A 910,625-nucleotide genomic window follows, 5' to 3' on the forward strand; every position below is an offset into this window, starting at 1 on the left:
GTGGAGATGGGCACCTTCCTGGCGATCCTGGCCGGCACCATCGGCGCCGGGGTGCTGATGTCCTCCAGCCAGTACGCGATACTGGCTGCCGCCGGGGTGGTGGGCACCGCGGTGCTGGGCTACCTGGCCAGCCGCTGGATCCCCCGCGCCGCCGCCGCCGCGCCACAGATGAAACTGGACTGGAACATCTTCAAACAGTCCTGGCTGACCTTGCGCCTGGGCCTGGGCCAGACCCCGGCGGTGTCGCGCTCGATCGTCGGCAACTCTTGGTTCTGGTTCGTCGGCGCCATCTACCTCACGCAGATCCCGGCCTACGCCAAGGACTGGCTGCACGGCGACGAGACCGTGGTCACCCTGGTGCTGACCCTGTTCTCGGTAGGCATCGCCGTCGGTTCGCTGCTGTGCGAGCGCCTGAGCGGGCGCAAGGTGGAGATCGGCCTGGTGCCGTTCGGCTCGTTCGGCCTGACCCTGTTCGGCTTGCTCTGGTGGTGGCATTCGGGGGATGTCCCGGTCGGTGCCGTGCCTCATGACTGGCTGACCTTGCTGGGTATGAGCCAGGCCTGGTGGATCATGCTGTCGATTGTCGGCCTGGGCATCTTCGGCGGTTTCTACATCGTGCCGCTGTACGCGCTGATCCAGGCGCGCACCCCGGAAGGCGAGCGGGCGCGGGTGATCGCCGCCAACAACATCCTCAACGCGCTGTTCATGGTGGTGTCGGCGATCATCACCATCGTCCTTTTGAGCCTGGCCAAGCTGAGCATCCCGCAGCTGTTCCTGGTGGTGTCGCTGCTCAACATCGCGGTCAACGCCTACATCTTCCGCATCGTGCCGGAATTCACCATGCGCTTCCTGATCTGGCTGCTCAGCCACTCGATGTACCGGGTCGAGCACCGCGAACTGCAGCGCATTCCCGACGAAGGCGCGGCGTTGCTGGTGTGCAACCATGTGTCGTTCGTCGATGCGCTGCTGATCGGTGGGGCGATCCGCCGGCCGATCCGGTTTGTCATGTACTACAAGATCTACAACCTGCCGGTGCTCAATTTCGTGTTCCGCACCGCGGGCGCCATCCCCATTGCCGGGCGCGGCGAGGACGAGGCCACCTACGAGCGCGCCTTCGCCCGCATCGCCCGGTACCTGGCCGACGGCGAGCTGGTGTGCATCTTCCCTGAGGGCAAGCTGAGCGCGGATGGCGAGATCGATGTGTTCAAGGGCGGGGTACACCGCATTCTGCAGGAGACGCCGGTGCCGGTGATCCCGTTGGCGTTGCAGGGGTTGTGGGGCAGCTTCTTCAGCCGCGACCCGAACAAAGGCTTCTTCAAGCGCCTGTGGTCGCGGGTGACTCTGGTGGCCGGCGCCGCCATCCCGGTGGAGGCGGCGCAGCCCGAGGCGCTGCGCGAGCAGGTGAGCCTGCTGCGCGGCGACGTTCGCTAGGGGTAACGGAGGAAGGTCAGCTGGCGCTGACCTTCAGGCCGACCAGGCCGGTGATGATCAGGGCGACACTGGCCAGGCGGATCAGCGCCATGGATTCACCGAACAGGATGATCCCGGCGATCACCGTGCCGACCGCGCCGACGCCGGTCCAGATGGCATAGGCGGTGCCCAGCGGCAGCTCCTTCATGGCCAGGCCCAGCAGGCCGAGGCTGATGACCATGGCGCCGACCGTCAGGACGGTGGGCAGGGGGCGGGTGAAGCCGTCGGTGTACTTGAGGCCGACAGCCCAGCCGACTTCGAACAGGCCGGCGAAGAACAGGATGATCCAGGACATGGTGAGTCTCCATCGTTATCAAAGATGGGGCCGTCCCCGGTATGTTCACGCACAGCGTCGTGAGGCCGTCCTCACAGTGCGCACTATACTGCACATTTGTGCTGGGCGAGGCAAGCATGGCGGATCTATGGTGCTTGTACCGGCCGCTGTCAATGGCTGGCCGGTACGCCCGCGGACCTACGTCAAGACCAGCTCAGAATGGGCCAGCCGTTGGTTTGCGCGTGTTCGCGCAGCACCGGGTCCGGGTTCACCACGTAGGGGTGATCTACCTTCAGCAGCAACGGCAGGTCGTTGCGCGAGTCGGAGTAGAAACTCGCGCCCTCGAGGTTTTCCTGTTCCTGGTCGAGCCACTCCAGCAGGCGGGTGATCTTGCCCTCGCGGTAGGTGAGCACGCCGTGGGTCTTGCCGGTGAACACGCCGTTGACCGCTTCCAGTTCGATGGCCAGATATTCGTCCACGCCCAGGCGCGCCGCGATCGGGCCGACCAGGTGAGCACCGCTGGCCGAGATGATCAGGACCCGATCGCCGCGCTGGCGGTGCTCGGCGATGCAGCGGCAGGCATCACCGTAGATGATCGGCTCGATCACATCCTCGACCCAGGGCTCGACCAGGTGCTCCACCTCTTCCAGTGTGCGCCCGGCGATCGGCTCCAGGCTGAAGGCCATGTAGTCCTCCATCTGCAGGTGGCCTTTGCCGTAGGCTTCCATCAGTTCATGGTCGCGCTTGAGGAAACTCTTGCCATCGACCCAGCCCAGTCGGGCCATCTGCTCGCTCCACAACGACGCGCAGTCGCCGTGGATTAGGGTTTCGTCCAGATCGAAAATTGCCAGTGCCATGTGTTGAATCTCCTTAAGCCACTTCCCGTAGCGCCGTGGGGTCGATCGACAAGGATACCCGTTGCCCGTCCGCGTGCAGATCGCTGGCGCAGCGGTTGAGCACGTCCACCACCAGTTCCACGCCGCGTACCTGGACGCGGTAGCGGATCACGTTGCCCAGCAGGCTGTGGCTGCGGATCTCGCCATCCAGTTCGCCGTTCAGGCTCAGGGTGATCGACTCTGGCCGGATCGCCAGGCGCGCGGCCACCGGGCGTTGCAGCAGGCGGCTGGCGCTGTCGGCATCGAGCAGGTTGTAGTTGCCGATGAAGCCGGCGGCGAACAGGTCCACGGGCGCGGTGTAGAGGGTTTCGGCATCGCCGCTCTGGACGATGCGTCCCTGGTTCATCAGGACGATGCGGTCCGACATGGTCAGCGCTTCTTCCTGGTCATGGGTGACGAAGATGGTGGTCAGCCCCAGCTCGCGCTGGATGGCGCGGATCTGTTCGCGCAGGTGCTTGCGGATACGCGCATCCAGCGCCGACAGTGGCTCGTCGAGCAACAGCAGGCGCGGGCGGGTGACTAGCGAGCGGGCCAGGGCCACGCGCTGGCACTGGCCGCCGGACAGCTGGTGCGGGTAGCGCCCGGCGAAGCTGCCCAGCTCGACCAGGTCCAGCACCTCGCGCACCCGCGCCTGGCTCTCGTCGGCCTTGACCTTCTGCATGCGCAGGCCAAAGGCGATGTTCTGCTCCACGGTCATGTTGGGGAACAGCGCGTAGCTCTGGAATACCATGCCAATGCCGCGTTTTTGCGGGCTCAGCGGCACGATGTCCTGGCCGTCGAGCAGGATCTGCCCGCTGTCCACCGGGGTCAGCCCAGCGATGCAGCGCAGCAGGGTGGACTTGCCGCAGCCCGAGGGGCCGAGCAGGGTGACGAACTCGCCGCGTTCGATCTGGCAGTCGATGTTCTCGAACACCGGGCTGCCGGCGTAGCTCTTTTGCAGTTTCTGTACGCTGACGAAGCTCATGTCAGGTCTTGTCCTTGTTCAGGCGGTTGGCAACCCAGGTCAGCACCAGCACGAAGGCGAAATAGGAGATCACCAGGGCGCTGTTGAAGTGGCCGCTGCTGTTGCGCATGTTGTTCAGGTATACCTGCAGGGTCTCGTAGCGGGTGCCCACCAGCAGGTTGGCGAACACGAACTCGCCGAACAGGAACGAGAACGACAGCAGCAGCGCCACCATCAGGCCCTTGCGCAGGTTCGGCAGCACCACCAGGAACGCCGCCTGCCAGGTGCTGGCGCCGAGCAACTGGGCAGCGTCCATCAGGTCGCGCAGATTGATGGCCTGCAGGTTGTTGGTAATTGCCCGGTACATGAACGGCAGGGCGATGGTGAAGTAGCAGCCGATCAGGATCCACGGCGTGCCGACCATCGCCATCGGCCCACTGCCGTAGAGCTGCAGCAAGCCCACCGCGGACACCACGGGCGGCACCGCGAACGGCAGCAGGATCAGCACGTTCATCAAGGCGTCGAGCTTGGGGAAGTGGTAATGCACCACGAACAGCAGCGGCAGGATCAGCACCACCGACAACACCAGCGCGCCCACGCACACCAGCAGCGACTGGCCGAAGGCGGCGAGAAAGCGTGGTTCGCTCCACAGCGCCACATACCACTTGAAGGTCAGGCCGCTGGGCAGCAGGGTCGCCGACCAGCTGGTGGCCAGCGAATAGAGCAGGGTACCGGCCAGCGGCAGCAGCAGAATGAGGAACAGCAGGTAGACCACCGCGCGGTGGTAGAGCCCGCCGGCTTTGTTTTCAGCGCGCATGGTAGCTCCTCTTGAGCAGCCATTGATGGGCCACCGTGACCACGGTCATCAGGCCCACCAGCACCATCGCCAGCGCGCTGGCCAGGTTCGGGTCGAGGCTGATGTCGCCGGCCACAAGGCCAGCGATGCGAATCGGCAGCACGTTGAAGTTGCCGGTGGTCAGGGCGTAGACGGTGGCATAGGCGCCCAGGGCGTTGGCCAGCAGGATGACGAAGGTGCCGAGCAGCGCCGGGGTAAGCACTGGCAGGCCGATATGTCGCCAGAACTGCCAATGGCTGGCGCCCAGCAGCGCGGCGGACTCACGCCAGTCTTCGCGCAGGGCGTCGAAGGCGGGGTAGAGCAGCAATACGCCCAAGGGGATCTGGAAGTAGGTGTAGACCAGGATCAGGCCGGTCTTGGAGTAGATACTGAAGTCGCCCAGCAGCCCCATCTGCTTGAGCAGCAGGGTGAGGGCGCCGTTGAAACCGAGCAGGATGATGAAGGCGAAGGCTAGCGGCACGCCGGCGAAGTTGCTGGTCATGTTGGCGAAGGCGCTGACGAAGTCGCGCAGTTTGGAATCGACCTGGCGCAGTGAATACGCGCCCAGGGTAGCGATGACGATGCCGAACAGGCTCGACCAGAAGCTGATCTCCAGGCTGCGTTGCAGCGCCTGCAGGTAGAACTTCGAGGCGAAGATCTTGCTGAAGTTGGCCAAGCCCCAGCCGCTCTCGCTTTGCAGGCTGTTGATGGCGACCCAGGCCAGTGGCGCGATCTGGAAAATGATGAAGAACACGGCGAACGGCAGCAGGCAGAGCAAGGCCAGGTAACGGCCACGATGGCTTGCATTCACTTGAGCAGCTCCCGGCAGACCGGTTTGTCGTGGGCGGCGCCGAGCAGTTCGCAGATCGTGCCGCACAGTTCGGTCTGCAGTGGCTTGGCCGCAGGGTCGAGGCTGAACGCCTCGCCGAACACGAACAGCGGCACTTCGCGTTCTTCGGCGAGCAGGCCGTTGTGCGAGCGGTCGTTGTTCATGCCGTGGTCGGCGGTGACCAGTACCTGGTAGCCCTCCTCGAGCCAGCGCGGCAGGTAGTCGGCCAGCAGGATGTCGGCGCTGCGCGCGGCGTTGCGGTACTGGCTGCTGTCCAGGCCGTGGCGGTGGCCGGCATCGTCGATGTTCATCGGGTGTACCAGGAGGAAGTTCGGCGCATGGCGGCGGCGCAGGTATTCGGCGTCGGCCAGCAGGTGCGAATCGGGATAGTGGTCGGCGTAGTAGAACAGGCCATGCTGGATCGGCAGCTTGGGTGCGTGGGTGTGGCGGTCACGCAGCGGGTCGAACGGCGAGCGGTTGTACAGCTCGCTCATCCAGTGGTAGGCCGCCGCCGCGGTGCCCAGGCCGGCCTCGCGGGCGTAGTGGAATACGCTGCGTTGGTTGGACAGGCGGTTGATGTTGTTATGCACGATGCCGCTGTCGATCGGCGGCACACCCGTGAGGATACATTCGTACAGTGGCCGCGACAGCGATGGCAGCTCGCATTCCACGCGGTACAGCGCGGCGCGGTCGGCCTCGACATAGGCGTGCAGGTGGCCCATGGCATGGTGGGCGACTTGGTGGTTGAGACCGTCGAGCAGGACCAGGATGACGTTGTGTTGCATGGTGGCTCCGCAGGGGTATCAGTCGGTAGCGCGTCGCCCTCATCGCTGGCAAGCCAGCTCCCACAGGTCTTGCGCTGACCCTGTGGGAGCTGGCTTGCCGGCGATAGGGCCGGTTCAGGCAGTTGGGAGTCTGCCCCTTATTCCATCTCGATGATTACCTGCTCCTGCCACTTCTGTGGCAGGGCCTTGGAGGTCGCTTCCCAGGCCGCAGCATCTTTGATCGGCTGGGCGGCCTTGTACTGCTCGTTGGGCAGCAGCTTGGCCTGTACATCCGCCGGCAGCTTCAGGTGTTCGGCACGGATCGGCCGGGCGTGGCCGATGGCCAGGTTGGTCTGGCCGGCATCGCTGAAGATGTATTCGCGGGTCAGCTTGGCCGCGTTAGGGTGCTTGGCGTATTTGTTGATGATGGTGGTGTAGCCGGAGGTGATCGAACCGTCCGACGGGATCAGCACCTCGAAGCGTTTCGGGTCGATCTGGTCGCGGTAGCTCAGGCCGTTGAAGTCCCACACCACGCCCACTTCCACCTCGCCTTTCTCCAGGGTCTGGATGGTCGGGTTGGCCAGCGACAGGCGCTTCTGCTGGGCCAGCTTGGTGAACAGCTGCAGGCCCGGCTCGATGTTGCTCTCGTCACCCTTGTAGGCGATGGCGGCGGCGAGCACGCCGTTGGCGGCCTGGGCGGCGGTGCCGACATCACCGATGGCGACCTTGTACTTGCCCTTTTCCAGGTCGTGCCAGGTGGTGGGGCGCTCGCCTTCCTTGACCAGATCCTTGTTGATGATGAAGGCGATGGTGCCGGTGTAGGCCAGCGCCCAGTGGCCGTCCTGATCCTTGGCCCACGCCGGGACCTGGTCCCAGGTACTTGGCTTGTAGGGTTGGGTCACGCCCTTGGCGACCGCGATCGGGCCGAAGGCCGCGCCAACGTCGCCGATGTCGGCGCTGGCGTTGTCCTTCTCGGCGTCGAACTTGGCGACTTCCTGGGCCGAACTCATGTCGGTGTCGCTGTGCTTGAGGCCGTACTTCTTCGCCAGGTCTTCCCAGGTGCCTTTCCAGTTGGCCCAGGCATCGGGCATGCCCACGCTGTTGACCGTGCCTTCCTTGCGGGCGGCGTCTTCAAGGGCCTTGAGGTCCTGGGCCATGGCCGAGGTGCAAAACGCGATGGCCGAACCGAGCAGTGACGCCATGAACAACTTTTTCATCCGAAGCTCCTTTGGTGGGTGCCTTGCATTCGTTGTTATGAACGGAAGCGGTGCTTGCGACCCCTTGGTCTAGGTCAGCAAACCTTGCGCCAAGGTAGGCCTGTTGCGTGACAGTTTGATGTAAGGGGCGGGGGCGGGTGGCAGGCCCAAGGCCCTGGAACTACAGCGTAGACCAGATCGAAAGCCTTGATTCGCGTGGGCTGGCGCGGATCTGGCAGATCTGGCAAGAGCCCTGTGGCGCCTGTGTCACAGGATATTCATCAGCCCCGCCTAGGCTTGCACTACGCTCCAACTGCCCTGTTTCGGGGCTGGACTAGTCCAGATAGGTAACCTTTGATGCAAGCGACGCCACCGCGCGCGGTAACAGCCATCTGCCATGCGTTGCAGGAGCAGATCGAACACGGCCTGCTGGCGCCCGGCGGCAAGCTGCCGGCCGAGCGCAGGCTCAGCGAAGTGTTCGACACCACGCGGATCACCCTGCGCGAGGCCCTGGTGCAACTCGAGGCCATGGGCCTGATCTACCGCGAGGAGCGGCGCGGCTGGTTCGTCGCGCCAGAGCGGTTGACGTATGACCTGATCGAGCGCAGCCACTTCCATGCGATGGTGCGCGACCAGGGGCGGGTGCCGAGCACCGAGTTGCTGTCGGCGCGGTTGCAACCGGCCTCGGCGGCGGTCTGCGCGCGCCTGCGGCTGCCGGCGCTGTCCAGCGTGGTGCGGATCTGCCGGTTGCGGCGTATCGACGGGCGTGCGGTGCTGTATGCCGAGCACTATCTCAACCCGCGTTACTTCCCAGGGATCCTCGAGCTGGACCTGGCCCAGTCACTGACCGAGATCTATGCGCGGGAGTACGTCATTCACTATGGGCAGGTGTGCTTCGAGATCCTGCCGACGGCGTTGCCGGTCGAGGCGGCGGCTGCCTTGAAGGTGTCGGCTGGCAGCCCCGGGCTGCATATCACCCGGGTCAACAGCGACCAGCATGGGCACCTGATCGACTGCGACCTGGAATACTGGCGGCACGATGCGATCCGCATTCGCGCGCAGGCGGGATAAGGGGGCTGCTGTGCAGCCCATCGCCGGCAAGCCGGCTCCCACAGGTTTGGCGTTAGTCTTGAAGGTCATGTGATCCCTGTGGGAGCCGGCTTGCCGGCGATGGGGCGCGAAGCGGCCCTAGCTGGCGGCTCCGCCGGCTTCAGGGATGGCACCACCCCCAGCCGTTACCACCTGCACCGACAGCCGTGGCGTCGCCAGATCCAACCCCGCTTCATCGAGCTGGCGCTTCAACGCCAGGTTGAACGCCCGCGACACCTCCCACTGCTTGATCGGCGCGGTCTTGAACCGCGCCCGCAGGATCGCCGAGCCCGACTCGAAGCTTTCCACACCCTGCAACTCCAGCGGCGACCAGATGTTGCGGCGCATCAGCGGGTCGTTGCGCAGCTTCTGGCCCACTTCGCGGATCAGGGTGATAGCCTGGTCGATGTTCATGCTGTGCGGGATGGCCACGCGGAAGATCGCGTAGCCGAATTCGCGCGAGTAGTTCTTGATGCTCTTGATCTCGCTGAACGGGATGGTGTGGACGATGCCGTCGATGTCGCGCAGGCGCACGGTGCGGATGGTCAGGCCCTCGACCGTGCCCAGGTGGCCGCCGACATCCACGTAGTCGTCGATGGCCAGCGAGTCCTCGATGATGATGAACAGCCCGGTGATCAGGTCGGCCACCAGCGACTGGGCGCCGAAACCGATGGCCAGGCCGATGACACCGGCACCGGCCAGCAGTGGGGTGACGTTCATGCCCATGTTGGCCAGGGCGACGATCACCGCGATGATGACGATCACCACGAACATGACGTTGCGGATCAGCGGCATCATGGTCTGTGCGCGGGCGTTGGCCAGCCCGCGCCGCGAATGCACCAGGGCATGATGCACGGCGGTGTCGGCGAGGATCCACACCAGCCAGGCGACGATCAGCGTGCCGGCCAGGCCCAGCAGGCGCAGGCTGACTTCATGGCCGTCGCCCTCGGCGAAGGTGATCATCGAGTGGCCCCAGACGCGCAAGCCCATTTCGATGAACAGCAGCCAAATGAAAAGATGCACCAAGACATAGCCGAAGTTGCGCAGGCGCTCGGTGTAGACCGCCTGGCGCTTGTTGGCGCGCCTGGGCTTGGCGGCATGGCGGCGGACCAGGCCATTGAGCACCATGCACACCACTACCAGCACCGTGCACATCAGCGACTGGCGCAGGGCGGTGCTGGTGTCGCCGGCGGAGACGAAGGTGGCGAACAGCGAGATCGCCACCAGGATCAGCGCCGGGATGTACCAGAAGCTGCCGAGCAGTTCGATGGTGTCGCTCAGGGTGCGCCGGGTCAGACGTCGGGACAGGGGCTGGTTGCGGATCAGGTGGGCGATCGGGCGGCGGAAGCGCAGGATGAACAGCCCGGTGCATAGCGCGGCGACCACATTGGCCAGGGTGGCCAGGGCGTGGGCCAGGTGGCTGCCCAGCGCGGTGGTCAGGCGTGGGTCGCTCATCGCCTCGCCGAACGCGGCGAAGCTGCCGATCAGCCACAGCGGGCGGAACGCCTGGTGCCGCAGGATATGCAGGGCGCGGTGGCGATGCGGACCGTCGAGCAGCGAGAAGGCAATCACGCAGATCGCCGAAAACAGCGTGCCGACCACCAGCGCGTAGGCCAGCACCATCGCCATCGACTTGCCCAACGAGGAGGGCAGGGCGAAGCTCAGGTACACGGTGAACACCAGCGCCACCAGCCAGGGCCCCAGCTTGCGCAGGGCAAAGCGCACCAGATCCCAGGTCCGCGGGTGCTGCGGCAGATCCTCGGTCAGGCCGAAACGCAGGCGTACGCGGTGGCCGATCCAGTTGAAGGCATAGGCCAGCAGGCCCCAGACCAGGATGACCCCGGCAAAGCCGAACAGGATCGCCGGCCATTGATGCACCGGCACTACCAGCGCGGCCAGCTCGTCCTGGGCCTGGTCGATCTCCTGCGACCAGCGCTTGAACGGGCTGGCATCGCCGCTGAACTGTTTCTCGAAGTCATGCAGGGCACCGCCGATCAGGCCGAGCACGCCCTGTTCGACGGTAGGTTGCGATTGCTTGGTGGCGTCGCGCAGCTTCTTCAGGTCGGCCAGCAGCTTGGCGCGTTGCTGGTCGTTCTCCAGGTTCTTGATCACCTCGTCCAGAGACTTGCCCAAGGGCTCGCTGGCTTCGGGCTGGGCGGGCGTGCTGGAACCGAGCAGGCCAGGCAGGCCGGCGGCATGCACCGGTGGGACGAGCAGCAGGAACAGCAGCGTGATGCAACGCAGGAGGGCTGGCACCGGGAAATCTACCTCAGGTCAAACGTTTGCCCGAGTGTAGAGGTTTACGACGGCAGTTTCTCGAGGATCTTCCAGCAGGTGAGGCCGAAAATGCCGAGGGTGCCGATCCACATCATCAGCACGCCGACATTGCGCTCGCGCAGGCTGAAGCCGATGGTCAGCAGCATCAGGAACAGGAACACCGGCACGAACAGGGACAGGAACGGCGATGACATGGACAGCATCCTTGTGTTTTTGGGGCCATGTATCAAGCATAGCGCTTTGCAAGCGAGGCGGATTGATCGGCGGCAGGCGGTGGCCCGATCGCGTGGCAAGTCGCACCGCCACACCGCCGCTCCCACAGGTCCGTGTGGGAGCGGGTTGGCCTTCAGGGCAGTTCGCGGCTGCGGTAGAAAGCGCCGAGCACTTTCACCAGGTGGGCGAGGTCATGGCTGCCGCACAGCTCGCGGATCGAGTGCATGGCGAAGGTCGGCAGGCCGATATCCACCGTGCGCACGCCCAGGTGGCTGGCGGTGATCGGGCCGATGGTCGAGCCGCAGCCCATGTCGCTGCGCACCACGAAGCTCTGCACCGGTACTTCCTCGGCCATGCACAGGTGGCGGAAGAACCCGGCGGTTTCGCTGTTGGTGGCGTAGCGCTGGTTGTTGTTGACCTTGATCACCGGGCCGGCATTGAGCTTGGGGCCGTGGTTGCCGTCGTGTTTGTCGGCGTAGTTGGGATGCACGCCGTGGGCGTTGTCGGCCGAGACCATCAGCGAGCGCTGGATAGTGCGCACGTAATCATCGCCATCGGGCAGCAGGCGTTGCAGGGTCTGTTCGAGCATCGGGCCATCGGCGCCGCAGGCCGAGCAGGAGCCGACTTCCTCGTGGTCGTTGCACACCAGTACGCAGGTCTCGTCGCCTTCGGCGTTCAACAGCGCCTGCAGGCCGGCGTAGCACGACAGCAGGTTGTCCAGGCGGGCGGCGGCGATGAAGTCGCCGTTCAGGCCGATCAACGCGGCGTCCTGGGTGTCGTAGAAGCTCAGCTCGTAATCCAGCACCACGTCGGCGTTGAGGTCGTGCTCGCGGGCCAGCTGCTCGGTGAGCAGGGCGCGGAAGTCGACGCGCTCGTCACCGGCGACCTGCGCCAGGATCGGTGGCAGTTCGGTCTGCGGGTTGATCTGCCAGCCTTCGTTGGCGGTGCGGTTGAGGTGGATCGCCAGGTTGGGGATCACCGCGATCGGCAGCTTGAAATCGATCAGCTGGCTTTCCACCTTGCCGTCGCGGCGGAAGGTGACCCGGCCGGCCAGCGACAGGTCGCGGTCGAACCAGGGGGCGAGCAGGGCGCCGCCGTACACTTCCACGCCCAGTTGCAGAAAGCCCTGGCGCTGCAGTTCGGGCTGCGGCTTGACCCGCAGGCAGGGGCTGTCGGTGTGGGCGCCGACCATGCGGATACCGCCGATCAGCGGCGAATGCTTGCCGAGCTTGATGGCGATGATCGAGGAATCGTTACGGGTCACGTAGTAGCGACCGCCAGGCACGGTGGCCCAGCTGTCGCGCTCGTCCAGGCGCTGGTAGCCGGCAGCTTCGAGGCGCTGCGCGAGGCTGGCGGTGGCGTGGAAGGGCGTCGGGGAGGCCTTGAGGAATTCGATCAGGCCGGCGTTCAGGGCATCGCGCATAAGTCACTCCAGACAGCAGTGGCGCGAGTTTAGCGTAAATACTCGAAAATTTGTGTCGAGCCATCGCGAGGCGTGGCAGCGCCCCGCGATAGGCCCGGGCCTTAGAACGGCGCCGGGCACTCGAACTTCATGCGCGCCCCGGACACCGGATGGGTGAAGCTCAGCATCGAGGCATGCAGGCACAGCCGCTCATGGGCGGCCAGCGCCTCGGGGTTGGCGTACAGCCGGTCGCCCAGCAGCGGGTGGCCGATCGACAGCATGTGTACGCGCAACTGGTGCGAGCGCCCGGTGATCGGCGTCAGTTCGACCCGGCAGTGATCGCCGCAGCGCTCGAGGATGCGCCAGAAGGTCAGGGCGTGCTTGCCCTGCTCGTGGTCGACCACGTGGCGCGGCTTGGTCGGCGGGTCGTAACGCAGCGGCAGGTCGATGCTGCCGCTGTCGAGCGCAGGCTGGCCCCAGCACAGTGCGGTATAGGCCTTCTCCGTCTCGCGGTCGTGGAACTGGCGTGACAGTTCGCGGTGGCTGTCGGCGTCGCGGGCGAGCAGGATGATCCCCGAGGTTTCCCAGTCCAGGCGATGGACGATCAAGGCGTCGGGGTAGCCGTTTTCCTGCAGGCGGGTGATCAGGCAGTCCTTGTTGTCCTCGGCGCGGCCCGGCACCGACAGCAGCAGGGTCGGCTTGTTGATGACCAGGACGGCGGCGTCTTCGTGCAGGATCTGGATGTTCGACAGCGGCATTGCTAGGTCTCGGTGAAATGGCGGAAAGCACTGGGGCCGCCTTGCGGCCCATCGCCGGCAAGCCGGCTCCCACAGGGTCCCGCGTTGTCTGTGGGAGCCGGCTTGCCGGCGATGGGCTGCAAGGCAGCCCCAATGATTACACCCAGATGCGCGATCAGCGCTCGGGCAGGGTGATGTTCAGCTCGAGGATCGAACAGCTGCCCTGGTTTTCCAGCGCCACCTGTACATCGTCGTTGCCGATGTTGACGTACTTGCGAATCACCTCGACCAGCTCTTTCTGCAGGGCGGGCAGGTAGTCCGGGGTGCTGCGCTGGCCGCGCTCGTGCGCCACGATGATCTGTAGACGCTCTTTCGCTACCGACGCGCTGGTCTGTTTCTGTCTGCCACGAAAGAAGTCAAAAAGGTTCATGGTTTACTTGCCTCCAAACAGACGCGAGAAGAATCCTTGCTTCTGCACGTCGATGAACCGCAGGGGCTTCTCTTTGCCCAGTAGACGGTCGACGGTGTCACTGTACGCCTGGCCGGCATCGCTCTGGTCGTCAAGGATGACCGGGATGCCCTGGTTGGAGGCCTTGAGAACGGCTTGCGACTCGGGGATCACACCCTTGAGCTTGATCGCCAGGATCTCTTCGACGTCGGCGATGCTGAGCATCTCGCCCTTTTCGACGCGCTCGGGGTGGTAACGGGTGATCAGCAGGTGTTCCTTGATCGGTTCTTCGCCATTTTCGGAGCGGCGCGACTTGCTCGACAGGATGCCCAGCATACGGTCGGAGTCACGTACCGAGGACACCTCGGGGTTGGTCACGACGATGGCTTCGTCGGCGAAGTACATCGCCAGGTGCGCGCCCTTCTCGATACCGGCCGGCGAGTCGCAGATGACGTAGTCGAAGGTATCCTTCAGCTCCATCAGCACCTTCTCGACGCCTTCCTGGGTCAGAGCGTCCTTGTCGCGGGTCTGGCTGGCGGCCAGCACGAACAGGTTCTCCAGGCGCTTGTCCTTGATCAGGGCCTGCTGCAGATTGGCCTCGCCGTTGACCACGTTGACGAAGTCGTACACCACGCGGCGCTCGCAGCCCATGATCAGGTCGAGGTTACGCAGGCCGACGTCGAAGTCGACGATGACCGTCTTGTAGCCACGCAGTGCGAGGCCGGTACCGATGGCGGCGCTGGTGGTGGTCTTGCCCACACCCCCCTTGCCGGAAGTGACGACGAGAATCTTGGCCAAGGTGTTTCACCCCTAAATAAACGGGACGTGGGTCCCTGCAAATACAAAAAACGGCAACGGGAAAAAGTTGCGCTAAAAATGCCGGCAAGTATCCGTTAAAGACGGGTGATGTTCAACACGTCACCGGACAGGCTGACCTGCACGCCCGAGCCCCACAGCGGGTCGCGGCGCAGGTCCTCGCAGACTTTGTACTGGCCGGCGATGGAGACCATTTCCGCGGTCATTTGCTGGCAGAAGATGCGCGCCTTGGTGTTGCCCTTGATACCGGCCAGGGCGCGGCCGCGCATGGCGCCGTACACATGGATGTTGCCATCGGCGAGAAGTTCCGCGCCGGGGCTGACGGAGCCGGTCACCACCAAGTCGCCGCCCTGGGCGTAGATCTGCTGGCCGCCGCGCACGGGCGAAGTAATGATGCGGGTCGGGCGCACCTCGGGTTCGGCGGGCGCCGGTGGCGGCGCTGGCGCGGGTTCGGGCTTCTTCGCTTCCGGTTCGGGTTCGAGCGGGCGTTCGCGGGCGCCGGACGGCGGCAGTACCGGCAGGTCGATGGCGATCGCCGCGGCGATGTCCTCGATGCGGTTGGCGCGGATCGCCAGGGTGCGCAGGCCATGGTGACGGCACACGCGCATCAGTCCGGGCAGGTCGATGGCGCCTTCGTCATGGGGCAGCTTGTCCAGGGCCAGCACCAGCGGTGTGTTGCTGAAGAAATTCGGCGCCTGCGCGACCTTCGCCGCCAGTTGGCGGTCGAGGGACTCGAGGTCGTTGCGCGCCAGTTCCAGCACGGTGATGGCAAGCATGCTGCCCTTGAGCTGGAACACGGGGGTGTTGTCGGGTGTCTGGTTGGTGCTCATGGTCTGCATAGACGGCTTGTTGCGAAAAAAGTGCCCTGACTTATAGCGATAAGACCGATTGCCCGCAACCGATGTAGAATGCCCGGCTCATGTCTTGCCGGAAGCTTCAATGGAACGCCCGCGTTTTCGATCCTCTTTCCTTCACCCGCGATTCTGGGGCCTGTGGCTGGGCCTGGGCCTGCTGTGGCTGGTCGCTCAGCTGCCGTACCGGGCCTTGCTGGGGCTGGGGCGCGGCCTTGGCGCGGTGATGTACCGGCTCGCGGGCGAACGCCGGCGCATTGCCGCGCGTAACCTCGAATTGTGTTTCCCCGAACTGTCCGGCGACGAACGGCAGCGTCTGCTCAAGGAAAACTTCGCCTCCACGGGCATCGCTTTCTTCGAGATGGCCATGAGTTGGTGGTGGCCAAAGGCCCGGCTGGCGCGCCTGGCGCATATAGAGGGGATCGAGCACCTGCAGGCCGCCCAGTGCGACGGCGAAGGTGCCATCCTCATGGCCGTGCACTTCACCACCCTGGAGATCGGCGCCGCCTTGCTGGGCCAGGTGCATACCATCGACGGCATGTACCGCGAACATGGCAACGCGGTGTTCGATTTCATCCAGCGCCGCGGCCGCGAGCGGCACAACGCCGATTCGCTGGCGGTGGAGCGCGATGACGTGCGCGGCATGCTCAAGCTGCTGCGCAAGGGGCGGGCGATCTGGTACGCGCCGGACCAGGACTACGGCATCAAGCAGAGCATCTTCGTGCCGCTGTTCGGTATCCCCGCCGCCACTGTCACCGCTACCACCAAGTTCGCCCGGCTGGGTAAGGCGCGGGTGATTCCGTTCACCCAGAAACGCCTGGAGGATGGCAGCGGCTATCGCCTGGTGGTTCACCCGCCGCTCACGGACTTCCCCGGCGAAACCGAGGAGGCCGACTGCCTGCGCATCAACCAGTGGGTCGAGGGTGTGCTGCGCGAATGCCCGGAGCAGTACCTGTGGGCGCACCGGCGCTTCAAGTCGCGGCCCGAGGGTGAGCCACGACTGTATGACAAGAAGAAAAAATGACCGAAGGGCTGTGGCTGGTCCCGCGATAGGGCAGGTACAGGCAATCATCGATTCCAGGGAGGAGCAATGACCCCGACCACCGGCCTGATCCTCTCCGGCGGCGGTGCCCGCGCCGCCTATCAGGTCGGCGTGTTGGCCGGCATCGCCGAACTGCTGCCCCCGGGCGCCGCCAACCCTTTCCCGGTGATCGTCGGCACCTCCGCCGGCGCCATCAACGCGGTCAAGCTGGCCAGCGGCGCCACCCGCTTCGCCGAGTCGGTGGCGCAACTGACGGCCTTCTGGCAGAACTTTCGCAGCCACCTGGTGCTACGCAGCGACTGGCCAGGCGTGATCCGCCAGGCCAGCCGCTTCGTCGGCCACAGCCTGCTGGGGCTCGGCGGCCAGGTGCCGGTGGCGCTGCTTGACAGCCGCCCACTGCGCCACCTGTTGCACGAGCACCTGGACCTGGACGGCATCACCCACTCACTGGCAGCCAATCAGTTGCGCGCCATCGCCGTGACCGCGTTCGGCTACGAGTCCGGCCAGGCGGTGACCTTCTACCAGGGCCGCGACACCATCGAGCCCTGGCTACGCCACCGCCGCATCGGCATGCCCACGCCGCTGACCATCGACCACCTGCTGGCCAGTTCGGCGATCCCGCTGCTGTTCGCGCCGGTCCGGCTGGGCGATGAGTTCTACGGCGATGGCGCGGTGCGCCAGTCGGCGCCGATCAGCCCGGCGCTGCATCTGGGGGCCAGCCGCGTACTGGTGGTCGGGGTCAGCGGCAACCCCCAGCGACCGTCGCCGCCGCTGCCGACCCAACGGCTATTCAGCGGCCAGCAACCGAGCCTGGCGCAGATCGGCGGGCACATGCTCAACAGCACTTTCATCGATAGCCTCGAGGATGATATCGAGCTGTTGCAGCGGCTCAACCATCTCAGTCATCTGCTGCCAGCGCATCTGGACGCCCGGCGCCTGGGGCTGGCGCCGATCGAGGTGCTGGTGGTGGCGCCCAGCCAGCCGCTGGACGAGATTGCCGCTCGTCATCGGCGCGAGTTGCCGGCAGCGCTGAGGGTGTTTCTGCGCGGGCCAGGGGCGACGAAGACCAGTGGGGCAGGGGTGCTGAGCTACCTGTTGTTCGAGGCGAGCTATTGCAGCGAGCTGATCGAGCTGGGGCGCAAGGATGCGTTGGCCAAGCGGGAGCTTTGCCAGTTCCTGGGTATCTGAGGCGGCCCTTTCGCCGGCAAGCCGGCTCTTTCAAGTACTGCGCTGCCCTCAAGAGAACCGCCCTCGCGCTTATGTAGGCACATGCATGACGCACAAGCGAACCGCACGTGTGTCGCCTGGTCTATTAGACTTGTTGCATTGCCAACCCGATCCTGCGGCGAAAGGAGACGCTATGATTTTCCCCGACCTGCGCGGCCTGCCCCTGCACCGTGTGCTGGTGCGCACCGTCAAGGAGTTCCTCGATGACGAGATGTCCACCTATGCCTCCGCGCTGGCCTACCAGATGCTGTTTTCGCTATTCCCCTTCCTGTTGTTCCTGATCGCCCTGATCGGCTTCCTGCACTTGCCGGACTTCTTCTCCTGGCTGCGCCTGCAGTCGGAACTGGTGTTGCCGCCCCAGGCTCTGGAGCAGGTCAACCCGGTGATCGATCAGTTGCAGCAGTCCAAGGGTGGGCTGTTGTCGGTGGGTATCGTAATCGCCTTGTGGACCGCCTCGGCAGGCGTGCGCCTGATGATGAGTGCAATGAACGCGGCTTATGACGTGCCCGAGGGGCGGCCGGTGTGGAAGCGCATTCCACTGTCGGTCATCTATACCGTCGGCATCGCCGGCATGCTCCTGGCGGCGGCGGCGCTGATGGTGCTGGGGCCGCAGGTCATGGAGTGGATCGCTTCGCAGGTCGGGCTGGAGGAGGCGGTTGTCATCGTCTGGACCATCCTGCGCTGGCCGGCGATCATCATCCTGATGATGGTGGCGGTGGCGCTGATCTACTACGTGATGCCCGATGTGAAGCAGAAATTCCGTTTCATCACCCCAGGTTCGGTGCTGGCGGTGGTGGTGTGGATCGTCGCTTCGCTGGGCTTCGCCTACTACGTGAAGACCTTTGCCGATTACAACGCCATGTATGGCAGCATTGGGGCGATCATCGTGCTGTTGCTGTACTTCTACATCTCCGCCGCGGTGCTGCTGCTGGGAGCGGAAATGAATGCGGTGATCGAGCACATGTCGGCCGAGGGCAAGAACCCAGGCGAGAAGGAATTCGAGCAGGACAACCCGCAACAGAACATCACCGTGCTCGGCCACGAGCACCCGGTGACACCCGAACCCCAGAGCCGCGAGCCGAATACCTGATGATCCGCGACATTCTCAAGATGGGCGATGAACGCCTGCTGCGCATCGCCCCGCCGGTTCCCGAGCACATGATCGGCAGCCCGGAGCTTGCGCAACTGATCGACGACATGTTCGAGACCATGGCCCATGTCGGTGGTGTTGGCCTGGCCGCGCCGCAGATCGGCATCGACCTGCAACTGGTGATCTTCGGCTTCGAGCGCAGCGAGCGTTATCCGGACGCCGAGCCGGTGCCGCGGACCATCCTGCTCAACCCGGTGATCACACCGCTGGCCACCGAGCTCGAGGATGGCTGGGAGGGCTGTTTGTCGGTGCCGGGCCTGCGTGGCGTGGTGCCGCGCTACAAGCACATCAGTTATTCGGGCATCGATCCGCAGGGTAATCCGATCAACCGCTTTGCCGACGGCTTCCACGCCCGGGTGGTGCAGCATGAGTGCGATCACTTGATCGGCCGGTTGTACCCCTCGCGCATCCAGGACTTCAGCAAGTTCGGCTATACCGAGGTGCTGTTCCCCGGGCTCGACGTGGCCGACGACTGACTCCGCACCATTGCGATCAGGGCCTTGCTGCGCTGGTAGCGGGCCAGGCGCGAGGCCAGGGGTTGGGGCAGGGTAGTGGTCGGGACGAAGGCCAGGCGCTGGTAGAAGGGTGCCAGGTCCGGATGACAGAACAGCCAGGTCGCAGCGCTGCTTTCGACTACCGCCGCGTCCACCAGTCGAGACGCGATCTGCCGACCGCGCCAGTGTGGGGCGACGAACAGGCCGGTCAGCCAGTGGCCGCCCTCGATGGGGGTCAGGTTCATCCCGCCGACGATCTCTCCAGCACGCGCCACCCATTGCTCGCCTTCGCCGGCCGCGCGCATGCGCGAGCCATGCTGGCGGTAGAAGTGTTCCAGCAGGCGCCGCTGGCTTGGGGGAAGGCGAGTGCAGGTCAGAGGGAGCATGTTCACGCGGCGTGGTTTATCTCGGGCAGGCATTCATCGGTGCTTTGTCGCAGATTGTTGCAAATACGGCAAGGGTGAATGTCCGACTCCGGGGTTCAACTATTTCAGGCGGGGAGTAGACTTTCATCCATCCCCCCGGCAGTACGATAAAGCGGGATCGGTACTTCGTGTCATCTTCGCAGTCGATGACAACTTCTCCGGGCCATTGACGGCGTCAGAAGTCACGCGATCAGCTTGATAGCCATCAAGGTCGACACCCATGAAAGCCTTACTGATTCTTGCATTGGTCGGTATGTCCCCGTTCGCCTTCGCGGACCAGGCCAAGACCGCAGACACCCAGCCCGTGGTCGAGCAGTACGACTATTCCACCAACCTCGACATCAAGCGCGTGATCAGCCTGTCGACGATCCCCAACGTGTGTGAAGTGGTGCCCGCCACCATGACCTACGAGGATCATCAAGGGCAGGTGCATACCCTCCAGTACCGTGCCCTGGGCGAAGGTTGCCGGCTGAATTGAGCCTGCCTGGCCCGAAAAAGGCTCGTGGGAGCGCGATGGCTGTCAGGTGCCCATGCAGGCCAATCTCGCTCCCACCAGCTCCAGCCCTTGTTTCAATTGAGCCCGGCTATGGGCCGCCGACAGGCTGATCCGTACGGCCTTTATGCTGTCAGTACCCACCGCGAATACGCTGGCCGGCACGATTTCCACCCCTTGCGCCCGACACTGAGTGACCAGCGCCTGTGCTTCTCCAGCCGTGGCCAGCCAGATATGGGGTGACGGCACGCCCTCGATGGGTAGCGCCTCGCCCAGAACCGCCCGCGCCAGGCGCCAGCGTTCGCCCAGTTCCTCCCGTTGCCAGGCCAGCCGCCGGGCGGCAGTGCCATCCGCGATCCATTGGCAGGCGATGCGCAGGTTCAGCGGCGACACCGACCAGTGGGTGGCCTGGGCATAAGGATCGATCTGCTCCAGCAACGCTGGCCGGGCCACGATCCAGCCCAGGCGCAAGCCGGCGGCGACGGTCTTGGACAGGCTGCTGATCAGCACGCCGTGCTCACCGAGCAAGGGATAGAGCGGCGGCCGCTCGGTCAAGGCGCCATACACATCATCCTCGATGACCAGCAGCTTGTGGCGCCTGACGATTTCCGCCAGCGCCTGGCGCCGGGCTTCATCCATGCATGCCCCGGTGGGGTTGTGCAGGGTCGGAGTGATCACCAGGACCCGCGCGCCACTGGCCCGCACCACCCGGTCCAGCTCGTCCGGGCGCAGCCCCTGCTCATCCAGCGCCACCCCCTGCACCGGCAGGCGCAACTGGCGGCAGGCGGCCTTGATGCCCGGGGCGGTCAGCGCCTCGACCATCACCGGCTCACCTGCCTGGCACAGTGACTGCAGCACCAGGATCAAGGCCTGCTGGGCGCCACCGCAGAGCAGCACCTGCTCGGGCTTGAGGTCCAGGCCGCGGTTGGCCAGCCAGCGAGCGCCCTGGATCCGCCCCAGCAGCAGTTGCTCCGGCCCCAGGTAATGATCGAGCAGGGCGGTTTCGCCCTGCTCGAGTAGCGTGCGCAGGCTGTGCTCAAGATCGAGGTTGTCCGGGTTGGCTACCGGCACATTGGTCGACAGGTCGATCACCTGGTGCTGACGGTCGGATTGCTTGAGGCGAAACAGCGTCGCCTCCTTGCTGCTGGCCAGCACATAGGTGCCGCGCCCCACTTCCCCGGATACCAGGTGCCGCGCCGCGGCCTCGCGGTAGGCCTGTTGCGTGGTGCTCGGATTCAGGCTCAGCGCCCAGGCCAGGCGCCGCTGGGGTGGCAGGCGTTCGCCCGCTTTCAACGTGCCCAGTTCGATGGCGCCGGCGATGGCCTCGACCAGCGCCAGGTAGCGGGGCTGGTCATTGTCTGGCAGGGAGGGAGTCCACACGAAATTGCTACCCATGCAATATATGTTTGGACCCATACAATGATCGCCGCTTAGGATCGGTTCAAGCCCTACCGATGAAGGAAGATCGCCATGTTCGACTTGCCCGCCCTGCGTGAAGCCGCCGACTTTGTCCACCAGCACGTTCCACCGACGCCGCAACATGCCTGGCCGCTGTTGGCCGAGAGGCTGGGTTGCCAGCTCTGGGTCAAGCACGAGAATCATGCCCCCACCGGTGCGTTCAAGGTACGTGGCGGGCTGGTCTATGTGCGCTCCCTGCTGGCGGCAGGCCAGCCCCCCCGAGGGCTGGTCACCGCCACCCGCGGCAATCACGGCCAGAGTATGGCCCTGGCAGCGCGCCAGGCAGGCTTGCCGCTGGTGATCGTGGTGCCGCAAGGCAATTCGCGGGAGAAGAACGCCGCCATGCGCGCCCTGGGCGCGGAGCTGGTGGAGCATGGCGTGGACTTCGACGTGGCTCGCGAGGAAGCGGCGCGTCTGGCCGAGGCGCGTGGCTACGGGATGGTCCCGTCGTTCCACCCCGAGTTGGTGCGTGGCGTGGCCACCTATGCCCTGGAGCTGTTCGAGGCGGTGGCCGACCTGGATTGTGTGTATGTGCCGATCGGCATGGGGTCGGGCATTTGCGGGCTGATCCAGGCGCGCAACCTGCTCGGGCTGTCCACCGAGATCGTCGGTGTGGTATCCACTGCGGCAGACGCTTATGCCCAGAGCTTCGAGCAGGGGCGCATCGTCACCACCGCCAGTGCCAACACCTTCGCCGATGGCATGGCCTGCCGTGTGCCGCATCCCGACGCCTTCGCCCTGGTACGCGAGCATGCCGCACGCATCGTGCGGGTCAGCGACGAGGAGATCGCCGAAGCCATGCGCCTCTACCATGAGACCACCCACAACACCGCCGAAGGTGCCGGTGCCGCCGCCCTGGCCGCACTGATGCAGGAGCGTGGGCGCCAGGCTGGCAAGCGCGTGGCGGTGGTGCTCAGCGGGGCCAATGTGGATCGCGAACGCTATGCGCAGGTATTGGTGGGGTGACGTACCAACGCCGTCAAGGTGAGGCAGCGAGGTTCGCGAGCAGGCAGCGATGGCCTGCCCCGCGAATTCTTTCTGTACCGCCCAGGGGGCGTTGAGGTTCAATCGCTGACTTTCGTCCGCAGTCGAGCCTGCCATGCCCTTTTCCAATGGTTTTCTCCTTAGCCTGTCCCTGTGCCTGGACATCGGCGTGGCCAACATCGCCATGATCACCCTGGCCATGCAGCGCGGTTTTCTTCAGGGCTTCTGGCTGGGGTTGGGGACCTGCGTCGGCGACCTCATCTACGCCATCGCGGCCCTGGCGGGGATGACGGTGTTGCTGCAATTCGAGAGCGTACGCTGGGTATTGTGGCTGGGTGGTTCGGCGCTGTTGGCGTGGTTCGCGGTAAAGATGTTGTTGGCGGCGTGGCGCGGCGGGCACCTGGAGTCGAATGGCCAGGTGGTGGTCGAGTCGGGTTGGCGCGAATTCCTGCGCGGTATCTTCCTGGCCATGTCGTCGCCCAGCGCGATTCTGTGGTTCGCCGCGGTCGGCGGGGTACTGATCTCCCGCTCCGGCGCCGGCAGCGCGCTGGACGCGGGCCTGTTCCTCGGTGGCTTCTTTGCCGCAGGGCTGCTCTGGTGTGTCTCGTTGTGCGGTATCGCCAGCCATGGTGGGCGGCTGTTGGGCGATCGTCTGTTGACTTGGTCGTACCTGTTGTCGGCGGCGATCTTCTGCTATTTCGCAGGTTACGTGGTGCTCTCCGGTTACCGTGAATTCATCCTGGCGATACCGGCCTGATCGTTCGGGCTGGTCTGTGCCGCTGACTGGATTTTTCTCATCGGCTTGTCGATTCTCCGTTTTCCCGTTCGACCATGGGTGAAGGCGCCGGAATGCACCGGTGCCGATCATTGTTGACCGCTGGGAGGAAGCACCGATGAACAGCGCAGCCGAAACTGAACTTCGCCAATTGATCGAAAACTGGATGCAAGCCGTGCGCGAGCGCGACGTGGAGCGCATCGTCGCTCCCTATGCCGACGACATTCTCGCCTTCGATGCCATCCAGGCCCTGCAGTTCAAGGGCAAGGTTGCCTACCGCGCACACTGGGAAATGTGCATGGGTATGTGTACGGGGCCGATGGTCTTCGAACTGGCAGAGTTGAAGGTGTATGCCGACGGTGATCTGGCCCTGGCCCATTGGCTCAACCGCTGTGGCCCGGGCGACGACGAAAGCCAGTGCGGCTTCATGCGCGCCACGGTCGGCTACCGGCGTAGCGGCGGCCAATGGCAAGTGATCCACGAGCATTGGTCGGCGCCGTTCGACATGGAAACGCAAAAAGCCTTGTTCGACCTCAAACCCTGATCCCGCTCATCGCCCACCGCACCAAGCCGACCTGCTGGAGACGATCATGAAATACCTGTGCCTGGTCTATTGTGATGAAGCGCTGTTGCACAGCCTGCCCGACAGCCCCGAAGACGCCGAATGCATGGCCTACGCCGAATCCATCCAGGGCAGCGGGCGCATGCTCGCCGCCGAGGCGCTCAAGCCTGTGCAAACGGCCACCACGGTACGTGTGCGCGCCGGGCGCATGAGCCTGACCGATGGCCCGTTTGCCGAAACCAAAGAGCAACTGGCCGGTTTCTACCTGGTCGACGCCCGTGACCTCAACGAGGCGCTGAACATCGCCAAGGGCATCCCGGCGGCCCGGGTGGGCAGCGTCGAGGTGCGGCCGGTGCGTGAACTGCAACCCTGACGCAAAGGGAGAAAAAACGCATGAGTCAGCAGGGAAAGCCCGATTGATGGTGGGGGAAGCGCAGGTCCGCCAGGAGGTGGAGGCTGTCTACCGCCGCGATTCGCGGCGGATCCTGGCGACTCTCATCCGCCTGCTGGGGGACTTCGACCTGGCCGAGGAGGCCATGCACGATGCCTTCTTCATTGCCGTGCAGCGCTGGCAGCGTGATGGTATCCCCGGCAACCCGCGGGCCTGGCTGGTGTCTGTCGGCCGCTTCAAGGCCATCGATGCGCTGCGCCGAAGTGCCCGCTTCGACCGCTCTCAGGCCGACCTGATCATGTTGCTCGAGCGCGAGGCCGACGATCCGGGTGAGCAGACGTTGCTGGTCGACGACCGTCTGCGCCTGATCTTTACCTGCTGCCACCCGGCGCTGGCCGCCGATGCCCAGGTGCCCCTGACCTTGCGCGAAGTTTGCGACCTGACCACCGAACAAATCGCCCGTGCCTTCCTGCAAAGCCCGGCCACCATCGCCCAGCGCATCGTGCGTGCCAAGGCCAAGATCCGCGATGCGAAGATTCCCTATCAGGTGCCGGAGCTGAGCGAGCTGCCCGAGCGCCTGGAAAGCGTGCTGCGGGTCATCTACCTGGTGTTCAACGAAGGCTATTCGGCCTCGGCGGGCGAAGATGTCACCACCCGCGAGCTGACGGACGAGGCAATCCGCCTGGGGCGCCTGGTGGCCCAGCTGCTGCCCGATGCCGAAGTGCATGGCCTGCTGGCGCTGATGCTGCTCCAGGCATCGCGGCAGAGGGCACGCAGCACCGCCGATGGCGAGCTGGTGCTGCTGGATGAGCAGGATCGCAGCCTGTGGGATCGCGGGCAGATCGAGGAGGGCAGCCAGCTGGTCCAACAGGCGCTGCGCAGTCGCGACTTTGGGCCTTATACCGTGCAGGCGGCCATAGCCGCGGTGCATGCCGAAGCGGCGAGCGCCGAGGTCACGAACTGGGACGAGATCATCGGCCTGTACGATGTGCTGCAGCGCCACTGGCCATCACCGGTGGTGGAGCTGAACCGGGCGGCGGCGCTGGCCAGGCGAGACGGTGCCCAGGTGGGGTTGCAGGCCGTAGAGGCAATCTTGCAGCGGGGCGAGCTGGGTGATTACCACCTGGCCCATGCCGCGCGCGCCGAACTGCACCGCCAACTGGGCAACCTCGATCAGGCCCGGGATGCCTGGCGGCAAGCGCTGACGCTCACCCGCCAGGGGCCGGAACGGCGGCATATCGAACGGCGATTACGCGAACTGGGCTGAGCTATCGCCAGCGTGCCCGCGATGGCCGGCGTGGTGAATCAGCTGGCGACAAAGTTCGGCGGGCTGACCAGCTCGACCGTCTGCTGCTTGCGCGGCGCGAGGATCTCGGCCTCGCCACTGACGACCAGCTCATCGTTCTGGTTGTACACATTGGTGGCGATGCGCACCTTGAACTTGGGCAGCTTCTCGAGGATTTCCAGGCGCACAGTCAGCTCGTCGCCGATTTTTACCGGCTTTTGGAAGCTCATCTGCTGGCCCAGGTAGATGGTGCCTGGGCCGGGCAGGGTGCAGGCCACCGCGGCGCTGATCAGCGCGCCGCTGAACATGCCGTGGGCGATGCGTTCCTTGAACATGCTCTTGGCGGCGAACTCGGCATCCAGGTGTACCGGGTTGTGGTCACCGGACATGGCGGCGAACAGCTGGATGTCGCGTTCTGCCACGGACTTCTTGTATTCAGCTTTCTGGCCGACTTCGAGGGCTTCGTAAGGCGTGTTGGTGACCTGGGTCATCGAGGCTTCCTTGTGGGGCGGGCGAGGTGGCCGATCATTCGCTGCGGGCAGGGCGGCCAAGGGCCAGCGCCTGCTCCAGCCAGCCGATGATCTCGGCGGTGACCTCGTCGCGATGGGTTTCGTTGAGCACTTCGTGGCGTGCGCCGGGGTAAATGCGCAACTGTACATGACGGTTGCCGGTCGCGCGCAGGGCGTCGGCCAGACGGGTGAGACGCTTGCCGGCACTCACCGGATCACATTCGCCGCCTAGCACGAAGATCGGCAGGTTTGGATCGATCTGCGCAAGGTTCTTCTTTTGACTGATTTGCGCCAGGCCCTGGAGCAGATCGAGCCACAGCTGGTTGCTGCAGCGAAAGCCGCACAGCGGATCGGCGATGTACTTGTCCACCTCCGCGGCATCGCGGCTGAGCCAGTCGAAGGCGGTGCGGTTGGGCTTGAACGCCTTGTTGAACGAGCCGAACGACAGCCAGTCGATCAGCGCGCTCTTGCCCAGCGGGCCCTGGCGCCAGGCCTCGAGTCGAGCGATCAGACGTGCCGCCCGGTACAGCGCCACCGGTTGGAAGTTCGAGCCGCTGAGTATTGCCCCTTGCAGGCTGGCGCTGTGGTGCAACAGGTAGGCCTGGGCGATGTAGCTGCCCATGCTGTGGCCGAACAGGAACAGCGGTGTGCCCGGGAACTGCTGGCCGACGTGCTGGGCCAAAAGGCCCAGGTCGTTGAGCACGGCATTCCAGCCATTATGGCGGGCGAACAGGCCCAGGCTGCCCAATTCGGCGGTACGGCCGTGGCCGCGCAGGTCAGGCGCGAGCAGTCCATAGCCAGCTGCATTGAGAGCATGGCCAAGGCGCTGGTAGCGCCCGGCATGCTCGGCCATGCCATGGGCCAGCAACACCACGGCCTTGACGGGCGTGGCGGGCAGCCACTGGTGAACATACAGACTGCAATGCTCACTGGCAGGAAGCCAGAAGGCGTCATGGGGCATGGCGGGTCCTTGCGCGCGGAGGTTCGCCAACAGTGTATGCGCAAAGCGCCCGATTGCAGGAAGGGTAGAAAAGAGATTCACAATGTTAATGGCGGCACTTGGCGTATTTGCCACCTTCGGCAGAGCTGCTAACGTCGGCTGAACACCTTTTTGCCATCAGGCGATCAGGTCAGGGACGTCCCGGTAGAGGAACAACAATAAATGCAAGCCGATTTCTGGAACGACAAGCGCCCGGCGGGCGTGCCTTCCACCATTGACATGAATGCCTACACCTCCGTGGTCGATGTGTTCGAGCGCTCCTGCAAGCGCTTCGCCGACCGACCGGCATATAGCAACCTCGGAGTCACTCTGAGCTACGCGGACCTTGACCGTTACTCGGCGGCCTTCGCCGCCTGGTTGCAGCAGCATACCGACCTGGCGCCGGGCGACCGCATAGCGGTGCAGATGCCCAATGTCCTGCAATACCCTATCGCCGTGTTCGGCGCGCTGCGCGCCGGGCTGGTGGTGGTCAACACCAACCCGCTGTACACCGAGCGCGAGATGCGCCACCAGTTCAAGGACTCCGGCGCTCGCGCCCTGGTGTACCTGAACATGTTCGGCAAGCGCGTGCAGGAAGTGCTGCCCGACACCGGCGTCGAGTACCTGATCGAAGCGAAGATGGGCGACCTGCTGCCGGCGGCCAAGGGCTGGCTGATCAACACCGTGGTCGACAAGCTGAAAAAAATGGTGCCGGCCTACCATTTGCCCCAGGCGGTGTCGTTCAAGCAGGTGCTGCGCCAGGGGCAACGCCACAGTCACCAGGCGGTGGGGCAGACACTCGACGACGTCGCGGTGCTGCAGTACACCGGCGGGACCACCGGCCTGGCCAAGGGGGCCATGCTCACCCACGGCAACCTGGTGGCCAACATGCTCCAGGTACTGGCCTGTTTTGGTCAGCACGGGCCTGATGGACAGCCGCTGATCAAGCAAGGGCAGGAGGTGATGATCGCACCCCTGCCGCTGTACCACATCTATGCCTTTACCGCGAACTGCATGTGCATGATGGTGACCGGCAACCACAACGTACTGATCACCAACCCCCGCGACATTCCCGGTTTCATCAAGGAGCTGGGCAAGTGGCGGTTCTCGGCGCTGGTAGGCCTGAATACCCTGTTCGTCGCGCTGATGGATAACCCGGGGTTCAAGTCACTGGACTTTTCCGCGCTGAAGATCACCAACTCCGGCGGCACCGCACTGGTCAAGGCCACTGCCGAGCGCTGGGAGGCCCTCACCGGTTGTCGTATCGTCGAAGGCTACGGCTTGACCGAAACCTCGCCGGCGGCCAGTACCAACCCCTATGGGCAGTTGGCGCGCCTGGGGACCGTGGGGATTCCGGTGCCCGGCACAGCGTTCAAGGTGATCGACGACGACGGCATCGAGCAACCGTTGGGCGAGCGCGGCGAACTGTGCATCAAGGGGCCCCAGGTGATGAAGGGCTACTGGCGGCAGCCGGAGGCCACCGATCAGGTGCTGGATGGAGAAGGCTGGCTGAAGACCGGGGACATCGCGGTCATCGACCCGGACGGTTACACCCGGATCGTCGACCGCAAGAAGGACATGATCATCGTCTCTGGTTTCAACGTCTATCCCAACGAGATCGAGGACGTGGTGATGGGCCATCCGCAGGTGGCCAGCTGCGCGGTGATCGGCGTGCCGGACGAGCGTACCGGCGAGGCGGTGAAGCTGTTCGTGGTGCCGCGTGCGGGCGGGGTGAGCGTCGATGAGCTCAAGGCGTTCTGCAAGACCAACTTCACCGGCTACAAGGTACCCAAGCATATCGTGTTGCGCGAGTCGCTGCCGATGACCCCGGTGGGCAAGATTCTGCGTCGGGAATTGCGCGATATCGCCTGATTGTAGGAGCGGGGTTGTCCCGCGATAGCGTCAGTCTGGGCGACGGTGTTGCCGGAAATGGCGCCATCGCGGGCAAGCCCGCTCCTGCATGAGCTCTCTAGAGCAAGGCTTTCAGGCAAATCTGCGACATTTTGTATAATTACTCTAAAAATGACCTGTATTCTTCATTGAGTCATTTTTGTGACCTGTCGGCCCATTTCGGCCTCTAGGCGACCCCTTGCAAAGCTGTTACTCTCGGCGCGCTTTCAGAGGATCCGGTTTGCAATGAGCCGGCGTCTCATATCAATAATAAGCGCATCGACGCATACCGAATTCGCTGTTGCTGAAGGAGCGGGCTTCCATGATCGAACATTTTTGGAAGGATAAGTACCCAGCCGGGGTCACGGCGGACATCAATCCTGACGAATTCCCCAATATTCAGGCGGTACTCAAGCAATCCTGCCAACGCTTTGCCGACAAACCTGCCTTTAGCAACCTGGGCAAGACCATCACCTACGGCGAGCTGTACACCTTGTCCGGCGCCTTCGCCGCCTGGCTGCAGCAGCACACCGACTTGAAGCCGGGCGACCGCATCGCGGTCCAGTTGCCCAACGTCCTGCAGTACCCTGTCGCCGTCTTCGGCGCCATGCGTGCCGGGCTGATCGTGGTCAACACCAACCCGCTGTACACCGCGCGGGAGCTGGAGCACCAGTTCAACGATTCCGGCGCCAAGGCGCTGGTGTGCCTGGCCAACATGGCGCACCTGGCGGAAAAGGTGGTGCCCAAGACCCAGGTAAAACACGTCATTGTCACCGAAGTGGCCGACCTGTTGCCACCACTCAAGCGCCTGCTGATCAACAGCGTCATCAAGTACGTGAAGAAAATGGTGCCGGCCTACCACCTGCCGGGCGCGGTGCGCTTCAACGATGCGCTGGCGCTGGGTAAGGGCGGCGCGGTCACCGAGGCCAACCCGCAGCCCGGCGACGTCGCCGTGCTGCAGTACACCGGCGGCACCACCGGCGTGGCCAAGGGCGCGATGCTCACCCACCGCAACCTGGTGGCCAACATGCTGCAGTGCCGTGCGCTGATGGGCTCGAACCTGCACGAAGGTTGCGAGATCCTCATCACTCCGCTGCCGCTGTACCACATCTACGCCTTCACCTTCCATTGCATGGCCATGATGCTGATCGGCAACCACAACGTGCTGATCAGCAACCCGCGTGACCTGCCGGCGATGGTCAAGGAACTGGGCAAGTGGAAGTTCAGCGGCTTCATCGGCCTCAACACGCTGTTCGTCGCCCTGTGCAACAACGAGACTTTCCGCAACCTCGATTTCTCGGCACTGAAGATCACCCTGTCCGGCGGCATGGCCCTGCAGCAGAGCGTGGCCGAGCGCTGGAAGGCGGTGACTGGTTGCGCCATCTGCGAAGGCTACGGCATGACCGAGACCAGCCCGGTGGCGGCGGTCAATCCGACCTCGGCCAACCAGTTGGGCACCATCGGCATCCCGGTGCCGTCCACCCTGTGCAAGATCGTCGATGACAACGGCCAGGAACTGCCCCTGGGCGAGGTGGGCGAGCTGTGCATCAAGGGGCCGCAGGTGATGAAGGGCTACTGGCAGCGTGAAGACGCCACCGCCGAGATCATCGACAGCAACGGTTGGCTGAAAACCGGTGACATTGCCCTGATCCAGCCGGACGGCTACATGCGCATCGTCGATCGTAAGAAAGACATGATCCTGGTGTCCGGTTTCAACGTGTACCCCAACGAGCTCGAAGACGTGCTGGCCGCGCTGCCAGGCGTGATGCAGTGCGCCGCCATCGGTATCCCGGATGAGAAATCCGGCGAGGTGATCAAGGTGTTCATCGTGGTCAAGCCGGGCATGACCCTGACCAAGGAACAGGTCATGGAGCACATGCGCGCCAACGTCACAGGCTACAAGGTGCCCAAGGCCATCGAGTTCCGCGATGCGCTGCCGACCACCAACGTTGGCAAGATCCTGCGCCGCGAGCTGCGTGATGAAGAGTTGAAGAAGCAAGGCCTGAAGAAGATCGCCTGATCCGCAGTCTGCTTCGGGATTGAAGCGTGGGAGCGGGGCAAGCCCGCTCCCACGGTTGATGAGCTGAACTCAGCGCAGCTTTTCCAGCATCTGGTAGTACCACATCCCCGCTGCCAGTAGCGGATTCCCCAGCAAGTCTCCCATCGGCACCTTGATGTGCTTGCACGCCGCGAAGGTATCGAACTTTTCCAGCGTCCCGGTCAATGCCTCGGCCATGATCTCGCCCATGATGTGGCTGGTGGCGATGCCGTGCCCGGAATATCCCTGGCAGTACCAGACGTTGTCTGACAGCTTGCCCAGTTGCGGGATGCGGTTGACCACGATGCCCATGGCGCAGCTCCACTGGAACTCGATCGGCACGCCCTTGAGCGCCGGGAAGGTGCGCTCGATGCACGGGCGCAGTTCGCCCTCGATGTCTCGCGAATCGCGCCCGGAGTAGTTGGCGCCGCCGCCGAACAGCAGGCGTTTGTCGGCGGTCAGGCGGTAGTAGTCGAGGACGAAGCGGCAGTCGTACACGGCCAGATCCTGCGGGTTGATCTGGTCGGCCAGGTCGCCCAGTGGCGCGGTGGTGACGATGCCGCCCATGGCCGGGAAGATCTTGCCCTTGAGCTGGCGTTTTTCCAGTTTGTGGTAGACGTCGCCGGCCAGCATCACCTGGCGGGCCTCGATGCGCCCGTTGGCGGTAACCAGGGCCGGGCGGGGGCCGTGGATGATCTCCAGCACTTCGGAATTCTCGAACACCAACGCGCCGAGGCCATGGGCGGCGCGGGCCTCGCCCAGGCACAGGTTGAGCGGATGCAGGTGCAGGTTGCGGCGGTTCTTCAACGCGCCAAGGTACAGCGGGCTCTGCAGGTGCTGCTGCATGGCGCTGCGGTCGAGCAGTTGCACCTGATCGCCCATGCCACGACGCTGGGCCTCGGCTTCGAAAGCGCGCAGCTCGGTCATGTGCGAAGGTTTCATCGCCGCGTGCAGGTGACCGTGCTTGAGGTCGCACTGGATGCCGTAGCGTTCGACGCGCTGTTCGATGATCTGGTGGCCGCGCCAGCGCAGGTGCCAGATGAAGTCGTCGACCTCGGCGCCCAGACGGTCGCGCATCTGTGTGCGCATGGCCTCGTCGCCCGACAGGCTGCCGGTGACCTGGCCACCGTTGCGCCCGCTGGCGCCCCAGCCGATGCGGTTGGTCTCGACGATGGCTACCTTCAGGCCACGTTCGGCCAGCTCCACCGCAGTGGCCACGCCGGTGAAGCCGCCGCCGATGATCGCCACGTCCACCTGCACCGTGCCCTTGAGCGTGGGGTATTCGGTCGCGTCATTGAGGGTGGCGCTGTAGTAGGACGGCGCGCGCTGGGCCGGCCTGTTGTTGACTGCTGCGTTCATGGGTGTTCCTTGTTGTAGTTCGTCTGTCAGGCCTGGTGCAGGTACCAGCGCCAGTCCTGTTCGCCGACTTCGGCCATGAACTGGCGGTACTCGGCGCGCTTGACCTTCAGGTACACGCCGAGGAAGGCCTCGCCCAGCGCCTCCCTGGCCCAGGTCGACTGCTCCAGGGCTTCCAGGGCAGTCAGCCAGTCGGTGGGCAGGTACTCGCTGGCCTGGGCATAGCCGTTGCCTTCGACCGGCGCGCCGGGATCGAGCTGTTCGCGGATGCCCTGGTGCGCGGCAGCAAGTATCGCGGCGGCGGCCAGGTAGGGGTTGGCGTCGGCGCCGCAGATACGGTGCTCCACATGCCGGCTGTTGGCCGGGCCGCCGGGCACGCGCAGGCTGACGGTGCGGTTGTCCACGCCCCAGGTCGGTGCCAGCGGGGCATAGCTGTTGGCCTGGAAGCGTCGGAACGAGTTGGCGTTGGGGCAGAACAGCAGCAGCGACTCACGCAGGTGGCGCAGCATGCCGGCCACCGCCTGGCGCAACAGTGGGGTGCCGGCCTTGTCTTCGCTGGCGAACAGGTTGTTGCCAGCTGCGTCCGCCAGGCTCAGGTGCATGTGCATGCCGGTGCCGGCCAGTTGCGCGAACGGCTTGGCCATGAAACAGGCCTGCATGCCATGGGCATTGGCAATGCCCTTGACCAGGCGTTTGTAGCGCACGGCCTGGTCCATGGCCTGGAGCGCGTCGCCGTGCTCCAGGGTAATTTCCACCTGTCCCGGGGCGTACTCGGAGATCGCCGTGCGCACAGGGATGTCCTGGGCCTTGCAAGCAGCATAGAGATCGGCAAGAAACGGTTCGATCTGCTCCAGCTCGCGCAAGCCATAGACCTGGGTGCCGCGCGGGCGTCCACCGTCGCTGTCCAGCGCCGGCTGCGGGCGGCCCTGGGCGTCGCGCTGCTGGTCGAGCAGGTAGAACTCCAGTTCGCAGGCCATCACCGGGTGGAAGCCATCGGCCTTGAGGGCGTCGATCACCCGCAGCAGCACATGACGCGGATCGGCCACGCTGGCCGGCAGGCCTTCGCTGGGGTGCATGCTGACTTGCACCGCGGCGGTCGGCACCCGGCGCCAGGGCAGGCGCACCAGGCTGCCGTCCAGCGGGTAGGCGCGGCAGTCGATGTCGCCGACGTCCCAGACCAGGCCAGAATTTTCCACGTCGTCGCCATTGAGGGTCAGGCCGAGGATGGTGCTGGGCAGCGGGCGGCCGCTGTCGAACACCGCCAGCAGTTCCTCGCGATGCAGCAGCTTGCCGCGGGGTACGCCGTTGGCGTCGAGGATGAACAGTTCGATCAGATCGATATCAGGGTTGTTGGCCAGGAAACGCCTGGCCTGCTCTGCGGGGGCAAAGTGCATGGTGGATTCGCTCTGGGGCACACAGGACCGCCGCGCGGGCGAGCGGTCAGGCTGAGTCAATCGGCCAGTAGTGGCCGGGTCGGGTCAGGGGTGCGCGAACGAAGTGTCCGGTGGGCGCGCGTGACGGCAGTGCCACAGGGCCCAGAAGGCGAGGATGATATGCACCAGCGGGTTTTCGCCGGCACGGGCCCGGGCCTTCGGCAGTGAAGGGTGGGGCTGCGGGCGGGCGATCAGCGGGGCGGAGAGCATGCCTTGGATACTCACATGGGCGTTAAGGTTGATTAAATCAGGGAATGGCGACGTTCATTCCATGGTTTGCTAAACATTCGAGTTGTAGTACACGTGTCGGACTCGACCTGCGCCAGACCCGCAACAGGCAGCATCCCGGCGGCAAATCTGCGACAATCCCACCTCTTACGCCTGCCGATCATGAAAAAGCAGCACTCGCCTGCATCATTAAAAAGCCCCATGACAGACCACGCCATCGACCAACTGCTGAAGAACCTCGACCACGCCATGATCGCCGACCGACATCGGTTGCGCCGGCAACTGCACGAACTGCGCAAGCGCCCCGACGAGGGCAAGCTCGCGCAGTGGGTGGAAAAGGTCCAGGCGTCCTGCGCCCAGGTCACCGCGCGCCAGCAGAGCGTGCCGAGCATTCGCTACGACGACAACCTGCCGATCGCCGCCAAGCGCGACGAGATCAAGAAGGCCCTGGCCGAGCACCAGGTGCTGGTGATCGCCGGCGAGACAGGTTCGGGCAAGACCACCCAGTTGCCGAAGATCTGCCTGGAACTGGGCCGTGGCAGCCATGGCCTGATCGCCCACACCCAGCCTCGGCGGATCGCCGCGCGCAGCGTGGCGGCGCGGGTCGCCGAGGAGCTGGGCACGCCGTTGGGGGCGCTGGTGGGCTACCAGGTGCGCTTCGAGGACCAAAGCGATTCGAACACCCTGGTCAAGCTGATGACCGACGGTATCCTGCTGGCCGAGACCCAGCACGACCGCTTCCTCGAACGCTACGACACGATCATCGTCGACGAGGCCCACGAGCGCAGCCTGAACATCGACTTCCTGCTCGGCTACCTCAAGACCCTGCTGCATCGCCGCCCCGACCTGAAGTTGATCATCACTTCGGCGACCATCGATCTGGAGCGCTTTTCCAAGCATTTCGACGGTGCGCCGATCATCGAGGTGTCCGGCCGTACCTACCCGGTGGAAACCTGGTACCGCCCGCTGACCAGCGAGCAGGACGAGGAGGGCAACCAGGTCGAGGAAGACCTCTCGGTCGACCAGGCGATCCTCGCCAGCCTCGACGAGATCGCCCAGCACGAGCGCAGCCAGGGCAAGGGCCCGGGCGACGTGTTGGTGTTCCTGCCCGGCGAGCGCGAGATCCGCGACGCCGCCGAGATCCTGCGCAAGGCGCAGTTGCGCCACACCGAGATCCTGCCGCTGTATGCGCGGCTGTCGCCGGCCGAGCAGCAGCGGATTTTCCAGTCCCACAGCGGCCGGCGCGTGGTGCTGGCGACCAACGTCGCGGAAACCTCGCTGACCGTGCCGGGCATCCGCTATGTGATCGACAGCGGCACCGCCCGCATCAGCCGCTACAGCTACCGCGCCAAGGTCCAGCGCCTGCCCATCGAGGCCGTTTCGCAGGCCAGTGCAAACCAGCGTAAAGGCCGCTGCGGCCGGGTCGAGCCGGGTATCTGCATTCGCTTGTACAGCGAGGATGACTTCAACGGCCGGCCAGCGTTCACCGATCCGGAGATCCTGCGCACCAACCTTGCCGCAGTCATCCTGCAGATGCTGCACCTGCGCCTGGGCGCCATCGACGCTTTCCCGTTCATCGAGCCGCCGGATGGCAAGGCCATCAGCGACGGCTTCAACCTGTTGCAGGAGCTGTCGGCGGTCAACCGCGAGAACCAGCTGACGCCGCTGGGCCGCCAGTTGGCGCGCCTGCCGATCGATCCACGGTTGGGCCGCATGCTGCTCGAGGGCGCCCGCCAGGGCAGCCTGCAGGAAGTGCTGATCGTCGCCAGCGCACTGTCGGTGCAGGATCCGCGCGAGCGCCCGCCGGAGCGTCAGCAGGCAGCCGACCAGGCCCATGCCCAGTGGAAGGATGTCGATTCCGACTTCGCCGCGCTGGTCAACCTGTGGCGCGGCTTCGAGGAGCAACGCCAGGCGCTGACTGCCAACCCGCTGCGCAACTGGTGCCGCAAGAACTTCCTCAACTACTTGCGCCTGCGCGAGTGGCGCGACGCCCACCGCCAGCTGGCGCTGATCTGTCGTGACCTGCAACTGACCGTGAACAAGGATGCCTGCGACTACCAGCGCATGCACAAGGCGATTCTCAGCGGCCTGCTCAGCCAAATCGGCCAAAAGACCGAAGAGGGCGACTACCAGGGCGCACGCCAGCGGCGGTTCTGGATTCATCCGTCGTCGGGGATTGGCCGCAAGCGGCCGCAATGGGTGATGGCTGCCGAACTGGTGGAAACCACCAAACTGTATGCGCGCATGGTGGCCAAGATCGAGCCGGACTGGATCGAGCCTCTGGCCACCCACCTGATCAAGAAGAACCACTTCGAACCGCACTGGGAGAAGAAGCGCGGCCAGGTGGTGGCCTACGAGCAGATCACCTTGTACGGGTTGATCCTGGTCGGACGCCGCCCGGTGCATTTCGGTCCGATCGACCCCGTCACTTCCCGCGAGCTGTTCATCCGCGATGGCCTGGTCGGTGGCGAGATCCAGTCCCGGGCCAAGTGCCTGGCGGCCAACAAGCGCCTGCTGGAGCAGCTCGACGAACTGGAGGCCAAGGCCCGCCGACGCGACATTCTCGCCGACGAAGAAACCCTGTACGCCTTCTACGAAGCGCGCCTGCCCGCAGAGATCCACCAGACCGCGACCTTCGATGCCTGGTACCGGATGACCAGCCAGAAGGACGCCAACCTGCTGATCATGCGCGAGGAGGACGTACTGGCCCGCGAGGCCAGCGAGGTCACCGCAGCGCAGTACCCGGATCACTTGCAGGTGGGCGAACTGCGCCTGTCGCTGAGCTACCATTTCGAACCGAACCATCCACGTGACGGCGTGACCGTGCGGGTGCCGGCGCCGTTGCTGCCCAACCTGCCGGGTGAACGCCTGGAATGGCTGGTGCCGGGCCTGCTCGAGGCCAAGTGCATCGCTCTGGTGCGCAACCTGCCCAAGGCCCTGCGCAAGAACTTCGTGCCGGTGCCGGACTTCGTCAAGGCGGCACTGTCGCGCATGGTCTTCGGCCAGGGCGCGTTGCCCCAGGCACTGGGCCACGAGCTGCTGCGCATGACCGGGGTGCGGGTATCCGACGAAGCCTGGGCGGAAGCGACTGCGCTGGTGGAGGGTCATCTGCGCATGAACATCGAAGTGGTCGATGCCCAGGGCAAGTTCCTCGGCGAGGGCCGCGACCTGGCCGAACTGACTGCCCGTTTTGCTGCCGCCAGCCAGGCCGCCCTGGCCTTGCCGCGTAACGACAAGGCCGAACAGCCGGTGCAGGCCAAGGTGTTCGAGCAAGTGGCGCAGACCGCCCAGCAGAAGATCGCCGGGTTGTCGATGACCGTGTACCCGGCACTGGTCGAGGACAACGGCACGGTGCGCGAGGGGCGGTTCTCGACCCAGGCCGAAGCTGAATTCCAGCACCGACGCGCCCTGCAGCGCCTGTTGCTGCAGCAGTTGGCCGAGCCGGCCAAGTTCCTGCGCGGCAAGCTGCCGGGGTTGACCGAGCTGGGTTTGCTGTATCGCGAACTGGGCCGGATCGAGGCGCTGGTGGAGGATATCCTGTTGGCCAGCCTCGACAGTTGCGTGCTCGAAGGCGAAGATTCGCTGCCCCGCGATGGCGCCGGCCTGGCGTCGTTGGCCGAGCGTAAGCGTGGCAATTGGAGCGAGCACGCCGAACGCCTGGCACGTCAGACGCTCGAGGTGCTCAAGCTGTGGCATGGCTTGCAGAAGCGCTTCAAGGGCAAGATCGACCTGAGCCAGGCGGTGGCGCTCAACGACATCAAGCAGCAACTGGCCAACCTGGTGTATCCGGGCTTCGTGCGCGAGACGCCGGGGGCCTGGTTCAAGGAATTGCCGCGCTATCTCAAGGCGGTGGAACTGCGCCTGGAGAAGCTGGGTTCGCAGGTGCAGAAGGACCGGGTGTGGAGTGGCGAGCTGGCCAATTGCTGGGCGCAATACCAGGCCCGTGCCGACAAGCATGCCCAGGAAGGCAAGCGCGATGAGCAACTGACCCTGTACCGCTGGTTGCTGGAGGAGTACCGGGTGTCGTTGTTCGCCCAGCAGTTGGGTACCAAGGTGCCGGTTTCCGATAAGCGACTGAGCAAGCAGTGGAGTCAGGTGGAAGCCTAACCGTTGCAACTTGTGGCAAACTTGATGGAATTTGGGGCCGCTTTGCGGCCCATCGCTGGCAAGCCAGCTCCCACAGGGTACGCATTGAACTGAGGGGGCTGGCTTGCCAGTGATCGAGGGCCCAGCCCTCGTCTGTGAATTGGTACCAAGGTGCCATTATGTTGCCCTTTTCCCGGCCTGCGCCGCATGGCGATGGCCTTTGACTAGAGGAACGACCGTGCATAACGTCGTCATCAGCGGCACCGGCCTGTTTACCCCGGCCCAGAGCATTTCCAACGAAGAACTGGTGGAGTCCTTCAACACCTGGGCACAGCGTTTCAACCGCGACAATGCCGCCGCCATCGAGCGGGGCGAAGTCGAGGCGGCGCCGCTGTCCGATGCCGCCTTCATCGAAAAGGCCTCGGGTATCAAGAGCCGCTTCGTCATGGACAAGGCTGGCATTCTCGACCCGCAGCGCATGAAACCGCGCCTGCCGGAGCGTTCCAACGACGAACAGTCGATCCTCTGCGAAATGGGCGTTGCCGCCGCGCGTCAGGCGCTGGAACGTGCCGGGCGCACTGCCGCCGATGTCGACGGGGTGATCGTCGCCTGTTCCAACCTGCAGCGCCCGTACCCGGCCATCGCCATCGAAGTGCAGCAGGCGCTTGGTATCGAGGGCTTTGCCTTTGACATGAACGTCGCCTGTTCGTCGGCCACCTTCGGCATCCAGACGGCAGCCAACAGCGTGCAGTTGGGCCAAGCCCGCGCGGTGCTGGTGGTCAGCCCGGAAATCTGCACCGGCCACTTGAACTTCCGTGACCGCGACAGCCACTTCATTTTCGGTGACGCCGCCACCGCGGTACTGATCGAACGTGCCGACCTGGCGACCTCCGCGCACCAGTTCGATATCGTCAGCACCAAGCTGTGGACTGCATTCTCCAACAACATTCGCAACAACTTCGGCTTCCTCAACCGCGCTGCGGAAGAGGGCATCGGCTCGCGTGACAAGCTGTTCGTGCAGGAAGGCCGCAAGGTATTCAAGGAAGTCTGCCCGAAGGTCGCCGAGCTGATCGGCCAGCACCTGGACGAAAACGGCCAGCAGCCGAGCGACGTCCAGCGCTTCTGGCTGCACCAGGCCAACCTGAGCATGAACCACCTGATCGTCAAGAAGCTGCTGGGCCGGGAAGTGGACGAGCAAGAGGCGCCGGTGATTCTCGACCGTTATGCCAACACCAGTTCGGCGGGGTCGGTGATCGCCTTCCACCTGTACCAGGATGACCTGGCCAAGGGGTCGTTGGGGGTGCTGAGCTCGTTCGGTGCGGGCTATTCGATCGGTAGCGTGATTCTGCGCAAGCGCTGATACCCGTTTCGCCTGTTCCGGCCCTATCGCCGGCAAGCCGGCTCCCACAGAGGGGGCGTATTTCCCTTGGGAGTCGGCTTGTCGGCGATAGGGCCGACGCATTTCTGCCAGAACAAAAAAAGCGGGAAATGCTGGATGGGGTCAGCATTTCCCGCTTCAGGGTGGAGCAAATATGCGTATCGCTTAGAACTTGGCTTCCAGGTCGACCTGCAGGGTGTCGACGTCAGCATTGTTGTTCGGCAGCTGCGACAGGTCGGTCTTGGCCATCAGGTAGGCCGCGCCCAGGGAGAAGTTCTTGTCGATCTCGTAGCCGACCTTGAACTTGTGGCCACGCGAACCTGTGAAGCCGGCACCGAAGTCGGAGTCGGTGAACAGGCTGACCACGGCGTTGCGCTGCACATCGCGGTAGTTGTAGTCCAGGCTCCAGGCACCCACCTTGGTCTTCAGACCGGCCAGCCAGGCCTTGTCCTCGCCGTCGGTGCTGTCGGTGTTCTTGACGAACTGGCCATACGCCGACAGCGGGATGGCGAAGCCGGTGAAGTCCACCTGGCCGAAGCCTTCGGCCAGGTTGAACTCGGTGGTGGTGTTGCCGAAGCTGCGCAGCACGGCCGACTTCTTGTCGTTATCGAAGCCATAGAGGCTGCCGCCGACGGTGAGCTTGACGCTGTCGGCCAGGTTGAACTTGGTGCCCAGTTGGCCGTGGTACAGCTGCGCGTCGTGCTTGAACTGCACGCCGTCGCCGTCGACGTTGTCCTTGAGGGTGTAGTGACCGGCGCTGCCGAACACTTCGGCGCCGCCCAGGTTGGTCTTGTAGGTGACGGCCACGCCTTCGGGGTTGATGTCGCTGTCCCAGATGATGTCGCCCATGCTCACCCATGGCTGGGCCATCTTGCCGCCGATCAGGTGCAGGTTGGGGACCGCGGTCGGGTGCCAGTCGAGGTAGGCGAGGTCGACCCACAGCGATTTCTTGTCGAAGTAGTTGTCCAGGCTCTGGTTGGTCGAGCGAGCGTCCGAGCTGCTGCCGGTGGCCACGCGAATGCCGGCGTCGACCTGCGGATTGATCTCGCTGTAGAAGCCCACGCGGGCGCGCACGCGCTCGCGGTCCTGATTGCCGCTGCGGCTGTTGGGGTTGTCGACGTTGACGTCTTCGTAACGCAGGCGCACATCACCCTTGATCTGGGTCTTGGCGGCCCATGCCACTTTCTGTTCGAACGAGCTCAGACGTTCGGACTGAGCTTTCTGGTCGGCCTTTTCCTTGGTTTCCTTTGCCAGGTCGCCCTGCAGTTCGTTGTACTGCGCCTGGTTGATCGAACCATTGGCGCGGAGCATTTCGAGCAGCTTGGCGTCGACAGCAGCACTGGCCGGAGTACTCAGAGCCAGCATCATGCCGGTGAGGCTCACTCCGGTAAGTGTAGAAACAAGACGCATAAGGTTCTCCCTGTTGGAAAAAGTGGGGAGGCTCAAGCGCCCGCCCCCAAGTTGGCATGTCTTCGGAAAGGGCCTGACTAGACAGGTTCTGGGGTTCCGGAAAACAGGCGCAAGTATTGCGGGGGCGAATGACAGAATAATGTCTAAACAGTGGCACTGTTGTTAAGTAAAGCGGCCGTCATTTGAGTGTCACGGTCGACTTGGCAATACTGGCACTCTCTTTTCAGCGAGTTGCAAACGTGATCAGCCTTCACAGCCTTGCCCATCTGCGCGACCTGCCGGCGACCACCTGGGACGCGCTGGTGCCCGCCGGTCAGCCGTTCCTGCGCCATGCCTTCCTCACGGCCATGGAGGACAGTGGCAGCGTGGTGCCTGACACTGGCTGGGCCGCCGAACACCTGGTGCTGGAACGCGACGGTGAGGTGCGGGCGCTGCTGCCGGCGTATCGCAAATGGCATTCGTTCGGCGAGTACGTGTTCGACCACGGCTGGGCCGATGCCTGCGAGCGCGCAGGTATCGCCTACTACCCCAAGCTGCTGGGTGCGGTGCCGTTCAGCCCGGTGAGCGGCCCACGCCTGTTGGCCGCTGACCCGAGCGATGGCCTGTTGCTGTTGCAGGCCATCCCCGAGTACCTGGGCAAGGGCGGGCTGTCGGGTGCGCATATCAACTTCACCGACACTGCGCTGGATGAGGCCCTCGCCGGTCTGCCAGGCTGGATGGAACGCCTGGGTTGCCAGTTCCATTGGCGCAATCGGGGTTATCGGGACTTCCAGGACTTTCTCGACACCCTTAGCTCACGCAAGCGCAAGCAGATGCGCAAGGAGCGCGAACAGGTGGCGGGGCAGGGGATCGACTTCGCCTGGTATCAGGGCGACGAGCTGAGCGAGGCGCAGTGGGATTTTGTCTACCTGTGTTACGCCAACACCTACGCCGTGCGCCGGCGCGCACCCTACCTTACCCGTGAGTTCTTCAGCCTGATCGCCGAGCGCATGCCCGAGGCCATCCGGGTGGTCATCGCCCGCCAGCAGGGGCGCGAGGTGGCCATGGCGCTCAGCCTGATCGGCGGTGACAGCCTGTATGGACGGTACTGGGGGTGCCTGGATGAGTTCGACCGTCTGCACTTCGAGACCTGTTTCTACCAGGGCATGGATTTCGCCATTGGCGAAGGGCTGCAGCGTTTCGATGCCGGGGCCCAGGGTGAGCACAAGCTGATTCGCGGCTTCGAGCCGGTGATCACGCGGTCGTGGCATTACCTGCTGCATCCGGGATTGCGCCGGGCGGTGGAGGATTTTCTGCTGCAGGAGCGGGCGGGGGTGAGGGCGTATGCCGAAGAGGCGCGGCAGATGTTGCCGTATCGCCAGGCATGAAAATCAAGGGGGCGTGGGGCAAGCCCGCTCCCACGCCGATTTTCCCATGCCGTTTTCTGTATCAATCCACCCCGACGAACCCACCCGTCTGGTGATGCCACAGCCGCGCATACAGGCCACGCTGCGCCAATAGCTCGGTGTGGCTGCCACTCTCGACGATATGCCCCTTGTCCAGCACGATCAGCCGGTCCATGCGGGCGATGGTCGACAGGCGGTGGGCGATGGCGATCACCGTCTTGCCTTGCATCAGCGTCTCCAGGCTCTCCTGGATCGCTGCCTCGACCTCCGAGTCCAGCGCCGAGGTGGCCTCGTCCATGATCAGGATCGGCGCGTTCTTCAGCAGCACCCGGGCGATGGCGATGCGCTGGCGCTGGCCGCCTGAGAGCTTCACGCCGCGCTCGCCGACATGGGCGTCGAAGCCGGTGCGGCCCTGGGCGTCGGACAACTGCGGGATGAACTCGTCGGCCCGTGCCCGGCGTACAGCCTCCCAGACTTCCTCGTCAGTGGCGTCGGGGCGGCCGTATAGCAGGTTGTCGCGGATCGAACGGTGCAGCAGCGAAGTGTCCTGGGTGATCATGCCGATCTGCGCGCGCAGGCTGGCCTGGTTGACCTCGGCGATATCCTGGCCATCGATGAGGATGCGCCCGCTGTCGATGTCATACAGGCGCAGCAGCAGGTTGACCAGGGTCGACTTGCCGGCGCCGGACGGGCCGATCAGGCCGATCTTCTCGCCGGGGCGGATATCCAGGTTCAAGGCATCGATCACCTTGCCGCCCTTGCCGTAGTGGAAGTCGACATGGTCGAAGCGCACCGCGCCGCGGCTGACCTTGAGTGCCTGCGCGTGGGGCTTGTCGCTGACGGTGACCGGCTGGGCGATGGTCTGCAGGCCGTCCTGGACCATGCCGATGTTCTCGAAGATGCCATTGACCACCCACATGATCCAGCCGGACATGTTGACGATGCGGATCACCAGGCCGGTGGCCAGGGCGATGGCACCGACGCTGATCAGCGACTGGCTCCACAGCCACAGGGCAAGGCCCGTGGTTGCGACCACCAGCAGGCCGTTCAGCGAAGTGATGACCACGTCCATGCTGGTGATCACCCGCGAGGCCAGTTGGGTCTTTTCGGTCTGCTCGCTGATCGCCTCGCGGGCGTACTGCTGCTCGTAGTCGGTGTGGGCGAACAGCTTGAGCGTGGCGATGTTGGTGTAGCCATCGACGATGCGCCCCATCAGCTTGGAGCGGGCGTCGGAGGAGATCACCGAGCGCTCTTTCACCCGCGGCACGAAGTAGTACAGCGCGCCGATATAGCAGGCGATCCACACCAGCAGCGGCAGCATCAGCCGCCAGTCGGCCTCGGCGAACAGCACCAGTGCGCTGATGGCGTAGATCAGCACGTGCCACAGCGCGTCCACCGCCTGCACCGCCGAATCGCGCAGGGAGTTGCCGGTCTGCATGATGCGCTGGGCGATGCGCCCGGCGAAGTCGCTCTGGAAAAAGTTCAGGCTCTGCTTGAGCACATAGGTGTGGTTCTGCCAGCGGATCAGGCTGGTCATGCCCGGGCTGATGGTCTGATGCACCAGCAGGTCGTGCAGGCCGAAGAACACCGGCCGCAGCACCAGCACCACCACCAGCATCCAGATCAGCTCGCCACTGTGCTCGCTGAAGAAGTTGGCGTTGGGCGTGCCCTGGGCCAGGTCGATGATCCGGCTCAGGTAGCTGAACAGCGCCACCTCGATCAGCGAGGCGATCAGCCCGACGATCAGCAAGGCAACGAAGCTCGGCCAGACCTGGCGCAAATAATAGAGATAGAAGGGCCAGACCTTGCCGGGAGGCGCCTCGCTGGGCGCCTCGCGGAAGATGTCGATCAACTGCTCGAAACGACGGTACAGCATGGGTGACGACACTCCTGTTCGACCCGACTCACGTCCCTGTGTGGCGCGGGATCAATCGATGCGTTTGGCCGACTTGATGTAGACCGGATCCGCCGGCACATCGCGCATGCCTTTCTTGACGGTGGTCGGCGAGTTGACGATCTGGTCGACCACCTCCATGCCCTTGGTGACCTTGCCGAACACCGCGTAGCCACGGTCGCGGCCCGGGTTGAGGAAGTCGTTGTCGGCGACGTTGATGAAGAACTGGCTGGTGGCCGAGTTCGGGTCGGAGGTACGCGCCATGGACAGAGTGCCACGGGTGTTCTGCAGGCCGTTGCTCGCCTCGTTGCGGATCGGGTCCTGGGTGCTCTTCTGTACCATCTGGTCGGTGAAGCCGCCGCCCTGGACCATGAAGCCCGGGATCACACGGTGGAAGATGGTGTTGTTGTAGAAGCCGCTGTCGACGTACTGGAGGAAATTCTTGGTACTGATCGGCGCTTTTTCTGCGTTCAGCTCGATCTCGATCTTGCCGAAGCTGGTGACCAGCTCAACGTGCGGAGTCTTGTCGGAGGCCATGACGCTGGTGGCGAAGGCGACCGAGCAGGCGGTGAGCAGAAGTTTTTTCAGCATGGGCTCAAAGATCCTTGAGAGGTGGAAGCGGCTGCGAGGAACTGCAGCACGGTACGGTTGAAGACTTCAGGTTGATCCAGGGGCGTAGCGTGCCGCGAATCGTCGATGACCGCCAGCCTGGCGTTGGGCATCAGGGCGACGTAACGCTCCTTCAGTTGTATCGGTGTGTAATCGTGGTCGGCGGCGATCACCAGGGTGGGACAGTGGATCTGGCCGATGCGTTCCTGTACACCCCAGTCGACGATGGCGTCGAAGCTTTTCAGATACGCACGCTTGTCGTTGCGCGCCCAACGTTCGGCCATCTTGCGCCGTAGTTCGGCCTGCCCCGGCTTCGGGAACAGCCGTTCGGCCAGGCCCTTGCCGACGGTTTCGACACTGAGCAGGCGTGCCAGGCCCCAGCGCTTGAGCCACCAGATCCAGTCGCTGCGGGTGCGGCGTTTGACCTCGGGGGCGCTGTTGACGATGCACAGGCTGCGCAGCCAGTCGGGGTGGTCGACGGCGAACTGGAAGCCGACCATGCCGCCCATGGACAGGCCGACGAAGTGGACCGGGCCGCTGTCCAGATGGCGCAGCAGGGCCAGCAGATCCTCGCTGAAGGTCTTTATCTGGTAGCCCGTGCGTGGCTTGGACGATTGCCCGTGGCCGCGGATGTCCATGAGGATCACCCGGTAATGGCGGCTGAGCTCGGGGACCTGCAGTTCCCAGTCCTGGCTGCTTGAGCCCAGCCCGTGCAGCAGCACCAGGGGCTCGCCCTGGCCGTGTTCCTCGTAATGCAACAGGCATCCTTGCTGTTCGAAAACGGCCATGGGCGCGCTCCTCTCAGGCTTGCGGGGGGGCTGCGAAGGGCACGTCCAGCGGCGCGGTGTCGAAATTGCGCAGCAGCTCGATGAGGATCTGCGTGGCCGGGCCCAGGGTCTTTTCCTTGCTCGAGTAAAGGTAGAACAGTGGATGGCGGCTGCCACCCTGATCCAGCGGCAGGGGCTTGAGCACACCTTCGCGCAGCTCGCGCTCGATCATGTGCCGGGGCAGCCAGGCAAAGCCCAGGCCGCTGCCGACGAAGGTGGCCGCGGTGCCCAGGCTGCCCACCGTCCAGCGCTGCTCGGCGCCTAGCCAGCCGACATCACGCGGCTGGGCCCGGCCGGAGTCGCGGATCACCACCTGCAACTGGCTTTCCAGGTCCTGGAAGGTGATTTCGCGGCCCATGCGGTGCAGGGCATGCTCGGGGTGGGCGACGGCGATGAACTCCACCGGGCTCAGTTCGGTACCCAGGTAGCCGCCGATGTTGAAGCTGCTGATGGCAAGGTCGGCGATGCCTTCGTGCAGCACTTCCTCGACCCCGGACAACACCTCTTCGCGCAGGCGCACCCGGCAGCCGCGGCTCTGTGGCATGAACGCTGCCAGGGCGCGCACCAGGCGGGCGCTGGGATAGGCGGCGTCGACCACCAGGCGCACCTCGGCTTCCCAACCCTGCTCCATGTGATGGGCCAGGTCTTCCAGCTGGCTGGCCTGCTTGACCAGTTGCCGCGAACGACGCAGCAGCACGCTGCCGGCCTCGGTCAGCACCGCCTTGCGGCCATCGATGCGCAGCAATGGCACGCCCAGTTGCTCCTGCATCCGCGCCACGGTGTAGCTCACCGACGATTGCGAGCGGTGCAGGGCCTCGGCGGCCTGGGCGAACCCGCCGTGGTCGACCACCGCCTGCAGGGTCCGCCACTGATCCAGGGTAACGCGCGGTGCTTTCATCCAGGGCTCCTGTTGTCCTAAGCTGCGCTCTTCCCAAGGAGAGCGCCCGTATGAAGAAATGTTGTGCGGCTTTGCTGTTGTGCCTGCCCCTCGGGGCCATGGCTTACCCGATCGACGTGGAGAAGGAGCTGACCGGGGTCAAGGTCGACTACACCGCCTACGACACCGCCTACGACATTGGCTCGATCAGCCTCAACAACTATGGGCAGGTGCCGGCTGCGTGCAAGGTCACTTTCCGCAACGGCCCCGAGGCGCCACGGGTGCGCCGGGTCAACGTGCCTGCGGGCAGGAGCGTGGATGTCACCGCCAAGTTCAATCGGCAGATCATCAAGCTGCGCATCGTGCTCGACTGCAAAGCGGAATAAAACAGGTTAATCGATAGGTTGATCCCACTTTTTACGCTTTTTTATCGATAGGTCAACCACTAATCTCACCTCCATCGAATCGCCACCCCTTACCGCCGATGGAGGCACCCATGTCCCGCGTACTGATCATCGAAAGCAGCGCCCGCCAGCAGGATTCCGTTTCCCGCCAACTGACCTTGGACTTCATCCAGCAATGGCAAGCGGCGCATCCGGCCGACGAGATCACGGTGCGCGACCTGGCGGTGAACCCCGTGCCGCACCTGGACGCCAACCTGCTCGGTGGCTGGATGAAGCCCGCGGAACAGCGCAGCGCCACCGAGCGTGACGCACTGGAGCGCTCCAATGCGCTGACCGACGAGTTGCTGGCCGCCGACGTGCTGGTGATGGCCGCGCCGATGTACAACTTCACCATCCCCAGCACCCTGAAAGCCTGGCTGGACCACGTGCTGCGCGCCGGCATCACCTTCAAGTACACCCCAACCGGGCCGCAGGGCTTGCTCAACGGCAAGCGCGCCATCGTCCTGACCGCCCGCGGCGGCATCCATGCCGGTGCCAGCAGCGATCACCAGGAACCCTACCTGCGCCAAGTGATGGCCTTCATCGGCATCCATGATGTGGACTTCATCCATGCCGAAGGCTTGAACATGAGCGGCGAGTTCCACGAGAAGGGCCTGAACCAGGCCAAGGCCAAGTTGGCCGCGGTGGCTTGAGTCGCGACGAATTCCCAACCCTGACACCTTGTTGCTCCTTTGGGTGTGCCTGCCCGGCCATAGAGATGGCCGGGCTTTTTTTTTTGCTCGCGGTAAGTGCGCATTCTGTGCTGGCCTGACCGCCGGCAAGCCGGCTCATGGATACAGCGCAGTCCTTGAGAACTGTGCGGTAGGTGTGGGAGCTGGCTTGCCGGCGATGGGCTGCGCAGCAGCCCCACAATCCCCATGGTTGAACTGCCCAAGCCCAACCCGCTAAGGTCGCCGCCTTGATCCACGAGGGCCAATCATGGGCTACCTGATAATCGTCGCGCTGATCCAGGCGTACTCCTTCAACCTGATCGGCGAATACCTGGCCGGCCATGTCGACAGCTACTTCGCCGTACTGGCCCGGGTGCTGCTCGCCGGGTTGGTGTTCCTGCCACTGACCCGCTGGCGCCAGGTCGAGCCGCGCTTCATGCGTTCGATGCTACTGATCGGCGCGTTGCAGTACGGCATCACCTATGTCTGCCTGTACCTCAGCTTCCGGGTACTGACGGTGCCGGAAGTGCTGTTGTTCACCATCCTCACGCCGCTGCATGTGACCTTGATCGAGGATGCCCTGAACCGCCGCTTCAACCCCTGGGCGCTGCTTGCCGCCCTGGTGGCGGTGGCCGGCGCGGCGGTGATCCGCTTCGACACGGTCACCGGCGAGTTCTTCATCGGTTTCCTGCTGCTGCAGCTGGCCAACTTCACCTACGCCGCTGGGCAGGTGCTGTACCGTCACCTGGTGGCCCGTCACCCCAGCGATCTGCCGCACTACCGGCGGTTCGGCTATTTCTACCTGGGCGCGTTGCTGGTGGTCCTGCCGGCGTTCCTGCTGTTCGGCAATACCCAGCACCTGCCAAGCACCGACACCCAGTGGCTGGTGCTGCTGTTCCTCGGCCTGTGCCCGACGGCGCTGGGGCTGTATTGGTGGAACAAGGGCGCTTGCCAGGTCTCCGGCGGCACCCTGGCAGTGATGAACAACCTGCATGTGCCGGTGGGGTTGCTGCTCAACCTGTTGATCTGGAATCAGGACGAGCCGCTGGGGCGGTTGGCCATCGGCGGCGGGATCATCTTGTTGTCGGTGTGGATGAGCCGGCTAGGTGGGCAGGGCAGGGTGCTGCCGGCCTCACGTTGATCGGTTGCCTGTAAGGCCTTATCGCGGGGCAAGCCCGCTCCCACGCACTTGGTTTGCGTCGGAGCGGGTTTGCCCCGCGCTGCTTTTCAGGCCGGCTCCGAGCGTGTAACCCGCGCCGCCAACCCCACCCGCATGTCATTGCCACTCGGCTGTTGGTAAAGACTCAGGCCGAACTCCGGCAGCACCGCCAGCAGGTAGTCGAAGATATCGCCCTGGATACGTTCGTACTCGGCCCACGCCGTGGTGGTGGTGAAACAGTAGATTTCCAGCGGTACGCCTTCGGCGGTGGCCTGCATCTGGCGGACCATGCAGGTCATGTTCGCATGCACATTGGGGTGATTTTTCAGGTACGCCAGGGCAAAGGCGCGGAAGGTGCCGATGTTGGTCAGTTTGCGGCGGTTGGCCGCCAGCTCCGCTACCGGCCCCAGTGCTTCGTTCCAGCTGTGCAGCTCCTGGCGCTTGTGCGCCAAGTAGTCGCCGAGCAGGCGCACCTGGCCCAGACGCTCCTCTTCCTCGGCGCTGAGGAAGCGTACGCTGGCGGCATCGATGAACAGGCTGCGCTTGATCCGCCGCCCGCCGGACTGCTGCATGCCGCGGTAGTTGCGGAACGACTCGCTCATCAGGCGCCAGGTGGGAATGGAGACGATGGTCTTGTCGAAGTTCTGCACCTTGACCGTGTGCAGGGTGATGTCGACCACGTCGCCGTCGGCGCCGGCCTGGGGCATCTCGATCCAGTCGCCGACATGCAGCATGTCGTTGCTGGTCAGCTGCACGCTGGCGACGAACGACAGCAGGGTGTCCTTGTACACCAACAGCAGCACCGCCGACATGGCGCCAAGACCCGATAGCAGCAACAGCGGCGAGCGGTCGATCAGGGTGGCGACGATGACGATGGCGGCGAAGATCCACAGCATCATCTTGGCCAGCTGCATGTAGCCCTTGATCGAGCGGGTACGGGCATGTTCGGTGCGGGCGTAGATGTCCAGCAGCGCGTCGAGCAGGCAGGACAGGGCGCGGGTCATGAACAGCAGGGTCACGGCCAGGGCGACATTGCCGAGGAAATGCTGGGCGGTGGCCGACAGCTCCGGCACCAGCTTCAGGCCGAACTGCACCACCAGCGACGGCGTGGTCTGCGCCAGGCGATGGAACACCTTGTTGTGGCGCAGGTCGTCCAGCCAACGAAGGGCCGGTTGCCGTCCCAGCAGACGCGTGGAATGGAGGATCAAAAAGCGCGCCAGGCGGCCGATCAGCAGCGAGACGAACAGCAGCACAATCAGGCCGAGGGCGGCGTGCAGCACGGGATGTTGGTCGAGCGTGCCCCAGAGGTCGAGGGCGTCGCGCCAGAAACGTTGGATGTCCATGGGCTTGGAAGCGGTCTGTATTGCGGTACGAAGCGTTATTAGAGCGTGGATCGGCGCGAAGTTGCCAAAAGAAATTCGGTTCTGGTCACGGAAAACGTTACCCTATGCAACTGAATTTTTCGCACTTGCCCGAGGTTACCCCCGTGTTTTCCCAATTCGCCCTGCACGAACGCCTGCTCAAAGCCGTGGCCGAGCTGAAATTTGTCGAGCCGACTCCGGTGCAGGCGGCGGCCATTCCCCTGGCCCTGCAAGGGCGCGACCTGCGGGTGACGGCGCAGACCGGTAGCGGCAAGACCGCGGCCTTCGTGCTGCCGCTGCTCAATCGCCTGGTCGATCGCAGTGGCCCGAGCGTGGAGATCCGTGCGCTGATCCTGCTGCCGACCCGCGAGCTGGCCCAGCAGACCCTCAAGCAGGTGCAGCTGTTCTCCCAGTTCACCTACATCAAGTCTGGCCTGGTCACCGGCGGTGAGGACTTCAAGGAACAGGCCGCGATGCTGCGCAAGGTGCCGGACGTGCTGATCGGCACCCCAGGCCGCCTGCTCGAGCAGCTCAATGCCGGCAACCTCGACCTGTCCCACGTCGACGTGCTGATCCTCGACGAAGCCGACCGCATGCTCGACATGGGCTTCGCCGAAGACATGGAACGCCTGTGCAAAGAGTGCGAAAACCGCAAGCAGACCCTGCTGTTCTCGGCCACCACCGGTGGCGCTGCCCTGCGCGACATCATCGGCAAGGTGCTCAAAGACCCTGAGCACCTGATGCTCAACAGCGTTTCGCAGCTCGCCGAAGGCACCCGCCAGCAGATCATCACCGCTGACCACGACCAGCACAAAGAGCAGATCGTGCAGTGGCTGCTGGCCAACGAGACCTATAAGAAGGCAATCATCTTCACCAACACCCGCGCCCTGGCCGACCGTATCTACGGCCACCTGGTGGCCAAGGAGGTCAAGGCGTTCGTCCTGCACGGCGAGAAGGACCAGAAGGACCGCAAGCTGGCCATCGACCGCTTCAAGGACGGCGGCTCCAAGGTGCTGGTGGCCACCGATGTCGCGGCCCGGGGCCTGGACATCGACGGTCTGGACCTGGTGATCAACTTCGACATGCCACGCAGCGGCGACGAGTACGTACACCGTATTGGCCGCACCGGCCGTGCCGGCGGCGAAGGGTTGGCGATCTCGCTGATCACCCACAACGACTGGAACCTGATGTCGAGCATCGAACGCTATCTCAAGCAGCAGTTCGAGCGCCGTGTCATCAAGGAGGTCAAGGGCACCTACAGCGGCCCGAAGAAGGTCAAGGCGTCGGGTAAGGCTGCCGGCACCAAGAAGAAAAAGACCGAGAAGAAATCGGCTGGCGACAAGAAGGGCGCCGCCAAGCGCAAACCGTCCGCCAAGCCGAAGGTCAACGCGCCGCTGGCCAGCGCCGATGGCCTGGCACCGCTGAAAAAGCGCAAGCCTGCCACTGAGTAAGCACATCTCATCGCAAACCCGCCATCGCAACGATGGCGGGTAGCTTCAGGTTTTTCTCCGCGTCCTTACCTGTCAGGTTTCAGGTTTTTCGTTCGGCTTCCTTCAGCTCCTGAATACGCTTGTCGATCAACTGGCATTTGTCGGGCAGGTCCTTGCTGGCCGTGCCGAGGTCCATGTGCTGGAGCTCGTCATTGATCTCCTTGGCCTTTTGAGCGTTCTGCTCGGTCAGCTGGCTCACCAGGCCTGCCAGTTGCTCTCTTTTCTGCGTGGCCTCTTCCGGTGTGCAGGCCCAGATGGGCTGTGCGCAGAGCAGGGCTGTCGCGCAGATGATGCAGGGTAGTGGTTTCATCCTTCGGTTCCCTTGTCAGTCGATTCTTGCGGTGGAGGTCGTTGGCCAGCCGGAAGTTCAGGGCGAGCGACTGGTGGAACAGGTGCCGTTGTATCGACATGGTTTTTTGACGGTATTAATTTGACGTCCATGTAGTGGCAAAATAGTATCGCTCACTCTTTTCGCTGATGCGTGCCGGTGTGCTGGCAAGCATGATCCCCTGGCCGCTTGACTCACGAGACCTGACATGGACGTCCGCCTGTTTGCCTTCCTGGCCCGCCAACGCTCGGCCGTAATTCAGCCCCGTGAGCACTTCTGCGGCCTGCCCAAGCGCGGCCTGGCGCTGCTGCTGGCCAACGCCATGTTCTGGCAGCCGCTGTGGGCACAGGCCGCCGAAGGCGTGGTGGTCAGCGGGCCGGGCACCAGCCTCGGCCAGGCGGGCAACGGCGTGCCCATCGTCAACATCGCTGCGCCCAACGGCAGCGGCCTGTCGCACAACCAGTTCAGCGACTACAACGTCGGCCAGCAGGGGCTGATCCTCAACAACGCCACCGACCGTACCCAGGCCACCCAGCTGGGCGGGATCATCCTCGGTAACCCGAACCTGCGGGGGACGGCGGCCAACGTCATCCTCAACGAGGTCAACGGCGCCAACGCCAGCCAGCTGCGCGGCTATACCGAAGTGGCCGGGCGCGGGGCGCATGTCATCGTCGCCAACCCCCACGGCATCACCTGCGATGGCTGCGGCTTCATCAACACGCCACAGGCCACGCTCAGTACCGGCAAGCCGGTGCTCGAGAACGGCCAACTGAGCCGTTACCAGGTCGACCAGGGCCATATCGCCATCGAAGGGGCGGGGCTCAACGCCAGCAACGTCGACAGCTTTGAACTGATTGCCCGCAGCACGAAGATCAATGCCGAGATCCAGGCGCGCAACCTGGCCATCGTCGCCGGGCGCAACGATGTCGATGCGCGCACCCTGGCGGCCACGGCGCGCCAGGACGACGGCAGCGCGAAGCCGAGCCTGGCCATCGACTCCAGCGCGTTGGGCGGCATGTATGCCGGCGCGGTCAGGCTGGTGGGCACCGAGGCCGGGGTCGGCGTACGCCTGGACGGGCGGATGATCGCCAGCGGCGGCGATATACAGCTCGAGGCCAACGGCCAGTTGCGCATGGCCCAGGCCAGCGCCACCGGCGATGTACGCCTGCAGGCAGCGGCTATCGATGCGCAGGGCCCGGTGCATGCCGGCCAGCAATTGCAGCTGGACAGCCGCGGCGAGCTGGTTAACCGCCAGGGGCTGACTGCCGGGGGCCAGGTACAGTTGAACGCTGGCGGCCAACTGAGCAACCTTGGCGGTATCCAGGCGGGTATCAACATCGATGGCGAGCGCGTGGCCGATGCCGACCTGAAGATCAGCGCCGGTGCCGTGGACAACCGCAACCAGCGCCTGATCGCCAGCGGCGACCTTGCGCTCTCCACCGGCACCCGCCTGGACAACCAGGGCGGCAGCCTCAGTGCCGGGCGCGACCTCAGCGTCAACGCCACGACCCTGGACAACCGCCAGCAGGGCAAAGTGCTCGCCGACGGGCGCATGACCCTCACCGGTGGCCAGTTGCTCAACGGCGACCGTGGCCAGATCACCAGCCAGGGTGCGCTGAACGCCACCTGGGCCCATCTGGACAACCAGGCCGGCGAACTGTCCAGCCTCGATACCCTGGCCCTGAACCTCGGCAGCCTGGACAACCGCACTGGCAAGGTCCTGGCCAATCGCGGCATCACCGTCACCAGCCAGGGCCTGGTCGACAACCGCACCGGGCGGATCGCCAGCCAGGCCACCCTCGACCTGACCGCCCAGGCCCTGAACAACGGCCAGGGCGGCCATATCAGCGGCAACCAGGCTGTCAGTGTCAACGTGGCCCGGCTCGACCAGCACGGCGGCCACCTGAGCAGCGTCACCGCGCTGACCCTGGACCTGAACCATGGCCGGCTGGACAACCGCGACGGCAAGATCGCCGCCAACCAGCTACAGCTGCGGCAGATGGCCGATATCGACAACCAGCGCGGCGAGATCTTCGGCAAGGGCGCCTTCACCCTGGCTGGCCGCAGCCTCGACAACACGGGCGGCAAGTTCTACAGCGAACAGGGCCTGACCGTGCGCCTCGACCAGTTGCTCGACAACCTCGATGGCCTGGTGTCGGCTGATGGCCTGGATATCCGGGCCCTGACCCTGAACAACCAGGGCGGCGTGGTCACCAGCAAGTCGGGCCTGGCATTGGTCACGGGCGCAGCCATCGACAACCGCCACGGCGAGATTTCCAGCACCGGCCTCGGCCAGGTAACGGCAGGTAGCCTCGACAACCGTGAAGGTACGATCACTGGTGGGGCGCTGGCGCTGACGGTCGCTCAGGCCCTGGACAATCGCCAAGGCGTGCTGGCTGCCGACAAGGCGCTGACGTTGAACGCCGCCAGCCTCGACAACCGCGAGCAAGGCAAGCTGCTCAGCGACGGCACGCTCACCGCCAAGGTCACCGGGCTGCTGGACAACCAGGCCAAGGGTCTGCTCAACGGCGTGGGCGCTACGCGCATTGAAGCAGGGCAGTTGGACAACCGCGGTGGCCGCCTGGTGGGCAAGGACCTGTTGACCCTGCAGGGCCAGCGTTGGGACAACCGCGGCGGCAAGATCGAGGCCGACGGCGCACTGACACTGACCATCGACCACCTCGACAACCGCGACCAGGGCCTGGTCAGCGGCCAGGCCTGGGCCCGTTTCAGCGGCAGCGAGCTGTTCAATCAGCTCGGCATCTTTGGCGCCAAGGGCAACCTCGGCCTGGTCGCCACGCACCTGGACAACAGTGGCGGCAGTCTGACCAGCGGCGGCGATCTCGATGGCCAGGTCACGCGCCTGGAGCAGCTGGGCGGCAAGCTGTCCGCCGACGGCACGTTGACCCTCAAGGGCAACACACTGGTCAACCGCCAGGGCGCCGTGGTCGGCGCCGGGCAGGGTATGCGCCTGACCGTGGCCAGCGTCGACAACCGCGGCGGCGAATTGTCCGCGGCCAAGGCGCTCAGCCTCACCGGGCAGCGCCTGGACAACACCGGTGGTCAGGTCCTGGCCGACACCGACCTGGCGCTGACGGTGGCCGAGGTCATCAACCAGGCCCAGGGCCTGTTGCGCGGCAAGGGCCAACTGACCCTCGACGGCCAGACCCTGGACAACCGCGCCGGGCGTGTTTCCGCCGGGCAGGGCGCACGCCTGCGCCTGGAGCAGGCGCTGGACAACGGCAAGGGCCTGCTGACCAGCGAAGGCGACCTCGACATCGGCGCCGCCAGCCTGGACAACAGCGACGCCGAACTGAGCAGCGCCGGCAAACTGACCCTGGCCACCACCGGCAAGGTCGACAACCAGCGCGGCTCGATCACCGCCGACGGCGCCCTCGACCTGCGCAGTGCCAGCCTCGACAACCGGGCCGGCGAGGTCGGCGCCCAGGGGGCCATCGACATCGTCACCGGCACCCTCGACAACCGTGACAGCGGCCATGTGGTCGGCAACGACCGCATGACCCTCAAGGCCGGCCAGGTCAACAACGCGGGCAGCGACAGCCGCATCGACAGCGATGGCGCCATGCAACTGACCGCCAGCGGTCTTGACCAGCAGGCCGGACGCCTGCTGAGCAAGGCCTCGATCACCCTCGACCTGGGCCAGGGCGCGCTGGTCAACCACGGCCTGATCAAGGCCCCGGTGCTGGTACTGCACAACCTCGGCCGCGTCGACAACCAGAACGGCGAAATCACCAGCCCGCAAGGCTTCACCCTGGCGGCCAATACCCTGGACAACCGCCAGGGCAAGCTGCTCAGCGAGCAGGCCTTGACGGTGCGTATCGCCCAGGCGCTGGACAACACCAAGGGCCTGGTCTCGGCCAAGGGCCTGGACCTGCATGCCGCCAGCCTCGACAACCGCGAGGGCACCGTCAGCAGCCGCGCCGGCCTGGTGCTGACCGTCGACGGTCGCCTGGACAACCGACAGGGCACCCTGGTGGGCGACACCGCTCTCAACCTTGTTGCCGGGACGCTGGACAACAGCAAGGGCAAGGTCTCGGGCAAAGGCCAGGGCGAGGTCCAGGCCGACACCCTGCTCAACAACGCCGGTTCGCTGATCAGCCTCGAGCAACTGCGGATCAAGGGCGCTGAGCTGGACAACCGCGAGGCGGGCCTGCTCGGCAGCAATGGCGCGCTGACCCTGGAGGTCGACCGCATCGACAACCGTGGCGGCGAGATCACCGGCAAGGCCGCTGTCGCGGTCACCGGCACCTCGCTGGACAACAGCGACGGCGGCCTGCTGGTGGCCGGCACCGGCATGACCCTGGCGTTGCAATCGCTGCTCAACCGCAACAAGGCGCGCCTCGAGGCCCAGACCGGCCTGACCCTGACCGGGCTGACCCTGGACAACGACGGTGGCCGCCTGACCAGCCAGCGCGACATGACCCTGACCTTGACCGGCGCGGCGCTCAACCGCCTCGGCCTGATCAGCGCCGAGGGCCAGCTGGTGCTGGCCGCGCACAGCCTGGACAACAGCACCGGCAAACTGGACAGCGCCGGCAGCCTGAAACTGACCACGGGCGGCGCGCTGCTCAACCAGGGCGGCGAGCTGCTCGGCGACAGCGACATCACCCTGGCCAGCGCCAGCCTGGACAACACCGACAAGGGTGTTATTGCCAGCAAGGGCGCGCAAGCCATCACCACCGGCCACCTGGACAACAGCCGCCAGGGCAGCATCAGCAGCAATCGCACCCTCGACGTGCATGCCGGCCAGCTCGACAACCGCGACGGTGGCCGCGTGGGCAGCCGCGAAGCACTCACCGCCACGGTCACCGGCCTCGACCAGCAGGGCGGCAAGCTGTTCAGCGATACCTCGGTGAAGCTCGACCTGGGCCACGGCCACCTGGACAACCGTGGCGGCCTGATCAATGCGCCGTCGCTGCAGCTGGACAACCTCAAGACCGTGGCCAACCAGGGCGGCGAGATGTCCAGCGCCCAGGCCTTCACCGTCGCTGCCGAGCAACTGGACAACGGCAACGGCCGCCTGCTCAGCGACCAGCGCCTGCTGCTGCGGGTCAGCCAGCGCCTGGACAACCTCAAGGGCCTGATCGGCGGCCAGTCGCTGGAGATTCATGCCGGCGCGCTGAGCAACCGCGACGGCGGCCGCATCGAAGCCAAGGACGCGCTCGCCCTCACCAGCAAGGGCCTGGACAATCACGCCGGCAAGTTGCTCGGTAGCAGCCTCGCGCTGGACCTGGGTGGCGCCGACCTGGACAACGGCGCCGGCCTGATCACCACCGCCGGGCCGCTGACCCTGGTCAACCTGGCCAAACTGAACAACCAGGGCGGCGAGATTTCCACCGCCCAGGCCCTGCAGCTGGACGTCAGCGAGCTGGACAACCGTGACGGCAAGCTGATCAGCGAACAGACGCTGGCCATCACCAGCGGCGCCATCGACAACCGCAACGGCCTGGTCTCGGGCTGGCAGGGCCTGAGCGTGACCGGCCAAAGCCTGGACAACCGCCAGCAGGGCACCCTGTCGAGCCGCTCGGGCGCCGTGCAGGCGAGCGTGACCGGCGCGCTGCGCAACAGCGACGGCGGCGCGCTGGTCGCCCAGCAACGCCTGGACGTCAAGGCCGCCAGCCTGGACAACAGCGCCAAGGGCATCCTCTCCAGCGGCGGCGGCCAGCAGCTGACCATCACGGCAGCACTGGACAACCAGGACGGTGGCCTGATCGATGCCGGGGAAAAACTGCTCATCAGCAGCGGCTCCTTCGACAACCACGGCGGCCGCGTGGCCACCCGCCAGGACCTGGGCCTGACCGCCGCGAGCCTGAACAACAACGACGGCAGCCTCGCCGCCCAGGGCACCCTGACCCTCGACCTGCTCGGCGAGCTGCTCAACCGCCAGGGCAAGCTGTTCGCCGGCAAGGATCTGCTGATCCAGCGTGCCGGCCTGGTGGACAACCAAGCTGGCCAGATCGCTAGCCAGGGCCTGCTCAAGGTGCTGGCCGCCAGCCTCGACAACAGCCAGCGCGGCACCTTGGCCGCCACAGGTTTGCTCACGCTCGACAGCCGCGGCGCGCTCAACAACTCAGGCGATGGCCTGATCTACAGCCAGCAGGGCGACATAAGCCTGCAGGCGGCCAGCCTGAACAACGCCAAAGGCAGCGTGCAGGCCAAGGGCGCGATCAGCGTGCAGGCCACCGGCCTGCTCGACAACCAGGGCGGCAAGCTGATCGCCCAGGATGGCGCGCTGACCGTGAACGCCGACACCCTCGACAACCGCGGCGGCATCCTCGCCAGCCTCAAGCAGGCGCTGGGCGTGCGCACCACCGGCGTGCTGCGCAATGGCAGCGATGCCGCTGGCCAGCGCGGCATTCTGCAGGCGCTGAGCTTGGACGTGCAGAGCGCCAGCCTCGACAACCACGGCGGACGCATCGCCGCGCTGGGCGGTGATGCGCTGATCCGTACCGGGCAGCTGGACAACCGCGATGGCGGCATCTCCGCCAGTGGCCTGCTCAAAGTCACTGGCGCCAGCTTGCTCAACGGCGGCGATGCGCGCGGCGAGATGGTCGGCCAGCGTATCGAACTGGGGCTGAGCGGGGCGCTGGACAACCGCGGCGGCATTATCGAAAGCGCCAGCACCCTGGCCATCACGGCGGCCAGCCTGGACAACCAGGGCGGGCAATTGCGTGCCGTGGGCACCAGCGGCAAGAGCCAGTTCGCCATTGGCGGGCTGTTCGACAACCGCAACGGTCAAGTGGAGATCGGCAACAGTGACCTGACCCTTGGCGCCGGCCTGCTGCAGAACGTCGGTGGCAAGGTGCTGCACGTGGGCAAGGGCGTGTTCGACATCGACACCGCCAACCTCACCCGCGCCGGCGGCAGCCTCAGCACCCGTGGTGGCCTGACCCTGACCGCCGACAGCTGGACCAACGGCAGCGTGATCCAGGCCGGGCGTCTGACCGTCAACGTCAACAACCTCACCCAGACCGCCGGCGGCCAGTTGCTGGCGGTCGACAGCCTGGTGGGCAACGGCGGCAACTGGAGCAACGATGGCCTGATCGCCAGTGATGGCGCGCTCAGCCTCAACCTGGGGGGCACCTACAGTAGCGCCAGTGGACGGGTCAACAGCCTGGGCACGCTGGGGGTCAGCGCGGCGCAGATGAACCTGGGCAGCAACGCCAGCATCACGGGCGTGGGCAACACCTCGGTCAATGTGGCGGGCCTGCTCGGCAACCAGGGGCGACTGAGTTCGGCGGGCGATCTGCTGGTCAATGCCGGTAGCCTGAACAACCTGGGCACCCTGGGAGGCAACCAGCTGGTGCGCGTGACCACCGGCAATCTGCGCAATGAGCGCGGGCTGCTGTTCAGCGGCGGGGACATGCAGCTGTATACCGGTAGCCTGACCAACTTCTACGGCGACGTTTACAGCCTGGCTGGGCTGACGGTGGCGCGGGATGGCGCGGGTAACAGGGCTACCCTGCTGGAGAACATTTCCGGCAGTCTGGAAAGTGCCGCAGACATGTCCTTGCGCGCTGCGACGATCGATAACAGGAAGGAGTTCATCAAGACTACCGACCGTTTGATCTCGGGTGCGATCGGCCTGCGCTCCACCGGACGTGCCTCAGGCCACTACGTCCTGCAGGAGTCTTATGAGACCAAGCTCGAAATCGATACGCCCGCCTCGATGATTGCAGCGGGTGGGCATCTGCAAATGCAGGGGCAAACGCTCACCAACTCAAACTCGGTCATGTCGGCGCGCGGTGATCTGATCGCTGATTTCGCTACCTTCAACAACGTCGGGACGAGCTTCGGTTCGTTCAAGACGCTCAAATCGTTCAACGTAAGCGTTGGCGGGCGGGACTGGCTCGCTGCGGCTGCCCAGTACAACGCCGCGAATGATCCCGGCTATTCCATGACCACCCTGAATTCCCGATGGGCCCGCGGGCCCGTGGCCAACTTCAGGCACTGGGATGCCGGATGGAATGAGTCTGTTGCCGTTCCGAGAATTTCCGGTTCGCCTCAAGCCTACGAAGAGAGCTTCAGCCTGGGTTGGATCAATAGCTGGGGCTGGCGACACGGCGTGAGCTTTCTGAACGTTGCTCCGGCTTACAGTGCCGGCGGCACTCGCGTTGCGCTGCCGGCGCAGGTACAGAACTTCTTTGATACGCGTACCGTTGCCTTGCCTGGGCAGGCTGGCGTGATCAACGCGGTCGTGCAAGCGGGTGGCCGCGTGCAGATCAATGCCACGCAGAACCTGACCAACAGCGTCATCCAACAGAGCCAGGCCATCGGTAGCCCGGTAGCCAAGCCTTTCGATCCGGCGCTGCCTGGCGCCACGGGCACTGCTCTGGTTTCGCTGCATGCGCAGTTGCCTCCCGATCTCGCTCGCCAGCAGGTCAATCCGTTGACGTTAGGCAGCTTTACGTTGCCTACCGGACAGAATGGATTGTTCCGACTGAGCGGGGCGAGCGGCAACTCGGCAATGGCTTCGTCCCCAAGCTGGACGTTTGCGACGTCCGCGATTTCCACAAGAGAGCGTGAAGCGCTGACGCCTGTGGTCGGGACAGGAACGTTGCAAGCCGGCGATGCGGTATCCACAAGGATTGCCGATTCCCAGATCGAGCGTGTCGGCCATCAAGCCAGCACCTTGGCCGGGCAAGCCAGCAGCATTGGTGTTCTCGCACCGACTGGTGCATCCGTGGATGTCCAGGTGCCTCAACGTTCCCTCGGTGCCACAGGGCAAGCGCTGAGCGTTACCAGCAACTTGGGTATCAGCGGCATGCCGCGAGTTCCCGGTCTCACCCCGACGGTAGGCAATCCGTACGTCAGCAAGCCGCACAAGTATCTGATCGAGACCAACCCGGTCCTCACCGAGCTCAAGCAGTTCATGAGTTCCGACTACCTGCTCGGTAATTTGGGTTACGACCCGGACCAGAGCTGGAAGCGCCTGGGCGATGGCCTTTACGAACAGCGCCTGATCCAGCAAGCGGTGGTGGCCCGCACCGGCCAGCAGTTCATCGATGGCCAGACCTCCGGTGAGCAACTGTTCAAGTACCTGATGGACAATGCCATCCGTAGCAAGGATCAGCTCCAGCTAAGTCTGGGGGTGGGCCTGACGGCTTCCCAGGTGGCGGCGCTGACCCATGACATCGTGTGGATGGAAAAACACCAGGTCAACGGCGAGGAAGTCCTGGTTCCGGTGCTTTACCTGGCCCAGGCCAATAACCGCCTGGCGCCCAACGGAGCGCTGATCGCCGGCCAGGACGTGCAACTGATCGCCGGCGAGAACCTGACCAACGTCGGGATCCTGCAGGCCAGTCGCAACCTTTCCGCCACCGCCGGCAACAACCTGGTCAACACCGGCCTGATCCAGGCCGGAGAACGCCTGGAACTGCTGGCCGGCAACAACCTGAGCAACAGCGCCGGCGGCATCATCACCGGGCGCGATGTAAGCCTGACCGCGGTCAGCGGCGACATCATCAACCAGCGCGACCAAGTGCGCCATACGATGTCCTATGGGGGTGTGACCAACCAATGGGATTACCTCGACAATGCCGCGCGTATCGAGGCGTCCAATGGCCTGGCCCTGAAAGCCGGTCAGGACATCAAGAACATCGGCGGCGTGATCAAGAGCGAGGGAGACCTGTCGCTCAATGCTGGACGCGACGTGAGCCTGTTGGCGGTCGAGCAGCGCGAGGGGTTCTATAGCGGATCTCAGCGTAGCAGCACCGTGCAGCAACACGGCGCTACCCTTGAAGCCGGTCGCGACCTGAGCATTGGCGCAGGTCGCGATCTCACCGCCGTGGCCAGCCAGATCGACGCGGGCCGCAACCTCACCCTGGCTGCGGGCGAAGACCTGAACCTGAGCTCCGCCGCCAACGAAGCCCACAGTTTCAGCCGCAGCAAGAAGGTCACCCAGTCCCAAGACCAGGTCACCCAGGTCTCGACCACGCTCAAGGCCGGTGGCGACGTCTCACTGTCCGCAGGCCAGGACATGGCCATCGTCGCCAGCCAGGTCAAGGGCAAGGGCGATGTCGACATCGACGCCGAGCGCGACCTGACCATCGCCTCCGACCAGAACGAAAGTGCTTCGTACTACCTGAAGAAGAGCAAGGGTTCGTTCGGTCGCAGCAGCTCGACGCAAAAAGAGAGCTACCACAGCACCAACGTCGCCTCGGTGATCGAGGCCGGTGGCGACCTTACGGTCAACGTAAGCAAGAAGGCCGATGGTGGCATCTCCATTGACGGTGGCCGCGATGTCTCGGTGATCGGCAGCCGGCTCAAGGCTGGCGGCGATGTCATGGTCGGGGCCACCGGCGATGTGGCGGTGTTGTCCGGTGTCGAGGAGCACGGCGAGTACAGCAAGAAGACCAAGTCCGGCTTCCTTGGCTTGTCGAAGAGCGGCAAGAGCCAGTTGCAGACCCGCGCCACGCAGGTGGGCAGCGAGCTCGATGCCGGCAACGACATTGTTCTGGCTGCAGGCAGCGACCTGCGTTTGCGGGCCAGCGAGGCGAACGCCGGCAACGATGTCGAACTGCGCGCAGGCTTGGTGGACAAGGAGGGCGACATCAACCTGGTGTCGGCCAATGACACTGCCTATAGCCGCTCGGAGGAATTCAAGAAGAAGTTCAAGCTGTCGCTTTCTCCCGACATCATCCTGAACCCGGCGGCATTGATGATGCCGATCGCACCGGGCACGGTCCTGCCGTCTGTGTCGATCGGCTCGGCCAAGGCTTCAGGGCAGGAGGCTCGCAGCAGCACCAGTGTCGGCAGTCAGGTGAGCGGTGAGCGTGACGCCACCCTGCAGGCAGCTCGCGATATCAACGTGTTGGGCAGCGGTGTCAGTGCCGGGCGCAACGTCAGCCTCAACGCCGGGCGTGATGTCAATGTCAGCGCCGCACAGAACCAGAGCGACAACTCGCACTGGTCGAGCTCGAGCAAGACGGGCCTGCGTTTCGACAGTGACGACAACGGCATGAACTTCTTCGCCGGTGTCGAAAAGGAGAAGGCCAAGGACCGTTTGCGTGAGCAACTGAGCGCAGGTAGCCGCATCCAGGCCGGACAGGATCTGGATGTCAAAGCCGGACGCGACATCAACCAAACGGGCTCCGACCTGGTGGCTGGTCATGACATCAGCCTGGACGCTGGTCGCGATATCAACATCGACGCGGGGCGCGAAACCCGTATTCAGGAACAGGAGCGTGAGTACGAATCGCACGGTATCAGTGGCTCGGTCAACCATAACGTGGGCAAGACCAAGGACGCGCTGAGCAACACCGGCAAGGGCGAGAATGGGGTGAGCAAGGGCTCCAGCACCCTGCAGACCCTGGATGCGATCGGTCAGTTCTTCGCCGGCCCGACCGGTGACGGCAAGATCGGCAGCAGCAAGCAGACCAGCAGCCAGCAAAGTGTCGACCAGAACAACCGTCCCTCGACGCTGGACGCTGGCAACGATGTGAAACTGCAGGCGGGCAACGACGTAAACATCAAGGGCAGTCAGTTGCAGGCCGGGCGTGACATCGACGTCAAAGGGCGTGACATCAACATCGATGTGGCCAAGGGCAGCAGCAGCCTGGAAAGCAACCAGTCGCAAAGTTGGGGGGGCATCCACGGCGGTACCAGCGGTGGCTTCAAGGTTGGTATCGGTGGCAGCCACGGTACTGCCAGCAACGACAGCCAGCAGGGTACTTCGACGCCAGCGCGGTTGGAGGCCGGGCGCGATGTTCGGCTCGAGTCCGCCAACGATCTGAACATTGTCGGTAGCCAGGTCAAAGGCGGGCGCGATGTCGAGTTGAATGCCGGCAACGACCTGAACATTCGCGCGGCGCAGAACGACAGCCAGCAGGAGCAAAATCGCCGCAGCGGTGGTGGCGAGGTGGGGCTGACCTTCGGCTCGGAGGGTGTTGGGGTATATGCCAGCGTCAATCTGGGCAAGGGGCATCTCGAGCGTGAGGCTCAGCGCCATGAGCAAGCCTATGTCTACGCCGGTGACCAATTGAAGTTCACCAGTGGTAAGGACACCTACATCAAGGGTGCCCAAGTACGTGGTGATGAGGTGATCGGTCGCGTCGGTGGCGACCTCAACGTGGCCTCGGCCATCGACACAGGCGAAGTAAAGGGCAAGGAGTTCGACATCAATGCCACGGTCACCATTGGTCCCGGGGCGGGTATCAGTGGCTCGGTAGGCTATGGCAAGACCACCGGCAAGACCGAGTGGGTCGAAGAGCAGACTCGCATCACCGGTCGTGACAAGGTCGATATCCGCACCGAAAACCACACTCAGCTCGATGGTGCGCTGATCGCCGCCGACAACGGCAATCTCAAGCTTGATACCGGAACCCTTGGATACAGCGATATCGCCGGCAAGGACAAGGAACACGGTTACTACCTGAATGTGGGGGGCAGTTGGAAGAAGGGGTCGGCCAACGCCGAGCAAGACCCTTCCAATGGCAAGGTCACCGAAGGTGCAGGCAACGGGGAGAAGGGATCGAAGAACCAGACCAGTTGGAGTGTCAGTGGCTGGGAGTATGAGAAGGATCGCGAGCAGATTGTCCGCGCTACCGTGGGTGCGGGTGATATCACCGTGCGCAAGGACGCCGAGACAGGGCAGGACTCTACTGTCGGCCTCAACCGTGACCTCGACAAAGCCTATGAGATTACGCGGGACAAGGAGTCGCGTACTGATCTCTACGTGACCGACAGCTCGTTGCACGATGCGCTGAACCCTAAGGAGACGCTGCAGAAGTGGAGCGATGGGCTACTCGACTACGACAAGACGGCCCTGAAGAACTTTGAGCAGGCCAGCACCGGCCTCAATGCTGCACTGAACCGGCTTGAGCGTGTAATGGGGCGGGACATGGCAGCCGGGGTATCAGGTGTTACCAGCCGTGATTTCGCCGAGCAGACGCTGGAGCAGTTGATTCTCAGCGGCAAAAGTCGCAGTGAAGCCATGGCGATGATGGCCGACGAGAAGTTCCAACAGAATGTGCTCAAGCAATTGAGCGATTTCTGGAGCATCAAGCCAGAGGTCGTGGCAGGGGCCAAGCAGGTATTGGAAGAGGCCAATCTCAATGATCCTGCCGGTGCATTGGTACTGGGCAACTCGGATGTTGTGGCCAGGCGCACTTTGTTGCAGGAAAACCTGCGATCGTTGGCAAGTATTGAACGGTTCATGCAGCAGAATGCGGAAGCGGCCCAAGCCGTCGCACTGGTGTTGGCACTGACGCAAGGTCCGAAATCCGTAATCCAGGCCGCAGCCTGGGGCGCCGCCGAGCAAACGCCATTGGGCCAAGAGTTGGCAAGGCGGTTGGACAAATTTCAGGATTATGTCGGTGAGCGTGTCGCCAAATACATGGAAAAAGAGGGTGACGCCGAGGTCCATTTCAATGAGAAGGATGATTACGATCAGTTCTTAATCGGTGGTGGTAAGCTCGTCGCGTCCATCCTTACCGGTGTAGTGACGAACAAAGGCAGTAAGTCACCGAAAAATCCAGTCAAAGAGTTGGAAGTGGATTCTTACAAGGATCTGAAGAGTCGGGAGGTTGTAGGGGATCGATTGGAGCACGATCATATTCCTTCAATGGCCGCTTTGCAGAAGGCCAAGGAGAAGGAACTGGGCCGCCCGCTTACAGATGAAGAGGCGAGGTTGCTCTACAACAATGCCACTGCGATAGAGCTTCCGCGAGAAATCCACGTCGCCGGTCGCACTCATGGTGGCAAAAACACGGCAGCACAGGTGGAGCAAGACGCAGCTGACCTATGTGGTGCTGTATGTCGAGACACTGATGCACTGCGAAAGAATCTGTTGGAGAAGGGTTATCAAGCCGATATCGTAGAAGAAGCAATCAGAAAGATTTTTGAACGAAACCGCCTGACAGGGGTGATTGATTGATGGACTGGATGAAGCTGTTGAGCCTTGTCGGTAAAGACCAAGGGGACAATGACTTTCAGGAGCTTGCTACCGTGCTTGGTGAGCAGCCGCAGGTGAAGGAAACGCCCTTGTCGTATAACGACCCAGAGGGAGGGACTCTTTATCACAAGTACCTCAATAGTGGGTTGGAGCTCGGCTTTCGAGCGCACAGACTCAATCACATCCATATCTACGTGCAGAGCCACGAGGGCTATGCTCCGTTCCAGGGGAGCATTCTCGATCAGAACGCACAAGACTGGGGGCGTGAAGCCCTCATGCAAGCGCTTGGTTCTCCAGATAGTCAGGGGGGGGGCAAGATGGATGGTTTGCTCGGTTATATCCGCCCGTGGGTGCGTTATGAGGGGGCAGGCCCTGCATTGCGTGCAGAGTTTTCGCAAGATGGGCGGTTGTGGAAGTGTTCACTCATGCTCGAGTAGATGTCATTGAACGGAACAGCCATTGGTCAGGCTCTGGAGACAGTTTTAACGTTGAGTCATCCAGGCTGCCATCGCCAAGGCTTGTCCCCCGATAATCGGGATCCATTCTCACTGCCGAGCCTTGCCATGTCGTTCAACACGCAGAGGGGCCGCCCATGAGCGCGGTCCGCAAGAACCCCGACGCTTTTGCTTTCCAGGTCATGCTGGGGCTGTGCCTGATCTGGGGCTGCCAGCAGGTGCTGATCAAATCCGCCGCGGTGGATATCGCACCGGTCATGCAGGCGGCGTTTCGCAATGGCATCGCGGCCGTACTGGTAGGCTTGCTGGTGTGCTTCCGGGGTGGCTGGAGCCAGGTCGGCAGCACCTGGCGCGCCGGGCTGCTGGCCGGTGCGCTGTTCGGGCTGGAGTTCCTGTTCATCGCCGAGGGGCTGAAGCTGACCTCGGCGGCGCATATGTCGGTGTTCCTCTACACCGCGCCGATCTTCACCGCCCTGGGACTGCATTTCATGATGCCCAGCGAGCGACTGCGGCTGTTGCAGTGGCTGGGGATCCTGCTGGCGTTCGGGGGGATTGCCCTGGCCTTCGCGGGCGGTGTTTCCCTGGAGCACCTCGATGGGCGCATGTTGCTGGGCGACGCCCTGGCGATTCTCGCGGGCCTGGCCTGGGGCGCGACCACGGTGGTGGTGCGCGGCTCGCGGTTGTCCGAGGCACCGGCGACCTTGACCCTGTTCTACCAGCTGGCGGTGGGGTTCGTCGGGCTGGTGCTGATCGCCTTGGTGAGCGGGCAGATCGCCGACTTTTCGTTGACCCCGCTGGCGGTGGGCAGCGTGCTGTTCCAGGGGATCGTGGTGTCGTTCGTGAGCTACCTGACCTGGTTCTGGTTGCTGCGTAAGTACCTGGCCTCGAACCTGGCGGTGTTTTCCTTCATCACGCCGCTGTTCGGGGTGACCTTCGGCGTGCTGCTGCTGGACGAGCCGCTGAGCCTGAACTTCGTGATCGGCGCGGTGATGGTGCTGCTCGGGGTGATCATGGTCAGCGCCGAGGCGTGGGTGCGGCAGCAGTTGCGCAAACTGGTGGGATGACAGGGCGCAAGCAAGTGCCGGTCCTTGAGGTATTAGATGCCACAGGACCGGGAAGGCACTTCGCCTAGCCTGCACCTTGCTGGGATAAGTGGGGTCTGGCAGCCATGTCTATTCCCAACGCTTTCATTACAGTCAGGAACGATTTGAGCGTTGGGTTGCCGTGTTCACTGAACGAGCGGTAAAGCTGCTCGCGAGACAGGCCTGTTTCCTTTGCCAGTTCACTCATGCCCCTGGCGCGAGCCACCACGCCCACGGCTTTTGCTACGTAGGCTGCATCCCCTGTCTCCAATGCATCGGTCATGAACTGCGCGATGGTTTCCGGTGAAGTCAGATAGGCGGCGGCGTCGAATTCATGGAACGTTTCAGTCATTTTGCATCCTCCACGACTGCAGGATCTGCCGGGCTGCCTTGATGTCCCGTTGCTGGCTGCTTTTGTCGCCGCCGCAAAGCAGGACGATCAAGGTATCGCCGTATTGGTGAAAATACACCCGATAGCCTGGGCCGTAATGGACTCTCAGCTCACTCATGCCATGGCCGACCGGTGAAACGTCACCCGCTAGCCCTTCCTTGAGTCGGTTGACACGAGCGACGATTCTGGCCCTTGCCGTGGCATCCCGAAGCCCGATCAGCCAATGCCTGAAACTGCTGGATTCGATGGTTTTCATCGAGTGAATGTAGTTTATAAAATACAATGGCAAAGGCTGCAAATGGTTTCGACCTTTTGCAGTCGGGTTTTCCCTGTCAGGCCATTCGGGTTCTTGATGGGCAGCCCTGCAAACTGCGGTTTCCCGTGATGACCAGCACGCCAGCCATGGCCAGCCCTGTCGCTGCCAGCACCAAGGCAGGCTGCAGGCTGGCACTGTAGCGGCTGCTCAACGCCGCCAGCAGCGGCCCACTCAATTGCCCAAGGGCGAAACAAGCGGTCAACATCCCGGCATTGCGCTGCGTGGCATGGGGCGCCAGTTCCCGCGAGCGCTGCATCACCAGTTGCATGCAGGCCAGGAACGGCCCACCGCACAGTAGCACGCCCAATGCCAGGCCGACGCCGCCGCCCAGCAGGCAGGCCAGTACACCCAGCCCTTGCAACCACAAGGTGATGCTCAGCCAGGTCGAGGTGCGGCCTGGGCGGAGCAGGCTGACGATCATCACACCCAGCGCCGAGGCCAGGCCGAAGGCCGGCCAGAACAGGTCGGCCAGCCATTGCCCATGGAGCTGCTGGCTGGCCATCTGCGACAGGAAGGTGGCCGGCAGGATGTAGCCGATCCCGTAGAGCGCGTAGACCAGGCCAAGGCGGCCGATGCCATTGTTGGGGCCGCGGTCGTTGCCAAGGGGCAAGGTGGCGGGTTCGAGCGCTCGCGGCAGCCAGGGCAGCACCGCAAGCAGCATGACCAGTGCGGCAACCCCATAAACCAGCCACAGGGCCGCCGAATCCAGCCCCAACAGGTGCGCAGCCAAGGCCAGCAAGCCTGTCACCGCGATCCCGACACCGGGCCCGGCGAACACCAGTGCGCCGAGGCGCTGGCGGCCATGGGCACTGGCCAGTTGCTGGCTGAGGCTGGCGATCATCACCAGCACCCAGGCGCTGGCCACGCCGGTGCCGAAGCGCAGCAGCAAATGGCTCCAGAACCCGTCGGCCGCCCACGATGCCAGGGTCAGCAATACGCACAGCCACAGCCCGCCATGCAGGCGCAGGCGTACCTGGCGTGGCTGGCGGGCGAACATGGCGTCCAGCGCGCCGAGGAAGTAACCCAGGTAGTTAGCAGCGGCGACCAGGCCGCCGGCGGTCAGGTCGAACTGGCCCTCGGCGATCAGCCGGGGCAGTTGCGGGGTCAGGGCGAAGCGGCCGATGCCCATGGCCATCATCAGCGCCACGGCGCTGGCCAGCAGTTGCACGAAGGGCGACATGGTAAGTCTCCTGCACGAAGGAATGCGATGGATGGCAGGGTAGGGCGCATTGACTTTCAATAAAATTGAATAATGATGATGAAGTTGTTCTGTTTTGGAGAATATCATGGAGTTCAGCCAACTGCGCATCTTCCAGGCCGTGGCCGAGGAGGGCTCGGTTACCCGCGCCGCCGAGCGCTTGCACCGGGTGCCGTCGAACCTGTCGACGCGCCTGCGTCAGCTCGAGGAGCAGCTGGGCGTGGAGTTGTTCCTGCGCGAGCGCCAGCGCTTGCAGCTGTCGCCGGCCGGCAAGGTGCTGCTCGATTACGCCAACCGCCTTTCGAACCTGCGCGACGAAGCGCTCGCGGCGGTACAGGGCGGCCAGCCAGCGGGGGATTTCGTGCTGGGCACCATGTACAGCACCGCGGCCATCCACTTGCCGGCACTGCTGGCGCGTTATCACCAGGCCTATCCAGCCGTGAACCTGCAGGTCCAGGCCGCGCCTAGTGCGGAACTACTCGAAGGCGTGCTCAGCCATCGGCTGGACGCGGCGTTGGTCGACGGCCCGCTCAACCTGGCCGGGCTGGATGGCGTGCCACTGTGCGAGGAAACGCTGGTACTGATCACCAGCCCCGAACACCCGGTGGTGCATAGCGCCAGTGACGTTGCCGGCAAGGCGGTGTTCACCTTCCGCCAGGGCTGCTCGTACCGCATGCGCCTGGAAGCCTGGTATGCCCATGCCCACACCCCCATGGGCCGGGTGATGGAGATCGAGTCCTACCAGAGCATGCTGGCCTGCGTGATCGCCGGGGCCGGGGTGGCACTCATGGCGCAATCGATGCTCGACAGCCTGCCGGGGCGTAACCAGGTGCGCGTACACCGCTTGCAGGCGCCGTTCGATCAGGCGATGACTTGGTTGATGTGGCGCCAGGGCAAACGCGGGGCGAATCTGCAGGCCTGGATCGACTTGCAACAAAGCGAAACGATTGACCGGCCGTCGGAAGCTGCCATCTGCGCTTGATCCGGGTCAAAATCGCCCATATCTGTAAGAGCAGAGGCATGCGCAATACAGGACATAGGTCTATGATCTGTATGACGCATCGCAAGTTTGATTGACCGTGAGGCTGACCCGTCAAGGGGGCAATATGAACGAACGCATGTACAACTGGCTCCATGACCTCGCCGTCGCCTTGGGCCTGCTCCCGCCACCGTTGCAGCCGGTGCCGATCCCGACCGACGAAGAACAGCGCAAGCGCCAGCCGCGTCGGCGCTGACAACAGACAAAAAGGCCGCCGCATCATCGTGATGCGGCGGCCTTTTGCGTTCGTGGGCCGTGTAGTGGGGCGCTTTGCGCCCCTATTGCCGACAAGCCGGCTCCCACAGGGATGGCGCTGAGTCAGGCCAGTTTCACTGCACCTACCGGCTTGCGCGATGCCAGACTGACCACCACGAAGCTCACCAGGCCGATGGCCAGGCTGTAGTAGATCGGCGAATTGGCGTCCAGGCCGTCCTTGAACATGAAGAACAACGCGGTAGCGAAGCCCAGCGTCATGCTGGCGATGGCGCCGGCGGTGGTTGCGCGTTTCCAGAAGATCGCGCCCATCAGCGGGATCAGCATGCCGCCCACCAGCAGGTTGTAGGCCAGGGTCAGGGCGCTGATCACATCGTTCACTGCCAGGGCGATGCCCAGCACCACCAGGCCGGTGAGCAAGGTGAACAGGCGGTTGATGCCCAGGCTCGACTGCTTGCCGCCGCGCAGTTTCGGCAGCAGGTCTTCGGTCAGGGTGGTGGAGGCGGCCAGCAGACCGGCACTGGCGGTGGACATCATCGCGGCCAGGGCAGCGGCCATCAGCAGGCCACGGATACCCTCGGGCAGCTGGCCCTTGATCATCTCGGCGAAAGCGTTGTTCGGGTTGGCCAGGTCCGGCATCAGCACGTGGGCAGCCATGCCGATCAGCGCGCAGGCCAGGCCGTACAGCACGCAGTAGATACCGGCGGTGGTGCCGGCGCGCTGGCAGACCTTCTCGTCACGGGCGGTGAACACGCGCTGCCAGATGTCCTGGCCGATCAGGATGCCGAAGAAGTAGATCAGGAAGTAGGTGATGATGGTGTCCCAGCCGATGGTGGTCCAGCTGAAGCTGGCCGCCGGCAGCTTGGCCACCAGGGCGTCCCAGCCGCCGGCCTTGTACAGGCACACCGGCAGCAGGATGAACATCAGGCCCACGGTCTTGATCACGAACTGGACGATGTCGGTCAGGGTCAGCGACCACATGCCGCCGATGGTCGAGTACACCACCACCACGCCGCCGCCGAACAGCAGGGCCATCCAGAACGGCACGTCGAGCAGTACCTGCAGCACGGTGCCCATGGCCAGGGTCGAGGTCACCGCGATCATCAGCGCGTAGGCGAGCATGATCGCCGCGCTGGCCTGGCGGGCCATCGGGTTGTAGCGGCGCTCCAGCACCTGGGTCACGGTGAAGATCTTCAGGCGCAGCAGCGGCTTGGCCAGGAACAGGTTGAGCGCGATGATCCCCAGGCCCAGGGCGGCGCACAGCCAGAAGCCGGAGATGCCATGCACGTAGCCCAGGCGCACGGTGCCGACGGTGGAGGCGCCGCCGAGCACGGTGGTGGCCATGGTGCCCATGTACAGGGTCGGGCCGAGGTTGCGCCCGGCCACCAGGTAGTCTTCGTGGGTCTTCGCACGCCGCATGCCGTACCAGCCGAGGGCGAGCATGCCGGCGGCATAGATCAGTACAACGATGATGTCCAAGGCCATTGGGGGTCTCCCGATTATCTTTATTATGGCGAGATCGGCCGTCCGGACGGGTTCATGCGCCCGGCGGTCCTGTTGTGTGTGGCGGGCCTCTATGGCCCTCCCGAATGGCTCCTGCCGGGGTCAAACTTTCAGGACGTCTATCACTACCCTGTAGGAGCGGCTTCAGCCGCGAAGCAGGCGCCGCCATATCTGGGCACCCGCTTCGCGGGCGATCGCGGCTGAAGCCGCTCCTACAGGGAAGAGGTCCGCCTTAGCGGCGCACCACGCCCGGCAGCACGCAGAGCATTTCGAACAGCAGGTTGGCACCCAGCAGCGAGGTGTTGCCGGTGGTGTCGTAGGGTGGGGAAACCTCGACCAGGTCGCAGCCGATCAGGTCCAGGCCGTGGCAGCCGCGGATGATCTCCATCGCCTGGATGGTGGTCAAGCCGCCGATCTCCGGGGTGCCGGTGCCGGGCGCCCAGGCCGGGTCGATGCCGTCGATGTCGAACGACAGGTACACCGGGCCGCCACCGACTTTCTCGCGTACTTCGGCCATCAGCGGCGCCAGCGACTTGTGCCAGCACTCTTCGGCCTGTACCACGCGAAAGCCCTGGCGGCGGCTCCAGTTGAAATCGTCGGCGGTGTAGCCCTGGGCGCGCAGGCCGATCTGCACCACGCGGTCGCAATCGAGCAGGCCCTCTTCCACGGCGCGGCGGAAGGTGGTGCCGTGGGCGATCTTCTCGCCGAACATGTGGTCGTTGACGTCGGCGTGGGCATCGATGTGGACCAGGCCGATCTTGCCGTGCTTCTTGTGCAGGGCACGCAGGATCGGCAGGGTGATGGTGTGGTCGCCGCCCAGGGTCAGCGGGATGACATTGTGCTCGACGATCTCGTCGTAGGCCTCTTCGATGATGCGCACGGCGTCGAGCAGGTTGAAGGTGTTGATCGCCACGTCACCGATGTCGGCCACCGACAGCGAGTCGAACGGGGCAGCGCCGGTGGCCATGTTGTAGGGGCGGATCATCACCGACTCGGCGCGGATCTGCCGCGGGCCGAAGCGGGTGCCGGAACGCAGCGAGGTGCCGATGTCCAGCGGCACGCCGATGAACGCGGCGTCCAGGCCTTCGGCGTTTTGCAGGTGGGGCAGGCGAAGCATGGTGGCGATGCCGCCGAAACGCGGCATTTCGTTGCCGCCCAGTGGTTGGTGGAGAATCTTGTCCACGGTGGGCCTCATCAGTCGGTCGATTGTTCTGTTTGTTCGAACCTGTGCCGCCGCGCGCCTGGATCAGCTGGTCATGCTGGCGGGCAGGGACATTTCGCCGCAGTCTGCGCAAGGTAGTGGCCGGGAAGAATCGCTACCGACAAATACTTACTTCAGGATTCTCTGAACTATCGACCGGCAACCGGGTTAGACTCTGGCGATTTCCACCCTGCGGACCCTGCGCCATGGCCTCATCGCTGCCCGACCTGAAACTGCTGCGTATCTTCGCCAGCGTGGTGCGCCACCAGGGGTTCGCCAACGCCCAGCGGGATCTCAACCTGTCCACCTCGGCGATCAGCACCTACATGAGCCAGCTGGAAAGCGCCCTGGGGATCGTGCTGTGCCACCGTGGTCGGGGCGGCTTCAGCCTGACCAGCAAGGGCGAGCTGTTCCACCAGGAGACCTTGCGCCTGCTCGGCGAGCTGGATGGCTTCGAACAGTACGCCGCGGCGCTAAAGGGCGAGCTGCGCGGCACTCTGAACCTGGGGGTGATCGACTCCACCGTTGGCGACAGCGCCCTGCCGCTGGCCGAGGCCATCGGCGCCTACAGCCAGGAACACCCGGCGGTGCATCTGCACCTGTCGGTCTCCAGCCCCTACGAACTGCAGCTCGGGGTGCAGGACAACCGCCTGGACCTGGCCATCGGCGCGTTCTCCTCGCGTATGAGCGGGCTGGTCTACCAGCCGCTGTACCGCGAGCAGCACTGGTTGTATTGCAGTAGCCGTCACGCGTTGTTCGGCGAGCGGCGTATTCCGGAGCCGGTGGTCACCCAGCAGCGTATGGTCGGGCGGGGTTATTGGAGCCAGGCCGAGCTCGCCCGGCATGGCTTCAAGCACAGCGCGGCCACCGTGGAGAGCATGGAGGCGCAGTTGATTCTGATTCTTTCCGGCGCCTACATCGGCTACTTGCCCGAGCACTATGCCCAGGCCTGGGTCGACAAGGGCGACCTGCGCGTGCTGTCGCCGGCCACGTTCGGTTACCAGGCGCCGTTCTCCCTGATCATCCGCCGTGGTCGTAGCCGGGAACCGTTGATTCAGACATTCCGCGACTTGCTCAAGAGCCAGCTCAACGTGGGTTGAACCAGACCGATTCAGGACATTTCGTCAGTTCCAGACCATTTCCTACAGAAACTTGACCGCTGGCATGCTGGCCTTCTGCTAAATATCTACTTGCTCTGATGATTTTCCCACTCATCCGGATAAGCAAGGGATCGCCAACGATGCGCATGAATTTGCCCGTCACCGAGCACGAAAGAACCTTTCCCCAAGACCAGCGGCTGATCTCCACCACCGACCTGAACAGCCGCATCACCTATTGCAATGACGCATTCGTGGCCATCAGCGGCTTCACCTACGACGAACTGGTGGGCCAGCCGCACAACCTGGTGCGCCACCCGGACATGCCTGCGGCGGTCTTCGGGCATATGTGGGACACCCTCAAGCAGGGCAAACCCTGGATGGGCGTGGTCAAGAACCGCGCCAAGAACGGCGATTTCTATTGGGTCAGCGCCTACGTCACGGCGGTGTATGAAAACGGCCGCATCAGTGGCTACGAATCGGTGCGCTCGGTGCCAAGCCGGGAGCAGATCCGCCGGGCGCAGAGGCTGTATGCCCGTCTGCGTGCAGGGCGCTCGCCGGTACCGCTGGCGGCGCGTCTGGGCCATGAAGTTGGCCATGGCTGGCCGCTGATCGGCGCGGGATTACTGTCGGCCGCCGCTTACCTGTGGTTGCCGCCGTACGCGGCGCTGGGGGTGCTGATGGCCAGCCTGCTGGCGGCCTGGTACGCGATCGAGCACCGGCAGAACCAGTCGATCCGACGCACCCTCGAAGAGCACCCCAAGGCTTTCACCAGCCCGCTGGTCGCCCTGACCTACAGTGACAACCCCGGGCTGCAAGGCCAGCTCGACCTGGCCATCATCAGCGAGGAGGCGCGCCTGCAGACCGCGCTGACCCGCCTGGTGGATGCCGGTGTCGGGGTCAAGTCGCGGGCCGCGCAGTCCGCCGGGCTGTCCGATGCCCAGGCGCAGATGCTCGACCGCCAGCGCAGCGAAACCGACCAGTCGGCCACCGCCATCGCGCAGATGGCGGCGACCATCCAGCAGGTCACCCATAACGTGCAGACCACCGCCCACGCCGCCAGCGACGCCGACCAGCTGGCCCAGCAGGGCAGCGACCTGGCGCAGCAGAGCCTGCGGGCCATGGGCAGCATGAGCGAGGCGGTCAGCGACATCGGTCAGGCGGTCAACGCCCTGGCCGAGCAGACCCAGTCGATTGGCAGCGTGGTGGATGTGATCACCTCGATCGCCGAGCAGACCAACCTGCTGGCGCTCAATGCCGCCATCGAGGCGGCACGGGCCGGCGAGCAGGGCAGGGGCTTCGCCGTGGTGGCGGACGAGGTACGGTCGCTGGCGCAGCGCACCCGCACCTCGACCGAGGAGATCCACCACATCATCTCGACCCTGCGTTCCGGTGCCGACCGCGCGGTGGCCAGCGCCAGCCGTGGGCAGCAGATCTCCAGCGACAGCGTGCATAGCGTCGAGGCGGTGCAACAGGCGTTGGCGGGCATCGTCCAAGCGATCAGCCGCATCACCGGCATGAGCCAGCAGATGGCCACGGCGTCCGAGCAGCAGAGCCATGTGGCCGAGGACATCAACCAGCAGATCGTGCGCATCGCTCAGTTGTGCGACGAGAGCGCGGGGCAGGCCAAGCAGGGGGCCGAGATCAGCCAAGACCTGGAGCGGATGGCGGAGTACCTGCACAGCCTGGCGGAGCGGTTCAACCGCTGATGCGCGTTGCCTTCATCGCCGGCAAGCCGCCTCCCGCGTAGCGCAAGGCTTGAGGTTTGCGCGTTCGGTGTGGGAGCCGGCTTGCCGGCGAAAGGCCCGCAAAGCGGGCCCAAATTTCCAGCCTGTGGCAAAATCCCTCCGCCAACGGAGACCCCCATGCCCAGACCCCGCTGCGAGCGCTGCCAGCGCCCGCTCGCCCATTGCCTCTGCCCACTGATCCCGCACCTGGACAGCCGCACCCGCGTGGTCGTGCTGCAACACCCCAGTGAAACCGCCCACGCCTTGAATACGGCACGCCTGGCGGCCCTTGGCTTGGTCAATGCCGAGCTGCGGATCGGCGAGGTGTTCGATGACCTTGAGACATTGCTGGCGACACCGGGTTATCGCCCGGTGCTGTTGTTCCCAGGTGATGAGGCAGAGGTCTTGCAGGCATATGGGCAGGGAGATGATCTGCCATTGCTGCTGATCGTACCCGACGGTACCTGGCGCAAGGCACGCAAGATGCTCTACCTGAACCCGCAGCTGGAAGCATTGCCACGGGTAACGCTGGGCGCGGTCCTGCCTTCGCGCTACCGGTTGCGCAAGGCACCTGAGCCAGGCGCAGTATCCACCCTCGAGGCGATCGTGCAGGCGCTGAACGTGCTGGAAGCGCCTGCTGGCTTCGATGCGTTGTTGCGCCCGTTCGAGGCGTTGATCGACGGGCAGATCGCAGCCATGGGCGCCGAGACGTTTCAACGGAATCATGGGCAGGACTGAGCTGATGACGCATTGCTTTGGGTAGACCACTGTAGGAACGGTTTTAGCCGCGATCACCCGCGAAGCGGGTTCCAGGCACCGCGTCGCCGGCATCGCGGCTGAAGCCGCTCCTACAGAAGTCCCTGCTATGACGTGAAGTTACCGCTCGCGCAACGCCTCGGTCCGGGCCTTCATCACCGGCTTCAACAGATAGTCCAGCACGCTCTTCTGCCCGGTGATGATATCCACCGTGGCGACCATCCCCGGGATGATCAGCAGCGGCTTGTTGTCGCCACCCAGGTGGTTCTTGTCGGTGCGCACCTGGATCAGGTAGAACGCATTGCCCTTGTCGTCGGTGACGGTGTCCGCGCCGATCAGCTCCAGCTTGGCCTTGAGCCCGCCATAGATGGTGTAGTCGTAGGCGCTGAACTTGACCATCGCGGTCTGTCCAGGATGCAGGAACGCCACGTCCTGCGGCCGTACCTTGGCCTCGATCAGCAGGTTGTCCTCGATCGGCACGATCTCCACCAGGTCGCTGCCCGGCTGCACCACGCCGCCGATGGTGTTGACCTTGAGCAGCTTGACGATGCCGCGCACCGGCGACACCACGGTGGTGCGGTTGACCCGGTCGTCGATGGCGATGCTGGTGGCGGTAATCTTCGACAGTTCGGTGCGCTTGTCGTTGAGCTCCTTGGCGGCGTCGGAGCGAAAGCTTGCGTCCGATTCCTGGATCTTGCTGCGGATCTCGGCGATCGCCGCTTCGGCGCGAGGTATGGCCAGGTTGGTCGCGTTCAGCTGGCCGCGCGCCTCGACGCTGCGCTGCTTGAGGCGCAGGATCTCCACCGGGGAGATGGCGCCCTTGCTCACCAGCGGCGAGGACATGTCCAGTTCCTGCTGCAACAGGCCCACTGCCGAGCGGTACTGGTCGACCTTGGAACGGAACTCGGCCAGCTCCTGGGTCTTTTGCCGCAGCTGTTCATTGAGGGTCTGCTTCTCGCTGGTCAGGCGGCGCTGGCGTGATTCGTAAAGCGCGGCCTCGTCCTCGGCCACCTGTGGCGCCTTGGCGCGGACTTCGCTCGACAGCACGAAGGGGCGTCCTTCGGATTCGGCCGACAGGCGTTCCACCTGCGCGCTGAGGGCGTAACGGTCGGCCTCGCTTTCACCCTTGTTCGACTTGAAGCGCGTGTCATCCAGGCGCAGGAGGGTGGCGCCCTTGTCGACCATCTGCCCCTCGCGCACGAAGATCTCGGTGACGATGCCGCCTTCGAGGTTCTGCACCACCTGCACCTTGCTCGACGGGATGGCCTTGCCTTCGCCGACGGTGACTTCGTCGAGCACCGCGAAGTTGGCCCAGACCAGCGCCACCAGCAGCAGGATCGCCGCCAGCCACACGGTCAGGCGCGACAGGCTGGGCGACTCCTGCAGGGTGGCGCCGGCCAGCTCCGGCATATAGTCGCGTTCGGCGCGGCTGTCGCCGCCCTGGAGGTAGCTGCGCACGCTGTGGCTGATGGGCATGTTCTACCTCCGATGCAGGCCGGGGCCCGCTCCCACAGGGATTCAACAGTGTTGGTTCACAGCGCCGCGCCGATACGGCCCTTGCGCAGCGCGTCGATGACCGCATCCTTCGGCCCGTCGGCAACGATCTTGCCGTTGTCCAGTACCAGCAGCCGGTCCACCAGGCTGAGCATCGAGGTGCGGTGGGTGACCAGCAGCAGGGTCTTGCCGGGCACCCAGTTCAGCAGGCGCTGGCGCAGTTGCTCCTCGCTGCTGTTGTCCATGTGGCTGGTGGGCTCGTCGAGTATCAGGATCGGCGGCTCCAGCAGCAGGGCCCGGGCCAGCAGCACGGCCTGGCGCTGGCCGCCGGAGAGCAGTTGGCCGCGCTCGCCCACCGGGCGATCGAAGCCTTGCGGGTGCTGGCGGGCCAGCTCGCTGACGCCGGTCAGTTCGGCGACTTCCAGCATGCGTGCGTCGCTGACGTGGCGTGCGCCGAGGGTGAGGTTGTCGCGCAGGCTGCCGGCCAGCAGCGGCAGGTCGTGGGCCACGTAGCCGAGCTGGCTGCGCAGGTCGCTGATATCCAGTTGGCGCAGGTCGAGGTTGTCCAGCAGCACTTGGCCTTCGTCGGGGTGATGGAAGCCCATCAACAGCCGGGCAAGGGTGCTCTTGCCCGAGCCACTGCGGCCAATGATGCCGATGCGCTCGCCCGGCTTGAGGGTGGCGCTCACGTCGTTGAGGGCCGGTGCCGTTTGCCCGGCGTAGCGGAAGGTGGCGTGGTTGATGGTAATGCCACCTTGCAGCGCGGTGTGCTCCAGCGCCTGGTGCTCGGCCTCGCGCTCCTGGGGCAGGCTCATCAGGGCGTCGGTGCTGCGCATGGTCAGCTGGGCCTGCTGGTAGCGGGTGATCAGCCCGGCGATCTGGCCGAGCGGGGCGAGCACTCGGCTGCCGAGCATGTAGCTGGCCACCAGCGCGCCGACACTGAGGTTGCCGGCGATGATGCTGTACACCCCGGCGACGATCGTCGCCATGCCGCAGAACTGCTGGATGAACAGCGTGCCATTGCTGGCCAGCGACGACAGGTTGCGGGCATGTGCGTCGAGGCGGGCGATGGCGCCGTTGGTGTGTTCCCATTGGTACTGGCGCTCGCTTTCGGCGCCGCAGGCCTTGAGGGTTTCCAGGCCGCCGAGGGTCTCGATCAGCAGCGCCTGGCGCACCGCGCCGAGGCTCAGGCTTTTTTGCACGGTGTCGCGCAGGCGCACCTGGATGAACAGCGCCAGGCCTACCGCCAGCGGGAAGGCGATCAGCGGGATCACCACCAGCCAGCCTCCGAGCAGGCCGATTACTAGCAGCATCAGGGCCACGAACGGCAGGTCGATGATGCTGGTCAGGGTTACTGCGGTGAGGAATTCACGCAGCCCTTGGAAGTCATGGATGCTCTGGGCGAAGCCGCCGATGGTGGCCGGGCGCGCCTTCATGCTCATGCCGGTGATGCGTTCGAACAAGGTGGCGGAGAGAATCAGGTCGGTCTTCTTGCCGGCCTGGTCCAGCAGGTGGGCGCGAACCATGCGCAGCACCAGTTCGAAGGCGGTACCGATGAACAGGCCGGCGACCAGCACCCACAGGGTGGACAGCGCCTGGTTGGGGACCACGCGGTCGTAGGTCTGCATGACGAACAGCGGCACCATCAGGCCCAGCAGGTTGATCAGCAGGCTGGCCAGCAGGGCATCACTGTACAGCCAGCGGGAGTGGCGCAGGGTGTCGCGGAACCAGGCGTTGACCCGCGGGATCAGCGGCGCACGCACGTCCTCCAGGGTATGCCGGGGGCGGGCGAACAGAGCCTGGCCGCTGTAGGCCTGCGCCAGGGCCTCGCGCTCGACCCACTGCTCACCGCCTTCGGCTTCGCAGGGCAGCAGCAATGCCCGGCCGTTTTCGCCCCAGCGTTGCAGCACGGCGCTGCGGCCATCATCGAGGATCAGCAGCACCGGCAAGTTGAGCGGGGAGATGGCGTCCAGGTCACGCCGCAGCACGCGAGCCTGCAACCCGGCGCGTGCGGCGGCGCGGGGCAGCAGGCCCAGGCCCAGGCGTTGCTCGGCCAGTGGCAGGCCACTGCACAGGCTGGCACGGCTGGCCGTGCAGCCATGCAGCTTGCACAGGATCAGCAGGCCATCGAGCAACGGATCATCAACATCCAGGCGCGGTTGCGCGCTTTGCATACTGGTCACGATGGCCTACTCCTGCCGCGGTGGACGGGAAATGGGCGCTGGCGAAAAAGTCCCTTGTCTCGTCAGAACCTAACGCATGTCAGGCAATTTCGCCTCGTTGCGCACTTCGGTCTTGGCGATGGCCTCCGGCGGCAGCGAGATACGCTGCTTGCTCAGCAGCTCGCCCATGGTCGCCAGCACCCGGTACATGGAGAACTCTTCGGTATAGCGCACCTCGGTGTAGCGACGGTTGGCGTTGTACAGCTCGTTCTCGCTGTCGAGCACGTCGAGCAGGGTGCGCTGGCCCAGGCCGAACTGGTCCTGGTAGGCGGCACGCACGCGCTGGGTGGTCTCGGCGTACTCGCGGGCGCTCGGGGTCTGCTTGCGGGCGTTGTTCATCGCGTTCCAGGCCAGGCTGAGGTTTTCGTTCAGCTCGCGCAGGGCGTTGTTGCGGATGTCCATCGCCTGGTTGATCTTGTGCGCGTCCGACTGCAGGCGGGCCTTGTCGCTGCCGCCGCGGAACAGGTTGTAGCTGAGCTCGACGCCGGCCTGCCAGTCATTGTTGTCGTGGCCCTTCTGGCCGCCGAGGTTGTTGTTGGCGCCGGTGGCCAGCACCGCGTCCAGGCGTGGGTAGAAGGGCGACTTGGCCACTTCGTACTGCTGCTCGGCGGAGCGCACATCAGCCTGCGCCGACTTGAGGTAGGGGTTGTTCTCCAGCATGCCCTGGCGGGCATTGAGCAGGTCGCCCGGTACTTCGCCCTTGATCGTGACGGGCGTTTCCAGCTCGTCGGGCAGACGCCCGACTACGCTGTAGAAGTTGGCCTCGGCGTCGGCCAGGTCGACCTCGGCGGTGTCCAGGTTGTTTTCGGCCAGGGCGCGACGGGCGCGGGACTGGTCGAGGTCGGCGGTGCTGCCCACGCCGCGTTCGCTGCGCAGGCCGATCTGGTCGTTGACCCGCAGGTGGGCCTGCAGGTTGTTCTTGGCCAGGGTTACCAGTTCACGGCGCTTGAGCACCTCGAGGTAGACCTCGATGGCGCGCAGGGCGATGCTCTCGGCGGTGGCCTGGGTGTAGTAGGCGCGCGAGGTGGCCACCGCTTCGGTGCGGGCGACCTCGTTGGAGGTATTGAAGCCGTCGAACAGCATCTGCCGCAGACGCAGCTCGGATTGGGTGTAGTTGAGCGTTTCCTTGTTGTGGTTACGGGTGCCGTCCGGGTTGAAGCCGCGGGTGTTGGTGTTGTCCGAACGTTGCCGGCCGTAGCCTGCGACCAGATCGACGGTTGGGTAGTACCCCCCGCGGGCGAACTTCACATCCTCGTCGGCCGACAGCCTGCTGTTGCGGCTGGCGCTGATCTCGGGATGCTGGTCCACGGCGTTCTGGACAGCCTCGGTAATCGACATCGCCTGACTGTTGGCACACGCCATGGCCAACAAAATCGCACTGGTGATGGGGGTTAAAGCGCGCATGGGGTACATCTCCCTGGTCTTGAATAATGTCCTGCTATTCGCCAAAAAAATGACGAAAAATTAGAATCAAACCGTTTCAGGTTTGTAACAACAGAGCTAAGAACATTTATCGGGCGAGCTAAGAAGATTTTTTCATAAGATATATGCGAAAAAAAACTTATGCGGTCTAAGGAATCCGGGACATTGTTTCATTCAGGTGGTTACGGGAATTGGCTGGGACAGGCGATTTTCGGGCCTTGGTGAAAGTTCCAGATTTTTTGCAGCTAAGGAGACAGGGGAGGAAGGCGAAAGCTGAATTTGGCGACAAAAAAATGGCACTCAATAATGGCCATTCGCCCAGTTCACTATCGCGGCAGTCGTCACAGGGAGCGTGGTTTCTCACGAACGTGACAGCAACGGTTCCAACAACCATGGCACTCGGAACCTTGCGCACATTACCCGGCACGCCTTGATCTGCGAAAAGCCCATCGGCAGGGGAGGCGTACGCTCATGGCTAAATTAGTCGGTGTGGTCGGCAAGGTAGTCGGCCAGGTATTCGCGGTGGGCGATGACGGTCATCGCCGTCTGTTGGTGGAAGGGGATCGCCTGTTCGCCGGCGAGCAACTGGAGACCGGGAGCGAGGGTGCGGTGGCGGTGCGCTTGCAAAACGGTGCCGAGTTGACCCTGGGCCGTGGCAGCAGCCTGGAGATGACCCCCGACCTGCTGGCCAATCGCGCCCCTCATGTACAAGCGCCGGACACGCAGCCCAGCAACGCCCAACTCAGTGATGTCGAGCAACTGCAAAAAGCCATTGCCGCAGGCGCCGACCCCACGCAGGAAGCCGAAGCGACCGCGGCGGGCGGCAACCCTGGTGGCGTGTCGGGTGCGCTCGGTGGCGGCCACAGTTTCGTGATATTGACCGAGGTGGCCGGTCGAGTGGATCCCACCATTGGTTTCCCTACGGCGGGCTTCAACGGCTTCCCTTTGCTGGCCAACCTCGAGCTTGGTGGGCTCGATGGCAATGACGCGGCGCCCCTGCCGGCTGGCGCGCCACCCGCCGACAATCCGGTCAGCCTCACCGGCCTGGATGTCAGCCCTGCCGAATTGACCCTGGACGAGGCCAACCTGCCCCAGGGCTCGGCCAGCAACCCTGCGGCCTTGACTCAGTCGGGCAGCTTCACGGTGATTGCCGCCGATGGCGTGTTCAACCTCAGTGTCGGTGGCATCAATGTGGTCACCGCGGGCGTGGTGACCGGCGTCGGCCAGTCCATCGTCACCGGACTCGGCAATGTGCTGACCATCACTGGCTACAACCCGGCCACGGGCGTGGTGAGCTACAGCTACACCCTGACCGGCGCGGAACATCACCCGGACGGAGCGGGGACGAATGCGCTGGGCGAGCAGTTCCCGGTACTGGTCAGCGACACCGATGGCGATGTGGCCAGCGGCACGCTGGACGTGATTGTCCGTGACGACGTGCCACGCGCCGTGAACGACAGCAATGCCACCACCGCCACCGAGCAGCACCTGGAACTCAGCGGCAATGTGCTGACCAACGATATCCAAGGGGCGGACCGCATCCCCAGCGGGCCGGTGGTGGCCGGCACCTTTGTCGGCACCTACGGCACCCTGGTCCTGGCGGCGGACGGTTCCTACACCTACACCCTCAACAGCAACGACCCGGACTTCAAGAACCTGCACGGTGGCGGCAGTGGAGTAGAGAACTTCACCTACACCCTGAAGGACGCCGACGGCGACACCAGCACCGCGACCCTGACCCTCAACGTCAGCAACCTAAACGATCCGGTGACCCTGGGTGGCTTGGAGGTGAACGGTGGCGAACTGACCGTCTACGAGAAGAACCTGGCCGACGGCAGCGCGCCAAACCTGGGCGCGTTGACCCAGAGTGGCACTTTCACGGTCAGCGCGCCCGATGGCCTGCAGAGCCTGAGCGTTGGCGGCATCAGCGTGGTCAGCGGCGGCGTGGCGGCAGGCTTCCCGCAGTCGATCACCACGGCGTTGGGTAACACCCTGACCATCACCGGCTATAACCCAGCCACGGGTGTGATCAGCTACAGCTACACCTTGCTGGACAACGAGAGCCACGCCAACGGCGACGGCGCCAACAGTTTGTCCGAGCATTTCACCGTCACGGCCACTGACACTGACGGCAGCTCGGCCAGTGGCTCGCTGGACGTGAACATCGTCGATGACCTGCCCAAGGCCGTGAACGACAGCAATGCCACCACCGCTACCGAGCAGCATCTGGAACTCAGCGGCAATGTGCTGACCAACGATATCCAAGGGGCGGACCGCATCCCCAGCGGGCCGGTGGTGGCCGGCACCTTTGTCGGCACCTACGGCACCCTGGTCCTGGCGGCGGACGGTTCCTACACCTACACCCTCAACAGCAACGACCCGGACTTCAAGAACCTGCACGGTGGCGGCAGTGGGGTAGAGAACTTCACCTACACCCTGAAAGACGCCGACGGCGACACCAGCACCGCGACCCTGACCCTCAACGTCAGCAACCTAAACGACCCGGTGACCCTGGGTGGCTTGGAGGTGAACGGTGGCGAACTGACCGTCTACGAGAAGAACCTGGCCGACGGCAGCGCGCCAAACCCGGGCGCGTTGACCCAGAGTGGCACTTTCACGGTCAGCGCGCCCGATGGCCTGCAGAGCCTGAGCGTCGGCGGCATCAGCGTGGTCAGCGGCGGCGTGGCGGCAGGCTTCCCGCAGTCGATCACCACGGCGTTGGGTAACACCCTGACCATCACCGGCTATAACCCAGCCACGGGTGTGATCAGCTACAGCTACACCTTGCTGGACAACGAGAGCCACGCCAACGGCGACGGCGCCAACAGCCTGTCCGAGCATTTCCCCGTCACGGCCACTGACACTGACGGCAGCTCGGCCAGTGGCTCGCTGGACGTGAACATCGTCGATGACCTGCCCAAGGCCAACCCCGATGCTGCCAGTGTCGTCGAAGGCGGCACGGTCAGCGGCAATGTGCTCGACAACGACACCTCCGGCGCGGATGTGCGCGCCGATGGCAAGTACGTGGTCGGCGTGCGTGCCGGCTCCGATACCTCGACCTCGGCCAGCGGCCAGCTGAGCAGCCCGGTCCAGGGCCAGTACGGCTACCTGACCCTGGACGCCCAAGGCAACGCCACCTATCACGCCAATCCCAACGCCGTGGCGCCGGCTGGGGCCACGGACGTCTTCGTCTATACCGTGCGCGACAGCGACGGCGACGAAAGCACCACTACCATCACCATCGATGTACGCGATTGCTCGCTGATTGCCGGGGCCGATAGCGAGGTCACGGTTTACGAGAAGGCACTCGACCTGAACAAGGATGGCAACGACCTGGCCGGGGGCAACGTCACCGGCAGCGAGCCGGGCTCCACCGGCGAGACGGCCAGCGGCTCGTTGGCTAGCTCCGTCAGTGGTGGTGTGGGCGGGCTGACCTTCAACCTGGTCGGCAACGCCACCGGCCAGTACGGCCAGATCCAGCTGAATTCGGACGGCACCTACACCTACACCCTGACCTCGGCACCGAACTCACCGAATCATGTCAACGACGGCCCGAATGTGCTGACGGAAACCTTCACCTACCAGGTGAAGGACTCGCTCGGCAACACCACCACCAGCACCATCGTGATCAGCATCGTCGACGACGTGCCCAAGGCCCACAGCGACTTCGCCAATGTCTATGAAGGCGGCACGGTCAGCGGCAACGTGCTGGTCAACGACGTGACCGGTGCCGATGTGCGTGCCGACGGACAATACGTGGTCGGCGTGCGTGCCGGCAGCGACACCTCGACCTCGGCCATCGGCCAGCTCGGCAGCAACGTGGCGGGCCAGTACGGCTACCTGACCTTGGATGCCCAGGGTAACGCCACCTATCACGCCAATCCCGATAGCGTGGCGCCAGCGGGCGCAACGGACGTGTTCGTCTACACCATCCGCGATGCCGATGGTGACGAAAGCACCACTACCATCACCATCGATGTGCATGACATCTCGCTGGTGGCCTGCCCGGATGACACGGCCAAGGTCTACGAAAAGGCCTTGGACCTTACCAAGGACGGCAACGACCTGGCTGCCGGCAACGTCACCGGCAGCGACCCGCATGCCACCACGGAAACCACCAGCGGTTCGCTGGCAGGCTCGGTCAGCGGCGGTATCGGTGCCTTGACCTTCACCCTGGTCGGCAATGCCACCGGCCAGTATGGCCAGATCCAGTTGAACAGCGATGGCAGCTACACCTACACCCTGACCTCGGCGCCGAACTCGCCCAACCACGTCAACGATGGCCCGAACGTGGTCACCGAGAGCTTCACCTACCAGGTCAAGGATTCGCTCGGCAACACCACCACCAGTACCATCGTGGTCAGCATCGTCGACGACGTGCCCAAGGCCCATTGCGATGTGGCCTCGGTCAAGGAGGGCGCCAGTGTCAGCGGCAACGTGCTGGACAACGATGTAGTCGGCGCCGATGTGCGTGCCGATGGTCAATACGTGGTCGGTGTGCGCGCCGGCTCCGACACCTCTACCTCGGCCATCGGCCATGTCGGCGACACCATCGTCGGCCAGTACGGCTACCTGACCCTGGACAGCCAGGGCAACGCCACCTACCACGCCAACCCCGACAGCGTTCCGGCCGCCGGCGCGACCGACAGCTTCGTCTACACCATCCGCGATGCCGACGGCGACGAGAGCACCACGACCATTCGCATCAATGTGCAGGACAGCAAGCTGGTGGCGTGCGAGGACAACGACGTCACCGTGTACGAGAAAGCCCTGGACCTGCACAAGGATGGCAATGACCTGGCCGCCGGCACCGTCACCGGCAGCGACCCGGGTTCCACTGGCGAGACGGCCTCCGGCAGCCTGGTCGGTTCGGTCCAGGGCGGCGTCGGCGCGCTGACCTACAGCCTGGTCGGCAATGCCGTAGGCCAGTACGGGCAGATCCAGCTCAATGCCGACGGTTCCTACACCTACACCCTGACCTCGGCACCGAAGACCCCGGGTGGTGCCAACGACGGCGCCAACACGGTCAACGAGTACTTCACCTACAAGGCTACAGACGCCTTGGGCAACAGCGTCACCAGCACCATCGCCATCAACATCGTCGACGATATGCCGACGGTCCAGTGCGCGGTACGCAGCATCACGCCCGGCCAGGTGGACTCCAACATCCTGCTGGTGGTGGATGTTTCCAGCAGCATGGCGGCAAGCTCCGGCGTGCCGGGGCTGACCCGCCTGGAACTGGCCAAGCAGGCGATCAATGCCTTGCTCGACAAGTACGACGAGATGGGCGACATCAAGGTGCAGATCGTTACCTTCGGCACCGGTGCGCAGGTGCAGACCCCGGTGTGGGTCACGATCGGCGAGGCCAAGAACCTGATCGCCGGGCTCAGCCCAGGTGGCTCGACCTACTACGATTCGGCGGCGACCAAGGCCCAGGAAGCCTTCGCCACCACCGGCAAGCTGGTGGGCGCGCAGAACATCAGCTACTTCTTCTCCGACGGTGAGCCCACCAATGGTCATGCCATGACCGCGCCACGGGAAGCTGCCTGGGAAACCTTCCTCGACAGCAACGGCATCAAGTCCTACGCCATCGGCATGGGCAGTGGGGTCAACGAGGGCAACCTCAATCCGCTGGCCTACGACGGCAGCAGCCATACTGACACCAACTCGGTAGTGGTCACCGACCTCAGCCAGCTGAGTGCGGTGCTTTCCGGCACGGTGCAGGGCGCGCCGATCACCGGCAGCCTGATGAGCGGCGGCGACTTCGGGGCCGACGGTGGCTTCATCAAGGCGTTGCTGGTGGACGGCACCACCTACACCTACGATCCGAAGGCCAATGGCGGGCAGGGCGGCTATGCGGCCAGTGGCGGGGTGGACAAGGCCTCGTTCGACGCCGTGAGCAACAGCCTGAACATCAAGACCGGCCTGGGCGGCACCCTGGTGGTGAACATGGACAACGGCGAGTTCACCTACACGCCACCGAAGGACAACGGCAGCGGACAGGTGGAGAAGTTCGGCTTCACCGCCAGCGACAACGACGGCGATACCCGCAGTGCCAGCCTGACGATCAACATCAACAGCAATGGCGCGCCGATCGCTGGTGCCGACCACATCATCACCAATATCAAGGGCGCCACCCTGACGGTGCCGGCAGAGGCGCTGCTGGCCAATGACCGCGACCCGGACCACGACACCCTGAGTGCCGCGCCGACCACCTTCAATACCAACTTCGCCGACAAGGGCGCAGGCTTCACGGCGGGCACCCAGGCGCAGACCATCAAGTTCGACGCCACCGCCAACAAGGCCGAGAACCAGTTGCGCGACCTGGCCCGCAGCGAGTTCACCACCCTTAACGGCAGCATGACCGCTGCCCTGGTGGTGGCTGGTTACCTGGGCTCGATCAGCACCGCCAATGCCAACGACGAGGACACCCTGACGGTGACCCTGCGCAAGGGCGAAACCCTGACACTCGACCATGACCGGCCCGCGGGCAACCTGCTGATGGAATGGAAGGATGCCAGTGGCAGCTACCAGACCATCGCCGATGGCGGCAGCTTCACGGCCACCCATGACGGGGTTTACAGCATCCATGTGATCAATACCGAGAACGCCACCGGCAACAGCAAGGCTGCCGAGAACTACAAGCTGAGCCTGGTGGTGGACTACAGCAATGCCAGCAACGAGGACTATCACGGCAGCTACACCGTCAGCGACAACCATGGCGGCTACGGCACCGGAGCGGTGGATATCACTTACCAGGCCGGCAACACCCTTACCGGCACCAGCGGTGACGATGTGTTGCTGGCCGGGGCCGGCGATACCACCCTCAACGGTGGCGCCGGCAACGATGTGCTGGTGGCGGGGGCGGGCAACAACAGCCTGCACGGTGGTGATGGCGACGACCTGCTGATCGGTGGTCCTGGCAACGATCTGCTCGACGGCGGAGCCGGCAATGACACTGCCAGCTACGCCAAGGCCACCGCCGGCGTGACCGTGGACCTTGGCCATGTCGGGCAGCAGAACACCGTCGGCGCCGGGCTGGACACCCTCAATGGCATCGAGAACCTGATCGGCTCGGACTACAACGACACCTTGACCGGCAATGACGGTGACAACCTGCTCAACGGCGGCGCAGGCAACGATCTGCTCAAGGGCGGCGGCGGCAACGACATCCTGATTGGCGGGCCGGGCAACGACACCCTGACCGGTGGCAGTGGCAACGACAGCTTTGTCTGGCAGAAGGGCGAAACCGGGCATGACACCGTGACCGACTTCACCCCGGGCAGCGATCGCCTGGATCTGTCGCAACTGCTACAGGGCGAGAACGCCACCAGCGCCTCGCTGGACGACTACCTGCACTTCAAGGTCAGCGGCAGCGGCGTCAATGTGGTGTCGACCATCGAGGTCAGCAGCGTCGCTGGCGCGGCGCCGACCCAGACCATCGACCTGGCCGGAGTGGACCTGGCGCAGCATTACGGGGTGTCGGCCGGGGCGGGCGGACTGATCGCGGCCGGGCATGACACCGCGACCATCATCAACGGCATGCTCAATGACCATTCGTTGAAGGTGGATACGGTGTAAGCCAGCAGCCCATCGCGGGGCAAGCCCGCCCCGCGATGGCGTCACCGTGGCCGGTGCAAGGTCTTCTGCTTGAGGATCCAGGCGCTGACCAGCACCGCGCTGGTCAGCATGAACGCCCGCGCCCAGAACAACGGCACCAGGTAGCAGGACAGCCCGATGCTGGCCCACATCAACCCGATTGCGTAGACCTTGCCCTTGAGCGGAATCCCCTCACCGCTGAGGTAGTCGCGGATCCACGGCCCGAGTTTCGGGTGGTTCACCAGCCAGTGGTGAAAACGTGGCGAGCTGCGGGCGAAGCAGGCCGCCGCCAGCAGCAGGAACGGGGTGGTGGGCAATACCGGCAGGAAGATCCCCGCCACCCCCAGCGCGACGCTGAGCCAGCCGGCGGCCAGCAGCAGGTAGCGCACCACCTCGATCAGTGGTGGCGTGGCTTGAGCAGGGCGGGCTTCTCTTCGGGGGCGTGCAGCAGCAGGAACAGTGCGCTCAGTGCCTCGGGGATCTGCACGATCATGTCGTCCTGCAGGTTGGCGTTGCCGGCAATGTCGGCGAACTCGGGTTGTTCGTCGAACAGACCCGAGCCGACCATGATCGGCAGAAGCATTTCGCTGACTTCTTCCTCGGCGTTCTCGAACCAGGCCTCTTCGCGCAGGAACACGCCCTCCATGAAGCCGATGCACCAGCCGCGCAGGTCGGAATCGTCCGGCTCTTCGGTAAGGTCTAGTTCACAAGGCAGGTCGAATTCCTCGTCGCTGGCCAACTGGCGGGCGATGTGGCCCTTGAGCGCGACCAGGGTGGCCTCGATCTCGGTGCGCTGGGCATCGCTGGCGTAATGGGGCTCTTCGGCGAACAGCGCGTCGATCCATTCGCGTTCTGGAACTTCCTCGGAGCAGATCGACAGCGCGGTCAGGTAGCCGTGGGCGGCGACGTAGTCCAGCGCTTCTTCGTGCAGCTCATCGGCGTCGAGGAAGGCTTGCAGGCGGGTCAGTTGCTCGGCGAAGGACATTACAGGGCTACCTTGGGGAATAAACGATGCTGAATTCTAGCACCTTGCGGCGCTCGCGGGGCAAAGCGAACGTCTGTCACCGGGGCATGCCGGGGTACGCGGCAGTCGGGTATACTCCGCGGTTTTTCGTGCCAGGTGGCGTTTTGCGGCCATCCGGCAAAAACCGCTTACGCATTCGGTGTGTGCGCGGCGGATTTATCGTCCAGCCTGAGTCCAGGATGGTACGGCGATTTTGGAGTGGCAAATGCTCGAACAGGCTCAGCGCGTCCTCAAGGATGTCTTCGGTTACGACAGTTTCCGCGGGCGCCAGGCAGCGATCATCGAATGTGTGGCGGGCGGCGGCGACGCGCTGGTACTGATGCCCACCGGTGGCGGCAAGTCCCTGTGCTTCCAGGTGCCCGGCTTGCTGCGCCCTGGCTTGACGGTGGTGGTGTCGCCGCTGATCGCGCTGATGGACGACCAGGTCGCTACCCTCGACGAGCTGGGCGTGGCCGCCGCTGCGCTGAACTCCACGCTCAGCGCCGAGCAGCAGCGCGACCTGGCCGGGCGCCTGCGCCGCGGCGAGGTGAAGATGCTGTACCTGGCCCCCGAGCGCCTGGTGCAGCCGCGCATGCTGGACTTCCTGCGCGGCCTGGACATTTCCCTGTTCGCCATCGACGAGGCCCACTGCGTCTCGCAATGGGGTCACGACTTCCGCCCCGAGTACCTGCAACTGGGCCAGCTCGCCGAGCTGTTCCCCCATGTGCCGCGCATCGCCCTGACCGCCACCGCCGACATGCGCACCCGCGAGGAGATCGTCCAGCGCCTGCACCTGCAGGGCGCCGAGCGTTTCCTGTCGAGCTTCGACCGGCCGAACATCTTCTACCGCATCGTGCCCAAGGAGGCGCCGCGCAAGCAGTTGATGGCGTTCCTCGGCGAGCGGCGCGGCAACGCCGGCATCGTCTATTGCCTGTCGCGCAAGAAGGTCGACGAGACCGCGGCGTTTCTTTGCGAACAGGGTTTCCCGGCGTTGCCTTACCACGCCGGCCTGGCTGCGGAGACCCGCGCCGCCAACCAGCACCGCTTCCTCAACGAGGAAGGGCTGATCATGGTCGCGACCATCGCCTTCGGCATGGGCATCGACAAGCCCAACGTGCGCTTCGTCGCCCACCTCGACCTGCCCAAGTCGCTCGAGGCCTATTACCAGGAGACCGGCCGTGCCGGCCGTGACGGCCTGCCGTCGGATGCCTGGATGGCCTACGGCCTGCAGGACATGGTGATGCTCAAACAGATGCTGCAGAACTCCGAGGGCGACGAGCGCCACAAGCGCATCGAGCAGCACAAGCTCGACGCCATGCTGGCCCTTTGCGAGGAGACCCGTTGCCGTCGCCAGTCGTTGTTGGCCTATTTCGACGAGGTGCTGGAGCAGCCCTGCGGGCACTGCGACAACTGCGTCGACAATGTGCAGACCTGGGACGCCACCGAGCCCGCGCGCCAGGCCTTGTCGGCGGTGTTCCGCACCGGCCAGCGCTATGGTGTCGGCCATCTGGTCGACGTTCTGCTGGGCAAGGACAACGAGAAGGTGCGCAACTTTGGGCACGAGAAACTCTCGGTGTTCGGCGTCGGCAAGGCACTGGCCGAGGCCGAGTGGCGCTCGCTGTTCCGCCAGCTGGTTGCGCGTGGCCTGGTGGACATCGACCTGGAAGGCTACGGCGGCCTGCGCTTGTCCGACAGCTGCCGGCCCCTGTTGCGTGGCGAGGTGAACCTGCAACTGCGCCGCGACCTCAAGCCGCAGACCGTGGCCAAGGCGTCCGGTGGCAGCGGCGCCAGTCCGGCCAGCCAGTTGGTGCGCGCCGAGGAACGCGAACTGTGGGAGGCGTTGCGCACCCTGCGGCGCAAGCTGGCCGAAGAACACAGCGTACCGCCTTATGTCATCTTCCCCGACTCCACCTTGCTGGAGATGCTGCGCAGCATGCCCACCAGCCTCAGCGACATGGCCCAGGTCAGTGGCGTCGGTGCGCGCAAGCTGGAGCGTTACGGTCAGGCCTTCCTCGAAGTGCTCAACGGCGCAGGCGGTACGGAGGAGGCGCCAAAGGTAGTGCTTGACCTGCGTCACGAGCTGGTCAGCCTGGCGCGCGCAGGCATGACCCCGGCACAGATTGCCGGGCAGTTGAACTGCACGGAGAAGAACGTCTACAGCCTGTTGGCCGAAGCCATCGGCCGCCAGGAGCTGAGCCTGGAGCAGGCGCTGGATCTGCCCGAAGACTTGATGATGGAGGTGCAGGACGCCTTCCTCGACGGCGAGGGCGAGCTGCCGCCGGTGTCCGCAGTGGCGCCGCTGTTCGGCCAGCGGGTGCCGGAAGGTGTGCTGCACTGCGTGCGGGCGGCGCTGGCGGTGGAGTTCGGCGTGTGATTGCCGGCATTTGTGCCATTTGCTGACCTTTGTCAAACCCTTACATGATTATCAGTCATTTCCGTGGCGTCGAACCTTGCCTGATCGGTCGGGTCATGGTTAGCTGGCTAATAATTAGTTCTGTTCATTGAGTTGCTTATGCCCCTGACCGATAACCAACACCGCTTCGGTATGCAGCTGGCCCAGATGTCCCGGGGTTGGCGCGCCGAACTGGATCGCCGCCTGGCCGGGCTCAACCTGTCGCAAGCCCGTTGGCTGGTGCTGCTGCACCTGGCCCGGTTCGACGAGGCGCCGACCCAGCGTGAATTGGCCCAGAGCGTGGGCGTCGAGGGACCGACCCTGACTCGCCTGATCGATACCTTGGTGGAGCAGGGGTTGGTGCTGCGCAAGGCAGACCCGAAAGACCGCCGAGCCAATCAGATTCTGCTGTGCCCGCCGGCCAAGCCGTTGATCGATCAGATCGAAACCATCGCCAATGCGCTGCGTCTCGAGTTGTTCACCGGTGTCGACGAGGCGGATCTGGAAGTGTGCATGCGGGTGCATGCGAAAATTCTCGATAATCTCGAAAAGTCCTGAGCCTTACCTAGATCGCGGGGCAAGCCCGCTCCCACAAGACTCTGCATGGCTTGTGGGAGCGAGCTTGCCCCGCGATCGTTTCTAGAAGGTATGCCCCAGGTTCAGGTACACCGCCTTCTCGTGCGCATCGTTGGCGCCATAGCTCAGGTTCAACGGCCCCAGTGGTGTCTCCAGTCCCAGGAAGATGCTGGCGGCATTGATGTAACCGCTGTCGAATTCGTTGTCGTTGTTCCACGCTCGCCCACGCTCCAGCGAACCGCCCAGGTACAACGGGAAGTCCAGCGGCAGGTAGGCCCGTGGGGTCAGGCGGCGGTAGTAGACCATGCGCAGCAGGCTCATGTTCTGTCCGGAGATCGAGTCTTGGCGGAACCCCGATAGCTGCCGGGCGCCGCCGAACACGAAGCTGGAGGTGACCACTTCGGCATCGTCCAGGGTGCGCCCGTAGCGCCCGCCCAGCACCAGAGTGTTCGGTCCGCTGCTGAAAGCCTTGTCCAGGTTGAACAGCCATTGCCGGTAGTTCTGGTCCGAGTCCAGCGACTTGTCGTACTTGCGCACGGTCAGGCCGATGTCTTCGCCGCTGTGCGGGAAGTAGACGTTATCGAAGGTGTCGAAGGAGTATTTGAGCTCGTAGAAGCCTTCGTTGAAGCTGACCTTGGGCAGGTCCTGGTCGCCGATGCGCACCTCTGCGTTGCCCCAGGCCTTGCCCACGCCCAGGCGTACCTCGCCGTAGGTGCCGATCTGCCTCCCGACATTGAGCCCGAAGCCGTAGCGTTCGAGGCGGTATTCGGCCACCGGGTCGTTATCCAGGGTGGCCTCGACATTCTGCGAACCCAGGGCCAGGTAGGGGGCGATGAAGTAGCGCGAGCCCACGTCCAGCGGCTGGTAGAACTCGCTGTACAGCTCCTGTTCGTCGCCGATCTGGGCCCGGGTCAGCCATTCGCCGCCGAGCCGGTTGATGCCGTTGACCCGGTAGCTGGCGCCGAGGTTGAAGGCGCTGTCGCCGCGCAGGTCGTCCGACAGGTTCAGGCCCAGGCGCAGGTAATCGGTACCGCCACGCCGGCCGCGGGCGTTGATCACCAGGGTATGTTCGTTGCCCTTGTGCGCGACGCGGTATTGCACCTGATCGAAGTAGTCCAGGCCGTAGAGGGTGCCCATGTCGGTCTGCAGGCGGCCTAGGTCCAGTGGTTCGCCGATGGGTTGGCGGATGTAGTAGCGGATCACGTCGTCGCTGACCTTGGAGTCGTTCTCCACCTTGATGGCGGTGATGATCGGCGTGCGCTGTTTCGGCGAACGCGCCACCGCCAGGTTGCTGTCGCCCTCGGGCTGGCGCAGCGCCGCCAGGCGCGGATCGAGGGCACGGGTGGCGCGGTAGCCGGCGTCGATCATGTCCTGGGCGCGGCCGAAGTCGGTGACGCCGAAGGCCGAGAGTGGCGGCTGGACGAGAATGTCTTCGCGGCGCAGGCTGGCCAGTTGCTCCTCGGAGTTGCGCCGGGTCATCAGGGTGATCGACTGGTTGAGCACATCCACTACCGTGGCCAGTTGCTTGCGGTTGCGCAGCGGGGTGCCGATGTCGACGACGATGGCCAGGTCCACGCCCATCTCGCGCACCACGTCTACCGGGATGTTGTCGGTCATGCCGCCATCCACCAGTAGGCGGCCGTCCAGTTCCACCGGGGCGAACACCGCCGGGATCGACATGCTGGCGCGGATCACCTGGGGCAGGTGGCCGCGGCGGAAGATCACCTTCTCGCCGCTGGTGATGTCGGTGGCCACGGCGCGGAAGGGAATCGGCAGCTTGTCGAAGTCGCGAATGTCGGCTGTGTGGGCCAGCTTGCTTTCCAGCAGTAGGGCGAGGTTCTGGCCCTGGATCACCCCCAGCGGCAGCCCCAGGCTGCCGTCGTCGCGAAAGCTCAGCTTCTGTTTGACCAGGAAGTCGCGATCGTCCTGCTTGCGTCGGAACGGCACGTCCTTGCGCGGTGGGGCGTCGGACAATGCCTGTTGCCAGTCCAGGGTGGTGGCCAGTTTTTCCAGTTCGGCGATGCTATAGCCCGAGGCGTACAGCCCGCCGACCACCGCGCCCATGCTGGTGCCGGCGATGGCGTCGATGCGCACGCCCTGTTCTTCCAGGGCCTTGAGTACGCCGATATGGGCCAGGCCGCGGGCGGCACCGCCCGACAGCACCAGGCCGATTTTCGGCCGCGCCGTTTCGGCGGCATGCAAGGTGATGGAAGTGAGCATCAGCAGGAGGCAGAACAGCAGGCGGCGCATCGTGAGTCTCAAACCAGAGGGTAAAGACCGCTAGTATAAGCGGCCCTTCCTACGGAGTTCCCCGGCATGGCAGACAGCAAGCCACAAATTGTCATCACTTATTGCACCCAGTGCCAATGGCTGCTGCGCGCTGCCTGGCTGGCGCAGGAGTTGCTCAGCACCTTCGCTGACGACCTCGGTCAGGTCGCCCTGGAACCTGGCACCGGCGGGGTGTTTCGCATCACCTGCGACGGCGTGCAGATCTGGGAACGCAAGGCCGACGGTGGCTTCCCCGAGGCCAAGGCGCTCAAGCAGCGGGTACGTGACCAGATCGATCCGCAGCGCGACCTGGGTCACAACGATCGCTGATCAGGCGCTTTCGGCCACGCTCTGCCGGGTGGGTTGCTCGGCGGCCAGGCGGCTGGACAGCACGATGGCGAAGATGATCAGCGCACCACCGGCGAGCATGCGCAGGGTCGGCTGTTCGGCGAACACCACCCAGGCCACGGCGATGCCATACACCGGTTCCATGCCGAACACCACCGCGGCGGTGCGCGCCTTGATCACCGCCAGGCTGGCGACGAACAGGCTGTGGGCGACGCCGGTACAGAAGATGCCGAGCAGGGCGATCCACAGCCAGTCCATGGGCGCCACGGCAGCCAGGCCCGGCGCGGCGAACGGCAGCAGGCACAGGCTCACCACCAGATTCTGCCACAGCGCCGCCTGCACGGCGGGCAGGCGCCCGGAGCCGGCGCGGTTGGTCAGCGACAGCAGCGAGAACAGCAGGCCCGAGAGCAACGCCCAGAGCAGCCCGCCGGTGGCCTCGCTGGCCAGGTCGAAGGCGGGGGTGACCAGCACCAGGCCGATGCTCACCAGTAGCACCAGGACAACCTCGTTGCGACGGATGCGTTCGCGGAACAGCAGGCCTTCGAGAATCACTGTAAAGGCGGGGAAGCTGGCGAAGCCTAGGGTAGCGATGGCCACCCCGCCGACCTTGACCGCGATGAAGAAGCTCACCCAGTGCCCGGCCAGCAGCACTCCCCCCAGCAGCAGGCGGCGCAGGTCCTGGCTGCGCAGCGGTTGCCAGGCCTGGCGCGCCAGGCTGGCAAACAGGCCCAGGGCCAGGACCGCGAACGCGGCGCGACCGAAGACGATGATCGAGGGGCTGGCGCTGGCGGCTAGTTTGCCGAAGACGCCGGTCAGGCCGAAGAACAGCGCGCCGATATGCAGGGCGCCGAGGGCGGTGCGGTGGTTCATGGTGGTCCCTAGAGTGTGAGGTTTGCTGTACCGGCCCCTTGCCGGCAAGCTGGCTCCCACAGAGGTGCGCGCGATCCTGTGGGAGCCGGCTTGCCGGCGAAGGGCCGTTACAAGTGCGGTAGATAGTGGCAGCAGTGTAAAAAAAACTGCTGGCGCTTTCTGTCGCCCAACTAGCGTTCCTTGTCGCCAGGCTCGCGCCGCAACGCCAACGGCGTACAGCCGAACGTCCGCAGCACCGCCGCGCTGAACGCGCTCTGCGAGCCATACCCCACGCGCATGGCGATCTCGCCCACCGGCAACAACGTCTCACGCAACAGTTGGCGCGCCATCGTCAGCCGCCGTTGGCGGATATAGTCCATCGGCGTCATGCCGCACTCGCTGGCAAACCGCGCATGCAGGCGCGCACTGGACAAGCCGGCCAGCCGCGCCAGGTCGGCGACCTGCAGCGGGTAGGCGGCGTGCTGCTCGATATGGCGGTCAAAGGTGGCATAGGGCAACCGCCGGCTGGTCAGCGCCGAGGCGCAGGCCTGTGGATTGAGGCTGGCCAACAGCAACACCGCGCCCTGGCGGGCAATCAGCGGGTCGTTAACGGGGCTGGTCGCCAGCCAGTCCACCAGTTGCTGCTGGCGGCTGTCCAGGCTCAGCGGGCCGGGGCGGTCGAGCAGGCGACGGCTGTCGTCGGCGTGCTCGCCCAGGTGGTCGCCGAGCCAATGTCCGCCCGGCACGTCCAGTACCAGGCAATCGCTACCCTCGGGGCTCCCGCAAGTGTGGTGGGCACCGGCGGGTACCACCATCAGGTCCTGGCGACCGACCCGGCCACCACGGCCATCCACCTCGAACTCCAGGCGCCCGCCCAGGCCGAACACCAGTTGCGGGTGGTCGTGGCTGTGGGCGATCAGGTCGTGGCGGTAGTGGCGCAGCGACAGCAAGGGGCTGGCGGTCATGGTGAGTCCTCGCGGGGCAGGCGCAGAGTGTACACCTCACAGTGGGCGCAGGATGGTCACGTGTCTGCCACCAATCCGTCACCTGCGCCTGCCAGTCTCCAGCAAACAGCGCCGGAGCCTGCCTATGAGCCACGCCGAACCCATCCGCCCAGCACGCAAACAGCGTGTCCGTACCCTATGGATCTCCGATGTACACCTGGGCACCCGCGACTGCCAGGCCGAACACCTCGCGCATTTCCTCAAGGGCTACCAGGCCGAGCGCATCTACCTGGTCGGCGATATCATCGATGGCTGGAAACTGCGCAGCGGCATCTATTGGCCCCAGGCCCACACCAATGTCATTCGCCGCCTGTTGACCCTGAGCAAGCGTGGCACCGAGGTGATCTACGTCACCGGCAACCATGACGAGTTCCTGCGGCGTTACTCGAAACTGATACTGGGCAACATCCAGTTGGTGGACGAGGCCGAACACCTCACCGTCGATGGCCGGCGTTTGCTGGTGATCCACGGCGATCAGTTCGACGTGATCACCCGCTACCACCGCTGGCTGGCCTTTCTTGGCGATCGGGCCTACGAGTTCACCCTGGTGCTCAACCGTTGGCTCAACCACTGGCGCGCCCGTTATGGCTATGGCTACTGGTCGCTGTCGGCGTACCTCAAGCACAAGGTCAAGGGCGCGGTGAACTTCATCAGCGACTTCGAGGATGCCATCGCCCACGAATGCACCCGGCGGGGCTTCCAGGGCGTGGTGTGCGGGCATATCCACCATGCCGAGATCCGCAAGGTGGGCGAGGTGGAGTACCTCAACTGCGGTGACTGGGTGGAGTCATGCACGGCGCTGATCGAACACTGGGACGGGCGGATCGAGTTGTATCGGTTCGCCGAGGCGCAGGCCCGCGAGGCGGCGTTGCGCTTGGCGGAGTTGGGCGAGCCGGCCTAGGCCCATCGGCGCTGCATGGCACAGGCCGCGCCTGTGATCGCGAACCGGTAGTGCGGTCAGGCGGTGGCTTGCAGGGCCGCCTTGTAGATCGACTGCCTGGGTTGGGCAAACAAACGCTCGAGCATTGGCTCGAAGAACGCAAGCGGCAGGCTTTCATAGTCCGGATCGAACGCCGCCGCGTCGTAGCGGGCGCAGAACTCGAGGGTCCGCTGGTAATGCGGATGATCGCGGAATTGCTCGCGCAGGTGGCGATCCATGCCCAGGTGGTGGAAGAAGTAGTAGCTCTGGAAGATCCCGTGTTTCTCGATCATCCACAGGTTCTCGTCGCTGACGAACGGCTTGAGGATCGCCGCGGCGATATCCGGGTGGTTGTAGCTGCCCAGGGTGTCGCCGATGTCATGCAGCAGGGCGCAGACCACGTACTCTTCATCGCGGCCGTCGCGGTGGGCGCGGCTGGCGGTCTGCAACGAATGGCTCAGGCGGTCGATGGGGAAGCCGCCGAAGTCGCCGTCGAGCAGGCGCAGGTGGGCGAGGATGCGTTGGGGCAACTGCTGGGCGTAGGCACGAAAGTCGTCGGCGATGATCGCCCAGTCCTCGGCGGTGCCGTCGCGCATGTGGTTGAAGTTGGCTTGCTTGCTCATCATCGCGCGCCGCTCGTGTCGGGGAACATACGGCAGTGTTGGCCAGGATCCCGGCTTTGGCAGTGGCCGGCTGGGACGCGAACCTGGCCTTGCGGGCCGATTCAGAGACTCAGGCGGCCCAGCAGAATGTCGCGGAACATGGCGAAGTCGCCGACCAAGCTGTACCAGGGGTGGCTGAAGGTGGCGGGGCGGTTCTTCTCGAAGAAGAAATGCCCGGCCCAGGCGAAGCCATAGCCGGCCAGCGGCACGGCCAGCAGCAACAGCCACTTGCCGCTGCCGATGCTGTAGGCGAGCAGGGCGATCACCAGGCTGGTGCCGACGAAGTGCAAGCGACGGCAGGTGGGGTTGCTGTGCTCCCCCAGGTAATAGGGGTAGAACTCGGCAAAACTGCGGAACTGCGCTGTGCGGGTCATGGCGGGCTTCCGGATCTGCGGGGCTTGCTGACAGGATACACGGCGTGGAGCCTGAATCGAGTCTAGAGTCACTGGGTGCCATGGCCAGTGACAATAGGCGCCAATTGAGTATCCTTTCGGTTCACCGCAGGAGCGGTCAGCACAAGAGCCTGTCATGAGTGAGAGAACCACGTCAGCCAGCTGGGCATCAGGGATCGTCAAGGCACTTGAGCTGGAAGGGCTCGATTGTCCAGCCATGTTCAAGCAGCTCGGGCTCGACTTCGCCGCCCTCGACGACCCCGACGCGCGATTCACCCAGGATTCGATGACCCGGCTGTGGCAGCTGGCGGTCGAGCTGTCGGGCAACGAGGCGATTGGCCTGAACATGGCTCGGGTAGTACGCCCGGCCTCGTTCCATGTGGTGGGCTACGCACTGATGTCCAGCCGCACCCTGGCCGAGGGCTTCGAGCGCCTGGTGCGTTATCAGCGCATCATCGCCGAGAGCTCGGACCTGAGCTTTCGCCTCGAACCTGACGGCTATGCCCTGGTGCTGACCGTGCATGGCGATCACCTGCCGCCGACACGGCACAGCGCCGAAGCCTCGCTGGCCTGCGCCCTGGCGTTGTGCAGCTGGCTCAGCGGGCGACCGATCCAGCCGCGGCGGGTGCTGATCCAAGGCGACCTGCCGAAGAATGTCGAGCCGTACAAGGTCGCTTTCCACGCGCCGCTGCAATTTGGCGCAGCCCATGATGCGCTGGTGTTCGCACACGCCGACATGGAGGCGCCGTTACCCACCGCCAACGAGGCGATGGCGGTGCTGCACGACCGTTTCGCCGGTGAGTACCTGGCGCGTTTCTCGGAAAGCCGCGTGACCCACCGCGTGCGCCAGGTGCTGTGCCGTATCCTGCCCCAGGGCGAGCCCAAGCGCGAAACCGTGGCCCAGGCCCTGCACCTTTCGCAGCGCACCTTGCAGCGGCGCCTGCAGGACGAGGGCACCAGCTTCCAGACCCTGCTCGACGACACCCGCCGCGAACTGGCCGAGCAGTACCTGGCGCAGCCTGGCACCACGTTGCTGGAAACCGCCTACCTGCTGGGTTTCGCTGATCCGAGCAACTTCTACCGGGCGTTCCGCCGCTGGTTCGACAGCACGCCGAGCGAGTACCGCACGCGCCTAGCGGTCAGTGACGCCAGAACGCCGGCATGCACAACACCAGCACCGTGATGATCTCCAGGCGGCCCAGGAGCATGCCGCCGGCAAGGATCCATTTGGCGGCATCCGGCAGCGTCGCGTAGTTGCCGGCCGGGCCGATCACTTCGCCCAGCCCCGGGCCGACGCCCGAGACCGTCCCGGCGGCACCGGTGAGCGCGGTCATCCAGTCCACGCCCAGCAGCGACAGCAGCAGGGCTATGATGCAGATGGTGATGGCGAAGAAGAACGAGAAGGTCAGGATCGAGCGCACGATCTCTTCGTCGAGGCGGTGGCCGTTGTATTTCTGCTTGATCACCGCGCGCGGGTGGATCAGCTGGTTGAGGTTGGCCTTGAGCAGGATGTAGGCGACCTGGAAGCGGAAGATCTTGATACCGCCGGCCGTCGAGCCGGAGCAGCCGCCGACGAAGCCCAGGTAGAAGAACAGCATCAGCGAGAAGTTGCCCCACAGGCTGTAGTCGCCCAGGGCAAAGCCGGTGGTGGTGACCACCGAGGTGACGTTCAGCGCCACGTGGCGCAGGGCATCGAGCCAGTGCAGCTCGGTGGTGGCCCAGTACCAGGTGCCTAGCACCAGCCAGGTGGCCACCAGCATGGCCAGCAGACCCTGCACCTGCTGGTCCTTGATCAGCGCCCGGCGGTGGCCGCGCAGGGTGGCCACGTACAGGGTGAATGGCACGCTGCCCATGATCATCACCACCACCGCGACCCAATGCACCGCAGGGATGTCCCATTTGGCCAGGGACTGGTCGGAGGTCGAGAACCCGCCGGTGGAGATCGCCGACATGGCGTGGTTGACCGCATCGAACAAGCCCATCCCCGCCCACCAGAAGGCCAGGCTGCCAAGCACGGTGATACCGACATACACCGCCACGATCGACTTGGCGACCATGTGCGAGCGCGGCATGACCTTCTCCGAACGGTCGGAGGACTCGGTCTGGAACAGGCGCATGCCACCGATGCGCAGCAACGGCAGGATCGCCACCGCCATGCCGATGAAACCGATGCCGCCCAGCCAGTGCAGCATCGAGCGCCACATCAGGATGCCCGGAGACATGTTGTCCAGGCCGCTGAGCACGGTGGCGCCGGTGGCGGTGATGCCGGACATGCTCTCGAAGAAGGCGTCTGTGTAGCTGATGTGCTGGGTCAGCAGAAAGGGCAGGGCGGCAAACACGCAGACCACCAGCCAACTGCTGACGGTCAGCAGGTACATGTCGCGGGGGCGCAGGTGTACGTGCTCGGGGCGGCCGGGGATGACCAGGCCCAGCCCTGCGAGGAAGGTGATCAGGCTTGACCAGAGGAACGACGGCATGTCGCCGGTGCGCTCGAAGATCACCAGGGTCGCCATGGGCACCACCATGCTCACCGCCAGGGTGATCAGGAAGATGCCGATGATGAAACCAATGATCCTTAAGGTCGGCAACGCCATGTGATCTGCTCTGACTCGCTACGGAAAGGGCGCCATTCTACCTGCGGGTCGGGGGATGTAAACGCACGATTGTGCGCGCTTACACGACGGCGGCCCGATAGTGCAGAATGGCCGCACTTTCAATCTGCCAGGAGGGTAGCCCATGGAGGCTCTCGACGCATTGCTCAACCGTGTTTCCGTGCCACGCCTGACCGACCCGGCGCCCAATGCCGCCCAGCGCGAGGCGCTGTTCCAGGCTGCGTTGCGTGCGCCGGATCATGGTCAGCTGCGCCCCTGGCGCTTCCTGACCATCGAAGGGCAGGGCCGGGAAAAGCTCGGCGAGCTGTTCGCCGAAGCCGTGCAAGCCAAGGGCGAAGCTACCCAGGCGGCACTGGACAAGGCCCGGGCGATGCCGCTGCGCGCGCCGTTGCTGATCGTGGTGATCGCCCGGCTGCAGGATCATTTCAAGGTGCCGAAGATCGAGCAGCGCCTGGCTGCCGGATGCGCTGCACATGGCATTCTTATCGCCGCCCATGCCCAGGGCATCGGCGCGGTGTGGCGTACCGGCGACATGGCCTTCGATGCCAATGTACACAAGGGACTGGGGCTTGCCGAGAACGAAGAGCTGATCGGTTACCTGTATGTCGGCACGCCAATGGCCGAGCCACGCACCGCGCCGATCCTGGAAACTGCCGAGTACGTCAGCGCCTGGGGCGAGTGATTGAGTGGGGCCGCTGCGCAGCGGCCCCTGTATCACTCAGCCAGCGCTAATTTCGCTGGGCAGCTCCAGCGTAGCCACGAACCCACCCTGTGGATGGTTCGCAAGCTTCAGGCTGCCACCATGGCGCTCCGCCGCCTTGCGTGCAATCGCCAGCCCCAGCCCATGTCCCGGCGCCTCCTGCCCCGGTGCCCGGAAGAATGGCTCCCCCAATTGCTCCAGATGTTCCGTCGCCACTCCCGGCCCATGGTCGCGCACGCTCAGCACGATGCGGTCCTGTTCGCGGCCGGCGCGCAGCTCGATCGGCTGCCCGGCCGGATTGAAGCGCAGCGCATTGCGCAGCAGGTTGTCCACCGCCCGTTCGATCAGCATGGGCCAGCCATGCAGGGTCAGGCCCGGCTGCATTTCCAGGCGTACTTCCTGGTCTGGCGCTGACAGCTGGGCGTCCTTGCGCACGCCGCCCAGCAAGGCATTGAGGTCCACCGGCTCGGCATGCGCCTGCTCGGCATCGACCCGCGCCAGCACCAGGATCTCGCTGATCAGGTCTTCCAGACGATCGCATTCGCGGGTCAGGCGCGGCCACAGCGCCTGACGCTGTTCGGGTTCGGCGCGCTCGGCCAGCGCCAGGGCGATACGCAGCCGCGCCAGGGGCGAGCGCAGTTCGTGGGACACGTCGCGCAGTAGTTGGCGCTGGCTGCCGATCAGGCTCTGCAGGCGTGCGCCCATCTTGTTGAAGTCGTTGGCCAGCACGCCGAACTCGTCGCGGCGCACGGCCAGTCGCGCCAGGCTGTTCTGCTGGTAGCTGGTCTGCCCCAGGTCATGCACGGCGCCGCGCAGGCGGCTGAGCGGGCGGGTGATCGATAGGGTCACCAGCAGGCTGAACAGGGTCAGTACCACCAGTGCTATGCCCAAGGCGCTGAGCGGCCAGATCAGGCTTTCGCGGTGCCAGGCGGCCAGCTCCGGGTGGGGAATACGGTAGATCAGCAGGTAGGTCTCACCGCTGCCGGGGCTGGTGTATTCCTCGGTCAGGCGGCGCCACGGCAGGCGACGTTCGTCGTTGTGCTGGCGCGCCTCGAAGGCCGCTGCGCGGCGCGGGAAGGTGCCGGGGACCACGGCATCGCCGCTGTCGTCGAGCACTTGTACGTCGATCTTGTAGCGCTGCTTGCGCCGTTCCAGGAAGCGTTGCGACGACTCCAGGCCTTCCTGTTCATAGTGCTGGGCCCAGTGGCTGGCCAGGTTGTTCAGGCCAGGGTGGCGACTGAGGATCCAGGTGTCCTGGTTGAGCATATGCCCGAGCAGGATCGACAGCCCGGCGACCAGGGCGATGGCCAGCCAGAAACTGGCCAGGATGCGCCAGAACAGTGAACGCAAGACAAGCACCTCCAGGAAATGACGAAAGCCCGGCCCGCAGGGAAGCGGGCCGGGCATCGGGCGGTCAGCTTACTGGGCCTTGCCGGTTTTTTCAGCTTTCCAGGCTTGGAACTCCTGCCACTCGGCCTTGCGCGCGGCGCGTTCCTTCTGCAAATCGTCGAATTTCTTCTGCTGCTCGGGCTTGAGCAGCGCGCGAACCTGACTGTCGGTCTTGTCGTGGCTGGCCTTGAGTTCGTCCTTCATGGCTTTCTGCTCGGTGGCCGGCAGCTTGGCGATGTAGCGCTCGGTGATGTCGCGGCGCTGCTTCATCTGCTCACCCATCAGCTTGCCGATCTGCTGGCGCTGGTCGCGGCTCAGGTCCAACTGGGCGAAGGGGGCGTCACCGCGATGATGCGGGCCGTCGTGGCGTGGGCCGCCTTCGGGCATGGCCATGGCCACGGTCGGCAGGGTGGCGGCGAACATCAGGGCGATAAGGGTTTTGCGCATGGTGTCTCTCCTTTCAGGGGCCGGTGTTTACCGGATGAGCCCAGTCTAGGGAGGTCAAGGTCAAGGGCGGTCAGGCGAGGGTAAAGGCTGGGTAAAGATGACAGGGCCGCGGCGCGGCCCCGCGTTTTCTACAGGCTGTAGTAGTAGCCGCGGCTGCGCAGGGCAACGATGCGCGGGCGGCCATCCGGGTGCGGGCCGATCTTCCTGCGCAGGTTGCTGACATGCATATCCAGGCTGCGGTCGTAGAGCGTGAGCTTGCGGCCCAGGCCGATCTGCGCCAGTTCCTGCTTGTCCAGCGGTTCGCCGGGTTGGCGCAGCAAGGCTTCGAGGATCCGGCTTTCGGACAGCGTGAGGGTCATCTCGCGCTGATCGATGCTGACCACGCCGCGCACCGGGCTGAAGATCAGGTCGCCGATCTCCACCTGGCTGCTGGGCGCGCTGGGGTGGCTGCGGCGCAGCACCGCGCGCAGACGGGCGGTGAGCTCGCGGGGGTCGCAGGGTTTGGCCAGGTAGTCGTCGGCACCCAGCTCAAGACCGAGAATGCGGTCCAGTGGCTCGCCACGGGCCGAGAGCATCAGCACCGGCAGGTCAGTGTGCTCGCTGCGCAGCTGTTTGAGCAGTTCCAGGCCGCTGCCATCGGGCAGCATGACATCCAGCACCACCGCCGCCGGGGCGTGGGTGGCCAAGGCCTGGCGCGCACTTTGGCCATCGTGGCAGGCGCGCACCGCAAACCCTTCCTGGGTCAGCCAGCTGCCGAGCAGCTCGCACAGTTCCTGGTCATCATCAATCAGTAACAGCTCGCTCATTTCTCACTCAATTCAACCATTGCCGGCGTCTTCTGTGTCCGCCGCTGGCTAAGATACCGCAGACTACCGACAACAGTGCAACGGCCGAGCCGATCAGGAACCATTGCTGCTGGTCGGTCAGCAGGCGTTGCGGGGTGCTGGCACCGGCCTGCAGTTCCTTGATCGTCAGCTTCAGGCGTTGGTTGTCCTGGCGCAGGCGGGTCAACTGGGCGCTTTCGCGCTCGCTGTCCTGATTCTGCAGTTGCTGGGTCAGCGCCGTGCGCTGCTTCTCGCTCTCTTCCAGGCGCTGCTGCAAGTCGGTGATCCGCGCCCCGGCTTCCAGCGACAGCGGCTGTTCGGCCGCGGCGAAAGGGGACAGCAGCAACAGGCAAAGCAGCAGGGACATCGGACCTTGACGCATTGGAACTCCTGATTCGTATCGATTCAGGAGGTTGTCGGCCAGTCGTCGGAATTTATGAGCGGGGCAGGGGGCACATCGCGGGGCAATTCCGCTCCCGCAAGAAAAACCTGCGGGAGCCTTGGGTTTACGGCAGGACTTGTTTGAACGGCTTGACCACGACCTGGTCGTACACGCCCGCGGCGATGTACGGATCGGCGTCGGCCCAGGCCTGGGCGGCGCTCAGCGAGTCGAACTCGGCGACGATCAGGCTGCCGCTGAAGCCGGCGGCGCCCGGGTCGTTGCTGTCGATGGCCGGGTGCGGGCCGGCGAGCACCACACGGCCTTCGGCCTTGAGCTGCTGCAGGCGTTCGATATGCGCGGGGCGTGCGGCCAGGCGGTTTTCCAGGGAGTTTTCGACGTCGCTGGCGATGATGGCGTAGAGCATGTCAGTCCTTGGGTTTGGAGGTGGAGGGGTCGGCATCGTGCAGGTGGCGCGACAGGTAGACACCCTGGGCCACCAGGAACAGCACGGTCATGCCCAGGCTGCCGAATACCTTGAAGTCGACCCAGATGTCCTGGAAGGTGAAGGCGACGAACAGGTTGGCGGCGCCGCATACGAGGAAGAAGGCGATCCACGCCAGGTTCAGGCGGTTCCACACTGTTTCTGGAAGTGTCAGGGCATGGCCCATGATGCGTTTGATCAGCACCCGGTCACCGATGAAGTGGCTGCCGGCGAACGCCAGGGCGAACAGCCAGTTGACCACGGGCGCCTTCCACTTGAGGAAGGTCTCGCTGTGGAAGGCCAGGGTCAGGCCACCGAACACCAGGCAGGCGACCAGGGTCAGCAACTGGCCTTTCTCCAGCTTGCCATGGCGCAGGAACAGCGCGCCGTAGACCACCACGGAGCTGGCGATCAGCATGGCGGTGGCGCTGTAGATCCCGCCGAACTCGAAGCCGTGGCCGGCGAATTCGACCGGGCGCGGGTCAAGCTTGTAGACGATGAAGAACAGCAGCAGCGGGATGAAATCGATGAATTGTTTCACAGTGGCAGCCAGAAGCGGGATGTGACGGCATAATAACAAACATCGATTCCAGCGAAAGCGCTCCTCCATGAATGTTGATCTGCACTGTCACAGCACGGCCTCCGATGGCGCCCTGTCGCCCACGGCACTGGTCGCCCGGGCCCATGAGCACGGGGTGCGCACACTTTCGCTCACCGACCATGACACCCTTGAAGGCCTGCCGGAGGCGCGCCAGGCGTGCCTGGACAACGGCATGCAGTGGATCAGCGGCGTGGAGCTTTCATGCACCTGGGGCGGCGCCACCATTCATGTGCTGGGCTACGACTTCCCCCTTGATGCGCCGCCGTTGCTAGATGCCATCGCCAGCCTGCACCGTGGTCGCTGGCTACGCGCCGAGGAAATCGACCGCAAGCTGGCGGCCAAGGGCATGCCCGGCGCGCTGGACGGCGCGCGGGCCGTGCAGCAGGAACTGGGCGACAGCGGCAACGCCCCGGCGCGCCCGCATTTCGCCGAGTTCATGGTCCGCGCCGGCTTCGTCAAGGACCGCGGTGAGGCGTTCCGCAAGTGGCTGGGCGCCGGCAAGCTGGGTGACGTCAAGCTGCACTGGCCGACGCTTGAGGAAACTGTCGCGACGCTGCGTGAGTCCAATGCGTGGGTGAGCCTGGCCCATCCCATGCACTACGAACTGACCCGCAGCAAGCGCAGACGGCTGATTGCCGACTATATTCAGGCTGGAGGGCAGGCACTGGAAGTGGTCAACGGGATGATGCCGCCCGAGCAGGTGGGGACGATGTCGATCCTCACCCGCGAGTTCGGCCTGCTGGCAAGCGCCGGCAGCGACTTCCACGGCCCTGGCACCTGGGGCGAGATCGGTGCCTATCGGCCATTGCCTGAGGACCTGCCACCCCTGTGGCGCCGATTCCGACATGAACAGCCTATGGCGGTATGAACAGGACGACTTCGTGAGCCAATTTTTCCAGATTCATGCGGAGAACCCGCAGGCGCGCCTGATCAAGCAGGCCGTCGAGATCATCCGCAAGGGTGGGGTGGTGGTCTATCCGACCGACTCGGCCTATGCCATGGGCTGCCAGATCGGTGACAAAGGTGCCATCGAGCGCGTACGCCGCCTGCGCCAGCTGGACAAGCACCACAACTTCACCCTGCTGTGCTGCGACCTGTCCGAGATGGGCACCTTCGCCAAGATCGACACGGCGACGTTCCGCCTGCTCAAGGCCCACATTCCGGGCCCGTACACCTTCATCCTCAACGCTACCCGCGAGGTGCCGCGCCTGCTGATGCACGACAAGCGCCGCACCATTGGCCTGCGCGTGCCGTCCAACCCCATCGTCCTGGCCTTGCTCGAAGAGCTTGGCGAACCGCTGATGAGCGTCAGCCTCATCCTGCCGGGCGACGACGAGCCGATGACCGACCCCTACGAGATCCGCCAGCGCCTGGAGCACCATGTCGATCTGATCATCGACGGCGGTTTCGGCGACCTGAAGGCCTCGACCGTGATCGACCTGTCCGGTGACGAGCCCGAGCTTATCCGTGAAGGCTGCGGGGATCCGACACCGTTCCTGGTCAACGCGTGAGCCAGGTACAAGCCCCCGAGGCGCCGGCCACAGAGGCGCAGACGCCGTTCCAGCTGCAACTGGCCCTGGTCTACGGCGAAGCCCTGACCGAGATGCCGGTCGACCTGTACATCCCGCCGGATGCCCTGGAAGTCTTCCTCGAAGCCTTCGAAGGCCCGCTGGACCTGTTGCTGTACCTGATCCGCAAGCAGAACGTGGACATTCTCGACATCCCCGTGGCCGAGATCACTCGCCAGTACATGAGCTATGTCGAGCTGATGAAGAGCGTGCGCCTGGAGCTGGCGGCCGAGTACCTGGTGATGGCCGCCATGCTCGCCGAGATCAAGTCGCGCATGCTGCTGCCGCGTTCCGGCGAGGTCGAGGAGGAGGAGGGCGACCCGCGCGCCGAACTGATTCGCCGGCTGCAGGAGTACGAGCGGTTCAAGGCCGCCGCCGAAGGTATCGACGAGTTGCCCAGGGTCGGGCGCGAAATCGTCGTGCCGCGCCTGGAGGCTCCGCAGGCCAAGGTGCGCAAGTTGTTGCCGGAGGTGGCGCTGGAAGAGATCCTGCTGTCCATGGCCGAGGTCATGCGCCGCAACGACCTGTTCGAGAGCCACCAGATCACCCGCGAGGTGCTGTCGACCCGCGAACGCATGAGCGAAGTGCTCGACCGCCTCAAGGGCGGCGCCTTCGTGCCCTTCGTCGAACTGTTCACCCGCGAGGAGGGCAAGCTTGGCGTGGTGGTGACCTTCATGGCGATTCTCGAGCTGGTGAAGGAATCCTTGATCGAACTGGTGCAGAATGAGCCCTTCGCCCCGATCCACGTCCGTGCCCGGGCAGAGTGACCTGACGACTACCGATGAACCTGAACGAACCCCGCGAACTGGCGTCGCTGATCGAGGCCTTCCTGCTCGCCTCGGGCAAGCCGCAATCCCTCGAGCGTCTGTACGAGCTGTTCGAGGAGGCCGAGCGCCCGGCCCCCGCCGTTTTCAAGAAGGCCCTGGAGGTGCTGGGCAAGTCCTGCAACGGCCGCGCCTTCGAGCTCAAGGAAGTGGCCACCGGCTACCGCCTGCAGATCCGCGAAGACTATGCACCCTGGGTCGGCCGTCTGTGGGAGGAGCGCCCGCAGCGTTACTCCCGCGCGCTGCTGGAAACCATGGCGCTGATCGCCTACCGCCAGCCCATCACCCGTGGCGAGATCGAGGACGTGCGCGGCGTGGCGGTCAACAGCAACATCATCAAGACGCTCATGGAGCGCGAGTGGATCCGCATCGTCGGCTACCGCGAGGTGCCCGGGCGACCGGCGATGTTCGCCACCACCAAGGCATTCCTCGATCATTTCAACCTCAAGAGCCTCGATGAGCTGCCGGCGTTGGCCGAGCTGCGCGAGCTGGAGATGGAACCCGAGGTCGATCCCGACGAGGCGCCGGTGCCCGCTCACCTGCAAGCCCTGGCCGATGCCAGCCTGGGCGAGGAGGGCGAGGAAATCGAGCCGAAGGAGGAGACCAGCTTCCGCTCGCTGCTGGTGGAGCTGGATGCGATGGAAGAAGGGCTCAAGATCGATTTCGATGATTTACGCGATGAGGCTTCCATCGAGCCCGAGGACGAACCAAAGGCCTGACAGCGCAGCTCTGTGGACGCCGGCACCGTCAATATGTGCCTTTGGGCAGAATCTGCTGGGCGATCGGCAAAAACCTTCTACCCTCCAGTGCGTTCCCTTACCGAACCGCGTATGATGCGCGCCCGCTTTCACTACTACACCGGGAGGTGCCCAGATGAGTGACAAAGACCTGCAAGACCAACAACCTACCCCGCCGTCCGGCGAAAAGCTGCAGAAAGTGCTGGCGCGCATCGGCGTCGGCTCGCGCCGTGACGTCGAGGCCTGGATCGGCCAGGGCCGTATCAAGGTCAACGGCGTCGAGGCCACCCTCGGCCTGCGCGTCGACCTGCACGACGCCATCACCGTCGACGGCAAGCTGATCAAGCGCGTCGAGGCCGCCGAGGCGACCCGCCGCGTGATCATGTACAACAAGCCCGACGGCGAGATCTGCACCCGTGACGACCCGGAAGGCCGCCCGACCGTGTTCGACCGCCTGCCGCGGCCGAAAGAGGGGCGCTGGATCAACATCGGCCGCCTGGACATCAACACCACCGGCCTGCTGCTGTTCACCACCGACGGTGAGCTGGCCAACCGCCTGATGCACCCGTCCTATGAAATGGACCGCGAGTACGCAGTGCGTGTGCGTGGCGAAGTCGACGACGACATGGTCGACCGGCTCAAGGCCGGCGTGGTGCTTGAAGATGGCCCGGCCAAGTTCACCGATATCCAGAAGGCACCGGGTGGCGAAGGCTTCAACCACTGGTACCACTGCGTGGTGATGGAAGGCCGCAACCGTGAAGTGCGTCGCCTGTGGGAATCCCAGGGCGTAGTGGTCAGCCGCCTGAAGCGCGTGCGTTTCGGTCCGGTGTTCCTCAACTCCGACCTGCCGATGGGCCGCTGGCGCGAAATGAGCCAGGGTGAGATCGATATTCTCGCCGCGGAAGTTGGCCTGCAGCCGGTGGCGCTGCCGGAAATGAAGCTCAAGGCCAAGGACAAGCTCGAGCGCCTGCAGCGCAAGTCGACCCGTCCGCTGGGGCGTGGCGAGCGCGTGCGCACCCTGCGCCCTGCCGCTGAAGGCCAAGCCGAGCGTCCGGCACGTGCGCCGCGTGAAGACGCAGCGCCGCGCAAGGGCGGCCGCGGCAGCACGGTAGCCGAGCGCCCGAGCGAGATGCGCAAGCGTCCGTCCCGTCCTGAAGGCGATAAGCCGGCAGGCCGTGGTCGCGGCAAGCCGCGCGGCTGATTCGGTCGGGTAGTGAAAGAGCCAGCCTTCGGGCTGGCTTTTTTGTGCCCATCGGGAAGGCGCTACTGCGCACTGCATCGCGGCTGTGAAATGGGCTCAAGTACTTGAGCGTACGAAAATTTTCCCGACGGCTGGAAAGATTTCGAACCGTCTTGTAAAGAAAGTTTTACGTTTCTTGATGAATTATCCCGCTAAATGCTCATCTGTAACAAAAATCTTCCAAGAGCCCCATGCCAGAGCCCCCGCGCCGCCCTTCACCCCCTTCCAAAAATTCTGCCCAAGCGCTGAGATAGCGCCATTGCCGTGTGCAGAGCCAGGCAGGATCGCCAGGCACTTAAAACAACAAAATGGAGGCGCCATGCACGCCGATCACTCCGCCTTTTCAGGCCTTCACCCCAGGACCGCTGCGTTTTTTCCACAGGAAACGATGCAACGCGTTGACGCCTGCGCGTTTGCAGGGGTATACAATGCGCCGCGTTTTACCTGTGACTCCCTTGCGTACCGCGCACGCTTGCTGACACCCGGTTGATCCGCCCTTGGCTACCAAGGCCAGGTGCGACTCCCCGTCACAAGTATCCAAGGTAACCACCTTGCCCATTCCGCTGCGCCACGAGTGCGGTGGGTCCGATTCCGTCACAGATAAAAACAAGCAGGTGACTTCGTTCATGAGTGGACATAACTCACAGTCCGGCGAACTCAAGCGTGGCTTGAAGAACCGCCATATCCAATTGATCGCCCTGGGCGGCGCCATCGGCACCGGCTTGTTCCTGGGCTCGGCCGGCGTGATGAAGTCCGCCGGTCCGTCGATGATCCTCGGCTATGCGATCTGCGGCTTCATCGCCTTCATGATCATGCGCCAGCTCGGCGAGATGATCGTCGAAGAGCCGGTGGCCGGCTCCTTCAGCCATTTCGCGCACAAGTACTGGGGCGGTTTCGCCGGCTTCCTGTCGGGCTGGAACTGCTGGGTGCTGTACATCCTGGTGGGCATGTCGGAACTGTCGGCGGTGGGCAAGTACGTCCATTACTGGTGGCCGGAGATCCCGACCTGGGTCACGGCGGCGGCGTTCTTCCTGCTGATCAACGCGATCAACCTGATGAACGTGAAGTTCTTCGGCGAAGCCGAATTCTGGTTCGCCATCATCAAGGTGGTGGCCATCGTCAGCATGATCGGCCTGGGTGCCTACCTGCTGACCAGCGGCAGCGGCGGTCCTGAAGCCTCGGTGACCAACCTGTGGGCCCATGGTGGTTTCTTCCCGCACGGTGTCAGCGGCCTGGTGATGGCGTTGGCGTTCATCATGTTCTCCTTCGGTGGCCTGGAGATGCTCGGTTTCACCGCTGCCGAGGCCGACAAGCCGAAGACCGTGATCCCCAAGGCGATCAACCAGGTCATCTACCGCATCCTGATCTTCTATGTCGGCGCCCTGGTGGTGCTGCTGTCGCTGACCCCATGGGACAACCTGGTGGCGAGCATCGACGCCTCCGGCGGCAGCTATGGCAGCAGCCCGTTCGTTCAGGTGTTCTCGCTGCTGGGCAGCGACGTGGCCGCGCACCTGCTGAACTTCGTGGTCCTGACCGCGGCACTGTCGGTGTACAACAGCGGCACCTACTGCAACGCCCGCATGCTGCTGGGCATGGCCGAGCAAGGTGATGCGCCGGCGGCGCTGGCCAAGGTCGACCGTCGCGGCGTACCGGTGCGTTCGATCCTGGTCTCGGCAGCCGTGACCCTGATCGCGGTGTTGCTCAACTACCTGATGCCGCAGAATGCCCTGGAGCTGCTGATGTCGCTGGTGGTGGCGACCCTGGTGATCAACTGGGCGATGATCAGCTACTCGCACCTGAAGTTCCGCCAGCACCTTGACCGCACCGGCCAGAAGCCGCTGTTCAAGGCGCTGTGGTACCCGTATGGCAACTACCTGGTGCTGGCGTTCGTGGTGCTGATCCTGGGCATCATGCTGCAGATTCCGGGCATCCAGGTATCGGTGTACGCGATGCCGGTGTGGCTGGTGGTGATGTATGTGGCCTATCAGCTCAAGAGCAAGCGCGGCTCCCAGGCCAATGGCGCTGCAGGCAGCATCGCCAAGTAAGCGCTGAGGCGCACCAACAAAAAACCCGATGCCGGGTAACCGGCATCGGGTTTTTTGTTGCCTGTACCGGTCTCAGATCTGTTCGAGCAACCAGCCACGAAACGCTCGCAACGATGGCAATGCCTCGTTCCTGGGCGGATAGATCAGGTAGTAGCTGCGCTGGCTGGCAAACGGTGTGCCCGGGCTGAACAGTTCGCCGCTGGCCAGTTCCTCCTGCACCAGGATCCTGGGCACCAAGCCAATGCCTATGCCTGCCCGAACCGCCTGGATCAAATGCGAGGTCAGCTCGAAACTTGGCCCAAGGCGCATCGCCCGGTGGGGCAGGGCATGGTGGGAAAACCACTCGCCCCAGGCATGGGGGTTGTTGGCGACGTTGAGCAGTACTTCCTCGCTGATCCTTTGCGGGTTCCAATGCACGTCCGCATTGGCTTCGGGCGGCAGGATCACCACCAGTTCCTCGGCATGCAGGCGATGGCAGATCAGCCCGGGCAGGTCGTGGCTGGCAACGCCGATGGCCGCGTCGATCTCGCTGGTGTCGAAGTTGATGGCTTCGATACGTGAATGAATGTGTACCAGCATGCCAGGGTGGGCGCCGTAGAAGGCATGCAGGCGCGGCAGCAGCCATTTCGAGCCGAAGGTAGGCAGCGTTGCCAGGCGCAGGGTGCCGACACCGGACTGATAGGCCAGGGCCTGCAGGGTGGCGCTGCGGATGCGCCCGAGGGCTTCGCTGAGTTCGCGCTGGTAGAGGCGGCCGACATCAGTCAGTTGCACCTGACGCCCCTCGCGGCGAAACAGGGTGAGCCCCAATTGCTGCTCCAGTGCCTGCACCTGCCGGCTAACCGCGCTCTGAGTCAATGACAGTTCAGCGGCGGCGCGGGTATAGCTTTCATGCCGCGCGGCGGCCTCGAAAGCCAGCAGGAGCGACATCGAAGGTGTGAGGTGGCGGTAATTCATTCATAAAGCTCATCGATAGCGGCAGGAATATCCGTTTGCCCCTGGCGCGAAACTACAGGAACATTGGCGCATTCGAAATCCTCCCATGAGCCATTCATGCCGGAGCGACAAGATTTCCGTGAATTAGCCGATATCAAAGAGGCATCCTTCGATGATCGCCCTGCTGCCGCCCCGCGCGCCCGCCGCCCAATACCCCGATTTCCTCGACGCCCTGAAGAACAGCGGCTTCCGTGGCCAGATCAGTGCCGACTACGGCACCCGCACCGTGCTGGCCACCGACAACTCGATCTACCAGCGCCTGCCCCAGGCGGCGGTGTTCCCGCTGGACGCCGACGACGTGGCGCGGGTCGCCACGCTGATGGCCGAGCCGCGTTTTCGTGACATCAAGCTGACCCCGCGTGGCGGCGGTACCGGCACCAACGGCCAGTCGCTGACCGACGGTATCGTCGTCGACCTGTCGCGGCATATGAACACCATCCTCGAAATCAACGTCGAACAGCGCTGGGTGCGCGTCCAGGCGGGTGTGGTCAAGGACCAGCTGAATGCCGCGCTCAAGCCCCACGGGCTGTTCTTCGCCCCAGAGCTGTCCACCTCCAACCGCGCCACCGTCGGCGGCATGATCAACACCGACGCCAGTGGCCAGGGTAGCTGCACCTACGGCAAGACCCGCGACCACGTGCTCGAATTGCACAGCGTGCTGCTCGGCGGCGAGCGCCTGCACAGCCTGCCGATCGACGATGTGGCGCTGGAGCAGGCCTGCGCCGCTCCAGGCCGGGTCGGCGAGGTGTACCGCATGGCCCGTGAGATCCAGGAAACCCAGGGCGAGCTGATCGAGAGCACCTTCCCCAAGCTCAACCGCTGCCTGACCGGTTACGACCTGGCGCACCTGCGCGACGATCAGGGCCGCTTCAACCTCAACAGCGTGCTGTGCGGGGCCGAGGGCTCGCTGGGTTATGTGGTCGAAGCCAAGCTCAATGTGCTGCCGATCCCCAAGTACGCGGTGCTGGTCAACGTACGCTACACCAGCTTCATGGACGCCCTGCGCGACGCCAATGCGCTGATGGCGCACAAGCCGCTGTCGATCGAGACCGTTGATTCCAAGGTGCTGATGCTGGCGATGAAGGACATCGTCTGGCACAGCGTCGCCGAATACTTCCCGGCAGACCCCGAGCGCCCGACGCTGGGTATCAACCTGGTGGAGTTCTGCGGTGACGAACCGGACGAGGTCAATGTCCGGGTCCAGGCCTTCGTCGCGCACCTGCAGGCCGACAAGGGTGTCGAGCGCCTGGGCCACACCCTGGCCGAAGGCGCCGAAGCGGTGACCCGCGTCTATGTGATGCGCAAGCGCTCGGTGGGGCTGCTGGGCAACGTCGAGGGCGAAGTGCGCCCGCAGCCGTTCGTCGAGGACACCGCGGTTCCGCCGGAGCAGTTGGCCGATTACATTGCCGACTTCCGTGCGCTGCTCGATGGCTATGGCCTGGCCTACGGCATGTTCGGCCATGTCGATGCCGGTGTGCTGCACGTGCGCCCGGCGCTGGACATGAAAGACCCGGCCCAGGCCGCGCTGGTCAAGCCGATCTCCGATGCCGTGGCGGCGCTGACCAAAAGCTATGGCGGCCTGCTGTGGGGCGAGCATGGCAAGGGCCTGCGCTCGGAGTATGTACCGGAGTACTTCGGCGAGCTGTACCCGGCGCTGCAGCGCCTCAAGGGCGCGTTCGATCCGCACAACCAGCTCAACCCCGGGAAGATCTGCACCCCACCCGACAGCGCTGAAGGCCTGACCCCGGTAGACGGCGTGACGCTGCGCGGTGATCTGGATCGCAGCATCGACGAGCGCGTCTGGCAGAGTTTCGGCAGTGCCGTGCATTGCAACGGCAACGGTGCCTGCTACAACTACGACCCCAACGACGCCATGTGCCCGTCGTGGAAAGCTACCCGCGAACGCCAGCATTCGCCCAAGGGTCGTGCCTCGCTGATCCGCGAGTGGCTACGCCTGCAGGGCGAGGCGAACATCGATGTGCTTGCCGCCGCCCAGCGCAGGGCCTCCTGGTTCAAGGGGCTGCCTGCACGGCTGCGCAACAGCCGTGCGCGCCAGCAGGGCCAGGAAGACTTCTCCCACGAGGTGTACGACGCCATGGCTGGCTGCCTGGCGTGCAAATCCTGCGCGGGGCAGTGCCCGATCAAGGTCAACGTGCCGGACTTCCGTTCGCGTTTCCTCGAGCTGTACCACGGTCGCTACCAGCGTCCGCTGCGCGACTACCTGATCGGTTCGCTGGAGTTCACCATCCCGTACCTGGCCCATGCGCCGGGCCTGTACAACGCGGTGATGGGCTCGAAGTGGGTGAGCAGGCTGCTGGCGGAAAAGGTCGGCATGGTCGACAGCCCGCTGATCAGTCGTTTCAACTTCCAGGCTACTCTGACCCGTTGCCGGGTTCAGGTCGCCAGCGTGCCCGCGCTCCGTGAGCTGACCCCGGCCCAGCGCGAGCGCAGTATCGTGCTGGTGCAGGACGCCTTCACCCGTTATTTCGAGACGCCACTGCTGGCCTCGTTCATCGAGCTGGCCCATCGCCTGGGGCACAAGGTGTTCCTCGCGCCCTACAGCGCCAACGGCAAGCCGCTGCATGTGCAGGGTTTCCTCGGTGCCTTCGCCAAGGCGGCTGTGCGTAACGCCACTCAGCTCAAGGCCCTGGCCGACTGCGGCGTGCCGCTGGTGGGGCTGGATCCGGCGATGACCCTGGTCTACCGCCAGGAATACCAGAAGGTCGATGGCGTGGAGTGCCCGTCGGTGCTGCTACCCCAGGAGTGGCTGATGAACGTGCTGCCCGAACAGGTGCCGGCCAAGGCCGACAGCTTCCGCCTGATGGCCCATTGCACCGAGAAGACCAATGTGCCGGCCAGTACCAAGCAGTGGGAGCAGGTATTCGCGCGCCTGGGCCTGAAGCTGGTGACCGAGGCCACCGGCTGCTGCGGCATGTCCGGCACTTACGGGCATGAGTCGCGTAACCAGGAGGCTTCTAAGACCATCTTCGAGCAGTCCTGGGCGACCAAGCTGGACAAGCAAGGGGAAGCCCTGGCGACCGGTTACTCGTGCCGCAGTCAGGTCAAGCGCATGACCGAGAAGCAGCTGCGCCACCCGCTTGAGGTAGTGCTGCAGTTCGCGCAGCGCTAGTGATTTTGTCGGGGCCGCTATGCGGCCCAATCGCCGGCAAGCCGGCTCCCACTCTGATCGCATAAGCCCGAGCCATGCGCTAACCCTGTGGGAGCCGGCTTGCCGGCGATGAGGCCGGTGGGGCTACAGCCGAATCAGGATTGATGTGCACTTTGGCGCATCCGCCGCGCCTGGCGATACAGGTACAGGCTCAGCACCAGCCCGCAACCCGCCGCCGCCGCCGCGAACAGGAACATCGAGGCAAAGCCGAAGCCAGCCGCCACGGCGCCCACCAACGGTCCGGTGATGCCCAGCGACAGGTCGATGAACAGCGAGTAGGCCCCCACCGCCGCGCCGCGGTTGGCCGCCGATATCTGGTTGACCGCCTCCACGCCCAGTGCTGGGAACACCAGCGAGAAACCGAAGCCGCTCAGCGCCGCGCCCGCCAGGGCCAGCCCTGGCGTCGGCGCCAGCCAGAGCATCAGCAGCCCGAGCATCTCCACCGAAAGGCAGGCGATCGCTACGCGAAAACCGCCGATCCGGTTGATCTGGTTGCCGAACAGCAATCGCGCGCAAATGAAGCTGGCGCCGAACAGACTCAGGGTCAGCGCCGCGTCGGGCCAGTCACGGCTGGCGTAGTACAGGGTGATGAAGGTGGCGATGGTGCCGAAACCGATCGAGCCCAAGGCCAGCCCCGAGCCATGCGGGAAGACTTTGCCCAGCACCCGCAGGAACGGCAGGCGTACGCCAGCGACTACCGGCGCGGCGCGCTTGGGCCAGGCCAGCAGAAGGCCGATGATGCCCAGAAGGATGATACTCGCGCCCATGCTCCACAGTCCGAGCTGCTTGACCATCACCACGCCCAGCGGCGCGCCGATGGCCAGTGCGCCATAGCTGGCGATGCCGTTCCAGGAAATCACCTTGGCGGTATTCTGCGAGCCGACCCGGCCGATCCCCCAGCCGATCGACCCCGACCCCACCAGGCTCTCGGCGCTGCCCAGCACCAGGCGGCCGATGAACAGGCAGGCCAGGCTCAGCCAGGGCAGGTGGGTGAGGAAGCTGCAGGCCAGCATGAATACGCCGCTCAGGCCGCAGCCGAACAGGCCATACATGACCGCCTTCTTGCTGCCGAGGTTGTCGATGATGCGGCTGGCGGTAGGGCGGCTGAGCAGGGTGGCCAGGTACTGCACGCTGATCACCAGGCCCGCGACCACGGCGCTGAAGCCCAGGTCGTTATGCACGTAACCGGGCAGCACGGCCAAGGGTATGCCGATATTCAGGTAGCCGATGAAGGTGAACAGGACGATGGAAACGACTTGCAGGGTGACCGCAAGGGGGCGCGGTGAGTCGGGCATGAGGGCCTTCGGTGGCAGAGGTTCTGGACGGTGTGAAAACGTGATGACGGGGATAGCCCGCAGGTCAGCCGTTTTCACACAGTCGGGGGGGATGCGCGGCTATTCCTGGTCGGCGCTGGATTGATCGTCACCATCCTGCTCGACGGCGGGCGTCGGTTCGGCGTGGGCGGCAACGGATTGCTCTTCGGGGTTCAGGCTTGGGAAGGGAAGATTCGGGATTTCATGCATCTCGTCGTTCCTCGCAAGTGTGAGTGAAAAGGCAGCGCAGGGCGCAAGTGAGGCTTCGAAAAGCTGGGGCAGGATACAGCAGTCTGGATGACAGTTTGAGATTTTTGCCGGGCGCTGGTCGATTTTAGCGGGCGGCTATCGGACAAGGAGGTGGGAGAGGCGTGGTACCCCGCGATATTGCTATCGCGGGGTACGCCCGCTTCCACGCGACATCGGCTAGGTTTCAGCGGCAGACGTCGGCGATGGCCGCTGCCAGCTGTTCCAGGCGCTTGGCGTCCGCTCCGGCGATGTTCGCCCGGCCGGTGCCGACCATGTACACGCTGTGCCGTTCACGCAGCAGGCGCACTTGCTCCGGGTTCAGGCCGGTGTAGGAGAACATTCCACGTTGCGCGGCGATATGCGCGAAGCGCTCGGCCAGGCCATGGGGCTCCAGCGCTTGCACCAGGCCTACTCGAAGCTCGGCGATGCGCTGGCGCATGACGTTCACTTCCTCGGTCCACAATGCCTTGAGTGCCGGGTCGCCGAGAATCTCGGCAACCACCGCCGCGCCATGGTCTGGCGGCGTCGACCACAGGTTGCGCGCAATGAACGCCAGCTGGCTGCGCACATCTTGCAGTTTCTCGGCGTCATGGCTGCACACCAGCAGGGCGCCGGTGCGATCGCGGTACAGGCCGAAGTTCTTCGAGCAGGAGCTGGTAATCAGCAGTTCCGGCAGTTCGGCGGCGAACAGACGCACTGCCCAGGCGTCCTCTTCCAGGCCGTCACCGAAGCCTTGGTAGGCAAAGTCGATCAAAGGCAGCAGGTTGCGCCGCTTGACGATGTCGAGCACTGCGCGCCAGTCGTCCTGACCCAGGTCGAAACCGGTGGGGTTGTGGCAGCAGGCGTGCAGCAACACCACGTCGCCTTGCGGTGCCCGCTCCAGTGCGGCGAGCATGCCGTCGACGTTCAGGCGGTTGTCCGCGCCCACGTAGGGGTAGTGCGACACCTTGAGCCCGGCGCCGGCGAAGATCGTCTCGTGGATCGGCCAGGTCGGATCGCTCAACCAGATACCGCGCCCCGGCAGGCAATGGGCGATGAACTCCGCCGCCAGGCGCAGGGCACCCGTGCCGCCAGGGGTCTGGGTGGCGCCGGCGCGCTGGCTTTTGAACAGCGTGGAATCGCTGCCCAGCACCAGCTCGCTCACCAGGCGTCCAAACGCTGCATCGCCATGACCGCCAACATAGCTCTTGGTGGCTTGCCGCTCGACCAGGCGTTGCTCAGCCTGCTTGACCGCAGCCGGAATCGGCGTCAGCCCCTGGGCGTCCTTGAACACGCCGACACCCAGGTCGAACTTGGCCGGGTTGCCGTCGCGGGCGTAGGCTTCCATCAGCCCCAGGATCGGGTCGCCAGGGACCCGAGCGATGGCGGCGAAGTGCATCACTTGCGCCCTTCAGCAGTTTTGGCGACCTCGTCGGTGCGCGCGCACATGATGAAGTCGTTGCGGTGCAGGCCTTTGATCGAGTGGCTCCACCAGGTCACGGTGACCTTGCCCCACTCGGTCAGCAGGCCCGGGTGGTGGCCTTCGGCTTCGGCGATCTCGCCGATGGCGTTGGTGAAGGCCAGGGCGTGCTTGAAGTTCTTGAACAGGAACACGCGCTCGAGCTCCATGTGGCCGTCGCGGGTTTCGATGTTCCAGTCCGGGATCAGTCGGATCAGTTCCGCCAGCTCCTCGTCGGTGACTTTCGGCGCATCGGCGCGGCAGGCTTCGCAGTGGGCTTGGTTCAAGGCATTCATGGGTGTTTTCCGGTTTGAGTTGTTATCGACAGGGTCGCTCAGGCAGCGACCTTGGGTGGAAACTTCGGTGCGTGCAGGCCCAGCTGCATGGCCTGGTGGACCATGGCCATGATGTCTTCGTGGGCCAGGTCGAACAGGCGCTTCATGTTCGGCAGGACGAAGTACAGGGGTTGCAGGATATCGATGCGGTAGGGCGTGCGCATGGCTTCGATCGGGTCGAAGGCCTGGTGCTCCGGTTCGCTGGACAGGCTGTAGACCGTCTCTTTCGGCGAGGAGAGGATGCCGCCGCCGTAGATCTTGCGGCCTTGCGCTGTCTCCATCAGGCCGAACTCGATGGTCATCCAGTACAGGCGCGCCAGGTAGACGCGCTGTTCCTTGGTCGCGGCCAGGCCGAGCTTGCCATAGGTGTGGGTGAATTCGGCGAAGAACGGGTTGGTCAGCAGCGGGCAGTGGCCAAAGATCTCGTGGAAGATGTCGGGCTCCTGCAGGTAGTCCAGCTCTTCCGGGGTGCGGATGAAGGTGGCGACCGGGAAGCGCTTGCTGGCAAGCAGTTCGAAGAAGGTCTGGAAGGGAATCAGCGCAGGGACGCGGGCGACCTGCCAGCCGGTGGTGGCACCGAGCACCTTGTTGACTTCGCCCAGCTGCGGGATGCGGTCATGGGGCAGCTTGAGCTGGTCGATGCCGTCCAAGTACTCCTGGCATGCCCGGCCTTCGATCACTTTCAGCTGACGAGTGATCAGGGTGTTCCACACCGCATGCTCTTGCTGCGGGTAGTCGATAAAGCCATGCGCATCGGGCTCGCGTGCCACGTATTGCGTCTGTTTCATGTGGCTCTCCTGGTGAGGGCGTTCTTGTTATGTTCAGGACATGCCTTAGGAATATCCCTACAAACGAGGTTTTGCACCGGGGTGAGGGCCCATGCTGCGCCGCCGTTTATCTTCTGTGCGTAACGATAATTTTACAAAATCAGCGTCATCCCGGAAAATCACGGACATCGAGCTGGGCAGATGACTATTTCTGTCAGCTTATCTTTACGACTTTTCCACGGCGCGAGCAAAAACTCGGCCGCTTAGAGAGCCTTCATGCGCATCAAAGTGCATTGCCAGAACCGCATCGGCATCCTGCGGGACATTCTCAACCTGTTGGTGGAGTACGGTATCAACGTCCTGCGCGGCGAAGTGGGGGGGGACCATGGCAACGCCATCTACCTACACTGCCCGAACCTGATCAACCTGCAGTTCCAGGCCCTGCGGCCCAAGTTCGAGTCGATCGCCGGGGTGTTCGGGGTCAAGCGCGTCGGCCTGATGCCCAGCGAGCGCCGGCACATGGAGCTCAATGCGCTGCTGGGGGCGTTGGACTTCCCGGTGCTGTCGATCGACATGGGCGGCAGCATCGTTGCCGCTAACCGCGGCGCGGCACAGCTGCTTGGCGTTCGGGTGGACGAAGTGCCGGGCATTCCGCTGTCGCGTTATGTCGAGGACTTCGACCTGCCGGAGCTGATACGGGCCAACAAGTCGCGGATCAACGGCCTGCGGATCAAGGTCAAGGGCGATGTGTTCCTGGCCGATATCGCACCGCTGCAGTCCGAGCATGACGACAGTGAAGCCCTGGCCGGCGCGGTAATCACCTTGCACCGCGCGGACCGTATCGGTGAGCGCATCTACAACGTGCGCAAGCAGGAGTTGCGGGGTTTCGACAGCATTTTCCAGAGCTCACGGGTTATGGCTGCCGTGGTGCGCGAGGCGCGGCGCATGGCGCCGTTGGATGCACCGTTGCTGATCGAGGGCGAGACCGGTACCGGCAAGGAGCTGCTGGCGCGGGCCTGTCACCTGGCCAGCCCGCGTGGCCAGGCGCCGCTGATGGCGCTCAACTGCGCCGGCCTGCCCGAGTCGATGGCCGAGACCGAGCTGTTCGGCTATGGGCCGGGGGCGTTCGAGGGGGCGCGGGCCGAGGGCAAGCTGGGGCTGCTGGAGTTGACGGCCGGCGGCACGTTGTTCCTCGACGGAGTGGGGGAGATGAGTCCGCGCTTGCAGGTCAAGTTGCTGCGCTTCCTGCAGGATGGCTGTTTCCGCCGGGTCGGCAGCGACGAGGAGGTGTACCTGGATGTGCGGGTGATCTGCGCGACCCAGGTCGATCTGTCCGAGCTGTGCGCCCGCGGCGAATTCCGCCAGGACCTCTACCACCGCCTCAACGTGCTGTCGCTGCACATCCCGCCGCTGCGCGAATGCATGGACGGCCTGGAAGGGCTGGTGCAGCATTTCCTCGACCAGGCCAGCCGGCAGATCGGTTGCCCGCTGCCGCGCCTGGCGCCGCCGGCTATGGAGAAACTCGGCCAGTATCATTGGCCGGGCAATGTGCGGCAGTTGGAAAACGTGTTGTTCCAGGCGGTGTCACTATGCGAAGGCGGGGTGGTGAAGAGCGAACATATTCGCTTGCCGGATTATGGCGCGCGTCAACCGTTGGGCGAGTTTTCCCTGGATGGCGATCTTTCGCAGATTGTCGGGCGGTTTGAAAGGGCGGTATTGGAAAGTTTGATGAGTGAGTTTCCAAGTAGTCGGGCGCTGGGAAAAAGATTGGGCGTTTCCCATACGACCATTGCCAACAAGTTGCGAGATTATTCGCTGAACAAGTCGGTGGAGTAATCTGGAAGTTTATCGAGGCCTAAATTGATCGCGGGGCAAGCCCGCTCCCACGAATGCAAAGGTGGTGGGAGGGGCTTGCCCCGCGATAAGCCTATGGCCTCAGCCGTTGGAACAACCGTTGCCCATCACGCGGTATTCGAGAATGTGCTTCTGGCCCTGGGAGTCCTCGTAGGTCATGCGCGCAGGCACCACTTCGCAGACGTTCGGCACTTCGCTCATGGAGATGACGCGGGCGATGTCCAGGTGCTGCGAATAACTGTACTGTTCAACCGGAATCTGCTCGACATCTTTTGCTTCGCCGGCCAGTGCCGCGCCGCAAAAACCGCCAAGTACCAATACCAGTAAAGCTTTCATTTTCAATTTACCTGTCTAAGGTCGTGAGGGGGCGCGCGGCGCTTGTGGCGCCGCGAGTGCAACTAAGTTTCAACTATCGGGATGAGGTGCGGATTAACGTTGCCTTCGTGGGGGCTGTTTCCAAGTTAATCGCGTTGCCGTTGCTGGCGAGGTGAATTCTAGGAGGGTGGTCGGGGCTGAAACAGAGCGGGTTTTGATAAAGTCTTTTGACAGAATCTGTAACAATCACTGGCAATGGGCTGCCTTTTCCCGCCTGCGATTGCTGGATGCCACGCGCTAGAGCGGTCGCTGCACATTCGTGGATTGCCGGTCCGTCGCGTTACTACCAACGTCGAATGGTCTTTGTCGCTCTGGTACAGTTACAAACGCTTCCATACAAAAACAACTATTACACCGAGGTAACACAGATGAGTGCGGCTCCACTGTATCCCGTTCGTCCCGAGGTTGCGGCCAGTACCCTGACCGACGAGGCCACCTACAAGGCCATGTACCAGCAATCGGTGATCAACCCGGACGGCTTCTGGCGCGAGCAGGCCCAGCGTCTGGACTGGATCAAGCCCTTCACCAAGGTCAAGCAGACCTCGTTCGACGATCACCATGTCGATATCAAATGGTTTGCCGACGGCACTCTGAACGTCTCCTACAACTGCCTGGACCGTCACCTCGAAGAGCGCGGCGACCAGCTGGCGATCATCTGGGAAGGCGACGACCCTTCCGAGCATCGCAACATCACCTACCGTGAGCTCCACGAGCAGGTCTGCAAGTTCGCCAACGCCCTGCGTGGCCAGGACGTGCATCGGGGCGACGTGGTCACCATCTATATGCCGATGATCCCCGAGGCCGTGGTCGCCATGCTGGCCTGTGCCCGCATCGGCGCGATCCACTCGGTGGTGTTCGGCGGCTTCTCGCCCGAGGCGCTGGCCGGCCGCATCATCGACTGCAAGTCCAAGGTGGTGATCACCGCCGACGAAGGCCTGCGTGGTGGCCGCCGTACCCCGCTCAAGGCCAACGTCGACCTGGCCCTGACCAACCCTGAAACCAGCAGCGTGCAAAAGATCATCGTGTGCAAGCGCACCGGTGGCGACATCGCCTGGCACCAGCACCGCGACATCTGGTACGAAGACCTGATGAAGGTCGCCTCCAGCCACTGTGCGCCGAAAGAAATGGGTGCCGAGGAGGCGTTGTTCATCCTCTATACCTCCGGCTCCACCGGCAAGCCCAAGGGGGTGCTGCACACCACCGGTGGCTACCTAGTGTATGCCGCGCTGACCCACGAGCGCGTGTTCGACTACCGTCCGGGCGAAGTGTACTGGTGCACCGCCGACGTGGGTTGGGTCACCGGCCACAGCTACATCGTCTATGGCCCGCTGGCCAATGGCGCGACCACGCTGCTGTTCGAAGGCGTGCCGAACTACCCGGACATCACCCGCGTGTCGAAGATCGTCGACAAGCACAAGGTCAACATCCTCTACACCGCGCCGACCGCCATCCGCGCCATGATGGCCGAGGGCGAGGCGGCGGTCGCCGGTGCCGATGGCTCCAGCCTGCGTCTGCTGGGTTCGGTGGGCGAGCCGATCAACCCCGAAGCCTGGAACTGGTACTACAAAACCGTTGGCAAGGAACGTTGCCCGATCGTCGATACCTGGTGGCAGACCGAGACCGGCGGCATTCTCATCAGTCCGTTGCCAGGTGCAACGGGGCTCAAGCCGGGTTCGGCGACCCGCCCGTTCTTCGGCGTGGTGCCGGCGCTGGTGGACAACCTGGGCAACCTGATCGACGGCGCCGCCGAGGGCAACCTGGTGATCCTCGATTCCTGGCCGGGCCAGTCGCGTTCGCTGTACGGCGACCACGACCGTTTCGTCGACACCTACTTCAAGACTTTCCGCGGCATGTACTTCACTGGTGACGGCGCCCGTCGCGACGAGGATGGCTACTACTGGATCACCGGTCGCGTGGATGACGTGCTCAATGTTTCCGGTCACCGCATGGGCACCGCCGAGATCGAGAGCGCGATGGTGGCGCATCCGAAGGTCGCCGAGGCGGCGGTGGTGGGCGTGCCGCACGACATCAAGGGGCAGGGCATCTATGTCTACGTAACCCTGAACGCCGGCGAGGAGTCGAACGAGCAATTGCGCCTTGAGCTGAAGAACTGGGTGCGCAAGGAGATCGGCCCGATCGCTTCGCCGGACGTGATCCAGTGGGCGCCGGGGCTGCCGAAGACCCGTTCGGGCAAGATCATGCGCCGCATACTGCGTAAGATTGCCACTGGCGAGTACGACGCGCTGGGCGATATCTCCACCCTCGCCGATCCAGGGGTGGTGCAGCACCTGATCGACACCCACAAGGCGATGAGCCTGGCTTCGGCCTGAGCGTCGTGGGGCTGCGTAGCAGTCCTGGTGGGCCTGAGCCCATGACAAAGCCCCGCCGACACCCGGCGGGGTTTTTGCTTTACTGGTAAAAACTGTTACTCCGACATTCATCGGTAACCGTCGCTGTCACCGATTTCGCCCAAATGCGGGGCTTGTGGAAACATCTGAGTGCCAAATGGGTGCATTCTGCGGGCATTTCGTGCAGGGTCGCACGCTGCGCTTGCCGGAATACAAGGCTTTGCCAATAATGGGCCCGCTTATTGCTTTGGGTATGGGTTATTTCTCTTTTGCTCTTGCATATCTCGCAGGAGCTGTCAATATCGCCCGCCGCGGTTCCTGGCGCTTCTGTAATTAGTTGTCGCTTTGAAGAAATATCGACCACCGGGCTGTCGCTAGAATGCCACTCACTCGCTCGTGGTCTGCGACCTTGGTCGAAACCTGCGCGGCTCGCGCTGTACCCATTCGCATATCGGGCAGCCGTTACAACTGCCTTGTATTGCCCCGTACCGATGGAGTTACCTGATGAAGAAGCTCGCACTGCTTGGCGCCCTGGCGCTTTCCGTGTTTTCCCTGGTATCGCAGGCCGATGAGAAGCCGTTGAAGATCGGTATCGAGGCCGCCTACCCACCCTTCGCCTTCAAGCAGCCCGATGGCAGCCTCGCCGGCTTCGACTACGACATCGGCAACGCCCTGTGCGAACAGATGAAAGCCAAATGTACCTGGGTCGAGCAGGAGTTCGATGGCCTGATCCCGGCGCTGAAAGTGCGCAAGATCGACGCCATCCTGTCGTCCATGTCGATCACCGACGACCGTAAGAAGTCGGTCGACTTCACCAAGCGCTACTACCTGACTCCGGCGCGCCTGGTGATGAAAGAAGGCACCGCCGTCAGCGACAGCCTGGCTGAGCTCAAGGGCAAGAAGATCGGCGTGCAGCGCGGTTCGATCCACGACCGTTTCGCCAAGGAAGTCCTGGCCCCGCAAGGCGCCACAGTGGTGCCCTACGGTACCCAGAACGAAATCTACCTGGACGTCGCCGCCGGTCGCCTGGACGGCACCGTGGCCGACGCCACCCTGCTCGAGGACGGCTTCCTGAAGACCGATGCCGGCAAGGGCTTTGCCTTCGTCGGTCCGGCCTTCACCGACACCAAGTACTTCGGTGATGGCGTAGGTATCGCCGTGCGCAAGGGCGATAAGGAAAATGCCGAGCGCATCAACGCCGCCATCGACGCGATCCGCGCCAACGGCAAATACAAAGAGATCGAGAAGAAGTACTTCAACTTCGATATCTACGGTCCAGACTCGAAGTAACCATCGAGTTTCACCTGTGCAATGGTGCAAACAGCAGAATCTCTGAGGTTTGCACCATTTTTCATTCCCAAGCCCTGAGGAATCCGAATCATGTTGAAAGGCTATGGGGCAGTCATCCTCGACGGGGCGTGGCTGACGCTACAGCTCGCCTTGTCGTCGATGGCCCTGGCCATCGTCCTCGGCCTGATCGGCGTGGCGCTGCGTTTGTCGCCGGTGCGCTGGTTGGCCTGGCTGGGGGATCTGTACTCCACGGTGATCCGTGGCATCCCTGACCTGGTCCTGATCCTGCTGATCTTCTATGGCGGTCAGGACATCCTCAACCGAGTGGCGCCGCTGCTCGGCTATGACGACTATATTGACCTCAACCCCCTGGTCGCCGGCATCGGCACGCTGGGTTTCATCTTTGGCGCGTACCTGTCGGAAACCTTCCGCGGTGCCTTCCTCGGCATCCCCAAGGGCCAGGCAGAGGCGGGCGCGGCCTACGGCATGAGCGGTGTCCAGGTGTTCTTCCGCATCATGGTGCCGCAGATGATCCGCCTGGCGATTCCGGGCTTCACCAACAACTGGCTGGTGCTGACCAAGGCGACCGCGCTGATTTCGGTGGTCGGCCTGCAGGACATGATGTTCAAGGCCAAGCAGGCGGCGGACGCCACCCGCGAACCCTTCACCTTCTTCCTCGCGGTGGCGGCGTTGTACCTGGTGCTGACCAGTGTCTCGCTGCTGGCGCTGAAGTATCTCGAGAAGCGCTACTCGGTGGGCGTCAAGGCGGCTGAACTATGATCTTCGACTACAACGTCATCTGGGAAGCCATGCCGCTGTACCTGGGCGGTCTGCTGACCACCCTCAAGCTGCTGGCGCTGTCGCTGCTGTTCGGCTTGCTGGCGGCCATCCCGCTGGGCCTGATGCGCGTCTCGAAACAGCCGCTGGTGAACATGAGCGCCTGGCTGTACACCTACGTGATCCGCGGCACGCCGATGCTGGTGCAGCTGTTCCTGATCTACTACGGCCTGGCCCAGTTCGAGGCGGTGCGCGAGAGCATCTTCTGGCCGTGGCTGTCCAGCGCGACCTTCTGCGCCTGCCTGGCCTTCGCCGTCAACACCAGCGCCTACACCGCCGAGATCATCGCCGGCAGCCTCAAGGCCACGCCCCATGGCGAGATCGAGGCGGCCAAGGCCATCGGCATGTCGCGCATGAAGATGTACCGCCGCATCCTGCTGCCTTCGGCGCTGCGTCGGGCGCTGCCGCAGTACAGCAACGAAGTGATCATGATGCTGCAGACCACCAGCCTGGCGTCGATCGTCACCCTGATCGACATCACCGGTGCCGCGCGCACGGTCAACGCCCAGTACTACCTGCCTTTCGAGGCCTACATCACGGCGGGCGTGTTCTACCTGTGCCTGACCTTCATCCTCGTGCGCCTGTTCAAGATGGCCGAACGCCGCTGGCTCGGTTACCTGGCGCCGCGCAAGCACTGACCGCTCTGTGAGATCCGACAGTATGTACAAACTCCAAATCCAAGACCTGCACAAGCGCTACGGCAGCCATGAGGTGCTCAAGGGCGTCTCCCTCGAAGCCAAGGCAGGCGATGTGATCAGCATCATCGGCTCCAGCGGCTCGGGCAAATCGACCTTCCTGCGTTGCATCAATCTGCTGGAGCAGCCGCACGCGGGCAAGATCCTGCTCAACAACGAAGAGCTCAAGCTGGTCGCCGGCAAGGACGGCGCGCTCAAGGCCGCCGACCCGAAGCAGCTGCAGCGCATGCGTTCGCGCCTGTCGATGGTGTTCCAGCACTTCAACCTGTGGTCGCACATGACCGCGCTGGAAAACGTCATCGAGGCGCCGGTGCACGTGCTGGGCGTGAACAAGAAGGAAGCGCTGGAGAAGGCCGAGCACTACCTGGCCAAGGTCGGCGTATCCCACCGCAAGGACGCGTTCCCCGGGCATATGTCCGGTGGCGAGCAGCAGCGTGTGGCCATTGCCCGCGCCCTGGCCATGGAGCCGGAGGTGATGCTGTTCGACGAGCCGACTTCGGCGCTGGATCCGGAGCTGGTGGGCGATGTGCTCAAGGTCATGCAATCGCTGGCCCAGGAAGGTCGCACCATGGTGGTGGTCACCCACGAGATGGGCTTTGCCCGCGAGGTTTCCAACCAGCTGGTGTTCCTGCACAAGGGCCTGGTGGAAGAGCGGGGCTGCCCGCGTGAAGTGCTGGTCAATCCGCAGTCGGAGCGTCTCAAGCAGTTCCTTTCCGGCAGCCTGAAGTAAAGGCTGCACTTTTGCACCATGATGGGGCATGCTGCGCAACGCACGCAGCATGCTCCGGCGCCACAAGCGCGACCCTCCTTTTCAGGTTTCGGACCACACCCTATGACCACCCAGCGAATCGGATTTCTCATCTGGCCCAGCACCAAGCCGCTGACCCTCGCGTTGGCCGAAGAGGTATTGCAGGTGGCCCAGCGGGTGCATCCGGACGTGGTCTATACGATGTCCTACCTGCAGGCCGAGGCCGGGCAGGAGGGCGCCTGGCGTCTGCCGGGCGAAGCGTGGAGTGGTCGACTGGAGGGGTACCACAAGCTGTTCCTGCTGGCTGATGAGCCGCCGGCGGCGATCGGTTCGACCTTGTCCGCCGCGCTCAAACAGTTGGCGCGCAGCGGATGCATGATCGGCGGCTTGTCCGCGGGCGTGTACCCGCTGGCGGCGCTGGGCCTGCTCGACGGCTACCGCGCCGCGGTGCATTGGCGCTGGCAGGATGATTTTGCCGAGCGCTTTCCCAAAGTGATCGCCACCAGCCATCTGTTCGATTGGGATCGTGATCGCCTGACCGCCTGCGGCGGCATGGCGGTGACCGACCTGCTGCTGGCTGTGCTCGCTCGGGATCACGGGGCGGAACTGGCCGGCGCGGTATCGGAAGAACTGGTGGTCGAGCGCATTCGCGAAGGTGGCGAGCGCCAGCGCATCCCGCTGCAGAACCGCCTGGGCTCCAGCCACCCCAAGCTCACCCAGGCGGTGCTGCTGATGGAGGCCAACATCGAAGAGCCGCTGACCACCGACGAAATCGCCCAGCACGTGTGCGTGTCCCGCCGCCAACTGGAACGGATCTTCAAGCAGTATCTCAATCGTGTACCTAGCCAGTATTACCTGGAGCTGCGCCTGAACAAGGCGCGGCAGATGCTGATGCAGACCAGCAAGTCGATCATCCAGATCGGCCTGTCCTGCGGCTTCTCCTCCGGGCCGCATTTCTCCAGCGCGTACCGCAACTTCTTCGGCGCCACGCCGCGCGAAGACCGTAACCAGCGACGTAACAGCAGCCCGTTCGAGCTGAGTTCGGCGCCGGCCGAGCGCGGCTGAGATTTCATTGGGGCTGCTCCGCAGCCCATCGCCGGCAAGCCGGCTCCCACCGGTGCGTGTAGGCCTTGGGGGTGATGTGTTCGGGTGTGGCCTTAGCGCTGGTAACCCAGCACTCATACGGATGGCACCTGGCTTAAAGGTGGCGCGGTCGGGGTGGGAGCCGGCTTGCCGGCGATGGGCGCGCAGCGGCCCTTTCTTCTGAAGTGAACAACCGTTCTCCCAATTTGCGCTGCCATCTCCCCGCGACCTTGTCCTGCCGTTACACTGCGCGATTGCGACACTGTTTGTCGCATTGCCGAAAACCGCGTGAAAACGCGGTTTGGCGCTGTAACAAGTTGTCGCCTGGCAGCAAGGACAGGCGCCGATCAGTCCTTACAATCCTTCCATCGCTCGCCACTTCCAGGCCAGCGTTCCTCTTCAGGAGACTCAGATGTCCGTTGAGCAAGCCCCGGTGCAACGTGCCGATTTCGACCAGGTCATGGTCCCCAACTACTCCCCGGCGGCCTTCATTCCTGTACGAGGCGAGGGCTCCCGAGTCTGGGACCAGACCGGTCGCGAGCTGATCGACTTCGCCGGCGGTATCGCCGTCAACGCCCTGGGCCACTGCCACCCGGCGCTGGTCAAGGCACTGACCGAGCAGGCCAACACCCTCTGGCACGTCTCCAACGTGTTCACCAACGAGCCGGCCCTGCGCCTGGCGCACAAGCTGGTGGACGCAACCTTTGCCGAGCGCGCGTTCTTCTGCAACTCCGGCGCCGAGTCCAACGAGGCCGCCTTCAAGCTGGCCCGTCGTGTCGCCCACGACCGCTTCGGCCCCGAGAAGCACGAGATCATCGCCACCGTGAACAGCTTCCACGGTCGTACCCTGTTCACCGTCAGCGTCGGTGGCCAGCCCAAGTACTCCGACGGCTTCGGGCCGAAGATCACCGGCATCAGCCACGTGCCGTACAACGATTTGGAAGCGTTGAAGGCGCAGATTTCCGACAAGACCTGCGCCGTGGTCATCGAGCCGATCCAGGGCGAGAGCGGTGTGGTGCCGGCCGACCAGGCCTACCTGGAAGGCGCGCGCAAGCTGTGCGACGAACACAACGCGCTGCTGATCTTCGATGAAGTGCAGACCGGCGTCGGCCGTACCGGCTCGCTGTATGCCTACCAGCACTACGGCGTCACCCCGGACATCCTGACCAGCGCCAAGAGCCTGGGCGGCGGCTTCCCGATTGGCGCGATGCTGACCACCAGCGACCTGGCCAAGCACCTGGCCGTCGGCACCCACGGCACCACTTACGGCGGCAACCCGCTGGCCTGTGCCGTCGCCTGCGCCGTGCTCGATGTGGTCAACACCCCGGAAACCCTGGCGGGCATCAAGGCCAAACATGAGCGTTTCAAGACCCGTCTGGAGAAAATCGGCCAGGAAACCGGCCTGTTCACCCTGGTGCGCGGTGTCGGCCTGCTGATCGGCTGCGTGCTCAGTGACGCCTGGAAGGGCAAGGCCAAGGACATCCTCAACGCCGCCGAGAAGGAAGGCGTGATGGTTCTGCAGGCAGGTCCCGATGTGGTGCGCTTCGCCCCGAGCCTGGTGGTCGAGGACAGCGATATCGATGAAGGCCTGGAGCGCTTCGAGCGCGCCGTGCGCAAACTGACCCAGGGCTGATCCTGCGGTTCTGTCGCCGGCCTCGAGCGAGGTCGGCGATACCTGATTCCAGTGCGGGCACCTGCTTGCAGGTAGTGGCGCGTGCCCGCCGTTTTTTCGTGCCGAGGTGATCGGCCCGCTTTCCCGAAAGGAGTGACACCATGCTGGTGATGCGCCCCGCGCAAATGGCTGATCTGAACGAAGTGCAGCGCATGGCTGCCGACAGCCCCATTGGTGTCACCTCGCTGCCGGACGATGCTGGCCGCCTGGGCGACAAGATCGCCGCGTCGGAAACCTCTTTCGCCGCCGAGGTCAGCTTCAACGGCGAGGAAAGCTACTTTTTCGTGCTCGAGGACAGCGCCACCGGCAAGCTGGTCGGCTGCTCGGCCATCGTCGCCTCGGCCGGCTACTCCGAGCCGTTCTACAGCTTCCGCAACGAGACCTTCGTGCATGCCTCCCGCGAGCTGAAGATCCACAACAAGATCCACGTTCTGTCGCTGTGCCACGATCTTACCGGCAATAGCTTGCTGACCAGCTTCTACGTGGTGCCGGAGTTGGTGACCAGCGCCTTCGCCGAGCTCAACTCGCGTGGTCGCCTGCTGTTCATGGCCTCGCACCCCGAGCGCTTCGCCGAGTCGGTGGTGACCGAGATCGTCGGCTACAGCGACGAACAGGGCGAGTCGCCGTTCTGGGATGCCATCGGCCGCAACTTCTTCGACCTCAACTATGCCGACGCCGAGCGCCTGTGCGGCCTGAAGAGCCGCACCTTCCTTGCCGAACTGATGCCGCACTACCCGATCTACGTGCCGCTGCTGGCCGACGAGGCGCAGGAGGCCATGGGCCAGGTGCATCCGCGGGCGCAGATCACCTTCGACATCCTCATGCGCGAAGGCTTCGAGACCGAGCACTACATCGACATCTTCGACGGCGGCCCGACCCTGCACGCCCGCGCCTCGGGCATCCGCTCCATCGCCCAGAGCCGGGTGGTGCCGGTCAAGCTCGACGAGACGCCGGTCAAGGGCGGCCGTCCGTACCTGGTGTGCAACGGCCAGTTGCAGGACTACCGCGCGGTGCTGCTGGAGTTGGACTGGGTGCCGGGCAAGCCGGTCAGCCTGAGCGGTGAAGCCGCCGAGGCCCTGGGTGTCGGCGAAGGCGCCAGCGTGCGCCTGGTCGCGGTCTGAACCGCCGCAACAGAGAGTTTCGCGGCAGGCACAGACCGCCGCACAAGGAGATAGCATGATCGTTCGTCCTGTACGCAGCAGCGATTTACCCGCGCTGATCGAGTTGGCCCGCAGCACCGGCACTACCGGGCTGACCACCCTGCCTGCCAACGAGGAACGCCTCGGCCAGCGGGTCGGCTGGGCGGAAAAGAGCTTCCGTGGCGAAGCCGAGCGCGGCGACACCGACTACTTGTTCGTGCTGGAGAACGACGAGGGCCTGGTGGTCGGCATCAGCGCCATCGCCGGCGCCGTCGGCCTGCGCGAGCCTTGGTACAACTACCGGGTCGGCCTGACCGTCAGCGCTTCCCAGGAACTGGACATCTACCGCGAGATCCCCACGCTGTTCTTGGCCAACGACCTGACCGGCAACTCCGAGCTGTGTTCGCTGTTCCTGCGCAGCGACTACCGCAGTGGCCTCAATGGCCGTCTGCTGTCGAAGGCGCGCATGCTGTTCATCGCCGAGTTCCCGCAGTTGTTCGGCAACAAGATCATCGCCGAGATGCGCGGCATGTCCGACGAGGCAGGTCGTTCGCCGTTCTGGGAAAGCCTGGGCCGGCACTTCTTCAAGATGGAGTTCAGCCAGGCCGACTACCTCACCGGCGTGGGCAACAAGTCGTTCATCGCCGAGCTGATGCCCAAGTTCCCGCTGTACACCTGCTTCCTCTCGGAAGCGGCGCGCAACGTCATCGGCCGCGTGCATACAGATACCGAGCCTGCGCTGGCCATGCTCAAGCGCGAAGGCTTCAACTACCAGGGTTACGTCGACATCTTCGACGCCGGCCCCGCCATCGAATGCGAGACCTCGAAGATCCGCGCCGTGCGTGACAGCGAGACCCTGGTGCTGGCCGTTGGTACACCAGGCGACGACGCCACCCCTTTCATCATCCACAACCGCAAGCGCGAAGACTGCCGCATCACGGCCGCGCCGGCGCGCCTGGCCGCAGGCACCCTGGTGGTCGATCCGCAGACCGCCAAGCGCCTGCGCCTGGGCGCAGGCGACAACGTGCGCGCCGTGCCACTGTCCGCCGGTCGGGAGGCCCAGTAAATGAATACGCATTACATTGCCGGCCAATGGCTGGCCGGTCAGGGTGAAGCCCTGCAGTCGCTCAACCCCGTCACCCAGGCGGTGATCTGGCAAGGGCAGGGCGCCGACGCCGCCCAGGTTGAGGCCGCCGTGCAGGCTGCCCGCCAGGCGTTCCCGGCTTGGGCATCGCTGAGCCTGGAAGCGCGTATCAGCGTGCTGGAGACTTTCGCCGAGAAGCTCAAGGCCAATGCCGAGGCGCTGTCGCGCTGCATCGGTGAAGAGACCGGCAAGCCGCTGTGGGAGTCGGCCACCGAAGTGACCAGCATGGTCAACAAGGTCGCCATCTCGGTGCAGAGCTACCGCGAGCGTACCGGCGAGAAGAGCGGTACGCTGGCCGACGCCACTGCCGTGCTGCGCCACAAGCCCCATGGCGTGGTGGCGGTGTTCGGCCCGTACAACTTCCCCGGCCACCTGCCCAATGGCCATATCGTTCCGGCGCTGCTGGCTGGCAACTGCGTGGTGTTCAAACCCAGCGAGCTGACCCCCAAGGTTGCCGAGCTGACGGTCCAGTGCTGGATCGAGGCCGGGTTGCCGGCTGGTGTGCTCAACCTGGTCCAGGGCGCCCGTGAGACCGGCGTGGCGCTGGCCGCCAACCCGGGTATCGACGGCCTGTTCTTCACCGGTTCCAGCCGTACCGGCAACCTGCTGCACCAGCAGTTCGCCGGCCGCCCGGACAAGATCCTGGCCCTGGAGATGGGCGGCAACAACCCGCTGGTGGTTGACGAGGTCAAGGACCTGGACGCTGCGGTGTACACCATCATCCAATCGGCCTTCATCTCCGCCGGCCAGCGTTGCACCTGTGCCCGCCGCCTGCTGGTGCCGCAGGGCGCCTGGGGTGACGCGCTGATCCAGCGCCTGGTCGAGGTAAGCCGCAGCATCAGTGTCGGCGCATTCGACCAGCAGCCCGCGCCGTTCATGGGGTCGGTGATTTCGCTGCAGGCGGCCCGCGCGCTGCTGGCGGCCCAGGCCGAACTGCTCGGCAAGGGCGCCGTGGCGTTGCTGGAGATGACCCAACCGCAGGCTGACGCTGCCTTGCTCACGCCGGGCATCATCGATGTCAGCGCCGTGGCCGAGCGCCCGGACGAAGAGTTCTTCGGCCCGCTGCTGCAGGTGATCCGTTACGCCGACTTCGACGCGGCGATCGAGGAGGCCAACAACACCCAGTACGGCCTGGCCGCCGGCCTGCTGTCGGATTCCAACGCCCGCTACCAGCACTTCTGGCTGCGCAGCCGCGCCGGCATCGTCAACTGGAACAAGCAGCTGACCGGCGCCGCCAGCAGCGCGCCGTTCGGTGGCGTCGGCGCCAGCGGCAACCACCGCGCCAGCGCCTATTACGCGGCGGACTACTGCGCATACCCCGTGGCTTCGCTGGAGACCGCGAACCTCGTACTGCCGGCGACCCTGACGCCGGGCGTCACCCTATAACAACAGGTCTCGGAGCCTTGCCGATGAAATCCTTTGAAGTGAATTTTGATGGCCTGGTGGGGCCGACCCACAACTACGGCGGTCTGTCCTACGGCAACGTGGCCTCGCAGAGCAACAGCCAGCAGGGTTCCAACCCACGCGAGGCGGCGCGCCAGGGCCTGGCGAAGATGAAGGCACTGATGGAGATGGGCTTCAAGCAGGGCGTGCTGGCCCCGCAGGAGCGCCCGGATGTGGCCGCATTGCGCCGCCTGGGTTTCACCGGCAATGATGCCGAAGTGATCCAGCGTGCCGCCAAGGAGGCCATGCCGCTGCTGGTCGCCAGCTGCTCGGCGTCGAGCATGTGGGTGGCCAACGCCGCCACTGTCAGCCCCAGTGCCGACACCGCCGATGGTCGCGTGCATTTCACCGCCGCCAACCTCAACTGCAAGTACCACCGCAGCATCGAGCACCCGACCACCAGCCGGGTGCTGGGCGCCATGTTCAGCGATGACAAGGTCTTCGCCCACCATGAGGCGTTGCCGGCGGTTGCCCAGTTCGGTGACGAGGGCGCGGCCAACCACACCCGCTTTTGCCGCGCCTATGGCGAGTCCGGCGTCGAGTTCTTCGTCTATGGCCGCAGTGCCTTCGACAGCCGCTACCCCGCGCCGCAGAAGTATCCGGCGCGCCAGACCCTGGAGGCTTCCCAGGCCGTCGCCCGCCTGCATGGGCTGCGCGATGATGGCGTGGTCTACGCTCAACAGAACCCGGCGGTGATCGACCAGGGCGTGTTCCACAACGATGTGATTTCGGTGGGCAACGGCGAGGTACTGTTCTACCACGAGGACGCCTTCCTCGAGACCGACGCGGTGCTTGGCCAGCTGCAGGCTAAACTGGCCAGCAAGGGTGGCCGCTTCCAGGGTATCTGCGTGCCGCGTGCGGCGGTGACGGTGGAAGACGCGGTGCGTTCCTACCTGTTCAACAGCCAGTTGCTCAGCCGCGAGGATGGTTCGATGCTGCTGGTGGTCCCGGAGGAATGCCGCAACAACGAGCGCGTCTGGGCGTACTTGGGGCAACTGACCAGCCAAGGCGGCCCGGTGAAGGAGGTCAAGGTGTTCGACCTCAAGCAGAGCATGCAGAACGGCGGTGGCCCGGCTTGCCTGCGGCTGCGCGTGGCGTTGAAGGAAAACGAACTGGCGGCGGTCAACCAAGGCGTTATCATGACCGCCCCGCTGTACGACACCCTGGTGCAATGGGTCGACAAGCACTACCGCGATCGCCTCGGCGAGACCGACCTGGCCGACCCGCAGTTGCTGGTGGAATGCCGCACGGCACTGGATGAACTGACCCAGATCCTCAAGCTGGGTTCGGTCTATCCGTTCCAACGCCAACCTTGAAGAGAGAAATTGCAATGTCCGACGCCCTGCGCCTGATCCTGGAAGATGAAGACGGCACCCAGCTGGAAACCTCGTGCACCCGTTTTGCCGTGGTCTGGCAAGGCAAGGAAGTGTGGATTCAGCAGGACGGTCGCGGCCAGCTGCTGATCGGCGTCGATGTCGAGGAAGACGACACCGAGTACGCCAACCTGCTGCTGCGCCCGATGGCCACCAACCTGGTCAGCCTGCAGCTGGAAATGGAACCGGCCGATGTCGCCGGTGACGACGACCACGTCCACGGCCCGGACTGCGGCCACCACCACTAAGGAAGCGCCTATGCTCGCCCTTGGCAAACTGCTTGAGCTGACCCTGACCGATCACGAACCGGCCGAGAAGACCCAAGTGACCACCCGGGGCGTGCGTTTGCGCTGGCTGGGGGAGGGCGCGCTGGAAGTGCGCCCGCCCGAAGGTGAGGATTGCGGGCTCGACCTGCTGCTGTCGGCCGGTATCCATGGCAACGAGACAGCGCCGATCGAGTTGCTCGAAAGGCTGCTGCACGGCGTGGCCAACGGCAAGATCAAGCCGCGTGCGCGGGTGTTGTTCCTGTTCGGCAACCCGGCGGCGATCCGCAAGGGTGAGCGTTTCATCGAGCAGGACATCAACCGTCTGTTCAATGGCCGGCATGAACTCTCCAGTGGCTTCGAGGCATTGCGGGCCGCAGAGCTGGAGCAGTTTGCCCGGGTGTTTTTCAGCAAGCCCGAGCGCACCCGCCTGCATTACGACCTGCATACCGCCATTCGCGGGTCGAAGATCGAGCAGTTCGCGCTGTATCCCTACAAGGAAGGCCGCCAGCACTCCCGGCGGGAACTGGCGCGCCTGGCGGCAGCCGGCATGGAGGCGGTGCTGCTGCAGAGCAAGTCGTCGATCACCTTCAGCGCCTTCACCTATGAGCAGCTCGATGCCGAGGCCTTCACCCTGGAGCTCGGCAAGGCCCGTCCGTTCGGGCAGAACGAGGAGGTTAATCTCGACAGGCTCGAGGCGCGCTTGATCCAGCTAATCGAAGATACCGAGCCGGCAACCGAGCAGTCCCTGGATGGCCTCAAGCTGTTCAGCGTCGCCCGCGAGATCATCAAGCACAGCGACAGTTTCCGCCTGCACCTGCCGGCGGACATCGAGAACTTCTCCGAGCTGAAAAAGGGCGACCTGCTGGCCGAGGATCTCGCCGAGACGCGTTGGGTGGTGGAGGAGGAGGGGGCACGGATCATCTTCCCCAACCCCAAGGTGAAGAACGGGCTGCGCGCTGGCATCCTGATCGTGCCGGATTCGGGGCAGCGCCTGGCCTGATAGCGGTAGGTGCGGGGCAAGCCCGCGCCTACAACTTTGGATCCCTTCGGTGATGAAATTCTTTTAATTCACCAACCTGTTAATTTTCCCCGCTCCGGGACCGTAATTGGCTTGCCAGTAGCGAAACGCTGGCGATAGCATCGCGGTCATGCCGTTTTCAATTGCTTTAGCCCTGCAAGCCGTCCAATCGACGGTTTCTATCGCATAAACACACTGCACCGAGACTGCAGGACCGATATAATGCGGCCCTTTGCCGTCGTTTCGTCGATTCGACGCGTGGCCGCCGTTTCCGTGGAAGAACCTATGAAAAGCGCAGAAATCCGTGAAGCCTTCCTCCGCTTCTTCGAAGAGCAGGGACATACTCGCGTTGCCTCCAGCTCCCTGATCCCGGGCAATGACCCGACCCTGCTGTTCACCAACGCCGGCATGAACCAGTTCAAGGACTGCTTCCTCGGCCAGGAAAAGCGCGCCTACACCCGCGCCGTGAGCAGCCAGAAGTGCGTACGTGCCGGCGGCAAGCACAACGACCTGGAAAACGTCGGCTACACCGCCCGTCACCACACCTTCTTCGAGATGCTGGGCAACTTCAGCTTCGGCGACTATTTCAAGCGCGATGCCATCACCTTCGCCTGGACCTTCCTGACCTCGGACAAGTGGCTGAACCTGCCCAAGGAAAAGCTCTGGGTCACCGTTTACGCCAGCGACGACGAAGCCTACGACATCTGGACCAAGGAAGTCGGCGTGCCGGCCGAGCGCATGGTGCGCATCGGCGACAACAAAGGCGCCCCATACGCCTCCGACAACTTCTGGACCATGGGCGACACCGGCCCGTGCGGCCCATGCACCGAGATCTTCTACGACCACGGCGCCGACATCTGGGGCGGCCCACCCGGCTCGCCGGAAGAAGACGGCGATCGCTACATCGAGATCTGGAACAACGTCTTCATGCAGTTCAACCGCACCGCCGACGGCGTCCTGCACCCGCTGCCCGCCCCGTCGGTGGACACCGGCATGGGCCTGGAGCGCATCAGTGCGGTGATGCAGCACGTGCATTCGAACTACGAGATCGACCTGTTCCAGAGCCTGCTGGCCGCCGCCGCCGAAGCTATCGGCTGCAGCAACGACGACCAGCCATCGCTGAAAGTGGTCGCCGACCATATCCGTTCCTGCGGTTTCCTGATTGCCGACGGCGTGCTGCCGTCCAACGAAGGCCGTGGCTACGTGCTGCGCCGCATCATTCGCCGCGCCTGCCGCCACGGCAACAAGCTGGGCGCCAAGGGCAGCTTCTTCCACAAGATCGTCGCCGCCCTGGTGGCCGAGATGGGCGAAGCCTTCGCTGAGCTGAAGAGTCAGCAGGCGCACATCGAGCGCGTGCTCAAGACCGAGGAAGAGCAGTTCGCCAAGACCCTCGAGCAGGGCCTGCGCATCCTCGAGCAGGACCTGGCCCAACTGCAGGGCAAGGTCGTCCCGGGCGACGTGGTGTTCAAGCTGTACGACACCTACGGCTTCCCCATGGACCTCACCGCCGACATCGCCCGCGAGCGCGAGTTGACCATCGACGAAGCCGGCTTCGAGCGTGAAATGGAAGCCCAGCGCGAGCGTGCCCGTTCCGCCAGCGCCTTCGGCATGGACTACAACAGCCTGGTCAAGGTCGACACCGCCACCGACTTCCTCGGCTACGACACTACCGAAGGCCAGGGCAAGATCATCGCCCTGTACAAGGATGGCCAGTCGGTCGACCAGTTGGGCGAAGGCGAGGAGGGCGTGGTCGTGCTCGACCGCACGCCGTTCTACGCCGAGTCCGGTGGTCAGGTTGGCGACAGCGGCTACCTGCAGGCCGGCGCCGCGCGCTTCGACGTGCGCGATACCACCAAGACCGGTGGTGCCTTCCTGCACCACGGCGTGGTCGCCAGCGGTGCGCTGGTCATCGGCTCGCCGGTCGAGGCCAAGGTCGATGCCGAGGTGCAACACGCCACCTCGCTGAACCACTCGGCCACTCACCTGCTGCATGAAGCTTTGCGCCAGGTGCTGGGCGAGCACGTGCAGCAGAAGGGCTCGTTGGTCGACAGCCAGCGCCTGCGTTTCGACTTCAGCCACTTCGAGGCGGTGACGCCTGCGCAGATCAAGGCCCTGGAAGACATCGTCAACCGCGAAGTGCGCAGGAACACCCCGGTCGAGACCGAGCTGACCGATATCGAAACCGCCAAGGCCAAAGGGGCCATGGCGCTGTTCGGTGAGAAATATGGCGACACCGTGCGTGTGCTGAGCATGGGCGGTGATTTCTCCGTCGAGCTGTGCGGCGGCATCCATGCCAAGCGCACCGGCGACATCAGCCTGTTCAAGATCATCAGCGAAGGCGGCGTGGCCTCTGGCGTGCGCCGTATCGAAGCGGTCACCGGCGGCGCCGCGCTGGCCTACCTGAACGCTGCCGAAGAGCAGGTCAAGGAAGCCGCGCAGCTGGTCAAGGGCAACCGCGACAACCTGATCGACAAGCTGTCGGCTGTGCTTGAGCGCAACCGCCAGCTGGAAAAGCAGCTCGAGCAGCTGCAGGCCAAGGCCGCCAGCGCCGCCGGGGACGATCTCTCCAACGCGGCCGTTGAGGTCAAGGGTGCCAAGGTCCTCGCCGCCCGCCTGGATGGGCAGGATGGCAAGGCCCTGCTGGCGCTCGTCGATCAGCTGAAGAACAAGCTCGGCCATGCAGTGATCCTGCTGGGCAGCGAGCATGAGGGCAAGGTCGTGCTGGTGGCTGGCGTGACCAAGGACCTCTCCAGCCAACTCAAGGCTGGCGATCTGATGAAACAAGCCGCTGCGGCGGTCGGTGGCAAGGGCGGCGGTCGCCCTGACATGGCCCAGGGTGGTGGCGTCGACGTGGCCGCGCTGGACAAGGCCCTGGCCCTGGCAGTGCCGTTCGCCGAGCAGGGACTTTGAGATGGAGGGGGCGTCGGTCTAGTCGGCGTCCCCGCCATGTTGGATTGTTTTTTGGGGCCCTTTAGGGCTGAGGCACCTTTGAAATGGCGTTGATCGTACAGAAATTTGGCGGTACCTCTGTCGGTTCCATCGAGCGGATCGAGCAGGTTGCCGACAAGGTCAAGAAATTCCGCGAGCAAGGCACCGACCTGGTGGTTGTGCTGTCGGCGATGAGCGGGGAAACCAATCGCCTGATCGACCTGGCGAAGCAGATCACCGACAAACCCGAACCCCGCGAGCTGGACGTGATCGTCTCGACCGGCGAGCAGGTCACCATCGCCCTGCTGTCCATGGCCCTGATGAAGCGCGGCGTGCCGGCGGTGTCCTATACCGGTAACCAGGTGCGCATCCTCACCGACAGCGCGCACAACAAGGCGCGCATCCTGCAGATCGACGACCAGAAGATCCGCGCCGACCTCAAGGCCGGCCGTGTCGTGGTGGTCGCCGGGTTCCAGGGGGTCGACGAGCACGGCAACATCACCACCCTCGGTCGTGGCGGTTCCGACACCACCGGCGTGGCCCTGGCGGCGGCGCTGAAAGCCGATGAGTGCCAGATCTACACCGATGTCGATGGCGTCTACACCACCGACCCGCGTGTCGTGCCCCAGGCCCAGCGCCTGGAGAAGATCACCTTCGAGGAGATGCTGGAAATGGCCAGCCTCGGCTCCAAGGTGCTGCAGATCCGCTCGGTGGAGTTCGCCGGCAAGTACAACGTCCCGCTGCGCGTGCTGCACAGCTTCAAGGAGGGTCCGGGTACCCTCATTACCATCGATGAAGAGGAATCCATGGAACAGCCGATCATTTCCGGTATCGCCTTCAACCGTGATGAGGCCAAGCTGACCATTCGTGGCGTCCCGGATACCCCTGGCGTTGCCTTCAAGATCCTCGGCCCGATCAGCGCTGCGAACATCGAGGTCGACATGATCGTGCAGAACGTCTCGCACGATAACACCACCGACTTCACCTTCACCGTGCATCGCAACGAGTACGAGAAAGCGCTGAGTGTGCTGGAGAACACCGCCCGCGAGATCGGCGCGCGTGAAGTGATCGGCGATACCAAGATTGCCAAAGTGTCGATCGTTGGCGTCGGCATGCGCTCCCACGCGGGCGTTGCCAGCCGCATGTTCGAGGCCCTGGCCAAGGAGAGCATCAACATCCAGATGATCTCCACCTCCGAGATCAAGGTCTCGGTAGTGATCGAAGAGAAGTACCTGGAGCTGGCCGTACGCGCGCTGCACACCGCGTTCGAGCTCGATGCTCCTGCCCGACAGGGTGAGTAAGACGCTGCCTGGAGGGGCGCGGCTTGCCGCGCCCTTCGCGTTTCTGGCTGCTGCCGGTGTCCCTGTCCAGGCATCTGTGGTGGTCGATTCGGGTCTGCGCCGTCGTCCCCGGCCAGTCCCTGCTTATCAAAGACTGTTGTCCCTGAAGATTCATGTGAGGAGAAAACTATGCTGATTCTGACTCGTCGGTGCGCCGAGAGCCTGATCATTGGTGACGGTGAGATCACCGTGACGGTCCTGGGTGTCAAAGGCAACCAGGTGCGTATCGGCGTGAGCGCGCCGAAGGAAGTGGCCGTTCACCGCGAGGAAATCTACCTGCGGATCAAGAAAGAGAAGGACGAGGAGCCAAGCCTTTAATTTTTTTGAAGTTTTTTTCAAAAAAAGGGTTGCAAACGAGGAAGGGTGTGTTTAATATTCGCCTCGTGTTGCGGTGAGGTGGCCGAGTGGCCGAAGGCGCTCCCCTGCTAAGGGAGTATACCTCATAAGGGTATCGGGGGTTCGAATCCCCCCTTCACCGCCATTATTTGCCTGGAGCGCTTAAAGCGATCCGAATGGCACAGCAAGACACGGACTCATAGCTCAGCTGGATAGAGTACTCGGCTACGAACCGAGCGGTCGGAGGTTCGAATCCTCCTGAGTCCGCCACTTTTGAAGTGGCTTTGCCTGCAAGGCTGCTTCAATCAACCAGTGGTAACCTGGTCTAAAACTACCCCACGGACTCATAGCTCAGCTGGATAGAGTACTCGGCTACGAACCGAGCGGTCGCAGGTTCGAATCCTGCTGAGTCCGCCACTTTTGAAGTGGTTTTGCTTGCAAAGGCACTTCAACAAGCCAGTGGTAATCTGGCCTAAAACTACCAACCACGGACTCATAGCTCAGCTGGATAGAGTACTCGGCTACGAACCGAGCGGTCGCAGGTTCGAATCCTGCTGAGTCCGCCACTTTTTGAAGTGGCTCTGCTTGCAAAGACGCTTCAACAAGCCAGTGGTAATCTGGCCTAAAACTACCACCACGGACTCATAGCTCAGCTGGATAGAGTACTCGGCTACGAACCGAGCGGTCGGAGGTTCGAATCCTCCTGAGTCCGCCATACATCAAGAAGCCCGCTCAAATTGAGCGGGCTTTTTGTTTTTCTGGCGCGCTGAATTGTCACGGATGTCCATCTACGCTGTTCTGTAGTTGTTCCCTGCAGGGATCGGTGCTGCAAATCGAACCGGCACAAAGACGAATGTGCTTTTCAAGCTAGAGCAACCGTCGCACTGATGGCTTCGAGCGTTGTCACAGCTTTAGCGCGCAAACGATTGTTCTGGCCAAAAATTTAAGCGATCCGACAGCTTACACAGTGTATGATTGCGCCCGTCAGCCCCGCCGGGGCTTGTGGAATCCCACCATGGACTTACCCAGTAGTTACTCGCTAACACGCTTCATACAGCCAGATCTGACCGATTGATTCTCCCGGCGTACTCCGCTGCTGGGAGTGGAGTTCGCCTATGACCGAAATCGAAGTAAAGAAAGCTCAAGACAGCCTGCAGGATCGCCTGGCTCAGGTGATCGAACTGCTGCAGCGCCAACGGGTGGTCGAAGATCTGACGCACCGTCAGGAAGGTCATCACCATGACTTGGTGGAAAACCTCGTCCACCGCCAGAACCTTGTCGAGCTGCAGCGCAAGCTTGACGACCTGCACCCCGCCGACATCGCCTACATCCTCGAAGCCCTGCCACTTGACGATCGCCTGACGGTCTGGCAGTTGGTACGCTCGGATCGCGATGGCGACATCCTGCTCGAAGTCTCCGACGCCGTACGCCAGACCCTGATCGCCGACATGGATGATCATGAGCTGCTGGCCGCCGCCAAGGAGATGGACGCCGACGAACTCGCCGACCTTGCTCCTGAGCTGCCTCGCGACGTCGTCCACGAGCTGATGGAAAGCCTCGATGCCCAGCAGCGCGAGCGTGTGCGCTCGGCCCTGAGCTATGACGAAGAGCAGGTCGGCGCGCTGATGGACTTCGAGATGGTCACCATCCGCGAAGATGTCAGCCTCGAGGTGGTATTGCGCTATCTGCGCCGGCTCAAAGAGCTGCCGGGGCACACCGACAAGCTGTTTGTCGTCGATTACGATGGCATTCTCAAAGGCGTGCTGCCGATCAAGCGGTTGCTGGTCAACGACCCGGAAAAGAAAGTCGCGGAGGTCATGGCCAATGACCCAGTGACCTTCCACCCCGAGGAAGATGCCTACGACGCTGCCTTGGCCTTCGAGCGATACGATCTGGTCTCCGCCCCTGTGGTGGACAAGAACGAGCGCCTGATCGGCCGTCTGACCATCGACGAAATGGTCGACCTGATTCGTGAAGAGAGCGAGAGCGAAGTGCTCAACATGGCCGGTCTGCGCGAAGAGGAAGACATCTTCGCTTCGGTCTGGCGCTCGCTGCGCAACCGTTGGGCTTGGCTGGCCATCAACCTGATCACCGCGTTTGTCGCGTCGCGGGTAATCGGCCTGTTCGAAGGTTCCATCGAGAAGCTGGTGGCCCTGGCGGCATTGATGCCGATTGTTGCTGGTATCGGCGGTAACTCCGGCAACCAGACCATCACCATGATCGTTCGCGCCATGGCGCTGGACCAGGTGTCACCAGGCAACACCAGCCGCCTGATGCGTAAAGAGCTGGCGGTGTCGTTGATCAATGGCCTGGTCTGGGGCGGCGTGATCGGGGTGGTGGCGTTCTGGCTATACGGCAGCTGGTCGCTGGGATTGGTCATGACGGCCGCGATGACCTTGAACCTGTTGCTGGCAGCGCTGATGGGGGTATTGATCCCGATGACGCTGACGCGCCTGGGCCGAGATCCGGCAATGGGGTCGAGCGTGATGATCACTGCCGTGACCGACAGTGGTGGATTCTTCATCTTCCTCGGCCTTGCAACGCTGTTCCTGATGTAGGTCGACGGAACGCCAGAAACAAGAAAGCCAGCTTACGCTGGCTTTTTCGTGTGCGGTTGTCACTTGCGTGGGTCAGGACGCGTCGGCGGCCATCTCCACATCGTGAGCGATGAGGGCGACCAGTGCATTCTGCTGGCGGTGGGACAGCTGGCGGAAGCGTTGGAGCAGTTCGCGTTCGTGGAGGCTGAGCTCTGGGCTGTCCAGGCGCATGCTCAGTTCGTCGCCCAGGGCACCTTCCTGGATAAGGCTCTGCTCCAGGCGGGCGATGATCTCGGAGTTCATGCTGCGGTGATGGTTGCGCGCTACCTCGGCAATGCGCTCACGCATCCCGTCTGGCAGGCGGACGACAAACTTGTCAGCGGTGCGGCTCGAATAGATAGCCTGTTTCATTGGGCGCATATAAATTGACCGGTTGTTCTGGTTCAGGGGAGCGGTTCTCAAATTGGCCGCACGGTGGAAGTACGACCGCGGCGACGACAAAATGTTCAACCGTGATGTGATTTTGGTTCTTCATCTTGCCTCATGGTCGCCGTTTCCTTGGCGTCAATTCTGTGACAAATAGTGATCCCGATAAAGGCTTTTTGCCAGTACCAATTATCAGAAATGAGCACTGGTTTGAAAAGTTTCACATTCATCGAATTGCACGTGCGTCAGACAAATGCCGTCAAAATCTGGTAAAAGACGACAAAAGCCTAGGGAAAATCATTGAATAGGCTGATTTCCCATACATTGAGCATAGTGGCTATGCAATATGACGCAAGCGGTGGGGTGCCCTCAAGTGGGCGCCTGATATTCCTAATGGGACCTTCTGGTTCGGGAAAAGATTCCCTTATCGACGCGGCCCGGGAACGATTGTCTGCCCACGGCGTTGAAGTCGCCCGCCGGGTGATCACCCGCTCAGCCGAGGCGAAGGGGGAAGCTGCGCATGGAGTGAGCATCGAGCGCTTCGAGGCGATGCGCACGCGGGGGCATTTGCCTTGGACTGGCAAGCGAACGGCCTTCACTATGGTATCCCCGCACAACTGAATGCCTGGCTTGCTATGGGGCACTCGGTACTGGTCAATGGCTCGCGTGCGTATCTGTCTGTTGCCCGGCAACGCTATCCCGACCTCGTGGCCGTAGGGCTGGTCGTTTCAACGCAGGTACTGCGCCAACGCTTGCTGGCCCGGGGGCGGGAAAGCACCCAGGAAATCGAGCAGCGTCTTGCCCGCAACTCCAGGTTGCAGGCCTACGATGTTGGGGTGCATGTCGTGGACAACTCCGGGTCGCTGACCAGCGCGGTCGAGGCGTTGTTCGCCCTGTTACGCAGCGAAGGTATGATCGCCGACGTGCAGGGGAAAAGGCCGACGTGCAAAATGCCCGATTGATGCATGACAAATGCCCGCACGCTGGTTAACATGCTCGCCGTCCCCGCTACACAGCGTCTTGTGTGGCTTCTGTGTCTCAGTAGCTCAATTGGATAGAGCATCCCCCTCCTAAGGGGAAGGTTGGCAGTTCGAACCTGCCCTGGGACGCCATACATTCGAGGCATTTCAGAAATGCATGTCCCACGTTCCAGATCTTGATGGGGCAGGGCGGTCAACTGAGAGCCTTCGGCATTACTGACCCCGTCCGACTTTCGTCTGACGGGGTTTTTTCGGCTCAAAATATCTATTGGTCTCCTCGAACTGGAAGATCATCACGCTGACGATGGCTCGTTCACGAGGACGTCCATGTGGGTAAGCTGTGAGATCATCGTCAGATTCTGTACGAAAAGTGCCTACGCGACGATCATGCTGTGTTGAAAAGAGGCTGGTGCGCCAGCTCGGTCGGAATGCTCATAGACAGCCAGCCAAGTCGCGCGAAACGCAAGTTGTTCCTCGCCTGTTTTCGCCTGCCATGATCGCGGTTCGCTGATTTTTCGTACAAGCCGTAAGTCGTTGAAATTCCATTTGTGGGACCTGCAAATGGGAATTTCATGCCGTTCAAGCAATTTGAGGCAAAAAGCATGATCCGTTTCTGGGACGATATGGGGAATGAGTATAGGTACTGAACACTTCTTTCCTGCGGAAGCATTATGCTGCCACTTAATGATTTATGTTGGTTGCCGGATCGTATCTCATTAGTGCCATTGAGCATGCTTGAGCGATCGCATGATTTAAAATCAGGTGCTTGCAGGGTACTGCAACGCTATTATTTTTTGCAGTCGGTCGGGGTGTCTTCGCGAACGCATGCAGATATGTTATCGGAGATACTTGGCGAATTGATTGCCGCCAATCCCAAAGTGAAGCAGGTCAAAGGGTGTCTGGTTTATGCCAAGACGCAAACCCATAACACATTCTTTGATGATCATTGGCTGGAGAATCTTGCCAAGGCGTGTGGGATTGGTCATTGGGACGTGCTGAGTGTCAGTTTGAATCATTGTGCATCAGCCTTGTCAGCCATTCACTTGCTCAAGCATAGATCGATAAGGAGAGGTGAGCCGCTGTTGCTGCTTACAGGGGAAAAGGCCTTCCATAGTGCTATCAATCGACTGGACAATGCCGTGCTGGCCGAAGTGCCTGCTGCGATGCTACTCAACGCTGGGCCAGCCCAGTGGAATCTGAAGCATACGGCCGTTAGGCACCTGCCCTCCTTTTACGATAATCACCGGAATCTACCGGCGGCGCGCCGGCGTGAGTTATATGCATCGCTGGAGCAGGAGTACCTTGATTTCTACTTCTATGCGTTAGATAAATTCAATGTCCTGCCTGAAAGTATTGATGCGATTGTTCCAGGTAATCAGGATCTGCCAATGCTGAAGAAAGTAGTAGACAAATTGGGTTTTCAGGGCACTTTGTTTACCGATCATATTTCCAACTATGGGCACGCTTATTGTTCGGATGCTTTATTCAACTTGTCTGCCTTGTTGAAGGATTTTGCTGGGCAACGGATTGTCTGTCTTACCATGGGCATGGGTGTTACGTTCTCATGTGTTTTAATTGAAAAAAACCAAAGCAGCGAGGTTGTACATGTCACGTCTTCTCTTGGCGGTTAATGAAGCACTCAATGATGTCATGTCGTCGCCCGTAACGATCGATCTGGATACGGATTTTAACGAAGACTTGGATTTGGATTCGGTATTGTTCGTGCAGTTCCTGCTGACACTGGAGGAAAAAATTCCAGGCTTGATGTTTGAACCTGATCAGATCAATCAAGATGCTTTTACCACGGTCGCTAAATTGACCTGTTGGATTCAGCAGCATCTGCAGTTGGAGGACAACTATGCCTGAAGGTCTGTTTAACAGGGTCTATCAGCTATTTGCCAGCAATGAACCTGTGGACGCCATGCGGCAGTTGCGTCTCGAACTGTCCCAACAGGCCAAAGATGCCTTCTGCCAGGGCTATCAACTCGTGCCGAACGAACAGGCGTCACCGCAGGCGGACAGGGTGCTTGCTTCCATTGGCTTCGAGCTGCGGTTGCAGCCAGGGGAAGAGATGATAGCCGGTGATGACACCCAGCTCGTGGCCTCTGTCGCCGCCCGTTTAGGGTTGCTGATGCGCATGCTGGGCACTAGCTGGACGCACTTATCCGCGCGCAGGAGCTTCGGTGTGAAAACCACCCGGCATCAGCTGATAAAAGCCGAGTTTGCGGATCTGAGCAGTCAGTGCAGCCTGCTGGTGTCGCAATGGAGGTTACGTAGCGTTGCACGGGACTTTCAGGACGTCGAGGAAGACCATTGGCAGATTACCCTGCTGACCAACAGGGCAGAAAAGCTGATGGGAGGCCATGGCTATCTGCTGGGTGCGACGCACACATTGTCGTACCTCTCGATGATGCTCTACAGCCTCTATGGCAAAGCGACAGGGCAATATCCCGCATCACGGCGGGACGGCCAGGGAGTGCTTGCGTGAACACATCACCGGGCGTGGTTCTGTCGCAACGTCAGGGGGCAGGCCGGGATATCGCAGATCTGTTGAAGCTTGCCTGGCCGATGATCGTTGTTGCGGTCGCGGTGTCATTTTCACAAAACATCCAGACCGCGATCTTGGGGCATGGCGTTGAGACGACATCGATCTACTGGCTATCAATGTTGCAACCGTTCAGCTTTTTGTTTCTGGCAATTCTTGAGTGCCTGGCGATCAGCAATCAGGTATTCAGTGCCAGGTCTGTAAACCTGTGGTCAAGGCACAAGGTCCTGAAGGCGACCTTGATCTTGTCTGCTCTGGGAATACTGCTAGTCGCCTTGCTGAGCGGGACGATCGCGCTGACGTCCACCTGGCTGGAGAGGCTGCTGCCCGTTTCTGGAGGGGGCTTCTATCAAGAGGCGCTTCCCCTCTATTTCCTGTCGACATTGCCGTTCATTCAACTGGAAATGTGCAACAGTGCCTTGCGAGGGCAGGGCAAGAGTGCGTTGAGCATGTTGCTGGTCATTGTCTATATCGCCCTGAATGCCAGTATTTGTTACACCAGCTATCACGTCTACGATCTGGGTTTCTATTCCATAATCTTGGCCAATGCCTTGGCCTCTGGGTTGTTGATCCCGGTCGCGACATGGCTGGTATGGCGTGTCGGTCATCAACAGCAGGATGATCGGCCGCAAGCCTTTACTGCGCGGTTGAAAGGCCTTATCCAACAGGTTGGCTTGCCGATCTTTGCGTCTTTCATAGTAGTGTTCATTAGTTCACTGCTGGTGTTTCCACTGATTGGAACGCTGGGCGAACAATATGTCGCCGCGTTCCTGATCATCACCAAGATCAGGATGTTCATCGTCATTCCAGCCGTGGCTTGCGGTTCTGCCTTGGCGATCTTGATTAACCAGCGTTTGGCGATCAGTAGCGGTGAGCATCTCAAGCGCCTACTGCACCGAGGGCTGATGTTCATTGGAGGGCTCTATTTGCTGTTGACGCTAGGAGTCTACTGGGGTGAGGCAACACTGATCGGCATTCTTTCAGGTGATGGGGCGATCAGGGACGCCAGTCGTCAGATGATGCTGATCTTACTGCCAACGTTTTTCCTCACCGCGTGCGTGGCTTCTCTGCAAGCGCTACTTGAGCAGCTTGATCAGGCGCGTCGTGTCCTGATATTGACGGTGATCATAGAGTTACTCATGGTGATCGTGTTGCTGGCGGGGTGGGAGCGTTTCTCTGACTTAAACTCAATGATGAGCGTAATAATACTGTTCAGTGCAATTAATTTCCTGGCCTTTGCCAACGAATACTGGCGGCTGGCGAACAAAATAGGCAGTGAGCATGTTATTTAGTGCTGTCTATCCCCTGTTGCTGGTGGTGGCACTGATCCATCAGAATTATCTGCGTGTCCTGGTGATCATGCAGCTCAGGCCTACATTGCTGATGAAAGCCAAAGTCAGGCCGACAACTCACTATGTCCGCACGTGCCGAATAATAAGGATGTTTGATCTGTATGTGCTCGACATTATGTCTTCCTATCTTTCCGCGCTGTATGCATTGCATCTTTTCGAAAAGACCAGGCCACTGCCCTATAAGCCAGCAGAGCTAAAGCTGCTCGGCCAGTGTCGACAGGAAAACTTCGCCTGGCGGCATAAGTTCTTGAAGATGTTCATTTACCCTCAACCTGTGCAGGCTGCAGAGAAGGTTTTGCTGGTTCATGGTTGGGACGGGCGAAGCATCATGCTCAGGCACCTTGCCCAACGCTTGCAGGCGAAGGGGTACGTTGTCTTTGCACCTGACCTGCCGGCGCACGGAGTTTCTCCAGGCAAGGGCGTCTCATTTTACGATCTTTCCAGGGCTGTCATTGATATGGAAAGACAATATGGCCCTTTTTCAGTAGTGATCGGGCACTCGTCCGGTGGGTTGGTAAGCTGCATGGCCGCTTTACAAGGGCTGTGCTTCAAGCGAATGATCTTGATCAGCAGCCCTTGCTGTTTCGGAGAGGTGCTGGATAATTATGTGTTCAATCAGAAGTTACCCAGGCATATTGCAGCACCCATGAAAACGCTTTATCGGCTACGCTACGGCGTGCATCCAGACAAGATTGGCCCCGAGTTGATTAAAAAAATAAAGCAGCCGGTCCTGATTTTACATGACAAGGGCGACGTAAGTATTGATATGGAAGAGGCCATGGTGCTTAACCATGCTCTGGACAATAGCGAACTGATTGTGACCGAAGGTAAGGGGCACAATGGCGCACTGCGCGATGCCTCCGTGTTTAGTCGTATTGCTGCTTTTTTGGACCCCGTTGAGCAGGAAAATTATTCCACTATCGTTGATCCCGCATTACGCTTGCGTGCCACCCTGGTTAAACCTGTTAAACACCCGGTGCGCTAGTTTAATGTTGTTGTGCGCAGAGGGTAACCATGATCGTTCAAGGTTGCCCTCTGCACATTTCTGACCTCCCCTCCGGTATCTGCTTTAGACTTTTATGAAAAATCCTGCGACGATCATGCCGCTTTGAAAGCAGGCTGGTGCGCCAGTGCGGTCGAAGTGCTCATTTACAACACGTAAAGCGAGCTCAATCGAAGGCCTTTGTAATTTCTGCATTTTCCTGATCGTAGGGAGGCTGCAGCTGCACAGTGATGCAGGTCTTTGCGTTTGCTTGCTTATATAATCGGCTGAAAGTTTATGCCTGCACAGCAGGGCTATAGAATTAAAGCGAGTTGATATTGTTGAGCAGCATGTTTCGCGAGAAGTCGCTTCTTTGTATGCCAAAGATAAAGTCATATTCGGAGGATTCTTTCTTTATGACGGGTTTAGTCGACTTTGTTACGCTTTGTTTAAATTTCAGCGGTGTTTTGTTGTAGGCTCTGCTAAAACTTCTGGAGAAGTGGGGTAGGGAGGAAAATCCGCAGGCATAGCTGATGTCGGTCAGTGACCAGTCCGGGGCAAGGTGGATGAACTCCTTTGCCAGGGCCAGGCGTACTCGCCACATCCACTTGATCGGGGTGACACCGTAAAATAAGTTGAACATTCGGCAAATATCAAATCTGGACTTGCCACAGATTTTTTCCAGGTCTTCCAGCGCAATATCCTCTGAAATGTTATCTATGATGTGGTTTATCACTGTGACAATGCACAGTGCTTTCTCTGTATGTGCATGCTTGCCATAGATCTCAAAGTGACGTTTGTACAGGTCGTCCATTATTTTTTGTGTGAATAGGGTCTTTTCAGCATTCGAGATTTTGTGATCCCACATACAGACTCCGTTCTGCAGCGCTCAGTGGCGAAATTTCTTATTTTTTATGTAAGCTTTTGGCTCGCATTCGAGTAAGCAATTGCTGTGCCACGTTATTTTTAGCTGCAACACGTTGTTTATTAAGTAGTTTTTTCAATGATCTCAAGGTTGGGAAAGCGCAGTCCCATTTTCGAACGATTTTTTCCCAGTCTGCTGACATGCGTCCCATTATTGGGACGCGGTGAGTCTTGGCCATGAGCAGCGAATACAAATAAACGTAGGGAGCGGCTCGGTGGCGAAATTGAGACCGTTGCTGGTTAGTCGAGCGCTGGCCAAACTCGGTGGGCATTGCCAGACCTGTGATATCAGCACTTAAGTTTATTATCTTGAATTTGGCATGAACCGTGCATTCACTTGCCGATATTATCAACGTTGGTGTGCTTATGGATATTTCGATCCCGCAGTCGGGAACTAGGCGACTGCTCAAGAAACACAGCAAGGTCCTTGCCGTTGGCGTCTGCTCACTGGTACTGCTGCTGGCGATTTACAACTATCGCTTCTCGCCTTATCAAGTGGCTCTTGGTAGCGTGGCGGTCGCCGAGGTCAAGTATGGTGATTTCTCCGTTGAGGTGCGCGGGAATGGCGTGCTGCTCCCTCGGGATATCAATTGGGTGGCTGCCAATGTTGATGCCCGGGTCGAAGAAATCATCTACAAGGCCGGCATGAAAGTCAGTAAGGGGCAGTTGTTGGTTGTCATGAGCAATCCTACGCTGGAGCAGCGGCTTCAGGAAAATCAACTCGAACTCAATGCCCTCAGGGCAGAAACCGAGGCCAAAAATGCTGAGCTTCAAAATAAGATCCTGACTCAAGAAGCAGTCATACTCGAAGCCAAAACCCGGTTGCTTGGATCGTCACTGCGACTTGCAGCCCAGAAACAATACAGTGAAGCCGTGCCACGGCTGGAATACGAAACTACGCGCATTCTGACTGAGCAATATACTCAGCAGGTCAGTTTTGAAGAGCGTAGGTTAGGGTCGCTCAAACTCAGTGTCGAGGCGGATAAAAAGGCCAACTTCATGCGTCTTGATAAAATGGAGTCGCTGGTTGCACTGGGGCAGCAGGAGGTAGATTCACTCAAGGTCAAATCACCGATAGATGGTGTTTTACAGGATGTGAGCGTTCAGGTCGGACAGCGGGTAACGGTGGGCAGTGATATTGCTCGTCTTGCCAAAGAGACAGAGCTGTACGCCGAACTCAAAGTACCCGAACTACAGTCACGCGATCTTGCGGTCGGGCAGGCCGTCACGATCAACACTGGTCGCAGCCGGTTCACGGGAGTTCTTTCGAGGGTTGACCCCGCGGTGAGCAGCGGCACGGTCAAGGTCGATGTGACGTTCAATCAGCCTTTGCCGCAGGAAGCTCGCCCTGATCTGAGTGTCGATGGATTGATCGCGGTGACGAAAATCAATCGCTCGTTGTATGTTGAGCGCCCGCCTTTCGCCCAGAATAACGTGTCTTCTACGCTCTACCGGCTGGACAAGAAGGATCGGTCAGCGAGCAAAATCAAAGTGGATTTCGGGCAGGGTTCAGCTGACTACATTCAGATCACCAGCGGGCTCCAGGCCGGCGACAAAATCATTCTCAGCGACAGCACCGCCTGGCAGGGTGCTGATCGGATCGAAATTGCCAACTGAAGCAGCTCACGCCGGCTAACGGAACAATGCCCAGGAGACAGTAAAGATGGAACCTTTGGTAGAACTGACTGACGTAAACAAGATTTTCCTGACTGATGAAATCGAAACCCATGCGCTCAGCAAGATCACCCTCACCCTTTGCAAGGGTGAGTATGTGGCCATTTCGGGGCCTTCAGGCTGTGGCAAATCGACTCTGCTATCAGTCCTTGGGTTGCTGGATACCCCGTCCAGTGGCATGTATCGGTTGGCCGGTCACAATGTCGAAAGTATCTCCAAACAGCAGCGTGCCCAGGTGCGTAATCGTGACATCGGCTTCATCTTCCAGTCGTTCAACCTCATCAGTGATCTGACGATTGAGGAAAATGTCGCGCTGCCGCTGACCTACCGCAGCGACATTTCCAAGGCTGAGCGGCAGCAGAGAGTCGCCGAGGCCCTTGCCAAGGTCAATATGTCCCACCGTAGCCGTCACTATCCCTCACAACTTTCCGGCGGTCAGCAACAGCGCGTTGCGGTAGCCCGGGCCATCGTCGGTAATCCATCAATTCTGCTGGCGGACGAACCCACCGGTAACCTGGATTCACAGAACGCCGAAGCGGTGTTGAATATCCTCGATACCCTGCATCAGGAAGGCGCCACGATCTGCATCGTGACCCACGATCCTCGCTCGGCCGAGCGTGCCCAGCGGCGCATTGTCCTGTCTGACGGAAAGGTCGTCGGCGATGGAGAGTTGGTGCCGCAATTGACCCTGGTGAAGGAAGCATAAGATGCTTTTTGACATCCGTTATGCCCTGCGCTTGCTGCTGAAAAGCCCCGGTTTCAGTTTTATCACCGTGCTGATCATGTCCTGTGGTCTGGCGCTGACCCTGTACATGTTTTCGGTGATCAACACCATTATGTTCGCTGCACTTCCGTATCCGGACGGTAAGAGCATGGTGCTGGTCAACCCGACCGTGAATGGTGTCAGCCTGAGCGACTCCGGGCTGAATTTCATGGACTACAGCGAAATCAAGGCGCGCTCTACTCAGCTTGAGAATGTCGGCTATTTCTACGCGGAACGCGCAGATCTAAGCGATGGCAACAAGGCGGTGTCCTACATGGCCATCAGAAGCACCGCGCAGCTATTCTCATATGCGGCGGTTCAGCCTTATCGAGGGCGGGTGCTGAATCAGGAAGATGTCCAGTTGGGCGCCGAGCCTGTCGCGGTGATCAGCCATGCCATGTGGCAGAACTACTTTGCCGCTGATGCGCAGCTCATTGGTCGTGATGTCAGGATCAATGGTATCCCTACCCGCATTGTCGGCATCATGCCGGAAAATTTTGCCTTCCCCTTCTTCCATGACCTGTGGCTCCCCTCACAACTCGAGCCCTCGAAGTACCTGGTGCGCAAGGGCGCTCCGGAAGTGTCGGTGTATGCGCGCTTGAAGCCTGGTGCGACCCTCGAGGATGCCAACCGCGACCTCAATGGGGTGATGCAGTCGTTGGCGCAGGCGTATCCAGAAAGCAACAAAGGGCTTTCCGCTCAGGCACTGACGTTCCAGGAAAACTTCATGGGGGAGGAGAGCACGCTGATTTTTGTCGTTATGTTGATCGCTGTGAGTTTTGTCCTGTTGTTGGCCTGTTGCAATGTTGGCAACTTATTGTTGGCAAGAACGACCGCGCGCTCCAAGGAGATCGCGATCCGGGTCGCACTGGGCTCACCCGCTGGTCGCCTGGTGCTTCAAATGATGCTGGAAAGCCTGCTGATCTGCTCTTTGTCCGGTGTCGTGGCGGTTTTGCTGGCGGCCTGGGGGCTGGAGATAACCAACACCCTATTGCCTGGTTTCGTACCCAACAAGATTCCGTTCTGGTGGCAGTTGTCACTCGATAATCTGTTGATCCTCAATGCCTTTGTCCTGGTGATTGTCACAGCGATGCTCACCAGCGCATTACCCGCCTGGAAAATCGTCCGTGGCAATTTCAATGATGTGCTGCGTGATGGCACCCGCGGTGCGCAAAGTCGTGGCGCAGGTCGGGTTTCACGAAGCCTGGTCATCTTCGAGGTGGGGCTTTCCTGCTCAATCCTGTGTATGAGCGCGTTGTTCGCGTTGTTGGTCTATCAGGCGACCCGTACTGATTACGGTGTCGACACCAGTAATTACCTGACTGCGCAGATCCACCTAAACGCTAACAGTTACCCTGACGATGCCAGCCGTATCCTGTTTTATCAGCGCCTGCGGGACGCCAGCGCCGCTATCTCCGGCGTAGAGCGGGCAGCACTGACGACCAGCGCCGTTGGACAGTTCACTGTGCCGCGGCAGGTGGATGTCGACTCGTCGACCAACAACAGCAACGAGCGTTGGTCCCACCCGATGGTCAATGATGTGCAGGTCATGCCTGGCAGCCTGTCGGCGATGGGTCTTACTCCCATGGTGGGTAGGGAGTTCGGCTACGGCGACACTCAAGCATCACAACCTGTGGTCGTTGTCAGTCAGTCCTTCGCCGATAAGTTCTGGCCGGGAGAACGTGATGTGATTGGCAAGCGTCTGCGTTTTCGCGATACCGATGACCAACGCTGGTACAGCGTGGTGGGCGTGGTGCCCAGTGTCATCCATGGGCGGCCTTTCAGCGCGTTTCGTCACCGCGCCACGGTGTATCGCTCTCTGGAGCAGCACACCGCGCCCTCATTGATGCTGGTGCTGCGAGCCGCGCATCCCGAAACGATTGGGCCTGCCCTGATCAACGCGGTGCGTCAGGTGGACAGCAATCTCTCCGTCAATCAGATCCAGACATTGAATGAACGCCTGGCGCGCAACACCGCGGGCTTGCTTTTCATCGCCAATCTTTTCATGTTGTTCGGCCTGGTGGCGATGATACTGGCGGCAACGGGTATTTATGCGGTGATGTGCAACTTGATCAGTCAGCGTACCCAGGAAATTGGCTTGCGCATGGCAATGGGCGCTACCGAAAGTGTTTTGTTGCGCATGCTGATGGCCCAAGGCGGCAAGCAGTTGGCGATCGGCCTTGTCATCGGTTTGCCCCTGGCTTTCCTGGCCGCGCCCAAACTGACGCGCATTCTGGGTGACGGACACACTCCTTTTGTGCTGTTGTTCTGTCTGGTCGCGCTGATGATCAGCCTGGTTGTGGCATTGGCGGTCTGGCTGCCTTCGCGGCGGGCAGCCAACATGTCGCCCGCCGACGCGATTCGTTACGAATAAACGACTGCCGTGCTCGCTGGGCACGGTGCTCCAAGCAGGATGCTTGAAATGAACGATAAGAAACACATCCTCGTCATAGACGACGACGCGGGTATCCTGACCAGCCTCGATATCCTGTTACGTCTGCAGGGCTACGACGTGACGCTGGAAACCCAGGCCGATCGCTTGCTGGCGCATCTGTCCGCCAAGCCTTTCGATTTGGTGCTGATGGACATGAACTTCCAGAAGGACACCACGTCAGGCATGGAGGGGCTGCAGTTGCTGGCCGAGCTGAAGAAGTTCGACGACGGCTTGCCGGCGGTCGCGATGACCGGTTGGGGCAGCGTTGACATCATAGTGAACGCCATGCGCGCCGGCGCGGCCGACTTCATTCAAAAGCCTTGGGATAACGAACGTTTACTGAACATCGTTCAGCAGCAGATGAGCCTGAGTCAGGCGCGACGCTCGGGCGCTTGCCTGCGCGAAGAAAACAAGCTGCTCAAACTGGCGCTTGAAGATGACATGGACAGTGAGTGGGTAGTCCGCTCACCGGCGATGAAACGCCTGATCAGCCTGGTGGAAAAGGTCGCAGTGACCGACACCAGTGTGTTGATCCTGGGAGAGAACGGCACCGGTAAAAGCTTGCTGGCGCGGCATATCCACCAGATCTCTTCGCGTAGCGAACACAGCATCGTCGAAGTGAACATGGGCTGTATCAACGAGCAGCTGTTTGAAAGCGAAATGTTTGGTCATGTCAAAGGTGCCTTTACCGACGCGAGGGAGAATCGTATCGGCCGCTTCGAATTGGCTGACAAAGGAACACTGTTTCTCGACGAGATTGGTAACCTGCCCCTGACCCAGCAGGTGAAATTGTTACGGGTGCTGGAGGAGCGACAGTTCGAGCGCGTTGGATCTTCGCGTACCCAGACCACCGACTGCAGGATCATCGCCGCGACCAATTCCGATTTGGACCAAGCCGTGGCGCAAGGGCGGTTCCGTCAGGATCTGCTGTACCGCATGAACCTGATCCAGATCCAGCTTCCGCCGCTTCGTGAACGGCTGGAAGATATCGAGCCGCTGACTGAGCGCTTCCTCAAACGTTTTGCGCGCAAGTACAACAAGCCCCGGCCGGTGCTATTGCCGCAGGCCCGTCAAGGGTTGTTGGACTATTCATGGCCCGGCAACATTCGAGAATTGAGCCACCTGTTGGAGCGCGCGGTGCTGCTGAGTCGCGCCAATGTGATCGATCGGGAAGATCTTTGCCTACCGTTTTCGCTGCCAAGCGAGCGCGCGGCGGGCCAGGTCATAGCCTCTTCGCCAGGCTTCACGGACGGCTGCACCCTGGCCGAAGCCGAAGAGACCTTATTGCTGCAGCGCCTGCGTCAGAATGATGGCAATGCGGTCAAGGCCGCGGAATCCCTGGGGATCAGCCGTAGCGCTTTTTATCGCCGGCTTGAGAAATTTAAAATTTGCCATGAGTAAGTTGTTCCATTCATTCGAAGTTCGTCATTTGTTGCTGTGCAGCCTGGCACCGATTGGCGGAATTGCCGCTTACCTGCTGCTTTGGCTGTTTCCGCAGCAGTCCCTTTATCTCAAGCTGTTCACCTTGTTTGTTCTGGGTGTGATGCTGGTGTATTTCTGTTATCACTTTTTCCAGCAATTGATCTACAAGGTCAACGTCATCTCCAATTTGCTGGAAGCGGTGGAGCAGGAGGATTTCAGCCTGCGCGGCGTAACCACCGGGGTGGGGGTTTTCGAGGGGCTGATTGGGCAAATAAACGCCATTTCCAGCCAGTTGTCGCGCCACCGTCAACAGCAGCGGGAGATGGATTTCTTGCTGCAAAAAGTGATTTCCAATATCACCGTCGCCATTTATGCCCTGGATGGCAATCACCATCTGATCTGGTGTAACAACGCAGCGTCGCGCATGTTGGGTACTTCGCTGGAAACGTTGATTGGCGATACGGCCAGCCGTTGGCAGTTGGATGACCTTTTGCGCAATGCCAATACCGAGCATCCTGTCGTGTCCGATCATGCAGGGCGACCCGGGCGCTACAAAGTCACCAGTGATACCTACATGGTGAATGGTGTTAAGAACGTGCTGTTGTTTGTCAGTGACGTTGACGAAATGCTGCGTCACGAGGAGCAGAAGACCTGGCAGGATTTATTGCGTGTGATCAGCCACGAGATCAACAACTCCCTCAGCCCGATCGCGTCCATCAGCCAAATGTTGCAACAACATTACCGGCAGCAGTCGGACCCTCTGCCGCCCGGGTTGACCGAGGGCATCGACCTGATCAACCGGCGCGCCCACGAGCTGATCGCGTTCATCAACAGCTACAGGCAATTGGGCAAACTGGCGCCCGCGCTGAAGACACGGGTGGATTTAGCTGCCCTGGTGACCGAGTTGCCGTTGTTGTTCTCCCATCGTGTGATCAACCTGAACGGGCCGCGTCCACTGATGGCCAGCCTCGATCGGGTGCAGGTGCATCAATTGCTGATCAACCTGATCAAAAATGCCGATGAATCGATGGGCGGCAGCACCGACAGTATCGATATCGAGTGGGCCGAGGAGAAGGGTCGTCTATTGATCACGATCCTCGACCGCGGCGTGGGGCTGAGCAATCCGCAAAACCTGTTCGTGCCTTTCTATACCACCAAACCCAATGGCACTGGCATCGGCCTGATCTTGTGCCGACAAATTGCCGAAAGCCACGGCGGTTACTTGTCTTTGGAAAATCGTCATGAGCAGACCGGTTGCAAGGTCACCATCAATTTGCCGCTGCAACCCCCTGCCTGAGTTGATCCAAGGCCGAGGTGTCTGTCTGCTACAGCACTTTGACGATGGGCAGGTGGAAATGCCGGTTCGCCAACGTGCGCAACGTTGGCTGCGTCAAGTGCTGGCTACTTACCTGGCGATTCCGGTTGATCAAGTGCGTATCGCCAGAAGCGCTACCGGCAAACCTTGGCTGCCTGAGCACACCTGGCTGCGTTTCAATCTGAGCCACAGCGGTCATTCGGCAGCCATCGCCTTGTGCCGGGACTGTGAAGTCGGGGTCGACCTGGAAAAAGTCAGCGGGAAAGTCTCGGTAAAAAAAGCCATTGCTCGCCGCTTCTTTCACCCTGATGAGCAACGCTGGTTGGCTCTTGATGATGCCAACTACCTCACTCGTTTCACGCAACTCTGGAGTATGAAGGAAGCCTGGTTGAAGGCCCGAGGTACGGGGCTGACCCAATCGCTTGACAGCTTTTGCATCATCCCGCCGGCGGGCGCGAACGGAATAGCGCAGGTCATGGAGTCCGTTGTCGGCACTGGGCAAGTTCATTACTGCCAGGTTCAAGGGGAGGCGCTTTTCTGTCTGGCTTATGGGGCGATCCCCGGCGCCCGGCAGCCGCCCGTTCAATGGCAGCTGGGCTGCCATCAAACTGAAAAGCGGCTGTTTACACCTGTTGACTACAAGCAGGCAGAAGTGGATATGTCGCTGGCGAACGAGCCTGCGGTGCCGGTATCGACTTGAGCCGATGGGCTGACCGACAGTTGCGCGCCGGCTGAGAGACTGCCGTCGATCCGGGGGACATTACACAGGGATGATTGCGCCCCCATGCTCATGCGGACGTTCGCCACGTCGGCAGTGAAAGGCAACGGTTCTTTGTTGAAGGTGCCGCCCATTGCCAGGTCAAGAACCAGCTCGCCCGTCTTGCCCTCGATCTGGATATCGGTGCCCATGCTGCCTGCCACCGCCAGTCTGGATGGATCGACGGCGCAGGCAGGTGCCACTATCTTTATCCCGGCTTTCCCTGTCAGTCCCGTCAGTGGTTTGCTGGTATACAGCGTGATATCCAGCGAACGGGAGAAGAAGCGATCATCTTTCGCGGCGTCATTGACGATCAACAGCGCCTGATCATTGGCACTCACCTGAAGTTTAGCCAGCGCCTGCGCATCGCCGGAGACCACCATGGACGGTGTTGCGGCACATTGGATGGACAGGTTTATACCTTGTCGTACCTCAACACTGCTGAAGGCCTCCAGTGCAAAGGTTTTTTCAGCCGCCAGCGCCGAGTGACCGGCCGTGCTGGCCAGCAGTGCAAGCATCAGCTTCATGGTTCTCAAGTTGTTCATGCAACCTCCTTGTTTCACAGTAATGTCGCCAGTGTGCGTAGGGTTGTTTCAACACTTTCCTGCGGCATGCCGAAGTCTACCAGCGCCGCGACTTCGTCGATGCCTTCACGCTTGAGCTGTTTCAGCTGCTCCAGGCATTGCTCGGCAGAGCCAAACAAACCGCAGTGGTTGAGGTATTTTTCCACTCCCCATTTGAGGGCGTAGGCCTGTTTTTTGTCGGCGGTCTCCCGATCAAGCGCAGAAGGGGCATTGAGATTTTCAGAAAGCTGCATGAACGCGCGCAGGTAGCCCGTCATGGCCGGTCGCAGGCGTGGCAGCAGCGACTCCCTGGCTTCCCCGGCTTGGCTATGCATCATCAGCGTGACTTTGCCGCCTGCCGGGTCCAGTCCGGCTTCGCGACGTGCCAGGCGATAGCTGGCGCAGTTTTCCTGCAGTTGTTCACGGGTTTGCGAGATCAGGTGTGTCAGTACGTTCAAACCGCGTTTCCCTGCCTCGCTGAACAGCAGGGGGTTGCTTCCCGTCGTGACCCAGACCGGGATGTCGGCTTGATAGGCAGGCGGCCAGGTTTGCAATGTGACCGGTTCCGGATGGCCCGGAAGAGAGAGGTCGTGGCGAGTCACGGACTCCCCGTGCCATAGCGCCTGAACCTGCTCCAGGGAGGAGAACAGGCATTCATGGCGCTCACGGTAGTTCTGGGCCTTGAGTACGAAATCGTTGCGTTGCCAGCCTGCCGAAAACGCTACTCCGACTCGGCCGCGAGACAGATTGTCCACCAGGGCCCACTCTTCAGCGACGCGCAGCGGGTCATGCAGGGGAAGCACCACGCTGCCTGCGCGGATTGCAATACGTTGTGTCGTGGCGGCCAGCGCGGCACTGATTACAGAGGGGTTGGGAAACATTCCGCCGAACGTGTGGAAATGCCGTTCAGGGGTCCAGATTGCGTGAAAATCGAGCGCGTCCGCCAGTCTGGCGGTGCTCAGCAATTGTTCATATTTATCGGCAAAGCTGTCCCGGGCCACGTCCGAAAAACAGAATACGCTGAGTTGCGGGATGGTCTCTCCCGCCAGGTTAGGCGATGCAGTCATGCTGGGTGTCCCTGGCTACGGATTCGAGAGTGAAACAGACGGCCCCTCTGGGCATTACATTCAACCCATAACGTGGCGTGAGTGCAGCGGGAGCGGTCGAAGGCGACAGGGTGAAATGGCAATGGCCGCACAGTGTTTCAATGGCTGTGGTGAGCTGGTCCAGGGCGAGCGCCATGCCTACGCAGTTGCGCTTGCCTATGCTGAAGGGCACAAAGTGTTCCCGTGCAATTTTTCTACCCTGCAGAAAACGCTCTGGTCTGAAACTCAATGGCTCCTGCCAGTACGTGGCATTGCGGTGGACCAGCCAGGGTGAAAACAGCACTTTGACGCCCGCGGGAATCGCGGCGCCGTCGACCTCCACCGGGCACAGGGTGTTGCGTTCGAAAAAGGCCGTGACCGGTGTTATGCGCAGCGACTCCTTGACGATAGCGCTGGCCATATCGCGTTTTCCTTGGCGGGACTCCTCGCGGACCTGCTCCTGAAACCGAGGATGCTGTGATAGGTGAGTCAGACACCACAGCAATGCGATCCCGGTGTTGTCTACGCTGGCGACCAGATTACCCAGCAACATGCTGATCGCGCGTTCCCTTTCATGCGGATGGGCTTCTATATCCAGCGCCTGGCAAAAGCGTTGCAGCATGTCGGCCTTGGCACCACCGTCGCCAGTCACCAATGGTCCGATCATCGATTCGAGTTCCTCGCGGAATGCGACAAGGGCCGGGTGCCGAGATAACGCGGCATAGTCCTCGGTCGGTTCGGCGACGATCAGTTGCTGGTAGATCCTGCGAAAGTGATTGATCAGGCTGTCAAGTTGCAGAGGGTCGAGCGTTGGACCGACGAAGCCTTGCGCTACGCACATCAATGCCCACTGCAGGCAGATTTCCTGCATCGAATCCTTCTTCGGGTCCTGGAGAGCGTCCACCAGCCACCGAGCCGAAAGTTGGGTACCCTGCTTGAGCAGGGTTGATTTCGGATTGACCAGCGGTGCGGTCAGCTTTCTGGCCAGATGCCACTCGTCACCTTCCCGTGCAGTGATCAGCGATTGGCCCAACAGGATCCGCCTGACAGAAGCGCCATTATCGAGCTCCTTGTGAAAACTGCTTTCGTTCTCCAGGAAAAAGCGGATATGTCGGGCGCCCGCCAGTAACAGCACAGCATCCTCGTCTTCGCCGATCCAGACCTTGTCGCCATGCTGGCGACAGGCACTTTCAGCGATTTTCAGGAAGCCCAGTTGCGCATACTTGGCGGCGGATGGCTTGACCCTCGCAATGGCATTGGGGTTACTGGACATGGGCTGCCTCCGGTAGGACGTCAGAGGTGATGGCGGCGCATCCCACCCAACCGCCCAACCCCACGGAAAGCAGCAGAGCAGGGCGGCCGGTATCCTCGGGGGCGTAGCTGTCGAGCAATAGCAGAGGATCCGCACAGTAACAGTGGCCGCTATGGCTTATCAGATCCGTGGCGACCGCGCGTTGCTGATTGTCAGGATGGCGCAGCCAGGTTTGCCAGCTGAGGCGGTTGATATTGTGCGGTAGCAGCCAGGCTCGCTCGCGCAGATCCTCGGGGTAGGACGCCAGCGCCTGATCGACCAGGGCATTGTGGGCCTGATAGAAGCGTTTGGTGTCCTCGCGGCTGCCGTCCAGGCCTTGCCAGAATCCATGATGGTAGAAGCAGTGGATGCCTGACACCCGGCGTTGACCACCTCCGGGTTTGAGCAGGGCGGCCGCGAAGGCGTCGCCAATCATCGTGCAGCCAGGAATGTAGCGCTCGGCCAGGTCGAAATCGGCCAGCGTATCGCCAGTCAGCAACGCCACGCAGCGATGCTTGCCGCTTGCCAGCAGTCGTTCGGCCAAACGCAGCCCCCAGAACAAGGTGGCGCAGTTTTGTTGGTTGACGGTCAGCAGGGGCGCATCTGCAGCGATAAAGCTGGATGCTTGCCGCAGGGCGGGAAGGTTGACGCTCTGGCGCAGAGAGCGAGCAGGCAGGCCCTGGACCAGAATCACCGCATCAATCGTTTCCCCATCATCCAGGCTTTCCGCCAATTGCTGCAGCAAGGCACGGAAACAGCCTTCGGCGCTTTCGTCAGCCGCCAGGGTCGATGCCTGTCGCATACCGAACAGTTGGCCAAATGTTCGGGCTTCGGACGGAGCGCCGCCGCGATAAGCAACGACCTGGTCGAGGGACACTCGGGTGGGTGGAATATAGGTGGCCAGCGAAGCGATGTTCATCGTAGGGGCTCCTCGGCCGCAAGTCCGCACAGGCTGATGCCGTTATCGTTTTCGCTGATCAGCAGGTAGTCGCGTTGCGGCTCCCAGAACGTGCGTAGCGCAACGAAAGGGGCTGCGCACAGCAAGTGAGGGTTGGTGGCAAGCGCGCGAGTACCGGCAGAGGCCACCTCCAGTAGCTGAGCAGGGCCGATCAGGGTCAGGCGTTCGTTGACCAATCCCAATTGCTCGATGAGGTGCGAGAGCCATTCAGTGGACCATTTCGCGTGGGGTGCGCGCCTGAAGCCCCGGTAGCGCAACCCGCGTTGCTGACTGTTCAACAGGCAGACGCAGGCATTGTTTTCCGGTTGCAGTCTCGCCATCAGTGGCGAGTCGTACATGAGGTTTTTCTGCTCGGCAATCAGTAAAAGGCCGTCTTCATCCTTATCTGCCAGGCAGTCACTGAGGCCATCCAAGGCGAACAGTCCTGCGTCGGCTCCGCGGTCGCTGATGGCCAATGCCAGGCAGGCGGAAAGCCCCAGTTGGTGGATGGCGGCATTGACCACCGAGCTGCCCATGTGCAGGTCTGGCGTCCAATGCGCCATCAACACGGTTTTCACTCGTTGCGGCTGGATGACCGCGGCCAGCCGAGGCAACACTGCGCTGATCATGTCGCTGAAGGAGGCACGTTCCTGGCTGTCGACCCATGCCTGCACCTGATCATCCCTTGGACTGAGCGTCCGGCCGTTGGCCTGGAAGAAATGCTGTACGTAAGAGCGCCAGTGAGCGACTTCGGCCCTCCACTCAGGCTGCGGCGTTTCGGTGTGATGAAACGACTGGAACACGATGTCGGCAGGATCGAGGCAGAGTGTCACAGGCTGCCCCCTTGGCTTACAGGTGGGCGCAAGCTATTGAGCAGATGGATGTTGCTGGTGCCCTCCATGTACTCGAACGCAAAACTGTCGCGGTAGCGCTTGCGCAGCATGTGATCCTCCAGCCAGTCGTCACGATTCAGCCAATGGGGCAGGTGGCATGCGGTTTCCTCGACGAGGCGGGTGGCGTTGAGCTTGAGCTGACTGGTGAGGGCATGTTGGTGCTGGCCATTGCTGTAACCCTCTGCCAGCGTAAGCATCTGTTGATAGATCGCGTGATATTTTCGCCATAGCCTGGCGACCCCGCGTCGTGCGGCGGTTGGCAGGGGGCGCATGCCGAGGGCTGTGAGCAGGCCAAAGGTCGTGCCCAGCGCCATGGCCGCCACCATGGGCCGATGACGTTCGAACACCAGGCTCAGGGCGTTGAGCCCCTGCAGCAGTTCGCGACGATCGTGGGCCAGGATGTCTTCTTCTTGGATGCGGTGATCCTTGAACGTCAGACGCGTCAACCCTGCACCTGCCAGGCCGACGGTGCGCAAAGGTTCACGCTGCAAGGTGGGCTCGGCTGCGTCAGGAAATACCATGACCAAGCGCTGGCTTTGTTTGTACCGCGCGAACACGAGACCTGCGCTCGCCAGCATGGCCCCACCGATCAGCGTCTTGGTGCCATTGAGCCGCCAGCCACGTTCACCGTGCGTGAGCTCAGTGGTGATGGCACTGGCATCGGAGCCGATGTCGGTTTCTGTAACGGCAAAGAATGTCCAGGCTGGGCGTTCATCGAAGCAGGCAAAAAAACGTGCCTGCTGCTGTTCATTGCCCAGGGTCAGAATGGCGCGCGTACTCAGGGAGGCCCCCGGCAGCAGCATCATGGCGCTGGCGTCCGTTCGGCTCAGGTACTCGATGATTTCCAGGTGCCGGGAATAGCTGACATTGGAAAATGCCGGTGTTTCCCAGAGGTTGAACCGTGAGGGTATGCCGAGGCAGGCGATGCTTTTCAGCTCTGGATGGTCCAGGTAGGGAATCGCCTGTTGGAGGTCATCCTCCGCGAGCTGCCCGGCAGCGAGTAGTCGCTCTGACAGCGCGTGAAGTTGTGGATAGCAGCGGGTGATATCGCTCATAAGTGTCGGCGTTCGAGTAGGGGATGAACTGAGCGTTAACTTAGTTCGGCCCGAACTCGGGGTATTGCTCGAGGTTGCAAAACACGGGGATTTCATTGCCTGCGGGCAGTTCGAGCAGCAGCGCGGAAAAGGTGGCCCCCATGCCGACGCTGACCAGCATCACCTGGTCGCCGGGAGACAGTTGTTGCCCGCGGATGAGCGCGGCCAGGTTGAGAAAAGGATCCGCACCGAAACAATGGCCATAGCACGGCACATTGCGCAGAAAAATCCTGGCGCGAGGGATCGCGAGTTCGTCGGCCACTTTCTGCCAGGAAGACAGGTTGACATTATGTGGGGCTATCCAGCTCAGGGTGTGCAGGGGGCGGTCGAAATGCTGGGCGGCATTGCGCATGGCCTGGCTGACGAATGCGAAGTAGGCATCGGCGAATGCCGGGTCGGTTCTCGGCTCATCGCCCTTGTGCTGGCTGAATTCGCCGGCCTGTTCGCTGTGCCGGGAAGTGACCTTGCCGCGCGTTCCCGATCGACTGAGCAGTACGGCGCAGGCGGCTTCCCCCATGATGGTGGTGTCATCAAGCAGTTCCACCTTTGGATGAAAGGCTTTTTCGCCTACCAGCAGCAGCGCATATTCCCCGTCCTTGAGGCGGCTGCAGGCATATTCCACGGCGGGCAGTGCGGTCGCACAGTGGCCCATCGTCAGGCTGCAGTACTCGGTGTCATCGGCAAATCCGCACGCTTCGAGCAGGGGCCTGCCTGGCTCGTGAAACGGGCGCAGGGCGGGAACCGTATGGGCATGCATCACATGCCGTATGCGCGCGACCTGGTCAGGATGGGCGGCGACGAATTGCTCGAGCAGTGGGCGGATCAGGTCGTCCACCGAGCCGGGTTGGCGGGGAAAGTTCGCCAGCCCATAAAAGCGCGAGAACATCCGCACATCGAGCGCGCTCAGTCCAAGGGCGTGAGCGACCTCGGCCAGCGATTTACGCTGTTCGGGAATGTGCAGGGTAATGGACTCAATATGCCCCAACATAGGTATTCCCTTTTTCATGGTCGGTATTGTGCGTGCGAAGAAATCTGGCCAGGGCCTGTTGAGTTCGCGGGTGCGAGAGAATGCCCAGGTGCCCTGTGCCTTCAATCATCTGCAACTGGCCATCGGTTACTTGGGTATGGATGTGCCCGGCATCGGCTGGGTTGATTCGCAGGTCCTGGTCGCCATGCATGATGAGTACGCGAGCACCGCTGAAGGTGTACGGGCGTGCGGTGTGCAAGGCGGCAGGCATGGCGTAGCGGTTCTGGTAGTAGTTATCGAGCAACGTCAGGTGCTGTCTGCCGAGCTGATGATGCGACAGGGCATGCTGCAGCAGGCTGGGCAATGAGGCCGGCGCTGAAAGCAGTGCGACTCGGTCCAGTTTCAGGCCCAGCCAGTGCGCCATCGCCATGATGATCCCGCCTGCCGAATGGGCAACCACGCTATCGAATGGGCCGTACCTGGCCTGCATCGCCAGCAGCAGCGGGCACTGGCCAGGAAAGTCGCAACTGGCCGAAGACTGCGGGTCGTGCCCCAGCAGAAAGGGCATGTAGACCCGATAACCTTGGGCCTGCAGCAACGCTCTCAGCTCCGACAGCATCAGCGGGTGGCCTCCCCAGCCGTGCAGCAACAGCGCGCTTTTGGCCTGTGGGTCATGGTTCTCGTATACCAACACCCGGCTGCGGTAGGGGCCGCAGGTGACAAGCTCGGTTTCCATGCCGGCCAGATATCTCGACTCGGCCGAGCGCATTGGCAGCAGGGAGGGCTTCGCCAGGCGCTCGATCAGTGAGGCAAGCTGGGTATCCATTGTTCCCCCGAGGCTGGTGCGGAAAAAACAAGGTAATGCAGCGTTGCTCGTTGGGGCGCGGGGTCACGACTCAGGCGCTGCAGCGGGTCATGCACATAGAGCAGGCGTTGCCCGGGCTGGAGTAGCGTGCTGGCCAACGAGCCGGCGTGCTCCGGATCGAAGCGGCCACTGCATATACCGAAGGTCTCGATGAAGCCTGGGCATTGGGACAACAGGCTTTGCAGCAGGGGCGTGGCACCGCGGGCAGCCGGGTGGAGGCTGTCGTAAACCAGCAGTGTGGGGCCAGGTTCGCTGACGACGTTTTGACACAGCTCGACGAGCGCCTGGGCATGCAGGCGCTCGCCACAGTCGATCTGTGGCCAGTGCTGATACCAGCGGCCCTGGGGCGACTGTTGCGGGTTGGCAATGAAGTGCCGACTGTCCAGGATAACGGCTTCGCAGGTGCTGACGATGTTCAGTTGGCCCTGCGCCATGGGGACGACAGTCATTGGTGTTCCTGGCTGGCGTGCGGGAAGGAAAAACTCTGGCTCAGTCGGTGGATCTGTCGTGTTCCTTCGGTGTATTCGAAGGCTTTCACATCACGAAATGCCTGCCATAGCGCCGTCGGTAAAGGTCCGTGGTCCGCAGGGAAGGCATGGATAAGCTGGCTGACAATCTCCTCGGCAATGATCACGCAGGCGGTTTTCACCATGCCGGGGGTTGCTGTAGAGGGCTGGTGCTCATCCGTTTGCTGGCAGACCGTCAGTCCTTCATGGTGGGCTGTATGCCAGCGGCGTTTCAGTCGTGACAGCAGTTGTGCCTGCGTCGGAGTAGGTGTCACGCAGGTTTGCCACTCATGCAACGCGCGTCGCGCCACCCCCAGCGCCAGAGCCCCCACGCAGGGGCGCAGCGCATTGAACGTGGCCATCGCCGACTGCGCAAAGCGCTGGGTGGGTTTCAGATGCTGTCCCAGCAAGTTCCCCGTCGGGATAAACAACTTGTCGAACTGCATATGCGCCAGGTTTGTGCCATCGAGTCCGGTGAGCGCCAAGCGCTGGCGGGTGATGGCCGGATCTTGCGGGTTGAACAGAAAAGCGTTGATTCCCAATTGTCCCGGTGCGGTGCGCGCGAACAGCACACCGGTCTCGGCGACCATTCCGTTACCGATGAACATCTTGCTGCCGGAAACTAGGAATCCGCCGTCAACCGCTGTCGCCGTGGTCTGCAGGGCACCGGCATCGCTTCCTTGTGCGGGTTCGGTCATCGCAAAGCATGACCAGCACAGCGCCTTTTGAAATTGGCCGAAAAAAGCATCCTGCTGCTGTTCGTTGCCCAGTCCGGCAACCACATAGGCCGCCATGCTAGGTCCAGGCGCACTGAACATCAGCGCCGGGGAGACGAAGCCCACCTGTTCATAGAGGGCATAGCGCGCCGCCAGGTCGCGCACCTGATGGTGGGCTGATGTCTGATAGCGCTGCGGCAAGCCGAGCTGATTCAGCGCCGGCGCGAATGACCATTGGCTCAGAACCTGTCGTGTATCGCCGAAATTTCGCAGTTGCTCGGCAATCTGCTGAGCGTCCTCGCCTAACGGGCAGGCCTGTGCGCTGAGGGCGTCGTCATGGAACTGATTCATAGCGGACCTGACATGATTTCGATGATCCCGGCATCAGGGTGATAGAGATGGCTGGAGCGATGGTTGCTATCGAAGGCGTTGAAGGGGCGTGTCAGTACGATCCAGCCCGCGGCCTTCATCGTGCTGAATTGTGCGTCGAAGTCATCGACCTCGAAGCAGATGTGATAGGGCAGCGACGACTTGCCGGATTTGGCCAGTAGTTCGCGCAAGGGGAGGTTCTCCTCCAACGGCTCGACCAACTCTACTTGGCTGCCCCCTTCAGTGGTCGCCAACAGGGTAATGAACACTTTTTGTGCGGCCATGTATTCTTTGTATCGGATAACAACCGGGAAAAACGGTTTAACCGCGTCAGCCGTTGCCTCGCTGTCGCCCACCACATAACCGATATGACTAAAACGCATTGCGCCGCCCTTCATCCTTGGGGAGATCGTTTACGTCGGCGCATGCTAGGCGCCGACGTAAGGAGTGATGGGTATTTTCGCGAGCGCAAAGGGATGTTTTTTATATGTGCTTGCACATGGCCATCAGGTTGTGGCCGGCAGGGCGTCGTGCAGATCTACCAATCGCTGGCGATCAATCTTTCCATGCAGGGTCAAGGGGAAGGTCGGACAAAAGAATATGGACTTCGGAATCATGTAGCCGGGTAACTGTTGCGCCAGGAAATGACGCAAGCCTTCGCGGTGAGTTGCGCTGTCCTCACGCAATTGTATAAAGAGTTGCAAGTCGATGACTTTACCGTCTTCTTTTATAGGCACCGCGCAACACTGGATGACTTCCATGTAGCGGCACACGCTGCTTTCAATCTCGGCCAGTTCGACACGATTACCGTGCAACTTCAGTTGGTTGTCATCCCTGCCGTGGATGAACAGGGAACGTTGTTGATCCTCGAACCCCCGGTCACCGGTCGCGTAGTAGCGTCCGAACTCGTCATGGCCAAAGGCGCTGTTACGCGGATCGTCTTCAGGTTGATAGCCCAGTGCGACTTGCGGACCGTATAAGCGCACCTCGCCCATCTCGCCTGGGGCCAGGCTGCGGCCATCGGCATCGACGATCCTGACTCGGTTCAAGCCGCAGGCCGGGCCAAGGGACAACAGGCCCGCACTGTGCTCCGGCGGTTGGCCAAGGGTGAAGGTATGGGTCATGCCGGTGCATTCGGTAGGGCCATAACCATGCACCACCTCCAGGCCGGGGAAGCGAGCTTGCAACTGCTGCACCAGTCCCAGCGCGGCGCGCTCGCCGGCGATGAAAAATCGCTTCAGATGCGGAAACTGCTGCCGGCTGAACAACGGATCCCTCAGCATCAAGTCGACAAAACTCGGCGTGGAGAACCAGCTGGTGACAGGACACTGCGGGTGCCGAGACATCAGGCGGATGTTCTGTCGGGGCAGCATGTTGTGACAATGATCCAGCATCAGCAGGGCTCGGCCCTGGCACAGCACCGGGAAGAGATCCAGCAGGCCCATGTCAAACGAGAAGCAGGCATGGCTCACATGGCACCCATGCGCGATGTCGTCGCTGATCAGCGGGCTGTACCAGCTCGAGAACGCGGCGAAGTTCTCATAACTGACGATGACGCCCTTCGGCTCACCCGTACTGCCCGAGGTGGGAAGCACATAGAGGGCCGGTTGGGTCGGTTCGGGTTCGACTGGCAGTGACGCCGGGTCGCCATTGTCCAGGGTCGACAGGACCCACTGTGGCCAGCGCTCCAGTCCCGCCAGCGGCGCTGGCGCCGCGTTAAGGATCAGTTCGGCGCGGGTCAGCTCGGCAATCTTTTCAACCCGTGCAACGGGATTGGCTTGATCGACGAAGGTAAAACAGCATCCCTGGCTGATGCATGCCAGCATCGCAGCCACGGCATCCACTTGCTTGTGACCGTGAACCAGCACGTTGCGACCAGCCCAGGGCGCCAGCAGCTGGGCAATCGCGGCTGTGCGCAAGCCTAGATCGGCAAAGCTGTAGATACCCTGCTGGTTGATCAGCGCGATGGCGTTGTCTTGATGCTTCAGCCGCTCAAACAGCGGTTTGATTTGCGATAAAAACATGTTTCTCTCCGTTGTCCATAGCGCGTTGCCTGGCAACTGAACGATCCAGTTTGCCGTTGTGATTGAGTACGGTGCTCGGGGTGCTGTACCAGTAACGTGGGATGGCCCAAGGGGGAAAATGGGCTTGCATGGCGCTACCAAGTTGCGAAAGCTCGCAGGTCCCATTGAGGATCACACAGGCCTGGATCGCCTCGGCGTTGCCCTTGCGCCAGTAAGGCTCGACCACTGCATCGGCGACCAGGTTGTGCTCGCGCAGGAAGTGTTCGATCTCGTGCAGGTCAATGCGGTGCCCTTGTATTTTGACCTCGCCATCCTCGCGTCCCAGGAAGTAGTACCAGGTGCCGTCGAACAGGCCGATATCACCGGTGGCGTAAGTGGCATGCCCCTGCTGGCGGCTGAAACTGGCATGACGCGCAGGCGTCGCGTTGAGGTAGCCCGGGCCGACGCACTGGCCACTGATCAACAGTTGTCCCCGGCCCTCGGCGTCCAGGGGCTGGGCCAACTGCAGGCGCGCACCTTGCCTGGCGCGGCCAATTGGCAGGGGCAGTGGCGAAGCCACCATCTGCGGGGTGATCAGCACGCGTGAAACGGCCACGGTGCATTCGGTGGGGCCGTAGGTGTTGATCACTTCACAGCCCGGAAAGCGTGCCCACAACTGGGTGACGATCTCTTTGGACAGCGTTTCACCGCAGAAGATAAAACGCCGCAACCCTGCCAATGCGTCGGCATTGAAGGTCGGATCGAGCAGATACAGTCGCATCATCGAGGGCGTGGACACCCAGCAGGTCAGCGCCATCTGTGCATGTTGGGCAATCGTCTTGCGGGTGTTGATCAGTTCTCGATGATCGAGCACGGACAGCGGTTGCAGAAATTGCCAGGCAAGCCAGATTTCAAACAGGCAGACATCGAAGCAGTAGCGCACGTTTCCGGTGATGCTTCCATCTAGTGGAAAGTCGTCGCGTACCCATGCCACGAAGTCGACCAGATTCGACAGGCTGATCTGAATGCCCTTGGGCTCCCCGGTCGTACCCGATGAAAACATGATGTAGGCCAGCGGAGGGTCCATGGCGTTTTCCAGCCGCTTGCGAGTGCCGTCCAGCAACTGTTGCAGCGCCGCGTCATCGTGGCGCTGCCAGGGCAATGCGGCGAGGGCAATCACCGTCGCATGTGTGGCGTGTAGTGGAAGGGCATCGCTGTTCAGGATCAGGCGCGCCCCGACGGTCTGCGCTATGCGCTCCAGCCGCTCGGGCGTGTTGTCCGATTCAACCGGCACAATAGGACAACCGCACAGCATGCAGGCCCACCAGGCGGCCAGAAAGTCGAAGGATTTATGGCCATGAACCAGCACCGGCGCCAGCGTGGCGGTTCTCGGCTGCTGGCGGACTATTTCAGCGGCGATATCCTGCGCACGCTGGCTGAGCGCCGCATAGCTGTACGTCAGTGAATGGTGACACCAGGCGGTTTGCGATCGATCGGCAAAGCGCATGAATACGCTTATGAGCGCTGACCAGGCGTCCATTCATGCCGCCCGGCCGGCGAGTTGAAGTTCAATGAACTTCGACAAGCTGCCCACGGTTTCGAAGTGCTGGAATTCCAGCGTGGCAGGGTCGAGCACCAGGTCCTCGATCTGCTCTTCAAGGTACATGATCAGCTCGATGTACAAACCGCTTTCAAATCCCAGGTCGCGTTCCAGATGCGTCTGGGCATTGAGCTCGGACAGGTTTGAACTTTCCAGCACCAGTCCAATGGCCTCAATGATGGTTGGCGTATGCATGCTGACTCCCTGCTTGTTGTGTGCAGCCGACGTTAAGGGTGTTTTCCCGGCGTGGCAGAAGCGCGGATAACTGGCCGCGGTCAACTTTCCCATTGTTGTTTTTGGGTAACGCTTCACTGAAGTAGTAGCGATGGGGGCGCTTATAGGTTTCCAGATGCGCCTGGCAAAATGCCTTGAGCTGCGCGGTGTCCAGGGGGGTGACGCATTCGATACAGGCGACGATTTCATCGCCGTGGACCGGGTGGGCGAGGCCAATCACCGCGACCTGCAACACCCCCGGCACGCGTTTGAGTACGCCCTCGACTTCCCGGGGGGCGACTTTTTCGCCATTGGTTTTGAGAATGTCGTCCTTGCGCGACAGGAAATACAGCAACCCTTGCTCATCCAGCCGGCACACGTCGCCGGTGTAAAGCACCGACTCACCGGGCAAGGGGCCTGGCCGGAGTTTCTTCGCGGTCTGTTCCGGGTTGCGCCAATAGCCGCTCATCACGGTGGCGCCACGGATCACCAGTTCACCGGTGGCATTGCTGCGGTGGGCAACGCCGTCGTCATCGACGACCCAGAGTTCGGTATTGGGGATGGCGTAGCCCACGCTGTCTTTATGCCGGGACAGCAAGGCGGGAGGGAGCCAGGTACAACGATGGCACTCGGTCAGCCCGTACATGGAAAAAATGGCGGCTTGGGGAAAGAGCGAGAGCAGCAGGTCGATATCGCTGGGATGCAGGGCCGCCGCGGTGTTGGTGATCGTGCGCAGGGAGGAGAAATCGTAGCGCTTGGCCAAAGGCGCAATGATCGCCAGCAGCGTAGGAACAATCGGCAGGACGGTGGCTTTGTGCTTGACCAGCTGTTTCAGGGCAAAAAGTGGGCGGCTGAAATCCTTTTCGATAATCAACGTTGCGCCGACCTTGGCCGTCATGATCGCTTGATACAACCCGTAGTCGAAGCTCATGGGGATCGTGCAGAAAATCCGGTCGCTGGCCACCAGTTGCAAGTAGGTGGCGACGGAGTCTGCCGCGCTCAGCATGTTGCGTTGGGTCAACATGACCCCCTTGGGGTCGCCCGTCGAACCCGAGGTGTAGATCAGGCAGGCCAGGTCGATATCCAGGGCGTTCTGAACAGGCAAGGGGGGCATCGCTGCGAGCGCGGTTATTTGTTCCAGGGACAGTTGCGACGACCCGCTCTCTTGCTCGCCGGGCGCTCGATCGAAGAGTACGCGCACATCAGCCGCGAGCGGTGCCGCCGCCAATGCAACGGCCTGCCCGGCTTGGGCGATCAACAGGTGTGACGCTGCGTTGTCGAGCAACCAGCCGACCCGTGCCAGCGGTGTATCCGGATTCACCGGAACGAACACAGCCTGCAAGTACTGTACGGCCCAGAAGCAGACGACGAAATCCACCCCGTTTGGCAGCCATACCACTACCCGGTCGCCGCGCTCGACCTGTTGCTGGCGCAGGTAGGCGGCGGTATTGATCACGCGTTGATGGAGGGTGCTCCAGGTCACCGCATGCTCACCCTCGATCAGCGCCGTTTTCTCGGGGAAGCGCTGCGCCGCCAGCACCAGCCACTGGGTCAAATGGTTCGTGCTCATGTCTGCTCCTCATTGGTCGATTCAAGAACGATGGCTGCGAAAGTGCCCGCGATGCCGGATGCCAGGGCCAGGATGGGGTGGACGGCGATGGCGTCATCGCGGTGCGTCAGGAGGCTTTTCAGGTTGAGGAACGCATCGCTGCAAAAGCAATGTCCCAGTTGGTAGAGATGGCGACGGTAGATGATGTCCCGGGAAAACCCCGCGCCGTCGGCGATCCTGTCGAAGGTAGGCGGGCTGATATGGTAGGGAATCAGCGTGCGCAGCTCTTCGGGGCGCCGTCCTGCATGGCGCAGGGCGGTGCGCACGGTCTCCAGCATGGTGGGGATGAACGCGTGATCGTAGGCGTTTTCACTTTCGCGATCTGTCTCGCGCATGCGTGTGCCGTAGGCGGCCAGTTGCTGGACGTGCATGGCACTCACGCGCGTGGCCCCGGGCGAGGGCGTTGCGCCAAGCAGCGTGGCGCAGAAGGCTTCGCCGAAGTAGCCATTCTGATCGGCGTATTGCACGGTGCCGTGGAAGCACTTTTCGCCGCTGATCAACAAGCCACAGAGGTTTTCCTGCCGACTGTGAGCCGCCGTGAGCTTGGCGTCGAGAAATTTCAGCGCAACCAGCGCCGATGCGCACGACGCCTGGGTGACAGAGAAAAACTCCAGCTGCGCACGACCCAGGAATGCACGCACATCCCCGGCAAGGCCGGGGGCCAAGTCGAAGGGGCTGGGGCAATTGAGCGAGTGTGCCCAGGCCACGTAGCCAATGCGTTCAAACAAGGCCGGGTCACACTCGACCTGGAACTTTTGCAACAGCTGCATGATCAGGTCAGGCAACGCTTCCTGCTCGAAGAGGCTGGCCGACTCCATCCGATGGAAGCGGCTGAAGATCTTGGTGTTGCGTTGACCCCAGGCATACTTTTCCGCCAGGACAGGCAGGGGTGTGAGATTCTCGGCGACCAGGCTGGTAATGGTATGGATGTACACCTCAAGCCCCCGCCACAAAGCCTGCGCAGGTCAGGGCATCACCCTCTGGCAGCATCAGCAGGATGCGCTGATTGTTCGGCGCGAGTTGTTCCAACCGGGCCCACGGGGCGCAGGAAAGCAAGGCTTCATTCCAGCTTTCGATGCGGTGGTTCGCCAGTTGCCCATGTTCCCTCAGCCGCCCGGCGAACGCTGGCGTGGTCAGGATCAGCAGGGGTAGCAAGCTTTCCCTGGACGTGAACATGTCCAAGGTGACGAGCAGATCGTCCAATGCCTGGTCGGTGCTTGGAAAAGCGACTTTTCGGTAGTGTTTGAACACCATGCCAGCACCTTGGCCGGGCTGATCGTCTGGCAGGTAGTGCAGCATCACGATGCAGGCGCTGGCCACAGGATTGAAACGAGCCAGGCTGGGGCTTTCGTACATGATGGCGTCCTGGTCGGCGATCAGCAGCAGGGCCTTTTTTCCATGGCCGTCACGATCGCTATCGCCGAGGTAATCCTCGATGACCTGCAAGCCCAGAAACGCGCTGCTCAGGCCATGATCACTGATGGCGATACCAAAGGCGTCGCGGGCTCCCGCTTCATGAATGATGGCGTTGGTCACCGAGCAGCCGACCTCGACATCCGGCGTCCAATGGGCGAGCAGCACCAGGTCCAGGTCATCGAGCTGGGCCTGGTGTGCCAGCTCCCCGAGCAGCCGTGTCAGCATTGTCCTGAACGACTGCTGCTGTGCGGCGTACCAACGAGCGGCATGGAGATCCTGAGCCTGTCCCTCATGACCCTGTGAGTGAAAAAAGGCGTTGACGAAGTCCGTCACTATTTTCAGCTGCTCGTCGTCGACGGCAGGTGTGTCGGTTCGTCTTGCAAACTGCCGCCACAGGATATGAGAGACCGTAAGCCCAAGAGACATGGCGATTCCTTCAGATATTGGGCAAGGACAAGCGTTGGCAGACCTGTGGCGCCAGCAGGGTCTCCACACTGTCTGCCGTGCGGATCAGATAGGCCTGGTCATTTTCCACAAGCACCTCGGCTGGGTGACCGAAGCTTAAAAAGCCCACCGGGGATGCGCTGGCGCCATAGGCACCGGAATGCCCGATACCGATCAGATCCCCCGAGCGCAGCTCGGCGAGCATGATGTTTTCGCCCAGTACATCGGTGGGCGTACACAGCGGGCCGGTCACTTGATAGCGATGCTGATCGCCGTCCCGGGCGGGGCCAAGACGGGCCATCGGGAAATTGCGGCGAACCAGGGCGTTGATGCCAGCAGCGCTGCCGTGGCAATTGGCGCCACCGTCACACACGGCAAACCACTCATTTCGGGACGGCTTGAGGTAGTTGACTCGTGTGACGAAGATACCCGCGCGGGCAATCAGGAAGCGGCCCAGCTCGATGACGATCGTGCAGCGTGGGAAGCGCTGACGGTAGTCGTTTACCAGCGGCAGCAGTGCGTCGCCCAAGGCACTCAGGTCGAGTGCTTGTTCTTTGTCGAAATAGCGCACGCCGAAGCCGCCACCGACATCGACGAAGTCCAGCTCGAGGTTGTAGGTCCGTTGCAGTCTCGCAGCCAGGGTCAGGATGTTTTGCGTATTGTCGGCAAGTGCCTGCCAGTCGAGAATCCGAGTGCCTAGGTAAACATGGATGCCTGTCAGGTTCAGCTGTGCAAGCTCGCGGAGCGTGGCGAATGCCTGCGGCAGCAGTTGTTCATCGATGCCAAATTGCCGAGACTTGCCGCTCATCACCAACTTGGCTTTCGCGCCGGTGAAGTCGGGGTTGATACGCAGGGCAATACGCTGGGTGACTCCCAGGCTCGCGGCAATCTCATTGAGTAGAATCATCTCCTCGATGGATTCGACCACCACCGCTTTGATGCCGGCCAGGCAACATTGGGTCAACTCTTCAATGTGCTTGCCGGGACCGACGAAAATAATATCGCTCGGCGCCACGCCTTGGCGTAAGGCAATCTCAAGTTCCGCCAAGGAGCAGACTTCGCAGCCAGCGCCGGACTGGTGCAGCAGTGCAACCAGTGTTTTGTTCGGGTTGGCCTTGAGTGAGTAGAAGTATTCAATGCCTTGGGGCAGTGCGCGTTTGAGCGCTGCGAAATCCGTTTTTATCTGCGTGGCGCTGTAGGCATAAAAAGGCGTCGGCACGCTGCCTGCCAGGCGGTGATAAGGAATACTTTCGATCTTGTCGATATTGATGTATTGGCTATCAAGCGAAAAAGCGGACATGGTTGAATTTTCCGTTCAATAGCGATTCGATTCGATTGAGGTCTTTGAAGTTGTCGAACAGGTCCTGGTCGAGGATGTCGAAGAAACTATCCGGTTGACTTGCGTCGTTGTCGATGCATTCGCCGATTATCGAGATCAGGCTGACAAGGTGTATGGAGTCCAAAAGCCCCTGCGCTCCGTATATTTCCGCGCCTTGGTCAATGGCCTGCAACTTGTCCTGGGCAACGCCTATGTTTTGCAAGGCCGAGAGAATAAATTCCCGTGTTGCTTTTTCTGGAACGCTCATGAATAAGACCCCCTTGTCAGCGTCGTAGCGGCGATCATATCCCTGGCAAATAGTTAGATTTGCTTGAAATTGCAATGACTATTGTTTCGCTGTGTGCGGCGTAGCCAATACGTAGCGCATGGATGGCATCTGCGTTGCTCCGGGCGCAGCAGAGGCGTGTTTGCAATTACACATAAGTTTTTGCGACGGATCCGTGTTTTAAGGACGTTGGCGGATAGGAAAATCCCCCAATGCTCAGGGAGAGTGATAGTCGGGAGGAAGGACGCCGGGGTGACCTTGGCAATCTTGCTGGCCACGCCCGTCGCATGGAAATGTCAAATTCTGAGGTTGGAGATTTAGATGCGCAGTGATCGCGGTGTGCTGTCCATGTATTCAAGAAAGATTAAAAAATTTCTTGTTGCACACCAGGCGCGCAGATGCTCGTTCACCATAGGCTTAGTACGAAACCTGCCTATGCGACGGTTAGACTGCGTTGAAAACAGGCTTGGAATGCTCATTGAAAGCCCAGTCAAGTCGGGCGCGAACCCCGTCGTTCCTCGCCTGTCGTCGCCTTGCCTACTCGCCACTCGGCTACTTTTCGTACAGGCTCTGGCTTTCATGTGGCTCACCCTGCAACCCTCGGGGGCCAAGGCGGCTTACGAAGACAGCCTTCCCGCGCTCAAGGCCAGCGACATTGCGTTCTTGACGCCAGACGCTGCAATTATGCTTGCTTACGCCCGCAGCCCCGCGTTGAGCCAGGCATTTTCACAGATCAAGAAGGGCGAGGCACAGAAGGACGAGGCGCGCAGCGCCTATTATCCACAGCTCAGTCTGTCTGGTACTTACGGTCAGCGTGGTGAATATGTCTACGGGCCGCAGCTCAAGCAGTTGCTCTATGATTTTGGTCGGACGACGGGATCCATACGGAACCAGACCTACCTCACCGAGTCCTACCGTGATGACTTGATGAATACAGTGACGCGGGTGACGGGGGATACGTTACTGGCCTACTCCAGTGTCAAGCGTTATCAAGATATTGTTCGCGTCACCGAGAACATGCTTGCCTCCCTGGAGGAAGTCAAAGGCATTGCAGAGTATCGCTTGAATGCGGGGTTGAGTTCGGCGTCTGATGCGTTACAGGCAACCAGCCGTGTCGCAGGCCTGGCGACAACACTGGAGCAGTATCGCAATCAGTTGGCGAATGCCAAAGCCAATCTTGCGCAACTGACGGGTAAGCAGGTCGATGCACTGGCGGACCTTCCCGAGGTGTTGTTGCAAGCACCCGTACAAGAGCAGGGCATGATTGACTATCGATCAATCCCCTCTGTGCGCTCAGCCATCGCCCAGGAAAAAGCCGCCGACGCCTTGCTCGGGGCGACGAAGGCGCAGCATATGCCGAGTATCAGCCTGAGTGCCTCACGTGTTCATAAGTACGAGCGTGATTACAATAACTCGGTGCCTGCCTGGGACAATCAGTTTGGTGTGACGGTCGATATACCGATTTATCAGGGGGGGGCTGTATCCGCCCGTGTGCTGCAGGCGCACGAGGCGCTGGAAGCGTCAAAAGCGAGCGTTAACCAGGCGTGGCTGGACGCGGAGCAAAAAACCGCCACCGCGTTGAGTAATTGGCGCGGCGCGGAGGCGCGTGTGCGCAGTAGTGTCTACCAGGTGAGTATTGCAACGCACACCCGAGATGTTTATCAAGAGGAGTACAAGTTGGGGTATCGGAGTTTGAATGACTTGCTCAGTGTGGAGCAGGATGTGTTCCAGGCCTTGAGCAGCAGCTCTTCGGCAAAGTTTGATCGATATGACGCGGTCATCAACTATGCAGTGGTGCAGAACACGCTGCTTCAACTACTGGGTGTGGACAGCCCCTCGCAACAAGCCCTGCCGGATCTGTAAGGGGAAAGTTGGCAGCGCGAACCTGCGCTGGAACGCCACTTCCCCCATCTTCACGCCTGCTTTCAAGGTGCCTGGACACTGGCCTGGGGCTGTCGCGTCTGGCGGCTGTAGCTCAGGGCGAAGTGTGCCGCCAGCCCGAAGATCAGCCCCCAGAAAGCGGCGCCAAGACCGAGTAGGCTCATCCCCGATGCGGTGACCAGGAAGGTGATCAGCGCCGGCTCCCGTTGTTTTTCGTCAGCCATGGCGCCCGCCAGGCCGTTGGCGATGGCGCCGAACAGGGCCAGGCCGGCGAGGGCGGCGATCAGCTCCCTCGGCAGGGCGGCGAACACCGAGGCCAAGGTGGCGCCGAAGCTGCCCATCAGCAGGTAGAAAGCGCCGCAGGCGATGCCGGCGATGTAGCGCTTGTTCGCGTTCTCGTGAGCCTCGCGACCGGTGCAGATGGCGGCGGTGATCGCCGCCAGGTTGACGCCGTGGCAGCCGAACGGCGCCAGCAAAAGCGAACCCAGTGCAGTGACCGAGACGATCGGGCGCGCCGGCACCTGGTAGCCGGCGGCGCGCAACACGGCGATGCCGGGTACCGACTGGCCGGTGAGCGATACCAGCGCCAGGGGCAGGCCAATGTTGACGATGGCGTGCCAGCTCCATTGCGGGCTGGTCCAGGTCGGTAGGGTCATTTCCAGCACCAGGGCCTGGGTGTCCAGTTGGCCCAGGCCGGCGGCGAGGCCGCAACCAACGATCAGCACCGAAAGAATCGCGTAGCGCGGCGACAGGCGCTTGAACAACAGATAGCTCGCCAGCATCGACAACACCAGAACGGGCTGTAGGCGGATCGAGCTGAACAGTTCGGCGCCGAAGCGGAACAGGATACCGGCCAGCATCGCCGCGGCGATGGCCTTGGGCAGGCGATTCATGAGCTTGTCGAAGGCGCCGCTCAGGGCGATCACCGCGATCAGCAGCGCGGCGACGATATAGGCACCCACCGCTTGGGCCAGTGAAACATTTGGCAGCATCGATACCAGTAGTGCGGCCCCGGGGGTGGACCAGGCAGTGATCACCGGAACCCGCAGTTTCCAGCTCAGCAACAGGCCTGTCAGGCCGCTGCCGATGGAGATGGCCCAGATCCACGAAGCGGTCGCTTCGTTGCCCAGACCCGCCTGGTCGGCGGCCTGGAACACGATGATCAGGGGGCCAGCATAGGAGATGATCACGGCGATCAAGCCAGCGACCAGGGCGGAGAGGGAAAAATCCTTTCTGAGGTTGTCCATGGCGAGTCCAGATGAGTTTATTGATTCGATTGATTCGATTCAAATTGAATCTATCTGGTAACGGTTGCGCATTTCAAGTGGTTTGTCGTGCAGCCCAGCAGGCTCGGCGCTCGTCGAGCTCCGACCTTGATGAGCACAAATTGAATCGCTCGAAGGATCGACTCAAGTCGGCCCATGTGTTCAAATTTTCAATCATTTCAGCCCGGTAGCCGTCTCATGTGGGTTCCACGGATCAGCGAAAGCAATCAGCCTGTCTACCTGTCCATCGCCGATGCGCTGGCACACGACATCGCCCGCGGCGTGCTGCGGCGCGGCGAACGCTTGCCGACGCTACGCGAACTGGCACAGGCCCTGGACGTCACGCCAGGCACCATCAGTCGTGCCTACACCGAGGCGTCGCGGCGTGGACTGACTCAGGGCGAGGTGGGGCGCGGCACCTACGTCCTCGACCGGATCGCCGACACCGGCGAAGCTCCCGGTGTCGCCCGCGCAGCCGCCACCACGGCCCCCGCTGCTCGCGGCGAAGAGCTGGACCTGTCGATCATCAAGCCTTACGGCGAAACCTTGCAGTACTGGCTGCGCAACGCCTTGGCCGAACTGGCCAATACCACGCGGCTGGAACAGCTGCTGGACTATGCCCCCGAGGGCGGACATCCGGCGCATCGCGAGGCGGGCGCGCAATGGTTGCGACAGTGGCTGCCGGGCGCGCAATGGCAGCAGGTGGTCATCACCAGTGGCGCCCAGCATGGGCTGATGGTGGCGATCAGCGCCTTGACCGGGGCGGGCGACCTGGTGCTGTGCGAGTCGCTGTGCTATCCGGGCATCATTTCCGTGGCCCACGGCCTGGGCCGTCGCCTGCGAGGCGTGGCCATGGATGAGCAGGGCATCATCCCCGAAGCCTTGCGCGAGATCTGCCTGCGAGAGCGACCGGCCATGCTGGTGTGCGTGGCGACCTGCCAAAACCCGACCACGGCGATCATGTCCAACGAGCGCCGTGCCCAGATTGCGGCGCTGGCGGAGGAGTTCGATTTCCTGCTGCTGGACGACGACATCTACGGCTTCCTGGCCACCGACCCGCAGACCCGGCCGTTGGCGACCTTCGCCCCGGAGCGTTCGATCTACCTCACCAGCCTGTCCAAGTCAGTCATGCCGGCGCTGCGGATCGGCTACCTGTACAGTCCGCCGAAGCTGTTATCGCGGCTGACGGCCATGGTGCGCAGCACGGTGTGGATGCCTTCGCCGTTGACCGCGCAACTGGCCAGCCATGTGATCGGTGAAGGGTTGGACAGCCAGCTGATCCGCATACATCGCGCCGAGGCAGCGGCGCGCCAGGCCATCGCCCGCGAAGTGTTTAGCGGTGCGTCGCTGCAAAGCCAGTCGCACAGCTATCACCTCTGGCTCAATTTGCCTGAGCAATGGCACAGCGACGAGTTCGCCTTGCTGGCGCGGGCCAATGGCGTGGTGGTCATGAGCGGCAGTCAGTTCCAGGTGGAGCGCACGGGTGATCCACGTGGCGTGCGGATCGTGCTGATGTCGCCGACCAGCCGGGAGGAGTTGCGCTTCGCCCTGACCCAATTGGCCAGTCTGCTCGAGTCAGGGGATCCGAAGCGCTTCTACTGAGCAGGGCTCAAAGCTGGGCGGTGTAGCGTCGCTCGGTATCCTGGTCATCTGTCTCGGTCAGGACGCTTTGCGGATGGGTGGTGGCCTGTTCGCGCTGCGCTTGCTGTTCGAGCTTGGCCTGGGTTGTCCGTTCGACCTCTTCCTGCAAGCGTTGGGCGATCTGCTCGTCGATCCGCGCTTTCTGTTCAGGCGGCAGGGCGTCGTACTCCTCCGCCGTCAGGCCCATTTCCTGGAGCATCTTTTCCTTGATCTTCTCCGCCGGCGACTTGGCCATGTAATCGCGAAACTCCTGCAGAGCGCTGGATTCTTCCTGTTTGCCCACGCTGGCCTGTTCACGCTTGGCCACGTCGGGATTCTGCAGCATGACCACCAGCTTGGCGAAGGCCTCCTTGCGATTGTCTTCGGCGTGTTGCTGCGAGGTGCTGCCCTGATTGTTCTGCTGCGCCGAGGATTTAGCGCTGGCCATCAGCGGCTGGAGCGCGGGCGTCTGTGTCGCAGGCAGTTCGAGAACGTTGCGTTGCTGTTGTTGCACGGCCTGCCAACCCAGGCCATTCGCTGTGATAAGCATGTTTCCTCCGTAAGCGGATCTTAAGCACGCGACGAAAGGGGCAAAAGCTGTGCCAGCTGTGGCGCAACGGCAGAATAGGCCGTTAGGACTATTCCGGCGGCCTCTCGCTCGGAATATGCTTGCCTGGCAGAGGAACAGGATTGCCGCTTGCGGCAAACAGAAGAACGTCGGCAGCACCGGTTTCGGGGCGCAGTTGCTGGACAACAGGGAGCGCGTTCATGAATCAGGCAGCAAAACCGGTACCGGCCGGCTTCACCGAGCAGCAATTGCACACGTTGTTCGAGCTGATCAGCGACGGCATCTGGGACTGGGATGCCAACAGCGGCTACGTCTACCGCAACCCGGGCTGGTACGCGATGCTGGGCTATGCCAGCCACTCCCTGGACAATTCCGTGCTGACCTGGGAAAGCGTGATTCACCCCGAGGATCATCCGCGGGTGATGGCGCATTTCGAGGCCTATATCACCCAGCGCAATGAGCGCTACCGCATTGAGTACCGGTGCCGTTGCCAGGATGGCAGTTACCTGTGGATCGAGGACAGCGGCCATATCATCGCCCGCAACAGCGATGGTTCGGTGGCGCGCATGCTCGGCGCCCATCGCAATATCGATGCAGGCAAGCGCCTGGTGGAGGAGCTTGAACAGCGCAACCAATCGCTGGAGAGCCAGGTGGCCGAACGCACCCGTGAGCTGTCCTGGGTCAACCAGCAGTTGCAGCGGCAACTGGATGAGAACCGCGAACTGGCCGAACGTGATGCGTTGACCCGAACCGCCAACCGTTATTGCCTGGAGAGAACGCTTCAACAGGCATGCGAGCGCGCACGGCGCTTCCGTGAGCCGCTGGCGTTGATCGCCATGGACCTGGATGACTTCAAACCGATCAATGACCTACACGGCCATGCCCGTGGCGATGCGACGCTGGTCGAGGTCACCGAACGGGTTCGCCGATGTCTGCGAGAGCAGGACTTGCTGGCACGCTGGGGCGGCGATGAATTCGTGGTGGTCCTGCCGGGGGCCTCGCAGGCGCAGGCCCGCGAAGCGGCGCAGCGAATCCGCGAGGCGCTGGCCGAAGTGGCCCCGATAGGCGATTGCCAACTGACCATGAGCTATGGCGTGGTGCAGTGGCAGGAAGGGGAGGATCGGCATGCGCTGCTGGCTCGGGCGGACAAGGCCCTCTACCGCGCCAAGGCGGCTGGCAAGAATAACGTCGCCGAGTGAAAAAAGACCCGCGGCGCCTGGGGCGCAGCGGGCCAAATCGGCGATTGCCGCTTCAGTGTCTTCAATCAGATGTGCAGTGCGTGCCCCAGGGCGCGCAGCGCCGCTTCCTGCACCGCCTCGCCCAGGGTCGGGTGGGCATGGATGGTGCCGGCGATGTCTTCCAGGCGCGCGCCCATCTCCAGGGACTGGGCGAAGGCGCTGGACAGTTCGGAAACCGCCACGCCCACGGCTTGCCAGCCGAGGATCAGATGGTTGTCACGGCGCGCCACCACGCGCACGAAGCCGCTCTTCGACTCCAGGCTCATGGCCCGGCCATTCGCGGCGAAGGGGAACTGCGCGACGATGCAATCCACACCTTGCTGGCCGGCCTGTTCCGGGGTCTTGCCGACCACCACCACTTCCGGGTCGGTGAAGCACACCGCGGCGATTGCGCTCGGCTCGAAGCGTCGGCTCTTGCCGGCGATGATCTCGGCGACCATCTCGCCCTGGGCCATGGCCCGGTGCGCCAGCATCGGCTCGCCGGCCACGTCGCCGATGGCCCAGACGTTGCGCATGCTGGTCTGGCAGCGCTCATCAATGGCAATGGCGGCGCCGTTCATCTTCAGGTCCAGGCTTTCCAGGCCGAAGCCTTTGCAGCGTGGGCGGCGGCCCACGGCCACCAGCACCTGGTCAGCCTCCAGGCGCAGTTGCCCACCCTGGCCGTCGCTGGCCAGCAGGCAGCCGTCGGCATAGCCTTCGACACTGTGACCCAGGTACAGGGCGATGCCGAGTTTCTTGATCGAGTCGGCCACCGGCGCGGTGAGCTCCGCGTCGTAGGTCGGCAGGATGCGTTCGCGGGCTTCCACCACGCTGACCTTGGCGCCGAGCTTGCGGTAGGCGATGCCCAGCTCCAGGCCGATGTAGCCGCCGCCGACCACCACCAGGTGCTCGGGCATGGCCTTGGGCGCCAGGGCCTCGGTGGAGGAAATGATTGGCCCGCCAATCGGCAGCATCGGCAGTTCGACACTGCTGGAACCGGTGGCCAGCAGCAGGTGTTCGCACTGGATGCGCTGGCCGTCGACTTCGACGCTCTTGCCATCGAGGATCTTCGCCCAACCATGGATCACCTTCACGCCGTGCTTTTTCAGGAGCGCGGCGACGCCGCTGGTGAGGCGGTCGACGATGCCGTCCTTCCACTCGACGCTGCGGCTGATGTCCAGGCGCGGCGAGGACACGCTGATGCCCAGCGGTGAAGGTTCGGTGTAGCGGTTGGCCTGGTGGAACTGCTCGGCCACGTGGATCAGCGCCTTGGACGGAATGCAGCCGATGTTCAGGCAGGTGCCGCCCAGGGCCTGGCCTTCGACCAGCACGGTGGGGATGCCCAGTTGTCCGGCGCGGATGGCGGCCACATAGCCGCCGGGGCCGCCACCGATGATCAGCAGGGTGGTGTTGATGAGCTCTTGCATGATCACTCCACGAACAGGCAGGCGGGTTGTTCCAGCAGGCCGCGCACGGCCTGGATGAACAGCGCGGCGTCCATGCCATCGACCACGCGGTGGTCGAACGAGCTGGACAGGTTCATCATCTTGCGCACGACGATCTGGCCGTCGATCACCACTGGCCGTTCGACCATGCGGTTGACGCCGACGATCGCCACTTCCGGAGTGTTGACCACCGGGGTGCTGACGATGCCGCCGAGGGCGCCGAGGCTGGTCAGGGTGATGGTCGAGCCGGACAGCTCTTCACGGCTGGCCTTGTTGTTGCGCGCCGCGTGAGCGACACGGGCGATCTCGCTGGCGTTGCTCCACAGGCTGCCGGCTTCGGCATGGCGCAGCACGGGCACCATCAGGCCGTTGTCGCCCTGGGTGGCGATGCCGACATGCACCGCGCCGTGGCGGGTGATGACCTGGGCTTCGTCGTCGTAGGTGGCGTTGATCTGCGGGAAGTCGCGCAGGGCGACGACCATGGCGCGCACCAGGAACGGCAGCAGGGTCAGCTTGCCGCGGCTGTCGCCATGCTTGGCGTTGAGCTGCTGGCGCAGGGCCTCGAGGGCGGTGACGTCGATTTCCTCGACGTAGCTGAAGTGGGCGACGCGACGCTTGGCATCCTGCATGCGCTGGGCGATCTTGCGGCGCAGGCCGATCACCGGCACCTGCTCGCTGTCGGTGCGTTTGCCATAGCCTCCGGGTGCCTGCCCGGTACTGCTCTGCGGCTTGCTGATGAAGGCGTCGAGGTCTTCGTGCAGGATGCGTCCGGCCGGGCCGCTACCGTGCACGTAGCGCAGCTCGATACCGGCATCCAGGGCGCGCTTGCGTACCGCCGGGGAGGCCAGTGGCTTGTCGTGGGCCTCGCGCGGCACGATGGGCGCGGCGACATGATGGGCGGCGACCTGTGGTTGCGCCTCGACGCGTGGTTCAGGCTGGGCGATGGCTTGCACCGGTGCGGCTGCCGGCTCGGCCGGCTTGGCCTGGGGCGTGTCGACATGGTTGCCGCTGCCTTCGACTTCGATGCGAATCAGCTCGCTGCCGACCGCCATCACCTCACCAGGCTGGCCGCCCAGGGCCAGCACCTTGCCGCTGACCGGCGAAGGGATTTCCACGGTGGCCTTGTCGGTCATGACATCGGCCACCACTTGATCTTCGGCGATCACATCGCCGACCTTGACGAACCATTCCACCAACTCGACCTGCGCGATGCCTTCGCCAATGTCCGGCATCTTGATGACGTGCGTGCCCATTCAGACCTCCATGACCCGTTTCAGTGCCGCGCCTACCCGCGAAGGGCCGGGGAAGTAGGCCCATTCCTGTGCGTGGGGGTAGGGGGTATCCCAGCCGGTGACGCGCTCGATCGGCGCTTCGAGGTGATGGAAGCAGTGCTCCTGGACCAGCGATACCAGTTCCGCGCCGAAGCCGCAGGTGCGGGTGGCTTCATGCACGACCACGCAGCGGCCGGTCTTCTTCACCGACTCGACGATGGTCTCCAGGTCTAGCGGCCACAGGCTGCGCAGGTCGATGACCTCGGCGTCGACGCCGCTCTCTTCGGCCGCCACTTGCGACACATACACGGTGGTGCCGTAAGTCAGCACGGTGACGTCGTTACCCGGGCGGGTGATCACCGCCTTGTCCAGCGGTACGCTGTAGTAACCATCCGGCACGGCGCTGTGCGGGTGCTTGGACCACGGCGTCACCGGACGGTCGTGGTGGCCGTCGAACGGGCCGTTGTACAGGCGCTTGGGCTCGAGGAAGATCACCGGATCGTCGCATTCGATCGAGGCGATCAGCAGGCCCTTGGCGTCGTAGGGGTTCGATGGCATGACGGTGCGCAGGCCGCAGACCTGAGTGAACATCGCCTCGGGGCTCTGGCTGTGGGTCTGGCCGCCGTAGATGCCGCCGCCGCAAGGCATGCGCAGGGTCAGCGGGGAGATGAACTCGCCGGCCGAGCGATAGCGCAGGCGGGCCATTTCCGAGACGATCTGGTCGGAGGCAGGGTAGAAGTAGTCGGCGAACTGGATCTCGACCACCGGGCGCAGGCCGTAGGCGCCCATGCCCACGGCAGTGCCGACGATGCCGCTTTCGGAGATCGGCGCGTCGAACACGCGGGACTTGCCGTACTTGGTCTGCAGGCCTTCGGTGCAGCGGAACACACCGCCGAAGTAGCCAACGTCCTGGCCATAGACCACCACGTTGTCATCGCGCTCGAGCATGACATCCATGGCCGAGCGCAGGGCCTGGATCATGGTCATGGTGGTGGTGGACATGGCGTTTTCCAGATGGATGCTGTTGTTGTGATCGTTCATCTCAGACCCCCAGTTCTTGGCGCTGACGGCGCAAGTGGTCGGGCATTTCCTTGTACACGTCCTCGAACATCGACGCGGCGCTGGGGATATGGCCGTTGCTCAGGGTGCCGAACTGCTCGGCGTCCTTCTGCGCCTTGATCACCTCGGCCTCGAGCTCGGCGGTGACCGCCTGGTGTTCTTCCTCGGACCAGTGGCCAAGCTTGATCAGGTGCTGCTTGAGGCGGGCGATCGGGTCGCCCAGCGGGAAGTGGCTCCAGTCGTCGGCCGGGCGGTACTTGGACGGGTCGTCCGAAGTCGAGTGCGGGCCGGCGCGGTAGGTGACCCATTCGATCAGCGTCGGGCCCAAGCCGCGGCGGGCGCGTTCGGCGGCCCAGCGCGAAGCGGCGTAGACCGCGATGAAGTCGTTGCCGTCCACTCGCAGCGAAGCGATGCCGCAACCCACGCCACGGCCGGCAAAGGTAGTCGACTCGCCACCGGCGATGGCCTGGAAGGTCGAGATCGCCCACTGGTTGTTGACCACGTTGAGAATCACCGGGGCGCGGTAGACGTGGGCGAAGGTCAGGGCAGTGTGGAAGTCGGACTCGGCGGTGGCGCCGTCGCCGATCCACGCCGAGGCGATCTTGGTATCGCCCTTGATCGCCGAGGCCATGGCCCAGCCGACCGCCTGGACGAACTGGGTGGCCAGGTTGCCGCTGATGGTGAAGAAGCCGGCCTCGCGCACCGAATACATGATCGGCAGCTGGCGGCCCTTGAGCGGGTCACGGGTGTTGGACAGCAGCTGGCAGATCATGTCGACCAGCGACACGTCGCGAGCCATCAGGATGCTCTGCTGGCGATAGGTGGGGAAGCACATGTCGCTGCGGTTCAGGGCCAGGGCCTGGCCGCTGCCGATGGCTTCCTCGCCCAGGCTCTGCATGTAGAACGACATCTTCTTCTGGCGCTGGGCGACCACCATGCGGCTGTCGAAAATGCGCGTCTTGAGCATGGCGTGCATGCCCTGGCGCAATACCTGCGGCTCGATGCCCTCGGCCCAGGGGCCGACGGCATCGCCATGCTCGTTGAGCACGCGCACGAGGCTATAGGAGAGGTCCGCCGTGTCGGCAGGCTCCACATCGATAGGGGGTTTACGGACTTGACCGGCGTCGTTCAGGCGCAGGTAGGAGAAATCGGTCTGGCAGCCTGGCCGGCCTGTAGGCTCGGGCACATGCAGGCGCAGGGGGGCGTACTCGTTCATGCTTTTTACGCTCGCTCGAATGTTGTTTTTGTGAGCTTTGAAGCGGCCGCCGCTGACTGCCGGCTCGTGACTGGCAGGTCAGCGTCTTTTTACATCATAGGGGGACGGCAGGAGAATTTTTCTCTCAAGTTCATTGCCTTTGTCCGGCGGCGCAGATAAACATTCCGTACAAACACAAAAACTAGGTCAATTTCTCTCATGCGTAAACTGGATCGAACGGATATCGGCATCCTCAACAGCCTGCAGGAAAACGCCCGCATCACCAACGCGGAGCTGGCGCGCTCGGTCAACCTGTCGCCCACGCCGTGCTTCAACCGGGTCAAGGCCATGGAGGAGCTGGGGGTGATTCGCCAGCAGGTGACGTTGTTGTCACCCGAGGCGCTGGGGCTGGATGTGAACGTGTTCATCCACGTCAGCCTGGAAAAGCAGGTGGAGCAGTCGCTGCATCGCTTCGAGGAGGAAATTGCCGAGCGGCCGGAGGTGATGGAGTGCTACCTGATGACCGGCGACCCGGATTACCTGTTGCGGGTGCTGCTGCCAAGCATCCAGGCACTGGAGCGCTTTCTCGATTACCTGACACGCTTGCCCGGGGTGGCGAACATCCGCTCCAGCTTTGCCTTGAAACAGGTGCGCTACAAGACCGCGTTGCCGTTGCCGGCCAATGGCATGACGTTACGCGAGCAATGATTCGGGCGCGCAGCCTGGGGTGCTTGATATTTTAAACACCCCCGGCCTATGTTGTGTCCGTCGCCATTCCCGGCATGCGAACACAACAAGAAGGACAGCGTCATGACGACCGAAGGCCCGCGCAACCAGGCAGTGCTCCTGGAGGGTATCGATGAAATCGAGTGCGTCACCCCCGACCTCAACGGCGTGCCCCGCGGCAAGGTGATGACCGCCGAGGGCTTCCTGGAGGGGCGTCGCTTGCAGATGGCCCGTGGCGTGCTGCTGCAGTGCATCATGGGCGGTTACCCGGCGGCAAAATACTATGGCAGCGACGATGGCGACCTGGCGCTGGTGGCCGAACCCTCGCAGATCCACCGCCTGCCTTGGAGCGACGAACCTCGGGCATTGGCGATCTGCGATGCGGTGGAACTCGATGGCACTCCTTCGGGGTTGTCCAGCCGTGGCCAGCTCAAGGCGGTGATTGCCCGGTACGCCGAGCGCGGGTTGGCACCGGTGGTGGCGACCGAGCTGGAGTTCTTCGTGTTCGCCGCCAACAGCGACCCGACCCAGCCGTTCCAGCCGCCGCTGGGCAAGGACGGACGCCGGGAAATGGGCCATTCGGCCTTCAGTGTCAGCTCCAACAACGGCCTGCGCCCGTTCTTCAACGAGGTGTACCGCTGCATGGCGGCGCTGGGCCTGCCGCGCGACACTTTCATGCATGAAATGGGCGTCAGCCAGTTCGAGATCAATCTGCTGCACGGCGATCCGTTACTGCTGGCCGATCAGACCTTCCTGTTCAAGCACCTGCTCAAAGAGGTGGCGCTGCGCCATGGCCTGACCGTGGTGTGCATGGCCAAGCCGCTGGCGCACACGCCCGGCAGTTCGATGCACATTCACCAGAGCCTGGTGGAAGTCGCCAGTGGGCGCAATGTGTTCAGCGATGAGCAGGGCAGGGCGACGGACACCTTCCACCATTTCATCGGTGGCCTGCAGGCCTGCCTGGCCGACTTCACCGCGCTGTTCGCGCCGAACGTCAATTCCTACCAGCGCCTGTGCCACCCCTATGCGTCACCGAACAACGCCTGCTGGTCCGAGGACAACCGTGCCGCGGGCCTGCGCATTCCGGCCAGCTCGCCTGTGGCGCGGCGGGTGGAGAACCGCCTGCCGGGCGCCGATGCCAACCCCTACCTGGCCATTGCTGCAAGCCTTGCCGCCGGCCTGCACGGTATCGAACGGCAGATTGCGCCGACGCCGGCGATCCAGGGCGAGTTCGAGGTGCCTGAGCACCTCAGCCTGCCTTGCACCCTGCATGCCGCACTGGAGCGCCTCAAGCGCAGCAGCCTGGCGCGGGAACTGTTTGGCAAGGAGTTCATCGAAGGCTACATCGCCACCAAGACCCTGGAACTGAGCGATTTCTTCGATGAAATCACCCCCTGGGAGCGCCGTGTGCTGGCCGCGCAGGCCTGAGCGCGACACGACCGCTACTGGATGCGCCCCCTTGGCCCTTTTCGCTGCCTGGGGGCCTGCGCCAAGATGGATTTGCTTTTATGCTTGCCTGCAACCCAACGCCACCTGGTCAAGGAGCTTGACGGGACGTATGCGAAATATCTGGAAGCCGTTTCAGTCGCTGTACTTCGCTGCCTTGATGATGCTGATCGGTTCCGGTCTGCTGAGTACCTACCTGGCCCTGCGCCTGGCCGCCGATCACGTCGACAGCCTGTGGATCGGTGCGCTGATGGCGGCCAACTACTTCGGCCTGGCGGTAGGGGGCAAGGTGGGACACCGGCTGATTGGCCGGGTCGGGCATATCCGCGCCTATGCCACCTGTGCCGGCATCGTCGGCGCGGCGGTGCTTGGGCATGGGCTGACCAACTGGCTGCCGGTGTGGATCGGACTGCGCATGATCGTCGGCCTGGGGATGATGTGCCAGTACATGGTCATCGAGAGCTGGCTCAACGAACAGGCCGACGCCAAGCACCGCGGCGCGGTATTCAGCGGCTACATGATCGCCTCCTACCTGGGGCTGGTGCTCGGCCAGTTGATCCTGGTGGTGCATCCACAGCTGGGGCCGGAACTGCTGATGCTGGTGGCGATGTGCTTTGCCCTCTGCCTGGTGCCGGTGGCCATGACCCGGCGCATTCACCCTGCGCCGTTGCGCCCGGCGCCGATGGAGCCGAAGTTCTTCATCAAGCGCGTGCCGCAATCGCTGTCCACGGTGCTCGGTTCGGGCCTGATCGTCGGCTCTTTCTATGGCCTGGCGCCGCTGTATGCATCCAGCCAGGGGCTGACCACCGAGCAGATCGGTCTGTTCATGGGCAGTTGCATCTTCGCCGGGCTGCTGGTGCAGTGGCCGCTGGGTTGGCTTTCCGACCGTTATGACCGCGCCGTGCTGATCCGCAGCGTGGCCATCGGCCTGGCCTTGGCTGCCGCACCGCTGGCGATCCTGCCGGGGGTTCCGCTCGAGCTGCTGTTCGCCATGGGCTTCGTCATTTCGCTGTTGCAGTTCTGCCTGTATCCCCTGGCGGTGGCGTTCTCCAATGACCATGTGGAGAGCGAACGGCGGGTCTCGCTGACCGCCATGCTGCTGGTCACCTATGGTGTGGGTGCCTGTATCGGGCCATTGGCGGCCGGGGTGCTGATGAAGCTGCTGGGCGCGCAGATGCTCTACGCCTTCTTCGTGTTCTTCGCGTTGGTGCTGGTGTGGCGCATTCGGCCCAAGGCAGTCACCGGGCTGCACCAGGTCCAGGACGCGCCGTTGGGGCACGTGGCGATGCCGGCGGCAGGCTCGCCGTTGTCGGCGGCGCTCGACCCACGGGTGGATGAGCAGACGGTGCAGGAGGTGATGCAGGCGCCGGTGGCGGCGGAGGATACCGAGGAGGATGTCGCTGCGCGGCCGCAGAGCGAAGAGAGCAGGTCGGTATCCTAGGTGGCCTGCTCAGTTTCTAATGAAAACGCCACCCGATGGGTGGCGTTTTTCATGGTCTGGCGGTGATCAATAGTCGTCCTTGTCAAACCGCCGCGCCTCACGCTGCAGCTGGTAGACGAAGCTCTCGATCTTGCGCTGGGCCTGGCCGTTGAGGTTGTGGAAGCGCACCCCGGCGAAGGTGGTGTTGATACGCTCTTCGAAATGCAGGTGACGCAGTTCGACCAGTGTGTCGCTCAATCCCAGCGGGTTGCCGGCCTTGAAGCGCTCGTAGACCTGGCCCAGTTGCAGGCGGTCCTCGACGTTGCCGTCGAAGCGCAGTTTGCAGCCGGTGGCCGAGATATCCAGCAGTTTGCCGCGCAGCGCGCCGTTGCCCTTGAGGTGGGTGCCATCGAGGGTCACGTCGACCAGTTGCGACAGCTTCAGCGCGGCGCGGAAGGCGTTGCGGCGCTGGTGATAGGTCACTTCATCGGGCAGCGGGCCACGGTAGCAGCGGTGGCCGTCGATCTCGGTGATGGTCAGTGGTGTGCTGCTTTCCCAGGCGATGCGCACGCCGTCGTGGAAGCCTTCGATGCGGAAGGGTTCGCCGCTCTCGATGTACTTCTCGCCGTCGCGGGGGATCATTTCATCCAGTGCCAGGACACCGCTTTCCCGGTCGACATGCACCACATAGCTCTGGAACCGCTGGCTGCGCTCATGGAAGCTGATGATCAGCGGGTCGTGGCTATCCAGCAGCTGGCGCAAGTTGGCCGCGATCTCCAAAGGGGTGGTCAGCACCTTTGGGGGCTGGGGAGCATCGGATTCATTGAACACGGGTTATCAATCTCCAGGCAAAACGGCACACGCAAGTTACGGCATTTTGCCAGTATGTTCCGTGCCTTGATACAACTAAGATAGAACTAATCACACTTGGCTGAGTGCGCGGGGCTTGGCCATTGGCGAGGTGCCGCCACGGCTGTCGTAGAGTGACGGAGAATCGCCACCCTGAAGGATTCTGATCTGATTGGCCGTGCTCTGTTGCTGCACCTGGATGATTCGGCCATTGGTCTCGTTGACCTGCTGGCAGGCATCCATCAGCTCGCCCAGGGCATCGAGTCGGCTCATGATGGCCTCGCCGTTGCTCGACTGCGCGGCCAGCGCCTGCGCACCTGTACGATCGGCGCTCAGGCCGAGGTCCAGCAGCAGTTGGCTGCGGCGCTTGCCCTGCTGCTCGAGCAAGATGATCAACGACTGTTTGCGGGCCAGTATGTGCTCCAGGGCCAGCATATCCCGGCCGTGCAGGGCTATCGCTTCGTTTTGCAGGAGTTCGAGCAGTTCCTGCGTTGGCGCGATGTCGTTTTCGATCAGTTGCAGCAAGGTGATGTCGTGCATGGCTAACTCTTGGCGGTTGCGTCCTTGAAGTCAGCGCGCCTGAAGGTCAGCGCTGGGCTTCGAAATCAAGCAGTTTGCTGGCGACACGGTCGGCATCGACCTTGTAGCTGCCATCTGCGATCGCTTGCTTCAACTCGGCCACACGGGCGCTGTTGACGGTTGGCTGGTCGCGCAGCTTGTCGCTGATCTTCTGCAATTGCTGGGCCTCTGGGCTCAGGTGTACGGCTTCTCCGCTGGCATTGGCCTGCTTTGGCGCTTCACTGGCCGGGCCGGCTTTATCGGCGGTGCCAGGTGCGGCATTGCCGCGAACGCCGCCCGTGACGGACGGAGAATTGTTTAGACGACTGAAGTCGATGACCATGTTCAAAACCCCTGGGAATTAGGACGCATGCCTTGCTTTCGGCCTACCCGAGCAAAACTTTAGGCGTGAATGCATCTCCGCCTCTCGGCACGCGTGCGTAACCCGATGTGTGACACAGTTTAGGGCGCGCGGTTCCACATCGCCAGCGTTCTGTCAGTATCCCGACGCCGGGTGTCGCTACATGGCCACCTCGACCTGGCCGGGCCCAGTGACTCGCGCCTTTACGACGCGTTTGGAGTTCAGGTTGCGTACGCGGATCTGCGTTTGCAGGCCGCCCTTGTCCAGTGCCTCGCCCGGCATGCGCACGCTGAGGCTGCCACTGCGGGCGATGATCACTACATGGTCGCCCTTGCGCACCACTTCGGCCTGCTCCAAGTGCTGTTGCGTCAGCACCTGGTCGAGCACCGTGGGGCGCAGCAGCTTCATGCCCAGCGCCTGGTCTAGCTGAGTCAGGTAGCCGGGGCCGAGGGTGCCTACATCGCGTTCGCGCATGGCCACATCGCCTTCGCCGACCACGCTTTCGCGTTTCAGCGGGCGGGTCATCACCACTACGTCGCGCAACAGGCGGACCTGGGCCGGGACGAAAACCGTCCATGGCGCCGCGCCGTCGCAGCGTACTCGTACCGTGACCCGGCCCAGGGGCGTCGAACTTTCCAGCGAGGCATCCAGCTGCTGGCTGCACAGCGGCATGCGCAGGCGCGGGTCCAAGGTGTTCACCTGGATTTCGTAGCGGCCTGGAGTCTGGGTGGTTGCCAGATAATCCTCTACGGTGAATTCAAGAAACCCTTGAGTGACACCGATAAGCTGTTCAGGCAAGGTAAAAGCGTCCGCCAGCGTACGTATGCCGGGTGCCAGCAGGCACAGGGCGGCCAGTGAGCCGGTCAACAGGCGCGTCAGTCGTCGGAAATTTGTCGTTTTCGTGTACATGGCGTTCAAAAAAGCAAAGCCCGTGCCGATTTGGTACTCAGGCAATCGTTGAAGGAGTCCGGCATGGCTGGAGTGATGGATTCGGTCAACCAGCGCACGCAACTGGTGGGGCAGAACCGCCTGGAGCTGCTGTTGTTTCGCCTCAATGGCGATCAGCTCTACGGCATCAATGTGTTCAAGGTGCGGGAGGTTTTGCAGTGCCCGGACCTGACGTTGCTGCCACGGTCTCATCCGGTGGTGCGCGGTGTGGCCAACATTCGGGGGGCGACCATCCCGATCCTGGACCTGTCGATGGCCACGGGCCTTCCGCAGTTGAAGGAAGAAACGCGCAATAGCTTCGTGATCATCACCGAATACAACACCAAGACCCAGGGCTTCCTGGTGCATTCGGTGGAGCGCATCGTCAACATGAACTGGGAAGAGATCCATCCGCCACCCAAGGGTACCGGGCGTGATCACTACCTGACCGCCGTGACCCGGGTCGACAACCGCATGGTCGAGATCATCGATGTCGAGAAAGTGCTGGCCGAGGTGGCGCCATCGTCCGAGTCTGTATCGGACGGTGTGATCGATGCCGAGGTGCAGGACAAGGCGGTGATGCTGCGGGTTTTGACCGTCGATGACTCGTCGGTGGCGCGCAAGCAGGTGAGTCGTTGCCTGCAGACCGTGGGCGTCGAGGTGGTGGCGCTCAACGATGGCCGTCAGGCCCTGGATTACCTGCGCAAGCTGGTGGACGAGGGCAAGCGACCGGAGGAGGAGTTCCTCATGATGATCTCGGATATTGAAATGCCGGAAATGGACGGCTATACCCTCACGGCGGAGATCCGCAGCGATCCGCGCATGCAAAAGCTGCACATCTGCCTGCATACTTCGTTGTCTGGGGTGTTCAACCAGGCGATGGTCAAGAAGGTCGGTGCCGATGACTTCCTGGCCAAGTTCAGGCCGGATGACCTCGCCCAGCGCGTGGTCGATCGGATCAAGGCGAGTCATTGAAACGGCCGGGGCTCGTCCCCGGCGCTAGCGATTTAAGAAGAGGCGGCAGCATTGTCTACGGGTAATTTGGATTTCGAACAGTTCCGGGTCTTCCTGGAGAAAGCCTGTGGCATCCTGCTGGGCGAGAATAAGCAGTACCTGGTCTCCAGCCGTCTCAACAAGCTGATGGAGCAACAGGGCATCAAGTCGCTGGGCGAGCTGGTGCAGCGCATCCAGACCCAGCCACGCGGTGGCTTGCGCGAGCAGGTGGTCGATGCCATGACCACCAACGAGACGCTGTGGTTCCGCGACACCTACCCGTTCGAGGTGCTCAAGAGCAAGGTGATCCCGGAGTTCATCAAGAACAACCCGGGCCAGCGCCTGCGCATCTGGTCGGCGGCCTGTTCCTCCGGGCAGGAGCCATACTCGCTCTCGATGGCCATCGACGAGTTCGAGCGGACCAACCTCGGTCAGTTGAAGATGGGTGCGCAGATCGTTGCCACCGACCTGTCCGGTGCCATGCTCAACAACTGCAAGACCGGTGAGTACGACAGCCTGGCTATCGCCCGCGGCTTGTCGCAGGAGCGCCTGCAGCGCTACTTCGACACCAAGGGGCCAGGGCGCTGGGCAGTCAAGCCGCCGATCCGCAGTCGCGTCGAGTTTCGCTCGTACAACCTGCTCGACAGCTATGCGCCGCTGGGCAAGTTCGACATCGTGTTCTGCCGCAATGTCTTGATCTACTTCTCGGCTCAGGTCAAGAAAGACATCCTCATGCGTATTCACGGCACTCTCAAGCCCGGGGGTTATCTGTTCCTCGGCGCGTCCGAGGCGCTCAATGGGCTGCCTGACCACTACCAGATGGTCCAGTGCAGCCCGGGGATCATCTACCAGGCCAAGTGAATGGCAACAAAAAGGCCGGTATCGCGAGATACCGGCCTTTTTGCTGGCGGTGTGAAAAGCGCTGCGTGCGATCAGAACGCGTAGCGCACTCGCGCCGAGAATGCATCGGCATCGAAGCCCGACTTGCCGACGTAGTCGTAGCTCACGCCGACGCTCACCGCGCCCAGCTTGTAGTCGACCCCCAGGCCGGCCTCGTAGCTATTGCGCGATACATTGGCGCCACGGGTGACGAAGGCGTTGCTGCCGAGCACGAAGGTGGAGGTGTTCTGTACTGGGTCGGCGGCAAAGTCGTGGTAGGTCATCAGCTTCAGCTGCGGCTGCAGGGTGCCCGCGCCCAGCGGCAGGTTACCGGCCAGGCGGATGCCGGCGCCCAGCTCGATGGCTTCGTAGCGCTGGTCCTCGACCTTGAGCGCGGCGGATGAGCCTTTCTCGCGGTAGCCGTCGACATCGACGCGGCTGTAGCGTGCGGCGACGCGGGGTTCGACCAGCAGGCGCGGATTGACCTGCCAGCCGTAGCCGCCGACCAGGTTCAGGCCTAGCAGGTTGCTGTCGTAGTCGGACTTGGCGCGGGTGCCGGCGATTTCGCGCTTGCCTTCGTTGTCGTTGAGGCCATAGGTGAGGCTGACATCGACGAAGTAGTTGTCCAGGGTGTAGCTGCCATACAGCGAGAACGCATGGCTTTGCACCTGGGTCTTGTTGCCGCGCTTACCGTTGACGTCGGTGTCGATGAAACTGTAGGCCGTACCGAGGCTGAGCTGGTCGTTCAGCTGGCCGTCGGCGCCGATCGCCATGCCCCGGCTGTGGGCGTTGTAGCCGGCAATGCCGTCGCGTCGCTGCTGGCTGGCATCGCTGTACAGCGACTGCATCCATACCCTTGGCGCGTGGGAGGGTGCGCTGGCGGTGTGGGTACGCAAGCCGTAGGCGCGACCATCGATGGCGTTGCCGATCAGGCGTTGGCTGGCGAGGGCGGCCTGTCGCGCGCCATCGCTGACCTCGGGTGCCAACTGCTCGGCGAGCCTGGCCAGTTGCGCCTCGTCGGCGCGGGCGGCGGCAAGGAACAAGGGGTCCTGATTGCTCAGGCGTGCCAGCAAACCTGCCTGGGAGAGGCTACGCAGCGCCTGTTGCGCATTGCCGTTACCGCCTTGGGCGGTGACGATCTGATCGAGCGCTTCGGTGGGCTTGGTGCTGACGGTGGCGTAGACCTTGTTGTCCTCGAGGGTGCTGCTCGTGACATTCAGCAGCGCCGAGGTGCTGACGACCTTGGGTGTGCCGCTGGCGTCGAGCACATTCACCCGACCGGCTTCGAGCAGCAGGTAGCGCGTGCCGCCTGCCTGGAAATCATCGCCTTCCGGGGTCAGGGCGATCCTGGCGTTCTGGCCGAACTCGGTGATGCCGCTGACCTTGACGATGGCCTCGTTGGGGGCGGTCATCTCGGAGAGCAGCATACCCAGTGCCGAGTTGTCGGCCACGCGCAGGTTGCCGTCGATGCGGGTGTGGTCGGAGTCGAAGTGAAGCGTGACGGGAGGATCGCCGGCGCTGCCGACATCGAGCCAGCCGTCGTTCACCAGGCGGATATCGGCGCTGCCGCGGTTGATGACGGTGGTGCCGTAGGTGCTGTCGCCCTCGACTTCGATGTTGGCGATTCCGGTGAGGGTGCCGTAGATCTCGCTGCCTTCGCGCAGGATCAGCTCGACCGGGTGACTGCTTGCGCTGGCATCGATGGCGACGTCGGCCCAGAGGCTGCCGCTGTTGAAGATGTTCACGTCGCCATTGGCCTTCTGCCAAGGCTGCATGCCTGGGCCATCGAGGGCGACGTTGCCGATTCTGATGGCAGTGCCACTGGTGGTGATCCGGCCGGTGTTGATGATGTGCCGTCCGAGCGTGTCGGTCAGGGTCGCGCCATCGAGCACGATGCCCTCGGCGCCGGCAAAGATCTCGCCGTGGTTCTCGATGCCGGCAAGCACGGCGCCGATCGCGCGGCTGTCGGGGCTGGACGTGGCCAGGATGCCGATAGCGTTGCTGCTGGTCGCGCGGATGAGGCCGCGGTTGATGACCTTGCCCTCCAGGTTGGCGCCGGCCACGTTGATGGCGCGCGCTTCAGGCGAGGAAGCCTCGATGAGCGCCCCCTCGGCATTGAGTACATCGCCCCTGACTAGCGTGGTGCCGGTGTTGGGGGAGGCCAGGTCAATACCGTAGTTCTGCACGCCGCTGACAGCGAAGACGCCGGTGGTGGACTTGAGCTGGCCCAGGTTGCGCAGGTCGCCGTCGACGGTGCTGGCCCGCAGGCGCAGGGCGGCACCGCCGAGGCTGGTGGTCTTGACATTGCCGGTGTTGGTCAGTTGGCCGCCGAGGCTGCTGCTGGCTATATGGATGCCATCGGTCTGATGCGTGCTGTCGCTGAAAGTCCGGTCGTTGTCATTGATGGCGCTGGCGAGGGACAGGTCACCCATGACCCTGCTGTCGGACAGGTGAATGGCGTTCCTGTCCCGCCCGGTGAAGCTGCCGGAAATAGTCAGGTCGTCGTTGATGAGCTGATGTTCACGGCGCAACCCGCTGTCGTCCAGTGTGATGGTCTGGGCCAGGGAGGGTAGAGGGGCGGCGCTTATGGCGAGGGTGATGAGCGTTTTGCGGACGGTTGGCAAAGCCACGGTTTCTATCCTTGGAAAACATTGAAAAATCAACGCGCATCCATGCGTGGTTGGAAACCATGGGCTCTCCGATAGTGGCTTCGTGCCACGGCACTGCGCGGGGCGCGAATGCTACCTGTAATGCTGGCCAATGGACACGTCTGCTTGACGTCAATTTTTTGTTTTGCCGCTTTTGCCGCCTGCCAATTGCCGCTCGCCGCGTTCGAAGCGGAAGCACTTTGCCGCTTTTCTGGCATTGCCATCTGCCGTATGGCCAGCAACCTCCACTGTTTGCGGGTGCTGCGAGGGTTGGCACAGCCCTTGCTAAAGCTAAGCCAACGAAACTCTGGTCAACCTCTGAAGGTTCCCCGATATGAGCATCAGCTTCGACAAGGCGCTCGGCATCCACGAAAAGGCATTGGGCTTCCGCGCCCAGCGCGCCGAAGTACTGGCCAACAACATCGCCAACGCCGACACGCCCAACTACAAGGCGCGCGACATGGACTTCTCGTCCGTGCTCGCCGCCGAGTCCGACAAGCAGCAGAACGGCCGCATCGCCCTGGATCGTACCAACAGCCGCCACATCGAGGCCGAGGGCCTGGCGATGATGGACGACACCCTGAAGTACCGCACGCCGATGCAGCCGTCGATCGACCAGAACACCGTGGACGCGCAGATCGAGCAATCGAACTACACGGAAAACGCGGTTGGCTTCCAGGCCAGCTTCACCCTGCTCAACAGTAAATTCAAAGGGCTGGTATCGGCCCTGCGCGGAGAGTGACCATGTCCCTTGCCAGTGTCTTCAATATCGCCGGTAGCGGCATGAGTGCGCAGAACACGCGCCTGAACACCGTTGCCTCGAACATCGCCAACGCCGAGACCGTCTCGTCGAGCATCGACCAGACCTACCGCGCCCGTCATCCGGTGTTCGCCACCACCTTCCAGCAGGCTCAGGGTGGCGCCGGCCAGTCGCTGTTCGAAGATCAGGGCGAAGCGGGCCAGGGTGTGCAGGTCAAGGGCATCATCGAGGATCAGAGCAACCTCGAGGCCCGTTACGAGCCAAACCACCCGGCGGCGAACAAGGACGGCTACGTCTACTACCCGAACGTCAACGTGGTCGAGGAGATGGCTGACATGATCTCCGCCAGTCGTGCGTTCCAGACTAACGCCGAGCTGATGAACACCGCCAAGAACATGATGCAGAAAGTGCTGACCCTGGGTCAGTAAGCAGAGAGCCTAAATGACTACCACCAATACCGATAACAAGGTCGGCAGCGGCTATCTGGAGTCCCTGCAGAAGCCCAACAACAAGAACAACGCCAGCACCGGTCAGGCCGGCAGCGCGTTGGGCAAGGATGCGTTCTTGCAGTTGCTGGTCACGCAGATGAAGAACCAGAACCCGCTCGACCCGCAGGACAACGGCGAGTTCGTTGCGCAATTGGCGCAGTTCAGCAGCCTCGAAGGTATCCAGTCGCTGAAGGAGTCGGTCGACGGCATCCTCACCGGCATTGGTTCGTCCCAGGCGCTGCAGGCCACCTCGCTGGTCGGTCGTTCGGTGATCGTGGCGACCGACAAGGCGGTGGTCGATACCACCAAGAGCTTCAATGGCCAGGTCGTGGTGCCGTCGAACATCACCGAAGGCAAGGTCACCATCAAGGACAAGGACGGCAACGTGGTCAAGACCATCGAGCTGGGTGCGCAGAAGGCTGGCACCGCTGACTTCATCTGGGATGGCACCAACGACAAAGGCGAGAAGGTCGACCCAGGCACCTACACCTTCAGCGCCGAAACCAAGGTCGACGGCAAGGCCAAGACGCTGGCCACGTTGCTGCCGGCCAAGGTCAACAGTGTCAGCTTCCAGAATGGCAGCGAGATGATGCTCGACCTCGCCGGTATCGGCAAAGTCGGCATCTCCAAAGTCACCACCATCGGAATTTAACGCCGCAGAATCGGCACAAGGAGCGAGTACATGTCTTTCAATATCGGCCTTAGCGGTCTCTATGCGGCGAACAAGGCACTGAACGTTACCGGCAACAACATTGCCAACGTTGCCACCAGTGGTTTCAAGGCTTCGCGCGCCGAGTTCGGCGACCAGTATTCGCAGTCCATCCGTGGTACTGCGGGCGGCAAGACTCAGGTGGGCAGCGGCGTGAAGACCATGGCGGTCTCGCAGATGTTCAACCCGGGCAACATCAATGGCACCGGCCAGGCGCTGGACATGGCCATCGACGGCAACGGCTTCTTCGCCCTGAACGACAACGGCTCGCGCATCTACACCCGTTCCGGCGCCTTCTACAGCGACAAGGAAGGCTATGTCGTGAATGCCAACGGCGCCAACCTGCAAGGCTATCCGGTGGATGAGAACGGCAAGGTCATCCAGGGTTCGCTGACCAACCTGAAGATCGATACTTCCAACCTGTCGCCGAAGCCGACCGGTCGCATCTCCGAGACCGTCAACCTGAACTCCAGTGATGCCGCGCCTTCGGTTTCTCCATTCGATCCGACCAATGTCAAAAGCTACAACTACACCTTCAATACCCCGATCTATGACAGTCAGGGTAACGAGCACCAGATGAACCAGTACTTCGTCAAGGATGCCGGCACCAACTCCTGGACCATGTACACCACCATCGATGGTCGCAACCCCGCCAACCCGGCGCTGACCACTCCTCTGGCCAACAAACTGCCGTTCACCACCGGAGGCAAACTGGACACTGCGGCCATGGCTGCTGGTGCGGTCACGGGTGGCCTGACTATCGCTCCCGACAAGACCTTCCAGTTGACTAACTGGGTGCCGGCCGAGAAGAACGCCGCAGGCGCCTGGGTTGGCAATGGCGCCACCGCACGTGCCGGCGGTGTGACCCTGGATATGCTGGCCACCACCCAGTACAACGCGGCCTCGGCCACCACCGCCAAGGACCAGGACGGCTATGCCACCGGTGAGCTGGCCGGCCTGACCGTGGATCAGAGCGGCAACATGTTCGCCAACTTCACCAACGGCCAGAACAAGGTCATCGGCCAGGTGGTGATCGCCAACTTCGCCAACCTGCAGGGTCTGACGCCGGTCGGTGCCACCGCCTGGAAAGAGTCCTACGCTTCGGGCGTGCCGATCATCGGCGAGCCGGACACCGGTACCCTGGGCCGTATCGCTGGCAGCTCCCTGGAAGACTCCAACGTCGACCTGACCGGTGAGCTGGTCAACCTGATCAAGGCGCAGAGCAACTACCAGGCCAACGCCAAGACCATTTCCACCGAAAGCACCATCATGCAGACCATCATCCAGATGACCTGATGATCGTGGCGTGACTAAGCCCCTGCTTGCAGGGGCTTTTTCACATCTGGCAGTGCGGAGGGCGATGTCATGAAAAAGCTGTCGGTGTTCGTGGTGGTGGCCGGTGCGTTGCTGGTTGCGCTGTCGCTGCGTGCCGCGCCGGCGCCCTGGTATCAGTGGCAAAGCCTGGCGACCGGTCGTTACATGTGCTCGGCCAACGATCCGGGCGAGGGCTGGAAGCGGCATTCCGGCCCCTATAGGAACGGCGCTTGCCGTGACGACTGACGCGCGGTTGCCGCCTGCGGCAACTAATCGCCGACAAACTGACGCCAGGCGCCATTGAATGCCCTGAAAGCCCTGTGTTACAGGGCCTTTGTAATGTTGGTTCGATAATTGCTTTTCCCTTGCCAACGATAGCGCGGCAAGGTTCGCGTAGAGGAGATGCTGTGGACAAGATGCTTTATGTGGCCATGACCGGCGCCAGCCAGAACGCGCTGGCGCAGAAGGCCCATGCCAACAACCTGGCGAACGTTTCCACCAACGGCTTCCAGCGTGACCTGGAGCAGGCCCGTTCGATGCCGGTGTTCGGCGACAGCTTTCCGGCGCGTGCCTTTGCCATGACCGAGCGCCCGGCCACCGATTTCAGCGAAGGGGCCCTGGTCGAGACCGGTCGCGAACTGGATGTGGCGGTTGCCGGCAAGGGGTTCATCGCCGTTCAGGCGCCGGACGGCAGCGAAGCCTACGTACGCACCGGCAGCCTCAATATTGACGCCCTGGGCGTGCTGCGTGCCGGTAACGGCATGCCGGTAATCGGCAATGGCGGCCCGATCGCGATCCCGCCGGAGCAGAAGGTCGAGGTTGGCGACGACGGCACCATCAGCATTCGCGCCATGGGCGAGGACCCGCGGGTGATGGCCGAGGTCGACCGGATCAAGCTGGTCAACCCGGATATCAAGGGTTTGACCAAGGGCCCGGACGGCATGATCCGCACCACCAGCGGCCAGCCGGCCGACGCCGATGTCAACGTGCGTGTGGTGTCCGGTTTCCTGGAGTCGAGCAACGTCAACGCCGTCGAGGAAATGACCTCGGTGCTGGCGCTGTCCCGCCAGTTCGAACTGCACGTCAAGATGATGAACGCGGCCAAGGAAGGCGATGAAGCCATGGCTCGGGTTTTGCAAATCGGCTAATTACATTTGAACGGGTGCCGTAAAACAGGCGCACGAGGAGAACACTAAATGCTTCCGGCTCTTTGGGTCGCTAAAACCGGCCTGTCCGCCCAGGACACCAACCTTGCGGTCATCTCCAACAACCTGGCCAACGTGTCGACCACCGGCTTCAAGCGTGATCGCGCCGAGTTCCAGGATTTGCTCTACCAGATCAAGCGTCAGCCTGGCGCGCAGTCGACCCAGGATAGCGAGCTGCCTTCGGGCCTGCAGGTCGGTACTGGCGTGCGCATCGTCGGCACCCAGAAAAGCTTCACCGCCGGCAGCCTGCAGACCACCGAGAACCCGCTGGACATGGCGGTCAACGGTCGCGGTTTCTTCCAGATCCTGCAGCCTGACGGCACCGTGTCGTATACCCGTGACGGTACCTTCCACCTGAACTCCGACGGCCAGATCGTCACCGCCAACGGCTTCGCCCTGGAGCCGGCCATCGTCGTGCCGCCGGACGCGCAGACCTTCACCGTCGGCAAGGACGGCACCGTGTCGATCACCACGGCGGGCAACCCGGCCGCGCAGGTTATCGGCAACATCCAGACCGCCGACTTCATCAACCCGGCGGGTTTGCAGGCCATCGGCGGCAACCTGTTCTTCGAGACTGCCGCCAGCGGCGCGCCGCAGGTCGGTACGCCGGGCCTGAACGGTTTTGGCACCACCGAGCAGCAGATGCTGGAGGCGTCCAACGTAAGCACCGTCGAAGAGCTGGTGAACATGATCACCACCCAGCGCGCCTACGAGATGAACTCCAAGGTCATCTCCGCCGCCGACAAGATGCTGTCGTTCGTCACCCAGCAGCTGTAAGCCCTGGCAGCCCGCCGGGTGCGGGCCGCTGACCATTCGCTCGCTGTTGCAGCGCCTGTTTCGCCTAGAGGTAAGAGTCATGAAGCGTCTGTTGTCCGTTTTCGCCCTGGGGGGGGCGGTGTCGTTGGCCGGTTGCGTCGCGCCGACGCCCAAGCCCAACGATCCGTACTACGCGCCGGTCCTGCCGCGCACCCCGTTGCCGGCAGCGGCCAACAACGGTTCGATCTACCAGGCCGGTTTCGAGCAGGGCCTGTATACCGACCGCAAGGCGTTCCGGGTTGGCGACATCATCACCATCACCCTCAACGAGCGCACTTCGGCGAGCAAGAACGCCGGCTCGCAGATTCAGAAGAACAGCAAGGCCAACCTTGGGTTGACCTCGCTGTTCGGTACCGTGCCCAACACCAACAACCCGCTGGGCAGCGGCGATCTCACCCTCGAGGCCGGTTACAGCGGTGACCGTTCCACCAAAGGTGACAGCAAGGCGACCCAAGGCAACACCCTGACCGGTTCGATCACCGTCACCGTGGCCGAGGTGCTGCCCAATGGCATCATCGCCGTGCGCGGCGAGAAGTGGATGACCCTCAATACCGGCGAGGAGCTGGTGCGCATCGCCGGCCTCATACGTGCCGACGACATCGCCACGGACAACACCGTGCCGTCCACCCGTGTGGCCGACGCGCGCATCACCTATTCGGGCACCGGCTCGTTCGCCGATGCCAGCCAGCCCGGTTGGCTGGACCGTTTCTTCATCAGCCCGCTCTGGCCTTTCTGAGTACGGATGACCATGTTCAACGCTAGGCGGTTGATTGCCGCGACACTGCTTCTGTCCTTCGCCTTCGGTGCCCATGCCGAACGCTTGAAGGACATCGCCAGCATTTCCGGCGTGCGCGCCAACCAGTTGATTGGCTACGGTCTGGTGGTAGGCCTGAACGGCACCGGTGACCAGACCACCCAGACGCCGTTCACCCTGCAGACCTTCAACAACATGTTGTCGCAGTTCGGTATCAAGGTGCCGCCGGGGTCGGGTAACGTGCAGTTGAAAAACGTTGCGGCGGTGTCGGTGCATGCCGACCTGCCGGCCTTCGCCAAGCCTGGGCAGGTGATCGATATCACCGTGTCTTCGATCGGTAACTCCAAGAGCCTGCGCGGCGGCAGCTTGCTGATGACGCCACTCAAGGGCATCGACGGCAACGTCTACGCCATCGCTCAGGGCAACCTGGTGGTGGGCGGCTTCGACGCCGAAGGCCGTGATGGCTCGAAGATCACCGTCAATGTCCCGTCGGCTGGCCGCATTCCGGGTGGCGCCTCGGTGGAACGGGCGGTGCCGAGTGGATTCAATCAGGGCAACAGTCTCACCCTGAACCTCAATCGTCCGGACTTCACTACCGCCAAGCGCATCGTCGACAAGGTCAACGAGCTGCTGGGCCCGGGCGTGGCGCAGGCAGTCGACGGTGGCTCGGTGCGGGTGACCGCGCCGATGGACCCCAGTCAACGTGTAGATTACCTGTCCATTCTCGAGAACCTCGAGATCGACCCGGGCCAGGCCGTGGCCAAGGTCATCATCAACTCGCGCACCGGCACCATCGTGATTGGCCAGAACGTCAAGGTCTCGCCAGCGGCGGTGACCCACGGCAGTTTGACCGTGACCATTACCGAAGACCCGATCGTCAGCCAGCCGGGGCCGTTCTCCAATGGTCAGACTGCGGTGGTGCCGCGCTCGCGGGTCAACGCCGAGCAGGAAGCCAAGCCGATGTTCAAGTTCGGCCCGGGTACCACGCTGGATGAGATCGTTCGTGCGGTGAACCAGGTTGGCGCGGCACCGAGCGACCTGATGGCGATTCTCGAAGCCCTGAAGCAGGCCGGCGCGTTGCAGGCCGACCTGATCGTGATCTGAGGACGCCAGGGATGAATCCGAAAAGCCTGATTTCCGGTGCCGCCGACAGTGGAGCCTTCACCGACCTCAATCGCCTGGGTTCGCTCAAGCATGGCGATCGTGACAGTGAGGGCAATATCCGCAAGGTGGCCCAGGAGTTCGAGTCGCTGTTCGTCAGCGAGATGCTCAAGGCATCGCGCAAGGCCACCGATGTGATGGCCGATGAAGACAGTCCGATGAACAGCGATACGGTCAAGCAATACCGTGACATGTACGACCAGCAGTTGGCGGTGAGCATGTCCCGCCAAGGCGGTGGTATCGGTCTGCAGGACGTGTTGGTGCGCCAGTTGAGCAAGAACAAGGCGAGCGTCAACAACAGCCCGTTCCCACGAACCGACGTTGCTGCTCCTGCATTGTGGGGCAGTCGTATGGCCAACCCTGTGCGTGCCGAGCAGCCTGTGGCCGGGCGCAACGATGTGGCGGCGCTCAATTCGCGTCGTCTGGCGTTGCCGGGCAAGCTGACCGACCGTTTGTTGGCGGGCATCGTACCGCCAGCCGCCGTTGCCGGCGCAAATGGCGGCGACACGGCTGTGCCCGCTCATAATGGCCCTTCGCTCGCCGGCGTTGCTCGCGGCGATTGGCAGCCAGCCCAGGCCTTTGCCGCGCCGCGCGAGGGCATGCGTATTCTCGGCCGGGCCGTCGCCCAGCCGCCGCTGGCACCGAACAAGGCTTTCAGCGATAGCGACGCGTTCGTCGCCACCATGCTGCCGATGGCCGAACAGGCGGCCAAGCGCATCGGTATCGACCCACGCTACCTGGTGGCCCAGGCCGCGCTGGAAACCGGTTGGGGCAAGTCGGTCATGCGCAACCCCGACGGTAGCAGCAGCCACAACCTGTTCGGCATCAAGGCCACCGGTAACTGGCAGGGTGGCGAGGCGCGGGCGATCACCAGCGAGTTCCGTGGTGGTCAGTTCGTCAAGGAAACCGCGGCGTTCCGCTCCTACGGCTCCTACCAAGACAGCTTCCACGACCTGGTCAGCCTGCTGCAGAACAACAACCGCTATAAAGATGCCGTCGGCGCCGCCGATAACCCAGAACAGTTTGCAAGAGAGCTGCAGAAGGCTGGCTACGCGACCGATCCGGACTACGCCCGCAAGATCATCAGCATTGCCCGGCAACTGCAGCCGACCCAGGAATACGCCATGGCCGGCACTAACACGAATCTATAAGGATTGAAGCATGTCTCTGATCTCGATCGGGCTCTCCGGCCTGAACGCCAGCCAGACCGCGTTGGCCATCACGGGTAACAACATCGCCAACGCAGCGGTCTCTGGCTATTCTCGGCAGCAGATCATCCAGGGCACGGGCGCCTCGCACAATATCGGTGTCGGTTTCGTCGGTACCGGCACGACGCTGCAGGATGTGCGGCGCATCTACAACGCCTACCTGGACAATCAACTGCAGACCGCCACCTCGCTCAACACCGACGCGGCGGCGTTCCAGGATCAGATCACGGGTATCGACAAGCTGCTGGCCGAAAGCAGCACGGGTATCAGCTCGGTACTGACCGCGTTCTTCTCGGCGCTGCAGACCGCTTCGGCCAAGCCGGGTGATGTGGCCTCCCGCCAGCTGCTGCTGACCCAGGCACAGACCCTGAGCAATCGCTTCAACGCCATCTCCAGCGAGATGAACAAGCAGAACGACAGCATCAACAGCCAGCTGGATACGCTGTCAGGCCAGGTCAACAAGCTGACGTCGAGCATCGCTGACCTGAACAAGCAGATTACCCAGCTGTCGGCATCCGGCGCCTCGCCGAACAACCTGCTGGATGCGCGCAGCGAAGCGGTTCGTCAGCTCAATGAGCTGGTCGGCGTCACGGTGCAGGAGCGCGACGGCAACTACGACGTGTATCTGGGCAATGGCCAATCGCTGGTCACCGGCAACCGCGCCAATACCCTGACCGCGGTGCCGAGTGCCACGGACAAGAGCCAGTACAGCCTGCAGATCAACTATCCGACCTTCTCCTCGGACGTCACTTCGGTGGTCACCGGTGGGCAGATCGGCGGCCTGCTGCGTTACCGCCAGGATGTGCTCAATCCGTCGATGAACGAGCTGGGTCGTGTAGCCCTGGTGGTGGCTGACAGCATCAACAGCCAGTTGGGTCAGGGCCTGGATGCCAATGGACAGTTCGGCAGCGCGCTGTTTTCCAGCATCAACAGCGCTGCGGCGATCAGCCAGCGCAGCCTGGCTTCCGAGGGGAACAGCGCAGGTTCCGGCAATCTTGATGTGACCATCGCCAACAGTGGCGCGCTGACCACCTACGACTATGAGGTCAAGTTCACCGGCCCCAACCAGTACAGCGTGCGTCGCTCCGACGGCACCGACATGGGCAACTTCGACTTGACCACCACGCCCCCGCCGGTGATCGACGGCTTCACCCTCAAGCTCAATGGTGGCGGTCTTGCCGCTGGTGACAGCTTCAAGGTGATTCCGACGCGCACGGCGGCGGCGTCGATCAATACTACCCTCACGGACGCCAACAAGCTGGCGTTCGCCGGCCCGATCAATGGCATCGTCGGCAGCGGCAATACCGGCAGCGGCACTATCACCCCGCCGAATCTCGGTACCAACCTGAATATCTACGGTGGTGCCGACACCGCGCTGATCCAGGACTCAATCAAGCACTCGATGCCGGTGCGCATGGTGTTCCAGGCGGCCAGCGGTGGCACGCAGGCCTATGAGATTTTCGATGCCAAGGGCAACTCGATCGGTACCGGCACCATCGTGCCCGGTCAGGACAACAAGCTGACCATCAACGTGCCGATGCGTGATGCCACCGGCGCGCCGATCCTCGATGGCAGCGGCAATCCGCGTAAGTTCAGTGTCGAGACCACGGTGGGCGGCAGCCCGGCCGCCAACGACAGTTTCAGCTTTGGCTTCAACGCCGACGGCAAGGCCGACAACCGTAACGCCCAGGCGCTGCTGGGGCTGCAGACCAAATCCACGGTCGGTGTGAACTCCGGTGGCGGTACCAGCTTCACATCGTCCTACGCCTCGCTGGTCGAGCGCGTCGGCGCCAAGGCCAACCAGGCCAAAATCGATACCATTGCGACCACGGCCGTGCTCAATTCGGCCAAGGAAAGTCGCAATGGGGTTTCCGGTGTCAACCTGGACGATGAGGCGGCCAACCTGATCAAGTTCCAGCACTACTACACCGCGTCGTCGCAGATCATCAAGGCGGCGCAGGAAACCTTCAGCATTCTGATCAACGCCCTTTAAGGAGTAGCCATCGTGCGTATTTCCACTGCTCAGTTCTATGAGTCGAGCGCCAGTAGCTACACCAAGAACTTCGCTGACTTGATGAAGAGCAAGACGCAGATCGACACCGGTGTGCGCATCCAGACCGCCGCCGACGATCCGGTCGGCGCTGCACGCCTGTTGCTGCTGCAACAGCAGCAGGCGCTGCTCAAACAGTACGACGGCAACATGACCACGGTGAACAACTCGCTGCTGCAGGAAGAGAGCGTGCTGGCCACCATCAACGAGGCCATGCAGCGCGCCAGCGAGCTGGCCCTGCGTGCTGGTGGCGCTGGTGTGACCGACGCCGATCGGGTTTCCATCAGCAGCGAACTGAAAGAGATCGAGGCCAATATCTTCGGCCTGCTCAACTCGCGCGATGCCAATGGCGACTACATGTTCGGTGGCACCAAGACCTCGTCGCCACCCTATGTGCGTAATGCCGATGGCAGCTACAGCTACCAGGGCGACCAGACCCAGCTGAGCCTGCAGGTCTCCGACACCTTGAGCCTGGCTACCAACGACACGGGTTTCAGTATCTTCGATTCGGCCAAGAACAAGAGCCGTACCGAGTCCAGCCTGGTGGCGCCGCCGGTTGATGACGGCAAGGTCGCGCTTTCGCCGGGGTTGCTGACCTCGAACAACAGCTTCAACAGCAGCTTCACCGCAGGCCAGCCGTACAAGATCACCTTCACCAGCGCCACCCAGTACACGGTGACCGATGCGCTGGGCAACGACATCACCGCCGAGACGCCGACCAATGGCACTTTCGACAGCAAGGCCGAGGGGGGAAACCGCATCGCCTTGCGTGGAGTCGAGTTCGAAATCACGGCATCGCTGAAAGAAGGTGATGACGCCAATGCCGTCTTCGCCGGTCGTGAGTTCAGTGTGCAGGCCCGTCCCGATTCGCTGACCACCGTGCGTGGCGCCGGCAACCCCTCCAGCGCGCAGGTCACCAGCAGTGCCGTGACCGACCAGGCAGCTTACCGCAGCACCTTCCCAAGTAATGGCGCGGTGATCAAGTTTACCGGTGCCAACACTTACGAGTTCTATGCCCAGCCTTTGACTGCCGACAGCAAGCCGGTAGGCAGCGGGACCTTCACCGCGCCGTCGCTGACGGTGGCGGGTGTGACTTACCAGGTGTCTGGCACGCCGCAGGCGGGTGACCAGTTCGCCGTCAACGCGAACAACCATCAGAACCAGAGCGTGCTGGAAACCCTCAGCCAGCTGCGTTCGGCGTTGGATGCGCCACCTGGCACCGCGGGCGACAACATCGCGATCAAAAACGCCGTCGCCTCGGCGGTGGCCAATCTCGCCAGTGCCCGCGAGCAGGTGGATATCACTCGAGGTTCCATCGGTGCGCGCGGCAACTCGATCGATATCCAGCGCCAGGAAAACACCAGCCTGACCACGGCCAACAAGGTTACCCAGGACGCTATCGGTAACACCGATATGGCCGAGGCGTCGATCATGCTGACGCTGCAGCAGGCCATGCTCGAAGCTTCTCAGTTGGCCTTCTCGCGTATCTCGCAGCTGAGCCTGTTCAACAAGCTCTGAGTGCGCGCTCACGAAAAAGCCCCGGCCAGCGCCTCGCTGCCGGGGCTTTTTCGTGTCTGGCCCGCTGCCGCGAGACGAGCTCCGCGATAATTGACTGTGACTAATGAGTCAAATCGTGCATCTTCCTTGTATTCTATGCGGCAGCTGCTGCAGCATTTTGTTACCGGTGCGCAGAAGGGCAGGCCAGATGTCGGCCTGGCCGAGGCCTATGGCCCTCGACCCGGTAGGTGGCGCCCTCAATTCATCGAGTGGCGGTCTTTGGCTGTTTTCATTGGGAAGCCAGAATGATTGGCATCAAAAGCATCGCGAGTTATGTGCCCACCGCTGGCCTGGACAACTACGTCCAGGGTGCGAAGTTCGGCAAGGACGAAGAGTTCATGTTCGGCAAGATCGGCGCCTCTTTCCTGCCGCGCAAGGCCGAGGAGCAGGAGACGTCCGACCTTTGTGTCGAGGCGGCCCGGGCACTGTTCGCCAACAACCCGGAGCTGGATCCGCAGGCGATCGATGTGCTGATCGTGGTCACCCAGAACGGTGACGAAGAGGGCTTGCCGCACACCGCGGCGATCGTCCAGAACAAGCTGGGTCTGTCGACTCGCGTGGCGGCCTTCGATGTGTCGCTGGGCTGCTCCGGTTATGTCTATGGCCTTTACGCCATCAAGGGTTTCATGCAGGCGGCGGGGTTGAAAAACGGCCTGCTGATCACTGCCGACCCGTATTCGAAGATCGTCGATCCGGAAGACCGTAACACCACCATGTTGTTCGGCGATGCCGCCACCGCCACCTGGATGGGCGAAAATGCCGTCTGGCAGTTGGGTGAGGCGCGTTTCGGTACCGACGGCTCGGGTGCCGAGCACCTGAAGGTCAGTGATGGCACCTTCTTCATGAACGGTCGCCAGGTATTCAACTTCGCGCTGGTCAAGGTGCCGGCGCACCTGCATGAATTGCTCGCGGCCAGCGGCCTGCAGTCCTCGGACATCGATGCGTTCTGCATTCACCAGGGCAGTGCGGCGATCGTCGATGCCGTGGCGCGACGCTTCGAGGAGCAGCATCCGGAGAAGTTCGTCAAGGACATGCTCGAGACCGGTAATACCGTGTCCTCCAGCGTGCCGCTGCTGCTGCAGAAGCACATGTTCGATAGCAGCTGGCGGCGTGTGGCCATCAGTGGTTTCGGTGTGGGGTTGTCCTGGGGTTCGGCAATTATCTATCGCGACTGATTCGAGGCGGTCTCGAAAAAAACGCCTGGCGTATTCCGCCAGGCGTTTTTTTATGCGCAAAAGGGTTGGAGTGGTCCCTATGGAAGGGGGCGGGTTTGCCCCGCGATGGCCTGTACAGCAGGCCCCGATCGTCCGTCGCCGAATCGATAAACCCCTGATTTTATGGGGGTGGCTGGGTGATGGCATTTTTTTTTCGAAAATGCCCTCAAGCAACCCACGCAGACGACGATAAACATTACGAAGGTTCTCTAGGCCATACCCGGCGGATGCCAGGGCCGGAAGCCGCAGTACCCATCCAACGAGGATTTCGTCATGGCTTTAACTGTAAACACCAACATTGCTTCGGTTACTACTCAGGTTAACCTGAACAAGGCCAGCACCGCCCAGACCACTTCGATGCAGCGCCTGTCTTCCGGCCTGCGCATCAACAGCGCCAAAGACGACGCTGCCGGCCTGCAGATCGCCAACCGTCTGACCAGCCAGATCAACGGCCTGGGCCAGGCAGTCAAGAACGCCAACGACGGTATCTCGATCGCCCAGACCGCCGAAGGCGCGATGCAGGCTTCGACCGACATCCTGCAGAAAATGCGTACCCTGGCACTGTCCTCGGCCACTGGCTCCCTGAGCGCCGACGACCGTAAGTCGAACAACGACGAATACCAGGCTCTGACTGCCGAACTGAACCGTATCTCCACCACCACCACCTTTGGTGGCCAGAAGCTGCTGGACGGTTCCTACGGCACCAAGGCCATCCAGGTCGGCGCCAACGCCAACGAAACCATCAACCTGACCCTGGAAAACGTTGCTGCCAGCAACATCGGTTCCCAGCAGGTCAAGAGCATGGGCGTTGCTCCAAGCAACACCGGTGTTGCCGGTGGCCTGGTCAACGTAACCGGTAACGGCCAGACCGCTGCGGTCACCATCGCTGCTGGCGCTTCCGCCAAGACCATCGCCAGCCAGCTGAACGGTTCCATTGGTGGCCTGAGCGCTACCGCCAGCACCGAAGCTCAGTTCGTTGTCGGCGCCGGTGCTGCTACCGCTCCTGCTACCTTCGACATGACCGTTGGCGGCCAGACCACCAAGTTCGTCGGCGTCAAAGACACCGCCAACCTGGCTGACCAGCTGAAGTCGAACGCTGCCAAACTGGGCATCAGCGTCAACTACGACGAAGCCAAAGGCACCCTGTCGGTCAAGTCCGACACCGGTGAGAACATCTCGTTCGCCAACTCCACCGCTGCCGGTACCATCACTATTGCAACCAAGGACGGCTCGGGCGCCTACGGTGCTGGCGTCGCTCTGGCTGACGGCCTGATCGCCACTGGCGCTGTGAACCTGGACTCGGCCAAGGGCTACGCTCTGAGCGGCGCTGGTGTTACCGGCCTGTTCGACGCCGGTACCGACGCTTCGTCGGTCAAGACCACCATCGCCAACACCGACGTCACCGACGCCACCAAGGCCCAGAACGCCCTGGCCGTTATCGACAAGGCCATCGGTTCGATCGACAGCGTCCGTTCGGGCCTGGGTGCTACCCAGAACCGTCTGACCACCACCGTCGACAACCTGCAGAACATCCAGAAGAACTCCACCGCTGCCCGTTCCACCGTGCAGGACGTGGACTTCGCTTCGGAAACTGCAGAGCTGACCAAGCAGCAGACCCTGCAGCAGGCTTCGACTGCGATCCTGTCGCAGGCTAACCAGCTGCCTTCCTCGGTCCTGAAACTGCTTCAGTAATTCAGGCGCCTGAGTAAGAGGTGGAAGGGCGCGTTTACGTGCCCTTTCGCTTTTTTGACATGAGGAGTTCGAAGCATGGACATGAGTGTCAAGCTGAACCAGGTGTATCCTCCGGTGCTGCCTCAGGCAGTGGCGACTGCCAAGGACCCGCTGGTGCCTGCCAAGGTGCCGGAAACCGTGGCTGCCGATGACAAGCCGCACACCCGCGAAGACCTGGAGAAGGCGGTTGGCGATATCCGTGATTTCGTCCAATCGAGCCAGCGCAAGCTGGATTTTTCAATCGATGATTCCACCGGCCGGGTAGTGGTCAAGGTGATCGCCACCGAATCCGGTGATGTGATCCGCCAACTCCCGTCGGAAACCGCGCTGAAGCTGGCACAAAGCCTCAGCGAAGCCGGCAGCCTGTTGTTTGACGACAAGGTGTAGGCTGGCATGATTTTTGTTGCTGTCGGTCATTTGAGGCGTGTAGTCGTCAAGGACCCGGCAGCTACCGAACAAGGAGAGCAATGATGGCAGGTTCAACTATCAGCGGTATCGGATCGGGCATCGATACCCAGGCGATTGTGAAGTCCCTGGTGGACGCGCAGAAGGCGCCGAAGCAGGCACAGATCAATACCCAGACACTGAAGGCAACCACCACATTGTCCTCGATCGGCAAGATCCAGGCGGCCCTGGATGCCTTCCGTGGTGCTCTGACCAGCATGACCAACGACAACAGCTTCGGTGGTCTGGCGCTGAAGTCTTCCGACGAGAAAGTCGCCACCATTACCGCAGGTGCGGGTGCGGCCACTGGCTCGTTCAACCTGGTGGTGGAGCAGTTGGCGTCTGCGTCCAAAGTGTCCACCAAGGTGTACGCCGGTGGCGCTAATAGCGTGGTCAATCCCGGTAGCACGGCAACCAAGCTGACCATTACCCAGAATGGCAAGAACCACGACGTGAGTATCCCGCCGGGCGCCACGTTGCAGCAGGTGCGTGAAGCGATCAACAGCCAGTTCGGGACTGCGGGTCTGAGTGCCAACGTACTGACCGACGCCTCGGGTTCGCGCCTGGTGATCACCTCCAACAAGATGGGGGTGGGTTCCGATATCACTCTGTCGGGGAATTCGGGCATCGACACCGGGTACACGGTCGTGGATCCGCCCCAGAATGCCAAGTACAAGCTCGATGGCATCTCCATGGAGTCCAAGAGCAACGATATCAGCGACGCGGTGAGCGGCCTGAATATCAAGCTGGTGGGTGTTTCGCCCAAGGACAAAGATAACAAAGAGTTCCTCAATACCACGCTGTCGCTGACCACCAGCTCCAGCGCGTTGAAGTCGGGTCTGAAAGGTTTCATCGACACCTACAACGCGCTGATCAAGGCGGTCAACGCCGAGACCAAAGTGACGAAGAATGCCGACGGCACCATGACTGCCGCCACGCTCACGGGTGATGCGTCCATGCGTGCATTGATGTCTTCGATCCGTGAAGAAATGAACGCGCTTTCCGGCAACGGCACGATGAAGTCGCTTGCCGCCTTTGGTGTAACCTCGTCCCAGGATGGCGGTACGCTCAGTCTCGACGACAAGAAGTGGGACAAGGCGGCGGCTACCAACGCCGGTGACCTGACCAGCATCTTCAATGGCAAGGATGGCCTGCTGGCGCGTCTGCAGAAGGCCACAGAGCCCTATGCCAAGGCCAGCACCGGCACCCTGGCCGAGCGCTCCAAGGCCTTGTCCGAAAGCCTGACCAAGCTCAAGACCGAGCAGGACACGCTGGATACCCGCATGGAAGCCCTGCGCGTCAGCCTGCAGGACAAGTACAACAACATGGATACCCTGGTCTCCCAGTTGCGCCAGCAGCAGCAGAATGTGCTGGGCACGCTCAATGCGTTGAACAACGCCAAGAGCGACAAATAATCCGTGAGTGTTGCGTGAAGTCCGGGCATGATGCCCGGCTTCATGCATCGGTCGGTAAAGTTTTGCGCCGCCGGCCCGATACAAGGACTATCGAACCTACCGTTTTTGCCCGTCACGAGGTCGCAAGATGAATCCCATGAGAGCCCTTCGTCAGTACCAGAAGGTCAATTCCCATGCCCAGATTTCCGAAGCAACGCCCCATCGTTTGGTGCAGATGCTGATGGAGGGTGGGCTCGATCGCATGGCCCAGGCCAAAGGTGCGCTGGCCCGTGGCGACATCGCCGAGAAAGGTCTGATGCTCGGCAAGGCCATCGACATCATCATCGGGCTTAACGACGGCCTCGACGCGCAGAAGAGCGAAGACCCTGCCTACATCGAGCAGTTGTCCAGTCTCTACGCTTACATGACCAATCGCTTGATGCAGGCCAACATCGACAACGACCCGGCGATCATCGACGAGGTCGCGCAGTTGCTGATCACCGTCAAGACCGGCTGGGATGCAATTGCCGATGCGCAACAGCCCGCCTGAGGCGGGGAAGGGGAGAGCAAGGTGAATAGCGCGCTGCAACGATTCGACGACACCCGTGATGCCCTGCTCCAGGCCTTGGGGGCGCGCGACTGGGAAGCCATTGGCAGGCTCGACGAAACCTGCCGCGCCTGCATCGACGACATGCTCAGTGCCCCGGCATTGGACGAGGCGCTGGTCAGGGAGCGGTTGGAAGGGCTGTTGCAGGTCTATGGCGAGCTGGTCAGCGTCACTACCGGTGAGCGGCAGGCCATCGCCGATGAAATGACCCAGATCAACCAAGCAAAGAATGCGTCGAAGGTTTACCATTTATTCAGTTAAGATGCACCGAACTGAGTAAGAGGCGCCATAAATTTGACTGCTTCGGTCTTTTTGACTTTACTAGTGGCTGTTTTCGATATTCAGACGTCCGAACACTGACCATTCAGTCGGAATGATGTCGTGCATGCCTTCGGGCGCCGATATGACTAGGGAAGTTGCTATTGCATGTGGCGTGAAACCAAGATTCTCCTGATCGATGACGACAGCGAACGCCGCCGCGATCTGGCGGTGGTCCTGAATTTTCTCGGCGAAGAAAACCTTTCTTGCTCCAGCCAGGACTGGCAGCAGGTGGTCGAAGGTTTGTCTTCCAGTCGTGAAGTGCTGTGTGTCCTGATCGGGACCGTAAATGCCCCAGCCAGTGTGCTGGGGCTCCTTAAGACAGTGGTCGGATGGGATGAGTTCCTTCCGGTTCTGCTTCTGGGTGAAATTTCTTCCGCGGACTTCCCCGACGACCTGCGTCGTCGCGTGCTCTCCAATCTCGAGATGCCGCCGAGCTACAGCCAGTTGCTCGACTCCCTGCACCGTGCCCAGGTCTACCGCGAAATGTATGACCAGGCTCGCGAGCGCGGTCGCCAGCGCGAGCCCAATCTGTTCCGCAGCCTGGTGGGTACTAGCCGTGCCATCCAGCATGTGCGGCAGATGATGCAGCAGGTGGCCGACACCGACGCCAGCGTGCTGATCCTTGGTGAGTCCGGTACCGGCAAGGAGGTGGTTGCGCGTAACCTGCACTACCACTCCAAGCGCCGCGAAGCGCCGTTCGTGCCGGTCAACTGCGGTGCGATCCCGGCGGAGCTGCTCGAGAGCGAGCTGTTCGGTCACGAGAAGGGGGCCTTCACCGGCGCGATCACCAGTCGTGCTGGGCGTTTCGAGCTGGCCAACGGCGGTACCCTGTTCCTCGACGAGATCGGCGACATGCCGCTGCCGATGCAGGTCAAGCTATTGCGCGTGCTGCAGGAGCGTACTTTCGAGCGGGTCGGTAGCAACAAGACCCAAAGCATCGATGTGCGCATCATTGCCGCGACGCACAAGAACCTGGAGACCATGATCGAGGACGGGACTTTCCGTGAGGATTTGTATTACCGGCTGAACGTGTTCCCTATCGAGATGGCGCCATTGCGTGAGCGGGTGGAAGACATCCCGCTGTTGATGAACGAACTGATCTCGCGCATGGAGCATGAAAAGCGCGGTTCGATTCGCTTCAACTCCGCCTCGATCATGTCGCTGTGCCGCCATGGCTGGCCGGGCAACGTCCGCGAACTGGCCAACCTGGTGGAGCGCATGGCGATCATGCATCCCTATGGGGTGATCGGCGTAGCAGAGCTGCCGAAGAAGTTCCGCTACGTGGACGACGAAGACGAGCAGTTGGTCGACAGCCTGCGCAGCGATCTCGAGGAGCGCGTGGCGATCAACGGACATGCGCCGAGCTTCGCCAACCATGCCATGTTGCCGCCTGAGGGGTTGGACCTGAAGGATTACCTCGGCAGTCTCGAGCAAGGGCTGATCCAGCAGGCGCTGGACGATGCCAATGGTATCGTCGCCCGTGCCGCCGAGCGGTTGCGTATCCGGCGTACCACCTTGGTCGAGAAGATGCGCAAGTACGGCATGAGCCGCCAGGGCGGCGAGGAACAGGCGGACGACTGATTTCGCCCGGCAAGTCGAAGTGGCCGGGGTGGGTAACCGCTCCGGCCATTGAGTTCGATCAACAAGCCCGCTTGCCATTATCCCCATCTCCGGCACGGCTATTGCTACACCGCTGGCAACATACCGTTTTTATGACGGTCAGCCACGCGAGAGAGCACGATGCCCCAGGCCGCCCACCGTTCCCCAGCCCACGATTCGCGCGGGCACACCCCGCTCGAGCAGGAAAGCCGGCAGGGTCTTGAGCAGGCGTTTGCCCTGTTCGATCAGGTCTCCAGTCAGCTGAGTCAGTCCTACAACATGCTCGAGGCCCGCGTCAGCGAGCTCAAGGGCGAGCTGGCGGTGGTCAGTGCGCAGCGCATGGCCGAGCTGGATGAGAAGGAGCGCCTGGCCAACCGTCTGCAGAACCTGCTGGACCTGCTGCCGGGCGGTGTCATCGTGATCGATGCCGAGGGCTTCGTGCGCGAAGCCAATCCAGCGGCCTGCGAATTGCTCGGTGAGCCGTTGGTGGGCGTGCTGTGGCGCCAGGTGATCGCCCGCAGCTTCGCCCCGCGGGAGGATGACGGTCACGAGGTATCGCTGCGCGACGGGCGTCGCCTGTCCATCGCCACGCGCTCCCTCGACGCCGAGCCCGGCCAGTTGGTGTTGCTCAATGACCTGACCGAAACCCGTCGTATGCAGGACCAGTTGGCGCGGCACGAGCGTCTGTCGTCCTTGGGGCGCATGGTCGCGTCCCTGGCCCATCAGATCCGCACGCCGCTGTCGGCAGCGATGCTGTATGCCAGTCATCTGGCCGACCCTGAGCAGGTGTTGGCGGACGAGACCCGCCAGCGCTTCGCCGGCAACCTCAAGGAGCGCCTGCACGAACTCGAGCATCAAGTGCGCGACATGCTGGTGTTTGCCCGTGGCGAGTTGCCGCTCAATGATCGGATCAGTCCGAAAGCGCTGTTCCAGGCGTTGCAGCAGGCGGCCCATGTGCATGTCCAGGGGCATGCGGTGCGCTGGCAGTGCGACAGTCACCTGGGCGAGTTGCTGTGCAACCGCGATACATTGGTCGGCGCGCTGCTCAACCTGATTGAAAATGCCCTGCAGGCCAGCAGCGAGCCGGCGAGGCTGAAGGTTCACCTGTCGCGTCGCGAAGATAGCCTGCGGGTGTGCGTCAGTGACGCTGGCAGCGGCATCGACCCAGGAGTGCTGGCGCGCTTGGGTGAACCCTTCCTGACCACCAAGGCCACTGGCACCGGCCTGGGCCTGGCGGTGGTTCAGGCCGTGGTGCGGGCGCATCGCGGTACGCTGAGCCTGCGCTCGAAGGTTGGGCGTGGCACCTGTGTCAGCGTCGTGTTGCCATTGATCGATGGACGGCTGGAGGCCATTCAATGAGCGTCAAGGTTCTGCTGGTGGAGGATGATCGGATCCTGCGCCAGGCGTTGGCCGATACCCTGGAGCTTGGCGGGTTCTGCCATCGCGCCGTCGGCAGCGCGGAAGATGCTCTGCTGGCAGTGGCCGAAGAGTCCTTCGGCCTGGTGGTCAGTGACGTGAACATGCCGGGCATGGATGGGCATCAACTGCTGGCGCAGTTGCGCCGCCATCATCCGCACCTTCCGGTGTTGCTGATGACGGCTCACGCGGCTGTGGAGCGGGCCGTCGAGGCCATGCGCCAAGGCGCCGCCGATTACCTGGTGAAGCCTTTCGAGCCCAAGGCCCTGATCAGCCTGGTGGCGCGCCATGCCACCGGGGGTGGGGTGTCGACCGATGAAGAGGGGCCGGTGGCTTGCGAGCCGGCCAGTCGTCAATTGCTGGAGCTGGCGGCCAGGGTCGCGCAAAGCGACTCGACGGTGCTGATCTCCGGCGAATCCGGGACGGGCAAGGAAGTATTGGCGCGCTACATCCATCAGCAGTCGCGGCGGGCCGATCAGCCGTTCGTGGCGATCAACTGCGCGGCGATCCCGGACAACATGCTCGAGGCGACCCTGTTCGGCCATGAGAAGGGCGCCTTCACCGGGGCGATTGCCGCGCAGGCTGGCAAGTTCGAGCAAGCCGATGGTGGCACCTTGCTGCTCGACGAGATTTCCGAGATGCCGCTGGGGTTGCAGGCCAAGCTGTTGCGTGTGCTGCAGGAGCGCGAGGTCGAGCGCGTCGGTGGGCGCAAGCCCATCGCCCTGGATATCCGCATTCTCGCCACGACCAACCGTGACCTGGTGGGTGAGGTGGCGGCCGGGCGCTTCCGTGAAGACCTGTACTACCGCCTTTCGGTGTTCCCCATGGCCTGGCGGGCCCTGCGCGAGCGTCCCGCCGATATCTTGCCGTTGGCTGAGCGCCTGTTGGCGCGCCACGTGGCGAAGATGCGCCATGCCCAGGTGAGGTTGTCCGCCGACGCGCAGGCTTGCCTGCGGGCATACGCCTGGCCGGGCAACGTGCGGGAGCTGGACAACGCCATGCAGCGGGCGTTGATTCTGCAGCAGGGTGGGGTGATCGAGGCGGCGGATTTCTGTCTGGCCGGCGCCATTCCGTTGTCGGTGCCGAAGGTGGCCAGTATTGAGCCATTATCTGCCGAGTCGGACGCCGAAGTCGGCGGTCTGGGTGATGACATGCGGCGCCACGAGTTCCAGATGATCATCGACACCTTGCGCGCCGAGCGCGGGCGTCGCAAGGAGGCCGCCGAGCGTCTGGGTATCAGCCCGCGCACCTTGCGCTACAAGCTGGCGCAGATGCGTGACGCAGGGTTGGACGTCGAGGCCAGCCTGTTTGGTTGATGTGTCGTTTTGAACGTTTTTCGGGTTGGCTGGCACTCCTCTTGCTAGCACCAACCCATTCGCTGCATGAGTGTCAAAAAAATGCGGCCGCCGGAGAGAGAAGTCCATGACCCAAGGTGTTGAATTCAATCGTCTGATGTTGGATATGCGTGCCATGCAGGCCGATGCCATGTCCCTGCCCAAGGCTGTCGCCGCGCCTGAGCTGGCGCCGGGCCAGAGCAGTTTCGCCGACATGCTCGGGCAGGCCATTGGCAAGGTGCATGAGACGCAACAGGCATCCAGCCAGCTGGCCAACGCCTTCGAGATCGGCAAGAGCGGTGTCGACCTGACTGACGTGATGATTGCCTCGCAAAAGGCTTCGGTGTCGTTCCAGGCCATGACCCAGGTACGCAACAAACTGGTACAGGCGTACCAGGACATCATGCAGATGCCGGTATAAGGGCGAGAGTGAGTCATGGCCGAAGCAGTCGTCGATAACGCCCCCGCCAAGAGTGGCCCGCCAGCGGCCAAGCCGCCGCTGTTCGGCATGGCGTTTCTGGAAAACATCTCGCAGATGCCCATGCTGCGTCAGGTCGGTCTGCTGGTCGGTCTGGCCGCCAGCGTGGCCATCGGCTTTGCCGTGGTGCTCTGGTCGCAGCAGCCGGACTATCGGCCGCTGTACGGCAGCCTGGCGGGCATGGACACCAAACAGGTGGTGGACGCGCTGGCCACGGCCGACATTCCTTACAAGGTGGAGCCGAACTCCGGCGCGTTGCTGGTCAAGGCCGACGACCTTTCCCGTGCGCGTCTCAAGCTGGCTGCCGCTGGCGTGGCGCCAAGCGATGGCAATGTCGGCTTCGAACTGCTCGACAAGGACCAGGGGCTGGGTACCAGCCAGTTCATGGAAGCCACCCGCTACCGTCGCGGCCTCGAGGGTGAACTGGCGCGCACCGTGTCGAGCCTGAACAACGTCAAGGCCGCCCGGGTACACCTGGCGATCCCGAAGAGTTCCGTGTTCGTTCGCGACGAGCGCAAGCCAAGTGCCTCGGTACTGGTTGAGTTGTACCCAGGGCGTGCCTTGGAGGCTGGCCAGGTCATGGCCATCGTCAACCTCGTGGCCACCAGTGTTCCGGAGCTGGACAAGTCCCAGGTGACCGTGGTCGACCAGAAGGGCAACCTGCTCTCTGACCAGTTGCAGGACACTGCCCTGACCATGGCCGGCAAGCAGTTCGACTACAGCCGTCGCATGGAAGGCATGCTCACCCAGCGTGTACACAATATCCTGCAGCCGGTGCTGGGCAACGACCGCTACAAGGCGGAGGTTTCGACCGATGTCGATTTCAGCGCCGTCGAATCCACCTCTGAGCAGTTCAATCCTGATCAGCCGGCGCTGCGTAGCGAACAGTCGGTCAACGAGCAGCGTGCCAGCAGCCAGGGGCCGCAAGGTGTACCGGGTGCGCTGAGCAACCAGCCACCCTCTGGTGCTGCCGCGCCCGAGAACGCTACCGCCGCCGCGACGCCGGCCGGGGCGATTCAGCCCGGCCAACCGCTGGTGGATGCCAACGGTCAGCAGATCATGGACCCGGCCACTGGTCAGCCGATGCTCGCGCCGTACCCGAGCGACAAGCGCCAGCAGAGTACCAAGAACTTCGAACTGGACCGCTCCATCAGCCATACCCGCCAGCAGCAAGGTCGCCTGACCCGCCTGTCGGTGGCTGTGGTGGTGGATGACCAGGTCAAGTTGGACGCTGCCACCGGCGAGGCGACCCGCACTCCGTGGGGCGCCGAGGATCTGGCGCGCTTCACCCGCCTGGTACAGGACGCGGTGGGCTTCGATGCCAGCCGTGGCGACAGCGTCACCGTGATCAACGTGCCGTTCGCCGCCGACCGTGGCGACGAGCTGGTCGACATTCCGTTCTACTCGCAGCCGTGGTTCTGGGACATCGTCAAGCAGGTGCTGGGCGTGCTGTTCATCCTGGTGCTGGTGTTCGGCGTGCTGCGTCCGGTGCTCAACAACATCACAGGTGGCGGCAAGCAGGCGGCCACGGACAGCGACATGGAGCTGGGCGGCATGATCGGTCTGGATGGCGAACTGGCCAACGACCGCGTCAGTCTGGGTGGCCCGACAAGCATTCTGTTGCCGAGCCCGAGCGAGGGTTACGAGGCACAGCTCAACGCAATCAAGGGCCTGGTGGCCGAAGACCCGGGCCGCGTGGCCCAGGTCGTGAAAGAGTGGATCAACGCCGATGAGTGACAATCGAGCCATTACCGCCAAGCTGAGCCGCGTCGACAAGGCGGCGATTCTCCTGCTCTCGCTCGGCGAGACCGATGCCGCGCAAGTCCTGCGCCACATGGGGCCCAAGGAAGTGCAGCGGGTCGGTGTGGCCATGGCGCAGATGGGCAACGTCCATCGCGAGCAGGTCGAGCAGGTGATGAGCGAGTTCGTCGAGATCGTCGGCGATCAGACCAGCCTGGGTGTCGGCTCCGACGGCTACATCCGCAAGATGCTCAACCAGGCTCTCGGCGAAGACAAGGCCAACGGCCTGATCGACCGCATCCTGCTCGGTGGCAACACCAGCGGTCTGGACAGCCTCAAGTGGATGGAGCCGCGTGCCGTGGCCGATGTCATCCGCTACGAGCACCCGCAGATCCAGGCCATCGTGGTTGCCTACCTCGACCCCGACCAGGCCGGCGAGGTGCTGAGCAACTTCGACCACAAGGTGCGCTTGGACATCGTCCTGCGCGTGTCGTCGCTCAACACCGTGCAGCCGGCGGCGCTCAAGGAGCTCAACCAGATCCTCGAGAAGCAGTTCTCCGGCAACTCCAATGCCGCGCGCACCACCCTGGGTGGCATCAAGCGCGCCGCCGATATCATGAACTTCCTCGACAGTTCGGTGGAAGGCGCACTGATGGACTCGATCCGCGAGATCGACAGCGACCTGTCGGAGCAGATCGAAGACTTGATGTTCGTCTTCAACAACCTGGCCGATGTCGACGATCGCGGTATCCAGGCGCTGTTGCGCGAAGTGTCGTCCGACGTGCTGGTGGTGTCGCTCAAGGGCGCCGACGAGCGGGTCAAGGACAAGATCTTCAAGAACATGTCCAAGCGTGCGTCCGAGCTGCTGCGCGACGACCTTGAGGCCAAGGGGCCGGTACGGGTCAGCGACGTGGAAACGGCGCAGAAGGAAATCCTCACCATCGCCCGCCGCATGGCCGAGGCCGGCGAGATCGTGCTTGGCGGCAAGGGCGCCGAGGAAATGATTTAAGCCGCCCCTGCGTGGGGGCGGATTTGTCCCGCGATGGCCTCTGTCTCGTCGCGGGGCAAGCCCGCTCCCACAGGGACTTGTTAAGGTTTTCGAGAAGCTCACTGCATGTCCACCACCGAACACCCCAGCGACCTGATCCGTGCCCGCGACCTCGAGGGCGTGGATGTGTGGGCGCTGCCCAGCTTCGATCCAGAGCCTGAGCCGGAACCCGAGCCCGAGCCGGAAGTCATCGAGGAAGAAGTCGAGGAAGTGCCGCTGGAGGAAGTTCAGCCACTGACCCTCGAGGAGCTCGAGGCCATCCGCCAGGAGGCGTACAACGAAGGCTTCGCCACCGGCGAGCGCGAAGGGTTCCACAGCACCCAGCTGAAGGTTCGCCAGGAGGCCGAAGTGGCGCTCGCGGCCAAACTGACCAGCCTCGAACAGATCATGGGGCATCTGCTCGAGCCGATCGCCGAGCAGGACACGCAGATCGAAAAGGCCTTGGTGCAACTGGTCGCCAACATGACCCGTCAGGTCATTGGTCGCGAATTGCGCAGCGATTCGAGCCAGATCACCCATGTGCTGCGCGAAGCGCTGAAGCTGCTGCCGATGGGCGCCGACAACATTCGTATCCACCTCAACCCGCAGGACTTCGAGCTGGCCAAGGCCTTGCGCGAGCGCCACGAGGAGAGCTGGAAGCTGCTCGAGGACGAGTCGCTGTTGCCGGGCGGTTGCCGGATCGAGACTGCCCACAGCCGAATCGACGCGACCATGGAAACCCGTATCGAAAAGGCCGTGGCGCAACTGTTCGACCAGTCCCACGACCAGGCCCTGCATCCGGCGGCGCCGGATATTTCCGTCGAACTCGATGTGCCGGCGGGTGCAACCGATGCGCCTTGATCGCACCAGTTTCGGCAAGCGCCTGGAGGGCTACGCCGATGCGGTGAAGCTGCCCGACCAGCCGATCGTCGAAGGACGCTTGCTGCGCATGGTCGGCCTCACCCTCGAGGCCGAGGGGCTGCGCGCGGCGGTGGGCAGCCGTTGTCTGGTGATCAACGACGACAGCTACCATCCGGTGCAGGTCGAGGCCGAAGTCATGGGCTTCGCCGGCAGCAAGGTGTTCCTGATGCCGGTCGGCAGCATCGTCGGCCTGGCGCCCGGTGCCCGCGTGGTACCGCTGGACGACAGCGGTCGGCTGCCCATGGGCATGAGCATGCTTGGCCGGGTGCTCGATGGCGCCGGTCGTGCGCTGGACGGCAAGGGTGGCATGAAGGCCGAGGATTGGGTGCCGATGGACGGCCCGATCATCAACCCGCTCAACCGTGACCCGATCAGCCAGCCGCTGGACGTCGGTATCCGCAGCATCAATGGCCTGCTTACCGTTGGCCGCGGCCAGCGCCTGGGTCTGTTCGCCGGTACCGGTGTTGGTAAGTCGGTGCTGCTGGGCATGATGACGCGCTTTACCGAGGCCGAGATCATCGTGGTCGGGCTGATCGGCGAGCGGGGCCGTGAGGTGAAGGAATTCATCGAGCACATCCTCGGCGAGGAGGGGCTAAAGCGCTCGGTGGTGGTGGCTTCGCCTGCGGACGACGCGCCGCTGATGCGCTTGCGTGCCGCTATGTATTGCACGCGCATCGCCGAGTACTTCCGCGACAAGGGCAAGAACGTCCTGCTGTTGATGGATTCGCTGACCCGTTTCGCCCAGGCCCAGCGCGAAATCGCCCTGGCCATCGGCGAGCCGCCGGCCACCCGCGGTTACCCGCCTTCAGTGTTCGCCAAGCTGCCCAAGCTGGTGGAGCGCGCCGGCAACGGCGAACCGGGTGGCGGCTCGATCACGGCGTTCTACACGGTGCTGTCCGAAGGTGACGACCAGCAGGACCCGATCGCCGACTCGGCGCGGGGCGTGCTCGATGGCCACTTCGTGCTGTCGCGGCGTCTGGCCGAGGAAGGGCACTACCCGGCCATCGATATCGAGGCCTCGATCAGCCGAGTCATGCCGCAGGTGGTCGACCCCGACCATTTGCGCCAGGCGCAGAAGTTCAAGCAGTTGTGGTCGCGCCTGTCGCAAAGCCGCGACCTGATCAGCGTCGGCGCGTATGTGGCCGGTGGCGATCCGGAAACCGACCTGGCGATTGCCCTGCAGCCCAAGTTGGTGGACTTCCTGCGTCAGCGCCTGGACGAGAACGTCGGTATGGCGCAGAGCCGCGAAGAGCTGGCGGCGGTGTTCGCGCCGCCAGCGGGCTGATAGGCCATGGCCCAGCCCAGCCGAGCCGCGCGCCTGGTGCCGGTGGTGGAAATGGCCGAGGAGGCCGAGCGCAAGGCCGCCCAGCGCCTGGGGCATTTCCAGAAGCTGCTCAGCGATGCCCAGGCCAAGCAGGCTGAACTCGAGAGTTTCCGCGAGGCCTATCAGCAGCAGTGGATCAATCGCGGCAGCCAGGGCGTCGACGGCAACTGGCTGGTCAACTACCAGCGCTTCCTCGGACAGTTGGAAACGGCGATGACCCAGCAGCGCCAGAGCATGGCGTGGCACCAGAACAACCTGAACAACGCCCGCAATACCTGGCAGCAGGCCTATGCCCGTGTCGAAGGGCTGCGCAAGCTGGTGCAGCGCTATCTGGACGAGGCCCGCCGCGCCGAGGACAAGCGTGAGCAGAAACTGCTCGACGAACTGTCCCAGCGCCTTCCACGTCAAGGGCACCCGTAGAGCGGGTCGTTCACCGGTCGCGCAGCCTTGCAGCTCCCGCCAGTGCCTGCTAAACCTTCAGGAGTTGCATTCGCCATCATCGAAGGAATCGCTGGTATGGCAGTCGAAGCTGATTTTTCACAGGACGGGAAAAAGCTGACGATCAAGGTCAAGGGTCGTTTCGATTTCGGCAAGCATCAGGAATTCAGGGATGCTTACGAGCGTCAGCGCCCGCGCCCGGACTCCGTGGTCGTCGACCTGAAGGAGGCCACGTATCTCGATAGCTCCGCGCTGGGCATGCTGCTGTTGCTGCGCGACCATGTCGGGGGCGAGGATTCGGATATTCGCGTCGTCCACGCCAGCCCGGACGTGCGCAAGATCCTGGCCATCTCCAACTTCGAAAAACTCTTTGATATCAGTTGAGCGTCGCCATGCCCGCCGACCAGGCATTGACCGTGCTGGTGGCCGAGGACGGCGCCGCGGATCGCCTGTTGCTGGCGCAGATCGTCCGGCGCCAGGGGCACGAAGTGCTCACCGCCGAAAACGGCGAACAGGCCGTGGCGTTGTTCGCCGAGCGTCGCCCGCAATTGGTCCTGCTCGATGCCTTGATGCCGGTCATGGACGGCTTTGAAGCGGCGCGACGGATCAAGGCGTTGGCCGGCGAGGCGCTGGTACCGATCATCTTCCTGACCTCCCTCAATGAAGAGGAGGGCCTGGTGCGCTGCCTGGAGGCCGGTGGCGACGACTTCATGGCCAAGCCCTACAGCGCCGTCATCCTGGCGGCGAAGATCCGTGCCATGGACCGCTTGCGCCGATTGCAGGCGACGGTGCTCGAGCAGCGTGACCAGATCACTCGCCATCACCATCACCTGCTCAACGAACAGCGGGTGGCCAAGGCGGTATTCGACAAGGTCGCTCACTCCGGTTGCCTGAATGCGCCGAACATCCGTTACCTGCAGTCGCCGTACGCGCTGTTCAATGGCGACCTGCTGCTGGCGGCGTTCACGCCTTCGGGCGACATGCATGTGCTGCTGGGTGACTTCACCGGTCACGGCCTGCCGGCGGCGGTCGGCGCGATGCCGTTGGCTGAGGTGTTCTACGGCATGACCGCCAAGGGGTATGGACTGGTCGAAACGCTGCGGGAAATGAACGCCAAGCTCAAGCGTATCCTGCCTGTGGACATGTTTTGTTGCGCGCTGTTGCTGAGCCTGAGTTTCCAGCGAGGGACGGTTGAGTTGTGGAATGGTGGCATGCCGGACGGCTACCGGTTGTCGGCACAGGGCGAGGTGCTGGAGATGCTGCCTTCACGCCATCTGCCGCTGGGTATCCTGCCTCCCGAGCGATTCGACGATACCACCGAGGTGAGGCCGCTTGCGGTGGGGGAACGATTGTTGCTGTTGTCCGATGGCGTGGTCGATACCGCTGATGCCGAGGAATGTTTGTTTGGAGTGGAGCGTCTGCGCCAGGTGCTGGCGGCCAACCGCGATCCGGCGGTGTTGTTCGACGAGGTCATGCAGGCGCTGGCAGGTTTCGGTGGTCAGTCGCGTGACGATATCAGCCTGTGCGATATCCGCATGCTGCCTTCTGAGCATTTGGTACCACAGGCGGTGGTGTACTCCGACAGTGGCCGTTCCAGCCCGCTAGACTGGTCGATGCAGTTCGAGCTGCGTGGCGAGAGCCTGGGGCGCTTCAATCCGGTGCCTTATCTGGTACAGCTATTGCAGGAGATCCATGGGCTGAGGCCCATCAGCGGCAAGTTGCATAGCGTACTCAGCGAACTGTATTCCAATGCGTTGGAGCATGGTGTGCTGGGGTTGGATTCGACACTCAAGCGCGATGCCGAAGGCTTCGCCGAGTACTATCGCCAGCGCGCAGAACGCCTGGGGCGGCAGCTGCACGGTAGCGTCGGCATTGCCTTGCGGGTGGAACCTCAAGGTGCGGGCGGGCGTCTGACCATCGAGGTCCGCGATAGCGGAGCGGGCTTCGATGTGGCGCGCCTGTTGGCAGACACGCCGGTGGCGCAGGGGTTCAGTGGGCGCGGGATGAGCCTGGTGCGGCGGCAGGCCGGCACTGCCCAGTGGTTGGAGGGTGGTCGTCTGGCGCGAGTGGAATTTCAATGGTGAGCCGGTTTGCGCGATTTGGGCCTACTCAGGCTTGGTCAGGGAGTGAACAAGTGGTGGACACGCATATCGATCAGAAGGTGCTGAGTGACTTGCGCGAGGTCATGGAAGATGGCTATCTGCAGTTGCTGGAAACCTTCCTGGAAGACTCCGAGCGGCGCCTGAGCCAGTTGCACGAGGCCAAGGACGCCGACGAACTCGGTCTGGCCGCGCACAGCTTCAAGGGCAGCAGCAGCAACATGGGGGCCATTGGTCTAGCCGAGCTGTGCCGGCAGCTCGAGGAACGGGTCCGCCAGCAGCCTTTGTACGGGATTGAAGACCTGATCAACCGCATCGACCAAGAGTATCTGGAAGTCCAGTGTTTCTACCGTGCCGAGAGGCAGCGAATCGCTGCCGAGTAAAAGCTGGCGCGAGTTTTGCTTTTCCTTCGCACAGACGCACTTTACCAGTTCTGCCGCGGAGACCAGCCAATGCCTGTCGCACCTAATCCCTTGTTGCAAGCCAGCCTCGTCAACAAGACGTCGCGCCCGGCTGCCGGTGTGGCGGACAAGCCGCTGCAGGCCCCGGCCAGCCGGGGCGCTGGCTTCGATCAGGTCATGGCTCGACAGGGGCGCGACAGTGTTCCGGCGCGTGACGACAAGGTTGCCAAGGGTGCCGATCAGGCCAAGCCCAAGGAACCGGCCGGCCCGGCCACTGGCGGCAAACCGGAGGAAGGCAGCAAGCCGGCGGTTGCCGATGACGGCAATAAGTTGCCAGTGGCAACAGGTACCCAGCCTTCCGACGAACCGGATGAATCCGCCGATAGCGGAAATTCTACGCCGATCGACGCCAGCCTTGTGGCTGGCCAGGTCACCGATGCCCTGCCGGGGGCGCAGCTAATCCAGGCTCAGGCCGAAGCGGTCGCCCCGGTGTTGCAGGCGGCAGCCCAGGTGCCGCAGCCGGTGGTAGCGCCGCCAGCAGTAGGCGAAGAGGCTGCCAAGGATGCAGGGTTCGATCCGGAGGCCGACCCTCTGGCCAACATGCCGACCTTGCGCCTGGCGCTGGAGCAGGATGCCCAGGCCAAGGGAACCACGTCTGCCCATGCGTCCACTGCCCGGGCCGACAGCAACCAGGCGCCTGCCGACCCGACGGCAGCGGCCGTCAATACCTTGGCGAATGTGCTGCCGAAGGCCGAAGCGGAGGCAGGGCATTCCGAGCGCGGCGACAAGGCCTTCGCCGGGCTGATCGACGATGGTCTCAAGGACATCAAGGGTGCCGGCAGTGATACGCGCGTCGATGACTTCGCCGATCGCCTGGCCAGCCTTACCCAGGCGGCGACTCCCAAGACCGCCAATGCCGTGCCGATCACGCCAAGCCCGCTGCAGCAACCGCTGGCAATGAACCAGGGCGCCTGGACCGAGGGGCTGGTGAACCGCGTCATGTACCTGTCGAGCCAGAACCTCAAGTCGGCGGATATCCAGCTTGAGCCCGCCGAGCTGGGGCGGCTGGACATCCGCGTCAATGTCGCGGCGGATCAGCCTGCGCAGATTCACTTCGTCAGTGGCCATGCCGGCGTGCGTGACGCACTCGACAGCCAGATCCATCGCCTGCGCGAACTGTTCGCCCAGCAGGGTCTGGCGCAGCCCGACGTCAGTGTCGCCGACCAGTCCCGTGGCCAGCAGCAACAGCAGGCGCAGCAGGGTGGATCGAGCCTGTCCGGGGTCGCGGCGCGCCGTGCCGAGGCGACCGGGGAGGGCGGTGAACTCGACGCCGCGCGTCCCGTCGAGCATCAGGTGGTGGTCGGCGACAGCATGGTCGACTACTACGCCTGACGGTTGCCGGCCTTGTCGACGTGCCTGTGACAACAGGCGCGTCCCGGCGCAGGGGCGCTACATCGCCACTCTGGCAAATCTGGCATAACACTTGCTCAAGCCACGTCATCCTCCTTTGAAACCCCGATGGACGACGGATTATTGGCATGGCGAAGAGTGACGCAGTGAAAGACCCCGCCGCTAAAGGCAAACTCAAGTTGATCCTGCTGCTGGTACTGGCCCTGCTTCTGGCGGTCGGCCTGTCGGTAGGCGCTACCTGGTTCTTCATGCACAAGAGCGGGTCGGAACCGACACCCGAGGCGGCGCAGAGCAACGTCAAGCCGGCGGCGATCTACGAACCCCTGGCCCCGGCCTTCGTGGTCAACTTCAACCAGAATGGCCGGCAGCGCTACATGCAGGTGAGCATCACCATGCAGGGTCGCAGCCAGGCCGACCTGGAAGCGCTGAAAGTGCATATGCCGGTGATTCGCAACAACCTGGTGATGATGTTCTCCGGGCAGGGTTTCGACACCCTTGCCGCGAGCTCGGTCGGCCAGGAGATGCTGCGTCAGAAGGCCACCGCGGTGGTCCAGGAAGTGGCGCAGAAGGAAGTCGGCAGGCCGGTCGTCGACCAGCTGCTGTTCACCAATTTCGTATTGCAGTAGGAGCACATAGATGGCCGTGCAGGACCTGCTGTCCCAGGATGAGATCGACGCCCTGCTGCATGGGGTGGACGATGGGCTGGTACAAACCGAGAGCACCGGCGAGCCGGGCAGCATCAAGAGCTACGACCTGACCAGTCAGGATCGTATCGTCCGGGGGCGCATGCCGACCCTGGAGATGATCAACGAGCGTTTCGCCCGCTACACCCGCATCAGCATGTTCAACCTGCTGCGTCGCTCCGCCGATGTGGCGGTGGGCGGCGTGCAGGTGATGAAGTTCGGCGAGTACGTGCATTCGCTGTACGTGCCGACCAGCCTGAACCTGGTCAAGATCAAGCCGTTGCGCGGCACCGCGCTGTTCATCCTCGACGCCAAGCTGGTGTTCAAGCTGGTGGACAACTTCTTCGGTGGCGACGGCCGCCACGCCAAGATCGAGGGGCGAGAGTTCACCCCGACCGAGCTGCGCGTGGTGCGCATGGTCCTGGACCAGTGCTTCGTCGACCTCAAGGAGGCCTGGCAGGCGATTATGCCGGTCAACTTCGAGTACATAAACTCCGAGGTCAACCCGGCCATGGCCAACATCGTCGGCCCCAGCGAGGCGGTGGTGGTCTCGACCTTCCACATCGAACTCGATGGCGGTGGTGGCGACCTGCACGTGACCATGCCGTACTCGATGATCGAGCCGGTGCGCGAGATGCTCGACGCGGGCTTCCAGTCCGACCTGGACGATCAGGACGAGCGTTGGGTCAAGGCCCTGCGCGAGGACGTGCTGGACGTCAATGTCCCGGTTTCGGCCACGGTTGCCCGTCGCCAGCTGAAGCTGCGCGACATCCTGCACATGCAGCCCGGTGACGTAATTCCGGTGGAACTGCCGGAGCACCTGGTGCTGCGCGCCAACGGCGTGCCGTCGTTCAAGGCGCGGCTGGGGTCGCACAAAGGCACCCTGTCGCTGCAGATCATCGACCCGATCGAACGCCGCTGAAGGCGTGCCGGTCGCTCCAACGTATTGAATGCCTGTCGAGGAAATCATGGCTAACGAAAACGAGATCAACTCTCCAGAGGAACAGGCCCTGGCCGATGAATGGGCTGCCGCCCTGGAAGAAACCGGCGATGCCGGTCAGTCCGACATCGACGCGCTGCTGGCGGCCGACGCCGCATCGTCCGGCGCTGGCCGCCTGCCGATGGAAGAGTTTGCCAGTTCGCCCAAGCCCAACGAGAACGTGAGCCTCGAAGGCCCGAACCTGGACGTGATCCTGGACATCCCGGTGAGCATCTCCATGGAAGTGGGCAGCACCGAGATCAGCATCCGCAACCTGCTGCAGCTCAACCAGGGCTCGGTGATCGAGCTGGATCGCCTGGCCGGCGAGCCATTGGATGTGCTGGTCAACGGCACCCTTATCGCCCATGGCGAGGTGGTCGTGGTCAACGAGAAGTTCGGCATCCGCCTGACCGACGTGATCAGCCCCAGCGAACGTATCAAGAAGCTGCGCTGAGTGAAGCGCATGATGCGGGGCGTCACGGCCCTCGGTGCCTTGCTCGCCAGCGAGGTGGTGATTGCCGCTGCCGAGCCAGCCGCCGCGCCGGCAGCAGGCTCGCCGCTGCCGGGCGGGCTGGGGGCGCAGCTGGCACAGATGGTGTTCGGCCTGCTGCTGGTGGTGGGGCTGATCTTCTTCCTGGCCTGGCTGCTGCGACGCATGCAGGGTAACGCCCAGCGCGGTGCCCAGGTCATCGAGATCGTCGGCAGCCGGGCCATTGGCCCGCGTGATCGGCTGTTGCTGGTGCAGGTCGGCAAGGAGCAGATCCTTATCGGCCATACCCCCGGCAGCATCGAAGCGCTGCATGTGCTGGCCGAACCCGTGGCCGTGCCTGCCACGGCGCGCCAGGCCGCACCGGAATTCGCCCAGCGGCTGCTCGAGCTGATGGGCAAGGATCATAAGGACAAGACGTGATGAGCGGCGCAGTGCGCTTTCTGTTGACCTTGGCGCTGCTGTTGGCCGCGCCGCTGGCCCTGGCCGCCGACCCGCTGTCGATCCCGGCCATCACCCTGTCCAGTGGGGCGGATGGGCAGCAGGAATATTCGGTCAGCCTGCAGATCCTGCTGATCATGACGGCGCTGAGCTTCATCCCGGCGTTCGTCATCCTGATGACCAGCTTCACCCGCATCATCATCGTCTTCTCCATCCTGCGCCAGGCCCTGGGCCTGCAGCAGACCCCGTCGAACCAGGTGCTCACCGGCATGGCGCTGTTCCTGACCATGTTCATCATGGCGCCGGTATTCGAGCGGGTGAACAAGGACGCGCTGCAGCCGTACCTGGCCGAGCAGATGACCGCGCAGCAGGCCATCGACAAGGCCCAGGGGCCCTTGAAGGACTTCATGTTGGCGCAGACCCGGCAGAGCGACCTCGATCTGTTCATGCGCCTGTCCAAGCGCACCGACATCGCCGGGCCTGACCAGGTGCCGCTGACGATCCTGGTGCCGGCGTTCGTCACGTCCGAGCTGAAGACCGCGTTCCAGATCGGTTTCATGATCTTCATTCCGTTCCTGATCATCGACATGGTGGTCGCCAGCGTGCTGATGGCCATGGGTATGATGATGCTGTCGCCGTTGATCATCTCGCTGCCGTTCAAGATCATGCTGTTCGTGCTGGTCGATGGCTGGGCGCTGATCATGGGTACCCTGGCCGGCAGTTTCGGCGGTGTCTGACGCCGCCAAGGAGAGCCTTGCATGACACCTGAAGTCGCAGTCGACCTGTTCCGTGACGCGTTGTGGCTGACCACCCTGATGGTCGCCGTGCTGGTGGTGCCGAGCCTGCTGATCGGCCTGGTGGTGGCGATGTTCCAGGCGGCCACGCAGATCAACGAACAGACCCTGAGCTTCCTGCCGCGCTTGCTGGTGATGCTGATCACCTTGATCGTCGCCGGGCCCTGGCTGGTGCAGAAGTTCATGGAGTACTTCATCGGTCTGTACACCAGCATTCCGCAACTGATCGGTTGAGGCTGCCATGCTGGAGTTGACCGACACGCAGATCGGCACCTGGGTCGCCACCTTCATCCTGCCGCTGTTCCGAGTAGCGGCGGTGCTGATGACCATGCCGATCTTCGGCACCAAGATGCTGCCGGCGCGGGTGCGCCTGTACGCCGCCGTGGCGATTACCGTGGTCATCGTGCCGGGCCTGCCGCCGCTTCCCGAGATCGATCCTTTGAGTCTGCGAGGCATGCTGCTGTGTGCCGAGCAGATCATCGTCGGGGCGTTGTTCGGGTTTTCCCTGCAGCTGTTGTTCCAGGCGTTCGTCATTGCCGGGCAGATCGTCGCCGTGCAGATGGGCATGGCCTTCGCGTCCATGGTCGACCCGGCCAACGGGGTCAACGTCACGGTGATCAGCCAGTTCATGACCATGTTGGTGAGCGTGCTGTTCCTGTTGATGAACGGCCACCTGGTGGTATTCGAGGTGTTGACCGAGAGCTTTACCACGCTGCCGGTGGGCAACGCCTTGGTGGTCAATCATTTCTGGGAGATGGCCGGGCGCCTGAGTTGGGTGCTGGGCGCCGCGCTGCTGTTGATCCTGCCGGCGATCGCTGCCTTGCTGGTGGTCAACATCGCCTTTGGCGTGATGACCCGCGCTGCGCCGCAGTTGAACATCTTTTCCATCGGTTTCCCGTTGACCCTGGTGTTGGGCATGGGGATTTTCTGGGTCGGCCTGGCCGACATCCTTCCGCATTACCAGGCACTGGCCAGCGAAGCGCTGCAGTGGCTGCGTGAGCTGGCACGGGCGCGCTGAGCATGGCAGAGAGCGAAAGCGGTCAGGACAAGACAGAGGAACCCACCGAGAAGCGCAAGCGCGACTCACGTGAGAAAGGTGAGGTTGCCCGCTCCAAGGAGCTGAACACCGTCGCGGTGACCCTGGCGGGCGCCGGTGGCCTGCTGGCATTCGGCGGTTATCTGGCGGAAACGCTGATGACCTTGATGCGCATGAACTTCAGCCTGACCCGCGAGGTGATCGTCGATGAACGCAGCATGGGCGCGTTCCTGCTGGCCTCGGGCAAGATGGCGATCTGGTCGGTGCAGCCGATCCTGATTTTGCTGTTCGTGATTTCCTTCGTTGCGCCGATCGCCCTGGGTGGCTTCCTGTTCTCCGGGAGCCTGCTGCAGCCGAAGTTCAGCCGGATGAACCCATTGTCGGGGATCAAGCGCATGTTCTCGATGAACGCGCTGACCGAGCTGCTCAAGGCGGTGGCCAAGTTCGTCATGATCCTGATGGTGGCGTTGCTGGTACTGGCCAGTGACCGCGAGGCGCTGCTGGCCATCGCCAACGAGCCGCTGGAGCAGGCGATCATCCATGCGGTGCAGGTGGTGGGCTGGAGCGCCTTGTGGATGGCGGCGGGGCTGTTGCTGATTGCCGGGCTCGATGTGCCGTTCCAGCTGTTCCAGACGAACAAGAAGATGAAGATGACCAAGCAGGAGGTCAAGGACGAGTACAAGGACAGTGAAGGCAAGCCCGAGGTCAAGCAGCGGATCCGGCAGTTGCAGCGGGAGATGTCGCAGCGGCGGATGATGGCGGCGGTGCCGGATGCCGATGTGATCATCACCAACCCGACCCATTACGCGGTGGCGTTGCAGTATGACCCCGAGAAGGGCGGGTCGGCGCCGTTGCTGCTGGCCAAGGGAACAGACTTCATGGCCTTGAAGATCCGTGAGATCGGGGTTGAGCACAAGGTGCAGATACTCGAGTCGCCGGCCCTGGCGCGGGCCATCTACTACTCGACCGAGATCGAGCAGGAGATTCCGGCGGGGCTGTACCTGGCGGTGGCGCAGGTGTTGGCCTATGTGTTCCAGATTCGGCAGTATCGGGCGGGCAGGGGCAAGGCGCCGGAACCTTTGAAGAAAGATTTGCCTATTCCTGAGGATCTGCGGCGGGATAATTGAGTTTGTTGATTGGCTGTTTGTATTGATGGAAGCGTATGCATACACGCTTCAAAGCAGTTACTTTCCGCCGTCTATACTCCAGCGCCCGAAACCACAGCAAGGAGCCCCATCATGTCCCTGGAAAAACAAGGCAGTTGCCTCTGTGGCAAAACCCAGTTGCGTGTCACGCTCGACAACACCCATGTCAGCGCTTGCCATTGCAGCATGTGTCGCAAATGGACCGGCGGCCCGCTGCTGGCAGTGCAATGCACCGAGCCCCCAGCCATCGAAGGCCCGACCCCCATCGCCTATGACTCCTCACCCTGGGCCCAGCGCGGCTTCTGCGGCCAGTGCGGCACGCATCTGTTCTATCGCCTGAAAGAGAGCGACATGTACGTCGTACCGGTCGGCCTGCTTGATGGCGAGGAAGACTGGAGCTTTACCGAGCAGATATTCGTCGACGAACAGCCCGCCTGGTATTGCTTCAAGAACGAGACCCGGAACCTCACCGGTCAACAGGTCTTCGACCAGTTCGCCCCCACCTGACACGGCTTGTCTTGCCAAACCTGCGCATTCCTGAGAAAACGGCGGCCAAGAAAACCGCTTCGAGGAACCTGCCATGAGCAGTGAACTGCAAGTCATCGATCTACAGGAAGGCGACGGCAAGGCCGTGGTCAAGGGTGCGCTGATCACCACCCAGTACCGCGGCACCCTGGCCGACGGCAGCGAGTTCGATTCCTCATGGGCGCGTGGCAAGCCGTTCCAGTGCGTCATCGGTACCGGCCGGGTGATCAAGGGCTGGGACCAGGGCCTGATGGGCATGCGCGTGGGTGGCAAGCGCAAGCTGCAGGTACCGGCGCACCTGGGTTATGGCGAACGCTCGGTCGGTGCGATTCCGCCGAATTCGGACCTTACCTTCGAGATCGAATTGCTCGAAGTGCTGACCCGCGACGACTGAACCGCGCGCAATAATTCAGCAACATCGATGCGCTAGGGTGCTGATTGTCCAAGGAAGGTATGTGCAGTCATGGAGGAACCAAACGGGCCGTAGGCACTCTGAGCCTCACTCGCTGCCAAGGATGGCGATCACGACAGGGACATGTGGCGGGGCAACCCGATATCCAGGCCACATAGAGTCCGCCCTGTATGAAGCTGCCAGCCTTCCTTCGCCGTCGCCGCCACCTGTTGTTGAGCCTGACGCTCGTTGCCGCCGCCGTGCCGCTGGCCCTGGATGTGGTCGAGAGCCGGGCGCAGCCGGTCGACGGGACCCAGACCCTGGTGTTCCTGCGCCACGCCGAGAAACCCGGTGAGGGCCTCGGGCAGTTGAACTGCCAGGGCCTGAACCGCGCCCTGGACCTGGCCACCCTGTTGCCCGAGCGTTTCGGCGATGCCGACTACGTCTTCGCCGCCAACCCTTCGCGAGGTGTCGAGGAGGGTAGCCAGGACGAGCGCTACAGCTACATTCGTCCGCTGATGACCATCAGCCCCGCCGCCATCCGCCTCGGTTTGCCGGTCAACATCGACTACGGCGCCAACGACACAGCCGCGCTGGCCGACGAACTGCTCAGTGACAAGTATCGCAATGCGACGGTCTACACGGCCTGGTCGCGGGGGTATCTGCCGGAACTGATCAACACCGTGGCCGGCAAGGCCCTGGGCGAAGACCGGGTGCTCACCGAGGACTGGCATCGTGACGATTTCGACTCCCTGTATGTGCTGACGCTGACCTGGCGCGATGGCAAGGCGACCCTGCTCAGCCGGAACGTGCGCCAGGGCCTGGATAACGGCGAGCCTGGCTGCCCGACCTGACCTGCTGTTACTGTCTGGCTTTCTAAGCTGGGCAGGGATGTGCCGATGGAGCGGGTGACGGTGATCGGAGGCGGCGTGGTCGGGCTGGCCACGGCCTATGCACTGGTGCGCGAAGGCTGGCAGGTCGACCTGGTCGAGGCCCGCGACAGCCTGGCCAGCGCGACCAGCTTCGCCAATGGTGGGCAGTTGTCATATCGCTACGTGGCACCGCTGGCCGATGCCGGGGTGCCATGGCAAGCGCTGGGCTGGCTGTTACGCGGCGATTCGCCGCTACGTCTGCGGCTACGTTTGGACACCGCGCAGTGGCGCTGGCTGGCGGCCTTCGTCATGGCCTGCCGTACCCGGGTCAATCGCCGCAATGCCGCCCAGTTGCTGGATCTGGCCTTGCGCAGCCAGGCCGTTCTCGCCCGCTGGCGTGAAGAGGACGGCCTCGATGGCTTCGCCTGGCGACGCAATGGCAAGCTGGTCGCGTTTCGCACCCAGCGCGCCTTCAAGCACGGTCGCCAACAGCTGCTGGATCCCGACACGCAACAGATCCTCGATGCCGCCGATCTGCGCGGACTCGACCCGGCGCTTGCCGAAGCCCCTTTCGTGGGCGGTGTGTTCACTCCAGACGAGGAAGTCGGCGACTGTCACCGCTTCTGCCTGCGCCTGGCCGAGCGCCTGCAGGCCTCAGGGCAGTGCCGGTTGCTGTTGGGGCGGCCGGTGACCCGGCTGATAGCGCGCGATGATCGTGTGGCCGCGCTGGAGCTGGGCGGTGAACAGCTGGAGGTGCAGCGCCTGGTGCTCAGCGCCGGGCACCGTAGCGCCGGTTTGGCTTTGCCAGGCTTGCAGCTGCCGGTCTATCCACTGAAGGGCTACAGCCTGACCGCGCCGGTTGGGGCCACGCACCGCGCCCCCGAGGTGAGCATCACCGACTACGAACGCAAGATTGTCTATGCCCGATTGGACGATCAACTGCGGGTGGCGGCGATGGTGGACATCGTCGGTTATGACGAGGCGGTGGATGCCGGCAGGCTCGCGAGCATGCGCCGGCTGGCGCGCGAGACCCTGCCGCAGGCCGCTGATTACGGGCAGGCGGTGGATTGGGCGGGGATGCGGCCGGCGACGCCGACCGGGGTGCCGATCATCGAGGCCACGCGGTATCGCAACCTGTGGCTGAACCTGGGGCATGGCGCGCTGGGGTTCACCTTGGCGTGTGGCAGTGGCGAGCGGCTGGCGAGGCTGTTGCGCTGACGAAGCTGACCCTATCGCCGGCAAGCCGCCTCCCACAGGAAACTGCAGGCCCTTGTGGGAGCCGGCTTGCCGGCGATAGGGCCTGAGCAGGCGCCGAGTCTGTCAGCGCCCGAAGCGCATCGGCCAGCCCACCACCTTCTTCGCCCTCGGCGTGGCATAGGTACGTACCTTGGAGGTGCTCAGCCCCATCCGCACCAGCGATTCAGCGATTGTCACCGCCGCGCTCACGCCGTCCACCACCGGCACCCCGGTGCGCTGGCGAATCTGCTCGTCGAGCCCGGCCATGCCACCGCATCCCAGGCAGATCACCTCGGCCTTGTCCTCGCGCACGGCGCGCTCGGCCTGCTCGACGATGGCCTCCACCGCACGCCGTGGATCGGCCTCCAGCTCCAGCACCGCCAGGCCGCTGGCGCGCACTGAGGCGCAGCGCTCGTATAGCCCGGACAGTTTCAGGCGGTCCTCGATCAGCGGCACGGTGCGGTCCAGCGTGGTCACCACCGAGTAGGCGTGGCCCAGGTACATGGCGGTGCTGGCGGCGGCATCGGTGATGTCCACCACCGGCACCTCCAGCAGCTCCTGCAGGCCCTCTCGGCCATGCTCGCCGTAGCCGGCCTGGATCACTGCATCGAAGGGCTGGTCGTAGGCCAGCACCCGGTCCATCACCGCGATGGCGGCCAGGTAGCTTTCGAAATTGCCTTCCACCGACTCGGCGCCGAACCACGGAGTCAGGCCGACGATCTCGGTGCCGGGGGCGGCCACGCTGCGCGCCTGCTCGGCAATGGCTTCGGTGATGGCGGCGGTGGTGTTGACGTTGGCGATCAGAATACGCATGACGGATCTCCCTGAATTCAGTGGCTGCTGTGGTCGACGGCGATGCATTCACCGCTGACGTCGTGGTACTGGACATGGCGCGGCGCGATCAGCAGGTACACGGCGGCGGCGATCCCGGCACCGATCAGCCACGAGAACGGCGCGACGCTGTGGAAGTTGGGTACCAGGGCCAGGACGATGGCCAGCAGCGCGGCGGGGATGAATGCCGCCACGGCGCGCAGGTTGATGCCCTTGGTGTAGTGGTAGGCGCCGGCGGGGTTCTCGCTGTACAGCTCGGGCACGTTGATGCGGCCCCTGCGCAGCAGCCAGTAGTCGGCCATGATCACCCCGTACAGCGGACCGAGCAGGGCGCCGAGGCCGGAGAGGAAGTACACGATCACCAGCGGGCTGTTGTACAGGTTCCACGGCAGGATCAGCACCGCCAGGGTGGCGCTGATCAGCCCGGCGCGGCGGAAGTTCAGGTGTCGCGGCGCCAGGTTGCTGAGCACGAAGGCCGGGGCAACGAAGTTGGCCATGATGTTCACCGCCACGGTGACGATCAGGAAGGCCAGGCAACCGAGCACCAGGAACGCGGTGTTGGGGATGCTGGCGACGATCTGCGTCGGGCTGTCGATGATCTGGCCGTTGATCTGGAACTGCGCGCCGCACAGCACCACGGTGATCGCCGCGAACACCAGGATGTTCACCGGCAGGCCCCAGAAGTTGCCGACGCGGATGGTCTTGCGGCATGGCGAGCTGCGGGCGAAGTCGCAGAAGTTCAGCACCAGGGTGCCGTAGATCGCCAGCCACAGCGCGCCGCCGGCAAAGATGTTGCGCCACATCTCGTAGCCGCTCAGGGGCTCGGCCACCGACCAGGCAATACGCGCATCGGCCTTGAAGTACATGAACACGGCGAGGCTGGCCACGGTGAGCAGGATCACCGGCCCGGCGAACGCCTCGTAGCGGCGCACCATTTCCATGCCGTAGGCGAGGATCACCAGCTGCACCAGCCAGATAGCCACGAAGCACACCCAGCCCAGGCTCGACAGGCCGAGGATGCTGTCGTGATCGAAGGCCGCCACCTGCGGCCACACCGCGGTCAGCAGCACGCGCAGCACCACCGAGGCCAGGTAGGTCTGGATGCCGAACCAGGCGATGGCGATCACCGCGCGGATCAACGCCGGGATCTGCGCGCCGTGGATGCCGAAAGCGATACGGCTGATCACGGGGAACGGCACGCCGGTCTTCTGCCCCATGTAGCCGGACAGGTTCATGAAGAAGTACACCAGCGCCGCGCCGATCGCCAGCGACAGCAGGATCTGCCAGCCGCCCAGGCCGAGGGCGAACAGCCCCATGGCGAACGAGTAGTTGGCGATGTTATGCACATCGTTGGTCCACAGCGCGAAGATGCTGTAGCCGCCCCAGCGACGGCCCGCGAGTTTGGTCGGGGCGAGGTCGCGGTTGTGCAGGCGTGGGCTCAGTTCGAGGTTGGCCGGGTGGCCTTCCAGCGTGGTGGTCGAGGGGTGGGTGCTGGCAACGGAAAGTTCAGGGGCAAGGGGGAGACTGCTACTCATTCCGGCGGCTCCTGATGCGCGTGACTGCGATGAGCGGGCGCTGGCGCACGGGCTCGCCATCTCGTCGGTGCAGGCGTTGGCATCACTGGGTTCTGGGCGCAACGGTCGCCGGTGGGCGACGCTGCGGGTTCTTGTGTATTTATGTTTTGTTGAATTTGTATACAAAACACGAACACACAAAAGCCAGTTCCATGCCAGTGGAAATCCAACGTTCAGGTTGCCACTGTTTTGAATCTATCTTATTGAATGATAAGTGAATGAAATTAGTGGAATATAACTTGACCAAATGAACAGTTTTTAATTTTTGGATGTACTGATAGTTGATTGAGTGGTCAGAATTTAATAAACGGAATGTGTAACTTTATGGGGCGCCACTCTGGTTTTTGCACACAAAAATGGCACTTATGGTGACATTATTGTGTACAAGTGCCGGGTCGTTGCCGGCCTCGTCCCGCGACAGGGCCGGTAGCAGCGACGCACAGCCCTATTCCATCGGTGGCAAGCGCCGTTTCACCGGGGTCTTCTTGATGATCGCCGTGTTGGTCTCGGCCAGCACGTTCAGGCGGTCGAGGAGGGTGTCCAACTGTTCCATCGAGCGCACATGCAGGCGAGCGATGAAGCAGTCCTCGCCGGTGACCTTGTCGCACTCGGTGAACTCGGGGATGGCGACGATCTGCCGTTCCACCTCCTGCAACTGCCCCGGCAGCGGGCGAATGCGCACGATGGCCTGCAACTGGTAGCCGAAACTGCGTGGGTCCACTTCCACCGTATAGCCGCGCAGCACGCCGCGCTCCTCCAGACGGCGCAGGCGCTCGCTGACACTGGGCGCCGACAGTCCGCTGATCTGCGCCAGGGCCTTGAGCGAACGGCGCGAGTCCTCCATCAGCGCATTGATCAACAACTGGTCGATGGTATCGGTCATCACAACCTCGTTAGGTGGTTTTCAGGATTTGCCTTGATAGTAAAGGCATGATTACCGATCTGCCTTGGTTATCAACTGGAGGGGCACCCTCGACCCTCCGCATACTGTGCCCATCGTCGACAGGAGGTGTGAGATGGACAATTCGCTACGCCGTGGTGCGCTGGAAATGATCGCCGCCATGCTTATTTCCGGGACCATCGGCTGGTTCGTGCTGGTGTCCGGGCAGCCGGTGCTGGAGGTGGTGTTCTGGCGCTGCGTGTTTGGCGCCGGCACTTTGCTGCTGATCTGCGCGGCCATGGGCTTTCTCAAGCCGGGCGTGCTGACCCGCGCCACCTTCCTGCTAGCGGTGGTCAGCGGGGTGGCGATCGTCGGTAACTGGGTATTGCTGTTCGCCTCCTATTCGCGGGCGTCGATTGCCATCGGCACCGCGGTGTACAACGTCCAGCCGTTCATGCTGGTGGGGCTGGCGGCGCTGTTCCTGGGCGAGAAGATCACCCTGGCCAAGCTGACCTGGCTGAGCGTGGCGTTCCTCGGCATGCTGGCCATTGTCAGCGCTCATGGCGCGGGGCAGTCCAGTGGTGGTGAATATCTGCAGGGTATCGCCTTGGCGCTGGGCGCGGCCTTCCTGTATGCCGTGGCGGCGCTGATCATCAAGCGCCTGACCGGCACGCCGCCGCATCTGATCGCCTTGATCCAGGTGAGCACTGGCGTCTTGCTGCTGGCGCCCTGGGTGAAGCTGGGCGGGCTGCCGGGCGAACTGCCGGCGCTCGGCAGCCTGGTCACGCTGGGCATCGTGCACACGGGGTTGATGTACGTGCTGCTGTACAGCGCCATCCAGCGCTTGCCCACGGCGTTGACCGGGGCGTTGTCGTTCATCTACCCGATCGCCGCGATCCTGGTCGACTGGCTGGCCTTCGACCATCGCCTGGCAGCGGTGCAGTGGCTGGGGGTGGGGCTGATCCTGTTGGCGGCGGCTGGCATGCAGCAGGGATGGTGGTTCCGTCCTGCCGCCAAGCCCGCACAGCAACGCTGAACGCCCCAGGCGAGGGGTAATCCTACAATCGGAAACGAATCAGCCTGACGTGGTTCAGATGATGGCTTATTGATAGCGTTCCGCTGCTCTTGTACCCTGCGCAGCCGTTTCGCAGTGATGCGATCAGTTTTCAAGTGATGGACCACCACGTATGCCCCTCGTTTTTCGCGCCCTGGCTGTCAGCCTGGCGCTGCTGCCGCTGTTGAGCAGTGCAGCTCCGTTCCAGTCGCCCGGCGACCGTGATCTGATTCGTGACCGTCAGGAAAACCTGCTGCAAGAGCAGCGCAGACGTCTAGAAGAGCTGCAGCAGTTGCCTGGCAAACAGGCTGCGCCGGCGCCTGTCGCCCCCACCGAGCAAGGGCGTTGTTTCCCGATTCGCCGTGTCGACCTGCAAGGCGAGACCCTGCTTGACGTGCGCCAACGCCGGGCACTGCTTGAAGGCTATGAAGGGCAGTGCCTGCAGGTTGGTCAGCTCAACGGCTTGTTGAAACGCATCACTGACCATTACCTGGACCGTGGCTACCTGACCACCCGCGCGTACCTGCCTCAGCAGGACCTGGGCTCCGGCGTGCTGCAGATCAGCATCGTCGAGGGCCGCCTGGAAGGGCTGGACGGTTCTACCCTGGCCAGCCCTCGGGAGATGGCCATGGCCTTCCCCGGTAACACCGGTCAGGTGCTCAACCTGCGCGACATGGAACAGATGGTCGACCAGCTCGGCCGCCTGCCCTCGCGCCAGGTCGAGGTGGAACTGGTGCCCGGCCAGGAGGTCGGCGGCAGTCGCGTGCAGCTCAAGGGCCAGCGTGACAAGCCCTGGCGGGTCTCGGCCAGCCGTCACAACAACGGCGATGCCAGCAGTGGCGAGCAGCAGATGAACCTAGGCCTGGAATGGGACAGCCCGCTGGGCCTGGCCGATCAGTTGAGCCTGCGCGGCGGGCGCGACGTGGTCAGCGACCACTGGCGCCACTCCGACAGCCATGGCCTGAACTACAGCCTGCCGTGGGGCTGGTGGACCTTCAACTACAGCTACAACCACAACTACTACCGCACCCGCGATACCTCCAGCGGTTTCCCCTTCAAGCTCGACGGCGACAACAGCGTGCATCAGTTCCAGGCTGAACGGGTGCTCCACCGCGACAGCCTGAGCAAGACCGCGGTCAATGCCGGCGTCAGCCACCTGCGCACGCGCAACTACCTTGACGACACCCTGATCGGCGTTTCCAGCCCCCGTATCACCGAGCGCCAGCTGGGCGTCAACCACGGCCGTCGCATCGGCAATGCCTTCGTCAACCTCGATGCCGGCTGGCAGCAGGGTATCGGCGCGCTCGACGCCCAGGGCGCGGGCGACCCTCACGGTAGCGAATCCGTGGCGCGCTACAACAAGTACACCCTCACCCTGAGCTACCTGCAGCCGTTCCAGCTGTGGGGCGAGCAGTTCACTTTCGACAGCCTGGCCACCGGCCAGCGCAGCGAGGATGCCCTCTACAGCGGCCAGCGCATCAGCGTCGGCGGGCTGACCTCGGTGCGCGGCTTCAAGGAGCAGACCCTCACTGGCGACAGCGGCGGCTACTGGCGCAACCAGTTGCGCTGGCGCCGACCGGTGACCTGGGCGCCGCTGCAGCCCTGGCTGCGCGAATACGGCATGGCGTTCGCCTACGACGCGGGGGTGATCAAGGGCCAGCACGGTAACGGCCAGGACCATGGCCGCCTGAGCGGCAATGCCCTGGAGTTCAACGTGCGCGGCCAGTACTTCGCCGCCAGCGCGACCTTCGCCCGCTCGCTGGAGCGCCCCGAGGTCATAACCCGCCGCGAACACCCGATCTATTTCCGCGTCGACGCGTTCTTCTGAGCCCCGACCCACCTTTTGCCCGTGACACCGCTGCCCGCGCCTGGAGTTCGTTCGACATGGATATCCGCACCCCACTGAACCAATGCATCGCCCTGATCGTCGCGGGTGTGCTGTTCCTCAACCCCATCGTCGCCACGGCCGCGCAGTTGACCGTCGATGCGGCGGCCAACGCCAATACCAGCCTCAAGCAGGCCGGCAACGGGGTGCCGATCGTCAACATCGCCACGCCCAATGGCAGCGGCCTGTCGACCAACACCTTCCGCGACTACAACGTGGGCAGCAACGGGCTGATCCTCAACAACGCCACCAGCAAGACCCAGTCGACCCAGCTGGGCGGCATCATCGTCGGCAACCCCAACCTCAGGGGCCAGGCCGCCCAGGTGATCCTCAACCAGGTCACCGGCGGCAACCGCAGTACCCTGCAGGGCTACACCGAGGTGGCGGGGCAGGCGGCCCGGGTCATCGTCGCCAACCCCCATGGCATCACCTGCAAGGGCTGCGGCTTCATCAACACGCCGCGGGCGACCCTCACCACCGGCAAGCCGATCATGGACGGCGAGCGCCTCGACCGCTTCCAGGTCGACGGCGGCGACATCGCCATCGAAGGCAACGCGCTCAATGCCACCAACCTCGACCAGTTCGACCTGATCACCCGCAGCGCCAAGCTCAACACCGAACTGCACGCCAAGCAGCTGAACATCGTCACCGGGCGCAACGACGTCAAGGCTGACACCCTGCAGGCCACGCCGCGTGCCGACGAGGGCGGCGACAAGCCGCTGCTGGCCATCGACAGCTCGGCGCTGGGCGGCATGTATGCAAACACCATTCGCCTGGTCGGCACCGAGCAGGGCGTGGGCGTCAAGTTGGCCGGCAACATGGCCGCCACCACCGGCGACATCCAGGTGGACGCCAACGGCAAGGTGACCCTGGCGCAGACGTCCAGTGCCGGCAGCCTGACGGTCGCCGCGCAGAGCGCCGAGCTGACCGGCAAGACCTACGCCGCCGGCAGTGCCACCGTGCGCGTGCGTGACGAGGTAACGGTTGGCCAGAGCCTCGCCGCCAAGGACAGCATCACCGTGTCCGGCACGCGGATCGACAACCAGGGCATCATCGAAGCCGGCGTGGAACCCGACAACACCCGCAATGCCCACGGCGACGTGACCCTCACGGGCCAGACCCTGCGCAACCGTGGCAGCGTGGTGGCCAACCGCACCCTGGAGGCCACCGGCAGCACCACCCTCGACAACCAGGGCGGCACCTTCAAGGGCCAAGTCACCACCCTGACGGCTGGCCAGCTGGACAACCGCAAAGGCCAGGCACTGGCCGACGACATCTTGACGGTCAATGCCAACGCGATCGACAACCGTGACCAGGGCCTGTTGCAAGGCAAGGGCAAGGCCGTGGTGGACGTCGGCACCACCCTCGACAACCGTGGCGGCCGCCTGGTGGGCCAGGGCGGCCTGCAGGTCACCGCCACCCGGCTGGACAACCGTGACCAAGGCCTGGTCGGCAGCGACCGCCAGGCCAAGCTGACCACCCACGCGCAGCTGGACAACCAGAGCGGCGGCAAGCTCAGTGCCGACCGCCTGGACATCACCACCGCCGGCCTGCTCAATGGTGGCGGCCAATTGCTCGGCGGCGATGTACTGATAAAAGCCAGCGCCGATATCGACAACCGTCTCGGCCTGGTTTCGGCCAAGCGCCTGCTCGACCTCAAGGCCGTGGGCCTGGACAACAGCGGCAAGGGCAACCTGCGCAGCGACGGCACACTGGGCGTCAAGGTGGCGACCCTGGACAACCGTGACAACGGCCTGTTGTCGAGCCTCGGCGACCTGACCCTGCATGGCAAGCGCCTCGACAACCGCGGCGGCCTGGTCCTCGCCGACCGCTCGCTGACCGTCACCGGCGGGCATTTCGACAACCGTGACAAGGGCGCGGCGACCACCAAGGGCAAGGCCCATATCGACGTCGAGAGCCTGGCCAACAGCGATGCCGGCCACCTGCAGAGCGATGGCCGCCTCGACCTGATCGCCGGCAAGGTCGACAACGAGCGCCTGGGCAACATCACCGCCAAGGGCGACCTCGAGGCCCACCTGGGCACCTTGAACCATCAAGGCGGCAAGTTGACCAGCCTGGGCAGCCTGCTGCTCACCGCCGACACGATCGACAACCAGCAGGGCGGCAAGATTGGCGCGAACAGCGTGGCCGACATCAGCGCGGCGCGCATCCTCAACCAGCAGGGCGAGATTTCCAGCGCCGGCAAGGTCATCCTGAATGCCAGCGAATTGCTGGACAACCAGGGTGGCAAGGTCATCGGCGACCGTGGCCTGACCCTCACCGTGCAGCGCCTGCTCAACCAGAACAAGGGCCTGCTCAGTGGCCATGACCGCCTGAGCCTGCACGGCACCGAGCTGCTCAACAACGGCGGCAAGCTGAGCAGCCACCAGCACATCGACGTGACCTTGGACGGCAAGCTGGACAACAGCGACGCCGGCCTGATCGTCAGTGACGCCAGCGTCACCCTGAATGCCGGCACGCTGCTCAATCGCCAGGGCGGCAAGGTCTCGGCCAACACGGCCCTGGACCTGACCAGCCAGGAGCTGCTGGACAACCAGGGGGGCACCCTGGTGACCAACACCGGGCTGCTGCTCAAGGCCGGTCGCCTGGACAACAGCCACCTCGGCGTCATCAGCGCCCAGGGCCACGCCGAGCTGCGCAGCGGCGCCATCGACAACAGCGCCAAGGGCAATATCGGTGCCGGCAGCCTGCTGCTGGTCGGTACCCAGCTCGACAACTACGGCTATGGCCGCATCAGTGCCGCCGGCCAGATCGACGCCACACTGACCGGCCTCGACCAGCATGACCACGGGCAACTGGTCAGCGAGGCCGGCATCGACCTCGACCTGCAGCACGGCCAGTTGGTGAACCGTGACCACGGCCTGCTGCGCTCGCCGGGCAACCTGTTGTTGCGCCAGATCGGCGTGGTCGATAACCGCGACGCTGGGGAGATTTCCAGCAGTCATGGTTTCAGCCTGGTCGCCAGCCGCCTCGACAACCGGGGTGGGCGAGTGGTCAGCAGCCAGGACCTGACCCTGCGCATCGCCGGCGTCCTCGACAACAGCCTGAAGGGGGTGTTGTCGGCCAGCCACGACCTCGAGGTCGCGGCCGTCAGCCTAGACAACTTCAGTGGCGGCAGCCTGGCCAGCGGCCAGGCCCTCAAGGCCACGATCGACGGCCAGCTCGACAACCATGACGAGGGCACCCTCTCCGCCGTTGGCGGGCTGACCGTTACCAGCGCCGGCTTGCTCAACGGCGAGCGCGGCCTGTTGTCGGGCAACACCGGCGTGACCGTCACTACCGGCCAGTTGGACAACCATCAAGGCGGCCAGCTCACCAGCCAGGCGGCGATGACCGTCGACAGCAACGAGCTCGACAACCGTGGCGGTACCCTGAGCAGCAAGCAGGCGATGAAGCTGACCACCGGCGAGCTGCGCAACGGCGCCGATGCCCTGCAGCGCGGCGGCCGGATCCACAGCGATGGCGCATTGACGCTGGTGGCCGGGCAGGTCGATTCCAGCCAGGGCGGCGAGATCTCCGCCAAGGGCGACCTGCTGCTGCGCGTCAGCACGTTGATCCAGCGCCAGGGGCGGCTGATCGGCGAACAGAAGCTCGACCTCGACCTGAACGGCGGCGACCTGCTGAACCAGGGCGGCCTGATCAGCGCCAACGGCCCACTGAACATCCAGAACCTGCGCAAGCTCGACAACAGCGCCGGTGAAATCACCAGCCAGCAATCCTACAACCTGCTCGCCAAACGCATCGACAACCAGCACGGGCGCATCCTCAGCGATGGCCGGCTGACCGTGGAGGCGCCACAGCTGGACAACAGCGCCAAGGGCCTGATTTCCGGCGCGCAGGGCCTGCTGGCCAAGGGGACCGACCTGAACAACAGCGGCGAAGGCACCCTGTCCAGCAAGGACGGCGACCTCACCGTGACCCTGGCCGGTACTCTCGACAACCGTGACCTGGGTGCCCTGGTCAGCAAGGGTAGCCAGCAGATCACCGCGGCCAACTTGCACAACCGCAAGGGCATCATTTCTTCCGAACAGGCCATCACCCTCAGTGTCACCGACCGGCTCGACAACAGCGGCGGTGGCCTCGTTTCCGCCACCGGCGACCTGGCGTTCGACCAGGACGACACTGTCATCGACAACCAGGGCGGGCAGATCAACGGCCAGGTGATCACTGTCACTGGCAAGCGCCTGGAAAACGCCAAGGGCCAGCTGACCAGCCGCGCGCTGCTTGACCTGACCTTGGCCGAGGCGCTGCTCAACACCGACGGCGCGCGCCTGGTCAGTGGCGCCGACCTGTTGCTCAAGGTCGACAGCATCGCCAACAACGGCGGCAAGCTGATCAGCCACGGCCTGCTGCGTGTCGACGCGACGACGCTGGACAACAGCCGCGGCGGTAACCTGGCCAGCCAGCAGAACCTGGTGCTGCGCCTGGGCGGCGACCTGCTCAACGGCCAGGATGGCCTGCTGTTCAGCGAACACGGCAAGCTCGACATCCACGCCAATGCCCTGGACAACCAGGCCGGTACGCTGAAGAGCCAGGGCGCCATCGAAGTGCGCCTGGACAAGGCCCTGAACAACCACGGCGGGCGCCTGGAGAGCCAGGACGGCGGCCTCGAGTTGCACGCCGCGAGCCTCGACAACGGCGGCAGCGGCATGCTCAGCGCGGCCAAAGGCTTGTTCAAGGGCGTCTTCAGCGGCCTGTTCGACAACGGCGGCGGCACCACCCAGGCGCAGTCGGTGGACATCAAGGCCGACACCCGGGTGAACAACCAGGGCGGCTACCTCTCGGCTCAGGGTGGCGACAATCAGCTCGTCACCGCCGAGTTCGACAACCAGGGCGGTGGCCTGTACGCCGCCGGGCTGCTGCACCTGCAGGGCCAGCAACTGCTCAACCAGGGCGGCAAGATCGGCGCCGGGCGTATCGACTTCGGCCTGAGCGGCGCGTTGTACAACGGCCTCGGCCAGCTGGAAAGCGAGAGCGACCTGCAGCTGAGCGCCAGCGAGCTCGACAACCGCACGGGCAACCTGCGCGCCCTCGGCAAGACCGGCACCAGCCGCTTCATCGTCACGGGCAACCTGCTCAACGACAACGGCGTGCTGGCCACCGCCAACCACGACCTCGACCTGCAGATCGGCGGCCTGAGCAACAGCGGCGGGCAACTGCTGCACACCGGCCTTGGCACCTTCGGCCTGGCCTCCGACAAGGTCACCCAGGCCGGCGGTGTCCTGCACACCGATGGCCTGCTGAGCATCGGCGCCGCCAGCTGGACCAACAGCAGCGTGCTGCAGGCCCGGCGCCTGGAGCTGGACATCGGGCGCTTCGTGCAGACGGCCAGCGGCAAGCTGCTGGCGGTCGAGAGCTTCAAGGGCCGCGGTGGCGACTGGACCAACCATGGCCTGCTGGCCAGCGATGGCAGCCTGCAACTCGACCTCACCGGCAACTACGACGGCAACGGCCGCCTGAGCAGCCTCGGCAGCCTGGGGCTGAGCGCCACCGATATCCGCCTGTCCAGTGCCGCCAGCGTGGCCGGCGGCGCGGGCAGCGTGGTGACGGCCCGCAACCTGCTGAGCAACGACGGTCGCCTGACCGCCCTCGGTGGCCTTACGGTCAACGCCGCCAGCCTGGAAAACCGCGGCACGCTCGGTGGCGCCGCGGCGGTGACACTGACCGCCAACACCCTGAGCAACCAGCGCGGCCTGGTGTTCAGCGGCAACGACATGACCCTGCGCGTGGGCAGCCTGAGCAACTACTACGGCGATATCTACAGCCTGGGCGGCTTGGACCTGGCCGGCAACGGCAGCGCCCGCGCCCTGTTGCTGGAGAACATCTCCGGCAGCCTTGAGAGCGCCGGCAACATGACCCTGGCGGTCGATACGCTGCTCAACCGCAAGGAAAAACTCACCTCCACGAAGAAACTGACTGCCGGCAACGTCAATATCTATTCCGACGACCACTGCAAGGGCAAGGGGTGCAAGCTGCACTTCAGCGCGGTGGAAACCTGGGAAGACGTCATTGCCGAGGACTCGCCGACCGCGTTCATCACCACCGGCGGCAGGCTGGCGTTTGCCGGTAGCGCGTTCCGCAACCATTACAGCAGCGTTTCCGCGGCGGGCGATATCGTCATCAACACCGCGGTGTTCGAGAACAAGGCGGCAGGTGGTGGCGAACAGCGCAACCTGACAGCCAGCATGTATACCCGCAACCGCGGCCAGTACAACGCCTTCATCCAGGCCAAGAACCAGTTCAACCAGAACCCCGGCTCGCTGACCCTGGATCAGGTGCTGGCGGCATCGGGTTACCCGCAACACAGTATCTACGACCTCATCGACCACAAGACGCCGATCGCCGGTGCCGTGGTGGCGCCCGCGGTGATCCAGGCTGCGGGTGCAGTGACCATCAACGCCACCCAGCGCATCGACAACAGCGTGGTGCGCGCCAACCAGGCCGGGGCCGGTAGCATTGGTGCCCGGGGCGATGCCAGCGCCGACCCGCGCCAGGCGCAGACCCAGGTGCGCGCGCTCAACCCGCAGTTGCCGCCGGACCTGGCCCAGCGCCAGGTCAACCCGGTGACCCTGCCCAGCTTCAGCCTGCCCCAGGGCAACAATGGCCTGTTCCGCATCAGCAGCCAGGCCGGCCAGGCCGCTATCAGCGGCGACGCCCTGGGCGCAACCGCTGACCGCACCCAGGCGGGCAGCGGCACCTTCATCGCACCGCTGGCCACTGCGGCCAGCGCCGACAGCCGCGCGGCGTCGGCGCTCGGTGCCGACAGCGCGGCGTCTGCCCAAGGCGCAGTGGCCGGCTCGGGCGTGGCGCTGGGCGGTTTGGCCGCTGGCGTCAAGCTGGTCCAGGGCGTGCCTGAGCGCAGCGTGCCGAGCGTGTCGCACAAGTACCTGGTAGAGACCAACCCGGTCCTGACCGACCTCAAGCAGTTCCTCAGCTCCGACTACATGCTCGGCCAGCTCAATATCAAGCCGGACCAGGCCATCAAGCGCCTGGGCGATGGTCTCTACGAGCAGCGCCTGATCCGCGAGGCGGTGGTGGCCCGTACCGGCCAGCGCTACATCGATGGCATGACCAGCGACGAGACGCTGTTCCGCTACCTGATGGACAACGCCATCGCCAGCAAGGACAAGCTGTCGCTGAGCGTGGGCGTGTCGCTCAGCGCCGAGCAGGTGGCGGCGCTGACCCACGACATCGTCTGGATGGAGCAGGTCGAGGTCAACGGCGAGAAGGTGCTCGCCCCGGTGCTGTACCTGGCCCACGCCAACGGCCGCTTGGCGCCCAACGGCGCGCTGATCCAGGGCCGCGACGTGAATCTGATCAGCGGCGGCGAGCTGGTCAACGTCGGCACCTTGCGCGCCACCAACAACCTCGCCGTCAGCGCCACCAACATCGGCAACGCCGGGTTGATGGAGGCGGGCGGGCGCCTGGACATGCTGGCCACCGACTCGATCCGCAATGCCCAGGGCGGGATCATCGCCGGGCGTGAAGTGAGCCTCACCGCGTTGACCGGTGATGTGATCAACGAACGCAGCGTCACCCGCCTCGAAGGCCGTGCCCGTGAGGAGCACGTGATCAAGGACCTGGTCGACACCGCAGCGCGCATCGAGGCGGCGAACGACCTGACGATCACCGCCGGGCGTGATATCGGCATTGTCGGCGGGGCGGTCCAAGCCGGGCGCGACATCGACCTGGATGCCGGTCGCGACCTGTACATCGGCAGTCAGGAAGGTGTCGACAGCCACGAGTACCAGCGCCGCCGCGAGCGTGGCCATGACATCACGATCACCCAGTACGGCAGCGAGGTGAAGGCCGGCGGCAACCTCACCGCCACGGCCGGCCAGGACCTGAGCATCGTCGCCAGCGAAATCGAGGCCCGCCGCGACCTGGCCCTGCAGGCCGGGCGCGACGTGACCCTGGCCGCTGCGGCGAACGAGGAACACAGCTACGTCAAAGGCAAGGAAGGCAAGACCAAGTTCGAGCGGCAGAAGGACGAGGTCGAGCAGCAGTCCGCCGAAGTGAAGGCCGGCGGCGACCTGACCATCGACGCCGGGCGTGACCTGCGCATGGTGGCGAGCAAGGCCAGCGCCGGCGACGAAGCCTACCTGGTGGCCGGCGACAAGCTCGAGCTGCTGGCCGCCAACGACAGCCAATACTCGCTGTATGACATGAACAAGAAGGGTGGTTGGGGGAGCAAGAAGACCCAGCGTGATGAAGTGACCGACGTGAAGGCGGTGGGGAGTGAGATCACCAGTGGTGGCGACCTGACCCTCGAGAGCGGCGGTGACCAGTTGTACCAGGGCGCGAAACTCGCCTCCGGTGCGGACCTGACCATTGATAGCGGCGGTTCGGTGACCTTCGAAGCGGTCAAGGACATGCATCAGGAGAGTCACGAGAAGAGCAAATCGGACCTGGCGTGGACCAGCGCCAAAGGTAAGGGAAGTACGGATGAGACGCTGCGCCAGACCTTGATGGTAGCCCAGGGGGAATTGGCGATTCGGGCCGCTGGCAAAATAAATATTGATATTAAGCAAATTGACCAAAACACTGTCAGCCAAACGATTGATGCAATGGTCCGAGCAGAACCCCAACTGGCGTGGATCAAGCAGGCCGAGGCCAGCGGACAAGTGGATTGGCGAGTAGTAAAAGAAATTCACGACAGCTGGGATTACAAAAATTCAGGACTGGGAGCAGCACCCGCCCTGATTATTTCGATTGTCGCGAGCGTCTACCTTGGTCCTCTTGCAGGTGCCATGGCCAGTAACTTTGCCGTAGGAACCATAAACGGTGGTGGAGACATCGGTGCTGGCCTAAAAGCGGCAACCAGCAGCAAGGCTATAAAGGGATACGCTACGCAGATGGTGACAAGCGGAATCTTGAGTGGAATAGACACAGCAGTTGCGGGGTGGAATCCTGATGGCCCGTTGGTTCTGAGTGCCAATGGCATTAATAATCCAGGGTATAGCTCTGGTATGTTGGATTGGAATTCGGTCAGCCAGAACATCCTTCGTAGCAGCACACATGCTTTTGTCGCTGGCAGTGTGAACACAGCGATAAATGGAGGCAGCTTCAAAGATAATCTTGGAGCTGCTGCTGTGTCTGAAGGATTGGATTTGGCGGCGGCCTTCGGTAATAAACAGGTCGGCGATTTAGCTGATTATCTCAACGTCAGTCCTGGCTCTGCACAAAAAATCCTAATGCACGCAGTCTTGGGTGGAGCGCTGTCGTCCGCCAAGGGAGGAGACTTCAAAACAGGGGCACTGGCAGGTGCTGCAGCGCAGGGTCTCACGGCGGCTACAAGTGCAGGTCTAGGCAAGTATCTCGATTCACGGTTTGCTACGGACGACCAGTTCAAGGTGGCGACCGCCCAGATTATTGGGGTTTTGGCAGGAGCCTTGGGTAATGGAAACCCTGAAACCGCCAGTTGGGTGGCTGGAAACGCTCAGCGCTATAATGACTTTTTACATCCAGGGGGAAATTGGGGGGCAGAAGCTGCTAGCTTAGGAACATATATGGCTGAGCAAGGCAAGACACCCGACCAGATTTCTGATGCGCTCCAGTCCTTGGCTAGAAGCGATGGGTACAAAGGCCCAGGTCATGATTATGTAGCTGGTTGGGTGTATACTCCAGCTGTGTTGGGCGCGACTATATCGCCCCCGGCAGGACTTGCTGGCGCAGCGATGGGCGGTGCCATTGGCGGTGGTGCTAACATCAGCTATCAATTGACCACGGATAAACCGTTTAGTTATGTGGACGCCGCCATTGCTACCACTGTGGGTGGTGCAACTCAAGGTCGTGGGGTCGCATTTACTATTGGTGCAGGCACGGCAGGGGCATTCTTAGGGGGCTTGATTAAAGGTGATAGTTCAATGTATCCAGTTTTAGGTGCGGCCATTGGTGGTGCTGTGGGCTTGAAAACTGGACAAGTCGTAACTGGTAAATTGAAGCCCTATCTCGGAAGTAATTCTGAAGTTGTAGGTGCCTCTTTGGGTTCTCAGATTTCCGAAGCTACAGGTGGCAAAATAGGATCAATAGGAGATAGCAAGTAATGAAGCCCAAGTCGAGGTTTCAAGCTTATGTACTATTTTTAGTCTATTTGATTGTTTTGTTTTTCTTTGGCGGGGTCTTATCAAATTTTTTAGGGGCTATAGCCCTGTATTTTAAATATGACACGTGGCATTTTGGCTGGGCTGATATTTCCGGCGTGTTTCCTGGATTTTTAGCCTATGCGGTCCCTGTCTGGTTTGGGGTATGCCTTGCTTCATATTTCAAATGGGGTGGTGGGAAGTAAATACCGAAGTGATTCCCGAACGTGGATTGCTTTCCAGGAAAAGGGGACAGATTTATTTTTCCTACTCTAATTTCGGTTCCTGGCGGCGAACGGACCTAGCCTTCATGTAGGTAGGGCGAGATTAGAGTAGGGAAAATAAATCTGTCCCCTTTTTTCTGGGACAAAAAAGAAGGTTGCCAAAATGAATGAATTTTCGAGCATTGATCGCCTCAGAGGGTTATTTGCTGAGATTGCTAAAGATAAAATTGAATGTCTTGAAACGGATGGATTGCGGATAGATCATGGCGAAGACCTTTTCCTGCAACTCGTAAAATATGGATCTCTACTGAGTGATTCTATTAGAAGACTTGAGGAAAGTGGTGTGGATGAGCTGGCGGTCCAGTCTGCGTTGATCCATGTCCGGTTACATGCCATGAGCTTGTGCAGTTTTTTTGACGATATTGCTGAGGATGCAGAGCGACTATTGATTGAAGCTAAGTGGCCTGATATGCCAGAGGACTATGTCACGCCGTTATGAACGTGCTGAAAAGGGGCGAATCAAATTTCCCCTCCTGTAATTACGACTCTGCGGGATTGAATAGCCAACTGGGGTTAACATTATGTCTCGATTTTCTGATTTTCTATCGGAAAAGGGCGGAAAAGGGGAAAGATTTATTTTCCCTACTCTAATTCCAGATCCTTGTGGAAACAGGGAAAAGGGGACAGATATATTTTTCCTACTCTAATTTCGGCCCTTATGGGGTCGAAGGAATCGAGCAGTCATGTCATTCTCCTGATTCATCAGTCGTCAAAGTGATCCAAGGAGGATGCCGTCATGCCTAGAGGTGGACGAGTACTGCTACCACACTGCCCGCATCATATTGTCCATCGGGGTCACAATCGACAGGTTGTGTTTGCGCAAGATACGGACTTCCAACGCTACTTAGCCGATCTCCGAGAGTTGAAGGATGCCTTTGGGGTGAAAGTCTATGCGTACTGCTTGATGACCAATCATGTGCATCTATTGTTGGTTCCTGATGATGCTTGCGCAGGACTTAGCCAGCTGATGAAGACGCTGGCGGCGCGAGCGACGCGCTATCGTAATCGACTAGAGGGTCGTTCCGGTACATTGTGGGAAAGTCGTTTTAAGTCCAGCATTGTGCAGTCTGACACCTACCTGTTGGCTTGTTGCCGCTACATCGAATTGAATCCAGTCCGGGCGCGGATGACAGTTGAGGCTGGTGATTATCCTTGGTCGAGTTATTCGGTCAGGATGGGGGCTGCGAAACGGCAGAATTGGCTTGATGATAATCCCTTGTTTGAAGCATTGGGGGAAACTGAAGAGCTCCGGCGCAAGCGCTACGCCGAGTTTGTGAGGCAGGCGATATCGGACGAAGAGCTTAGCCTGATTCGAGACGCTATTCAGCGAGGACAATTGACGGGTAGTAGCCGGTTCGTGGACGAGATCGCGCAGATCACTGGAAAGCGTATTGAGCGAAGGAAGCAGGGCAGGCCAAAATTAGAGTAGAGAAAATAAATCTGTCCCCTTTTTACTGTTACTCTTTTTACTTTCCTTTTTACTATTTTTCACCGCACTTTTCCACATTGGCGCACGAACATGAAAATAATCAAATCCTTCGCGAAATTGACAGGGCTTAAAAGGTTTGCGGCTTGGCGAGCCGGCTGGCAGGAACCAGCGTCTGCCGACCTGTTTTCCTATATTGAAGATGTCGTCAGCCCAGAGGACAGTTTGATTTTTTGCAAATGGCTGTTCCCGGATTTCGTCGTGTTCGAGGATTCGGTGATATTGGAAATGAAATTTGACGAGGCCGCATTTCGCGAGTGGCTTGATCATTTCTCAGGCGATAAAGCCGGTGTTGAGAGGATGCTGAATCACACCCATCTGTACGATGCGTTTTCAGGGTGTGGATCTGCGGTGGACGAGGTGGTTTTCGAGCAACTGTCCAATGTGCTGGCCATGTCCTGGCGAATGGTATTGAAGACGCAATTTCCTGATAGGAGCTTCCACGTGGAGGCTATCAACTCCGATCAGGAGTATGGCCCGGTGGTCACGTTCCATGAAAAACGTGCGACCGTCTCCATGTCGATGACCTCTGGATAGTGCCCCTGCCACGAATACGGCCTTCTCCAAGCCCCGAGGCGGCAGATTGACGCCAAGATGATGTCAAATTAATATCGCCTCGCTCTGCCCACCCACCGTAAATGACTACCCTTTTCGTACGCAAGGAAGCCCCCTGTGATCAAGACCCTGTTCAAAGCTGCCGCCGTCCTCTCCGTCGCCCTGTTGTACGGCTGCGCCTCCACCCCTTCGGCAGACAAGATGCAGGCGGAAGTCGCCAACTACGCGCTGCCCAAGGCTGCGGTGGCCGACAAGGCGTTGGTCTATGTGGTCCGCCCCAGCAATGCCGGGATGATGGTGCGTTTCAACGTCTTCCTCGATGACAAGGAAGCCGATTCGGAAATGGGCTACAACCGCGGCAACCAGTACATCTATTTCTACGTGACACCGGGCACTCACGTGATCAGTTCCAAGGCCGAGAACTGGGCCGACATGACCGTTAATGCGAAGGCCGGCGAGGTCATCTACCTCAAGCAGGAAGTCGAGATCGGCGTGGTCATGGCGCGTAACAGCCTCAAGGTGCTGAGCGACCTCGAAGGCCGCTACCTGGTCAAGGACGCGGCGCTGGGCACCATCGCCAAAGAGAGCAAGTAAGCGCTGCCGATCCGTGTGGTGATCGGCATGAACAACAAGGGCGACCCTCGGGTCGCCCTTGTTGTTCATGCAGTGGAAAAAGGTGGAAGAAGGAGCGCGCTCCCAGCAACGCCAACTGCTCAGTTCAACCAGCTCAACGCCGGCCCCTGCGGCACGATCCGCGTCGGGTTGATGTGGTTGTGCGAGTAGTAGTAATGCAGCTTGATATGCGCCATGTCGATGGTGCTGTAGATCGCCGGGATCTGTGTCAGGCGCACCAGGTACTGATACAGCGCCGGGTACTCGGCCAGGGTCTTGTGGTTGGCCTTGAAATGCACGTAGTACACCGCCTCGTAGCGGATCAGCGTGGGCAGCAGGAACAGGTCCGACAGGCTCAGCTTGCCGCCCACCAGGTATGGCTGCTTGCGCAGCCGGAGCTCGAGGGTGTCCATGGCTGCGAAGAACTGCTTGTAGGCCTCGTCGTAGCTCGCCTGGTCCGGGGCGAAGCCCATGTGGTAGACCATGCGGTTGATGTTGGTGTGCAGCCACTGGTTGAGCTCGACGATGTCGCAGCTGGAGCGGTCGGGCACCAGGTCGATCGGGGTCTTGGCCAGGGGCAGCAGGCGGGTGGCCATCTGCAGCGCCAGCTCGGCCGAATCGTTATGCACGATACGGTTTTGCTGGCGGTCCCAGAGCACCGGCACCGACTGGTTGCCGGCAAAGCCCGGGCGCGAACGCTCGTACAGGCTCGACAGCAGGGTGACGTCCTTGAGCAGCGGATCTTGGTCGTGCTCGTCGAACTCCCAGCCCTGGTCGTGGCGGCGCGCCGCCACCGAGGTGACGTCCAGCGCGTCTTCCAGGCCCAGCAGGCTCTGCACCAGGTGTACCCGGTGCGAGAACGGGCAGGCGTGGGAGATATACAGGTGGTAGCGGTTGGGCTCGGCCACCATTTCGCTGAGGAACAGCTCCTGGACCGACGGGGTGCCTTGGCTGCGGGTCATCTTACCTCCCTACGACGGTGGCCAGGCTTGGGCATGGGCGCTCGCCGAGTGCGGCGATGCTGTGCTGGATCTTCAGGTTGGCGGCGGCCAGGCCCGCGGCCAGGCTCTCTTCGCCCATGCCCAGGCCTTCGGCATAGATGAACTCGACGCTGTTCAGGCCGACGAAGCCCAGGGTCTGCGACAGCCAGCCGGCCAGGGTGTCGGTGCCCTGGCTGTAGATGCCGCCGCTGGCATTGAGCACGTGCACCGGCTTGTCGTCGAGCAGCCCGACCGGGGCGCCGTCGACATAGGTGAAGGTGACGCCGCCACGCACGATGTAGTCGACCCAGGTGTGCAGGATCGATGGGGCGCCGAAGTTGTAGCGCGGCAGGCCGATGACCACGCGGTCGGCGTCCTGGATTTCTTCTATCAGCACGTTGGACAGCTTCAGCGCCGCGGCCGCCTCGATGCTGCTGGCGTCACCGCCGAACAGGGCGTCCATGGTCACCGCATTGAGGTGCGGGATGGGCTGGGCGTGCAGGTCGCGTACCACCACCGAAGCTTTGGGGTTGACCTCTTTGAGCTGCTTGAGGAAGTTGTCCACCAGTTGGCCGGAGAAGCCACCGTCGGGCTTGATCGAGGAGCGGATGACCAGGACCTTGTGATTCATTGCGCGAATCCTTTCTGTGATGTGTGGCATGCAGTCTTGAGCAATCGCGCGGGAGTGAAAAGCGCAGATAATCAGGGTTTTACCCTTAAGGTTGTCATGTATCTGGGTTGCAAGCCCTTCGATCATGCCGGCCTTGTCGCTCGGCGCCGGGGAGTCGCGGCGGGCGAACTCCATGTCCCAGTAACGGCCGCTGTGCAGGCCGCCGTGCTGGTGAAGTAGGCCTGCTCGCCTGGCGGCAGCTGTGGTACAACGCCGCAGGACAAAGGATTCGTCGCCCGGTTTGCGGGCACACAAGGAGGTGGTGGTGTTTTCCAAGATCAGTCTCGATCAGTGGCGCGCGTTCGTCTGCACGGTCGAGTGCGGCGGTTTCCAGCAGGCCGGCGAGCACATGTACAAGTCGCAGTCGGCGATCAGCCACTCGGTCAACCGCATGGAAATGCTCCTGGGCCAGGAGCTGTTCATCATCGAAGGGCGCAAGGCCGTGCTCACCTCGCTGGGCAAGGCGCTGTTGCCCCAGGCCAAGCACCTGCTGGGCGCGGCGCAGAAGCTCGAGCACCTGGCCAACCAGTACCAGCCCGGGTTGTTCACCGAGCAGGCGCTGGCGGTGGATGTGTTGTTCCCCATCGAGTTGCTGCAACAGGCATTGCAGGAGTTTGCTCAGGAGTACAAGGATCACCGTATCCGCCTGTACGAGACGGCGTTGTCCGGGGCCCGCGAGTTGCTCGAAGACGGCAAGGTCGAGCTGGGCATCGCCAGCAGCCTGCCCTCGGGGTATCTGCAGGAGTTCCTGCTGAATGTCTCGTTGATCTGCGTGGTGGGAGCCAGCCATCCGCTCAGCGAAGCGCAGGGCGAGTTGAGCCTGGACGACATGAAGAACCACCGGCAGGTGGTGATCCGCGATTCTGGCACGCGCAATTCGCAGAACAGCGGCTGGCTGGGGACCTCGCAGCGCTGGACGGTGAGCAGCCTGGCGGCGGCCGAGAGCTTCGTCGAGCGGGGGATGGGCTTTGCCTGGTTGCCGGAGCATCGGGTGCAGCAGGGGTTGGCGCAAGGGCGGTTGGTGCGGGTCAACCTGCAGCATCAGCGGGAGCGGGAGGTGCCGATGTACATGGGGTACCCCGAGGAGTACCGGCACAGTCCCGAGGTGTGCTTGCTGGCGCAGATACTGCGGGAGCGGTGCCGGGAGTATCGGCCGGGGTGATGGGGCTTGGCCCAGGTGCTTGGCGTCATTGTCGTAGCGCCTGAGTGATCGAGCGCCGCTTACGCAGCGCATCGCCGGCAAGCCGGCTCCCACTCCGACCGCGCCGCCCTCAAGTCAAGCGCCGTTCCTGTGGGAGCTGGCTTGCCAGCGAAAGGGCTGCGCAGCAGCCCCGGCGATCCCAAAGGTTGCCAGAACTTTCTGCCCCTGAAACCCAATGCTTCACCCGCGCAGATCACTCGGCAGGAAATCCCGATCCGGCTCGTAATCGAGCTTCAGATACCCCGCCAGTTCGCGCAGGTCGTCTGGGCTCAGGCTGCCGGCCTGCTGCTTGAGCCTCAGGCTGTCGACGATGTACGCATAGCGCGAAACGTTGTAGTCACGCACTGCGTTGTACAGGTCGCGCTGGGCATCGAGGATATCGACGATATTGCGGCTGCCCACGTCGTAACCGGCCTCGGTGGCCCGCAACGAGCCCTGACTGGAGACGATGCTCTGGCGCCGCGCGCGCACCTGCTCGACATCGCTGACCACCGCGCGGAAGGCGTTGCGCGAACCTTCCAGCACCTCGCGTTCGAGGCTGGTGCGGCCGTACTCGGTGCGTGCCAGCTCATGGGTGGCCTGGCGTACCCGCGCGCTGGTGCCGCCACCGCTGAACAGCGGCAGCTTCATCTGCACCATCACCGAGCTGTCGCGCTGGTTGCCGGAGCGCTGGCCGAAATGCGTGCTGGAGTCCATCAGGTCGCTGTCGCCCTCGGTGTAGCCCATGGCCAGGTTGAAGGTCGGCAGGTGATCGGCCTTGCTGCTGCGCAGGGTCTGGCCGGCCTGGCTGACGGCGGCCTGGCTGGCGCGCAGGCGCAGGTTCTGCGCCATGGCCTGTTCGACCCAGGCCTCGGCGCGCTCGGGCACCGGCGCCTGCACCGGCAGGCTGTGGCGGATCCCGGCCAATGCCGGCTGGGCCTGGCCGGTCAGGCGCATCAGTGCTTGGTAGGCATCCTCGCTGCGGCGTTGGCTGTCGATCAGGTTGGCGCTGGCGCGGTCGAAGCTGGCCTGGGCCGAGAGCATGTCGTTCTGGTCGGACAGGCCGGCGTCGTAGCTCAGCCGGGTCTGCTGCAACTGGCGGTCGAAGGCGCGCAGCTCGGCCTTGGCGGTGGCCAGGTTGTCCTCAGCCAGCAGGGTGTCGAAGTAGCTGCTGGCGGTGTCGAGGATCAACTGCTGCTGGAATGCCGAGAAGTCCAGTTCGGCCTGTTCGTTTTCGGACTGCGCGGCCTTGTAGTCGAACCAGCGGCTGAGGTCGAACAGCGGCTGGTCGAGGCTCAGGCGGTACAGGCTGCCGCTGCGCTGCTCGACCTGGCGGCGGTCGCTGCGCACGTCGCCGGCCTCGGCATCCAGGGCCACCTGCGGCAGCAGGCGGGCGCGGGCCAGGGGCACGGCCTCGCGGCGGGCCAGGTAGTTCTCGCGGGCGGCGGCCATGTCGCTGTTGTGCTCGACCACCTGGGCGTACACCGACATCAGCGTCGCACGCTCGGCGGCAATGGCCTGGGCCAGGGGCGCCAGCAGCAGCAGGGGCAGAAGGGTCTTACGTAGCATGTCGTTTCTCTTTATTCGGGCCGGCCGCTCCCAGGGGCAGCCGATTACGGCTGCCACAGGGGAGGGCGGGCGAAGGGGTCAGGCCGGCTGGGTGTAGGCGGCCAGTTCCTGCAGGCGTGGGTCTTCGCTGGCTCGGTGGTCCTTGGCCAGCAGCGAGTACACGGTGGGCAGGATGAACAGGGTGAACAGGGTGCCGACCAGCATGCCGATGACGATCACCAGGCCCAGGCTGAAGCGGCTGTGGGCGCCGGCGCCGCTGGCCAGCAGCAGCGGCACCAGGCCCACGACCATGGCTGCGGTGGTCATCAGGATCGGCCGCAGGCGGATCTGCGCGGCGCGTTCGATGGCCGTGCGGCGGTCGAGCTGGTCGGCCTGCTGCAGTTCGTTGGCGAACTCGACCATGAGGATGCCGTGCTTGCTGATCAGGCCGACCAGGGTCACCAGGCCGATCTGCGTGTAGATGTTCACCGTGGCATAGCCCAGGTACAGCGGGATCAGCGCGCCGCACACCGACATCGGCACGCTGACCAGGATCACCAGCGGGTCGCGCAGGCTTTCGAACTGCGCGGCCAGTACCAGGTAGATGACCAGGATGGCGAAGATGAACGTCACCACCAGGGCGCTGCCTTCCTGGACGAACTGGCGGGCATCCGACAGCCAGTCATGGCTGAAGCCGGTGGGCAGGGCATTGGCCTGGGCGGCGAGGAACTGCACCGCGTCGCCGATGCTCACGCCCGGCGCCGGCACCGCCTGCAGGGTGGCCGAGTTGAGCTGGTTGAACTGGGTCAGCTTGTTGGGCTCGATCGACATGTCGAAGCTGACCAGGGTCGACAGCGGCACCTGGGCGCCGTTGGCGGCCTTGACGTACTGGCCGACCAGCATTTCCGCCGACAGGCGCTGGGCCCGCGCCACCTGCGGGATCACGTCGTAGGAGCGACCGTCGAGGGCGAAGCGGTTGACGTAGTTCTCGCCCACCAGCACCGCCAGGGCGTCGCCGATGGCCTGCATGCTGATGCCCAGGTCGTTGGCCTTGCTGCGGTCGATGTTGATGTTGACCAGCGGGCTGTTGAAGTCCAGGTCGCTGTCGACCACGGCGAACAAGCCGCTGGCCATGGCTGCCTGCTTGATCTTGTCCATGGCGTCGAACACCACGCGGTGGTCCTGGGAGCTCTGGATCACCATCTGCACCGGCAGGCCGCCGGTGGAGCCGGGTAGCGGCGGCAGCTGGAAGGCGAAGATGGCCACGCCCTCGATCTCGCCCACGGCTTTCTGGATCTCGGCCTGCAGCTGGTCGGCGCTGCGCTGGCGCTTTTCCCAGGTGCTCAGGTTGGCGCCGCCGAACGCGGTGCGCGGGCCGTCGTTGCCGTTGACCACCCAGGTGATGTCGGTTTCCGGGAAGGTGGCGAACAGGCGGTCCATGCGGTGCGCGTACATCTGGGTGTAATCGATGTTGGCGTACTGCGGGGCCTTGGCCACCGCCAGCACCTGGGCCTGGTCCTCGACCGGCGCCAGTTCGCGCTGGGCGCCGAGGTACAGGATCGGCAGGCTGACGAACACCGCCGCGGCAATCGCCAGGGTTAGCCAGCGGTGGTGCAGGGACACGTCAAGCAAACGGCCATAGCCCTTGCCCAGCCACTGGAAGAAGCGCTCGGCGCCACGCGCCATCGGGCCTTCGCTGGCCTGGCGGTTGAGCAGGAAGGCGCTCATCACCGGGGACAGGGTCAGCGCCACCACGCCGGACACCACCACGGCGCCGGCGAGAGTGAAGGCGAACTCCTTGAACAGCGCGCCGGTCAGCCCGCCCATCAGGCCGATGGGGGCGTACACCGCGGCCAAGGTCAGGGTCATGGCGATCACCGGACCTGCGATCTCGCGGGCGCCGACCAAGGCCGCCTGCAACGGCGACTTGCCTTCCTCGATATGCCGGTGGACGTTCTCTACCACGACGATGGCGTCGTCCACCACCAGGCCGATGGCCAGGACCATCGACAGCAGGGTCAGCAGGTTGATGCTGAACCCGAACAGGCTCATGATCGCCGCCGCGCCGATCAGCGACAGCGGGATGGTCACCAGCGGGATCAGCACGCTGCGCAGCGAACCGAGGAACAGGAAGATCACCACGGCGACAATCACCACGGCCTCGACCAGGGTCTTGACCACTTCATCGATGGACGCCTGGATGAAGCGCGCCACCTCGAACACGATGTTGGCGGTCATGCCCGGCGGCATGGTTTCGCGGATCTGCGGCATCATTTCCTGCACTGAACCGACGATGGTCAGCGGGTTGCCGGCGGGGGTGGCGTGCAGGCCGATGAACACTGCAGGTTCGCCGTCCATGATGCCGCTGGTGTCGTAGGAGGTGGCGCCGAGCTCGGCGGTGCCGATGTCGCTCAGGCGGATCAGCGTGTCGCCGTCGCGGCGCACCACCATCTGGCGGAACTGGTCGACGCTGGTCAGGTCGGTGTTGATGTTGATGTTGGCCGAGACGTACTGGCCCTTGGTCTGCCCGGGGGCGGCCTGGAAGTTGTTCTGGCGGATGGCCTCGGCCACGTCGCTGGCCGACAGGTTGCGCGCAGCCATGCGCGCCGGGTCCAGCCACAGGCGCATGGCCAGCTTCTGGCCGCCGAGGATCTGCGCCTCGGCCACGCCGTCGATGGCCGCCAGGCGCGGCTGCACCACGCGGGAGATGTAGTCGGTGATCGCCGGCAGGCCGATGTCCTTGCTCGAGAAGCCGACGTAGATCACCGCCGTGCCTTCGCCGGAGGACTTGGCCACCACCGAGTCGTAGGCGCCTTCGGGCAGGCGGTACTTGACCTGGTTGACGGCGGCCATGATCTCGGTGAGGGCCTTGTTGGAGTCGGCGTTGAGCTTCAGGCGCACGCTGATGACGCTCTTGCCCTGGGTCGAGGTCGAGCTCAGGTAGTCGACGCCGTCGACCGAGGCCACGGCCTGCGAGATGGGCTGGGTGACGAAGCCCTGCATCAGCTGCGAGCGGGCGCCGGGGTATTCGGTGGTGATGGTGATGGTCGCGCTTTCCAGCTGCGGGTACTGGCGGATCGGCAGGTTCAGCAGCGCCAACAGGCCAAGCATGACGATCATCGCGCAGACCACCAGGGTCAGTACCGGGCGGCGGATGAACAGGTCGGTGAATTTCATGGTGCTACAGGTCCTTTTCAGTGGCACGCAAACCCATTACTGCTGGGCCAGGTCCGGCTTGCGCGTGGTGCTGGCGGCCAGGGTGTCGTCGGTGACCCGCACTGGCATGCCATTGCTCAGGCGGATCTGCCCCGAGACCACCACGCGGTCGCCCGGGGTCAGCGCGTCGAGCACCACCACGCGGTCGTCGCGGCGCGCGCCGAGCTTGACGAACACCTGCTCCACGCGCAGGGCGCCGTCCTTCTCGCGCAGCACATATAGCGAGTTGCCGTAGGCGCTGTAGCTGATCGCCGTCTCGGGCACGCTCAGCACATCGGCGTGGCTCGGCAGCTCGATGCTGACGTTGGCGAACATGCCCGGCTTGAGTTGCTGGCCAGGGTTGTCGAGGGTCGCCTGCACCTGCATGGAGCGGGCGCCCGGGTCGATCTGCGGCTCCAGGGTAGTGACCGCGGCGACAAAGCGCTGCTGCGGCCAGGCGTCGACCTTGAGGGTGATGGCCTGGCCCGCCTGCAGGGCGGCGGCGGACTGCTCGGGCAGCGGGAAGTTGACGTGCAGGCGCGACAGCTCGGTGAGGGTCACCAGGCTGTCGCCGGGGCTGACGTACTGGCCCAGGTTGACCTTGCGAATACCCAGCACGCCGGCGAACGGGGCGCGGATGGTCTTCTGCGCGATCTGCGCCTGGACCTGGGCGATCTCGCCGAGCAGCTGGTCGTAGTTGGCCTGGGCCTGGTCCAGCTGGGCCTGGGTGGAGGCCAGCGGCAGCACCTTGCGCGTGCGCTCCAGGGCCAGCTTGGCGTTCTTGGCCTGGGCCTGCAGCTTGGCCAGCTCGCCGCGCTCGGGCGCGTCGTTGAGCTTGACCAGCACCTGGCCTGCGGCCACGGCGTTGCCGGCGGTGAACTCCAACGCGGTGATGCGCCCACCGACCTCGGGCGAGACATTGACCTGGTGTACCGCCTCCAGGGTGCCGACGGCGCTGAGCACCTGCGGCATCGGGCCCGACTGCACGCGGGCGATCGCCACCGGGGTGGCGTTGGCCTGGCCGGCGGGGGCGTCGTTGGCCACTACCGCCGGGGCGGGCAGCAGGGCCATGGCCAGCAGCGACAGGGAAGTGCCGGCGGCGATCCAGAAGCGATTTTTCATTGGGCGGCTCCTTGAGCCGGGTTCTGGTTGGCACGGACCTGGATGAAAATCTGGCGCAGTAGCTCGAGGCTCAGCGTGCCGGGGACCAGGTAATGGCCGTCGATCACCAGGCTGGGTACCGAGCTGATGCCCAGGCGCCGGCCCTGGGCCAGTTCTTCCTCGAGCATCTGCGGGGCCTGCTGGTCGAATGCCGTGGTGAAGGCCTGCGGGTCGAAACCGGCTTCGGCGGCCACCGCCAGCACGGTGGCGCGGTCACCGATGTTGCGGGCCTGCACCAGGTGGGCTTCCTGCAGGCGGTCGAACATACGCTCATGGCCTTCGTTGCCGCCCAGGGCCTTGGCGGTCTGGCAGGCGAGGCCCGCGAGCAGGCCGGTGGGGTACTCGAAGTCCTGCTGGCGCATGGCTTCGATGTCGATGCGCTTGACGTCCTCGGCACTCGAGCATGACAGCCAGTGGCTGAGGATGGTCTCCTTGGCCTTGGGCATCGAGCCGAAGCGCTCGACCATCGCCTCGCGGCTGGTCTGCAGGATGAAGCTGCGGTGCTGCACGTCCAGGTTCAGTTCGTCCTGCAACTGCTTCAGGCGCGGGGCGAGGACGAAGCACCAGCCGCAGACGACATCGTGGAAGAATTCGACTTTCAGGGGTGACATGGCAGTGATCCGGTTTCAGGGAGGGATGGCCGCACTATCCACAGCGCCCCGACAGGAAAAAAGCGACAAAAGTGCCGCAAACCCTCTCATCCCCTTCATCGATGGCCGCCCGGCCCGGCTGCGAGCGGGTAGAATGGCGCTTTTGCCTGACCGTAGCCGACATGAGCCCAGCCATTGCCACCCTCGAGCAGCACCTGCTCGCCGCCCTCGACCCCGCCCCCCAGGAGACTCGCCGCCTGTTCCATGGCCGTGGCCGCTGCTGGCCGGGGCTTGAACAGATCACCGTCGACTGGCTCGACGGCGTGTTGCTGGTGGCGCTGTTCCGTGAGCCGCCCGAGGGCCAGTTGGCCGAGCTTGAAGCAATGCTGATGGCGCTGGCCGAGCGCCCGCAGTGGAGCGGCCAGGCCATCCTGCTGCAGCACCGCTACCTGCCCGACAGCCCTGGGCAGTGGCTGTGGGGCGCGCCATGCCAGCAGCGCGAGGTAGTCGAGGATGGCCTGAAGTACCTGCTCGACCTGGGCGTGCGACAGAACAACGGCCTGTTCCTCGACATGCGCTACGGCCGGCGTTGGGTGCGCGAGCAGGCGGCTGGCAAGCGCGTACTCAACCTGTTCGCCTACACCTGCGGCTTCTCGGTGGCAGCGATTGCCGGCGGCGCCGAGCAGGTGGTCAACCTGGACATGGCCAAGTCGGCGCTGTCCCGGGGCCGTGACAACCACCGGCTCAATGGCCATGACGCCTCGCGGGTGGCGTACCTGGGGCATGAGCTGTTCAAGTCGTGGGGCAAAGTGCGCAAGTACGGGCCGTACGACCTGATCATCATCGACCCGCCGACCTTCCAGCGCGGCAGCTTCGTGCTGACCCAGGACTACGCCAAGATCCTTCGGCGTTTGCCGGAGTTGTTGACTGAAGGCGGCACGGTATTGGCCTGCGTCAACGATCCGGGGATCGGGCCGCAGTTTCTCATCGAGGGGATGGCCGAGCAGGCGCCGGGGCTGGCGTTCGTCGAGCGGCTGGAGAATCCGCCGGAGTTTGCGGATGCGGATCCGGAGGGGGGGCTGAAGGCGCTGGTGTTTCGCCAGGGGTGATCAGTAGCCCTTACCGGCCTATCGCCGGCAAGCCGGCTCCCACAGGAGATCGCGTTCCCCGTCGGAGCAACTGTCTTGTGTTGCTTGTAGTGGCCTCATCGCTGGCAAGCCAGCTCCCACAGGGATAGCGCAAGGCTTGAGGTTTGCGCGGTCGGTGTGGGAGCCGGCTTGCCGGCGATAGGCCGGTACAGGTCAGTGATCAATGGCTGGTATAGATCTGGTCGAACACGCCACCGTCATTGAAGTGGGTCTTCTGCACGGTGCGCCAGTCGCCGAAGGTCTTCTCCACCGACAGGAAATCGACTTTCGGGAAACGGTCGGTGTACTTGGCCAGCACGGTGGCGTCACGCGGACGCAGGTAGTTGTTCGCGGCGATCTCCTGGGCCTCCGGCGACCACAGGTACTTCAGGTATTCCTCGGCCACGGCCTGGGTACCTTTCTTGGCCACCACCTTGTCGACCACGCTCACCGGCGGCTCGGCCTCGGCCGACACACTTGGGTAGACCACTTCGAACTGGTCGTGGCCGAATTCGCGGGCGATCATCTCGGCCTCGTTCTCGAAGGTCACCAGCACATCGCCGATCTGGTTGGTCATGAAGGTAGTGGTGGCGGCGCGGCCACCGGTATCGAGCACCGGGGCCTGCTTGAACAGCTTGCCGACGAAGTCGCGGGCCTTGCTTTCGTCACCGCCCTGCTTGAGTACGTAGCCCCAGGCCGAGAGGTAGGTGTAGCGGCCGTTACCGGAAGTTTTCGGGTTGGGCACGATCACCTGCACGCCGTCCTTGAGCAGGTCCGGCCAGTCCTTCAGCGCCTTGGGGTTGCCCTTGCGCACGATGAACACGGTGGCCGAGGTGAACGGCGCGCTGTTGTTCGGCAGGCGCGTTACCCAGTTGTCCGGCACCAGCTTGCCATTGTCGGCCAGGGCATTGATGTCGGTGGCCATGTTCATGGTGATCACGTCGGCCGGCAGGCCATCGATCACCGCGCGCGCCTGCTTGCTCGAGCCGCCGAAGGACATCTGCAGGTTGACCTTCTCGTTGTGCTCCTTCTCCCAGTGCTTCTGGAACGCCGGGTTGTAGTCCTTGTAGAAGTCGCGCATCACGTCGTACGACACGTTGAGCAGGGTAGGGGCGGCCTGGGCGAGGTTGCTCAGGGCCAGGCCCGCGGCGAGCAGCGAGGCGCTGAAGAGTTTTTTCACTGGGGGCATTCCTTGTTCTGATTCAAAGGGTTGGCGATATGCCAGCGACTATAGCGTTTGGCGCTTTGCTGGCTAAAGATCAAATGGCTCTTTGCTTATGCTGGCCTGCGTTTGGACACTGCCTATTGCTTGGGGAACAACGCATTGCCACAGCGTGAACAGAACGCCGCGCCATGCTCATGGTGGTGCTTGGCGCAGGTCGGGCAGTCATGCTGCAACTGCTCGCCGCGCAGGGCGTTGGCCAGTTCGGCGGTGAAGATGCCGGTAGGCACGGCAATGATCGAGTAACCGGTGATCATCACCAGCGACGACAGCACCTGCCCCAGCGGCGTCTTCGGCACGATATCGCCGAAACCTACCGTGGTGAGGGTGACGATGGCCCAGTAGATACCCTTGGGGATGCTGGTGAAGCCATGCTCCGGCCCTTCGATCACGTACATCAATGTGCCGAACACGGTCACCAGGGTCGACACGCCGACCAGGAATACGATGATCTTCTGCTTGCTGCCCTGCAGCGCCGCCAACAGGTAATGGGCCTGCTTCAAGTACGGGCTGAGCTTGAGCACGCGGAAGATCCGCAGCATGCGCACCACGCGGATGATCAGCAGGTACTGGGCGTCGCTGTAGTACAGGGCGATGATCCCCGGCACGATCGCCAGCAGGTCGACCAGCCCGTAGAAGCTGAAGGCATAGCGCAGTGGCTTGGGCGAGCAGTACAGGCGGGTGATGTATTCGGCGAGGAAGATCGCGGTGAAGCCCCACTCGATCCCGGCCAGCAGCCCGGCGTAGTTCTGGTGAACGTCGTCGATGCTGTCGAGGATCACCGTCACCAGGCTGGCGAGGATGATCAGCAGGAGAATCTTGTCGAAGCGTCTGCCAGCCGTGGTATCGGTCTGGAAGACGATGACGTAGAGCCGCTCGCGCAGGCTCGCAGGGTTGTCCATGGGCTCGTTCCAATGTGAGGATGGGCAGAGCCTAGGGGCTGGGTATCAGCTGTGCAAGCGAGGCGCGTTGCGGCGCTGGTTGAGCTGGACCAGGTGGTTGCCCAGGTGCATCAGCCAGCACGCGGTCACGAACGGCGCGGTCAGCCCGGCGATCGGCAGCAGGTTGAACAGTGGCTGCAGCAGCAGGGCGCAGGCGATGGCGAGCAAGGTCACCCAGGGTTTCTCGCCCTGGCGACTGAAGGCCAGGGCCGCCAGGGCCGCGTTGAAGCCATACAGCCCCAGCCACGCGGCCTGCGTTTCTCCAGCCAGCAGCGCGACACCACCGCCGATGGCCGAGCCGATCACCGCCCAGGTGGCGGCATAGGGGTTGGCGAAGTACATGCCGATGACGATCAGCAGGCCGGCCATGGGCTTGTCGAGCAAAAAGATCTGCCCCACGCCGCGCAGCAGGGCATACACAGCATCGGCTTCGACATAGCCGTTGGCCGACGGCTCGGTCAGCAGCAACGCGGCCCAACCCAGCAGCACGAATGGCGCGGTGTAGGCGATCAGCAGCTTGCCGCCGCGCTTGCGCCACTGATGGGTGAGCATGCTCGACAGGCCGCCGGCGGCGATGATCAGCGGTGGTAGGATCGCCGACCAGGGCAGCACGGCGCTGATCAGGATGCCGATCAGCACGCCGTTGTAGCAGTACAGCCCGGCCTGGCGGTCGGCGCGGTCGTAGCCGCGGCGTTGGGCGGTAAGCAGGCCGGCCAGGGCGCCGAGCAGGGCGCCGCCGACCAGGTTCGGCGCGGTCAGCAGGATGGCCAGCAGGCAGCACAGGCCGCACAGGGGATTGCGCAGCAGCAGCACCTGGCTGAAGCCGTTGAGCAAGGCCGTGGCCCAGTCAGGGCACGGGTTGACGAAATTCTTGGTGTACATGGGCAGTCGGTAAGGTGAGTGGGGAGCGGTGGGCCTCTTCGGGCCTCGGTTTTCCGCAAGCTTCGTACTGGGGAGGGCTTTGCCCTCCTTTCGCCGGCAAGCCGGCTCCCACAAAGGCATGCATGATTCCTGTGGGAGCCGGCTTGCCGGCGAAAAGGGGCGCACAGCGCCCCCGGCGATCTCAGACTAGGGTCTCGATCCGCAGCGTATTAGTCGAACCCGGCTTGCCGAAAGGCACACCGGCGGTGATCAGCAGCGTGTCGCCACGGCTGGCCATGCCTTGGGCCTGGGCGATTTCCAGCGCCGTGGAGACCACCTCGTCGACCTGGCGCAGGCGGTCGTTGACCACCGAGTGCACGCCCCAGGCCACGCTCAGGCGGCGGGCGGTGTTCAGGTTCGGCGTCAGGTTGAGGATCGGCGCCCGTGGCCGCTCGCGGGCGGCGCGCAGGGTGGAGTTCCCCGACTCGCTGTAGTTGACCAGCACCGCCACCGGCAGGATGCCGCTGATGCGGCGGATCGCGCAGCTGATGGCATCGGACACCGTAGCTTCGGCCTTGGGCCGGCCAACGTCGAGCTGGGCCTGGTAGTCCGGGCCGTTCTCCACCTGGCGGATGATCTTGCTCATCATCTGCACCGCTTCCAGCGGGTAGTCGCCCGAGGCGGTCTCGGCCGACAGCATCACCGCGTCGGCGCCTTCGGCCACGGCGTTGGCCACATCGGTGACCTCGGCGCGGGTCGGGGCTGGGGAGAAGCGCATGGATTCGAGCATCTGCGTGGCCACCACCACCGGTTTGCCCAGCTGGCGGCAGGTATTGATGATGCCCTTCTGGATCTGCGGCACGCTCTCGGCCGGCACTTCCACGCCCAGGTCGCCACGGGCGACCATGATCGCGTCGGACAGCTCGGCGATGGCCTGCAGCTGCTCGACCGCCGAGGGCTTCTCGATCTTGGCCATCAGGTAGGCGCGGTCGCCGATCAGCTCGCGTGCTTCGAGGATGTCCTGCGGGCGCTGCACGAACGACAGGGCCACCCAGTCCACGCCCAGCTCGAGGCCGAAGGTGAGGTCGCGGCGGTCCTTCTCGGTGAGCGGGGAGAGCTCGAGCACGGCTTGCGGTACGTTGACGCCCTTGCGATCGGACAGCTCGCCGCCGGCCAGCACTTCGGTGTCGATGGCGTCGCTGTGCTTGGCGGTCACCCGCAGGCGCAGCTTGCCGTCATCGAGCAGCAGGTCCATGCCGGGCTCCAGCGCGGCGATGATCTCTGGGTGTGGCAGGTTCACGCGGCGGCTGTCGCCCGGGGTCTTGTCCAGGTCCAGGCGCAGGGCCTGGCCGCGTTGCAGTTGCACCTTGCCGTCGGCAAAGCGGCCGACGCGCAGCTTCGGCCCCTGCAGGTCCATGAGGATGCCCAGCGGGTAGTTGAGCTGCTGCTCGACTTCGCGGATCCACTGGTAGCGCAGGGCGTGGTCGGCGTGTTCGCCGTGGCTGAAGTTGAGGCGGAAGATGTTCACCCCGGCCTCGACCAGCTGGCGGATGTCATCGATGCCCTTGATCGCAGGCCCGAGGGTGGCGAGGATTTTTACTTTTTTATCAGGCGTCATGAGGGGTCGGTCTCGAGGATCAGGATGGCGCGGAAGTCGTTGACGTTGGTGCGGGTCGGCTCGGTGACGATCAGCGCGTCGAGCGCGGCGAAGTAGCCATAGCCGTTGTTGTTGTCCAGCTCATCGCTGGCCGAAAGGCCCAGGGCCTCGGCGCGGGCGTGGCTGTCCGGGGTCATGAAGGCGCCGGCGTTGTCCTCGGAGCCGTCGATGCCGTCGGTATCACCGGCCAATGCGTACACCCCCGGTAGGCCCTTGAGGCTTTCGGTAAGGCTGAGCAGGAACTCGGCGTTGCGCCCGCCACGGCCATTGCCACGCACGGTGACGGTGGTCTCGCCGCCGGAGAGGATCACGCAGGGCGCCTTCAGCGGCTGGCCGTGCAGGACGACCTGGCGGGCGATGCCGGCATGCACCTTGGCCACCTCGCGCGACTCGCCTTCCAGGTCGCCGAGGATCAGCGGGCTGAAGCCGGCCTGGCGGGCTTTCACCGCGGCGGCCTCGAGCGATTGCTGGGGCCGGGCGATCAGCTGGAAGTGGCTGCGCGAAAGGGTCGGGTCGTCGGCCTTGACGGTTTCCGATGCCGGATTGTTGAGCCAGTCGATGACGGCCTTGGGCGCTTCGATGTTGTAGCGCTTGAGGATCGCCAGGGCGTCGGCCGAGGTGCTGGGGTCGGCCACGGTAGGGCCGGAGGCGATGACCGTGGCCAGGTCGCCCGGTACATCGGAAATCGCGTAGGTGTAGACGGTGGCCGGCCAGCAGGCCTTGGCCAGGCGCCCGCCCTTGATCGCCGAGAGGTGCTTGCGCACGCAGTTCATCTCGCCGATGGTGGCGCCGGATTTCAGCAGGGCTTTGTTGATCTGCTGCTTGTCGGCCAGGGTCAGGCCTTCGGCGGGCAGGGCCAGCAGGGCGGAACCGCCGCCGGAGAGCAGGAAGATGACGCGGTCGTCTTCGCTGAGGTTGCTGACCAGCGCGAGCACGCGCTTGGCCACGGCCAGGCCGGCGGCATCAGGGACCGGGTGGGCGGCTTCGACCACCTCGATCTTCTGGCAGCTGGCGCCGTGGCCGTAGCGGGTCACGACCAGGCCCGAGACCTCGCCTTGCCAGCTTTTCTCGACCACTTCGGCCATGGCGGCGGCGGCCTTGCCGGCGCCGATGACAATGACCCTGCCGCTACGGTCGGCGGGCAGGTGGGGTTCGAGGACCTGACGGGGGTGGGCGGCGGCGATGGCTGTGTCGAACAGCTCGCGCAGGAATTTTTGTGGATCGACCGACATGGCAGGCTCCCAGATTCTTGTTGTTCTGCAAAATCGAAAACGCCCCTGGAACTGCCTCCGTGCAGGCCGAACCAGGGGCGGGTGTTGCTCGGGGTCACCCTTCGACCTGTGGTTGCAGGAGAACGGTGTTGGATTCATCGCCGGCAAGCCGGCTCCCACAGGTACAGCGCTGGATCATGGGACGGTGCGGTCCCTGTGGGAGCCGGCTTGCCGGCGAAAGGGCTGCGCAGCAGCCCCCGGATTCAAATCACTTGTCGTCGCGGATCGAGAAGTTGGCCATGTGCTCCAGGCCCTTGATCAGCGCCGAGTGGTCCCAGTTGCCGCCGCCCAGGGCCTGGCAGGTGTTGAACACTTGCTGGGCATTGGAGGTGTTGGGCAGGTTGATACCCAGCTCCTTGGCGCCTTGCAGGGCCAGGTTCAGGTCCTTCTGGTGCAGGTTGATGCGGAAGCCTGGGTCGAAGGTGCCTTTGATCATGCGCTCGGCATGCACTTCGAGGATCTTCGAGGAGGCGAAGCCGCCCATCAGTGCTTCACGCACCTTGGCCGGGTCGGCGCCGTTCTTGGCGGCGAACAGCAGGGCTTCGGCAACGGCCTGGATGTTCAGGGCGACGATGATCTGGTTGGCCACCTTGGCGGTCTGGCCGTCGCCGTTGCCGCCGACGCGGGTGATGTTCTTGCCCATGGCTTCGAACAGCGGCAGGGCGCGCTCGAAGGCTTTCGGGCAACCGCCGACCATGATGCTCAGGGTCGCGGCCTTGGCACCGACTTCGCCGCCGGACACCGGGGCGTCCAGGTAGGCGGCGCCGGTGGCCTTGATCTTCTCGGCGAAGGCTTTGGTGGCGGTAGGCGAGATCGAGCTCATGTCGATCACCACCTTGTTCGGGCCCACGCCTTCGGCGACGCCGTTTTCACCGAACAGCACGCTTTCGACCTGTGGGGTGTCGGGCACCATGACGATGATGAATTCAGCTTCCTGGGCCACTTCCTTCGGGTTGGCCAGGGCCACGCCGCCAGCGGCGATCAGGTTGGCCGGCGCTGCGTCGTGGTGGGTCGAAACGAAGATGCTGTGACCTGCTTTTTGCAGGTTCTGGGCCATGGGGTTGCCCATGATGCCGGTGCCGATGAAACCGATTTTAGCCATGAGAGATTACCTCGTTGTAATTGTTGAATCTCGATGGAGCAGGCGGTGCGAACCTTGTGGGAGCTGGCTTGCCAGCGATTGCGATCGATCTGCAAACGATGTTGGCCGTGTTGACGCTGTCGCTGGCAAGCCAGCTCCCACAGGGGCCAATCAGGGCAGCCCCTTCGAGCGAATCCTTAGATCGCGTTGTGAGTTTTGAGCCAGCCCAGGCCCGCCTCGGTGGTGGTCTTGGGCTTGTACTCCGCGCCCACCCAGCCCTGGTAGCCGATGCGGTCCAGGTGCTCGAACAGGAAGCGGTAGTTGATCTCGCCGGTGCCCGGCTCGTGGCGGCCCGGGTTGTCGGCCAGCTGCACGTGGTTGATCAGCTTCAGGTTGGTTTCCAGGGTGCGCGCCAGGTCACCTTCCATGATCTGCATGTGGTAGATGTCGTACTGCAGGAACAGGTTGTCGCTGCCCACCTCGGCCTGGATTTCCAGGGCCTGTTTCGTGGTGTTCAGGTAGAAGCCCGGGATGTCGCGGGTGTTGATCATTTCCATGACCAGGCGGATGCCGGCGGCCTTGAGCTTGTCGGCGGCGTAGCGCAGGTTTTCCACGAAGGTCTTGCGCACGGTGGCGCAGTCAGGGCCTTGCGGGCGGATGCCGGCCAGGGCGTTGACCTGGGTGTTGCCCAGCACCTTGGCGTACTCGATGGCCTTGTCGACACCGGCGCGGAACTCTTCGACGCGGTCGGGGTGGCAGGTGATGCCGCGCTCACCTTTCGACCAGTCGCCGGCCGGCAGGTTGAACAGCACCTGGGTCAGGCCATGGGCGTCGAGCTGCTGCTTGATCTCGGCGGCGCTGAAATCGTACGGGAAGAGGTATTCGACGCCGCTGAAACCAGCGTCGGCGGCGGCCTTGAAGCGAGCCAGGAAGTCCTGTTCGGTGAACAGCATGGACAGGTTGGCGGCGAAGCGAGGCATAAGTCGTCTCCTTGCGTTGATTGCCCCCGCGCGCGGCGCGGGGGCGTCAGGCGATCAGTCCAGCAGCGAGATGGCGGTCGGCGCGTCGTTGCCGACCAGGGCGAGGTCTTCGAACTCGTTGACCGCGTTGATCTCGGTGCCCATGGAAATGTTGGTCACACGCTCGAGAATCACTTCGACCACCACCGGCACGCGGAACTCTTCGGCCATCTTCTGCGCCTTGAGCAGGGCAGGGGCGATCTCGGCCGGTTGGAACACGCGGATGGCCTTGCAGCCCAGGCCCTCGACCACGGCGACGTGGTCGACACCGTAGGTGGCGGCGTCGGTGGAATTGATGTTCTCGAACGCCAGTTGTACACAGTAATCCATGTCGAAACCACGCTGCGCCTGTCGGATCAGGCCGAGGTAGGCGTTGTTCACCAGCACGTGGACGTATGGCAGGTTGAACTGCGCGCCCACCGCCAGCTCTTCGATCATGAACTGGAAGTCGTAGTCACCGGACAGCGCGACCACCTTACGTTTCGGGTCGGCCTTGACCACGCCGAGCGCGGCAGGGATGGTCCAGCCCAGCGGGCCGGCCTGGCCGCAGTTGATCCAGTGGCGTGGCTTGTACACGTGCAGGAACTGCGCGCCGGCGATCTGCGACAGGCCGATGGTGCTGACGTAGGTGGTGTCCTTGCCGAACACTTCGTTCATTTCCTGGTACACGCGCTGCGGTTTGACCGGGACGTTGTCGAAGTTGGTCTTGCGCTGCAGGGTAGCCTTGCGTTCCTGGCAGTCTTCCAGCCAGGCCTTGCGGCACTTGAGCTTGCCTGCGGCTTTCCATTCGCGGGCCACTTCGAGGAACACGTCCAGGGCCTTGCCGGCGTCCGAGACGATACCCAAGTCCGGGGTGAACACACGGCCGATCTGGGTCGGTTCGATGTCCACGTGCACGAACTTGCGGCCTTCGGTGTAGACGTCGACAGAGCCGGTGTGGCGGTTGGCCCAGCGGTTGCCGATACCGAACACCAGGTCGGACTTGAGCATGGTCGCGTTGCCGTAGCGGTGCGAGGTCTGCAGGCCGACCATGCCGACCATCAATTCGTGATCGTCCGGGATGGTGCCCCAGCCCATCAGGGTTGGCACTACCGGTACGCCGGTCAGTTCGGCGAACTCGACCAGCTTGTCGCTGGCGTCGGCGTTGATGATGCCGCCGCCGGCTACCAGCAGCGGGCGTTCGGCGTCATTGAGCAGGGCCAGGGCTTTTTCGGCCTGTACGCGGGTGGCGGCTGGCTTGTTGATCGCCAGTGGCTCGTAGGCATCGATGTCGAACTCGATCTCGGCCATCTGCACGTCGAACGGCAGGTCGATCAGCACCGGGCCTGGGCGGCCGGTGCGCATTTCATAGAAGGCTTTCTGGAAGGCGTACGGCACTTGGCCTGGCTCGAGGACGGTGGTCGCCCACTTGGTCACCGGCTTGACGATGCTGGTGATGTCGACGGCCTGGAAGTCTTCCTTGTGCAGGCGGGCACGCGGGGCCTGGCCGGTGATGCAGAGGATCGGGATGGAGTCGGCCGAGGCGCTGTACAGGCCGGTGACCATGTCGGTGCCGGCGGGGCCGGAGGTGCCGATGCACACGCCGATGTTGCCCGGGTTGGCGCGGGTGTAGCCCTCGGCCATGTGCGAGGCGCCTTCGACGTGGCGAGCGAGGACGTGATCGATGCCACCGACTTTTTTCAGGGCCGAGTACAGCGGGTTGATCGCGGCGCCGGGAATGCCGAACGCGGTATCTACACCTTCACGGCGCATGACCAGAACGGCTGCATCGATTGCTCTCATTTTGCTCATGGTTTGTGCCTCATCGATTTTGTAATTGTATACAACTTGCGTTGCGACAGAGTGTATTCATGGTCGGCGCAAAAGGTCAATCCATTTTCGTCGGCGGCTTTGACTTGCTGGTCATGGCAAAAAAGGGCGGCATTTCGTCGCAGTGAGACACATTGGATCAGAAAATTGTATACAAACAGTGCCTTTGTTGTGTTCTATCTTGTCTATTGGTTTTCAACTGCCCTCAGGGCTTCTCACAACAAGAAGAGGACCTTTTCATGAACGCATTGACCCTTAAACAGGCCGTGGGCGTGGTAAATGCCGCGTTGGCCGCAGGGCGCAAGATCAACGCCGCGCCCTTGACCGTGGCGGTGCTCGACGCCGGCGGGCACTTGCTGGCGTTGCAGCGCGAGGACGGTGCCAGCCTGCTGCGCCCCGAGGTGGCCATCGGCAAGGCCTGGGGCGCGGTGGCGCTGGGCAAGGGTTCGCGCCTGCTGGCGCTGGACTCGCAGCAGCGCCCCGCCTTCTACGCGGCTTTGAACGGGCTCGGCGAGCGACCGGTGGTGCCGGTGCCAGGGGGCGTGCTGATCCGTGATCAGGAGGGCAAGGTGCTGGGGGCGGTGGGGATCAGCGGCGATACGTCGGATATCGACGAGCAGTGCGCGATCAGTGCGATCGAAGAGGTGGGGCTGACGGCGGATGCCGGGGTGGCGGCTTAAGGTTCAGTTTCTCTGGGGCCGCTGTGCGGCCCATCGCCGCGGTTCGTCGCCACGACAAGCCGGCTCCCACAGGAATTGTGCAGGGCCTGTGGGAGCCGGCTTGCCGGCGATAAGGGCTGCGCAGCAGCCCCATTGGCCCTGTCAGGCTGCCTCGGGCTCGCAGCCCTTCAGCACCAGGCGAATGATGGTCTCCGCCGCCGCGTCATAGTCACTGTCGGCCAGTTTGGCCTTGCCGGTCACCACGGCGATCTGCCAGTCGAAATCCGCATAGGTTTGCGTCGCCGCCCAGATGCTGAACATCAGGTGGTGCGGGTCGACGTGGGCGATCTGGCCGCGTTCGATCCAGCGCTGGATGCACTCGATGTTGTGGCGGGCCTGCTCGTTGAGCTGCTCGACCTGGCGCGGCGACAGGTGCGGCGCGCCATGCATGATCTCGCTGGCGAACACCTTGGAGGCGTGGGGCAGGTCGCGGGAGATGCGGATCTTCGAGCGGATGTACGCGCTGAGCACCTCTTTCGGATCACCGTCGGCGTTGAACGGCGTCGAGGCCTGCATGATCGGCGCGATGATGCTCTCGAGCACCTCGCGGTAGAGGTTTTCCTTCGACTTGAAGTAGTAGTACACGTTCGGCTTGGGCAGGCCGGCCTTGGCCGCGATATCGCTGGTCTTGGTGGCGGCGAAGCCCTTGTCGGCGAATTCTTCACTGGCTGCGCGCAGGATCAGTTCCTTGTTGCGCTCGCGAATGGTGCTCATTGTCGGGAATCTTCCTCGGGTCTGGCCCCTCCAAGAGGGGTCCGGCATGGTAGCACCCGCTCGGACGGGCGCTCAAGGCAGCGTCTTTGGGCTAGAATCCCGGCCATTCGAACCTACTGGAAACATTTTGACATGGCAGGAAGCAGCTTACTGGTACTGATCGACGATATCGCCACGGTCCTCGACGATGTCTCGTTGATGACCAAGGTCGCGGCGAAGAAGACCGCCGGGGTGCTGGGCGACGACCTGGCGCTCAATGCCCAGCAGGTCACCGGTGTGCGCGCCGAACGCGAGATCCCGGTGGTGTGGGCGGTGGCCAAGGGTTCGCTGGTGAACAAGGCGATCCTGGTGCCGGCGGCGCTGCTGATCAGCGCGTTCATTCCCTGGGCGGTGATTCCGCTGCTGATGGTCGGTGGCGCCTACCTGTGCTTCGAGGGCTTCGAGAAGCTGGCGCACAAGTTCCTGCATAGCAAGGCCGAGGACGACGCGCAGCACGAGGCGCGCAAGGCGGCCGTGGCGGACGAGCAGGTCGACCTGGTGGCCTTTGAGAAGAGCAAGATCAAGGGCGCGGTACGCACCGACTTCATCCTCTCCGCCGAGATCATCGCCATCACCCTGGGTACCGTGGCCGATGCGCCGCTGAGCCAGCAGATCATCGTGCTGTCGGGGATCGCGCTGGTGATGACCATTGGTGTCTATGGCCTGGTGGCAGGCATCGTCAAGCTCGATGACCTGGGGCTGTGGATGACCAAGAAAGCCTCGGCGCTGAGCCAGGCGGTGGGCAACGGCATCCTGCGCGCCGCGCCGTACATGATGAAGAGCCTGTCGGTGATCGGCACCGCGGCGATGTTCCTGGTCGGTGGCGGCATCCTGGTGCATGGCATCGCGCCGCTGCATCACGCCATCGAGGCGTTCAGCGAAGGACGGGGCGGGGCGTTGACCGGGGCACTGCTCAATGGTGTGGCGGGGGTGATTGCGGGGGCTGTGGTGCTGGCGCTGGTTGCTGTCGTGGGCAAGTTCTGGCGGGCGCTGAGACCCGCGAACTGAGGCGCCAGGCCGGGGCTTGCCCCGGTTCGCCGGCAAGCCGGCTCCCACAGAAATAGGTCGATCACTGTGGGGGCCGGCTTACACTCGGATCAGAAGTGAACCTTGACCAGGAAACTCATGGTGTTCTGATCGGTAGTGAAGGCATCGCTGTCTTTGATGCCGTACTTGTTCTTCCAGTAGTCGTACTCGATACCCACGTACAACTGCTTCTCGCCCAGGTGCAGCGCTTTGCCCAGGTCGTACTTGACCTGCGGGTTGAAGTGCAGGTTCGCCTGGTAGGTGCCGCGACGGTTCTCGTCGTTGTCCACCACCCAGTCCATGAAGCCGTCGATGAGAATGTCGGACGAACCCACGGGGATGGTGTAGGACCACACCGGGGTGATCTGCCAGACGTTGTCGCCTGGGCGGCTGCCGTCGGTGGTGCGCTGGTAGAAGTTCAGCTGGAAGTAGTCGAAGCCTGGGATCGCCAGGTCGAAGCCGGGGCCGATCAGGTAGGACTCGGTGTCACCCTCGCCGAACTCGTAGGTCATGGCCAGCAGCACGTCCTTGACCGGGCCGAACTCGAGCTTCTGGTCGAAAATCTTGCCGAACGACAGGCGTGGGCTGAACTCGCCGTAGTAGGTGTTCGGGCCGTTGCTGGCGTCCTTCTTGCCCTGGTAGAAGATCTTGTCGAAGAAGAAGAAGTTGTCGCCGTACTTCCACGCATCGGCGTGCTCGAAGGTCACGGTCTGCTGGATCTCGGGGTTGACCTTGAAGTTCTTGCCCCACAGGTAGGTCAGGCTGTTGTTCTGCCATTGCAGCAGGTCACCGGCTTGGCTGGCGCCGCAGGCCAGCAGGCCGCCGGCGAGGATCAGGCTATTGATGGTACGCATTGCGTGTGTCGCTCCCTTTATTGGATCTGTTGTCAGCGCTCGGGCGCTGTTCTTGTCTTTTGGGTCAGCTTTTTTCGATTGGCCACAGCTGTTTGGCAAGAGCTGCGCCAACTTTTCCTCGTTGGGCACAACCATCCTGCTCGACGTCTTTCTGAACGGATGAAATGGTCATTTCACACTGGCAACACGTTGGCCAACCGCCCGGAAACATTGACTGAGCGGTCAGCAAACGCGGGCGGGATCCTTCCCGCCCCGATCGAGGGGGCGCGCAGATTACTCACTTGCGCGCCGGGCCTCAAGTGCTCCGTCCTGGAGCACGGTGTCACACCGTGGGGCGTAGGCCCCTTCGCTTAGAAATGCACCTTCACCAGGGCGCTGGCGACGCTCTGGTTGCTGTCCACGTTGCCACGGCTGTCGATGCCGTACTTGTCCTTCCAGTAGCTGTATTCGAAACCGACATAGAGCTGCTTGGCGCCCAGGTTCAGGGCCTTGCCCAGGTCATATTTGACCTGTGGGTTGAACTGCAGGTTGGCGTGGTAGGTGCCGCGGCGGGTCTGGTCGTTGTCGACCACCCAGTCGATGTAGCCGTCGATCAGGATGTCGGACTTGCCCACCGGGATGGTGTAGGACCAGGCCGGGGTTATCTGCCAGACGTTGTCGCCGGGGCGGCTGCCTTCGGTGTTGCGCAGGTAGAAGTTCAGGGTGAAATAGTTGAAGCCGGGCACGTTCAGGTCGAAGCCGGGGCCGATCAGGTAGGCCTCGTTGTCGCCCTCGCCACGCTCGTAGGTCATGGCCAGCAGCACGTCCTTGACCGGGCCGAAGGCCAGGTTGCGCTCGAAGATCTTGCCGAACGACAGGCGCGGGCTGAACTCACCGTAGTAGGTGGTCACGCCTTTGCCGGGGTCGGCCTTGCCGTTGTAGAAGATCTTGTCGACGAACAGGAAGGTGTCGCCGTACTTCCACTTGTTGGCGTGTTCGAAGGTGATGGTCTGCTGGATGTCGGGGTTGACCTTGAAGTCCTTGCCGTAGAGGTAGGACAGGCTTTCGCCGTGCCACTGCAGCCATTCGCCGGCATGGGCGGGAAGGGTGGCCAGCAGGCTGCTGCCCAGCAGGACGGAGGTGGTGATGCGCTTCATGTTGTGATTCCCGGACTTATTGTTTTTGTAAGGGCTTTTTCGGCGCGCAGGCGCCCCGGACGGCCCATTCCGGCGGGCCGACGGTACTGCGTTACCACAGGGTTGAAGCGGGGCGGCCAGGACGGCGCCGCCCCTGGTCACTCAATGCTGGTGACAGGCATCGTTATGCGCGGCGCGGTCGGCGCCGCCGAGGATGTTGAACAGCAGGTTCAGCACCAGGGCGCTGAGGGTGGCCATGGCGATACCACTGTGGGTGATCGGTTCCATCCACTGCGGCATCTGCGCGAAGAACTCCGGGCGCACCACCGGGATCAGGCCAAAGCCGACGCTGACGGCGACCAGCAGCTGGTTGCGTCGGTCGGAGATGTCCGCCTCCTGGAGGATCTTGATCCCGGTGGCGGTGACCATGCCGAACATGGCGATGGACGCGCCGCCCAGTACCGCGGGCGGGATCGAGGCGATCAGGAAGGCCGCCTTGGGCAGCAGGCTGAGCAGGATCAACAGCGCGCCGGCCATCACCGTGACGTAGCGGCAGCGTACCCCGGTCATCTGCACCAGGCCGATGTTCTGGGCGAACGAGGAGTGGGTGAAGGTGTTGAAGAAGCCGGCGATGAACGACGCGCCGGCATCGCACAGCAGGCCGCGACGCAGCATGCCCGGCGTTACTTCACGGTCGGTCACCTTGCCCAGGGCGAGGAACATGCCCGTGGACTCGACGAAGATGATCACCACCACCAGGCACATCGACAGGATCGGCGCCAGGCTGAAGGTCGGCATGCCGAAGTGCAGAGGGGTGACCACCTGCAGCCACGGCGCCTCGCTCAGGCCCGACAGGTCGACCATGCCGATGGATCCGGCGAGCACGTAGCCCAGGCCCATGCCCACCAGTACCGACACGTTGACCCAGAACCCGCGCATGAAGCGGTTGATCAGCAGGATCACCGCCAGCACCAGGCCGGCGACCATCAGGTAGATCGGCGCGCCGAAGGCTTCGGCGTCATGGCCGCCGCCGGCCCAGTTGACCGCCACCGGGAACAGCGACAGGCCGATGGAGGTGATGACCGTGCCGGTCACCAGCGGCGGGAAGAAACGCACGACCTTGGACATGAACGGCGCGATCAGCATGCCGAAGAAGCCGGCGGCGATGGTCGCGCCGAAGATCCCTTGCAGGCCGACACCGGGCATGCCGGCCATGGCCACCATGCTGCCGACGGCGGCGAAGCTGGCGCCCATCATGACCGGCATGCGAATGCCGACTGGGCCGATACCGAAGGATTGGATGATGGTGGCAACGCCGGCGACCAGCAGGTCGGCGTTGATCAGGAAGGCGACTTCTTCGCGGGACAGGCCCGCCGCCTGGCCGATGATCAGCGGCACCGCGATGGCGCCGCCGTACATCAGCAGAACGTGTTGCAGACCCACCAGGATCAGCTGGAACAAGGGCAGGGGCTGTCGTGGCGGCGCAACAGGGATGTACGCCTTGGGTGACTCGGACATGCAGCACCTCGAGTTTTGTTTTTATTCTCGGATCCAAGCGGGCGGCTTCACGTGGCAGTCTCCGGTAAAGGAGGCTGGGGTTCCCGCGTGAAGCCGAACGCTCGATGCTTGCTTGTTACGTAGAGCTTGTAGCGAGGCCGGGAGTACCGGCCTCATCGCGGGGCAAGCCCGCTCCCACGCAGTCGCGGGGTGTCTCAGTTGACCTGCGCGCCTTTGGCGATCCAGTCGCCGACCAGCTTGCGTTCCTCGACGGTCATCTGGGTGATGTTGCCCAGCGGCATGATCTGGCTGGCGACGGCCTGCGCCTGGATGCGCGCGGCCTGGGCCTGGATCTGCTGCGGGGTGTCGAACATCACGCCGCCAGGTGCGGCGCTGAACAGCGGGCTGGTCGGCTTGGCCGAGTGGCACACGGTGCAGCGTTCCTGGATGACGGTGTGGATCTTGTCGAAGGTTTCACCGCCAGCCTGGGCTGTGGCCTGGGCCGGAGCCTCGGCGGGGGCCGCAGGTTTGGCGGCTTCCTCGGCGCGCAGTTCGGCGGCGGTCTTACCGCCCACGGCGGTGGCCGGCAGCGGTTGGTACTCGACCTTGGCGGCGGCCTGCTCAGGTGCGCTCGGCAGCGGTTTCGGGCCGGTCACGTAGGCCAGGCAGATCATCGCCAGGGCGCCGACTGGCAGGGTCCAGGCGTACTTGTTGCTGTCGTGGCGGGTGTTGAAGTAGTGACGGATCAATACCGCGGCCACCGCGATCCCGGCCAGGATCAGCCAGTTGTACTGGCTGCCGTAGGTGCTCGGGAAGTGGTTGCTGATCATGATGAACAGCACCGGCAGGGTGAAGTAGTTGTTGTGGCGCGAGCGCAGCAGGCCCTTGGCCGGCAGGACCGGGTCGGGGGTCTGGTTGTTCTCGATGGCCGCCACCAGCTGGCGCTGCGCCGGCATGATGATGCGGAACACGTTACCGACCATGATGGTGCCGATGATCGCGCCGGTGTGCAGGTACGCGCCACGGCCGCTGAACACCAGGCTGAAGCCCCAGCAGGCGGCGATGATCAGCACGAACAGCACGGCACCGAGCAGCGCCGGCTTCTTGCCCAGGGGCGAGTCGCAGAGGAAGTCGTAGATGAACCAGCCGGCGATCAGCGAGCCGATACCGATGGCCACGCCTTCGGCACCGCTGAGGGTGCTGCCGGGTGCCAGCAGGTACAGGGTCGGGTTCCAGTAGAACACCACGCACAGCAGGGCGATCCCGGACATCCAGGTGAAGTAGGCTTCCCATTTGAACCAGTGCAGGTTCTCGGGCATCTTCGGCGGGGCCAGCTTGTATTTTTCCAGGTGGTAGATGCCACCACCGTGGATGGCCCAAAGGTCACCCGACAACCCATCGCGCGGGTTGCTGCGGTTCAGGTGGTTCTCCAGCCAGACGAAGTAGAACGATGCACCGATCCAGGCCACGCCGGTGATCATGTGAACCCAGCGAATGCTCAGGTTCAGCCATTCGTGAAGGTGTGCTTCCACAGTATTTACCTCTCGCCAGTCACCTTATCGATGACCGACCCTTTCTTATTGGTGGGGATTGAGGATCAACATCTGTTCCTCGGGGAAGTAATGCTCATCGCAGTTGTTGCCGGAACCACTGCGATCAACCACCAGGAAGTCATCCCGCTTTTCGATCGTCAGCACCGGGTGGTGCCAGACGCCGCGATGGTAATTGATGCCCTGCCTGCCATTACTGCGGAAGGCGCGGACCAAGCCTGATACAGGTGCATCGCCAAGTGGCGCGACCACGATCAGAAAGGGGTTGCCGAGCAGCGGGATGAAAGCCTGGCTGCCCAGCGGATGGCGTTCCAGCATGCGTACGGTCAGCGGCATCTCCAGCGCGTCGGCGCGGAAGATGCTGATGATCGCCTTGTCTTCGGGCTCGGCGGTCTCGACCGTGGCGAGCTTGTGGAAGCGCATGGTCGAGCCGTTGTTGATCATGAAGTGGTCGCTGCCGTCGGTTTCGATCACGTCTCCGAAGGGGGCGAAGGCTTCTTTGGTCAGGGGCTCGATCATCAGGGTGCGCATGCGGTTATCTCTTCTATTCGTTGTTCTGGATTTTGGTGGCCTGGCGGGCCGGGGCCCTGGGTGCGGACGCGTCACGCACTCGGGCCAGGGCGCTGCCAGTGCCTTACAGCTGCAGCAGGCGGAACAGGGCGATCAGGTTGATCTGCGCCAGGGCTTCCTTGAACTCGGCATCCGTGTCGTTGTGGATGCGTTTTTCGAAGGCGGCGAGGATCTGGTGCCGGTTGCTGCCCTTGACCGCCATGATGAACGGGAACTGGAACTTGGCCTTGTAGGCGTCGTTGAGCTCGGTGAAGCGGGCGAACTCTTCGGCGGTGCATTGGTGGATGCCGGCGCCGGCCTGTTCGTTGGTGCTCGATTCGGTCAGCTCGCCCTGGATGGCGGCCTTGCCGGCCAAGTCCGGGTGGGCGTTGATCAGTGCCAGTTGCTCGGCATGGCTGGCGCTGAGCAGGATGTCGCTCATGCGTTGATGCAGTGCCTCGATCTCGTCCAGCTCGGCCAGTTGCCCCAGGTCGTAGGCTTTCTCGGCGACCCACGGCGAGTGCTCGTAGATGTCGGCGAAGGCCGCGACGAAGGCGGCGCGGTCCAGGGTGGAGGGCTTGAGGGTCTTGAAGGCAGTCATCAGGCGTTCTCTTTCTTGTACGGGTGGGTGGCGTGCCAGTGGCGGGCGATGTCCACGCGCCGGGCGAACCAGACCTGCTCGTGGCTCTTGGCGTAGTCGACGAAGCGCTTGAGCGCGGCCAGGCGCGCCGGGCGGCCGACCAGGCGGCAGTGCAGGCCGATGGAGAGCATCTTCGGTGCCTCGGCGCCTTCCTCGTAGAGCACGTCGAAGGCGTCCTTCAGGTACTGGAAGAACTGCTCGCCGCAGTTGAAGCCCTGCACCTGGGTAAAGCGCATGTCGTTGGTGTCGAGGGTGTAGGGGATCACCAGGTGCGGCTTGCCGGTCGGGTTGTTCGGCTCCCAGTAGGGCAGGTCGTCGTCGTAGGTGTCGCTGTCGTAGAGGAAGCCGCCTTCCTCCATGACCAGGCGCCGGGTGTTCGGGCCGGTGCGGCCGGTGTACCAGCCTTGCGGGCGTTCGCCGGTAAGCTCGGTGAGGATGCGGATGGCTTCGAGCATGTGCTCGCGCTCTTGCGCTTCATCCATGTACTGGTAGTCGATCCAGCGGTAGCCGTGGCTGCAGATCTCGTGGCCGGCCTCGACCATGGCGCGGATCACGTCGGGGTGGCGCTGGGCGGCCATGGCCACGGCGAAGATGGTCAGCGGCACGCCGCTGTCCTTGAACAGCTTGAGCAGGCGCCATACCCCGGCGCGGCTGCCATATTCGTAGAGCGACTCCATGCTCATGTTGCGCGCGCCCTGCAGCGGCTGGGCGGCGACCATTTCGGAAAGGAACGCTTCGGACTCTTTGTCGCCATGCAGGATGTTGCGCTCGCCACCTTCTTCGTAGTTGAGCACGAAGGACAGCGCAATGCGGGCATTCCCCGGCCATTGCGGATGAGGTGGGTTGTTGCCGTAACCGATCAGGTCGCGAGGGTAGTCAGCGCTCACTGCAGTCTTCCTTCTTGTACGTATGTGCGGGTGGTGGGCGGGCCGCGTCGGGATGTCGCACCACCGGATGGGCTGATTGTATACAACTTCTTAAATACTTTGTAAGCCTGTTTTTCCGCATTTCTTCCCATTTGTCGCCTGAGAATGGCTTGCAAGAAACCTGCCTGATTGGTCAGCTAATGCCGTGAGGGTCGGCATCGGGCGTGTCTTTGCGACTGATGGAGTGTTCTAGGAGTCTTGACCTGGGATGCAGAAAAAATTGTGTACAATCCGTCGCTAAACTGTCTTAATGGCTGCATTCCCGCACGGTGCCAGCCTGTTGCCGTGTATTTTTTGCCCACGTAGACGACAAGAGGCGACAAGCAAATGGGACGTTTGACCACACACGTACTGGACGCCGCGCATGGCTGCCCGGGCAGCTCGATCAAGGTCGAGCTGTACCGCGTCGAAGGCCAGCAACTGGAACTGGTGAACACCGCCCTGACCAACAGCGATGGCCGCGTCGATGCGCCGCTGCTGCAGGGCGACGATTACCGCACCGGCGTCTATCAATTGCAGTTCAGCGCCGGTGACTACTACCGCGCCAAGGGTGTGAAGCTGCCGGACACCGCGTTCCTCGACGTGGTCGTGCTGCGCTTCGGCATCGACGAGCAGCAGGAGCACTACCACGTGCCGCTGCTGATCTCGCCGTACAGCTATTCGACCTATCGTGGAAGCTAGTTGGTCGCTAGAAGAATCTTCGTAGGTCCTTGGCCCGCTCTCACACTGGCGGGCTTTTTTTCGTCTGCTGAATATGCTTTTCAGGTGAAGTTCAGCGTACCGCTGACATTTTTGTCAGTGGTCTGTCTTTCGGTTGTTTGAGAGCATTGAGCTTCAAGTCGCATCTGAGTATCTGGTCTGATGAGCACAAAATATGCATATGCGCCCTATGGCTACCATAAGCTCGGTCAAGTTAATCTCGGGTTCACGGGCGAGCTGGTGGAAAGGGAAACGGGTCATTACCTTCTGGGCAATGGTTACAGAGCGTTCAATCCGATTTTAATGAATTTCAATAGCCCGGACAGTTTGAGTCCGTTCGCTGGTGGTGGTATGAACGCATACGGTTACTGCCAGGGAGATCCAGTGAATTTTCGGGATCCAAGTGGTCATTATCTGTTGGCCGCAGTGCGGAATATTGCCAAAAGATTCTCCTCGAATCTACCTAAGCAGGCTGCTTCAGTGCCCATTTCAAGGACGCCTGGCGTTAATTCAAAGCCTGTACCCGATGGGGCCAGATTGTTTGCTATTCATACGTCTGAATTAAACAATACTAACTCCCTGGAGGCTGGCATATCACCACACTTTTCAGTGGCTGACGGATCTGTCCATAGCAAGGCTCAAGGGCCTGGACTCTACTTCACTCTTACTCAAGAGCAGTCCAATTTTTACTTGAAAAGAGGAGGAGGGAAAAATCATAATTTTGGGCTGTATCTTATGCCGGGCAAGACTTTGGTCGAAGGGCAGGACTACAAGTTGGATATAAATAGGACCGGGGTGCTTCTGGCAGGTGCATTCCATAAGGCCGTAGTGCGTAAAATATTTGAAGGGCCCATGGTGCCCATTAACAAACTGGCTGCTCTAAGAACCGAGGAGTAAGCGACGCTCTTTGCGGCTCAGCTTTCGTAGGGATACTTTATCGCAGGCAATGCGTTGGGTGCGCGCTGTTCGCCTCTGGCCTCTTGTTTGAAGATTTTAGATGGGACGCCGAAGCGTCCCATCTTGATGCGACGGAGTCAGAGGAATACAAACTTGGCAATGAAGATCGCGCACAGCACCCACAAACTGGCCGAGATCTCCTTGAACTTGCCGGTACCCGCCTTCAGCGCCACATAGCTGATGAAGCCAAGGGCGATGCCGTCAGCCACCGAGAACGTCAGCGGCATCATGATCACCGTGACGATCGCCGGAATGCTGTCGGTGGCTTCGTCCCACTCGATATGCGCCATGCTGCCCATCATCAGCATCGCCACGTAGATCAGCGCGCCGGCGGTGGCATAGGCCGGAATCATTCCGGCCAGCGGGGCGAAGAACATTGCGGCAATGAACAGGATCCCCACCACCACGGCGGTCAGGCCGGTACGTCCACCTGCAGCGACACCTGCGGCACTTTCCACGTAGCTGGTCACCGGCGGCACGCCGACCACCGCGCCGAACACGCTGGAGGTGCTGTCGGCCTTCAGTGCCCGCGACAAGTTCTCGATACGCCCGTCCGGCGCCACCAGGTTGGCCCGCTGGGCCACGCCCATCAGCGTGCCGGCGGTGTCGAACATGTGCACGAACAGGAACGCCAGCACCACGCTGATCATGCTGACGTTGAACACGCCGACCACGTCCATGGCCATCCAGGTCGGTGCCAGGCTCGGCGGCATCGACACCACCCCGCCGAACTTGACCAGGCCCAGGCCCCAGCCGGCCAGGGTGACGCCGATGATGCTGATCAGGATTGCGCCGAACACCCGCTTGTAGCTGAGGATGGCGATCAGCAGGAAGCACACGGCCGCCAGCAGCGGGCCGGGCTCATGCAGCGAGCCCAGCTTGACCAGGGTTGTCGGGCTGTCGACGATGATGCCGGCGGTTTTCAGGCCGATCAGCCCGAGGAACAGGCCGACGCCGGCCCCCATGGCATGGCGCAGGCTCACTGGGATGCTGTTGAGCAGCCACTCACGCACGCGCGAAACGGTCAGGAACATGAACAGCACGCCCGAGACGAACACCGCCCCCAGCGCCGTTTCCCAGTTGTAGCCCATGGTGCCGACCACGGTGTAGGTGAAGAAGGCATTGAGCCCCATGCCCGGCGCCAGGCCCACCGGCCAGTTGGCGTACAGGCCCATCAGCAGGCAGCCCAGGGCGGCGGCGATGCAGGTGGCGACGAACGCGGCGCCGTGGTCGATGCCGGCGTCGGCCATGATGTTGGGGTTGACGAAGATGATGTAGGCCATGGTGATGAAGGTGGTCACCCCGGCGATCAGCTCGGTTCGGACGGTGCTGCCATGCTGCTTGAGTTTGAAAATCCGCTCCAGCCAGCCCGTTTCGAGCGGTGGGGCGAGATCCAGCGTAGGTGCTTCGGATTTGCGGCTTTCCACAGCGAGTACTCCTCAAGTCTTTCTTGTTGTTCGAAGCCGGATCCTGAGCCATGCACTGGGGGGCTTCGCGAGGGGGTGTGGCAGACGTCCGACCATTTTGTTGACTTTTGGGTCAGGAAGTTGCTCGCAGGATTATGCTTTTGTGTACAAAGAATGCAAATAATGTTTTATCTTTTGTGCTCACAAATTGCCGTACAACGGCTATATAGGTAAAAGGTCACCTGCAGAAACGGGTCAGCCTGTGTACAATGGCGCCATACCTTGGCCTTTTTTCTTCTTCCAGGACTTGCCATCCCCCCGCTGACCAGTATTACAGTCACGGTCCGACTGGCAGATCCTTTGTGCTCGAGCGCCCATGAACGAACAGCTGCAACCTCTGAAAAAACCTGTGCGCACTGGCAAGGCCGGCCGCAGCGGTACCCAGGACGACATCGTCTATGCGCACATCTTCGAGGCGATCCTCGAGCAGCGCCTGGCACCGGGCACCAAGTTGAGCGAGGAAGCACTGGGCGAGATCTTCGGCGTCAGCCGCACCATCATCCGTCGCGCGCTTTCGCGCCTGGCCCACGAAAGCGTGGTGCTGCTGCGGCCCAACCGCGGTGCGGTGGTGGCCAGCCCGACGGTCGAGGAGGCACGTCAGGTATTCTTCTCGCGGCGCATGGTCGAGCGCGCCATCACCGAACTGGCCGTGCAGCACGCCACCCTTGAACAGCTCAACGAACTGCGCCAGATGGTCCGCGAGGAGCGTGACAGCTTCTCCCGTGGCGACCGTGGCGCCGGTATCCGCCTGTCCGGCGAGTTCCACCTCAAGCTGGCCGAAGCCGCTGGCAATGCGCCATTGGTGAGCTTCCAGCGCAGCCTGGTATCGCAAACTTCGCTGATCATCGCCCAGTACGAAAGCGGCAACCGTTCGCACTGTTCGTACGATGAGCACATGCAGCTGATCGATGCGATCGAGGCCCGTGATGCCGAGCAGGCGGTAAGCCTGATGATGCATCACATGGACCATATCGACAGCAAGCTCAACCTCGACGAGGAGAGCGCTTCGGACGACCTGCACGCGGTGTTCTCCCACCTGCTGAAAAAGCCCAAGGCTACCGCCAAGGGTTGATCGTTTGCCTGCATGAACCAGGGGCCGCTTTGCGGCCCATCGCCGGCAAGCCGGCTCCCACAGATAAAGCGCACGTCTTGAGAACTACGCGATCGAGGTGGGAGCCGGCTTGCCGGCGATGGGGCGCGAAGCGGCCCCTGGTCGTTTCTGGCCCCTAGTCAAAGCTCTGCTAGATTTTCCTCAGCAAACCTTCATCAAGCAGTTGGGCTTGCGCAGTCGTTGCGTCCAATTACTTGAGGAATGTTCCATGAGTTCATCCCTGGGTTTGCGCATGGGTGCCGAGTTGGTCGGCACCTTCTGGTTGGTCCTGGGTGGCTGCGGCAGCGCGGTGCTGGCCGCCAGCTCGCCTGTCGGCATCGGTGTCCTGGGTGTCGCTTTCGCTTTCGGCCTTACCGTCCTGACCATGGCATTCGCCATCGGCCATATCTCCGGTTGTCACCTCAATCCCGCCGTGTCGTTCGGATTGGTGGTGGGGGGACGATTCCCGGCAAAAGAGTTGCTGCCCTACGTGATTGCCCAGGTGATCGGCGCGATCCTCGCCGCGGTGGTGATCTACTTCATCGCCACCGGCAAGGCCGGTTTCGAGGTGGCTAACGGCATGGCGTCGAATGGTTATGGCGAACACTCGCCCGGCGGCTACACCTTGGCCGCAGGCTTCGTCAGCGAAGTGGTGATGACCGCGATGTTCCTGGTGATCATCATGGGCGCCACGGACGCCCGGGCGCCGGCCGGGTTCGCGCCGATCGCCATTGGCCTGGCCTTGACGCTGATCCACCTGATCTCGATCCCGGTCACCAACACCTCGGTGAATCCGGCGCGCAGCACCGGGCCTGCGCTGTTCGTCGGTGGCTGGGCGTTGCAGCAACTTTGGCTGTTCTGGCTGGCACCGCTGATCGGCGCGGCGATCGGCGGTGCGCTGTATCGAGGCCTGGCGAAAAAGCCTTAGCGCTGGTGCACGCAATGCCCGGCGGCGTAGGTCTCGCGCACGGTGCGGTCGTCGCCCAGGGTGGTAAGCACGAACAAGGTCTCCTCGATGCTCTTGGATTGCTGCAGGCGGTAGTCCAGCAACGGGGTGGCCTTGTAGTCGAGCACCACGAAGTCGGCGTCATTGCCCGGGCGCAGGCTGCCGATGCGGTCTTCCAGGCGCAGAGCGCGGGCGCCGCCGAGGGTGGCCAGGTACAGCGACTTGTACGGATGCAGGCGCGCGCCTTGCAGCTGCAACACCTTGTACGCCTCGTTCAGCGTGTTCAGCAGCGAGAAGCTGGTGCCGGCGCCGACATCGGTGCCCAGGCCGACGTTGACCTTGAAGCGCTCGGCCTGGGGCAGGTTGAACAGGCCGCTGCCGAGGAACAGGTTGGAGGTCGGGCAGAAGGCGATGGCCGAACCGGTTTCGGCCAGGCGCTGGCATTCGTCGTCGCACAGGTGTACGCCATGGGCGAACACCGAGCGCTCGCCGAGCAGTTCGAAGTGGTCGTAGACGTCCAGGTAGCCTTTCTGCTCGGGGAACAGTTCCTTGACCCAGTCGATTTCCTTGAGGTTCTCCGACAGGTGGGTGTGCATGTATACGCCCGGGTGCTCCTTGAGCAACTGACCGGCCACGCTCAACTGTTCCGGCGTGCTGGTCGGCGCGAAGCGCGGGGTGACCGCGTAGTGCAGGCGGCCCTTGCCGTGCCAGCGCTCGATCAGCATCTTGCTGTCGCGGTAGCTGGACTCGGCGGTGTCGGTCAGGTAGTCGGGAGCGTTGCGGTCCATCATCACCTTGCCGGCGATCATGCGCAGGTCCAGGCGCTCGGCCTCCTCGAACAGGGCGTTGACCGACTCGGGATGCACGCTGCCGAACACCAGCGCGGTGGTGGTGCCGTTGCGCAGCAGTTCGGCCAGGAAGATCTTCGCCACCTGGTCGGCATGGGCCTTGTCGGCGAACTGCTTTTCGCAGGGGAAGGTGTAGGTGTTCAGCCAGTCCAGCAGCTGCTCGCCGTAGGAACCGATCATGCCGGTCTGCGGGAAATGGATATGGGTGTCGATGAAGCCCGGGGTGATCAGGGCGTCCTGGTAGTGTTGCACCGGAATGTCGGCGTCGAGGGTCGGCAGCAGCTCGCTGGCATGGCCCAGGGCGCTGATGCGGCCGTCGTCGACCACCAGCAGGCCGTCTTCATAGTATTCGCAGGACGCCTCCAGGCCGACCTCGGCGGGGTCGGCGATGCTGTGCAGGATGGCGGCTCGGTAGGCTTTGCGGGTTGCGCTCATGGGGCTCTCGTCAAAGGGTCTGGCTGCGTCGCGAGGACGGCAGCAACTGGGCGATGGGGCCTGAATTGGCGGCAGCGTCGTGCTGGCCGAAGCAGGCGTTGTAGGTGGCAATGATTTCGGCGGCGATGGACACGGCGATCTCGATCGGCAGCTTGCCCTTGACCTCGGCCAGGCCCATCGGGCAGCGCATGCGCGCCATCAGCGCGTCGTCGAAACCGCGTTCGCGCAGGCGGTGCTCGAACTTGACGCGCTTGGTCTTCGAACCGATCAGGCCGAACCAGGTGAAGTCGTTGCGCTTGAGGATCGCGGCGGTCAGCTCCAGGTCCAGCTGGTGGTTATGGGTCATGACGATGCAGTAGCTGCCGGCGGGCAGGTCGGCGACTTCGTCGACCGGCTCTTCGCTGACGATCTTGCTCACCCCGTTTGGGATGAGCGCGGGGAACTCCTGCTCGCGCGAATCGATCCAGCGCACCCGGCAGGGCAGCGCGGCGAGCAAGGGTACCAGAGCGCGGCCGACATGGCCCGCGCCGAACACGGCGATCTCGGCCTGTACGCCACTCATCGGCTCGAACAGCAGCACGGTGGCGCCGCCACAGCACTGGCCGAGGCTGGCGCCGAGGCTGAAGCGCTCCAGGTGCGGCGTGTTGCGGTGCTCCTCGAGCATCTGCCGGGCGATGTGCAGGGCCTTGAACTCCAGGTGGCCGCCGCCGATGGTGTCGTACAGCGCGCTGGCGCTGACCACCATTTTCGAGCCGGCATTGCGCGGGGTGGAGCCGCGCTCCTCGATGATGGTTACCAGCACGCAGGGTTCGCCACGGGCTTGGTGGTCGGCGAGGGCGTTGATCCATTGGTGCATGATTCAGATCCTCTATCAAACGACTCGGTCCTTGTAGGAGCGGGTTCACCCGCGATCAGCCGCGAAGCGGCTGCCAGGCACCGCGGTGTCAGCTTCGCGGCTGAAGCCGCTCCTACAGGGGCGGCGGCGTCAGTGCGTCACGGGTTCCAGTCGCTGTTCGGCAGGCTGCGCCACAGCCACCGCCTTGCGCATCTGTTCGCAACCCCACAACACCCGCTCCGGCGTCGACGGCGCGTCGATGTTCGGTTGCACGCGGTAGTCGGCGATGCTCGCCACCGCGTCCTTGATCGCGCACCAGGCGGCGATGCCGAGCATGAACGGCGGCTCGCCCACGGCCTTGGAATGGAACACGGTGTCCTCGGGGTTCTTGCGGTTCTCCACCAGCTTGACGCGCATGTCGATCGGCATGTCGGCCACCGCCGGGATCTTGTAGCTGGCCGGGCCGTTGGTCATCAGCTTGCCCTTGGCGTTCCACACCAGCTCCTCGGTGGTCAGCCAGCCCATGCCCTGGACGAAACCACCCTCCACCTGGCCGATGTCGATGGCCGGGTTCAGCGAGTCGCCCACGTCATGCAGGATGTCGGCGCGCAGCATCTTGTATTCACCGGTGAGGGTATCGACGATGACCTCCACGCAGGCGGCGCCGAAGGCGAAGTAGTAGAACGGGCGGCCACGGGCCTGGTTGCGGTCGTAGAAAATCTTCGGCGTACGGTAGAAACCGGTGGTCGACAGCGATACCTGGGCGAAGTAAGCCTGCTGCACCAACTGCTCGAAGCTGACGATCTGGTCGCGCACGCGTACATGGCCGTTACGGAACTCGACGTCTTCCTCGGTGACGTTGTAGTGCCGGGCAGCGAACTCGGTCAGGCGCTTCTTGAGGATCTCGGCAGCGTTCTGCGCGGCCTTGCCGTTCAGGTCGGCGCCGCTGGAGGCGGCGGTGGGCGAGGTGTTGGGCACCTTGTCGGTGTTGGTGGCGGTGATCTGGATGCGGTTGAAATCCACCTGGAACACTTCAGCCACCACCTGGGCAACCTTGGTGTTCAGGCCCTGGCCCATCTCGGTACCGCCGTGGTTCAGGTGGATACTGCCGTCGGTGTAGATGTGGATCAAGGCACCTGCCTGGTTGAGGAAGGTGGCGGTGAACGAGATGCCGAACTTCACCGGGGTCAGCGCCAGGCCCTTCTTCAGCACCGGGCTGTTGGCGTTGAAGCGGCGGATCGACTCGCGGCGCTCATGGTAGTCGCTGCTGGCCTCGAGCTCTGCGGTCATCTCCTCGAGCATGTTGTGCTCGACGGTCTGGTAGTAGTGGGTGACGTTGCGCTCGGTCTTGCCGTAATAGTTGGCCTTGCGCACCGCCAGCGGGTCGAGGGCCAGGTGACGGGCGATATGGTCCATCACCTGCTCGATGGCGACCATCCCCTGCGGGCCGCCGAAACCGCGGTAGGCGGTGTTGGAGGCGGTGTTGGTCTTGCAGCGGTGGCCATGCACCGTGGCATCGCCCAGGTAGTAGGCGTTGTCGGAGTGGAACATGGCGCGGTCGACGATCGAGCCGGACAGGTCCGGCGAGTAGCCGCAGTTACCGGCCAGGTCGAAATTGATCCCGTGCAGGCGGCCGTTGTCGTCGAAGCCGACGTCGTATTCCACGTAGAACGGGTGGCGCTTGCCGGTCATGGTCATGTCTTCGACCCGCGGCAGGCGCATCTTGGTCGGCTGGCCGGTCAGGCGCGCGATCACCGCGCACAGGCACGCGGGGCTTGCGGCCTGGGTTTCCTTGCCGCCGAAACCGCCACCCATGCGGCGCATGTCGACGACGATCTTGTGCATCGGCACGTCGAGCACCTCGGCCACCAGCTTCTGCACCTCGGTGGGGTTCTGCGTCGAGCAGTAGACGATCATGCCGCCGTCTTCACCGGGCATCACCGAGCTGATCTGGGTCTCCAGGTAGAAGTGTTCCTGGCCGCCGATGTGCAGGGTGCCCTGGATGCGGTGCGGGGCACTGGCCAATGCAGCGGCCGAGTCGCCGCGCTGGTGGGTGTGACTGTCGAGCACGAAATGCTTCTTGCGCAGCGCCTCGACCACGTCGAGCACCGGCTCCAGGTCTTCGTACTCGACGATTGCCGCCATGGCGGCGCGTCTTGCAGTCTCGAGATCGCAGGCGGCCACGGCGAGCACCGGCTGGCCGAAGAATTCGACCTTGTCGATGGCCAGCAACGGATCGCCAGCCACCACTGGGCCGATATCCTTGAGCCCCGGGATATCTTCGTGGGTGATGGCGATGCGCACACCTTCGAACTGGTAGCAGGGCGTGGTGTCGATGCGCAGGATGCGCGCGTGGGCGCGGTCGGCGGTGCGTGCATAGACGTGCAACTGGTTGGGGAATTCCAGGCGGTCGTCGATGTACACCGCCTCACCGGCCACATGCTTGTCGGCGCTGTCGTGCTTGAGGCTGCGGCCGACTCCGGTGGTCAGGTCCTGGCTGAACAGTGCGGCCATCTCGGCCTGGCTCTTGACGGCGTGATGGTTAGACATAGGCGGTCACCCGGGTTTCGATATGCGGCGTTTGCAGTTCGATGAAGTACTTGCGCAGCAGGTTCTGCGCGGTCAGCAGGCGGTACTCGCGGCTGGCGCGGAAGTCGCTGAGCGGGGTGAAGTCCTCGGCCAGGGCCTGGCAGGCGCGTTCGACACTGGCCTGGTTCCAGGGCTTGCCGCGCAGCGCGGCTTCACAGGCGCGGGCGCGTTTCGGGATTGCCGCCATGCCGCCAAAGGCGATGCGCACGCCGCTAACCACACCATTCTCGATGCTCAGGTTGAATGCCGCGCACACCGCGGAAATATCGTCGTCCAGGCGCTTGGACACCTTGTAGGCGCGGAAGGCCCAATCGTTGCTGGCGCGCGGCACAATGATCTTCTCGATGAACTCGCTGTCCTGGCGTGCAGTGATGCGGTAGTCGATGAAGTAGTCTTCCAGGGCCAGGGTGCGCTGGCGCTCGCCCTGGCGCAGGACGATCTGCGCGTCGAGGGCGATCAACAGAGGTGGCGAGTCACCGATCGGCGAGGCGTTGCCGATATTGCCACCCAGGGTGCCCTGGTTGCGAATCTGCAGCGAGGCGAAGCGGTGCAGCAGGTCGCCGAAGTCAGGGTACTCCTCGTTGAGCGCGGTGTAGCAGTCGGTCAGCGGGGTCGCGGCGCCGATCTCCAGGTGGCTGGCGGTCTTGTCGATGCGCTTGAGCTCGGCGACGTGGCCGACGTAGATCATCACCGGCAGGGTGCGGTGGAACTGGGTGACTTCCAGTGCCAGGTCGGTACCGCCGGCCAGCAGGCGCGCCTCGGGGTGCGAGCTGTACAGGTCGGCCAGGTCGGCCACGGTCAGTGGCACCAGGCAGCGCTTGTCGCCGCTGTTGAGCTCGCCGGTCTGTTGCGGGGCGATGGCCTTGAGCCTGGCGATGGTCTGCGCCTGCTGGGCGTCGAACTGGTCGCGGCAGGGGCGCGCGCAGCTCTGCTCGGCGGCCTCGAGGATCGGCCGGTAGCCGGTGCAGCGGCACAGGTTGCCGGCCAGGGCCTCTTGGGCCTGGTGTAGGTCGTGGCCTTGGCTGTTCTTCTGCAGGGCGAACAGCGACATGACGAAACCGGGCGTGCAGAAACCGCATTGCGAACCGTGGCAGTCGGCCATGGCCTTTTGCACGCTGTGCAGTTCGCCCTGATGTTTGAGGCCCTCGACGCTGATCAGCTGTTTACCGTGAAGGGAGGAGACAAACGTCAGGCATGAGTTGAGGCTGCGATAGCGGATGTCGTCGCCACCCTGGGCGTCCTCGACAAGTTCGCCGACGACCACGGTGCAGGCACCGCAGTCGCCACTGGCGCAGCCTTCTTTGGTGCCGGGTTTGCCCAGGTGCTCGCGCAGGTATTGCAGCACCGTCATGTTCGGGTCCAGGGCGTGCTCGCTGCGCAGCTCCTGGTTGACGAGAAACTGGATCACGGGGGAGGGCCTCGCAATGGTTTTATTGTTGTTCCGGCGGACTCTAAGCAACGGCTGACCTCTGGGTCAATAATTTTCTGACTCAAAGGTCAAGAATTTGCACGAAGGCCTTCCGGACCGCCTCATCGAGCCTTTCCCAAAGCATAGTTCGCGCCGTGTAGGAAAGTTGACCCGTCAGTCGCAGAAAGCACGTAGTCCCGCTGCGCGAGCGCCCAGCAAGTGCGCTACAATCGCGCCCTTGTGCATAGCTACCCAGATTGCGAAGGAAAACCATGACGTTCAAGGCGCCGGACAGCCTCTCCGAGCAAATTGCCCACTACCTGGCCGAGCGGATCATCCGCGGCGAACTCGCACCCGGCGAGCGCATCCAGGAGCAGAAGGTCACCCAGGCCCTCAACGTCAGCCGCGGTTCGGTGCGCGAGGCGCTGCTCATCCTCGAGCGCCGGCACCTGGTGGCCATCCTGCCGCGCCGTGGCGCCCATGTGACCGAGCTGGACGAGAACAGCGTACGCAGCCTGTGTACCCTGATGGGCGAGTTCTACATCCTGCTGGGCAATGCCGTTGCCCAGCATTGGCGCACCGAGGGCGACCTGCGCCCGTTCCTGGACATCCAGCAGCGCCTCAAGCAGGCCCATGCCGGCAAGGACATCAAGGCCTTCGTCGGCGACAGCTTCGCGGTGATGCGCGCCGCCTATCCGTTCGCCAACAACCCGTACCTGCAGGAAACCGTCGAGAACCTGCAGCCGGCCATGAGCCGCGCCTACTACCTGGCCCTGGATCAGCGCCAGGCCAACATGGTCGATTACCTGGAGCTGTTCGCCCGCCTGCTCGAAGCAGTGGTCGCCCGCGACCTGCCGCGCATCCGCGAGGTGCTCACCGCTTATTGCCAGCGCAGTTGCGAACTGGTGCTGGCAGCGCTGGCGCGGATCTGACCGGTGCGCCTGAAGTGCATCCGCCTGGCCGGGTTCAAGTCGTTCGTCGACCCGACCACGGTCAACTTCCCCAGCAACATGGCCGCCGTGGTCGGCCCCAACGGCTGCGGTAAATCCAACATCATCGACGCGGTGCGCTGGGTGATGGGCGAGAGTTCGGCGAAGAACCTGCGTGGCGAGTCGATGACCGATGTCATCTTCAACGGCTCTACCAGCCGCAAGCCGGTCAGCCAGGCCAGTATCGAGCTGGTGTTCGACAACAGCGACAACAGCCTGGTGGGCGAGTACGCCGCCTATGCCGAGATCTCGATCCGCCGCAAGGTCACCCGCGACGGGCAGAACACCTATTACCTGAACGGCACCAAGTGCCGGCGCCGTGATATCACCGATATCTTCCTCGGCACCGGCCTGGGGCCGCGCAGCTATTCGATCATCGAGCAGGGCATGATCAGCAAGCTGATCGAGGCCAAGCCCGAGGAACTGCGCAACTTTATCGAGGAAGCGGCGGGCATCTCCAAGTACAAGGAGCGTCGCCGCGAGACCGAGAGCCGCATCCGCCGCACACAGGAAAACCTCGCGCGCCTGACCGACCTGCGCGAAGAGCTGGAGCGCCAGATCGAGCGCCTGCACCGCCAGGCCCAGGCTGCCGAGAAATACCGCGAGTACAAGGCCGAGGAACGTCAGCTCAAGGCACGCCTGGCAGCCCTGCGCTGGCGCGACCTGGATGAGCGGGTACGCCAACGCGAGACGGTGATCGGCGACCAGGAGGTTGCCTTCGAGGCGCTGGTGGCCGAGCAGCGCAACGCCGACGCCAGCATCGAGCGACTGCGCGACGGTCACCATGAGTTGTCCGAACGCTTCAACCAGGTGCAGGGCCGCTTCTATTCGGTGGCCGGCGATATCGCTCGCGTCGAGCAGAGCATCCAGCATGGCCAGCAGCGTCTGCGCCAGTTGCAGGACGACCTCAAGGAAGCCGAACGCAGCCGCCTGGAAACCGAATCGCACCTGGGGCACGACCGCACCTTGCTGGCGACCCTCGGCGAAGAACTGGCGATGCTCGAACCGGAGCAGGAGCTGACCCTGGCCGCTGCCGAGGAAGCCGCCGCGACCCTGGAGGAAGCTGAGCTTGGCATGCACGGCTGGCAGGAGCAGTGGGACGGCTTCAACACCCGCTCCGCCGAGCCGCGCCGGCAGGCCGAGGTGCAGCAGGCGCGCCTGGCGCAGCTCGAATCCAGCCTGGAGCGCCTGGCCGAACGCCAGCGCAAGCTGGGCGAGGAGGGCGAGCAGCTAGGTGGTGATACCCAGGACACCGAGACGTCTGATCTGGGCGAGCAAGTGGCTAGCAGCGAGTTGCTGCTCGAAGAGCTGCACCTGCAAGAGCAGCAGGTGGTCGAGCGCCTGGAAGGGTTGCGCGAACAGCTGCAGCAGACCAGCCAGGCGCAACAGCAACAGCAGGGTGACCTGCAGCGCCTGGGCGGGCGCCTGGCCTCGCTGGAGGCCTTGCAGCAGGCTGCGCTGGAGCCCGGTGTGGGTGCCGCCGACTGGTTGCGCGCCCAGGGCCTGGAGCAGCGCCCGCGCCTGGCCGAGGGGCTGCGGGTCGAGCCCGGCTGGGAGCTGGCGGTGGAAACGGTGCTTGGCGCCGACCTGCAGGCAGTGCTGCTGGACGACTTCGCCGGCCTCGACTTCGCCGCACTGGAGCAGGGCGATCTGCGCCTGCTGCTGGCCGGGGGCGAGGGCCCGCGTGTTCCCGGCAGCCTGCTCGACAAGGTCGAGGGACGGGCCGATCTGTCGGCCTGGCTGGGGCAGGTCACGCCGGTTGAAACGCTGGAGCAGGCGTTGGCGCAGCGGGCGTCGCTGGCTTCTGGGCAAAGTCTGGTCAGCCGCGACGGATACTGGGTCGGGCGGCATTTCCTGCGGGTCAGCCGCGGTGGTGAATCCCAGGGCGGCGTGCTGGCCAGGGGCCAGGAGATCGAACGCCTGGCCCAGGAGCAACTGGAGCAGGAGGCGTCGCTCGAACAGCTTGACGAGCAACTGCAGCGCCTGCGTGAACAACAGCTCGACCTGGAGGAGCAGCGCGAGCAATTGCGCCGTCGCAGCCAGGACGAGAGCCGCCAGCACGGTGAGCTCAAGGCACGCCTGTCCGCTGGCCAGGCCCGCGCCGAACAACTCGAACTGCGCCGCCGACGCTTGCACGAAGAACTGGCCGAGCTCCAGGAGCAGCGCGCTTTGGAGCACGAGCAACTGGGCGAGGCGCGCCTGCTGTTGCAGGAATCCCTCGACCTGATGGCCCAGGACACCGAGCAGCGCGAGCAACTGATGGCGCGCCGCGACACCTTGCGCGAAGGCCTCGACCGGGTCCGCCAGGAGGCCCGCCAGCACAAGGACCATGCCCATCAACTGGCCGTGCGCCTGGGTTCGTTGCGCGCCCAGCACGATTCCACCCGCCAGGCGCTCGAGCGCCTGGAGCAGCAGGCCGCGCGCCTGAACGAGCGTCAGGAGCAACTGAACCTGAATCTCGAGGAGGGCGAGGCACCGCTGGAAGAACTGCGCCTGAAGCTTGAGGAACTGCTGGAGCGACGCATGAGCGTCGACGAGGAAATGCGCCAGGCGCGTCTGCACATGGACGAGGCTGATCGTGAGCTGCGCGATGCCGAGCGGCGGCGCACCCAGGCCGAGCAGCAGGCCCAACTGTTGCGCGGCCAGCTGGAGCAGCAGCGCCTGGAGTCCCAGGGGCTGGACGTGCGGCGCAAGACCTTGCAGGAGCAACTGCTCGCCGACGGCTACGATCTGCAGGGTGTGCTCGCCACGCTCGAGGCCGAGGCCAGCGAGCAGGGTACCGAACAGGCGCTGGAGCAGGTCGAGGCACGCATTCAGCGCCTGGGCGCGATCAACCTGGCGGCCATCGAAGAGTACGAGCAGCAGTCCGAGCGCAAGCGCTACCTGGATGCCCAGGACGCCGACCTGGTCGAGGCGCTGGAGACCCTGGAAAACGTCATCCGCAAGATCGACAAGGAAACCCGCAACCGCTTCAAGGATACCTTTGATCAGATAAATGCCGGATTACAGGCACTTTTCCCAAAAGTTTTCGGTGGCGGCAGCGCTTATCTGGAACTGACGGGCGAAGATCTACTCGATACAGGGGTGACGATCATGGCGCGCCCGCCGGGCAAGAAGAACAGCACCATCCATTTGCTGTCCGGCGGCGAAAAGGCGCTGACGGCACTGGCCTTGGTGTTTGCCATCTTCAAGCTGAACCCGGCACCGTTCTGCATGCTCGACGAGGTCGACGCCCCCTTGGACGATGCCAACGTCGGGCGATACGCGCGCCTGGTCAAGGAAATGAGCGAAACCGTGCAGTTCATCTATATCACCCACAACAAGATCGCCATGGAAATGGCCGATCAGCTGATGGGGGTGACCATGCATGAGCCGGGTTGCTCACGTCTTGTAGCGGTCGATGTGGAAGAGGCGATGGCCATGGTTGACGCGTAAGGGGTAAAGAAAGGGTGTGAACATGTAGGCAAAAGCCTCAGCAGACGCGACAGACGGTGTAAAGTTGCCTTTGGTCGTGCTAGCTTAATGTCACTTGTTTTTTGCGTGGGTAAAACGCCTGTCAGAACATAGAGTTGGCGCCACGTGTTAAAGGCCTTTGAAGCCTTTGTTTTCAAGCATATTTTTTATAGAGGCACGGGATTACATGGAAATCGGTCTGCGCGAGTGGCTGATCGTCATCGGCATCATTGTCATCGCCGGTATTCTTTTCGACGGCTGGCGCCGCATGCGCGGCGGCAAGGGCAAGTTGAAGTTCCGTCTGGACCGTAGCTACGCCAACGCCCCAGACGACGACAGCGGCGGCGCCGAGGTGCTCGGCCCCTCGCGTGTGCTGGAAACCCATAAAGAGCCCGAGCTGGATGAGAGCGACCTGCCATCGCTCAGCGCCCCGGTGCGGGAGCGCGAACGCGAGCGTGAAGCCAAACCGGCCAAGGCCAAGCGCGGCAAGCGCAACAACAGCGAGCAGCAACAGGGCGACCTGAAGCTGGCCGCCGAGCCGCGTGAGCCGGACCTGTTCGATACTGGCGACGACGACTTCGCCGCCGACAACACCCGCAACAGCGGTTTTACTGCCGCGTCCACGCCGGCCAAAGAGCTGCCGCCGGCCGAAGAAGTGCTGGTGATCAGCGTCATTTCCCGCGATGAAGGCGGTTTCAAAGGCCCGGCGCTGCTGCAGAACATCCTGGAAAGCGGCCTGCGCTTCGGCGAGATGGATATCTTCCATCGCCACGAGAGCATGGCCGGCCACGGCGAAGTGCTGTTCTCCATGGCCAATGCGGTCAAGCCCGGCGTGTTCGATCTGGACGACATCGACCATTTCAGCACCCGTGCGGTGAGCTTTTTCCTCGGCCTGCCAGGCCCGCGTCACCCCAAGCAGGCCTTCGACGTGATGGTTGCCGCTGCCCGCAAGCTGGCCCACGAGCTCAATGGCGAGCTCAAGGACGACCAGCGCAGCGTGCTGACTGCCCAGACCATCGAGCACTACCGCCAGCGCATCGTCGAGTTCGAGCGCCGCGCCCTGACGCAAAAACGCTGATACAACCGAGCGGGCGGACCTTGCCTCGGTTCGCGCCGCGCCGATTGAAACGAAAGAGCAGCCAGGGGCTGCTCTTTTGCTTTGCAAGAGAAGACCAGAAATGAACGCCGAATCCCGAATCCACGAACTGCGCGCCGAACTCGACCAGCACAACTACCGCTACTACGTGCTCGACGAACCCAGCGTGCCCGATGCCGAATACGACCGCCTGTTCAACGAGCTCAAGGCGCTGGAAGCCGAGCACCCGCACCTGGTGACGCCGGATTCGCCGACCCAGCGCGTCGGCGGCGCGGCGCTGGCGGCCTTCAGCCAGGTGCGTCACGAGATACCGATGCTCAGCCTGGGCAACGCCTTCGAGGAAGACGACCTGCGTGACTTCGGTCGCCGCGTGGTCGAAGGCCTGGATTTGCCGGGCGGCGATCAGGCGGCCGTGGACTACAGCTGCGAGCCCAAGCTCGACGGCCTGGCGGTGAGCCTGCTGTACCGCGACGGCCAGCTGGTACAGGGCGCCACCCGTGGCGACGGCACTACCGGTGAGGACATCAGCGCCAACGTGCGCACCGTGCGCAACATCCCGCTCAAGCTGCAGGGCGAGGGCTGGCCGGCGGTGCTGGAAGTGCGTGGCGAGGTGTACATGAGCAAGGCCGGTTTCGACCGCCTCAATGCGGCCCAGGCCGAGGCTGGCGGCAAGACCTTCGCTAACCCGCGCAACGCCGCCGCCGGCAGCCTGCGCCAGCTGGATTCGAAGATCACCGCCAGCCGCCCGCTGGAATTCTGCTGCTATGGCGTCGGCCAGGTGTCCGAGCCGTTTGGCGACAGCCATATCGGTATCCTCGAGAAACTCAAGACCTGGGGGCTGCCGATCAGTCGCGAGCTCAGGCACGCTGCCGGTATCGAAGAGTGCCTGGCCTATTACCGGGACATCGGTGCGCGCCGCAACAGCCTGCCCTACGAGATCGATGGGGTGGTGTTCAAGGTCAATGCCCTGGCCTCCCAGCGTGAGCTGGGTTTCCGTGCCCGTGAGCCGCGCTGGGCGATCGCCCACAAGTTCCCGGCCATGGAAGAGCTCACCGAGGTGCTCGATGTCGAGTTCCAGGTCGGGCGTACCGGCGCGGTGACTCCGGTCGCCCGCCTCAAGCCGGTGAAGGTGGCCGGTGTGACCGTCTCCAACGCCACGCTGCACAACATGGACGAGATCGCGCGTCTGGGCCTGCGCATTGGTGACACGGTGATCATCCGCCGTGCCGGCGACGTGATCCCGCAGGTCATGCAGGTGGTGCTCGAGCGCCGCCCCGAAGGTGCTCGTGCGGTGCAGGTGCCGAGCCAATGCCCGGTATGCGGCTCGCAGGTCGAGCGTACGCAGCTGGTCAAGCGCAGCAAGGGCAAGGAAACCACCAGCGAAGGCGCGGTGTACCGCTGCGTGGGGCGCCTGAGCTGCGCCGCCCAGCTCAAGCAGGCGATCATCCATTATGTATCGCGCCGGGCCATGGACATCGATGGCCTGGGCGAAAAGAGCGTAGAGCAACTGGTCGATGAAAACCTGATCCGCTCGCCGGCCGACCTCTACAAGCTGGAGTTCGAGCAAGTGGTCGCCCTTGAAGGCTTTGCCGAGGTCTCCAGCCGCAAGCTGCTCGAAGCCATCGAGGCCAGCAAGCGCCCGAGCCTGGCACGTTTCATCTACGCCCTGGGCATCCCCGATGTTGGTGAGGAGACCGCCAAGGTTCTGGCCCGCTCCCTGGGCAGCCTGGCGCGGGTGCAGGTGGCGCTGCCGCAGGTGTTGACCTACCTGCCGGACATCGGCCTGGAAGTTGCCTACGAGATCCATAACTTCTTCGAGGACGAGCACAACCGGGCGGTGATCAAGCAGCTGCTGGACAGCGGCATGCAGCTGCAGGATGAAGGTGAACTGGGCGCCGAGTTCGCAGCCAGCACCACCCTCGCCGGGATGCTCGCCAAGCTCGATATCCCGTCGGTCGGCCCGACCGGCGCCGAGAAGCTGGTAGACAAGCTGTGTACCCTGGACAAGATCATCGCCGCCGATGGCATCGACTTGCGCCAGGCCCTGAATACCAAGGCCGCCGACGGCGTGCGCGAGTTCTTCAAGGTCGAGGCCAACCAGCAGTTGGCCCGCGCCATCCAAGCCCAGTTGCTGGAGTTCGGCATGCACTGGTCGTGCGAGAAGAAATCCGCCGAGGGTTTGCCGCTGGCCGGCCAGACCTGGGTGCTGACCGGTACCCTGGAGCGCATGAGCCGCGATATCGCCAAGGACAAGCTGGAAAGCCTGGGGGCCAAGGTGGCGGGCTCCGTGTCCGGCAAGACCCATTGCGTGGTGGCCGGGCCCGGCGCGGGCTCCAAGCTTGCCAAGGCCAGCGAGCTGGGCGTTGCGGTGATGGACGAGGAAGCGTTCGTGGGCTTCCTGGCGGAGCGCGGTATCAGCGTCTGAACCCGCCGGCATCATCGCGGAGCAAGCCCGCTCCTACGGGTGATCGTCCGTGGGGGCGGGCTCGCCCCGCGATAGATTTGCCACAAGTCCTTGAGAAATGATGGTTTTTTCACGATCAAAGGTTGTAACTTCGCCCTGGCGTTGTACAATGGCGCGGCTCGTCAGCTGGCGAGCCGTCGTGGTGGCCCCATCGGTCCCCCCGCATTGATTACCCGTTAACCTGGTCAGGCCCGGAAGGGAGCAGCCATAGCGGGAACATCGAGTGCCGGGGTGTGGCTGGTGGGGCCGCCTCCATTTCTGGGGTATGAAAATCCCCTGTCTCTTGTCTCCTCATTTGCTTCGCAAGTGGTGGCTGACACTCGCTCATTGCGCCATTCGCTGGCACGCCGAGCCAGGCCAGATTGGCAATCAACTAAAGCTACTTTCCTCACCCCGACGTGCAGTGTGTAACTGAACGGTTCGTGAGTGTCCGGTCGCTTGAACCGGTCTGTGTCACTTGAGCAAGGAACAAAAGCAGTAGGGCTTGCCGTGATGATGATAAGGGCAATGTGAAAAAATACGTTTTTTTTGCGTGGCAAATAAAGCGTGGGAAGTCTTCATATGGCCCATGGAGCAGAACGTACGGCACTCGTTTGCGGGTGGGTTCTATTAAGTTGGCACTGAACGTTCAAGGCTTGCTCAACGTGCCGATTTCTAATGTTGTCATTGAAGTTCCAATGCGCTCGCGTGTGCCGAGTCTTCAAGTGCATGGATCCGATCAGAGGGTCGTGAGGGCCAAGAGTATGAGTGGCCGCAGAGATGTGAAAAGATTTCCAGCTGTTGAATATTCATATGCGTGGAAGGCCGGCATGAAATTCTTTCATGGAAAATAGACATTACCTGTTCGATCAATAGGCAAGGTCCCCGGGTGGCTGATCGGATAGCTGTTTTCGAGCGTAATGGCTGTAATAGAGCGGTTTTTTGCAAATTTCTCTGACCTTTTAGTTTGTGATCTCTAGACCTGATGTAACTAAGACAGGATGAATAGTTTGGCGCTAGGGTTAGAAGAAAAAGGTTGTTGACAGCGGGATTCGCACTTCACTAGTTTGAAAAAACAGACGGGTTGTCTGGCCGGTCACACCGGATTCACGTCACTGAAACAGTTCATTCTTAATCCTCCAGCAGCGCCTGGGGGGTAATGCTGATGAACCAGAAAGTTCAGGGCGATACAGGGAGTTAGAGAAAATGATTATCCATGCCTCGTGCGCGGCCTGGCGGTGTTGTATCGCCTCTTTGCCAGGGCCTACCCATCGTTTCGATCTCCAATGCTGTGTTCGTTGTCCGGGGCTGATGATTGCCCCGGGCGACACTTGGCTGCGTGGTTAGCACTCCCCGAAAACAACGTGTGATGTTCGGACGACCTGCGACCGCTGCGCGCCTTTGTGCACGGCGAGAAAGTGTCTTGTGAAGTACAGGTCCATCTTTCCTGGAGAGATCCAATGATTTACCAACATGCCTATGACATTGTGCTGGATGAAGTATTTCTTGAACTTGACGAACTCACGCCTGGCAGTTCGTTCTTTCTCAAGATCGAGGGACTCAACCCTGCGGGGTCGCTCAAACTCAAGACAGCGGTCAACCTGATCAATGATGCCGAGCGGCGTGGCGTGCTTGAGCCAGGTGGGCACTTCATCGAGTCATCGTCCGGTAACCTGGGTATCGCCCTGGCCGTGGTGGCGGCCAGTCGTGGCTACCACTTCACCTGCGTCACCGACCCCAACGCCTTGCGGCACAGCACCGATATCATTCGCGCCTTGGGGGCTGAGCTGGTGATGGTGGACTGGCGCGATGCCAACGGTGGTTTCCTGGCCAGTCGCATCGACTACATCCGCCAGCGGGTCGAGCGTGAGCCGGGACTGCTATGGCTCAATCAGTACGCCAATCCGGCCAACCCCGAGGCCCACACCAACCATACCGCCCGCTCGCTGCATCGAGCCCTGGGGCCTCTGGATTATCTGTTCGTCCCTGCAGGCACCACCGGCACGTTGATGGGGTGTGTCGCCTACTTCGAGCAGTACTCGCCGCAGACCCGCATCATCGCAGTCGATGCCCTCGGCTCTGTGACCTTCGGCGCGCCACCAGGCCCCCGCTTCATTCCGGGCGTCGGCACCAGTCGTCGTCCGGAAATCTTCCAACCCGGTTCGGTGTGGAAGGAGGTGCTGATCGCCGAAGAAGACGCCATCCGTTGCTGCCGCTGGCTGGCCCGCGACCATGGTCTGCTGGCCGGTGGCTCTACCGGCTCGGTCATCGCTGCCGTGCAGCAACTGGCTCCGCAGCTCGACTCCGGCTCGCGTATTGCCGCGCTGTCGCCAGATATCGGTGAACGCTACATCCAGACCATCTTCCGCGACGAATGGGTCGCCCAGCATTTCGACCTGGGTCGTATCGAGGCCCAAGCCCGCCCTGCCGTTCAAACACCTGCAATCGAGGAAACCGCTGATGCCTTCGTTCTACATCATTGATGGCCAGGTCGCTCGCGACGTCATCGAGGCCTCCCATGCCCAGGTCGTCGAGCGCGTGAAGCAGACCTACCTGCTCCACGAGCGTGGTGACACCCTCAACCCGGATAGCTACTTCCTGCGTTTTCCGGAAAAACCCGAGGCTCGCATCATCGCTCTGCCGGCCTACCTGGGCGGTGAGAGCGGGATCGCCGGCATCAAGTGGATCGCCAGCTTCCCCGGCAACATCGACCACAACCTGCCGCGTGCCTCGGCGGTGCTGCTGCTCAACGACTACGAGACCGGTTATCCGTTTTCCTGTCTGGAGGCATCGACGATCAGCGCGGCGCGCACCGCGGCTTCGGCTGTGCTCGGTGCCGAACACCTGAACGGTTCGCGCAAGGTTGCGAGTATCGCCATCGTCGGTGCAGGGGTGATTGCCCGCACCATCGCCGATTTCTTCGTCTCCCAGCAGTGGCAGGTGGGTGAGTTCATCATCCATGACCATTCGCCCACCTACGCGCAAGCCCTGGTCGACCACTTGCACGGCAAGGACCAGCGCGCACGCAGCGTCACTAACCAGGATGAGGCGCTGGCCGCGCCGCTACTGGTGTTCGCCACTACCGCAGGTACCCCTCATGTGCATGACGTGAGTGCGTTGCACCCAGGTCAGGTTGTGCTGAACATTTCGCTGCGTGATCTGTCGGCCGACATCATCGAGGCTTCGCACAACATCGTAGATGACGTTGAGCATTGCCTTAAATCCAACACCTCGCCGCACCTGGCCGAGCAGAAGCTCGGGCACCGTCGCTTCATCAACGGCACCTTGGCCCAGCTAATCGAGGGCAAGGTTGTCCTGGACGATAGCCGACCGAAAATCTTCTCACCGTTCGGTCTGGGCATCCTCGACCTGGCGGTGGGCTTGCACGTGCATGAGCAGGCCCTGGCCTCGAGCCGTGGCCTTGCCATCGACAACTTCTTCGCCGGCGCCCAGCGCTGGTAAATGACTTTGCCTGTGACATTCGAAGGATCGAATATGACCACCGACATTGCGCTCACCGACACCGAAAAACTGGCGGTCGCCCGCCTGGCCAGCCAGTACGCTGAACTGTTCCCCTGGTACAAGCAACGCCTGGTCGGCCTGGCCGGCCAGATTCACAGCCTCGAGCAGTTGCCGCTGATCGACGAGGCCACGTTGATCGACCATTACTACACCGCCAGCCATGACCAGTTGCCGGGCAGCTCGGCCTACCTCACCTCCGGTACCGCCACTGGGGCACGCAAGAAGATTCTCTACGCGGTGGATGACGACGAGGCCTATCTGGCGCAGCGCCGCGAGCTGTTTGCTGGCTTCCTCCGCGATCTCCCTGCGGGGGCGGTGGCCGTGGCCGATCTGGGTACCGGGCATGCCGCGGCGTCTGCCCGGCGAATCTTCCAGGACCTGCAGTACCAGGCTCACGACATCGACTTCTCGCGTCCGATCGAGGAGCACATCGAGGCCCTCAATCGCTGGCAGCCAGATGTGTTGTTCACCATGCCAATGATCCTTGATCGCCTGACCCGGGCCGAACAGACCCTCGACATCCGGCCTAGGAAGATCATCGTGGTAGGGGATGTCGCGCCCATTGCCTGGCGTCGCGAGGTGGCAGCGCGCTTCGGCATCGACACCGACGACGTACTCGACATCCTCGGCTCGATCGAAATTGGCGCTATTGCCTATCACTGCGCCGAGACCGGCTTGTACCACTTCCACGACCACATTCTGCCCGAAGTGCTGAGCCTGGATGTGTTGTTCCCCTATAGCCATGCACAACCCAGCCCGGCCGGCAGCGGCATTCTGTTGCTGACTTCGTTGACGCGCCGCTATTTCCCTGCACTGCGTTTCGTCACCAACGATGTCATCAGTGGGTTGCGGGTCATCGAGTGGCAAGGGCGACGCACCTACGCCTTTGATCGCATCGAAGGTCGCCATGGTGGCGAGATCAAGCATGGTGAGCGGATCAGCAGTCATGACCTTTGCGCGGCTGTTGCCCAGGTATTCCCGGGGGCACCGTTCGAGGTGCGCAACGATGGCCAGCTGGATATCCGGGTAGTAGTGCCGCAGGTCACGGCAAGCCAGCAGGAGCAGGTGCGCGCGCTGTTGGCCGAGGCGGCGCCGGACGTCGCCCAGATGCTTGCTTCCGGGCTGGTCCAGCCGATCACTGTCACCGCCATCGGGCTGACTGACTTGAAGTCCACCAACGCCAAGCGGCGCTTCAACCTGAAAGGGGTCTGAGCATGTGCGCAATCGCAGGAGAAGTAACCCTTGCACCGACGGCCCTGTCCGCGCACTTCGTGCGTGCGGCCTGCGCCCGGATGCTCCATCGCGGGCCGGATGAGGCGGGCTTTTTCAACAGCCCACAGGCCAGTCTGGGCATGCGCCGCCTCAAGGTAATCGGCCTGAACGGCGGCTCACAACCCAGTCGTAGCCTGGATGGTGATGTGGTCTGCGTGTTCAACGGCGAGATCTACAACCACAAGCGCTTGCGCCAGGTGCTGGCTGAGCGAGGTCGCGTAGTCGAGGGCAGCAGCGATGCCCATGTCATCCCGGCGTTGTACCAGGAGTTCGGCTTGGACTTTGTCCATCAGCTGGAGGGCATGTTCGCCATTGCCCTGTACGACACGGTCAATACTCGCCTGCATCTGTTCACGGACCGCGCCGGAAAGAAACCGATATTCTACAGCCAGGTCGGCAGCGGCCTGGCCTTCGCCTCGGAGTTGCCAGCGCTGATGGCGCATCCGGACATCGATCGTGCTATCGATCCGTTGGCCATCGATCAGTATCTGAGCTATCGCGTGGTGCCGGCCCCTCACACCATCTATGCCCAGGCCCGTAAGCTGGAGCCTGGTTCGCGGCTGAGTTTCACTCCAGGCCAGGCACCGCAGATCGAGCGTTACTGGCATGCGGACTTCTCGCGTACCGATGACAGCATCGGCATGCAGGAGGCAGTCGACGGTGTCGAGCAACGGCTGCTGGCGGCGGTCGAGGATCGGCTGGAGGCCGAGGTGCCGCTCGGTGCGATGCTCAGTGGCGGACTGGACTCCAGCTTGGTGGTGGCCATGGCCAAGCGCCTGCGCCCGCAGCCCCTGCACACGTTCTCGGTCGGCTTCCAGCAGGATGCCTTCGACGAATCGCCATTCGCTCGGCGGGTCTCGCGCTTTTGCGGTACCGAGCATCACGAATACCAGATCAGCGCGGATGATGTGCGCGTGGCGGTCGATGCAATCCTGACCCACATGGGGGAACCGTTTGCATTCCCCTCGGCGATCGCCAGTTACTACATGTACCGCTTGGCCCGACGCGAGGTCACAGTGGTCCTGACCGGAGACGGATCCGACGAAATATTCGCCGGCTACAACCGCTACAAGATCACTACCCAACTGCCAGCCCTGAAATTGTCCGATCAGAAGAAGGTCGACCTGCAAGGCCTGGCCCAAGCCAACGGAAGCCTGGCCGAGCAGTACCAGGCAGTGTTGATCGATGGCGTGCGACAAGGCATCAAGCATTCGTTGTATAGCCAGGCATTCGCCCAGCGCTTGCCAGAACCGGCGCCCTTCAACTACCTGCGTGAACGCCTGGCCGCAAGTGAGGGTCAGCCACACCTGCTCAATCGACTGATGCAGATGGACTATGGCTTCTGGTTGCCTGATGCCCAGTTGGTCAAGATCGATCGTATGGCCATGGCCCATTCGGTGGAGCCGCGCAGCCCGATGCTCGACCAGCGCGTGGTGGACTACGTGACCCGCCTGGCCCCGGGCCTGAAGCTGCAGGACGGCAACGAGAAGGCCGTGCTCAAGAAAGTTGCGGCGCGAGGCTATCTGCCCGATGACATCATTCATCGGCGCAAGCAGGAACTGGCCGTGCCCCTGGAGCATTGGCTGGCTACGCACCTGCGTGAAGATATCCAGGCGACCCTGACCAGTGAGCAGGCCCTGTCGCGCGGTTACTTCGATGCCGACCGCCTGCGGGCCATGGTCGCCGCCTTCCAGCCTGACCACACCTATGCGTTGTGGACCCTCTACATGCTCGAACGCTGGCACCAACTGGCCGAGCAGGGCTTTGATCGCCCGGTGCGCCACAGCGAGTGGGAACAGTTGCCCCCGACCGGCAGCCGCCACGCCACCGAGTCCCTGAGCCACAGTCTCTGAGTCAAGGAGAAAGACCTGATGAATGGAATCCTCAACACCCGGATGCCCAGCGAGGCCGCGCAGCTGGCCTTTACCTTCGACGCCGAGCGCCTGAAAGGCGAGCTGGCGGCGTTGCGCCAGCATCAGTGGAGCCTGCAGCGACCCTATGGCAGCGATATCGGCACGGTAACCGAAGCCGACTGGCGGTGTCTGTCGATGCGCAGCCCGGGCGGCGATCCTGCCCGTACCGATCCGGGCGGCCCAGGCACCCTGGAGTTCGCCGATACTCCCTGGCTGGAGCGGGCGCCCTATGTGCGCGAAGTGCTGTCCAACATCCCGGCGCCGCTACGTTCAGTACGCTTCATGGCCTTGGGGCCTGGGGCCAAGGGGGTTGAACACAGCGATACCAAGTATGGGCCACAGTGGGGGGTGGCCCGTCTGCACATCCCACTGACCACCAATCCAGGCGCGATTCTGGTGCTGGATGGCAAACGCCACTGGTGGCAGCCGGGAGAGTTCTGGTTCGGTGACTTCAGCCGCATGCACTGGGTGGAGAACAGTGGCGAGGATGTGCGTATACACCTGGTGATCGATGTGCTGTTCGTACCCGAGTTGGCGGCGATCTTCCCCGAACAGTGGCGTGACTACTTCGCCCGCGGTGATGCCTTGTATGCCCGCAGCGAACAGCCCCTGGCAGCCGACCAGTTGAAGTCGTTCAGTGGCCGCTTCCGTGTGCCGGCCTCGTTCCTTGATTGGGAGGAGGAGGATGGGCAATTCCTGCAGCCGCAGCCACAGGTCGATGTCCGCACCTACGTGGAGGATGGCGAATTGTATCTGGAGGACCAGGGGCAGACCTGTTTCCGTCTCATCCACCTGGGTGGCAACGAGTTTCGCTTTGCCGGCTGGAGCGAGGAGCGCTCCCTGGCCTGGTCCGAGGATCGCCAGTCGATTCACCTGCGTACCCACTATGGTGTCAAACGCCTGGAGCGGGTCGTGGTGTTTTCGCCACAGCCCCAAGCGGCCAATCTGGAGCCCAGTGCAAAATGATCGATCAATACTTCGTCGATGTGGGCTGGTCACGCGGCGTTGCGACGCCGCCCGCAGAGTCGCTATCCGACTTGCCGGCAGCCTTTGCCATGGCCACCGGGGCGGTCGAGCCCCGGGTCTGGGATAACCAGTTGGCGCAGGCGCACTTCTATTCGAGCGCCGGCTGGCTGAACTTCTGCCGCCAGGATGTCCAGGGGCTCACCGGTGCGGTGCATGTCGGCAGCAGCCAGGCGCCACTGGCTGCGGTGGCGGTCACTGCGGTCACTGCCGAAACCAATCCGTTCTATCGCTGGGCCGACATCCTCGGATCGCGCAACCTGCCTTCGCCTGCCAGCAGTGGTCTGATGCTTGGCGCCCGGCGCGGTTACCAGACACACCTGCTTGGGCAGCCGGGTTCCAGCGCCGAGCAGCGGGCACGCCTGCTGCTGCCTCAGGTTCGCGGGTTGGCCGCCGATCTGGCGCATGGCCCACTGGCGGTTGCGGGGCAGGGGAGTCCTGCTTGCATCGCCCTGCAACTGGGAGCAGGTGACGTCCAGGCGCTGCGCGCCAGTGGCGTACGCAGCCCCGCCGTCCTGACCCAGCTCGATGCTTGGATCGAGGTGCCGGAAGGCGGCTGGGAGGGCTATCTGGATAGCCTCGAGTCGAAGGCGCGCATCACTAGCGTGCGCCGGGAGCGCCGACAGTTCGAGGCCAGCGGCTTGACCATCGTCGAGCGCAGTCTGAAGGACACCAGCGAGATCGTCGGGCGTCTGCTGGCACAGACCGAGAACCGCTATGGCAACCCGGTACCGGCCGAGCTGCTGGCCGGTGAGTTCGCCACCCAGGCGCGGCTGATGGATGCGCAGGCTACCGTGCTGTTGTGCCAGGACGAGCAGGGCCACGTTGCCGGATTCTCGTTGCTCTACCATCTGGGCGACACCCTCTACCTGCGTGCGGCAGGTTTCGACTATGAGCGCCTGCGTGGGGCCTATGAATACTTCAATCTTGTCTATTACAAGCCGCTGGAAATTGCCGCCCGGCTCAATGCGCGCTGGATGCACGCCGGTATAGAGGCCGCGGAGGCCAAGGCGGCCCGTGGTGCCCAGTTGCGTGGGCTGTGGTTGCTGGACCTGAGTGAGGACAGCTTGCTGGAGGGTTGCCCGAACCAGGTGGCCGAGGCCAATCGGCAGTTCCTGGCCGATCACGCGACACCGTCGAAAACCATCCTGCGGGCCCTGGCCCCGGATGTTCAGGCATGCCTGTAACTTCATTCCAGTCTAGGGGGACATCATGCAAGCCAAACCTTCCAAGTCTCTGATACCCGCGGTACTGATCACCTCTGATCTCACCATCCTGTGCCGTCATCCACTGGTGGTCGAGGAAATTCTCAGTCGCGGTCTGGCCCCGGTAGTTGTTTTCGGTCCCCAGACCGATGCTGCCGAGCTTGCCGATTACCGCAACGATTCGGGCAAACCGCTGGCCGGTATCCGTCACATCGCGCATGTGGCTGACTACCACACCAACACTTTGCTCGAGGTGCTGTTGCGCCTGCAATCCGAGTTCGACTTCAAGGCCTTGCTCAACTGCGGCGAGCTGTTCGTGGAAAGTGCAGGCCTGGTGGCCGAGAGCCTGGGTTTGCCGGGGCCGGGCACCCGTACTGCGCTGACCTGCCGCAACAAGTTGCTGCAGCGTATCAGCGCCCCGGATCTGGCGCCGGCATGGTCGACGCTGTCGTTGGACAATGTGGCGCAAGCGGTGGCCCGCACGGGGTTTCCGGCGATCATCAAGCCGACCGGTCGTATGTCCAGCTCCGGCGTGCTGCGTGTAGACGACGAGCCCACCTTGCGCCGCGCCCTGGCCGGCTATCAGCCTGACGAGGTGTTGCTGCTGGAAGCGTGCGTCGAGGGGGCGGAGTTTTCCATCGAGTCGCTGGTCCACGAGGGCAGGGTCGTGTGGTCGGGTATTACCGCAAAACGCACCAACGAGGGTGACACGCCGTTCTTCACCGAGACCGGACATACCTCGCCGGCACCGGGTCTTGCGACTGCTGACGAGCAGGCGCTGATCGAGGCCAATGCCTATTTGCTGCGACAGGTCGGTTTTCGCAGCGGCATGGCCCATGCGGAGTTCCGCCTGGGGCGTGATGGTCGCGCTGTGTTGATGGAGATCGCCGCACGACCGCCAGGAGACGCCATCATGATGATGTGGCACCTGGCCTGTGGCCAGTCTCTGGAGCCGGCCCTGGTGGCCCTGGCCTTGGGTGAGTCGCCACAATTGAACAAGCCTCGGCGTCGTACCTGCCAGCACTATATGGAACACCCCCACGGTGTTCTCCAGGATGTCCAGGTCGAAGGACTTGTGCCGGCATGGATCATCAGCGACGTTGCCTGGCCTGAACGCCTGCCGGTGGCAGCCGACGCGCCGGCGCGGTGTTGCGCGGTGTTGGTCAGCCGTCGCCGTGGCGACCTGCTCGGCAAGCAAAGCGAGTCGGGACAGCGTTCGGTCTCGCTGGTGGTCGACGGCCCGCTGGAGGATGACCTTGACGGGTTGGTAAGGCATTGGAGCCAGGCGATCGAGATTGTCACCGCACACCCGGTGCCGGTGTCATGAAGCCCTTGCATCTGCGAGCCATGAAGCGCGCCTGGCTGGCCAATGGTCCCGTGCCTGGACCCAATGTCGATGCCTTGGCGGGAGTCGGACAGATCCGCGAGGCGCTGTCGGGCAGTTGCCAGCCCAGCCTGCTGGCTATCCAGTATCCACAGCATACGGTCGGGGCACGCGAACGTGGCGAAAGCCTGGATCAGGCCATGATCGGTCTGCGCCAGGCTCTGGCCGAACTCGTGCGCGACACCTATGAGGAGGTCAGCGACCTGGTGGTGATCTACCACGTCAGTGGTCATGATGGCGAACTGTGGGGCGTCATGTGCCTGGTGGATCCGACCGAGGTGCGCGATGACGGTTTTCGTACAGTGTCGCTGACCGAGGATACCTACGACGACATCGTCGCCGAGCGGGCCGCCGTGCTGCGCGATCTGGGGTGCGCCACCAGTGCCGTGCTACTGACGCCAATGGCACTGACCGACGAGCTGACGCCTCTGGTCCGCGACGAGGCCCGGCGTCAGGGGCCGGCCAGCCTGGTGCTGGTCGACGATCAGCAACGGCGTCATTCGTTATGGCAGGTCAACGACGAGAGGCGGCAGCAGGCGCTGCTGCGCGAGGCCGGTACCCATCCGCTGTTGGTGGCCGATGGCAATCACCGGGTGGCGGCGACACTGGCCGCCGATCTGGGGGGCTTGCTTGCCTTGGTCACCGCCGGGCCGGACCTGCGTCTGGGCGCGTTCCATCGCTGCCTGACCGGCACTGGGCTGGACACGAATGCCCTGATCGAGACTTGGCGCCAGGCTGGTTTCCAAGTGACCGACCCGGTGCCCGCCGCCGCTCCAGATACCCCGGGAACGATGGTGGTGCTGACCCGCGAGCGGGCCTTTGCCGTGCATTTCCCGCAACTGTTGGATGCCGATGGCAATCTGCGGCTGGACCATGAAACCCTGGAGCTGGCCTTGCTCACTACGACCTTGCACCTGCAGCCTGGCGGTGGTTCGCTGCAGCCCCTGCCAACGGCGCAGTTCGACGGGACCGTGCCGCAGAGCGCCGATGCGCTGTTCCTGATGGCCCCGGTACCGCTGGAGCACATGGTGACGTTGTACCGTCAGGGGCGTCGAATGCCGCGCAAGAGCACTTATTTCACGCCCAAGCCGCATAGTGGAATACTCTTGGCGGCGCTGGTGTGAGGCTCCTCACCTGGCGCTAACTCGTTTACGTTCTAGAAGGATCTGGATCATGTCTGTTGAAACGCAAGTACCCACCCAAAGCGATACACGACGATTGCTACCGGTTGCAGTAGTGGTCTTTCTCGGTCTGATGGCCATGGGCATGCCGCTGGCCTCTGTCCCGCTTTGGGTTCATGGGCAGCTGGGCTACGGCATGTTGGTAGTCGGCTGTGTAATGGGCATCGAATCGGTGGCCACCTTGCTGACCCGGCACTTTGCTGGCACCGCCGCCGACAGGCGCGGTCCGAAATGGACCGTCATGCTCGGCCTGATTGGCAGTGCCACCTCCGGCGCCTGCTACCTTGTCGCGGCTCAGTTGGTTGATACGCCTCTGATCAGCCTGGCGGTGATTATCGCCGGGCGTATTGCCATGGGCTTCGCTCAAGGCCTGTTGTTCACCGGTGGCAGCACTTGGCCGATCGGCATGTTCGGTGCTGAAAAGGCCGGCAAGGCGCTGTCCTGGATCGGTATCGCCATGTTCGGTGGCATTTCCGCAGGCGCCGCAGTGGCCGCATTGCTGGGTGAGGTGGTGAGCTTTGCATGGGTCTCGCTGGTGACCATGGTCATTCCTCTGGTGGGCTTGCTCATAGCCTTGCGCACACCGGGTGCCCGGCTGGTCCATGCCGTGGAGAAATCCCTGGGAATGCGCGAGCTGCTGGGCAAGATCTGGCGTCCGGGCCTGGTTTTCGCCTTGGCCACGGTGGGTTATGTGACGGTATCTTCGTTCATCACCCTGACCTACGCCCAGTACCAATGGAGCGGCGCCGGCTACGCCCTGGCGGCCTTCGGTGCGGGTTACGTCGGCGCACGCCTGGTACTGGGCTCGCGCTCGGACACCGCGGTTGGGCCAAACATGGCCTTGCTGATGCTGGTTATCGAGACGGCAGGCCAGGCCATGCTGTGGATGGCGCCGTCTCCTGGCTACGCCATTGTCGGTGCTGCGCTCAGCGGCTTTGGCGTGTCGATGATCTATCCGCTGCTGGCATTGGTGGCGATTCGCAATGTTCCGCACCATAGCTTGGGCCTTGCGATCGGCTTCTACGATGCCTGCTTTGATATCTCCATCGGCCTGGCCGCACCGCTCGCCGGTCTGTTGGCCCGCGAGGAAGGCATGGCGGTGGTGTTCCTGATCGGTACGGCGGCGACCCTGCTGGCGATGCTCGCGACGCTCTATGCCTATACCCATGCCGCCCGGGATACACGCAGTCCTCATCTGGCCTCCTGAGCCCGCTTTGCCACCCGCGCTGGTTGCGCGGGTGGCAGGCCGGGGCACTTTTCGTGCAGCGGATCGGCCCCATAGAGAGGGCTGGAGCGCTCTCGGCTTCATGGCGTCGTTTCAGGTACACTTTGCTGCCTGAAACGAATGCCGGTACCCTTATCGCTACATCGGGCGCGGCTCACAGCATGCCTGCCTGGTGGATTGGTCGCACAGTTCGTGCGCAGGCTTTTTTCGAAGCCGCTCTCGATTCACTACCCCGCCGGATTCCTTCCCTCGAAACCCATGAGACCCATTTCGCCTGCACGATCATGCGCGGCGTTTTATCATGCGACCGTAGTGTCAGTTGGTCCTGCCAGAGGAGTGTGACCGTGGAACATGTCGACGACCTTACTCGCCAGAAGATCCGTGAGTGGCAAATGCGCCGCCTGGATATCAAGGACCAGATGGCCGCCAATCCAGAGCGCGTGCTGGAGCTGTCGCAGGTGCTCGACCAGATGGAAGAAGAGCACGAGCGCATCCTTGAGGAGGCGACTTCGCCAGTTGCGATGAAGGCTGACGCGGTGGCCTTGGAGCTGCAGGTGTCGGCGCGATCGGTGCGTGACCTGCGCAAGCTGCTTGAACTGGCCCTGCATGAGCTCGATGGTGTACTCGACGCACCACAGGCGGGTGTCAGCTATCCCGGCGACATGGCGGGGTCGTTGGGGGCCTACCGCTTCGAACTGGTGGTGGGGCAGGCCGCTGAATCCGACAAACCTTGAGTGATCCCCGGACCCCTACCGACATGCAGCCCGAGCACTTCGACTTTTCCCATCCGGTGTACCTGCCGATCAGCGCAGAGGTGTGCCAGGCCTTGCTGCAGGCCCAGGGCGCGCCTGCGCTCGACACCCTGAGCGAGCCGGAGCTGGCGGCGCTGTTGGTGATCCACAACCTGGCGCAGGCACAGGGCCAGGTCGATGCGCGGGCGGCGGAAAAGGTGCTGGGCAAACTGTTGGCGTGGGCCGTCGACGGCGCGCACTCGCCTGGCGTGGGGTTGTTGTCCGAGGCCCGTCGGCTGTTCGACGCGCGCAAGCTCTATTTCGGCCTCGAGGTGATCAAGGGTTCCAAGCTGCGCCTGCTCGATGCCGAACAGGTGCGGGCGCGGGAGTACCTGCTGGCGGACGGCAAGTGGGACTTCGACTACCGCATTCGCCTGCATCATCGTGACAACCCGTTCAGCCAGCGGGTGACCACCGGTTTCGACCGCGAGCGCTGGCTGACCGTCGAGCAGGACAAGCTGCTCAAGGTCATCCAGGCCAACCTCGACGAAGACATCCACGTGCAGGGCTATGCCGGGATCGGCAAGAGTTATCTGCTTGGCGCGCTGATGGACTGCCTGCCCCGTGGCCGGGTCCTGGCCCTGGCTCGCACGCCGGCCAAGCTTGGCACCATGCGCCGGCGCATGGGGCTGGATGAGCAGGCCAAGGTCGGCATGACCTTCGGCCAGTTCGCCCAGGCCCTGCTCAAGGGGGCGCAGCCGGTTGCGCCCCGAACAGCGCAGCGCGGCCCTGGCAAGCGCAGGCTGGCCGAGGAACTGGGGATCGTCGGGTTGCGCCAGTACGACGCCGAACATGCCCTGGACATCTGCCTGGAAGTGCTGCGCAACTACTGCGATTCGCGGGATTACAGCCTGTCGAATCGTCATCTGCCGTTTTTTCGCCAAGCCCTCTCCGGCGTCGATGCCCAGGTGCTGCTCGAGTACGCCAGCCGGCTATGGCGTTACCTGGAGGCGCAGCCGGCCTGGGGCGCGCAGACCGGGTTCGAGGCGTTGCTGCTGCTCAAGCGAGCGAGTCTGGCGGGTTGCAGCGTGCCGGGGCGTTTCAGCCACGTGATCATCGACGAAAGCCAGGACGTGCCGGCCTCGCTGTTGCAAGTCATCGAGCGGGGCCGTCAGGTGCTGATCACCCTGGGCGACGAGTATCAGAAGGCCTCCGGCGAGGTGGTCAGGCGTGAGCGTCAGGTGCGGCAGAAGGACATGGCCTTCGCCGTGCGTTGCGGGCCCAAGGTGGAATGCCTGATCAACCCGTTGATCGGGGTGCATTCGAAGAAGTCCAAGGTTGCCTTCGAGGCTGCGCGCCATGTCGATGTCGGCATCGAGCACTTCCCCGAAGGGTTCGTCCCGCCCGAGGGCTGCGTGGTGCTGACCGCCTCGCGCTGGGACACGATGCGCTGGGCCATGGAAATGGCCGAGTCCAACTGCTTGTTGAATTTCCCCGACTGGCCGCAGATGCGCCGCTTCATGGCCACGGCGATCGGCCTGTTCAGGGCCGCATTCTATGCGCCGGGGCAGGATGCAGAAGGGCCGCATCCGTACTTCGCGCACCTGCTCGATTGGCAGCAGGTGCGTGAGTCCGAGCGTTTCGATGCCGCGTTCCTCTGGGTCGAGGCGCGCCTTGAGGCGGGTTTCAAGCTTGCGGACCTGACGCTGCTGGACGCGCGCATCGCAGCACGGCCCGACAGCCTGACGCTGCTGATGGCCGAGGAAGCCGGTGGCCTGGAGTTCGATCGGGTGCTGCTGACACCAGAACTGATGACCACCGACCGCTTCAAGGACGCCTACGCCTTCGATGCGCGGATCTGCGCCGTGTATATCGCCCTGTCGCGGGCGCGTCGGCAGCTGTACCTGCCGTATGACGTGGAAGAGTGGATCAACTACCACAAGGACCAGCCGTTCCGCGAGTTGCACGGCTACTGAGGCCTCCACGCCTGCCCTGATTAGCCGACACCTGCATCAGCCGCTGAAAGGTCGGGCATTGCAGATGGTTCTCCTCGGGGCACTGCGCCGCATGCCGCAACCCCTTGCTCATCGCCTGCAGCCGCTTGATCCGGCGGTCGATCTCGTCGGCCTTGGCCAGCAACAACTCGCGGTCGACCCTTTGCTCGTCAAGCATGGCGGCTACTTCGTCCAGCGAAAAGCCAGCCGCCTGTCCCAATGCGATCAGCGCCAGGCGCTCGGGAGTGTCTGGCGGGAACTGGCGGCGCTGCCCATGGCCGGCCAGTGATCTGAGCAACCCCTTGTTCGCGTAGTAACGCAATGTCGACGCCGGCACTCCGGTGCGCCTGGCGACATCGGCAATGTCCATTGCAAGCCCTCTTGACTTGAAGTTGACTTCAACTTGCATGCTGCTTGGCATCGACCTTTCCGTCAATCTGCCAAGGGCTCTCGTCATGACCATCTCCTCGCTTGCGCTTTCCATCCTGTTCATCGGCATCGGCGCCACCCTGGTCATGGACCTGTGGACCGTGTTGCTCAGGCGCCTGGGCGTCACCACCCTGAACTACGCCATGGTCGGGCGCTGGGCTGGGCACCTGCTCGAAGGGCGCTGGCGGCATGCGGCGATCGGCAAGGCTACGCCGGTCAGGGGGGAGTTGGCGTGGGGCTGGTTGCTTCACTACGCAACGGGGCTGATCTTTGCGGCGCTGCTGGTGGCCGTTGTAGGGACGCACTGGTTGCAGGGGCCGACAGCGGGGCCAGCCTTGCTGTTTGGGGTGGTCTCGGTGTTCGTGCCATTGTGCGTGGTGCAACCCGCGTTTGGGGCGGGGTATTTCGCCAGCCATACCCCGGCGCCGCTGAGGAATTGCCTGCGCAGTCTGGCCACGCATGGCGTGTTCGGGTTCGGCCTGTTCCTGAGTGCGATTGTCCTGGTGGAGGGGCGTGGGTTCGCCTGACAGGTTAAACAGGCATGTTTGGATCAATACTCCAATTGCGGAGGGATCCCACGATTGGCCCGGAGCACTCTGGCATCGCTTTGGTGGGCAGCGCGATTACCGTGCTCTCTTTCAATTGGCCTGGAGAGGCGCAGATGAACATGAGTCGGCGAGACCTGTTTGCCGGGGTGCTGGTGACAGTCCTCTGGGGGTGCAACTTTTCCGTGATCGAACTGGGCCTCAAGACCCTGGATCCTTATCTTTTGACCCTCCTGCGCTTCACATTCTGCGCCGTGCCTCTGGTGTTCTTCATCAAGCGCCCGGCCGGCGTTTCCCTTGCCGTGCTGGCCGGATATGGGGCGATGTTCGGCGCAGGCTTATGGTGGATGGTCAATTTCGCCATGTACAACGGCCTGTCGCCAGGCATGTCGTCGGTGTTCCTGCAGTTCAGTGCCTTTTTCACCATCGGTTGGAGCGCGCTGTTCGTGGGTGAGCGAATCAACTTTGTGCATGCGGGGGGAATGCTGTTCGCCGTTGCCGGGTTGTTCTTGATGCTGCTTGGCAGTGAGCCTTCCACCTCGTTCGGCATCCTGATCGTACTGCTTGCGGCGATGGCCTGGTCGTTATGCAACCTGCTGGTCAAGGTCAAGCGACCTGAACAGATGATGGCATTCATCATCTGGTCAAGCCTGTTCTCGGTGCCGGTGATTCTTGTGCTGACTGTGGTGGCGCAGGGGGGGAAGGCCTTTGCCGGCATCACGCAAGGCCTGACCTGGGAGGCACTGTTCTCCGTCGCTTTTCAGAGTTATGTCACCACGTTGCTGGGGTACCTGATCTGGAACAACCTCATGAAGAAATACCCGGCGACTCATGTCGCACCGCTTTCGTTGTTGGTTCCTGTTTCTGGACTACTGGCCTCATACCTTTTCTACGAAGAGGTACTGAGTGTTGCCCAGGGGCTGGCCATCGGCCTTGTACTGGTCGGTATCGCGATTTTCCTGAATGCGCAGTCGCTGTCGGCGATCGTGGCCTCCAGGCGCGGCTCGCGTTCGGGGGCTTCGCAAGGCAACTGAGGCAGGACTTTTCTGGCACGCAAGGGAGATTGCGATGTTTGACATGAACAGGCACAGGAACGAGTACTTCTATGACATGGCCACGGTGATCGAAGGCGTGCTTCCCGACTCGCTCTGCGACGAGCTGGCCAATCGGGCCCAGACGATTATCGATGAGCATGGAGTTGACCTGGTACGGCATTCCGGCCTCGGCACGGATGCGGTGTCGGATTTAGGAGGCGACTATCACCATCACATTTTCAAAGGCGATGATGTCAGGCGTTGCCTGCCGGAACTCTATGCGGTCTATCACGCATTGGTTCCACTGGTCAGCCTTGTCACCCATACCGATACGGTAGTTTCGCCTTATCCGCTTTCTGATGTGAACATCAAGGCCTATCCACCCGGCGGTGGAACCTTGGGGCTGCACTACGACACCAACGGGATTACTGTCCTGCTCTTCCTGACCACCAATCGGGAGGCGGCGTTGCGCATGCAGATCGAGCGAGCACACCCCAGCAAGAGCGAGCCGTGGATCGAGCATAGGAAGATTTATCCACGTAAAGGCGCGTTGTTGGTGATGCAGGGGCGCAAGGTTCTGCATGACAGTGAGCCGACGGTGAGCGAGCAGAAGCTTTCCGTTGTCTACAACTACTACGAACGGCACGACACCTATCGACATGAGGATTTCGATAACTTCGTCTATTACGGTGCCAAGCCGAAATGGCTCAGCGAGTCTTCCGGTCAGGGGTGATGCTCGGGGGACTTTCCTCCACCGGTAGTGGCGTTGCCGCTTGTTGCGCATCGGTATAGCGCTCTACGATCCTCTGCATTTCCCCGGACTGCTTGATTCGCACCAGCGCTCTGAGCACGGCTTGGGTCGGCAGTTCGGGATCGTTTCGCACCATGCAGCCCAGCGCCTGCTCATCAAGGACGGCCAGGGGATGCAGGTGTTGATCCGGGGGCAGGGAGCGGTTGTACCACTGCAGCGACAGCTGGTTGCTCACAGCATGGCGCAAGCGCCCGACCTGGAGCTTTTGCAGTACCAGCAACTGGTTGCGGCTATCTTCGCGTCGCAGGCGGCCTTGGCTAAACAGTGGCTCGAGGGTGGGGTAGGTGTAGCCAAGCACGGTGCCGATGGCCTGGGGTGGCAGTGTGTCGGGGCTGACAGGGCCGTTGTCGCCGGGGCGGCCAACCAGCAGATCGCGCTGCTCGATGAGGGGAATGCTCCACAGGTAGTCGCCTGGTCGCTCGCTCAGCCATTGGCTGGAAACGTAGCAGCGTACGTCGATTTCGCCGGCCTGCATCGCCTCCTGCAGGCGCAGGCGGGCCAGCACATGGTACTGGGGGCGGGCATCGACCTCCCGGGCGATGGCCTGCATCAACTCGAAGAGGATGCCTTGTGCGGGCTGCTGATCCTCGACGCGCATCAGCGGCATGCTCCAGCTCTCTGCGATGGAAAAGCGCAGCACCGGCGGTTGCGCCAGGCCGTGGGTGGCCCACAACAATATCCATAACAACAGGATGGCCAGGACTCGCCGCACGCCTCATCCTCCCTGATCCGTCGTCCGTGTGCCCGTCACTGAGCTTAGACGAGATCGGCAGGGTGCAATTTTGGCCCCGCTCCGCTAGCATTAGCGCTCTTTCCGCCCGCTCCGGTCACGATGGTTTTTTGATGAGTTATCAGGTTCTTGCACGTAAATGGCGTCCGCGCTCGTTCCGCGAAATGGTCGGCCAGACCCATGTGCTCAAGGCTTTGATCAACGCCCTGGACAACCAGCGCCTGCACCATGCCTACCTGTTCACCGGGACCCGGGGCGTGGGCAAGACCACCATTGCGCGGATCATCGCCAAGTGCCTGAACTGCGAGACGGGCATCACCTCGACCCCGTGCGGCACCTGCTCGGTGTGCCGGGAGATCGACGAAGGCCGTTTCGTCGACCTGATCGAGATCGACGCCGCCAGCCGTACCAAGGTCGAGGACACCCGCGAACTGCTCGACAACGTGCAGTACGCGCCGAGCCGCGGACGCTTCAAGGTCTACCTGATCGACGAAGTGCATATGCTCTCCACCCACTCGTTCAACGCCCTGCTGAAAACGCTGGAAGAGCCGCCGCCCTACGTCAAGTTCATCCTCGCCACCACCGACCCGCAGAAACTGCCGGCGACCATCCTGTCGCGCTGCCTGCAGTTCTCGCTGAAGAACATGAGCCCGGAGCGCGTGGTCGAACACCTGACCCATGTGTTGGGCGCCGAGAACGTGCCGTTCGAAGAGGACGCGCTGTGGCTGCTCGGTCGCGCCGCCGATGGCTCCATGCGCGATGCCATGAGCCTGACCGACCAGGCCATTGCCTTCGGCGAGGGTCGGGTGCTGGCCGCCGACGTGCGCGCGATGCTCGGCACTCTCGACCACGGCCAGGTGTATGGCGTGCTCCAGGCCCTGCTCGAAGGCGATGCCCGGGCGCTGCTGGCCGCGGTGCGTGACCTGGCCGAGCAAGGCCCGGACTGGAACGGCGTGCTGTCGGAAATGCTCAATGTGCTGCACCGTGTGGCCATCGCCCAGGCCCTGCCCGAGGCGGTGGATAACGGCCAGGGCGACCGTGACCGCGTGCTGGCGTTGGCCCAGGCCCTGCCGGCCGAGGACGTGCAGTTCTACTATCAGATGGGCCTGATCGGTCGCCGTGACCTGCCATTGGCACCGGATCCGCGCGGCGGCTTCGAGATGGTCCTGTTGCGCATGCTGGCATTCCGCCCGGCCGATACCGACGATGCGCCGAAGCCGGTACTAAAGCCGGTGGGGATCAGCCAGGCCACAGCTGATCCAGCCCAACCGGTGGCGGCGGCTGCGGTCGTGACGCCGGCCGTTGCCGCAAGCCCTGTCGCTGAAGCGGTGGTGCCGGTGCCCGTGGCTGAGCCATCCGTGCAGCCGGAGCCGCCAGTCGTCGACGTGCCGGCCGTTGCCGAGGTTATCGAGGCAGCGCAATCGCCATCGGAACCCGAGCCCGAGCCCGAGCCCGAGCCGCAGCCCGTCGAGGAGGTCATTGACCTGCCGTGGGAGGAGCCTGTTGCCACGTCGGTGCCGGTTGCGCCCGAGACGCTGCCCGAGCCGACACCCACGGTCGAGGCCGCCAGCCAGCAGCCGGACTACGATGATCCGCCGTTCGATCCATCGGCCTACAGCCCGGCGGGCATGGAGCGCGACGACGAGCCGCCGGCGGACGAAGACTACTACACCCCCGACAGCGACCCTGCCGGGTTCAGCTACCTGGACGAACTGGCCGAACATGTGCAGGAAGACACGCCTGCCCAGGCGCCGGAGCCACTGCCGGCGGCCATGCCCGCGACCGGCCTGGCCCTGCAATGGCTGGAATTATTCCCACAGTTGCCTGTCTCCGGTATGACAGGCAACATCGCCGCCAACTGCACGTTGATTGCCGCCGATGGCGATGACTGGCTATTGCACCTGGACCCAGGGCAGGGTGCGCTGTTCAACTCGACGCAGCAGCGCAGGCTCAATGATGCGCTCAACCAGCAGCTGGGCCGCGACATCCGCTTGAAAATCGAGCTGATCCGCCCGGAGCAGGAAACCCCAGCCCAGGCCGCCGGCCGCAAGCGCGCCGAGCGTCAGCATGATGCGGTGGTGTCGATCGAGCAGGACCCGCTCATCCAGCAGATGATCCGGCAGTTCGGCGCGACGGTCAGGCAGGATACTATTGAGCCTGTAGATGCCCTGGCCAGCCAGGGCCAATAACGGATAACCATGCGGCCGGCCCTGGGCCGGGCCGCATCACATGACCCAATCGAGGTATACCCCCATGATGAAAGGTGGCATGGCCGGCCTGATGAAGCAGGCCCAGCAGATGCAGGAAAAGATGCAGAAGATGCAAGAAGAGCTGGCCAATGCGGAAGTCACCGGCCAGTCCGGTGGCGGCCTGGTCAGTGTGGTGATGACTGGTCGCCACGACGTCAAGCGCGTCAGCATCGACCAGAGCCTGATGTCGACCGACGCTGACGACAAGGAAGTGCTCGAGGACTTGATCGCCGCTGCGCTGAACGACGCCGTGCGCAAGATCGAGCAGAGCAGCCAGGAAAAGATGGGCGGCATGACCGCTGGGATGCAGCTGCCGCCTGGCTTCAAGATGCCGTTCTGATCGGCTTCTGGCTTCAAATGGGGAGCAACGACCCAACGGTCGTTGCTCCCTTGTTCATTCTGTTTCCTGAATTGGCAGGCCTGCACACATGAGCTTCAGCCCCCTGATCCGCCAACTGATCGACGCCCTGCGCATCCTGCCCGGCGTCGGTCAGAAAACCGCCCAACGCATGGCCCTGCAACTGCTCGAACGCGACCGCAGTGGCGGCACGCGCCTGGCCCAGGCCCTGAGCCAGGCCATGGAGGGCGTCGGTCATTGCCGCCAATGCCGCACCTTGACCGAGCAGGAATTGTGCCCGCAGTGCGCCGACCCACGCCGGGACGATACGCAATTGTGCGTGGTCGAGGGGCCGGTGGATGTGTACGCAGTGGAGCAGACCGGCTATCGCGGTCGCTACTTCGTGCTCAAGGGGCACCTCTCGCCGCTGGACGGGCTGGGGCCGGATGCCATCGGCATCCCACAGCTGATGGCGCGGATCGAGGAGCAGGGCACCTTCAGTGAGGTGATTCTGGCCACCAACCCCACGGTGGAAGGGGAGGCGACGGCGCACTACATCGCCCAGCTGCTGGCCGAAAAGGGCCTGACCGCCACGCGCATCGCCCATGGCGTGCCGTTGGGTGGCGAGCTGGAGCTGGTGGACGGCGGGACGCTGGCTCATGCTTTCGCGGGGCGCAGGCCGATTTCGCTGTAAGTCTTGCCCCGCGATCATTCCGGACGCGAGCTCAATACTCGCTCAGTGAAAACTCGGTCAGGCAGAAGGTCGGCACCCCGGCCGCCTGCAAGCGACGGGAGCCTTCCAGTTCCGGCAGGTCGATGATCGCCGCCGCCTCGAAGACCTGGGCGCCGGTGCGGCGCACCAGGTTGGCCGCGGCCAGCAGGGTGCCGCCGGTGGCAATCAGGTCATCGAAGATCAATACCGAGTCGCCGTCGCAGAGACTGTCGGCATGCACTTCCAGGAAGGCCTCGCCGTATTCGGTCTGATAGCCCTCGGACAGTACGTCGGCCGGCAGCTTGCCCTGCTTGCGGAATAGGATCAGCGGCTTGTTCAGCTGGTGGGCAATGATCGAGCCGATCAGGAAGCCTCGTGCGTCCATGGCGCCGATATGGCTGAACTCGGCCTCGACATAGCGTTCGATGAACTGGTCGGCGACATAGCGCAGCCCACGCGGCGACTGGAACAGTGGGGTGATGTCGCGGAAGATCACGCCCGGCTTGGGGAAGTCCACTACCGGGCGGATCAGGGCTTTAAGGTCAAAGGTGTCGCTGTGCATGGGGCGGGTATCCTGGAAAAACTCGGCGTCAGTATACCCTTTTAGTGTGGCGATCAGACCTCGAGCGCACCACCGGCCAGCGCGCATAGCTGGATCGGATCAAGAATATGCACTTCCTTGCCCTCGGCCTTGAGCAAGCCGTTCTGCTGGAAGCGGGTGAACACCCGCGACACGGTTTCCACCGCCAGGCCCAAGTAGTTGCCGATCTCGTTGCGCGACATGCTCAGGCGGAACTGGTTGGCCGAGTAGCCGCGTGCGCGGAAGCGCGCCGACAGGTTGACCAGGAAGGTGGCGATGCGCTCGTCGGCGGTTTTCTTCGACAACAGCAGCATCATCTGCTGGTCATCGCGGATCTCGCGGCTCATCACCCGCATCAGCTGGCGGCGCAGCTGCGGCAGCTGTACCGAGAGCTCGTCGAGGCGCTCGAAGGGGATCTCGCACACCGAGGTGGTTTCCTGGGCTTGGGCCGATACCGGGTAAGCCTCGGTGTCCATGCCGGACAGGCCGACCAGCTCGCTGGGCAGATGGAAGCCGGTGATCTGCTCCTCGCCGCTGTCGCTGAGGCTGAACGTCTTGAGGGCGCCGGAGCGTACCGCGTAGACCGAGCCGAAATTGTCGCCCTGGCGGAACAGGAACTCGCCTTTCTTCAGCGGGCGCCCGCGTTTGACGATTTCATCCAGTGCATCCATGTCCTCCAGGTTTAGGGACAGGGGCAGGCACAGGGGGGCCAGGCTGCAATCCTTGCAATGGGCCTGGTTGTGTGGGCGCAGTTTTACTGGCTCGGACATTTCTTTCGATCCTTGTGGGAAAGCACACATAAGCCGTAAGGATAACCTGCGGCATGGGCTATAGGCCAGCGTGCGCATTTTTGGTGCATGCTGGCAGCGGTGCGGAAGGTGTGTTCCGCCACCGTTCAACTGTCCATAGTGTGCCTCGAAAGGCGAGCTGTCCATGCGGTGAAAGGCCTCAATCGCCTCAGATCACCCGCGAAAAGCGTTGGCGGTTCTGCTGCGCGAGGTAGGCGTCGAACACCATGCATACCGAGCGTGCCAGCAGGCGGCCGGCCGGCAGGATGCGGATGCCCTTGGCGTCCAGGCTGATAAGGCCATCGCGTTGCATGGCCTGCAGTTGCGGCCACTGCTCCTTGAAGTAGCCGCGAAAATCGATGGTGAAGGCCTGTTCGATCGCTTCGAAATCCAGTTCGAAATGGCAGATCAATTGCTGGATCACCGCCCGGCGCAGGCGATCGTCCTGGTTACATATCAGGCCGCGCTGGGTCGCCAGCTGGGCGGTGGAGAGGGTGTCCTGGTAGGTGTTGAGGTCGCTGCTGTTCTGGCAGTAGAGGTCGCCGATCTGGCTGATCGCCGACACGCCCAGGCCGATCAGGTCGCAGTGGCCGTGGGTGGTGTAGCCTTGGAAATTGCGCTGCAGGGTGCCCTCTTCCTGGGCGATGGCCAGCTCGTCATCGGGCAGGGCGAAATGGTCCATGCCGATGTAGCGGTAGCCGGCGGCGGTCAGTTGGTCGATGGTGGCATGCAGCATCTCCAGCTTGGCTGCCGGTGCCGGCAGGTCGCTGCTGTCGATGCGGCGCTGGGGCATGAAGCGTTCGGGCAGGTGGGCGTAGTTGAAAACCGACAGACGGTCGGGCTGCAGGCGTATCACTTCCTCGACGGTGCGGGCGAAACCTTCCGGTGTCTGCTTGGGCAGGCCGTAGATCAGGTCCAGGTTGATCGAGCGGAACTGCAGGGTACGCGCCGCTTCGATCAGGGTGCGGGTCTGCTCCAGGCTCTGCAGGCGGTTGACCGCGCGCTGCACGGCAGGGTCCAGATCCTGTACGCCAAGGCTGACGCGATTGAAGCCCAGTTCGCGCAGCAGCCCCATGGTCGACCAGTCGGCCTCCCGTGGGTCGATCTCGATGCCGTAGTCGCCCGAATCATCGTCCAGCAGGTGGAAGTGCTGGCGCAGGGTGGCCATCAGTTGGCGCAGTTCCACATGGCTGAGGAAGGTCGGTGTGCCGCCGCCGAAATGCAGCTGTTCAACGGCTTGTTTAGGGTCGAGGTGACAGGCGATCAGCTGGATTTCCTGCTCCAGTCGTTGCAGGTAGGGCGCGGCGCGGCCGCGGTCCTTGGTGATGACCTTGTTGCAGGCGCAGTAGTAGCAGATGTTGGCGCAGAACGGCACGTGCATGTACAGCGACAGTGGGCGCGTGGCGCGGCGGCTCTCGCGCAGGGCGTGGAGCAGGTCGAACGAGCCCACTTCGCCATGTAGTTGCACGGCGGTCGGATAGGAGGTGTAGCGTGGCCCGGCCAGATCGTAGCGACGAATCAGGTCGGCGTCCCAGCGTAGGTCGTCGAGCATGTGGGTAGTCCCCGGATAGAGCTGCAGTGTCCGGAGTCTATTGGCGTCTGTAGGAATCTGTGTTGATTTGTATCAGGAGAACTGGTGGTCGCTGCAGTGCCTCAATGTCCCATGAGCCAGTGCTGGTGAGGCCCAGGCAGGGTCCACAGGCCAAAGAGGATCACCAGCACGCCGCCGGCCATGCGCACGCCACGATTGCGCAGCAGGCTACCCACGCGCTCGGCCGCCAGCCCCGTGGCCAGCAGCACCGGCCAGGTGCCCACGCCGAACGCGAGCATCAGCGCCGCGCTGTGCAACGCATCGCCCTGGCTCGCCGCCCACAGTAGGGTGCTGTACACCAGGCCGCACGGTAGCCAGCCCCACAGGGCGCCCAGCAGCAGGGCGCGGGGCAGGCTGGAGACCGGCAGCAGGCGAGTGGCCAACGGCTGCACATGGCGCCAGAGCCCGCGTCCGAGTGCCTCGATACGGGTCAGGCCGCTCCACCAGCCGGCCAGGTACAGGCCCATGGCGATCAGTAGCAGCGCGGCGACAACGCGTAAACCGGTGGCCAACGGGCTGCTCGCCAGGGCAACGCCAGCCAAGCCCAGCAGCAATCCGGCGGCGGCATAACTGAGGATGCGCCCGATGTTGTAGGCCAGCAGCAGGCGTAGGCGCCGGCCACGCTGCTCTGGGGGGATGGCCAGGGTCAGGGCGCCCATCAGGCCGCCGCACATGCCCAGGCAATGGCCGCCGCCGAGCAGGCCCAGGACCAGCGCCGAGCCCAGCAGGGGGATCAGTTCAGGCACGCGGGGTCGTGTCCTGGTCTTTGGGCTTTTCGCCCTCAGACTTCACGGCTGCCTGGTGGCAAGGGTCCTGGTCATCGAACAGGATGCTGTGGGCCGGGCCTTCGAGGTCGTCGTACTGGCCGCTGTCTACCGCCCAGAAGAAGATGTACACGGCAACGCCAACCAGCAGCAGGGCGGCGGGGATCATCACGTAGAGGGCGGGCATAGCGGTTTCCTTTCGAGCGGCGTCGGCTCGCGCGCGACCGGCGCCGCGCCGGCGGGCAGCCGGGTCAGGCGCAGGGCGTTGAGCACCACGATCAGCGAGCTGACCGACATGCCGATTGCCGCCCACACGGGGGTGATCCAGCCGAGCGCGGCGAACGGCAGCATGAGGCCATTGTACAGCGTCGCCCAAAGCAGGTTCTCGATAATGTTGCGGCGGGTCCGGCGGGCCAGGTCGAAGGCCTGCACCAGCGCCTGCAGGCGGTTGGACAGCAGCACCGCGTCGGCGCAGGTCTTGGCCAGGTCCGTGGCGCTGCCCATGGCGATGCTGATGTCGGCGGCGGCCAGCACCGGTACATCGTTGACGCCGTCGCCAAGCATCAGCACCTTGCGCCCTTCGCCTTGCAGCGTTTTCAGGCGGGCGAGCTTGTCGTCCGGACGCAGGCCGCCGACGGCCTGGTCGATGCCCAGTTGCGCGGCCACCTGCGCGACCATCGGCGAACTGTCGCCGGATAGCAGCAGCGTGTTCCAGCCGCGTGCCTTGCAGGCCGTCAGCAGATCCTGGGCGTCGTCGCGCAGGCGGTCATCCAGGCCGAACCAGGCCAGTGGTCCTTGTCGGTCCCCGAGTAGCAGCCATTGGCCGTGTGGCTCCGGCACGGTGGGTACCTCGGCGCCGCTGAGTGCGCAGACGAAGGTGGCCTGGCCGATGCGCAGGCGCTGGTCTGCCAGTGTGCCTTCCAGGCCCAGCCCCGGCACGGCAGTGACGGTTTCGGCCGCCTGCGCGGCGCGACCGAAGGCGCGGGCAATGGGGTGTTCGGAGCGGTTCTCCAGCGCCGCCGCCAGCGCCAGGCAATGGTCAGCGTCCAGTCGGCCCAGCGGGCGGATGCTGCGCAGGGCCAGGCGGCCTTCGGTGAGGGTGCCGGTCTTGTCGAAAATCACCGTGTCGATCTGGTTCAGGCCTTCCAGCACATGCCCTCGGGTCACCAGCAGGCCGAGCTTGTGCAGGCTGCCGGTGGCGGCGGTGAGGGCGGTGGGGGTGGCCAGCGACAAGGCGCAAGGGCAGGTGGCGACCAGCATGGCCAGGACGATCCAGAACGCCCTGGGCGCATCGAGCTGCCACCAGACGACGCCGATCACGGCGGCGGCCACCAGGGTGAACAGCAGGAACCATTGCGAGGCGCGGTCGGCGATCTCCGCCAGGCGCGGTTTTTCCGACTGGGCGCGCTCCAGCAGGCGGACGATGGCCGACAGGCGCGAATCCTGGCCCAGGGCCTGGACCTCGACCGTCAGCGTGCTTTCGACGTTGAGGGTGCCACCGGTCACCCGGTCGCCGATGCGGCGCGCCAGGGGCAGGTATTCACCGGTCAGCAGTGATTCGTCGACGCTGGAGCGACCGTCGACGATGAGCCCGTCAGCTGGGATCACCGCCCCCGGCAGCACCTGCACACGGTCGCCGCACTGCAGTTCGCCGAGCAGGATGCGCTCGCCCTGGCCGTTGGCGTCCAGGCGCAGGCACGACGCCGGCAGCAGGTTGACCAGCTGCGCGGTGGCCGCCGCGGTGCGTTCGCGGGCACGGCGCTCCAGGTAGCGGCCGGTGAGCAGGAACAGGGCGAACATGCCCACGGTGTCGAAATACAGCTCGCCGTGGCCGGTGATGGCGGTCCAGATCCCGGCGCAGTAGGCCAGGGCGATGGCCAACGACACCGACAGGTCCATGGTCAGGTGGCGGGTGCGCAGGTCGCGGGCCGCGCCCTTGAAGAACGGTGCGCAGCTGTAGAACACGATGGGCGTGGTGAGAAACAGCGCGACCCAGCGCAGGATGGTGTGCAGCTCGGGGGACAGGTCGATGTTGAATTCCGGCCAGGTGGCCATGGTTGCCATCATCGCCTGGAACCACAGCAGCCCGGCCACGCCCAGGCGGCGCAGCGCGCTGCGGTTCTCCCGGGCCAGCTGTTCGGCGGCCTGGTCGGGCTGGTAGGGGTGGGCGGCATAGCCGATGCGGCGCAGCCCGGCCAGCAACTGCGACAGTGGCAGTAGCTGGTCGTCCCAATTGACCAGCAGGCGATGGTTGGACAGGTTCAGGCGCGCGTCGGCGACGCCGGGCAGACTGCGCAAGTGCTTTTCGATCAGCCAGCCACAGGCGGCGCAGCTGATGCCCTCGACCAACAGGGTGGCCTCGGCCAGTTCGCCTGTGTGGCGCACGAAGGTCTGTTGTACGTCGCTGCGGTCGTACAGGGCCAACTCATCCTGGAGTTGGCGGGGCAAGGCGTCAGGGTTGGCGCTGCTGTCGCTGCGGTGCTGGTAGTAGTGCTCCAGGCCCCCGGCGACGATGGACTCGGCCACTGCCTGGCAGCCGGGGCAGCAGAATGCCCGGGGCTCGCCAAGCACCACGGCGGTGAAGCGGCTGCCGGCGGGAACGGGCAGGGCGCAGTGGTAGCAGGGGGTGGGTTGGGTCATCGACATCTCTTATTGCCGGTGCGGGCTCGTGGGGCAAGCCCGCTCCCACGAGGTGTGGTGTTGTCGCTGTTACTGGTGCTCGGCCCCTTGAATGGCTTCATCGCCCAGCTGCAAGGTCACCCCATGCTCGACCTTCTCCTCCTCGAACAACCGCCACACATGCTCGTCCTGGCTGCCGAGCAGCTCGACGAAGCGCCGGCCGTCGACCTTGTCGTCCAGCTGGCCGACATAGCGGCCTGGCTCGGTGCGTGCCAGCTGCACCTTGCGGTCCTTGGCCGGCTGGGTCGGCGAGATCAGGTTCAGCTCCAGCGCCTGCGGGTCGCTGTTGCCGGTCAGGCGCACTTCGACTTCGCCGGTCAGCTCGTCCAGATGCACGCTGGCCTTGAGGTTGAGGGTCTGGGCCAGCAGCTCGCGGTCCAGCGAGCGGTTGATGCCCTTGCCGGCCTCGTAGTAGTTGTCGTTGACCAGGTTGTCCGGGTTGCGCACGGCGATGCTGACCATGGTCAGGCTCAGGCACACCGAGGTGGCCAGGATGCCGATGATGATCCAGGGCCAAAGGTGCTTGTACCAGGGGCTGGCGGCGGTGGCGGCAGGCATTGTCTAGGTTCTCTCTCAGCGGATCTGTGGGCCGATGAAGCGGCTCTTGGCTTCAACCTGGCTGGCGCTGTCGTCGGCGTCCTTGAGGATGAAGGTGATTTCGTTGGTGGTCGAGGGCAGCTGTTCCGGTGCGACCGACAACTGCACCGGCAGGTTGACGATATCGCCGGCGGCCACGCGGATCTCGCGCTGGCCTTCGAGCTTGAGGTCGGGCAGGCCGGCGGCGTCGAGCACGTAGACGTGGTCGCGCTGGTCCTTGTTCATCACCTTGAGGCTGTAGACGTTCTCGATACGTCCTTGCGCGTTCTCGCGGTACAGCACGCGGTCCTTGGCCACGTCGAAGCCCACCAGCGAACGGGTGGCGAAGGCGGTGGCCAGGGCGCCGATCATCACCAGCAGCACCAGGGCGTAGCCGATCAGGCGCGGGCGCAGCATGTGGGTCTTCTGCCCGGACAGGTTGTGCTCGGTGGTGTAGCTGATAAGGCCCTTGGGGTAGTTCATCTTGTCCATGATGCTGTCGCAGGCGTCGATGCAGGCGGCGCAGCCGATGCACTCGATCTGCAGGCCGTCGCGGATGTCGATGCCGGTGGGGCAGACCTGCACGCACATGGTGCAGTCGATGCAGTCGCCCAGGCCCTTGGCCTTGTAGTCGATGTCCTTCTTGCGCGGGCCGCGGGTTTCGCCGCGGCGCGGGTCGTAGGAAACGATCAGGGTGTCCTTGTCGAACATCACGCTCTGGAAGCGCGCGTACGGGCACATGTAGATGCATACCTGCTCGCGCAGCCAGCCGGCGTTACCGTAGGTGGCCAGGGTGAAGAAGCCGACCCAGAAGTAGGCCCAGCCATCGGCCTGGCCGGTAAAGAACTCGATGGCCAGTTCGCGGATCGGCGAGAAATAGCCGACGAAGGTCATGCCGGTGACGAAGCCGATCAGCAGCCACAGGCTGTGCTTGGCCAGCTTGCGCAGGAACTTGTTGGTGCTCATGGGCGCCTTGTCGAGCTTCATGCGCTGGTTGCGGTCGCCCTCGGTGACTTTCTCGCACCACATGAACACCCAGGTCCACACGCTCTGCGGGCAGGTGTAGCCGCACCAGACCCGGCCGGCGTACACGGTGATGAAGAACAGGCCGAAGGCGGCGACGATGAGGATGCCCGAGAGCAGGATGAAGTCCTGGGGCCAGATGGTGGCGCCGAAGATGTAGAACTTGCGCTCGGGCAGGTTCCACCACACGGCCTGGTGACCGCCCCAGTTCAGCCAGACGGTGCCGAAATACAGCAGGAACAACACCGCGCCACCGACCATCCGCAGCCTGCGGAAGAGGCCGGTGAAGGCGCGGGTGTAGATTTTTTCGCGCGAGGCGTAGAGGTCGACGGAATCCTTTCCTTTGCTGGCAGGCGGGGTGACGTCATGTACCGGAATTTGCTTGCTCATCATCAAGTCCCACGGCAGTGGAGAAATGCCGCGGCCAGTGCGTGCCGGCCGCAGTCTCGCGCATTCTGCTAGCGCTCTGCGGCCCATGATACGCCTGTGGTGGCGCGCGCGGGGCGCACTGCGACACTTAGTCGCGTTGGGTTGGCTATGCGAATCGTGATATGGCGGGTGTCAATTGATGCAGATCATGAACAGCATGTTTAGCAAGGTGAATGTAGGAGCGGGCAAGCCCGCTCCTACACCGTTACTGCGCGGGTGCCTGCTGTTGTTCCTGGTGCGACAGGCTGTACACGTACGCCGCCAGCAGATGCACCTTGTCGTTGCCCTGCATCTGCGCCTGGGCCGGCATCTGGCCCTGGCGACCATAGCGGATGGTCTGTTGCAGCTGGGCGAAGCTCGAACCGTAGATGAACGCCTGCGGGTGGGTCAGGTTGGGCGCGCCCATCGCCGGGGTGCCCTTGCCTTCGGGGCCGTGGCAGGCCACGCAGTTGGTGGCGAAGATTTCCTTGCCTTTGGCCGGATCGGCCTTGGCGTCCTCGGGCAGCTTGCGGCCGTCGAGGTTGGTCAGCACGAAGGCCGCCACATCGGCCACGCCCTGTTCGCCGATCACCGTGGCCCAGCCTGGCATCACGCCATGGCGACCGTTCATGATGGTGGTCTTGATGGTCTCCGGCTCACCGCCCCAGCGCCAGTCGTTGTCGGTCAGGTTGGGGAAGCCGTAGGCGCCACGGGCATCGGAGCCATGGCACACCGAACAGTTGGAGGCGAACAGGCGCGCGCCCATCTTCAGTGCCTGTGGATCTTTGGCCACTTCCTCCACCGGCATGGCGGCGAACTTGGCGAAGATCGGCCCGAAGCGGGCGTCGGCCTTGGCCATCTCCTTTTCCCATTCATGCACGCCGGTCCAGCCGGCCTGGCCGTTGGAAAACTCGGTTTTCTTTTCGTTGTCGACGTATGCGTAGCCCGGCAGGATGCCTTTCCAGTTGCCCAGGCCCGGGTAGAGCACCAGGTAACCGAGGGCGAAGACCACTGTGCCGACGAACAGCCAGAACCACCATTTCGGCAGGGGGTTGTCGTACTCCTCGATGCCGTCGAAGGCGTGGCCGACGACTTCGTCGGTGATCTCCTCGCGCTGGCCCCGGCGGGTCGACAGCAGCAGCCAGGTCAAGGCGAAGATGGTGCCCAGGGTCAGGACGGTGACGTACAGACTCCAGAAGGTTGTCATTGTTTTTTGCTCCTAGAAGCTTGTGCTTGCTCGACGTGACGGGTGGCTTCGGGGTCGTCCGCGAACGGCAATTGCGTTGCCTCGTCGAATTCCCGCTTGCGCCGTGGGCTGAACACCCACAGCGCCAGGCCCACGAAGGCCACCAGCACCACGACGGTGCCCAGGCCGCGAATCATCCCGATATCCATCACGGTCACCGTTTGCTCTTGATGAGGGTGCCAAGGCCTTGCAGGTACGCGACCAGGGCGTCCATCTCGGTCTTGCCCTTGACCGCGTCGGCGGCGCCGGCGATGTCTTCATCGGTGTAGGGGGTGCCCAGGGTGCGCAGCACTTCCATCTTCTTGGCGGTGTCCTTGCCGTCGAGCTTGTGCTCGACCAGCCACGGGTAGGACGGCATCTTCGACTCAGGCACCACGTTGCGCGGGTTGTACAGGTGCGCGCGGTGCCAGTCGTCCGAGTAGCGCCCGCCGACCCGGGCCAGGTCCGGGCCGGTGCGCTTGGAGCCCCACAGGAACGGGTGGTCCCAGACGCTTTCGCCGGCCACCGAGTAGTGGCCGTAGCGCTCGGTCTCGGCGCGGAACGGGCGGATCATCTGCGAGTGGCAACCGACGCAGCCTTCGCGGATGTAGATGTCGCGGCCTTCGAGCTCCAGCGCGGTGCGTGGCTTCATGCCCTCGACCGGCTTGTTGGTGACGTCCTGGAAGAACAGCGGGACGATCTGGGTCAGGCCGCCGACGCTGACGGCGATGACCATGAAGAAGGCCATCAGGCCAATGTTCTTCTCGACTGCTTCATGCTTCATCAGTGGGCTCCCACGACGACGATCTTGGTGGCTTCCTCAGCCTCCACCGGGTTGGCGGCGCGTACGGTGCGGTACACGTTGTAGGCCATCAGCAGCATGCCGGAGGCGAAGAACGCACCGCCCAGGGCGCGAACGATGAAGCCCGGGTGGCTGGCCTGCAGGGCTTCGACGAAGGAGTAGGTGAGGGTGCCGTCGTCGTTGATGGCGCGCCACATCAGGCCCTGGGTGATGCCGTTGACCCACATCGAGGCGATGTACAGCACGGTGCCGATGGTCGCCAGCCAGAAGTGCGCGTTGATCAGCCCGACACTGTGCATCTGCTGGCGGCCGTAGAGTTTCGGGATCATGTGGTAGACCGCGCCGATCGAGATCATCGCCACCCAGCCGAGGGCGCCGGCATGGACGTGGCCGATGGTCCAATCGGTGTAGTGCGACAGCGAGTTGACCGTCTTGATGGCCATCATCGGGCCTTCGAAGGTGGACATGCCGTAGAACGCCAGCGACACCACCAGGAAGCGCAGGATCGGGTCGGTGCGCAGCTTATGCCAGGCGCCCGACAGGGTCATCATGCCGTTGATCATGCCGCCCCAGCTTGGCGCCAGGAGAATGATCGACATCACCATGCCCAGCGACTGCGCCCAGTCCGGCAGTGCGGTGTAGTGCAGGTGGTGGGGGCCGGCCCAGATGTACAGGGTGATCAGTGCCCAGAAATGTACGATCGACAGGCGATAGGAGTAGATCGGGCGTTCGGCCTGCTTGGGCACGAAGTAGTACATCATCCCCAGGAAGCCGGTGGTGAGGAAGAAGCCTACGGCGTTGTGCCCGTACCACCACTGGATCATCGCGTCGGTGGCGCCGGCGTAGGCCGAGTACGACTTGAACAGGCTCACCGGCAGCGAGATGTGGTTGACGATGTGCAGCATCGCGGTGACCACGATGAAGGCGCCGTAGAACCAGTTGCCGACGTAGATGTGCTTGGTCTTGCGCTTGACGATGGTGCCGAAGAACACCAGGGCGTAGGTGACCCAGACGATGGCCAGCAGGATCGCCAGCGGCCACTCGAGCTCGGCGTATTCCTTGGTGGTGGTGAAGCCCATCGGCAGGGTGATCAGCGCGCCGACGATCACCGCCTGCCAGCCCCAGAAGGTGAAGGCGGCCATGCTGTCGGAGATCAGGCGGGTCTGGCAGGTACGCTGCACCACGTAGTAGCTGGTGCCGAACAGGGCACAGCCACCGAAGGCGAAGATCACCAGGTTGGTGTGCAGCGGGCGCAGGCGGCCGAAGCTCGTCCATGGCAGGTCCAGGTTGAGCTGGGGCCATACCAGTTGCGAGGCGATGAAGACGCCGAGCCCCATGCCAAGGATCCCCCAGACCACCGTCATGATGGCGAACTGGCGGACGACCTTATAGTTATAAGCAGTCGGACTGATTGCAGTGCTCATTCTAAGGTTCCACGGTTTGGGTGTTCTTGTTGGTTGGTAAATCGGCGCCAGTATCGATAACCCCCAGGGTTATGGCAACGCTTGTTATGTACGCCGACCCGTGTCCAGACCCATTTCGCCACCGTCCCGTGGCGTTGCGGGCTGAAGGATTGTACACAAATAAATATTTGTAATGTGTACCGTTTTTCATGTTTTTCTGATCGATCGGTCAAGCTTTGTTTTTCGGGACGGGCGCGCAAGGCATCATCCCAAAGCCGCAGGCTCGAGCTTCCAGGATCGGTGCGTGGTGTCAGGCTATGCACCACGTCTGTTCCGGTCGCTGCGAGCGGAGCCACTGTGGCAACAAGCTTAGTTGTGTTCGGAGGGGGTGCAAGGCGGGGAGGGTAGAGCGGGCCTGTGGGAGCGGTCTGGCTCCCACAGGGGTGTTGCGCTTGTTTACTTGGCGGTTACGGTTTCCGGCACTTCATCCTGCGACAGGCTGTAGACGTACGCCGCCAGCAGGTGGACCTTGTCGTTGCCCTGGATATCCTGCTGCGCCGGCATCTGGCCCTGGCGGCCGTAGCGGATGGTCTGCTGCAGCTGGGCGAAGCTCGAGCCGTAGATGAATGCCTGTGGGTGGGTCAGGTCGGGTGCGCCCATGGCCGGGGTGCCCTTGCCGGCGGGGCCGTGGCAGGCCACGCAGTTGCTGGCGAAGATTTCCTGGCCCTTGGCCGGGTCGGCCTTGACGCCTTCCGGCAGGCTGCGGCCATCGAGGTTGGTCAGCACGAACGCGGCGACATCCGCCACGCCCTGCTCGCCGATCACCGTGGACCAGCCCGGCATCACGCCGTGGCGGCCGTTCATGATCGAGGCCTTGATGGTCTCCGGCTCGCCGCCCCAGCGCCAGTCCTTGTCGGTCAGGTTGGGGAAGCCGTACGAACCCTTGGCATCGGAGCCGTGGCACACCGAGCAGTTGGAGGCGAACAGCCGGCTGCCCATCTTCAGCGCCTGCGGATCCTTGGCCACTTCCTCCACCGGCATGGCGGCGTACTTGGCGAAGATCGGGCCGAACTTGGCGTCAGCCTTGTCCATCTCTTTCTGCCACTCGTCCACCTGGGTCCAGCCGTTCTCGTAGCCGGGCAGGATGCCTTTCCAGTTGCCAAGGCCGGGGTAGAGGATCAGGTAACCGACCGAGAACACCAGGGTGCCGACGAACAGCCAGAACCACCATTTCGGCAGCGGGTTGTCGTACTCCTCGATGCCATCGAAGCTGTGGCCCATGGTCTGGTCGGTGGTGTCGCTGCTCTGGCCCTTGCGGGTGCCGAGCAGCAGCCAGGTCAGGCCGATCAGGCTGCCGATGGTCAGTACGCTGATGTACGTACTCCAGAAGGTGGTCATTGCCGGGTACTCCTCATTGCAGCAGGTTCCTGCCCGGCGGGGGGCAGGCGGTCGTCGACGAAGGGCAGCAGGCGCGCTTCGGCGAAATCACGGTCGCGGCGGCGGTTGAACACCCAGAGCGACAAGCCGATGAAGGCGATCATCACCAACAGGGTGCCCAGGCCGCGGATCATGCCGATGTCCATTTCCATCGCACTCACCTCTTGTTCTTGATCGCGGTGCCGAGCACCTGCAGGTAGGCGACCAGCGCGTCCATCTCGGTCTTGCCCTTGACGGCGTCCTTGGCCCCGGCGATGTCATCGTCGGTGTACGGCACGCCCAGGTTGCGCAGCACGCGCATCTTGACGTCGGTGTGGCTGTTGTCGACCTGCGAGGACACCAGCCACGGGTAGGACGGCATCTTCGACTCAGGCACCACGTTGCGCGGGTTGTACAGATGCGCGCGGTGCCAGTCGTCCGAGTAGCGCCCGCCGACACGGGCCAGGTCCGGACCGGTACGCTTGGAGCCCCACAGGAACGGGTGGTCCCAGACGCTTTCACCGGCCACCGAGTAGTGGCCGTAGCGTTCGGTTTCGGCACGGAACGGCCGCACCATCTGCGAGTGGCAGCCGACGCAGCCTTCGCGGATGTAGATGTCGCGGCCTTCGAGCTGCAGGGCGGTGTAGGGCTTCATGCCTTCGACCGGCTTGTTGGTGACGTCCTGGAAGAACAGCGGGACGATCTGGGTCAGGCCGCCGATGCTGACGGCGAACACCATCAGCAGGGCCATCAGGCCTATGTTTTTCTCAACGACTTCGTGTTTCATCAGGCTCTACTCCTCAAGCCAGCTGGGCGTTGGCGGTGGCTTGCTCGGCAGCCGGGGCACGCACGGTGCGCCAGGTGTTCCAGGCCATCAGGAACATGCCGCTGAGGAAGATCACGCCGCCGACGAAGCGCACGACGAAGCCTGGGTGGCTGGCCACCAGGGTTTCGACGAACGAGTAGGTCAGCGTGCCGTCGCTGTTGACCGCGCGCCACATCAGGCCCTGGGCGATGCCGTTGACCCACATCGAGGCGATGTAGAGCACGGTGCCGATGGTGGCCAGCCAGAAGTGCGCGTTGATCAGCCCGAGGCTGTACATGCGCTCTTTGCCGAACACTTTCGGGATGGTGTGGTACAGCGCGCCGATGGAGATCATCGCCACCCAGCCGAGCGCGCCGGCGTGGACGTGGCCGATGGTCCAGTCGGTGTAATGGGACAGGGCGTTGACCGTCTTGATGGCCATCATCGGGCCTTCGAAGGTGGACATGCCGTAGAACGCCAGCGAGACGACCAGGAAGCGCAGGATCGGGTCGCTGCGCAGCTTATGCCAGGCACCCGAGAGGGTCATCATGCCGTTGATCATGCCGCCCCAGCTCGGGGCCAGGAGGATCAGCGACATGATCATGCCCAGCGACTGCGCCCAGTCCGGCAGGGCGGTGTAGTGCAGGTGGTGCGGGCCGGCCCAGATGTACAGGGTGATCAGCGCCCAGAAATGCACGATCGACAGGCGATACGAATACACCGGACGCTCGGCCTGCTTGGGTACGTAGTAGTACATCATCCCCAGGAAGCCGGCGGTCAGGAAGAAGCCCACGGCGTTATGGCCGTACCACCACTGCACCATGGCATCGGTGGCACCCGCATAGAGCGAGTAGGACTTGGTCAGGCTGACCGGTACTTCCAGGTTGTTGACGATATGCAGGATCGCCACGGTCAGGATGAAGGCGCCGAAGAACCAGTTGCCCACGTAGATGTGCTTGGTGTTGCGCTTCATCAGCGTACCGAAGAACACCACGGCATAGGCGACCCAGACGATGGTGATCAGGATGTCGATCGGCCACTCCAGTTCGGCGTATTCCTTGGTGCTGGTGTAGCCCAGCGGCAGGCTGATGGCCGCCAGCAGGATCACCAGTTGCCAGCCCCAGAAGGTGAACGCGGCCAGGCGCGGCGCGAACAGGGTGGTCTGGCAGGTGCGTTGCACCGAATAATACGAGGTGGCGAACAGGGCACAGCCGCCGAAGGCGAAGATCACCGCGTTGGTGTGCAAGGGTCGCAGGCGGCCGAAGCTGGTCCACGGCAGGTCAAGGTTGAAGGCGGGCCAGGCGAGCTGGGCGGCAATGAAGACGCCGAGCCCCATCCCGACGATGCCCCACACCACCGTCATGATGGCGAATTGGCGGACCACCTGGTAGTTGTAGGCGGTACTGCTGGTTGTGTTCATGTATGGGTTCCCATCCACGGTTATAGGCAGGCTAGACAGCGAGGCAAGCATGATTAATGGGCAAAGTGCCGGTATTGACGGGGATCAATGGGCGAAGATCGGAAATGTCCCAGGCTTGCGCTGCGATCCTCCGCAAATTCCGGCGGATCGCAGCGTTTGCGGCTGCCTGATCCTGGCGCACGGCGCCGGTGCGCCGATGGACAGCGGGTTTATGGAGGACATGGCGCAAAGGCTGGCAGGGCAAGGGGTAGGGGTGGTGCGCTTCGAGTTTCCCTACATGGCCGAACGGCGGTTGAATGGCGGCAAGCGGCCGCCCAATCCGCAGAAGGTGTTGCTCGAATGCTGGCGGGCTGTATACGACCAGGTGCGACCATTGGTCGCAGGGGCGTTGGCCATAGGTGGCAAGTCCATGGGAGGGCGCATGGCCAGCCTGTTGGCTGATGAACTGGGCGCCGATGCGCTGGTGTGCCTGGGGTATCCGTTCTATGCCGTCGGCAAGCCGGAGAAACCTCGCGTGGAGCATCTTGCAGGCCTGCGCACACGCACGCTGATCGTGCAGGGCGAGCGGGATGCCCTGGGCAATCGCGAGGCGGTCGAGGGGTATGCGCTATCGCCGGCGATCGAGGTGAGCTGGCTGGCGGCGGCGGACCATGATCTGAAGCCGCTGAAGGCGTCGGGGTTCAGCCACGAGCAGCATATGCAGGCGGCGGCGGAGCGGGTGGCCAGGTTTCTCTCATGAAGAGAAACCCCTGTAGGAGCGGCTTTAGCCGCGATCACCCGCGAAGCGGGTGCCAGGCATTGCGTTGCCTGCATCGCGGCTAAAGCCGCTCCTACCCGGAAATGGCATAGGGGCCGGCTTGCTTAGTCGCGGTACTCGCACAGGTAGGCAGTGTCCACGGCCACCTTCAGTTGGAACTTGCTGTCGGCGGCCACGTTGAACTTGTCGCCAGCGTTGAAGGTTTCCCAGTTGTCGCTACCTGGCAGCTTCACGCTCAGGGCGCCGGACACCACATGCATGATCTCGCGCTTGGCGGTGCCGAACTCGTACTCGCCCGGGGCCATCACGCCCACGGTGGCCGGACCTTCCTTGCCTTCGAAGGCGATCGACTTGACGGTGCCATCGAAGTACTCATTGACCTTGAACATCGGGCGACTCCTGAAAAAGCAATGAAAAAAGGCTGGCCAGTATGCCCAAGCCCCGCCCCAGCGTCATCTGTTTCAGGCTGCGCCCGGCGGCAGGCTCAAGGGCAGCAGGCGGGCGGTGTTGCGGGCGTCTTCCAGGGCCCGGTGCTGCTGCCCGGCAAACTGCAGGCCGGCCAGTTGCAGGGCGCTGTTCAGCCCCGCCGGGCGCTGCAGGTGGCGGGCCTTGGCGAAACGTTGCTTGAGGTTGATATGCGGCAGTTGCTCCAGCAGGCTGCGCACATGATGCAGTTGCCATTCCTGCAACAGTTGCTTGCGGTCGTAGTCGCCCCAGCTGACCCACGCCTGCAACTGTGCATGGTGCGGCTGCAGCCACTGTTCGAACTGGCGCCAGACCAGGTCGAATTTCTCCGCGTCATCGACGTTGGCCTGGGTGATGTGCGTCAGTTCGCAGCAGAAAGGCGTCAACTGCGGCCGCCGCCTGGGGCGCACGAAACGCTGGAAGTGATCGACCTCGCGCCCTTCGCGGGTGACCAGGCTCGCGCCGATTTCAATGATTTCCATCTCCGTGATCGGCCAACCGCCGTTGTCGGTAGTGGCTTCCAGGTCGATCACCAACCAGTGGCCCATGCCAGGCTCCCTTTCAATGCACAAAGGCCGGCGCGCTCGCCCGAGCACGCAGGTCAGTGGAGCGTAGCCAAAGTCGAGGCCCACGACATCCCCTGGCACTTTGGCATATTCGGCGGTTGTGCCCGTGTGGGAAAACGCCTAGCTTAGGCGCATTCAGGCCCCTACCCGTGATGAGTGTCCCGACTTGATCCCACTGCTCAGCGTCAAGGTTTCGTCTTCCCTGCTGTTGTTCGCCGCAGTATCGCTGGGCGGTGCGGCGTGGGCCGACGAGGTGCTGGAAGTGAAGATCGGCGCGGCGCACTTCCCACCCTATACCGTGCGCCCCGAGCAGGGCGCCGATACGGGTTTGTTGCCGCAGTTGGTCGAGGCGTTGAACCGTTTGCAGCCCCAGTACCGTTTCGTTCTGGTGCCCACCTCTATTCCCCGGCGCTTTGGCGATTTCCAGCAAGGTCGCACCGATATGGCGATCTTCGAGAACCCGCAGTGGGGTTGGCAGGAGATTGCCCACAAGACCGTGGACATGGGATTGGAGGATGCCGAGATCTTCGTCAGCCGCCAGCAGGCCGGGCGTGACCAGCACTACTTCGACGATCTCGAAGGCAAGCGCTTGGCACTGTTCAATGGCTATCACTACGCCTTCGCCGATTTCAACCCGGATCCAGCTTGGTTGAAGAAGCGCTACCGGGCGACCCTGACCTATTCCCACGACAGTAACCTGAACATGGTCGAGCGCGGGCGTGCGGACATCGCCCTGGTCACGCGTTCGTACCTCAGCGATTTTCTCAAGCGCAATCCGGACAGCGCCAGCCAGTTGCTGGCCTCGCAACGGGTCGACCAGGTCTACCATCACTACGCGCTGCTGCGCCCCGGGGCGTCCATCAGCCCCGAGGCGTTCGCCAACCTGTTGCGCCGGTTGCGCGAAAATGGCGAGCTGCTGCGGATCTTCCAGCCCTACAAGATTACCGTCGAGGCGCCGCACGACTAAATTACGGCAGAGCTGTCGCGTTCTCTCAGGTGAACGCTATGCCCGGTCGACGAATGACCCGCAGGAGCGTGCGTCAGCTCAGACGGCTGCTCTTGCGGCAGTGGATCAGCGCATCGCGGATCATGAAGTTGACCAGCGTCGGTGAGACCCCCAGTTCCTTGGCGATGTCTTTCTGCGGCACGCCATGCAGGCGGTACATCTCGAAGGCGTAGCGGGTACGCTTGGGCAATTCGTCGAGGGCGTCGGCGATGTGTTCCAGCGTGGCGAGGTTGATGTGGGTGGCTTCGGGTGAGGCGTTCTGGATGACCACGTTCATCCCTTCCTCCTCGCTGCCGGAGTACCTGAGTTCCATGGCCTGCTTGCGGTAGTGATCGATGGCCAGGTTGCGCACGATCTGGAACAGGTAGCTGAGCTGGGCCTTGAACGATGAGGTGATCTGCGGGGCGGCGCTGAGCCTGAAGAAGGCGTCCTGCACCACATCCTCGGCGCGCGAGCGGCAGCCAGTGATGCGGGCTGCGATCTTGACCAGGATGCTGCGGTTGTCGACGAATGCCTGGAGTAATGGTGAATCGCACTTACTTGTGGATAGTTGTTCCGCCATGGAAATCACCTTGTCTCAAAGAGGAGAGGGAGCGCACCTCTTAAGGAGGCTTCCTACGACGTGCGACAAACTATTCGTAATGATAATGATTGTCAAATACGAAAGTTAATGAGTTTCTATCCATTTTGGTTCTAAGCTTCAGCCTGTAAAACGCTTCAACATTCGCCTCTGCATCCGGCCTTGGCAGCCTTCCCGACGACCCTAATTTCTTCCCCTGCCCATCCGTTCCCCTGTGTACATCTCGGCTGCCGAACACTGCCCGCCTGTCGTGCGCGGGCCAGTCAGGCGCGACTCACCCAGACACTGGCAGGAACATTCCATGACGGACGCCTTCGAACTCCCGCACTCGCTGGTCCAGGCCCTGGCGCAACGTGCCGCCCAGACCCCGGAGCGCATTGCCTTGCGCTTCCTCGCTGATGCGCCCGGCGAGCAGGCGGTGCTCAGCTACCGAGACCTCGACCAGCGCGCGCGGACCATTGCCGCGGCGTTGCAGGCCAGGGCCGGGTTCGGCGAGCGTGCCATCCTGTTGTTTCCCAGTGGGCCGGACTATGTCGCGGCATTCTTCGGCTGCCTGTATGCCGGGGTGATCGCCGTGCCGGCCTATCCGCCGGAGTCTTCGCGCCAGCACCATCAGGAACGCCTGCTGTCGATCATCGACGACGCCGAGCCGCGCCTGCTGCTGACGGTAGAGGCGCTGTGTGACAGTTTGCAGGGCCTCGAAGCCCTGGCCGGTGCCAGTGCCCCGGGCCTGCTGGCGGTGGACCGCCTGGATCCGCAGCTGGCCGCGCAGTGGCGCGAGCCGGTACTGGAAGGCAGTGACATCGCTTTCCTGCAATACACCTCCGGCTCCACCGCGCTGCCCAAGGGCGTGCAGGTCAGCCATGGCAACCTGGTGGCCAACGAACAGTTGATTCGCCACGGTTTCGGCATCGATCTGAACCCGGACGACGTGATCGTCAGCTGGCTGCCGCTGTACCACGACATGGGCCTGATCGGCGGCCTGCTGCAGCCGATCTTCAGTGGCGTGCCTTGCGTGCTGATGTCGCCGGGTTATTTCCTCGCCCGGCCATTGCGCTGGCTGCAGGCGATCAGCGAGTACGGCGGCACCATCAGTGGCGGCCCGGACTTCGCCTACCGGCTGTGCAGCGAGCGGGTCAGCGAGGCCGCGCTCGCCGGCCTGGACCTGAGCCGCTGGCGCGTGGCCTATTCGGGCTCCGAGCCGATCCGCCAGGACAGCCTGGACACTTTCGCTGAAAAGTTTGCCACCTGCGGCTTCACCGCCAGCAGCTTCTTCGCCAGCTATGGCCTGGCCGAGGCCACCCTGTTCGTCAGCGGCAGCCGCCGTGGCCAGGGTATCGGCGCGCTGGAACTGGATGCCGAGGCCTTCGCCGCCAACCGCGCCGAGCCCGGCCAGGGCAGCGTGCTGATGAGCTGCGGCTACCCGCAGCCGGGCCACGCGGTATGCATTGTCGACCCGCAGCGCCTGGAGGTGTTGGAGGACAACCGGGTCGGCGAGATCTGGGCCGGCGGCCCGAGCATCGCCCTGGGTTACTGGCGCAACCCCGAGGCCAGCGCCCGGACCTTTGTCGAGCGTGATGGCCAGACCTGGCTGCGTACAGGCGATCTCGGCTTCATGCGCGATGGCGAGGTGTTCGTCACCGGGCGCCTGAAGGACATGCTTATCGTCCGTGGCCAGAATATCTACCCGCAGGACCTGGAAAAGACCCTGGAGCGTGAAGTCGATGTGCTGCGCAAGGGCCGGGTAGCGGTGTTCGCCGTCGACGACCGGGGCGAGGAGGGCATCGGCGTGGCGGTGGAGATCAGCCGCAATGTGCAGAAGGCGCACACGCCCGAGGCGCTGATCAATACCCTGCGCCGGGTCATTGCCGATGCCTGTCGCCAGGCGCCGGCCGTGGTGTTGCTGCTCAACCCGGGCGCCTTGCCCAAGACTTCCAGCGGCAAGCTGCAGCGCTCGGCCTGCCGCCTGCGCATGAACGACGGCAGCCTGGATATCTATGCGCGTTTCCCAACGGCGCAGATGGAGCAGGGCAATGGCGTGGCCGGTGACGACCTGCAGGCACGGATCGCGGGTATCTGGCGTGAACTGCTCAAGGTCGAAGCGGTGGCGGCGGACGACCACTTCCTGTTGCTGGGCGGCAACTCCATCGCGGCCACCCAGGTGACCGCGCGCCTGGGCGATGAACTGGGCATCCAGCTCAGCCTGCGCACCCTGTTCGAAGCACCGACCCTGGCCGAGTACAGCGCCGCCGTGGCGGCCGTCCTCGCCGAAGGTGGCAGCGCCGCCGGCACCATCGAAACCCAGGCCCGCGACCAGGCCCTGCCGCAATCACTGGCACAGAACCGCCTGTGGCTGCTGTGGCAGTTGGAGCCGCAGTCCGCCGCCTACAACATCCCCGCCGGCCTTTACCTGCGCGGCGAGCTGGATGTCGCGGCGCTGCAGGCCAGCTTCCAGGCCCTGGTGGCACGCCATGAATCCCTGCGCACGCTGTTCGACGAAATCGACGGCCAGGCCGTGCAACGCATCCTGCCGAGCCAGGCGTTCACCCTGCGTCATCTGGATCTCGAAGGGCAGTCGCCCGCCGAGGTGGCCGCGCGCCGCGAGGATGAGGCGCAGCAGCCGTTCGATCTGCGCCAGGGCCCGCTCCTGCGGGTGACCCTGGCCCGTTTGGACGACGAAGAGCACCAGCTGTGGGTGACCCTGCACCACATCGTCGCCGACGGCTGGTCGCTGAACATCCTGCTGGATGAGTTCGCCCGTCTGTATGCCGCCCAGGACCAGGCCGTGCAACTGCCCGAGCTGACGCTGGGCTACGCCGACTACGGCCAGTGGCAGCGCCAGTGGCTGGCCGAGGGCGAAAGCGCCCGCCAGCTCGACTACTGGAAGAACAAGCTGGGTGACGAACTGCCGGTGCTCGACCTGTGCACCGATCAGCCCCGCGCCAGCCAGCAGCACAGCCGCGCCGCGCGCCACAGCCTCAAGGTACCTGCGGCACTGACCAGCGCCCTCAAGGACTTGGCCCGCGAGCAGCAGACCAGCCTGTTCATGGTCCTGCTGGCCGGCTGGCAGGCCGTGCTGCACCGCTACAGCGGCCAGGGCGACATCCGTGTCGGCGTGCCCAACGCCAACCGCCCGCGCCTGGAAACCCAGGGCATGGTCGGCTTCTTCATCAACACCCAGGTGCTGCGCGCCGAGCTCGACGGCCGTCTGCCGTTCGCCGGGCTGCTGGCCCAGGCGCGCCAGGTCACCCTGGAGGCCCAGGCCCATCAGGACCTGCCCTTCGAGCAGTTGCTCGAGGCGCTGCCGCAGGCCCGTGAACAAGGCCTGTTCCAGGTCATGTTCAACCACCAGCAACGCGACCTGTCGGCCTTGCGTCGCCTGCCCGGCCTGCTCGCCGAAGAGCTACCGTGGCACAGCCGTGAAGCCAAGTTCGACCTGCAGTTGCACAGCGAGGAAGACCACCAGGGCCGCCTGACGCTGGCCTTCGACTACGCCGCCGGGTTGTTCGAGGCGGCCACCGTCAAGCGCCTGGCCAGCCATCTGCTGGCCTTGCTCGAACAGGTCTGCGCCGAGCCGCTGCTTGCCATTGGCGAGGTGCGCCTGCTCGACGAGCACAGCCAGGCGCAACTGCTCGAGTGGGGCCAGGCGCCCATGGCGAGCGCGCCGCGCCTGCTGGTCGAGCAACTCAACGAACAGGCGCGCCTGAGCCCCAAGCGCGCCGCGCTGGTGTGGGAGGGCGGCCAGCTCAGCTATGCCGAGCTGCACCAGCAGGCCAACCGCCTGGCGCACTACCTGCGCGACAAGGGCGTCGGTCCGGACACTTGCGTGGCGATTGCCCTGGAGCGTTCGCCACAGCTGCTGGTCGGCCTGCTGGCCATTCTCAAGGCCGGTGGCGCCTACGTGCCGTTGGATACCGACTATCCGGCCGAGCGCCTGGCCTACATGCTCGGTGATTGCCAGGCTGGCCTGCTGCTCAGCCACAGCAGCCTGCTCGACAAACTGCCGCAGGTCGAAGGCGTGAGCGCCATCGCCCTCGACCAGTTGCACCTGGACAGCTGGCCAAGCCAGGCCCCCGGCCTGCACCTGCACGGCGACAACCTCGCCTATGTGATCTACACCTCCGGTTCCACCGGCCAGCCCAAGGGCGTGGGCAACACCCATGCCGCGCTGGCCGAGCGCCTGCAGTGGATGCAGGCCAGCTATGCGCTGGATGACAGCGACGTGCTGATGCAGAAGGCGCCGATCAGTTTCGACGTGTCGGTGTGGGAGTGCTTCTGGCCGCTGCTCACCGGTTGCAAGCTGGTTTTGGCCGGCCCCGGCGAACATCGCGATCCGCAGCGCATCGCCCAGCTGATCCAGCAATATGCGGTGACCACGCTGCACTTCGTGCCGCCGTTGCTGCAGGTGTTCGTCCAGGAGCCGTTGGCCGCCGGCTGCACCAGCCTGCGCCGGTTGTTCTCCGGTGGCGAGGCGCTGTCCGCCGCCTTGCGTGACCGCGTGCTGCAACTGCTGCCACAGGTGCAACTGCACAACCGCTACGGCCCGACCGAAACCGCGATCAACGTCACCCACTGGCACTGCCAGGCGAATGACGGCGAGCGCTCGCCCATTGGCCGCCCGCTGGGCAACGTGCTGTGCCGGGTGCTGGACGATGAGTTCGAGTTGACCGCGCCGGGCGTGCCGGGCGAGCTGTGCCTGGGTGGCGCCGGCCTGGCCCGCGGCTACCTTGGCCGCCCTGGGCTGACCGCCGAGCGCTTCGTGCCGCAGCCCGATGGCGACGGCGCACGGCTGTACCGCAGCGGCGACCGTGCCCGCTGGCATGTGCAGAGCCAAGCCCTGGAGTACCTGGGGCGCCTCGACCAGCAGGTGAAGGTGCGCGGCTTCCGCGTCGAGCCGGAGGAAGTGCAGGCGGTGCTGCTGGCCGAGCCGGGTGTCGCCCAGGCACTGGTGCTGATCCACAAGGACGCCGTCGGTGCCCAGCTGGTGGGCTACTACAGCGGTGTCGAGCAGACCGAGGCGCTGCTGGCCGCATTGGCCGAGCGCCTGCCGGCCTACATGGTGCCGGCACAACTCATCCATCTTGCGCAGATGCCCCTGGGGCCGAGTGGCAAGGTCGATCGCAAGGCGCTGCCGGCACCGGTCTGGCAGCAACGTGAACATGTCGAGCCGCAAAGCGCGTTGCAACAACAGGTCGCGGCGATCTGGCGCGAGGTGCTGGGCCGGCCGCAGGTCGGCTTGCAGGATGACTTCTTCGCCCTCGGTGGCCACTCCTTGCTGGCTACCCAGATCGTCTCGCGCACCCGCCAGGCGCTGGATGTCGAGTTGCCGCTCAAGGCCTTGTTCGAGGCCAGCGAGCTGGGCGCGTTCTGCGCCGAGATTGCCCGTCTGCAGGACAGCGGCGCACGCAACCTGCAAGGTGCCATCGCCCGTGTCGACCGCCGCCAGGCCGTGCCGCTGTCGTACTCGCAGCAGCGCATGTGGTTCCTCTGGCAGATGGATCCGCACAGCCCCGCCTACAACGTCGGCGGCATGGCTCGCTTCCAGGGCCTGCTGCATGTGGACGCCTTCGAGCGCGCCCTGCAGGCGCTGATTGTGCGGCATGAAACCCTACGCACCACTTTCCCGAGCATCGACGGCAAGCCCTACCAGTGCGTGGCCGACGATAGCCACGTGCAATTGCACTGGCACGACTTCAGCACCCTGGCCGGCGAAGCACGCCAGCAACGCCTGCAGCAATTGGCCGATGACCAGGCGCACCAGCCGTTCGATCTGGAGCGCGGTCCGCTGCTGCGCGCCTGCCTGGTCAAGACCGGCGAGCGTGAGCACTACTTCGTCCTGACCCTGCACCATATCGTCACCGAAGGCTGGGCCATGGATATCTTCGCCCGCGAACTGGGCGAGCTGTACGAGGCCTTCGTCGACGAGCGCGAGTCGCCGCTGGCGCCGCTGCCGGTGCAGTACCTCGACTACAGCGTGTGGCAGCGCCAGTGGCTGGAAAGCGGCGAGGGCGCCCGTCAGCTGGCCTACTGGAAAGACCGCCTGGGCGACGAGCACCCGGTGCTGGCATTGCCCGCTGACCGCCCACGCCCGGCGGTGCAGAGCCATCGCGGCGAGCTGTACCGCTTCGACCTGGACCCGGCGCTGGTCAAGCGCGTGCACGCCTTCAACAGCCAGCGCGGCCTGACCCTGTTCATGACCATGACCGCCACCCTGGCCGCGTTGTTGCACCGCTACAGCGGCCAGCGCGACCTGCGCATCGGCGCGCCGGTGGCCAACCGCATTCGCCCGGAAAGCGAGGGGTTGATCGGCGCCTTCCTCAACACCCAGGTGCTGCGTTGCGAACTGGACGGCCAGATGAGCGCCGGCGCGTTGCTCGACCAGGTGCGCCAGACCATCATCGATGGCCAGTCGCACCAGGACCTGCCGTTCGAGCAACTGGTCGAGGCCTTGCAGCCGCCGCGCTCGAGCGCCTACAACCCGCTGTTCCAGGTGATGTGCAACGTGCAGCGCTGGGCCTTCCAGCAGAGCCGTGAACTGGTGGGCATGCAGGTGGATTACCTGGTCAACGACGCCAGCGCCACCAAGTTCGACCTGTACCTGGAGGTCACCGACCTCGACGGGCGCCTGGGCTGCTGCTTCACCTACAGCCGCGACCTGTTCGATGAGCCGCGCATCGCGCGCATGGCCGAGCACTGGCAGCAGTTGCTGGTGGCGCTGATCGACGATCCGCAGCAGCGCCTATGCGAACTGCCGATGCTGGCTGACGCCGAGCAGCAGGTGCTGATCGGCCAGCTGCAGGGCGAGCAGGACTTCGCGCTGGACCAGACGCTGCACGGGCTGTTCGCCGCCCAGGCTGAGCGGACCCCGCAGGCCCTGGCCCTGACTTTTGCCGGCCAGCACCTGAGCTACGCCGAGCTCGACCAGCAGGCCAACCGCCTGGCCCGCGCCCTGCGCGAGCGCGGCGTCGGCCCGCAGGTGCGGGTTGGCCTGGCGTTGGAGCGATCGCTGGAGATGGTGGTCGGCCTGCTGGCCATTCTCAAGGCCGGCGGCGCCTACGTGCCGCTGGACCCGGAATACCCGCTCGACCGCCTGCGCTACATGATCGAGGACAGCCGCCTGGGCCTGCTGATCGGCCAGCGGGCGTTGCTCGACACCCTGGGCGAACTGCCGCCGGGCGTTGCCCGCTGGAGCCTGGAGGACGATGCCGCGAGCCTGTCCGCCTATAGCGACGCCGCCCTGGACAACCTCAACCTGCCGCAGCACCAGGCCTACCTGATCTACACCTCCGGCTCCACCGGCAAGCCCAAGGGCGTGGTGGTCAGCCACGGTGAAATCGCCATGCACTGCAAGGCGGTGATCGCCGAGTTCGGCATGCGCAGCGACGACTGCGAGCTGCACTTCTATTCGATCAACTTCGACGCCGCCAGCGAGCGCCTGCTGGTGCCGCTGCTGTGCGGTGCCCGCGTGGTGTTGCGTGCCCAGGGCCAGTGGGGCGCCGAGGAAATCTGCCAGCTGGTGCGCGAGCAGCAAGTCAGCGTGCTCGGTTTCACCCCGAGCTATGGCAGCCAGTTGGCCCAGTACCTGGCCGGGCAGGGCGAGCAATTGCCGGTGCGCCTGGTGATCACCGGTGGCGAGGCGCTGACCGGCGAGCACCTGCAACGCATCCGCCAGGCCTTTGCGCCGCAACAGTTCTTCAACGCCTACGGCCCGACCGAAACGGTGGTGATGCCACTGGCCTGCCTGGCACCGGAGCAGATCCCGGTCGACGCCGGCAGCGTGCCGATCGGCCGGGTCATCGGTGCCCGCACCGCCTATATCCTTGACGAGGACCTGGCGCTGCTGCCGCAAGGTGGCATCGGTGAACTGTACGTCGGCGGTGCCGGCCTGGCCCAGGGCTACCACGACCGTCCGGGCCTGAGCGCCGAGCGTTTCGTCGCCGACCCGTTCAGCCATGCCGGCGGTCGCCTGTACCGTACCGGCGACCTGGTGCGCCTGCGCGCCGATGGCCTGGTGGAGTATGTCGGGCGGGCCGACCAGCAGGTGAAGATCCGTGGCTTCCGTATCGAGCTGGGCGAGATCGAGAGTCGCCTGCAGGAGCACGCCGACGTCGAGGAGGCGGTGGTCCTGGCCCTCGACCTGCCGGGCGGCAAGCAGCTGGTGGGTTACCTGGTGTGCCCACAGGCGAGCGCCGACGGCGATGCCCAGGCCCTGCTGCGCGAGGCGGTCAAGGCCGATGCCCGCCAGCACCTGCCCGACTACATGGTGCCGGCGCACCTGGTGCTGCTCGACAGCCTGCCGCTGATGGGCAACGGCAAGCTCGACCGCCGCGCATTGCCTGCCCCGGATCTGGAGCAGGCGCGTCAGCACTACCAGGCCCCAGCCAACGAGCTGGAAGGCCAGCTGGCGCAGATCTGGCGCGAGGTGCTCAACCTGCCGCGCATCGGCGTGCAGGACAACTTCTTCGAACTGGGCGGCGACTCGATCCTGTCGATTCAGGTGGTCAGCCGTGCCCGTCAGCTGGGGCTGCAATTCACCCCGCGTGACCTGTTCCAGCACCAGACCATCCAGACCCTGGCGGCAGTGGTGACCCGCAGCGAGGCGCCGAGCGCGATCGAGCAGGATGCACGTCAGGGCAGCGCCGGCCTGACGCCGATCCAGCACTGGTTCTTCGACAGCGAAGTACCGCAGCCGCAGCATTGGAACCAGGCGGTGCTGCTGCAGGCGCGCCAGCGGTTGCAGGCCGAGGCGCTGGAGCGGGCATTGGCCGCGCTGGCGCAACACCATGACAGCCTGCGCTTGCGCTTCGGTCAGGCCAACGGCCGCTGGCAGGCCGAGTACGCCCAGCCGAGCACCCAGCCGTTGCTGTGGACCGCGACCGTGAGCGATTTCGAGGACTGTCAGGCGCTGTATACCGATGTGCAGCGCAGCCTCGACCTGGCTGAGGGGCCGCTGCTGCGCGCCTTGCTGGTCAGCGATGACCAGGGCGCCCAGCGCCTGCTGCTGGCGATCCACCACCTGGTGGTCGATGGCGTGTCCTGGCGCGTCCTGCTGGAAGACCTGCAGGCGCTGTATCGCGGTGAAACATTGGCCGCCAAGACCCATGCCATGGGCGACTGGGCGGCGCGCCTGGCCAACTACGCCGGCAGCGACTCGCTGCGCGACGAGCTGAGCTGGTGGGAAGCGCAACTGGGCAGCGCCCGTCGCGAACTGCCCTGCGATCATCCCCAGGGCGGCAACCTGCACCGCCATGCCCGCAGCCTTGCCATCGACCTGAACGTGGAACAGACCCGCCAACTGCTACAACAGGCGCCGGCGGCCTACCACACCCAGGTCAACGATCTGCTGCTGACCGCCCTGGCGCGCACACTGTGCCAGTGGAGCGGCGACGAGCAGGTGCTGGTGCAGCTGGAAGGCCATGGCCGCGATGGTCTGTTCGAGGACATGGACCTGACCCGCAGCGTCGGCTGGTTCACCAACGCCTACCCATTGAGCCTGAGCCCCGTAATGGCCGAGGGCGAAGTTGGCCGCGCCGCGTCGATCAAGCGCATCAAGGAACAACTGCGCCAGGTGCCGCACAAAGGCCAGGGCTACGGTGTGCTGCGCTACCTGGCCGACGAGGCCGGGCGTGAGCGCATGGCCGCCTTGCCCCAGGCCCGGATCACCTTCAACTACCTCGGCCAGTTCGACCAGCAGTTCGACCAGGCGGCGCTGTTCCAGCCGCTCGACGCCCCGGCGGGCCTGGCCCATGACCTGGATGCGCCGCTGCCGAACTGGCTGAGTGTCGATGGCCAGGTCTACGGCGGCGCGCTGCAGCTGCGCTGGAGCTTCAGTGCCGAGCGCTATGACGAGGCGACCATCGCCCGTCTGGCCGAGGCCTATCGCCAGGAGCTGCTGGCGTTGGTCGCCCACTGTCTGGCGGACGGCAACGGCAGCTTCACCCCCTCGGACTTCCCCCTGGCGCAACTGACCCAGGAGCAGATCGACACGCTGCCGATCCCGGCCGCCGAGATCGAGGACGTCTACCCGCTGACGCCAATGCAGGAAGGCCTGCTGCTGCACACCCTGCTCGAGCCGGGCACCGGCATCTACTACATGCAGGACCGCTACCGCATCAACAGCGCCCTCGACCCCGAGCGCTTCGCCCAGGCCTGGCAGGCGGTGGTGGCGCGCCACGAGGCGTTGCGCGCCTCGTTCAGCTGGAACGCCGGCGAAGCGATGCTGCAGATCATCCACAAACCCGGCAAGACCGCGGTGGACTACCAGGACTGGCGCGGCCTTGACGAGCACGCCCAGGAAGCGCGCCTGCAAGCGCTGCACAAGGAGGAACGCGAGGCCGGCTTCGAGCTGCTGCGCGAAGCACCGTTCCACCTGCGCCTGGTGCGCGTGGACGATGCGCGTTACTGGTTCATGATGAGCAACCACCACATCCTCATCGATGCCTGGTGCCGCTCGCTGCTGATGAACGACTTCTTCGAGATCTACCAGGCCCTGGGCGAAGGGCGCCAGGCCCAGTTGCCGGTGCCGCCGCGCTACCGCGACTACATCGGCTGGCTGCAGCGCCAGGATCTGGACGAGGCGCGCCAGTGGTGGCAGGCCAACCTGGCCGGCTTCGAGCGCGCCACGGCGATCCCCAGCGACCGTCCGCTGCGCCATGACCACGCCGGTGACGGCATGGTCGTGGGTGACTGCTACACCCGCCTGCAAGTGAGCGAGGGCGCCCGCCTGCGTGAACTGGCCCAGGCCCACCAACTGACGGTCAACACCTTCGCCCAGGCGGCCTGGGCCTTGACCCTGGCGCGCTACAGCGGCGATCGCGACGTGGTGTTCGGCGTCACCGTGGCCGGGCGCCCGGTGAGCCTGCCGCAGATGCAGCGCACGGTCGGCCTGTTCATCAACAGCATCGCCCTGCGCGTGCAGTTGCCGCAGCCGGGCGAGCGCAGCAGCGTGCGCCAGTGGCTGCAGGGCTTGCTCGATCGCAACATGCAGTTGCGTGAGTACGAGTACCTGCCGCTGGTGGCGATCCAGGAATGCAGCGAACTGCCCAAGGGCCAGCCGCTGTTCGACAGTCTGTTCGTGTTCGAGAACGCCCCGGTGGAAACCGCGGTGCTCGACCACGCCCAGCACCTGGACGCCAGCTCCGACTCGGGCCGGACCCACACCAACTTCCCGCTGACCGCGGTGTGCTACCCGGGCGATGACCTGGGCCTGCACCTGTCGTTCGACCAGCGCTACTTCGACTACCCGACCGTCGAGCGCCTGCTCGCCGAATTCAAGCGCCTGCTGCTGGCGCTGGTCGAGGGCTTCGACGGCGAAGTGGGCGAGCTGCCGCTGCTGGGGGCCGACGAACAACGTTTCCTGCTCGAGGACTGCAACCGCACCGAGCATGCCTATGCGCTGGAGCAGAGCTACGTCGAGCTGTTCGAGGCGCGGGTGGCCGCGCATCCGCAGCGCACCGTCGCCCGTTGCGAGGCGGCCGCTTACGACTATGCGGGCTTGAACGTAGCGGCCAACCGGCTGGGTCATGCTCTGGTCGCAGCTGGCGTGGCCATCGACCAACCGGTGGCGCTGCTGGCCGAGCGCGGCCTGGCGCTGCTGGGCATGATCGTCGGCAGCTTCAAGGCCGGCGCCGGCTACCTGCCGCTGGATCCGGGCCTGCCGGCGGCGCGCCTGCAACGCATCGTCGAGCTGAGCCGCACGCCTGTGCTGGTGTGCAGCGCGGCCTGCGCCGAGCAGGCGCGCCAGCTGCTCGATGAAGTGGCGGACGCGGTGCGGCCGAAGCTGCTGGTCTGGGAAGACGTGCAGGCAAGCAACGTGGCCAGCCACAACCTTGGCATCCACAGCGCTCCGGACAACCTTGCCTACGTGATCTACACCTCCGGCTCCACCGGCTTGCCCAAGGGCGTGATGGTCGAGCAGCGCGGCATGCTCAACAACCAGCTGAGCAAGGTGCCGTACCTGGCCCTGGACGAGCAGGACGTGATCGCCCAGACCGCCTCGCAGAGTTTCGACATTTCGGTGTGGCAGTTCCTCGCCGCGCCGTTGTTCGGTGCCAAGGTGGAGATCGTGCCGAACGCCATCGCCCATGATCCGCAGGGCCTGCTGAGCCATGTGCAGGCCACCGGCATCACTGTGCTGGAGAGTGTGCCGTCGCTGATCCAGGGCATGCTGGCCAACGATCACCAGGCCCTCGATGGGCTGCGCTGGATGCTGCCGACCGGCGAGGCCATGCCGCCCGAGCTGGCCGCCCAGTGGTTGCAGCGCTACCCGGCCATCGGCCTGGTCAACGCCTACGGCCCGGCGGAGTGCTCGGACGACGTGGCGTTCTTCCGCGTCGATGCCGCCTCGACCCAGGGCAGCTACTTGCCGATCGGCACGCCGACCGACAACAACCGCCTGTACCTGCTCGGCGAGGACCAGGCCCTGGTGCCGCTGGGCGCGGTGGGCGAGCTGTGCGTCGCTGGTACCGGTGTGGGCCGTGGCTATGTCGGCGACCCGCTGCGCACGGCGCAGGCGTTCATCCCGCACCCGTACGGTGCGCCGGGCGAGCGCCTGTACCGCACCGGTGACCTGGCGCGGCGGCGTCCGGATGGCGTGCTGGAGTACGTCGGTCGCATCGACCATCAGGTGAAGATCCGTGGCTACCGCATCGAGCTGGGCGAGATCGAGGCGCGCCTGCACGAACAGCCGGAGCTGCGCGATGCCGCGGTGGGCGTGCAGGAGGGCGTCAACGGCAAGCACCTGGTCGGCTACCTGGTGGCGCACCAGGGCGTCAGTGCCGACGCCGCGCTGCTCGACCAGCTCAAGCAGCGCCTGCGCGCCGAGTTGCCGGAGTACATGGTGCCGCTGCACTGGGGTTGGTTCGACAGCCTGCCGCACAACGCCAACGGCAAGCTCGACCGCAAGGCGCTGCCGGCCATCGATATCGGTGGCCAGCACAGCCAGGCCTACCTGGCGCCGCGCAATGAGCTTGAAGAGACGCTCGCCGGCATCTGGGCCGATGTGCTCAAGGCCGAGCGGGTGGGCGTGCGCGACAACTTCTTCGAGCTGGGCGGACATTCGCTGCTGGCAACGCAGATCGCCTCGCGGGTGCAGAAGGCCCTGCAATTGAACGTGCCGCTGCGGGCGATGTTCGAGTGCAGCACGGTGGAAGAGCTGGCGGACTATGTGCGTGGGCTGCAGGACAGCGCGCTGGATGACGCCAAGGTCGATCGGTTGAGCGACCTGATGGCGGAGCTAGAAGCGTTGTAAAGGTCATTGCGGGGCAAGTCGCATGGGCGCACCGCCTATGCGACTTGCCCCGCAATGTTTTCAGCGTTTGCCGAGGATCTTCCCGAGCATCTCCGGCCGCGGCGCGCCTTGCTGGCTCTGCAACTGCCCCTGCTCGTCCTGATAGAAGATCGCCGGCGTTGCCGCCAGGCCCAGTTCCTCCATCAGCGCCAGATTCGCCTCGAGCTTCTTCTGCACCGCCTCCGGCACCTTGTCCAGCGCCTTGAGCGTGCTGGCCTTGCCGGCCTTCTCGTGTTCCTGCAAGGCCTTGGCCGGGTCTTTGGCCGCCAGCAACGCGGCGGACTTGCCCGGGCTGTCCTCGCGGATGATACCGACCATGATGTGGCGCAGTTGCACCTTGCCCGACTCGACCCAAGGCCGGGCTTGTTGCCAGAACATGTTGCAGTAGGGGCAGTTGGGGTCGCTGAACAAATAGACGGTGCGCGGCGCGTCGACCTTGCCGTCCTGGATCCAGGCGGTGTTTTCCATCTTCGCCCAGACGGCCTTGCTCATCGGTGCGTACACCAGCTTTTCCAGCGGCTCGGCGCTGAGGTCCTTGCCTTGCTCGTCGAACAGGCTGCCGACCAGAACGTGTTTGCCGTCGGGGGTCAGGTACAAGGCGATGCCATTGTTGTGGTACTCGGCGGCATAGCCGCGCAGCCCGTTGGGAGCGTCGAAGCTGCCCTTGATCACGGCACCCTTGGCCTGCAGCTGCTGGATCGCCTTGGGTAGTTCTTCGGCGTGCAGCAGGGGGGCGGCAAGCAAGGTGAGGGTCAGGGGCAGCAGCGCATTCAGTCGCATGTCAGTTTCCTTGTGGGGCGGGCGCATCGGCGCGTTCGAAGGGTTCCAGGGCGTGGCGCAGGCTGGCGCGCGACAGTTCGCCCAGGTGGCTGCCGACCAACCGTCCTTCGGCGTTGTAGAACAGCGTGGTGGGCAGGGCCATGGAGCCGACCTTGCGGGCCAGCTCGCCGGTGCCGTCGAACAGCACATGGGAGAGGGTCAGGCCGGTGGTGGCCATGAAGGTGCTGACGTTCTCGGGAGTCTCCCCTTGATTGACGAACAGGAAGGTTACGTGGGGATAGTCGTCCTCGGCCTGTTGCAGCACCGGCATCTCGCGGCGGCAGGGAGGGCACCAGGTGGCCCAGATGTTGATGACCAGCGGGCGACCGCGGTAGTCGTGCAGGGCCACCGCCTGCCCGCGGCTGTCGCGCAGGCTTATCTCGGGCAGTTCGGTGCCTTTGCTGTAGAGATGGCTGGCCAGGCTGGCGAGCCCCCAGAACAGGGCGCCGCTGAACAGCGCCCAGCCCAGCGGGCGGCGCAGGCCCGGGCGGCGCCAGCCTTGCCACAGGGTGCCGAGCACGATGCCCAGCAGCCCGCCCCAGAGCAGGAAGCCGCCGTCACGGATATCGATGATTTGCAGCAGGTCGTCGCGGTACATCGGCCAGTAGGCCAGGACGAAGCCCAGACGGGCGAACAGCAAGCCCAGCAGGAACAGGTTGAACAGTGCCGACTCCGGGTTTTCGCCGCCGCGCTTGGCGACCCGCCATCCAACCAGGCTGGCGATACCCAGCGCGGCAAGCAGCAGCAGGTGGTTGAGGGCCATGGTCAGCGGCCCGAGGGTGACGGTGAGCATCAGCCTTGGCTCCTGGTTTGGGTCCAATGCTGGAGGAATCCGGCAGCGTCGATTTCACCGGTGATACGCCGGGCGCGGCGTTCCTCGCCCTCCGGGCCGACCCAGATCAGGCTGGGCGGGCCCGGAACCTGGTAGCGTTGCAGCAGCTCGCGGCTGGCCGGTGAGTCGGCGGTCACATCCAGGCGCAGCAGGTGTACGCCGTCAAGGCTGGCCTGGACATCGGCACGGGCGAACACCTGTTTCTCCATGACTTTGCACGCCACGCACCAGTCGGCGTAGTAGTCCACCAGTACCCACTGCCCACGTTCCTTGGCGGCATCGAGTTCACGTTGCAGCTCGGCCGGTGCGCGGACGGTGACAAAGGCGTCGTGGCCGCTGGCGGGGGCCGCGGCCGTGCTCTTGCCGGCAAAAGGCTGCAAAGGCTGCCACACATCGTTGCCGCCGGCTGCGGCGCCGACCAGCAACAGGCCACCCCACAGCGCGCCCAGCAGGGGGATCGCACGCAAGGCGGGCAGGCGCTGCAGGGCAGGCCAGGCGGCCCAGCCCAGGGCGATCAACCAGGCGCCGGCAAGCGCCAGTACCAGCGTTTCCGGCAGCAGGCCGCGCACGGTGTACAGGGCCATGGCCAGGAACACGAAGCCGAACAAGCCCTTTACCAGGTTCATCCAGGCGCCCGGGCGTGGCAGGTAGCGGTTGCCCAGGGTGACCAGCAGCAACAGCGGAACGCCCATGCCCAGGCCGAGGGCGAACAGTACCAGCGCCCCTTGCAGTACGTCGCCGCTCTGGGCGATGAACAGCAGCGCGCCGGCCAGTGGCGCGGTCATGCAGGGGCCCAGCAGCAAGCCCGACAAGGCGCCCAGCAGCGCCGCGCCATACAGGTTGCCGCCTCGGGTGCCTTGCCCGGCGCGGTCCAGGCGGTCACGCAGGGCGACCGGCAGTTGCAGTTCGAAAGCGCCGAACATCGGCAGGGCCAGGAGCACGAACAAACCCGCCAGGCTGCCCAGCAGCCAGGGTTGTTGCAGCCAGGCCTGCAGGCTGGCGCCCAGCAGCGCGGCGATCACCCCGAGTGCGGCGTAAACCAGGGCCATGCTCAGCACATAGACGCCGGCCAGCCACCAGCCGCGCCGGGCGCTGGCGCCATTGCCCAGGACCAGCCCGGCGAGTATCGGCAGCATCGGCAGCGAGCAGGGGGTGAAGGCCAGCAGCAGGCCCAGGCCGAAGAAGGCCAGCAGGCTCCAGGCCAGGCCGTCCTGCTGCAGGGTGCCGGCCAGGGCCTGGTCGCTGGCCTGGTCGGCAGCCGGTGTTGCCGCAGCCGCCCCGCCAAGGGCGATCGGCGTGGTCTGCGGCGGGTAGCACAGGCCTGCGTCCGCGCAGCCTTGCCAGCCCAGGCGCAGTTCACCGCTGGCGTTGGCCGGCAGCAGCAGCTCGAGTTCGGTGCGATAGACCGCGCTGTCACCGAAGAACTCGTCGTGGTGGTTCTCGGCCTGGGGTAGGGGCGGATGCTGCTCGGGGGGCAAACCGTCGAATTTCAGGCGCTTCTGGTAGAGGTAGTAGCCGTCCTGGATCTGGAAATGCAGGCGCATCTGGCCGTTTTCCAGGCGCTCGTGGGTCAGTACGAAGGCTTCGTTCACCGGCAGGAAGTCCGGTTTGACCGCAAAGGGGTTGGCCTGGAGCGGGCCGGCGAGCAGGAATGTCAGGAAAAGCAGGAGAACACGCATGTCGACGCCTTGGCAGAACTTTGAAGGAGGCCATGCTGGCCTTGGGTTATTAACTGAAGGTTAAGCTGGTCCTAGGACTGCCGCGAGCGTTGCAGCGCCTGGCCGCTGTTCGGCCCGATGCTATCAGCCCGACGAACATCTCCAAACCGGTTCATAATCCCCCCTTAATCACGAATCGGTGCAATGCCATCTTCCCCACCCAGGAGACCCCCCATGCACGTTCTGCTCTGTGAGGACGACGACCTGATCGCCAGCGGCATCTGCGCTGGCCTTTCGGCCCAGGGCCTGACCGTGGACCGGGTGGCCAGCGCCTCGCAGGCCCGGCAGATGCTGCAGACCGCGAAGTTCGACGTGATGATCCTCGACCTGGGACTGCCCGACGAAGATGGCCTGAAGTTGCTGCGCCGCCTGCGCCAGCAGGGCGAGGTTCTGCCGGTATTGGTACTCACCGCCCGTGACGCGATCACCGACCGAGTCGATGGCCTGCAGGCCGGCGCCGACGACTACCTGCTCAAGCCCTTCGACCTGCGCGAACTGGCTGCTCGTCTGCACACCTTGTTACGCCGTGTGGCTGGGCGGGCGGTGAACGTGATCGAGCATGGCCCGCTGCGGTACGACCCCAGTAGTTGCGAGGCCTCTCTGGCTGGCCGGCCACTGGACTTGTCGCGGCGCGAACAGGCGCTGCTCCAGGCGCTGCTGCAGAACCCGGGGCGTGTACTGTCCAGCGAGCAGCTCAAGGATTGCGTCTACGGTTTCGGCGACGAGGTCGAAAGCAATGCGCTGAACGTGCATATCCACCACCTGCGGCGCAAGCTGGGCAACAGCATCGTCGAAACAGTGCGCGGGCTCGGCTATCGCCTGGGGCCGGCCCAGGCGCCGGAGGAGGCCGCATCATGAGCCTGCGGGTACGCCTGTCGCTGATCCTCGGCAGCGTCTTCATCGTCATCTGGGCACTGGCGGCGGCCTGGATGCTGCGTGACCTGCGCCAGCAGATGATGTTCTCCCTCGACCAGCGGCTGGTGGCCTCGGCGCGCATGGTCGCGGGGTTGATCGACCAGTTGCCACAGCCCTTGGCCGCCAAGGGTCAGGACGCGCATTTCTCCGCCGACCAGTTCAGCGTGCCGGATGGCATGGCCTGCCAGGTCAGCTCGTTGCGCGGCGAGATCCTCGCCAGCAACCACAAGCACGATGGCGCCATGGACGACGAGCGCAGCGGGTTCCGTGACCAGACCATCGATGGCGCCTCATGGCGTACTTTCACCTACAACCATGGCGACGTGCGCATCACCACCGCCGATCGTCACCAGGAGCGCGAGGCGCTGAACCAGTCGATCCTGCTGGCGGCCTCGGCGCCAGTGTTGATGGCCCTGCTGGGCAGCCTGGGGTTGTTGTGGATCGGCCTGGGCAAAGGCTTGGAACCGCTCAACCGGATGCGTGACGCCTTGCGCAGGCGCCGCGCCGACAGCGTTGATCCCTTGCAGGTGTCCGGCCTGCCCAGCGAACTGCAGCCGTTGCTCGATACGCAAAATCAGCTGTTCCTGCGCATCGCCCAGACCCTTGAGCGCGAACGCCGCCTGACCGACGACGCCGCCCACGAGCTGCGCAGCCCGTTGACCGCGATCAAGACCCACCTGCAGGTGGCGCGCATGACCGACGGCGCGGTGCGCGAACAGGCCCTGGAACACGCCGAGCAGGGCGCTGACCGCATGCACCGCACGTTGGAGCAGTTGCTGATGCTGGCGCGGGTCGAAGGCAGCCTGTCGTTCGATGATGGCGTGCAATGCAGCGCCGCTCAGGTCGCCCGACAGGCCATCGAGGATGCCGGGGGCGGCGACAACCGACGTATTCACCTGCACCTGCCCGAGGCGGCGGCCAAGGTCTACCTGAGCATGCCGGCGCCGCTGGCGGTGGCGGCACTGCGCAACCTGCTGGACAACGCCCTGCGCCATGGCGGCGATGCCGCCGTGGAGCTGGATGTGCAGGCGCAGGACGGCCAGGTGGATTTCCTCGTGCGCGACCATGGTCCAGGTATTGCGCAGGGCGATCTCGAACACCTGACCGAGCGTTTCTGGCGCAACGGCCAGAGTGGTGGCTGCGGCCTGGGCCTGGCGATCGTCCAGGCCATTGTCCAGCGCTGCGCCGGCAGCCTGCGTTTCGACAGCCAGGCCGATGGCTTGCGGGTTTGCCTGCAGGTACCGGCGCGCTCGGGCAGTTGATCCGCTGGGCGTTGGCTGGCTGGTGTTGAGGCCGCGTCGGCGTAACAAATCCTACGCCAACCGCTAAATCCGCAGCTCGCTGAAGCGTTTTTCAAGCGATAAGAACCCGACACACATCCGGTTACAGGGCGCGTGGCGGGCACATTCGCTTGCTTGCGAGGGATTTTCCGATGTCGACCGCTTCCAGCCTTGCCCAGGTGTTGCCGGCCAATACGCCGCGCCCGCTGTACGAATTCGAGGACTCACCCCTGTTGCTGCGCCAGCAACAGCAGGAGTCCAACGCCCGCAGTTACCCACGGCGTATCCCGCTGGCGCTCAAGCGCGCCCGTGGCCTGTATGTCGAGGACGTCGAGGGCCGCCAGTTCATCGACTGTCTGGCCGGTGCCGGCACGCTGGCCCTCGGGCACAACCATCCGGTAGTGATCGACGCCATCCAGCGGGTGCTGGCCGACGAGTTGCCACTGCATACCCTGGACCTGACCACGCCGGTCAAGGACCAGTTCGTCCAGGACCTGTTCGGCCTGTTGCCCGAGGGGCTGCGAGGCGAAGCCAAGATCCAGTTCTGCGGCCCGACCGGCACCGATGCGGTGGAGGCCGCGCTCAAGCTGGTGCGCACCGTGACCGGGCGCAGCACCGTGCTGGCGTTCCAGGGTGCCTACCACGGCATGACCCAGGGCGCCTTGAGCCTGATGGGCAGCCTCGGGCCGAAAAAGCCCCTTGGCGCGCTGCTGAACAATGGCGTGCAGTTCCTGCCTTACCCCTATGACTACCGTTGCCCGTTTGGCCTGGGTGGCGAGGCGGGCGTGCGCGCCAACCTGCACTACCTGGAAAACCTGCTGAACGACCCCGAGGCCGGGGTGGCGCTGCCGGCGGCGGTGATCGTCGAGGTGGTGCAGGGCGAGGGTGGCGTGATCCCTGCCGATATCGAGTGGCTGCGCGGGTTGCGCCGGATCACCGAGCAGGCCGGAGTGGCGCTGATCGTCGACGAGATCCAGAGCGGTTTTGCCCGCACCGGCAAGATGTTCGCCTTCGAGCACGCCGGCATCGTGCCGGACGTGGTCACCCTGTCCAAGGCCATCGGCGGCAGCCTGCCGCTGGCGGTGATGGTCTACCGCGATTGGCTCGACCAGTGGTCGCCGGGCGCCCATGCCGGCACCTTCCGTGGTAACCAGATGGCCATGGCCGCGGGCTCCGCGGTGATGAAGTATCTGGTCGAGCACCGTCTGTGCGAACACGCCGAAGCCATGGGCCAGCGCCTGCGCGGGCACCTGCAACGCTTGCAGCAGGACTATCCGCAGCTCGGCGACATTCGTGGTCGCGGCTTGATGCTGGGCGTGGAGCTGGTGGATCCGGCGGGCAAGCGCGACGCGCAGGGACACCCGCCGGCATGCCGCAGCCTGGCGCCGAAGGTGCAGCGCGAGTGCCTGCGCCGCGGCCTGATCCTCGAGCTGGGTGGCCGCCATGGTGCTGTGGTGCGCTTCCTGCCGCCGTTGATCATCAGTGCCGAACAGATCGATGAAGTGGCCGCAAGATTTGCCGAAGCCGTCGCGGCGGCGGTCAAGGCCGGTTGATGTTCCGGGGCTGCGTTCAGCCCCTTCGTCTATTGCTGGTCAGGGCCCCATCGCCGGCAAGCCGGCGATGGGGCGCAAGGCGCCCCTGCTCATGCTCAGTCGAACACGCGCCCGGCGCGCCAGTACCCCATCAGCGTCAGGCTTTCTCGCGGCAGCCCGCGTTCCTTGATCAGGTAGCGGCGGATATCCATGACAGTCCCCGACTCCCCGGCGATCCAGGCATGGAAGTCGCCGTGTTCGCCGCAGGCCTGTTCCCACAAGATGGTTTCGTCGATATCCACGTCTTCCAGCTCGACTGTCGACGCGCCACGCAGCGCCGGCAGGCTGGCCAGCTCGCGCACGGCGTGCTGCATGCCTTGGCCGTGCTCGCTGCGCAGCAGGTCGCGTGGCAGCCAGTGCAGGCGGGTGGCCGGGCTCTGGCGCAGGTCGAGACAGTCGGCTTCCAACGGGACTTCGATGAAGGCTTCGACTGCCAGCTCCGGCGCGGTCGTGGCCAGCTGTTCGAGGATGCCGGCAATCGCCGGCAGGGCGGTTTCGTCACCGATCAGCAGAATGCGCCGGGCGCTGCGTGGCGGTTTCCACTCATAGCCGCCGGCGTCGTCGGCATACGCCAGGTTGGGGGCGACCATCTGCAGGCGGTCGCCGACGCGGGCATGGGTGGCCCAGGCCGAGGCGGGGCCATTGACGCCGTGCAGGACGAAGTCCACATCCACCTCCAGCGCCTCGCGGCGCAGGGCGCGGATGGTGTAGGTGCGCATGGGCGGCATGTCTTGCGCCGGCAGTTCGCGCCGCGCCTGCTGCCATTGCGCGTGCTTGGGCAGGTTGGATGGCGCGCCGGCTGGCGTCGGAAACAGCAACTTGACGCGCTGGTCGGGGGCCAGGGTGGTCATCTGCGCGACGTCCTCGCCGGTGAAGACGAAGCGCGTCAGTGAGGGGCTCAGGGTTTCGATGGCTTTGAGGTCGAGGTCGAAGAGCCGGTAGGGCGTGGTCTGGGCAGCAGGTGCCAGGCGGGCAAGCGGGGAGGTCATGGGCATGCCTCTGTCAGCGGGAGATATCCATCAGACGAGCGCACTGCGCGGTTAATTAGCCGGTGCGTGCCGCGCCTAAATTTCCCCGGCCCGCCTACGTTCTAGCTTGGATAGCAGTCGCGGCACGCGAAGACGGATTGAGGCGCAATGACAATTTCCCGACGAGGATTCATCGCCGGCCTGGCTGTGGCGGGCGCCACAGGCACGGCGGCCTATTACGCGCACAAGCAGTTGACCCATGACCCCGAGGACGACATCGTCACGCCTGGGGAAGCCAGCGTCGAGCTGGCCGACTACGCAGGCCAGATACTCGCGGACCAACTGCGCGGCGTCTGGGAAATCCGCTTCGAGGGTGCCGAACGCGGCCTGGATGGGCTGCCCCAGCAAGGTGTCGAGATGTTCCTCGACGTCGCCACCAAGGGGCGCGGGCTGCGCGGTTTCGTCGATACCGGCGAGCGCTTGCGTGGGGCTGGCGAGCCGGCCTACCGCGTGCTGGGCGACCTGGTCGGCGCCAGCAGCGCGCAGGTGCGCTGGCGCCTGGTCAACCAGCATGGCGGGCCGGGCTATGAATGCGTGGCCAGTCTGGACGAAGTCTGGGCCGAGTTCGCCAATGCCGGCAGCGGCACGCTGACCGGGCGCGTGCAGCGTCTGGACCGGCCACTGACCCTGCCGGTGCCCGACAGCCGCTTCGTCGCAGTCAAGCGGTTGTTCCCCGAGGCCCGTGAGCGCCTGCCTTACACCCCCGAGATGCTGGCCTGGGTGGTCGGTGCCGAACACCGCTTGTTCCACCAGCTTTGGCACGCCACTCGCGACAAGTGGCACAAGCTGCCGGAGAAAAAGCAGGATGCCCTGCGTGGCCTGGGCTGGCAGCCGGGGCCACGGGACCGTGAGCGCGATGCCCGTGGCCCGCGCAAGCACCGCAATGGCTCCGGTATCGATTTCCTGTTCATGCACCGGCACATGCTGATGTATGCGCGCACCTTGCAGGATCTGCCTTCCTGGCAGCGCTTCCCGCTGCCGCAGCCGAGCGTCGAGTTCGATCGAACAGGTTTCGCCCGATTCTTCGACAACCACGACGGCTACTGCGTGCCGCCAGGCTGGCAGGCGCCGGGCGACGAGGCCTATGGCCAGTGGGTCGGGGCGATCAAGGCCGGGGAAACCTATTGCAGCAATTTCCAGGTATGGGAGTCGCAGTACCAGGATCCGGTGTACCTGTCGAAACTGACCCTGGGTGCCTTCGGTTCGGAACTGGAGATGAACCTGCACGACTGGTTGCACATGTGTTGGGCGTCGGTGCCGCGCGATCCCAACAATGGCGCGCCGGTGCCGTTCGCCCGCGACCAGGCGGATTTCGCCGCGCGCTGGTTCGAGCCTGAGAACGACTTCCTCGGTGATCCGTTCTCATCCCATGTGCATCCGGTGTTCTGGGGCTTCCATGGCTGGATCGACGACCGTATCGACGACTGGTTCCGTGCCCATGAGCGTCATCACCCCGGCCAGGTGCGGCGCCTGGAGGTCAACGGTGTGCCCTGGTTCGCCCCAGGCCGCTGGGTGGAGGTCGACGACCCTTGGCTGGGGCCGGACACTCATGGTTGCAGCACACAGCCAGGCATGCGCCTGGGCAAGTCGGTGGAGATGGACGTGGAGACCATGAAACTGGCCCTGCGCATCACCTTCGGTGACGAGGAGAAGCTGGAAAACCTGCTGCGCAAGGTGCCGCAACGCCCCTGGTACGCGCGCCACCTGTCACTGAAGAACATCGTGCCCTGATGCACCCCGCCCCCCCCCTGCAGTTGCGGGCAAACCCGCGATTGCAGGGGGGCGTGCCCTACAGCTTGCCTGGCGTCTGCCAGCCCCCACCCAATGCCTTGTACAGCGCCACGCTTCCCTGCAGCTGTTCCAGGCGCAACTGCGCCTGCTGGTCCTGGGCCAGATACAACGTGCGCTGGGTCTCGAGCACGGTCAGCAGGGTCTCGGCGCCGGCGGCGTAACGTTGCTGGGCCAGGTCGAAGGCGATGCGTGCCTGCTCCACCTCCTGGTCCTGCCAGCGGCGCTGGCGTTCAACACCGGCGATGGCGTTCAAGGCTTTCTCCACATCCGCGAAGCCCGCCAGGATGCTGCCGCGGTACAGCTCCAGCAATTCCTCCTGTTCGGCGCTGGCCTGGTCCCGTGCGGCGCTGAGGCGACCGTTGTTGAAGATCGGCGCGGCGAGGCCGGCAGTCAGGGTGTAGTAGGGGCTGTCGAAGACGTTGGGCAGGGTGCGCGCACCGCTGCCCAGGTTCGCGCCGAGTATCAGGCGAGGCAGCATGGCCGCCCGGGCCACCTGAACGTTGGCGCTGGCCGCCGCCAGGCGCGCCTCGGCGGCGGCGATGTCGGGCCGGCGGCCGAGCAGTTCGCTGGGCACGCCGCTGCCGATGCTGGGCCACTGTACGTTGCTGATCATTTCGCGATTTCCGGGCAGGGCCTGCACCGGGTCACCCAGTAGGGTGGCGAGGACGATGCGGTTGTCCTGGCGACGCTGTTCGAGCAACGGCAGTTGGCGTTCCTGGGCCGCCACCAGGCTGCGCTGCTGGGCCAGCTCCAGGCGGGTGGCCGAGCCTGAGCGTTCGCGCGCCTCGACCAGCCCCAGCACGTCGCGGGCATTGTCCAGGTTGAGCTGGGCGATGCGCAGTTGCTCGTCGAGTGCCAGGCCTCGCAGGTAGCTGTCGGCCACGGCGCTGACCAGGGTCAGCTCGACGGTCTGGCGATCGAAGCGGCTGGCATCCAGGCTGCGTAGCGCGCTGTCGCGAGTGGCGCGCAGGCCGCCCCAGAAATCTATCTCGTAGCTGGCGCTCAGGCGGGTGCCGAACGAGGTGCTGGTGCGCTCGCTGCTACTGGCGTCCAGCTGGCTGTTGCCTTCACCGCGCAACAGGCGCTGTCGGCTGCCATCCAAGCCGAGCTGTACTTCTGGCAGTAAGGGCGCGCCGGCGATAACCGCGATAGCCTGGGCCTTGCGCACCCGCGCCGCGGCTGCCGCCAGGTCGTGGCTGTTCGAGCGTGCGCGCTCGACCAGGCGGTCCAGTTCCTGGCTGGCAAAGGCGCGCCACCACTGGTTGTCCGGCAGGGCCTGGTTGGCGCTGGTCGGTCCTTGCCAGGCCGGCGGGGCGTCGATGTTCGCCGCAGGCGGCGGCGGGGTGCTGCAGGCGGTCAGGCCAAGGCTCAGGGCCAGCAAGCTGATACGGCAGGGGATCGTCATGGGTTATTCGCTGGTAAGGGCCTTGACCGGGTCGAGGCGGGCGGCCTTGCGGGCCGGCATGAAACCGAACACCACGCCGGTGATCACGGCGCAGGCAAAGGCGCCGAGGATGGCGGGCAGGGCGAAGGCCACGGCGATGTCGGCCAGCAACAGGCTGCCGCCGATGGCCAGGGCCAGGACGATGCCGGTCACGCCGCCGACCATCGACAGCATCACCGCCTCGGTGAGGAATTGGCGCAGGATGTCGCGTTGGCGCGCGCCGGTAGCCATGCGGATGCCGATCTCGCGGGTGCGTTCGCGCACGGTCATGAGCATGATGTTCATCACGCCGATGCCACCCACCAGCAAGGAGATCGCGGCAATCGCACCGAGCATCAGCGACAGGCTGTTCTGCGTGCGGGCCTCGGCCTGGATCAGCGCGGCGTCGTTGGTCAGGACGAAGTCATTCTTGCCCTGGTGACGCTGCAGCATCAGGCGCTCGATCGCCTGTTCGGTCTCTTTCACCCGGCTGGAGTCCTGCGCGGCGATGGTGACGTATTCCGGGTCGCGGCTGCCGAACAGGCGGATGGAGGCGGCGGAGTAGGGCACCACCACGCGCTCGTCGCTGTCCTCGCTGCCGGAGCTGGCGCCTTTGCCCTGGAGCACGCCGATCACCTGGAACGGCACGTTGCCGATCAGCAGGTACTGACCGAGCGGATTGCTGCCGGGGCCGAACATCTTGTCGCGCACCTTCTGCCCGATCACGGCCACGGCGGCGCCGTTGGCTTCGTCGGCCTCGCTGTAGAAGCTGCCCTCGACCACGGGCCAGTTGAAGATCTCGGGGAACCAGGTGTTGTTGCCGCCAACGTAGAACTGCTCGCCCTTGTTGCCGTGGCGCACCATGAGCTTGTCGCCGATCACCGGCATGACCCGCTTGACCTGGGGCAGTTCGCCGATGGCGTCGACATCGTCGAGGGTGACGATGCCCATCAGTTCCTCGGAGGAGTGCTTGCCGTTGAGGTAGAGGATGTTCGAGCCGAATGCGGCCATCTGCGCCATGACCTGGCGCTTGCTGCCTTCGCCGACCGCGAGCATGACCACCACCGAGGCGACCCCGATGATGATGCCGAGCAGGGTCAGGGCGGTGCGGAAGCGGTTGATCCACATCACCCGCCAGGCGGCCTGCAGGGATTCGACCAGTTCGCCTTTCCAGGCGCCGCGCTGGGTGGCGCCGCGGTCCAGGCGCTGGCGCAGGTCGTTGGCCTGCAATTGCCGGGGGATGTCGGCCGATGGCTGGCTGGGCGAGTCGCTGACCACTTCACCGTCGCGTACTTCGATGATCCGTTGGGCGCGAGCGGCGACTTCACGGTCATGGGTGATGAGGATGATCACATGGCCCTGGCTGGCCAGTTCGTCGAGCAGGGTCATCACCTCGGCGCCGCTGTGGCTGTCGAGGGCGCCGGTGGGCTCGTCGGCAAGGATGATGTGCCCGCCGTTCATCAGTGCCCGGGCGATCGACACCCGTTGCTGCTGGCCGCCGGACAACTGGTGCGGGCGGTTGCCGGTACGGCTGGCCAGGCCCAGGCGCTCGAGCAGGGCACGGGCGCGGGCATGGCGTTCGGCGGGCGGGGTGCCGGCGTAGATGGCCGGCATCTCGACGTTCTCCTGGGCCGAGCCCGAAGGGATCAAGTGATAGCCCTGGAACACGAAGCCGAAGGCCTCGCGACGCAGCCAGGCCAACTCGTCGCTGTCCAGTTCGGCAACGTCTCTGCCGGCGAAGCGGTAGCTGCCCGAGGTGGGGCGGTCGAGGCAGCCAAGGATGTTCATCAACGTCGATTTGCCGGAGCCCGAGGCGCCGACGATGGCGACGAACTCGCCGGGGTGGATGCTCAGGCTGATGCCACGCAACACCTCGACCCTGGGCGAATCGACACCGCCGTAGACCTTGCGGATGTCGCACAGCTCGATCAGGGGCGTGGCCATCTCAACCCCCACTGGCGGCAGGCAGGCCGATGACCAGGCGCTCGCCTTCGTTCAGGCCTTCGAGCACCTGTACCCGCAGGCGGTCGCTCAAGCCGGTCCGTACCTGGCGTGCCTCGACCTGGCCCTTGCTGTTCAGCACCTGCGCCAGGCGCACGCCGTCGCCGGGGGTGTCGTCCAGCGCGGCCAGGGGCACGCTGAGCACCTGGCTGGCTTGCCCGGCGACGAAGAACACCTGGGTGGTCATCTCCGCCATCAGGGCGCCGTCCGGGTTGTCCACGTCCAGCAGCACGGTGTACTGCACTACCTTGCTGCCGGTGGTGCCGGCGGTGGCGCTGGCCGGGCTGCCACCGCCCTGGCTGGTCTGGTCCAGCGGCTTGGGCGGTACCGGCAGGATCTGGCGCACGGTGCTGGTCCAGCGGCGCTTGCCGCCGGCCAGGGTGTTGAAATAGGCGGTCATGCCCGGTTTGACCTTGCCGATGTCGGCCTCGGAAACCTGGGCCCAGACGGTCATCGGCGAGAGCTTGGCGATCCGCAGGATCAGCGGCGTCTGCTGCTGGGCATTGAGGGTCTGGCCTTCGCGGGCATCCACCGCCACCACGGTACCGCTCATGGGCGCGTAGATACGCGTGTAGCCCAGTTCTGCCTCGTCGCTGCGCAGGCTGGCCTGAGCCTGGCGGATCTGCGCCAGGTACATGTCGATGCGCGCCTGGGTCACCTTCAGTTGCGCCTGTGCTGTCTGCAGGTCCTCCTGGCGGGTGGCGCCGGCGGCGGCCAGACCTTGCTGGCGCTGGTACTGCTGCTGGGCAAGCTGGTATTGCGCACGCTGTTCGGCCAGCTGGGCCTTGAGGTTCTCGATCGAGTAACGCCCGGCGTCGAGCTTGGCCTGTTGTGTGGAGGGGTCGATTTCCACCAGCAACTGGCCCTGGCGTACTTCGTCACCGGCTTCCACATGCAACTTGCGAATCTGCCCCGAGGCCTGGGCGCCGACGTCGACGTAACGGCGCGGTTGCAGGGTGCCCAGGGCGGTGACGCTGCTTTCGATGTCGGCGCGGATCACCGGCACGGTGCTGACCGGTGCGCCGCCGAGCGGCAGGACCTGCCAGGCCACCAGGCTGCCGAGGCCGGCCAGGCCCAGGGCGCCGAACAGCACTCGGCGGCGGGTATTGGATGTGCGTGTCATGCGGGCTTCCAGCCGGAGGTAGTGGCCGAGTGCCGCACGGGGCATGCGCTCGGGGGTCCCAGTTAAACGAATGATGTTGATGACTATTTAACGCAAGGTCGGGGTGGTCTGCGTGTTGCTGCGAATAATTATAATTTGTAAGATCGCACGCTGATATCATCCAGACCCACTGCCCCTGCCTACCAGCGCTCGAGCAGGGAGACGCCAGGTGCCGTCGTGGAACATTACTATCGCGAATTGGTGAGTTTCCTGTCTGCCCGGCTTGGCAATCGCCAAGCGGCCGAAGACGTGGCCCACGATGCCTATGTCCGGGTGCTGGAACGCACGGAGGGTGAGCGGATCGAGCATCCGCGTGCATTCCTTTATCGCACGGCCATGAATCTGGTGATCGACCATCACCGACGGCACCAGGTGCGTCAGGCCGAGCCGCTCGAAGTGCTCGACAACGATGAACGCTGGCACAGCCCGGCACCGACCCAGAGCATGCAGCTCGACCAGCGCCTGGCCCTGATGCAGCAAGCCTTGGGTGAACTTAGCGGGCCTTGCCGCGACAGCTTCCTGCTGCGCAAGCTCGATGGCCTGTCGCACCAGCAGATCGCCGAGCGCCTGGGTATTTCCCGCAGCCTGGTGGAAAAGCACATCGTCAACGCCATGAAGCATTGCCGCGTTCGCATGCGCCAGTGGGAGTCCTGAGCGAGCCGTCCGTGGATGTGAAAATTCCGTAAGTTGGCGACTTGATTTCTCCCGGGTTCACGACAACTATCAATAAAGACCCCCCGTGCAGGCGTCCCGCCTGACGTTGCCGTTGCCGGCGCAGTATGGTCATGGAGTCACCGTCACCACCCAACTGCCCAGGTCCGGACGATGCCTAACAAATCCATGCGCATCCTCATCGCCGACGAGCACCCCGGCCAGCGCCTGCAGCTGGAGAAGATGCTCAATGGCCTGGGTTATTACCGGATTGCTCCGGTGGAGAGTTTCGACGACCTGCAGCGCCTGGTGCATAGCGCCCTTGAACCCTTCAACCTGCTGGTGGGCAACATCGAGCTGGCCAGCCATGCCGGGGTCGACCTGGCACGCTTCTGCCGGGTCAGCTCGCAGATCCAGCACGCGTTGCTGTACCACTCGCCGCACCTGAAAGTGCCTGCCGTGCCACCGAGCGATCGCCATGCCGTCAGTATAAGCCTGCCCCATGCGCCGGACAGCGAGGCGCTGGAATCCTTCATGGCAATCATCGATCTGCCGGTGCTGGTCGGGCAGTTACCGTTGCCACCGGGGCTGGCGGGTGCGTCGAACTATGGCCGGCGGCGCACCAATCTCGCGCAGACGGTCTTCTGTCGCAACCCCTGAGCGGTGGGTGGATTTGCTATCCTCTGGCCTTTTGCCTCGTTGCGGAAGCTGCCATGACTGCCATCGATACCTCCCCCCCGCCACGGTTCAGCCGTAGCGATCACCGGACCCTGGGGCTGGCCGCGCTGGGTGGCGCCCTGGAAATCTACGATTTCATCATCTTCGTGTTCTTCGCGCTGACCCTCAGCCAGCTGTTCTTTCCGCCGGATATGCCGGAATGGCTGCGCCTGCTGCAGAGCTTCGGGATCTTCGTCACCGGTTACCTGGCCAGGCCCCTGGGCGGCATTCTCATGGCCCATTTCGCCGACCACCTGGGGCGCAAACGGGTGTTCAGCCTGAGCATCCTGATGATGGCGCTGCCGTGCCTGCTGATCGGGGTGATGCCGACCTACGCCGACATCGGTTACGCCGCGCCGCTGATCCTGCTGGCGCTGCGCATTCTGCAAGGGGCGGCGGTGGGGGGCGAGGTGCCCAGTGCCTGGACGTTCGTTGCCGAGCACGCGCCAGTCGGGCGTCGTGGCTATGCGCTGGGCTTTCTCCAGGCGGGGCTGACCTTCGGCTACCTGCTCGGGGCGCTGACCGCGACCTTGCTGGCGCAGCTGTTCACGCCCCAGGAGATTCTCGACTATGCCTGGCGCTATCCCTTCCTCTTGGGTGGGGTGTTCGGCGTGGTAGGTGTCTGGCTGCGCCGTTGGTTGAGTGAAACGCCCGTGTTCCTGGCGTTGCGCGAACAGCGGGCGCAGCCGGTGGCATTTCCCTTGCGCAGCGTGCTTGGCAGGCATCGCCGGGCGTTGATCCCGGCGGGGCTGCTGACCTGCGTGCTGACCTCGGCGGTGGTGGTATTGGTGGTGATCACGCCGACCGTGATGCAGCAGCGCTTCGCCATGAGCGCCGGGCATACCTTCGCACTGAGCAGCGTGGGTATCGTCTTTCTGAATATCGGCTGCGTGCTGGCCGGGCTGTTGGTGGACCGCATCGGTGCCTGGCGGGCGCTGATGCTTTACAGCCTGCTGTTGCCACTGGGTATCGGCGCCCTGTACGCAAGCCTGGTGGGCCAATGGGGCGTGACCTGGCTGGCCTACGCCCTGGCCGGCCTGTCCTGTGGCGTGGTGGGGGTGGTGCCGTCGGTGATGGTCGGGCTGTTCCCGGCAGAAATCCGGGTATCGGGGATCTCCTTCACCTACAACGTTGCCTACGCCCTGTGGGCCAGTACCACACCGCTGGCGCTGATCGCGCTGATGCCCTGGAGCCCGTGGGTTTGCGTCGGCTTTTGTCTGATCATGGGCGTGGTTGGGTTGTTGACCGCGTTGTACTTCGGGCGCCGCGAGCCCTTGGTATTCGGCGTCGAGCCGATGCCGATCATGTGTGCTGACAAATAGGCGGTAAAGCGGCGCCGGTGGTGGGGCAGACCTCCAGGTGAGCTTGTTGGACTAACCTGTTGGCCGATCCGCCATCCTCAGCCGTTTGAGGAAGTCCGCGGCGCATGACACGAAAAAGCCCCCAGGCCTCATGGCCTGGGGGCTTTTCTTGTTGCTGGCGGCGGGGCTTACATGTTCGGGTAGGTCGGCCCGCCAGCGCCTTCAGGCGTAACCCAGGTGATGTTCTGGGCCGGGTCCTTGATGTCGCAAGTCTTGCAGTGTACGCAGTTCTGCGCGTTGATCTGGAAGCGCTTGTTGCCGTCTTCCTGGGTGATCACTTCGTAAACGCCTGCCGGGCAGTAGCGCTGCGCCGGTTCGTCGTACAGCGGCAGGTTGCTGGCGATCGGGATGTTCGGGTCGGCAAGCTTCAGGTGGCAGGGCTGTTCCTCTTCATGGTTGGTGCTGGAGAGGAACACCGAGCTGAGCTTGTCGAAGCTGAGCTTGCCGTCTGGTTTCGGGTAGTCGATCTTTTTCGAGTCCGCCGCGAGCTTGAGGCAGGCGTAGTCCGGCTTGGTGTCGTGCAGAGTGAACGGCAGCTTGCCGCCGAACCAGTTTTGGTCGACGTAGTTGAAGGCCGCACCGAGGATCGGGCCGAACTTGTGCATGGCCGGGCCGAAGTTGCGGCTGGCAAACAGTTCTTCGTACAGCCAGCTGGCCTTGAAGGCACTGACATAGCCGTTCAACCGGTCACCGCCTTCACTGCCGGCGATCAGGGCGTCGGCTACCGCGTCGGCGGCGAGCATGCCGGACTTCATTGCAGTGTGGCTGCCTTTGATCTTGGCCACGTTCATGGTGCCCAGGTCGCAACCAATCAGCGCGCCGCCATTGAAGACCATTTTCGGCAGCGAGTTGATGCCACCCTTGGCCAGAGCGCGGGCGCCGTAGCTGATGCGCTTGCCGCCTTCGAGGTACTGGCTGATCACCGGGTGGTGCTTGAGGCGCTGGAATTCGTCGAACGGCGACAGGTACGGGTTGGCGTAGGACAGGTCGACGATCAGGCCGACCACCACCTGGTTGTTCTCCAGGTGATAGAGGAACGAGCCGCCGGTGTTGTCCTTGCTCATCACGTCCAGCGGCCAGCCGGCGGTGTGTACCACCAGGCCCTGCTCATGTTTGGCTGGGTCGATTTCCCAGATTTCCTTGAGGCCGATGCCGTAGTGCTGGACGTCGGACTCATTGTCCAGGTCGAAACGCTTGATCAGTTGCTTGCCGATGTGGCCACGGCAGCCTTCGGCGAACAGGGTGTACTTGGCACGCAGTTCCATGCCCGGGGTGTACAAGCCGTCCTTCGGCTGGCCTTCACGGTCGACGCCCAGGTCGCCGGTGACGATGCCACGGACCACGCCGTTTTCATCGAACAGTGCTTCCTGGGCGGCGAAGCCCGGGTAGATCTCGACGCCCAGGTTCTCGGCCTGCTGGGCCAGCCAGCGGCACAGGTTGCCCAGGGAGATGATGTAGTTGCCCTGGTTGTGCATGGTCTTGGGCACGAACAGGTCGGGGACCTTGGTCGAGCTGGCGGCATCCTTGAGCACATAGATGTCGTCGCGCTTCACTTCGGTGTTCAGCGGCGCGCCAAGTTCTTTCCAGTCGGGGAACAGTTCGTTCAGGGCGCGCGGCTCGAATACCGCGCCGGAGAGGATGTGGGCGCCGACTTCGGAGCCTTTCTCGACCACGCAGACGCTGATCTCGCTACCGGCTTCGGCGGCCTTCTGCTTCAGGCGGCAGGCGGCGGACAGGCCTGCCGGCCCTGCGCCGACGATGACCACGTCGAATTCCATGTATTCGCGTTCCACAGGTTCTCTCCTACTCAAGGCTCATCGCGTTGCTTGTCTTTTATGGGTGTTCACGGTCACGTGCGGCGTTCAGGTGCTGTAGCTTCGCAGGTGATGGACTACACCGTTTTGTCTTGGCCGCGCATTATATCTACACCACTTGGCGGGTCCAATACAAACGTTTGTTTGAATTTGCCGGAGGCCCGTAAAATCACAGGTGGGCGGCTGGAGGCTGGCCAATTTGCCGTATTGACCGGATTGGGTGTTACGGTCAAGATACGAGCGCTTTCGCGTTCGCCGTAGGCTGACCGTCGGGCGCAGGTGCACCCCTAAAGACCAGGCGTAGAGCAGGGTTTACGGGCCGAATCAGGTGTTGTAGTGGAGTCTACACGCCACGACAGGAAATGACCCGCGGGTTTTGGACCTTCAGGGTCGTAACAGGACTGATCGGTCAACTGAACTTTACTGCTGTCGATACGTTTTTAGAGGTGCCCTTGTACCCACGCGCATTCGCCGGGCAGCCCCCAGGCGACATTCTTTTCACCGGAGAGTAACGAGGAATCCATGAAGGTTCTTGTAGCTGTCAAACGAGTGGTCGACTACAACGTCAAGGTTCGCGTCAAGGCGGACAACTCCGGCGTCGACCTTGCAAACGTCAAGATGTCCATGAACCCCTTCTGCGAAATCGCCGTGGAAGAAGCCGTGCGCCTGAAAGAGAAAGGCGTGGCGAGCGAAATCGTCGTCGTCGCTATCGGCCCGACTGCCGCCCAGGAGCAACTGCGTACTGCCTTGGCTCTGGGTGCCGATCGCGCCATCCTGGTCGAAGCTGCCGACGAACTGAACTCCCTGGCCGTGGCCAAGGCGTTGAAAGCCGTTGTCGACAAAGAACAGCCGCAACTGGTCATCCTCGGCAAGCAGGCGATCGACAGCGACAACAACCAGACCGGCCAGATGCTGGCCGCGCTGACCGGCTACGCCCAGGGCACCTTCGCCTCCAAGGTCGAAGTCGCTGGCGACAAGGTCAACGTTACCCGTGAAATCGACGGCGGTCTGCAGACCGTTGCGTTGAGCCTGCCAGCCATCGTCACTACCGACCTGCGCCTGAACGAGCCGCGCTACGCGTCGCTGCCGAACATCATGAAGGCCAAGAAGAAGCCGCTGGAGACCGTCACTCCCGACGCGCTGGGCGTATCCCTCGCCTCCACCAACAAGACCCTCAAGGTCGAAGCGCCTGCTGCCCGCAGCGCGGGTATCAAGGTCAAGTCGGTGGCCGAACTGGTCGAGAAGCTGAAGAACGAAGCGAAGGTAATCTAAATGACTATCCTGGTTGTCGCTGAACACGAAAACGGTGCCGTAGCTCCGGCCACCCTGAACACTGTCGCTGCCGCCGCCAAGATCGGTGGTGATATCCACGTGCTGGTCGCAGGCCAGAACGTCGGTGGCGTCGCCGAATCCGCCGCCAAGATCGCAGGTGTCGCCAAGGTGCTGGTCGCCGACAATGCCGCCTACGCCCACGCCCTGCCGGAAAACGTCGCGCCACTGCTGGTCGAGCTGGCCAAGGGTTACAGCCACGTGTTGGCCCCGGCCACCACCAATGGCAAGAACATCCTGCCGCGCGTTGCCGCGCTGTTGGACGTCGACCAGATCTCCGAGATCATCTCGGTTGAGTCGGCCGATACCTTCAAGCGTCCGATCTACGCTGGTAACGCCATCGCCACCGTGCAGTCGAGCGCTGCCGTGAAGGTCATCACCGTGCGTACCACCGGCTTCGACGCCGTGGCCGCCGAAGGTGGTTCGGCCGCTGTCGAAGCAGTTGCTGCCGCCCACGACGCTGGCAAGTCGGCCTTCGTTGGCGAAGAGCTGGCCAAGTCCGACCGTCCTGAACTGACCGCTGCCAAGATCGTCGTTTCCGGCGGTCGTGGCATGGGCAACGGTGACAACTTCAAGCACCTGTATGCCCTGGCCGACAAGCTCGGTGCCGCCGTCGGTGCCTCGCGCGCCGCGGTCGACGCAGGCTTCGTGCCGAACGACATGCAGGTCGGTCAGACCGGCAAGATCGTCGCGCCGCAGCTGTACATCGCCGTCGGTATCTCCGGCGCGATCCAGCATCTGGCGGGTATGAAGGACTCGAAAGTGATCGTCGCGATCAACAAGGACGAAGAGGCACCGATCTTCCAGGTCGCTGACTACGGCCTGGTCGCCGACCTGTTCGAAGCGGTTCCGGAGCTGGAAAAGCTGGTCTGATCCGCCTGCTTCACTTATAAAGAACCCGGCCCGCCCTTGGCGGTCCGGGTTTTTTCATGGATTTTTTCAGGGGCGGGGAGAGTTTGCATGGCGTTTCGCTGGAGCAAGGGAGGGCTGGCCTGTGTGCTGGCGTTGCTGTCGACTCAAGCCTATGCAGTGGGTAAATGCGAGCGCCTGGTGGCCACCGGCAGCCCGGATGCGCCGCCGTATTCCTGGCAGGATCCGCAAGACCCCAAGCACCTGATCGGCGCCAATGTCGACCTGCTTCGCCAAGTCGCCGCCGAGCTTGGGGTGAAGGTCGAGGTGCTGCACGCCGGCAAGCGCGAGCAGGCGCTGGAGGAAGTGCGCAGCGGGCGCATGGACCTGTTGCTCGACACGCCGATGCAGGTAACCCAGCTGACCAGCCTGGACTACATCCACCCAGCCTTGCAGCTCAATGAATACCTGGTCTGGACCCGTCACGACGCGCCCCTGGTGTTCGACGGCCCGGCCGACCTTGCCCGCTACCAGGGCGCCCTGTCGGAGAAGGCCCGCCTGACACCGGCCTTCGAGGCGTTCGCCAAGGCCCAGCTCAAGCTGGAACCGGCGCAGAACCTGACGCAGGCCTTCCAGAAACTGGTGCTTGGCCAGGTCGACTATGTGCTGGCCGGGCGTTACTCGGGCATGGCCATGGCCCAGAGCCTGGGCGTGGGTAACGACCTCATCGCGCGGGGCTTGCCGGTTGACCGGCCGGGGTTGTACCTGACGGTGTCGCACAACTCGGCCTGCAACGACAGCTGGTTGCGCGGACAACTGGCGAAAAAGCTGACAGAATTGCCGATCTCCGGGGCGAGCGAGGCTGTGCTGCAGCGCAATGTCGAGCGTTGGAAGGCGCAGATGCAGGCGTCGCAGGGTGCCCCCAAACAGTAGGAAGCGTGTGTGAGAATCCAACCCTTGATGCTCGCCCTGGCCGTGCTTGGCCTGGCCGGCTGTGCCAATGACCCGGCACCCAATGAACAGCTGCGCTTGTCTGAGCAGGCGCTCGAGCAGGCCAAGGCGGTCGGTGCCACCGAGCAGGTGCCGGAGTTCAAGTTGGCCGAAGACAAACTGGCCCGCGCCAAGAGCAATATGCTTGGTGAAAGCTATCGCGACGCACGCATGCGCGCCGAGCAGGCCGAGCTCGATGCCCGCCTGGCCGAGGCACGGGTACTGAACCAGAAAAGCGAGGAGCAGCTGCAGGTGTTGCAATCGCGTATCAAGCGTCTGCGCAAGCAGTTGGAGGTGCAGCCATGAGCCGCTTCAAGCCCATGGCCGCGTTGGCCTTGCTGGCCCTGGTGGGGTTGCAGGGCTGCGCCAGCCAGCGCAGCGAGTCGGCGCTGGACGACGCCAGCGCCGCGTTCCAGAAGGTCAAGGACAATTCCGATGTGCTGCGTAGCGCGCCCCGTGACGTCATCCGTGCCGGCGAATCGCTGGGGCGCGCGGAGCGTCTGGCCGGTTATGTCGGCACCGGCAGCGATGTACGCCACTACGCCTACCTCAGCCAGCGCTACAGCGAGATCGCCAGTGAGCATGCCAAGCTGGCGCTGAATCAGGAACGACTGACCAAGCTCGACTTGGAGCGTCAGCGCCTGCAATTGGCCCTGCGTGAAGCCAAGCTGGCGAGCGTGCAGCAGCAAGGCAAGTTCGTCGAGGCGCAGATTGTCGCGCTGGCGTCCGAGCAGACCGATCGCGGCCTGGTGATGACCCTGGGTGATGTGCTGTTCGACACCGGCCAGGCCGATCTCAAGAACTCGGCCAGCCGCACCGTGCTCAAGCTGGTGCAGTTCCTTCAGCTCAATCCGCGCCGAGTGGTACGGATCGAGGGTTACACCGACAGCACCGGCGCGGGGGAAGAGAACCTGAAGCTGTCCCGCGATCGTGCCCAGTCGGTGGCCGATATGCTGGTTGACCTGGGCGTGGATGAAAAACGCATCCAGGTCGAGGGTTATGGTGACCAGTACCCGGTAGAGGCCAATGCCTCGGAGCGGGGCAGGGCGCAGAATCGTCGAGTTGAGATTGTTTTCTCCGACGACAAGGGCAAGCTCGCGCCAGCGCGTTAAATTCCTCTCTTCAGTCACGGACGAGCCCGCTCTCGCAGGTGTTCCACATACCTGTCGGAGTGGGCTCGCTTGCGTCAGGGCCTTTGCATTCAATGCAGTGGGCAACGGCAAAGGTGCGTTTGTCGGCGCGCCGACTCAAGTATCGATTGTTGCTTTGTCACGCAACTGTATTGTTGACTATCCTGCAATCTGTCCCAGTACACTTCGCAACTGTTACGGTATTCTGCCTCGGCAGTGAGTCGCATAAGAACAACGATCCCGTCCGCGCTTCGAGAACACGCCATGACCAACCTGCTGCTGTACCAGCGCATTGCCCAGCAACTGGCCGATGACATCCGTCGAGGCGTCTACCAGCCCGGGGAGCGGGTGCCGTCGGTGCGCAAGATGAGCGCGCAGCTCAATGTCAGCCATGCCACCGTGCTGCAGGCCTACGCCAATCTCGAGGATCAGGGCCTGATCCGTGCCCGGCCGCAGTCTGGCTACTACGTCCATCAGACCCCGGCACTGACGGCGCAGACCCCGGATATCGCGCGAGTGGAGCGGCCTGGCCTGGTCACCCGGGCGAGCATCATCCAGCAAGTATTGGTCGAGGCGCGGCGCGATGGGGTTTTCCCGTTCGGCGCTGCGGTGCCCCATGTCGACTACCTGCCCGTGCGTGCCCTGCACCAACAGTTGGCCAAGGTAACGCGCTTCCACAGCCCGCGTGCCTTCAGCTACATGTTCAGCCCGGGTTTCGAGCCATTGCGCCGGCAGATCGCCATTCGCATGCGTGACGCCGGCGTACTGGTCGATCCGCGTGAAGTGGTGGTGACTCACGGCTGCGTCGATGCCCTGCAGATGGCGCTGCGGGTGTTGACCCGACCGGGCGACCTGATCGCGGCCGAGTCGCCCACTTACTATGGCCTGCTGCAGCTGGCCGACCTGCTGGGGCTCAAGGTCATCGAGATTCCCAGTGACCCGTCGACCGGCATCAGTTTGGAGGCCCTGCAACTGGCCGCCAACCAGTGGTCGATCAAGGCGCTGGTGTTGACGGCGCGCTTGAGCAACCCTTTGGGCGGCACTATCCCCGAGGAACGCCAGAAACAGTTGCTGCGCCTGGCCTCGGACTTCGACATACAGATCGTCGAGGACGACATCTATGGCGAGCTGATGTTCGAGCAGGGGCGCACCAAGGCGCTCAAGGCGTTCGATCGCCTCGACCGGGTGATCTACTGTTCGAGCTTTTCCAAGACCCTGTCGCCTGGGGTGCGGGTCGGCTGGATGATCGCTGGGCGTTACCAGGACGAGATCCAGCGCCTGCAGACCTTCACCACGCACTCGGCCTGCAGTGTCACGCAGATGGCAGTGGCTGCCTATCTGGAGAACGGCGGCTACGACCGTCACCTGCGCTACATTCGCCAGGAGTATCGCAAGAACCTCAGTGCCTACCAGCTGGCGGTGCAGCAGCATTTCCCGGAGGGCACCCAGATGACCCGGCCTACAGGGGGCTTCATTCTTTGGGTCAGTCTGCCGGGGCGGGTCAATACCCAGGAGCTGCACGTGCGGGCGCTGGAGCAGGGGATCAGTATCGCGCCGGGGCTGATTTTCAGTAATACGGAGCAGTTCAACCACTGTATCCGGCTTAATTGCGGCATTCCCTGGAATCGCGAGGCGGAGCGCGCGGTGATGACCCTGGGGCTGTTGGCCCAACAATTGTGCCGCGAGCCGACAGGTTCACTTCTGTAGGCTTGTCAGATGAGCGGGGAACAGGGAGCATACGCGTTTTGCAGCTTACGCTCCCGGTACCCATGAACCTGTTTCGTCCTCTTGTCATTGCCTTGTGTTGCGCGTTGCCTTGGCTGCTGGCCGGGGCGGTGCAGGCTGCCGAGCCTGCTGCCAAGGCGCAGGCGGCGCCCAAGTCGGCGGCCAAGGTTGTAGCCAAGCCCAAACCAAAGGCCAAACCAAAGGCCAAGCCCAAGGTGAAGGCCAAGCCTGTCAGCAAGGCTGTCGCGAAACCGCTGCCCAAGCCGAAGATCGACCTGAGCCTGCCGAGTGAGATGGTCAGGCATCTCGAGCCGGACCTGGGTGATGGGCCGGTGGTGCGCAAGCCGCTGCTGCCGTCGATGTTCCCCACCAAGCCGGAATCCGACAGCAGCCCGTTCCAGCTCAACGGCCGGCTGATCAGCAACGAAATGCAGCTGCAGTTGCGCAACGACAGCCGGCGCGACGTCGACGGCGCGGCGATCGATTTCGAATTCCGCAACTGACTGCCTGGTCACGGTCTTTTTCATTCGCTCGGCAATTTCAAACAAATGTTTGAGCGGTTAGTATCCAGGGACGTTCGTCCCGTTTTGCTCCTGGGAGTCCTGTTGTCATGAAATGCCGCGAGGGCTGCGGTGCCTGCTGCATCGCCCCGTCCATCAGTTCGCCTATCCCCGGCATGCCGCAGGGCAAGCCGGCCGGCGAACGTTGCCTGCACCTGAATGTCGAAAATCTCTGTGCGCTGTTCGGCAAGCCCGAGCGACCGCAGGTGTGTGGCGGCTTCAAGGCGGAAGTGGATATTTGTGGCAACGATCGTGACGAGGCCATTCGCGTCATCGGGTGGCTGGAGCAGATGACGGCGGCGTGACAGGTTGGATCCTCGACAACAAGGAACAAGATGATGAGATCGATCAAGCGTATTGCACTGCTGTGTGGCATGGGTGTCGTGCTGGCACCGACGGCCTGGGCAGAGAACTGGCAGGTGGCCAAGGACGAGGAGGGGATCAAGGTGTCTCTCAGCGAGGTCGCCGGTTCCAAGTACAAGGCCTACCGAGGCGTGGCGGTGATCAAGGCGCCGTTGGCCAAGGTCAAGGCATTGCAGGAAGACGTGGTGGGGGCCTGCGCCTGGATCCACGAGTGCAAGTCGCAGAAACTGCTCAAGAGCGAGGGCGACCAGAGCTGGACCTACACCCAGTTCAATACCCCCTGGCCGGTGACGCCACGGGATTCGATCCTGCATGTGACCACTGTCCAGGAGGCTGATGGCAGCCTGACCCGCAAGCTTGAGGGGCAGCCGAAGTATCTGCCGGAGGAAAAGGGCTTTGTGCGCGTCGCCCAGGTAGAGGGCTTCTGGAAGCTGGTGCCCAAGGGCGACAGCACCGAGGTGACCTATCAGGTGCATACCGAGCCGGGTGGCAGCGTGCCGTCCTGGCTGGCCAACAAGTTCGTGGTAGATGCGCCGTTCAATACCCTGAAGGGGTTGAAGGAGCGTGCCGAGAAGCAGTGATCGGTGCCGGCAACGCAGAAACAAGAAAGGCTGCCCGAGGGCAGCCTTTTTGCGTTCGGCCAGTAAGGCTTACTTGCGGTCTTGCAGGGTCACGATGTCGCGCTGCTCGTAGCCGGTGTACAGCTGGCGCGGACGGCCGATCTTGTACGGGCTGGAGAGCATTTCCTTCCAGTGCGAGATCCAGCCGACGGTCCGCGCCAGGGCGAAGATCACGGTGAACATGCTGGTCGGAATGCCAATGGCCTTGAGGATGATGCCCGAGTAGAAGTCGACGTTCGGGTACAGCGAGCGCTCGACGAAGTACGGATCGGTCAGGGCGATCTCTTCCAGGCGCATTGCCAGTTCCAGCTGCGGGTCGTTCTTGATGCCCAGCTCGCTGAGCACTTCATCGCAGGTCTTCTTCATCACGGTGGCGCGCGGGTCGCGGTTCTTGTACACGCGGTGACCGAAGCCCATGAGCTTGAACGGGTCGTTCTTGTCCTTGGCCTTGGCGATGAACTTGTCGATGTTCGAGACATCGCCGATTTCATCGAGCATGGTCAGTACGGCTTCGTTCGCACCGCCGTGGGCTGGGCCCCACAGTGCGGCGATGCCGGCAGCGATACAGGCGAACGGGTTGGCACCCGAGGAGCCCGCCAGACGTACGGTGGAGGTGGAGGCGTTCTGCTCGTGGTCGGCGTGGAGGATGAAGATCCGGTCCATCGCCTTGGCCAGCACCGGGCTGATCGGTTTGATCTCGCACGGGGTGTTGAACATCATGTGCAGGAAATTTTCCGCGTACGACAGGTCGTTGCGCGGGTACATCATGGGCTGGCCCATGGAGTACTTGTAGACCATCGCGGCCAGGGTCGGCATTTTTGCGACCAGGCGTACCGCGGAGATTTCGCGGTGCTGCGGGTTATTGATGTCCAACGAGTCGTGATAGAACGCCGACAGGGCGCCGACCACGCCGCACATCACCGCCATCGGGTGGGCGTCGCGGCGGAAGCCGTTGAAGAACGACTTCAACTGCTCGTGAACCATGGTGTGGTTCTTCACCGTGCTGACGAACTGGGCCTTCTGCTCGGCATTCGGCAATTCGCCGTTGAGCAGCAGGTAGCAAGTCTCGAGGTAGTCCGACTGTTCGGCGAGCTGTTCGATGGGGTAGCCGCGGTGCAGCAGCACGCCCTTGTCGCCGTCGATGTAGGTGATCTTCGACTCGCACGAGGCGGTCGCCATGAAACCAGGGTCGAAGGTGAAGTGGCCGGATGCCCCCAACCCGCGGACGTCGATAACATCGGGACCAACGGTGCCGGTTAAAATGGGCAGCTCGACGGGGGCAGCGCCCTCGATGATCAACTGCGCTTTTTTGTCAGCCATGTGGCCTCCTATTAATGCTTGAAATCATCAGACAGACCCCCCACGCAGGGCCCGCACCACTATAGAGGGATAAATTCGAATGTCAATTTGCCTAAAGGCTGGTTGAAACGCCCTCTGAGGCCTGATTTTTCACGAAATTCTCGCCCGTTTACGCCTTTTGCTCACTAAAGGCAATGCGCTATTTGGGCTAGCCCCTCACGTTGTCATAAGCAGCCTAACTGTCTATACTCGGCAGCCGACTCTCAGGGGCTTTCAAGCCCGCCCTGCTGGGTGTCGTCGCTCTCCTGGGTGGTGGGTACCTGACCAGTACACTTACCAACAACTTTGCCCTGTTAGCTAGGGGCTCTTCAGTGTGAAAAAAGCCGTGAAAAGCCAACGACCTGTAAACCTAGACCTAAGGACCATCAAACTCCCGATCACCGCGTACACGTCCATTCTTCACCGTATCTCCGGCGTCATCCTCTTCCTCGGTCTTGCCATCATGCTCTACGCATTGGGCAAGTCGCTGGGTTCGGAGGAAGGCTTTGCCGAGGTGAAGGCGTGTCTGACCAGTCCGCTGGCCAAACTGGTGACCTGGGGCCTGCTGTCCGGCCTGCTGTATCACCTCGTGGCAGGTGTGCGCCACCTGATCATGGACATGGGTGTCGGTGAGACGCTGGAAGGCGGCAAGCTGGGCTCGAAAATCGTGATCGTCATCTCCGTGGTGCTGATCGTTCTGGCAGGAGTTTGGGTATGGTAACTAACGTCACGAACCTGTCGCGTTCGGGCCTCTACGACTGGATGGCGCAGCGCGTCTCGGCGGTCGTTCTCGCGGCTTACTTCATCTTCCTGATCGGCTACCTCGCCGCCCACCCGGGCATCGACTACGCCCAGTGGCACGCTCTGTTCACCAACAACGCGATGCGCATCTTCAGTCTGCTGGCCCTCGTTGCCCTGGGCGCCCACGCCTGGGTCGGCATGTGGACCATTGCCACCGACTACCTGACGCCGATGGCGTTCGGCAAGTCGGCGACTGCGATTCGTTTCCTGTTCCAGGCGGTATGCGGCGTAGCGATGTTCGCTTACTTCGTCTGGGGTGTGCAGATTCTCTGGGGTATCTGATTCATGGCTAACATTCCAACGATTTCCTTCGACGCCATCATCATCGGTGGTGGCGGCGCCGGCATGCGCGCAGCACTGCAACTGGCTCAAGGCGGCCACAAGACCGCCGTAGTCACCAAGGTGTTCCCGACCCGTTCGCATACCGTTTCCGCCCAGGGCGGCATCACCTGCGCCATCGCTTCGGCCGACCCGAACGACGACTGGCGCTGGCACATGTACGATACCGTCAAGGGTTCCGACTACATCGGTGACCAGGACGCTATCGAGTACATGTGTCAGGAAGGCCCGGCCGCGGTCTTCGAGCTGGATCACATGGGCCTGCCGTTCTCGCGTACCGAAACCGGTCGTATCTACCAGCGTCCGTTCGGTGGCCAGTCCAAGGACTTCGGTAAGGGCGGCCAGGCTGCCCGTACCTGCGCAGCCTCCGACCGTACCGGTCACGCGCTGCTGCACACCCTGTACCAGGGCAACCTGAAGGCAGGCACCACCTTCCTCAACGAGTACTACGCCGTTGACCTGGTGAAGAACCAGGACGGCGCGTTCGTCGGTGTGATCGCGATCTGCATCGAAACCGGCGAAACCATGTACATCAAGTCCAAGGCCACCGTGCTGGCGACTGGCGGTGCTGGCCGTATCTACGCCTCCACCACCAACGCCCTGATCAATACCGGCGACGGTATCGGCATGGCCCTGCGTGCCGGCGTACCGGTGCAGGATATCGAGATGTGGCAGTTCCACCCGACCGGCATCGCCGGCGCTGGTGTACTGGTCACCGAAGGTTGCCGCGGTGAGGGTGGCTACCTGATCAACGCCCACGGCGAGCGCTTCATGGAGCGTTACGCGCCGAACGCGAAAGACCTGGCCGGCCGCGACGTGGTCGCCCGTTCCATGGTCAAGGAAATCATCGCCGGCAACGGCGTGGGCCCGAACAAGGACCACGTGCTGCTGAAGCTGGATCACCTGGGCGAGGAAGTGCTGCACAGCCGCCTGCCTGGTATCTGCGAGCTGTCCAAGACCTTCGCCCACGTCGACCCTGTGGTCGCGCCGGTTCCGGTCGTGCCGACCTGCCACTACATGATGGGCGGCGTTGCCACCAACATTCATGGCCAGGCCATCACCATGGACGCCGAGGGCAAGGACCACATCATCCCGGGCTTGTTCGCCGTGGGCGAAGTGGCCTGCGTATCGGTCCACGGTGCCAACCGCCTGGGCGGCAACTCGCTGCTCGATCTGGTGGTGTTCGGCCGTGCCGCTGGTCTGCACCTGGAAAAAGCACTGACCGAAGGCGTCGAGTACCGCGATGCCAGCGACACCGACGTCGATGTTGCCCTGAACCGCCTGAACAAGCTCAACGAGCGTACCAGCGGCGAAGACGTGGCAAGCCTGAAGCGCGAGCTGCAGAGCTGCATGCAGAACTACTTCGGTGTATTCCGTACCGGCGAATACATGCAGAAGGGTATCGAGCAGCTGGCTGGCCTGCGTGACCGCATCGCCAACGTCAAGATCAACGACAAGTCCCAGGCCTTCAACACCGCGCGTATCGAAGCGCTGGAGCTGCAGAACCTGCTGGAAGTCGCCGAAGCTACCGCCATCGCGGCCGAAGCCCGTAAAGAGTCCCGCGGCGCGCACGCCCGTGAAGACTTCGAAGACCGTGACGACGAGAACTGGCTGTGCCACACCCTGTACTACCCGGGTGAGAAGCGCGTCGCCAAGCGCGGCGTCAACTTTGCGCCGAAGACAGTTCCTGCCTTCGAACCAAAAGTCCGGACTTACTAAGGGTGGCTGCTATGTTGAAAGTCGAAGTTTATCGCTACAACCCCGACACCGACTCGGCGCCCAAGATGGAGTCGTTCGACGTCGATACCGGCGGCAAGGACCTGATGGTTCTGGACGTGCTGGCACTGATCAAGGAAAAGGACGAGGGCTTCTCGTACCGTCGCTCCTGCCGTGAAGGCGTGTGCGGTTCCGACGGCATGAACATGAACGGCAAGAACGGCCTGGCCTGCATCACTCCGCTGTCGGGCGTGGTCAAGGGCAACAAGCTGATCCTGCGTCCGCTGCCTGGTCTGCCGGTCATTCGTGACTTGGTGGTCGATATGAGCATCTTCTACAAGCAGTACGAGAAGGTGAAGCCGTTCCTGCAGAACGATACGCCGGCCCCGGCCATCGAGCGTCTGCAGTCGCCGGAAGACCGCGACAAGCTGGACGGTCTGTACGAGTGCATCCTGTGCGCTTGCTGCTCGACCTCCTGCCCGTCGTTCTGGTGGAACCCGGACAAGTTCCTGGGCCCCGCCGCCCTGCTGCAGGCCTATCGCTTCCTGGCTGACAGCCGTGACACCAAGACTCAGGAGCGCCTGGCGTCCCTGGATGACCCGTTCAGCGTGTTCCGCTGCCGCGGGATCATGAACTGCGTGAACGTTTGCCCGAAGGGACTGAACCCGACCAAGGCAATCGGCCACGTACGTAACATGCTGCTGCAAAGCGGTACCTGATTCAAAACGTTGTACCTGCAGTAAGCCGAGGTGCGGGTGGTGAGCCCGCACTGAGGTAAAACCCGAGCAAGGGCCCACAAAGCCCGCGCTCATTACCTATGAAGATATGAGACCAGCAGGGGCTTTCCGGGCTGGTACCCGGAAAATCAGCAGGATCCAAGTGGCGTGGTTCAGTCGCTGTGTTCGGACTTTTCCAGGTTTGCTGTGGCTCTCGCCGATCAGTCCCCTAACCGAGGGTGACCAAGCATGCAAGAAAGCGTGATGCAGCGCATGTGGGAAAGCGCCCACCTTTCAGGTGGTAACGCTGCATATGTGGAAGAGCTTTATGAGCTCTACCTGCACGACCCTAACGCTGTGCCAGAAGAGTGGCGCACTTACTTCCAGAAGTTGCCCGCCGACGGCAGCACCGCTACCGATGTATCGCACTCGACGATCCGCGACCATTTCGTACTGCTGGCAAAGAACCAGCGCCGCGCCCAACCGGTTTCCGCCGGGAGCGTGAGCACAGAACACGAGAAGAAGCAGGTTGAAGTACTGCGACTGATCCAGGCCTATCGTATGCGCGGCCATCAGGCTGCCAAGCTCGACCCGTTGGGGTTGTGGCAGCGCCCTGCGCCCGTAGACCTGTCGATCAATCATTACGGCTTGACCAATGCCGATCTTGATACGACCTTCCGTGCCGGCGACCTGTTCATCGGCAAAGAGGAAGCGAGCCTACGCGAAATTTTCGAGGCGCTCGAGAAGACATATTGTCGCACCATTGGTGCCGAATTCACCCACATCGTCGATTCCGAGCAGCGCAGCTGGTTCCAGCAGCGCCTGGAAAGCGTACGTGGCCGTCCGGAATTCTCCGCCGACGTGCAGGCTCACCTGCTCGAGCGCGTCACGGCCGGTGAGGGCCTGGAGAAGTACCTGGGCACCAAGTACCCGGGCACCAAGCGCTTCGGTCTGGAGGGTGGCGAAAGCCTGATCCCGATGCTGGACGAAATGATCCAGCGCTCCGGCTCCTACGGTACCAAGGAAGTCGTGATCGGCATGGCCCACCGTGGCCGCCTGAACGTGCTCGTCAACACCTTCGGCAAGAACCCGCGCGAGCTGTTCGACGAGTTCGAAGGCAAGAAGATGAACGAGCTGGGCTCCGGTGACGTGAAGTATCACCAGGGCTTCTCCTCCAACGTGATGACCCCCGGTGGCGAAGTCCACCTGGCCATGGCGTTCAACCCCTCCCACCTGGAAATCGTCTCGCCAGTGGTGGAAGGTTCGGTTCGCGCCCGCCAGGATCGCCGCAACGACAGCGTTGGCGACAAGGTTCTGCCGATCTCGATCCACGGTGACGCAGCGTTCGCCGGCCAGGGCGTGGTCATGGAAACCTTCCAGATGTCGCAGACCCGCGGTTTCAAGACCGGCGGCACCGTGCACATCGTAATCAACAACCAGGTCGGTTTCACCATCAGCAACCCGCTGGACGCGCGCTCCACCGAGTACGCCACCGACGTTGCCAAGATGATCCAGGCGCCGATCCTGCACGTGAACGGCGACGATCCGGAAGCGGTGATGTTCGTCACCCAGCTGGCCATCGACTACCGTATGCAGTTCAAGCGTGACGTGGTCATCGACCTGGTCTGCTACCGCCGTCGTGGCCACAACGAGGCCGACGAGCCGAACGGCACCCAGCCGCTGATGTACCAGCAGATCAGCAAGCAGCGCACCACCCGTGAGCTGTATGCCGAGCAACTGATCAGCGCCGGTCGCATCGACGCCGAACGCGCCCAGGCCAAGATCGACGAGTACCGCAACGCCCTGGACAACGGCCTGCACGTGGTCAAGAGCCTGGTCAAGGAGCCGAACCGCGAGCTGTTCGTCGACTGGCGTCCCTACCTGGGCCATGCCTGGACCGCGCGTCACGACACCCGCTTCGACCTCAAGACCCTGCAGGAACTGTCGGCCAAGCTGCTCGAGCTGCCAGAGGGCTTCGTCGTCCAGCGTCAGGTCGCGAAGATCTACGAAGATCGCCAGAAGATGCAGGCCGGTGGCTTGCCGATCAACTGGGGTTACGCAGAGACCATGGCCTACGCCACTCTGCAGTTCGAAGGTCACCCGATCCGCATGACCGGCCAGGACATCGGCCGTGGCACCTTCTCGCACCGTCACGCGGTGCTGCACAACCAGAAGGACGCCAGCACCTATGTGCCGCTGAAGAACCTGTTCCCGGGCCAGCCGCGCTTCGACCTGTACGACTCCTTCCTTTCGGAAGAGGCGGTACTGGCGTTCGAATACGGCTACTCGACCACCACGCCGAACGCGCTGGTGATCTGGGAAGCCCAGTTCGGCGACTTCGCCAACGGCGCGCAAGTGGTGATCGACCAGTTCATCACCAGCGGCGAGCACAAGTGGGGCCGTCTGTGCGGTCTGACCATGCTGCTGCCACACGGTTATGAAGGGCAGGGCCCGGAGCACTCCTCCGCGCGTCTGGAGCGTTACCTGCAGCTGTGCGCCGAGCACAACATCCAGGTGTGCGTGCCGACCACCCCGGCACAGATCTACCACCTGCTGCGTCGTCAGGTCATCCGCCCGCTGCGCAAGCCGCTGGTGGTGCTCACTCCAAAGTCGCTGCTGCGCCACAAGCTGGCCATCTCGACCCTGGAAGACCTGGCCGAAGGCTCGTTCCAGACCGTGATCCCGGAAATCGATACCCTCGATCCGGCCAAGGTCGAACGCCTGGTGCTGTGCGGCGGCAAGGTCTACTACGACCTGCTGGAAAAACGCCGTGCCGAAGGCCGCGAAGACATCGCCATCGTGCGTATCGAACAGCTGTATCCGTTCCCTGAGGACGACCTGGTCGAGATCCTTGCGCCTTACACCAACCTCAAGCATGCAGTGTGGTGTCAGGAAGAGCCGATGAACCAGGGCGCCTGGTACAGCAGCCAGCACCACATGCGCCGTATCCTGGGCCGCCACAACAAGGCACTGGTCCTGGAATACGCCGGCCGCGACGCATCCGCCGCGCCAGCCTGTGGTTACGCTTCGAAGCACGCCGAACAGCAGGAAAAACTGCTGCAAGACGCCTTCACTGTCTAACGCCTTCGCGCACCTGAAACCGAATTTAAGGAAACACAGATAATGGCTATCGAGATCAAAGCCCCAACCTTCCCGGAATCGGTTGCCGATGGCACCGTTGCCACCTGGCACAAGCAGCCGGGCGACGCCGTCAAGCGTGACGAGCTGATCGTCGACATCGAAACCGACAAAGTCGTCCTGGAAGTCCTGGCCACCGCCGATGGCGTGCTGGGCGCCATCGTCAAGGGCGAGGGCGACACCGTCCTGTCCGACGAAGTGCTGGGCTCGATCGTTGAAGGCGGCGCCGCTGCCGCCGCACCAGCTGCCGCTCCGGCCGCTGCTGCACCGGCTGCCGCTGCTGCCGCCGACGCTGGTGAAGACGACCCGGTTGCCGCGCCTGCCGCGCGCAAGCTGGCCGAAGAGAACGGCATCGACCTGGCTACCGTTGCCGGCACCGGCAAAGGCGGTCGCATCACCAAGGAAGACGTGGTTGCGGCTGTTGCCAACAAGAAGTCCGCGCCTGCCGCCGCTCCGGCTGCCAAGCCTGCCGCTGCTGCCGCTGCCCCGGTTGTGGTTGCCGCTGGCGACCGCACCGAGAAGCGCGTGCCGATGACCCGTCTGCGCGCCAAGATCGCCGAGCGTCTGGTCGAAGCCCAGTCGAACATGGCGATGCTGACCACCTTCAACGAAGTCGACATGACCGAAGTCATGGCCCTGCGTTCGAAGTACAAAGACCTGTTCGAGAAGACCCACAATGGCGTGCGCCTGGGCTTCATGTCGTTCTTCGTCAAGGCTGCCACCGAGGCGCTGAAGCGCTTCCCAGCGGTCAACGCCTCGATCGACGGCAACGACATCGTCTACCACGGTTTCGCTGACGTCGGCGTCGCCGTCTCCAGCGATCGCGGCCTGGTGGTTCCGGTCCTGCGCAACGCCGAGTCGATGTCGCTGGCCGAAATCGAGAACGGCATCGCCACCTTCGGCAAGAAGGCCCGTGATGGCAAGCTGTCGATCGAAGAGATGACCGGCGGTACCTTCACCATCACCAACGGTGGTACCTTCGGCTCGATGATGTCGACCCCGATCGTCAACCCGCCGCAGGCTGCCATCCTGGGCATGCATAACATCATCCAGCGCCCGATGGCCATCAATGGCCAGGTCGTGATCCGTCCGATGATGTACCTGGCGCTGTCCTACGACCACCGCCTGATCGACGGCAAGGAAGCGGTAACCTTCCTGGTGACCATCAAGAACCTGCTGGAAGATCCGTCTCGCCTGCTGCTGGACATCTAATCAACTAGCTGCGCGCCGCCGGCCCCGTTTTTCAAGAGACGGGGCCGTGCGGTACGCGGCTTGTAGCTTGTAGCTGATAAGGAATCTTTTATGACCCAGAAATTCGACGTAGTGGTGATTGGTGCAGGTCCTGGCGGCTATGTTGCCGCCATCAAGGCTGCCCAACTCGGTCTGAAGACTGCCTGTATCGAGAAGTACACCGACGCCGAGGGCAAGCTGGCCCTGGGCGGCACCTGCCTGAACGTAGGTTGCATTCCTTCCAAGGCGCTGCTGGACAGCTCCTGGAAGTACAAGGAAGCCAAAGAGAGCTTCAACATCCACGGTATCTCCACTGGTGAAGTGAAGATGGACGTCGCCGCGATGGTTGGCCGCAAGGCCGGCATCGTCAAGAACCTGACCGGTGGTGTTGCCACCCTGTTCAAGGCCAACGGCGTCACTTCGATCCAGGGCCACGGCAAGCTGCTGGCCGGCAAGAAAGTCGAAGTCACCAAGGCTGACGGCACCACCGAAGTCATCGAAGCCGACAATGTGATCCTGGCTTCCGGCTCGCGTCCGATCGACATTCCACCGGCTCCGGTCGACCAGAACGTCATCGTCGACTCCACCGGCGCCCTGGAGTTCCAAACTGTACCGAAGCGCCTGGGCGTCATCGGTGCCGGCGTGATCGGCCTGGAACTGGGCTCGGTCTGGGCTCGCCTGGGTGCCGAAGTCACCGTCCTGGAAGCCCTGGACACCTTCCTGATGGCTGCCGACACCGCTGTGTCGAAAGAAGCCCAGAAGACCCTGACCAAGCAAGGCCTGGACATCAAGCTGGGCGCTCGCGTCACCGGCTCGAAAGTCAACGGCAACGAAGTCGAAGTCACCTACACCAACGCCGAAGGCGAGCAGAAGATCACCTTCGACAAGCTGATCGTCGCGGTCGGCCGTCGTCCGGTGACCACTGACCTGCTGGCTGCCGACAGCGGTGTGACCATCGACGAGCGTGGCTACATCTTCGTCGATGACCACTGCGCTACCAGCGTTCCGGGCGTATTCGCCATCGGTGACGTGGTGCGTGGCATGATGCTGGCGCACAAGGCCTCGGAAGAGGGCATCATGGTCGTCGAGCGCATCAAGGGCCACAAGGCCCAGATGAACTACGACCTGATCCCGTCGGTCATCTACACCCACCCGGAAATCGCGTGGGTCGGCAAGACCGAACAAGCCTTGAAGGCCGAGGGTGTTGAGGTTAACGTAGGCACCTTCCCGTTCGCGGCCAGCGGCCGTGCGATGGCAGCCAACGATACCGGTGGTTTCGTCAAGGTCATCGCCGACGCCAAGACCGACCGCGTCCTGGGTGTTCACGTGATTGGCCCATCGGCTGCCGAACTGGTACAGCAGGGCGCGATCGCAATGGAATTCGGCACCAGTGCCGAGGATCTGGGCATGATGGTCTTCAGCCATCCGACCCTGTCCGAAGCGTTGCATGAAGCAGCGCTGGCGGTGAATGGCGGTGCCATTCACGTCGCCAACCGTAAGAAGCGTTAATTATAAGAAACCACGGCGGTCTGCCCGTCGTGGGTCTTGCGTGCAAGACTCACCGCGGAACGTCCGCCGGACCGGATCACATGGGAAAACCCGGGGTCAACGGTCACAGGTGGTGCGGCGCCAGTAATGGCGCAGCGCCGAAGCGCAGTACCTAACGAAGACGGTAAAAAGCATGAATCTTCACGAGTATCAGGGTAAGCAGCTGTTCGCTGAATACGGCCTGCCAGTTTCCAAGGGTTTCGCAGTCGACACCCCTGAAGCTGCAGCAGAAGCCTGCGACAAGATCGGCGGTTCCGAGTGGGTTGTAAAAGCCCAGGTTCACGCTGGTGGTCGCGGTAAAGCGGGCGGCGTCAAGCTGGTTCGCAGCAAGGAAGACGCCAAGGCGTTCGCTGCCCAGTGGCTTGGCAAGAACCTGGTTACCTACCAGACCGACGCCAATGGTCAGCCAGTTTCCAAGATCCTGGTCGAATCCTGCACTGACATCGCCAAAGAGCTGTACCTGGGCGCTGTAGTCGATCGTTCGAGCCGCCGCATCGTGTTCATGGCTTCCACCGAAGGTGGCGTGGACATCGAGAAAGTCGCTCACGACACTCCTGAGAAGATCCTCAAGGCCACCATCGATCCGCTGGTCGGCGCTCAGCCGTTCCAGGGTCGCGAGCTGGCGTTCCAGCTGGGCCTGGAAGGCAAGCAAGTTCAACAGTTCGCCAAGATCTTCGTAGGCCTGGCCAAGCTGTTCAAGGATCACGATCTGGCCCTGCTGGAAGTGAACCCGCTGGTGATCAAGGCCGATGGCGATCTGCACTGCCTCGATGCCAAGATCAACATCGACGCCAACGCCATGTACCGTCAGCCTAAGCTGAAGACCTTCCACGACCCGTCGCAGGACGACGCCCGTGAAGCCCACGCCGCCAAGTTCGAACTGAACTACGTTGCCCTCGAAGGCAACATCGGCTGCATGGTCAACGGTGCCGGCCTGGCCATGGGTACCATGGACATCGTCAACCTGCACGGCGGCAAGCCTGCCAACTTCCTCGACGTTGGCGGCGGCGCTACCAAAGAGCGCGTTACCGAAGCGTTCAAGATCATTCTGTCGGACAGCAATGTCGCGGCCGTACTGGTCAACATCTTCGGCGGCATCGTTCGCTGCGACATGATTGCCGAAGGCATCATCGGTGCGGTGAAAGAAGTCGGCGTCAAGGTTCCGGTTGTCGTTCGCCTTGAAGGCAACAACGCCGAACTGGGCGCTAAAGTACTGGCAGAAAGCGGTTTGAACATCATTGCGGCAACCAGCCTGACCGACGCTGCTCAACAAGTTGTCAAAGCTGCGGAGGGCAAGTAATGAGCGTCCTGATCAATAAAGACACCAAAGTCATCTGCCAGGGCTTCACCGGCTCGCAGGGTACTTTCCACTCCGAACAAGCCATCGCCTACGGCACCAAGATGGTCGGCGGCGTTACCCCAGGCAAGGGTGGCACCACCCACCTGGGCCTGCCGGTGTTCAACACCGTGAAAGAAGCCGTAGAGGCCACCGGCGCTGACGCGTCGGTCATCTACGTACCGGCTCCTTTCTGCAAGGACTCGATCCTGGAAGCCGCCTTCGGTGGCATCAAGCTGATCGTCTGCATCACCGAGGGTATCCCTACCCTCGACATGCTGGACGCCAAGGTCAAGTGCGACGAGCTGGGCGTGACCCTGATCGGCCCGAACTGCCCAGGCGTGATCACTCCGGGCGAGTGCAAGATCGGCATCATGCCAGGTCACATCCACCTGCCAGGCAAGGTCGGTATCGTTTCGCGTTCCGGAACCCTGACCTACGAAGCTGTCAAGCAGACCACCGACGCCGGCTTCGGCCAGTCGACCTGCGTCGGCATCGGCGGTGACCCGATCCCGGGCTCCAACTTCATCGATATCCTGAAGCTGTTCCAGGAAGATCCGAAGACCGAAGCGATCGTCATGATCGGTGAGATCGGCGGTTCCGCTGAGGAAGAAGCCGCGGCCTACATCAAGGCCAACGTGACCAAGCCTGTCGTTTCCTACATCGCCGGTGTTACCGCACCAGCGGGCAAGCGCATGGGCCACGCTGGCGCCATCATCTCTGGTGGCAAGGGTACCGCGGACGAGAAGTTCGCCGCCCTGCAGGACGCTGGTGTTAAGACCGTGCGTTCCCTGGCTGACATCGGCAAGGCCCTGGCCGAGCTGACTGGCTGGGAAGTCAAGAAGTAAGCAATACGTAGTACCCCCCACGCGCACAGAGGCCACCTTCGGGTGGCCTTTGTCGTTGTTGGGGGATTACTTTGTGTCGCAGAGTTGCACACATGCGGAATTTCCTATGACCTCTATCAGGATTTTCAACCAGACATTCGCTTGAATACGCAATAAATTGTCGCTTAACACGGTCAACCAGACGACAAACACATACGCACATCGGACAAGCAGCACTGTGCCAGTGCGTTTGTCGGGCAAAACAGGTAGGCTACGCGTTCACTCTGTGCCCGTACCCCAAAAGGGAACGACACGCTAAACGGGTCTGGCTCACCAAGCCGGGCAGCATTTCCCTTCATCCTATGGGAAATCCCCTCCGACTCCCGATTTCAGCAGTGTGGTATTTCCTTAAATGAAAGAGTTAAAAGGCCAGGATATCCTGGCGCTTGGCTTTATGACGTTTGCGCTTTTCGTAGGCGCCGGCAACATCATCTTCCCGCCCATCGTCGGCCTGCAGTCCGGTCCGCACGTGTGGATGGCCGCGCTCGGCTTCCTGGTTACCGCCGTGGGCCTGCCGGTCATCACCGTGGTCGCCCTGGCCAAGGTCGGTGGCGGCATGGACGCCCTGAGCAGCCCTATCGGCAAGTTCTTTGGCGGCCTGCTGGCGGCGGTGTGCTACCTCTCGGTTGGCCCGCTGTTCGCTACCCCGCGCACCGCGACCGTGTCGTTCGAAGTGGGCGTGGCGCCGCTGACCGGTGAAAGCCCGATCGCGCTGCTCATCTACAGCGTGGTGTACTTTGCCGTGGTCCTGGCCGTGTCCATGTACCCGGGCAAGCTGCTCGACACCGTGGGGCGTTTCCTGGCGCCGTTGAAGATCATCGCCCTGGCTGTGCTGGGCATCGCGGCGTTCGCGTTGCCAGCCGGCACCATCGGCGAGGCCCAGCCTGCTTACGCCGCCGCCGCGTTCTCCAAAGGTTTCTCCGATGGTTACCTGACCATGGACACGTTGGGAGCCCTGGTCTTCGGTATCGTCATCGTCAATGCCATCCGCTCGCGCGGAGTCGAGTCGCCGAAGCTGATCACCCGCTATGCCATCATCGCGGGGCTGATTGCCGGCGTGGGCCTGGTCCTGGTGTATGTCAGCCTGTTCCGCCTCGGCGCGGGCAGCCATGACATCGCCGCCGATGCCACCAACGGTGCGATGGTATTGCATGCCTATGTGCAGCACACCTTCGGTTCGCTGGGCAGTGGTTTCCTGGCGGTACTGATCGCGCTTGCCTGCCTGGTCACCGCCGTGGGTCTGACCTGCGCCTGTGCCGAGTACTTCAGCCAGATCCTGCCGCTGTCGTACCGTGCCCTGGTGGTGATCCTGGCTGGTTTCTCGCTGGTGATCTCCAACCTGGGCCTGACCAAGCTGATCATGTTCTCGATTCCGGTGCTGACGGCGATCTACCCACCGTGCATCGTGGTCGTGGGCCTGAGCTTCGTGAAAGACCTGTGGAACTCGCCAACCCGCATCCTGGCCCCAGTCATGCTGGTGTCGCTGGTGTTCGGCGTTGTCGACGCCATCAAGGGCAGCAGCTTCGCCCACGTGCTGCCTGACGCCATGGCTCACCTGCCGTTCAGCAATGAAGGCATGGCCTGGCTGGTGCCTTCGGTGGTCACCCTGGCCGTCGCCGTGGTCTGCGACCGCATGCTGGGCAAGCCGCGCGAGGCGCTGGCCTGATGGATTGAAACCCAATGGTGGGGCGCTGGCCAAAAGCCGAAGGGCCCCCGTCAAAGGTGGATATCGAAACCCCGCTGCCGAAAGGCGCGGGGTTTTTTATTACCGTCTTTCTGTTCTGGCCTCATCGCCGGCAAGCCGGCTCCCACAGAGGGGCAGTGATCCCTTGTGGGAGCCGGCTTGCCGGCGATGAGGTCAGTGCAGGCAAAAACTGAACGCCAGACACGTGTCTTTTAACGAATCCGGGCGTCGAAAACCGGTCTGTTTCTCTTTAAAGGGATTCCTGCATGACCTTCATCCAAAACAACCTGGGCAACCTCCTGGCCGTCTGCTGGTTCGCCATCTGCTGGGGCGGCTACACCCGCTATGCCACCTGGAAGGGACGTGATACTGCGTGCCTGGCCAGCGTGTTGCACCTTTACCGCGAGGATTGGATGCGCCGTATGCTGCTGCGCGACAATCGCATCGCCGATGCCAGCGTAATCGGCAACCTCGAGCGCAACGCATCGTTCTTCGCCTCCAGTACCCTGATCATCCTTGCCGGCATCCTCACCGTGCTTGGAGCGTCCGACCGTGCATTGTCGCTGCTGGCCGACCTGCCACTGGTGCAGCAGGCCTCCCAGGGCATGTCGGAAATCAAGCTGTTGTGCCTGGCGACGGTGTTCGTCTATGCGTTCTTCACTTTCAGCTGGTGCATGCGTCAATACAACTTCGCCGCAGTGTTGGTGGGCTCGGCGCCAATGATCGGCGAACGTCAGGTCAACGAGCTCGAACGCAAGGCTTTCGCTTCCCGGGCGGCGCGGGTGCTGTCGCTGGCCGCCAACCAGTTCAACCTGGGCTTGCGCTCTTACTATTTCGGCATGGCCATGTTGAGCTGGTTCATCAGCCCCTGGTTGTTCATGGCTATGAGCGTGGGTGTGGTGTTCATCCTGTATCGTCGGGAATTCCATTCACATGTGTTGGAAGTGATGGTATTCACGCCCACCGAAAGTGCCTCGGTAGATGCAGGGAGGGAAACTTCCGATGGTGCTGGGTGAAGCCTTTCAGCTTTAAATGGCAGGTATAAAAAAACCCGACATTGTCGGGTTTTTTTACTGCTCGATTACTGCTTGGCAGGCTCAGCAGGTGCAGTGGTCGGCGCTGGGGTGGTCGGTGCGGCTTCCTCGGCGGCCTTCTGCTGCGCTTCGGCCTGATCTTTGGCGGCTTCGGCGTTTTCCTTGGCGGCTTCGTTCATCTTATCCTGAGCTTCGCCCATCTTCTCTTGGGCTTGCTCGGCGTGTTGCTGTGCGTCCTGGGCTTTGTCTTCGCTCGCTTTATCGCAAGCAGCCAGGCCCATGGCAGCGGCCAGCATCAGAGCAAAAGCAAAAGGTTTACGCATGGGGTGTTTCTCCTGGGTGGAATAACTTTGTATGTTCCTTCGAGTACGCCACTGACGAATAAGTTCAACGCAGGTTACAGATATATAACTGCCCGGCCTATATAGACTTTTTACCCATTTTATGCGGCGGCGGACAATGAATGAGACTCCATTGATGGCGATGGCCGAGCGTTTTCTCTCGGCGCTGAAACATTGCCAGGTACTGCAAATGCGCGTGCATCATGCCGACGCCGACGGCATGACACTGGTACTGCCCTGGTCGCCGGCCATTGTCGGCAATCCGCAGAATGGTGCGGTTCACGGCGGCGTGCTGACCACGCTGATGGACACCACCTGCGGCATGGCCACGCTCTGCGCGCTACCACGTTTCGAGGTGTGCCCGACGCTGGACCTGCGCATCGACTACATGCATCCGGCCGAGGCGGACAAGGACATCTACGGTCATGCCCAGTGCTACCGGGTGACCCGCGATGTGATCTTCACCCGGGGTACGGCCTACCAGGACGACCCCGCGCAACCGATCTGTCAGGTGGTCGGCACCTTCATGCGCCTGGGGCAGGACGTCAAGGGTGGCATCCGCTTCGGCAACAGCCTCAAGGAGGGTCGCGCGTGATTCCCGCCGACATCCGCCAGCAACTGAACCAGGCCCACGCCCGGGGCGATTACCAGCCTTTGCTGGCGTTGATCCCGTATGCCGGACTGATCGGTATCGAATGCGAGCGCCAGGGCGAAGACCTGTTGTTCCGCCTGCCGGCCAATCCGGACAATATCGGCAACCCGTTGCTGCCGGCGATCCATGGCGGCGTGATCGCCGGGTTCATGGAGCTGTCCGCGGCGCTCTACCTGCTGATCTACAGCGAAAGTGCGAGCATCCCGAAGATCATCGACTTCTCCATCGATTACCTGCGTGCCGGCCATTTCCGTGACACCTACGCCCAGTGTCAGCTGTGGCGCCAGGGGCGGCGGGTGACCAACGTCGCCATCACCGCCTGGCAGGGCGATCGCGACACCCCGATCGCCACGGCGCGTGCGCATTTCAAGATTGAACCCGAAAAGCCCTTGAAATAGTCAGGGCTGCCCCCATCTGCTGGACATCCGCCATCAAAAGCCGTCCCGACGGCCGCCAGGCGTCACCAACCAACAGATTGGAGTTTTGAAGACCATGAGTGTGGAGACTCAAAAAGAAACCCTGGGCTTTCAGACCGAGGTAAAGCAACTGCTGCACCTCATGATCCATTCCCTGTATTCGAACAAGGAGATCTTCCTGCGCGAGCTGATCTCCAACGCCTCCGACGCCGCCGACAAGCTGCGCTTCGAGGCCCTGGCCAAGCCTGAGCTGCTCGAAGGCGACGCCGACCTGAAGATCCGCGTCAGCTTCGACAAGGCCGCCAACACCGTGACCCTCGAGGACAACGGCATCGGCATGAGCCGCGAAGACGTGATCGCGCACCTGGGTACCATCGCCAAGTCCGGCACCGCCGACTTCATGAAGAACCTCACCGGCGACCAGAAGAAGGACTCGCACCTGATCGGTCAGTTCGGCGTGGGCTTCTACTCCGCGTTCATCGTCGCCGACAAGGTCGACGTGTTCAGCCGTCGCGCCGGCCTGCCGGCTGCCGAGGGCGTGCACTGGTCGTCGAAAGGCGAGGGCGAGTTCGAAGTCGCCACTGTCGACAAGCCGCAGCGCGGTACCCGCATCGTCCTGCACCTGAAGAAGGGTGAGGATGAATTCGCCGATGGCTGGCGCCTGCGCAACGTGGTCAAGAAGTACTCCGACCACATTGCTCTGCCGATCGAGCTGCCCAAGGAGCAGGCTGAGGCCGCCGAAGGCGAGGAAAAGCCGGCGCAGGAATGGGAAACCGTCAACCGCGCCAGCGCCCTGTGGACCCGTTCGCGCACCGAGGTGAAGGACGAGGAGTACCAGGAGTTCTACAAGCACATCGGCCATGACTTCGAGAACCCGCTGGCCTGGAGCCACAACAAGGTCGAAGGCAAGCTCGAGTACAACTCGCTGCTGTACGTGCCGGCCCGCGCGCCGTTCGACCTGTACCAGCGCGAAGCGCCACGCGGCCTGAAGCTGTACGTGCAACGCGTGTTCATCATGGACCAGGCAGAGTCGTTCCTGCCGCTGTACCTGCGTTTCATCAAGGGTGTGGTCGACTCCAACGACCTGTCGCTGAACGTTTCCCGCGAGATCCTGCAGAAAGACCCGATCATCGACTCGATGAAGACCGCGCTGACCAAGCGCGTGCTGGACATGCTGGAGAAACTGGCGAAGAACGAGCCTGAGCAGTACAAGGGCTTCTGGAAGAACTTCGGTCAGGTGCTGAAGGAAGGCCCGGCCGAAGACTTCGCCAACAAGGAGAAGATCGCCAGCCTGCTGCGCTTCGCTTCCACCCATGACGACAGCGGCGAGCAGAGCGTCGCCCTGGCCGACTACCTGGCCCGCGCCAAGGAAGGCCAGGACAAGATCTACTTCCTGACCGGCGAATCCTACGCCCAGGTCAAGAACAGCCCGCACCTGGAAGTCTTCCGCAAGAAAGGCATCGAAGTGCTGCTGCTGACCGACCGCATCGACGAGTGGCTGATGAGCTACCTCAACGAGTTCGACGGCAAGGCCTTCGTCGACGTCGCCCGCGGCGACCTGGACCTGGGCAAGCTGGACTCCGAAGAGGACAAGAAGGCCCAGGAAGAAGTCGCCAAGGACAAGGAAGGCCTGGTCGAGCGTCTCAAGGGCGCGCTGGGTGACAGCGTTGCCGAGGTGCGTGTCTCGCATCGCCTGACCGACTCGCCGGCGATCCTCGCCATCGGCGAACAGGACCTGGGCCTGCAGATGCGCCAGATCCTCGAGGCCAGCGGGCAGAAGGTGCCGGAGTCCAAGCCGATCTTCGAGTTCAACCCGAGCCACCCGCTGATCGAGAAGCTCGATGGCGAGCAGAGCGAAGACCGCTTCGCCGAGCTTTCGCATATCCTGTTCGACCAGGCGGCCCTGGCGGCCGGTGACAGCTTGAAGGATCCGGCGGCCTACGTACGCCGGCTCAACAAGCTGCTGGTCGAGCTGTCGGCTTGACCTGAGGCAAGAAAAGCCCGCTTCGGCGGGCTTTTTCATGTCTGCCGTTGCCACGAATACATCTATCCTGTCCTGACCCGTGAACGCCCAAGGAGAGCTGAATGAGCAAGGTCATCGTCGAGTCGTTGGTTTATCACCTGTCAGGCAAGGCTTACGAAAGCCGCCTGGTCTACGCCCCGGGCGCGCTGCCGCAGCCGGGCCTGGTGATGGCGCCGAACTGGATGGGTATCGGCGAGGGCGCCGAACGTATCGCCAAGGAAGTGGCCGAGCAAGGCTATGTGGTGCTGATTGCCGACTTGTATGGCCAGTCGGTGCGGCCGTCCAATGCTGACGAAGCCGGTACGGCGATGATGCCGCTGAAGAACGACCGCGCCGAACTGCGCAAGCGCATGCAGGAAGCGCTGGCGCAATTGCTGGGGCAATCGAAGGCGTTGTTGGCGCCCGGCAAGGTGGCCACCTTCGGCTTCTGCTTTGGTGGTTGCTGTGCTCTGGAGCTGGCCCGTACCGGCGCCGACCTGAAGGCCGCCGTTTCTTTCCACGGCACCCTGGACACACCAAGCCCCGAGGATGCTAAGCGTATCAAAGGCTCCGTGCTGGTACTGCATGGTGCTTCCGATCCGTTGGTGCCGAAGGAGCAATTGCCAGCCTTCGAGGAAGAGATGAACGCCGCCAAGGTCGACTGGCAACTGCTTAGTTATGGTGGCGCTGTGCATTCGTTCACCGATCCGAACGCCAATGTGCCGGGCAAGATGCAGTATGACCGGCGTACGTCCGAGCGGGCGTTCCGCTCGATGCATAACTTGCTCAAGGAAGTGTTCGCAGGCTGAACGTTCAGGGGCCTGCGACGCAGCCCCATCGCCAGCAAGCCGGCTCCCACAGAAGCAATGCAAATTCCTGTGGGAGCCGGCTTGCCGGCGATGGGCCGCGAAGCGGCCCCCGTTAACGCGGCAGTTCGATCCGCCCGTTTTCCCCCGGTACCACTGGCCAATCCCCCGCCGCCCAGCGCGCCCGGGCCGACTCTATCAATGCCGGATCACTGGCGACGAAGTTCCAGTTCATCCGCCGCGGCCCATCCAGTGGCGCGCCGCCGATCAACACCAGCTGGCACGTTTCCTCGGCATACAACACCACCTCTTCGCCCTCGGGCAGCACGACCAGGCTGCATGGCTCGACCTCCTCGTCATCCAGCATCAACTCACCTTCGAGCAGGTACAGCGCGCGCTGCGCGTGCTCCGTCGGCACGATCAAGGTGGTAGCCGCTTGCATGTGTACATGGGCATAGAGCGTGGGGGAGAGCACTGGCACGGGGGACTTCAGGCAGAAACCTGTGCCGGCGATCATGCGGACTCGCACGCCGAGGCTGTCGCTGATCGGCAGCCTGTCGGCCGGGTGATGGCTGTAGCTCGCCAGCCCTTGTTCGGCGCTTTGCGGCGAGGCCAGCCAAACCTGCAGCCCATGCAGCCTTGAGCCCTGTTCGAGCGCCTCGGCCGGGGTGCGCTCGACGTGCGCCACGCCTGCCCCGGCGGTCATCCAGCTGACATCGCCCGGCAGCACGCGCTGGTCCGAGCCGAGGCTATCTTTGTGCTGGATCTCGCCTTCGAACAGGTAGGTGAGGGTGGACAGGCCGATATGCGGGTGCTGGCGGATGTCCATGCCATGGCCGGGGGCGTAGTCGGTTTCCAGCATATGGTCGAAGAATACGAAGGGCCCGATGCTGCGGCACTGGGCCGAGGGCAGTGGGCGCAGGATGGGTTGGCCCTCGACCGACTCGGCGCGTGGGCGGATGACCAGGGGGCTGCTCATGGCGAAACTCCGGGCAGGCAAGGGACGTCTGCAAGCATAGCGGTTCGTGGCGCGGGGCTGAACCGTCGCTGAAGGGGGCGGGTCTACTCTTGCGGTATTGGCAAAGGAGCCTGAGATGATCGCCCGCACATTGGCCTGCCTGCTATTGAGCATGGGCTTGTTCGACAGCGTACATGCCCGCGACTACCGCTACAGCGATGCGCACCTGCATTACGTGGATTTCTTCCAGGAAACCGAGGGCATGCCGGCCTTGCTCAAGGCCATGGACGAGGCCGGGGTAGAGCAGTCGATGATCTCCGGCATTCCGGTGGCCAAAAAATGGCACGAGGACGAACCCAAGCGCCCGCGCTACTACGCCGGCGACGATGCCGATGCATACTGGTACAGCGCCACCGACCTGTACGTTGCCGCCGCGCTGGAAAAGCTGCCTGCCGAACAGCGCAAGCGCTTCCATCCGTTTCTTACCGGCTTCAACCCGGTAGACAAGAATGCCGTCAACCATATCGAGCGCATGCTCGAACTTTATCCGGGGTTGTGGCAGGGCATCGGCGAGGTATTCACCCGCCATGACGACCTCACCGCCCTGACCAGCGGCGATACACCGCGGGCCAACAACGAAGCCATGACCCGCATCTATCACCTGGCCGCCGAGCGCGACCTGCCGGTGCTGTTGCATTCGAACATCACCTCCAAGCGCGAGCGCAACCCGCTGTACCTGGCGGAAATCGAAGAGCCGTTGCGTAACCACCCGCATACCCGCTTCATCTGGGCCCATGCCGGCAGCAGCGTGGAGATTCACCGGCACCAGGAGCGCATGGACTTTCTCCTGCCGGTGCTAACCCGATTGCTCGAGGACTATCCAAACCTGTACGTGGACTTGTCCTGGAGCGTGCTCGAGCCCTACCTGCTGGATGAGCAGGGCGTGCCACGCAAAGCCTGGGTCGAACTGGTCGTGCGCTTTCCCGAGCGCTTCATGCTCGGGTCCGATGTGGTGGGGCGCTTCGGCAGCATCGGCGAGCAGATGCATGCTTTCAATCCATTCCTCGATGCCTTGCCTGAAGCGGTGGCAGAGCGCGTGAGCCGGAGGAATTTTGTCGAACTGCTGCCAAAAAGCGCGAAATAGCGAGTTTCATGCACGGATAGCTTTTTGATATCGCCTTTTCGTCTTACGCAATTTCCAGATGGCCCGATACCTTTTTTAAGCAATGGAATATCACGCTTGGGAGGGATCCTGGAAATGAGCCTGAGACGCTTGAACATCGCGCCGCGCGCCGGCCTTGGCTTTGGCATCATGGCGCTGCTGGTAGTGGCGCTGGGCGGCTTCGCGCTGCAGCAGATGACCAACATGCGCCAGCAGTCCGAGCAGGTCGACAACAACTGGCTGCCGAGCGTGATCTCGGTGGGCCGCATGACCCAGGACATGCTGCGCATCCGCGCCTTGACCCTGCGCCTGCTGGTCAACACCGACCCGGTCGCCCAGCAGCAGAACCGTGCCCGCATCGACGAGGTCAAGGGTGGCCTGAGCAAGGCTCAGAGTCACTACGATGCCTTGATCGTGCTTCCTGAGGAGCGGACGTTGTTCGACCGTTACCAGGGCCTTGAGCGTCAATACATGACCTTGCAGGGGCAGGTGGTGCAATTGGCCACCGATGGGCATGTCCAGGCAGCGGCGGCGCTGGTAAACGGCGAGATGAACCAGTTGGCCGACCAGATGACGGCGACCCTCAACGAGCTGATCGAGCTGAACAACCATCAGGCCAACTCAGCCACCGACCTGGCCGAGGCCGTGTACAACGGTGCGAAGGTCTGGGTCGGCGTGTTGCTGGTGATCGCCCTGAGCCTCACCGTGGTGCTCGCCCTGGCCTTGACCCGTAGCATCGTGCGGCCGCTCGGCCAGTCGCTGAAGGTGGCCGAGACGGTCGCCACTGGCGACCTGACTCCACAGATCACCGTGCAGGGCGATGACGAGCCGGCGCGCCTGCTGGCGGCGCTCAAGAGCATGCAGCAGAGCCTGCGCGAGACCATCGGGCGAATTTCCGACTCGGCCAGCCAACTGGCCTCGGCCTCCGAAGAGCTGAGCGCGGTCACCGAAGACGCCACCCATGGTCTGCAACAGCAGAGCATGGAGATCGAGCAGGCCGCGACCGCAGTGAACCAGATGACCGCGGCAGTGGAGGAGGTGGCGAGCAACGCGGTGGCTACCTCCGAGGCCTCGCGTGAGTCGGACCAGATTGCCCGCCGTGGGCGCGAGCAAGTGCGGGCGACTGTCACTGCCATCGAGGCGCTGGCCACTGGCGTGGCGGGCAATGCCGAGGAGGTCGGGCAACTGGCTCAGCAGGTGCATGACATCAGCAAGGTGCTGGATGTGATCGGCTCGATTGCCGAGCAGACCAACCTGCTGGCGCTCAATGCGGCCATCGAGGCGGCGCGGGCTGGTGAGGCCGGGCGCGGATTCGCCGTGGTCGCCGACGAGGTGCGGGCGCTGGCCCACCGTACGCAGAGCTCGACCCAGGAGATCGAGCAGATGATCGTCGCCATCCGCAGCGGTGCCGAGCGGGCCGTGCAGGGCATGCAGCACAGCGATGCCCAGGCCCGTTCGACCCTTGACGGTGCCCATGCCGCGGGCCAGGCGCTGGAGGCGATCGCCGCGGCCATCGGCCAGATCAACGAGCGCAACCTGGTGATCGCCAGCGCCTCGGAGCAGCAGGCCCAGGTGGCGCGGGAGGTGGACCGCAACCTGACCACTATCCGCGACCTGGCGCACCAGTCCTCGGCCGGGGCCGAGGAGACGTCAGCCGCGAGCCAGGCGTTATCGCGGTTGGCGGTGGACCTCAACACCTTGGTACAACGGTTTTCAGTGTAAGAGTCATCGCGGTGTACAAACAAAAACGCCCCGACCTAGGTCGGGGCGTTCTCGTTCAGCGTGTCAGGCGATCACTTGCCAGTCCAGCGCTTGAGCACCAGGGTGGCGTTGGTGCCGCCGAAGCCGAAGCTGTTGCTCATGACCGTGTCGATCTTGGCGTTCTCTTCGGTCTTGCGCAGTACCGGCAGGTCGGCGACCTCCGGGTCCAGCTCGTCGATGTTGGCGGAGCCGGCGATGAAGTTGTTTTCCATCATCAGCAGGCAGTAGATCGCCTCGTGTACGCCAGCGGCGCCCAGCGAGTGGCCCGACAGGCTCTTGGTCGAGCTGATCTTCGGTGCCTTGGCGCCGAACACTTCACGCACACCCTTCATCTCGGCGACGTCGCCGACCGGGGTGGAGGTGCCGTGGGTGTTCAGGTAGTCGATCGGGGTGTCGACGGTGGACAGCGCCTGCTGCATGCAGCGGATCGCGCCTTCGCCGCTCGGGGCGACCATGTCGTAGCCATCGGAGGTTGCGCCGTAGCCGACGATCTCGGCATAGATCTTGGCGCCGCGGGCCAGGGCGTGCTCGAGCTCCTCGACTACCACCATGCCGCCGCCGCCAGCGATGACGAAGCCGTCACGGTCGGCGTCGTAGGCGCGCGAGGCCAGCTCAGGGGTTTCGTTGCGCTTGGTCGACAGGGCGCCCATGGCATCGAACAGGAACGACTGGCTCCAGTGCTCTTCTTCACCACCGCCGGCGAAGACGATGTCCTGCTTGCCCCACTGGATCTGCTCCAGGGCGGTGCCGATGCAGTGCGCGGAGGTGGCGCAGGCCGACGAGATCGAGTAGTTGATGCCCTTGATCTTGAACGGGGTGGCCAGGCACGCCGACACGGTGCTGCCCATGGTGCGGGTGACGCGGTACGGGCCGACGCGTTTGACACCTTTCTCGCGCAGGGTGTCCAGGGCTTCCATCTGGTTCAGCGTGGAGGCGCCACCGGAACCGGCCACCAGGCCGGTGCGTGGGTTGGAAACCTGCTCTTCGGTCAGGCCGGCGTCCTTGATCGCGTCCTGCATCGCCAGGTAGGCGTAGGCGGCAGCGTGGCCGACGAAGCGATAGACCTTGCGGTCGATCAGCTCTTCGAGGTTGAGGTCGATGGAACCGGAAACCTGGCTACGCAGCCCCATTTCCTTATATTCCGGGTTGTAGCGGATACCCGGACGGCTGTTGCGCAGGTTTTCGGTGACGGTCTCTTTGTCATTGCCCAGGCACGATACGATGCCCAGACCAGTGATAACGACGCGGCGCATGCGAATAACCCTTAGAAATTGTCAGTGGAGGTGAACACGCCGACCCGCAGGCCTTCGGCAGTGTAGATCTCGCGTCCGTCGACGCTGACCGAGCCATCGGCGATGGCCATGTTCAGCTTGCCCTTCAGGACGCGCTTGATATGAATGTTGTAGGTGACTTTCTTCGCTTGCGGCAGAACCTGGCCGAAGAATTTCACTTCGCCCGAGCCCAAGGCGCGGCCACGGCCTGGCAGACCCTGCCAGCCAAGGAAGAAACCGACCAGTTGCCACATGGCGTCAAGGCCCAGGCAGCCTGGCATCACCGGGTCGCCTTCGAAGTGGCAGGCGAAGAACCACAAGTCTGGATTGATATCCAGCTCGGCGACCAATTCACCTTTGCCGAACTTGCCGCCCTCTTCGCTGATATGGGTGATGCGATCGACCATCAGCATGTTCGGGGCGGGCAGTTGCGCATTACCGGGGCCGAACAGCTCACCGCGACTGCAGCGCAGCAGGTCTTCCCGAGTAAAGGCGTTTTGTTTGGTCATGCGAGCTCCTCAATAACCCCCTGTGGCAGGGGACGAATCTTCCCGGCCGGCCCGAAGCGCTTTGCATCCGAGGCGGCAGCCTACAGGTAGACTATTGCGTTGTGGTGAAAGTCACAGCGCACCTGGCAAAAGAAGTACAGGTGTGCACTGAAATGTTATTTTCCGGCCCTGGGGCGGTCCTGTCCAGTCTTTAAGACTGCCGCACTTTAGCATTTATCGCCAGTCGCAACTGCCTGACCGGGCAACCAGCGGCGCAGGATGCGCTGCAGATCGCTGCGTTTGAACGGCTTGCTCAGGTAATCGTTCATTCCGGCTGCCAGGCAGCGCTCGCGGTCGCCCTGCAACGCACTGGCGGTGAGGGCGATGATCGGCAGCCCTTCGCCCCTTGGCAGCAGGCGGATGCGGCGAGTCGCCTCGTAGCCGTCCACCTGGGGCAGGCGGCAATCCATCAGCACCGCGGCGAACCGTTGCTGGCCAACCAGGTCGATCGCCTGGGCGCCATCGGTGGCCAGGCTGACTTCGAAGCCCAGGCTGCGCAGCATGGCCTCGATAACGCTCTGGTTGACCGGATTGTCCTCCACCAGCAGGATCCGCCCGCCGCCGTCGGCTGTCGTGCTGTCCCGTGGCGTGACACCAGGCGCAGCGCTGGGTGCGCTGGCCAGTGCCAGCGGTATTTCGAGGGTGAAGGTCGAGCCCAACCCCTCGCGGCTCTCGCCACGCAGCTGGCCACCCATGCGCTCGGCCAGGGTGCGGGCGATCGACAGGCCCAAGCCGGTGCCGCCGTAGCGCCGGGAGATGGTGTTGTCGGCCTGCTGGAAGGCCACGAACATCATTTCCAGGCGGTTGCTGTCGATGCCGATCCCGGTGTCGCGCACGGTGCAGGTCAGCCAGATCAGCTGGCGGTCGAGCACCTGCCAGCGTGCGTCGATCGCTACCTCGCCACGCTCGGTGAACTTCAGCGCGTTGCCCACCAGGTTCAGCAGGATCTGGCGAATCCGCGTGGGGTCGCCAACCACCTGCAACTGGTTTATGCCCGGGGGCAATTGCAGGCGTAGGTCGAGGTTGCGCTGCTGGGCGCTGTGCTGGAACGACTGCACGCTGCTGGTAATCAGGTCGCCGAGGTTGAAGTCGATGTGCTCCAGCTCCAGGGTGGTGCGCTCGATCCGCGAGAAATCGAGGATGTCGTTGATCACCTTGAGCAGGTGGCCGGTGGATTCGCTGGCCACGGCGGTGTATTCGGCTTGTTCGCCGGTCAGTTCGGTAGTTTCCAGCAACTGCAGCATGCCCAGCACGCCGTTCATGGGCGTGCGCAGCTCGTGGCTCATCATCGCCAGGAAGTCGGACTTGGCCCGGTTGGCTTGCTCGGCCTCTTCGCGGGCCTGGATCAATTGCCCCATGGCCTGCTGTTGTTCCTCGGCAGCTTGGTCGAGGGCGTTGGCCAGGTTGTTGATATGCCGCGCCAGGTGGCCCAGTTCGCTATCGTCGACCACCGGTAGGGGCGCATTGAAGTCACCCTGCTGGATGGCGCGGACTGCGTGGCCCATGTCGCTGATGGGCTTGGACAGGCTGGTGGCCAGGCGGCGGGCGAGCAGGAAAGTGAACAGCAGGGCGAACAGCGCGAGGATCGCGGCCTTGATCACGATCTCCTGCTGGCGCTGGCTGAAGGCGTCGTCGGACATACCGACGATGACCCGGCCCAGGTAGTCGTCGGCGATGTTCGGTGGCGCCGCCTTGCCCAGCAGGAAGTCGTTGTCCAGGCGGATCTGCTGCAGGCGGATCGGCGCCTGGAACACCTCGACCCGCTGGGCGCGGTTGAGGCTTTCATCGGGCTGCTCGACATACACCAGGATATGGTTGCGGCTGTCCTGTACCTCGAGAAAGCGCACGTGGGGAATGCTCAAGGTTGCGCGCATCAGGCTCTCGAGCACCTCGTTGTTGCCCGAGATCACCCCGTACTCGGACGCTGGTGCCAGCTGGTTGGCGATCAGTTGCCCGGTGTGGTTGAGCTCCTGGCGCAAGTCCTGGATGCGTACGAAGGTGAAGAAACTGATCAGCAGCAGGGTCAGCAACAGGGCCGGGCCCAGGCTGATGATTTGGGTGCGGGTATGGATGTCCCAGCTCAGGCGCTTGCTCATGGGGTGGAGGCTCCTTCGGCGAGGGCCAGGGCGGCGGCATCCGGGTCGATCGCTTCCAGGCCCAGGGCCCGGGCCACCTGCTGGTTACCGCTGACGCCAAAGTGCGTGGGGTAGAGGCTGCGCGGCCAGCGCGCCGGTGGCTGGTCGAGCAACTGCTCGAGTACCGCCAGCCAATCGTCCTGGTCGCTGTAGGTGCTGGCCAGGGCGCCGGCGCGGACGAAGCCGGCGTTCGGACCGATCAGCGCCATTTGCCGGCCATAGCTGCTGAGCAGCACGTTCTTGGCCGATTTCGAGTTGTACAGGTCGGGGTCGTCCAGCCCAAGCAACACATCACTGCTGTTCAGCAACTGCTGCAATGGGCGGCTGTCACGCAGGTCGGGCCAGTCTTGGGCGACGATTTCCAGCCCCAGAGGGTGGGCGGCCTGGCGCAGTTCATCGAGCAGAAAGCGGCTGTGCTCGCCATACAGCACGCCGATGCGCCGGGCCTGCGGCAGTAGGTAGCGGGCCAGGCGCAGTTGCCGGGCCAGGGGCGGATCACTCCACAGCAGGGTGAGGTAGGCGGGGCGCGCTACCCCCAGGCGTTGCTCGGCCTGGACCCGGCTGATTCGCAGCGCCAATGCCGATGGCCCTGTGGCCTCTGTCAGGCGCCATTCCAACGCCGGAATGTCGAGCAATACCAGGCGCGTGTCGGCCTTGAGCTTGCCTGGGGCAGGCAGTTGCTCGACAGTCTGGAACCGCACCTGGTCGTGCGTCCTGCGTTTCTCCAGGGCGGCGACGAAGCTGCGGATGCCGGGCTGGTCTTCGCCGCCGACCAGCAGGACTTCGCTGGCCGACAGCGTGCCCAGGGGCCAGAGGCACAGCAGCAGCAAACGCAGCAGGCGGATCATCAGAATTCCAGCTCCGCGCTGACGCTCAGGCGGTGCCGGCTGTCATAACGGTTCTGCTCGAGGGTGACCGGCTCGTCGTCCAGGCGCTGCTGCCACAGTGCGGCCAGTTCCAGGTTGCTGCCCTGGATCTTGAAGCGCTTGGCCAAGCGCAGGTCTATCCGCTCGTAACGGTACTGGTTGAGGGCGTCGTCGCCGTAATAGAAGAGGGCGCTGGACCAACCCTCGCCCCAGTCGCGCAGCCAGCCGGCCGAGCCGCTGTTGCGCGCGCTCAGGCGGCGGTCGGCCGGGTTGCTGGCCCAGGCGTCGACATAGGCATAGGTCAGGCGCAGGCGGTCGCGCTGGGTGACGCGCCAGTCGAACTGCGCCTCGCTGCCGCTGAAACGCGCCTTGTTGGCATTGCTGGCGATGAACTGGTTGTTCTTCAACGGCTCGCTGATCATGCCGGTGATCTCGTCGTAAAACAGCTTTACGTCCACGTTCAGGTCGAGGTCGCTAAAGGCGCCGTTGTAGCCGAGTTCGCGCGAGCGCATGCGCTCCTGGTCGAGGTTGCCCGGGCCGCGGGTCTTGACGAAGTATTCGCCGTTCTGCAGGCCGTACAGGTTGGGCGAGAGGTTCTTGACCGTGTAGCTCCAGTTGACGTTGTTCTCGAACATGTCCGGCGAGCGGATGGCCTCGGAATAGACCGCGCGCAGGCCGTGGCGAGGGGTGATCAGGTAGTTCACCGCCACGCGCGGGGTGAGCGAGTTGCCTGACAACTGCGAGTGCTCGTACATCGCGCCGCCCTGGACGATCCAGTGTTCGTCGGCGCGCCATTCGAGCTGGCCGAACAGGCGCCAGGTCTGGTCGTCGAGGCTGCCGTTGAAGTAGGTCTGCGAGTCGGCGCGGTCGTAGCGGTAGTTCATGCCACTGACCAGGCGCAGGCTGTCGGTCAGGCTCAGGGTGTCCTGGATTTCCAGGTCGTAGCGGGTTTCGCGGGTGCTCTGGTCGACGTCGCCGCAGATCGTGTTGCGGCCGCCGCTGGCCCACTGGTTCTGTACCTGGCCCATCAGCGCTCCGAGTTCGGGATCGGTGGTGATCGGCAGGTTGCCGGTGTAAAGGTTGCGCGCGACCTTCTCGGCGAAGTTCGGGTCGAGTTGCCACAGGCGTGTCAGCTCGGGGCTGAAGGCGATCGCCGCATCGCAGGCGCGCCATACCTGCTGGCGGTCGAAGTGCTGCGCCGAACCCTGCACATACAGGCTGTGCTCGGGGTTCAGGTCGAGGTTCCAGCGCACGGAGCCAGCGTAGTCCTTGGCGTTGACGTCGGCGTTGTCGCCGGCGCGGTAGTTGCCGAACACCGGCTGGTAGGTATAGGGCCGCTGGTTGCTGCCTTCCTTGGCCGCCAGTTGCCATTCCAGGGTCTGATCAGGCGCCAGGGTATGCACGGCATTGATGTTGATGCGGTTGGCGCGGCGGCTGTCGCGGTAGTCGCGGCCGAACTGGTCGTGGTCGAAGCCGTCGTCCTGCTGGCCGGAGAGCGACAGGCGCAGGTCGCCACTGTCCCAGCCGAAGCCTTGGCTTGCGTAGTAGTCGTTGATGCCGTCCTGGCCGCGGGTCAGCTTGACTCGCGTGCCATGGCTGTCGGCCGGGTTGCGGGTGAGGATGTTGACCACCGCCATCAGCGCGTTGGCGCCGTAGCTGACGGTGTTCGGGCCGCGGAACACCTCGATGCGCTCGATGTCCTCGATAGCCACGGGGATGTCGCTCCAGTCCACCGTGGCCAGGCCCGCGCGGTACACCGAGCGGCCATCGATCAACACTTGCATGCGCCGGGCGTCGCTGACGTTGCTGCCGTGGTAGTTGACCGTCGGCTGGTTGCCGGCGCCGTAGCCGATCATCATGCCGGGCACCAGGCGCAGCAGTTCGGGGATATCGCGGGCGCCACTGGCGCGGATCAGTTCGTTGTCGAGCACGGTCATGCTCCCCGGCACCGCCGCCGGGGATTGTTTCAGGCGCGTGGCGGTCAGAACCTGCGGCAGGTCCTGGTTGTCGATGAACAGGTCTTCGGCCAGGGCCGGACCGCCCAGCAGGGCAGTCAGCAACAGCAGGCGTGGGTAAGGTGGCGTGCCTGGGAACACGAAACGGCCTTGTTTCAGAAATGAATCAGGCATGTTAACCGACCGGGCGGCTTTTGCCAGTGACCGCGACACCAAGACAGGGCGCCCCGTATAATGCGCGGGTCGCCACTTACATTATTGGTTAACGGATTGGATATGACTGAACAGCAACCTGTTGCAGTTCTTGGAGGCGGCAGCTTCGGCACCGCCGTGGCGAACCTCTTGGCACAGAACGGCCATCCGGTACGGCAGTGGATGCGCGACCCGGCGCAAGCCGAGGCAATGCGCGTCGACCGCGAGAATCCGCGTTACCTCAAGGGCATCCGCCTGCATGACGGCGTCGAACCGGTCAACGACCTGCTCGCCACCCTGCAGGGCAGCGCGCTGATTTTCGTCGCCTTGCCCTCAAGCGCCTTGCGCAGCGTGCTGGCGCCCCACGCCGAGCTGCTGCGTGGCAAAGGCCTTGTCAGCCTGACCAAGGGCATCGAGGCGCACACCTTCAAGCTGATGAGCCAGATTCTCGAAGAGATCGCTCCTCATGCGCGCATCGGCGTGCTGTCGGGCCCCAACCTGGCCCGCGAGATCGCCGAGCATGCGTTGACCGCCACCGTGGTCGCCAGCGAGGACGAAGCGTTGTGCCAACAGGTGCAGGCCGTGTTGCATGGCCGCACTTTCCGCGTTTACGCCAGCAGCGACCGCTTCGGTGTCGAGCTGGGCGGCGCGTTGAAGAACGTCTACGCCATCATCGCTGGCATGGCCGTGGCCTTGGGAATGGGCGAGAACACCAAGAGCATGCTGATTACCCGGGCCCTGGCCGAGATGACCCGCTTCGCCGTGAGCCAGGGCGCCAACCCCATGACCTTCCTTGGGCTGGCCGGGGTCGGTGACCTGATCGTCACCTGCTCCTCGCCCAAGAGCCGCAACTACCAGGTCGGACATGCGCTCGGCCAGGGCCTGAGCCTCGAGCAGGCGGTCAGCCGCCTGGGTGAAGTTGCCGAAGGCGTCAACACCCTCAAGGTGCTCAAGGCCAAGGCCCAGGAAGTGGGCGTGTACATGCCGCTGGTGGCAGGGCTGCACGCGATCCTGTTCGAAGGTCGCACGCTGAACCAGGTGATCGAGCACCTGATGCGCGCCGAGCCCAAGACCGACGTCGATTTCATTTCCACCAGCGGTTTCAACTGAAGGAGCGACCTATGAACGATACCCCGGAACGCGCCGCGCGCGAGTCGATCATCCTGCGCGTGCTGTGGATGCTGGTGTTCCTGGTGGCCTGGCAACTGGCAGAGCTGCTGCTCGGTGGTCTGGTGCTGGTACAACTGATCTATCGCCTGATCTACGGCGCGCCCAGCGCCAGCCTGATGAACTTCGGCGACAGCCTGAGCCAGTACCTGGCACAGATCGGCCGTTTCGGCACCTTCCATAGCGACCAGAAACCCTGGCCGTTCGCCGACTGGCCGAGCCCGCGTACCCCGGAAGGCGAAGCGCCCCACGCTGTCGCCCCGGCGCCACACCCGGTGCGTGACGAGGAGCCCAAACTGTGAAGCTCTGGGTGCTGCGCCACGGCGAGGCGGAGCCACGGGCCAACACCGACGCCGAGCGGCGTTTGACCGCCCATGGTCGCGAGCAGGTGCTGCACAGCGCCGCACGCCTGCTGGGCCAGCCGTTGCAGGCGATCATCGCCAGCCCTTACGTGCGCGCTCAACAGACCGCCGCTTTGGTGCATGGTGCCCTGGGCTTCGCTGAGCCGGTGCGCACGGTGCCCTGGTTGACCCCGGAAAGCGATGTACACCAGGTGATCGGCGAAATCGAGCGCCTGGGGCTCGAGCATGTATTGCTGGTCAGCCACCAGCCACTGGTGGGGGCCCTCGTCGGCCAGCTCGAACATAGCCACGGTCAGCACCCGGCACCGTTGAGCACGGCCAGCCTGGCCGAGCTGGAGGGCGACTGGCCACTGGCCGGGCTGATGACCCTGCGCAGTCTCAACCACCCTGGCTGACAGGCGGCAACTGGCATTTATGCCAGTTGCCGCTCGCACCGTGCGGGCCTTAGCGTGGCGGCGTGAATGATCGCAACGCCGCGCAAGGAATCCTAATGAGCAGGCAACGCCTGGAGCTGGTGCGCTCCGTCAATCCCCAAAGCGTCATCGACAAGCTGGGTAGCCCCTGCGCGCTCGATTTCGCCGAATATTGCCTGCTGCGCGATTGCGCCGACGCCAAGCTAGACCAGTTGCTGCGCCGCTTCGAAGGTCAGTACGAACTTGAGCAACTGCGCCAGTCTGGAATCCGCATGGCACACCTGCTGCAATCCAGTTGCCTGGCGCTGCGCCGCCTGGTGGATACCCAACAAGACCGCCAGCTCGCCCGTGAAGCCCTCGAATGGCAACTGGCCTACATGCGTGCCTGCCTGCACCGTTCGATGGTCAGTTTCGACCCGAGTTGACCTGATCGTTATTGGCGATGACCGTTCAAGACGTTGCCGCCGCCCGGCCGCTTGCCGACAATGGGCCATCCATCCCCGTGCAGAGCAGGCGGCCATGTCGCAGCAGATCTTCTTCGCCCACGCCAATGGCTTTCCTTCGGCAACCTACGGCAAGCTGTTCGCCGCGCTGGCGCCGGACTACCAGGTGCATCACCTGGAACAGCACGCCCACGACCCGCGCTTTCCGGTCAACGACAACTGGCAGAATCTGGTGGACGAACTGCTGCATCACCTGGAACGGCAGGAGGCACCGGTCTGGGGTGTCGGCCACTCCCTTGGCGGCGTGCTGCACTTGCACGCGGCGCTGCGTCGCCCGGAGCTCTACCGCGGCGTGGTGATGCTGGATTCGCCGGTGCTGACCCGCGCCGACGAATGGCTGATCCAGGCCGCCAAACGCCTGGGGTTCATCGACCGCATCACGCCGGCGGGACGCACCTTGGGTCGGCGCGAGGCCTTCCCCGATCGCGACAGCGCTCGCCGCTACTTCGCCGGCAAGCGTTTGTTTCGCCACTTCGATCCGGATTGCTTGGAAGCCTACCTGGAGCACGGCCTGGAGCAGGGCGAGGAGGGCCTGCGCCTGCGCTTCGACCCAGCCACCGAAATCAGCATCTATCGCAGCATCCCTCATGTCAGTCCGGCCCGGCCACGCCAGTTGCAGGTACCCTTGGCGATGGTGCGCGGCGCCCAGAGCGGGGTGATCCGCAAGCACCACGGCCTGGCCGTGCGCGGCATGCTCAGGGGCGAGTGCCACAGCCTGCCGGGCGGGCACATGTTCCCGCTGGAGCGGCCCACCGACACTGCCAGCCTGATCAAGGGCCTGTTCGACCGCTGGAGCCAGGCATGAGCGCCCAGGTCGAGGAGATCCGTCTGACGCTGGGCCACATCGAACTGGCCGCGCACCTGTTCGGTCCGGCCGACGGCCTGCCGGTGATCGCCCTGCATGGCTGGCTGGATAACGCCAATAGCTTCGCCCGCCTGGCACCGCAACTGAAAGGGCTGCGCATCGTCGCCCTGGACCTGGCGGGGCATGGCTATTCCGAACATCGCCCGGTCGGCGCCAGCTACGCCCTGGCCGACTATGCCCACGACGTGCTGCGTGTCGCCGAACAGCTGGGCTGGGAGCGCTTCGGCCTGCTCGGCCACTCGCTGGGCGCGATCATCTCGGTGCAGCTGGCCGGGGCCTTGCCCGAGCGGATCAGCCACCTGGCACTGATCGACGGGGTGATCCCGCCGACGCTCAGCGAGCAGGACGCCGCCGAGCGTTTGGGGCTGGCGTTGCAGGCGCAACTGCGCCTGGAGGGCAAGCGCAAGTCGGTATACGCGACCCTGGAAGAGGGCGTCGAGGCGCGTATGAAGGGCCTGGTCGCGGTCAGCCGCGAGGCCGCCGAACTGCTGGCCCAACGCGGCCTGATGCCGGTGCCCGGCGGCTACAGCTGGCGCAGCGACAGCCGTCTCACCTTGCCTTCGCCGACGCGGCTGAACCAGGACCAAGCCATGGCCTTCGTCAAGCGCATCGCCTGCCCGGCCTGCCTGGTGGTGGCCGCCGACGGCATGCTGGCGCGCCACACGGAATTGCTGGAGCAGCTACCCTTCGAGCTGGTGACCCTGCCGGGCGGCCACCACCTGCACCTGAACGACGCCGGGGGTGCGGCCCTTGTTGCAGACTGTTTCAATCGCTTCTTTGGCATTCCTTGACTTGCACCGGACAAGTGTCGAGGCTTGGCGGGTTGAAAGGGAGACAACCATGTACATGCCAGACATTCACCCAACTCGCCCCGCCACCTGCGAGGGTGGCCGATGAGCGCATCTGTTTTCGTTCGCGTCGCCCTCGCCGCCTGCCTCGCCATGGCCAGCCCACTGCTGTGGGCTGGCAGCCTGCCGGTACCGCCTGACGCCAAGGTGGTCGACCAGCGCCCGGCGGTGGAGCAGGAGCGGGTCTACCCCATGGGCCCGCTGCGCAAGATCAGCGGCCGCCTGCGGGTCGACGATAAGGTCGAGAGCCGCGGCCAGGTCAGTTCCGTGACCTACGAGCTGCCGGTCGAGCGCAGCGCCCGTGAAGCGTTCACCAGCGCCCGCGAGGCATTGCAGCAGGACGGTGGATATCCGTTGTTCTGGTGTCAGGGCCGCGACTGTGGCGAGGCCAGCCTGTGGGCCAACGACGTGTTCGCCAACGCCCGTCTCAATGGTGGCGACGAGCAGCAGGCGTTCATCCTGTTGCGCCGCTCCGCCGAGCAAGCCGACACCCTGGTGGCGCTGTACAGCGTGACCCGTGGCAACCGCCGCGCCTACCTGCATGTCGAGGAGTTCGTCGCCGGCGGCCCGCTGGGCGACTTGCTGCCTACCGCCGCCACGGTGCTGCGCGAACTGCGCGATACCGGCAAGCTCGACTACCCTGATCTGGCCGAGCCCCAGGCTGCCTGGGCAACGCTGCTGGCGCGCAGCCTGAACCTTGACAGCACCCTGCGCGCCAGCCTCAGTGGCAAGGGCGCCGAAGCCTGGCGCGAGCAACTGGTCAAGGCCGGCGTGCGCAGTGCCCGGCTCGAGGTGGGCGATGCTCCGACCGAAGGCCTGCACCTGGAATTGATCCGTTGAGTGAGCGCCGCCATGGCCAACAATGACCGCCTGTTGATCCAGATCCTGCTGCTGACGTTGCTGGGCGCCGCGCTGTGGGTAATGGCGCCGTTCATCTCGGCGCTGCTGTGGGGCGCCATCCTGGCCTTTGCCAGCTGGCCTTTGATGCGCCTGCTGACCCGCGTGCTGGGCGGGCGCGAAACCCTCGCCGCGAGCCTGTTGACCACGGTGTGGATTCTGTTGGTGGCCCTGCCGCTGGTGTGGCTGGGGTTCAACCTGGCCGACCACATCCGCGATGCCACTGCCTTCGTGCGCGATGTGCAGGTCGATGGCCTGCCCGACGCGCCGGCGTGGGTGAGCAGTATTCCCTTCGTGGGCGAGCGACTGGTTGGCTGGTGGCAGTCCCTCGACCAGCAAGGCGCGGCGCTGCTGGCCTCCGCCAAGCCTTATCTGGGGCAGGTGGGCAACTGGCTGCTGGCGCGCAGCGCGCAGATTGGTAGCGGCGTGCTGGAGCTGACCTTGAGTCTGGTATTTGTCTTTTTCTTCTACCGCGACGGTCCGCGTCTGGCGGCGTTCGTACACCGCCTGCTGCACCGGCTGGTGGGAGAGCGTGCCGAGTACTATGTCGACCTGGTGGCCGGCACCGTGCAGCGAGTGGTCAACGGCGTGATCGGCACCGCCGCCGCCCAGGCGCTGCTGGCGCTGATCGGCTTCCTGATCGCCGGTGTGCCGGGGGCCATCGTGCTGGGCCTGGTGACCTTCATGCTCAGCTTGATCCCCATGGGGCCGCCGCTGGCGTGGATACCTGCCACCGCCTGGCTGGTGTCGAAGGGCGACTACGGCATGGCGGTGTTCCTGGGCATTTGGGGCACCTTCGTCATCAGCGGCGTGGACAACGTGCTCAAGCCATACCTGATCAGCCGTGGCGGCAACCTGCCGCTGGTCATCGTGCTGCTCGGGGTATTCGGTGGCTTGATCGCATTCGGCTTCATTGGCTTGTTCATCGGGCCGACCCTGTTGGCGGTGGGCTATAGCCTGCTGCTGGACTGGAGCCGCAATTCCGGGCAGCAATCGCCGCAAAGTTAAGTGGCGCGCTGCGTGTGACTGTGGATCAGGTTGCCTTGAATGCGTTCTTACAGCGTTTCAACTAAGGCATCAAGTCGCGTGCCTTTGGTTGACCATGCCCGACAACTTAGCTTGAAAGCGCCGCCTAAAATAAAGCGGTCAGCGTTGATAGCTTGTGCGCTGCCCAGGGTCTTACATTGATCGCTAGGTTCAACCAAGGAGTTACCTATGCTGATCCATGGTAGTCAGATTTTCCAGTACCAGCCCAACCCAGTCAGCGACCAGCCCGATCCAGGTATTGTTGGTAAGGCGCAGGTGATACCCGTTACTACCTCGCCAGAGGCCCATCGTTTGGCCACGCGAACAGAACCTAGCTCAGGTAAGGGTTTGCTCCACCACCTGAAAGTATCCATAGTCGAGCCGCTGAAGGAGTTACTCCAATGGTTGTTCAGTCGTCTCGGTAGAGGCGATGATGCTCAGGCCCTGCCGGAGGATCGACCCATGCAGCACGCCGAGCCGGCTGGCCACGCAGCACATTTCGCCCGTAGTTCTGGTAATGGCTTCAAGAGCGTGCTGAATACAGTAAGCCTGCTCACGACTTCCTCAAAAGTTGATCAAGAGCTCTTCGATGTAACGCTAAACGCCGAGCAGATTAACGCCTTGCAAGACGCCATCGTCGATGGCCGTGCGGATTTTACGACAATTGAGAGGATGGTAAAGACCCGTGGGGACTTGCAACTGGTCCGCACCCTCGCGTTGAGTTTGACTCACGATGCGGGCTCTCATAAGCCTTCAGTCAAGGCGGCACTAGCGAACTTGGCCACCCAGCGTCCAAATACAGGCGCTTTTCTAGGTGGGCTGCTGGCATTCGTACACGAACAGGAAAGCCGTTGGTTCGAAAAAGCCAGTAATTCTAAGGTTGTAATGGATGCTGAAGCGCAAAGTAGCTTCATTATCGAAGGGTTTCAGGAACATATAACTAAACTGGGTGCTGACGAGGCGCATAAGATACTAGAGCACCTAGAAGGTCATTTCGGTCAGCGGGTACATGAGGTTATGGGAGCAGCCACCATGCTAGTGGGAGAGGCCGATGATGACGATGAGCTTCTGTGCCGTCTGACCCGCGCTGACGTCGTGGCTGACAAGCTGGTCAGTTTACTTCGCGCGAAGCTTGATATGCCCGATATTGATAAGCAGTTCAAAATCACTCGTAATCATAGCCCCAACCTCAACGAGTTTAACCCTCTGGAGTTGGCTGCATTAGTGAGCCTCGGTGTGAAGTTGCAATAGCTAGGGGAATCTCTTAATACTTTTCCGGCTAGCCCGGATAGGTTCCCTGCAGGCGCCAGGCAATAGCTAATTGGAACTATGGGCATTGGCAATGCCCGGGTTGCTATGCTGCTTTCGGTCTTGACACAGGGATTGGCCGGCGTTGAATGGCGCTGGCCTGATCTTGACCGTGGGCGGGCTGTTTTGACGCTCAGGCGACCTGCACCCGTGTCTCAAGGCTGCAGTACTGCCCTTTGAAATACAGCAATGGCTGCGAAGGCGTTGTTTGCTGCAGGTTCAACGCTTTCACTTCCCCGACGACGATCAGGTGGTCGCCCGCGACGTGTTCAGCGTGGATTTCGCAATCGATCCAATGCAGGCTGCCGGCAATGATCGGATTGCCCAGCGGCGATGGCTGCCATTCAACCTGGTGCCACTTGTCCGTGCCGCGCCGCGCGAACTGGTTGGAAATTCCGATCTGCTCACCCGCCAGGATGTTGACCGCGAAGCGGCCGGCCTGGCGAATCCTGGGGTAGCTGGCCGAACTGGCCATCACGCTGAATGACACCAGTGGCGGGGACATCGACACGCTGTAGAACGACTGGCAAGTGAAGCCGATCGGCTCGTCATCGGTGTGCGATGTAATGACCGTGATACCGGAGGCGTAGTGCCCGAGCGCTTCGCGAAAGCTCGATGGCTCGATAGGGAGTGACATAGTAGATCCTGGGTATGGGTACCGCTCGAAGGCGTGGGAAGGCCCGCATCTGTAGGGGCCTCCACCTGTTGCCTCCGACCTGGGCTCAGCGCTTGTTTGCCAGTTCTCTGCGAACAATCTCCGCGCCCGCACTCAACGCATTGAGCTTGCCTCTTGCCACCTGGCGCGGCAGGGGCGCCATCCCGCAGTTGGTGCAAGGGTAGAGCTTGTCGGCGTCGACGAACTGCAGGGCCTTGCGCAGGGTATCGGCCACTTCCTCGGGTGTTTCGATGGCGTGGTTGGCGACATCGATGGCGCCAACCATCACTTTCTTGCCACGGATAAGTTCGATCAGCTCCATCGGCACGTGGGAGTTGTGGCACTCCAGCGAGACGATGTCGATGTTGGATTTCTGCAGCTTGGGGAAGGCTTCTTCGTATTGCCGCCATTCCGAGCCCAGGGTCTTTTTCCAGTCGGTGTTGGCCTTGATGCCGTAGCCGTAGCAAATATGCACGGCGGTTTCGCACTTGAGCCCTTCGATGGCGCGCTCCAAGGTGGCCACACCCCAGTCATTGACCTCGTCGAAGAATACGTTGAAGGCGGGTTCGTCGAACTGGATGATGTCGACACCCGCCGCTTCGAGTTCACGGGCCTCCTGGTTGAGTATCTTGGCGAACTCCCAGGCCAGTTTTTCGCGGCTTTTGTAGTGGGCGTCATACAGTGTGTCGATCATCGTCATGGGGCCTGGCAGCGCCCACTTGATGGGTTGCGAGGTTTGTTGACGCAAGAACTTGGCGTCGTCGACGAAGACAGGCTTGCGGCGAGCAACAGCGCCTGAAACCGTCGGCACGCTCGCATCGTAGCGATCACGGATTCTGACGGTCTCGCGCTTCTCGAAATCGACACCGTCGAGGTGTTCGATAAAGGTCGTGACGAAATGCTGACGAGTCTGTTCGCCATCGCTGACGATATCGATACCGGCGTGCTGTTGCTCTTGCAAGGACAAGCGCAGCGCGTCTTGCTTGCCCTCGATCAGTTCATCACCCTCCAACTTCCATGGCGACCAGAGTTTCTCAGGCTCGGCAAGCCAGGCGGGTTTGGGCAGGCTGCCCGCAGTGGAAGTGGGTAACAGCTTTTTCATACTGGAAAACCTTGTGTCTGGTTGAGTCAAAGCGCGCAACGGGCAGACCACTGCTCGAGAACCGCCTGGTAGGGCTTGATGAAATGCTCTTGCGCGAACTTCCCCTGTTCCACAGCCAGGCGGCTGCGCTCTTCGCGGTCGTAAACGATGCGCGTCAGCGAGTAGTCTTGGTGCTGCAGGCTGGGCTGGTAGGTTTTGCCGGCGGCGGAGTTCGCGTTGTAGATTTCAGGCCGGTAGATTTTCTGGAAGGTGTCCATCGTGCTGATGGTGCTGATCAGTTCCAGGTTGCTGTAGTCGCCCAGCAGATCGCCGGCAAAATAGAACGCCAGCGGCGCGGAACTGTTGGGCGGCATGAAGTAGCGCACCTTCAAACCCATCTTCTTGAAGTACTCATCGGTCAGCGAGTATTCCGCCTGTAGGTATTCCACGCCCAGGACCGGGTGCTGATTTTCAGTGCGGTGATAAACCTTGCTGCTCGAAACGCTCAGGCAGATGACAGGGGGCTTGCTGAAATTCTCCTTGTAGGCGCTCGAATTCACGAAGCACTTGAACAGCTTTCCGTGCAGGTCTCCGAAATCATCCGGTGTGCTGAAAGTTTGTCGATCCTTGTTGTGCCCCAGTAACAGCACGCTGAAATCGTAATCGCGCACATACGACGAAAAATTATTGCCGACCATGCCGTCGATACGCTCGTTGGTTTCCCGATCGACCACCGTCGTTTTCAATATTTCAATCAAGGGTAGTGCAGGGGTAGTGCCTGAGAGGCCGATATCCATTTCCACTGAAATGATGTCGAGCTCGACCGTGTAGCGGTCGCCTCTGGGATTGTCCCAGTGCGCCAGGGCATTGAAGCGGTTGTCGATCATTCTCAAGGTATTGCGCAGATTTTCCTGGCGACTGCTGCCCCTCGCCAAGTTGGCAAAGTTGGTGGTGGTGCGCGTCTTGTCCGAAGGCTGATAGTGCTCATCGAAGCAAATACGTTTGAGGGTGAATGCAATCTCGTTGTTCATGGTGATCGTGTGCCCTGGTGTCTGAGGCGAGGCAAGAAAAAGTTCGGGTTGCTCGGTGATGGGAGCCGTCAGGCGATCGGCGATCTTTCGTCTAAACCCAAGCGGGAAAAATCGAGAGGGGCCTGTGCCAAGCTGCGCTGTGTCATTCGCGCAAATTCAATGAGGGGATTGTCAAAGATCAGGCTGTCATGAGACAAACTCATTTTTTTTGCAAACAAATGTAGTTTTTCTCATGATCGATCTGAGACATCTGCGCACCATTCATGCCTTGCGCGAAACGGACAGCCTTTACGAAGCCGCCGAACGCCTGCACCTGACGCAGTCGGCGCTGTCCCACCAGTTTCGGGAGCTGGAGGAGCGCATCGGTATGCCGCTGTTCATACGCAAATCCAAGCCGGTACGCTTCACCAGCGCCGGCCTCAAGCTGCTGGAGTTGGCCGGGCAGGTACTGCCGCAGATTCGCGCCACGGAGCGTGACCTGGGCAAACTGGCTGGGGGGACGGCCGGGCGGCTGCACATCGCGATCGAGTGCCACAGTTGCTACCAATGGCTGATGCCGTCGGTGGACGAATTCCGCAGTGCCTGGCCGGAGGTTGAACTGGACCTGGCATCGGGATTCTCGTTCGCCCCGCTGCCGGCGTTGGAGCGGGGCGATCTGGATCTGGTGGTTACGTCCGACCCGGTGAAACTGCCGGGGATCACCTACGTGCCACTGTTCGGCTATGAAGCACTGCTGGCCATCGATAATCATCACGCCTTGCGTGCAAAGCCGTACCTCGAACCCGGCGACATTGCCAGCCAAACGCTGATCACTTACCCGATCGAGCGCAACCGGCTGGACATTTTCACCCGCTTCCTCGACCCGGCCGACATCGAACCGGCGCAAGTACGCACCTCGGAGCTGACGATCATGATGATGCAACTGGTGGCCAGCGGCCGCGGTGTGTGCTGCCTGCCGAACTGGGCCGTGCATGAGTACAGCTCGCGCGGTTACGTGACCACCAAGCGACTGGGAGAGAAAGGGCTGCAGGCAAAACTTTACGCGGCGGTCCGCAGCGACATGCTCGAAGTGCCTTATGTAAGCGACTTCCTGCTCACGGCAAAGGATATGTCCTTCGCGACGCTGGAAGGCGTCAATGCTGTTTCCGGGATCGCCGTTTGACAGCCAGCCCAGCTATCGCAGCGCATTACCTGGCAATCGAGGCGCACGGATCAGCGGGTCATCATCGAGTCGGCAAGGATCGCGCGAAACACGCTGTATATCCCCGAAAGCGCTGGTTACACATCCAGGCCACACCCTTGCGTGCCCACGACCATAGTTCATGCCCAGGCTTCATCGGTGCGCGACAGCGCCATTGGTCGGCTGAGGCGTAGCGCAAGCTGGATTCGCTCAGAAAATGTACGATGATTTTCGTAATGCCAGGGAGGGGTCATGCCAAAAGGCTTCAAGGCAGCCAAGAGCGCGGTGATTGCCGCGCTCGAATCCGGGAGGTACCTGCATGCAGCGCGGGGCGATATCGAGGTAAAGAACCTGTTGGCACTTGGCGCGGTCAGTGCGGGCGATGTCATCGAGGTCATCCGTGCTTGCAATGGCACTCACTACAGCTGCAGCCCCCACCATGCGGTGCCAGCCATCGAAGTCCATGTGCTCAGGCGCTCCGGCTGGTACATCAAGTTCTATTTCATCGAGCCGCACACGTGGTTCATCAGTGTTCACCAATGAGTAACCCAAGCATGAATATCCTGTTCGAGGGCGACACCGGCCAGGCCCTGTGCGAGCGCTGCCAGGCGTTGGTCGCCATGCATTACACCCGGCGCGACGTGCCTTTCAGCGATGGCCTCGGCGTGGCGCGGGACATTCTGGTGGGCGTGTGCGATGGCTGCGATACGGTGGTGGCCATTCCGCCGCAGTCCACTCCGGCAATCCGCGAGGCGCGCAAGCAGCAGCTCAAGTCCATCGAGGCGCGGCTGCCGGCGGTGTATCTCGATGTGCTCGACTCGGCGATGCAAGCGGTCAGCAGCGAGGCGGGGGCACACCTGCGCAAGCTGTTCCTCGCCCATTATTTCCATTGGCTGGTGCAGGCCCGCCAGGGGGCGGGTCTGCAACCTGGCCATGAGGCCTTCGTCCAGGCACTCGACGCGCAGCGGCGTCAGAGGGGGTTGCCGGCGTCCGGGGCCACGCGGCGGCTGTCGATGAAGGTCAACCCGCACATGGCCGAGGATTTCCTGACGCTGCAGGGGCAAACCCGGATGAGTCAGACTGAGCTGCTCAAGGCGGTGATCGCAAGGATCCAGGAGGATGTGCTCGAGGCGCGTGATCCGCAGGTGATCGAGGCGCTGCAGCGGCTGACGCGGGTGGCGGGGTAGGTTGGGGCGGGAGCACCGTGCGGGCATCGCCCCTCACATGTGAGGCTTGCACAGCTCCTGATCCAGGCGTAACGTGCCTCACATGTGAGACAAGGACACCCCCTTCGATGGCAGGCAAGAAAAGCTCCACTGACTACATGCGTGACATGCGCGCCCGGCTCAAGGCCGCGGGCCTGGTCAAGCGTGAGCTGTGGATCCTGCCCGAGCACGCCGCCGCCCTGCGCGGCATCGAGAAGGCTTTACGTCAGCCCTTCGCGGGCAAACAGGTCAGAACGGAGGATTTCATGACCGAGCACACCCACTGGACGATCGAAACGCTGCACAGCGCCCTGCAAGACTTGGACGAGGTGTGCGGCGGAGCGATCGGCCTGTCCCTGCAACAGGGCGCCGAGCCCAGCCTCAAGCTGGTGATGAACGAACTGGACGGCCTGCCGCTGTACATCGCTGTGGCCGGTGAGCAGATTTTGGTCGACACGCTGCTGGTGGAAGCCAGCCAGGTGAAAGACCGCGCTGCATTCAACGATGCGGTGCTGCGCACTCGCGACGTGTTCCCGCTGTCGTCCATCGGCCTGCACACGCTGCCCTCGGGCGAGTCGGTGTACACCATGTTCGGCGCCCTGAGCGCGGCCTCGTCGCTGGACAACATCGTCCAGGAGATCCACACCCTGGCCGACAACGTCATCACCGCCGCCGAAGATTTCGAAGACTACTTCACCCACTGATTCCGGAGATTGCACCATGAGTTTGTTGAGAAAGATCGTCACCGCCCTGCGTGGCGGCGCTTCGGAAGTCGGTGAGGCGATCGTCGACTCCCAGGCCCTGCGCATCCTCGACCAGGAGATCCGCGACGCGGACAACAACCTGATCGATGCGCGCAACCAGCTGGTCAAGATCATGGCCAAGCACAAGACCGCGCAACAGCGCATCACCGAGTTCGACAAGACCATCGGCGACTGGGAGCAGAAAGCCATCGCCGCGCTGGACAAGGGCGAGGAGGGCCTGGCCCACGAATGCGCGGCGCGCATCGCCGACCTGACCAACCAGCGTGACAGCGAGCAGGCGCTGGCCGATCAGTTCGGTGCGTCGGTGACGACCCTGACCGCCACCGTGAGCAAGACCGAGGCGCAGATCAAGGGCCTCAAGCAGCAGGTCGATCTGGTGAAGGCCCGCGAGAGCGTGCAGCGTGCCCAGGTCAGTGCGGCGTCGGCCACCGGCGGCGCCAATGGCAGCCTGGAAACGGCGGTCGGCTCGCTGGACCGTATCAAGAAGCGTCAGACCGAGCGTGCCGCCGAGCTGGAAGCGGCGGCGGAGCTGGCGGGCAAGGCTGACGGCAGCGATCTGGAAGCACGCCTGAAGTCGGCCGGGATCGGCGCCAGCAACAGTGGTGCCGACGATGTGCTGGCACGCTTGAAGGCCAAGGCGGCCAAGCCGGCGGAGTGATCTGCCCGGCTGGCGCAAATCCCTGCTGCAGAACCGTTGGCGGGGCACACGAAAAGCAGTATCGTGTCGCCCCCGCCAAAGGACTGCCGCGACCCAAGGGATTTTCAATGTCGCCTTCTCCCCACAGGCCCAGCCTGTTCGCTACAGCTCCAGTATTGGCTCCTGTTCCGTCACCCTCTCACCCAGGAGATGCCCCGTGGGTTGGTTGAAACGCTTCATGGGCTTCGAAGCCCCCAAACCTGCCTCCGGCAGCCAGGCCCAAGGCAACCTGCCATTCGGCCTGGGCAGCGGGCGCATGCTCAAGCTCGATCGCTCGCTCAAACTGCTGCTCGACGGGCATTCCGAGCTGGAGGTCCCCGAGCAGGAAGTGGTCTGGGCGGTCGGTGAAGTCGACCTCGGCCAGTCGGTGCGCCTGGCGCGCTTCTATATGGAAGACGAGGACTACTGGCTGCAGGTGGTGATGAACGGCGCGTCGGCTGACGATGTGCGTGACATCATCCTGTTCGGTTACTACAGCGTGGTGCCGGTCACCAGCGACGCGGAGCTCAAGCGCCTGGTCGGCTCCGAGTCGAACATCGGCCTGCCGTACTACGAGCACGAAGGCTACGAGTTCGTTCGCCAATGGGGCAGCGAAGAGGGGCAGACCGAGCTCACGCCGATCAGCGAGTGGGTCACCAGCCCCGAGACCAGCTACCGCATCCAGCACCTGTCGATGCTGTATGCCCGCGAAACCGGCCTGACCGATCGCCGCGAATTCCTCCTGCTGTCGGTGGAGGAAGACGAGGACGGCAATGTCAGCCTGACCACTTCGGTGGGTGTCACCCTGCAATCAACGGACTTCAACGTCATCTGACAAGGATTCACCATGCTCGACGCACTTCGCATGTCGCTCAACGCCCAGGCGGTGATCGGCTTCATTCTCTACATCAGCGTGGCGCTGGTGCTGTTCTGGCTGTTCCAGTTCATCTACACGCACCTCACCCCGCACCGCGAATTCGCCCTGATCCGCGACAACAACAGCGCCGCCGCCATCGCCCTGGGCGGCGCGCTGATCGGCTTCTCGCTGCCGGCCAGCAACATCATCGCCTACAGCGTCAGCCTGCTCGACTTCGTGGTCTGGGTGGTGATCGCCGCCGTGGTGCAACTGCTCGCCTTCGCCATCACAAGCCTGGTGCTTAAGGGCTTGGCCAGCCGCATCGCCAAGGGCGAGATGGCCGCCGCGATCTACGCCGCCGCCGTGGCGATCAGCGTGGGCTTCCTCAACTCGGCCTGCATGACCCCGTCGGTCTGAGCCGTTTGCGCGCAAGGAGCCATACATGAGACGCAGTTCCGTCAAGCTGGTGCTGGCCAGTTCCCTGCCGCTGGCGCTCACCGCGTGCAGCGCGCCCGAGGAAACCTACACGGTCAGCAAGCGCAGCAACTACCCCACCGTCCAGGCCTGTGTCGATGACAAGATGCCGGTGGATGTGTGTTCCGATGCCTATATGGAGGCGTTGGCCGATCACCGTCGGGTCGCGCCGACCTATGGCGACAAGGCGGCGTGCGAGGCCGATTTCGTGCCGGACTACTGCCAGGTCACCAGCGACAACCGCTACATGCCGCGCCTCGGTGGTTTCGAGCTGGCGGTGTCGGGCGAGGTCAGCCAGTCCCAGGTCGATGCGGCCCGCGCCCAGGTCGAGAACAGCGGCCAGGCCAGCAGCGGTGGTAGCAACTTCAATGGCCTGCTCACCGGCCTGCTGCTCGGCCAGGTGCTCAGCGGCGGCAATCGTCAGTACTATTCGCAGCCGGTCTACCAGTACCGTGACAGTAGCGGTGGATATCGCACCACCACCCTCGGCCAGCAGATCGACCAAGGCAAGCGTTTCGAGCGCTCCGACCAGGCCCAGCAGAGCGGCGGCAGCTACAGCAGCTATTACTCCGGCAGTTCCAGCGGTAGCAGCTACAAGTCCAGAACCTCGACCCGCTCCAGCGTGTCCTCGTCGATCTCCCGTGGCGGCTTCGGCAGCCAGGCCACTGCGCGCAGCGGCTGGGGCGGCAAGAGCAGCGGCGGCTTCAGTTTCGGCGGTTGAGCATGCGCAAGGTCCACTGCGACGAACGCCCGGACTGGCGCACAACCGCCGAGCGCGAGGGCTTCGCCTTCCATACCATCGACGGTGAGCGCTACTGGGACGAGCGCGGTTATTACCAGTTCAGTGAAGCCCAGGTCAGCCGTGACCTGGAGGCGCCCACCCAGGAGCTGCACGCGATGTGCCTGGACGCGGTGGCGCGCATCGTCGACAGCGAAGCGCTGATGACCCGCCTGGCGATTCCGCCGGCGTTCTTCGACCTAGTGCGTCGTTCGTGGAAGGAGGGGCATCCGCACCTCTACGGGCGTTTCGACTTCAGCTACGACGGCACGGGCCCGGCCAAGCTGATCGAGGCCAACTACGACACGCCGACCTCGCTGTACGAAGCCGCGGCGTTCCAGCTGATCTGGCTTGAGCAGCAGATCGAGCGCGGCGTGCTGCCGGCCCATGCCAGCCAGTTCAACACCCTGGCTGAAGACCTGGTGCGGGCTTTTGCCGCCTTCGAACGTGAAAGCCCATTCTACTTCTCGGCCATCGGCGGCTCGATCGAGGACCGCGGCACCACGGATTTCCTGCGCAAGATGGCCGGGCACGTGGGTATCAGCACCCGGCATATCGACCTGGAGGATATCGGCCTGAACGACGAGGGGCGTTTCGTCGACCTCGAAGGCCGACCGATCCCGCGTCTGTTCAAGCTGCACGCCTGGGAGCATATCTTCCACGAGGACTTCGGCCAGGCCATCGCCGGTTGCGATACCCAGTTCGTCGAGCCAGCGTGGAAGTCGCTGATCTCCAACAAGGGCATCCTGCCGTTGTTGTGGGAATGGCATGAGGGCCATCCGAACCTTTTGCCGGCCTTCCTCGACGAAGACCCCCGGCGGCCGGTGCCCAAGGGCTGGGTGCGCAAGCCGTATTTCTCCCGCGAGGGTGCGAATGTGGACATTCGCACCACCGATGACCAGCGGGTGTTCGAGGACGGGCCCTACGATGATGCGCCGTATATCCTGCAAGGCTTTGCGCCTTTGCCGAAGTTCGGTGACAGCTACACCCTGATCGGTTCTTGGGTGGTCGGTGATCTCGCCTCGGGGATCGGCATTCGTGAAGATGACACCCTGATCACCAAGGACAGCTCGCGGTTCGTGCCGCATGTAGTCGTGGACTGAGTGTCAGGGCTGTCTATGCGGGGGCCGCTCCGCGCCCCATCGCCGGCAAGCCGGCTCCCACACTGAGCGCGTCAGCTATCCCTGTGGGAGCCGGCTTGCCGGCGATGGGGCGCGAAGCGGCCCCTCCCATGGTCGGTTTCAGGACGCGCCGGGTCGCCCGCGTACAACCTCTTCGCGCAATAGCTGCCATGCTCTGAGGATGCCCGTGGACCGCGCGCAGCAAGACGCATGGCCACAGGCAAGGAGGGTGCCTGGCCTGCCGCCACCGTGACGCGGCAGGCGCCCCGCAGCTGAACACCGCCGGACACTGGCCCGCGATCAGGGCCGGGCCGGGTTGCCGAGGTCCGCTGTATGCCTGATGAGTTGAACCACCTGCCGTTGATCCAGCGTGTCCTGGCCCGTGAAAAGGACACCCCCGGCGCCTTGTTGCCAATTCTCCACGCCATCCAGGCCGGCGCCGGCTACATCCCCGGCGTCGCCGTCGCCGAGATCGCCCATGCCCTCAACCTCAGCCAGGCCGAGGTGCGCGGGGTGCTCAGCTTCTACCACGATTTCCGTACCACGCCGCCGGCCCGTCATACCCTGCGCCTGTGCCGCGCCGAGTCCTGCCAGAGCCGTGGCGCCGAGGCGCTGGCCGCGCAATTGCGCGAGCAGCTCGGGCTGGATGATCACGGCCGTAGCGAAGACGGTGCGCTCGACCTGCGCCCGGTGTATTGCCTGGGTGCCTGTGCCTGCTCGCCGGCGTTGGAGCTCGATGGCCAGCTCCACGCCCGCGTTACCCCGGAGCGCCTACGGGCGCTGGTGGCGAGCTGCCGAGAGGAGGTGAAGGCATGTTGAACCTGTGCATCTCCTGTGATTCGCTGGCCCGTGCAGTCGGTGCCGACCAAGTGGCCGATGCGGTGGCCCGCGAGGCGGCGCAGCGCAACCTGCCGCTACGCATCAAGCGCACCAGCTCCCGTGGCTTGTATTGGCTAGAGCCGCTGGTAGAACTGGACACTGCGCAAGGCCGGCTGGGCTTCGGGCCGGTCACACCTGAGGATGTCCCGGGCCTGCTCGATGCCCTGGCGGGCGAGCACGCCGGCCATGCGCTGGCGCTGGGGCCGGTCGAGGACATTCCCTACCTGAAAACCCAGCAGCGCCTGTTGTTCGCCCGCGCCGGCATCACCCGGCCACTGTCGCTGGATGACTACCACGCCAACGGTGGCTTCGAGGGGCTGCGCCAGGCCACGTTGCTGGACGGCGACGAAGTGGTCGCGGCGGTACTCGATTCGGGCCTGCGTGGCCGAGGTGGCGCGGCCTTCCCGGCGGGCATCAAGTGGCGCACCGTGCGCCAGGCGCCGGCCACGCAGAAGTACGTGGTGTGCAACGCCGACGAGGGCGACTCCGGTACCTTCGCCGACCGCATGCTGATGGAGGGCGACCCGTTCCTGTTGATCGAGGGCATGATCATCGCCGGCCTCGCCGTGGGGGCGAGCAAGGGCTACATCTATGTGCGCTCGGAGTACCCCGATGCCGTGCGCGCGCTCAACGAGGCGATCCTGCTGGCCCGCGAGGCCGGTTACCTGGATGTCGCCGGCAGCGGCGTGGCCTTCGACCTCGAGGTGCGGGTCGGCGCGGGTGCCTATATCTGTGGCGAGGAAACCGCGCTGCTCGAGTCCCTGGAGGGCAAGCGTGGCATCGTTCGCGCCAAGCCGCCGTTGCCGGCGCTGGAGGGCCTGTTCGGCCAACCGACGCTGGTGCACAACGTGCTCACCCTGGCCTCGGTACCGATCATCCTGGCCAAGGGCGCGGCCTACTACCGCGACTTCGGCATGGGCCGCTCGCTCGGCACCTTGCCGTTCCAGTTGGCCGGCAATATCCGCCATGGCGGGCTGGTGGAGCGCGCTTTCGGCCTGACCCTGCGCGAGCTGGTGGAAGGCTACGGTGGCGGCACCGCCAGTGGCCGGCCGATCAAGGCGGCGCAGGTCGGCGGCCCGCTGGGTGCCTGGGTGCCGCCTGAACAGTTCGACACGCCGCTGGACTACGAGGCCTTCGCCGCCATTGGCGCGATGCTCGGCCACGGCGGTGTGGTGCTGGCCGACGACACCCTGAACATGGCCGGCATGGCCCGCTTCGCCCTGCAGTTCTGCGCCGAAGAATCCTGCGGCAAGTGCACGCCGTGCCGGATCGGTTCGACCCGCGGCGTGGAAGTGGTCGACCGACTGATCGCCAGCACCGACCCGGCCTACCGCGAAAGCCAGGCGGGGTTGCTGCGCGACCTGTGCGACACGATGCAATACGGCTCGCTGTGCGCCATGGGCGGGATGACCCCGTACCCGGTGGTCAGCGCCCTCAAGCACTTCCCCGCCGATTTCGGCCTGGAGGCCGCGCAATGATCAATTACTTCGACCCCGGCAGCGACCTCGACCTGGGTACCCCGCAACGCCTCAGCGAGGTGCAGGTCAGCCTGGTCATCGACGGCCGTTCGATCAGCGTGCCCGCCGGCACCTCGGTGATGCGCGCCGCGGCCATGCTCGGCACCAGCATCCCCAAACTGTGCGCCACCGACAGCCTCGAGGCCTTCGGCTCGTGCCGCATGTGCATGGTCGAGATCGATGGCATGCGCGGCTACCCGGCTTCCTGCACCACGCCTGTGGGCGAGGGCATGGTGGTGCGCACGCAGACGCCACGCCTGGCTGACCTGCGCCGCAACGTGATGGAACTGTATATCTCCGACCATCCGCTGGACTGCCTGACCTGTTCGGCCAACGGCAACTGCGAGTTGCAGACTGTCGCCGGCCAGGTCGGCCTGCGCGAGGTGCGGTATGGCTACGACGGCGCCAATCACCTGGACGAACACAAGGACATTTCCAACCCGTACTTCGACTACGAGCCGAGCAAGTGCATCGTCTGCAGCCGCTGCGTGCGTGCCTGCGAAGACATCCAGGGCACCTTCGCCCTGACCATCACCGGGCGCGGTTTCGACTCGCGGGTGGCGGCGGCCGGCGGTGACGATTTCCTCAGCTCCGAATGCGTGTCCTGTGGCGCCTGCGTGCAGGCCTGCCCGACGGCGACCCTGAGCGAGAAAAGCCTGATCCAGCTCGGCCAGCCCGAGCGCGCGGTGATCACCACCTGTGCCTATTGCGGCGTGGGCTGCTCGTTCCGCGCCGAGATGAAGGGCGACCAGCTGGTGCGCATGGTCCCGGACAAGAATGGCGGCGCCAACCACGGCCATGCCTGCGTCAAGGGCCGCTTCGCCTGGGGCTATGCCACGCACCCGGACCGCATCACCAAGCCGATGATTCGCAAGCGCCTGGAGGACCCGTGGCAAGAGGTCAGCTGGGACGAGGCGGTCACCTATGCCGCCAGCGAGTTGCGGCGCATCCAGCTCAAGTACGGACGAGATTCGATCGGTGGGATCACCTCCAGCCGCTGCACCAACGAAGAGGCGTACCTGGTGCAGAAACTGGTGCGCACGGCCTTCGGCAACAACAACGTCGATACCTGCGCGCGGGTCTGCCATTCGCCCACCGGCTACGGCCTCAAGCAGACCCTGGGTGAGTCCGCCGGCACCCAGAGCTTCGACTCGGTGATGCAGGCCGACGTGGTGCTGGTGATCGGCGCCAACCCCACCGACGCGCATCCGGTGTTCGGCTCGCAGCTCAAGCGCCGCCTGCGCCAGGGCGCGCGATTGATCGTCATCGACCCACGGCGTATCGACCTGGTCGACTCGCCGCATGCCCGTGCCGAACTGCACCTGCAACTGCGTCCGGGTACCAACGTGGCCATGCTCAACGCCCTGGCCCATGTGATCGTCAGCGAGGGCCTGCTCGACCAGCGCTTCATCGATGCCCGCTGCGAAACCGAGGACTTCGCGCGATGGCGCGATTTCGTCGCCCAGCCCGACAATGCGCCTGAAGTGCTCGGCCCGGTGTGCGGCGTACACGCCGAGCAGATTCGCGCCGCCGCCCGGCTGTACGCCACCGGCGGCAATGCGGCGATCTACTATGGCCTGGGCGTGACCGAGCACAGCCAGGGCAGCACTGCGGTAATGGGTATCGCCAACCTGGCCATGGCCACCGGCAACATCGGCCGCGAAGGGGTGGGGGTGAACCCGCTGCGCGGGCAGAACAACGTGCAGGGCTCGTGCGACATGGGCTCGTTCCCCCACGAGTTGCCCGGCTACCGGCATATCTCCAACGAAAGCGTGCGCGCCGAGTTCGAACAGGCCTGGGGCGTGACCCTGCAGCCCGACCCGGGCCTGCGCATACCCAACATGTTCGAGGCTGCGCTGGACGGCAGCTTCAAGGCGCTGTACTGCCAGGGTGAGGATATCGCCCAGAGCGACCCCAACACCCAGCACGTCACCGCCGCGCTGTTGGCGATGGAATGCGTGGTGGTGCAGGACATCTTCCTCAACGAGACGGCCAAGTTCGCCCATGTGTTCCTGCCGGGCAGCTCGTTCCTCGAAAAGGACGGCACCTTCACCAATGCCGAGCGGCGCATCTCGCGGGTGCGCAAGGTCATGGAACCGCTGGCCGGCAAGGCCGACTGGGAGGCGACCCTGGCCTTGGCCGACGCCCTGGGCTATCACATGGACTACCAGCATCCGTCGCAGATCATGGACGAAATCGCCCGCCTGACCCCGACCTTCCGCCGGGTCAGCTATGCCGAGCTCGACCGCCACGGCAGCCTGCAGTGGCCATGCAACGAGGCCGCCCCCGACGGCACGCCGACCATGCACATCGAGCAGTTCGTGCGCGGCAAGGGGCGCTTCATGCTCACCGGCTACGTGCCTACCGACGAGAAGGTCAACAGCCGTTATCCGCTGTTGTTGACCACCGGGCGCATCCTCAGCCAGTACAACGTCGGCGCGCAGACTCGGCGCACCGGCAACGTCGCCTGGCACGACGAGGACCGCCTGGAGATCCACCCCAGCGACGCCGAGAGCCGCGGCATCGCCGACGGCGACTGGGTGGGCGTGGGCAGCCGCGCCGGGCAGAGCGTGCTGCGCGCCAGGGTCAGCAGCCGAGTGGCGCCGGGGGTGGTGTACACCACCTTCCACTTCCCCGAGTCGGGGGCCAACGTGATCACCACCGACAACTCCGACTGGGCCACCAATTGCCCGGAATACAAGGTCACCGCAGTGGAAGTGGTGAAGGTGTTCCAGCCGTCGGAATGGCAGAAACGCTATCAGAGTTTCAGCGACGAGCAGCGGCGCTTGCTCAAGGAGCGGCGTCAGGCGGAAAAGGCGGAGGTGCGCCGATGAGCAGCGACAACCTGGTGAAGATGGCCAACCAGATCGGCCATTACTTCGATAGTGAGCCGGACCATGCCAAGGCGGTGCAGGGGGTGAGGCAGCATCTGCAGAGCTTCTGGACGCCTGGCATGCGTCGGCAGTTGACCGAGAGGGTGCAGGCTGATGGGGGCCTGGAGTTGGATGCGCTGGTGCGAGAGGCGGTGCACCCGGTGATTTGATGTAGGGCAGGATCGGCCCATCGCCGGCAAGCCGGCTCCCACTCCGACCGCGTCAGCTCGAGATCATGCGCTACCCTGTGGGAGCCGGCTTGCCGGCGATGGGGCGCAAGGCGGCCCGGCTTATTCTGATATCCAGAAATAGACCCGCTCCGGGTCCCTTTGGTCGAGGTTTTCGACTACGCCGTTCTCGACGAAGCCCTGGCGCTCCAGCAAGCGGCGCATCGGCTCATTGGAGCGATTGGTCGAGGTGAACAGCTTCTGCCCACGGCAATCGACTTGTATGCAGGCCAGCAGCGCAGCCCCCAGCCCAGCGCGCCGATGGTTTTCGCCAACCATCAGCATCTCGATGAACGCACAGCCGAAGAAGTGTCGGTGCATCACCGCATAGGCGGCCGCGTTGCCTTGTACTTCGGCCACCAGGCAACGGTACCGCCCGAGCCAGTCGGCAATCTGCTCGGCACGCTGCGGGTCTTGGCGGGCAACGCTGTCGATTGCGATCAGTGCCGGCAGGTCCTGTAGTCCAGCAAGGCGAATATGCATGGTGGGGCTCTGCGATGAAGGTGCCGCGATTATCCGCGCCCGGACACGTCCTGCACAGATGTTGGCGCAGCGCATGGCCTGGATGAAATGTCCGTCATGTTCGCAGGGTTAACGAATAGCCGGTGCTACGCTCGCAAAAACACCCTGACGGAAGCCCACCATGGACATGAACTGGCACCAGGCCCTGCAAGCGAGCCTGAGCTGGCTGGCGATCGCCTCGTTGGTCACCCTTGGCTGCTTCATCGCCGCCGCCTTCCTGGCGGTGTACTGCACCCGCTGGGGCGCTCAGTTCTGGCAACTGGCCGGGCCTTATTTCAGTTGGCGGCGCAGCTGGCGCCCGCTGCTGGCCTTCGCCCTGCTGCTGGTGCTGACGTTGTTCGCGGTGCGCCTGAACGTGCTGTTTTCGTTCTGGTACAACGGTTTCTACAGTGCCTTGCAGGCCCTGGACCAGACGGCGTTCTGGTACATGCTCGGGGTGTTCGCGGTGCTGGCGACCATCCATGTACTGCGTTCGCTGTTCACCTTCTATGTGACCCAGGCCTTCAACATTCGCTGGCGGGTGTGGCTCACCGAGCGCCTGACCGCCGACTGGATGCACGGCGATGCCTACTACCGTGGACAGTTTCTCGCAGAGCCCGTGGACAACCCCGACCAGCGCATCGAGCTGGACGTGAACAACTTCGTCACAGGTTCCCTTTCCCTGGCGCTGGGGGCGGTTGGCGCGGTGGTGTCGCTGGTGGCGTTCACCGGCATTCTCTGGGGCCTGTCGGCGCCACTGGCCGTGGCCGGCGTCGAAATCCCCCGGGCGATGGTGTTTGCCGTTTACATCTATGTGCTGATCGCCACCTGGATCGCCTTTCGCCTCGGCCAGCCGCTGATCCGCCTGAATTTCCTTAATGAAAAACTCACCGCCAACTTCCGCTACGCGCTGATGCGCCTACGCGAGAACGCCGAGAACATCGCCTTCTACCAGGGCGCGCAGGTGGAGCGCGGCACCTTGCTCGGGCGTTTCTTCGCCTTGATCGGCAACGCCTGGGCCCTGGTGTTCCGAAACCTCAAGTTCAGCGGGTTCAACCTGGGCGTCAGCCAGGTGGCGGTGGTGTTCCCGTTCATCCTCCAAGCGCCGCGCTTTTTCAGTGGTGCGATCAAGCTCGGCGATGTGATGCAGACCGCCCAGGCCTTCGGCCAGGTGCAGGATTCACTGTCGTTCTTCCGTGAGTCCTACGACACCTTCGCCCAGTATCGCGCCACCCTAGACCGTTTGACCGGGTTTCTCGATGCCAACCAGCAGGCCAGTGAGTTGCCACGGGTGACCACCGTGGACCAGGCGCATGCGCTGGGCATTCATGGTTTGCAGGTGCGCCGCCCCGACGGCCACGCGCTGATTGCCGATCTCGACCTGAATTTGCACAGCGGTCAGGCGCTGCTGATCAAAGGGCCCTCGGGCAGCGGCAAGACCACCTTGCTGCGCGCCCTGGCGGGCCTGTGGCCCCATGCCGAGGGCGAGGTCAGGCGACCGCTGGGGACGCAGGCGCTGTTCCTCTCGCAGCGCCCGTACCTGCCGCTGGGCGACCTGCGCACGGCCATCGCCTATCCGGCACAGGGCGCGCCCGGCGACGATGCGCGCATGCAGCAGGCTCTGCGCCAGGTCAATCTCGCTCATCTGGCCGAACGGCTGGACGAGCAGCGCGATTGGTCGCGGATCCTGTCGCTGGGCGAACAGCAGCGCCTGGCGTTTTCCCGGGTGCTGTTCAACCAGCCGCAGGTGGTGTTCCTCGACGAGTCCACCTCGGCAATGGACGAAGGGTTGGAGCATGCGCTGTATTCGCTGCTGCGCGCGGAGCTGCCAGCGACGCTGCTGGTCAGTGTCGGGCACCGCAGCACCTTGGCGGGGTTTCATTCCCATCGCCTGGAGGTGGATGGGCAGGGGGGCTGGTCGCTGCTGGAGCAACAGCCCGCAGCCATGACTCTGTAATTCCAGGCACCCCGCGTAGCCGTAGAAGCGGGCTCGCCCCGCGATAGCGTCAGGTCAGGCAATGAAGCTGACCCTGTGGCGTTGGCGCGGGGCAAGCTCGCTCCCGCGATCAGCCATTGCGCCGGATAAACCACAGCCCCGCCAATGTGATCGCGGCGCAGGCGGCCCCAAACATGAACGTCGTCTGGTACCCCGCCCAGTCCCACAGTCCTCCAGCCAGCACACTGGCGGCCAGCAACGCGGCCCCGGTCACCAGATGGAACACGCCGAACGCAGTCCCGCGCAGCGCCTCGGGTGCGCTGTCGGCGATCAGGGCGCTGAACACGCCTTGGGTAAACCCCATGTGCAGCCCCCACAAGATCACGCCCAGCGCCAGGCCGGACAGGCCCGGCAACCAGGCCAGCAGTAGATCGGCCAGTACCAGCAGAACCAGCCCGAACATCAACACACCGCGTCGCCCGACCTTGTCGGAGAGTGCCCCGGCAGGATAGGCCGACAGTGAATACGCCAGCGACATCAGCACCAGCACCGCTGGCGCCCACAAGGGGGCAAGTCCAAGCGCCTGGCCTCGCAGTAACAGAAACGCTTCGCTAAAGCGCGCCAAGGTGAACAGTGTGGCCAGGATGACCAGGCGCCAGTAACCGTTACCCAACCGGGCCAGTTCGCGCAGTGCCAGAGGCGCAGCCACCTTGATGGCCGCCGCAGGTTTATCGGGCTCGCGGACGCAGACAATCAGCACGTACAGAGCCATGAACGCCGGGACCACCGCTACCCAGAACACCGTCTGGAAGTGGCTCGCGGTCAGCCACATCAACAGGATCGCCAGCAACGGCCCGACAAAGGCACCTACCGTATCCAGCGCCTGGCGCAGGCCGAATGCTGCACCGCGCAGTTCGGCGGGGGTGATGTCGGCGACAAGCGCATCCCGTGGCGCGCCGCGGATGCCCTTGCCGACTCGGTCGACGAAGCGTGCCGCAATCAGCCATTCCGGCCCTGGAGCCAGCGGAAACACCGGTTTGGTCATCGCAGCAAGACCGTAGCCGAGCACCGTCAACAGCTTGCGTTTGCCCAGGCGGTCGCTGAGGGCGCCGGAAAACACCTTGGTGATCGCCGCCGTCGCCTCGGCGATGCCTTCGATCAGGCCAACGGCCAGCACCGAGGTGCCGAGCACGCTGACCATGTACAGAGGGAGCAGGGCGTGGATCATCTCCGAGGAGGTGTCCATCAGCAGCGAGACCACGCCCAGGGCCCAGACACTACGGGGGATGGGGGGAAGAGCGTGACGGCGGCGCATGTGTGGATCGTTGTTCATCGGTGATCTCGGCCTTGCTCCGATATCACTGTAGACAGAACCAGCCTCAGCGTCGGCAAGCCGGCTTGCCGAAAGGGCCGCAGAGCGGCCCCAAGGTGTTGGGCAGCTTACGACTTGAAGCGCCCCACCAGCCCGTTCAGTTCATCCGATAGCTGCGCCAGCCTGCCGGAGTCGGCCTGGGCCGAGCTGGCCAATCCTTCCACCAGCCGTGCTTCGTCGTAGATCTGCTGGATATGCCGGTTGATCTCCTCGGCCACGCTGTGCTGCTCCTCGGCGGCGGCGGAGATCTGCAGGTTCTGGTCACGGATCTCGTTCACCGAGAGCTGGATGCCTTCGAAGCTGTCGCGGGCATTCTCGATCGATGACACGCTGGCCCGCGACAGATCCAGGCAGCTTTCCATTTTCTGCGAGACCTCTTGGGTCTTGCCGCCGAGGGTGTTGAGCAGTTGGTCGATCTCACCGGTGGAGTCGGCCGTGCGCTTGGCCAGTGCCCGCACCTCGTCGGCCACCACGGCAAAGCCGCGGCCCTGATCGCCAGCCCGGGCGGCCTCGATGGCGGCGTTGAGGGCCAGCAGGTTGGTCTGCTCGGCGATGGCGCGGATGGTGCCGAGGATCTGATTGATGCTGCGGCTGCCTTCTTCCAGTTCGACCATGGCCTGGGACGACTCGCTCAGGCGTCGGCCCAGGCGATTGACGTTGTCGGTGGTCGCTTCGATCTGCTGCTTGCCCTCGGCCACGCGGCGGTGACCCTTTTCGGCGGCATCGGCGGCGCTGCTGCACGAGCGCGCCACTTCGTTGGCGGTGGCGACCATCTCGTTGAACGCGGTGGACACCAGTTCCACTGCCTCGCGCTGGCGCCCGGCGGCCTCGTTCATGTTGCCGGCCATCTCGCTGTTGCTGCGCGAGGCTTCGTGCAGGTTGGTCGAGGCCGCGCCGATGCGCTGGATCAGCTGGCGGATGGCGGCGAGGAACTTGTTGAACCAGCCTGCCAGCTCGGCTGTTTCATCCTTGCCCTGGACCTGCAGGTCGCGGCGCAGGTCGCCTTCACCCTCGGCGATCGACTGCAGGCCGGTGCTGACCTGGCCGATGGGCTTGACGATGACCCGCGAGAACGCCGCTGCCACCAGGGCAAAGACCAAGGCCAGCACGACCACGATGAGCGCGGTGAGGTAGGTCATGCGGGTCGCGGCGGCCATCACTTCGTCGTACTCGATCAGGCCGACGAAGCGCCAGCCCAGGCCTGGCGAAGTCCACACGTTGGCCATGTAGCGCACGCCGTCGATCACCACCTCGGTGGAGCCCTGGGTGGTGGCGGCCAGTTGCGCGTAGGGCGCGCCGAGGTCCTTGAGCTGCTTGAAGCCGTGGGTGGCGTTGCGCGGGTCGACCAGCACGGTGCCGTCCTCGATCAGCATCACGTAGCCGCTGTCGCCCAGCTTGATGCTCTTGACCAGCTCGGTGAGGTTCTTCAGCGACACGCTGACCACGAACACGCCCTTGGCCTTGCCGGCTTCGTCGAGCAGCGCCCGAGCGGTGCCGACCAGGGCCACGTCGTCTTTGTCGTAGTAGTAGGCGGTGGTCCGCACGGTCTTGTCCGGGCTGGCCATGGCGGCCTTGTACCAAGGGCGAGTGCGCGGGTCGTACTTGGCCAGCTGTGGATCGTCCGGCCATTTGGCGTAGCTGCCGTCTTCCAGGCCAATGGAGAGGATCGCCGCCGCCGGGTGGGTGGTGCCATAGCGGGCGAAGGCGTCGATGACCTTCTGCGCAGCCTCGGGCATCGGCCGGCTGGCGGCGTCGGCGCCGGTGTAGTCCTTCAGTGAAGTGACCGAGGTGTATACAGGATCCTTGGCCATTTGATCGACATTCTGCACTGTGCCATCGAAGAACTGGCGCATGTTGCCGTCGATCTGGCGGATTTCCCGGGTGCTGCCGTCGAGGAACTGGTCCACCGCCTCGTTGCGGATGTTCAGCACCGAAATCCCACCGACCAGGGCCACCGGGATGAAGGCCACCAGTACGAAGGCCAGGATCAGTTTGTTTTTTATTTTCATCGTGACGCCCATCCGTGAGTGTGAAGGGTGTACATGGCCGCTGCGCTGGAGTGGTGGCCACTTGCTACCTTTTCTGTTTCGGCGGGCGGAATATAAACCTTTAGTAGATGTTTCGTGTACAGGAAACTTAGAAATTGTCCTGACTTCCTGGGCAGGTAGCAGAGTGGTGTGTACGCGGGCTTGCCCCGCGAAGAGGGTTGGACGGTCGTTTCAAGAGGGATTACTAAGATTTTCCATATCTAGCGTAGGACATTTCCCAAGCAGCCTTTTGCGGCCTTTCAGCTGTTGTGCTGGTCAGCCGCGTTCCTTAGTCTCGCCCAGTCGTTGCCAATTCAACGACCGGGTGTGCAAGCCCGAGGATATGCTTCAAGTCGCTCTATGGCGGCTGTACGAGGGAGGCCTTCGGGCCAGCCGGGTTCCTACATCCACGGTCTTGCACACCCGCGTACAGCTGCCTCCCCCGTTCCGAGCGCAAGCGGATATCCGCAGCGCCCCTGGCTACTTTCAGTGATCGAGCAGCTTGTGATAGGTCACGAAGTCCTGCTCGGCCTCATACCCCAGCGATTCATACAGCGCCTGGGCGGCAAGGTTGCTCCTGGCGGTGTCCAGGCTCAACCGCTGCGCGCCCTCGGCCTGGAAGATCCCGATCAGTTGCTGCATCAGGTAACGGGCATGACCGCCCCTGCGGGCGTGCGGGACGACGAACAGGTCATACAGCCAGTAGAAGCGCTTCATTGCCAGCGAGCAGGTGGCCGGGTACAGCTGGGCAAAGGCGATGGCCTGACCCTCGTCGTCCAGCAGCAGGTAGATTCGCGAGTTGCCGGTTTCGAGGTTGGCCTTGAGGAATGCATGGGAAGCGGGGAGGTCGTCCGCCTCCTGGTAGAACATCCGGTACTGGTTGAAGAGGTCCGCGGCGGCGTCCAGGTGGTGCAGATCACAGGCAATGACGTTCATGTCGGGGCTCGCTGTCAGGTTGTTCGGTGCCCTGGTCATACAGGGTGGCGGGGTATCAGCAGACCAGGACGCGTCGCGCTTCGAGCCATTGTTCGAAGCAGGTGAAGGTAGCTACCGCCGCTGCTACCGTCCGGGCCTGTGCAGCGGGCTGCGGATCGGCGGCAGCCAGGCGCTGGAGAAAGCTGCGCCAACGTGCTCCGGTCTGCGCGCCATAGATGTCGAGAAACGCTCCGCCGCTGTCGGTGTCGATGCCCAAGCGTTCAGCCATGGCCCGCTTGAGCACCTGGCCGCCAAGGGTGGAGCCTTCCAGTACATACATCACGCCCAGTGCGCTCGCTTCATCGTCGATGCGAGGCAGGGCGTGGCACACGGGCAGTGCTTGGGCATCGATGGCCAGGGCGCCCAGGTCGCGGGACAAGGCGGGCGTCTTGTTGCGTTCGGCGGTCTGGTACTCGGCCAGCAAGGTATCCAGCGGCGCGTGGAAGCCGTGGTAAGCCGCAAGCAGGCGTGCATAGGCCGCCCGGTCGAAGCCTGCGCTGAAAAACGGCAGGCGCGCTTCCAACCCTTGGTGGCAGGCGCGGGTTCCTTCGCGCAGGGCAAGCAATAGGGGGCTGACGGTAACGGACATGGCGCAGGCTCTGGCAGTGACGCAGCCGATACTGCCAGATCCCGTGGCGCGATCACCACTGCCGATTTTGCGCACCTGGCCGTTGAACTGTGGAATCATTGCGCCGCCTCTGGAACGAGGCTTTCACAGCCAAGACAGGAATGCAGCACGATGCGCGCAACAACATGGAACTGGCTGGCCCTGGGGCTGGCGTTGCTGCCGGGCCTGGCCGCCGCGGCGGAACCAGAGCCGGTACCGGTATACCGGGAGATCAAGGACTGGATTGTAGGCTGCGACAACACGCGTTTCTGCACCGCGGTCCTGGCCGATCACCCGGAGCGGATGCGAGTGGGCATGCTGGTGCAGCGTGAGGCGGGCGCCTGGGGCAACCTGCATTTGACCCTTGTGGGGAGCACCGACTGGTCGGGCGAGCCCATGCTCGACGGCCAGCTACTGGTCGCCCCCTGGCGCATGACCCGTGGTGTCGAGACCACCCTGGAACTGGAGGGCGCCGATGCCTATGCCGTGTTGCGGCAATTGCGCAATGGCCAGCGCCTGGTGGACGACACCCGGCCAGGGGAGCGGGTGAGTTCGCTGCAGGGGCTGAGCGCCGCCTTGCTGCTGATGGATGCGGTGCAGGGCCGGGTCGGCCACTACAGTGCGCTGATACGCCCCGGCGACAGCGTTGCCGATGCGCAGTTGCCAACTCCGGCCAAGCCACAGGTGCCGGCATTTGTGGCAGCTACGGCCCTGGGCGCGCAGGAGCAAGCGGGCATCACCCAAGTGGTGATGGCCAAGGCGGCCGCCGAGAACCAGTTGAAGAACGAATACGATGTCGCTCCCAAGCTCGAGCTGCATGCGCTGGACGATCAGCATGCGCTGGCGTTGCTCAGCTACAACTGCGATGACTTCCACTGCCTCTACGCGTTGTACAAGGTGTCGCGTGAAGCGCCTTACACCCTCGGGCCGCTGGAGTTCGAGGCGCCATCGAGCCCGGTGGTGATCAGCCGGATGCGCGACGCCATCGAGTTCTACCCTGGCAAAGGCGAGCTCCACAGCTATGCCAAGGACGACTATCCCGGCAGTTGTGGGGTGGAGGAAAGCTGGCGCTACGATGGCATGCGCATGCGCTTGCTCAGGCTGTCACGGATGGACCGCTGCGCCGAAGTGGGCACCGACAGTTGGCCGGTACTCTGGCGCAGTGAAGGCTGAACGCGCAAAAGGGATTTCAGGGACATGCAATGGATGAAACACCCGCGTGCGGCATTGCTGCTGACGCTCATGACGCCATCGGTCGTGCAGGCCGAGAACGCCCAGGCACCGCTCGAAGCGGTGCCGATGTACCGGCAGATCAAGGACTGGGCGGTTGGCTGCGACAACACTCGTGCCTGCACGGCGGTAATGGCCATCGACGACGAGCTGATGGCCGGGCTGCAGACCATCATAAGGCGCGAGGCAGGGCCACAGGGCGCGCTCGAACTGACCCTGCGCGTGGGCCCGGCGTTTGCGGAACAGGTGCTGCTCGATGGGCAGGCACTGTCGGCCAACTGGCAGCGCGTCCAGCAGGAATACGACTTCGACCTGCTGCTGGAAGACGATGAGGCGCTGGCGCTCATACGGCGATTGCGCAACGGTACACGCTTGAGTTCATTGACCGAGGATGGCGAGCTGGTCGCGTCCTTGCGGGGGCTCAGTGGCGCGCTGCTGGCCATCGATGCCGTGCAAGGCCGGGTTGGGCATGCCGATGCCCTGGTGAGAGTGGGAGATGCGCCCGCTGCCGATGTGCCTCGCGCTCCCGATACCGTGGTGCTGCCACAGTTCGTCGCCGCGCCGCGCATGAACGACGAGCAGGCCCATGAAATCGGCAGGGCGGTAAAACGCCAGGCGAATGTCGAAGGCGATGTGCCGGGGATGAGCAACAGCCATTACGAGGTACATCCTCTGGACGCTGCCAATGTCCTGGTCATTCTCAACGTCGGGTGCAGTGGCGAGTTTTGCGCCAATTACCTGTATCGGGTGTCCCGCGCCGCGCCCAATCAGATCAGCGAAATGGCCTTCGAGGCGCCGACGCCGCTGCTGGCGCCGCGTCTGAGTGGCTATGTAGCGTTCGATGCGCAGAGCGGCCAATTGTTTGCCGCTGACAAAAGCCAGGTAGAGCGTGGTTGCGGGGTGATCCAGCAGTGGCGTTACGACGGTGAGCGCATGCGCCTCGAGCGCGTGGCGCGGCTCGATCGCTGCGGGTACGTGAAACCGCAGTTCTGGCCGGTGCTATGGCGTGTGCAGGAGTAGGTCGAGGCGAGCTAAGTGCCCATAGGCGCCGCTGACGCGCCGCATCGCCGGCAAGCCGGCTCCCACAGTTCAGCGTTGGCTGCAAATCATGCGCAGTACCTGTGGGAGCCGGCTTGCCGGCGATGGGCGCGTAGCGCCCGCTATCAGTCAGGCGTGGCTCAGAACGCCAGCTTGTAGCCGATCAATAGCAGCATGGTCGCCAGGCAAGGTCGCAGCACGCGGTCGGAGATGCGCCCGGTCAGGTGGCTGCCCAGGTAGATCCCCGGCAGCGAGCCCAGCAGCAGGTAGCCCAGCAGCGACCAGTCCATGTTGCCCATGCCGGCATGACCCAGGCCGGCCACCAGGGTCAGCGGCACGGCGTGGGCGATCTCGGTGCCGACCAGGCGGCGAGTGACCAGGAACGGATAGAGCAGGAACAGCGCCACGGTGCCCAGCGCGCCGGCGCCGATGGAGGTGAGGGTGACCATCACGCCCAGCACCACGCCGGTGATCACGGTGAGGATGTTCAGGGTACGGTCGCTGAGGTGGTAGTGATCGCCTGCGTGCTTGCTGGCGAAGGCCTGCAGGCGCGACTTGAACAGGATCGCCAGGGCGGTGAGGATCAGCACCACCGCCAGGCCCTGCTTGATGATGGCGTTGAGCGCCGAGGTGTCGGCGTGCAGGGTGCTGAGGAACCACAGGGTCAGCGCGGCGGCCGGGACGCTGCCCAGGCTCAGCCAGCCGGTGATCTTCCAGTCGATGTTCTTGTTGCGGCCATGCACCCAGACGCCGCTGGCTTTGGTGATGGCGGCGTAGAGCAGGTCGGTGCCCACGGCGGTGGCCGGGTTGATGCCGAACCACAGCAGGATCGGGGTCATCAGCGAACCGCCGCCGACGCCGGTCATGCCAACGATGAAGCCTACGATCAGGCCCGCAAGGGTGAAACCGAAAGAACCTACATCCATACGCTACTCGACGCCCAGCTTGCCCGTGATCGGATGAGTGCCAGCATATAGATTTTTTTATAGCCAAATAGACTTGTTCGTTATTAGGTTATAACCACGCTGTGGCGGTACGCTCCTGAAAATCCACGGTTCATGAGAGTGGGTTTACCGGAAGCTAGCCCGCTCGACTTGTCCCAGGCACGATTCAGCCAACCATGAAAGGAGCGTTCCATGAGCAATGACATTCAGCGTTTTCCCAGCAGCCTGCCGTTTCCTTTTTCCCGAGCAGTGAAGGCCGGGGGCTTCCTGTTCCTGTCCGGCCAGGTGCCGATGAGCGCCAGTGGCGAAGTGGTACGCGGTGATATCCAGACACAGACCCGAGCTGCCTGCGAACGTATCGCCGAGAGCCTGGCAGTGAGTGGGGCGCGTTTCGACCAGGTGGTGAAATGCACGGTCTGGCTGTCGGACATGAGCCATTTCGCCGGCTTCAACGAGGTCTACAAAGAGTTCTTTGGCGCGGCGCTACCGGTGCGTTCGACGGTGGCATCGGCGCTCGCGCTGGGGGTCGATGTGGAGATCGAGGTGCAGGCGTTCGTCGGCGAGTGAGGAGTAGCTGAATAATGCCTGCGCATTCGCCGATGTGATCGAAGGCGTGATCGCGGAGGGAGCCCGCTCCTGCAGCATGTGCAGGAGCGGGCGGTAGGTCAGATGCGGAAGCTGCCCACCAGTTGCTTGAGGCGCCCGGCCTGCTGGCTCAGGGCGTCGCAGTGGCGCAGGGTGTCGTTGAGGTTCTCCACCCCTTGCTGGTTCAGTGCGTTGATCTGGGTGATGTCCAGGTTCAGGCTCTCGACCACGGCGGTCTGCTCCTCGGTGGCGGTGGCCACCGACTGGTTCATGCCGTCGATCTCGCCGATGCGCTGGGTCACGCTGGCCAGGCGTTCGCCGGCCTCGTTGGCCACCTGCACGGTCTCTTCGCTGGAGACCTGGCTGGTGTTCATGGTGTGTACCGCCTCACGCGAGCCGACCTGCAGGCTGGTGATCATGCGGTGGATCTCTTCCGCCGATTCCTGGGTACGGTGGGCCAGGTTGCGCACTTCGTCGGCGACCACGGCGAAACCACGCCCGGCTTCACCGGCACGCGCGGCCTCGATGGCGGCGTTGAGCGCGAGCAGGTTGGTCTGCTGGGAGATGCCCTTGATCACGTCGAGGATCTTGCCGATCTCGTCGGTGCTGGCGTTGAGGGTCTCGATCTGCTCGCAGGACTCGCTGATGCGCTCGGACAGGGCGGTCATGGCGCTGATCGCCTCTTCGACCACCTGGCGACCACCGTTGGCCTGTTCGCTGGCGCCGCTGGCGTGCTGCGAGGCATCGGCGGCGTTGCGGGCGATTTCCTGGGTGGCGGCGCCCAGCTCGTTGATCGCCGCGGCGACGCTGTTGGTGCGCATGCTCTGCTCTTCGGAACCGGTGAGCGAGGCATTGGAGGCGACCACGACCTTTTCCGACAGGTCATGCACCAGGCGGGTGGCCGAGGACACTTCGCTGATCGAGGCGTGGATACGCTCGACGAAACGGTTGAACGAGGTGGCCAGCTCGCCGAACTCGTCCTTCTGCTCGACGGTCAGGCGGCGGGTCAGGTCGCCTTCGCCTTCGGCGATGTCCTGCATGGCGCGGCCCATGGTGGTCAGCGGACGCATCAGCACCGGGATCAGCAGGCCGAGCAGGCCGGCGATGACAGCCACGGCAATCAGCATGGCGATGATGGCCGAGGTGCGGAACTGGCTAAGCGGGGCGTAGGCTTTTTCTTTGTCGATCGACAGGCCGATGTACCACTGCGCCGACGGCAGGCCGTCCACCGGAGCGAAGGAGATGATGCGGTCCTTGCCGTCGAGGCTGACTTCCTGGATGCCGGATTCGACCCGCAGCGGGGAGCCTGGGTAGATGTCCTTGAGGTTCTTCATCACCCGGTCCTTGTCCGGGCTGACGATCACCTGGCCATTGCGGTCGACCAGGAAGGCGTGGCCGAGGCCGCCGAAGTCCACAGCGTTGATGATGTCGACCAGGGTGTTCAGGCTCAGGTCGCCGCCGACCACGCCGATCAGCTCGCCGCTGGACTTGGCCTTGACCGGCATGGCGATGGTCACCACCAGGCCACCGACTGCGGCCATGTAGGGCGGGGTCAGCATGGTCTGGTTGGCGGTCACGGCCTGGGTGTACCAAGGGCGCTGACGCGGGTCGTAGCCGTCAGGCATCTTGGCATCGGGGCGCTGGGTGAACAGGCCGGTGTTCTGGCCGAAATAGGTGAACTGGAAGTTGCTGGTGTACGACGGCTGGTCGACCAGGCCCGGCACGTTGCTGCCGGCGCCTTGCTGGGCGATGTCCTGGGCCAGGTTTTCCAGGACCAGGATGCGCCCGCTCATCCAGTTCTGCACGCTGCTGGCGGTCTGCGCGCCGGCCTGGCGCACCGACGACTCGATGTTCTGGCGGATGGTGTTGCGTTGCAGGTAGTCGTTGTACAGGGTGAACAGGGCGAAGGCCAGTACGACGACGGCGCAGGCACTGAGCAGGATCTTGTGGCGGAATTTCAGGTTCATGTTTCGAGACCTTGAGCCAGTGAAAGGAGGGCGCCGCGTGCTTGTGGCACGAGTGGCGGAGCCTGTTGCAATGCTATCGGCCGATTCTGAAAAATGTTGAAAGACTAAATGTCGCAGCGCTTGGCCGAATTGCCCTGACAGGGTGACAAATCATGTCGAAGCCAGCAGGCTCACCAAGGTCCTGGCCGCCTGGCCGAGGGGTTGCTGTTTGAGCCAGAAGGCATTCACCGGCAACTGCAGTTCGTTGCGCGTGTTCTGGAACTTCAAGCGCACCAGGCGTCCATCCGCAATCAGTGGCGCCACCCGTGCCAGCGGCAGGTCGCCCCAGCCCAGGCCTGCCTCGACCATCTGCAGGGCCAGGTCAAGGCTGTCGGTGCGCCAGTGCGAAGTACCGATCAGCGAGCGGGGATCGCTCAACGGCAGGTCGCGGCTGCGCACCAGGATCTGACGCAGGTTGACCAGGTCTTCGAGGTTGCGGATGCGCCCTTCGCGCAGCGCGGGGTGGCTTGGCGACAGGGTGGCCACCAGCGACTCCAGGGCGATGTGCTGGAAGCTGCGGCGCGGGTCCACCTGCAGCCCGGCGAAGGCCAGGCACAGATGCACCCGGCCACTGTCGAGCAGTTGCAGGGCCTCTTCCTGCGGGGCGGCGAGCAGTTCGATGTCCAGCAGCGGGTAGCGCTCGCCCAGGCGGGTGATGGCCCCGAGCAACGGACGCTGGTCGATGTCCGGTACCACGGCGATGGCCAGGCTGCTTTCCAGCCCACGCGACAGTTCCAGTGCATGCACCTCCAACAGCCCCATTTGTTCGGCGATCAGCCGGGCGTGGGGTTCCAGCGCCTGGGCCTGGGCGGTCGGTCGCGCCTCCCGCGATCCGCGCTCGAACAGCGCGTAGCCAAGCTCCGCCTCGAGGTTGCCAATGGCCATGCTCACCGCCGAGGGCACCCGACCGAGCGCCCGTGCGGCAGCGGAGAACGAACCGCGGTCGAGCACGGCGAGAAACAGCAGGATGGTATCGCTGGAAAAGTTCATGGCAGTCTCCTTTCAGTAAATCTGAAAGGTGCCGACTTTTTCTGTCAAGTCTGTTGATGCATCCTGCGCGCCTTCGTCATATCCGCTACAAGGTAATTCCGTGCAAGGACTCAAACGCAAACTGGTCTACGTGACCTTCTATGAACTGATCGGCCTGTGCATGTCGACCCTGGGCCTGGCTTACCTGTCTGACACTCAGGCCTCGCACACCGGCCCGCTGGCGGTGATGATCACCACCATCGCCATGCTCTGGAACCTCGTCTACAACAGCCTGTTCGAGTGGTGGGAGAGCCGCCAGGTCGCGCGCGGGCGTAGCCTCGGTCGACGGGTGGCGCACGCCATCGGCTTCCAGTTGACCCTGGTGGTATACCTGATCCCGCTGATCGCCTGGTGGTTGGACATGACCGTGCTGGAGGCGCTGATGGTGGACCTGGCATTCATCATCCTGGTGCCGTGCTACACCTTCGTCTACAACTGGGCGTTCGACCGTATCTTCGGGCTGCCGACTTCGGCGCTGGCGACTGCCTGAACGTGCTACCTGCGCCGGGTCATGGCGGCAGGCGAATCAGCAACGGTTCCTGCGACCGACTCCCGAGCAAGCTGTCCTCGACCTGTCCCGACAGGTAATACACCCCGGCCATGGCGCCGCTCTGGCGATTCTCCATCAGCTCCTGCCATTCCTGGTTCAGCGCGACATTGAGGATCACCCGCAACTGCTCGACCATCTGCGGTTGCTCACGGTCATGGGTGATGATGCCGTAGCCGGTTGCCGCCACCGAGATCAAGGCCCCTGCCGCCTTGCCCACCGCCGCCGCGATGGCGCTGGCGGCGCCGCGTGGCGCCAGTGTGGCGCCGAGTTTCTCGCTGGCCTGGGTGGCCACCGACGACAGTCCGGCCTCGGTCTGCCCAGGGGCTTTGGCGGCCTGTTGGTGCAAATGCTCGCGCAAGGACTGCCAAGCTGGCTGCTGGTCCAGGGACTTGGCCCGCAGCAGTTGGTAGAGCGAGGCATTGCGTGCATCCGGCGGGCCCAGGGCAATGATCGGGATGCGGTTGAGGCGTTGGCTGAACTGCTCGGGCGGGGCGTTGTAGCGCTGGATGATCGCCGGCAGTTGCTGGCCGAGCAGTTGCAGGTACAGCTCGCTGGCGCGGTCGCGGATGCCCTCGGGGTTGATCTGCTCGGCCACCGGCTCGATGACCCGTTCGCGGTACTGCTCCTGCAGATACAGGCCCAGGCGTTTTTCCGCAGGTTCCTGGCCATTGCCACTGTTCATCTTGTACCAGGCCACCTTGAGGGTGAGCCACTGCTGGGTCCAGTAACCGGTGAACCAAGGGATGAAGTCGTTCTCGGTACGTTGCTGCACCTGCTGTTTCCACACTCGCATGGAGCGTCGGGCGTAGTCGTTGGCCGAGCCTGCGGCGGCGACCGAGGCCTCGATGATGTCCTGGTCGATGCGCTGCCAGACGGCGGGCGGCAGATTTTGCGGCGGGGGCGGGGCGGGTGGGCGTTTGCCGGCGCAACCGGCGAGGGCCAGCAGGAGGCAGAGCGGAACCATCGCGAAGATCGATTTCACGTGGATTGCCCCCTTGGCGAGAGGCTGGGTGATTACTCGAAGTATAGGCTTGTCCCGCGATGGGCCGCAGAGCGGCCCCTTTGCAGGCTGAGTGCCATGTTCAGCCCTCCAGCTTCAGGTGCAGCAACGGATACGGATCGCCTTGCCCATCCACCTCGGAGCGCCCGACCTGGACGAATCCCTGCTTCAGGTAGAAGCCAACCGCCTGTGGGTTCTGCTCGTTGACATCGACCTCGCGTACGCCCAACTCATCGATCGTCTGGGCCAGCAGTGCCTTTCCGATGCCTTGACCACGGCAGCCCGGCTCGACGAACAGCATCTCCAGCTTGCCCTCATGCACCCCGGCAAAGCCCTGGATACGTCCAGCGCCGTCACGCCAGGCCCGCAGCTGGACGAAACCCAGGTACTGCTCGCGCACCAGCGGGCGCAGGCGCTCGACGTAACCCTCGGGTAGAAAGTCGTGGGTCGCCCGTACCGAAGCTTCCCAGAGATCGGCCAGCCGATCGAAGTGCTCCGCGCCGACTGGCGCGATAGTGAAATTCATAAGCCCTCCAAGGCATTTGGGTGATCGGCACTAGGGTACGGCATTGCGCTATGCTCGGCATTCGTCCGCGAACAGGAGAGTTGCCGATGAATGTTGCCAAGGCCGACGCCTTGCTGCTGGTGGATGTGCAGTGCGCCTTCATGGAGGGCGCCGATGCGGTGCCTGGCCACTTGGCCTTGCAGCAGAGCATCGCTCGCTTGCTTGGCCGTGCCCGCCAGGCTGGGGTGGCGGTGATCTTCCTGCAGAACGACGGTGCGCCAGGCAGCCCGGACGCCCCGCACAGTGCCGGTTGGCAGCTGTATTTTCCGCCTGTGCGGGGTGAACACGTGCTGTTCAAAACCGAGGACGACGGCTTCCTCGAAACCGGCTTGCAAACCCTGCTCGATGAACTCGGGGCCCGGCGCCTGGCCCTGTGCGGCATGCTCTCGGAGATGTGCCTGGCGGCCACTGCCCGCGCCGCGCTGCAAAGAGGCTACAACGTGCTGTTGCCTCACGATGCCCACGCCACCTACGACGTACCACCCGGCCCGGGCGGCTCGCCGGGTGTGCCCGCTGCCCTGGCAGCCCGGGCGGCGGAGTGGTCGCTGGGGGACGAGGTGCAGATCCTGCCTGGTGTCGAGGCCGTGGCGTTCAGCTTGGCCAGCACGACTGGCGGATGATGCTGCAGAAATTGCCCGGGTGGAATGCCGGCTCCTTGTCGGCGATGACGTCTGCCTTGACGTTGCCGAAGGTGCTTTGCGGTTTGTGGCGGATACCGTCGTAGAAAGCCTGGATGATTGCTTCCTTGAAGCGCTCGCCGCGCGGATGCGCCACCACCACGGCGTCGCGCTCGCCTGCGGCGAGGCCTTCATGGTGCAGGCCGAGTACATCGGTTTCCACGCCAGCGGTGACCAACGCGATCAGCGGATGCATATGCTCGGGGATACCCGGCGTGGTGTGCAAGGCGATGGCCGTCCAGACCCGCTCGATGTCGCGCTCGTCGATGCCGTGCTGTTGCAGGAAGTCACGGGCGGCGTTGGCGCCATCGACCTCGAAGCGGCAGCAATCGCTGCTGTGGGTGTGGGTCAGGCCCATGTCATGGAACATGCAGCCGCAGTACAGCAGTTCGGCGTCGTATTTCAGGCCCAGCCGCCGGCCGGCGAGCGCGGCGAAATAGTAGACGCGGCTGGAATGGTGAAACAGCAGTGGCGAGGCGGTGTCGCGGACCAGCTCGGTGATCTCGCGGGTCATGGCGCTGTCGGGGATTCGAATGCCGGCGATGGACATGGTAAGGACTCCTCGGTGGGTGAGGTGGCCAGTGTGTGGTGGTTGCGCTATGTCCTCAATTGACGTAACACGCCTAATACTGCCATTGTCCGTGACATGAAGACACGCTGCTGCCAGTACTTGCGCAGTAATCGAGACCGCACCCATGCCCATCACCCTTGCCATTCTCGCCATGCCCGGTGTCCAGTTGCTGGACGCCTGCGGCCCGCTCGATGTCTTCGCCGAGGCCAATCGCCAGGCCGGGCGAGAGGCCTATCGGCTATCACTGCTGGCCTGCGAGCCCGGGCCACTGGTCAGCTCGTCGGGCGCCAGGCTGCTGCCCGATGGCTGGATCGGCGATGCCCTCGGCCCCTTCGACACCCTGCTGATTGCCGGCACGCCTCAGGCTGCCGAGCAGCACCTGCGCAACGGCATCCTCGATTGGTTGCGCGAGCATGCCGCCAGCAGCCGGCGCTACGGCTCGGTCTGTACCGGCGCTTTCGCCTTGGCCGCCGCCGGTTTGCTCGATCAACGGCGCATCACCACCCATTGGGCGGTGGCCGAAGCCTTGGCACTACGTTATCCGCAGGTCACGGTGGAAGCCGACGCGATCCAGGTTCACGACGGCAAGGTGCGCACGGCCGCTGGCGTCACCGCGGGGCTCGACCTGGCCCTGGCGTTGGTGGAGGAAGACCTGGGCCGTCAGGTCGCCAAGCAGGTGGCAAGCCAGCTGGTGATGTATTTCAAACGCCCCGGCGGGCAGTTGCAGTTCAGCCGCCAGGGCGCCTCGTCAGTGGCGGGGCGTTCGGCGTTGCAGGGGTTGCAGCGCTACGTGGCGGCCAATCCGGCCCAGGATCATGGGGTCGCTCGTCTGGCGGCGCGGGTCGGCCTCAGCCCGCGGCATTTCGCCCGGCTGTTCCAGGCCGACGTCGGCATGACCCCGGCGGCCTGGGTAGAGCTGGCGCGGGTCAATGCGGCGCGCGAACGCCTGGAAAACGGGCTGGAACCGCCCAAGCAAGTGGCGGCGTTGTGCGGCTTCGCCAATGCCGACACCCTGCGGCGGGCCTTCATGCGGCATGTCGGGGTGACCCCCGCCGAGTACCGCAAGCGCTATGCTCGGCCGGTCTGATCCAGGTCGAGTTTGGCTTCCAGATGGTCCAGGTGTTCGTGCATCAGGCTCAGGGCTGCCTGGCCGTCGCCGCTCTCCACCGCATCGATGATCGCTGCATGCTCCTGCCAGGCGCAGTGCTCGCAACAGGGGGACTCGTAGCGGGCGATGATCAGCGAGGTCATCGGTACCAGGCCGTTGAGAAAGCGCGCCAGCGGTGCGTTGGCTGCCATCTGCGCCAGTTTCATATGGAATTCACCGCCCAGGCGGATTGCCGTGCAGCGTTCGCCGCGCTCATGGTGCTGGCGCTCGCGCTCTACCAACTGGCGCAGCTGGCGGATCTGCGCCGGGCGCGCGCGTTGGGTGGCCAGGCCGATCAGCGTGGTCTCGGCCAGGCGTCGGGCGCTGAGCACCTGGCGGGCCTGCTCAGGGTCGGGCGCGGCCAGGTGCGCGGTATGGCTGGGGCGCTGTACCACCACCTGCTGGTCGGACAGGCGCCCGAGCACCCGGCGGATCACCGTGCGGCTGACGCCGAAGGCATTGCCCAGGGCCTGCTCGGGCAGGGCGCTGCCGGGCGGCAGGCGCTGTTCGAGGATGGCATCGAACAGCCGGGGGTAGATTTGCTCCGCCGACAGGCGGGTCTCGCCGGCACCGAGCAGGGCAGGCAGGCGGGGGGCGGCTGGGGCGCAGGCGGTCATGGTCGCTCTCCTTCTTTATTCAGGTGCCTGGTTGATCGTCCGGGATGTTCAGGGCGATGCCCATGCGCTGGCCTTCGGCGAGGATGTGCTGGCGCATCTGCTGGCTGGCCTTGGCGCTGTTACGCTCACGGATGGCACGTACCACTGCCTCGTTTTCGCTGAGGCGCGCGGCCAGGTGCTCGGGCGAATTGCGCAGCATGTCGGCACTCTGCTTGAGGGCATTGCCGGTCTGCTGCACGACACTCTGGAAGATCGGGTTGGTGGTCAGCGCGAACAACGCCTCGTGGAAGGCGATATAGGCATTGATGCCAGCTTCGCGGTCGCCGGCGTCGAGGGCTTCGCGCATGTCCATCAGGGTCAGGCGCAACTGGCCGATATCCTGACTGCCGGCCGATTGCGCCACCAGGCCGGCGATGAAGGGTTCGAGGGTGTAGCGCAGCTCGAGCACGTCGGCCAGGCTGGCCTCGGCGATGGTGTCCGCTTCCTGCGCTTGGGCGGCGTCGGCATCCAGCACCAGCACGCCCTTGCCTGGCATCGAGCGTACCAAGCCCAGGGTTTCCAGCACGATCACCGCCTCGCGCAGGCTGGGCCGGCTGATCCCCAGTTGTTCGGCCAGCTCGCGCTGGCCGGGCAGCATGTCGCCGCTGCGCCACTGGCCACGGGCCAGGGCCTGGCGGAGTTTCTCCACCACTGAATTGACTACGGTCGAAGAGCTGATCACGGTTCGCTCCTTGGTTGACGCGGCATCTTTGTCCTTGGCCGGCCGGCGCTGGGCGCCGGCGGCCTTGGGCTTAGAATTCCTGTTGATGGGGTTGGCCCTGCTTGCGGGTGATCGGGGCGAAGCCGGGTTTGTTGGCCAGCACATTGTTGGCGCGTTCCAGGTCGATGTCCTTTTCCCAGCGGGCGATGGCCACGGTGGCGACGCAGTTGCCGATCAGGTTGGTCAGCGCCCGGCCGATGCCCATGAACCAGTCCACCGCCAGCACCAGTACCAGGCCCACCACCGGGATCGCCGGGACTGCGGTCAGGGTGGCGGCGAGAATCACCAGGGCCGAGCCTGGGATGCCGTGGGCACCCTTGGAAGTCACCAATGACACCAGAAGAATGGTCAGCAGGTCGGTCATCGCCAGCGGCGTGCCGGTGGCGTTGGCGATGAACACGATGGCCAGGGTCAGGTAGATGGAGAAGCCATCGAGGTTGAACGAGTAGCCGGTAGGAATGACCAGGCCGACGGTGGAACTGCCGATGCCCAGGTGCTCGAGCTTGCGCATCACCTGCGGCAGCACGGCATCGGAGGAGGCGGTGCCGAGGACGATGGACAGTTCTTCGCGCAGGTACTTGATGAACGGCAACAGCTTGAGCCCCGATAGGCGCATCACCGTGCCGAGGATGATCAGTACGAAGCCGGCGCAGGTCAGGTAGAACAGCGCCACCAGGCCGCCCAGGTGCTGCAGCGAGCTCAGGCCGTACTTGCTGGTGGTGAAGGCGATGGCACCGAACACACCGATCGGGGCCAGGCGCACGATCATGCCCATGATGCGGAAGATCACGTGGCTGAGCTCGTTGATCAGTCGCGAAATACCCGAGGCCGACTCACCGACCAGGTTCAGCGCGCTGCCGAACAGCACCGAGAACAGCAGCACCTGGAGGATGTTGTTGTCGGCGAAGGCACCCACCACCGAGGTGGGGATCAGGTCCATGAGGAAGGTGGTGGTGTTGTGGATATGCGCGCCGCGGTCGGCCAGGGCGCCGGCATCTGCGCTGGACAGTTGGTCGAGGTGGATGTTGGCGCCGCTGCCGATGCCGGTGGAGAAGGCGAACACCAGGCCGATCACCAGGGCCAGGGTTGTCAGCACCTCGAAGTAGATCACCGACTTCAGGCCGATGCGCCCGACCTTCTTCAGATCGCCGGCGCCGGAAATGCCGCTGACCACCACGCAGAACACGATCAGGCCGATGAGCATCTTGATCAGCTTGATGAAGCCGTCACCCAGGGGTTTGAGTTGCAGGGACAGGTCGGGGAAGCTCAGGCCACAGATCACGCCGAGGGCGAGGCCGAGCACAACCTGGAGGAAAATCGAACGCGAACACCATTTGAGCATGGGAGGAGTCTCTGGTCGGTGTCCTTGCTCCCCAAGCCACACGGAGCGAAAGAGCGCAGGACTTAATTATTGTGGTATTACCGGTTTGTGTACTGCGCAGCCATAAAACGCCGAAATTTCTGACATTGCAAGCAATTTCGGTCTTACCGGTATGACCAGTTATGGTGCGTTGCCACAGTGGCTGCTCTAGCGTGGTGCGCGGGGGATTTCAGGGCTTTGCCAGAACCTGATCGACGGCGGCGATCAGCTTGCCGAGGTCCTTGGGTGGTGCGTTGTGGATGACGCCGAAGAGATAGGCGCGTTGTTCTTCTTCGTCGTCGGGATCGCTGAAGAACACTTTAGGCTTGACCCCAAGCGCCTCGGCAAAGCTCACCAACGATTCGATGCTGGGGGTGTAGGTGCCGGTTTCGAAGCGGCTGATGGTCTTGGGGTCGAAGCCGGTTCGCTCGCCCAGTTGCGCCTGAGTGAAGCCTGCCAGTTTGCGGTAGCGGCGCAGGGCAGGACCTAGACCTGTTCTTGTCATCGCTTAATTCCCATTTAGAATCAAGCACTTAACGATATATGTCGGCATAGAGCAACGCCACGATCCATCACCTTTATTTGCAAAATGTGATGGAATTCGTAGAATTCGCCGCTTTGATTGATCAGTCATTCAAGTCGTCGTCCAGGGCGATCCGGTCATCCGCCGGCCCGTGTGCAAGCGTTGTCGGACATTGGAACTGATCCAGGATGAACGGTTCCGGCGCCCCTGGCCTCCTGTCAGGCCGTGTGTCGGGTCGTGTATGAACGGAGTCTCATCGTGCGTCAGAACCTTCCGGTCAACCCGGTCGAACAAAGCTTTCCCGAACATCAGCGGCTCATTTCAGCGACCGACACGGCCAGCCTGATCACCTATTGCAACGCCGAGTTCGCCGCCATCAGCGGCTTCAGCCAGGACGAGCTGATTGGCAGCCCGCACAATCTGGTGCGCCATCCGGACATGCCCGAGGCGGTGTTCGAACGGATGTGGCAGTACCTCAAGGCCGGCCGCAGCTGGATGGGCATCGTCAAGAACCGCTGCCGCAACGGCAACTTCTATTGGGTCAACGCCTACGTCACGCCGATACTCGAGAACGGCCAGGTGATCGGCTACGAGTCGGTGCGTGTGCGCCCGACGCGCGAACAGGTGGCCCGTGCCGAAGCCTTGTATGCCCGGCTGCGCGAAGGCAAGGCGGCACTGTCGCCGGCCCGGCGCCTGGCATTGCTCGGCCGGGCCATGGCGCTGCCGCTGCTGGCGGGGGCCGTGGCCATCGCCGGCAACCAGCTGCTTCCCGACCTGCCCGGCCAAGGCTTGACCCTGGCGTTGTTCGCCGGCGTCGGCCTGTGGGCGCAAAGCCGCATGGGGCGGCATTTGCGGCGTATCGTACAGGTGGCGGACAACACCTTCAGCGACCCGGTCGCGGCCTTGACCTACAGCGACCTGCCCGGTGCCGCCGGACAGCTGGAACTGATCTTGGTCAGCGAAGAGGCGCGGCTGAAGACCGCGCTGACGCGTCTGAGCGATCTCGCCAGGCAGATGGCCGGCGCCGCCCAGGATGCCGGGCGGCTATCGCGCAGCACTGAATCGGCCTTGCTCGAACAGCGTGCCGAGACCGATCTGACCGCGACCGCCATGACGCAGATGGCCGCCTCGATCGGCGAGGTTGCCGGCCATGTGCAATTGACCGCCGAGCAGGCGCAGACCGCGCACTTGCTGGCCGGGCAGGGCAGCCAGGTGGCCGACGCCACGGGGGTGGCGATTCAAAGCCTGGCCGGCACGGTCGAGCAGATCAACCAGGCGGTCAACGACCTGGCCGGTCAGACCGGTGCCATCGCCGAGGCGGCCGGGATGATCCGCGCCATCGCCGAGCAGACCAACTTGCTGGCGCTTAACGCCGCCATCGAGGCAGCCCGGGCCGGCGAGCAGGGGCGCGGTTTTGCGGTGGTCGCCGATGAAGTGCGCGCCCTGGCCGACAAGACCCGGCAATCCACCCTGCATATCCAGTCGATCATCGACAGCTTGCGCGGTGGCGCCGAGCAGGCGGTAAGCATCGCCAGCCAGGGGATCGAGGGCGCGCAGCAGGGCGTGACCCAGGTCGCGCTGACCCAGGAAGCCTTGCAAGGCATCCGCCACGCGGTGCAACGCATCAGCGACATGAGCCAGCAGATGGCCGCGGCCTCGCATGAACAATCCAGCGTCGCCGAAGATGTCTCGCGGCAGATCAACGGGGTGGCGGGCACGGTCCAACAGAGCGCCCGGAGCGCCAATGCCGCCGCCGAGCGCGGCGCGGAGCTCGAACAGGTGTGCGCTGGACTGCGCGCCCTGGTGGAGCGCTTCAACCGCTAGGTTGCGAGGCTTATGGACGACAATTACCGCGCGGCCGTCGATGCGGCCGCGATCTTTTCCGAAACCGACCTGCGCGGTTGCATCACCTACGTCAACCAGCAGTTCTGCAGCATCTCCGGTTACAGCCGCGAGGAGCTGCTGGGCGCCAATCACCGCATCCTCAATTCCGGGCTGCACGAGCCGACCTTTTTCCTCGAGATGTGGCGCGCATTGGCCGCCGGTCGGGTGTGGAAAGGCGAGATCTGCAATCGCGCCAAGGATGGCTCGCTGTACTGGGTGGACAGCACCATGGTGCCGCTGATCGACCCTAACACCGGCCAGGTACGCAAGTACGTGTCGATCCGCTTCGACGTCACCGAGAAACGCCAGTTGCTGCACACCTTGCAATGGCGGGTGGGGCACGACGTGCTGACCGGCCTGCCGAATCGCGCCTACCTGTCCGACCTGCTCAACCAGGCCCTGGCTTTCTCCCGGCGAGAAAACATTCCATTGGCGGTGTGCATGCTCGACCTCGATGGCTTCAAGGCGGTCAACGATGGTTACGGCCATGCCACCGGCGACCTGTTGCTGGTGGAGGTCGCCCAGCGCCTGCAGCACATCCTGCGTGGCGGCGATGCGGTGGCGCGGCTGTCGGGCGACGAGTTCGTGCTGATCCTGCGCCATATCGAAGGCGCGCAGCAGCTCGACGCCGCGTTGCGGCGCATCCTTCAGGCGCTCGCCGCACCCTATGTGGTGCGCGAGCACCCGTTGAGCCTGAGCGCGAGCATTGGTGTCACCTTGTTTCCGCAGGACGACGAGGATGCCGACACCCTGGTGCGCCACGCGGACCAGGCCATGTATGTGGCCAAGCAGCGCGGACGCAACCGCTACCATCTGTTCGACGTATCCCAGGAGCTCGAGCTCAAGGCCACCCACCAGACGGTGGCGCGGGTGCGTCAGGCCCTGCGCCAGGACGAGCTGTGCCTGCATTATCAGCCGAAGGTGAACATGCGCAGCGGCCAGGTGATCGGTTTCGAGGCCTTGTTGCGCTGGATGCATCCGTCCAAGGGGCCGGTGCCGCCGGGGGAGTTCCTGCCCTTCGTCGAGCAGACCGACCTGATCGTCGAGCTGGGCGAATGGGTCATCGACCAGGCGCTGACCCAGCTGCAACAGTGGCAGTTGTCCGGGCGCGACTGGTCACTGAGCGTCAACATCGCCGCCCGCCAGCTGCAACGCGGCGACTTTGCCCAGCGCCTGGCGCGGTTGCTGGCGCGCCATCCCGGGGTGTCGCCCCGGCGCCTGGACCTGGAAATCGTCGAGTCGGTGGCGATCGACAACCTGCCGCGAGTTGGCCGTTGCCTGGATGCCTGCCGGGCTCTGGGCGTGCGGTTCTCCCTGGATGACTTCGGCACTGGCTACTCCTCGCTGAGCTACCTCAAGCGCCTGCCGGCGCAGACCATCAAGATCGACAAGTCCTTCGTGCGCGACATTCTCCACGACCATGACGACCTTGCGCTCACCCGTGCGGTCATCGGTCTGGCCCGCGCGTTCGGTCGTGAGGTGGTGGCCGAGGGGGTGGAGAGTGTCGAGCACGGGCGAATGCTGATGGAACTGGGGTGCGAGTTGGCGCAGGGATACGGCATCGCACGCCCGATGCCGGTGGAGGCGCTGGCGGAGTGGGTGGCGGGGTATCGGCAGCCCCTCGAATGGCGCAGTCCCGGCATCGGCAGTTTTCAGCTATGAGCGAAGCCCCGGTGCCAGTGCCTGCAAGGCTCCCGCTCAGGTGCTCGGGGCCGCTGCCCGCTCAGCGATCACGCGCGCGGTCAGCTTCGTCACCAGCTCCATCTCGGCGTTCTTGCGCGCCTGCAGCAGTGCTCCGCCAACCCGCTCCAATGCACTGGGCTGAAGCTGGCTGAAGCGCGGCGCACTCAGGTCCTGGCGTTGCACTATCCCCTGGCGCCGCCAGCTCAGCCCCGGGATGTCGTGGACATCCTGCTCCAGAGTATCGATGAAGCCGGCGGGAACGGCGGGCCCGACATAGTCGCCTTCGCTGTCCATGCTGGCGGACAAGGCATCGAAGTACTCCGAGGCCGCCTCCCACTCCCGGGCCAGGCCTTCGAAGGCTTCTGGCAGCAGACGGCGTAGCCAGGCTGACCAAAAGGCCTGGTCCGCCACCCAGCGGGCCAGGTTGTCTGCCGTTGCGCTGGCTTCGACGGCCGCGGACACACGCTGCAGCGTTGCGTTGCTCAGGCGTGCCAGTTGGCTGAAGCGCATCTCGCTGGGTTGTGTCGGCAGGCCTAGCTGCGCTCGCAAATGTATGCGTGCGTACAGGGCCATCTCCAGTTCGTCCAGCAAGTAGTCCGGTTCATGCAGGGCGATATCGCTGATATCGTCATCACTGTGCAACGGCGGGGCGGCCTCGCGTTGAGTCTCATCATCGGCATCGAGGGCGCGGCGACGGGCGCGGCGGGCCTGGTAGACCTCGCCGATGCGCGCATCCAGCAGGCATTGGCGATACAGGGCGGTGGCCGTGTCGACGGCGACGGCTTGATCGGATGTACCTGGCGCGGCGCGGGCGGCGCCTTGCCATACCTGGACATCGGTCTCGATCTGCTGGAACAGCAGGCTCGCCTGGTCGACGCACTCGCGGGCGGCATCTTCCAGCAGGTCGATGACTTGCTGGCGCAGCATGGCTCGGCCGAAGGCCTCTGCGCCGGCACTGTCTCCCTCAAGCAGCGTGCGCAGCACGTGGGTCATGCGTCGCTGCATGGCCGCGGGGCTGCGCTGGTAATCCGCGGTATGCGGCAAACGCTCCATCAACTCGTGCAGGCTGTCCCATTGCGAGTCTTGTGCCGTGGTCATCAAGCCTTGGAGCTCGTCGGGCCAGTCGAGCGAGCCTTCGGGTGACATGATGATCCGGAAGCCAGCCCGTTCGAGGGTCTGACGGGCTTCATCGGTGAAGGGGTTGTCGTCGAACGAGTAATCGAATCCCGGCAAGTTGCCGCGTACCGAGCGGGCAAAGAGCGTGTCGTGCAGGTCGGGCGCGTCGGTCAGCATGTTGGCGCTGAGGTCGACCTCACGCAGCGTCGCCTGGTTCATCAGCGTTTGCAGTCCTTCGGGCCAATGGCTGATCCGCGCGTCTTGTAGGTCCAGCGTCAGCAGGTGGTTCCAGCCGCTGACATTGGGGGCCAGGCCCAGTGGGTTGTCGTCGAGATTGAGCATTTCCAGGCGATCGAGCCCCGCCAATGCCGTTCGAGCGGCCTCGTCGAGGGTGATTTCGTTCTGCCCCAGGCTCAGGGTTCGCAGCGCCGGCCAGCGTTGCAAGGCTTGAAAGTGCTCGGCGCCGAGGGTCAAGTCGTTGAGGTCGGCCATGAGCCAGTTCAAGGCGGGCCGTTGCGCGAGCCGCTCCAGCGCCGCGACCGGCAGCCCTTCAATGGCGTCGGTCAGGCTGAGGCGTTGGAGATGGGGGAGTCGGTCGAAGATGGCCAGGTTTTCGTCATTGCCCAGGTCGAAATGGTTTTCCGCAAGATCCAATGTCTGCAGTTCACTCAACTCGCCTAGCGCGTTCGGCAGCCTGTTGAGGGCATTCTGCGCAAGGTCCAGGCCGCGTGTGCCAGGGAATGCCCTGAGAAAGCGGTCCAGCTGGACGGCCTGCGGGTCGACCAATCCATTGATGGTCAGGTGGCGAACATGCGGCAGGACCACCGCAAGCGTAGGCAAGGACCCCGCCTGTTGGGCCTCCAGCACGAGGCTGACATGGTCGATGGTGCCATCGGTGTCGTGGCTTTCCCGTCGCCAGGCGGCGCGTATCCGCCTGGCCAGAGCCCGTCGGCTGGCACGTTGCTGTTGCGGGGCATCCAGCGCCGTACCTTCAACGTCATCGACCCAGCGCTGGAGCGAGGTGTCGAGCTGGCGGTACTCCTCTTGCAGGCGTTCGAGCAAGCGCCTGAACCTGCCGGGCATAGCGCCGGCCTGGTAGCGCAACCGCACGCGCAGCATATCGCGGTCGCCTGCCGCGTTCGCCGGGTACAACTGATCGAACAGGGCGTCATCGCTCAATGGGCCCTGGCCTCGCCCACTGAGGCGGTAGCCGATGCGACGCTCCCCGGGCAGTCGCGAGGGCAGGCGATACATCGGCCGTATCGGCGCCAGCCCCAGATCCAGGGCACTCTGCCGACGGTCGCCAGCGGCCATCTCGAATAGCTTGTCGCGTAGCTCCGCCGGTTGCTGAATCGACATGCCCAGGGCGTTGCGCTCACTGTCGGGCAGCGCGTGCAGCAGGGCATCGTACAGGTCATCGCCAGCGCTCAGTTCGAGGCCGTGCTCGTCGTAGGCCCGATAACGGCCGCCCGAGCGCACGATAACCTTGGTGTTGACGGGCGCCGTCTCGGTGGCGGTGACACGGCCGCCGGCCAGGCTGCCGGCGCGCAGTTCGACGGCGACGCGTCCTGTCCAGCCAGGCAGGCGGCGCAGTGAGGAAAAGGCCAGCAAATCGCGGTCATCGGCATTGCCGCCGCTGTGTTTGAAACGTGCCAGGGCCTTGTTGATCCGCTTCTCGCGCAGGTAGAGGCGTGCGGTTTCGGCCATGGGCAAGGGCAGACGGCCGGTGCGCTGCAGCTGGATGATGTCGCGCGCGCGCGCATTGGCGAAGATTTCCGCCCGGGCTCTGGGGCTCAGGCCTGGGAAGTCTCGTGCCAGGATGCTGGCCAGGGAGGGTTCGTCGACTGTCATGGGACTTGCACCGAAGGTTTCGAACATATCCACCAGCAACGCGGGAAGTGGCTCATGGTCGAGCAGGGCCTTGCGCAGGGCGGCGGCATCGTAGCCGCTGCAGCGCAGTGCCTGTGCCAGGCTGGCCGGGTCCAGGTCGTTGCTCGTCGGGCCCAGCCGTTTCAGTAGGGCCGCTTGATCCCAGGTCAGTGGATTGTCGTGTTCGAGCAGCCAGGTGCCTTGTCCGTTACCGTGGAGCCTGGGTTGATGGCGATGACCCTTGGCGGGTGCCAGCCGCAGGCCGCCCTCCTGGGGGCGCTCCAGTGGCAATGCCAGATCGTCACGCTCAAGCCACGGGCGCCCTTGCCATTGCTGCAGGCCGTCCTGGCCCGCGAGGCGGCCCTGCGGCCATGGCCGGGGACGGGCAAAGGGGGCCAGTTCGCCATGCCACAGGCGCTCCTCGCCCTTGGCGCCTACCTTATGCCAGCCATGCAGGATCCCGGGAGGCTCGTGAAAGCGGGTGGCGGCGCCCATTGCGGCGAACATTGCGAGGTTCTCGAACACCTCGAACAGGTGACTGATGGCGGCCTGTGCATCGCCTTCGTTGGCCGCATGCACGCCTTCGAGGAAGGTATCCACCAGTTGCGCGCCACCGATCACCAGCAGCGCCTCGCCCAGGCCGGGTACGAAGAAGCCCGCGACGTTGAGGACGCTCAGGCCGACACCCAACCACGCCTCGATCCGGGCCAGTTGTGCGGCCGCATCGCGCTGGGCGACGGGGACCGCCAGCTTCGCCGCGTCCAGCAGGCGTAGTTCCACCTCGGTGCGGGCGCGCTCGACGAATGCGTCTTGCCTCCAGGCGGTGAGCGTGAATGACAGGCGTGCGTTTTGGTCCAGCGTTTCTTGCCAGAGGTCGGACGGTGCCGGGAACAGGCGCTTGATCCAGCTGAAGCGCTCACCTCGCTGCAGCACTGGCGTGGATTGCAGGTGCGCATAGGGATAGCGCGGATACAGCGTGGCACGCAGCCGGTTGGCAAAGGCTGGTTGCTCGGCCAGGCCGACATAGCGGCGCAGGAAGAACGTGCGCTCCTGCGCTTGCCACAGCATTTGGGTCAACGCCGTGGCCGCGGCCTGTTGCGAGGCGTACTGGCGCAGCGGGCGCTGCTTGTGGCCTGGCAGATACAGCAGGCAGTCGGCGGACTTGCGCGCAGGATCGAGGTGGATCAGCAGCGGGCCGTTGAGCGCGGTATCGAACAGGGTCAGGAAGCTGCAGTGCAGTTGCGCCCTGGCCGAATCGTTCAGCCCAGAGAGCACTGTCAGTGCCACGGCTGCGCCTCGCTCATCTACGTGCCCGCCGAGCCTGGCCAGGCTCAGTGTGGCGTCGAAGGCAGCGTGGTCCTTTTGCCGCAGCAATTGGCGGAAGGCATCGGTATCGAGGTGGTCGTCCAGGTGATCGCGGTAGCGTTGGCCCAGGTCCAGGTTGCGTACGCCGCTCACGAAGGTGTGGACGTCGAGTTCGGAGGGCTTGGGCGCCAGGACCGAGTCGTAAAGCCGTGGCGTGGCATTGCGGTCGAAATTCTGCAGCGCGGCTTCGAACCAGGACTGAACGCGCCGTTCGTGCCAGATCCGGCCTTGGTCGATGTTGGGCAGGTGAGCGTCCGGGAACCAGCGCCGCAGGGCCTGTTCGAACAGCGGGCGGCAAAAGGTGTCGACGTCCTGGACCGGCTTCAATGCCTTGGCAACGCGCCGAGTAGCGGCGTGGCTGGCGAGAATCTTGCGTTTGAGCGCCTGCCGTTGGCTGGGTGTTGCGCGCGTGAGCCAGGTCGGCATGCGCTTGTGAATGAACGACAGGTGAGTGGAAGGCGGAAATTGGGTCATCGCTGCTGTTTCCTGTTGAAAAGCAGCGAGACTAGGAGGTGGGGCTTGCCCGGGCGGGTTACATGGCTACCACCCGATGGCAGGCGTGGCGGTCAGGGTTGTGGCGCGGTGCTCTTCACCGCGGCGAGTTCGGGATGCGCCACCAGCTTGTCGATATGCAGCTCGTCGTTGTTCATCCAGGTCTCGGTCAGCACGCGGTAATGCTCCATGTCGCGGCAGCGCATGCGCAGGCTGTAGTCGAAATGCCCGCTGATCAGCTGGCACTCGTAGACCTGCGGGCAGGCACGCACGGTGGCCTCGAAGGCCCGCTGCGCCGAGCGCCCGCTCTGGTTGGAGAGGGCCACCAGCACCAGTAGCGATAACCCCGGGGAGACTTGCTGCAGGTCGATGATCGCCCCGTAACCGCGGATCACCCCGCGCCGCTCCAGCTTGCGCACCCGTTCCAGGCAGGGCCTGGGGGTTAGATGCACGAGAGTGGAGAGTTTCTCGTAGGTGATCCTTCCGTGGTGGCGCAGCACGTCGATGATCGCTTCGTCGATGCGATCCAGCGCTGCCGAGGTGGAGCTGATGGCCTTGGTATCCATATACGGCTTGACTTCACTTGAGGCGGTTGGAGAGGAACTGCCGCAGGCGCTCGCTCTGTGGCCGATCGAGGATCTCGGCGCTGCCGCTTTCCTCGACCAAGCCCTGGTGCAGGAACAGCACCTGGCTCGACACCTGGCGGGCGAACCCCATTTCGTGGGTGACCATGAGCATGGTACGTCCTTCCTCGGCGAGCGTCTGTATCACCTTGAGCACTTCGCCGACCAATTCCGGGTCCAGCGCCGAAGTGGGCTCGTCGAACAGGATGATTTCCGGCTCCATGGCCAGCGCCCGGGCGATGGCCACGCGCTGCTGCTGGCCGCCGGAGAGAAACGCCGGATACTGTTCGGCGGCGCGGGCCGGCAGGCCGACCTTGTCCAGGTACTTGCGCGCCCGCTCCTCGGCTTCGCCGGCGCTGATGCCCAGCACCTTGCGCGGCGCCAGGCAGATGTTTTCCAGCACCGTCAGGTGGCTCCACAGGTTGAAGTGCTGGAACACCATGGCCAGGCGTGTGCGCAGGTTCTGCAGTTGGTGTGGTGGCGGGATGCGGGTGCCGGGGTGGATCTCCAGCGTCTGGCCGTCCAGGGTGATGCTGCCGGCATTGGGCTGCTCGAGGAAGTTGATGCAGCGCAGGAAGGTGCTCTTGCCCGAGCCGCTGGCGCCGATCAGGCTGATCACATCGCCCTTGCGCGCCTGCAGCGAGACGCCCTTGAGCACCTGGTGCTCGCCATAGTGCTTGTGCAGGCCCTCGACGCTGAGTTTGATCGCTCCTGCATGGGCGTGTGTACTCGGGGCCTGGGCGAAGGTGGAAAGTGGCAGTGCGGTAGCAGTCATGTTTTCAGCCTCGGGCAGGGTCAAGGAAGCGCATCCAGCGCCGTTCGGCCATGCGGAACAGGCCGACCAGGGCGAAGGACAGCAGCATGTACAGCAGGGCGGCCACGCCGAAGGCCTGGAAGGTCAGGAAGGTCGCGGCGTTGGCGTCGCGGGCGACCTTGAGGATGTCGGCGACGGTGGCGGTGAACGCCAGCGAGGTGGCGTGCAGCATCAGGATCAGCTCATTGCTGTAGGCCGGCAGTGAGCGGCGCAGGGCGGCGGGCAGCACCAGGAACAGGTTGAGCTTCCAGCCGCGCAGGCCATAGGCCTGGGCCGCCTCCAGCTCGCCGGCGGGCAGGTTGCGGATGGCCCCGGCGAAGATCTCCACGGTGTAGGCGCAGGTGTTGAGCACGAACGCCAGCAGGGTACAGTTGAGCGCGTTGCGGAAAAACTGGTCGAGCAGGGCGTGGTCGCGCACCACCTGCAGGCTGTAGAGCCCGGTGTAGCAGATCAGCAGCTGGATATAGAGCGGCGTGCCGCGGAACACGAAGGTGTACAGCTGCACCGGCAGGCGCAGCCAGGCATGACGCGAGGTACGCGCCAGGGCCAGGGGCAGCGACAAGGCGAAGCCCAGCACCATGCTGGCGAGGAACAGCCAGAGGGTCATGGCCAAGCCAGAGAGGCCGGTGCCATCGTTGTAGAGATAGGCCAGGCCGTATTCCTGAAGGAGTTCGATCATCGTGCCAGCTCCTTGATACCGGTGTTGTAGCGCCGCTCGAGATGCTTGAGCAGGCGGTTGGACAAGGTGGTGATGACCAGGTAGACCAAGCCCGCCAGGCACAGGAAGAACAGCATGTCATTGGTGGTCTTGCCGGCGTTCTGCGCGGCCTTGACCAGGTCGGCCAGGCCGATGATCGACACCAGCGCGGTGGACTTGAGCAACACCAGCCAGTTGTTGCCCAGGCCCGGCAGGGCGAAGCGCATCAGCTGCGGGAACAGCACCAGCCGAAACCGCTGCGCCCGGCTCAGGCCATAGGCGGTGGCGGCCTCCAACTGCCCGCTGGGCACGCTGAGGATGGCGCCGCGGAAGTTCTCGGTGAAGTAGGCGCCGTAGATGAAGCCCAGGGTGACTACTCCGGCGCTGAAGGGGTCGATTTCGACGTAGTCCCAGCCCAGCAGCTCGGTCAGGTCGTTGAGCCAGATCTGCATGCTGTAGAAGATCAGCAGGATCAACACCAGATCCGGAACGCTGCGGATCAGCGTGGTGTAAAGGGTGGCCGGAAAGCGCAGCAGCCTGGATCGCGACAGTTTGGCACTGGCACCGATCAGGCCGAGCGCGAGGCTAAGTGCCAGCGACAGCAGGGCCAGCTTGACGGTCATCCAGGTGCCCTGGGCCAGCAGCGGGCCGAAGCCTTGCAGGCCGCTTGTGAGAAAGTCATGCATGGAAGGATCTCGCGGGGAGGCAATCTCGCGGCATGCCCGCTCCCTCCAGGGAGGCGGGCAGCCTGCAGGGTCACTCGTTGTAGATGTCCAGGTCGCCAACGTACTTTTTCTGGATCTCGGCGTAGGTGCCGTCGGCATGGATCATGGCGATACCCTTGTCGAGCAGGGCCTTGAGCTCGGGGTCGGTCTTGCGCAGGCCCATGGCGATGTCCAACGGCAAGGTCGGATCCTTGATCGCCGGACCGCTCTTGAAGTCGGCGCCTTCGGGTTTGGAGAGGAAGTTGAGCTGGGCTTCGAGCTTGTCGGTGACGGTAGCGTCGAGGCGGCCATTGATCAGGTCGGCATAGTTCTGGTCCTGGCTCTGATAGGCCTTGACCTGCGCGCCCTGCGGCGCCAGCACGGCGCGGGCGTAGGCTTCCTGCAGCGAACCCTGGAGCACGCCGACCTGCTTGCCCTTGAGCGATTCGGTGGTGTCGCCGAAGTCGGCCGACTTGCGCACGATCACCGAGGTGGGGCTGAGGAACAGGCGGCTGGTGAAGTCGATCTGCTTCAGGCGTGCCGGGGTGACGGCCATGGACGACATGATGGCGTCGAACTTGCGGGCGCGCAGGGCCGGGATCATGCCGTCGAACTCGTTGTGTACCCAGGTGCATTTGACCTGCAGCTTGGCGCAGATGGCGTTGCCCAGATCGATGTCGAAGCCTTGCAGGCTACCGTCGGCGGCGACGGATTCGAAAGGTGGATATTCGGGAAAGACACCGAAGCGGATCTCGGTCCACTCCTTGGCCTGGGCAATGGTGGTGGCGCACAGAGAGAACAGCAGCACGCCGAGGCGTTTTCGCATGGAGAACATGGTCTTGGGTCCCTGGGTGTTGTTATTGGTAGTAGGGCGGTTGAAGCGTGTAGGTCCGTCAGTGACTCATGGGTCGCGCTCAGAATGCGCGAGATAGACAGGTTTTTTGTGTCGTTTGCCTGCGCATGGGAGGCCGGATTCGGCTGTTAGCGGGCTATTTGCAGCCGAAACGGCTGTTCCGACAAAGATTTATGGATGTGCGACAGCCGTTTCGGTCATTGGGGCCGCCAAGCGGCCCTGCATGTAAGGTCAGGCAGCACTGGCCTTGTGCTCACGCTCTTTTGGCTGCAGCAAGGCAAACAGATCCTTCGGGTTCTCGAGCTCAGGAACCAGTGCAATGTCATGCCCGATGTCCAGAGCCCGGGCCATGTCCAGCACATAACGCAGCGCCGAGTAGTCCTCCAGGGCGAAGCCGACCGAGTCGAACAAGGTGACCTGCCCGGCGTTCTCGCGGCCTGCGGCGCTGCCCTCGACCACTTGCCAGAACTCGGTGGTCGGCGAGTCGGCGGGCATCTGCTGGATCTCGCCTTCGATCCGGCTTTGCGGTTCGTACTCGACGATCACCCGGGCGCGCTCGACGATGTCGCGGTGCAGCTCGGTCTTGCCCGGGCAGTCGCCGCCCACGGCATTGAGGTGCATGCCTGGCTCGATCAGCTCCGGGGTGAGGATGGTGGCGTAGGCCTTGTCGGCGGTGACCGTGGTGACGATGTCGGCGCCGCGCACCGCCTCGGCCACGCTGCCAGCGATGGTCAGCTTCAGTTGCGGGTAGTCGGCCAGGTTGGCTGCCAGCTTTTCGGATGCGTTACGGTCGATGTCGAACAGGCGGATCTCGTCGATGCCCAGCAGGGTATGGAAGGCGATGGCCTGGAACTCGCTTTGCGAGCCGTTGCCGATCAGCGCCATGCGCTTGCTGTCCGGGCGCGCCAGGTGGCGGGCGGCCAGGGCCGAGGTGGCGGCGGTCCGGATGGCGGTGGTCAGGGTCATCTCGCTGAGCAGCACCGGCGCGCCGGTATCGACATCGCCCAGGGCGCCGAAGGCCATCACGGTGAGCAGGCCGTTGTGGGTGTTCTTCGGGTGGCCGTTGACGTACTTGAAGGCGTACAGGTTGGCGTCGGACACCGGCATCAGCTCGATCACACCGTCCGGCGAGTGGTTGGCCAGGCGCGCGCATTTCTCGAAGTCGTGCCAGCGCAGGTAGTCCTGGCGAATGTACTCGGCCATCTCGGCCAGGCAGGTGGGCAGGCCCTTGCGGTTGACCAGGCGGGTGAGGTCATTTACGTCGATGTAGCGGGTCATGATGGTTCTCCTTGACGGGTCAGTGGCGCGAGGGCAGGTGGATTTCGGCGAGCATGCAGCGGGCGCTACCGCCGCCTATACGTTCGATATGGTCGATGTTCACCACCAGTGGATGGCTGTGGCGTTCGACCTGGCGACGTTGCTGCGTATCGAGCGAGCGCCAGGCGCTACGCGACATCACCAACAGGGAGTGGCCGTCGCGGTCGTGGACTTCGAGCATGTTGCCGGCGAAGTTTTCCAGTTGGTCGAAGTTCAGTGCCAGCACCTGTTTGCCGGTGTCGCGCAGTGAATGCTCCAGGGCATGGCGTTCGTCCTGCCGGGGCAAGGCATCGAGGCAGGCCACGGCGAGCTGGCGACCGACGTTCATCATCACGTTGCTGTGGTAGATCGGTGCCTGCTGGCGATCCACGGCGTGGAACAGGCACAGCCGGTAGTCCAGCTGCTCGGCGAACTGGCGCAGGGCGCGTTCGTGGGTACGCCCTGAGTGGCAGGCGTAGCTGATGCGGTGCTCGCGGTCCAGGACCATACTGCCGGTGCCCTCTAGGAACAGGTTCTGCTGCTCCAGCGGGCTCAGGTCGATGGTGCGCTGGATGGCAAAGCGTTCCTGCAGCACGCCCAGCACACCCTTGCTCCGTTCCAGGCGACGGTTCTCGCCTTCCATCGGGTAGAGCACCAGGCTGCCGTCGGCGTGGCTGCTCCAGCAGTTGTTGGGGAAGATCGAGTCTGGGGTATGGGGCTCTGGGGTGTCCTGCACCACCAGCACGTCGACGCCGTGCTGGCGCAAGGTATCGACGTAGCCGTCGAATTCTTCCAGGGCCTTTGCGCTGGCGGTCTCAGGGTCCAGCGGCGCCTGCTGGAAGCGGTTGTTGGCGGCGGTGTCGGGGTTGAAGGCGAACCGCGCCGGGCGAATCATGAGGACGGTATTTGTTGTTTGCATTGGGCACGCATCCACGGGTGGGCTGTGTGACCATTTTCGAAGGGATCGTGAAGTAATCCCGGCTGAAGCACGCGCGTGCGGCAGCCGGTCCAGCTGAAATGGACGCGCAGGCAGCGGAATCTGCCGTCGCCGTCCAGTAGGGCGTGCAAACGAAAACGGCGCCTCGAAGGGCGCCGTTTCATTTACTGCCGCAACCGCTTACTTATGCAGCTCTTCTGCCGCATACAGGGTGTTCTCCAGCAGGCACGCCCGGGTCATCGGGCCCACGCCGCCCGGCACCGGGGTGATCCAGCCGGCGCGGGGCAGGGCGGTCTCGTAGACCACGTCGCCGACCAGCTTGCCGTCTTCCTGGCGGTTGATGCCGACGTCGATGACGATGGCGCCTTCCTTGACCCACTCACCCTTGACCAGGCCCGGCTTGCCGGCGGCGACCACCACCAGGTCGGCGCGGCCGACATGGCCGGCCAGGTCCTTGGTGAAGCGGTGGCAGACGGTCACGGTGCAACCGGCCAGCAGCAGTTCCATGGCCATTGGCCGGCCCACGATGTTGGAAGCCCCGACAATCACGGCGTTCATGCCGTACAGGTCCTGGCCGGTGCTGTGCAGCAGGGTCATGATGCCTTTCGGCGTGCATGGGCGCAGCAGCGGGATGCGCTGGGCCAGGCGGCCGATGTTGTAGGGGTGGAAACCGTCCACGTCTTTGTCCGGGCGAATGCGCTCGAGCAGCAGCGAGGCGTCCAGGTGCTCCGGCAGCGGCAGTTGCAGGAGAATGCCGTCGACCGCCGGGTCGTCGTTGAGCCGGTCGATCAGGTCGGTCAGGGCTTGCTGCGTGGTCTCGCTGGGCAGGTCGAACGCCTGGGAAATGAAGCCGACCTCTTCGCAGTCCTTGCGCTTGTGCGAGACATAGACTTGGGAGGCCGGGTCGGTGCCGACCAGGATCACCGCCAGGCCCGGGGTGCGCAGGCCCTGCTGGCGGCGCTCGGCGACACGTTGGGCGATCTGCTGGCGCAGGTTGGCGGCGATCGCCTTGCCATCGATAAGGTGTGCAGTCATAGACGCGTGATTAACCATCGAGAAGGGAACATATATAAGAAGGGCGCATTCTCGCACGACATGGCCCAAGGGCAAAGGCGGGTGGTCGGGCAAATCCCCTAACCCCTTCAATAATTTAAATTTTTTTGCGAAAGGTGTTGACGGGTGGAGGGGTCGCCTATAAGATTCGCCGCACTTGTCGGGCACTGCCTGGCACGGGTTGGCAAAGTTGGGCAGAATAAGCGGTTGGTTTGTTCGGTTCGACTGGAAGCTTAAGCGCCCGTAGCTCAGCTGGATAGAGCATCCGCCTTCTAAGCGGATGGTCGCAGGTTCGAGTCCTGCCGGGTGCGCCATTAGGCTCGGGCAAGTAAGCAGTAGTGCGTTTTGGTGGGCGTAGCTCAGTTGGTAGAGCGCCGGATTGTGATTCCGGTTGTCGTGGGTTCGATTCCCATCGTCCACCCCAGATTTTTCAGGGGCGCCTCGATTGAACGATCCGGCGCCTTTGTTCTAAGCGTTTCATGCGGACGTGGTGAAATTGGTAGACACACTGGATTTAGGTTCCAGCGGCGCAAGCTGTAAGAGTTCGAGTCTCTTCGTCCGCACCATGTTTCTGTAAGGCTGTACCGCAACATTGCATTATGGTGGGCGTAGCTCAGTTGGTAGAGCGCCGGATTGTGATTCCGGTTGTCGTGGGTTCGATTCCCATCGTCCACCCCATATTTTCAGAAGGCGCCCGGATCGAATGATCGGGCGCCTTTTTTGTTTCTGCCATCCGGTGCCTGTGGCTACTGGTGGTCAGGCGATAAAAGCTGTTAGATTTCAGCCGGTTGAATGCCTGGCCGAATAGGCTGCCAGAGGAGTAGCGCAAATGATTGCAAAAGAGGCGCGTCAGACCCTGGCGCTGCAGCGATTTGCCGAGGCCAATCCGCAGTTGCTCGAGGAGGTCCGCGAGCTGGATGCTCGTGAGCAGGCCCAGCAGATCGAGTGGGCCTTCGAGGATGCTGCGCAGGAGCTGGGGCTTGAGCCTTGGGAGTATGCGCTGCAACTGATTGCCGAATCGCCGGAGCAACTGCAGGCCATGCGCCTGGAAACGCATCGCGAGGTGGCCGAGGCGCTGGGCATGGTGTGGGAAGAATACTGCCAGTTCAACGAGATCGATCCGCAGTAAGAGGGTGCTCGTTCTGGCTGTTGTTTGTTTGACAACGTTTTACAACTGCGCGGCATCCGAGGTGGCGCGCGGTCACTGTTGAAATAGGCTCGACGCCATGTCGTGCGGGCCTCTCAAGGAAATCGATCGGCGTACTTCGTCGACAATCCGGGTGGGGTGACTTCTGGTGCATGAGTCACTAGAATGTTTGCCCTTGATTCTGGAGTCGGGTATCGCCGGCTAACGTCTGTGCAACGAGGAATATCCATGCAAGTTTCTGTTGAAAACACTTCCGCTCTCGAGCGCCGCATGACCATCGCCGTTCCGGCCGAGCGCGTCGAGAACGAAGTCAACAAGCGTCTGCAGCAGACTGCCAAGCGCGCCAAGGTTGCCGGCTTCCGCCCAGGCAAGGTGCCGATGAGCGTGATCCGCCAGCGTTTCGAGGCCGACGCCCGTCAGGAAGCCTTCGGTGACCTGGTCCAGGCTTCCTTCTACGAAGCCATCGTCGAGCAGAAGCTGAACCCGGCAGGCGCGCCTGCCGTCGAGCCGAAGTCGTTCGAAAAAGGCAAGGACCTCGAGTTCGTCGCCATCTTCGAAGTCTTCCCTGAGTTCACCGTTGCCGGTTTCGACTCGATCGCCGTCGAGCGCCTGAGCGCCGAAGTGGCTGACGCCGACCTGGACAACATGCTGGAAGTCCTGCGCAAGCAGAACACCCGCTTCGAGACCGTAGAGCGCGCCGCGCAGAACGACGACCAGGTCAACATTGACTTCGTCGGCAAGATCGACGGCGAAGCCTTCGCCGGCGGCTCGGCCAAGGGCACCCAGCTGGTGCTGGGTTCCGGCCGCATGATCCCGGGCTTCGAAGAAGGCCTGGTTGGCGCCAAGGCTGGCGAAGAGCGCGTGGTCAACGTGACCTTCCCAGAGGACTACCAGAACCTGGATCTGGCGGGCAAAGCTGCCGAGTTCACCATTACCGTCAACAGCGTTTCGGCCCCTGTGCTGCCAGAGCTGAACGAAGCCTTCTTCGCTCAGTTCGGCATCAAGGAGTCGACTCTGGAAGGCTTCCGCGCCGAAGTTCGCAAGAACATGGAGCGTGAACTGCGCCAGGCCATCAAGACCAAGGTCAAGAACCAGGTCATGGACGGTCTGCTGGCCGCCAATCCGGTCGAGGTTCCTAAGGCCCTGCTGGAAAACGAAGTCAACCGTCTGCGCGTGCAGGCCGTTCAGCAGTTCGGCGGCAACATCAAGCCAGACCAGCTGCCGGCCGAGCTGTTCGAGGAGCAAGCCAAGCGCCGTGTGGTCCTGGGCCTGATCGTTGCCGAAGTGGTCAAGCAGTTCGACCTGAAGCCGGACGAAGCCAAGGTTCGCGAAGTCATCGAAGAGATGGCCTCGGCTTACCAAGAGCCTGAGCAGGTCATCGCCTGGTACTACAAGAACGACCAGCAACTGAACGAAGTGCGTTCGGTTGTACTGGAAGAACAAGTTGTAGATACTGTCCTGCAGAAAGCGACTGTGACCGACAAATCGGTCTCGTACGAAGAAGCCGTGAAACCAGCACAGGCAGCTGCCGACGCTGAGTAACAGGCTACTCTCGTAGGAAACCCCCACAAGCCAGCCTTCGCGCTGGCTTGTGCGTATTCAAGCCATGACTATTTGGGAGTGAGTGCAGGACATGTCCCGCAATTCTTATATTCAGCAGAGCTCTGACATCCAGGCCGCGGGCGGCCTGGTCCCGATGGTTATCGAGCAGTCCGCCCGTGGCGAACGTGCCTACGACATCTATTCGCGCCTCCTGAAGGAGCGCGTGATCTTCCTGGTCGGCCCTGTAGAGGACTACATGGCCAACCTGGTAGTGGCGCAACTGCTGTTCCTTGAGGCGGAAAACCCGGACAAGGATATCCATCTTTACATCAACTCCCCAGGCGGTTCCGTGACGGCTGGCATGTCGATCTATGACACCATGCAGTTCATCAAGCCGGACGTCTCGACCATCTGCATCGGCCAGGCCTGCAGCATGGGTGCGTTCCTGCTCGCGGCCGGTGCTGCTGGCAAGCGTCACTGCCTGCCCAACTCGCGGGTGATGATTCACCAGCCGTTGGGTGGTTTCCAGGGTCAGGCGACCGACATCGAGATCCATGCCCAGGAAATCCTCAACATCAAGGCGCGCCTTAACGAGCTGCTGGCCCATCACACCGGTCAGCCGCTGGAAACCATCAAGCGTGACACCGAGCGTGACAACTTCATGAGCGCTGCGCGCGCGGCCGAGTACGGCCTGATCGACTCGGTATACGACAAGCGGCAACTGGCATCCTGAAGCAATACGCCAGAGCGGGTGGGTGCAGATCGTACCCATCCGCGGACTTGAAAAAGCCAGCGATTGCCTTCATCTTGTGTTTCAAGCCTACCGGATTGGATCGATCGAATGACTGACACCCGTAACGGCGAGGACAACGGCAAATTGCTCTATTGCTCCTTCTGCGGCAAAAGCCAGCACGAAGTGCGCAAGTTGATTGCCGGCCCCTCGGTATTTATCTGCGACGAGTGCGTCGACCTGTGCAACGACATCATCCGTGAGGAGGTGCAGGAAGCCCAGGCCGAGAGCAACGCGCACAAGCTACCCTCGCCGAAAGAAATCAGCGGTATCCTGGACCAGTACGTCATTGGTCAGGAACGCGCGAAAAAGGTACTGGCGGTAGCGGTGTACAACCACTATAAGCGCCTGAACCAGCGTGATAAGAAGGGCGACGAAGTCGAACTGGGCAAGAGCAACATCCTGCTGATCGGGCCGACTGGCTCGGGCAAGACGCTGCTGGCCGAGACACTCGCGCGCCTGTTGAACGTACCGTTCACCATTGCCGATGCCACCACCCTGACCGAAGCCGGTTATGTTGGTGAGGACGTCGAGAACATCATTCAGAAACTGCTGCAAAAGTGCGACTACGACGTGGAAAAGGCCCAGATGGGCATTGTCTACATCGACGAGATCGACAAGATCTCGCGCAAGTCGGACAACCCGTCCATCACCCGTGACGTCTCGGGCGAGGGCGTGCAGCAGGCGCTGTTGAAGCTGATCGAGGGCACGGTGGCCTCGGTGCCGCCGCAAGGCGGTCGCAAGCACCCGCAACAGGAGTTCCTGCAGGTCGACACCCGCAACATCCTGTTCATCTGCGGTGGCGCGTTCTCTGGCCTGGAAAAGGTCATCCAGAACCGTTCCACCAAGGGCGGCATCGGTTTCAGCGCCGAAGTGCGCAGCAAGGAAGAGGGCAAGAAGGTCGGTGAGTCGCTGCGTGAGGTCGAGCCGGACGATCTGGTCAAGTTCGGTCTGATCCCTGAGTTCGTCGGTCGTCTGCCTGTGCTGGCAACGTTGGACGAGCTGGACGAGGCTGCGCTGATGCAAATCCTCACCGAGCCGAAGAACGCGCTGACCAAGCAATATGCCAAGCTGTTCGAGATGGAAAGCGTCGACCTCGAGTTCCGCAGCGATGCGCTCAAGGCCGTTGCGCGCAAGGCCCTGGAGCGCAAGACTGGCGCCCGTGGCCTGCGTTCGATCCTCGAGGGCGTGCTGCTCGACACCATGTACGAGATTCCTTCGCAGAAGGATGTCAGCAAGGTGGTGATCGACGAAAGCGTCATCGAAGGCTCTTCGCAGCCGCTGCTGATCTACGAGAACAGCGAGCCGCAAGCCAAGGCCGCTCCCGACGCCTGATCGGGAACGGGATAGCAACAGGAAGGGGCCTTTTTGGCCCCTTTTTGCATTTCATGGCCTGGGCGCTTGTAATTTCCCAGGGCTGCCCCCACATTAGCCCCAAGCACCATTTCCAACGGTTTCCGGCCACATGGCCGCTGTAGAGGCGAAATCATGAAGACCACCCTCGACTTGCCTCTTTTGCCATTGCGCGACGTTGTCGTCTATCCGCACATGGTCATCCCACTGTTCGTGGGGCGTGAGAAGTCCATCGAGGCCCTCGAGGCCGCGATGACGGGCGAGAAGCAGATCCTCCTGCTGGCCCAGAAGAATCCTGCCGACGACGATCCGGGTGAAGACGCCCTGTATCGCGTGGGCACCGTCGCCACCGTTCTGCAACTGCTCAAGCTGCCCGATGGCACCGTCAAGGTGCTGGTCGAGGGCGAGCAGCGTGGCGCTGTCGAGCGCTTCAACGAAGTCGATGGCCATATCCGTGCCGAAGTCAGCCTGATCGATGAAGTCGAGACCGCCGAGCGCGAGTCCGAGGTCTTCGTGCGCACCTTGCTGTCGCAGTTCGAGCAATACGTGCAACTGGGCAAGAAAGTCCCGGCCGAAGTGTTGTCCTCGCTCAACAGCATCGAAGAGCCTGGGCGCCTGGTCGATACCATGGCCGCGCACATGGCATTGAAGATCGAGCAGAAGCAGGAAATCCTCGAAATCGTCGACTTGCAGGCGCGCGTCGAACACGTGCTGGCGCTGCTTGATGCCGAGATCGACCTGCTGCAGGTCGAGAAGCGCATTCGCGGTCGTGTGAAGAAGCAGATGGAGCGCAGTCAGCGCGAGTACTACCTGAATGAGCAGATGAAGGCCATTCAGAAGGAGCTTGGCGATGGCGACGAAGGGCACAACGAAGTCGAGGAGCTGAAAAAGCGCATCGATGCCGCTGGCCTGCCCAAGGATGCCCTGGCCAAGGCCCAGGCCGAGCTGAACAAGCTCAAGCAGATGTCGCCGATGTCGGCCGAGGCCACCGTGGTGCGTTCGTATCTCGACTGGCTGGTGCAGGTGCCGTGGAAGGCCCAGAGCAAAGTGCGCCTGGATCTGACCAAGGCCGAGGAGATCCTCGACGCGGACCACTACGGTCTGGAAGAGGTCAAGGAGCGCATCCTCGAGTACCTCGCTGTACAGAAGCGGGTGAAGAAAATCCGTGGCCCGGTGCTGTGCCTGGTAGGTCCACCCGGTGTGGGCAAGACCTCGCTGGCCGAGTCGATCGCCGCCGCCACCAATCGCAAGTTTGTGCGCATGGCCCTGGGTGGGGTGCGTGACGAGGCTGAGATCCGTGGCCATCGTCGCACCTACATCGGTTCGATGCCCGGTCGTCTGATTCAGAAAATGACCAAGGTGGGTGTACGCAACCCGCTATTCCTGCTCGACGAGATCGACAAGATGGGCAGCGACATGCGCGGTGACCCGGCCTCGGCGCTGCTTGAGGTGCTCGACCCCGAGCAGAACCACAATTTCAACGACCACTACCTGGAGGTCGACTACGACCTCTCGGACGTGATGTTCCTATGCACCTCGAACTCGATGAACATCCCGCCGGCGCTGCTCGACCGCATGGAAGTCATCCGCCTGCCGGGCTACACCGAGGACGAGAAGATCAACATCGCGGTCAAGTACCTGGTGCCCAAGCAGGTCAAGGCCAATGGTTTGAAGAAGGACGAGCTGGAGGTCGATGTGTCGGCCATCCGCGACATCATTCGCTACTACACCCGCGAGGCCGGTGTGCGTGGCCTGGAGCGCCAGATCGCCAAGGTCTGCCGCAAGGTGGTCAAGGAGCACACCGGCGCCAAGCAGGTGAAGGTCAAGGTGACCGGCGAGCAGCTCGAGCAATTGCTGGGCGTGCGCAAGTTCCGCTACGGCCTGGCTGAGCAGCAAGACCAGATCGGTCAGGTCACGGGTCTGGCCTGGACTCAGGTGGGCGGTGAACTGCTGACCATCGAGGCTGTGGTCATTCCTGGCAAGGGGCAGTTGATCAAGACCGGCTCGCTCGGCGATGTCATGGTCGAGTCGATCACCGCTGCGCAGACTGTGGTGCGCAGTCGTGCTCAAAGCCTGGGGATCGCTGCAGATTTCCACGAAAAGCGCGATGTTCACATCCATATGCCGGAAGGCGCCACGCCCAAGGATGGCCCTAGCGCCGGTATCGGCATGTGTACCGCGCTGGTGTCGGCCCTGACCCAGATCCCGGTGCGCGCCGACGTGGCGATGACCGGTGAGATCACCCTGCGTGGCCAGGTCCTGGCCATTGGTGGGCTGAAGGAAAAACTGCTGGCGGCACACCGTGGTGGGATCAAGACGGTGATCATTCCAGAAGAGAATGTTCGCGACTTGAAGGAGATTCCGGAAAACATCAAACAGGATCTTCAGATCAAACCGGTCAAATGGATTGACGAAGTCCTCCAAATTGCGCTGCAATACGCCCCGGAGCCCTTGCCAGATGTGGCTCCGGAGATTGTCGCGAAAGATGAAAAGCGCGACGGCGATGCTAAGGAAAGAATCAGCACGCACTAGTACGTATTTCGCTGGGGGGCTTTGGTTGACAGCATTTTCGGCCCCTTGCTATAAAGCGGCACGCCAGTGTCAACAGGCCACCCAGCGCTCGTTTCATAAGCTTTTCATTACATACTTAGAAACAAACTCAATAGAGAAATAAGGGGACTTAGAGTGAACAAGTCGGAACTGATTGACGCTATCGCCGCATCCGCTGACATCCCGAAAGCTGTAGCCGGCCGTGCGCTGGACGCAGTGATCGAATCCGTTCAAGGCGCCCTGAAAGCCGGTGACGATGTCGTCCTGGTTGGCTTCGGTACCTTCTCGGTCAAGGAGCGCGCAGAGCGCACCGGCCGTAACCCGCAAACCGGCAAGGCGATCAAGATCGCTGCCGCCAAGGTTCCTGGCTTCAAAGCTGGCAAGGGCCTGAAAGACGCCGTCAACTAAGTCGTCTTTCAGCCGGCCCGGGCGTCGCCAGGGCCGACCGCGTGACGGCGGGTCGCAAACGTTCCCGCTGGCACGCTCGCTTCGAAAAGGCGCATCCACTGGATGCGCCTTTCTTCTATCAGGATTCTACCCACGCTCCGCGGTTGTCGACGCAGTGGTACAGCCGTTTCTGGGGGACGCATGCTGCAGAATATCAGGGACAATTCACAAGGTTGGATTGCCAAGACCATCATCGGCCTCATCGTCGTACTGATGGCGTTGACCGGTTTCGAGGCCATTTTCCAGGCCGCCAGCCATAGCCAGGACGCCGCCAAGGTGAACGGCCAGACCATCAGCCAGAACGAGCTGAGCCAGGCCGTGGACATGCAGCGCCGCCAGCTGATGCAACAGTTGGGCAAGGACTTCGACCCTGCGCTGCTGGACGAGAAGATGCTGCGCGAAGCCGCGCTCAAGGGGCTGATCGATCGCAAACTGCTGTTGCAGGGTGCCGAAGACGCCAAGTTCGCTTTTTCCGAGGCTGCGCTGGATCAGCTGATCCTGCAGACGCCTGAATTCCAGGTCGATGGCAAGTTCAGCGCCGAGCGCTTCGACTCGGTCATCCGCCAGATGGGCTACGGTCGCATGCAGTTCCGCGAGATGCTTGCCCAGGAAATGCTCATCGGCCAACTGCGCACCGGCCTTGCCGGGAGCAGCTTCGTCACCGACAAGCAGGTCGAGGCCTTCGCCCGCCTCGAGAAGCAGACCCGTGATTTCGCTTCCCAGACCTTCAAGGCCGACCCGGCTGCGGTCAAGGTGAGCGATGACGAGATCAAGGCGCACTACGACCAGCACGCCAAGGAATTCATGACCCCGGATCAAGTGGTCATCGATTACCTGGAGCTGAAGAAGTCGGCCTTCTTCGACCAGGTCAAGGTCGACGACGGCGAGCTCAAGGCTCTGTACGAGAAGGAAATCGCCAATCTGGGCGAGCAACGCCATGCCGCGCACATCCTGATCGAGGTCAACGGCAAGACCGACGATGCCAAGGCCAAGGCCCGCATCGAAGAGATCCAGCAGCGCCTGGACAAGGGTGAGGACTTCGCCAAACTGGCCAAGGAATTCTCCCAGGACCCGGGCTCGGCCAACACCGGTGGTGATCTCGGCTTCGCCGGCCCTGGCGTGTACGATCCGGCCTTCGAGGACGCCCTGTACAAGCTGAACAAGGACCAGGTCTCCGCACCGGTGCGTACCGAGTTCGGCTACCACCTGATCAAGCTGCTGGGCGTGCAGGCGCCGGACGTACCTAGTTTCGCCAGCCTGAAGGACAAGCTGACCCATGAGCTGAAGACCCAGCAGGTGGAGCAGCGCTTCGTCGAGGCCACCAAGCAGCTCGAGGACACCGCCTTCGAAGCCTCCGACCTGGCCCAGCCGGCCCAGGACCTGGGCCTGAAGGTACACACCTCTGCCGCCTTCGGTCGCGAGGGTGGTGAAGGCATCACTGCCAACCGTGCGGTGATCCAGGCCGCGTTCAGCGAGCAGGTGCTGGAAGAGGGCGCCAACAGCAACGCCATCGAACTTGACCCGGAAACCGTGGTGGTCGTGCGCGTCAAGGAGCACCGCAAGCCCGAGCAGCTGCCGTTGGAGGCCGTGGCCAAGAACATCAGCGAGCACCTGGCCAAGGAGAAGGCGATTGCCGAGCTCAAGGCCAAGGCCGACAAACTGATCGCCGGTCTGCGCGATGGCTCGGTCAAGGCCGAAGGCCAGGGCTGGAAGCTCCATGAAGCGGCTACCCGTGGCCAGGACGGCATCGATCCGGCTGAGCTGCAAGCGGTGTTCCGCCTCGGCAAGCCAGCAGCCAAGGGCAAGCCGGTCTACGGCAGCGTGGTCCTGGGCGATGGCAGCCTGGTGGTCCTGCAACTGAAGGGCGTCAACGAAGGTGCTGCCGCTACCGATGAAGAGAAGGCGCAGATCCGTCGCTACCTCGCATCGCGTGCTGGGTCGCAGGACTTCGCGGCCTATCGCAAGTTGCTTGAAGGCAGTGCCGACATCACCCGCTACTGAGTCGTGCGCTGATCGCGAAACAGGCCGCTTAATGCGGCCTGTTTCGTTTTTGTGCTTGATGGCGCCATCGCGATGGCCTCAGGAGCGCCGGACCCCCTCATGATTGTCCAGCGTGTCCCGGGCAATCTCCCGCCCCAGGGCGATCAGCTCCGGCGCCTTGTAGAACTCGAAGAAGCGGCATACCCGCTTGGGAACGTTGATCAGCACATCCGGCGGATACCCGGCGATCTTGTACTGCGCCAATGATGTCTGCATCACTTCGAAGCTCTGGTTGATCAGATCCAGTAAGGATGCCGGGCCGACGTTGTCGACGATGAACGAGCCGGTGGCCGATTTCGGTGCCCCCTCGCTCTGCGGTGCGGCAGCCGGTTGCTGGTTCTCGGGGGCGGCGCTTTCGCCGAGCCAGGGGTTAGGGCTGGCCAGCCCCTCGGCAGTGATTTCCTGTTCCAGGCGGATCAGTTGCTCGGCCGGCTTGCGGCGAAACGGCAGGCGCGAGCCGAGCGAACTGATCAAGGCATCGAAGCGCATCTTGAACGCCGCCGGGCGCTCGATGACCGGCAGTTGGTACTGTTTCTGGTTGGTAGCGTTGAGGTTGACGGCGATGATCAGGTCGCAGTGGCTGGACACCACCGGTACGATCGGCAGCGGATTGAGAATGCCGCCATCGACCAGCATGCGGTTGCCTTGCACGACCGGGGTGAACAGGCTGGGGATGGCCGCCGACGCACGCATGGCCTGGTGCAGGCAGCCCTCCTGGAACCAAATTTCCTGCTGGTTGGTCAGGTCGGTGGCGACCGCAGTGTAGGGAATGCGTAACTGCTCGATATTGATTTCACCGACGATCTTGCGGATCTGGCCAAACACCTTGTCGCCGCGGATGGCGCCGAGGCGAAAGCTGACATCGACCAGGCGCAGCACGTCCAGGTAGTCCAGGCTCTCGATCCAGCTGCGGTACTCGTCGAGCTTGCCGGCAGCATAGATGCCGCCGATGACTGCGCCCATGGAGCAGCCCGCAATGCAGGCAATCTCGTAACCGCGCCGTTCGATCTCTTCGATCACTCCGATGTGCGCGTACCCCCGGGCGCCGCCGGAGCCCAGCACCAATGCCACGCGTTTGCCCATGACCTGTTCCCCCCGCAACTGTGCCACCATGGTCCAACAATGCACCCATTGCCACCTGTGCTTCAATGTAGCCCGTGCTGGACTACGCTGAGCAGGGCACTTTTCGTTTGCTTTGCCGTCGAACGGCCACCTTAGTTTTTCACCCTCGAGGTATTACCGATGAAAGCCTGGATCACCCTTCCTCTGATGGCCCTGGCCCTGGCCGGCTGCGCGGGCAAGACGGCCTATCGCGACAGTTGCGCGACCCAGCTCGATGCCGCCTGGAAGGAACTGGACCTGGCCAAGGCCGAAGGCTTTGCCGGCACCGTGAGCTATTCCAAGGCGTTGTCGCTGCTGACCGGTGCCAAGACCCAGCAGCAATTCGAAGGCTTCGAAGGTTGCACCCGCAAGGCCGAGAAGGCGCGTTTCTACATTCGTGAGTCCCGCGCCGGGCGTTGAGTGAGGAGCGTCACATGCCGAGCATGATCGACCATGTGGTTTCCAGGGTCTTGGCTGTGCAGGTGGCGATACTGGCCTGTCGCGAGCGCCTCGCCGTCGACACCGACAGCGAGGCGCTGCACGACCTGCGCACCACCCTGCGCCGGTTGCGCAGTCTGTTGCGGCCCTTGCGTGACTTGCCGGGTGTCGAGCAACTGGAGCAGGCGGCGCAGTCACTGGGTACGCTCACCACGCCGTTGCGAGATCGTGAAGTGCTGGCCGCGCAACTGCTCGGGCGTGGTCATGTGCAGGCCGGCGAGCGCCGCCAGGAGGGAAGGGCGCGGACCTACGCTGGTGTCGCGGCCAGTGCCCAGCTCGCTCGGGTGCTGGCGATTCTTGATGCCTTCCCGGTGTTTTTGCGTGCTGCCGAGCGTGAAGGGTTGGTGCAAGGCCTGCGCAGGCGCATCGACAAGCGCTTGGAGAAGCAATGGCGCAAGCTGGCCAGAGCGCTGGATGATCCGGCCCATGATCGGCATCGTCTGCGCCTGCTGATCAAGCGCGTTCGCTATGGGGACGAGGCCTACCCCCAACTCGAGCATGCCAGCAGGAAGCTGCAGCGTCTGTTGAAGAAGGCGCAAGGCGATCTTGGCGACTGGCATGACCGCGTGCAGTGGTTGCTGCAGGTGCGTGAGCACAGCGACCTGGCGGGCTGCAAGGTGGCCTGGGAGCATGAGCTGCATGCTGCCGAGGGGCGCTCGGATCTGACTCTCGAGGCATTGCAAAAAGCCCTGGCGCGCCGTTAGTCCCGGCAAATGACCGAAATGCGGGCTGTGGCTGGCGTGATCGCTGGTTACTATCGGTTCTTTTCGCGCAGGAGCCCTGGCACATGAACTTCACAGAATTGCTGACAGCCGCGCGCGCTCACCCCGAGGCGGTCAGCGTGCCGGCTGGCTGGGCCCAGGGGCGGGCGGTGTTCGGCGGCCTGATGGCGGCGATGATGCACGAAGCGATGCGCCAGAAGCTCGGCGACAACCGCCCGGTGCGTTCGCTGGCCATCACCTTCGTCGGCCCGGCGGCGCCGGATGTGCCGATCAGCCTGGAGGTGGAGGTGCTGCGCGAGGGCAAGGCAGTCAGTACCTTGCTCGGACGCGCCATGCAGGATGGCCAGGTGGTGACCCTGGTGCAGGGCAGTTTCGGTGCCGGTCGTCCTTCCGTGGTGGCGGTCGAGGCGCCAGCCGCGATGCAGATGAAGCCGCTGCAGGAGGCGGCACCGGAGCTGCCCTTCATCAAGGGCATTACACCGGAGTTCATGCAGCACGTGGCGTTTCGCTGGGCGGTGGGCGGCCTTCCGTTCAGTGGCAACGACTCGCGCCATATGGGCGGGTGGGTACGCCTGCGTGATGTCGCCGAGGGCCCTGTGGAGGTGGCGCACCTGCTGGCACTGGTCGATGCCTGGCCGCCGAGCCTGCTGCCCTATCTCAAGCAACCTGCCGCAGGCAGCACGTTGACCTGGACCATCGAATTCGTGCAGCCCACGCCGACGCTGTCGACGCTCGACTGGTGCCGCTATGTCGTCGAGACCGAGTATGCCCGGGATGGCTATGGGCATGCGGCCGCTGCGTTGTGGACGGCCGAAGGGGAGTTGCTGGCGTTGAGCCGGCAGACGGTGACCGTATTCGCCTGAGGCATCTTCATCAAGTCAATTGCGGGGCAAGCCCGCTCCCACGCCGTTCAATGGCGCTTGTGGGAGTGGGCTTGCCCCGCGATGTTTTCGGTCAGTGGCGATGCTTGTGCCGCTCGCGCCAGGCCCGCCACCAGGCACCGCTCAGCACGAAGCGCGGGAAGGTGATGAACTGTTCGGTGAGCAGGCGTTGCATGGCGTCCCTGCGATCAGTGAAGGGCTCGGGTTGTTCGGCTTCCAGGCGATGCCCCTGGCGTTGCAGGCCGAGCCCGGCGACCAACGCGATGACGCCCACGGCGATCTGCGACAGGTCCAGCGCGAACAGCCCCGACAACACCAGCAGCGCGCCCAGGATGAACAGCGGCACGGCGATCAAATGCAGCACCAGGTTGGTGGGATGGCGGTGATTGTGGTGGTAGCCGCGCCATTGCCAGGCGGGCAGGTTGGGCAGTCGTTTGCTCATGGACGGATCCTCAGGGGCCTGTCCAAAGCTTAGTGCGGCCCCCGAGCGGGGGCCAATCGAGGCTGGCTATGGCGACCATAGCCAGTGAGGGTCAGAGCTTGAGCTGGCCGATGGCCTTGTTCAGCTCGCCAGCGAGAGTCGCCAGCTCACTGCTGGTGGTGGCCGAACCCACGGTCTGCTGCACGGTCTCTTCGGTCACGTCGCGGATGCTGACGACGGCGCGGTTCATCTCCTCGGCTACCTGGCTCTGCTGCTCGGCGGCCACGGCGATCTGGGTGTTGCTTTCGCGCATCTGCGCCACCGCGCTGGTGATCTCGGCCAGGGCCTCGCCGGCCTCGCGCGCCTGCTTGACGCAATCGTCGGCCTTGTACGAGCTTTCCTGCATGAAATCCACTGCGTCGCGGGTGCCGGCCTGCAGGTCGGCGACCATGGTGGTGATTTCGTCGGTGGAGGTCTGCACGCGCTTGGCCAGGTTGCGCACTTCGTCGGCGACCACGGCGAAGCCGCGGCCCAGATCGCCGGCCCGGGCGGCCTCGATGGCGGCGTTGAGGGCAAGCAGGTTGGTTTGTTCGGCGATGCTGTGGATGACCCCCACCACGCCATTGATCTTCTGGCTGTCGTCAGCCAGTTGGCGGATCATCTCGGCAGTCTGCTGCACACCGCTGGACAGCCCGGCAATCGAGTCCTGCACGCGGCTGACCACGGCCTGGCCGCTGCCGGCCAGGGTGTCGGCGGTCTGCGACAGGTCGCGGGTGGCGCCGGCGTGCTGGGCGATATGATGCACCGTGGCGGTCATCTCGTTGATCGCGGTGGCCGCCTGGTCGGTCTCGCTCTGCTGGCCGATCATGCCGTGGCGCACCTCGTCCATGCTGCCGGCCAGGCGCGCGGCGCCGGAGTCCAGCTGCGCGGCGGTGCGCGCCACGGTGCTGACCACGCGGTGGTAGGTAGTCTGCATGGCGTTGAAGGCCCCAGCCATCTGCCCGACCTCGTCGCCGCAGGCCAGCGGCACTCGGGCCGAGAGGTCGCCGGTCTTCTCCACATGCAGCATCACGTCTTTGAGGGTGTTGAGCTGGCTGAGCAGGAAGCGGATCAGCAGCTGCGAGGCGCACAGCATCGCCAGCATCAGGATCAGCACGCACACGGCGTAGTTGCTGAAACGGTCGAAATAGACCTGGCGCAGGCTTGGCGACTGGGCGATCACGGCGAGTTGTTGGTCGTCCCGACGCAGTACCTGGGCGCCGCGCAGTGGGTTGTCGCCAAGGAGCCAGGCTCCAGGCAGCTCGACCCAGCCCTGGCCATCGCGCAGGGCCTCGAGGGGTTCACCGGCGAATTGCGGAGTCTGGCCATTGCGCCAGGTGATCAGGTTGGCCTGGGTGGGCAGGGCCTGCCCGGCGGGCCAGGCCGCCAGCAGTTCAGCCTGGGCTTGAGCTTGCGCCTGGGCGCCGCTGGCGCGTGCCTGCTGCTCCAGGTATACCGCGTAGAGCACCAGCATCAGTGTGGTGACGAAGGCCACCGCATTGACGGCCCAGAACTTGTATTTAAGGGAAACGTTGCTAAGCCAGGCACCCATGGAAGGTCTTCTCTGAATTGGCGGAAACATTATTGGCAAGGTGCCATCATTGTGCCCGCCAAGGCCAGGGCCCTCGTTGATATGTGTCAAGAAATCTCGGGCAGAGCGAAGAACGTGCGGGCGCAGGCGCTGGTGTGGGCGGCGGTGTGCTGCACCGTTTCACCGCGGTGCAGCGCCACCTCGCGCAGCACCTCTGGCAGGAACGCAGGTTCGTTGCGACCGTTCTTCGGCTTGGGCCTGAGGCTTCGCGGCAGCAGATAGGGGGCATCGCTTTCCAGCATCAGGCGGCCTTGGGGGATGTTGCCGACCAGAGCATGCAGGTGGGTGCCACGGCGTTCGTCGCAGATCCAGCCGGTGATGCCGATATGCAGGTCCATGTCCAGGTAGGCGAACAGCGCCTCGCGCTCACCGGTGAAGCAATGCACCACTGCGGCGCTCAGGTGGTCACGGTAGTCCTTGAGGATCGCCAGCAGGCGTTCACTGGCCTCGCGCTCGTGGATGAATACCGGCAGGCGCAACTCGACAGCCAGCGCCAACTGCGCCTCAAAGGCCGTTTCCTGGGCGGGGCGCGGGGAAAAGTCGCGGTTGAAGTCCAGGCCACATTCGCCCACTGCCACGGCCCGTGGCTGGGCAAGCAGTTCGCGCAGTTGGCGTTCGCTGGCGTTGGTCCAGTGGCTGGCGTCATGAGGGTGTACGCCGGCGGTGCAGAACAGGCGCTGGCCGGGTTCGTCCAGTTGCTGGCACAGTTCCAGCGCCTCGGTGCTGACATCCAGGCTGGTGCCGGTGACGACCATCTGCGCCACGCCGGCTTGCACGGCACGCTCGACGACGGCCGCCTGCTGGTCGCGGAAACTGCTGTTGGTCAGGTTGACGCCGATATCGATCAGTTGCATGGTGCTACCTCGTGCCGCGGGGCGGCCAGCATAGCAAAAACCGGGATGTCGAGAAAAAACCAAGAACTTCAAACGTTTGCCGTGGTCTGTTGCGGTCATTTATCACCGATCGATCACAGCACATGGTGCCCGCCAACCGCTCTCGGACCCTTATCCCCATGTTGCGAACCTTTTTGACTTGCCTGTTGCTGTCCGGACTGCTGGCCGCCGGGCCGGTAGCTGCCGGCGAAGCCGGGCCGCAGCAGCATGTGCCGGCCAGCCAGGCGCGTGACCTGGCGCAGATCCGCGCGAGCAAGGTGTTGCGGGTGCTGGTCAACCAGAGCCGCAACAGCTCTGGCGAGGTAAAGGGTGAACCGGTCGGGATCGAGTACTACCGCCTGCGTGCCCTGGAGCACGCCCTCAATGCCCGGGTCGCCGACGGCCAGGAAATCACCCTGCAGATCATTCCCCGGGCCAAGGAACAGTTGCTCGCCGCGCTGCAGCGCGGCGAGGGCGATCTTGCCGCGCCCGGTGAGTTGCTCGACCCTGGCGTGGTGCGTGGTATCGATGCCAGTGCCCCGGTCCTCGACCAGGTTCCCCTGCAACTGGTCGGGCGCAAGGGCGAGCGCGGCTACAACCGCGCCGAGCAGTTGTCCGGGCGCACCATCGCCCTGACCACCGCCAGTGCGGCGGGGCCGGCGATCGAGGCGATCAACCAGCAGCTGGCGCTGCGCAAGCGAGCACCGATCAAGGTGGAGTGGGTCGACCCAACGCTGGCGGTGGAGGATGTGCTGGAGATGGTCCAGGCCGGCATCTACCCGCTGACCGTGGTGGAGCGTCCGATCGCCCAGCGCTGGGCGCGAGTGATGCCGCGCCTGCGGGTCGACAGCAAGCTGCAGTTGGCTACACCCCAGGCCATGCGCTGGTATCTGCGCAAGGATGCGCCGATGTTGCGCACGGCGGTGGACCGCTTCCTGGCCACCTACCGCGCGCCCGACAACCAGGACGCGGCGTTCGAGCGCATCTATCGGCGTCAGTACCGGGTACACAATCCATTGGCCCGCCAGGACCGCCAACGTCTGGCCTCGTTGCGCCCGGTGCTGCAGAAGCATGGCAGCGACCAGCAATTCGACTGGCTCAACCTGGCCGCCCTGGCGTTCAAGGAGTCCACCCTCGATCCCAAGGCGCGCGGCACCGGCGGTGCCCACGGGCTGATGCAGATCACGCCGTCGGCGGCCCAGCGGGTAGGCGTGAGCAACACTGCCACGGTGGATGGCAACGTCCAGGCCAGCGCCCGCTACCTGGCGCTGATCCGCCGCAAGTTCTTCGCCAGCCCCCAGCTCAACGAGCGCGAGCGCATGGCGTTCATCCTGGCCGCCTACAATCTCGGGCCGGAGCGGGTTCAGGCCATGCGCGCCGAAGCCCGGCGGCGCGGGCTCAATGGCAACCAGTGGTTCTTCCAGACCGAGCGCATCGCCATGGAGCAGGTGGGTATGGGGCCGGTGAACTTCGTCAACAGCGTCAACAAGTACTACCTCGCGTTCAACCGCGAGCGCGCCTCCCTGGAGCGGGTGGCCAAGCGTTAATTAAATCTAATTATCCGATATGTTTTACGCGATTATTGCGATTTTCTTATTTGATGATTTGATTATGATGGCGCCCATCCAACACACACCTGCTCAAACAAGGAAGCACCTCATGAACAACTCCCTGAAAGCACTTTTCAGCACCCACGCCGGTTATGGCCTGAGCGTCGTGCGCATCCTGGTCGGCGTCATCTTCATGGCCCACGGCGCGCAGAAACTCTTCGGCCTGTTCGGTGGCTACGGCCTGGAAGGCACCGGCCAGTGGATGGAAAGCATCGGCCTGGCTCCGGGCTACCTCATGGCCCTGCTGTCCGGTAGCGCCGAGTTCTTTGGCGGCCTGGCGCTGGTGGTCGGCCTTTTGGCCCGCCCGGCTGCGCTGGCGCTAAGCGTGACCCTGGTCGTGGCGATCTTCTCGGTGCATATCGGCAACGGGCTGTTCATGTCCAACAACGGTTATGAATTCGCCCTGGCGCTGCTGGCCGGTACCGTGGCGGTGCTGATCGAAGGCGCGGGCCGCCTGTCGCTGGACCGACTGATCGCACGCTGAAATAAAGCTGCAAGCTTCACGCCTCAAGCTGCAAGTGGTCAAAGTGATCGACTTGCAGCTTGTAACTTGCGGCGTGTCCCTCTAGCATACCGATTGCGCCGATTTAAACAGCTACTTGCGGGGCGCAGGAGAGGCCCCGGCGGGTCTTCCGAAATACCGCTAAAGCGCTGGTTCGGTGACGCCTCCCACCGCTGCCCAGCGGGAACAGCGAGGCGGAGAGACACTCCATGAGTTGCCCACGTACCAGTGTTTGTTTGACCCCCCTGGCCAAGAACCAGGTTTCCCGAACCCCGCGCATTCTGCTCGGCGGCGAGCATCAACCCACGCTTTTGCGCAATCTCGACGGTTTCTCCCGGCGCAAGGGCCAGGCCTGTGCCTTCCTCATCCAGTTCTCCGACAGCTGTGACCGGCTCGACCAGTACGGTGACGACCGCTTCGACCTGGCGGTGATCCAAGCCCCCGCAGCGCAGGATGCCGACGAGGTCATCGGCCAGCTCACCCGCATCGCCCGCCAGGGGCTGATCACCCGCCGTTGAGCGGCGTGTCGCGGCCAGGCGTTTTTCGTTAAGCTCGGTCTCTCGGTGGGCGCCTTGCGCCTGCTGTGGATGCGCTGAGGAGACAGTCGTTGAGCACCAACATCATCACCACCGAAGGCCACGCAGCCCTGAAAAAGGAGCTCGATCATCTGTGGCGGGTCTATCGCCCGGAAATCACCCAGAAGGTCACCTGGGCCGCCTCGCTGGGCGACCGCAGCGAGAACGCCGACTACCAGTACAACAAGAAGCTGCTGCGCGAGATCGACCGCCGCGTGCGTTACCTGCGCAAGCGCCTGGAAGACGTCAAGGTGGTCGAGTACTCGCCCCAGCAAGAGGGCAAAGTATTCTTCGGCGCCTGGGTGGACATCGAGAACGACGACGGCGAGCAGTTGCGCTTTCGCATCGTCGGCTATGACGAGATCCACGGACGCAACGACTACATCTCCATCGACTCGCCCATGGCCCGGGCGTTGCTCAAGAAGGAGGAGGGCGACGAGGTAGTGGTGCATACGCCCACGGGGGAGGCGACCTGGTACGTCAACCGCATCAGCTATCTGGGCAGTGATGCCCGATAGACCTCTACCAGCACCTGTGCCGCTGCTTCGATTTGCTCATCGGTGAGCGCTGCATAACCGATCAGCACGCCGGCGGGCCAGGTGTGCTTGCGGCAGAACAGGCCGATTGGCTGCAACACCAGCCCGCGTTGCCGGGCTCGCTCGCAGAACGCCTGCTCACTGACGCCGTCGGGCAACCAAAGGACGAAGTGCAGGCCGGATTGCTCGCCGCTTACGGTCATGCCTGGCTCTGCCGCGAGACGCTCGAGCAGCAGGTCCCGGCGGCGTTGGTAGGTCTGCCTGGCAATGCGCAGGTGCCGTTCATAGTGGCCATGCACCAGGTACTGGCGCACCGTCCGCTGGGCGATGATCCCCGGCGTCTGTCCCGTTGCCGCCAGCCAGTCGATGAACCGTGCGCGCAAGGTTCGCGGCACCACCGCGAAGCCCAGCCTCAGCCCGCTGAACAAGGTCTTGTTGAAGCTGCCGCAGAACAGCACCCGGTCTTGCTGGTCGAGCGCCTTGATCGCCGGCAGGGGCGCGCAGGCATAGTTGTATTCGCTGTCATAGTCATCCTCGACGATGTAGGCATCGCGGGCCTGCGCCCAGGCCAGCAGCGCCTGGCGTCGCTGGACGCTCATGCAGATGCCCAGTGGAGCCTGGTGCGCAGGAGTGGTATGCACTGCGCGGACGTTGTCGTGCCTGGCCAGTTGTTCGGCATCCAGGCCTGCCTGGTCGACGGCGACGCAGATCACCCGCCTGCCGGTCTGTTCGAACATGCGTGCGGCCCAGGAGTAGCCCGGGTCCTCCAGGGCGATGGCGTCGTCCTTTTCCAGCCACTGGCTGATGAAGTGCAGCGTGTGGCGAATGCCCTGGGTCACGACGATATCCTCGACGTCGCACTCGATGCCGCGGTAAAGGCGGATGTGCGTCGCGATAGCCTTGCGCAGCGACGCATCGCCCGCGTGCGGAGCACTCTCGGTGATCGCGGCAAGGGCATCGGCGGCCAGTTGCAGGTGACGCTGTTCGAGTAATGTCGGGTCGGCCAGTCGGGCGATGAACGGGACGCCCGTCTGCAGTCGGACCTCGGGCATGGAGGCAGGGCTGGCGCAAGGCACGGGCTCGCGGGGACACGGGAGCGTGGCCAGGCCTTGGTCGTTGGCCGCGATCAGCGTGTCGGGACGCAGCGGTGCGACCACCGAGCCCGCGCCTTGTCGGCGCAGGATGCAGCCTTCCAGAGCGAGTTGCTCGAAAACCAGCTCGACGGTGCCCCGCGCCACCCCCCAGCGCTGGGCGAGGGTGCGGGTGGAGGGCAGACGTGTGCCGGGCGCCAGATGGCCACAGGCGAGCAGATCTTGCAGGAAGGCATAGAGCAGTTGGTGCTTGCGGGCCGACGGTTTGGCGGACAGTTCGAACGGCAGGGCAAGGTCAAGGGCAAGGGGTTGTTTGCCTCTGGCCATAAGTGGTCCACATGCAGAAGGGCTTAATGGACCTTCATGGTATCCAGCGCAGTCCCTAAGCTCAACGCACGTAACAATTTGTTGCGGTGCGCAAAGAAGCGCGCCCGGTTCTGCTGCGCGTGCGTTTCGGGCGCAGACGGAACCGGTATTCATTCTTTGAAGGAGTCAACGAGTCATGACGGTTCTGCAGTTGTTGCCTGTCCCATCGGTGTCGCAGCGCGGCCACGCGTCGCTGCGAGTCGCGATCATCGGTGGGGGGGCGACGGCGATCACGCTGATAGACGCCATCGAACTGCATGCGCGCAAAGAGGGGCTGGATGTGGCGATCACGGTGTACGAAGCCGATCCACGCATCGGCCCGGGCAGGGCCTACCAGCACGATGGCGATTACGGCCTGCTCAACCGTCAGGCGTGTTTCATGTCGATCAAGCGCCAGGATCCCGGGCACTTCGTCGACTGGCTCAAGGCGCACCATGGCGAGGAACTGGCCAGCCAGGAATTCCTGCCGCGACGCTACTTTGGTCAGTACCTGTCGGAGTGCTTCGCCCAGCAGCTTGGCAATGCGCGCCGGCGGGGGCAGCCGATCCAGGTGGTCGCGGCCAGGGCAACGAGCCTGTCGGTGACCGCCGAGGGGGTATTGGTGGGCACTGCCGGAGGCCCGGCGCGCAGCTTCGACCGCGTCGCGGTGTGTATCGGTACCGCAGAACCCCATGATCTGTTCGGCCTTGGTTGCATGCCTCGCTACATTGGCAACCCCTACCCGATGTGGACCCGCTTTGCCGGCATCGGCAGTCACGATCACGTGGCGATCATCGGCACCAGTCTGTCGGCGGTGGACGCCGTGCTGGCCCTCGCCGCGCAAGGCCATCAGGGCCCGATCAGCATGCTGTCGAGAAATGGTTTGCTGCCCGCCGTGCGGATGCCACACCACGATTTCCAGTACCGGGTCCTGAGCCCCGAGCTGATGGCCGGCAAACGCGATGTGGCCGGCAATATCGCCTGGCAGGACTGGCTGCGGATCGTCGCGGACGAATTGCGCGCCCAGGGTGTGGACATGGACGGCTTGAGCGAGGAGCTGGCGCCCGTGCAGTGCGCCAGGGCGCGCCTGGTTCGGCACCTCGCGGCGGCGCAGGCGGGCGCGAAGTGGCTGCCGGTGCTGGTGGACATGAGCAAGGACTACATCGAGCAGGCTTGGGACAGCCTCAGCGATGCCGACCGACGCGCCTATCTGGGCAATCACCATTGCGTGTTCATGAGTCTGTGCAACCCGATGCCGCCGCAGACCGCGGCCAAGTTGCTGCAGTTGCTCGAGTCGGGTCAGCTTTCCATCCGGGGTGGCCTCGAAACGGTACAGCCGGTGGATGAACGCAGCTTCAGGCTGATGCACGGTGGCGGCACGGAGCAGGTGGATTGGGTAATCAACGCCACCCGTTCCGAGACCGGCGGAATCGGCAAGGTTGGCGAGGCGCTGGTCGGCGCCATGGTCGGCAACGGCGTGGCCCAGATGCACCCGTTCGGTGGCATCAAGGTTGAGTTCGGGTCACACCGGGTCATCGACCGCTACGGTCAGCCGAGCAGCCAGCTCTTCGCACTGGGTCAGTTGGCATCGGGCAATCACTACTACACCAGTTCGCTGCCGATGATCAGCCGCCAGATCGAGCGCCTTTTGCCCGCGTTGCTGGCCCCGCACTACGAACAGGTGAAGCTGGCATGAGTGTACCGAGCGGGAGGCCCTGGTTGACCCTGGCGTTGTTGAGCGCCGCCATGGTGCCGCAGGTCGGGCTGGGCGTGATGGTGCCGGCATCGGCGCGGTTGGCCCAGGATCTCCATGTGGGGGTGGCGAGCGTGCAGAACACGCTCGTGGTGTACATGGTCGGCTATGCCGTCTCGGTGATCATGGCCGGGCTGCTTTCCGATCGATTCGGCCCCAGGGCCGTGCAACTGGGCGGCTTGGTGCTGGCGATGGTCGGCGCCTTGCTGGCGGCCAGTGCCGAGGGGTTCACCCTGTTCATCCTTGGCCGCCTGTTGCAATCGCTCGGTGGCTGCGTCAGTACCGTGACCACGCGGCTGGTCGTCAGGGAGGTCTATCCCGAAGCGCAGCGTCTGCCGATTCTCAGCATCCTGGCCTCGGCCATTGCCGTCACGCCTTGCGTGGTGCCACTGCTGGCCGGGGCAGTCCTGCCGGAGCTGGGGTGGCGCGGGGTGTTGCTGTGTGCCGGCGCCTTCAACCTGCTGGTGTTGCTGGTATTTGTCGCCCTGACCAGGCCGATGTCGAGTGGCGGGCAGCCGATCGGCTCGCTGGGCGACATCTGGCGCGTGTACCGACGCAACATGGGCAACCCTGACTATCGGCGCAATGCGGCCTGTATCAGTCTGGTGTGGATGAGCTACTTCGCGCTCCTGTCGTCGTCGTCCCATGCCTTCCAGCAGGTGCTGGGCTTCAGTGAGCTGGAGTATGGCGCGCTAATTGGTGCCTGCGCCTGCGGCTATGTGGCGGGCAGTACCACCGCCCGGCGCCTGAGCCAGACCCACGACCTCGACGCGCTGCTGGCGCTCGCCGCGATGATCGGGCTGGGCGGTTGCATCGGCCTGTCTCTGGGGCTGCTGCTGGTGGGGCCGGGGATGCTGGTGTTCCTGCTGCCGATGATTGCGCTGCTGGTCTGTACCGGCATGGTCATTCCGATCACGCAGGCGGGATTGTTGCGTTGCGTCAGCCAGGACGTCGGCTTGTCGTCGGGGCAGTTCTTCTTTCTGCAGATGATGGCCGGCGCCCTGTACTCGCTGTTCCTCAGCTGTATCCCGCCGCTGGACCTGAACCACCTGGCGATCGCCGTCGCTGCCCCGGTGGTGCTCATGGCCGGGGTGGTGGGCCGGCTGCGCCTGCGCGGCCGCCTGCAGGCCAGCCAGCCCTGAGCCCAGGGTTCAGCCCTCGCGCAGCACGGCCAGCGGGCTGCTGTTCAGTGCCCGTCGGGTGCCGTAGCCACCGGCGGCGCCGATCAGCAGCGCGCCCAGCAGCGGTAGGAGGAGCAATGCCGGGTGCGGCGCCCAGGCCAGGTCGAAGGCATGGCGGTACAGGCCGAAGGTGATCAGCTCGCAGCCCAGTGCCGCGAGCAGGCCGCTGGCGGCGCCGAGCAGGCCGAACTCGATGCGTCGTGCCTTAACCAGCAGCGGGCGTGCCGCTCCCAGCGCTCGCAGCAGGGCACCCTGGCGGATGCGTTCGTCGAGGGTCGCCTGCAGGCCGGCAAACAGCACCGCCAGCCCCGCGGCGAGCACGAACAGCAGCACGTATTCCACCGCCAGGGTGACTTGGGCGAGGATGCTGCGCAGCTGGGCAAGCAGCGCATCGACCTGTAGCACGGTTACCGCCGGGAAGGCCCGGGACAGCGCGACGATCTCCTGGTCGTGGCCTGGCGCCAGGTAGAAGCTGGTGAGGTAGGTGGTGGGCAGCCCTTGCAGGGTGCCCGGCTGGAAGATCATGTAGAAATTGGGCTGGAAGCTGTCCCAATGCACGCTGCGCAGGCTGCTGACCCGGGCCTGGCGTTGCTGGCCGCCGATGTCGAAGGTCAGCAGGTCGCCCAGTTGCAGGTGCAGGCTCTGGGCCAGCTCGGCCTCGACCGAAACCCCGGGGATTTCATCGTTGGCGGGCGCCTGCTGCCACCATCGGCCGGCGCTCAGGGCATTGCCCTGGGGCAGCTCGGCGGCCCAGGTCAGGCTGAGGTCGCGTTGGATGGCGCGCTCGCCGGTGGACTCCTTGCTGACCAGCTGGCGCACCGGCTGCTCGTTGATATGGGTCAGGCGGCCGGGAATCACCGGGTACAGCGGCGCGGCGGTGGCGTTGATCTGGGCCAGGCGTTCGGCGAACGGCTGGCGCTCATCGGGCAGGATGTTCAGCGCGAAATGATTGGGCGCGTCCTTGGGCAACTGCGCCTGCCAGGTGTCGAGCAGCTCCGCCCGCAGCAGAGCGACCAGGCCCATTGCCAGGAGGATCAGGCCGAAGGCCAGGGCCTGGCCGGCGGCGGCCAGCGGGTGACGCAGCAATTGCCCGAGCCCCAGGCGCCAGGCCAGTGGCGCGCCAGCCAGCAACCGGCGCAGGCTGCGCAGGCCGAGCAACAGCAATCCACCCAGCAGCAAGGCGGCGATCAGCCCGCCGCCGAGCAGGGCGAAGGTCAGCAGCAAGTCCAGGCTCAGGCGCCACATGATCAGGCCCAGAGCGAGCAGGGCGGCGCCGTACACCAACCAACTGCTCGGTGGCAGTGGCAGCAGGTCGCGGCGCAGCACCCGCAGCGGCGGCACACGACCAAGGGCTGCCAGCGGCGGCAAGGCGAAACCGGCCAGGGCTACCAATCCGGTGCCGATGCCGGCCAGCGCCGGGGTGAGGCCTCCGGGCGGCACCTGGCTGGGTAACAGGCCCTCGAGCAGGCGGAACAACCCCAGCTGCGCCAGCCAGCCGAGCAGGGCGCCGGCGAGCGCCGCGGCGACACCGAGCATGGCCAGCTGCAGACTGAAGAGGCCGAGGGCCTGGTGCCGGGAAAGCCCCAGGCAGCGCAGCAAGGCGCTGGCATCCAGGCGCCGCGCGGCGTAGCGGCTGGCCGACAGGGCCACGGCGACGCCGGCCAGCAGCACCGCCACCAGGCTCGCCATGTTCAGGTAGCGCTCGGCCTTGCCCAGGGCGCCGCCGATCTGCCGGTTGCCGTCGCGGGTGTCGAGCAGGCGCTGGTTGGCGGCGAGGCTTTTTTCCGCCGTCTGCCGGTACTGCTGCAAGGCGTCGATATCACCGCGCCACAGGTCGCGGTAGCTGACTCGGCTGCCGGGCTGGATCACCCCGGTAGCATCGAGGTCGGCGAGGTTCATCAGCACTCGCGGCGTAAGGCTGTAGAAGTTGCCGGCGCGGTCGGGCTCGTAGGTCAGCACGCGGCTCATGCGCAGGGTCTTCATACCGACGTCGATGCTGTCGCCAATGGCCAGGCCCAGCGCCGCGAGCAGGCGCGGCTCGACCCAGGCTTCGCCCGGCGCGGGGCCGCCGCCTGGCGTTTCTTCGGCGTAGGGCGCCGCCGCGCTGCGCAATTGGCCACGCAGTGGATAGGCGGGGTCGGCGGCCTTGATGCTGGAAAGCTGGATGCCGCTGTCGCCGCCGACCACGCTGGTAAATTCCACCACCCGCGCATGGCCCAAGCCCAGCGCCGTGCCATCGGTGATTTGCTGTGTGCTGGGCGGGGCGCTGCCTTGCAGAACCAGGTCGGCGCCGAGGAACTCACTGGCGCGCAACTGCATGGCGCCGTTGAGGCGGGCGCCGAAGTAGCCGATGGCGGTACTGGCCGCTACCGCGACCAGCAAGGCGAAGAACAGTACGCGCACTTCGCTGGCGCGGATGTCGCGCTGCAATTGGCGCAGGGCCAGGACACACAGTCGTGGAAACGATAGGCGGGTCATCAGGGCTCCAGGGGCGCCACCAGGCGACCGGCATCCAGGCGGATCAGGCGGCGGCAGCGCTTGGCCAGGCGTTCGTCGTGGGTTACCAGCACCAGGGTGGTTCCGCGCTCCTGGTTCAGTTCGAACAACAGGTCGCTGATGCGCTCGCCGGTGTGGCTGTCGAGGTTGCCGGTGGGCTCGTCGGCGAACAGCACGGCCGGTTGCGCGGCGAAGGCGCGGGCGATCGCCACCCGCTGCTGCTCGCCGCCGGAGAGCTGGCGTGGGGTGTGGCTCAGGCGCTTGCCCAGGCCGACCCGCTCGAGCAGGTCGCGGGCGTGTTCGCGGGCATCGCGGCGGCCGTCGAGCTCCAGCGGCAGCATGACGTTCTCCAGGGCGTTGAGGCTGTCGAGCAACTGGAACGACTGGAACACGAACCCCACGTGCTCGGCTCGCACCTGGGCACGTTGGTCCTCGTCGAGAGGGCCGAGGTCGTGTCCGGCCAGGATTATCTTGCCGGCGCTGGGCCGGTCGAGCCCGGCTAGCAATCCCAGCAGTGTGGATTTGCCGGAACCGGAAGCACCGACGATGGCCAGGCTGTCGCCCTGGGTGAGGTCGAGGGAAAGGGCGTGGAGGATGGTCAAGTCGCCTTCCGCGCTGGGGACCACTTTGCTAAGGTTCTGCGCAACGAGAATGCTGGGGCCCATGGAGAATCCGATGCGAATGTGGTGGTTGAGTGCCGGTCTGGTCCTGTGTTGCCTGGCCCAGGGCGCGGCGGCGGGAACGTTGCTGGTCGTCGGCGATAGTATCAGCGCCGGTTTTGGCCTGGATACCCGCCAGGGCTGGGTCAATCTGCTGCAACAGCAACTGCGCAAGGAGGGTTTTGACGACCAGGTGGTCAATGCCTCCATCAGTGGTGACACCAGCGCGGGCGGCCAGGCGCGGCTGTCGGCGCTGCTTGCAGCGCACAAGCCGGATCTGGTGGTGCTGGAGTTGGGGGGCAACGATGGCCTGCGCGGGCAGCCACCGCAGCAATTGCAACAGAATCTTGCGGCAATGATCGACCAGTCCCGCGAGGCGGGTGCGAAGGTGCTGCTGCTGGGCATGCGCCTGCCGCCGAACTATGGTGTGCGCTATACCACGGCGTTCGCCCAGGTCTATGAGCAACTGGCCACGGAGAAAAAAGTGCCGCTGGTGCCATTTTTTCTCGAGGGCGTGGGTGGGGTGCCGGAGCTGATGCAGGCCGATGGCATCCATCCTGCAGCCGCCGCCCAGCAGCGTTTGCTGGAAAATGCTTGGCCGGCGATAAAACCCTTGCTGTGACGCTTTTATCGGGGGCCGCTTTCGGCTAATGTTGCGCCCCCCGTTTCGAGTGCCCCCGATGCCGCGCCCTGCCTGGTCCCTGTACGCCTACCAACTGATCGAGCCCGACGAGCAGCTCGACCTGTTTGCCTGCCAGGAAGTGCGCATCCACCTCGCCGCCCGCCAGCTCGAGCTCGGCGTGCCTGTCGACCGTACCTTGTGTGGTGGCCTGCTGCCCGCGCAGCCGCGCTGGTCGGACGTCGAGCGCACCATCTACCGTGACGAGCGCCTGTGTGAGTTGTGCAAGGCAATCCTCGATGCCCAGCGGCGTGGCATGCGCCCGGTGTGGCCGGAACTCTGAACGCCTTTCATCATCTGAAATGCTTGCGCCTCCCGCTTGTTTCGACGCGGGTGTACAATCGATTCCCTTGACTGACCTTTCGAAGGATTTCCCGGATGTTGCCGCGCTTTCCCGCCGTCACCCGTAGCCTGACCCTGGCCGCCTTGCTGGCGACAGGCCCCGCTGTTGCGCTGGAACTGCCGTTGCCACCCCCCGGTGAGGACGTTGTCGGCCAGGTCCATACTATCCAGGCCAAGTACGAAGACACCTTCGCCGACATCGGTACCGCCAACGATCTCGGCTACCTGGAAATGATCGCTGCCAACCCAGGCGTCGACCCGTGGCTGCCGGGCGCCGGTACCGAGATCATCCTGCCGACCCGCTACATCCTGCCGCCGGGGCCGCGTGAAGGCATCGTCATCAACCTGGCCGAGTACCGTCTCTACTACTACCCGAAAGGGCAGAACGTAGTGCATACCTTCCCGCTGGGTATTGGCCGCGAGGGCTGGGGGTCGCCGATCGCGAACACCAAGATCACCGCCAAGACGCCAAATCCGACCTGGACCCCGCCGGCCTCGATCCGTGCCGAGCACGCCGCCGATGGCGACATCCTGCCGACCGTGGTGCCGGCCGGGCCGGACAACCCGCTGGGTCCGTTCAAGTTCACCCTTGGGGTGCCGGGCTACCTGATCCATGGCTCGAACAAGAAGTTCGGTATCGGCATGCGCACCAGCCACGGCTGCTTCCGCATGCTCAACAACAATGTGCTGACGCTGTCGAAGATGGTCCCGGTGGGTACGCCGGTACGCATCATCAACGAGCCGTACAAGTTCGGTATCAGTGCTGGCAAAGTCTATCTGGAAGCCCACACGCCGCTGGACGACCATGGCAACCCGTCGGTGGTCGACAAGCACACTGCCGTCATCAATGCGCTGCTCAAGCGCGAAGACCTGGCCAACAACTTGCGCATGAACTGGGACATGGTGCGCGATGTGGTCGCTGCCGAAGATGGCATGCCGGTCGAGATCGCCGTACCCACCAATGGCGCAAGCGCGCCGATGGTGTCGAGCATTCCACCGGAGTTGCAGTAAGCGATTGCCTACGGGTAACTAACTAGCAGGGCGCTTTTTGTACAGAGCTAGGGGCCGCCTTGCGGCTTATCGCGGGACAAGCCCCCTCCTACAGGTATGCGCGTGTTGCGCTGTAGGGGGGGGCTAGTCCCGCGATGGGGCGCAAAGCGGCCCCTGTTGTTTGGCCTTGCAGCAACAGGCTTTCTTCCAGGCAATAAAAAAGCCGACCCACAAGTGGGTCGGCTCCATAACAATCCGTGAGGATTATTACTTGCGGCTGGCTTTGTCCAGCATACGCAGAGCGCGCTCGTTGGCTTCGTCAGCAGTTTGCTGAGCCTTCTGAGCAGCTGCCAGAGCGTCGTCAGCTTTGCGGTAGGCTTCGTCTGCACGAGCCTGAGCGCGAGCTGCTGCGTCTTCGGTAGCAGTCAGGCGAGCTTCGGTTTCTTTGGATACGCTGCTGCAACCGGTAGCCAGAACTGCGGCCAGAGCCAGAGCAGAGAATTTCAGAACGTTGTTCATCGTGTTCCCCTTCAAGGACTTTCTATTAAATAGCCATCTCTCGGAAAAGAGAAACTGGCCGGCGTACATAGTACCCATTACTTGTAGTAAGTAAACTGACTGAGCGCAAGAACTGCAAAAAAAATGCTGTCGAGGGCTCCGGTGACGGGGTTTGTAAACAAACTGTGAAAGCCATGGCCAGCGTTCGCAAGCGATTGTAGTACGGGAACTTTTTTGTTGAACTAAGGGTGACTTTAACTGTCCCTCAGCGTCTTAGCTCAAGAACATCCGGTTGCTGTTGCCAAGGCCTGGGCAGGATGCTGTCAGCATTTTCATTCAGGGCGGCTTGAGCATTCTCGCTGGCGCCGCCTACTATTTGAGGGTGCCATCGACGCAGAACGATCCAGTTCGCGCTGCTGTCCAAGGGCAACAGGTGGCGTGGAGGTTCCTCCGCCGGATAAACCACATCGGTAAGGTATGGGTCTGCCGACAAGACCTGCGAGGAGTAGTGATGAGCGAAACGCTGACCATCCACCATGACCAGGCCGGTCATCAGTTCGAGACCACCGTGGACGGTCACCGGGCCTACCTGACTTACATGGACCTGGGCAAGCAGACGCTGGACATCTATCGCACCTTCGTTCCCAACGCCCTGCGTGGGCGCGGGATTGCCGCCGCGCTGACCGAAAAGGCCCTGGAGTACGCCGAGCAGATGGGCTATACGGTCATCCCGTCGTGCTCCTATGTCGAGCGCTACATGGAGCGCCAGCAGCGTCATTCGAGCAAGGCCTGACCTGGCAGCACGCACACATGAAAACGCCGGGCATTGCCCGGCGTTTTCGTTTGCGCGATTTCTCAGCCGCGTTGACGCTTGGGCAGCACGTCCTTGAGCTTGGCGTGCATGCTGCGCAGGGTCTTCTCGGTGGCGGCCCAGTCGATGCAGGCGTCGGTGACCGACACGCCGTACTGCAGCTCGTCGAGGTTCTTCGGAATGGCCTGGCAGCCCCAGTTCAGGTGGCTCTCGACCATCAGGCCGATGATCGACTGGTTGCCTTCGAGGATCTGGTTGGCCACGTTCTCCATGACCAAAGGCTGCAGGGCCGGGTCTTTGTTGGAGTTGGCGTGGCTGCAGTCGACCATGATGTTCGGCTTGATCTTCGCCTTGGCCAGGTCCTGTTCGCACAGGGCGACGCTCACCGAGTCATAGTTGGGCTTGCCGTTGCCGCCGCGCAGTACCACGTGGCCGTAGGCGTTGCCCTTGGTGGTGACGATGGACACGCCACCTTCCTGGTTGATGCCCAGGAAGCGGTGCGGCTTGGACACCGACTGCAGGGCGTTGATCGCCACGGTCAGGCCGCCATCGGTACCGTTCTTGAAGCCGACCGCCGAGGACAGGCCGGAGGCCATCTCGCGGTGGGTCTGGGATTCGGTGGTGCGCGCGCCGATGGCCGACCAGCTGATCAGGTCCTGCAGGTATTGCGGGGAGATCGGGTCAAGCGCTTCGGTGGCGGTGGGCAGGCCTTTCTCGGCCAGGTCCAGCAGCAGCTGGCGGCCGATGTGCAGGCCGTCCTGGATCTTGAACGAGTCATCCAGGTACGGGTCGTTGATCAGGCCTTTCCAGCCGACGGTAGTGCGCGGCTTCTCGAAGTACACGCGCATGACCAAGTACAGGGTGTCGGAAACTTCCTCGGCCAGTACCTTCAGGCGCTCGGCGTACTCGTGGGCAGCCTTGATGTCGTGGATCGAGCACGGGCCGACCACCACGAACAGGCGATGGTCCTTGCCGTCGAGGATATTGCGCACCACTTCACGGCCGGCAGTCACGGTCTGCAGGGCCTTGGCGCTGAGGGGGATTTCCTTCTTGAGCTGATCGGGGGTGATCAAGGTCTCGTTGGAGGCAACGTTAAGGTCATCGATCGGTAAATCAGCCATCGTGTTACTCGTCAGGTCACGGGTGCCGGCCGCCAGCGATCCCCGTGCGGCCCAGCAGCAGATTGTTCGCAGCGGGGAGGCCGAACCTTAGCGCGTTAGCGGGGGCGCGACAATGGGCTGGGCCCCGTCGATACGGGTTTTTGCCGGCCAAGCGGCTTTTGGGCACGAGCTTGCTGCCTGGTGGGATGATTTCGCCGTGGCAGCGACACCTGCGTATAGTGGCTGACCAATAACAATGACTCTTGACCAGGAGCACGGCATGGCGTCCCTCGACCCTCAGGTTGGCAATCCCCGCATAGGCATCATCGGCAGCGGCGCAATCGGTGGCTTCTATGGCCTGATGCTGGCCCGCGCCGGTTTCGACGTGCATTTTCTGCTGCGCAGTGAATACCAGGTCGTGCATGAGCAGGGGTTGCAGCTCGACAGCGCCGTGCATGGCCTGGTGCGCATGCCCGTGCAGGCCTACGCCTCTGCCGCCGACATGCCACCTTGCGACTGGCTGCTGGTGGGGGCCAAGGCAACCAGTAATGCCGAGCTGGCGCCCTTGATCGTGCAAGCCGCGGCGCCGCAGGCCAGGGTGGTGCTGCTGCAGAACGGCCTTGGGGTCGAGGAGCAGCTGCGCCCGGCCTTGCGCCCGGACATGCACCTGCTGGGCGGGCTGTGCTTCATCTGCGTCAACCGCGAGCGCCCCGGGGTGATCCGCCACCAATCGTTGGGCGCGGTGAACCTGGGCTATCACAGTGGCCCGGCACAGGGTGACGCTGCGGCAGTAGTGGAGGAGGGCGCCGAGCTGTTCCGGGCTGCGGGCATCGACTCCCAGGCCATGGCCGATCTCGACCAGGCACGTTGGCAGAAACTGGTGTGGAACGTGCCCTACAACGGCCTTTCGGTGCTGCTGCAGGCCAGCACCACTCCTTTGATGGGCGATGCCGACAGCCGGGCGCTGATCCAGGCATTGATGGCGGAGGTGGTGGCGGGTGCCAGGGCCTGCGGCCTCGAGTTGCCGCAAGGCTATGCCGAGCACCTGTTCCGGGTGACCGAGAAGATGCCGGACTACTGGCCGAGCATGTACCACGATCATGTCCTGCAGCGGCCGCTGGAACTGCAGGCGATCTACGCCGAACCCTTGGCCCGTGCGCGTGCGGCTGGCTGCGAACTGCCGCGCATGGAGGCGCTATATCAGGCCCTGGCGTTCATCGATCGGCGTAACCGGCAAGCCTGAAGGCCGCGAAGGCTGTGCGCCGGACGGCCAGGCGACTGCTCATGGCGCTGCTAAGCTCAAGCTTGCTCTGCCGTAGCGGCAGTCGAGGAGGTCTAATGATCCGTTCCATGCTGTTTGCTACAGACCTCGGTGTGTATGCGCCCTTCGTCATGCAGCACGCCTTGGCCTTGGCGCGGACCTTCAACGCAGAGCTGTATGTGATTCATGCCGTGGAGCCCATGGGGCAGTTCGCCGAATCCTTGCTGCAAAGCTATCTGGATGAGCAGACCCTCGACACGTTGCACGGCGAGGGTATCAACACGGTCATGGCCAATATCGAGCAGCGGGTGCTGGAAAACTTTCGTGACGAGATGACCGAGCCGGCTGACCTGGCACTGATCCGCGCGGTGCGGGTTCGCCAGGGCGACCCGGCCCAGGTGATCCTCGAGCAGGCCCAGCGGTTGTCGGTCGACTTGCTGATCTTCGGCAGCCATAGCGCCGGGGCGGGGGTGGATGTACCGATCGGTCGCACGGCGGTTCGGCTGCTGCAACTATCAACGGTGCCGGTGTACATGGTGCCGTTGGCTCACCATCTCGGGCGTAGGAAATCGTGAACCTGGCGGTAGGGCTTTTTCCTACGAACGTAACAAAATAGTTCTAGATTTATTTCTCAAGCCACTAATATAGTTATAACTCGTCGCTGCCGGCGCGCCGGTGACCTACCGCCTTTGAGGGATATCTATGAAGCTTCAGCAACTGCGCTACATCTGGGAAGTGGCGCACCATGACCTCAACGTTTCCGCGACGGCGCAGAGCCTGTATACCTCCCAGCCCGGGATCAGCAAGCAGATCCGCCTGCTCGAGGACGAACTGGGTGTTGAAGTCTTCGCCCGCAGCGGCAAGCACTTGACCCGCGTCACCCCGGCGGGCGAGCGCATCATCAATACCGCCGGCGAGATCCTGCGCAAGGTCGAAAGCATCAAGCAAATCGCCCAGGAGTTCTCCAACGAGAAGAAGGGCACCCTGTCGATCGCCACCACCCACACCCAGGCGCGCTATGCGCTGCCGCCGGTGATCAGCAATTTCATCAAGCAGTACCCGGAAGTCGCTCTGCACATGCACCAGGGCTCGCCCATGCAGATCGCCGAGATGGCGGCTGACGGCACCGTCGATTTCGCCATCGCCACTGAAGCGCTGGAGCTGTTCGGCGACCTGATCATGATGCCGTGCTACAAGTGGAACCGCTGCGTCGTGGTGCCTCAGGGGCACCCGCTGACCAAGCTGCCGAAGCTGACCCTGGAGGCAGTGGCCGAGTACCCGATCGTCACCTACGTATTCGGCTTCACTGGCCGTTCCAAGCTCGACGAGGCGTTCAACCACCGTGGCCTGACGCCGAAGGTGGTGTTCACCGCGGCCGACGCCGACGTGATCAAGACGTATGTACGCCTGGGCCTGGGCGTGGGTATTGTGGCCAAGATGGCGGTGGACCCGAAACTCGACAGCGACCTGGTGTGCCTGGATGCCAGCGAACTGTTCGAAGCCAGCATCACCAAGATCGGCTTCCGTCGCGGTACCTTCCTGCGTGGTTTCATGTGCGACTTCATCGAGAAGTTCGCGCCGCACCTGACCCGTGAGGTGATGGCCAAGGCGATCCAGTGTCATAACAAGCAGGAGCTCGAAGAACTGTTCGAAGGTGTCGAGCTGCCGGTGCATTGATTCCAGACTGTATGGGGCCGTTTCACGGCCCTTTCGCCGGCAAGCCGGCTCCCACAGGATGGCGCATGGCTGGAGGCTGGCGCGTTCGCGGTGGAAGCTGGCTTGTCGTGGCGACGAACCGCAGCTTCCCCAGCTATTTCAAGCCTTGCCGATCAGATTGCCGGCGTGCAGCCCGCATTCCTTCTGGGTCGACTCTTCCCACCACCAACGTCCTTCGCGCTCATGCTGGTTCGGCAGCACCGGGCGGGTGCATGGCTCGCAGCCGATGCTGATGAAGCCGCGCTCGTGCAGGCTGTTGTAGGGTAGCTCGAGCATGCGGATGTAGCCCCAGACTTCCTCGCTGGTCATCTGCGCCAGCGGATTGAACTTGTACAGAGTGCGCTCGGGGGTGGAGAAGGCGCTGTCGATCTCCAGGGCCGCGACCTGGCTGCGAGTGCCCGGGCTCTGGTCGCGGCGCTGGCCAGTGGCCCAGGCGCTGACAGTGGCCAGCTTGCGGCGCAGTGGCTCGATCTTGCGGATGCCGCAGCATTCGCCATGGCCGTCCTTGTAGAAGCTGAACAGGCCCTTTTCCTTGACGAACGGGTCGAGCTTGTCGCGATCCGGGCTGAGGATCTCGATCGGCAGGTTGTACTGCTCGCGCACCTGGTCGATGAAGCGGTAGGTCTCCGGATGCAGGCGTCCGGTGTCGAGGCTGAACACCTTGACCTGCTTGTTCAGTTTCCAGGCCATGTCCACCAGCACCACATCTTCGGCGCCACTGAAGGAGATCCACAGATCGTCGCCGAAGTGTTCGAAGGCGAGCTTGAGGATCTCCTGCGGGGACTTGCTGGCATAGGTCGCGGCCAGGGCGGCGACGTCGAACGATTGGCTCATCAGGCGGTTTCCATCGGGTGAGTGGCGCTGTGCGCTCGTAGTGGTCAGATGGTAACAAAAAATGGCGAGGCAGACGCCTGGCGATCGTGGGGCAAGCCCGCTCCCGCGGAGTTCTACAAGGCTTGCAGCGTTTCCATCAGCACGCGCACTTTGGCGATCGACTCTTCGTATTCAGCCTGCCAATCCGAATCGGCCACCACTGCGCCGCCGCCCCAGCAACAGACCTGACCGTCCTTGACCAGCAGGCTGCGAATGGCGATCGAGCTGTCCATTTCGCCGCGCACGTCGAGGTACAGCAGCGAGCCGCAGTACAGTGCCCGGCGCGTCGGCTCCAGCTCGTCGATGATCTGCATGGCGCGGATCTTCGGGGCGCCGGTGATCGAGCCGCCGGGGAAACTGCCGGCGATCAGGTCCAGGGCATCCTTGCCTGCGGCCAGGTGGCCGACCACGCTGCTGACCAGGTGGTGGACATTGGGGTAGCTTTCCAGGCTGAACAGCTCCGGCACCTTTACCGAACCGGTCTGACAGGTGCGGCCGATGTCGTTGCGCAGCAAGTCGACGATCATCAGGTTCTCCGAGCGGTCCTTGGCACTGGCCAGCAACTCGGCAGCGTTGCTGGCGTCCTCGTGCGGGTCGGCCGAGCGTGGCCGGGTGCCCTTGATCGGGCGGGTTTCGACTTCGCCCTGGCTGACACGGATGAAGCGCTCGGGTGAGAAGCTCAGCAGCGCCGTGCCTTCATCCAGCTGCTGGTAGCCGGAGAAAGGCGTTGGGCAGGCGGCGCGCAGGGCTTGGTAGGCGTGCCACGGGTCGCCCTGGCAGGGGGCGCGGAAGCGTTGGGTAAGGTTGATCTGATAGCAGTCGCCAGCCTGGATGTAGCGCTGGACCTGGTCGAACGCTGCCCGGTACTGCTCGGGGCGAAGATCGCCGGTCATGGGCGCTAGCAGGTGGAAGTCACCGCTATCGCCCGGGGGGCCGGCCTCGAACAGCGCGATGAGCCGTTGCCGCTCTTCCTCGGGCAGGCGCGGGTGGAACACCAGTTGGCTGCTGCCCTGTCGATGGTCGGTCACCAATGCCCACGCATACAGTCCGAGCCGCGCATCAGGCAGCCCGAGGTCGTCGGTCGCCAAGGCGGGCAACTGCTCCAGGCGCCGGCCGAAGTCGTAGCTCAGGTAGCCGATCAGGCCGCCGGCAAACGGCAGCTCGATGCCCTCGGGCAGCCGGGCTTCCCCAAGGTCCGCCAGTGCCTGGCGCAGGCGTTGCAGGTAAGCCTGGCCTTCTTCATCGCTGCGTACCTGCAGCTGTTGCAGGGGCCAGGCGCTGAGCAGATCGTAGCGACCGCGTTCGGCACTTGGGCGGGCGCTGTCGAGCAGGATCGCGCCGGGCGCGCAGCGCAGGCGTTCGAAGTAGAAGGCGGGGTCAGGCTGATAGGGCAGGAGGTGCAGCGTACAGGTCGGCATCAGAGTGGACGGCGATGAAAAAGCGAGGAGGGCGATTGTAGACCTGTGGGGGGGATGCGCCTAGCGCTGGTAGCGACATTAGCCTGTCGTATTCACCGACATGCCTGCTGCGCAGCTCTTTCGCTGCGCAGCGGCGCCGGGGTTACTGCGGATGCACGTGTCCGAACAGGCCCTGCGAGACCTTCACGCGTTGCTCGGCATCCTCGCTGCGACCTTCCTTGGCCAGCATCTCCAGGTGCGCCTCGATGGCGTGGGTGCGTTGCGTGAGCCCGCAGTCGTTGGCGATCTGGATGTTCAGGCCGGGGCGGGCGTTGAGTTCGAGGATCAACGGGCCCTTGTCCTGGTCCAGCACCATGTCCACGCCGATATAGCCCAGGCCGCACAGCTCGTAGCAGCTGGCGGCAAGCTTCATGAAGCCGTCCCAGTTCGGCAGTTGCACGCCGTCGACCGCGTTAGTGGTGTCGGGGTGCTTGCTGATGATCTTGTTCAGCCAGGTGCCGCGCAGCGTCAGGCCGGTGGCCAGGTCTACACCGACGCCGATGGCGCCCTGGTGCAGGTTGGCCTTGCCGCCGGACTGGCGGGTCGGCAAGCGCAGCATGGCCATCACCGGGTAGCCCATCAGCACGATGATGCGGATGTCGGGCACGCCCTCGTAGCTGATGCTCTTGAAAATCTGGTCCGGAGTGACCCGGTACTCGATCAGCGCACGGTCGCGGTGCCCGCCCAGCGAATACAGGCCGGTAAGGATGCTGGAGATCTGGTGTTCGATCTCCTCGTGGCTGATGATCTTGCCCGAAACCGTGCGGTAGCGGTCCTCGAAGCGGTCGGCGATCACCAGGATGCCGTCACCACCGGCGCCCTGGGCCGGCTTGATGACGAAGTCGCTGCGCCCACCGATGATCTCGTCGAGTTTGTCGATCTGCTTCTCGGTCTCGATGATGCCGTACATCTCCGGCACATGGATGCCGGCCGCCAGGGCGCGCTCCTTGGTGATGATCTTGTCGTCGACGATCGGGTACAGGTGGCGCTTGTTGTACTTCAACACGTAGTCCGCGTTGCGCCGGTTGATACCCATGATGCCCCGGGCCTCCAGGGCTTTCCACGTCTTGATCAGGCCAAACATCAGGCGTCAGCCTTCTTCAGGAATGCCTTGAAGCGCACGAGCTCGGTCAGGCGGTAGCCGCGGTAGCGACCCATCGCCAGCATGAAGCCCACCAGGATCAGCAGCACCGCCGGGAAGGTGAAGACGAAGTAAACGGCTTCCGGCACGGTCATCAGCAGGTGCGCGATGGAGGCGGCGAACAGGGTGCCGACGGCCACTTTCATGGCATGGCCGCCGCCGCGCTCTTCCCAGGTGATCGACAGGCGTTCGATGGTCATGGTCAGGATCACCATCGGGAACAGCGCCACCGACAGCCCGCGCTCCAGGCCCAGCTTGTGGCTGAACAGGCTGATGGCGGCGATCAGCACCACGACGAAGGTCAGCACCACCGACAGGCGCGGCAGCATCTGCAGCTTGAGGTGTTCCAGGTACGAGCGCAGCGACAGGCCCAGGGCGGTGATCACCGTGAACAGGATGATGCCGAAGCCCAGTTGCGTCTCGCGGAAGGCCAGGGCGATCAGCACCGGGGTGAAGGTGCCGAGGGTCTGGATGCCGATCAGGTTGCGCAGCACCAGGATCACCAGCACGCCGATCGGGATCATCACCATGATCATGAAGGTCTGCTGGGTCTGCAGCGGCAGGCCGTACAGCGAGTATTCAAGGAAGTCGGCGTCGGTGTTCTCGTCGGTCAGCTTGGCCAGGCGGATGGCGTTCATCTCGCTGTTGTTCATGCTGAAGGTAACGCTGGCCTTCTTGCCGCCATCGACGGTGATCAGGTTGTCGTCGCCGGTCCACCACAGCAGGCGGTCGCTGGGCAGGCCTTGCTCGCCGGTCTCCGGGTTGAAGTACAGCCAGTCGTTGCCGTTGAAGCTGCGCAGCCACAACTCAGGGCTTTGCGGGGTGTCGGCCACCAGACGGATGGTGTGGACCTTCTCCAGCGGGACGTGGGCGATGGACAGCAGCAGGTCGATGACCTGGGCTTTCTTGAGTGGCGAGTTGTCGCCGGCCAGCAGCAGCTTGGCGTTGTCGTCGTTGGCGTTGTTGACCCGCTTGATGGTCTCGCTGACGAAGGTCTCGACGTCGGCCGAGTGCTGGCGGATCGGTGCCATCAGTGCTTCGGCGGCGATCTTCTCGGGGCCTTCGACCGCCAGGCTGTCGCGGAAGGTCGGGCCCTTGATCTTGGCCTTCTCGGTGCTGTAGCGCTTGGTCAGCACCAGGCGGTAGTAGAGGGTCTGGTTGCCGCTGGCGCGACGGGCCGACCAGGTCACCTTGCGGTTGCCGTCGGCGCGGTTGACGCTGACCCCGTAGTTGTTGGAGATGAAGCTCTCGTTGAGGCTCACGTAGTCACGGTTCAGCGGGGGCACGAACATCTGCACCTTGACCGGGTCCTTGGCGCTGGCGACGAACTCGACCTTGGCGTCGATGTTCCACAGGTCATCGGTCTCGTCCTCGGTCACCGGGATGCCGAGGGCGAAGATCTGGTAGGCCGTGATCGCGATGCCCAGCACCACCAGGACGGTGATCAGGACTTTCAGGTGGAGGGTAAGAGAGCGCATCGGGATTACTCTGCTTTGGTAGCTTCGGTGGCACAGGCAGGTTTGCCGGCCGCGTATTTAAGGCTTGGGTCGACCAGCGCACCGAAGTGCTTGAGGGCCTCGGAACCGATCAGCAGCGGGAACTGGAAGGCGCTGCGGTCGGTGAGGTTGACCTCGATGGTGCGTCGCGTCTGGCCCATGCAGATGTCGAGTTCGATGACCGGACGGGCAGTGTAGGCCTTGCCCGAGTCGGCGTCATAGTCCCCGGCGCGGCGCTTGATCTTGCTGACGCGGGCCAGGGGGCGTTCGATGGGGTGCTTGTGCGCGGCGTCGATGGCCAGGTAGAAGCGCACCCAGCTCTCGCCGTTGCGCTTGAAGCGCTTGATGTCGCGGGCGCTGAGCGAGGCGGTCTTGGCGCCGGTATCGAGCTTGGCTGCCACTTCCAGATCAAGGTCGCCCAGGCGGGCGTATTCGTTGAGACCGTACACGGTCTTTTCGGCCGCGGGCGCGAGTGCCGGCAGCAGGGTCAGGCAGAGCAGCAATGAAGCGGGTTTGAGTCTCATAATCCTGGCGCGGTGCTGTGCAAAGTTCAGGGCAAGGCGACTGGCCAAGCGTCCTCATTGATCTGTCATGGGCATGAAATGATGACAGACACACTATCCATGCTCCCGAAGGAGCGCGGCATTCTATCACGCCGGTGCCTTGACGCCAGCGCGCCCGCGATCTGACCCCATGAAGGCGGGGTAAGTTCGTTATTAGACGATTGTCGACAATGTTCTTTTTGTCTTTGACTATGCGCCTCTGTTTGGCTAGTTTTGGCGTCACTGATTTTGAAGGTGTCGACAATAATGCTGGACACAGCCCCGGCCACCGCATTGCCCCAGGACGAGACCGAGACCCTTTCGGAGCATGTCTTCCGGCGTATCCAGGCCGCCATCGTCAAGGGCGAGATCGCCCCCGGCAGCAAGATTTCCGAGCCTGAGCTTGCGCGTACCTACGGCATCAGCCGCGGCCCGCTGCGCGAAGCCATCCACCGTCTCGAAGGCCAGCGCCTGCTGGTGCGGGTGCCGCATGTCGGCGCCCGGGTGGTGTCGCTGAGCCACGCTGAGCTGATCGAACTGTATGAAATCCGTGAGTCGCTCGAAGGCATGGCCTGTCGCCTGGCCGCCGAGCGCATGAGCCAGGCCGCCATCGACGAACTGCGCCATGTGCTCGATACCCATGAGCGCGATGCCGCGTTCCAGGCCGGGCAGGGCTACTACCAGCAGGAAGGCGACTACGACTTCCACTACCGGATCATCCAGGGTAGCGGCAACCAGACCTTGTACAAGATGCTCTGCGGCGAGCTGTACCAACTGGTGCGCATGTACCGCATCCAGTTCTCCACCACGCCCAACCGGCCGCGCCAGGCCTTCGCCGAGCACCACCGTATCCTCGATGCCATCGAAGCCCGCGACGGTGAGCTCGCAGAACTCCTGATGCGCCGCCACATCGGCGCGTCCAAACGCAATATCGAGCGCCACTACCAGGGTGCCGACAACAATAGCCCACGAGGTGAGTCATGACAGTGAAGAGCACGCCCGGCCAGCGTTTCCGTGACGCGGTCGCCGCCGAACATCCGCTGCAGGTGGTCGGGACCATCAACGCCAACCACGCCCTGCTGGCCAAGCGCGCCGGTTTCAAGGCCATCTACCTCTCTGGCGGCGGTGTCGCCGCCGGCTCCCTGGGCCTGCCGGACCTGGGCATCAGCGGCCTGGATGACGTGCTCACCGACGTACGGCGCATCACCGATGTGTGCGACCTGCCGCTGCTGGTGGATGTCGACACCGGCTTCGGCGCCTCGGCCTTCAACGTCGCCCGCACCGTCAAGTCGATGAGCAAGTTCGGCGCCGCCGCCATCCATATCGAGGACCAGGTCGGCGCCAAGCGCTGCGGCCACCGCCCGAACAAGGAGATCGTCTCGCAGCAGGAGATGGTCGACCGCATCAAGGCGGCCGTGGATGCCCGCAGCGACGACAGCTTCGTGATCATGGCGCGCACCGACGCCCTGGCGGTGGAAGGCCTCAATGCCGCGCTGGACCGCGCCGCCGCCTGCATCGAGGCCGGCGCCGACATGATCTTCCCCGAGGCGATCACCGAGTTGCACATGTACAAGACCTTCGCCGACCGGGTGAAGGCGCCGATCCTGGCCAATATCACCGAATTCGGCGCCACGCCGCTGTACACCACCGAGGAACTGGCCTCGGTCGACGTGTCGCTGGTGCTCTACCCGCTGTCGGCCTTCCGCGCCATGAACAAGGCGGCCGAGAACGTCTACACCGCGCTGCGCCGCGACGGCACCCAGAAGAACGTGATCGACACCATGCAGACCCGCATGGAGCTCTACGATGCCATCGGCTACCACGCCTTCGAGCAGAGCCTCGATGCGTTGTTCGCCCAGAAAAAAGGTTGAGGCCGTGAGGGCCTCATCGCTGGCAAGCCAGCTCCCACAGGATTGCGCAAGCCTGCTTTTTGTGGGAGCCGGCTTGCCGGCGATAGGCCGGTACAGCCACCCGGATTAGCCAGCAAGACTTCGATAACAAATTCAAGAAAGGAGAAACACCATGGCCGAAGCAAAAGTACTCAGTGGCGCGGGCCTGCGTGGCCAGGTGGCCGGCCAGACCGCGCTGTCGACCGTCGGCCAGGCCGGCGCCGGCCTGACCTACCGCGGCTATGACGTGCGCGACCTGGCCGCAGGCGCCGAGTTCGAGGAAGTGGCCTACCTGCTGCTGTACGGCGAGCTGCCGAGCAAGGCCGAGCTTGCCGACTACAAGCGCAAGCTCAAGGGGCTGCGCGACCTGCCGCAAGCGCTGAAGGAAGTGCTCGAGCGCATCCCGCGCGATGCACACCCGATGGACGTGATGCGTACAGGTTGTTCGGTACTTGGCACCCTGGAGCCGGAGCTGACTTTCGACGCCCAGCGCGACAAGACCGACCGCCTGCTGGCGCTGTTCCCGGCGGTGATGTGCTACTGGTACCGCTACACCCACCACGGCGTGCGTATTGACTGCAGCAGCGACGAAGACACCCTCGGCGGCCACTTCCTGCACCTGCTGCACGGCAAGGAGCCGAGCGAGCTGCACGTCAAGGTGATGAACGTCTCGCTGATCCTTTACGCCGAGCACGAATTCAACGCCTCGACCTTCACCGCCCGGGTCTGCGCCTCGACCCTGTCCGATTTGTACTCCTGCGTGACCGCCGCCATCGGCTCGCTGCGCGGCCCGCTGCACGGTGGTGCCAATGAGGCGGCCATGGAGCTGATCGAGCGCTTCCAGAGCCCGCAGGAGGCCACTGCCGAGCTGCTGCGCATGCTCGAGCGCAAGGACAAGATCATGGGCTTCGGTCATGCCATCTACAAAGAGTCCGACCCGCGCAACGAAGTGATCAAGGGCTGGGCCAAGCAGTTGGCCGACGAGGTGGGCGACAAGGTTCTGTACCCGGTCTCCGAAGCCATCGACAAGACCATGTGGGAGCAGAAGCGTCTGTTCCCCAACGCCGACTTCTACCATGCCTCGGCGTACCACTTCATGGGCATCCCGACCAAGCTGTTCACCCCGATCTTCGTCTGCTCGCGCCTGACCGGCTGGGCCGCGCACGTGTTCGAGCAGCGCGCCAACAACCGCATCATCCGCCCGAGCGCCGAGTACGTCGGCGTCGAGCAGCGCCAGTTCGTGCCGATCGAGCAGCGCTGAGGCAACGACCGCTAGGGCTGCCATGCAGCCCTTTCGCCGGCAAGCCGGCTCCCACAATGTCCACGCGTTTCTGTGGGAGCCGGCTTGCCGGCGATGGGGTGCGCAGCGCCCCCAAGGCCTGACCTGCAAACCGAATACCGTGAGCCCGATAACGATATGAACACCGCATTCCGCAAGAACCTGCCAGGCACCGCCCTGGACTACTTCGACGCCCGTGCCGCGGTCGAGGCGATCAAGCCCGGCGCTTACGACGGCCTGCCGTATACCTCCCGCGTACTGGCGGAAAACCTGGTGCGCCGCTGCGATCCGGCCACCCTCGATGCATCGCTCGAGCAACTGATCGAGCGCAAGCGCGACCTCGATTTCCCCTGGTTCCCGGCCCGCGTGGTGTGCCACGACATCCTTGGCCAGACCGCCCTGGTCGACCTCGCCGGGCTGCGCGACGCCATCGCCGACAAAGGCGGCGACCCGGCCGCGGTCAACCCGGTGGTGCCGGTGCAACTGATCGTCGACCATTCGCTGGCCGTGGAATGCGGCGGCTTCGACCCGCAGGCGTTCGACAAGAACCGCGCCATCGAAGACCGCCGCAACGAAGACCGTTTCCACTTCATCAACTGGACCAAGCAGGCGTTCAAGAACGTCGACGTGATCCAGCCGGGCAACGGCATCATGCACCAGATCAACCTGGAGAAGATGTCGCCGGTGATCCACAATGACCGCGGCGTGGCCTACCCCGACACTTGCGTCGGCACCGACAGCCATACGCCACATGTCGACGCCTTGGGCGTGATCGCCATCGGTGTCGGTGGCCTGGAGGCCGAAAACGTCATGCTCGGCCGCGCCTCGTGGATGCGCCTGCCGGAGATCGTCGGCGTCGAGCTGACCGGGCGCCTGGCGCCGAACATCACCGCTACCGACCTGGTACTGGCCCTGACCGAGTTCCTGCGCAAGCAGAAGGTGGTCGGCGCCTACCTCGAGTTCCACGGTGCCGGCGCCAGCGCGCTGACCCTGGGCGACCGTGCCACCATCTCCAACATGGCCCCGGAGTACGGCGCCACCGCGGCGATGTTCGCCATCGACCAACAGACCATCGACTACCTCAAGCTGACCGGCCGCGATGACCAGCAGGTGCAGTTGGTGGAAACCTACGCCAAGGTCGCCGGCCTGTGGGCCGACAGCCTGGCCAAGGCCGAGTATGAGCGCACCCTGAGCTTCGACCTGTCGAGCGTGGTGCGTAACATGGCAGGCCCGTCCAACCCGCACGCGCGCGTGGCCACCAGCGACCTGGCGGCCAAGGGCATTGCCGGGCAATGGCAAGAAGTACCGGGGCAGATACCGGACGGCGCGGTGATCATCGCCGCCATCACCAGCTGCACCAACACCAGCAATCCGCGCAACGTGATCGCCGCTGGCCTTATCGCCCGCAACGCCAACAAGCTTGGCCTGGTGCGCAAGCCGTGGGTCAAGTCGTCGCTGGCGCCGGGCTCCAAGGCGGTGCAGCTGTACCTGAAGGAAGCTGGCCTGGAACAGGAGCTGGAGCAACTGGGCTTCGGCATCGTCGCCTTCGCCTGCACCACCTGCAACGGCATGTCCGGCGCGCTCGACCCGGTGATCCAGCAGGAGATCATCGATCGCGACCTGTACGCCACCGCCGTGCTGTCGGGCAACCGCAACTTCGACGGGCGTATCCACCCCTACGCCAAGCAGGCGTTCCTCGCGTCGCCGCCGCTGGTGGTGGCCTACGCCATCGCCGGTACCATCCGTTTCGACATCGAGAAGGACGTGCTGGGCGTGGTCGACGGCAAGGAAATCCGCCTCAAGGACATCTGGCCGAGCGATGAAGAGATCGACGCCGTGGTGCGCGCCTCGGTCAAGCCCGAGCAGTTCCGCCAGGTGTACATCCCGATGTTCGCCATCGAGGAAGACAAGGGGCCGAAGGTCGCGCCGCTGTACGACTGGCGTCCGATGAGCACCTACATCCGCCGTCCGCCGTACTGGGAAGGCGCCCTGGCCGGTGAGCGTACCCTGCGCGGCATGCGCCCGCTGGCGGTGCTGCCGGACAACATCACCACCGACCACTTGTCGCCGTCCAACGCCATCCTGCTGGATAGCGCCGCCGGTGAATACCTGGCGAAGATGGGCCTGCCGGAGGAAGACTTCAACTCCTACGCCACTCACCGTGGTGACCACCTGACCGCACAGCGCGCCACCTTCGCCAACCCCAAGCTGTTCAACGAGATGGTGCGCAAGGACGACGGCAGCGTGAAGCAGGGTTCGCTGGCGCGCATCGAGCCGGAAGGCAAGGTGACCCGCATGTGGGAGGCCATCGAGACCTACATGCAGCGCAAGCAGCCGCTGATCATCGTCGCCGGTGCCGACTACGGCCAGGGGTCGTCCCGTGACTGGGCGGCCAAGGGCGTGCGTCTGGCGGGCGTCGAGGCGATCGTCGCCGAGGGCTTCGAGCGCATCCACCGGACCAACCTGGTGGGCATGGGCGTGCTGCCGCTGGAGTTCAAGGCGGGCACCGACCGCAACACCCTGGGCCTGGACGGCAGCGAGACCTATGACGTGCTGGGCGAGCGCAAGCCGCGGGCGACGCTGACCCTGGTGGTCACGCGGCGCAACGGCGAGCGCGTCGAGGTGCCGGTGACCTGCCGCCTGGATACCGCCGAAGAGGTGTCGATCTATGAAGCGGGTGGGGTGTTGCAGCGTTTTGCCCAGGACTTCCTGGAAGGCACGGCCTGAATAAGCGGGGCCGCTGAGCGGCCCTTTCGCCGGCAAGCCGGCTCCCACAGTAGGTGCGGCATGTTCATGTGGGAGCCGGCTTGCCGTGACGACGAACCGCGGCGAATGGGCTGCGCAGCAGCCCCAGTCTTTGCGTCGCAATGAAAAAATCAGGAAGCACGGTAATGGCACATGCATCACAGGTAAAAATCCCCGCCACCTACATCCGTGGCGGTACCAGCAAAGGCGTGTTCTTCCGCCTGCAAGACTTGCCCGAGCGCGCGCAGGTCCCAGGCCCGGCTCGCGACGCCCTGCTGTTGCGGGTGATCGGCAGCCCCGATCCGTACGGCAAGCAGATCGACGGCATGGGTGGCGCCACCTCCAGCACCAGCAAGACGGTGATCCTGTCGAAAAGCATCAAGCCCGACCACGACGTCGACTACCTGTTCGGCCAGGTCTCGATCGACAAGGCCTTCGTCGACTGGAGCGGCAACTGCGGCAACCTGTCCGCCGCGGTCGGCTCGTTCGCCATCAGCGGCGGGCTGGTCGATGCAAGTCGCATTCCACGCAATGGCATCGCTACCGTGCGGATCTGGCAGGCCAATATTGGCAAGACCATCATCGCCCATGTACCGGTCACCGAGGGCGAGGTGCAGGAAACCGGCGATTTCGAGCTCGATGGTGTGACTTTCCCGGCCGCCGAGGTGCAGCTGGAGTTCCTTGACCCGGCCGCCGACGAGGATGGTGGGGGCGGGGCGATGTTCCCCACCGGCAACCTGGTCGACGACCTCGAGGTGCCGGGCGTCGGTACCTTCAAGGCCACCCTGATCAATGCCGGTATCCCGACCATCTTCGTCAATGCCGCCGATATCGGCTATACCGGTAGCGAGTTGCAGGACGCCATCAACGGCGATGCCGCCGCATTGCAGCGTTTCGAGACCATCCGTGCCCATGGTGCCGTGCGCATGGGGCTGATCGAACATATCGACCAGGCCGCCGGGCGCCAGCACACGCCGAAAGTCGCCTTCGTCGCGGCGCCGAGCACCTACACTGCCTCCAGTGGCAAAGCCGTGCCTGCCGAAGAGATCGACTTGCTGGTGCGTGCGCTGTCGATGGGCAAGCTGCACCACGCGATGATGGGCACCGCGGCGGTGGCCATCGGTACCGCCGCGGCGATTCCCGGGACGCTGGTCAACCTGGCTGCCGGTGGCGGGGAACGAAGTGCCGTGCGTTTCGGCCATCCGTCCGGGACACTGCGGGTCGGGGCCGAGGCGCGTCAGGTGGACGGGCAATGGACCGTGACCAAGGCAATCATGAGCCGAAGCGCTCGGGTGCTGATGGAGGGCTGGGTACGCGTGCCCGGTGATAGTTTCTAAGGCATCAGTAGTGCTCGGCATTCGTTGAGCGGGGCCGCTTTGCGGCCCATCGCCGGCAAGCCGGCTCCCACAGGGATAGCGCTTGGCTTGAGGGCGGCGCGGTCGGGTGGGAGCCGGCTTGCCGGCGATGGGCTGCGCAGCAGCCCCAGTCGCAAAGGAGCCGCCAATGAGCGCCAATACTGAATACAACACCCGCCCCGACTACGACCAGGTCCTGCAGACCCTCGCCGACTATGTGCTCGGCTACCGCGTCAAATCCTCCGAGGCGCTGAACACCGCCCGCCACTGCCTGATGGATACCCTGGGCTGTGGTCTGCTGGCCCTGCGCTTCCCCGAATGCACCAAGCATCTTGGCCCGTTGGTCGAAGGCACGATCGTCCCCCATGGCGCCCGCGTGCCGGGCACCAGCTACCGCCTCGACCCGGTCAAGGCGGCCTGGGACATCGGCTGCATCGTCCGCTGGCTGGACTACAACGACACCTGGCTGGCGGCGGAGTGGGGTCATCCCTCGGACAACCTTGGTGGCATCCTGGCGGTCACCGACCACCTGTCGCAAAAGCGCGTGGCCAATGGCGAGGCGCCCCTGGCCGTGCGCGAGGTGCTCGATGCCATGGTCATGGCCCATGAGATCCAGGGCGTGCTGGCGCTGGAGAACTCCTTCAACCGGGTTGGCCTGGACCATGTGCTGTTGGTCAAGGTCGCCTCGACAGCAGTGTGTGCCAAGCTCATGGGCGCCAGCCGCGAACAATTGCTGTCAGCACTCTCTCACGCCTTCGTCGATGGCCAGGCCCTGCGCACCTACCGTCATGCGCCCAATGCCGGGTCGCGCAAGTCGTGGGCGGCGGGGGATGCCTCCAGTCGTGGCGTGCGCCTGGCCGATATCGCGCTGCGAGGCGAGATGGGTGTGCCCGGTGCGCTGACCGCCAGGCAGTGGGGCTTCTACGACGTGTCGTTCAGCCACACCAACAAGGACCTGGCGCTCAAGCCCGAGGCGCAGCGTGAACTGCGCCTGCCGCAGCCGCTGGGCAGCTATGTGATGGAAAACGTGCTGTTCAAGATCAGCTTCCCCGCCGAATTTCATGCCCAGACGGCCTGCGAAGCCGCGGTGATCCTGCACCCGCAGGTGCGCAATCGCCTGCACGAAATCGACCGTATCGTCATCACCACCCACGAATCGGCGATCCGCATCATTTCCAAGGAAGGGCCGCTGGCCAACGCCGCGGACCGCGACCACTGCCTGCAATACATGACGGCGGTGCCGTTGATATTCGGTGATCTGGAGGCCGAGCACTACGAAGATGCCTTCCATGCCGCGCACCCGAGCATCGACCGCCTGCGCGAGAAGATGGTAATCGTCGAGGAACCGCGCTTCAGCCGCGAGTACCTGGAGGCCGACAAGCGTTCCATTGCCAATGGCGTGCAGGTGTTCTTCAAGGATGGCTCGCACACGCCGCAGGTGGTGGTGGAGTACCCGATCGGGCATCGACGCCGGCGGGAGGAGGGGATGCCGTTGCTCGAGGCGAAGTTCAGGGAGAACCTGGCGACGCGATTTGCGCGGCAGCGGTGCGAGCAAATCTTGGCTGTGTGCAAGGATCAGCAGGCGCTGGAGGCCATGCCGGTGCATAGGTTCGTCGATCTGTTCGTGATCTGAAGTTGCCTGTTCCGGCCTCATCGCTGGCAAGCCAGCTCCCACAGGTTTGGCGCAGACCTTGAGCACTGCGCGATCCTGTGGGAGCTGGCTTGCCAGCGATGAGGCCGGCGGCTCTAACAAAAAAGCCCCGGTATCTCTACCGGGGCTTCTTCTTACCGCTTGTAACTTACCACTTGCTGCTTACGCCTGAACCACCGGGATCTTGGCGTTGGCCGCGGCTTCGCGGAACTCGGCGATCTGGTCGAAGCTCAGGTAGCGGTAGACGTCGGCAGCCATGCTGTCGATGTCCTTGGCGTACTGCATGTACTCTTCGACGGTCGGCAGCTTGCCGATGATCGAAGCGACAGCAGCCAGCTCGGCCGAGGCCAGGTACACGTTGGTGGCGTCGCCCAGGCGGTTCGGGAAGTTACGGGTCGAGGTGGAGACCACGGTCGAACCGGTCTGTACACGTGCCTGGTTACCCATGCACAGCGAGCAGCCTGGCATTTCCATGCGCGCGCCAGCCTTGCCGTAGATGCCGTAGTAGCCTTCTTCGGTCAGCTGGTGGGCGTCCATCTTGGTTGGCGGGGCCAGCCACAGACGGGTCGGGATACCGCCCTTGACCTTGTCCAGCAGCTTGCCGGCAGCGCGGAAGTGACCAATGTTGGTCATGCACGAACCGATGAACACTTCGTCGATCTTCTCGCCCTGTACCGAAGACAGCAGGCGGGCATCGTCCGGGTCGTTCGGCGCGCAGAGCACAGGCTCCTTGACGTCGGCCAGGTCGATTTCGATGATTTCGGCGTATTCGGCATCGGCGTCGGCCGACAGCAGCTCAGGCTTGGCCAGCCAGGCTTCCATGGCCTGGGCGCGGCGCTCCAGGGTGCGGGCATCGCCGTAGCCTTCGCCGATCATCCAGCGCAGCAGGGTGATGTTGGACTGCAGGTATTCGGCGATGGCCTTTTCCGGCAGCTTGATGGTGCAACCGGCGGCGGAGCGTTCGGCCGAGGCGTCGGACAGCTCGAAGGCTTGCTCGACGGTCAGGTCGTTGAGGCCTTCGATCTCCAGGATGCGGCCGGAGAAGGCGTTCTTCTTGCCTTTCTTCTCGACGGTCAGCAGGCCTTTCTGGATGGCGTAGTAAGGGATGGCATGGACCAGGTCACGCAGGGTGATGCCAGGCTGCAGCTTGCCCTTGAAGCGCACCAGGATCGACTCCGGCATGTCCAGCGGCATGACGCCGGTGGCAGCGGCGAAGGCCACCAGGCCCGAGCCTGCCGGGAACGAGATGCCGATCGGGAAGCGGGTGTGCGAGTCGCCACCGGTGCCTACGGTGTCAGGCATCAGCATGCGGTTCAGCCAGCTGTGGATGATGCCGTCGCCCGGGCGCAGCGACACGCCGCCACGGGTGCGGATGAAGTCTGGCAGGGTGTGGTGGGTGGTGACGTCGATCGGCTTCGGATAGGCCGCGGTGTGGCAGAACGACTGCATTACCAGGTCGGCGGAGAAGCCCAGGCACGCCAGGTCTTTCAGCTCGTCGCGGGTCATCGGGCCAGTGGTGTCCTGGGAGCCGACGGTGGTCATCTTCGGCTCGCAGTAGGCACCTGGGCGCACGCCCTGGCCTTCCGGCAGGCCGCAGGCGCGACCGACCATCTTCTGTGCCAGGGTGAAGCCCTTGGTCGAAGCGGCTGGCTGCTCGGGTTTCTTGAACAGGTCCGATGGGGCCAGGCCCAGCTCGGCACGGGCTTTCTCGGTCAGGCCACGGCCGACGATCAGCGGGATACGGCCGCCAGCGCGGACTTCGTCCAGCAGCACTTCGGTCTTCAGCTCGAAGCTGGTGACCAGTTCGTCGCTGCCGTGACGGCGCACTTCACCTTTGAACGGGTAGACGTCGATGACGTCGCCCATGGCCAGGTTGGTGCAGTCGAATTCGATCGGCAGGGCGCCGGCGTCTTCCATGGTGTTGTAGAAGATCGGGGCGATCTTGGTGCCGAAGCAGAAGCCACCAGCGCGCTTGTTCGGCACGTACGGGATGTCGTCGCCGAAGAACCACAGCACCGAGTTGGTGGCCGATTTACGCGAGGAACCGGTACCGACCACGTCACCGACGTAGGCGACCGGGAAGCCCTTGGCCTTGACCGCTTCGATCTGCGCCAGCGGGCCGACCGAACCAGGCTGCGAAGGCTCGATGCCGTCACGGGCCATCTTCAGCATGGCCAGGGCGTGCAGCGGGATGTCAGGGCGCGACCAGGCGTCCGGGGCAGGGGACAGGTCGTCGGTGTTGGTTTCGCCAGGCACCTTGAACACGGTCAGGGTGTACTTGTCGGCGATCGCCGGGCGCGAGGTGAACCACTCGCCGGCAGCCCAGGATTCCAGCACGGCCTTGGCGTGGGCATTGCCAGCCTTGGCTTTTTCGGCCACGTCGTGGAAGGCATCGAACATCAGCAGGGTGTGCTTGAGCTGTTCGGCCGCGACGGCGCCCAGTTCGGCGTCGTCCAGCAGCGCGACCAGCGTTTCGATGTTGTAGCCGCCCTGCATGGTACCCAGCAGCTCGGTGGCGTGCTTGCGGTCGATCAGCGGCGACTTGGCTTCACCCTTGGCGACAGCGGAGAGGAAAGCGGCCTTGACGTAGGCGGCTTCGTCGACTCCTGGCGGAACGCGGTTGGTGATCAGGTCTACGAGGAAGGCTTCTTCGCCGGCCGGCGGGTTCTTCAGCAGCTCGACCAGGCCTGCAGTTTGTTCGGCGTTCAGCGGCTGGGGCACGATACCCAGAGCGGCACGCTCTTCGATATGTTTGCGGTAGGCTTCAAGCACAGTTATTACCCTCATCAGTGGTCCCTAAAGGGAGTCCGGGACGCTCATCCAGCATTCTCCTGCACCCATGCGCTGAAGACGGCTTTTTGAGCCGGCAAGCCAGGGTCGCAGAGAATCCTTACAGAAGCTGTTTTCAAAGTTTTACGCCTGTAGAACGGAAGGCTGATGAGGGGTTGGCCGTGGCCATGCGCTCGCATGGACAGGGCCAACGCCGTTCTACCGGATGAACTGTGCTCGTGACGCTTTGAAAACAGCTTCCAACGGACATGGTTGCCTTGAAAAGGCGGAGTGATTCTACGGCAAAAATTAGCCGAAAGTAAGGCGGCGAAGAAGACTTTAACGGGTGACCCTGGTTAGACAAAGGGCTAACATGGGGCCGTGTTCCACCGCCAAGCCGTTGTTTTTACATGTCCAACCAATCCATCAAGACGCCTTGCGTCGGCCTCTGCTCCACCGTCTACGGAGACCTGGTTTGCCGCGGCTGCAAGCGCTTTCACCACGAAGTGATCCACTGGAACGGCTACGACGACGAGCAGAAGCGCGCCGTGTGGCTGCGCCTGGAGCAACTGCTGGTGCAGGTGATGATGGCCAAGCTGGAAGTGTTCGATAAAGAGCTGCTGCGCCAACAACTCGAGCAGCGCTCGATTCGCTATGTCGGGCACCAATCCGAGTATTGCTGGGCCTACCAGCTGATCGCCCGCGGGGCGCGAATGATTCGTGACCTAGAGGCCTATGGCATGGCGCTGTTGCCGGAGTTTCGCGACTGGGAGCTACCGCAGTTGCGCGATGCGATCGACCGGGAGTTCTTCCTGCTGTCCGAGGCGCACTATCAGCGCTACATCGCACCGGCGTTTCTCCAGCAAAATTTGGGGTGATTCAGTTCCGGCTGCCAGACATCTCGCGCAATGCCTAGGGTAGGCGTTCGATGAACTGACAAGGAGAACGTCAGTATGAGCGAGTACGTCTACAGCCCTCGCGACAGTTTCCTGGCCCGCTGCTGGTGGCAAACAAGCGGGCGTCGCATCGAGGTGGACACATGGGACGACATCAAAGGGATGCTTGGCGCGATCTGGGTGCAAACCGGTAGCCGCAACGCTCGAGGCCATAGGGAAAGATACCTGCAGTGCGAAGCGGACGGTGTGTGGCGGAAGTACATCGATCCGAGTTCTTATGTCAGCCCTGAGCACAGGTACTACGAGAATTTCTGGTTCGGGGCCTATACACGAGGCCGCTATTCACAGTGCAAGCAGCGTTACTACGAGATCCGGCCCGCAGATCGAGTGGGTAGCATTGGCAATTGGACGTTGGATTTCAACACGCTCTATCGCTCTGGGTACGTGGGGCTCTGGGCGACCAAGCATCCCGCAGGCAACGATCGCCTGCCGGCCGGTGCTCGGTTGTGGACGGTCGATTACCTGCCCCGACAAGGTCCGGCGCAGGGCCTGCGGCGCTACAACCTGCGCCTCTTGAATGCAGAAGGGGCGCAAGTCCGACGGCTCATCCACGAGGGGGATCGATTGTTCAACGTCATCCATGGCGACAGCGGATTGATCACCTTGGAAATACTGAGTATCCCCCATCATTTCGGCGAGATCTGACCGCTGCTCATCACCTCCTTCCGTGGCGCGTCGCCACGGTGGAGGTCCACCTTGGCGGTTTCAATCGCCGGTGTATTCGCAGCCGCTGGTGCAGGTCTCGTGGATGCGCACCTTCGACAGTTCAGGCAGCAGCGGTTTGACCTGGTCCCAGATCCACTTGGCGATCACTTCGCTGGTGGGGTTTTCCAGGCCGGGGATATCGTTCAGATAGTTGTGATCCAGTTGCTCGTAGATCGGTTTGAAGATCGCCTTGATCTCGGAAAAATCGCGGATCCAGCCGGTGTGCGGGTCGAGCGGGCCGGTCAGGTGCAGGGCAACTTTGAACGAGTGGCCATGCAGGCGACCGCATTTGTGCCCGGCGGGGACGTTGGGCAGGCGGTGGGCCGATTCGAATGTGAACTCTTTGAAAATTTCCACGCTGGCATAACTCTGTGTGAATCAATAATGCGCGCAGTCTACCAGCATGCCCGCTACAAGGCTTGTAGCTGATCCTGCAACCGCCCGGTGGTGATCAGTTCCAGCAACTCGTCGCCCAGGCGTCGGCTTTCGGCGATGGCTTTGTACCAGTAACGCTTGCGGCTCGGGGCGTCGCCCATGAATCGCTTGAAGTCGTTGCGATCCGGCAGCTTGCCGTAGGGCAGGGCGGCCAGGTACTGCGGCGACGGGGTCATCAGCAGCACGTTGTGCAGGCGCGTGGCATCGCCCTTGCGCCAGGGCAGGGCCTTGTCGAACCAACCGGGCACTACCTTGTCGGTGAAGTGCGGGTAGAGCACCAGGTCGTCGCCGCGGTAGGGCAGGTCCAGATGGTAGTCGAGCAACCCACCGTCGCGGTAGGTGCCGGCGCCTGCGCCGGGGATGTCGCGTACACCTTCCATGACCATCGGGATCGAACCCGAGGCGAGCAGGGCGTGGCGCAGGTTGGTCAGGTCCAGAGGCAGGCTGCGCGAGGGGAAGTCGGTGAGCGCCTCCAGTGGCGGCGCGGCACGCTCATCGTGCAGGATCACTCGCTCGAAGTGCCGGCCCAGGCGCGAGCGACCCAGCAGGTTGCTGGCGATCACCGAGCCCAGCCCCATACCGAGGCGGCCGCGGTGGTCGTGGGCGAGTTGGCCGTGGCTCTTCACCACCAGGATGTTCAGGCGATAGTGCGGGTTGGCGAGGATCTGCCCATCGCGGCCCTGCAGCAGGTCATCGAGCATGTGTTGGCAGCTTTGGCTGATTTCCCTGGGCGTCACGCCCTTGGCGAAATCCTGCTCGGTGTACAGCTCGCCCAGTCGGCGGATGCCGGCCACTGGGTCGTCGAGGCAGGCACTGGCGAAACGCCAGGAGCCGATTGAGGCGCCGATCAGCGACCGTTGGCGCGGTGCGGTGGGCAGCCATTCACCGAACAGCGCCAGGTCCAGGCCCTGGATTCCCAAGGGTTTGGGACCACCTGCCGCACCCGGCAGCACACCAACATCGACGGCCTGTAGACCGCGCTCGCGGATCTGCCGCAGGGCGCGCTGGCCGGCCTTGAAGGTCAGGGCGGGGTACTTGATGTGGATGGCACTCATGGCGGGATCTCAGGCAGGGCAGGCGGGCAGTATAGGGCTTTATCGCGAGGCCGCGATTCCATCACCGCCCCGCGTGGCCGCGACAAGGCCGCAACCTGCGCTATCATGCGGCCAGCTGTTTTCAGGTTGAGTTAAGGACCGGTGGTTAATCTTAACCCCGTAGACAAATTGCACATCTCGCTGGAGAGAACCTCATGAAAACTTTGACTGCCCTGTTCACCGCCGCCGCCCTCGCTTTCGGTGCCAATGCCGCCTTCGCCAAGGATGTGCAGCCCGATGAAGTGGTCAAGCTGGTGAACGCCAAGACCATCAAGTCGCTGGACGAGCTGAAGGCCGCCGCCGTGGCCAAGCACCCCGGCGCCACCGTGACCGACTCGGAGCTCGAGGACGAGTACGGCCGTTACATCTACAAGGTCGACCTGCGTGATACCCAGAACGTCGAATGGGATGTGGCCCTGGACGCCAAGACCGGTGAAGTCCTGAAGGACGAGCGAGACAACTGATGCCTGCACTACCGCGAACGGCACGCTACCTGGCCTTGGCCCTGTTGACCGTCTGTTCGCTGGCCGCCGCGCGCGACCTGGACCAGGATGAAGCCCTGGAGCTTCGGCAAAAGGGCATCATCCTGCCGCTGGAGCAATTGCTCGAAGCCGCCCTGGGGCGTTACCCCGGGGCACGGCTGCTGGAGGCGGAACTGGAAGAGAAGCACGAGCGCTACGAGTACGAGGTCGAACTGCTGACCCCGGCGGGGGTGGTGCGCGAGATCAAGCTCGACGCCCGCACCGGCGCGCTGCTCAAAGACGAGGAAGACGACTGAATGCGCCTGTTGCTTGTCGAGGACAATGTCCCCCTGGCCGATGAACTGACCGCCACCCTGCAGCGCCAGGGTTATGCCGTGGACTGGCTGGCCGATGGCCGCGATGCGGTGTACCAGGGCCAGAGCGAACCCTACGACCTGATCATCCTCGACCTGGGCCTGCCCGGGCTGCCGGGGCTCGAAGTGCTGGGGCAATGGCGCGCGAGCGGCCTGGCCACCCCGGTGCTGATCCTCACCGCCCGTGGCTCCTGGGCCGAGCGTATCGAAGGCCTCAAGGCCGGGGCCGACGACTATCTAAGCAAGCCCTTCCACCCCGAGGAACTGCAACTGCGCATCCAGGCTCTGTTGCGCCGGGCCAAGGGGCTGGCCAACCAGCCGAAGCTGGAAGCGGCCGGCCTGCACCTGGACGAGTCGCGCCAGTGCGTGAGCCGTGAGGGTGTCGATGTCCAGCTCACCGCCGCCGAGTTCCGCCTGTTGCGCTATTTCATGCTGCATCCGGGGCAGGTGCTGTCCAAGAGCCACCTGGCCGAGCACCTTTACGACGGGGAAACCGAGCGTGATTCCAATGTGCTGGAAGTGCATGTCAACCACCTGCGACGCAAACTGGGGCGCAGCGTGATCGAGACCCGCCGCGGCCAGGGCTACGTGTATGCCGGGAGCGCCGCGTGAAGTCGATCCAGGCGCGCCTGAGCCTGGGCCTGGTGGCGGTACTGGTAGTGGTTGGGCTGGCCCTGGCGCAGTTGACCTTGTGGCTGTTCGAGGCGGGCCTGCAGCGTTACCTGGAAGCTGGCCTGCGCAAGGAAAGCGAAAACCTGCTGGTGGCGCTGGTGCGTGGCCCGTCCGGCCTGCAGTTGGACGAGCGACGGCTGTCGGCAGCCTACCAGCGGCCGTTCTCGGGCTACTACTTCCGCATTGATTTCGACCAGGGTACCTGGCGCTCCCGTTCGTTATGGGACATGGACATGCCCAAGCCCGCCAAGCCCGGCCTGGACGACGGCCACGAACTCGGTCCCGGGGGCCAGCAACTGCTGGCCTATCGCGGGGACTACCGGCGGCTCGGCCAGGACATATCAATCAGCGTGGCCCAGGACTACTCACCGGTACGCGAGGGTTTTCGGCGCATGCAACAGATCGGCCTGGGCCTGGGGCTGGTGGCGTTGATGTTGGTCCTGGTGCTGCAGCGTCTCACCGTGACCCGCTCGTTGCGCCCGTTGGAGCGGGCGCGCCAGCAGATCGCTCAGTTGCAGCAGGGCCAGCGCTCGCAACTGGACGCCGAGGTCCCAAGCGAGCTGCAGCCGCTGGTGGATCAGATCAACCACCTGCTGACCCATACCGAAGACAGCTTGCGCCGTTCGCGCAATGCCCTGGGCAACCTCGGTCATGCCTTGAAGACGCCGCTGGCGGTGCTTGTCAGCCTGGCTGCCAGCGAACGCCTGCAGGCGTTGCCCGAGGTCCGCGCGCAGATGCGCGAGCAACTGGAGCAGATCCAGCAACGCCTGGCCCGCGAACTCAACCGCGCGCGCCTGGCCGGCGATGCCTTGCCCGGCGCGCAGTTCGATTGCGATGCAGAGCTGCCCGGGCTGCTGGCGACGTTGGGGATGATCCACGGCGAAGGCCTGCTGCTGGAGCGCGACGTGCCGCCCGGTTTGTTGCTGCCCTGGGACCGCGAGGATTTGCTGGAGCTGCTCGGCAACCTGCTGGACAACGCCTGCAAATGGGCCGACAGCGAGGTACGCCTGGGCATCGCGCCAACCACCGAGGGTTACCAGCTGTGGGTCGATGACGATGGCCCGGGCATCCCTGAGGCGCAACGCCTGCAAGTGCTCGAACGCGGCTCGCGGCTGGACGAGCAGGTCGATGGCCATGGCCTGGGGCTGGGCATCGTGCGCGATATCGTCGAGGCATGGGGTGGGCGCATCGCACTGCTGGAAAGCCCGCTGGGCGGGCTACGGGTCAGTATCGAACTGCCGCGCAAGGGGCGTTGATCGGCGCCGGCCCAATCGCGGGGCGGATCAACCGTGCAAAAAAATTGCAGTACAGCCGCAGTTTTTTGAATTGGCCCAGCGCCACTTGCGCCCGGCACAATGCCGGCCACGAAACCTTGCGGTTTCCATCTCTCCAAGGACGGAGCCCCCTTGCGCCACTGCATTGCGCAACACAGGGCCCAGGCCGGTCGCGCTGGGCTTTCTTTTTACCATCAGAAGAACACGATCAAGTCACCTCGATGTCTGCCTCGCGTCCCGAATCCCGCTTGCAGCGCTTGCTCCCGGCGCCGCTGAACATCCCTCCCCGAGAATGGTTGCGTGCAGGCCTTGGCGCGCTGCTCGGCCTGTTTCTCGCCGGTTACCTGTGCAGCCTGGCCTATGGGCCATCGATCGCCCTGCATCTGCTGGGCCCGCTCGCAGCCTCGGCGGTGCTGGTGTTCGCCGTGCATTCCGGTCCGTTGGCCCAACCCTGGCCCGTGCTGGGCAGCTACGCGCTGGCGGCTGTCGTAGGCCTGGCCATGCGCCACGCCTTCGGCGATGGGCTGTGGGTCGCGGCGGCGGCGTTGGGCATCGCCATCCTGGCAATGTGCCTACTGCGCTGCTTGCACCCGCCCGGCGGCGGCGTGGCGGCCAGCGCGGTGCTGGCCGATCCGGGGCTGGTGGCCTTGGGTGACCACCTGCTCGAGCCGGTAATGCTCAATGCGCTGATCCTGGTCGGCGTGGCCGTGCTCTACAACCGTCTGACCGGCGTGCGCTACCCCAAGGGCGCGATCCCGCGCCGCGACTTGCACCACACCCACGACCCGCTGCCGGGCGAGCGGGTCGGCATCAGCGCCGGGGACCTGGATCAGGCCCTGGAGGAGATCGGCGAGTTCGTCGATGTCACCCGTGACGAGCTGGAGCGGATCATCCTGGCCACCGAGCAGCACGCCCTGCACCGCAGCCTGGGCGGCATCACCGCCAGCTCGGTGATGTCCCGCGACGTGCAGTGGGCAACGCCGCGCACCACCCTCGAGCAGGCCTGGAAGCTGTTGTCCGGTCATCACCTCAAGACCCTGCCGGTACTGGAAGAGGGGCGCTTGGTGGGGATCGTCAGCCTCAGCGACCTGGTCGGCCCGGCCATGGCCCGTGGGCGTTTCAGCTGGCGCGGCCTGTTCCGGCGCAAGGCGGTGCGCCTGGAGCAGGTGATGAGCCGCCGGGTGGTCAGTGTCGGCAGCCAGCATCCGCTGGAACGCCTGTTGCCGTTGCTCAGTGAGCAGGGGCTGCACTGCCTGCCGGTGCTCGACGACGAAAAGCTGGTGGGGGTGATCACCCAGACCGACCTGATCGCCGGCCTCAAGCGGCACCTGCTCACTGCCGCGGCGCAGGGCTCAGATCACCGGGTCCCAGCGCTGTGACCAGTCGCTTTCGCCAGCGGCCACCAGCCGGCGCAACACGCTGAAGGCTTGCTGCAACGCCTCGCTGTCGCGTTCGCGAGCATGCACCAGAAAGGTCGGGTAGGTGAACTCCGGCGCCTGGGGCACGCGCTCGAACACTCCGCTTTGCAGGTAGGCCTGGACCACGCGGGTGCGGAAATAGCCGCTACCGCCGTGCTCGAGAATGAATTGCAGGGCCAGGGGCCCTAGGTTGAAACTCAGGGCCGGGCGCGACAGGTCGGGCAGGGCGGCATCATGTTGGCGGCGGAACGCTTCACCCCAGTCGATGTAGATGTACGGATCGGGCGCATCGACCCGGCGCACACGGATCAGCTTCTCTTCCATCAGCTGTTCGACCTGCAGGCCGGGGCCATAGGTCGGCTGGTAGACCAGCGCGGCGTCGAGCAAGCCCATCTCCACCTTGCGCAGCAGCGCTTCGCCATCGCTGACCTCGCTGCGGATGGCATGGCTGGGCAGTTCCTGGTGCAGGGCGCTGACCCAATCGAGCAGCATCGGGTTGCCCAGGCTCACCTCGGCGCCCACATGCAGCACCTGCTGGCAGCCCTGGGGCAGCGGCAGGTCACGGCGCGCCGCTTCCCAGGTCTGCACCAGTTGGTTGGCATAGCTGACGAACGCCTCGCCATCGGCGGTCAGGCTGGCGCCGTTGCGGCTGCGCACGAACAGCTGACAGCCCAGTTGCTGCTCCAGGCGCTGCACACGGGCGCTGATCGCCGTCTGCGAGACGAACAGGCGTTCGGCGGCGGCGACCAGGCTGCCGCAGCGGACGATTTCCAGGAAGGTGCGGGCCTGATCGATGTCCATGGTGCTGCTTCTGTGACGGGGAGGCAGCCTATTCTAGAGACATTGCACCTGTTTGGGGCGGGGCTGATGCCTGGTTTGTTCAGCCTCGCGCCAACTCGGCCAGGTGTGCCGTGGCTTCTTCGCTCTTGAGCACCAGCACATCGCCCTCCAGCGAGTCCAGGACCACCTCCGCGGTGTTGCCGATCAGCGCTCCGGAGATACCGGTGCGGGCCACGGTACCGATGATGGTCACCACGGCGTCGAGCTTTTTCTCGGTATACGGAATCAGCACATCGGCTGGCCCTTCGGCGATATGCAGCCTGTCAGCGGTAATATCGAACTCCGCCTGGAACGCCGCGCACGCATCGCGATAGCGTTTCTCGATGGTCTCGGTGAGCTGATAGACCGGGTCGGAAGCCGACAGCATCGGCGATGGATGGGCGCTGATCACGTGCAGCTCGCCTTTGGCCAGGCTGGCAATGTCATAGCCATGGTCGATGATGCTGGCATGCAGCAGGCGATGAGCTTCATCCTGGTTGCCGACATCCACGGCGGCCAGGATCTTGCCGTCAGTCCAGGGCCGCTCGCTCTTGACCATCAGAACTGCGCACGGGCACTCACGCAGCAGTTTCCAGTCGCTGGGCGTCAGCAATGCCTTGCGCAGGGGATTGTCCGGGCGATGCTCCTTGATCACCAGTTCACAGCCTTCGGCCTGTTGCACATGGATGATCGACCTGTGCAGGTTGTCCTTCCAATGCTGCTCGTGGGTGACACTGTCGTAACCGTCGTCGTGCAACTGGCTGCTGAGCAAGCTGAGCAGCGCGTCATGATCCTGCTTTTTGTCGCACATCAGCAGGTGCAGGCGCGCACCGGTCACCCCGGCGATCAGTTTGGCCCGGGTCAGGGCCCGGCTATGGGCGTGCTCGGGGTCGAGGACGACGAGGATGCTGCGCACGGCTTGCATGGGCGTGAACTCCTTTCGCGGATGGCGACCAATGCCTGACTATAGACGGCGCGGCGGCTGCCGCCGGTTGACCTGCATCAAGCATAGTCACTGGCGCTCGCCAGCGCCGCCGGTATAATCGCCGGTCCCGCCGATGTCCCCTGCGATTGTGAGTACCATGTCCCTGATTCCTGAAATCGATGCCTTCCTGGGTTGCCGCACCCCTGACGCCTGGATCGAGGCGGCACTGGCCGACCAGGAAACCCTGCTGATCGATCACAAGAATTGCGAGTTCAAGGCCGCCAGCACGGCGCTGAGCCTGATCGCCAAGTACAACACCCACCTCGACCTGATCAACATGATGTCGCGCCTGGCCCGCGAGGAGCTGGTGCATCACGAGCAGGTGCTGCGCCTGATGAAGCGTCGCGGCGTGCCGCTACGGCCGGTGTCGGCCGGGCGCTATGCCTCGGGGCTGCGGCGGCTGGTGCGGGCGCATGAGCCGGTGAAACTGGTGGACACCCTGGTGGTGGGGGCCTTTATCGAGGCGCGCAGCTGCGAGCGTTTCGCCGCTCTGGTGCCGCACTTGGACGAGGAACTCGGCACTTTCTACCACGGCCTGCTCAAGAGCGAGGCGCGGCACTATCAAGGCTATTTGAAACTGGCCCACCAGTACGGCGACGAAGCGGACATTGCCCGAGTGGTGGAGCAGGTGCGCGAAGCGGAGGTCGGGCTGATCACCTCGCCCGACCAGGAACTGCGCTTCCACAGCGGTATTCCCCAGGCTCAGGCCGCCTGAGCTATTGCCGGCGACCGAGCAGCAGCCCGACCACCAGGCCAAAGCCTGCGGAAATTGCCACGGTCTGCCAGGGGTGGCCACCGATGTACTCCTGGGTTGCCTCGACCACCGGCTGCGCCTTCTGGCCCAGGCGGCTGGTGGCATCGCGCGCCTGGCGCAATTTGAGCCCCAACTGCGCGCGCATGCCTTCGGCTTCCTCGCCGACCAGCGACGCGCTGTCGCTGAGCAGCTTCTCGGATTCCTCGATCAATGCCTGCAGTTCGCTGAAGACCTGATCCTTGATCTGGTCGTTGTTGCCTTGCGCAGCGGTTTTCCTGGCCATGTACACATCCTCGTGAAGGGTTGGGCGTTGAACAATGGATGCCACGCTGCCGGGAAAGTTGCAGCGGCGTACCGGTGGCGCGTCGACGCAGTGTAAGATAGCGCCCATTTTCCAGCGGCAGGTAATACCCCATGAGTTTCAATCTGGCCAACATGAGCTTCCAGGAACGGGCGCAGATCGAGGCAGAAAAGGCCCGCTTGTTCGACTACTGGCAGAACAACCTGGGCAAGGCCAAGGGCGAGGCGGCGCGCCTGATCGCAGAAAAGCCACGGCGCAAGGGCAAGTGGGCCGAGTGGGTGCGTGCCGAACTCGACGGCATGTCGCCGCCGGAGTTCAACCAGCTGGTGCGCAGCGAGGTGAACAAGATGATGGCCGCCGCCAGCGCCAACCGCTGACTCAGGTGACGCATTGCGGTAGGGCGGCGCGAGCCTTCCGGCTTTCTTTTGAACAGGAGTTCCCAGGATGCCCAGATCCACCGTTGCCGCCTTGCAGATCGGTTCGCTGCCCGGCGGCAAGGCCGCCACGCTGACGCAGATCCTCGACTACGAACAGGCCATCCAAGAGGCCGGCGCCAGCCTGGTGGTGATGCCCGAGGCCTTGCTCGGCGGCTATCCGAAAGGCGAAGGGTTCGGCACCCAGCTCGGCTACCGTATGCCCGAGGGGCGTGAAGCCTTCGCCCGCTATTTCGCCAACGCCATCGATGTACCGGGGCCCGAGACCGAGACTTTGGCCGGCCTGTCGGCACGCAGCGGGGCGAGCCTGGTGATCGGCGTGATCGAGCGCAGCGGCAATACCTTGTACTGCACGGTGCTGTTCTTCGAACCGGCCGCCGGCCTGGTGGCCAAGCACCGCAAGCTGATGCCCACTGGCACCGAGCGGCTGATCTGGGGCAAGGGCGATGGTTCCACGCTGCCGGTAATCGAAAGCCGTGCCGGGCGCATCGGTGCGGCGGTGTGTTGGGAGAACTACATGCCGCTGCTGCGCACCGCGATGTACGCCAAGGGTGTGCAACTGTGGTGCGCGCCGACCGTGGACGAGCGCGAGCTGTGGCAAGTGAGCATGCGCCATATCGCCGCCGAGGGGCGTTGTTTCGTCATCAGCGCCTGCCAGGTGCAGGACTCGCCCGCCGCACTGGGCCTGGAGCTGGCCAACTGGCCGGCCGAACGGCCATTGATCAACGGCGGCAGCGTGATCGTCGGCCCTCTCGGCGAGGTGCTGGCCGGGCCGCTGGTGGGCGAGCGTGGCCTGCTCTGCGCCGAGGTCGATACCGACGAGCTGGTGCGTGCGCGCTATGACTTCGACGTGGTCGGCCACTATGCCCGACCGGACGTGTTCGAACTCAGCGTGGACGAGCGTCCGCGGCCTGGGGTGCGTTTCGTCGGTTGACCCAGTGCTGGCGAGTGATCTGCCTACTCTGCCTGTACAGCTACCTACCAGCCGGCGCCAGCGGTCGCCGGCAAGTCAAGTTTGCCTTTGTCGGTGAAGCGCACGGTGCCCAGCGGCCCTCCCGCCAGCTTGCCGCGCAATACATAGGGCAGGCCCTGCAGCGAATCCACCCGGCTCAGGCCATAGGCCTGGCGCAGGAAGGCGAAGGCGGTGACGCTCACCGGCACCACCAGCACCGCCTCGTCGTAGCGACCGATATGCCCGCGCTGATCGCTTACCCCGGCCGCCAGCGGCTGGTCGTTGACTTCCAGGTTGAGGGCGATGCCGTTGAAGTCCACCGGAGTTTCGTTGGGGTTCTGCACGCGGATCTTCACCGCCATGCGCAGTTCCAGATCCTGGCCAGGCAACGGATCGATGCCGATCACGCTGATGTTCAGCGGATCGCGGCCCTGGAACAGGGCGCAGGCGTTCAGGCCAAGGGTCAGCAGCAGGATCAGGCAGATGCGGGCATACATGGGGATCTGGCCTTGTGCACGGGCAAGTCGGCAGTGTCGCAAATGCGTGGCGGCGATGAAAGCGGGGCCTGCCGACGTTGCGGGCCTAACGCGAGCCGAATGTCATGCGCAGGTCATCCATGAAGGCTTGCTGCGCCTCGCCGGGTGTTTGCCCGCGATGCCTGGCCAGGGTGAACGGCACCACGAAATCCAGCGAAGTATCCAGCGCCCGCAACAGGCCTTGGGCTTCCCAGGGCGCGGCGCAGTGACACGGCAGAAAGCCGATATGTCGTCCTGACAGGATGAATGTCAGCGCACTGTCGATCTGCTCTGCCACCGCCATGCTGTGGCGGCTCTGGAAGGGCGCGCCCTGTTTGAGAAAACGGTAAGGGTGGCTCACCTGATCGGCCTCGAGCAACTGCTCGCGGGTGACCTGTGCCTGGCTGAACAAAGCGTGACCCTTGCCGCAGTAAAGCCTCTGGCGCTCCTCGAACAGCGGCAGGTAGTCGAACGCCGCTTGGTTACCGGAGAAGTAGCTGATGGCGCAATCCAGGCGCTGCTCCAGTAGCAACCGTTCGAGTTCGGCCGGTGGCGCGCTGGTCAGCTCCAGGCGCACGCTCTCGTTACGCTGGCGAAACCGCGCGATGGCCTGGGCCAGGCGCAGGCTGACGTCACGGTCCTGGTTCTCGGCCAGGCCGATGCGCACGCTGCCCAGCAAACGCCCGGCAACACCGTTGGCCTGCTGGCGGAACTGCTCGATCTGCAGCAGCAGGCCGCGGGTCGCCTGCAGCAGCAACTCGCCTTTCTCGGTCAGCCGGAAGCCGCCCTTGCCCCGGCTGCACAGGCGATAACCCAGGCGGGTCTCCAGTTTCGCCATCTGCTGGCTGATGCTGGGTTGGCTGAGCCCGAGCACACCCTGGGCGGCGCTGAAGCCGCCGGCCTCGACTACAGTGACGAACAGCCGCAGCAGGTGCAGGTCCGGGTCGTGCAATTGTCCGAGCATCACATTGCTCCTGGTGAATGTCAGCTTCGCAAAGTTGCCATTTTAGCAATGTAACCCAGCAGGCATGCTGGCGGCATCCACCCCTATGCCGAGGTGCCCGCCATGCGTTCGACGTTGTGCCTGCTTTCACTGCTGATCGCCCTGCCGCTGCAGGCCGAAGAGAAGGTCGTCAACCTGTACAGCTGGGCCGACTATGTCGCTCCCCAGACACTTGCGCGTTTCGAGAAGGAGACCGGTTACAAGGTCCGCTACGACACCTTCGACACCACCGAGGTGTTGGAGACCAAGCTGCTCACCGGTGGCAGCGGCTACGACGTGGTGGTGCCGTCGGCCACGGTGCTGGCCCGAGCCCTCAAGGCCGGCGCCTTGCAGCCGCTGGAGGCGCAGGCGATGCCCGGCTATGCCAACCTCGACCCGGACCTGTTGGCCAAGCTGGCCGAGGCCGACCCCGGCAACCGCCATGCCGTGCCTTACACCTGGGGCACGCTGGGGCTGGGCGTGAACGTCGAGGCCGTGCGCCAGCGCCTGGGCGATGTGCCCCTGGACAGCCTCGACCTGCTGTTCAAGCCTGAGTACGCCAGCCGCCTGAAGGACTGCGGCATCGCCATGCCGGATTCGCCCCAGGAAGTGATCGGCGTGACCCTCAACTACCTGGGCAAGGATCCGTACAGCCAGGACAAGGCCGACCTGGACGCGGCACAGGCGCTGTTGCAGCAACTGCAGCCATCGATCAGCTATGTGGCCAACGGTCGCCAGATCAACGACCTGGCCAACGGCAGCGTGTGTCTGGCGCTCACCTACAACGGCGATGCCGCGATGGCCGCCGACCAGGCGCGCCGCGCGGGCAAGCCCTTCGAGCTGATCTACCGCATCCCCCGCGAGGGCACGCTGGTGTGGCAGGACAACTTGGTGATCCCCAAGGATGCACCGCATCCCGAGGCGGCCCGCGCTTTCATCGCCTTCATGCTGCGCCCCGAGTCGGTGGCGGCACTGACCAACACGTTGTTCTTCGCCAACGCCAACCAGGCCGCCACGCCGCTGGTGGACGCGGCGATCCGCAACGATCCGGACATCTACCCGTCGGCCGAGGTGCGCCAGCGCCTGTTCGCCGACCGCAGCATGGCGTTGGCCGACCTGCGCCAGCGCAACCGCCTGTGGACCGCCTTCCGCAGCCGCCAGTGAACGACAACGACAGGAGACAGACCGTGGACCTCGCCCAGGACAACGACCAGGCCATCACCCGTGACAGCCTCTATGGCACTGCCGCCGAGAGCACCTATGCGGGCATCACCAGCTTTTCCCGGCGCCGATACAGCCGCGACCTACGCGGTGTCGACGTGGTGGTCAGCGGCGTGCCGTTCGACACCGCCACCAGCAATCGCCCCGGCGCGCGCTTCGGCCCGCGGGCGATCCGCGCCGCCTCGGTGCAACAGGCCTGGGCCCGGCACTGGCCCTGGACGTTCGACCCGTTCGACCACCTGGCGGTGATCGACTATGGTGACTGCGCCTTCGATAGCGGTACGCCGCAGTCGGTGCCGCAGAGCATCGAGGCGCATGCCGAGCACATCCTCGAGGCCGGCTGCGCCATGCTCACCCTGGGCGGCGACCATTTCATCAGCTATCCGCTGCTCAAGGCCCATGCTCGTCGTCATGGTCCCCTGGCGCTGGTTCACTTCGACGCGCACAGCGACACCTGGCCGGACGAGGAGGGCCAGCGCATCGACCATGGCACGATGTTCTGGCACGCGGCGCGTGAAGGGCTGGTGGACCCGGCGCGCTCGGTGCAGATCGGCCTGCGCACCACCAACGACGATAGCCAGGGTTTCGCCATTCTCGACGCCCGCCAGGTGCATCGCCAGGGCACCGAGGCGATCGTCGCTGCCATCCGCCAGCGGGTGGGCGAGCGGCCGGTGTACCTGACCTTCGATATCGACTGCCTGGACCCGGCCTTCGCCCCCGGCACCGGCACGCCGGTATGTGGCGGCCTGAGCACGGTGCAGGCGCTGGAGATCCTCGGCGGGTTGCGCGGGATCAACCTGGTGGGCATGGACCTGGTGGAAGTGGCGCCGGCTTATGACCATGCCGATATCACCGCGCTGGCCGGCGCGACCCTGGCGATGGAGATGCTGTGCCTGTATGCGGCGCGGCACAAAGTGGATAGCGCTGGGTGATGCCAGGGCCGCGCTGCGGCCAATCGCCGTCAAGCCGGCTCCCACAGGAATGCGCTTGGCTTGAGGGCGGCGCGGTCGGTGTGGGAGCCGGCTTGCCGGCGATTGGGCTGCATGGCAGCCCTCAGGGGCGCATACTGAAACATCAGGACCCAAATTCATCCTATTGCGTCGAACCCAGCGCGCCGTAGGCTATCCAACCTTCGAGCGCGCCTTTTCGTACCGGAGGTGAAGCATGAATCCTACACTGCCAATCCTGGGCCTCGGCCTGTTGCTGGCGTTGCCACTTCACGCCGCGCCTTTGGCGCCGCCCCTGATTGCCGCGAACGACAGCAACAATCCCTACAACAGCCCGATCATGCGCGCCAACCCCAACAGCCGCCAGGGCAGCGTGCCGGCAATGCCGCCCGTACGCGGCCCGTCCACGCAACCCAACCCGCGTCCGCCCACCCTCGACAACCGAGGTATCGGCAACGGCGAAAACCTGCGCCGCGAGCAACAGACCCCGAACCTGGAACCCACCCGGCCACCACGCGATTCACCGCGCGTGCCGTGAGCCCTTGCGAAGGAAGCGAGCATGACGCCACGTATCTGGTTGACCACCCTGGCCGCCGCCAGCCTGTTCCCCCTGCTGGCGCAGGCCGCCGCCGAGCAGCATTACTCCAGCGAGGAGGGGGAGCTGACGGTAAGCACCATCGCCGATGGCCTGCGCAATCCCTGGGCGCTGGCCTTCCTGCCCGGCGGCAAGGATATGCTGGTCACCGAACGCCCCGGCAACCTGCGCATCGTCAATGCCGAGGGCAAGGTCGGGCCGCCGCTCTCCGGCGTGCCCAAGGTTTGGGCCGAAGGGCAGGGTGGCCTGCTCGATGTGGTGCTCTCGCCGGAGTTCGCCAAGGACCGAACCGTATACCTGTCCTATGCCGAAGAGGGTAGCGATGGCAAGGCGGGTACCGCCGTCGGTCGTGGCCAGCTGACCCAGGACCAGTCGCGCCTGGAGAACTTCACGGTGATCTTCCGCCAGCAGCCCAAGTTATCCGAAGGCAACCACTTCGGCTCGCGGCTGGTGTTCGACCGGGACGGCTACCTGTTCATCGCCCTGGGCGAGAACAACCAGCGTGCCACGTCGCAGGACCTGGACAAGCTGCAGGGCAAGATCGTGCGCATCCTGCCCGACGGCGAGGTGCCCAAGGACAACCCCTTCGTCGGCCGCGACAACGTACGCCCGGAGATCTGGTCGTTTGGCCACCGCAACCAGCAGGGCGCGGCGCTGAACCCCTGGACCGGCAAGCTGTGGACCCATGAGCACGGCCCGCGTGGCGGCGACGAGATCAACATCCCCAAGGCGGGCAAGAACTATGGCTGGCCGATCGCTACCCATGGCATCAACTACTCGTTGCTGCCGATCCCCGAGGCCAAGGGCAAGCACGTCGACGGTATGGTCGATCCGCACCACGTGTGGGAAAAATCACCGGGCATCAGCGGCATGGCGTTTTACGACAGTCCCACGTTCAAGGCCTGGGACCATAATCTGTTCATCGGCGCGCTGGCGACACAGGAGTTGATCCGGCTGAAGCTAGACGGCGACAAGGTCGTGCATGAAGAGCGCCTGTTGGGTGACCTGAAAGCCAGGATTCGTGACGTGCGGGTAGGGCCGGATGGCTATCTGTACGTGTTGACCGATGCCAAGGATGGCGCCTTGCTGAAGGTGGGGCTGACAGAGGGCTGATCGTCCCGGCGTAAGCCCTGGGGCAATGTTGTGGGAGCGGGCTTGCCCTGCGATGGCGTACCATGCGCGGCATGACTCCCGAATCCCTCTATCACAAGGCGCTCGCCGAGCGCGGCTTTTTCCCGGACCCGGCCCAGGCAGCGGCTGTGGCTGCCTTGCAGGCCTGCTTCGACGCCCTGTATCAGGGCCAGCCGACGCAAGGCCTGTACCTCTGGGGCCCGGTCGGGCGTGGCAAGACCTGGTTGATGGACCTCTTCCATCGCAGTCTGCAACTGCCGGCCCGGCGCCAGCATTTCCACCATTTCATGGCCTGGGTGCATCAGCGCCTGTTCCAGCTCAATGGCACCGCCGACCCGCTCGCGGCCCTGGCTCGGGCGCTGGCCGACGAGATACGGGTGCTGTGTTTCGACGAGCTGTTCGTCAGCGATATCGGCGATGCGATCATTCTCGGCCGTCTGTTCCAGGTGTTGTTCGATCACGGTGTGGTGATCGTCGCCACCTCCAACCAGCCGCCCGACCAGTTGTACCGCGATGGCTTCAACCGTGAGCGGTTCCTGCCGGCCATCGCCGCCATCGAGCGGCACATGCGCGTGCTGGCGGTGGCGGGGGAGCAGGACCACCGCCTGCATCCCGGCCTGCAACAGCAACGCTACTGGGTCAGCGAGGCAGGGCAACCGAGCGCGCTCGCCGAGGTGTTTTGCCAGTTGAGCCCGGCCGACCCAGGCAGTGAGCAGCCGCTGCAGCTCGGCTCCCGTCGTATCGGCGTGCTGCGCCGCAGCGCGCAGGCCATCTGGTGCGATTTCAGCGCCTTGTGCGAGCAGCCCCTGGCCGCCATGGACTTCATGGCCTTGTGCGACCGCTTTCCGGCGATTCTGGTCAGCGGCATTCCGGCCCTGGGTGGCGTCCAGCAGGCCGGGCGCATTGCCCGCGGTACCGAGGACGGGGCCGCCCGCGTCGAGGCCGGGGATCGCCAGTTGCCGACGCTGGCGCCGAAGGATGACAGTGTGCGGCGCTTCATTGCCTTGGTAGACGAATGCTACGACCGTCGGGTGTTGTTGTACCTGGAGGCCGAGGTGCCGCTGGAAGCGCTCTACACTCAAGGATATCTGGCGTTCCCGTACCAACGGACCCTGAGCCGGCTACGGGAGATGCAACTGCAACGCTTCGCCTGAAGGAGCCGACCATGGAGCCGCTGTCGCATCATCTGCTGACCCAGGCCTACAACAATGGCTGGGCCAATCACCGCCTGTACAAGGCTTGCCTGCAACTGACCCAGGACGAGTTCGTCGCCCCGCGCTGCAGTTTCTTCCCGTCGATCAAGGCCACCCTCAACCACCTGTTGACGGTGGACTGGTTCTACCTGGATGCGCTGGAGTGCGAGCAGCGCGGGCAAACGCCGGATCCGGACGGCGAGCGCTTCTTCCAACCCGAGCAACCCTTCGCCACCTGCACCGACCTGCAGGCCCAGCAGGCCCAGGCCGACCAACGTCTGATCGCCTATTGCCGGCATTTGCGTGATGACCAGCTGGGGCGCTATGTGAGCATCGTGCGACCGGACCGGGTGCAACAGGAGCAACGCGTGCGCCTGTTGTCGCACCTGTTCGAGCACCAGATCCACCATCGTGGCCAAGTGCATGCCATGCTCAGCGACACGGCGGTCCGGCCACCGCAGTTGGACGAGTTCTTCTGCGAGGAGGAGGCGTTGCTGCGGGTCGAGGACTTCGCCGCGTTGGGTTGGAGTGAGGCGCAGGTCTGGGGACGTCGCTGAGTGGTGCTCAGGCTGTTTTGTCTTCCGCTAGATCGTTGGCGGCCTGCACCAATTGCTCCAGTTGGTGGTAGACCTGGGCGCGGTCCATTTGCAGCAGGGACTGGCGATTCCATATGACCTGCAGGCCCGTGAGCGGGTCGACGCCGAGCACAGGCTTGCAGGTGTCCTGGCAGAACAGGTTCTGTTCGCCCCAGCGCACGTCGTCGATGGCCGACAGCTCGATGAACATCAGCAACTGATCCGCTGGATGCTCGGTCACATTGCACACATAGGGGCCTGCCCGCAGGCTGATCACCGGCTCGAAGGCCAAGGGTGGTTCCAGCTTCAGGGCTGCGTACAGTTGGGTCAATGCATAGTCATAGTTTGTGCCTGACATGGCGAGCTCTCGATCAAAGGGCCAGTCAAGGTAGTGAGTGCATGCCTGGCCGGATACCGGATGTCGTCGCCATTTTTTAGATTCTGGGCGCCCTGCCGTTCGCCATGCGCGTACTTCACATTGCCTTACAGGCTCTATTTATTTCCTACAAGCGATGGCGAATTGCCTTCCTGCCTGCGAGGACAATCCCTGCGTTCATTCGTGGGATGTCGCCGTAGTCTGGGGCCCTGTCTGCATCGATGAGACAAGGACTGTAAGGTCATTCAGAGCTTGCACGTTCCGTTGTTTGATCGGTGCGTAAAGGGCCCTACGGGAAGTAAGGCCTCGCATGATAAGGATTTCTCCAGTTGAGGGCTGGCGTGTGCAAGGTCGGCAGTTGGATGTTGTCGGGGCGGGATTCACGTCCCAAGGGCAGGAGGGCTTCTACGCGCTCGTGGCGGGTGAGCTGGTGCTGCGTGACATGGACGACATCATTCACCTACGGGCAGGCGAGCTGCTGTTCGTCAAGCGAGGAACCTATTTGGTGGCGACCCAATCGCAGGCATGCCAAGTGCTGTGGTTGCCACTGGACGTCAATTTCGTGCGAGCGTTTCTCCAGCGTCACGGCAATGACCTTGCTCATCTCGAGCGCCACGATGATACGGGTGTGAACACTCTGCGGATTCAGCCCTGCGCGATGGCGCAAGAATGCGTGACCCGTCTGGCGGCACTAGGAGGCGAAGGGGCCTCGTCGATGCTTGCGATGCTGCGTCTGGAAGAGCTGTTGCTGCTGCTCGTCTTCGGGTCGCAAGGGCAGACGTTGTTGGCGGCATTGCGACAGCAGGGCAATCGGCATGTCGATCGCCTGCACGGCTTCATGGAGCAGCACTACCTGCGCGACTGGCGTCTGGAGCAGTATGCCCAGGCCTTCGGTCTGGGGCTGACAGCGTTCAAGAGTTTGTTCAGTACCTTCTACAACACCTCGCCACGGGCCTGGATCACCGAGCGCAGAATCGTCCATGCGCACCATTTGCTGCTTAACACGCGTATGAGCATTGTCGACATCGCCATGGAAAGCGGCTTTTCCAGTCAGTCGTATTTCAGCCAGAGCTACCGTCGGCGGTTCGGGCGTACCCCCAGCGACGCCCGCCGTGGCTGATAACCCTTCTGCTCCCTGAGTTGCATGGACGAGGCCCTATGAACACACTTTTGAGTCGACTGGCCCGACGACTGGGCATGGCCCCCTGGCAGGCCGATAACAGCGGTGGTTACCAGCTGTGCATCGAGGGACATGCCCTGTCGCTCGAGCCACGCGGTACACAGCTGGTGATCCGTAGCCCACTGTCGTCGCAGGCGGGGCAAGGCGCCAGCCTCGACCCACGAGCCTTGCGCCGATCAATGGGCATGGTTACGGCGTGGGCGGCGCATTGTCCGCAGCGCCTGGCGCTGACACCTGCCGGAGAACTGCTGCTCGAAGCCTGGGTCGACCTGTCTTCGGGCGATGTCGACATCGTGGATCACGTATTGGGTGCTCAGGTCGAGCTGCTCGATCTGTTGTGCCATCGGCATTGCGATCCCGTGCCTGTGATCTGTCGGGGAGCCAGTGTATGGATGCCTTGAGATTGTTCGCTGCCGGGCTGGCGGCCCTACTGGCCAGCGTTGCCGCCCAAGGCGAGCAACTGGATTGGCCCCAGGAGCCGTTCCATTATGTCGCCCAGGGCGAAAGCCTGCGTGACGTGCTGGCCAACTTCGCCGCCAACTACCACGGAGCAGTGGTGGTCAGCGACAAGGTCAGGGATCAGGTGAGCGCCACCTTCGAGCAGCCGGACCCCGCGGCGTTTCTCGACCAGGTCGCCGTGCTCTTCAACCTGGCCTGGTACTACGACGGCGCGGTGCTCCATGTCGACAAGTCCAGCGAAGTACAGACCCGGCTCATTCACCTGGACAAGGTGCGCGAGCCGCAACTGCGCGTCGCCCTGCAGGAAGGTGGCGGCTGGACGTCGCGCTTCGCCTGGCGTGCCGCGGCAAATGGGCGGCTGGTGTATGCATCGGGTCCACCGCGTTACCTCGACCGGGTCGAGCTCACCGCCAAGGCGCTGGAGCAGCAGGCTGTGTTGCAGGATGAGCGCGGTGGCAGCCTGAACGTCGAGGTGATCGCCCTCAAGCATGCGGTGGCCGAGGATCGTCAAATCGACTATCGCGACCAGAAGGTGGCGGTACCCGGGGTGGCCACGCTCCTCTCCCGGATACTGGCGGACGCCGATGTCGGCGCGGTCGAGGGCCAGGCCATGGGGGCGCAAGCGCCGGTACGCCCCGGTCGAGCCGTGGTTCAGGCCGAACCGTCGCTCAACGCCATCATCGTGCGTGACCATGCCGAACGCATGCCCATGTACCGGCGCCTGGTGGCGGCACTGGACAGGCCGGCGGCGCGCATCGAGGTGGGGCTGACGATTCTCGACATCAATGCCGAACACCTGGCGGAACTGGGGGTGGAGTGGCAGGTCGGCATCGGTACCGGCAAGCATCAGTTGATCGACATCCGCACAAACGCAGGTCAGGCGCAGGGTGCGCTGGCCGGCAGCCTGGTCGACAGTCGTGGGGTGGACCGGTTGCTGGCCAAGGTGACCCTGATGCAGGGCGAGGGGCGGGCCCAGGTGGTGTCGCGTCCGACCTTGCTGACCCAGGAGAACACCCTGGCGGTGATAGATCATAGTGAAACCTATTATGTCCGGGTGCTGGGCGAGCGCGTCGCCGAGCTCAAGGCGATCACCTACGGCACCCTGTTGAAGATGACCCCGCGCCTGATCCGCAGTGCCGATCGGCCGGAAATCAGCCTGAGCCTGCATATCGAGGACGGCAGCCAGAAGCCCAACAGCACAGGGCCGGACGGCATTCCCACCATCAGTCGCACGGTCATCGACACATTGGCCCGGGTCGACCTGGGCCAGAGCTTGATGATTGGTGGCATCCATCGCGACGAGTCGAGTGAAAGCCTGCGCAAGGTCCCGTTGCTGGGCGACATCCCTTTCCTGGGTGCCTTGTTTCGCTACCAGTCCAGTAGCACGCGTCGATCGGTCCGGTTGTTCTTGATCGAGCCGAAACTGATCGATTCGGGGCTGGTAAAGGTCGTCAACGGCTTGAAGACAGGCCCGGTCTACGATGAGCGTTCATGAAATGACGTGGAAACTACGGGTCTACAGCGGGCTGAGTAAGGGGGCCGAGGTGTCCCTCGAGGCTGGCCGGGTCGTTATCGGTGCCGACCCGGCCCAGGCCGATCTAGTGCTGATGGACGCGGGGATCGCCGCTGTTCACCTGGTGTTGATGGTCGGACCGGACGGCGTGCGCCTATTGGAATGGGCCGCGAGCGAATCACCGACCCAGGCAGGCGTGGCGGTAGGGGCTGATACCGGGCTGCAAGCACGTGCCGTGCAGCGCTGTGGTCCGTTGTGCTGGGCATTCTGTGCGCAGGGCGATGTGTTCGCCGAGCAATTGCTCGAGCCGGCAGCTCGACGCGGAACGCGGGGCGGCTGGTTCATGGTGCCGGGCGCCGGCTTGCTCCTGCTGCTGGTCTTGCTCAGCCGGCTGTTGATTCCCGAGGCGGAGGCGCAAGCCACGCGACCAGCGCTGGATCCCCCAGTCGAGCCAGCCTCGCTGCCTGCTAATCAGGCGCGGACGCGACTCGCCCAGTTGCTGCGCGAATGGCAGCTGGAGGACGCCCTGACCTTGGAAGAGCGCGCTGACGCCTTGGTGCTGCGTGGGGCGCTAGACGATCAGCAGCATCAGGATTACCGGAACTTGCAGCGACAGTTTCGCCAGGCGTTCGGCGAGCGGCCGCTGTTGAAGCTGATCGATGAAGCCAGGGCACCGCAGCCCGGCAGACTCGACCTCCCGGTTCGAGCGGTATCACTGGGGCGTGTGCCCTATGTGACGCTCACCGACAACCGCCGTTATCCCGTGGGTGCGCTGATGCCTTCCGGTGTCCGCGTACTGGCGATCGACGCGCAGGCGATCACCCTGCGCAAGGGTGGGCGGAACTACTTGGTCAAATTGAAGGAGCGCCCTTCCGATGATGGATGAGCTATTGCAGGAAACACGTGACCCGCAAACCCGGGTTCGAATGTTCACGATGCTGGAGCAGGCGCGGAGCGCCCGTGCCAGCCAAATGTCGTGGCCTTTGTCGCCCGCGGCATTCCAGGCATTACACGATGAGCGAACAGCCCTTGAAGCGGCCTTGAAGATACTGGAAAAACTGGAGGAACACTGAAATGACAGGCATTAGCGGCGGATTTTACGACGGCACGAGCAACACCATGGACATGGTCCACGAAGGTTTGGCCAAGCAGGCGCAACAAGCCAACCAGGCCGTGCTCGACTCACTGAAGAAACTCAACGAAAAAAGCGACGACCCGGCGTTGCTGGCCGACATGCGCCATCGCTCGAACATCTGGTCGAACGTGTTCCAGGTCGATGCGACCTTGGGTCAGACCTTCAAGAACACCATCAGCAGCATCCTGCAGAAGTTCTGAGCATGGAGCATTCATTGGATAATCTGATGGCGCGCCTGGGACTGCTGGGTGTCGAGCACCGTCACCATGAAGAGGCCTTGTCGATTGCGCACTGGCTTGCCCGGCAGCCGGAAACCATGGAAGCCGCCTGTGTGATACGTGTTGCCGGCCTGATGGGGGCGGGGCGTTGCGAGGAGGCCCTGGCGCAAGGCGTTCAGGCACCCTGGCCATCCCTGGGCCCGTGGCTGGCGTTGTGCGAGCGGCAGCTGGGCTACATGGCGGCGCTGGAAAGGCGGCTGGAGCACATGGCGCAGAGCGAGGATGCCGATCTGATCCGCTTCGCCGAAAGCATGCGTGCCCAGGTGGTTGCATGAACCGCTTGACCGCGATGCCGTTGGCGAGCGCGCAAAGTGCTCCGATCTCGCAGCCCGTCCATGTCGCTCGGGACGCTGCGCACTTTCAGACATTGCTCGTCGAGCAGGTGCCAGGTGCCCCGGAGCATGCGCAGGTGTACACAGCGGCACAGCAACAGCGCTTGCAAGTGCTCGACATGGCGATGGACCTGCTGAACGACACCCTCAAGGTGGAGGTTGACTCATGACTGGCATCACTGAAGTGACCCAGGTGGTCACTGATTTGCAGTCCTTGGCGGCACCGGCGGCCGATGCCGGGCAAGTGGCCGAGTTCGAACAAGCGCTGGCCAGTACCGGCGGCAACTCTGGGGAAGGGGTATTGCACACCCTCGGGCAGCTCAGCCAGCAGCACGTCGAAGCCAGGCAGGCCGCGCACGCCAACCTGGTCTCGGGCACGGGAGACCCCGTGGCGCTGATGGAGGCCCATTGGGCGCTGATACGCACCAACTTGCAGGTGGAGTTGATTGCCAAGGGCGTGGGGCGTACCACGCAGAACATCGAAACACTCATGAAAGCCCAATAGGTGCCCTGTGAAGAATGCCTGGCAGTGTTTGCTGCTTCTTATGGTGCTGATGCTGGGCGGGTGCCGGGTCGAGTTGTACCTCGGCCTCGGCCAGCGCGAAGCCAACGAAATGCTCGCGGTGCTGGATGCCGAGGGCATCGAGGCGGTGAAGGCGCAGGACAAGGACGGCAAAGTGAAAATCCTCATCGACGAGGCCGACATCGGTCACGCGGTGGCGGCGCTCAAGCGCCAGGGTTATCCACGGGAGATGTTCTCCACGGTCAATGACGTGTTCCCGCGGGACAGCCTGATCTCGTCACCGTTGGAGGAGCAGGCACGGTTGACCTATGTAAAGTCCCAGGAACTGTCGCGCACCCTCTCGGAAATCGACGGCGTGTTGGTGGCGCGGGTGCATGTGGTGTTGCCGGAGCCCCGTGATGGCCTACGCGCGTCGGCTCGTGCGGCCTCGGCGTCGATCTTCATCAAGCACGCGGCGGATGCGTCACTTGACCTGTACATCGGGCAGATGAAGCAGTTGTTGAGTAACAGTATCGAAGGCCTGGACTACGAGCGCATCAGTGTCGTACTGGTGCCTTCCACGCAGGCGCGGCACCCGTTGGCCGCAGGACGTCATGCCACACTGTTGTCGATACAGGTCGTTGAGGGTTCGCGTCTGCGCTTGTTGGCGCTGGTGGGCGCTTTGCTGGGGGTGTTGGTGCTGAGCAACCTGGCGCAGTACCTGTGGTGGCGTCAACGGGCATGAGCATGAACCAGTTCCAGCTGCGCTACTGCCCTGCGCACTACCTGCACAGGGCGCATTGCCCCGAGCCGTTGCGGCAGGTGGCGCAGGTATTGCCGCAATGGCGCCAGGACAGCTCGATCAATGCTTGGTTGCTATCGGTACTGGGTCTGGCCGAGCCTTTCGCCATGCCCATGCAACTGGGCGGTCTGGGCCTCTACCCGCAACCCGAATTCCAAGGCGTGCTGGCCAGTCTTGGTGGACTGCTGCATGGCCAGGCCATCCAGCAAAGGCTCGACCGAGCAGGTCAGGTGTACTTGCGCCAGGCGCTCGGTGAGCAGGGGCACCGCTACTGCCTGGAAAAGTGCAGCTTGATCATCGGCCCATGGCCGAGCGGTTGGCAGCGGGCGCTGCCAAGCGGTGCCCTGGATGACTACCTGCCCATTTGTGGCCTGGCTTTCTGGCTACAGGCCTGTGGCGAGGTCGACCCTGGGTTTGTCCGGCGCCTGGCGCTGCGGTTGCCTGGAACCGACGTTTTGCCAGTCTGGCCGATTGACGACGAACAGCGCGATTTGGCGCGCATCCTTTGCTTGAAAGTGGCCCGAGACAGGAGCCCGCAATGTTGCCATTTATTGAACTGAACGATAGCCGGCCGCTGATCGCGCCGGACCTGACGGTACTGCGTAGTAGTGACTATCAACGCTACCTCGATGCTGCTGAACTGATCGATGGCGCCCATCAGCGTGCCAGCGACATCGACGCCCAAGCCGATGCGGTACTCGAGCAGCAGCATCGGCTTGGGCGGGAGGTCGGCCTGGAGATGGCTGCGGTCGAGCAGGCGGCGCTGCTGCACAGTGTGCGATTGCACTGTGCCGAGTTCCATCGTCGGGCCGACCGGCAGATGAGCGAGGTGGTGTACCAGGCGGTAGGCAAGGTGCTGGGGGCCTACCCGGCCATCGAGTTGACGTTGGCCGTCACCCGCCAGGCGCTGGCGCAGATTCGACTACGGGAGGCACTGCTCCTGCACGTGCCTCCCGAGCAGGTGGACCAGGTGCGCCTGCGTATCGATGAAGTCCTCGCAGATGTTCCCGAAGCGGGACCTCTGGAGGTGCGTGCCGATACTCGCCTCGCGGGAGGCGGCTGTCGCCTGGAAACCGAAGGCTACGTCATCGACGCCAGCATCGAGGGCCAACTGACCGCCCTGCGGCGAGCCCTGGCGCAACGGCATGCGGATGATGAGGCTGGAGCATGAGCCGGGACGAACGCGACCATGAGGTCGTACTGGCCGCCGCCGCACGGGCTATCCGCGATGACCAGGAGCGCGATGCGCTGCTCCAGGTATTTTGGGCGCAGCTTCGTCAGCCCGTTCGACCTTCTGCGAGGGACGACAGCTTGCCCGTGCGTCGGCCATTACCGCAGCGTGGGATCCTGGTCTAGCGCAAATGCCTCGAGCAGCCCCTGCGCGATGACGGCTGTGGATTCACTCGCCACTGATTCGGTGCGATCTCTGTAGGAGCGGCTTCAGCCGCGCTCTCTCGCAAAGTGGGAGCGGCTGGCGCTGTCGCTACAGAAAACCCTGGTCCTGCGATGCCTTCTCTTGCGCCTGCAACCAGCGGATCACCTCGGCGACCGGCTGGATCAGCTCAGCGGGGATGTACTGCTCCTCCAGACTGTCGGCGAACAGCGCCCGGGCCAGGGGAATACGTTCGAGCACCGGCACGCCTTCTTCTTCGGCGATCCGGCGAACCCGTAGCGCCTGCTCATCGGTGTACTTCAGGGTGACCAGCGGTAACGGGGTTTCCCCGGGCCTGTAACGCAGACCCACGGCAATGTGGGTCGGGTTGGTGACGATGACCGACGAGCGCTTGACGTCCGCGCGCAAGGTACCTTGCTGCAGTTGGCGGTGGCGCTTGCGGCGCTCGCGTTTGAGCTCCGGAGCGCCTTCCATTTCCTTGTGCTCGCGCTTGACCTCATCCTTGCTCATGCGCAGCTGCTGGTGATGCTGCCAGCGCTCCAGGCCATAGTCGGCCGCCGAGATCGCCAGGAAACCGACGGCACAGACTCCGATCAGCTTGCTCAACAGGCTGCCCAGCAAGGGCAGGATGCATTCGATACCGCACAGCGGGACGCGCAGCAACGCATGCAGGTTGTCGCTGAGCAGGCCGACTACCAGTGCGCCGAGGAGCAGGACTTTGAGCGACGACTTGAGAAAGTCGAGCAGGTTCCTGACCGAGAAGATCCGCTTCAGCCCTTCCACTGGGCTGACCTTCTTCAGGTCGGGTGCAAGCGGACTGCTGCTGAACATGAAACCGCTCTGCAGCAGGTTTCCCGCGATTGCGGCAAGCACCGCGGTCAGCAGAATCGGCAGGGTGAGCCACAGCACCTCGCGCAACAGCTGCTCGAGCATCAGCTCCAACGCTTGGCGAAAGGGCAAGTGCAGCAGGTGCTCAGGCAGTAGCATCAGTGCGCGAAGGTGTCCGAGGAAGTAGTCGGAAAAGCCCAAGGGCAATGCCACCAGGCTGAGGATCAGCACGGTGGATACCAGCTCCTTGCTCTTGGCCACCTGGCCGTTGTCACGGGCTTCGCGTAGTTTCCCGCGCGTGGGCTGTTCACTCTTCTCGGTGCTCATGGTTGTTCCAGTAGCGGGCCGAGCAGGCGCATCGCTGCCAGCGCGTCGAACACCTGGTCCTGGGCCTGCCCCATCAGCAGGTACAGGTAGGGCACCAGTAACGCGCTGCAAACCAGGCTCTTGACCGGCATGGAGAGGATGAAAACGTTCAGCGACGGAGCGAAACGGCTGATCAGCGCCAGACCGAATTCGGCGAGGAACATGGCGATCAGCAGCGGCGCGGCGAACAGCAGGCACAGGGTCATCAGGTAGTCGAACTGGGCCAGGAAGAACGCGCTCCATTGCGGGCCGATCTGTGGGTAGAAGCTCGCCACCGGCCAGCTGACGTAGCTACCCAGCAAAGCGCCCAGTAGTCCCAGGCAGGCGCCGCCGGTGAAGAACAGGGTGATCAGCGTCTGCACCAGCAAGGCCCCGGTGGGGCTGGTCTGGCTACCCAGCATTGGGTTTAGGGTGGATGCCAGGGTCGCGCCGCGTTGGTTGTCGATGAGAAAGCCGCAGGCCTCCAGTGCCCAGAACGGGATGCATACCACGAAGCCCAGCAGCAAGCCGATCAGCACTTCCTTGCCGATCAACAGCCCCAGTTGCAATCCATCCAGGCCGGCTGGGAGCGTTTCGGCAACGCTGGGATAGATGAACAGCGCCAGCGAACATGCCACGCCATTGCGCACCAGCGCGCCACCGAGTACCTGCTTGCCGAGGATCGGCAGGATGATGAAGCAGCTGAACAGTCGGGGCAGGATCAGGCTGAAGCTCAGCATGACCTGTTCGAGCGCTTGGACGGTCATCGTACCCACAGGACCCGGTTGAGCACGAGGTCGGTGTAGCGATAGAGCTCGCTACCCATCCAGTCAGCGGTGACGAACAGGGTAACGACCACCGCGACCAGCTTGGCGACGAAGCCCAAGGTCTGCTCCTGGACTTGGGTCAAGGCCTGGACCAGCGAGACCAGGGTGCCCACCAGCGCGGCCATCAACACCGTCGGCAGCGACAGGATCAACACCAGCCACAACGCCTGGCTGGCGAAATGCAGAACCTCGGTACTGCTCATGTCATCCTCCGTAGCTCAGCACCAGGCCGTGGGACAGGCGCCCCCAGCCATCGAGCAGGACGAACAGCAGCAGTTTGAACGGTAGCGAGATGGTCACTGGCGACACCATCATCATGCCCATGGCCAGCAGGATGTTGGAGATGATCAGGTCGATGGCGATGAACGGCAGATAGATCAGGAAGCCGATCTCGAAAGCTCGGCTCAGCTCGCTGATGGTGAAGGCGGGCAGCAGCACGAGCAGGCTGTTGCCATCGACCTGATCGGCGTAGCGGCTGGGCCACAATTGGCGGGTGCTGTCGAGGAAGAAGGCGCGCTCGCGCTCGTTGACATGCTTGTCGAGAAACGTGCGAAACGGCGTCATGCCCTCGTCGAGAAAGCGCTCGACCGAGTGGGCGTCGCCGAGGGTCGTCTCATGGGCGTTCAAGTAGTCGTAGGTGGCCATGCCTACCGGCGCCATGACGTAGACGCTGAGAATGATCGCCAGTCCGTACAGGGCCATGTTGGGTGGTATCTGCTGGACACCCAGGGCATTGCGCAGCAGGGAAAAGACCACGGTCATCTTCAGGAATGAAGTAGCCATGACTGCGATGAAAGGGGCCAGCGACAGCAGCGCCAGGCCAAGGATCAGGCTCAGTTCGTCCGGCAACTGGATCATGTCGGCTCGCTTTGCAGTAGGCGGGTCACGCGTACCCCGAGGCGGCCGTCGATCCGCACCAGCAGGCCGCTGCCCACGCAGCGTTGGTTGGCCATGATCCGCACTTGCGCTTCAACTGGGCTGTGCAGCTCGATCAAGGCACCCGGCTGCAAGGTCGACAGGGTGTGCAGGTCGAGGGTCTGGCGACCGACCTCGAAGCTGACGGCGATGGGAAGTTGCTCCAGTTCCGCCAGTGCGGTATCGGGCGGCGGTAACGAATCGTGCATGCGAACTAGCTCCAGATGGGTGTCGTTGAGCAGCAGTTCTGCCCAGGGGTGGCCGTCGAGCACGCCCAACAGCCGGGGTGGCGATGCCGTACCGGTTGGCAGCAGGAGGATGTCGCCCGTGCCAAGGCCGCGCAGGTCATGCAGCGTCAGTTCGAGGGGGCGCCATTGCAGCGAGAGTGTCAGGGTGATGTTCAGGCGATCACGTACCGGGCGTCCTGGCAGGCTGGCCAGCAGGCGCTCGCAGTCGCCTTGCACCCAGCAGGTCAGCATGCTTGCGCCGTGCTTCAACGTTACCTGCAGGCAGGGTAGTGCTTGGGTGGCACCCGCCGGTTCGGTGCCCAGGCATTGCAGGCCGGGGACCGAAGGGGTGTCACGTTGCAGCAAGGCCAGCTGTAGCGGCGCGGGGAGGCTGACGAAATCGGCGCCTTGTAAATGCGGTGCGAGCCATTGCGTCAGGCACTGCCGGCGGCACAGCAGGCGTGCCGGGATGCCCTGCCAGTCGACCAGCACGGCCAGATCCAAATCGCCGTCGGTTGTGGCAATGCTCAGCAAGGCTTGGCGTTCTCCGTCGGCATAGGTGCGCTGACGGTGGCTCAGCAGCCGCTGCAGGTGCGGCTCCCGTGGGTCGACGGAGGGGAAGTTTGCCCAGCTCATGGTTCGGGCCACCATTCGTCGAGCACATGACGCCTGTTGCGTGAGCCCTGGTCGCCGCCACCACCGTTGGCGGCGAGGCTGAGGCTGACGTGCTGTTCAGGATCGAGGCGTTGCAAACGGTCGAGCAGGTCGGCGCAGGCCACCTGCAATTGTCGCAGGCTGGCTGGCGCGGCATGAACATCCACTTGCAAGCCTGTACCCACGGGATGCATGCGCACCTCGACCTGGCCAAGTCCCGGTAATTGCGCACGCAGCAAGGTTAACTCGCGGTTGTCGGCCTTGTTGCCGAGCAGTTGCAGCTGTAGCCGATCCACCAACGTCTGCAGGTCCTGGATCGGTTCGACACGTGCAAGGGGCAGGGCTCGGTCCACCGCCGCACGTTCAATGGCCATGGCAGGCACTGACAGTGCTGGGCTGTTCAGGTATTCGACGTCTTCGCCAAGCGCAGGGCGCATGTCTTCGCTCGAGCATGAGCAGATCGACTGCGGGACTTCGGCTTCCTCGGGCGCCGATGTGTCAGCTGGGCCATCGGCGAGCCCGGCTGCTTCAGCTGCGGGCCGCTGCTGTCGGGCTTCGCCAGGGCTGGGCATTGGCACAAAACCAACCTCGGGCTGTTCGTGGTAGGCAGGATATCCGCGGGCCTCGGGCATGCCGTGCCTGGTCGATGGTGTTTCCAGCAGTTGTTCGAACAACAGCCGCTGGCCAGGTTGAGGCGATAGGCGAGGTGTGTCGGACGGGATGTGCGGCAACGCAGGTACAGGCATGGTCCTCATGGCCGCCCCCCACCCTGGAGCACGCATTCCTCCAACTCAAGTTCCTGCCGGTGCTCCGCGACCCGCGCGGCTCGCAGGTTTGCTTGGTCGCGCAACTGGCTGAAACTATCGTGTTCTTGCCTGGCCTGGGCGAGTTTCGCTTGTGCCTGCACGTGGGCCGTGTGCTGTTGTGCCAGTGCGTCCTCGCAGACCATGACCTCCGCGCGCAGGCGCGCTTCGTGCGCACCGAGCAGCCCGACCTGCCGATGCCAGTGCTGCAGAGCTCGGCGGTCGGTCAGCTGGCCGACATGTTCAGCGAACAGGCGCTGTTGTTCCTCGCGGGCATCGCGTTGAAAGGCCAGGTGCGCGGCCATGCATCGCGCCTTGTCTGCCTGTGCCGCCTGCAACTGGGTTCGCTGGCGTTGTGCTTCCCGCTCGGCGCGTTGCAGTCTGCGTTGCTTGATCTGGACAAGGGCGTTCAGGGGCACCGGGTGATCTCCAGCAGTTGGTCGAGGCTCTGGCGTAGCGAGGTGTATTCGTGGGGGGGTTGGCACAGCCAGTTGCGGATGGCTTCGCGTTTGCCGATGGCCAGGTCCGTGGCGGGGTCCTGGCCCTGTGTGTATTCACCGATCCTGAGCAGCAGTTCGACCTCCTCATAGCGGGCCATCCACTCGCGCAGCCGAGCTGCGGCGGCACGATGCTCAGGGGCGACGACCTGGTTCATGACCCGGCTGACCGAGCGCAGCACGTCGATGGCCGGGTAATGGTTGGCTGCGCCCAAGGCTTGCGACAGCACGATGTGGCCATCGAGGATCGAGCGGGTTTCCTCGGCGATCGGCTCGTTCAGGTCGTCGCCTTCCACCAGCACGGTGTAGAGCGCGGTGATCGAGCCCCTGTCCGATTGCCCGGCGCGTTCCAGTAAGCGTGGCAGTTGAGCGAACACCGAAGGCGGGAAGCCACGTCGGGTCGGTGGCTCGCCCGCGGCGAGACCGATTTCCCGCTGGGCCCGGGCGAAGCGAGTCAGCGAATCCATCATCAGCAGGACCTTGTTGCCCTGGTCACGAAAGTACTCGGCGATGCTGGTGGCGACGAAGGCTGCCCGGGCGCGCTCCATCGCCGGGCGGTCGGAGGTCGCGACTACCAGCACGGCGCGCCGTAGGCCGCGTTCGCCGAGTTCGTGATCAATGAACTCACGTACCTCGCGACCGCGCTCGCCGATCAGCGCAAGGACGACCACGTCTACCTCGGCGTTGCGCAGCAGTGTGGCCAGCAGCGTGCTCTTGCCGCCACCAGCGGGGGCGAAGATGCCTGTGCGCTGGCCTTCGGCGCAGGTGAGCAGGCCATCGATGCAGCGCACGCCCAGGCTCAAAGGGGTATCGACAAGCTTGCGCTGCAAGGGTGATGGCGCGTGCCGATGCACGGCGTACCAGGCTAGTGGCGGGGCGGGCGCGCTGCCGTCGAGCGGATTGCCCAGACCGTCCAGCACCATGCCCAGCAAATGTTCGCCTACGCCCACACGGTGCGTGCCGCCGGTGGGGCAGACCTCGGTGCGCGTACACAGTCCCTGCATGTCGCCCAGCGGGGCGAGCAAGGCTTGGTTCTGCTGCAGTCCGATGACCTCGGCCAGCAGTTCAGGTTGGCCGCCCGGCTTGCGCAGCCGGCACAGCTCGCCGACCTGTACGCCAGGCGCCTGCGCGTGGATCAGGGTACCGGTGACCTGGGTGACCTTGCCGTTGACCCGCACCAGGGTGGCACTGTTCACGGCGGCCAGCAGGGACTGGGAAATCTGGAGCAACGATGGTGGCATGGGAAGGGTTGCGGCATGAATGATGGGCGCCATTCTAGGCAGCCTGTCGCGCAGCGGATTTCACTGTGGGTCGCATGTTTTTAGTTTTTCGGGTGCTCGCCGGTGCATTCGGCGACAGGCTAAAAAGAAGCGGCTGGCGATGACAGTGCGGCGTAGGGCTTGGCTCTAGCATGTGCTCTTTCTTTGATTTCGGCAGTGAGGTGAGGATGAGCGAAGGCATCGGTTTTCTGCGGCTTGAGCCGACGGCCGATTGGGGAGCGCAGGGGGCGGCCCTGCAAGCTCGGCCTGTGACGCCGATGGCGCAGCAGGCCAACATGGCGGAGGAGGTCTCGATGGCCTTCTCGTCATTGGCCAACGCCCGGCTCAGTGCGCGCAGCCGTGTCACCGATGCGCGCCAGCATGGGATGCGCGCAGGTCAAATGGCCGAGGAGATGCTGGCCAAGGTGCCGGATGTCCAGCGCCGCTCCCTGGATGAGTTGGTAGCGTGGTTGCGTCAGCACCCGCAACTAACCTCGGGTGAGCTGGCCGCGCGCCTGGATGGATTTTCCGCGCAAGCCTGCCATCGCTACCTGGCGTTGGCGTACGCCCGTGAGGCGCTGGGCGCTTCTGCCGGTGAGCATGGCTTGGCCGGCAAGCTGGATCAGGCCATGGCCGCCTTGGCGCAAGACCAGGGGCCGGCGATCGAACTGGCGATCGAGATTGGCCCGCTGGCCCAGGCCGCCGAGGAACAGGGCGTGGCCGATGTGGCTGCGTTGCGTGGTGTGTACTGCGACTTCCTGTGTGGTTATCGCGGGCTCCGGCATGCCTGGGACGAGTTGCGCGCACGCTTTGGTGATGCCGCTATCGGCGATGTCGCGCAGTTCATGCTCAGCGGCCTGGCCAGCCATATCAACGGGCCGTCCTCGAGCCTGGACAGCGCCCGCCTGCAGCAGGTCGTCAGCGACATGAAGCTGGTGCAGGCGCTCAAGAAACTGGAGGGCGACACTACCGTGCTGTTCCGCCAGCTCGCCGGAGGGTCCAGTGGCGTACGGACCTTCTGACCTGGTCAGCGACCTGCTGGCGTTGATCGATAAACGCTGGGCGACGGTGCAGGACATCCAGCGCCTGCTCGCGGCGTTGCCCATTGGTCCGCAGGCGCAACGTATCCAGTGTCTGCGAGAGTTGCAGCGCATCTTCCGTTTGCTGCCCCTGCAGGTATTCAGTGACGAGGCGCAGCGCGAGCATCTGCTGGCGGTCTTGCAGTTGGCCATGGACCAGGCAATCGACGATGAAGAGGCGCTGCTATGCGGGGTGCGGGAGCCATGAGCATGGACGAATGCACTTTGGCCGTTCGCCGATTCTGTGGCGATCTGGGTATGCCGCCGGTGGACCTTCAGGAGCCGGTTGTGCGGTTTGAACTAGCGGATGCCAGCGTTTTGCAGCTTGAGCGGCAGGCTGGACGGGTGACGCTCTGGCTGAGCTTTCCCGTGCATGCTGCGATGCTTGAGAGGGTCATGCTGGAGGCGCTCAGGCAGGTGCATGAACATCAGACGGGTAGCTTCTCGCTGCGCTGCGGTCTGCTGGCTGACGAGCGTCTTGTGCTGTTCATGGATTTCGATGAGCGCGGACTGACCGAACACACCTTGCATGAGGCCTATCGTTTGCTTTCCGGCGTGCATGCCGAGGTGCTGGCGGCATGAGTGCAATCGAGCAGGCCGGGCAGGCCCAGGACCTCTGGTCGCTTTGGACGCCGGTCGATACGGCGCTTCCTCTGCCGGGATACGACGCGCCGCCCATGCCGGGGCAGCCTGTGCGAGCGCACTTGCGTGAGCTGTACCCGCAGCATCAGGTGCAAAGCCTGTGTCTGGCATATGCCAGACCCGAGCAAGAGTTGAGAAACCTGTACGACCCACAGCGCTTCACCCATGCGCTGGGTGCGTTGGTGGAGCGACTGCTTACGTCCCAGGCCCCTGGCGACCGACAGGCGGCGGTACTGGTGCAAGCGCTGCTGGCCGACCGGCGCACGCTGGAGCGCTGCGTGAATTTCCTGCTCAAGGTGTGAATACGTGAAATTGTCCAACGAACAGCAAGACACTCTGCAGCTGTTGGCCTGGCTGCACCTGCAATGCGGCAGGCCCGAACCGGCACGGGTGCTGTTGGAGGTGCTGTTGCGCGCCGATCCTCAGCATCGCGCGGCGGGTCGGGCCGCGGTGGTGGCGGCGTTGGCGCTGGGTGACTGGGCGTGGGCCGAGCAGCAGTGCCTGGCGCTGCGTGACGCAGGCGAGCGACAGCCGTCTTTGTGGCTGTGCCTGAGCCAGGCGCAGCAGTTGGCCGGCCGACTGGAGCAAGCCCAGGCCACCTATGCCGAATACCAGCGCCGCAAGGCCTGCCCATGAGCCCGCTGACCCGGATGCTCGGCCATATTGGCGCGCGCAAGGACCTGATGCTGGCCGTGATGCTGCTGGCGGTGGTGTTCATGATGATCCTGCCGCTGCCACCCCTGTTGCTGGACCTGCTGATCGCTTTGAACATCACCATCGCCGTGGTGTTGCTGATGATGTCGGTGTACGTGGTCTCGCCGCTGCATTTCTCGGTGTTCCCGTCGGTGTTGCTGGTGACCACGCTGTTTCGCCTGGCGCTGTCGATCAGTACCACCCGAATGATCCTGCTGGAGGCCGATGCCGGGCAGATCGTGCAGACCTTCGGCGACTTCGTGGTAGGCGGCAACCTGGTGGTGGGCTGCATCCTGTTCCTGATCATCACCATCGTGCAGTTTCTGGTCATCACCAAGGGTGCCGAGCGGGTGGCGGAAGTCAGCGCGCGGTTTTCCCTCGATGCCATGCCGGGCAAGCAGATGAGTATCGACGGTGACCTGCGTGCCGGGGTCATCGATGTCAACGAGGCACGCGAGCGCCGTGGCGAGGTGGAAAAGGCCAGCCAGATGTTCGGTGCCATGGACGGGGCGATGAAGTTCGTCAAGGGCGATGCCATCGCCGGGTTGGTGATCATCATCGTCAACTTGCTGGCAGGCCTGGCCATCGGCGTGATGCAGAAAGGTATGACCGCGGGTGATGCGCTGCAACTCTATGCGGTGCTCACCGTCGGCGACGGTATGGTCAGCCAGGTGCCGGCGTTGCTGATCGCCATCACCGCGGGGATCATCGTCACCCGCGACGGCCAGGGTGCCCGCGACCTCGGGGCGAACATCGGCAGCCAAGTGATGGCGCAGCCCAAGGCGCTGCTGATCGGTGGTGCGTTGCTGGGGCTGTTCGGGATCATTCCGGGCTTCCCCACAGTCACTTTCTTCATCCTCGCATTGATGGTCGGCGGTGGAGGTTGGTGGGCGATCCGCCAGCGGCGCCTCGAAGAGGCTGGCCAGCAGCTCGGCGGCGGTCTGCCGGCGCTGCTGGCCAATGGCGCCGGCGCGCCCACGCTAAAACCCGCTGGCAAGGCGAAGTCGGGTATCGATTCACAGGCTTTTGCCTTGACGGTGCCTTTGCTCATCGATGTGGACTGCGAGTTGCAGGCCGCTCTGGAAGCCGCCTCGTTGAACGATGAGCTGGCGCGGGTCCGCGAGGCCCTCTACCTGGACCGTGGTGTGCCGTTTCCCGGCATCCGCCTGCGTTTCAACAGTGCGCTCGGCCCTGGGGAGTACCGCATCTTGTTGCAGGAGGTGCCGGTGGCGTGTGGCACGTTGATGCAGGCGCATCTTCTGGTTCAGGAGAAACCCAGCCAGCTGGCGCTGGCCGGCGTGCCCTACATAGAGGGCGAGGCACTCCTTCCCGGGCGTGCGAGCCTTTGGGTGGAGCAGGCCCAGCGTGATCACCTGGAGCGTGCCGGCTGTGCCTTCCTGACCATCGACCAGGTACTCGCCTGGCACCTGTCCCATGTGCTGTGCGAGTACGCCGGGGATTTCATCGGCATTCAGGAAACCCGCTACCTGCTGGAGCAGATGGAGCAAGGGTATGCCGAGCTGGTCAAGGAGGTGCAGCGGATCCTGCCGTTGCAGCGTATCACCGAGGTCTTTCAACGGTTGGTGGGCGAGGGCATCTCGATCCGCAACATGCGTTCGATCCTCGAAGCCCTGGTCGAATGGGGGCAGAAGGAAAAGGACGTGGTGCAGTTGGCCGAATATGTGCGCAGCAGCCTCAAGCGCTACATCTGCTACAAGTACGCCAGTGGCCACAATTTATTGCCGGCCTACCTGCTCGATCCCGCGGTCGAAGAGATGATCCGCAACGGCATCCGCCAGACCAGTGCCGGCAGTTATCTCGCCCTGGAACCGGCGCAGAGTGACGCCTTCCTCGCCCAGGTCAAGGCTGCGGTAGGCAACCTGCACGATGCCCAGGCAAGGCCTGTGCTGGTGGTGTCGATGGACATCCGGCGCTATGTGCGCAAGTTGATCGAAGGCGTCTATTGCGACCTTCCGGTGCTGTCCTTCCAGGAGCTCACCACGCAGATCAACATCCAACCGCTGGGGCGCATTGGCTGACGTCAGAAAACGGTCCCATAAACTACAAAATCGCGGCCGGATCTGACGGAACGGTCGAGACCTCCTGAATAGACTTCATCTGTCGGTACCTCAGCCTGGTCATGGCCAGCCTCTATGCGAGACGAGGTATCCAGCCAACCGGAAGCAGATGATGAGCAGTTCTATTGACGTATTGAAGGGCCCCGTGCCCTTGCCGCTTGTAGACCGTGTCGCGCCGTCGGAGAACTGGCGTGATGCCCATAAACTCGGTGCGCTCCTGAAGGAAAAAAACCTCGTGGCGGTAAACGAGCATGGTCAGCCCCTGAGCGCGGAAGACCTGGGGAGGGCAGTCGATGCGTTGCTCGGGGACGAGGCGCAGGCACGTCTGAAGGAGAACCGCAGCTATTTCGACAGCCTCCTGGAGCGACCGCTTGGCGACCAGCATGTCGATGCCATGTGCCAGTTGCTCGAAGCGTATGCCAACTGGCTGCCAGGCGCGCCCTTGCAATTGCACAGGCTGGGCGAACGCTTGCAGATGGACGACTTGGTCATGGGCGCGATGGGTTTGCGCATGCACAAACAAAAGACCGAGCGTACCGAGCTCAGTGAGCAGCTGAAAAACCTCACGGCGGAGTTGAAGATCTTCAGCGTGATCCAGTCGAAGGTCAATCTGGTCATGGCGGACAAGGGCACCTTCGATCTTGAAGATCCAAGCTTCAACCTCGCCGATCCGCAGCTGTACGACCTGGATGCGGCTGCCTGGGAGGCCAGCCCGGAGCGTCGTTTGCTGGCTGCACAGGGTACTGGAGTCGTGACGGTACGACAGTTCCTGGAGGGCACTCCCGCTGACGTTTCAGCGAATGGCAGTGAGCGCCACCTGCACAAGGTCAGCGGACCGATGACCGACCTGAAATCCCACTATGCCTGGGATAAAGACAACAACCCGTTGGCCAATTTCTCCCAGGCCCTGAGCGATCGAACCCGTATCGTCAACGACAAAGTGACCGAACAGACCACCCTGCTCAATGACGTGGGGTCGCGGTACACCACCTCCACCGAGGTGATGATGAAGTTCGTCGAGACATGGTTCTCGATGCTGTCGAAGATTCTGCAGAGTTGAGGTGATTGATGACTGCACAACGAATGGACGACGCCGATGCCCTCGAGGCCGACGTGATCGAAGCTTTCTTCGCCGATGGTGGGACGTCCGCCATGCTCCGCGGCGTTGACGCGGCACAGCTTGAAACGCTCTACGCCCAGGCGTTCTGCTTCTACCAGACGGCGCGCTTGGAGGATGCGTTGACGCTGTTCAAGGGGCTGGCGGCGCTTGACCACTACGATGCGCGGGCATTTCTCGGCGTGGCAGCCACGTATCAGGCCTTGGAGCGTTATCAGGACGCGCTGCCGGCCTACGCCTACGGCGCGATGCTCGCACCGCAGGATCCACGCTTCTGCTTCCATGCTGCCGAGTGCCAGCAACAGCTGGGCGATCTGGCTGCGGCGTGCAGTGGCTACGAACAAGCGCAGGCCATGGCCGTGACCGGTGAACATGGCGAACTGGCCAACAGGGCGCAGGCACGGCTTGACGCGCTGCGACAGAGAGAGGCCGCGAGCCATGCGCACTGAGCTTTTCGTTACCGCGGCAGCAAGCGAGATGGAGACGCCATTGCCCGGCACCGGCATCCGGTTGCCAGGTAATATCGGTACCGCATCCATGGTGAGGGCGCCCCTGCCAGAGCGCAGCGTCAGGTTGGACCCACCGGCCATTCACAATCCGCTGGCCGCAGGGCGTGACTTTGAGGGTTTGCTCGAGAAGGTCATCGATCCTGCGCAGCTCATGCAACCGGCATTGGCGGCGGTACCCAGCGTCGGGGCATTGATACTCGGGCAGCTTGCCGGAGAGATTTCCGATGCCGAGCTGGATCTTCGGCTCACCGAGCTGCTGAGTCGGTTGGGCGCGCGCCAGACCGATCTCAACCTCCAGCAGGTCCGCCAGGTGACCGAGCAGAACCGTCAGCAGATGGCGTTGAATGCGCAAAAAATGGAGCAAGTGAACCAGCGACATCAGGACGCCGGCACGGCAAGCGTGTTCGCCAAGGTGTTTGGCTGGGCGGCGGCCATCGCGTCCATCGTGGTGGGCACGGTGATGGTCGCGACCGGCTTGGGCGCCGTGACGGGCGCGCTGATGATCGCCGGGGGGGTCATGGGGGTGGTGTCCATGGCGTTGAACCAGGCTGCCTCGGACGGGCATATCGCCAAGGAAGTGATGCAGTACCTAGGGCCGGTGCTGATGGCGGTGGAGGTTGCTCTGGCCGTTGCCTCGGTCGTGTTGACCTTTGGTGGCAGCCTGGCGGCGGTCGTGGCCAAAGTGGCCGGCAAAGTAAGCGGCAAGGTCGCACAGACTGTCCTGTCGGTGGGCCAGAAAATCCAGGGCGTCGCTGCCAATGGGGTCACCTCGGCCGCCAGCGCCGGCACCCAGGCCAAGCTGCAGATGACCCTGACTGGCGCCAACCTGACCACCACCACACTGTCCAGCACAGGCAACGCGGCCAGTTCGGTCATGCAGGCGCTGGCGTTGCGTAGCGAAGCCGAGCTGGCCGCAATGCGCCTGGAACTGGAGCAGGGGCATCGGTACCTCGAGCAACTAACCAAAGCACTCGAACAAGTGCTCGCGAAGAAGCAACAACGCTTCGAGCAACTGCTGGACATGCTGAGCGCACGCAGCCATGCCTGCGCGGACATCGCCGGCCGAAACCTCATCGCTTGATCAAGGAGTCAATCATGAACCTGTCCATTACCCACATCGATCAACAGCCTGCCCTCGATCACTCCTCTCGGCTCATTGAACCGGGCAAACCTTCCCAGCCCTTGTGGGCGATGCTGGCGATGCCAGGCCCGGTGGCGGGTATCTCCCCTGGCGAGCGGCCAGGGCAGGTCGGCCTCGACACGCCGCAGGCGATACCCTGCAGTCAGGATCTGCAAAGCCTGCTGGCCATTCTCCGCGCCGCCATGCAGGTGCGTGACGGCAATGCGCAAGGGCGCAGAACGCAGGCTGAAGTCAGCGTTCAGGCGAGCAAGGAACAAATCGGCTGGATGAGAACCGCCAGCAACGCGCTGTTCGCCTCGGCGGCTGTCAGTGGTGCGTTGGGCCTGTTCACGCTGGCCAGTGGTGCCAACGGCATGCTCAGAAACATGGGGGATGCGCGCACGATCAAAGGGCTGGAGCAAGCCAGTCATGCAGCCCGCTATGGTCAACCTGGCGAGGTGACTGTGGCCTCGAAAAAGCTGATCGCCGAAAACGCTATCGAGGTCAAGCATCTGCAGAACGGTATCGATACCCGCAACTCCACCCTGCATACGCTCAATGGCGTGGCCCAAAGTGGCGCCGCCCTTGGCACCGGAATCGCCCACGCCATCAAGTCGCTGCAGGATGTGTGGGCCAAGGAGCAGGAGCTCGAGGCGTCGGTTGCCAGCAACCAGAAGGAACAATTCCAGCGTTACACCGACGACCAGGCGAAGATGATCGAGCAGGTGTGTCAGCTTATTCAGGAGATTCTGCGTAACGACAATCAGGGGTTCAGGGCTGCGGGCATTATGGCCTGAATACACCAGTCTGCTTGGAAGGATGTCGCGAGCCGCAAGGGCATGGACCCTTGCGGCTTTTTCATGTCGGTGAAAAAACGCTCACTGAATCCGGCAGATGGCCGTCGAAAAGTGCAAAAAAGGCGATAAGGGCTGATGGGGCCTGATGTGCAGCGTCGGTATCGTTCGCTCAGCTTCCACCATGTTGGAGGCAAGACACTTCGGAAACGACCTCTGCTCATGCTGGCGTGAGAGCGGTCTTTTCCTCAAGTCAAACGATGCAAGAAGAGGTTTGCACGATGATCGAATCGGTTTCAACCAGTTGGCTGTCAGGTGCCGAACTGGACCCTGTCAACAAGAGTAGTGACAGCGCGCAGGTAAAAACCAGCGAGTCGGCGCAGCGCCTGGCACGCCATGAGGAACCGCAGAAGCATGGCATTCTGATGCGTCTGTTCATTGCGATTGCCGAGTTCTTCGGCTTTCGCCCCGGTGGCGCGACAGCTAGGACGCAGGCCACGGCTTCGGCGCCGGACGTGATGCGCTCATTCAACGAACAGATGGCCAAGGGACTCCCGGATGTCATGAGGTCGCAGGCAAGCGGAATACTGGCCAAGCAGGAGAACCTGCCAACCGAGCAGTTCATGGCCAGCTATGCGGAGCAGCTCACGGGCAACAACATCATACGTAAAGCCAACTGCCTGTTATCGAATGTCGTCAAGTTGGGCGAGCTTGTACCTGAGCTGAAGGTTGAGACGAGCATCAACGAGGTCGATATTGTCGGTGGATACTCTTTGAAGGAAGCCCATTTCCCGGCCAATATCGCACTGATGCAGAGTGAGCCGATGGCTGCCGCCAAGGTGCTCGATGCGGTGATTTTCCTGGCCTCGCGATTTTCCGAGTTTCCGGATCCCGCGCAGGTGGGGCCTGAAGCGGTGGTGGCGTTCGTCAAAGAGGTCGATGCCAAGTTCATCGAGTTGTTCGCCCAGAAGCCTGGTGTGCAGGGGCCAGCCGTCGTGTTGGATGCACGCGACGATGCCCCTTCGGTGATGGCTGGCACGTTGGGCGGAGCGAGCGATGTGCAGCCTGAAGAAGTCTACGCCACGACTGCCGGACAGCCTGAGCCGGTAACGTCGTTGAAGGCCGTCAAGCTTGCCTTTGTCAAGATTGACGACGAGGTCGCTTTGCCAACACGCAATGACTTCTCTGCGACCATGAATTCGCTGCAGAGGCCGAGCAGTCCGCTCTCCCAGTCGTTTGAGCACCTGGAGCGTCTTGCCGAACATGGCAGTGCCGCCGAAAAGGCAATTGCTTCAATGGTCCTGGATCATAAGGCGATAGGACAGTCTTATTCCTACGGCGGTCTTTTCGGGCAGCGTAAGTTGGAGCCCAATCTGTTGCAGGCCCACTCCGCGCTCTCGTTTGTCGACACGCTGCAGAAGAAGCTGGACATGGCAGGGCGCCTGCTCGGCAACCTGGAGGCTGCCGCAGCAGCTTGAGCGTAACGCTGGCTGGAGCCTGCGGGCTCCAGCCAGCCCTTCGAATCCCGCCTGTTCACCCGCGGTGAAACCAACCCAGGGTGATCACCACTACCACGATGTAGCGTCCGCACTTGGCCAGGGTGACCAGCAGCACGAAACGCCAGAACGGCTCGCGCATGATCCCGGCGATCAAGGTCAGCGGGTCGCCGATCACCGGCATCCAGCTCAACAGCAGTGACCACTGGCCCCAGCGTTGATAGCGGCGTTGGGCGTGTTCCAGCTGGCTGGCGCTGAACGGGAACCAGCGGTGATCACGCAGGTGCTCGATGGCCCGGCCCAACAGCCAGTTGACGATGGAACCAAGCACATTGCCGAGGGTGGCCACCAGCAGTAAGGTCGACCAGGCACTCGGTTCGCGAATCAGCAGCCCGACCAGCACTGCCTCCGATTGCAGGGGGAGCAGGGTGGCGGCGCCGAAGGCGCTGAGGAACAGCGCCCAGAGGCTGAGCATCAGTAGTTGGCGACCACGGTGTCCCGGTCGTCCTGGGTCACGCCGATGACCTGGTAGGCGTCCTTGTGGTCACCCATCTCCATACCCGGCGAGCCCATGGGCATGCCGGGTACGGCCAGGCCCTTGAGGTCTTTGCGGTTGACCAGCAAGCGTACCTGCTCGGCCGGCACATGGCCTTCGACGAACTTGCCGTCGATCACCCCGGTGTGGCACGAGGCCAGGCGTGGCGCTACGCCCAGGCGCTGCTTGACCGTGCTCATGTTCGGCTCGACATGGTCGTTGACGGTGAAACCGTTGTCGCTCAGGTGCTTGATCCATTCCTTGCAGCAACCGCAGTTGGGGTCGCGGTAGACATCGATGGTCTCGGCGGCCTGGGCCAGGCCGGTGATGGCCAGCAGGCCAAGGGTGAGCAGGTGTTTGCGCAGCATGGTGAAGCTCCTGTGAAACAGTATGATCCAATGGCCAGGTGGCGGTCTGCGTGGGCATCAGAAACGCAGGCGAACCCCGGCCACCAGCCGGGTCTGGCCGATGTCCTCGCCATCCTCCCGGGCCTGCTCGGCGCGATTGCCGTGCAGGCGATTGAAGCTGACCCCGACATAGGGCGCGAATGCGCGGCTGATCTCGTAGCGCAGGCGCAGGCCCACCTCGCTTTCGGCCAGCCCCGCGCCTTGTTCGCGCCCGCCGTCGTTGCGCCCGAAGAAGTTGGCTTCTACGGTCGGCTCGAGGATCCAGCGATTGGTCAGCAGCATAGCGTAACCGGCCTCCAGGCGCAGCGCGGTCTGCTGTCGCTCGCCGACGTAGGCGGTGGCCTCCAGTTCCAGGCCATAGAGCGGCGTGCCCTGGATGCCGAAGGCGGCCCAGGTCTGGCCACTGGCGGGCTTGAAGTCCTGGCGCAGGCCGCCGACCAGCTCCCACCAGGGGCTGATGGCATGGCCCCACAGGGCCTGCAGCTCGGCCTTGTGGGTCTTGCCCTGTTCGCGCTCACCCTCGCTGCGCAGCCATAGGCGGTCGATATCGCCGCCGACCCAGGCGCTGGCGTTCCAGTTCAGAGCGCCACTGTTTTCGAAGTTCTGGTACTCCAACTGGTCGACGATCACCGCCCAGTTGGTTGCCCGGTCATGCACCTGATGCCCCGGCAGCGGCGGGAAGGCGGCGCGGCGGTCGGCGTCGGTGATCACTGGCAGGGGCGTGCGCGGTTGGCTGGGGGGCGTCGCCGCGTGGTTCATCTGACTGTGGTCCATGGGCATGTTGCCATGGTCCATCTGGCCGTGGTTCATCGGCATGGCGCCATGGTTCATGTGGTCCATGCCCGCGGCCAGGGCCCGTTCACTGGCCAGCAAGGCCAGCAGCGCGACACCGGTGACGATGCTGCGGTTGCGGTTCTCATTCATCGACCCGTACCTCGCGGAACATGCCGGTCTCCATGTGGTAGAGCAGGTGGCAGTGGTAGGCCCAGCGGCCCAGGGCGTCGGCGGTGACGCGGTAGCTACGGCGGCTGCCGGGTGGCATGTCGATAGTGTGCTTGCGCACCAGGAAGCGCCCTTGTTCATCTTCCAGGTCGCTCCACATGCCATGCAGGTGGATGGGGTGGGTCATCATGGTGTCGTTGACCAGGGTGATGCGCACCCGCTCGCCGTATTTCAGGCGCAGCGGCTCGGCGTCGCTGAACTTGATGCCGTCGAACGACCAGGCGAAGCGTTCCATGTGCCCGGTCAGGTGCAGTTCGATGTTCCGTGACGGTTCACGTCCGTCCGGATCGGGGTAGGGGCTGCGTAGATCGGCGTAGGTCAGCACCCGGCGGCCGTTGTCGCGCAGGCCGATGCCTGGGTCGGCCAGGTTGGCCTGGGGCGCCATGGTCTGCATGTCCACCAGCGGGTTGTCGGTCTCGCTGGCAGGGTGGCGTTGCATCATGGCCATGGCCGAGTGGTCCATGCCAGGCATGTTGCCGTGGTCCATCGCTGGCATGTTCGAATGATCCATCTCACCCATGCCGCCGTGGCCCATGTCGTCCATGGTCAGTACCGGACGTGGGTCTGGCTCGGGTACGGGTGCCTGCAGACCCGCCGCGCGGGCCAGGGTGCCACGGGCGAAGCCGGTACGGTCCATGCTCTGGGCGAACAAGGTGTAGGCAGGCTGGTCGCCCACGGTGACCAGCACGTCATAGGTTTCGGCCACGGCGATGCGTAGTTCGTCCACGGTCACCGGGGTCACCGGCAGGCCGTCGGCGGCGATCACCGTGAGTTTCAGGCCGGGAATGCGGAAGTCGAAATAACTCATCGCCGAGGCGTTGATCAGGCGCAGACGCACGGTCTCGCCGGGCTGGAACAGGCAGGTGAAGTTGCCGTCCGGTGGCTGGCCGTTGAGCAGGTAGGTGTAGCTGGCGGCGCTGATGTCGGCGAGGTCGGTGGGGCTCATGCGCATCTTCGCCCATGCCCAGCGGTTGTCGACCGCCTTGCCCCAGCCGTTTTGTGCGACATCGTCGACGAAGTCACCGACCGTGCGCTTGTGGTAGTTGAAGGCGTCGGACTGTTTCTTCAGGGTGGCCATCAGGGCCTCCGGCGCCTGGTCCGACCAGTCGCTGAACAGCAGCACATGGTCGCGCTGGTACTGGTGCGGTTCGGGCTCGCGCGGCTCGATGACGATGGCGCCGTACACCCCGGCCTGCTCCTGCAAGCCGGAGTGGCTGTGGTACCAGTAGGTGCCGCTCTGGCGCAGGGTGAACTGGTAGAGGTAGTCACCGCCCGGCTCGATGCCGGCGAAGCTCAGGCCTGGCACGCCGTCCATGTTGGCCGGCAGGATGATGCCGTGCCAGTGGATAGAGGTGGGCTGATCCAGGCGGTTGCGCACGCGCAGGGTCACGGTGTCGCCCTCGCGCCAGCGCAGCTGCGGGCCGGGCAGGCTGGCGTTGATGGTCTGCGCGGTGCGTGGGCGACCGGTGATGTTGACCGGGGTGTGGCCGATGAACAATTCGAACTGCTGGCCGCTCAGGTCGTGCAGCGGCAGGCGGCCTTCGGCGGCCTGGGCCAGTGGGCGCCACAGGCCGAGGCCGGCCAGGGCGGTGGCGGCGCCCAGGCCCTTGACGAAGGTGCGGCGGGTTGGGGTCGATGGCATGGCGTGCTCTCGCTACGGAACTGCCACGATCCTCGCCGCCAGCGCCTGTCAGCCACCTGAGGCGCGGATTACAGATTTGTCAGGCAGCGGCCTCGCCACCCTCCAGGTCGCGCATCAGCAGGCCGAATTCCAGCGAAACCTGCTCGGGAATCGGCAGGTACACCACATGGCCGTCGCCCGGCGCAACCTCGATGGCCTGCTGCTGGCGGTCGCACAGGCGATGCAGGTCGAAGTGGTAGTTGCCGCGCGGGGTCATCAGTTCCAGGTGGTCGCCCACGGCGAAGCGGTTCTTCACCTTCACTTCGGCCAGGCCGTCCACGCGCACACCGGTCAGCTCGCCGACGAACTGCTGGCGCTCGGACACCGAGTTGCCGCGCTGGTAGTTCTGGTACTCGTCGTGTACGTGGCGGCGCAGGAAACCTTCGGTGTAACCGCGCTGAGCGAGGGATTCGAGGTTGACCATCAGGCCGCGGTCGAACGGCCGCCCGGCCACCGCGTCGTCGATGGCCTGGCGATAGGACTGCACGGCGCGGGCGCAGTAGAAGTGCGACTTGGTGCGGCCCTCGATCTTCAGCGAATGCACGCCCATATGTGCCAGGCGCTCGACGTGCTGGATGGCGCGCAGGTCCTTGGCGTTCATGATGTAGGTCCCGTGCTCGTCTTCGAACACCGGCATCTCTTCGCCGGGGCGGTTGGATTCCTGCAGCAGGAACACCTGGTCAGTGGGCGCGCCGATGCCCAACGTGGGTTCGAATTCGCGGACGATGTCGCCGGTGGCGTTCTCGGTGGCCGGGGTCGCCTGATACTTCCAGCGGCAGGCATTGGTGCAGGTGCCCTGATTGGCATCGCGCTTGTTCATGTAGCCCGATAGAAGGCAGCGCCCGGAATAGGCCATGCACAGCGCGCCATGCACGAACACTTCCAGCTCCATCTCTGGCACTTGCTGGCGGATCTCCTCGATCTCTTCCAGCGACAGCTCCCGCGACAGGATCACCCGGGTCAGCCCCAAGCCTTGCCAGAACTGCACGCTGGCCCAGTTCACCGTGTTGGCCTGCACCGACAGGTGGATGGCCATCTGTGGGAAGTGCTGGCGCACCAGCATGATCAGCCCAGGGTCGGACATGATCAGCGCATCCGGGCCCATCTCGATCACCGGCGCGAGGTCCTTGAGGAAGGTCTTGAGCTTGGCATTGTGCGGGGCGATGTTGACCACCACGTAGAAGCGCTTGCCCTGGGCCTGGGCCTCCTGGATGCCGAGGGCCAGGTTGGCGTGGTCGAACTCGTTGTTGCGCACCCGCAGGCTGTAGCGCGGCTGGCCGGCGTAGACCGCGTCGGCGCCATAGGCAAAGGCGTAGCGCATGGTCTTGAGGGTGCCGGCGGGGGCGAGCAGTTCGGGCTTGGCGAGAGAGATCATGGTGCGCACCGGGGGCAAAAGGCGCGGATGCTAAAGCGGTGGCGTCGTGCGGGTATTGATCTGGGTCAACGGCACTTTTGCCGATGCGCAGCGCACTAAAGAGTTGAGCCCTCGAGGAATGCCAATGAACGAAAGCGTATTGCAGAACAAAGCTCTGACCGTGCTGTTGGCCCTGGTGACCGTCGCCTTCATCTGGATCCTGCTGCCGTACTCCGGTGCGATTTTCTGGGCGGTGATCCTCGGCATCCTCTTCGCACCACTGCAACGCCACCTATTGCTGCGTTTCGGCGGGCGACGCAACCTGGCCACGGCAACGGCGCTGGGCACCTGCCTGCTGGTGGCGGTGCTGCCGGTGATCGTCATCAGCGCCTTGCTGGTGCAGGAAGGGGCGGCGCTGTACCAGCGCATCGAGAGCGGCCAGCTGGATATCGCCGGCTATATCGAGCGCGGCAAGGACATGTTGCCGGCGTACGCCCAGCATTTCCTCGACCGTATGGGCATGGGCAACCTCGATGGCCTGCGCGACAAGATCACCAAGTGGGCGACCCAGGGCAGCCAGTTCCTCGCCGGCCAGGCGTTCAGCTTCGGCCAGGGCACCTTCGAGTTTCTGGTGAGCTTCGGCATCATGCTCTACCTGCTGTTCTTCTTCCTGCGCGAGGGGGCGGAGCTTGCGCGCAAGGTGCGTCAGGCGGTGCCACTGCCCGAGCAGCAGAAACGCCGCCTGCAGCTGAAGTTCAAGCGCGTGGTGCGAGCCACGGTCAAGGGCAACCTGCTGGTGGCGATCACCCAGGGTGCGCTGGGTGGCTTGATCTTCTGGATACTGGATATTCCCAGCGCGCTGGTGTGGGCGGTGCTGATGGCCTTCCTGTCGTTGCTGCCGGCGGTGGGCGCGGGGATCGTCTGGGCGCCGGTGGCGGTGTACTTCCTGCTGGTCGGGGCGCTGTGGAAGGGGATCGTGCTGACGGCGTTCGGGGTGCTGGTGATCGGCCTGGTGGACAACCTGTTGCGGCCGATCCTGGTGGGCAAGGATACGCGGATGCCGGATTACCTGGTGCTGGTGTCGACCCTCGGCGGGCTGGCGGTGTTCGGGCTCAATGGTTTCGTGATCGGGCCGTTGATCGCGGCGCTGTTCATTTCCAGCTGGGCGATCTTCGCCTCGACCAAGCCGCAGGTGCAGTTGCCGTCTTGAATGGGGCGCAAGGCGCCCCCGGGGTCAACGGAAGCTGTAGGAAACCCCGGTATAAACCCCGAACCCTTCCCCCGGCGTCGAGCGGGCGATGTCCTGCCCGGCATCGTTGTACCCCGGCGTCACCGTCGCCGCGTAACGCTTGTTGGTCAGGTTGCGCAGGTCGAGCCAGGTCTGCCAGTCGCGCTTGGGCGAATCCCAGCCCAGGCGTGCGCCGAGTAGTGCGTAGGCGTCGGCGTGGTAGCTGTTGGCGTAGTCCACCTGCACCTTGGACGCCATCTGCGTGTTGACCCCGGCGTAGAAACCACTTGGCCAGTCGTAGCGCAGTTCGGCCTGGTAGTAGTGCATGGGAATGCCGGGCAGGCGGTTGTCGCCGAACTTGTCGTCGTCGCGGTAGTGGAAGTCGCTGAAGGTGTAGGCCTGGCGTAGGCTCAGCTTGCCGGTGCCGGGCTGTTCCCAGAGCGTGCTGTCCAGGCCGGCCTCGATGCCCTGATGCACGGTGGCGCTTGCGTTGAACTCCTTGGCTGGAAGGCTCGGTACGATTTCCACTGCGAGCAGTTCATGGCGAACCTGCGCGTAGTACCAGGCCAGGTCCCAACGGCCCAGCGCCGAATCGCCGCGTGCGCCCAGCTCCAGGGTGGTGGCGGTCTGGTTCTGCATCTCGATCGGCTGGGTCGCCGAAGTCGAACTCCAGATCAGCGACCACGGATGCGGCGGCTCCCCCGAGCGGCTGAGGTTGCCGTATACCTGCAGGTCCGGGCGGATGTCGTAGCGCAGGCCCACACGTGGCGCATAGTCCCAGTCGTGCTGGCTGACCTTGCCGCCGCTGGCCGGGTAAGTGACGTTGCTGTAGGTGACGGCACTCTCGCGACGGGTGTAGATCGCTGCAAGCCCAGTGGTCAGCCACAGGTCGGGGACCAACTCCAGGTCATTGCCCACATGCAGTACGGTGTCCGAGCCCTGGTAGCTGAAGTCGCGACTGCGGGCGCCGAAGTTGTCGCCGCCGCTGCGGGCGAACTGCGAGGCACCGCTGTTGGGCAGGTGCTTGGTGGTGCGCCAGCCGACCGTGGTCTTGCTCTCATGGCCGAACAAGGTGTCGCGGCGCAAGTAGTTCAGGGTGCCGCTGACATCGGTGTAGGCGACCTTCAGGCGCATCGGGCCTTCGCGCAGGTCCATGGGGAAGTCGTGGTAGACCAGCCCGGCCTCCAGGCGCGAATCGTCATCCAGGAAGAAGGTGGTCTTGTTGCCCACCCAGGTACTGCCCGGCTGCGGGCGGCTATCGTCGCGGGCCAGATAGGCCGGGTTGGCGGCACGTGGATCGTGCTTGATCTGGTCCTTGGTCAGGCGCCCGGCCAGATCGTTCTCGGTCTCGCGGTAGCGCAGGTAGAAGCGCGTTTCCAGGTTCGGGTTGAAGCGATAGCCGACGTTGGCGGCGATGCCCTTGGCGCTGCCACTGCTGTGCTCCTGGTAACCGTCGTACTCCGAGTCGGTCAGGGCCACGTAGTAGTCGAGGTTGCCCAGCACTTGGCCGCTGCTGACATGCCGGTGCTGGTAGCCACGGCTGCCGACTTCGTAGCGCACCTGCAAGGGCGCGGCATCGTAACCGGTGTGGGTGACGTAGTTGATCGCGCCGCCCAAGGCCAGCGAGCCCTGGTCGAAGCCGTTGGCGCCGCGCAGCACTTCGGCGCGGCTCAGCCACAGTGGTTCGAACAGCTCATAGGGCGTGCCGCCGGGACCTGTCAGCGGCAGGCCGTCGAACATCGTGTAGACGCCCGAACCGTGGGCACCCGGCGCGCGGTTGATGCCAGAACCACGGATCGACAGCTTGATGCCGTCGTTGCCCGCCGACTGGGCGAACACCCCCGGCTGGTAGGCCAGCACATCCTGGTTGCTGGCCACCCGGCCCTGGCCAACCTTGTCCATGTCCACCAGGTTGCTGGCGCCGGGGATTTCACGCAGATGATCGGCGGCGGCTTCCAGCTCGGACTGTTGCCGGTCCTGGATCAGCACCTGGTCGAGTTCGACGCGGTTGGCGGCTTGGGCGGTGCCGGCGACGAACAGGGCCAGTAGGGAGTAGGGCAGGGTGGGGCGCATGGGGACGGGGTTCCAGATCGGGTGCGGGAGTCTGACGCTGCAAAGGGCAGACGAAGCACAGTGGTCGATCTGTAATAGCCATGGGGCTGCGTTGCAGCCCTTTCGCCGGCAAGCCGGCTCCCACAGGGATCGCTGTTGTTCTGTGGGAGCCGGCTTGCCGGCGAAAGGGACGCAAAGCGGCCCCAAAAAAGAACACCCCGCCGAGGCGGGGTGTCTTGTGTTGCTGTCAGCCGATCAACCGATCAGTTGCAATCCAGCCTGCTGAACCATCTCCAGCAGTGGCTGCGGGTACACGCCCAGCACGAAGGCCAGGATCGCGATGGCCAGCAGCATCACGCCGCCGGTGCGCTGTTCCCACTTCAGCGGGGCGTCGTGGCGACGCAGGTTCGGCTCGACCAGGTACAGGGTGACCATGACGCGCAGGTAGTAGTACACGCCGATGGCGCTGCCGATCACCAGGGCGCCGACCAGCCACCACAGGTGCGACTCGACGCCGGTGGCGATGATGTAGAACTTGCCGATGAAGCCTGCGGTCAGCGGGATACCGGCCAGCGACAGCATCATCACGGTCAGTACCGCGGTCAGGTACGGCCGGCGCCAGAACAGGCCGCGGTACTCGTACAGGGCGTCGGCGTCACGACCGGCGTACGGCGAGGACATCAGGGTGATCACGCCGAAGGCGCCGAGGCTGGTGATCACGTAGGTGACCAGGTACACGCCCATGGCTTCCAGGGCCAGGCCCTTGCTGGCGACCAGGGCGATGACCAGGTAGCCGAAGTGGGCGATGGACGAGTACCCGAGCAGGCGCTTGAGGTTGCTCTGGGTCAGCGCCAGCAGGTTGCCGATGATGATCGACGCCACGGCGATGACTGCCAGTACGGTGCTCAGCACGCCGCTGCTGGCGGCAGGGGAGAGCATGAACAGGCGTACGACCACGGCGAACACCGCGACCTTGCTGGCGGTGGCCAGGAACGCGGCGACTGGCGCCGGGGCGCCTTCGTACACGTCCGGGGTCCACAGGTGGAACGGCACCAGCGACAGCTTGAAGGCCAGGCCCACCAGCATCATGCCCAGGCCCAGCTGCGCCAGCAGGCTCGGCATGCTGGTGGCGGCGAGGGCCTTGCCCAGCTGGTCGAAGGTAAGGCTGCCGGCGTCGGCATACAGCAGCGCCATGCCGAACAGCAGGAAGGCGGAGCCGGCGGCCGACAGCACCATGTACTTGATGCCGGCTTCCAGCGAGCGCTTGTTGAAGAACGCATACGCCACCAAGCCGTAGACCGGTACCGACAGCAGCTCCAGGCCGATGAACAGGCCGGCCAGGTGGTTGGCGCTGACCAGCACCAGGCCACCCAGTGCCGACATCAGCAGCAGCAGGTACAGCTCTTCACGGTTGCCCGGGAAGCCTTTGGAGCCTTCGCCGAGATAGGCGTGGGCGAGGGTGACGCAGGCCAGGGTGGCCACCAGGATGATCGCCATGTACAGGCAGGCGAACTTGTCGATGGTCACCAGCGAAGTGACAGCCAGCGGTGCAACCTTGAGTGCCGGCAGGATCGACAGCAGGGCCAGGTTCAGGCCCACGGTGGACAGCAGGAAGGTCTGCGAGTGGTTGCGCTTCCAGGCGATCGCCAGCATCACCACCACCGTGGTGATGGTGGTGATCAGCATCGGCGCCAATGCGATGAAGTGTTGAGTGGTGAATTCCATAGCGCTCTTACCGGGCCGAAGCGAGTTGAGTGAAAGCGGAACCGAGCCACTGCTGCACACCGCTCATGGTGGCGGCAGAGGTGTCGAGGAACGGCTGCGGATACACGCCCAGCAGGATCAAGAGGCCAGCCAGGCCCAGCACCATGATCAGCTCGCGACTGTCCATGCCGGCCAGCACGGTATCGCTCTTGCTTGGGCCGAAGTAGGCGCGGTGGATCATGATCAGCGAGTAGACCGAACCGAACACAAGGCCGGTGGTGGCGATTACGGTGATCCATGGCACATGGGCGAAGCTGCCGATCAGGATCAGGAACTCACCAACGAAGTTACCGGTGCCTGGCAGGCCCAGCGACGCGGCGGCGAAGAACAGGCTGATGGCCGGCAGGTACGCGATGCGGTGCCACAGGCCACCCATCTGGCGCATGTCACGGGTGTGCAGGCGCTCGTACAGCTGGCCGGACAGGATGAACAGCGCGGCGGCCGACAGGCCGTGGGCCAGCATCTGGATCACCGCGCCTTGCAGGGCCTGCTGGCTGCCGGAGTAGATACCGATCAGCACGAAGCCCATGTGCGAGACGCTGGAGAAGGCGATCAGGCGCTTGATGTCGGTTTGCGCGAAGGCCAGGAAGGCACCGTAGAAGATACCGATCAGGCCGAGGGTCATGGCGATCGGCGCGAACTCGGCCGAGGCGTTCGGGAACAGCGGCAGGGCGAAGCGCAGCAGGCCGTAGGCCGCGGTCTTCAGCAGGATACCGGCGAGGTCCACGGAACCGGCGGTCGGCGCCTGGGCGTGGGCATCAGGCAGCCAGGAGTGGAACGGCACCACCGGCAGCTTCACCGCGAAGGCGATGAAGAAGCCCAGCATCAGGATGTATTCGATGCCAGCCGGCAGCTCGGCCTTGAGCAGGTCGCTGTAGTTGAAGGTGATCACGCCGGTGCTGTTGTAGTTGACCAGCACCAGGCCGAGGATCGCCACCAGCATGATCAGGCCGCTGGCCTGGGTGAAGATGAAGAACTTGGTCGCCGCGTAGATCCGGGTCTTCTTGCCATCGGCCGAGCTGTGACCCCAGAGCGCGATGAGGAAGTACATCGGCACCAGCATCATTTCCCAGAAGAAGAAGAACAGGAACAGGTCCAGGGCCAGGAACACACCGACCACGCCGCCGAGGATCCACATCAGGTTGAGGTGGAAGAAGCCGACGTGGCGCTGGATCTCTTTCCACGAGCACAGCACCGACAGCACGCCGAGCAGGCCGGTAAGCAGGATCATCAGCAGCGACAGGCCATCGAGGGCCAGGTGGATGCTGATGCCGAAGCGCTTGATCCACTCGACCTTGTATTCGAGGGCCCAGGCCGGTTCGGCGCCCGGCGCCGGAGCCAGGGTGTAGTTGCCGTTCGCCCACAGCCACAGGCCGATGCCGAGCAGCAGGGACATGGTCAGCAGCGCGATCCAGCGCGGCAGGGTGGAGCCGAAGCGCTCACCCAGCCAGCACAGGAAGCCGCCGATGAAGGGGATCAGGATCAGCCAAGGCAAAATCATGACGGGTTGGTTTCCTTTGGCAAAGTCGCAAGATTCATGGTCATACCGCGGCCACTACCACGGCACCGAGTACCAGTACGGCACCGACGGCGATCGAAGCGGTGTACCAGCGCAGCTGGCCGGTCTCGGTCTTGCTCATGGCGACGTGACCGCCGCGAGCCAGGCGAGGAATGAGGCCGATGCTGCGGTCAACCGGATCCTTGCGCAGGATGTGGCTGATCAGCAGGTAAGGTTTGACGAAGAGCTTGTCGTAGATCCAGTCGAAGCCCCAGGCGGCGAACCACCAGGCCGACAGGACGCGACCGATACCACTGTTGGCGATCGCGGTGACCAGGCGACGCTTGCCCAGGAACAGCAGGGCCGACAGCAGGATACCGGCGATGGCGATGGCGCCCGAGGCGATTTCCAGCGAGTGCTTGGCTTCGCCACCGGCGTGGCCGGCGCTTTCAGGCAGCACGCCTGCCAGTGGCGGGTGGATCCAGGCGCCGACGAAGGTCGACAGCACGATCAGCACGCCCAGCGGCAGCCAGTGGCTGATGCCGTGGCCGGCGTGGGCTTCGGTCTTGGCTTCGCCGTGGAAGGCGATGAAGATCAGGCGGAAGGTGTACAGCGAGGTCATGAACGCGCCGACCAGGCCGGCGTACAGCAGGCCGCTGTTGCCGCTGGCGAAGGCTTCCCAGAGGATCTCGTCCTTGGAGTAGAAGCCGACGGTCAGGATCGGCAGCGCGGCCAGGGCGGCGCCACCGACCACGAAGCTGGCGTAGGCCAGCGGCAGCTTCTTCCACAGGCCGCCCATCTTGAAGATGTTCTGCTCATGGTGGCAGGCAACGATCACCGCACCCGAAGCAAGGAACAGCAGGGCCTTGAAGAAGGCGTGGGTCATCAGGTGGAAGATCGCCGCGTCCCAGGCGCCGACGCCCAGGGCCAGGAACATGTAGCCGATCTGGCTCATGGTCGAGTAGGCGAGGATACGCTTGATGTCGGTCTGCACCAGGGCGGCGAAGCCGGCCAGGACCAGGGTCACGCCGCCCACCACGCCGACCAGGTGCAGCACGTCCGGCGCCAGCAGGAACAGGCCGTTGGTACGGGCGATCAGGTATACGCCCGCGGTCACCATGGTGGCGGCGTGGATCAGTGCCGAAACCGGGGTCGGGCCGGCCATCGCGTCGGCCAGCCAGGTCTGCAGCGGCAGCTGAGCCGATTTGCCGACCGCGCCACCCAGCAGCATCAGGGTGGCCAGGACCATCCAGGTGTCACCGGCCTGGAACTTCTGCGGTGCCAGCACCAGCAGTTCCTGCACGTTCAGGGTACCCAGCTGGACGAACAGGATGAACAGGCCGATGGCCATGAACACGTCGCCGATACGGGTGACGATGAACGCCTTGAGTGCCGCGTTACCGTTGTTGCGGTTGCTGTAGTAGAAACCGATCAACAGGTACGAGCACAGGCCCACGCCTTCCCAGCCGAAGTAGATGAACAGTAGGTTGTCGCCCAGCACCAGGAACAGCATGCTGGCGATGAACAGGTTGGTGTACGAGAAGAAGCGCGAGTAGCCGGCTTCGCCACGCATGTACCAGGAGGCGAACAAGTGGATCAGGAAGCCTACGCCGGTGACCACGCCCAGCATGGTGACCGACAGGCCATCCACGTACAGGGTGAAGTTCGGCGCGAAGCCGTCCACCGACATCCACTGCCACAGCAGCTGGCTGTACGCGCCGCCTTCAGGCGGGGCGACGTTGAACTGCCAGATCACGTAGGCGGCGGTGGCCGCCGACAGACCGACCGAGCCGACGCCGACCAGCGCCGACAGGTTCTCGGACCAGCGACCGCGCGAGAACGACAGCAGCAGGAAGCCGATCAGGGGGAATACGAACGTCAGGAAGATAAGGTTCATCCGCGCATCTCACTGGCAGCATCGATGTCGAGAGTGTGGAAGCGGCGATACAGCTGCAGCAGGATCGCCAGGCCAATGCTGGCCTCGGCGGCTGCCAGGCTGATCACCAGAATGAACATCACCTGGCCGTCGGGCTGGACCCAACGGGCACCGGCGACGATGAACGCCAGGGCAGCGGCGTTCATCATGACTTCCAGGCTCATGAGCACGAAGAGAATGTTGCGGCGGACCATCAGGCCAACCAGACCTAAGCAGAACAGGATGCCGGCGACCGCCAGACCATGCTCGAGAGGGATAGCACCCATGATTTACTCCTTCGCCTCGTTGCGGCCCAGGTGGAAGGCGGTGACGGCTGCCGCGAGCAGCAGCATCGAGGCCAGTTCGACCACCAGCAGGTAAGGGCCGAACAGGCTGATGCCGACCTCTTTGGCGCTGACGGTGGTACCGCTGATGGCAGCGCCCGACGGGGTGACGAACAGCACGTAGAGCAGCTCCAGCAGCAGCAGGGCGGCGAGGATCACCGGCCCGGCCCAGATGCCGGGCTTGAGCCAGCCGCGCTCCTGGGCGACCGAGGCCGGCCCGAGGTTGAGCATCATCACCACGAAGACGAACAGCACCATGATGGCGCCGGCGTAGGCGATCACTTCCAGGGCACCGGCGAAGGGCGCACCGAGGGAGAAGAAGATCATCGCCACGGAAATCAGCGAGATGATCAGGTAGAGCAGGGCATGCACCGGGTTGGTGCCGGTCACCACGCGCAGCGTGGAGACAACGGCGACACCGGATGCGAAGTAGAAAGCGAATTCCATCTTTCTGTCCTTATGGGAGCAAGCTCTTCACGTTGATCGGCTCGGCTTCGTTCTGTGCAGAGCCCTTCGGCTTGCCAGCGATCGCCATACCCGCAACACGGTAGAAGTTGTAGTCAGGGTTCTTGCCGGGGCCGGAGATCAGCAGATCTTCTTTCTCGTACACCAGGTCCTGACGCTTGAACTCGGCCATTTCGAAATCCGGAGTCAGCTGGATCGCGGTGGTCGGGCACGCTTCTTCACACAGGCCGCAGAAGATGCAACGCGAGAAGTTGATGCGGAAGAACTCGGGGTACCAACGGCCGTCCTCGGTCTCGGCCTTCTGCAGCGAGATGCAGCCGACCGGGCAGGCCACCGCGCAGAGGTTGCACGCCACGCAGCGCTCCTCGCCGTCGGGGTCGCGGGTGAGGACGATGCGGCCACGGTAGCGCGGCGGCAGGTACACGGGTTCTTCGGGGTACTGCAGGGTGTCGCGCTTGCGGAACCCGTGGGAGAACACCATTGCCAGGCTGCGCAGCTGGGTGCCGGTGCCCTTAACGATGTCGCCGATATACTTGAACATGGGTCAAATCCTCACTGGGCCGCGACGGCTGGCGTGTTGTAGAGCACGATCGCAGCGGTCACCAGCAAATTGATCAGGGTCAGCGGCAGGCAGAACTTCCAGCTGAAGTCCATCACTTGGTCATAGCGTGGGCGCGGGATCGAGGCGCGCAGCAGGATGAACAGCATGATGAAGAACGCGGTCTTCAGGGCGAACCAGAAGAACGGCAGCTGCGGCAGCAGGTCGAACGGACCGTGCCAGCCACCGAAGAACAGGGTCACCAGCAGCGCCGAGATGAGGATGATGCCGATGTATTCACCGACGAAGAACATGCCCCATTTCATGCCGGCGTATTCGATGTGGTAGCCGTCGGCCAGTTCCTGTTCCGCTTCCGGCTGGTCGAACGGGTGACGGTGGGTCACGGCGACGCCAGCGATGAAGAAGGTGCAGAAGCCGAAGAACTGCGGAATGATGAACCACAGGTTCTGGGCCTGGTAGTCAACGATGTCGCGCATGTTGAACGAACCCACCTGCACCACCACGCCCATCAGCGCCAGGCCCAGGAACACTTCGTACGACACGGTCTGCGCCGAAGCGCGCAGGCTGCCGAGCAGGGCGTACTTGTTGTTCGACGACCAGCCGGCGAACAGCACGGCGTAGACCGACAGGCCGGCCATGGCGAAGAAGAACAGCAGGCCGATGTTCAGGTCGGCCACGCCCCAGCCCGGGGTGATCGGGATGATCGAGAAGCCGATCAGCAGGGCGCTCATGGCCACGACCGGTGCCAGGGTGAAGATCATCTTGTCGACGAAGGGCGGGTTCCAGTCTTCCTTGAAGAACATCTTCAGCATGTCGGCGGCGATCTGGAACATGCCGAACGGGCCGACACGGTTCGGACCGTAGCGGTCCTGCCACCAGCCCAGCAGGCGACGCTCGACGAAGCTGAGCAGCGCGCCGCAGACCACCACGGCCAGCAGCACCACGATGGCCTTGACGACCTGAATGATCACGTCGATCACTTCGGGGGTGAACCAGCTCATTGTGCTGCCTCCTGCAGGCCTTCGACGGCTGCACCGAAGATGGCGGGCGGAATGCCGGCCAGGCCTTTGGGCAACGCAACCAGGCCAGCGCCCAGCTCTTCATTGATACGCAGCGGCAGGCGCAGCGACACGCCGGCCACGTTCAGGCTCAGCATCGCGCCGTCGTTGACGCCCAGGCGGTCGGCTTCGGACTTGGCCAGGCCGACGTAGGCGGCCGGAATGCGCTCCTGCACCGGGGCGGCGCGGGAGGAGGACTCTTCGCTGCCGAACAGGTGGAAGAACGGTACCGCGGTCCAGGTGCCGCGAGCCGGGTTGAACGCGCCGGGGATGGCGCTGAACCAGTTCAGGCGGTCACCTTGCGATTCGATCAGGCGTACGCCCGGGTCACCGGCACGCAGGTGGCCACCGACCTCGTCCTGGAACTTGTTCCAGGCTTGCGGCGAGTTCCAGCCCGGCGACCAGGCGAACGGCACCTGCTGACGCGGTTCGGCCGAGCCCGAGTAGCCTTCCATGGAGAAGGCGAACGCGGTGTCCTTGTCCTGCGGGGTACGCGGCTCATGCACGCTGATGTTGGCGCGCATGGCGGTACGGCCGGAGTAGCGCAGCGGCTCGCGGGCCAGTTTCATGCCCTTGATGCGGAACGCGGCGCTTGGCGCTGCGTTGACGATGCCGGCCAGTTGCGGGGCGGCTTCGGCGCAGGCGCTGGTGACGTGGTCCAGCTGGGTCCAGTCCACCGGCTTGTTGAGCAGGGTCGCACGCAGGGCGTGCATCCAGCGCCAGCCTTCGTGGATCTGGATGCTGCTGTCCAGGTATTGCGGGTCGAACACCTGGAAGAAGCGCTGGGCACGGCCTTCCTGGCTGACCAGGGTGCCGTCGCCTTCGGCGAACGAGGCGGCCGGCAGCACCAGGTGGGCGCGGTCGACAGTCGGGGTTTTCGAGTGGTCGGCGACGATCACCACCTTGGCCGCGGCCAGGGCCGCATCGACCTTGGCGGCCGGTACTCGGGCGTACAGGTCGTTTTCCAGCACGACGATGGCGTCGGCCTTGCCACTGATCACCGCGTCCAGCGCAGCGTCGATGGACTCACCGCCCATCATCGCCATGCCGAGGCTGTTGGCCTCAGGCACGACCAGGCTCAGCGAACCGTTCTTCTCGCGCAGCTTGAGGGCCTTGGCGATGTTGGCGGCGGCTTCGATCAGCGCAGGATCGGCCAGCGAGGTACCGGCGACGACCAGTGGGCGCTGGGCAGCGACCAGGGCGTCGGCGATGCGCTGGGCCAGGGCCTTGGCTTCAGTGTCCAGACCTTCGACGGCAGGGGCGCTCGGGTCGATGGCGTGGGCCACGGCGAAACCGATGCGGGCGAGGTCGGCGGGAGCGGCGTGTACACACTCTTCGGCCACGTCATCCAGCTTGGTTTCAGCCAGCGAAGCGATGAACAACGGGTACAGCGCGTGCTGGCCGATGTTCTTCACCGCGGCGTCCAGCCAAGGCTGCACGCGCATGGCGTCGGCCATGGCCTCGGCCTTGCCCTTGGTGGCCTGGCGCACGGCCAGGGCGACACGGGCGGCGGTCTGGGTCAGGTCTTCGCCGAGCACGAACACGGCGTCGTGGTCTTCGATGTCGCGCAGGGTCGGCACCGGCAGCGGGCTGTGGTTCAGCACGTTCAGCGCCAGGCGCACGCGGGCCAGTTCGCCTGCTTCCATGCCGGAGTAGAAGTACTCGGCACCGACCAGCTCACGCAGGCCGTAGTTGCTCTCGAGGCTGGCGCGCGGCGAGCCGATACCGACGATGGTGCGACCGCGCAGCAGGTCGGCGGCCTTGTCCAGGGCGGCGTCGAGGGACAGCTTGGTGCCATCGGCCAGGTGTGGCTGGCGCGGACGATCCTTGCGGTTGACGTAGCCATAGCCGAAGCGGCCACGGTCGCACAGGAAGTACTGGTTCACCGAGCCGTTGAAGCGGTTCTCGATGCGGCGCAGTTCGCCGTAGCGCTCACCCGGGCTGATGTTGCAACCGCTGGAGCAGCCATGGCAGATGCTTGGGGCGAACTGCATGTCCCACTTGCGGTTGTAGCGCTCGGAGTGGGTCTTGTCGGTGAATACACCGGTCGGGCAGACCTCGGTGAGGTTGCCGGAGAACTCGCTTTCCAGCACGCCGTCTTCGACGCGACCGAAGTACACGTTGTCGTGGGCGCCGTATACGCCCAGGTCGGTGCCGCCGGCGTAGTCCTTGTAGTAGCGCACGCAGCGGTAGCAGGCGATGCAGCGGTTCATCTCATGGGCGATGAACGGGCCGAGGTCCTGATTCTGGTGGGTACGCTTGGTGAAACGGTAGCGGCGCTCGTTGTGGCCGGTCATTACCGTCATGTCCTGCAGGTGGCAGTGACCGCCTTCCTCGCACACCGGGCAGTCGTGCGGGTGGTTGGTCATCAGCCATTCGACGACGCTGGCGCGGAACGCCTTGGACTCTTCGTCTTCGATGGAGATCCAGGTGCCGTCGGAGGCAGGGGTCATGCAGGACATGACGATACGACCACGGGTGTCGTTCTCGTCGGTGTACTGCTTGACCGCACACTGCCGACAGGCACCGACGCTACCGAGCGCCGGGTGCCAGCAGAAATAGGGGATATCGAGGCCGAGTGACAGACACGCCTGTAACAGGTTGTCCGCACCGTTGACTTCGAGCGCTTTGCCGTCTACGTGGATAGTGGCCATTGTTCAAAGTTCTTCGTTGGCCCGCGTGAGCGGGCGTGGCTAATGGAAATCTGTAAGCCTGTGGCACGCCACGCTTCATGCGGGCCGGCCTGCAGGCTGGCGGGTGGCACGGACCACCCGCGTTCTATCTTTTTATGCGCCGACCACAATCGGCTTCGCCAGGTTCGGGCGCAGAGTGTCGGTAGCAGTTGCTGGCGCGACACCGGCCTCGAACTCCGAGCGGAAATACTTGATGGCACTGCCCAATGGCTCGACGGCACCCGGTGCGTGAGCACAGAAGGTACGGCCTGGGCCGAGGAAGTTGACCAGACCCAGCAGGGTCTCGATGTCTTCGGCGCGGCCCTGGCCTTTCTCCAGGGCGCGGAGCATCTTCACGCTCCATGGCAGGCCGTCGCGGCACGGGGTACACCAGCCGCACGACTCGCGGGCGAAGAACTCTTCCATGTTGCGCAGCAGCGACACCATGTTGACGCTGTCGTCCACCGCCATGGCCAGGCCGGTACCCATACGGGTGCCGACCTTGGCGATGCCACCGGCATACATCTGCGCATCGAGGTGCTCGGGCAGCAGGAAACCGGTACCGGCGCCGCCTGGCTGCCAGCACTTGAGCTTGAAGCCGTCGCGCATGCCGCCGGCGTAGTCTTCGAACAGCTCGCGGGCGGTGACGCCGAACGGCAGCTCCCACAGACCCGGGTTCTTCACCTTGCCGGAGAAGCCCATCAGCTTGGTGCCGTGGTCTTCACTGCCTTCGCGGGCCAGCGACTTGTACCAGTCGTTGCCGTTGGCGACGATGGCCGGCACGTTGCACAGGGTCTCGACGTTGTTCACGCACGTCGGCTTGCCCCATACGCCAACGGCGGCAGGGAAGGGCGGCTTGGAGCGCGGGTTGGCGCGGCGGCCTTCGAGCGAGTTGATCAGCGCGGTTTCTTCACCGCAGATGTAGCGCCCGGCACCGGTGTGTACGAACAGTTCGAAGTCGAAACCGGAACCTAGGATGTTCTTGCCCAGCAGGCCGGCGGCCTTGGCTTCGTCGATGGCACGGTTGAGGTTCTTCGCCGCAGTGGTGTATTCGCCACGCAGGAAGATGTAGCCACGGTAGGCCTTCAGGGCGCGGGCGCTGATCAGCATGCCCTCGACCAGCAGATGGGGCTGTTGCTCCATCAGCATGCGGTCCTTCCAGGTGTTGGGCTCCATTTCGTCCGCGTTGCACAGCAGGTAGCGGATGTTCATGGATTCGTCTTTGGGCATCAGGCCCCACTTCACGCCAGTGGGGAAGCCTGCGCCGCCACGGCCTTTGAGGCCGGAGTCCTTGACGCTCTGCACGATGTCGTCGGCGGACATGTCGGCCAGTGCCTTGCGGGCAGCGGCGTAGCCGTTCTTCGATTCGTACTCGGTCAGCCAGACCGGCTCGCCGTCGTCGCGCAGGCGCCAGGTCAGCGGGTGGGTTTCGGCGGTGCGCGCAATGCGGTTGGCCGGGCCGAAGGAAGTGATGGTCATACGTAACCCTCCAGCAGCTTGGAGACGCCGGCAGGTTGCACGTCGCCAAAGGTGTCGTCGTCGATCATCAGCGCCGGGGCCTTGTCGCAGTTACCCAGGCAGCACACCGGCAGCAGGGTGAAGCGGCCATCGGCGGTGGTCTGGCCGAGGCCGATGCCCAGCTCGCTCTGGATCTGGCTGACCACCGACTCGTGGCCGCCGATGTAGCAGACCATGCTGTCGCACACACGGATGATGTGGCGGCCAACCGGCTGGCGGAAGATCTGGCTGTAGAAGGTGGCCACGCCCTCGACGTCGCTGGCGGGGATGCCCAGCACTTCGCCGATGGCGTAGATGGCGCCGTCCGGCACCCAGCCGCGCTCTTTCTGCACGATCTTCAGGGCTTCGATGGACGCCGCGCGCGGGTCTTCGTAGTGGTGCATCTCGTGCTCGATGGCCGAGCGCTCGGTTTCGCTCAGGGCGAAACGGTCGGTTTGGATAAGCGTGCTGTTCATGCTTAGCGGTCCACGTCAGCCATAACGAAGTCGATACTGCCCAGGTACGCGATCAGGTCCGCGACCATGCTGCCTTTGATCACCGAAGGGATCTGCTGCAGGTGCGGGTAGCTCGGGGTACGGATCCGGGTGCGGTAGCTCATGGTGCCGCCATCGCTCGTCAGGTAGTAACTGTTGATGCCCTTGGTCGCCTCGATCATCTGGAACGACTCGTTGGCCGGCATGACCGGGCCCCACGAGACTTGCAGGAAGTGGGTGATCAGGGTCTCGATGTGCTGCAGGGTGCGCTCTTTCGGCGGCGGCGTGGTCAGCGGGTGGTCCGCCTTGTACGGGCCTTCCGGCATATTGCGCAGGCACTGGTCGATGATGCGGATACTCTGGCGCATCTCCTCGACACGGACCATGCAGCGATCGTAGGCATCGCCGTTGTGGGCCAGCGGTACTTCGAATTCGAAGTTCTCGTAGCCGGAGTAGGGGCGGGCTTTACGCAGGTCGAAGTCGCAACCGGTGGAACGCAGGCCGGCACCGGTGGTGCCCCATTCCAGGGCCTCTTTGGTGTTGTAGGCGGCAACGCCGATGGTACGGCCCTTGAGGATGCTGTTCTGCAGGGCCGCCTTGGTGTACTCGTCGAGGCGCTTGGGCAGCCATTCGACGAAGTCCTTGACCAGCTTGTCCCAGCCGCGCGGCAGGTCGTGGGCGACGCCACCGATGCGGTACCAGGCCGGATGCAGGCGGAAACCGGTGATGGCTTCGATCACGGTGTAGGCGCGCTGGCGGTCGGTGAAGGTGAAGAACACCGGGGTCATGGCGCCGACGTCCTGGATATAGGTACCCAGGAACAGCAGGTGGCTGGTGATGCGGAAGAATTCGGCGAGCATGATGCGGATCACGTCGACCTTCTGCGGCACCTGGATGCCGGCCAGCTTCTCTACCGCCAGTACGTACGGCAGGTTGTTCATCACCCCGCCGAGGTAGTCGATACGGTCGGTGTAGGGGATGAAGCTGTGCCACGACTGACGCTCGGCCATCTTCTCGGCGCCACGGTGGTGGTAGCCGATGTCCGGGACGCAGTCGACGATCTCTTCACCGTCCAGCTGCAGGACGATACGGAAGGCACCGTGGGCCGAAGGGTGGTTGGGGCCGAGGTTGAGGAACATGTAGTCCTCGTTGGCGCCCGAACGCTTCATGCCCCAGGCTTCCGGGTTGAAGCGTGCCGATTCCTCTTCAAGCTGCTGCTTGGCCAGGGTCAGGCTGTAGGGGTCGAATTCGGTGGCGCGGGCCGGGTAGTCCTTGCGCAGCGGGTGACCTTCCCAGGTCGGCGGCATCATGATGCGGCTCAGGTGCGGGTGGCCGGCGAAATCGATGCCGAACATGTCCCACACTTCACGCTCGTACCAGTTGGCGTTGGGCCAGATACCGGTGACGGTCGGCAGGTTGAGGTCGCCTTCGCTCAGCGACACCTTGATCATCACGTCGCTGTTACGCTCGACCGACAGCAGGTGGTAGAACACGCTGAAGTCGGCAGCCGGCAGGCCGCGGCGCTGGGTGCGCAGGCGCTCGTCGACGCCGTGCAGGTCGTACAGCATGCTGTAGGGCTTGGCGACGTTGCGCAGGAAGGTGAGGATTTCTTTGAGCTGGGCACGCTTTACCCACAGTACCGGCATGCCGGTGCGGGTTTCCTGGGCGACGAAAGCGTCGGCGCCGAATCGGTTGTGCAGTTCGACGACCACATCCTGGTCGTCAGCCTTGTAAGGCGGAATATAAATAGCGTTGTCCGCTGTCATGGTCTCGGTCGCTTTGGGTCAACGTTAAGAATGAAGCCAGGCCGCCGGCTCCTGGGGAGCGGGCGGCAGGTCGCTGGATCAGACTTCGTCGGGGCTGCGCAGGTTGGTTACCGCGATACGCTGTTCGCGACGCAGATCTTTCTGGGCAGGCATCTCGGCACGGTAGATGCCTTGATCGCCGACAACCCAGGAAAGCGGGCGTCGCTCCTGGCCGATCGACTCCTGCAGCAACATCAAGCCTTGCAGGAACGCTTCGGGGCGCGGCGGGCAGCCAGGCACGTACACGTCCACGGGGAGGAACTTGTCGACCCCCTGAACGACCGAGTAGATGTCGTACATGCCGCCGGAGTTGGCGCACGAGCCCATGGAGATGACCCACTTGGGTTCGAGCATCTGCTCGTACAGGCGCTGGATGATCGGCGCCATCTTCACGAAGCAGGTGCCGGCGATGACCATGAAGTCGGCCTGGCGCGGCGATGCCCGGATGACTTCGGCGCCGAAGCGCGCGATGTCGTGGGGCGCCGTGAAGGCCGTGGTCATTTCCACGTAGCAGCAGGACAGGCCGAAGTTGTACGGCCAGAGGGAGTTCTTGCGACCCCAGTTGACCGCGCCACGCAGCACATCCTCGAGTTTCCCCATGTAGATGTTCTTGTGGACCTGGTCTTCCAGCAGTTGATCGGTGACGGTTTCCCGTTCACCGACCGGATACTGCTCGTTGGGTGCGTCCGGATCGATTCTGGTGAGATTGTATTGCATGCCAAAGCCTCATTGTTTCAGCTTCGCTTGCCGCTTGCGGCGACCTTCGGGAGCCCAATCGAGCGCCCCGACGCGCCATAGGTAGACAAGACCTGCCAACAGAATTGCTATGAAAATGAGAGCTTCGACGAATCCGGTCCAGCCGCTTTCGCGGACGGACACAGACCATGCATACAGGAAGAGGGCTTCGATATCGAAGATCACGAAGAGCATCGCGACCAGATAGAATTTGGCGGACAGGCGCAGGCGGGCGCTGCCGACGGGCAGCATGCCGGATTCGAAGGGTTCGTTCTTGGCGCGACCCCAGGCCTTGCTACCGAGCAGGCTGGACAGGCCGAGCATGAAGGCACACAGGCCGACGACACCCAGGAGGAAGATGGCAAAGCCCCAGTTGTGGGCGATGAGTCCTGCCGAATCGGACATGCTAGAAATCCTTATACAGAGACCCAGCTCTGCAGTCTGAAATAAAGTAGAGCGGCGACGTGGTGTCGCAGACGCAGTGACCAAATGTCGCAGCTGAATCAATCGCGCTGATTTTATGGGTAAACCCAGTGCAAGTAAAATTTCCGTTGCAAATTTATTCGTAGGTTTAAGAACAAAAATCTTTCGTAACTGGCTGAAAGCCTTGAATTTCGGGCATTGCGCGCGGATTTGTTAATTATGTTTCTTACCCGGCGTAATGACTGGCTAGTTGCGTAATGATAATTAATATCATTTAACCTGAGCTGTACTGTTTTAGCTGTTCTGGGTCTTGCAAAGTTCATCTGCCGATTTGCCCACTTGCAAATGCGAAAAACTCTCGTTCTAGCAGCTTCCGGCGCTATGCGTACCGCTCTGGATCAATACTTTGGCGCTTGCACTGCGGCCGACCGACGCGGCAATGAGCCACTGGCCGAGCCAGTAGGACAGGATGATCAAGTACTCGGCGGCGGCGAATGGGCTGACGAAGCGGTCGATGCCGATCAGGCTGTCCGAGAAGACGAATGCGCAGGCACCCACGGCGGCGAGGCCGCCACAGGCCAGGGAACGCCAGAGCATGGCGCCGATGGCCAGGGCATAGAGTGCCACCGGGATCAGCAGTGGGCCCAGGCCGTGGCTGGCGAGCAGGCCGAACAGCGAGCCGCCCACCATCAAGGCGAACGCCAGGGCAGGGTAGGCTGGGCGCCGCGTGAGGCTGCAATAGCCGCGCAGGTAGGCCAAGTGTGCGCAGAGAAACGCGCCAAGACCGAACACGAACAGGTCGCGGGGGATTGCCAGGAGAATGTCGCCGAGCACCGAGAAGGCCAGGCCGAGAATGATCCAGCGGCGATAGGGTGTGGCGGGGGAGGTGCTCAGCCAGGCAATCAGGGCGAGTACCGGAATGGGTTTGACCAGCAGACCAAGCAGGGCGTTGTCGCTGGCCAGCGCGTATAGATAGAAGGCGGCGGCAGCGACGGCGAGGGTGAGCAGGTGGCCAGGGCGGGGCATGGGCAGTCCTTGCTATGGGGTAGCCACAAGCTTAGACCTGATCCTGGGTTTTGCTGGCGGCGCGATCCCTGCAGGCGCCTGAAAAGAGCAAGGCCCGGAATTCTCAAGAATCCCGGGCCTTGCTCAGCAGCTCACCGCACTCAGTGGAACTGCTCTTCCTCGGTCGAACCGGTCAGTGCGGTCACCGACGATGCGCCACCCTGGATCACGGTGGTCATGTCGTCGAAGTAGCCGGTGCCGACTTCCTGCTGGTGCGCCACGAAGGTGTAGCCTTTGCTGGCGTCGGCGAACTCCTGCTCCTGCAGCTTCACGTAGGCGGTCATGTCGTTGCGGGCGTAGTCGTGCGCCAGGTTGAACATGCCGTGCCACATGTTGTGGATGCCGGCCAGGGTGATGAACTGGTGCTTGTAGCCCATGGCCGACAGTTCGCGCTGGAACTTGGCGATGGTGGCGTCGTCCAGGTTCTTCTTCCAGTTGAAGGAAGGCGAGCAGTTGTACGACAGCAGTTGGTCCGGGTATTCCTTCTTGATCGCTTCGGCGAAGCGACGGGCTTCGTCCAGGTCCGGCTTGGCGGTTTCGCACCAGATCAAGTCGGCATACGGCGCGTAGGCCAGGCCGCGGGAGATCGCCTGGTCGAGGCCGGCGCGGACTTTGTAGAAGCCTTCACGGGTACGGTCGCCGATCACGAACGGCTGGTCGTATGGGTCGCAGTCGCTGGTCAGCAGGTCGGCGGCGTTGGCGTCGGTACGGGCCAGGATGATGGTCGGTACACCGGCAACGTCGGCGGCCAGGCGGGCAGCCACCAGCTTCTGTACGGCTTCCTGGGTCGGTACCAGTACCTTGCCGCCCATGTGGCCGCATTTTTTCACCGAGGCCAGCTGGTCTTCGAAGTGTACGCCGGCGGCGCCAGCTTCGATCATGTTCTTCATCAGTTCGTAGGCGTTCAGTACGCCGCCGAAACCGGCTTCTGCGTCGGCCACGATCGGTGCGAAGTAGTCGATGTAGCCTTCGTCACCTGGGTTCTTGCCGGCTTTCCACTGGATCTGGTCGGCGCGGCGGAACGAGTTGTTGATGCGCTTGACCACGGTCGGCACCGAGTCGACCGGGTACAGCGATTGGTCTGGGTACATCGACTCGGCCGAGTTGTTGTCGGCGGCAACCTGCCAGCCGGACAGGTAGATGGCCTGGATGCCGGCCTTGACCTGTTGCACTGCCTGGCCGCCGGTCAGGGCGCCCATGCAGTTGACGAAATCTTTTTCAGGGCGGAAGGACGGGTGGGCACCTTGGGTGACCAGCTTCCACAGTTTTTCTGCGCCCTGGCGAGCCAGGGTGTGCTCCGGTTGCAGCGAGCCACGCAGGCGAACGACATCGGCGGCGGTGTAGGTACGGGTCACGCCTTTCCAGCGCGGGTTTTCGGCCCAGTCTTTCTCGAGGGCTGCAATTTGCTGTTCGCGTGTCAGTGCCATGGAAATAAACCTCGTCGCATCGATCTTGAGTGTAATTGTGCTGATGCTCGGATACGCGGGTCAGAGGGCCAGGCTGTGCTGTCCGGGGGAGCGCGGCGGCGAACGGGGAAGTGCGAAGGGGAAGGGGCAGGCCAGGCGAAGGTGTGCCCTGCAGGTTGGCTCGTGGATGCCTTGCTGCGGTGCGACGCGATTGCCAGAACTGCGGTGATGCGCTTCCGTCCCTCGGGACAACTTCTTCGTTGCAGTCGCAATCCCGTCGAACCGCCTTGTGGGCCGTATGGACACGAAGTGCCTCCACGGTGGGAGGAGCGCACCTCGAAGACCCTTGCCAGGGCCTCTGATTAGCGGGAGCGAGGCCATCATGCCCTTGGCGAAAAGAGCCTGTCAAACATTTTGTAGTGCTTTTTTTGGCTTACTACATCTTTGGTCTAATGCGACTTGGCAGTCAGTTTCAAGGCCTTCGGTCGAGGCCTTGAATTGCCTGGGCTCAGTCAAGAAGGTCGACTTTGACACGTAAAGTCATGTTTTCACCGCGCTGGGTGCTGTAACTGAGGCTTGACGCGCTGCGCTCGGACTGGCTCTGCTGGTTGAACCCGGCCAGGGTGATCCACTCGCCGAGCTTGCCGGTAACGGTCGTGTCGGTGCTCTGCACTTTCACTACATCGGCACGTTCCTGGCTCATTCGATCATTATTGGTGCTGATTTGCAGGCGAACCGTGTCACCGCTCAGGCGTGGCGTGACGTAGAAACCCTGGGTGACGTTGCGGTATTCGGTGTCGCTCTGGATGCGCCCGTAACCGTCGGTGGAGGTACTGGTGACGGGGATGCTCTGGCCTACCTGGATCAGTGCCGGCTGGCCATCGCTGGCCTGTACCTGCTGCATGCCGCCTTCACGATTGGCGGTGCCGTAGCGGATGACCCGGGCAGTGCCGCGGTTGTCCTGGAAGTTGCTGTCGTTGTTGTCGACGCTGATCAGCAGGCGTTTGGGCGCGGTGTCGAGTTGCTGCAGCAGGGCGCGCAGGTCGTCGATGCGTTCCTGGCTGGCGTTGACGATGAGTTTGTCCTCGAAGGTGCTGACGCTGCCGTCCTTGCCGAGGAAGGACTGGGCAGTGGGCAGCAGTTCGGCGCTGCTGCGGTGTTGCAGGGGAATGACCTCGGTTGCGGCCTGGGCGGTGAGGCTGGCGGCCAGCAGCAGCGAGGCGAGGAGGGGGCGTAGCGGCATGTCCATGATCTCCGCGGGTGGAATGGACATGATGGCAAATTTGTCGGCATCTTGCTGGCTGTGGATCACAGGGGCATCAATAGGTCGGCTTTTCAGTGGTTGCAGTCAGGCAAATTCCGTAACATCGCGGCCCTCGACTTCAGGCTTAATCCTCAGGCGCTCCCACGCTACGTTCTGCGCCGGGGCTGATTACAGGACCCCCATGAAACCCGCACGCCTACGCGCCGACCTGCTCGCCGGCCTCACCACTTCGTTCGCCCTGGTACCGGAGTGCATCGCTTTCGCCCTGGTGGCCCACCTCAACCCGCTGATGGGCCTGTACGGCGCCTTCATCATCTGCACCCTGACCGCGCTGTTCGGTGGCCGCCCCGGCATGATTTCCGGTGCCGCCGGTTCCATGGCAGTGGTGATCGTCGCTCTGGTCGTGCAGCACGGTGTCCAGTACCTGTTGGCTACCGTGCTGCTCGGTGGGGTGGTGATGATCCTGTTCGGCGTGCTGCGCCTGGGCAAGCTGGTGCGCCTGGTGCCGTACCCGGTGATGCTCGGCTTCGTCAACGGTCTGGCCATCGTCATTGCCTTGGCACAACTCGAGCACTTCAAGCAGGGTGAACAATGGCTCACGGGCACGCCGCTGTACCTGATGATCGGTCTGGTGGCGCTGACCATGCTGGTCGTGTACGTACTGCCCAAGCTGACCCGCGCGGTACCGCCGGCGCTGGTGGCTATCCTTGGCGTGGGCCTGCTGGTCTATCTGCTCGGCCTGCCGACCCGGACCCTCGGCGACATGGCCCACATCGCAGGCGGCCTACCGGCGCTTGCGCTGCCGGATATCCCTTGGGACCTCGAGACCCTGAAGATCATCGCGCCTTACGCGGTGCTGATGGCCATGGTCGGCTTGCTGGAAACTCTGCTGACCCTCAACCTCACCGACGAAGTCACCGAGAGCCGTGGTTACCCGGACCGCGAGTGCGTGGCCCTGGGCGCGGCCAACATGGTCTCGGGCCTGTGTGGCGGCATGGGCGGCTGCGCGATGATCGGCCAGACCGTGATCAACCTCAGTTCCAATGGCCGTGGCCGACTGTCGGGCGTGGTGGCCGGGGTGATGATCCTGCTGTTCGTGCTGTTCCTTTCGCCGCTGATCGAGCGTATCCCGCTGGCGGCATTGGTGGGGGTGATGTTCGTGGTGGCCCAGCAGACCTTCGCCTGGGCCTCGCTGCGGGTGCTGCACAAGGTGCCGGCGAGCGATGTGCTGGCAATCGTCGCGGTGACGGTGGTCACGGTGTTCACCGACCTGGCCATGGCGGTGATGTTCGGTATCGTCATCGCTGCCATCAATTTTGCCTGGCAGCACGCCCGTGAACTGTATGCCGACAGTCATGAGGACGCCGAGGGCGGCAAGCATTACCACGTGCATGGCACGCTGTTCTTCGCCTCTACCACGCCGTTTCTCAACCAGTTCGATCCGGCCAACGACCCGGCCAAGGTGACGCTGGATTGCCAGCACCTGAGTTTTGTCGATTATTCCGCGATCGCGGCGCTCAAGACCCTGCGTGAGCGCTATGCCAAGGCGGGTAAGCAGTTGCGGGTGGTGCATCTTTCCGAGCGCTGCAAGAGACTGTTGAAGCGGGCGGGGGAGCAGCCTTGAGCGGCCGAGTCAGCCCGGATCGATCTGCACAAGCTGTTCAGTACAGGAGGGTTAAACAGCTGTCCTGATTGTCTCGGACAATTGAATATGCTTGTTAAAGAGTGTTCGAAGCTTTCTTCGTGCTACAGCAGCGTCCCTTGCGTATTTTTTTAAAATAGCGTTCTCGTCAAATGTCATGGGGCCTATTCTGTTGCGAAGAAGTTCGAATCTCGCTTCAAGCGTCAATGCCGTGGAGTAAGCTTCAAAATAGAGCTCTATTGCGCTGGGTTGGCCCTCCATTTGCTGGGTTACGGGGCGGTTCTCAAGGGCGTCATTAATGGAGGCGTCAAGTCGTTTGTTTATAAGTTTTTCAGGTAGATCGTAAAGTGGGCCATCGCTGCTTGTAAGATTAAGGTTTTTTTCTACCTCTTTCACGAACCGATGGTTCCGTAGGATACGGTTGACGGTGTCTTCGTCTAGTGGCAACTCGGCGATCGATATGGAGCGAGTGATCTTGGTTCTGGTATGTCCAGTCGGGTCTGCGTAGTTGATAGGGTCGCCGGAGCAGTACGCATAGGCGTTGATGCCACCCGGGCCGAACGGGCTCAGGGTGTCGGGTGAGTGGAAGCGCATCGAGTACAGATTGTACGGGCGGTGGTAGCCTGGCCCCAGCAGGTACAAGGCAGGATATTCACATGCTTTACCTTTGAACAATGGCGACGGTGTCAGGTGCGTCGTCTGTGGCGTGAAACCGTATGGCATGTAGGCATGTGCTTCACTACCGGAGCCGCGTAGCCGGTATAGAACTGACTTTGGCAAGTCTGTAGCCAACAGTGTTGTTGAGGGCATGAAGCCTGACTGTAATGCCATACAACCCTTGTCTGGGCGTTCGCTATTGATCTGCTAGGCCTACTTTGCAATGCATTAAAGAGGCTGCCAACTGGTAAAAATGTCAAATGGCATCTCACATGCCGTCCTTTCGCGGTTAAACCGCGAAAGGACGGCACAGGCAACTGATTATTCCCCGCGATTCTTCTTCACGATCCCATCGGCAATGCTCGCCGGCGCCTCGGCATAGCGGGTGAACTCCATCGAGAAACTCGCCCGGCCCTGGGTCATCGAGCGCATCGAGGTGGCGTAGCCGAACATCTCGCCCAATGGCACCTCGGCGCGGATCACCTTGCCGGCCGGGGTCTCGTCGCCATCCTGGATCATCCCACGGCGCCGGCTCAGGTCGCCGAGGATATCGCCCTGGTACTCCTCGGGCGTCACCACCTCGACCTTCATCACCGGCTCCAGCAGCACCGCGCCGCCTTTCTGCGAGAGCTGCTTGGTGGCCATGGAGGCGGCAATCTTGTAAGCCATCTCGTTGGAGTCGACGTCGTGGTACGAGCCGTCGAACACCGCCGCCTTCAGATTGATCAACGGGTAGCCGGCGAGCACACCGTTCTTCATCTGCTCCTCGATGCCTTTCTGGATCGCCGGAATGTACTCGCGCGGCACCACGCCACCGACCACCTCGTTGACGAACTCCAGCCCCTCCTTGTCTTCGTCGCCCGGGGCGAAGCGAATCCAGCAATGTCCATATTGCCCGCGCCCGCCCGACTGACGAACGAAACGCCCTTCGATCTCGCAGGTGTTGCGGATCTTCTCGCGGTAGGCCACCTGCGGCTTGCCGATATTGGCTTCGACGTTGAACTCGCGGCGCATGCGGTCGACGATGATGTCCAGGTGCAGCTCGCCCATGCCGGAGATGATGGTCTGGCCGGTTTCCTCGTCGGTCTTGACCCGGAACGACGGGTCCTCCTGGGCCAACTTGCCCAAGGCGATGCCCATTTTTTCCTGGTCGGCCTTGGTTTTTGGCTCCACTGCCACGGAAATCACTGGGTCGGGGAAGTCCATGCGTTCGAGGATGATCGGTTTGTCCATGTCGCACAGGGTGTCGCCGGTGGTCACGTCCTTCATGCCGATCAGCGCGGCGATATCGCCGGCGCACACGTCCTTGATCTCGGCGCGCTGGTTGGCGTGCATCTGCACCATGCGGCCGATGCGCTCCTTCTTGCCCTTGACCGAGTTGAGCACCGCATTGCCCGAGCTGAGCACGCCCGAATACACCCGGGCGAAGGTCAGGGTGCCGACGAACGGGTCGGTGGCGATCTTGAAGGCCAGGGCCGAGAACGGCTCCTTGTCGTCGGCGTGGCGTTCCAGGTGCTTCTCTTCATCGTCCGGGTCGGTGCCCTTGATCGCCGGGATTTCGGACGGGGCGGGCAGGTAGTCGATCACCGCGTCGAGCATCAGTGGCACGCCCTTGTTCTTGAACGACGAGCCGAGGATGGTCGGTACGATCTCGTTGGCAATGGTGCGTTGGCGCAGGGCAGCCTTGATCTCGTCGACGGTCAGCTCTTCACCTTCGAGGAACTTCATGGTCAGTTCGTCATTGGCTTCGGCGGCGGCTTCGATCATGTGCGCGCGCCATTCGTCCGCCAAGGCCTGCAGTTCGGCGGGGATCGCTTCTTCGCGGTAACTGGTGCCCTGGTCGGCGTCGTTCCAGTAGATGGCCTTCATCTTCACCAGGTCGATCTGGCCGATGAAGTTTTCCTCGCTGCCGATGGCCAGCTGGATCGGCACCGGGTGGTGGCCCAGGCGCTGGTCGATCTGCTTCACAACGCGTAGGAAGTCCGCGCCCTGGCGGTCCATCTTGTTGATGTAGGCCAGGCGCGGCACATGGTACTTGTTGGCCTGGCGCCACACCGTCTCGGACTGCGGCTCGACCCCGTCGGCGCCGCTGAATACCACCACCGCGCCATCGAGCACGCGCAGCGAGCGCTCCACCTCGATGGTGAAGTCGACGTGGCCGGGGGTGTCGATGATATTGAAGCGGTACTTGTGCTCGAACTGCTTGGTCGAGCCCTGCCAGAAGGCGGTGGTGGCCGCCGAGGTGATGGTGATGCCGCGCTCCTGCTCCTGGGCCATCCAGTCCATGGTCGCGGCGCCGTCATGCACCTCGCCCATCTTGTGGTTGACCCCGGTGTAGAACAGGATCCGTTCGGTGGTGGTGGTCTTGCCGGCATCCACGTGAGCGACGATGCCGATATTGCGGTACAGCTCGATGGGAGTCGTGCGGGCCATGGCGGGTCACCTGCGGGTGAGGATTCTCCCAAGGTAGCAGAGCGGGAGAATCCTGCCGGGGCGACCGTCAGTCGGCGAGCACCTGCAGCTGCCATTGGCCCTCGGTTTCACGCGCCAGGCCGCTGGCCGGCAGCAGGGCCAGCAGGCGTTCGTGCAGGGCGGCGTCGGTGAAGGCCTTGAGGGTGGTCATGTCCAGCGCGCCGACGGTGATCAGCTCGGCCTTGGTGTAGGACAGCCAGGCTTTCTTCAACACCATCAAAACGTCGCTGCCGGCGGTGTTGGCGAAGCGCCGGTGCAGGGTACGGCCTTCCAGTGCGAAGCTGTGGCGGTGCTCGTAGCCGTTCTCGTCGCCATTGCCCTCGACGCAGCGGTGGCAGCGGCAGGGGCCGTCGCCGAAGGCGTTGCGCAGGTAGCTGTTGAAGTCCACGACGGGCTTGAGGGTCAGGCGTTTGTCGACCTCGAACAGGTCGGCGATCAGGGGTTGTTCGGCGCTCACTCGGTATCCTCGCGTGGTGGGGCGTGCATCGCCGGGCACCCTAACAGATCGGGGCGGGGGAGGCCATGTGGATCTCCTGTTGTGGGTTTGGCCTGGTCGTCGGCAAGCCACGCAAGGGATCGCGCATACCTGAGGGCGCCGACCGGCGATGAGGGCAGTAGAGACAAGTTATGACCGCTGCCGTACCCTATGGCAATTCGAACTACCCACTCCAACGAGGCAAACCGATTGAGCAAGTACCCCTACATCGCCACCGTGACCATTAGCGCCGAAGACCGTGGGGGCGACACCGAGGCCGCAGAAAACGCCAACATGCGCGTGGGCCTCGAGGCGGTAACCGAGGTCCTGAAGAAGGTGCATTTCGTCGGTACGCTCGCGGCACCGGAAAAAGGCGCCACGCATATCTGCGTCACGCTGGAGAACGGCCTCACCTACTACGGCCCGATCGTCAATGGCCACGCCGAGCTCGAAGGCGGTTGGATTGCCTTCGAATGCGACATGCCCACCCCCGAAGAGCTGGGCCTGTAACGCTTACCCTGGTTCGGCCAGGTACTGCGCGAGGATAGGGCTGGGCCGCCTCCCGGGCCACGCTGATTGGCGTGGCGCAGGCAGGACGCTACCATCGGCAGCCAGCCTCCTGTTCAACGCCAACAAGCCAAGGACGCCCATGACCGAACAAACGCTTTCCCTGCAACAACTCGCCGCCCCCGAAGGCATCTGCTATGGCTGCGGCTGTTCCCATTCCAGCGGCCTGCACGTGCAAAGCCACTGGGATGCCGATGGCGTCCACCTGTCGTGCCGGCATACCCCTGACCAGACCTTCACCGGTTGGCCCGGCCTGGTCTACGGTGGCCTGCTGGCCATGTTGGTCGATTGCCATTGCAACTGGACCGCCATGGCCTACCACTACCGTGCCGAAGGCCGCGAGCCGGGCAGTCTGCCGCGTATCGACTGTGTCACCGGCCAGCTCGGCCTGACCTACCTCAAGCCCACGCCCATGGGCGTCGAGCTGTTGCTGAAGGCGCGGGTCGAAGGTGAGCTGGGGCGCAAGACCCGGGTGATCTGCGAGGTCTGGGCCGGGGATGTACTGACTGTCACCGCCGATTCGGTGTTCGTGCGGGTCGACACCGAGAAGCTCAAGCGCCAGGCCCATGGCGCCGCCTGAAACTTGCACCGATGGGGTGGCGCTGGCATTGTCGAGCGTGACCCGGCTGCCCGACAGGATGTTGCCATGCCCTACCAGATTCGCCCGGCCCGTGACGAAGATTGCCTGGCCCTGAGCCGCGTCGGCCAGGCCACTTTCGCCTTGGCCAGCCCGCCCGACAGCACAGTCACCGCCCAGCAGCACTACATTGCCCAGCATCTGCAGCCCGAACATTTCCAGGATCACCTGAAGCACCCGCACAAGCGGTTACTGGTGGTCGAACAGGATGGCCAGGTACTGGGTTACAGCATGCTCGACCTGGCGCCCGGCGAGCTAGGCATTGCCGAAGCCGATCAGCTGGCGGAAATCTCCCGCTGCTATGTACTGCCTTGCGCCCATGGCAAGGGCGCCGGACAGCTGTTGCTCTCTACCACCCTTGCCCAGGTCGATGGCCAGGCACGCCTTACCGTCAACGAACTGAACGCTCGGGCGATCGGTTTCTATCAGCGCAACGGCTTTCGCAAGGTGGGGGAAGCGATCTTCCCCTGCGGCGACGAGCGGCACCGTGACTGGGTGATGGTCAGGATGGCCGAAGATCATCTAGATTGAAGGCTCCCAACGCGAAGGCACCCCCATGACCGAACTTTCCGCATTCCCCATCACCGGCAAATGGCCGGCGCAGCACCCCGAGCGTCTGCAACTGTATTCGCTGGCCACGCCTAACGGGGTCAAGGTCTCGATCATGCTCGAGGAAATCGGCCTGCCCTATGAGGTACACAAGGTCAGCTTCGAAACCGAAGACCAACTGAGCCCCGAGTTCATCTCCCTGAGCGCCAACAACAAGATTCCCGCGATTATCGACCCCAATGGGCCGGGTGGCCAGCCACTGCCATTGTTCGAGTCGGGGGCGATCCTGCAGTACCTGGCCGAGAAGAGCGGCCAGTTGCTGAGCCAGGACCCGGCCCAGCGCTACCAGACCCTGCAGTGGCTGATGTTCCAGATGGGCGGCATCGGGCCGATGTTCGGCCAGGTGGGGTTCTTTCATTTCTTCGCCGGCAAGGCGTATGAGGACAAGCGTCCCCGTGACCGCTACGTCAATGAATCCAAGCGCTTGCTGGCGGTGCTCGACCGCCACCTGCAAGGGCGGGAGTGGATGGTCGATGCGTACAGCATCGCCGATATCGCCATCTTCCCCTGGGTGCGTAACCTGGTGGAGCGCTACAACGCGCGGGAGCTGGTGGAGTTCGACAGGTTCAAGGAAGTGCAGCGGGTGCTGGCCAGGTTCCTCGAACGCCCGGCCGTGCAGAGTGGCCTGAAAATTCCCGCTTGATCGCGCCTCACCTCTGTAGGAGCGGCTTTAGCCGCGATGCAGGCAACGCGGAGCCTGGCACCCGCTTTGCGGGTGATCGCGGCTGAAGCCGCTCCTACAGGATCAGAAGAGCTGGTTGAGTAGCCAGTACAGACACCCCGCCAGCATCATCGCCGCCGGTAAGGTCAGCACCCAGGCCATCAGCAGGTTGACCAGGGTCTTGCGTTGAATCCCCGAGCCATTGGCCACCATGGTCCCGGCCACCCCCGAACTCAATACGTGGGTGGTCGACACTGGCAGGCCGAACAGGTCCGCCGCGCCGATGGTACACATCGCCACCACCTCGGCCGAAGCCCCCTGGGCATAGCTCAGGTGGGTCTTGCCGATCTTCTCGCCTACCGTGACCACGATGCGCCGCCAACCAACCATGGTACCCAGGCCCAGGGCGATGGCCACCGCCACTTTGACCCACAGCGGGATATAGCGGGTGGCGTCGTCCAGTTGGCGCTTGAACAGTTGTACATGGCGGGCGGTGTCGGCGTCGTAGCGGGCCAGTTGGTGCTTGTCGATCTGGCGGATGGCTTCGCTGGCCAGGTACATGTCGTTGCGCACGTTGGCCATGGCCTCGGCCGGTACGCGTTTGAGCGAGCCATAGCCCTTGACCTCCTCGCCGATCATGCCGGTCAACGCAGCGAGCGCCGGTAGCAGTTCGGGGCTGGCCTCGGCGGTGGCGACGAACTCGGTCAGTACCTGGCGTGGGTCGATCGGCGTGGGGGCGGGCGCGGCGCGCACCAAGGCCTGGCGGGTGACTTCAGCGACGGCCGAGAACTGCAGCGCCTGCTCGTTGGGCATGGTCTTGTTCAGCGCATAGGCCATCGGCAGGGTGCCGACCAGGATCAGCATGATCAGGCCCATGCCTTTCTGGCCGTCGTTGGAGCCGTGGGCGAACGACACCCCGGTACAGGTGAGGATCAGCACGCCACGGATCCACCAAGGCGGTGGTGTCTGGCCTTGCGGCGCCTGGTACAGCTCGCGGCGTTTGACCAGCGCGCGCAGAGCGAGCAGCAGCAGGGCGGCGCAGGCGAAGCCGATCAACGGCGATAACAGCAGGGCATAGCCGACCTTGCTTGCTTGGGTCCAGTCCACGCCGCTGGTGCCGTCGCGCCCGTGCATCAGCGCATTGGCCACGCCCACGCCGATGATCGAGCCGATCAGGGTATGCGAGGACGAGGCCGGCAACCCCAGCCACCAGGTGCCGAGGTTCCAGATGATCGCTGCCAGCAGCAGGGCGAAGACCATGGCGAAGCCGGCTGACGAGCCTACTTGCAGGATCAGTTCCACCGGCAGCAGGGCGATGATGCCGAAGGCCACCGCGCCGCTGGACAGCAGCACTCCGAGAAAATTGCACAATCCCGACCACACCACCGCCACCGAAGCCGGCAGCGAATGGGTGTAGATCACCGTGGCCACGGCGTTGGCGGTATCGTGGAAGCCGTTGACGAACTCGAAGCCCAGGGCGATCAGCAGGGCCAGGCCCAGCAGCAGGAACGGGGTGACGGTGGTGACGACGGTGCCGCTGGCACTGACATCCTGCTTGAGGCTCCAGAAGGTGTAGGCCAGGCCCGCAAGTAGCAGGCCGAAGAACAGGGTAAGGGTGGCGCGTCCGGGTTTGTGGGCAAGGGGTGGGCCAGAGGTGGGCGGGCTCAGGTCGGGCTGGCTGGCCAGTGACGGGGTTGCCATGAGGGCTCCGGTTGGCGTCGGGCGATGGTGCCGAAGGGGTTCAGCATAGAAGCTATTCGTTGTTGGGCCGTGACCTCGATCAAAGAAGGCCCTAGGCTTGATGGGGAACGATGTCGCAGGAGTGTCCGATGATTCGCTGCAAACGCGTCTACGCAAGCATCGATGCGCAGGATGGCCAGCGGGTGCTGGTCGATCGCCTGTGGCCACGCAACGTGCGCAAGGACGACCTGCACGGGCAGTGGCTGCGCGAAGTGGCGCCGTCCGATGCGCTGCGCAAGGCATTCCATGCCGGCGCGGTCGACTTCGCCGGGTTCACCCAGCGCTACCGGCAGGAGCTGGCCGCCCATCCCGAGCACTGGTACGCCTTGCTCGACCTGGCCGGCAAAGGCGACCTGACCTTGCTGTATGCTGGCAAGGACACCGAGCACAACAATGCCCAGGTTCTGGCCCAGTGGCTGGAGGACGAGCTGGAGCGGCGTGGCCCGGCCAGTTCGCCAGTCTGCTACGCCACCGACAACCTCTGACCTGTGTGCCCGTCGATGCCCCTTCAGTTGATGCCCGCCACTGATAACCACCGCACCTTTGCCCGTGACCTCACCCGCCGCGCCATGCTGCCGTACTACCGCGAGTTCGACCTGCTGTGGATCGAGGAAGCCTTCGACGAGGCCTGGGGCTGGCGCGAGCAATGGCTGGTGGTCGAGGACGATCAGGTACTGGGGTTCTGCAGCCTCAGCCAGGATCGCCAGGCGTTGTTCATTCGCGAGTTGCATCTGTTGCCCGAGTATCGTGGCCGCGGCGTGGGCGGCTGGGTGCTGGAGGAACTGGCCGCCTGGGCGGCGCAACGCCGGCTGCCATGGCTGCGGCTGATGGTGTTCGCCAGCAACCCGGCGCGGCGCCTGTACCAGCGCCGGGGCTTCGTCGAAGTGGGCATGGACGAGTGTTTCGTGCGCATGCAACGCCCGGTCGCCTGAGCTATTACTGGCGCAGCCGCACCATTCGCCCCTGGACCAGCGTCGCCTCCAGCACCTGCCCCTGCAGCGCCAGCAGGTCACCAGCCAGCAGGTTCTGCAGCAGCGCCTTGCCGTCGAAGGTATTGTTCCCCAACTCGACCTCCCGCAGTCCCTCGACCCGCACCACCGCCTTGCCCACCTGTCCCAGGCGATTGCCACTGAGCAGCAGCGGGCCCGGCAGGGGCGTGGCATTGCGCAGGCTGACGGCGTACTCCGGGGTGTTGCCGATGCGATTGCCGACCAGGGCCAGGGCCGCCACCTCGCTGGCGTCCACCGCGCTGCCCTGGCTGCTGGCCAGCAGGTTGTCGTCGATCAGCAGCGGCGCCTCGGGCGTGGGCGCCAGGTTGCGCAGCTGGATGCCGTTGCCCCGGCTGTCACCGATACGGTTGCCCGCCAGCCACACGGCGCCGCGCTGGTCGCTGATTTCGATGGCGGCCTTGGCGGCGCCAAGGATCAGGTTGCCCTCGACCAGCGCCCGGGTCTGGCCGCGCAGGCGCACGCCGCTGTTGTTGTCGATGCCCCGCACCTGATTGTCATGCAGGTGCAACTGGCTGTCGCGGGCGTCGATGGCGTATTGCTGCGAGCCTTCGAAGCGGCTGCCGGCGATGGTCGCCTGGCTGTGTTGCAGCTCGACCGCGCTGGACAATTCGCTGAACTGGCTGCTTTCGATCAGCAGTGTGGCGGGGCGCGTACCGGCGGGTTGCTGGGTACTCAGCGCGGTGCTCAGGCCCCGGGATAGGTTGGCGTTGTAGCCCAGGCGCCGGAGCGTCGAGCCGATCACCTGGGTGTGGCTGCCGGCCCAGGCCACCACGAAGGGGCGCCAGGCGCGATCGGTGTTGCCCGGTTTGTCGCCGGCCACGCTTTCCAATGTCGAACGCTCCAGCCCCAACCAGCCCTGGTTGATCAGCGCGGTGCCGGAAAAACTGTACAGGTAGAGATGGGCGCCCTCGAGCAGCAGCCCGGCATCGGCGCCGATCATCAGCGGGTAGCTGAGCAGGTAGCCATCCTTGTAGGGCCTGAGCACCCGCGGATCGCGCAGCGCGTCATGCAGTTGCGCCAGGGTGATGCTGCCACCGCGCAGCACCACGGCCTGCGGGTGGTGCGCCTGGTAGCCGGCGATGGCGCGGAACAGGCCATTGTTGACGAACGGCTCGAACGGCCAGCTGCCGGCCTGGGACGAGAACATCGGTTGCAGGCTCACGCTGGCGCGGCCTGCGGGAGGCGCTCGACGGGCCTGTTCGAAGCTTACGGCCTGGCGGACCTGGCGACGCAGCTGGTCCAGCTGTTGCTGGTGCTGCGCCTGGGGCAGGGTGTCCATCACCGGCGCGGCCTGGGCGGTCGTCGCCAGCAGCAGGGCGGCCAGGCAGGTGAGGGAAAAGCGGCTGAACGGTGCCATGGGAACGTCCTTGATCAAGGCAGGATGGGGTAGGCCGGCTTGAGCAGGCCACCGATCTGGCTGTAGTTGTCCACCTCGCCGTCCTCGCTGTCGTACAGCTGGCGGGCGAGGGCGTGCCCTGGCCGGCGGGCGAGGAACGGGATCAGCCAGGCCAGCTTGTACGGCGCGACTTCGGCCTGGCGCTGCCCCTTGAGCTCGGGCAGGGTGTCCGGGGCGAGCACGCTGCTTGCGGCGAAACTGGCCAGTTGGTCGAGGATGCGCTGGTCGTCGTCGCTCCAGGCCAGGCCATTGGCGCGCGCCGATTCGCTCAGCAGCACCAGCGGCACCAGGGCGTACTGGCTGTAGTTGGCGGCCAGCCTGCTGCGCGCCACCTCCAGCGGCAGGTAGGCCTGGTTGCCGCTGCGCACGGCCTGGGCCAGGCCCCGGCGCAGGTTGCCGTCGGCCCAGCGGATGAAATCGTCGCGGCCCACCAGCATGCCGGCGGCGGCCACCGCCCAGGCGGCCCAGTAGTCGTGGTTGTTGAAGTACACAGTGGTGGACTGGCGGCGCGGGTCGTACTCGCGGATCACCTGTTCGCCAAGCTGGCTGAACCAACGGTGTTGTACGGGGCTGAGGCGGACCTTGCCGTCGGCGGCCGCCTGGGTCAACAGCACCGCGCCGGCCATGGCCGCCAGCGCCCACTTGCGCGCCGCCATGCCGGTGTTGCTGGCATCCGGATCGAGCAGGGCACCGGCTTGCGCCCAATGCTCCAGCCACTGCTCCTGGCAGGCCAGGGCCATGTTGGCCTCCTGGGGCTTTTTCGCCTTCTGAAAGCGCTTGCCGGCCTGGATCACGCCTGCGATGAACTGTTTGACCTGCCGGGCAATGCGCTCGCTGTCGGCGTCGGGCGCGGCGCGCAAAGTCGACTTGCTGGCGTCGCGTTGGTCGTACTTGCTCTGCAGGTGCAGGCTGCCGGTATAGGGTGGTGGCGGTTGCTTGCTGCAGGTCAGGCTGTGGTAGTCGGCGATCAGGGCCGATTGCGCGGTAGCGCGGGCGGGCCAGATGGTTTGCGCAGCATGGCCGGGCAGGGGCAGCAGGGCGATTGCAAGCAGCAGGGGCACCCCTAGGGCCGCTTTGCGGCCCATCGCCGGCAAGCCGGCTCCCACAAGTGCCGTGCATTCCCCTGTGGGAGCCGGCTTGCCGGCGATGGGCTGCGCAGCAGCCCCTATTATCGATTTCACAGGCACAGGCGCGTCTCCACATCGGTGGCGGCGGTGCCGGCCTTGGTCGGCTCGAGGAATACCGAGAGCAGGTTGGCGCCGGCGAACTCGGGCGCCCGGCTCAGTTCCAGGTAGTACTGGCCGCCACCGACCGCCGCCTCGCGACGGAACCACACCTTGTCGCGGGCGCCGTTGTCGTAATAGACGATGATGTAGAAGTCCTTGACGTTCCTGTCGCTCAGGCGGATGTCGAGAAAGCCCTTGGACACCGCCTGCCGGGCACTGCCTGCATTGCTCAGCAGTTCGATGCGCTCGCCTACCTTCAGGGCTGGCCGCTGCAGCTTCGTGCCCAGTAGCTCCTTGGACGCCTTGCAGCCACCGTGTATCGCCGGCACCAGTTGGCGATACATCAAGGGCGAGTCCAGGCGGTAGTTGGCCGGCAGTTCCCAGACGATCAGCTTGGGCGGCGCCTCGGGCTTGTAGTCGGCGGACAGCAGATATTCCAGGAGCGAGCCGTCCTCGCCCACGCCGGGCAGTGCGTAGTTGAGCACATCCGCCTGCAGGTACTGTTTCAGGTAGCCGTCGAAGTTGAACTGCTTGCTCTCGTCCTCACGGGCCGCGGCATTGCTGTCGCCGACCAGGATCACCTCGGGGTCGGGCGCTTCGTCGAACAGCGCATCGCTGCTATCGGCCACTGGCACGGTCTGGTAGCCGCGTACGTACTGGAACCCGTAGTTGTTGCCGCAGATGTAGCTCAGGGCCAGGTTCAGCGTGCCGTCCTTGGGTACCATCACGCCGGGCTCGGTGCTGTAGCGTTTCTTGCTCAAGCCACTGTAGAACGGCTGGCGGCGGATCTCCTCGGCCATCAACCTCGCCGTGGCCTCGGCGCCGGTCGGGGTCCAGTGGTGGTCGCGGCGGAAGAAGTATTCGCCCTGAGGCGGCTGGCGCACCAGCTGCATCATCGGCGCCACCACCGCGCCGCCCTGGCGCAGTTGCCCCAGGTAGGTATCGAGGTTGCGGCTGGCGCGCTCGAAGTCGAAGCCATGCAACTGGTCGGCGTAGAGCTTGTCGCGGTGCATCAGGCCGCGGGTTGGCTGGACCGCCATGGCCACCTGGATGCCCTGGCGGTGGAATGCGTCCATCAGCCGGGCGAACTCCGGGCGCATGGGCGCGGGAATGCCGAAGTCGTTGGTCAGGTCGACCATCGAGCGGAACAGCCAGCGCTCCTTGCCGGGGACGATCTGGCGCATCAGCTTCATGCGCCCTTCGGCATAGTGCTGCGGTTCGGCCAGGGCCGGGCAGACCATGCACTGCAGGTTCTCGCAGCCGGGCCGGGCGGGCTCGGCGGCCTGGCCGGACAGGGCCGTCAGCGCCAGGGTGGCCGCCAGGCCAAGAGGGAGGAAGGTGTTCATGGGCCAGTCATCCTTGCGGCGGTGTGTCACTCGGTCGGGTCGATGCTGTTGGCCTGGCTCAGGCTGCGATTGCCTGGCAGCAGCACGTAGCTGTAGGAGCGGCCTTTCTTGAGAAACAACTCGTCGAAGCTAGCCACTTCCTGACCGCCGACATAGGCGGCGAAGTCGATCTTGATTTCGTTGACCATGCGCGCGCCGGTCTGGCCCTTGGTCAGGGCCTTGACCACCTCGTGCTTGCCGTCGGCGGTGCGCAGCGTGGCCTGGGCCGGGGTCAGATTGTAGAAGGCCACCTGGGCCTTCTTCGGCTCGTTGACGTACTGGTCGGCGATCACTTGCAGCTGCTTGCCGTCGTACACCACGGTGCTGGCGGCGTTGGCCGCCAGGGTCGGCTCGATGGCCGTGGCGCCGATGCCGATCTTGTGTACCCCAGCCGGCACGAAGCGGTAGCCGCTGAGCTGCCCTGGGGCGACCTTCTGCGCATTGAGCTTGCCGCTGAGGGCCACATCGATGCTGCTGTCGGACAGGTTGAGCACGCGCACGAAGGCCGAGTCGGCCGGGGCCACGGCGTCGTACAGGTCGGCATTGCCTTCGGCGGCCAGGGCAGTGTGGCTGGCGGCGGTCAGGGCCAGGGCGGTGAACAGGGGCGAAAGCTTCATCAGGTGCTCCTTGGGACGTCAGAAATGCGCGGGCTGGGCGTCGCGGGCAAGCGCGCCAGGGCGATGGGCAAGCAGGGTGCGCAGGGGAAACTCCCAGATCACCGTGTCGATCTGCGGGTTGTGCAACTGGTCGCTGGCGAGGAACTGGTTCATCGCCTCGAACGGCCCTCGGGCCTCCACGGCGACGGACAACAGGTCGCGGTTGAGCGCTTCCTTGAGGAAACCGACGAAGTTCCAATCGTCGATCTTGCTGTAGCTGGTGCCCACCAGCAGCAGGCTCTGCGCCTGTTCGGCGAACAGTTCGTCACTGCTCTGGGCGGCCTTGAGGGTTTCGTACAGTTCGATCGGATTGCCGCCGAACTGTGGCGCCAGGCGGGCATGGTCGAACTGCAGGTAGTTCATCAGGTCGCCCTTGACCGTCTTGTCGCCGGCCTTGTGCGAGACATACACCTGGTCACCGAGCAGGCGCGGGCGCTGGCGTGCCAGTTCATAGGCCGACAGCCGCGCGCCGTCCGGGCTCCAGTGGGTGTCGGACTTGAGGAACAGGCGCGGACCGGCCAGGTTGCGCAGGTAAGCGTCGCGCAGCGGCACCACATCCAGGTGGCGCAGTTGCAGGTCGGCGACGAAGCGGTCATAGAGGCTGGCCACCCGTGGGTCGAAGGCACGCTCGGCGTGGGAGGCATAGATATCCAGCTTCATCGGCAAGGGCAGCAGCACCAGGTGCTTGCCGTGCTTGGCCAGTTGCTGCCCGACCTTGGCGATCTGCGCCAGCTGGCTCGCCAGGTTGGCGTCCAGGTCGTTGGGCACGCGGTACTCCTGGCTGGTGTAGAGCCAGCCGTCCTTGCCCAGCACCACGCCCTGGGTGCCCTCGCCGAACAGCTGGAAGCGTGCATCGGCCCACAGCTGCACCGAGGGTTCGCGCAGGAAGAAGCGCTTGTCGTAGACCTGCTCGAACTTGCGCAACAGCTTGCCGTCGACGAACAGGTTCCAGCTATCGGTCTGGGCGCGGGCGAAGCTCAGCACTGGCGGCAGCGAGTAGACGAACATCGCCGCCAACGCCAGGGCGAAGATCACACCGTTGGCCTTGCTGGCCGTCTTCATCACCGGGTACACGGCACTCTCCTAGAACTGGAAATACAGGAACGGCGAAAACGAACTGGCCGCCAGGCTGCTCAGCGCCAGGAGGAAGCCCGCCCACAGCAGCAGGCTGTGCAGCACCCCGACATGACGCATGAAGTAGCCGTCCTGGTTGCCGGCGTAGAAGCGCACGTTGTTGATCCCGGCCAGGATCAGCCAGGCGACTGCCACCAGGGCGAAGGCCATGGCCATCTTCGAGGCGCCGAGCACGTACAGCTCCAGCGAGCCGAAGCCGTTCAGGCCCAGCAGCGCCCGGTAGATGTCGAGGCTGTGGCGCAGGTCCATGGTGAAGAACAGCGGCATGCTCAGGATGATCAGCAGCGCGGTGCGCAGGTTGCGGCCCAGGCGATACGGCGTGCTGACCTTGGTAGCCAGGCCGAACTTGCGCTCCAGCACCATGCCGATACCGAAGAACAGCCCCCAGCAGATGAAGGCGAAGCTCGCCCCGTGCCACAGGCCCGACAGCAGCATGGTCCACACCAGCGCCGGCAGGGCGCCGGCCACGCGCTTGCGCACCAGGGGCATGTAGACATAGTCGCGCAGGAAATGCGCCAGGGTCATGTGCCAGCGCGACCAGAACTCGGTGATGCTTTGCGACACATAAGGCTGGTTGAAGTTTTCCGGGAAGCGGAACCCCATCATCAGCGCCAGGCCCAAGGCCATGTGGCTGTAGCCGGCGAAGTCGAAGTACAGCTGCAGCGTCGACACCACCAGGCCGAACCAGGCATCGCTGAACTGCAGGCTGCCTTCGCCGATGAACAGCACGTTGATTGGCGCCAGGCGGTCGGCAATCAACACCTTCATGATGAAACCGAGCATGAACCGGCACACGCCCAGCGAGAACAGCTCCAGCGAGTGGCTGCGCTGGCGCAACTGCGGGGCCAGCTGGCTGTAGCGCAGGATCGGCCCCGCCACCAGGTGCGGGAACAGCGCGACGAAGGCGGCGAAGTCGATGAAGCTGCGTGTGGGCGTGGCGTCCTTGCGGTAGATGTCGACGATGTAGCTCAGGGCATGGAACACATAGAACGAGATGCCCAGCGGCAGGAAGATGTTCTCCAAGGTCCAGGTGTCGATGCCCAGCGGCGCCAGCAGCAGGGCCAGCATCTCGGCGCCGAAGTTGGCGTACTTGAAGTAGCCCAGCGTCGCCAGGTTGCCGGCCACGCCCAACCACAGCAGGCGCAGGGCCCAAGGCTTGTCCGCGGCGTCCAGGCGTGCCTTGATGCCCAGGCCGAACGCGTAGTTCCAGGCGGTGATGGCGACGAACAGCAGCAGGAAGTCCGGGCGCCACCAGGCGTAGAACACGTAGCTGGCGGCAACGATCACCAGCGAGCGCCACTGCGGCCGGGCCAGGTAGTAGATGGCCAGGAACAGCGGCAGGTAGAGGAACAGGAATACGTTGGAGGCGAAGATCATGCTGGCCGGTCCTTAGTAGCTGATCACCACGCCGACACTCAGCTGGTAGTCGTCACCGCTGTCCAGCGCGCTGCCTGCGTTGAGGTAGCTGGCGCTGACCAGGGTGTTGACGTCCAGGCGCTTGCCGTCGAGGGCTACCGGGAACATCTTCCAGTAGTAGTTGAGGTCGATCATCTGGCCGACGTTGTCGCCCTTGCCGTGCAGCCTGGCGTTCAGTTCGCTCTGGCGTCGGGCGCGGGCATCGGCGGCCATGCGGATCGGCAGCGCGCCGCCCTCGTCGCGCAGGTTGAGCTGGGTCACCCGCAGGTCCAGGGCGCTGCGCGCGGTGGGGCGGGTCTCTAGGGCGAAGCCGTAGTAACTCAGGTTGCGCAGGTCGAGGGCGACGAACGCACTGGTGAGACGCGTGCTGTACGAGCCCTGGCGGGTGATGCGGTCGGACTGGATCGGGTTGAGCCGGAAGCCGTCGTTGTCGTCGTCCGGCTTGTCGGTCAGGCCGCCGCGCAACGCCAGGCGCGGGGTCCAGGGCAGCGTCTCGAAGCGCTTGCCGACCTCGCCCAGCGCCGCCCAGCCTTTGCTGGCGTGGCCGGTGCTGGTGACGCCGTTGCCGGCGGTGTTGTCCATCTTGCCGTCCAGTGCCGCCAGTTCCAGGTGGTAGTCGGTGGCCAGGGGCAGGTTGTCGCCCTTGAAGAACAGCCCGTAGCGCCAGCCCTTGAAGTCGTAGCGATCGTCGACGTCGTGGTCGCTGCGGTCGTTCTCCTGCATCAGGCGCACGCCGACCTGGTTGTTCGGGCTCCAGCGATAGGCGTACTGGCCCATCAGGTACAGCGTGCGCTCTTCGCTCGCGGCCAGCGAATTGACGTCGGTGTTGTAGTTGTGGAATTTCTGCCCGAGCGCGACGAAAGCGTCGGAGAAGGTGTCCTGGTAGTCGAAGCGCACCGACTCCAGGCTGTCGTCCCACCAGATGCCGTAGTCGTCGGCGAAACGTTGGCGGCCGAACGACAGCGAGAAGCGCGGGTCGTCGCCGATCAGGTTGCGCTTGACGTACAGCTCGCGCAGTTCGGCGTACCAGCCCTCGGGTTGTTCGCGGGCATTGTTGTTGGTCGATTCGTTGGCCAGGTTGCTCGACTGGCTGGAGTCGTAGTTCAGCCACAGGCGACCATAGACCATCCATTTGGCCCAGCGTTTTTCCGGCGAGTACCAGGCGAACGACGGCTCGTAGCGCAGGCTGTAGAAACTCTCGCGGTCGCGGCCGACCTGGGAGTCCTGCGGGCCGTAGCCGGTCTGCAAAGTGAGCTTGTTGAAGAACTCCGAGGTGATCACCGGCTCGCTGCCGTCAACGGTCGCGACGCGCATCGGCGCGCTGCTGTCGGCCTCGGGGCCGGTGACTTCCTCGGCTGCCAGCACCGTCAGCGGCGCCAGGGCGAGCAGGGCGCCGAGCAGGGGTGGGTGCGCTTTCACAGGGTGGGCTCCTTCAACAGATCGTTGCGCACGGCCAGGGCGCGCTCGATGTCATCCTTGGGCAAGGTCTTGTCCAGCCGTTTGATCAGGCCACGGGCGCGGGTCTCGCCGAGGTCGAGGGCGATGCGGGCGTAGGTGTAGGCCTTGACCGGGTCGTGGCAGATGGCCCGGCCGCGCAGATGCACGGTGGCCATGCGGTACCAGGCGGCGGTCGAGCCTTGCTCGGCCTGTTGCCGCCAGATGGCCAGGGCGCGCTCCTGGTCGGGCTGGTCGAGGCCGCCCTTGCTGTACAGGTCACCCAGCAGCAGGCGGGCGTCCGGGTAGTGGGCGGCGATCAGCTCGTCGATCAGTGCATGGGCCTTGTACGGGTCCAGGGTCAGCCAGTTGTTGACCATGTAGAACTGGGCATCCAATGCCTTGGCGCGGGTCGGGTCCTTGGCCCTTACCTGGGTGATCAGCGCCTGGGCCTGTTCGGCGTTGTGCTCGGTGGGGTTGGAGATCATGAAGTTGGCCTTGGCCACCAGCGCCGGCAGGTAGCCACGGGCGACCGCGTTGTCCAGCCAGCGCTGGGCCTCGGCGATGCCGTCGGCGCGCAGCTGGTCGTCGGCCTTGTCGCGGGCCAGTTGCTCGGTCGTCGGCTCGACCTTGGCGCCCATGGCGCGGCTCTGGCGCTGCTCGCGTTCGGCGTCCAGTTCGGCGCGGGTGGTGCCATGGATGCTGTCCAGCAGCGCGCCGATGCGCTGCACGACCTCCACCGGCAGGCTGGCCATTTCCGGCTCCAGGCTGCGGGCGAAGGCGAGGAAGGCCGGGTCCTGGCGCTCGCCGAGGAAGCGGTAGTAGCGCTCGATGCCGCGTGGGTCGATGCGTGCTGCCTGCTGGTACCAGCGCTCGGCCGCGGCGCGGTCGCCCTGGCGCTCGGCGACCACGGCGCGATACAGCTCAGGGCGGCAGTTGAGCAGGCAGCTCTGTTCGTACAGCGCCAGCAGTTCGGCGGCGCGCTCGCCCGGGAACAGCTGCGGATAGACCAGGAACACCTCCAGGCTGGTGCTGGTGCTGCGCGGGTCACGGTCGTTGGGGTAGCGGGCCAGGGCCTGGCGCATCCATGCTTCGTGACTGCGCTGCAGGCGCGGGGTGCGGTCGAGCAGGCGCGCCAGCGAGGCCAGCGCCGGGATCTGGCCGTGGCCGTCGGCGAAGGCCTCCTGGTACAGGCTGACGATGTCCTGGCGGTTGGCACTGTCGCTGTTGGCCAGCACATCGCCAAGCAGTTGCTTGGAGGCCAGGTCGCCACGCTCGGCGAGGGCGCGCAGGTCGCTCGTGACGTCGGCGCCCGGGTCCTTGTACAGCGCGTAGCGGATCTGCTCCAGGCTCTGCCCGGCCCAGCCGCTGCCGGCGCAGACCAGGCCGAGGCCGGCCAGCAACAGGCGCGGGGCGTTCTTGGCGTTCATGAGCGGCCCTCAGTTGCCGCTGCCGAACGGCAGGCCCAGGTACAGGTCGACCGCCACGGCTTTCTGGTAGGCCGCCGCCGGCAGCGGGCTGTCCGGCTGGATGGTCAGCGCCAGGTTGTGGTTCAGCTCGTCGGAGCGGGCGTCCACCACCTTGCCGCTGAAGTGCTGATCGAGGCCGAACACCTGCATGTCCACCGAGCGCACGCGGCTGACATCGGCGAGCTTGTCGAACGGCACGTTGGCGCGCACGAACATGGCCTCGCCCTTGGGCAGCAGGTGCATCATCGGCGCGGCCTTGTAGCCATAGCCGTCCAGCGGTTGCGACGGGTACCAGACCTGGCAGTCGCAGGGGCTGTTGATCACCGTCTCGACGCTGGCGCGGCCCAGTAGTGCCTGCAGATCGCCCGGGGCAAGGTCGGCCAGGGCCTTCATGTCAGCCGGGCTGGTGAAGCTGGTGGCCAGCTGGGTGGAGATGTTCGCCAGTGGTTGGCCGGCGCGCACCTCGGTGGCATCGCTCGGCAGCAGGTACTTCACGTAGCCGTTGTCCGGCATGCTGATGACCTGGGCGTTGCTCGCCACCGTAGCCTGCAGTGCCGGGATGCGGAAGAACAGCAGGTAGCCCTTGTAGCCGACGAAGCCCAGCGCGGCCAGGCCGGCGGCGGTGTACAGCGCGGTGCCGGCGATGGCCTTGAGGCGCTCGCCCGGCGTGCGTGCGCGGGCTTGCTGGTGCTTGCGCGCCTTGATGTAGTTTTCCCGCTGCATCACGTTGAACAGGCCGTTGATGTCGGCAACCTCGCCCGACAGGTAGGCGCTGATCAGGTAGCGCAGGATGTCGCGCTTCTGCGCGTCGAGGTCGACGAACTGCGCGCCGACTTCCTTGCCGCGCTGGGAGACGATGCGCACCTTGCCTTCGATCGCCAGGTCGACCTGGTTCAGGCGCAGCTGGATCGAGGCGTCGTACAGCGCGCCGATGGTCAACGGCGCTTCGTGCAGCAGGCCGATGCCGCCCAGCGAAATGTCGGCCAGGTCCGCCTCGAGCGGCTCGCGCCCGGCGCCGGCCAGGCGTACCCGGGCGTTCATGCGGGTGCGCACGTACTGACGCTCGTCGATGGCTTCGTGGACGATGTTGGCCGGGGCCGCGGGGGTATTGGAAGTACTCATGTGCAGGCGCCTTTCCTTAACGTTGCGTGAGTTCTAGAAGCACGGTGATGACCCCGAAGAAGATGGCGATCGAGGAGCACAGCATCGCCTTCGAGGACCAGCGGTTGAGGTTGGCGTCGAAGTCGACGCTGCCGGTGGCCAGGGTGGTCTTCTGCCGCGTCCAGCGTTGCTGGTCCATGTGGAACATCGCGTAGACCTTCATCAGCGAGCCGACGATCTGGTTGTAATAGAGAACGAAGGGGTACATCGGGCTGACCGGGTGCCCGGCGAAGACGAACAGCACGGTCACCAGGCTGCGCGAGATCAGCACCCAGAACAGGTACACCAGCAGGTACTGGATGCCGAACACCAGGCCGGCCACCACCGAAGCGGTCAGGCCCATCAGGCAGGTCCACATCGACACGCGCTGGTCGAGCAGCACGTACAGGGTGAACAGCCCCAGGCGCGCGCGGCCGAGCAGGGCAGTGGCGCGGAAGTTCTGCCGCAGCGAGTTGCCGTACCAACGGAACATCAACTGGCGGGTGGCGACCCAGAAGCTGTCGCTGGGTGGGTGCTCGACGGTCAGGGTGTGGCTGTCGGGCACATAGAAGGTGTCCCAGCCGGCGCGCATCAGGCTCAGCCAGCTGGACTTGTCGTCGCCGGTGAGGAACTGGAAGCGGCCAAGGCGCCAGTGCTCGAGAAAATCCGCCTCGACGTCGCGGATGAATGCCGGGTCGGTCATCACCCCGGCGCGGAAGAACGACAGCCGCCCGGTCAGGGTCAGCACCCGGTGCGACAGGGCCATCGAGCACATGTTGATGTGCCGCTGGACGAAACGCATCGAGTGCCATTGGCGCATCCAGCGGCTGCCCTCGACCTCGCAGAACTCGTTGGTGGTCAGGCCTCCGACGTCGGGCAGCACGGCGAACAGCTTGACCGCCCGCTCGACGCAACCGGGCAGCATCATGGTGTCGCCGTCGACCACGCCGACCACCGCATCCTCCAGCGGCATCTGCCGCGACAGGGCACGGAAGGCGTGGGCCAGGCCATCGCGCTTGCCGGTGCCGCGGGCGCGGACGATGACCAGGCGGATGTCGTCGCGGCCCTGCACCTCGTCGCGCATGATGTCCTTGATGAACTGCTCGTCACCTTTCTCGACGATCGAGGCGATCACCGTGCATGGCACCTTGAGTCGCTGCACCTCCTGGAATACCGACTGGTATACCTTGAAGGTGGTATGGGTGGGGATACGAAAGCTCGTTACCACCATGAACATGTGCGATGGCAATGCCGCGTCGCCCAGCCGCTCGACCTGGCGGCGCAGGCGTGGGAAGCGCCAGTGCAGGAAGTACATGCCGCGCAGGTAATGGACGATGGCATTGCCGTAGCGCCACATGCCCAGGGTGCCGATGATGAAGATGAACTGGTGATGGCCTGGGTCCAGGTACTGCGGCGCGACCATCTGCGCGGCCAGCGCGATGAGCCCGGCGAGCATTGCCCAGGCACAGAAGGTGGCCGCTGCGCGCAGATACCCCGGGGCCGCGAGAGGCCGCTGTCGTTGTCGTTCCATGGCGCTGTAGCTCCTTGGGTCGGGGCCCGCCGCAGGGGCGGGCATCGGCGTGCCTTACCAGCAGATGCCGTGGTGTTGGGCGTTGCTGCCGCCGGCCATGAAGCCGACCAGGTCGATCACCTGCTTGCCGGCGTCGAGCGCCTGCACGAAGCGTTCGTCGTTGTTGCCCAGCACGATCACCTCGGCTTCATCGATCACCTGCTGCAGGTCGCTGCGCAGCAGGGCGCTGACATGGGGGATCTGTTGCTCGATGTACTGGCGGTTGGCGCCGAACTGCCGTGCATGCTCGACGTTGGCGTCGAAGATACGCAGCTCGTAACCTTTCCCGATCAATTGCTCGGCCAGGGTCACCAACGGGCTCTCGCGCAGGTCGTCGCTGTTGGCCTTGAAGGCCAGGCCCAGCAGGGCGATGCGGCGCTTGCCGGCCTGGGTCACCAGGTCGAAGGCGGTCTGCACCTGGTTGCGGTTGCTGGCCATGATCGCGCCGAGCAGCGGATGCGCCACGTCAAGCTGGCTGGCGCGGTAGGTGAGGGCGCGCACGTCCTTGGGCAGGCACGAGCCGCCAAAGGCGAAGCCTGGGCGCAGGTAGTAGCGCGACAGGTTGAGCTTGTAGTCCTGGCAGACCACGTCCATCACTTCACGGCCATCGACCCCCGAGGCCTTGGCGATGTTGCCGATCTCGTTGGCGAAGCTGACCTTGGTGGCGTGCCAGACGTTGCAGGTGTACTTGATCAGCTCGGCGACCTCGATCGACTTGCGGATCACCGGCGCGTCCAGGCCTTGGTACAGCGAGGCGAGCAGGTCGCCGGAACGGCTGTCGAGTTCGCCGATCACGGTCATGGCCGGGAAGTCGTAGTCCTGGATCGCCGTGCTCTCGCGCAGGAACTCCGGGTTGACCGCCACGCCGAAGTCGCGCCCGGCCTGCTTGCCCGAGGCCTGCTCGAGCAGCGGAATGACCACGTTCTTCACCGTGCCCGGCAGTACCGTGCTGCGCACCACCACGGTGTGGCGGCTGGCCTTGTCGCGCAGGGCCGCGCCGATCTCGCGGCACACCGCCTCCATGTACACCAGGTCGAGGTCGCCATTGGCCTTGCTCGGGGTGCCGACGCACAGCAGCGACAGCTCGGTGGCGAGGATCGCCGCCTGCACATCGGTGGTGCCGCGCAGGCGCCCCTGACGCACGCCGTCGAGCAGCAGTTGCTCCAGGCCCGGCTCGACGATGGGCGAGCGGCCCTGGTTGATCATGTCGATCTTCGCCTGGGCGACGTCCACCCCCAGCACCTGATGCCCACGTGCCGACAGGCAGCCGGCGCAGACCGCCCCCACATAGCCGAGTCCGAAGATACTGATGTTCATAGATCCCTCTCCCCAGGCGCGGCGCAAGGCCGGCCGAGATACTCAGTTCAAGAAGTTATGCAAATGCCAGACGCGCAGGATCAAGCCGCGCTAGATAGGTAGCGGTACAGGCTGTTTCGTGGTGGTCTTTTTACATCCTAAGGAGTTTTCTGATAGTGCGGCAAGGGTTGTTAGTTAGTTTGTTGTGAATTTTCTTAAGTCTTGTCCTGTTAGTTAAAAAATCGTTAAAAAACAAATACATAAAGTTTGATGTAAGTTGGGCGTCAAAAAAATGATTGTGTAATTAGTGTCGATATAATGGCGTCAAAACGGTGATTTACGTGATTTTCGCAGCGCATTTTCCTGCGCAGATTCAGCTGGCTGATTAAAGTCAGTTACGCTCTTTCCTCTGTCCGCCATCGCGGGCCAGCCCCTCGCACGGGCGGCACAAGTCCTGAAGACGGCAGCGCTGAATCAACGGTGATGGCCGTGTCTGTCCCCTGATCCCGCGCGTGGCGCAATGATGGCTTGCAAGGATTGGATCCAATTGGCATAGTGCCGGACGATTGTGCAGACATTCACTCGGGTGCGGGATGCGCCCGTCTTCCATTCATGCAAAGGAGGCAAGTAGATGAACGGATTTGGTCCGCGACTCAGAGAAGAGCGCGAACGCCTGGGGCTGACCCAGCGCATTTTCGGCGATATCGGCGGTGTCGAGCCCAACGCCCAGGGCAAATACGAGAGCGGCGAACGCACGCCGCGCATGGATTACCTCGCGGCGGTCGCGAGCCGCGGCGTGGATGCGCTGTATGTGCTCAGTGGCGTGCATACCCCAGCGCCCCTGGACAGCTTGACCTCGGATGAGAACCGCCTGCTAGGCGCCTTTCGCCGCCTGCCATCGGCAGATCAGGCCGCGGTGTGGCACCTGCTCAACCGCCTCGCGGGTGAAGAAGGTGGCCATGAAGGGCTGCGCATGCGCCGGCCTGACCGGCAGGCATATTTCCATGACGCTTTGCGCTAGGTTCGTTGTGAAAAATTTTGTTAAGGTGGCGGGATCCAATCGCCCCACTGACGAGGTGTCTGCTTGATTAGGGTCCTGGTGGTCGACGATCACGATCTGGTGCGTACCGGCATCACACGTATGCTGGCCGACATCGATGGGCTGCAGGTGGTGGGGGAGGCGGACTCCGGCGAGTCCGCCCTCAAACTGGCCCGCGAGCTCAAGCCGGATGTGGTCCTGATGGACGTGAAGATGCCGGGGATCGGTGGGCTGGAGGCCACGCGCAAACTGCTGCGCAGCCATCCGGACACCAAGGTGGTCGCGGTGACCGTGTGCGAGGAAGACCCGTTTCCCACCCGTCTGTTGCAGGCGGGGGCCGCGGGCTATCTGACCAAGGGCGCCGGGCTCGACGAAATGGTCCAGGCGATCCGCCTGGCTTTCGCCGGCCAGCGCTACATCAGCCCGCAGATCGCCCAGCAACTGGCGCTCAAGTCTTTCCAGCCCCAGGGTTCGCCGTTCGATGCGCTGTCCGAGCGGGAAATCCAGATCGCGCTGATGATCGTCGGCTGCCAGAAGGTGCAGATCATCTCTGACAAGTTGTGTCTGTCGCCCAAGACCGTCAATACTTACCGTTATCGAATCTTCGAAAAACTCTCGGTCACCAGCGACGTCGAATTGACCTTGCTGGCCGTCCGCCACGGTATGGTCGACGCAAGTCTTTAAGCACACTTCATGTCACAACCTTTTGATGCAAGTGCGTTCCTGGCGACCTGCAGCGGTCGCCCGGGCGTTTACCGGATGTTCGACGGCGAGGCCCGCTTGCTGTACGTGGGCAAGGCCAAGAACCTCAAGAAGCGCCTGGCCAGCTATTTCCGCAAGACCGGCCTTGCGCCGAAGACGGCTGCCCTGGTGGGGCGTATCGCCCAGGTCGAGACCACCATCACCGCCAACGAAACCGAGGCGCTGCTGCTCGAGCAGACGCTGATCAAGGAATGGCGCCCGCCCTACAACATCCTCCTGCGCGACGATAAGTCCTACCCATATGTGTTCCTGTCCGACGGGGAGTTCCCACGCCTGGGTATCCATCGCGGCGCCAAGAAGGCCAAAGGCCGTTATTTCGGCCCGTATCCCAGCGCCGGTGCCATTCGCGAGAGCCTGAGCCTGCTGCAAAAGGCGTTCTCGGTGCGCCAGTGCGAAGACAGCTACTACGCCAACCGTACCCGCCCGTGCCTGCAGTACCAGATAAAACGCTGCAAGGGGCCGTGCGTGGGGCTGGTGGCGCCCGAGGAATACGCCGAGGACGTGCGTCACTCGGTGATGTTCCTCGAGGGCCGCAGCCAGCAGTTGGGCAACGAGCTCAACGCCGAAATGGAAAAGGCCGCCATGGCCCTGAATTTCGAGAAGGCCGCCGAGTTGCGCGACCAGATCGCTCTGTTGCGCCGGGTCCAGGACCAGCAGTACATGGAAGGCGGCTCCGGCGATGTCGATGTGGTGGCGGCTTTCGTCAACCCGGGCGGCGCCTGCGTGCATCTGATCAGCGTGCGTGGCGGGCGGGTGTTGGGTAGCAAGAACTTCTTCCCCCAGGTGGGTATCGAGGAGGAGGTGGCCGAGGTCATGGCCGCGTTCCTTTCCCAGTACTACCTCGGCAACGCCGAACGCGAGCTGCCGGGCGAGCTGATCGTCAACGTGGTGCATGACGACTTCGCCGCCATCACCGAGGCGGTACAGACCTTGCGTGGCCGCGAGCTGAGCATCAGTCACCGAGTGCGCGGCACTCGGGCGCGCTGGCAGCAACTGGCGGTGACCAACGCCGAGCAGGCCCTCAACGCCCGTCTGGCCAACCGCCAGCACATGGCTGCCCGCTTCGAGGCGCTGGCCCAGGTGCTGGGCCTGGACGAAGTGCCGCAGCGCCTGGAGTGCTACGACATCAGTCACTCCAGCGGCGAGGCCACCGTGGCCAGCTGCGTGGTGTTCGGCCCGGAAGGCCCGCTCAAATCCGACTACCGCCGCTTCAACATCGAAGGCGTGACCGCCGGCGACGACTATGCCGCCATGCATCAGGCGCTGATGCGCCGTTACGGGCGGATCAAGGACGGCGAGGGCAAGCTGCCCGACGTGCTGCTGGTGGACGGCGGCAAAGGCCAGTTGAACATGGCCCGCGAGGTGATGCAGGAGCTCGGCCTGACCGATCTTACCCTGCTCGGTGTGGCCAAGGGCGTGACCCGCAAGGCCGGTTTCGAGACCCTCTACCTGAACGACGCGGCCCACGAGTTCACCCTCAAGGGCGACTCGTCGGCCCTGCACCTGATCCAGCAGATCCGCGACGAAGCCCACCGCTTTGCCATCACCGGCCATCGCGCTCGGCGCGGCAAGGCCCGGCGTACCTCGAGCCTGGAGGACGTTGCCGGGGTCGGGCCCAAGCGTCGCCGCGACCTGCTGAAACATTTCGGCGGCTTGCAGGAGCTCAACCGCGCCAGTGTCGACGAGATCGCCAAGGCCCCAGGCATCAGTAAAAAGCTTGCCGAGTCGATTTATGCCAGCCTGCATAGCGAGTAGAATGCCGGGTTCAACTCGCAGCCAGTCGTACCGATGAATATTCCAAACCTGCTCACCGTTCTACGCGTCCTGCTCATCCCGATCTTCATCCTGCTGTTCTATGTGCCCTATCACTGGAGCTACATGGCCGCCAGCACGGTGTTCGCTATCGCCGCCGCCACCGACTGGCTCGACGGCTACTTGGCACGTCGGCTGCAGCAGAGCACCCCGTTCGGCGCCTTCCTCGATCCGGTGGCCGACAAACTTATGGTCGCCGTGGCCCTGGTGTTGCTGGTGCAGGTACATGCCAACTTCTGGCTGACGCTGCCGGCGGCGGTGATCATTGGCCGTGAGATCGTCGTTTCGGCGTTGCGCGAGTGGATGGCCGAACTTGGCGCCCGCGCCCATGTGGCGGTGTCGAACCTGGGCAAGTGGAAGACCGCCGCGCAGATGCTGGCGCTGGTGATCCTGCTGGCCAACCCACCGTTGCTGACCTTCTGGGTGGTGCTGGGCTACGGCTTGCTGCTGGTGGCGGCGGGGCTGACCCTGGTGTCGATGGTGCATTACCTGGTGGCCGCCTGGCCGCACCTGCGCGAAGGTTCGGAGCAGAAGTAAAAGTTTTTTTGAATCAAGGGGTTGACGACGTTCTGTAAATCGCTAGAATGGCACCCATCACGACGCGGGAATAGCTCAGTTGGTAGAGCACGACCTTGCCAAGGTCGGGGTCGCGAGTTCGAGTCTCGTTTCCCGCTCCAAATTCGATCCGCAGTGCGTCGCTGGGATCACAAAGAAGAGGCCGAAAGGCCTCTTTTTTTGTGCCTGGAATTTGGCCGGGCAAGCGTTGCTGGTTTATCGGAAACCAGCTTCCCACTGTTCGAGGCTTCCTGTGTCGATTCGATCGGTCAGCCCAGGTGCTCTTGGTCCAGAATCGCATCGCTGCATTCAGTGTCGCGTTGTCGGCCTTCGATGCAGGCGTAGTAAGTTGCGGCGAGTCGCGCACATTGCGCAAGAAACGGAGAGTATCGCCCCGTATCCCACCCGATAGTACCCCGCGCACCCTGCAACCATCTTCAGGACGAGGTACTACTCATGCAACTGGCAGGCAAAGTGGCAATCATCACCGGCGCCAGCTCCGGTATCGGCCGTGCGGCGGCGACCTTGTTCGCCCGGCACGGCGCCAATCTGGTGCTTACGGCTCGGCGCCGGGTCGAACTCGAACAGTTGACGGCGGAAATCGCGGCGATGGGGCATGGCCGGGCCCTCGCCGTGGCCGGCGACATTACCGATGCGGCGCTGACCAGGGAGCTGGTGGACATGGCGGTGGCGCGTTTCGGTGGCCTGGATATCGCCTTCAACAACGCCGGCACCCTCGGTGAACTCGCCCCTGTTTCCGAGCTGACGCTGGATGCCTGGCAACATACCTTGCACACCAACCTGACCAGCGCATTCTTGTGTGCCCAGGCGCAGATCCCGGCCTTGCTGGACCGTGGCGGTGGCTCGCTGATCTTCACTTCGACCTTCGTCGGTCACGCCGTGGGCATGCCGGGCATGGCCGCGTATGCGGCGAGCAAGGCGGGCTTGGTTGGGTTGGTCCAAGTCATTGCGGCGGAGCAGGGCGCTCAGCGCATCCGGGCCAATGCGCTGCTGCCGGGTGGCACCGACACGCCCATGGGCCGTAGCGCGATGAGCAGCCCCGAGGCCCGGGTCCATGTCGAGGGGCTGCATGCACTCAAGCGCCTGGCCAGGCCGGAAGAGATCGCCGAGGCGGCGTTGTTCCTGGCTTCGGACGCGTCGAGTTTCATGACTGGCACGGCGATGGTGGTGGATGGTGGGGTGTCGGTAGTTCGGGGTTGAGGTCTGCTGCCGTAATTGTGTGGCGCTTGTGCAAACTATCGCGGGGCAAGCCGGCGTATGGATACCTACGTAGTGCTCGGGGCTGCCAGGCAGCCCCGAGCGGTTAGATCAATCCACCGGCTTGGGTGCGAAGCGCAGGATCAGGCAGGCAATGATTGCCGACAGTAGCGAACCCAGCAGAATACCGATCTTGGCCGCATCGATTTTCTCGACCTGGCCCGGGAAGGCCAGGTCGCCGATGAACAGGCTCATGGTGAAGCCGATACCGCACAGCATGGCCACCCCGTAGATCTGCAGCCAGCTGGCACCATGGGGCTTGCTGGCGAGACCAGTCTTGACCGCCAGCAGTACACCGCCGAACACGCCAAGCTGCTTGCCCAGCAGCAGGCCCAGGGCGATGGCCAGCGGCAGCGGGGCGAAGATATCTTCAAGGCCCAGGTCGCCGAACGAGACACCGGCGTTGGCGAAGCCGAACGCCGGCACGATGAGGAAGCCGACCCACGGCGCCAGGCCATGCTCCAGCTTGAGTAGCGGGCTGGCCTCGCGGGCCTCGCTGCCACCGGTGCTGTAGGGAATCAGCAGGGCGCCGACCACGCCGGCGATGGTGGCATGCACGCCCGACAGCAGGGTGACGTACCACAGCGCGGTCACACCGATCAGGTAAGGCCACAGGCTGACCACGCGTAGGCGGTTGCAGGCCAGTAGCACGGCGATGATGCCGGCGGCACCGGCCAGGGCCAGCAAGTTCAGCGACGAGGTATAGAACACCGCGATGATCGCCACCGCGCCCATGTCGTCGATGATCGCCACCGAAACCAGCATCACCTTCAGTGACAGTGGCGCATGCCGCCCGAGCAGGGCCAGGGCGCCGACGGCGAAGGCGATATCGGTGGCCGCCGGGATCGCCCAGCCTTTGGACAGTCCGGGCTCACCGCCAGCCACTGCCAGGTAGATCAGCGCAGGCACGGCCATGCCCATCAGCGCCGGCAGTGCCGGCAGGCGGCGCTGCTCCCAGCTGGCCAGGCGGCCGTCGACCAGTTCGCGCTTGATTTCCAGGCCCACCAGCAGGAAGAAGATCGCCATCAGGCCATCGTTGATCCACTTGTGTACGGTCATCGGCCCGAGTTTTTCGGTGAGTTCCGGGCCGACGGGCAGGTGCAGCAGGTGCTGGTAGGCACTGGCCCAGGGGCTGTTGGCGATGACGATGGCCAGCGCGGCGGTGAGCATCAGCAGTACGCCGCCGGCCGCCTCGGTGGCCAGCAGGTGGCGCAGCATCGAGCGCGGCTTGACGGTTGGAAGGGGGGCGGTCATGTAACGGTCCTCGTTCATGGCATCACCCTCGCAATGGCAGTGGCGCGGCGTGCAACGGGCACGGCGAGACGCTGGCACCGGACATGGCGGGCCACTGCGGCGAAGGGCGAGAAGAAGGATGGGGAATGCGGCGCAGCGACCCACGCCGTAAAGGCACGGGGCAGGAAGGGCCATGGGGAATGGGGGCATGCGTGCAACATGGACGAATCTCACGGAAAACAAATGAATGTTCTCCGTATTCGGGAAGGCTCCCGGGCGCACGCAGCACACGCCAGGCGGCAATTCTAGCTATGCGGGGGATGGTATGCACTGAGATTTTGAGTCGAAATGTTGCCAGGGAGCCTGTTCGCGACCTGGAAAGAGGGTGGGCCCTGGGGTCCGCACCGGATAATTCGCGCTGGCCTCTGCCACTTTTTTATCAGAGGGGGTTGTCCCTTTTGCGATTCCGCTCGGCATAAGAGATCGATAATGATTCCCAGTTCGCTGGGGTCGACTCTGCCTAGCACGGACACCCTCGATGCCTTCCGACACTTCGCGTTTCCCGGTACTGCTCTGCGCTTCATTGTTTCTGGCTGCTGTTCCCCCGGCGCTTGCCGAAACGCCGGCAGCCACCCGCGGACAGGCCGGCCAGCTGCAGTACTTTGCCATTCCCGCCGGCCCCCTGGGCCAAAGCCTGGCGCGTCTTGCCGAACACAGTGGCGTCCGGCTTGCGTACGACTCGCGCCTTGTAGACGGTTACCAGGCGTTGCGCCTGGAAGGGCATTACAGCATCGCTGGCGCCCTGGAAGCCTTGCTGGCCGGTAGCGGCCTGACGATCGTCGATACCGGCACCGGTTACCTGATCCGCCGCGACCAGGCCAATGACGAACAGGCGGTGCGCCTGCAACCGACCAACGTCAACAGCCTGCACAATGAAGACGAGCAGCGCTTCTCCAATCCTTTCACGCTTAGCGCCGAGCAGATCGACAAGCGCCCCCAGGCCAACAGCAACCTCACCGACCTGTTGCGCAGCCACCCGGTGGTGCAGTTCTCCAACAGCAGCCAGAGCGGTCTGAACCAGGGCGAGATCAAGCCCGATTCGATCTCGATCCATGGCTCGCGCCCTTACCAGGGGTTGTTCAGCCTGGACGGCATGCGCATGAACAACGACCTCGATCCGGTCGACCCCGGCAACGGCGTGACCTTGGCCTCGGGCACCTCCAGCGAGCAAGGCTTCTACCTCGACAGCCGCCTGATCGACAGCCTCGAAGTGCATGACTCGAACATCTCCGCACGCTACAGCGGTTTCACCGGCGGCGTGGTCGAAGCCACCTCGCGCAGCTGGCGCGGCGGGCAGGGCGGGCGCGTTTACTACCGGCACAGCGATGCCGACTGGAACCACACCTTCAGCGACAGCCGCCTGGACTTCGACAGCGCCAACAATAGCGTCGACCGCCCGGCACGCTTCCAGCCCAAGTACCAGAAAAGCGACTACGGTGCCTGGGCCGAGACCCAGCTGGCGGAAAACCTCGGCGTGGTGGTCAGCGCCTCGCGACGCGATTCGAAGATCCCCATGCGTGATCTGGGTGGGCAGGCGCTGATGGTCGAGGGTAGCGAACTGGTGCCCCTGGACAGCCCGGCACGCAATCGTCAACAACGCCGCCAGTCCGACAACCTCTCGGCCAAGTTCAGCCTCTATGCCACGCCCGAGACCACGCTGCACTGGACGGTGCTGTACTCCGGCTACGAGGAGCAGATGTTCCAGAACAGCATCGCCGACTCCGGCTACCGTAACAGTCACGATGGTCTGGGCAGCATTCTCAAACTCGAGCAATTGACCGACCTGGGGCGCCTGGATCTGTCGGCCAGTTATCGGCACATGACCGATGAGCGCGACGGCGATACCGATTTTCGTATCCTGGTGCGCGACTTCACCGACTGGCGGGCCCCAAGGAACTACCAGTACGGTGGCCCTGGCAGCCTTGAGAGCTACCAGGACACCGTCGAACTGTCCGGCCAGTTCGCATTCGACCAGTTGCGCACTGGCGTGCTGGGCCACCAGGTGACGGTCGGGGCGGGGGTCAACCAGGTCGATGCCGAATTCAAGCGCGAGCAGACCTACTACTCGGCCACTTTTACCGGCATGCAGGACTTCTACAACCTGCAACAGGTCGACGCTTTCTTCGCAGGTTCCACATCCACCCGCTACACCAGCTACCACCTGTTCCTCGAGGATGCCGTGGAGTGGGGCCGGGTGACCGTGCGCCCAGGCGTACGCCTGGACCGCGACGACTTCGTCGGGCGCGACAACCTTGCGCCGCGCCTGGCGATTTCCTGGGATGTGCAGGGCAACGGCGACACTGTGCTCAAGGCCGGGGCCAACCGCTACTACGGCAGCTCGATGCTCACCTACGCCCTGTATGGCGCGCAGAACGGCGGCCTGAAGCATTGCTACGGCGACCCCAGTTGCCTGGCGCTCAAGGACAGTGGCGACGGCAGCTGGGACGCCACGCCCGACTACGAGGGCCTGGACGGCCTCAAGACCCCCTACAGTGACGAGCTGATGGTGGGCCTCAGCCAGCGCTGGGGCAACAGCCTGTGGTCGCTGCAGTACGTCAATCGCAAGCACCGCGACGAGGTGCGCAGCCGGCCCAAGTACCCGGACAGCCGCGCCAGCGACAAGCGCAGCGTCAAGCAGTTCACCAACGACAGCAAGACCGACAGCGACAACGTCTACCTCAGCGTGAGCATGCTCGAGCCGCTGCGCTGGCAGGGCGCCGAGCATGTCTTCGGTGCTTCGTTGGCCTGGCAGCGCACCCGTAGCGACACCGCGCTGGAGCTGGGCTACACCGATATCGACCTGAGCATGAAGCTCGATCCGGACAAGGCCTGGTACAACGGCAAGGTGATCAGCGCCAAGGACCTGCCCGCCACCGATTTCAACGCGCCCTGGAAACTCAACCTGGACTGGCAGGCCACCTGGCAGGCCCAGGGCCTGTCGCTGTTCAACCGGCTGACCTTCGAGAGCAGCCGCGACCAGGTCTACAAGCACGACACCGACGCCGACGGCTACTACACCTTGCCCGACAGCGGCCTGCGGGTGCGCAAGTACAGTTCGGCGCGGATCGGTTCGCTGTGGCGCTGGGACACCAGCCTGCAGTGGAAGCCGGCGTTCGCCGGTGGGCTGGGGTTCACCGCCGAGGTCAACAACCTGTTCAATACCCGCAACCAGAGCGACACCCTCAACTGGCGTGGCGAGACCTACAAGGTGTACCAGCCGGGACGCCAGTTGTGGTTGGGGCTGTCCTATGACTTCTGAGCGCTCGCTGCCGATCAACCGGCTGCGCCAGTTCTGGGCCATTTGCCGGCCTTTCTGGTGTTCGCGCCAGGCCTGCCCAGCGTGGGCGTTGCTGGTAACGGTAGTTGGCCTGACCCTGTTCGGGGTATGGCTTAACGTGCAGCTGAACGAATGGAACGGTGCCTTCTACAACGCTCTGCAGGCGGTCGACGGTGGCACGCTGTATCGCCTGTTGTACCAATTCGCCGGGTTGGCGGCGGCGATGATCCTGTCGGTGGTGTATGCCGACTACTTGCGCAAGCAGTTGCTGATCCGCTGGCGTGCCTGGCTCACCGAGCATATCGTCGGGCGCTGGCTGTCTGCCGATGCCTGCCACTATCGCCTGCAGGTGCAGGGGCGCGAGCCGGACAATCCGGATCAGCGTATCGCCGACGACGTGCGGCAGATGATCGAGCTGACCCTGCAGTTACTGCTGTCGTTCATCCGCGCGCTGCTGACCCTGGTGTCGTTCGTGGCCATTCTCTGGACCCTCTCGGGCAGCTTCGGCTTCACCTTGTGGGGCAACGAATACCGCCTGCCTGGCTACATGGTCTGGGCCTGCGTGCTGTACACCGTGGTGGGCATTGGCCTGACCCGCTGGATCGGCGGCGCGCTGCAACGCCTGAACTTCCAGCAGCAACAGCGCGAGGCCGACTACCGTAGCGCGCTGATCCTGCGTCGGCGCAGCAGCGAGGCGATTGCCGGCCAGCGGGGCGAGGCCAGCGAACGCAAGGCGCTGGGCCGGCGCTTTGCCGAAGTGGTGGGCAACTGGTACCAGTTGATGCGCGCCGAGCGCAACCTGGCGTTCTTCACCGTGGGCTACAAGCAGGTGACGATCATCGCGCCGTTTTTCTTCGCCTTGCCGGCGTTCCTGGCCGGACAGCTTCAGCTCGGCGGGCTGATGCGCATCCAGTCGGCGTTCGGACAGGTTTCCAGTTCGCTCAGCTGGTTTATCCATGCCTATCGCGACATCGCCTTGTGGTCGGCCTGCGTGGAGCGGCTGCACGGTTTCGTCTGCCTGCTCGAAGCCAGCCCTGGCCAGCCGACGGAGGATGGTGCGCCGGCCCCTGCGCTGCTGGAGGCACGCCTGGGTGTCGAGCACGCCGATGGCCGCCCGTTGCTGGCGCCGCTGACCCTGCACCTGTTGCCTGGCAGCCTGACCCTGCTGCGGGGACGGTCCGGGCTGGGCAAATCGACCCTGCTGCGCACGCTGGCCGGCTTCTGGCCCCATTTCCATGGCACGTTCATGGGCCGCGCCGAAGCGTTCTGGATACCTCAGCATGGGTATCTGGCGGACGAAGCCCTGGCTGAGCTGGTCGCTTATCCCAAGCCGGCGGACGCCTTTACCGAGGCGCAACTGCGCGAGGCGCTGATGGCGGTTGGGCTGGGCGACTGGGCACAGCGGCCATGGCTGCGGGCCGACTGGCGGCAACGGCTGTCCGGTGGCGAGCAACAACGCTTGCTGTTCGCGCGCCTGCTGCTCAACCGCCCACGGTTGCTGCTGCTGGACGAAGTCACCTCGGCGCTTGATCCGGACACTGCCAGCGCGTTGCTTTCGCTGCTGCGCAGACGCCTGCCCGACAGTGCCATCGTGCTGGTGAGCCACCAGCCTCATCTGGCTGCCCTGGCCGATCAAGTGATCGACCTGGGTGGCCTTCCCTATGCTGCAAAGGAACCCCACGTCGATGTTCAGTAGAATCCTGTTACTCGCCTGTGCATTGAGTCTGGCGGCCTGCAATGTCACACCTTCGAGCACCGCCGAGGGTGTCGAAGCCGCCCAGGCTTCGGGTGAGCTGCCCGTACGCCCGGGCTTGCGTGACTATCGCCTCGACAACGGCTTGCGCGTGCTGCTGTTGCCTCGCCAGGCGCCCGGCGTGGAGCTGCGCCTGCTGGTGGCCAGCGGCTCGATGCAGGAAACCGCGGAGCAGCGCGGCCTGGCGCATTTCGTCGAGCACATGGCGTTCAAGGGTAGCCGACACTTCCCCGGCAAGTCCGGGTTGCAGGCGCTGGAGCGCGAAGGCATCAGTCTTGGGCCCGACATCAATGCCGCGACCCGCTTCAACAGCACGCTCTACAAGCTGTCACTGCCCGATGGCGAGACCGACCTGGCCTTGCGGGTGATGGCCGATTGGGCCGGGCAGGTGAGTTTCGAGCCAGCCGCCTTCGAGGCCGAGCGCGAGGTGATCGTCGAGGAGTGGCGCATGCGCCAGGGCGTCGGCCAACGCATCAACCAGCAGCTCGAAGCGCTGCGCTATGCCGACAGCGACTATCGGCAGCGCGATCCAATCGGCGACCTGGAGGTCATCCGCCATGCGCCGCTGCGGCAAGCCCAGGCCTACTACCGCGACGGCTACCAGCCACAGCGCATGACGCTGGTGCTGGTCGGCAGTTTCGATGAAGACAAAGTGCGAAAGGCGATCCACCAGGGCTTCTCCGGCTTGACCCGTGGCCAGGCCGCCAGTGCGGCGCAGCCTGCGTTCCATGGCGGTACAGACCTGCGGGTTGCCCAGGTGTTCGATGCCGAGCAAAGTCAGCGCCTGTTGCAGTTCGCCCTGCAACGCGACCTGGCGGCACCGCTCGACACGCAGAACGGCCAGTGGCGAGACCTGATCGATGCCCTGTGGCTCAGCGTGCTCGACGAGCGCCTCGACCTGCTGGTCGAACGAGGTGGCTTCAGCAGCGCCGGTACGGCCGAGCGCTCGAACCTGCTCGATGCGCGGCGGGCCCAGTACCTGTTCCTGCTGCGCTTGCGCGATGATGACCTGACCGGCGCCGCCGAGCGGCTGTTCACCGAGTTGCGCAGACTGGCCATCCAACCGGTGACTGCCGACGAGCTGACGTCGGCCAAGCATCGCCTGCTGGACAAGCTGCAGGGCCAGGCCGCCGCCCAGGAACGCTACGCCCATCAGGTACTCGCCGACGGTCTGGCCGATGCCCTGGAATACCGCATGCCGATGTTCGACAAGCGCCAGCAACTGGCCCTGACCGAAGCCTGGTTGCCGCGCATTGGCGCCGATCACCTGCGTGCGGCGGTGGCCGAGCTGTTGCAGCAGGCTTCGCCGCGCCTGGCCGTGATCGGGCCGGACAGCGATGCCGGACGTTTCGATGACCGCCATTTCCAGGCCGTGTGGCAACGGGCGCTGGCCAGCCAGCCGGGGGCGTTCGCCTTGTTGGCGGGCCCGCGAGCGCTGGAGCTGGCGCAGCCCAGCTCTGGCAGCCTGAGTGACCTGCCTGGGTTGGGTACGGTGGGTGCGGAACAGTGGCGGCTGGGCAACGGCATCCGGGTCATCGTCAAGGCCGACGCCAGCCTGCAGGACAATGTCCGTCTGGAGCTGCGTCAGGCCGGCGGCGGCTCGCTGGAAGACGAAGACCAGGCCGGCCAGCGGCACTGGGCCATCCAGCTGGCCGAACGCAGTGGCTATGGCGCCTACTCGCCACGCCAACTGGCGCGTCTGGGCGACAGCCTGGGCGTACGCGTGCAGCCGTTCAGCGAGAGCCTGTTCCATGGCGTGCGCGGCACCGCCCCGGCTGACCAGATGGAGGCGTTGTTCAAGCTGCTTAACCTCAAGTTGACGGCGGCGCGGTTCGACGCCGGGCAACTGGACGCGCTGCGCCAGCGCATGGCCGATGACCTGCAGCGCCAACCGGCCGAACGACGCTACATGGATGCGATCAACCGTGGTGCCTACGCCAACGGCCAGCACCTGGTCAGCGACCCACAGGGGCCCTGGCGGCACTTCGATGTAGCGCAACTGGCCGGCGTCCACGCCGAGCTGTTTGCCGTGCGCCCTGGCATGACCCTGGTGGTCTCCGGCCCCGTGGATCTCGCGCAACTGCGTACCCTCAGCCGCACCTGGCTGGCCAGTCTGCCGCTGGCCGACAGCGTCCAGCCACACTGGCGTGACCGTGGCGTGCGCCCACTGCACCAGGCGATGAGCGAGGTCTATGCCTGGTCGAAGAGCCCGAAGAGCATGGTCAGCGTGCTCTACAGCAGCCCGGCCAGTTGGCGGCGCGAGGATGTGCTGGCGCTGCAGATGCTGGACCAGATCGCCAGCCTGCGCTTGCGCCAGGCGATTCGTGAGGACGCCTCAGGGGTCTATGCCATCGGCTTTTCCCAGTTGCTGGCGCGCCTGCCATCGCCTTACTACCTGGCGCGGCTCAACTTCACTGCCGCCCCGGACCGGGCCGAGGCGCTGGCAGTCCAGGCCCGTGGGGTGATCCAGCAGATCGCCGAGGGCGGCATCAGTGCCAGCGAGCTGCAACAGGCTCGGCAAACGCTGCTCAACGAGCAGCGCCAGCAACGGCGCAGCGCGTCGTACTGGACTGAGGCGCTGATGCAGGTCGCCATGACCGATGGGGATTTCAACGCCCTGGCCGTCGAGCCAGAACAGCTGCGCGCGCTCGATCTGCACACGGTCAATCGTCTGGCGGCCCAGTGGCTGGGGCGCAACCCCAAACAGTTCGTGCTGGCACCGCACAAGCTCAGCGAGCGCCTATAGGCGTGGTGATCAGGCCGGCTCCAGTGTTGCCCAATAGCGGCTGCGGTAGCGCACCTGCACCGGCAGCACCTGGCCCAGGGTCGCCAGCACCTGTTCGGGCTGGAGCAGGTCGAAGGAGCCGGAAATGCGCAGCTGGGCGATGCGTGGATCGCAGCGCAGGATGCCCGGCCGGTAGCGGTCCAGCTCCTGGACGAACTCGCCCAAGGGCATGCCTTCGCTGATCAGCAGGCCGCGGGTCCAGGCGTCTGAGGCCAGCGGCAACGGCCTGCGTTCGAGGTGGTGATTGGTCAGCAGCAATTGCTGGCCGGCCGTCACGCGGTGTTCGCCATCGGCCAGTACCACGCCGACCTGGCCCCGGTACACCGAGATGCGCGTCGGCTGGTCATCCAAGGCGCGAACGGCAAAACGGGCCTGGTCGGCCTGGATCAACGCCCGGCCGCTGCGCACCTGGGTGAAGGCCGGCACGGTCTGGCGTGTGTCGACCATCACCTCGCCACGCAGCAGGGCGATCAGCGTGCCGTGGCGTTGCGCCTGGATGTCCAGGGCGGTGGCGGTGTTGGCGTCGAGCGTCAACTGCTCGCCCAAGGTCAGCCGACGCTGTTCGCCCGTGGCGGTACGCAGGTCGGCATCAAGGTTTGGCCAGGCCAGTTGCTGGCCGCTGTAAGCGATGCCGCCGACACCGCCGAGCAAAAGGCAAAGCTTGCCGACGAAGGCACGCCGCGAAGTGGCGGGCGGGCTGGAGCGCCAGGCCGACAACAGCAGCTTGCCGTCGTCGCCCGATAGCCGTTGCTGCAGCGCCTGCACCCGTTGCCAGGCTTGCCGATGGGTGTCGGACGCGTCCAGCCACGCTTGCCAGCGTTGGCGTCGCGGATCCTCGGCATGGGCTTCGCGCAGCTCGATGTACCAGTCCAGCGCGGCATCGATGCAGGCCTGGGCGTGGCGGTCGTGATTCATGCCTCCAGTTCCAGGCAGAGCAGCAGCGCCGTGCGCATGTACTTTTTCACCGAGCTCACGGTCACCCCCAACTGTTCGGCGGCCTCGGCGTACTTCAGACCGTCCAGCTGGCACAGCAAGAACGCCTGACGCACCTTGGCCGGCAGGCTGGCGAGCAGGCGGTCGAGGGCGTACAGGCTTTCGAGCAGTGAGCAGGTCAGCTCCGGTGACGGCGCCAACGCTTCGGGCAACTGCCCTAGGGTGATCAGATAGGCGCGCTCCAGCTCCTTGCGCCGTACCTTGTCCACCAGCAGGCCGTGGGCGATGGTACGCAGGAACGCGCGGGGCTCGCGCAGGCCTTCGAGATTGCGGCCCAGCACCTTGACGAAGGTGTCCTGGGCCAGGTCGGCGACTTCGCTGGAACAGCCCAGGCGCCGCTGCAGCCAGCCTTTGAGCCAGCCGTTGTGCGCCTGGTAGAGGTCGGCAACGACATCGTTGGAGTTCATCGTGGTTCGGCTATGTCGAATTAAAGGCTAATGATAATCATTGGCGATTCATTGTGCCATTATTCTGAGCAGTCGGATGTCGATGCCGAATCAGCGCTGTGCCTCGTGGCACGGATGGTGAGTTGCAGGCAGCTCCTGGGTGATCCAGGCGCAGGCACACAGCGCGATCCCTGCCAGGTTCAGCGAAACCGGGTTGAAGGCGTCCACCAGCATCGACGGCTGCATCACCGCCACATCCACCAGCAGCCCCAGCAGCACGCCCGCGGCGACCAGCAATGGCCAGGCCAGCCGTGGCATCAGCAGTAGGGCAGCGAGCACCAGTTCGGCGACGCCGGCAGCCTGTGACAGCCAGATCGCCTCCCCGAGCCCGTGGGCATGCAACAGCACCTGTTCACCGGGGCTGAGGAGGATGAGCTTGGGCACCAGCCCGTGGTAGGCGAAGACGAATGCCAGGCTGGCGCGCGCCAGCCAATGCACCTGGCGCAGGCGGTTCATGGCTGCACCTCGAGAAAACGCCGCTGGTGGTCGGGGCTGGGCAGCAGGCATTGCTCGTGCTTGCCGAACAGCCGATAGCGATTGACTGCCACGCGCGTGTACAGCCAATCCCGTGGCCCCTGCGGGCAGATGCGCAGCGCCCGCAGCAGCGGCCAGGCGCCGGGCAGTTGCCGGGCGACCTCGAAGAACGCCTCGGAGCGCACCCAGTAGTGACGGTCGCGAATCACCGCCATGGTGTCGAAGGCTTCCAGCGGCAGGCCTGCCCAGGCGAGCAGCGCCTGGCCTTGCGCTGACTGCACCGTGGCCAGGCGAATGCGTCGATGGCGATCATGGCGGATGACGAACTTCGCCCAGCCGTTGCACAGCTTGCATACGCCGTCGAACAGCAAGACGGTTTCTCCGGGCGCTAGCAGTGGCGCAGGGGTAGGGCGTTCCAGGGCGGTGGGCATGGCTTGATTCCATTCAGGCAGTGGCGCGGCATTGTATAGGGTTCAGGCAGGCGCAGGGGCATGCACCCTGTGGCGCGATGCCGGTATGATGCGCCCCCGAAAGTGGAGTGTGCCATGGCCAAAGACATCGACAACCCTTGCGTTTCGCTATGCCAACTCAATAGCGAACTGTGCGTCAGCTGTGGCCGGACCCGTGACGAGATTCGCAAATGGCGCGGTATGAAGCGCCCGGAAAAGATGGCGACCGTGCAGCGCGCGGCGGCGCGGATGAAGGCCATCGTCAAGAAGAACGCCAAGCGCCAGGCCATGGCGCCGTGAACGGGTAGTCCGAGGGCTCGAAGCGTTCATGTGTGTCCATGTCGACACCACGCAGCTGCGCGGTTTCCTGAAACGCTGCATACAGCGGGTCGGCGGCATAACCGATCAGCAGCGCGCGGCGCGGCGCACCGCTGACATTAAGGCTGCCGGCATGTACCAGGTCGACATCGAACACCAAGGCATCGCCCGCTTGCCCAGCAAGCTGAACGCTGCGCGATTCGTCACTGAAGTCGAACGGCGGCTCGCCCGCGGTGGGACGATGGCTGCCGGGGACGATACGGGTGGCGCCGTTGTCCGGGCCGTAATCGTCCAGATAGACCATCACCCCCACCGTGTCCCCTGGGCGCCGCGCCGCCAGATCACGGTGCAGCCGCTGATGGCCGCCCCCGGCAAGCGGGGCGCGCCCCTCGACCTGATAGAGGAAGAACCGTTCGCCGATCAACGCGCCGACCGTTGCCAGCACGTGTGGCAGGCGGCATACGGCCTGGACTCGCGCTGCGCCGTCCAGTTGCGAATGGCGCCAGTCCCTGGCGCGTGGTACAGGCCAATGGTCCGAGGGCTTCACCCCGGCCTCGAACACTTGGCGCAGCTCGTCCAGCCATTGCTGCGGGATCGCTTGGCGCAGCAGCGCGTAGCCGTCCTGGTGGAGCTGTCGGTGATGGGGCATGGCGCTCTCGCTATCCTTGTCGGTCGCGTGTCGGCCAAGGGTAGTGAGCACGGGTGGTTTTTGCGAGGGGCAATGGCTGCGTGTCTTTGCTCAATCACTTCTAGACTTGCGCAGATCACCTGTATCCGTAGGAGAGGCCCATGCGCAGACTCTGGCAAAAGTACCTGGCACTGCTCGACGCCGACCTCAGCGCCAAGGTGTTCGACAACTTGAAGAACCTGCTGGTGTGCGCGCTGCTGTTCGCCGCGGGCACCGAGGCGATTCACGGCGACCAGCAGATCCTGCTGGGCTTGTGGGTGTCGAGTTTCACCGGCTGGGGGCTGATCCTGGTGTCGGCGCTGCTGTTGCTGTTGAACGTCAGCGACACCTTGCACCGGCTGGCCAAGCTGCCGTATCACACGGCGCTGCAGGTGATCCTGTGCGTGCTTTACCTGGTGCTGGCTTCGCGGGTGGTCGAGATTGTGTGGAGCTTTCGCGCGGAGTAGGGGCTGCCGTTGCCGGTCGTCCGGCGGTATGCCAAGACATTCGCCGGCGAATCCCGGATAATACCCGCCATTTTCCGCCCCGCTTCCTGGTACCCCCCGCATGGAAATCAAGGTCAATTTTCTCGACAACCTCCGTCTCGAAGCCAAGTTCGACGACTTCACGGTGATCGCCGACCAGCCGATCCGCTACAAGGGCGACGGCTCGGCCCCGGGGCCGTTCGACTATTTCCTGGCTTCGTCGGCCCTGTGCGCGGCGTACTTCGTCAAGCTGTACTGCCAGACTCGCGATATTCCGACCGAAAACATTCGCCTGTCGCAGAACAACATCGTCGACCCCGAAAACCGCTACAACCAGATCTTCAAGATCCAGGTCGAGCTGCCCGAGGACATCTCCGAGAAGGACCGCCAGGGCATCCTGCGTTCCATCGACCGCTGCACGGTGAAGAAAGTGGTGCAGACCGGCCCCGAGTTCATCATCGAGGAGGTCGACAACCTCGACGCCGATGCCCAGGCATTGCTGATGCCGGTGTCCGACACCAGCACCTACATCCCCGGCAAGGACCTGCCACTGGAGCAGACCATCGCCAACATGTCGGCGATCCTCGCCGGCCTCGGGATGAAGATCGAGATCGCCTCGTGGCGCAATATCGTGCCCAATGTCTGGTCGCTGCACGTGCGCGACGCGCAGTCGCCGATGTGCTTCACCAACGGCAAGGGCGCGACCAAGGAAGCGGCGCTGGCCTCGGCGCTGGGCGAGTTCATCGAGCGGCTGAACTGCAACTTCTTCTACAACGACCAGTTCTGGGGCGAGGACATCGCCAACGCCGCGTTCGTGCATTACCCCAACGAGCAGTGGTTCAAGCCCGGGCCCAAGGACGCGCTGCCGGTCGAGATCCTCGATGATTACTGCCTGGAGATCTTCAACCCCGATGGCGAGCTGCGCGGCTCGCACCTGTACGACACCAACTCGGGCAACAAGGAGCGCGGTATCTGCTCGCTGCCGTTCGTGCGCCAGTCGGACGGCGAGACGGTGTACTTCCCGTCCAACCTGATCGAGAACCTATACCTGAGCAACGGCATGAGCGCTGGCAACACCCTGGCCGAGGCGCAGGTGCAGTGCCTGTCGGAGATCTTCGAGCGGGCGGTCAAGCGCGAGATCCTCGAAGGCGAACTGTGCCTTCCGGACGTGCCGCAGGAGGTGCTGGCCAAGTACCCGGGCATCGTCGCCGGCATCCAGGGGCTGGAGGAGCAAGGCTTCCCGGTGCTGGTCAAGGATGCGTCGCTGGGCGGTGAGTTCCCGGTGATGTGCGTGACCCTGATGAACCCGCGCACCGGCGGCGTGTTCGCCTCGTTCGGTGCCCATCCGAGCTTCGAGGTGGCGCTGGAACGCAGCCTCACCGAACTGCTTCAGGGCCGCAGCTTCGAGGGCCTGAACGATCTGCCGCAGCCGACCTTCGACAGCCTTGCGTTGACTGAACCGAACAACTTCGTCGAGCACTTCATCGACTCCAGCGGCGTGGTGTCGTGGCGCTTCTTCAGCGCCAAGGCCGACTTCGAGTTCGTCGAGTGGGACTTCTCGGGCCACGGCGAGGACTCCAACCAGCAGGAGGCGCAGACGCTGTTCGGTATCCTCGAGGGCCTGGGCAAGGAGGTGTACATGGCCGTGTACGACGACCTTGGCGCCACCGCTTGCCGCATCCTGGTGCCGGGTTATTCGGAGATCTACCCGGTCGAGGACTTGATCTGGGACAACACCAACCGGGCGCTGGGTTTCCGTGCCGACATCCTCAACCTGCACAAGCTGGACAACCGTTCGCTGAAACTGCTGCTCAAGCGTCTGGACAACGCCGAGGTGGACGACTACACCACCATCACCACGCTGATCGGTGTCGAGTTCGACGACAACACGGTGTGGGGCCAATTGACCATCCTCGAACTGAAGCTGCTGATCCACCTGGTGCTGCAGCGCTTCGAGGACGCCAAAGAACTGGTCGAGATGTTCCTGCAGTTCAACGACAACACCGTCGAGCGCGGGTTGTTCTACCAGGCGCTGAACGTGGTGCTGGAGGTGGTGCTGGACGATGAGCTGGAGATGGCCGACTACGAGGCCAACTTGCGCCGGATGTTCGGCAACGAGCGGATGGACGCGGTGCTGGGCTCGGTGGACGGCAGCGTGCGCTTCCATGGCCTGACGCCGACCAACCTGCAGCTCGAAGGGCTGGACCGCCACCTGCGCCTGGTGGAGAGCTACAAGAAGCTGCACGCGGCACGGGCGCGGGCGGCTGGCCTCTGAGACGAGGCGATAGTCAAACCGCTCCTGCAGGGCAACGCGTGGAGGCTTCAGACCGTCGCGACCAGGGGCAATGTCACCCGCAGCGCCAGCCCGCCCTCGGCCCGGCGTTGCGCCGCGATGCGTCCGCCATGTGCCTCGCAGATGGCCTGGGCGATCGACAGGCCCAGGCCGCCACCGCCGCTGACCCGTGCCCGCGACTGTTCCGCGCGCCAGAAGCGTACGAACATGTTGCCCAGGTCCTTCTGGTCGACCGCCTGGCCCCGATCAAGGAATTCCAGCTGCACGCAACTTTCGGCCTGGCGCACGGCGATGCTGAGTTCGCGGCCGTCGGAGGCGTACTTGAGGGCATTCTCGATCAGGATGTTGATCAGCTGGCCGACCCGCGCTGGGTCGGCCTCGATCACCACGGCATCGGCCAGCGCTGTGTGCAACTGCATGCCGGCGGCCTCGAACTGCGGCGCGAACCAGGCCAGGCGTTCCTCGACCAGCCTGGCCGGGGAGAATGGGCTGATGTGCAGAGGCAACTGCCCGGCATGGGCCAGGGACAGCAGGTGCAGGTCGCCCACCAGGGTGTTGAGGTTGTACAGCTGGTTCTGCACCAGGCGCAGTTGCTCCGGGCTCAGCGGGAACACCTCGTCGAGCATGCCCTGAACCCGGCCCAGGGCGGCATTGAGCGGGGTGCGCAGTTCATGGGCCAGGTTGGAGCTCGATTCGGCCACTTCGCTTTCGTACAGCGCCAGGCGCTCGACCAGCTTGTTGAAGTCGGTGCATAAGCGCTGCATCTCCTTGGGCTGGCGCGGGTGCTGGCTGACCCGCACGCTTAGGTCGCCCTCGGCCACTCGCCGCGCGCCTTCGGCGATCTGGCGGAACTGCCGCGACAGTGGCCTGGACAGGTACAGACCGACCATCAAGGTGAACGGGATGACCACGATGACGAAACCGTATAACACCATCCAGTCGATGCTGTTGCCAGGGCCGGGAAGAAAGTCGTGGATGTCGTAGTAGGTCTGCAGCAACTGCCACAGCCTGGACTCGTTGCGCGGCACGTCGGCCAGGCTGGCCAGCAGCGCGGCGCGGTCTTCGGGCCGCATCGACTGCAGCACCAGGTAGTCGCTGATCCAGAAGTACAGGTACATGCACAGGGTGATGGTGATCACCGCGCCGACTGCGAGCAGGGTCGTTCTCAGGCCGACCCAAAGCCATAGCGGACGTTTGCGCATGGCACTCAACGGAACCGGTAACCCACGGAGCGCACTGTCACCAGCACGCGGCTGACGCCCAGGGCCTCGAGCTTGCGCCGCAGGTTATGCACGTGGGTGTCGATGATGCGTACCAGGGCATCGCTCTCGGGCATGCACAATTCCAGCAGTTCCTCGCGGCTGAAAGCCTTGGCCGGGGTGCGCAGCAGCGCGGCGAGCAGGAGCAGTTCCGAGCGGGTCAGGTCGAGCGTGAGATCCTCGCCGTCCTGGCCGCGCACACCGGCCACGCAACGTTCGGCGTCAACCCATACGCCTTGACATTCGAGGCGCTGGCGGCTGTCGGCCGGGCCGCCGTAGCGGCGCAGCACCGCGTGTACGCGTGCCACCACCTCCTTGGGGTTGCACGGCTTTACCACGTAGTCGTCGGCGCCGTAGCGCAACGCGCCGATCTTGTCCGGCTCGTCGCCGATGGCGCTGACCATGATCACCGGTGTGTCGGCGCCGCGGCGGATTTCGCTCAACAGTTCCGGCCCGGAGAGTTTCGGCAGCATCATGTCCAGCAGCACCAGCGCCGGGGTGCGCTGGCGGAACAGGGCAAGGCCGCGGGCGCCGTCCTCGGCGATGTCCACTTCGAAACCGTCGCGCTTCAGATAAGCCTCGAGGATGCTTGCGCCATCGGCGTCGTCCTCGACGATCAGTATGCGCTTGGGGGTCATGGGTTACCTCGACGATTTCGCTGCTGGGCCGGATGGCGGCGCAGCTTAGCATGGGATTCAGCCTTGCGAAGTGTCGGGGCTGGCCACTGCCGGCAGGGGGCTGCGCAGCAGCAGGAAGGCTGTGGCCGCTGCCGCCAGGGTGATGCCGATGAGAATCCACAGCAAGCTGTTGAAGCCTTGCAGGTAGGCCGCGCGCAGCAGGGCAGGGTCCAGCCCTTGGAGGTGGCCGAGGTCGCCCAGCGCCAGCCGTTGCGCCAGCTCGCCGTCGAAGCCTGGCGAGGCCAGTCGTCGCAGCCTGTGGTCGACCAGTGCCGTGAGCGCGGCCAGGGTCAGGGCCAGCGCCACCCCTTCGCCGGCGACACGCGTGGTGTTGAAGATGCCGGCGGCCATGCCGGCCTGCGCCTTGGGCACGACACTCAACGCCAGCCCGTCCATCAGCCCCCAGGGCAGGCCGCTGCCGGTGCCGATCAGCAAGAGGGCCAGGCACAACCGCAGGTGCTCGCCATCGCCGGCCTGCGTCAGCATGTATAGGCCCAGCGCGGCCAGCAGGAAGCCGGCAGTGCAGAGCGTGCCGGCGCTGACCCAGCGGTTCAGCCAGGCGGCCAGCAGCGGTACCACCAACATCGGCGCCGACAGCGCCAGCAGCAACAGGCCGCTGCGCAGCGGTGTCAGCCCTTCGACGCCGATCAGGCGCAGTGGCAGCAATACGATCAGCACGATGTAGCAATAGCAGGTACCGATGGGCAGGCTCTGCACGCCGATGAAGCGCCCATGTCTGAATAGTCGCAGGTCGAGCATAGGTTGTGCGCTGCGCAGCTGGAGGAGGACGAAGGTCGGCAACAGCAGTAGCGCCCCAGCCAGCAGCCCGAGGATCAGCGGCGAGCGCCATCCCTGCTGCGGGCCGAGGATGACGGCGCAGGTGAACAGCACCAGCATGCCCGTGAAGCTCGCCACGCCGGGGATATCCAGGCCCTGGGCATCCGGATTGGCGCTCTCGTCCAGGTGGCCGTGGGCGATCCACCAGGCCAGTGCGGCCAGCGCCGCGCTGGCGAGGAAGATCGCCCGCCAGCCGAAGTGTTCGATCAGCAGCCCGCAGAACAGTGGGCCGAATGCCAGGCCGATACCGAAGGTGGTACCCAGGAGGCTGAAGGCGCGGGTCCGCGCCTGACCTTCGAAGGCCTGGGCCAAAGCCGCGCTGCCACTGGCCAGGGCCGCAGCGCCGGCGATGCCTTGCAGGGCCCGCAGTAGGTCGAGCCAAAGTATGTCGCGGGCGTAGGCCAGCAGCACACCGAGCACCACGAAGGCCTGCAGGCCGAGAAGGAACAAGCGCTTGCGGCCATAGCGGTCGGCCAGCGCGCCGGCGGCCATCAGCAGGCTGCCGAAGCCGAGCATGAAGGCATTGGTGATCCAGGCCAGCGCCGAGGGGCTGGCGGCGAAGGCTTGGCCGATGGCCGGAGTGGCCACGGCGCCACCGGTGAAACTCAGGGGTAGCACCAGGGCGGCCAGGCAGATTGCCGTGAGCACCTGACGATGGCCGGAGCTGGAGGGGGTAGTTTGATCCATTGCGGGCTCCTTGCGCTTGTTGCACTGTGGTGCGTTAAATCTAGATGGGCCTTAATTTTGGATAAACAGGCCATGCTTCCGCTCACAGTGGACAAAAAGGATCTAATCCCATGGACAACCTCAACGGCTTGCTCGCCTTCGTCAGGACCGCTGACTGCTTGAGCTTCGTCGGCGCCGGCCGCGCTTTGGGGCTCTCCGCTTCGGCGGTGGGCAAGGCCGTGGCGCGGCTCGAGGCTGCACTGGACGTGCGGCTGTTCCAGCGCAGCACACGCAAGGTCAGCCTCACGGCCGAAGGTGAACTGTTCTACGAGCGTTGTCGGCGCATCCTCGACGACCTGCAGGACGCCGAGGCCATGCTGTCCCACGCGCGGCAGGTGCCCCGTGGCCGCCTGCGGGTGAGCCTGCCGACCATCGGCTACCGCTTCCTGTTACCGTTGCTGCCGGCGTTCCGCCGGGCCCATCCGGAGATCGAACTGGAGCTGGACTTCAACGACCAATTGGTCGATTTGATCGAGGAAGGTTTCGATGTGGTGATCCGCAGCGGCGGGTTGGCGGATTCGCGGTTGATGTCGCGTCGCCTCGGCCCCTTCCGCTTCGTGCTGTGCGCCGCGCCACATTACCTGCGGCGCAAGGGCCGGCCACGTAGCCTGGAAGAACTGGAAACCCACGACTGCTTGCGCTACCGCTGGGTGACCACCGGCAAGATCATGGACTGGACCCTGAGCGCGGACCCCGCCATCACTCGGCTGCGGCTGCCAGCGGCACTGGTCCTGAACAACATGGAGGCCTTGCTCATGGCCACCCTCGATGGCCATGGTATCGGCTACATGCCGGACTTTCTCGCCCATGACGGCCTGGCTTCAGGCGCGTTGGAAACGCTGCTCGACGAACACATGCGGGATCAGGGGCAGTTCTGGGCGCTGTGGCCGTCGAGCCGGCACCTGTCGCCGAAGATCCGGGTGTTCGTCGACTTCATTGCCGAGCGCATGTTCAAGGGGCAGGGCGCCCTCAGCCCTTGAGCCCGGCCAGCACCTCGGCGGCGGTGGTGACGTGGCCGAAGTGGTGTTTCCACAGGTCGATGCCCAGTTGTCCGGAGCGATCGAGCGAGGAACCCATGGTCAGGTCGGTGACCAGGGTCGGCGTCAGGCCGGCATCGAACAGGGCGAAGCCGGCGGCCAGCACGCAAGTCTCGGTCTGCAGCCCGCAGACCAGCACGCGCTCGACGCCGAGGCGCTTGATGTAGTCCAGTGTCTCGGCGGTCTGGCCGTAGCCATGCTTGACGAACACTTTGTCCGCTTCGACCAGGGCCACATCCTCGCTGGCCGGGTGCCAGCCGAGCTGGCGCTGGAACGGGGTGACCTGCTCGTCATGCAGCTCGATCGACGCGATGGTGGGGATGTGCGCCGAAAGCACGCGGATGCCATCCACCAGTTTCTCGGAGGGGCTGAAGGTGGATTGCACATCGACGATGAGCAGGACTTGCTGCATGGCGGATTCCCGGGCGAGGTTCGAAGGCTGGCGAGTATACCGCCGCACGCGGAAAGTTTGCGTCAAGCCCCAGCTCGCCCGGTCCTGTCATCGCCTGCTAGGCCGCCAACCGCCCCCCGGCGATCGCCTCCGACGCCGCCAGCATTGCCCGCAGCAGCACCGCGCAACCGGCCGCGAGGTCTTCGGGGGCGGCGTTCTCGATTTCGTTGTGGCTGATCCCGCCTTCGCAGGGCACGAAGATCATCCCCGCCGGGCCTAGTTCGGCGAGGAAGATCGCGTCGTGCCCGGCGCCGCTGACGATGTCCATGTGCGCCAGGCCCAGGTTGCGCGCCGAATCGCGCACCGCCTCGACGCAGCCTTTGTCGAAGTACAGGGCGGGGAAGTCGGCGGTGGGCACCAGCTCGTAGTCCAGCCCATGCTTGGCCGTGGTGGCTTCGATCACCTGGCGCACCTCGGCGATCATCGACTCCAGCCGCTGGCCTTCGAGGTGACGGAAGTCCAGGGTCATGCGCACTTCGCCGGGGATGACGTTGCGCGAGCCGGGGTAGGCCTGCAGGCAACCGACCGTGCCGCAGGCGTGGGGCTGATGGGCGAGGGCGGTGCGGTTGACCGCCTCGACCACGGCGGCGGCACCGACCAGGGCGTCCTTGCGCAGGTGCATCGGAGTGGGGCCGGCATGGGCCTCGACACCGCGCAGGGTCAGGTCGAACCACTTCTGGCCGAGGGCACCGAGCACCACGCCGATGGTCTTGTGTTGGTCCTCGAGGATCGGGCCTTGTTCGATGTGCGCCTCGAAATAGGCGCCGACCGCGTGGCCGGACACCACGCGGCTGCCGGCGTAGCCGATGGCGCTCAATGCCTCGCCGACGCTCACGCCCTGGGCGTCGCGCTTGGCCAGGGTTGCCTCGAGGGTGAACTTGTTGGCGAATACCCCCGAGCCCATCATGCAGGGGGCGAAGCGCGAGCCTTCCTCGTTGGTCCACACCACCACTTCCAGCGGCGCCTCGGTTTCCACGCCGAGATCATTGAGGGTGCGGATCACCTCGAGCCCGGCCATCACGCCGAAGCAGCCGTCGAACTTGCCGCCGGTGGGCTGGGTGTCGATATGGCTGCCGGTCATCACCGGCGGCAGCTTGGCGTTGCGCCCGGGGCGGCGGGCGAAGATGTTGCCGACCGCGTCGATGCTCACCGTGCAGCCGGCTGCCTCGCTCCACTGCACGAACAGGTCGCGGGCCTGGCGGTCGAGGTCGGTCAGCGCCAGGCGGCACACGCCGCCCTTGGGCGTGGCGCCAAGACGGGCCAGGTCCATCAGCGATTGCCACAGGCGGGCACTGTCGATGTGGCGTTGGCTGGATTGCAGGATTTCCTTGGCGGGGGTGGTCATGGGTGTCTCCTCAAGGCTGTCGTTCTTGTATGGCCTTAGCGGCCTGATCGCGGGGCAAGCCCGCGCCTACAGGTTCGATGGAGCGTCAGGGCAGTGGCTTGGCCAGGCGCGACGGACCGCGCACCGCGATGCCGCCCAGGGCGTAGTAGAGCCCGCCGCCGAGCAGCGAGCCGGTGAACCAGCCGTAGTCGTAGAACCAGCTGAAACTGCTGTTGCCGATGGCGGTCACGGTCAGCGCCACTGGCACACCGAAGGCGATGAATCCGGCCCAGTTCCAGGCCGGGTACACGTCGTCGCGGTACAGTCCGGCCAGGTCCAGCTGCTGGCGGCGGACCAGGAAGTAGTCCACCACCATGATTCCGGCGATCGGCCCGAGCAGGCTCGAGTAACCCAACAGCCAGTTGGAGTACACGCTCTCCAGACTCAGGTCGGAGACGATCCAGCCGAGCTTCTTGAGCAGCTCGTGGCCCATCAGCGCCAGGCCGATGAAGCCGGTCAGCCACACCGCGCGGCTACGCCCGATCAGGCGCGGGGCGATGTTCTGGAAATCGTTGGTGGGCGAGACGATGTTGGCCGCGGTATTGGTCGACAACGTGGCGATGATGATCAGCGCCATGGCCAGCGCCACCCAGCCGGGGCTTTGGATATGGCCGATCAGGCTGACCGGATCGGACACCGTCTGGCCCACCAGCGAAGCGGAGGCCGCAGTCATGATCACGCCCAGCGAAGCGAACAGGAACATGGTCAGCGGCAGGCCGAAGATCTGCCCGAGAATCTGGTCCTTCTGGCTTTTCGCATAGCGGCTGAAGTCGGGGATGTTCAGCGACAGCGTGGCCCAGAAACCGACCATGGCGGTGAGCCCGGCGCAGAAGTAGCCGACCACGCTGGCGCCCTCGGGGCGTTTTGGCGGCTGCGCCAGCAGCTCGCTCATCGACATGTGCGGCAGCGCCCAGAACAGCAGGCCGACACCGACCGCCACCAACAGGGGCGCCGACAGCGTCTCCAGCCATTTGATCGATTCGGCGCCGCGCAGCACCACCCACAGGTTCAGCGACCAGAACAGCATGAAGCCGATCACCTCGCCGGTACCGCCCAATGCCTTCCACTCGGGGAACAACGAGCCGAGGAACAGGTGGATGGCCAGCCCGCCGAACATGGTCTGGATCCCGAACCAGCCGCAGGCCACCACGGCGCGGATCAGGCACGGCACGTTGGAGCCGAAGATGCCGAACGACGCGCGTAACAGCACCGGGAACGGGATGCCGTATTTGGTCCCGGGGAAGGCGTTGAGGGTCAGCGGGATGAGCACGATGAGGTTGGCCAGCAGGATCGCCAGCAGCGCCTCACCCACGCTCAGGCCGAAATAGGCGGTGAGCACGCCGCCAAGGGTGTAGGTGGGCACGCAGATGGACATGCCCACCCACAACGCGGTGATGTGCCACTTGTTCCAAGTGCGCTGGTGTACCTTGGTCGGGGCGATGTCGTGGTTGTAGCGAGGGCTGTCGAGGACGTCGCTGCCAGCGTCGAGCTCGAACAGGCCATGCTGCTCGACCACTTGCGATCTGCTCTGTTGCATGGGGTTCTCCAGGTCTTTTTTCTTGTAGTTGTCGCTCATCGGGCTGAGGCGATGGCCGGAGTACACACACCACCAGTACTGCACCTCCGGCCCGGCCAGGCGGTTGTGGCCTGCGTTTTCAAAAAACGTGCCGGGAAAGCCCACGGCTTCCCGGCGGGCCGCCGCCGACCGGAGGTAACTCACTGACTTGCAGGGCATTCATTACCACGGCAGACGAAGCGCGAGCCCATGCGTATGCCGTCTGTCTGGCCGGTCCATCACCCGCGTGATTCAAACGGGTGCAACCTGGAAAACCACCGGCGCGACCTGCGCCATCCAACCAGTAAACAAACACCTGATTTTGCGTAGAAAATCTTGACCAATTTGGCTTTCTGTCAAGTGCGTCAAAATGGTGAAGGGGTGTCGCTTTTTAGTGAGCTGATAAATAAATCGATAAAAATCAATTGCTTAGTGTTTTCAATGGATGCATATATTTTTTCTTGATCAATATCCGATCAGATACTAGCCTCGATTCTTGTCAGGCCTGACAGGATTTCTCGAATTCGCCTCCAGCGCCCGGCTCACACAATTCCAAGAACCGGCCAGAAGACCGGTCAGCCTGCGAGGAAGACGGCATGTCCCTGTTGATCCGTGGCGCCACCGTGGTTACCCACGAAGAGAGCTACCCCGCCGATGTCCTGTGCGCCGATGGCCTGATCCGCGCCATCGGCAAAGACCTCGAAGCCCCCACCGACTGCGAGATCCTCGACGGCAGCGGCCAGTACCTGATGCCAGGCGGCATCGATCCGCATACCCACATGCAGTTGCCGTTCATGGGCACGGTGGCCAGTGAAGACTTCTTCAGCGGCACTGCCGCTGGCCTGGCCGGCGGCACCACCTCGATCATCGACTTCGTCATCCCCAACCCGCAGCAGTCGCTGCTCGAGGCCTTCCACACCTGGCGCGGTTGGGCGCAGAAGAGCGCCAGCGACTACGGCTTCCATGTCGCCATCACCTGGTGGAGCGAGCAGGTCGCCGAAGAGATGGGCGAGCTGGTCGCCCAGCATGGGGTGAACAGCTTCAAGCACTTCATGGCCTACAAGAACGCGATCATGGCCGCCGACGACACCCTGGTGGCCAGCTTCGAACGCTGCCTGCAACTGGGCGCGGTGCCCACGGTGCATGCCGAGAACGGCGAACTGGTCTACCACCTGCAGCGCAAACTGCTCGCCCAGGGCCTGACCGGCCCCGAGGCCCATCCGCTGTCGCGTCCGTCCCAGGTCGAAGGGGAGGCCGCCAGCCGCGCCATCCGCATCGCCGAAACCCTTGGCACGCCGCTGTATCTGGTGCATGTCTCCAGCCGCGAGGCGCTGGACGAGATCACCTATGCCCGGGCCAAGGGCCAGCCGGTGTACGGCGAGGTACTGCCGGGGCATCTGCTGCTCGACGACAGCGTCTACCGTGACCCCGACTGGGCCACCGCCGCCGGCTACGTGATGAGCCCGCCGTTCCGCCCACGCGAGCACCAGGACGCGCTGTGGGGCGGCCTGCAGTCGGGCAACCTGCACACCACGGCCACTGATCATTGCTGCTTCTGCGCGGAGCAGAAGGCCATGGGCCGCAACGACTTCAGCCGGATCCCCAACGGCACCGCCGGCATCGAGGACCGCATGGCGGTGCTGTGGGATGCCGGGGTGAACAGCGGGCGCCTGTCGATGCACGAGTTCGTCGCGCTGACCTCCACCAACACCGCGAAGATCTTCAACCTGTTCCCGCGCAAGGGCGCGATCCGTGTCGGCGCCGATGCCGACCTGGTGCTGTGGGATCCGCAGGGCAGCCGCACCATCAGCGCCCAGACCCACCACCAGCGGGTCGATTTCAACATCTTCGAAGGCCGCACCGTGCGCGGCATCCCCAGCCACACCATCAGCCAGGGCAAGGTGCTCTGGGCCGATGGCGACCTGCGTGCCGAGCCGGGCGCGGGGCGTTACGTGGAGCGTCCGGCGTATCCGTCGGTGTACGAGGTACTGGAGCGGCGGGCCGAACGGCAGAAACCGACGCCGGTTCAGCGCTGAAGCAGTTGGGGCTGCTGCGCAGCCCTATCGCCGGCAAGCCGGCTCCCACAGACGTACCGCAGCCCCCTGTGGGAGCCGGCTTGCCGGCGATAGGGGCGCTTTGCGCCCCCGACAACAAAGGTAGATCTCCATCCCCAGAACGGACCGGCGGCTGACCACCGCCGCCTCCAATAAAAACGAGAGAGGCTACAACCGTGATCGATGCCCTGAACCACTTGCCGCGCCCCCGCGCCGGCGCCGACCAGCTGGCCGAGGCCTTCAGCGACCTCGCGCCCCCGCTCACCGCCCGCCAGGCCGCAGTCGAGAGCGCGCGTTGCCTGTACTGCTACGACGCGCCGTGCGTCAATGCGTGCCCCAGCGAGATCGACATCCCCTCGTTCATCCACCGCATCAGCGACGACAACCTGCAAGGCGCCGCCGAGCGCATTCTCTCGGCCAACATCCTCGGCGGCAGCTGTGCCCGGGTCTGCCCCACGGAGATCCTTTGCCAGCAAGCCTGCGTGCGCAACAACGCCCAGGAGTGCGCCCCGGTGCTGATCGGCCAATTGCAGCGCTACGCCCTGGAGCATGCCGGCTTCACCGAGCATCCGTTCCAGCGCTCGCCGGCCAGCGGCAAGCGCATCGCGGTGGTCGGCGCCGGCCCCGCCGGGTTGTCGTGCGCGCACCGGCTGGCCATGCACGGCCACGACGTGGTGATCTTCGAGGCGCGGGAAAAGGCCGGCGGTCTCAACGAATACGGCATCGCCCGCTATAAGCTGGTGGACGACTACGCCCAGCGCGAAGTGGAGTTCCTGCTTGGCATCGGCGGGATCGAGATCCGCCATGGCCAGCGCCTGGGCGGCAACCTGTCGCTGGCCGAGCTGCATGGCCAGTACGACGCGGTGTTCCTCGGCCTGGGCCTGGGGGCCGTGCGCCAGCTGGGCCTGGCGGACGAAGACGCGCCGGGCCTGCTCGCTGCCACCGACTATATCCGCGAATTGCGCCAGGCCGACGACCTCGCCCAGCTGCCGCTGGCTGACCGCTGCCTGGTGCTCGGCGCCGGCAACACCGCCATCGACATGGCCGTGCAGATGAGCCGTCTGGGCGCCCGCGACGTCAACCTGGTGTATCGCCGCGGCGAGGCCGACATGGGCGCCACCGGTCACGAACAGGAAATCGCCAAGCACAACCAGGTACGTCTGCACACCTGGGCCCGGCCCGATGCCGTGCTGCTGGATGATGCCGGGCGCGTGCGCGGCATGCGCTTCGCGCGCACGCAATTGATCGACGGACGCCTGGGCGATACCGGCGAAACCTTCGAGCTGGCCGCCGACGCAATCTTCAAGGCCATCGGCCAGCGTTTCGATGAGCAAAGCCTCGGCGATCCGCTGGCGGCGCAACTGGCCCGCGACGGCGAGCGCATCCAGGTGGACGCGCACATGCGCACTTCCATCCCCGGCATCTATGCCGGCGGTGACTGCACCGCGCTGGGCCAGGACCTCACCGTCCAGGCCGTGCAACATGGCAAGCTGGCCGCCGAAGCCATCCATGCCCAACTCATGCTCAACGTGGAGGCTGCGTAAATGGCCGACCTGTCCATCGTATTCGCCGGCATCAAGGCACCCAATCCATTCTGGTTGGCCTCCGCGCCCCCTACCGACAAGGCCTACAACGTGGTCCGCGCCTTCGAGGCAGGCTGGGGCGGCGTAGTGTGGAAGACCCTCGGCGAGGACCCGGCGGCGGTCAACGTGTCGTCGCGCTACTCGGCGCACTACGGCGCCAACCGCCAGGTGCAGGGCATCAACAACATCGAGCTGATCACCGACCGTTCGCTGGAGATCAACCTGCGCGAGATCACCCAGGTGAAGAAGGACTGGCCCGACCGGGCGCTGATCGTGTCGCTGATGGTGCCCTGCGTCGAGGAGTCGTGGAAGTTCATCCTGCCGTTGGTGGAGGCCACTGGCGCCGACGGCATCGAGCTCAACTTCGGCTGCCCCCACGGCATGCCCGAGCGCGGCATGGGCGCCGCCGTCGGCCAGGTGCCCGAGTATGTGGAAATGGTCACCCGCTGGTGCAAGACCCATTGCACCCTGCCGGTGATCGTCAAGCTCACCCCCAATATCACCGACATCCGCCAGTCGGCGCGGGCCGCCCACCGCGGTGGGGCGGACGCGGTGTCGCTGATCAACACGATCAACTCGATCACCAGCGTCGACCTCGACCGCATGGTCGCCCACCCGATCGTCGGCGACCAGAGCACCCATGGCGGCTACTGCGGGTCGGCGGTCAAGCCGATCGCCCTGAACATGGTCGCCGAGATCGCCCGCGACCCCGAGACCCATGGTCTGCCGATCTGCGGCATAGGCGGTATCGGCACCTGGCGTGACGCCGCCGAGTTCATCGCCCTGGGCAGCGGCGCGGTGCAGGTGTGCACTGCAGCGATGCTGCATGGATTTCGCATCGTCGAAGACATGCAGGATGGCCTGGCGCGCTGGATGGACCAGCATGGCCACCGCAGCCTCGAGGCGTTCCGTGGCCAGGCCGTGGGGCACACCACCGACTGGAAGTACCTGGATATCAACTACAAGTCGGTGGCGCAGATCGACCAGGACGCCTGCATCGGCTGCGGGCGTTGCCACATCGCCTGCGAGGACACCTCGCACCAGGCCATCGCCAGCGCCCTGAAGGCCGACGGCACCCACGCCTACAGTGTGATCGAGGCCGAGTGCGTGGGCTGCAACCTGTGCCAGATCACCTGCCCGGTGGAGGGTTGCATCGAGATGGTGGCGCAGGACACTGGCAAGCCGTACATGAACTGGACGCAGGATCCGCGCAATCCCTATCGCGAGGCGGGTTGAGGGCGGAGGGAGGCCGGCCTCACGCAGCGCTCCGAAGTTTTCGTCTAGCCGTACAGGCCGGCGTGCGGGGTCTGCCCGATCATCTCGAGGAACGCCTGCACCAGCGGGCTGCGATCATGCCGGCGGGTCAGCACCAGCAACGGCGCGCAGGCCTCGGGTTCGGCCAGGGGCAGGTAGGTAACGTCATGCCTGCCCAGGTTCCGCGTGCAGTGCGGTACCACCGCGACGCCGCGGCCCGCGGCCACCAGGGCGATGATCGAGGTGATCTGCCTTCCGGCAGGCCCCAGGCGGGGCCGCACGCCATGCCGGCGGTAGAGTGGGTCCAGGATCTCGTACAGACCCGAGCCGTAGTCGCTGGGGAAGGTGATCAGCGGGTAGGCACTCAGCTCGGCCAGGCTCACCTGTTGCCGGCGGGCGAGGGGATTGGCGCTGGCCACGGCTGCCACTAGCGGCTCGCTGCCCAAGCTCAACACCTGTACCCGCGCATCGTCGTCGGGGGGCGGCAGGCGGCTCATGGCGATGTCCAGGCGGCCCTCGACGAGTTGTGGCAACAGGGTGCTTGAGGCGCCTTCCTCCGCAGTCAGCTGCACATCCGGATTGGCCGAGCAGAATGCCTGGATGGAGTGGCTGAATACTTCCGACAGGGCGATCGAGCTGGCATGCCCCAGCGCCAAGTGTCCGGCAGCTCCGGCTGCCAGCTTGGCGCTGATGGCGGTGGTCAGGTCGACCTGCTCCAGTACCGAGCGGGCATATGGCAGAAATTGCCGCCCCTCGGCGGTGAGCTTGACATTGCGTGTGCTGCGATCGAACAGGCGAAAGCCCAATTCGCTTTCCAACGCCGATATCTGCCGGGTCAATGGCGGCTGAGCCATGTGCAGCCGCGCCGCGGCCCGACCAAAGTGCAATTCCTCGCTGACCAGCAGAAAACAGCTTAGGCGACGTAGGTCCATCATCTTCGTCCTTGAGGTGTCAGTCAGTCGGTCGGAAATACCATTGGATCCAATTTCCGGCCCATCATATAAGGCAGCGGGAAAGCTTGACGAGAGGGCTGGGATGCTTTTGCTGCGTTGTCTTCGAAACATCCTGTTACTTGGCCGATGTGCGGTATGCCGGCAGCGCTGACGAGGCTGATGGGCCTCGCAGCATCTTGACCTTGCAAGTATCAATGGCGACCGAATCGGTATTGGCATTTCCTCTGGTTTGATTTGCAGAATCCAGATCAATCGCCCCCTGATCGGGGGATATTCACGACAATGTCGTCATGCAAGGAACGCCTTATGCAGCTCATCGTTTTCTGCCCGCCGAAGATCATTCTCCAGCACGACGCAGCCAGCTGGGCCGCCGCGCTGGGCGAGGGAGGGTTGCTGCTGAGCTGCAGCTCCCGGGCCCGGGAAATCACCACGCACCTCGGCGAGCAGGTGGCATACCGGCTGTTCGACAACTTCAACGACAATGCCCTGGTCGAAGTGGATGTGCATGAGCTGGCCCGCGAATTGACGGCGCCGTTGTGCGTGGCCCTGGCCGAGATCGATGTGCTGCGGGTCGCACGGATCAACGACCGCCTCGGTGTCAGCACGGGGGCAGAGGGGCGGGCGATGTTCTACCGCGACAAGTTCTTCATGAAACAGCGTACCCACGACCGTGGCCTGAAGATCGCCGAGATGGCACCGCTGCCCCATGCCACCGAAGCCCTGCGTTTCAGCGAGGCGCACGGTTTTCCGGTGGTGGTCAAGCCGCGCGACGGACGTGGCTCCAACGGTGTGGAAGTTCTTCGCGACCTGGCCCAGTTGCGCACGTGGCTGGCCCGGCAACCATCGACCACCTTTCACAATCTGATGATCGAACGCTTCGTGCGCGGCAGTCATTACATCGTCAACGGCTTGTACATCGACGGCAAGCCGATCCTGGTGTCACCGGTGCGGGTGATGACCTCGGCGCTGGATTTTCTCGGCGGCAAGTCCCACGACCTGCACATGCTCGATGCCGGCAACCCGATGCGCGATCGTCTGGTGCGCTATGCGCGGACGCTGGTCGAGGATGTGCTGCCCTCCGAGCCGACCATGCTTTTCCACCTGGAATTGTTTGTCGACCAGCAGGACGAGATCGTCCTGTGCGAGATCGCCTCGCGTCTGGGCGGGGTGTTCTTCAATCAGGAGATCACCCATGCCTGGGGCCTCGACCCGCGCATGGCATTCCTGCGGGCGCTGCGCGACCCGGACTATCGTCCGGCGGCGATGAGCGAGCCGCGACAGATGGTCGGGCATATCAGTATTCCGCCACGGGTAGGCCTGCTGCGCGACGTGCCGACCGAGTGCGCGCTCGACGACGTGCTGGAGCACCGCATCTCGGCAAGCCGGATGACCACCTACCGTTCGATGGAGTTCACCAACTCGGAAATCTTCAACGCCATCGTCGCGGGGCGTGACGAGCGCGAACTGCAACTGCGGCTCGCCGAGGTGGAGCGCTGGTTCCATGACAGCTGCGATTGGGCCGGCATCGAAGCCGCCACCCCGGCCTGAGCCTGACCTCGTTCGATTTTTTCCTTCATTGCCGACGCCCTCCGGTAAAGGGGGCGTCGGTTCGCAGACAGGTGAGCCAGCCATGAAACCCTTGATAGAAAGCCTTGTTCCCATTCCCGTAGCGGCCTTCGGCGCCTGGATCGGATTTCTCAGTGGCCTGCCGCTGGGCGAGCTGATCGGCGCCATTTGTGCGGTCACCGCCTTGAGCAAGTGGGGCGTGCGCATGCGCATGCCGTTCCCGTTCGTGGCCACCGTGCAATTGCTGCTGGGCATCAGTGTCGGCTCCACGGTCACTGCTTCGATGATGCACGAGCTCACTGACTTCAGCATTCTGCTCGGGCTGCTGGTGTGCATGACCACACAGATCCTGGTGGGCTACAACTGGCTGCGCCGCATGGAGAAGTGGGGCCATATCGAAAGCCTGCTCAGTGCCATTCCCGGTGCCATGGCGGCGGTAATGACGGTGTCGGGGGAGCAGGGGCCGGCCTCAGGACGCATCGCCTTCGTGCATATCGTCCGGCTGTTGGCGCTGTTGCTGGTGGTGACGCTGATCGCAGGCGGGCATGGCGACAGTGCGGCGCCGGCCACCGGCACCCTGGGCGACTACCTGCGGATCGTCCCGGTGGCGCTGGTCGCGGTTGCCGCCGGCTATCTGCTGGAGCGCTTCGATGTGCCCGCGCCGTACATGCTTACCGGCTTGGTCTGTGCGGCCGCGGTCAACATCGGCATGCCTTCGGTCAACCTGCATGTGCCCGACCCGGTGGCGATGGTGGCGTTGATCCTGCTGGGCGGCTTGATCGGCATCCGCTTGCGCGACATCACCCTGGGCGACGTACTGCGATACGTGCGTGCAGGCCTGGTGGTGACCACGCTGACCTTCTGCACCACCGTGCTGGTAGCCGCGCTCGCCGCCCAACTCACCGGCAAACCCTTCCTGGCGCTGTTCATGTCCTGGGTGCCGGGCGGGGTCGAGGTCATGACTGCGGCAGCCCTGTTGCTCAAACTCGATCCGGCCTTCGTCATGCTCAACCACGTGGTGCGCATGTCGATCATTCATATCTCCCCGGCATTCCTGCCCAAGCGGCTGCTCCAGCCCGAACCGGTTACCGACACACCGCGCAACTGAACCTTCGATCACAAGGACTCGATCTCGATGACCGCTGCAATCGCCATTCATGATCCGACCCTGCGCGACGGCAACCATGCCGTCTCCCATTCGTTGAGCCTGGAGGACATCGCCGCCTATTGCCGTGCAGTCGACGGCTGCGGCCTGAGCGTGGTCGAGGTGGGCCACGGTAACGGCCTGGGGGCATCCTCCCTGCAACTGGGCCTGGCCCGCCACGCCGACACCGAGATGCTCGAGACCGCACGCGCCAACCTCAGCCGCACGCGCCTGGGCATCCACATGATTCCAGGCTTCGCCAGGCTCGGCGATATCGATACCGCGCTGCGGATCGGTGTCGAGGTGTTGCGTATCGCCTCCCATTGCACCGAGGCGAGCGTGACCGAAAGCTATATCGAGCATGCCCGTGCCAATGGCGCCTATGTGCATGGCGTACTGATGATGTGCCACATGGCCAGCCCCGAGCGCTTGCTCGAGGAGGCGACGAAACAACAGGGCTATGGTGCCAACGCCATCGTGCTGATGGATTCGGCGGGGCACCTCGATCCGGACAGCACCCGTGAGCGCATTGCCTTGCTCAGCAACGAGCTGTCGATTCCGCTGGGCTTCCATGGCCACAACAACCTGGGCCTGGCCATCGCCAACTCGCTGGCCGCGGTCCAGGCCGGGGCGACCATCGTCGACGGTTGCATGCGTGGCTTCGGCGCCGGTGCCGGCAACACCCAACTGGAGACCCTGTGCGCTGTGCTTGAACGCTACCGCTTCGGCACCGGCGTGGACATCTTCGCCTTGTGTCGCGCCATCGAGCAGTTGGAGAGCATCGCCCCGGTCAGCACCGCCACGGTCGTCAAGACCGCCAACCTGATCAGCGGCCTGTACGGTGTGTGCAGCGGGTTCGAGAAACATGTCGCGCGCGCCGCCAGTGAGTTCGGCGTCGAACCGCGGCGAATCTATGAAGCCCTGGCCCAGTGCAATGCCGTAGCCGGCCAGGAAGACCTGATCATCTCGGTGGCCAGCCGCCTTTCGCAACCTTCCGTTGCCTGACTCTGGAGTGCGTTCATGTCCCTGAAAACCGCCATCATCGGCAGCGGCAACATTGGCTGCGACATCCTGTGCAAGGTCCTGGCACACCCGGACCTGGACTGCACGCTGGTCGCCGGACGCTCCCCACACTCCGCGGGCCTTGCCTTCGCCCGTGAGCGCGGGGTCGCCATCACCGCCGACGGTATCGACGGTCTGTTCGCCCGAATCGGCGAGTTCGACCTGGTGTTCGACGCCACCTCGGCCGCCGACCATGAGCACCATGCGCCGCGCCTGATCGAGGCCGGCAAGGTGATCATCAACCTCACCCCGGCGGCCCTGGGCCAATTGTGCGTGCCTTCGCTCAACGGCCTGGAGCTGACCGGAGCGAGCAACGTCAACATGATCACTTGTGGTGGCCAGGCCTCGATCCCGTTGGCCGCCGCCATCGCCCGGGCCAACCCGGGGGTGCGCTACATCGAGGTGGTGTCGTCGATCAGCGCCGAAAGCGCGGGGCCGGCCACCCGACGCAACCTGAGCAACTACATCACCACCACCGAACAGGCGCTGCGACGTTTCACCGGCTGCGAGCAGGTCAAGGCGATCCTCAACATCAACCCGGCCAAGCCCAATGTCTACATGCAGACGGCGGTGTCGGCTCTCATCGCCCAGGCCGACCTGGCCGCCACCCGCCGCGAGGTGGAGCGGGCCGTGGCGCTGGTACGCGAGGCCGTGCCCGGCTACGAGGTGATCGTCGACCTGCACTACAGCGAAGGTCGCCTGTTCACCATGGTGCGGGTCGAGGGGGCGGGCGACTACCTCGATCCGAGTGCCGGCAATCTCGACATCATCACCGCGACGGCCACCCATATGGCCGCGCTCATGGCGCGTGGCCGCATGGCCGTGCGCGCCGCCTGAAACGGACTTCTGGAGAATCCTGCATGCCTTCGCTTTCACCAGACCTGGAATTCGCTCGATTCTGTCCGATCCTCGGGGTGGCCCAGAAGGTCAGGGAAACCCCGCAGCCGGTCATCGACCTGGGGGTCGGCGTACCGGGTTTCCTGCCGGCGCCACACATCGTCGAGGCGGCGGTGCGCGCGGCCCACGAGGACACCGGTGGCTATGGCGCCAGCCGTGGTGACCCGGCATTGCTCAAGGCCTACCTGGGCTACCTGCGACGCCTGGGCCATGCGCATTTCGACGAAAGCAATCTGGTCGCCGGCCTCGGCGCCAAGCACCTGTTGTTCAGCGTGCTGCGGGCGATCATCCAGCCGGGAGACAAACTGCTGGTGTCGACTCCGTGCTGGCCGACCTATTTCGATATCGCCGAGCTGGTCGGGGCCGGTGTCGTCGATGTGCACTGCACCGCGCAGAGCGGTTACAAGATGTCTGCCCGGGCGCTCGAGCAGGCTCTGGACGACCAAGTGCGGGTGGTGCTGTTGAATTCACCCGGCAATCCTACGGGCGCCGTGTATTCGACCGAGGAACTCGAAGGCCTGGCACAGGTGCTGCGCCGGCATGATGTCTGGATCATCTGCGATGACGTCTATCAGCGCTTCGTCTACGGCATGGACAGCTGTCCCGACCTGCTGACGGTGGCGCCTGACCTTGCCGGGCGCATCATCAAGATCGACAGCGTTTCCAAGCTGTATGGCATGCCGGGGTGGCGGGTCGGCCTGTTGGCGGCGGATCGGCGCATCGCCGATGCGGTCACCACGCTCAACTCCAACTCGATCTCCAACCTGCCGGCCCCCGCGGCGGCAGCGGCCACAGCGGCGCTGGAGGGCGACCAGGCGTTCTCCATTGCTGCTCGACAGCGCCTTGCGGGGCAGCGCCAGGCCTTGCTCGAAGTGCTGCGTGGCGCGCCGTTGCTGAGCTTTTGCGAGCCCGCCGGGGCGTTCTACCTGTTTCTCGATATCGGCCAGGCGCTGGGCCGGTCGTTCCGGGGAACAACAATCGACGATGACGAGTCGTTCTGCGACGTCCTGCTCCGGGACTTTGGTGTTGCCCTGATTCCCGGAAGCTTCTTCGGCGCAGCAGGGCACGCACGGTTGTCCTACTCCGGCGAGCTCGGCAAGGTCCTGGCGGGTGCCGAGCGCATCCGGGCATTCCTCGGTGAGCTCGCCTGAGGTCGGGGCGGGATCTGTAAGCAGGGAAGCATTTCTGGAGAGGGACGCATGATGATGAGAAACACCTTTGCAATCGTCGGCTGCGGCGCGACGGCCATCGCTTTCCTGCAACGCCATCTGGATCGTGTGGCCGCCGGCAGCGCGCCGGCCGGCGTCATCCACCTGTTCGAAAAACGGGATGATTTCGGCCGCGGCGCGGCCTACGAGGCCGACCTGGAGAGCAACCTGCTCAACACCAGGACCGGCCTCATCACGCCATACCCGCATCTGCCAGGGCATTTCCTGCAGTGGTTGCAGCAGAGCCCGCAGGCCTGGCGCCGCGCGTACCCCGATTTTCGTCCCGAGGCGGACGGTTTCGCGCCTCGGGCCCTGTTCGGCATCTACTTGCAGCATCAGCTCAAGCAGATCGTGCTGCGCGGTGCGACCCTGGGCTGCCAACTGGTGCAATTGCATGCGGAGGTGTGCGCGATCGACCTGATCGATGGCGTGGAGACCCTGCGTACCCGCTGCGGCCTCAGCCTGCCGACCGGCAAGGTCGTGCTGTGCTGTGGCCCGTTGGGCAAGAAGCCGGAATCGTCTGGCGACCCACGGATTGTGGACACACCGTATCCGGTTTCCCGTCTGCTGCGCGTGGTGGCGCCCCACGAGCGGGTGGCGGTGGTCGGCGCGCGGCTGAGCGCCATCGACACCGTCATTGCGCTGATCGAGCGGGGGCATCGAGGCCCCATCCGCATGCATTCGCGCAGTGGCTACTTTCCCGTGGTGCGGGGCACCCAGGAGCCGGTCACGCTGCGTTACCTGACCCGCGAAGGCCTCCAGGCGCTGGTGGCGCAGAACGGCCGTCTGCAGATCAGCGACCTGGTCGGCCTGTTCCGCAAGGAGCTGGCTTTCCAGGAGCCGGGCAAGGCCAGCGCGGTCATCCCCATGCCCGCGCCGCCGGCCGATATCGCCGCTTTCATCGAGGGTGAGCTCGAGCATGCCCGTTCACCACGGACCTGGCAGGCGATCCTCTATGCCACCAACGCTTTCGTCGAGGACATCTGGCAGGCACTGGACGACGCCGCGCAGGCGCGCTTCCTGCGTGAGTACTTCAGCTTCTTCATGGCCTATCGGGTTTCCATCCCGGCGCAGAATGCACGCAAGATCCTCAGCTACCTGCGCAGTGGCCAGCTGGAGTTCGTCGCCGGTCCGTTCGCCGCAGCGCAGCGCGGCGACGACGGGCTGGTCCTGCAAGGCAGCGGTTGGCGCCATGTCTACGACCGGCTGATCCATGCCATCGGTTCTCCGCGCGACGCCGACCTGCTCGACTCGCCGTTGCTGGCTACCTTGCTCGACAATGGCACGGTCACCCGCCATCCACAGGGGGGAATCTGCATCGATCCGACGACTTATCGCGTGCAGGGCCGGACCGGCAGCTCCCGGCAGATCCATGCGGTGGGCGAACTGACAGTCGGCCAGTTCTTCTTCACCTCCGCGCTGGAGATCAATGGCCGCCACGCCGCCAGCTGTGCCGATGGGCTCGACTGGAAGCACGGCGTGCGCGCGGTCGGGCGTGTGGAGGAGCATGTCTGAGCTATCGTTGCCGGGGCACCTTTGACCGGCAACTTCACAGGATGAACCATGACCTACCGATTCGAACGCATTCTGCTGACCAACGACGATGGCATCGACGCACCCGGCCTGGCCGTGCTGGAACAGGTGGCGGCACGGCTGGCCAGGGAGGTGTGGGTGGTGGCTCCACACCGCGACCAGAGCGGCACCTCGCACTCGCTGAGCCTGCACGCGCCGCTGCGGGTGAGCAGTCATGGCGAGCGGCGCTTCGCCGTCACCGGCACGCCGGGCGACTGCGTGGCGCTGGCGCTGGGGCACCTGCTCAAGGACGCAAGGCCCGACCTGGTGCTATCCGGTATCAATCGTGGCGCGAACCTGGGCACTGAAACAGTGTTCTCCGGAACGGTCGGCGCGGCGATGACCGGGTTGCTGCTGGGAGTGCGCTCGATCGCCCTGAGCCAGGCCTACAGCGACCGCGAAGCGGTGCCTTGGAACATCGGGCTGAACCTGGCGCCCGAGGTGATTCTCGCTGTGCTGGACATGCCATGGCCGGCCGATGCCTGCCTCAACGTCAACTTCCCTGACTGTGCCCTGGAGGCCGTCCGGCCGTTGAAGGTGACGCGCCAGGGCCTCGGGCCGTTGAACAGCATATCGGTGCGTACCGAGGTGGACCCGCGGCACTTCGAGTATCACTGGCTGCAGCTGAACAATCACCGTACCGAGGATGAGCCCGGCAGCGAAATGGCGGAACTGGCGCGTGGCCATGTCACGGTGACACCGTTGCAGTTCGAGCGCACCCATGGTGCTGTGGAGCAGTCCTTGTCTGGTTGATCGGCGCAGGTGCGCAATCGCTTAGGCAATAGTGGTTTCATGCAGGCAGCGCCACACCACCCCGCGGTCACTGCATTCGAGTAATGCCAGCGACCAGCGCGCCTGCGCCATGCCCTGCGAATGGTGGGTTTCCTTGTAGCGCACCGCCACATTCACCCCGGCCTGCCACACCACTTGCACATCGTCGACGGTGATCAGCAGACCAGGCCTTGTCCCGGCAGCCTCCTTGAACAATCGCTCGACCTGCTGGCGGGTCACCTGCGTGCCTGTCGTGCCAACCATGCTGAAATCGTCGGCGAACACCGCCATCAGCCCGCCGAGCACCGATTGGGTCTCGGCCACCGGGCGGGTGAATACCATCTGGATCAGTTCGTGGACGTGATGAATGCTGCGTTCGGCGCGGGCAATCGCGTGTTCAGGCATGGGCGTGGTTCTCCTTGGGCAGTGTGTTGAGTGACAGTAACGGCGCCAGCCCCAGCAGCGCGGCCAGGGCGAAGGTCAGGTGATAGGCTGCGGGCGGACTCAGGCCCACCAGCAACAGGTTGAAGATCATCAGCAGCAAGGCGGCGCCGACGCTGAAGGCCATCTGTCGATTGAGGTTCCACAGCACGCTGGCCTGCTGCATCCGCTCGCCGCTGAAGTCGAGCAGCGCGGTGGTCTGGGCGGTATTGGCGCCGATGCCGCCGCCGATGCCCATGAGGCCGTAGGCCGCCATCAGTACGGCGTTGTCCGTCGGGGCGTCGACCATGACCAGCAGGCAGATACCCAGGCTGTGCAGGAGCATGCCGAGCAGCAACAGGCGGGCGGCACCGACGCGGTTGTACAGGCGGCCGGCCAGCAGCATGGCGGCGAAGGCCCCGGCGGCGTAGAGCAGCATGAACAGGCCGGTGGCCTGGGCGCTCAGTTGCAGCACATCCTGCAGATAGAAGATGTTCAATAGGTTGACCCCGGTGAACACCCCGGGGATCGCATGGTAGACCTGCATCGAGACTCGCAGGCGCGGGCTGGTGAGCAGCTTCAGCTCGACGATGCCTGCCGCCGCGCGCTGGTAGTGGGCGCGGTACAGCAGGGCGCAGGACCCACCCGCCAGCAGGCAGGCGATGGCCAGCAGGGCGCCATGTCCGGCACCATACAGCGACAGGCCCAGCAGCAGGCAGGCGAGGGCGGCGCTGACCAGCAGCAATCCCTTGAAATCCGGGCGCGGCGCTGCCGGGCCCGGTGTCTGGTCAAGCCAGGCCCAGGCCAGTGCCGCCGTCAGCAGGGCCAGCGGAATGTTGCTGTGGAAGACCCACGGCCAGCGGCCATGGTCGACGATCATCCCGCCAAGGGTGGGTGACAGCGCCGGCGCCAGCAGCGCCACGGCCATCACCAGGGTGGACACGCGGGCGCGCTCCGGGCCGTGGAAGCGCTCGAAGGTCAGCGCCTGCCCCACGGGGATCAGCAAGCCACCGGCCATGCCCTGGGCCAGGCGCCAGGCAATCAACGCGGCGAAACTCTGCGCCTCGCCGCAGCCCCACACTGCCACGCTGAACGCCAGCATGGCGGTGCTCAACAGCCGTCGCGCGCCCCAGCGATTGGCCAGCCAGGTACTCACCGGCACGGCCAGGGTCAGCCCGAGCATGTAGGCGTTGCCAACCCACGCGCTGCTGGCGTTGCCAATGGCGAACTCGGCGGCGATCCGCGGCAACGCCACGGTCGGCATGAACAGGTTGATGCAGTCGATGAAGAACCCCATCAGGAAGATCGTTGCCACGCGATACCGGTACGCCATTGCCACTCCTTTTCGGTGCGCAGACTAGGTGCGTGGACTGGCCCTGTCGATGTCGCTACCCTTGAAACTCTGTTTGATGGAAATGAACAATGCTGCGCACGGCCCTCCACACCCAGCTCAACCGGGTGCAGACGTTTCTGGCGGTGGTCGACTTCGGCTCCTTCACCAAGGCGGCGGACTTTCTCGGCATCAGCAAGGCCATGGCCAGCCAGCACGTCAAGGCACTGGAGCAGGCCCTGGGGGTGACGCTGCTGGCGCGCAGCACCCGCGCCATCGCGCCGACCGAAACCGGCCAGGGTTTCTACGATGATTTCAAGGTGATCGTCAGCGATGTCGAAGGCGCCTTCGACAGTGTGCTGCGCCGGCACAACGGCCTAGCGGGCAAGCTGCGCATCAGCACCACCGGGGAGTACGGCGAGCGTTTCATCCTGCCGCTGATCCCGCTGTTCGCCGAGCGTTACCCGGCGTTGTCGATCAGCTACGACACCGATTCCTCGCTCAGCGACCTGATTGCCGAGCGGCTCGATCTGGTGGTGCGCCTTGGCGCGTTGCCGGACTCGAACCTACGCAGTCGCCAGCTGGCCGAGTACGACATTGTGCTGGTGGCTGCCCCGGCCTTTCTTGCCCGCCATGCCATCGAACGGCCCGAGGAACTGGCGGACACACCCTGGATTGCCAACAGCAACCTGCAGAGCCCGACCGCATGGACCTTGCACAGTGCGCAGGCGGGGAGTGCAAGCGTTGCCGGCCGTGCTGCGTACCAGTCCAATGCGTCCCATGCCATCCGGGCGATGGCCTGTGCCGGGTTGGGCGTGGCGGTGCTGCCGGCCTGGCTGGTCGAGCAGGACCTGGCCGATGGCACATTGCGTCGGGTGCTGCCAGGCTACAGCCTGCCGAGGCAGCCGATCAGCGTGGTGTACCCGAACAGCAGCCATGTGCCGCACAAGACCCGGGTGTTCATCGACTTCCTATGCGAGCACCTGGGCCACTGAGGGCGCGGCTCACGGCTCCAGGCCGATGCCACGCAGGATGACGCCGGTCACGGTCTGTACCGCTTGCTCGAACGCCATGTCCGACAGCGCTTCACCGTCATTGAGCAGGGTGACCTGGAAACCGAAGTCGGCGTAGTGCTGGGTCGCCGCCCAGATCATGTACAGCAGCGCCGACGGCTCCACCGGCAGGATGCGTCCGTCCTCGACCCAACTGCGGATCTTCGCTTGCTTGAGCTGTGCCCAGGGCACCAGTATTTCGTCCAGGCTGGGTGCGAGCAGCGGGGCGCCATGGAGCATTTCCTCGGCCCAGATCTTCGAGCCCAGGGGCCGTGAGCGCGAATGGCCCATCTTGGCGCGGATGTAGCTGGTCAGTACCACCCGCGGGTCGTCGAAGTGCTCGAAGCACAAGGCATCCTGCTTCCAGACATCCAGCAGGTCCTGCAGCACGGCGCGGTACAGGTCGTCCTTGGTGCTGAAGTAGTAATGCAGGTTGGAGCGCGGCAACTGCGCCCGTTCGGCGATATCGCCCATGGAGGTGGCGGCGTAGCCCTTGTCGGCGAACACCTGCTCGGCGGCTTGCAGGATCTTTTCGACGTTGCGCCGGCGGATTTCGATCTTGTGGTTGGCCATGGGCTGTCCGTGGTGACCTGAACAGTGCAAGGCTAACAGCTTTGCCTGGGCGACGATAAGGTCAAGGTTGCCTGTTCGGAAGCAGGGCCAGTGCCTGGCGGCTGGCGCCGCGCAGGTCCTCGCCCGGCACGCCATCGCGGGCTTGCACGGAGATGCCGTGGAGAAAGGTGGCATAGAAGTGGCCGAGAGCCTCGACCTGCGTCTCGGCTGGCAACTGCCCCTGGTCACGGGCTTCGCGCAGGCGGCTGATGATCGACTCGGTACGCTGCCGGCGGTGCCCGGCCAACCATTGCTGGACCCCCAGGTTGTCCGGCGCCACGCCGCTGGCGGCGCTGACCACCAGGCAGCCGCGGGGTTCGTCGACGCGGGTGTAGGTGCTGATGGCGGCCTCGAGCATCAGCGCCAGGGCCTGGTGGATATCTGGCAGTGCCAGGGCGCGGTCGGCGAAACCGCCCTCGGCCGATTCATACAGAGCTACGGCCTCCTCGAACAGCTGCTGCTTGCTGCCAAAGGCCGCGTAGATGCGCGCGGAAGCGATGCCCAGGGTGGAAACCAGGGCCGACATCGAAGTGCCCTCGTAGCCATGCTCCCAGAACAGCCGCATCGCCTTGCGCAGCGCCTGTTGCTTGTCGAATTCCCGAGGTCGCCCTGCCATCGCTCGCCTGCCTGATTACGTCAAACGCGCATTCTAGCCAATTTGCGATTGACGGGTAGCGCCATTCGATCCTATTGTTTGTCGATCAACAAACAATGAGGTGACATCATGCGAACACTCAAAGGCCCTAGTCTTCACCTCGCGCAGTTCAGCAGTGATACGCCGCCGTTCGACAGCCTGGACAGCATTGCCGACTGGGCGGGGCGGCTGGGCTTCAAGGGGCTGCAGATCCCGGCCTGGGACGCCCGGTTGTTCGACCTGGAACTGGCCGCGCAGAGCACGGGGTACTGCGATGAAATCAAGGGGCGGCTGGCCGAGCGCGGCTTGCAGGTCAGCGAGCTGACCACCCACATGATCGGCCAACTGGTCGCGGTCCATCCCGCGTACGACTCGATGTGCGATGCCTTCGCCCCGGCCGCGCTGGCCGGACGGCCGGCAGAACGCACCGCCTGGGCGATCGAGCAGATGACACTGGCGGCTCGGGCCAGCCGCAACCTGGGCCTTGAGGACATGGGGACCTTTTCTGGCGCGCTGGCCTGGCCCTACCTGTTCCCGTTCCCGCAGCGTCCCCAGGGCCTGGTCGAGGCTGCCTTCGAAGAGCTGGCGCGGCGTTGGCGGCCGATACTCGACTGCTGTGACGAACAGGGCGTCAACCTGTGCTTCGAGATCCACCCTGCCGAGGACCTGCACGACGGCACCAGCTTCGAGCGTTTCCATGCCCTGGTGGGTGAGCACGTGCGTTGCCGCATTCTCTTCGACCCCAGCCATTTTGTGCTGCAGCAACTCGACTACCTGGCCTATCTGGATCTCTATCACCCATTGATCCGCATGTTTCACGTCAAGGACGCCGAGTTCAATCCGAGCGGTCGGCAGGGCGTGTATGGCGGCTACAGCGACTGGACCGAACGTGCCGGACGCTTCCGTTCGCTGGGTGACGGGCAAGTGGACTTCAAGGCCATCTTCTCGCGGCTGGCGCAGTACGACTTCGCGGGGTGGGCAACCCTGGAATGGGAATGCTGCCTGAAGCATCAGGAGGATGGTGCCCGTGAAGGCGTCGAGTTCATCAACCGCCATATCATCCGGGTCACGGACCAGGTGTTCGACGATTTCGCCGGCGCACCGATCGACGCCCATCAGATCCAGCGCATGCTGGGCATCGACACGGGGGCTCGGGTATGAACCTGGCCGTCGAGTCTTTGGCTGACGCCTTCGAGCATGTCTATGTGCAGGTACAGGGACAGCGCATCCACTGTGTCGTGGCCGGTGCCGGCGAGCCGGTGCTGCTGGTGCCGGGCTGGCCGCAGACCTGGTACGCCTGGCGCCATGTGCTGCCGATCCTGGCCGCGCGCGGGTTCCGTGCCATCGCCATCGATCCGCCGGGCCTGGGGGACTCGGACCGCCCCGAGCAGGGCTACGACACCGGTAACGTCGCCGGTGTGCTGCACGCTGCGATGACCCATCTGGGGCATGAGCGCTATCACCTGGTCGGTCACGATGTGGGCATGTGGGTGGCCTATGCCCTGGCCAGTGATCGACCACAGGCGGTGCGTTCGTTGACGGTGGCCGAAGCGGTGATCCCCGGGCTTGCCGAGGCGCCGTCGATCTTCGTGGCGCCGCAGGACAACATCTTCCTCTGGCACTTCCTGTTCAACCAGGTGCGCGATCTGCCGGAGTTCCTGATCGCCGGGCGCGAGGAGGGCTACCTCAACTTCATGTTCGACCGCTGGGCGATCCATCGGCATGCGGTGGCGGCGGATGTCTATATCCGTGCCTACGCCTCGCCGGGCGGGATGCGGGCGGGCTTCGCCTATTACCGGGCGATCCCCGAGACCATCAGGCAGAACCGCGAGCGCGCCAGGCGTGCGCTGCCCATGCCGGTGCTGGCGATCGGTGCCGAGCACGCCACGGGCGATGCGCCGCTGCGAACGCTGCAGGGGCATGCCGATTCGGTGCGCGGGGTGATCCTGCCAGGTTGCGGGCACTTCGTCATGGAGGAAGCGCCGGTGTCGTTCAACGAGCACCTGTTGGCGTTCCTGGAGGAGGTCGAGGTCAACCGCTGATCGCGGTCGTGGCCCTGGCTGCGTCGGTCACGGCTTGCTGGTGATCGGCGCGCACCACGGCCAGTTTGCGCCGTTCGTACTCTTCCTGGCTCAGGCCCTGGCGTTGCAATGCCTCGAGTTGCAGCTGACGGGCTTCCTCGGCGCTGTAGGGGCGTAGCTCAGGATGGCTGGCGCAACCGCTCAGCACGGCGATGGCCAAGGCTGCGAGGAGGAGGCGGGCGGTGGTGTTCATCGGGATGATTCCGTGGGCCTGTCAAAGCGATGAACTGAGGTTATTGGCCACGGTGGCATGATGGAAATCGCTGTGCTCGATAGTGATTATCGACGCCTGCGCGCCTGCCGTTCAAAGCAGGTTCGAGGCCCTCAGCGCGGCATGTAACCCAGTTGCCAGGCTCGCGGAATGAACAGCGTCACCAGCGCCAGCACGCAGGCCAGGGCGCAACTGGCCGCCAGCGCCTGCAAGCCCAGCCGTTGCTGCAGCCAAGCCCCGAGCGCGGCACCTAGCAGCATGCCGCTCCAGGGCACCAGCTGTACCCGCCAGCCGTGACGCCGCTCACCCAGCAACCAACGTCCCAGGCCACGGCCGAAACGCGACAGCGCGCCGGTGACGTAGGTCAGGCCGATCGGCAGGCCGTTCACCTGTTCGACCACGGCATTGAGCATGCCCATGGCCAGGGTGGCCGCGATCAGCGCGGGGAATGTGCTGGGCGCAGGCCACGCCGCGGCAAACGCCAGCAGGCTGGCGACGATCAGCAGCAAGGGCGCGGCGCGGCGGCGCAAGCGGCGGGCCAGCAATACGCCCAGGGTATTGCCCAGCACGAAACTGAGGATCGCCAGGGCCAGGCGTAGCATCAGCGAAAAGTCCGCCTGGCTGATGGCCACCGCCAGGCGCGTGGTGTTGCCGCTCATGAATGACACGAAGTCGCCCAGCGCCAGCAGGCCGATGGCGTCGGTCATGCCGGCCAGCACCGACAATCCGGCCACCAGCCCCAGGCCGACCCGCCCACGCAGGGCCTGCAAGCGGGCCCGACGGGCACTTTGCTGGGAGGTGGCGGTGGGCAGCATGGTGCGAGTCTCCGGGGTGCAGGGGGCCCTGATCTTATACCCCGACCAGCACCTTGCGCATGGGGATGCAGGACAGTTCGAGGCCGAATGGGGATTGGTAGACCGACAGCGCATCGCCGGCGTAGCCGCAGCGGCGATAGAAAGCTGCGGCGTTCAAGGTCGAGTCCAGGTTGACCGCCTCCAGACCTTCGGCCCTGGCGATGCCTTCGAGGTGTTCGACCATCGCCCGGGCGATGCCACGGCCCATGAACGCCGGCAGCACGAACAGGGCGCCCAGTTCACCGCTGTGCAGGTCGAGCATGCCGGTGGCGACGATCGTGTCGCCGATGCAGGCGAGGTGGAAATGCTCGGCGACCAGGGCCGCGTAGCCTTCGGTGAACGGTACGTCGGCCCAGGCCTGGGCCAGGGCAGTATCGTAGGTTTCGGTGCATTGCCACAGGATCGCCTGTCGGCGGATGGCGTACGTGTCCAACGCGTCGTGACGGCTGGCGCGGCGTATTTCGAGCATGGGTTCCCTCCCGGTTGAGCCTGGATGATAACAAGGCGCCGGGGCAAACGAACGCAGGCCTCGCCAGCGCTATGACTGGTCAGAACGATCCCGTTTGCACCTCGCCGCTGCGCACGTAGTGGGCCAACAATACGCCCTTGGGCGTGCTGCTCGACTCCACCAGTGTGAAGGCCGCGGCCTGGGCATCGTCACCGAACAGGCGCTTGCCACGCCCAAGCAGCAAGGGGTGGATCAGCAACCGCAGTTCATCCACCAGGCCGGCCGCCAGCAGTTGGCGTACCAGTTCGCCGCTGCCTTGGGTCAGCAGCGCCGGGCCATCCTTTTGTTTGAGGGCGCGGACAGCGTCCGGCACGTCAGCGCCCAACGGGTGACTGTTTTGCCAGTCGATGGATTCGGGATGGTGCGTGGCGACATGCTTGGCCACGCCATTGAACAGGTCGGCCAAGGGCCGGTCCGGCGCCTCGGGCCCGACCTTTGGCCAGAACCCGGCGAAGATATCGTAGGTGCGCCGCCCCAGCAGCAGTTCGAACGGTTGGCTGAACAAGGTCTGCATGGCCTGGCCGAAGGCCTCGTCGGCCAGGGGCGGGATCCAGCCACCATGGGTGAAGCCGCCGCTGGTGTCTTCCTCCGGCCCACCGGGGGCCTGCATGACGCCATCGAGGGTGACGAAGGCGGCGACGATGAGCTTGCGCATGGGGTGAACCTCCTCGTGGATGTGCTGGATAGTCGAACGGGGGTGGCGAGAATCGACAGCAGTGCTGAACGATAGTCAGGGTTCGACAGATGGGGGCACGGGAGGAGAGAAAGCAGGTGCGGGATACGCGGTCATCTGTAGGAGCGGCTTCAGCCGCGATGCAGGCACCACGGTATCTGGCACCCGCTTTGCGGGTGATCGCGGCTGAAGCCGCTCCTACAGATGGTCCGGTTACAGCCAGTAGGTCACCGCCCACCAGCCCAGGCTGCCCATGACCACGGTATAGGGCAGCGCCATCCACACCATGCGTCCATACGACAGGCGAATCAGCGGCGCGATCGCCGAGGTCAGCAGGAACAGGAACGCCGCCTGGCCATTGGGCGTGGCCACGCTGGGCAGGTTGGTGCCGGTGTTGATCGCCACCGCCAGGGTCTCGAAGTGCTCGCGGCTCATCGCGCCATTGACGAACGCCTGCTTGACCTCGGTGATGTAGATGGTGGCGACGAACACGTTGTCGCTGATCGCCGAGAGCAGCCCATTGGCCAGGTACAACATGCCCGGCTGCTGCTCGCTGGGCAGCGCCAGCACCCAGGCGATCAGCGGGCTGAACAGCTGCTGCTGGTGGATCACCGCGACCACGGCGAAGAACACCACCAGCAGCGCGGTGAACGGCATGGCGTCCTGGAACGCGCGGCCCAGGCGGTGCTCGTCGGTGATGCCGGTAAAGGCGGTGATCAACACGATGACCAGCAGGCCGATCAGGCCGACCTCGGCGATGTGCAGCCCCAGGCAGACGATCAGGATCAGCGCGGCCAGGCCCTGGACCACCAGCGCCACCCGTTGTGTCTGGGTGCGCGCGGCATCGTCCTCGGCGGCGTAGGTGGCCAGTACCTGGCGCACGCGCTCGGGCATCAGCGTGCCGTAGCCGAACAGCCGCAGCTTCTCCAGCAGCACGCAGGTCACCAGGCCTGCCGCCAGTACCGGCATCGACACCGGCGCGACCTTGAGGAAGAAGTCGGCGAAATGCCAGCCCATTTCATGGCCGATCAGCAGGTTCTGTGGCTCGCCCACCAGGGTGCAGACCCCGCCCAATGCCGTGCCTACCGCACCATGCATCAACAGGCTGCGCAGGAAGGCGCGGAACTGCTCGAGGTCTTCGCGGTGCAACTGTTCGACCTGATGGTCGCTGTCCAGCGCCGACTCCTCCCGCGGATTGGCGCCCGAGGCGACCCGGTGGTAGACGGCATAGAAGCCCACCGCGGCGCTGATGATCACAGCGGTCACGGTCAGGGCATCGAGGAACGCCGAGAGAAACGCCGACAACACGCAGAACAGCAGGCTCAGCACCGCCTTGGAGCGCACGCCGAGCAGGATCCGCGAGAACAGGAACAGCAGCAGCTCCTTCATGAAATGGATGCCGGCGACCATGAACATCAGCAGCAGGATCACCGGGAAGTTGTGCTGCAACTCCTCGTACAGGGCTTCGGGCGTAGTCATGCGCAACAGCAGCGCCTCGACCAACAGCAGGCCGCCGGGCATCAGCGGGTAGCACTTGAGCGCCATCCCTAAGGTGAAGATGAACTGGATCACCAGCACCCAGCCGGTGACCACCGGGCCGAGGGTCGCCAGCAGCAATGGGTTTAGGAGCAGGAACAGGCAGATGACGGCCTTGTACCAACGCGGCGACTGGCCCAGGAAGCTGTGGGCGAGGGCGCCGGTCAGGGAACGGGACATGAATTTGTATCCTTTTGATTCAGCAGTGCCGCACGGTGCCGCATCACGTCACGAGGTGCAAGTCATCCAGTCCGGCTTTTGGCACATGCATCGCCTTATGGGTGCGCTAAGATCCGCCGTTGTGAATCCTTTCCCCACAGGAGTGCCGTCCGTGACCGAATACACCGCGTTCAAGGTCGAACTGACCGACCACATCGCCCACGTGCAGATCAACCGCCCGGAGAAGATCAACGCGATGAACGCCGCCTTCTGGGAGGAGCTGGTCGCGATCTTCCAGTGGATCGACGACACCGACACGGTGCGGGTGGTGGTACTCAGCGGCGCTGGCAAGCATTTCTCCTCCGGCATCGACCTGATGATGCTGGCCGCGTTGGCCCAGCAGCTGGGCAAGGATGTTGGCCGCAACGCCCGGGTGATGCGCCGCACCATCCTGCGCCTGCAGGGCTCGTTCAACGCTGTGGACAACTGCCGCAAGCCGGTGCTGGCGGCGATCCAGGGCTACTGCATCGGTGGCGCCATCGACCTGGTCTCGGCCTGCGACATGCGCTACTGCGCCAGCGATGCGCAGTTCTCGATCAAGGAGATCGACATGGGCATGGCCGCCGATGTCGGCACCCTGCAACGTTTGCCGCGTATCATCGGTGACGGCATCATGCGCGAGCTGGCCTACACCGGCCGTATGGTCGATGCCCAGGAGGCGCTGCGCATCGGCCTGGTCAACCGCGTCTATGATGACCAGGCGGCACTGCTCGACGGGGTCTTTGCCATTGCCCGCGAGATTGCCGCAAAATCACCGATCGCCGTGGCCGGCACCAAGGAAATGATCAGCTACATGCGCGACCATCGCATCGACGATGGCCTGGAGTACATCGCCACCTGGAACGCCGCCATGCTGCAGTCCGAAGACCTGCGCGTGGCCATGGCCGCGCACATGAGCAAACAGCAACCGACGTTCGCCGACTGACTGACAGTGGCGGGCGCCATCTAGGAACCCGAACCATGTCAGCACGCTGGACAACCGCAGTACTCGACCCGCAGACCACCGGGGGGCTGGCCGTCGCCCGCAGCCCGGACGGGTTCCTGATGGACGCCAACGGCGCGCTGTTCCCCCGTGACTGGCTCAAGCGCCAGGGCCTGGATGTGTTGTGTGAACATGGCATCGGTCACCTGGACGGCGAGCCGGTGTTCCTGCTGGAGCTGCGCAGTGCCAGCGAAGTGCCGGGTTGCGGCTGGCAGGGGCTGCGGCGGTTCATGCTCGAAGGCGACTTCGATACGTACAAAGTGCTCGGGTACGCCGCGCAGATCGGGACCTGGGCTCGCGAGCACCGGTTCTGCGGCAGCTGTGGTCAGCCGATGACGCAGATCCACTGGGAGCGGGCGATGTACTGCCAGCCGTGCGACCTACGCAGTTACCCGCGGATTTCGCCGAGCATGATCGTGCTGATTACTCGCGGCGACGAGGTGCTTTTGGCCCGTTCGCCACGCTTTGTCACCGGGGTCTACAGCACCCTGGCCGGGTTCGCCGAGCCGGGGGAGTCGGCCGAGGACTGCCTGGTGCGCGAGGTGCGTGAGGAGGTGGCGGTCGAGGTGAAGAACATTCAGTACGTGGGGAGCCAGTGCTGGCCGTTTCCACATTCGATGATGCTCGGGTTTCATGCTGAGTACGCTGGGGGGGAGATTGTCATGCAGGCGGATGAGATCGAGGATGCTCAGTGGTTCAATGTGCATGAGTTGCCGCCTTTGCCGGCGGGGCGGTCGATTGCGCGGTATTTGATTGATTTGTATGTGGCGCGGCGGTTGGGGATGCCTGAGCCGGTTTTGCCTGCCTGATATCTGGTTTCTGGTTTCTGGTTTTAGTTGGGTTGGTTGGTTTTGGAAGTTGTATGCGCATTCATTTGCGATGGTGACGCTTACTCACCTTTCCGCCCTTACGGCGGGTCCCTTTTTGAAGGATTGTATGGACCGGACACATGGTGGACACGTGTGCGGAGACATGGTTGACACTTTTCGGCAAGCAATCTGCCGGGAATACGACCATGCCTTGGAACGCGAGAGATGCCATGAGCTTAAGAGAAGAGTTCGTTAGCCTGGCCAATCACCCGGGCGCCAATATGAGGGAGCTATGCCGCCGGTTCGGCATTAGCCCTCAGACGGGTTACAAATGGCTCAATCGATTTCGACAGGAGGGCTTGCTCGGCTTGAAGGAGCGCTCTCGAAAGCCAGCCGTCAGCCCTCGCAAGACTCAGCCTGGGCTAGAAGAGGAAGTGATTGCCATCCGTAAGGAGCACTCCACGTGGGGTGGCCGAAAGATCAGTCACCTGCTTGATCAGCGCATCTGTGCCAGTACCGTAACCAATGTCCTGCATCGGCATGGATTGATCACCGCGGAGGCCTCCGAGGCGGCTAAACCATGGACACGCTTTGAGCGCGAAGCCCCGAATGATCTGTGGCAGATCGATTTTAAAGGTTTCTTCCAAACGGCTCAGGGACCTTGTTATCCGCTGACGCTGATTGATGACCACTCACGCTTTAACCTTGTGATACAGGCCTGCACACATCAGCGCACAGGGTTGGTCATGGAGCACCTGACCGATCTGTTCAGCCGGTATGGACTGCCCGTGCAGATCAACGCGGATAATGGCTCGCCCTGGGGGCGCCAAGAAATCCCGGAGAACTCACACCGCTAGGTATCTGGCTGGTTCGTCTGGGAATTCGACTGACTTTCAGCAGGCCAGGCCACCCACAAACCAATGGCAAGGATGAGCGATTCCACCGGACGCTCAAGGCCGAGGTACTAACCGGGCGCAGTTTTCGGGATCTGCGAGAAGCGCAAGAAGCTTTCGACCTCTGGCGGGGCATTTACAACTACAAGCGTCCTCATCAGCAGTTGGGCTACAAAGTACCGGCAGATCGCTACCAGATGAGCAGGCGGGCTTTCCCAAGCCGTCTACCGCCCGTTGAATACGGTCCCGATGATATTTTGGTGAAACCCTACAGCAGTCAGTTCCGCTTCAAGAAACGCTCATTTCGGATAGCCAAGGCGCTAGCAGGCTATGTGTTGGCGCTCCGCCGCAGCGATCAAGGGCCTGACCATTTTGATGTTTACTTCTGCCAGCACAAGCTGCGAACCATCGACTTCAACAACCCCGACGGTAAGCGATAATGTGTCCACCATGTCCCCGCACATGTGTCAGCGATGTCTCAAGTCCATACAAAGGATCAAAAAGGAACCAAAAAATCCTCGCTCCATTCATCCGGCCCTCCGCTTCGCTCCGGGTCCCCTCACTCCGGCCTTGCTCCCGGGAGGACCGCGCTGAACGCCCCATCCTGGGGCGCAGCGCTTGACGGGCATCCATGCCCGTCACCTCCCTCCGCAAGACCTCCGTTCGGCCTCCTGAAGTCGCGAAGTTACGGGCGGCGCCTGCACTAACGCAGCTAGTCGCTAGTTGCCATTGTGGGAACTCTAGATCAACACCGCGGGGCAAGCCCGCTCCCACCAAAGTTTGACTACGTGATTCAACGTGGGAGCGGGCTTGCCCCGCGATGGCGTAATGAAAAACAACATAACATCCACTAAAAAACCACAAGTTCTGCTCTTGATCTGCTCTTGATCTGCTCTTGATCTGCTCTTGATCTGCTCTTGATCTTGCTTCTAAGTGCGCGATAGTCCAGGCGCCACCAATTGCGACTTCAGGAGGCCGAGCGGAGTTCTTGCGTAGTGGGGCGACGGCCATGGATGGCCGTCGAGCGCTGCGCCCCAGGATGGGGCGTTCAGCGCGGTACCCACGGGAGCAAGAACGGAGCGAGGGAACCCCGGAGCGCAGCGTAGGGGCCGTATGAATGGAGCCAGCGGTTTTTGCCTACTTTTGCCCAAGAGCAAAAGTAGGTCGCCGTAAAGGCGAAAAGGTGACTAGATGTCGACACATTTCAAGAATATGTATGCAAAAATAAAAACAATCGATCCAAATCCAAATCCAGCCCTTACCCAAACCAATGCTGCCAAGCCAACCGCACAGTCAACGCCAGCACCACAGTAATAAACACCGGCCGAATGAACTTGCTACCCCCACTGATCGCCGTCCGCGCCCCGAAAAACGCCCCGACCATCACCGACACCCCCATGCACAACCCAACGATGTAATCCACCTGCCCTGAAATGACAAACACCGTCAGCGCCGCAATGTTGCTGACAAAGTTCATGCTGCGCGCCACACCACTGGCCCGAACCAGGTCGATGGGATAGAGCAGCAACGTGCTCACGGTCCAGAAGGCACCGGTACCCGGCCCGGCAACGCCGTCGTAGAACCCCAGGGTGAAGCCCTGCGGAAACTGCCACTTTCTTTTGATCGGCGCGTCGGCGTCCACCGGCGCCTTTGGCGTGCCACCGAACAACAGGTAGACACCGCAGGCGAACACCACCACCGGCAGCATCTTGTTCAGCCACTCGGCCGGCATGTAGTGAGCTACCACCGCACCGATCAACGCGCCCACCAGGGTGCCGACGATCGCCAGGCGCCACTGCCCCGGGTGGAACAGCTTGCGCCGGTAATAGGTGATGCTGGCCGTGGCGGCGCCAAAGGTAGAGCTGAGCTTGTTGGTGCCCAGCACCAGGTGTGGCGGCATGCCGGCGGTGAGCAGTGCTGGGGTGGTCAGCAGGCCGCCTCCGCCGGCGATGGCGTCGATGAAGCCGGCGACGAAGGCGACCAGGGCGAGAATCAGCAGAGTGAGCGGTTCTACGGTGAGTTCGAAAGGCATGAGGGCACGGGCAGGCTGGGCGACGGGGTGCGGCAAAAGGCCGCGCTAGAGGTGGTGCATGGTAATACCCCGTGGTCGCTGTTACCAGTTCTGGCCTCATCGCCGGCAAGCCGGCTCCCACAGGTATCGCGCTCCATCTGTGGGGCTCGGCAACGATGAGTCCGGTGAGGCTTACAGGAACCAGCGATACTCTCGCGCACTGACCTCATTGAGAAACGCCAGATGGTCCTGGCGCTTGTTCTCGCAATAGACCATCACGAACTCCGCGCCCAATCCCTCGTTGACCGCCGGATGCCCACGCATCGCTGCCACCGCGCCGAGCATGTCCTTGGGAAAATCGATCCCGCTGCCACGGTCCTCGTTCAACGGCGCGATGGGCTCCTGTGCGGCATCCAGCCCGTGCTCCATACCGCACAGGATCGCCGCCAGTACCAGATACGGATTGGCATCCGCCCCGGCCAGTCGATGCTCGATCCGCAGGTTGCGTGCATCCGACTCCGGGATACGGATACAGGCGTCGCGATCCTCGAAGCCCCAGCTCGCGCGGCTGGCGGCGTTGACCATGGCCCCATAGCGACGAAACGCATTGTGGTTGGCGGCGAAGATCGGCATGCAATGCGGCAGCAGCGCCAGGCAACCGGCCACGGCGTGGCGCAGCGGCCGCTGGTTATCGGCAGACAACAGGTTGTTGCCCGCCGGGTCGTAAAGGCTGACATGCACATGCATGCCGCTGCCCGGCGCGTGCAGATAGGGTTTGCTCATGAACGAGGCGCGCAGCCCGTGCTTGAGCGCCACGCCTCGGGTGCTGCGGCAGAACAGCGCCGCCCAGTCGGCGGCGCGCAGGCCATCGTCGCAATGGCCGAAGTTGATCTCGAACTGGCCGGGGCCCAGTTCCGCGGTGATGACATTGGCGTCCACCCCTTGGGCGTTGGCAGTCTCGACCATTTCGCGCAGCACATCGGAAAACCGCGACAGGCGCTCGATATGCATGTTCGGCTGGTCGTCGGCATCACCACTGGCCGGGTCGCGGGGGAACTGCGGCAGGCCCTCCTTCAGCGTCTTGTCGAACAGGTAGAACTCCAGTTCGAACGCCACCACCGGGCGGATGCCTCGGCGTTCGAGGCGCTGCAGGACGCGGGCCAGCACCTCGCGGGGCTCGAACTCAATGGGCGCCGCAGTGCCGTCCGAGGTGATCAGCATCTGCCCCAGCGGCTCTCGCTCCCAGCTCACCGGCTTGAGCGTGCCGGGCACCAGGCGGCGCGGGGCGTCCGGGTCGCCGTCGTTGAAGCAGTAGTCGCCGATCGGGAACAGCCCGCCCTGCACGCCGAGCAGTACGCAGTTCTGCGGCAGCTTGAGCGGGCTGCCGGCGGCGACTTTTTCCAGCATGTCGATGGGGTAGCGCTTGCCGTAGAAATGCCCGGGGATATCCAGGCTGAGCAGGTCGACATAGCGCACATCGGGGTGTCGGGCGCGGAAGGCGCGCACTTCGCTGAGCAGATCGGGGAAGCCTGTTGTACTTGTCATTGGCATGCTCTCAACGGAAGACCCAGAGAACCCGGGTCGTTCGGGCGGTCAGGTTGGCGTAGCGGAACTGGCTGTGGGGTGGCAGCTGGAAGCTGTCGTTGCGGCTGAGGGTGACGGCGTCATCGCGGCCCTCGAGCCACAGGGTCAGCTCGCCCTCGAGGACGAAGCCGCCTTGTTCCGAGCTGTCATCCAAGTGCCCCTCGCCACTGCTGGCGCCGGGTGCCAGGTGGCTTTCGAGCATGGCGAAGCGGCCATTGAGGGTCGGCGAGACCAGTACGTCGGTGACTCCGGCGGCGTAGTACAGGGTGCGTCGCTCGCCGGGGCGGGTCACCCAGTCGATCTCGCGGGGCGGCACGGCCTGATAGAAATAGGTGGTAGGTACGCGCAGCGCTTCGCTGATGGCGGTCAGGTCGGCCACCGTGGGCCGCGACAGGCCGCGTTCGACCTGGGAGAGGAAGCCCAGCGAGCGGTTGACGCGAGTTGCCAGTTCGTCGAGGGTCAACCCCCGATGCTTGCGCAGGTCGCGTACCTGGCGGGCGAGGGCTTGGATATCGTCAGACATGATCGCGCATCCTGTACCAGGCCTTGGCCGCCGCCTCCAGCGGCGCGGCCAGCAGGTCGCCACCGGGGAAGCGGCCGTTGTCGATGCCCTGGTAAAGCTTCAGCAGGTCGTCGTCACCGAGGATCGCGTCGCTGACCGCGCGTGCACCGGCCAGGGTCGGTAGTACGCCGTGGCCGGAAAAACCCTGCAGCCAGTAACGCTGACCCTGGCGCCCGATATCCGGCGTGCGCTGGATGCTGCAATCGATGTGGCCGCCCCAGGCATGCTCGATGGCGACCCCTTGCAACTGTGGGAACACCCGCTCCAGGTACGGCCGGGTGGCGCCGGCGACGTCCTTGGGGATGCCACCGAGGTACGTGCAGCCACCGCCGAACAGCAGACGGTGGTCGGGTGTCAGGCGGAAATAGTCGGGGACGAACTGGTTGTCGATCACGCAGCTGTTGTGTGGCAGCAGCGAGGCGGCGAAGTCGGCGTCCAGCGGCGCCGTGGCCACCTGGTAGGAGCCCACCGGCAGCAGGCGACGCGAGAGCGCGCGGTCGAGGCGGTCGATATAGGCGTTGCAGGCCAGCACCATTACGCGACTGCGCACCTCGCCCTGATCGGTGCGGGCGGCGAAGCCGTCGGCGTGTTCCTGGTAACCGATCACCTGGCTCTGCTCGTAGATCTGCCCGCCGTGCGCTTCGATCACGGCGGCCAGGCCTTGGGCCAGCTTCAGCGGGTTGAGGTGGGCGCCATTGGGGTCATACAGCGCGGCCTGGTAGCGGGGGCTGTCGATCCACTCGGGTAGCTCCTCGCGGCCGATCAGGCGCAGGCAGTCGTAGTCGAACTTCTCCTGTGCTTCTCGCCGCGCCTCCTCCAGCAGTTTTACCCGGCGCGGCAACACGGCGGTCCACAGACTGCCCAGGCGGTAATCGACGTCGAAGCCATGGCGCTGGGGCAGTTCGCGCAGCTCGCGGGCGGCCCAGCACATGCTGTCCCACAGGCGCCGGCTGCGCTCCAGGCCCAGGGCTCGCTCCAGCGGTGGCATGTCGCACGACCAGCCCAGCAGCGCCTGGCCACCGTTGCGGCCCGAGGCGGCCCAGGCCACCCGGCTGGCTTCCAGCAGGGTTACACGCTGGCCGGCCAATGTCAGGCGCAGGGCCGTATGCAGGCCGCTGAAGCCGGCACCGACGATGAGGATGTCGGTGTCGTGGGCGCCCTGCAGGGTGGGGCGCAAGGGGATGGTGGCGGCGTAGGTGCGGGCGTAGTAGCTGGCGACGTGCTGGGCGGATTGCTTGAACATGCCGGGGCCTCGTGAAATTTTTTCTGATTATTTTCATGAAAAAATAGCAGAGGATTTTCACAGCGCCAGTCGGGACGCTAGGTCGCTGTTTTGCGCCGGGGCTGCCTGGGCTTGCCAGCTGTGGCTTTGCCCTTCGCTGTGCTTTTGCGCTTCTTTTTCCAGGGCGTTGCAGCCTTGCCCGCCGCCGGCCCGCTGATGGTCAGGCGCATGCCGCTGCAACGTTGCACCAGCTTGCCCATCCACGCCGATTGCCGGGCGACGAACTCCTCGAGGCTCATTTCCCCGCTCTGCACCATGTCCAGCGCCTGCTCCCAGATCGCCGTGGTGCCGGGGTCGGCGATGGCCCGGGGCACGGCGTCGATCAGGCTGAAGGCGGCAGGCGTGGCCGACAGGGCCTTGCCGTTCTTGACCAGGTAGCCACGGTCGAGCAGGCCCTGGATGATGCTGGCGCGAGTGGCCTCGGTGCCGATGCCGGTGGTTTCCTTGAGCTTCTGTTTCAGCCTGGGGTCGTCCACCAGCTTGGCGACGTTCTTCATGGCCTTGATCAGATCGCCTTCGGTGAAGGGCTTGGGAGGCTGGGTCCACAGGTCCTTCAGCTGCAGGTCCCGCACTGAACAGTCCTGGCCTTCGCGCAACGCCGGCAGCACCTGGGCCGGTGGCGCCTCGCGGCCCTTGGCCGGGGTCAGTGCCTCGGGCAATGCCCGGCGCCAGCCCGGTTCGACGATCTGCTTGCCCACCGCCCGCAACGCATGGCCGGCACAATCGAACTCGGCCTGGGTGCGGTCGTACTCGTGGTTGGGCAGGAACTGCGCCAGGTAGCGGGCGCGGATCAGGGTGTACACCGCCTTGTACTTGGGTGGCAGGCGCGCCGGGTCGCTGGCGGCGGCGGTGGGAATGATGCCGTGGTGGGCGCTGACCTTCTGGTCGTTCCACGCCCGCGAACGGCGCTGTGGATCCAGGTAGTCCCGCAGTGGCGCGAGGCTGCTGTCGGCGCGCTGCAAGGCGGCGAGGATGGCAGCGGCCTCGCCATGCTGGCTGAGGGGCAGGTAACCGCTGTCGCTGCGCGGGTAGGTGATGAGCTTGTGGGTTTCGTACAGGGCCTGGGCGATATCCAGAGTCTCCTGGGCGCCGAGGCCGAGCTTCTTGGAACACAGCTCCTGCAGGGTGCCAAGGTCGAAGGGCAGCGGCGCGGCTTCGCGCACCCGTTCGGTGGCGATCTTCAGCACCCGGGCGCTGCCGGCGGCCTGCATGTCGGCTGCGGCTTGTTGCGCCATGTCCTGCTTCAGGCAGCGGCCCTGATCGTCGCAGGCGTCCTCGGGGGCGCGCCACTGGGCGTTGAACACGGCGCCCGCACTTTCCAGTTGCACGTCGATGGCCCAGAACGGCACGGGTACGAAATCGGCGATGCTGCGGTCGCGGTCCACCACCAGGCGCAGCGTCGGAGTCTGCACCCGGCCCACCGGCAGCACGCCCTGGTAGCCGGACTGACGGCCGAGCAGGGTGAACAGGCGGCTCATGTTCATGCCGATCAGCCAGTCGGCCCGTGAGCGGCCCAGGGCCGAATGGTAGAGACTGAACGTTTCCTGGCCGGGCAGCAGGCGCCCGAGCGCCTTGCGGATCGAGGCATCGTCCAGCGCCGACAGCCACAGGCGCTGGATCGGCCCGCGGTAACGGCAGTGCTCGACCAGTTCGCGGGCGATCATTTCGCCCTCGCGGTCGGCATCGGTGGCGATCACCAGTTCCCGGGCCTCGCCCAGCAGGCGCTTGACCGCCTTGTACTGGCTGGCGGTCTTGGGCTTGACCGTCATCTTCCATTTTTGCGGGATGATCGGCAGGTCTTCGAGGGTCCAGCGTTTGTAGCGCTCGTCGTAGCTGTCCGGCGGCGCGGTCTCCAGCAGGTGGCCGATGCACCAGGTCACGCAGACATCGGTGCCTTGCCAGCAGCCATCGCCCCGGCGCTGGGCGCCGAGAACCTTGGCGATGTCTTTTGCCTGGGAGGGCTTTTCGCAGAGAAAGAGGCGCATGGCCGAAAACGCTTCATCGTGAAAGTTGGCCCCTAGGATGCGCAAGCCAGGGCGCGCAGGCAAGTTTTATCTGTATGCATGTACAGGTTTTTTGCCCGCATCTTTGGCAGGGACGTCATCCCTTCGGGTTGGACGAGGTGGCAAATGCGTGCCAGCTTTGCCTTTCGCCCGTCAGTCGTGTCACCGGACGATGTCGCTGGGGTGTCCTTCCTACAAGAACAACAGGGATGTAAACCAATGCCCGTATTCGATTACCGACAGCTCGACAGCACTGCCTCCTCTGCGCTGTACAAGGACGCCATGGCGCTGGCCACCTACGCCTACCATGGCATCGACGATGGCTTCAGCGCCGGCTACCAGAAGTACGGCTTCGGCCTTGGCCTGCCGGCCACGCTGGTCAAGGCGCTGATCGGCGGCACCGACAGCCAGGGCGTGATCCCCGGCATCCCCTGGAACCCCGACTCCGAAGCCCGGGCCCTGGCCCAGGTCAAGGCCGCCGGCTGGTCGCCGATCAGCGCGGCGCAACTGGGCTACCAGGGCAAGACCGACGCCCGCGGTACCTTCCACGGCGAAGCGCCGGGCTACACCTCGGCGCAGGTGGAGATCCTCGGCCGCTATGATGCCGCCGGCCAGCTCAGCGGTATCGGCATCGCTTTTCGCGGCACCAGCGGCCCACGCGAGAACCTGCTGGGCGACACCATCGGTGACGCCATCAACGACCTGCTGGCGGCGATTGGCCCGGCAGGCTATGCCCGTGATTACGCCGGCAACGCATTCGGGCAACTGCTCGCCGACGTGGCGGCCTTTGCCAAGGCCAATGGCCTGAGCGGCGCGGATATCACCGTCAGTGGTCACAGCCTCGGCGGCCTGGCAGTCAACAGCCTGGCCGACCTGAGCGGCTCGCGCTGGGGCGGTTTCTACCAGGATGCGCGCTACGTCGCCTTCGCCTCGCCAACCCAGGCCGCCGACGCCAGCAAGGTGCTCAATATCGGCTACGAGAACGACCCGGTGTTCCGTGTGCTCGACGGCACCTCGGCGACCTGGGGCACCCTGGGCGTGCATGACGGCGCCAAGGCCTCGGCCACCAACAACATCGTCAACTTCAATGACCACTACGCGTCCGACGCCTGGAACCTGCTGCCGTTCTCCATCGGCAACATCGCCACCTGGCTGTCGCACCTGCCGACGGCCTACACCGATGGCCTTGGGCGTGTGCTGGACTCCTCCTTCTATCAGTGGACCAGCCGCGACTCGACCATCCTGGTCAGCAACCTGTCGGACGTGACCCGTGGCTCGACCTGGGTCGAGGACCTCAACCGCAATGCCGAGCCGCACAAGGGCAGTACGTTCATCATCGGCTCGGACAAGGACGACCTGATCCATGGCGGGCGCGGCAACGACTACCTCGAAGGCCGGGCCGGCAACGATACCTTCCGCGATGACGGCGGTTTCAACCTGATCGACGGCGGCGCCGGCCATGACACCCTGAAGCTGCAGGATGCCTTGGCCAACCTGAGCATCGCCCGGGATGGCGAAGGCACGCTGTACGTGCGCGATGCCGCGGGCGGCATCAGCCTGGTGCGCAATGTCGAGAGCCTGGTGAGCAAGGAGTCGAGCCTGCTGATCTTCAGCAAGGAAGTCAGTCACGGGGTGGCGGCGCAGGGGTTGTTCGAAAGCGGCAAGATCACCCCCTATGCGTCCTCGCTCAACGGCACCCAGGCAGGCGACCAGCTGGTGGCGGGCAACCAGGGCCAGTGGCTGTTCGGCCTGGGCGGTGACGACCGGCTGCAGGGAGGCGCCGGCAATGACGTGCTGGTCGGCGGCACGGGCAACGATGTGCTGTTAGGTGGCGGGGGGCGCGACACCTTCCTGTTCAGCGGCCATTTCGGCCAGGACCGGGTGTTGGACTTTACCGGCCAGGACCGGCTGGTGTTCATTGGCGTGGAAGGCGGCACCGCCGCGCCGGACTGGCGTACACATGCCAGCCAGGTGGGGGATGACCTGGTGCTGAAGTTCGGCGGGGACAGCGTGACGCTGGTGGGGATTGCGGGGCAGGGGGTTGGGGATGGGCAGATCGTGATTGCCTGATCCTGGGGCTGCGGTTCGTCGGCACGACAAGCTGGCTCCCTCAGGCAAAGCGCTGTTTGTGGGAGCAATTGTCGTGTGCTGTTTGTAAGGGCCTCATCGCTGGCAAGCCAGCTCCCACAGGGATGGCGCTTGGCTTGAGAGCGGCGCGGTCGGTGTGGGAGCCGGCTTGCCGGCGATGGCCGGCGCTAGCCGGCCCGTTGCTCAGGCGATCTCGCGCGAATCCCGAACCATGTCCACATGCGGGATGCCAGCCTCGAGGAACTCCTCGCTGACCACGCGGAACCCCAGGCGCTCGTAGAACGGCGTTGCATGCACCTGGGCGCTGAGCATCTGCTGGCTGAGGTCGCGGTTCTGCGCCTCGATGATCACCGCGCGCATCAGCGCATCGCCCACGTTCAGGCCGCGCCAGTCCTTGAGCACCGAGACCCGGCCGATGGTACCGTCAGGCAGCAGGCGGGCGGTACCGATCGGGTAGTCGCCCTCCATGGCCAGGAAATGCACGGCGGTCGGGTCCTCGGCGTCGAACTCCAGCTCCGGCGGCACGTGCTGCTCGGCGACGAACACGGCGCTGCGGATGCGGTGGATGTCGGCATTGTCCTTGTGCCAGTCGGCCAGTCGAACACTGATCTTATTCATCGGCGAATCCCAGGCTACCTTGCATGACCAGCTGTTGTACCAGCATCAGGCCGTCTTCGTCCTGCAGCCACTGGCCAAGGTTGTCGATGTGCAGGGCATCGGCGGCGCACACCAGCTTGAGCAGTTCGCGCAGTTTGGCCGGCAGTGGGCAGCTGCGCCCGCTGGCGAACAGCATCAGATCGTCGTTGAGCTCGGACCAGGCCATGCGTGCGCTTGGGTTGCGGATCAGCACGGCGCCCTGTTCGAGGTAGTTGATCAGGTCCTGCTCGCTCAGCTCCTCACCGACAACCTGTTCAGGGTAGCGCGGCTCGGTCATGAACTGGCCGAACCAGGTCAGCAGCAGGTCCTTGTCGGACATATGCTTGTCGATCAGCGCCTTGAGGCGGTCGAGGGCATCGTGCTGGATCTGGTGTGGGTCGCTGACCGGCTGGGCGTCGGCATCGCTGTAGCGCTCTTCATCCGGCAGGAACTGGCCGAGGAAATCGGTGAAGTGGGTCAGCACTTCGGCGGCGCTCGGGGCGCGGAAACCGACCGAGTAGGTCAGGCACTCGCTCTCGGCGACGCCGTAGTGGGCCAGGCGCGGCGGCAGGTAGAGCATGTCGCCGGGTTCCAGGGTCCACTCGTCGCTCTGCTTGAAGTCAGCGAGGATACGCAGGTCGGCGTGGTCGATCAGCGCGCTGTCGCTGTTGCACATCTGACCGACTTTCCAGTTGCGCGTGCCGTCGCCTTGCAGCAGGAACACATCGTAGTTGTCGAAGTGCGGGCCGACGCTGCCGCCGGGCGCGGCGTAGCTGATCATCACGTCGTCGATGCGCCAGCTTGGCAGGAAGCGGAATTCTTCCAGCAGCTCGGCAACTTCCGGGACGAACTGGTCCACGGCCTGTACCAGCAGGGTCCAGTCACGCTCGGGCAGGTCGCTGAAGGCGTCCTCGGCGAACGGGCCGCGGCGCAGCTCCCATGGGCGCTCGCCGTGCTCGAGCACCAGGCGCGACTCGACTTCTTCTTCCAGGGCCAGGCCGGCCAGCTCGTCGGCGTCGATGGGGCTGACGAAGTCAGGGAAGGCCTGACGTACCAGCAGTGGCTTCTTCTGCCAGTAGTCGCGCAGGAATTCACGGGCCGTGAGGCCGCCCAGCAGTTGCAGTGGAGTATCAGAATTCATGTTCAACCTATTGAAAAAACGTAATTTTCGTACGGGAATAAAAACGCCCGGCCAGGCCGGGCGTTGCACGCGACGGGCAGCTTAGATGCGTTTGGCCTGGGCCACCGCGTTGCCGATGTAGGTCGCCGGGGTCAGTTGCTTGAGCTCGGCCTTGGCTTCGGCCGGCATGTCCAGGCCGTCGATGAAGGTCAGCAGTGCGTCAGGGGTGATGCCCTTGCCACGGGTCAGCTCCTTGAGCTTCTCGTAGGGGTTCTCGATGTTGAAGCGGCGCATCACGGTCTGGATCGGCTCGGCCAGGACTTCCCAGCAGGCGTCCAGATCGGCGGCGATACGGGCTTCGTTGACTTCCAGCTTGCCGATGCCCTTGAGGCTGGCCTCGTAGGCGATGACGCTGTGGGCGAAGCCCACGCCCAGGTTGCGCAGCACGGTGGAGTCGGTCAGGTCACGCTGCCAGCGCGAGATCGGCAGCTTGCTGGCCAGGTGCTGGAACAGCGCGTTGGCGATACCCAGGTTGCCTTCGGAGTTCTCGAAGTCGATCGGGTTGACCTTGTGCGGCATGGTCGAGGAGCCGATTTCGCCGGCCACGGTCTTCTGCTTGAAGTAGCCCAGCGAGATGTAGCCCCAGACGTCGCGGTCGAAGTCGATGAGGATGGTGTTGAAGCGGGCGATGGCGTCGAACAGCTCGGCGATATAGTCGTGCGGCTCGATCTGGGTGGTGTAGGGGTTGAACACCAGGCCCAGCTCGTCTTCGATGAAGGCGCGGGCGTTGGCTTCCCAGTCGATCTGCGAGTAGGCCGACAGGTGGGCGTTGTAGTTGCCCACGGCGCCGTTGATCTTGCCCAGCAGCGGCACGGCGGCCACTTGCGCGATCTGGCGCTCCAGGCGGTAGACGACGTTGGCCAGTTCCTTGCCCAGGGTGGTCGGCGAAGCCGGCTGGCCGTGGGTGCGCGACAGCATCGGCACGGCGGCGTGGGTGTGGGCCAGGGTGCGGATCGCTTCGGCGATCTGACGCATCAGTGGCAGCAGCACTTCGTCACGGCCGGCACGCAGCATCAGGGCGTGGGACAGGTTGTTGATGTCCTCGCTGGTGCAGGCGAAGTGGATGAACTCGCTGACCTTGGCCAGCTCAGGCAACTGCGCGGCCTGCTCCTTGAGCAGGTACTCGATGGCCTTGACGTCGTGGTTGGTGGTGCGCTCGATTTCCTTGACGCGCTCGGCGTGCTCGAGCTTGAAGTCGGTGGCCAGGCTGTCCAGCACGGCGTTGGCTTCGGCGCTGAACGCCGGTACTTCGCCGATCTGCGGGTGGGCGGCCAGGCGCTGCAGCCAGCGCACTTCGACCAGGGCGCGGAAACGGATCAGGCCGAATTCGCTGAAAATGGGGCGCAGGGCCTGGGTTTTGCCGGCATAACGGCCGTCTACAGGGGAAACCGCAGTGAGCGAGGAGAGCTGCATGGGGTGTTCTCGGACAGTCAGGCTTTTGGAAGGGCGCATATCATACATGAAAAACGCGCCCGGGTCGGGTGGCTGACCAAAGGTCGGGCCATTTCGAAGCGTGTGGTATCTGGCGTGGTAGCGGCGGTGCGCCGCTACCACGGCATATTTCAATCGGCGGTGCGCATCATGCCGTACAGCTCGTTGAGCAGCTTGCGCCGACTGAGCACCAACTGCCAGCGGTGCCCGCCCAGTTGCCGCCACAGGCGCGCGGCGCGGATACCGGCCAGCAGCAGGGCGCGGATCTTCGAGGCGTTGCTGGCCTGCTGCAGGAAACGCATGTCGCCATGCACCTGGATTCGTTGGCGCAGGGTACTCAGGGTGTCCTGGTACAAGGCTCCGCTGGAGGCGATGACGTTTTCATGAACCAGGCCGAAATGCTCGGCCTGGGACTGGATCTGCGGCAGGCGGTTGCCGATGGTGTCGAGCAGGTCGCCACGCTTGTTCAGTTGCCGCTCAAGGCCCAGCATCGACAGCGCGTAGCGCAGCGGCTCGCGTTTCAGGCTGCTGGGGTCGCGCTCCAGGGCGCCGACCAGCGCCCGGTAGCCGTCGCGCAGGTTGAGGTCGTCGCCGCCGAACACTTCCAGGGTGTCCTTGGGGTCGACCACCAGCAGGCTGCCGAGCATGCAGCCGATATTGGCTTCGCTGGCTTGGCCGGTGCGGGCGATGCGGTCCACCAGCACGGCGGCCTGGAACACGCCGCCCAGGGCAATCAGTTGCTCCTGGAGGTTGTTCATGGGCGCGGGCTCCAGGGCTCGGCGACTTCGATCACGCCGCCGCCCAGGCATACCTCGCCGTCATAGAACACCACTGACTGGCCCGGGGTGACGGCGCGCTGCGGCTCGTCGAACACTGCGCGGTAGCCGCTGGCGGTCTGCTCCAGCGTGCATTGCTGGTCGCCCTGGCGGTAGCGCACCTTGGCGGTGAGCTTGCGCGGGCTGGACAGGTCGATCGGGTTGACCCAGAAGATTTCCGAGGCCAGCAGGGCGCGGGAGAACAGCCACGGGTGCTCGTTGCCCTGGCCGACCACCAGCACGTTGCGCGAAAGGTCTTTTTCCAGCACGTACCACGGCTCGTCGCCGGCGTCCTTCAGGCCGCCGATGCCCAGGCCCTGGCGCTGGCCTATGGTGTGGTACATCAGGCCGTGGTGCTGGCCGATCACTTCACCCTCGGTGGTCTGGATCTCGCCCGGCTGGGCCGGCAGGTACTGCTTGAGGAAGTCGCTGAAACGGCGCTCACCGATGAAGCAGATACCGGTGGAGTCCTTCTTCTTGGCCGTGGCCAGGCCGTGTTTTTCGGCGATGGCGCGCACCTCGGGCTTTTCCAGTTCGCCCACCGGGAACAGGGTGCGGGCGATCTCCTTGCCGCCGACGGCGTGCAGGAAGTAGCTCTGGTCCTTGTTCGGGTCCAGGCCCTTGAGCAGCTCGGTCAGCTCGCCGGTGTCGCGGCGGCGCACATAGTGGCCGGTGGCGATTAGGTCGGCGCCCAGGGACAGGGCGTAGTCGAGGAAGGCCTTGAACTTGATTTCGCGGTTGCAGAGGATGTCCGGGTTCGGCGTGCGGCCGGCCTTGTACTCCTCGAGGAAGTGCTCGAACACGTTGTCCCAGTACTCGGCGGCGAAGTTGGCGGTGTGCAGCTTGATGCCGATGCGGTCGCACACGGCCTGGGCGTCGGCCAGGTCTTCGCGGGCGGTGCAGTATTCGGTGCCGTCGTCCTCTTCCCAGTTCTTCATGAACAGACCTTCCACCTGGTAGCCCTGCTCCATGAGCAGAAGGGCGGAGACGGAAGAGTCCACGCCGCCGGACATGCCGACGATGACGCGGGTCTTGGCGGGGTCTTTGAGTGCTGGGCTGGTCATGGCTACCGGTGTGTATCAGAGGGGAAAAACGCCGATTCTATCAAACCGGCGTCAGTCGCGCAGCAGGTCAAGGCTGTGCAGCGGGCCTTTGAGGTAGTCGTCGAGGCAGCGGGGCACCAACTCGCTGCGCCAGCGCGACGGCTCGGCCAGCAGTTCGTCGCGGGTCAGCCATACGGTGCGGACGATGTCGCTGTCCAGGTCGCGGTCCTGGTGATGGCGCACAGGGCGGGCGGCGAAGCAGATGCGCTGGTAGGTGACGCCGTTGCTGGGGGCGGTGTACAGGTAGATACCGACCACGCCGGTGAGCTCGACTTCCCAGGCGGTTTCCTCAAGGGTTTCGCGCAGGGCGGCCTGGGTGATGGTTTCATTGGCTTCGAGGTGGCCGGCGGGCTGGTTGAAGACATGTTGGCCGGCCTTGAATTCCTCGACGAAGAGGAACTTGCCCTCGTGTTCGACGACGGTGGCGACAGTGATGTGGGGTTGCCAGGTCATTGGGGTTTTCCTTTTGCATGCTGGGGGCTGCGCAACAGACCCAGCCCCAGAAAGCACAAACCCCGGTGCGTGGCCGGGGTTTGTGTTGTTACGTCAAGCGAGCCTTACAGTGCGGCGATGGCGCTGTTCAGGGTCTGGCTTGGGCGCATTACCTTGGCGGTCAGCTCGGCATCCGGGGCGTAGTAGCCACCGATGTCGGCCGGCTTGCCCTGGACAGCGTTGAGCTCGGCGACGATGGTCGCTTCGTTTTCGCTCAGGGTCTTGGCCAGCGGGGCGAAGCGCGCCTGCAGGGCGGCGTCGTCGGACTGGGCGGCCAGTGCTTCTGCCCAGTACAGGGTCAGGTAGAAGTGGCTGCCGCGGTTGTCGATACCGCCAACCTTGCGCGAAGGCGACTTGTTGGTGTCGAGGAACTTGCCGGTGGCCTGGTCCAGGGTGTTGGCCAGGACCTTGGCGCGCGGGTTGTCGTAGGTATTGCCCAGGTGCTCCAGGGAAGCGGCCAGGGCCAGGAACTCACCCAGCGAGTCCCAACGCAGGAAGTTCTCTTCAACCAGCTGCTGCACGTGCTTTGGTGCCGAACCGCCGGCGCCGGTCTCGAACAGGCCACCGCCGTTCATCAGCGGCACGATCGACAGCATCTTGGCGCTGGTGCCCAGCTCCATGATCGGGAACAGGTCGGTCAGGTAGTCGCGCAGCACGTTGCCGGTCACCGAGATGGTGTCCTTGCCTTCGCGGATGCGGGCCAGGGAGAACTTGATGGCGTCGACCGGGGCCAGGATGCGGATGTCCAGGCCGGCGGTGTCGTGATCCTTCAGGTACTGCTGCACCTTCTCGATCATCACGCCGTCGTGGGCGCGGGCCGGGTCCAGCCAGAACACCGCCGGGGTGTTGCTCAGGCGGGCGCGGTTGACGGCCAGCTTGACCCAGTCCTGGATCGGCGCGTCCTTGGTCTGGCACATGCGGAAGATGTCACCGGCTTCGACGTTCTGCTCCAGGACGACCTTGCCCTTGCCGTCGACCACGCGCACGACGCCGTCGGCCTTGATCTGGAAGGTCTTGTCGTGGGAGCCGTACTCTTCGGCTTTCTGCGCCATCAGGCCGACGTTCGGCACGCTGCCCATGGTGGTCGGGTCGAAGGCGCCGTTGGCCTTGCAGTCTTCGATGGTGGCCTGGTAGATGCCGGCGTAGCAGCGGTCCGGGATCACGGCCTTGGCGTCCTGCAGCTCACCTGCGGTGTTCCACATCTTGCCCGAGTCGCGGATCATTGCCGGCATCGAGGCGTCGACGATGACGTCGCTCGGTACGTGCAGGTTGGTGATGCCCTTGTCCGAGTTGACCATGGCCAGGGCCGGGCGAACGGCGTACAGGGCCTGGATGTCGGCTTCGATCTCGGCTTGCTTTTCAGCAGGCAGGTCCTTGATGCGGGCGTACAGGTCGCCGATGCCGTTGTTGGCGTTGAAGCCCACCTGGCCGAGTGCGGCTGCGTGCTTGGTCAGTACGTCGCCGTAGAACTCTTCGACGATCACGCCGAACATGATCGGGTCGGAAACCTTCATCATGGTGGCTTTCAGGTGTACCGACAGCAGCACGCCGGAGGCCTTGGCATCGGCGATCTGCTCGGCGATGAAGGCTTTCAGGGCCTTGCGGCTCATGGTGGCGCAGTCGATCACTTCGGCAGCTTTGACGGCGGTCTTTTCTTTCAGCACGGTGGTGCTGCCGTCCTTGCCGACCAGCTCGATGCGCAGGCTGTCGTCAGCCTCGATCAGAGCGGCCTTCTCGCTGCCGTAGAAGTCGCCCTGGGTCATGTGGGCAACGTGCGACTTGGAGTCGGCGGCCCAGGCGCCCATCTTGTGTGGGTGCTTGCGGGCGTAGTTCTTGACCGACAGCGGCGCGCGGCGGTCGGAGTTGCCTTCGCGCAGGACCGGGTTTACGGCGCTGCCCTTGATGCGGTCGTAGCGGGCGCGCGATTCTTTCTCTTCGGCGCTGGCTGGCTCGTCGGCGTAGTCGGGGATGTTGAAGCCCTTGGCTTGCAGCTCCTTGATCGCGGCCTTCAGCTGTGGAACCGAAGCGGAAATGTTCGGCAGCTTGATGATGTTGGCTTCAGGGGTGGTGGCCAGCTGGCCCAGTTCCGCCAGGTGATCGCCTACCTGCTTCTCGGCGCCCAGTTGCTCCGGGAAGGCGGCGAGGATGCGGCCGGCCAGGGAGATGTCGCGGGTTTCGACGGCGATGTCGGCGCAGGCGGTGAAGGCCTCGACGATCGGCAGCAGCGAGTAGGTGGCGAGGGCGGGGGCTTCGTCGGTGAAGGTGTAGATGATCTTGGAACGGGTGGGCATGCGGGTTAACTCTCTATGTGCTGAGCGTACTCGAGTCTCGAGGTGCGCAGGGTAGGCGCTTCGCCCTGGCGACGCCATGAGCGGAAAGTCGAGAGGCTGCGAGCGGTGATGGTGGATGCATCAGTCGAGCGTCAAGTGCTGGGCCGCGGTAACGACCCAGGCTTTGCGGTCATTCATGACCAAGGGCGAGCCGCATTTTCCTAGGGTTCGCCCCGATGACCCTATGGTCGCGCCGGAGTATATCAAACCCTTTGGGCTAATCAGCAAGGCGAAGTGGTATCAGCGCATTTATAAGACCAAAGACGTAGGGGCAATGTGGCGTGTTGCCGCAGGCTGTCGGGGGATTTTCCAGTCCTTTTCCGGCTGTCGTGGCAGCGAGCTTGCAGGTCGGCAGATGTGGTTTAGGCTCAGTGGATCGCACGATTTCCAATCACACCAGGAAAAGCGGAGTAGTGCAGCATGGGATACCAGAAAATCAAGGTTCCGTCTGATGGTGCCAAGATAACCGTCAATGCAGACCATTCGCTCAATGTTCCCGACAACCCCATCATTCCCTACATCGAAGGCGACGGTATCGGCGTGGATGTCTCGCCGGTGATGATCAAGGTCGTCGACGCCGCCGTGCAGAAGGCCTATGGCGGCAAGCGTAAGATCGCTTGGATGGAGGTGTATGCCGGCGAGAAGGCCACCCAGGTCTATGACCAGGACACCTGGCTGCCCCAGGAAACCCTGGATGCGGTGAAAGACTATGTGGTGTCGATCAAGGGGCCGCTGACCACACCGGTCGGTGGCGGCATCCGCTCGCTCAACGTGGCGTTGCGCCAGCAACTCGACCTGTATGTGTGCCTGCGTCCGGTGGTCTGGTTCCAGGGCGTGCCGAGCCCGGTGAAAAAGCCAGGCGACGTCGACATGGTGATCTTCCGCGAGAACTCCGAGGACATCTATGCCGGCATCGAGTGGAAGGCCGGCTCGCCCGAGGCGAACAAGGTGATCAAATTCCTCAAGGAGGAGATGGGGGTCACCAAGATCCGCTTCGACCAGGACTGCGGCATCGGCGTCAAGCCGGTGTCGAAGGAAGGCACCAAGCGCCTGGTGCGCAAGGCCCTGCAATATGTGGTGGATAACGACCGCAAGTCGCTGACCCTGGTGCACAAGGGCAACATCATGAAGTTCACCGAAGGTGCCTTCAAGGACTGGGGCTATGAGGTGGCCCGCGACGAGTTCGGCGCCGAACTGCTCGATGGCGGGCCGTGGATGAAGTTCAAGAACCCTCGCACCGGCCGCGAAGTGATCGTCAAGGATGCCATCGCCGACGCCATGCTCCAGCAGATCCTGCTGCGCCCGGCCGAGTACGATGTGATCGCCACCCTCAATCTCAATGGCGACTACCTGTCCGACGCCCTGGCGGCGGAGGTGGGCGGCATCGGCATCGCGCCGGGAGCCAACCTGTCGGACACCGTGGCCATGTTCGAGGCCACCCACGGCACCGCGCCGAAGTACGCCGGCAAGGATCAGGTCAACCCGGGGTCGGTGATTCTGTCGGCCGAGATGATGCTGCGGCACATGGGCTGGACCGAGGCGGCGGACCTGATCATCAAGGGCACCAATGGCGCCATAGCGGCCAAGACCGTGACCTACGACTTCGAACGCCTGATGGATGGCGCGACCCTGGTCGGCAGCTCGGGCTTTGGCGAGGCGCTGATCAAGCACATGTAAGCGGGGCAAAAAAACCGGTCGCCTCTTTAATTAAAGGGGCGACCGGTTTTTTCGTTTACCGGCAGACAGGTCAGAGATCAGACTTCGACGGTGCTGCCTGGGTTCGTGGCGCTGGCCTGGATATGGCTTGTGGCGCTTCTGATGTCGGTCGCGTGCAGCCCTTTGGGGCCCTGGATGATCTCGAAGTTCACGGATTGGCCGGCTTTCAGCGTCTTGTAACCGTCCATCTGGATCGCTGAATAGTGGGCGAACAGATCATCGGTCTTACCGTCCTCGTTGATGAATCCGTAGCCCTTGGCATTGTTGAACCACTTGACTTTACCGCTTGCCATCCCTATGTCCCTCTGCAAAGGACTCCATCACTGGAGTATCATCCACTTCATCCGCATACGAACCTTGCGAGAAAATCTGGTTGACTGCGCGGATCTTTATCGACCACGGTGGGTTCTTATTGGTTGTAACACCGTTTTGCCGATAGTCAAGGTCAGCCGGCGCCCGCGCCGGGAGGGGCCTGCGCGGTCAACCCACAACCTTAACCTGTCGATCATGATGAAATTCTTTCCATGCATGTACTCAGTGAGATTCGACTAACATTCAATCAGGATCGCCCGCAGCCGCATGAGGACGGGCATGAGGACGATGGCGCGGGCCTTGCCGTCCAGGAGGCCAAGCCGATCCTGCAGGCGCCACCGATGTACAAGGTGGTTTTGTTCAACGATGACTACACGCCAATGGATTTCGTCGTCGAAGTGCTCGAGACGTTCTTCAATCTGAACCGCGAGCTGGCGACCAAGATCATGCTGACCGTCCATACCGAAGGGCGGGCAGTGTGCGGATTGTTTACCCGTGACATCGCCGAGACAAAGGCCATGCAGGTCAACCAATACGCCAGGGAAAGCCAGCATCCGCTACTCTGTGAAATCGAGAAGGACGGTTAATCGCCGACCACTTGGGTATGAGGTGAAGCTATGTTAAACCGCGAGCTCGAAGTCACCCTCAATCTGGCCTTCAAGGAGGCCCGTTCGAAGCGTCATGAGTTCATGACCGTCGAACACCTGCTGCTGGCACTCCTTGACAATGAGGCTGCCGCGACCGTTCTGCGCGCCTGTGGCGCCAATCTCGACAAGCTCAAGCACGACCTGCAGGAGTTCATCGATTCCACCACCCCGCTGATCCCTGTGCATGACGAGGATCGCGAGACGCAACCGACGCTGGGCTTCCAGCGCGTGTTGCAGCGTGCCGTGTTCCACGTGCAGAGCTCAGGCAAGCGCGAGGTGACCGGCGCCAACGTGCTGGTGGCGATCTTCAGCGAACAGGAAAGCCAGGCGGTGTTCCTGCTCAAGCAGCAGAGCGTGGCGCGCATCGACGTCGTCAACTACATCGCCCATGGCATCAGCAAGGTGCCGGGCCATGGTCCGAACACCGACAGCGACCAAGACATGCAGGACGAGGAGGGCGGCGAAGCGTCATCGTCTAGCAACCCCCTGGACGCCTACGCCAGCAACCTGAACGAACTGGCCCGTGCCGGTCGTATCGATCCGCTGGTTGGTCGTGAGCAGGAGGTCGAGCGCGTCGCGCAGATCCTTGCCCGTCGCCGTAAGAACAACCCGTTGCTGGTCGGCGAGGCCGGTGTTGGCAAGACGGCCATCGCCGAAGGCCTGGCCAAGCGCATCGTCGACGGCCAGGTGCCCGACCTGCTGGCCCAGAGCGTGGTCTATTCCCTGGACCTCGGCGCGCTGCTGGCCGGCACCAAGTACCGTGGCGACTTCGAGAAGCGCTTCAAGGCGCTGCTCGGCGAGCTGCGCAAACGGCCGCAAGCGATCCTGTTCATCGACGAGATCCACACCATCATCGGCGCCGGCGCGGCTTCCGGTGGCGTGATGGATGCGTCCAACCTGCTCAAGCCCCTGTTGTCGTCCGGTGAAATCCGTTGCATCGGCTCAACCACGTTCCAGGAGTTCCGCGGCATCTTCGAGAAGGATCGTGCGCTGGCGCGGCGCTTCCAGAAGGTCGATGTCACCGAGCCGTCGGTGGAGGATACCGTGGGTATCCTGCGTGGTCTCAAGGGCCGCTTCGAGAGTCACCACAACATCGAATACAGCGATGAGGCGCTGCGCGCCGCCGCCGAACTGGCCTCGCGCTACATCAATGACCGGCACATGCCGGACAAGGCCATCGACGTGATCGACGAAGCCGGTGCCTACCAGCGCCTGCAGCCGGAAGCCAATCGGGTCAAGCGCATCGATGTGCCGCAGGTCGAAGATATCGTTGCCAAAATTGCGCGTATCCCGCCGAAGCATGTCACCAGTTCCGACAAGGAGCTGCTGCGCAACCTCGAGCGCGACCTGAAGCTGACCGTGTTCGGCCAAGACGCGGCGATCGATTCGCTGGCTACCGCCATCAAGCTGTCCCGTGCCGGTCTCAAGGCGCCCGACAAACCGGTGGGCTCGTTCCTGTTCGCCGGCCCTACCGGCGTGGGTAAGACCGAGGCCGCTCGCCAGCTGGCCAAGGCCCTGGGTGTGGAGCTGGTACGCTTCGACATGTCCGAGTACATGGAGCGGCACACCGTGTCGCGCCTGATCGGTGCGCCGCCTGGCTATGTCGGGTTCGACCAGGGCGGTCTGCTGACCGAGGCCATCACCAAGCAACCGCACTGCGTGCTGCTGCTCGACGAGATCGAGAAGGCCCACCCGGAAGTCTTCAACCTGCTGCTGCAGGTGATGGACCACGGGACCCTGACCGACAACAACGGGCGCAAGGCGGACTTCCGCAACGTGATTCTGATCATGACCACCAACGCCGGCGCCGAAACCGCCGCGCGGGCCTCGATTGGCTTCACCCATCAGGACCACTCCTCCGACGCCATGGAGGTCATCCGCAAGAGCTTCACGCCGGAGTTCCGCAACCGCCTGGACACCATCATTCAGTTCGGTCGCCTGTCCCACGAGACGATCAAGAGCATCGTCGACAAGTTCCTCATCGAACTGCAGGCGCAGCTGGAAGACAAGCGTGTGCTTCTTGAGGTTACCGATGCCGCTCGCGGCTGGCTGGCGGGCTCGGGCTACGACGTGCAGATGGGCGCGCGGCCAATGGCGCGGCTGATCCAGGACAAGATCAAGCGGCCGTTGGCCGAAGAGATCCTGTTCGGTGAGCTGGCCGAGCATGGCGGTGTGGTGCACATCGACCTGCGCGATGATGAGCTGGTGTTCGATTACGAGACCACGGCTGAGGTTGCGTAAGGCTGGGGCCGCTTCGCGGCCCATCGCGGCTGAAGCCGCTCCTACAGGGTTGCGCGGTGCCTGTAGGAGCGGCTTCAGCCGCGATACGTTTTCACCAGGCACAAAAAAGCCCGGCACGATGGCCGGGCTTCTTTATGGCTTGAGCTTAGCGCGCACGGTAGGTGATGCGGCCCTTGCTCAGGTCGTACGGCGTCAGTTCGACGCGGACCTTGTCGCCAGTGAGAATACGGATGTAGTTCTTGCGCATCTTGCCAGAGATGTGCGCGGTAACGACGTGCCCGTTTTCCAACTCCACGCGGAACATGGTGTTGGGCAGGGTGTCGACGACAGTGCCTTCCATTTCGAAGCTGTCTTCTTTCGACATGCAGTAAAGCCCTCGGTATCCAGTGATGGCCCGACGCACAACTGCACCGGGCAAAAAAGTGGCGTGGATTATGCCCGAAAATTGTGTTTCAAGCCAATGCCTTTCAGTTGAGGGTGACCCAGCGCTGGTTGATCAGCAATTCGATGGGGCGGTATTGGGTCTTGTAGTTCATCTTCTTGCAGTTCTTGATCCAGTAGCCGAGGTACACGGCTTCTAGGTCCTGGCGCAAGGCTTCGGTGATCTGCCAGAGGATCGCATAGCGGCCAAGGCTACGGCGCTCTTCCTCGGGCTCATAGAAGGTGTAGACCGCCGACAGACCGTTGGGCAGCAGGTCGCATACCGCCACGGCCAGCAACCGGCCTTCCAGGCGGAATTCGTAGAACCAGCAGAACGGCAGGTCCCGCACCAGGAAGGTGGAGAACTGGTCGCGGCTTGGCGGGTACATGTCGCCGTCGGCGTGGCGCTGCTCGATATAGCGCCGGTACAGGTCGAAGTACTCTTCCTTGTAGGCCGGACGGGCGGCGGTGACGGTCAGGTCGGCGTTGCGTTTGAGGATACGTCGCTGCTGGCGGTTGGGAATGAAGCGCGCAGCAGGGATGCGCGCCGGCACGCAGGCGTTGCACTGCTGGCAATGCGGGCGATAGAGGTGGTCACCGCTGCGACGAAAGCCCATTTCCGACAGGTCGGCGTAGACGTGTACGTCCATCGGTTGGCTTGGGTCGAGAAACAGTGTGGTCGCCTGCTCATCCGGCAGGTAGCTGCAGGGGTGGGGTTGAGTGGCATAGAACTTCAACCGCGCCAGCTCTGTCATGATCAACCCCTTAGGTGAGACGTTGTTTCTAAGTGTAAGCCAGCTCCGGGAACTCGCCTAGGCGAGCCAGCTGGCTGTGCTGGGTTGGTCCAGATACTGTGCCAGATAATCGGCGAAGCTGGCTCGGCTGATGGCGCGGGCGCCCAGGCTGTGCAGGTGGTCGGTCGGCATCTGGCAGTCGATCAGCACGAAGCCTGCCTGCTTCAGGTGTTCGACCAGCGTCACGAAACCTACCTTGGAGGCATTGTCGGCGCGACTGAACATCGATTCGCCAAAGAACAGCCGGCCCATGGCCAGACCGTACAGGCCGCCGACCAGTTCACCATCCCGGCGTACCTCGACCGAGTGGGCGATGCCGCGGCGGTGCAGCTCGCAGTAGGCGGCCCGCATACTGTCGGTAATCCAGGTGCCGTCGGCGTAATCCCGGGGTGCGGCACAGGCGGCGATCACGGCCGGGAAGTCGCTGTCGAAACTCACCTGGTAGCGGCCCTGGCGGATCAGCTTGGCCAGCGAGCGCGAGACATGCAGCTCGCCTGGAAACAGTACGGTGCGCGGGTCGGGCGACCACCAGAGGATCGGCTGGCCGTCCTGGTACCAGGGGAAGCAGCCGTGGCGATAGGCTGCGACCAGGCGGTCCGGGGTCAGGTCACCGCCGGCGGCAAGCAGGCCGTTGGGGTCGTGCAGGGCCTTTTCCAGGGGGGGGAAGGTCAGCGAGTCGCGGGTCAGCCAGGTGAGCATGGGGTTCTTGAATGGCGGGGGAGGGGAGGGCACCCAGCATGGCCTGGCCTGGGCGTGAGGTCAACGACTGCCATCGGACTGCGAACGCTGCGATAGGGCCGGCGGCGCCGTAAAATGACAGCCGTTTTCCCCGGAACACACCCATCGCCGGCACCATCTGGCACATTTGCTGTCACACCTGTGCAAAAACACAGCATAAGCCTTTGTCACAAAAGAAAATGCGTGCTCAAATTGCATCTATATGAAAGTCGCCCCCGTTCATGCGCCATACAGCGTGCCGCCATGGCGGCGGGTGGGCAGTAATGTTAAAAGTAGTGGTTCATTGGCCGGTGATCGGCCAATCACTATTGGACGCGCAGCACGCGCAGGAATAGACGCGTTTTGAAGAAATCCACCGCAACCCCAGCCCCCTTGCCAGTGCCCCTGTGGCGGCAGCAGCTGCACTACCGCCTCAAGGAAGGTGCGCTGATTGCCGTCGGCGCCTTGTGCCTGTACCTGTGGATGGCACTGGTCACCTACGATACCGCCGATCCTGGCTTCAGCCACACCAGCAATGCCGAGCAGGTACAGAACGCCGCTGGCCGTGCCGGGGCCTATTTCGCCGATATCCTGTTCATGGTGCTCGGCTACTTCGCCTATATCTTCCCACTGCTGCTGGCGATCAAGACCTGGCAGATTTTCCGCGAACGCCATCAGCCCTGGCAGTGGAGCGGCTGGCTGTTCTCCTGGCGCTTGATCGGCCTGGTGTTCCTGGTGCTGTCGGGCGCGGCGCTGGCGCATATCCACTTCCACCCCTCGGCGAACATCCCGTTTTCCGCGGGCGGCGCCCTGGGCGAAAGCCTGGGCGATCTGGCGCGCAACCTGCTGAACGTGCAGGGCAGCACGCTGATGTTCATTGCCCTGTTCCTGTTCGGCTTGACGGTGTTCACCGATTTGTCCTGGTTCAAGGTGATGGACCTGACGGGCAAGATCACCCTCGACCTGTTCGAGCTGGTGCAAGGCGCAGCCAGCCGCTGGTGGGAGGCGCGCAACGAGCGCAAGCGCCTGGAAGCCCAGCTGCGTGAAGTCGACGACCCGGTCTTCGACCTGGGCGGCAAAGGCGACAGGCGCGAGCCGGCCAAGGCGCAGCTGCGCGAGCGCGCCGAGCCTGTGATGACGCGCGACGAGCCGCCGGCCCGCCCGGTAACCCCGCGCGAACCTGCCGTGGCCCGCGAGTCGGTCGCGCCGCGCGAAACCGTGGTAGCTCGCCCGCAGCCCGCCGCCCCGGTGATCATCCCGCCGACCGCGGACAAGGCGCCGGAACCGAGCAAGCGGGTCATGAAGGAAAAACAGGCACCGCTGTTCATCGACAGCGCAGTGGAAGGCACCTTGCCGTCCATTTCCATCCTCGACCCGGCCGAGCAGAAGAAGATCGAGTACTCGCCTGAGTCCCTGGCCGGTGTCGGTCAGTTGCTGGAGATCAAGCTCAAGGAATTCGGCGTGGAAGTCGCGGTGGACTCGATCCACCCGGGGCCGGTGATCACCCGTTACGAAATCCAGCCGGCCGCCGGCGTGAAGGTCAGCCGCATCGCCAACCTGGCCAAGGACCTGGCGCGTTCGCTGGCGGTGACCAGCGTGCGTGTGGTCGAGGTGATTCCCGGCAAGACCACCGTGGGCATCGAGATCCCCAACGAGAATCGCCAGATGGTGCGTTTCTCCGAGGTGTTGTCGTCGCCGCAGTTCGACGAGAACAAGTCGCCGGTCACCCTGGCCCTGGGCCACGACATCGGCGGCAAGCCGGTGATCACCGACCTGGCCAAGATGCCCCACCTGCTGGTGGCCGGTACCACCGGCTCCGGTAAGTCGGTGGGGGTGAACGCGATGATCCTGTCGATCCTGTTCAAGTCCGGCCCGGAAGACGCGCGGCTGATCATGATCGACCCGAAGATGCTCGAATTGTCGATCTACGAAGGCATCCCGCACCTGCTGTGCCCTGTGGTCACCGATATGAAGGATGCTGCCAACGCCCTGCGCTGGAGCGTCGCCGAAATGGAGCGGCGCTACAAGCTGATGGCGGCCATGGGCGTGCGCAACCTGGCGGGCTTCAACCGCAAGATCAAGGACGCCCAGGAAGCCGGCGAAGTCATCCACGACCCGCTGTACCGTCGCGAGAGCATGGACGACGAGCCGCCGACGCTGAAGACCCTGCCGACCATCGTGGTGGTGGTCGACGAGTTCGCCGACATGATGATGATCGTCGGCAAGAAGGTCGAGGAGCTGATCGCCCGTATCGCCCAGAAGGCCCGTGCCGCCGGTATCCACCTGATCCTCGCCACCCAGCGCCCATCGGTGGACGTCATCACCGGCCTGATCAAGGCCAACATCCCCACGCGTATGGCGTTCCAGGTGTCGAGCAAGATCGACTCGCGGACCATCATCGATCAGGGCGGCGCCGAACAGCTGCTTGGTCACGGTGACATGCTCTACATGCCGCCGGGCACCAGCCTGCCGATCCGCGTGCATGGCGCCTTCGTCTCCGACGATGAAGTGCATCGCACGGTCGAGGCCTGGAAGCTGCGCGGTGCGCCGGACTACAACGATGACATCCTCAATGGTGTCGAAGAGGCCGGCAGCGGTTTCGACGGCGGCGGCGGTGGCGGCGATGGCGAAGACTCGGAAAGCGATGCCCTGTACGACGAAGCCGTGCAGTTCGTGCTGGAAAGCCGCCGGGCGTCGATCTCAGCGGTGCAGCGCAAGCTCAAGATCGGTTACAACCGCGCCGCACGCATGATCGAGGCGATGGAAATGGCCGGTGTGGTCACGCCGATGAACAGCAACGGCTCGCGGGAAGTGATTGCCCCGGGCGGCCCACGCGATTGATGAACAACCTGCCGGGCGCCATAGACGGCGCCCGGCCCCTTCACTGTGCAATGAGGATTTCCATGCGCGCGATTCGCATGCTGTTGGTTTCTGCCCTGGCCGCTGCCAGCCTGTCGGCCCACGCCGGCGAACAGGACGTCCAGCGCCTGACCCAGTTGCTGGAGAAGTCGCAGACCATCGAGGCCAATTTCTCCCAGCTGACCATCGACGCCAGCGGCACCAGCCTGCAGGAAACGTCCGGTAAGATGACCGTCAAGCGCCCGGGCCTGTTCTACTGGCACACCGACGCACCCCAGGAGCAGGTGGTGGTGTCCGACGGCAAGAACGTCACCCTGTGGGACCCGGACCTGGAGCAGGCGACTGTCAAGAAACTCGACGTGCGCCTGAACCAGACCCCGGCGCTGCTGCTGTCCGGCGACGTCTCGAAGATCAGCCAGAGCTTCGACATCACCTCCAAGGAGCAGGGTGAGGTCATGGACTTCACCTTGAAGCCCAAGACCAAGGACACCCTGTTCGACTCGCTGCGCGTGTCGTTCCGCAAGGGGCTGATCAATGACATGCAGCTGATCGACAGCGTCGGCCAGCGCACCAACATCCTGTTCAATGGCGTCAAGGCCAACCAGGCGGTGCCGGACAGCAAGTTCCAGTTCGACATCCCCAAGGGCGCGGACGTCATCAAGGAGTAAGCGGAGCCTGTGATGGACCTGTTTCGAAGCGAACCCGTCGCCCAGCCCCTGGCCGCCCGCCTGCGCCCGTCGAACCTGGACGAGTACGTCGGCCAGGAGCACCTGCTGGCGCGCGGCAAGCCGTTGCGCGAGGCGCTGGAGCAGGGTGCGCTGCACTCGATGATCTTCTGGGGCCCGCCCGGGGTGGGCAAGACCACCCTGGCGCGGCTGCTGGCGCAGTTTTGCGACGCCCATTTCGAAACGGTGTCGGCGGTGCTGGCCGGGGTCAAGGAGATTCGCCAGGCCGTCGAGGTGGCCAAGCAGCAGGCCGGGCAGTATGGCCGACGCACCATCCTGTTCGTCGATGAAGTACATCGTTTCAACAAGTCGCAACAGGACGCCTTTCTGCCCTACGTGGAGGACGGCACGCTGATCTTCATCGGCGCGACCACCGAGAATCCGTCTTTCGAACTGAACAACGCGCTGCTGTCGCGGGCGCGGGTCTATGTGCTCAAGAGCCTGGACGAAGCCGCGCTGCGCAAGCTGGTCGATCGCGCCCTGAACGAGGAGCGCGGCCTCGGCAAGCGCAACCTGCGGGTGGGTGACGAAGCCTTCAAGATGCTCATGGCTGCCGCCGACGGCGATGGCCGGCGCATGCTCAACTTCCTCGAGAACGCCTCGGACCTGGCCGAAGATGGCGGAGAGATCGGCGTCGAGCTGCTGCAGAGCCTGCTCGGTGACAGCCGCCGCCGCTTCGACAAGGGCGGCGAGGCGTTCTATGACCAGATCTCGGCACTGCACAAGTCGGTACGCGGCTCCAACCCCGACGGTGCGCTGTATTGGTACGCGCGCATGCTCGACGGCGGCTGCGACCCGCTGTACATCGCCCGGCGCGTGGTGCGCATGGCCAGCGAGGATATCGGCAACGCCGACCCCCGCGCCCTGAGCCTGTGCCTGGCAGCCTGGGACGTGCAGGAGCGCCTGGGCAGCCCCGAAGGCGAGCTGGCGGTGGCCCAGGCCATCACCTATATCGCCTGCGCGCCGAAGAGCAATGCCGTGTACATGGGCTTCAAGGCGGCGATGCGCGAGGCGGCCGAGCACGGCTCGTTGGAGGTGCCGCTGCACCTGCGCAACGCGCCGACCAAACTGATGAAGCAACTGGGCTATGGCGAGGAGTACCGCTATGCCCACGACGAGCCGGACGCCTATGCCGCCGGCGAGGACTATTTCCCCGAGCAGCTCGAACCGCGCCAGTACTATCAACCAGTGCCCCGCGGCCTTGAGCTGAAGATCGGCGAGAAGCTCAAGCACCTGGCCGAACGCGATCGTGCCAGCCCTCGCCAGCGGAGAAAACCGTGATTGCACTGATTGCCGCAGTCAGCGCCGGCGGCATCGCCGGCACGCTGTTGCGTTTCGCCACCGCCAACTGGGTCACGGCCCACTGGCCGCGACACTTTTATGCCGGTACGCTGGCGGTCAACCTGGTCGGCTGCCTGCTGATCGGCCTGCTGTACGGGCTGTTCCTGCACAAGCCGCTGGTGCCGGTCGAGCTGCGCGCCGGGCTGATCGTCGGCTTTCTCGGCGGCCTGACCACCTTTTCCTCCTTCTCGCTCGATACCGTGCGCCTGATGGAAAGCGGGCAGGTCCCGCTGGCCTTGGGCTATACCATTATCAGCGTGGTGGGCGGCCTGCTCGCGACCTGGGCCGGCCTGTCCCTGACCCGATTCTGAACCAACACCTACTTATAACGAGAGAACGATATGCTCGATTCCAAACTGTTACGCGGCCAACTTCAGGAAGTGGCTGACCGCCTGGCCTCCCGTGGCTTCAGCCTGGATGTCGCGCGCATCGAATCGCTGGAAGAGCGCCGCAAGGCCGTGCAGACCCGCACCGAGCAGCTGCAGGCCGAGCGTAACGCTCGCTCCAAGTCCATCGGTCAGGCCAAGGCCAAGGGCGAGGACATCGCCCCGCTGATGGCCGACGTCGAGCGCATGGCCAACGAGCTGGCCGCCGGCAAGACCGAGCTGGACGGTATCCAGGCGGAACTGGACGGCATCCTGCTGACCATCCCCAACCTGCCGGACGCCAGCGTGCCGGTCGGCGCCAGCGAAGACGACAACGTCGAAGTGCGCCGCTGGGGCGCGCCGAAGGCCTTCGATTTCGAGATCAAGGACCACGTCGCCCTGGGCGAAGTCAGCGGTGGCCTGGACTTCGAGGCCGCGGCCAAGCTGTCCGGCGCCCGCTTTGCCGTGCTGCGTGGCCCGGTGGCCCGCCTGCACCGCGCCCTGGCGCAGTTCATGATCAACCTGCACACCGGCGAGCACGGCTACGAGGAGCACTACACCCCGTACCTGGTGCAGGCCCCGGCCCTGCAGGGCACCGGCCAGTTGCCGAAGTTCGAGGAAGACCTGTTCAAGATCACCCGCGAAGGCGAGGTAGACTTCTACCTGATCCCGACTGCCGAAGTGTCGCTGACCAACCTGGTGGCGGGTGAAATCCTCGACGCCAAGCAACTGCCGCTCAAGCTGGTCGCCCACACCCCGTGCTTCCGCAGTGAGGCCGGTGCCTCGGGCCGGGATACCCGCGGCATGATCCGCCAGCACCAGTTCGACAAGGTCGAGATGGTCCAGGTGGTCGAGCCGTCCAAGTCGATGGAAGCGCTGGAAGGCCTGACCGCCAACGCCGAGCGCGTGCTCCAGCTGCTGGAACTGCCGTACCGCGTACTGGCGCTGTGCACCGGCGACATGGGCTTCGGTGCGGTGAAGACCTACGACCTGGAAGTCTGGGTGCCAAGCCAGGACAAGTACCGCGAAATCAGCTCCTGCTCCAACTGCGGTGATTTCCAGGCACGCCGCATGCAGGCCCGCTGGCGTAACCCGGAAACCGGCAAGCCGGAACTGGTGCATACCCTCAACGGGTCGGGCCTGGCCGTTGGCCGTACCCTGGTGGCGGTGCTGGAGAACTACCAGCAGGCCGACGGTTCGATCCGTGTGCCGGAAGTGCTCAAACCGTACATGGGTGGCGTCGAGGTCATCCGCTGAATGGACTACCTGCCGCTTTTCCATAAGCTGCAGGGCGGCCGTGTGCTGGTCGTCGGTGGCGGCGAAATCGCCTTGCGCAAGGCGCGCCTGCTGGCTGATGCCGGCGCTGCACTGCGGGTGGTGGCGCCTGAGGTCGATGGCCAGCTCGCCATGCTGGCCCGTGAGGGCGGGGGCGAGGTCCTGGTGCGTGGCTATCAGGCCTCCGACCTGGACGGCTGCCGGCTGGTGATCGCGGCGACCGACGACTCGGCGCTCAACGCCCAGGTCTCGGCCGAGGCCCAGGCGCGTAGCCTGCCGGTCAACGTGGTGGACGCGCCGGCCCTATGCACGGTGATCTTCCCGGCTATCGTCGACCGTTCACCCCTGGTGGTGGCGGTTTCCAGCGGCGGCGACGCCCCGGTACTGGCGCGGTTGATCCGCGCCAAGCTGGAAGCCTGGATCCCGTCCGCCTACGGCGAACTGGCCGGGCTGGCGGCGCGTTTCCGCCACAAGGTCAAAGCCTTGTACCCGGACGTCAACCAGCGTCGCGGCTTCTGGGAGAGCGTGTTCCAGGGCCCGATCGCCGAGCGTCAGCTGGCTGGGCAGGGCGCCGAGGCCGAGCGTCTGTTGCAGGCGATGGTCGACGGCGCACCGGTGCAGCAGGGCGGCGAGGTGTACCTGGTGGGCGCGGGGCCGGGCGATCCGGACCTGCTGACCTTCCGCGCCCTGCGCCTGATGCAGCAAGCCGACGTGGTGCTGTACGACCGCCTGGTGGCCCCGGCCATCATCGAGATGTGCCGGCGTGACGCCGAGCGCATCTATGTCGGCAAACGCCGCGCCGATCATGCCGTGCCGCAGGATAAGATCAACCGCCTGCTGGTCGACCTGGCTCGCCAGGGCAAGCGCGTGCTGCGGCTCAAAGGTGGCGATCCGTTCATTTTTGGCCGGGGAGGTGAGGAGATCGAGGAGCTGGCCGACGAGGGTATTCCGTTCCAGGTGGTACCAGGCATCACGGCAGCCAGTGGTTGTTCGGCCTATGGCGGGATTCCGCTGACCCACCGCGACTATGCCCAGTCGGTGCGCTTCGTTACCGGCCACCTGAAGGATGGCACCAGCAACCTGCCCTGGAATGACCTGGTGGCTCCGGCCCAGACCCTGGTGTTCTACATGGGCCTGGTTGGCTTGCCGACCATCTGCGCCGAGTTGATTCGCCATGGCCGTGCGGCGAGTACGCCGGCTGCGCTGGTGCAGCAGGGCACTACCCGCAACCAGCGGGTGTTCACCGGCACCCTGGCCGACCTGCCGGCGTTGGTGGCACGCCACGAAGTGCATGCACCGACCTTGGTGATCGTCGGGGAAGTGGTGCAGTTGCGCGAGAAGCTGGCGTGGTTCGAAGGCTCGCAAGACGTCTGAAATGACTGGGGCCGCCTTGCGGCCCATCGCCACGATAAGCCGGCTCGCATAGGATCTTACAAGCCCCTGTGGGAGCCGGCTTGTCGTGGCGACGAACCGCGGCGATGGGCTGCAAAGCAGCCCCAGCTTTATCAAGCCTTCCAGATCCCTTTGCCCATTAACCGCTCCCGGTCATGCGGCAAGCCGAAATCCTGCAACGGCCCCTTGGGCACGATGCCGTTCGGGTTGATGGTCTTGTGGCTCATGTAATAGTGCTTCTGGATATGTTCCATGTTCACCGTGCCCGCCACGCCCGGCCACTGGTACAGCTCGCGCAGCCAGTTGGACAGGTTCGGGTAATCGCTCAGGCGTCGCAGGTTGCACTTGAAGTGCCCGTGGTACACCGCGTCGAAACGCACCAGCGTGGTGAACAACCGCACATCGGCTTCGGTCAGGTACTCACCGGCCAGGTAACGCTGGCGGCCCAGTAGCGCCTCCAAGTGGTCCAGTTCGTTGAAGACATCGTCGAAGGCGGCCTCGTAAGCTTCCTGCGAAGTGGCGAAGCCTGCGCGGTACACGCCGTTGTTCACTGCCGGGTAGATACGTTCGTTGAGCGCATCGATGGTCGCGCGCAGCGGCTTGGGGTAGAGGTCCAGGGTGTTGCCGGTCAGTTCGTTGAATGCACTGTTGAAGATGCGGATGATCTCGGCCGACTCGTTGTTGACGATGCGCTTCTCCTGCTTGTCCCACAGCACCGGCACGGTTACGCGCCCGGTGTAGTGCGGGTCGTCCTGGGTGTAGCGCTGGTGCAGGTACTGCAATGCGTCCAGATGATCGCCGCTGGAGCCCTGCTGCTGGTCGAAGGTCCAGCCGTGCTCGCCCATCAGCCAGCTGACCACGGAGACGTCGATCAGCGGTTCCAGGCCCTTGATGGCGCGGAAGATCAGGGTGCGATGCGCCCAGGGGCAGGCCAGTGACACGTACAGGTGATAGCGGCCGGCCTCGGCGGCGGGCAACTGATTGCGGCGCTGGGCGTTCTCGCGCTTGAACGCGCCATCCTTGCTGGTCTGGTACCACTGGTCATGCCAGCGGCCATCGATCAAAAGGCCCATTGTGGAGCTCCTCGGAACAAAGTCGTTTGTCGTTGGAGCTCAGTCTAGTGAAGAGCGTTCGAATAAATAGCGCAAAGACTGCGCCCTATCTATCGGCTTACTCGATGCTTCTGCGGTTGGCCCAGTAGTCGCGAGCGCGGCTGAACGCCTGCTCGCGGTCTTGGCCCAGCCCGCGCAGGGCCAGGGCCATGGTCGCGACCACAGCCAGTTCACCGTAGCTGTCCTGTGCTTCGCCACGCCATACCGCCAGCAGGTGCTCGGGCTGCAGGCTGGCCGGCTTCACATGGCGCTGGGCACTGAGGGCCGGCCACTCCTCGTCCCAGGCCTCGCCGGTCGAGGTGCCATACAGGTGGCTGATGACATCCGGGTTGACCTCGATCTCGCCGCCGTCACCTTTGATCACCACGGCGTGGTCGCCGAGCAGGCGGCTGGCCTCGCGGTGTACCGCCTGGTAGCCGGGGTGGAAGATGCTCTGCAGGCCGCAGCGGGCGCCGAGAGGGTTGAGCACCCGGGCCAGGGAGTGGATGGGTGAGCGCAGGCCCAGGGTGTTGCGCAGGTCGATCATGCGCTGAAGCTGTGGCGCCCAGTCCTGCAGCGGAAAGAAGGCCAGCCGACGGCTGTCCAGGGCTTGCTGCACGGCCGTCCAGTTGCGACACAGCGGGATATCCAGCAGGTCGAGAAGTTGCTCGGTGTATAGCCTGCCCGCCGTATGGGCGCCGCCGCCGTGCATCAGGATCCGCACACCGTTGCCCGCCAGGCACTTGGCCGCCAGCAGGTACCATGGCAGGTGGCGCTTCTTGCCGGCGTAGCTCGGCCAGTCGAGGTCGACGCTGATCTGGGGGGCGTGCAGGTGGGCGCGCAGGGCCTCGGTGAAGCCGGCCAGTTCCTCGGCGCTTTCTTCCTTGTGCCGCAGCAGCATCAGGAAGGCGCCCAGCTGGGTATCCTCGACCTTGCCCTCGAGCAGCAGGGTCATCGCGGCGCGGGCTTCCTCGCGGGTCAAGCCGCGGGCGCCACGCTTGCCCTTGCCGAGGATACGCACGAATTCGGCGAACGGGTGCTCGGTCGGGGTTTCCAGGATCAAAGGGCGTGCTTCGTTCAGCTGTGGCTCGGTCATATGCAGTTGGTCGGCTTGGGCAGGCCCGCCAGCTTGGCGGCAAGTTTGGCGGGGGTGCCGTTGAACAGGCGATTGAGGTGTGGGCTGTTGCCTTTCTCGGCGCCGAGCTTGAGCGCGGTGTACTTGATCAGCGGGCGGGTGGCCGGCGACAGCTGGTACTCCTGGTAGAACTGGCGCAGCAGCTCGAGGATTTCCCAATGGTCCGTGGTCAGGGCGATGTTTTCCCGCGTGGCGAGTGCTTCGGCGACTTCGCGGGACCAGTCCTGCAGCTCGACCAGGAAGCCGTCCTTGTCCAGGGCGATGTTGCGATCACCGACAGTCAGGGTACTCATAGCCAGCTGTTGACCTTGTCGTGGTGCAGGGTGAGCTCGACGAACGCAGGGTAGTCCACTGCCTTGGCCAATTGGCTGTCGAGGGCGCGGGCCTGCAGGTCTTCGGCGAGGGCGAACAGGCGCTCGCCGAGATTGGCGGCCTGCAGGGCAGCGAGGGGCTCGGTGCCGGCCTTGAGCGCGTAGGTGGCGTCACCGCACAGCAGCAGCGCGTCCTGCGGGCCGAGTAGACGCAGGCAACTGGCCAGGCGCTCGTCCCCGAAGGGCGAATGGGCGATTACGTGCAGGGTCGTCATCAGAGCGTCACCACCTGGTCGAAACGGGCAATCAGCGCGGTCAGCGCGGCGTTGTCGAGCACTTCCACCGGCAGTGACAGGGCGTCGTTGTCCAGCCCTCGGCGGGCGAGGCTGTGACCACAGGCGAATAATTCCTCCACACCGAACATCGGCAGGGCCTGGAGGTTGGCGGCCAGGTTCTTCTGTTGCACGGCGTCTGGCTGCTGCCCAGGGGTGAGTTGGAACACACCATCATCGAGGAACAGCATGCCCAGAGGCAGGTCGAAGGCACCACCGGCCAGGGCGATGTCCAGCGCTTCGCGAGCGGACGGGCCGCTCCATGGCGCCTGGCGGCTGATAATCAGCAAGGACTTGGCCATTTCAATCACCTCCGAAGCAGACCAGGCGGTCGGCCATTTGCGCGGCTTCGTGCAGCTGGCCCAGGCCGGACAGCTCCCACGGCATCGGCAGGTTCACCGCCGGGCGCTGGTAGCGGTTGGCCTCGGTGTCGTCGAGCACGCCCCGGCGCAGGGCGGCGGCAATGCACACCACGGCGTCGAGCCGGTGATCGCTGACGAAAGCGCGCCACTGCGCGGCCACATCCAGCTCGTCCTGGGGCGCGACGATATTGGCCGAAGCACTGTGTACCCCGTCCTGATAGAAGAACAGCCGGGCAATTTCATGCCCGCCGGCCAGCACCGCCTCGGCAAAGCTCAAGGCGCGGCGCGAGGAGGGCGCATGGGCCGGGGAAAAGACCGCAATGGCGAATTTCATGGAAAGCTCGAGCAAATGAATGCGGCCATGATAAAGCAAAAAGCCCGTGCGGGTGGGCACGGGCTTCTGCTCTGGCTGGCGGGGCTCAGGCCTGGTCTTTGCTTTCCGGCAGGAACCAGTTGAGCACCAGGGCACAGATGCCACCGGTGGCAACCCCCGACTCCAATACGTTGCGCAGCGCCGCTGGCATGTGCGCGAGGAACTCCGGCACTTGGGCTACGCCCAGGCCCAGCGACAGCGACACAGCGATGATCAGCAGGGCGCGGCGGTCAAGGCGGGTGCTGGCGAGGATGTTGATGCCCGAGGCCGCGACGGCGCCGAACATCACCATGGCCGCGCCGCCGAGCACTGGCTCCGGCACTGCCTGGATCACCCCGGCAACCGACGGGAACAGGCCCAGCAGGATCAGCATGGCGGCGATCCAGATGCCGATATGGCGGCTGGCAATGCCGGTCAGCTGAATCACGCCGTTGTTCTGGGCGAAGATCGAGCTGGGGAAGGTGTTGAACAGGCCCGCCAGCAGCGAGTTGGCGCCGTTGACCAGTACACCGCCCTTGATCCGCTGCATCCACACCGGGCCTTCGACTGGCTGGCGCGAAACCTTGCTGGTCGCAGTCACGTCACCGATGGCCTCCAGCGAGGTGACCAGGTAGATCACCAGCATCGGGATAAACAGCGACCAGGAGAAACCCAGGCCGAAGTGCAACGGCGTCGGCACCTGGAACAGCGCGGCCTGATGCATGCCAGTGAAGTCCAGACGGCCCAGGTACCCGGCCAGGGCGTAGCCCACAGCCAGGGCGATGACGATGGCGCAGCTGCGCATCCATACCACCGGGACACGGTTGAGGATGACGATGATCGCCAGCACCACGCCCGACAGCAGCAGGTTCTCGCCATCGGCGAAGGTGCCGTTGGCCATGGCGCCGAAGCCGCCGCCCATGCTGATCAGGCCGACCTTGATCAAGGTCAGGCCGATCATCAGCACGACGATACCGGTCACCAGCGGGGTGATCAGGCGCTTGACGAAGGGCAGGATGCGCGACACGCCCATTTCCACGAACGAACCGGCGATGACTACGCCAAAGATCGCCGCCATCACGCCTTCAACTGGCGTGCCCTGCTTGACCATCAACGCCCCGCCGGCGATCAGCGGGCCGACGAAGTTGAAGCTGGTGCCCTGCACGATCAGCAGCCCGGCACCAAACGGCCCAAAGCGCTTGCACTGGACAAAGGTGGCGATGCCCGAGATCACCAGCGACATCGACACGATCAGGTTGGTGTCACGCGCCGACACGCCCAGCGCCTGACAGATCAGCAGGCCCGGTGTGACGATCGGCACGATGATCGCCAGCAAGTGCTGCAGCGCCGCCAGCAGGCCGATCAGCAGGCGAGGCTTGTCCTCGAGGCCAAGGACCAGTTCATTGGCAGGCGCCGCCGCGCCTGGGCCGTGTTCGTGTGAACTCATGGGAAAATGCCGCCCCGGAAGAAAAAAGGAGCGCATTCTACGGGCAGAACGGCCATCGCGGTAGAGGCAAGCACGATGGGCGCACAATCCCGGAGGAAAGCGCTAATAAGCTGACTTTTAAGTCAATCTCTGTGAGGTCCCTGCGCTGTTCAACGGGCACGAAAAAGCCCGCCGAAGCGGGCTTTTCCTGAGGCGCTGGCAACCGATTCGATCAGTCGTCGCGTCCCATGATGCCGAACAGTTGCAGCAGGCTGACGAACAGGTTGTAGATCGACACGTACAGGCTGATGGTAGCCATGATGTAGTTGCGCTCGCCGCCATGGATGATGGCGCTGGTCTGGAACAGGATGCAGACCGACGAGAACAACACGAAGCCAGCGCTGATCGCCAGTTGCAGACCGCTGATCTGGAAGAAGAAGCTGGCCACCACGGCACCCAGCAGGACGAAGAAACCGGCGGTGATGAAGCCGCTGAGGAAGCTCATGTCCTTGCGGGTGATCAGCACGTAGGCCGACAGGCCGCCGAACACCAGGGCGGTCATGGCGAAGGCCGAGCTGACCACTTCGGCGCCACCGGCCATGCCCAGGTAACGGTTGAGGATCGGGCCGAGGATGAAGCCCATGAAGCCGGTGAGGGCGAAGGTGGATACCAGGCCCCAGGCCGAGTCACGCAGCTTGTTGGTGAGGAAGAACAGGCCGTAGAAGCCGATCAGCACCACGAAGATGTTCGGGTAGCCGACACGCATCTGCTGGGCGACGAAGGCCATGATGCCGCTGAAGGCGAGGGTGAGGGCCAGCAGGCTGTACGTGTTGCGCAGGACCTTGCTGACCTCCTGCTGCTCGACCTGCTGGCCGTGTTGGACGGCGTAATCCTGTTCGCGCATGGCGCACTCCTTTGGGATGGAACCGCGGTCCGGGACCTGCGGTAGTGGAACGTATGGTGCAGAGCATATCAGAGCTGTCACAAGCCGCGACACAGAGAGTTTGACAGCTTGTTACATTAAGGTATTATTGCCGCCGCAAAACAAGCTGGAAGCGTGGCCGAGTGGTTTAAGGCAACGGTCTTGAAAACCGTCGATGGGCAACTATCCTAGAGTTCGAATCTCTACGCTTCCGCCACATTCAAAGCCCTGACATTGTCAGGGCTTTTTGCGTTATTGAGTGTTGGAAATTACCTGGACGAATGCCCTTTGGAGCGGGCAATGGGCTATAGATCGCAAAGTGGAGGCCAGGTGCCTGGCGATTGTCTGGCAATGCTCGATCTCATAGGTGCTGCAAGTCTCTCGGTCGATTGACATGAGCAAGACAGCCAGCAACCCCTCCACTAATGCTGCCATCCCGATGCTATCCACGGGCGCTGGCTTCGCCGCCGCTGGTGCAATTGGGGCTGCCGGCATTTGGGTATAGCGGCGATGATGGTTAGCGGAGCTGTCCTGCCGATTGTTGGTTATAGGCGTAGTCGTCGTAAGGCTTGAAACAGATAGGATGCAGGTGTCATGACTTTCTACGCCACAGTACGCATGAAACCCTTCTGGCAGCCGTGAAAGTCTCCACGGCTTAAGCGTTCAGAACTGATAGCCGATGCCGGCGTAATACCCCCAACCGTTGGACCGTGCGCGGAAATCGCCAGCGCCGAAATCCAGCTCACTGCCATCTTGCCAATTGCCGCCGTTGTGAAAGTAACGGCCTACCAGGGTGAAGCGCAGGTGAGTGAAGGCATACAGCAACACATTGGTGGACACTGTGGCATTGGCCGTGCGAGCTGGATTGTCCTTGTGCAGGTCAGAGCCGAAATCGAAGTTGGTGAAGCCGATGTAGGTCAGTGAGGCGCCGTTGTCGAACTTGCCGATGGGCACAATGTACTTGAGCTGGGCCCGGTAACCATCCCAAGAGTACTCGTTGCTGGCGCCATAATTTTCCCACTGGTAACGCCCATAGAGGTTGGCCGACAGGTTGACTCGTGAATAAGTGTCGATAGTGGTGCCCAGGCCGCTGTACAGCGTATTGGCACGGTTGGCGCTGTTGCTGCCGTGGTCGTAGATCCAGTCGAAGGCCACGAACCACTCCTTGAACGGGCCGACGGCCAGGCTTCGTCCTGCCAGGTAATCGATGGAAATCCGCGGTTCATGCTCCATGAACAGCGGCGAGCCGCGATCCCATACGCCTTTGTCATGGCTGTTGCCGATGGTGAGGATTTTCGGGATGTCGATATAGCCGTACAGCTCGAAAGGCCCCTTGCGGCCGAAGTATTCGTACTCCAGGTAGATATCGTCGGCCGGCTGCGGGCCGAAACTGATGTCCTTGCTGCCGATCAATGTCAGGTTCTGATTGTACCAGGCCGATAGGTAGGGCCCGGATGACGCTGGGGCGGCGGCCGGGGCCCGGCTTTCGTTCTGGGCCGATTTGGCTGGGGCATTGCTCTGCGCTTGGGCAGTGGCGCTGAGTAGTCCGGTAACAGTTGCCAGTAGCAGGCAGCCGATCAGGGGCCTGCGACCCTCAGGGGACAGGCAAGACGGTCGATGCATTGAAAGTCCTTATTCATGCGGTGGAGAGCCGGAAAGTCAGAAAACTACGAAGTTCCGGCGATTATTCGCTCAATGGCCAAGAGCAAACGTTTGCATAGTCTGTACCAAATCGCCGGAGTTGTTTATAGCCGCGCTGATTTCGGGTGTGAACCGTCTTTGGGATAGAAAGCCGCCTTGGAGTGGGCGTGACCTCGGAGCTGGATACGAAGAGGGGGCGGCCCCGCTGATCTGTTGCAAGCGAACGTCCCCGCAGGCCGACCTCACCGCGATCTCCTACAGGATCATGGGATTCCCCTCTGGTCCTCGCATCGCCAATAATGCCCGCTCGCCAAAGCCAGAACCGCGCCGATGCCCCGTCCGATCATCCTTCCGCTCGCCGAGAACTACCGCCATGGCGAGTACATCGCACCGCATTGCCATGACCGTGCCCAGCTGATCCATGCCCTCAGCGGCGTGATCACGGTCAGTGCCCGCGAGGGCAACTGGGTGGTGCCACCTGGGCGAGGCGTGTGGGTGCCGGCGGCTGTCGACCATGAGCTGCGCATGGCCGGCGTGGTGCGCATGCGTACCCTGTTCGTCGAACCGGGCGCGCGTCCGGATCTGCCGCGCCAGTGCCAGGTGATCGAGATCTCGCCGCTGCTGCGCGAGCTGATCATCAGTGCCATGGACATCGCCCCAGACCATCCGGCGTACGGTCGCGAGGCGCGGATCATGCAACTTATCCTCGACGAGATCCGCGTGCTGCCGGTGTTCGCCCTGCATGTGCCAACCCCGCATTCGGCGCACCTACAGGCGTTGTGCGAAGCGCTGCGCCAGGCGCCGTCCGAGGACTGGAACCTGGCCCGCGCCGCTGCCCACAGCGGGCTGAACCCGCGCACCCTGACCCGTGCCTTCCAGCGCGAGACCGGCCTGAGCCTGGTGCAATGGCTGCGGCGCATGCGTCTGTTGGCCAGCCTGGATGCCCTGGCCGCCGGGCAGTCGGTATTGGAGGTGGCGCTGGACCTGGGCTACGACAGCCCCAGCGCGTTCAGCGCGATGTTTCGCCGCACGCTCGGGGTGTCGCCATCGGTCTACTTTGGCAGGGCCGCCGAACGCTGGTAGGCCAGACTCGGCGCTTCGTCCCAGCCTCCGCCCAGCGCGACGAACAGGTTCACTTCGGCCAGCAACTGCGCCAGGCGATCACTGATCAGGCCTTGCTGGGCGCTGAACAGTGAGCGCTGCGCATCGAGGAACGTCAGGCTGCTGTCGATGCCGGTGCGGTAGCGGTTCTCGGCCAGGTCGTGGTAGCGCTGGCTGGCCTCGACCAGGTCGCGTTGGGCCTGCAACTGCTGCTGGTAGGTGGTGCGCGCCGCCAGGCCGTCGGCCACCTCCTGGAATGCGGCCTGGATCGACTTCTCGTAGCGCGCCACCTGCATGTCCTTTTGCAACTTGGCGTAATCGAGGCTGGCGCGCAGGCTGCCGGCATTGAACAGTGGCAGGTGTACTTGCGGCTGGAACAACCAGCTGCCGGTACCGGCATCGAACAGGTCGGCCAGCTCGCGGCTGCTGCTGCCTGCATTGGCGGTCAGGCTGATGCTCGGGAAGAACGCCGCTCGTGCCGCGCCGATGTTGGCGTTGGCAGCCTGCAACTGGTATTCGGCCTGGCGGATATCGGGCCGGCGTTGCAACAGCTCGGCGGGCAGGCCGGCTGGCACCCGGGTAATTTGATCGTCGGCCAGGGGCAGGGCCGGTAGCTGTGGTTCGACCTGCGCGCCGACCAGGCGCTGCAACTGGTTGAGGTCCTGGGCGGCGAGGCGGGTGTAGCGCGCCACGGCGGCGCGTGTGCTGTCGACGCGCGTGGTGGCCTGGATCTGGTCGAGTGCCGACAGCGTGCCGGTGCGGCGCTGGCGCTGGGTCAGGCGCAGGCTCTGCTCGTCGGCCTGCAAGGTCTGGCGCGACAGGGCCAGCAACTCCTGGTCGGCGCGCCAGGTCAGGTAGGCGCCGGCGACGCTGCTGATCAGGCTGAGCTCGGCGCCGCGCCGGGCTTCGTCGGTGGCCAGGTAGTTCAGCAGGGCCTGGTCGCTGAGGCTGCGCAGCCGGCCGAACAGGTCCAACTCGTAGGCGCTGATGCCAATGGTGGCCGATTGCTGGGTGCTGATCACGCCCTCACCACCGGTACGCCGCCGTGGCAGGTACTGGCGCGTGCCCTGGGCATTGGCGGCGATCTTCGGCAGCAGTTCGGCGCGTTGGATGCGGTACTGGGCGCGATAGGCTTCGGTATTGAGCAGGGCCACGCGCAGGTCGCGGTTGTTGGCCAGGGCGACGTCGAGCAACTGGCGCAGTGCCGGGTCGTGGAACACCCCCTGCCAGTCGCGCGGCAGCGCCGTGGTAGACGGTCCGCCCTGATACGCGGGCCCCGTGGGGTACTGCTCGGCGCTGGGCGAAAGTGGGCGCTGGTAATCGGGGGCCAGGCTGCAGCCGGTCAGTATCAGGGCAAGTAAGGGAAAGGTGATGCGCGGCATGGCAGGTTCTCTGGGTTCAGGTGCCGGCCATCCAGCGGGCCAGGCCATGGCGTCCGCTGACGCCGAGTTTGGCGGTGGCGCGTTTGAGGTAGGTCTCGATCGAGCTGCTCTTGACGTTCAGGCGCAGGGCCATCTGCGGCACGGTGCCGCCGGTGAGCAAGCCGATGCACACCTCTTGCTCTCGGGCGGACAGACGGACCGCCTCTTGCTCCAGGCGCTCGGTGAATATTTGGCGCAGGGAACCGGAGTCATCCGGCAGCAGGCTGCCTGGGCGGCGATTGACCGCCTGCAGGAACAACTGAGCGTGGTGCTCGACCAACGGCAGCAGCGTGTCGGACAGGCGCTTGAGCAACGACAGTTCGGCAAGAGAGAACATTCGCTCGCTGCGCAGGCGTTGGCAGCAGATGACCCAGCGTCGATTGCCGCTGCGTGACACCAGGTTGCACTGGTGGACGGGGGCGTTTATCTGGATCAGCAGCGGGTCTTCCATGCGCATGATGCTTTGCAGCAGGGGGTGGCGCAGAGGCTCCTGAACCGGTGTTTCCTCGGGGTGGCCGGCACTGCCCAGCACCTTGACCTGGCGGATGCTGGCCTGGTCGCTGTCGAGGGTCCACTCGCTGAGGTCGAGCCGATGGATCGGCACCTGGTCGCCGATCAGCTGGAGCATCTGTTCGGCGAAGGTGCCATCGCCGGTGCTGGCAACCAGTGCCCCCAGTTGCAGGTACAAGTGCGGGTCGTGGCAGTGTTCGAGGCTGTCGATCAGCTTCATGTGCTTGTCTTCCTTGATCCGGTAACGCGGCGGGTCTCGCGGTCGAGTCCTCTCTGTGCTGGGGCTTGGCGCTATTGAATAGCAGGCTCCGAGCCTGCGTCTGTAGCGGAAAGCGGGGACAGGAAATGCCAATTAATCCGACAAGAAAAGTTGGTGTTTTCCCCTGTGTGTGCCTTGCGGATCGCAGGGTTGTCGGACAATTGGCGCCAATAAGCGGCCAGATCGGCGGCGTTTGCCACGCTCGCTCACAGGGGTAGGCCGCTGCCGGCTGCCCGATAGCGTCAATCTCCTACAAAAGATTCCGCAGGCTCGGGCTGAGCAAAAAGGCCCCTGCCATTGTCCGGGTTTGGGGGGCCATACAGGGGCCGGGGTGGGTGCTTGAATCCGCGGACGACCCCCGTTTCAAGGAAGATCCACGCCATGTTCGCCGCCGACACCTTTCCCCTGACCTGCGCCCAGCGCGATATCTGGCTTGACCAGATCAGCCATGGCGATTCGCCGCTTTACAATGTCGGTGGCTACCTCTCATTCGATGGCGCTGTGGACAGCGGCCTGCTGCGACGCGCGCTGGACCATCTGGTCAGCCTGCATGACGGGTTACGCACGGTGCTGGTGCGTGAGGCCGGGGAAGATGGCGTGGCCCGCCAGCGATTCGTGCCCCATATGCGGGTGCCGCTGGACGAGCATGATCTGCGCGGGCAGGCTGCGCCGTTCGAGGCTGCGCAGCGTCTGAGCAAGACTTTGCTGCAGCAGCCTTTCGACCTCGAGGCTGGGCCGCTGCTGCGCATGGCATTGCTAAATGTCGACGCCGGGCGCAGCCTGCTGATGTTGCAGGCCCATCATCTGATCCTCGACGGCTGGGGCCTGGAGCAGTTGCTCCACCAGTTGGGGCAGTACTATGGCCTCCTGGAGCTGGGGCAGTCGCTGCCGGACACGGCACCGTCCTACCAGGCGTTCATCGAAGATGACCAGGCCTACCAGAACTCGCCCCGCCAGCAGCGTGATCTGGCTTACTGGCTGGGACGCTATCCACAACTTCCGGATGCGCTGCTGCGTCCGAGGGAGCAGGGCCTGCCCCCTGGCGCCACGCCTGGTCACGCCTTGGAGCGCAGCTTCGACACTGGCCTGCTGGAGCGCATGCAGCACTTGGCCGACGCGCTGCAAGGGTCGGTAGCCCATGTGCTGCTGGCGGCCTTGCATGTGTGCTGTGCCAGGGCATGGCAGCGCGACGACTGGGTGGTCGGCCTGCCAGTGCGCAACCGTGGCAGTGCGCGGGCCAAGGCCACGCTGGGCCTGTTCGTTCAAGTCAACGCCTTGCGCATGGACTTCGGCAGGACCTTGAGCTTCGCCGGGTTGGTACGCAGCATCGGCGATGCGCTCAGGCGCGACTTGCGCCACCAGCGCTTGCCGCTCAGCGAGCTCAACCGTGCGCTGGGCTTGTCCCGCGAAGGGCGTGGGCAGTTGTTCGAGATCACCGTGTCCTACGAGGAAGAGGGCCACGACCTGCGTTACGGCAGCCTCGGCGCGCACAGCATCAAGGTGTGCAATGATCACGAACCCACCCCGCTATCGCTTCACCTGCGCACCAACCCACACAATGGCAAGGCCTGGCTGCATCTGGTTTACAACCAGGCCTGGCTGGCACCCGAAGATGTCGAAGTGTTCAGCGCGCGCTTGCTTCACGTGCTGGCCCAAGGGCTCGAGCAACCTCAGGCGGGCATCGACAGCTACGACCTGTTGCTTGCCGAGGAACACCAGCGCCTGCGCCAGTGGAACGCCACCGCCCAAGACCCCGATGGGCCGGCACTGATTCACCGCCGTATCGAGGCCCAGGCCGCAACACGCGCCGAGGCGACGGCCGCCGTGCATCAGGGGCGCAGCCTGAGTTATGGCGAGCTGAACGACCGCGCCAACCAGCTGGCCGCACAGCTGCTGGCCATGGGCGTGCTGCCAGAGCAGCGGGTGGCGGTGCTCGCCCGGCGCGGCCTGGACACCCTGGTCGGCTTGCTCGCGGTGCTCAAGGCTGGTGCGGCCTATGTGCCGGTGGACCCGGCGCACCCGAGCGAGCGCCTGCAGTACCTGATCGATGACTGCGCACCGAAGGTGGTGCTGACCCTCTCAGGCCTGCGTGACCGCCTGCCGGCCACAAACGTGCCGGTGATCGAGCTGGACCGCCTGCCATCGGCCACGGCTGGGCTGGCCAACCCCCAGGTAGAGCGGCTGTCCGGCGCCAACCTGGTCTACGTGATCTACACCTCCGGTTCTACCGGCCAACCCAAGGGCGTAATGGTCGAGCACCGCATGTTGGCCAACCTGGTCGACTGGCACTGCGCTGCCTTCGACCTGCACCCGGGCAGCCATACCTCAAGCCTGGCCGGCTTCGGCTTCGATGCCATGGCCTGGGAAGTCTGGCCAGCGCTTTGCGCCGGCGCGACCCTGCACCTGGCGCCAGTGGGCGAGGGGGGCGAGGACATCGATGCACTGTTGCGCTGGTGGCGTGCCCAGCCGCTACAAGTCAGCTTCCTGCCCACGCCCGTGGCCGAACATGCCTTCGCCCAGGGGGAGCCGCACCCGACCCTGCAGACCTTGTTGGTAGGTGGTGATCGCCTGCGGCGCCTGGCGCGTGAGCGAGGCTATCGGATCATCAACAACTACGGCCCGACCGAGGCCACGGTGGTCGCCAGCGCTGGCGAGGTGCGCCCTGGGCAGGTGCTGCATATCGGCGCGCCGGTGGCCAATGCGCGCCTGTACGTGCTGGACGCCCAGGGCCGGCAACTGCCGGTGGGCGCCGTGGGCGAGTTGTACATTGGTGGTGCCGGGGTCGCCCGTGGCTACTTGAACCGCCCCGAGCTCACTGCCGAACGCTTCCTCGACGACCCGTTCGCCCAGCAGCCTGGCGCGCGGATGTACCGCACAGGGGACCTGGTGCGCTGGTTGCCCGAGGGCACCCTGGAATACCTCGGGCGCAGCGACGACCAGGTGAAGATCCGCGGTGTGCGGGTGGAGCTGGGCGAGATCGAGAGCGCGCTGGCCAGCCATGCGGCCGTGCGCGAGGCTGTGGTACTGCTGCGCGACGGGCAACTGGTGGCCTGGTATGTCGCTGGGCAGATACTGACCCCGCTGGACCTGCATGAGCACCTGCGCGACCGCCTGCCCTCGGCATTGCTGCCAGCGGCCTATGTGGCGATGGCGGCCTGGCCGCTGACCGCCAATGGCAAACTCGACCGTCGTGCCCTGCCAGCGCCGGGCAGCGAAGCCTCGGTGCGGCGCCCGCATGAACCGCCGCAGGGTGAACTCGAGCAGCGCCTGGCCGCGCTATGGGCCGAGCTGCTGGAGGTAGAGCAGATCGGCCGGCATGATCACTTCTTCGAACTGGGTGGCCATTCGCTGCTGGCGGTACGCCTGATCGAGCGCATGCGCCAGGCAGGGCTGCACGCCGACGCCCAGGTACTGTTCGGCCAGCCGACCCTGGCCAGCCTCGCCGCATCGCTGGGCAGCGATCCCGCGCAAGCGGTGCCGGCCAATCGCGTGGCGCCGGGTTGCCAGCGCATCACTCCCGAAATGCTGGCTTTGACCCGCCTCGACCAGGCCAGCATCGACCACATCGTCGGCACGGTTCCGGGCGGCGCGGCCAATGTGCAGGAGATCTATCCCCTGGCGCCCTTGCAGGAGGGGCTGCTGTATCACCACCTCACCGACGACCACGATCCCTACCAGCAGCAGGCGCTGTTCGCCTTCGACAGCAGGGCGGCGCTGGAGGCGTTCAACCAGGCCCTGGCTCGGGTCATCGAACGCCACGATATCCTGCGCACCAGCCTGGCCTGGGAAGGCTTGCCGCAACCCCAGCAGGTGGTCTGGCGCCAGGCCTGGCTGCCGTTGCGCGTGCTCGAGCCTGGCCCGGGCGATGCGGCCACGCGGTTGCGCGAACAGGCGTTGCGGCTGGACCTGCGCCAGGCGCCGATGATGGCCTTGGCCTGTGTCGAGGAGCGTGCGCAGGCGCGTTGGCTCGGCCTGCTGCATTTCCACCATCTGGTCAACGACGCGGTGTCGGTGCAGGTGCTGCTGGCCGAGCTGGGCGCGCTGATGACAGGGGCAGGCCATACCCTGGCTGCCCCCGTGGCCTACCGCAACTATGTGGCCCTGAGCCGTGACCAGAGCCGGCAGGCGCGGCATGAGGCTTACCTGCGCAAGGCCCTGGCCGGGGTGGAGGCGCCACCCCGCTTGGCCGGCATGGCTGAGGGGCAGCAGGCGCCCGTCGAGACTTGCGCCGTCACCGTACCCGGGGCCCTGGCCTCGACACTGCGCCAGCGCGTGCGCCAGCACGGTGTCGGCCTGGGCAGCCTGATGCACCTGGCCTGGGCGCAGGTACTGGGGACGTTGGGAGGCCGTGACGAGGTGCTGTTCGGCACTGTGCTGCTGGGACGGGTGATGGCGGGCGAGGGCGCCGACCGGGCGCTGGGCATGTTCATCAACAGCCTGCCGCTGCGGGTGTCACTGGCGGGACGCAGCGTGGCCCAGGCGCTGCTGACTGTCCATGGACAACTGGCGGACTTGCTCGGCCACGAGGATGCGCCCTTGGTGCTGGCCCAACGTTGCAGTGGCCTGCCGGCTGGCGTGGCGTTGTTCGACAGCCTGCTCAACTACCGGCATGGCGCCGCGGCTAGCGTGGCGCTGCCTGGCGTGACCCTGCTCGACGCCAGCGAGGTGCATAGCCATGCCTTGGTGCTGACCGTGGACGAGCAGGGCGACAGCCTGCGCCTGAGCGTGCGCGCACCCCGTGAGCTGGGTGCCGGGCGCGTGCTCGGGCATGTGTCGTGCGCGCTGCGCGCCCTGGCCGAGGCGCTGGGCAGCGAAGTGTCGGTGGCGCTCGAATCGCTGTCGACCCTGCCGGATGATGAGCGCCGCTACCTGCTGGACACCGCCAATGCCACCGAGGTGGCGCTGGACCCGAGTTATCCGCATCTGCCAGCCTTGTTCGCCGCTCAGGTGAGGCGCGCGCCGGATGCCGTGGCCCTGCAGACCGACGCGACGCAACTGACCTACCGCGAGCTCGATGTCCAGGCCAATCGCCTGGCGCATTACCTGATCGGCCTCGGTGTGCAGCCTGATACCCGTGTCGCCGTGTGCCTTGAGCGCGGCGTGCAGCTCATCGTCGGCTTGCTGGGCGTGCTCAAGGCCGGTGGCGCCTATGTGCCGCTGGACCCTGGCTACCCCGACGAGCGCCTGCACTACCTGCTCGCCGACAGCGCACCGCTGGCGCTGCTGGTGCAGGGCGCCACCCGCGGCTTGTTCGATGGCCAGCCAACACCGTTGGTGGACCTTGACCAGGGGACCTGGCAGATGCACAGCGACCAGGCGCCCGCGCTAGCGGAGCTTGGTGGCGGGCACTTGGCCTATGTCATGTATACCTCGGGCACCACCGGGGCGCCGAAGGGCGTGATGGTCGAGCACCGCGGGTTGTGCAACCTGATGCGCTGGGGCAGCGACCTGTGCCCACCACAGGCCGACGATGCGCTGCTGCAACGGGCGCCGTTCAGTTTCGACGGTTCGGTGTGGGAGCTGTTCTGGCCGCTGTGCGCCGGGCTGCGCCTGGTGCTGGCGCGTCCCGACGGTCACCGTGACCCGGCCTACCTGGCGCAACTGATCCAGGCCCGCAGGGTGACTACCGTGAAGTTCGTGCCGGCCTTGTTGCATGCATTCCTCAACACCCCGGGCGTGGAGCGCTGCACCAGCCTGCGCGATTTGTTCTGCGGTGGCGGCGAACTGACCCTGGCACTGGCGCAGCGCGTGCGCGAGCGACTGCCCCAGGTACGCCTGCACAATGTCTATGGCCCCACCGAGGCCACCGTCGACAGCACCGCCTGGACCCTGGAACCGCAGCAACCACTGCCCGTCGTCGTCCCACCGATCGGGCGGCCAATCGGCAACACCCGCCTGTATGTGCTCGACGCCCATGACCGCCCGGTGCCCATGGGCTGTGCCGGCGAGCTGCACATTGGCGGCATCGGCGTGGCCCGTGGCTACCTGAACCTGCCGACGCTGCAGGCCGAGCGCTTCATCGCCAGCCCGTTCGTGGCTGGTGACCGGCTGTATCGCACCGGCGACCTGGTGCGTTACCGCGCTGATGGCGAGCTGGAGTTCCTTGGCCGCAACGACTTCCAGGTCAAGCTCAATGGCCTGCGTATCGAGCCGGGCGAGATCGAGGCCCTGCTGGCGAGCCACCCGGCCCTGGGCCAGGCCGTGGTGCTGGTGCGCGATGATCGCCTGGTGGCCTATGCCAGCTGCCGCGATGGCCACGACGCGCCCGCGTTGGAAACGTTGCGTGCCTACCTGCTGGCGCGCCTGCCGGCCTACATGGTGCCGTCGGCCTATGTGCTGCTGGCCGAACTGCCGCTGAGCGCCAATGGCAAGGTCGATCGCAACGCCTTGCCGGTGCCCGGCGCGGCTGCGGTGATCAGCCGGTCCTACCAGGCACCGCGCGATGAGCTGGAGCAGGCGTTGGCGCAGATCTGGACCGAAGTGCTGAAGATTGAGCAGGTCGGTCGCGACGACAACTTCTTCGAGCTGGGCGGGCACTCGCTGCTGGCGGTCAGCCTGGTGGCGCGCATGCGCCAGGCCGGCTTGCACGCCGATGCACGGTTGCTGTTCAGCCAGCCGACGCTGGCGGAACTGGCGGCCAATACCCGCCGCGATCAGGTGCAGGTGGAGATCGCCCAGACCACCGTCCCGGTGCTGAAGGGCAGGCGGCGGATCTGATGGGGTAGCGTGAAGAGCACTGCGTGGGGGCTACTTCGGCGAGATGCGATAGACGCAGCGCCGGTCCCCCGAGATCAGGTGCTCGCAGCGCTCCACCAGCCCTTGCTCGCCGATTGCCGCCTGAAACACCTGCAGCTCGCTGCGGCAGAAGCCTTGGCAGCGGGTGGCGGCAATGCAGATCGGGCAGTGGTTCTCGACGATCAGCCAGTCGTCGCCGTCGGCCTGCATCTCGGCCATGTAGCCCGCCCGCTCACGCAATTGCACAAGGGTGCGTACCTTGTCCTCGAGGCTGTCGGCGCCGGCACAGGCCTGCTGGTATTCACGGCTGTTGCTGTCTTCCATGCGGCTGATCAGGCGGTCGACACCGTCGCTGCCGAACACCTGCTCGACGCTCTCGATCAGTTGCAGGGTCAGCACGCTATGGGAGTCGGGGAAGCGGCGCTGGGCGGTGGCGGTCAACGCCCATTTCTGCGAAGGCCGCCCGGCGCCCTTGGCCGGCACGCTGATGCCGCTGATCAGCTCGGCCGCCTGCAGTTTCTGCACCTGCTGGCGGGTGGCTTCGAAGGTGATGGCGAGCAATTGTGCCAGGTCGGCGGTCTTGAGCGGCCCGCGGGTCTTGAGCAGGAACAGGATGCGGTCGGCGGTGCAGTTCGAATCTACGGTGGTCGAGGTCATGGAGCGCTGGAAACCGGGCGTGATTGAGCGGATCGGGCACTCTCCTGGGCCATCCGTTGCACAGGCAAGTGGGCCAAGGATAGCTCGGATTCGTAGTGATTTGTGCAAGGGGAACAATTATCGATGAGAAAATTTATATGCGATAAAAATATAAAAGGTATTAGTTGTATTTATTTGTTCCAGGTCTAGGCTGATGTGCGGAGCCTATGCTTGCCGGTCCCAGGGAGGGGTGCGTGCAAGTGCGTCGACACCTTGCTGGCAAATGCCGGGCATGGGCCCATCAACAACAACTCGACAGGGATGTGAGTGCATGAATGCCCAGAAACCCGTGACCATCTATGAACACGCCGATGAAGTGAGCAGCCTGCAAAGCGTGGTCGACCTGGTAAAGCTCTCCGACCAATACCGTCAGTCCGCCATCCTGCATTCGGCGCTGGCCCAGCGTGTATTCGACCACACCCGCCAGCCGGTCGGTGCCCAGGCCTTGAGCGATGCGCTGGGTTGGGTGCCGAACAAGGGGCGCATCCTCCTCAACGCGCTGGTGGCCATGGGCCTGTTGAAGCGTACGGGGCAAGGCTTCGAGAACCTGCCGCTGAGCCAGCGCTTCCTGGTCAGCGACAGTGCCGAGTTCATCGGCCCGATCATCGATCACCAACGCCTGCAATGGCACAACTGGCCACGCCTGGATGAGGTGCTGCGCAGCCGCGGCTCCCTGGATTTCCAGCAGGAAAACCGCTTCAAGCACGACCTGGCGGCCCGCGATGCCTTCAACGACGCCATGGTCCGTTTCAGCCAGCCCATGGTCGACGTGCTGCGTGACCTGCCGCTGTTCGACAAGGCCCGTCGGGTAATCGACCTGGCCGGCGGCCACGGCACCTACCTGGCCGAGATCGCCAGCCGCCATCCGCAGGTCAAGGGCGAGGTCTGGGACCTGGAGCCCACCCGCGAGGCGGCCGCGGCCACCTTCGCCAAGTACCGGCTCGACGAGCGCCTGGGCTTCCATGCCCGCAACCTGCTGGACCTGGCCCAGTACCAGGGCGAGCGCGCCGATGTGGTGATGCTCAACGACTGCCTGCACTACTTCACCCGCGAGCAGGTGCGTACCCTGATCGCCGGTGCCGCCGGCATGGTCGAGGGCGACGGCGCGCTGCTGGTGCTGAGCATGGCCCTGGAAGACGATGAGATTCATCCGGCCCTGTCGGCCGACTTCTCCCTGCACATGATGCTCAACACCGTCAACGGCGAACTGCATCCGAGCCGCTATCTGATAGACAGCATGGCAGCGGCGGGGCTCACGGTGGAGCAGGAGCCGATAGGCCGCTACACCCTGCTGATCGGGCGGAGGGCTGCCTGATGTTGCGTCTATTGGCATTGCACGCCGCGCCGCTCGGGGACGCGGCTGCCCAGGCCCTGGACAGCCTGGGCAGCGTGGCGGCGGCAGCGGGGTTCAGCCTGCAGGTCAGCCAGAAGCCGGTTGGTCAGGGGCCGGTGGACGCGGTCTGCCTGCTGCTCGACAGTGCCACGCCCCCCGCGGCGCTGAACACCCTGCTCAGCGAGGCCGCCGGCCTGTGCCGCAATACCGCGCTGGTACTGGTGCGGGTGCAAGGCACGCTGGCGCAGCTGCCGTCCGCTACGGCGGTGATCGCCCAGTGGCAGCAGGCCAGCCAGGGCTTCCTCTACCCGTATCCGCTGGATATCGCCAGTGGGCAGGCGCCCGCGGTGGCGATCAAGGATTGGCTGGCGGGCTTCGCCAAGTTCGCTGCGGCAACCAAACTGTGGCGCTCCCTCGACGGCCTGGGGCTGGACGAGGCGGCGCGGGCCAGGCAGCGCCCGGAAATGAACCACGTGAACATCCTGACCCGCGACCTGGAGGCGTCCAAGGCCTTCTACAGTGACATCCTCGGCGCCAACTACTGCTACAACCTCGGCCCGCGTAAGGCGGTGATGGAACTCAATGGCTTCGATTTCTTCATCGAGCAGAGCGAGTCATTCAGCTACCCGGCTGGCTACCACATCGGCATACGGGCACTGCCCGAGGATGTAAGGCGCATTGCCGACCAGGTCACCGCCGCCGGCACCATCAAGCTGGTCAAGGGCAACGGCCCGGCACCGGGTTACCACCATGGGCCGGACAACGTGCGCAGCGCCGTGTACTTCGAAGACCCCGATGGGTTGGTGATCGAGGTGTACAGCGCCGAGGTGGAGATGATCGAAAGCAACCCGCGGTTGCTCCTCGACCGTCTCTGATCCCACGTCGTCACACGCCTGCCGCGCCTTTGTGCGTGCAGGCCTGTGCCCAGGCAGGTATTCGCATGAACAGCTACAAACAGTGGCATTGGCCACGGCTGCCCAGCCCGCTGCCCAAAGATGTCAGCGACCGGGCATTGATGGGTTATCCCGAGCAGTACCAGGAGCATCCCCTGCAGGCCAAGGTCGGCGAGGCGTTCGCCGAACTGCTGCAGGCTCCGCTGGATGTCCTGCTCGCCATCCTGGAACAGCAGAGCCAGCCTTTGGCGCGTCGCATCGGCGCCGGCGAGGTGCTGGCGCTGCGCGGTGATCCACGCATCGACACCTTCGCCCCGGACATGATCGACATTCCCGCGGCGCGCGTGCGCATCGGCCTGGACCCAGGCGCGGTGGCACAGGTGATGGACCAGTTCGACGGGCTGGGCCTGGACCGCAGCTGGATCGACAAGGAGACCCCGCGTCATGCGGTCGACCTGGCGGCGTTCCGTATCGCCCGTTTCCCGGTGACGCACCAGGAGTATCGCCAGTTCCTGCTCGACAGCGGTCATACCGGCATCCCCGACGGCTGGGCCTTTGGCCGCTACCCAAGGCACCATGCCAACCATCCGGTGTACAGCGTCTCGGCCAGCGATGCCGATGCCTATGCGCGCTGGCTCAGCGAGCGCACCGGCCGGCGCTTCGCCCTGCCCACCGAGGCGCAGTGGGAGTATGCCGCCGCCGGCCCCGAAGGGCGCCAGTTCCCCTGGGGCGACGCCTACCAGGTCGAGCACGCCAACACCGCCGAACTGGGTTACCTGGACAGCACGCCGGTCGGCGTGTTCATCGACGGCGCCTCGCCGTTCGGCGTGCTGGACATGGCCGGCAACGTCGAGGAGTACGTCGCCGAGGACTACCAGCCTTACCCCGGTGGCCCGCGCATCAAGGACGACCTGGTGCTCGATGTCGGCACCCACCGCGTGGCCCGCGGTGGCAGCTTCACCCGTTTCCGCGACCTGGCGCGCACCGCGCGTCGCCACGGGCGTTACCCACGACCGATCTACGTCATGGGTTTGCGCCTGGTCGAAAACCACAACTGAGTTTTTCCGTCTTCCGTGCAAGAGGTCTGATTCCATGAACAAGGATGTTTCGCTTCACACCATCGTGCCGATTTCCATCCTCGGCGGCGATGTCGATGCCCATTTCTTCGGCTTCCACGGCTTCGAGCGCGATCAGGAGCACTTCGCCGTGGGTATCGGTCGCGATCAGTGCGACGTGCCGCTGGTACGGGTGCATTCCGAGTGCATCACCGGCGATGTGTTCGGCTCGCAGCGCTGCGATTGCGGTCCGCAGCTGCAGGAAGCCCTGCGCACCCTCAAGGAGGTCGGCGGCTACCTGATCTACCTACGCCAGGAAGGGCGCGGCATCGGCCTGTATTCGAAGTTCGAGGCCTACCTGCTGCAGGACTCGGGCCTGGACACCTACGAAGCCAACCTGCGCCTCAACCACCTGGCCGACTCGCGCTCCTTCGACCCTGCCGTGCAGATCCTGCGCGCCCTGGGCGTAGACCAGTGCCGTCTGTTGACCAACAACCCGGAGAAGGTCGCGCAGTTGCGCGCCGGCGGCATCGATGTGATCGAGCAGGTACCCACCGGGGTGTTCCTGACCAACCACAACCGCAACTACTTGCAGGCGAAGGCGGTCAAGTCCGCCCACTCGATCAAGCTCTGACCTCCAGCGAAAAAGGATCTTTCGATGAAACACATTGGCCCTATCAGCGGCATCGCCGCCCATGCCGCGCACTTCGTCGCCACCGCCGGCTACGACAACCAGGTGATCCTGTGGAACGCCACCACCGGCGAGCCGATCCACCGCGTACACCATGACCACCTGGCCAACCAGTGCGCCTTCAGCAGCGACGGCAAGTACCTGGTGAGCGCCAGCAGCGACTACACCGCGCGGATCTGGGAAGTACCGAGCATGCGCCTGAAGGCGGTGCTGCAGGGACACAACGACGACGTCGAGATGGCGGTGTTCTCGCCCGACAGCCAGCGCGTGGCGACCTGTTCGCGTGACCACGTGCTGCGCATCTTCGACCTCGATGGCGCGCAGCTGCAGGCCTTCCATGGCCACCAGGCCGACGTGATCTCGGTGGTCTGGTCGCCGGATGGCCAGCGCCTGATTTCCAGCAGCGACGACGGTACCGTACGCCAGTGGGATACCCGCAGCGGCCAGCAGTGCGACGAGGTGGACATCGGCGGCGTCGAGACCGACACCATCGCCATCACTCGCGAAGGCGTGGTGTTCGCCGGTGATGACGAAGGGCGCATCTCGATCATCGCCGACGGCCAGGTGCAGACCGTGCCGGCCCACGCCGCAGGGATCAAGCGCATCGTCTGGAACGACGACAAGCGCCTGCTGGTGAGCCTGAGCTACGACCGCTCGGCGATTCTCTGGACCTTCGACGCCGGGCGTAACCTGGTCAAGCGCCGCAGTACCGCGCTGCCGAGCATCGTCTGGCCGCGCAGCTGCGCCTTCGTCGGCGACGAGCAACTGGTGTTCGCCACCTTCGGCTCGCGCTACGCCACCTGGAACTACGAGCAGGACCAGTGGCAGGTGTCGGGCATCGAGCCGGCGGTGAGCATCAATGCCGTGGTGCGCAGCGAAGAGCGCCAGTACAGCATCGGCGACGCTGGCATCCTGCACCGTGACGACCAGCCGGTGACTAGTGTCGGCAGCCTGTGCAACTTCCTCCTGCCGTTCGGCCCGCTGCTGCTGACCGGTGGCCAGATGGGCCAGGTGTTCGATGGCCTGTCCGGGCGCATGCTCTACCAGCACCGTTCGCCGCTCAATTGTGGCGCCACCTTCGTCAAGCAGGGCGAAGACCTGGCGCTGATCGGCACCTACACCGGCGAAGGCCTGGTGTTCGGCCACGACGGCAAGGGCGGCCTGCGCCTGGTGGCGTCGATCCCCATGCACGACAACGCGATCAAGGGCGTGGCCGCCGACGAGCGTCATCTGTTCAGCGTCTGCGCCTCGGCTGACGCCGCGTTGCACAGCATCGCCGACTTCAGCTGCGTGCGGCATATCGAAGCGGCGCATACGCGCATCTCCAACGGCTGCTGCCCGATCACCGGCGGCTTCGCCAGCATTGGCCGCGACCTCAAGCTGCGCCTGTGGCTGGAGACCGGCGACGAGGTGTTCGACTCGCCGCACCAGCACTCGATCAAGTGCATCGCCGCCTCCAGCGATGGCCGGGTGATCGCCACCGCCGCCTATAACGGCACCGTGGCGTTGTTCGACCTGGCCTCGCGACGCTGGTTGCCGGTGCAGCGCCCCACCGCCAGCGGCATTTCCTGCCTGACCCACGACGCTGCCAGCGATGCCTTCCTGGCCAGTTCCTATGACGGGCGCATCTACGGCATCGACGCCCGCCTGGCATCCTGAAGGAGCAGTACGATGAGCAAGCAAGCAAGCGACTTCATGGCCCAGGGCGACTACCGCAAGGCCCTCGGCACTTCGTTCGTACACCGCTACAGCCACGGCGAGGACGAGTGGTCGTGGGATGTCGGCATGATCCAGGCGGCCCAGGCTTTCCTCGAACGGCTCGACCCGCGCGGCGACCAGCATGTGCTGGATATCGGCGTGGGCCGTGGCCGCGACGCCTCCACCTTCATCCTCGCCGGGCATCGCGTCACCGGGCTGGATATCGTCGAGAACTCCAGCTGGCCTTTGTTGCGCAAGCGCTGGGGCGATCGCCTGGACTTGGTGAACAAGGCCATGCAGGACTGGCAGCCGGCGCCGGGAACGGTGTTCGATGCGGCCCTGGACAATGGCTGTTTCCACCACCAGCACCCGGACGAGTGGGGCCCGTACCTGTCCCATGTGCGCCGCTTGCTGCGCCCAGGCGCGCTGGTGGGGCTGAATGTCTTCGGAGTCGATGACGCTCAGCCCGAGGCAGGGTGGCGGGAAATGGACAACCAGCGTCAGGGCTATTTCTTCACCGACGACGGCATTCGTCAGACACTCGAGGCCCATGGCTTCACTTGGCAGGGGCTGGAGGTGATCGAGCGTCAGCATGGCGAGGCCCGCTATCTGCTCGCGCTGGTACGCACGTGAGCACCGCCGACCGCCACTTCCTGGACATGGCCCTGGCGCTCGCCAGCCAGGGCCTGTACAGCACCATGCCCAACCCGCGGGTCGGCTGTGTGATCGTCAACGATGGCCAAGTGGTGGGGCGTGGCTGGCACCAGCGTGCCGGCCACGCCCATGCCGAGGTGCATGCCTTGCGCGAAGCAGGCGCGGCGGCCCGGGGGAGCACAGCCTACGTGACCCTAGAACCTTGCGGTCACCATGGCCGCACGCCACCGTGCGCCGATGCGCTGGTGGCCGCCGGGGTGCGCCGGGTGGTCACGGCCAGTGCCGATGTGTCGCAGAGCATCGGTGCGCTTCGGTTGCGCGAAGCGGGCATCGCTGTCGAGGCCATGCCTTGTCCCAGGGCGCGAGCACTCAATCGAGGGTTCTTCTCGCGCATCGAGCGGCAGCGTCCTTGGGTGCGGGTGTTGCGGCCGGCGGCGCTGGCCATTGGCGCGATGGGCGAGGGCACGATGCTCAGTCACTGCGACGAGCAGGCCCCGTTGGCGTACTGGCGGGGCAGGGCGTCGGCCTTGCTGACCACCTGCGACTGGGTCAAGGCCTGTGATCCGTCGTTGCTGGCGCAGGTGCCCACGCAGCGGGTCGAGCCAGTTGCGCCATTGCGGGTCGTGGTTGACCAGGGGCTCGATTGCCCAGCCTTGGCCAAGGTTCTCGACGGCCGTGCGCCGACGCTGGTGCTGCATTGCGCGCAGGCGATGCGCGACGGGCGCTATGCCCGCGCACGCTGTCAGGTGATCGACAACGTCGATACGCAGCGGGTGCTGCAGGCGCTGTACGAGCTCGACTGCAATGAAGTCCAGGTCGAAGCGGAGTCTGCGTGGTGCGAGGTTCTGGCACATCAGGGGCTGGTGGATGAGTGGCTGGTACAGGTGTGAGGCTATCGGTGGTCTTTCAAGGTGCTCGGCTTTAGCGTTGCAGCGCTCTTGAGATCGAGCGCCGCGCGGGCGGCGCTCGATTTCATAGGCGCTGCAAGGTGTAAGACGGGCGCTTTCTGTATCAGCGGCTGCAGATCAAGCCGACTTGCAGACTGTTCTGCTCGAACAAGTCCCAATACCCCGGCGGATGCGCCTTCTTGCGGATGCCGCTGATCAGCGGAGCGATCCAGCGCACATTGCGCAGGCCCACGTCATGGGCGGCCTGCTCGTAGACAGCCTTGTGCCAGCGGTAGTAGGTGAAGTCCGCCGGCGGCGTGCTCATGAACTGCCCCTGGCAGCGAAAACCGCCTTCGATCGGCTGTTCGTCCAGTACGCGGATGCCGTACTCGGTGAAGTTGCCACGGGCCAGGTCGAAGGCCGGGTTGGCGGTATAGGCAATCAATCGACCGGACGGCTTGAGGTTGAGCGCGACGCTTTCGAACATGCGCCGCAGCTCCTCGACGCTGCCGGCGTAGTTGAACAACCATGCCGCAGTGACTTTGTCGAATTGGCCGATCTGGCCCATCTGCGCCACGTCGCGCACTTCGTAGGCGATGCCGTCGTTGGCCTGGCGCGCCTGGTAGATCATGCTCGGCGAGATATCCACGCCATGCACCCGCGCCGCGCCCCAGTCCTTCAGGCGGCGGCTGAAGAAACCATGGCCGCAGGCCAGGTCGAGGATCTCCTCGCCGATCACTTCGCCGGCCATGTAGCGAAAGGTGTCGACCTCGACCCCGCGCTGGCTGGCGTGGCTGGTGAAGTCCTCGAACTGCTCGCTGATGCGTTCGTAGACTTCCTTGGATTCCTTCATGGGCACTCCTTGCGTTCAGAGGTGAGGCGCAGCGCCAATGGCAGGGCCAGCAGCGGTGCGCAGGCGAATACGGCGAACAGCCACAGCGCCGCGCGACCTGCGCCTTCCACGCCACCGGGCTCGACCAGCCCGGCGCTGTTGGCCACCAGGCCGGCCAGGGCCGCGGCCAGGGCGGTGGCGTAGAGCTGCACGGTGGTGATCGAGGCCGAAGCGAGGCTTTCCTCGCCGGGGCGTGCCGCCTGCAGCACACGGGTGAGCAGATGTGGCCAGCCCAGGCCGATGCCCAGGCCCACGCCGGCCAGCGCCAGGGCAAACAAGGCCAGGCCCGCTGCGTGGGCGATCCAGGCCGACGCAGGCGTCAGCAGTGCCAGGGCCAGCAGCGCCAGGGCCACCAGCAACGGGCCGCAGCGTATCTGCCAGGCCCCGCCATCGCGGTCACGCCCGGCACTGGCCAGGGCGCCGACCGTCCAGCCCGCGGCCATTACGGCGGTCAGGTAGCCCGCGGCCAAGGGGCCGAAGCCATGGATGCGCTGCAGGAAGTAGGGGACATAGATCTCCGTGGTGATGGCCGCCACCAGCAGGCACATCATGGCGAACAGCGCGCCCATCGGTTGCCTGAGGCTATAGGCGCCGGTGGGCAGCAGGTGGTGGCGGGCGCGGGGATCGAGGCGGGCGATCAGTGCGGCGATGGCCAGGCCGGCGACGATCCCGCCCAGGTTGAGCCACAGTGAGTCGGCCAGGCTGGCCGCGCAGATCGCCAATACCGAAGCGACCAGGCAAGCGATCAGCCCATAGGCCGGGCGTGTGCCGTTGTCGTCCAGCGCCTGGCGTGTCGGCAGGCGCAGGCAGACGATCAACGCGAGGGCGGCGGCCACCGGCAGCAGCGACCAGAATGCCCAGCGCCAGTGCCCGCCCTCGGCGAACACCCCGCCCACGGCCGGGCCACACAGCGTGGCCACCCCCCACATTGCCGACACCAGGGCCATGGCGCGGGGCCACAGGCGGGTCTCGAACACCAGGTGGATCAGCGCATAGCTCAGGGCGAACAGGATGCCGCCGCCCAAGCCTTGCACGCTGCGCCCGACCAGCAGCAGCGGCATGCTGGTGGCCAGTGCGCACAGGGCCGAACCGAGGGTGAATACCAGCAGTGCGAGTACGTAGGCGACCCGCGGTCCGCCGCGGGCCAACAAACGCGTGGACAAAGTGGAACCGATGATCGAGGCCACCACGAACAAGGTGGTGTTCCAGGCATAAAAGGCCAAGCCGCCGATTTCGTCGATCACCGTGGGCAGCAGGGTGGTGACGATGTAGACGTTGATGGCGTGCAGGGCGACCCCGCCGGCCAGGGCGATCGAGCGCAGCGCATTGCCGCCGCTGAGCAGTTCGCTCCAGCGGGCGGGCGGCTGTTCGGGGATGGCGGTCATGGAGGCTCCTTGCGTGATCCTGCGCTGGGAGTCTAGGAGCGCGGAAATCATTATTCAAGAAATTGCTTGTGTAATTCGTTCGTGCTGGATTTGTTAGGATCCTGTTCTTTTGTCTTGTCCCAGGAGCTTCACCATGATCATCAGCACCACCAGCCAGCTCGAAGGCCGCCCCGTTGCCGAATATCTCGGTGTGGTCAGCGCCGAATCGGTGCAAGGGATCAACTTCGTGCGCGATTTCTTCGCACGCTTTCGCGACTTCTTCGGCGGCCGTTCGCAGACCCTGGAGAGCGCGCTGAAGCTGGCCCGCGAGCAGGCCACCGAAGAACTCATGGCACGGGCACGGCAGTTGCAAGCCGATGCGCTGGTGGGCGTGGACTTCGAGATCAGCATGCCGTCGGTGCAGGGCGGCATGGTCGTGGTGTTCGCCACCGGTACTGCGGTGCGCCTGAAGTAAGGCCAGTTGCCACTGGTCGGGCAAGGAGCTTTTGTCCGGCTGGTCTGCAAATGACCGGCTAGTCTCACTTCAACGGACCGCCGCTTCACTAGGCAGGTGCATTGCCTGCCGGCACGGTCGCCATTGGAGGGAGTCAGGGCATGAGCGAATCTTTTTTTGAAGATCTGAACGACGCGTTTCCGATCAATAGCCAGGTGCGTTGTGGGCAATCGGCGCTACGCCTGGGCTTTGCCAACATGACCCTGGACGAGTCGGAGCAACTGCAGCCAGCACACTTGCAACGTGCCAAGAAGGGGCGCTTCACGCCGCGTGTGCCGTCGAAAAAGTGAGATCACACTAGTCACCATCGCGGGGCAAACCCGCTGCCACAGGGTCCAAGCAAGGTCTGTGGGGGCGGGTTTGCCCCGCGATCGTTTTTGTCCGATCAATGCGTAACCGCCCAACGGCACGCATTTCCCGCGATTTCTTGATCCCGCTCATGGTATCGGCGCGTCCCCCTCGCCGCCGGCTCGAGGCTGTGCTTTTCTTGCGCGGCATTTCAGACACGGAGTATCGACTTCAATGCGAATCAGGGAAGAGACCTACTGGCAATGGGCCGATGCACAGTTGCACAGCCGCAGCCATGACGAAGAGTTGAGCGACGGCACCAGCATCGATGTGCAGGTGCGCCTGTCCAGGGTTGGCGCCACACAGCTTTTTCTCGGGCTGTACGCCCGCGGGGGCAAGGCATTGCTGGAGGAGTACTACCCCTCGCGCCCAGGTGAAACCATGACCCGCGCCCTGGTGTGGGGCGTGGACCGCGCCCGCGCCCTGGCCACCGGCGCCTTGCCGCTGCCCGAAGCGATGCCGCGCAGGCGTCAGGCATGAAAAAGCCCGGCCTTTATGGGGCCGGGCCGGGCTCAAGAAGCGGTGTACTGCCCGCGGATTCAGTTCAGCGAGTCGATCACCTTGATTGCCTCCCGCTCACGGGCGGTCGGCCATTCTTGTTGCAGGGTCTCGAGTACGCGACCGACGAAGGAGGTGTCGGCGGCGGCCTTCTTGCCGACGTAGCCCTGGCCACGGCGGTAGACCTTGAAACGGGCGCGCATGCTGGGCATGTGCGATTCGAATTCGTCTTCGACGGTGTTCGGCGGCAGGCGATCCAGGCGAACTTCGCCGGACTGGCTGACCCACAGCAGGTGGTCGTCGAGGCTGTCCTTGCGCGCGGCGAACAGCTGGGCCAATTGATCGATGGTTGGATTGTTGTTCAAGTTCATCATAAAGCCCCCATTACTCACATTCGTTGGTGAAGTTCGTCTGAAGTTCACATTGGCGCCACACCATGTAGCGTGCTAACCAAGGCTGCTACAGCAGCTTCGCAACAGGGGCTTTCTCACGCTGCCTTCTGGGCAGTTTCCCTCTCCACGGACGGCCTGCGTTACCGCGCAGGCCGTCTGGAACACCCTTGCCACCGCTCCCGATCAGGGAGACGGCCTCATCATGCACAAGGCGCGGGAAGGGCGTCAACAGCTTTGTAGTGAAAATTTCTATTCACTACATCTTGTCCGACAATCCATCCCCGGTGCTCATGGCAGGCCGTTGTCGCCGTGCTCGAGAAAGCCCGGACGTTGCCGCAGGCGCGCATGATAGGCCGCAAGCGCCGGCAGCGGCGGGTGCTCCAGAGGGGTGCGGAGCCAGCGGTTCAGCGACAGGCCGATGGCCACGTCGGCCAGGCTGAAGTCATTGCCGGCAACGAAGGCGCCGGTGCTTTCAAGGCGTTGTTCGAGCAGGCGCATCCTTGCCGTCCACTGGGCGCTGGCACTGGCCAGCAACGTCGGATCCTGATGGGCCGGTGACTGGCGCACCAGTGACAGGAAGGGGTAGCGCCAGGCGTCGTTGAGGTCGGTGGCCTGCCAGTCCAGCCACTGGTCCACCGCGGCGCGAGCCCGAGGAGCGCCGGGGTAGAGGTGAGCGCCGCCATACTGGTTGGCCAGGTAGCGCAGGATGGTGTTGGATTCCCACAGGACGAAATCGCCGTCGACGATCACCGGCACCATGGCGTTGGGATTGAGCCTGAGAAATTCGGGCGAGTCGGTGGGCTGAAAACCGCTGCCCCAGTCCTCGCGCCGGAACGGCAGGTTCAGTTCGACGCAAGTCCACAGCACCTTGCGTACGTTGATCGACGAGGTCTTGCCCAGGATTCTCAGCATGTCATGGCTCCAGGCTGGAGAGGATGCGTTGCGCGGCGCGTACCCGCTCCTCGTTGGGGTAGTTGCGGTTGGCCAGCAGCACGATGCCCATCTGTTTCGACGGCACGAATGCCACGTAGGCGCCGAAACCGGTGGTTGCGCCGGTCTTGTTGTACCAGGCGGCGGGCTCGGCGGGCAGTGCCGGGTTCAGCGCGCGGGTGGCGTTGGGTTCGCGGACCAGTTTCGCGCCGTTGTAGTCCAGCAGGGTATCGAGGGCTACCGGGTACGGGTAGCGCTCCCAGCCCAGGCCCTGGGTCATGGCGCCGACCTGGAAGTAACCGGACTGGGTGATGGCGATGGCCTGGCGCAGGGCTGGGTCGAGCCCGGCCGGTTGCAGTTGCAGCTGGACGTAGCGCAACAGGTCGCTGGCGCTGGTCTTGATGCCGTAGGCCTGCTCGGCGTAGGGCCCCGGGCTGACCCGTACCGGCTTGTCCTTGGCGTCGTAGCCTTGGGCATAGAGGCCACGGGCGTTGGCCGGTACTTCCAGGTAGGTGTGCTTGAGGCCCAGGCGCGGCAGCAGCCCTTGGGTCATCAGCTCGGCGAATGGCCGTTGTTGCGCGCGGGCCGCGAGGTCGCCAAACAGGCCCAGGCTAGGGTTCGAGTAGCAGCGCTGGGTGCCGTGTTCGGCGCGGCGCTGCCAGTTCTGGAACCAGGCCAGGGTCTGCTGCGGCGTCTGCACTTCGTCGGGAAACTGCAGCGGCAGGCAGTCGCCGCTGTAGGCCCCGAGCTCCAGCACACTGGCGCTGCCGATCGGCGCCTTGGCCAGGGCGGGCTGGTAGCGGCTGGCGGGCGCCGCGAGGTCGAGCTTGCCTTCGGCGCTGGCCAGGGCGGCGAGGGTGGCGGTGTAGGTCTTGCTCACCGAGCCGACTTCGAACAGGGTGTCGCGGGTCACCGCCTGGCCGCTGGCTTTGTCGGCCAGACCGTAGTTGAAGTAGTGCGATTGGCCATTGGCATACACCGCCACGGCCATGCCGGCTATGCCGTGCTCGCGCAGCAGTGGCTGGATGATGCCATCGACGCTGCGTTGCAGGTCGTCGGCCAGCAGGGGAGTGGCGGTCAGCGCCAGGGCGCTGGCCAGCAGCAGGTGTGGGTGAGGTTTCATGGTGGGAGGTTCCTTTTCGTGACTCCGCCGCCGAGTTGTCCGTTGGGCGACACTGCCGGGGGTTCCGGCGTTAGCGGCGTGAAGGTCGAGACCTTATCGTCCAGGCTTGCACAAAGACAAGACGGAACCTGTGATGAGATATCTGCGCATGCTGTTCGACAACTTCACTCTGGCCTTGCTCGCGGTGGTGTTCATCGCCACCGTGCTGCCGTGCGCAGGCGAGGGCGCGGTGCTGTTCGGCTGGCTGACCAACCTGGCCATCGGCCTGCTGTTCTTCCTGCACGGCGCCAAGCTGTCGCGCGAGGCGATCATCGCCGGTGCCGGCCACTGGCGCCTGCACCTGCTGGTGTTCTCCTGCACCTTCGTGCTGTTCCCGCTGTTGGGGCTGGCGTTCAAACCGCTGTTCGTGCCGCTGGTGGGCAACGAGCTGTACCTGGGCGTGCTCTATCTGTGCGCTTTGCCGGCCACGGTGCAATCGGCCATCGCCTTTACCTCGCTGGCCCGTGGCAACGTGCCGGCGGCGATCTGCAGCGCGGCGGCCTCGAGCCTGCTGGGGATCTTCCTCACACCGCTGCTGGTGATGCTGCTGCTGGGCGCCTCGGGCGATACCGGCTCCGGGCTGGACGCGGTGCTGAAGATCACCCTGCAGTTGCTGGTACCCTTCGTTGCCGGGCAGGTCGCCCGCCGCTGGATCGGCGCCTGGGTCAAGCGCAATGCGCGCTGGTTGAAGGTGGTGGACCAGGGCTCGATTCTGCTGGTGGTGTACACCGCCTTCAGCGAAGCGGTGGTCACCGGCCTGTGGCACACGGTGTCGCCGCAGCACCTGGCCGGGTTGTTCGCCGTATGCGGCATCCTGCTGGCGGTGGTGTTGCTGGGCACGCGGTTGCTCGGGCGGCTGCTGGGTTTCAATGTCGAGGACCGCATCACCATCCTGTTCGCCGGCTCCAAGAAGAGTCTGGCGACGGGCGTGCCCATGGCGCAGGTGTTGTTCGTCGGCGGCGGCATCGGCGCGATGATCCTGCCGCTGATGCTGTTCCATCAGATCCAACTGATGGTCTGCGCGGTGCTGGCGCAGCGCTATGCGGCGCGGGTGGAGGAGCACCATCCCGAGGCGCGCGCGTCACTGGAATGAAAAGATGCGGTGGGAGCGTGGCGCGCTCAGTGGCCTATCAGCGTTTGCAATCGCGCCAGCGCCGGCCCTTCGCGTTGGCGTTCGAACACCTGCAGCGACACTTCCAGCAATCCGTCCCGCGCCTGCGCGATGCGTTGTTCACAGCGCAGGCGTAAACGGCCTTGGTCACAGTCGAACTGCCTGACCCCAGGCCTGGCGCTGCCCTCCAGGCGCAGCTCGACCAGGCGGCCCTGGGCGGCGAGCAAGGCCAGCGCTTTGTCGCGCAACAGCCCGTTGCCCTGGGTCGCCAAGCCGCTGGCGCGCACGGCGGCGGCCATGGCCACCGCCACGATGGTCAGCGCCACCAGCACTTCGATCAGGGTGAAACCATTCTCGGTAGTCCGCACAGGGCATCTTCCGCGCAAGGCAAAGCGGCACTGTAGAGCGGCCCGATGACGCTTTGACGACGCCGACTCCCGAGCTTTTTCAATATCCGTGACATACCGCCTTGCCACAATCGGCCCCCGATTCGAACTCACGCAAGGAATGCCGAGATGCAGATCGCCCGCCGCAACCTTCCCACCCGCCGCTTGCGCCAACAGGGCTTCACCCTGATCGAGATCATGGTGGTGGTGGTGATCCTCGGGATCCTCGCGGCGATGGTGGTGCCCAAGGTGCTCGACCGCCCCGACCAGGCCCGCGCCACGGCGGCGCGCCAGGACATCGGTGGGTTGATGCAGGCACTGAAGTTGTACCGCCTGGACAACGGCGCCTACCCGAACCAGAACCAGGGCCTGAAGGTGTTGGTGGAGAAGCCGGCGCAGGCCAAGGATGGCCAATGGCGTGCCTACCTCGACCGCCTGCCCAACGACCCCTGGGGCCGCCCTTACCAGTACCTGAACCCGGGCGCCAACGGCGAGATCGATGTGTTTTCCCTGGGCGCGGACGGCCAGGCCGGGGGCGATGGGGTGAACGCCGACCTCGGCTCCTGGCAGTTGTGACCGGCCATGGCGCGCCAGGACGGCATGGCCGTGATCAGTGCGCTGTTGATTGCCGCGGTGGTGGCGGTGATCGCCGCAGGCATGATCGAACGCCAGGGGCTGCAGACCCGGCAGATAGAGAACCGCCAGATGGCGCTGCAGGGACAATGGGCCCTGGAAGGCGGCCTGCAACTTAGCCGCAGGGTGTTGTTCGAACAACGCCTGCGTGATCCGCTGGTACGTGGCGGCCAACCCTGGGCGCGACCGATGCGCGATGTGCCGTCCGGCAGCGTGCGCTTCGATGGGCAACTGGAGGATGAGCAGGGCAAGTTCAACCTGCGCAACCTGGTGGTCGATGGCCAGGTGGACAGCGAGGCACTGGCGACCTTCCAGCGTCTGTGTACGCTGATCGGCATCGGCGAGCGGCTGGCCACGGCCATTGCCGGGCAGGTGGTCGACAGCTACCCACAGCGCCCGCCGGAAGCCCCCGGCAGTGCCGGCCAAGGCCTGCAAGGCGGCCGTGCGACCTCGCCGGCGGTTGCCGCCGAGCCGTTGCCGGCCAGGCGCCCGATGCTGCGCAGCGTCGATGCCCTGGTCGGGCTCAAGGGCATGGACGCCGAGGCCCTGCAGCGCCTGCGCCGATTCGTCACGGTGCTGCCGGCGCTGACCTGGATCAATGGCAACACCGCCAGTGCCGAAGTGCTCGCCGCGCAGGTGCCGGGGCTGTCGCTGCAGCAGGCCATGGCGCTGGTGGCCGAGCGCGACAGTGGGCGCTGGTTCATCAACCGGGGCGACTTCGTCAACCGTTTGCGCATGCCGCAGCTGGCCATGGCCAATGTGCGGGTAGGGATCAACAGCGACTGGTTCCGCCTGCGCGGCCAGGCGCGCCTGGGCAGCCGCGAACTACCCCTGCAGGCGCTGCTGCGCCAGCGCGAGGGGCAGCTGCCGGATGTCATCTGGAGCCGGGTGGGCGCATGAGTACGCTGGTTGATGTGCAGCTGCCGCCGTTGGCGGAGCTGGAGGATGCCTCGCTGTTGGACTACCGCCAGGCCGAGCGTGGCGGCCAGGCCACACGCGGGCAATTGCAGCGCGAGATCAAGGGTGCATCCTGGCGCCTGCACTTGCATGCCCACGACAGCCTGGCCCTGGTCCTGGCCTTGCCACCGCTGACGGGCAAGCGGTTGAGCGCGGCGGTGGGCTGCGCGGTCCAGGGCCTGGTGCTCGGCGATGCCGGGCAGGTCCACGTGGCGCACGGGCCGCGCCAGGCTGACGGGCAGGTTGCCGTGGCCTGGCTGGGCCTTGCGCAGATGGCGCGCCTGCAGGCATGGCTGCAGGCCGGCGGCATCCGCGTGGCCGGACTGTTCGCCCGACAGGACGATGCAGCGTCGTCGGTCGATTTGGCCGGCGGGCTTGCCGGGCCTGTGAAGTCGCAGGCCTGGGGGCACACGCTGGTGATCTGGGCTGCGGCAGCGTCGATCTGGTGCCTGGGCTTGAACCTCTATGCCGCGCACCTGGCCGACGAGGGTGAGCGGTTACGTGCGCACATGGTCGCCCAGGTGCGCATGGCCTTCCCGCAGTTGCCGGTAGTGCTCAATCCCCTGCAGCAGGCACGTCAGCAACTGCAGGCCGGGCAGGGCGGCGCAGGCTCGGGGTTGGCGGCCTTGCTCGACGGCGCCGGCCAGGTCATGCCGTTCTTGGCGGGCAATGTCGAGGCGCTGGATTATCAGGATGGCGTGCTGCGCCTCACTTCCCTGGACGATGGTGGCAAGGCCCCGGCGGACAGCGCCTGGCAGGCCGACCTCGCCGCACGCGGCATCGAAGGCCAGTCCAGTGGGCAGGGCTGGACCCTGCGTGCGGCCAACCCATCCGGCGAGGAGCTGGCCCATGTCGATTAAGGCCCGCCTGGGCCTGCTGCGCGGACAGGGCCGGCAACGCTGGCAAGCCCTGGCCGCGAGGGAGCGTCGTGCGGTTGCCCTGGCAGGCGGCTTGCTCGGCGCGCTGTTCTGCTGGCAGGTACTGGTGCTGCCAGCCCTGGCCCGGATCGACCACTGGCAGTCCGAAACACCCAAGCTGCGCAGCCAGGCGCAGGCGCTCGATGCACTGCTAGGGGAGCGCCTGGCACAACGGCCTGCGGATACCGCCCAGGCTTTGCGCCAGAGCCTGGAGCAGGCTGGCCTGCTGGCGCAGTCACAGCTCGACGGCGAGGGCGACACCTGGCACCTGGGCTGGCAGCGGGCCCCTGCCGAGGCAGCTATGGCCTGGCTGCAGGCTGTGCCGCCGCGCCTCGGGCTCGGTGTTGGCCAGCTGGCGCTGCGCCGAGACCCCGGCGACCCCGGCAGCCCGGTGACTTTTTCCGGAACCCTTCGCATGACTCAGGCGCATGGCGCTAAGGACCCTTCATGACGTGCCTCCGTTCACCGCGACTGCCGTTCGCGCCCTTGCTCCTGGCCCTGGTACTCAGCGCCTGCGCCAGTGCGCCGAGCGTGCAACGCCCCCTGGCCAGCAGCGAGCTGGGCCGCCCGCTGGCCGAAGCCGGTGCCACGGCGGGAACGCTGGATCATCGCGAACCGCAGAGCCGCCCACTGCAGCGCCAAACGCCGCCTCGGGTCGGGCAGCGCCACAGCCGCGCCGTGGCCGCACCCGCGCCGGCCAATCCACTGGGCGACCAGCCGGTACAGCTGAACTTCGTCGATGCCGATATCCAGGCAGTGGTGCGCGGCCTGTCCCGCGCCACCGGTCGCCAGTTCCTGGTCGATCCACGGGTCAAGGGCCAGTTGACCCTGGTTTCCGAAGGCGAGGTGCCTGCCGCCAAGGCTTATTCCATGCTGCTGTCGGCCCTGCGCATGCAGGGCTTCAGCGTGGTCGATGTCGGCGGTGTGGCCCAGGTGGTGCCCCAGGCCGACGCCAAGCTGCTCGGCGGCGCGCTGGTGAGCGGCGACCGCGACGCTGGCAACGGCATGGTCACCCGAACCTTCCGTCTGCAGTACGAGAACGCCGTCAACCTGATCCCGGTGCTGCGCCCGATCGTCTCGCCGGACAACCCGATCAACGCCTACCCGGGCAACAACACCCTGGTCGTCACCGATTACGCCGAGAACCTTGAGCGGGTCGCGCAGATCCTTGACCGGGTCGACATCCCCAGCGCCATCGACACCGATGTGGTGGCGATCAACAACGGTATCGCCAGCGACATCGCCAGCATGGTCAACGAACTGCTCGACAGCCAGGGCAGCGACCCGACGCAGAAGATCAGCGTGCTGGGCGATCCGCGCTCGAACAGCGTGGTGATCCGTTCCGGCAGCCCCGAGCGTACCCAGCTGGCCCGCGACCTGGTCTACAAGCTCGACAATGCGCAGAACAGCGCCGGCAACCTGCACGTGGTGTACCTGCGCAATGCCCAGGCCGACAAGCTGGCGCAGAGCCTGCGCGGGCTGCTGACCGGCGAGAGCGACAGCGCCACTGCCGACGGCACGCGTGCGCTGCTCAGCGGTGGCGGCATGCTCACGGGCGGCAGTGGCAACAGCAATAGCGCCAGCACCGGCAACAACAACACCGGCATGCAGAACAACAGCACAACTGGCAGCCAGAACCGCGGCAACGGCCTGGGCGCCGGCAGCACGCCGAACGGCTACGGCGCCAGCGCGCAGCAGAACGACCAAGGCACCGCATTCTCTGCCGGCGGCGCGACCATCCAGGCCGACAAGACCACCAACACCCTGCTGATTTCCGCCCCCGAGCCGCTGTACCGCAGCCTGCGCGAGGTCATCGACCAGCTTGACCAGCGCCGCGCCCAGGTGGTGGTGGAAAGCCTGATCGTCGAGGTCGGCGAGGACGATGCCAATGAATTCGGCATCCAGTGGCAGGCCGGCAACCTTGGCAAGAATGGCGTGTTCGGCGGTGCCAACCTCGGTGGCAGTGGGTTGGTCAAGGGGCCGAGCAGCATCGATGTGCTGCCGAAGGGGCTGTCGGTGGGCGTGGTCGATGGCACGGTGAAGATCCCCGGCATCGGCGAGGTGCTCGACCTCAAGGTGCTGGCCCGTGCGCTGACCAGCAAGGGTGGCAGCAACGTGCTGTCGACACCCAACCTGCTGACCCTGGACAACGAGGCGGCGAGCATCTTCGTCGGCCAGACCATCCCCTTCGTCAGCGGCCAGTACGTCACCGATGGCGGCGGCAACAGCAATAACCCGTTCCAGACCATCCAGCGCGAGGAAGTGGGCCTGCGCCTGAACGTGCGGCCGCAGATCTCCGAGGGCGGCACGGTCAAGCTCGACGTCTACCAAGAGGTCAGCAGCGTCGACCAGCGCGCCTCCAGTGCCGCCGGCACGGTGACCAACAAGCGCGCCATCGACACCAGCATCCTGCTCGACGATGGCCAGATCATGGTCCTCGGCGGGTTGCTGCAGGACGGCTACACCCAGAGCAACGAGGGCATCCCGTGGCTGTCCGGGTTGCCGGGGGTCGGCGCGTTGTTTCGCAGCGAGCGCCGGGCCAGCACCAAGACCAACCTGATGGTGTTCCTGCGCCCGTACATCGTGCGCGATGCCGCGGCGGGGCGCAGCATCACCCTGAACCGCTACGACTTCATCCGCCGTACCCAGGGCAATCTCAAGCCCGAGCACTCCTGGGCGCTGCCGGACATGGACATGCCGCTGCTGCCGCCGGTGGAGCAGGGCGTGCCCGACCAGGGCCGCGCGCGGCCGGTGTCATCGCAGGCACCGCGGGCCTCGATCCGTGCCGTGCCGGTGGACGAGGTGGCCCGTTGAGCCGCTTGCCGTATGCCTGGGCCAAGGCACAGCGGGTGGTGCTGCAGGTCGATGACGAGGCGAGGGCGGTACTCTCGTGTTGCCCTTCGAGCCCGGGCTGGGCGGTGGCAGAGGTGCGTCGGCGCTTTGGCGCGGTGGCTGTCGAAGCGGTTACCGACGCGAACATGGACGCGTTGCTGGTCAGCGCCTACGCCGATACCGGCAGCGCCGCGGCGGTGGTGGGCGCGGCGGAGAACGAGGTGGACCTCGACCGCCTGCTGCAGGACATCCCGGAAGTCACCGACCTGCTCGAGGCCCAGGACGACGCACCGGTGATCCGCATGATCAACGCCTTGCTCACCCAGGCGGCCCGCGACCAGGCCAGCGACATTCATATCGAGCCGTTCGAGAGCCACTGCCTGGTGCGCTACCGGGTCGACGGCACCCTGCGCGACGTGGTCTCGCCGCGCAAGGCGTTGCACGGCGCGCTGGTGTCGCGGATCAAGATCATGGCGCAGCTGGACATCGCCGAGAAGCGCCTGCCCCAGGACGGCCGCATCGCCCTGCGCGTGGCCGGGCGGCCCATCGATATCCGCGTGTCTACCGTGCCCACTGGCCATGGCGAGCGCGTGGTCATGCGCCTGTTGGACAAACAGGCCGGGCGCCTGCGCCTGGAGGCGCTGGGCATGGACGCCGCCGTATTGGCGCGGCTCGACCAGCTGATTCGCCAGCCGCATGGCATCGTGTTGGTCACTGGCCCCACCGGCTCGGGCAAGACCACCAGCCTGTATGCCGCCCTGGCGCGGCTGGATGCCAGTGTCAGCAACATCCTCACCGTCGAGGATCCGGTGGAATACGACCTGCCGGGGATCAGCCAGATCCAGGTCAATGCGCGCATCGACATGAGCTTCGCCGTGGCCCTGCGCGCCATTCTGCGCCAGGACCCGGACGTGATCATGATCGGCGAGATCCGCGACCTGGAGACCGCGCAGATCGCCGTGCAGGCCTCGCTGACCGGGCACCTGGTGCTGGCCACGCTGCACACCAACGATGCGGTGTCGGCGGTCAACCGCCTGGTCGACATGGGCGTCGAGCCATTCCTGCTGGCCTCGGCGCTGCTCGGCGTGCTGGCCCAGCGCCTGGTGCGGCGCCTGTGCCCGCACTGCCGCGAGCCCGATCCGGCCACGCCCGGGCATTACCGGGCGGTGGGCTGCGCGCACTGCAATCACTGTGGCTACAGCGGGCGCACCGGCATACATGAGCTGTTCTGCGTGGACGACGCAGTGCGCGCCCTGGTGCATCAGGGCGCCGATGAGCAGGCCCTGCGCGCCGCGGCCCGGAGCAACGGCATGCGCAGCATGCGCGAAGACGGCCAACGCTGGGTCGACAGCGGCAGCACCTGCCTGGAAGAGATCCTGCGGGTGACACGGGATACCTGATGAACCGTTATCGCTATGAAGCCGCCGACGCCCAGGGGCATATCGTCAAAGGGCTGCTCGAAGCCGACAGCCCGGGCGCCGCTATGGCGCAATTGCGCGGCCTGGGGCTGACCGCGCTGGAGGTCGAGGCCCAGGCCGCTGCTGGGCAGGGCGCGGGCCTGTTCAGCGCCAGGCTGAGCGATGGCGACCTGGCCTGGGCCACGCGTCAGCTGGCCAGCCTGCTGGCCGCCGGCCTGCCGCTGGAGGCGGCGCTGGGCGCGACCCTGGAGCAAGCCGAGCGCAAGCATGTGGCGCAGTTGCTGGCGGCGGTGCGCGGTGATGTGCGCAGTGGCATGCGCCTGGCCGACGCACTGGCCGAGCGGCCACGGGACTTCCCCGAGATCTACCGGGCGCTGGTGGCGGCGGGCGAGGAGTCCGGCGACCTGGCCCAGGTGATGGAGCGCCTGGCCGACTACATCGAGGAACGCAACACTTTGCGCGGCAAGATCCTCACCGCGTTCATCTACCCCGGCGTGGTCGGGTTGGTGTCGGTGGGCATCGTCATTTTCCTGCTCAGCTACGTGGTGCCGCAGGTGGTCAGCGCCTTCACCCAGGCACGCCAGGACTTGCCCGGGCTGACCTTGGCGATGCTGGCGGCCAGTGACTTCGTGCGCGAATGGGGCGTGCTGTGCTTTGCCCTGATGGCCGGGGCGTTCTGGGCCTGGCGGGTCTACCTGCGCGCCCCCGCGGCGCGCCTGGCCTGGCATGCGCGGATCCTGCGGCTGCCGTTGTTCGGACGTTTCGTGCTGGGCCTGAACACGGCGCGTTTTGCCTCCACGCTGGCGATCCTCGGCAGCGCCGGGGTGCCGCTGCTGCGTGCGCTGGAGGCGGCGCGCCAGACCTTGGGCAACGATCGCCTCGACCAGTGTGTCAGCGAGGCCACCGCGCGGGTGCGCGAGGGCGCCGGGCTGGCCTCGGCGCTGGCGGTGGAAAAGGTCTTTCCGCCGCTGCTCATCCACCTGATCGCCAGCGGCGAGAAGACCGGCAACCTGCCGCCGATGCTCGACCGCGCCGCCGACAGCCTGGCCAAGGACATTGAGCGCCGCGCCATGGGCATGACCGCGCTGCTCGAGCCGTTGATGATCGTGATCATGGGGGCGGTGGTGCTGCTGATCGTCATGGCGGTGCTGATGCCGATCATCGAGATCAACCAGCTGGTGCAGTGACCTGTTGCCCATGGAGCAAAGGCGCCTCCCGCGAGGCGCCTTTGCGGTGCTCAGCTCTCTTCCTTCGGCTGCACCACGATCGCCAGGGCGTCCGGCTCGGGGCCGGCTTTCCAGCGAGCCTTCTCGGTCCAGTTGGCTGTGCTGATCACCGCGACTTCATCGCCGCCGCTGATCGCCACATAGACCCGCTTGCCATCCGGCGAGACCACCGCGCCAATCGGCAGCGCCTCTTCGCCGAGCATCGTACGGCGGTATTCGGCGCCTTCGCGCGCCAGGCCGATGCGCTTGATCTCTTTCTTGGCCACCACATCGATCACCGCCAGTTCCGCCGACTTGGCGCAGGTGACGAGTGCATACTTGCCATCCGGGGTCATCGCGACGCGGATCGGGAACAGGCCGGTGCGGATACGGTCGGTGACTTCCAGGCGCTTGCTATCGACGATGACCACTTCGTTGCCGTCGCGGTTGCTGACCCATACCTGGGTGCCGCTGGGGGTCACCGCCACGCCTTCGCTGCCGGCGCCCGTGGGGATCTCGGCGATTTTCTTCTTGTGCAGCAGGTCGACCACCGACAGCGTGCCGCTTTCGACATGGCTGACGTAGGCGCGGTCGGCACCGGGTGACAGCGCGACCATGTGCGGTTTGCCGCCACCGACGTCGATCCGATCGAGCACTTTACCTTGGGCCAGGTCGACCACCAGCAGACGTTCGCTGGCTTCGGTGGTGACCACCACACGCTGGCTGTCGGGCAGGAAGCGAATGCCATGGGGGCGGGCGTCTTCGCCCAGGTCGATGGTGCGCACGACCGTCCGGGTCGGCCAGTCGATCACGCTCAGGCTATTGTTCGCCGTGCCTTGCGCGCCGTAATTGCCAACCACGGCGAGCAGGCCATTGCCACTGACCACCACCTCGTGAGGGCCGTTGCCTACCGGCAGGCGGATCATTTCCTGGCCACTTCCAGTGTCCAGGGCCGACACGCTGGCGTCGGCCTTGTTGCCGACCAGCAGCACGTCGTCGGCATTGGCCAAAGTGGCGCAGGCCAGCAGGGCACCGGCCAGGGCCAGCAGACGGAAGGGGGGTGTGAATGTCATGGGGTAGGGCATGTCCAGTCTCCTTGAAGGTGTGATCCTTGTTGCATGCACTGGCTGTGACCCGTCGGGCCGCCCGAGAGTTTCAGTGGACATATGCACGCCGACGGTGGCTAGCGGTGCTGATGCCGATCATCGAGATCAACCAGCTGGTGCAGTGACCAGCTGCGCTACCTCCCACACCTGTTGGCGGAACCAGCGGCGCAAGGGGTCGGCGTGGGTGCGCGCGTGCCAGATCTGCATCACTTCGACCCGGGGCAGCGCCAGGGGCAGGGGGTGCAGGCGCAGGCCGGGGTCGCGCTCGACCGCTTCGATGGCCAGCGAGCGCAGGCAGGTCAGCAGCAGGTCGGTGCCGCGCACCAGGCGCGTAGGAGCAATGAAGCTGGACAGCCCGGCCACCACCCGGCGTTGCCGACCAACAGCCCGCAGGGCGTGATCGACCCGGCCATCGAGGTCGCCGGTAAGTGTGGTCAGCAGGTGCTCGCAGGCCAGGAACGCCTCCAGGCTCATGCCCTCGGTCAGGTGTGGGTTGTCGGCGGCGGCCAGTACCACGAAATCCTCACTGAGCAGGCGTTGTTGATGGAAGGTGTCCGGCAGGCCGTTGTAGAAACCGGCGATGGCCAGGTCGCAGGTGCCTTTTTCCAGTGCCTCGCGTGGCAGGTTGCCCTGGGTGTTGTGGGTGATCAGGGTCAGGTTCGGTGCCTGGGTGCGCAGGATCGGCAGCAGCCTGGGCAGCAGGGTCTGTTCCAGGTAGTCGGTGCTGTAAAGGTGTACCTGGGCCGGACGGGAGAAGAAATCATCGCCGTCGCAATCCCGGTAGAAGTCCTGTAGCTGCGCAACCAGCTGCTGTATCCGGGGCGCCAGTTCATGGGCCCTGGGCGTTGGCGTGAGGCCACGTGGCGCACGCACGAACAAGGGGTCGCCGAACTGCTGGCGCAGCTTGTTGAGCTTGTGGCTCAGGGCGGGCTGGCTGAGGGCCAGGCGTTGCGCGGCATGGGAGGCATTGCGTTCTTCATAGAGCACCTGGAACAGGTGCAGCAGGTTGAGGTCCTTGTTGCTGATATTCATAAAATGAATCACAGGAATAAGTGCTTTCGAATTATCGAATCATAACGCGATGGTTAGGATGGGCCCAACTTTGTTGAGGGAGACGCCCGTGACCATTGCCATCTTCGCCACTATCCAGCCACATCCTGAACATCGTGAGGCTACAGAGCAGGCCTTGCGCCTGATGGTGGAGCAGACCCGCGCCGAGCCCGGCAACCTGCGCTATGACCTGTTCGTCCGCGAGGGCGAGGTATTGGCGTTCGAGCTGTTCGAGCTGTATGTCGATGCCGCCGCCGTCGAGGCCCATCGCAACAGTGCGCATTACCAGGCCTATCGCGCCGCCAGCGCCGGCTGGCTGGCCGCACCTACCCAGGTGCAGCTTGCCCGTGCGCTGGATATCGCGCCATTCAACTGATCAGGAAAACACCATGAACACGATTGCTCCCGTCGCGCTGGCACTCGCTGGCATTTTGTTGGCCGGCCAGGCCGCCGCCGCTACGAAGGGTGAGGTACTGGTGCTGTTGTCCAGCGAGAACCAGCTGCAGCTCAAGGACGGCAAACCGTACCCCACCGGTTACTACCTCAACGAATTCGGCGTGCCTGCCGACCAGTTGCTCAAGGCCGGCTACAAGCTGGTGCTGATGACTCCCAAGGGTAATGCGCCGAGTGTCGATGAGCGCTCGATCGACCCGATGTATTTCGGCGGCGATGCCCGCGAGATGCAGCGTATCCGCCAGGTGGTCGATAGCCTGCCGGATATCGACGACACGCTGTCGGTGAAGGAGGTACTGGCTGGCGATATGGGCCGCTATGCCGGGATCTTCATCCCTGGGGGCCATGCACCGTTGATCGACCTGGCCAACAACCCCGACGTCGGTGCCCTGTTGCGTCATTTCCACCAGGCCGGCAAGCCCACGGCTGCCATTTGCCACGGCCCGATCACGTTGCTGTCGGCGCAGCAGGATCCGGTTGCCTACCGCGCCGCGCTCGCCCGTGGCGAAACCCCGGCGGCCAGCGACTGGACGTACCGGGGTTATCGCATGACCATTTTCTCTGACCCTGAGGAGCAGGTGTTCGAGGGCTCACTCAAGGAGCAGCGTCTGCAGTTCTATCCCGCCAAGGCCATGGCCCGCGCAGGAGGCGACATGAGTTATGCCCAGGCCTGGCAGCCCCATGTAGTGGTCGATCGCGAGTTGATCACCGGGCAGAATCCGTTTTCCGACAAGGCGTTGGCCAAGGCGTTGCTTGAGCAGTTGGAGAGTGTCGGTACTCGCAAGAACTGAGCGAGTGCAGGTGATTGAGGCCTTGCGGATGCTGGCAGGGCCTCGGTCATTCAGGTGCGCAGGCTTTGCCTCGCTTGGGGCGGCCCGCAGTGCGATCCATGGCCAGGGAGATCAGCGTTTGCTCGGCCGGGTAATGCCGTCCATCACCAGCACTGTGGCGCCGGCCATGATGGCGATGTCGGCCAGGTTGAACACGCCGGTGTGCAGAGTGCCGATATTGAGGACCAGGTAATCGACCACGTGGCCGTCGCGAAACACCCGGTCGATCAAGTTGGATAGCCCGCCCACGGCGATGAACCAGGCCGCGCTGGCCTTGACCGGTGCCGATTGCCAGTGGCGCCAGGCCCAGACGATGGCCCAGGCGCACACCACGCCGACGGCGACCACGAACACCAGTTGCTTGAGCCACGGAGCCAGCCCGGCGCCCAGGCTGAGGAACGCTCCTGGGTTGAGGCTCAGGGCCAGGTCCAGCCAGACGCTCTGGTTGCCATAGACATAGCTGTGATTGTTCAGGGCGACCAGGGCGATCAGTTTTACCCACTGGTCGAGAATGATGAAGGCGATGCCCAGGGTGAGGACGAGGGTACGGCTGGAAAACATGCTGACAGTTCCTTTAGTGCGCGAATGCGGTCGTCCGCCATTGACGGGCAAGCCTGCGGCGCGGCGAAGATAGCGCAGGCGGGTCTAGACTTAAAGCCCGGGTCTGTTGCAGACGCGACCCGATCATCCATCCGACCACCGCCTCCCGGACCGGACGTCGCCGACGGTGGCCTTCTGGCAGAGGAGGGCAGGTCATGGACGAGGCAAGGCTTCACGAGTTCATGGGCAAGCTGGTGGGCGACATGGGGGCGGCGGCGACGCTGGCCAATGTCATCCTTGGCGATGAGCTGGGGCTGTATCGGGCCATGGCCGACAGCCAGCCAGTCACGCCCGAGGCCCTGGCCGAACGCACCGGCTGCCAGCCACGACTGGTGCGTGAGTGGCTCAACGGTCAGGCGGCGGCAGGTTACCTGGTGCATCGCGATGGACAGTTCACCCTGCCCGAGGAGCAGGCCATGACGTTGGCGCTGGAGGATTCGCCCGCCTACATGGCCGGCGGCGCTTAGGTGCTGGCGGCACTGTTCCATGACAAGGACAAGCTGGTGGCGGCCATGCGCGGCGATGGCGCCCTGGCCTGGGGCGATCACCATCCATGCATGTTCAGTGGCACCGAGCGCTTCTTTCGACCCGGCTACCGAACCTTCCTGGTGGCTGATTGGCTGCCGGCACTGGACGGGGTGGTGGAAAAGCTGCAGGTAGGCGCCCAGGTGGCCGATATCGGCTGTGGTCATGGCGCCTCTACCATTGTCATGGCCGAGGCGTTTCCCGCCTCGCGCTTTACCGGCTACGACTACCATGCGCCTTCGGTGCTCACCGCCAGCGAGCGCGCGCGTGACGCAGGCGTGACCGAGCGCGCCAGCTTCCAGCAGGCGTCGGCCAAGGACTATCCCGGCCACGATCTGGACCTGGTGTGTTTCTTCGATTGTCTGCACGACATGGGCGACCCGGTGGGCGCGGCACGACATGCCTACCAAGCGCTCAAGGACGATGGCACGGTGATGCTGGTGGAGCCGTTCGCCGAGGATACCCTGGATGCCAACATCAACCCGGTAGGGCGCTTGTTCTACGCGGCTTCGACCTTTATCTGCACGCCGAACTCGCTGTCGCAGGAGGTGGGGCTGGGGTTGGGTGCGCAGGCTGGGGAGGCGCGGCTGCGGGCGGTGTTCGAGGAGGCGGGGTTCAGGCACTTCCGGCGGGCGACGCAGACGCCATTCAACTTGATACTGGAGGCCAGGAAGTAGCGATCCCACAGATAGATCCCACAAACAGAAGGGGCGCCAACTGGCGCCCCTTCGTCGTGCAGCTTAGGCTTCAGCGTCCCACGGACGATCGCCTTTTTCATCCTTGACGCGGGTCGGCAGGCCCATCACGTCCAGCGCCTTGAGGAACGGCTCGGCCGGCAGCTCCTCGACGTTGACCATGCGCCCGGCATCCCACTGGCCACGGGCAACCAGCAGCGCGGCGGCTACCGGAGGCACGCCCGCGGTGTAGGAAATACCCTGGCTGTCGGTCTCGGCGTAGGCTTCTTCGTGGTCGGCCACGTTGTAGATGAACACCTCGCGCGGCTGGCCGTCCTTGGTGCCCTTGACCAGGTCACCGATGCAGGTCTTGCCGGTGTAGCCCGGAGCCAGCGAGGCCGGATCCGGCAGCACGGCCTTGACCACTTTCAGTGGCACCACTTCCAGGCCTTCGGCGGTCTTCACCGGTTGCTCGCTGAGCAGGCCGAGGTTCTTCAGCACGGTGAACACATTGATGTAGTGCTCGCCGAAGCTCATCCAGAAGCGCACGTTCGGCACGTTCAGGTTCTTCGAGATCGAGTGCACTTCGTCGTGGCCGGTCAGGTACAGGTTCTGCGAACCCACTACCGGCAGATCGTCGGTGCGCTTGACCTCGAACATGGTGTTGCTGGTCCACTGGCTGTTCTGCCAGCTCCAGACTTGCCCGGTGAACTCGCGGAAGTTGATTTCCGGGTCGAAGTTGGTGGCGAAGTACTTGCCGTGGGAGCCGGCATTCACGTCCAGGATGTCGATCGAGTCGATCTGGTCGAAGTACTGCTGCTGCGCGAGTTTCGCGTAGCTGTTCACCACACCCGGGTCGAAGCCGACGCCGAGAATGGCGGTAATGTTCTTTTGTTGGCACTCTTCGAGGTGTTTCCACTCGTAGTTGCCGTACCACGGCGGGGTCTCGCAGATCTTGCCCGGCTCTTCGTGGATGGCGGTGTCAAGATAAGCGACACCGGTATCGATGCAGGCGCGCAGCACCGACATGTTGAGGAAGGCTGAGCCAACGTTGATCACGATCTGCGATTCGGTCTCGCGGATCAGTGCCTTGGTCGCCTCGACATCGAGGGCGTTGAGCGAGAAGGCCTGGATGTCGGCGGGAACCTTGAGGCTACCCTTGGCCTTGACGCTGTCGATGATGGCCTGGCATTTGGAGATGTTCCGTGACGCAATCGCAATACGACCCAGTTCGTCGTTATGCTGTGCGCACTTGTGGGCCACCACCTTGGCGACACCTCCTGCACCAATGATAAGAACGTTCTTCTTCAATTCAGCTTTTCTCCTTCATGAAAGCCTGTCTTACGACAGGCTCGAAACGTAGTCTTCGAAACCGAACTCGCGCACCACTTCGACGCTGCCGTCGAGTTGCTTGACCGCGATGGATGGCATTTTCAGACCGTTGAACCAGTTTTTCTTGACCATGGTGTAACCGGCGGTGTCGACGAACGACAGGCGGTCACCGATCTGCAGTGGCTTGTCGAATTGGTACTCGCCGAAGATGTCGCCGGCCAGGCACGACTTGCCGCAGACCATGTAGGTGTGCGCGCCGTCGTTGGGGGCCATCTTGGCGTTGAGGCGGTAGATCAGCAGGTCGAGCAGGTGCGCTTCGATCGAGCTGTCGACCACGGCCAGGTGCTTGCCGTTGTACAGGGTGTCGAGCACGGTCACTTCCAGCGAGGCGCTGTTGGTGATGGCCGCTTCGCCCGGTTCCAGGTAGACCTGCACGCCGTAGGTTTCGGCGAACTGCTTCAGGCGTGCGCAGAAGGCGTCCACGGCATAGTCTTCGCCGGTGAAGTGGATGCCGCCGCCGAGGCTGACCCACTCGACCTTGTGCAGCAGGTGGCCGAAGCGCTCCTCGATGTGCGTGAGCATCTTGTCGAACAGGCCGAAGTCGCCGTTCTCGCAGTTGTTGTGGAACATGAAGCCGGAGATCTTCTCGATCACCTTCTCGATCTTCTCTGGATCCCACTCGCCGAGGCGGCTGAACGGGCGCGCCGGGTCGGCCAGCAGGTAGTCGGAGCTGCTCACCTGCGGGTTGACGCGCAGGCCGCGCACCTTGCCTTCGGACTGCTCGGCGAAGCGCTCGAGCTGGCCGATGGAGTTGAAGATGATCTTGTCGCAGTTGTCGAGCATCTCTTCGACTTCGTCGTCGGCCCAGGCCACGCTGTAGGCATGGGTTTCGCCGGCGAACTTCTGGCGGCCGAGCTTGAGCTCGAACAGCGAAGACGAGGTGGTGCCGTCCATGTACTGCTGCATCAGGTCGAATACCGACCAGGTAGCGAAGCACTTGAGGGCAAGCAGTGCCTTGGCACCGGAGTGTTCGCGCACGTAGGCGATCTTCTCCATGTTGCTCAGCAGCTTGGTTTTGTCGATGAGGTAGTACGGCGTCTTGATCATTTAAAGGCCCCCGGCCAGGCCGGCCAAAAAAAGGACACGCATTGTGCCTTCACTTGCCGCGGTACGAAAGGGCGCGAGGCGCATTTCGTCCGAGTTGTACATGCACTTGGCTATGCAAGTGCCATCAGGCCCGTGACCGCGCCGTCCCTGGCGCTGGGTCGGCCGCTATCGCGAAGGATGGCCGAATATGCTTTTGCATCGGGGCGAGCCCAGTTGAACAGATCAATGTGACGATTCTGATCTGCCGGCGCCACAGGCTGACAGAGCCAGGCTATCACCCCCCAATATCGCCTCTATTAGACCTCTGCCCAAGCTCGGCTAGTCTTTCTGCTGGTTCCGTGAAAAGCCGGCGCACAGGTGTGCCCGGCCATAACCGATGAGGGGCAGGCGCGCTTGGCGAACGCCTGATCCAATACCTGGCAGCGCAATTACAAGAACGCCCGGAAATCTGAATTGAACCGACCCAAAAGGTAGAAGCAGATGGCGAACGAATCGAAATGCCCGTTCCACCAGACCGCCGGTGGCGGCACCAGCAACCGTGACTGGTGGCCTGACCAGCTCAACCTGAAGATCCTCCACCAGCACTCCAGCAAGTCCGACCCCATGGACCCGGACTTCGACTACGCCAAGGCGTTCAAGAGCCTCGACTTCCAGGCCCTGAAAAAAGACCTGAGCGCCTTGATGACCGATTCCCAGGACTGGTGGCCGGCCGACTTCGGTCACTACGGCCCGCTGTTCATCCGCATGGCCTGGCACAGCGCCGGCACCTATCGCATCGGCGATGGCCGTGGCGGCGCCGGCTCTGGCCAGCAACGCTTCGCCCCGCTCAACAGCTGGCCGGACAACGTCAGCCTGGACAAGGCCCGGCGCCTGCTGTGGCCGATCAAGCAGAAGTACGGCAACAAGATTTCCTGGGCCGACCTGATCGTGCTTACCGGCAACGTCGCCCTGGAGTCCATGGGCTTCAAGACCTTCGGCTTCTCCGGTGGCCGTGCCGACGTGTGGGAGCCGGACGAAGACGTGTACTGGGGCTCGGAGAAGGTCTGGCTGGGTGGCGACACTCGCTACGGCAAGGAACAGGTCAAGGCCCAGCCACCCGGCCAGGGTGACCTGGTAGCCGAGCCCGCCAAGCATGGCGAGGAACAGAACCGCGACCTGTCGGCCGAGCGCAACCTGGAAAACCCGCTAGCCGCCGTACAGATGGGCCTGATCTACGTCAACCCGGAAGGACCGGAGGGCGAGCCGGACCCGGTGAAGTCCGGCAAGGACATTCGTGAGACCTTTGGCCGAATGGCGATGAACGATGAAGAGACCGTGGCGCTGATCGCCGGCGGCCATGCCTTCGGCAAGACCCACGGTGCCGGCCCCGCCGACAATGTCGGCGCCGAGCCGGAAGCGGCGGGCCTCGAGCTGCAGGGCCTGGGCTGGAGCAACAAGTTTGGTACCGGCAAGGGTGGCGACACCATCACCAGCGGCCTGGAAGTGACCTGGACCTCGACCCCGACGAAGTGGAGCAACGAGTACCTGAACAACCTGTTCAACTTCGAGTGGGAACTGACCAAGAGCCCGGCTGGTGCCCACCAGTGGCGGCCGAAGGACGGCAAGGGCGCGGGGAGCGTGCCTGATGCCCACGATCCCGCTAAGAAGCACGCGCCGTCGATGCTCACCTCTGACCTGGCGCTGCGCTTCGACCCGATCTACGAACCCATTGCCCGGCGCTTCAAGGACAACCCCGAGCAGCTCGCCGATGCCTTCGCCCGTGCCTGGTACAAGCTGATCCACCGCGACATGGGCCCGCTGGCGCGCTACCTCGGGCCGGAAATGCCCAACGAGGAGCTGCTGTGGCAGGACCCGCTGCCCAAGGCCGGGCCTCAACCCAGCGACGCCGATATCGCCGCGCTCAAGGCCAAGGTGCTGGCTTCGGGGCTGAGTGTCGCTGAACTGGTGTCCGCCGCCTGGGCCTCGGCCTCGACCTTCCGCGGTTCCGACAAGCGCGGCGGCGCCAACGGCGGCCGTCTGCGCCTGGCGCCGCAGAACGGTTGGACGGCGAACCAGGGGCTGGACAAGGTACTGACAGCGCTGGAGAAGATACGCAGCGAGGGCGGCAACAAGATCTCCCTGGCCGACCTGATCGTGCTGGCCGGCAGCGCGGCGGTGGAAAAAGCCGCTAAAGATGCCGGGCACAACATCAGCGTGCCGTTCCACCCGGGGCGTGTGGACGCCTCACAGGAACAGACCGATGTCGAGTCGTTCGCCGTGCTCGAGCCCCTGGCCGACGGTTTCCGCAACTTCAGCAAGGCGCGCTACAGCGTCAAGGCCGAGAAATTGTTGCTGGACAAGGCCCAGTTGCTGACGCTCACCGCACCGGAGCTGGCCGTGCTGATCGGTGGCCTGCGGGTGCTTGGCGCCAACCATGGCGGCAGCAAGGAGGGTGTGTTCACCGACAAGGTCGGCGTGCTCAGCAATGACTTCTTCCGCAACCTGCTGGACATGGGCGTGGAGTGGAAACCGACCGCGGCGGACAACGAAGCGTTCGAGGGCCGTGACCGCAAGACCGGCCAGGTGAAATGGACCGCCAGCCGGGTCGACCTGGTGTTCGGCTCCCATGCGCAGCTGCGTGCCTTGAGCGAGGTGTATGGCAGCAGCGATGCCAAGGAGAAGTTCGTCAAGGACTTCGTGGCGGCCTGGGTGAAAGTCATGGAGCTGGACCGTTTCGACCTGGCATAACGCCGATCGCGGGGCATGTCGCATCGGCGCTTCGATGCGACATGCCCCGCGATGTTGGCTATCCCGTCTTAAAGCCCCTGGGATGCCTGCAACGGGTCGGTGCCCGGATTTTCCTCATGCAGCGAAACCTGCGCGGTCTCCGGCAATGCCAGCCCGCCGATCAACGCCAGCAAGGCAATCACCACCAGGTAGAACGCCGGCGCCAGGCGGCTGCCGCTCTGTTCGATCAACCAGGTCGCCACCAGCGGCGCGGTGCCGCCGAACAGGGTGTAGGCGACGTTGTAGGTGATCGCCGAGGCGGTGTAGCGGCTGCGCGTGGGGAAGCACTCCGACAGCAGCGCGGCGGTGACCACACCACTCATCAGCGCGCCGATGGCCAGCAGGATCACTCCCAGCAATGCCCCCGCCAGCGATCCTGAGCTGGCCAGCCAGTAGGCCGGGAACACCGCGACCATTACCCAGAGGCAAGTGAAGCCGATGGTCCGGCGCCGCCCGACACGATCGGAAAAGGCGCCCGCCAGCGGGCAGCCGGTCGCGGCGAACAGCAGCGCCACGGTCGAGACCAGTAGCGCCTGGGCGCGGCTCAGGTGGCCGACCGTCTGCAGGTAGGTGGCGAAGTAGGTGGTGAACATGTAGAACGACAGCGCCGTCAGCGATATGAACGCGCCAAGGTTGCGGATGGTGCGGCCATGGTGGCGCAGGGTATCGCCCAGCGGCGAATGGCTGTGCGCCTTGCCTTCGGCCAGTGCCTGGCGAAACGCGGGTGTTTCTTCCATGCGCCAGCGCAGGTAAAGGCCGACCAGGCCCAGGGGCGCGGCGACCAGGAACGGAATACGCCAACCCCAGGCATTCATCGCCTCGGGAGTGAGGCTCGCCTCCAGACCATAGGCGATGACCGCCGCACAGGCGAAGGCGGAGAAGGTCGAGACCGGCACGAAGCTGCCGTAGAACGCGCGCCTGCCCCGTGGCGCGTGCTCCATCAGATAGGCGCAAGCGCCGGCATATTCACCCCCTGCGGAAAACCCCTGCAGGCAACGGGCGAGGGTGAGCAGCGCCGGGGCCAGCACGCCGATGCTGGCATAGGTCGGCAGCAGGCCGATCAGCGTGGTGGAGCCGGCCATTAGCAGGATGGTCAGCGACAGGATGCGCTTGCGCCCGAGACGGTCGCCCAGCGCGCCGAACACGATGCCGCCCAGCGGGCGCAGGGCGAAGGCCACGGCAAACACGGCGAAGGTCTTGAGCAGGGCGACACTGGCATCCTCGCTGGCGAAGAACTGGCTGGCGATCAGCGTGGCGAGGAAACCGTAGACGGCGAAGTCGAACCATTCGACGAAGTTGCCGATGGCCGAGGCGGCGATCACCCGCCGCAAGGTGGCGGGTGGGACCTCGTGGGCGATGGACATGGGGTGCTCTCCGGTGGTCTTGGCAGCCTGGGCGGATGCGCCGCGCTCGGGGCGCGGCGTCGTTGTTGTCGGGCCAGTAGACAAGCGGCAGGGCGAGGGTGCTTTGTCGGGGGCGACCTCCGGATGCCTGTTAGCACCGGATGCCGGGTTCAGTGCAATGGCATCGGGATTGGCAGGCGAGGCATGAGTACCAGGGGCGCGATTACATCGACATGACCGTCTTCGAACAGGCTTTCGGGAACGGGCGGGTAGGTGGTTCTCCAGCATTCGTGCTCGACCAGTTGTTTCAACTGTTTCAAGGGAGAGGCATTGGCCCAGATGGGCAACAGCCGTTCATGGGCAGGCGAACTGCGCACGGCCTTGCAGGCAGTAGGGCGGTTGTTCCGGTCCAGGGTGAGCTTGAGCGTGACCACGCCGACCAGGGTGCCTTGGTTGGCGGCATCGATGCGGTTGATGAGTGCGCTCTGCATGGCCGCGGTGAAACCGGCCAGGGCGGCGGCGTCGACCTTTGCCCTGGCCTCGGGTTTGGCGCTGCAGGCCATGAGGGTGAGCAGGCCAAGCGCTGCCAGGGGGAGAAGGGTGAAACGCTGGATCTTCGACACGGGAACGTCCTTGGAGGCGAACACCGGTACCTGCGTGTACCGGTTTGAAAAGGTGCAGTAGCTTAACGTGGCTGGCGCTTCGATCTTCAGGGGGCAGGGCTTCCCCTCACTCACGGTCGCAACGCGCAGGCAACGGCCAGGTGTGGGGCGGGCGCTGATCTTTCAATTGCTCCGGCACCTCGATTGGCGGCTCGTGCGGACCAAGCGCCGCCTCGATCTGGCGAACGCTGCGCAGGTAGGGGTCGAGGTCGGTACCCAGCCCGGCCTGGTGCGGGATCCACCAGGCGATGACCTGGGGCTGCCCGTGTTCATCTTCGGTCAGCAGCACCTTCCAGAACGCCTCGGGCGTGGCGATGCCGTGGGACTGGATGAAGGCATCGTTGTCCAGGGCCGCGCCGGCATGGCCGAACACCACGCCACCGATGACTGTCACCGGGTGCAGGTCGCGGTAGCACTCGGTCAGCAGTTCGGTCTGGTACCAGGTACGGCTGTTGTGCGCGGCCAGTTGCGGGACGATGTTGCTCATCAGGTTGGAGGCGTCCATCGCCGCCCGGTCGTCGTCGAAATGATTGTTGGCCGCCAGGTGGCCGCGATGGTAGCCCTTGGGCGTCGAGTAGGCCTTGGTCGAGAACTGGCCTTTGCAGCCTTCGGGCAGGCTACGGTCGATACGGAAGTTGTCGATGCGTTGCAGCAGCCCCTGATCTTTGCCAAGGCTGAAGCTGAAGCGGTGCGGCTCGCCGCGCTGGCAATCGTACCAGAGGCGGAAACGACCGTGGTCGAGCAGGGTCAGCGGCGTTGCGGCAGGGTCGGGGGCTGGCGGCGAGGGCAGGCGAGGCATGCAAGAGGTAAGGCTGAGGGCCGCCAACAGGAACAGCAAACGGCGCATGACGCGTCTTCCTTGAACAAAGCGCGGGATGTTACAGCAGTCTGGCCAGCGGCGTATCGAGGCGGTCGGCGCGCGCATCAGTCGCGCGGTGCTCGCGTTTCCTGGCGGGCACCGTTTGCGCTTCATCGATCCGGACGGCTATGAGCTGGCGGTGTGGACGGCGAGCGCCGTCTAGGTGTCAGGCTGGGTGGTCGATGCACACACGGTTTCGCCCTTGCTGCTTGGCCCGGTAGAGCGCATGGTCGGCCCTGCGCAGGGTGTCCGCGGGGTCGTCACCTGCCAGGGGCTGCCAGCTGGCCACGCCCAGGGAGATCGTAATTCCGCCAACGGGCTCGATCGGGGTGTACTCCACGTTCAGGCGCAAATGGCCGGCGATGGCGGTTGCCACCTCCAGCGCTGCGCCCGGCAACAGCATCAGGAACTCCTCGCCACCGGTGCGGCACAACAGATCGCCCTCACGGCAGGTGCCACGCATCAAGCCTGCCAGCCGCTGTAGCACCAGATCGCCGATATCATGACCGTGGCTGTCGTTGACTTGTTTGAAATGGTCGATGTCCAGCACCACCACGGAGAAACCACGTTTCTCGGCCTGCAGCAAACGCAGTGTCTGCTGCAGGCCACGGCGGTTGAACAGGCCGGTCAGCGGGTCGGTCTGGGCGTCGTGGTTGAGCCGACCGATGCGTTCCTGCAAAAGGTTCAGGCCGAACAGCAGGGCGCGCTTGAGCTCCGCGGCCTCGGCATACCAGGCTCGGACCTGGTGGATACGTTCGGTGGGCTGTTGCCCGCCCGTGCCGCGGGCGACCGTGGCCAGTTGCCGGAGCGGATGGGCGATGACTTGCGTCAGCCAGTACAGCAGCAGGCAGCCGAGCAGGGCCAGTGGCGCGGAAATGGCCACGACATTGAGGACTAGCTGGCGCAGCGGCGCCACGGTCTGTTGCAGCGGTTGCTGGGAAACGATGGCCCAGCCGGTGCTTGGCACCGTGGCGAAACCGGCCAGCATCTCCACGCCCTGGCTGTTCACCAGTCTCCGGGTGCCTTGGAGGAGGCCGGGCAGTTCGTCGAGCAGCGTGTTGTCGCCCACCAGGGTGCCGACCCGCTGACTGTCGGGGTGAAACAGCAGCCGGCGGTTGCGATCTACCACGTAGAGGTACGAGCCGTTCTGGTAGAAATGCGTGCCCAGCAGGCTGTTGAGCAGGTTGCGCTCGCGCAGGTACAGGCTGCCGCCGATGTAGCCCTGGTAGTGCCCGTTGGCGTCGAAGATCGGTTGCGACACTATCACCAGCAGGTTGTTGGCCACCGACAGGAAGGGCGTGGATACCAGTGTGCGGCGTTCGCGCAAGGCCTCCAGGGCAGCGGGCGAGCTGGCTTGGGTCCCGGCCAGGTGCTGCAGCGGTGCTGGCGAAAGCGTGCGCACCACACCCTGGGCGTCGACCCGCAAGGTGGAGTTGAATAGGTTGCTTTGCTGCTGCAGGCGGTCGATCTCGGCCTGCACCAACTGATCGTCATCAGGGTGCAGGGCGCATTGGCTGGCGCTGTAGGCCAGTTGCTGCAAGGCATTGCCCAAGGTGGTCTCGGTCACGGCGGCCAGTTTGGCGGCATAGGCACGGTTGGCTTCCAGGGCGCTGTCGATCAGCAGTTGGCGTTGCACCCGATAGCTGGCGAAGTAACTGGCCAGCAGCATCACCAGCGCGGTGGTGGCGCAGAGCGCAAGTATGAGTGTGCGCAGGTCGGGGCGCCGTTTGTGGGGGGAAACGTATCGCAATCCTTGGCCTCGTGGGATACAGCGGGTGGTTCACCCTACGCGCTTGGCGCAAGGTGAACCATGCATACGGACAATTGCAGGCTTAGCTGATCGGGTGCGCTCAGATTTCTTACAGTAATCATGGATTTTGCCGCGATGGTGCCCCGTGCTTACCCGGCATCAGGGCGCGGCCTGCTCCAGGGCCCGCAGGTCATCTTCGACCTGCTGCATGCGCGCTTGTGCCAGGGCCTGGACCTTGGTATCGCTGGCGCTCTCGCGCATCAGGCGGGTGAGTTTTTCGCTCAGGCGCTTGCCCTCGTCGCTCTGGCTTAGCGCCTTGGCCTTGGCCGGGTCGCGGGTGACCTGGACGATGGTGGCGAACTCGGTATCGTTGAAGTTTTCTTCGCTGTACAGCTTGAACAGGTCCTGGCGCTGGTCCTCGACGGTGAGGTGCTTGCGCAGCACTGCCTTGATCTTGTCCTGGGGCACCTGTGCATGGGTCATGGCCAGCAGCCCGGCCATGCGCTCGATGTTGTGGTCGTAGGCTTCCTGCAAGGGCAAGTTGGCGAGGATCTGTTCCTCACGGCTGGGCTTTTGGTCGCAGGCGGCGAGGGCGCCGAGCAGGAGCACGGGCAATAGTAGTCGGGTCAGGCGGGGCATGGGGCAGCCTTGGGCACGGTAAGGCTTGCGAGTCTACTGCAAACGCGGTGGGAAATTCAGCGTTGCAACGGATTGCGCAGGCGTACCCAGACAATCGCCGGCAGGGCCATCAGCAGCCATTTCAGGTAGCGGTTCACTTCGTAGTGCTCGCAGGCGATACCGATGGCCGTGCAGACCACCACCACCGCCACGAACTGGATCATTCTTTCCATCGGTAGAGTTCCATCATTGCTGGGGCCAAAAGGGCCGCGGCGCGCACTTTAGCAGGTGGTGCGGGGGACCGAGGGTGGTATGCCATACGGCGTAACACTTTCACGGCGGCATGTGGCTGCCAGCTTGCTTATCGTGCGGCAATCCTGGCGTCCAAGGCGTTATCACATCCGGTGTCTGATAGGCCATCCCAACCGACACCGGCACTGCTCAACACCGTGTTCATTTCCATTCCCGCCGCATTCGCCTACCGTCTCCTTCCATCCCATCACAAGGAGATCACGCATGCCCGAGCTTGCGTTGTACAAGGTGAAACTGCTGGACGAATTCGAGGCCCGCGAAGATGACTGGAGTTTCGGCCACTTCGAGCGCCGGCTGACCCAAGTCAAGCCCGCCGCCAACTATCAGGATGCCAAGGGCATCATCAAGGCCGCGCACCTGGCGAACAACTGGCCGAACACGGTAAAGCGCTACCTGCTGAGCAACTACCAGGTACACGGCAATGTCAGCAGCGAGCTGACCGAAACCTTCATGCAAGTGCTGGCCAGCCTGACGCCGCAGGAGATGAAGGACTGGAAGCTACCGCAGGTAAACCAACCGGCCTGATCACCGACAAGCCGGCAATGCGCCGCGTCAGCGGCGCTTTGCGTCACATTGCTCAGGCACGAAACCGCAGCACCCGCGCCCCATCATATGGATCGACCAGGTAGTGCCCATGCACCCCGAACGTCCCCAACAACCGCTCCGGCGTCAGCACCGCCTCCGGCTTGCCTAGCGCAACCAACCGCCCCTGATCGAGCACGGCCAGCCGGTCGCAGGTCAATGCCTGGTTGAGATCATGCAAGGCCACCAGCGTCGTCACCGCCAGCGCCTGCACCTGGCGCAGCAAACCGAGCTGGTGCTGGATGTCGAGATGGTTGGTCGGCTCGTCGAGCAACAACACCTGCGGCCGTTGCGCCAGGGCCCGGGCGATATGCACGCGCTGGCGTTCGCCACCGGACAGTTCGCCCCATAGCCGTCGGCGCAGGTGGCTAGCGTCGGCGTCGGCCAGCGCCTGTTCGACGATGGCGCGGTCATCGTTGCCGAACGGTGCCAGGGCCGAGAGCCAGGGTGTACGGCCCAGGGCGACGGCGTCATACACGCTGATGGCGTCCAGGGTGTCGGCCTGTTGCTCGACCAGGGCCAGGCGTTGAGCGATATGCCGCCGTGGCATGCGTTCCAGCGCGTCGCCGAGCAGGCGCACGCTGCCACTGCTTGGGGTGCGCAGGCCGGCGAGCAGCTTGAGCAGGGTGGACTTGCCCGAGCCGTTGGGGCCGACCACGCCCAAGGTTTCGCCGGGCAGCACGCTCAGGTCGACAGCCTGCAGCACATCGCGCCCACCCAGGCGCAGACCAAGCCCTTGGCAGCTGAGCGGCGCCTCGACGATGGCGGTCATCACGCTCATGGGCGCCCCCGGCGGCTGACCAGGATCAGCGCGAACAGCGGCGCGCCGATCAAGGCCGTGACCACGCCCACCGGGATCACCTGGCCGGCGATCAGGGTACGCGAGAGGATGTCGGCGACGATCAGGAACAGCGCACCGCCCAGGGCGCTGGCCGGCAGCAGACGGCTATGCCCGGGGCCGAGCAACAGGCGCAGGGCATGGGGAATGACCAGGCCGACGAAGCCGATGGCACCGACGATGGACACCATCACCGCGGTGACCAGCGCCGCGCAGCTGATCAGCAGCAGCTGTGTGCGGCGCACCGGTACGCCCAGCGAGGCCGCCGAGTCGGCGCCGAAGGTGAAGGCGTCCAGTGCCCGGCGCTGCCACAGGCATATCGCGAGGCCGAACAGGGCGACTGGCACCGCCAGCCACACCGACGGCCAGCGCACGCCGCTGAGGTTGCCCAGCAGCCAGAACAGGATGCCGCGGGCCTGCTCGGCGGTGGCCGACTTGGTGATGAGGAAGGCGGTGAGGGCGTTGAACAGTTGCGAGCCGGCGATGCCGGCGAGGATCACCTGGGCGTTGTCCTGGCGGCTGCCACTGGCGCGCGACAGCAGCAACACCAGGGCGAACGCCGCCAGCGCGCCGATGAAGGCGCCGGCCGACAGCGACAGCACCGCGCCGCCCAGGCCGAACAGCCCCACCGCCACGGCACCGGTCGAGGCGCCGGCCGATAGGCCCAGCAGGTACGGCTCGGCCAACGGGTTGCGCAGCAGCGCCTGGAGGATCACCCCGCAGGTCGCCAGCCCCGCACCGCAAGCGGCGGCGACCAGGGTGCGCGGCAGGCGGTAGTTCCAGACGATGCCGGCGTCGATCGGGTCGACGGCATGGCCGGCCTGCCACAGCTGGTTGGCCAGCACCTGCCAGATCGCCTCGGTACTTACCCGGGTCTCGCCGATGGCGATCCCAGCCAGCATGGCCACGCACAGGGCGAGCAAAGCAAAGAGGCTGATGGGCAGCAGGCGGCTCATGGCTGCGGTGCTTTACCGCTGGCGAAGGCGCTGGACAGCACATCCAGGCCGCGGAACAGACGAATGCCGGCCTGCATGGCGTCGGCGTCGAGGACGATGATGCGGCCGTGCTTGACGGCGTCCATGTTGCGCGTGACCGGGTCGTTGCGCAGGAAATCGAGTTTCAGCTGGTAATCGTCGGCCGGGTAGCGGCGGCGGTCCATGCGCGCAACGATCAGCCAGGTGGGGTTGGCCCTGGCCAGGGTTTCCCAGCCCACGGTAGGCCATTCTTCGCTGGACTCGACCACGTTGCGCACGCCGAGGGTCTGCAGCATGTAGTCGGCCACGCCCTGGCGCCCGGCGACATAGGGGTCGGTCTTGAGGTCGGCGCTGGAGAACCAGAACAGCGCGCTGGTGTGCGCCAGGTCCTGGCCGGCCAGGCGCTGCCTGGCCCGTTCCAGCTGGCCCTGGAGCTCGGCATTCAGGCGTGCGCCACGCTCCTGCACGTCGAAGATCTCGGCCAGCTGGCTGACGCTCTTGTAGATGCTCTGCACCTTGAACGGCTGCAGGCGGGTGCCGTCGGCACCCACCAGATTGTCCTTGCCCTCGCAGTCCGAGGGCAGCAGGTAGGTGGGGATGCCCAGCTCCTGGAACTGCTCGCGGGTGCCGACCGCGCCCTGGGCGCCGATCATCCATTCGAACTGCGCCGTCACCAGTTGCGGACGTTTGCCGACCACCGCTTCGAAGCTCGGTTCGTTGTCGGCCAGGCGTGGGATCTTGTCGTTCTGTGCCTTGAATTCCGGCAGCACGTTGTTGAACCACAGCGAGGTGCCGGCCAGCCGCTCACCCAGGCCCAGGGCATAGAGCAGCTCGGTGCCGGCCTGGCCGACGGTCACCGCCCGTTGCGGGGCCTGGGTGAAGGTCTGCGGCATGCCGCAGTTGTCGACGGTCAGCGGGTACTGGGTCGCGCTGGCGTGGGCCAGGCTCGACAGGGACAGGCCGGCGAGGAGGACGGCGAGGCGGTGCGGCATGGTGGGGCGATCTCCTGAGTGGTACACGGAATGGCCCACGGACAGGCATCGCCAGGCAGCCTGCGAAAGCACGCGGCCAGGGGCGGATGACCATCCCGGACACCCCGCCGGTTGGTGAATGCGTGCCGGCAGGTCTCCTGACTGGTGCGTCCAGGCCGGCGCCAGCCTTCCCGGGTCGGCAGACCCAGTGGCATCGATGGCGCAGGCTCGGCACCTACAGTTGCGGGGGCAGTTCCCTTTGGATCGCCAGCGGCGAGCCCGGGATTCCCTTTTGATTCCGTGTGGAAACCGGCGGGCGGCATGGTAGACCATCGGACTGTCGGGTGAAAACGCTTTTACAGGTACTTGAGCCAGGCGATATCGCGCCGGCGCGCTTTCAGCCGGGCAAACCAGCGCACCGGCAGGTACAGGGTAAGTGGCAGCAGCACGGCGGTCAGCCACACCGCGCCGATACCATCGAAACCGAAAAAGCGGCCCTGGTTCAGGCCGAACAGCGCCACGCAGGCCACGTAAAGCAGCTTGAGCGCATACAGGTGCAGCAGGTAGAAGAACATCGGCGCGGCGCCGAACACCGCAAGCGGGCCGATCCAGCGGGCGTCGCCGGCACGCTCGAAGCCGCGCAGCAGGAGCAGGCCGACGCCGAGGGTCAGGGCCAGGAACAGCAGCGACGGTGGGTACTTGGTGATATTGAAGAAGCTCATCAGCGTCTGCCCGACGCTGGCGTAGAGGCTCCAGGGGGCTTCGCCATAGCCATTGAGCAGGCGCAACGCGCTGAACCCCAGCAGCAAGGTGGCGCCGGACCATAGCAGGCGCTGCTGGCGCTTGCCGGCGTCGCTGCTCCGCGCGAACCACGGGCCGAGCCCATAACCCAGGGCGATCACGCCGATCCATGGCAACAGCGGGTAGGACGTGCGTAGGCGCAGATGTTCGCCCACTTCCAGCCAACTGCGCTCATGCAGGATCGCCCATGGCACATGCAGCGCCGATTCCGGCCCGAAGTGCAGGCCATCGAGCAGGTTGTGACCGGCGACGATCAGCGCGCCAAGGGCGAGCAGCGCCGGGCGCGGCAGCCACACCAGCAGCGACAGGGCGAGCATGCTCAGGCCGATGGCCCAGATCACCTGCAGGTAGATCACGCTCGGTGGCAACTGGAAGGTCCAGGCGAAGTTGACCAGGGTGAATTCCAGCACAACCAGGAACAGACCGCGCTTGAACAGGAACACCGAGACATCGCCCCGGCCGTGGTGTTTTTCGCCGTAGAGCCAGGCAGCCAGCCCGGTGAGCAGCACGAACACCGGTGCGCACAGATGCGCCAGGGTGCGGCTGGCGAACAGGCTGGGTTCGGTGGCGTCGATCGCGTCGATGGTCATCGGGTCGCTGACCTGGCGATGCAGGAAGAAGGTTTCGCGCACGTGGTCCAGCAGCATGAACAGGATCACCAGACCGCGCAGGGCGTCGATGCTTTGCAGGCGTTGGGGGAGTTGGGGGCTGGCCATCGAGGAAAGTCGCAAACAGAGAAAGTAAAATGTTATCTCATAACAATTACTGAATCCACAGGGACGCATTGGTGTCGACTCGACCGGCGCCATCGCGGGGTAAGCCCGCTCCTAGTAGGGGGAGCGCATGACCTGTAGGAGCAGGCTTGCCCGCGATGGCATCGTGCGCTCCACTGGAGCGCGATCTGGCTCTGGCCCTTAGAGATCCAGCACCAACCGCGCCGAGCGCGCCCGCGACACGCACAGCATCATGCTCTGCTGCGCGGCTTTTTCCTCGTCGCTCAAGTACTGATCGAAATGCTCGGCCTCGCCTTCGAGGATCGCTGTCTCGCAGGTGCCGCACACCCCTTCACGGCACAGGCACTCGACCTTCGCGGCCTTGGACTTCTCGATGGCCTGGAGGATGGTCATGCCTTCCTCGACTTGCAGCTCGGTGCCCGAGCGGGCCAGCACCACGGTGAAGGCCGAACCTGTGGCCGGCGCGGCAGCGGCGAACTGTTCCCAATGCACACGGGACTCGGCGATGCCAGCGGCGGCGGCGGTGGCGATCACCGCGTCGATCAGCGGCTTGGGCCCGCACACATAGAGGTGGGCGTCATCGGCCAGGCCCGCGCACAGCGCGGCGAGGTCGAGCTTGCGGTCCAGGCTGTCGATGTAGAACCGCGTGTTGCCGGCATGCGGGCCTTGTTCCAGGTCGCCCTGGAAGGCGCCGTGTTCCGGGGCGCGGAAGGCGTAGTGCAGCTCGTAGGGAGTGGCGCCACCTTCCAGCTCGTGCAACTGCGCCAGGAACGGGGTGATGCCGATGCCGCCGGCGATCAGCACGTGGCGCCCGGCATCGGCGTTCAGGGCGAACAGGTTGTTGGGTGTGGAGATGGTCAGCTCGCTGCCCACCGCGACCTGGTTGTGCATGAACGCCGAACCGCCCTTGGACTGCTCCTCGAGCCGCACGCCGATCTGGTAGCTGTGCAACTGGCGCGGATCGCTCATCAGCGAGTAGGCATTGCTGAACTGGCTGCCGCAGGGCGACTGCATCTGCACGATCACGTGGCTGCCGCCGCTGAAGGCGGGCAGGGCGCCGCCGTCGGCGCGGGCCAGGGTGAAGCGCTTGATCTGTGGCGTGGCCTGTTCCACACCGGTCACGCGCACCTTGAACATCTCGTATTGCTTGGCCATGGCGTACCTCGACAACGAAGCCCCGCGCCAGGCCCTGGCGCGGGGCGGGGAGCTGGCGTGTGTTCAGTCGTCCAGGTGGGCGACCGCGATCAGGTTGTGGAAGTGGGCGATGCCGTGCTCGCTGACGCCGCTGCGCTGGGCGTCGACCATGATCCGGCCCTGGCCACGGTAGCCGCGGGACTTCAGGCCTTTCTGCACGCTCTCGACCAGGCGCAGGTCTTCCGGGCGGAACACTTCGCGGTACCAGTCGATCAGCTTCTGCTGCTCTTCGGTGATGTCCTTGTTGAGGAAGTAGACGTCGTAGTGCTGCAGGGTGGTTTCGGCATCGACCGGGAACTCGTAGATCACGGTCATGAAGTTGGCCCCTGGCGGTACGTTGAACATGGTGCATGGCCAGGCCCAGAAGCCGGCGAAGGACGGGTCTTTCACCGACTCATCGAACTTGAACGACTGCTCCGAAGGCTTGGCCAGGCCGTATTGCAGGGTCCAGTTGCCGTGCAGGCTGTGGCTGTACTGGCCGACATCCACCGAATCGGAGAAGCCGGGGTGGGCCGGGGCGCAGTGGTAGCACTCCAGGTAGTTGTCGACGATGGATTTCCAGTTGGCCGGAGTGTCGCTGACGAAGCGCGCGGCCAGGTGCAGGTCGTCGATCATCGCGCAGGCTTCGCGCATGCGCTTCTGCAGGCCCGGCAGCTGGTCTTCGACAGAGCCTGCGTCGTTGTCCATGTTGATGAAGATGAAGCCGGCGTATTCCTCCACGCGCAGCTGCACCAGGGTGGAATTGTCCTTGTCGAAGTTGGCCACGTTCTCGCAGTTGCGCGCATGGGCCAGCTCGCCGTCGAGCTTGAAGGTCCAGGCGTGGTACGGGCAGGTGATCACGTTCTTGGCCTTGCCGCTGCCCTCGAGCAGTTGGTGGCCGCGATGCGGGCAGACGTTGTAGAAGGCCCGCAGCACATCGTCGCGGCCACGCACGACGATGATGCTCTCGCCGATCACCTGGCGGGTGATGTAGGCGTTCTTCTCGGCGACTTCGCTGCGGTGGCCGACGCAGATCCAACTGCGGGCGAAGATCGCTTCCTTCTCGTGTTCGAAAACGGCGGCCTGGGTGTAGAACTTGGCCGGGAGGGTGAAGGCTTCCTCGGGGTTGGCGCAGAAGTCGGCGGGCAGGCGTTTGAAATCGTTCATGGCTTTATCTCGGTTCTTATTGGTTAACGCGTATCTGTTGGTTAACAAGCTGGGCAAAAAAATTTGCCTGAACGGGGGCGGGCAAGCCCGCTCCCAGGTTGTATTTCAGTGCAGCACGGCAGCGCTACGCGGCGCCTGCGGCTGCGGTTCCTCACCCGCCAGGCGGGTGGCCTCTTCCTCGATGCGGTACGCCGGCACCTGGCCGTAGTCGGCCGCCAGCCACTTGAAGAACCCGTAGATCTTCACCAGCAGGATCACCATGAACGGGATCGCGGTGAGCACCACGGCGGTCTTCATGGTCGACAGCGAGGCCTTGGCGAACAACATGGCCAGTGGCACCAGGGTCAGCACCACGCACCAGAACAGGCGCAGGGTGGGGCTTGGGTCTTCACCTTCGCGCAGGTTGCGGGTGCTGGTGGCGGCCACGGCGTAGGCGGCGGCGTCCATGTGCGAGGCGCAGAACACCGCCATGATGAACAGGTACGCGGCGAGGAACAGCGTGCCCCATGGCAGGGCCAGCAACAGGTCGGTCACCGCCGCTTCGCCACCGAGCGTGCCAAGCAGCTTGGGGACGTCGATCTGGCCGTTGATGAACTGGTGCATGCTGTAGCTTTCCAGCGCGCCGAAGAAGAACCAGCAACCGAAGCTGCCGCCCAGCAGCAGGGCGAACACCACTTCCTTGATCAGCCGGCCACGGGATACGCGGGCGACGAACATCGCCACGCCGGGGGCGTAGGACACCCACCACAGCCAGTAGAACACCGTCCAGTTGCGGGTAAAGGCGCCGTCGCCGGCGGGGTCGGTGAACAGGCTCATCTGCACGTAGTGCTGCAGCATCAGGCCGATGGAATTGGCGGTGTTGTTCAGGGTGAACTGGGTCGGGCCAACCAGCAGGACGATGGCGGCGAACACCAGGGCGCCGATGCAGACCATCTTCGACAAGCGCTGCAAGCCGCCGTCGATGCCGATGTACGAGCTCAGCGAGAACAGCAGCGCTACAGCGCCGATCACCAGCAACTGCACGGTGAAGGTGTTGGGGGTGCCGGCCAGGTCGGCAAGGCCGCGGGTCAGGGTCGAGGCGGTGAGCGCCAGCGACACGGTCAGCGCGCCCATCATGGTCAGCAGGAAGATCAGGTCGACGGCGCGGCCGACCGGGCCGGTGGCCTTGAAGCCGGTGACCGCCTCGATGATCGAGGCCAGGTTGAGGCCGCTCTTCTTGCGCACATGGAAGTGATAGGCCATGGCCAGCGAGGCCAGGGCGTAGATCGACCAGGCGCTGATGCCCCAGTGGAAGAACGAGTAGCTGACGCTGTATTCCAGGGCCTTGGCCGACATCGGCGCGATGTTCAGGCCTGGGGTCTGGTAGTAGTAGGCCCATTCCATCACGCCCCAGTACAGGGTCGAGGAACCCATGCCGGCGCAGATGAACATGAATACCCAGGTAGTAGTGGAGTATTCGGGCTTGCCGGCACCCAGGCGGATGTTGCCGTATTTGCTGAAGGCCAGGTACAGCACGGCCAGGGAACTGCCGAACACCAGTACCTGGACGCTGGTGCCGAAGGTGCGGGTGGCCACTTCGAACAGCTGGTTGGCCAGGTTTTCGGCCTGGGCAGGGAAGGCGGCAAGGCCGATCACGGTGAGCAGCACGGCCAACAGGCTCACGGCGATCAGGAACACGTCGATCTTTTTGTTATTGGGGGACATCAATTGTCTCCTGGAGCATTTTTTTTGTAGTAGGCGTCAGGCGTTGGGAAGTCCGTATCGAGGTTCTGTGTTTCCTTTCTGTTAACTAGTAGATAACAAGTATCTTTTGGTTGACAGATTCTGCATTGAATCGAAGTGGGTGGCAATAGGATCGTCGGACAATCCGGATGATTGGGCTGCGCTGTCGCTATCGCGGGGCAAGTCGCATCGGCCCCGCGATGACCTGATGCCGAATCAGGCGCCGAGCAGCTCGGCAATGGCCTTGCCCACTTCCTGGGTCGAGCGGCTGCCGCCCATGTCACGGGTGGTGTCGCCGTTGGCGATCACCGTCTCGATGGCCTTGAGGATGTCGTCGTGGGCCGCCTGGTAGCGGGCATCGTTGTTTTCCTGGCCGAGGAACTCGAGCATCAACGCACCGGACCAGATCATTGCGATGGGGTTGGCGATGTTCTTGCCGTAGATGTCCGGTGCCGAGCCATGCACCGGCTCGAACAGCGAGGGGAACTTGCGCTCGGGATTGAGGTTGGCCGACGGCGCGATGCCGATGGTGCCGGCGCACGCCGGGCCGAGGTCGGAGAGGATGTCACCGAACAGGTTGGAGGCCACCACCACGTCGAAACGCTCCGGCTGCAGCACGAAACGGGCGCAGAGGATGTCGATGTGCTGCTTGTCCCAGCTGATCTCGGGGTAGTGCGCGGCCATGGCGGCGGTGCGCTCGTCCCAGTAGGGCATGCTCACGGCCATGCCGTTGGACTTGGTCGCCGAGGTCACGTGCTTGCGCTCGCGGGTCTGCGCCACGTCGAAGGCGTACTTGAGGATGCGGTCGACGCCGCGGCGGGTGAACACCGATTCCTGCAGCACGAACTCGTTGTCGGTGCCTTCGAACATGCGCCCGCCCAGGGAGGAGTATTCGCCCTCGGTGTTCTCGCGGATCACCACGAAGTCGATGTCGCCGGGCTGCTTGTTCGCCAGCGGGCAGGGCACGCCGGGGAACAGGCGCACCGGGCGGATGTTCACGTACTGGTCGAAGTCGCGGCGGAACTTGAGCAGGGAGCCCCACAGCGAGATGTGGTCCGGGACCTTGTCGGGCCAGCCGACGGCGCCGAAGTACAGGGCGTCGAAGCCCTTGAGCTGGTCGAGCCAGTCGTCGGGCATCATCTTGCCGTGGGCCAGGTAGTAGTCGCAGCTGGCCCACTCGAAGAACTCGAACTGCAGGTCCAGGCCGTGCTTGCGGGCGGCGGCCTCGACCACGCGCAGGCCTTCGGGGAGGACTTCGTTGCCGATGCCGTCACCGGGGATGGCGGCAATCTTGAAGGTCTTGGTCATGGGGCGCATCTCGTGTCCAGGGAAGATGCAGGCCATGCTATAAGGCTGTGCTTCGGAGATAATCCGGCAATCCATCAATTCTTGGTACATGAAACGTGAATAATCTGCCGAACCTGGATGACCTCGACATCTTCCTGCAGGTGGCCCGCCGCGCCAGCTTCGCCGCGGTGGCGGACGAGCGCGGCATGTCGGCGGCATTCATCAGCAAGCGCATTCGCCTGCTGGAGGAAAGCCTCGGCGTACGCCTGCTGCACCGCACCACCCGGCGGGTGACGGTGAGCGAGGACGGCGAGCGCGTGTACCAGTGGGCGCAGCAGATCTTCGAGACCCTGCGGCGCATGGACGACGACCTCAACGCCGGCCAGCGCGAGCCGGCGGGGCAACTGCGCATCGCCAGCAGCCTGGGGCTGGGGCGGCGCTTCGTGGCGCCGGCGCTGTCGGAGCTGGCGGCGCGCTACCCTGGGCTGGACATCCGCCTGGATGTGCATGACCGCCTGGTGGACCTGATCGCCGAAGGGGTGGACCTGGACATCCGCGTCGGCAACGTCATCGCCCCGCACCTGATCGCCAAGCCCCTGGCACGCAACCGTCGGGTGCTGTGCGCCGCCCCTGGTTACCTGGCCGCGCATGGCACGCCGCGGGTGCTGGCCGACCTGGCCAGCCATGACTGCCTGGTAATCAAGGAACGCGACCACCCGTTCGGCCTGTGGCACCTGGAAGGCCCCCAGGGCGAGGAAAGCGTGCGCGTCACCGGCGGGCTCTCCAGCAACCACGGCGAGGTGGCGCACCAGTGGTGCCTGGACGGGCGAGGGATCCTGCTGCGCTCCTGGTGGGACGTGCATGACAGCATCGCCGATGGGCGCCTGGTGCAGGTGCTGCCCGAGTACCAGCAGGCGGCGGATATCTGGGCGGTGTATACGGCGCCGTTGGCAGGTTCAGCCAAGGTGCGGGTGGCGGTGGAGTTCTTCCGCCAGTACTTCGCCGAGCGCTATCGCTTGCCGGATTGACCCTTCGCGGCGCCCCGCGACAAGTTGTCTGCTTGACTTGCAGAGGCACCCTACGATGGTTAACTTGACTTCGTAGTCAGTTTTTGTGATCGTGCGCGCCCTTCCAGTTTCTCAAGCACCAGAAAAAGCATGGGCAACCCAAGAGCTGCCCAGAGGATCAACCATGTCCAACCGTGATATTTCCCGGCGCTCGTTCCTGCAAGGCGGGCTGATCGCCGGTGTCGGCGTGACCCTGGCGCCGCTCGGCAGCCAGGCCTTCGCCGCCCTGATGGAAAACAAGGTCACCACCTCGCCGCAGAAGTGGATGAACCACGACGGCAAGGCGCGTTTCCGTAATGACGCACTGTCCAAGGTCTGCGGCAACAAGGTGTTCGCCCGCGATATCCGCGCCAAGGACATGCCTGGCTGGCCCCAGCAGCAAGGCCACGCCATGCTGCTCAAGGCGACCAAGGCCGACCGCATCTACGCGGGCTATGACCTGTCGCTGCTGGGCGCCGAGCTGCAGCCGGACCGCATCGTCACCGCCGATGACCTGAAGAAGGACGGCATCGCCTGGCCCGAAGCCCATTCGCCAGATCCGTTGCTGCCGCCCGGCCAGGTGCCGATGTTCATCGGTCACCCGGTGGCGATCCTGATCTGGAACGACTTCGAGCGTTTCCGCAAGGCCAAGCTCAAGCTGCAGTTCAACGACCAGGCGATCCGCTACGGCGCCCAGGCGCCGCTGTACCAGCGCGACCCCTACGGCAGCTTCCGTTTCGTGCGCGTGGGCGGCAAGACGCCGTTCGATGACGACGAATACTCGAGCCTGAAGAACACCATGCTGTTCCCGACCATCCTGGCGCGCAAGCCGGTATGGACCGCCGAGCCCAAGCAGCATGGCACCCTCACCGAACAAGGCATGTTCTACGCCCAGCGTATCGACGAGCAGCTCAAACAGCCGCCGGAAGAGTGGCTGCTGTTCGACGAGCGCTACAAGACCCCGTCCATCGAACCGGCAGCCCTCGAGCCGGACAACGGCAACGGCTGGTTCGATGTCGCCACCGGCACCCTGCATTTCGTCGTCGCCACCCAGTGCCCGTTCGAAGTGGCGCAGGAGTGCGTGCATATGATCAAGCCGTCGCGTTTCGGCCTGAAGCACCTGAGCATGCACCCGGGCTACACCGTCGGCTACGGCTCCAAGGACAACAACATCTTCGTGTTCTACGCCGCCGTCGCCGCCCTGTACGGCGCGGGCGTGCCGATTCGCCTGGCCAACGACCGCTACGAGCAGTTCCAGAGCGGCATCAAGCGCCACCCGTTCGACATCCGTTACCAGCTGGCGGTGGACAAGAACGACCTGAGCTTCAAGATCTTCCGCGCCGACATGACCGTCGACGGCGGCGGGCGCATCAACTACAGCCCGTCGGTGGCCGCGGTAGGTGCCACCGCGGCGCAGTCGATCTACTACATGCCGCAGAACGACCTGTCGGTCACCGCCTACCACTCGCGCGGCGTCGAGGCCGGCTCCATGCGCGGCTACGGCACCCTGCAGAGCATGGCCGCCACCGAGATGATGGTCGACGAGATCGCCGATCGCCTGGGCGTGGATGCCATCGAGCTGCGCCGCAAGAACGCGCTCAAGTCGGGCATGAAGAACACCCAGGGCGCGGTGCCCGCCGGTGCCCTGCGCCTGCACGAGATCCTCGACAAGGCCGCGGAGCATGAGTGGTGGAAGAACCGCCATGCGCGCAAGCAGGCCGAAGACGCCAAGGACCACGACAATTGGTACGGCGTGGGCTTCGCCATCACCCAGAAGGACTTCGGCACCGGCTCCGAAGCGCCGATGGCGGCGGTCGAGTTCAGCGCCGATGGCCAGATTACCCTGCGTCATATCGGTACCGAGCTGGGCACCGGCATGTCGACCTCCCAGGCCCTGGTGGTCAGCGACTTCCTCGGCCGCGTCGCCGACCATGTGCAGACCGCACAGACCGAATGGCCTGAGCTGCAACTGAGCACCAGCGGCAACCCCTATCTGATCAGCCAGGCCGAGCAGGACGCCGCGCTGCGCAACCCGCGCTGGGTCGGCAAGCTGGCCTCGCCGTCGTCGGCGACCAACTCGGCGTTCTACTTCAGCCACGCCACCCGCGAGGCGGCCCGGGTGCTGTTCAACCACGGCCTGTGGCCGGCGGCCATGGCGCTGTGGAGCCAGGGCCCGTTCGGCGGCCAGGCCAACCCGTTGGTGGTGCGCCGCGAGAACGCGGTATGGGTCAACGGCGCGCTGACCGGCAACGGTCTGGCGCCGATCCCGTTCGCGGAGCTTGCGAAGAAGGCCCATGAGATGGGCCTGATTACCGGCGTCAGCGTGCATGGCTTCAACCGCTGGAGCTGGGCCGAGGCCGACTTCGTCATCGACGGCGTGCGCGAGCGCCTGCCGCTCGATGCGCTGGCGGTGAAGTATGGCGACGGCGCGGTGAACGCGAAGAAGGCGCAGATGAACAGCGCCGGCTTCCACCTGCTCGACCGGCAGAACGCCGAGTACCCGGCCACCCAGCTGAACAACGCCATGGTCACCTACTACAGCCCGGTGGCGACCATCGTCGAGGTCAAGGTGAACAAGGGCAGCGGCGAGGTCAGCGTGCTCAACCACCACAGCTGGGTCGAGTGCGGCCGGGTGCTGGTGCCCGAGCTGGTCAAGGGCCAGCTCGAGGGCGGTATCGCCATGGGCATCGGCCATGCACTGCTGGAAGAGATGCCGCTGTACGAGGGTGGCCCGGGCGAGGGCGACTGGAACTTCAACCGTTACCGCCTGCCGATGGCCCGGCATGTGGCGGTGTGGAAGCAGACCTCCGAGATCCTGCCGCCGTTGTCGCCGACCGACCCGTCCAAGGGCATCGCCGAGGTGGTGATGATCCCGGTGGTCGGCGCCATCGGCAATGCCGTGGCCCATGCCATCGGCAAGCGTATCCGCGACCTGCCCATCACCCCCGCCCGCGTCAAGGAGGCCCTCAATGGCTGACCGCAAGCTGCAACTGACCCTCAACGGTCAATCTGTCGTCACCGAGGTGGTCCCCGATGACCTGGCGATGATCGACTACCTGCACGAATACCAGAACCTCACAGGCTCGCGCCTGGGCTGCGGCCAGGGCATCTGCCACGCCTGCGTGGTGATCGTCGACAACCCCGACGGCACCAGCGAGGAAGTGCGCACCTGCATCACCGGCGCGCACTATTTCGAGGGCAAGAAAGTGCGCACCATCGAAGGCCACGCCAAACGCGACGAGGCGGGCAACCCCACCGAGTTGAACCCGATCCAGCAGAAGTTCGTCGACCGCTTCGCCTTCCAGTGCAGCTACTGCGCCCCAGGCTTCGTCAACGCCGCCACGGTGCTGGTGGAGAAGGCCCAGCGCAAGCCGCTGAAGAAGAGCGAGCTGGAGCAGGCCATCGAAGCCAGCCTCGGCCACCATGTGTGCCGCTGCACCGGCTATGTGCGCTACTACGAGGCGACCCGCGACGTGCTGGGCGACCTCGGCCTGGTCAAGGAGGGTTGAGCATGACGCGAGTTCTGAGCAGCCTGGCCCTGGCCATTGGCGCGCTGGTCGCCTGCAACGTGCAGGCGGCGGACGAGGCATTGATCAAGCGCGGCGAGTACCTCGCCCGCGCCGCCGACTGCATGGCCTGCCACACCGCCGAAGGTGGCGCGCCCTACGCCGGCGGTCTGCCGATCCATTCGCCGTTCGGCACCATCTACGGCACCAACATCACCCCGGACAAGCAGCACGGCATCGGCAACTACAGCAGCGACGAGTTCTTCGCCGCCCTCACCGAGGGCAAGCGCAAGGACGGCGCCAACCTCTATCCGGCCATGCCCTACACCTCGTACCACCTGATCAAGCGCGAGGATTCCGATGCGATCCACGCCTACCTGATGAGCGTGGCGCCAATCAACCGCCCGGCGCCGGAAACCAGCCTGAGCTTCCCGTTCAACGTGCGCACCGGCCTGATGGGCTGGAACCTGCTGTACGGCAAGAGCGTGCAGCTGGAGGAGGGCAAGGGCAACAGCGAGGCGTGGAAGCGCGGCCAGTACATGGTCGAAGTGCTCGGCCATTGCGGCGAGTGCCACACTCCGCGCAACCCCATCGGCGCGCTGCAGCAGGACAAGCGCCTGACCGGCGGCCTGTTGCTGGGCTACCTCGCGCCGAGCCTGCTGGCCCAGGACCTGGCCGACCGCGGCTGGAACCAGGCCGACCTGGCGACCTTCCTCAAGCACGGTATCAGCGCCCAGGGCAGCATGTTCAACGAGATGTACCCGGTGGTGCACCACAGCACCCAGCATCTTGAAGACAGCGACCTGTCGGCCATGGCCACCTACCTGCTGGGCGACCAGCCGCCGGCGGCCAAGGTGGTGCAGGCGGTGGCCCATGAAACCCTGGGCGAGAGCGCCAAGCGTGGCCGCCAGCAGTACCTCAATGTCTGCGCCGGCTGCCACGGCGGCGATGGCGAGGGCAAGCCGCACATTGCCGTGGCCATGCAGGGCAACACCGTGCTGCGCCAGGCCGACTCGCGCAACCTGGTCAAGGCCATCGTCGACGGCATCCGCGAACAGCAGTTCACCGGCTTCGAGCGCATGCAGCCGATGCCGGGCTTTGCCGACAAGCTCGACGACCAGCAGCTGACCGATATGGTCAACTACCTGCGCGAAGCCTGGGGCGGCCTGCCGGGCGACCTGACCACCCAGCAGCTGGCCCAGCTGAAGGCGGATTGACCCGTGCAGCATCTCGACCTGCAGGTGGTGCGCCAGGCGGCGCAATGGTCGCGCGACGGGATGCGCGTGTGGCTGTGCAGCGTGCTCTGCACCTATGGCTCGGCGCCGCGCGCGCCGGGCTCGCTGCTGGCGGTGAGCGAGGGCGGGCAGTGGGTGGGGTCGCTGTCGGGCGGCTGTGTCGAGGATGACTTCCTCGAGCGGGTCGCCGTCGGCGAGTTCGCCACGGCGGTTGCCGTGGTGCGCTATGGCGACGGCAGCGACACCCGCGGCAACATTCGCCTGCCGTGCGGCGGCATTCTCGACGTGCTGGTGGAGAACCTGCCCGGCGACTGCGCCACCCAGGCGCATCTTGCCGAGCTGGAGAGCGCCTTGCTCGGGCGTCGGCGGCTGTTGCGCGAGGTCGACCTGCGCAGCGGTGAACGGCGCCTGAGCGACGACCTCGGCCAGGGACCACGGGTGGAGCGTGGCGAGCATTGCGTGCGCCTGCGCATCGGCGCCGCTCAGCGCCTGTTGCTGGCAGGGTATTCGAGCGTCGCGCATTTCTGCGCCGAATTCGGCAAGGGCCTGGGCTTCGAGGTGGTGCTGTGCGACCCTCGCGACGAGGTGATGGACAACGTGGCGCTGGACGGGATAGAAATCCGTCGTGAACTGCCTTCGCTGTTCATCGCCAACGGCGGCTGCCATCGCGACACCGCGGTGGTGGCGCTTACCCACGACCCCAAGATCGATGACCTGGCCATGCTCGAAGCGGTGCGTACCGAAGCGTTCTACATCGGTGTGATGGGCTCACAGGCCACGTCGGCGAAGCGTCGTGAGCGCCTGCGCCGTATCGGCGAGCTGGGTGATGCCGACATGGCGCGCATTCATGCGCCGATCGGCCTGAACCTGGGCAGCAAGACGCCGGCGGAGATCGCCCTGGCGGTGCTCGCCGATATCCTGCGGACCCGCAGCGGCATCGCCCGCGAGGCCTTGTGAAGGTCGTTGCCCTGGTGCTGGCGGCCGGGCAGGGCGCGCGCTTCGGCGCGGACAAGCGCCAGGCCCTGATGGCCGATGGGCGCAGCCTGCTGCAGCACAGCGTCGAGCGCGCCCTGGCGGTGTTCGACGAGGTACGCGTGGTGCTGCGCGCAGGCGAGCGGGCCGAGGATCTTGGATTGCCGTCGGCCTGCCGGGTCGTCCACAGCCCCGAGGCAGGCCTGGGCATGGGCCATAGCCTGGCGGCCGGCGCGGCGTCGCTGGGTGACAGTGAAGCGCAGGCGGTCGCTATCCTGCTCGGCGACATGCCGTGGATCGGGGCGGCGACCTTCCGTCGTCTGCTCGCATCGGCGGCGCCCTCGGTCATCGTGGTGCCGCGTCATCAGGGGCAGAACGGCCACCCGGTGGTGTTCGGCCGGGATTACTGGGCCGAGCTTGGCCAGTTGTCCGGTGATGAAGGCGCGCGCTCGGTGCTGCGGCGGCATGTGAACAGCGTTTTGCTCCTGGAACTGCAGGACAGCGGTGTGCTGCGCGACGTCGATACGCCCTCGGCGCTCGGCTAGACTGCCCTGGGGCCGCCCCGTCACCGACGCCGCCATTGAGGGAAAACCCTCATTGCCGCTCATCCGGCGGCCTCCTAGCATGGATCCGGTTACCTACCCCAGGCCACAGGAGCACTACCATGACCAGCCCCAACGACGACAAACGCCCAACGCCCGACGCGGCCGAGGACAACGCCTTCTTCCCTTCGCCGTATTCCCTCAGCCAGTTCACCTCGCGCAAGTCCGACCTCAGCGGCGCCGACTATCCCGACGCTTACCGCGGCGGACGCTGGAAGGTCTTGCTGATCGGCGCCGACGAGCGCTACCTGCTCACCGACAACGGCACGCTGTTCTCCACCGGCAACCACCCGGTGGAAACCCTGCTGCCGATGTACCACCTCGACAAGGCCGGTTTCGCCTTCGACGTCGCGACCCTGTCGGGCAACCCGGTCAAGTTCGAATACTGGGCCATGCCCGGCGAGGACACCGAGGTGCTGGGCCTGTTCGATCGCTACAAACCAGCGTTCAAGCAGCCGCGCAAGCTCGCCGATGTGCTGGAACAGGCCCTGGGTGAGGACTCGGACTATATCGGTGTGTTCATCCCGGGCGGCCACGGCGCGCTGATCGGCCTGCCGGAAAGCGAGGAAGTCGGGCGAGTGCTGAAATGGGCGGCGGAACACGACAAGTTCGTCATCACCCTATGCCACGGCCCGGCGGCGCTGCTGGCCGGCGACAAGCTCTACGACGGCTACAAGATCTGCGCCTTCCCTGACGATCTGGATGCCAAGACCCCGGACATCGGCTACATGCCCGGCCACCTGACCTGGAAGTTCGGCGAACGCCTGCAGGCCCAGGGCGTCGAGATCATCAACGAGGGTATCTCCGGTGCCGTCCACCAGGACCGCAAGCTGCTCACCGGTGACAGTCCGTTGGCCGGCAATGCCCTGGGCAAGCTGGCCGCCTCGGCGTTGCTCAAGGCAGTCAACGGCGGATGAGGGACCAGCCGTTCGATCAGCTGGTGCAAGCCGTTCAGCGGATCGCGCAGGCCACCGATCTCGCGGATATCCAGTCGGCCGTGCGCAATGTCGCGCGGCCGCTGGGCTATGACCGTTTCGTGCTGTTCAGCGCCAGCGCTGCGCGGGATGAGGTGGTCGAGCGTATCCATTGGGTGGAGGGGGACTGGTTCGGCGATGGCCAGGCGGTCGACGCCCAGACCTACGTGCGCCACTGTCCGGTGACCCGTCACCTACTGGCGGCACGCGAGCCGTTCTTCTGGAGCAAGCGGCTGGACGATGGCAACGAGCGTTACCGCGTGGTACGAACGCCGAGCGGGCCGGGTATCCACGGCTTGCAGGTGCCGGTGTTCGGTCCCGCAGGCCTGGAGGGCGCCATGAGTTTCGGTGGCGCGCAGGTCGTGGCGACACCTGCCGCACGGCTGGCTCTGACGCTGCTGGCCCAGGCCGCGTTCGCGGGTGCTCGGCGGTTGCTGGAAGCGCCCAGCGGCCAGGGGCGTTTGTCCGAGCGTGAGCGCCAGGTCCTGGCCTGGACCGCCGCCGGGCAGCGCCAGGCCGATATCGCCGCCACCCTCGGACTGTCGCTGCGCACGGTGGAAAACCACCTGCGCGCCGCCCGCCGGCGTCTGGGGGTGAGCACCACCGCCCAGGCGATCAGGATCGCCCTGGGCAGCGGTGCGCTCGACTGACTCAGCCTTTGTGCGCGACGTTCAGCACCACCTTGCCGATATGCCGTCCAGACTCCATCAATTCATGGGCCTGGCTGGCCGCGGCCAGCGGGAAGGTGGCGTGGATCAGCGGCTTGACCGCGCCGCTGCGTACGTGGGGCCAGGCCTTGGCCTGCAGCTCGCCGAGGATCGCCGCCTTGTCGTCGGCGCTGCGCGCGCGCAGGGTCGAGCCGATATGGGTCAGGCGCTTGGTCAACAGCGGGAACAGGTCGACCTCGGTGGCCGGGCCCTTGACCACGCCGATCTGCACGATGCGTCCGTCCATGGCGGCGGCCCTGAAGTTCCGCGCCACGTAGTCGCCGGCGATGATGTCGACGATCACATCCACGCCCTTGCCATCGGTGTGCGCCATGACTTGCTCGACGAAGTCCTCGCGGGTGTAGTCGATGGCCACGTCGGCGCCAAGTTCGAGGCTTGCGGCCTGTTGCCCGGCGCCATTGACCGTGGTGAAGATCTTCGCCGCGCCGAAGGCCCGGGCCAGCTGCGTCGCGGTAGTGCCGATGCCCGACGCGCCACCATGGATCAGCACGCTTTCACCGGCCTTGAAGCCGCCGCGCTGGAACAGGTTGACCCACACGGTCATGAAGGTTTCCGGCAGCGCCGCACCCTCGACCATCGACAGGTTTTCCGGCAGGTGCGCGGTGGTGCGTTCGTCGGCCACGGCGTACTCGGCATAACCACCGCCCTGGACCAGGGCGATCACGGCATCGCCGAGGGCAAAGTGACGGACGTGCTCGCCGATGGCCACCACCTTGCCGGCGATCTCCAGGCCCGGGATGGCCGGCGCGCCGGCGGGTGGATCGTACAGGCCCTTGCGCTGCAGCAGGTCGGGGCCGTTGACGCCAGCGGCATGCACCTGCACCAGCACTTCGCGCGGGCCTGGCTGGGGCGTGGCATGGCTGGCGACCTGCAGGACCTCGGGGCCGCCTGGCCGGGTGATGTCGATGGCGTTCATTTGGCTGGGGATGATGTGACGCATGAAGACCTCTGTCATTCTGAAGAAAGGCCGTGTCGGCCCGTTGCGTCACAGGGTATGCAAGCCGGGTTGCCCGGTCGCGCGGCGATTTTGCGACGCACCTTTGCAGATTTTCTTCAGCCTGCCGCATCCCTGCGAATTGTTGTGGGAAGCGGTTTTGTGTTGCCTGTGCTGGCCTCATCGCTGGCAAGCCAGCTCCCACAATGTACAGGTGATCCCTGTGGGAGCTGGCTTGCCAGCGATGGGGCGCAGCGCGCCCCCAATCAGGAGTGGACCAATGAACTGGGATGATGCCCGCATGCTGCTGGCCTTGAGCCGCGAACAGACCCTGCGCCGCGCCGCCCGGGTGCTGCGGGTCGACCAGGCCACGGTGGGCCGGCGGGTGGCGGCGCTGGAGGCGGACCTGGGCTCGACCTTGTTCCTGCGCACGCCGGCCGGCTACCAGTTGACCGCCATCGGTGAAGTGGCCGTGGAAATGGCGCAGAAGATGGAACAGGCGGCCCTGGAACTGGCCCGCCGAACCCGCGGCGCGGACAACGAGGAGGCCGGCGAGGTGCGCATCGCCACCACCGACTCCCTGGCCCTGGAGTTTGTCATTCCCGCGCTGCGGCAGGTACACGAGACCCATCCCGAGGTGCGCGTGGTGCTCAGCGGCAGCTCGGAGATCGTCAATCTGTCGCAACGCGAAACCGACATCGCCATCCGCAACCAGCGCCCGGACAGCCCCGACCTGGTGCTGCGCAAGCTGGCCAGCTGGCAGATGGGCCTGTTCGCCTCGGCGGATTACCTGGCGCGGCGGGGCGTGCCGGAGGAGGGTAGCTTCGCCGGCCACGACCTGGTGGTGTACGAGCCGTACTGGCGCGACCGCGCCGAACCGACCCTGGTGGACGTGCCCATGGGCGAGGGGCGGGTGGTGATGGCGGCCAACGCCAGCATGATGCTGCGCCGTGGCATCGCCGAAGGCCTGGGCCTGGGGGAGATCCCGGTGGAGTTGGGGCAGCGTGACGGCTTGCGGCGGGTCTGGCCACAGCGTACGCGCAGCCAACCCTACGAGGTGTGGATGGTCACTCACCAGGACTTGCGCCACACGGCGCGGGTGCGCGCGGTGATCGAGCAGTTGGTAAGGGCGTTTGCGGTTGAGGTGCCAGGTGCTCGTCGCTGAGCATCGGGAATGTCAGTTGCAGGCGTGCGACAAGTTCCTGTTGGTAGGTACTGCTCTGCGTAGACAGGCCATAGATTCGGTAGCCCCAGGCAAGGAACGATTCCGCCAACGCTTTATAGCCCAGCGTTTGCGGGGTGCAGCCGCGCGCTCCGGCGATTTCGTTTCAGTTGTCTGCAAGCGGAGGTTTGCCGGGTCGTCCGGTGCGTGAGTTCGTTGATAATCATCATTCCAAGCCTCCGTGCTGTTTCAACCAAGTATGGCTGCGAGCACATTTTTTTCCTGTCCGTTCGCAGCAGCCCGTCGCCAAATCGGTTTTCGGGATTTTTTGTTCAAGCCCCGAACATTCATCCATCTTCACAGGACCTTGATAATCGCTGGAAGGAATGTTGACAGTCCCTCGCTAGAGTTTACCCCAGTTGCAATACGCCTTTCGGCGCCCCGGCGCCGGTGTATTTCGCACGCCTGTCGAAACCTTTATCCAACGAGTCGTGAGCATGTTCAAAACAACCTCCCTGCGCAACGTACTGGGTGCCTCATTCGCCCTCAATCTGGCCGTCGCCTCCACCGAGGCCAGCGCTCAGGAGCAGTCCGCGCTGGACACCCTCTGGGGCGACGAGACCCAGGTCAGCGCAGGCTTCGCCCTGCACACCGCGCCGCGCTACATGGGCGCGAAGGGCCGCCAGGGGCATTTACTGCCCTCGGTGTCGATCCAGCGCGGCATCTTTTTCGCCGACAGCCTTGGCGGGGTGGGCGTCCAGCATCAGTTCGACAATGGCTTCAGCGCCAGCCTGGCGCTGGGCTATGACTTCGGCCGTGCCGACGGTGACAGCAAGTACCGCAACGGGGGGGACCAGCTGAAGGGTATGGGCGAGGTGGGCGGCGCGACGGTTGTCGACATCAACCTCGCCCAGCAGGTCCTGCCCTGGTTGGCGCTCACCGCCGAGGCCGAACTGCGGACCGGTGGCTACAAACGCGGCAACCGCTATCAGTTCGGCCTGCTGAGCACGCTCCACCACAGCAATGCCGACACGGTGACGCTGGGCTTCAATGCCCATGCCGGGCAGGCGAAGTACAACCAGACCTACTTCGGTGTCACCGGCCAGCAAAGCGACAACACCGCGTTCGATCCATACAAGGCCGACAAAGGCATCTATGCCTATTCGAGCGAGCTGTCATGGATGCATCGGTTCGACCCGCACTGGTCGACCATCGCCAGCGTGAATGTCATGCATTACACCGACCAGGTCCGCGAAAGCCCGATCGTCCGCCAGGACACGCCAGTCACATCCACCGTCGGGGTGCAGTACAGCTTCTGACACCGGATGGGCCTGCCGTCAGCCAGCAGCGACCGGGGCGCTGAAAGCGTCCTCGATGAAGGCTTCGAGCGCCTGCGCCTCGATGATCTCGATCGAGAAATGCCCGAAACGCTTCGGCAACCAGATGATGCGGGCCCCGGCGGGCGATTGCAGGTGCTCGCGTGCCAGTGGCTTGCCGTTCTCGTCCTCGGGCTGGATGCCGTTGGCCGTCAGCTGGTCATAGGCCTGCTCGATGTCCGGCGTGGAGTAGCAGTGGCGGTAGATCATGCCTTCGCCCTGGGTATCGAGCAGGTCTTTCAGGTTACCCGCCAACGGCTGGACCAACATGAAGCGCTCCTGGCCGACTCGGGCGATTGCATAGTGGACATGCAGCCCGCCGCGTTCCCAGACGAGCGTTCTGGAAATGTCGGCGCCCAGCACCTGCGCGTAATAGCTACAGGCGGCGTGCAGATCGGCGACCAGCACATCAACGTGGCTGAACTTGAGGTCCATCGCATTGCTCCCTCGTGCGAAAGGTTCAGGGCTGTGCCGGCGCGACGTCGCTCACCGAATCTGCTTCGGGCTGGCCGGCCTCGGCCGCCAGTTTCAACCGGTCGGCCTTGGAGATGTAGGGGTTCCGGTTTTTCGGCGCCAACTTGGCGCTGGCCTTCTTGGCGTGGGCTTTCAACAGCTGGTTGATCTTTTTACGACGGTTCATGTTGTTCCACTTGATTGACGCTGGATGCTGCCGCAGGGGCGAACGATACAGCAAACCGCCACTGACGAATCGTCATATTCGCGCTACACCATCACCTGACCGGTTTAACCGAGCGACAGGCACGGAGCCTGTCGCACCCGACAAGGAGGTCATCATGCAATGGACACCACAATCTGCAACCTACCTGAAAGCGCTGCTCTTTGGCTGCCTGGCCGCCGCCGCCTCACCCACCTTCGCCGAGCAGATCTGCGTGTTGCCCGACAACGTCGAGCCTGCGCCGGCCCGCCCGGTGGATTACGTCAACAAGGGCCTGCCTACCGATTACCTGGCCCTGGTGCTGTCTTGGTCGCCGGAGCATTGTGAAGCCCAGCGCAACAAGCCCAAGGCGCAACGCGAAAAGCATGCCTTCCAGTGCTTCTCGGGCAATCGTTTCGAATGGGTGGTGCACGGCCTGTGGCCGCAAAATGGCTACGCCAGGTCCAACCAGGATCATCCGCGCAACTGCCAGACAGTCGGTTCGCTACCGGCGCCCTTGGTCAGGCAGCACCTGTGCATGATGCCCGGGCCGGACCTGATGCAGAACGAATGGCAAGCCCACGGCACCTGCGGCTGGTCGTCGCCGGAGCGTTACTTTGCCGATATCCAGCGAGTCTACGACTCGCTGCATCGGCCTACTCTGCAAGAAATGCTCGACAGCGAAGCGGGCCCCAACCAGTTGGTGGACGCCAGGGTGAGCGACATCAAGCAGGCGTTCCTGGCCCATAACCCCGCGCTGCCTGCGCAGAGCCTGCGGGTATCGGTGGGTTCGGGCAACCGCCTGAAAGAGCTCTGGGTCTGTCTGGACAAACAGCTCGGCCCAATGCCGTGCCCAGCCGGCGGGACTCCCGACAACCAGCAGATCAAGGTCCGCACACCCAACCAGTAACCTTTCTGCAAGGAGCGCCTCCCATGCGAGCATCCGCCACGGGTGACTACCTACGCATACGCGCCATCGCCGGCACCCATGTGGTGGTGCTGGCCTGGGACTTCGTCACGCCACCGAGCCTTGCAACGCTGGTCGGCGAGCAGAACCTGCTGGGCTTTGCCGTGCAGCGCAAGCAGTTCGACGCGGCCGGCCAGGTGCGTACCCGCTACTACCTGCGTGGTTTGAAACGCTTCGCAGACAAGGACAAGGGGCTGCCCCCGGGCACGCGGGTGCCGACCAGCGAGCACCCCATCCAGAGTTTCCAGTGGGCGGACTACACCGCCACTGCCGAAGGCGACTACGAATATGCGGTGCAACCGGTGTTCGGCGAGCCGAAGAACCTGCGTGTCGATGACGCGTTGGGGGTGGCCGTGCGGGTGCGCTGCGAAAGCACGGCGGCAGCAGGCGCGGGCGTGCGCCACGACGTGTACTTCAACAGTGGCGTGATCGGCTCCCAGGCCTATGCCCGGGAGTTCGACAACGTCGCCCCCGACCCCGACGCGCCGCAATCCGAACCGATGAGATGGCTGTCGCGAGGCTTGTACGAGGCCCTGCTTGCCTTCATCGAACGCGGTGCCAGGCCGGGCATGGGCTTGCGTGCGGCGTTCTACGAGTTCCATTACCTGCCGGTCGCCCAGGCGCTGAGCGCCGCCGCGCGGCAGGGCGACGTGCAGGTGGTCTACGACGCGGCCAGCAAGTACAAGGCCGAGAACCAGGCGACCATTGCCCAGGCCGGCCTGGCCGCCCATGCTCATCCGCGTACGGTCAGCGAGGGTATCCGCCATAACAAGTTCATCGTGCTGCTCGAGTATGGCCAGCCGGTCAGTGTCTGGACCGGCTCGACCAACATCTCGGCCGGTGGGATCTTCGGTCATTCGAATGTAGGGCATGTGGTCCACGACCCCGAGATCGCCCGGCAATACCTCGACTACTGGACACGCCTGCAACGCAACCTGACGCCGAGCAAGTTGCGCACGCCCAACGCCCAGGCCAGCCCGCTGCCGGCCTTGCCATTGCAGCCGGGTACCTATCCCGTGTTCAGCCCGCGCGAAGACAAGGACGCGCCCCAGGCGCGCAAGACCCTGCAGTGGTACGCCGACCTGGCGAGTGCGGCCAGTCAATTGGTGTGCTTCACCGCCGCGTTCGAAATCGCCGCCGAGTTCCAGGCGGTGTTCCAGGCACAGAACGATGTGCTGCGCTACGTGATCAAGGACGATCCGCTCAGGGCGACGGAAAACATCGGTACCGACGGTGACGTCATCTTCGCTGCCGGTAGCCATCTGAGCGAGGACAACGCCCTGGTCAACGCGCTGAAGGAACGCGACAACCCGCTCAACAGTAACGATTACATCCACACCAAGTACATGCTGGTCGACCCCTTGGGCGAGCAGCCCACGGTGGTGACAGGCTCGGCGAACTTCAGCGATGCCTCCCAGGTGAAGAACGATGAGAACATGCTGGTGATCCATGGCGACACCCGGGTGGCGGACATCTACTTCGGCGAGTTCATGCGCCTGTTCGACCATCACTACGCCCGCTACCTGGCGGCAAGGTACCAGACCCGGCCCGGCAGCCAGGGCAACTACCTGAAGGAGAGGGTCGAGCAATGGCTGCCGGCGCACCTCGACCCGTCGAACTACCGCTCGAAACGTCGGCACTATTTTGTTGGCTGACAGGATTGTGCCCGGGCTGGACACCACCTTGGCGTGTAGGTTTTTTGCTTGAGGATGGGTAGGAGAAATCAAGCGGTACTGTATAAATAACCAGTATTCATTGGGTTTTTCCTTGCCGGTGTTCCTCCGGGCGCAAAATGGCTGCGTGGACAATAAATCCAGCTCCGTTAGTTTGAAGGCCTCTCCTTCGGAAAGGGAGAGTTCTCAAACCACATGGAGTTACAACGATGAACCAACCAGAAAACCAAAACCCGCTTCGTCACGGTCGTGTCACCACCCCAGCCTCGCGCGGCGCCGTCGCCATCGACCTTGGCGTGCTGAGCGGCTGGCAGGTCGATGAAATGGAAGGCGGCAAAAACTTCCCGGCGCTGGCCGCCGGTCCGTTCCCGGCGCCGTTCCAGTCGGACAACCCGAGCGTCGCACCGCCCGCCGATGGCTACATCCTCAGCGGCGGCAAGACCGATGCCCGTGACTGCGTCAACTTCACCGACGAGGAGATGGGCAAGAAGCTCAACCGCGCCTTCACCTGGCCGCTGATCAATGTCGACGCCGGGCAAGTGTTCAAGGTGACCTGGCGCTACACCGCGCCGCATACCACCCGCGGCTATCGCTGGCTGATCACCAAGGACGGCTGGGACCCGAAACAACGCATCACCCGTGCGCAACTGGAAGACAAGCCGTTCGCCGAGGACTTCTACCCGCAGGTGCCGTACTACAGCCATGCCGGCGAGCTGAAGGCCAAGGTCGATCATGAAGTGAAGCTGCCGGCCAACAAAAAGGGCCGTCACGTGATCGTGCTGATGTGGATCGTCGCCAATACCGGCAACGCTTTCTACCAGGCATTCGACGTCGACTTCCAGTAAGCCCGAGGGTTCTACACAGGTTCTGAAGGATTAGAACATGACAACGATTGACTTTACCCAACTCAAGTCAGCGCAGGATGACGCTGCCTCGCGGATGCCCAGCCTGGCGGGCAAGAAGATCCTCATGGGTTACTGGCACAACTGGCCGGCCGGCCCGGCGGATGGTTACCAGCGTGGGCAGTTCGCCAACATGAGCCTGGAGGAGGTGCCACGCGACTACAACGTGGTGGCCGTGGCCTTCATGAAGGGCAGCGGCATACCGACCTTCAAGCCGTACAACCTGTCCGATGCCGAGTTCCGGCGCCAGGTGGGCGTGCTCAACAGCCAGGGCAGGGCGGTGCTGATGTCCCTGGGCGGCGCCGATGCGCATATCGCCCTGAACCCGGGCCATGAACAACCACTGGCCAATGAAATCATTCGCCTGGTGGAAACCTACGGTTTCGACGGGCTGGACATCGACCTTGAACAGAGCGCGATCGATTTCGCCGCCAACAAGACGGTCCTGCCCGCCGCGCTGAAACTGGTGAAGGATCACTACGCCGCCGAGGGCAAGCATTTCATCATCAGCATGGCGCCGGAGTTCCCCTACCTGACCAGCACGGGGCGCTACGTCGACTACCTCAAGGCACTGGAGGGGTACTACGACTTCATCGCCCCGCAGTTCTACAACCAGGGGGGCGACGGGCTCTGGGTGCAGGAGGCCAACAATGGCAACGGCGCCTGGATCGCGCAGAACAACGATGCCATGAAGGAGGACTTCCTGTTCTACCTGACCGAGAGCCTGGTCAGTGGCACCCGCGGCTTCACCCGGATCCCGGCGGACAAGTTCGTCATCGGCCTGCCGGCCAACGTCGACGCAGCCGCCACCGGCTACGTGATCAACCCGACGGCGGTGAGCAACGCGTTCAAGCGTCTCTATGCCAAAGGGGTGTCGATCAAGGGCTTGATGACCTGGTCGGTCAACTGGGACAGCGGGGTCAACAAGAACCACGTGCCTTACAACCAAGAGTTCAGCCGGCGCTACGGGCCGCTGATCAACAGTGGCAACAAGGCCACAGCGTCCGTCGACGCCTGATCGAGCTAGCATCCGGCAGACGTGCCTGATGCCCGACAGTCGAGGCCTGTCGGCTTGATCGCCACATGAAAATCCGGTGCCGTGAGGCATCGGATTTTTTGTGCCTGGTCGATAGGGCCGCAGGTGCGAAAATGGCGAGTTGCCGCCCTGCACAAGAGCTACCATGTCGCCCATGGCCAATATCATCGATACCACCGAAAACGACGCCTGCGACCTGGCACTGAAAGCGCACGATGCGCGCTTGGACGGCGGTTTTTTCCTGGGCTGGCGTCCGCCCTATGACACTGCGGCAATGCTCGGCTTTCTGCGCCTGCGGGCGATACCCGGCGTGGAGTGTGTGGAGGAGGGCACATACACCCGTACGCTGCGCCTCATACAGGACGGTCAGGAATATTGCGGCTGGTTGAGCGTGTCCTTCGACGAGGCGCGCGACCAGGCGCGGGTGAGGATCAGCGATTCGCTGGCGGGCGTCCTGCCCACGCTGATCAACCACGTGCGCGCCGCGTTCGACCTGGATGCCGACCCGCTCGCCATCGACGCCGTGCTGCACAGTGCGTTCCCTTCGGGTGCGGGCCTGCGAGTTCCGGGGACGGTGGATGGTTTCGAGTTGGCCGTGCGCGCCGTGCTGGGCCAGCAGATCACCGTGGCCGCTGCGCGCACACTGGGCGCTCGCCTGGTCGCGGCCTTCGGGCAACCCATCGCAACGCCTTTCCCCAGCCTGGATCGCCTGTTCCCCGCACCCGCCGCGCTGATCGCGGCCAGTGGTGACGAGCTAGGCCGACTGGGCATCACGCGCCAGCGCCAGGCGGCGCTCAAGGCCTTGGCCGAAGCAGTGCTGGTGGGCGGCCTGATCCTGAGCCCTGGTGTCGACGTCGCGGCCACCTGTGCCCGGTTGCGTACCCTGCCGGGCATCGGCGACTGGACCGCGCAGTACATTGCCTTGCGCGCGCTGCGCTGGCCCGATGCCTTTCCGGCGGGCGACGTGGCACTGCAAAAAGCCCTGGGAGTGAGCGGCGCCAACGCTGCAACGCAAGCCGCGCAGGCCTGGCGGCCCTGGCGTGGCTATGCGGTGCTGCGCGCCTGGCAAGCGGGGCCGGGCAGCGTGCGCTGATCGCATCCTGCGGCCCCGATGGCGCGATGCTTCAGAAGGTGTAGTCGAGGGTGGCGAAGTACGAACGTGGCGCCCCCAGCAGCCATTGCTCGCCGCTGTAGCTCGACTGGGCATACTGGCGGTCGAACAGGTTGTTCAACTGCAGGCCCAGGCGTACGTCGGGCAGCACCTGCCAGCCGAGGTTGGCATCGACCACGGTGTAGCCCGGCACCTGCTGATCGTTGGCGGCACTGCTGTAGCGTTCGCCTACGTAACGCAGGCCGATGCCCGCGTCCAGGGCCTGGCCGAAGCCCTTGCTCAGCCATAGGTTGGCGGTGCGCCGCGGCACATCCTGGGGGCGGTTGCCGGCGCGGTCGTGGACCGAGCCATCGTTGCCTTCCTCGAGGAAGTCATCGTACTTGGCCCGCACCAGTGCCGCGTTGGCCGACAGCTGCCACTGCTTGCCCAGCGCCAGCTCCAGGCTGGCCTCCAGGCCATCGGAGGTCTGCTGGCCGGCCTGCTGGCTGTCGTGGGTGACCGGGTTGTACACCGGCAGCTTCCGCTTGACGATGTGATAGGCCGCCAGCGTCCATTCGCCCCGCGCATCCCAGAAACGCTGCTTGAGGCCGATCTCGGTCTGCCTGGCCTCGGTCAGGTCCAGGCGCTTGTTCGGGCGCTGGGTGAGCAAGTCGCCGACGCCGTCCTCGCTGGTGGAGTATTGCCCGTACAGCGACAGGTCGTCGCTGAGCGCGTACACCAGCCCGGCGCGCCAGTTGCCGCCGCGCAGGCTGCGGTCGCTGCGGGTGTCGTTGACCAGGTCGTTGCGGTCGATGTGGTTCTGGTCGCGGCGCACGCCGGTGACCAGCGCCAGGCGCTCGGTCAACTGGGTACGGTTTTCCGCGAACAGGGCGAAGGTGTCGACCTTGGACAGCGTCTGCGCTCGGGTCGGGCTGAGGCTGTGGAAGCCTCCAGGCGCCGGCTGCCACGGATCGAGCGGGTCAGTGCCGCCATCACGGTAGGGCGAGTTGCTGTCGACGTTGAAGCGAATCTTGTTGTACTCGACGCCGACCACGGTCTTGCTGGCCAGGCCGAACAGCGCATGGTCGAGGCTGAAGCTCTGGCGGTCGCCGAGTTGTTCCTGGTTGTGCCTGATCTCCAGGAAGCTGCCTCGCTGGACCACCGCGCTGGTGGCGTCCCAGGCGTACGACTCGGCGTTGCGCCAGTGCCGGCGGCTCTTGATGTAGTACAGCTCGTTGCGGGCGCTGAGGCTGTCGCTCAGGGTCCAGTCGCTGGTCAGGCGCGTCCACTCGTCGTGGTAGCGCTGCACGTCGTTGCTGACGTTGTAGTTCTTGTCGCGCACGCTGCGGCGCAAATGGCCGTCGATCAGCGGGGTGCCGTAGTAGTTGGCCGGCTGCGCGTCGCCGCGTTCGTGGGAGAGGGTGAAGCTCAGGTCGTCGCTGGCGTCGAAGCGCAGTGCGGCGCTGAGGGCCAGGCTGCGCGAATCGGTGCGATCGACCCAGCCGTTACCCGCCTGCTGGTTGAGAGTGACGCGGTAGCTCAGGCGCTCGCTGAGGCTGCCGCCGCTGTCCAGGCCCAGTTGCTGGCGGTCCCAGGAGCCATAGCCCAGGCGCAGGTGGTTGCGGATGTCGCCGGCGAACGGTTTCTTCGGCACCACGTTGACCACCGCGCCCGTGGCGCCTTCGCCATACAGCACCGAGGCCGGGCCGCGGATCACGTCGATGCGCTCGACCATCCACGGATCGACCGGGAAGGTGAGGGTGCCGGCGCCGGCATACAGGCGCGAGCCGTCGAACAGCGTCATCACCGAGCTCTGGCCGGTGAAGCCTCGGGCCGACAGACCGGTGCCGCCGTCGCCCGGCGTGCCGATGAAGGTGATGCCCGGCGAGCGGGTCACGGCGTCCTGCACGGTCAGGTTGTTGCGCTGCTGGATCTGCGCTTCGGTCAGGCTGCTGGTGCTGGCCGGGGTGTCCAGGGCGCTGAGGTTCAGGCGCGAGCCGGCCGGGGTCGGGGTGGCCAGGTCGATAGCCTGCGGCTCGCGGGTGTCGGTGATCGCCGTGGAGGGCAGGGTGAGGGGCGCCACGGCATGATCATCGGCCAGCGCCGGCAGGGATACGGCCAGGCAGGCCGCCAGGGAGTGAAGCTTGTTGAATCGGGACATGTCGTTCCACTGCTGCAGGAAAGAATGGATCCCGGTGGAAAACACGCAACGGCGAAGCGCGCGCAGACGCGCACGCGAATACCGGCCTGCGCCCGCCCACCGCGGGTTGCCAAGTGAAGCCTCAGGCCGGTCTCCGGGCTTGCGAGGGGCATGAAGCCTTCACCTTCCCATGCTTGCGCACAGTGGCCTGTCGAAGGGTTCGCTCGCTTACCGTTGCGGGGGCAGCGCCGGACTTGTCGTGGCAACGACTCACCGGCTTCCCGTTTCACCCTGCGCGCGGCGGCGCAGGGCACCTGAAACTGGCGCGCATCAGACCACCGAACGGGCAGGGCGTCAATCGTTCGAATGGGCGGGAGATCCGTGGCGCAATGGCGGTTTAGACGTGTTTGGCGATTTTTTTTCGAACTTTTGCGGCGGGCGTCGTCTCGAACCGCTCGTTCACCATTCATTCACGTCATGGAGACTGTTGCGAATGTCTACCCGTAACCTGCTGCGTCACGCCTGCCTGCTGGCCCTGGTTGGTGCTCCCCTGGCCGCCACGGCGGCACCGAGCACCGATCCGCTGTTCACCCTCGGTCTGCTGGGTTCCTACGACAAGTTCAAGTTCGAAGGCGGTAGCGAGTCGGACAAGGAACACATGGGCCAGGGTGGCGTGTTCGCTACCTTCGGCAACAAGATGACCGCCGAGTCCGGTTTCATCTACCAGATCGGTGCCGAGGCCAAGTACGGCAAGAAGAACGACAACAAGCTCAAGGAGGCCCAGGCCGACCTTGACCTGGGCTGGCGCGCCGCGCTGGACGCGCGCAACTTCGTTGACCTGAGCGTGGGCGGCGGCTACAGCTGGACCCGCTTCGAGCCCGAGATCAACGACCTCGACACGCGGCTGACCTACAAGTCGCCGTTCGCCAAGGCGGCGCTGGGCTACAACCATCAGTTCGATGCCTCGACCCTGCGCGTGGAGGTGGGCGCGCGCCACACCATCGACGGCCGTGCGCGGCTCAAGGTCGATGACTTTGGCAGTGACAGTGTCGACATGAAGGACCGCACAAACCCGTATGCGGAAGTCACGCTGCTGATGAACCAGCGGGGCGGCATGCCGGTGCAGGTGGGGGCGTACTACACCCGCACCGAGTACAAGCTGGACGAGGATACCCCGGTGGCGGACAACACCAAGCTCAAGCGCGATGAGTTCGGGGTGAAGGTGGGGTTGGCGTTCTGATCGGCTGAACCCGCGCCTGCGCTGTAGCAGGGCAACCCCCTCCAGCCGAGGGGCTTGCCCCGCAACGGCATTCAGCGCCCGCGTCGACGCGACACCCGCGCCTCGATGTTCTTGCGCCCGATCAACAGCGGCGGTTTCTCCACCACCGGCTCGTCGGCCAGCCACTTGTACATCACCAGGCAATCGACCAGGCCCAGCTCACCATGGCGGTAGGCCTTGGGCAGGCGTCCGACAGTCTCGAAGCCGAGCTTGTGCCACAGCGCCACGGCCACTTCGTTGGTCGCCACCACCGAATTGAACTGCAGGGCCAGGAAGCCTTCCTGGCGAGCGAGCTTCTGCGAATGCTCGCACATCAGCCTGGCCACGCCGCGGCCACGGGCGTTCTCGCACACCATGTAGCCGCAGTTGCCCACGTGCCCGCCAGGGCCGGCGGCGTTGGCCTTGAGGAAGTAGGAACCGAGTAGTTCGCCGTCTGCCTCGGCCACCAGGGTACGCAACGGGGTCTCCAGCCATAGCGTGCGAGCTTGGTCGCTGCTCAGGGTAGGGTCGAAGGCGTAGGTCTGGCGAGCCTGGACAATGGCCTGGAAGGTCGGCCAGAAGCGCTCGAAGTCTTCCGGGGTCATGGGGCGGATCTGGATCATGGCGGTTCCTGCGCGGGCTGAGCCGCCAAGTCTGGGTGCCTGGGCGTCGTCGCGCAAGGGCGGCGACGCCTTGGCCTGTCAGGCGCCGGACTTGCCCACCGCGTCCAGGGCCCGGGCCGAGTAGACCAGTGCCGCGCCGGCGTTCATCGCCACCGCCACGCCCAGGGCCTCGGCGATCTCCTCACGGGTCGCACCATGCTTGACCGCCTGCTGCGAATGCACGGCGATACAGCCGTCGCAGCGGGTGGTGACGGCCACGGCCAGGGAGATCAGCTCGCGGGTCTTGGCGTCCAGGTGGTTGGTCTTGGCCCCGGCGCCGCTGGCGGTCATGTAGCCGGCCACGGTATCGGGGGACAGTTGCTTGAGATCGCCGATGCCGGCCATCAACTGCTTACGGTAGGCGTCCCAGTCCATCATGCTCATCGTTTTCACCTTGTCAGGTTGGCAGCAGGAGCTTTCAGGCTAGTAGAAACCGAAGCGGTGCGCGGCGAAACCGCCGACTCTTGGCAGTCAGCGGGAGGTCAGACGTCGATACTGTCGATCAGGGTTGACGCTACCAAGGCAAATCGCCCGTCGGTCAGGTCGTATTTCTCTCTACCCACGGAAAAACGTAGCTGGAAAGAGACATCGACCCATTCACTTTCCGGTTGCCATTCGTCGAGGCTGATATCCAGCACTTGGGCTTCATACAGGTAGTTGCTGATGCATACATGCGCGCTGCTGACCTCGCCTTCCCGCGTGAAATGCAGGCGCACGCCGGGTGCGTTCAGTTCGGCGTCCAGGTCCAGCAATTGATAGCTTTCCAAAAGGAAGCCATCGTCCAACTCGGTGAACAGGGTGTTGTTGGCAACGAACGTTTCCAGCCTCGAGGGCAGGGGCGGATCGAGCCGTCCACTGACAAGGGCGAAAGCGAGATCGGGGACGATACGAATAGGCGCTTGCACGGTGAAGTCTCCTTTGCTCCTGGCGCGTGAAACCGTTTGGCTTCATGCGTGCGGCTCAGGCTAGAAGGGAGGAGCGCTCACCACAACTGGCAAAACTGCCAGTTGCAATGGAATGAGGGGGTGTGGGGGGCAGAAATAGAGCGGCCGGCATTTGAGCCGGCCGCCAGCAGTGCATGTGACGTGCGGTCAGATATAGATGAACACCAGCACCAGCGCCGCGACCACTGCCCACTTCTCCAGGTAGTAGCGGGTGCGGTTGCGCTTTTTCATGGCCTTGCCACGCTCGCGGATCTTGTAGATACGCGTGAACAGGCGGTTGATGCCGCCGGTCTTGTCATTGGCATCGTTGGGCGCGGCGGCGGCGGCCATGACGTTGCGGCTGAACCAGCGGTTGAACGCGGCTGCCCAGCGGTACTTGAGCGGGCGCTCGACGTCGCAGAACAGGATGATGCGGTTGTGCTCGGTGGTATTGGCGGCGTAGTGGATGTAGGTCTCGTCGAACACCACGCCCTCGCCGTCGCGCCAGGAGTACTTCTCGCCGTCCACGTCGATGTAGCAGCCATCGTCGTTGGGCGTGTCCAGGCCCAGGTGGTAGCGGTACGAGCCGGCGTAGGGGTCGCGGTGGCGCACCAGCTTGGCGCCCGGCGGCAGGGTGGCGAACATGGCTGCCTTGACCGTGCCGATGCCTTGCAGCAGCTCGGTGGTGCGCGGGCACAGGGTCATCGCCGAAGGGTGGCTCTCGCCGTACCACTTCAGGTAGAAGCGCTTCCAGCCGGTCTTGAAGAACGAGTTGAAGCCGACATCGTCGTAGTTATCGGACTTCTTGATCTCGCCGGCCTGCAGCAGTTGCTGGCCTTCCTTGCGGATCTCCTGCCAGTGGTCCTGCAGCACCTGCAGCTCGGGGAAGGCACTGACCGGCAGGTAAGGCTTGGCCGGGTGCTTGGAGAACAGGTAGAGGAAGGCGTTGACCGGGGCCAGGAAGCTGGAGTGGTCGCCTAGCTGGCGGGTCAGCTTGTGACGCACCCGACCGCGCAGGTGAACATAGGCGATCGAGAGGACGAAGATCAGTACGAGTGCAATTTTCATGGACGTTTACTTGTCGAAAAATGGCCATGCGCCATGGCGTAAGCCAGCCAGCATAAACAATCATGGCGTGGGTTTGTACTTATTGTTACGACAAAACCGCCCGACTTAGGTGGCATGGCCTACAGCTTGCGCAAACGATTCATGTGCATGAGCGGGTATTTTTCGACGGCCCGGCGTTTACACTCGGGTGGCCGCCCATCCAGCAAGGAACTCCCGATGATCCAGGACGCACGCCCCAGCGGGGCTCCCTTCAAGCGGTTGTTTTTCGCCCTGTCGCTGGGCGACGAACAGCGCCGTGGCATCAGCCAGTGGCGGTGTGGTTTGGGCCTGCGCAGCGGCAAGCCGGTGCCGAGCGAAAACTTCCATGTCACCTTGCTGTTCCTGGGCGATGTCGATGTCGCCCAGGTGCCGGCGGTGTGCGCCGCGATGGACGCGTTGCGGCTGCCTGAGGCCAACCTGCGCCTGGTCCTCGACCAATTGCAGGTGTGGCCGCGGGCTTCGGCGCTGGTGCTGACGCCCGCGCAGGCACCGCTGGCCCTGCGCCAGTTGGTGTACGGCCTGCAGCAGGCGCTGTTGCCGCTGGGCATCGAGCCGTCGGTGCGTGAATACCGGCCACACCTGACCCTGTCCCGGGATTTTCGCGAGCCGTTGCCGGAGGTGGGCGAGGCGCCGGCGTTCCACCTCGTGGCCCGTCACTTCACCCTGTACGAGTCACGCAAGGGCCGCTACTGGCCCTTGGCCGAGTGGTCCCTGGCGCAGTGAAAGTGGCGGTCGATGCCCAGGCCGTCGAGGAAGTCCTGATCGTGGGAAATCACCAGCAGCGCGTTGGGGTAGTCCACCAGCACCTCCAGCAGGTGGGTACGCATGCGCAGGTCGAGGTTGTTGGTCGGCTCGTCGAGGATCAGTAGCTGCGGCGGCCGGGCGGCGATGCAGGCCAGGGACAGGCGCGCCTTCTCGCCGCCGGACAGCCCCGCCACCGGCGCTTGCACCGCATCGGCCTGGCGGAACAGGAAGTCCGCAAGGTGCGCGCGCAACTGTTCCAGCGGCCAATCCGGCACTTGTCGCGCCAGGGCTTCTTGCACATTGGCATCGGCGGGCAGGGTGTCGTAGTGCTGGTCGATGTAGCCGATCTGTTCGGGCGCCGGCAGCAGCCAGTCGCCTCGACGCCAGACCCGCGGGTCGCCGAGGATCGCCCGCGCCAGGGTGGATTTGCCGCTGCCGTTGTTGCCGGTCAGGGCCAGGCGCTCGCCGCCATCCAACTGCAGGTCGATGCCGCTGAGCACCGGCAGGTCGGCGTAGCCGACGCTGCCACCACGAACCTGGATCAGCACCCGTGACGACTGGTTGGTCGCGGGCAGGTGAAAGCGTGGCACGATCACCGGTTCCGGGCGCAGCTCGGCGAGCTGATCGCCGAGCTCGCGCTGTTGCTGCAGGATCTGCGCCTGCTTGCGCCCGGCGGTGGTGTTGCCGCGGCCCAGCTTGGTCGGCGAGCGCACGGTCGCCCACTTGCTGTTCTGGATCGCCTTGACCCCACGCTTGCGGGCGCTGGCGGCGCGGGCCTGTTCCTGCATCAGCGAGTCGTGGGCGTCGTCGCGGGCGCGGCGCACCTCGGCGATGCGCTTGTCGAGCACGCCGCGTTGCAGGTCGCGCTCGGCCATGTAGTCGGCGTAGCTGCCGTGGAACACGTCCAGGCGCCCGTGGTGCAAGTGCCAGAGGGTGTCGCAGGTCTGGTTCATCAGCGCCACATCGTGGGTCACCAACACCAGCGTGCCGTGGAAATGTTCGAGCATGCGCGACAGCGAACGACGGTTGGCGGCGTCCAGGTGATTGGTCGGTTCGTCCAGCAGCAGCAGGTCGGGGCCCAGGGCCAGGGCCTGGCTCAAGGCCTGGTTGACGCGCTGGCCGCCGCTGAGCGGCGACTCACCGTCCAGTACCTGGGCGACATGGCCGACCCGCAGGCCGCCGTGGCGTTCGAGGTGCCCCTCGCTGGGCGTTAGGCTGCCCTGCAGCAGGCGCAGCAGTGACGACTTACCGCTGCCGTTGTCGCCAATGATGGCGATGCGTTGCCCCCACTCGATGCGCGCGTCGAGTTCGCTGAAACATTGTTTGCGGCCATGGTTCAAGCCCACGCCAGACAGTTCGATCATTGCCATTGGATGGCGGCCCTCCTGGCCGGGCCGGCCAGCGTCGTGGCCAGGGCATCGAGCAGGATGCGCCGGATGGCCGCGGCGTGAGGCCGGATGAAGAAGTGGTCGCCGGCGAAACCGTGGTAATTGCAGCCGGCGCTGGTCTCGTCGGCCCAGGCGCCGAGGTCGGCGGAGGCGACATGTGGATCGTCGTGGCCGGCCAGCACATGGATCGGCACCGGCAGCGCCGGGCGCTGTCGGTAATGGTAGTCGCCCACCAGGCGGAAGTCGGCGCGCAGCGTCGGCAGTACCAGGCCGAGCAGGTCCGGATTGGCCAGCACGCCAGGGGGCGTGCCATTGTAGCCGCGCAATTGCTCCAGCAGCTGTACGTCGTCGAGCCGGTGCAGCGGTGGCTCGAGGCGGCACACCGAGGGCGCGGCGCAACCCGAGGCGAACAGCCGCAGCGGCAAGGCCAGGCTCTGCTCGCGCAGGGCGTGGCTCAGTTCGAAGGCCAGCAGCGCGCCGAGGCTGTGGCCGAAGAAGGCACAGGGTAGCCCGTCGTCGCTGGCGCGCAGCATCTGCAGCAGTTCGGCGACCAGGCGTGGCAGGTCGTCGCGGGGCGTCTCGGCCATGCGCGAGCCGCGCCCAGGCAGCTGTACCGCGCACAGCTCCACGTGCGGGCCCAGGTGCGGGTGCCAGGGCAAGTAGTCGGCGGCGCTGCCGCCGGCGTGGCTGAAGCAGAACAGGCGCAGGCGCGGCGCGCTGACGGTACGGCGTATGAACCAGGTATCGCGAGGGGGCATCGGCTCATCCTTGGCGAAGCGGCAGGGGCGGATCCTGGCACAGCAACGCCAGGGGCAGATTGATCGACGGCAACGCCGGCCGGAAACGGTGGCGCGTGGTCTTGTAGGGCAGTACCCGGCCGGCGGCGAGGGTGCCGTACAGCAGCGCCAGGTCGAAGGCCTGGCCATCGGCCCAGGCGCTCACGCTGACCCGGCTGTCGGTGTAGTCCAGCAATACGCAGGGAATGCGCCGCAGGCCCAGCAGGCGTGCGGCGAACAGGCGATGGTTGCCGTCCATCACCAGGCCGCTGCCGCGTTCGATGGGCAGCGCGGTGCGCCACAGCTGTTGGCTGAGGATATCCCGCGCCAGGGCGCGCGCATGGTCCTCGTCGACCGCTTCGCTGGCACGCAGGGTGTCGATGGCGGTCAGTTCGATGTCATAGCGGTGGGCCATGGTTCACCTCGCCAGGCGCAGCTCCAGCAGGGTCATGCCGTTGTCCAGCCGACAAGCTTCGGCAAGGCCCAGCCCGGCCTCGGCGGCAAGGGTCAGATAGTGCGCCTGGCTGCGCTCGCGACCCGCGCCGATGAGCAGGTTGTGCAGGTCGAGCCAGCGTGCCGGGTCGAAGCCAGGCTCGGGCGCAAGCATCAGCTCGACCAGCAGCAGACGGCTGTCCGCGCCCATGGCCGCGGCGCAGCGCTCGAGCAGGGCGCTGGCGTGGGCGTCGTCCAGGCGATGCAGTTGGTGGGTCAGCAGGTAAACGTCGGCGGCGTTCGGCAGCGCTTGGCTGGGATCCTCGATACGCACCAGGTGCTTGCAATGGGTCAGGTCGAAGGCCGCCTGGATCGCCTGGTCCTGGGCCTGGGCGTCGGCGGCCAGGTAGTCGGCATGCAGCCCCGGGCGGTCGGCGCAGTGCTGCAGGTAGCGATAGTAGGGCAGGCCGTGGCGCTGTTCGAACACCGGCCAGCCGAGGCGCACGGCCTGATACAGGTCGCCCCAGCTGGCGTAATGCTCGGCGCCATAGAGGCTGGCCGCCAGGTAGTGCGATTGCGGATGGTCGCGCCGCAGCAGCGGCGAGGCGCCGGCATGCATGAAGCCGTCCTCGTGCTCGGCGAACAGGCCAATACCGCACAGCGCTCGCAGCAGGCGCTGCAAACCGTCGACCGGGCAGCCGCAGAGGCGGGCCAGTGCCTCGATGGCTACCGGCCGTTGGTCGATATGCTCGGCCACGCCCAGGCGCGCGACGACATGAATGGCTTGGGAAATCTGGAAGCCGAAGATCCACAGGCGCAACTGACGGGCATCGGACATGGTCGCGGGCTCCTTACTCTGGGACAGGTTGGCGTGAGGGGGCGCCGACCAGGGGCGCGGTGCGCTGGTGGAAGCGGCCGAGCATCAGCAGCGCGCCCAGGCCGAAGGCCACCAGCAGCCCGCCGTTGATACCCCACAGGCCCAGGCCGCCGGGGAACGCCAGCAGGTAGCACAACGGCATGCCGAGCGCCCACAGCAGCCCCATGTTCAGCCACATCGGGCCCCAGATATCGGGCAGCCCGCGCAACGCCGCGAGCATCAGGTTGCGCAGGGCGTCGAGGGCCTGGCTGCAGGCGAGCACCGCCAGCATGCCGGAGGCCAGCGTTGCCAGCGTCGGATAGTCGGCGCGCGTCGGATCGAGGTAGGCGTCGATGATCGGCCCTGGCAGCAGCAGGTAGACCAGGGCGAGCACGGCCATCACCGTACCGACCAGAAGCATCGCCGCCAGGCCGATGCGACGCACCGCCTGGCCGTCGCCACGGCCCATGGCCCGGCTGATCAGCAAGGTGCAGGCCTGGCCGGCGCCCATCGGGATCATCAGCGCCACGCTGGCGCACTGGATGACGATCTGCTGTACGCTCAGCGCGCCGACGCCCAGCCAGCCGACCATGATATTGACCAGGCTGAACGCCAGCAGCTCGCTGGCGAACTGTACGGTGATCGGCACACCCAGGACGAAGAACGCCTTGAGGCGATCCGGCGCCCACAGCCGCTCGCGAGTGAACAGCCGGTAGCGGCGCATGGCCGGAGCCAGGCCCAGGTAGCCCAGGGTCAACGCCAGGACCACCCAGTTCAGCGCCGACACTGCGTAGGCCCAGCCGGCCATGCCCAGCGCGGGCAAGCCCCAGGCGCCATGCAGCAGACCGTGGCCGAGCAGCAGCACGCCGCCCAGGTTGATGGCGCTGAACAGCATCACCAGGCGGCCTTTGCCGACGGGGAAGAACAGCTGGTGGCAGCAGGCTGTACACATGAACGGCAACATGCCCCAGGCCATGCCGCGCCAGTAGCCGGCAGTCAATGCCTGCAGGGCTTGAGGTTCGCCCAGCAGCGGCATCAGCGTCGGTAGGGTCAGCAGCGCGAGGGTGGCGAGCATGCCGATGGCCACGCTCATGAACAGGCCCTGGCGCAAGTCGATGCCCACCCCCGTGGCATCGGCCTGGCCCAGGCGGCGGGCAATGCAGATGCCAGTGGCCAGCAGTGGCGACAGGGCGATGACCTGGATGCTGGTGCACAGCACCGTGACCAAGGCCCCGGCGGCCAGCTCGGCGGGGCCCAGGCGAGCGATCAGCAGCATGCCGACGACATTCACGGCGATATGCAGCACGCGCACGCCGAGGATCGGCGTGGCCAGCTTGATGATTTCGCGGCACCAGGTGCCGAGGGTCGTTTCAGTCATGGTGGGTCCGTGGAGCAGGTGAGTCGCGTCGACGAGCAAGGCTAGGACGGCAGGCGGCCTGGCGACAGATGCAATTCCTCATGGTTGCGCCTTGTCGCCGGGAACATGCACGCGAACCAGAGTGAGGCCGTGGCGTTCATGCACGCTGACTTCATGGCCGAGAATCGCGCACAGGCGCAGGACGATGGCCAGGCCCAGGCCGACCCCATCTTGCTGGCAAGGGCCGTGCGCCGCAGCCTGGTAATAGGGGCTGAAAATCCGCTGGCGGTCCTTTTTGGCGATGCCGGGGCCGTCGTTCCACACCTCCAGCGCCACGCCACGGCAGGTGCGTCTGGCTGCTACCAGCACCCGGCCCCGGGCGAACTTGCAGGCATTGGCCAGCAGGTTCTCCATCACCCGTGCCAGACGGTTGTGGTCGCTGTGCAGGCTCAGGGCGCTGGCGCGCACGCGCAGGTCGAGGCCACGTTGCAGGGCGACATCCTCGAAGCCCAGTTCCAGCTCCTGCAGCAGCGATTGCACCTGCAGTGCCTGGCAACAGGGCGGCGCGGCGTCGCCGCGCAGGCGCGCCAGGTCGAGGAAATCGCGCACGTAGGCCTGCAGGTTGAGGACCACGTACAAGGTCTTGCCCAGTAGCACGCGGCGTTCGTGGGCATCGCATTGCTGCACGGTGTGCAGCAGCAGCTGCATGGCGTGCAGGCGCTGGCGAAAGTCGTGGGAGGCCTCCTGGAAAAAGCGGCAGTCACGGTCGACCTGGCACGCCAGCTCGCGGCGCTGGCGCGACAGCTCTTGGTTGTGGCCGCGCAACTGGGCAAGGCTGTGCTCGATGTCGGCGAACAGCTCCCGGGCCCGAGTGCGCAAGGCCACCAACACCGCCACGCAGGTCAGCAGCAGCGCCAGCAAGGCTTGTCGGCCCAGGCTCTGGTACGGCGCCAGCACCGGCGCCAGGGCACTACCGAGCACCAGGGTCATGTCGCTGTCGGGTACACGGCGGAACGTCAGCAGATAGCTGTCGCCGTGGGCGTCCTCGCTGATGCTGCTGGTCACCGGCACATGCTGGCTGCGACCGAACGCCGAGCTGGCCACCAGCGTCTCGGCGGAGGGTGATGGCGTGCGTACGGTGGCGTAGGCGACGTGTCCCTCGGCGTCGAACAGGTACAACTGGCGATGGGCGCGCAGGGAAGGCGCCAGGTGGGTGTCCAGGTAATGTGCGAGGGCATCGCCGCCGAGGTGCCGTGGCAGGTTCGCGACCATCTCACAGGCAAGGATCTGCTGGGCCCCGCGCAGGTTGTCCAGCAACCCCGCCTCGAAGCGTTGCAGGACGACACCGCCGAGCAACGCGAAGAGCAGCGCCAGGCCCAGCGTCACCATGACGACGGCGCGCCAGGAGCGACGCCGGGCCTTGGCCAGTGGCGGGGCGAGAAGCTCAGTGCCAGGCGGCGGATGTGGCGTAGTCATGCAGATACCCAAGGTCCATCGCGCGGGACACCGCGTGGGTGCGGTTGGTCACGCCCAGCACACGCATCAGGCCGGTGACATGGTTGTTCACCGTGCCCAGGCTCAGGCCCAGTTCGGTGGCGACTTCCTTGGAGGCCAGGCCACGGTGCAGCAACTGCAGAATCTCCTGCTGTCGGCGGGTCAGGCGCACCGCGTTGGCGGGGGCGTGGTCGTCGCTGATCGGAAAAGTCCTGTGCCCTTGCAGGATCTGCCGCATGGCGGTGGTGAAGTCCTCCAGGTTGGCGGCCTTGACCACATAGCCAAGCAGCCCCATGGCCTGGGCCTGTTGGCTCCAGTCCTGATTGTGGCTGGCCGTCACCACCGCGCATTTTTGCGCCACGCCCAAGCGATGAAAAGTTCTCACCAAGGACAGCCCACAGGCGTGCGGCACATTGATATCAAGTAATATCCGGTACCAGTCATGTTGATCTTTGAAAGTTTCGATGGCGCTGGGCGCACTGTCGCAAATGAATACATTCAGCGAGCTGTCCATCTTCAATAAGAGTGTTCGGGTGGCGTCGGCCACCAAGGGATGATCTTCCACGAGCAATATTCTTTTTACTGTCTGAAAGTGCATCGTTGCAATCCTCGTCACCGTCACGGGGTGAACCTAAGGCGATGGCGGCCTGTGCCGGCGAGGCCGGCGCAGGCTCTGGTATGCCTGGGCATGTGGCTACGCTCGGCGAGCGGGCGGCGCGTAACCTAAAGGGGGAGTGCCTGTTGGGCTGGGAGAAGGGAGGCTGGGCAATGAATCAAGTCGCTTGCGGATCATGGTGATTCTTCCTTGATATTGAAAAATCATACCCTGGAACCAGGCTAGAGGTTGATACCTAGTTCGGACAGGCGGCGCTGGCAAAGAGAAAGTATAGAGAGGTTATGACCCTGCTTCATCAGCAAAGTTTGCGGTGTAAATAAATTTCTGAAGTTTCTTGTAGAAGTGGAATTTATTAAACAGGTAGTTTAACGAGCGTTCGCCCCCCGGCATGGCCGGGGGCGAAGGGGCTGGTTCACGCCACCCAGCTGCCATTGACAAAGCCGCGATAGTCGGCAGGCACGAACCACAGGAACAAAATGCCCAGGCGGCCCTGTTCGAGTTTGTCGCGCCAGTGGGGCATCTGTGGGTCGATCAACTGACCGTCGCCGGGCAGCAGGCGCGCCTGGTGAACTTGGCGCGGGGTTTCCACGCAGATCGGCCAGGCCAGTTGGCGGTCATGCTCCGGGCGGGCTTCGATGGGCAGCGACATGACCCAGGCGAACGCCCGTACATCGTCCTGATGGCGTGGCAGGGTGGCGCCGTCCTGGTAGATGGTCAGGGCGTTGTGGCCTGGCTTGACCGGCCTGGACAAAAACTGGTTGAGCAACGTGCAGACCATGCCATGCAAATAGAAGGTGAACGCGTCACGGTGGCACCAGAAGCGTTGCTCGGTCTTGCCGTTGACCCGGTCCAGCAGCAGGAAGCGCCCTTCCATCATGAAGCGTAGGTAGCGGCGGGCGATCGCCAGCTCCAGGGGCGGCAGCACCTGCTCGAAGGTCACGCAACCATCCTCGGCCATGCGCGCGCTCAAGGTGCGCAGGTGCCGTTGCCAGGCTTCGCGGCGCACGGCCAGGGTGGTCGGATCGTGCAGGATGCCGGCTTGCAGGAACAGCGTACGGGTGACCGGGTCGAGAGTCGCCGGCGTCAAGCGGCCCTCGCGCAGCGCGGCCAGGGCCTGGCGCTGTTGCGCGGTCAGCCAGCGCATGGCGACGATGCCCTTGACCGGGTCTTCCAGCCACAGGGTCGGCGCGCAGGATTGCGCCCAGTCGGGGTCGACCACCTGGCGGCGCAGGGCGTCGGGTATCTGTTCGAAGCGCTCGTACAGGCCCGGCACCAGTGTCAGGCCATGACCGCCGAGGTCGCTGTCCTGCAGCGTCGGGCGATAGTAGTCCGGCAGTTCGTCGAACAGGGCCTGGTCGAGCTGGCAGCGTTCGGCAAGGAAGCGCTCGCGCCGCGGCAGGCGCTCGATCGCCGTGACCAGGCCGTGCTTGTCCAGCCGCCGCCTTACCCGGCCTGGCAACGCACGGTAGCCGGGCTCGTCCAGGCCGCTGGCGGCGATGCGCAAGGCGTGTTCGGCATAGCGTGGCGACCAGGCGGGGAGGATCACCCGCTCTTCGAGGAACTGCCCGGGACGCTGGGTGTAGAACGCCATGAACACCAGCGAGGTGACATGATAGTCGCGCCCGCGGAACGGCACGCGGCGCAGGCGCCCGCTGTCGAGCACGCGCCACAGACGGCGGGCCTGGCCACGCCAGCCGAGGCGGTCGAGCGGGGCGAGGAAGCCGTAGTCGATCAGCTGTTCGAACAGGTGCTCCGGGTAGTCTCGCACGGCCTCGCCGTCGACCTGGCCGCGGGCCAGGCGCACCAGCAACTCGCACATGCGCGGCTGCTCGAGGACGGCGAACGACACGTAGCGCGAGCGGGTGGCGTGGGTGCTGTAGTTGCGAAACCCGACGATGACCTTGCACAGGTCGTTGACCGCCCACTGCGGGCGGATCTCAATGGCTTGCATGGTGGTTCCTCCTTTTCAGGCCGGCCGCTTCAGCCAGCAGACGCGCGCCTCCCAGCGCATGACGAATCAGGTGTACCCGCCACTTCCAGCGGCGCTGCCGGCGCACTCCGGCGCACAGGTGGCGTTCGGCGCCATCGAGCAGGTCGCCGATCAGCGCGTCATGCACCCAGCGCACCAGCAGGTGCCACATCAGCCGGTGATACCGGCTCAGACGCAGGCAGGTGAAATGGCTCAGGCAGGTGCGTCCGTCCTCCAGGGCCTGGATGCGAAAGCCATGCACCCCCCGGTAGCCCCGGGGAGCGATGAAGCGGAACAGCGCTTGCTCGCCCGGCACGTAGCGCTCCAGGCGATAGCGGGTCGCGCCGTGGCCGCCGATGCAGCCCTCGCCCATGGGGCCTGAGCAGAGGTCGCGCGGCCAGGCGGCGTGCGGCCACAGCGGCGAATCCGGGGCGTAGAAACCGGCCAGCAGCGCGCCGACGGCTGCCGGATCACTGCGTAACGCGCGCTGATGCAGGCTGACCACGTTGGCCCGCTCCCGCCGTGCCAGGGCCTTGAATTCGGCGCGCGTCATGGCGCCGCACCGTCGTGCAGCAGGCGTTCGGCCTGGCGTTGCACTGCACGCTCGCCGACCAGTTGCGTGGCCTGTTCCAGCACCTGGCGCCAGTCTTGCCCGACAGTGCCCTGGGCCAGGCGCCGGGGCAACTGCTCCAGCCACTGCAGAGTCAGACAACGCAACTCGCGGGCGATGATGGCGAAGGCGATGAAGCCGCCCTGGACCCGATCGGCATGCCGGGCGCCGCTGGCCACCGCGCGGATCGAGGTGTGCTGGGCCTCCTTGCGTACCTGCAAACGCACCGGGCGGCGTACCGCGTGCCCGGCGACGGTCACCTCGTAGTCGCCGTCGGCGACATGGCCGCCACCGCTGTGCGCCGCGCCGGGCAGCCAGTACACGGCGACCTGGCGCGGGTTGAAGAAGGCGATCTCGCGGCCGCGGTACTGGACGAAGTCGGCGCAGATGAACTGGGTCAGCAGGAAACCGCGCTGGCTCGGGTGCGGCGTGACCGTGGGCAGGGCGCCGGGGTCGCAGCGGTACATGCGCTCGAACAGCAGGTACAAGGGGTCGGCGCGCCAGCTCAGCCAGCGGTAGCGCACCTGGCGCAGGTGGTGTCGGGTCATTTCGAACATGTCGGCTCCTGGTCCTTTAGCAACTGCTCCAGATGGCGGATGGTGGGTTGGCGGTAGAACGCCTGCAGACGCACTTTGCGACCGTGCGCCTGCTCGACGGCGGCGAGCATCTCGATGACCTTCAGGGACTGGCCGCCGAGTGCGAAAAAGTCATGGTCGATACCGAAGCCGTCGGCGCCCAGCAGGCGTTGCCACAACACCTGCAACTGCTGTTGCAGCGGGGTGCTGGCCAGGCTCGCCGGGGCGTCGTGAGGCAAGGCCTGGTGTTGCAGGCGGTGCAGGTCGGGCTTGCCGTTTTCGGTCAGGGGCAGCCTGGCGATGATCAGCAACTCGTCGGGCAGCATGTAGGCGGGCAGGCACTCGGCCAGGTGCTGGCGCAGCGCCGCCGGGTCGCAGAGGGGCGCGGGCGGCGCAGGCTCGCGCAAGCCGCTGTGGCCGACCCAGATCGAGGGGTCGTGGTAACAGGCGCGATCATTGGCCAGATCGACCTCCACTGCCTGTAGCGCCTCGTCGACCTGACATGGGCCGGCGTGCTCGAACTGCGCGCCGGTCCATTCCCGCCATTGCGCCAGGCTGCCCTCGATGCGCTGCGACTCCAGCGCCACCCCCAGTTCGCGAGCGCCCAGGCGCAGGTGGACGCGTAGCCAGAAGTCCAGGGGCTCACCACGCTCGTCGCGGCTCTCGGCCCATTGCTGCACGGGCATCCCCGCAGGCATCCCCACTGGTCGCACCGGGCCAAGGAAGTGCTCAAGCCCATGGCGCCTGGCCAGGGCCCGGAAGCCCTTGGCCAGGGTGCTGGCCAGGCCTTGGCCCTGGCAGTGTTCGGCGACGATGCCGGCCAACCCGACCACGGTGTTCGGCGCGATGCCCGCCTGATGCTGACGCAGGGCCAGCTGCAGGGCCGCATCCCAGCCGGCGGGCACGCTCTGGCGCTGGCCGTCCCAGTACAACGGGACGCCGTTGGCCACGCAGGCAACCTGGTCGGTATCGTCTACCAGGCAGAACTGGTAGTGCGGGAACAGGCTGTACAGCGATTGCCAGTGCTGCGTCAGCACCTGGCTGCCAGCGAAGTAGCGCGGCCAGGTGCCCTGATGGATGAGGTTCATGTGTACCCGCAGTTCCGGGCGTTGAGCCACGCTGAATTGCCGCAGCACCTGGCCGCGGGCTTCGATGCGCGCCACCTGGCGCTCGCGTAGCTCGACGAAGGCGCGCAACCGGCCAGCGTCTTCCTCTTGCCAGGTAACGACGGCGCGGGCCACGTCGGGGTGGCTGGCCAGCGCCGATTCGATATCGCCCAGCTCGACGCGATTGCCACGTACCTTCACCTGATGGTCGAGGCGGCCGATGTAATGCACCTGGCCCTCGGCGTCGAAGCGCGCGAGATCGCCGGTGCGGTACAGCCGCAAGGGCGCCTCGCCCGGCAGCAGGGCCTTGTCGAAGAAGGCCTGGCGGGTCTGCTCCGGCGCCTGCCAGTAGCCAGGGCTGAGGCCGGCGGAGGCCAGGCACAGCTGGCCGGGCACACCGATCGGCAGGGGCTGGTCGTGACGGTCGAGGATGAACGCCTGCACATGCGGCAGCGGGCGGCCGATGGGCACGCGTTCGTCGGCGCAAGGTTGCGCGCAGTCGTGCCAGAGGGCATCGACGGTGGCTTCGGTAGGGCCGTAATGATTGGCCAGGCGGCAGTCGAAGGTGGCCAGGGTGCGCTCGGCCAGCGAGCGGTGCAGGGCCGCCGCGCCACAGATGATCAGGCGCAGCGCCGGCAACCGGCAACCCGCGCGCCGCGCCGCCTCGACCAATGCCTCGAGCATCGCCGGCACGATCTGCAGCACGGCGATGCGTTGCCTCTCCAGCACCTGCAACAGGTGCTCGGCGGTACGCGCCAGCCCGGGCGGCCAGGGCACCACTTCGGCGCCCGCGCACAGCGGCCAGAGCATGTCCAGCAGCGACGCGTCGAAGGTCGTCGCGGTCCAGAACAGCATCCGCTCGCCAGGCTGCAGCGCATACCTGGCTTGGGTCGCCTCGATCAGCGCCAGCAACCCGGCGTGATGCACGGGGATGCCCTTCGGTTGGCCGGTGGTGCCAGAGGTGAACAGCAAGTAGGCCAGTTGCCCGGCGTTGGCCTGGCTGGCCAGGCGTGGCTGCCCCGTTGGCTGGCGCGCGAGGCGCTCGATGAACAGGGTCGGTACGCCCAGGGCGAGGGCTTGTTCGCCCTGAGCCTCACGGCTGACCAAGGCCGCCAGCCCTGCCTGGTCGGCTACCGCGCGCAGGCGATTGAGTGGCCAGTCCGGGTGCAGCGGTACGTACAGGGCACCGAGCCTGAGTACCGCCAGTAGGGCGATGACCGCCTCGGCGCCGCCGTCGAGCAGCACGCCCACCGCCTGGCCGGCGCCTAGGCCGCTGGCGACCAGTTGGCGCGCCAGGCCGTCGACCTCAGCGGCCACGGCCGCCTGGTCAAGGCTAGCGTGGGCGCTGGCCAGGGCTGCGGCGCCGGGCGCTTGGCGCCAGCGCATCTCGATCAGCTCGAGCACGGTGCCGACCACGGGGGCGCCGCTCGGTGCAGGTGGGTTGAAGTCCTGCAGCACCTGTCGGGCGGCCTCGGCAGACAGCAACGGGTAGTTCGGCAAAGGCTGGTGTGGGTCGTCGATCGTGGCCTGGAACAGCGTCTGCAGGCTGTCCAGCAAACGCTCGACGGTGTCGCCGTCGAACAGGTCGCTGTTGTAGGTGCAGAAGAGCTTCACGTCGCTGCCTACCGGATCGAGGCCGATGGCCAGGTCGAAGCGGGCGCCGTGGTTTTCGGCGGCGAACACTTCCTTCGGATAGAGCTGGCCCTGGCCGAGGTCGACGCTGACGAAGTCCGACTTGTCGTTCTGCACCCCGGCCATCACCGAGAACAGCTTCGGCCGCGACAGATCCTTGTGGTGGTCGAGGGCTTCGATCACGTTGACGCAGGGGTAACGGTAGTGTTCGAACGCCTCCATCACGGTGCTGGCGACCTGTTCCAACAAGGTGGCGAAGGTCATGCCGGGGACGATGCGGGTGCGGATCGGCATGGGTACGGCATAGCAGCCCAGGCTGTCCTGGTCCTGGGGCGAGCGCCCGGCTATCGGACAACCGAGCACCAGGTCGTCTTGCCCGCAGATCCGATGCAGGTATAGGTCCAGCACGCTCAGCAGGAACATGAACGGGGTGCTGTTGCGGCTGGCGCAGAAGCGTCCCAGGTCGCGCGCCAGGCCCCGCGGCAGCCAGGTCTTGACGGTGTTGCCGTTGTAGGTCTGGACTGCCGGTCGCGGTCGATCGGTAGGCAGCTCCAGCGGCGCCGGCAGGTCGGCGAACTGGCGCAGCCAGTATTGCCGGTGTACCTCGAGTTCGCCGCTGTGCAGGGCATCGTTGCAGCGTCTGGCGTAGTCGAGGAAGCTGCCGCGCAGCGGCGCCAGCTGCGCCTGCCGGCCCTGGCAGGCGGCGCCGTAAAGCGTGGCGAATTCGCGGATCAGGTTCAGCGTGCTGGTCTCGTCCCAGATGATGTGGTGGACGGTGAAGATCAGCTGGAACTCGTCGCCTGGGTAGGCCACCAGGTGCAGGCGATAGAGCACCTCGTTGGCGAAGTCGAACGGGGCCAGGGCGTACTCCCGGGCCAGTCGCTGCTGTTCGGCCAGCACCTGCTCCGCAGGCAGGCTGGTGCGTTCGATGAATAGCCGCGCCGGGTCGAGTACCTGGGGTTCGCCCAGGTACTGGCAGGGCCGGCCGTCGGCGTAGCCCAGGCGCAGGCGGAACACGTCGTGACGCGCGAGCAACTGCTGCCAGGCGGCGAGAAACGCGGCGCGGTCGACCCGGTCGAGGAAGAAGTGGTTGAAGCTGACGTTGTAGACCGCGCTTTCCGGTGCCAGCTGGTAGGCGAACCACTCGGGGATCTGGCTTGGGGCCAGGGCTTGCGGGGTCATGCGCTTTCCTCCAGCGCCTGGGCGCAGTAGTCATGCAGTTCGGCGATGCTCGGATGGCTGAACAGGTGGCGTATCTCCAGCCCTTGGCCAAGCACTTCGCGACAGCGGCTGGTCAGCTCCACGGCCAGCAGCGAATGGCCGCCAAGCAGGAAGAAGCTGTCGTCGATACCCACGCGCTCAAGCCCCAGCAACTCGGCCCAGATCGCCGCCAGGCGTGCCTCGCGCTGATCGCGCGGGGCGCGGTAGGGCACCTCGCCGGTCGGCGCGAAGCTGGCCAGCGGCGGCAGCGCGGCGCGGTCGATCTTGCCGTTGGGCAACAGGGCGAAGGCATCCAGCAGGCAGATCGCGGCGGGCACCATGTAGTCGGGCAGGTGCTGGCGGCAGAAGGCCCGCAGGCTTTGCGCCGAAGGCGCCGGGCGTTGTGGCGCGATCACGTAGGCGACCAGTTGCTGCTGGCCGTTGCCGTCGCTGGCGCCGATGACCAGGCTCTGCTCGACCGCCGGATGCCGGCGGAGCACCGCCTCGACCTCGCCTGCCTCGATGCGGCAGCCGCGGATCTTCAGCTGGAAATCGCAGCGGCCGAGCATGTGCAACTGGCCGGTGGCGTCCCAGCGGCCAAGGTCGCCGGTCTTGTACAGGCGAGCAGCGGGCTGGCTGTCGAACGGGTCGTCGATGAACCGCTCGGCGCTGCGTCCGGGGTCAGCGAAGTAACCTTGGCCGACGCACAGGCCACCGATATGGATTTCGCCGGTGACCCCGCACGGCACCCGTCGCAGGTGGGCGTCGAGCACGTACAGGCGAGCGTTGCCGATGGGGCGGCCGATCGGCTGGTACGGCACGGTGGCGGCTGGCGCGGCGTACAGGCACAGGTGGGTGACGTCGTCGGAGCACTCGCTGGGGCCGTAGGCGTTCATCAGCGCGGTATCCGGGCATTGCTCGAACCAGCGCCGCGCCAGGGCGGTGGCCAGCGGCTCGCCGTTGCTGATCATCCAGCGCAGCCGGGGTAGTGCGTGGGGTCGACGCTGGTGTTCGTCGAGCAGCAGCTCCAGGTGCGAAGGCACCGTCTCGACCACGCTGACCTGGCAGCGCTCCAGCTGCTCCCACAACGCCTGTGGCTCCCACGCCTGCAGGCCGGTAAGCACGCGGGTGCGCGCGCCCGGCAGGAGCGCGACGAGGAACTGCCACACCGCCACGTCGAAGGTCTGCACGGCGATCTGGGCCACGCAGTCGTCGCCGCGCAGCTTCAGGTCGTGGGCCTTGGCCAGCAGGTGGTTGACCATCCCCAGGTGGCTGACCATGGCCGCCTTGGGCTCGCCGGTGGAACCGGAGGTGAAGATCATGTAGGCCGTGTCGCCCAGCCCGCTGGCGGGAGCGTAGGGCCAGTCGGTGGGCTGGCGTTCGAGGCTGGCCGGCTCCAGGCACAGGGCCGGGCAGGGCGCTTGCAGGTATTCCAGCGCCGGTGCGCATGCCGGGTCGCAGAGAATCAGCGCCGGTGCGCTGCGCTGCAGCATGCGCCCGTTGCGCTCGGCACCCTGGTCCGGATCGAAGGGAACGAACGGCGCGCCCAGCTTGAACAGCGCCAGCATGGCCGCCAGGTAGTGGCAGCCACGGCTCATGAACAGCGCCACCCGCTCGCCCTTGGCCACGCCCTGGCGGCGCACGGCATGGGCGATGCGGTTGGCCAGGCGATCCAGCTCCAGGTAGCTCAGGCGCTGGTCGAGGTGTTCGATGGCGATGGCGTCGGGCTGGACCGCCACCCAGTCGGCCAGCCAGGTGAGCAGGTGGCGATCGGGCAAGGGGTCATGCTCGGCGCAGCCCCAGCGGCGCAGGCAGGTCTTTTCGTCGTCGTCGAGCATCTCCAGGTCGGCCAGGCGCGCCTGCGGCGTGGCCATGGCCGAGACCAGCAGGGTACGCAGGTGACCGACCATGCGCTGGGCGAAGGCATCGTCGAACAGGGCCGCGTTGTATTCGATCTGGCCGGTGATCGCGCCAGGGCTGTCCTCCAGCGCCAGGGTCAGGTCGAACTTGGTGAAGCTACTGGCGCGTGGCAACGGCTCGACGCTGGCGCTGCCGAGGGCGAAGCGCCGGGCCAGGGCCTGCTGGAGGACGAATTCGACCTGGAACAACGGTGCGTGGCTGCTGCTGCGCGGCGGTTGCACGGCCTCCACCACGCGGTCGAACGGCACGTCCTGGTGGGCATAGGCGGCCAGAGCCTGCTGCTTGACCTGGCGCAGGAAGGCCTCGAAGGTCAGTTCGGCGCGCGGCTGGTTGCGCATTACCAGGGTGTTGACGAAGAACCCCACCAGCGCCTCGGTCTCTTGCGGGAAGCGGTTGGCCACCGGCGAGCCGACCAGGATGTCCTCGCTGGCGCTGTAGCGTGCCAGCAGGATGTTGAACACTGCCAGCAACAACATGTAGGGCGTCACCCCCTGGGCCCGGGCGAACTGACGCAGTTGCGTGCTCAGCTCGGCGGGCAGGGCCAGGCGCAGGGTCTTGCCGCTGTAGCACTGCTGTGCCGGGCGCGGATGGTCCAGGGGCAGGGCCAGTAGCGCCGGGGCGTCGGCCAGCCGCTCGCGCCAGAACGCCAGCTGGTGCTCGACCCGGCTGCCGTCCAGCCATTCGCGCTGCCAGTGGGCGTAGTCGGCGTACTGCACGGCCAGCGCCGGCAGCGCTGCCGGCAGGCCCTGGCTCAGGGCCTCGTAGGCCTGGCCGATCTCGCGCAGCATCACCCCGATCGACCAGCCGTCGCAGGCGAGGTGGTGTACGGTCAGTGACAGCAGGTGATGGCGGCTGTCCAGGCGCAGTAGGTGGGTGCGCAGCAGCGGCGCCTGGCCCAGGTCGATCGGCGCGTCGGCCTCGCCGCGCAACCAATCTAGCGCCTGCTGCTCGTCGGCCATTTCGAGGATCGGCAATTCCAGGCGCGCCAGGGGTTCGCAGCGCGCCTGCGGCTGGCCGTCGCGGTCCTCGATCAGTGTGCGTAGCACGGCGTGTCGTTGCACGTGCAGCTCGATCGCCTGGCGCAGCGCTTCGACATCGATGGCGCCGCGCACCCGCAAGGCGCACGGCATGTTGTACAGGCCGCCGACCGACTCCAGGCGCTGGTGCAGCCAGAGCCGTTGCTGGGCGGCCGACAGGCACGGCGGCGCCGCGTTGGCCTGCAGCCCGCCCGGGCCGCGTCGACGACGTTGCGCCAGGTTTGGCGCGGGCTCGGCGCGGTGCTGTGGATCCTGCTCTGATGGGTTCATCGTCACATCCCTTTGCTGGTGGTGGCGCTCATGCCTGGTCAGCCTGGTAGGGCCGGGGGAAGAAGTCCGCTACCCGCAGGTGCGGTTGGGCCGCGCAGTCGTGGTGGATGGCCCTGGCCACGGCGAGGTCGAGCACGCCCATGCCGAAGGGCGAGAAAATCCGCGGCCGAGTCCGATCCGGGGTGATCTGGCCGCGCAATGCCTGGCTGATGTCACCGGCGATGAAGCGCTGGTGGCCGGCCTGGCGCCAGGCCAACTCCAGGGAGGTGGCGGCCTTGAGGCAGTGGCCGACGTCGTCGGCGAGGTTCTGCGCTGCCAGCATCACCCCAGGGGCCAGGTCGCGCAGTGATAGGTGCAGCACGGTGGGGGCGTGCTCGAACCAGGCGCTCTGGTCGATGCCCGGGCGCACCGCCGAGGTGGCGAACAGCAGCAGGTCGCTGTCGCGCACGCACCGCTCCAGCGGCCGCACCTGGGCAGGCAGGCCCACGGCCTGGCAGTGTTGGCGCAGGCGCTCGGCGCGCGCAGGGTCCAGATCGCACAGATGGATCTGCTCCAGCGCCCAGCCCGCCTGCTGCAGCAGACGCAGCGTGCGCCAGGCGATCGGCCCGCAGCCGACCACGCCGAACGCGGCGCTATGCCCAGGCGTGGGGTGCAGGCAGCGCGCCCCGAGCACCGCCGAGGCCGCGGTGCGCGCAGCGCTGATCAGGCTGCCTTCGAGGCAGGCCAGTGGATAGCCGGTGTGACGGTCGTTGAGGATGATCAGCGCGGAGGCGCGGTCCAGACCGTGGTGGGTGTTCTCCGGGAAGCTGGCGATCCATTTCAGGCCGGCGATCGGCTGCGCATCGTCGAGCACCGCGGGCAACGCAATGATGCGGTTGCGGTCGCTGTCGGCGAACCGCAGGAAGTGGCTGTCGGGGTTGCCGGCACGGCCTTCGGCGGCGTCCAGGTAGGCCTGGGCGACCAGTTCCAGCAGGCGCCCGGGATTGGCCTGCAGCCAGGCTTCGATGGGCTCGGCACCGAGCAGCGACAGGGCGGGCGGGTGGTGCTTGTCCATGGGTTTCTCCGGGTGGCTCAGGCGCATGATTCGGCGGCCGCGACGGGCTGCCCGGCCTGCAGGTGGGGAAAGTGGCGGTGGACCCACTCGGGGTTGTAGAGGGTGTCGACGTAGCGGTCGCCGAGGTCAGGGGCGATCGCCACCACGCAGGCGCCGGGGGCGATATGCCGGGCATGGCGGCGCACGCCGGCCAGCACCGTGCCCGAGGAGCCGCCGAGCAGGATGCCGCGCCGAGCCAGGTCGTGGCACAGGGTCACGGCCTCTGCCTCGGGCACCATCAGCAACTGGTGGTGGTGGCAGTGATGGCGGATCTGCGGCGCCTGGCTGGTACCCAGGCCGGGGATATGGCGCGGCCCCGAGGGTTGGCCGAAGGTCACCGAGCCGACGCTGTCGACCGCGATCACCTGGGTCTGCGGCGAATGCTCGCGCAGGTAGCGCGAGACCCCGGCCAGGGTGCCGGTGGTGCCGGCGCCGACGAACACCAGGTCGGGTTGGGGAAATTGCCGCAGGATCGCCGGCCCGGTGCTGAGCATGTGCGCCTCGACGTTGTTGATGTTGCCGTACTGGTTGGTCCAGACCAGGTTCGGGTCTTCGCCGAGCATGCGTTCGATCAGGCCGATGCGGCTGCCGAGGAAGCCGCCGTTGCGGTCACGCTGCTCGACTATCACCAGCCGCGCGCCATAGGCGCGGATCAGCTTGGCGGTCTGCGGCGAGATGTTCGGATCGCTGATGCAGATGAACGGGTAGCCCTTGCTGGCGCAGACCATTGCCAGGGCCAGGCCGAGGTTGCCCGAGGAGCTTTCCACCAGGGCTTTGCCGGGCCCCAGGCGGCCTTCGAGCTCGAGCCGCTCGACCATGCGCAGAGCTGGCTTGACCTTGATCGAGCCGCTGAGGGAAAACCCTTCGAGCTTGACGAACACCGGTGCCTGGGGGAGGACTTCGTGCAGCTCCAGGAACACGTCGTCGAACACCAGGTCGGCGGGAGAGGAAATCACCATGTAAGCGTCCTTGCGAGGGTCAGTGGGAGGTGTCGCTCACCGTGTCCTGGCTGCGTAGCAGCAGGTTCACGGTGGCTTCCACGGTGGGGTGGTCGAACAGGTCCTCGAGGCTCAACTCGATGCCGAAGCGCTGATGGATGCGCGCATTGAGCTGGGTCGCCAGCAGCGAATGGCCGCCGAGGTCGAAGAAGTCCTCGGTGACGCCGATCCGCTCGATGCCCAGCAGCTCCGACCAGAAACCGGCGATCTCGCGTTCCAGTTCATTGCGCGGCAACACCTCGGGCAGCGCCGTGTCACCGGCGCTGTGGGTCGGCGCTTGTCCAGCCACGGCCTGGCGCGGTGCGTCGATCCAGTGCCGGCTGCGCTCGAACGGATAGCCCGGCAGCACTACGCGCTGGCCCTGGCCATCGTGCAGGGCGTCCAGTTCGACGGCGACGCCGCGGATCCAGAGCTGTCCGGCCAGGTCGAGCAGTCGCTGGTGCAGGCTCGCCTGGGCGCTGTCCAAACAGGCGGCGCAGGGCTGTGGCCAGGGCAGTGCCGCGGCATCCACCAGGCAATGCCCCGGCGCTTTGGCCAGGCGCGCCAGGCTGGCGTCGAACTGCGCGCTGTCGCGCGGTTGGCGCCAGTAGTCGGCATCGAGCAGGCGCGCGGGGTTCACCGGCTTGCCATCGAGGCTCGACAGCCACGGAGCGGTTTGCTCGCCACCGGCATCGCTCACCGCGCTGGCTTGCCCGGCGAGCAGGCGCGCCGCGTCGTCCAGGGTCAGGCGCCCGGCCTGGCAGGCCATCGCCAGTTCGCCCAGGCCGTCGCACAGCACCAGGTGCGGGCGCAGGCCCCAGGCATGCCACAACCCGGCCAGGGCGTGCAAGGCGGCGAAGCCACGCTGCGCCGGGCCGTGGTCGGGGCCGAGGGCTTTGGTGCTGGCGGCGAGGGCGCTGGCAACCGGGCGGCAGTGGCTGGCCAGTGCCGCGACGCCTTCGGCCAAGCCGGGACCGTCGCGCAGCACCAGCACCAGGTCGGCTGGCGGGGGTGCGGCCAGGCGTGCAGGCGTGCCTTCGCGCAGGCGGGCGAGCAGCTCGGCGCTGTCGCTTACCACCAGCGCCAGGCGCTGCACCTGCTGGCTGCGCCGGTTGGCGGTGTGGCAGATATCCGCCAGCGCAGCTGCGGGGTGACGCTCCAGCCAGTCGGCCAGTTGCGCCTGCTTGCGCGCCACGGCGGCGGCCGACTTGGCCGACAGGGTCAGCAGCCGTGGGCCCACGCTGGCTTGGCTGGCGGGGCGCGGCGGCGCGGCTTGCAGCAGCACATGGGCGTTGGTGCCGCCGATACCGAACGAGCTGACCGCCGCCCGCGCGATGCGATCGGCCGCCGGCCACGGGCGCAACTGGGCATTGACCTGCAGGCCATCGAGGCTGGCTTTGTCGGTGAGTTGGGTGAAGTGCAGCGAGGCGGGAATCTGCCGTTGCTGCAGGCACAGCACGGCCTTGATCAAGCCGGCGGCGCCGGCGGCGTAATTGAGGTGGCCGAGGTTGCTCTTCAGCGAACCCAGGTAGCACGGCGCGTCGCTGGGGCGTGGCTGGCCGCCGTACACCTCGTCGAGGGCGGTCAGCTCGATCGGGTCGCCGAGCGCGGTGCCGGTGCCGTGGCACTCGATGTAGCCGACCTCGGCCGCCTGCAGGCCGGCCATGGCCAGGGCCCGGCGCAGTACGGCGGCCTGTCCGTCGATGCTCGGGGCGGTGTAGCCGACCTTGCGTGCGCCATCGTTGTTGATCGCCGAGCCGCGGATGATCGCCTCGATAGGGTCGTTGTCGCGCAGCGCGTCCTCATAGCGCTTGAGCAGCACCAGGGCGACGCCCTGGCCGGCCACTGTACCGCGGGCTTGCTGGTCGAAGGGGCGGCAATGGCCGTCCGGCGACAGGATGCTGTCGGGACGATGCAGATAGCCTTGCTGCTCGGCGGCCTGTACCGAGGCGCCACCGGCCAGGGCCATGTCGCATTCGTGCAGCAGCAGGCTGCGGCAGGCCTGGTGGATCGCCACCAGGGAGGTGGAGCAGGCGGTGGCGATATCCAGCGCCGGGCCGCGCAGGTTGAGCTTGTAGGCGATCTGCGTGGCATTGCCGCTGTTGGCGTAGAGCAGTTGCACCGGGTCGGTGCCGGCCATGGCCTGGGCATTGGGTAGCAGGTTGTTGACGAAGTAGCTGCTGGCATCGGCGCCGACGAACACACCGGTCTCGCGGCCGTTGCGCTCCGGCGCCAGGCCGGCGCGCTCGAAGGCGTGCCAGGCGGTCTCCAGCAACAGGCGCTGCTGCGGGTCCATCAGGCTGGCGTCGCGCGGCGAGAAGCCGAAGAAACCGGCGTCGAACAGTTGCCGGCCCGGCAGCGCCACGCCGGCCCTGACGAAGTGCGGATCGGCCAGGCGCTCGGCCTGTACGCCGCGTTCGCGCAACTGCTCGTCGCTGTACGACTCGATGGCTTCCTGGCCCTCGGCCAGGGCCTGCCAGAACTGTTCGGGGCTGTCGGCGAAGGGCAGGCGGCAGGCCATGCCGATGATGGCGACGGCGTTATCCAGAGAGGGGGTCATCGCTGCGTTCCTCGTTCAGGTGGTCAGGCGCGCACGGCGTGCGCTGAAGGCTGCGGCGCGGCGCTGTTCGTCGTGGTCGGGCCGGGCCTGGCTGGCGGCGCCGTCGAGAAAGCGCGCCATGCTGCGCAGTGTGGGGTGGCGGAACACCTCCACCACCGGCAGTTCGCGGGCGAAGGCCAGGCTGATGTGCTGCTGCAACTGCATGGCCAGCAACGAGTCGCCGCCGCACTCGAAGAAGTTGTCCTCGGCGTCGATCTCGGCATGGCCGAGCAGCGCGCTCCAGATCTGTTGCAGGCGCTGCTCGCTGGGGTTGCTGAAGCTGCGTGGCGGCGCACTGATGCTGCCTGGCGCTGGCAGCCGAGTGCTGTCGATCTTGCCGTTGCGGTTGAGCTCGAACGCCTCGACGGCGATCAACCGCGCCGGCAGCATGTACCCCGGCAGCTGGCTGGCCAGGGCCTGGCGCAGCGTTGGGGCGTCGGTGGTGCCGCTGAAGTACAGCAGCAGGCCCTGGCCACCGACGGCGTAGCACTGCTCGACACCGGCGCACTGGCGGGCGGCGTTTTCCAGCTCGCCGAGGTTGACCCGGTAGCCATTGACCTTGATCGTGCGGTCGATCCGACCGCAATAGCCGAGGCTGCCGTCGCTTTGCCAGCGCACGGCATCGCCGGTGCGGTAGAGACGCCGCGGGCCCAGGCCGTCGCCTGGATCGAGGGTGACGAAGGCGGCCTCGCTGCGCGCCGGGTCGTTCAGGTAGCCACGCGCCAGGCCCAGGCCGCCGAGGTACAGCTCGCCGACCTGATCGATGGCGGCAGGCAGGCCGCGTTCGTCCAGGACATGGGCGCTGGTGCCGCGGATCGGTCGGCCGATGGCGATGGCACCGCCCTCGCGTGCCAGGTACTCGCGGTCCAGGGGCTGGAAGGTGCTGAAGGTGGTGTTCTCGGTCGGCCCATAGACGTTGTACACCTGTTGCGGGCAGCCTTCGGCGCAGGCCAGCAGCCGGTCGACGCTCAGCGGGTCCATCACTTCGCCGCCGATCATCAGGTAGCGCAGGCCGCGGAACATCGCAGCGTGGCCGGCGGCGACATGGCGGTCGAACAAGCGCGTGGTGATGAACAGCACGCTCACTGCCTGTTCGTGCAGGTAGCGGGCCAGCGCTGGGCTGTCGAGGGCGCAACCCAGCGGCGCCAGCGCCAGGGTGGCACCGTTGAGCAGCGCCCCCCAGATCTCGAAGGTGGCTGCGTCGAAGCTCAGGGTGGCCAGCTGGCCGAGCACGTCGCCGGGGCCGATGCGCACATAGTCGGCTTCCACCACCAGGCGCAGGATGCCGGCCTGCTCGACCATCACGCCTTTCGGCTGGCCGGTGGAGCCGGAGGTGTACATCACGTAGGCGAGGGCATTGGCGTCCGCTGGCGGCAACGCTTGGGCCGGCGCCTGCAGCAGTGGCGCCTCGTCGATGACCCGTGCCGGCAGGTTGAGCGCAGCATGGCTTTCCAGCGCCATGACCGCGCCGGCCAGCAGCGCCGGGCGGGCGTCATCGAGCAACTGGCGCAGGCGCGCGGTGGGGTAGCCAGGGTCCAGCGGCAGGTAGCTGGCACCGGCCTTGAGCACTGCCAGCAAGGTGGCGATGGTGGCCATGCCGGGTGCGGTGAACACGCCGATGCGCTGCCCGGCCAGGCTCGCGCCATGGCTAGCCAGCAGCGCCAGGGCGAGATTGTCCGACCAGCGATCGAGCTCGGCGTAGCTCAGTGCCTGACCGGTGCCGCGCAAGGCCGGACGCTGGCCATGGCGGGCGACGATCTCGGCGAAGCGCTGCAGCATGCCGCCGCCTGCGGCCTGGTCGGCCCGGCCTTGCCAGGCCACGGGCGGGTACAAGGCCTGCAACGCCGTGCGCAGGGCGCGGTCCGGGGCTACTTCGGCGAGGTCGCACAGGGCCTGGCGCAGGTACAGGGCGAAGCGTTGCGCCGAGGCGTCGCACCACTGCTCGCAACGGTGTACCAGCTCGATGCGCAGCGCGCCGCTGTGGGGGTCGATGCCGGTCTGGTTGACCAGGGTGAAGTTGGTCTGCTCGTGGCAGTGCCCGGGGCTGACCTGCAGGTGGCGCAGGTGCCGCAGGCGGTCGAAGACATGGAAGTGGACGAAGTTGAACAGGCTGTCGAACAGCGCGCCGCCGCGTTCGCGAAGGATTTCCCGCAGCGGGTACTGGGCGGCGTCGCCGAGCCCGGCGCGGTAGTCGCGCAGACGATGCACCAACTGACGTGGCGGTTCGTCGGCGCTGAGGGCGACCACGCAGGGGGTGGTGTTGAGGAACAGGCCAAGCATGCGCTGGCCTTCGTCCTCCACCAGTCGCCCGTGGGAGGGCATGCCGCAGGCGACCCGGCGGCGCCCGGTGAAACGGCTCAAGGCCTGCAGGTGGGCGGCCAGCAGTACCAGGTCGAGGCTCACCCCAAGATTGCGGGCAGTGTCGCGCAGGGCTGTGTCCAGGGCGGCGTCCAGCGGCACTTCGAGACGCCGCAGGTGACCCTCCGCGTGGCGCGGGGCCTCGGCCAGCAGGGTAGGCTCCAGGCCGTCGCAGGTGGCTTGCCAGAACGCACCCAGTTCGGCCTGTGTACGCCAGCGGCGTTCGCGAGCCACATAGGCGCTGAAGTCCAGTGCCGAGGCCGCAGCCTGCGCCGCTTCGCCCTGCAGGCGGCGGTCGAGGTTGTCCAGCACGGTGGTAAACAGGCGCGCCACGCTCCAGCCGTCGAGGATGGCGTGGTGGCAGGTCAGGGTCAGGTACCAGCCGCCATGCAGGGCATGTGCGGTGACCCGCCACAACGGTGCCTGCTCGCCGTTCAGCGGGCGTTGCAGCTCGTCACGGTGGAACGCTTCCAGCCAGCGTTCCTGGGCGGCCGGCTCAAGCGCGCGCAGGTCTTGCACTTGCAGCGGCAGCGGCAGTTGCGCGCATACCCGCTGCCAGTGGCCCTGGGCGCTGGCGGCGAACAACGTGCGCAGCACTGCGTGGCTGCGCATCAGCGCCTGCAGCTCGTCGCGCAGGGCCGCTTCGTCGAACGGGCCACGCACGCGGCAGGACATGATGTCCAGGTAGGTGGCCGCCTGTTCGACCTGGGAATGGAACAGCATGCCTTCCTGCAATGCGGTCAGCGGGTATCCATCCTGGTCGCCGGCCTGGCGCCCGAGCGCAGCGCGTTCGGGGTCGAGCAGGGCGAACGGCGCACTGCTGGCGGCAGAGTGTGCCTGCCAGGGCGCCAGTTCGGCGGCGAGGGCCGCCAGGGTCGGGTGGCGGTACAGTTGGCGTGGGCTGAAGGTATAGCCCGCCGCGCGCGCCAGGCGTTGGACATCGAGGATGCGCAGCGAGTCGCCGCCGCAGGCGAAGAAGTCGTCGTCGGCGCAGATCTGCGGCAGTTCCAGCACCTCGCGCCAGATCCCGGCAAGCAACGTTTCGCGCTCACCGGCCGGTGCCCGGCCTGGCTCGGCACGCTCCGCCGCCAGTGGCGCCAGGGCGCGCAGGGCGGCGATGTCGACCTTGCCGTTGGCCGTCAGCGGCAGGCGTTCGACCTGGCGCAGTTGCTGGGGCTGCATGTGCGCCGGCAGGTGTTCGCGCAGGTGGGCCTGGACGCTGGCCAGGGGCAATGGCCGGGTGGCGCTGAACCAGGCCTGCAGCACGCCGCGGCGCGCGTCGTGGCGCACCACCGCGTCTTCGATCTCCGGCAGGCGCAGTAGCGCGGCCTGGATATCGCCCAGTTCGATGCGGAAACCGCGCACTTTGACCTGGTGGTCGTTGCGCCCCTGGTACTCCAGCGTGCCGTCCTCCCGCCAGCGGCCGAGGTCGCCGCTGCGGTATAGGCGCAGGCCATGCCGTTCGACAAAGGCACGGGCGCTGAGTGCCGGTTGATTGAGGTAGCCCCGCGCCAGCCCGGCGCCGGCGATGTGCAGCTCGCCGGTGACACCTGGCGGGCAGAGCTGGCCGTGGGCATCGAGTACCAGCACGGCGAGGTCGGACAGTGGCCGACCGATGCCGTTGCCGGCCAGCCCGTCGCGGCGCACCACGTCATGGGTGACGTGTACGGTGGTCTCGGTGATGCCGTACATGTTGCTAAGGCGCACCCGCTCGCCGTACTTGTCGAACCACGGCGCCAATGCCCCGGCCTGCAACGCCTCGCCGCCGAAGATCACCTGACGCAGGGGCAGGTGGCCGGGGTGGCGCAGGTCTTCGGCAAGCAACCGGACGAACGCGCTCGGGGTCTGGTTGAGCACGGTCACGCCATGTTCCAGCAGCAGCGCGCGCAGCGCCTCGGGATCGCGACTGGCCGGCTGTGGCACGATCACCAGGCGTGCGCCGTGCAGCAGCGCGCCCCAGATTTCCCATACCGAGAAGTCGAAGGCGTAGGAGTGGAACAGGCACCAGCTGTCGTGCTCGTCGAACTCGAACAGCGCACGGCTGCTGGTGAACAAGCGCATCACGTTGTGATGGCTGAGCATCGCCCCCTTGGGTGTGCCCGTGGAACCGGAGGTATGGATCACGTAGGCCAGTTGCGTCGGGGCGATGCGCGGGAGCGGCAGGTCGTCGTGCGCGTCGTCGTCCGTGTCGTCGAGCGACACCGCCGCTATGCCTCGCAGCCCACTGCGCGCCAGGGCCGCGTCTTGGGCCACCAGCAAGCTCAGGGCGCTGTCCTGGCACACCGCGACCAGGCGCGCATGGGGGTAGTCCGGGTCCAACGGGACATAGGCGGCTCCGGCCTTGAGAATACCCAGCATGCCCACCAGCAGTTCGATGCCACGGTCGGCGCAGAGGCCGACCAGGGTGTCGGCCGCCAGTGCCTGGCCGTGCAGTTGCCGGTAGCGTCGACGCAGGCGCCGGGCCAGACGGTCGCTGGCGCGGTGCAGCGCGGCGTAGCTCAGGCGCCGGTGAGCGTCCTCCAGCGCGATTCGCTTAGGCATGCGCCCAGCCACCTCGGCAAACGCCTCGACCAGCGAAGCGCTTGGCGTGCTTGCCAGCATCCGCGCGGGCTGCAACAACGCCTGGCGCTGTTCGGCGCGCAGCAGTTGCAGGTCGCGCAGTGGCACGTCGGTCTCCAGCAGTTGTTCCAGCAGGTACTGGTAATGCTCGCCCAGGCGGGCCATGCGCGCGGCGGCGAAGCGCCCAGGGTCATACTCCAGGGTGGCGCGCAGCCCGCCGTGGTGGCGGCGCAACGACAGGAACAGCGGGTAGCGGGCGAGGCCGTCGTGAACCTCGACGAAGCGTGCCTGCACGTCGTCCAGCGCCAGGGTGTGCTGTTCGTTGGCGTTCTGCAGGGTAAAGACCGCCTGCATCCAGGGATGCACGCGCCCGTCGCCGGCGACCTCGCCCATCGCTTCCAGCGGTACGCCCTGGCAGGCCTGGGCCTGGCGCGCGAGTTGGGTGACCTGGGCGAGCAACTGGCCGAAGCTGGCTTGCTCGTCGAGGCGCAGGCGCAGCGGCAGGGTGCTGGTGAACAGCCCGAGCAGCTGATCGTTGCCGGCGCCACGGTTGGCCGATGGCACGCTGATAACCAGGTCGCGGGTGTTGCAATAGCGGCCCAGCAATACTGCATAGGCGGCGTACAGCACGCAGAACAGTGACGTTCCGCGCGCCGTGCTGTGCCGTTCCAGGCGCGCGAGCAACGCTGGCGGCAGGTCGAAATGACAGTGGGCGCCGTCGTCGTCCCCGACCTGCTCCAGGCCACTGTCGCGGGGCAGGTCGAGGCCCTCGTAGCCGCTCAGCAGCTCGCGCCAGAAAGCCACCGCCCGCAGGCCATCGGCGCCGTCCAGCCAGGCCTGCTGCTCGGCGAGGGCCTCGGCGTAGTGCTGATCGACGGTAACGGCGGCCAGTGGCTGGCCGCGGCGGCGGGCGTTGTAGGCCTGGCTCAACTGCTGGCGCAACAGGTCGAACGACCAGCCGTCGGCCAGCAGGTGTGGCAGCTGCAGCAACAGGACGTGCTGCTGGGTACCCAGACGCAGCAGACGCAGGCGGTACAGCGGTGCGCGATCGAGCGGTAGCGGTGCACGCAGGGCCCGGTGCAGCAGTTCGGGCAGTTGCTCGGGGGCCACGTCGACCGGCACCAGCGCTGGTGCGGCGACCGCGTCGTGGACCTGCCACAGCCCCTCGGCGTTGGCCTCGATGCGCATGTGCAGTTGGCGATGGCGTGCCGCGACCTGCTGCCAGGCCCATTGCAGGGCGGCGACATCCAGTGGCCCGTCGAGGTGCTGCACCACGCTCAGGTTGAACCGTTGCGGCCCACCTTCGTCGTAGCGGTCGCTGAAATACAGTTGGCGTTGCGTGGCGGACAGCGGCAAACGCTCGGCCACGCTAGTGGGTTTGGCCGCTACGGTGCGTTGCCCGGCGGTGTCCAGGTGAGCGGCCAGTTGCGCCACGCTGGTGTGACGCAGCAGGTCGGCCAGGCTCAGGCGTACGCCGAACTGCTGGTCGATGCTCACCAGCAGTTGCGCGGCCAGCAAGGAATGACCGCCGAGTTCGAAGAAGGATTGTTCGGCACCGACCTGCGGCAGCTCGAGCAGCGTCTGCCAGATCGCCGCCAGGCGTACCTGGGTTGGCCCCTGCGGCATCACCTGGGCCACCAGGTCGCTGCGTGGCGGGCGCTGCAGGGCCTGGCGATCGACCTTGCCGTTGAGCGAGCGCGGCAGACGCGCCAGGCATTCGAAACGCTGCGGCACCATGTAGGCGGGCAGCCGCTCCAGCAACGCCGCGCGCCATGCGGCCGGGTCGCCGTGGCCAGTGTCGCGGGGCACCACATGGGCGCTCAGTTCGGTCTGGCCGTCGCTGTCCCAGGCCAGCACCACGGCCTGGCGGATGCCGGGCAACTGGTGCAGCGCATGCTCGACCTCGCCCAGTTCGATGCGGTGGCCGCGCACCTTGACCTGGAAATCCAGGCGCCCGTGGTAGACCAGTCGGCCATGGTCGTCCCAGCTCACCCGGTCGCCGGTGCGGTACAGGCGCGCCGGCTGGCCTTCCAGGCCAAGCGGGTCGAGCAGCGGGAAGCGTTCGGCGTCGAGCGCCGCGCGCCGGTGATAACCCTCGGCCAGGCCGGCGCCGCCGATGTACAGTTCGCCACTGGCGCCCCAGGGCAGCGCCTGCCCGTGGTCATCGAGCACATAGCAGCGGGTGGCGCCGACCGGGCGGCCGATCAGGGCATGCTGGCCAGCGTCGGTGAGGCGCTGGCGCGTCGACCAGATGGTGGTTTCGGTGGGCCCGTAGACTTGCACCACGTGGGGCGCGCAACCGAGCAGGTAAGCGGCCAGATTGCCCGACAGCGCCTCGCCGCCGCACAGCAGGCGTACCCGTTCGGGGGCGGCGGGACGCCAGCCGGCCAGGGCCAGCAGCGACCAGAACGAGGGCGTGCCCTGCAACAACGTGGGGCGCAGTTCATCGAGGGTGTGGGCCAGGGTCGCCGGTTCGCGCAGTTGCTCGTCGATCAGTTGCAGGCGGGCGCCGCAGGTCAGCGCGCCGAAGAGTTCCAGGGCGAAGATGTCGAAGCCGATCGCGGTGGCCCCAAGAACCCGGTCCTGGGCGTCCAGGCCCAGGTCGGCGACGAAATCGGCGACCAGGTTGCCCAGGGCGCCATGGGCGATGCGCACGCCCTTGGGCTTGCCGGTGGAGCCGGAGGTGTAGATCAGGTACGCCAGCTGTTCGGCCCTGGGCGCCTGCAAGGTCACCGGGTGGGGCGTGGCGCGGGCGGGCTGGGGCGAGTGGCACAGCTGGCGCACGTCGATGGGCAGCGCCTGATCGGTGATCAGCAGGTCCATGGCGCTGTCGGCGACGATCTCGCGCAGACGCTCCAGGGGCATGTCCGGGTCGATCGGCACGTAGGCGGCGCTCTTGCCCAGTACCGCGAGCATGGCGATCACGGCCTGGTCCTTGCGCCGCAGGTGGACGCCGATGCATGCCGCCGTGGCTTGCTCGCCAAGGCGCTCGGCCAGGGCCGAGGCGGCGCTGGCCAACTGGCGATAGCCGAGGGTGACCTGACCGTATTGCAGGGCCGGAGCTTCGGGTTGGCGCTGCACCTGGTCGAGGAAGCGCTGCATCACACCGTCCTGGCCAATGGCGTGGCTGCCGGATTCGCCGGCGAAGCCCTGCAGCCGCGTGGCCATGGTCGGGGGCAACAGCCAGCGCGCGTCGAGTGGCGCCTCGGGGTGCTCCAGGGCCTGTGCCAGCAGGTGCGCCAGGCTCGCACCCAGGCGCTCGACGAAGGCTGTGCTGAAGCGCTCGAGTGGGTAGTCCAGGCGCAGGCGGATACGCTGCGCCTCGACTTGATAAGCGACCACCAGGTCGCCGACCACCTGGCGCCGCCCCAGGCCATGGGGCGTCAGGATCGCCTCGCCAAGAAGCAGTTGGTCGTCGCCGAAGTAGGCCTCGACCAGGCTGACATTGAATGGCCGCTCGACGCTCAGGCCCTGCGCGCGCAGATGTCGCATCACCTCGGTGAGGGTGAAGCGGGCGTGACCACGCGCGGCCTTGCGCTCGTCACGCAGTGCGCCGACCAGGGTCTGCAGACTGTCGCCAGGGTTGATCTCGACCGGCAACGGGTAGTTGTTGATGTGGCAGCCGAGCACCCGGCGGGTGCCGGCACGACGTTCATCCACCGGATAGTTCAGTACCAGCGAACGGGCGCCACTGTAGCCATGCAGCACTTCGGCCAGTGCTGCGGCGAGCACCACGAACGGCGTGGCGCCCTGGCTGCGGGCATAACGGCGCAGGGTACGGGTCAGCGTTTCATCCAGGTCGAAGTAGTGCGAGGCGCCGAGCCCGTGCGCTACCCCTTGGGCGTCGCGCTGGCGCGGCAGCTCGACGTTCAGTGCCCGGCCGGCCAGGCGCGCGCACCAGTGGCCGACATCGGCGTCGTCATTGGCGCTGGCGTCCAGCGGCCTGGCCAGGGGTTCCGGCAGTGGCAGTGGCCGGTCTTCGCGCTGGCACTGGTAGCTGTCGGCCAGCACCTGGACGAACTGCAGGGCCGAAGTGGCGTCGGCGATGATGTGGTGAAAGTTCAGCACCAGGCGCTGTTGGCCGCCCTGGCGCAGCAGTTCGAAGCGAAACAGCGGGCCTGCCTGCAGATCGAACGCATGGGCCAGGACTTGGTCGATGGCCGTGTCCAGGGCCTGGTCGCTGGCCACCTCACGTACCGCGAGGACGTCGGTCAGGGGCTGCCCGGGCATTTGCCAGAGCGTCTCGCCGCGCAGTTCGAAACGTCCCAGGCAGGCGCTGTAGTAATGGTTGACGAAGTGCGCCAGGGCCGTGTTCAGCGCCGGCAGATCGAGCTCGCCGGCGATCCGGTAGACCAGCGGGGTGTTGTACAGGGTGCTGTCGGGGGCCAGTTGCCACTCGAGGAAGAACCGGCGTTGGTACGGATTGGCGCGGACCTCAATCATGGTGCCTCTCCTTCAGACGGATCCGCACCGGACGGTTCATGGCCAGGGCGAAGTGGAAGTGGTGTTCGAGGGGCTCGTCGCTGACTTCCCAATCGCCGGCGCGTACCAGTTCGGCCAGCAGCACCTTGAGCGAGTAGCGCGAGAACATCTGCCCGGTGCAGTTGTTGGGTCCGCTGGAATAGGCCAGGAACGGTTGGCGATAACGCTCCGGGTCTTCCTGGAAGCGCTCGGGGCGGAAACGTGCGGCGTCCTCGCCCCACAGCTCGGGCAGGCGCAGCACGTGGTAGATGTCGGCCACCAGCTCGCTGCCCTGGCGAATGAAATGGCCGTTGAGCAGCAGGTCGCGGCTGGCCGCGCGGAACAGGAACGGCTGCGCCGGGTGCAGGCGCAGCACTTCGTGGACACAGGCGTGGAGCAGGGTGTCGTCGCGGCGAATATACGCGCTGTAGTCCTGGCCTTGCGTTTGCAGCTCCTCGCGCAGGGCCTGTCGGTAGTGGCGATGGCGGCCCAGCTCGTCGACCAGGGCGAGGAACGACGGGAACGGCGCGACATAGCCGGCGAGCACCGCGCCATTGAGGCCGGTGGCGAACGCCTCGTCCTGCTGCGACTGGTAATGCTGGTCGATGTAGGCGTTGAGGCGGTGCGTGTAGTCGGTGCTGTTGAGCAGCCCCGGGTCGTTGCCGATGCGCGCCACCAGCTGGCGCTTGAGTTCGTCGAAACGGCGGTTGAAGTGCGCCGGCTTGTGGTAGGCGAACGCTTGGCCGAGCAGGTCGACTTGCTCCTCGAGCATGCGCCCCACGCCCTCCACCGGGCCTTGCAGGTCCATCACCGAGCGCAGGTACACCTCGGCCGTGAACTCGCTCAGCTCGGGGTTCACCAGCAGGATCGGAGCGCCTTCCCACCAGCCCCGCACTCGCTGCTCGCTGAGGCTGCGCATGGTCTGGATGAAGCGTTCGGGGCCGCTGACCAGGTGGGCGATGATGTTGCGCTTCTGCTTGGCGTCCTGGCGTTCCTTGCTCAGGCGCATACGCCCCAGGGCGTCGGCGATCACCAGAAATTGCCGACCGTCGCCGACCAGCTCGCCTTGACCCATCCGCGGGTGATGCATCAGCCCGCGGATCTCCGCGACGCCGATCAGTACGTGGTAATCGCCGGCGAAGGTCGGCAGGCGCAGGTAGCGCCGCCAACTGCCATCGGCGCGGCGCGCCAGTTGGCCGATGTAGTGATAGGGGCGGGTGCGGTCGCGCAGCACCCGCGAGTTGCGCCAGCGCCGCGGCAGCAGCCAGGGCGCGGCGAGCACGTCGAGCACACGGTGCAGGCGGCTTTGCAGGGGCGTGGCGGCGACCAGGGTGAAGGGATGGCCGGCGTGGTTGTGCAGTGAACGGTTGTCGAGCGCTTCCATGGCATACCTGCTGATTCGTGGGGGAGGGGACGGGCGCTCAGGCGCCCTGGGCCAGGTCCGGCAGACGCCAGCCCGCCAGCTGCTCCAGATGGGCGGCCACCTGCAAGGCGAGGTCTTCGCGCCAGGGCCGGGCGATCACCTGGACGCCGATCGGCAGGCCGTCGCGGGACTGGCCCACGGGCACCACCGCCACCGGCCAGTTGACCAGGCTGTAGCAGATCGAGTAGCTGAAATCGCCGACCTCGGCGTAGGAGCGACCGTGGTGCTTGGCCACCGTCGCGGCCACGGGGCAGACGATCACGTCGTAGTCGTCGAGAAACCGCAGCATTGCCTGGCGGCAACGGTCGAACTGCATCCAGATACCGCGCAGTTGGGTGACCGTGAGGCGGCTGCGACGGGTCAGGGCGTGGTATTCGCGCAGCAGCGGCGAGACTTCGCGCAGGTTCAGTTGCTGGATCAGGTCGGTGAGCCATTGGCCCTCGTCGCCGCCGAGCAGGATGCTGTCGGCCAGCAGTTCCTGGATCTGTCCGAGCATCTCGGGGCGCCGTTCGTCGAGCCGCGCCACGTTGCCTCGCAGGGCGTCGGCGGCGCGGCCAAGCGCCTGGCGTACGTCCGCTTCGGGAGTAGCGATGCCGTCGTCGGCATACCAGGCCACTCGCAGGCTCGACAGCGCTTGCGCCGGTGCGGTCTGCCAGGGGACTGGGGCGACATGCGGGTCGCGGCCATCGGGGCCGGCCAGCAGCGGCGCGGCCAGGTGCAGGTCGGCGATGCTTCGGGCCATGGGCCCGAAGCTGATGAATGGGCTGAACATGCCCATGCAGTCGAGCGGGAAGTGCCCGGTCAATGGCACGCGGCCCTGGGTCAGGCGCAAGGTGCAAATGCCGCTGTTGTGCGCGGGCACGCGCAGGCTGCCGCTGGCGTCGGAGCCGATGCCCAGCAGCGAGCCGCCGGCGGCAATCAGCGCGGCTTCGCCGCCGCTGCTGCCGCCGGGGCTGCGGCTCAGGTCATGGGGGTTGCGGGTTTGCCCATAGAGCAGGTTATCGGTCTCGTAGCCGATGCTCAGCTCCGGGGTATTGGTCAAACCCAGCATCAGCGCGCCTTCGCCGCGCAAGCGCGCCACCACGGTGGCATCGGTCTCGCTGGGCTGGCCGGCGAGGCCGGCGCAGCCCTTGTCTGGGCTGTAGCCCAGGGCGTGGCAGGTGTTCTTGACGCTGAAGGGAACGCCAAGCAGGCGTTTGTGCTGCAGTCGGGGCAGGTTGCGCTCGATCCAGGCCGCCTGCTCGTAGGCCATTTCCCGGTTGCTCTGGATCAGCGCGTTGATCTGCGGGTTGACCTTGTCGATCTGTTGGAAGTAGGTGTCCAGCACCTGTGCCGAGCTGATCGCACCGCGTCTGATCGCTTCCGACAGGGTGCTGGCATCGCAACCGAGTATGTCCACGTATCGCTCTCCATCGCTCGTCGACAGGACAGACGCCGCGGGACCAGTCGTCGGTACCCGGGGCGGGGCTGCGATGCAGAGTGCCAACGGGAAGAAGGAGCGTATATGTGCAATTCATCACGGTTTGCCCAGGTCGGGGCACCGCGCTTGTCGGCTAAGAGGGGGGAGGGGGCATTGCGGACCCAGGGCGCTGTTCGTTTCGGCAGGCGCCCAATAAAAAACCCGCCACGAGGGCGGGTTTTTTTGCAGCTATCCGAAAATTACTCCGGACGAACCTGCGCAGCCTGCATGCCCTTCTGGCCTTTTTCGGCTACGAAGGAAACAGTTTGGCCTTCTTTCAGGCTTTTGAAACCGTCGGTTTCGATGGCCTTGAAGTGTACGAACAGGTCGTCGCCGCCGCCTTGAGGAGTGATGAAGCCGAAGCCTTTTTCATCGTTGAACCACTTGACGGTGCCGGTTTGGCGATTGGACATGGGGTGAATCTCCAGAAACATGATTTTTTATCGGGGTGCAGTGTCGCCTAAGCTTCAGTGGCACCGACGACACTATAGTCTAATTCTTCGCATCTAGCGCCTATTACCTTCGCAGGATGTTGATCCAAGGCAAAAGATGCGACGGACCGCCGGAAAATCCGGCCTATTTTGGCTTGCAGCTGGCCTGGACCACCTGCTGGGCCTTCTGCATCAGCTTGGCGTCTACGCCGTCCTGGCTGTCGAGGTCTTCGATCTCCTTGTCGTTGAAATTCTTCTTGATGGCTTGGGCACCACACTCGCAGTGCTTCTTGGCTGTCGCCGCATCCACGCCTTGGCCGCTCGCCACTTGTTGGCACTGTGCCATGTAGGATGCTTCCTTGCCGGCGGGGAAATTGCCTGCGTTGGCAGCCAGGGGCAGCAGCAGGGCGCTCGCGGCGCAGGCAGCCAGAAGGGACTGAAGTCGCATAACCGGACACTCCTTGGTTAATGGTCTCATCAAGAGTAGGTTGCTTCAGAAAGTCTGATAGGAAATTTTCCGTAAGAGTTCACCTCCCAAGGCATAATTTCCAAATATTTCTGTGTACCCCACAACCCGCGTGCTAGCATGCCCGGCTTGCAGCTCGCCCCTTGCGGCTTGCAGCTTTTACCTTCCAGTCACTCTGGTTCGTCCCTGGCAGGCCGAAAGGTCTCTGCCACTGTGAGGCAGGCTTTCCCGCGGGAAAGGCAGGGCGGATCTTGTACTGGCTCATCCCAACCCACGTGACCTTTGGTAGGGGTCACCACTAGGAGAGGAGGCGCCATGCCCGTTATTACTCTTCCCGATGGCAGTCAACGCACGTTCGACCAGCCGGTATCCGTAGCCGAAGTCGCCGCCTCGATCGGCGCTGGCCTGGCCAAGGCCACCTTGGCCGGCAAGGTCGACGGCAAGCTCGTCGATGCCTGCGACAAGATCGACCACGACGCCACCCTGCAGATCATCACCCCTAAAGATGAAGAGGGACTGGAGATCATCCGTCACTCGTGCGCCCACCTGATCGGCCACGCAGTGAAACAGCTGTACCCGACCGCCCGCATGGTGATCGGCCCGGTGATCGACGAAGGCTTCTATTACGACATCGCCTACGAGCGTCCTTTCACCCCCGAGGACCTCGCCGCCATCGAAAAGCGCATGCAGCAGCTGATCGAGAAGGACTACGACGTCGTCAAGAAGATGACCCCGCGCGCCGAAGTCATCGACGTGTTCACCCAGCGTGGCGAAGACTACAAGCTGCGCCTGGTCGAGGACATGCCCGATGAACAGGCCATGGGCCTGTACTACCACGAAGAGTACGTCGACATGTGCCGCGGTCCGCACGTGCCGAACACCCGCTTCCTCAAAGCCTTCAAGCTGACCAAGCTGAGCGGCGCCTACTGGCGCGGCGATGCCAAGAACGAGCAACTGCAGCGTGTCTACGGCACCGCCTGGGCTGACAAGAAACAGCTGGCTGCATACATCCAGCGCATCGAAGAAGCCGAGAAACGCGACCACCGCAAAATCGGCAAGCAGCTCGACCTGTTCCACCTGCAGGAAGAAGCACCGGGCATGGTGTTCTGGCACGCCAATGGCTGGACCGTGTACCAGGTGCTCGAGCAGTACATGCGTAAAGTGCAGCGCGAGAACGGCTACCAAGAGATCAAGACCCCGCAGGTGGTCGATCGTATTCTCTGGGAGCGTTCCGGCCACTGGACCAACTACGCCGAGAACATGTTCACCACCGCCTCGGAAAGCCGCGACTACGCGGTTAAGCCGATGAACTGCCCGTGCCACGTACAGGTGTTCAACCAGGGTCTGAAGTCCTACCGCGACCTGCCGCTGCGCCTGGCCGAATTCGGTGCCTGCCACCGCAACGAGCCATCCGGCGCCCTGCATGGCATCATGCGCGTGCGTGGCTTCGTGCAGGACGATGCGCACATCTTCTGCACTGAAGACCAGGTCAAGAAGGAAGCCGCCGACTTCATCAAGCTGACCCTGGACGTCTACAAGGACTTCGGTTTCACCGACGTCGCCATGAAGCTGTCGACCCGTCCGGCCAAGCGCGTGGGTTCCGAAGAGCTGTGGGATCGCGCCGAAGGTGCCCTGGCCGACGCCCTAAACGACTCGGGCCTGGAGTGGGAGTACCAGCCGGGCGAGGGTGCGTTCTATGGTCCGAAGATCGAGTTCACCCTGCGCGACTGCCTCGGCCGTAACTGGCAGTGCGGTACCTTGCAGTACGATCCGAACCTTCCAGAGCGTCTGGATGCCAGCTATATCGCCGAAGATAACAGTCGAGTTCGCCCGGTAATGCTGCACCGCGCCATCCTCGGTTCGTTCGAACGCTTCATCGGTATGCTCATTGAACACTACGCTGGTGTGTTCCCTGCCTGGCTTGCGCCGACTCAGGCCGTGATCATGAACATCACCGACAAGCAGGCCGATTTCGCTCTCGAGGTGGAAAAAGCCCTGAACGGTAGCGGATTCCGTGCCAAGTCGGACTTGAGAAATGAGAAGATCGGCTTTAAAATCCGCGAGCATACGTTGCTGCGGGTCCCTTACCTTTTGGTTATAGGGGATCGCGAAGTCGAAACGCAAACCGTCGCTGTGCGCACCCGTGAAGGCGCAGACCTGGGCTCGATGCCCGTCGCGCAATTCACTGAACTGCTGTCGCAAGCGGTTTCCCGGCGTGGTCGCCAAGAATCGGAGTAAAGATTATTAAGCGTGAAATGAGAAACGATAAACGAACTGCACCGAAAGCCCCGATCAACGAGAATATCTCGGCACGCGAGGTTCGGTTAATTGGTGCTGACGGCGAGCAGATTGGCATCGTCTCGATTGATGAAGCGCTGCGTATCGCTGATGAAGCGAAGCTGGATCTGGTGGAAATCTCTGCAGACGCGCAACCGCCCGTCTGCAAGGTGATGGACTACGGTAAGCACCTCTTCGAGAAGAAGAAGCAGGCCAACGAAGCCAAGAAGAACCAGAAGCAGATCCAGATCAAAGAAATCAAGTTTCGTCCAGGGACGGAAGAAGGGGATTACCAGGTAAAACTACGCAACCTGGTACGTTTCCTTAGCGATGGGGACAAGGCCAAGATCTCTCTGAGATTCCGCGGCCGTGAGATGGCCCACCAGGAGCTGGGCATGGAGCTGTTGAAGCGGGTCGAAGCGGACCTCGTGGAATATGGCACCGTTGAGCAGCATCCGAAGATGGAAGGACGCCAGCTTATGATGGTCATCGCCCCCAAAAAGAAGAAGTAATCTCCCGGGCACGGCAGGCCTGATGATTATTGTGTAATTTTTATTCGAATGCGGAGTTCCAACATGCCAAAAATGAAAACCAAGAGCGGTGCTGCGAAGCGCTTCCTGAAGACGGCTTCCGGCTTCAAGCACAAGCACGCTTTCAAGAGCCACATCCTGACCAAAATGTCGACCAAGCGTAAGCGTCAACTGCGCGGTGCCAGCTTGCTGCACCCGTCTGACGTGGCAAAAGTCGAGCGCATGCTGCGCGTTCGTTAATTCTGGTTAAGATAGAGGAAGTTACTCATGGCTCGTGTTAAGCGCGGCGTTATCGCTCGTAAGCGTCACAAAAAAATTCTGAAACTGGCTAAAGGTTACTACGGTGCACGTTCGCGCGTATTCCGTGTAGCCAAGCAAGCGGTCATCAAGGCAGGCCAATACGCCTACCGCGACCGTCGCCAGAAGAAGCGTCAGTTCCGCGCACTGTGGATCGCTCGTATCAACGCCGGTGCCCGCACCAACGGTCTGTCGTACAGCCGTCTGATTGCTGGCCTGAAAAAAGCGTCGATCGAAATCGACCGTAAGGTTCTGGCTGATCTGGCAGTGAACGAAAAAGCGGCGTTTGCTGCGATTGTCGAGAAGGCTAAAGCCGTACTGGCTTAAGTACCCACGACAATCATCCGGCGGCGCCTGCGCCGTCGGGTGTAAAACGTCATCGGATAGGGGAAGAGCCTTCAAAAGCTCTTCCCCTATTTTCGTATCTGGAGTCTGTACATGGAAAACCTGGACGCGCTGGTCGCCCAAGCCCTCGAGGCCGTGGAACGCGCTGAAGACATCACTACCCTGGAACAGATCCGGGTCCAATATCTCGGCAAGAAAGGCGAGCTGACCCAGGTGATGAAGACCCTGGGCAACCTGCCAGCCGAAGAGCGCCCCAAGGTCGGCGCGCTGATCAACGACGCCAAGGAACGCGTCACCGACGTGCTCAACGCACGCAAGGCCGCCTTTGAAGAGGCCGAGCTCAACGCTCGCCTGGCCGCCGAATGCATCGACGTGACCCTGCCAGGCCGTGGCCAGACCACCGGCGGGCTGCACCCGATCACCCGTACCCTCGAGCGCATCGAGCAGTTCTTCACCCACATCGGCTACGGCATCGCCGAAGGCCCCGAGGTCGAAGACGACTACCACAACTTCGAAGCGCTCAATATCCCCGGCCACCACCCGGCCCGGGCGATGCACGACACCTTCTACTTCAACGCCAACATGCTGCTGCGCACCCACACCTCGCCGGTCCAAGTGCGCACCATGGAAAGCACCCAGCCGCCGATCCGCATCGTCTGCCCAGGCCGTGTGTACCGTTGCGACTCGGATATCACCCACTCGCCGATGTTCCACCAGGTCGAAGGCCTGCTGGTCGATCGCGGCATCAACTTCGCCGACCTCAAGGGCACCATCGAAGAGTTCCTGCGGGTGTTCTTCGAGAAAGAACTGGCGGTGCGCTTCCGCCCGTCGTTCTTCCCCTTCACCGAGCCGAGTGCCGAAGTCGACATCCAGTGCGTGATGTGTTCCGGCAAGGGCTGCCGCGTGTGCAAGCAAACTGGCTGGCTGGAAGTGATGGGCTGCGGCATGGTCCACCCGAACGTGCTGCGCATGTCTGGCATCGACCCGGAAGAGTACCAGGGCTTCGCCTTCGGCATGGGCGCCGAGCGCCTGGCCATGCTGCGCTATGGCGTCAACGATTTGCGTCTGTTCTTCGACAACGACCTGCGGTTCTTGGCTCAATTCCGCTAGGCCCAATCGACGCAACTTTCAGGAGAACAGCATGAAATTCAGTGAACAGTGGCTGCGCGGTTGGGTAAACCCGCAAGTCTCCCGTGACGAACTGGTCGCCCGCCTGTCCATGGCCGGCCTTGAAGTCGACAGCGTTACCCCCGCTGCCGGCCAGTTCAGCGGCATCGTGGTGGGCGAGATCCTCACCACCGAACAACACCCGGACGCCGACAAGCTGCGCGTGTGCCAGGTAAGCAACGGCGCAGAGACCTTCCAGGTGGTCTGCGGCGCCCCGAATGCCCGCCCAGGCATCAAGATCCCGTTCGCCATGATCGGCGCCGAACTGCCGGGCGACTTCAAGATCAAGAAGGCCAAGCTGCGCGGCGTCGAATCCTTCGGCATGCTCTGCTCGGCTGCCGAGCTGCAGATCAGCGAAGAGAACGACGGCCTGCTGGAGCTGGCGGCAGACGCCCCGGTTGGTCAGGACATCCGTCAGTACCTGAACCTGGACGACGCCAGCATCGAGATCGGCCTGACCCCGAACCGCGGCGACTGCCTGTCCATCGCCGGCCTGGCCCGTGACGTCAGCGCCCTGTACGACGTGCCGGTCACCCGCCCGGTGGTGCCAGCCGTACCGGCTGCCCACGACGAAGTGCGCTCGGTCGAAGTCAGCGCCCCGGCCGCCTGCCCGCGCTACCTGGGCCGCGTGATCCGCAACGTCGACCTGAGCAAGCCGACTCCGCTGTGGATGGTCGAGCGCCTGCGCCGCAGCGATGTGCGCAGCATCGACGCCGCCGTCGACATCACCAACTACGTGATGCTCGAACTCGGCCAGCCGATGCACGCCTTCGACCTCGCCGAAATCAACGGCGGCATCCGCGTGCGCATGGCCGAGGAGGGCGAGAAACTCGTCCTGCTGGACGGCCAGGAAGTTGCCCTGCGCGCCGACACCCTGGTAATCGCCGACCACACCCGCGCGCTGGCCATTGCCGGCGTGATGGGGGGCGAGCACAGCGGCGTCAACACCGAGAAGACCCGCGACCTGTTCCTCGAGAGCGCCTTCTTCGAGCCGATTTCCGTCGCCGGCAAGGCCCGTTCCTACGGCCTGCACACCGACGCCTCGCACCGCTACGAGCGCGGCGTGGACTCGCAACTGGCCCGTGAAGCCATGGAGCGCGCCACCGCCCTGGTGCTGGAGATCGTCGGCGGCGAGGCTGGCCCGATCGTCGAAGCCGTGAGCGAGCAGCACCTGCCGAACATCGCGCCGATCACCCTGCGCGACGAGCGCATCACCCAGATGCTTGGCATGCAAATGCAAGCCGCCCAGGTCGAGCAACTGCTCAACGCCCTGGAGCTGAACACCAGCGCCAACGGAGCAGGGGAGTGGACCGTTACGGTCCCAAGTCACCGCTTCGACGTCAGCCTGGAAGTCGACCTGATCGAAGAGCTGGCCCGTCTGTACGGCTACAACAACCTGCCGGTCCGTTACCCGCAGGCCCGCCTGGCCCCGCAAGCCCGCCCGGAAACCCGTGGCGAGCTGCCGAACCTGCGCCGCCTGCTGGTTGCCCGCGGCTACCAGGAAGCCATCACCTACAGCTTCATCGACCCGAAACTGTTCGAGCTGTTCACCCCAGGCGTCGAGCCGCTGCTGCTGGCCAACCCGATCTCCAACGACATGGCCGCCATGCGCGCCTCGTTGTGGCCGGGCCTGGTCAAGGCCATGCAGCACAACCTCAACCGCCAGCAAGACCGCGTGCGCCTGTTCGAAAGCGGCCTGCGCTTCGTCGGCCAGCTCGGTGACCTCAAGCAGCAACCGATGATCGCCGGCGTCGTCACCGGCAGCCGCCTGCCGGAAGGCTGGGCCAACGGCCGCGACAGCATCGACTTCTTCGACGTCAAAGCCGACGTGGAAGCCCTGCTGGGTTACTCCGGTGCCCTGAGCGACTTCACCTTCGCTGCCGGCAAGCACCCGGCCCTGCACCCCGGCCAGACCGCCCGCATCGAGCGCGACGGCAAGGAAGTCGGCTACCTCGGCGCCATCCACCCCGAGCTGGCCAAGACCCTCGGCCTCGACCGCCCGGTGTTCGTCTTCGAGCTGGTGCTCGGCGATGTAGTCGAAGGCCGCCTGCCGAAGTTCAGCGAACTGTCCAAGTTCCCGGAAACCCGTCGTGACCTGGCTTTGATCGCAGGACGTGATGTAGCTTCTAGCTCGGTGCTTGAAGTAATTCGTGACAATGCGGGCGAATGGCTCACAGACCTCAGGCTGTTTGACGTCTACCAGGGTAAAGGCATTGATCCTGATAGAAAAAGCCTGGCGGTCGGCTTGACCTGGCAACATCCATCGCGCACTCTTAACGACGATGAGGTGAATGAAACCCTGCAAACCATCCTCACCTCGCTTGAACAAAGGTTGAACACCACGTTAAGGAAATAACGGCATGGGTGCTCTGACGAAAGCTGAGATGGCCGAAAGGCTGTACGAGGAGCTGGGGCTTAACAAGCGTGAGGCCAAGGAGCTGGTCGAGCTGTTTTTCGAAGAAATTCGGCACGCGCTTGAAGACAACGAGCAGGTCAAGTTGTCCGGTTTCGGCAACTTCGACCTTCGCGACAAACGCCAGCGGCCGGGCCGCAACCCTAAAACAGGGGAAGAGATCCCGATCACCGCGCGCCGCGTCGTCACCTTTCGTCCAGGGCAGAAGCTGAAAGCCCGGGTAGAGGCCTATGCTGGAACCAAGCCATAACGACGAGCTGCCCCCCATCCCGGGCAAACGCTACTTCACCATCGGTGAAGTCAGCGAGCTCTGTGCGGTAAAACCGCACGTGCTGCGCTACTGGGAGCAGGAATTCACGCAGCTCAACCCGGTGAAGCGCCGTGGCAACCGGCGGTATTATCAGCGCCAGGACGTGCTGATGATCCGCCAGATCCGCGCTTTGCTGTATGACCAGGGCTTTACCATTGGCGGAGCGCGGTTACGGCTCTCCAGTGATGAGGTCAAGGATGAGTCCAGCCAGTACAAGCAGCTGATTCGGCAGATGATTGCGGAGTTGGAGGATGTGTTGGTGGTGCTCAAGAAGTGACCTGGTTGGCGACGAGTGGAAATTTTTGAAAAAAAGCTTCCATTATTCAAAAGGTTAGGTTAAATTCTTCAACGTTCTCAGCAGTATCGAGAATGATGTCGGGGCGTAGCGCAGCCCGGTAGCGCACTTGCATGGGGTGCAAGGGGTCGAGTGTTCGAATCACTCCGTCCCGACCAAAATACTCCAAGAAAACCAGTCACTTAGCGGTGGCTGGTTTTTTTATGGAGTTACCTGCGCAAAATGGGCGCAAAACTATCCGGCGATTTCGCCGATATCCAGGTCAGTCCCGACCTTAGACCACGCCACATCCTCGTGTCCTTTCTAGTATTTCCTGGTCATGTCTTCAGTGGCATGTCCGGTAATCTCTGGCTGTCTTTTCCTGCGCGCTTGTACAGGTTAAGGGAAAGAGCGAGCACCTTATGAGACCCTGGCATCTCTTCCTCTTTGAGGTCGCGATAACAACCAGTGGAACGCACCAAGTAAAGAGACAAAGTGTCATCCTGGCACCTGGAGAGAACTTCGCTCAGTCGGTCTGTGACCTTTAACTTCAGCCAACCTGAGTCGGACGATTTATCCGTCTTGTTTTGCACGACGTGTAGGTAGACGCTGGCGGGCAGAGCCGCGCAGTGATTCTTGCTGGTATGCTTCGCCGCTTACCAAACAAGGAGAGTGGTAATGGGGTTGCGGGAGAGGCATAAGGCTTTGCTGGGGTGGCTCACTCCAAGGCGCCGTCGGCGCACTGGGGTAACTCTGATCGTCGCCTGGATCGCTGCGACGGCAGTTTGGCCAAGCATCAACTGGGCTTGGATAGGTGGGCCAGGCGTGTACATGTTCTTCAGCGCTTGGCCGCCGGAGCTTCATGGCAAACGTTGAGGCGCTGGCGGGCAGCGCGCTATGAGTGGTTTACACAAGCGGGTGGTAAGCTTAGCCGCTTCATGAGCAGGGAAAGCTGGTAATGGCCAAAGTATTTTCGAAAACACGGTTCTGGAGTGGCATCGCTATCAGTGTGGGATGCTTTGTCATGGCTTATTTGACATCTTCGCCATGGAATTGGTTGTTCATTGCGGCTTCCTTTGCCGGGCTTCGTGTTTGGAGTAAGAGCTGGGATAACTACCTGAACTGCGACCAGGGTTGCCACTCTCAGCAGGAGCATGAGAAGTACTGCCATAGGTCTGAGTCTTCAGGCTAGGCTTGAGGTGCTGGCGGGCAGCGCCGGAGTGGCAGGCGGCTGCAGAGCCGTGTTAACAGCCTTTTCTACGACTCCAACAGCTGCTGCTGTACCTTTGAACTGTGTCCAAGCGTTGAGCAGTACGATGAAGTGGGGCGCGAAATCCTAGTCGCTGCCCTAGCCACGATTGGGCAATTCGAGTGGTTCGGTTACATCGAGCATGGGGCGCCGCTCGAAGCTGATTTGGAAGAATGACTTCAACCCCCCGGATCCGCTGAATCATGTGCGTGCTTCTCCGGTCGAAGGCCACGGCCATGCGCTTGTGGATAGCCTCATTGTGCTCGCGGTCCGCTTTGAGCTCGGCGGCGTCCATGTTCTTGCGAGGATACTCGGTGATCGCTGTCACGCTGTTGGTCTGGATGCCTGCCACCAGGTTCGGCTAGCCGTTATGGCGCCAGGTTCACCCCGTTACAACGGCCCTTAGAGGAAAAATCATTGATCTGCCGCGCCTTGTTCACCGACATCAGGATCGTGCAGCCGCCAGGATGGGCCACGTCATCCCAGTAGTTGGTATGGACCATCACGTTGCCTTGCATCTCGGCGGTGCTGCCGACCACCTCCTTTTGCACGTAGGTGGTATCGCGGTACCAGCCCAACTGCACCCCACCGCCGTCGGGCAGTGGCTCCATGCGCATGGGCGGGCCGAAGAAGTCGATGGCCTGCTTGGCGTCGCGGCCTTGCCATTGGTTGCCCGCCATCAGCTCCGGCAGGGTCGGGATGCAGCCGGCCAACGTCGGCAGCAACAGGCCAAGGATCAACAGCGGGCGCGTGTTCATCGTGGCGTGTTCGCCAGCATGTCGTCCAGCTCCTGTACCGCCTGGCTGTTGGCCTGCACGCCAATCAACTGGATGAACATGGCCTGGATGGTGGCGACCATCTTCGCCGCCGGCATCTTGCCTATCGACAGCATCTGGTTGCGCGCGCGGTTGTCGGGGGCGCAGACGAAGGCGAAGGTGCGCTGCAACCAGTAGTCCTTCGGTGCGACCCAGCCGTGGACGTTGGTTTTCACATCCCTCACGGCGCCGTCGAAGCGACGTATTGCCCGGGCGCTGTCCAGGCGGATCTGGCGCTGTTTGCATTTGACCTGCACCTCGTAGGCGGCGAGGGTCGGGAAGGCCGGGTCTTCGAACAGCTGCATGACCTGGGCCGATTGCACACCGTCGGGCTTCTGCAGGATGCCGGCGGCATCAGCGACGTACACCTCGTTGTGCAGGCGTTCGCCTTTGCCGTAGATGATCCAGTAGTCACCCGAGGCGGGTGCGGCCAGGGCCGGGGTGCTGCAGATGAGGGCCAGGATGGCCAGCCATTGGCAGAGGAATGGAAGTTTGCGACCCATGGAGTCCTTTCCTGGTTTTTGTAATTCAGGAGGACTATACGAGGCCTGGGGGATCAGGGTCGATTAGGGCGCTTGTGCTAATGGCCAGAGGCCTGTAGCACGTAGACTTACACGAAAAGTGAGTGGGGCCATGCTTCATCGCCACTGCCCCAGGATGAAAATCTTATTCAGGGCGCGGGCATTATAGGAGGCCGCAGCGCGTTAATGTTTTTTTGATTTCTGAACTCAATGCCTCTTGATCCAATTCATAGTCTTTTTTGTCAGCATCGGATGTGTAGCGTTCGGCAAAATCGAATAGTTCATTTAGGCAGTCTTTGATTTCCTGGGAGTCCTGTGCCAGAAGACCTGACGTTCCCTCTTGGTACCAGATTTCAAAAAACTGCGCCTCGAAGGTGTCTGCAGTGATTTCCGATCGGATGAACGACTTGGCCAAATCTATTAAGACCATGCTCATTTCAGTACGCCTGTGCTGATATAGGTTTCGTCTGCAAAGTGTATATGCCGCGGTAAATGCCTACGTCTGGAAAGCGCTTAAAGAAGCCTCGGAAATCTCACCCGTTCAGAGTGAAACTGCGTGTTCCGTAATGACGAAAAGGCGGTGCTGTGTTGGCCCTTCTTCGGGCCTGGGCGCAAGCGAGTCGTGAGCGTGGCGATCCGCTCGAAGGTTGAGATGTGCAGTCAGGGACGATGAGGGTAGTCAACGACTGAGCGCTGCTTGGCTGTCCGCTTTCTCTCGGTCGTTTCGACGCGATGATTGTCGAAGCTTGCGGTCATGGCCAAGCATGGAAAAGATGCCAAGCGGGTTGCCAAATTCCTCGACGAGCTCAAGGGGCAGGGTGCTGCCCCTCTTCGATGAAGCCAATCGGCCTCTCAGTTCAAGGGTGTCAGCTCGCGTTCGAACGGCAGTACCGGCCCAGACCGTGAACAGGTAATCGCTGCAGCACGGATTGCGTAACTCAGTACTGCGTCGATCATTGTGCGATCGAGCGTTGCCAACGCTGCTGGGTTGTCCTTGCCCAGCCGCGACAGGCAGGCAAGCACCGCCGCCTGGAAAGTATCACCAGCACCCACTGTGTCGCTAACCGGCAACGAAGTATCCGCCGGCCGCTGCCATGACCCATGGGCGCAATGCACGCTGGCACCGTGAGCACCATGGGTGATGAACACCAGCCTGCAGCGTTCGTTCAACCAGCCTCGGGCCACGTCACGCGTCTCTCGACCTGGATAGAGGATGTCGATGTCTTCCTCACTGGCCTTGATCACATGCGCATGCCCGGCAAAGGCTTCCACCTGGCGCCGCCACAGCGCCACATCCGGCTGCGGATTGAGCCGCACATTCGGATCAAGGCTGATCAAGCGCCGGTCCCGCTCGCGCTCCACCAGCGCCATCAGCGTATCGGCCACGGGCTCCACCACAAGGGTGTAAGAGCCCACATGCAACCCCCGCACACGCTCATCCAGCTCGGGTAGATGCTCCAGTTTCACCTGCCGATCCGCACACCCTTCACCGCGAAACTGATACTGCGCCGAGCCATTGGCATCCAGCCCGACCATGGCCAGGGTGGTCGGCGCAGCGCTGGTCACCACATAGCGGCAGTCCACCCGTTCCTCTTCCAGCACCCGCCGCAATCGGGCACCGAGGTAGTCGCTGGACAACCCGCCGAACAACGCCGATTCCACGCCCAGCCGGCGCAGGCCGACGGCGACGTTGAACGGCGACCCGCCGGCAATCGCGGTAAACCCCAGCTCGCTGCTGCGGTTGCTGTTTTCCAGGCTGAAGACATCGAACAGGGCCTCGCCACACACCAGGTACATGCAGTTCTCCAAAACGAAAGACAAGGGAAGGATACCTGCGCTCAGCGCACAGGCAGTTGATCCCGGTAGCGTTGATAGGCGACCTCGTACTCGGCCTGTTGCGCCGGGCGGGGCAGGGTGCGGGTGCTTTCGTCGAGGGCGACGCAGCGGTGGCACAAGGTTTCGAGGCTGTCGCCCTGGCCCAGCTGGCGACCGAGGCTCCAGGCGGCCTGGATTGCGGCGCCGAGGGCGGCGGCTTCGGTTTGTTGGGGGCATACCACCGGCAGGCCGAGCAGGTCGGCCAGTACCTGCCGCCACAACGGGCTTTTCGCCGCGCCGCCGACCAGGCGGATTTCGCTGCCTTGCAGGCCGCTGGCGCGCAGCAGATCGAGGCCGTAACGCAGGCTGAAGCAGGTGCCTTCGAGCACGGCGCGGCACAGGTTGGCGCGGGTCAGGTTGGCGCTGGTCATGCCGTGCAGGCTGGCGGTGGCTGCGGGCAGCGCGGGTACACGTTCGCCGTCGAAAAATGGCAGCATCAGCAGGCCGTCGGCGCCAACCGGAGCTTGGGCAGCGAGGGCGGTGAATTGGTCGAGGTCGAGTTCCAGGAGGTAGCGAACCAAGGTATTGGCGCTGGTCAGGTTCATGGTGCAGATCAACGGCAACCAGCCGCCGCTGGAGGCGCAGAAAGTCGCCACTTCGCCCTGGGCGCTGACGTGGGGCTGGTCGGCATGGGCGGCCAGGGTGCCGGAGGTGCCGAGGCTCAGGGTGATCATGCCGGGGGCGATATTGCCGGTGCCGATGGCGCCGAGCATGTTGTCGCCGCCACCGCTGGCCACCCATGTCTGCGAGCTCAGGCCGAGCGTGCTGGCAGCTTGTTCGCGCAAGGAGCCGATGCAGTCGCCAGATTCGACCAGCTCAGGAAGCGCAGCCAAAAGACGCTCGCCCGGCTCGATGTGCTGAAGCACATCAGGCGCCCAGGTCCGTCGGCGCACATCGTAGTAGCCGGTGCCGGAAGCATCGCCGGGCTCAGTGCAGACGCGACCGGTCAGCCAGTAATTCAGGTAGTCGTGGGGCAGCAGAATATGGGCGAGACGGGCGAACAGCTCAGGGTGATGGCGCTTGGTCCACAGTAACTTGGACACTGTATAGCCCGGTGCGATCACCAGCCCGAGGCGTTCGAGCGAGCCTTGGGCGCCACCCAGTGCATCTAGCAGAACCTCGTTCTCGGGCGCGCTCTCGGTGTCGCACCAGAGCTTGGCTGGGCGCAGCACCTGGCCCTGGGCGTCGAGCATTACCAGGCCGTGTTGCTGGCCGGACACCGCCAGTGCGCGAATGGCCCGGCCATCCACACCGGCTTCGCGCAAGGCAGCGGACACCGCCGCACGCAGGGCTTGCAGCCAGTCGACCGGATCCTGCTCGCGCCGGCCATCCCGGCCTTGGGGCGGCGCATGGGCGGCGCTGCCCAGGCCCAGCACCTGGCCGCTGCTGGCGTCCAGCACCAGGGCCTTGGTGCCCTGGGTGCCGCAGTCGATGCCGAGGAACAGTCCGTCCATTTCGAAAGCCTCCGTGTCAGTCGCCGAGGACCTGGCGCAGGGTTTCACTCACGCCAACTTCGCGCAAGCTGTCGTAAAGGCGCTCGAAGGCGCTGACGAAAGCCTTGGACGCGGGGATCGTGCTGCCGAAGATCGTCTCGTCGCCGAGCACCCGGGTGGCCAGGCCGTCGCGCTGCGCCACCCGGGCCTGGCAGTCGGCGGCGCGGGGGTCGGGGATGTTGTAGCGCGTGCCCCGTTCATCCTCGCCGCGCAGGTACAAGGCCCAGGCGGCTACCACCAGGGCCACGCGCTCCACGGGCTTGCGGTCGGCGATCAGGCGGTTGGCGGTGGGCACGATGAACTTGGGGAATTTCGACGAGCCGTCGGAGCACACGCGCTCCAGCTGGTCGGCGATGGCGCGGTTGGCGAAACGCTCGGTGAGGCTGTGCTTGTAGCGCGTCAGGTCGATGCCCGGAACCGGGGCCAGTTGCGGGGTTACGTCCTGGTCCATGAAGGTACGCATGTAGCGCTGCAGCAGCGGGTCGGCGAGGGTTTCGTGGACGAAGCGGTAGCCTTGCAGAAAGCCCAGGTAGGTGAGGGCCAGGTGGCTGCCGTTGAGCAGCTTGATCTTCATTTCTTCATAGGGCGTGACGTCGTCGGTGAACTGCACGCCGACCTGTTCCCAGGCCGGGCGGCCGGCGACGAACTTGTCTTCCACCACCCATTGCAAAAACGGCTCGCACACCACCGGCCAGGAATCGTCGACGCCGTGGCGCTCGAGCAACTGCTGACGGTGGGCGGGGCTGGTCATCGGGGTGATGCGGTCGACCATGGCATTGGGGAAGCTGACGTGGCCGTCGATCCAGCGGGCCAGGTCGTGGTTCTGCAGGTGGGCGAAGGCCAGCAGGGCCTTGCGGGCGACGTCGCCGTTGTGCGGGAGGTTGTCGCAGGACATCACGGTGAAGGGGCCGCTGCCGGCCTCGCGGCGGCGGCGCAGGGCTTCGCAGAGGAAGCCGAACACGCTCTGCGGGGCTTGCGGGTTGGCCAGGTCGTGCTGGATCTGCGGCAGGTCGGCGCGGAATTCGCCGGTGCTGTCGTCGATGCAGTAGCCGCCTTCGGTGATGGTCAGCGAGACGATGCGGATGCCGGGTTCGGCGAGCTTGGCCAGCAGCATTTCGGCGCCGTCCTCGGCCAGCAGCATGCCGTTGATCGCGGCGATCACGCGGACCTGGGTGTCGGGCTGGTCGCCCAGTTCGAACAGGGTGTAGAGGTGGTCTTGCGCGGCCAGGGCATCGCGCATGGCGCGGTCTTCGCGGCGCAGGCCGGCGCCGCAGATTGCCCAGTCGAGGCCTTCGCCGAGGTTCATCAGGGCGTCGGTGTAAGCGGCCTGGTGGGCGCGGTGGAAGCCGCCGACGCCGATATGCACGATGCCCTGGCGCAATTGGCTTGGGTCGTAGCTGGGGCGGGCGACGGTGGGGGGGAGGTGGTCTAGGTTGGGCTTGTTCAGTTTCATGCTGGGGGCATTCCTTTCGAGGTCGTAGGCCGTTGAGGCTGTTGATCGCGTGATGGCGGCGAGGTGCTTGGCGGTAGTTTTGTAGCGCTCTCGAGATCGAGCGCCGCCCGCGCGGCGCATCGCTGGCAAGCCAGCTCCCACATTTGTTTCGGGCCAGTTACTTCTGGTCCATCTCCACTGTCCGCCTTGTTTGTACGACGCGGTTTCAGCATTGGCGCTGATGCCGCACCACCAGACTTGAGACATGCACCAAGGCGGACAGTGGAGACCTCACAGGATTGACTGGCCCGAAACAAATGTGGGAGCCGGCTTGCCGGCGATGCGCCGCGCGGGCGGCGCTCGATCTCATAGGCGCCACAACCCTCCCGCCGAACACCTCAGGCCACCTGCTGCAGACGCTTGTCGAGCGCCTGCCCATTGCTGTCAAACAGATGGCACTGGCTCGGATCAAATCCCAACTCCAGCGCATCGCCATACCCCGGCGCGAAGTCGCCGCGCACGCGCACGGTGAGCATTTCGCCGGACGCGGCGCGTACGTGGCAGTAGCTGTCGCTGCCGAGGCGTTCGCTGACATCGGCCGTCACCTGCAGCGAGCCCGCCGCACCCTGGCATGTCGGGCTGATGCTCAGGTGTTCGGGGCGGATCCCCAGCGTCACCTGGCTGCCGGTATGCAGCTCGCCCGCGCACAGCGGCAGGGCAATGCGGGCGCCACATTCAAGTGCCACCTCGCACTGGTTGCCCTGGTTACGGCTCAGGTGCCCGCGCAGGAAGCCCATTTTCGGCGTGCCGAGAAATCCCGCGACGAACAGGTTGGCCGGATGATGGTACAGCTCCAGCGGCGATCCGACCTGCTCGACGCGCCCGCCGTTGAGCACTACCACCTTGTCGGCCAGGGTCATGGCCTCGACCTGGTCGTGGGTCACGTAGATCATCGTCGCGGCCAGCTCCTGGTGCAGGCGCGCCAGCTCCAGGCGCATCTGCACGCGCAGGGCGGCGTCGAGGTTGGACAGCGGTTCGTCGAACAGGAAGATCTTCGGGTTGCGCACGATGGCACGGCCGATCGCCACCCGCTGGCGCTGGCCGCCGGAGAGCTGGCGCGGCTTGCGCTCGAGCAGCGGTTGCAGCTCGAGGATGCGCGCGGCGTTGTCGACCTTGGCGGTGACCTCGTGCTTGGCGACGCCGGCCAGGTCCAGGGCGAACGACAGGTTCTTGCGCACGGTCATGTGCGGGTACAGGGCGTAGGTCTGGAACACCATGGCCAGGTCGCGCTTGGCCGGGGCGGTGTCGGTGATGTCGGCGCCGTCGAGGGTGATGCTGCCGCTGCTGACCTCCTCGAGGCCGGCGATCAGGCGCAGCAGGGTGGACTTGCCGCAGCCGGAGGGGCCGACGAACACCACGAACTCGCGGTCGCGCACGTCCAGGTCGATGCCCTTGATGATGGCGTGGCCATCGAAGCCTTTGTGCAGGTTGCGGATTTTCAGGTCAGCCATGGCTAGTCACCTCTGTGGTGGCCGGTTGATTGAATGAGGGGCTGTGGGGATCACTGGCTGGCAAAGGGGCCGCTTTGCGGCCCATCGCTGGCAAGCCAGCTCCCACAAGGGAATTGCGAAGCCAGGTCATTTCACGGCACCGAAGGAGAGCCCGCGCACCAGCTGCTTCTGGCTGATCCAGCCAAAGATCAGGATCGGCGCGCAGGCCAGGGTCGAGACGGCCGAGAGCTTGGCCCAGAACAGTCCTTCGGGGCTCGAGTAGGAGGCCACCAGCGCGGTCAGCGGGGCGGCGGCGGACGAGGTCAGGTTGAGCGACCAGAACGCCTCGTTCCAGCACAGGATCAACGACAGCAGTAGGGTCGAGGCCAGCCCGCCGCGGGCGATCGGCAGCAGCACGCGGACGATCTCCTGCCAGGTGCCGGCGCCGTCCAGGCGCGCGGCTTCGAGGATGTCCACGGGGATGTCCTTGAAGTAGGTGTACACCATCCACACCACGATCGGCAGGTTGATCAGGGTGTAGACGATGATCAGCGCCAGGCGCGAATCGAGCAGGCCGAACTGCTTGGCCAGCAGGTAGATCGGCATCAGCACGCCCACCGGCGGTAGCATCTTGGTCGACAGCATCCACAGCAGCGTGCGCTTGGTGTGGCGGGTTTCGAAGAAGGCCATCGAATACGCCGCTGGCACGGCGATGAGCATGCACAGCAGGGTCGCCGAGAAGGAGATCAGCACCGAGTTCCAGGCGTAGGCGAAGTAGTCGCTGCGCTCGTTGATGTGCAGATAGTTCTCCAGCGTCGGCGCGAAGATGAACTGCGGCGGCGTGGCGAAGGCGTCCAGCTCGGTCTTGAAGCTGGTCAGCAGCATCCAGAAAATCGGGAAGAAGATCACCAGGGCGATGGCCCAGCACAGCAGGCCGAGCAGGGCGTTCTTCAGGGTGCGGGTTTGCTTGAGTGTCAGCATGGCGGGCTCCTCAGCTGCGCGCGGTGAGGTTCTTGCCGATCATGCGAACCAGCACGATGGCGGCGATATTGGCGATCAGCACGGCGATCAGGCCACCGGCCGAGGCCATGCCGACGTCGAACTGCAGCAGCGCCTGGTTGTAGATCAGGTAGGCGAGGTTGGTGGACTCGTATCCGGGACCGCCGCTGGTGGTGGTGAAGATCTCGGCGAACACCGACAGCAGGAAGATGGTCTCGATCATCACCACCACGGCGATGGGCCGCGCCAGGTGCGGCAGGGTCAGGTGCCAGAAGATCGCCAAGGGGCCTGCGCCATCCAGGCGCGCGGCTTCCTTCTGTTCCAGATCCTGCGACTGCATGGCGGTCATCAGGATCAGGATGGCGAACGGCAGCCATTGCCAGGAGACGATCAGGATGATCGACAGCAGCGGGTAGTGCGCCAGCCAGTCCACCGGTTGCGCGCCGAACAGGCGCCACACGGCGGCGAGGATGCCCGACACCGGGTGGAAGATCAGGTTCTTCCACAGCAGCGCGCTGACCGTGGGCATGATGAAGAACGGCGAGATCAGCAGCACCCGCACCACGCCGCGGCCCCAGAACTCGCCGGCCTCCAGCAGCGCGGCAATCAGCACGCCGAGCACCACGCTGATCGCCAGTACACTGCCGACCAAGGTCAGGGTATTCAGGGCGCCGGGCATGAAGCCGGCGTCGGTGACGAAGAAGGCGAAGTTCTCCAGGCCCACGAACTGGTTTTCGCCGGGGTACAGCAGGTTGTAGCGGATCAGCGAGAAATACAGGGTCATGCCCAGGGGCACGATCATCCACAACAGCAGCAGCGCCACCGAAGGGCTGACCAGGAACCAGCCGGGGCCGACGCGGCGTTTGCCGGGGCGCGCGGTGGCGAGGCTCGGGGTGTCGAGGGCCGATGTGTTCATGGCGACTCCGTGTGCGGCAAAAAGGGGCGGTCACCGCGCCGGGGTTCGGCGCGGTCGGGGGGCGCTGCGGGTTACTTGGGGTAACCGGCGCGCTTCATCTCGCGTTCGGTGGATTGCTGGGCCGAGGCCAGCACCTGGTCCACTTTCATCTGCCCGGTGAGGGCGGCGGCGAACAGCTTGCCGACCTGGGTGCCGATGGCCTGGAACTCGGGGATGGTCACCAGCTGGATACCGACGTAGGGCACGGGCTTGAGGGTGGGGTGGTTGGGGTCGACGCGCTTGAGTGATTCGAGGGTGACCTTGGCGAATGGCGCGGCGGCCAGGTACGCGTCGTTGTAGGTCGAGGCGCGGGTGCCGGGCGGCACGTTGGCCACGCCTTCTTTCTCGGCCACCAGCTTGCCGTAGGCCTCGGAGGTGGCCCAGGTGGCGAACGTCCTGGCGGTGTCCTTGGATTTGGAACTGGTGGGGATTGCCAGCGCCCAGGAATACAGCCAGGTGGCGCCCTTGTCGGTGACTTCCTTGGGCGCGAAGGTGAAGCCGACCTGGTCGGCGACCTTGCTCTGGGTCTTGTCGGTGACGAACGAGCCGGCGACGCTGGCGTCGACCCACATCGCGCACTTGCCGCTGTTGAACAGCGCGAGGTTTTCGTTGAAGCCGTTGCTGGAGGCGCCGGGCGGGCCGTATTGCTTGAGGGTGTTCACATAGAAATTCAGCGCGTTCTTCCATTCGCTGCCGCTGAATTCGGGTTGCCATTGCTCATCGAACCAGCGTGCGCCGAAGGCATTGGCCACGGTGCCGATCAGCGCCATGTTCTCGCCCCAGCCGGCCTTGCCGCGCAGGCAGATGCCGTACTGGCCCTGATCGGGGTGGTTGAGCTTGGCGGCGAACTCGCCGAGCTGGGTCCACGTGGGTTGCTCGGGCATGCTCAGCCCGGCTTGCTCGAACAGGTCCTTGCGGTAGTAGGTGATCGAGGCTTCGGCATAGAAGGGCAGGGCGTACAGCGTGCCGTTGGCCGACAGGCCGTTGCGTACCGAGGGAAACACGTCGTCGAGGTTGTAGTCGGCGGGCAGGTCGGTCATCGGCGCCAGCCAGCCCTTGGCACCCCACAGCGCGGCTTCGTACATGCCGATGGTCAGCACGTCGAACTGGCCGCCCTGGGTGGCGATATCGGTGGTCAGGCGCTGGCGCAGCACGTTCTCTTCAAGCACCACCCACTTGAGCTGGATGTCCGGGTGCTGCTGCTCGAACACCTTGGCCAGGCGTTGCATGCGGATCATGTCGTTGTTGTTGACCGTGGCGATGGTCAGGGTGTCGGCGGCCTGGGCATGCAGCGGCAGGCTAAGGCAGGCGGCGGCCAGGCAGGCCTTGATCGAGTCGTTCATCAGTGAACTCCCTTATTGTTTTTGTATCGCTCGGCGCTGATTACACCCGTGCAGGGCGATGACGACAAAGCCTCGCCTGCACCTTGGCTGATACTTTTTTGCAGTGCTTGAACAGGGGCCGCTGCGCGCCCCATCGCCGGCAAGCCGGCTCCCACAGGGATGGCGCTGGCTTGAAGGCGCTGCGGTAGGGGTGGGAGCCGGCTTGCCGGCGATGGGCTGCAACGCAGCCCCAAGGCTCAGGCGCGGTTCTGCTCGGTCAGCCGCTGGGTCACCAGGCTGCGGTAGTCGGAAGGGGTCATGCCCTTGAGTTGCAGGAAGCGTCGGTTGAAGTTCGACAGGTTGCTGAAGCCCGATTCGAAGCACACTTCGGTCACCGGGAGCTCGCCCTTGGCCAGCAGCTCGCACGACTTGCTCACCCGCAGCCGGTTGACGAACTCGACGAAGCCACGCCCAGCCGCCTGCTTGAAGAAGCGCGAAAAGTAGGTGGGGGTCATCCCAAGATGCTCGGCGACATCGTTCTGGCTCAAGTCCTGGGCGTAGTGCTGGAAGATGTAGTCCACCGCCCGGTTGATGCGTTCGACGTTGTGCTCGTCGGCCAGCTGCGAGGAGGTGACGGTTGACAGTAACTGGTAGTCGTCACAGCTGGCCAGCTGCTCCATAAGGATAAAAAAGTATCCCAGGCGGCTCATGCCGCGGCTATCGGCGATGCGTTGCAGCAGTTGGCGGCTCTCCTTGATCAGCGCTGGGTCGCGGAACTCGACACCATAGCGTGCCCGGGCCAGCAGCGGGGCGAGCTGGGTGAGCTCGGCGAACACCTGGCAGCCCTCTTCAAGCACCTCGTCGGTGAAGTTGACCAGCATGTCGCGCTTGCCGACTACTTCGTCGGGGCCGACCTGGCTGATCCAGTTGTGCGGCAGGTTGGGGCCGGTGAGGAACAGCGTGTCGGGGGCGAAGTTGCCGATGTAGTCGCCGATGAACACCTTGCCGGCGCTGGCGACGATCAGGTGCAGTTCGTACTCCTTGTGGAAGTGCCAGCGCACCAGCGGGCTGGGAAAGCCGTGCTGGCGGTAGATCAGCGAGGCACCTTCGTGGTCGTCCATCAACTCGTAGGATGGATCGGTGACTTTGCTCGTTCTGGGCATGGCGGTGGCTGGGCCTGGGGGCGAGATGTCATCCTAGCCTGAAGCGGCGGCGTAGGGCAGAGGCGCTATGCAGGTACGGCAACCTCTTCAGGATATGAAAAATGCTGTAGGAGGGCCCCTTGCGGTGGGCCTATGCAGGCATTCGCTAAGGCAAATTCCGTGGCTCCTACAACTTTTATTCCTTTGTTTGCGTAGTCCTTTTCCCAAAGGTGGCTTTTCCAACCGCCCAGCCGTTGTAGCGCGTAGATCGGCCCTTTAGTCTCGCCCTGCTCGTCGTGTTTCACCGTTTGGGGTTGGCTGGGCTTTTGGGCAGAGCGCCGCACAAGGATCGTGCGGTTTGGCCCGCTGGCCTTGGACGGTAAGACGCGGCGGGCTCTTTCTTTTTTTGGGGAGGGACAATGGACAAGGATGAGCAAGCAAAGGACAACGGCGAAGCCAAAATCGTCAGCCTGGCCGGGCGCGCTCGGCAGCGTTCGATACGTGACTGGGTGCAGGCGGTACCGGGGTTGTCGACGGCGCAAGTGCTGCAAGAAACGTCGATCATCCTGGGTTGTATCACCGGGCTGACGCACCAGGCGTTGAGCCAGCCGAAAGAGGCGCAGACGCTGATGCGCGCGACGTATTACCTCAGCGGGTTGGCCAAGGCGATGATCGATGGGCAGTTGCCGGTACACAAAGGGCAAGGCGACGGTTGAGCATCGCAGCCAGTACAAGAGCCGCTTTCGAGTAGTCGAAAGCGGCTTTTTGTTTGGCGGCAGGTGCCGATCACTCGAGCAATCAACTCACCCCAGCCAACCGCTTGATCTGCTCGGCAAAATCCTTCTCGGCAATCTTCACCTCCACCAGTACCGGCCGCTGCACCACCATCAGCAACTGTGGCAGCAGCCGCTCCAACTCCTCCACCGTCTCCACTCGATACCCCAGCGCGCCGTAACCTGTTGCCAGCGCCGTATAGTCCAGCGCGGGCAGGGTATCGAACGGCGCGAATTCACCGTCGGGCGTAAACGCGTCAGGGTCGACGAAGGCTTGCTCGATCGCATACACCTGGTTGCTCATCACGAACACCACGGCATTGATCTTGTTGCGCGCCAGCGCCGCCAGGGACTGGCTGACCATCATGAACCCGCCATCGCCGGCCACCACTACCGGGCGTCGGCCGCTACCCAGCGCCACGCCCAGGGCGCAGCCGGTCTCATGGCCGAGCGAGCCCCAGATGGCATCGGAGATGAAACTGCCGCGGGGCATGCCATTGATGTTGCTGGCCACGTACAGCGACGAGCTTTCGCCGAGGATCAGCGTGCTGGTCTGCCACAGACGATGCTCCTGGGCAAAACTCACCAGGCTGTCGAAGAAGCTTGCATAGCTCAGTGCGCTGGGCACCGCGCCACTGCCCAGCAGCGGGCGCGAGGCGGCCAGGGCGGTACTCGGTCGGGGGAACTGGGTGTCCACCTTCAGGGCCTTGAGCAGGGCCTCGACATAGTCGGGCAGGCGCACGTTGGGGTAGTAGTCGGCGCCGGCGCGTGCCAGCTCGCAGTTCACCTGGACGATTTCGCCATAGCGGGCCTTGAGCAGGTCGAGGTAGTCGTCGGTGAAGATCACGCCGATGGCCAGGATGCAGTCGCAGGCATCCACCCGCGCCGAGGTTTCCGGGCGCGAGGCGGGGCCGGCGTAGGTGCCGATGAACGGCGCCTGGCTTTCGTCGAGCACGGTCTTGGCGTCGAGGGTGGTGGAGAAGGGCAGGCCACAGCTGTCGATCAGGCGTTGCACGGCGTCCTGCAAACCGTAGCGGATGATCTCCACGCCCAGCAGTACCAAAGGCTGGCGCGCCGTGGCCAGGCGTTGCACGGTGGCCTCGACCAGGCTTTGCAAGGCTTGGGGGTTGGACGGGCGCGGCGCCGGGGTCAGTTGGCCGTGGGGGCGGCTGACTTCGGCGCCCCAGATGTCCTGGTAGGCCTCCAGATAAATGGGCTGGCGGTGGGTGAGGGCGGCGATCAGCGCATTGTCGATCTGCCAGGGCGCGCGGTGCGGGTCGGACAGAATCTCGCAGGCCACGGTCACCTGCTCCAGCACGTTGCGGTCGGCCTCGAAATTGCCGGTGGAATGGTGGAACAGCACGTTCTGGGCATTGGCCTTGAGGCGGTCGCTGGTCGAGGGGCTGGCGGAGATCACCACCACCGGGTTGCGCTCCACGTACGCACCGGCGATGGCGTTCACCGCGCTGAAGGTGCCCACGCCGTACTGCAGCGACACCGCGCCCAGGCCATGTACCCGGGCATAGCCATCAGCGCTGTAGGCGGCGCCCATCTCGTAGACTTCGCCCACGGCGTCGATACCGTCGAAGGCGTCCAGGGCACTCATGAATTTGGAGCAGTAATCCCCCGGCACCTGGAACACCTTGTCCAGGCCCAGTTCCTTGAGCCGGGTCAGCAGGTAGTCGGCCACGGTAAAAGTGCTCATGGCTTGATCCCCGCGCAGATGGCCTGGGTGATGTCGTCGAGCACCTGCGGCGCATGGCTGGGCATGGGCGGGGTGGCGTAGTCGATCTCTTCCGGTGCCGGGGTCGGCAGCAGCTGGTAGCTGGCCGGCAGCCAGTTGGGGCGCGGCAGTTCGAAGAACTCCTGCAAGGCGGACTCGGCGGTGGTCAGCGCGCCTTCGACCCAACCCTGGCCATAGGAATACGCTTCGCCGACGATGAACACCTGCTGGTCTTTCACCGGATGGCGCATCTTCTGGATGATCAGGTCCAGGCGGTAGTTGGCCTTCCACTCGTGCCAGCCGCCACCATACGGGTCGGCGTCCCAGGCGTGGTACACGGCGCTGTAGGGCGCCGGCAGTTCGACCTGGGCGTGCAGTTGGGTGACCTGGCGCTGGGCAATGCGCACCATTTCGTCGCTTATCTGGAATTGCGTGCGCGGCACCACCGCATCGTTGGCGATGCGCCCTTCGAGGCTGCGCGGGGTGTAGCCGATGAATTCGGGGCCGTCTTCCAGGCCTTTCCAGAACGGCACGGTGCCGATGTCGTTGTAGGAGGCCATCAGCAGCGAGTTGAAGGTGTTCTCGCCACCGGCTTGATCGCACTCCGTGCCCATGTAGTAGCACTGGCGGATGGGCAGGTCGGTGACCGAGCGCCCGGCCACCAGGCCCAGGTTGCGCCACCAGGGTTGCTCATAGGCCAGGAACAGCTTGAACGCCGACTGCACCAGCACCGAGCCGAGGTTGTCCTTGAGCCACGGGTCGTCGAACAGCGGCGAGTCGATCAGCTCCAGCGCGCGGCGCGGCAGGGCGAGGATGACCTGGCGGGCGTGGATGATGTCCTCGCCTTCGAGGTCGTGGGTCTTGCCGTTGACGGTTTCGGTGTGGCGCAGGTGCAGGCGGTAGGGGTACTCGGTGTCGTCGCTGTAGCTCAGGGCGGCCAGGCGACGGTTCATCTGGATACGCTGATCGGCGGGCACCAGGCCGCCGGCCTGTTCGCTGAAACGCTGAGCCAGGGTCAGCGGCAGGCTCTGGAAACCATCCTTGAGCGTGCGGAACACGGTGGCGTCGCTGTACTCGGTGGCGGGCAGCTGGGTCACGGCGCTGGCGTTGGCGACGTTGGCCTCGTAGCCGCCGGCGTCCTTCATGAACTGGTAGCCCTCGTTGCTCAGCACGCGGTAGAGCAAGTCCCAGAAGCCGTAGCGCCAGATCGGTTTGCCGAACACTTGCACCTGCATCTGCTCGGCCAGGCTCAGCTTGTCGAAACCGGGGTAGATGCTGTTCATCACGTTGACCTGGAGGTCTTCGGGGTTGTAGCCGCGCTCGGTCCAGCCCAGGTCGTAGGGAACCTTGTGCGGCGCCTCGACGAAGTCGCGGAAACGGAAGCGCTGGCCACGCAGGTAGAACAGGTTGTCCTGGGCGCCGATGGGCGCGTCCTTGGGCAGTTCGTTGCCCATGGGGAAGTCCTTGCTCGGCAGGCCCAGGTGCTGCACCAGGGTGTCGACCATCACATGGCCGTCGGCGCCGGGCATGTAGCGCATGCCGCCCACCTCGGCGACCACGTTGGGCAGGCCGGGCAACTTGACGCTGAACAGCCGCCCGCCGATGCGGTCGCCGTATTCGAACAACTGGATACGCATGCTGTCGCCGTGGGCCTGTTGCAGGCGCCAGGCGCTGTAGGTACCGGAGACACCGCCGCCGATGATGGCGACGTCCAAGGGTTGGGGCTGGCTCATCGCAAATTCCCTTTTGTTGTGTGTGGGCAAGGAATCCATGTGACGAGCCAGTATTGTCGAGGTTTGGCGGAATGCCAGTTTGCCACTATCAAATAGTGGGGATTGCTCCAGCCCCTTTGGATACCCTGCGCGAGCGGTCCAATCAGGGGGCTCTGGCGGGCCTCGGCTAATGCGTGCCAGCTGATCCCGACGCGCCAACCCAGGGTACTGCTGGTGGCAATTTGCCTGTAATCTGTCGTTTTTCGTAACACTCAGGCAAGGATTGCGTAGGCATGTTCTCGTTCACCCAGGAAAAAAGTCTGGTCGTCGACTTGGAAGTCAACCCCGCCAAACCGGGCAAACCGGAACAGATCTTCAAAGTGGGGGCGCTGCGCAAGGATCTCGAGGTCGAGCTCGAGTGCAATGTGGACAAGGACCTGCCCCAGGTGCTGGCCAAGGTGGATGACATGGTCGAGGGTGCCGACTGCCTGCTGGGCCACAACCTTATCCAGCATGACCTGCGAATCCTGCGCCAGCAGGCGTCCACCCTGGCGCTGCATGAGCTGCCAGCCATCGATACCTTGCATCTGTCCCCTCTGGCATTCCCACGCAATCCTTATCACCGCCTGGTGAAAGACTACAAACTGGTACGCGACACCCTCAACTCGCCGTTGGCCGATTGCCACCTGACACTCACCCTGTTCCAAGACCAGCGTGAGGCGTTCGCGCAGTTGTATCAGACAGAGCCTGCAGAGTTGTTGTGCTACCAGGCCTTGCTGGCGCCGACTTCGGCGCAGGATGCCGGTTTGTTCGCATCGCTCACGGGGCGTGCATCGGTTGGCGTGGATGAGATCAGGCCGCTGATCCTGCAGCAGCTGGCGGACACCGACAGCCAGGCCAAGCGCGACCTCAAGGTATGCCGCGAGCGGTTGGAAAAGTTGCTCGACGAGGACTTGCTTGACAGCAGTCAGCACCTGTCGCTGGCGTATGCGCTGGCGTGGTTGCGCGTATCGGGAGGCAACTCGGTACTGGCGCCCTGGGTCAGGCACCAGTTCCCCAGGGTAGGCGAGTTGATTGCCCAGTTGCGCGACGTTCCTTGTGCCCGCGAGGATTGCCAGTACTGCCTCACCACCCATGATCCTCATCACGAGCTCAAGCGCTATTTCGGCCACCCGGACTTTCGGCGTGACGCGAACGGCCAAAGCCTGCAGCGCGACATCACCCTGGCCGGCATGCGTGGCAAGCATGTGCTGGCGGTTATGGCTACCGGCGGGGGCAAGTCGATTGCCTACCAGGTGCCGGCGCTCAACCGATTCCATCGCAATGGCAGCCTGACCATCATCGTCTCGCCACTGCAATCGCTGATGAAGGACCAGGTTGATGGCATGAGGGACAAGGGTATCCAGTGTGCCGAAATGTTCAATGGCCAGCTCAGCATGCTGGAGCGGGCGGAGGTACTGGAGAAGGTTCGGCTGGGCGATATCGGCATTCTGCTGGTGTCACCCGAGCAGTTTCGCAACAAGGCGTTCCGCAGTGCCATCGAGCAGCGCCAGGTGGGTGGCTGGATCTTCGATGAGGCCCATTGTCTTTCGAAGTGGGGCAATGACTTGCGCCCAGACTACCTCTACGCCGCCCGCTACATCGCACAGTACAGCGGTGGCAGGAAGCCAGCGCCCATCGGTTGTTTCACCGCCACGGCAAAACCGGAGGTGCTGGCGGACATCCGCAGTCATTTCAAGGAGACTCTGCGGGTCAAGTTCGAGGAATTCCTCGGCAGCCATGAGCGTACCAACCTTAACCTCGAGGTGATGGCCTGCAACCGTGCCGAGAAGTGGCCACGGGTGCTGCGCTTGCTGGAGGACTACCTGGGCGACCAGCCGGGCGGCGCGGTGGTTTTCGTCGCCAGTCGCAAGGCGGCTGAGGACCTGGCTCGTTTCCTGAGCGACCAGGGGCTGGCCTGTCGGCACTTCCACGCAGGGCTGTCGTCGTCGAGCAAGCAGACGATCCAGAACGATTTCATGGATGGCAAGGTCAAGACGATCATTGCCACCAACGCCTTTGGCATGGGGATCGACAAGCAGGATGTCCGTCTGGTGGTGCATGTAGACATTCCCGGGTCGCTGGAGAACTACCTGCAGGAGGCAGGTCGGGCCGGGCGCGACAATGTCACAGCACACTGTGTGCTGCTGTATGACCCGCAGGACATCGAGACACAGTTCGGGCTCTGTGAGCGGGGTTGTGTAAGTCAGCGCGATATCCAGCAAATCCTCGATAAGCTGCGTAAGGACTATGAGAACCGTCAAGGCCGGGACCTGGTCATCACTGCCGGTGAGATCCTGATGGATGGCAACGTTCACACGTCCTTCGATGCCGATGCCGCCGATGCCGAGACGAAGGTGGTGACCGCCATCGCCTGGCTGGATCGCGGTGACTATCTCAAGCGGGAGGAAAATCACACGCAGATCTTTCCTGCCAAACCCGCGGTATCTCTCGAAAAGGCGCAGGAGCGCTTGCGGGACGCGAAATTGTCCGAGCGCCGCCGTGCCGAATACATGGCGATTCTGCGCTACCTCCATGAGGCCACGCCCGACGAACGTGTCGACACCACCAACCTGGGCAAATTGACCGGCCTTGAGCCGGAAGAGGTGGCCCAGACGCTCAAGGCCCTGGAAAAGCAGGGGCTGCTGGCCAACGATGCACGTTTCACCGTGATGCTCGCCTATGGTGTGGCCAATCCCTCGCTGCAGCGTCTGCAGCAGTTGCGCAGCCTGGAGCAAGCGCTGCTCGCGACGCTGGCCGAGCAGGCGCCGGACGCCGTCAACGCTGGCTGGAAGGACATCAACGTCACGGCGCTGACCGCCGCCCTGAAGGATCGCCTGCAACGCAAGGAATTGCTGCCTCTGCATGTCCTGCGCCTGTTGCGTGGGTTGGCGCCCGATCGCGATGGTCCTGCCAATCGAACCAGCAGTTTCGAGCTCAGGCAACTGAGCCATGACTACATCAGCGTGCAAATCATTCACAAGCACGGTTGGCAGGGGCTTGTGCAGGACAGTGAAACACGTGGGCTGATCGCCGGCACGTTGCTGACCCACCTGCTCAAGCGTGTGAGCACGCGTGGTAAGCGAATCATGATCGAGGCCACGTTCGGCGAGTTGGTCAAGCTGATCGAGGATGACCTGGAGCTTGGCCTGCGCGTGAGCAAGCACCGTGACAAGTACATCGAGCGTGTGCTGTTGTTCCTCCATCGTCAGGAGGTGTTCACCCTCAACCAGGGTATGACCGTGATGCGCCGGGCGATGACCATCAAGGCCGTGGCGGGGCGCAACAAGTACCTCAACGAAGACTATCAGCGCCTCGACGAGCACTACCGCGAAAAGCGCATCCAGGTGCATGTGATGCGCGAATACGCCGAGCTGGCGTTGCATGAACCTAAACAGGCGCGGCAACTGCTTGCCGACTACTTCACGCTGACCAAGGAGCAGTTCCTGCGCGACTACTTCGCCGGCCGCGAAAACGTGCTCAGGTATGCGACCAGCGAGGCGTCGTGGCAGATGATCGTCGAGGCGTTGAGCCCGCCCCAGCGCGATATCGTCACCGATGAGCAAGACAGCAACACCCTGGTGCTTGCCGGGCCAGGCTCTGGCAAGACGCGGGTGATCGTACACCGCATCGCTTATCTGCTGCGAGTCAGGCGCGTGCCGCCGCGGGCCGTGGTGGCATTGACCTTCAACCGCCATGCCGCCAACGAAATCCGCAAGCGCTTGCTGGCGCTAGTGGGGGCCGATGCCCATGGGGTCAGCGTGATGACCTACCACAGCCTGGCTATGCGCTTGACGGGCACACGCTTCCAGCGCGGCGAGCAGGTGGACGAGAAGGTGCTCAAAGGCTTGATGGCCGACGCGGTGTCGCTGCTCGAGGGGCCGTCAGTGGTCGAAGAGGAGGATGCCTTGAGCGACCGGGATGACGATCGCGAGGAGCATGACAACCTGCGTGCGTTGTTGCTGCGCGGCTATCGCTACATCCTGGTGGACGAGTATCAGGACATCGACGAACTCCAGTACCGCCTGGTCAGCGCCCTGGCCGAGCGAGGCTCCACCGAGGAAGGCCGACCCTGCATCATGGCCGTGGGTGACGACGACCAGAACATCTATGCGTGGCGCGCCACCAACAACCAGTACATCGAGGACTTCCTCACGGACTACCACGCCGACAACGCATACCTGGTGGAAAATTATCGTTCGAGCGGATACATCATCGCGGCCGCCAATCATTTGATTGGTTGCAATTCGCAGCGCCTCAAGCAACTGCGGCCCATCACCATCGACGCACGACGCCTGGGGGAAGCCCCCGGTGGTCAGTGGGAGGCGTTGGACCCGCAGCGCCGTGGGCAGGTGTTGCGCCTGTCCATCGACCCCGGCGACCGTGACATCGGCAACCGCCAGGCGCAGGCCGCCATGCTCGAGTTGAAGCGGCTGCTGGAGCTGGAGCAGGGCGCGTGGGACGGTTGCGCGGTGTTGTCACGCACCCACCAGTTCCTCTGGCCAGTCCAGGCATGGTGCGAGCAGGCCGGCATCCCCTATCAGCTGGCGTCGGACAAGGACGGCGGCGTGCAGTTGAGTCGGCAGCGGGCCTTCGTCGCGGTGGTGGATCTGCTTGGATCGCACCAGCAGAACCTGACCGCCCGCCAGGCGCTCGAGCAGGCGCGATCAGTGCTCGATGTGTACTGGAGCGAGTTTTTCGAGGAGGCCTTCGAGCAGCTCGAAATGGAGTCGGGCGATGGCGAGTTGCCGAGTGGGAAAATTGTCGACTGGCTATACGACTACGCCCGGGAGATGCGTCAGCAGCGGTGCAAAGGGCTATACCTGGGAACGGTCCACTCGGCGAAAGGCCTGGAGTTCCGCCATGTCGTCCTGCTCGATGGCGGCTGGAACACCCAGGCCAAGACGCTCGACGATGAGCGGCGGCTTTACTACGTGGGCATGACGCGCGCCGAGCAGACACTGACGCTGTGCGAGTTCAACGCCAGCAACCCCTTCAGTGGATGCCTGCCGGCGAACGTGCCGCGCCAGGCGGTTAGCGCCCCTCATCGACCGGCGCTGGATACCCGGTACCAGCAGTTGAGCCTCAAGGACATCGACATTGACCACCCCGGGCGCAAACCGGGCCAGCATGAGATGCATGCAGCCCTGCGCGAGATCAGGCCGGGTGCGCGCTTGCGCTTCCAGCACGACGGTGTGCGCTACCTGATGCTGGACGAGGCGGGACGAGAAGTGGGCAGGACCGCGCAAGCCTTCAAGCCTGGTTTCGCGGTCGAACAGTGCGAGGTCGCCGATATCGTGGTCCGCTACGATGAGGACAGCAAGGAGGAGTATCGCAAGCGGCTCAGGTGTGAACGTTGGGAACTGGTGGTGCCGCGAATCAGCGGCGTACCGCTGCAGGATTGACCGTGGCGGCGTTGATCCGTGCGTCTGTTCGGGCAGGCTCAACCTGCCCGGAAGCGACGCAGGATCGACGCCAGCGCCAGGGTCAACGCGACTGCCAACCCCATGGCCAGGCTGATGGTCAGGGCAACCCCTAGGCGCTCGAGCAGCGCGGCCATCGCCAGGTAGAACGCAATCACCCCCACCGCGCCGATGGCATTGCCCCGCACCATCGCCGCCATTCCGGCGCGTCCGCCCTGCACGTGGGCGAACACCACCAACGGCCAGGCGATCACCGGGATCGGCGCCAGCATGCCGCTGGTCGCCGGCCCCAGCCAACTGGCCAGACTGGTGGTGAGCATCAGCAGCGCGGTGGCTGACACCATGCGCAAAGGAATCTCCCAATACCGATGTTTGGGGCGGGCGAGGGTATCGGGCCTGGGTTCGCGGCCACTGGCGCGGATCAGCACGCCGATCAGCAGCAGTGCCACGCCGATCGAAAGGTACAGCCCGCCCCAGTGCGTGAAGGCATAGGCTGCAAGGCCATAGAACAGGATCGCCAGCGATACCGCAGCAGCGATGCCGAGCTTGCGCGTGGCGAACAGGTAGAAGGTGTAGGTGGCTTGTACCGCCGCCAGGCCGCCCAGTGCTCCCGGCACCGCACCCAGGGCAAAGGCGCTGCCTTGTTCCAGGCACAGGAAGGTCATCACCAGCGCCGAGGTGATCGGCAGGCCGGACAGCAAGCCGCCGAGCAGGCCGCCCCAGCGTCGCGAGGCAAGGGAGATGGCCCACATCAGCAGCGGGGTGACGAGGAGTTTCAGGTAGAAGAGGGTCATTGCACGCAGTTCCGGTTCTGCAAGGGATGCGCCCGCCGTCGGCATTGGGTGGGGCGCGAGTGGATCAGCCGCGGCTGGCTTCCAGGGCCTGGGCAAGGTCGGCGATGATGTCGTCGCTGTGCTCGATACCAATCGACAGGCGCACCATGTCCCGCGGCACGCCGGCCTTTTCCAGCTCTTCGTCGTTGAGTTGGCGGTGGGTGGTGGAGGCGGGGTGGCAGGCCAGCGACTTGGCATCGCCGATGTTCACCAGGCGCACCACCAGTTGCAGCGCATCGATGAAGCGCGCCCCGGCGGCCTGGCCGCCCTTGATGCCGAACGACAGGATCGACGCCGGTTTGCCGCCGGTGTAGCGCCGGGCCAGGTCATGTTCGGGGTGGTCGGGCAGGCCGGCGTACTTCACCCAGGCCACTTGGTCGTGCTCCTGCAGGTAGCGGGCGACCTTGAACGCGTTTTCGGTATGTCTCTCCATCCGCAGGGCCAATGTCTCCAGACCTTGCAGGATCAGGAAGGCGTTGAACGGCGACAGCGCGGCACCGGTGTTGCGCAGCGGCACCACGCGGCAGCGGCCGATGAAGGCGGCGGGGCCGAAGGCCTCGGTGTAGGTGACGCCGTGGTATGACGGGTCGGGGGTATTGAGCAGGGCGAAACGTTGCTTGTGGTCGGCCCAGGGGAATTTGCCCGAGTCGATGACGATGCCGCCGATGCTGGTGCCGTGGCCGCCGATGTACTTGGTCAGCGAATGCACGACGATATCGGCGCCGTGCTCGAACGGGCGGCAGAGGATCGGCGTGGCCACGGTGTTGTCGACGATCAGCGGCACGCCGTGGCGGTGGGCGGCTGCGGCCAGCGCGGCGATATCGACGATGTTGCCGGCAGGGTTGCCGATGGACTCGCAGAACACCGCCTTGGTACGTTCGTCGATCAGCGCCTCGAGGGCGGCGATGTCGTCGTGGGCGGCGAAGCGCGTGGTGATGCCCTGGCGCGGCAGGGTGTGGGCCAGCAGGTTGTAGGTGCCGCCGTACAGTTTGGCCACCGAGACGATGTTGTCGCCGGCCTCGGCGACGGTCTGGATGGCGTAGGTGATGGCGGCCATGCCCGAAGCCACTGCAAGCGCGCCAACCCCGCCCTCGAGGGCGGCCATGCGCTGCTCGAGCACATCGTTGGTGGGGTTCATGATGCGCGAATAGATGTTGCCGGCCACCTTGAGGTCGAACAGGTCGGCGCCATGCTGGGTGTCGTCGAAGGCGAACGAGGTGGTCTGGTAGATCGGCACGGCCACCGCCTTGGTGGTCGGATCGGGGCTGAAGCCCGCGTGGATGGCGAGTGTTTCCAGCTTCATGCGGTCATTCCTTGAGCGTGGGGTGGAAGCGCTCGAGCATGGGGCGCCGCACGCCTGGCGGTCAAGGCCGAGGTTCAACGTTGGGCCGGGGGGGCCTGGCGTCGTTGCGTCTCTTCTTCCAGATAGCCGAGCAACGCTGCCACTTCGGTTTCGCCCAGGCGCATGTTGGGCATCGCCAGTTGGTTGTACTGCGCGTACAGCAACATCGCCAGGGGATCCCGCTCCGCCAGCATCCTGTCGGGCTCCATCAGCCAACGCTTGAGCCAGGCCTCGTCACGCTGCTGGGTCACGCCGAGCAGCTCAGGGCCGATGCCGTGGGTGGCGCCTGGCTCCGCATCGCCCACGGTGTGGCACGAAGAGCAGCGGGTCCTGAACAGTTGCTCGCCTTTGCTGGGCGGGCGGATGTCGGGGGCCTGGGTGTAATCGCGACGCTGCACGTTGGCGGTTTTCCAGTTGTGCAGGCTGTTGGCCAGGCGGTCGGCGAGGATGTACGGGCTTTCGAAGGGCGAGGCTTTCATCCAGCGGCCGGTGGCCTGGTTGCCGATGATCAGGCTGAGGTTGTGGTCCTTGCTGCGGCCGTTCTCCAGGCCTTCGATGTACAGCCCGAGGCTGCGGCGCAGTTGCTCGATATCGGCGGCCTCGCCGGTGAGCAGGGTCCAACCGGGGCCGATGGCGAACTTTTCCGCGTAGCGCTTGAGGGTGGCGGGGGTGTCGTTGTAGGGATCGATGCTGATCGAGTAGATGAAGATGTCCTGGCCGACGCGTTCGCCCAGCAGCTTCTGGACCTGGCGCAGGCGCGCGGTCTCCACCGGGCAGGAGTCGCCGCAGCCGGTGAAGATGAAATTGATGGCCACCACCTTGTCCTTGATCAGGTCGTCGAAGAAGCGCACCTGTTGGCCGTCCTGGGTGAGCAGCGGGATATTGGGGAAGTAATCGGCGCCCCAGGGGGTGTCGGGGTCAGCGCTGGCGCTGGTCGGGGGCAGGGCGCAAGGCAGGCTGAGGATGATCAGCAGGGGGAGCAGCAGGCGCCAGGTGTGGGGCATGGTCTTAGCCTCTTGGATATCTGATGGGGCCTGCGATGCAGGCCATCGCTGGCAAGCAGCTCCCACATGTACAGCGCCGATCACAAGGCATGCGCAATACCTGTGGGAGCCGGCTTGCCGTGACGACGAACCGCGGCGAAAGGGGCGCAGCGCGCCCCCGGCCTTCTTTCACTTGATGCTCAGCGGTGCCGTCACGCTCTGCCCCAGCGCCGATTTGACCGTTACCGTCGGTGGCGATGCCGGGCCGCTGCCGGTGGTGGTCACCGATAGTTTCCAGCGCGCGCCGCTGCCGCTGGCGCTCAACGTCGCCAAGCCCAGGTCGAGCGGCCCGCTGGTGGTGTCGGTGGTCACCCGGATGCTGTTGCCGGCGGCCACCGAGGTGGTGCCGGAGATCTCCCAGGTCCAGCGGCTGTTGCTGCGTAACTGCACCGAGGCGCTGCTGACCTGAATCTGGTCCATCGGCACCGCGGGCGAGACCGCGATGCTCACCGTGGCCGGAGCCAGGGATTCGAGGCCCTTGGCGTCGCGTGCGGCGTAGGTGAAGCTGGCGGTGAACGCCGTGGCCACGCTGTCCGGTGGGGTGTAGGTGACCTGAGTGCCGTTGCTGCTGACCGTACCCTGGCCGGAGTCGGGCTGGGCCAGGCTGCTGACGCTCAGCGGCAGGTTGCCGTCGGGGTCGCTGTCATTGGCCAGCACGTTGAGCACGATCGGCCTGCCGGCCATGGTCGCGGCGCTGTCGTTGACCGCCACCGGCGGCTTGTTACTGTCGTTGCCCGGGCCGCTGCTCGCGGTGCGGAAGGTCGGCAGGGCGGCAGAGTTGACGTATTCCACGCCATCCCAGCCGGGCAGCGGCGTCGGCATCATCTGGAACTGCCCAGGGTGTTCCAGGTCCCAGCGCAGCAGCATCGAGGTGTCTTCGTGCTGGGTGTTGTGGCAGTGCTCCATGTAGGTGCCGGCGAACTCGCGGAAGCGAATGGCCATTTCCACTTCTTCCGACGAGTCAGCATCCGGGCCGATGCGGTAAACGTCCTTGCGCGCCCATTTCTCCCATTCCGGCGGCGCCTTGCCGTCACGGCTGAGGATCACCCCTTCCTCGAAATGCACATGCACCGGGTGGCTCCAGCCGTTGCCGCCGTTCTTGATCTTCCATACTTCCAGGGTGCCGTCGCCGCTGAAGCCGCCGTCGGTGGCTTCGTTGGCCAGTTGCGGGGCGGCGCTGATGCGCCGTGGGTCCATGGTGTAGCCGAAGCCGCCGTCGGTCTTGACCGTCCAGGGGGTGCTGTCGGTGCCGTCGGAGCGGCCGAAGATGAACTCGCGGTGGCGGGCGGCCTTGATCTTGGTCTGATCGCTGGCGCTGTTGCGGTCGATCGCCAGGGGGATCATCACCAGGCCCGCAGCCTTTCCGGGCTTGGCCGGTTCGTACAGCGTCGGGTCCATGCTCACGTCCTGACCGCTGTAGGGCTGCACGATCATTTGCATGAACTTGCCGACCACCGGGTCGCCGCCATCCCATTCCGGGCCTTTGCTGGTCTGCCTGATCACCGCTTTGTACTTGCCTGACAGCACGTCGGCCAGGGGAATGACTTGCTTCGGCCCCTTGCCGGTGTCGTGTTCCATCAGGTTGACGAAGTACAGCTTGTCACCGACGTTGATCCCGTTTTTCGCGAAGTTGACGATGATGTCGTAGCGCTCGGCAATACCCTGTAGCGGCAGGATGGCGTTGTTGTCCTGCAGGTTGCCGTCGCCGTTGAGGTCCAGGGTGCCGTCGAACGGCACGGCGTGCTCCATGATGTTGCCGTCGTTGGCGATCATGTGGAACGGCACGCGGTTGTAGGAGAGGTTGGAGCCGCTCGGGCCCTTGAACTCGCCACTGTTACCGGCGATTTCACGCACCACGGCGAACTTGAAGTAGCGCGATACCGAGCCGTTGAGGATGCGAAAACGATAGCTGCGCGCACGCACCTTCAGCTTGGGCTGGTACTGCCAGTTGACCAGGATCTGGTCGCCGAGGAAGCCGTCGGTGTTGAACGGGTTGAACCACAGTTGGCCGTTGGCGTCCCAGGCCTTGTCGGCGATCACCAGGTTGACGTCGTAGTCACGGTTGCCCCACGGCATCGCCGCGCCGCTGGGGAAGCGCAGGTTGACGCCGTCCTGCAAGGCCTCGTTGCCGCGGTCGATGGCCGAGTAGTAGTTCATCATCACCGCGTTGCCCTTGTAGACGTTCTGTGCGGTGAAATCGAGCATGTGGTCGTGGAACCAGTGGGTGCTCATGGTCTCGCGCCAGTCGCCGCGGATCTTGATACTGCCGTTCTCGCAGGTCTTGAGCCCTGGCGAGGCGTCGTTGACGAACAGGGCTTCGCCCGGTGCGCAGGGGAAGGCGGCGCGCGGGTCCTGGGCGCGGGTGTTGATGGTGTCGTAGCCGGCCAGCTGGATCGGCCAGCGGTAGTCGTAGTACTGGCCGGGGAAGAAGTAGGCATTGGCGAAGCCGTCGCTCTCGGCCGGCGAGTGGCCGTTGTGCTCGTGGGTAGAGATGGTGTGCAGGCCGAAGCCGTTGTTGGCCGACGGGTCGATCGGCAGGGCGTTGTAGTGACGCATCAGCACTGGCTGACCGTAGCGCACCATCAGCAGCTTGACCGGGAAGGTGCCATCGAAGGTCCACAACGCCTTGTGGCCCTGCAAGGGCATCTTCGGATGGAAGCGGGTGTCGATGCCCTTGGTGGTGCCCAAGGTGGTGGGGATGTCGGAGGTCTGGTAGTACAGCCCGCCCGGGGCGAACTCGCCCTTGGCGTAGTTGTGCAGCTGCTTGCGGTCGCGCAGGCCCTGGTTGATTCGCGCGCCGGCCTGCGCGGTCTTGAATGCGGCCTGGGGGTAGAACTCGTTCCAGCGCTGGTGCGACCAACCCTTTCCTGGTGGGCGACCCTCGGCGGGCGAGCCGACCCCGCTGCGGTTGAGGAACATCTCGATCTGCGCTTTCCACGGGTTGCGGTCGAGCACGTTGGCGTACTGCGACGGGAACGGTGTCAGCCCCGGCTGGGTCAGGAAGGCCTCCAAGGCGTTACCGTTGGGGCTGCTGCGGGCGGCGTAGTCGGGGTCCTGCGCGGGGGCCGCGCCGATCACCGGTGGCGGGAAGGTCATGGCGTAGGGTGGGGTGGCCGGGTCGAGTTTCTCCGGACCGAATTCTTCGAACAACAGCAGCTGCTGGGTGAACGGCTCAGCGCCGAACAACGGGCTGGGTTTGCCGTTGGTGGGGTATTTGCGCGAGGTCTGCTGTGCCGGGGGCAGCACGTTGTTGCTGGTCACCGTGGCGCGGGTGCCGTAGACACCGTTGCTCAGCTCGAGCGAGCCCTCGTTGGCCTCGGGCATGTTCTTCAAGGCCTCCAGTGCCGCCGCCTGGGCCACTGGATCTGCGGCAGGGTCGCTAAAGGCGGATGGGTCGGTGGGTGGTGGTTGGCTCACGTCGTCGAGCGACCCGGCGAACACATTGGCCAGCCCCAGGCTGAGCAGCAGCGCCGTGAGGGAGGACAACCTGAGCACCTGGGTCGATGTCGCAGCTGGTTTCTTCATTGCCGTATGCCCCGTGTTGTACCGACTGGCATCTGTTGCCACCGATGGGTGGCGATGTGCCTTGCACAGGGCCTCAGCAACGGCTGTGCCAAGCGGTAAATGGCCAAACGCCAGTTGTTTCAAGATGTTGCGGGGTTGCGAACGATTACGCTCAGGTCCTGGCCGCAAACCTGGGGCTGGACACCCATTGCTGGGTGGGGAATGCTCCCCAGCCAATGTCACCGTTCATTGCCGGGAGCCCGTATGGATCCGCTCTACCTCATCGCCCTTGGCGCCATCGTTGCGGGATTCGTGCAGGGCCTGTCGGGCTTCGCTTTCGGCATGGTCGCGATGTCGTTCTGGGCCTGGGGGCTGGAGCCGCGGGTGGCGGCGGTGCTCACTGTGTTCGGCAGCCTCACTGGCCAGCTGATCGCCGTGTTCAGCGTAAGGCGAGGCTTCAGCTGGGCGCTGTTGTGGCCTTTCGTGCTCGGTGGCCTGGCCGGCGTACCCTTAGGGGTGTGGGTGCTGCCTTACTTGGACATGCTGTGGTTCAAGGCGGTGTTCGGCACGCTGCTGGTGGTGTGGTGCCCGTTGATGCTGGTGGCGCCGCGTTTACCACGGGTGCGGGCAGGGCGCCTGGCCGATGGCGCGGTGGGCATGGTGGGCGGGGTGTTGGGCGGTATCGGCGGTTTCACCGGCACGGTGCCTACGCTCTGGTGTACCTTGCGTGGCTTCGAGCGCGACACCCAACGGGCGGTGATCCAGAACTTCAACCTGTCGATGCTGGCGGTGACTTTGCTGACCTACGTGGGCAGCGGGCTGGTGACCGCGGTGCTGCTGCCGTCGTTCGCGGTGGTGGCATTGGCGATGGCGCTGCCGACGGTGTTGGGCACGCGATTGTACCTGGGGATCAGTGAACTGGCGTTCCGCCGGATCGTGCTGGGGCTGCTGACGCTGTCCGGGGTGGCGATGCTGGTGGTGGCGGTGCCGGGGTTGCTGGCGCGGGGGTGACGAAGCCGAGCGCACTGGGATACATGAGCATTCCGAGCCCCATTTCAACGCAGTATGGGTGAGTGCAGACACATTTCGTACAGAGCCTAAGCCCTTGCCCGAAACCGGTGTTCTTGGCACCCTTGCCTGCCTTGCGTCTCGTCACGCCCGTCAAACAAGGAACCTTCAAGGTGAGTTGGGAAAAAGTCGGTAAATCCCTGGTGGGCCTGCTGGCCCTGGTCGCCGTCGCCGCCACGCTGTATGTGGCGTTGCGAGAGGACGACCGGCTGCAGGCGCGCCTGACGTACGCCCATCTCACCTATCCGGGCCAGTTCAGCGAGCGCATCAGCCAGGCCAATGACCTGCTCAAGTACGAACGACTTCACACGCAGATCAGCGAGATAAGCGCTGGCGCCCTCAGCCATTCACAGATCGACAAGTTGGTGGATCTGGCCCAGGCCCCGTACCTGCAACTGTTTGCCAGGCCCTTCGAGGCCGGCCTGGTGGATCACCGCACCGGTCTGCTGATCGAGCTGTCCAACCCCGCCCGTGTGCCGCTCAAGGCCGTACACATCCGCCTGCCGGCCAAGGGGCTGGTGCAGGTGCGCGATGCGGCCGGCAACGACACGCTGGTGCCGACACCGACCAGCAGCATCGACCTGCCGGCCATCGATGGGGTGAGCGAGAGCAAGGTCTGGGTGTACTTCGATGCTGACTATTCGCAGATCCGCCAGGGTGGGATCAGTATTCGCGATGCCGATGGCAGTGCCGACATCCAGGTGGTTCGTGAAGTGACGGGGTTCCCGGCGCTGCTGGCGCGTTACAGCCAGGTGGTGGTGGCGGTGTTCGCCGCGCTGGGGCTGGGGTTGCTGGCGCTGGCGTATGCCTGGTTGGGGCGGGCGCGGGCGGTGAGGGTGTCGCATAGCCTGTAGGCGGTGAACCGCGAACCTGGCAAGCCTACCGCTCGGCAGCTGATCGGCTACAGGATTGCAGCTAGATCACAGGCGTGGCGGCCGACAGCAAGGCCTCGATGAACAGGCTTTCCGCTCGGCTCATGCGTTGGTCCTTGTTCCACAACAGGTGTATATCGACGTCGGCAATGCCCTCCTGCGGCGGCAGTTTCCACAACAACCCTGCATCCACATCCGGCGCCACCACATGCTCGGGCAGGCAGCCGATGCCGAAGCCGGCGATCACCAGGCGGCGCACCTCTTCCAGGCTCGGTGACGAGGCGACGATGCGCCCGGCGAAGCCCTGCTGGTCGCGGAAGATGGTCAGCGGTGAGAGCATGCCGCCAATCTGGTCGCTGGTGAAACTGACGAAATTCTCCCGCTGCAGGTCGCCTTCGGCCTGGCCGAACAGCGCGTGGTGCTTGCCGCAGAAGAATGCGTAACGCTGGCGCAGGAACAACCGCTGCTCCAGCCGTGGCTGGGGCCGGCGGTTGAGGCTGAGGCCGGCGGTGGCGGTTTTTTCCTGCAGGGCGGCGACGATGTCGGAGCTGCGCATCACGTCGATCTCCAGCTCCACCCGCGGGTGCTGGCGATGGAAGTCGGCGAGGAAGTCGTCGAAGCGTTCGCTGACGATACGGCTGATCATCAACAGGCGCACCTTGCCCACCAGTTCGTCCGCCGGTTGCTCCAGCAGGCCGCCGATCTGCGACATCTGCCCGTACACCTCGCCGGCCAGCTGGAACAACTGCTCGCCCACCTCGGTCAGCACGAAGCGCGGCCCACGGCGGGCGATGAGCTGGCGCCCGAGTTGCTCCTCGAGGCGCTTGAGCGCCTGGCTCACGGCGGGCTGGGTAAGGTGCAGGCGGGCAGCGGCGCGGCTGATCGACAGTTCCTGGCCGATGACGCGGAAGGTGCGCAGCAGGTTCCAGTCGAGGCGGTCGTTGAGCAGGCGGTCGGGCATGGTCGGGCTCGATGATAAGCGTAGTTAATAGTTCGAATAATAAATAGAAAATTGAATTATAGGCGCCCGCGATGAATGATCTCCAGCAGTGCGGGCCTCTTCGCGGAGCCCGACCCAGGCGCCGCCAGAGCGCCACCGTGACCCGAACCACTCCTGCCAGAAAAACAACCAAAGGAGCCACCCCATGAAGCCCGCCGCTTCGCCCCAACCGCGCCGTGCCGCCGCCGCCGCGTTCATCGGCACCATGATCGAGTGGTACGACTTCTACATCTACGCCACCGCCGCCGCGCTGGTGTTCGGTGCCTTGTTCTTCCCCTCCGACAACAGCCTGTTCAGCACCATGGCTGCCTTCGGCACCTTCGCCGTGGGCTTCTTTGCCCGGCCCTTGGGCGGCATCATCTTCGGCCATATCGGCGACCGTATCGGGCGCAAGAAATCGCTGATCATCACCTTGCTGATGATGGGCGTGGTCACCGTCGCCATCGGCCTGCTGCCGACCTACGCGCAGATCGGCGCCAGTGCGCCGGTGCTGTTGATCCTGTTGCGCGTGGTCCAGGGCATCGCCGTGGGTGGCGAGTGGGGTGGGGCGGTGCTGATGGCCGGGGAGCATGCGCCCAAGGGCCGGCGCAACTTCTTCGCCTCGTTCGCCCAGCTGGGTAGCCCGGCAGGCCTGATCCTGTCGCTGCTGGCGTTCAGCGCGGTCACCCGCCTGCCGGAAGACGACCTGATGAGCTGGGGCTGGCGCCTGCCGTTCCTGGCCAGCGCGCTGTTGCTGCTGGTGGGCCTGGCAATCCGCCTGGGGGTCAACGAGTCGCCCGAGTTCCTCGCCAGCCGCGAGCAGGCCGAGCAGACCCGGCGCAAGGAGCAGGCACCGGTACTGGAAGTGCTGCGCAGCGCCTGGCGGCCGCTGCTGCTGTGCATCGGCGCCAACACCCTGGGCATCGCCGGGGTCTATTTCACCAACACCTTCATGATCAGCTACACCACCCAGCAGTTGCACCTGGAGCGCTCGCTGATCCTCGAATGCCTGTTCTTCGTGGCGATCATCCAGTTCTGCGTGCAGCCGTTGGCGGCATGGCTGTCGGAGCGGCTTGGCGCCACGCGCTTCCTGGTCCTGATGGCGCTGCTGGCGATGGCCTCGCCGTACCCGATGTTCGTGCTGGTGAGCAGCGGCGAAGGCCCGCTGATCGTGCTCGGCATCGCCCTGGCGGCGGCGTGCATGGCCTCGTTCTACGCAGTGATCGCAGGCTACGTCAGCGGCATGTTCGCCACCCGCGTGCGCTACACCGCCATCTCCCTTGCCTATCAGGTGTGTGGCGCCATCGCCGGTGGCTTGACCCCGCTCATCGGCACCTGGTTGGCCCACAGTTTCAGCGGCCAATGGTGGCCGATGGCGGTCTTCTACAGCCTGATCGCCTGCACTTCCCTGGTCTGCGTGCTGGCGCTGGCGCGCCGCTACGCCCTTGGCCGGCAGCTCGAGCTGGCCTGAATCTGGAGTATCCGCAATGTTGAAAAGCAATGGCGATCGCCTGTGGGCGAGCCTGATGGCCATGGCCGAGATCGGCGCCACCGCCCGCGGCGGCAGCTGCCGCCTGGCGCTGAGCGACGAGGACAAGGCCGGGCGTGAACTGTTCGGCCGCTGGTGCCGCGAGGCCGGGCTGAGCCTGAGCGTGGATGCCATCGGCAACCTGTTCGCCCGCCGCGAAGGCAGCGACCCGCACGCCGCGCCGGTGATGATGGGCAGCCACCTCGACACCCAGCCCGAGGGCGGTCGTTTCGACGGCGTCTACGGCGTGCTGGCCGGGCTGGAAGTGGTGCGCCGCCTGAACGACCTGGGTATCCGTACCCGCAAGCCGCTGGAAATCGCGGTGTGGACCAACGAGGAGGGCGCCCGCTTCACCCCGGCCATGTTCGGTTCGGCGGTGTTCACCGGCACCTTGCCGCTGGCCCAGGCCCTGGCGATCCGCGATGCCGACGGCATCAGCGTCGCCGATGAACTGGCGCGCACCGGTTATGCCGGCCAACGCCCGCTGGGCGGCAAGGTGGACGCCTATTTCGAGGCGCATATCGAGCAGGGCCCGATCCTCGAGGACAACGCCAGGAGCATCGGTGTGGTCAGCGGCGGCCAGGCGATCCGCTGGCTCGACGTGACCGTCGAGGGCATGGCCGCGCATGCCGGCACCACGCCGATGAAGCTGCGCAAAGACGCCTTGTACGGCGTGGCACGGATGATCCAGGCCATCGAACAGCTGGCCAGCGACTTCGCCCCCGAGGGCCTGACCACGGTCGGTGAGCTGAGCATCGCCAAGTCGTCGCGCAACACCATTCCCGGCCTGGTGCGCTTCACCCTTGACCTGCGCCATCACCGCGACGAGGCCATCGACGCCATGGAGCGCGATATCAGCCTGCAGTTGCAGGCCATCGCCGGCCAGCGTGGCCTGGCGGTGCGCATCGAGCGCCACTGGGTCAGCCCGGCCACCCCGTTCGACGCCGACTGCGTGGCCGCCGTGCAACAGGCGGTGGATGGCCTGGGCTACAGCCAGCAGTCCATCGTCAGTGGCGCAGGTCATGATGCGATCCTGCTGGCGCGCTACTGCCCCACGGCGATGGTGTTCATCCCCTGCGTCGGTGGGCTGAGCCACAACGAGGCCGAGGATGTGCTGCCCGACGATGCCCGCCAGGGCGCTGACGTATTGCTCAACGCCGTGCTGGCCCGTGCCGGCCAGGTTGCCGAAGGAGAAGCCTGATGCGCTGCTATTTCCACCCTGAACAATTGCTCCACCACCCGCGCAGCTACTATTCGCGCGGCGCCATGCGCACCCCGCAGGAAGTCCCCGAGCGCGCCCAGCGCCTGTTGCAGGCCGCCAAGGACCTTGGCTTCGATATCCGCAAACCCGAGGATGCCGGCCTGGCACCGCTCAAGGCGGTGCATGGCGAGGCCTACCTGGCGTTCCTCGAAGAAGCCCATGCGCGTTGGAAAGAAGTGCCGGAGGACTGGGGCGACGAGGTGATGTCCAACATCTTCGTCCGTGAACCCAACGCCCTACGCGGCATCCTTGCCCAGGCCGGGCGCTATTTGGCCGATGGCAGTTGCCCGGTGGGCGAGCATACTTGGCGCTCCGCCTACTGGTCGGCACAGAGCGCCGTCGCCGCGGCCCAGGCCATCCTTGACGGCGAACCCGCCGCCTATGCCCTGTGCCGTCCGCCGGGGCACCATGCCCGGTACGACGCTGCCGGTGGCTTCTGTTATCTGAACAACGCCGCCGTCGCGGCCCAGGTGTTGCGCGGCCGCTATCAGCGCGTGGCGATCCTGGATACCGACATGCACCACGGACAGGGCATCCAGGAGATTTTCTACGAGCGGGACGACGTGCTGTACGTCTCGGTGCATGGTGACCCGACCAATTTCTACCCAGGAGTGGCGGGCTTTGCCGACGAGCGCGGCAGCGGAGTAGGCGAGGGCTGCAATCTCAACCTGCCGGTGGCGCACGGGGCGAGTGAAGCGGACTTCATGGCGCAGCTGGAGGTTGCGTTGCAAGCGGTGAAGGACTTCGGCGCCGAGGTGCTGGTGCTTTCGCTGGGCTTCGATATCTACGAGTTGGACCCGCAGAGCAAAGTGGCGGTGACTACCGAAGGGTTCACCCGGCTGGGTGAACAGATTCGTGGGTTGCGTTTGCCGTGCCTGATCGTGCAGGAAGGCGGGTACCACCTGGAGAGCCTTGAGGCGAATGCGCGGGCGTTTTTTACTCGATGTCGCTGGACCACAGAGTAGTGCCAATAAGGGTATGTGCCAACGCTGCTTCACGTCGAGTCAACACAGTTGGCCCGTGCGCGCAGAACGCTGTCCGGTGCCATAGATTCATTGCACTTACGATTGGCAAGTAGAGATTTGGCTGCGGTTTCAGACAGCCCTTCAATACTCTCTGGAATGTCTGGGATGCATTGTCAGTGGCCTCACTTACAGGCTCTAGACGAATTTTGTTGGCACATTCCTATAGTCCTGCATGTCCCTCCACGATCAATGGAGGGATCTATCTCCCGAAAGCGACTGCTATTTTTTGCATTCTTGCGTCATGATCTCTTTAATCGAATGGGATCGGGAGGTGCTTTGCCCACGTCTCATGTGACGGCAAGCTCGACTGCCGGATGTCGTGCAAGCATGACTCCACCGCGTCAGGGTATCGAAGTACCAGCGTGGTGCGAGCCCCCTGGAGGGGCGCCGAAGGGATGGAGCAGATGGACTTATGGAGCAGCGAATGGCGTGTAGGTTGTTCAAAATAGGGGTGGCCGTGATCTGGTCAGTGAGCTTGATCGGTTGCCAAACACTCGTAAAGGACCAAGGAGTCCTGAGGGTCGATTCATCACAGGGTATCCACTCTATTTTGTCTCAAACCCTTCTTTCTGCAGGTGGTCAGAAAAATGGTGCCCTCTATACCGCCGGCGCTATGGCAGGGTTTGCAAAAAGTTTCCAGCCAGCAAAATACAAGGTGGTCCGGGTGCGCTACGCTACCGACAGGCGGGCGGTCGAATCTAACTCTGATGAGGTATTTGGCGGGGAACCAGGCACCATGAGCTACGGCTCCTGCCATGTAAGTATTCCTTCTGTCCACCGAATTGGCGAGATAGAGTCCCCCTCTTTATTGAAGTGGGAGTTCACTGAAGACCCCAAGAAACACGTGGTTGTGTTGCGCACAGAACTTGAGCCGGCAGCCTCTTTTTTTGAGGGTATCGCTAGTGACATCAGTGCCACGCCTGAACAGTCTGCGTTGATTTTCGTACACGGCTACAATGTGTCCTTCGTGGACGCGGCCAGGCGTACAGCGCAAATGGCGGACGATTTGCAATTCTCTGGCGTCCCGGTGTTCTTCAGTTGGCCCTCCAGAGCCAAGTATCAGTCGTACACCGTGGATGAGAGGAATATCGAGTGGGCGGAGCTCGATATCAAAGACTTCCTTAGAGACTTCATGGAGAAAACGAAAGCTACGCATGTTTACCTGGTCGCGCACAGCATGGGGACTCGGGGGCTGACCCGCGCACTTGCGGCGTTGAGCACTGAGCGTCCTGAGCTCCTGGAAAAGATCAAAGGTCTTATTTTGGCTGCACCGGATATCGACGCAGAGGTTTTTAGACGTGATATTGCACCGAAGCTGGTTTCGCAAGGGCGGAGCTTTACTCTTTATGCGTCATCAAATGACAAGGCGCTTCGTGCGTCAAAGATGATTCATGGATATTCACGAGCGGGCGAGTCAGGCAAGGGTATTGTTGTTGTGGATGGCATGGATACGATTGATGCGTCCAAGGTGGATACAGATTTGGTAGGTCATTCATATTTTGGTAGTACAAGAACAATCATCACGGATATGCACTATCTTTTTCGTGGGGCTCCCCCTCCGGATAAAAGATCCGGTCTGGAATCGATTGGCGTGCCGCCGGATAAATACTGGTATATCAAACCTTGATGGTAGACACGGCCAGGCTGGCTAAGCCTCTCGCTTTTTCAACGGCGTGAGGCTCCAAACATGTGTGGGTGCCACTGACCAGGCCAATCACAACGGGGTGGAATCCGTATAGCGTTCAACATGATTGTGCTGCAAGGAACGGTCAAATCTCTACATGCGTGACTTGCCTTAAGTTGCGCCCCGGCGTACATGCTTCACCAACACCTTCTCCAGCAACTCCCACATCGCAGGGTCGGTACTGAACGCCACGTTGAAGCGCATCCACCCGGTAGCCTTGGCATCGACCATGAACAACTGCCCCGGCCCGAGCATGATGCCTTTCTCCATGGCATCGTCCAGCAGCGCGGCGCTGTCGGGGATGGCCGGATGCCGGGTCCAGATGTACATCCCCTCATCCGATTCGATGAACAGCTCGAAACCCAGCCGATGCAGGTGCCGGCCCACTTCCTGGTGCGCCTCGGCCAGGCGCTGGCGCAGGCGCTTGAGGTGCTTGCGCCAGCGGCCGTCGATGATCGCGGCGTACACCACGCGCTCCATCACCTGCGAGGTGGTCAGGCCCGAGCGCATCTTCAGGTGCAGCAGTTGCTGGGTCAGTTCGGGGTTGGCCAGCAGGTAGCCGACGCGCACGTTGGGCGAGATGCTTTTCGAATAACTGCCCACGTACACCACCTGCTGCAGGTGATCGAGGCTCGCCAGGCAGGGCAGCGGGTCGGCGATCATGTCGGCGTAGAGGTTGTTCTCCACCAGGCGGAAGCCATGCTGGCTGGCCAGCTGCAGCAGGCGGTGCAGCTGCGCCAGCGGGGTGCGCGAGCAGGTCGGGCTGTGCAGGTGCGGCTGGGTGAAGAAGGCCGTGGGGCGGTGGTGGGCCAGGAGGCGCTCGAGCTGGTCGAGGTCATAGCCGGCCGGGGTGCGCGGCACGCCCACCAGGGTGGCGCCCTGGGTGCGCAGGATGCTCATCAGGTTGGGGTAGCCGGGGTCGTCCACCAGCACCACGTCGCCGGGGCGCACCAGGGTACGCACGGCCAGGTCCAGGGCCTGGCTGGCACCGTGGGTGAGCATGAGTTGCGCCGGGTTGGCGACGATCGACAGTTCCTGCTGCAGGTTCTGCGCAGTCAATGCGCGCAATTCCGGCAGGCCCATGGGGTCGCCGTAGCCGGACAGCTCCAGCGGGCTACCGGCGACCTGGCGCAGGCCTCGGCGCAAGCCTTCCTCGTACATCCAATCGTTGGGCAGCCAGCCGCAACCCGGTTTGAACGGCAGCTGGCGGATCTCGAAGATCTGCTGCAGGTACCACTCAGAGTTGAAGGTGGGGCGGCTGGTATCGGCCTCGACGCTGTGCTTGTCCAGCAGCTCGTTCGCCGCACGATTGACGAAGAAGCCCGCATTGCCCTTGCTCACCAGCAACCCCTGGGCCACCAGGCGGTCGTAGGCCTCGACCACGGTGAAGGTGCTCACCGAGTAGGTCGAGGCGAACGCCCGGATCGACGGGACCTTCGCCCCGGGCTTGAGGGTCTGGTCGTCGATCAGCGCGCGCAAGCCGTCGATGATCTGGTTGACCAGCGGGGTGGAGGAGTCCGGATGTAGCTGGAGCATTCGGGGGCCTTCAGGTGTGCGGGACGCCAGGCGCCTGCGGGGCACAGCGGGTGTATTGCATCGGCGGCCTGTACAGTGCAGTGCGTTTTTCATGCCGCTGTGCATGGCTCAATGTGTTCGACATTTTTACATTACGTGTCAGATATAGCCAACACAGCACATGACAGCGCCATGAATAATCACAACATCGCTGCTTTACCGTCGAGGTCCGCCTCGCACCTTCTTCCCGCGTGGCCGGACGCTGCTCGTCCGTCCCCAGCATGGTTCAGTTCGTCCAGAGGGTCGCCTCTGGCCGCGTAAGCAGGCCGCCACGGATGGCCTGCGTGTGCTCGCGCACACCTCCCTGCCCGCAGTAGCACTGATGTACAGGTGAGACCGATAACCATCGGGGTTTCACAGTTTTTCCTTGGATAAAAAGAAGCACGGGGTAAATAACTGATGGACGCAACATCCACATCCACCACCGCGAAGGATGGGCACGAGAGCAAGCTCAGTGCCTCGCTCAAGTCGCGCCACCTGACGATGATGTCCATCGCCGGGGTGATCGGCGGCGCCTTGTTCGTCGGTTCCGGCAGCGTGATCCACAGCGCCGGCCCGGCTGCTGTCCTGGCTTACCTGGCCGGCGGCATCCTGGTGGTGCTGATCATGCGCATGCTGGGTGAAATGGCGACTTCCTCGCCGGACACCGGCTCGTTCTCCACCTACGCCGACCGCGCTATCGGCCGCTGGGCCGGTTTCACCATCGGTTGGCTGTACTGGTGGTACTGGGTGATCCTCATGGCCTGGGAGGCCTATGTGGCGGGCAAGATCCTGCACGGCTTCTTCCCCGACGTGAGCGTCAACGTGTTCGTGCTGGCCACGACCCTGCTGCTGATCACCGTCAACTTCTTCAACGTCAAGCACTACGGCGAGTTCGAGTTCTGGTTCGCGCTGATCAAGGTGGTGGCGATCGTCTGCTTCCTGGTGGTGTGCACCGCTGCGGTGATGAACGTCTGGCAGTTCGGCGAGGTGCGCGGCATCAGCCACCTGACCGCCGAAGGCTTCATGCCCAACGGCATCACCACGGTGATCGGCGCCTTGCTGGGGGTGATGTTCGCCTTCCTCGGCGCCGAAATCGTCACCATCGCCGCCTCCGAAGCGAAGGACCCGGCCACCCAGATCGTCAAGGCGACCAACTCGGTGGTCTGGCGGGTGTGCCTGTTCTATGTCGGCTCGATCTTCCTGATCGTCTGCCTGGTGCCGTGGAACGACCCGCACCTGGGCGTCTCCGGTTATGGCGCCTACCGCCGCACCCTGGAGCTGCTGGGCGTGCCCTATGCCGAGCTGCTGATGAACTTCGTGGTGCTGACCTCGGTGAGCAGCTGCCTGATCTCCGGCCACTACACCGCCTCGCGCATGCTGTTCTCCCTGGCCCAGCGTGGCGACGCGCCGCGCCTGTTCAAGTTCACCCGCACCGGCACCGGCGTGCCGGTGAACGCGATCATCGGCTCGTGCCTGGTGGCGGTGTTCTGCGCGCTGATCAACTTCAGCGACACCCTGCGCCCGAAAGACGTGCTGGAAACCCTGATGAACACCACCGGCATGATCGCCCTGCTGGTGTACCTGGTGATTGCCTTCTCGCAGTTGCGCATGCGTCGCAAGCTGGTGGCCGAGGGCAAGGAAGTGCGCCTGAAGATGTGGCTGTTCCCGTGGCTGACCTACCTGGTGATCGTGTTCATCGTGGCGGCGCTGGTGACCATGGCCTTCATGCCTGACTACCAGATCCTGGTGATCTCCACCGGTATCGCCGCGGCCATCGTGGTGGCCATGGGTGTGGTGCATCAGATGCGTACCGCCAAGCGTCACTGACTGCGGTAGCACCTCGCGCAACGGCCGGTCTCCGTCAAGGGACCGGCCGTTTTCATTTTCGCCTCCGCCAATCGGATCATCCCTACGTTGCGTGGTGCCGACATGGCTTATGCTGCACGCAATTGCCCTACAAGGAGTCGTCCCATGTCCTGGTCCGCCACCCAGTATTCGCTGTTCGAAGACGAACGCACTCGCGCCGTACGTGACCTGCTTGCCGCCGTGCTGACGCGCCCGGTGCGCCATGCCACCGACCTTGGCTGCGGTCCGGGCAACTCCACCGAAGTGTTGCTGCAACGTTGCCCCGATGCGCAGGTCGTCGCCCTGGACAGCGATCCGGACATGGTCGACAAGGCCCGGCAGCGGCCACGGTTGAGCATTCCACGGGTGCGTTGCGAGATTGGCGAGATCGCCGGCTGGGCGGCCCAGGTGCCCCAGGACCTGATTCTCGCCAACGCGTCGCTGCAGTGGGTGCCGGACCATGCCAGCCTCTATCCGCATCTGGTGCGGCAGCTGAACGAGGGTGCGAGCCTGGCCGTGCAGACGCCGGACAACCTCGACGAGCCGGCCCATCGCCGCTTGCGCGAGATTGCCAGCCAAGGACCTTGGGCCGACAAGTTCGCTGACTTCAGCCTGCCGCCGCGGCACAACGCGGGTTTCTATTACGATTTGCTCAGCCCTTTGTGCGCGCGGGTGGATGTGTGGCGCACCACTTATCACCACCCCTTGGTCGGTGGCGCCGAGGCGGTGGTGGAGTGGTTCAAGGGGTCTGCGTTGCGGCCTTACCTGGCGCGGCTGGATGAGCAGGAGCAGGCGGGTTTTCTACAGTTGTATCTGCAGGCCATGCAGCAGGATTATCCGGCAGCCACTGACGGTAAGGTGTTGTTGCCGTTTCCGCGGCTATTTGTGGTGGCTACGCGTTAGGCGCCAGAGCACGTAGGTGTAGATGCCGAGGTTGAGTGCCAGCACGATGGTACCCAGCCATAGCTGGATCTGTGGGGTCAGGCCGGCGGGGTAGATCACGGGCCAGATGTAGTGTTCGACGAAACCGCCGGGGTAGCCGGCGTCGCCGGCGGCTTTACGCAGGTGATTTTCCCAGTCGGTCAGGGGGCATTCCAGGTGCAGGCCTTCCACCGCCAGGCCCCAGGCTAGGGCGGGAAGGTGGATCAGCAGGGCGCGGCGGCGCCAGAGCACCAGCAGGCCGCCGAACAGGACGAGCAGGATGAACGAGAGGTGGAACAGGACCAGGGTGTCGGCGGCCAGGCGGTGGAACATGGTGGGTGGGGCCTTGCTGGGGGAGATGGGTTAGTTTGTCATGGTTTTTTTCGGTTTTTCGGTTTTTCGGTTTTTCGGTTTTTCGGTTTTTCGTTCTTGAGTTTGGGGTGATTGTTTTGATAGTTGTATGCGCATTCATTTGCTATGTCGACGCTTATTCACCTTTCCGCCCTTACGGCGGCTTACTTTGGTCTTGGCCAAAGTAAGCAAAGCCGTTGCGCTCCATTCATCCGGCCCTCCGCTTCGCTCCGGGTTCCCTCACTCCGGCCTTGCTCCCGGGAGGACCGCGCTGAACGCCCCATCCTGGGGCGCAGCGCTTGACGGGCATCCATGCCCGTCACCTCCCTCCGCAAGACCTCCGTGCGGCCTCCTGAAGTCGCGAAGTTACGGGCGGCGCCTGCACTAACGCAGCTAGTCGCTAGTTGCCATCGCGGGAACTCTAGATCACCATCGCGGGTCAAGCCCGCTCCCACGTTAAATGAAATAGTTAAACTATCGTGGGAGCGGGCTTGACCCGCGATGGCGTAATGAAGAACAACACTTCATCCACTAATAAACCAAAATTTCTGCTCTTGATCTTGCTTCTAAGCGCGCGATAGTTCAGGCGCCACAAATTGCGACTTCAGGAGGCCGAGCGGAGTTCTTGCGAAGGGAGGTGACGGCCATGGATGGCCGTCAAGCGCTGCGCCCCAGGATGGGGCGTTCAGCGCGGTACTCCCGGGAGCAAGAACGGAGCGAGGGAACCCCGGAGCGAAGCGCAGGGGGCCGTATGAACGGAGCCGAACGGTTTTGCCTACTTTGGCCAAGATGTATGGACTTGAGACATCGCTGACACATGTGCGGGGACATGGTGGACACATTATCGCTTACCGTCGGGGTTGTTGAAGTCGATGGTTCGCAGCTTGTGCTGGCAGAAGTAAACATCAAAATGGTCAGGCCCTTGATCGCTGCGGCGGAGCGCCAACACATAGCCTGCTAGCGCCTTGGCTATCCGAAATGAGCGTTTCTTGAAGCGGAACTGACTGCTGTAGGGTTTCACCAAAATATCATCGGGACCGTATTCAACGGGCGGTAGACGGCTTGGGAAAGCCCGCCTGCTCATCTGGTAGCGATCTGCCGGTACTTTGTAGCCCAACTGCTGATGAGGACGCTTGTAGTTGTAAATGCCCCGCCAGAGGTCGAAAGCTTCTTGCGCTTCTCGCAGATCCCGAAAACTGCGCCCGGTTAGTACCTCGGCCTTGAGCGTCCGGTGGAATCGCTCATCCTTGCCATTGGTTTGTGGGTGGCCTGGCCTGCTGAAAGTCAGTCGAATTCCCAGACGAACCAGCCAGATACCTAGCGGTGTGAGTTCTCCGGGATTTCTTGGCGCCCCCAGGGCGAGCCATTATCCGCGTTGATCTGCACGGGCAGTCCATACCGGCTGAACAGATCGGTCAGGTGCTCCATGACCAACCCTGTGCGCTGATGTGTGCAGGCCTGTATCACAAGGTTAAAGCGTGAGTGGTCATCAATCAGCGTCAGCGGATAACAAGGTCCCTGAGCCGTTTGGAAGAAACCTTTAAAATCGATCTGCCACAGATCATTCGGGGCTTCGCGCTCAAAGCGTGTCCATGGTTTAGCCGCCTCGGAGGCCTCCGCGGTGATCAATCCATGCCGATGCAGGACATTGGTTACGGTACTGGCACAGATGCGCTGATCAAGCAGGTGACTGATCTTTCGGCCACCCCACGTGGAGTGCTCCTTACGGATGGCAATCACTTCCTCTTCTAGCCCAGGCTGAGTCTTGCGAGGGCTGACGGCTGGCTTTCGAGAGCGCTCCTTCAAGCCGAGCAAGCCCTCCTGTCGAAATCGATTGAGCCATTTGTAACCCGTCTGAGGGCTAATGCCGAACCGGCGGCATAGCTCCCTCATATTGGCGCCCGGGTGATTGGCCAGGCTAACGAACTCTTCTCTTAAGCTCATGGCATCTCTCGCGTTCCAAGGCATGGTCGTATTCCCGGCAGATTGCTTGCCGAAAAGTGTCAACCATGTCTCCGCACACGTGTCCACCATGTGTCCGGTCCATACACCAAGACCAAAGTAGGCCGCCGTAAGGGCGGAAAGGTGACTAAAAGTCGACATCACCTACGAATGTGCATACAAAAACCAAAACAATAACCAAAGAACCTACTCCAAAACCATCTCCAAAAACGTAGCCACCACCCGCCGCATCCGCTGTTCCTGCAAACACACCAACGTCTCCGTCAAATGCCGCTGACAATCCACAATCGGCAAAGCACAAACCCTCGCATCGGCCCCGAATTCAGCCGCGGACACCACCCCCACGCCAATCCCCACCACCACAGCCTCCCGCGCCGCCTCCCGCCCTTCGACCTGGATCGCCGACCGAATCCGCAACCCCGCCCGCTGCATTTCCTCCTCCAGCGTCTGCCGCGTCACCGACCCCGGCTCACGCAGCACCAGCGGCGTATCGTCCAGGTCCGCCAGACTGATCTGCCCCCGGCTGGCCCAAGGATGCTGGTGCGAAACGAACGCCACCATCGGGTCACGCCGCATCGGCACGCAGAACAGCCGCTCGTCATCGACATCGCGCCCGAGCAGGGCCAGGTCGGCCTGGTAGCTGAACAGCCGCGCCAGCGACTCATCGGTGTTGCCGGTCTCGATCCTCACCTGGATCCCCGGATAGCGCTGGCAGAACCGCGCGATCTGCGGCAGCACATGCACCGGCGCGTCCACCGCCAGGGTCAGGCTGCCGGTGTGCAGGGCGCGTGAGTCCTGCAGCAGCTCCAGGGCCTCGGCCTCGCAGGCGAACAGACGCTGGGTGACGCCGAGCAGGCGCTCGCCCAAGTCGGTCAACTGCACCGAGCGCTTGTTGCGGTGAAAAAGCAGCACGCCAAAGCGCTCCTCGAGCTTGCGCACCTGGTCGGACACCGCCGGCTGGGTAAGAAACAGCTTCTGCGCCGCGCGGGTGAAGCTGCCCTGTTCGGCCACCGCGTGGAAGGCCTTGAGTTGAGCATGGGAGACCGACATCGAACACTCCACTTAAAAGCTGGGCTTATGTGTGAAATACGATAAATCGATTTTATTTATCAGTCAGCAGCTGTTTCCATGTGTTTCAACCCGACGCCTCTGCCACGAGCAGCGGCATGTCGGCCATGGCGGCACCACCGCCATCTGACCAGGTGACGTCCCTCCGTCACGCAGTGCGCAACACAACAACAAGACAGGCGTTTCTTCACATTCTGCCGGCACACTCAAACAAGAGGTCAGAGTCAAATGAACCAATCCCTGGGCGCCATCAAGCGCTGGCGCGTGCAGATCTTCGCGATCACCTGGCTGGCCTACGCCGCCTTCTACTTCACCCGCAAAGCCTTCTCGGTGGCCAAGCTCGGCATCGGCGAAGACCCCTCGTTCATGCTCGACAAGGCCGCCATGGCCAACCTCGACGCCATCTACCTGGCCGCCTATGCGGTGGGCCAATTCACCTGGGGCATGCTCGCCGACCGCTTCGGGCCGCGCGTGGTGGTGCTTGGTGGGCTGCTGATCTCGGCGGCGGCGGCGGTGGTGATGGGCAGTTACGCCACCTTCCCGATCTTCGCCACCTGCATGCTGGTCCAGGGGCTGGCGCAGTCCACCGGCTGGGCGGGGTTGTGCAAGAACATCGGCAGTTTCTTCCCGGCGTCCCAGCGCGGACGGGTGCTCGGGCTGTGGAGCTCTTGCTACGCCTTCGGCGGCCTGGTGGCCTCGCCGTTCGCCGGCTGGTGGGCCTACACCCTGGTCGGCACCTGGCACGCGGCGTTCTTCTCCAGTGCCGTGGTGGTGGCCGCGGTGGCGGTACTGTTCTTCATCTTCCAGCGCAACAAACCCGAGGACGTCGGCCTGCCGGCGGTGGAGCCCGAACCGCAGAGCATGGCCCCGGGGGCGAACCTGTGCAGCGTCTGGGCACCGCTGCGCGAGATCCTGCGCAACCGCACGGTGCTGACCCTGGGCCTGGCCTACTTCATGCTCAAGCCGGCGCGCTACGCGATCCTACTGTGGGGGCCGGTGATCGTCTTCGAGCAGATGCCCTCGGTGGGCAAGGTCGGCGCGGCGATCATCCCCACGGCCTTCGAACTGGCCGGGCTGCTTGGCCCGATCCTCATCGGCCTGGCTTCGGACAAGCTGTTCGGCGCCCGGCGCATGCCGGCCTGCGTGATCAGCCTGGTGCTGCTGACCCTGACCCTGGCCGGCTTCATGGCGGCGATGCACAGCGGCAGCGTGGTGCTGGTGGTGGCCCTGCTGTTCGTCATGGGCCTGACCCTGTATGGCCCGGACTCGATGATCAGCGGCGCCGCTGCCATCGACTTCGGCACGGCCAAGGCCGGCGCCACCGCGGCCGGTTTCGTCAACGGCTGCGGCTCGGTGGGCGCGGTGCTTGGCGGCTTGCTGCCGGGCTACTTCGACAGCGTCACGGTATTCATCGTCTTCGCCGGCACCGCGCTGTTCTCCGCCCTGGTGCTGCTACCGCACTGGAACAGCCGTCCGGCAACGGCACCCCAGGCCACCGACGTGGCCCCCAATACCGGCATGGCGATCAAGCCACTGCGTACCTAGAGGAAAGCGAGCAGATGAGACCCTTCTGGCTGCAACAGGCCCTGGACCAGGAAGACGAGGCACTGTGCCCGCCGCTCGCCGGTGATGCGCGCTGCGACGTGTGCATCGTCGGCGGTGGCTATACCGGGTTGTGGACTGCCTTGATGATCAAGGAACAGGCGCCGCAGTTGGATGTACTGCTGATCGAGGCCGACATCTGCGGCGCCGGGGCCAGCGGGCGTAACGGAGGTTGCGCGCTGTCCTGGTCGGCCAAGTACTTCACCCTCGAGCGGTTGTTCGGGGTGGCCGAGGCGGTACGCCTGGTGCGCGAGTCCGAACGCAGCATCGGCGCCATCGGCGAGTTCTGCGCGGCCAATGGCATCCGCTGCGATTTCCGCATGGACGGCACGCTCTACACCGCCACCAACCAGGCCCAGCTCGGCGGCACCGATGCGGTGATCGCCGCGCTGGAGCGCCACGGCATCAACTCGTTCCAGCGCCTGACGCTGGAGCAGGTGCAGCGCCTGGCCGGCTCCCAGCGGCACCTGGAGGGCTGGTACTCGCCGGCCGCGGCCACGGTGCAGCCGGGGCGGCTGGTGCGCGGCTTGCGCCGGGTGGCCTTGCAGCGTGGCGTGCGCATCCACGAAGGCACGGCGATGACCGGCCTGGAGCATGGCACGCCGGCGCAGGTACGCACCCGGGCCGGCACCATCCGCGCCGACCGCGTGGTCCTCGGCCTCAATGCCTGGATGGCGCGGGCCTTCCCGCAGTTCGAGCGCAGCGTGGCGATCGTCTCCAGCGACATGGTGATCACTGAGCCATGCCCCGAACTGCTGCGTCAGATCGGCCTGGACAGCGGCGTCAGCGTGCTCGACTCGCGGATCTTCGTGCACTACTACCACAACACCTCCGATGGCCGGCTGATGCTCGGCAAGGGCGGCAATACCTTCGCCTATGGCGGGCGCATGCTGCCGGTGTTCGACCAGCCGTCGCCGTACCAGCCGTTGCTGCGTGACAGCCTGGCCGAGTTTTTCCCGGCGCTGGCCGAGGTGCCGCTGGCGGCAAGCTGGAACGGGCCGTCGGACCGCTCGGTGACCGGCCTGCCGTTCTTTGGCCGGCTCGATGGGCAGGGCAACGTGTTCTATGGCTTCGGCTATTCGGGCAGCGGGGTGGGGCCGTGTCACATGGGCGGGCAGATCCTCTCGTCGCTGGCCTTGGGGCTGGACAACGCCTGGACCCGCTCGCCGCTGGTCAAGGGCCCGCTGGGGCGTTTCCCGCCGGAGCCGGTGCGCTACCTGGGGTCGCTGATGGTGCGCAACGCCATTCGCCGCAAGGAGCGCGCCGAAGACCGCGGCGTGCGTCCGCGCGGGCTGGATGTGCGCCTGGCGAAGTTCGCGGCGGCGGCGGGGAAGGCCGACAAGGGCTGAAGCTGATGCGATTTCTTGTCGAACCCGGTGCGCAGGGCGTATAAACTCTCCCCACTTTTTGGCCGGTCGCTTCCTGAACCGGCCGCTGAAACAAAGAGAGTCGATATGGGCGCACAGTGGAAAGCCAAGCATAGAGAAACGGCGGCCAACGCCAAGGGCAAGATCATGGGCAAGCTGGCCAAGGAGATCCAGATCGCCGCCAAGTCCGGCGCCGACCCGGACATGAACCCGCGCCTGCGCCTGGCCATCGTCCAGGCCAAGAAAGCCTCGATGACCCGTGAGACCCTGGAACGCGCGATCAAGAAAGGCGCCGGCCTGGACGGCGAGGCCGTGCAATACCATGCGGTCAGCTACGAAGGCTTCGCCCCGCACCAGGTGCCGCTGATCGTCGAGTGCCTGACCGACAACGTCAACCGCACCGTGGCGCAGATCCGCGTGCTGTTCCGCAAGGGCCAGCTGGGTGCCAGCGGTTCGGTGGCCTGGGACTTCAACCACGTCGGCCTGATCGAGGCGACCCCGGAAGGCGACGCCGACCCGGAAATGGCAGCCATCGAAGCCGGTGCTCAGGACTTCGAGGACGGCGAGGAAGAGGGTTCGACCCTGTTCATCACCGACACCACCGACCTCGATGCCGTGCAGAAAGCCCTGCCGGAACATGGTTTCACCGTGACTTCGGCGAAGATCGGCTATACCCCGAAGAACCCGGTGAGTGCTGCCAGCCTGAGCGCCGAAGCCCTGGCCGAGGTCGAGGCCTTCCTCGAGGCTATCGACGAGAACGAAGACGTGCAGAACGTCTATGTCGGCCTGACTGACTGATTGGTGCTTCAGGGGCCGCTCTGCGGCCCAATCGCCGGCAAGCCGGCTCCCACAGGGTTGCGCAGATGCCTGTGGGAGCCGGCTTGCCGGCGATGAGGCCTTTAGACTCACCCAAGGGGAGCTTGCATGAACCCCACCTTCGCCTCCCTCAGCCTCGCCCACCTGCGCACCCTCGACTGCCTCCTGCAGCTGAAGAACCTCAGCCACGCCGCCGAGCGCCTGGGTTGCAGCCAATCGGCGCTGAGCCGCCAGCTGGCCAGCCTGCGCGAGGCCTTCGACGACCCTCTGCTGGTGCGCCAGGGCCGTGGTTATGTGCTCAGCGAACACGCCGAAACGCTGGTCGAGCCGTTGCGCCAGGTACTGGACGAGCTCAACGCCCTGCGCCAGCCCGCAGCGTTCGACCCGGCACGCTGCGAGCGGCGCTTCTGCCTGGCGGCCTCGGACTACGTGGCCGAACATATGCTGCCGCAGCTGGTGAAAGCATTGGAGCAGGAGGCACCCGGGGTGTCGCTGGAGTACCGCACCTGGCAGGCCGGGCAGTACGCCTTGCTCGCCGGCGGCGAGATCGACCTGGCCACCACGCTGTTCGACGAGTCGCCACCCAACCTGCACGGCCGGCTGCTGGGTGAGGACCGGGCGGTGTGCCTGATGCGCCATGACCATCCGCTGAGCGCCCGTGCCGAACTGAGCCAGGACGACTACCTGGCCTTCAAGCATGTGCGGGTGTCCGGTGGCGGCGACAAGGACAGCTTCATCGACCGCCATCTGCGTGCCCAGGGGCTGCAACGGCGCGTCAGCCTGGAGGTGCCGTTCTTCAGCGCGATGGTCCAGGTGGTCGGCAACGGCCAGGCGCTGGCCACGGTGCCCGAGCATATCGCCCGGCAACTGGCGCGGTTGCATGGGCTGAGCTGGCGGCCGATGGGCTTTGTCGAGCATACCCAGCGTTACTGGGTGGTATGGCATCAGCGTCTGCAGGCCTCGGCCGAACATCGCTGGTTGCGCAACCGGGTGTTCGAGGTGTGGCGCCAGTCGCAGTTCGGCGTGCAGGGTGGGCATGCGTCTTTGCCATAGCAGCTATGCGTGAAGCGGGGTTATTCGGCGGGTGATGGAGGCCTAGACTGCGAGGCATTGTGCAGCCAGGAGACCACTCATGACCCCCGAACAATTCCGCCAATACGGCCACCAACTGATCGACCTGATCGCCGATTACCGCCAGACCGTAGGTGAGCGCCCGGTCATGGCCCAGGTCGAGCCCGGCTACCTCAAGGCCGCGCTGCCTCAGGGCGCGCCGCAGCAAGGCGAGCCGTTCGAGGCCATCCTCGCCGACGTCGACAAGCTGGTGATGCCCGGCCTGTCCCACTGGCAGCACCCGGACTTCTACGGCTACTTCCCCTCCAACGGCACTCTGTCATCGGTGCTCGGCGACTTCCTCAGCACCGGCCTGGGCGTGCTCGGCCTGTCGTGGCAGTCCAGCCCGGCGCTCAGCGAACTGGAGGAAACCACCCTCGACTGGTTGCGCCAGCTGCTCGGCCTTAGCGGGCAATGGAGCGGGGTGATCCAGGACACCGCCTCGACCAGTACCTTGGTGGCGCTGATCTGCGCCCGCGAGCGGGCCACCGACCATGCCCAGGTGCGCGGCGGCCTGCAGGCCCAGGGCAAGCCGCTGGTGGTCTACGTCAGCGCCCATGCCCACAGCTCGGTGGACAAGGCCGCGCTGCTGGCCGGGTTCGGCCGTGAAAACATTCGCCTGATCCCCACCGACGCGCATTACGCCATGCGCCCGGAGGCGCTGCGCGAAGCCATCGCCCAGGACCTTGCCGCAGGCAACCAGCCCTGCGCCGTGGTGGCCACCACCGGCACCACCACCACCACCGCGCTGGACCCGCTGCGCCCGATCGGCGAGATCGCCCAGGCCAACCAGCTGTGGCTGCATGTGGACTCGGCCATGGCCGGTTCGGCGATGATCCTCCCGGAATGCCGTTGGATGTGGGACGGCATCGAGCTGGCCGACTCGGTGGTGGTCAATGCCCACAAGTGGCTGGGCGTGGCCTTCGACTGCTCGATCTACTATGTGCGCGACCCGCAGCACCTGATCCGGGTGATGAGCACCAACCCTAGCTACCTGCAGTCGGCGGTCGATGGCGAGGTGAAGAACCTGCGCGACTGGGGCATCCCCCTGGGTCGTAGGTTCCGCGCCTTGAAACTGTGGTTCATGCTGCGCAGCGAAGGTGTCGAGGCCCTGCAGCAACGCCTGCGCCGCGACCTGGAAAACGCGCGGTGGCTGGCCGCGCAGGTCGAGGCGGCTCCCACGTGGGAGGTATTGGCGCCGGTGCAGTTGCAGACCTTGTGCATCCGCCATCGCCCGACGGGTCTCGAGGGCGAGGCGCTGGATGCCCACACCCGCGCCTGGGCCGAGCGCCTCAACGCCTCGGGTGATGCCTACGTGACCCCGGCGACCCTGGACGGGCGCTGGATGGTGCGCGTCTCGGTAGGCGCGCTGCCCACCGAGCGCGAGCATGTCGAGCGGCTGTGGGCGCGGTTGCAGGCGGTGGTGGCGGAGTAAGCTTCGTTCAGGCCAGCAGGTCCTCGTGGAAGGCGCCATAGGCGAGTTCGGGATGAGCGATCTGGATCTCGAGGATCCACAGCCCGGCGCCGGGCTGTCCGTCGAAATCCCCGAGGTCGCCCGCGCGGTAGATGGCGTGGGGGAAGTCGCTGACGCGGTGCCCCTTGATGTCCATGTTCAGCTTCCAGCCCAGCTGGCGAGCCCGCTCTGCGGCGAAGTGATAGAGCTCGACGCCGCTGACCCCCTGGCCGCGCCACTGGGCCTGCACCTCATCGAACAGGGTGCGGGCCGCCGCTGCGCAGGCGGCCATCTGCGGGTCGTTACCGCTGACGAAAGTGGTGCCGGCATCGCCCTCGTGGCCTTGCCAGACCACGCCCATGTCGATGAAGAAGATGTCGTTGTCACCCAGCACGGGATCGCCGTCGGAGCGCTGCTTGAAGGTTTTCAGCGTATTGCTGCCGAAGCGTATGTGGGTAGGGTGCCAGATGCGCTGCATGCCTAGCTCGACCAGCACCTGCTGGCCCAGCTCCCGGGCCTGTGACTCGCGCATGCCGGGGTGGATGCCCTGGGCGATCCGCTCGACGGCCTCCCAGGTCATGCGCTGGGCATGCTTCATCAGTTCCAGCTGGTAGGGGGTGCCTACGGCTTCCTTGGCGGCGTTGACCGGGGTCATGGCGGTACTCCTTGTCGATAGGCTAATCGTTGTATTTATTGTGATATAGCGGTCAGGCGCTCCTGCCCAGTGGCCATGGCGCCGGGCGCAGGCTGCGCAGCAGCAGGTCGGCCTGGGCCTGGGTGGAGGCGCGGGTGGGCCTGATCTGTCCCGAGCTGCCGGGTGCCGTGCCGAAGCGGAAGGTCGCCAGCGACGTGGACCAGAGGAACAGTAGCAGATGCTCCGGCGCGGTCCGCACGATCAGCCCGCGGTCCATCCATTGCGCCAGGCAGGCTAGGGTCTGCCGGGCACTTTGGCGCAGCAGTTCGGCGCGTTCACCGGGAAGTTGCCGGGCGCCATGCAGCATTTCCTTGAGCCAGACCCTCACCGCGCCGGGGTGTTGGCGCGCCACCTCGGCCTTGGCCTTGAAGTAGCGGGGCAGGGCCTGTTCGGGGTGAGCCTCCGGCACCAGGCTGCGCGAGGCGCGCAGCAAGGGTTCCATCACCAGGTCGAGCACTGCGGTGTAGAGCAGGCGTTTGTTGTGGAAGTAGTAGAACACGTTGGCCCTGGGCAGCCCGGCGCGGGCGGCGATAGCGTCGACCCGGGCGGCGGCGAAACCATGGTGGGCGAATTCCTCGCTGGCGGCGGCGAGGATCAGTTGCAGGTTGCGATCACGGATACTGGGCATGGCAAACACGTACTTCTGAATCGATATGTTCAAAAGTATATAGCGGTAGCGTGTTCGCCGACAGCTGCCCAGGCTCGCGTGCAAGCGAATCTGTGTCGGATCAGCAGGCTTCGCGCCAGGCGCGGATCTGCTCCAGCGTTGCGGTGGCGCCACCGCAGACGATCACCAGGACATTGCCGAAGGCCGCCACTGCCTCGGGGTGTTCGAGCAAGGCCAGCGCCGCGCCGCAGGCCGGCTCCACCAGCAGGCGGTGATCGCGCAGCAGGCGCTCGCAGGCGTCGAGCGCCTCGCGATCACTCACCAGGTGGCTGACCACCGGGTGCTGGCGGGTGCAGGCCAGCGCCTGGTCGGCCACCCGCTTGGCCCCCAGTGAAGTGGCTACCGAGGTGATCCCTGGCAGTTCCACGGTTTGCCCGGCAGCCATGGCCGCGTGCAGCGACGCTGCGCCTGCGGTTTCCACTGCCAGTACCGGCACGTCCTGCCAGCCATTGCGCTGCAAGCCTTCGACCACGCCGCGCAGCAGGCCGCCACCGCCGACCGACAGCACCACGGCATCCGGCTTACAGCCGGCCTGGGCCACTTCATCGATCATGCTGGCGTGGCCGGTCCACAGCAGCGGGTCGTCGAACGGATGGATGAAGGCGTCACCCGCGCCCAGCAGGGTCTGTGCGTACTCGTTGGCTTCCTGCCAAGAGCTGCCGCGCACCACCACGCTGGCGTCTTCCAGGCGCAGCAGTTCCTTGGCCCGTTCGGTGGTGGTCTCGGGCACCACCACGGTCACCGCCACGCCGAGCTTGCGGCCGGCGTAGGCCACCGCCAGCCCGGCATTGCCGCCGGACGAGGAGACGAAGTGACGGGCGCCGCGAGCATGGTGCGTCTCACAAGCGTGGCCGACGCCGCGCAGCTTGAACGAGCCACAGGGTTGCAGGGCTTCGAGCTTGAGCCACACCTGGCGGCCGGCGCTCAGCGACAGCGGACGGGATTCGATCAGCGGGGTAGGGATATGCAAGGGCATGGTGGGCTCCGTGGCTCAGTCGCGGGCAGCCGCGGCGGGCTCGCCGCGCAGCTGCTCCAGGTAGTTGTAGACGGTGTAGCGGGTCACGCCGAGGGCCTCGGCGGCTTTCTCGACGCCGCCCTTGACGATGAACAAGCCGCGCTCCTGCATTACGCGCACGGCTTCGACCTTGGCCTGCTTGGTCATCCGTCCCTGGCCGCTGCGCTGCAGCGCGTCCTGGATGATCCCGGCCATCAATGCAGTCATGTCGGCGGGTTCGTCGCCAGGTACCGTGGCTGGCGCGGCGCCCAGCGGCTGCAAGTGCCGCAGGAACGCCATGGCGGCGTCCAGGCCGGTGACGTCGGTGTTCACGCAGAGGCTGGCGAAGGGCTGGCCGGTGCTGTCACGGTAGATCGCCGTGGCGCTGCGCAGGCTGCGCCCCTTGAGGGTGGTGGGGTAGTCGGGCAGCACCACAGGGTCGCAGCCCTGCTGGTCGGCGGCGGCCTGCATCAGCGCCTTGAATCCTTGGTCCTGTTCGGGAGCAGCGAGTATCGGGCTGCCGACCTGACGGCCGGAGAGCTCGCCATTGACGATCGCCACCACCGAGCGTTCCGGGTGTTCGAGGTCGTGCAGAAGGATTTCAACATTGCGCGGGACGACGCTGCCCAAGGCCTGCAGGGCGGTCTTGAGCACGTTCAGGGTGAGCTGGCGTTCGTGGGCGAGGGTGAGCATGGTCGGCACCAGATTCAATATTGTGTTGAATATTACACAAAAAGTTGAATTTGGCGAAGGTGTCGAACGCTCAAAAGCAATCGCGGGGCCATCTCGCTCCTACCCAGGGCAGGAGCGGGAGGGCCCCGCGATCAGGTGCGTCAGCCCAGTTTCGGCGTACGCGGCGGGACGATGCGGCGCGAGCCGGTAGACTCGAAGGCAGCGGCGAATTTCAACAGATTGTTGTCGCTGTACGCCTTGCCCGCGAAGGTCAGGCCCACTGGCATGCCGATGTCGGCCATCACGCCCATCGGCACGGTCACGGTCGGCACGCCCAGGTGACGGATCGCCAGGTTGCCGTTGGCCACCCAGATGCCGTTGCTCCAGGCGATATCCGCCGATTCGGGGTTCACATCGGCGTCCGCCGGGCCGACATCGGCCACGGTGGGGAACAGCACCGCGTCCAGGCCCTGGGCGTCCATCCACTCTTCCAGGTCGAGCTTGCGGGTGGCTTCCAGGCCGCGCAGGCCGTCGGGCACGGTGGCGATCTGGTCCCAGGTCTTCAGGCCGCGCTTGGCCATGTTGACGTACTCGTCCATGCCGGCGGCGAGGTCGTCTTCACGGTTGGGCAGGGTGCCGGGGTCGTGGGGGAAGATCTGCGGGCCATCGACATCGGCCAGGCGGTTGAGCTTGGGATCGTCGTTGGCGCGCAGGAAGTCGTCGAAGGCCCAGCCGGACAGTTCCCACAGTTCGTCGTGGAGGAACTCCTTGCTGACGATGCCGCGGGTGAACACGGTCGGCGCGCCGGGGCGGTCGCCCTCGCAGTTGGAGACCAGCGGGAAGTCGGTCTCGACCACTTCGGCGCCGGCCGCTTCCAGGGCCTGGCGGGCTTGCTGCCACAGCTCGATCACGCTGGCGCGGGTATTGATGCGCTGGCCGGTCGGGCCGCCGATGCCGGGTTTCTCGGCAGTGCCGGCTTCGGCGTCGGCATTGATGTACATGCGTGGCACGGCGAAGCGCTTGCCCTTGAGCGACTCGGCACTCACGGCCAGGTCAAGGTACGAGGCGGGGCGCACGCTCGAGGCGGTCGGGATCGGCACCCAGGGTTGCAAGCGCCACAGGTCGCCGCGCTTGTCGGCATCGTCGGCCACCACCACGTCGAGGATCTCCAGCAGGTCGGCCATGGTCCGCGCATAAGGCACGACCACGTCCATGGTCGGCGTCAGCGGCCAGTTGCCGCGCACCGAGATCACCCCACGCGACGGGGTGTAGGCGCACAGGCCGTTGTTCGAGGCCGGGCCGCGGCCACTGGACCAGGTTTCCTCGGCCAGGCCGAAGGCACTGAAGCTGGCGGCGGTGGCGGTGCCGGCACCGTTGGAGGAGCCGGAGGCGAAGGGGGCGGTGAGGTAGGCGGCGTTGTACGGGCTTTCGGCGCGGCCATAGACGCCACGCTGCATGCCGCCATTGGCCATCGGCGGCATGTTGGTCTTGCCCAGGCAGATGGCGCCGCCGGCGCGCAGGCGCTCGACGGTGAAGGCGTCGCGCTGGGCGACCAGATCCTTGAACGCCGGGCTGCCGGAGGCGGCAGTCAGGCCCTTGACCAGGTAGCTGTCCTTGGCTGTGTAGGGGATGCCATCCAGCGGGCCGAGGGTTTCGCCACGGGCGCGGCGGGCATCGGAGGCTTCGGCCTCTTGCAGGGCCTCGGGGTTGCGCACCACCACGGCATTGAGCCGCGTGGCAGTGTCGGCGCCGTCGTAGGCGTCGATGCGGGCCAGGTACGCCTTGACCAGCTCGACGGCCGTCGTGCGGCCGGACTCGAGCGCGTCGCGCAGCTCGGCAATGGAAACCTCGGTTACCTCGATCATGCTGTCACCACAGTTGTGCAGGTGGAAAATCATGGCGGCGAGTGTAGCAAGAAGGTCTTGGTGGGCGCAGGCATGCAGCGGGGAAATGGTTGGTTGCAGCCAGGCAATCGAGCGGCGGGCCGGTGTGCGCTGTTGCCTATGCCCCTCGGGGCATAGGCAGCGCGGATAGGGTACACGTGACGCTTGGTGGACTGGATCACGCCAGGTCGCTGGCCGCGTGGCGCTCCGCCACTTGACTGGCTTCTTCGCCCCAGGTGCGGTTGACCCGGGTGCCGCGCTGTACCGCCGGGCGCTGGGCGATGGCCTCTGCCCAGCGCTGCACATTGGTGTACTCGTGTACCGCCAGGAACTCGGCCGCGCCATACAGGTTGCCGCGCACCAGCTGGCCATACCAGGGCCATACGGCGATGTCGGCGATGCTGTACGTATCGCCGCCCAGGTAGGCGCTTTCGGCCAGGCGCCGGTCGAGCACGTCGAGCTGGCGCTTGGCTTCCATGGTGAAGCGGTTGATCGCGTATTCGAACTTTTCCGGCGCGTAGACATAGAAGTGGCCGAAACCACCGCCCAGGTAAGGTGCAGAGCCCATCTGCCAGAACAGCCAGTTGAGGGTCTCGGTGCGCGAGGCCAGGTCCTGGGGCAGGAAGGCGCTGAATTTTTCCGCCAGGTACAGCAGGATCGCGCCGGACTCGAATGCCCGCACCGGCGGTTCGACGCTGCGGTCGAGCAGGGCGGGGATTTTCGAGTTGGGGTTGACCTGCACGAAGCCGCTGCCGAACTGGTCGCCTTCGCCGATACGGATCAGCCACGCGTCGTACTCGGCGCCGCCGTGACCGAGGGCCAGCAACTCCTCGAGGAGAATGGTGACCTTGACCCCGTTGGGCGTGGCCAGGGAGTAGAGCTGCAGCGGATGCTTGCCGGTGGGCAGCGGCTTGTCGTGGGTCGGGCCGGCCA

General features: G+C 64.2%; 785 protein-coding genes, 13 tRNA genes, 1 other RNA gene, 10 pseudogenes and 2 riboswitches (2 of these 811 cut by a window edge). Of the genes and pseudogenes, 425 read left to right on the forward strand and 384 right to left on the reverse strand.

Going from position 1 to position 910,625, the window contains the following annotated elements:
- Nucleotides 1–1,431, forward strand: partial view of an MFS transporter gene (locus KSS90_RS07090; RefSeq protein ID WP_217868773.1) — the 3' portion only. The gene continues 444 nt to the left of window position 1, outside the view; the window shows 1,431 of its 1,875 coding nt (coding positions 445–1,875); its start codon lies beyond the left edge, outside the window; it ends in the stop codon at nt 1,429–1,431.
- A gap of 16 nt (nt 1,432–1,447) precedes the next feature.
- Here KSS90_RS07090 and sugE read toward each other — a convergent pair whose 3' ends face one another.
- The 7 genes from sugE to KSS90_RS07125 form a co-directional block, all read right to left on the reverse strand.
- Nucleotides 1,448–1,765: a quaternary ammonium compound efflux SMR transporter SugE gene (sugE, locus tag KSS90_RS07095; protein WP_023631604.1), complete on the reverse strand. Its 318-nt coding sequence runs from the start codon at nt 1,763–1,765 to the stop codon at nt 1,448–1,450.
- A 182-nt stretch (nt 1,766–1,947) separates the two neighbouring features.
- Entirely contained in the window at nt 1,948–2,601 is a 654-nt protein-coding gene (locus KSS90_RS07100; RefSeq protein ID WP_046854564.1) for an HAD family hydrolase, read from the reverse strand.
- A gap of 13 nt (nt 2,602–2,614) precedes the next feature.
- Nucleotides 2,615–3,604: an ABC transporter ATP-binding protein gene (locus KSS90_RS07105; RefSeq protein ID WP_217868775.1), complete on the reverse strand. Its 990-nt coding sequence runs from the start codon at nt 3,602–3,604 to the stop codon at nt 2,615–2,617.
- Nucleotide 3,605: 1 nt separating this feature from the next.
- Nucleotides 3,606–4,400, reverse strand: coding sequence for an ABC transporter permease (locus KSS90_RS07110; RefSeq protein WP_217868776.1), 795 nt, complete (start codon nt 4,398–4,400; stop codon nt 3,606–3,608).
- Nucleotides 4,390–5,229 (reverse strand): ABC transporter permease, encoded by an 840-nt coding sequence (locus KSS90_RS07115; protein WP_094011831.1) that lies wholly within the window; start codon nt 5,227–5,229, stop codon nt 4,390–4,392. The genes KSS90_RS07110 and KSS90_RS07115 overlap by 11 nt, the downstream gene beginning before the upstream one ends.
- Nucleotides 5,226–6,032, reverse strand: a complete 807-nt coding sequence (locus KSS90_RS07120) for an alkaline phosphatase family protein (protein WP_046854568.1) — start codon at nt 6,030–6,032, stop codon at nt 5,226–5,228. The genes KSS90_RS07115 and KSS90_RS07120 overlap by 4 nt, the downstream gene beginning before the upstream one ends.
- A 137-nt stretch (nt 6,033–6,169) precedes the next feature.
- Entirely contained in the window at nt 6,170–7,228 is a 1,059-nt protein-coding gene (locus KSS90_RS07125; protein ID WP_217868777.1) for an ABC transporter substrate-binding protein, read from the reverse strand.
- Nucleotides 7,229–7,564: 336 nt separating this feature from the next.
- Here KSS90_RS07125 and KSS90_RS07130 point away from each other — a divergent pair, with 336 nt between their 5' ends.
- Nucleotides 7,565–8,278: a UTRA domain-containing protein gene (locus KSS90_RS07130; RefSeq protein ID WP_217868778.1), complete on the forward strand. Its 714-nt coding sequence runs from the start codon at nt 7,565–7,567 to the stop codon at nt 8,276–8,278.
- Nucleotides 8,279–8,395: 117 nt separating this feature from the next.
- On the opposite strand, the gene KSS90_RS07135 is transcribed toward KSS90_RS07130, so the two are convergent.
- The 7 genes from KSS90_RS07135 to minC all read right to left on the reverse strand — a co-directional run bounded on the left by KSS90_RS07135 (nt 8,396) and on the right by minC (nt 15,028).
- Complete coding sequence (locus KSS90_RS07135) at nt 8,396–10,552, reverse strand: mechanosensitive ion channel family protein (protein WP_217868779.1); 2,157 nt, start codon at nt 10,550–10,552, stop codon at nt 8,396–8,398.
- A gap of 44 nt (nt 10,553–10,596) precedes the next feature.
- Complete coding sequence (locus KSS90_RS07140; protein WP_167388396.1) at nt 10,597–10,767, reverse strand: hypothetical protein; 171 nt, start codon at nt 10,765–10,767, stop codon at nt 10,597–10,599.
- A 152-nt stretch (nt 10,768–10,919) separates the two neighbouring features.
- On the reverse strand, nt 10,920–12,209 hold the full coding sequence (locus KSS90_RS07145) for a M18 family aminopeptidase (protein ID WP_023631594.1): 1,290 nt from the start codon (nt 12,207–12,209) through the stop codon (nt 10,920–10,922).
- 101 nt (nt 12,210–12,310) lie between these two features.
- A complete protein-coding gene (locus KSS90_RS07150; RefSeq protein WP_217868780.1) occupies nt 12,311–12,946 on the reverse strand; it encodes an RluA family pseudouridine synthase in 636 nt (211 codons plus the stop codon).
- Nucleotides 12,947–13,100: 154 nt separating this feature from the next.
- Nucleotides 13,101–13,355: a cell division topological specificity factor MinE gene (gene minE, locus KSS90_RS07155; protein WP_011532731.1), complete on the reverse strand. Its 255-nt coding sequence runs from the start codon at nt 13,353–13,355 to the stop codon at nt 13,101–13,103.
- A 3-nt stretch (nt 13,356–13,358) separates the two neighbouring features.
- Nucleotides 13,359–14,171, reverse strand: a complete 813-nt coding sequence (minD, locus tag KSS90_RS07160) for a septum site-determining protein MinD (protein WP_217868781.1) — start codon at nt 14,169–14,171, stop codon at nt 13,359–13,361.
- A 95-nt stretch (nt 14,172–14,266) separates the two neighbouring features.
- Nucleotides 14,267–15,028: a septum site-determining protein MinC gene (minC, locus tag KSS90_RS07165; RefSeq protein ID WP_217868782.1), complete on the reverse strand. Its 762-nt coding sequence runs from the start codon at nt 15,026–15,028 to the stop codon at nt 14,267–14,269.
- Nucleotides 15,029–15,128: 100 nt separating this feature from the next.
- Here minC and KSS90_RS07170 point away from each other — a divergent pair, with 100 nt between their 5' ends.
- From KSS90_RS07170 to def, 4 genes are all read left to right on the forward strand, one after another.
- Nucleotides 15,129–16,064 (forward strand): lipid A biosynthesis lauroyl acyltransferase, encoded by a 936-nt coding sequence (locus tag KSS90_RS07170; RefSeq protein WP_217868783.1) that lies wholly within the window; start codon nt 15,129–15,131, stop codon nt 16,062–16,064.
- Nucleotides 16,065–16,130: 66 nt separating this feature from the next.
- The gene (locus KSS90_RS07175; RefSeq protein WP_217868784.1) at nt 16,131–17,270 is read left to right on the forward strand and encodes a patatin-like phospholipase family protein; all 1,140 of its coding nucleotides are present in this window, start codon (nt 16,131–16,133) and stop codon (nt 17,268–17,270) included.
- 172 nt (nt 17,271–17,442) lie between these two features.
- Nucleotides 17,443–18,399, forward strand: a complete 957-nt coding sequence (locus KSS90_RS07180; protein WP_217868786.1) for a YihY/virulence factor BrkB family protein — start codon at nt 17,443–17,445, stop codon at nt 18,397–18,399.
- A complete protein-coding gene (gene def, locus KSS90_RS07185; protein WP_217868788.1) occupies nt 18,399–18,935 on the forward strand; it encodes a peptide deformylase in 537 nt (178 codons plus the stop codon). The genes KSS90_RS07180 and def overlap by 1 nt, the downstream gene beginning before the upstream one ends.
- Here def and KSS90_RS07190 read toward each other — a convergent pair.
- The gene (locus tag KSS90_RS07190) at nt 18,890–19,339 is read right to left on the reverse strand and encodes a GNAT family N-acetyltransferase (protein ID WP_217868789.1); all 450 of its coding nucleotides are present in this window, start codon (nt 19,337–19,339) and stop codon (nt 18,890–18,892) included. The genes def and KSS90_RS07190 overlap by 46 nt on opposite strands.
- Before the next feature lie 259 nt (nt 19,340–19,598).
- Between KSS90_RS07190 and KSS90_RS07195 the strand changes: the two genes are divergently transcribed.
- Complete coding sequence (locus tag KSS90_RS07195) at nt 19,599–19,856, forward strand: DUF2790 domain-containing protein (RefSeq protein WP_023629531.1); 258 nt, start codon at nt 19,599–19,601, stop codon at nt 19,854–19,856.
- A 42-nt stretch (nt 19,857–19,898) separates the two neighbouring features.
- Here the strand turns inward: KSS90_RS07195 and KSS90_RS07200 are convergent, their stop codons facing one another.
- On the reverse strand, nt 19,899–21,251 hold the full coding sequence (locus tag KSS90_RS07200) for an aminotransferase-like domain-containing protein (RefSeq protein WP_217868790.1): 1,353 nt from the start codon (nt 21,249–21,251) through the stop codon (nt 19,899–19,901).
- Between the two features lie 90 nt (nt 21,252–21,341).
- Between KSS90_RS07200 and KSS90_RS07205 the strand changes: the two genes are divergently transcribed.
- The 5 genes from KSS90_RS07205 to KSS90_RS07225 all read left to right on the forward strand — a co-directional run bounded on the left by KSS90_RS07205 (nt 21,342) and on the right by KSS90_RS07225 (nt 25,308).
- Nucleotides 21,342–22,295 carry a threonine dehydratase gene (locus tag KSS90_RS07205; RefSeq protein ID WP_217868792.1) on the forward strand — a complete coding sequence of 318 codons (954 nt, stop codon included), beginning with the start codon at nt 21,342–21,344 and terminating at the stop codon, nt 22,293–22,295.
- Between the two features lie 133 nt (nt 22,296–22,428).
- Complete coding sequence (locus tag KSS90_RS07210) at nt 22,429–23,070, forward strand: LysE family translocator (protein ID WP_217868794.1); 642 nt, start codon at nt 22,429–22,431, stop codon at nt 23,068–23,070.
- Between the two features lie 136 nt (nt 23,071–23,206).
- The gene (locus tag KSS90_RS07215; protein ID WP_217868795.1) at nt 23,207–23,632 is read left to right on the forward strand and encodes a YybH family protein; all 426 of its coding nucleotides are present in this window, start codon (nt 23,207–23,209) and stop codon (nt 23,630–23,632) included.
- A gap of 46 nt (nt 23,633–23,678) precedes the next feature.
- Nucleotides 23,679–24,023, forward strand: a complete 345-nt coding sequence (locus tag KSS90_RS07220; protein WP_023631072.1) for a YciI family protein — start codon at nt 23,679–23,681, stop codon at nt 24,021–24,023.
- Between the two features lie 46 nt (nt 24,024–24,069).
- Complete coding sequence (locus tag KSS90_RS07225; protein WP_217868796.1) at nt 24,070–25,308, forward strand: RNA polymerase sigma factor; 1,239 nt, start codon at nt 24,070–24,072, stop codon at nt 25,306–25,308.
- A 38-nt stretch (nt 25,309–25,346) separates the two neighbouring features.
- On the opposite strand, the gene KSS90_RS07230 is transcribed toward KSS90_RS07225, so the two are convergent.
- Complete coding sequence (locus KSS90_RS07230) at nt 25,347–25,817, reverse strand: MaoC family dehydratase (protein WP_217868797.1); 471 nt, start codon at nt 25,815–25,817, stop codon at nt 25,347–25,349.
- 34 nt (nt 25,818–25,851) lie between these two features.
- Entirely contained in the window at nt 25,852–26,796 is a 945-nt protein-coding gene (locus tag KSS90_RS07235; protein WP_217868798.1) for an alpha/beta hydrolase, read from the reverse strand.
- A 201-nt stretch (nt 26,797–26,997) separates the two neighbouring features.
- Here KSS90_RS07235 and fadD2 point away from each other — a divergent pair, with 201 nt between their 5' ends.
- Both fadD2 and fadD1 read left to right on the forward strand, forming a co-directional pair.
- Nucleotides 26,998–28,686, forward strand: coding sequence for a long-chain-fatty-acid--CoA ligase FadD2 (fadD2, locus tag KSS90_RS07240; RefSeq protein WP_217868799.1), 1,689 nt, complete (start codon nt 26,998–27,000; stop codon nt 28,684–28,686).
- A 340-nt stretch (nt 28,687–29,026) separates the two neighbouring features.
- A complete protein-coding gene (gene fadD1, locus KSS90_RS07245; protein ID WP_046856658.1) occupies nt 29,027–30,724 on the forward strand; it encodes a long-chain-fatty-acid--CoA ligase FadD1 in 1,698 nt (565 codons plus the stop codon).
- A 69-nt stretch (nt 30,725–30,793) separates the two neighbouring features.
- On the opposite strand, the gene KSS90_RS07250 is transcribed toward fadD1, so the two are convergent.
- From KSS90_RS07250 to KSS90_RS07260, 3 genes are all read right to left on the reverse strand, one after another.
- Nucleotides 30,794–32,101 carry an NAD(P)/FAD-dependent oxidoreductase gene (locus KSS90_RS07250; protein ID WP_217868801.1) on the reverse strand — a complete coding sequence of 436 codons (1,308 nt, stop codon included), beginning with the start codon at nt 32,099–32,101 and terminating at the stop codon, nt 30,794–30,796.
- 26 nt (nt 32,102–32,127) lie between these two features.
- Entirely contained in the window at nt 32,128–33,492 is a 1,365-nt protein-coding gene (locus KSS90_RS07255; RefSeq protein WP_217868802.1) for a glutamine synthetase family protein, read from the reverse strand.
- Nucleotides 33,493–33,576: 84 nt separating this feature from the next.
- Complete coding sequence (locus KSS90_RS07260) at nt 33,577–33,741, reverse strand: hypothetical protein (RefSeq protein ID WP_217868803.1); 165 nt, start codon at nt 33,739–33,741, stop codon at nt 33,577–33,579.
- Nucleotides 33,742–33,960: 219 nt separating this feature from the next.
- Here KSS90_RS07260 and hrpA point away from each other — a divergent pair, with 219 nt between their 5' ends.
- Complete coding sequence (hrpA, locus tag KSS90_RS07265) at nt 33,961–37,866, forward strand: ATP-dependent RNA helicase HrpA (RefSeq protein WP_217868804.1); 3,906 nt, start codon at nt 33,961–33,963, stop codon at nt 37,864–37,866.
- A gap of 217 nt (nt 37,867–38,083) precedes the next feature.
- Nucleotides 38,084–39,205, forward strand: coding sequence for a beta-ketoacyl-ACP synthase III (locus KSS90_RS07270; RefSeq protein ID WP_217868805.1), 1,122 nt, complete (start codon nt 38,084–38,086; stop codon nt 39,203–39,205).
- Between the two features lie 183 nt (nt 39,206–39,388).
- Here KSS90_RS07270 and KSS90_RS07275 read toward each other — a convergent pair whose 3' ends face one another.
- Entirely contained in the window at nt 39,389–40,633 is a 1,245-nt protein-coding gene (locus KSS90_RS07275) for a putative porin (protein ID WP_217868806.1), read from the reverse strand.
- A gap of 239 nt (nt 40,634–40,872) precedes the next feature.
- Here KSS90_RS07275 and KSS90_RS07280 point away from each other — a divergent pair, with 239 nt between their 5' ends.
- On the forward strand, nt 40,873–42,000 hold the full coding sequence (locus KSS90_RS07280) for a GNAT family N-acetyltransferase (RefSeq protein ID WP_217868807.1): 1,128 nt from the start codon (nt 40,873–40,875) through the stop codon (nt 41,998–42,000).
- Between the two features lie 61 nt (nt 42,001–42,061).
- Here the strand turns inward: KSS90_RS07280 and KSS90_RS07285 are convergent, their stop codons facing one another.
- The 4 genes from KSS90_RS07285 to KSS90_RS07300 are packed head-to-tail and all read right to left on the reverse strand — an operon-like array spanning nt 42,062 to nt 46,246.
- The gene (locus tag KSS90_RS07285) at nt 42,062–43,894 is read right to left on the reverse strand and encodes an ABC transporter ATP-binding protein (RefSeq protein WP_217868808.1); all 1,833 of its coding nucleotides are present in this window, start codon (nt 43,892–43,894) and stop codon (nt 42,062–42,064) included.
- Nucleotides 43,895–43,945: 51 nt separating this feature from the next.
- Nucleotides 43,946–44,503, reverse strand: a complete 558-nt coding sequence (locus KSS90_RS07290; protein WP_050706800.1) for a peptidylprolyl isomerase — start codon at nt 44,501–44,503, stop codon at nt 43,946–43,948.
- Nucleotides 44,497–45,309, reverse strand: coding sequence for an alpha/beta fold hydrolase (locus KSS90_RS07295; protein ID WP_217868809.1), 813 nt, complete (start codon nt 45,307–45,309; stop codon nt 44,497–44,499). Before KSS90_RS07295 ends, KSS90_RS07290 begins: the two co-directional genes overlap by 7 nt.
- A 13-nt stretch (nt 45,310–45,322) precedes the next feature.
- Nucleotides 45,323–46,246 carry a LysR family transcriptional regulator gene (locus KSS90_RS07300; protein ID WP_028693074.1) on the reverse strand — a complete coding sequence of 308 codons (924 nt, stop codon included), beginning with the start codon at nt 46,244–46,246 and terminating at the stop codon, nt 45,323–45,325.
- Nucleotides 46,247–46,296: 50 nt separating this feature from the next.
- Here KSS90_RS07300 and KSS90_RS07305 point away from each other — a divergent pair, with 50 nt between their 5' ends.
- The 3 genes from KSS90_RS07305 (at nt 46,297) to KSS90_RS07315 (ending at nt 48,480) form a co-directional block, all read left to right on the forward strand.
- Nucleotides 46,297–46,611: a hypothetical protein gene (locus KSS90_RS07305; protein WP_023629501.1), complete on the forward strand. Its 315-nt coding sequence runs from the start codon at nt 46,297–46,299 to the stop codon at nt 46,609–46,611.
- A 110-nt stretch (nt 46,612–46,721) separates the two neighbouring features.
- Entirely contained in the window at nt 46,722–47,321 is a 600-nt protein-coding gene (locus KSS90_RS07310; protein ID WP_217868810.1) for an FMN-dependent NADH-azoreductase, read from the forward strand.
- 286 nt (nt 47,322–47,607) lie between these two features.
- On the forward strand, nt 47,608–48,480 hold the full coding sequence (locus KSS90_RS07315) for a carboxylate/amino acid/amine transporter (protein WP_217868812.1): 873 nt from the start codon (nt 47,608–47,610) through the stop codon (nt 48,478–48,480).
- 86 nt (nt 48,481–48,566) lie between these two features.
- On the opposite strand, the gene KSS90_RS07320 is transcribed toward KSS90_RS07315, so the two are convergent.
- Nucleotides 48,567–49,841 (reverse strand): mechanosensitive ion channel family protein, encoded by a 1,275-nt coding sequence (locus KSS90_RS07320; RefSeq protein WP_217868813.1) that lies wholly within the window; start codon nt 49,839–49,841, stop codon nt 48,567–48,569.
- A 104-nt stretch (nt 49,842–49,945) separates the two neighbouring features.
- Here KSS90_RS07320 and KSS90_RS07325 point away from each other — a divergent pair, with 104 nt between their 5' ends.
- Complete coding sequence (locus tag KSS90_RS07325; RefSeq protein WP_217868814.1) at nt 49,946–51,310, forward strand: DEAD/DEAH box helicase; 1,365 nt, start codon at nt 49,946–49,948, stop codon at nt 51,308–51,310.
- 79 nt (nt 51,311–51,389) lie between these two features.
- Here the strand turns inward: KSS90_RS07325 and KSS90_RS07330 are convergent, their stop codons facing one another.
- Entirely contained in the window at nt 51,390–51,659 is a 270-nt protein-coding gene (locus KSS90_RS07330) for a hypothetical protein (RefSeq protein WP_217868815.1), read from the reverse strand.
- Nucleotides 51,660–51,885: 226 nt separating this feature from the next.
- On the opposite strand from KSS90_RS07330, the gene KSS90_RS07335 reads away from it, so the two are divergent.
- The 3 genes from KSS90_RS07335 to KSS90_RS07345 all read left to right on the forward strand — a co-directional run bounded on the left by KSS90_RS07335 (nt 51,886) and on the right by KSS90_RS07345 (nt 67,111).
- Nucleotides 51,886–65,574, forward strand: a complete 13,689-nt coding sequence (locus KSS90_RS07335; RefSeq protein ID WP_217868816.1) for a hemagglutinin repeat-containing protein — start codon at nt 51,886–51,888, stop codon at nt 65,572–65,574.
- Entirely contained in the window at nt 65,574–66,029 is a 456-nt protein-coding gene (locus KSS90_RS07340) for a DUF6392 family protein (RefSeq protein ID WP_217868817.1), read from the forward strand. Before KSS90_RS07335 ends, KSS90_RS07340 begins: the two co-directional genes overlap by 1 nt.
- 155 nt (nt 66,030–66,184) lie before the next feature.
- Complete coding sequence (locus KSS90_RS07345; RefSeq protein ID WP_217868818.1) at nt 66,185–67,111, forward strand: DMT family transporter; 927 nt, start codon at nt 66,185–66,187, stop codon at nt 67,109–67,111.
- A 64-nt stretch (nt 67,112–67,175) separates the two neighbouring features.
- On the opposite strand, the gene KSS90_RS07350 is transcribed toward KSS90_RS07345, so the two are convergent.
- The 3 genes from KSS90_RS07350 to KSS90_RS07360 all read right to left on the reverse strand — a co-directional run bounded on the left by KSS90_RS07350 (nt 67,176) and on the right by KSS90_RS07360 (nt 69,016).
- On the reverse strand, nt 67,176–67,481 hold the full coding sequence (locus KSS90_RS07350; protein WP_217868819.1) for an addiction module antidote protein: 306 nt from the start codon (nt 67,479–67,481) through the stop codon (nt 67,176–67,178).
- Nucleotides 67,474–67,776, reverse strand: coding sequence for a type II toxin-antitoxin system RelE/ParE family toxin (locus KSS90_RS07355; protein ID WP_217868820.1), 303 nt, complete (start codon nt 67,774–67,776; stop codon nt 67,474–67,476). Before KSS90_RS07355 ends, KSS90_RS07350 begins: the two co-directional genes overlap by 8 nt.
- Nucleotides 67,777–67,852: 76 nt before the next feature.
- The gene (locus tag KSS90_RS07360; protein WP_217868822.1) at nt 67,853–69,016 is read right to left on the reverse strand and encodes an MFS transporter; all 1,164 of its coding nucleotides are present in this window, start codon (nt 69,014–69,016) and stop codon (nt 67,853–67,855) included.
- Between the two features lie 106 nt (nt 69,017–69,122).
- Between KSS90_RS07360 and ptrR the strand changes: the two genes are divergently transcribed.
- Nucleotides 69,123–70,016 (forward strand): putrescine utilization regulator PtrR, encoded by an 894-nt coding sequence (ptrR, locus tag KSS90_RS07365; RefSeq protein ID WP_217868823.1) that lies wholly within the window; start codon nt 69,123–69,125, stop codon nt 70,014–70,016.
- A 124-nt stretch (nt 70,017–70,140) separates the two neighbouring features.
- Nucleotides 70,141–70,269 carry a PA1414 family protein gene (locus tag KSS90_RS25665; RefSeq protein ID WP_256206021.1) on the forward strand — a complete coding sequence of 43 codons (129 nt, stop codon included), beginning with the start codon at nt 70,141–70,143 and terminating at the stop codon, nt 70,267–70,269.
- A 122-nt stretch (nt 70,270–70,391) separates the two neighbouring features.
- Here KSS90_RS25665 and KSS90_RS07370 read toward each other — a convergent pair whose 3' ends face one another.
- Nucleotides 70,392–71,771, reverse strand: a complete 1,380-nt coding sequence (locus KSS90_RS07370) for a sodium:solute symporter family protein (RefSeq protein WP_217868824.1) — start codon at nt 71,769–71,771, stop codon at nt 70,392–70,394.
- 250 nt (nt 71,772–72,021) lie between these two features.
- Nucleotides 72,022–72,972 carry an agmatinase gene (speB, locus tag KSS90_RS07375; protein WP_217868825.1) on the reverse strand — a complete coding sequence of 317 codons (951 nt, stop codon included), beginning with the start codon at nt 72,970–72,972 and terminating at the stop codon, nt 72,022–72,024.
- Between the two features lie 224 nt (nt 72,973–73,196).
- Here speB (KSS90_RS07375) and KSS90_RS07380 point away from each other — a divergent pair, with 224 nt between their 5' ends.
- From KSS90_RS07380 to KSS90_RS07390, 4 genes and pseudogenes are all read left to right on the forward strand, one after another.
- Nucleotides 73,197–74,090, forward strand: a complete 894-nt coding sequence (locus tag KSS90_RS07380) for a LysR family transcriptional regulator (RefSeq protein ID WP_217868826.1) — start codon at nt 73,197–73,199, stop codon at nt 74,088–74,090.
- Nucleotides 74,091–74,236: 146 nt separating this feature from the next.
- Nucleotides 74,237–74,542 (forward strand): annotated as a pseudogene (locus KSS90_RS25845) (PAS domain-containing protein); the annotation flags it as partial.
- A 225-nt stretch (nt 74,543–74,767) separates the two neighbouring features.
- Nucleotides 74,768–75,796: a methyl-accepting chemotaxis protein gene (locus KSS90_RS07385; protein ID WP_437180084.1), complete on the forward strand. Its 1,029-nt coding sequence runs from the start codon at nt 74,768–74,770 to the stop codon at nt 75,794–75,796.
- A gap of 156 nt (nt 75,797–75,952) precedes the next feature.
- The gene (locus KSS90_RS07390) at nt 75,953–76,552 is read left to right on the forward strand and encodes a tRNA-uridine aminocarboxypropyltransferase (protein ID WP_217868828.1); all 600 of its coding nucleotides are present in this window, start codon (nt 75,953–75,955) and stop codon (nt 76,550–76,552) included.
- Nucleotides 76,553–76,690: 138 nt separating this feature from the next.
- On the opposite strand, the gene KSS90_RS07395 is transcribed toward KSS90_RS07390, so the two are convergent.
- The 3 genes from KSS90_RS07395 to KSS90_RS07405 form a co-directional block, all read right to left on the reverse strand.
- Nucleotides 76,691–78,046, reverse strand: coding sequence for an HlyD family type I secretion periplasmic adaptor subunit (locus KSS90_RS07395; protein WP_046854598.1), 1,356 nt, complete (start codon nt 78,044–78,046; stop codon nt 76,691–76,693).
- 56 nt (nt 78,047–78,102) lie between these two features.
- On the reverse strand, nt 78,103–80,238 hold the full coding sequence (locus tag KSS90_RS07400) for a type I secretion system permease/ATPase (RefSeq protein ID WP_123902596.1): 2,136 nt from the start codon (nt 80,236–80,238) through the stop codon (nt 78,103–78,105).
- A gap of 78 nt (nt 80,239–80,316) precedes the next feature.
- Nucleotides 80,317–81,690: a TolC family outer membrane protein gene (locus KSS90_RS07405; RefSeq protein WP_102684321.1), complete on the reverse strand. Its 1,374-nt coding sequence runs from the start codon at nt 81,688–81,690 to the stop codon at nt 80,317–80,319.
- A 489-nt stretch (nt 81,691–82,179) separates the two neighbouring features.
- On the opposite strand from KSS90_RS07405, the gene KSS90_RS07410 reads away from it, so the two are divergent.
- Nucleotides 82,180–89,289 carry a retention module-containing protein gene (locus KSS90_RS07410; RefSeq protein ID WP_217868829.1) on the forward strand — a complete coding sequence of 2,370 codons (7,110 nt, stop codon included), beginning with the start codon at nt 82,180–82,182 and terminating at the stop codon, nt 89,287–89,289.
- Nucleotides 89,290–89,330: 41 nt separating this feature from the next.
- On the opposite strand, the gene KSS90_RS07415 is transcribed toward KSS90_RS07410, so the two are convergent.
- Both KSS90_RS07415 and KSS90_RS07420 read right to left on the reverse strand, forming a co-directional pair.
- Nucleotides 89,331–89,696, reverse strand: coding sequence for a YbaN family protein (locus tag KSS90_RS07415; RefSeq protein WP_217868830.1), 366 nt, complete (start codon nt 89,694–89,696; stop codon nt 89,331–89,333).
- An 8-nt stretch (nt 89,697–89,704) separates the two neighbouring features.
- Entirely contained in the window at nt 89,705–90,292 is a 588-nt protein-coding gene (locus tag KSS90_RS07420; RefSeq protein ID WP_023630694.1) for a YecA/YgfB family protein, read from the reverse strand.
- Between the two features lie 244 nt (nt 90,293–90,536).
- On the opposite strand from KSS90_RS07420, the gene recQ reads away from it, so the two are divergent.
- Both recQ and KSS90_RS07430 read left to right on the forward strand, forming a co-directional pair.
- Nucleotides 90,537–92,684: a DNA helicase RecQ gene (recQ, locus tag KSS90_RS07425; protein ID WP_217868831.1), complete on the forward strand. Its 2,148-nt coding sequence runs from the start codon at nt 90,537–90,539 to the stop codon at nt 92,682–92,684.
- A gap of 138 nt (nt 92,685–92,822) precedes the next feature.
- Entirely contained in the window at nt 92,823–93,260 is a 438-nt protein-coding gene (locus KSS90_RS07430) for a MarR family transcriptional regulator (protein ID WP_217868833.1), read from the forward strand.
- Between the two features lie 81 nt (nt 93,261–93,341).
- Here the strand turns inward: KSS90_RS07430 and KSS90_RS07435 are convergent, their stop codons facing one another.
- Nucleotides 93,342–95,528, reverse strand: coding sequence for a patatin-like phospholipase family protein (locus KSS90_RS07435; RefSeq protein ID WP_217868834.1), 2,187 nt, complete (start codon nt 95,526–95,528; stop codon nt 93,342–93,344).
- 66 nt (nt 95,529–95,594) lie between these two features.
- Here KSS90_RS07435 and KSS90_RS07440 point away from each other — a divergent pair, with 66 nt between their 5' ends.
- Nucleotides 95,595–95,876, forward strand: a complete 282-nt coding sequence (locus KSS90_RS07440; RefSeq protein ID WP_023633166.1) for an Rdx family protein — start codon at nt 95,595–95,597, stop codon at nt 95,874–95,876.
- On the opposite strand, the gene KSS90_RS07445 is transcribed toward KSS90_RS07440, so the two are convergent.
- Complete coding sequence (locus KSS90_RS07445) at nt 95,877–96,764, reverse strand: DMT family transporter (protein ID WP_217868835.1); 888 nt, start codon at nt 96,762–96,764, stop codon at nt 95,877–95,879.
- Between the two features lie 170 nt (nt 96,765–96,934).
- Complete coding sequence (locus KSS90_RS07450; protein WP_217868836.1) at nt 96,935–97,708, reverse strand: helix-turn-helix transcriptional regulator; 774 nt, start codon at nt 97,706–97,708, stop codon at nt 96,935–96,937.
- Nucleotides 97,709–97,832: 124 nt separating this feature from the next.
- Between KSS90_RS07450 and KSS90_RS07455 the strand changes: the two genes are divergently transcribed.
- Entirely contained in the window at nt 97,833–98,648 is an 816-nt protein-coding gene (locus KSS90_RS07455; RefSeq protein ID WP_217868837.1) for a UDP-2,3-diacylglucosamine diphosphatase, read from the forward strand.
- A gap of 56 nt (nt 98,649–98,704) precedes the next feature.
- Here the strand turns inward: KSS90_RS07455 and KSS90_RS07460 are convergent, their stop codons facing one another.
- Both KSS90_RS07460 and KSS90_RS07465 read right to left on the reverse strand, forming a co-directional pair.
- Nucleotides 98,705–99,289, reverse strand: a complete 585-nt coding sequence (locus KSS90_RS07460; RefSeq protein ID WP_217868838.1) for an HD domain-containing protein — start codon at nt 99,287–99,289, stop codon at nt 98,705–98,707.
- A gap of 101 nt (nt 99,290–99,390) precedes the next feature.
- The gene (locus tag KSS90_RS07465) at nt 99,391–99,702 is read right to left on the reverse strand and encodes an Mpo1-like protein (RefSeq protein ID WP_023631733.1); all 312 of its coding nucleotides are present in this window, start codon (nt 99,700–99,702) and stop codon (nt 99,391–99,393) included.
- Nucleotides 99,703–99,856: 154 nt separating this feature from the next.
- Here KSS90_RS07465 and KSS90_RS07470 point away from each other — a divergent pair, with 154 nt between their 5' ends.
- Nucleotides 99,857–100,903: an AraC family transcriptional regulator gene (locus KSS90_RS07470; RefSeq protein WP_217868839.1), complete on the forward strand. Its 1,047-nt coding sequence runs from the start codon at nt 99,857–99,859 to the stop codon at nt 100,901–100,903.
- On the opposite strand, the gene KSS90_RS07475 is transcribed toward KSS90_RS07470, so the two are convergent.
- A complete protein-coding gene (locus KSS90_RS07475; RefSeq protein WP_217868840.1) occupies nt 100,860–102,314 on the reverse strand; it encodes a TrkH family potassium uptake protein in 1,455 nt (484 codons plus the stop codon). The two genes, KSS90_RS07470 and KSS90_RS07475, sit on opposite strands and share 44 nt — an antisense overlap.
- Nucleotides 102,315–102,456: 142 nt before the next feature.
- On the opposite strand from KSS90_RS07475, the gene KSS90_RS07480 reads away from it, so the two are divergent.
- Entirely contained in the window at nt 102,457–103,014 is a 558-nt protein-coding gene (locus KSS90_RS07480) for an NAD(P)H nitroreductase (protein ID WP_217868841.1), read from the forward strand.
- Nucleotides 103,015–103,050: 36 nt separating this feature from the next.
- Here the strand turns inward: KSS90_RS07480 and KSS90_RS07485 are convergent, their stop codons facing one another.
- The 6 genes from KSS90_RS07485 to KSS90_RS07510 all read right to left on the reverse strand — a co-directional run bounded on the left by KSS90_RS07485 (nt 103,051) and on the right by KSS90_RS07510 (nt 107,096).
- The gene (locus KSS90_RS07485) at nt 103,051–104,439 is read right to left on the reverse strand and encodes a sensor histidine kinase (RefSeq protein WP_217868843.1); all 1,389 of its coding nucleotides are present in this window, start codon (nt 104,437–104,439) and stop codon (nt 103,051–103,053) included.
- Between the two features lie 12 nt (nt 104,440–104,451).
- Nucleotides 104,452–104,868 carry a Spy/CpxP family protein refolding chaperone gene (locus KSS90_RS07490; RefSeq protein WP_217868845.1) on the reverse strand — a complete coding sequence of 139 codons (417 nt, stop codon included), beginning with the start codon at nt 104,866–104,868 and terminating at the stop codon, nt 104,452–104,454.
- A gap of 128 nt (nt 104,869–104,996) precedes the next feature.
- The gene (locus KSS90_RS07495) at nt 104,997–105,674 is read right to left on the reverse strand and encodes a response regulator transcription factor (protein ID WP_217868846.1); all 678 of its coding nucleotides are present in this window, start codon (nt 105,672–105,674) and stop codon (nt 104,997–104,999) included.
- Nucleotides 105,675–105,681: 7 nt separating this feature from the next.
- A complete protein-coding gene (locus tag KSS90_RS07500; protein WP_217868848.1) occupies nt 105,682–106,074 on the reverse strand; it encodes an SH3 domain-containing protein in 393 nt (130 codons plus the stop codon).
- Between the two features lie 124 nt (nt 106,075–106,198).
- Entirely contained in the window at nt 106,199–106,498 is a 300-nt protein-coding gene (locus KSS90_RS07505; protein ID WP_217868850.1) for a YciI family protein, read from the reverse strand.
- Between the two features lies 1 nt (nt 106,499).
- Nucleotides 106,500–107,096: a septation protein A gene (locus tag KSS90_RS07510; RefSeq protein WP_217868852.1), complete on the reverse strand. Its 597-nt coding sequence runs from the start codon at nt 107,094–107,096 to the stop codon at nt 106,500–106,502.
- A 67-nt stretch (nt 107,097–107,163) separates the two neighbouring features.
- Between KSS90_RS07510 and KSS90_RS07515 the strand changes: the two genes are divergently transcribed.
- The 6 genes from KSS90_RS07515 (at nt 107,164) to KSS90_RS07540 (ending at nt 113,570) form a co-directional block, all read left to right on the forward strand.
- Nucleotides 107,164–108,024 (forward strand): PHP domain-containing protein, encoded by an 861-nt coding sequence (locus tag KSS90_RS07515; protein WP_217868853.1) that lies wholly within the window; start codon nt 107,164–107,166, stop codon nt 108,022–108,024.
- A gap of 13 nt (nt 108,025–108,037) precedes the next feature.
- Nucleotides 108,038–108,667 (forward strand): L-threonylcarbamoyladenylate synthase, encoded by a 630-nt coding sequence (locus KSS90_RS07520; protein WP_217868854.1) that lies wholly within the window; start codon nt 108,038–108,040, stop codon nt 108,665–108,667.
- The gene (locus KSS90_RS07525; protein WP_496198581.1) at nt 108,664–109,491 is read left to right on the forward strand and encodes a segregation and condensation protein A; all 828 of its coding nucleotides are present in this window, start codon (nt 108,664–108,666) and stop codon (nt 109,489–109,491) included. The genes KSS90_RS07520 and KSS90_RS07525 overlap by 4 nt, the downstream gene beginning before the upstream one ends.
- A 14-nt stretch (nt 109,492–109,505) precedes the next feature.
- Entirely contained in the window at nt 109,506–110,267 is a 762-nt protein-coding gene (scpB, locus tag KSS90_RS07530) for an SMC-Scp complex subunit ScpB (RefSeq protein WP_217868855.1), read from the forward strand.
- A 154-nt stretch (nt 110,268–110,421) separates the two neighbouring features.
- The gene (rluB, locus tag KSS90_RS07535) at nt 110,422–111,486 is read left to right on the forward strand and encodes a 23S rRNA pseudouridine(2605) synthase RluB (RefSeq protein WP_217868856.1); all 1,065 of its coding nucleotides are present in this window, start codon (nt 110,422–110,424) and stop codon (nt 111,484–111,486) included.
- A 665-nt stretch (nt 111,487–112,151) separates the two neighbouring features.
- Nucleotides 112,152–113,570 carry an amino acid permease gene (locus KSS90_RS07540; RefSeq protein WP_023632492.1) on the forward strand — a complete coding sequence of 473 codons (1,419 nt, stop codon included), beginning with the start codon at nt 112,152–112,154 and terminating at the stop codon, nt 113,568–113,570.
- Between the two features lie 72 nt (nt 113,571–113,642).
- On the opposite strand, the gene KSS90_RS07545 is transcribed toward KSS90_RS07540, so the two are convergent.
- Nucleotides 113,643–114,524, reverse strand: coding sequence for a LysR substrate-binding domain-containing protein (locus tag KSS90_RS07545; RefSeq protein ID WP_217868857.1), 882 nt, complete (start codon nt 114,522–114,524; stop codon nt 113,643–113,645).
- A 151-nt stretch (nt 114,525–114,675) separates the two neighbouring features.
- Here KSS90_RS07545 and ydiJ point away from each other — a divergent pair, with 151 nt between their 5' ends.
- On the forward strand, nt 114,676–117,693 hold the full coding sequence (ydiJ, locus tag KSS90_RS07550) for a D-2-hydroxyglutarate dehydrogenase YdiJ (protein WP_217868858.1): 3,018 nt from the start codon (nt 114,676–114,678) through the stop codon (nt 117,691–117,693).
- A gap of 134 nt (nt 117,694–117,827) precedes the next feature.
- Here the strand turns inward: ydiJ and KSS90_RS07555 are convergent, their stop codons facing one another.
- From KSS90_RS07555 to phhA, 5 genes are all read right to left on the reverse strand, one after another.
- Nucleotides 117,828–119,027, reverse strand: a complete 1,200-nt coding sequence (locus tag KSS90_RS07555; protein WP_217868859.1) for an MFS transporter — start codon at nt 119,025–119,027, stop codon at nt 117,828–117,830.
- A 99-nt stretch (nt 119,028–119,126) separates the two neighbouring features.
- Nucleotides 119,127–119,255: a hypothetical protein gene (locus KSS90_RS25670; protein WP_263974800.1), complete on the reverse strand. Its 129-nt coding sequence runs from the start codon at nt 119,253–119,255 to the stop codon at nt 119,127–119,129.
- A 223-nt stretch (nt 119,256–119,478) separates the two neighbouring features.
- Nucleotides 119,479–120,675 carry an amino acid aminotransferase gene (locus KSS90_RS07560; RefSeq protein WP_217868860.1) on the reverse strand — a complete coding sequence of 399 codons (1,197 nt, stop codon included), beginning with the start codon at nt 120,673–120,675 and terminating at the stop codon, nt 119,479–119,481.
- Nucleotides 120,672–121,028: a 4a-hydroxytetrahydrobiopterin dehydratase gene (locus KSS90_RS07565; protein ID WP_023628481.1), complete on the reverse strand. Its 357-nt coding sequence runs from the start codon at nt 121,026–121,028 to the stop codon at nt 120,672–120,674. The genes KSS90_RS07560 and KSS90_RS07565 overlap by 4 nt, the downstream gene beginning before the upstream one ends.
- Nucleotides 121,029–121,066: 38 nt before the next feature.
- Nucleotides 121,067–121,855 carry a phenylalanine 4-monooxygenase gene (gene phhA, locus KSS90_RS07570; protein WP_023628482.1) on the reverse strand — a complete coding sequence of 263 codons (789 nt, stop codon included), beginning with the start codon at nt 121,853–121,855 and terminating at the stop codon, nt 121,067–121,069.
- A 255-nt stretch (nt 121,856–122,110) separates the two neighbouring features.
- On the opposite strand from phhA, the gene KSS90_RS07575 reads away from it, so the two are divergent.
- Entirely contained in the window at nt 122,111–123,670 is a 1,560-nt protein-coding gene (locus KSS90_RS07575; protein ID WP_110702354.1) for a sigma-54-dependent transcriptional regulator, read from the forward strand.
- Nucleotides 123,671–123,769: 99 nt separating this feature from the next.
- On the opposite strand, the gene KSS90_RS07580 is transcribed toward KSS90_RS07575, so the two are convergent.
- Nucleotides 123,770–124,024: a DUF2790 domain-containing protein gene (locus KSS90_RS07580; protein ID WP_023630669.1), complete on the reverse strand. Its 255-nt coding sequence runs from the start codon at nt 124,022–124,024 to the stop codon at nt 123,770–123,772.
- Between the two features lie 407 nt (nt 124,025–124,431).
- On the opposite strand from KSS90_RS07580, the gene acs reads away from it, so the two are divergent.
- The 22 genes from acs to mgtE all read left to right on the forward strand — a co-directional run bounded on the left by acs (nt 124,432) and on the right by mgtE (nt 146,281).
- Nucleotides 124,432–126,393, forward strand: coding sequence for an acetate--CoA ligase (gene acs / locus KSS90_RS07585; protein ID WP_038706576.1), 1,962 nt, complete (start codon nt 124,432–124,434; stop codon nt 126,391–126,393).
- 522 nt (nt 126,394–126,915) lie between these two features.
- The gene (locus KSS90_RS07590) at nt 126,916–127,701 is read left to right on the forward strand and encodes an ABC transporter substrate-binding protein (RefSeq protein WP_217868862.1); all 786 of its coding nucleotides are present in this window, start codon (nt 126,916–126,918) and stop codon (nt 127,699–127,701) included.
- Nucleotides 127,702–127,791: 90 nt separating this feature from the next.
- Nucleotides 127,792–128,481 carry an ABC transporter permease gene (locus KSS90_RS07595; protein WP_023630944.1) on the forward strand — a complete coding sequence of 230 codons (690 nt, stop codon included), beginning with the start codon at nt 127,792–127,794 and terminating at the stop codon, nt 128,479–128,481.
- Nucleotides 128,478–129,176, forward strand: a complete 699-nt coding sequence (locus KSS90_RS07600; RefSeq protein ID WP_046854620.1) for an ABC transporter permease — start codon at nt 128,478–128,480, stop codon at nt 129,174–129,176. Before KSS90_RS07595 ends, KSS90_RS07600 begins: the two co-directional genes overlap by 4 nt.
- Before the next feature lie 22 nt (nt 129,177–129,198).
- A complete protein-coding gene (locus KSS90_RS07605) occupies nt 129,199–129,963 on the forward strand; it encodes an ABC transporter ATP-binding protein (protein ID WP_023630946.1) in 765 nt (254 codons plus the stop codon).
- Between the two features lie 102 nt (nt 129,964–130,065).
- Nucleotides 130,066–131,046, forward strand: coding sequence for a transcriptional regulator ArgR (gene argR / locus KSS90_RS07610; protein ID WP_217868863.1), 981 nt, complete (start codon nt 130,066–130,068; stop codon nt 131,044–131,046).
- A 430-nt stretch (nt 131,047–131,476) separates the two neighbouring features.
- Nucleotides 131,477–132,697, forward strand: coding sequence for an aspartate aminotransferase family protein (locus tag KSS90_RS07615; protein WP_217868864.1), 1,221 nt, complete (start codon nt 131,477–131,479; stop codon nt 132,695–132,697).
- A gap of 140 nt (nt 132,698–132,837) precedes the next feature.
- The gene (aruF, locus tag KSS90_RS07620; protein ID WP_217868865.1) at nt 132,838–133,857 is read left to right on the forward strand and encodes an arginine/ornithine succinyltransferase subunit alpha; all 1,020 of its coding nucleotides are present in this window, start codon (nt 132,838–132,840) and stop codon (nt 133,855–133,857) included.
- A 55-nt stretch (nt 133,858–133,912) separates the two neighbouring features.
- On the forward strand, nt 133,913–134,941 hold the full coding sequence (gene astA, locus KSS90_RS07625) for an arginine N-succinyltransferase (protein WP_217868866.1): 1,029 nt from the start codon (nt 133,913–133,915) through the stop codon (nt 134,939–134,941).
- Nucleotides 134,942–136,405 carry a succinylglutamate-semialdehyde dehydrogenase gene (gene astD / locus KSS90_RS07630; protein WP_217868867.1) on the forward strand — a complete coding sequence of 488 codons (1,464 nt, stop codon included), beginning with the start codon at nt 134,942–134,944 and terminating at the stop codon, nt 136,403–136,405.
- 23 nt (nt 136,406–136,428) lie between these two features.
- The gene (gene astB / locus KSS90_RS07635) at nt 136,429–137,778 is read left to right on the forward strand and encodes an N-succinylarginine dihydrolase (RefSeq protein WP_217868868.1); all 1,350 of its coding nucleotides are present in this window, start codon (nt 136,429–136,431) and stop codon (nt 137,776–137,778) included.
- 14 nt (nt 137,779–137,792) lie between these two features.
- On the forward strand, nt 137,793–138,083 hold the full coding sequence (locus KSS90_RS07640) for a hypothetical protein (RefSeq protein WP_011534960.1): 291 nt from the start codon (nt 137,793–137,795) through the stop codon (nt 138,081–138,083).
- Between the two features lie 10 nt (nt 138,084–138,093).
- Nucleotides 138,094–139,101, forward strand: coding sequence for a succinylglutamate desuccinylase (gene astE, locus KSS90_RS07645; protein WP_217868869.1), 1,008 nt, complete (start codon nt 138,094–138,096; stop codon nt 139,099–139,101).
- A gap of 303 nt (nt 139,102–139,404) precedes the next feature.
- The gene (gene alaS / locus KSS90_RS07650; protein ID WP_217868871.1) at nt 139,405–142,029 is read left to right on the forward strand and encodes an alanine--tRNA ligase; all 2,625 of its coding nucleotides are present in this window, start codon (nt 139,405–139,407) and stop codon (nt 142,027–142,029) included.
- A gap of 83 nt (nt 142,030–142,112) precedes the next feature.
- Nucleotides 142,113–143,348 carry an aspartate kinase gene (locus tag KSS90_RS07655; protein ID WP_028691060.1) on the forward strand — a complete coding sequence of 412 codons (1,236 nt, stop codon included), beginning with the start codon at nt 142,113–142,115 and terminating at the stop codon, nt 143,346–143,348.
- A 168-nt stretch (nt 143,349–143,516) separates the two neighbouring features.
- The gene (csrA, locus tag KSS90_RS07660; protein WP_003254503.1) at nt 143,517–143,705 is read left to right on the forward strand and encodes a carbon storage regulator CsrA; all 189 of its coding nucleotides are present in this window, start codon (nt 143,517–143,519) and stop codon (nt 143,703–143,705) included.
- A 72-nt stretch (nt 143,706–143,777) separates the two neighbouring features.
- Nucleotides 143,778–143,868 (forward strand) — tRNA-Ser (locus KSS90_RS07665).
- Between the two features lie 48 nt (nt 143,869–143,916).
- Nucleotides 143,917–143,993, forward strand: a tRNA-Arg gene (locus tag KSS90_RS07670).
- A 70-nt stretch (nt 143,994–144,063) separates the two neighbouring features.
- Nucleotides 144,064–144,140, forward strand: a tRNA-Arg gene (locus KSS90_RS07675).
- A gap of 72 nt (nt 144,141–144,212) precedes the next feature.
- Nucleotides 144,213–144,289 (forward strand) — tRNA-Arg (locus KSS90_RS07680).
- Between the two features lie 72 nt (nt 144,290–144,361).
- A tRNA-Arg gene (locus tag KSS90_RS07685) sits at nt 144,362–144,438 on the forward strand.
- A gap of 400 nt (nt 144,439–144,838) precedes the next feature.
- Nucleotides 144,839–146,281 carry a magnesium transporter gene (gene mgtE / locus KSS90_RS07690; RefSeq protein WP_217868872.1) on the forward strand — a complete coding sequence of 481 codons (1,443 nt, stop codon included), beginning with the start codon at nt 144,839–144,841 and terminating at the stop codon, nt 146,279–146,281.
- Between the two features lie 72 nt (nt 146,282–146,353).
- Here the strand turns inward: mgtE and KSS90_RS07695 are convergent, their stop codons facing one another.
- A complete protein-coding gene (locus KSS90_RS07695) occupies nt 146,354–146,680 on the reverse strand; it encodes an Arc family DNA-binding protein (protein WP_003254499.1) in 327 nt (108 codons plus the stop codon).
- A gap of 345 nt (nt 146,681–147,025) precedes the next feature.
- Here KSS90_RS07695 and phnN point away from each other — a divergent pair.
- From phnN to KSS90_RS07730, 7 genes and pseudogenes are all read left to right on the forward strand, one after another.
- Nucleotides 147,026–147,648, forward strand: a pseudogene (phnN, locus tag KSS90_RS07700) (phosphonate metabolism protein/1,5-bisphosphokinase (PRPP-forming) PhnN).
- A gap of 73 nt (nt 147,649–147,721) precedes the next feature.
- Nucleotides 147,722–147,798: transfer RNA gene (locus KSS90_RS07705), tRNA-Arg, on the forward strand.
- Between the two features lie 539 nt (nt 147,799–148,337).
- A complete protein-coding gene (locus tag KSS90_RS07710) occupies nt 148,338–149,297 on the forward strand; it encodes a 3-oxoacyl-[acyl-carrier-protein] synthase III C-terminal domain-containing protein (protein ID WP_217868873.1) in 960 nt (319 codons plus the stop codon).
- On the forward strand, nt 149,272–149,532 hold the full coding sequence (locus tag KSS90_RS07715) for an acyl carrier protein (RefSeq protein WP_217868874.1): 261 nt from the start codon (nt 149,272–149,274) through the stop codon (nt 149,530–149,532). Before KSS90_RS07710 ends, KSS90_RS07715 begins: the two co-directional genes overlap by 26 nt.
- Nucleotides 149,525–150,154 (forward strand): acyl-CoA dehydrogenase family protein, encoded by a 630-nt coding sequence (locus tag KSS90_RS07720; protein ID WP_217868875.1) that lies wholly within the window; start codon nt 149,525–149,527, stop codon nt 150,152–150,154. The genes KSS90_RS07715 and KSS90_RS07720 overlap by 8 nt, the downstream gene beginning before the upstream one ends.
- On the forward strand, nt 150,151–151,503 hold the full coding sequence (locus tag KSS90_RS07725) for an MATE family efflux transporter (protein ID WP_217868876.1): 1,353 nt from the start codon (nt 150,151–150,153) through the stop codon (nt 151,501–151,503). The genes KSS90_RS07720 and KSS90_RS07725 overlap by 4 nt, the downstream gene beginning before the upstream one ends.
- Nucleotides 151,493–152,548 carry an alpha/beta hydrolase gene (locus KSS90_RS07730; RefSeq protein WP_217868877.1) on the forward strand — a complete coding sequence of 352 codons (1,056 nt, stop codon included), beginning with the start codon at nt 151,493–151,495 and terminating at the stop codon, nt 152,546–152,548. Before KSS90_RS07725 ends, KSS90_RS07730 begins: the two co-directional genes overlap by 11 nt.
- 319 nt (nt 152,549–152,867) lie before the next feature.
- On the opposite strand, the gene KSS90_RS07735 is transcribed toward KSS90_RS07730, so the two are convergent.
- Nucleotides 152,868–153,413 (reverse strand): helix-turn-helix transcriptional regulator, encoded by a 546-nt coding sequence (locus KSS90_RS07735; protein WP_217868878.1) that lies wholly within the window; start codon nt 153,411–153,413, stop codon nt 152,868–152,870.
- A gap of 422 nt (nt 153,414–153,835) precedes the next feature.
- On the opposite strand from KSS90_RS07735, the gene KSS90_RS07740 reads away from it, so the two are divergent.
- The 6 genes from KSS90_RS07740 to KSS90_RS07765 are packed head-to-tail and all read left to right on the forward strand — an operon-like array spanning nt 153,836 to nt 161,777.
- Nucleotides 153,836–155,086: an efflux RND transporter periplasmic adaptor subunit gene (locus KSS90_RS07740; protein WP_217868879.1), complete on the forward strand. Its 1,251-nt coding sequence runs from the start codon at nt 153,836–153,838 to the stop codon at nt 155,084–155,086.
- Between the two features lie 46 nt (nt 155,087–155,132).
- A complete protein-coding gene (locus KSS90_RS07745) occupies nt 155,133–155,849 on the forward strand; it encodes an ABC transporter ATP-binding protein (RefSeq protein ID WP_217868880.1) in 717 nt (238 codons plus the stop codon).
- Nucleotide 155,850: 1 nt separating this feature from the next.
- A complete protein-coding gene (locus KSS90_RS07750) occupies nt 155,851–158,280 on the forward strand; it encodes an ABC transporter permease (RefSeq protein WP_217868881.1) in 2,430 nt (809 codons plus the stop codon).
- A gap of 48 nt (nt 158,281–158,328) precedes the next feature.
- On the forward strand, nt 158,329–159,741 hold the full coding sequence (locus KSS90_RS07755; RefSeq protein WP_217868882.1) for a sigma-54-dependent transcriptional regulator: 1,413 nt from the start codon (nt 158,329–158,331) through the stop codon (nt 159,739–159,741).
- Nucleotides 159,734–161,059, forward strand: coding sequence for a sensor histidine kinase (locus tag KSS90_RS07760; RefSeq protein ID WP_217868883.1), 1,326 nt, complete (start codon nt 159,734–159,736; stop codon nt 161,057–161,059). Before KSS90_RS07755 ends, KSS90_RS07760 begins: the two co-directional genes overlap by 8 nt.
- A 58-nt stretch (nt 161,060–161,117) precedes the next feature.
- A complete protein-coding gene (locus KSS90_RS07765; protein ID WP_225933173.1) occupies nt 161,118–161,777 on the forward strand; it encodes a 4'-phosphopantetheinyl transferase family protein in 660 nt (219 codons plus the stop codon).
- On the opposite strand, the gene KSS90_RS07770 is transcribed toward KSS90_RS07765, so the two are convergent.
- From KSS90_RS07770 to KSS90_RS07860, 19 genes are all read right to left on the reverse strand, one after another.
- The gene (locus KSS90_RS07770; protein ID WP_217868885.1) at nt 161,714–162,379 is read right to left on the reverse strand and encodes a GIN domain-containing protein; all 666 of its coding nucleotides are present in this window, start codon (nt 162,377–162,379) and stop codon (nt 161,714–161,716) included. The two genes, KSS90_RS07765 and KSS90_RS07770, sit on opposite strands and share 64 nt — an antisense overlap.
- A gap of 14 nt (nt 162,380–162,393) precedes the next feature.
- Entirely contained in the window at nt 162,394–163,464 is a 1,071-nt protein-coding gene (locus KSS90_RS07775; RefSeq protein WP_217868886.1) for a MupA/Atu3671 family FMN-dependent luciferase-like monooxygenase, read from the reverse strand.
- Nucleotides 163,448–164,755, reverse strand: coding sequence for a cytochrome P450 (locus KSS90_RS07780; protein ID WP_217868887.1), 1,308 nt, complete (start codon nt 164,753–164,755; stop codon nt 163,448–163,450). The genes KSS90_RS07775 and KSS90_RS07780 overlap by 17 nt, the downstream gene beginning before the upstream one ends.
- Entirely contained in the window at nt 164,745–165,692 is a 948-nt protein-coding gene (locus KSS90_RS07785; protein WP_217868888.1) for a beta-ketoacyl-[acyl-carrier-protein] synthase family protein, read from the reverse strand. The genes KSS90_RS07780 and KSS90_RS07785 overlap by 11 nt, the downstream gene beginning before the upstream one ends.
- Nucleotides 165,689–166,543, reverse strand: a complete 855-nt coding sequence (locus KSS90_RS07790; protein ID WP_217868889.1) for a hypothetical protein — start codon at nt 166,541–166,543, stop codon at nt 165,689–165,691. The genes KSS90_RS07785 and KSS90_RS07790 overlap by 4 nt, the downstream gene beginning before the upstream one ends.
- Nucleotides 166,540–167,658 (reverse strand): acyl-CoA dehydrogenase family protein, encoded by a 1,119-nt coding sequence (locus KSS90_RS07795; RefSeq protein WP_217868890.1) that lies wholly within the window; start codon nt 167,656–167,658, stop codon nt 166,540–166,542. The genes KSS90_RS07790 and KSS90_RS07795 overlap by 4 nt, the downstream gene beginning before the upstream one ends.
- 40 nt (nt 167,659–167,698) lie before the next feature.
- Nucleotides 167,699–168,685: a 3-oxoacyl-[acyl-carrier-protein] synthase III C-terminal domain-containing protein gene (locus KSS90_RS07800; RefSeq protein ID WP_217868891.1), complete on the reverse strand. Its 987-nt coding sequence runs from the start codon at nt 168,683–168,685 to the stop codon at nt 167,699–167,701.
- Nucleotides 168,669–169,490 carry an alpha/beta fold hydrolase gene (locus KSS90_RS07805; protein ID WP_217868892.1) on the reverse strand — a complete coding sequence of 274 codons (822 nt, stop codon included), beginning with the start codon at nt 169,488–169,490 and terminating at the stop codon, nt 168,669–168,671. The genes KSS90_RS07800 and KSS90_RS07805 overlap by 17 nt, the downstream gene beginning before the upstream one ends.
- On the reverse strand, nt 169,466–169,978 hold the full coding sequence (locus KSS90_RS07810; RefSeq protein ID WP_217868893.1) for a hypothetical protein: 513 nt from the start codon (nt 169,976–169,978) through the stop codon (nt 169,466–169,468). Before KSS90_RS07810 ends, KSS90_RS07805 begins: the two co-directional genes overlap by 25 nt.
- Complete coding sequence (locus tag KSS90_RS07815; protein ID WP_217868894.1) at nt 169,975–171,102, reverse strand: acyl-CoA dehydrogenase family protein; 1,128 nt, start codon at nt 171,100–171,102, stop codon at nt 169,975–169,977. The genes KSS90_RS07810 and KSS90_RS07815 overlap by 4 nt, the downstream gene beginning before the upstream one ends.
- Nucleotides 171,099–171,503, reverse strand: a complete 405-nt coding sequence (locus tag KSS90_RS07820) for a VOC family protein (protein ID WP_217868895.1) — start codon at nt 171,501–171,503, stop codon at nt 171,099–171,101. The genes KSS90_RS07815 and KSS90_RS07820 overlap by 4 nt, the downstream gene beginning before the upstream one ends.
- Before the next feature lie 123 nt (nt 171,504–171,626).
- Nucleotides 171,627–173,144, reverse strand: coding sequence for an AMP-binding protein (locus KSS90_RS07825; protein WP_217868896.1), 1,518 nt, complete (start codon nt 173,142–173,144; stop codon nt 171,627–171,629).
- Nucleotides 173,113–174,663 (reverse strand): AMP-binding protein, encoded by a 1,551-nt coding sequence (locus KSS90_RS07830; protein WP_217868897.1) that lies wholly within the window; start codon nt 174,661–174,663, stop codon nt 173,113–173,115. Before KSS90_RS07830 ends, KSS90_RS07825 begins: the two co-directional genes overlap by 32 nt.
- A complete protein-coding gene (locus KSS90_RS07835; protein WP_217868898.1) occupies nt 174,664–174,918 on the reverse strand; it encodes a phosphopantetheine-binding protein in 255 nt (84 codons plus the stop codon).
- Nucleotides 174,896–176,506: a class I adenylate-forming enzyme family protein gene (locus KSS90_RS07840; RefSeq protein ID WP_217868899.1), complete on the reverse strand. Its 1,611-nt coding sequence runs from the start codon at nt 176,504–176,506 to the stop codon at nt 174,896–174,898. The genes KSS90_RS07835 and KSS90_RS07840 overlap by 23 nt, the downstream gene beginning before the upstream one ends.
- Nucleotides 176,503–177,480 carry a beta-ketoacyl-[acyl-carrier-protein] synthase family protein gene (locus KSS90_RS07845; RefSeq protein ID WP_217868900.1) on the reverse strand — a complete coding sequence of 326 codons (978 nt, stop codon included), beginning with the start codon at nt 177,478–177,480 and terminating at the stop codon, nt 176,503–176,505. The genes KSS90_RS07840 and KSS90_RS07845 overlap by 4 nt, the downstream gene beginning before the upstream one ends.
- A gap of 1 nt (nt 177,481) precedes the next feature.
- Nucleotides 177,482–178,387: a hypothetical protein gene (locus KSS90_RS07850; protein ID WP_217868901.1), complete on the reverse strand. Its 906-nt coding sequence runs from the start codon at nt 178,385–178,387 to the stop codon at nt 177,482–177,484.
- A gap of 10 nt (nt 178,388–178,397) precedes the next feature.
- Nucleotides 178,398–179,705: a type III PLP-dependent enzyme gene (locus tag KSS90_RS07855; protein WP_217868902.1), complete on the reverse strand. Its 1,308-nt coding sequence runs from the start codon at nt 179,703–179,705 to the stop codon at nt 178,398–178,400.
- Nucleotides 179,686–179,991: a hypothetical protein gene (locus tag KSS90_RS07860; RefSeq protein ID WP_217868903.1), complete on the reverse strand. Its 306-nt coding sequence runs from the start codon at nt 179,989–179,991 to the stop codon at nt 179,686–179,688. Before KSS90_RS07860 ends, KSS90_RS07855 begins: the two co-directional genes overlap by 20 nt.
- Nucleotides 179,992–180,588: 597 nt before the next feature.
- On the opposite strand from KSS90_RS07860, the gene KSS90_RS07865 reads away from it, so the two are divergent.
- Nucleotides 180,589–181,872, forward strand: a complete 1,284-nt coding sequence (locus tag KSS90_RS07865) for a TolC family outer membrane protein (RefSeq protein WP_217868904.1) — start codon at nt 180,589–180,591, stop codon at nt 181,870–181,872.
- 62 nt (nt 181,873–181,934) lie between these two features.
- On the opposite strand, the gene KSS90_RS07870 is transcribed toward KSS90_RS07865, so the two are convergent.
- On the reverse strand, nt 181,935–183,137 hold the full coding sequence (locus KSS90_RS07870; RefSeq protein ID WP_217868905.1) for a benzoate/H(+) symporter BenE family transporter: 1,203 nt from the start codon (nt 183,135–183,137) through the stop codon (nt 181,935–181,937).
- Nucleotides 183,138–183,353: 216 nt separating this feature from the next.
- Here KSS90_RS07870 and KSS90_RS07875 point away from each other — a divergent pair, with 216 nt between their 5' ends.
- Nucleotides 183,354–184,757, forward strand: a complete 1,404-nt coding sequence (locus KSS90_RS07875) for an aminotransferase-like domain-containing protein (protein ID WP_217868906.1) — start codon at nt 183,354–183,356, stop codon at nt 184,755–184,757.
- 7 nt (nt 184,758–184,764) lie between these two features.
- On the opposite strand, the gene KSS90_RS07880 is transcribed toward KSS90_RS07875, so the two are convergent.
- Entirely contained in the window at nt 184,765–185,325 is a 561-nt protein-coding gene (locus KSS90_RS07880) for a hypothetical protein (protein WP_217868907.1), read from the reverse strand.
- A 218-nt stretch (nt 185,326–185,543) separates the two neighbouring features.
- On the opposite strand from KSS90_RS07880, the gene KSS90_RS07885 reads away from it, so the two are divergent.
- Complete coding sequence (locus KSS90_RS07885; RefSeq protein ID WP_217868908.1) at nt 185,544–186,542, forward strand: sensor domain-containing diguanylate cyclase; 999 nt, start codon at nt 185,544–185,546, stop codon at nt 186,540–186,542.
- A 65-nt stretch (nt 186,543–186,607) separates the two neighbouring features.
- Here KSS90_RS07885 and lpdA (KSS90_RS07890) read toward each other — a convergent pair whose 3' ends face one another.
- From lpdA (KSS90_RS07890) to KSS90_RS07905, 4 genes are read right to left on the reverse strand one after another with little or no spacing between them, the layout of a single operon-like run.
- The gene (gene lpdA / locus KSS90_RS07890; protein WP_217868909.1) at nt 186,608–187,987 is read right to left on the reverse strand and encodes a dihydrolipoyl dehydrogenase; all 1,380 of its coding nucleotides are present in this window, start codon (nt 187,985–187,987) and stop codon (nt 186,608–186,610) included.
- Between the two features lie 2 nt (nt 187,988–187,989).
- Nucleotides 187,990–189,258, reverse strand: a complete 1,269-nt coding sequence (locus KSS90_RS07895) for a dihydrolipoamide acetyltransferase family protein (RefSeq protein WP_217868910.1) — start codon at nt 189,256–189,258, stop codon at nt 187,990–187,992.
- Nucleotides 189,259–190,317 (reverse strand): alpha-ketoacid dehydrogenase subunit beta, encoded by a 1,059-nt coding sequence (locus KSS90_RS07900; RefSeq protein WP_038706568.1) that lies wholly within the window; start codon nt 190,315–190,317, stop codon nt 189,259–189,261.
- Nucleotide 190,318: 1 nt separating this feature from the next.
- Nucleotides 190,319–191,551, reverse strand: coding sequence for a 3-methyl-2-oxobutanoate dehydrogenase (2-methylpropanoyl-transferring) subunit alpha (locus KSS90_RS07905; RefSeq protein WP_217868911.1), 1,233 nt, complete (start codon nt 191,549–191,551; stop codon nt 190,319–190,321).
- A 198-nt stretch (nt 191,552–191,749) separates the two neighbouring features.
- Between KSS90_RS07905 and bkdR the strand changes: the two genes are divergently transcribed.
- From bkdR to KSS90_RS07920, 3 genes are all read left to right on the forward strand, one after another.
- On the forward strand, nt 191,750–192,238 hold the full coding sequence (bkdR, locus tag KSS90_RS07910) for a Bkd operon transcriptional regulator BkdR (protein ID WP_028691050.1): 489 nt from the start codon (nt 191,750–191,752) through the stop codon (nt 192,236–192,238).
- A gap of 204 nt (nt 192,239–192,442) precedes the next feature.
- A complete protein-coding gene (locus KSS90_RS07915; protein WP_217869752.1) occupies nt 192,443–193,684 on the forward strand; it encodes a glutamine synthetase family protein in 1,242 nt (413 codons plus the stop codon).
- 130 nt (nt 193,685–193,814) lie between these two features.
- Entirely contained in the window at nt 193,815–195,143 is a 1,329-nt protein-coding gene (locus tag KSS90_RS07920; RefSeq protein ID WP_217868912.1) for an MFS transporter, read from the forward strand.
- Between the two features lie 66 nt (nt 195,144–195,209).
- Here the strand turns inward: KSS90_RS07920 and KSS90_RS07925 are convergent, their stop codons facing one another.
- The 4 genes from KSS90_RS07925 to flgA form a co-directional block, all read right to left on the reverse strand.
- Nucleotides 195,210–195,953, reverse strand: coding sequence for a flagellar brake protein (locus tag KSS90_RS07925; protein WP_217868913.1), 744 nt, complete (start codon nt 195,951–195,953; stop codon nt 195,210–195,212).
- 90 nt (nt 195,954–196,043) lie between these two features.
- Entirely contained in the window at nt 196,044–196,511 is a 468-nt protein-coding gene (locus KSS90_RS07930) for a flagella synthesis protein FlgN (RefSeq protein WP_217868914.1), read from the reverse strand.
- A gap of 46 nt (nt 196,512–196,557) precedes the next feature.
- Nucleotides 196,558–196,872, reverse strand: a complete 315-nt coding sequence (gene flgM, locus KSS90_RS07935; protein WP_217868915.1) for a flagellar biosynthesis anti-sigma factor FlgM — start codon at nt 196,870–196,872, stop codon at nt 196,558–196,560.
- Nucleotides 196,873–197,049: 177 nt separating this feature from the next.
- Nucleotides 197,050–197,799 carry a flagellar basal body P-ring formation chaperone FlgA gene (gene flgA / locus KSS90_RS07940; RefSeq protein ID WP_217868916.1) on the reverse strand — a complete coding sequence of 250 codons (750 nt, stop codon included), beginning with the start codon at nt 197,797–197,799 and terminating at the stop codon, nt 197,050–197,052.
- 63 nt (nt 197,800–197,862) lie between these two features.
- Between flgA and KSS90_RS07945 the strand changes: the two genes are divergently transcribed.
- Both KSS90_RS07945 and cheR read left to right on the forward strand, forming a co-directional pair.
- On the forward strand, nt 197,863–198,792 hold the full coding sequence (locus KSS90_RS07945; protein ID WP_050706714.1) for a chemotaxis protein CheV: 930 nt from the start codon (nt 197,863–197,865) through the stop codon (nt 198,790–198,792).
- Nucleotides 198,793–198,843: 51 nt separating this feature from the next.
- Nucleotides 198,844–199,671: a protein-glutamate O-methyltransferase CheR gene (gene cheR / locus KSS90_RS07950; RefSeq protein WP_217868917.1), complete on the forward strand. Its 828-nt coding sequence runs from the start codon at nt 198,844–198,846 to the stop codon at nt 199,669–199,671.
- 71 nt (nt 199,672–199,742) lie between these two features.
- Here cheR and KSS90_RS07955 read toward each other — a convergent pair whose 3' ends face one another.
- Entirely contained in the window at nt 199,743–202,319 is a 2,577-nt protein-coding gene (locus tag KSS90_RS07955; RefSeq protein ID WP_225933141.1) for an autotransporter family protein, read from the reverse strand.
- A 352-nt stretch (nt 202,320–202,671) separates the two neighbouring features.
- On the opposite strand from KSS90_RS07955, the gene flgB reads away from it, so the two are divergent.
- From flgB to KSS90_RS08170, 43 genes are all read left to right on the forward strand, one after another.
- On the forward strand, nt 202,672–203,079 hold the full coding sequence (gene flgB / locus KSS90_RS07960) for a flagellar basal body rod protein FlgB (protein WP_217868918.1): 408 nt from the start codon (nt 202,672–202,674) through the stop codon (nt 203,077–203,079).
- A gap of 2 nt (nt 203,080–203,081) precedes the next feature.
- Nucleotides 203,082–203,525 carry a flagellar basal body rod protein FlgC gene (flgC, locus tag KSS90_RS07965; protein WP_023629792.1) on the forward strand — a complete coding sequence of 148 codons (444 nt, stop codon included), beginning with the start codon at nt 203,082–203,084 and terminating at the stop codon, nt 203,523–203,525.
- A gap of 13 nt (nt 203,526–203,538) precedes the next feature.
- Nucleotides 203,539–204,237 carry a flagellar hook assembly protein FlgD gene (gene flgD, locus KSS90_RS07970; protein WP_217868919.1) on the forward strand — a complete coding sequence of 233 codons (699 nt, stop codon included), beginning with the start codon at nt 203,539–203,541 and terminating at the stop codon, nt 204,235–204,237.
- A 30-nt stretch (nt 204,238–204,267) separates the two neighbouring features.
- Entirely contained in the window at nt 204,268–205,590 is a 1,323-nt protein-coding gene (gene flgE, locus KSS90_RS07975) for a flagellar hook protein FlgE (protein ID WP_217868920.1), read from the forward strand.
- Between the two features lie 69 nt (nt 205,591–205,659).
- Nucleotides 205,660–205,854 carry a hypothetical protein gene (locus KSS90_RS07980; protein ID WP_217868921.1) on the forward strand — a complete coding sequence of 65 codons (195 nt, stop codon included), beginning with the start codon at nt 205,660–205,662 and terminating at the stop codon, nt 205,852–205,854.
- A 161-nt stretch (nt 205,855–206,015) separates the two neighbouring features.
- Nucleotides 206,016–206,756: a flagellar basal-body rod protein FlgF gene (gene flgF / locus KSS90_RS07985; RefSeq protein ID WP_217868922.1), complete on the forward strand. Its 741-nt coding sequence runs from the start codon at nt 206,016–206,018 to the stop codon at nt 206,754–206,756.
- Between the two features lie 48 nt (nt 206,757–206,804).
- Nucleotides 206,805–207,590: a flagellar basal-body rod protein FlgG gene (gene flgG, locus KSS90_RS07990; protein ID WP_110738588.1), complete on the forward strand. Its 786-nt coding sequence runs from the start codon at nt 206,805–206,807 to the stop codon at nt 207,588–207,590.
- Between the two features lie 79 nt (nt 207,591–207,669).
- Complete coding sequence (gene flgH / locus KSS90_RS07995) at nt 207,670–208,365, forward strand: flagellar basal body L-ring protein FlgH (protein ID WP_217868923.1); 696 nt, start codon at nt 207,670–207,672, stop codon at nt 208,363–208,365.
- A gap of 12 nt (nt 208,366–208,377) precedes the next feature.
- A complete protein-coding gene (locus tag KSS90_RS08000; protein WP_437180064.1) occupies nt 208,378–209,487 on the forward strand; it encodes a flagellar basal body P-ring protein FlgI in 1,110 nt (369 codons plus the stop codon).
- 11 nt (nt 209,488–209,498) lie between these two features.
- On the forward strand, nt 209,499–210,695 hold the full coding sequence (flgJ, locus tag KSS90_RS08005) for a flagellar assembly peptidoglycan hydrolase FlgJ (RefSeq protein ID WP_217868925.1): 1,197 nt from the start codon (nt 209,499–209,501) through the stop codon (nt 210,693–210,695).
- A gap of 10 nt (nt 210,696–210,705) precedes the next feature.
- Complete coding sequence (flgK, locus tag KSS90_RS08010; protein WP_217868926.1) at nt 210,706–212,745, forward strand: flagellar hook-associated protein FlgK; 2,040 nt, start codon at nt 210,706–210,708, stop codon at nt 212,743–212,745.
- Nucleotides 212,746–212,757: 12 nt separating this feature from the next.
- Nucleotides 212,758–214,320 carry a flagellar hook-associated protein 3 gene (locus KSS90_RS08015; RefSeq protein WP_217868927.1) on the forward strand — a complete coding sequence of 521 codons (1,563 nt, stop codon included), beginning with the start codon at nt 212,758–212,760 and terminating at the stop codon, nt 214,318–214,320.
- Between the two features lie 284 nt (nt 214,321–214,604).
- Complete coding sequence (locus KSS90_RS08020; RefSeq protein WP_217868928.1) at nt 214,605–215,534, forward strand: ketoacyl-ACP synthase III; 930 nt, start codon at nt 214,605–214,607, stop codon at nt 215,532–215,534.
- 312 nt (nt 215,535–215,846) lie between these two features.
- Entirely contained in the window at nt 215,847–217,265 is a 1,419-nt protein-coding gene (locus KSS90_RS08025) for a flagellin N-terminal helical domain-containing protein (protein WP_217868929.1), read from the forward strand.
- Between the two features lie 75 nt (nt 217,266–217,340).
- Nucleotides 217,341–217,691, forward strand: coding sequence for a flagellar protein FlaG (locus KSS90_RS08030; protein WP_217868930.1), 351 nt, complete (start codon nt 217,341–217,343; stop codon nt 217,689–217,691).
- Nucleotides 217,692–217,774: 83 nt separating this feature from the next.
- Nucleotides 217,775–219,163: a flagellar filament capping protein FliD gene (fliD, locus tag KSS90_RS08035; RefSeq protein ID WP_217868931.1), complete on the forward strand. Its 1,389-nt coding sequence runs from the start codon at nt 217,775–217,777 to the stop codon at nt 219,161–219,163.
- Between the two features lie 127 nt (nt 219,164–219,290).
- On the forward strand, nt 219,291–219,692 hold the full coding sequence (gene fliS, locus KSS90_RS08040; protein WP_110605511.1) for a flagellar export chaperone FliS: 402 nt from the start codon (nt 219,291–219,293) through the stop codon (nt 219,690–219,692).
- Nucleotides 219,693–219,713: 21 nt separating this feature from the next.
- Nucleotides 219,714–220,010, forward strand: a complete 297-nt coding sequence (gene fliT / locus KSS90_RS08045) for a flagellar protein FliT (RefSeq protein WP_217868932.1) — start codon at nt 219,714–219,716, stop codon at nt 220,008–220,010.
- Between the two features lie 165 nt (nt 220,011–220,175).
- On the forward strand, nt 220,176–221,651 hold the full coding sequence (gene fleQ, locus KSS90_RS08050; protein ID WP_217868933.1) for a transcriptional regulator FleQ: 1,476 nt from the start codon (nt 220,176–220,178) through the stop codon (nt 221,649–221,651).
- 159 nt (nt 221,652–221,810) lie between these two features.
- On the forward strand, nt 221,811–223,028 hold the full coding sequence (locus tag KSS90_RS08055; protein WP_217868934.1) for a sensor histidine kinase: 1,218 nt from the start codon (nt 221,811–221,813) through the stop codon (nt 223,026–223,028).
- A complete protein-coding gene (locus tag KSS90_RS08060) occupies nt 223,025–224,401 on the forward strand; it encodes a sigma-54-dependent transcriptional regulator (RefSeq protein WP_217868935.1) in 1,377 nt (458 codons plus the stop codon). The genes KSS90_RS08055 and KSS90_RS08060 overlap by 4 nt, the downstream gene beginning before the upstream one ends.
- A 106-nt stretch (nt 224,402–224,507) precedes the next feature.
- Entirely contained in the window at nt 224,508–224,840 is a 333-nt protein-coding gene (fliE, locus tag KSS90_RS08065; RefSeq protein ID WP_217868936.1) for a flagellar hook-basal body complex protein FliE, read from the forward strand.
- A gap of 15 nt (nt 224,841–224,855) precedes the next feature.
- The gene (fliF, locus tag KSS90_RS08070) at nt 224,856–226,634 is read left to right on the forward strand and encodes a flagellar basal-body MS-ring/collar protein FliF (RefSeq protein WP_217868937.1); all 1,779 of its coding nucleotides are present in this window, start codon (nt 224,856–224,858) and stop codon (nt 226,632–226,634) included.
- Nucleotides 226,627–227,646: a flagellar motor switch protein FliG gene (fliG, locus tag KSS90_RS08075; protein ID WP_023631000.1), complete on the forward strand. Its 1,020-nt coding sequence runs from the start codon at nt 226,627–226,629 to the stop codon at nt 227,644–227,646. The genes fliF and fliG overlap by 8 nt, the downstream gene beginning before the upstream one ends.
- A gap of 105 nt (nt 227,647–227,751) precedes the next feature.
- Complete coding sequence (gene fliH, locus KSS90_RS08080; RefSeq protein ID WP_217868938.1) at nt 227,752–228,525, forward strand: flagellar assembly protein FliH; 774 nt, start codon at nt 227,752–227,754, stop codon at nt 228,523–228,525.
- Nucleotides 228,515–229,870 (forward strand): flagellar protein export ATPase FliI, encoded by a 1,356-nt coding sequence (gene fliI, locus KSS90_RS08085; RefSeq protein WP_038706560.1) that lies wholly within the window; start codon nt 228,515–228,517, stop codon nt 229,868–229,870. Before fliH ends, fliI begins: the two co-directional genes overlap by 11 nt.
- Before the next feature lie 6 nt (nt 229,871–229,876).
- Nucleotides 229,877–230,329 carry a flagellar export protein FliJ gene (gene fliJ, locus KSS90_RS08090; protein ID WP_028692794.1) on the forward strand — a complete coding sequence of 151 codons (453 nt, stop codon included), beginning with the start codon at nt 229,877–229,879 and terminating at the stop codon, nt 230,327–230,329.
- Between the two features lie 96 nt (nt 230,330–230,425).
- Entirely contained in the window at nt 230,426–230,731 is a 306-nt protein-coding gene (locus KSS90_RS08095; protein ID WP_217868939.1) for an STAS domain-containing protein, read from the forward strand.
- 8 nt (nt 230,732–230,739) lie between these two features.
- A complete protein-coding gene (locus KSS90_RS08100) occupies nt 230,740–232,431 on the forward strand; it encodes an ATP-binding SpoIIE family protein phosphatase (protein ID WP_217868940.1) in 1,692 nt (563 codons plus the stop codon).
- A gap of 50 nt (nt 232,432–232,481) precedes the next feature.
- On the forward strand, nt 232,482–232,829 hold the full coding sequence (locus KSS90_RS08105; RefSeq protein ID WP_217868941.1) for an Hpt domain-containing protein: 348 nt from the start codon (nt 232,482–232,484) through the stop codon (nt 232,827–232,829).
- A gap of 69 nt (nt 232,830–232,898) precedes the next feature.
- Nucleotides 232,899–234,239 carry a flagellar hook-length control protein FliK gene (locus KSS90_RS08110; protein ID WP_217868942.1) on the forward strand — a complete coding sequence of 447 codons (1,341 nt, stop codon included), beginning with the start codon at nt 232,899–232,901 and terminating at the stop codon, nt 234,237–234,239.
- 146 nt (nt 234,240–234,385) lie between these two features.
- On the forward strand, nt 234,386–234,883 hold the full coding sequence (gene fliL, locus KSS90_RS08115) for a flagellar basal body-associated protein FliL (RefSeq protein WP_217868943.1): 498 nt from the start codon (nt 234,386–234,388) through the stop codon (nt 234,881–234,883).
- Nucleotides 234,884–234,893: 10 nt separating this feature from the next.
- Nucleotides 234,894–235,862 (forward strand): flagellar motor switch protein FliM, encoded by a 969-nt coding sequence (gene fliM, locus KSS90_RS08120; protein WP_023630491.1) that lies wholly within the window; start codon nt 234,894–234,896, stop codon nt 235,860–235,862.
- Between the two features lie 46 nt (nt 235,863–235,908).
- Nucleotides 235,909–236,373 carry a flagellar motor switch protein FliN gene (gene fliN / locus KSS90_RS08125; protein ID WP_217868944.1) on the forward strand — a complete coding sequence of 155 codons (465 nt, stop codon included), beginning with the start codon at nt 235,909–235,911 and terminating at the stop codon, nt 236,371–236,373.
- Nucleotides 236,374–236,385: 12 nt separating this feature from the next.
- Nucleotides 236,386–236,829, forward strand: coding sequence for a flagellar biosynthetic protein FliO (gene fliO, locus KSS90_RS08130; RefSeq protein WP_110702482.1), 444 nt, complete (start codon nt 236,386–236,388; stop codon nt 236,827–236,829).
- Nucleotides 236,829–237,584 carry a flagellar type III secretion system pore protein FliP gene (fliP, locus tag KSS90_RS08135; protein WP_038706557.1) on the forward strand — a complete coding sequence of 252 codons (756 nt, stop codon included), beginning with the start codon at nt 236,829–236,831 and terminating at the stop codon, nt 237,582–237,584. Before fliO ends, fliP begins: the two co-directional genes overlap by 1 nt.
- A 21-nt stretch (nt 237,585–237,605) precedes the next feature.
- Nucleotides 237,606–237,875, forward strand: a complete 270-nt coding sequence (fliQ, locus tag KSS90_RS08140; RefSeq protein ID WP_023630488.1) for a flagellar biosynthesis protein FliQ — start codon at nt 237,606–237,608, stop codon at nt 237,873–237,875.
- Nucleotides 237,876–237,882: 7 nt separating this feature from the next.
- Nucleotides 237,883–238,659, forward strand: coding sequence for a flagellar biosynthetic protein FliR (gene fliR / locus KSS90_RS08145; protein WP_217868945.1), 777 nt, complete (start codon nt 237,883–237,885; stop codon nt 238,657–238,659).
- Nucleotides 238,660–238,661: 2 nt separating this feature from the next.
- Entirely contained in the window at nt 238,662–239,804 is a 1,143-nt protein-coding gene (flhB, locus tag KSS90_RS08150) for a flagellar biosynthesis protein FlhB (protein ID WP_217868946.1), read from the forward strand.
- Nucleotides 239,805–239,915: 111 nt separating this feature from the next.
- Nucleotides 239,916–240,329, forward strand: coding sequence for a GFA family protein (locus KSS90_RS08155; RefSeq protein ID WP_217868947.1), 414 nt, complete (start codon nt 239,916–239,918; stop codon nt 240,327–240,329).
- Nucleotides 240,330–240,402: 73 nt separating this feature from the next.
- Nucleotides 240,403–240,741 (forward strand): FKBP-type peptidyl-prolyl cis-trans isomerase, encoded by a 339-nt coding sequence (locus KSS90_RS08160; protein WP_023629100.1) that lies wholly within the window; start codon nt 240,403–240,405, stop codon nt 240,739–240,741.
- A gap of 188 nt (nt 240,742–240,929) precedes the next feature.
- Nucleotides 240,930–241,592: a hypothetical protein gene (locus KSS90_RS08165; RefSeq protein WP_023629101.1), complete on the forward strand. Its 663-nt coding sequence runs from the start codon at nt 240,930–240,932 to the stop codon at nt 241,590–241,592.
- 45 nt (nt 241,593–241,637) lie between these two features.
- A complete protein-coding gene (locus KSS90_RS08170) occupies nt 241,638–242,828 on the forward strand; it encodes a D-amino acid dehydrogenase (RefSeq protein WP_217868948.1) in 1,191 nt (396 codons plus the stop codon).
- A gap of 102 nt (nt 242,829–242,930) precedes the next feature.
- On the opposite strand, the gene KSS90_RS08175 is transcribed toward KSS90_RS08170, so the two are convergent.
- From KSS90_RS08175 to KSS90_RS08185, 3 genes are all read right to left on the reverse strand, one after another.
- On the reverse strand, nt 242,931–243,659 hold the full coding sequence (locus KSS90_RS08175; RefSeq protein ID WP_110703939.1) for an aspartate/glutamate racemase family protein: 729 nt from the start codon (nt 243,657–243,659) through the stop codon (nt 242,931–242,933).
- A 17-nt stretch (nt 243,660–243,676) separates the two neighbouring features.
- Nucleotides 243,677–245,212 (reverse strand): NCS1 family nucleobase:cation symporter-1, encoded by a 1,536-nt coding sequence (locus KSS90_RS08180; RefSeq protein WP_217868949.1) that lies wholly within the window; start codon nt 245,210–245,212, stop codon nt 243,677–243,679.
- Between the two features lie 484 nt (nt 245,213–245,696).
- Nucleotides 245,697–246,134, reverse strand: coding sequence for an Lrp/AsnC family transcriptional regulator (locus tag KSS90_RS08185; protein ID WP_217868950.1), 438 nt, complete (start codon nt 246,132–246,134; stop codon nt 245,697–245,699).
- Between the two features lie 133 nt (nt 246,135–246,267).
- On the opposite strand from KSS90_RS08185, the gene KSS90_RS08190 reads away from it, so the two are divergent.
- The 8 genes from KSS90_RS08190 to KSS90_RS08225 all read left to right on the forward strand — a co-directional run bounded on the left by KSS90_RS08190 (nt 246,268) and on the right by KSS90_RS08225 (nt 262,092).
- Entirely contained in the window at nt 246,268–247,167 is a 900-nt protein-coding gene (locus tag KSS90_RS08190; RefSeq protein ID WP_217868951.1) for a DMT family transporter, read from the forward strand.
- Nucleotides 247,168–247,318: 151 nt separating this feature from the next.
- Complete coding sequence (locus tag KSS90_RS08195; RefSeq protein ID WP_217868952.1) at nt 247,319–249,013, forward strand: ShlB/FhaC/HecB family hemolysin secretion/activation protein; 1,695 nt, start codon at nt 247,319–247,321, stop codon at nt 249,011–249,013.
- Nucleotides 249,014–249,069: 56 nt separating this feature from the next.
- Nucleotides 249,070–259,137 carry a two-partner secretion domain-containing protein gene (locus KSS90_RS08200; protein WP_217868953.1) on the forward strand — a complete coding sequence of 3,356 codons (10,068 nt, stop codon included), beginning with the start codon at nt 249,070–249,072 and terminating at the stop codon, nt 259,135–259,137.
- A complete protein-coding gene (locus KSS90_RS08205; protein WP_139674997.1) occupies nt 259,137–259,379 on the forward strand; it encodes a hypothetical protein in 243 nt (80 codons plus the stop codon). The genes KSS90_RS08200 and KSS90_RS08205 overlap by 1 nt, the downstream gene beginning before the upstream one ends.
- Before the next feature lie 181 nt (nt 259,380–259,560).
- Nucleotides 259,561–259,896: a hypothetical protein gene (locus KSS90_RS08210; RefSeq protein WP_217868954.1), complete on the forward strand. Its 336-nt coding sequence runs from the start codon at nt 259,561–259,563 to the stop codon at nt 259,894–259,896.
- Nucleotides 259,897–260,193: 297 nt separating this feature from the next.
- Complete coding sequence (locus KSS90_RS08215; RefSeq protein WP_217868955.1) at nt 260,194–260,886, forward strand: transposase; 693 nt, start codon at nt 260,194–260,196, stop codon at nt 260,884–260,886.
- A gap of 90 nt (nt 260,887–260,976) precedes the next feature.
- Nucleotides 260,977–261,480 (forward strand): hypothetical protein, encoded by a 504-nt coding sequence (locus KSS90_RS08220; protein WP_217868956.1) that lies wholly within the window; start codon nt 260,977–260,979, stop codon nt 261,478–261,480.
- A 219-nt stretch (nt 261,481–261,699) separates the two neighbouring features.
- Nucleotides 261,700–262,092, forward strand: coding sequence for a DUF2846 domain-containing protein (locus KSS90_RS08225; protein ID WP_031314530.1), 393 nt, complete (start codon nt 261,700–261,702; stop codon nt 262,090–262,092).
- A gap of 119 nt (nt 262,093–262,211) precedes the next feature.
- Here the strand turns inward: KSS90_RS08225 and KSS90_RS08230 are convergent, their stop codons facing one another.
- A complete protein-coding gene (locus KSS90_RS08230; protein ID WP_217868957.1) occupies nt 262,212–263,072 on the reverse strand; it encodes a glutathione S-transferase C-terminal domain-containing protein in 861 nt (286 codons plus the stop codon).
- Between the two features lies 1 nt (nt 263,073).
- Nucleotides 263,074–263,721 (reverse strand): FMN-dependent NADH-azoreductase, encoded by a 648-nt coding sequence (locus tag KSS90_RS08235; protein WP_217868958.1) that lies wholly within the window; start codon nt 263,719–263,721, stop codon nt 263,074–263,076.
- Between the two features lie 304 nt (nt 263,722–264,025).
- Between KSS90_RS08235 and KSS90_RS08240 the strand changes: the two genes are divergently transcribed.
- Nucleotides 264,026–264,922: a LysR family transcriptional regulator gene (locus KSS90_RS08240; RefSeq protein WP_217868959.1), complete on the forward strand. Its 897-nt coding sequence runs from the start codon at nt 264,026–264,028 to the stop codon at nt 264,920–264,922.
- 219 nt (nt 264,923–265,141) lie between these two features.
- Here KSS90_RS08240 and KSS90_RS08245 read toward each other — a convergent pair whose 3' ends face one another.
- The 4 genes from KSS90_RS08245 to KSS90_RS08260 all read right to left on the reverse strand — a co-directional run bounded on the left by KSS90_RS08245 (nt 265,142) and on the right by KSS90_RS08260 (nt 271,455).
- Nucleotides 265,142–266,509, reverse strand: coding sequence for a TolC family outer membrane protein (locus tag KSS90_RS08245; protein WP_217868960.1), 1,368 nt, complete (start codon nt 266,507–266,509; stop codon nt 265,142–265,144).
- A gap of 78 nt (nt 266,510–266,587) precedes the next feature.
- Nucleotides 266,588–269,665 (reverse strand): MexW/MexI family multidrug efflux RND transporter permease subunit, encoded by a 3,078-nt coding sequence (locus tag KSS90_RS08250; protein WP_217868961.1) that lies wholly within the window; start codon nt 269,663–269,665, stop codon nt 266,588–266,590.
- Between the two features lie 36 nt (nt 269,666–269,701).
- Nucleotides 269,702–270,805, reverse strand: coding sequence for an efflux RND transporter periplasmic adaptor subunit (locus KSS90_RS08255; RefSeq protein ID WP_217868962.1), 1,104 nt, complete (start codon nt 270,803–270,805; stop codon nt 269,702–269,704).
- Nucleotides 270,802–271,455: a DsbA family oxidoreductase gene (locus KSS90_RS08260; protein WP_217868963.1), complete on the reverse strand. Its 654-nt coding sequence runs from the start codon at nt 271,453–271,455 to the stop codon at nt 270,802–270,804. The genes KSS90_RS08255 and KSS90_RS08260 overlap by 4 nt, the downstream gene beginning before the upstream one ends.
- 161 nt (nt 271,456–271,616) lie before the next feature.
- Here KSS90_RS08260 and KSS90_RS08265 point away from each other — a divergent pair, with 161 nt between their 5' ends.
- Entirely contained in the window at nt 271,617–272,543 is a 927-nt protein-coding gene (locus KSS90_RS08265; protein ID WP_217868964.1) for a class I SAM-dependent methyltransferase, read from the forward strand.
- Between the two features lie 199 nt (nt 272,544–272,742).
- Here KSS90_RS08265 and KSS90_RS08270 read toward each other — a convergent pair whose 3' ends face one another.
- From KSS90_RS08270 to gcl, 8 genes are all read right to left on the reverse strand, one after another.
- Nucleotides 272,743–273,741, reverse strand: coding sequence for a sulfate ABC transporter substrate-binding protein (locus tag KSS90_RS08270; RefSeq protein WP_217868965.1), 999 nt, complete (start codon nt 273,739–273,741; stop codon nt 272,743–272,745).
- A gap of 122 nt (nt 273,742–273,863) precedes the next feature.
- Nucleotides 273,864–274,685: an ion transporter gene (locus tag KSS90_RS08275; protein ID WP_217868966.1), complete on the reverse strand. Its 822-nt coding sequence runs from the start codon at nt 274,683–274,685 to the stop codon at nt 273,864–273,866.
- Between the two features lie 45 nt (nt 274,686–274,730).
- Nucleotides 274,731–275,606, reverse strand: coding sequence for an urea transporter (locus KSS90_RS08280; RefSeq protein ID WP_217868967.1), 876 nt, complete (start codon nt 275,604–275,606; stop codon nt 274,731–274,733).
- A gap of 181 nt (nt 275,607–275,787) precedes the next feature.
- Complete coding sequence (gene pyk, locus KSS90_RS08285) at nt 275,788–277,203, reverse strand: pyruvate kinase (protein WP_046856497.1); 1,416 nt, start codon at nt 277,201–277,203, stop codon at nt 275,788–275,790.
- Nucleotides 277,200–278,474 carry a glycerate kinase type-2 family protein gene (locus KSS90_RS08290; RefSeq protein ID WP_217868968.1) on the reverse strand — a complete coding sequence of 425 codons (1,275 nt, stop codon included), beginning with the start codon at nt 278,472–278,474 and terminating at the stop codon, nt 277,200–277,202. Before KSS90_RS08290 ends, pyk begins: the two co-directional genes overlap by 4 nt.
- Nucleotides 278,475–278,721: 247 nt before the next feature.
- Entirely contained in the window at nt 278,722–279,615 is an 894-nt protein-coding gene (locus KSS90_RS08295) for a 2-hydroxy-3-oxopropionate reductase (RefSeq protein ID WP_023631172.1), read from the reverse strand.
- A gap of 176 nt (nt 279,616–279,791) precedes the next feature.
- On the reverse strand, nt 279,792–280,574 hold the full coding sequence (gene hyi / locus KSS90_RS08300; protein WP_046856495.1) for a hydroxypyruvate isomerase: 783 nt from the start codon (nt 280,572–280,574) through the stop codon (nt 279,792–279,794).
- Between the two features lie 54 nt (nt 280,575–280,628).
- Nucleotides 280,629–282,404 (reverse strand): glyoxylate carboligase, encoded by a 1,776-nt coding sequence (gene gcl, locus KSS90_RS08305; protein WP_217868969.1) that lies wholly within the window; start codon nt 282,402–282,404, stop codon nt 280,629–280,631.
- A gap of 257 nt (nt 282,405–282,661) precedes the next feature.
- Here gcl and KSS90_RS08310 point away from each other — a divergent pair, with 257 nt between their 5' ends.
- Nucleotides 282,662–283,102: a GlcG/HbpS family heme-binding protein gene (locus KSS90_RS08310; protein WP_046856493.1), complete on the forward strand. Its 441-nt coding sequence runs from the start codon at nt 282,662–282,664 to the stop codon at nt 283,100–283,102.
- A 141-nt stretch (nt 283,103–283,243) separates the two neighbouring features.
- Here the strand turns inward: KSS90_RS08310 and KSS90_RS08315 are convergent, their stop codons facing one another.
- On the reverse strand, nt 283,244–283,855 hold the full coding sequence (locus KSS90_RS08315) for a TetR/AcrR family transcriptional regulator (RefSeq protein WP_028692838.1): 612 nt from the start codon (nt 283,853–283,855) through the stop codon (nt 283,244–283,246).
- A 132-nt stretch (nt 283,856–283,987) separates the two neighbouring features.
- On the opposite strand from KSS90_RS08315, the gene KSS90_RS08320 reads away from it, so the two are divergent.
- Entirely contained in the window at nt 283,988–284,902 is a 915-nt protein-coding gene (locus KSS90_RS08320; RefSeq protein WP_217868970.1) for a DUF808 domain-containing protein, read from the forward strand.
- A gap of 89 nt (nt 284,903–284,991) precedes the next feature.
- On the opposite strand, the gene KSS90_RS08325 is transcribed toward KSS90_RS08320, so the two are convergent.
- The 7 genes from KSS90_RS08325 to puuE all read right to left on the reverse strand — a co-directional run bounded on the left by KSS90_RS08325 (nt 284,992) and on the right by puuE (nt 292,012).
- The gene (locus tag KSS90_RS08325; protein ID WP_046856491.1) at nt 284,992–285,774 is read right to left on the reverse strand and encodes an outer membrane protein OmpK; all 783 of its coding nucleotides are present in this window, start codon (nt 285,772–285,774) and stop codon (nt 284,992–284,994) included.
- A 350-nt stretch (nt 285,775–286,124) separates the two neighbouring features.
- Nucleotides 286,125–286,910, reverse strand: coding sequence for an outer membrane protein OmpK (locus tag KSS90_RS08330; protein ID WP_139672561.1), 786 nt, complete (start codon nt 286,908–286,910; stop codon nt 286,125–286,127).
- Between the two features lie 141 nt (nt 286,911–287,051).
- Entirely contained in the window at nt 287,052–288,407 is a 1,356-nt protein-coding gene (locus tag KSS90_RS08335; RefSeq protein ID WP_046856489.1) for a nucleobase:cation symporter-2 family protein, read from the reverse strand.
- A 194-nt stretch (nt 288,408–288,601) separates the two neighbouring features.
- On the reverse strand, nt 288,602–289,918 hold the full coding sequence (locus KSS90_RS08340) for a urate hydroxylase PuuD (protein ID WP_038705699.1): 1,317 nt from the start codon (nt 289,916–289,918) through the stop codon (nt 288,602–288,604).
- Nucleotides 289,919–289,963: 45 nt separating this feature from the next.
- Nucleotides 289,964–290,467 (reverse strand): ureidoglycolate lyase, encoded by a 504-nt coding sequence (locus tag KSS90_RS08345; protein WP_023631381.1) that lies wholly within the window; start codon nt 290,465–290,467, stop codon nt 289,964–289,966.
- 103 nt (nt 290,468–290,570) lie between these two features.
- A complete protein-coding gene (gene uraD, locus KSS90_RS08350) occupies nt 290,571–291,086 on the reverse strand; it encodes a 2-oxo-4-hydroxy-4-carboxy-5-ureidoimidazoline decarboxylase (RefSeq protein WP_046856487.1) in 516 nt (171 codons plus the stop codon).
- A complete protein-coding gene (puuE, locus tag KSS90_RS08355) occupies nt 291,086–292,012 on the reverse strand; it encodes an allantoinase PuuE (RefSeq protein WP_046856486.1) in 927 nt (308 codons plus the stop codon). Before puuE ends, uraD begins: the two co-directional genes overlap by 1 nt.
- A 366-nt stretch (nt 292,013–292,378) precedes the next feature.
- On the opposite strand from puuE, the gene uraH reads away from it, so the two are divergent.
- Nucleotides 292,379–292,732: a hydroxyisourate hydrolase gene (gene uraH, locus KSS90_RS08360; protein WP_028692847.1), complete on the forward strand. Its 354-nt coding sequence runs from the start codon at nt 292,379–292,381 to the stop codon at nt 292,730–292,732.
- Between the two features lie 180 nt (nt 292,733–292,912).
- Entirely contained in the window at nt 292,913–293,647 is a 735-nt protein-coding gene (locus KSS90_RS25850; RefSeq protein ID WP_437180066.1) for an RHS repeat-associated core domain-containing protein, read from the forward strand.
- 137 nt (nt 293,648–293,784) lie between these two features.
- On the opposite strand, the gene KSS90_RS08370 is transcribed toward KSS90_RS25850, so the two are convergent.
- On the reverse strand, nt 293,785–295,134 hold the full coding sequence (locus KSS90_RS08370) for an NCS2 family permease (RefSeq protein WP_217868971.1): 1,350 nt from the start codon (nt 295,132–295,134) through the stop codon (nt 293,785–293,787).
- Nucleotides 295,135–295,489: 355 nt separating this feature from the next.
- On the opposite strand from KSS90_RS08370, the gene KSS90_RS08375 reads away from it, so the two are divergent.
- Complete coding sequence (locus KSS90_RS08375) at nt 295,490–296,245, forward strand: GntR family transcriptional regulator (RefSeq protein WP_038705701.1); 756 nt, start codon at nt 295,490–295,492, stop codon at nt 296,243–296,245.
- Nucleotides 296,246–296,492: 247 nt separating this feature from the next.
- On the forward strand, nt 296,493–297,191 hold the full coding sequence (gene aqpZ / locus KSS90_RS08380; protein ID WP_217868972.1) for an aquaporin Z: 699 nt from the start codon (nt 296,493–296,495) through the stop codon (nt 297,189–297,191).
- Here the strand turns inward: aqpZ and guaD are convergent.
- The 4 genes from guaD to xdhA all read right to left on the reverse strand — a co-directional run bounded on the left by guaD (nt 297,188) and on the right by xdhA (nt 303,324).
- Nucleotides 297,188–298,492 carry a guanine deaminase gene (gene guaD / locus KSS90_RS08385; protein ID WP_217868973.1) on the reverse strand — a complete coding sequence of 435 codons (1,305 nt, stop codon included), beginning with the start codon at nt 298,490–298,492 and terminating at the stop codon, nt 297,188–297,190. The two genes, aqpZ and guaD, sit on opposite strands and share 4 nt — an antisense overlap.
- Nucleotides 298,493–298,502: 10 nt before the next feature.
- Entirely contained in the window at nt 298,503–299,348 is an 846-nt protein-coding gene (gene xdhC, locus KSS90_RS08390) for a xanthine dehydrogenase accessory protein XdhC (RefSeq protein ID WP_217868974.1), read from the reverse strand.
- Between the two features lie 129 nt (nt 299,349–299,477).
- Nucleotides 299,478–301,877 (reverse strand): xanthine dehydrogenase molybdopterin binding subunit, encoded by a 2,400-nt coding sequence (xdhB, locus tag KSS90_RS08395; protein ID WP_217868975.1) that lies wholly within the window; start codon nt 301,875–301,877, stop codon nt 299,478–299,480.
- A complete protein-coding gene (gene xdhA / locus KSS90_RS08400; RefSeq protein ID WP_217868976.1) occupies nt 301,870–303,324 on the reverse strand; it encodes a xanthine dehydrogenase small subunit in 1,455 nt (484 codons plus the stop codon). Before xdhA ends, xdhB begins: the two co-directional genes overlap by 8 nt.
- Before the next feature lie 272 nt (nt 303,325–303,596).
- Between xdhA and KSS90_RS08405 the strand changes: the two genes are divergently transcribed.
- The 16 genes from KSS90_RS08405 (at nt 303,597) to KSS90_RS08480 (ending at nt 326,737) form a co-directional block, all read left to right on the forward strand.
- Nucleotides 303,597–304,256 (forward strand): GntR family transcriptional regulator, encoded by a 660-nt coding sequence (locus tag KSS90_RS08405; RefSeq protein WP_217868977.1) that lies wholly within the window; start codon nt 303,597–303,599, stop codon nt 304,254–304,256.
- Nucleotides 304,257–304,259: 3 nt separating this feature from the next.
- Nucleotides 304,260–307,748, forward strand: a complete 3,489-nt coding sequence (gene smc, locus KSS90_RS08410) for a chromosome segregation protein SMC (protein WP_217868978.1) — start codon at nt 304,260–304,262, stop codon at nt 307,746–307,748.
- A 205-nt stretch (nt 307,749–307,953) separates the two neighbouring features.
- A complete protein-coding gene (gene zipA / locus KSS90_RS08415; protein WP_217868979.1) occupies nt 307,954–308,844 on the forward strand; it encodes a cell division protein ZipA in 891 nt (296 codons plus the stop codon).
- Between the two features lie 100 nt (nt 308,845–308,944).
- The gene (gene ligA, locus KSS90_RS08420) at nt 308,945–311,287 is read left to right on the forward strand and encodes an NAD-dependent DNA ligase LigA (protein ID WP_217868980.1); all 2,343 of its coding nucleotides are present in this window, start codon (nt 308,945–308,947) and stop codon (nt 311,285–311,287) included.
- Nucleotides 311,288–311,475: 188 nt separating this feature from the next.
- An RNA gene (gene ffs, locus KSS90_RS08425) (signal recognition particle sRNA small type) lies at nt 311,476–311,572 on the forward strand.
- A 1,193-nt stretch (nt 311,573–312,765) separates the two neighbouring features.
- Nucleotides 312,766–313,788 (forward strand): 2,3-diaminopropionate biosynthesis protein SbnA, encoded by a 1,023-nt coding sequence (gene sbnA / locus KSS90_RS25730; protein WP_217868981.1) that lies wholly within the window; start codon nt 312,766–312,768, stop codon nt 313,786–313,788.
- Nucleotides 313,766–314,767, forward strand: a complete 1,002-nt coding sequence (gene sbnB / locus KSS90_RS25735) for a 2,3-diaminopropionate biosynthesis protein SbnB (RefSeq protein WP_217868982.1) — start codon at nt 313,766–313,768, stop codon at nt 314,765–314,767. Before sbnA (KSS90_RS25730) ends, sbnB (KSS90_RS25735) begins: the two co-directional genes overlap by 23 nt.
- A 33-nt stretch (nt 314,768–314,800) precedes the next feature.
- Nucleotides 314,801–316,039 (forward strand): phenylacetate--CoA ligase family protein, encoded by a 1,239-nt coding sequence (locus tag KSS90_RS08440; RefSeq protein ID WP_217868983.1) that lies wholly within the window; start codon nt 314,801–314,803, stop codon nt 316,037–316,039.
- A 2-nt stretch (nt 316,040–316,041) separates the two neighbouring features.
- A complete protein-coding gene (gene asnB, locus KSS90_RS08445; RefSeq protein WP_217868984.1) occupies nt 316,042–317,952 on the forward strand; it encodes an asparagine synthase (glutamine-hydrolyzing) in 1,911 nt (636 codons plus the stop codon).
- 18 nt (nt 317,953–317,970) lie between these two features.
- Nucleotides 317,971–318,978 (forward strand): aspartyl/asparaginyl beta-hydroxylase domain-containing protein, encoded by a 1,008-nt coding sequence (locus KSS90_RS08450; RefSeq protein ID WP_217868985.1) that lies wholly within the window; start codon nt 317,971–317,973, stop codon nt 318,976–318,978.
- Nucleotides 318,975–320,222 (forward strand): peptidogalycan biosysnthesis protein, encoded by a 1,248-nt coding sequence (locus KSS90_RS08455; protein WP_217868986.1) that lies wholly within the window; start codon nt 318,975–318,977, stop codon nt 320,220–320,222. Before KSS90_RS08450 ends, KSS90_RS08455 begins: the two co-directional genes overlap by 4 nt.
- A gap of 25 nt (nt 320,223–320,247) precedes the next feature.
- Nucleotides 320,248–321,567, forward strand: coding sequence for an ATP-grasp domain-containing protein (locus KSS90_RS08460; RefSeq protein ID WP_217868987.1), 1,320 nt, complete (start codon nt 320,248–320,250; stop codon nt 321,565–321,567).
- The gene (locus KSS90_RS08465) at nt 321,564–322,748 is read left to right on the forward strand and encodes a DUF1015 family protein (RefSeq protein WP_217868988.1); all 1,185 of its coding nucleotides are present in this window, start codon (nt 321,564–321,566) and stop codon (nt 322,746–322,748) included. The genes KSS90_RS08460 and KSS90_RS08465 overlap by 4 nt, the downstream gene beginning before the upstream one ends.
- A 49-nt stretch (nt 322,749–322,797) precedes the next feature.
- Nucleotides 322,798–324,012: an MFS transporter gene (locus KSS90_RS08470; RefSeq protein ID WP_217868989.1), complete on the forward strand. Its 1,215-nt coding sequence runs from the start codon at nt 322,798–322,800 to the stop codon at nt 324,010–324,012.
- A gap of 362 nt (nt 324,013–324,374) precedes the next feature.
- Nucleotides 324,375–324,764, forward strand: coding sequence for a hypothetical protein (locus KSS90_RS08475; RefSeq protein WP_217868990.1), 390 nt, complete (start codon nt 324,375–324,377; stop codon nt 324,762–324,764).
- A gap of 23 nt (nt 324,765–324,787) precedes the next feature.
- Nucleotides 324,788–326,737 carry a hypothetical protein gene (locus KSS90_RS08480; RefSeq protein ID WP_217868991.1) on the forward strand — a complete coding sequence of 650 codons (1,950 nt, stop codon included), beginning with the start codon at nt 324,788–324,790 and terminating at the stop codon, nt 326,735–326,737.
- Here the strand turns inward: KSS90_RS08480 and KSS90_RS08485 are convergent.
- A complete protein-coding gene (locus tag KSS90_RS08485) occupies nt 326,691–327,125 on the reverse strand; it encodes a helix-turn-helix domain-containing protein (protein WP_217869754.1) in 435 nt (144 codons plus the stop codon). The genes KSS90_RS08480 and KSS90_RS08485 overlap by 47 nt on opposite strands.
- 85 nt (nt 327,126–327,210) lie before the next feature.
- Between KSS90_RS08485 and KSS90_RS08490 the strand changes: the two genes are divergently transcribed.
- The 3 genes from KSS90_RS08490 to KSS90_RS08500 all read left to right on the forward strand — a co-directional run bounded on the left by KSS90_RS08490 (nt 327,211) and on the right by KSS90_RS08500 (nt 329,496).
- Nucleotides 327,211–327,711: a DUF2938 domain-containing protein gene (locus tag KSS90_RS08490; protein ID WP_217868992.1), complete on the forward strand. Its 501-nt coding sequence runs from the start codon at nt 327,211–327,213 to the stop codon at nt 327,709–327,711.
- 134 nt (nt 327,712–327,845) lie between these two features.
- On the forward strand, nt 327,846–328,763 hold the full coding sequence (locus tag KSS90_RS08495; protein WP_217868993.1) for an EamA family transporter: 918 nt from the start codon (nt 327,846–327,848) through the stop codon (nt 328,761–328,763).
- A gap of 34 nt (nt 328,764–328,797) precedes the next feature.
- On the forward strand, nt 328,798–329,496 hold the full coding sequence (locus KSS90_RS08500; RefSeq protein WP_217868994.1) for a hypothetical protein: 699 nt from the start codon (nt 328,798–328,800) through the stop codon (nt 329,494–329,496).
- On the opposite strand, the gene KSS90_RS08505 is transcribed toward KSS90_RS08500, so the two are convergent.
- Nucleotides 329,471–330,286 (reverse strand): substrate-binding periplasmic protein, encoded by an 816-nt coding sequence (locus tag KSS90_RS08505; protein WP_217868995.1) that lies wholly within the window; start codon nt 330,284–330,286, stop codon nt 329,471–329,473. The genes KSS90_RS08500 and KSS90_RS08505 overlap by 26 nt on opposite strands.
- A gap of 131 nt (nt 330,287–330,417) precedes the next feature.
- Here KSS90_RS08505 and dnaX point away from each other — a divergent pair, with 131 nt between their 5' ends.
- From dnaX to recR, 3 genes are all read left to right on the forward strand, one after another.
- Entirely contained in the window at nt 330,418–332,493 is a 2,076-nt protein-coding gene (gene dnaX, locus KSS90_RS08510) for a DNA polymerase III subunit gamma/tau (RefSeq protein WP_217868996.1), read from the forward strand.
- A gap of 64 nt (nt 332,494–332,557) precedes the next feature.
- Nucleotides 332,558–332,893: a YbaB/EbfC family nucleoid-associated protein gene (locus KSS90_RS08515; RefSeq protein WP_023632783.1), complete on the forward strand. Its 336-nt coding sequence runs from the start codon at nt 332,558–332,560 to the stop codon at nt 332,891–332,893.
- 88 nt (nt 332,894–332,981) lie between these two features.
- Nucleotides 332,982–333,584, forward strand: a complete 603-nt coding sequence (gene recR, locus KSS90_RS08520) for a recombination mediator RecR (protein WP_217868997.1) — start codon at nt 332,982–332,984, stop codon at nt 333,582–333,584.
- Nucleotides 333,585–333,615: 31 nt separating this feature from the next.
- On the opposite strand, the gene KSS90_RS08525 is transcribed toward recR, so the two are convergent.
- From KSS90_RS08525 to ccoN (KSS90_RS08600), 16 genes are all read right to left on the reverse strand, one after another.
- The gene (locus tag KSS90_RS08525) at nt 333,616–334,164 is read right to left on the reverse strand and encodes an adenine phosphoribosyltransferase (protein WP_038705708.1); all 549 of its coding nucleotides are present in this window, start codon (nt 334,162–334,164) and stop codon (nt 333,616–333,618) included.
- A gap of 53 nt (nt 334,165–334,217) precedes the next feature.
- Nucleotides 334,218–334,952: a Crp/Fnr family transcriptional regulator FnrA gene (gene fnrA / locus KSS90_RS08530; RefSeq protein WP_023630845.1), complete on the reverse strand. Its 735-nt coding sequence runs from the start codon at nt 334,950–334,952 to the stop codon at nt 334,218–334,220.
- A gap of 187 nt (nt 334,953–335,139) precedes the next feature.
- Nucleotides 335,140–336,522 carry an oxygen-independent coproporphyrinogen III oxidase gene (hemN, locus tag KSS90_RS08535; RefSeq protein ID WP_217868998.1) on the reverse strand — a complete coding sequence of 461 codons (1,383 nt, stop codon included), beginning with the start codon at nt 336,520–336,522 and terminating at the stop codon, nt 335,140–335,142.
- Between the two features lie 101 nt (nt 336,523–336,623).
- Nucleotides 336,624–337,307, reverse strand: a complete 684-nt coding sequence (locus KSS90_RS08540) for a sulfite exporter TauE/SafE family protein (RefSeq protein WP_217868999.1) — start codon at nt 337,305–337,307, stop codon at nt 336,624–336,626.
- Nucleotides 337,300–337,512: a cbb3-type cytochrome oxidase assembly protein CcoS gene (ccoS, locus tag KSS90_RS08545; protein WP_217869000.1), complete on the reverse strand. Its 213-nt coding sequence runs from the start codon at nt 337,510–337,512 to the stop codon at nt 337,300–337,302. The genes KSS90_RS08540 and ccoS overlap by 8 nt, the downstream gene beginning before the upstream one ends.
- Nucleotides 337,494–339,965, reverse strand: coding sequence for a heavy metal translocating P-type ATPase (locus KSS90_RS08550; protein ID WP_217869001.1), 2,472 nt, complete (start codon nt 339,963–339,965; stop codon nt 337,494–337,496). Before KSS90_RS08550 ends, ccoS begins: the two co-directional genes overlap by 19 nt.
- 69 nt (nt 339,966–340,034) lie before the next feature.
- Nucleotides 340,035–340,562, reverse strand: coding sequence for a FixH family protein (locus tag KSS90_RS08555; protein WP_217869002.1), 528 nt, complete (start codon nt 340,560–340,562; stop codon nt 340,035–340,037).
- A gap of 15 nt (nt 340,563–340,577) precedes the next feature.
- On the reverse strand, nt 340,578–341,993 hold the full coding sequence (gene ccoG, locus KSS90_RS08560; RefSeq protein WP_217869003.1) for a cytochrome c oxidase accessory protein CcoG: 1,416 nt from the start codon (nt 341,991–341,993) through the stop codon (nt 340,578–340,580).
- Nucleotides 341,994–342,237: 244 nt separating this feature from the next.
- Complete coding sequence (gene ccoP, locus KSS90_RS08565; protein ID WP_217869004.1) at nt 342,238–343,218, reverse strand: cytochrome-c oxidase, cbb3-type subunit III; 981 nt, start codon at nt 343,216–343,218, stop codon at nt 342,238–342,240.
- Nucleotides 343,215–343,406 carry a CcoQ/FixQ family Cbb3-type cytochrome c oxidase assembly chaperone gene (locus tag KSS90_RS08570; protein ID WP_031315534.1) on the reverse strand — a complete coding sequence of 64 codons (192 nt, stop codon included), beginning with the start codon at nt 343,404–343,406 and terminating at the stop codon, nt 343,215–343,217. Before KSS90_RS08570 ends, ccoP (KSS90_RS08565) begins: the two co-directional genes overlap by 4 nt.
- A 5-nt stretch (nt 343,407–343,411) precedes the next feature.
- Nucleotides 343,412–344,020 carry a cytochrome-c oxidase, cbb3-type subunit II gene (ccoO, locus tag KSS90_RS08575; protein ID WP_023631369.1) on the reverse strand — a complete coding sequence of 203 codons (609 nt, stop codon included), beginning with the start codon at nt 344,018–344,020 and terminating at the stop codon, nt 343,412–343,414.
- Nucleotides 344,020–345,462: a cytochrome-c oxidase, cbb3-type subunit I gene (gene ccoN / locus KSS90_RS08580; protein WP_046856465.1), complete on the reverse strand. Its 1,443-nt coding sequence runs from the start codon at nt 345,460–345,462 to the stop codon at nt 344,020–344,022. The genes ccoO (KSS90_RS08575) and ccoN (KSS90_RS08580) overlap by 1 nt, the downstream gene beginning before the upstream one ends.
- Nucleotides 345,463–345,897: 435 nt before the next feature.
- Complete coding sequence (gene ccoP, locus KSS90_RS08585) at nt 345,898–346,839, reverse strand: cytochrome-c oxidase, cbb3-type subunit III (RefSeq protein ID WP_217869005.1); 942 nt, start codon at nt 346,837–346,839, stop codon at nt 345,898–345,900.
- Nucleotides 346,836–347,030: a cbb3-type cytochrome oxidase subunit 3 gene (locus KSS90_RS08590; protein WP_046856463.1), complete on the reverse strand. Its 195-nt coding sequence runs from the start codon at nt 347,028–347,030 to the stop codon at nt 346,836–346,838. The genes ccoP (KSS90_RS08585) and KSS90_RS08590 overlap by 4 nt, the downstream gene beginning before the upstream one ends.
- A gap of 5 nt (nt 347,031–347,035) precedes the next feature.
- Nucleotides 347,036–347,644, reverse strand: coding sequence for a cytochrome-c oxidase, cbb3-type subunit II (gene ccoO / locus KSS90_RS08595; protein WP_046856462.1), 609 nt, complete (start codon nt 347,642–347,644; stop codon nt 347,036–347,038).
- A 13-nt stretch (nt 347,645–347,657) separates the two neighbouring features.
- Nucleotides 347,658–349,082 carry a cytochrome-c oxidase, cbb3-type subunit I gene (gene ccoN, locus KSS90_RS08600; RefSeq protein ID WP_050706570.1) on the reverse strand — a complete coding sequence of 475 codons (1,425 nt, stop codon included), beginning with the start codon at nt 349,080–349,082 and terminating at the stop codon, nt 347,658–347,660.
- Between the two features lie 49 nt (nt 349,083–349,131).
- Between ccoN (KSS90_RS08600) and KSS90_RS08605 the strand changes: the two genes are divergently transcribed.
- Nucleotides 349,132–349,821 carry an alpha/beta family hydrolase gene (locus tag KSS90_RS08605; protein WP_225933174.1) on the forward strand — a complete coding sequence of 230 codons (690 nt, stop codon included), beginning with the start codon at nt 349,132–349,134 and terminating at the stop codon, nt 349,819–349,821.
- Nucleotides 349,822–349,943: 122 nt separating this feature from the next.
- Here the strand turns inward: KSS90_RS08605 and ppnP are convergent, their stop codons facing one another.
- Both ppnP and KSS90_RS08615 read right to left on the reverse strand, forming a co-directional pair.
- Entirely contained in the window at nt 349,944–350,228 is a 285-nt protein-coding gene (ppnP, locus tag KSS90_RS08610) for a pyrimidine/purine nucleoside phosphorylase (RefSeq protein WP_038705716.1), read from the reverse strand.
- A gap of 72 nt (nt 350,229–350,300) precedes the next feature.
- The gene (locus KSS90_RS08615) at nt 350,301–350,852 is read right to left on the reverse strand and encodes a 3'-5' exonuclease (RefSeq protein WP_217869006.1); all 552 of its coding nucleotides are present in this window, start codon (nt 350,850–350,852) and stop codon (nt 350,301–350,303) included.
- A gap of 184 nt (nt 350,853–351,036) precedes the next feature.
- Here KSS90_RS08615 and KSS90_RS08620 point away from each other — a divergent pair, with 184 nt between their 5' ends.
- Entirely contained in the window at nt 351,037–351,837 is an 801-nt protein-coding gene (locus KSS90_RS08620) for a substrate-binding periplasmic protein (RefSeq protein WP_217869007.1), read from the forward strand.
- 73 nt (nt 351,838–351,910) lie between these two features.
- Here KSS90_RS08620 and KSS90_RS08625 read toward each other — a convergent pair whose 3' ends face one another.
- A complete protein-coding gene (locus tag KSS90_RS08625; protein WP_217869008.1) occupies nt 351,911–352,438 on the reverse strand; it encodes an RNA polymerase factor sigma-70 in 528 nt (175 codons plus the stop codon).
- Between the two features lie 319 nt (nt 352,439–352,757).
- Here KSS90_RS08625 and KSS90_RS08630 point away from each other — a divergent pair, with 319 nt between their 5' ends.
- A complete protein-coding gene (locus KSS90_RS08630) occupies nt 352,758–365,705 on the forward strand; it encodes a non-ribosomal peptide synthetase (protein WP_217869009.1) in 12,948 nt (4,315 codons plus the stop codon).
- Nucleotides 365,706–365,765: 60 nt separating this feature from the next.
- Here the strand turns inward: KSS90_RS08630 and dsbG are convergent, their stop codons facing one another.
- The 3 genes from dsbG to dsbD are packed head-to-tail and all read right to left on the reverse strand — an operon-like array spanning nt 365,766 to nt 369,074.
- Complete coding sequence (gene dsbG / locus KSS90_RS08635; RefSeq protein WP_217869010.1) at nt 365,766–366,524, reverse strand: thiol:disulfide interchange protein DsbG; 759 nt, start codon at nt 366,522–366,524, stop codon at nt 365,766–365,768.
- 1 nt (nt 366,525) lies between these two features.
- Nucleotides 366,526–367,356: a TlpA family protein disulfide reductase gene (locus KSS90_RS08640; RefSeq protein ID WP_217869011.1), complete on the reverse strand. Its 831-nt coding sequence runs from the start codon at nt 367,354–367,356 to the stop codon at nt 366,526–366,528.
- Nucleotides 367,356–369,074, reverse strand: coding sequence for a protein-disulfide reductase DsbD (dsbD, locus tag KSS90_RS08645; protein ID WP_217869012.1), 1,719 nt, complete (start codon nt 369,072–369,074; stop codon nt 367,356–367,358). The genes KSS90_RS08640 and dsbD overlap by 1 nt, the downstream gene beginning before the upstream one ends.
- 213 nt (nt 369,075–369,287) lie before the next feature.
- Between dsbD and KSS90_RS08650 the strand changes: the two genes are divergently transcribed.
- From KSS90_RS08650 to KSS90_RS08660, 3 genes are all read left to right on the forward strand, one after another.
- Nucleotides 369,288–369,971: a response regulator gene (locus tag KSS90_RS08650; protein WP_217869013.1), complete on the forward strand. Its 684-nt coding sequence runs from the start codon at nt 369,288–369,290 to the stop codon at nt 369,969–369,971.
- Complete coding sequence (locus KSS90_RS08655; protein ID WP_217869014.1) at nt 369,968–371,290, forward strand: ATP-binding protein; 1,323 nt, start codon at nt 369,968–369,970, stop codon at nt 371,288–371,290. The genes KSS90_RS08650 and KSS90_RS08655 overlap by 4 nt, the downstream gene beginning before the upstream one ends.
- A gap of 170 nt (nt 371,291–371,460) precedes the next feature.
- Complete coding sequence (locus KSS90_RS08660) at nt 371,461–372,861, forward strand: aspartate aminotransferase family protein (protein WP_217869015.1); 1,401 nt, start codon at nt 371,461–371,463, stop codon at nt 372,859–372,861.
- A 95-nt stretch (nt 372,862–372,956) separates the two neighbouring features.
- Here the strand turns inward: KSS90_RS08660 and KSS90_RS08665 are convergent, their stop codons facing one another.
- Nucleotides 372,957–373,889 carry a siderophore-interacting protein gene (locus KSS90_RS08665; RefSeq protein ID WP_217869016.1) on the reverse strand — a complete coding sequence of 311 codons (933 nt, stop codon included), beginning with the start codon at nt 373,887–373,889 and terminating at the stop codon, nt 372,957–372,959.
- A 147-nt stretch (nt 373,890–374,036) separates the two neighbouring features.
- Between KSS90_RS08665 and pvdP the strand changes: the two genes are divergently transcribed.
- Complete coding sequence (pvdP, locus tag KSS90_RS08670) at nt 374,037–375,659, forward strand: pyoverdine maturation tyrosinase PvdP (protein WP_217869017.1); 1,623 nt, start codon at nt 374,037–374,039, stop codon at nt 375,657–375,659.
- A gap of 58 nt (nt 375,660–375,717) precedes the next feature.
- On the opposite strand, the gene KSS90_RS08675 is transcribed toward pvdP, so the two are convergent.
- From KSS90_RS08675 to KSS90_RS08685, 3 genes are read right to left on the reverse strand one after another with little or no spacing between them, the layout of a single operon-like run.
- Nucleotides 375,718–377,124, reverse strand: a complete 1,407-nt coding sequence (locus tag KSS90_RS08675; RefSeq protein ID WP_217869018.1) for an efflux transporter outer membrane subunit — start codon at nt 377,122–377,124, stop codon at nt 375,718–375,720.
- 3 nt (nt 377,125–377,127) lie between these two features.
- Complete coding sequence (locus KSS90_RS08680; protein ID WP_217869019.1) at nt 377,128–379,086, reverse strand: MacB family efflux pump subunit; 1,959 nt, start codon at nt 379,084–379,086, stop codon at nt 377,128–377,130.
- 1 nt (nt 379,087) lies between these two features.
- Nucleotides 379,088–380,266: an efflux RND transporter periplasmic adaptor subunit gene (locus KSS90_RS08685; protein WP_217869020.1), complete on the reverse strand. Its 1,179-nt coding sequence runs from the start codon at nt 380,264–380,266 to the stop codon at nt 379,088–379,090.
- A gap of 216 nt (nt 380,267–380,482) precedes the next feature.
- Here KSS90_RS08685 and KSS90_RS08690 point away from each other — a divergent pair, with 216 nt between their 5' ends.
- From KSS90_RS08690 to KSS90_RS08700, 3 genes are all read left to right on the forward strand, one after another.
- The gene (locus KSS90_RS08690; protein ID WP_217869021.1) at nt 380,483–380,959 is read left to right on the forward strand and encodes a sigma-70 family RNA polymerase sigma factor; all 477 of its coding nucleotides are present in this window, start codon (nt 380,483–380,485) and stop codon (nt 380,957–380,959) included.
- Between the two features lie 171 nt (nt 380,960–381,130).
- The gene (locus KSS90_RS08695; protein ID WP_217869022.1) at nt 381,131–381,616 is read left to right on the forward strand and encodes a histidine kinase; all 486 of its coding nucleotides are present in this window, start codon (nt 381,131–381,133) and stop codon (nt 381,614–381,616) included.
- Nucleotides 381,617–381,669: 53 nt separating this feature from the next.
- Nucleotides 381,670–382,995: an MFS transporter gene (locus KSS90_RS08700; protein WP_217869023.1), complete on the forward strand. Its 1,326-nt coding sequence runs from the start codon at nt 381,670–381,672 to the stop codon at nt 382,993–382,995.
- A 167-nt stretch (nt 382,996–383,162) separates the two neighbouring features.
- Here KSS90_RS08700 and KSS90_RS08705 read toward each other — a convergent pair whose 3' ends face one another.
- Nucleotides 383,163–384,827, reverse strand: coding sequence for an electron transfer flavoprotein-ubiquinone oxidoreductase (locus KSS90_RS08705; RefSeq protein WP_217869024.1), 1,665 nt, complete (start codon nt 384,825–384,827; stop codon nt 383,163–383,165).
- A 543-nt stretch (nt 384,828–385,370) separates the two neighbouring features.
- Here KSS90_RS08705 and KSS90_RS08710 point away from each other — a divergent pair.
- From KSS90_RS08710 to KSS90_RS08750, 9 genes are all read left to right on the forward strand, one after another.
- On the forward strand, nt 385,371–386,120 hold the full coding sequence (locus KSS90_RS08710) for an electron transfer flavoprotein subunit beta/FixA family protein (RefSeq protein ID WP_217869025.1): 750 nt from the start codon (nt 385,371–385,373) through the stop codon (nt 386,118–386,120).
- Nucleotides 386,121–387,050, forward strand: coding sequence for an electron transfer flavoprotein subunit alpha/FixB family protein (locus tag KSS90_RS08715; protein WP_217869026.1), 930 nt, complete (start codon nt 386,121–386,123; stop codon nt 387,048–387,050). It abuts the gene before it with no gap.
- An 87-nt stretch (nt 387,051–387,137) separates the two neighbouring features.
- The gene (locus tag KSS90_RS08720) at nt 387,138–387,959 is read left to right on the forward strand and encodes a substrate-binding periplasmic protein (protein ID WP_217869027.1); all 822 of its coding nucleotides are present in this window, start codon (nt 387,138–387,140) and stop codon (nt 387,957–387,959) included.
- A gap of 9 nt (nt 387,960–387,968) precedes the next feature.
- The gene (locus tag KSS90_RS08725; protein WP_102683122.1) at nt 387,969–388,322 is read left to right on the forward strand and encodes a DUF4398 domain-containing protein; all 354 of its coding nucleotides are present in this window, start codon (nt 387,969–387,971) and stop codon (nt 388,320–388,322) included.
- Complete coding sequence (locus KSS90_RS08730) at nt 388,319–389,128, forward strand: OmpA family protein (RefSeq protein WP_217869028.1); 810 nt, start codon at nt 388,319–388,321, stop codon at nt 389,126–389,128. The genes KSS90_RS08725 and KSS90_RS08730 overlap by 4 nt, the downstream gene beginning before the upstream one ends.
- A 282-nt stretch (nt 389,129–389,410) precedes the next feature.
- Nucleotides 389,411–390,853 carry an aminotransferase-like domain-containing protein gene (locus tag KSS90_RS08735; RefSeq protein ID WP_038706507.1) on the forward strand — a complete coding sequence of 481 codons (1,443 nt, stop codon included), beginning with the start codon at nt 389,411–389,413 and terminating at the stop codon, nt 390,851–390,853.
- Between the two features lie 62 nt (nt 390,854–390,915).
- The gene (locus KSS90_RS08740; protein ID WP_217869029.1) at nt 390,916–391,374 is read left to right on the forward strand and encodes a hypothetical protein; all 459 of its coding nucleotides are present in this window, start codon (nt 390,916–390,918) and stop codon (nt 391,372–391,374) included.
- A 107-nt stretch (nt 391,375–391,481) separates the two neighbouring features.
- Nucleotides 391,482–391,736, forward strand: coding sequence for a YkgJ family cysteine cluster protein (locus KSS90_RS08745; protein ID WP_217869030.1), 255 nt, complete (start codon nt 391,482–391,484; stop codon nt 391,734–391,736).
- Nucleotides 391,737–391,769: 33 nt separating this feature from the next.
- Nucleotides 391,770–392,375, forward strand: coding sequence for an START domain-containing protein (locus tag KSS90_RS08750; RefSeq protein ID WP_217869031.1), 606 nt, complete (start codon nt 391,770–391,772; stop codon nt 392,373–392,375).
- Between the two features lie 69 nt (nt 392,376–392,444).
- Here the strand turns inward: KSS90_RS08750 and gltA are convergent, their stop codons facing one another.
- Nucleotides 392,445–393,734 (reverse strand): citrate synthase, encoded by a 1,290-nt coding sequence (gene gltA / locus KSS90_RS08755; RefSeq protein WP_217869032.1) that lies wholly within the window; start codon nt 393,732–393,734, stop codon nt 392,445–392,447.
- A 352-nt stretch (nt 393,735–394,086) separates the two neighbouring features.
- Between gltA and sdhC the strand changes: the two genes are divergently transcribed.
- The 11 genes from sdhC (at nt 394,087) to KSS90_RS08810 (ending at nt 408,163) form a co-directional block, all read left to right on the forward strand.
- Nucleotides 394,087–394,473 (forward strand): succinate dehydrogenase, cytochrome b556 subunit, encoded by a 387-nt coding sequence (gene sdhC / locus KSS90_RS08760; RefSeq protein ID WP_023628897.1) that lies wholly within the window; start codon nt 394,087–394,089, stop codon nt 394,471–394,473.
- On the forward strand, nt 394,467–394,835 hold the full coding sequence (sdhD, locus tag KSS90_RS08765; RefSeq protein ID WP_023628896.1) for a succinate dehydrogenase, hydrophobic membrane anchor protein: 369 nt from the start codon (nt 394,467–394,469) through the stop codon (nt 394,833–394,835). Before sdhC ends, sdhD begins: the two co-directional genes overlap by 7 nt.
- Nucleotides 394,836–394,838: 3 nt before the next feature.
- Nucleotides 394,839–396,611, forward strand: coding sequence for a succinate dehydrogenase flavoprotein subunit (sdhA, locus tag KSS90_RS08770; RefSeq protein WP_023628895.1), 1,773 nt, complete (start codon nt 394,839–394,841; stop codon nt 396,609–396,611).
- A gap of 11 nt (nt 396,612–396,622) precedes the next feature.
- A complete protein-coding gene (locus tag KSS90_RS08775) occupies nt 396,623–397,327 on the forward strand; it encodes a succinate dehydrogenase iron-sulfur subunit (protein ID WP_172231853.1) in 705 nt (234 codons plus the stop codon).
- A 246-nt stretch (nt 397,328–397,573) separates the two neighbouring features.
- Entirely contained in the window at nt 397,574–400,405 is a 2,832-nt protein-coding gene (locus KSS90_RS08780) for a 2-oxoglutarate dehydrogenase E1 component (protein WP_102684706.1), read from the forward strand.
- A 42-nt stretch (nt 400,406–400,447) separates the two neighbouring features.
- On the forward strand, nt 400,448–401,674 hold the full coding sequence (odhB, locus tag KSS90_RS08785; protein WP_046854766.1) for a 2-oxoglutarate dehydrogenase complex dihydrolipoyllysine-residue succinyltransferase: 1,227 nt from the start codon (nt 400,448–400,450) through the stop codon (nt 401,672–401,674).
- Between the two features lie 90 nt (nt 401,675–401,764).
- Nucleotides 401,765–403,201 (forward strand): dihydrolipoyl dehydrogenase, encoded by a 1,437-nt coding sequence (gene lpdA / locus KSS90_RS08790; protein WP_217869033.1) that lies wholly within the window; start codon nt 401,765–401,767, stop codon nt 403,199–403,201.
- A gap of 172 nt (nt 403,202–403,373) precedes the next feature.
- Complete coding sequence (sucC, locus tag KSS90_RS08795; protein WP_023629628.1) at nt 403,374–404,540, forward strand: ADP-forming succinate--CoA ligase subunit beta; 1,167 nt, start codon at nt 403,374–403,376, stop codon at nt 404,538–404,540.
- Complete coding sequence (sucD, locus tag KSS90_RS08800) at nt 404,540–405,424, forward strand: succinate--CoA ligase subunit alpha (RefSeq protein WP_004376004.1); 885 nt, start codon at nt 404,540–404,542, stop codon at nt 405,422–405,424. The genes sucC and sucD overlap by 1 nt, the downstream gene beginning before the upstream one ends.
- Before the next feature lie 391 nt (nt 405,425–405,815).
- Nucleotides 405,816–407,129, forward strand: coding sequence for a branched-chain amino acid transport system II carrier protein (gene brnQ / locus KSS90_RS08805; RefSeq protein WP_217869034.1), 1,314 nt, complete (start codon nt 405,816–405,818; stop codon nt 407,127–407,129).
- A gap of 284 nt (nt 407,130–407,413) precedes the next feature.
- On the forward strand, nt 407,414–408,163 hold the full coding sequence (locus KSS90_RS08810) for a DUF599 domain-containing protein (RefSeq protein ID WP_217869035.1): 750 nt from the start codon (nt 407,414–407,416) through the stop codon (nt 408,161–408,163).
- Between the two features lie 65 nt (nt 408,164–408,228).
- On the opposite strand, the gene KSS90_RS08815 is transcribed toward KSS90_RS08810, so the two are convergent.
- Nucleotides 408,229–408,504 (reverse strand): hypothetical protein, encoded by a 276-nt coding sequence (locus KSS90_RS08815; RefSeq protein ID WP_050706517.1) that lies wholly within the window; start codon nt 408,502–408,504, stop codon nt 408,229–408,231.
- Nucleotides 408,505–408,640: 136 nt separating this feature from the next.
- Between KSS90_RS08815 and KSS90_RS08820 the strand changes: the two genes are divergently transcribed.
- The 4 genes from KSS90_RS08820 (at nt 408,641) to KSS90_RS08835 (ending at nt 412,401) form a co-directional block, all read left to right on the forward strand.
- Complete coding sequence (locus KSS90_RS08820; protein ID WP_217869036.1) at nt 408,641–409,117, forward strand: PaaI family thioesterase; 477 nt, start codon at nt 408,641–408,643, stop codon at nt 409,115–409,117.
- On the forward strand, nt 409,114–409,572 hold the full coding sequence (locus KSS90_RS08825) for a PaaI family thioesterase (protein WP_217869037.1): 459 nt from the start codon (nt 409,114–409,116) through the stop codon (nt 409,570–409,572). Before KSS90_RS08820 ends, KSS90_RS08825 begins: the two co-directional genes overlap by 4 nt.
- 94 nt (nt 409,573–409,666) lie before the next feature.
- Nucleotides 409,667–411,574, forward strand: coding sequence for a molecular chaperone HtpG (gene htpG / locus KSS90_RS08830; RefSeq protein WP_102684712.1), 1,908 nt, complete (start codon nt 409,667–409,669; stop codon nt 411,572–411,574).
- 101 nt (nt 411,575–411,675) lie between these two features.
- The gene (locus tag KSS90_RS08835; protein WP_217869038.1) at nt 411,676–412,401 is read left to right on the forward strand and encodes a dienelactone hydrolase family protein; all 726 of its coding nucleotides are present in this window, start codon (nt 411,676–411,678) and stop codon (nt 412,399–412,401) included.
- A 112-nt stretch (nt 412,402–412,513) separates the two neighbouring features.
- Here KSS90_RS08835 and KSS90_RS08840 read toward each other — a convergent pair whose 3' ends face one another.
- On the reverse strand, nt 412,514–413,377 hold the full coding sequence (locus KSS90_RS08840; protein ID WP_217869039.1) for a pirin family protein: 864 nt from the start codon (nt 413,375–413,377) through the stop codon (nt 412,514–412,516).
- 115 nt (nt 413,378–413,492) lie between these two features.
- Here KSS90_RS08840 and KSS90_RS08845 point away from each other — a divergent pair, with 115 nt between their 5' ends.
- From KSS90_RS08845 to KSS90_RS25860, 3 genes and pseudogenes are all read left to right on the forward strand, one after another.
- The gene (locus KSS90_RS08845; protein WP_217869040.1) at nt 413,493–414,500 is read left to right on the forward strand and encodes an amidohydrolase family protein; all 1,008 of its coding nucleotides are present in this window, start codon (nt 413,493–413,495) and stop codon (nt 414,498–414,500) included.
- A 114-nt stretch (nt 414,501–414,614) separates the two neighbouring features.
- Nucleotides 414,615–415,385 (forward strand): annotated as a pseudogene (locus KSS90_RS25855) (MCP four helix bundle domain-containing protein); the annotation flags it as partial.
- Between the two features lie 114 nt (nt 415,386–415,499).
- Complete coding sequence (locus tag KSS90_RS25860; RefSeq protein WP_437180085.1) at nt 415,500–416,240, forward strand: methyl-accepting chemotaxis protein; 741 nt, start codon at nt 415,500–415,502, stop codon at nt 416,238–416,240.
- A gap of 71 nt (nt 416,241–416,311) precedes the next feature.
- Here KSS90_RS25860 and fabB read toward each other — a convergent pair whose 3' ends face one another.
- The 5 genes from fabB to KSS90_RS08875 all read right to left on the reverse strand — a co-directional run bounded on the left by fabB (nt 416,312) and on the right by KSS90_RS08875 (nt 423,228).
- Entirely contained in the window at nt 416,312–417,532 is a 1,221-nt protein-coding gene (fabB, locus tag KSS90_RS08855) for a beta-ketoacyl-ACP synthase I (protein WP_217869042.1), read from the reverse strand.
- 11 nt (nt 417,533–417,543) lie between these two features.
- The gene (gene fabA, locus KSS90_RS08860) at nt 417,544–418,059 is read right to left on the reverse strand and encodes a 3-hydroxyacyl-[acyl-carrier-protein] dehydratase FabA (protein WP_217869043.1); all 516 of its coding nucleotides are present in this window, start codon (nt 418,057–418,059) and stop codon (nt 417,544–417,546) included.
- A 206-nt stretch (nt 418,060–418,265) separates the two neighbouring features.
- Nucleotides 418,266–420,194: a response regulator gene (locus KSS90_RS08865; RefSeq protein WP_217869044.1), complete on the reverse strand. Its 1,929-nt coding sequence runs from the start codon at nt 420,192–420,194 to the stop codon at nt 418,266–418,268.
- Nucleotides 420,191–421,081: an ABC transporter substrate-binding protein gene (locus tag KSS90_RS08870; RefSeq protein WP_217869045.1), complete on the reverse strand. Its 891-nt coding sequence runs from the start codon at nt 421,079–421,081 to the stop codon at nt 420,191–420,193. Before KSS90_RS08870 ends, KSS90_RS08865 begins: the two co-directional genes overlap by 4 nt.
- Entirely contained in the window at nt 421,081–423,228 is a 2,148-nt protein-coding gene (locus KSS90_RS08875; RefSeq protein ID WP_217869046.1) for a TonB-dependent receptor plug domain-containing protein, read from the reverse strand. The genes KSS90_RS08870 and KSS90_RS08875 overlap by 1 nt, the downstream gene beginning before the upstream one ends.
- 102 nt (nt 423,229–423,330) lie before the next feature.
- Here KSS90_RS08875 and KSS90_RS08880 point away from each other — a divergent pair, with 102 nt between their 5' ends.
- From KSS90_RS08880 to KSS90_RS08920, 9 genes are all read left to right on the forward strand, one after another.
- Nucleotides 423,331–424,356 (forward strand): NAD(P)H-dependent glycerol-3-phosphate dehydrogenase, encoded by a 1,026-nt coding sequence (locus tag KSS90_RS08880; RefSeq protein WP_217869047.1) that lies wholly within the window; start codon nt 423,331–423,333, stop codon nt 424,354–424,356.
- An 11-nt stretch (nt 424,357–424,367) separates the two neighbouring features.
- A complete protein-coding gene (locus KSS90_RS08885; RefSeq protein WP_217869048.1) occupies nt 424,368–424,715 on the forward strand; it encodes a DUF4389 domain-containing protein in 348 nt (115 codons plus the stop codon).
- Entirely contained in the window at nt 424,712–425,170 is a 459-nt protein-coding gene (gene sixA / locus KSS90_RS08890) for a phosphohistidine phosphatase SixA (protein WP_217869049.1), read from the forward strand. Before KSS90_RS08885 ends, sixA begins: the two co-directional genes overlap by 4 nt.
- A 95-nt stretch (nt 425,171–425,265) precedes the next feature.
- Nucleotides 425,266–425,613, forward strand: a complete 348-nt coding sequence (locus KSS90_RS08895; RefSeq protein WP_217869050.1) for a hypothetical protein — start codon at nt 425,266–425,268, stop codon at nt 425,611–425,613.
- A gap of 94 nt (nt 425,614–425,707) precedes the next feature.
- On the forward strand, nt 425,708–426,496 hold the full coding sequence (locus tag KSS90_RS08900; RefSeq protein WP_217869051.1) for an alpha/beta fold hydrolase: 789 nt from the start codon (nt 425,708–425,710) through the stop codon (nt 426,494–426,496).
- Entirely contained in the window at nt 426,493–427,347 is an 855-nt protein-coding gene (locus KSS90_RS08905) for an alpha/beta hydrolase (protein WP_217869052.1), read from the forward strand. The genes KSS90_RS08900 and KSS90_RS08905 overlap by 4 nt, the downstream gene beginning before the upstream one ends.
- A 102-nt stretch (nt 427,348–427,449) precedes the next feature.
- Nucleotides 427,450–428,244, forward strand: coding sequence for a DUF4892 domain-containing protein (locus KSS90_RS08910; protein ID WP_217869053.1), 795 nt, complete (start codon nt 427,450–427,452; stop codon nt 428,242–428,244).
- 12 nt (nt 428,245–428,256) lie between these two features.
- Nucleotides 428,257–429,309, forward strand: coding sequence for an AI-2E family transporter (locus KSS90_RS08915; RefSeq protein WP_217869054.1), 1,053 nt, complete (start codon nt 428,257–428,259; stop codon nt 429,307–429,309).
- A 207-nt stretch (nt 429,310–429,516) separates the two neighbouring features.
- A complete protein-coding gene (locus tag KSS90_RS08920) occupies nt 429,517–430,578 on the forward strand; it encodes a hypothetical protein (protein ID WP_217869055.1) in 1,062 nt (353 codons plus the stop codon).
- Between the two features lie 190 nt (nt 430,579–430,768).
- Here KSS90_RS08920 and KSS90_RS08925 read toward each other — a convergent pair whose 3' ends face one another.
- The 3 genes from KSS90_RS08925 to KSS90_RS08935 all read right to left on the reverse strand — a co-directional run bounded on the left by KSS90_RS08925 (nt 430,769) and on the right by KSS90_RS08935 (nt 433,402).
- Nucleotides 430,769–431,272: a flavin reductase family protein gene (locus KSS90_RS08925; RefSeq protein ID WP_217869056.1), complete on the reverse strand. Its 504-nt coding sequence runs from the start codon at nt 431,270–431,272 to the stop codon at nt 430,769–430,771.
- 85 nt (nt 431,273–431,357) lie between these two features.
- Nucleotides 431,358–432,392 carry a methionine synthase gene (locus KSS90_RS08930; RefSeq protein WP_217869756.1) on the reverse strand — a complete coding sequence of 345 codons (1,035 nt, stop codon included), beginning with the start codon at nt 432,390–432,392 and terminating at the stop codon, nt 431,358–431,360.
- Nucleotides 432,393–432,418: 26 nt separating this feature from the next.
- A complete protein-coding gene (locus KSS90_RS08935) occupies nt 432,419–433,402 on the reverse strand; it encodes a DUF1852 domain-containing protein (protein WP_217869057.1) in 984 nt (327 codons plus the stop codon).
- A 232-nt stretch (nt 433,403–433,634) separates the two neighbouring features.
- On the opposite strand from KSS90_RS08935, the gene KSS90_RS08940 reads away from it, so the two are divergent.
- The 13 genes from KSS90_RS08940 (at nt 433,635) to KSS90_RS09000 (ending at nt 445,895) form a co-directional block, all read left to right on the forward strand.
- Nucleotides 433,635–434,564: a LysR substrate-binding domain-containing protein gene (locus KSS90_RS08940; protein WP_217869058.1), complete on the forward strand. Its 930-nt coding sequence runs from the start codon at nt 433,635–433,637 to the stop codon at nt 434,562–434,564.
- A 270-nt stretch (nt 434,565–434,834) separates the two neighbouring features.
- Nucleotides 434,835–435,125 (forward strand): hypothetical protein, encoded by a 291-nt coding sequence (locus tag KSS90_RS08945; RefSeq protein ID WP_217869059.1) that lies wholly within the window; start codon nt 434,835–434,837, stop codon nt 435,123–435,125.
- An 11-nt stretch (nt 435,126–435,136) separates the two neighbouring features.
- The gene (locus KSS90_RS08950; protein ID WP_217869060.1) at nt 435,137–435,769 is read left to right on the forward strand and encodes a hypothetical protein; all 633 of its coding nucleotides are present in this window, start codon (nt 435,137–435,139) and stop codon (nt 435,767–435,769) included.
- 107 nt (nt 435,770–435,876) lie between these two features.
- Complete coding sequence (locus KSS90_RS08955; RefSeq protein ID WP_217869061.1) at nt 435,877–436,491, forward strand: YjfI family protein; 615 nt, start codon at nt 435,877–435,879, stop codon at nt 436,489–436,491.
- 16 nt (nt 436,492–436,507) lie between these two features.
- On the forward strand, nt 436,508–437,209 hold the full coding sequence (locus KSS90_RS08960) for a PspA/IM30 family protein (protein ID WP_046856319.1): 702 nt from the start codon (nt 436,508–436,510) through the stop codon (nt 437,207–437,209).
- A 196-nt stretch (nt 437,210–437,405) separates the two neighbouring features.
- Entirely contained in the window at nt 437,406–438,062 is a 657-nt protein-coding gene (locus tag KSS90_RS08965) for a DUF2491 family protein (RefSeq protein WP_217869062.1), read from the forward strand.
- Between the two features lie 12 nt (nt 438,063–438,074).
- On the forward strand, nt 438,075–438,500 hold the full coding sequence (locus tag KSS90_RS08970; RefSeq protein WP_046856317.1) for a DUF350 domain-containing protein: 426 nt from the start codon (nt 438,075–438,077) through the stop codon (nt 438,498–438,500).
- A 25-nt stretch (nt 438,501–438,525) separates the two neighbouring features.
- Nucleotides 438,526–439,278 (forward strand): DUF1190 domain-containing protein, encoded by a 753-nt coding sequence (locus KSS90_RS08975; RefSeq protein WP_217869063.1) that lies wholly within the window; start codon nt 438,526–438,528, stop codon nt 439,276–439,278.
- Nucleotides 439,279–439,280: 2 nt separating this feature from the next.
- Nucleotides 439,281–440,438: a glutathionylspermidine synthase family protein gene (locus KSS90_RS08980; RefSeq protein ID WP_217869064.1), complete on the forward strand. Its 1,158-nt coding sequence runs from the start codon at nt 439,281–439,283 to the stop codon at nt 440,436–440,438.
- A 351-nt stretch (nt 440,439–440,789) separates the two neighbouring features.
- Nucleotides 440,790–441,275: a formate dehydrogenase subunit gamma gene (locus KSS90_RS08985; RefSeq protein WP_217869065.1), complete on the forward strand. Its 486-nt coding sequence runs from the start codon at nt 440,790–440,792 to the stop codon at nt 441,273–441,275.
- On the forward strand, nt 441,269–442,813 hold the full coding sequence (locus KSS90_RS08990; RefSeq protein WP_217869066.1) for a formate dehydrogenase beta subunit: 1,545 nt from the start codon (nt 441,269–441,271) through the stop codon (nt 442,811–442,813). The genes KSS90_RS08985 and KSS90_RS08990 overlap by 7 nt, the downstream gene beginning before the upstream one ends.
- Complete coding sequence (gene fdhF / locus KSS90_RS08995) at nt 442,810–445,686, forward strand: formate dehydrogenase subunit alpha (protein WP_217869067.1); 2,877 nt, start codon at nt 442,810–442,812, stop codon at nt 445,684–445,686. Before KSS90_RS08990 ends, fdhF begins: the two co-directional genes overlap by 4 nt.
- Nucleotides 445,683–445,895 (forward strand): formate dehydrogenase subunit delta, encoded by a 213-nt coding sequence (locus KSS90_RS09000; RefSeq protein WP_217869068.1) that lies wholly within the window; start codon nt 445,683–445,685, stop codon nt 445,893–445,895. The genes fdhF and KSS90_RS09000 overlap by 4 nt, the downstream gene beginning before the upstream one ends.
- Nucleotides 445,896–446,015: 120 nt before the next feature.
- On the opposite strand, the gene KSS90_RS09005 is transcribed toward KSS90_RS09000, so the two are convergent.
- Nucleotides 446,016–446,435, reverse strand: coding sequence for a GNAT family N-acetyltransferase (locus KSS90_RS09005; protein WP_217869069.1), 420 nt, complete (start codon nt 446,433–446,435; stop codon nt 446,016–446,018).
- Nucleotides 446,436–446,595: 160 nt separating this feature from the next.
- Between KSS90_RS09005 and KSS90_RS09010 the strand changes: the two genes are divergently transcribed.
- Nucleotides 446,596–448,410, forward strand: a complete 1,815-nt coding sequence (locus KSS90_RS09010) for an ABC transporter ATP-binding protein/permease (RefSeq protein WP_217869070.1) — start codon at nt 446,596–446,598, stop codon at nt 448,408–448,410.
- A 109-nt stretch (nt 448,411–448,519) separates the two neighbouring features.
- Here KSS90_RS09010 and KSS90_RS09015 read toward each other — a convergent pair whose 3' ends face one another.
- The 5 genes and pseudogenes from KSS90_RS09015 to KSS90_RS09030 all read right to left on the reverse strand — a co-directional run bounded on the left by KSS90_RS09015 (nt 448,520) and on the right by KSS90_RS09030 (nt 453,352).
- Nucleotides 448,520–449,704, reverse strand: coding sequence for an MFS transporter (locus KSS90_RS09015; RefSeq protein ID WP_225933142.1), 1,185 nt, complete (start codon nt 449,702–449,704; stop codon nt 448,520–448,522).
- Between the two features lie 125 nt (nt 449,705–449,829).
- The gene (locus KSS90_RS25865; protein WP_437180086.1) at nt 449,830–450,609 is read right to left on the reverse strand and encodes a methyl-accepting chemotaxis protein; all 780 of its coding nucleotides are present in this window, start codon (nt 450,607–450,609) and stop codon (nt 449,830–449,832) included.
- Nucleotides 450,610–450,684: 75 nt separating this feature from the next.
- A pseudogene (locus KSS90_RS25870) lies at nt 450,685–451,782 on the reverse strand (HAMP domain-containing protein); the annotation flags it as partial.
- A gap of 492 nt (nt 451,783–452,274) precedes the next feature.
- On the reverse strand, nt 452,275–452,724 hold the full coding sequence (locus KSS90_RS09025) for a GNAT family N-acetyltransferase (RefSeq protein WP_217869073.1): 450 nt from the start codon (nt 452,722–452,724) through the stop codon (nt 452,275–452,277).
- 55 nt (nt 452,725–452,779) lie between these two features.
- Nucleotides 452,780–453,352 (reverse strand): biliverdin-producing heme oxygenase, encoded by a 573-nt coding sequence (locus KSS90_RS09030; RefSeq protein WP_217869074.1) that lies wholly within the window; start codon nt 453,350–453,352, stop codon nt 452,780–452,782.
- A gap of 150 nt (nt 453,353–453,502) precedes the next feature.
- On the opposite strand from KSS90_RS09030, the gene KSS90_RS09035 reads away from it, so the two are divergent.
- Both KSS90_RS09035 and KSS90_RS09040 read left to right on the forward strand, forming a co-directional pair.
- The gene (locus KSS90_RS09035; RefSeq protein ID WP_217869075.1) at nt 453,503–454,543 is read left to right on the forward strand and encodes a DUF1176 domain-containing protein; all 1,041 of its coding nucleotides are present in this window, start codon (nt 453,503–453,505) and stop codon (nt 454,541–454,543) included.
- Between the two features lie 24 nt (nt 454,544–454,567).
- Entirely contained in the window at nt 454,568–455,620 is a 1,053-nt protein-coding gene (locus tag KSS90_RS09040) for a DUF1176 domain-containing protein (protein ID WP_217869076.1), read from the forward strand.
- Between the two features lie 158 nt (nt 455,621–455,778).
- On the opposite strand, the gene KSS90_RS09045 is transcribed toward KSS90_RS09040, so the two are convergent.
- Complete coding sequence (locus tag KSS90_RS09045; RefSeq protein ID WP_046854865.1) at nt 455,779–456,564, reverse strand: sulfite exporter TauE/SafE family protein; 786 nt, start codon at nt 456,562–456,564, stop codon at nt 455,779–455,781.
- Between the two features lie 210 nt (nt 456,565–456,774).
- Between KSS90_RS09045 and KSS90_RS09050 the strand changes: the two genes are divergently transcribed.
- Complete coding sequence (locus tag KSS90_RS09050; protein WP_139669857.1) at nt 456,775–457,149, forward strand: RidA family protein; 375 nt, start codon at nt 456,775–456,777, stop codon at nt 457,147–457,149.
- 98 nt (nt 457,150–457,247) lie between these two features.
- On the opposite strand, the gene mcpA is transcribed toward KSS90_RS09050, so the two are convergent.
- Together mcpA and KSS90_RS09060 are read right to left on the reverse strand one after the other, a co-directional pair.
- A complete protein-coding gene (gene mcpA / locus KSS90_RS09055) occupies nt 457,248–459,134 on the reverse strand; it encodes a methyl-accepting chemotaxis protein McpA (protein WP_217869077.1) in 1,887 nt (628 codons plus the stop codon).
- A gap of 150 nt (nt 459,135–459,284) precedes the next feature.
- Nucleotides 459,285–460,163 (reverse strand): LysR family transcriptional regulator, encoded by an 879-nt coding sequence (locus KSS90_RS09060; protein WP_217869078.1) that lies wholly within the window; start codon nt 460,161–460,163, stop codon nt 459,285–459,287.
- Between the two features lie 100 nt (nt 460,164–460,263).
- On the opposite strand from KSS90_RS09060, the gene KSS90_RS09065 reads away from it, so the two are divergent.
- Nucleotides 460,264–460,692, forward strand: a complete 429-nt coding sequence (locus KSS90_RS09065; RefSeq protein WP_217869079.1) for a PACE efflux transporter — start codon at nt 460,264–460,266, stop codon at nt 460,690–460,692.
- Nucleotides 460,693–460,711: 19 nt separating this feature from the next.
- Here the strand turns inward: KSS90_RS09065 and KSS90_RS09070 are convergent, their stop codons facing one another.
- Together KSS90_RS09070 and KSS90_RS09075 are read right to left on the reverse strand one after the other, a co-directional pair.
- Nucleotides 460,712–461,716, reverse strand: a complete 1,005-nt coding sequence (locus KSS90_RS09070; RefSeq protein WP_217869080.1) for a hypothetical protein — start codon at nt 461,714–461,716, stop codon at nt 460,712–460,714.
- A 118-nt stretch (nt 461,717–461,834) separates the two neighbouring features.
- Complete coding sequence (locus KSS90_RS09075; protein ID WP_217869081.1) at nt 461,835–462,278, reverse strand: GNAT family N-acetyltransferase; 444 nt, start codon at nt 462,276–462,278, stop codon at nt 461,835–461,837.
- Nucleotides 462,279–462,364: 86 nt separating this feature from the next.
- Between KSS90_RS09075 and KSS90_RS09080 the strand changes: the two genes are divergently transcribed.
- Complete coding sequence (locus KSS90_RS09080; protein ID WP_217869082.1) at nt 462,365–462,937, forward strand: isochorismatase family protein; 573 nt, start codon at nt 462,365–462,367, stop codon at nt 462,935–462,937.
- Here the strand turns inward: KSS90_RS09080 and KSS90_RS09085 are convergent.
- Nucleotides 462,909–463,544: an HD domain-containing protein gene (locus KSS90_RS09085; RefSeq protein WP_217869083.1), complete on the reverse strand. Its 636-nt coding sequence runs from the start codon at nt 463,542–463,544 to the stop codon at nt 462,909–462,911. The genes KSS90_RS09080 and KSS90_RS09085 overlap by 29 nt on opposite strands.
- Nucleotides 463,545–463,689: 145 nt before the next feature.
- Between KSS90_RS09085 and KSS90_RS09090 the strand changes: the two genes are divergently transcribed.
- Entirely contained in the window at nt 463,690–464,652 is a 963-nt protein-coding gene (locus tag KSS90_RS09090; protein WP_225933143.1) for a GlxA family transcriptional regulator, read from the forward strand.
- On the opposite strand, the gene KSS90_RS09095 is transcribed toward KSS90_RS09090, so the two are convergent.
- From KSS90_RS09095 to KSS90_RS09110, 4 genes are all read right to left on the reverse strand, one after another.
- Complete coding sequence (locus KSS90_RS09095; RefSeq protein ID WP_217869084.1) at nt 464,634–465,329, reverse strand: GntR family transcriptional regulator; 696 nt, start codon at nt 465,327–465,329, stop codon at nt 464,634–464,636. The genes KSS90_RS09090 and KSS90_RS09095 overlap by 19 nt on opposite strands.
- A gap of 19 nt (nt 465,330–465,348) precedes the next feature.
- Nucleotides 465,349–466,050, reverse strand: coding sequence for a FadR/GntR family transcriptional regulator (locus KSS90_RS09100; RefSeq protein WP_217869085.1), 702 nt, complete (start codon nt 466,048–466,050; stop codon nt 465,349–465,351).
- A gap of 70 nt (nt 466,051–466,120) precedes the next feature.
- Complete coding sequence (locus tag KSS90_RS09105) at nt 466,121–467,431, reverse strand: C4-dicarboxylate transporter DctA (RefSeq protein WP_217869086.1); 1,311 nt, start codon at nt 467,429–467,431, stop codon at nt 466,121–466,123.
- Between the two features lie 208 nt (nt 467,432–467,639).
- Nucleotides 467,640–467,954 (reverse strand): helix-turn-helix domain-containing protein, encoded by a 315-nt coding sequence (locus KSS90_RS09110; RefSeq protein WP_217869087.1) that lies wholly within the window; start codon nt 467,952–467,954, stop codon nt 467,640–467,642.
- A 276-nt stretch (nt 467,955–468,230) separates the two neighbouring features.
- Here KSS90_RS09110 and KSS90_RS25875 point away from each other — a divergent pair.
- The 3 genes and pseudogenes from KSS90_RS25875 to KSS90_RS09120 all read left to right on the forward strand — a co-directional run.
- Nucleotides 468,231–468,512, forward strand: a pseudogene (locus tag KSS90_RS25875) (PAS domain-containing protein); the annotation flags it as partial.
- A gap of 174 nt (nt 468,513–468,686) precedes the next feature.
- A complete protein-coding gene (locus tag KSS90_RS09115) occupies nt 468,687–469,796 on the forward strand; it encodes a methyl-accepting chemotaxis protein (protein ID WP_437180087.1) in 1,110 nt (369 codons plus the stop codon).
- A gap of 12 nt (nt 469,797–469,808) precedes the next feature.
- The gene (locus tag KSS90_RS09120; protein ID WP_217869089.1) at nt 469,809–471,518 is read left to right on the forward strand and encodes a putative bifunctional diguanylate cyclase/phosphodiesterase; all 1,710 of its coding nucleotides are present in this window, start codon (nt 469,809–469,811) and stop codon (nt 471,516–471,518) included.
- 36 nt (nt 471,519–471,554) lie between these two features.
- Here KSS90_RS09120 and KSS90_RS09125 read toward each other — a convergent pair whose 3' ends face one another.
- The 9 genes from KSS90_RS09125 to folD form a co-directional block, all read right to left on the reverse strand.
- Nucleotides 471,555–476,363 (reverse strand): dermonecrotic toxin domain-containing protein, encoded by a 4,809-nt coding sequence (locus tag KSS90_RS09125; RefSeq protein WP_217869090.1) that lies wholly within the window; start codon nt 476,361–476,363, stop codon nt 471,555–471,557.
- 92 nt (nt 476,364–476,455) lie between these two features.
- Entirely contained in the window at nt 476,456–476,947 is a 492-nt protein-coding gene (locus KSS90_RS09130; RefSeq protein ID WP_217869091.1) for an Lrp/AsnC family transcriptional regulator, read from the reverse strand.
- Nucleotides 476,948–476,960: 13 nt separating this feature from the next.
- Nucleotides 476,961–477,779, reverse strand: a complete 819-nt coding sequence (locus KSS90_RS09135; RefSeq protein ID WP_225933144.1) for an ABC transporter ATP-binding protein — start codon at nt 477,777–477,779, stop codon at nt 476,961–476,963.
- 4 nt (nt 477,780–477,783) lie between these two features.
- Nucleotides 477,784–478,497 carry an ABC transporter permease gene (locus KSS90_RS09140; RefSeq protein WP_217869092.1) on the reverse strand — a complete coding sequence of 238 codons (714 nt, stop codon included), beginning with the start codon at nt 478,495–478,497 and terminating at the stop codon, nt 477,784–477,786.
- Entirely contained in the window at nt 478,494–479,201 is a 708-nt protein-coding gene (locus KSS90_RS09145) for an ABC transporter permease (RefSeq protein WP_217869093.1), read from the reverse strand. Before KSS90_RS09145 ends, KSS90_RS09140 begins: the two co-directional genes overlap by 4 nt.
- 70 nt (nt 479,202–479,271) lie before the next feature.
- The gene (locus tag KSS90_RS09150) at nt 479,272–480,054 is read right to left on the reverse strand and encodes an ABC transporter substrate-binding protein (RefSeq protein ID WP_217869094.1); all 783 of its coding nucleotides are present in this window, start codon (nt 480,052–480,054) and stop codon (nt 479,272–479,274) included.
- A 249-nt stretch (nt 480,055–480,303) separates the two neighbouring features.
- The gene (gene ocd, locus KSS90_RS09155; RefSeq protein ID WP_217869095.1) at nt 480,304–481,350 is read right to left on the reverse strand and encodes an ornithine cyclodeaminase; all 1,047 of its coding nucleotides are present in this window, start codon (nt 481,348–481,350) and stop codon (nt 480,304–480,306) included.
- A 19-nt stretch (nt 481,351–481,369) separates the two neighbouring features.
- Nucleotides 481,370–482,287, reverse strand: a complete 918-nt coding sequence (ctlX, locus tag KSS90_RS09160; RefSeq protein ID WP_217869096.1) for a citrulline utilization hydrolase CtlX — start codon at nt 482,285–482,287, stop codon at nt 481,370–481,372.
- A 198-nt stretch (nt 482,288–482,485) separates the two neighbouring features.
- On the reverse strand, nt 482,486–483,340 hold the full coding sequence (gene folD, locus KSS90_RS09165; protein WP_217869097.1) for a bifunctional methylenetetrahydrofolate dehydrogenase/methenyltetrahydrofolate cyclohydrolase FolD: 855 nt from the start codon (nt 483,338–483,340) through the stop codon (nt 482,486–482,488).
- 255 nt (nt 483,341–483,595) lie between these two features.
- Between folD and KSS90_RS09170 the strand changes: the two genes are divergently transcribed.
- From KSS90_RS09170 to KSS90_RS09220, 11 genes are all read left to right on the forward strand, one after another.
- Nucleotides 483,596–483,672: transfer RNA gene (locus KSS90_RS09170), tRNA-Arg, on the forward strand.
- A gap of 34 nt (nt 483,673–483,706) precedes the next feature.
- Nucleotides 483,707–483,782, forward strand: a tRNA-His gene (locus KSS90_RS09175).
- 57 nt (nt 483,783–483,839) lie between these two features.
- Nucleotides 483,840–483,924: transfer RNA gene (locus KSS90_RS09180), tRNA-Leu, on the forward strand.
- Nucleotides 483,925–483,960: 36 nt separating this feature from the next.
- Nucleotides 483,961–484,036 (forward strand) — tRNA-His (locus tag KSS90_RS09185).
- A gap of 151 nt (nt 484,037–484,187) precedes the next feature.
- Nucleotides 484,188–484,487, forward strand: a complete 300-nt coding sequence (locus KSS90_RS09190; RefSeq protein ID WP_217869098.1) for a DUF6388 family protein — start codon at nt 484,188–484,190, stop codon at nt 484,485–484,487.
- A 246-nt stretch (nt 484,488–484,733) separates the two neighbouring features.
- Nucleotides 484,734–486,047: a trigger factor gene (tig, locus tag KSS90_RS09195; protein WP_217869099.1), complete on the forward strand. Its 1,314-nt coding sequence runs from the start codon at nt 484,734–484,736 to the stop codon at nt 486,045–486,047.
- A 91-nt stretch (nt 486,048–486,138) separates the two neighbouring features.
- Nucleotides 486,139–486,780, forward strand: a complete 642-nt coding sequence (clpP, locus tag KSS90_RS09200) for an ATP-dependent Clp endopeptidase proteolytic subunit ClpP (RefSeq protein ID WP_023629742.1) — start codon at nt 486,139–486,141, stop codon at nt 486,778–486,780.
- A 108-nt stretch (nt 486,781–486,888) separates the two neighbouring features.
- Nucleotides 486,889–488,172 carry an ATP-dependent Clp protease ATP-binding subunit ClpX gene (gene clpX / locus KSS90_RS09205; protein ID WP_031314790.1) on the forward strand — a complete coding sequence of 428 codons (1,284 nt, stop codon included), beginning with the start codon at nt 486,889–486,891 and terminating at the stop codon, nt 488,170–488,172.
- A gap of 153 nt (nt 488,173–488,325) precedes the next feature.
- Complete coding sequence (lon, locus tag KSS90_RS09210; RefSeq protein WP_102683237.1) at nt 488,326–490,722, forward strand: endopeptidase La; 2,397 nt, start codon at nt 488,326–488,328, stop codon at nt 490,720–490,722.
- 153 nt (nt 490,723–490,875) lie between these two features.
- Nucleotides 490,876–491,148, forward strand: coding sequence for an HU family DNA-binding protein (locus tag KSS90_RS09215; RefSeq protein ID WP_023629739.1), 273 nt, complete (start codon nt 490,876–490,878; stop codon nt 491,146–491,148).
- Nucleotides 491,149–491,328: 180 nt separating this feature from the next.
- Nucleotides 491,329–493,188: a SurA N-terminal domain-containing protein gene (locus KSS90_RS09220; RefSeq protein ID WP_217869100.1), complete on the forward strand. Its 1,860-nt coding sequence runs from the start codon at nt 491,329–491,331 to the stop codon at nt 493,186–493,188.
- A gap of 78 nt (nt 493,189–493,266) precedes the next feature.
- On the opposite strand, the gene KSS90_RS09225 is transcribed toward KSS90_RS09220, so the two are convergent.
- Entirely contained in the window at nt 493,267–494,310 is a 1,044-nt protein-coding gene (locus tag KSS90_RS09225; protein ID WP_217869101.1) for a patatin-like phospholipase family protein, read from the reverse strand.
- A gap of 159 nt (nt 494,311–494,469) precedes the next feature.
- On the opposite strand from KSS90_RS09225, the gene KSS90_RS09230 reads away from it, so the two are divergent.
- The 3 genes from KSS90_RS09230 to KSS90_RS09240 all read left to right on the forward strand — a co-directional run bounded on the left by KSS90_RS09230 (nt 494,470) and on the right by KSS90_RS09240 (nt 496,411).
- Nucleotides 494,470–494,748, forward strand: a complete 279-nt coding sequence (locus KSS90_RS09230; RefSeq protein WP_217869102.1) for a hypothetical protein — start codon at nt 494,470–494,472, stop codon at nt 494,746–494,748.
- Between the two features lie 14 nt (nt 494,749–494,762).
- The gene (locus tag KSS90_RS09235) at nt 494,763–495,530 is read left to right on the forward strand and encodes a CHAD domain-containing protein (protein WP_217869103.1); all 768 of its coding nucleotides are present in this window, start codon (nt 494,763–494,765) and stop codon (nt 495,528–495,530) included.
- An 83-nt stretch (nt 495,531–495,613) separates the two neighbouring features.
- The gene (locus tag KSS90_RS09240; RefSeq protein WP_217869104.1) at nt 495,614–496,411 is read left to right on the forward strand and encodes an acyl-CoA thioesterase; all 798 of its coding nucleotides are present in this window, start codon (nt 495,614–495,616) and stop codon (nt 496,409–496,411) included.
- Nucleotides 496,412–496,502: 91 nt separating this feature from the next.
- On the opposite strand, the gene KSS90_RS09245 is transcribed toward KSS90_RS09240, so the two are convergent.
- From KSS90_RS09245 to KSS90_RS09255, 3 genes are all read right to left on the reverse strand, one after another.
- Nucleotides 496,503–496,871 carry an Mpo1-like protein gene (locus KSS90_RS09245; protein WP_217869105.1) on the reverse strand — a complete coding sequence of 123 codons (369 nt, stop codon included), beginning with the start codon at nt 496,869–496,871 and terminating at the stop codon, nt 496,503–496,505.
- Between the two features lie 91 nt (nt 496,872–496,962).
- A complete protein-coding gene (locus tag KSS90_RS09250) occupies nt 496,963–498,441 on the reverse strand; it encodes a methyl-accepting chemotaxis protein (RefSeq protein ID WP_217869106.1) in 1,479 nt (492 codons plus the stop codon).
- 86 nt (nt 498,442–498,527) lie between these two features.
- Complete coding sequence (locus tag KSS90_RS09255) at nt 498,528–499,334, reverse strand: TatD family hydrolase (RefSeq protein ID WP_217869107.1); 807 nt, start codon at nt 499,332–499,334, stop codon at nt 498,528–498,530.
- A 158-nt stretch (nt 499,335–499,492) separates the two neighbouring features.
- Here KSS90_RS09255 and KSS90_RS09260 point away from each other — a divergent pair, with 158 nt between their 5' ends.
- From KSS90_RS09260 to greB, 4 genes are all read left to right on the forward strand, one after another.
- Nucleotides 499,493–500,899 carry an MltF family protein gene (locus KSS90_RS09260; RefSeq protein ID WP_217869108.1) on the forward strand — a complete coding sequence of 469 codons (1,407 nt, stop codon included), beginning with the start codon at nt 499,493–499,495 and terminating at the stop codon, nt 500,897–500,899.
- A 112-nt stretch (nt 500,900–501,011) separates the two neighbouring features.
- A complete protein-coding gene (locus tag KSS90_RS09265) occupies nt 501,012–501,446 on the forward strand; it encodes a DoxX family protein (RefSeq protein WP_217869109.1) in 435 nt (144 codons plus the stop codon).
- Nucleotides 501,447–501,673: 227 nt separating this feature from the next.
- Complete coding sequence (locus tag KSS90_RS09270; protein WP_217869110.1) at nt 501,674–501,982, forward strand: hypothetical protein; 309 nt, start codon at nt 501,674–501,676, stop codon at nt 501,980–501,982.
- A gap of 89 nt (nt 501,983–502,071) precedes the next feature.
- The gene (greB, locus tag KSS90_RS09275; RefSeq protein WP_217869111.1) at nt 502,072–502,557 is read left to right on the forward strand and encodes a transcription elongation factor GreB; all 486 of its coding nucleotides are present in this window, start codon (nt 502,072–502,074) and stop codon (nt 502,555–502,557) included.
- Here the strand turns inward: greB and pdxR are convergent.
- Nucleotides 502,533–503,993 (reverse strand): MocR-like pyridoxine biosynthesis transcription factor PdxR, encoded by a 1,461-nt coding sequence (gene pdxR, locus KSS90_RS09280; RefSeq protein ID WP_217869112.1) that lies wholly within the window; start codon nt 503,991–503,993, stop codon nt 502,533–502,535. The genes greB and pdxR overlap by 25 nt on opposite strands.
- 175 nt (nt 503,994–504,168) lie before the next feature.
- On the opposite strand from pdxR, the gene KSS90_RS09285 reads away from it, so the two are divergent.
- Nucleotides 504,169–505,707 (forward strand): FAD/NAD(P)-binding protein, encoded by a 1,539-nt coding sequence (locus KSS90_RS09285; protein WP_217869113.1) that lies wholly within the window; start codon nt 504,169–504,171, stop codon nt 505,705–505,707.
- Nucleotides 505,704–506,906, forward strand: a complete 1,203-nt coding sequence (locus tag KSS90_RS09290; RefSeq protein WP_217869114.1) for an MFS transporter — start codon at nt 505,704–505,706, stop codon at nt 506,904–506,906. The genes KSS90_RS09285 and KSS90_RS09290 overlap by 4 nt, the downstream gene beginning before the upstream one ends.
- 9 nt (nt 506,907–506,915) lie before the next feature.
- On the opposite strand, the gene KSS90_RS09295 is transcribed toward KSS90_RS09290, so the two are convergent.
- Together KSS90_RS09295 and KSS90_RS09300 are read right to left on the reverse strand one after the other, a co-directional pair.
- Entirely contained in the window at nt 506,916–509,423 is a 2,508-nt protein-coding gene (locus KSS90_RS09295; protein WP_217869115.1) for an ABC transporter permease, read from the reverse strand.
- Nucleotides 509,423–510,106 carry an ABC transporter ATP-binding protein gene (locus KSS90_RS09300; RefSeq protein WP_217869116.1) on the reverse strand — a complete coding sequence of 228 codons (684 nt, stop codon included), beginning with the start codon at nt 510,104–510,106 and terminating at the stop codon, nt 509,423–509,425. Before KSS90_RS09300 ends, KSS90_RS09295 begins: the two co-directional genes overlap by 1 nt.
- A gap of 10 nt (nt 510,107–510,116) precedes the next feature.
- Between KSS90_RS09300 and KSS90_RS09305 the strand changes: the two genes are divergently transcribed.
- The 3 genes from KSS90_RS09305 (at nt 510,117) to KSS90_RS09315 (ending at nt 512,132) form a co-directional block, all read left to right on the forward strand.
- Nucleotides 510,117–510,722 (forward strand): arylesterase, encoded by a 606-nt coding sequence (locus tag KSS90_RS09305; protein ID WP_217869117.1) that lies wholly within the window; start codon nt 510,117–510,119, stop codon nt 510,720–510,722.
- 58 nt (nt 510,723–510,780) lie between these two features.
- Entirely contained in the window at nt 510,781–511,062 is a 282-nt protein-coding gene (locus KSS90_RS09310) for a hypothetical protein (RefSeq protein ID WP_217869118.1), read from the forward strand.
- Between the two features lie 95 nt (nt 511,063–511,157).
- Nucleotides 511,158–512,132, forward strand: a complete 975-nt coding sequence (locus tag KSS90_RS09315) for a L,D-transpeptidase family protein (RefSeq protein WP_046854905.1) — start codon at nt 511,158–511,160, stop codon at nt 512,130–512,132.
- A 246-nt stretch (nt 512,133–512,378) separates the two neighbouring features.
- Here the strand turns inward: KSS90_RS09315 and oprI are convergent, their stop codons facing one another.
- Nucleotides 512,379–512,630 carry an outer membrane lipoprotei OprI gene (gene oprI, locus KSS90_RS09320; protein ID WP_003259780.1) on the reverse strand — a complete coding sequence of 84 codons (252 nt, stop codon included), beginning with the start codon at nt 512,628–512,630 and terminating at the stop codon, nt 512,379–512,381.
- A gap of 490 nt (nt 512,631–513,120) precedes the next feature.
- On the opposite strand from oprI, the gene KSS90_RS09325 reads away from it, so the two are divergent.
- Entirely contained in the window at nt 513,121–513,402 is a 282-nt protein-coding gene (locus tag KSS90_RS09325) for a GNAT family N-acetyltransferase (RefSeq protein WP_031315036.1), read from the forward strand.
- A 62-nt stretch (nt 513,403–513,464) separates the two neighbouring features.
- Here the strand turns inward: KSS90_RS09325 and KSS90_RS09330 are convergent, their stop codons facing one another.
- Complete coding sequence (locus tag KSS90_RS09330) at nt 513,465–514,541, reverse strand: 3-deoxy-7-phosphoheptulonate synthase (protein WP_011533136.1); 1,077 nt, start codon at nt 514,539–514,541, stop codon at nt 513,465–513,467.
- 259 nt (nt 514,542–514,800) lie between these two features.
- Between KSS90_RS09330 and KSS90_RS09335 the strand changes: the two genes are divergently transcribed.
- The 3 genes from KSS90_RS09335 to cysB all read left to right on the forward strand — a co-directional run bounded on the left by KSS90_RS09335 (nt 514,801) and on the right by cysB (nt 517,458).
- Nucleotides 514,801–515,763, forward strand: coding sequence for a putative 2-dehydropantoate 2-reductase (locus KSS90_RS09335; protein WP_217869119.1), 963 nt, complete (start codon nt 514,801–514,803; stop codon nt 515,761–515,763).
- Nucleotides 515,764–515,858: 95 nt separating this feature from the next.
- On the forward strand, nt 515,859–516,356 hold the full coding sequence (locus tag KSS90_RS09340) for a universal stress protein (RefSeq protein ID WP_217869120.1): 498 nt from the start codon (nt 515,859–515,861) through the stop codon (nt 516,354–516,356).
- 127 nt (nt 516,357–516,483) lie between these two features.
- Complete coding sequence (gene cysB, locus KSS90_RS09345) at nt 516,484–517,458, forward strand: HTH-type transcriptional regulator CysB (protein WP_011533140.1); 975 nt, start codon at nt 516,484–516,486, stop codon at nt 517,456–517,458.
- Between the two features lie 138 nt (nt 517,459–517,596).
- Here the strand turns inward: cysB and KSS90_RS09350 are convergent, their stop codons facing one another.
- The 5 genes from KSS90_RS09350 to rloA all read right to left on the reverse strand — a co-directional run bounded on the left by KSS90_RS09350 (nt 517,597) and on the right by rloA (nt 522,988).
- Nucleotides 517,597–518,331 (reverse strand): phosphoadenylyl-sulfate reductase, encoded by a 735-nt coding sequence (locus KSS90_RS09350; protein WP_217869121.1) that lies wholly within the window; start codon nt 518,329–518,331, stop codon nt 517,597–517,599.
- A 113-nt stretch (nt 518,332–518,444) separates the two neighbouring features.
- A complete protein-coding gene (gene pabB, locus KSS90_RS09355) occupies nt 518,445–519,788 on the reverse strand; it encodes an aminodeoxychorismate synthase component I (protein WP_217869122.1) in 1,344 nt (447 codons plus the stop codon).
- A gap of 142 nt (nt 519,789–519,930) precedes the next feature.
- Complete coding sequence (locus tag KSS90_RS09360; RefSeq protein ID WP_217869123.1) at nt 519,931–520,911, reverse strand: alpha-L-glutamate ligase-like protein; 981 nt, start codon at nt 520,909–520,911, stop codon at nt 519,931–519,933.
- Complete coding sequence (gene rloB / locus KSS90_RS09365) at nt 520,911–522,446, reverse strand: osmotic stress tolerance membrane protein RloB (RefSeq protein ID WP_217869124.1); 1,536 nt, start codon at nt 522,444–522,446, stop codon at nt 520,911–520,913. Before rloB ends, KSS90_RS09360 begins: the two co-directional genes overlap by 1 nt.
- A 5-nt stretch (nt 522,447–522,451) precedes the next feature.
- Nucleotides 522,452–522,988 carry a retropepsin-like aspartic peptidase RloA gene (rloA, locus tag KSS90_RS09370; protein ID WP_102683263.1) on the reverse strand — a complete coding sequence of 179 codons (537 nt, stop codon included), beginning with the start codon at nt 522,986–522,988 and terminating at the stop codon, nt 522,452–522,454.
- A gap of 285 nt (nt 522,989–523,273) precedes the next feature.
- Between rloA and KSS90_RS09375 the strand changes: the two genes are divergently transcribed.
- The 6 genes from KSS90_RS09375 to prpD all read left to right on the forward strand — a co-directional run bounded on the left by KSS90_RS09375 (nt 523,274) and on the right by prpD (nt 531,907).
- Entirely contained in the window at nt 523,274–523,990 is a 717-nt protein-coding gene (locus KSS90_RS09375; protein ID WP_217869125.1) for a GntR family transcriptional regulator, read from the forward strand.
- Entirely contained in the window at nt 523,987–524,877 is an 891-nt protein-coding gene (gene prpB, locus KSS90_RS09380) for a methylisocitrate lyase (RefSeq protein ID WP_038706441.1), read from the forward strand. The genes KSS90_RS09375 and prpB overlap by 4 nt, the downstream gene beginning before the upstream one ends.
- 151 nt (nt 524,878–525,028) lie before the next feature.
- Nucleotides 525,029–526,156: a bifunctional 2-methylcitrate synthase/citrate synthase gene (gene prpC, locus KSS90_RS09385; protein ID WP_217869126.1), complete on the forward strand. Its 1,128-nt coding sequence runs from the start codon at nt 525,029–525,031 to the stop codon at nt 526,154–526,156.
- A gap of 156 nt (nt 526,157–526,312) precedes the next feature.
- On the forward strand, nt 526,313–528,901 hold the full coding sequence (gene acnD / locus KSS90_RS09390) for a Fe/S-dependent 2-methylisocitrate dehydratase AcnD (protein WP_217869127.1): 2,589 nt from the start codon (nt 526,313–526,315) through the stop codon (nt 528,899–528,901).
- Nucleotides 528,902–529,065: 164 nt separating this feature from the next.
- Nucleotides 529,066–530,256, forward strand: coding sequence for a 2-methylaconitate cis-trans isomerase PrpF (gene prpF / locus KSS90_RS09395; protein WP_217869128.1), 1,191 nt, complete (start codon nt 529,066–529,068; stop codon nt 530,254–530,256).
- 166 nt (nt 530,257–530,422) lie between these two features.
- On the forward strand, nt 530,423–531,907 hold the full coding sequence (gene prpD / locus KSS90_RS09400; RefSeq protein ID WP_217869129.1) for a 2-methylcitrate dehydratase: 1,485 nt from the start codon (nt 530,423–530,425) through the stop codon (nt 531,905–531,907).
- Nucleotides 531,908–532,087: 180 nt separating this feature from the next.
- Here prpD and acnB read toward each other — a convergent pair whose 3' ends face one another.
- The gene (gene acnB / locus KSS90_RS09405) at nt 532,088–534,697 is read right to left on the reverse strand and encodes a bifunctional aconitate hydratase 2/2-methylisocitrate dehydratase (RefSeq protein WP_217869759.1); all 2,610 of its coding nucleotides are present in this window, start codon (nt 534,695–534,697) and stop codon (nt 532,088–532,090) included.
- 407 nt (nt 534,698–535,104) lie between these two features.
- On the opposite strand from acnB, the gene KSS90_RS09410 reads away from it, so the two are divergent.
- Both KSS90_RS09410 and KSS90_RS09415 read left to right on the forward strand, forming a co-directional pair.
- Nucleotides 535,105–535,572 carry a DUF1289 domain-containing protein gene (locus tag KSS90_RS09410; protein WP_217869130.1) on the forward strand — a complete coding sequence of 156 codons (468 nt, stop codon included), beginning with the start codon at nt 535,105–535,107 and terminating at the stop codon, nt 535,570–535,572.
- A gap of 75 nt (nt 535,573–535,647) precedes the next feature.
- Nucleotides 535,648–536,295: a hypothetical protein gene (locus KSS90_RS09415; RefSeq protein ID WP_217869131.1), complete on the forward strand. Its 648-nt coding sequence runs from the start codon at nt 535,648–535,650 to the stop codon at nt 536,293–536,295.
- 60 nt (nt 536,296–536,355) lie between these two features.
- Here KSS90_RS09415 and queD read toward each other — a convergent pair whose 3' ends face one another.
- Nucleotides 536,356–536,712 (reverse strand): 6-carboxytetrahydropterin synthase QueD, encoded by a 357-nt coding sequence (gene queD, locus KSS90_RS09420; RefSeq protein WP_023630589.1) that lies wholly within the window; start codon nt 536,710–536,712, stop codon nt 536,356–536,358.
- 53 nt (nt 536,713–536,765) lie between these two features.
- Complete coding sequence (locus tag KSS90_RS09425; RefSeq protein ID WP_217869132.1) at nt 536,766–537,845, reverse strand: patatin-like phospholipase family protein; 1,080 nt, start codon at nt 537,843–537,845, stop codon at nt 536,766–536,768.
- Between the two features lie 194 nt (nt 537,846–538,039).
- Here KSS90_RS09425 and KSS90_RS09430 point away from each other — a divergent pair, with 194 nt between their 5' ends.
- From KSS90_RS09430 to KSS90_RS09450, 5 genes are all read left to right on the forward strand, one after another.
- Nucleotides 538,040–538,348 carry a PepSY domain-containing protein gene (locus tag KSS90_RS09430; RefSeq protein ID WP_217869133.1) on the forward strand — a complete coding sequence of 103 codons (309 nt, stop codon included), beginning with the start codon at nt 538,040–538,042 and terminating at the stop codon, nt 538,346–538,348.
- Complete coding sequence (locus KSS90_RS09435) at nt 538,348–538,662, forward strand: PepSY domain-containing protein (protein WP_023632694.1); 315 nt, start codon at nt 538,348–538,350, stop codon at nt 538,660–538,662. The genes KSS90_RS09430 and KSS90_RS09435 overlap by 1 nt, the downstream gene beginning before the upstream one ends.
- Entirely contained in the window at nt 538,663–539,331 is a 669-nt protein-coding gene (locus KSS90_RS09440) for a response regulator transcription factor (RefSeq protein ID WP_102683274.1), read from the forward strand.
- Nucleotides 539,328–540,647 (forward strand): sensor histidine kinase, encoded by a 1,320-nt coding sequence (locus KSS90_RS09445; protein ID WP_217869134.1) that lies wholly within the window; start codon nt 539,328–539,330, stop codon nt 540,645–540,647. The genes KSS90_RS09440 and KSS90_RS09445 overlap by 4 nt, the downstream gene beginning before the upstream one ends.
- Before the next feature lie 239 nt (nt 540,648–540,886).
- Nucleotides 540,887–542,044, forward strand: a complete 1,158-nt coding sequence (locus KSS90_RS09450; protein WP_217869135.1) for an HPP family protein — start codon at nt 540,887–540,889, stop codon at nt 542,042–542,044.
- Here KSS90_RS09450 and KSS90_RS09455 read toward each other — a convergent pair.
- Both KSS90_RS09455 and KSS90_RS09460 read right to left on the reverse strand, forming a co-directional pair.
- Entirely contained in the window at nt 542,018–542,884 is an 867-nt protein-coding gene (locus KSS90_RS09455; RefSeq protein ID WP_046854993.1) for a LysR family transcriptional regulator, read from the reverse strand. The genes KSS90_RS09450 and KSS90_RS09455 overlap by 27 nt on opposite strands.
- A gap of 79 nt (nt 542,885–542,963) precedes the next feature.
- Nucleotides 542,964–543,827 (reverse strand): universal stress protein, encoded by an 864-nt coding sequence (locus KSS90_RS09460; protein ID WP_217869136.1) that lies wholly within the window; start codon nt 543,825–543,827, stop codon nt 542,964–542,966.
- Nucleotides 543,828–543,984: 157 nt separating this feature from the next.
- Between KSS90_RS09460 and KSS90_RS09465 the strand changes: the two genes are divergently transcribed.
- Nucleotides 543,985–544,602 (forward strand): MiaE family protein, encoded by a 618-nt coding sequence (locus KSS90_RS09465; RefSeq protein ID WP_046854995.1) that lies wholly within the window; start codon nt 543,985–543,987, stop codon nt 544,600–544,602.
- Between the two features lies 1 nt (nt 544,603).
- Here KSS90_RS09465 and KSS90_RS09470 read toward each other — a convergent pair whose 3' ends face one another.
- On the reverse strand, nt 544,604–544,924 hold the full coding sequence (locus tag KSS90_RS09470) for an ElaB/YgaM/YqjD family protein (protein ID WP_031315252.1): 321 nt from the start codon (nt 544,922–544,924) through the stop codon (nt 544,604–544,606).
- A 131-nt stretch (nt 544,925–545,055) separates the two neighbouring features.
- Here KSS90_RS09470 and KSS90_RS09475 point away from each other — a divergent pair, with 131 nt between their 5' ends.
- Both KSS90_RS09475 and KSS90_RS09480 read left to right on the forward strand, forming a co-directional pair.
- Nucleotides 545,056–545,319, forward strand: coding sequence for a hypothetical protein (locus tag KSS90_RS09475; protein ID WP_023630897.1), 264 nt, complete (start codon nt 545,056–545,058; stop codon nt 545,317–545,319).
- A 67-nt stretch (nt 545,320–545,386) separates the two neighbouring features.
- Entirely contained in the window at nt 545,387–546,310 is a 924-nt protein-coding gene (locus KSS90_RS09480) for a carbon-nitrogen hydrolase family protein (protein WP_217869137.1), read from the forward strand.
- Between the two features lie 44 nt (nt 546,311–546,354).
- On the opposite strand, the gene KSS90_RS09485 is transcribed toward KSS90_RS09480, so the two are convergent.
- Both KSS90_RS09485 and KSS90_RS09490 read right to left on the reverse strand, forming a co-directional pair.
- Nucleotides 546,355–546,825: an LEA/WHy family protein gene (locus KSS90_RS09485; protein ID WP_217869138.1), complete on the reverse strand. Its 471-nt coding sequence runs from the start codon at nt 546,823–546,825 to the stop codon at nt 546,355–546,357.
- Nucleotides 546,826–546,910: 85 nt separating this feature from the next.
- A complete protein-coding gene (locus tag KSS90_RS09490; protein WP_217869139.1) occupies nt 546,911–547,807 on the reverse strand; it encodes a LysR family transcriptional regulator in 897 nt (298 codons plus the stop codon).
- 102 nt (nt 547,808–547,909) lie between these two features.
- Here KSS90_RS09490 and KSS90_RS09495 point away from each other — a divergent pair, with 102 nt between their 5' ends.
- From KSS90_RS09495 to KSS90_RS09520, 6 genes are all read left to right on the forward strand, one after another.
- Nucleotides 547,910–548,989: an extracellular solute-binding protein gene (locus KSS90_RS09495; protein ID WP_217869140.1), complete on the forward strand. Its 1,080-nt coding sequence runs from the start codon at nt 547,910–547,912 to the stop codon at nt 548,987–548,989.
- Nucleotides 548,990–549,012: 23 nt separating this feature from the next.
- Nucleotides 549,013–549,978 carry an agmatinase gene (gene speB / locus KSS90_RS09500; RefSeq protein WP_217869141.1) on the forward strand — a complete coding sequence of 322 codons (966 nt, stop codon included), beginning with the start codon at nt 549,013–549,015 and terminating at the stop codon, nt 549,976–549,978.
- A 232-nt stretch (nt 549,979–550,210) separates the two neighbouring features.
- Nucleotides 550,211–550,531 carry a hypothetical protein gene (locus KSS90_RS09505; protein ID WP_217869142.1) on the forward strand — a complete coding sequence of 107 codons (321 nt, stop codon included), beginning with the start codon at nt 550,211–550,213 and terminating at the stop codon, nt 550,529–550,531.
- Between the two features lie 21 nt (nt 550,532–550,552).
- Entirely contained in the window at nt 550,553–551,701 is a 1,149-nt protein-coding gene (locus KSS90_RS09510) for a PQQ-dependent sugar dehydrogenase (protein WP_217869143.1), read from the forward strand.
- Between the two features lie 71 nt (nt 551,702–551,772).
- A complete protein-coding gene (zapE, locus tag KSS90_RS09515; RefSeq protein WP_217869144.1) occupies nt 551,773–552,873 on the forward strand; it encodes a cell division protein ZapE in 1,101 nt (366 codons plus the stop codon).
- Nucleotides 552,874–552,884: 11 nt separating this feature from the next.
- Nucleotides 552,885–553,469, forward strand: coding sequence for a DinB family protein (locus tag KSS90_RS09520; protein ID WP_217869145.1), 585 nt, complete (start codon nt 552,885–552,887; stop codon nt 553,467–553,469).
- A 7-nt stretch (nt 553,470–553,476) separates the two neighbouring features.
- Here KSS90_RS09520 and KSS90_RS09525 read toward each other — a convergent pair whose 3' ends face one another.
- Entirely contained in the window at nt 553,477–553,845 is a 369-nt protein-coding gene (locus tag KSS90_RS09525; protein ID WP_217869146.1) for a CesT family type III secretion system chaperone, read from the reverse strand.
- 328 nt (nt 553,846–554,173) lie between these two features.
- On the opposite strand from KSS90_RS09525, the gene KSS90_RS09530 reads away from it, so the two are divergent.
- Genes KSS90_RS09530 through KSS90_RS09585 form a run of 12 tightly spaced genes read left to right on the forward strand, consistent with a single transcriptional unit; the run spans nt 554,174 to nt 561,235 of the window.
- A complete protein-coding gene (locus tag KSS90_RS09530) occupies nt 554,174–554,983 on the forward strand; it encodes a helix-turn-helix transcriptional regulator (RefSeq protein ID WP_437180067.1) in 810 nt (269 codons plus the stop codon).
- Between the two features lie 38 nt (nt 554,984–555,021).
- A complete protein-coding gene (locus tag KSS90_RS09535) occupies nt 555,022–555,444 on the forward strand; it encodes a CesT family type III secretion system chaperone (protein ID WP_217869148.1) in 423 nt (140 codons plus the stop codon).
- Complete coding sequence (sctC, locus tag KSS90_RS09540; protein WP_217869149.1) at nt 555,432–556,997, forward strand: type III secretion system outer membrane ring subunit SctC; 1,566 nt, start codon at nt 555,432–555,434, stop codon at nt 556,995–556,997. The genes KSS90_RS09535 and sctC overlap by 13 nt, the downstream gene beginning before the upstream one ends.
- The gene (gene sctD / locus KSS90_RS09545; protein WP_217869150.1) at nt 556,984–557,901 is read left to right on the forward strand and encodes a type III secretion system inner membrane ring subunit SctD; all 918 of its coding nucleotides are present in this window, start codon (nt 556,984–556,986) and stop codon (nt 557,899–557,901) included. The genes sctC and sctD overlap by 14 nt, the downstream gene beginning before the upstream one ends.
- Complete coding sequence (locus tag KSS90_RS09550; RefSeq protein ID WP_217869151.1) at nt 557,891–558,088, forward strand: EscE/YscE/SsaE family type III secretion system needle protein co-chaperone; 198 nt, start codon at nt 557,891–557,893, stop codon at nt 558,086–558,088. Before sctD ends, KSS90_RS09550 begins: the two co-directional genes overlap by 11 nt.
- Nucleotide 558,089: 1 nt before the next feature.
- Entirely contained in the window at nt 558,090–558,350 is a 261-nt protein-coding gene (locus tag KSS90_RS09555; RefSeq protein ID WP_217869152.1) for an EscF/YscF/HrpA family type III secretion system needle major subunit, read from the forward strand.
- 2 nt (nt 558,351–558,352) lie between these two features.
- Nucleotides 558,353–558,703, forward strand: a complete 351-nt coding sequence (locus KSS90_RS09560; RefSeq protein ID WP_217869153.1) for a YscG family type III secretion system chaperone — start codon at nt 558,353–558,355, stop codon at nt 558,701–558,703.
- Nucleotides 558,700–558,930 (forward strand): hypothetical protein, encoded by a 231-nt coding sequence (locus KSS90_RS09565; protein ID WP_217869154.1) that lies wholly within the window; start codon nt 558,700–558,702, stop codon nt 558,928–558,930. The genes KSS90_RS09560 and KSS90_RS09565 overlap by 4 nt, the downstream gene beginning before the upstream one ends.
- Nucleotides 558,927–559,265: a type III secretion system inner rod subunit SctI gene (gene sctI, locus KSS90_RS09570; protein ID WP_217869155.1), complete on the forward strand. Its 339-nt coding sequence runs from the start codon at nt 558,927–558,929 to the stop codon at nt 559,263–559,265. Before KSS90_RS09565 ends, sctI begins: the two co-directional genes overlap by 4 nt.
- Nucleotides 559,266–559,293: 28 nt before the next feature.
- A complete protein-coding gene (sctJ, locus tag KSS90_RS09575) occupies nt 559,294–560,007 on the forward strand; it encodes a type III secretion system inner membrane ring lipoprotein SctJ (protein ID WP_302467767.1) in 714 nt (237 codons plus the stop codon).
- A gap of 2 nt (nt 560,008–560,009) precedes the next feature.
- On the forward strand, nt 560,010–560,624 hold the full coding sequence (locus KSS90_RS09580) for a SctK family type III secretion system sorting platform protein (RefSeq protein WP_225933145.1): 615 nt from the start codon (nt 560,010–560,012) through the stop codon (nt 560,622–560,624).
- Nucleotides 560,603–561,235, forward strand: coding sequence for an HrpE/YscL family type III secretion apparatus protein (locus KSS90_RS09585; protein WP_217869157.1), 633 nt, complete (start codon nt 560,603–560,605; stop codon nt 561,233–561,235). Before KSS90_RS09580 ends, KSS90_RS09585 begins: the two co-directional genes overlap by 22 nt.
- A gap of 312 nt (nt 561,236–561,547) precedes the next feature.
- Here the strand turns inward: KSS90_RS09585 and sctU are convergent, their stop codons facing one another.
- From sctU to sctN, 8 genes are all read right to left on the reverse strand, one after another.
- A complete protein-coding gene (sctU, locus tag KSS90_RS09590; protein WP_217869158.1) occupies nt 561,548–562,612 on the reverse strand; it encodes a type III secretion system export apparatus subunit SctU in 1,065 nt (354 codons plus the stop codon).
- Entirely contained in the window at nt 562,609–563,397 is a 789-nt protein-coding gene (gene sctT / locus KSS90_RS09595; protein WP_217869159.1) for a type III secretion system export apparatus subunit SctT, read from the reverse strand. The genes sctU and sctT overlap by 4 nt, the downstream gene beginning before the upstream one ends.
- On the reverse strand, nt 563,394–563,660 hold the full coding sequence (gene sctS, locus KSS90_RS09600) for a type III secretion system export apparatus subunit SctS (protein WP_217869160.1): 267 nt from the start codon (nt 563,658–563,660) through the stop codon (nt 563,394–563,396). The genes sctT and sctS overlap by 4 nt, the downstream gene beginning before the upstream one ends.
- A gap of 1 nt (nt 563,661) precedes the next feature.
- Entirely contained in the window at nt 563,662–564,315 is a 654-nt protein-coding gene (gene sctR, locus KSS90_RS09605; RefSeq protein WP_217869161.1) for a type III secretion system export apparatus subunit SctR, read from the reverse strand.
- A complete protein-coding gene (sctQ, locus tag KSS90_RS09610) occupies nt 564,312–565,235 on the reverse strand; it encodes a type III secretion system cytoplasmic ring protein SctQ (protein WP_217869162.1) in 924 nt (307 codons plus the stop codon). Before sctQ ends, sctR begins: the two co-directional genes overlap by 4 nt.
- On the reverse strand, nt 565,232–565,690 hold the full coding sequence (locus tag KSS90_RS09615) for a type III secretion system needle length determinant (protein WP_217869163.1): 459 nt from the start codon (nt 565,688–565,690) through the stop codon (nt 565,232–565,234). The genes sctQ and KSS90_RS09615 overlap by 4 nt, the downstream gene beginning before the upstream one ends.
- Nucleotides 565,691–566,004: 314 nt before the next feature.
- Nucleotides 566,005–566,475 carry a type III secretion system stalk subunit SctO gene (gene sctO / locus KSS90_RS09620; RefSeq protein ID WP_217869164.1) on the reverse strand — a complete coding sequence of 157 codons (471 nt, stop codon included), beginning with the start codon at nt 566,473–566,475 and terminating at the stop codon, nt 566,005–566,007.
- Nucleotides 566,466–567,794, reverse strand: coding sequence for a type III secretion system ATPase SctN (gene sctN, locus KSS90_RS09625; RefSeq protein WP_217869165.1), 1,329 nt, complete (start codon nt 567,792–567,794; stop codon nt 566,466–566,468). The genes sctO and sctN overlap by 10 nt, the downstream gene beginning before the upstream one ends.
- Nucleotides 567,795–568,126: 332 nt before the next feature.
- Here sctN and KSS90_RS09630 point away from each other — a divergent pair, with 332 nt between their 5' ends.
- From KSS90_RS09630 to KSS90_RS09680, 11 genes are all read left to right on the forward strand, one after another.
- Nucleotides 568,127–568,834 carry an HrpJ domain-containing protein gene (locus KSS90_RS09630; protein ID WP_217869166.1) on the forward strand — a complete coding sequence of 236 codons (708 nt, stop codon included), beginning with the start codon at nt 568,127–568,129 and terminating at the stop codon, nt 568,832–568,834.
- Nucleotides 568,815–569,099 (forward strand): TyeA family type III secretion system gatekeeper subunit, encoded by a 285-nt coding sequence (locus tag KSS90_RS09635; RefSeq protein ID WP_217869167.1) that lies wholly within the window; start codon nt 568,815–568,817, stop codon nt 569,097–569,099. The genes KSS90_RS09630 and KSS90_RS09635 overlap by 20 nt, the downstream gene beginning before the upstream one ends.
- Nucleotides 569,096–569,473, forward strand: coding sequence for a type III secretion chaperone SycN (gene sycN, locus KSS90_RS09640; RefSeq protein WP_217869168.1), 378 nt, complete (start codon nt 569,096–569,098; stop codon nt 569,471–569,473). The genes KSS90_RS09635 and sycN overlap by 4 nt, the downstream gene beginning before the upstream one ends.
- Nucleotides 569,470–569,835, forward strand: coding sequence for a type III secretion apparatus assembly protein SctX (gene sctX, locus KSS90_RS09645; protein WP_217869169.1), 366 nt, complete (start codon nt 569,470–569,472; stop codon nt 569,833–569,835). The genes sycN and sctX overlap by 4 nt, the downstream gene beginning before the upstream one ends.
- Before the next feature lie 4 nt (nt 569,836–569,839).
- On the forward strand, nt 569,840–570,169 hold the full coding sequence (gene sctY, locus KSS90_RS09650) for a type III secretion apparatus assembly chaperone SctY (RefSeq protein ID WP_217869170.1): 330 nt from the start codon (nt 569,840–569,842) through the stop codon (nt 570,167–570,169).
- Nucleotides 570,166–572,265, forward strand: coding sequence for a type III secretion system export apparatus subunit SctV (gene sctV / locus KSS90_RS09655; RefSeq protein WP_217869171.1), 2,100 nt, complete (start codon nt 570,166–570,168; stop codon nt 572,263–572,265). Before sctY ends, sctV begins: the two co-directional genes overlap by 4 nt.
- A 151-nt stretch (nt 572,266–572,416) precedes the next feature.
- Entirely contained in the window at nt 572,417–573,364 is a 948-nt protein-coding gene (locus KSS90_RS09660; RefSeq protein ID WP_217869172.1) for a virulence-associated V antigen, read from the forward strand.
- An 8-nt stretch (nt 573,365–573,372) separates the two neighbouring features.
- The gene (locus KSS90_RS09665; protein ID WP_225933146.1) at nt 573,373–573,870 is read left to right on the forward strand and encodes a SycD/LcrH family type III secretion system chaperone; all 498 of its coding nucleotides are present in this window, start codon (nt 573,373–573,375) and stop codon (nt 573,868–573,870) included.
- A complete protein-coding gene (sctE, locus tag KSS90_RS09670; protein WP_217869173.1) occupies nt 573,860–575,011 on the forward strand; it encodes a type III secretion system translocon subunit SseC family protein in 1,152 nt (383 codons plus the stop codon). Before KSS90_RS09665 ends, sctE begins: the two co-directional genes overlap by 11 nt.
- 14 nt (nt 575,012–575,025) lie before the next feature.
- Nucleotides 575,026–575,847 (forward strand): hypothetical protein, encoded by an 822-nt coding sequence (locus tag KSS90_RS09675; RefSeq protein WP_217869174.1) that lies wholly within the window; start codon nt 575,026–575,028, stop codon nt 575,845–575,847.
- Nucleotides 575,848–576,125: 278 nt separating this feature from the next.
- Nucleotides 576,126–577,322 (forward strand): hypothetical protein, encoded by a 1,197-nt coding sequence (locus KSS90_RS09680; RefSeq protein WP_217869175.1) that lies wholly within the window; start codon nt 576,126–576,128, stop codon nt 577,320–577,322.
- A gap of 55 nt (nt 577,323–577,377) precedes the next feature.
- Here KSS90_RS09680 and KSS90_RS09685 read toward each other — a convergent pair whose 3' ends face one another.
- The 5 genes from KSS90_RS09685 to trhP all read right to left on the reverse strand — a co-directional run bounded on the left by KSS90_RS09685 (nt 577,378) and on the right by trhP (nt 582,340).
- Nucleotides 577,378–577,815, reverse strand: coding sequence for a YqaA family protein (locus KSS90_RS09685; RefSeq protein WP_217869176.1), 438 nt, complete (start codon nt 577,813–577,815; stop codon nt 577,378–577,380).
- The gene (locus KSS90_RS09690; protein ID WP_217869177.1) at nt 577,815–578,243 is read right to left on the reverse strand and encodes a DUF411 domain-containing protein; all 429 of its coding nucleotides are present in this window, start codon (nt 578,241–578,243) and stop codon (nt 577,815–577,817) included. Before KSS90_RS09690 ends, KSS90_RS09685 begins: the two co-directional genes overlap by 1 nt.
- A 57-nt stretch (nt 578,244–578,300) precedes the next feature.
- The gene (locus KSS90_RS09695; RefSeq protein ID WP_217869178.1) at nt 578,301–579,206 is read right to left on the reverse strand and encodes a copper resistance protein B; all 906 of its coding nucleotides are present in this window, start codon (nt 579,204–579,206) and stop codon (nt 578,301–578,303) included.
- Nucleotides 579,199–580,926 carry a copper resistance system multicopper oxidase gene (locus tag KSS90_RS09700; RefSeq protein WP_217869179.1) on the reverse strand — a complete coding sequence of 576 codons (1,728 nt, stop codon included), beginning with the start codon at nt 580,924–580,926 and terminating at the stop codon, nt 579,199–579,201. Before KSS90_RS09700 ends, KSS90_RS09695 begins: the two co-directional genes overlap by 8 nt.
- Before the next feature lie 79 nt (nt 580,927–581,005).
- A complete protein-coding gene (trhP, locus tag KSS90_RS09705; RefSeq protein ID WP_217869180.1) occupies nt 581,006–582,340 on the reverse strand; it encodes a prephenate-dependent tRNA uridine(34) hydroxylase TrhP in 1,335 nt (444 codons plus the stop codon).
- 124 nt (nt 582,341–582,464) lie between these two features.
- Here trhP and KSS90_RS09710 point away from each other — a divergent pair, with 124 nt between their 5' ends.
- On the forward strand, nt 582,465–583,529 hold the full coding sequence (locus KSS90_RS09710; RefSeq protein WP_217869181.1) for an AI-2E family transporter: 1,065 nt from the start codon (nt 582,465–582,467) through the stop codon (nt 583,527–583,529).
- 24 nt (nt 583,530–583,553) lie between these two features.
- On the opposite strand, the gene KSS90_RS09715 is transcribed toward KSS90_RS09710, so the two are convergent.
- The 17 genes from KSS90_RS09715 to KSS90_RS09795 form a co-directional block, all read right to left on the reverse strand.
- On the reverse strand, nt 583,554–585,620 hold the full coding sequence (locus KSS90_RS09715) for a TonB-dependent receptor family protein (protein ID WP_217869182.1): 2,067 nt from the start codon (nt 585,618–585,620) through the stop codon (nt 583,554–583,556).
- 234 nt (nt 585,621–585,854) lie between these two features.
- Entirely contained in the window at nt 585,855–587,324 is a 1,470-nt protein-coding gene (gene nuoN / locus KSS90_RS09720) for an NADH-quinone oxidoreductase subunit NuoN (RefSeq protein ID WP_038706426.1), read from the reverse strand.
- A gap of 7 nt (nt 587,325–587,331) precedes the next feature.
- Nucleotides 587,332–588,864: an NADH-quinone oxidoreductase subunit M gene (nuoM, locus tag KSS90_RS09725; RefSeq protein WP_217869183.1), complete on the reverse strand. Its 1,533-nt coding sequence runs from the start codon at nt 588,862–588,864 to the stop codon at nt 587,332–587,334.
- A 40-nt stretch (nt 588,865–588,904) separates the two neighbouring features.
- Nucleotides 588,905–590,758, reverse strand: a complete 1,854-nt coding sequence (gene nuoL / locus KSS90_RS09730; RefSeq protein WP_217869184.1) for an NADH-quinone oxidoreductase subunit L — start codon at nt 590,756–590,758, stop codon at nt 588,905–588,907.
- Complete coding sequence (nuoK, locus tag KSS90_RS09735; RefSeq protein ID WP_023631349.1) at nt 590,755–591,063, reverse strand: NADH-quinone oxidoreductase subunit NuoK; 309 nt, start codon at nt 591,061–591,063, stop codon at nt 590,755–590,757. Before nuoK ends, nuoL begins: the two co-directional genes overlap by 4 nt.
- A 3-nt stretch (nt 591,064–591,066) precedes the next feature.
- Nucleotides 591,067–591,567: an NADH-quinone oxidoreductase subunit J gene (gene nuoJ / locus KSS90_RS09740; RefSeq protein WP_023631348.1), complete on the reverse strand. Its 501-nt coding sequence runs from the start codon at nt 591,565–591,567 to the stop codon at nt 591,067–591,069.
- Nucleotides 591,568–591,577: 10 nt separating this feature from the next.
- Entirely contained in the window at nt 591,578–592,126 is a 549-nt protein-coding gene (gene nuoI, locus KSS90_RS09745; protein ID WP_003251442.1) for an NADH-quinone oxidoreductase subunit NuoI, read from the reverse strand.
- Between the two features lie 11 nt (nt 592,127–592,137).
- The gene (gene nuoH, locus KSS90_RS09750) at nt 592,138–593,145 is read right to left on the reverse strand and encodes an NADH-quinone oxidoreductase subunit NuoH (protein WP_217869185.1); all 1,008 of its coding nucleotides are present in this window, start codon (nt 593,143–593,145) and stop codon (nt 592,138–592,140) included.
- Complete coding sequence (gene nuoG / locus KSS90_RS09755; protein ID WP_217869186.1) at nt 593,142–595,856, reverse strand: NADH-quinone oxidoreductase subunit NuoG; 2,715 nt, start codon at nt 595,854–595,856, stop codon at nt 593,142–593,144. The genes nuoH and nuoG overlap by 4 nt, the downstream gene beginning before the upstream one ends.
- 132 nt (nt 595,857–595,988) lie before the next feature.
- Nucleotides 595,989–597,353, reverse strand: coding sequence for an NADH-quinone oxidoreductase subunit NuoF (gene nuoF / locus KSS90_RS09760; RefSeq protein ID WP_217869187.1), 1,365 nt, complete (start codon nt 597,351–597,353; stop codon nt 595,989–595,991).
- Nucleotides 597,350–597,847, reverse strand: coding sequence for an NADH-quinone oxidoreductase subunit NuoE (gene nuoE, locus KSS90_RS09765; RefSeq protein ID WP_012313767.1), 498 nt, complete (start codon nt 597,845–597,847; stop codon nt 597,350–597,352). The genes nuoF and nuoE overlap by 4 nt, the downstream gene beginning before the upstream one ends.
- A 2-nt stretch (nt 597,848–597,849) precedes the next feature.
- Complete coding sequence (gene nuoC / locus KSS90_RS09770) at nt 597,850–599,631, reverse strand: NADH-quinone oxidoreductase subunit C/D (protein WP_217869188.1); 1,782 nt, start codon at nt 599,629–599,631, stop codon at nt 597,850–597,852.
- 78 nt (nt 599,632–599,709) lie between these two features.
- Nucleotides 599,710–600,387, reverse strand: a complete 678-nt coding sequence (locus tag KSS90_RS09775) for a NuoB/complex I 20 kDa subunit family protein (protein WP_008096180.1) — start codon at nt 600,385–600,387, stop codon at nt 599,710–599,712.
- Nucleotides 600,388–600,396: 9 nt separating this feature from the next.
- Complete coding sequence (locus tag KSS90_RS09780; RefSeq protein WP_028692461.1) at nt 600,397–600,810, reverse strand: NADH-quinone oxidoreductase subunit A; 414 nt, start codon at nt 600,808–600,810, stop codon at nt 600,397–600,399.
- Between the two features lie 381 nt (nt 600,811–601,191).
- On the reverse strand, nt 601,192–601,854 hold the full coding sequence (locus tag KSS90_RS09785; protein ID WP_217869189.1) for a lysoplasmalogenase: 663 nt from the start codon (nt 601,852–601,854) through the stop codon (nt 601,192–601,194).
- Nucleotides 601,855–601,994: 140 nt separating this feature from the next.
- Nucleotides 601,995–603,320: an isocitrate lyase gene (gene aceA / locus KSS90_RS09790; protein ID WP_023630475.1), complete on the reverse strand. Its 1,326-nt coding sequence runs from the start codon at nt 603,318–603,320 to the stop codon at nt 601,995–601,997.
- A gap of 487 nt (nt 603,321–603,807) precedes the next feature.
- Entirely contained in the window at nt 603,808–604,572 is a 765-nt protein-coding gene (locus tag KSS90_RS09795; protein ID WP_217869190.1) for a secretin GspD/PilQ domain-containing protein, read from the reverse strand.
- 172 nt (nt 604,573–604,744) lie between these two features.
- Here KSS90_RS09795 and KSS90_RS09800 point away from each other — a divergent pair, with 172 nt between their 5' ends.
- Entirely contained in the window at nt 604,745–606,187 is a 1,443-nt protein-coding gene (locus KSS90_RS09800) for a SulP family inorganic anion transporter (RefSeq protein WP_217869191.1), read from the forward strand.
- A 51-nt stretch (nt 606,188–606,238) separates the two neighbouring features.
- On the opposite strand, the gene KSS90_RS09805 is transcribed toward KSS90_RS09800, so the two are convergent.
- The 3 genes from KSS90_RS09805 to KSS90_RS09815 form a co-directional block, all read right to left on the reverse strand.
- Entirely contained in the window at nt 606,239–606,928 is a 690-nt protein-coding gene (locus KSS90_RS09805) for an RHS repeat-associated core domain-containing protein (protein WP_263975102.1), read from the reverse strand.
- Between the two features lie 255 nt (nt 606,929–607,183).
- Nucleotides 607,184–609,295: an elongation factor G gene (fusA, locus tag KSS90_RS09810; RefSeq protein WP_217869193.1), complete on the reverse strand. Its 2,112-nt coding sequence runs from the start codon at nt 609,293–609,295 to the stop codon at nt 607,184–607,186.
- 67 nt (nt 609,296–609,362) lie between these two features.
- A complete protein-coding gene (locus tag KSS90_RS09815; RefSeq protein WP_217869194.1) occupies nt 609,363–609,791 on the reverse strand; it encodes a hypothetical protein in 429 nt (142 codons plus the stop codon).
- A 228-nt stretch (nt 609,792–610,019) separates the two neighbouring features.
- Here KSS90_RS09815 and KSS90_RS09820 point away from each other — a divergent pair, with 228 nt between their 5' ends.
- The 4 genes from KSS90_RS09820 (at nt 610,020) to KSS90_RS09835 (ending at nt 612,265) form a co-directional block, all read left to right on the forward strand.
- A complete protein-coding gene (locus KSS90_RS09820) occupies nt 610,020–610,319 on the forward strand; it encodes a hypothetical protein (RefSeq protein ID WP_225933147.1) in 300 nt (99 codons plus the stop codon).
- Between the two features lie 139 nt (nt 610,320–610,458).
- Nucleotides 610,459–610,956 carry a PaaI family thioesterase gene (locus KSS90_RS09825; RefSeq protein ID WP_217869196.1) on the forward strand — a complete coding sequence of 166 codons (498 nt, stop codon included), beginning with the start codon at nt 610,459–610,461 and terminating at the stop codon, nt 610,954–610,956.
- Nucleotides 610,957–611,022: 66 nt separating this feature from the next.
- Nucleotides 611,023–611,544, forward strand: a complete 522-nt coding sequence (locus KSS90_RS09830; protein WP_217869197.1) for a GNAT family N-acetyltransferase — start codon at nt 611,023–611,025, stop codon at nt 611,542–611,544.
- A gap of 25 nt (nt 611,545–611,569) precedes the next feature.
- Nucleotides 611,570–612,265, forward strand: coding sequence for a glutathione S-transferase N-terminal domain-containing protein (locus KSS90_RS09835; RefSeq protein WP_217869198.1), 696 nt, complete (start codon nt 611,570–611,572; stop codon nt 612,263–612,265).
- A gap of 102 nt (nt 612,266–612,367) precedes the next feature.
- Here KSS90_RS09835 and KSS90_RS09840 read toward each other — a convergent pair whose 3' ends face one another.
- Nucleotides 612,368–613,984 (reverse strand): inorganic phosphate transporter, encoded by a 1,617-nt coding sequence (locus KSS90_RS09840; protein ID WP_217869199.1) that lies wholly within the window; start codon nt 613,982–613,984, stop codon nt 612,368–612,370.
- 128 nt (nt 613,985–614,112) lie between these two features.
- Here KSS90_RS09840 and KSS90_RS09845 point away from each other — a divergent pair, with 128 nt between their 5' ends.
- Entirely contained in the window at nt 614,113–614,508 is a 396-nt protein-coding gene (locus tag KSS90_RS09845; RefSeq protein WP_217869200.1) for a DUF488 domain-containing protein, read from the forward strand.
- A 15-nt stretch (nt 614,509–614,523) separates the two neighbouring features.
- Nucleotides 614,524–614,955 (forward strand): GNAT family N-acetyltransferase, encoded by a 432-nt coding sequence (locus tag KSS90_RS09850; RefSeq protein WP_217869201.1) that lies wholly within the window; start codon nt 614,524–614,526, stop codon nt 614,953–614,955.
- Between the two features lie 4 nt (nt 614,956–614,959).
- On the opposite strand, the gene KSS90_RS09855 is transcribed toward KSS90_RS09850, so the two are convergent.
- From KSS90_RS09855 to KSS90_RS09905, 11 genes are all read right to left on the reverse strand, one after another.
- Nucleotides 614,960–616,390: a right-handed parallel beta-helix repeat-containing protein gene (locus KSS90_RS09855; RefSeq protein WP_217869202.1), complete on the reverse strand. Its 1,431-nt coding sequence runs from the start codon at nt 616,388–616,390 to the stop codon at nt 614,960–614,962.
- Between the two features lie 14 nt (nt 616,391–616,404).
- Nucleotides 616,405–617,490, reverse strand: a complete 1,086-nt coding sequence (locus tag KSS90_RS09860; RefSeq protein ID WP_225933148.1) for a polysaccharide lyase — start codon at nt 617,488–617,490, stop codon at nt 616,405–616,407.
- Between the two features lie 116 nt (nt 617,491–617,606).
- Entirely contained in the window at nt 617,607–619,001 is a 1,395-nt protein-coding gene (locus KSS90_RS09865) for an alginate O-acetyltransferase AlgX-related protein (RefSeq protein WP_217869204.1), read from the reverse strand.
- A gap of 26 nt (nt 619,002–619,027) precedes the next feature.
- A complete protein-coding gene (locus tag KSS90_RS09870; protein ID WP_217869205.1) occupies nt 619,028–619,657 on the reverse strand; it encodes an alginate O-acetyltransferase AlgF in 630 nt (209 codons plus the stop codon).
- Nucleotides 619,658–619,675: 18 nt separating this feature from the next.
- Nucleotides 619,676–620,770 carry an alginate O-acetyltransferase gene (locus tag KSS90_RS09875; protein ID WP_217869206.1) on the reverse strand — a complete coding sequence of 365 codons (1,095 nt, stop codon included), beginning with the start codon at nt 620,768–620,770 and terminating at the stop codon, nt 619,676–619,678.
- A 9-nt stretch (nt 620,771–620,779) separates the two neighbouring features.
- Nucleotides 620,780–622,207 carry an MBOAT family O-acyltransferase gene (locus tag KSS90_RS09880; protein ID WP_217869207.1) on the reverse strand — a complete coding sequence of 476 codons (1,428 nt, stop codon included), beginning with the start codon at nt 622,205–622,207 and terminating at the stop codon, nt 620,780–620,782.
- Between the two features lie 12 nt (nt 622,208–622,219).
- Entirely contained in the window at nt 622,220–623,665 is a 1,446-nt protein-coding gene (locus KSS90_RS09885; protein ID WP_217869208.1) for an alginate export family protein, read from the reverse strand.
- A complete protein-coding gene (locus KSS90_RS09890) occupies nt 623,662–625,110 on the reverse strand; it encodes an SEL1-like repeat protein (RefSeq protein ID WP_217869209.1) in 1,449 nt (482 codons plus the stop codon). The genes KSS90_RS09885 and KSS90_RS09890 overlap by 4 nt, the downstream gene beginning before the upstream one ends.
- Before the next feature lie 9 nt (nt 625,111–625,119).
- Entirely contained in the window at nt 625,120–626,271 is a 1,152-nt protein-coding gene (locus KSS90_RS09895) for a PilZ domain-containing protein (protein WP_217869210.1), read from the reverse strand.
- Nucleotides 626,272–626,287: 16 nt separating this feature from the next.
- Nucleotides 626,288–627,820, reverse strand: a complete 1,533-nt coding sequence (locus KSS90_RS09900; RefSeq protein WP_217869211.1) for a glycosyltransferase — start codon at nt 627,818–627,820, stop codon at nt 626,288–626,290.
- Nucleotides 627,821–627,874: 54 nt separating this feature from the next.
- Entirely contained in the window at nt 627,875–629,176 is a 1,302-nt protein-coding gene (locus KSS90_RS09905; protein WP_217869212.1) for a nucleotide sugar dehydrogenase, read from the reverse strand.
- A gap of 610 nt (nt 629,177–629,786) precedes the next feature.
- On the opposite strand from KSS90_RS09905, the gene KSS90_RS09910 reads away from it, so the two are divergent.
- From KSS90_RS09910 to KSS90_RS09935, 6 genes are all read left to right on the forward strand, one after another.
- A complete protein-coding gene (locus KSS90_RS09910) occupies nt 629,787–630,176 on the forward strand; it encodes a helix-turn-helix domain-containing protein (protein ID WP_046855102.1) in 390 nt (129 codons plus the stop codon).
- A 63-nt stretch (nt 630,177–630,239) separates the two neighbouring features.
- A complete protein-coding gene (gacA, locus tag KSS90_RS09915) occupies nt 630,240–630,878 on the forward strand; it encodes a response regulator transcription factor GacA (RefSeq protein WP_023631421.1) in 639 nt (212 codons plus the stop codon).
- A gap of 9 nt (nt 630,879–630,887) precedes the next feature.
- On the forward strand, nt 630,888–632,711 hold the full coding sequence (uvrC, locus tag KSS90_RS09920; RefSeq protein ID WP_217869213.1) for an excinuclease ABC subunit UvrC: 1,824 nt from the start codon (nt 630,888–630,890) through the stop codon (nt 632,709–632,711).
- Between the two features lie 33 nt (nt 632,712–632,744).
- Nucleotides 632,745–633,305 (forward strand): CDP-diacylglycerol--glycerol-3-phosphate 3-phosphatidyltransferase, encoded by a 561-nt coding sequence (pgsA, locus tag KSS90_RS09925; RefSeq protein ID WP_038706385.1) that lies wholly within the window; start codon nt 632,745–632,747, stop codon nt 633,303–633,305.
- Nucleotides 633,306–633,369: 64 nt separating this feature from the next.
- Nucleotides 633,370–633,445 (forward strand) — tRNA-Gly (locus KSS90_RS09930).
- A gap of 334 nt (nt 633,446–633,779) precedes the next feature.
- Nucleotides 633,780–634,544, forward strand: coding sequence for an SDR family oxidoreductase (locus KSS90_RS09935; RefSeq protein ID WP_217869214.1), 765 nt, complete (start codon nt 633,780–633,782; stop codon nt 634,542–634,544).
- 108 nt (nt 634,545–634,652) lie between these two features.
- Here the strand turns inward: KSS90_RS09935 and nhaA are convergent, their stop codons facing one another.
- The gene (gene nhaA, locus KSS90_RS09940; protein WP_217869215.1) at nt 634,653–635,855 is read right to left on the reverse strand and encodes a Na+/H+ antiporter NhaA; all 1,203 of its coding nucleotides are present in this window, start codon (nt 635,853–635,855) and stop codon (nt 634,653–634,655) included.
- A 517-nt stretch (nt 635,856–636,372) separates the two neighbouring features.
- Here nhaA and KSS90_RS09945 point away from each other — a divergent pair.
- The 3 genes from KSS90_RS09945 to KSS90_RS09955 are packed head-to-tail and all read left to right on the forward strand — an operon-like array spanning nt 636,373 to nt 643,670.
- Nucleotides 636,373–639,153 carry a TonB-dependent receptor plug domain-containing protein gene (locus KSS90_RS09945; protein ID WP_217869216.1) on the forward strand — a complete coding sequence of 927 codons (2,781 nt, stop codon included), beginning with the start codon at nt 636,373–636,375 and terminating at the stop codon, nt 639,151–639,153.
- The gene (locus KSS90_RS09950) at nt 639,143–640,867 is read left to right on the forward strand and encodes an ABC transporter ATP-binding protein/permease (protein WP_217869217.1); all 1,725 of its coding nucleotides are present in this window, start codon (nt 639,143–639,145) and stop codon (nt 640,865–640,867) included. Before KSS90_RS09945 ends, KSS90_RS09950 begins: the two co-directional genes overlap by 11 nt.
- The gene (locus KSS90_RS09955) at nt 640,857–643,670 is read left to right on the forward strand and encodes a M16 family metallopeptidase (RefSeq protein WP_217869218.1); all 2,814 of its coding nucleotides are present in this window, start codon (nt 640,857–640,859) and stop codon (nt 643,668–643,670) included. Before KSS90_RS09950 ends, KSS90_RS09955 begins: the two co-directional genes overlap by 11 nt.
- 9 nt (nt 643,671–643,679) lie before the next feature.
- Here KSS90_RS09955 and KSS90_RS09960 read toward each other — a convergent pair whose 3' ends face one another.
- The 4 genes from KSS90_RS09960 to KSS90_RS09975 all read right to left on the reverse strand — a co-directional run bounded on the left by KSS90_RS09960 (nt 643,680) and on the right by KSS90_RS09975 (nt 646,053).
- Complete coding sequence (locus KSS90_RS09960; RefSeq protein WP_217869219.1) at nt 643,680–644,624, reverse strand: FecR domain-containing protein; 945 nt, start codon at nt 644,622–644,624, stop codon at nt 643,680–643,682.
- A complete protein-coding gene (locus tag KSS90_RS09965; RefSeq protein ID WP_217869220.1) occupies nt 644,621–645,109 on the reverse strand; it encodes a sigma-70 family RNA polymerase sigma factor in 489 nt (162 codons plus the stop codon). Before KSS90_RS09965 ends, KSS90_RS09960 begins: the two co-directional genes overlap by 4 nt.
- Before the next feature lie 90 nt (nt 645,110–645,199).
- Nucleotides 645,200–645,604, reverse strand: a complete 405-nt coding sequence (locus tag KSS90_RS09970) for a DoxX-like family protein (protein ID WP_217869221.1) — start codon at nt 645,602–645,604, stop codon at nt 645,200–645,202.
- Nucleotides 645,601–646,053, reverse strand: coding sequence for a thiol-disulfide oxidoreductase DCC family protein (locus KSS90_RS09975; protein WP_217869222.1), 453 nt, complete (start codon nt 646,051–646,053; stop codon nt 645,601–645,603). The genes KSS90_RS09970 and KSS90_RS09975 overlap by 4 nt, the downstream gene beginning before the upstream one ends.
- Before the next feature lie 114 nt (nt 646,054–646,167).
- On the opposite strand from KSS90_RS09975, the gene KSS90_RS09980 reads away from it, so the two are divergent.
- A complete protein-coding gene (locus KSS90_RS09980) occupies nt 646,168–646,371 on the forward strand; it encodes a DUF1289 domain-containing protein (protein WP_217869223.1) in 204 nt (67 codons plus the stop codon).
- Here the strand turns inward: KSS90_RS09980 and KSS90_RS09985 are convergent.
- Nucleotides 646,334–647,038 (reverse strand): phytanoyl-CoA dioxygenase family protein, encoded by a 705-nt coding sequence (locus KSS90_RS09985; protein WP_217869224.1) that lies wholly within the window; start codon nt 647,036–647,038, stop codon nt 646,334–646,336. The genes KSS90_RS09980 and KSS90_RS09985 overlap by 38 nt on opposite strands.
- A gap of 140 nt (nt 647,039–647,178) precedes the next feature.
- Here KSS90_RS09985 and KSS90_RS09990 point away from each other — a divergent pair, with 140 nt between their 5' ends.
- Both KSS90_RS09990 and KSS90_RS09995 read left to right on the forward strand, forming a co-directional pair.
- A complete protein-coding gene (locus tag KSS90_RS09990) occupies nt 647,179–647,523 on the forward strand; it encodes a hypothetical protein (protein ID WP_217869225.1) in 345 nt (114 codons plus the stop codon).
- 100 nt (nt 647,524–647,623) lie between these two features.
- Nucleotides 647,624–649,816, forward strand: coding sequence for an OsmC domain/YcaO domain-containing protein (locus KSS90_RS09995; RefSeq protein WP_217869226.1), 2,193 nt, complete (start codon nt 647,624–647,626; stop codon nt 649,814–649,816).
- Between the two features lie 47 nt (nt 649,817–649,863).
- On the opposite strand, the gene KSS90_RS10000 is transcribed toward KSS90_RS09995, so the two are convergent.
- Genes KSS90_RS10000 through KSS90_RS10010 form a run of 3 tightly spaced genes read right to left on the reverse strand, consistent with a single transcriptional unit; the run spans nt 649,864 to nt 653,294 of the window.
- Complete coding sequence (locus KSS90_RS10000; protein WP_217869227.1) at nt 649,864–651,036, reverse strand: ATP-binding protein; 1,173 nt, start codon at nt 651,034–651,036, stop codon at nt 649,864–649,866.
- A gap of 5 nt (nt 651,037–651,041) precedes the next feature.
- Entirely contained in the window at nt 651,042–651,731 is a 690-nt protein-coding gene (locus KSS90_RS10005; protein ID WP_217869228.1) for a response regulator transcription factor, read from the reverse strand.
- A 57-nt stretch (nt 651,732–651,788) separates the two neighbouring features.
- Nucleotides 651,789–653,294 (reverse strand): MFS transporter, encoded by a 1,506-nt coding sequence (locus KSS90_RS10010; protein ID WP_217869229.1) that lies wholly within the window; start codon nt 653,292–653,294, stop codon nt 651,789–651,791.
- Nucleotides 653,295–653,404: 110 nt separating this feature from the next.
- On the opposite strand from KSS90_RS10010, the gene KSS90_RS10015 reads away from it, so the two are divergent.
- Complete coding sequence (locus KSS90_RS10015; RefSeq protein ID WP_217869230.1) at nt 653,405–654,313, forward strand: LysR family transcriptional regulator; 909 nt, start codon at nt 653,405–653,407, stop codon at nt 654,311–654,313.
- On the opposite strand, the gene KSS90_RS10020 is transcribed toward KSS90_RS10015, so the two are convergent.
- The 3 genes from KSS90_RS10020 to KSS90_RS10030 form a co-directional block, all read right to left on the reverse strand.
- Entirely contained in the window at nt 654,303–654,782 is a 480-nt protein-coding gene (locus KSS90_RS10020; RefSeq protein WP_217869231.1) for a cysteine hydrolase family protein, read from the reverse strand. The genes KSS90_RS10015 and KSS90_RS10020 overlap by 11 nt on opposite strands.
- 97 nt (nt 654,783–654,879) lie before the next feature.
- Entirely contained in the window at nt 654,880–656,166 is a 1,287-nt protein-coding gene (locus KSS90_RS10025) for a Zn-dependent hydrolase (protein WP_217869232.1), read from the reverse strand.
- 85 nt (nt 656,167–656,251) lie between these two features.
- Nucleotides 656,252–657,742, reverse strand: a complete 1,491-nt coding sequence (locus KSS90_RS10030; RefSeq protein WP_217869762.1) for an NCS1 family nucleobase:cation symporter-1 — start codon at nt 657,740–657,742, stop codon at nt 656,252–656,254.
- A 614-nt stretch (nt 657,743–658,356) separates the two neighbouring features.
- Between KSS90_RS10030 and hydA the strand changes: the two genes are divergently transcribed.
- From hydA to preA, 3 genes are all read left to right on the forward strand, one after another.
- On the forward strand, nt 658,357–659,796 hold the full coding sequence (gene hydA, locus KSS90_RS10035; protein ID WP_217869233.1) for a dihydropyrimidinase: 1,440 nt from the start codon (nt 658,357–658,359) through the stop codon (nt 659,794–659,796).
- Between the two features lie 194 nt (nt 659,797–659,990).
- On the forward strand, nt 659,991–661,358 hold the full coding sequence (locus KSS90_RS10040; protein ID WP_217869234.1) for an NAD(P)-dependent oxidoreductase: 1,368 nt from the start codon (nt 659,991–659,993) through the stop codon (nt 661,356–661,358).
- Nucleotides 661,359–662,633: an NAD-dependent dihydropyrimidine dehydrogenase subunit PreA gene (gene preA / locus KSS90_RS10045; RefSeq protein WP_217869235.1), complete on the forward strand. Its 1,275-nt coding sequence runs from the start codon at nt 661,359–661,361 to the stop codon at nt 662,631–662,633. It abuts the gene before it with no gap.
- 44 nt (nt 662,634–662,677) lie between these two features.
- Here the strand turns inward: preA and KSS90_RS10050 are convergent, their stop codons facing one another.
- Complete coding sequence (locus KSS90_RS10050) at nt 662,678–663,586, reverse strand: LysR family transcriptional regulator (protein WP_217869236.1); 909 nt, start codon at nt 663,584–663,586, stop codon at nt 662,678–662,680.
- Between the two features lie 324 nt (nt 663,587–663,910).
- Here KSS90_RS10050 and KSS90_RS10055 point away from each other — a divergent pair, with 324 nt between their 5' ends.
- From KSS90_RS10055 to surE, 7 genes are all read left to right on the forward strand, one after another.
- Entirely contained in the window at nt 663,911–665,152 is a 1,242-nt protein-coding gene (locus KSS90_RS10055) for an ATP-grasp domain-containing protein (protein ID WP_217869237.1), read from the forward strand.
- 82 nt (nt 665,153–665,234) lie between these two features.
- Nucleotides 665,235–666,278, forward strand: coding sequence for an AbrB family transcriptional regulator (locus KSS90_RS10060; protein WP_217869238.1), 1,044 nt, complete (start codon nt 665,235–665,237; stop codon nt 666,276–666,278).
- A 27-nt stretch (nt 666,279–666,305) separates the two neighbouring features.
- On the forward strand, nt 666,306–667,319 hold the full coding sequence (gene dmpG / locus KSS90_RS10065; protein WP_217869239.1) for a 4-hydroxy-2-oxovalerate aldolase: 1,014 nt from the start codon (nt 666,306–666,308) through the stop codon (nt 667,317–667,319).
- Between the two features lie 15 nt (nt 667,320–667,334).
- Entirely contained in the window at nt 667,335–668,213 is an 879-nt protein-coding gene (locus KSS90_RS10070) for an acetaldehyde dehydrogenase (acetylating) (protein ID WP_217869240.1), read from the forward strand.
- A 23-nt stretch (nt 668,214–668,236) separates the two neighbouring features.
- Nucleotides 668,237–669,424, forward strand: a complete 1,188-nt coding sequence (locus tag KSS90_RS10075) for a pyridoxal phosphate-dependent aminotransferase (protein WP_217869241.1) — start codon at nt 668,237–668,239, stop codon at nt 669,422–669,424.
- A 48-nt stretch (nt 669,425–669,472) separates the two neighbouring features.
- Nucleotides 669,473–670,996: an FAD/NAD(P)-binding protein gene (locus tag KSS90_RS10080; RefSeq protein WP_217869242.1), complete on the forward strand. Its 1,524-nt coding sequence runs from the start codon at nt 669,473–669,475 to the stop codon at nt 670,994–670,996.
- A 48-nt stretch (nt 670,997–671,044) separates the two neighbouring features.
- A complete protein-coding gene (gene surE, locus KSS90_RS10085) occupies nt 671,045–671,806 on the forward strand; it encodes a 5'/3'-nucleotidase SurE (RefSeq protein WP_217869243.1) in 762 nt (253 codons plus the stop codon).
- Nucleotides 671,807–671,827: 21 nt separating this feature from the next.
- Here surE and KSS90_RS10090 read toward each other — a convergent pair whose 3' ends face one another.
- Both KSS90_RS10090 and KSS90_RS10095 read right to left on the reverse strand, forming a co-directional pair.
- On the reverse strand, nt 671,828–672,229 hold the full coding sequence (locus tag KSS90_RS10090; RefSeq protein ID WP_217869244.1) for a DUF4440 domain-containing protein: 402 nt from the start codon (nt 672,227–672,229) through the stop codon (nt 671,828–671,830).
- A complete protein-coding gene (locus KSS90_RS10095; RefSeq protein ID WP_217869245.1) occupies nt 672,222–673,577 on the reverse strand; it encodes an MFS transporter in 1,356 nt (451 codons plus the stop codon). Before KSS90_RS10095 ends, KSS90_RS10090 begins: the two co-directional genes overlap by 8 nt.
- A gap of 89 nt (nt 673,578–673,666) precedes the next feature.
- Between KSS90_RS10095 and KSS90_RS10100 the strand changes: the two genes are divergently transcribed.
- Nucleotides 673,667–674,569: a LysR family transcriptional regulator gene (locus KSS90_RS10100; protein ID WP_217869246.1), complete on the forward strand. Its 903-nt coding sequence runs from the start codon at nt 673,667–673,669 to the stop codon at nt 674,567–674,569.
- A 9-nt stretch (nt 674,570–674,578) separates the two neighbouring features.
- Here the strand turns inward: KSS90_RS10100 and KSS90_RS10105 are convergent, their stop codons facing one another.
- Nucleotides 674,579–675,199 carry a TetR/AcrR family transcriptional regulator gene (locus tag KSS90_RS10105; RefSeq protein WP_217869247.1) on the reverse strand — a complete coding sequence of 207 codons (621 nt, stop codon included), beginning with the start codon at nt 675,197–675,199 and terminating at the stop codon, nt 674,579–674,581.
- A gap of 61 nt (nt 675,200–675,260) precedes the next feature.
- Nucleotides 675,261–675,854 (reverse strand): TetR/AcrR family transcriptional regulator, encoded by a 594-nt coding sequence (locus tag KSS90_RS10110; protein ID WP_217869248.1) that lies wholly within the window; start codon nt 675,852–675,854, stop codon nt 675,261–675,263.
- Between the two features lie 108 nt (nt 675,855–675,962).
- Between KSS90_RS10110 and KSS90_RS10115 the strand changes: the two genes are divergently transcribed.
- Nucleotides 675,963–677,033: a sugar phosphate isomerase/epimerase family protein gene (locus KSS90_RS10115; protein WP_217869249.1), complete on the forward strand. Its 1,071-nt coding sequence runs from the start codon at nt 675,963–675,965 to the stop codon at nt 677,031–677,033.
- Nucleotides 677,030–677,914 carry an alpha/beta fold hydrolase gene (locus KSS90_RS10120; RefSeq protein ID WP_217869250.1) on the forward strand — a complete coding sequence of 295 codons (885 nt, stop codon included), beginning with the start codon at nt 677,030–677,032 and terminating at the stop codon, nt 677,912–677,914. Before KSS90_RS10115 ends, KSS90_RS10120 begins: the two co-directional genes overlap by 4 nt.
- On the opposite strand, the gene KSS90_RS10125 is transcribed toward KSS90_RS10120, so the two are convergent.
- The 5 genes from KSS90_RS10125 to nhaB form a co-directional block, all read right to left on the reverse strand.
- A complete protein-coding gene (locus tag KSS90_RS10125; RefSeq protein WP_217869251.1) occupies nt 677,904–678,146 on the reverse strand; it encodes a hypothetical protein in 243 nt (80 codons plus the stop codon). The genes KSS90_RS10120 and KSS90_RS10125 overlap by 11 nt on opposite strands.
- 131 nt (nt 678,147–678,277) lie before the next feature.
- Nucleotides 678,278–678,979: a YoaK family protein gene (locus KSS90_RS10130; protein WP_217869252.1), complete on the reverse strand. Its 702-nt coding sequence runs from the start codon at nt 678,977–678,979 to the stop codon at nt 678,278–678,280.
- A gap of 34 nt (nt 678,980–679,013) precedes the next feature.
- The gene (locus tag KSS90_RS10135; RefSeq protein ID WP_217869253.1) at nt 679,014–679,487 is read right to left on the reverse strand and encodes a GNAT family N-acetyltransferase; all 474 of its coding nucleotides are present in this window, start codon (nt 679,485–679,487) and stop codon (nt 679,014–679,016) included.
- Between the two features lie 79 nt (nt 679,488–679,566).
- Nucleotides 679,567–680,181: a dihydrofolate reductase family protein gene (locus KSS90_RS10140; protein ID WP_217869254.1), complete on the reverse strand. Its 615-nt coding sequence runs from the start codon at nt 680,179–680,181 to the stop codon at nt 679,567–679,569.
- Nucleotides 680,182–680,412: 231 nt separating this feature from the next.
- The gene (nhaB, locus tag KSS90_RS10145; RefSeq protein WP_217869255.1) at nt 680,413–681,915 is read right to left on the reverse strand and encodes a sodium/proton antiporter NhaB; all 1,503 of its coding nucleotides are present in this window, start codon (nt 681,913–681,915) and stop codon (nt 680,413–680,415) included.
- Between the two features lie 151 nt (nt 681,916–682,066).
- Here nhaB and KSS90_RS10150 point away from each other — a divergent pair, with 151 nt between their 5' ends.
- From KSS90_RS10150 to KSS90_RS10160, 3 genes and pseudogenes are all read left to right on the forward strand, one after another.
- Nucleotides 682,067–682,879: a crotonase/enoyl-CoA hydratase family protein gene (locus KSS90_RS10150; RefSeq protein ID WP_217869256.1), complete on the forward strand. Its 813-nt coding sequence runs from the start codon at nt 682,067–682,069 to the stop codon at nt 682,877–682,879.
- Between the two features lie 35 nt (nt 682,880–682,914).
- Complete coding sequence (gene nudC / locus KSS90_RS10155) at nt 682,915–683,745, forward strand: NAD(+) diphosphatase (protein ID WP_217869257.1); 831 nt, start codon at nt 682,915–682,917, stop codon at nt 683,743–683,745.
- A 206-nt stretch (nt 683,746–683,951) separates the two neighbouring features.
- A pseudogene (locus KSS90_RS10160) lies at nt 683,952–685,078 on the forward strand (IS481 family transposase).
- Nucleotides 685,079–685,896: 818 nt separating this feature from the next.
- On the opposite strand, the gene KSS90_RS10165 reads toward KSS90_RS10160, so the two are convergent.
- From KSS90_RS10165 to KSS90_RS10185, 5 genes are all read right to left on the reverse strand, one after another.
- Nucleotides 685,897–686,670, reverse strand: a complete 774-nt coding sequence (locus KSS90_RS10165; protein WP_217869258.1) for a TSUP family transporter — start codon at nt 686,668–686,670, stop codon at nt 685,897–685,899.
- Nucleotides 686,671–686,841: 171 nt separating this feature from the next.
- Entirely contained in the window at nt 686,842–688,194 is a 1,353-nt protein-coding gene (locus tag KSS90_RS10170; protein WP_217869259.1) for a glutamine synthetase family protein, read from the reverse strand.
- Between the two features lie 10 nt (nt 688,195–688,204).
- Nucleotides 688,205–688,756, reverse strand: coding sequence for a helix-turn-helix domain-containing protein (locus KSS90_RS10175; protein WP_217869260.1), 552 nt, complete (start codon nt 688,754–688,756; stop codon nt 688,205–688,207).
- The gene (locus tag KSS90_RS10180; RefSeq protein ID WP_217869261.1) at nt 688,749–690,038 is read right to left on the reverse strand and encodes an NAD(P)/FAD-dependent oxidoreductase; all 1,290 of its coding nucleotides are present in this window, start codon (nt 690,036–690,038) and stop codon (nt 688,749–688,751) included. Before KSS90_RS10180 ends, KSS90_RS10175 begins: the two co-directional genes overlap by 8 nt.
- A gap of 77 nt (nt 690,039–690,115) precedes the next feature.
- Nucleotides 690,116–692,062 carry a DNA topoisomerase III gene (locus tag KSS90_RS10185; RefSeq protein ID WP_217869262.1) on the reverse strand — a complete coding sequence of 649 codons (1,947 nt, stop codon included), beginning with the start codon at nt 692,060–692,062 and terminating at the stop codon, nt 690,116–690,118.
- Nucleotides 692,063–692,299: 237 nt separating this feature from the next.
- On the opposite strand from KSS90_RS10185, the gene KSS90_RS10190 reads away from it, so the two are divergent.
- Nucleotides 692,300–694,150, forward strand: coding sequence for a polyurethane esterase (locus KSS90_RS10190; RefSeq protein ID WP_217869263.1), 1,851 nt, complete (start codon nt 692,300–692,302; stop codon nt 694,148–694,150).
- Nucleotides 694,151–694,351: 201 nt separating this feature from the next.
- Here KSS90_RS10190 and KSS90_RS10195 read toward each other — a convergent pair whose 3' ends face one another.
- From KSS90_RS10195 to KSS90_RS10225, 7 genes are all read right to left on the reverse strand, one after another.
- Nucleotides 694,352–694,786, reverse strand: coding sequence for a GNAT family N-acetyltransferase (locus KSS90_RS10195; RefSeq protein WP_217869264.1), 435 nt, complete (start codon nt 694,784–694,786; stop codon nt 694,352–694,354).
- On the reverse strand, nt 694,779–695,945 hold the full coding sequence (locus KSS90_RS10200; RefSeq protein WP_217869265.1) for a ribosomal protein uL16 3-hydroxylase: 1,167 nt from the start codon (nt 695,943–695,945) through the stop codon (nt 694,779–694,781). Before KSS90_RS10200 ends, KSS90_RS10195 begins: the two co-directional genes overlap by 8 nt.
- 81 nt (nt 695,946–696,026) lie before the next feature.
- Nucleotides 696,027–697,397, reverse strand: a complete 1,371-nt coding sequence (purB, locus tag KSS90_RS10205) for an adenylosuccinate lyase (RefSeq protein ID WP_046856178.1) — start codon at nt 697,395–697,397, stop codon at nt 696,027–696,029.
- A gap of 149 nt (nt 697,398–697,546) precedes the next feature.
- Nucleotides 697,547–698,173, reverse strand: coding sequence for a high frequency lysogenization protein HflD (gene hflD / locus KSS90_RS10210; RefSeq protein ID WP_217869266.1), 627 nt, complete (start codon nt 698,171–698,173; stop codon nt 697,547–697,549).
- A complete protein-coding gene (gene mnmA, locus KSS90_RS10215; RefSeq protein WP_217869267.1) occupies nt 698,170–699,294 on the reverse strand; it encodes a tRNA 2-thiouridine(34) synthase MnmA in 1,125 nt (374 codons plus the stop codon). Before mnmA ends, hflD begins: the two co-directional genes overlap by 4 nt.
- Nucleotides 699,295–699,345: 51 nt before the next feature.
- On the reverse strand, nt 699,346–699,786 hold the full coding sequence (locus KSS90_RS10220; protein WP_217869268.1) for an NUDIX hydrolase: 441 nt from the start codon (nt 699,784–699,786) through the stop codon (nt 699,346–699,348).
- Nucleotides 699,787–699,890: 104 nt separating this feature from the next.
- A complete protein-coding gene (locus tag KSS90_RS10225; protein WP_217869269.1) occupies nt 699,891–702,116 on the reverse strand; it encodes an NADP-dependent isocitrate dehydrogenase in 2,226 nt (741 codons plus the stop codon).
- Between the two features lie 459 nt (nt 702,117–702,575).
- Between KSS90_RS10225 and icd the strand changes: the two genes are divergently transcribed.
- Nucleotides 702,576–703,832 carry an NADP-dependent isocitrate dehydrogenase gene (gene icd / locus KSS90_RS10230; protein WP_011533427.1) on the forward strand — a complete coding sequence of 419 codons (1,257 nt, stop codon included), beginning with the start codon at nt 702,576–702,578 and terminating at the stop codon, nt 703,830–703,832.
- Nucleotides 703,833–703,909: 77 nt separating this feature from the next.
- Here the strand turns inward: icd and cspD are convergent, their stop codons facing one another.
- Nucleotides 703,910–704,164 carry a cold shock domain-containing protein CspD gene (cspD, locus tag KSS90_RS10235; protein ID WP_217869270.1) on the reverse strand — a complete coding sequence of 85 codons (255 nt, stop codon included), beginning with the start codon at nt 704,162–704,164 and terminating at the stop codon, nt 703,910–703,912.
- 231 nt (nt 704,165–704,395) lie between these two features.
- Between cspD and clpS the strand changes: the two genes are divergently transcribed.
- Both clpS and clpA read left to right on the forward strand, forming a co-directional pair.
- Entirely contained in the window at nt 704,396–704,770 is a 375-nt protein-coding gene (gene clpS / locus KSS90_RS10240; protein WP_217869271.1) for an ATP-dependent Clp protease adapter ClpS, read from the forward strand.
- Nucleotides 704,771–704,800: 30 nt separating this feature from the next.
- Complete coding sequence (clpA, locus tag KSS90_RS10245) at nt 704,801–707,071, forward strand: ATP-dependent Clp protease ATP-binding subunit ClpA (RefSeq protein WP_217869272.1); 2,271 nt, start codon at nt 704,801–704,803, stop codon at nt 707,069–707,071.
- Nucleotides 707,072–707,216: 145 nt separating this feature from the next.
- Here the strand turns inward: clpA and infA are convergent, their stop codons facing one another.
- From infA to aat, 3 genes are all read right to left on the reverse strand, one after another.
- Nucleotides 707,217–707,435 (reverse strand): translation initiation factor IF-1, encoded by a 219-nt coding sequence (infA, locus tag KSS90_RS10250; RefSeq protein WP_002553999.1) that lies wholly within the window; start codon nt 707,433–707,435, stop codon nt 707,217–707,219.
- Nucleotides 707,436–707,538: 103 nt separating this feature from the next.
- Nucleotides 707,539–708,246: an arginyltransferase gene (locus KSS90_RS10255; protein ID WP_217869273.1), complete on the reverse strand. Its 708-nt coding sequence runs from the start codon at nt 708,244–708,246 to the stop codon at nt 707,539–707,541.
- A 57-nt stretch (nt 708,247–708,303) separates the two neighbouring features.
- Nucleotides 708,304–708,984, reverse strand: coding sequence for a leucyl/phenylalanyl-tRNA--protein transferase (gene aat, locus KSS90_RS10260; RefSeq protein ID WP_217869274.1), 681 nt, complete (start codon nt 708,982–708,984; stop codon nt 708,304–708,306).
- Nucleotides 708,985–709,365: 381 nt separating this feature from the next.
- Here aat and KSS90_RS10265 point away from each other — a divergent pair, with 381 nt between their 5' ends.
- The 6 genes from KSS90_RS10265 to cysG all read left to right on the forward strand — a co-directional run bounded on the left by KSS90_RS10265 (nt 709,366) and on the right by cysG (nt 716,941).
- Nucleotides 709,366–711,843, forward strand: coding sequence for a DNA translocase FtsK (locus KSS90_RS10265; RefSeq protein WP_217869275.1), 2,478 nt, complete (start codon nt 709,366–709,368; stop codon nt 711,841–711,843).
- A 62-nt stretch (nt 711,844–711,905) separates the two neighbouring features.
- Complete coding sequence (gene lolA / locus KSS90_RS10270; RefSeq protein ID WP_217869276.1) at nt 711,906–712,529, forward strand: outer membrane lipoprotein periplasmic chaperone LolA; 624 nt, start codon at nt 711,906–711,908, stop codon at nt 712,527–712,529.
- 12 nt (nt 712,530–712,541) lie between these two features.
- A complete protein-coding gene (locus KSS90_RS10275; protein WP_217869277.1) occupies nt 712,542–713,867 on the forward strand; it encodes a replication-associated recombination protein A in 1,326 nt (441 codons plus the stop codon).
- Entirely contained in the window at nt 713,864–714,238 is a 375-nt protein-coding gene (gene crcB, locus KSS90_RS10280; RefSeq protein ID WP_023630958.1) for a fluoride efflux transporter CrcB, read from the forward strand. The genes KSS90_RS10275 and crcB overlap by 4 nt, the downstream gene beginning before the upstream one ends.
- Before the next feature lie 30 nt (nt 714,239–714,268).
- Nucleotides 714,269–715,549, forward strand: a complete 1,281-nt coding sequence (gene serS, locus KSS90_RS10285; protein ID WP_217869278.1) for a serine--tRNA ligase — start codon at nt 714,269–714,271, stop codon at nt 715,547–715,549.
- Nucleotides 715,550–716,941, forward strand: a complete 1,392-nt coding sequence (gene cysG / locus KSS90_RS10290) for a siroheme synthase CysG (protein WP_217869279.1) — start codon at nt 715,550–715,552, stop codon at nt 716,939–716,941.
- 131 nt (nt 716,942–717,072) lie between these two features.
- Here cysG and KSS90_RS10295 read toward each other — a convergent pair whose 3' ends face one another.
- From KSS90_RS10295 to KSS90_RS10330, 8 genes are all read right to left on the reverse strand, one after another.
- The gene (locus KSS90_RS10295; RefSeq protein WP_217869280.1) at nt 717,073–718,032 is read right to left on the reverse strand and encodes a glutathione S-transferase family protein; all 960 of its coding nucleotides are present in this window, start codon (nt 718,030–718,032) and stop codon (nt 717,073–717,075) included.
- A 97-nt stretch (nt 718,033–718,129) separates the two neighbouring features.
- Entirely contained in the window at nt 718,130–719,131 is a 1,002-nt protein-coding gene (locus KSS90_RS10300; RefSeq protein WP_437180088.1) for a glycosyl transferase family protein, read from the reverse strand.
- Nucleotides 719,132–719,142: 11 nt separating this feature from the next.
- Entirely contained in the window at nt 719,143–719,478 is a 336-nt protein-coding gene (locus tag KSS90_RS10305) for a TusE/DsrC/DsvC family sulfur relay protein (RefSeq protein WP_217869282.1), read from the reverse strand.
- The gene (gene tusB, locus KSS90_RS10310) at nt 719,475–719,771 is read right to left on the reverse strand and encodes a sulfurtransferase complex subunit TusB (protein ID WP_217869283.1); all 297 of its coding nucleotides are present in this window, start codon (nt 719,769–719,771) and stop codon (nt 719,475–719,477) included. Before tusB ends, KSS90_RS10305 begins: the two co-directional genes overlap by 4 nt.
- Nucleotides 719,771–720,130 carry a sulfurtransferase complex subunit TusC gene (gene tusC, locus KSS90_RS10315; protein WP_217869284.1) on the reverse strand — a complete coding sequence of 120 codons (360 nt, stop codon included), beginning with the start codon at nt 720,128–720,130 and terminating at the stop codon, nt 719,771–719,773. Before tusC ends, tusB begins: the two co-directional genes overlap by 1 nt.
- A 1-nt stretch (nt 720,131) precedes the next feature.
- A complete protein-coding gene (gene tusD, locus KSS90_RS10320) occupies nt 720,132–720,524 on the reverse strand; it encodes a sulfurtransferase complex subunit TusD (RefSeq protein WP_217869285.1) in 393 nt (130 codons plus the stop codon).
- 85 nt (nt 720,525–720,609) lie between these two features.
- Entirely contained in the window at nt 720,610–721,989 is a 1,380-nt protein-coding gene (locus KSS90_RS10325) for a nucleobase:cation symporter-2 family protein (protein ID WP_038705848.1), read from the reverse strand.
- A 211-nt stretch (nt 721,990–722,200) separates the two neighbouring features.
- Complete coding sequence (locus KSS90_RS10330) at nt 722,201–722,872, reverse strand: Bax inhibitor-1/YccA family protein (RefSeq protein ID WP_028692373.1); 672 nt, start codon at nt 722,870–722,872, stop codon at nt 722,201–722,203.
- A gap of 147 nt (nt 722,873–723,019) precedes the next feature.
- Here KSS90_RS10330 and KSS90_RS10335 point away from each other — a divergent pair.
- Nucleotides 723,020–723,107, forward strand: a tRNA-Ser gene (locus KSS90_RS10335).
- A 446-nt stretch (nt 723,108–723,553) separates the two neighbouring features.
- Here the strand turns inward: KSS90_RS10335 and KSS90_RS10340 are convergent.
- Nucleotides 723,554–724,513 carry a nucleoside-specific channel-forming protein Tsx gene (locus KSS90_RS10340; RefSeq protein ID WP_217869286.1) on the reverse strand — a complete coding sequence of 320 codons (960 nt, stop codon included), beginning with the start codon at nt 724,511–724,513 and terminating at the stop codon, nt 723,554–723,556.
- A gap of 348 nt (nt 724,514–724,861) precedes the next feature.
- On the opposite strand from KSS90_RS10340, the gene KSS90_RS10345 reads away from it, so the two are divergent.
- Complete coding sequence (locus tag KSS90_RS10345) at nt 724,862–725,614, forward strand: AraC family transcriptional regulator (protein ID WP_217869287.1); 753 nt, start codon at nt 724,862–724,864, stop codon at nt 725,612–725,614.
- Here KSS90_RS10345 and KSS90_RS10350 read toward each other — a convergent pair.
- Both KSS90_RS10350 and KSS90_RS10355 read right to left on the reverse strand, forming a co-directional pair.
- On the reverse strand, nt 725,584–727,014 hold the full coding sequence (locus tag KSS90_RS10350; protein WP_217869288.1) for an efflux transporter outer membrane subunit: 1,431 nt from the start codon (nt 727,012–727,014) through the stop codon (nt 725,584–725,586). The genes KSS90_RS10345 and KSS90_RS10350 overlap by 31 nt on opposite strands.
- A gap of 16 nt (nt 727,015–727,030) precedes the next feature.
- On the reverse strand, nt 727,031–727,783 hold the full coding sequence (locus KSS90_RS10355) for a helix-turn-helix transcriptional regulator (RefSeq protein ID WP_217869289.1): 753 nt from the start codon (nt 727,781–727,783) through the stop codon (nt 727,031–727,033).
- A gap of 420 nt (nt 727,784–728,203) precedes the next feature.
- On the opposite strand from KSS90_RS10355, the gene KSS90_RS10360 reads away from it, so the two are divergent.
- Nucleotides 728,204–734,539, forward strand: a complete 6,336-nt coding sequence (locus KSS90_RS10360; RefSeq protein ID WP_217869290.1) for a non-ribosomal peptide synthetase — start codon at nt 728,204–728,206, stop codon at nt 734,537–734,539.
- Between the two features lie 30 nt (nt 734,540–734,569).
- On the opposite strand, the gene KSS90_RS10365 is transcribed toward KSS90_RS10360, so the two are convergent.
- Nucleotides 734,570–735,214 (reverse strand): helix-turn-helix transcriptional regulator, encoded by a 645-nt coding sequence (locus KSS90_RS10365; protein WP_217869291.1) that lies wholly within the window; start codon nt 735,212–735,214, stop codon nt 734,570–734,572.
- Nucleotides 735,215–735,524: 310 nt separating this feature from the next.
- On the opposite strand from KSS90_RS10365, the gene KSS90_RS10370 reads away from it, so the two are divergent.
- From KSS90_RS10370 to ribD, 7 genes are all read left to right on the forward strand, one after another.
- Complete coding sequence (locus KSS90_RS10370; RefSeq protein WP_217869292.1) at nt 735,525–736,568, forward strand: methyltransferase; 1,044 nt, start codon at nt 735,525–735,527, stop codon at nt 736,566–736,568.
- Nucleotides 736,568–737,461 (forward strand): VOC family protein, encoded by an 894-nt coding sequence (locus KSS90_RS10375; RefSeq protein ID WP_217869293.1) that lies wholly within the window; start codon nt 736,568–736,570, stop codon nt 737,459–737,461. The genes KSS90_RS10370 and KSS90_RS10375 overlap by 1 nt, the downstream gene beginning before the upstream one ends.
- Before the next feature lie 65 nt (nt 737,462–737,526).
- Nucleotides 737,527–738,537 (forward strand): formylglycine-generating enzyme family protein, encoded by a 1,011-nt coding sequence (locus KSS90_RS10380; RefSeq protein WP_217869294.1) that lies wholly within the window; start codon nt 737,527–737,529, stop codon nt 738,535–738,537.
- 34 nt (nt 738,538–738,571) lie between these two features.
- Nucleotides 738,572–739,168 (forward strand): GTP cyclohydrolase II RibA, encoded by a 597-nt coding sequence (ribA, locus tag KSS90_RS10385; RefSeq protein WP_102685058.1) that lies wholly within the window; start codon nt 738,572–738,574, stop codon nt 739,166–739,168.
- Between the two features lie 24 nt (nt 739,169–739,192).
- Nucleotides 739,193–740,884, forward strand: coding sequence for a WD40 repeat domain-containing protein (locus tag KSS90_RS10390; protein ID WP_217869295.1), 1,692 nt, complete (start codon nt 739,193–739,195; stop codon nt 740,882–740,884).
- Between the two features lie 12 nt (nt 740,885–740,896).
- Nucleotides 740,897–741,556 carry an SAM-dependent methyltransferase gene (locus tag KSS90_RS10395; protein WP_217869296.1) on the forward strand — a complete coding sequence of 220 codons (660 nt, stop codon included), beginning with the start codon at nt 740,897–740,899 and terminating at the stop codon, nt 741,554–741,556.
- A complete protein-coding gene (ribD, locus tag KSS90_RS10400) occupies nt 741,553–742,467 on the forward strand; it encodes a bifunctional diaminohydroxyphosphoribosylaminopyrimidine deaminase/5-amino-6-(5-phosphoribosylamino)uracil reductase RibD (RefSeq protein WP_217869297.1) in 915 nt (304 codons plus the stop codon). Before KSS90_RS10395 ends, ribD begins: the two co-directional genes overlap by 4 nt.
- A gap of 121 nt (nt 742,468–742,588) precedes the next feature.
- On the opposite strand, the gene KSS90_RS10405 is transcribed toward ribD, so the two are convergent.
- Nucleotides 742,589–743,317 carry a class I SAM-dependent methyltransferase gene (locus KSS90_RS10405; protein WP_217869298.1) on the reverse strand — a complete coding sequence of 243 codons (729 nt, stop codon included), beginning with the start codon at nt 743,315–743,317 and terminating at the stop codon, nt 742,589–742,591.
- Nucleotides 743,314–744,741 carry an MFS transporter gene (locus KSS90_RS10410; protein ID WP_217869299.1) on the reverse strand — a complete coding sequence of 476 codons (1,428 nt, stop codon included), beginning with the start codon at nt 744,739–744,741 and terminating at the stop codon, nt 743,314–743,316. Before KSS90_RS10410 ends, KSS90_RS10405 begins: the two co-directional genes overlap by 4 nt.
- A gap of 133 nt (nt 744,742–744,874) precedes the next feature.
- Here KSS90_RS10410 and KSS90_RS10415 point away from each other — a divergent pair, with 133 nt between their 5' ends.
- From KSS90_RS10415 to KSS90_RS10425, 3 genes are all read left to right on the forward strand, one after another.
- Complete coding sequence (locus KSS90_RS10415) at nt 744,875–745,195, forward strand: YbjQ family protein (RefSeq protein WP_217869300.1); 321 nt, start codon at nt 744,875–744,877, stop codon at nt 745,193–745,195.
- A 140-nt stretch (nt 745,196–745,335) separates the two neighbouring features.
- Complete coding sequence (locus KSS90_RS10420; RefSeq protein ID WP_217869301.1) at nt 745,336–745,524, forward strand: hypothetical protein; 189 nt, start codon at nt 745,336–745,338, stop codon at nt 745,522–745,524.
- Between the two features lie 232 nt (nt 745,525–745,756).
- Nucleotides 745,757–746,062, forward strand: a complete 306-nt coding sequence (locus KSS90_RS10425; RefSeq protein ID WP_102685052.1) for a hypothetical protein — start codon at nt 745,757–745,759, stop codon at nt 746,060–746,062.
- A 59-nt stretch (nt 746,063–746,121) separates the two neighbouring features.
- Here the strand turns inward: KSS90_RS10425 and KSS90_RS10430 are convergent, their stop codons facing one another.
- The 3 genes from KSS90_RS10430 to ampC all read right to left on the reverse strand — a co-directional run bounded on the left by KSS90_RS10430 (nt 746,122) and on the right by ampC (nt 748,525).
- The gene (locus KSS90_RS10430) at nt 746,122–746,454 is read right to left on the reverse strand and encodes a hypothetical protein (RefSeq protein ID WP_217869302.1); all 333 of its coding nucleotides are present in this window, start codon (nt 746,452–746,454) and stop codon (nt 746,122–746,124) included.
- Nucleotides 746,455–746,760: 306 nt separating this feature from the next.
- On the reverse strand, nt 746,761–747,384 hold the full coding sequence (locus KSS90_RS10435) for a glutathione S-transferase family protein (RefSeq protein ID WP_217869303.1): 624 nt from the start codon (nt 747,382–747,384) through the stop codon (nt 746,761–746,763).
- Nucleotide 747,385: 1 nt separating this feature from the next.
- Nucleotides 747,386–748,525 (reverse strand): class C beta-lactamase, encoded by a 1,140-nt coding sequence (gene ampC / locus KSS90_RS10440; protein ID WP_217869304.1) that lies wholly within the window; start codon nt 748,523–748,525, stop codon nt 747,386–747,388.
- 133 nt (nt 748,526–748,658) lie between these two features.
- On the opposite strand from ampC, the gene KSS90_RS10445 reads away from it, so the two are divergent.
- A complete protein-coding gene (locus KSS90_RS10445; protein ID WP_217869305.1) occupies nt 748,659–749,657 on the forward strand; it encodes a bile acid:sodium symporter family protein in 999 nt (332 codons plus the stop codon).
- Nucleotides 749,658–749,683: 26 nt separating this feature from the next.
- Here the strand turns inward: KSS90_RS10445 and gspI are convergent, their stop codons facing one another.
- The gene (gspI, locus tag KSS90_RS10450; protein WP_217869306.1) at nt 749,684–750,043 is read right to left on the reverse strand and encodes a type II secretion system minor pseudopilin GspI; all 360 of its coding nucleotides are present in this window, start codon (nt 750,041–750,043) and stop codon (nt 749,684–749,686) included.
- A 147-nt stretch (nt 750,044–750,190) separates the two neighbouring features.
- Here gspI and gspG point away from each other — a divergent pair, with 147 nt between their 5' ends.
- From gspG to gspF, 7 genes are read left to right on the forward strand one after another with little or no spacing between them, the layout of a single operon-like run.
- The gene (gene gspG / locus KSS90_RS10455; RefSeq protein ID WP_102683751.1) at nt 750,191–750,637 is read left to right on the forward strand and encodes a type II secretion system major pseudopilin GspG; all 447 of its coding nucleotides are present in this window, start codon (nt 750,191–750,193) and stop codon (nt 750,635–750,637) included.
- Between the two features lie 6 nt (nt 750,638–750,643).
- Nucleotides 750,644–751,594, forward strand: coding sequence for a type II secretion system minor pseudopilin GspK (gene gspK / locus KSS90_RS10460; RefSeq protein WP_217869307.1), 951 nt, complete (start codon nt 750,644–750,646; stop codon nt 751,592–751,594).
- Nucleotides 751,591–752,511 carry a type II secretion system protein GspL gene (gene gspL / locus KSS90_RS10465; RefSeq protein ID WP_217869308.1) on the forward strand — a complete coding sequence of 307 codons (921 nt, stop codon included), beginning with the start codon at nt 751,591–751,593 and terminating at the stop codon, nt 752,509–752,511. The genes gspK and gspL overlap by 4 nt, the downstream gene beginning before the upstream one ends.
- Complete coding sequence (locus tag KSS90_RS10470) at nt 752,501–753,019, forward strand: type II secretion system protein M (protein ID WP_217869309.1); 519 nt, start codon at nt 752,501–752,503, stop codon at nt 753,017–753,019. The genes gspL and KSS90_RS10470 overlap by 11 nt, the downstream gene beginning before the upstream one ends.
- Nucleotides 753,016–755,382 (forward strand): type II secretion system secretin GspD, encoded by a 2,367-nt coding sequence (gspD, locus tag KSS90_RS10475; protein WP_217869310.1) that lies wholly within the window; start codon nt 753,016–753,018, stop codon nt 755,380–755,382. Before KSS90_RS10470 ends, gspD begins: the two co-directional genes overlap by 4 nt.
- Nucleotides 755,379–756,800 carry a type II secretion system ATPase GspE gene (gene gspE / locus KSS90_RS10480; RefSeq protein ID WP_217869311.1) on the forward strand — a complete coding sequence of 474 codons (1,422 nt, stop codon included), beginning with the start codon at nt 755,379–755,381 and terminating at the stop codon, nt 756,798–756,800. The genes gspD and gspE overlap by 4 nt, the downstream gene beginning before the upstream one ends.
- Nucleotides 756,800–758,005 carry a type II secretion system inner membrane protein GspF gene (gene gspF, locus KSS90_RS10485; RefSeq protein WP_217869312.1) on the forward strand — a complete coding sequence of 402 codons (1,206 nt, stop codon included), beginning with the start codon at nt 756,800–756,802 and terminating at the stop codon, nt 758,003–758,005. Before gspE ends, gspF begins: the two co-directional genes overlap by 1 nt.
- 50 nt (nt 758,006–758,055) lie before the next feature.
- Here gspF and KSS90_RS10490 read toward each other — a convergent pair whose 3' ends face one another.
- Nucleotides 758,056–759,108 carry a YVTN family beta-propeller repeat protein gene (locus KSS90_RS10490; protein WP_217869313.1) on the reverse strand — a complete coding sequence of 351 codons (1,053 nt, stop codon included), beginning with the start codon at nt 759,106–759,108 and terminating at the stop codon, nt 758,056–758,058.
- 126 nt (nt 759,109–759,234) lie between these two features.
- Nucleotides 759,235–760,161: a LysR family transcriptional regulator gene (locus KSS90_RS10495; RefSeq protein ID WP_217869314.1), complete on the reverse strand. Its 927-nt coding sequence runs from the start codon at nt 760,159–760,161 to the stop codon at nt 759,235–759,237.
- Nucleotides 760,162–760,249: 88 nt separating this feature from the next.
- Between KSS90_RS10495 and KSS90_RS10500 the strand changes: the two genes are divergently transcribed.
- A complete protein-coding gene (locus tag KSS90_RS10500; RefSeq protein WP_217869315.1) occupies nt 760,250–760,555 on the forward strand; it encodes a putative quinol monooxygenase in 306 nt (101 codons plus the stop codon).
- A gap of 13 nt (nt 760,556–760,568) precedes the next feature.
- Nucleotides 760,569–761,423: a type 1 glutamine amidotransferase domain-containing protein gene (locus KSS90_RS10505; protein ID WP_217869316.1), complete on the forward strand. Its 855-nt coding sequence runs from the start codon at nt 760,569–760,571 to the stop codon at nt 761,421–761,423.
- Nucleotides 761,424–761,534: 111 nt separating this feature from the next.
- Here KSS90_RS10505 and KSS90_RS10510 read toward each other — a convergent pair whose 3' ends face one another.
- Nucleotides 761,535–762,023 carry a signal peptidase II gene (locus tag KSS90_RS10510; RefSeq protein ID WP_217869317.1) on the reverse strand — a complete coding sequence of 163 codons (489 nt, stop codon included), beginning with the start codon at nt 762,021–762,023 and terminating at the stop codon, nt 761,535–761,537.
- A 194-nt stretch (nt 762,024–762,217) separates the two neighbouring features.
- Here KSS90_RS10510 and KSS90_RS10515 point away from each other — a divergent pair.
- Nucleotides 762,218–763,264: pseudogene (locus tag KSS90_RS10515) on the forward strand (class I SAM-dependent methyltransferase).
- Between the two features lie 63 nt (nt 763,265–763,327).
- Here KSS90_RS10515 and KSS90_RS10520 read toward each other — a convergent pair.
- Together KSS90_RS10520 and nspC are read right to left on the reverse strand one after the other, a co-directional pair.
- Nucleotides 763,328–764,572 carry a saccharopine dehydrogenase family protein gene (locus KSS90_RS10520; protein WP_038705903.1) on the reverse strand — a complete coding sequence of 415 codons (1,245 nt, stop codon included), beginning with the start codon at nt 764,570–764,572 and terminating at the stop codon, nt 763,328–763,330.
- 30 nt (nt 764,573–764,602) lie between these two features.
- Nucleotides 764,603–765,700, reverse strand: coding sequence for a carboxynorspermidine decarboxylase (gene nspC / locus KSS90_RS10525; protein ID WP_217869318.1), 1,098 nt, complete (start codon nt 765,698–765,700; stop codon nt 764,603–764,605).
- Nucleotides 765,701–766,180: 480 nt separating this feature from the next.
- Between nspC and katG the strand changes: the two genes are divergently transcribed.
- The gene (gene katG / locus KSS90_RS10530) at nt 766,181–768,427 is read left to right on the forward strand and encodes a catalase/peroxidase HPI (RefSeq protein WP_217869319.1); all 2,247 of its coding nucleotides are present in this window, start codon (nt 766,181–766,183) and stop codon (nt 768,425–768,427) included.
- Between the two features lie 68 nt (nt 768,428–768,495).
- On the opposite strand, the gene KSS90_RS10535 is transcribed toward katG, so the two are convergent.
- The 3 genes from KSS90_RS10535 to KSS90_RS10545 all read right to left on the reverse strand — a co-directional run bounded on the left by KSS90_RS10535 (nt 768,496) and on the right by KSS90_RS10545 (nt 771,318).
- Complete coding sequence (locus tag KSS90_RS10535; protein ID WP_217869320.1) at nt 768,496–769,830, reverse strand: MFS transporter; 1,335 nt, start codon at nt 769,828–769,830, stop codon at nt 768,496–768,498.
- A gap of 149 nt (nt 769,831–769,979) precedes the next feature.
- Nucleotides 769,980–770,432, reverse strand: a complete 453-nt coding sequence (locus tag KSS90_RS10540; protein WP_217869321.1) for a hypothetical protein — start codon at nt 770,430–770,432, stop codon at nt 769,980–769,982.
- 106 nt (nt 770,433–770,538) lie between these two features.
- Complete coding sequence (locus KSS90_RS10545; protein WP_217869322.1) at nt 770,539–771,318, reverse strand: DNA/RNA non-specific endonuclease; 780 nt, start codon at nt 771,316–771,318, stop codon at nt 770,539–770,541.
- Between the two features lie 37 nt (nt 771,319–771,355).
- On the opposite strand from KSS90_RS10545, the pseudogene KSS90_RS10550 reads away from it, so the two are divergent.
- A pseudogene (locus KSS90_RS10550) lies at nt 771,356–771,493 on the forward strand (VOC family protein); the annotation flags it as partial.
- Between the two features lie 3 nt (nt 771,494–771,496).
- On the opposite strand, the gene KSS90_RS10555 reads toward KSS90_RS10550, so the two are convergent.
- From KSS90_RS10555 to KSS90_RS10565, 3 genes are all read right to left on the reverse strand, one after another.
- On the reverse strand, nt 771,497–772,999 hold the full coding sequence (locus tag KSS90_RS10555) for a sensor domain-containing diguanylate cyclase (RefSeq protein ID WP_217869763.1): 1,503 nt from the start codon (nt 772,997–772,999) through the stop codon (nt 771,497–771,499).
- Nucleotides 773,000–773,239: 240 nt separating this feature from the next.
- On the reverse strand, nt 773,240–773,719 hold the full coding sequence (locus KSS90_RS10560; protein WP_217869323.1) for a hypothetical protein: 480 nt from the start codon (nt 773,717–773,719) through the stop codon (nt 773,240–773,242).
- Nucleotides 773,720–773,775: 56 nt separating this feature from the next.
- The gene (locus tag KSS90_RS10565; RefSeq protein ID WP_217869324.1) at nt 773,776–773,931 is read right to left on the reverse strand and encodes a hypothetical protein; all 156 of its coding nucleotides are present in this window, start codon (nt 773,929–773,931) and stop codon (nt 773,776–773,778) included.
- 283 nt (nt 773,932–774,214) lie between these two features.
- Between KSS90_RS10565 and KSS90_RS10570 the strand changes: the two genes are divergently transcribed.
- Nucleotides 774,215–774,535, forward strand: coding sequence for a hypothetical protein (locus KSS90_RS10570; RefSeq protein ID WP_217869325.1), 321 nt, complete (start codon nt 774,215–774,217; stop codon nt 774,533–774,535).
- Between the two features lie 52 nt (nt 774,536–774,587).
- Here KSS90_RS10570 and KSS90_RS10575 read toward each other — a convergent pair whose 3' ends face one another.
- From KSS90_RS10575 to KSS90_RS10610, 8 genes are all read right to left on the reverse strand, one after another.
- Entirely contained in the window at nt 774,588–775,373 is a 786-nt protein-coding gene (locus KSS90_RS10575; protein ID WP_217869326.1) for an ABC transporter ATP-binding protein, read from the reverse strand.
- On the reverse strand, nt 775,370–776,386 hold the full coding sequence (locus KSS90_RS10580) for a FecCD family ABC transporter permease (RefSeq protein ID WP_217869327.1): 1,017 nt from the start codon (nt 776,384–776,386) through the stop codon (nt 775,370–775,372). Before KSS90_RS10580 ends, KSS90_RS10575 begins: the two co-directional genes overlap by 4 nt.
- Entirely contained in the window at nt 776,383–777,396 is a 1,014-nt protein-coding gene (locus KSS90_RS10585) for an ABC transporter substrate-binding protein (RefSeq protein WP_217869328.1), read from the reverse strand. Before KSS90_RS10585 ends, KSS90_RS10580 begins: the two co-directional genes overlap by 4 nt.
- Nucleotides 777,397–777,506: 110 nt before the next feature.
- Nucleotides 777,507–777,704: riboswitch (cobalamin riboswitch) on the reverse strand.
- Between the two features lie 27 nt (nt 777,705–777,731).
- Complete coding sequence (locus tag KSS90_RS10590) at nt 777,732–778,892, reverse strand: acetyltransferase domain-containing protein (RefSeq protein ID WP_217869329.1); 1,161 nt, start codon at nt 778,890–778,892, stop codon at nt 777,732–777,734.
- A 198-nt stretch (nt 778,893–779,090) separates the two neighbouring features.
- A complete protein-coding gene (locus KSS90_RS10595; protein WP_217869330.1) occupies nt 779,091–780,065 on the reverse strand; it encodes a PDR/VanB family oxidoreductase in 975 nt (324 codons plus the stop codon).
- A gap of 63 nt (nt 780,066–780,128) precedes the next feature.
- The gene (locus tag KSS90_RS10600; protein WP_217869331.1) at nt 780,129–781,250 is read right to left on the reverse strand and encodes an aromatic ring-hydroxylating oxygenase subunit alpha; all 1,122 of its coding nucleotides are present in this window, start codon (nt 781,248–781,250) and stop codon (nt 780,129–780,131) included.
- Nucleotides 781,251–781,355: 105 nt separating this feature from the next.
- Entirely contained in the window at nt 781,356–782,954 is a 1,599-nt protein-coding gene (locus tag KSS90_RS10605; RefSeq protein ID WP_217869332.1) for a BCCT family transporter, read from the reverse strand.
- Nucleotides 782,955–783,188: 234 nt separating this feature from the next.
- Nucleotides 783,189–784,280 (reverse strand): tartrate dehydrogenase, encoded by a 1,092-nt coding sequence (locus tag KSS90_RS10610; RefSeq protein ID WP_217869333.1) that lies wholly within the window; start codon nt 784,278–784,280, stop codon nt 783,189–783,191.
- A gap of 95 nt (nt 784,281–784,375) precedes the next feature.
- On the opposite strand from KSS90_RS10610, the gene KSS90_RS10615 reads away from it, so the two are divergent.
- From KSS90_RS10615 to KSS90_RS10650, 8 genes are all read left to right on the forward strand, one after another.
- A complete protein-coding gene (locus KSS90_RS10615) occupies nt 784,376–785,287 on the forward strand; it encodes a LysR substrate-binding domain-containing protein (protein ID WP_217869334.1) in 912 nt (303 codons plus the stop codon).
- A gap of 163 nt (nt 785,288–785,450) precedes the next feature.
- The gene (locus tag KSS90_RS10620) at nt 785,451–788,282 is read left to right on the forward strand and encodes a xanthine dehydrogenase family protein molybdopterin-binding subunit (protein WP_217869335.1); all 2,832 of its coding nucleotides are present in this window, start codon (nt 785,451–785,453) and stop codon (nt 788,280–788,282) included.
- A complete protein-coding gene (locus KSS90_RS10625) occupies nt 788,275–788,814 on the forward strand; it encodes a (2Fe-2S)-binding protein (RefSeq protein ID WP_110702317.1) in 540 nt (179 codons plus the stop codon). The genes KSS90_RS10620 and KSS90_RS10625 overlap by 8 nt, the downstream gene beginning before the upstream one ends.
- Nucleotides 788,815–788,816: 2 nt before the next feature.
- Nucleotides 788,817–790,028, forward strand: coding sequence for a cytochrome c (locus tag KSS90_RS10630; protein ID WP_038705916.1), 1,212 nt, complete (start codon nt 788,817–788,819; stop codon nt 790,026–790,028).
- A gap of 3 nt (nt 790,029–790,031) precedes the next feature.
- Nucleotides 790,032–791,003 (forward strand): XdhC family protein, encoded by a 972-nt coding sequence (locus tag KSS90_RS10635; protein ID WP_217869336.1) that lies wholly within the window; start codon nt 790,032–790,034, stop codon nt 791,001–791,003.
- A complete protein-coding gene (locus KSS90_RS10640; RefSeq protein ID WP_217869337.1) occupies nt 791,000–791,563 on the forward strand; it encodes a nucleotidyltransferase family protein in 564 nt (187 codons plus the stop codon). The genes KSS90_RS10635 and KSS90_RS10640 overlap by 4 nt, the downstream gene beginning before the upstream one ends.
- A gap of 119 nt (nt 791,564–791,682) precedes the next feature.
- Nucleotides 791,683–792,537 carry a glyoxalase III HchA gene (hchA, locus tag KSS90_RS10645; protein ID WP_217869338.1) on the forward strand — a complete coding sequence of 285 codons (855 nt, stop codon included), beginning with the start codon at nt 791,683–791,685 and terminating at the stop codon, nt 792,535–792,537.
- Entirely contained in the window at nt 792,534–793,244 is a 711-nt protein-coding gene (locus KSS90_RS10650) for a PA1136 family autoinducer-binding transcriptional regulator (protein ID WP_217869339.1), read from the forward strand. The genes hchA and KSS90_RS10650 overlap by 4 nt, the downstream gene beginning before the upstream one ends.
- Nucleotide 793,245: 1 nt before the next feature.
- Here the strand turns inward: KSS90_RS10650 and KSS90_RS10655 are convergent, their stop codons facing one another.
- On the reverse strand, nt 793,246–794,238 hold the full coding sequence (locus KSS90_RS10655; protein ID WP_217869764.1) for an NAD(P)H-quinone oxidoreductase: 993 nt from the start codon (nt 794,236–794,238) through the stop codon (nt 793,246–793,248).
- Nucleotides 794,239–794,536: 298 nt separating this feature from the next.
- Here KSS90_RS10655 and KSS90_RS10660 point away from each other — a divergent pair, with 298 nt between their 5' ends.
- Nucleotides 794,537–795,421 carry a LysR family transcriptional regulator gene (locus tag KSS90_RS10660; protein WP_217869340.1) on the forward strand — a complete coding sequence of 295 codons (885 nt, stop codon included), beginning with the start codon at nt 794,537–794,539 and terminating at the stop codon, nt 795,419–795,421.
- Here the strand turns inward: KSS90_RS10660 and KSS90_RS25740 are convergent.
- The gene (locus tag KSS90_RS25740; RefSeq protein ID WP_217869341.1) at nt 795,324–795,530 is read right to left on the reverse strand and encodes a thioredoxin domain-containing protein; all 207 of its coding nucleotides are present in this window, start codon (nt 795,528–795,530) and stop codon (nt 795,324–795,326) included. The two genes, KSS90_RS10660 and KSS90_RS25740, sit on opposite strands and share 98 nt — an antisense overlap.
- A 385-nt stretch (nt 795,531–795,915) precedes the next feature.
- On the opposite strand from KSS90_RS25740, the gene KSS90_RS10670 reads away from it, so the two are divergent.
- Nucleotides 795,916–796,737, forward strand: coding sequence for a MipA/OmpV family protein (locus KSS90_RS10670; protein WP_217869342.1), 822 nt, complete (start codon nt 795,916–795,918; stop codon nt 796,735–796,737).
- A gap of 18 nt (nt 796,738–796,755) precedes the next feature.
- Here KSS90_RS10670 and KSS90_RS10675 read toward each other — a convergent pair whose 3' ends face one another.
- Both KSS90_RS10675 and KSS90_RS10680 read right to left on the reverse strand, forming a co-directional pair.
- Entirely contained in the window at nt 796,756–797,229 is a 474-nt protein-coding gene (locus KSS90_RS10675) for a VOC family protein (RefSeq protein ID WP_217869343.1), read from the reverse strand.
- Nucleotides 797,230–797,254: 25 nt separating this feature from the next.
- Nucleotides 797,255–797,434, reverse strand: coding sequence for a DUF2986 domain-containing protein (locus KSS90_RS10680; RefSeq protein WP_046855970.1), 180 nt, complete (start codon nt 797,432–797,434; stop codon nt 797,255–797,257).
- Between the two features lie 154 nt (nt 797,435–797,588).
- Between KSS90_RS10680 and KSS90_RS10685 the strand changes: the two genes are divergently transcribed.
- The 5 genes and pseudogenes from KSS90_RS10685 to KSS90_RS10705 all read left to right on the forward strand — a co-directional run bounded on the left by KSS90_RS10685 (nt 797,589) and on the right by KSS90_RS10705 (nt 803,120).
- Nucleotides 797,589–798,359 (forward strand): ribonuclease T2 family protein, encoded by a 771-nt coding sequence (locus KSS90_RS10685; RefSeq protein WP_217869344.1) that lies wholly within the window; start codon nt 797,589–797,591, stop codon nt 798,357–798,359.
- 23 nt (nt 798,360–798,382) lie between these two features.
- Nucleotides 798,383–800,071 carry a phospholipase D-like domain-containing protein gene (locus tag KSS90_RS10690; protein ID WP_217869345.1) on the forward strand — a complete coding sequence of 563 codons (1,689 nt, stop codon included), beginning with the start codon at nt 798,383–798,385 and terminating at the stop codon, nt 800,069–800,071.
- Between the two features lie 227 nt (nt 800,072–800,298).
- Nucleotides 800,299–800,934, forward strand: coding sequence for a lytic polysaccharide monooxygenase auxiliary activity family 9 protein (locus KSS90_RS10695; protein ID WP_046855967.1), 636 nt, complete (start codon nt 800,299–800,301; stop codon nt 800,932–800,934).
- Between the two features lie 37 nt (nt 800,935–800,971).
- Nucleotides 800,972–801,979: pseudogene (locus tag KSS90_RS10700) on the forward strand (chitinase); the annotation flags it as partial.
- A 202-nt stretch (nt 801,980–802,181) separates the two neighbouring features.
- Nucleotides 802,182–803,120: a DNA-3-methyladenine glycosylase family protein gene (locus KSS90_RS10705; RefSeq protein ID WP_225933149.1), complete on the forward strand. Its 939-nt coding sequence runs from the start codon at nt 802,182–802,184 to the stop codon at nt 803,118–803,120.
- 31 nt (nt 803,121–803,151) lie between these two features.
- On the opposite strand, the gene KSS90_RS10710 is transcribed toward KSS90_RS10705, so the two are convergent.
- A complete protein-coding gene (locus tag KSS90_RS10710; protein ID WP_217869348.1) occupies nt 803,152–805,278 on the reverse strand; it encodes a TonB-dependent receptor in 2,127 nt (708 codons plus the stop codon).
- 107 nt (nt 805,279–805,385) lie between these two features.
- Nucleotides 805,386–805,590: riboswitch (cobalamin riboswitch) on the reverse strand.
- A gap of 160 nt (nt 805,591–805,750) precedes the next feature.
- On the opposite strand from KSS90_RS10710, the gene KSS90_RS10715 reads away from it, so the two are divergent.
- Nucleotides 805,751–806,497, forward strand: coding sequence for an outer membrane beta-barrel protein (locus KSS90_RS10715; RefSeq protein ID WP_217869349.1), 747 nt, complete (start codon nt 805,751–805,753; stop codon nt 806,495–806,497).
- 71 nt (nt 806,498–806,568) lie between these two features.
- On the opposite strand, the gene KSS90_RS10720 is transcribed toward KSS90_RS10715, so the two are convergent.
- The 4 genes from KSS90_RS10720 to lpxO all read right to left on the reverse strand — a co-directional run bounded on the left by KSS90_RS10720 (nt 806,569) and on the right by lpxO (nt 809,168).
- Nucleotides 806,569–807,138, reverse strand: a complete 570-nt coding sequence (locus KSS90_RS10720; protein ID WP_217869350.1) for a GNAT family N-acetyltransferase — start codon at nt 807,136–807,138, stop codon at nt 806,569–806,571.
- A gap of 78 nt (nt 807,139–807,216) precedes the next feature.
- A complete protein-coding gene (locus KSS90_RS10725; protein WP_217869351.1) occupies nt 807,217–807,561 on the reverse strand; it encodes a carboxymuconolactone decarboxylase family protein in 345 nt (114 codons plus the stop codon).
- A gap of 98 nt (nt 807,562–807,659) precedes the next feature.
- Nucleotides 807,660–808,082, reverse strand: a complete 423-nt coding sequence (locus tag KSS90_RS10730) for a hypothetical protein (protein WP_217869352.1) — start codon at nt 808,080–808,082, stop codon at nt 807,660–807,662.
- Nucleotides 808,083–808,268: 186 nt separating this feature from the next.
- Nucleotides 808,269–809,168: a lipid A hydroxylase LpxO gene (gene lpxO / locus KSS90_RS10735; RefSeq protein ID WP_023632669.1), complete on the reverse strand. Its 900-nt coding sequence runs from the start codon at nt 809,166–809,168 to the stop codon at nt 808,269–808,271.
- Between the two features lie 216 nt (nt 809,169–809,384).
- Between lpxO and thpR the strand changes: the two genes are divergently transcribed.
- Complete coding sequence (gene thpR / locus KSS90_RS10740; RefSeq protein WP_217869353.1) at nt 809,385–809,930, forward strand: RNA 2',3'-cyclic phosphodiesterase; 546 nt, start codon at nt 809,385–809,387, stop codon at nt 809,928–809,930.
- Here the strand turns inward: thpR and KSS90_RS10745 are convergent.
- From KSS90_RS10745 to KSS90_RS10840, 20 genes are all read right to left on the reverse strand, one after another.
- On the reverse strand, nt 809,894–811,321 hold the full coding sequence (locus KSS90_RS10745; protein ID WP_217869354.1) for an ATP-binding cassette domain-containing protein: 1,428 nt from the start codon (nt 811,319–811,321) through the stop codon (nt 809,894–809,896). The genes thpR and KSS90_RS10745 overlap by 37 nt on opposite strands.
- Complete coding sequence (locus KSS90_RS10750; protein WP_217869355.1) at nt 811,312–812,097, reverse strand: thioesterase II family protein; 786 nt, start codon at nt 812,095–812,097, stop codon at nt 811,312–811,314. Before KSS90_RS10750 ends, KSS90_RS10745 begins: the two co-directional genes overlap by 10 nt.
- Before the next feature lie 4 nt (nt 812,098–812,101).
- A complete protein-coding gene (locus KSS90_RS10755; RefSeq protein WP_217869356.1) occupies nt 812,102–812,530 on the reverse strand; it encodes a ParB N-terminal domain-containing protein in 429 nt (142 codons plus the stop codon).
- Nucleotides 812,531–812,533: 3 nt separating this feature from the next.
- Nucleotides 812,534–813,385 carry a methyltransferase gene (locus KSS90_RS10760; protein ID WP_217869357.1) on the reverse strand — a complete coding sequence of 284 codons (852 nt, stop codon included), beginning with the start codon at nt 813,383–813,385 and terminating at the stop codon, nt 812,534–812,536.
- A gap of 13 nt (nt 813,386–813,398) precedes the next feature.
- Nucleotides 813,399–814,781: an MATE family efflux transporter gene (locus tag KSS90_RS10765; RefSeq protein WP_217869358.1), complete on the reverse strand. Its 1,383-nt coding sequence runs from the start codon at nt 814,779–814,781 to the stop codon at nt 813,399–813,401.
- A 78-nt stretch (nt 814,782–814,859) separates the two neighbouring features.
- Complete coding sequence (locus KSS90_RS10770; protein WP_217869359.1) at nt 814,860–816,236, reverse strand: sensor histidine kinase; 1,377 nt, start codon at nt 816,234–816,236, stop codon at nt 814,860–814,862.
- Nucleotides 816,205–816,852 (reverse strand): response regulator transcription factor, encoded by a 648-nt coding sequence (locus KSS90_RS10775; protein WP_225933178.1) that lies wholly within the window; start codon nt 816,850–816,852, stop codon nt 816,205–816,207. Before KSS90_RS10775 ends, KSS90_RS10770 begins: the two co-directional genes overlap by 32 nt.
- A 430-nt stretch (nt 816,853–817,282) precedes the next feature.
- Nucleotides 817,283–818,821, reverse strand: coding sequence for a hypothetical protein (locus KSS90_RS10780; protein WP_217869361.1), 1,539 nt, complete (start codon nt 818,819–818,821; stop codon nt 817,283–817,285).
- Nucleotides 818,808–819,392 (reverse strand): SRPBCC family protein, encoded by a 585-nt coding sequence (locus KSS90_RS10785; RefSeq protein WP_217869362.1) that lies wholly within the window; start codon nt 819,390–819,392, stop codon nt 818,808–818,810. Before KSS90_RS10785 ends, KSS90_RS10780 begins: the two co-directional genes overlap by 14 nt.
- Nucleotides 819,389–820,006 carry a hypothetical protein gene (locus tag KSS90_RS10790; RefSeq protein WP_217869363.1) on the reverse strand — a complete coding sequence of 206 codons (618 nt, stop codon included), beginning with the start codon at nt 820,004–820,006 and terminating at the stop codon, nt 819,389–819,391. The genes KSS90_RS10785 and KSS90_RS10790 overlap by 4 nt, the downstream gene beginning before the upstream one ends.
- The gene (locus tag KSS90_RS10795) at nt 819,994–823,944 is read right to left on the reverse strand and encodes a non-ribosomal peptide synthetase (RefSeq protein ID WP_217869364.1); all 3,951 of its coding nucleotides are present in this window, start codon (nt 823,942–823,944) and stop codon (nt 819,994–819,996) included. The genes KSS90_RS10790 and KSS90_RS10795 overlap by 13 nt, the downstream gene beginning before the upstream one ends.
- Entirely contained in the window at nt 823,941–827,189 is a 3,249-nt protein-coding gene (locus tag KSS90_RS10800) for a non-ribosomal peptide synthetase (RefSeq protein WP_217869365.1), read from the reverse strand. The genes KSS90_RS10795 and KSS90_RS10800 overlap by 4 nt, the downstream gene beginning before the upstream one ends.
- A gap of 28 nt (nt 827,190–827,217) precedes the next feature.
- Entirely contained in the window at nt 827,218–828,243 is a 1,026-nt protein-coding gene (gene sbnB, locus KSS90_RS10805) for a 2,3-diaminopropionate biosynthesis protein SbnB (protein ID WP_217869366.1), read from the reverse strand.
- Nucleotides 828,244–828,260: 17 nt separating this feature from the next.
- A complete protein-coding gene (sbnA, locus tag KSS90_RS10810; protein ID WP_217869367.1) occupies nt 828,261–829,241 on the reverse strand; it encodes a 2,3-diaminopropionate biosynthesis protein SbnA in 981 nt (326 codons plus the stop codon).
- A 19-nt stretch (nt 829,242–829,260) separates the two neighbouring features.
- A complete protein-coding gene (locus tag KSS90_RS10815) occupies nt 829,261–831,819 on the reverse strand; it encodes a type I polyketide synthase (protein ID WP_217869368.1) in 2,559 nt (852 codons plus the stop codon).
- Between the two features lie 15 nt (nt 831,820–831,834).
- Nucleotides 831,835–841,218, reverse strand: coding sequence for a non-ribosomal peptide synthetase (locus tag KSS90_RS10820; RefSeq protein ID WP_217869369.1), 9,384 nt, complete (start codon nt 841,216–841,218; stop codon nt 831,835–831,837).
- The gene (locus tag KSS90_RS10825) at nt 841,211–842,620 is read right to left on the reverse strand and encodes a cytochrome P450 (protein ID WP_217869370.1); all 1,410 of its coding nucleotides are present in this window, start codon (nt 842,618–842,620) and stop codon (nt 841,211–841,213) included. The genes KSS90_RS10820 and KSS90_RS10825 overlap by 8 nt, the downstream gene beginning before the upstream one ends.
- A 37-nt stretch (nt 842,621–842,657) precedes the next feature.
- A complete protein-coding gene (locus tag KSS90_RS10830) occupies nt 842,658–844,058 on the reverse strand; it encodes an amidase (protein ID WP_225933150.1) in 1,401 nt (466 codons plus the stop codon).
- A gap of 260 nt (nt 844,059–844,318) precedes the next feature.
- Nucleotides 844,319–844,531: a cold-shock protein gene (locus tag KSS90_RS10835; RefSeq protein WP_007956027.1), complete on the reverse strand. Its 213-nt coding sequence runs from the start codon at nt 844,529–844,531 to the stop codon at nt 844,319–844,321.
- 163 nt (nt 844,532–844,694) lie between these two features.
- Nucleotides 844,695–844,997 carry a hypothetical protein gene (locus KSS90_RS10840; RefSeq protein WP_046856070.1) on the reverse strand — a complete coding sequence of 101 codons (303 nt, stop codon included), beginning with the start codon at nt 844,995–844,997 and terminating at the stop codon, nt 844,695–844,697.
- 333 nt (nt 844,998–845,330) lie between these two features.
- Here KSS90_RS10840 and thrS point away from each other — a divergent pair, with 333 nt between their 5' ends.
- The 9 genes from thrS (at nt 845,331) to KSS90_RS10885 (ending at nt 852,807) form a co-directional block, all read left to right on the forward strand.
- The gene (gene thrS, locus KSS90_RS10845; protein WP_217869371.1) at nt 845,331–847,253 is read left to right on the forward strand and encodes a threonine--tRNA ligase; all 1,923 of its coding nucleotides are present in this window, start codon (nt 845,331–845,333) and stop codon (nt 847,251–847,253) included.
- 17 nt (nt 847,254–847,270) lie between these two features.
- On the forward strand, nt 847,271–847,804 hold the full coding sequence (infC, locus tag KSS90_RS10850) for a translation initiation factor IF-3 (RefSeq protein WP_031314567.1): 534 nt from the start codon (nt 847,271–847,273) through the stop codon (nt 847,802–847,804).
- 63 nt (nt 847,805–847,867) lie between these two features.
- Complete coding sequence (gene rpmI, locus KSS90_RS10855) at nt 847,868–848,062, forward strand: 50S ribosomal protein L35 (protein WP_003250667.1); 195 nt, start codon at nt 847,868–847,870, stop codon at nt 848,060–848,062.
- A 27-nt stretch (nt 848,063–848,089) separates the two neighbouring features.
- Entirely contained in the window at nt 848,090–848,446 is a 357-nt protein-coding gene (gene rplT / locus KSS90_RS10860) for a 50S ribosomal protein L20 (protein ID WP_003250671.1), read from the forward strand.
- 111 nt (nt 848,447–848,557) lie between these two features.
- Entirely contained in the window at nt 848,558–849,574 is a 1,017-nt protein-coding gene (pheS, locus tag KSS90_RS10865; protein ID WP_023629191.1) for a phenylalanine--tRNA ligase subunit alpha, read from the forward strand.
- 31 nt (nt 849,575–849,605) lie between these two features.
- A complete protein-coding gene (gene pheT, locus KSS90_RS10870; protein WP_217869372.1) occupies nt 849,606–851,987 on the forward strand; it encodes a phenylalanine--tRNA ligase subunit beta in 2,382 nt (793 codons plus the stop codon).
- Between the two features lie 4 nt (nt 851,988–851,991).
- On the forward strand, nt 851,992–852,294 hold the full coding sequence (ihfA, locus tag KSS90_RS10875) for an integration host factor subunit alpha (RefSeq protein ID WP_009394049.1): 303 nt from the start codon (nt 851,992–851,994) through the stop codon (nt 852,292–852,294).
- Nucleotides 852,275–852,631: a MerR family transcriptional regulator gene (locus KSS90_RS10880; RefSeq protein WP_023629031.1), complete on the forward strand. Its 357-nt coding sequence runs from the start codon at nt 852,275–852,277 to the stop codon at nt 852,629–852,631. The genes ihfA and KSS90_RS10880 overlap by 20 nt, the downstream gene beginning before the upstream one ends.
- Nucleotides 852,632–852,730: 99 nt before the next feature.
- Nucleotides 852,731–852,807, forward strand: a tRNA-Pro gene (locus KSS90_RS10885).
- Nucleotides 852,808–854,245: 1,438 nt separating this feature from the next.
- Here KSS90_RS10885 and KSS90_RS10890 read toward each other — a convergent pair.
- The 11 genes from KSS90_RS10890 to KSS90_RS10940 all read right to left on the reverse strand — a co-directional run bounded on the left by KSS90_RS10890 (nt 854,246) and on the right by KSS90_RS10940 (nt 865,942).
- Nucleotides 854,246–854,635 carry a hypothetical protein gene (locus KSS90_RS10890; protein ID WP_217869373.1) on the reverse strand — a complete coding sequence of 130 codons (390 nt, stop codon included), beginning with the start codon at nt 854,633–854,635 and terminating at the stop codon, nt 854,246–854,248.
- Nucleotides 854,632–855,195, reverse strand: coding sequence for a hypothetical protein (locus KSS90_RS10895; protein ID WP_217869374.1), 564 nt, complete (start codon nt 855,193–855,195; stop codon nt 854,632–854,634). The genes KSS90_RS10890 and KSS90_RS10895 overlap by 4 nt, the downstream gene beginning before the upstream one ends.
- A gap of 181 nt (nt 855,196–855,376) precedes the next feature.
- Nucleotides 855,377–855,649: a colicin immunity domain-containing protein gene (locus tag KSS90_RS10900; protein ID WP_217869375.1), complete on the reverse strand. Its 273-nt coding sequence runs from the start codon at nt 855,647–855,649 to the stop codon at nt 855,377–855,379.
- 416 nt (nt 855,650–856,065) lie between these two features.
- A complete protein-coding gene (locus tag KSS90_RS10905) occupies nt 856,066–857,010 on the reverse strand; it encodes a carbohydrate kinase family protein (RefSeq protein ID WP_217869376.1) in 945 nt (314 codons plus the stop codon).
- A gap of 41 nt (nt 857,011–857,051) precedes the next feature.
- The gene (gene xylB / locus KSS90_RS10910) at nt 857,052–858,542 is read right to left on the reverse strand and encodes a xylulokinase (protein ID WP_217869377.1); all 1,491 of its coding nucleotides are present in this window, start codon (nt 858,540–858,542) and stop codon (nt 857,052–857,054) included.
- A 16-nt stretch (nt 858,543–858,558) separates the two neighbouring features.
- On the reverse strand, nt 858,559–860,034 hold the full coding sequence (locus tag KSS90_RS10915; protein WP_217869378.1) for a mannitol dehydrogenase family protein: 1,476 nt from the start codon (nt 860,032–860,034) through the stop codon (nt 858,559–858,561).
- A 377-nt stretch (nt 860,035–860,411) separates the two neighbouring features.
- A complete protein-coding gene (locus tag KSS90_RS10920) occupies nt 860,412–861,524 on the reverse strand; it encodes an ABC transporter ATP-binding protein (protein ID WP_217869379.1) in 1,113 nt (370 codons plus the stop codon).
- A 126-nt stretch (nt 861,525–861,650) separates the two neighbouring features.
- Nucleotides 861,651–862,484: a carbohydrate ABC transporter permease gene (locus tag KSS90_RS10925; RefSeq protein WP_011533227.1), complete on the reverse strand. Its 834-nt coding sequence runs from the start codon at nt 862,482–862,484 to the stop codon at nt 861,651–861,653.
- A 10-nt stretch (nt 862,485–862,494) separates the two neighbouring features.
- Entirely contained in the window at nt 862,495–863,418 is a 924-nt protein-coding gene (locus KSS90_RS10930) for a carbohydrate ABC transporter permease (protein ID WP_038705865.1), read from the reverse strand.
- A gap of 71 nt (nt 863,419–863,489) precedes the next feature.
- Nucleotides 863,490–864,800, reverse strand: coding sequence for an ABC transporter substrate-binding protein (locus KSS90_RS10935; RefSeq protein ID WP_217869380.1), 1,311 nt, complete (start codon nt 864,798–864,800; stop codon nt 863,490–863,492).
- A gap of 236 nt (nt 864,801–865,036) precedes the next feature.
- Complete coding sequence (locus tag KSS90_RS10940) at nt 865,037–865,942, reverse strand: AraC family transcriptional regulator (protein WP_217869381.1); 906 nt, start codon at nt 865,940–865,942, stop codon at nt 865,037–865,039.
- A gap of 398 nt (nt 865,943–866,340) precedes the next feature.
- Between KSS90_RS10940 and KSS90_RS10945 the strand changes: the two genes are divergently transcribed.
- Complete coding sequence (locus KSS90_RS10945; RefSeq protein ID WP_217869382.1) at nt 866,341–866,637, forward strand: DUF3077 domain-containing protein; 297 nt, start codon at nt 866,341–866,343, stop codon at nt 866,635–866,637.
- 82 nt (nt 866,638–866,719) lie between these two features.
- Here KSS90_RS10945 and KSS90_RS10950 read toward each other — a convergent pair whose 3' ends face one another.
- Both KSS90_RS10950 and KSS90_RS10955 read right to left on the reverse strand, forming a co-directional pair.
- Nucleotides 866,720–868,399 (reverse strand): alpha-keto acid decarboxylase family protein, encoded by a 1,680-nt coding sequence (locus KSS90_RS10950; RefSeq protein ID WP_217869383.1) that lies wholly within the window; start codon nt 868,397–868,399, stop codon nt 866,720–866,722.
- Entirely contained in the window at nt 868,396–870,150 is a 1,755-nt protein-coding gene (locus KSS90_RS10955; protein ID WP_217869384.1) for a flavin monoamine oxidase family protein, read from the reverse strand. Before KSS90_RS10955 ends, KSS90_RS10950 begins: the two co-directional genes overlap by 4 nt.
- Before the next feature lie 272 nt (nt 870,151–870,422).
- On the opposite strand from KSS90_RS10955, the gene KSS90_RS10960 reads away from it, so the two are divergent.
- On the forward strand, nt 870,423–875,573 hold the full coding sequence (locus tag KSS90_RS10960; RefSeq protein WP_217869385.1) for a RecQ family ATP-dependent DNA helicase: 5,151 nt from the start codon (nt 870,423–870,425) through the stop codon (nt 875,571–875,573).
- A gap of 38 nt (nt 875,574–875,611) precedes the next feature.
- Here the strand turns inward: KSS90_RS10960 and KSS90_RS10965 are convergent, their stop codons facing one another.
- From KSS90_RS10965 to KSS90_RS10980, 4 genes are all read right to left on the reverse strand, one after another.
- Nucleotides 875,612–876,385, reverse strand: a complete 774-nt coding sequence (locus KSS90_RS10965) for a hypothetical protein (protein ID WP_217869386.1) — start codon at nt 876,383–876,385, stop codon at nt 875,612–875,614.
- Between the two features lie 64 nt (nt 876,386–876,449).
- On the reverse strand, nt 876,450–877,727 hold the full coding sequence (locus KSS90_RS10970; protein ID WP_217869387.1) for a bifunctional O-acetylhomoserine aminocarboxypropyltransferase/cysteine synthase: 1,278 nt from the start codon (nt 877,725–877,727) through the stop codon (nt 876,450–876,452).
- Between the two features lie 74 nt (nt 877,728–877,801).
- Nucleotides 877,802–878,770, reverse strand: a complete 969-nt coding sequence (locus KSS90_RS10975) for an SCO family protein (RefSeq protein WP_217869388.1) — start codon at nt 878,768–878,770, stop codon at nt 877,802–877,804.
- A gap of 168 nt (nt 878,771–878,938) precedes the next feature.
- Nucleotides 878,939–882,334: an Ig-like domain-containing protein gene (locus KSS90_RS10980; RefSeq protein WP_217869389.1), complete on the reverse strand. Its 3,396-nt coding sequence runs from the start codon at nt 882,332–882,334 to the stop codon at nt 878,939–878,941.
- A 243-nt stretch (nt 882,335–882,577) separates the two neighbouring features.
- Between KSS90_RS10980 and KSS90_RS10985 the strand changes: the two genes are divergently transcribed.
- Entirely contained in the window at nt 882,578–883,324 is a 747-nt protein-coding gene (locus KSS90_RS10985; protein WP_217869390.1) for a sulfite exporter TauE/SafE family protein, read from the forward strand.
- A gap of 170 nt (nt 883,325–883,494) precedes the next feature.
- The gene (locus KSS90_RS10990; RefSeq protein ID WP_217869391.1) at nt 883,495–884,235 is read left to right on the forward strand and encodes a hypothetical protein; all 741 of its coding nucleotides are present in this window, start codon (nt 883,495–883,497) and stop codon (nt 884,233–884,235) included.
- A gap of 61 nt (nt 884,236–884,296) precedes the next feature.
- On the opposite strand, the gene KSS90_RS10995 is transcribed toward KSS90_RS10990, so the two are convergent.
- Nucleotides 884,297–885,214: a LysR family transcriptional regulator gene (locus tag KSS90_RS10995; protein ID WP_102685412.1), complete on the reverse strand. Its 918-nt coding sequence runs from the start codon at nt 885,212–885,214 to the stop codon at nt 884,297–884,299.
- Nucleotides 885,215–885,398: 184 nt separating this feature from the next.
- On the opposite strand from KSS90_RS10995, the gene KSS90_RS11000 reads away from it, so the two are divergent.
- From KSS90_RS11000 to KSS90_RS11015, 4 genes are all read left to right on the forward strand, one after another.
- Nucleotides 885,399–886,703 (forward strand): MFS transporter, encoded by a 1,305-nt coding sequence (locus tag KSS90_RS11000; RefSeq protein ID WP_217869392.1) that lies wholly within the window; start codon nt 885,399–885,401, stop codon nt 886,701–886,703.
- Nucleotides 886,704–886,719: 16 nt separating this feature from the next.
- The gene (locus KSS90_RS11005; RefSeq protein WP_217869393.1) at nt 886,720–887,961 is read left to right on the forward strand and encodes a Zn-dependent hydrolase; all 1,242 of its coding nucleotides are present in this window, start codon (nt 886,720–886,722) and stop codon (nt 887,959–887,961) included.
- Complete coding sequence (locus KSS90_RS11010; RefSeq protein ID WP_217869394.1) at nt 887,961–888,986, forward strand: histone deacetylase family protein; 1,026 nt, start codon at nt 887,961–887,963, stop codon at nt 888,984–888,986. The genes KSS90_RS11005 and KSS90_RS11010 overlap by 1 nt, the downstream gene beginning before the upstream one ends.
- A gap of 472 nt (nt 888,987–889,458) precedes the next feature.
- Nucleotides 889,459–890,673 (forward strand): alpha/beta hydrolase, encoded by a 1,215-nt coding sequence (locus tag KSS90_RS11015; RefSeq protein ID WP_217869395.1) that lies wholly within the window; start codon nt 889,459–889,461, stop codon nt 890,671–890,673.
- Nucleotides 890,674–890,841: 168 nt separating this feature from the next.
- On the opposite strand, the gene KSS90_RS11020 is transcribed toward KSS90_RS11015, so the two are convergent.
- Nucleotides 890,842–892,266 (reverse strand): aminotransferase-like domain-containing protein, encoded by a 1,425-nt coding sequence (locus KSS90_RS11020; protein ID WP_217869396.1) that lies wholly within the window; start codon nt 892,264–892,266, stop codon nt 890,842–890,844.
- 438 nt (nt 892,267–892,704) lie between these two features.
- Between KSS90_RS11020 and KSS90_RS11025 the strand changes: the two genes are divergently transcribed.
- Nucleotides 892,705–894,114: an amino acid permease gene (locus tag KSS90_RS11025; protein ID WP_046856038.1), complete on the forward strand. Its 1,410-nt coding sequence runs from the start codon at nt 892,705–892,707 to the stop codon at nt 894,112–894,114.
- A gap of 144 nt (nt 894,115–894,258) precedes the next feature.
- Nucleotides 894,259–895,035: a trans-aconitate 2-methyltransferase gene (gene tam / locus KSS90_RS11030; RefSeq protein ID WP_217869397.1), complete on the forward strand. Its 777-nt coding sequence runs from the start codon at nt 894,259–894,261 to the stop codon at nt 895,033–895,035.
- Here tam and KSS90_RS11035 read toward each other — a convergent pair.
- The 3 genes and pseudogenes from KSS90_RS11035 to KSS90_RS11045 form a co-directional block, all read right to left on the reverse strand.
- Nucleotides 895,012–895,386 carry a DUF2784 domain-containing protein gene (locus tag KSS90_RS11035; protein WP_217869398.1) on the reverse strand — a complete coding sequence of 125 codons (375 nt, stop codon included), beginning with the start codon at nt 895,384–895,386 and terminating at the stop codon, nt 895,012–895,014. The genes tam and KSS90_RS11035 overlap by 24 nt on opposite strands.
- Nucleotides 895,387–896,245: 859 nt before the next feature.
- Nucleotides 896,246–897,372, reverse strand: a pseudogene (locus tag KSS90_RS11040) (IS481 family transposase).
- Nucleotides 897,373–897,552: 180 nt separating this feature from the next.
- Nucleotides 897,553–898,416: a LysR substrate-binding domain-containing protein gene (locus KSS90_RS11045; protein WP_217869399.1), complete on the reverse strand. Its 864-nt coding sequence runs from the start codon at nt 898,414–898,416 to the stop codon at nt 897,553–897,555.
- A gap of 246 nt (nt 898,417–898,662) precedes the next feature.
- Between KSS90_RS11045 and KSS90_RS11050 the strand changes: the two genes are divergently transcribed.
- From KSS90_RS11050 to KSS90_RS11070, 5 genes are all read left to right on the forward strand, one after another.
- Nucleotides 898,663–899,979, forward strand: coding sequence for an MFS transporter (locus KSS90_RS11050; protein WP_217869400.1), 1,317 nt, complete (start codon nt 898,663–898,665; stop codon nt 899,977–899,979).
- A 14-nt stretch (nt 899,980–899,993) separates the two neighbouring features.
- Nucleotides 899,994–901,385 (forward strand): FAD-dependent oxidoreductase, encoded by a 1,392-nt coding sequence (locus tag KSS90_RS11055; RefSeq protein ID WP_217869401.1) that lies wholly within the window; start codon nt 899,994–899,996, stop codon nt 901,383–901,385.
- A gap of 105 nt (nt 901,386–901,490) precedes the next feature.
- Nucleotides 901,491–902,201 carry a YebC/PmpR family DNA-binding transcriptional regulator gene (locus KSS90_RS11060; protein WP_023631852.1) on the forward strand — a complete coding sequence of 237 codons (711 nt, stop codon included), beginning with the start codon at nt 901,491–901,493 and terminating at the stop codon, nt 902,199–902,201.
- A 126-nt stretch (nt 902,202–902,327) separates the two neighbouring features.
- A complete protein-coding gene (locus tag KSS90_RS11065) occupies nt 902,328–903,272 on the forward strand; it encodes a LysR family transcriptional regulator (RefSeq protein WP_217869402.1) in 945 nt (314 codons plus the stop codon).
- A 79-nt stretch (nt 903,273–903,351) separates the two neighbouring features.
- On the forward strand, nt 903,352–904,764 hold the full coding sequence (locus KSS90_RS11070) for a DOPA decarboxylase (RefSeq protein ID WP_217869403.1): 1,413 nt from the start codon (nt 903,352–903,354) through the stop codon (nt 904,762–904,764).
- Nucleotides 904,765–904,771: 7 nt separating this feature from the next.
- Here KSS90_RS11070 and KSS90_RS11075 read toward each other — a convergent pair whose 3' ends face one another.
- The 6 genes from KSS90_RS11075 to yghU all read right to left on the reverse strand — a co-directional run.
- On the reverse strand, nt 904,772–905,437 hold the full coding sequence (locus tag KSS90_RS11075; protein WP_217869404.1) for a M24 family metallopeptidase: 666 nt from the start codon (nt 905,435–905,437) through the stop codon (nt 904,772–904,774).
- 52 nt (nt 905,438–905,489) lie between these two features.
- The gene (locus KSS90_RS11080) at nt 905,490–906,104 is read right to left on the reverse strand and encodes a TetR family transcriptional regulator C-terminal domain-containing protein (RefSeq protein WP_217869405.1); all 615 of its coding nucleotides are present in this window, start codon (nt 906,102–906,104) and stop codon (nt 905,490–905,492) included.
- A 100-nt stretch (nt 906,105–906,204) separates the two neighbouring features.
- Nucleotides 906,205–907,119 (reverse strand): pyridoxal-phosphate dependent enzyme, encoded by a 915-nt coding sequence (locus KSS90_RS11085; protein WP_217869406.1) that lies wholly within the window; start codon nt 907,117–907,119, stop codon nt 906,205–906,207.
- 15 nt (nt 907,120–907,134) lie between these two features.
- The gene (locus tag KSS90_RS11090; protein WP_217869407.1) at nt 907,135–907,830 is read right to left on the reverse strand and encodes a helix-turn-helix transcriptional regulator; all 696 of its coding nucleotides are present in this window, start codon (nt 907,828–907,830) and stop codon (nt 907,135–907,137) included.
- A gap of 140 nt (nt 907,831–907,970) precedes the next feature.
- Nucleotides 907,971–909,674 carry an amidase gene (locus KSS90_RS11095; protein ID WP_217869408.1) on the reverse strand — a complete coding sequence of 568 codons (1,704 nt, stop codon included), beginning with the start codon at nt 909,672–909,674 and terminating at the stop codon, nt 907,971–907,973.
- Nucleotides 909,675–909,870: 196 nt separating this feature from the next.
- Nucleotides 909,871–910,625: the 3' portion of a glutathione-dependent disulfide-bond oxidoreductase gene (yghU, locus tag KSS90_RS11100; protein ID WP_217869409.1), read on the reverse strand. The gene runs 85 nt beyond the window's last position; 755 of the gene's 840 nt are visible here — the last part of the coding sequence; the start codon falls outside the window, past its right edge; the stop codon is at nt 909,871–909,873.

Source organism: Pseudomonas maumuensis, from assembly GCF_019139675.1.
GTDB classification, from domain to species: domain Bacteria; phylum Pseudomonadota; class Gammaproteobacteria; order Pseudomonadales; family Pseudomonadaceae; genus Aquipseudomonas; species Aquipseudomonas maumuensis.

What these genes read in the sequence shown, in the direction of transcription:
- KSS90_RS10685 (WP_217869344.1), top strand. Translation starts at nt 797,589, where the DNA reads ATGCAATGGACACCACAATCTGCAACCTACCTGAAAGCGCTGCTCTTT.
- sycN (WP_217869168.1), top strand. Translation starts at nt 569,096, where the DNA reads ATGAGCATGGACGAATGCACTTTGGCCGTTCGCCGATTCTGTGGCGAT.
- KSS90_RS08845 (WP_217869040.1), top strand. Translation starts at nt 413,493, where the DNA reads ATGATCGCCCGCACATTGGCCTGCCTGCTATTGAGCATGGGCTTGTTC.
- KSS90_RS07380 (WP_217868826.1), top strand. Translation starts at nt 73,197, where the DNA reads ATGGCCTCATCGCTGCCCGACCTGAAACTGCTGCGTATCTTCGCCAGC.
- KSS90_RS07465 (WP_023631733.1), bottom strand. Translation starts at nt 99,702, where the DNA reads ATGACCCGCACAGCGCAGTTCCGCAGTTTTGCCGAGTTCTACCCCTAT.
- fnrA (WP_023630845.1), bottom strand. Translation starts at nt 334,952, where the DNA reads ATGTCCGAGCCAGTAAAACTGCGCCCACACAACCAGGCCCATTGCAAG.
- KSS90_RS09785 (WP_217869189.1), bottom strand. Translation starts at nt 601,854, where the DNA reads ATGCCCCGCCCTGGCCACCTGCTCACCCTCGCCGTCGCTGCCGCCGCC.
- KSS90_RS10755 (WP_217869356.1), bottom strand. Translation starts at nt 812,530, where the DNA reads ATGGCCCACCGCTATGACATCGAACTGACCGCCATCGACACCCTGCGT.
- KSS90_RS07655 (WP_028691060.1), top strand. Translation starts at nt 142,113, where the DNA reads ATGGCGTTGATCGTACAGAAATTTGGCGGTACCTCTGTCGGTTCCATC.
- ccoN (WP_050706570.1), bottom strand. Translation starts at nt 349,082, where the DNA reads ATGAACACAACCAGCAGTACCGCCTACAACTACCAGGTGGTCCGCCAA.
- KSS90_RS07710 (WP_217868873.1), top strand. Translation starts at nt 148,338, where the DNA reads ATGCTGCCACTTAATGATTTATGTTGGTTGCCGGATCGTATCTCATTA.
- uraH (WP_028692847.1), top strand. Translation starts at nt 292,379, where the DNA reads ATGGGACGTTTGACCACACACGTACTGGACGCCGCGCATGGCTGCCCG.
- KSS90_RS11050 (WP_217869400.1), top strand. Translation starts at nt 898,663, where the DNA reads ATGAACCAATCCCTGGGCGCCATCAAGCGCTGGCGCGTGCAGATCTTC.
- KSS90_RS09335 (WP_217869119.1), top strand. Translation starts at nt 514,801, where the DNA reads ATGGCGTCCCTCGACCCTCAGGTTGGCAATCCCCGCATAGGCATCATC.
- KSS90_RS10375 (WP_217869293.1), top strand. Translation starts at nt 736,568, where the DNA reads ATGTTGCGTCTATTGGCATTGCACGCCGCGCCGCTCGGGGACGCGGCT.
- KSS90_RS10985 (WP_217869390.1), top strand. Translation starts at nt 882,578, where the DNA reads ATGGATCCGCTCTACCTCATCGCCCTTGGCGCCATCGTTGCGGGATTC.
- scpB (WP_217868855.1), top strand. Translation starts at nt 109,506, where the DNA reads ATGAACCTGAACGAACCCCGCGAACTGGCGTCGCTGATCGAGGCCTTC.
- KSS90_RS07445 (WP_217868835.1), bottom strand. Translation starts at nt 96,764, where the DNA reads ATGAACCACCGCACCGCCCTCGGCGCCCTGCATATCGGCGCGCTGTTC.
- KSS90_RS07810 (WP_217868893.1), bottom strand. Translation starts at nt 169,978, where the DNA reads ATGACTGTCGTCCCCATGGCGCAGGGCCAACTGAACATCGTCAGCACC.
- fabA (WP_217869043.1), bottom strand. Translation starts at nt 418,059, where the DNA reads ATGACCAAACAAAACGCCTTTACTCGGGAAGACCTGCTGCGCTGCAGT.
- ihfA (WP_009394049.1), top strand. Translation starts at nt 851,992, where the DNA reads ATGGGTGCTCTGACGAAAGCTGAGATGGCCGAAAGGCTGTACGAGGAG.
- KSS90_RS09315 (WP_046854905.1), top strand. Translation starts at nt 511,158, where the DNA reads ATGTTGCCGCGCTTTCCCGCCGTCACCCGTAGCCTGACCCTGGCCGCC.
- KSS90_RS09190 (WP_217869098.1), top strand. Translation starts at nt 484,188, where the DNA reads ATGATTGCAAAAGAGGCGCGTCAGACCCTGGCGCTGCAGCGATTTGCC.
- KSS90_RS08465 (WP_217868988.1), top strand. Translation starts at nt 321,564, where the DNA reads ATGAAGCCCTTGCATCTGCGAGCCATGAAGCGCGCCTGGCTGGCCAAT.
- KSS90_RS08740 (WP_217869029.1), top strand. Translation starts at nt 390,916, where the DNA reads ATGAACCTGTTTCGTCCTCTTGTCATTGCCTTGTGTTGCGCGTTGCCT.
- KSS90_RS10970 (WP_217869387.1), bottom strand. Translation starts at nt 877,727, where the DNA reads ATGAAGCTGGAAACACTCGCCATCCACGCGGGCTTCAGCCCCGATCCG.
- KSS90_RS10945 (WP_217869382.1), top strand. Translation starts at nt 866,341, where the DNA reads ATGGACAAGGATGAGCAAGCAAAGGACAACGGCGAAGCCAAAATCGTC.
- lon (WP_102683237.1), top strand. Translation starts at nt 488,326, where the DNA reads ATGAAGACCACCCTCGACTTGCCTCTTTTGCCATTGCGCGACGTTGTC.
- prpC (WP_217869126.1), top strand. Translation starts at nt 525,029, where the DNA reads ATGGCCGAAGCAAAAGTACTCAGTGGCGCGGGCCTGCGTGGCCAGGTG.
- KSS90_RS08640 (WP_217869011.1), bottom strand. Translation starts at nt 367,356, where the DNA reads ATGCTCACCGTCACCCTCGGGCCGCTGACCATGGCCCTCAACCACCTG.
- KSS90_RS09870 (WP_217869205.1), bottom strand. Translation starts at nt 619,657, where the DNA reads ATGAAGCTTTCGCCCCTGTTCACCGCCCTGGCCCTGACCGCCGCCAGC.
- KSS90_RS08720 (WP_217869027.1), top strand. Translation starts at nt 387,138, where the DNA reads ATGGCGTTTCGCTGGAGCAAGGGAGGGCTGGCCTGTGTGCTGGCGTTG.
- KSS90_RS10355 (WP_217869289.1), bottom strand. Translation starts at nt 727,783, where the DNA reads ATGAAGCTGATCGACAGCCTCGAACACTGCCACGACCCGCACTTGTAC.
- KSS90_RS08905 (WP_217869052.1), top strand. Translation starts at nt 426,493, where the DNA reads ATGAGCGCCCAGGTCGAGGAGATCCGTCTGACGCTGGGCCACATCGAA.
- KSS90_RS10920 (WP_217869379.1), bottom strand. Translation starts at nt 861,524, where the DNA reads ATGGCTGACCTGAAAATCCGCAACCTGCACAAAGGCTTCGATGGCCAC.
- gcl (WP_217868969.1), bottom strand. Translation starts at nt 282,404, where the DNA reads ATGAGCAAAATGAGAGCAATCGATGCAGCCGTTCTGGTCATGCGCCGT.
- KSS90_RS07310 (WP_217868810.1), top strand. Translation starts at nt 46,722, where the DNA reads ATGTCCCGCGTACTGATCATCGAAAGCAGCGCCCGCCAGCAGGATTCC.
- KSS90_RS08775 (WP_172231853.1), top strand. Translation starts at nt 396,623, where the DNA reads ATGTTGAAAGTCGAAGTTTATCGCTACAACCCCGACACCGACTCGGCG.
- KSS90_RS09485 (WP_217869138.1), bottom strand. Translation starts at nt 546,825, where the DNA reads ATGTATGCCCGCATCTGCCTGATCCTGCTGCTGACCCTTGGCCTGAAC.
- KSS90_RS08935 (WP_217869057.1), bottom strand. Translation starts at nt 433,402, where the DNA reads ATGAACAACGAGATTGCATTCACCCTCAAACGTATTTGCTTCGATGAG.
- KSS90_RS09665 (WP_225933146.1), top strand. Translation starts at nt 573,373, where the DNA reads ATGACTGCACAACGAATGGACGACGCCGATGCCCTCGAGGCCGACGTG.
- alaS (WP_217868871.1), top strand. Translation starts at nt 139,405, where the DNA reads ATGAAAAGCGCAGAAATCCGTGAAGCCTTCCTCCGCTTCTTCGAAGAG.
- KSS90_RS07320 (WP_217868813.1), bottom strand. Translation starts at nt 49,841, where the DNA reads ATGGACATCCAACGTTTCTGGCGCGACGCCCTCGACCTCTGGGGCACG.
- KSS90_RS08865 (WP_217869044.1), bottom strand. Translation starts at nt 420,194, where the DNA reads ATGAGCAAGCGCCTGAGCTGGGACATCCATACCCGCACCCAAATCATC.
- aat (WP_217869274.1), bottom strand. Translation starts at nt 708,984, where the DNA reads ATGCTCACCTGGCTGACCCGCGACTCGCTGACCTTCCCCCCCCTGGAA.
- ampC (WP_217869304.1), bottom strand. Translation starts at nt 748,525, where the DNA reads ATGAAACCTCACCCACACCTGCTGCTGGCCAGCGCCCTGGCGCTGACC.
- KSS90_RS09680 (WP_217869175.1), top strand. Translation starts at nt 576,126, where the DNA reads ATGATCGAATCGGTTTCAACCAGTTGGCTGTCAGGTGCCGAACTGGAC.
- nudC (WP_217869257.1), top strand. Translation starts at nt 682,915, where the DNA reads ATGTCAGCACGCTGGACAACCGCAGTACTCGACCCGCAGACCACCGGG.
- KSS90_RS09585 (WP_217869157.1), top strand. Translation starts at nt 560,603, where the DNA reads ATGTTGCCATTTATTGAACTGAACGATAGCCGGCCGCTGATCGCGCCG.
- KSS90_RS09330 (WP_011533136.1), bottom strand. Translation starts at nt 514,541, where the DNA reads ATGGCTGATTTACCGATCGATGACCTTAACGTTGCCTCCAACGAGACC.
- KSS90_RS10765 (WP_217869358.1), bottom strand. Translation starts at nt 814,781, where the DNA reads ATGACTGAAACGACCCTCGGCACCTGGTGCCGCGAAATCATCAAGCTG.
- KSS90_RS10115 (WP_217869249.1), top strand. Translation starts at nt 675,963, where the DNA reads ATGCGAACACTCAAAGGCCCTAGTCTTCACCTCGCGCAGTTCAGCAGT.
- KSS90_RS09490 (WP_217869139.1), bottom strand. Translation starts at nt 547,807, where the DNA reads ATGCTCGGACAATTGCACGACCCGGACCTGCACCTGCTGCGGCTGTTC.
- sbnA (WP_217869367.1), bottom strand. Translation starts at nt 829,241, where the DNA reads ATGGTGATTTCCTCTCCCGCCGACCTGGTGTTCGACGACGTGTTCCTG.
- KSS90_RS11065 (WP_217869402.1), top strand. Translation starts at nt 902,328, where the DNA reads ATGAACCCCACCTTCGCCTCCCTCAGCCTCGCCCACCTGCGCACCCTC.
- KSS90_RS10975 (WP_217869388.1), bottom strand. Translation starts at nt 878,770, where the DNA reads ATGCCCCACACCTGGCGCCTGCTGCTCCCCCTGCTGATCATCCTCAGC.
- KSS90_RS08900 (WP_217869051.1), top strand. Translation starts at nt 425,708, where the DNA reads ATGTCGCAGCAGATCTTCTTCGCCCACGCCAATGGCTTTCCTTCGGCA.
- KSS90_RS07750 (WP_217868881.1), top strand. Translation starts at nt 155,851, where the DNA reads ATGCTTTTTGACATCCGTTATGCCCTGCGCTTGCTGCTGAAAAGCCCC.
- KSS90_RS08220 (WP_217868956.1), top strand. Translation starts at nt 260,977, where the DNA reads ATGAAAATAATCAAATCCTTCGCGAAATTGACAGGGCTTAAAAGGTTT.
- KSS90_RS09985 (WP_217869224.1), bottom strand. Translation starts at nt 647,038, where the DNA reads ATGCCCCATCACCGACAGCTCCACCAGGACGGCTACGCGCTGCTGCGC.
- KSS90_RS10725 (WP_217869351.1), bottom strand. Translation starts at nt 807,561, where the DNA reads ATGAGCATGATGGACTGGGACGCCTACCGTAAGCAGTTGATGGCCGGC.
- KSS90_RS08550 (WP_217869001.1), bottom strand. Translation starts at nt 339,965, where the DNA reads ATGACCCAACCCACCCCCTGCTACCACTGCGCCCTGCCCGTTCCCGCC.
- KSS90_RS08955 (WP_217869061.1), top strand. Translation starts at nt 435,877, where the DNA reads ATGGCAGGCAAGAAAAGCTCCACTGACTACATGCGTGACATGCGCGCC.
- KSS90_RS07460 (WP_217868838.1), bottom strand. Translation starts at nt 99,289, where the DNA reads ATGAGCAAGCAAGCCAACTTCAACCACATGCGCGACGGCACCGCCGAG.
- KSS90_RS10795 (WP_217869364.1), bottom strand. Translation starts at nt 823,944, where the DNA reads ATGACCCCGCAAGCCCTGGCCCCAAGCCAGATCCCCGAGTGGTTCGCC.
- KSS90_RS09995 (WP_217869226.1), top strand. Translation starts at nt 647,624, where the DNA reads ATGGAAATCAAGGTCAATTTTCTCGACAACCTCCGTCTCGAAGCCAAG.
- KSS90_RS10350 (WP_217869288.1), bottom strand. Translation starts at nt 727,014, where the DNA reads ATGCCGCGCATCACCTTTCCCTTACTTGCCCTGATACTGACCGGCTGC.
- KSS90_RS07505 (WP_217868850.1), bottom strand. Translation starts at nt 106,498, where the DNA reads ATGCTCTACGCCATCATCGCCAGCGACGTCGAAAACTCCCTGGAAAAC.
- KSS90_RS07870 (WP_217868905.1), bottom strand. Translation starts at nt 183,137, where the DNA reads ATGGACAACCTCAGAAAGGATTTTTCCCTCTCCGCCCTGGTCGCTGGC.
- flgC (WP_023629792.1), top strand. Translation starts at nt 203,082, where the DNA reads ATGTCCCTTGCCAGTGTCTTCAATATCGCCGGTAGCGGCATGAGTGCG.
- aceA (WP_023630475.1), bottom strand. Translation starts at nt 603,320, where the DNA reads ATGGCACTGACACGCGAACAGCAAATTGCAGCCCTCGAGAAAGACTGG.
- KSS90_RS10130 (WP_217869252.1), bottom strand. Translation starts at nt 678,979, where the DNA reads ATGCTGCCCACCGCCACCTCCCAGCAAAGTGCCCGTCGGGCCCGCTTG.
- KSS90_RS10345 (WP_217869287.1), top strand. Translation starts at nt 724,862, where the DNA reads ATGCCCCGTCCGATCATCCTTCCGCTCGCCGAGAACTACCGCCATGGC.
- KSS90_RS09685 (WP_217869176.1), bottom strand. Translation starts at nt 577,815, where the DNA reads ATGCTCAGCCTCTGGGCGCTGTTCCTCAGCGCCTTCGGCGCCGCCACC.
- KSS90_RS09010 (WP_217869070.1), top strand. Translation starts at nt 446,596, where the DNA reads ATGGACATGAACTGGCACCAGGCCCTGCAAGCGAGCCTGAGCTGGCTG.
- KSS90_RS08455 (WP_217868986.1), top strand. Translation starts at nt 318,975, where the DNA reads ATGATCGATCAATACTTCGTCGATGTGGGCTGGTCACGCGGCGTTGCG.
- htpG (WP_102684712.1), top strand. Translation starts at nt 409,667, where the DNA reads ATGAGTGTGGAGACTCAAAAAGAAACCCTGGGCTTTCAGACCGAGGTA.
- preA (WP_217869235.1), top strand. Translation starts at nt 661,359, where the DNA reads ATGGCCGACCTGTCCATCGTATTCGCCGGCATCAAGGCACCCAATCCA.
- sucD (WP_004376004.1), top strand. Translation starts at nt 404,540, where the DNA reads ATGAGCGTCCTGATCAATAAAGACACCAAAGTCATCTGCCAGGGCTTC.
- nuoI (WP_003251442.1), bottom strand. Translation starts at nt 592,126, where the DNA reads ATGTTCAAGTATATCGGCGACATCGTTAAGGGCACCGGCACCCAGCTG.
- KSS90_RS10925 (WP_011533227.1), bottom strand. Translation starts at nt 862,484, where the DNA reads ATGCTGACACTCAAGCAAACCCGCACCCTGAAGAACGCCCTGCTCGGC.
- hyi (WP_046856495.1), bottom strand. Translation starts at nt 280,574, where the DNA reads ATGCCTCGCTTCGCCGCCAACCTGTCCATGCTGTTCACCGAACAGGAC.
- KSS90_RS08295 (WP_023631172.1), bottom strand. Translation starts at nt 279,615, where the DNA reads ATGGCTAAAATCGGTTTCATCGGCACCGGCATCATGGGCAACCCCATG.
- KSS90_RS08910 (WP_217869053.1), top strand. Translation starts at nt 427,450, where the DNA reads ATGAGCGCATCTGTTTTCGTTCGCGTCGCCCTCGCCGCCTGCCTCGCC.
- prpB (WP_038706441.1), top strand. Translation starts at nt 523,987, where the DNA reads ATGACAGTGAAGAGCACGCCCGGCCAGCGTTTCCGTGACGCGGTCGCC.
- KSS90_RS07930 (WP_217868914.1), bottom strand. Translation starts at nt 196,511, where the DNA reads ATGCACGACATCACCTTGCTGCAACTGATCGAAAACGACATCGCGCCA.
- KSS90_RS10305 (WP_217869282.1), bottom strand. Translation starts at nt 719,478, where the DNA reads ATGAGTACCCTGACTGTCGGTGATCGCAACATCGCCCTGGACAAGGAC.
- KSS90_RS11025 (WP_046856038.1), top strand. Translation starts at nt 892,705, where the DNA reads ATGGACGCAACATCCACATCCACCACCGCGAAGGATGGGCACGAGAGC.
- KSS90_RS09780 (WP_028692461.1), bottom strand. Translation starts at nt 600,810, where the DNA reads ATGTCCGATTCGGCAGGACTCATCGCCCACAACTGGGGCTTTGCCATC.
- KSS90_RS08275 (WP_217868966.1), bottom strand. Translation starts at nt 274,685, where the DNA reads ATGGACAACCCTGCGAGCCTGCGCGAGCGGCTCTACGTCATCGTCTTC.
- KSS90_RS07100 (WP_046854564.1), bottom strand. Translation starts at nt 2,601, where the DNA reads ATGGCACTGGCAATTTTCGATCTGGACGAAACCCTAATCCACGGCGAC.
- KSS90_RS08205 (WP_139674997.1), top strand. Translation starts at nt 259,137, where the DNA reads ATGAAGCCCAAGTCGAGGTTTCAAGCTTATGTACTATTTTTAGTCTAT.
- lpdA (WP_217869033.1), top strand. Translation starts at nt 401,765, where the DNA reads ATGACCCAGAAATTCGACGTAGTGGTGATTGGTGCAGGTCCTGGCGGC.
- purB (WP_046856178.1), bottom strand. Translation starts at nt 697,397, where the DNA reads ATGCAGCTCTCCTCGCTCACTGCGGTTTCCCCTGTAGACGGCCGTTAT.
- cspD (WP_217869270.1), bottom strand. Translation starts at nt 704,164, where the DNA reads ATGGCAAGCGGTAAAGTCAAGTGGTTCAACAATGCCAAGGGCTACGGA.
- KSS90_RS08175 (WP_110703939.1), bottom strand. Translation starts at nt 243,659, where the DNA reads ATGCGTATTCTGATCGCCAACGTCAACACCACCGCCGCCATCACCGAA.
- KSS90_RS10185 (WP_217869262.1), bottom strand. Translation starts at nt 692,062, where the DNA reads ATGCGCCTCTTTCTCTGCGAAAAGCCCTCCCAGGCAAAAGACATCGCC.
- infC (WP_031314567.1), top strand. Translation starts at nt 847,271, where the DNA reads ATGAGAAACGATAAACGAACTGCACCGAAAGCCCCGATCAACGAGAAT.
- KSS90_RS07330 (WP_217868815.1), bottom strand. Translation starts at nt 51,659, where the DNA reads ATGAAACCACTACCCTGCATCATCTGCGCGACAGCCCTGCTCTGCGCA.
- thrS (WP_217869371.1), top strand. Translation starts at nt 845,331, where the DNA reads ATGCCCGTTATTACTCTTCCCGATGGCAGTCAACGCACGTTCGACCAG.
- KSS90_RS10935 (WP_217869380.1), bottom strand. Translation starts at nt 864,800, where the DNA reads ATGAACGACTCGATCAAGGCCTGCCTGGCCGCCGCCTGCCTTAGCCTG.
- KSS90_RS11080 (WP_217869405.1), bottom strand. Translation starts at nt 906,104, where the DNA reads ATGCCCAGTATCCGTGATCGCAACCTGCAACTGATCCTCGCCGCCGCC.
- KSS90_RS10785 (WP_217869362.1), bottom strand. Translation starts at nt 819,392, where the DNA reads ATGACGCGCGCCGAATTCAAGGCCCTGGCACGGCGGGAGCGGGCCAAC.
- KSS90_RS08155 (WP_217868947.1), top strand. Translation starts at nt 239,916, where the DNA reads ATGTCCCTGGAAAAACAAGGCAGTTGCCTCTGTGGCAAAACCCAGTTG.
- KSS90_RS07800 (WP_217868891.1), bottom strand. Translation starts at nt 168,685, where the DNA reads ATGTTGGGGCATATTGAGTCCATTACCCTGCACATTCCCGAACAGCGT.
- KSS90_RS07495 (WP_217868846.1), bottom strand. Translation starts at nt 105,674, where the DNA reads ATGAGCGAGCTGTTACTGATTGATGATGACCAGGAACTGTGCGAGCTG.
- KSS90_RS10815 (WP_217869368.1), bottom strand. Translation starts at nt 831,819, where the DNA reads ATGACCCCCTCTCTGGATAACGCCGTCGCCATCATCGGCATGGCCTGC.
- KSS90_RS07210 (WP_217868794.1), top strand. Translation starts at nt 22,429, where the DNA reads ATGCCCTTTTCCAATGGTTTTCTCCTTAGCCTGTCCCTGTGCCTGGAC.
- KSS90_RS08525 (WP_038705708.1), bottom strand. Translation starts at nt 334,164, where the DNA reads ATGCACAGCGACACCTTTGACCTTAAAGCCCTGATCCGCCCGGTAGTG.
- KSS90_RS10495 (WP_217869314.1), bottom strand. Translation starts at nt 760,161, where the DNA reads ATGAATATCAGCAACAAGGACCTCAACCTGCTGCACCTGTTCCAGGTG.
- KSS90_RS09230 (WP_217869102.1), top strand. Translation starts at nt 494,470, where the DNA reads ATGAAAGCCTGGATCACCCTTCCTCTGATGGCCCTGGCCCTGGCCGGC.
- KSS90_RS10070 (WP_217869240.1), top strand. Translation starts at nt 667,335, where the DNA reads ATGTCCCTGAAAACCGCCATCATCGGCAGCGGCAACATTGGCTGCGAC.
- sctD (WP_217869150.1), top strand. Translation starts at nt 556,984, where the DNA reads ATGAGCGTTCATGAAATGACGTGGAAACTACGGGTCTACAGCGGGCTG.
- csrA (WP_003254503.1), top strand. Translation starts at nt 143,517, where the DNA reads ATGCTGATTCTGACTCGTCGGTGCGCCGAGAGCCTGATCATTGGTGAC.
- KSS90_RS10275 (WP_217869277.1), top strand. Translation starts at nt 712,542, where the DNA reads ATGGACCTGTTTCGAAGCGAACCCGTCGCCCAGCCCCTGGCCGCCCGC.
- KSS90_RS10420 (WP_217869301.1), top strand. Translation starts at nt 745,336, where the DNA reads ATGAGCGAATCTTTTTTTGAAGATCTGAACGACGCGTTTCCGATCAAT.
- flgH (WP_217868923.1), top strand. Translation starts at nt 207,670, where the DNA reads ATGAAGCGTCTGTTGTCCGTTTTCGCCCTGGGGGGGGCGGTGTCGTTG.
- KSS90_RS10630 (WP_038705916.1), top strand. Translation starts at nt 788,817, where the DNA reads ATGACGCGAGTTCTGAGCAGCCTGGCCCTGGCCATTGGCGCGCTGGTC.
- KSS90_RS10820 (WP_217869369.1), bottom strand. Translation starts at nt 841,218, where the DNA reads ATGATTGAGGTCCGCGCCAATCCGTACCAACGCCGGTTCTTCCTCGAG.
- KSS90_RS10125 (WP_217869251.1), bottom strand. Translation starts at nt 678,146, where the DNA reads ATGAACACCACCGCCCGCCTCCTCCTCGCAGCCTTGGCCATCGCCGTG.
- KSS90_RS08710 (WP_217869025.1), top strand. Translation starts at nt 385,371, where the DNA reads ATGAAGGTTCTTGTAGCTGTCAAACGAGTGGTCGACTACAACGTCAAG.
- KSS90_RS08880 (WP_217869047.1), top strand. Translation starts at nt 423,331, where the DNA reads ATGACTGAACAGCAACCTGTTGCAGTTCTTGGAGGCGGCAGCTTCGGC.
- KSS90_RS10625 (WP_110702317.1), top strand. Translation starts at nt 788,275, where the DNA reads ATGGCTGACCGCAAGCTGCAACTGACCCTCAACGGTCAATCTGTCGTC.
- KSS90_RS07840 (WP_217868899.1), bottom strand. Translation starts at nt 176,506, where the DNA reads ATGAGCACGAACCATTTGACCCAGTGGCTGGTGCTGGCGGCGCAGCGC.
- oprI (WP_003259780.1), bottom strand. Translation starts at nt 512,630, where the DNA reads ATGAACAACGTTCTGAAATTCTCTGCTCTGGCTCTGGCCGCAGTTCTG.
- KSS90_RS09990 (WP_217869225.1), top strand. Translation starts at nt 647,179, where the DNA reads ATGCGCAGACTCTGGCAAAAGTACCTGGCACTGCTCGACGCCGACCTC.
- KSS90_RS08700 (WP_217869023.1), top strand. Translation starts at nt 381,670, where the DNA reads ATGACTGCCATCGATACCTCCCCCCCGCCACGGTTCAGCCGTAGCGAT.
- KSS90_RS07110 (WP_217868776.1), bottom strand. Translation starts at nt 4,400, where the DNA reads ATGCGCGCTGAAAACAAAGCCGGCGGGCTCTACCACCGCGCGGTGGTC.
- KSS90_RS08160 (WP_023629100.1), top strand. Translation starts at nt 240,403, where the DNA reads ATGAGCAGTGAACTGCAAGTCATCGATCTACAGGAAGGCGACGGCAAG.
- KSS90_RS07600 (WP_046854620.1), top strand. Translation starts at nt 128,478, where the DNA reads ATGATCTTCGACTACAACGTCATCTGGGAAGCCATGCCGCTGTACCTG.
- KSS90_RS07920 (WP_217868912.1), top strand. Translation starts at nt 193,815, where the DNA reads ATGCGAAATATCTGGAAGCCGTTTCAGTCGCTGTACTTCGCTGCCTTG.
- flgG (WP_110738588.1), top strand. Translation starts at nt 206,805, where the DNA reads ATGCTTCCGGCTCTTTGGGTCGCTAAAACCGGCCTGTCCGCCCAGGAC.
- KSS90_RS08190 (WP_217868951.1), top strand. Translation starts at nt 246,268, where the DNA reads ATGGACAATTCGCTACGCCGTGGTGCGCTGGAAATGATCGCCGCCATG.
- hydA (WP_217869233.1), top strand. Translation starts at nt 658,357, where the DNA reads ATGTCCCTGTTGATCCGTGGCGCCACCGTGGTTACCCACGAAGAGAGC.
- astB (WP_217868868.1), top strand. Translation starts at nt 136,429, where the DNA reads ATGAAATCCTTTGAAGTGAATTTTGATGGCCTGGTGGGGCCGACCCAC.
- trhP (WP_217869180.1), bottom strand. Translation starts at nt 582,340, where the DNA reads ATGATCTCTCTCGCCAAGCCCGAACTGCTCGCCCCCGCCGGCACCCTC.
- KSS90_RS09535 (WP_217869148.1), top strand. Translation starts at nt 555,022, where the DNA reads ATGAACACACTTTTGAGTCGACTGGCCCGACGACTGGGCATGGCCCCC.
- sugE (WP_023631604.1), bottom strand. Translation starts at nt 1,765, where the DNA reads ATGTCCTGGATCATCCTGTTCTTCGCCGGCCTGTTCGAAGTCGGCTGG.
- ccoP (WP_217869004.1), bottom strand. Translation starts at nt 343,218, where the DNA reads ATGACAACCTTCTGGAGTCTGTACGTCACCGTCCTGACCCTGGGCACC.
- KSS90_RS10470 (WP_217869309.1), top strand. Translation starts at nt 752,501, where the DNA reads ATGTCGATTAAGGCCCGCCTGGGCCTGCTGCGCGGACAGGGCCGGCAA.
- KSS90_RS10745 (WP_217869354.1), bottom strand. Translation starts at nt 811,321, where the DNA reads ATGGCAATGATCGAACTGTCTGGCGTGGGCTTGAACCATGGCCGCAAA.
- KSS90_RS09360 (WP_217869123.1), bottom strand. Translation starts at nt 520,911, where the DNA reads ATGTTTGGCCTGATCAAGACGTGGAAAGCCCTGGAGGCCCGGGGCATC.
- KSS90_RS07855 (WP_217868902.1), bottom strand. Translation starts at nt 179,705, where the DNA reads ATGTCCGCTTTTTCGCTTGATAGCCAATACATCAATATCGACAAGATC.
- dnaX (WP_217868996.1), top strand. Translation starts at nt 330,418, where the DNA reads ATGAGTTATCAGGTTCTTGCACGTAAATGGCGTCCGCGCTCGTTCCGC.
- KSS90_RS09565 (WP_217869154.1), top strand. Translation starts at nt 558,700, where the DNA reads ATGAACCGCTTGACCGCGATGCCGTTGGCGAGCGCGCAAAGTGCTCCG.
- KSS90_RS10030 (WP_217869762.1), bottom strand. Translation starts at nt 657,742, where the DNA reads ATGCAACAGAGCAGATCGCAAGTGGTCGAGCAGCATGGCCTGTTCGAG.
- KSS90_RS10675 (WP_217869343.1), bottom strand. Translation starts at nt 797,229, where the DNA reads ATGGACCTCAAGTTCAGCCACGTTGATGTGCTGGTCGCCGATCTGCAC.
- KSS90_RS10655 (WP_217869764.1), bottom strand. Translation starts at nt 794,238, where the DNA reads ATGAACGCCATCGACATCACCCGGCCAGGCGGCCCCGAGGTCCTGCAG.
- KSS90_RS09960 (WP_217869219.1), bottom strand. Translation starts at nt 644,624, where the DNA reads ATGAATCACGACCGCCACGCCCAGGCCTGCATCGATGCCGCGCTGGAC.
- KSS90_RS08215 (WP_217868955.1), top strand. Translation starts at nt 260,194, where the DNA reads ATGCCTAGAGGTGGACGAGTACTGCTACCACACTGCCCGCATCATATT.
- prpD (WP_217869129.1), top strand. Translation starts at nt 530,423, where the DNA reads ATGAGCGCCAATACTGAATACAACACCCGCCCCGACTACGACCAGGTC.
- KSS90_RS09225 (WP_217869101.1), bottom strand. Translation starts at nt 494,310, where the DNA reads ATGGGCAAACGCGTGGCATTGGTGCTGGGCTCCGGCGGCGCCCGGGGG.
- flgM (WP_217868915.1), bottom strand. Translation starts at nt 196,872, where the DNA reads ATGGTCATCGACTTCAGTCGTCTAAACAATTCTCCGTCCGTCACGGGC.
- KSS90_RS07735 (WP_217868878.1), bottom strand. Translation starts at nt 153,413, where the DNA reads ATGTGGGATCACAAAATCTCGAATGCTGAAAAGACCCTATTCACACAA.
- KSS90_RS09110 (WP_217869087.1), bottom strand. Translation starts at nt 467,954, where the DNA reads ATGACAAGAACAGGTCTAGGTCCTGCCCTGCGCCGCTACCGCAAACTG.
- KSS90_RS09440 (WP_102683274.1), top strand. Translation starts at nt 538,663, where the DNA reads ATGCGCCTGTTGCTTGTCGAGGACAATGTCCCCCTGGCCGATGAACTG.
- KSS90_RS07915 (WP_217869752.1), top strand. Translation starts at nt 192,443, where the DNA reads ATGACCGCCGAGGGCTTCCTGGAGGGGCGTCGCTTGCAGATGGCCCGT.
- KSS90_RS10120 (WP_217869250.1), top strand. Translation starts at nt 677,030, where the DNA reads ATGAACCTGGCCGTCGAGTCTTTGGCTGACGCCTTCGAGCATGTCTAT.
- KSS90_RS07175 (WP_217868784.1), top strand. Translation starts at nt 16,131, where the DNA reads ATGACCCCGACCACCGGCCTGATCCTCTCCGGCGGCGGTGCCCGCGCC.
- KSS90_RS10430 (WP_217869302.1), bottom strand. Translation starts at nt 746,454, where the DNA reads ATGATGAACTTGAACAACAATCCAACCATCGATCAATTGGCCCAGCTG.
- KSS90_RS10095 (WP_217869245.1), bottom strand. Translation starts at nt 673,577, where the DNA reads ATGGCGTACCGGTATCGCGTGGCAACGATCTTCCTGATGGGGTTCTTC.
- thpR (WP_217869353.1), top strand. Translation starts at nt 809,385, where the DNA reads ATGATCCAGGACGCACGCCCCAGCGGGGCTCCCTTCAAGCGGTTGTTT.
- KSS90_RS07770 (WP_217868885.1), bottom strand. Translation starts at nt 162,379, where the DNA reads ATGAACAACTTGAGAACCATGAAGCTGATGCTTGCACTGCTGGCCAGC.
- KSS90_RS10650 (WP_217869339.1), top strand. Translation starts at nt 792,534, where the DNA reads ATGAGGGACCAGCCGTTCGATCAGCTGGTGCAAGCCGTTCAGCGGATC.
- KSS90_RS07140 (WP_167388396.1), bottom strand. Translation starts at nt 10,767, where the DNA reads ATGTCATCGCCGTTCCTGTCCCTGTTCGTGCCGGTGTTCCTGTTCCTG.
- recQ (WP_217868831.1), top strand. Translation starts at nt 90,537, where the DNA reads ATGCTCGAACAGGCTCAGCGCGTCCTCAAGGATGTCTTCGGTTACGAC.
- rluB (WP_217868856.1), top strand. Translation starts at nt 110,422, where the DNA reads ATGAGTGACAAAGACCTGCAAGACCAACAACCTACCCCGCCGTCCGGC.
- cysG (WP_217869279.1), top strand. Translation starts at nt 715,550, where the DNA reads ATGGACTACCTGCCGCTTTTCCATAAGCTGCAGGGCGGCCGTGTGCTG.
- KSS90_RS10595 (WP_217869330.1), bottom strand. Translation starts at nt 780,065, where the DNA reads ATGGCCAAGCAATACGAGATGTTCAAGGTGCGCGTGACCGGTGTGGAA.
- KSS90_RS11005 (WP_217869393.1), top strand. Translation starts at nt 886,720, where the DNA reads ATGTTGAAAAGCAATGGCGATCGCCTGTGGGCGAGCCTGATGGCCATG.
- uvrC (WP_217869213.1), top strand. Translation starts at nt 630,888, where the DNA reads ATGTCACAACCTTTTGATGCAAGTGCGTTCCTGGCGACCTGCAGCGGT.
- KSS90_RS11085 (WP_217869406.1), bottom strand. Translation starts at nt 907,119, where the DNA reads ATGCCCTTGCATATCCCTACCCCGCTGATCGAATCCCGTCCGCTGTCG.
- KSS90_RS07575 (WP_110702354.1), top strand. Translation starts at nt 122,111, where the DNA reads ATGCGCATCAAAGTGCATTGCCAGAACCGCATCGGCATCCTGCGGGAC.
- KSS90_RS07275 (WP_217868806.1), bottom strand. Translation starts at nt 40,633, where the DNA reads ATGCGTCTTGTTTCTACACTTACCGGAGTGAGCCTCACCGGCATGATG.
- KSS90_RS10610 (WP_217869333.1), bottom strand. Translation starts at nt 784,280, where the DNA reads ATGACCAAGACCTTCAAGATTGCCGCCATCCCCGGTGACGGCATCGGC.
- KSS90_RS09005 (WP_217869069.1), bottom strand. Translation starts at nt 446,435, where the DNA reads ATGCATATTCGCCTTGCTGGACTACAGGACCTGCCGGCACTGATCGCA.
- KSS90_RS08310 (WP_046856493.1), top strand. Translation starts at nt 282,662, where the DNA reads ATGAACGCATTGACCCTTAAACAGGCCGTGGGCGTGGTAAATGCCGCG.
- KSS90_RS09325 (WP_031315036.1), top strand. Translation starts at nt 513,121, where the DNA reads ATGAGCGAAACGCTGACCATCCACCATGACCAGGCCGGTCATCAGTTC.
- KSS90_RS07170 (WP_217868783.1), top strand. Translation starts at nt 15,129, where the DNA reads ATGGAACGCCCGCGTTTTCGATCCTCTTTCCTTCACCCGCGATTCTGG.
- rpmI (WP_003250667.1), top strand. Translation starts at nt 847,868, where the DNA reads ATGCCAAAAATGAAAACCAAGAGCGGTGCTGCGAAGCGCTTCCTGAAG.
- uraD (WP_046856487.1), bottom strand. Translation starts at nt 291,086, where the DNA reads ATGACTGCCTTCAAGACCCTCAAGCCCTCCACCCTGGACCGCGCCGCC.
- nuoG (WP_217869186.1), bottom strand. Translation starts at nt 595,856, where the DNA reads ATGGCCACTATCCACGTAGACGGCAAAGCGCTCGAAGTCAACGGTGCG.
- KSS90_RS10140 (WP_217869254.1), bottom strand. Translation starts at nt 680,181, where the DNA reads ATGCGCAAGCTCATCGTCGCCGCCTTCGTCACCCTCGATGGCGTCATG.
- brnQ (WP_217869034.1), top strand. Translation starts at nt 405,816, where the DNA reads ATGAAAGAGTTAAAAGGCCAGGATATCCTGGCGCTTGGCTTTATGACG.
- KSS90_RS09695 (WP_217869178.1), bottom strand. Translation starts at nt 579,206, where the DNA reads ATGAATGAGAACCGCAACCGCAGCATCGTCACCGGTGTCGCGCTGCTG.
- fliN (WP_217868944.1), top strand. Translation starts at nt 235,909, where the DNA reads ATGGCTAACGAAAACGAGATCAACTCTCCAGAGGAACAGGCCCTGGCC.
- sbnB (WP_217868982.1), top strand. Translation starts at nt 313,766, where the DNA reads ATGCCTTCGTTCTACATCATTGATGGCCAGGTCGCTCGCGACGTCATC.
- ccoS (WP_217869000.1), bottom strand. Translation starts at nt 337,512, where the DNA reads ATGCCCGCCCTCTACGTGATGATCCCCGCCGCCCTGCTGCTGGTTGGC.
- KSS90_RS07580 (WP_023630669.1), bottom strand. Translation starts at nt 124,024, where the DNA reads ATGAAAGCTTTACTGGTATTGGTACTTGGCGGTTTTTGCGGCGCGGCA.
- KSS90_RS08815 (WP_050706517.1), bottom strand. Translation starts at nt 408,504, where the DNA reads ATGCGTAAACCTTTTGCTTTTGCTCTGATGCTGGCCGCTGCCATGGGC.
- KSS90_RS07540 (WP_023632492.1), top strand. Translation starts at nt 112,152, where the DNA reads ATGAGTGGACATAACTCACAGTCCGGCGAACTCAAGCGTGGCTTGAAG.
- KSS90_RS08695 (WP_217869022.1), top strand. Translation starts at nt 381,131, where the DNA reads ATGCCTAACAAATCCATGCGCATCCTCATCGCCGACGAGCACCCCGGC.
- xdhB (WP_217868975.1), bottom strand. Translation starts at nt 301,877, where the DNA reads ATGTCTAACCATCACGCCGTCAAGAGCCAGGCCGAGATGGCCGCACTG.
- hrpA (WP_217868804.1), top strand. Translation starts at nt 33,961, where the DNA reads ATGACAGACCACGCCATCGACCAACTGCTGAAGAACCTCGACCACGCC.
- mnmA (WP_217869267.1), bottom strand. Translation starts at nt 699,294, where the DNA reads ATGACCAGCCCAGCACTCAAAGACCCCGCCAAGACCCGCGTCATCGTC.
- KSS90_RS10405 (WP_217869298.1), bottom strand. Translation starts at nt 743,317, where the DNA reads ATGAAGGAATCCAAGGAAGTCTACGAACGCATCAGCGAGCAGTTCGAG.
- KSS90_RS10255 (WP_217869273.1), bottom strand. Translation starts at nt 708,246, where the DNA reads ATGACAGAGCTGGCGCGGTTGAAGTTCTATGCCACTCAACCCCACCCC.
- KSS90_RS08840 (WP_217869039.1), bottom strand. Translation starts at nt 413,377, where the DNA reads ATGAGCAGCCCCCTGGTCATCCGCCCACGCGCCGAGTCGGTCGAGGGC.
- ccoG (WP_217869003.1), bottom strand. Translation starts at nt 341,993, where the DNA reads ATGAGCAAGCAAATTCCGGTACATGACGTCACCCCGCCTGCCAGCAAA.
- KSS90_RS09895 (WP_217869210.1), bottom strand. Translation starts at nt 626,271, where the DNA reads ATGAGTACTTCCAATACCCCCGCGGCCCCGGCCAACATCGTCCACGAA.
- KSS90_RS10050 (WP_217869236.1), bottom strand. Translation starts at nt 663,586, where the DNA reads ATGATGGACCTACGTCGCCTAAGCTGTTTTCTGCTGGTCAGCGAGGAA.
- nspC (WP_217869318.1), bottom strand. Translation starts at nt 765,700, where the DNA reads ATGATCAAGACGCCGTACTACCTCATCGACAAAACCAAGCTGCTGAGC.
- KSS90_RS25860 (WP_437180085.1), top strand. Translation starts at nt 415,500, where the DNA reads ATGGAGATCGAGCAGGCCGCGACCGCAGTGAACCAGATGACCGCGGCA.
- KSS90_RS07250 (WP_217868801.1), bottom strand. Translation starts at nt 32,101, where the DNA reads ATGAACGCAGCAGTCAACAACAGGCCGGCCCAGCGCGCGCCGTCCTAC.
- KSS90_RS08960 (WP_046856319.1), top strand. Translation starts at nt 436,508, where the DNA reads ATGAGTTTGTTGAGAAAGATCGTCACCGCCCTGCGTGGCGGCGCTTCG.
- pyk (WP_046856497.1), bottom strand. Translation starts at nt 277,203, where the DNA reads ATGACGCCTGATAAAAAAGTAAAAATCCTCGCCACCCTCGGGCCTGCG.
- KSS90_RS08345 (WP_023631381.1), bottom strand. Translation starts at nt 290,467, where the DNA reads ATGCGCACCCTGATGATCGAGCCCCTGACCAAAGAAGCCTTCGCCCCC.
- icd (WP_011533427.1), top strand. Translation starts at nt 702,576, where the DNA reads ATGGGATACCAGAAAATCAAGGTTCCGTCTGATGGTGCCAAGATAACC.
- KSS90_RS10380 (WP_217869294.1), top strand. Translation starts at nt 737,527, where the DNA reads ATGAACAGCTACAAACAGTGGCATTGGCCACGGCTGCCCAGCCCGCTG.
- KSS90_RS09700 (WP_217869179.1), bottom strand. Translation starts at nt 580,926, where the DNA reads ATGCCATCGACCCCAACCCGCCGCACCTTCGTCAAGGGCCTGGGCGCC.
- KSS90_RS09265 (WP_217869109.1), top strand. Translation starts at nt 501,012, where the DNA reads ATGAACAACTCCCTGAAAGCACTTTTCAGCACCCACGCCGGTTATGGC.
- KSS90_RS10090 (WP_217869244.1), bottom strand. Translation starts at nt 672,229, where the DNA reads ATGCCTGAACACGCGATTGCCCGCGCCGAACGCAGCATTCATCACGTC.
- hflD (WP_217869266.1), bottom strand. Translation starts at nt 698,173, where the DNA reads ATGAACAACCTCCAGGAGCAACTGATTGCCCTGGGCGGCGTGTTCCAG.
- KSS90_RS07205 (WP_217868792.1), top strand. Translation starts at nt 21,342, where the DNA reads ATGTTCGACTTGCCCGCCCTGCGTGAAGCCGCCGACTTTGTCCACCAG.
- KSS90_RS10915 (WP_217869378.1), bottom strand. Translation starts at nt 860,034, where the DNA reads ATGAAACTGAACAAGCCCAACCTAGACCACCTCCCCCCCACCGTCGCC.
- KSS90_RS08945 (WP_217869059.1), top strand. Translation starts at nt 434,835, where the DNA reads ATGCCAAAAGGCTTCAAGGCAGCCAAGAGCGCGGTGATTGCCGCGCTC.
- KSS90_RS08615 (WP_217869006.1), bottom strand. Translation starts at nt 350,852, where the DNA reads ATGGGCCACTGGTTGGTGATCGACCTGGAAGCCACTACCGACAACGGC.
- nuoF (WP_217869187.1), bottom strand. Translation starts at nt 597,353, where the DNA reads ATGACCATCACTTCCTTCGGCCCGGCCAACCGCATTGCGCGCACCGCC.
- KSS90_RS09825 (WP_217869196.1), top strand. Translation starts at nt 610,459, where the DNA reads ATGACCGAACAAACGCTTTCCCTGCAACAACTCGCCGCCCCCGAAGGC.
- KSS90_RS10545 (WP_217869322.1), bottom strand. Translation starts at nt 771,318, where the DNA reads ATGCGCCGTTTGCTGTTCCTGTTGGCGGCCCTCAGCCTTACCTCTTGC.
- KSS90_RS08820 (WP_217869036.1), top strand. Translation starts at nt 408,641, where the DNA reads ATGAATGAGACTCCATTGATGGCGATGGCCGAGCGTTTTCTCTCGGCG.
- nhaA (WP_217869215.1), bottom strand. Translation starts at nt 635,855, where the DNA reads ATGACCGCCCCCCTTCCAACCGTCAAGCCGCGCTCGATGCTGCGCCAC.
- KSS90_RS10950 (WP_217869383.1), bottom strand. Translation starts at nt 868,399, where the DNA reads ATGAGCACTTTTACCGTGGCCGACTACCTGCTGACCCGGCTCAAGGAA.
- KSS90_RS08245 (WP_217868960.1), bottom strand. Translation starts at nt 266,509, where the DNA reads ATGCTACGTAAGACCCTTCTGCCCCTGCTGCTGCTGGCGCCCCTGGCC.
- KSS90_RS09615 (WP_217869163.1), bottom strand. Translation starts at nt 565,690, where the DNA reads ATGCGCCCTGCGCTTGGCGAAGACGTCGAATACCTGAACAGCCCAGCA.
- KSS90_RS09375 (WP_217869125.1), top strand. Translation starts at nt 523,274, where the DNA reads ATGCTGGACACAGCCCCGGCCACCGCATTGCCCCAGGACGAGACCGAG.
- KSS90_RS07485 (WP_217868843.1), bottom strand. Translation starts at nt 104,439, where the DNA reads ATGCCCGGCCCGCTTCCCTGCGGGCCGGGCTTTCGTCATTTCCTGGAG.
- KSS90_RS09075 (WP_217869081.1), bottom strand. Translation starts at nt 462,278, where the DNA reads ATGAATTTCACTATCGCGCCAGTCGGCGCGGAGCACTTCGATCGGCTG.
- serS (WP_217869278.1), top strand. Translation starts at nt 714,269, where the DNA reads ATGCTCGATTCCAAACTGTTACGCGGCCAACTTCAGGAAGTGGCTGAC.
- KSS90_RS10510 (WP_217869317.1), bottom strand. Translation starts at nt 762,023, where the DNA reads ATGTTTTCCAGCCGTACCCTCGTCCTCACCCTGGGCATCGCCTTCATC.
- KSS90_RS09105 (WP_217869086.1), bottom strand. Translation starts at nt 467,431, where the DNA reads ATGCTCAAATGGTGTTCGCGTTCGATTTTCCTCCAGGTTGTGCTCGGC.
- KSS90_RS10195 (WP_217869264.1), bottom strand. Translation starts at nt 694,786, where the DNA reads ATGAATAAGATCAGTGTTCGACTGGCCGACTGGCACAAGGACAATGCC.
- KSS90_RS08570 (WP_031315534.1), bottom strand. Translation starts at nt 343,406, where the DNA reads ATGGATATCGGGATGATTCGCGGCCTGGGCACCGTCGTGGTGCTGGTG.
- KSS90_RS10225 (WP_217869269.1), bottom strand. Translation starts at nt 702,116, where the DNA reads ATGCCCACCCGTTCCAAGATCATCTACACCTTCACCGACGAAGCCCCC.
- KSS90_RS10445 (WP_217869305.1), top strand. Translation starts at nt 748,659, where the DNA reads ATGAGATATCTGCGCATGCTGTTCGACAACTTCACTCTGGCCTTGCTC.
- KSS90_RS09550 (WP_217869151.1), top strand. Translation starts at nt 557,891, where the DNA reads ATGATGGATGAGCTATTGCAGGAAACACGTGACCCGCAAACCCGGGTT.
- dsbG (WP_217869010.1), bottom strand. Translation starts at nt 366,524, where the DNA reads ATGCGACTGAATGCGCTGCTGCCCCTGACCCTCACCTTGCTTGCCGCC.
- KSS90_RS10565 (WP_217869324.1), bottom strand. Translation starts at nt 773,931, where the DNA reads ATGGAAAGAATGATCCAGTTCGTGGCGGTGGTGGTGGTCTGCACGGCC.
- KSS90_RS09450 (WP_217869135.1), top strand. Translation starts at nt 540,887, where the DNA reads ATGTCTGCCTCGCGTCCCGAATCCCGCTTGCAGCGCTTGCTCCCGGCG.
- tusC (WP_217869284.1), bottom strand. Translation starts at nt 720,130, where the DNA reads ATGGCCAAGTCCTTGCTGATTATCAGCCGCCAGGCGCCATGGAGCGGC.
- KSS90_RS10535 (WP_217869320.1), bottom strand. Translation starts at nt 769,830, where the DNA reads ATGTCCATCGCCCACGAGGTCCCACCCGCCACCTTGCGGCGGGTGATC.
- KSS90_RS07190 (WP_217868789.1), bottom strand. Translation starts at nt 19,339, where the DNA reads ATGCTCCCTCTGACCTGCACTCGCCTTCCCCCAAGCCAGCGGCGCCTG.
- hemN (WP_217868998.1), bottom strand. Translation starts at nt 336,522, where the DNA reads ATGCTCGACGACCTACGCTGGGACGCCGACCTGATTCGTCGCTACGAT.
- KSS90_RS07325 (WP_217868814.1), top strand. Translation starts at nt 49,946, where the DNA reads ATGCAACTGAATTTTTCGCACTTGCCCGAGGTTACCCCCGTGTTTTCC.
- KSS90_RS09975 (WP_217869222.1), bottom strand. Translation starts at nt 646,053, where the DNA reads ATGCCCACCGCCCTGGAACGCCCTACCCCTGCGCCACTGCTAGCGCCC.
- KSS90_RS07760 (WP_217868883.1), top strand. Translation starts at nt 159,734, where the DNA reads ATGAGTAAGTTGTTCCATTCATTCGAAGTTCGTCATTTGTTGCTGTGC.
- rloB (WP_217869124.1), bottom strand. Translation starts at nt 522,446, where the DNA reads ATGCGCTCTCTTACCCTCCACCTGAAAGTCCTGATCACCGTCCTGGTG.
- pheT (WP_217869372.1), top strand. Translation starts at nt 849,606, where the DNA reads ATGAAATTCAGTGAACAGTGGCTGCGCGGTTGGGTAAACCCGCAAGTC.
- KSS90_RS10590 (WP_217869329.1), bottom strand. Translation starts at nt 778,892, where the DNA reads ATGGCCAGCCCCCAACTCCCCCAACGCCTGCAAAGCATCGACGCCCTG.
- KSS90_RS09410 (WP_217869130.1), top strand. Translation starts at nt 535,105, where the DNA reads ATGTCCAACCAATCCATCAAGACGCCTTGCGTCGGCCTCTGCTCCACC.
- nuoL (WP_217869184.1), bottom strand. Translation starts at nt 590,758, where the DNA reads ATGAACCTTATCTTCCTGACGTTCGTATTCCCCCTGATCGGCTTCCTG.
- ptrR (WP_217868823.1), top strand. Translation starts at nt 69,123, where the DNA reads ATGGAGTTCAGCCAACTGCGCATCTTCCAGGCCGTGGCCGAGGAGGGC.
- KSS90_RS08665 (WP_217869016.1), bottom strand. Translation starts at nt 373,889, where the DNA reads ATGACCTCCCCGCTTGCCCGCCTGGCACCTGCTGCCCAGACCACGCCC.
- KSS90_RS08650 (WP_217869013.1), top strand. Translation starts at nt 369,288, where the DNA reads ATGCACGTTCTGCTCTGTGAGGACGACGACCTGATCGCCAGCGGCATC.
- KSS90_RS08100 (WP_217868940.1), top strand. Translation starts at nt 230,740, where the DNA reads ATGCCCGCCGACCAGGCATTGACCGTGCTGGTGGCCGAGGACGGCGCC.
- KSS90_RS09950 (WP_217869217.1), top strand. Translation starts at nt 639,143, where the DNA reads ATGACTTCTGAGCGCTCGCTGCCGATCAACCGGCTGCGCCAGTTCTGG.
- KSS90_RS10295 (WP_217869280.1), bottom strand. Translation starts at nt 718,032, where the DNA reads ATGGGCCTTTTGATCGATGGCCGCTGGCATGACCAGTGGTACCAGACC.
- KSS90_RS07225 (WP_217868796.1), top strand. Translation starts at nt 24,070, where the DNA reads ATGGTGGGGGAAGCGCAGGTCCGCCAGGAGGTGGAGGCTGTCTACCGC.
- xdhC (WP_217868974.1), bottom strand. Translation starts at nt 299,348, where the DNA reads ATGCACCAATGGATCAACGCCCTCGCCGACCACCAAGCCCGTGGCGAA.
- KSS90_RS09310 (WP_217869118.1), top strand. Translation starts at nt 510,781, where the DNA reads ATGCCGCGCCCTGCCTGGTCCCTGTACGCCTACCAACTGATCGAGCCC.
- KSS90_RS10025 (WP_217869232.1), bottom strand. Translation starts at nt 656,166, where the DNA reads ATGACCACCCCCGCCAAGGAAATCCTGCAATCCAGCCAACGCCACATC.
- KSS90_RS08335 (WP_046856489.1), bottom strand. Translation starts at nt 288,407, where the DNA reads ATGTCCGAGTCACCCAAGGCGTACATCCCTGTTGCGCCGCCACGACAG.
- sctR (WP_217869161.1), bottom strand. Translation starts at nt 564,315, where the DNA reads ATGATCCAGTTGCCGGACGAACTGAGCCTGATCCTTGGCCTGGCGCTG.
- surE (WP_217869243.1), top strand. Translation starts at nt 671,045, where the DNA reads ATGACCTACCGATTCGAACGCATTCTGCTGACCAACGACGATGGCATC.
- KSS90_RS07805 (WP_217868892.1), bottom strand. Translation starts at nt 169,490, where the DNA reads ATGGATACCCAGCTTGCCTCACTGATCGAGCGCCTGGCGAAGCCCTCC.
- KSS90_RS08110 (WP_217868942.1), top strand. Translation starts at nt 232,899, where the DNA reads ATGCCTGTCGCACCTAATCCCTTGTTGCAAGCCAGCCTCGTCAACAAG.
- KSS90_RS09495 (WP_217869140.1), top strand. Translation starts at nt 547,910, where the DNA reads ATGCGTTCGACGTTGTGCCTGCTTTCACTGCTGATCGCCCTGCCGCTG.
- KSS90_RS07815 (WP_217868894.1), bottom strand. Translation starts at nt 171,102, where the DNA reads ATGAATCAGTTCCATGACGACGCCCTCAGCGCACAGGCCTGCCCGTTA.
- KSS90_RS09890 (WP_217869209.1), bottom strand. Translation starts at nt 625,110, where the DNA reads ATGAACGCCAAGAACGCCCCGCGCCTGTTGCTGGCCGGCCTCGGCCTG.
- KSS90_RS08060 (WP_217868935.1), top strand. Translation starts at nt 223,025, where the DNA reads ATGAGCGTCAAGGTTCTGCTGGTGGAGGATGATCGGATCCTGCGCCAG.
- KSS90_RS08265 (WP_217868964.1), top strand. Translation starts at nt 271,617, where the DNA reads ATGAGCCCAGCCATTGCCACCCTCGAGCAGCACCTGCTCGCCGCCCTC.
- KSS90_RS10580 (WP_217869327.1), bottom strand. Translation starts at nt 776,386, where the DNA reads ATGAGCCGCCTGCTGCCCATCAGCCTCTTTGCTTTGCTCGCCCTGTGC.
- KSS90_RS08750 (WP_217869031.1), top strand. Translation starts at nt 391,770, where the DNA reads ATGAGATCGATCAAGCGTATTGCACTGCTGTGTGGCATGGGTGTCGTG.
- KSS90_RS09040 (WP_217869076.1), top strand. Translation starts at nt 454,568, where the DNA reads ATGCAATGGATGAAACACCCGCGTGCGGCATTGCTGCTGACGCTCATG.
- KSS90_RS10800 (WP_217869365.1), bottom strand. Translation starts at nt 827,189, where the DNA reads ATGAACCCATCAGAGCAGGATCCACAGCACCGCGCCGAGCCCGCGCCA.
- KSS90_RS07835 (WP_217868898.1), bottom strand. Translation starts at nt 174,918, where the DNA reads ATGCATACGCCAACCATCATTGAGGCCATTGGACTGGTGCTGGAAAGT.
- KSS90_RS10835 (WP_007956027.1), bottom strand. Translation starts at nt 844,531, where the DNA reads ATGTCCAATCGCCAAACCGGCACCGTCAAGTGGTTCAACGATGAAAAA.
- KSS90_RS09835 (WP_217869198.1), top strand. Translation starts at nt 611,570, where the DNA reads ATGACCGAACTTTCCGCATTCCCCATCACCGGCAAATGGCCGGCGCAG.
- KSS90_RS08185 (WP_217868950.1), bottom strand. Translation starts at nt 246,134, where the DNA reads ATGACCGATACCATCGACCAGTTGTTGATCAATGCGCTGATGGAGGAC.
- KSS90_RS09080 (WP_217869082.1), top strand. Translation starts at nt 462,365, where the DNA reads ATGAATGTTGCCAAGGCCGACGCCTTGCTGCTGGTGGATGTGCAGTGC.
- nuoC (WP_217869188.1), bottom strand. Translation starts at nt 599,631, where the DNA reads ATGACAGCGGACAACGCTATTTATATTCCGCCTTACAAGGCTGACGAC.
- katG (WP_217869319.1), top strand. Translation starts at nt 766,181, where the DNA reads ATGGCGAACGAATCGAAATGCCCGTTCCACCAGACCGCCGGTGGCGGC.
- KSS90_RS09715 (WP_217869182.1), bottom strand. Translation starts at nt 585,620, where the DNA reads ATGCGCCCCACCCTGCCCTACTCCCTACTGGCCCTGTTCGTCGCCGGC.
- KSS90_RS10370 (WP_217869292.1), top strand. Translation starts at nt 735,525, where the DNA reads ATGAATGCCCAGAAACCCGTGACCATCTATGAACACGCCGATGAAGTG.
- KSS90_RS07350 (WP_217868819.1), bottom strand. Translation starts at nt 67,481, where the DNA reads ATGACTGAAACGTTCCATGAATTCGACGCCGCCGCCTATCTGACTTCA.
- KSS90_RS07260 (WP_217868803.1), bottom strand. Translation starts at nt 33,741, where the DNA reads ATGCTCTCCGCCCCGCTGATCGCCCGCCCGCAGCCCCACCCTTCACTG.
- cysB (WP_011533140.1), top strand. Translation starts at nt 516,484, where the DNA reads ATGAAGCTTCAGCAACTGCGCTACATCTGGGAAGTGGCGCACCATGAC.
- KSS90_RS11055 (WP_217869401.1), top strand. Translation starts at nt 899,994, where the DNA reads ATGAGACCCTTCTGGCTGCAACAGGCCCTGGACCAGGAAGACGAGGCA.
- KSS90_RS09475 (WP_023630897.1), top strand. Translation starts at nt 545,056, where the DNA reads ATGAGTTTCAATCTGGCCAACATGAGCTTCCAGGAACGGGCGCAGATC.
- KSS90_RS09775 (WP_008096180.1), bottom strand. Translation starts at nt 600,387, where the DNA reads ATGCAATACAATCTCACCAGAATCGATCCGGACGCACCCAACGAGCAG.
- fliG (WP_023631000.1), top strand. Translation starts at nt 226,627, where the DNA reads ATGAGTGACAATCGAGCCATTACCGCCAAGCTGAGCCGCGTCGACAAG.
- KSS90_RS09480 (WP_217869137.1), top strand. Translation starts at nt 545,387, where the DNA reads ATGCCCAGATCCACCGTTGCCGCCTTGCAGATCGGTTCGCTGCCCGGC.
- KSS90_RS07450 (WP_217868836.1), bottom strand. Translation starts at nt 97,708, where the DNA reads ATGACCGCCAGCCCCTTGCTGTCGCTGCGCCACTACCGCCACGACCTG.
- KSS90_RS09910 (WP_046855102.1), top strand. Translation starts at nt 629,787, where the DNA reads ATGAACGGATTTGGTCCGCGACTCAGAGAAGAGCGCGAACGCCTGGGG.
- KSS90_RS07490 (WP_217868845.1), bottom strand. Translation starts at nt 104,868, where the DNA reads ATGCGCAAAACCCTTATCGCCCTGATGTTCGCCGCCACCCTGCCGACC.
- fliJ (WP_028692794.1), top strand. Translation starts at nt 229,877, where the DNA reads ATGGCCCAGCCCAGCCGAGCCGCGCGCCTGGTGCCGGTGGTGGAAATG.
- KSS90_RS07195 (WP_023629531.1), top strand. Translation starts at nt 19,599, where the DNA reads ATGAAAGCCTTACTGATTCTTGCATTGGTCGGTATGTCCCCGTTCGCC.
- KSS90_RS09980 (WP_217869223.1), top strand. Translation starts at nt 646,168, where the DNA reads ATGGCCAAAGACATCGACAACCCTTGCGTTTCGCTATGCCAACTCAAT.
- acnD (WP_217869127.1), top strand. Translation starts at nt 526,313, where the DNA reads ATGAACACCGCATTCCGCAAGAACCTGCCAGGCACCGCCCTGGACTAC.
- KSS90_RS10080 (WP_217869242.1), top strand. Translation starts at nt 669,473, where the DNA reads ATGATGATGAGAAACACCTTTGCAATCGTCGGCTGCGGCGCGACGGCC.
- KSS90_RS10705 (WP_225933149.1), top strand. Translation starts at nt 802,182, where the DNA reads ATGGCCAATATCATCGATACCACCGAAAACGACGCCTGCGACCTGGCA.
- KSS90_RS08230 (WP_217868957.1), bottom strand. Translation starts at nt 263,072, where the DNA reads ATGACCCGCAGCCAAGGCACCCCGTCGGTCCAGGAGCTGTTCCTCAGC.
- KSS90_RS07480 (WP_217868841.1), top strand. Translation starts at nt 102,457, where the DNA reads ATGGAGGCTCTCGACGCATTGCTCAACCGTGTTTCCGTGCCACGCCTG.
- KSS90_RS08590 (WP_046856463.1), bottom strand. Translation starts at nt 347,030, where the DNA reads ATGGAAATGGACATCGGCATGATCCGCGGCCTGGGCACCCTGTTGGTG.
- pgsA (WP_038706385.1), top strand. Translation starts at nt 632,745, where the DNA reads ATGAATATTCCAAACCTGCTCACCGTTCTACGCGTCCTGCTCATCCCG.
- KSS90_RS08290 (WP_217868968.1), bottom strand. Translation starts at nt 278,474, where the DNA reads ATGTCGGTCGATCCACAAAAATTCCTGCGCGAGCTGTTCGACACAGCC.
- KSS90_RS10680 (WP_046855970.1), bottom strand. Translation starts at nt 797,434, where the DNA reads ATGAACCGTCGTAAAAAGATCAACCAGCTGTTGAAAGCCCACGCCAAG.
- fliE (WP_217868936.1), top strand. Translation starts at nt 224,508, where the DNA reads ATGACCCAAGGTGTTGAATTCAATCGTCTGATGTTGGATATGCGTGCC.
- infA (WP_002553999.1), bottom strand. Translation starts at nt 707,435, where the DNA reads ATGTCGAAAGAAGACAGCTTCGAAATGGAAGGCACTGTCGTCGACACC.
- gspD (WP_217869310.1), top strand. Translation starts at nt 753,016, where the DNA reads ATGACGTGCCTCCGTTCACCGCGACTGCCGTTCGCGCCCTTGCTCCTG.
- astA (WP_217868866.1), top strand. Translation starts at nt 133,913, where the DNA reads ATGATCGTTCGTCCTGTACGCAGCAGCGATTTACCCGCGCTGATCGAG.
- KSS90_RS07360 (WP_217868822.1), bottom strand. Translation starts at nt 69,016, where the DNA reads ATGTCGCCCTTCGTGCAACTGCTGGCCAGCGCCGTGGCGCTGATGATG.
- KSS90_RS07695 (WP_003254499.1), bottom strand. Translation starts at nt 146,680, where the DNA reads ATGCGCCCAATGAAACAGGCTATCTATTCGAGCCGCACCGCTGACAAG.
- KSS90_RS07555 (WP_217868859.1), bottom strand. Translation starts at nt 119,027, where the DNA reads ATGCCCGACTCACCGCGCCCCCTTGCGGTCACCCTGCAAGTCGTTTCC.
- KSS90_RS08500 (WP_217868994.1), top strand. Translation starts at nt 328,798, where the DNA reads ATGTTTGACATGAACAGGCACAGGAACGAGTACTTCTATGACATGGCC.
- KSS90_RS07400 (WP_123902596.1), bottom strand. Translation starts at nt 80,238, where the DNA reads ATGCAAAGCGCGCAACCGCGCCTGGATGTTGATGATCCGTTGCTCGAT.
- KSS90_RS10560 (WP_217869323.1), bottom strand. Translation starts at nt 773,719, where the DNA reads ATGCCCCGCCTGACCCGACTACTATTGCCCGTGCTCCTGCTCGGCGCC.
- KSS90_RS09805 (WP_263975102.1), bottom strand. Translation starts at nt 606,928, where the DNA reads ATGCCATACGGTTTCACGCCACAGACGACGCACCTGACACCGTCGCCA.
- KSS90_RS07335 (WP_217868816.1), top strand. Translation starts at nt 51,886, where the DNA reads ATGGACGTCCGCCTGTTTGCCTTCCTGGCCCGCCAACGCTCGGCCGTA.
- KSS90_RS11035 (WP_217869398.1), bottom strand. Translation starts at nt 895,386, where the DNA reads ATGTTCCACCGCCTGGCCGCCGACACCCTGGTCCTGTTCCACCTCTCG.
- KSS90_RS10165 (WP_217869258.1), bottom strand. Translation starts at nt 686,670, where the DNA reads ATGCCTTTCGAACTCACCGTAGAACCGCTCACTCTGCTGATTCTCGCC.
- flgE (WP_217868920.1), top strand. Translation starts at nt 204,268, where the DNA reads ATGTCTTTCAATATCGGCCTTAGCGGTCTCTATGCGGCGAACAAGGCA.
- KSS90_RS08990 (WP_217869066.1), top strand. Translation starts at nt 441,269, where the DNA reads ATGTTGAACCTGTGCATCTCCTGTGATTCGCTGGCCCGTGCAGTCGGT.
- KSS90_RS09465 (WP_046854995.1), top strand. Translation starts at nt 543,985, where the DNA reads ATGTCCCTGATTCCTGAAATCGATGCCTTCCTGGGTTGCCGCACCCCT.
- KSS90_RS09525 (WP_217869146.1), bottom strand. Translation starts at nt 553,845, where the DNA reads ATGTCAGGCACAAACTATGACTATGCATTGACCCAACTGTACGCAGCC.
- KSS90_RS10055 (WP_217869237.1), top strand. Translation starts at nt 663,911, where the DNA reads ATGCAGCTCATCGTTTTCTGCCCGCCGAAGATCATTCTCCAGCACGAC.
- pdxR (WP_217869112.1), bottom strand. Translation starts at nt 503,993, where the DNA reads ATGGCCAGAGGCAAACAACCCCTTGCCCTTGACCTTGCCCTGCCGTTC.
- KSS90_RS08315 (WP_028692838.1), bottom strand. Translation starts at nt 283,855, where the DNA reads ATGAGCACCATTCGCGAGCGCAACAAGGAACTGATCCTGCGCGCAGCC.
- KSS90_RS11045 (WP_217869399.1), bottom strand. Translation starts at nt 898,416, where the DNA reads ATGTCGGTCTCCCATGCTCAACTCAAGGCCTTCCACGCGGTGGCCGAA.
- KSS90_RS11000 (WP_217869392.1), top strand. Translation starts at nt 885,399, where the DNA reads ATGAAGCCCGCCGCTTCGCCCCAACCGCGCCGTGCCGCCGCCGCCGCG.
- KSS90_RS09340 (WP_217869120.1), top strand. Translation starts at nt 515,859, where the DNA reads ATGATCCGTTCCATGCTGTTTGCTACAGACCTCGGTGTGTATGCGCCC.
- KSS90_RS08660 (WP_217869015.1), top strand. Translation starts at nt 371,461, where the DNA reads ATGTCGACCGCTTCCAGCCTTGCCCAGGTGTTGCCGGCCAATACGCCG.
- KSS90_RS07875 (WP_217868906.1), top strand. Translation starts at nt 183,354, where the DNA reads ATGTGGGTTCCACGGATCAGCGAAAGCAATCAGCCTGTCTACCTGTCC.
- asnB (WP_217868984.1), top strand. Translation starts at nt 316,042, where the DNA reads ATGTGCGCAATCGCAGGAGAAGTAACCCTTGCACCGACGGCCCTGTCC.
- fusA (WP_217869193.1), bottom strand. Translation starts at nt 609,295, where the DNA reads ATGGCCCGCACGACTCCCATCGAGCTGTACCGCAATATCGGCATCGTC.
- astE (WP_217868869.1), top strand. Translation starts at nt 138,094, where the DNA reads ATGCTCGCCCTTGGCAAACTGCTTGAGCTGACCCTGACCGATCACGAA.
- KSS90_RS08915 (WP_217869054.1), top strand. Translation starts at nt 428,257, where the DNA reads ATGGCCAACAATGACCGCCTGTTGATCCAGATCCTGCTGCTGACGTTG.
- KSS90_RS08210 (WP_217868954.1), top strand. Translation starts at nt 259,561, where the DNA reads ATGAATGAATTTTCGAGCATTGATCGCCTCAGAGGGTTATTTGCTGAG.
- flgD (WP_217868919.1), top strand. Translation starts at nt 203,539, where the DNA reads ATGACTACCACCAATACCGATAACAAGGTCGGCAGCGGCTATCTGGAG.
- KSS90_RS09955 (WP_217869218.1), top strand. Translation starts at nt 640,857, where the DNA reads ATGTTCAGTAGAATCCTGTTACTCGCCTGTGCATTGAGTCTGGCGGCC.
- fadD1 (WP_046856658.1), top strand. Translation starts at nt 29,027, where the DNA reads ATGATCGAACATTTTTGGAAGGATAAGTACCCAGCCGGGGTCACGGCG.
- KSS90_RS07780 (WP_217868887.1), bottom strand. Translation starts at nt 164,755, where the DNA reads ATGTCCAGTAACCCCAATGCCATTGCGAGGGTCAAGCCATCCGCCGCC.
- KSS90_RS10330 (WP_028692373.1), bottom strand. Translation starts at nt 722,872, where the DNA reads ATGCGCGAACAGGATTACGCCGTCCAACACGGCCAGCAGGTCGAGCAG.
- KSS90_RS08675 (WP_217869018.1), bottom strand. Translation starts at nt 377,124, where the DNA reads ATGACGATCCCCTGCCGTATCAGCTTGCTGGCCCTGAGCCTTGGCCTG.
- KSS90_RS07305 (WP_023629501.1), top strand. Translation starts at nt 46,297, where the DNA reads ATGAAGAAATGTTGTGCGGCTTTGCTGTTGTGCCTGCCCCTCGGGGCC.
- KSS90_RS10060 (WP_217869238.1), top strand. Translation starts at nt 665,235, where the DNA reads ATGAAACCCTTGATAGAAAGCCTTGTTCCCATTCCCGTAGCGGCCTTC.
- KSS90_RS10075 (WP_217869241.1), top strand. Translation starts at nt 668,237, where the DNA reads ATGCCTTCGCTTTCACCAGACCTGGAATTCGCTCGATTCTGTCCGATC.
- KSS90_RS08495 (WP_217868993.1), top strand. Translation starts at nt 327,846, where the DNA reads ATGAACATGAGTCGGCGAGACCTGTTTGCCGGGGTGCTGGTGACAGTC.
- KSS90_RS07880 (WP_217868907.1), bottom strand. Translation starts at nt 185,325, where the DNA reads ATGCTTATCACAGCGAATGGCCTGGGTTGGCAGGCCGTGCAACAACAG.
- sctN (WP_217869165.1), bottom strand. Translation starts at nt 567,794, where the DNA reads ATGCCACCATCGTTGCTCCAGATTTCCCAGTCCCTGCTGGCCGCCGTG.
- KSS90_RS09115 (WP_437180087.1), top strand. Translation starts at nt 468,687, where the DNA reads ATGGCGCTGCCGCTGCTGGCGGGGGCCGTGGCCATCGCCGGCAACCAG.
- KSS90_RS11070 (WP_217869403.1), top strand. Translation starts at nt 903,352, where the DNA reads ATGACCCCCGAACAATTCCGCCAATACGGCCACCAACTGATCGACCTG.
- KSS90_RS11010 (WP_217869394.1), top strand. Translation starts at nt 887,961, where the DNA reads ATGCGCTGCTATTTCCACCCTGAACAATTGCTCCACCACCCGCGCAGC.
- KSS90_RS10780 (WP_217869361.1), bottom strand. Translation starts at nt 818,821, where the DNA reads ATGCAAGCCATTGAGATCCGCCCGCAGTGGGCGGTCAACGACCTGTGC.
- fliF (WP_217868937.1), top strand. Translation starts at nt 224,856, where the DNA reads ATGGCCGAAGCAGTCGTCGATAACGCCCCCGCCAAGAGTGGCCCGCCA.
- KSS90_RS08885 (WP_217869048.1), top strand. Translation starts at nt 424,368, where the DNA reads ATGAACGATACCCCGGAACGCGCCGCGCGCGAGTCGATCATCCTGCGC.
- KSS90_RS11090 (WP_217869407.1), bottom strand. Translation starts at nt 907,830, where the DNA reads ATGCTCACCCTCGCCCACGAACGCCAGCTCACCCTGAACGTGCTCAAG.
- KSS90_RS09425 (WP_217869132.1), bottom strand. Translation starts at nt 537,845, where the DNA reads ATGAGTGCCATCCACATCAAGTACCCCGCCCTGACCTTCAAGGCCGGC.
- KSS90_RS07340 (WP_217868817.1), top strand. Translation starts at nt 65,574, where the DNA reads ATGGACTGGATGAAGCTGTTGAGCCTTGTCGGTAAAGACCAAGGGGAC.
- KSS90_RS09305 (WP_217869117.1), top strand. Translation starts at nt 510,117, where the DNA reads ATGCGAATGTGGTGGTTGAGTGCCGGTCTGGTCCTGTGTTGCCTGGCC.
- KSS90_RS07295 (WP_217868809.1), bottom strand. Translation starts at nt 45,309, where the DNA reads ATGGCCGTTTTCGAACAGCAAGGATGCCTGTTGCATTACGAGGAACAC.
- sctU (WP_217869158.1), bottom strand. Translation starts at nt 562,612, where the DNA reads ATGAGCACCGAGAAGAGTGAACAGCCCACGCGCGGGAAACTACGCGAA.
- KSS90_RS09285 (WP_217869113.1), top strand. Translation starts at nt 504,169, where the DNA reads ATGACGGTTCTGCAGTTGTTGCCTGTCCCATCGGTGTCGCAGCGCGGC.
- sctS (WP_217869160.1), bottom strand. Translation starts at nt 563,660, where the DNA reads ATGAGCAGTACCGAGGTTCTGCATTTCGCCAGCCAGGCGTTGTGGCTG.
- KSS90_RS09250 (WP_217869106.1), bottom strand. Translation starts at nt 498,441, where the DNA reads ATGGGTGCCTGGCTTAGCAACGTTTCCCTTAAATACAAGTTCTGGGCC.
- tig (WP_217869099.1), top strand. Translation starts at nt 484,734, where the DNA reads ATGCAAGTTTCTGTTGAAAACACTTCCGCTCTCGAGCGCCGCATGACC.
- flgJ (WP_217868925.1), top strand. Translation starts at nt 209,499, where the DNA reads ATGAATCCGAAAAGCCTGATTTCCGGTGCCGCCGACAGTGGAGCCTTC.
- nuoJ (WP_023631348.1), bottom strand. Translation starts at nt 591,567, where the DNA reads ATGGAATTCGCTTTCTACTTCGCATCCGGTGTCGCCGTTGTCTCCACG.
- KSS90_RS09090 (WP_225933143.1), top strand. Translation starts at nt 463,690, where the DNA reads ATGCCCATCACCCTTGCCATTCTCGCCATGCCCGGTGTCCAGTTGCTG.
- KSS90_RS07290 (WP_050706800.1), bottom strand. Translation starts at nt 44,503, where the DNA reads ATGCTGAAAAAACTTCTGCTCACCGCCTGCTCGGTCGCCTTCGCCACC.
- KSS90_RS09085 (WP_217869083.1), bottom strand. Translation starts at nt 463,544, where the DNA reads ATGTCCATCGCCGGCATTCGAATCCCCGACAGCGCCATGACCCGCGAG.
- KSS90_RS09135 (WP_225933144.1), bottom strand. Translation starts at nt 477,779, where the DNA reads ATGACTGCTACCGCACTGCCACTTTCCACCTTCGCCCAGGCCCCGAGT.
- nhaB (WP_217869255.1), bottom strand. Translation starts at nt 681,915, where the DNA reads ATGTCCCGTTCCCTGACCGGCGCCCTCGCCCACAGCTTCCTGGGCCAG.
- KSS90_RS07420 (WP_023630694.1), bottom strand. Translation starts at nt 90,292, where the DNA reads ATGTCCTTCGCCGAGCAACTGACCCGCCTGCAAGCCTTCCTCGACGCC.
- KSS90_RS07605 (WP_023630946.1), top strand. Translation starts at nt 129,199, where the DNA reads ATGTACAAACTCCAAATCCAAGACCTGCACAAGCGCTACGGCAGCCAT.
- KSS90_RS10750 (WP_217869355.1), bottom strand. Translation starts at nt 812,097, where the DNA reads ATGCCCCCTCGCGATACCTGGTTCATACGCCGTACCGTCAGCGCGCCG.
- KSS90_RS08460 (WP_217868987.1), top strand. Translation starts at nt 320,248, where the DNA reads ATGCAAGCCAAACCTTCCAAGTCTCTGATACCCGCGGTACTGATCACC.
- ccoP (WP_217869005.1), bottom strand. Translation starts at nt 346,839, where the DNA reads ATGACCACCTTCTGGAGTACGTACATCAGCGTACTGACCATCGGCAGC.
- KSS90_RS07785 (WP_217868888.1), bottom strand. Translation starts at nt 165,692, where the DNA reads ATGAACATCGCTTCGCTGGCCACCTATATTCCACCCACCCGAGTGTCC.
- flgB (WP_217868918.1), top strand. Translation starts at nt 202,672, where the DNA reads ATGAGCATCAGCTTCGACAAGGCGCTCGGCATCCACGAAAAGGCATTG.
- KSS90_RS11060 (WP_023631852.1), top strand. Translation starts at nt 901,491, where the DNA reads ATGGGCGCACAGTGGAAAGCCAAGCATAGAGAAACGGCGGCCAACGCC.
- KSS90_RS09970 (WP_217869221.1), bottom strand. Translation starts at nt 645,604, where the DNA reads ATGAACCGCCTGCGCCAGGTGCATTGGCTGGCGCGCGCCAGCCTGGCA.
- KSS90_RS09295 (WP_217869115.1), bottom strand. Translation starts at nt 509,423, where the DNA reads ATGACCCGCCTATCGTTTCCACGACTGTGTGTCCTGGCCCTGCGCCAA.
- KSS90_RS07410 (WP_217868829.1), top strand. Translation starts at nt 82,180, where the DNA reads ATGGCTAAATTAGTCGGTGTGGTCGGCAAGGTAGTCGGCCAGGTATTC.
- pheS (WP_023629191.1), top strand. Translation starts at nt 848,558, where the DNA reads ATGGAAAACCTGGACGCGCTGGTCGCCCAAGCCCTCGAGGCCGTGGAA.
- KSS90_RS08735 (WP_038706507.1), top strand. Translation starts at nt 389,411, where the DNA reads ATGACCAACCTGCTGCTGTACCAGCGCATTGCCCAGCAACTGGCCGAT.
- KSS90_RS11095 (WP_217869408.1), bottom strand. Translation starts at nt 909,674, where the DNA reads ATGATCGAGGTAACCGAGGTTTCCATTGCCGAGCTGCGCGACGCGCTC.
- KSS90_RS10825 (WP_217869370.1), bottom strand. Translation starts at nt 842,620, where the DNA reads ATGGAAGCGCTCGACAACCGTTCACTGCACAACCACGCCGGCCATCCC.
- KSS90_RS10980 (WP_217869389.1), bottom strand. Translation starts at nt 882,334, where the DNA reads ATGAAGAAACCAGCTGCGACATCGACCCAGGTGCTCAGGTTGTCCTCC.
- KSS90_RS09455 (WP_046854993.1), bottom strand. Translation starts at nt 542,884, where the DNA reads ATGGACATCGATCAGGCCCGCACCTTCCTGGAAATCGTCCGCTGCGGC.
- KSS90_RS09630 (WP_217869166.1), top strand. Translation starts at nt 568,127, where the DNA reads ATGGCCTTCTCGTCATTGGCCAACGCCCGGCTCAGTGCGCGCAGCCGT.
- KSS90_RS07285 (WP_217868808.1), bottom strand. Translation starts at nt 43,894, where the DNA reads ATGCTGTACCGTCGTTTCGAGCAGTTGATCGACATCTTCCGCGAGGCG.
- odhB (WP_046854766.1), top strand. Translation starts at nt 400,448, where the DNA reads ATGGCTATCGAGATCAAAGCCCCAACCTTCCCGGAATCGGTTGCCGAT.
- KSS90_RS08730 (WP_217869028.1), top strand. Translation starts at nt 388,319, where the DNA reads ATGAGCCGCTTCAAGCCCATGGCCGCGTTGGCCTTGCTGGCCCTGGTG.
- KSS90_RS09840 (WP_217869199.1), bottom strand. Translation starts at nt 613,984, where the DNA reads ATGGCAACCCCGTCACTGGCCAGCCAGCCCGACCTGAGCCCGCCCACC.
- KSS90_RS09470 (WP_031315252.1), bottom strand. Translation starts at nt 544,924, where the DNA reads ATGGCCAGGAAAACCGCTGCGCAAGGCAACAACGACCAGATCAAGGAT.
- KSS90_RS09855 (WP_217869202.1), bottom strand. Translation starts at nt 616,390, where the DNA reads ATGGCACCGTTCAGCCGCTTTTCCCTCACCTGCCTGGCCGCCCTGCTG.
- KSS90_RS10410 (WP_217869299.1), bottom strand. Translation starts at nt 744,741, where the DNA reads ATGACCGCCATCCCCGAACAGCCGCCCGCCCGCTGGAGCGAACTGCTC.
- KSS90_RS10690 (WP_217869345.1), top strand. Translation starts at nt 798,383, where the DNA reads ATGCGAGCATCCGCCACGGGTGACTACCTACGCATACGCGCCATCGCC.
- KSS90_RS08925 (WP_217869056.1), bottom strand. Translation starts at nt 431,272, where the DNA reads ATGTCACTCCCTATCGAGCCATCGAGCTTTCGCGAAGCGCTCGGGCAC.
- KSS90_RS10960 (WP_217869385.1), top strand. Translation starts at nt 870,423, where the DNA reads ATGTTCTCGTTCACCCAGGAAAAAAGTCTGGTCGTCGACTTGGAAGTC.
- sctI (WP_217869155.1), top strand. Translation starts at nt 558,927, where the DNA reads ATGACTGGCATCACTGAAGTGACCCAGGTGGTCACTGATTTGCAGTCC.
- KSS90_RS10895 (WP_217869374.1), bottom strand. Translation starts at nt 855,195, where the DNA reads ATGGGTCGCAAACTTCCATTCCTCTGCCAATGGCTGGCCATCCTGGCC.
- KSS90_RS09830 (WP_217869197.1), top strand. Translation starts at nt 611,023, where the DNA reads ATGCCCTACCAGATTCGCCCGGCCCGTGACGAAGATTGCCTGGCCCTG.
- astD (WP_217868867.1), top strand. Translation starts at nt 134,942, where the DNA reads ATGAATACGCATTACATTGCCGGCCAATGGCTGGCCGGTCAGGGTGAA.
- KSS90_RS09690 (WP_217869177.1), bottom strand. Translation starts at nt 578,243, where the DNA reads ATGCTGCGCAAACACCTGCTCACCCTTGGCCTGCTGGCCATCACCGGC.
- KSS90_RS08555 (WP_217869002.1), bottom strand. Translation starts at nt 340,562, where the DNA reads ATGCCTGCCGCCACCGCCGCCAGCCCCTGGTACAAGCACCTTTGGCCC.
- KSS90_RS08095 (WP_217868939.1), top strand. Translation starts at nt 230,426, where the DNA reads ATGGCAGTCGAAGCTGATTTTTCACAGGACGGGAAAAAGCTGACGATC.
- KSS90_RS08605 (WP_225933174.1), top strand. Translation starts at nt 349,132, where the DNA reads ATGATTAATGGGCAAAGTGCCGGTATTGACGGGGATCAATGGGCGAAG.
- ligA (WP_217868980.1), top strand. Translation starts at nt 308,945, where the DNA reads ATGAACGCCGAATCCCGAATCCACGAACTGCGCGCCGAACTCGACCAG.
- KSS90_RS09530 (WP_437180067.1), top strand. Translation starts at nt 554,174, where the DNA reads ATGATAAGGATTTCTCCAGTTGAGGGCTGGCGTGTGCAAGGTCGGCAG.
- KSS90_RS08200 (WP_217868953.1), top strand. Translation starts at nt 249,070, where the DNA reads ATGGATATCCGCACCCCACTGAACCAATGCATCGCCCTGATCGTCGCG.
- KSS90_RS09905 (WP_217869212.1), bottom strand. Translation starts at nt 629,176, where the DNA reads ATGAACATCAGTATCTTCGGACTCGGCTATGTGGGGGCGGTCTGCGCC.
- KSS90_RS09035 (WP_217869075.1), top strand. Translation starts at nt 453,503, where the DNA reads ATGCGCGCAACAACATGGAACTGGCTGGCCCTGGGGCTGGCGTTGCTG.
- flhB (WP_217868946.1), top strand. Translation starts at nt 238,662, where the DNA reads ATGGCAGAGAGCGAAAGCGGTCAGGACAAGACAGAGGAACCCACCGAG.
- sbnA (WP_217868981.1), top strand. Translation starts at nt 312,766, where the DNA reads ATGATTTACCAACATGCCTATGACATTGTGCTGGATGAAGTATTTCTT.
- KSS90_RS08780 (WP_102684706.1), top strand. Translation starts at nt 397,574, where the DNA reads ATGCAAGAAAGCGTGATGCAGCGCATGTGGGAAAGCGCCCACCTTTCA.
- KSS90_RS07430 (WP_217868833.1), top strand. Translation starts at nt 92,823, where the DNA reads ATGCCCCTGACCGATAACCAACACCGCTTCGGTATGCAGCTGGCCCAG.
- KSS90_RS07180 (WP_217868786.1), top strand. Translation starts at nt 17,443, where the DNA reads ATGATTTTCCCCGACCTGCGCGGCCTGCCCCTGCACCGTGTGCTGGTG.
- KSS90_RS09800 (WP_217869191.1), top strand. Translation starts at nt 604,745, where the DNA reads ATGAAACCCGCACGCCTACGCGCCGACCTGCTCGCCGGCCTCACCACT.
- tusD (WP_217869285.1), bottom strand. Translation starts at nt 720,524, where the DNA reads ATGAAATTCGCCATTGCGGTCTTTTCCCCGGCCCATGCGCCCTCCTCG.
- KSS90_RS10905 (WP_217869376.1), bottom strand. Translation starts at nt 857,010, where the DNA reads ATGTACCTGGTGTGTGGCGAGGCCCTGTTCGATGTCTTCAGCCTGGAA.
- sctT (WP_217869159.1), bottom strand. Translation starts at nt 563,397, where the DNA reads ATGACCGTCCAAGCGCTCGAACAGGTCATGCTGAGCTTCAGCCTGATC.
- KSS90_RS10360 (WP_217869290.1), top strand. Translation starts at nt 728,204, where the DNA reads ATGTTCGCCGCCGACACCTTTCCCCTGACCTGCGCCCAGCGCGATATC.
- recR (WP_217868997.1), top strand. Translation starts at nt 332,982, where the DNA reads ATGAGCTTCAGCCCCCTGATCCGCCAACTGATCGACGCCCTGCGCATC.
- KSS90_RS08480 (WP_217868991.1), top strand. Translation starts at nt 324,788, where the DNA reads ATGCAGCCCGAGCACTTCGACTTTTCCCATCCGGTGTACCTGCCGATC.
- KSS90_RS08225 (WP_031314530.1), top strand. Translation starts at nt 261,700, where the DNA reads ATGCAGGCGGAAGTCGCCAACTACGCGCTGCCCAAGGCTGCGGTGGCC.
- nuoH (WP_217869185.1), bottom strand. Translation starts at nt 593,145, where the DNA reads ATGAGCTGGTTCACCCCCGAAGTGATCGACGTGATCATTCAGGTCGTC.
- KSS90_RS08030 (WP_217868930.1), top strand. Translation starts at nt 217,341, where the DNA reads ATGGACATGAGTGTCAAGCTGAACCAGGTGTATCCTCCGGTGCTGCCT.
- KSS90_RS08330 (WP_139672561.1), bottom strand. Translation starts at nt 286,910, where the DNA reads ATGAAGCGCATCACCACCTCCGTCCTGCTGGGCAGCAGCCTGCTGGCC.
- KSS90_RS11020 (WP_217869396.1), bottom strand. Translation starts at nt 892,266, where the DNA reads ATGCTCCAGCTACATCCGGACTCCTCCACCCCGCTGGTCAACCAGATC.
- KSS90_RS10505 (WP_217869316.1), top strand. Translation starts at nt 760,569, where the DNA reads ATGAACACGATTGCTCCCGTCGCGCTGGCACTCGCTGGCATTTTGTTG.
- KSS90_RS10135 (WP_217869253.1), bottom strand. Translation starts at nt 679,487, where the DNA reads ATGCTCGAAATACGCCGCGCCAGCCGTCACGACGCGTTGGACACGTAC.
- KSS90_RS10220 (WP_217869268.1), bottom strand. Translation starts at nt 699,786, where the DNA reads ATGACCTGGCAACCCCACATCACTGTCGCCACCGTCGTCGAACACGAG.
- KSS90_RS10605 (WP_217869332.1), bottom strand. Translation starts at nt 782,954, where the DNA reads ATGTCCCCCAATAACAAAAAGATCGACGTGTTCCTGATCGCCGTGAGC.
- KSS90_RS10660 (WP_217869340.1), top strand. Translation starts at nt 794,537, where the DNA reads ATGAACTGGGATGATGCCCGCATGCTGCTGGCCTTGAGCCGCGAACAG.
- KSS90_RS08685 (WP_217869020.1), bottom strand. Translation starts at nt 380,266, where the DNA reads ATGACACGCACATCCAATACCCGCCGCCGAGTGCTGTTCGGCGCCCTG.
- KSS90_RS07640 (WP_011534960.1), top strand. Translation starts at nt 137,793, where the DNA reads ATGTCCGACGCCCTGCGCCTGATCCTGGAAGATGAAGACGGCACCCAG.
- KSS90_RS09430 (WP_217869133.1), top strand. Translation starts at nt 538,040, where the DNA reads ATGAAAACTTTGACTGCCCTGTTCACCGCCGCCGCCCTCGCTTTCGGT.
- sctQ (WP_217869162.1), bottom strand. Translation starts at nt 565,235, where the DNA reads ATGAGCTGGGCAAACTTCCCCTCCGTCGACCCACGGGAGCCGCACCTG.
- KSS90_RS07500 (WP_217868848.1), bottom strand. Translation starts at nt 106,074, where the DNA reads ATGCGTCAAGGTCCGATGTCCCTGCTGCTTTGCCTGTTGCTGCTGTCC.
- KSS90_RS09660 (WP_217869172.1), top strand. Translation starts at nt 572,417, where the DNA reads ATGAGCAGTTCTATTGACGTATTGAAGGGCCCCGTGCCCTTGCCGCTT.
- minC (WP_217868782.1), bottom strand. Translation starts at nt 15,028, where the DNA reads ATGCAGACCATGAGCACCAACCAGACACCCGACAACACCCCCGTGTTC.
- KSS90_RS08715 (WP_217869026.1), top strand. Translation starts at nt 386,121, where the DNA reads ATGACTATCCTGGTTGTCGCTGAACACGAAAACGGTGCCGTAGCTCCG.
- KSS90_RS07475 (WP_217868840.1), bottom strand. Translation starts at nt 102,314, where the DNA reads ATGGCGTTGCCGACCTTAAGGATCATTGGTTTCATCATCGGCATCTTC.
- KSS90_RS10940 (WP_217869381.1), bottom strand. Translation starts at nt 865,942, where the DNA reads ATGCCCAGAACGAGCAAAGTCACCGATCCATCCTACGAGTTGATGGAC.
- KSS90_RS07120 (WP_046854568.1), bottom strand. Translation starts at nt 6,032, where the DNA reads ATGCAACACAACGTCATCCTGGTCCTGCTCGACGGTCTCAACCACCAA.
- xylB (WP_217869377.1), bottom strand. Translation starts at nt 858,542, where the DNA reads ATGGACGGACTGTTCCTCGGCATCGACTGCGGCACCCAGGGCACCAAG.
- KSS90_RS10390 (WP_217869295.1), top strand. Translation starts at nt 739,193, where the DNA reads ATGAAACACATTGGCCCTATCAGCGGCATCGCCGCCCATGCCGCGCAC.
- fliI (WP_038706560.1), top strand. Translation starts at nt 228,515, where the DNA reads ATGCGCCTTGATCGCACCAGTTTCGGCAAGCGCCTGGAGGGCTACGCC.
- KSS90_RS25665 (WP_256206021.1), top strand. Translation starts at nt 70,141, where the DNA reads ATGAACGAACGCATGTACAACTGGCTCCATGACCTCGCCGTCGCCTTG.
- KSS90_RS07395 (WP_046854598.1), bottom strand. Translation starts at nt 78,046, where the DNA reads ATGCCCATCAGCCACAGCGTGCGCAGCTACCTCCAGGGCGGCGACAGC.
- KSS90_RS07150 (WP_217868780.1), bottom strand. Translation starts at nt 12,946, where the DNA reads ATGCCGCTGTCGAACATCCAGATCCTGCACGAAGACGCCGCCGTCCTG.
- KSS90_RS08680 (WP_217869019.1), bottom strand. Translation starts at nt 379,086, where the DNA reads ATGGCCACGCCCCTGATCGAGCTGTGCGACATCCGCAAGGTCTACGGC.
- KSS90_RS10180 (WP_217869261.1), bottom strand. Translation starts at nt 690,038, where the DNA reads ATGTTCAAGCAATCCGCCCAGCACGTCGCCAGCTACTACGCCCGCACC.
- KSS90_RS07125 (WP_217868777.1), bottom strand. Translation starts at nt 7,228, where the DNA reads ATGAAAAAGTTGTTCATGGCGTCACTGCTCGGTTCGGCCATCGCGTTT.
- pabB (WP_217869122.1), bottom strand. Translation starts at nt 519,788, where the DNA reads ATGCCGACCTGTACGCTGCACCTCCTGCCCTATCAGCCTGACCCCGCC.
- KSS90_RS07440 (WP_023633166.1), top strand. Translation starts at nt 95,595, where the DNA reads ATGGCAGACAGCAAGCCACAAATTGTCATCACTTATTGCACCCAGTGC.
- flgA (WP_217868916.1), bottom strand. Translation starts at nt 197,799, where the DNA reads ATGTACACGAAAACGACAAATTTCCGACGACTGACGCGCCTGTTGACC.
- KSS90_RS07900 (WP_038706568.1), bottom strand. Translation starts at nt 190,317, where the DNA reads ATGAACGATCACAACAACAGCATCCATCTGGAAAACGCCATGTCCACC.
- KSS90_RS07435 (WP_217868834.1), bottom strand. Translation starts at nt 95,528, where the DNA reads ATGCGCCGCCTGCTGTTCTGCCTCCTGCTGATGCTCACTTCCATCACC.
- KSS90_RS10200 (WP_217869265.1), bottom strand. Translation starts at nt 695,945, where the DNA reads ATGAATTCTGATACTCCACTGCAACTGCTGGGCGGCCTCACGGCCCGT.
- dsbD (WP_217869012.1), bottom strand. Translation starts at nt 369,074, where the DNA reads ATGCGTGTTCTCCTGCTTTTCCTGACATTCCTGCTCGCCGGCCCGCTC.
- KSS90_RS08450 (WP_217868985.1), top strand. Translation starts at nt 317,971, where the DNA reads ATGAATGGAATCCTCAACACCCGGATGCCCAGCGAGGCCGCGCAGCTG.
- KSS90_RS09880 (WP_217869207.1), bottom strand. Translation starts at nt 622,207, where the DNA reads ATGATCTTCGCCTCCAACGTATTCCTGTTCCTCTACCTGCCGCTGTTC.
- KSS90_RS07795 (WP_217868890.1), bottom strand. Translation starts at nt 167,658, where the DNA reads ATGAGCGATATCACCCGCTGCTATCCACAACTTCACGCGCTGTCAGAG.
- KSS90_RS10415 (WP_217869300.1), top strand. Translation starts at nt 744,875, where the DNA reads ATGATCATCAGCACCACCAGCCAGCTCGAAGGCCGCCCCGTTGCCGAA.
- KSS90_RS08745 (WP_217869030.1), top strand. Translation starts at nt 391,482, where the DNA reads ATGAAATGCCGCGAGGGCTGCGGTGCCTGCTGCATCGCCCCGTCCATC.
- zipA (WP_217868979.1), top strand. Translation starts at nt 307,954, where the DNA reads ATGGAAATCGGTCTGCGCGAGTGGCTGATCGTCATCGGCATCATTGTC.
- aruF (WP_217868865.1), top strand. Translation starts at nt 132,838, where the DNA reads ATGCTGGTGATGCGCCCCGCGCAAATGGCTGATCTGAACGAAGTGCAG.
- pvdP (WP_217869017.1), top strand. Translation starts at nt 374,037, where the DNA reads ATGACAATTTCCCGACGAGGATTCATCGCCGGCCTGGCTGTGGCGGGC.
- def (WP_217868788.1), top strand. Translation starts at nt 18,399, where the DNA reads ATGATCCGCGACATTCTCAAGATGGGCGATGAACGCCTGCTGCGCATC.
- KSS90_RS09145 (WP_217869093.1), bottom strand. Translation starts at nt 479,201, where the DNA reads ATGCATGACTTTCTCACAAGCGGCCTGCAAGGCTTCGGCCCGCTGCTG.
- KSS90_RS08835 (WP_217869038.1), top strand. Translation starts at nt 411,676, where the DNA reads ATGAGCAAGGTCATCGTCGAGTCGTTGGTTTATCACCTGTCAGGCAAG.
- KSS90_RS07615 (WP_217868864.1), top strand. Translation starts at nt 131,477, where the DNA reads ATGTCCGTTGAGCAAGCCCCGGTGCAACGTGCCGATTTCGACCAGGTC.
- lolA (WP_217869276.1), top strand. Translation starts at nt 711,906, where the DNA reads ATGCGCGCGATTCGCATGCTGTTGGTTTCTGCCCTGGCCGCTGCCAGC.
- KSS90_RS09460 (WP_217869136.1), bottom strand. Translation starts at nt 543,827, where the DNA reads ATGCAAGCCGTGCGCAGCATCCTCGTCGTCCTCGACCCCGAGCACGCC.
- ocd (WP_217869095.1), bottom strand. Translation starts at nt 481,350, where the DNA reads ATGACCCGCTACATCGACGTAAATGACCTCACCCGCCTGGTCAACCGC.
- guaD (WP_217868973.1), bottom strand. Translation starts at nt 298,492, where the DNA reads ATGAGCGCAACCCGCAAAGCCTACCGAGCCGCCATCCTGCACAGCATC.
- KSS90_RS09965 (WP_217869220.1), bottom strand. Translation starts at nt 645,109, where the DNA reads ATGAACTCCAACGATGTCGTTGCCGACCTCTACCAGGCGCACAACGGC.
- KSS90_RS08490 (WP_217868992.1), top strand. Translation starts at nt 327,211, where the DNA reads ATGACCATCTCCTCGCTTGCGCTTTCCATCCTGTTCATCGGCATCGGC.
- KSS90_RS10105 (WP_217869247.1), bottom strand. Translation starts at nt 675,199, where the DNA reads ATGGCCAACCACAAGATCGAAATCCGCCGGCGCAACGTCGAAAAGATC.
- KSS90_RS08875 (WP_217869046.1), bottom strand. Translation starts at nt 423,228, where the DNA reads ATGCCTGATTCATTTCTGAAACAAGGCCGTTTCGTGTTCCCAGGCACG.
- KSS90_RS07595 (WP_023630944.1), top strand. Translation starts at nt 127,792, where the DNA reads ATGTTGAAAGGCTATGGGGCAGTCATCCTCGACGGGGCGTGGCTGACG.
- KSS90_RS07565 (WP_023628481.1), bottom strand. Translation starts at nt 121,028, where the DNA reads ATGAATGCCTTGAACCAAGCCCACTGCGAAGCCTGCCGCGCCGATGCG.
- ribA (WP_102685058.1), top strand. Translation starts at nt 738,572, where the DNA reads ATGAACAAGGATGTTTCGCTTCACACCATCGTGCCGATTTCCATCCTC.
- KSS90_RS09070 (WP_217869080.1), bottom strand. Translation starts at nt 461,716, where the DNA reads ATGGTTCCGCTCTGCCTCCTGCTGGCCCTCGCCGGTTGCGCCGGCAAA.
- KSS90_RS09235 (WP_217869103.1), top strand. Translation starts at nt 494,763, where the DNA reads ATGCCGAGCATGATCGACCATGTGGTTTCCAGGGTCTTGGCTGTGCAG.
- KSS90_RS09015 (WP_225933142.1), bottom strand. Translation starts at nt 449,704, where the DNA reads ATGCGCCGCCGTCACGCTCTTCCCCCCATCCCCCGTAGTGTCTGGGCC.
- nuoE (WP_012313767.1), bottom strand. Translation starts at nt 597,847, where the DNA reads ATGAACAGCACGCTTATCCAAACCGACCGTTTCGCCCTGAGCGAAACC.
- KSS90_RS09415 (WP_217869131.1), top strand. Translation starts at nt 535,648, where the DNA reads ATGAGCGAGTACGTCTACAGCCCTCGCGACAGTTTCCTGGCCCGCTGC.
- KSS90_RS07885 (WP_217868908.1), top strand. Translation starts at nt 185,544, where the DNA reads ATGAATCAGGCAGCAAAACCGGTACCGGCCGGCTTCACCGAGCAGCAA.
- KSS90_RS09125 (WP_217869090.1), bottom strand. Translation starts at nt 476,363, where the DNA reads ATGACCCAATTTCCGCCTTCCACTCACCTGTCGTTCATTCACAAGCGC.
- fdhF (WP_217869067.1), top strand. Translation starts at nt 442,810, where the DNA reads ATGATCAATTACTTCGACCCCGGCAGCGACCTCGACCTGGGTACCCCG.
- fliD (WP_217868931.1), top strand. Translation starts at nt 217,775, where the DNA reads ATGGCAGGTTCAACTATCAGCGGTATCGGATCGGGCATCGATACCCAG.
- KSS90_RS09555 (WP_217869152.1), top strand. Translation starts at nt 558,090, where the DNA reads ATGACAGGCATTAGCGGCGGATTTTACGACGGCACGAGCAACACCATG.
- ctlX (WP_217869096.1), bottom strand. Translation starts at nt 482,287, where the DNA reads ATGCAAACAACAAATACCGTCCTCATGATTCGCCCGGCGCGGTTCGCC.
- nuoN (WP_038706426.1), bottom strand. Translation starts at nt 587,324, where the DNA reads ATGGAATTCACCACTCAACACTTCATCGCATTGGCGCCGATGCTGATC.
- KSS90_RS10425 (WP_102685052.1), top strand. Translation starts at nt 745,757, where the DNA reads ATGCGAATCAGGGAAGAGACCTACTGGCAATGGGCCGATGCACAGTTG.
- KSS90_RS10575 (WP_217869326.1), bottom strand. Translation starts at nt 775,373, where the DNA reads ATGAGCGTGATGACCGCCATCGTCGAGGCGCCGCTCAGCTGCCAAGGG.
- KSS90_RS09220 (WP_217869100.1), top strand. Translation starts at nt 491,329, where the DNA reads ATGCTGCAGAATATCAGGGACAATTCACAAGGTTGGATTGCCAAGACC.
- sbnB (WP_217869366.1), bottom strand. Translation starts at nt 828,243, where the DNA reads ATGGACAAGCACCACCCGCCCGCCCTGTCGCTGCTCGGTGCCGAGCCC.
- KSS90_RS07775 (WP_217868886.1), bottom strand. Translation starts at nt 163,464, where the DNA reads ATGACTGCATCGCCTAACCTGGCGGGAGAGACCATCCCGCAACTCAGC.
- KSS90_RS07315 (WP_217868812.1), top strand. Translation starts at nt 47,608, where the DNA reads ATGGGCTACCTGATAATCGTCGCGCTGATCCAGGCGTACTCCTTCAAC.
- KSS90_RS09245 (WP_217869105.1), bottom strand. Translation starts at nt 496,871, where the DNA reads ATGAGCAAACGACTGCCCAACCTGCCCGCCTGGCAATGGCGCGGCTAC.
- KSS90_RS07230 (WP_217868797.1), bottom strand. Translation starts at nt 25,817, where the DNA reads ATGACCCAGGTCACCAACACGCCTTACGAAGCCCTCGAAGTCGGCCAG.
- KSS90_RS10600 (WP_217869331.1), bottom strand. Translation starts at nt 781,250, where the DNA reads ATGAACGATTTCAAACGCCTGCCCGCCGACTTCTGCGCCAACCCCGAG.
- KSS90_RS10770 (WP_217869359.1), bottom strand. Translation starts at nt 816,236, where the DNA reads ATGACTACGCCACATCCGCCGCCTGGCACTGAGCTTCTCGCCCCGCCA.
- ydiJ (WP_217868858.1), top strand. Translation starts at nt 114,676, where the DNA reads ATGATCGCCCTGCTGCCGCCCCGCGCGCCCGCCGCCCAATACCCCGAT.
- fadD2 (WP_217868799.1), top strand. Translation starts at nt 26,998, where the DNA reads ATGCAAGCCGATTTCTGGAACGACAAGCGCCCGGCGGGCGTGCCTTCC.
- minE (WP_011532731.1), bottom strand. Translation starts at nt 13,355, where the DNA reads ATGAACCTTTTTGACTTCTTTCGTGGCAGACAGAAACAGACCAGCGCG.
- KSS90_RS10100 (WP_217869246.1), top strand. Translation starts at nt 673,667, where the DNA reads ATGCTGCGCACGGCCCTCCACACCCAGCTCAACCGGGTGCAGACGTTT.
- KSS90_RS09510 (WP_217869143.1), top strand. Translation starts at nt 550,553, where the DNA reads ATGACGCCACGTATCTGGTTGACCACCCTGGCCGCCGCCAGCCTGTTC.
- KSS90_RS09120 (WP_217869089.1), top strand. Translation starts at nt 469,809, where the DNA reads ATGGACGACAATTACCGCGCGGCCGTCGATGCGGCCGCGATCTTTTCC.
- KSS90_RS09000 (WP_217869068.1), top strand. Translation starts at nt 445,683, where the DNA reads ATGAGCAGCGACAACCTGGTGAAGATGGCCAACCAGATCGGCCATTAC.
- KSS90_RS08940 (WP_217869058.1), top strand. Translation starts at nt 433,635, where the DNA reads ATGATCGATCTGAGACATCTGCGCACCATTCATGCCTTGCGCGAAACG.
- rplT (WP_003250671.1), top strand. Translation starts at nt 848,090, where the DNA reads ATGGCTCGTGTTAAGCGCGGCGTTATCGCTCGTAAGCGTCACAAAAAA.
- fliH (WP_217868938.1), top strand. Translation starts at nt 227,752, where the DNA reads ATGTCCACCACCGAACACCCCAGCGACCTGATCCGTGCCCGCGACCTC.
- KSS90_RS07865 (WP_217868904.1), top strand. Translation starts at nt 180,589, where the DNA reads ATGTGGCTCACCCTGCAACCCTCGGGGGCCAAGGCGGCTTACGAAGAC.
- KSS90_RS10365 (WP_217869291.1), bottom strand. Translation starts at nt 735,214, where the DNA reads ATGACCTCGACCACCGTAGATTCGAACTGCACCGCCGACCGCATCCTG.
- KSS90_RS08375 (WP_038705701.1), top strand. Translation starts at nt 295,490, where the DNA reads ATGAACGAACAGCTGCAACCTCTGAAAAAACCTGTGCGCACTGGCAAG.
- KSS90_RS10570 (WP_217869325.1), top strand. Translation starts at nt 774,215, where the DNA reads ATGCCCGAGCTTGCGTTGTACAAGGTGAAACTGCTGGACGAATTCGAG.
- KSS90_RS08165 (WP_023629101.1), top strand. Translation starts at nt 240,930, where the DNA reads ATGAAGCTGCCAGCCTTCCTTCGCCGTCGCCGCCACCTGTTGTTGAGC.
- argR (WP_217868863.1), top strand. Translation starts at nt 130,066, where the DNA reads ATGACCACCCAGCGAATCGGATTTCTCATCTGGCCCAGCACCAAGCCG.
- KSS90_RS07235 (WP_217868798.1), bottom strand. Translation starts at nt 26,796, where the DNA reads ATGCCCCATGACGCCTTCTGGCTTCCTGCCAGTGAGCATTGCAGTCTG.
- KSS90_RS09290 (WP_217869114.1), top strand. Translation starts at nt 505,704, where the DNA reads ATGAGTGTACCGAGCGGGAGGCCCTGGTTGACCCTGGCGTTGTTGAGC.
- nuoM (WP_217869183.1), bottom strand. Translation starts at nt 588,864, where the DNA reads ATGATTTTGCCTTGGCTGATCCTGATCCCCTTCATCGGCGGCTTCCTG.
- folD (WP_217869097.1), bottom strand. Translation starts at nt 483,340, where the DNA reads ATGACTGCACACCTTATCGATGGCAAGGCGATCGCCGCCAACCTGCGC.
- KSS90_RS10000 (WP_217869227.1), bottom strand. Translation starts at nt 651,036, where the DNA reads ATGCGCAAACGTCCGCTATGGCTTTGGGTCGGCCTGAGAACGACCCTG.
- KSS90_RS11075 (WP_217869404.1), bottom strand. Translation starts at nt 905,437, where the DNA reads ATGACCCCGGTCAACGCCGCCAAGGAAGCCGTAGGCACCCCCTACCAG.
- KSS90_RS10720 (WP_217869350.1), bottom strand. Translation starts at nt 807,138, where the DNA reads ATGATCCAGATCCGCCCCATGACCCCGGAAGACTTCGAGCGCTTCTGG.
- KSS90_RS10710 (WP_217869348.1), bottom strand. Translation starts at nt 805,278, where the DNA reads ATGTCCCGATTCAACAAGCTTCACTCCCTGGCGGCCTGCCTGGCCGTA.
- KSS90_RS09580 (WP_225933145.1), top strand. Translation starts at nt 560,010, where the DNA reads ATGAACCAGTTCCAGCTGCGCTACTGCCCTGCGCACTACCTGCACAGG.
- phhA (WP_023628482.1), bottom strand. Translation starts at nt 121,855, where the DNA reads ATGAAACAGACGCAATACGTGGCACGCGAGCCCGATGCGCATGGCTTT.
- tusB (WP_217869283.1), bottom strand. Translation starts at nt 719,771, where the DNA reads ATGACGACCCTGCACGTAATCGCCCATTCGCCCTTCGGGGACGAGCGC.
- KSS90_RS08970 (WP_046856317.1), top strand. Translation starts at nt 438,075, where the DNA reads ATGCTCGACGCACTTCGCATGTCGCTCAACGCCCAGGCGGTGATCGGC.
- sucC (WP_023629628.1), top strand. Translation starts at nt 403,374, where the DNA reads ATGAATCTTCACGAGTATCAGGGTAAGCAGCTGTTCGCTGAATACGGC.
- fliL (WP_217868943.1), top strand. Translation starts at nt 234,386, where the DNA reads ATGGCGAAGAGTGACGCAGTGAAAGACCCCGCCGCTAAAGGCAAACTC.
- KSS90_RS08000 (WP_437180064.1), top strand. Translation starts at nt 208,378, where the DNA reads ATGTTCAACGCTAGGCGGTTGATTGCCGCGACACTGCTTCTGTCCTTC.
- clpX (WP_031314790.1), top strand. Translation starts at nt 486,889, where the DNA reads ATGACTGACACCCGTAACGGCGAGGACAACGGCAAATTGCTCTATTGC.
- KSS90_RS07215 (WP_217868795.1), top strand. Translation starts at nt 23,207, where the DNA reads ATGAACAGCGCAGCCGAAACTGAACTTCGCCAATTGATCGAAAACTGG.
- KSS90_RS07105 (WP_217868775.1), bottom strand. Translation starts at nt 3,604, where the DNA reads ATGAGCTTCGTCAGCGTACAGAAACTGCAAAAGAGCTACGCCGGCAGC.
- KSS90_RS10670 (WP_217869342.1), top strand. Translation starts at nt 795,916, where the DNA reads ATGTTCAAAACAACCTCCCTGCGCAACGTACTGGGTGCCTCATTCGCC.
- KSS90_RS07820 (WP_217868895.1), bottom strand. Translation starts at nt 171,503, where the DNA reads ATGCGTTTTAGTCATATCGGTTATGTGGTGGGCGACAGCGAGGCAACG.
- KSS90_RS08930 (WP_217869756.1), bottom strand. Translation starts at nt 432,392, where the DNA reads ATGAAAAAGCTGTTACCCACTTCCACTGCGGGCAGCCTGCCCAAACCC.
- ppnP (WP_038705716.1), bottom strand. Translation starts at nt 350,228, where the DNA reads ATGTTCAAGGTCAATGAGTACTTCGATGGCACCGTCAAGTCGATCGCC.
- ccoO (WP_023631369.1), bottom strand. Translation starts at nt 344,020, where the DNA reads ATGAAGCATGAAGCAGTCGAGAAGAACATTGGCCTGATGGCCTTCTTC.
- KSS90_RS08280 (WP_217868967.1), bottom strand. Translation starts at nt 275,606, where the DNA reads ATGTACACCAAGAATTTCGTCAACCCGTGCCCTGACTGGGCCACGGCC.
- KSS90_RS08250 (WP_217868961.1), bottom strand. Translation starts at nt 269,665, where the DNA reads ATGAAATTCACCGACCTGTTCATCCGCCGCCCGGTACTGACCCTGGTG.
- KSS90_RS09270 (WP_217869110.1), top strand. Translation starts at nt 501,674, where the DNA reads ATGAGTTGCCCACGTACCAGTGTTTGTTTGACCCCCCTGGCCAAGAAC.
- aqpZ (WP_217868972.1), top strand. Translation starts at nt 296,493, where the DNA reads ATGAGTTCATCCCTGGGTTTGCGCATGGGTGCCGAGTTGGTCGGCACC.
- rloA (WP_102683263.1), bottom strand. Translation starts at nt 522,988, where the DNA reads ATGAGACTCAAACCCGCTTCATTGCTGCTCTGCCTGACCCTGCTGCCG.
- KSS90_RS07255 (WP_217868802.1), bottom strand. Translation starts at nt 33,492, where the DNA reads ATGCACTTTGCCCCCGCAGAGCAGGCCAGGCGTTTCCTGGCCAACAAC.
- dmpG (WP_217869239.1), top strand. Translation starts at nt 666,306, where the DNA reads ATGACCGCTGCAATCGCCATTCATGATCCGACCCTGCGCGACGGCAAC.
- KSS90_RS07355 (WP_217868820.1), bottom strand. Translation starts at nt 67,776, where the DNA reads ATGAAAACCATCGAATCCAGCAGTTTCAGGCATTGGCTGATCGGGCTT.
- KSS90_RS10170 (WP_217869259.1), bottom strand. Translation starts at nt 688,194, where the DNA reads ATGACAAGTACAACAGGCTTCCCCGATCTGCTCAGCGAAGTGCGCGCC.
- KSS90_RS07825 (WP_217868896.1), bottom strand. Translation starts at nt 173,144, where the DNA reads ATGTTTTTATCGCAAATCAAACCGCTGTTTGAGCGGCTGAAGCATCAA.
- KSS90_RS08440 (WP_217868983.1), top strand. Translation starts at nt 314,801, where the DNA reads ATGACCACCGACATTGCGCTCACCGACACCGAAAAACTGGCGGTCGCC.
- KSS90_RS10435 (WP_217869303.1), bottom strand. Translation starts at nt 747,384, where the DNA reads ATGCTGAGAATCCTGGGCAAGACCTCGTCGATCAACGTACGCAAGGTG.
- KSS90_RS09025 (WP_217869073.1), bottom strand. Translation starts at nt 452,724, where the DNA reads ATGAACGTCATTGCCTGTGATCTGCACCACCTGGACGCCGCCGCGGAC.
- KSS90_RS10005 (WP_217869228.1), bottom strand. Translation starts at nt 651,731, where the DNA reads ATGACCCCCAAGCGCATACTGATCGTCGAGGACGACGCCGATGGCGCA.
- KSS90_RS08920 (WP_217869055.1), top strand. Translation starts at nt 429,517, where the DNA reads ATGCTGATCCATGGTAGTCAGATTTTCCAGTACCAGCCCAACCCAGTC.
- KSS90_RS07715 (WP_217868874.1), top strand. Translation starts at nt 149,272, where the DNA reads ATGTCACGTCTTCTCTTGGCGGTTAATGAAGCACTCAATGATGTCATG.
- KSS90_RS07370 (WP_217868824.1), bottom strand. Translation starts at nt 71,771, where the DNA reads ATGGCCTTGGACATCATCGTTGTACTGATCTATGCCGCCGGCATGCTC.
- KSS90_RS08170 (WP_217868948.1), top strand. Translation starts at nt 241,638, where the DNA reads ATGGAGCGGGTGACGGTGATCGGAGGCGGCGTGGTCGGGCTGGCCACG.
- KSS90_RS09050 (WP_139669857.1), top strand. Translation starts at nt 456,775, where the DNA reads ATGAGCAATGACATTCAGCGTTTTCCCAGCAGCCTGCCGTTTCCTTTT.
- KSS90_RS10880 (WP_023629031.1), top strand. Translation starts at nt 852,275, where the DNA reads ATGCTGGAACCAAGCCATAACGACGAGCTGCCCCCCATCCCGGGCAAA.
- mgtE (WP_217868872.1), top strand. Translation starts at nt 144,839, where the DNA reads ATGACCGAAATCGAAGTAAAGAAAGCTCAAGACAGCCTGCAGGATCGC.
- KSS90_RS08405 (WP_217868977.1), top strand. Translation starts at nt 303,597, where the DNA reads ATGACGTTCAAGGCGCCGGACAGCCTCTCCGAGCAAATTGCCCACTAC.
- mcpA (WP_217869077.1), bottom strand. Translation starts at nt 459,134, where the DNA reads ATGAACCTGAAATTCCGCCACAAGATCCTGCTCAGTGCCTGCGCCGTC.
- KSS90_RS10900 (WP_217869375.1), bottom strand. Translation starts at nt 855,649, where the DNA reads ATGAGCATGGTCTTAATAGATTTGGCCAAGTCGTTCATCCGATCGGAA.
- KSS90_RS08325 (WP_046856491.1), bottom strand. Translation starts at nt 285,774, where the DNA reads ATGCGTACCATCAATAGCCTGATCCTCGCCGGCGGCCTGCTGGCCTGC.
- sctC (WP_217869149.1), top strand. Translation starts at nt 555,432, where the DNA reads ATGGATGCCTTGAGATTGTTCGCTGCCGGGCTGGCGGCCCTACTGGCC.
- gspK (WP_217869307.1), top strand. Translation starts at nt 750,644, where the DNA reads ATGGCGCGCCAGGACGGCATGGCCGTGATCAGTGCGCTGTTGATTGCC.
- KSS90_RS10840 (WP_046856070.1), bottom strand. Translation starts at nt 844,997, where the DNA reads ATGCGACTTCAGTCCCTTCTGGCTGCCTGCGCCGCGAGCGCCCTGCTG.
- KSS90_RS07345 (WP_217868818.1), top strand. Translation starts at nt 66,185, where the DNA reads ATGAGCGCGGTCCGCAAGAACCCCGACGCTTTTGCTTTCCAGGTCATG.
- KSS90_RS09850 (WP_217869201.1), top strand. Translation starts at nt 614,524, where the DNA reads ATGCCCCTTCAGTTGATGCCCGCCACTGATAACCACCGCACCTTTGCC.
- gspL (WP_217869308.1), top strand. Translation starts at nt 751,591, where the DNA reads ATGAGTACGCTGGTTGATGTGCAGCTGCCGCCGTTGGCGGAGCTGGAG.
- tam (WP_217869397.1), top strand. Translation starts at nt 894,259, where the DNA reads ATGTCCTGGTCCGCCACCCAGTATTCGCTGTTCGAAGACGAACGCACT.
- KSS90_RS09710 (WP_217869181.1), top strand. Translation starts at nt 582,465, where the DNA reads ATGAACGAAAGCGTATTGCAGAACAAAGCTCTGACCGTGCTGTTGGCC.
- KSS90_RS07755 (WP_217868882.1), top strand. Translation starts at nt 158,329, where the DNA reads ATGAACGATAAGAAACACATCCTCGTCATAGACGACGACGCGGGTATC.
- KSS90_RS09255 (WP_217869107.1), bottom strand. Translation starts at nt 499,334, where the DNA reads ATGCAACTGATCGATATCGGCGTCAACCTGACCAACAGCAGTTTCCGC.
- fliP (WP_038706557.1), top strand. Translation starts at nt 236,829, where the DNA reads ATGAGCGGCGCAGTGCGCTTTCTGTTGACCTTGGCGCTGCTGTTGGCC.
- KSS90_RS08180 (WP_217868949.1), bottom strand. Translation starts at nt 245,212, where the DNA reads ATGAGTAGCAGTCTCCCCCTTGCCCCTGAACTTTCCGTTGCCAGCACC.
- zapE (WP_217869144.1), top strand. Translation starts at nt 551,773, where the DNA reads ATGACTCCCGAATCCCTCTATCACAAGGCGCTCGCCGAGCGCGGCTTT.
- fliS (WP_110605511.1), top strand. Translation starts at nt 219,291, where the DNA reads ATGAATCCCATGAGAGCCCTTCGTCAGTACCAGAAGGTCAATTCCCAT.
- ccoO (WP_046856462.1), bottom strand. Translation starts at nt 347,644, where the DNA reads ATGAAACACGAAGTCGTTGAGAAAAACATAGGCCTGATGGCCCTGCTG.
- KSS90_RS08950 (WP_217869060.1), top strand. Translation starts at nt 435,137, where the DNA reads ATGAATATCCTGTTCGAGGGCGACACCGGCCAGGCCCTGTGCGAGCGC.
- KSS90_RS08025 (WP_217868929.1), top strand. Translation starts at nt 215,847, where the DNA reads ATGGCTTTAACTGTAAACACCAACATTGCTTCGGTTACTACTCAGGTT.
- sctE (WP_217869173.1), top strand. Translation starts at nt 573,860, where the DNA reads ATGCGCACTGAGCTTTTCGTTACCGCGGCAGCAAGCGAGATGGAGACG.
- KSS90_RS09260 (WP_217869108.1), top strand. Translation starts at nt 499,493, where the DNA reads ATGTTGCGAACCTTTTTGACTTGCCTGTTGCTGTCCGGACTGCTGGCC.
- KSS90_RS09060 (WP_217869078.1), bottom strand. Translation starts at nt 460,163, where the DNA reads ATGAACTTTTCCAGCGATACCATCCTGCTGTTTCTCGCCGTGCTCGAC.
- KSS90_RS10760 (WP_217869357.1), bottom strand. Translation starts at nt 813,385, where the DNA reads ATGTCCGATGCCCGTCAGTTGCGCCTGTGGATCTTCGGCTTCCAGATT.
- KSS90_RS07455 (WP_217868837.1), top strand. Translation starts at nt 97,833, where the DNA reads ATGAGCCACGCCGAACCCATCCGCCCAGCACGCAAACAGCGTGTCCGT.
- KSS90_RS10490 (WP_217869313.1), bottom strand. Translation starts at nt 759,108, where the DNA reads ATGCCCTACCCCATGACATTCACACCCCCCTTCCGTCTGCTGGCCCTG.
- KSS90_RS08655 (WP_217869014.1), top strand. Translation starts at nt 369,968, where the DNA reads ATGAGCCTGCGGGTACGCCTGTCGCTGATCCTCGGCAGCGTCTTCATC.
- KSS90_RS08470 (WP_217868989.1), top strand. Translation starts at nt 322,798, where the DNA reads ATGTCTGTTGAAACGCAAGTACCCACCCAAAGCGATACACGACGATTG.
- fliR (WP_217868945.1), top strand. Translation starts at nt 237,883, where the DNA reads ATGCTGGAGTTGACCGACACGCAGATCGGCACCTGGGTCGCCACCTTC.
- KSS90_RS25670 (WP_263974800.1), bottom strand. Translation starts at nt 119,255, where the DNA reads ATGCATGAAATCCCGAATCTTCCCTTCCCAAGCCTGAACCCCGAAGAG.
- KSS90_RS10585 (WP_217869328.1), bottom strand. Translation starts at nt 777,396, where the DNA reads ATGCCGCACCGCCTCGCCGTCCTCCTCGCCGGCCTGTCCCTGTCGAGC.
- KSS90_RS25850 (WP_437180066.1), top strand. Translation starts at nt 292,913, where the DNA reads ATGAGCACAAAATATGCATATGCGCCCTATGGCTACCATAAGCTCGGT.
- KSS90_RS10020 (WP_217869231.1), bottom strand. Translation starts at nt 654,782, where the DNA reads ATGCAGCAAGTCCTGCTCATCGTCGATGTGCAATCCACCTTCAGCCCC.
- KSS90_RS08985 (WP_217869065.1), top strand. Translation starts at nt 440,790, where the DNA reads ATGCCTGATGAGTTGAACCACCTGCCGTTGATCCAGCGTGTCCTGGCC.
- KSS90_RS08895 (WP_217869050.1), top strand. Translation starts at nt 425,266, where the DNA reads ATGAGCAGGCAACGCCTGGAGCTGGTGCGCTCCGTCAATCCCCAAAGC.
- sctV (WP_217869171.1), top strand. Translation starts at nt 570,166, where the DNA reads ATGAGCCCGCTGACCCGGATGCTCGGCCATATTGGCGCGCGCAAGGAC.
- KSS90_RS10955 (WP_217869384.1), bottom strand. Translation starts at nt 870,150, where the DNA reads ATGAGCCAGCCCCAACCCTTGGACGTCGCCATCATCGGCGGCGGTGTC.
- KSS90_RS07905 (WP_217868911.1), bottom strand. Translation starts at nt 191,551, where the DNA reads ATGAACGAGTACGCCCCCCTGCGCCTGCATGTGCCCGAGCCTACAGGC.
- KSS90_RS08625 (WP_217869008.1), bottom strand. Translation starts at nt 352,438, where the DNA reads ATGGCGGAACAACTATCCACAAGTAAGTGCGATTCACCATTACTCCAG.
- KSS90_RS09865 (WP_217869204.1), bottom strand. Translation starts at nt 619,001, where the DNA reads ATGAACACCTTCCTCCCTCTTGGCCTGGCGGCCACCCTGGCGCTGACG.
- KSS90_RS09945 (WP_217869216.1), top strand. Translation starts at nt 636,373, where the DNA reads ATGCCTTCCGACACTTCGCGTTTCCCGGTACTGCTCTGCGCTTCATTG.
- KSS90_RS09935 (WP_217869214.1), top strand. Translation starts at nt 633,780, where the DNA reads ATGCAACTGGCAGGCAAAGTGGCAATCATCACCGGCGCCAGCTCCGGT.
- KSS90_RS09095 (WP_217869084.1), bottom strand. Translation starts at nt 465,329, where the DNA reads ATGACCGCCTGCGCCCCAGCCGCCCCCCGCCTGCCTGCCCTGCTCGGT.
- KSS90_RS07515 (WP_217868853.1), top strand. Translation starts at nt 107,164, where the DNA reads ATGAATGTTGATCTGCACTGTCACAGCACGGCCTCCGATGGCGCCCTG.
- sctX (WP_217869169.1), top strand. Translation starts at nt 569,470, where the DNA reads ATGAGTGCAATCGAGCAGGCCGGGCAGGCCCAGGACCTCTGGTCGCTT.
- KSS90_RS07740 (WP_217868879.1), top strand. Translation starts at nt 153,836, where the DNA reads ATGGATATTTCGATCCCGCAGTCGGGAACTAGGCGACTGCTCAAGAAA.
- fliQ (WP_023630488.1), top strand. Translation starts at nt 237,606, where the DNA reads ATGACACCTGAAGTCGCAGTCGACCTGTTCCGTGACGCGTTGTGGCTG.
- KSS90_RS09240 (WP_217869104.1), top strand. Translation starts at nt 495,614, where the DNA reads ATGAACTTCACAGAATTGCTGACAGCCGCGCGCGCTCACCCCGAGGCG.
- KSS90_RS07860 (WP_217868903.1), bottom strand. Translation starts at nt 179,991, where the DNA reads ATGAGCGTTCCAGAAAAAGCAACACGGGAATTTATTCTCTCGGCCTTG.
- gspG (WP_102683751.1), top strand. Translation starts at nt 750,191, where the DNA reads ATGCAGATCGCCCGCCGCAACCTTCCCACCCGCCGCTTGCGCCAACAG.
- KSS90_RS09900 (WP_217869211.1), bottom strand. Translation starts at nt 627,820, where the DNA reads ATGGAACGACAACGACAGCGGCCTCTCGCGGCCCCGGGGTATCTGCGC.
- fliM (WP_023630491.1), top strand. Translation starts at nt 234,894, where the DNA reads ATGGCCGTGCAGGACCTGCTGTCCCAGGATGAGATCGACGCCCTGCTG.
- KSS90_RS07980 (WP_217868921.1), top strand. Translation starts at nt 205,660, where the DNA reads ATGAAAAAGCTGTCGGTGTTCGTGGTGGTGGCCGGTGCGTTGCTGGTT.
- KSS90_RS10015 (WP_217869230.1), top strand. Translation starts at nt 653,405, where the DNA reads ATGGACAACCTCAACGGCTTGCTCGCCTTCGTCAGGACCGCTGACTGC.
- KSS90_RS08255 (WP_217868962.1), bottom strand. Translation starts at nt 270,805, where the DNA reads ATGAAAAATCGCTTCTGGATCGCCGCCGGCACTTCCCTGTCGCTGCTG.
- bkdR (WP_028691050.1), top strand. Translation starts at nt 191,750, where the DNA reads ATGCGTAAACTGGATCGAACGGATATCGGCATCCTCAACAGCCTGCAG.
- KSS90_RS07765 (WP_225933173.1), top strand. Translation starts at nt 161,118, where the DNA reads ATGCCGGTTCGCCAACGTGCGCAACGTTGGCTGCGTCAAGTGCTGGCT.
- fleQ (WP_217868933.1), top strand. Translation starts at nt 220,176, where the DNA reads ATGTGGCGTGAAACCAAGATTCTCCTGATCGATGACGACAGCGAACGC.
- lpxO (WP_023632669.1), bottom strand. Translation starts at nt 809,168, where the DNA reads ATGAAAATTGCACTCGTACTGATCTTCGTCCTCTCGATCGCCTATGTT.
- KSS90_RS07850 (WP_217868901.1), bottom strand. Translation starts at nt 178,387, where the DNA reads ATGTCTCTTGGGCTTACGGTCTCTCATATCCTGTGGCGGCAGTTTGCA.
- KSS90_RS09845 (WP_217869200.1), top strand. Translation starts at nt 614,113, where the DNA reads ATGATTCGCTGCAAACGCGTCTACGCAAGCATCGATGCGCAGGATGGC.
- KSS90_RS07220 (WP_023631072.1), top strand. Translation starts at nt 23,679, where the DNA reads ATGAAATACCTGTGCCTGGTCTATTGTGATGAAGCGCTGTTGCACAGC.
- KSS90_RS10555 (WP_217869763.1), bottom strand. Translation starts at nt 772,999, where the DNA reads ATGCTGCTGGCCAGTTACTTCGCCAGCTATCGGGTGCAACGCCAACTG.
- KSS90_RS09030 (WP_217869074.1), bottom strand. Translation starts at nt 453,352, where the DNA reads ATGTCCGTTACCGTCAGCCCCCTATTGCTTGCCCTGCGCGAAGGAACC.
- KSS90_RS07470 (WP_217868839.1), top strand. Translation starts at nt 99,857, where the DNA reads ATGAGTGAGAGAACCACGTCAGCCAGCTGGGCATCAGGGATCGTCAAG.
- KSS90_RS10790 (WP_217869363.1), bottom strand. Translation starts at nt 820,006, where the DNA reads ATGTTCGAAATGACCCGACACCACCTGCGCCAGGTGCGCTACCGCTGG.
- gltA (WP_217869032.1), bottom strand. Translation starts at nt 393,734, where the DNA reads ATGGCTGACAAAAAAGCGCAGTTGATCATCGAGGGCGCTGCCCCCGTC.
- KSS90_RS10695 (WP_046855967.1), top strand. Translation starts at nt 800,299, where the DNA reads ATGAACCAACCAGAAAACCAAAACCCGCTTCGTCACGGTCGTGTCACC.
- KSS90_RS08195 (WP_217868952.1), top strand. Translation starts at nt 247,319, where the DNA reads ATGCCCCTCGTTTTTCGCGCCCTGGCTGTCAGCCTGGCGCTGCTGCCG.
- KSS90_RS10190 (WP_217869263.1), top strand. Translation starts at nt 692,300, where the DNA reads ATGCCCGTATTCGATTACCGACAGCTCGACAGCACTGCCTCCTCTGCG.
- clpP (WP_023629742.1), top strand. Translation starts at nt 486,139, where the DNA reads ATGTCCCGCAATTCTTATATTCAGCAGAGCTCTGACATCCAGGCCGCG.
- KSS90_RS10775 (WP_225933178.1), bottom strand. Translation starts at nt 816,852, where the DNA reads ATGCACTTTCAGACAGTAAAAAGAATATTGCTCGTGGAAGATCATCCC.
- KSS90_RS10715 (WP_217869349.1), top strand. Translation starts at nt 805,751, where the DNA reads ATGTCTACCCGTAACCTGCTGCGTCACGCCTGCCTGCTGGCCCTGGTT.
- KSS90_RS09140 (WP_217869092.1), bottom strand. Translation starts at nt 478,497, where the DNA reads ATGATCGAACTCCTTCAGGAATACGGCCTGGCCTATCTCTACAACGAT.
- KSS90_RS10325 (WP_038705848.1), bottom strand. Translation starts at nt 721,989, where the DNA reads ATGAGTTCACACGAACACGGCCCAGGCGCGGCGGCGCCTGCCAATGAA.
- KSS90_RS08235 (WP_217868958.1), bottom strand. Translation starts at nt 263,721, where the DNA reads ATGAATCACAAGGTCCTGGTCATCCGCTCCTCGATCAAGCCCGACGGT.
- KSS90_RS07130 (WP_217868778.1), top strand. Translation starts at nt 7,565, where the DNA reads ATGCAAGCGACGCCACCGCGCGCGGTAACAGCCATCTGCCATGCGTTG.
- KSS90_RS07300 (WP_028693074.1), bottom strand. Translation starts at nt 46,246, where the DNA reads ATGAAAGCACCGCGCGTTACCCTGGATCAGTGGCGGACCCTGCAGGCG.
- KSS90_RS09350 (WP_217869121.1), bottom strand. Translation starts at nt 518,331, where the DNA reads ATGAGCCAATCGTTCGACGTCGCCGCCCTGGCCGCGACCTATGCCAGC.
- nuoK (WP_023631349.1), bottom strand. Translation starts at nt 591,063, where the DNA reads ATGGGTGCTATCCCTCTCGAGCATGGTCTGGCGGTCGCCGGCATCCTG.
- KSS90_RS08630 (WP_217869009.1), top strand. Translation starts at nt 352,758, where the DNA reads ATGACGGACGCCTTCGAACTCCCGCACTCGCTGGTCCAGGCCCTGGCG.
- ccoN (WP_046856465.1), bottom strand. Translation starts at nt 345,462, where the DNA reads ATGAGCACTGCAATCAGTCCGACTGCTTATAACTATAAGGTCGTCCGC.
- sdhA (WP_023628895.1), top strand. Translation starts at nt 394,839, where the DNA reads ATGGCTAACATTCCAACGATTTCCTTCGACGCCATCATCATCGGTGGT.
- KSS90_RS08975 (WP_217869063.1), top strand. Translation starts at nt 438,526, where the DNA reads ATGAGACGCAGTTCCGTCAAGCTGGTGCTGGCCAGTTCCCTGCCGCTG.
- KSS90_RS08020 (WP_217868928.1), top strand. Translation starts at nt 214,605, where the DNA reads ATGATTGGCATCAAAAGCATCGCGAGTTATGTGCCCACCGCTGGCCTG.
- KSS90_RS10995 (WP_102685412.1), bottom strand. Translation starts at nt 885,214, where the DNA reads ATGCCCGACCGCCTGCTCAACGACCGCCTCGACTGGAACCTGCTGCGC.
- clpS (WP_217869271.1), top strand. Translation starts at nt 704,396, where the DNA reads ATGCATGTACTCAGTGAGATTCGACTAACATTCAATCAGGATCGCCCG.
- KSS90_RS10110 (WP_217869248.1), bottom strand. Translation starts at nt 675,854, where the DNA reads ATGGCAGGGCGACCTCGGGAATTCGACAAGCAACAGGCGCTGCGCAAG.
- KSS90_RS07895 (WP_217868910.1), bottom strand. Translation starts at nt 189,258, where the DNA reads ATGGGCACGCACGTCATCAAGATGCCGGACATTGGCGAAGGCATCGCG.
- fliO (WP_110702482.1), top strand. Translation starts at nt 236,386, where the DNA reads ATGCGGGGCGTCACGGCCCTCGGTGCCTTGCTCGCCAGCGAGGTGGTG.
- KSS90_RS11015 (WP_217869395.1), top strand. Translation starts at nt 889,459, where the DNA reads ATGGAGCAGCGAATGGCGTGTAGGTTGTTCAAAATAGGGGTGGCCGTG.
- KSS90_RS09675 (WP_217869174.1), top strand. Translation starts at nt 575,026, where the DNA reads ATGAACCTGTCCATTACCCACATCGATCAACAGCCTGCCCTCGATCAC.
- KSS90_RS08515 (WP_023632783.1), top strand. Translation starts at nt 332,558, where the DNA reads ATGATGAAAGGTGGCATGGCCGGCCTGATGAAGCAGGCCCAGCAGATG.
- sdhD (WP_023628896.1), top strand. Translation starts at nt 394,467, where the DNA reads ATGGTAACTAACGTCACGAACCTGTCGCGTTCGGGCCTCTACGACTGG.
- clpA (WP_217869272.1), top strand. Translation starts at nt 704,801, where the DNA reads ATGTTAAACCGCGAGCTCGAAGTCACCCTCAATCTGGCCTTCAAGGAG.
- KSS90_RS09045 (WP_046854865.1), bottom strand. Translation starts at nt 456,564, where the DNA reads ATGGATGTAGGTTCTTTCGGTTTCACCCTTGCGGGCCTGATCGTAGGC.
- KSS90_RS07945 (WP_050706714.1), top strand. Translation starts at nt 197,863, where the DNA reads ATGGCTGGAGTGATGGATTCGGTCAACCAGCGCACGCAACTGGTGGGG.
- KSS90_RS07390 (WP_217868828.1), top strand. Translation starts at nt 75,953, where the DNA reads ATGCCCAGACCCCGCTGCGAGCGCTGCCAGCGCCCGCTCGCCCATTGC.
- KSS90_RS10620 (WP_217869335.1), top strand. Translation starts at nt 785,451, where the DNA reads ATGTCCAACCGTGATATTTCCCGGCGCTCGTTCCTGCAAGGCGGGCTG.
- KSS90_RS07830 (WP_217868897.1), bottom strand. Translation starts at nt 174,663, where the DNA reads ATGGACGCCTGGTCAGCGCTCATAAGCGTATTCATGCGCTTTGCCGAT.
- KSS90_RS10010 (WP_217869229.1), bottom strand. Translation starts at nt 653,294, where the DNA reads ATGGATCAAACTACCCCCTCCAGCTCCGGCCATCGTCAGGTGCTCACG.
- KSS90_RS10930 (WP_038705865.1), bottom strand. Translation starts at nt 863,418, where the DNA reads ATGAACACATCGGCCCTCGACACCCCGAGCCTCGCCACCGCGCGCCCC.
- KSS90_RS09505 (WP_217869142.1), top strand. Translation starts at nt 550,211, where the DNA reads ATGAATCCTACACTGCCAATCCTGGGCCTCGGCCTGTTGCTGGCGTTG.
- KSS90_RS07590 (WP_217868862.1), top strand. Translation starts at nt 126,916, where the DNA reads ATGAAGAAGCTCGCACTGCTTGGCGCCCTGGCGCTTTCCGTGTTTTCC.
- KSS90_RS10395 (WP_217869296.1), top strand. Translation starts at nt 740,897, where the DNA reads ATGAGCAAGCAAGCAAGCGACTTCATGGCCCAGGGCGACTACCGCAAG.
- KSS90_RS08870 (WP_217869045.1), bottom strand. Translation starts at nt 421,081, where the DNA reads ATGATCCGCCTGCTGCGTTTGCTGCTGCTGTGCCTCTGGCCCCTGGGC.
- KSS90_RS08260 (WP_217868963.1), bottom strand. Translation starts at nt 271,455, where the DNA reads ATGTCACCCCTGAAAGTCGAATTCTTCCACGATGTCGTCTGCGGCTGG.
- KSS90_RS09130 (WP_217869091.1), bottom strand. Translation starts at nt 476,947, where the DNA reads ATGGATACCAAGGCCATCAGCTCCACCTCGGCAGCGCTGGATCGCATC.
- KSS90_RS07385 (WP_437180084.1), top strand. Translation starts at nt 74,768, where the DNA reads ATGGCCAGCCTGCTGGCGGCCTGGTACGCGATCGAGCACCGGCAGAAC.
- gspF (WP_217869312.1), top strand. Translation starts at nt 756,800, where the DNA reads ATGAACCGTTATCGCTATGAAGCCGCCGACGCCCAGGGGCATATCGTC.
- fabB (WP_217869042.1), bottom strand. Translation starts at nt 417,532, where the DNA reads ATGCGCCGCGTCGTTATCACTGGTCTGGGCATCGTATCGTGCCTGGGC.
- KSS90_RS09520 (WP_217869145.1), top strand. Translation starts at nt 552,885, where the DNA reads ATGGAGCCGCTGTCGCATCATCTGCTGACCCAGGCCTACAACAATGGC.
- KSS90_RS09560 (WP_217869153.1), top strand. Translation starts at nt 558,353, where the DNA reads ATGGAGCATTCATTGGATAATCTGATGGCGCGCCTGGGACTGCTGGGT.
- KSS90_RS08485 (WP_217869754.1), bottom strand. Translation starts at nt 327,125, where the DNA reads ATGGACATTGCCGATGTCGCCAGGCGCACCGGAGTGCCGGCGTCGACA.
- acs (WP_038706576.1), top strand. Translation starts at nt 124,432, where the DNA reads ATGAGTGCGGCTCCACTGTATCCCGTTCGTCCCGAGGTTGCGGCCAGT.
- KSS90_RS08980 (WP_217869064.1), top strand. Translation starts at nt 439,281, where the DNA reads ATGCGCAAGGTCCACTGCGACGAACGCCCGGACTGGCGCACAACCGCC.
- KSS90_RS09300 (WP_217869116.1), bottom strand. Translation starts at nt 510,106, where the DNA reads ATGGGCCCCAGCATTCTCGTTGCGCAGAACCTTAGCAAAGTGGTCCCC.
- KSS90_RS09150 (WP_217869094.1), bottom strand. Translation starts at nt 480,054, where the DNA reads ATGTTCTCCATGCGAAAACGCCTCGGCGTGCTGCTGTTCTCTCTGTGC.
- prpF (WP_217869128.1), top strand. Translation starts at nt 529,066, where the DNA reads ATGGCACATGCATCACAGGTAAAAATCCCCGCCACCTACATCCGTGGC.
- KSS90_RS07405 (WP_102684321.1), bottom strand. Translation starts at nt 81,690, where the DNA reads ATGCGCGCTTTAACCCCCATCACCAGTGCGATTTTGTTGGCCATGGCG.
- hchA (WP_217869338.1), top strand. Translation starts at nt 791,683, where the DNA reads ATGACCAGCCCCAACGACGACAAACGCCCAACGCCCGACGCGGCCGAG.
- flgK (WP_217868926.1), top strand. Translation starts at nt 210,706, where the DNA reads ATGTCTCTGATCTCGATCGGGCTCTCCGGCCTGAACGCCAGCCAGACC.
- KSS90_RS09435 (WP_023632694.1), top strand. Translation starts at nt 538,348, where the DNA reads ATGCCTGCACTACCGCGAACGGCACGCTACCTGGCCTTGGCCCTGTTG.
- KSS90_RS10340 (WP_217869286.1), bottom strand. Translation starts at nt 724,513, where the DNA reads ATGCATCGACCGTCTTGCCTGTCCCCTGAGGGTCGCAGGCCCCTGATC.
- KSS90_RS07545 (WP_217868857.1), bottom strand. Translation starts at nt 114,524, where the DNA reads ATGAATTACCGCCACCTCACACCTTCGATGTCGCTCCTGCTGGCTTTC.
- KSS90_RS08810 (WP_217869035.1), top strand. Translation starts at nt 407,414, where the DNA reads ATGACCTTCATCCAAAACAACCTGGGCAACCTCCTGGCCGTCTGCTGG.
- KSS90_RS07720 (WP_217868875.1), top strand. Translation starts at nt 149,525, where the DNA reads ATGCCTGAAGGTCTGTTTAACAGGGTCTATCAGCTATTTGCCAGCAAT.
- KSS90_RS25865 (WP_437180086.1), bottom strand. Translation starts at nt 450,609, where the DNA reads ATGGCCGGCAACATGAACGAGGCCGCCGGGCGCCAGCGCGAGGCAGTG.
- KSS90_RS08320 (WP_217868970.1), top strand. Translation starts at nt 283,988, where the DNA reads ATGGCAGGAAGCAGCTTACTGGTACTGATCGACGATATCGCCACGGTC.
- lpdA (WP_217868909.1), bottom strand. Translation starts at nt 187,987, where the DNA reads ATGCAAGAGCTCATCAACACCACCCTGCTGATCATCGGTGGCGGCCCC.
- KSS90_RS07730 (WP_217868877.1), top strand. Translation starts at nt 151,493, where the DNA reads ATGTTATTTAGTGCTGTCTATCCCCTGTTGCTGGTGGTGGCACTGATC.
- KSS90_RS10175 (WP_217869260.1), bottom strand. Translation starts at nt 688,756, where the DNA reads ATGTCTGACGATATCCAAGCCCTCGCCCGCCAGGTACGCGACCTGCGC.
- KSS90_RS07745 (WP_217868880.1), top strand. Translation starts at nt 155,133, where the DNA reads ATGGAACCTTTGGTAGAACTGACTGACGTAAACAAGATTTTCCTGACT.
- KSS90_RS10965 (WP_217869386.1), bottom strand. Translation starts at nt 876,385, where the DNA reads ATGACCCTCTTCTACCTGAAACTCCTCGTCACCCCGCTGCTGATGTGG.
- KSS90_RS09795 (WP_217869190.1), bottom strand. Translation starts at nt 604,572, where the DNA reads ATGTCCATTCCACCCGCGGAGATCATGGACATGCCGCTACGCCCCCTC.
- KSS90_RS08055 (WP_217868934.1), top strand. Translation starts at nt 221,811, where the DNA reads ATGCCCCAGGCCGCCCACCGTTCCCCAGCCCACGATTCGCGCGGGCAC.
- KSS90_RS10890 (WP_217869373.1), bottom strand. Translation starts at nt 854,635, where the DNA reads ATGAACACGCGCCCGCTGTTGATCCTTGGCCTGTTGCTGCCGACGTTG.
- KSS90_RS07145 (WP_023631594.1), bottom strand. Translation starts at nt 12,209, where the DNA reads ATGCGCGATGCCCTGAACGCCGGCCTGATCGAATTCCTCAAGGCCTCC.